Here is an 869,829-nt window from a genome sequence, read left to right on the forward strand (position 1 = left end):
TACCAGCAAACACACCACCGAGCCGGGGCCGCGTGATGGCATCATTAAGGCCACCAAAATACCTAAGGGAATTTCGATTAATAACACCGAACCAGAGAAGATAAATTGGCGAATTAGGGAGTCGTGCAAACGGGTATCATTAAGAATTTCGCGATACCATTCGGTGCCCACAAAGTAGCGGGTATTGGCATCAAAAATATCCTGTATCGAATAGTTCACCACGGTCATTAAGGGCACAATGGCGCTAAAGGCCACCAGCGCAAATACGGGCAGTACCAAGTACCACGCTTTATTGGTGTAGGGTTTAATCATGATGTGCTTCCTTGGCGATCAAGTATTCGTCGATATAGAGCATCAACCATTGCTCGGGAAAACTGATATAGGCGGTTTGATGGGGGACTTTTTGGTCTTCTTGCAAGCGGGCTTTAATCACCTGCTCACCCAGTTTTAAACTTAGGATTTTGTAGGTGCCTAGGTCTTCAACAAACAGCACTTCTGCTTGGTAGGCATCGCCATTGGGTTTATCCCATACATGCACAAACTCGGGGCGAATACCCACTTTTAAGTTGGTAGATTGGCAAGCATTAACCGCGTTTAGTTCGTGTTCATTTAAAGCGATACTTTGCTCACCAAAACATACGCCCTGCTCACAGCGCTCAACTTCCATTAAGTTCATGCCTGGGCTGCCAATAAAGTAGCCCACAAAGGTATGATTAGGCTGCTCGAACAGCTCTCGAGGGGTGCCAAACTGCACCACTTGGCCGTTGTACATCACCGCTATTTTGTCGGCAAAAGTAGAAGCTTCTAGCTGATCGTGAGTGACGTACACCATGGTGATATTAAACTGCTCGTGAATTTGCTTGAGCTTGCGGCGCAGCTTCCATTTAAGGTGGGGGTCGATAACCGTGAGTGGTTCATCAAACAAAATGGCGGATACGTCGTCACGCACTAAACCGCGGCCCATCGACACTTTTTGTTTTTCGTCGGCGCTTAAGTTGGCGGCCTTTTTATTGAGTACCGCGGTGAGATCGAGGATCTCAGCAATTTCGCCCACTTTAGACTGCACCTTGGCTTTACTGGCGCCCATGTTGCGCAGTGGAAAGGCTAAGTTATCGAATACCGTCATGGTGTCGTACACCACCGGAAACTGGAATACTTGGGCTATGTTGCGCTCTTGCGGCGGAATGTCGTTTACTCTTACGCCATCAAACAAGACCTCTCCGTCTGAGGGTTCTAGCAAGCCTGAGATAATATTTAATAGGGTAGATTTGCCGCAACCAGATGGACCCAGCAAGGCGTATGCACCGCCCTTTTGCCAAACATGGTTCATTTCGCGAATCGCATATTGCGGTTGTTCGGCCTGTTTGTCGTAACAATGCGCTAAAGACTTAAGTTGGATCTCAGCCATGATAATGATCCTCTATACGACGGCTTGATGCTTGAATAAGCTCACCGGCATGATCGAATACATGCAACTTATGGGTTGGCACATAAATTTTTATTTTTTCGTCTACGTGGTAGGAATGAACGCCGGAGAGATGCAGCACTAATTGGAAGTGCTCGTTACGTACGTGCAAAAAGGTTTCGGAGCCGGAGATTTCTGCTAGCTCAACTTGAACCGAAATCTCTAAATCGTCATCGTTTTTGGGCAGTAAACTTAAATGGCTAGGGCGAATGCCAAACTGGTAGTTGCCTTCTCCCAAAGCTTTTAAGTCAGCATTAAGCGGGAAGTGCACTTTGTCATCAAAGGTCACTTCGGTGGCGCTCATTTTGCCAGCAATAAGGTTAATCGGCGGCTCGTTAAACAAAGCTGCCGCCGTAACATTGCAAGGCGAATGGTAGGTATCGGCCGTTGGGCCACTTTGAATCACCCTGCCTTCGTGCAAGATAGTGGTGGTGCCGCCTAATGCGAGCGCTTCGTTAGGTTCGGTGGTGGCATACACCGCAATGGTATTGCGCTGAGCAAATAACTCGCGCATTTCTTGGCGCAGCTCTTCGCGCAATTTGTAGTCTAAGTTCACTAAAGGCTCATCAAACAAGATGATGTCTGCATCTTTAATTAAGGCTCGCGCCATGGCGGTACGTTGCTGCTGTCCACCAGAGAGCTCCAACGGCAAGCGAGACAAAAATGGCGTAATACGCAGCATTTCGGCCGTTTCCATTACCCGCTTCTTAATGGTGGTTTCCGACTCATTGGCTAAGCGCAAAGGCGAGGCAATGTTGTCGTAAACGCTCATGTTGGGGTAGTTAATAAACTGCTGATAGACCATCGATACATTGCGCTCTTGCACCGATACGCCGGTAACATCTAGGCCATTCATTAACACTCGGCCGGTATTAGGTTTGTCTAATCCGGCCATTAGCCGCATTAAACTGGTTTTGCCTGATAAGGTGCGGCCCAGTAATACGTTAAACGAGCCGGGCTCAAAATTGAGATTGGCTTGGTTAATGTAATACTGGCCATCGACCATCCTTGTTACGTTTTCCAATGTCAGTGACATGGGCGGGGGCTCTCCTTATTGTTCTGTGCTGAACAATGTTCGCACTCTGTTCAAATTCGCAAATCCACGAAGCTTATTGCCAGAGTTATGCCAAGCTCACCAATAAAACCCAACCCATTGTTTTAATTAAATTTAACCAACACAGCAGCATTTACTTTAATAAAAACATGTTCATTTAGTGTGATCAATGTGAACATTTTGTTAATCGATTTTGACCAATTAATGTTCGTATGCGAAAGTGCCTGCCTAACACTGTTCACTGCTAAACAATGTGATGCTGATTTAAGGATTGAGATGAGCGAGAAATCACAGTGGTATATAGAGCATGAAGCCCTAATTAAGAGTTCTTGGCAGCGCTGTCGAGAATCTGGCTTAACCCATCATAGTGAGCCAAACGTAGAACATAAATCTGCGGGGGATTTGTCATGCCTATTGGAACAGCATCATCAATTACTCGCGACAACCCACCATCAAGTACTGCCGTATTACGAGAACTTGCTAAGCAACAGCAATAGCCAAGTTATGCTGGCAGACCATCAAGGCTATGTACTAAAAAGTTGGGGGGAGCAACGCTTTAAACAGCAGCATCAAGAAATCTTTTCACCAGGCACTGGCTGGCAAGAACCGGTGCTAGGCACCAACGCCATTGGCACCGCCTTAAAAACCGGTAGCGTGGTGCAAATTCATCATGACGAGCACTTTTTAGTGGCCAACCGCTTTATGACTGGTTCGGCTGCGCCCATTTATGGTGTTGATAGAGAAATGGTGGGGGTGATTGATATCTCTAGCGATACTTACCTGCCGGAATCTCATACCCTAGGCATGGTTAAGATAATGTCTCAAGCGGTTGAAAATCAGCTAATTATCTCTCACTTCAATAGCGAGCACTTTTTGCTGCGTTTTAATACCAGCCCGGAAAACATTGATAGCCAATGGTCGGCACTGATTGTATTTGATGAGACCGGCTTAGTGATTTCGGCCAATCGCCGTGCAGAATTAGTGCTAGCCACCGACTTAAAGCTGGTGAACATAAGTGAGCTATTTGAAATTAGTGTTAACCAATTAGTCAACCAACCAGAGAGTTTTCAAATCCCCTTAATCACTCGTCAGCAATTTAGAGTGCACGGTATTTTGCATAAACCCAAGCAAGCCAAACCGCGCGTTTTAGATTTTAGAACCTTGCTTAAGCCTGAAAAAAATAGGCCACAACACGTCTCAGAGAAACAGGCATTTTTGCTGGATGACCTTAATTTGGGCGATCCGGTAATGGCTAAAGCGGTGGCGCAAAGCAAACGCATTGTTGATAAAGAAATCCCGATTTTAATTCGGGGGGAAACCGGTGTAGGTAAAGAGGTATTTGTAAAAGCCCTGCACCACTCAAGCCAACGCAGCAAACAAAATATGGTAACGGTAAACTGTGCGGCGATTCCCCAAGAGTTGGTGGAATCAGAACTGTTTGGTTATGAAAAAGGCGCGTTTACTGGCTCTAGCAACAAAGGTTATATAGGGCTGATCCGCAAGGCAGATAAAGGCACCCTCTTTTTAGATGAAATTGGCGATATGCCCTTGAATGTACAAGCGCGCTTATTAAGGGTGCTGCAGGAGCGCAGAGTTAACCCCTTGGGCAGTACCGAGTCTTATCCGGTAGATTTTAAGCTAGTGTCAGCGACGAACCGAAACTTAAAAGATGATGTAGAAGCAGGCAGTTTTCGTCAAGATTTATACTACCGTGTTAGCGGTTTAAATATTGAACTACCGGCCCTTCGTCATCGGAGTGACCGACAACACCTTATCCAGTTTTTGCTAAATTACTATGCAGAAACACCGCAAGATGCCTTAATTACAGAACGTGCAATGCACAGCTTTTGCCAGCACCCTTGGCCAGGAAACATTCGCCAGCTAGTGAGTGTTATTCAAATCGCCCAAGCGATGTCTGATAATCAAGCCATCGATTTACAGCACCTTCCCGACGACTTTTTTGCCGACCTTGATGGCCAAGTCACTAACGTAGAAGTGTTTACTCCAAATACTTCACAAACTAACTCTGAGCCAGAACAAGTTAAGCAGCCAAATAGTGATGACATAGTCGCGGTTTATCAGTCACTTTCTTGCAATATATCCAAGACAGCTCAGCAGCTTGGTATCAGCCGCAATACGGTTTACAAGCGTTTACGAGAATCTGGTTACAAATAGCCTAAACCTCTGAGAGTGCCGCTCTCACCATCTTTTAGCTAAAGCATTAATATATAAAAGATTATATTAATATTATTTAACGCAAAACTAGCTTGTTAGCTAAAGCTTTCCACTTTTCTCTATGTCATATTCACCTCTTTAGAGGTATTCAGTAAATCGGGAACAAGCAATCTCGCACTTTCAAATACCCGCTAAGCCTTTGGCAATTTAACCAGTTCTAACTCACTGACAATTTAAGGAGTAAATAATGTCAGAAATGCAAAATGCAGTCACCGAAGCACCTCTATCTGCTAGCGATGAAACCGCTAAAACCAGCGCATTAATAGGCTATGGTTTAATGATTCTAGGTTTGTTTACCGGTCTGTTTTGGATCGTGGGCGCTATTTGGGCCATGGTGAAAAAAGCGGATGCAGCAGGTACCCTGTTTGAGGATCACTACTCAAATATTATTAAAACCTTTTGGTGGGGTTTTGGCCTGTCGATTATTGGCTTTGTATTAGCATTTGTAATCATAGGGTATTTTGTACTGTTAGGTGTTTGGATTTGGTCAATCTACCGAATCATTAAAGGCCTAGCGAAGATAACCTCTAACAAGTCGTACTACTAACATACAAAAAAGGGAGCACAAGGCTCCCTTTGTTACGTCGCCTCGCCATTACTTAATAGCATCTATTGCAGCTTGCGCTAGAGCAGCATCGTCTTGCTCACTCATGCCGCTAATACCAATGGCGCCGATCACATTTCCATCTTGGTAAATCGGCACACCACCCTGAATACCGGTAAAACGAGGATCCGTCCAATAACCCATGTCTTTACCAGTTTCTTTTGCCCATGCTGCTAAGTTGGCTGTAGGCTGGCGATCACGCGCTGCGGTATACGCTTTGTTCTGGGCTAGTACAGCGGCATGAAAAGCCACATTGTTCATTCGAGAAAAGCTTACTAACTCGCCGTGAGCATCAACCACTGCAACTGCAATGCTCACTTGTTTTTCGTCAGCTAAACGTAAGGCTTGCACATTTAAAGCACTGGCTAATTCAAAGGTAATATCCATAAATAATCTCAAAAGTGATAGTTAAGTTATTCCAGAGTCTAGAAAGATTAGTGCTTAAAGCCAACGCTTAGGGCGCAAGTTTATCGCACTATAGTATGGAATATAGTCATTTAATTCGTAACATAAAGGCTTTCTGTAGGCGGTTGATATTGCTAGCATGGTCTTTCTTCACATAGCAGGGACAACGATGAATAAGGTTGCACTCGTCACCGGTTCTAGTCGTGGCATTGGCGCTGCTACCGCTTTGCTGCTGGCGCAACAAGGCTATGCCGTTTGTATTAATTACAAGCAAAACCAAGCAGCTGCTAACACGCTACTGAAGCAAATACATGCCTTAGGTGTTCCTGCAATGGCTTATGCTGCTGATGTAAGCCAAGAGCAGCAAGTTGATAAACTGTTCGCTGCCATTGACCAACAACTGGGCGCCATTACCGCCTTAGTTAACAATGCTGCCATGTTGCTACCACAAAGCTCGTTGGTGAATATGGATCAGGCCCGCATCAATCAGCTGCTAACTACTAACGTAACCAGTGCCTTTCTGTGCTGTAAATATGCCATTAAGCGCATGGGCAGCAGTTATGGTGGTACTGGAGGGGCCATTGTTAATGTGTCTTCGGCCGCAGCTCGCATAGGCTCTCCCTTCGAATACATCGATTATGCAGCCAGTAAAGGTGCCATAGATACTCTCACTAAAGGGCTTTCCTTAGAATTAGCCGAGCAAAAGATTAGAGTGAATGGGGTGCGGCCAGGCTTTATTGATACCGACATGCATGCCGATGGCGGCGAACCCAACCGAATTGAACGCGTCCGCAGCGCCATTCCCATGCAGCGTGCCGGTCAGCCTAGCGAAGTTGCCGAAGCCATTGCTTGGCTGCTTTCTGAACAAGCTTCTTATATCACGGGTAGTATTGTCGACGTTGCTGGCGGGCGATAAAACACTAAAATCCCAAGTGCTTAATAACACTAACAAGGACCATTAAATGGCCAAAGATCCTCGAATAATCGATAAACGTATTCCCCTCGTAATGGCTTTACTGATTGGCCTTTTTTGTTACTACACCTGGGCGCCTAATAGCCCTTTTAAACAGATAGAAAGCCTGTCTTTAGAACACGCCCTAGCGCATCAACAATCAGCTTTGGTTGAAGGCGATATTCTGGTTATTGGCACCACTAATAACCAGCAAGAGGTCTTAGCTAAAAGTACTGAAGGCAATTTGCTCACTATCAACTTCAATCAACAACCAACACCCACTATTGGTAGTTTTTGGCAGGTAAAAGGCATGCTTAGCTGGCCCGAAAATGCCCCCTTACTCAAAGTTTCGCAAGCAAGTAATCTAACTAAACAATCAGCAGATTCACAATAAACTGCGCTAACGCAAAGTTGTATATAAGCATGTGCTTAATAATGGCTTAAGTCGTTATTAAAAAGGGTTATATGATGACTCAGCAACAAGGAAAGTACCTATTATATGCCGTTATATGCATAGGTTTATTATTGGTGCTAGTAGGAATAGCTTTAGCTATGTTCTCTAATATCAGCGTTTCCATGGGCGTAACCGGGGTACAAATAATCGCAGGTATTATTGGCTTAGGCTTGCTGTTAATGGTGCCCAGCAAAATTATCCTCACCCTATTATTGATGAAAGCAAAATCATAAAACTAAGCCCAGTTATCTATTGTTGATTTATAGGCTAGATCAGCGAGCAAACAACTCGACCATTGCCCGCAACTTGCCACTTTGTTCAGCCAACAGGTGATTAGCTTCGCTAGTATGCTGGCAACGCTGCAAGGTTTGCTGAGTTTGCTGGCTAATGGCAGAAACATTGCCACCAATTTCACTGGCAACCGAAGCCTGCTCCTCAGTCGCATTGGCAATTTGACTAATGCGGCTGCGAATTTCTTCCACTGTTTGGGTAATCTGCATAATTGCATCGCCGGCATGGGCAGCTTGTTCAACACTGCCCTGAGCCGCCTTGCTACCTTGTTGCATCACTTTCACCGCTCTTTCTGCCCCGGTTTGTAGCGTTGCTACTATGCTTTGAATTTCTTCGGTAGAGCTTTGCGTGCGGCTAGCTAAGGTTCTTACTTCATCAGCCACCACCGCAAACCCTCGCCCCTGTTCGCCCGCTCTAGCTGCTTCGATGGCAGCATTTAAAGCCAGTAAATTGGTTTGTTCGGCAATGCCTTGAATAACCGTTACAAAGGAGCCAATTTGCTCACTTTCTTGAGCTAGCGACGCGATCACTTCGCTGGCGGTATCAATTTCTTTAGCCAGCAGGTTTATTTGGGCGATGGTGTCGTTAACTTCTTGGTGGCCTTGGCGCACCTGCTGATCGGCTTGGCTGGTTTGCTCCACGGTTTGCTGGACACTGGACGATACCTCTTCAACGCTACTCGCCATTTGGCCAATGGCGCTAGCGACTTGCTCAACCTCGTTTTGCTGGGAGTCCATATCGGTGTATACACCTTCGGTTGCGCTAGATGCCTGAGCCGCCACCTTATCCAGTTGCTGAGCAGAATCACTGACTCGCCAAATTAAGGTTTGTTGTTGATGATCCAATAAAATATTGGCTAATTGCAATTGCCCTAGTTCATCGCAGCGCCCGGTGTAAATCCATTGCGCCACGGGATCATCAATAGTTTGTTTACTGCTGGCGGCTAAACTGCGGATCGACGCACTTAGCATAGTGGCTAACAACACGCTTAGCCCAATAATTACCATGGCTGCGATAAGCCCACTGCCAAAAGACAATAGCGAGTTAAATAGGCAAAATGCCAACACCAGTAATCCAGGTAAGGCGAAACTTAAGCTATAGCGACTTAATATATTCATCCCGCGCTCCAAGCGGGAAATAGGTGCCTGACCTTGATTGATGCGTTGATACAAACGATCAGCGCGTTTTACTGCCTCGGCATTAGGTTTTACTCTCACCGACTGGTAACCCTCTATCTCACCTTTGCTAGAGAGCATGGGAGTGACAAATGCATCGACCCAGTAATTATCACCGTTTTTGCAGCGATTATTCACAATCCCCATCCATGGTTTGCCGCCTTCAATTCGATCCCAAAGCATTTTAAAGGCGACTTTTGGCATCGCAGGGTGGCGAACAATGTTGTGTCCATGAGTCACTAGCTCATCGTTGCTATAGCCGCTAATGTCTACAAAGTCTTGATTAGCGTAGGTAATTACGCCTCGAGGATCGGTAGTTGAAACGATGTGTTGATGCTCAACCATCTTGCGCTCGTTTCCAGTAAGAGAGGTTCCCCTAGGCATAAACAATCCTTTAATCACTAGCCGTGTGTTTGGCTTATTTTTAGTTGATGTGTTTATAAATTATTGACAACAAATAGATAACTCGCCAACAACAAACACTTAAAAAACTTAACTTTTTGGATTATCTCTATTTGGACAAGCAACACAATATTAGGCTGTAGAAAATGCGAAGGATAGAGCAAAAACTTTAGAGCTAAGAATAAGCCCTAAAGTTTTAAAGATATTGGATTTAGTTAAATGTGCTGTTCAAGCCACTGCTGCATAGCTTGAGCTGGCAATGCACCCGCTTGTTGGCTTAATAATTTGCCATTTTTGAACACCATTAAAGTAGGAATAGAGCGAATTTGATAACGCTGCGCTAGCGCTTGTTGCTCCTCGGTATTCACTTTTAAAAATTGTGCGCGATGAGCAAACTGCTGAGCAGCTTGCTGGTAGGCAGGTGCCATGCTTTTACAAGGGCCACACCACGATGCCCAAAAATCGACAACCACCGGTAACTGGCCACCTAGGTGCTTACTAAAGCTTGTTTCGGTAACATCAATCGGTTCACCACTAAATAAGGCTTGCTTACATTTGCCACATTTGGCTTGCTCAGCAACTCGCGCCACAGGTAAGCGATTGCCTGCTTGGCAACTAGGGCATACCACAATCAGTGATTCAGACATCTATCTACTCCTATAAGGTTTATAAGGGGGCTAAGTGTTCAACCATAAGTTGTACGCTGCGCCGCCCTCTAAATTCATTTACGTCCAGCTTATAAACCAGTTGCACATGCTTGAGGCTGGCATTTGGCCAAATGCTACGATCTACATTAAAAGCAATAGCATCCACTTCTTGGCTCATGCCCGGTAGCTTCACACTCATCTTTAAATGCTTTTCGCCCACAACTCGCTGGGCACAGAGCTCAAACTCACCGTCAAACAAAGGCTCGGGAAAACCTTGGCCCCAAGGTCCCGATTCACGCAGCATTTCGGCAAATTCCAACACCAATTGCTCTGGTGCTAATTCCCCGTCACTAAGTAAGGTGTGAGTGAGGCACTCTTCATCAATAAAATCTTTGGCGGTGTTTTCTAAACAAGCTTGAAATTCGCTAAATCGCGATTGCGATAAGGACAAACCCGCAGCCATTGCATGGCCACCAAACTTAGCAATTAAACCAGGGTTTTGGGTATCTATACGTTCCAATAAATCACGAAGATGCACTCCGGCCACCGAGCGCCCCGAGCCTTTTACCTCGCCATTATCGCCATCAGCAAAAGCAAACACTGGGCGGTAGTATTTTTCTTTAATACGTGAAGCCACTAGCCCCACCACCCCTTGATGCCAATCGGCCTGATACAAACATAGCGCTTTGGGCAGGCTTTGAGTATCTAAACTCAACTTGCTCACGCTTTGCTGGGCCTCTTGCTGCATGCTGGCTTCAATATCTTTGCGCTCACTATTCAAGCTGTCCATTTCACTAGCCAATTGACGCGCGTGGTGAATATCGTCACTAAGTAAACAGTGAATGCCTAAGCTCATATCGTCTAAGCGGCCAACCGCGTTAAGGCGCGGACCAATTGCAAAACCTAAGTCACTAGCCACCATACTGGCTTTATTGCGGCCAGACACTTCAATAAGCGCTTGAATGCCGGGCCTACAGGCACCTGCTCGAATACGCTGCAGCCCTTGGTGAACTAAAATTCGGTTATTGCTGTCCAGCGGCACTACATCGGCCACAGTACCTAGCGCTACCAAATCCAATAAACTGGCAATATTGGGCTCTACCAAGCCTTGCTGGGCAAATAAATCTTGTTCACGCATTTTGCTGCGCAGCGCCATAAGCAAGTAAAACGCTACACCTACGCCAGCCAGATTTTTACTTGGAAAAGCGCAGGCCGACAGATTTGGATTAACAATAGCCGCCGCTTTGGGTAATTGCTCACCTGGCAGGTGGTGATCGGTGATAAGTACCGGAATACCAAGAGACTGCGCCTTATCGACGCCATTGATACTGGAAATGCCATTATCCACGGTAATAATGAGCTCTGCGCCTTTAGCTGCGGCTAGCTCTACAATCTCTGGGCTTAAACCATAACCATACTCAAAACGGTTAGGCACTAAAAAATCTACAGACCGAAAGCCAAACTGCGGCAAGCCAACCATTAGTAGTGCGGTGCTGGTTGCACCATCGGCATCAAAGTCACCAACAATCAGGATCTTCTTTCGTTGCTGCAGATTGATGATCAATAAGTTGACCGCATCATCCATGCCTTGCAAACCTTGAAATGGCAAAAGAGCTTGAGCACGCCGTTCAACATCGGCCGCGGTTTTAACTCCGCGTCGCACATAAACTTGTTTTATCAGCTCTGGCCATTCGGCTGGTAGCGCTTGGGTATCGAGATTTTCGCGGCGGCGTAATAACACGTATTGGTTTCTCTAGGATGGTGAAATAAAAAAGGCTCCCCTTTTTAACAAAAGTAGGAGCCTATTTACAGCAGTGAAAGCTAGCTACGCTCTAAAAACTCTAACAAGGCAGCAGGTGGGCGATATCCCGGCAACATAGTGCCATCTTCTAACACCATAGCTGGCGTACCACGTACACCGAACGCTTCACCTAACTGGTACTGTTTAAGCACCGTGTTGTCACAGCTGGCTTTAGCCACAGAGCTGCCGTTTTTAGCTGCGCTCATGGCACCGGCTTTATCATCAGCACACCATACACTTTGCATTTCACCATAAACGGGAGAATCTACTCCACCACGTGGGAAGGCCAAGTAACGCACAGTAATGCCTAAATCGGTATAACCCGCTAAGGTTTCAACTTTTTGAGTCTGCTGGTTTTTTTCTTTGTAAGTGTACATTTCATTATGCAACTTGCGACAGTAACCACAGCTGGTATCGGTAAACACTGTCACAACGTATTTTTCATCTTTTGCTTTGAATACAATCATGTCGTTTTCAAAACTTGCTAACTGCTTAATTCGCACCTTAGCCATGCTTGCATCCGTTAGGTTCACTCGATTGACTAAATCAAACAAGCTACCTTGAATTAAATAACGACCGTCTTGGCTCACATAAAACATGCCTTGGCTGGTGGCCACTTCATAAATACCAGCTAATGGCGTTTCGGCTACCGCATCTACTTTTACACCTAAACGCGCTTCAATCACTTGTTTGGTTTTTGTAGTATCCAATTTGTTGGTCATGTCTGCTTGAGCCACCTTGGTTTCAGGCTGCTCACTGGCATCGTCACTCCAGGCAGTGTTTAAGCTTAGGCCGAATAAACTCATCGACAACAATAAGGCCTTGGATAATTTCATTAAATTTTCTCCGAATTAGGGGTATACAAGCAGACCGTGCAAAGCTTGCAAAACTTACCGCCTATAGGCGGTAATTGCAAAAAATTTAGTTATAAACTGCTTAGTAGGTCGCCTAAGCGCGCGGGTGATGTTGCTGGTAAACACTACGTAAACGCTCGTTTGCTACATGGGTATAAATTTGAGTTGTAGACAAATCACTATGCCCCAATAACATTTGCACCACCCTTAAATCAGCGCCGTGGTTAAGCAAGTGAGTGGCAAAAGCATGACGTAAGGTATGCGGTGATAAGTGGTTGTTAATCCCTGCTAAGCTGGCATAGCGCTTAATGCGATGCCAAAAAGTTTGCCGGGTCATTTGGCTACCACGAGAGCTTGGAAACAATACATCGCTCTCTTGTTTTAGTAACAATGGTCTCGCTTGCTTTAAGTAGCGCTCTAATACATCTACTGCTTGCTCCCCCAAAGGAACTAAGCGCTCTTTACCACCTTTACCCACAACCCTTACCAAACCTTGGCGCAAGCTCACTTGCTCTATTTGCAGGCTAACCAACTCGGTCACTCGCAGCCCAGTGGCATATAAAACTTCTAACATGGCTAAATCGCGATGCTGAATGGGATCATCCAACTGCGGCTCATTAAGCAAGGCTTCTACCTCGGCTTCACTTAAGGTGCCCGGTAGTTTTTTCTCTAATTTAGGTTGAACTAACAAGGCACAGGGATCATCTTCTCGGCTTTTTTCTTGAATCAAAAAGCGGTAAAAGCGCTTCAAGGTTGAAAGCTGTCTTGCCGCGCTTGCCGGCTTTTGGCCTTGCTCATAGCGGTAAGCGATAAAGCCCTGCAAATCTAAGGCTTCAGCTTGTTCTAGTGGGACTTCTTTCTGCAACAAAAAACTCGCCAGCTGGTTTAAATCATTGCGATAAGAATTAAGGGTATTCTCTGCAAGGCTGTGCTCAAACCACAACTGTTCAATAAAGCGATTGATATGTGGATTATCAATCTCGCTGGCTTTAGGTTTGCTTTGCTTGCTTGGCATATTTCTCACTAATTAATCGGGCTAACACTTGGCTTATTGGTGTTAGTTAGCGCTTTTGATAAACTGCCCGCGCACACTGCAACGCTTAAGGAAGTTTTACATGCGCATAGGCCTGTTCTTTGGCTCGTCTACCTGTTACACCGAAATGGCAGCAGAGAAAATTCTCGCTGAATTTGCCGACCATGATATCGAAATGTTCAATATTAAAGATTGCGACATAAGCCAAATGCACGACTATTCGCTGCTTATTCTTGGCATTTCTACTTGGGATTATGGCGAATTACAGGAAGATTGGGAAGCCGTATGGGATAACCTTGAAGGGCTTGATTTTAAGAACAAAACCATCGCACTGTTTGGCCTAGGCGACCAAGTGGGTTATAGCGAATGGTTTTTAGATGCTATGGGATTATTGTTTGAGCAACTGGCGCCCTCTGGCGCTAACTTTATTGGCTTTTGGCCAAACCAAGGTTATGAGTTTGAAGCCTCTAAAGCTCTCACCGAAGACGGCGAATTCTTTTATGGCTTAGCGCTAGACGATGAACATCAATACGAATTAAGCGACCAGCGTATTCAACAATGGTGTGGCCAGTTAAAGCAGGAATTGGCCGAACTGCAACAAGTTTAAATAGCGCCAACATGCTGTTGGCGCTAATTAAGCTTATGCGGTTTCGGCAACGGTTTGCTTGCTTGAGCGAGCAAACACGCTAACCAATACTGCGGCTAGAGTAGGTAATAACCAAGCAAAACCTTGTGAGAAACCCGGTAATACATTAAAGGCTTCCATGTTCACGCCAGTCGCTTTGATTGCGTCGAGTACACCAAAAATAGCCGCTACACCAATAATTAATCGAGCCGCCATTTGAGGTCGATTAAACCAATCCACTAACAGGTTAAAGGCAATCAATGCCACTGCTACCGGGTAAATACCAATAAGAATTGGAATAGAAACCACCAACAGTTGGTTCAAACCAATGTTAGCCACTAATGCACAGCAGGCAGCAGTAGCAATAGCGGTAAGCTTATATGAGAACTTGCTGTTATCACTCACATACGTTGAGAACGACGAAATACCACCAATTGCGGTAGTGAAACAGGCCAAGCTTACAATGGTAGATAACAATAATTGGCCTTTAGCGCCAAATAATACTGCTACGTAGGCAACAATAATTTCGCCACCATTTTGCGCCTCTGGCGCTACGCCGGTAGCGGTAGCACCTAAATAAAACAGCACGACATAAAATAGGGTTAAGCCAATTGCCGCTATTATGCTGGCTTTAACCAAATAGCCAAACTGCTCGCCTTTACCACTTATACCCTTACCGTTAAGCGCATCGATCATCAACACACCAAACATCAATGCTGCAAGTGCATCCATAGTGTTGTAACCGTCGATAAAACCTTGACCAAAAGGCATCTCGGCAAAGCCTTTTTGCGCTTCGGCAATCTCAGCAAAAGGATTGCTAAACACACTCACACCAATAGCTGCGATACAAATCACCAGTAAAGGCGTGATAATTTTACCCACGGTATCAATCAACCCACCACGGCGCAGAATAAAAAACAAAGCCGCCACAAAATAGAACAACGAGTAAGCAATTAAAGTGAGTTGGCTAGCGCTTTCAACCAGCGGTACCAAGCCAAGCTCATAAGCTACCAAACATGTACGGGGAATCCCGAACATCGGAACCAATACCAAATAAATGGCGAGCGCAATAAAGTTGGCGACTTTACTGGGCAAATAGCGACCTAAGTGAACAATACCACCACCGGCTTTAGCAATCGCTAATAAACCCAGTAAAGGTAAACCTACCGCAGTGGCCAGAAAACCAAGCATCGACATCGCTAAATTGTCGCCAGCTAACATGCCTGCCATAGGTGGAAAAATTAAATTACCTGCGCCTAAAAAAAAGGCAAAAACCATCATCCCTAAGCTGATTGTATTCCATGATCCAAGAGGTTTGGTCACGTGTTATCCCCGTTGTAAATTGCAATTGATTATATTTTTAAGCGCCGAAGTATATAGCATGGCCAAGAAACATAAAACTAGTGAATAAATCTACATAAAGGATAATTGATCCAACTCAACAGTAAACAAATCTACATTTTTAAGTACAATTCTCTACACAACTCAACATATTGCTCAGAGTAAGTTCTATCCTCCTGATAGATAAGGATTTGCTCTTGCGTGCGTGATAACGAAGCGTGTTGAGAGAAGCGCATCAAACTACGAATGGCTGGTTTATTGGGAAGTGATTGCACCTCAGCTTGATGTATTAAACACCAATTGTTGCTTAAGGCTTGCTGTTGCCACAACTCTGCTACATCACACGGGAGCACTAACACCAGTTCGGTGTTTGCATGGCATAACTTTTTTAAGGCAGCAAAAAACTGCTCTGCATTGAGCGAGCCAGTGTGCCTAGCTAGCTGGCGCTTTTCATCGAATTGCTGTCCGGCTGGATAATACGGCGGATTAGAAACAATAAGATCATAGGCATAAGGTGATAGGTGGGTTTGCATACTACTTAAAGTTACATTGATAGTTTTTGCCCACGGAGAGTTCGCCACATTAGATTTAGCTTGCTCACAGGCATCAGCGTCAATATCAATGGCATCAATACTCAGCTTGCCTTCACCGCGTTGAGCCATGATTAAGCTAATTAATCCGGTGCCTGTTCCAACATCCAATATGCGCTTAGCATTTGCCAGATTAAGCCACGCCGCTAATAAGATCCCGTCGGTACCTACCTTCATTGCGCATTGATCATGTGCTACATGAAACTGCTTAAAGGTGAATCCAGGACGCTGATTATGATCGATCACTTCTTGCTTGCCTCTGTTTGGCGCTATACTATGCCGCGAATGTAAATGACCCGCGCTTTTGGTTCAAGTCGATGGCGCCTCACAACTTGGTAGATTTATGACCTTCGAAGACCTCGACCTAGACCCGCAGATCCTAGCTGCAGTAAGCGATATGAGCTTACAAAAAGCCACAACTATTCAGCAGCAAACCATTCCGGCCATGCTTGATGGTCGAGATGTACTGGCTTCTGCGCCAACTGGCACAGGTAAAACCTTAGGCTTTTTGCTGCCAGCAATTCAACATTTGTTGGATTACCCTCGCCGTAAAGCTGGGCCCGGTCGAGTATTAATTCTGACGCCTACCCGTGAGCTTGCCATGCAAGTGGCCGAACAGGCTCGCTTAGCAACAGCGCACACCAAACTGACAACCATCGATATCACTGGTGGGGTTAAATACGATGTTCACGCTGAACAGCTTAAAGGCAATATTGATATCGTGATCGCCACTCCTGGCCGCTTAATGGAGTACATCACCTATAAGGTGTTTGATACCCAAGCCATTGAGGTATTGATTCTAGACGAAGCCGATCGAATGTTAGACATGGGCTTTATCAAAGACATGGAAACGATTAGCGACGCTACCAGTGAGCGCAGCCAAACGGCCTTATTCTCTGCCACTTTAGAAGGCTCTGGTTTAATGCGTTTTGCCGACAAGGTGATGCAAGACCCTGTACAAATTGAAGTAGAACCACCTCGTCGTGAGCGGGCTAAGATTCTACAAATTTTGCACTTCTGTGATGATGCTGCCCATAAATACCAATTATTGCGCCACTACTTGCTTAACGAAGAGATTGAACGTTGCGTGGTATTTGTAAAAACCCGTGATCGTTTATATGCCTTAGCAGAACAGCTACAAAGCGATGAGATTAAAGCATCGTACTTGCGTGGTGAAATGGCTCAAGACAAACGCAACCAAGCCATGCAAGCCTTTAGAGAGGGTGAAGTTAAGATCCTCATCGCGACCGATGTGGCTGCTCGAGGCTTAGATGTACCTGAAATTAGCCATGTATTTAACTATGACATGCCTCGCACACCAGATGTTTATGTTCACCGTATTGGCCGTACCGCACGTGCTGGTCGCAAGGGTATGGCGATTAACTTAGTTGAAGCACATGACATGGGCGCATTGGCTAAAGCCGAGCGCTATACCGACGAACCGATTAAGCGCCGGGTGATTGATAGCTTACGCCCCACTCACCGAGTTGCCGCGCCACCGGCTAAGAAGAAAAAACCTAAAACGGCGGAAGCTAAAAAAGCCGCCAAGAAAAAGGCTAAGGGTCGCGCTAAGAAGCTGGCTAAAAAAGCCAAGAAATAGCCAAAGGGAAATAGCCACTCAAAACAAAGCCACGCATAACGTGGCTTTTTCGTTAACTCTGGTAGAAGATCTTAGTTATAAACGCGCACTTCTACTCGGCGGTTATGGGCACGACCTTCTTCGGTAGCGTTAGAAGCAATTGGTGCAGCAATGCCTTTGCCTTCTTCAACAGCCGCATCTCTGGTTACACCGGCAGCTAACAAGGCAACGCCAACATTATGGGCTCGGCGCTTACTAAGCTCATAATTGTATTCATCACTACCAATATTGTCAGTATGACCAGCTACATCAATTTTTAGATCATTGGCTATAACGGTCTTAGCGATACAATCCAGTTTCTCTTGCTCGTCTGCGTCGTATTCATCTTTGTTAAAACCAAACAAGATGTGCTCAAAGCCAACCACTTTATCATCTTCAACCATCACATATTGTTCGCAAGACTCAGGAATAAGCACTGCAGCAGCTGCAGCAACCACGACCACCTCTTCTACAATCTCTTCCTCAACAACAACCACTTCTTCTACAACAACTTCTTCGACGATTTCACAACCGCGTTCATCAACTATTGCGCCTGCTGGTGTATCGGGGCACTCATCAACGCTATTAGCCACACCATCACCGTCTCGGTCTGGGTTCGCACAAAGTAGAGCACCTACGATTCCCCCACCAACGGCACCACCACCACCAGCAAGAAGACCACCAAAGCCAGCACCAATTGCTGGACAAATAATCCCTGCATCACCTTGAGGAGCATTAGAACACCCTGATAATGAAGCTGCGCCAACTAGCGCTAATACCACTGCAATCTTATTTTTCATATTATCTCCATATGGCCTAACTCGACTATTCATGTCGATTACCTTGAGTAAAAAATAAGTCACCTATTTACCAATCAAACCTATTCTAGGTAGGCTTTTTTGTGATATTGACAAGGCTGGAGCAAAAACTCAAGTGAATAAAAAGTTAAAAGCTTTACAGGTCCTTACTATAAATCGCCTAAAACCATCATCTAGTTTTACTTTTCACTTACTCTCTATCTGTAGGTGAGCGAAGACGAATGTCATGTGAAAACTCAAACTGTTGATGTGCAAAAAAGAGTTCATTCACGTCCAATGGCGCTTTAACCGACACCGAAGTATAAGGTTCTTCTACAATGAGTCGACGGCGGTCCATCGAACGAAGGGCTACAAATTCAACTTCTAAGTTGGCACTTTCTCCGGGGTTGAGATCTCGACGAAAGTTCAAGCCCATAGAATCCCAAGCTTCATTATCTGGCCCCCATGGTGCGGCATAGTCAGTCTTAATAACCTGTAAGTACGGGTTTAAAAAAACTATTTTAGCTTGGCGGGTACTTCGAATGGTTGGAGCGGTATTTAGCAAGGTAAATTTAACCGTGAACAGCTCACTCACATTAACATGCTGCCCATTGGTTTTATTTACTTCAGCACTTAGATAAAGATACTGTGAATAGTGCTCTAAAATTGCGTCTAACATATTAGCTTTCCTTACTGATAAGTGAAAAGCTAAGCCTAGTAAAGACGGTTTGTTATAGTGGCTAAAGGCCTTAATCTCCCTCGATTGCGCCGTAAACAATTATGCGCATAAAAAAAGCCCCAACTAAGTGGGGCTTTCTCAGGCTGTAAACCACCTTAGGTCTTAGGCCTCGTCACGTAAAAAGACCAAAGTGCTAGCATCCGAGCTAGCTTCATCAAAATAATAACCTTGGTAATCGAACTGGCTCAGTTGCTCTAAACTGGTGACCTGTTTATCAAACATATAGCGAGCCATTAAGCCACGGGCTTTTTTGGCATAAAAGCTAATGATCTTATATTGACCGTTCTTTTGATCTTTAAACACTGGGGTAATAACCGTGCCATTTAACAGCTTGGGTTTAACCGCTTTAAAGTACTCATTAGAGGCTAAGTTAACCAGAATATTGTCGCCCTGCTCGGCTAAGGCTTGATTTAGTTTATCGGTGATAATCTCACCCCAAAACTGATACAAGTTTGCCCCTCTTTCATTGGCAAGCTTAATGCCCATTTCTAAGCGATAAGCCATCATCAAATCCATGGGTCGCAACAAGCCATAAAGACCAGACAAGATCCGCAAATGCTGCTGGGCATAGTCTAACTGCTCAGCGCTTAAGCTGGCAGCATCTAAGCCAGTGTAAACATCGCCTTTAAATGCAAACACCGCTGGGCGAGCCAAATCTTCTGGTAAGTCCTTAGTCCACTCAGCAAAACGGGCAGCGTTTAAGCCTGCCAACTTATCACTAATTTTCATTAAGCTAGCGATATCGGCTGGGCTTAACTGCCTAGCCACATCGATTAGCTCGGCACTATGCTCAAGCAGCTCAGGGCGAGAAGATGAGTAACTCGCTAACTCAGAACTAAAATCCAAGGTTTTAGCTGGTGAAATAACCGCTAACATAATGCTCCTTTCAAGAGTTAAAAATCGACGGTAACACCGTCTAACATTCCGCTGTCTAAATTATTCGATTTCTCGGTGCCATGCAATTTAATCATCAAACGAAGATCGTTAGGCGAATCAGCATGGGCAATCGCTTCGGTATAACCAATTACGCCGCTCTCATACAATTCAAACAAGCTTTGGTCGAAGGTTAACATGCCCTGCTCACGCGATTTACTCATTAACTCTTTCAGCTTGTGCATATCGCCTTTACGAATCAAATCGGCAGCTAATGGCGTATTAAGTAAAATTTCAAATACCCCGCGGCGGCCATTGCCATCTTTGGTAGGCACTAACTGCTGAGCCACAATCGCCCGTAGGTTGAATGATAAATCAAAACACAACTGACGATGGCGCTCTTCTGGCACTAAGTGCATGATTCGGTCGAGGGCTTGGTTCGCGTTGTTAGCGTGCAAGGTAGCCATACATAAGTGACCGGTTTCAGAGAATTGCAAAGCAAACTCCATGGTCTCTCGGGTACGGATCTCACCAATCAAAATCACATCGGGCGCTTGGCGCAAGGAGTTCTTCAAGGCTTCATCAAACGACGGCGTATCAATGCCCACTTCACGCTGGTTAACAATACAGCCAGCATGTTTATGCATAAATTCCACCGGGTCTTCAATGGTAAGAATATGCCCACTAGAATTGTGATTACGGTAATCAATCATACTGGCCTGAGTGGTTGACTTACCCGCACCAGTAGCACCAACAAACAGAATCAAACCACGTTTTGACATGCCCACTTCTTTGAGAATTTGCGGCAATTGCAGCTGCTCAAAACTAGGAATATCTGTCTCAATGCGACGAATCACCATGCTTGGCTGTTCGCGCTGAAAAAAGGCACTCACACGATAACGGCCCAAGCCTTGGCGAGCGATAGCAAAGTTTGCCTCACGGCCAGATACAAAGGCTTCTAACTGAGCCTCTGTGCGAATAGCGGCCAGCATATCCATTACGTGTTCTGGCATCAGCTTTTGCTCTGTTAGCGGCATTAAACGGCCACTCACTTTAGCACTAGGCGGCACCCCAACTGATAGATATAAATCGGATGCTTTACGCTCCGACATATCGCTTAATAGCTCATCGAGTAACATAAACCCTCCTAGAAGTTATTCGGATCTGCAGCTTTAAGTTTAGCGTCTTCATACGACACCATGCCTTGGTTCACCAACTCTTTTAAGTTTTGATCCAAGGTCTGCATGCCGTGCGCCATCCCGGTTTGAATAACCGAGTACATTTGCGCCACTTTGTCTTCACGAATCAAGTTACGAATAGCTGGAATACCGGTCATGATTTCGTGAGCAGCCACTCGTCCACCGCCCAGTTTTTTAAGTAGAGTTTGAGCAATTACCGCACGCAGCGATTCCGACAACATGGAGCGTACCATGTCTTTTTCAGCTGCTGGGAATACGTCAATCACACGGTCAATGGTTTTAGCTGCTGAGGTGGTGTGCAAGGTGCCAAATACTAAGTGACCCGTTTCGGCTGCGGTGAGTGCTAAACGAATGGTTTCTAAGTCACGTAATTCACCAACTAGAATAATATCCGGGTCTTCACGAAGCGCTGAACGTAGCGCATTGTTAAAGCTGTGGGTATCGCGGTGCACTTCACGTTGGTTAATCAAACAGTTTTTGTTTTTGTGAACAAATTCTATCGGATCTTCAATGGTAAGGATGTGCTCATGACGCTGCTCATTAATGTAGTCGATCATCGCCGCCAATGTGGTTGATTTACCAGAACCGGTAGGGCCAGTTACTAGCACTAAACCACGTGGGTGTTCGGCGATTTGCCGAAAAATAGCCGGTGCACCTAGTTGCTCTAAACTCAATACTTCTGAAGGAATGGTACGAAATACCGCTGCAGCGCCGCGGCTCTGTTGAAAGGCATTCACACGAAAGCGCGCTACACCGGGCACCTCAAACGAGAAGTCAATCTCTAGGTTTTCTTCGTACTCTTTACGTTGCTTATCGTTCATAATGTCGTAGATCAGGCTATGAACTTGTTTGTGCTCTAGTGCCGGTAGGTTAATTTTACGTACTTCGCCGTCTACCCGAATCATCGGTGGCAATTCTGCAGATAGGTGTAGATCCGACGCGTTATGTTTTACACTAAAGGCCAGTAATTCAGTAACATCCATTTAATTATTTCCTCAATGTGAGTCTATGAGCAGTATTACCCAAGCACTTCAATTTGTTAACCAAGAAATTCAGCAAGCGTTAGCTAAAGCACATCGCCCCGCAGATGCTGTTGATTTGTTGGCCGTTAGTAAAACCAAACCTTTGAGTGATATTGCAACAGCCTATCAAGCTGGCCAGCGCAGCTTTGGTGAAAACTATGTGCAAGAGGGCGTAGACAAAATACTCGAAAGCCAACAGCAAAGCTGGTTAAAAGATCCCATAGAGTGGCACTTTATTGGCCCCTTGCAGTCCAACAAAACTCGCCTCGTGGCGGAGTACTTTGATTGGATGCAAACCCTTGAGCGGGCAAAAATAGCCGATCGCTTAGCGGCGCAGCGCCCCAGCAACATGGCACCCTTGCAAGTGTGTATTCAAGTCAATATTAGCCAAGAACCGGCTAAATCAGGAGCATTGTTGGAAGATGTCCTTGCATTGGCTGCACACATTGCGAAACAGCCAGCCTTAACCTTGCGCGGTTTAATGGCCATTCCGCAAAAACTTGAGCAAGGCCAAGAGCTGGCGGCTCAATTTGCCGCCATGCAACAAAAATTTAGCGAATTACAGCAACAATATTCTAGCGTTGATACTCTTTCCATGGGAATGAGTGGCGACATGCAAATGGCAATCAATAACGGCAGTACCATGGTTAGGGTGGGCAGCGCGATATTTGGCCAACGAAACTAATACCAATCACACTAAGTAAGTGATCAGAAATAGCGCAGGAAAAATACTCGAGAATAAGGCAGGATTTTTCGATAAGTAGTTATTCTACAATCAAAAATGCTAACGCAATTATCGAGTATTTTAACCAGCTAGAATGAACAGTGACTTAGTACGATTGGTATAAGAACAATAATAAGGAAAATTGAACATGACAGCTCGAATTGCGTTTATTGGCGGTGGTAACATGGCCAGCAGTTTGATTGGCGGCTTACTCGCTAATGGCGCAAACCCAAGCAACATTACCGCGAGTGATCCTAATACTGAGCAGCAGCAAAATCTTAAGCAGCAGTTTTCGGTAAATGTAACTGGCGATAACAATCAAGCCATTGCCCAAAGCGATGTGATTGTATTGGCGGTAAAACCGCAACTTATGGCAGTGGTTTGCCAAGCCATTGCCGAAGCAGGCATTGACTTAAGCAGTAAACTGTTTGTCTCTATTGCTGCAGGTGTCAGCGTTAAACGCTTGAAAGGTTTGCTGGGTGAGCAGGTTGCCATTGTGCGCACCATGCCTAATACTCCTGCATTGGTTGGCCGTGGTATGACAGGTTTATTTGCTCCAGCAGATGTAAGCGAAGAGCAAATTGCTTGCGCTGAGCAGCTAATGCAAGCAGTAGGTGAGACCTGCTGGGTGGCAAACGAAGATGATATCAACCATATCATCGCAGCTGCAGGCAGTGCCCCCGCTTACTTTTTCCTGTTTATGGAAGCTATGCAGCAGCAAGCAGAGCAACTAGGCTTTAGCCCTGAACAAGCTAGAAGCTTAGTTCAGCAATCAGCCTTAGGCAGTGCCGAATTAGTTGCAGCTAACCCAGACCTTGATTTAGCGACACTTCGGGCCAATGTTACTTCTAAGGGAGGCACGACTGCCGAGGCGATTCGTGTTTTTGAAGAACAAGGCTTACGTAAAGTAGTCGCCAATGCCATGGACGCCGCCGTTGAACGCGGACGCGAAATGGAAAGTTTGTTTTAAATTATTCTGAGGACCTTATGCAAGCGCTTAGTTACTTGATTGAAGTTGTATTCAACCTCTACTTGATGGTGGTTTTACTGCGTGTGTGGCTACAAATGGCGCGCGCCGATTTTTACAACCCGCTTAGCCAGTTTGTGGTTAAAGCAACCAACCCAATTGTCGTTCCGCTACGCCGGATTATCCCAGGATTTGCTGGAGTAGATTGGGCAGCGGTGTTCTTGGCATTAGTCATATCCTTTGCCAAATGGGCTATTTTAATGCAGCTACGTGGCGGTTTTGATTTAACTGCGGTAGCGATTCTGGCCTTGTTTAGCACACTAAAAGAAGCAGGAATGTTGTTGTTCTGGGTATTGTTACTGCGCGCTATCCTAAGCTGGGTAAGCCAAGGCCGCAGCCCAATAGAGTATGTGTTAGGCCAATTAACTGAACCGCTACTTTCACCGATCCGCCGAATCCTTCCTTCCATGGGAGGATTGGATTTATCTGTATTGGTGCTATTTATTGCGCTTAACTTTCTTAATTTGTTAATCGCTGGTTGGGTGCCATTCTGGAGCTCTTTGTAATTGCCTAAGCCCGTTAGCTTTGATGACGTAAACCTGCTGTTGCAGGTTTACGTGCAACCTAAGGCGAGCCGCGACGCGATTATTGGCTTGCACGGTGAAGAGCTTAAAATCGCCATTACTGCTCCACCGGTTGATGGAAAAGCCAATCAGCACTTGAGCAAGTTTTTAGCGAAACAATGTAAGGTGGCCAAATCCCAAATCTCTATCCTTCGCGGAGAACTTGGTCGCCACAAAACCATTAGCATTGCTCAGCCAAAACAAATCCCTGAGATAATCGCTGGTTTGCTGTAACTTTTATCACGCAGAATCTTTCTATACTTAAACCATGCATGTAAAAAAGGTCGCCCTCATGAGTAAGTTTTTCTTGGTCAACTTGATCGCCAGCATAATGCTATTTTCTCTACCCAGTCAGGCGGAACAAAAAGCTCAACTGGGTAACTATGAAGTGCACTATGTGGCTTTTAACTCCACCTTTATTCCAGCAGAAGTCGCCAAAATTTACGGTTTGCAGCGTAGCCGATATAACGGCCTGATTAACATTACCGTGCTCGACAGCAAATCGGCTAACAAGGCTCCAGTTGCAGTAAACATATCAGGAACAGCGCGTAACTTAATTGGGAATCAAAAAAACCTAGAGTTTAAAGAGATTCGCGAAGGCGAGTCGATTTACTACATTGCCGAATTACGTCACAGCAACGAAGAGACCTTTCGTTTCAAGCTCACTATTGATGATGGCAAAAGCCAACAGCTGCTAGAGTTTCAACAGAAGTTCTACGTAGATTAGGGGCTGTTAATCTTTGCTGATGGTTTTTACAGCAATTGATTAGCCATTTAAGCAAGGCAGTGAGTGTGAAGTTAAGTGGGCTTAATAATCGTTCGCTAACGCTGCGTAAATGGCTAAGAAATGCTGCCCGAAGGGTTCAGATAAGCGAACTTTACTCTTTGTTGAACACTTCTCGCTTAGCCCGCTAGGCTTCTAAGTGCTCGCCGCGATTAAAGCCCGCTTATCTCGAATAAAATTTCAACACCAAAGATCAACAACCCCTAAACAATCTAAAATACCCAGCCTTAGCTGTTAGTTAAGGCTGTTTCAGCACAGCCCCTTCGATTAAACTACACCAGCCTCTTGTTACTCTAGGACTCAGTATGCAAAAAGTTGTACTTGCCACCGGCAACCCCGGCAAAGTGGCCGAGCTTTCGGAATTACTTAAACCACTAAACAAGCAAATTATTGCCCAAAGTGAATTTGCCATAGAAGACGCCGCCGAAACCGGCACCACCTTTGTGGAAAATGCCATTATTAAAGCCCGCCACGCGGCTAAGATTACTGGGCTCGCTGCCATTGCTGACGATTCAGGTTTAGCCGTAGACTACTTAAACGGTGCCCCCGGTTTATACTCGTCTCGCTACGCTGGCGAAGATGCAAATGACCATGACAACGTGCTTAAACTGTTAGACGCAATGAAGCAGGTGCCGCCAGCCCAGCGCGGCGCAGAGTTTCACTGCGTATTGGTTTACTTGCGCCATGCCGATGACCCAGCGCCGCTAATTTGCCACGGTAAATGGCGCGGTAGCATTACCGAAGAAATTAATGGTGCTGGCGGCTTTGGCTATGACCCGGTATTTTGGGTAGAACAACATCAGGCAACGTCTGCTCAAATCAGCAAGGCAGAAAAAAACGCCCTTAGCCATCGCGGTATTGCGTTACGCCAGTTGTTAGCGCAAATGGAAGCGCAAGCATGCTAAGGCTTAGCCCAGCACTTAGCCTTTACGTTCACGTGCCTTGGTGCGTACAAAAGTGCCCCTATTGCGATTTTAACTCTCATGGTCTCAAGCAAGACTTACCTGAAGCCGACTACATACAAGCCCTGCTGGCCGATTTAGATGCCGACTTAGCCCGCTTCCCTGCCTTACATGGCCGAGCCTTGCACAGTATTTTTATTGGCGGAGGCACCCCTAGCCTGCTATCTTCCCAAGCTATCAGCGATTTATTGCAAGGCATCAAACAGCGCTTGGTATTAGGCCCTGAGACCGAAGTGACCATGGAAGCCAACCCCGGTACCGCCGAGGCAGAGCGCTTCGCTGGTTATTTTCAAGCAGGGGTAAACCGCTTATCCATTGGCGTACAAAGCTTTCAAGCTGAGCACCTCACCAAGCTTGGCCGCATTCACAGCGGTGACGAGGCCATCAAAGCCTTTGAGTTTGCCCAGCAAGCCGGTTTTAAGCGCATCAACCTTGATTTAATGCACGGCTTGCCAAATCAAAGCCTCGAGCAAGCAATGAGCGACTTACAACAAGCTTTTGCCCTTGGCCCAAGCCATTTATCTTGGTATCAACTAACGATTGAAGCCAATACCGCCTTTGCTTCTCGCCCTCCCAAACTGCCTAACGAGGATCTGTTATGGGATATTTATGAGCAAGGCCACCAGCTACTGCAACAAGCAGGCTTTGAGCAATATGAAGTCTCGGCCTACTGTAAAAATGGCGACCGCTCACAACACAATCTTAATTATTGGCGTTTTGGCGACTACTTAGGCATTGGCTGTGGCGCGCACGGCAAAATAAGCGACCTAACTCAACAAGCCATCATACGAACAGAAAAAGTTAAACACCCTAAGGGTTATTTAGCACCAGAGCGCGAATTTATGTTTAAGCACTGGGCAGTGGAGCAAGATGATTTAGCCTTTGAGTATTTCTTAAACCGCTTACGTTTGTTTGAAGATATTCCCAAGGCTGAGTTTATTAACTTAAGTGGTTTGCCGCTTAGCAAGCTTGAGTCATCGCTTAAAGAGGCAAGGCAACAAGAACTATTAGATGAGCATGATCAGCATTGGGCGGTAACAAAAAAAGGCCGTTTATTTCTAAACGACCTTCTCAATTGCTTTACTGATTAAGCGGGTAATTAAGACTCGCGAGCGAATATCAAATCCCACACACCGTGGCCTAAACGATGGCCGCGGTTTTCAAATTTAGTTAATGGGCGCCATTCTGGACGCGGCACATAGTCGTTAGTGTCTGAGGTATTGCTATAACCCGGTGCAGCTTGCATGACTTCTAACATGTGCTCGGCGTAGTTTTCCCAGTCTGTCGCCATGTGGAATACACCACCAATCTTCAGCTTCTTGCGCAGCACTTCAACAAACTCAAGTTGCACGATACGGCGTTTGTGGTGACGCGCTTTGTGCCATGGGTCTGGGAAAAATAATTGAACAGTATCTAAACTATTGTCTGGAATACTGTCATTCAATATTTCTACTGCGTCGTGTTCAAATACGCGCAAGTTAGTAATGCCCGCTTCAACAGCATCTGCCATGCAAGCGCCAACGCCGGGGCGATGTACTTCAATACCAATAAAGTTGGTTTCTGGGGCAGCTGTGGCCATCTCTACCAAAGACGCACCCATACCAAAACCAATTTCTAGTACGATTTTTGCCTCGCGACCAAATACCTCTGCCAGTGAGTAGTTGCTGGCTTGGTGGTCTAAGCCCATTTGCGGCCAAAACTCTGTTAATGCCTTTTCTTGGCGTTTAGTTAAACGGCCTTCGCGCTTAACAAAGCTGCGAATTTTACGAAGACGTTTATCTTCAACTTGCTCTTGAGAAGCCTCAGGTGCTTGGTTTTGGTCTTGCTCGCTCATGATATTTCCAGACTAGATATTGCAGGGACATTCTAAATGTAGAACAGGGCTGGCATTATCCAAAGTTCTCGCCGTTGTGCAAGCTTTGCACGCTAAAGCTTGCAATGTTTTGCAGCAAAAATCAGCTCGAAAGGTAAACAGCCCCTATCGTTTATTTGGCGCTAGCGTCCCTACTCGCTCAATTAAACTTTTTTGCTGACTGAGGTTAACCGCTTTAATCACCACTCGCTTACCCGCTGGATAATGGCTCAAGTTATTACCATTCACCCAATCAGCTTCTGGCCTAATAGGCCTAGCACAAAAACCGCCACCGCAATTTGGGCAAACATTAGCTAAAACTGTTTCCACACATTCTTTACAAAAAGTGCACTCAAAGGAACAAATCATCGCGTTGGTTGCATTAGCTGCTAAGGGTGTTTCGCAGTGCTCGCAACAAGGTCTAAGTTCTAACATAGCGCCTCCACTATTAGGTTTCCTATAATAAACAGGTAATGATGTTAAAGCCCAAGCAAAGAGGGTTGATTATTCACAATGTTAGCTATTTCCAAACAAAGCGGTTTTACCCTAATCGAGCTAGTGATGGTTATTGTGATTTTAGCCATATTAGGTGTAGTAGCATTACCGAAGTTCCTCAACTTACGCTTCGATAGTAAAGCTGCCACATTAGAAACTATTGGTGGAGCAATGAGAGAAGGCTTGCATTTGGTCTATAGTGAAGCAGCCTTGCAAAATAAAACCAATGGCAACAGCGAAATAGACTATTTGGGTACTCAACTTCCTGTTTATCAAGGCTATCCCGCGGTAGATGGCAGCGATAGCTTTCAGCAACTGAATACTCAAGTACAAGCATGGCTGGATATAGATTCTGTGGCCTTACCTTCGATCATTGCCAATAATGATGCCGCTCCCTTTTTTGTGGACAAATCGACTGCATTGAATCGAATTTACATCTTCTTTTCTGATGATTTAGCCGATAAAAGTGTATTCTTTGATTGCCATGTTTTATATACCAACCAAGAGAATGGCAACGGCCCTAGCGTTACTGTTAAAACATCAGATTGTTGATCAAGCAACATTAATGGAATGTACTCAGCAAAAACATTTAGGATAATTTAATGACCTCCAAACCAAAATCTCGGCAGTTTAATGACCAAGAGTTTCATGGCGGTGATGCTCCACTCTACGAGGGCCAAGGCTATAGTTTTAAACAAGCACAGCATATGGCTACCGTGGTTTATCAACCTGCCCACCTAAATCCTTCAGCTCCCGCGGGCATGCAAGGCAAAGGACGTTTAGATGGCACTTGGATTTACAGTGAAGAGCCAGACAAAGCCGAAGGCATTTTAGCCAGTGGTATAGAGCTGGTGATGGATTCAAGCCTAGAAGCCAATGGCAGTATCGGTTTGCATCAACATACTCATACCGAAGAGCTTTATTATCTGCTCAGTGGTGAGCTTGTTATTACCGTGGTTGAAGGAGAGGAGCAGCAAACCCAAACCCTTAAAGCTGGCGACTCCCACTGTATTCACCCTGGACAAAGTCACTTTGTGCAAGCAGGCTCTACTGGCGCACGCTTTATTGTGGTTGCCGCCAAAGTTAACAATTAGGACTTCGTAAATTGCTTTTCAACAACACGCCCGCCATTAACAGCGCAGCGATTATTGGCTGCAACTGGGGTTTAGTTCACTTAAGCGCTTTGCAGCAAAACCAAGTAGAGGTTAAAGCCTTACTTGATTTAGACATAAACAAAGCCCAGCACCTTGCAAAGCAACATGGCATTGCTGCAGCTTGCAATAACATCGACCAATTACCGCCGGTAGATTTAGTGATTATTGCCAGCCCCGCAGTTTCGCATTTAACGCTTATCGAGCATTTTAAGCACGCCGCGATCATTTGTGAAAAGCCACTAATGGGCTTAAGTGAAACCCAGCCCTTATCGAGCTGGCCACAAAACATATGGGTGAACTATGCCTTTAATTACTTAGCAAGCGCTCAGCTTATCAATAGCTTGTTGGAGGCCGAACAACCAGTTAAGGCGCACTTAAGCTCACAGGTAAACTTGCCGCTTAACTTTACGTTAGAACAGTGGATTTTAGAGACAGCTAGCCATCCCCTTTCTTGGTTACTCCATAAACTCGGCGAACCAAAGCAGCTCTCTTCTACAAAATGCCAGGGGCAGCATGACAATCAAAGCTTGAGCTTAAAGCTTGCTTGCAAGCAGCATCAGATTGAGGTGGATTTTAGTTTAGGTGGATCTCCCGGCATCTTTCATCAAATACACTTAACTCAAGGCGACAATAACATTGAGTTGCAAGGCGAATATGTACCCGGTCAAGCTTGGCGTTTTACGCCAGTGTTGTTAAATGGTGTAGCACAAAATCAAGGGGAATATCATCCGCAGGATTGTTGGTTACAAGCTAATCATCGATCAACATCTGCCATCATAGAACACCTACGTGGCCACATAAGTAAACAGGAACTACTCGCTGCTGGCGGATTTAGCCCCAATAAAGCGCTTTGGTTAGAACAAAGCCTAACTGGCGAGTAGCCACACAAAGATAGCGGTTGTTTCTCAGGCTTAAGCGCGGGAAAATAGCAGCAACTTTCATTATTTGAGCAAAGTGTGAAAAATGAAACTCGATAGTAAAGACAAGTTAATACTCGATTTGCTGCAACGAGACGTAAGCATCCCGCTCAACGACATCGCCGAACGGGTGGGTTTATCGGCAACCCCTTGCTGGCGTAGAGTGCAAAAACTAGAGCAAGCAGGCTTTATTCGCCACAAGGTCGCCTTACTCGATAGAGCTAAGCTCAATTTAGGGGTAACCGTGTTTGTAAGTGTGCGCACCTCGCAGCACGACCAACAATGGTTAGATCAATTCAAACAAGCCATTCAAGATATTCCAGAGATCATTGAAGCTCACCGCATGAGTGGCAGTATCGACTACTTGTTACAGGTTGTAGTGCCCAGTATCGACGACTACGACAAAGTATATAAGCAACTGATCGAACGCTTAGCCTTTACCGATGTAAGCTCTGCCTTTTCTATGGAAGTCATGAAATCGACCACCTCGCTGCCAACCCACTATTTAAACTAAGCACTTTTAATGACCAACAATCTCGCAAACTTTTCCAGCCGAGTAGTTACTTGGTATCACCAAGCTGGGCGCAAACACCTGCCTTGGCAGCAAGACAAAACACCTTATAAAGTTTGGCTGTCGGAAATCATGCTACAGCAAACTCAAGTGGCTACGGTTATTCCCTACTTTGAACGTTTTATGCAACGTTTCCCTACGGTGAGAGACTTAGCTAAAGCCGATACCGATGAAGTACTGCACCTATGGACCGGCCTCGGTTATTACGCACGAGCGCGTAATTTACACAAAGCAGCTAAAGAGATTGCCGAGCAACATAATGGGCGATTTCCCGAAGATATCGAGCAAGTTATTGCTCTACCGGGCATTGGTCGTTCAACCGCTGGCGCGGTATTGTCTTTATCCTTAGGACAACGCCATGCCATTTTAGATGGCAACGTAAAGCGAGTACTCGCTCGTCACCAAGCGATAGCAGGTTGGCCAGGGAAGAAACCGGTGGAAAACCAACTATGGGAACTGGCCGAAGCCAATACGCCAGAGCAACAAACCACCGAATACAATCAAGCAATGATGGATTTAGGCGCCATGGTCTGCACTCGCAGCAAACCTCGTTGCGAGGTTTGCCCTGTAGCCGAAGACTGCCAAGCGCTTAAGTATCAGCGTCAAGGCGACTTCCCCGGCAAAAAGCCTAAAAAGGTATTGCCTGAAAAACCCACTCAAATGCTGATTTTGCATTGGCAGCAGCAGTTTTTACTCTATCAGCGCCCCATGCAAGGGCTTTGGGGAGGGCTATATTGCTTCCCTGAAATCAGCCCTGAAGACAGCATTAGCGAATGGCTAAACCAGCAGAAAATGAGCGCTGATGCGATTTATGAACTCACGCCGCTGCGCCATACCTTTAGCCACTATCATCTAGACATTCAACCTTCACTGATAGAGCTGAGTGAAGCACCTAACTTACAAGTCATGGCAGACAACCAACAACTTTGGTATAACATGCAACAAGCGCCCAAGGTTGGCTTGGCAGCCGTTACAGAAAAGCTGTTAAAAATAGCGCAACAAGCACTTTAATTTAGCCTTTGCCTCCCTTAGGCAAAGCAAGGAAAAAGGACCTATTATGGCTAGAACCGTATTTTGCCAACGTTTAAAAAAAGAAGCCGAAGGCTTAGATTTTCAACTGATTCCTGGTGATGTGGGCAAGCGTGTTTTTGATAACATCAGCAAAGAAGCCTGGACCGAGTGGCAGAAAAAACAAACCATGTTCATCAACGAGAAAAAACTTAACTTGATGAATCAAGATGACCGCGAGCTATTGCAAGCAGAAATGGTTAAGTATCTGTTTGAAGACGGTGAAGTGGATATTGAAGGTTATACCCCGCCAAGCCAATAAACACTGGGGCTAAACATAAAAAAACAGAGCACAGGCTCTGTTTTTTGCTTTCTATAATCAAAGATTAGCGATTAGGCGGTACTTGAAAATAAGCATTTTCAGTATCTTGGTAAGTGCTTAAATCCACTTCTTTACCTTGATAGCTCAGCGCTATCTGCGACGGGTCACTAACCGTTACCGCAAACGGAGCCTGTCCTTGCCATTGCTGGTAAGTGCCAGCTTCTAAGGTTTGATTAACTAAAGTGCGCTGCTGGCTATCCACAATACGCAACTTAAGCTCACCATTCACCCTCACGCTAATATTGGCAGGGCGATAGTAATGGCGCGGATAGTCATGTGGATACCAGTAGTCCCAAGGATCATCTAACCAATATATCGGTGGTGGTAGCACGATGATAGGTGGCAATATTTCTTCAGGTGGGAGCACTTCTTCTGGCGGCGGAGCTATTGGTAGTTCCACCTCCGGCTGGTCAACTTCGGGTAATACTTCAGCAATAGGCGGCTCAGGCTCTAACTCAGGCAATTGTTCTGGCTCTGGAAAGTCCGGCTCAGGCTCAGGGAAATCTGGCTCAGGAAAATCCATATCCATGTCAAACTCATCTTCGGCAATGGCCGCCGTTGGCATTTGGCCAGCTATAACGAGTAAGATCATAGCAAGGTAGAGCTGTTTCAACATAAGCGCCTCAAGCTTTGGTGTATGCACTATTAGCCTAGCCATTCAAACCAGTAAAAGCCATTACCACCTTTTGCTAGCTAGCCTCTTTGAGCCTTTCTGGTAAGCTTAATTCTCATTCGATGAAGGACTGACACTGTGGCTTGGCAAATCTTAAGTATTGTTGCACCGCTAATTATTATTGTTGTTTTAGGCCTCATTTATGGCCGCAAACATCGTCCCGATATTAGCGCGGCAAATCGAATGAATATGGAGATATTCTGCCCAGCCTTAATCTTCTCGGTGCTGGCAAATACCCAATTAGAGCTGGCTGATTATAGCGAGCTGCTACTGGCCTCCATTTGGGTAGTGCTGGGCTCGGGCTTGGTATTACTGCCGCTAATTAAGCCCTTAGGCCTGAAAGCACGAACCTTCTTGCCACCGATGATGTTCAACAACGCTGGTAACTTAGGGCTACCGCTGATTATTTTAGCCTTTGGCGAAGCCGCCATGCCCATCGCGGTCATTCTGTTTGTGGTTGAAATGGTCTTACACTTTTCGGTAGGGCTATATTTTATTGATACCAAAGCAAAGCTGCTTTCCACTTTGCGTATTCCGGTGATTGTTGCTGCCATTGCCGGCATAGTTTGGGGTGCCTTAGATCTCTCGCTACCCAAAGTCATTGCCACGCCAATAGAAATGCTCGGACAAATATCAGTTCCGCTAATGCTGTTTACCCTAGGAGTAAGATTAATCGATGTAGATTTAAAAGATTGGCGCATCGGTATGATTGGCGCTATCGCTTGCCCTCTTAGCGGCCTATTATGTGCTTTCATCGCCATTGCAACTTTGCCGCTCAATAGCTTGCAACAATCTTGCTTAATTTTGTTTGCGGCTTTACCGCCCGCCGTACTCAACTTTATTATTGCCGAACAGTATCAAATTGAACCGCAACGGGTAGCCTCCATTGTAATGCTGGGCAACATTGCCAGTTTAGTGTTTATCCCGTTAGCCTTATTGTGGGTATTACCTACAAGTTAACTGCAAGTTAAGCTGCGTTATTTTCCCCGCATTTGTCGCTAAGTTATTCAAGGCAAATTAGAATTCCTGTCTAAGTCCACTATATTTATCTTAATACACGCTCGCATAGTGGACTTAAAAATGAAAATAAGAACAAAGTTTTTGCTGTTGTTACTCGCAGGAGTGGTTATTCCTGTATTGGTGATTTCCATCATCACAGTTTGGAGCGTGCGTAATAGCGCTGAACTCAACTTTGAACAAAGAAGCACTGCAGAGCTCGGGCACATTGATACCACCTTTTCCATTTACCTTAACGGCCTAGCCGAAGATGCCAAATTCCTCGCCACCTCTAAAGTCATCCGACAATTGGATCACAGTGTAAGCACCTATATGGGCAAGCCCAGCACCATGATGACACCAGATAAAATTGGCGGTGTCGAGCAAGATGCCTTTCATTTTATGCGTGAATTTGGAGAAGCGCGGCCTGACTTGGCCTATGTATACTTGGCGATGGATCATGGCGGCTACATTCAATGGCCCTTAGGTAAAAACTCCGCAGACTATGATCCGCGAGTACGCCCTTGGTATCCCCTATCGATAAATTCAAGCACTCCCGTGCGTATTCCCGCCTACCAAGATTTAGTCACTAAAACCCCGCTAGTGGATTATATGGTTCGCTTTGAAGGAGCTAAGGGGGCATTTGGTACCATTGGCGTTGATGTCACATTAAATAAACTCACAGACTTAATTAAAAAAGTGAAGTTTGGTGAACAGGGCTACATCATCATGATTGAAGACAGCAATACGATTTTGGCTGACCCATCAAATGAAGAAAACCTGTTTAAAGCAATTGGCGACGTGGCAAGCTATCAGGCAATTCAAAGCGCATCACCCGGCTTACACACCATAGAAAAAGACGGTGAAACGTGGTTAGCCAATGTGTATTTATCTCCTGATCTTAACTGGCGCTTTATTGGCTTTATGCCTGCCAGCGAAGTTTACCAACAAGCCAACTCGCTAATAACGCTGATAATAGGCGTTGCTATTTTAATGATGGTGGTGTTTATCGCGATTGGCTTTACCTTGATGAACGTCATCACCAAACCGATGATTACCATCACCGAAGGCCTAGAGGGCATCGCATCTGGTGAAGGCGACTTAACCCAGCGTTTAGATATCCAATCTAACGATGAATCGGGGCAAATGGCCAATGCCTTCAACCGCTTTGTTGAATCGATTAACTCACTGGTTGCCAGCATTAAAGGCAATAGTGAACAAGTAGATAACTCCGCGGCGCAAGCCAGTGAGCTGTCCAGCACCATGAAACAAATTGCAGAGGGGCAGTTGGCCGCTGTAGAACAAGTTTCAACGGCATTCCATGAAATGGTAGCCACCTCTAATGAAGTGGCGTCAAACTGTAGCCAAGCGGCTTCTAGCGCCGACGATAGCCAGCAACAGGTAGAAGAAGGTCATCAACTTATTCAAGATACGGTGCGCGCCGTTAGCCAACTAGAAACCACCTTGAATGAGTCCAATCAAGCCATGGATGAACTGTCGCAAGAATCAGCGAACATCACTGTAATCTTAGATACCATTCGCGGCATCGCTGAACAAACTAACTTGTTGGCCTTAAATGCCGCCATTGAAGCCGCCCGAGCAGGTGAGCAAGGCAGAGGATTTGCAGTAGTTGCAGACGAAGTGAGAACCCTGGCTGGCCGCACTGCTGAATCAACTGAAGAAATCGACAAACTATTGAGCAACTTGCGCCAACAAACTTCCAATGTAGCCACTAAGCTCTCTAGCAGTATTGAACACTCAACCACCTCGGTAACCGCCACTAACCAAACCAGCACAGTGTTTGAGGCTATATTGCAATCGGTACTTACCATTCGAGACATGGCCACGCAAATTGCAGCTTCAGCAGAAGAGCAGCACTTGGTAGCAGAAGAAATCAATCGCAACATCACCGATATTCATGACGGTTCTAGTCAAGCAAACGAGGTATCTCAACAACTAGAACAAAGCGCAACTGCTCTTAACTCTCTAGCGGGAAGCTTACAAGAAATGGTATCGCGATTTAAAACAAACTAACAAAACGGAAAATTTAAAAGCCCAAGCACTTTGCTTGGGCTTTTTGTTAGATAAATCTAGCGGTTCTCTAAGCGACTGTAATCCAACACGCCCGATTCCAAAGGCTCTGCTTGAAGATAAGCTTGATGGAGGCGATCGCTAAATGGCCAGAAGTCATTATTGGTTCTGCGAATACCATAGCGCTTCATGAATGCCTGATAACCCTGCTCGTTGTGCACTTGCACTAAGCTTTGTTGTAGCTGCTTTAACTCGGATTTTTCTACCTGCCAAAATGCACCAGGATATGCGCCAACTAAGCCAGGCAAAACAGATATGGTGTCTTGATCTGGCAAACGGTTATTCTTTTCCAAGAACAAGCTAGAAATATTGGTATGAGCGTTATGCCTCAATAGCGTGTAATACTCAGGCTCAGCTTGCTCTACATCGTCAACCTGAATAAACACCACTTGCGGTAACAGCTTAATGGCCCCACCTCGCCAAGCGCCAACTTGAATCGCAAAATCGCTCACTTCTCGTGAATATTGCGGCCAGCTAATTTGATGTTTTTGGCTTAATACAGGCGCCAATTTCTCACCAATCATGTCAAACAACTGCTGTTTGTATGGTCCGTCTCCGCTATATTCCACTGCACTTTTGAAGAAAGCCTCTTGTGGGCGAGACTCAACAAACTCGATAATATTTTTGTCTGCACCGACATACCAGCTACGCAGTTCATCATAACGCATTTCAGCAGGCAAGAATGAGGCAAAGCTGCCCTCACCTTCCATACGTAAAAAGTCCATGTATAAACGGGTTACTAATTGATGGCCCAAGTTTCCGTAAGGGTCGAACCCAGCAACTAATAAGTAATGAATTCGCTCAAACAAGGAGTAATCAATAACCCAAGCGGTTTTTGGCTGCCTGCCTACGGTGCCTTTTACAACGCTGGCACTGTCAAAGTGGCGGAAGATAGTAAGTGCGGCATTTTGGTTTACCCCGTCACCATCCCATAGTAAATCTAAATTGAGTATCGAGCTGTCTTTACTCAGCCATTGATTCACATGGGCGATACTGGCATCCATAAATTTGCGGTGACGCTTAGAGTAATTAAGCCACGCACTAATTGGCAGAACATTACTTTGCTCTACCGATGGCATTCTTAAGTGGTCGCTCTGTTCAACTAAGAACTCTGCTTGCTCTTGTTCATAGCGATTATCGGGGTTGGCGAAATATACCCAGAAGTGGTCTTGAATAACATTTAAAGCTACCTGCCCGCGACAAACAGGCCCTTTCATAAAGCCCATAATAAAGGTTTCGGCATCATCCAACATAAAGCGATAACGACCGTTCACAGTAAGATCCTGAAAAGCCACAAAAGGATTACCCGCCACTCTAGGCTCGTAACTCGGTAAGCTGTCTACGTTAGTATCGTCACCTAAAAACCACTCGGTCCAGCGCTGCTGGCGAGCCTTGTCTAAACGATAAGGAATATGAGTTTTCACCACAACGGTTTCGCGCTCTGGAGCCAAGCGGTAATACACGCGGCTTACATCTGGGTCATCGTAAGGGCGACGGGTTGCTATTTCATCAATGGGATTGCCCGGCGCAGTGCGCGAGCGTACTAGCTTGAAAAAGGCTGGGCGAGTATTCGGATCCTCATCAAAATACAGATGAGTAATAAACAAATGCTCGTAAATATAACGCGCCATTAGTTGCTGTTTGAGCGAGTCGCCGTTTAAAAAGGCCTCCCAATAGGCAACTTGCTCACCAAGCTGATTATGCGCACTTAAATCATCGGCCATTGGGGCGCCGCTGGCTAGCCAAGCAGTCAATGTATCGAACTCAACATCGCTAATAGCAGGTAAGCCATAAGGCATGCCCCACTCCGGATGAGAAGCTTGTACTTTAGCGTAGCCTTCAATGCCCACACATTGCTGAGCTCTATCTAAGGCAAAATCGAATGCCTCGGGATCTAAAATCTCATTGCCCGGGTCAACATAATCGCGCTTTTGCTTTAGCGCTTGATACATTACCCCCGCCTCTAGGTTTGCCTCTTCGCTTTGAATCCGCTCATTTAGAACCGGATTAAAACCTTTTTGTCGCCACATTTGTGTCGATTTTGCATCGGTATATAAACGAGTGGTAGGTGCGGCGGTAAGGCGGCTAGCGCTATAAACTCGGTCGGTGCTTATCCCACGGTCAATGCCCGCTGCTGAGGTTAGCTTAAGTTGGCAGGGTGCATCGTAACAGGCGTGACACATCACGCAGCGCTGGTCCAAAATTGGCTTAACGTCTGCCAAGAACTCAGCCGCAGGAGGATGATTCTCAGAGTATATTCGCGTTTGTACCGACGCTTCACCAAAGCGCTGATCAAACTGATTTACCATCACGCTGGAACAGCCTACAACAAACAGCAGCCCCCAAAAAATCCCAATACGTCGAAACATAACTCTTCCCTGATACAGCCTTATTACTAGGCTCTTAATAATAGCCTAAGTATATAACAACTAAGCCACTTAGCGCGCTTCATGATTAAGCATAAGATAAAACTAAATAAAAAATATCACGGCAATTATAAGCTGCCATTGCGCGAAAAAAAGCGCTCTCCCGCTCTACATTTCAAGCACTGTTCTTAGCAAAGGCAGCCCAAATAACAGCTATATGAGGCTCCAAAACAAACAGCTTTTCTCAAGATTTTGTAGGTTTGCATAAATAAAACACAAAAAATCACTTGCAAAGTAAATGATAATGATTATCATTTAGATATAAAAATAAACGAGGACAACACTATGATTAAAACATTAACTTTTGCCAGCATGCATTTCACTATCGCTTTTTTGGTCACTTGGTTATTAACTGGTGACATGATGATTGGCGGTTTGGTCGCCATAGTAGAGCCAGCAGTAAACAGTGTGGCTTACTTCTTTCACGAAAAAGCATGGACCAAATGGGGTTTCAACCGCCCTCAACCAGCCAAGGAGTATGCATGTTAGACCAACAACGTGTTCAACAAATGGATATCAATATTTTGGTAAGCATTGTAAACATGCAAATTAGAAATGAGTTCTCTAGCTTTACTGAACTATGCAGGTTTTACGAGCTAAATCAGAGCCAATTGAGCCAACGCTTAGCGTCAGCAGGTTATCAATTGCAAGCTAAGCAACAACAGTTTACCGCGGCCTAATCACCTACCCCGCTCTGCTCAACAAAGCGGATGGCTAGTTTACATAAGCACTTAAAAAGAATAAGCAGCTTGGTAAATAGCTAAACTACTCTGCACTGGCATTCATCGCACTATAAGCGCGATAAGCAAATACCAGAAAGAATGCCTCGAGAACCTGCCCAAATACTCGATTGGCAAACACCCAAACTGCGGCTGCCTGGTTGTCTAATAGCCAATGATGCAAAGCCCAAACCGGTATCATAGTTATACCCGCTACCGCTATCACTCCGGCTAGCAATGGCCACTTATACGCTTCTGTTTGATTCCAGCTTTCGCTAATAGCTTTAAGCGGACTACTTTTGTTGAGTACACAGTGTAAATCGGCCACTAGTAAGCGGCTGGCTATAACAATGCCCGGCAATACAAAGAAACTTAAGCCCAGCATAACTAAAGCAAAACAGATCGCCACCACGGTAAATAACAAAGGCCAAATACTTAAGGAAGCCTGAAAGCAACGCGTAATCGACCAAGGCTGTTGCTTAAACTGCGCCCGCATATACAAAATGATCGCGCCCTGATAAATCGGCTGCATTAATAGGCCGATGATCACAAACATCCAATAATTGGCGGTAGAGGGCTCACTAGGATTCTGAACGTATTGACTTTGCAGTGCAGCAAAAGGAACAGCAAAGGGCAAAACCATTAATGCTAATTGGGTAAAATGCTGACGATAAAAACGTAAGCTATCGGCCAACCAGTCCCATAAACCAACTATTGCCATACTGCTTCCTACACTCCTTTAGAACCACCAGCCAACAAGTTTATGCTAACCAGGTACATTGATGTAATTGATTTAACGAGGCTATTTTCCAGTTTACCTCATCCATTGGCTGATGTTCCGGCTCACTGCTAGCGTCTCGTTGTAACCACACGCTGCCCATCCCTGCAGCATTAGCACCTTGTGCGTCATTCACTAGGTTGTCACCCACATAACAGCATTGCTCAACGCTTAGCTTGGCCAATTTTGCAGCTTGCTGAAAAATGCTTGGTTTAGGTTTAGCTGCACCTGCTGCTTCTGCAGTGAGAACAAATTCGAAGTAGTCTAAGAGGCCAGCAGCCCGCACTTTTCGCTGTTGCATGTCTTCTGGTCCATTGGATACCAAGGCCAAGCGCCAGCCCTGCTGTTTGAGCTGATTTAAACACGCCAAGGTATCGCCATACAAAATCGTTGCAGCAATATACTGCTGCATAAAGTATTCAAAGGCTTGCTCTGCTTCCTCATCACTTAAGCTCTTGTCTTGCAAGGCTTCTCGCGCCCGCGCTTGACGCATTTCGGCAGCGCTAAGCTTGCCCTGCAAAAAAGCCGGATAATGAAGTTTTAAGGCGCGTTTCCAATGGTTTAATGCATCATTAATTTGCTGTGGCTGGTATTTAGAGAACAAGGCTTTAGCTGCAGTTTCGGTAGCGACGCCGTCATCCACTAAGGTATCGTCTAAATCAAACATCAGCATCTTGGCTTGAATTGGCTTAATCATCGGTATTCCTTTTATTTTCAGCCAGATTAGCGGTAGGAAATAAGAAGTCAACGATTGTTTACAGCAAGTTCTACTGCCTTAATCACAAAGCTTAGTGATCTAAGTGACCAGTGCTAACGTTATATTGAGACGTAACACAATTGGAAGGACTCGTAATGAAAACTCAATCAGTTGACCTACATGATGTTACCGTTCTTTTTTATCCAACGGAAAACCCTTATCACTTGCAATCAATGCTGCTTAAAGACCAAGTGGTTAACAACCAAGGCAGGGTAGTAATTGCCAGTAAACACAAGCAAGGGAAAATTATTGTTGCGGTAATCGCAGGCCAAGTGGAGTTGCTTAACCTGCTGGGCGATAGGTTTAACGTAAATCCGCTTTCAGTAGCTTAGGGCTTGGCCGCTGCGGTATCGTTGGTAGAAGCCGCCTCATCTAGCTCGGCTTCTGCACACATATAAGCTCGACTAGAACAAAAAGGTGTGAGCGGTACACTGGGTTCTAGTGGCTGCTCTTGCTCTGCTATATGAAGTTGATGCTTATTAGTGACTCTAGCCACAATGTAGTAAGCCATGCGCAGTGCCAATAACCCAAACACAACCGTTCCCAATGCTTGCCCCCCCAATACACCTAAAGGACCAAACCACTGCCCACCTAAATAAACAAACGGGATAGTCCCTAAGGTCGCTTTACCAAAATTAAGCATGGTAGAGGTGCTTGGGTAACCAAGATTATTAAAGGCAGCATTGGCCACAAACATCGCCCCATTAAAGACAAAGCTAAAACTTATCCAAGTACAGAAGAAGCCAATCACCGTAGCGGCCTCTGCGCCTACTCCAAAGACATCTGCAATCAAGTCTTGGCCAAACAGTAAGATCAGCGACACCGTCACCACAAAGCCACCATTAAACCAAAGGGCTTTGGTTAAGGCTTCACGCACTCGAGCATAATTGTTTGCTCCAAAGTTTTGGCCAACAATTGGACCAATTGCGCCGGATAACGAGAAAATCATACCAAAAGCGACGGGCATAATTCGCCCAACCACCGCCCAACCGGCCACATAAGCATCACCAAACACCGCGATAGCTGCTGTTACATAGGCATTGCCTAAAGGCGTTGCAACATTGGTCATCATCGCGGGAGCAGCCACTTTTAAAATGGCGCGTAAATCTTGCAACCACTTGCTCCACTTAAATCCAGCAAACAGTTGATGTTTGTAAACTACCCCAGACAAAGCAACACCGGCTACCACAAAACGCGCAATTACCGAGGCAATCGCGGCGCCAGGCAAACCAAGGCCCAAGGCAAAAATGAATATTGGGTCGAGCACTGCGTTAACGCCGCCACCTGCCAAGGTAGACCACATCGCCCGCTTAGCATCTCCCACCGAGCGCAGCGCTGCACCACCGCTCATGGCCAAGCCAAGAACAGGCAGAGAGGGCAGTAAAATTCTTAAGTATTCAACGGCAAGTTCATGGGTTCTGGCCTTCGCTCCGATCAAGCTCAATAGTTCTGGGGCAAAGTACCAAGCCAAAGCAGCAAAAGCGGCGCTGATTAAAAAGCCGGTAAACAAAATATTGGTGACTAACTGCTTAGCGCGTGCTTTGTCTTGCTGGCCAATGGCTTTAGAAACCAAAGCGGTCATGGCAATAGACAAGCCGATAGAAATTGAAGTGGTAAAAAATGCGATGGTTCCGGCATAGCCCACCGCAGCTGCAAGCTCGGCTTCACCCAATAAGCTAATAAAAAACAGATCTGCCAAATCAACCAAAAATAAAGCAGTTAAGCCAATGGCGTTAGTAGAGGACATCACTACAATATGGCGAAAAATATCACCAGAAACGAACTTTGCCTTTGGCATAGAAATTCTCAAAACAACAAGATAATTTCTAGTGTAGGCGCTAATCAAAACGAAGTCATTGGAGAAATAGCCCCTTAATTTAAGGGGCTACTTTTGTCTGCTCACTTAAGCGAGGCTAGTCCGTAATTCTTTAGTCGCTAACACCATGTTATTGAGGGCGGCTTCGGTTTCCTGCCAGTTACGGGTCTTTAAGCCGCAATCTGGATTCACCCACAAGCGCTGCAAAGGGATCCATTGAGCCGCCTTGTCGATCAAAGATTTAATCTCATTGATACTAGGAATGTTTGGCGAGTGAATATCATAAACGCCTGGGCCAATCTCATTGGGGTACTCAAAGTGCTCAAACGCTTGCAGCAAACTCATGGCCGAGCGCGAGGTCTCAATGGTTAATACATCGGCATCCAGTGCTGCAACAGCCGGCATTATGTCATTAAACTCGCTGTAACACATATGAGTGTGGATCTGTGTTTCAGGTTTGGCGCTGGCTGCAGAGAGCTTAAAGGCCGATACCGCCCAACTTAAGTAATCGTCCCACTGGCTGCGTTTAAGCGGCATACCTTCGCGAATAGCAGGTTCATCAATTTGAATCACTTGAATGCCCGCTTGCTGCAGCTCCGCCACTTCATCATTAAGCGCGATAGCGATTTGTTCAGCAATTTGGGCGCGGCTAAGATCTTCGCGGGCAAAGCTCCAAGTTAAAATGGTTACAGGGCCAGTTAACATGCCTTTTACTGGCTTGTTAGTTAGTGATTGCGCATAAAGGCTCCACTCAACGGTAAGTGGTTTGGCGCGTTCAATATCATCAACAATAATGGCTGGTTTCACGCAGCGCGAGCCATAACTTTGCACCCAGCCAAAGCGGCTAGCAATAAAGCCATCTAAAAGCTCGGCAAAATACTCCACCATGTCGTTACGCTCTGCTTCACCATGCACTAACACATCAAGATCTAAGCGCTCTTGACGCTCAATGGCATCCTTAATGTGTTGCGCAAGCGCAGCATCATAATCGGCTTGGCTTAGTTGCCCTGCTTTGTATTCACGACGCTGACGGCGAATTTCATTGGTTTGTGGAAATGAACCGATGGTAGTGGTTGGCAAAGGCGGTAACTGTAAACTTTGCTGTTGAATCTGTTGGCGCTGTTCAAAGCTTAAAGTACGCTCACGCTCAGCCGGGGTTAAGGCGCTAATTCGCTGCTGCAAGCTGGAGTTGTTTTTCTTACTTGGGTTTTGCAATGCAGCACTGTATTGGCGAGACAGGCGCAATGCGTCGGCTTCACCGTTTAGCGCTTCATCAAGTATTTGCAGCTCAGACAATTTTTGCTCCGCAAAAGCCAAACGATACTTAGCATCACCCAAGTCCGTTTCACTCTCTAGATCAAGCGGACTGTGCAATAGTGAACAAGATGAAGCAAACCATAAACGCTCGCCTAAACGGACTTTAAGCGAACTATAATTCTCAATAAGCTCAGGCAAGTTAGCCCGCCACACATTGCGGCCATTAATCACCCCAGCCGACAATACCCACTCTTTAGGTAACCAAGTAAGTACTTGCTCTAACTGCTGTGGCGCGACGCATAAATCTAGGTGCAAGCCGTCTACGGCCAATTGCTGAATAACTTCTGCGTTATCCAGTACATCGGCAAAATAACTGGTTAATAGCACTTTAGTTGGGCTAATACTCGTTTGGTAAGCAGCTAACAAGGCATCTTGCCACTGAGTATCCAGCTCTAAACCCAATATTGGCTCATCAACTTGAAGCCACTCTACGCCCAAAGCAGCGATGCGCTGGAAAATCTCACGGTAAACCGTTAATAACTGGGGGAGCAAGGACAAACGCTCAAAGCCATCAGCAGCTTGATCATCATTTTTGCCCAAATATAAGTATGAAACTGGCCCCAAAATAACCGGTTTTACCGCATGGCCTTGTTCAAAGGCTTCGCGAATTTCATCAAATAATTGCGTCCACTGTAAGCTAAATACGCTGTCTTCAGAGAACTCGGGGACAATGTAATGGTAATTGGTGTTAAACCATTTGCTCATGTCTGATGCCGCATGATTACAGCCACAGCCCTGTTGCCCACGAGCAATTGCAAACATGCTATCTAGGTTAATTTGCTCAGACTGATGACGCTTAGGCAGGTTGCCTAACAATAATGAGGTATTTAGTACTTGGTCGTACCAAGCAAAATCGCCTACGGTCACCCAAGCTTGACCACTGTCTTTTTGGGCTTGCCAATTTTGTTGGCGAATGTCTTTACCCACTTGCAATAAATCTTGCTGTGAAGACTCACCACGCCAGTAACTTTCTAGCGCAAATTTTAGTTCTCGTTGCTTACCAATTCTTGGGTACCCCAATACGTGAGTAGTGCTCATGTCTATATCCTTTTAGCCGTCTAGATGTGTAAATCCATATTGACCAGAGCTAAAGCACAACACAATTGAAAAGCCATCAAGTTAAATTGAATTTCTCTCAAGTAAAGGTGAGGAACAACCTAAAGATTGCCTTGACACGCTCTAATCTAGGCCGCCATATTGAAATAAATTCAAGTTAATACATCTAAGTCACTGGGCATATATACAAACGTGGGCGCTCTACCTAAGCTGCCAATTTATCAAGCCAATCAGGGAGCGAGCCAGCTAAATGTTAGAGATTAAGCATTTACGTTGCATACAAGCCATTGCATCTAGCTCTTCACTTAAGGCGGCTGCCACAAAGTTGTTTATTAGCGATTCAGCCTTGTCTCATCAGCTCAAAGATCTTGAACAAAGGATCAATGCTCACCTAGTCATAAGAAAGCAACAGCCCTTACAGCTAACCCAACAAGGCCAACAATTGCTTCAACTAGCCGAGAAAGTATTACCTTTAGTTGAACAAACAGAGCATCAGTTTAGCGCAGCCCAAGGCCAGCAAACTCGCCTAAACATTAGTGTTGATTGCCATGCTTGTTTTCAATGGCTACTGCCAGCTTTACAGCAGTTCCAGCAAGCTTGGCCAGAAGTAAGTAGCCACTTTTGCCAAGACAAAAACTACAACGGGCTCCCCTTGCTGCAGCGCGGTGAAGCCGACCTTCTGCTCACCTCAGAAGTTAGCCCAGAAGATCAAATCCACTTTGAGCCTTTGTTCGAATATGAAATGGTGCTGATTTGTCCACCGCAACACGGCTTAGCAGAACAAACAACTGTAAGCGCGGCTCAGTTAAGTGAAGAAACTATTATCTGTTACCCGGTCACACCACAGCGCTTGGACCTTTATCGTTACATTCTTCAGCCCAGCCAAGTAGCCGTAAAACAATGGAAACATGCCGATAACCCATCCATGTTACTGCAAATGGTCGCAGCAGGAATGGGAGTGGCAGCTATGCCTTATTGGGCTGTAGAGCATTATGCGCAGCAACAATTTGTGCACTTATTGTCGTTTGAACAAGCCTTATGGCGTCCAATGTATGCGGCATTTAACAAACACCGGCAATCTAGTACTACTTTAAACAGTTTTATTGAGCTAATTTTGCAGCAAGCGCTTAAGCAACTAAAGGGCACTAGAAGCTTGAGCTTTAATCAAAATAAACCCGCAATTTGATTTGACGGATCAGCTAAAAAGAGTTTATTTTTAATAACATAAGGAAATCTCCCTAGCGCGTATCTTAACTTTTTGGCAAAGGTTTTTACGATGGTCTCAGACTGGTCTCCAGCCGAATTTACAGAAAGAAAAATGAGCCTTGTCATGCATTTGGCGGGCTTTATTCCTAGCGCTTATTTTTCAATTACTCATTTAGTGAATGGGGTATTTTGGTATGGCTTAGTGGTACTGCCCTGCGCTATAGCCATTTTGGTTTCGCTGTTTTTCTTGTTTACTCAGCCTGAGTCAAACCGTTATAAAACCGCCGATGTTTGGTTCTTACTATTAGCCATCCCACCGGTTTTATTAGCACTAACCCAATCAAACATGCACGGGGAATTTTTTGTTCCCGCGCTAATACTGGCCTGTTTCATCCACCTACCGCTGCAAATGGCAGAACGGCTGGTGTTGGTGGTCAGTATTTTAGCAATAGTTCTTGGCGTTAATCACTTGGGTATTCACCAAGGTATACGTTTTAGCATTGGCGTGGTGGCTTCACACATCTTTGCTTGGGGCTTAGCGCGGGTACTGGTAAAACAAAATAACGAACTCAAAGAACTCGCTTTTAAAGACTCCCTCACGCGTTGCTATAACCGCAGAGCCTTGTTTGATGAGCTGCTAAAAGCGACTCAGCAACATAAACGCAGTGGCATAAAAGCTAGCATTATCCTTTTAGATTTAGACCATTTTAAAGCCATTAATGATCAACATGGCCATAATGTAGGCGATCAAATACTGGTGTGGTTTGCCCACTTTTTGCAACAAAACACCCGCGTTAACGACCGAGTATTTCGCTACGGAGGCGAAGAGTTTCTTATCATGTTGCATGATGCAGACTTTGATACTGCCTACCAAACTAGTGAGAAGCTCGTAGCTAAAATTTCTAGTTTATTGGCGCCTAACCAACTGTCGATTAGCTTTAGTGCAGGCATAGCTAGCATCAAAGAAAATGAGAGTATTGATGATTGGATAGAAAGGGCAGACCAAGGTTTATATCAAGCCAAGCAAGCGGGGAGAAAGCAAACTTGGCCCAGTCAATTTGAGCGTGTAGAAACCAGCTCACCAAAACAGCCTATTTGAACACTTTGTTTAAATAGGCTAATCACTACTAACGTTACTTTATAAGTATAATTTTATTAACTGATCTTGCTAAAGCGATAAGACTGGATCATTTTCTCTTCACTACCTTGCTGTGAGTAGGTTTCAACAATCCATAGCTGCGGGCTCACCACTCGTAACTCCATGCGCATATTAGCAGTACTAACCTGGCTCAAAGGATAGTAGCTAAAACGGTTCATGCCCGCTTGAAACTCGCCCGCATACACCACGTCATTTTCAAGGTTAGAGGCGCTCACGCTTAACTGATGACCTTGTTGTTGGTTATAGCTAATGGTTGTGCTGGCTTGTAACTCAACATTTTCGCCAGCCACCTCTAGCTGCTCTAGCTCAACCGTAGCAGCGTCACTTTCCATCATTTTACCGCGAGCAAGCCCCTGCGCTTCGATGGTGCTACCATCAGGCTGAATCGCCCAAACGTTTACCTGCCATTGGCCCAGTAATTTGTTCAAATGCTCACCTTGGTTAGCCGTAGCATTGTCACCATTCATGATCACGGTATTTGGCTGGGCTATCGCTTCTGCAGTTTTATCGGTACGGCGATTCTCATGGCTATTCTCGTAATCGCGCATTGCTCCACTGGCACCACCAGCCGCAGCACCAACAGCAGCACCTTTCACTGCCAACTCAGCATCTCCAGTAACTGCTCCCATAACTAAACCTAATACGGCTCCGCCTACTGCACCGGTTTTCATTCCTTGGTTAGGATCAGGCTCACCATCCGTTGAGGCACAGCCGGCAAGCATGGTGCTTGCAAGTAAAACGACACTAATAGAGGTTCCGATTTTGTTCATTCATGGTTCTCGCTATTGCTAAATAATATGCGACTAAGATAAAGCAAGGCGCAAACTAACATCAGGGCATGTAAAAAGTTTATTTTGTTAGCTAATGCCTAGCGGAACCCATTGGGCGAAGTAGCAACAACTTGCTAGAATAAACTACATAATAACAATTACTTGATGACTCTAAATGGCTGACTACCAAGACATTGCCGACTATTTGCAGCAAAAGCGAAATCAGGCAGGGCTAACCCAAGAGCAACTTTGCCAAGTATTGGCGGCCTTTAGCCCAGAATTTAGTGAGCTGGATGCCTTGGCGGTGAGCCGCTGGGAAAGAGGAAAAGTAGCGCCGAGCTTAAATCGGCAATTGGAAATTATTCGCTACTTTGGTGATGAAGCTTATAAAATTTTCACTTCCAGTAGCTTTAGCTCGAAAAACCTTCCCAGCAATCAAGCGATGAACAAGGTATTAGAAGCTCGCGCTAAGTTTAAGCATTACATGGGGGCTCACCCTTACCTGCCGCAGAGCGAAGAGAATTTTGAACGAATTACTCCGCCCCACCCCCTTACTCAATACAGTGCACAACACTTAAGTAATTACATAGACAACCTTACCTATGGCCATGAGCAGTGGAACAGCGCTTGGCTCGAGTCACTACAAAATCATCCCGCTGCGGAAGTTAGCTATTACTTCTACCTTGGTCAACTAGCCGGGCACTGTTTCGCACTCAAGATAAAACAGCCCTATTTTGAAAAACTATTGGATAAGAGCTTAGATGAAGCTGAAGTAAGCGAAAAAATGCTAGCTGGTAGCAATGAGCCAGCCAGCTTATATATTTATTCCATATACACTGGGCGAGTAAACGCCATCACCCAAGTTTACGAAAACTTATTTAAAGCTTTCATCATGAATAATTCGCTAAGCTATATTGGCATTAGAGTTCGCCGTGACATCGCTTTTGTAATGCTAGAAAACGTACCACACACCATTGAAGAGATAGGCCCACCAAGTGACAACCGCAATGTGGGCATTAAGCATCGCGGTAAGCGCTATCAGTACGTAACCTGTAGGATAGAACGACAAGCGTTATTTAATTCACCGGTATTTTTAAATATCTTGAGAAGTGATTAAGAAGAAATAAAGCAGCTACTGGATAGATAAGCTCTCTTGCTCTTTGCGCCACAAACGATGACCGCAAGCAAGACACACGCACTCACGGCGGTGATCCATAAGGCTTTCCAAGCCATACTCCCAAGTTTGGTCGCTATTGCAATGAATACAACGAATAGAATTGGCATCGTCGGTTTTTTCAGGGTAGCGCGTCTGGTAATCATTTAAAGTAGGTAAACGAGCCCACACTCTTTCACTACTATCACGGCGATTAAAAAACAGCACTACCGCACCGAGTAATATTAGTAACAGCTGAAACACACCGCCTGCCTTGGTTTTTTTTAAGCTTAAATTCTTATTTTCGAACCCAATTTCTGCAGCAGATCCTTGCTTAGAAAACATTTTAAATCAACCTACTTGTTAACAAAACCACCATTAACAGCAAAATACCACTGGCTCGGCTGTTACATATTGTTTACGTTTCAATAACTACGCATAGTACAAAAACTTTGTTACGCTAAAACGACGCAACATGGCAATGTGTCAGATCTGACGTATATACTCATGCCAGAACTTTATAGGCCGCAGAAGGTAACAATTAGCCAATGAATAAGCTAGTAAAACTCGCCTCCATTGCTCTTTCTATTTGCAGTTTGCTAGTAGCAGGAGCAATATTGAGCTTGCCGCATCTGCCAGATACTCCCCTAGGAATATCAATTAGTTACTTGAGCCTATTCTCTCCACGCTGGTGGGCGATATTGCTGGCCTTAACGCCCATTTTATTTATTCGCCAACTGGGTAAATGGCAATTTTTAAGCTGGGCATTGTGCGCTGTGGTATTTGTACAATTTCAAGATTTGCAGCTTAAGCTGCCTCAGCAACAGGCTGGAAAAATCACTATATTGTCTTTAAACAACGGTAATGGCGCGAGTTCACAACGTATTCGCCAGTTAGTGGCAGAACTTCAACCCGATATAGTATTTATGCAAGAGTCAAAGCCTGAATGGGTGCAGCAAATATTCGACGATAGTTGGTATAGCCATTGCGACCACCTATGCACCGTAAGTAAAACACCTCTTGAACATCAAGGCAGCCTTTCTAGAGAAACCTTTGGTGGCTGGGGAAAATTTGCCGTGTTCTATCATACCCAAATTGGCGATAAAACGCTGAGCGTAGCCAATATCCATATGGACACACCCAGACCAACTATTAACGCCTTAATCTATCGCAGTTTTGAGCCTGAAGCATTTAACAACTTGCACTTTGCCCGCAACATGCAAGCTTCTTTGGTGGCGTCTTGGGCTAAGCAGCAAACTAGCTATATTGCTGCCGGAGACTTTAATATGACGGTCCAAGAAAATCTTTATCAACGGCATTTAGCGGGCCTAAATAATGGCATTGACCTAGTGGGCAGCGGTATAAACTATACCAAGTACACCTCATGGCACGGCGCAAGAATAGATCACGTATTAGCTTCAACAGACCTAGGTTTTGCCAGCGCCCGAGTACTTGACTCAGTAGGCGGCGACCACCGCCCTATAACCGCAAGTTTAGCGCTGCCTTAACTCACTTCTGACTGCTTTTTGCTGCTTATCGTCTGGCGAACACCGCGCCTCAGGCCGTCTATAGCCAGTAACATTAAGGCCAAAATGATTAGCATATAAGTTGGCCACTGCTCAGGGCTTAAACGCTCACCAAGTAACCAGCCAACGCAAAATACCAATACCGGTTCTAAGTAGCCCATCAAACCAAACAAACTCAGTGGCAAATAGTTAGAAGCAAGTAAAAACAGTAACATAGGAATGGTGCCCGCTATGCCAAGCCCGAAGTAATATAGCCAAGGTGTAGCATTATACAAAGTCACCATCTGGCTTTGCGCCACGCTTACCCCATCACTCATCAGTATGTAGGCTACCGCTAAGGGTAATAACATCAAATTATCGATGGTAAAAGCAATATGGCTGGGCAAGGGATACTTACGCCGCAACATAAAATACAATGGGTAGCCCAAGGCCACCAGCAGCACAATCCACGACAAGCCATCAGCCATTAGGTAAGCGTAAGCCACTCCAGTAGCAGCCACTGCAACCGATACCCACTGTAGGCTAGTCAAGCGCTCTTTATAGACAAAGCGCCCCACTAACACCAATACCAATGGCAAGGAAAAATAGCCCAGCGCAACCGGCAGCGTCTGGCCATTAGCGGGCGCCCAAATAAACAACCAAAACTGCAAGCCAACTAATACAGCAGCCAGCATCAAACGTGGCCAAGCTCGCCAATTAGCCATGTGCCGAATGAGCAAAGGTAGTTGCTTGAAACAAGCTAACCCCACAAACATCAGCAAACAGCTCCACACAATACGTTGAGCAGCTAGCCAGTTGCCGCTGTTTTCATTTAAAGGAAACTGATGGATATACCAAGGAAGAAAGGCAAACATGCACGAAGCCATTACCGAGCAAGCTAAACCAAAATAAAGACGGGAAGAGTGAGAGGAAACTAGCGCCACAGCAGCCACTTAATCAATGAGTTAAACCCTGATTAAGCAGCAATTATGCTATGGCTGCAAGTTATTTGCGCAATTTTTAACTAGTGTAAAAGCTTGGTACTAGATGATTGAGCTGATACTTGATGAAATTGTGCTGTGGCAGCCATAGCTTGCCATTGGCTTTGCATTTTTTGATATGGGCTCAGGCCATTTTGACGCTGAGCATAATCGTTAAGAATCACCCCCCAACGAAACTCATCCATTTGCTTACTAGGCACTTTGCCTTCTCGTTTAGCCATTACTTGTACTAAGTTTTTAAGCTTATCTAACTGCGGTGCTACCGGGTGGTTTACCCCATCGGTCACCAATACATTTTGAAAATCAGCCAACATATTTTGCTTCAAGGCATCAATTTCTTCGTCTTGTAGATCGGCTACAGCAATAGCTTCGGTCAATAAACGTAGTTGCCATACCCGAGAAAAGTTTTGGTAATCACGTTTGTTTAAATCAAAAAATAGCATTACGTAGCCACTGTTGCGCTCAATTACCGCTAAGCATTCGTGTGAATCTACAGCAAATGCGTGAGCACTCCAGCTATGACGAACAGAGGCGTTTTCAAGGGAAGGTAGTTCGCGAGGAAGCCAAGCTTGCACATCGTTACTAATCTGAATTTCTATCATAATTTGCTCATCGCTGATTCTAATAATCTACAAAGAGCAAAATCGATGCCAGCAAATAGCGTCAAATATTTGCTGGCTAGTTTAATTCAGCTATTTTAACTCCAGTAAGACCTCACTTAATGAGGCGCGAACCTTGTGTCCCAAGCGTTTAAGCTCCTCACTAGGTTGAATAAGATCCGGGATCTGGTAGACCTGCATACCTGCTGCTACTGCAGCTCTAACTCCGTTTTCTGAGTCTTCAAAGGCTAAACACTTACTGGCGTCAATATTTAGCGACTTGGCCGCTTTTAAGAAAATTTCTGGGTGCGGTTTACTATTATTCACCTGACACCCGGTAGAAACACTCTCAAAAAAATGCAGTAAGTCTGCGTTGCCTAACTTAGCTTCAGCAGTAGGTTTACCCGAAGAAGTGGCTACAGCTAATGGAACGCCTTGGCTTGTTAACCACTGCAACAAATCTACGACACCTTGCTTAATCGGTAATGCTTGATCAACAGCCAAGGCATGGTACTTATCCAACCAACAATCACGCAGCCTTGGATAATCTAAGCCCTCGCCGTATCCCTCACAAATGGTCTTTTTTATTTGCTCGGCATTGGTGCCAATACAGCTAAGGTAAACCTGTTCTTTAAAGGCTAAACCTAGCTCTCTACAAGCCTGAGAAAAGGTATCGTAAGACACTTGCTCACTGTCGAGCAGCAAACCGTCCATATCAAACACAGCAGCGCTAAAATGCATACAACTCTCCAGTAAAGCTAAGCCGCTTAACTCACGCTAAGCGGCTTAAATATTAAAAGAATAAATGGGCCATTACCGCAATTATCGGCAAGGTGACTAAAGTACGAATCAAGAAGATAGCAAACAACTGCCACAGTTTAACTGGCAACTGGCTGCCCATAATAATCGCGCCTACTTCCGACAAATAAATCAGCTGAGTCACTGACACTGCCGCGATAACAAAACGGGTTATATCGGCTTCAATAGACGCAGCAAGAATTGACGGAATAAACATATCGGCAAAACCTACCACTAATGTTTCCGACGCTCTCGCAGCCTCTGGAAGCTGCAATAGCTCTAGCAAAGGAATGAATGGCTTACCTAAGAAACTAAAAATGGGAGTGTATTCTGCTACCACTAAGGCTACCGAGCCCACCGCCATAATCACCGGCAATACACCCAACACCATGTCCAGTACATTATGCACACCTTGCTTGGCTAATTGTTTAGGGTGACTCGCTCGACCAGCTTGAACAAGTGCCAGCTGCCAAGCCCAAGTGATGGTGTTGTAACCAGCAGGAATAACTTCGTCATCTTGCTTACGCTCACTACCATCAATAAATTGATCTTTAAAACCAGAAAGCGGCGGCAAGCGCGGCACAATAACCGCTGCAGCAAGGCCTGCAATACACACAGTAAGATAGAAAGGAGCAAACATATGCTCAAGGTTAACTTGCGCTAATACCACCAAACTAAAGGTAATAGACACCGCAGAAAAGGTGGTGGCAATCACTACGCCTTCTCGTTGGGTATAGTGTTTATCTTCATACTGCTTATTAGTTAGCAAAATCCCTACGCTACCATCACCTAACCAAGACGCCATTGAATCTACTGCACTGCGACCTGGTAAACCGAACAGAGGACGCATGATTTTGCTAAGCAAAGTGCCTACAAATTCTAACAAGCCAAAATTAAGCAATAGGGGTAATAACAAACCAGCAAAAATGAACACGCTAAGTAAGGTAGGCAATAAGTCGCCTAAAATGAGGCCACCAGTATCACCCGACCAAATAGCTTGAGGCCCCAATTCAAAAGCACATACCAGCACCAGAACCCAACCCAACATTCTTACCACATACCAAGGCAGAGAAACCTGAAACAATGACGTTAGCAAGGCATTTTTGCCAAGCCAATTAGGCTTAGCAATTAGTGTATAAGTAGACATTAGGGCACTAAGGGTGATTAAACCAACCACCAGCCATAAGGCGCTATCACCTAAAACCGCCACCAAGCTTTTTGCCATAATCGCCACCGGAATGGTAAACGAGCCATCGTAAGGCAACGGCAACATAAACAGAAAAATGCCCAATAATGAAGGTAATACAAACTTCCAAGCAGAACCTACTGCAGGATGGTTTGTTGGGGCATTAGGCATAGATGCTGGCTTGGCGTCTCGCATATTAAATCACTCTATTTGGTATATTCTGTAGTTATATTCACTAAGCGTGAATATATTTTCGCGCAAGAATACAAGCAAAAAACCAGCTAATCAAGATTTTTAAGCTACCAAAAGACAAAACTAAAACATCATTAACTAGTTATCTTGATCATTATCAAAACTTACAACTAGCCAGTCAGTAATAAATTCTTAAACTGCGAGGAGCTTATTAGCTTACTTTTAAAAATCTTCGCCACGGTAACGGTACTCCGCTAACTGTGCAGCAGCCAAATAGTGCTTAATAAATAACTGCTTAGCACTGCTATTGTAGTGAAAGCGTACCGTGGTGCTGGTTTGCCACCGGCTATCTTGCGCCCTGCGCCATAACACTTGGTCACCTTCCAGCTGGCAATAGTAGCTGTGGCTTTGGCCATTGTGCCTCACTCGCATTTGCATGAGCGACTGAGCGCTGCGGTAATTATCGACCATTTTTACGTCCACGCCTTGCAAACTGGCTATCGCGGCTTGGCAAACTTGCTCAGGCTTAAAGCCTCCCAAGTTTGGTTTAGCCAATACAAAGCCAATAAACGTAGGCCACAACACCAGAGCTAAAAAAAGCTTCTTCAAGCTAGTACCACCTTATCTATGAATGCCTTTAACAAACCATTGCTATGAGGAGTTTCCTGCGCGGCTGTTAACACTTGCTGCAAATGATTATCCCCTTGAGTGTAATGCTCACGAAACTGGCTTAAACGTTGAACTAAGATACTGCGATTTACCTCAGGGTGAAACTGGCTCGCCCAAAAAGGTGCTGATGATACTTTTAATGCGTGCACACAATGTTTTGTAAACGCTAAGGAAACACAGCCTTCAGGCAGACTTAAGGCACTATCTCGATGAACAGATACCGCCATAAAAGGATTGGGCAAACTACCAAACAATACATCCTCTTCAGCGTATTCACTAAGTGAGATAGCTAAGGTGCCCATTTCAAAGTCACGCGCTTGATGAACAATCTTGCCCCCCAGAGCCAGCACCGCAAGTTGAAAACCAAAACAAGAAGCAAAGGTAGGTAAGCGCTGCGCGATACAACGTAATAGCAGTTGTTGGATCTCACTAACAAAAGGATAGCGCTCCGGTTCCAGCACACTGGCCTCGCTAGAGCCGCCCACCAGCACCGCATCGATGTTGTCTAATGAGAAGTCACCACACTTAGGTTTATCAAACACGTTTAACACCCGAATCTGTTCAAGCGCTATCCCACAAAAATGGCTAAAACTGGCTAACTCTTCAATGCGAGTGTCGGTATCATCGCGGATCTGAATTAACAAAATCGACAGTTGCTCACGTGACAGTTTCATAGTTACCACTTAATATATTGATTAATAAATCATAAAAACTAAATCTTTGACCTGGAAATTCAAGGAGCCTAGGTGTTACTCAAGCTTTTATCGTTAATTATTCTTAGTTTTATTGCTCTCAGTTCGATACTGTTTTTCTTTATCGCATGCATCATTTTTGTGCTCACAGCAGCCTTTGATAAGCGCCGACTATGGTTACACTACTTCACCTGCACATGGGCAAGCCTGTATTTAATCATAGTGCCTCATTGGCAAGTTCGGCGAATAGGCTTACAACATATCGATAAAAAACAAGCTTATGTCATCGTATCCAATCATCAATCGGGATTAGATATTTTATTGTCTTTTGCCCTATTCATTCCCTTTAAGTGGGTCTCTAAAATAGAGATGTTTAAAGTGCCATTTGTTGGTTGGAACATGTGGCTTAATCAATACATTGGACTTAAACGCGGTGATAAACACAGCATCAAAGCCATGCTCCAGCAAGCGGAGAAACACCTTAAACAAGGTAGCTCGGTATATTTATTTCCTGAAGGAAGCCGCTCTGCCGACGGCAAGCTAAAACCTTTTAAACTAGGTGCGTTTTCTTTAGCAAAACACGCCGAAGTAGCGATATTGCCCATTGCCATTCACGGCACTGCCGAAGCCTTACCTAAAAAAAGCTTACAGCTCACAGGCCATCACCCTATTTACATTCAGGTGCTACCCGCTATATCGGCTCAGCAAGTGGCGCAAATGGATGAACAATCTTTGGCGTCACATACTCAGCAGATAATCGCTAAAGCCTTAACGCAAACACCATCGACTTAGCTGCAAAATTTGCTTATTTACGCTAGGCTTAGGCTAAAGCACCCCGAATAAACAGGAACCCTGACATGCACGAGCGTCGCCAATTTTTGCGAGTTCTTTTTGACCGCCCCGCCTACCTAAACCATGGGGAGCAATCTTGGTCATGCCAACTGTTGGATTTATCGTTACAAGGTGCCTTAGTGACCTTGCCAAATGACTGGGACGAAGAACTCACTCAGCTAACCTTAAGTTTTAGCTTGAGTGATGTTGCAGTTGAAGAACTGAGCATCACCATGGATGTAGAAGTAAAACACACACGCAATCAGCAAATCGGTTTACGTTGTTTGCACATTGATATCGAAAGCGCCAGCCACCTAAAACGACTAATTGAGTTAAACCTAGGTGATGACGACTTATTGCATCGGGAGTTAGAGCACTTAGTTGACCAACAGCAAGAAGCGGATTAAACCGCTTCTAAAGCTTCTGCCAATTTACTTACGGCAATCACCTCAAGCCCTGCTATTGCTTGCTTAGGTCGATTGCCCAAAGGCACTATAGCTCGCTTAAAGCCGTGTTTAGCGGCTTCGTTCAAACGTTCTTGGCCATTGCTCACTGGGCGTATCTCTCCCGATAAGCCTACTTCACCAAATACTACCAACTCTTGCGGCAATATTTGATTTCTAAAGCTAGAGACCATGGCCACCAATAAAGCTAAATCAGCGCCAGTTTCAGCAACCCGTACACCACCCACAACGTTGGTAAATACGTCTTGATCAGACATTTGCACACCAGCATGGCGATGCATTACCGCAAGCAGCATCGCCAAACGGTTTTGCTCTAGACCTACAGCTACTCGCCTAGGATTCGCCATTTGGCTGTAATCAACCAATGCTTGGATCTCGACCAATAGTGGACGGGTACCTTCCCACACTACCATCACGACCGAGCCAGGCGCTGCTTCTTGTCCACGCGAAAGGAAAATGGCCGAAGGGTTAGACACTTCTCGCATGCCCTGTTCGGTCATAGCAAATACACCCAGCTCGTTAATCGCACCAAAACGGTTTTTGTTACCACGCAAAGTACGAAAGCGGCCATCGGCATCACCTTCTAGCATGATCGAACAATCAATACAGTGCTCCAGAACTTTAGGCCCAGCTAACGACCCGTCCTTAGTTACATGGCCCACCATAAACATGGCTATATTATGTTGCTTGGCAAAACGAGTTAACCAAGCCGCACTTTCTCGCACTTGGCTAACACCACCTGGTGCTGATTGAATATCAGCTATGTGCATAACCTGAATAGAGTCAATCACCATCATCTTTGGTTTAACTTCCAAAGCCACCTGGCCAATTTGCTCAACGCTGGTTTCGGCCAGTAGCTTTAGCTTGTCTTTAGGCAAACCTAAGCGCTGCGCGCGCAAGGCGATTTGTTGTAGTGATTCCTCACCCGTTACGTAAAGTGTGTCCATGGTTTGCGCTAAGCCACACATGGTTTGCAACAACAAAGTACTTTTACCTGCGCCGGGGCTACCACCAATCAAAATGGCGCTACCAGGCACTACGCCGCCGCCTAATACTCGGTCAAATTCTTTAAAGCCTGTGGAAAACCGCGGGAGCTCGGCAAGGTCAATGCTCTCTAGGGTTTGGACTTTACCTGCGGTACTGCCGGCATAACCGGTGAAACGATCATTGCGTGAAGGTGCAGCACTCAAACGTACTTCGCTTATGGTATTCCACGCTTTACATTCACCACACTGCCCCTGCCAACGAGGGAAATCTGCCCCACAGTCGTTACACACATAGGCCGTTTTCGCTTTTGCCATTAACCCTCCAAGCGGTCACATAATGCTAAAATAGTGTTAAAAGTACTTGCCTTGAATCTCTCTCAAGGCACAATCTTTGCTTTGATCTTGAAGATTGTAAAGATTGAGACAGAGTTTTGACAGTAAAACCAATGATTAAGGATTGATACCCAACAACATGTCGGAAAGCAAGCACTACGCCTTAATAGAACGATTACTACCAATATTGGGAAGCAGCGACTTTAACCAAGTATTTAAGCGCGCAACTCAAGACCTTCCTAATAATGAAAGTTTCTTGCTCAAAATGGAAATGAATCGTCTATCCGCGCCTTGCCAACGATTGGTAGATCTTCGAGGAAAAGTAGACGGCGAATGCCAAGAGTTTCACTACCAAGGTAAAACCCACTACCTCGATGACATCGCCATTAAGGTATTTAAACAGCAGCTCAAACTCTATAACCAACAATACACACTAGGCATATACGAGAAACTGCAAACCACCGAGAACAACTTCAAGGTGATGCAGAAGAAAAATATTAGCCCGCAAGAAGCCGCTGCACGGCGCCCCAAAAATATCATCGCTCGCGCTGTACGTTTAGGCCACTATATCGGCAGAAGTGAAGAGCGCATGCACCTCACTGCACCACTGCGAATGGCCGGTGTAGACGGTGCTCTATTTGATGCCAAAACCTCAAACATGTCGGTATCAGGCCTACGCGCTAAGGTAGATAGCCAACGAGAGTTTTCGGTGAATGAGCACTATTTTGTTTACTTTACCGGCTTAGAAAAAGAGTTTGTAAACCGTGTATTAAGCGCTGGCACCGAATACAAAGTGGTGGGAATTGACCGTAAAGGTCAACAGCAGTGGGTAAGAATGGTTGTGGTTGACCCAAGTGAAGAGTTTAATAACTTCTTCAAAAACTTTTTACGCTCCTATCGCGGGCGTTACAAAGTAGACGTCGACAACATTACGGCAGCAGTTATCACAAAAGGCTATGAACAATACTTAATGCCGCGCTTAAGCAGCGTGCCTTTGTATTTTAGCGGTCAAACACCTGCTAGCCTGCGTTATGCCTTAGCCACGCAGAATAATCTCGATTTGCTGTCTTATTGGCGCGATGAGACTAACCATAGCCACTTGTCTCAGCTGTTTCATCCACCAAGGATGATGCGCTACCAAGCCTTGAGTAATGGTGAAAGCCTGATCTATTGCTTTACCCATACCGCTAACAACCGCTTATTTTTCTACTCAGCCAGTAGCGAAGAACTGGCCGAACACCCAGAATTACGTGAACTCTATTTTGCCTTTGGCTGCCGTAAACCCAGCTGGAAAGTATTCAAGTTTCAATACCAAGCTGCGCAAGCCAGCGATGCAGAGGTAAGCTCTCCTTTACCCAAAAAAGATTCGCCAATTGAACGAGAGCGTGTCGCCAAAGCTTTAGATGGATTAAGCATGGTCGGCTTGTTAAGTGATGTCACCAACCAACATATCGATGAAAGCTACCAGCAAAATTACCCCTTGGACGGTAATCCCAACAAGCTGTCGCTGTTTAACCAGAGCAAGCAGCCAATCAGCAAGTTTGAGCAGGTAAATTACAAGTATTTGCAGCTGCGTAAAGAAAATCGCTACCAATACCGCTCTTTGATAGAAGTAGAGCATCAAGGCAGCAATGAGACCGGCTGGATCAGTGATTTTTCGATTAGCGGAATGAAGATAGAAGTAGAAACGCCGCTAGAGTATAGCGTTGGCGATGCGGTGTATTTAGCACTTCCGCAGTTTCAAAAACTGGTTAAAAGTTTCGAGTTGTCAAACCTGGCTTACGAAGTGACAAACTGCAATAACAGCCATACCATTTACAACTTAAAAGTGCTTGAAGTAAAAGGTCAGCAGCATCAAGGCAGTGGCTTCTTCAAACAGCTTATCGATAATAATTTGGATAAACTGCCCACACTTCCCGAAGGAAAAGCCATTGCTGGTTTATCTGACGCGCTACGACAAATTTTCTGTGCGCCGCTATTTTGCCGTGCCATGTTCATTCATAAAGTGCCTGGCGCCTTAGAGGTTAAGTGTGTGAATTACGGCACCTTTGCCCAGGCAAGCGATAACTGGTTAAACATTGATAGCAGTGCCCATACTGCCGACTTAAGTAAGTTTCTAGCCAGCGAAAACCTCGCGTCATTTCTCGCCACTCAATTGCGTAGTCATGCGCCTAGCGATAACCCAGAACACATTGAAGTAATTACCGTAACGGCTAGAAAGAACGACAAGTTATTATCGGTGCGCTGTAGCGCTAACTTTTCTTCGGTGCAGCAATTACGAGAATTTGTTAGCCTAAGTTTAGGCCGAGGTAAGGTGCATGCCTTCAACCTGCAGCTATCACGGGTTGGCCGACCAGATACCGAATACATTCAACGCGAACTCGATTACATTAGCCATTATGCGATTCACCGCGCTAAGCAGTTAGAAGACGAGCTGTGGAGTGTTGCAGGGGTAATTGAAGTAACAGACGTAACTGAAGAGTTGATGCAGCGCTTTAACTTAAGCACTGCACCCCAGCCACTAAAACTAAGCCGCTAGCATTTTAGCGGCGCGAAGAATACACACCGCGCCGTCTAAATCACTGTGTTTAATCGACATCTGCGCTTGCTGCTGCACCAGCGGTTTAGCATGAATAGCCACCCCAAAATCAGCCGCTGCTAGCATTTTAAGATCGTTTGCTCCATCACCAATCGCCATAGTTTGGCTGGCAGAATACTGCTGTTTAAGCTGCAGCAAAATATCAGCTTTTGCTTGGGCATCAACCACCGGGCCTAAAACTTGGCCGGTTAAGGTTTCATTCTCAATCTCTAGAACATTGGCTTGCACATGGTCAAAACCTAAGTCTTGCTGCAAACGCTCAGCGAAATAAGTGAAGCCCCCTGAGGCAATCGCTACTTTCCAGCCAGCAGAGTGGATGGTGTCAATTAAACACTGCAAGCCAGGCATCAGCGGCATATTATCGGCAACCTGCTTTAAGATGCTTTGTGGCGCATCTTTTAACAGCGCCACTCGGCTACGCAGGCTTTGCTCAAAGTCTAACTCGCCTCGCATTGCCGCTGCTGTAACAGCGCTCACTTGTTCGCCAATATCGGCCAATACCGCAATCTCATCAATACACTCAATTTGAATGGTAGTGGAATCCATATCCATCAATACCACGCCTGGTTGGCTTAGGTCAGGTAGCTTATCTAGTACTACCAAATCAAAATTAAACTCAAGCCCCGCTAGCTTATCCTTACACCATTGGCTATCTGCTTGGCTTTGCAGCAATACACAAATATTGCCCGCTTCTGGCATTAGCCCGCAAAAGTTCAAGGCCGTTGATTCATCAACTAAAGGACGCAACACAGCAAAGTCTGGTATCAGTAGTTCTTTGGCCCAAACCAAGATATAGGCACCGGTTAAAGCTTCTCGAGTTTCAACCAATCCTTGTTCAGGACAAACACGGTAGGGAAACTGCTTTAAAGCCACAGACCATTGGCTTAAAGATTGCGGTAAGCTTTCAAGACTATGTGGAGATTGCAAAACGAGATCCTTGTTTCTAAAAATTGCGGCGCATCAAGATAGCGTATTGCTTTTTGGTTTGGCAAGCACCTACAATGGCTTTAAGCATAAAAAAGAGGTTCGTGTGGCCAAATCTGCAGTAAGACGCTATCGAATTATTCAATTCACCCAATTGCTTCTCGCCATTGCGTGTTGTGTTTGGGTACTTTATTACTATGTGACCCTAAAGCACAATGGTGAGCAATTAATTGAAAATCAAACCGAGAAGCTGGCTCGCTCTCTTACCTCGTTAGCTGCCTTAAATGCCGCAGGTTATATTGGTGAAAATAGCCAAGATGAGCTGAGCGAATTGGTTAATGCCTTAGTCAAAGAACATTTTGTAAAAGATGCCACCATCTATGACCATCAAGGTTTGCGTTTAGCCGAATCGCAGCAAGCCTTACCGCTTTCACAGCTGTTACCTTTAGCAGGTCAAAGCCATACTCCATTAGAAGGCTTAGGTCGCAGACCTTACATTGCAGAAATTCGTGGGGAAAAGGGTCAAACCCTTGGGTACTTGCGGATTACCTTAGAACATACCACTTTGCTTGCCGAGGCCAATACTTACATTACCAATGGCCAATCAAAGATCATGATCATGTTTTTGATGTCGATAAGCATTGGTTTTTTGTTAACACGGGTACTGTCGAGAAAACGCCATTTAGCCACCTTATTTAACATCAATAAGCGGGCTCAGCGAAAAGAAGCGAAAAAGGCCAAGAAACTTCTAGCAGACATTGCTGCTAGAAGCGATAACACTAAAGATAAAAGTCCAGCTTAAAGCAGCGACTCCAGCGTTAGAGTGATCATCTCGTTAAAGGTAGTTTGACGCTCTTCTGCGGTAGTTTGCTCACCACTGCGAATATGGTCAGAAATGGTTACAACACACAAAGCAGCTTTACCACACTCAGCAGCTACGCCGTATAAACCCGCGGCTTCCATTTCTACCGCATAAACATTGTGTTTTTCCATTACGTCGAACATATCAGGCTCTGGCGAGTAGAAAAGATCGGCAGAGAAGATGTTACCTACTTTAGCGTCAACGCCTTGTGCTTTAGCGCTATCTACCGCAGCACGTAATAAGTCATAGTTAGCAATAGCGGCAAAGTCGTGACCTTTAAAACGGCTACGGTTTACTTTTGAGTCGGTACAGGCGCCCATTGCAATTACCACATCACGTAGTTTGATGTCGTTGCTTACAGCACCGGCACTACCTACACGGATAATGTTCTCAACACCGTATTGGGTGTACAGCTCATGAGCGTAAATAGAACAGCTTGGAATACCCATGCCTGAACCCATTACCGATACACGCTTACCTTTATATGTACCGGTGTAACCTAGCATGTTACGCACGCCAGTTACTTCAACTACGTCTTCTAAAAATGTCTCTGCAATGTGTTTTGCACGCAAGGGATCACCCGGCATTAATACGGTTTCGGCAAAATCACCTGGTGCTGCATTGATATGTGGGGTTGCCATATAGTCTCCTAATTAAGTTTGTTCCAAGCAGCTAGCAACTTGCTGCTGCTCGTCATTGTTATTCTTGTAAAAAGCTAGTGCCGTACTCTAAAGCAGGCAGTTTCATGTAATCGGCGATGGTTTGGCCAATGTCGGCAAAGGTATCGCGTTTACCAACATTTTTAGCGGGTAAATTTTTGCCGTAGAAAATGACAGGAATATGTTCACGAGTATGATCACTGCCCGGCCAGGTTGGGTCACAACCGTGGTCTGCGGTAAGAATCACGATATCGTCCTCGCTAAGCTTATCCAGCAATTCAGGTAAACGTTTATCGAAGTATTCCAGTGCAGCAGCATAACCTGGTACATCACGACGATGCCCATATGCTGAGTCAAAATCGACAAAGTTAGTGAAGATGATGCTGTTGTCTACTTGGCGATCCATTTCACTCAAAGTTAAATCAAACAAGCCTTCTAGGCCGGTAGCCTTTACCTTGCGAGTAATACCTTGCTGGGCATAAATATCGGCAATTTTACCAATGCTCACTACCTCACCGCCAGCTTCTGCCATGCGGTCTAACAAGGTGGGCGCAGGCGGTAATACCGATAAATCTCTGCGGTTACCGGTGCGAGCGAATTCTTTTGCGCTGTTGCCAACAAATGGACGCGCAATCACTCGGCCAATGTTGTAAGGGTCCACTAGCTCACGAGCAATTTCACACAGCTTAAGCAAACGCTCTAAACCAAATGTTTCTTCATGAGCGGCGATTTGAAATACGCTGTCGGCAGAGGTGTAAAAAATCGGCTTACCGCTAGCCATATGTTCTTCACCCAAACGCTCCAGCACTTCGGTGCCTGAAGCATGGCAATTACCAAGGTAGCCCGGTAAATCAGCACGCTTAACTAACTCGTCAAGCAAGCTTTGCGGGAAGCTATTTTCAGGCTCGCTAAAGTAGCCCCAATCAAACAATACTGGTACGCCAGCAATTTCCCAGTGACCACTTGGCGTGTCTTTACCGCTAGACATTTCGGCGGCATAACCATAGTTGCCAATAGGCTGAACCTGAGCGTCTAATCCTGGCGGAAATACTCCACCACTTTCGCCGCAGGCATGGCCTAAACCTAATCGATTTAGATTAGGAATTGTTAACGGGCCACTACGGCCTTTATCGGCATTTCCTTGGGCACATTGCTCGGCAATGTGCAGCATGGTATTAGCACCTTGATCGCCAAACTTTTCGGCATCATCACTGGCACCAATGCCAAAGGAATCTAGCATTAATATAATTGCACGTTTCATAGGGGTCTCCTTAACAAGGACCAATACGCTGATAAACAGGGTTTACATCGGCCTGCGCTGAGCTAGGTTCGTCGAGTTTAATCGCCTGTTGAATTTGTTTTGCCGCCGCTTGCCAAGCGTCTTCGTCGTTGGCATGCAGCATCAACAAGTTTTGTCCCTTGTCTACCACATCGCCTAACTCTACTAGTTCACTAATGCCTACGCTGTGATCAATGGCGGCTCCCGGCACACTTCTGCCGCCACCCAAGCCTACTACCGCCATGCCCAACTCTCGGCAATCTAGTTGCTTAACCATGCCACTTTGTTTTGCGGCTACTGGCTTCACAACCTTGGCTTGAGGCAGGTAATGTTCGCTGCGTTCAACAAAATCACTTGGCCCACCTAAAGCACTCACCATTTTGGCAAAACGCTCTAAAGCTGCACCAGAGCTAATGCTTGCGGCAAGTTTATCCTCGGCCTCTTGTTGAGAGCTGGCTAAACCGCTAGATAACAACATTTCACTAGCTAAAGCCCTTGTTACCTGATGTAAGCGATGCGCTGAAGTATCGCCTTTTAAATAACGTAGGGTTTCAGCAATTTCTACCGCGTTACCTGCGCTGGGCGCTAAAGGCTGGTTCATATCGGTTAGCAAGGCACAGCATTTAACTCCCGCAGCATTAGCCACTTCTACAATGCTTTCGGCCAAGGCTTTCGATTGAGCAAAGTTAGGCATAAATGCGCCACTACCAGCTTTTACATCCATCACTAACGCTTCTAGGCCCGAGGCAAGTTTTTTGCTCAAGATAGAAGCTGTAATCAAGGGAATAGACTCTACCGTGGCGGTCACATCACGAATGCCATATAAGCGTTTGTCGGCCGGAGCCAACTCTCCGGTTTGGCCAATAATCGCAATACCCACATCCTTCACAATGCTTTCAAACTGCTGCGATGTGGGGCTGATAGAGTAATTAGGAATAGCTTCTAATTTGTCTAAGGTACCGCCAGTGTGGCCTAATCCACGCCCCGAAATCATCGGAACATGGCCACCACATGCAGCGACCATTGGCCCCAAGAGTAACGACGTTAAATCACCCACACCACCAGTAGAGTGTTTATCCACTACAGGCCCAGGCAGATTAAGATGATCCCAGTTAAGCACTTGCCCTGAATCACGCATTGCACAGGTAAGCGCGGTAGCCTCGGTACCATTCATACTGTTGAAGTAAACCGCCATGGCAAATGCGCCAATTTGGCTATCACTTAGTTGGCCGTTGGTAATACCGTCAACCATAAACTGGATTTCTTCTAGCGACAGCGCTTGGCCATCGCGTTTACGTCGAATAATTTCTTGGGGTAACAACATGAGCATTCCTTAACTCTTATCGAAGAATTAACTAATAACCAGCGCCAGCTTGAGCGTTCTCATCACCTGATATAGTGGCTTGTAATGCAGCCAATAAACTTGATGCACCAAAGCGGAAATGCGCTTGGCTTAACCAATCGTCGCCAAGTGTTTTAGTCGCAAGATCTAGGTAAACTTTCGCTTGTTCGGCGCTTTTAACTCCACCTGCGGCTTTAAAGCCACAATCTGGGTTAAACTCAGCGATTGCTTTTAGCATGATTTCTGCTGCTTCTGGCGTTGCATTTACCGGCACTTTACCGGTAGAAGTTTTAATAAAATCTGCACCCGCTTTAATCGACAACTCACTGGCTTTAGCAATCAGTTCTGGGCTGTTTAATTCGCCACTTTCAATAATCACTTTTAGCTTTATCTCGCCACAGGCAGCTTTACAGGCTTTAACTAGGTCAAAACCCACTTGCTCGTTACCGGCCATTAAGGCGCGCCATGGGAATACAACGTCTACTTCGTCTGCGCCATAGGCTACAGCGGCCTTCGTTTCAGCTACAGCCAACTCCACATCATCTTCACCTAAAGGGAAGTTAGTCACAGTAGCAATTTTCACTTCACTAGCATCGTGTTCGGCCAATACCTTACGAGCAAATGGAATGAAGCGTGGATAAATACAAATAGCCGCAACTTGGCCTTGAGCCGATTTAGCTTGAGCACATAAAGCCGCCACACTCTCGCGAGTATCGTCATCGTTAAGAGTAGTGAGGTCCATTAAAGAAAGGGCTTGACGCGCCACAGCAGTAAGAGACTGAGACATAACTATTCCTCAAAGTTTAAGATTAAACCTAATGCCAGAGCAGCAATAGATTGAACTGAAATAGAGGCTTCTTGGCATATTACCAAGAAGCCTTACTAGCTTATAGCAGGCTGAAGAAGAAACCAGCAAGTGCAGCACTCATTAAGTTAGCTAATGATGCAGCCGCTACAGCTTTAAGACCTAGACGAGCAATATCACCACGGCGTGATGGCGCCATGCTACCTAAGCCACCTAATAAAATTGCAATTGATGATAGGTTAGCGAAACCACATAGTGCAAAAGTAACAATTACTTGAGTGTGCTCTGACAGTGTTTCGCGAATATCAACAAAGTTAATGTAAGCAACAAATTCGTTAACGATAAGCTTTTGACCAATAAAGCTACCTGCTTGAATGGCTTCAGCCCAAGGCACACCAATAATCCAAGCAACCGGTGCGAAGATGTAACCTAAAATAAGTTCAATGGTTAAGCCTTCAACACCAAACCAACCACCGATGCCACCAACCATGCCGTTTAGCAACGCAATCAAACCAATGAAGGCAAGTAGCATTGCACCTACGTTAAGCGCTAAGTGCAAACCGGTAGAAGCACCACTTGCTGCAGCGTCGATAACGTTAGCTGGGCGATCTTCTTCGGCTAAAGTAGCGTCCATATCTTGCTCAGAAGCATTAGTTTCAGGCTTGATGATTTTAGCCATCAATAGGCCACCAGGTGCTGCCATAAATGAAGCAGCAATCAAGTACTTAAGCTCTACACCTAAACCCGCGTAACCCGCTAATACAGAACCTGCAACCGAAGCCAAACCACCAACCATAATGGCAAATAACTCAGACTCGCTCATTTTTGGGATAAAAGGTTTAACCACAATTGGCGCTTCGGTTTGACCAACAAAGATATTGGCAGTAGCAGACATAGACTCTGGGCGGCTAGTGCCTAATGCTTTTTGTAGAGCACCACCAATTACCAAGATGATCTTCTGCATAATGCCAAGGTAGTAAAGTACCGCGATGAGTGAAGAGAAGAATACAATAATAGGCAATACACGAATGGCAAATACAAAGCCAACACCGTTACCAAACATTGCGTCAGTGCCTAAGCCACCAAACAAAAAGTTAATACCCGCTTGGGCACTGTCAATCACCGATTGAACACCACCTGAAACAGCAGCTAGCACGTCTTGACCAAATGGAAGGTAAAGTACAAAGGCACCAAATCCAGCTTGGATAGCAAAAGCTCCCAAAACGGTACGTTTGTTAATTCGTTTTTTGTTATCGGAAAGCAAGAATGCAATCCCCAGTAGCGCGAGTACGCCGACCAAGCTCATTACTGTACTGTTCATACGTGTCCCTAATGTTTAATTATATTTTTTGTGAAACTTACATCGTTTCTATCTTCTTGCCACCAGCACAAGAAGCCTTCTACAACGTGTCTGTTTAGTATTCCATTACATTCAACTATCTGATCAGGTAACTACCTTAATGCCGGCTGAGCTGCAATGGATTTTACTGCCGGCGATCATACCTAGGGTTTTTGGCCTAAATGATAACTAGATCAAATCTAATCGACTTATTAGCCGTTTCAGAGACCTTACTTACCAAATGTGTTTATGCCATACTTCTTCCTAAGGCGACTATCGATTCACAACCTTACTAAGCAAACTATAGGAAATATCAAATCTTATACCTAAGCGATTAGCCAAGTTGCTTAACGAATTTGTTACGAAAAAAAACGTTCCAAGACATTTTGGTAGGCCATGCCTCCCAAATAGATACCCAAAATACCAATGATGCCCGATAGCACCGGCGGAGCAGGTAGTGGCAGTTTAATAGCACTAAAAACCACGCCAACCACCGCGCCAGTAATTAAGGCAATAATAACTTCGTACATTTTCTTTCGTCCTTTAAATACGTGGGAACTTGCTAAAGGCACAGCGCCATTGCTGTTTTGCCCCTCAGTTCATGGCTGGCAGTTTAAGTTTCTAAGTTGTTAAAAATCGTGAGGCTGATCACGGGATAATAGTCAAAGATTAGTCAAACTAGAGTTAGTTACTAAATATGTTGAAAAGGAATACAAAGTGACAGCAGCACTTGAACCTGAAAAAGAACAAAAATTCGCCTACAGACAACGGTTTAACTGCTGTAAGAACTGCCGCTGCCCCAATTTTGGATTAACCGAAAGCTCAGACTATTTAGCCGAAAGTCATCAATTGGGTTATCCCGCTTTGCATTGCAAAGCGTGTGGTAGTTACCCACCTCTCGTTGACAGCCACAGCGTAAACTTGATTGTTGAAGAACGCACCAAACTACACTTAAGCAAAGCTCCCTGTGGTTGCAGCAATTGCGAACCTGGCTTCTTCCTAGGCCCAACTACCGGCGTTAAACGCTACGGAAAAACCGGTGCTAACAGCCAACGTTACCAATGCCGAAAATGCCAAAGCGTCTTTACCCAAGTACACGTGAAAGGCAGTGAGCAACTATGTCGTTTATTCAATTCTCTAAGCTTAGGCCACAGCCCACAGAAAATAATGCAGCAACTGAGCATTGCGCCAAAAATCTATTACCAACTGCTACAGCGCCTATTTCACTGTTTACGGTTTTATTCGCGCCAGCAAGAGGTAATGGCTCTCAAACGCAAGTTTTTAGCGATTCATACCGAAAGCAATGTGCATGAGTTTTCCGAGCAAAAGCGTGTTTGGGCGTTGTGCTCTAGCGAGGCGCAATCGGGTTACGTATTACTGCATACCCATAACCAAACGCAATTGCAGCTTAATGATTCGGTTTACTACCAGCAACAAGCGTCTACTAGGCTACCAGCACTGCAAGATAGCCCCATTGTAGAGGCCTTAAAGCGCCGTTATCAGCTCACCCTGAACCGTTATCACTTTGAAGATTTACACTACGGTCCCACCTCGCATCTGCGCGGTACTCAAATTATTCAACCGGCAATTTGTGCTTACGCACACTTTCAGCTTTTATCCGGTTTTACCCACCAAGTTAAGCATTTTCACCACTATATCGAACACGAAAGCAGTATCCGCGGTGCGGCTCTTATGAGCTGTGTTGAACAAATACGAGAGAAATCTGCCGACGTGTATTACATCTATCAGCATCCTCGTACTCAATCAGATATGGGCGCTGCAGGTAATAAAGTAGGTTGGTGGAATGACCGCTGGTATCCAGCTCCTTTTGGTGCGTTTTGTGGCATTAGTTCAGGCCAGCAAGTCCCCGCTCCCATCGACTTACCTCGTCCGCAAGCTTGCCAGAACTTCTTTGTGCACCTTGAGCAAAACATGTCGAAGCAGCTGAAAAGTGCCAGCTCGGTTGACGCCTTATTTGAAATTAATCGTGCCCTATTTAACTACGTCATCACCGACCAAAACGGTGAGACACCCGCCATGCGACTAGGCGCTAGTGAACAACCACTAAGTGGAACCACTTTAGTGAGTGCAGCCGTAGCCGCCGTTAATGCCGACCATATCGACAAATTTAAGGCATAAACCTGAATAGGCTTGCTAACGAGCTTAAGTGGCTATTCGCCTAGTAATACCTTAAAGCTTTAAGGTTCTAGCCTTAAAACTTGTAGGCTGTTGTCCCATAGGCGCTGCTCAAGCTCTTGAGGTGATTCGCTGCGCAGCGCTGCTAATTGCTCAAAAATAACTGAGAGATTAAGTGGCGTATTGTGCTGTTGTTGCATCTCAAACAAAGGCATATCTGGTGCGTCGGTTTCTAGCACCAAAGCATCTAACGGTAGGCGTTTTAAGGCCTTGCGCGTTTTTTCTGAACGCGGCCAAGTAATGGTGCCGCCTACGCCAATTTTAAAACCCAAATCAACAAAGCGGCTAGCTTGTACATAGCTGCCACTAAAACCGTGAATAATCCCGCCTTGGTCAAACTGAGCTTGTTTGAGTAGATGAGCAACGCGATCATGCAGTCGCACCGAATGGATAAGTAAGGGCAAAGCTTGTTGTTGAGCCGCCTTTATTTGCCAATTAAAGGCAAACTCTTGATGAGCGTTAGTTTCGGGGAAACGACCGTCTAAACCACACTCTCCCCATGCACTTAGCCGCTCTCGATGCTGTTGCACTATTTGGCCTAAAGCCTCTAATTCTCCAAGCAATAATTCTGGCTCACCCTGCAAGGCATTTTTATCTAAAAAGCATGGATGGTAACCCAAGGCAATTTTCAACATTTTTAGGAAAGATAGGCCGACTACGGTTTGCCAGTTTTCTGGGCCCACAGCAGGTACTAGGCAGCCTTGTATATTGCAGCGTTTGAACTCTGCTAAGTAACTGGGTAAATCCTGCTTAAATGGCGCGAAGTCCAAGTGACAATGGGTATCAAACCAGGCCATTACTCGCCTTTATCCTGTTTAGGGTGCTCTTGAGGAATGCAACTTCGACAGGGTTTGTCCAAACCATTTTTATGGAGCCAGTTATCGTAACAAGCAATATAGTGGCGAAAAAGCCTGATTATTCGAGCGACCATAGACCACCTCTTCTGCTGAGCTTCATGTCACTTATAGTAATTTTACCCACATATATAGGTAATATCTCTTAAATCCCCAACAAATTAAGATAAATACTGAGAATAGCGTATTGAATTCAGTAATTCTTAATCCTACTCTACCAATGGATCACTGTATATACAGAGTGGTTACAGGGAAAATAGTTAATATTCGAAACGCGACACCGACAATATCTAGTAAGTCATGCTCGATGGTGCAACACATTCCCAATAGTAGATTACACTTAGTAAGTTTAAGTAGGTGTTTACTATCCTTGGATAAATGCACTTCACCAACAATGAATACATCGGCTGTGAGCTTCGCCATTTACGCAAGTGTGCTGCTTGGGCTTGTTCCAGTAACGCTGACCTAACTAGATAAAATATTTCAATAAAAAAACAGGGAGTTTGACGTGAAAACATTCACAACCAACCTTACAGCTGCAGCTTTAGCAGTTGCCTCTTTTAGTGCGTTAGCCGCTAAACCAGCCGTTGTTTATGATACTGCCGGCAAATTTGATAAATCATTCAATGAAGCTGTTTTTCGCAATGGCGTAGAAGTATTTAAAAAAGAAAAAGGCGTTGATGTACGCGAATTTGAACCACAGAATGAAGCGCAACGCGAACAAGGTTTACGCCGTTTAGCGGGCCGCGGATTCAGCCCAATTGTTGCTGTAGGCTTTAACATGGCCTCAGCCGTTGAGAAAGTAGCAGCCGAATACCCTGATACTCAGTTCACCATTATCGACATGGTGATTGATAAACCCAACGTTCAATCGGTGGTATTTAAAGAACACGAAGGTTCTTTCTTAGTTGGTGCCTTGGCAGCCAAAGTATCTAACACCAATACCGTTGGTTTTGTAGGCGGTATGGACATCCCGCTTATCCGTAAATTTGCCTGTGGCTATGAGCAAGGTGCGGTTTATGCCAATGCCAACACCAAAGTACTGCAAAACATGACTGGTTCTACGCCAGCTGCTTTTGCCGATCCAGCTAAAGGCTCAGAGCTAGCTAAATCTCAGTTTTCTCAAGGTGCTGACGTTATCTATGCAGCAGCAGGCGGAACCGGTTTAGGTGTTTACCAAGCCGCTAAAGATGCAGGCAAATATGCCATTGGTGTTGATTCAAACCAAAACCACTTACAGCCAGGCACTATGTTGACCTCAATGGTTAAGAAAGTGGGCGCCGTTGCTTACAGTACTTGGGAAGAAGGCATGAACGGTACTTGGCAGCCAGGTATTAAAGCCTTAGGTCTTAAGGAAGATTCTGTTGATTGGGCGCAAGATGAGCACAATGCTTCATTAATCACTCCAGAATTGAAAGCATACGTAGAGGGAATTAAAGCCGATATTATTTCTGGCAAAATTACTGTTCATGACTACATGTCGGACAACACCTGTAACTACTAAATGCTAAAAATACGCGCCAACCTCGAGTTGGCGTATTTTTACTGGCTAGAAATGGAAATCGAAATTGATTCACGCAGCTGATTTTGCCATTAAACTGGAAAAAATCGATAAGCGCTTTGGCAGCGTTCATGCCAATCGCAGTATCGACCTTGCCATTCCTAAAGGCACAATTCATGGAATTATTGGCGAAAATGGCGCCGGTAAATCCACCCTAATGAGTATTATTTACGGCTTCTATCATGCCGACTCTGGCTCTATGCAGGTACATGGCCAGCATTACCAACCACATAATTCTCAAGAAGCCATCAAGGCGGGTATTGGCATGGTGCACCAGCACTTCATGTTAGTGGATACCTTTACGGTGCTGGAAAACATCGTTCTTGGTGCAGAAGACGGCTGGAAGCTTGAAGATAGTTTAAGCGCAGCGCGTAAGAAGCTTAAGCAACTAGCCAAAGACTACGGTTTAGATGTGCCACTAGATGCCGTTGTTGGTGAGCTAGCGGTAGGTTTGCAGCAACGTGTAGAGATCTTAAAAGCCTTATATCGTGGCGCTAAAATTCTCATTTTGGATGAACCCACTGGGGTACTCACGCCGCAAGAAGCCGATCACTTGTTTACCATTTTAGGTAAGTTACGTGAGCAAGGCACCACCATCATGATTATTACCCATAAGCTTCGTGAAGTATTAGCCATTACCGACAATGTATCGGTGATGCGACAGGGAGCAATGGTTGAACATGTAGTAACAGCTGAAACCAATCAAGAGCAACTTGCAGAGCTAATGGTAGGCCGCAAGGTATTGCTGCAAGTAGAGCGCGGTGAAGCGAAACCACAAGCGCCATTAATTGAAGTGAACAAGCTTAGCTACATAGATAGTGCCGGGGTTAAACGCGTAAAAGATATCTCGTTTAATGTTCGCGCTGGAGAAATCGTTGGTATTGCCGGAGTATCAGGCAATGGTCAGTCAGAAATTCTTAGCTTATTAAGCGGCATTATCACCCCAAGCAGCGGCAGTATGACCTTAAACGGACATACCATTGACGCCGAAAGCCATTACAACCCACGCAGCATTAGGTCCATTGGCGTAGGCCACATTCCTGAAGACCGACACAAGCAAGGGCTTATCAATAAGTTTGCAGCCAAAGAAGCTTATATACTCGGTTATCACCACCTTGCGCAATACAACAAAGGGGTATTGCAAGACAAGCAAGCGATTGAACAGGGCTGTCAACAAAGCATGGAAAAGTGGGACGTTCGCCCCGCAGATACCAACTTAAAAACCGCCAACTTCTCGGGAGGCAACCAACAAAAATTGGTGATTGCTCGCGAGATGGAGCAAGACCCAGATATTCTTCTGGTTGGCCAACCTACCCGTGGCGTAGACATTGGTGCTATTGAATACATTCACCAACAAATCATCCACTCGCGTGACGCAGGTAAAGCAGTATTGCTGGTCTCGGTTGAATTAGATGAAATTGTCAACTTGGCCGATCGAATCATTGTGGTCTTTGATGGCGCGATTGTAGGTGAAGTTAGCGCAGAACAAGCGGATGAACAAACCTTAGGATTAATGATGGCCAACATTGTGCCAGAGCATATAAAAAACACCGCGCAGGGAGGTGAAATATGAGCCAAACTCAAGTACCTGCATGGGTCAGCGTTGCCCTATTACCTGCAATCAACGTGTTTGCCGCATTTTTAGTGTCGGCCTTGCTGTTTATGTATATCGACATATCACCCATCGATGCGATTAAAGTGATGTGGACCGGCGCGTTTGGCTATGCCGAAGGCATTGGTTATACCTTGTATTACACCACTGGATTTATCTTTACCGGTTTAGCCGTGGCTATCGCCTTTCACGCTGGTTTATTTAATATTGGTGGCGAAGGCCAAGCATATATTGGTGGCTTAGGGGTTGGTTTAGTCTGCTTAACCTTAGGCGAGTTTGCGCCTTGGTATGTGGTATTCCCTGTCGCCATTATTGTGGGTGGTTTATTTGGTGCAGCTTGGGCGTTTATCCCTGCTTACTTACAAGCCAAGCGTGGTTCACACATCGTAATCACCACCATCATGTTCAACTTTATTGCAGCCTCATTAATGGCCTATTTACTGGTTGATATTCTTAAACCTGAGACCACAATGGCCACCGAAAGCCGAGTTTTTGCGGCGTCTTCTTGGCTACCCAAAATGCATGAAATGCTTAGCTGGGTGGGTGTGAGCATGTCTGCGAGCCCGCTCAATTTAAGCTTCATTTTCGCCTTACTGTGCTGTTTGTTGCTGTGGTTATTTATTTGGCATACGCGCTGGGGCTACGAAATACGCTCGGTAGGTTCTAACCCTAGCGCTGCCACTTATGCAGGTATTAGCTACGTTAAAATCGTGATTATTGCGATGTTGATATCGGGCATGCTGGCTGGCTTCTTTGGCCTTAACGTACTGCAAGGTGAACTACACCAAATCAAATTAAACTTTGTAGAAGGTTTTGGCTTTACCGGTATTGCTGTAGCCCTGATGGGCCGCAACCACCCTCTTGGTGTATTACTCGCCAGCTTACTGTTTGGTTTCCTATACCAAGGTGGCGCAGAGTTAAGTTTTGAGTACGGTGTAGACCGTAACATCGTTGTTGTTCTTCAGGGTTTGGTGATTCTATTCTCAGGCGCTTTAGAGCACATGTTCAAGCCATCGCTTGAACGTACTTACCTCAAGCTTTTTGCTAAAAAACCAAGCCCATCAGAAGGAGTCGCTTAAGATGTTTGAAACAATTATCTTAATGTTAGACGCCACCATACGGGTTGCGACGCCGCTTATCTTCGCTTCACTGGCCGGCATGTTCTGTGAGCGCTCCGGCATTGTGAATATCGCCTTAGAAGGCAAGTTACTCGCTGCAGCATTTGTTGGTGCAGCAACAGCGCATGTAACGGGTTCGGCTTGGCTAGGTCTGTTGGCAGGTATTGGCATCTCGGTACTATTAGCGCTATTACACGGCTTTGCCACCATTACTCACCGTGGCGATCATGTTGTAAGTGGTATGGCTATTAACATTTTAGCGGCTGGTTTAACGGTGACCCTTGGGCGTCACTGGTTCCACCAAGGCGGTCAAACCCCCGCCTTAAGTGGCGATGCCCGCTTCGCGCCTATTCAATTGCCGGGTGCCGAGGCGATGGCCGATGTACCCGTAATTGGTTTGTTGTATTCAGAGCTAATTAGCGGCCACTCGGCCTTGGTGTATTTGCTAATCATAACCGTGCCTTTAGCGTGGTATGTAATGTTTAAAACCCGCTTTGGATTACGTTTACGAGCGGTGGGTGAATCACCAGCAGCGGTTGATACCGCGGGTATCTCAGTAGTGAGAATGCGTTACAGCGCGGTGATTATCTGTGGCTTACTGGTCGGCATTGGTGGCGTGTACTTGTCGGTGGCGCAAACTGCCCAGTTCATTCCGAACATGAGTGCCGGTAAAGGTTATATGGCGTTAGCCGCGTTGATTTTTGGCAAGTGGCGACCATTTACCGCATTGGCAGCCTGTTTACTGTTTGGTTTCTTGGATGCCATGGCGATACGTTTACAAGGCGTCTCTATTGGCGACTTCGCGATTCCAGTGCAAGCCATTGAAGCGATACCTTACGTACTTACCGTGTTCTTACTGGCAGGCTTTATCGGTAAAGCTATCGCACCAAAAGCGATTGGTGTTCCATATACTAAAGAGCGCGAATAGCGCGTAGGGGTTGTTTATCTTTCGAGCTGAATTTTGCAGTGATTTGTGGTTAATTTGTACAAGGCAGAAGCTTTAATGTGTAGCGAGCCTACATGAGAAGCTGATAACGCAGTAGAAATAAGCCACAAACGCTGCCCGAAGGGTTCGGCTAAAATCGTTTTATGCTCTGTTAAGGCTTATTTACCTAGAATGCTAGGCTATACAATCCTTGCCGCGCCTAAAACGATTTTTTCGCGAACAATATTTAACCGCGAAAGATAAACAGCCCCTAGTATTAGCCACAAAAAAGGTCGCTTTATGCGACCTTTTTTTATTGTGCTGTACCGTCCTAAAACATGCTTGAACGCCGCTTAATGCTCGCGGGTTTGCATAAACTTAACCTCTGGATAGCGCTCTGTCGCTAGGTTTAAGTTAACCATAGTAGGCGCTAAGTAGGTGAGGTTGTCACCGCCATCTAAGGCTAAGTTGTCGTGAGCCTTTTTCTTAAACTCTTCAAACTTTTTAGTATCTTCACTGCCACACCAACGTGCAGTGGCAACACTAATGCCTTCGTATACCGCTTCCACTTTATACTCGGTACGGAGGCGATGCACCACTACGTCAAACTGCAGCACACCTACCGCACCAACAATTAAATCATTGTTACGCATTGGGCGGAACAACTGCACTGCACCTTCTTCAGACAACTGAATCAAACCTTTAAGCAATTGCTTTTGCTTCAAAGGATCTTTTAGACGAATGCGGCGGAACATTTCCGGTGCAAAGTTAGGAATACCAGTAAACTTCATCGCTTCACCTTGGCTAAAGGTGTCGCCTATTTGAATGGTGCCATGGTTATGCAAACCAATAATGTCGCCCGCAATGGCTTTTTCAGCAGCGGAACGATCACCCGCCATAAAGGTAACGGCATCCGAAATGCTCACATCTTTACCTAAGCGAACATGGCGCATCTTCATACCCTTGTTGTATTCGCCCGACACAATGCGCATAAAGGCGATACGGTCTCGGTGTTTAGGGTCCATATTCGCTTGGATCTTAAATACAAAGCCAGAGAAGCTAGCATCATTGGCACTTACTTCGCCCACATCGGTAGCGCGAGGTTTGGGTGCTGGCGCCCAGTTAGTTAAACCTTCTAACATGTGGTCAACACCAAAGTTACCTAAGGCTGTACCAAAATACACAGGGGTAAGCTCACCACTTAAGAACAACTCATGGTCAAATTCGTTAGATGCACCGATAACAAGTTCAAGCTCATCACGCAAAGTTTCGCTAAGCTCATCACCAATGGCTGCTTCCACTTCTGGGTTGTCTAAACCCTTAATGATTTGCGCGTCTTGAATGGTGTGGCCTTTACCAGTTTGGTAAAGAATCACTTCATCTTTAAGAATGTGGTAGACACCTTTAAACAATTTACCGCAGCCAATTGGCCACGTAATTGGAGCGCACATAATGTTAAGTTCGCTTTCTACCTCGTCCATCACTTCCATTGGGTCACGAATATCGCGGTCCAATTTGTTCATGAAAGTAACGATAGGAGTATCGCGCAAGCGCGTTACTTCCATTAATTTACGAGTACGATCTTCTACACCTTTAGCGGCATCAATCACCATTAAACAGGAGTCAACGGCGGTTAAGGTACGGTAAGTATCTTCCGAGAAATCTTCGTGTCCGGGAGTATCTAGCAGGTTTACAATACAATCGTTGAACGGGAACTGCATCACCGATGTGGTTACCGAGATGCCACGTTCTTTCTCCATCTCCATCCAGTCAGATTTAGCATGAGTCGCATTGCCGCGGCCTTTTACCGTGCCGGCTTTTTGAATCGCGTTTCCGAATAACAATACTTTTTCAGTAATGGTGGTTTTACCCGCATCCGGGTGAGAGATAATTGCAAAGGTTCTTCGGCTAGCAATATCTTGCAAGAGTGAAGCGTTAGACATCGAATCAATTCTTCTAATTTGATAACGCGAGGATGCAGCAAAGCGGCAATTTGGCCGAAACAGCACAATCACCCAGCGTTTAGTTAATCGTAATTGGCGGGTATTTTCACCGATCTAGCTTTGATAAACAATCAGCGCTTATAGATTCTATGTAGTATTCGATGGGAAAAGGACGGTAGCTTGTTATTGTTAGTACTTTGTTGGTGTCTAAACTAACCGAGTTTTTCTAAACTAAATCACCGATACTTGATCTTGTTGTCAGCTTCATAGCTGAAAACTCCCATTAAACCTTTTGCTCATCCCTTCCTGTGTAACTAGGCTCACATTCTCTAAGGCCCAAAAATCGCCCTCCCATAAGACTATTTCATTTGCTTGAGAGAGCGAGTACAGTTTTCACACGATAGCCATTACCTAACTAAGGTAATGGCCCTCAATTTAGTTTGAGGGCTTGCTGGTAAAGCTTATTTACCGCTTGGCATAGGGAGGATTTCAAACAGCCCGTCAAACTCATCCAAGCAGCTAACTAAAGTTTCTATCTGTTTAGCATCACCTTGTAAGCTAGCGCCGCCCTCTTTTAACAACTGTTCCAAGCTTGTTTTACCCAGCACCACTTGCGTGAGGTCGTTTTTGCTAATGGATAAAGCCACATCGGTTTTAGGCAAACTGTCGACCTGAATGTTAGCCATATTGGCATTAGACACCTCACCGTAATAGTGCTCATGCAATTCAGGATGCGATACGCTAAAACTAAAGTTTAAGTTAGCTTGCTCCGCTTTTTCAGCATTCAGTTTCACCGCGACAAAATCGAGGAACATTCCGGTTGGCGTATTGGCAATTACGTCGGCAGATGCAAGTTTAATTGATGGCTGGATTGCCCCGGTGCGCAGTTCAACAGCGCCTTGCAAATAAGAGTTACGCCAAGCCATGGTTTCTGATTGATAACCTTGCTGCTCAAAACTGTCTGCTAGGGCAAAACGGTAATCTATATTGTTTGGGTCACACTGTACCAAATCGTTGAACAACTGAGCCGCTTGTTGATAATTCCCCTTTTCAAAATGCCCCTTACCTGCATGGTACAAAACATCAGCTCCTGCAGCTTCCACATATACACAAGACTTATCTTTAGTTTTCAGTGGATTAGTATTTACAGGATTCAGGTCATGGTAACCCAAATATAGGTTCACAACGGCTCGTGCATTGTGGCTATAAGAGCCATGGTAGCCATTGGTATGCCAAGTATCTTTTTGTACTTGCGGTACAATTTTCTCGATTTCACGGCCAACATCATGAATGGTGACACCGTGATTAGCTAAACGCATTGACTGGTTGTGAATAAAGCCATAATTATCTCTTTGTAAGGTCATGTACTCAGAGATTTCATTTTGCTCGGTATTGGCTTCATTCCAAACAGGTGCAGAGTGGGCCGCATGAATGTTATCCACTAAACCACTATCAACAAAGCGCAACTTCAATTCGGTCAGATACTTAGTCCAAACCAGCGAGTCGCGTACTTTTGCACCGCGGAAGGTGTAGATATTATGCATGCCGTCATAGGTTAATTCAGCGGTGTTCAATGAGCGGTACTTAGGAACATAAAGCACCATTTCTGCAGGCGCTTCTGCTCCAGGCATATTAATGGCAAGGAAAGAAAGGCCATCAATTACTAACTCTTTTTCACGAGATTGAATTTCATGAGTAGGTGCCACTAAGGTCACCTCGCCACGAGAAACCCCTAGGCCAAGGGCGTTATCTACAATGCCCTTGGTATTGTTATCTAAGGTAGTACCGTATTGATAATTGGCTCGACGCCCCATTGCTGTTCCAGCAATTACATTTTCGTCGGCAAGTTCTTTGATGAAGTCTTTAGGTGCGTAAATGGGGGCATTTTCAAGCATATCCCCTGAATCCAAAATACCACGTGAGCCGCCAAAATGATCAGCATGCATATGTGAGTAAATCATCCCAGTAATGGTATGAGTACCATTTATTGTAGGTAGATGTAGTTTGGCAAATTCCCAGGATGCAGCCGCTGCTTCACGCGACAACAATGGGTCGTGAATAACATAGCCGTTATCGGTGCGATAAATGGTCATATTAGAGAGATCGGCCCCACGGATCTGATATACACCATCGGTCACCTGATACAAACCACCAGCGGCATAGTTAAGCATACCTTGACGCCAAATAGAGGGATTGACCGTTTCTGGCAATTGCTCAGGGCTCATGCTCTGCATATAGCTAAAACGTTGCTTCAGTTCACCCGCTTGATGGCTGCCAAATTCTGCAATAAGACCCCGCTGGGTACGTATAAATGCGCTGTTGTCTGCCCACGGTAATTGCTTAGCAAGCTCAGCATTAGCCTGTTTAGTATGCTCTGAGGCAGGTTTACCTTGGTAGTTTTCTAAGCTGGCATAATCTGCAGATACACCAAAGGAAACCATTAAAGCCAAGGTTAAGGTAGAAGGTACAAAACGAATATTCATGAGCTATTTCTCTATCTATTGTCTTTATATGCCCTAAATTTAATTGATTGACACATACCAATACATAGATGAGTATTTATTTAATACATTTCGTTTTGTGATGTTTAAATGGCTAGGCTATGAACAAATCAATCGACCTAAATCTACTAAAAGTGTTTATAGCGGTATATCGCCATCGCTCAATTACTGTTGCAGCGGAGGCCATGCATCTAACCCAGCCCGGCGTGAGTGGCATTCTAAAGAGGCTTCAAGAGCAACTCGGAGTTAAACTGTTTACTCGAGACGGCAGGGGTATAGCGCCCACTCATCACGCGCGCGAGTTAGCGAGGAAAATTGAACCCGCACTCAGTCAGATTCACAATGCATTGGAAAGCCTAGAAGCATTTAATACACAAACTTACCGCAAGTTTGTGGTACATGCACCAGAGCCTTTAATGCTAACCCTGCTGCCCAAATTAGAGCAAGACGACACTCTAGGTAACATAGAAATTGAGTTGCACCCCACCCTTTATAACATCGAGCAGCAGCTTAGCCTTTTAAACCAACAACAAGCCGATCTGGTGATTGAATTCGCCCACCATTCCGCAGCATCTTTCTTTTCGGAAACACTGTTTAGTGACCAAATCTGCGTTATTGCGCGTAAAAAACACCCCCGCATTAAGGGCTCAATAAGCGTCGACAACTATTACCAAGAAAAACACATCACACTAAAACTAAGACGGGAAGATACCTATCTTGCAGATTACTTTACCGAAGAACTTCTAGCAGAGCGCAAAGTGGCCGCAGAATGTGACTCAATGATGGTCCAAATGTCTATGGTAGCCAACTCTGATTGCCTTGCCGTGGTCTCTAAAGCACTCGCCGAACAATTTGCCATGAGCCTAGGTCTACAGATCCTTTCTTCCCCTTTTACAGCCATTCCAATCACCTACCGCTTAATGGTTCATAACCGAGAAAAAAGTAGCCCCGCTAACCAATGGCTAAGGGAAAAGTTAAAACAGTGCTTCCAATAAGCGAGTAGTTCATTCTTTAATTGTTTCCTCGTCAGCTTTCTTTACAAACAGCATTTAATATCAATTAGATCAATAAAAAAGGTCAAGCTAGCTATAGAGTTGCGAGTTTGGTACAGTAATTGCCTGTAACTGGTCGAACCATTTATACCAAGGAAGATTGTTTTGAAACTCAAAGATGTACTGTTTACCGTTGTAGGCTTACTGGCCTCTTTTGCAAGCCACGCCAGCATTATCACTTTTGATGAGCTGAGCAACGGTGAAATTGTTAATGGCCAATACCAGCTAAGCCATGGCGTTAGCATTGATGCTACCAACGTACGCGTGGGCCAAAACAACCTAGCCGTCGCCTTTGATACCAGCTTGATTAATACGCAAGACCCCGACCTTGAATCACCCTTTAGTAACATTAATCAGCCAAACCTTGGTGTTTCTAACCCAGGTAATGTGTTGATCATCCATGAGAATCCAAGTTCTTGTGATGGCCTTATCTGTAATAACCCTGATGATGAAGGACGTCGCCCAGCCGGTTACTTCACCATTAACTTCTCTAGCGCAGTGTATTTAGAAAGCATCGACTTCTTCGATATCGAATTAGCAGAAAATGGCTATACACCACAAAATGCCATTCACTTGTTTGATGCACAAAACAACGAAATTTTCCCAACTGATTTCTACACTCCGCATACCGGCGGTGACAATACTTGGGATCGTTTGAACTTCGAGGTGGCCGAAGTAGCCTCAATGCGTATTCATCTAAACGGTTCTGGCGCTATCGATAACATTCGCTTCTCGGTTCCTGAGCCTGGCAGCATCGCCCTATTTGCCCTCGCCTGTTTTGGCTTAGTAGCAAGACGCTTTAAATAAAACCAAAAACGCCGCTTACTCTAAGCGGCGTTTTTAGTTAAACCTCATTCATTCGGCTTAAGCCAAGCCAACTTATGCACTAAGTAAAAACTGCCCACCACATATAAGCCCACCAAGCTTAACTGAAAGATCCGAGCGTAAAACTTAGCGCTAGCCAAACCACCATCACTGCCAATAGTGCTGCCTAATATGATGATATAGGCCGATAAACCCGCTGCTACTATCGCGCCTTTAGGGTGCAGGTAAATAGCTTGAGCGATCAGCATAAAACTAAGGGTGATTAGCAGCGCCATAAAACTAAACTGCGGTGCAGCAACTAATAAATTAAATACCAGAACAGCAATTAACCCACCTACAATGTTGGTGAAAATAATTCCTATACTGGCTTTTGCGCCTTTAGTTAACTCGGGGTTTTGCGCCAAAATTGCCACAAAAATAACCACCAGCAAATCACTGAGTTTATCGAAAGCAAAAAAGTAAATAATAAGCGGCAATATAACAATGGTGCTCACCATGGCTTGGCGAGTGGCATCTTGATGATTTAAGCACTGCGCCTGCGGCTTTTCGGCGGCTTGGTGAAAATCGTCATTAACCGGAACCAGCCAATGCACAAAGGCCACGACCAGCAAGGCCAATACAAAGGCCAGCATAAAGTCGACCACGAAGCCAGAGGCTGCCGCCCTGCTAGTACTGGCTAACATCGGTAAGGCAATCAGTGCCACCAACAGAAATAGCACCACCAATTCATTTAAGCCGGTACTGGCGCGGTAAAAGACAAAAAACAAACACCAAGCCAGAATAATAAACAGCAACATGGGATAGGGCTGGGCAATAAGCACCACCCCAAGCCCCACTAAAAAGCAGCTCAATACCGCCAAAGCTAGCGTTTTAACCAGCGCTAAATTTAGTGGTGGCTTGCCTGGCAATAACAACTGAGCGGTAAAAATGGCAGTAACAAAAGACATACTCCACTCTAAGCTCACTGCTAGTACTAGTACCAAGGCACTAACTACACTAAAGCGCAACATATGCGCTTTTAGAGAATTAGCATGCGCCGAAGTTAAAGCCTTAGTAGACATAGGAGAACCAGCTCTTCACCCTTAAGGCCAGCTTAGCCAAGGCTTTCATTATGAAGGTGCCTTCGGTGTATACGGTAACATCAGCTTGAGCGCCGATTCGGCGTAACCCTTGGGCCGAGTCGTCAGAGAACTTGATAATAACCGGAAAACGCTGTGGATCGCGCAGCCAACCAGCAGTTTTGGGAATACTAGGAAGAGCACCTAAATTATTTGATTGCCCGTAGTTCACCGCAAAACCAATCGATACCACTTCACCCTGATAGATTTTGCCCGGGGCAATATCAAGGGCAATTTCTACCGGATCACCGGCTTGAATATTGGCAATATTGTTTTCGCGCATGTAGGCCTCAATCCACACCTCTTTGGTGGTGACAAAAGTCATCAGCGGTTGGCCTTTATTAGCATAATAACCGGCTTCAAGTTGTAAGTTAGTCACACCTCCCTCAGAAGGCGCAACAATTACGGTTTTAGATAAATCTAAACGGGCTTTGCCCAACTTGGCTAAAGCCGATTGCAGTTTTGGGTTATCTTCGCCACTTACCCCAAGGTTTTGTTTAGCTTGCTCCAACTCTGCAGTGGCCTTAGCTACTGAAGCCTTAGCTTTGGCCACATCGCTGCGCGCTCTATCAATGTTTTGCTGCGGCACTACATTTTGGTCTTCTACGGCAAACAAACGATTGGCGTCGGTAAGAATCGCTTGATAAGAGGTGGAAGCCTCTAACAGACGAGCTTGCGCGGCAGAAACACCCGCAGTTCCTGCGCCAATTTCTTGCCCGGCTAACTCTAATGCAGCTTCGGCTTGCGTGACCGCCAGTACGTATTCTTCTTCGGCTACCTTGGCCAAAGGTTGGCCTTTTTCAACTAACTGGTTGTTCGTAACATTCACTTCAACCAGCTTGCCCGATACCGAGGCGGCAATCGGCACCACAAAACCAAATACTCGAGCATTGTCGGTATTGGGCGTCACTCTATCGCCCACGACATAAATGATAAAAACCAAAACACACAGGGCAAATACCAACAACGAACTTTTACGTAAAGGGTTGCTTGGCGCAGCTTCTGAGGCTTCATTATGTTCAGACATCGTGTTTCTCTTACTTCCGTGTTTATTTTACTTAAGGCTAATTTTTGTTTTGCTACTTATTCGTTAGCATCTGCCTGCTCTTGAGAATTTAGCTCTAACCATGCTACTAACAAGCGGTAACTAACTGCTAGAACTACTGCTCCTAAGAACAACCCCACAAAGCCAGACATTAACATTCCCCCTAAAGAACCTAACAAAATCACCAGCATTGGCACATCTACGCCGCGCCCAAGCAATAAAGGTTTGAGCACATTTTCACTAAAGCCCGCTAGTATGCTCCATACAGCAAAAATCCCTGCCACCACCGTAGACTCGTGGTTAAAGACATAAATAACTACCGGCAATACCACTAAAAAAGGCGGTAATTGGGCAATGGCTAAAATCAGTACCAATACCGACCATACAGCCGCCCCCGGTACGCCTACGGCAAAAAAGCCGATTGATAGTAAAGTAGCTTGAATAACCGCAACACCAAGCACGCCTTTTGCCACACTTTGAATGGTATTGCTGGCTAAGTTGGTAAGGTAGCCACCGTGATTACCAGCTAAAGCGTGCGCCAGAGCTTGAACGCCGAGTACCACTTTTTCACCGTTAGCCATAAATACCCCAGCAATAATTACCGAGAAGCAAAACATCAACAAGCCGCCAATTAATCCACCCGCAAAGCCAATGACTTTTCCAGCAACGTTACCAACTTGAGCCGCGTACGAGCCCAAGTAACGCTGCATATCGCTAGCCGCCAAGGACCACTGCGCATGCACTTTTTCACCAATTAGCGGCCAAGATTTGATTGAATTTGAAGGAGGAGGAATTTCAAAGGTGCCCTGCTGAACTTGCTTACCTACAGCAGCTAAACTGTCGATTGCTGCGGTAGTGACCTTAACTCCAGGTACCAAAATTATGGCTAAAAACACCAGCACAATAATGGTGGCTGCTACGCCACCTTTACCCACCACATTTTTGAGTTTTAAATACAGAGGGTTAAGCGCTACAGCCAAGATCATCGCCCAAATAACCGGGGTAATAAAGGGCCGCACAATGTCGATACACCATGCGGCTAACAAAAATAGTAAACCTATTTTTATGGCGGCTTCCATTGCACCGCGCTCAAAGGTTTTTTGATTCAACATATCCATGTTCTCTAGGTTATTAAAATGAACTGAAGTTGCTACCCTGCCACTTCAGTGATGCTAAATAGTATAGAGAATAAGCCAAGTAATTGTTTAGTTTATTAAAAACAATCTATAGATAATTTTGCTAATTTAAGCGCCTGCTTGTTGCACAGTTTTGCCACTAAACTAGTGCCTATTGACCTTTGGTGTTGATGTTTTGTTTGCTTATCCGAATCCTCCGAGCAGCATCAGCAAAGATAAGCAGACACTCGTATTTCCTTTATTTAAAACTGCAAGCTTTGCTCCTCTCCCACATAAACTAGAGTTTGTCGCTGAATATCAAAAGCGCTAATTAAGTGAACATTAAAGGTACGTTGCTGCAACATACCAGCAAAACTGCCGCGGCGTTTGGCAATATGTAAACAGCGTTTACTGTTATCCCATTCAAACACAATTTCGCTATAGGCCCCTTGCTCATAGCGATAACTGTCCCCCTCATCTTCATACAAGCAAAAGTGGCCATCCTCACCCGCGTATACTTCAATAGTAAGCGGGTCGCTCGGTAATTCATCGTGATACTGCACCTCAGGGCCATGTGGAATAATGGCTCCGGCTTTTACCAATAAAGGCATAATGTCGATAGGCGTGCTCATGGCAAGGGTTTGCCCGCCTTGATAACAGTGCTTATTCCAATAGTTATACCAGGCGACGCCTGCTGGCAGAACCACCTCTCGCTCTGGGGTAAATAGCTGCAATTTTTGATGCTTAATACCTGAGTGTGCCCAACTTAAACTGCACTTAGATGAGCCCTGCCAATGGGCATATTCCACCACCAAATCATATTGCTGATTTGCCCGCAGCTGGCAACTAGCTTTGTGATTAAGCTGCGCCTGCGGCTGCCAGCTGTCGATAAGCAGTTCGCCATCAAGATAAAAACGCACCCCATCGTTAGCATGAATCAGCCAGTTGTACTCGCCATCGACCGGCGCGGCGAGCAGCCCTTGCCAACGTACGCTATAACCACTTAATGGCAAACCCGCTGGCGGGCCACCTGCCCAGTTGCCATCGATGCTTTCAACCACTTGCGTAGCTACCAGCTGTCTGAATTGATCATCAGAAAAGTGTTGCTCGCTAATGCCTTGCAAGCCTTCCGCCGTGTGCAAATGCTCTGGAGCAATCAACTGTTGCTGCAAACTTTGTTGATGGAACATAGCTTGGGTAACTGGGCACACCATCAAGCTGTCGCCAAACATAAACTGGTCACTAATGTTATGCAGCTGTGTTTGTTGCCTAAAATCAAAGGCCAGCAAACGCATCATGGTGCCGCCATGCTCTGTAATATTCCAAGCTTGTGAATAGATATAAGGCAATAGGCGATAACGTAATTTGTTGAACTTTAACAAGGCGTCAAAGGCCCAATCTCCCGGCTCTCCAAACTGATAGATTTCGCGCGGGGTATTGGCGCCGTGAGAGCGAAATAGCGGACAAAAAGCCCCATATTGGAACCAGCGAACATAAAGCTCTTTGTAGGCATCATCGTCTACACCTTCGGGAAAGTTCGCACCAAAACCACTGGTAAAAAATCCACCAATGTCGGTAGTCCAATAAGGTAAACCCGCGGCACACAAGTTTAAACCTGCTGGAATTTGCTGACGCAATACTTGCCAAGTGGAACTAATGTCTCCCGACCAACAGGCCGCGGCATAACGCTGCTGCCCTAAATAACTAGAACGACTGAGAGTGAATACTCGCTTATCTTCACCGCCTTGCGCAATCTGCTGTCGCTGCGCCTCATACACACCACGGGTAGTCATCAATGAATATCCGTTAAGCACCTGCTTCCAAGAACCCAGCTCGGTATCACGTTGTTGATAACAAAAGTCCACCCCATCTTTAGGGTTCTGGGTTGAGATAAACTCAGGCTCGGTGCCATCCATCCACAGCGCATCTACTCCCAGATCCATTAATCCAGCTTTAACGTGTTGCCAGTAAATATCACGAGCGCCTTGGCTATAAGCATCGTAAATATGACCATCGGCCCAATGTTCAGTTTCGAATAAATAGCCATTTTCTAACAAGGCCTTAAACACTGGGCTGCCCTTGCCAACAATTGGCCAAATCGACACCATAAGTTTGAAGTGCATATCATGAAGTTGAGCAATAGTTGTGGCAGCATCACCAAACACTTGCGCGTCGAACTGCATTGCGCTCCAGCCCATATCTCCCCAGTATTTCCAATCTTGTACGATGTTATCGATGGGAATTTTTTTATCGCGGTAAGTTTTAGCAGTGGCAACTAGCTCGGCGGCATTTACGTAACGCTCTTTGCTTTGCCAGTAACCATAAGCCCAACGGCCAAACAGCGGCGCAGCCCCAGTAAGCTTTCGATAATGTTGAATAATTTGATCAAACTCGGGGCCATAAATAACGTAAAACTCTATGCACTCTCCAGCCGCAGAGCTAAAACTAAAGCCCTCTCCTTGGCTAGTAAACTGGGTAAAAGCAAGTTGGTTCCATAACACCGCATAACCTTTGGTAGATAGTAGCAAAGGGGCTGCTATACCTTTATTAGATTGGCAAATCTCGCGGCGTTGATCTTGGTAATTAAAGATCCCATCAGGATATTGGCCAAGGCCATAAAAAGCCTGCTCGCCTTGACTAATAAAGTGCTGGCTTGCTGCCTTATCATCGCTTTGTCGGGTGAAAGCTGTTTCCCCTAAACGCAGTAGCTCGCCTTCGGCATTGCTAAAACTAAGGCCGTTTTCGCTAAGCGCTATACTAAGTCGCTCACTACGTAACTGGCTGGCTGAACTATGCAGCGCCTTAATCGTTGGCTGCGGCAATACCACCAACTCACTAAGAGCATTTGCCTCTTTTAGCTGTTCGGCCGTTAAAGCAATCTTCACTTTAACGGTACTTGAATTAATAAAGCCTAGCTCAGCAAGGCCTTTAGTGAGTTTGCCATCTTGCAGAAAAGAGAAGGGAAATAAGTGTGACGACATCCAATAATCCAGGGGCAACTAGCGATGAACTTAAGTGTAAATCACCGGCTAAGATTTAACGGCTTACTAAAGCAGCAAATAAGCTTAGATAAGTAAATTTGCGGTATTGCGCACCATTAAGTTTCAATAAAAAACCTAATTCAGCCACTCGCGTGCTGATTCGGTAATTGCCACTACGGCTGGGTTGGCAATTCTACGCTCAGCGGTAATCGCAAAGAACTGTTCTCGCACATCTTGGGTACTACCAATTAGGCGAACGCCATATTGCTTTACCACTTCATCGGCAATGGCGGTCGGCACAATAAACGCGCCAACGCCCGCTTGACCAAAGGTTTTCATCAAAGCACTATCATCAAATTCCCCCATTATCAGGGGGTGAATATTTTGCTTATCAAACCACTGTAATAAGCGCACGTGCATAACATTAATTTCGCTAGGGATCAGCAACGGTGCGCCATCTAAACTTGTGGGGAAATTTTCTTGCAAAGGCCCAGCAATGTGTGGGCTAGCCACGAAGCTAACCCCACTCTCACCTAAGGCATGATTAAAACCACGCACGCCTAAACCAGGAGGCACTGGTCCATCCGCCAACACTAAATCCAAACGGTTTAGGGCTAGCTCTGCCAACAAACTCTCTAGAGTGTTTTCTTTGCACAACATACGTAAAGGCTCACCCATGTTGTAGGCCGGCTCTAACAAGCGATATGCAATGGTTTTGGGAACCACTTCGGCGATGCCCACTTTTAGCAACTGCGGACGTTCTGCTGACCCTTGCCGTAAGCTATCTTCCAGCTCTTCACCTAGAGAAAATATCTCGTCAGCATAACTCAAGGCTAAACGGCCAGTTTCAGTGAGTTCTAAATTTCGCCCCACTTTACTAAACAAAGCACTGCCAAAATGCTGCTCCAATAAACTGATTTGGCCGCTAATCGTTTGTGGCGTGATATGCAGCAATTCACTGGCTCGAGCAATACCGCCTTGCTTGGCAGCCACCCAAAAATAATGCAGATGTTTATAATTTATCACAGCAAACACTTCGTATTTTTCGAACCATAAGGAAAGTATATTCGAGTATACCTAAGTGTCAAAGCCCATTAAGGTGGAGCTTGGTGATTCAAAATATTGATTCAAACTTAGGAGCAAACTATGCCAGGTAGTATGACAATTGATATGCATTCACAAAACTTTCCGCTCGACGAATCCTTGCGGGGCTACATCAAGCGGCGTATTAACTTTGCGCTAGGCTCTCAGTTCGACAACATCATGCGCATTGCGGTGAAGCTATCAGATAGCAAAGAAGCAAGCGGCGCCAGCGGCAAACGCTGCCAGATATTAATTAAACTTGCAGGCCAAGCCGATGTAGTCATTGAAGATATCCAAGCACAAATCTATGTTGCCATCGACCGAGCCGCCAGCCGCGCCAGTCGCTCGGTAACGCGACGTATCGCCCGAGTAAGAAATAAGGCACTTCGGGCTCCCGACATTAGTGTTGCCGACTATTACAGCTTGAGTGATGAAGACGATAACGACCCACTAAATAGCGAATTTGTAGAGTTCACCGAATACCCACCAAACACTGCTGAGGAAGGAGTGACAAGATGAACAATCACCCTATTAGCAATACCCCTAGCCATGTTAACGAGAGCGTATTAGCCACCAATAAAGTTATTCGCAATACTTATGCCTTGCTCTCCATGACGCTTATGTTTAGTGGCGCTAGCGCGGCATTTTCCATGGCAATGAACCTGCCCCACCCCGGTATCATTATCACCTTGGTGGGCTACTTCGGCTTGCTGTTTGCCACCATGAAACTGCGCAATAGTGCTTGGGGCATAGTTTGCATTTTTGCCCTAACTGGCTTTATGGGCTTAACCCTTGGGCCGATCCTTACCGCTTACTTAAGCCTGCCAAATGGCGGCCTGATTGTGAGCCAAGCCATGGTAGCTACCGCGGTGATCTTCCTATCGCTATCTGCTTATGCCATTACCAGTAAAAAAGACTTTAGCTTTATGGGCGGCTTTTTAATGGTGGGCATTATAGTGGCTTTTCTTGCCGGTTTAGGCGCAATTTTCTTTGCCATTCCGGCGTTATCCTTAGGTGTATCGGCCATGTTCGTTCTGTTGATGTCGGGACTAATTTTATATGAAACTAGCAACATCATTCATGGCGGAGAAACCAATTACATTATGGCTACAACCTCGTTGTTTGTTGCCATCTTCAATTTGTTCACCAGCTTGCTGCATATCCTTGGTTTCCTCAACGGGGAAGACTAGCTAAGCAAGAGGAGAAACTAGCATGATTAACAATTTACTTAACCAATTTTTAGGTGCTTCAGGCGACGCTCCCAAAACCGCACAGCAAAGTGGTGGAGTATTGGGGGCAATTCCAGGTGGATTAGCCGGAGGCGCTGCTGCCGGTGGCTTAATGGCCTTATTAGTAAGTAACAAATCCGCACGAAAATTTGCTGGCAAAGCGGCAACCTATGGCGGTGCGGCGGTGCTTGGCGGTTTAGCTTATAGCGCTTTTAGTAACTGGAAAAAGCAATCTAGTTCTTCGCAAAACCTCCATACTAGCCAAAAATTGGAGCAAATTGATCAATCCAGCTTTACGAGTACCGCCAATAACAACGACTTTCAGCTCACGATACTTAAAGCGATGATCGCATCTGCCAAGGCAGACGGACACATTGACGAGCAAGAGCAACAGCGGATTTTCGAAGCGCTAGAACAAATGGCGCTTAGCGAGCAAGTGAAGTCAACCTTGTATCAACTAATGCGCCAGCCCATCTCCATAGGTGAATTAGCGAGTGACATTGACACCATCGAGCAAAAGTCTGAGATCTACTTAGCCTCTTGCTTTGCGATAAATTTAGACAACCCTGCTGAGCAAGCCCATTTGGATGGCTTAGCCTACGCACTTCGCCTTCCTTTCGATTTAGCCGAACAGCTGCAAAAACAGGCCCACCAAGCCTTAAACGAAGCGGCTTGAATTTTTCAATTTAGCAAACCGGCATGGATGCTGGTGCTAAGCCCTACCCCATTCAGCGCATCCCTCTGCAGCACTTAAGGCGACTATTTGCTAAACTAACCCCATTAATTAAGTAAAGGCAGCAAGTCGTGAACCGCAAAAAGAAAATCAATGAAACGCTGAAGAAAAAAGCCAAAAAGGCCAATGCAAAAAAACACAGCAGCAACAAACCTCGTTATATTTCAAAAGCAGAGCGCGCAGCGCTAGAAGCAGAGCAAGCTAATAGCGAGCCAAGCCAACCTGCACCTTTAGAAGAAAGTAAGCCCCAAACCTAAGCGAAAAGATAATTTCTTTACTAACAAATAGATAGTGATGCGGACTGTGATTAGTTCAGCAAGCGTTTCATCTATAGTTGAGAGATTCATTAATTATCATACAAGCATGAGTAAGCTCACATTAGTGCTTTTTCGCAACGTAATTATCAAGTTTCGCAGTGCTCCCCAGATAAAAGGAGGGCTAAGGTAGCCTTAAGCTAAGAACGGTTTAAGGAGTAAGACTCATGCGTCAGCATGCTATTAAGACAGGAATTTTTAAAGTGGCGGCGCTTGCTGCTGCATTTTGCAGCTTACAAGTAAACGCTGCACCGTTAAGAGATGTAGTAAAAGGTCAAGATACCTTCATTGGTGCGGCCTTGGAAACTCGCCACCTTCAAGACAAGCAATTCGCTGAGACACTGGCTCGCGAATTCAACCAACTAACCCCCGAAAACGAAATGAAGTGGAGCTACTTGCAGCCAGAGCGTGGCAAGTTCACCTTTGATAAAGCTGACAAGCTGGTAGATTTTGCTCAAAAGAACGACATGATGGTTCGAGGCCACGCCTTGGTATGGCACATTCAAAACCCTGATTGGTTAGAAAATGGCGACTTCTCTAAAGAAGAAATGCTAAAAATCATGGAAGAGCACATTACTGCCGTAGTAAGCCACTACAAGGGTAAAGTGAAATACTGGGACGTAGTGAACGAAGCCTTAGACGACAACGGTGGCTGGCGCCCAACCCTTTGGTACAAAGCCCTAGGTGAAGACTACATTGCCAAGGCATTCGAGTTTGCCCATGAAGCCGATCCCGATGCCATTTTGGTTTACAACGATTACTCTACTGAAGGTAAATCACCTAAAGCCAACGCGGCTTACCGCTTAGTGAAAAAGCTAAAAGAGCAAGGTGTGCCAATTCATGGTATTGGTACTCAAGCCCACTTGGTGGTTGGTGTTCAGCCACGTGTAGCCGACATTGCAGCTAACATTGAACGTATTAAAGAATTAGGTTTAGAGTTTCATTTCACCGAAATCGATATGCGTATGCAAGACCCCGCTACCGACCGCATGTTGCAGCAACAAGCAAACATGTATGAAGATTTAGCTAATCTAACAGCTTATTTTGATAACGTTAACTTCTTCACTACTTGGGGTATTAGTGACAAATACAGCTGGATCCCTCATTGGTTTAAAGGCTACGACCACGGTCTAATGTTTGATAAGCAATACCAAGAAAAGCCAGCTTACACAGCGGTAAATAAAGTATTTGCCGATAAAGCCCAAGGCAAATTTGATTGGGAGCCACCAGCACCATTAGCTGATGTAGGTCGTCGCTTCGAAGCATTTATTAGTAACGAAGCTAAACAAGCTATGCCACTAGACGGCGACATTGCCAAGTGGAAAGAAGCAGTATTTTATCCATTTGCCTACAATCAATTAGGCGGTAAAGATTTAACCTTACCAGCAGAGAGTAACATTTCAGGTCGCTTTGCTTTGCTTTTTGATGACAACACCCTTTATGGACGTGTAGAGCGTAGAGACGACAAAACCGTTATCGGTAACAAAGAGCAAGTTTGGGAAAATGACTCTGTAGAAGTATTCCTAGGTTTTGGTGAAGAGTTTGCACAAATTCGTGCGCTAGTTGGTGAAGAGTTTGCTCCTACTGCCTTCCAAGCAGATATCAAAAACTATTGGAGTGAAGATGGCACAGTAATGGAATTCTCTATTACGCCAAAACAAACTGATACGCTATCTGGCACTACCTTAGGCTTTAACATTGCTTTGGCTGACAATGATGCTGGCCCAGAGGCAGGTCGCTCTGCTCAGCTTTACCCAGTTCCTGGTACTAACAACGGCTGGCAAGGTCATGATTTTGGTGAAGTATTCTTTACTGCTCAAAACACTGAAATCAGCGATAAGCTAAAAGGTCAAGTAGTGAGCTTTAAAGCAGAACCTGTTGATGGCTTAGATGCGACAAGCGCCTTTGATTTATCACAATGGGAAAATGCTTACCACTACCCATTTGCCTTCAACCAACTTAACCCGATCAACCAAACGCCACCGAGCCAAGACATTATTCATGGCACTTGGCGAGTAGCATACTCTGGCAATACTTTGCATGGTGTAGTTCACCGCCATGACAATAAAACGGTAACTACTGGCGATGATTGGCAAGCCGACAACATTGAAATTTTCATCAAGGTTGGAGAAGAGTTTGTACAATTGCGCAGCATTGTGGGCCAAGACTTCCAAGAAAACACCTTCCCAGGTAAGCGTGTTGCTAAGTGGAATGAAGATGGCACCATCATGCAATTCTCAATTGAGCTGCCAGTAGACAGTTTGGCGGGTAAAACCATTGACTGGAACATTGCACTAGCAGATAACGACGATGGCGAGTCTCGTAGTTCGCAGCTATACCCTGTTCCAGGTAACAACACTGCCTACCTAGGTGAGCAACTTACGATTTTAGAATTCGTTAAATAAGTAAGCACACCTGCAAAAAGCCTCGCATTCGCGAGGCTTTTTTTTGCCAAATCCGCCAAGCCAGCCTTCGCTTGATTTATCAACAAACTAAAGCTTACTATTGTTAGGCCGATAGCTAACTAAGTACGTTTATAAACAAATGCTTAGTTAATTAACCAAGGGGCAAGCGATGAGCTTTGAGCTATTCAAAAAAGTCTTCTTTACTTTGGTATTGATAGCCCTAGGTGGTGCCGCTCTTAGTTACATTTTTATCTACCATGTTCACGGCCGTGGCGTGAGCGCCAAAGACGGTTGGCTATTTGATATTCAAGGTTATCACCAGGGTATTAGAGAATCGAAACTCACTGAAAAGCCACTGTTTTTATATTTACGTAGGCAAGCCTGTCAGCGCTGTATTGCCTTTGAATATGACTATCTAAACAATCCTCAAATCAAACGCATGCTTGAAGACTATGTGAAGGTGCAGGTGGACATTGATACCGACCGCACTCACGAGCGTTTTGCCGACCAGTTCAACCTTAATACTTATCCATCTTTGTTTGTGATGTTTGACCCTGAGCACCACGTTTCAAGCTATCTAGTATTAGAAATGAATCAAATTTGGGTGGCGCAAGATACCTTGCAGAAGGGAAATTTCATGCCACTTTCTGAAGCAAGCTTTAGTTTATCTGTGACCCGTGCGACAATATTGGCTCGAAAAGCAGCCAACATGGAAGAACCAAGCGGTGAAACTCCACCTTAACTCGCTACTCTCTTATTCTCTTGTCCTAACATTGTGGTGTTTTAGCCTTAGTAGCCAAGCCAGTGAAATGGTTGACGGTTTAATGGATGACGATTGGGGCATCGCTTTTGGTTTTAGAAATGCCACTATCCCTTTTCGCTCAGAAACCAATACCGTTGCCGATGTTATGCCGCTGCTTTATTACAAAGGCGAACGTGTATACCTAGACGGCTTAGAAGCCGGCTACAAAATATGGAAAGAGGACGACTTTGATATCTCTGTTATGGGCCGCTATCGCTTCTTCGACATTCCTTCTGAATATCAAAACCAAATTCGCGGCGACGGCATTGATTACGGTGTTCGCAGCCAATGGCGCTTCAAACCAGATTATTCTTTTAACACCGAGCTTTTAAGCGATGACTCAGGTAATTTTCATGGCAACTTGGGCCTTACTTGGCAGAAGCATTACAACCGCTGGTATTTAGCGCCCTACGCAATCGCACACCTAAAAAGCAATGGATACAATACCCGCTACTACGGCCTCGAACTTTTTGAAGCTCAAGCTGATATAGATTTAAAAGCCGGTATCGATATGCGCTACCACGTATGGCGAGATTTCTATCTAGTGGGTCGTTTAGGTGGTACTTATTACGGGCAAGAAGTTCGCAGTGTAGAAATCATCGACAAAGATTTTCAGTTTGAAAGCTTTCTCGGCATTAGTTTTTTCAATCAACAATATCAAACCACCGAAGGTGACTGGCCAAAAGGTTACTTGAGAGTCTCCCATGCTTGGGCTACCCCTTCTAACCTAGGCGATATCATCCACTTCAAAGCCGAAAAAGATGAATATAACAACCAGTTAAGCTCGGTGTTTTATGGTCACTTACTCAGTGAAACTTTGCTCGGCTTCCCGATTGACGTTTACCTAACGCCAGGCTTGGCTTATCACCACAGCTCGGAAGTACAAGACCCTATTCTAGAATACGTAGTGGCCTTTAAAGCCTACTACACCTTCACTTGGCCAATTCGTTGGCGTTTTGGTGTAGCAGAGGGTTTATCTTACGTCACCAACATCACCTATATTGAAGAAGTCGATTTAGCCGAAGACGGAAAGGGATACAAGCCAAGCAAGTTGCTCAACTATTTGGACTTTTCTTTAGATGTAAACCTAGGGGATTTGTTTAGAAAACCAGAAATGGAAAAAATGTGGTTGGGTTATAACATCCACCACCGCTCGGGCATCTTCGAGAACTCATCGCTGTTTGGTCGAATTAAAGGTGGCAGTAATTATCAAGGCATCCACTTTCAGTGGCATTGGTAATACGTGGGCAACCGCAATAGCTCGAAGATAGCTAGCAGAATCGTTGCATAATAAGGGCGTCTTCACGCCCTTTTTTATCGCATGGATAATAGCCCTTGCGGCGATCTATTTGCTGAAACTCAAAACGCAGATAAAGCTTCTGAGCGCTAGCATTGCTTTCTCTTACTTCCAGCAAAATTTGTTGCCAATCCTGCTCATAAGCCATCGCTAGCATGGCCTGCATAAGCTGGGTGCCTAAGCCCTTACCTTGCTGTTCGGGCGTTACCGCAATATTAATCAATTCAGCCTCGCCAGCCACCACCCGCAAAATAATGTAAGCCAATAAGCAGTCGTCTTGCCAAAGGCCAAGGTTTCGATACAAACCACCAAAGTTACTGGTGAGTAAAGCGCGGCTCCATGGGTGCGAATGCGCTTGTTGCTCTATGTTTAGCATCATCGGCACATCCATCACCGATAGAGGGCTTAGGCTTGTTTTAAGATCTGAGCACATATCTGCTGCCATAAAATACGCTTAGCTTGTTTATCGCTAGCCAACTGCTGTGGGTCGCAAAACAAAATTTTAGAATGCTTAGGTGCGGTGCTCAAAGGATCGGCCCATAACACCCAAGTATCGATAGCTTCTGGAAAATGCGCAGCACTACAAATATGAATATCGGCCCACTCTAGCTTCATCGCAGCAACAATGCCTTTAAACAGCGCTAAATGCAGCTCTAAAACTGCAGGCTCTATAATTAGCACTAGCGGCCAAGACGGCGACGCTCGCAGAGTTTTGCTTACCGGAGTGGCCCGCTTGAGCCATACGTCGATATCCATCTCTTGCAGGTATTGCCGCGCTTGTTTATCTATCATAATGAGCTTCTAAGTTGCTGAATATTAATCCGCTTAAGATTACTTTTTCTTTAGGCTTAAAGTAGCTTTATTTGCCCCTTGGCTACGCGCTTTTTTAAACTTATCACGCGCCTTGTTGCTTGCCGCTTTATTCACAAACACCTTTTTCTCGGTGGCTGCTTTGGTTTCTGGTGCAGTTTTACTTGAATGGGCTACAGCTTGATTAATCTCGGCCATTTCTGCATCTGTTAAGTTGCGCCATTGGCCAGGGCGAAGTTTATCTAAGTGCACATTCATAATACGGGTGCGCTTAAGCTTGGTAACTTCATAACCTAAGTATTCACACATGCGGCGAATTTGACGGTTTAAGCCTTGAGTAAGCACAATGGTAAAGACAAACTTGCTGTTTACCTTCACCTTACAGGGCTTAGTCACGGTATCTAATATCGGCACGCCACGTTGCATCCGTTCAACAAAACGCTCGCTTAGGGGTTTATCTACCGTCACCACGTATTCTTTATCGTGAGCATTCTCGGCACGCAAAATCTTATTCACGATGTCGCCGTCACTAGTTAGAAAAATGAGCCCTTCAGAGGGTTTATCTAAACGGCCGATAGGGAAAATTCGCTGCTTATGACCAATGGCATCAATAATGTTGCCTTTAACATGACGCTCTGTGGTACTGGTGATGCCAATGGGTTTGTTGTAGGCAATGTAAACACGATCAGATTTATTGCTAGCGATAGCTTTTATCAGTTTACCGTCTACTGCAACTTTATCGCCCGGTTGAACTTTAGTCCCTAACTCAGGCTTTTGACCATTAATGGTTACTCGCTGCTGTTCAATCAGTTTATCGGCTTCACGACGTGAACAAAATCCCGAGTCACTGATAAATTTATTTAGACGTTTTTCGTTTGATGCGCTCACAAAAAGATCCACTAGCTAATTAACGCGCCTATTAAACCATAGAATAGCTAGCTCAATAAGCGCTTTTAGAACTAGCTCGCCATTTGCAGCGCCATTTCTCGGCCTTGGCCGCGGATTTTGTCGATAGACACATAAAAAGAAGATGGCAATACCAGTGCGCCAGAATTTGCATGGCTGGCAAAGTAATCAATTTTGGCAGCTTTGCTTTCCAAATGATCCCAATCTTGATGTAGGCGACAAGCAAAGTTAAGCACCAAGGCACGCAGCGGTTCAATTTTAGCGGCATCGGGATTTACATGAAACTCAATGGTATCCACCAAACGAGGGGCAAACTTCCAAGCGCGTGCTAGTTCGGCGCCCAGTTTTGCGGTGGTAGTGCCTAATAGTTCTTGCTGCACCGCTTGTCGGTCTTCACCTTCTGCCACTCTTAAGGCAACTTGTTCAGCTACATCAGGAGCTAGGGTATATACCATCAAATCGCCAATGTTATGCAAGATCCCCGCGGTGAACATTTCATTGGCATCAATACGTACTTTTTCGGCGATTTTGCTGGTAATACTGGCGATTTCAAAGGTATCACTCCAGTAAGTTTGCATATCCAACTTAGGCACTTTGGGAAAGGCACTGGTAAGCCAAGACACTACAATCATGGTTTTGAGCGGGGCAATACCCAAGCGAATAACGGCTTCGTTAACCGAGGCAATGGTTCGGCTGCGGCCAAAGTGGGCTGAATTAGACAAGCGCAATACGCGCGCGCTAATCACTTGGTCCATGGATATTTTCTTTGCCAGCATGCTAAAGTCGCAATCAGGGTCATTAAGCATACTAACCAGTTGCTGAACCACACTGGAGACTTTGGGTAATTCATTCACACGGGATAGTAATTCTTGTTCGGTCATCCAACCCTCCTGCTAGAAAATACCGTCACTACGCTTACACCGTATCAAAGCAATGCCATTTGCTTGGCCACACGCTTAGTTAAGCCAAGCTTAATACATAGTTCAAGCTAAACAAATAAATAACAACAATATCAGTATGATTTGTATGGGTAAAGAAAGGATTTGTCAGCGAGTTCGCTAAGCAAAACCTTTATGTTGTTATTCTTTTTATATCAGCTTTAGCTTGCTACACAAAGGATTCGCTATCGGCTCGCCGATTTCCGGTAATGGCCGCTGATCACTATCGCCATAGCCAATCTTAAATCGCACCCGATTTACACAAATCTTTTCTATTTCTGGTTTAAATATATCAAACAGCTCAAAGCGTTGTTTTAGCTCTGGATGACTAGCTTGATAACTAGCCAACTCTTGGGCAAGCCAGCTATAAAACTGCTGTTCACTCACACCCAAACTGACCAACTTAGGCGAAACAAAGCGCAGCACCGTAACAAAGTGGCCAGTAATCAAATCATGGATCAAATAGTTAGCAGGCAAGCGAGTTAAGTTACCTCTCACTTCGCTATCTAAGCTTTCAAGCTCAGGAAATGCTTGGTCGATTAAGCGCAAATCACCATGAAAGTCTTTAATAATGCAACCAGCAGGTTGGTGTTTATCCAGTACCAAGGTAATGTTTTGCCCGTGGGCGACCAAGGCTACCCCATAGCGACACATTAAGTGATACAAAGGCACTACCACGTGCTTAAACAGCTTACGCAGCCACGTTTCAGCACTAATCTCAGCTAAGCTGATCAGCGCAACAATCGCTGCTTCTCCGCCATTGTCTTGCTGCATGAGAGTGGCCATAGACATCGGCCGCTGCTGCTGTGGAATCACCGCTTCTGCGCGCTCTCGCCATATACAGCCCAGCATTTCTTTATAGCGGTAAGCCCCCACCTGCAGCCGTTGCTGCTGAGGATGAGGGCAAAATACGCCAGCCACCTCTTGTTGAACATACAAACCACTCTCTACAAACAAAGCGTCTTGCTGGCTCAAGCCCGCTAACCATTCAGACAACTGTGGCCCCTGAGCAATAAACTGCCCGGGGATCCCTCGATAACAAGAAGTATTAAGAATGGTTAAGGCGGTTTTCACATCAAAAGCTAAAGCTGGGTTGTCGCTGCTTAAGGTGCGAATAGATTGCTGCGCTAGCCAGCAATCGGCTACTTCGCCCAAGTAAATCATTGAGCCTTCGGCTAAGTATTGCGCATATTGCACCTGAATAAAGCGCTCAAACTGCCATGGATGAACCGCCAAAACATAATAGGTATTCTGCCAATCATTAGGCAGTTTGGAATTCATAGAGCTAAATGCTTGCTCACTCAAGGTTTGTTCAAGTAGGGCTGCTTGGCTTAAGCCGGGTTTAAAGCCTACCTGACAAAGCATTTTATCTACGGCTAGGTAATGCAGCTTAATTGCGCTTGCCGATTCTGGCGCATAGCTCGCAAGCTCTTGGCTACCCCAGCCTAAACGCCCCTTGTTAGCAATGGCCTTAGGATGGGCGTCTAAATATGCTTGTCGCTGGGTTTCGTTAAGCAAGACTAAATCGGTCGCATTGATGTTTTGTTGCTGCTCCCAACGCAGCACATCACTGTATAAGGTTTGTTGTATCTCCTCTAACAGCCCGGCCAAGTTAATATCACCAATCTGAATTTGGCTTTGAATATCCAACAGTAATTCACTAGCAAGCGGGACACTTGCATCACTTAATTCAATACTTGATGGCTCAATAATGAACATGCCCCAGATAGTCTGCTTGGCGTTAAAGCGCCAGTTACGACTTGCAGTAGCAAGAACATATTGCAAAGTATCTGAGGATTTAGCTTGCAGATTACTAACGTCCACTAGGCTAAATTGAAGCCGTTCTTCAAACTGTAATTCACTCAAAATTTTTGCGACCAAATGAGTATTGGCCAACTGCCACTGAGCTTGATTGAACATTACTTCTCCTAACCCCTTGTAAAACTAAGTTTATTTTTTGTTGCTATTTTTGTTAGCAATATATTGACATGAGCCACAAAAATAAACAATGATAATGCAAATTATTATCATTTGCATTTAAGTTGTAGTTTTGTTGTATCGCTGCTTACTCATTCTTTTGGGCTTAAACCAAACTCTGGTGCTGGCTTTTTTGCCAGAACTATCGAACTTACTCGGGTTTAGCCAAAGCGAAAAAGACTTAGGATTAGTCACCCTGATCTTAAACCTGAACCTAATCACTTATTGGTTTGGCGTGAAATTTTGGGGAAATAGACTTAGCCAATTAGGCCTTTGGACTAGCACCCGCATTGCTGTGGGCGGCTTCTTGGCAGCCAATGTATTATTTTGGCTAAGCCTTTTTGCCAGCGAGCAAACTTCGCTACTGGTAGTTGGCGCAAGCCGTTTGTTGTTGGGTGTATTTAGCAGCTCTTTTGTTATTTTGGCTCACTGCCACCTTTGCGTGGTAAACAAAACTAACCTTGGGCAACTGGCCAAAACCAGCGGTGCCATCACCATTGGCAGGTTATTAGGGCCAAGTTTGGCCTTACTTCCTCTGGCCACAAATTGGCTTATGTTTAGCCCTATTTTGCTGGTTTTACCTGCCTTGTTGTATTGCCTTAGCACCACCCCGCCATGGTCTAGCGCTAAGCAACAGCAAACCCCAAATCACGCTATAACCCCATCTAAGTCTTGGCATTTTAAAAGTATTTTAAGCTTGGCGGTGCTAACCACTTCGCTAGTTAGCATTGTTCAATATTATATTCTTCCCCAGCTATTTAACTTTGGTTATCAGGGTGAACAAGCCAGCAAGGTATATGCCTCTCTACTGCTGTATTTAAGCGTGGCACTGATTGTTTATCAGTTCTTCTTACTGCCTGTAATCTCACGCTACTCGAGGCTTATTCCCGGCATATTTTTACTTTTTCTTGGTAGCGGCGCCATGCTACTTAGCCTCTCGGTTGCCAATTGGTGGCTGTTATTACTGGCATTAGCCCTGTTAGCTTTTGCCATTTCAGGCCTGCCAAGTTGGTATAGCCAACAAGCTTACCAAGCCAATTCATCACTTTCGTTTAGAGCAAAACGAAGTGCCTATTTAGCCAGAGCTCACACCGCTGGCTACCTGCTAGGTACCGCAGTAGCGAGTATCAGCTTATTGCTGAGCATCCCCCTGCTCACCCCGATTTGGTTGTTCAGTTTGGCAATGATCGGATTGATCGTTCACCTAAACCGACAAGCTCAACTGCAAGCAACTCTTACGTAACAACAATAACTAAGGTTCAAGGAAGATAATGAACAAACTAAACACTTTAAGCACCAAATTAACACCACTAGCACTCGTGCTGTTTGCCAGTTGTGGCCATGCAGCCAATACCTTGGAAACGGTGGTAGTCACCGCCAACCGGGTGGATACCTCAATCTCAGATATCGCAGCCACCATGTGGGTGATTGAGCAAGACCAGTTAAACCGCGAAATAAACACCGGTGCCGACTTAAAAACCGCCTTAGGTCGTCTTATCCCTAGCTTTGATTTTGGTAACGAAGGACGCACCAATTTTGGCCAAAACCTGCGTGGCCGCTCTGCGCTGGTAATGATTGATGGCGTATCGCTTAATTCAACCCGCGCAATTAGCCGCCAGTTAGACAGCATAGACCCATTCAATATTGCTCACGTAGAAGTACTATCGGGCGCAACATCGATATACGGCGCAGGCGCAGCCGGCGGTATTATCAATATCATCACCAAAAAAGCGACACCAGATGAAACCAAAGTTGAGCTAAGAGTTGGCGGTTCTTCTGGTTTTAACAGCAGCGAAGATCTCAACAAGAACCTAGCATTAGCAGTTTCTGGTGGTAGCGAAAAGCTACGAGGAAGACTGTCTGCAGCCTACGAAGGGCGCGGCGCATCCTACGACGCCAATGGCCAAATGATTTTGCCAGACATCACCCAAACCGATCTGCAATTTAATCAAAGCATCGACATCATGGGTAATCTTGAATTTGAACCCACCAGCGAACAGCTATTATCGCTTACAGGCCAATACTACAACAGCGAGCAAGATACAGAGTATGGCACTTATTTAGGCCCTAACTTAGCCGGTATTTTTGGTGCGCCAGAGCTAATTAGTATTCAAAAAGGCCTGCAATTAGAGGAGCAACCCGCCACCGAGCGTGTGCTTGTAAATGCGCAATACCAACACAACAACCTGCTAAATCAAACCATGCTGGCCCAGGCGTATTACCGCAGCGAGTCGATGCAGTTTTATCCCTTCCCATCGATTTACCAAGTAACCGGTTCGCCGTTACCCGGTAATAGTTACCCCTTATACGGCGCGTCATTACAAGAAACCGATGTACTTGGTGCAAAACTACTGTTCACTAAAGACTTTGATAGCCTAGAAGTTAGCTACGGTATTGATGCCGAATCTGAGTCTTTTTCTGCCAAGCAAAAAATCTTTGATACCAACACCGCGCTAGCCTCTGGCGGCATGAACTTTAAGCAAGTACAAACCCTGCAGCGCTACCCAGATATTGATACCCAAAAGCTATCGGCTTTTGGTCAAGCGAACTGGGATATCAACCAAGATTGGAGTGTATCTGGCGGCCTACGTTACCAATACATTGAACATGAAGTAGGCGACAATGTAGGCGTATTGCAACAACACTTAGCAGGCATTGGCGCTTACGGCCCAATTTCACCTGATACTATTAAAGGCGGCAAAACCGACTACAACGAGCTGCTGTTTAACCTAGGTGCGATTTATCGTATTAACGACCAACAACAGCTTTGGGCCAACTTTAGCCAAGGTTTCAACTTACCAGACCCAGCCAAATACTACGGCAATGGCACTTACAGTGGCACCTATGGAGACGGCCCAAGCTTGGTTGACAGCATTAACGTTGCCGATAACCGCCTTGAAGGGGTTAAAACTAACTCACTCGAACTAGGTTGGCGTACCGCCCAACAAAACTACGATGTGCAACTAGCGGCTTACTATTCATTGTCGGATAAAACCACCTCTTACGATCGCAGCAACCTAGCAGTAGTGGTGAACGACGATGAACGACGCATCTACGGGCTGGAAGGACAAGCCAACTACCTGTTCACCGAAAATTGGTACGGCGGTGTACAAGCGCATTTAATCAAAAGCCAAACTAAATCTGATGGCTCTTGGAGCGCACTAGCAGCCGAAGAAACCAGCCCATCCAATGCCGTACTGCGCGGTGGTTACGACAACTTTAACTATGGCGCCGAGCTGCAATGGCAAACTCTGGCTGACTACAGCGATGACAACGGCGGAGAGCTTAAGGGTTATTCGTTAGCTAACTTAAGCGCTTACTACGCCTTGCCGGTTGGCCAACTTAACATTGGTATTCAAAACCTCTTCAACAAAGACTACGAAACCCTATGGTCACAACGCGCGCAGATCCTTTACAGCAGCATTTCGGCACCAGAATTGTTTAGCTTTAAAGGCCAAGGCAGAACCTACGCACTTAGCTACAACGCTGAATTCTAGGGGATAGCGCTTGTTTACTTTTAATAATATTTCCCTCCAACTGGGGGGAAATACCATTCTCAAAAATATGAGTGGAACGATACAGCAAGGCGCGGTTACCGCGCTTATTGGTCCTAACGGCTCAGGCAAAAGCACCCTTTTGTCGGTGCTTTGTGGCTTGCAAGCCCCTTCCAGTGGGCAAGTGGAATTTGCTGGCCGAGCTTTACCAAGCTATAGCCGTGCTCAGCTAGCTAAAAAGCTAGCCCTGTTACCACAACGCAACCCCGTGCCAGCCACCTTAAATGTGGCCGACTTAGTGTGTTTTGGTCGTCACCCTCACCGCCCTTGGTACAAAAATATCTCTAGCAAAGATAAGGAAATCATTGATTGGGCGATGCAAGAAACTGGGGTTAAACATTATGCTCGGCAATTGCTTACCGATTTATCGGGTGGCGAATTACAGCGTGTTTGGTTAGCGATGGTACTTGCCCAAGATACCGAAGTATTAATGTTGGATGAACCGACCTCTTGGCTAGATATCTCTCACCAATTGAGCCTGCTTAAAATTGTTCGACGCTTGAACCAGAAATACCACAAAACCATAGTATGGGTACTTCACGATTTAAACCAAGCGGCGCAGTTTAGCGACCAAGCCATTTTGATAAATCATGGCCTCATTGTGAATAGTGGTGAGGCAAAACAGGTGATTAACGCCAAGGACGTAAGCGAAGTTTACCAAACACCGGTTACCAGCCACCAACTAGGGCAACAACAAATACTATGGCCAGAGGAACAGCAATGATCCTGCTAGCAACTCGCCTGATGTTTTTAGCAATAACCTTACTAAGCACAACAGCGGCTCATGCCGCGGGACAGCAAGTATGTTTGAGCAATTGCGTTAGCCTCGAGCAGCCTGCTGTGCGGGTAGTAGCACTGAATTGGTCTGCAACGGAAATGCTGCTGAGCTTAGATATTGTGCCAGTGGGAGTGACCTTAACCAAAGGCTACAAAAAGTGGCAAACCAACCACCCTGCACTGCCCGACTCGGTCACTGAAATAGGCCGTCGCCAAGAGCCAGATCTGGCCACTATCGCGAGGTTAAAGCCCGACTTAATTATCGGTTATGAATTTCGCCATCGCCGAATTTTAGAGGCCTTAGAGCACATAGCTCCTACTTTGCTTTACCAGCAATATCCCTCAGCTAAGCAAACTGACTTTAGTTACTTTGAGCAGTCGCAACAGGTGTTTAGTGGCATTGCTAAGTTAGTGAATAAAACTGAACTCGCCGATGCAACTTTACAGCGTTTAAGCCTGCGCTTAGCCGAGCTAAAACAGCAACTTGCAGACCAAGGTTTAAGCAATAAACCAATTGCTTACGCCAAGTTTGTTGGCATGGGTTACGGCTTAAGAGTATTCACCGATAAAAGCCTGGCAGGGGCGATAAGCCAACAGCTAGGGCTTAATTATGTTTGGCAGCAAGGTTTGCCGGGTAAAGATTTTATCCACCTGCAACTTGAGCAGCTGCCAAAGCTAAGCAATAGCCATTTGCTACTTGCGGGTAACCAAGTAGACGGCGAGCGCATGATGCATTCACCGGTGTGGCCTTTATTGCCTTTTGTTGAGCAGAACCAGTTATCGGAAGTTGTGCCCTTATTTAGTTTTGGTGGGCCACTGTCGTCGATAAAGATGGCTGAATCCTTTGCTAATTCACTACTAGATTGGCAGGAGCAACAAGGTGGTTAAATCTCTTTCTTCAAGCCTAGGTTTGCTGCTGTTACTGCTAAGCGCATACTATTTTAGCCGCCCCGCCATTGCACCGGTTGGTTTGGCAGACGCAATGCTGACTAATATTTGGCTACCTACCGCGCTGATGGCTTTATGCACTGGCGCACTGCTGGCAAGTTCTGGCTTCTTAATTCAAAACAGCTTAGATAACGACTTTGCCTCCCCATCTACTTTAGGAATTGCCGCTGGTGCGCTGCTTGGTGCAGTGCTAGTGCGGGTAATTGTGCCAGATGCCAACCTACAACTGGTATGGGTGGGTGCCTTAGTTGGTGGCCTGTTGCTGTCTTTGGCGGTATTAGCGGTTAGCCAGCTAATTGGAGGCGGCAAACTGCCAGTAGTATTAATTGGCATGGCGCTGGGTTTAAGCGCTGGTGCGCTATCTTCGCTGTTTATGCTGTACTTCGAAAATCAAACCGATGGCTTGTTTTTGTGGGGCAGCGGCCAAGTACTGCAAACCAACCCAGAAGTACTAAAACAAACAGCGCTACCCATGCTGGCATTTTTGGCCTTAAGCCTCTTGGTCTTGCCTAAGTTAGCGCTATTTTTATTAGGCGATACCAATGCCGTAGCCTTGGGTTTAGCAGTTAAACCTTGGCGCTGGACTATTTTGCTGCTCGCCATTGGCCAAGCTGCCTTAGCCACATCAATCGTTGGCATGATTGGCTTTGTGGGCTTAATGGCGCCTCACCTTACTCGCTTGGTATTAAGACTCGCTAAGGGCGAAAACAATAATGTCGCTTTACAATGGCTAGTCACCGTTATTATTGGTGCAGCCTTAGTATTAGCCGCAGAGTGGTGCTCGCGCAGCTTACTGTTTCTAGGGTATCGCTTACCAACTGGCGCTTTTACTGCCTTGCTTGGCGCACCTTACTTTGTATTCCTGCTCTTTCAACGCTCGGGTAAAGCGCTTGCAGCCGTGGAAAGCCAAAACATCGGCTTAACACCTATCATTCATGCCCGCCCTCGCGTGGTACTGGCTTCGCTTTGTGCTCTGCTTGGTTTAAGTTTGTTTTTTTGTTTGCGCAGCCCACAAGATGTAGGCGCAATATGGGTGAATCAGCGGGTGCTGTTGGCGGGTTTAGGTGGTTTTGGCTTAGCCTGCGCAGGTACGTTGCTGCAAACCTTATTTAAAAACCCCATGGCCAGCCCAGATATTTCGGGTGTAAGTGCGGTGGCAGTATTACTGATTGCCGTGGTATTGGTGTACTTTCCAGCTGCAAATCAATGGCAGTTAACCCTCGCCGCGTTGGTCGGTGGAAGCTTGGTGATTGGCTTATTGTCTTGGGGCTTAAAGCAGCAACTCAGTGTTGCCCAGTTAGCCTTATTTGGCATTGTAATTACTGCCTTTGCTGGCACCGCCACCCAGATTTTACTCACCTTTGGCAGCTCCACCGCCTCGGTCACCATGATGTGGTTAGCGGGTACCACCTACGGAGCAACCTTTGATCGAATTATCCCAATTGCTTCGGTTATCGCACTTTGCTTGGTTGCCATCATACCGCTATTAAGGCAGTTAGATTTAATGCCGCTTGGCGAAGTTATTCCTAAAACCTTAGGCCTGGCATTACAGCGCCAACGTTACTTGTTATTGGCTATTTCGGCGGTTCTCACTGCTATTTGTGTATCCAGTATTGGGGCGATTAGCTTTATCGGCTTATTAGCACCGCACTGTGCGCGGCTTTTAGGTTTATACCGCCACCAGCATCTATTACCTGCATCGGGCATTACTGGTGCCATTTTATTGATATGGGCCGACCGCTTAGGCCGCGAATTAATGGCGCCGAACGAAATACCCGCAGGCCTTATGGTATCGGTTATCGGTTCCATCTACTTCATTTTACTCTTGCTTCTTAGCTACAGGAATCGCGTGTGAATACACTCCAACAATTTCTCAATCAACGTGTGTCTTACCACGTTCATGAGCTGTCTTTGCCAGCGCCTAATACCCAGCAAATGACCGATATATTACAAGCGGCCATGAGTACCCCCGACCACGGAAAGCTAAAGCCATGGCACTTCTTGGTAATTAAGCAAACTCGCATTGAAGAGCTAATCAGCTTGCTACAAACCGCATGGCAACAAAGCAATAGTGAGCTAGATCCACAGCGAGCGAAACGCCTTGCCAGCTACTTAAAACAAGCGCCCAGCATCGTGCTGGTATCAGCCGAATTAAGCGAGCCTAGCCCCATCTCCAAACAAGACCAAGTGTTCTCTGCAGCAGCCGCGTGCCAAATGATTTTGTTAGCTGCAGACGCTTTGGGGTTTGGCGGAGTTTGGTATAGCACCGACGCGGTCGAACTACCTAATGTGCGCCAATTATTGGGCCTACAAAATAAGCACCAACCAGTAGGTTTTTTGGTGTTAGGTAGCCCAATAAGTAAAAGAGAAAAAGCCCGCGCGAATGCGAGCGACCACAGCTTCGAGTGGCTTGGCGCGGCAAACGTAAGCCCTTGGGGAGAAACTAAATCAGCCAATCAGGAGCGACTAAAATGAGTACCCATGCACTTTGTCAGCAGGCCTTTTTCAATAGCCTTTTGGCTGAAACCGCCAACAAACATCTCGAGGGAGAGTCGGTCTTTCTTCCTCTTTCTACTAAGGCCAGCTTGGAGTTAAAGCTACGTTACGTATCGCCCAGCTGGCGCCACCGTTATAGCGGCGAAATCATTTTGCATGAGGCGCAAAGCCAAAGCCCAATAAGCTTTAAGCAAGCTACTACGCTGGTTGTAAATGCACTTTACCCTGAGTTAAGCGAAGACAAAAAAGCCTTATTCTTACAGCGGGTGCAAGATTCTAATTGCTACATAAATAGCGCGGAGCAGGCACTAGCAGAGCGCTATACGCTTACGCTAGACCAGTTTATTATGTCGGAGCAAAGTTTAACTGGTGGCCACAGCATGCACCCTGCAGGTAAAAGCTGCGAGCCACTTAACCAGCAAGAGAAGACCCAATATTTACCAGAGTTTGCTGGCCAATTCTCGATAGAATGGTTTGCGGTACATAGCTCGCACTTAGCAGGCGAAAGTGAAGTTGGCGACCTGAGTGACAAGCTCAAACAGCTGTATAGCAACAGCGTTAAGATCGCCAAAGAGCCGAGCGAAATTCAATTTATCGATAAACAATGGGTGCCGTTTCCTATGCACCCCTTGCAAGCTAAAGCCTGGCGAGAAAGCCAGCAGGCTTTAAGCCTGAACGAAGTGGTAAAAGACTTGGCACTAAGCTCACCGGGCTGGACAGCTACCTCGTCTAGCCGTGCTATTTACCAACCACAACAAGCTTGGATGTTAAAGGTTTCATTACCGGTTAAGCTCACCAACTCTTTACGCCTATTAAGCAGCAAAGAAGCCAAACGAGGCATTCAATTTTCTCAACTACTTAACAGTGAGAACGGAGCAGAGTTACGCCAACGCTTGCCAAACAGCTACTTCATCGAAGAGCCGCTTTGGGCCAGCATTAACGACATAGATGGAGAGGTGTTAGATCTTCCACTCATTAGTTTTAGAGAAAACCCCTTCCATAAATCCAATCAAGAGAAAAGCCAGTTAAACGCAGCCAATGTGTATTGTTTAGCCAGCATAAACCAAGTTAACGCCAGCCAAACTGAGCCGCAAATAGTGAGTTGGATTAAGCACCATGCACAACAACAGCAACTGTGTTTTGAGCATGCTGCACTGCATTGGATGTCGACTTTTTGGGATAATGTAATCAAGCCACTGTGTATCGCACGTTCAGATTATGGCTTTGTATTGCTGGCCCACCAGCAAAATATCTTGGTCAAGATTGAAGATAATTTACCTACAGGCTCAGCCTTTAGAGATTGCCAAGGTATCGGCTTAACCAGCCAAGCATTAGCATTATTCAAAGATCAACTTAGCGATGGCGTACCTGAGTACTTTATGGAAGCTGAGCAGGTTAATCCTTATCACGCTTACTATTTGATAGGAAATACCTTACTCAACACCATCGCTGCCATCGGAGCAGGCGAGCTAATTAACGAAACCAAACTGTGGGATTTATGTCGTGACAAAATGAGTGAGCTTAGCGCCAGAAACCCAAAAGATAACTCTTTTTACAGCTATTTACTTAACTCACCAAGCCTTCACTGGAAGCGCAATTTCTATTGTTTTTTAGCCGACCATAACGAGGCTACATTAACCGACCCGAGCCAGATTTACTGCTCTATTTCAAACCCTTTTAAACAGCAAAAAGCTGAGCAATTAAGCTTTAAAAGCTTAGCCGGAGGCCGAACTCTGTGTTTCGCAGATGAACACATCTCGGATAATGCCATTAAGTTCGAGATTCGAGAGAACGGGACTAGCCTAAGTCGGGGTTTAATAGAAAAAGTAGGTGATTGGTGCCAACTCAGTTTTGAAGAAGATGATGCGCAGCTAAATGCGATTCATAAAACCGATGACTTACTATGGTGGAGTGCTGTTGAACATGGCTTGTTCCAACTTAAGGTAGCGGCCTTGCAAAGTAACTACTACCCCAATGCAGCCAAAGCATTAGTTGCGGAATCACAATATAAGGCTTTGAGTTTACGCCAGTTTTTGCAAACTGCGCCACTATGGCGAGAGCCGCAAGCAGCGCATCAGCCGCAAACCTTAGTGGCCACTAACGGCATAAAGCATCCTACTCGCCCCAACAAACCAACCGGGCAAGTATTTACCCGCTATTTTTATCACCTTAAGCGACAAGTCACCTTTAGGGTGATAGACAAACAGCGAGACTTAAGCTGCTTTAACCGCTGGCACAACCACCCCATTATCTCACCGGTGTGGGAGCTAGAAGGCAGCCTTCAAAGCCATACCGAGTACCTAAGTAAAATGGTAGATGACGCCCATCAATATGCCGTAATTGGTGAATTTGACGGCATTCCCTTTGGTTATTTTGAGGTGTATTGGACGCCGGAAGACCGCTTAGGTCCGCATTATCAATGCCAAGATTACGACCGAGGAGTACACATACTGGTAGGCAATTTTAGCTTTAGAGGCGGCGTGTACTTTGACACTTGGGGCTCGGCCATTTTGCAGTACTGCTTTTTAGATGAGCCCAACACCCAACGAATCATGGGCGAGCCGCGTGCCGATAATCACCGCGTAGTAAGCATTACCGAAAGACTAGGTTTAGAAAAGCAATTCGAGTTTGATTTTCCTCACAAGCGAGCGGCGCTATTGCAGTGCGACCGCGAGCGTTTTTTCACTCAATATGCGATTTAGGGATAGTAATATGAAGACTCAAAAAGTAGATCTATTAGGCGTTGGTATTGGCCCCTTTAACCTTAGTATTGCCGCGCTTGCCAGCACTAAATCGGCCCTTTCCACCTTGTTTCTAGAAAGAAAGAAGGAGTTTGCGTGGCACCCTGGCTTGTTGCTTAACGACGCAAAAATGCAAACCTCTTACTTAAAAGATTTAGTCACTGGTATAGACCCAACCAACCCCTATAGTTTTTTAAACTACTTGGTGGAGCAGCATAAACTCTATCCATTTATTGCTTCCGGCCAATCGGTGATATCGCGCCTAGAGTTTTCTCACTACTTAAGCTGGGCGGCCCACAGTTTGGCTAATACCCGATTTGACCAAAACGTTCAGTCAATCGAGTTTGATGGTGACCTTTTTAGCATCGAGACTGACAATCAGTGTTATCAAAGTAAGCATTTGGTTGTAGGCACTGGCATGCAACCGCAAGTACCTGCGTTTTGCGAACCACACATAAGCAACAGCTGTTTTCATGCCAGTGAATTAGCGCTTAGAAAACCTAAATTAAGCGGTAAACGAGTAGCGATTATTGGCGGCGGGCAAACCGGTGCAGACGTATTCCAACACCTCTTCGACAATACCTTTGGTGAGGTAAAAGAGATTAACTGGATATCGCGCCGCTCTAACATAGAGGCCTTAGATGAAAGCTGCTTTACTGACCAATACTTCATGCCAGATTACGTAGATGGTTTTTACCAACTGGCACAGCAAACCAAGAACAGTGAAGTATCGCGACAGAAGCTGACCAGCGATGGCATCACTAATGATTGCCTACAAGGCATTTATCAACGCTTATATCACGACCGTTTTGTACTCAATAAACCGAGTTGGTGGTCTATTCAACCCAATCGTACCCTTATGTCTATGGCACATTCAGAGCTTGGTTATAAGCTGCATTTGGAACACGGTCTAACCCACGACAATACGCAAATAAACGCCGATGTAGTGATTTTATGCACCGGTTATAGCCGCGCTCTGCCGGCGTGTTTAAGTGAACTCGCCAAGCAAATTCCACTTAATCCACAAGGCCTGCCCGAGCTATGCCCCGACTTTAGCGTGAAATGGCCTGGTGCAAATCGCAACCACATTTACATGGTTAACGCTGGCATTCATAGCCACGGTATCGCCGAGCCGCAACTAAGCTTAGCCACTTGGCGTGCGGCCAAAATACTTAACCACGCCAGCGGCCAAAATCTCTACGATATTGAGCCCGCCGAGGCAGTCGTTGACTGGGGATTAAATGCTATAGAGCAAACCGACCAGCGTTTAGCTGCATTAGGTTCATAGTTATTAATTGCGGCTTCGGCCGCTTTATTTCCTTCTAGCTGCCCCTAAGTAATCCACAAAGAAACAAGCCTCCAAAAGCTCTGGAGGCTAGTATTTATGCACTGAAACTACGGCTCTTATGAAGCATCTTTATAGGGGTTACGCGGGTCTTGCGTCCAGTTCATATAAGGCTTCTCGGCCTCCTTTTGCTCCATCTTAATACACTGCTCAACTGGGCAGGTGATTTGGCAAAGGTTACAGCCCACACATTTATCTTCAATTACTTCAAACGCAACACTGCCATCGGCGCGCTCTGTTTTATTGATGGCTTGGTGAGAGGTATCTTCACAGGCAATATAGCAGCGGCCGCAGCCAATACATTTGTCTTCGTCAATATCCGCTACAACCTTGTAGTTCATATTGAGGTACTTCCAATCGGTAGTATTTGGAACTGCTAGGCCTTGGAAGTCAGTGATTTTTTCATAACCCTTGCTGTCCATCCAATTAGATAAACCCGACTTCATCTCTTCAACAATTCTAAATCCATAGATCATCGCTGCGGTACACACTTGCACCGAGCCCGACCCCAAAGAAATAAACTCTGCTGCATCGCGCCAATTACCGATACCACCAATCCCCGAGATGGGTAAGCCCGCGGTTTCCGGATCTCGAGCAATCTCGCTCACCATGTTTAAGGCAATTGGTTTAACAGCTGGGCCACAATAGCCACCATGAGTACTCTTACCATCTACAATCGGTCTGGCGGCCATTTGGTCTAAATCGATACCAGTAATTGAATTAATGGTGTTAATTAACGATACCGCGTCGGCGCCCCCTCGTTTTGCCGCCTGAGCTGAAAAACGGATGTCAGTAATGTTAGGTGTGAGTTTTACGATAACCGGCATGCTACTGTAGATTTTGCACCAGCGAGTTACCATTTCTACGTATTCTGGCACTTGTCCTACCGCTGCGCCCATGCCTCGCTCGGGCATCCCATGAGGACAGCCAAAGTTAAGCTCTAAACCATCGGCTCCTGTTTGCTCAACTTGTTTTACAATTTTCTTCCAGGCTTCTTCTTCACAGGGCACCATTAGCGATACCACTAGCGCCCTATCTGGCCAGCTTTTTTTAACCGCTTCAATTTCACGTAAGTTAACTTCTAAGCTGCGATCGGTAATTAACTCGATGTTGTTAAAGCCTGCCACTTCGCCATTGTGATCATAAATAGCCGAATAACGAGATGAAACATTTACCGCTGCAGGGTCTTCGCCTAGTGTTTTCCATACCACTCCACCCCAGCCAGCTTCATAGGCTCGTTCCACATTGTAAGCCTTGTCTGTTGGCGGAGCAGACGCTAGCCAAAATGGGTTTGGAGATTTAATTCCTGCAAATTCTATTGATAAGTCAGCCATAATTTCACACCTCTACCGAATTAATATGTTGATGAATCGCTAAGGCCGCTAACTTGCCTTGCTGAACAGCTTCAACAGTAAGATCTTGTCCCTCTGCGGTGCAGTCGCCACCAGCAAACACGCCATCTAGGCTGGTAACCTGCTGGCCTACGGTAGTGATTTTGCCGTTACTTAGAGTGGGAATTAGCTGCTCTTTTTCGGGGTAAGCAAATTTTTGCCCCACCGCTTTGAACACAGCAGAGCAAGCAATATCAAAGGTTTGCTCGCTATCTTTTAATTGCCCGTCTTCACTGTAGGTTTTCCTAAAGGTCATACTGCGTAGCACACCATCATGGTCGAGATTAATCTTCTCGGGTTTGGCCCAGGTTTTTATTCTCACCTGATGATTTTTAGCAATTTGTTGTTCGTGTTTGGTGGCGCTCATTTGTTCTTCACCACGGCGATAAACTAAGGTAACTTCTTCGGTGCCTAAACGTTTAAGCTGGCATGCCATGTCTATTGCGGTATTACCCGCCCCAATAACCACTGCGCTTTCCGGCGGGATATCGAGTTGATTGAGGTCACTGGCTTGGCGCAACTCTCTAATAAAATCAACAGCATTAATCACTTGAGGATGTACTTCGTTCACCAACATTAATGACTGCACATCTTGTAGGCCCAAGGCCAAGAACACTGCGTCAAACTTGTCTTTTAGTTGCTCTAGGCTGATGTCTTTTCCTAAAGCTGTTTCGGTATGTAAGGTAATACCGCCGATACTTAATATAAAATCTACTTCTTTTTGGGCAAAGTTGTCGGTGAGCTTATATTTGGCAATGCCATACTCATTTAGGCCACCAGCTTTGGATGCAGCTTCGAAAATTTCCACATCATTACCCAACATCGCTAAACGGTGAGCACAACTTAAACCGGCTGGTCCAGCCCCTACAACAGCTACGGTTTTTCCGGTAGCAGCTTCACGCTTAAAGGGATGACCAACAAATACCGCGTTGTCTGTCGCATGACGTTGCAATAGGCCAATCTTCACCGGAGCCTGTTCTTGTTCTTTGTTTCGAACACATGCTTGTTCACACAGTATTTCCGTTGGACACACCCGCGCACAGCTGCCACCCATAATGTTTTCTTGGTAAATGGTTTTGGCGGCGCCAGTTAAGTCATCAGCATGAATACTGGCAATAAAACTAGGAATGTTAATTTTTGAAGGGCAAGCGGTTATGCAAGGCGCGTCGTAGCAATAATAACAACGCGAACTTTCTATTCCGGCTTGGCGGGCACTTAACGCAGGGTTGATGTCCTTGAACATTTGATCAAGCGCTAGCTGCTGTTGCGAATAGCCTTGCGGCTTCTCCATACTCATCACCATGGAATCTCCTTATCTTTTTTATTACTGAGACGTGCATCTCTAGTTGTATAAAAATAAGGCAAAGCTCATGCCACCTCCTGACCACGCGGTCAGAAGATTACTTTGAAATAATCAATATCATCATATCCATTTGTTTTTTATGGATAATTAAGCCACTTTCCAGCTAAAAATAACTTAGCACTATTACAACTGCTGCAATTACACGGTATGCTTTAGTTAGGCTACTTGCTCACTTTAAAGGCAAACAGCTACATAATAGTGCAATAAGTGCTCTTACATTGAGAAACCAATTAGTATGAAAACTCCGCCGCCAGGCAAAGCAAAACGCCGTAAGCTCGCCGATATTCGCAAAGACAACTTGAAGCAAATTTTAGAGGTAGCAGAAAAGCTATTTGCTCAAAATGGCTATAGCGCTACTACCATTGCAGCCATCGCAGCCGAAGCTAACTTACCAAAAGCAAATGTGCTCTATTACTTCAAAACTAAAGAAGCCTTATATAAGGGTGTTTTAAGCCAACTATTGGTGGTTTGGATGAGCCACATGGATGAAATGACAGCCGATAACCACCCCAAGCTGGCGCTACGCCAATACATATTGCAAAAAATGACGCTATCTAAAGAGCACCCAAATGCCTCTCGAATATTTGCTGCCGAAATCCTACATGGTGCGCCTTACTTGCGTGAGCAATTAGCCACCGAGCTAAAACAACAGTTTGATAAAACCTGTCAGGTATTTAGGGAATGGATCGCCAAGCAATGGATGGATCCCATCAACCCAGAGCACCTGCTATTTATGATTTGGTCGTCTACTCAAGCTTACGCCGATTATGCAATGCAAAGCAGTATGATGATGGATAAAGAGAAGTTGGAAGAAAGCGACTACGAGGAAGGCGTTGAGTTTCTCACACGCATGGTACTTAAAGGTTGTGGCGTTAAACTATTCTAATAAAACAATAGCTTAACACCACAAGAAACTAACAGAGCAAGCAATATTACTCAGTACTCTAGCTAGCCTTTTTCGTTAATTTAAGTTCAAGCTAAGTCACTTGCCAGCATCGTACTATCTTCACTAACTTGTTCAGCCATTGTTAGCATGGCATTTAATAATACCGAGCAGCCCGCTTCACATTCTTCTTGGGTTGTGCTCTCAATTTCGTTATGACTAATCCCATCTAGACAAGGGGTGAAAATCATTCCAGTAGGGGCAAAGTCGGAGACATAACAGGCGTCGTGTCCGGCACCGGCGATAATATCCATATGGCTGTACCCTAGTTTAGCCGTCGCGTTTCTTACTGCTTCGACACAAGCCTTGTCAAAGTGAATAGGCTCATAATACCAAAACGGATCCAGCTCAATTGCTACTTCAGTTTGCGCGGCTAACTCAGCAACAAAATCACTCAGCTCTTTATCCATAGCACTAAGCTCTTCATCCAAGGGATGGCGTAAATCAATACTCATTTCAATTTTACCGGGAATGGTATTTCTAGAGTTGGGCCTAACATTAACAAAGCCTACAGTTCCACACCCCGGGGGGTGAGCTTTGGCAATGTCTTCTACCTTTTGAATGAGCTGAGTACTGGCCAACAGCGCATCTTTACGCAAGTGCATTGGAGTAGTACCAGCGTGTGACTCTCGACCCGTTAACGTAGCATTAAACCAGCGCTGCCCCTGACCTCCGGTCACTACACCAATCTGTTTTTCTTCTGCCTCTAAGTAGGGACCTTGTTCAATATGCGTTTCGAAAAAGGCATGGAACTGTCTACCTGTTACTGGGACATCTCCGGCAAAGCCTATTCGCTGCAGCTCGTCACCTAAACGCAATCCATCAACATCACGACTGTCCAATATCTCTTGCAGACTAAAGCGGCCAGACACCACCCCAGACCCCATCATTGCTGGTGCGAATCGCGAGCCTTCTTCATTAGTCCATACCGATATTTCAATAGGATGTTTGGTTTTAATGCCAAGATCATTGAGTGAGCGCACCACTTCTAGGCCAGACAGAACCCCAAAAACACCATCAAATTTTCCGCCCGAAGGTTGGGTATCTAAGTGACTGCCTGTTCCAACAGGCGCTAAACTCATATCTTCACCGGGACGCACACAAAATATGTTGCCAACCTGATCAACACTTACCGTACACCCGGCTTCTTCAGCCCACTTAATGTAAAGCTCGCGACCTTGCTTATCGAGATCAGTTAAGGCTAAGCGCTTGCACCCCCCTTTGGCTGTGGCACCTATTTTTGCCATTTCCATTAAACTGTCCCACAAGCGGTCACTATTAATTTTAAAGCTACTCATCATGGCCTCCAATAACCAAACTACGCCTAGTACTAAGCAGTAAAGTAACAAATCAGTTCTATACGAGATGGACACATGCAAACTACTGACCACGCGGACAGGATATTAACCATAAACACATAAATCATTGATTTATTTAAATATAAATAAACCACATACAAATAACATCAGTAAAAAAAGTTAATTCCCGAGTAAATCGCTCAGTTTTTATGCACTAATATTGGGCTTAACCGCCCAGCCTTGAGGCGTTAGCCTTCTTTACCAAGCTCTACAAACACTGCTACTTTAAGCACTCAAGCCAAGTAAGTACGCGGCTTACAGCATACCCGAACACAACTTCTGTCCATATGGTCAGCAGATTGCATAAGTACAGATACCTCAAAAGAGATAGATGAACACCTCAAGCATGGTGTTGTCTTTAAGCAAGTCGAAATGGAGTTTGTGAGCCATGAGTTTATTAATAAAAGGTGGAAAGGTAGTAAACGCTGATCAAAGCATATTTGCCGACGTTTACTGTGAACACGGTTTGATTAAAGCAGTAGGCGAGAACCTAAGCGTTCCCGACGATGCCGAAGTCATCGACGCCAAAGGCAAGCTGGTGATGCCTGGAGGTATCGATCCGCACACTCACATGCAGCTTCCATTTATGGGAACAGTGGCAAGCGAAGACTTCTATAGCGGCACCGCTGCTGGCTTGGCCGGCGGCACCACCATGATTATCGACTTTGTGATCCCCAATCCTCAGCAGCCCTTGATGGAAGCGTTTAATACTTGGAGAGATTGGGCTTCGCGCTCGGTAGCTGACTACTCTTTCCACGTAGCGGTAACCTGGTGGGACGACAGCGTATACCAAGATATGGGCCTGTTAGTTAACGAGCACGGAGTGAACAGCTTTAAACACTTTATGGCGTATAAAAATGCCATTATGGCGGAAGACGAAACCTTGGTGAACAGCTTCAATCGCTGCTTAGAATTAGGCGCTATGCCTACGGTTCATGCGGAAAATGGCGAGCTAGTCTATCACCTGCAACAAAAGCTACTTGAAGCTGGCATGACTGGCCCAGAAGCTCACCCACTCTCTCGGCCTACCGAAGTAGAAGGCGAAGCCGCCAACAGGGCGATCCGTATCGCGCAGTCACTGGGCGTACCGCTGTATTTGGTGCACGTTTCATGTAAAGAAGCGGTAGATGAAATAGCCAGGGCTCGCCATGAAGGCCAACGGGTTTACGGTGAGTGTTTAGCCGGACATTTAGAGTTAGATGACAGCGTTTATCAAAGCAGTGATTGGGCAACCGCAGCAGCTCATGTTATGAGCCCGCCTTTCCGACCTAAAGGCCACCAAGAGGTATTATGGAAAGCACTACAGGGTGGCACATTACAAACTACCGCAACTGACCACTGCTGTTTTTGCGCTGAGCAAAAAGCGGCAGGGAAAGATGACTTTAGCAAAATACCCAATGGCACTGCCGGCGTAGAAGACCGAATGATGGTGCTTTGGGATTCGGGCGTCAATCAAGGCCGTTTAAGCGAGCAAGAATTTGTGGCGGTGACGTCGACTAACTCGGCGCAAATATTCAATCTCTACCCGCAAAAAGGCACCATTGCCACTGGCTCAGATGCCGACATCGTTATCTGGGATCCTCAGAAAAAACATACTCTCTCAGCCGCTACTCATCATCAGAAAATTGATTTTAACATCTTTGAAGGACGCACTGTAACCGGCGCACCACACATCACTATTAGCCAAGGTAAGGTGGTATTTAAAGATGGTCAGTTGTTTGTAGAGGAAGGAGCCGGGCGCTACATAAAACGACCCGCTTTCCCTTCTATTTTTGATGCCGTGAAAAAATTTAATAAGGCAAATACTCCAGTGCCAGTACAGCGCTAATTATTTACCGAGTTAATCGCAAGATAGAGGGACAACAATGCTAGCAATTAAACAAGTCATGGATGAACAGACAATAGACCAAGCAGCTGAACTCAAACGTTCAATGATTTCGGTAGAAGATCTGTCGTTGGTGTTTAATACCAACGACGGCCCAGTAAATGCCCTTTCAAACATTAACTTGAATATTAACGAAGGCGACTTCGTTTCATTTATTGGCCCATCAGGCTGCGGTAAAACCACCCTATTACGGGTAATTGCCGACTTAGAACAAGCCACTTCTGGCAGTATCAAAGTAGACGGCACTTCTCCTAAAGACGCCCGACTTAATCGACTTTATGGCTACGTATTTCAAGCGCCTGGCTTGCTACCGTGGCGCACTATTCAACAAAATTGCGCCCTGCCAATGGAGATATCTGGTCAGTCTGGTGCTCATCAACAAAAGCAGATTGATAAAAACCTGAAAATGGTTGGCCTACAAGACTTTCACAACAAGTTTCCTTGGCAGCTATCAGGAGGCATGCAACAACGCGCCTCAATAGCCCGTGCTTTATGCATTAATCCGCAATTGCTGCTAATGGATGAGCCCTTTGGAGCCCTAGATGAAATAACCCGTGACCACATGAACATGGAGTTACTACGCATCTGGCAGGAAACGCAGAAAACCGTGGTATTTGTCACCCACTCTATCGACGAAGCAGTGCTTCTCTCCACCCATATCGTGGTGATGTCGCCGCGACCAGGGCGAATAGTAAAAGTGATTGAGAGTCCCTTGCCTAAGTTAAAAACACTCGCATTGCGTGACCAGGGGGCTTTTCATCAGTTGGCTGCCGAAATTCGCAGCGCCCTAGCCAACGACCATGCCATTGATTAGATTCATGGGAGAGTAGTGATATGAAAAATCTCAATATTGGAGCCAGTTGGCTACCGCTCGCCAGCATGATTTTAGCCATTATTAGCATCTGGTATCTGGCAGCGTTGATCATGAATGGTAACCAACTAATCAACCAGCTAGAACGTAAAAAACAGCAGTGGTCATACAGCCAAGTTGCTAGTGAAGCCTATCAAGTAAAGCGACCCATGCTGCCGGCGCCTCATCAAGTGGCCTTAGAGTTGAAAAAGTCGGTGTTTGATACGTCGGTAAGCTCTAAGCGATCTTTAGTTCACCATAGCCTAATCACCTTAAATTCCACCATGCTGGGTTTTTTCTTGGGCTCTGTTGTAGGCATTGTTATTGCCATAGGCATTGTTCATAACAAGACCTTAGAAGCGAGCTTAATGCCTTGGATAATAGCCTCCCAAACCATTCCAATACTCGCTATTGCTCCGATTATTGTGGTGGTATTAGGCGCGCTAAATATCACCGGGGTGCTACCTAAAGCGGTTATCTCAATGTACTTGTCTTTCTTCCCGGTCACCATTGGTATGGTAAAAGGCTTACGTGCCTCCGACACTCTGCATGTTGAACTCATGCGCACCTACAATGCCAGCGCACTGCAAACATTTTGGAAGCTAAGGTGGTATTCGGCGCAACCCTACTTATTTGCCAGTTTAAAAGTTGCGATTGCGGCCGCATTAGTGGGAGCCATTGTGGCTGAACTCCCCACGGGTGCTCAGGGAGGTTTGGGTTCACGTTTGTTAAGCGGCTCTTACTACGGCCAAACGCAACAAATTTGGGCAGCCCTTATCATGGCAGCGCTGCTTGGCTCATTACTGGTATGGATAGTTAACTTAGCAGAAACCGCCTTGCTAAAACGTCGCGGAGGGCTGAGCAATGCCTAAGTATGTTTTAACTATCGTTTACCTCAGCCTGTTGGCAGGCCAACTAGCCTTAGTAAGCTCCAGTGAGCAAGGTTTTTATCAACAATCGCCAGGCTTATTAATACTGCTTGCGTTAGCAGCTTATGCCGTTACCGCTTTGCTAAGCCAGCTCACACAGCTTGCCGAGACTCATCCCACTTACGCGGCAGTTACTAAAGTTCTAGTGCCCAGTTTGTTCGCCTTTATGCTACTGCTTACTTGGCAAAGCATCGTGGTAGGTTTTGCTGTCTCTGCTGTATTGCTGCCAGCCCCTAGCGCCATTTTTTATAGTTTAGGCAATAACCTTCCGATGTTTTGGGCTGACTTTAAACAAACATATTTAAAGGCGGTTCTGGCGGGTTACTTTCTTGGTTGCAGCGCTGGCTTCATTGTTGCTCAATTGGCGGTAAAGAGCCGTTTTTTGCGCCTTGGCTTAGTACCTCTAGGTAACTTTATGTCGGCGATCCCCATTGTAGGTATCGCGCCTATCATGGTGATGTGGTTTGGTTTTGACTGGCAGTCAAAAGCCGCAGTGATTGTAGTTATGACATTTTTCCCAATGTTTATTAATACCCTTGCGGGTTTACAGTCAACCGATGCCATTCATAACGACCTAATGCATACCTACGCTGCTAACAAGTCACAGATTTTTATTAAAAGCCAACTACCACAGGCTTTGCCCTTCATTTTTAACGCCTTAAAACTCAACTCGACCCTAGCACTGATTGGCGCAATTGTGGCTGAGTTTTTTGGCACACCTATCGTAGGTATGGGCTTTCGGATTTCTACTGAGGTAGGCCGAATGAACATGGATATGGTTTGGGCCACAATTGTTGTTGCGGCAATTGCTGGTTCTTTAAGTTATGGAGCTCTGGCTCTGTTGGAAAGATCACTACTGTTTTGGCATCCCTCATTTAGAGGAACACATAAGCGCTAGTTTTACACACTCAAGTATTGTTGCAATAAAGGGAATTAACTATGAATAAGACACTGATTTCATTCGCATCGGGCGCTGCATTACTTGCAGCTAGTTTTGGGACATCTGCAGCAGAGAAGCTGACTTTACAGCTAAAGTGGGTAACTCAAGCACAGTTTGCTGGATACTACGTAGCGCTAAACAAGGGTTTTTACCAAGACCAGGGAATTGATTTAACCATTAAACCAGGCGGACCCGACATCGCCCCAGCACAAGTGCTTGCCGGTGGCGGAGCCGACGTAGTTGTCGACTGGCTACCTTCAGCACTAGCAACACGAGAAAAAGGCTTACCGCTGGTTAACATAGGGCAGATTTATGGCAAATCGGGCATGATGTTGACCTGTTTGAAATCTAGCGGAATTTCTAGCCCTGCCGACTTTAAAGGCAAAACGTTAGGAGTGTGGTTTTTTGGTAACGAGTACCCTTTCTTGAGCTGGATGTCTAAATTAGGCTATGACACAACGGGTGGCGAAGATGGAGTTACAGTTCTAAAACAAGGGTTTAATGTAGACCCGATTTTCCAAGGCCAAGCAGATTGTGTTTCAACCATGACTTACAACGAATATGGCCAAGTGTTAGATGGCGGCTTAAGCAATGAAGAACTGATGCTGTTTAAGTATGAAGAAGAAGGCGTAGCTACTTTAGAAGACGGCTTGTATGTACTAGAAGACAGCTTAAAAGACAGTAAAAAACTAGCTACTTATGCCAAGTTTTTAAAAGCAACGATTCAAGGCTGGGAATGGGCGGCAGCTAATCCTAAAGAAGCAGGCCTAATAGTACTGGATTACGATGATACTGGCGCTCAAACAGAGGAGCACCAAATTCGCATGGCTAACGAAGTAGCCAAGTTACTGGCCAGCAGTGATAAAGGTATTGGCTACTTAGATCCTGCAGCCTTTGACCGCACTGTGAACGTTCTACTTGATAGTGATTCGACGCCGGTAATCACCAAAAAGCCGCAAGGCGCGTACACTCATGCAGTATTCGAAGCCGCGGCAAAACTATAAAGAAATAATCAGACTTGGCTAATCCAAAGGCTGCTTAATGCAGCCTTTTAACTATCTGCTGGTAACGACTTCTCACTGATACCAATCAAACTAAGTAAGTGATCAGAAATAACGCAGGAAAAATACTCGAAACTAAGGCAGGATTTTTCGATAAGTAGTTATTCTACAATCAAAAATTCTAACGCAGTTATCGAGTATTTTAACCAGATAGAATGAACAGTTACTTAGTACTATTGGTATTAAGACTTAAGTGTCCGCCCCGCCTTTCTGATGGGCCACATCAGCAGGCCGCCAAACAACAAAGCGGCCAATCCACTATAGGCTAATAATAATGGCTCTAAAGATATACCAGGTTTGAAGTTAGCGAGTACTTTTTCAAGCGTTTCCCAGCGCTGAGGGCTAAACATGTATTTGGCCTTTTGATAATAAGAGCCTTGCTCAAAGACTATAATGGCTTGGCTCAGCTCCTCGTATTCATACATGGTTTGCTGTTTTTGCTCGGCGTCTGTGCGCACAGCTAAGTTAGGATTATTCTTAAAGTCATCAATCATCGCGTCAATGCTTGAGTATTGGTGCAACTCAGCATTCCGTTGAAAGTTGTCCACTTGCTGTTGCAATACATCATGTTGGCCACTAACAAACTGCAAGTAATGATTACTTAACAGCGGCAACTGCATAAAGCCCAACAACAGAACCGCAAACAAAACCTTGTCTATGGTATTAACCAACAAACCGCGCCCTCTTAACAACCGATGCTAGACAAGAACAATAAGCGAAGTCATAGCTTACTTCAAAGCCATTGATTGATAACGCTCACCAATAAGCACTTGAAACAGGATTGTTTGTTTAAGCTATTTGATTGAAGTCCGATTGGGCTGAATGATGGCACACATAGGGAAAACGCCGGCATCAAAACGTAAAAAAGCCGTCACTAGGACGGCTTTTTCTAATTTGGTACAGAGGCCAGACTTTAATAGACAACCTAATCAATTAATTTTATTGATTTAATTTATAGAGCAATAGAATCAGAGTTACTTTGGAACGTTATCACACTATATCTACACCCAAATGCTCGTACATTGGGATCATTATACTCGGTTACACCGTATAACTGAAACTGCCCTAGACAGATAGCCGAACCCTAAACTATTAGTTTTAACCGAGGCCTTTATAGAAACTACTAAACACATACGATACAAAAGAAGAAGGTTGGGAAGCGCTAGCCAAGATCGATGAACCTAAACGCCTAGCCAGTGAATTGGATAGTAGCGAAGTCATTGTTCACAAAGGCAAGCGGTCAACTCCTTAAGGATGCTGGCGAAGACAGTAGTACAAACTCTGAATAAAGCATAAGAGCGCTCCAGCAATGCTGCTTATTACGCGACAGTTTACGAGAAAAGACTCAAGACTTGCTGCAACATCTGCTGTCCAAAAATATTTTGTCGGCCAAAGTCTTATCTTACGTGACTGGGCCTTAGTTTCCCCTGTTCAATCGTTTACACGGTTAACCAAAAATGTATAATTCCTCAAAATTGGTTTACCAATGAAATGGAGTTTAGATGACAGCCCTTACGATTCTTGGATTAATAGCAGCTAGCTGCACCACTTTGTCGTTTGTTCCGCAGGTAATACACATTATTAAGACTAAGAATGTTGCCGGAATTTCATTAACCATGTATTCCATATTAACCACAGGCGTAGGTCTGTGGATGATTTACGGCTTCTTAATTCAAGATTTATCGGTGTTTTTAGCCAATATTATTACCTTTATCCTCGCCTCGTGGGTATTGATCCTCACCATTATTCAGCGTATCAAATCATCTAAAAACGAGGCTTAATCACCAGTTCAACTATTGCCCCTAATAACGATTGTGAAACAGTCTACACTTTAACTTGTCATCTTACGCTACAGTAAGTAACGGCTAACTAAATAAAGACCGCAACAACCAGACGAGGAGCAATAGTGAGACCGTGGATATTCAGCATTTTATGTCTGTCTAGCTTTTCTTCTCTCGCCGATATCGATGTGTCGATTATTGGTGACCAAGGCACCTTCTCAAATTACCAGCAATTGCTTGAGCTTAAAGGTGGTGACCCTAGCCAAATTAGTGACTACCAATCGCCCTACTCAGATCGCGCAACCGTAAGCTTGCTGCTGTTAACTCAAGCCCTTAGTTATAGCGATTTGCAGTATTCGCTCACCTTTGTGACCTCGCCTAATACCGGTCGCAGCCTGCGAGAGTTGAAACAAGGCAATGTGGCAGTTTATCAAGCCGATATTTGGGAAAGTGACTTTGATGATAGTACGTACAAGTCGGTGGCTATTATCCCTAAAAATACCTTTGAAAAAGGCTTTTATGTTAACGACAATTCCCCTTTGCTCAGCCAAGCTTTAACTCATGAGCAACTTAAAGAATTGCCCATTAGCGTAGGAAGTACTTGGTATCAAGACATAGCCCAGTTACAGCGTAGTGGCTTTAACAACATAGATAAACTCAACCGTAATCAGTCATTATTTGGCATGTTAAGTAAAGGCAGAATTAACGTTGCCTTTTTAGAGTTCCCTAATACCCCAGATCTAGCCATTCATGATAGTTATGGCAGCTTTTACCCGATCCCAAATGTGAAAATAGAGTTTCAAGAAAGTCGTCATTTTATGGTATCGAAGAAACACCCACACGGCGCTGAAATAGCCCAAGCCATTGATCAAGGCTTAGCTAAAATTATTCGCTTAGGTTTAGTTGATAAAGCCATTCAACAATCGGGGGTTAAACAACAACGGGTTAGCCACTGGCATGCTTTAGGCGAGCCCTTATTAGAGGCCCAATAAGCCACCAGTATCATACCCAAGCATCGCATAGTTAAAAACAACGGCAATGCGCTTGTAATTACCTTTAACCAAGCCTTACCTGATTCAGCTATGCAAACCGCCCTGTTGCTCCATCGCCGCCTATCATACTAAGGCCTTAGCTAGCGGGATTTACAGCAAATCTGAAGATGCGGTAAGCGAACTGCAAGTGATAAAAGAAAAAGCACCAGAAGCCTATCTTGCGCTTCTGGTGCTATAGCTACACAGGATTATTTAACAAACGAATTCATTAAGGTGCGGCTACAATCGTTATGTCTCCTGGTGCAAAACCAACCTTAACTTCCACGTGCTTACCACTAGTGGTATTAAACTCGATAAATAAGAAGTGAAAATCACCACTCGGTAAATCTGCACTTGCGGTGGCATCATTAAGAGGAATCGACACCGAACTCGTACCAGAAACTTGGCCAGCCGCAGTGGTATCTATTTCCGTATGATCTTGAGTAATGCCTACCCAACCCGCTTGTATTTCACGTAAACGATAAACAATACCGTTGCTGTCTACACTATCACCAGATCCCGCATGATAGTTAACTTGCACGTCCATCGAACCACCGGTCGAATAGTCAGTGCTAGTGTATTTATTAACATCATCAAAACTCATTGCCGAAGCATAAAAGGTTTCAATATTTAAGCTAACTAGGTCAGAGACATCATTGGCCACCTCTGAGCCATTAGCAATCGCCGTAATATCTGCTGAGCCTTCTGCAATACCAGTCACCGCGCCAGAACCATCTACAGTAGCGATTGCAGTATTGCTACTTTGCCAAGTAATACTTTGGTCATCAGGCTGTTCAAGAGGATCTGAAGAGGCTAGCGTAGCGCTTAAGCTAGTTGTTTGTCCCACGTAAAATGTTTGGTCATCGCCGGCAATGGTAATGTCGGTGGCATAAATGGGGTCAAAATCACCAACACCAATGGCCATTGTTGTGGACACATCGTCTGCGATTAACGAGCTAACAGTAATGGTTGCGTCACCATCGCCAACCGCAGTTACCAAGCCATCTTCACTCACTGTTGCAACACTTGGATCCGATGAGCGATAGCTCACGCTAGCTTGTGCGTTTAACGGAACAAAGCTTGGCATTAAGCTATAGGTTTCTGCCACGGCAAGCTTTTTCTCTTGTCGTTCCAAGGCAATCGCTGTTGGAGCAGGGTTAGCAGCATCTTTAGTTAAGTATTTTGCATTAGCATTTACATCACTAAAGTATACCTTTTCGCCGTTACGCCAGTGCACTGCAACTTGCTTGATCTCGGTTTCATTGGCTAAACCAAAGTGCAGCATGTTAATCGAGCCTTGCGAGAAGACTTCGCCTGCTGATCCCACACGCTTACGATAAGTTTTACCACTTTCGGTTGTTACCACAACCTGTGCCGATAAGGGGTCAAGCTTATTTAGCGGGCTGTAACCAACATCAACTAATACGTAATTACCTAAGTCTTGGGTATCATTTTTGTACATGTACCAACGGCCTTCTTCATTACTGCCGTTAAGTAAATCTACGCGACCGTTTTGGTCAAAATCAAAGCCTTGGCCCATATCTCCATGACCATGGTCTGTCATGCTATGCGCACCATGTAAAGTAGTAGGTATAAACTGTCCTTTACCAGTGTTTACCAATAATAGGTCTGTCACACGCTCTTTTAAAAAGCCAAAACGGTGAATAAAGATGTCATTGAATCCATTATTATTGAAGTCACCGTGAGTAACCCCCCAGTGGTTACCACCTTTAGGCAAATTCCACTCACTCGAGGCATCAACAAACTTATCGCCTTGGTTAATCAACAAAATATCTTGTTCGTTGCGGTTATTAGGCTGCCAATCTAGAGCGAGGTCATTTAATCCATCTAATGTGAAACTCACATTCCAATAAACATTTTGATCACGAACCCACTCGGCTTTCCAGTTACCATCACCTAAGTAACCAATGTAAATGCCGTTAGCTTCACGTGCGCTAGGCCAACCATTAGCCGCCTCTGTGGTTATTTCCAAGGTACTTGGCGCCCCACTCATTTCTGGTGGAAGCTGGTCAGGCTGGAAGCCTGTGGCATGTACATCTTTACGCTCTTTGGTTTCACCAAGGTAGATAGGGTAACCACCATCATACTGGCGATAAACCAAATCTAAGCCAGATAACGTAACGCTCTCGTCAGCAGTGAAGCTAATCTCCGTTGTGCCAGTTTCACCATTATCACGGATATCGAGCTTTTTAGTTGATGGGTTAAAGTCATAAGATTTGTCAGACAGCTGATACTCTGGTTTGCCTCGAGCAATATACAAATCAAATAAACCGTTACCGTTTACATCAACGTCTGCTACTGCTTGCACTTGCCAAGCATTAGCTGCGCCTTCTGGTAGCCATTGAGCTGTAACATCGGTAAAGCCTAGGTTGCCATTGCCCTGCCAAAGCGTTATTGGCGAGAATAGCAATATGTCGTCAATACCGTCATTATTAAAGTCGAGAACCAAGGCGCGCTCGGCTTCGGCACTCTCGATACCAGGAATGCGTACTTCTTCGAAAGTACCGTCACCCTTGTTGCGGTAAAAGAGTTGTTGCGGGCCATCGTAGTTTGGCGTTTTAGCATTGATTAAAGCTAAATCTAAATGACCATCTAAATCCATATCTAACCAACGAGGTGCGCGACCACGCGCAGGTGTTGTTATGCCAGTATCGGTGGCTTGGGTGAAGGTTCCGCCTTCATTTTTGAGCAGTACATAAGACGATGGGCTAGTACCATTAGCTCCGCCTAGCGCCACCATAATATCTAATTCACCATTGCCAGTGTAATCACCAAGGGCCGAACCGTGAAAGTCCTGAACATTAGGAAACAGATCGCTTAAGGTCACGGTACCATCGCCATTGTTCATCGCTAGCTGGGTAGAAATATAGTTGTGGTTATTAAGCACAAAGTCGTAGTGACCATCGTTGTTAATATCACCCACCGACGGACCACCATACTTGTAGGTATCTTCGGTCACTAAACCTATTTCGTCGGAAGCGTCGCGAAACTTAGGCATACTTAAGTCGCTAATATCTTGAAAGGTCATGTTGTTAATCAAGATATCGCCATTTCGTCCAACAAGGCGCAACTGCTTGTCACCTAAAGAGCCAAAATCAACAATTGCGTTTAGCTGATTAATACCTTGACTAGGAATATCAATGTTATCCAATAACAATTGATCATCGGCATACAAACTTAAGTTGGCATAGGGAACGCTTATAGAAAACTCAAAGTTTACTTGCTTGAGGCTAGAGCCGCTAACACTGTAAGGCATTTCTACCGGCTGCGTATTGGTTACTGTAATAGGCGTAAACCCACCACCGCTTCCGCCATTTCCATCATCACTACTGCTATTACACCCGGTAATGGCGATAACCAATGCACTGATCAAGCTGCGCGTAAACACTCTTTGTTTAGAACTATTGCGAGATATCATCAAAAATCCTTTTGTTGATTGGCTTAAATGCCTTTGAGCTAAAAAGTACAACAATACATCGCCCAATCTAAACAATTGATTAACCAATGAGCAATTGGTTAACCTTTAAGGCAGGATCTATATCATATTTAATTGTTAATTATGCGATAGCCGTCAAAGTCTTTTATAGCAAACAGTTAGAGGGAGATTAGACAACATCAACTTAAACCTCCCCAAAAAAGTAAGTAACTTAAATAACAGACATAAAGAAAAAATTGCCGAAAAAAGCAGAGGAGCTAGGAGACACCCAGCAAAAGTTAATAACCAATATAACAATTGGACTACCAATAAAAGGCGCCTTAGGCCAAAGTGTTTACACTTTGTGGGCCTATCAGGAAAAGCAAGCAGCGCTTGCCTTTTTTGCTGTCTAAGAATGGCAAAAATGGAACGAATGCCTAACTAGGCGAGCCCTAATAGGTTGCTGTATTAAAATACTTTATTGCAGCAAATAGGTTTTTGCTTAACCGCACATTGCGCAGAGCAATGCCGCAAGAGAAGATAACAACTGAATCCTTATACAATCCCTCAGAAAAATTTTCCAAAAGAAAGGGCGCTGCATGCTGGAATTAATCAGTAAAACAGCACCCTTATGCTTTGACTAAAAAGACCTAGACCCACGTTTTGTAAACGCCTTGGATCGAAGCCCGCTTTTTACTTATAGGTACCTATCAAAGCGCGCTACTTTTTCGCCTTATTAAAACGGCGCTGATACATGCCGCCATTTACCCGCTTCGCAGCATCAACCATTGGCTGATATGGTACATCGGTGATACCCACAAAACCCACATTGTAGTTTTCACCGTCAAACGAACGCCCAGTAATCGGCGAGTCAATGTATTGGAACCAATGCGCCCCAACAAAGTATGGATTATCAATTACCGAGTTTAAGTAATCTTCGAACATCTCGCCGCGCTCGGTTTGGTCGTTAGCCGTCACCAAACCTGCGTGAAAGAAACCTTCTTTAACGCCAATATGAAACTCACCAATAATGCTTGGCATATCTACTTCGGCCAAAAACTTCCAAGGTTCTGGGTGTAGCCCTTCTTTGTAGTAGTTGTAACTTACAACATCCACATGTTTTGCTGCGGCTCTTACCACCTCTGGATTACAGCCCCAATCAGCAAATCGAGCTCCCAAATACAAGTGATTAGGTAATTGAGCCTTAAGCGACTCGTTTACCACTTTGAAGTATTCGCTGGCGTACAACTCTAATAACATGGAGTAGTCACTAAGCTGTGCTTCGTTATGGGCTAAATCACTAACGCCACCAGCTACAGCTTGCCAAGATTCAATCTTAGTCCCCCAAGCTTGGTTAAGCTGTTCTACAGTGCCGTACTTGTCTTTTAAGGCTTGAGTGAATACTGCCTTAGTTGGGCTCTCCTCATCGCTGCGACCTAGAGTATGGATCGCAATACCATAATGGCCATTAATGGTGCCCATTCGGCCCCAGCTTTTCTCATTATCAATGAAAATACCCACACACCATGGTGAACCTTGCATTTCGGCTTTAACTTGGCTTACGGTTGCTTCGGCGCGCTCTCTAAATACCGGGTCGAAAGGATCTGGCAGTGGCGCCCAAAAGTCATCGCCACTAGTCACTGTTTTAAAGTCACCAATAATCCAGCCATTGGCGAAATAAGGAATTTTATCGTTACAGTAAAATTCTGGAGCAGTCCAATTACCTAAACAAGAAAAGCCCCAGTTAAGCATGCGGTCCATGGTAACTTCACGCCACTTGCCCATGTAATCGGCGTCATCTTGACCGTACTTGCGCTGTAGATTTGCCGAGTAAAAACTAAAGATCTCGCCGCGATCAACTGGCCCTTCAAACAGTTCACGCATATAGCTGTAATGCTCAGCTAACGGGTCGTCGTAGCTAGGCAACCAATCGAAAAAGTCTCGGCGAGTTTGGTTAGCAACATGGGCTGAATCAAAGGCTTCTTGGCAAATTTCGAGCTTTTCTTTAGAGTCTTCAGGTGTTACATCGTCATCGCTACGCGCAGCCACTTTTGAGTGGTCGTAATCAATACCGGTAATGGTAAATGAGTTTGCTAGGCGAATAATATCGAGGCCGGTAGCAAAGTATGGGTAGCCATCTGGGTCAACTAACGACCATTTTCCGTCGATTTTTTCGGTACGGAAAAAGCCAGTTGCCTCTAGCTGCGGGCCACCAGTGTAACCACTAAAGCGCGAACGCTGGGGCATAGCGCCTTGCTCTAAGGCTTTAAGCTCTTTGGCTGTAACCGCCAATAACTCTTCTTCAGAATGTACTTTTTCCGCGGTTTCTACTAAAGCATTTTGACCAAACTTATCTAAACAACCTTTAAGAAAATCGGGATTACATTCCGGGGTGAAAATCACTCTAAAGTTATCTAACACCAACTGATGATCAATCAAAGTACCGTGAATGCTTAATTCAATTTTGGCAACGGCACTTAAATCGATGTTCATCTCGCCCCACATCCACGTTGCATAGTGAAATGGCGTATCCCAGGCTGCAGGGTTAGAGCGAAAACCCGATTCATAGTTAAGCCCACCCTTTAAAAACTCACCCTTAAGCTCGTTTAAATAAGTTTTGCAAGAGCCACCCGCCACGTTAATGCTGCGGCTATGCATTTGCCCTTGTTTGTCGAAGATATTGATGAAAATCTGTGTTGAACGACGACCTAAGTTTGTGACGTCAAATGCAAAACTAAAGTTAGGAAGCGCACTCCAATCAAAAGGCTGCTCAGGCTCGATAAAAATTGAGGTGTAAAAGTTTTCTTTGCTATGTGTAGTAACTTTTAAGGCTTGCGAACCAGTAGTAATGCCGTTGCCTTCACTTACCAATTCTGCGTCCACGTTGCTAAAACTAAAAGCCTTAGGAATTTGCTCAGCAAAATCATAAATCAAAATTGATTGCTCATGCTCAGATATAGTTTTAGCTGAGTCAGCCCTTAAGCGCGTTTCCATTATGTATCCTCAAATGATTAGCGTCCTGATAGCCATGGCAGAGTCTAGGCAATATAACTAAGCCATAGAGAAAACTTAACTAACAAACCTTAAGTATTAAACTTTCTAGCTGCCAAGCGACGCGTTAAAACAGAAAAATATCTAAGGGTAATAATGACTTCAGCCAAACAAATGTCAACCAATTCAAATTATTGGAAAACCAATTTTTGCAAACTTGTGAACCATGCCTCGTGTTAGCCAAGCTTAAGCGTAAACGAAGTGCTAAGCCTTAATGCTTTAACCCTAAGTCAATAAAGGTATCACTATAGGGTTCGACTAGCACAACAGTCTATATTGCTGGGATTTTTTATGGTGAAGTAAACAGTAGCGCGCAGGTTAACTGGCATTAATCAAGGAATATTAGTAGTGATGGGTGAAAGGCTAATAAGCGAGTAACAGCAAAAAAGAATCCACTTAGCCTTGGCTAAGTGGATTTAGTGCACTTACAAAGCACTAACAGGGATCTTAACCACCGCTTTGCGCACTTGGCGAGGTTCGGCTACCGCGCAAAGCGGACGATGCACTTCGTCTGGGTAAAACACTGCAAAGTCACCTTTGCCAAGCTTAACCATTTGCTCATTGCTCGCTTGCTCAAAAAACGCCACATCATTTTCAAGTTCGGTTAAGGCTAAAGCTTCTTCGGCTAGTTCGTGGGTATAGCCAATTTGCTCTTCACCGTCTAACAGGATTTGAATATCTAAATGCTGTTTGTGAATTTCTGCTTTACGCTTAGCAAATTCTTCAGTTCCTGGCGACATTAGTAATACAAATACACCATCACCTGAAAGCTCATATCTACCGTCTTCTTTCTCAGCAGCTAAAGCCATCGCTTCATCAATCCAAGTAACAAAGGATGGATTTACATATTTTACTAAAGAGAGCTTATTCACGTTTCCAAATAACATTGATTACTTCCTACTATTTAAGTTTATTTGTCATACTTTAAAACGTTTGATATTTACTACAAGCTCATTGTTGTGTTCTTCGAGTGAGATCACTTGTCCGTTCACATTTTTTGCATTATTTGCAATAGAACTAGCCAGGGTATTTAAGGTGGTAACATTTTCAGCAATGGTCTGAGTAACGCTGTTTTGTTGTTTAGCAGCTACCGCAACGTGCGTGTTCATTTGGTTAATGTTCTCAATGTGCTCGCAGATATCTTGTAAGGCTTGTGAAATAGACCCCGCCGCATTGTCCACCTCTTTACTCGATTGCAAACTTGCCCCCATAGAGCTAGCCGCATTTGAGGCATTGTCTTGCAGCGCGGCAACAATAGATTCAATTTCTTGGGTAGACTCTTGAGTTTTCTGGGCCAATGCTCTTACTTCATCGGCAACCACCGCAAACCCTCGCCCTTGCTCACCAGCTCGAGCTGCTTCAATTGCCGCGTTTAAGGCAAGTAGGTTGGTTTGTTCGGCGATGTTACGAATAACTTCCACTACAGAGCCAATCGCTGAGCTTGAATCAATTAACTTATCGATACGTGAAGAGGTATCGGTAATGCTTTGCGATAAGCGGGTAATGAGTTGACTGTTTTCGCGCACCAACTCTACACCAAGCAAGGTTTGCTCGCGGGCCGTTTGCGACTTCTCGGCGGTTTGCTCAGCGTTTACAAACACCTCTTCTGCAGAGGCACTCATTTCTTGCAGTGAAGTAGCCGCCTGCTCCATCTGATCTTGTTGCGATAAAGAGTCACGCTGAGATTCGCTAGAAGATGAACTTAACGAATGAGACACCGAGCTTACCTGCTCACTCACCGAACGAATGCTATTAAGCAGGTGCGATAGGTTGTCCATCAGTAAGTTGAAGTTGCTACTAAGTACACCAATCTCGTTATCGTTGTTCACTGGAATACGTCGGGTAAGGTCCCCGTCACCAGTGGCAATTTGGTGCAAAGAGTTTGCCACGTCGTTGATTGGAATTACCACCAGCTTACGCACGTAGAAAAACACGGCTGCAACCACAACCGCTAATACCAATATAATGTTGAGCATTACATTGGTTATTTCGCTGTTTAGCGTGGCAATCACACTGCTATCATCAAATTGCAGCTTTAAGGTACCAATAAAGTCCTCGCCACGTTGCAGCTCAATTAGATTGAAGTCTTGCTTTTGATTGGCAATGCTGGCCTGAGAAATAGCTTTACCACGCTGGTCCACTACTTCCACTGCATTTAGGATCGGGGATTGAACCAAAGCATCTACAATGGCTTGCGCTTGTTCAAAATCATAAACAAACACCGCTTCTATTAATGATGCTTTGGCCATCTCGGTAATGGCTTGTTGCTCTACTAAGTAGCCTTCAGCCAATTTGCTTTTGGTATTTAAGTAGCTAACGCCACCGCCTAATAACAGGCCTAGCAAACCAAATAGCAGTAATATAATAATTAGGGATTTACTCAAACTTGCTTTCACGTTTAGTCTCGCTTATGTCTATCTTTCTTGAATGTCCAACCACAACTCTTCGCGGTGCAAAGGTGCGTCTGCGGGCAGTAAAGGATTATCTATTTTTATTATTCGGCGCTCGGTAAGGCGCGCTGTTTCAAAGGTTTTTGAGATAAGGGGAGATTGATAAAATAGCTGGTTATAGCTGCCATCAGCAATGGCGGTTTCTAAGCCATCGTTAATCGCATCATATAAGGCGCGATTCTTAGGATTAACGTAGAGATACATCGCCATTGGGTAGACCAACAGAATGTCATCTTCTACGGCAAGGTTTACTTCCTTTTGGGTTTCTACCACTTCCCAGGCTTCGTGCACGGCTAAAGGTAGGTAGTCAAAACGCCCGCCATCTACCATGTAGAATAAGCTTTGCGCTTTAACCGGTTTAACTACTTCTAGTCCGGCATTTTCTAGGATTTCAGTATCGCCCCAAAAACGGCCTAAGCCTGCTTTTAAGCGCTTTAACGAGGCTAAACTAGACACGCCTTCAAAGGCTGCTTGATTACTTTTTTCAATAACAAAAACGCGGTGGCCCAATAATCCTTTAAAAATAGGGATCTTGATGGCTTTAAGCTGTTGCTGCATTGAGTTTGACGCACCAGCCCAAATCACACTCACCTGATCTTGTTTTACTTCTTCAACTAATCGAGCCTCACTGTAATAGGTATCGATGGGTTGAATTTTTTGCGAATAGTTACTTTTTTCAAATGCTAATTTAATCAAATCAACGACTAAGCGGTCGCGTTCGCCCAAAACCATGGGCGTTGTTACCTGTGCTAGAACGCTATTAGATAAGGTTAAACCGCAAAACAAAAAGAAGCTGGCAATGGTTATTTTTTTCATACTTTTTCTCTTACCAAAACGCTATCAATTGCTGTTAAAAACCTTGGTGGAATACCACGCTATTTTTTAAGTTAATAATCTGTTTAAGCACCACATCTTCTGGCGCGTCACGTTTGTATTCTTCGCTATTTTGATTTTCCATCACCAAGGTGAATACTTTGTATTCATGCAGGTTGGCGGCTTCAAGGTAAAAATCTAAGTCACTAGATTTAGAGAAGGAGTTAGTCACGGCGATGCTGTTAACGCCTTTTTCCATTAACTCAGCAACAGAGGCACGACAATACTCATCGGCATGCGGCTTAAGTTCTTCATTCCACTTGTTTTGACCATACTGGGCATAATAATCCCAGCAGGACACCACGTCTTTAGTGATGGTTTTTGCAAACTCGGTTTTACCGCTGCCAAATGACCCGCGGACAATATATAGATACTTCATATTTCTTCCTGAAAATAAAAAGGCCGCCTCACAATACAACTTAATTTACGAGGCGGCACAGTCCTTACACTTTACGACGTCTTAGTAAAAATACGCCGGCCAAACCTACTAGTGATAACCAACCTGCGCTACCGCCACCGCCAGTTACGCCACCCGTTGGTGGTGTTGGCGGATCAATTGGAGGATCTACTGGCTCACCTGGATCTGGCGCTTCTGGGCCAGAGTGGCTAACACCAATATTGGTACCGGTATACAACTCACCCGCTCTCGAAGCAGCTTCAGTAGCATTGCTTAAGCTAGAGCAGTCAGTGCCGTACATGCCACAGTTAAACTCACGCGCAGCATCTGTCATCAATGTATATGGCGTGTCAGTATTACTAACAAAACCAACGTTGTAGTTTTCGCCATCCCATGCACGACCCGTTAATGGTGAATCGATGTATTGGAACCAATGCGCACCTACAAAGTTTTTATGGGCATTTACTGATTCGTAGAAGCTAACCATTTTGTCTGCACGATCTTGTTGCGAGGTGGCATTTACTACACCTTCTGCAAACGAACCGCTATCAAGCGCACCGAAGTGGAACTCACCAATAATTACTGGCTTATCAATGGCTTCGATTTGACTTAAGGCATCGGCATCCCAATCGGCAGCAGCAATGCTGTCTTTGTAGATGTTGTAGCTCATTACATCAACAACAGCCGCAGCAGCACTTACTACTTCAGGAGTACGTCCCCAATCTGCAAAGCGAGAGCCCAAGTACAAGTGGTTTGGTAACTCAGCTTTTAATGCCGTGTTTACGGTGTTGAAGTATTGGAAAGCAAACTGCCAAGCAAGGAACTGCATATCAGCTTCCATGCCAGCCACATAAGCTAACTCTTGCGCTGGGCGCATCGCATCCCAAGACGCATAATCGGTTCCCCAGGCTGCGTTTAGGTCAGCAATGCCACCGGTATAACGCTGGTTCTCTAGGAACCAAATAAAGCTATTTTTGGCAGGGCTAGTTGTTGCATCAGTGCCGTCGGTATTGAACACCGCTAGCGTTTGCGCATAACGAGAGCCTTCAACATCAGTGACATTGCCCCAGCTCATTTCGTTATCAACAAAAATACCCACTAAGTACTCTTCGTTGCCTTCAACCTGAGCTTTGATCTCTGCAGCCATTGTGGCGGCATTAGTAGCAAAATTAGCATCCCACGGATCAGGAAGTGGTCCCCAGTAGCCGCTGCCAATTTGTTTAACTGGAAGACGATCGGCACCAGAGGTTGACCAACCATTTGCCACGTAAGGAACATCACCGTTTGCATACAAGGCTGGATCGGTCCAGTTACCTAAGGTGTTAAAGCCCCAGTCTTTCATACGCTTAACAGTAATGTCTCGCCATACGTCTTCGCTAGCGTGGCGGGTAATTAAGTTATTAGCGTAAAAACTTACAGCTTGGCCTTGAGAAACAGGTCCACTATGCACAGGACCATAGTTTTCATTTACATAATCACTTGGAATTTCTGTAAACATCGACTGACGAAGTGCAGACTCAGATTCGGCATCACTCGACACACCGGTCATGGTGTAAGTATCTTGCAGACGAATGTTATCAACACCGGTTGAGAAGAACGCATTACCAGCAGGGTCTACCAATTGCCAGTTACCATCAGCGTCTTTACAAGCGTTAAACGAGGCAGGCGTAGCTAGTACACAGTCTGTAGCTGGCGACGAATCTGGGTTACCACCGTACATATTGCGGTTGGTTAACTCACCCAAAGCAGCCATTTCCGGATCACTTAACTTAGCTAACTCTTCTTTGCTGGCAACTTTACCTGCATAAGTGACGAAGTTGTTTTGCCCCATAGCATCGGTCATTTCTGCATAGGCTGATTCGTGGTTAAGGTCTTTAATGACCCGCATGTTATCAAACACAAGTGTTTGGCTAGTCTCACCACTGGCTAATTCGCCAATGAAGTAACGAATCGCGGTAATTTGAGATTTGTCTAAGGCAACAAAATCACCCCAGCCGTTTTGAGCGCTCATTGGGTCAGCTGGAATATCACGTAAACCTAAAGTTGACACACGCTCATTTTGAGTAAGCAATGAAGGATTGTCATTTAAGCTGGTGTAAATGGTTTTCGATTCGCCAGCTTTAACCAATACGCCGCGAGTCGCAGTTTCACCTTGGCTATTTACATCTTCTATACGTGAGTACAACCAGATATTACTATCGCTAGTATTTGAAACGTCAACGGCGACTGCGGTTTGCTCACCTAGTTCAGCCCAATTCCAAGCACCTGCAAACACTAAAGCGTTCCAACCTGCAGTAAACTCGGCAGCCATTGCTGCAGCGCCTTTAGTCACAATCTCAGTAGTAGTTGAAACGTTTACCCCACCATCAGGTCGTAAGTAATCTGGAATTGTTTCAAAGTCTTCGATTTGCGCTAAGGTGGCTACAGGCGCGGTTTGTGTATTCACTGCACCATCACTTGGTGGCGGAGTGACTGCTTCGCCATCAACCATGATGTTGTCAAAGTACAATACTTGAGGATCGTTTTCAGAGAGCATGAACTGCACACCGATAACTTTATCTTTACTAAAGTTTTCGCCATGAGTTTGGAACTCGTTCCCGCCATTTAAGTTAAAGCTAAAGGTCTGCGTGGTATTAGCTGAAACCCTAAAGTAGTCCAATGAGGTTTGAGACTCATCTACCCAATCAGGAAGAATATCACTATCAATTAGCTTGATGGCAAAGGTAACGTCAGTGTCGTTAGGGTTAACAACATCTACTGACATAACATCTTCAGCACCCCAGTTCCAACTTCCCCAGTTCCAAACAACCATTGGTTTGAAAGCCGCGTCAAAAGACGCTTTAATCGATTGATTACCATCAGTAGCTTGTTCAGTTGAAACTTCAGAAGTGGCATCTCCAGACACTTCCAAAAATTCAGCATTGTTTTCAGAGCTGCTGTAGTCGGCTTCCTCAAAAGAGGTGACTAAGGTAGCAGCACTTAATGGCAATGCTAAGCTTGCAGCGATTGCTGCAGATAAAAATTTAATCTTCATATTTCCTGCCCATTCCTTGTACCTAGCAGATTGCACTCCCCACCTAACTGAGGAGTGCTAAATCGTTGTTGCGATTATTTTTTGTAACGAAGCATGTAAACGTCTTGGTTGAATTTCTTAGCGGCTTCAACCAGTGGAACGTATGGTGTATCAGTGATTGAAACAAAACCTACGTTGTAGTTTTCACCATCCCAAGCACGACCCGTTGTTGGAGAGTCAATGTATTGGAACCAGTGAGCACCTACGAAGTAAGGGTTGTCGGCAATACTGTTCATGTAGTTGGTGTATTTCTTAGCGCGATCTTGCTGGCTAGCTGCCGACACGATACCGCCGTGGAATAAGCCTGAGTCAGTTGAACCGAAGTGGAACTCACCAATAATGCTTGGCTTATCTAGCTCAGCTAACTTGCTCCAATCACCCTTTGAGTTAAGGTCTTCGGCGTACAAGTTGTAGCTCATCACGTCTACGTAAGGTGCAGCACCTTTGGCAATCTCAGGCGTAACACCCCAGTCTGCAAAGCGTGCGCCTAGATATAGGTGATTAGGCAGTACTTTCTTAAGCTCAGCACGAACCGTTGAGAAGTATTTAGCAGAAAGCATTTCTAGCATTTCGGCATAATCTTTCTTCATGTTTTTGCTTAAGCGAGAGCGGTGATCAAATGACTTCTCAAACTCTGCCCACGACGCAACTTTCACGCCCCAGCTAGTGTTTAGATCTTCAATGGCCCAGTACTTCTCTTTTAAGTGCTCGGTAAAGGATGCTTTAGCCGGGCTCTTCTTCATGTCGTAGCTAAGCGCATTAACCACCAAACCGTAGTGGTTTGCGTCGTTTTTGGTGTTACCCCAGCTAATCTCGTTGTCGACAAACACTCCCATCATCCATGGGTCATTTTTGTCTACTTCTGTCATTAGCTTTTTAGTCATCGCCTTAACACTATTTACAAACTCTGGGTCAAACGGATCGTGAATAGGACCCCAGTAGTCGTTACCAGTGCTAATGCGTGCGTGGTCGCCAAAAATCCAACCGTTTGCTACGTAAGCAACTTTTTTGTTGTCGTAGAACATTGGATCTGCCCAGTTACCTAGGGTTGTGAAGCCCCAATCAACCATGCGGTCTATGGTGATGTCTTTCCACACTTTTTCAGCTTCTGAGAAAGTACCGCCATATTTACGTTGCAAGTTAGCGCCGTAGAAACTAAATACTTCGCCTTTCTTAAGTGCCCCTGAATGCACCCAGTTTGCGTAGTCATAGTTCTCGGCTAATACATCGTCATCTTCTGGTAACCAAGTAAACATTGAACGGCGAACTTCAGAAGCCACTTCTTTACCGCTACGTTTGTCTTTGTCTGCAAAGTCGTGGCCAGTAATGGTTACTGTGTCGTCCATACGAATATTGTCGACACCGGTTGCGAAGAACAAGTTACCTTGTGGGTCTACTAACGACCACTTACCGTCTACTTTCTCTGTACGGAAGAAACCTGTGCCTTTCAGCTTCGGACCATCGGCCCAGCCACCATAGATGCTTCGACCTGGCATTTGGCTGGTCGATTTAAGCGACATTTTTGCCAGCTTACCCATGGTTTCTAGCTCTTCGTCTTCGCTAATTTTCTTCGGCCATTCAGAACCAGTAAACTGACCATATTGGTCAATCAAACCTTCATAACGGGTTGCATCTGCATCAATATTTGGAATAAGTCGAACACTCTTAATATTGAATTCTGCATCTTTAGTTGGGTTTTGCAGGTATAGCTGGAAAGATACAATGTTTGACGTATCTAAGCTTTTTTCACCCCAGCCATAACTAATCGCTTGCGCGTTGTAGGACTTTTTAGGTGGCTCGGCACGCATACCAGAAACGATTTGGTTGCCAGTTTGGCCTAGCGGCAAGTAGAAAGTACCATCATCACCAGGTGCTAGCGTTACGTAGCTAGACATACTGTCTACTACGCCGTTTGCAGTGCCGCCCCAATTTTCATTTTCTGCGTCATCAACGCGAACAAACAACTGCAAAGGTTCGTCTGTTTTACTTTCTAGATCAAACGCTAAGCTAAAATCACCGTACTCGCTCCAATCCCAAGGTTGTGGCGCTTTAAAAGTGATATTAGGGTAGGCGTTAGTCGCTGCTAATTTAACAGCTAACAAACCGCCCATGTCGGTTTTTAATTCGGTTACCGTTGCCGCTGCACTGCGGTCAAAAGCAACAAAGGTAGGTTGGCCTTCGTCAAAGCTAGTAATTGAAGCAACCGTTGGAATTGGACCACTTACCTTAACTTCTTGGCCAGAGGCTTCAATAAAGTCGCCGGTAGCATCCACTAAGTTAAAGTTATCGATAATGACTGTTTGTGCATCCATTGGACCTTGCACAAAGATTTGGAATTCTACAATGTTACGTAAGTTAATTTTCTCGCCACCCCAGTAGCCATCTAACTTACGTTTGGTGCCGTTAAATAACATCTCAACTGGCACTGTTTCACCAGCGGGTACATTAACCGCGTAGTTTAATTGGTTGTCGCCTGAGCCCATTACGCCCACGTTGTCAGCCAATTTTAGAATGATGTTTGCTGGGCTATCAGTTGGGTTGGTAATGTCTAGGCTTAAGCTGCCTTTCGCATTCCAGTTCCAAAAGCCAGAATCTGGGTGTACTTTAACATTTGGCCAGTACTTAAATTTGTTAGCCTCGGATACCGAATCAAAGTTTACTTTTAGCGCACTACTTCCGCTAGTAACACCTTGGTCGCTAACCACTTCGGCTTTAGCATGGTCTTTTTTAACTTTTTTGAAAAAAGCGGCAGATTCAAAATCTGGAATCGTTCCGCCTACATCTTCAACAGCGCCTTCGGCGTCGCTCGAGCTAGGAGTTGAGCCACATCCGTACACACCCAACAAAGTGAGCGATAACAGCGCAGCAATTTTATTTTTTGTAAATTTCATAACTTCTACCATTACGAGTGGGAGGCCCGTAAGCCTTGGCTTACGGGCTCTAGTGCTAAGTGGGTATAACTATGGGCGGCCTACCACCACGTTTCGAATTGTGCGCCAACTGTAGTAGCAGAGTTTTTACCCTTCTCTGTTACGTAAGGGTTGTGACGCCATTCCCAACTTGGGTTATCTACACCTTCACCATGGCGGTTGTTGTAAACCGTGGTTTGAGTATCAGATTGACCGTAAGTCACGAAGAAACGTAGTACTGGACGATCCCAGAAGGTGCCACCAATATGTACGTTTTGCGACAGAGTAACTTTGTAAGATGAGTTAGTACCGCTCTCGCCGTAACCTTCACGAGCATTTAGCTTGATTTGGTCGTAGCTCAATTCTAAATCAGTTGAGAAGCGATCATCCCAGATGTAAGTAGGACGAATGGTAATGTTGCCCCAATCAGACTTATCAATAGATACTAAGTTGCGTTTTAGCGCTTCGTCATCAAATTTCTGTCCTTCATATACCAATGCGTATTGAAGTCGGAATGAGTCACCTAGCTCTTGCATACCTTGGAAGAACGCACCAATCTGAGTTGATGGAGTATCTAACCAATCTTGAGTCATCGACTTACCAATGTCGCTGCTGTAACGAACGACAAATTCATTAAAGTCAGCCCATTGGCCTTGCTTAATTTGGAAACCAGCCTGGTAGCTATTTGGGTTCATATCTTTGGCAGTCATGCTGCCATTTTCGCTCAAGGTAGTATCAGAGCCTGCGTAGAAGCCATAATTAAAGAACAAGCCCGCAGCAATGTTGTCGGTAATTTTCATGCCATGTAAGCGTGTATTTACCGAGTGGTATCCACCGCGGTAACCCGAACGACCGCTGCTGTCACAAGCATAAGTTGGATCGTTGATTGAACAGAAGTCTTGACCGTAGCTATCGCCATTCTCTTGCTTGGTAATACCTAGGTTAAATTTAGCAAAACCAAAGTCCCAATCATCGATACCAGCACCTACGCCATCATTTTGCAGCATGTGATAATCAAGAATCTCAGCTTTGTAACGTTGGTAATAACGCTTACCCACCCAAATCACTGCACCAGGGTTTGATTTAAATACGCCTTGCCCAGCTACCCACCATTCGTCCAGATTGAATTTTTTCATATCTGTTGCAATGTTGGTTTTAATTACCCAATTCATGTCGTTTAGCACTAAGCCGTAATCGATATGGAATTCAGCAAAGTTACCTTCGTTACCTAAACGACCGGTTTGAGCATGTGGGTTACCAGCAGTTTCGATAATGTTAAAGCCGTTGTTGGCTAAATCTGAGCGTAAGCCCATTACTTTGTCAGTAGAAGTACCTGTACCACCGCGGCCGTAGCCCCAGAAGCGAGCACCTTCAACCACTTGTGCTCCTAAGTAATCTAAAGCTGCTTCTTGCGCATTAGCCATGCTGCAAGAGAGCGCTAAAGCGGATAGTGCAAAAATACGTGTTTTCATACGTTTACCTAACATCCTTATTTAAAAATAGTGTTTCGATTATTTATGCTGCTACGGTTTCTTGTTGATCTGTTGTAGTCAGCTTTTTCTTGGAACTTAGCGTGAACATTGCCATTACCGTGGCAACAGCAGCGAACACACCAAAATAGATATAGCTATGTGGGAATCCGTGTTGGTCGTACATCACACCCATTACTGGCGCAGCAATGGCGGTCATTAAGTTATTAATCACCTGGAATCCAAACATGTAAGTGAAGGAATTTACTTTCTTATCAAACTGCTCTGCCGTGTAAGCGAATACCGACACAATCAACAGCGGATTAACAATACCGAACAGCAATTTAGCAACAATGGCTAAGTAGAGGTTCTTCTCACCCAAGCCAGCAAAACCAATCATTAACAAGAATGAGGTAATACCTACAGCGGTAAGAATAAGGCTGCCCTTGGCACCAATTTTACGAATAATGAATGGCACACCAGCACTCACAAAGAACAGGAAGATAGCGGTAAGCCCGTCCATGTTTGAGCTAAAAGAAATGCCCTCTTCTTGGGTTGGGAAGAAACTAATAAAGTAACGAGTGAACTGACTCATTGAGGTCCAAAACACCACCGAGATAGTGCCCGCGTAAGTCATGAAGGCCCACATTTTAGGGTTCTTCAATAGGCGAATAACATCTTCTTTTTGAATTTTATCCTGCGAGATAACTTCGTTATCAACGTCTTCTAAGTGGCTTACTTTAAGCGTCCAAGCGCATAACAACATCAGTAAAGCCGCAATACTACAGGCATAGAAAATGAAATCTGGGTTAATGTTATATAGGTAACCTGCTAATACTGCAGATACACCCCAAGCAGCGATACCAAAACCGTTAACCAATCCGAAATCGTTATCATGGCAACGCGCAAAACGGTCACTATAAGAGGCGATAACACCACTGCCCGCTTGGAACAGCATGCCCAGGTAAACAGAGCCAGCAACAATACCCAATACAAATGTTGAATCGTTACCCAGTAGTGGGCCGTATACATAGATGTAGAAAGGACCAATTAACAAGCTTAAGAAAGAGATGAAGTATATAAGGTGTTTTTTAAGACCAAGCTTATCGAGGATATAGCCAAAAGCAGGTTTAAACAAAACCGCAATACCGGTTTGCAAGCCAAACAATACGCCGATTTGAGAACCATCGATGCCAACTTTGTCATTCAGCCATACTGCAAATAAAGAACCTGAGCTTAACGACCAGAAGAAGTTGTAAAAAAAGTACATAAGGCAAACTTTGCCCATGGCGACTCGATTAGAATCGGTTTTCATGATTACTCCATTAATTTTGCGATAGCTACTCAATGCCTAACACACTGGTAAACCAATATCTAAATAACTGGCTTTATCCTACATAATGATTAACCAATTTAAAGTGACATCGCTAACATTTCAGCATAAATACGGCTATTGGTTAGCAAAACACTAGATGGCCCAGCCAATTGGTTGATAAGTTAATAAGCATTAACATTAGCGAAGCCTTTATTCATGGGGGGTTAAAGCCGCAGAGCTTGTCATACAAAAGAATTACCAGATCAAATAAGTGAATTACGAAAGCTTAAAATTAAGTTACAAAAGTGTGTCATTGGTCACTTTTCTTTCATCTGAATAACTGCTCACGAGCAAGTTAATGTACCATTAAGCGAAATTGGTTTACCTTTGTGACCAGTAGTTATTGAACAATTTAGTTTTTTCGACAAATAGAGGTAGATATGTCAGGGACAGGTAACAAGCTAAGCTTGGCCAGTAAGCGCGCCATTGAACGTGGTTACGATACAAAAGGCCCAGAGTGGATGGTTGAGTTTGCAGAGCAAACCCTACTAGGTGACTTTGCTTTTGAAGAAGGGGTGATTCGTCGAGACCCAACAGCAGTAATAGAAGTAGCGGGTGTTTACCACTGCTGGTATACCAAAGGTGAAGGCGAAACTCTCGGCTTTACAGGCAATCCTAAAGACAAGGTATTTCCTTGGGATCTCACCGAAGTTTGGCATGCCAGTTCTGAAGATGGCATTACCTGGAAAGAAAACGGCTGTGCGATTGCTCCTGGTGAGGCCGGAGCCTACGATGATCGTGCAGTATTTACACCAGAAGTATTAGCCCACGAAGGCAAGTACTACTTGGTATACCAAACCGTGCAAGCGCCGTATACCAACCGTCAGTTTGAAGAAATCGCCATTGCTTGGGCCGATAGCCCATTTGGGCCATGGACTAAATCACCTGCTCCTATTTTAAGCCCAGCTAAAGATGGCGAGTGGCGCACTGAAGAAGACAACCGTTTCTTGGTTAATGCTAAAGGCAGCTTTGACAGCCACAAAGTGCACGATCCCTGCCTAATGTTCTTTAAAGGTGAGTTCTACCTTTACTATAAAGGTGAAACCATGGGCGAAGAAATGAACATGGGTGGTCGCGAAATTAAACACGGCGTGGCAATTGCTAAAGATATTCTTGGTCCGTATGTGAAATCGGAATACAACCCCATTTCAAATAGTGGTCACGAAGTCGCCGTTTGGCATAAAGATGGCGGCATTGCTTCGCTAATTACCACCGACGGCCCAGAAAAGAACACTGTGCAATGGGCTGCCGACGGCATCAACTTCGAAATTATGTCACACATTAAAGGAGCGCCTGAAGCGCTAGGTATTTTCCGCCCAAACCAAGAAACCAATATTGAGTCTCCCGGTTTAGAGTGGGGCCTGTGTCACAAATACGATGACTCTTGGAATTGGAACTTCATTTGTCGCTACCGGGTGAAGAAACAAGTACTAGATGCCTCAACGTATCAAAACTCAAACTAAACGCTTAGCCCACCACTCGGTGGGCTAATTATTTACCCACTAGCCTAGCGCTATTTCTTCTCGTTATATTATTTTGAGTATCCATGTCCACTTCTAGCAAAATCCCAAAGCCCTCTCGCCAAACTATCGACTTTAATGCAAATTGGCAGTTTCAGTTACAGACCCCAAGGCACAAATCAGCAGGTAACGAGTGGCGAACTATATCGCTGCCCCATGATTGGAGCATTGAGCAGCCTTTTTCATCGCAATACGAAGGCGCTACAGCTTACTTACCCGGTGGCATAGGTTGGTATCTCAAAACCTTTGATTTAGCAGACCTAAGCGAAAACCAGCGGGCTTTTTTGCTGTTTGACGGTATCTACAACAATGCGACACTTTGGCTTAACAACAAAAAGCTGGGCGAACAGCACTATGGCTACTCGCCATTTTACTTCGAGATTACTGAGCAGTTAAAAGCTCACGACAATCAATTACTGATTAAAGTTGATCGCAGTCGTATTGCAGACAGTAGGTGGTATCCCGGCTCGGGCATTTACCGAGATGTAAAACTTATCACAGTGAACTCGCTGCATACTCCGATTTGGAGTAGCGTGGTAGACACTATCGAAATAAACCAAGGCTTTGCCCAAATACTGCATAAATTTAGCATTGTTAGCCCACAAGCTAGCGACAACATTCAGGTAGATAGTCATGTGATAGAGTTTGATACCGGTAGCCCTGTAGCAAGTTATCAGCACCAGCTCGAGCTTAAACAAGGCTTGCAAAAATGTGAATTTAGCTGCGACGTTCTACAACCTAAATTGTGGTCGCCAGAGTCTCCACAGCTCTACCAAATCACCACCACACTCAGCCAAGGCAGCAAAGAGCTAGACCGCTTTAGCACTACTTTTGGCCTTAGAGATTTTCATTTTAACAGCCAACAGGGCTTCTTTTTGAATGGGCAAGCCACCAAAATTAAAGGTGTTTGTTTACATCACGATGGTGGCTTAGTGGGCGCAGCTGTGCCAGAAGCGGTATGGGAACGTCGACTCACTAGGCTAAAAGAAGCTGGCGTAAATGCGATTAGAATGGCGCATAACCCTTCATCTGAAGTGCTTCTATCACTTTGTGACCGTTTAGGCTTTTTGGTTCAAGACGAGTTTTTTGATGAATGGGACTTCCCCAAAGACAAACGCCTAAACATGAATGAGCAGCATAATGATGCAGCCTCGCGAGGTTATGCGGAGCATTTTCAAACTCACGCTAAACAAGACCTTAAAAATGCCTTAAGAGCTCACATCAACCACCCATGCATTTTCATGTGGAGCATCGGCAACGAGATAGAATGGACCTACCCAAGAAATGTAGAAGCAACCGGTTTTTTCGATGCCAACTGGAATGGCAATTACTTCTGGAACTTACCGCCAAACTCTCCCCAACAAATCAGCAATAAACTCAAGACCCTGCCTCATCATAACTACGACATAGGCAAAACAGCCCATCAATTAGCGCAATGGGTGCGCGAAGAAGATGTATCAAGGCCCGTTACCGCCAACTGTATATTGCCCTCGGTAAGCTATTTAAATGGCTATGCAAAATCCTTAGATGTAATCGGCTTTAGTTACCGACAAGTACTTTATGACTACGGCCACCAGCATCATCCCCAACTTCCTATTATAAGTAACGAGGCATTGCCCCAATGGCACGAGTGGAAGGCGGTAAGTGAGCGCTCACATGTTGCGGGTTTATTCCTATGGACCGGCATTGATTATTTAGGTGAAGTGCATCAGCAGTGGCCAACTAAGGCGCTAGCCGCAGGCTTGCTCGATACTGCTGGCTTTAAAAAAGCCCCCTACTACCTGTTTCAATCACTGTGGACCACCACGCCCATGGTGCAAATTCATAATCAGGTATTTGACGAAGAACGCTTTGTATACAAAACCGATAGTTTGAGCCTTGAAGAGCGCGACCCGCAGGCTTGGAAGAAAAAACTGTGGATTTGGCCAGAGCAACAGCAACATTGGAATTTTAGCAGCAACCAATTAATCGCCATTGAAGTCATCAGCAATTGCCAAGAGGTAGAGCTGCAACTCAACGGGCGAACAATTGGCAGTAAGCAACTTGCTGACCAAGCCGATAGAATGTTTCGTTGGGCCTTGCCGTTTCAACCTGGGGAGCTTGTTGCTCTAGCTAAAAACAATGGCAAAGTGTTAGCAACCCACCGCCTTAGCACCACCCAAGCCGCTAGTGACTTAGTGGTGACTGTTGAAGGCGCTCCTTTACAGAAGAGCCAACCGGGTTACCAACACTTGGTGGTACAACTTGCAGATAGTGAAGGAAAATGGGTTAGCCATCAAAACACCCAACTAAGTTTTGAGCTAACCGGTCCAGCCGAGTTAGTAGGGCTAGATAATGGCCACCCTGCCAGTGTGCAAGCCTTTAACGCAAGCCAGATAGGCACCCACCAAGGTCGGGCCCTAGCGTTAATAAAATACACTGGAGAAGAAGAAAATATTCTAGTGAGAATTACCACGCCCGAGGGCTTCTTTAAAGTACAACGCTTTATACTTGAGTAAACCTAGGCGATAAAGAACAGCAAGCTAGCCTAACTAGCTTGCTGTTTTAGCATTAAGCGGTTGCTCCTAAATCGCTTAAATAACCCAATTCTTGGTCTAAGTAACGTTCTTGAAGATCTGCCATAAACACTTTGGGAATAGCTTGCTGTTCGCTACTTAAGAAGCTTAAGGCTTGCTGCGCCATTGCCTGCACCGGGTAATAGAGAGTGCTATAGCTGGCTTTGCTGTCTGCTGCATTATTAGATGAGCCAATAAATTCAAACGGGTTAGTGCAGCCCAGCTGCTCTTTTAGCTGTTGCCATACCGGCCAGCTCAAACGAGCAGACAAACAAATAAAAGCTGAAGCCGGCGATGATAAGGCATCACTACTCAAGCAGTCGTTGGGATCATGGGATAAGCGACTAAGGGCAATGTTAGCTTGCTTAAATGGGCTATCGATATGGCTTAAGCCTTGCTCAATAGCATGAAACTGCTGCGCCTCGCACATTACACTTAGTTGCTTATGGCCACGCTCTACCAGTAGTTTTACTGCCAGCCAAAGGCTTGCCACGAGATCTAAATGCAAACACTGCTTGGGATAAGCTGGCAAATAGCGTTTCGCCACCAATAAACTAGGATGCAAACGAACAAACTCGGCCAAACGCTCTTCTTTCATATACTCACTTTCAAAATATAAAGATTGCACCCCCAAGCTTAGGTAGTTCTCTAACATCTCTATTTCTTGTTTTTCGGAATGCGCTCCCGACACCAAGTGTAACGGCATCGAATTAGCCGAGGTATGTGCCGACAGTTCTTTGAGCAAGGTTGCGGTAAGCGGATCTTGTATCGACTGCACAATCATCGCAGGGCCAATTTTGGGGTTATTGGTGAGATTTTGCGCATGATAATTTGGAATAAAGTTCAGTGCTTTTATCGCCTGATTTACTTTTTCCACCTTGGCTTCGCTAACAAAGGTGGTTTGATTAATGATTCGCGATACTGTGGCAACAGACACGCCAGCTTTTTTTGCTACGTCTATGATAGTGGGCATATGTTTCCTTACTACGCGTTTAGTGTAATGATTTTTATAGTGATTTAGATAAAACAAAAGACGAGCTAGGCTCGTCTTTTGGCTACAAACAGAGCCTACTTCACCAGCTCTGGGTAACGCTGTGGATACAGCTTACGGTTAACTTCTGCAGCTCCTGCTACCAGTTTTTCATAGGGCGAGTCAGCTACCGTGACAAAACCATTGTTGTAGTTTTCTCCGTCCCAAGCTCGACCGGTAGTTGGCGAATCTAGGTACTGGAACCAATGCGCTCCAACAAAGTAAGGATTAGCAATAACACTATCCATATAGTGGGCATACTTCTCGGCACGCCCTTGTTGGGTATCTGCAGCCACTAGACCTGGATGGAACATACCGCTATCGGTAGCACCAAAGTGGAACTCACCAATAATGCTTGGCATATCCAACTCGGCAAGGTGGCTCCAATCGCCCTTCGACATGTCGTTGCCGTAGAGGTTGTAGCTCATTACATCTACATATTGGGCAGCACTATTTGCAGCTTCAGGGGTGATCCCCCACTCGGTAAAACGCGCACCTAGGTAAAGGTGGTTAGGTAATACCTGCTTCATCTGTTGCTGTACAATCGCAAAGTAACGATCAGAGTGGTCAGCCAAGAACATGCTGTAATCGGCTTTAAGAGCGTCGTTCAAATCACCTTGATGCACATAGCCTTTAGCCAGTTCATCCCATGATTTAAGTTCGCTTCCCCATGCCTTGTTCAGCGCCTGGATATCTTGGGCATATTTCGCTTCTAACAAGCCAACAAATGCAGCTTTAGCAAAGCTATCTTTAGCATCAGCACGCAAAGCAGCAATCGCTAAGGCATAGTGGTTAGCGTCAAACTCGGTGTTACCCCAGCTCATTTCGTTATCCACAAAGGTGCCAATACACCAAGGGTCTTGCTCTACTTCAGCGGCAACTTGCTTAGCCATTGTTTTCACCGACTCAACAAACTCTGGGTCGTAAGGATCGTGCATTGGCCCCCAGTAATCGTTACCGGTATTAATGCGTTGGTGATCGCCTACAATCCAACCGTTTGCTACGTACGCAACTTTTTGATTACCGTAAAAACTTGGATCGGCCCAGTTACCTAACGAAGTAAAGCCCCAATCCAACATACGAGCCAGCGTTACGTCGCGCCAAACCGCAATCGCTTCATCGCGAGAACCGGGCGCATATTTACGCTGCAAGTTAGCACTGTAAAAGCTATAAACTTCGCCATGCTCAAGCGGGCCGGTGTGAATCATGGTGGAATACTGATAGTTTTGCGCCAAGGCATCTTGGTAGCTAGGTAACCAAGTAAACATGCTGTTACGTAACTGCGAAGCCACTGAACGAGCATCTAGATTATCTACATAGCTGTCTTGAGAAATCTGGCTAGGACGCAAGCTAAGATCTTCCGACAACACCAAATCGGTAAAGCCAACACCGGTGGTGGTGTAGGTATCATCCATGCGAATGTTGTCTAAACCTGTGGCAAAATACAGGTAACCGCTTGGGTCAACTAAAGACCATTTTCCATCTACTTTTTCAGTTCTAAAGTAACCCGTCGCTTCTAGTTTAGGTCCACTCTTCCAACCACCATATGGCGTACGGTCGTCCATAGGTTTGGCCGAATCAATCAACTTAACATCGGCTTTTGCATGAGCCTGTAGCTCTTCAGCTGAGTGAATTTTTTCTGCCCAGTCTTCATTGGTAAACTGACCAAATTCATCCAGCAAACCTTCATAGCGGCTGGTATCGGCGCTTAAGTTAGGCACTAAACGAATGTTGTCGATAACTAAACTCAGGTCTTTTTGCAGATCTTGCATATAGAGTTGAAAGCTAACAATATTGCTTAGATCTAACTTCTGCTCACCCCAACCAAAGTTGATTGCCTGAGCCTGATAAGACTTCTTCGGTGGCTCGCCTCGCATTCCAGAATCAAGCGTTTTCGCTAGCTCTTCTAAAGTAAAATAGTAAGTACCCGCTTCGCCTGCTGGCAACTGAACATAACCAGTACGACTATGGATAACACCATTTGCGCTACCCCCTTGCTTCTCATTTACGTCATCGTCTACGCGAATAAATAGTTGTGCGCCGGCATCACCAATATTTTCAATATCAAGGGCTAAGGTAAAGTCACCATGTTCTGACCAGTTCCAAGGTTTATCGGCACTAAAAGTTACGCTAGGGTAAGACGCGTCTGCGGAGTAATCAATTTTAAGGCCTTTACCCTCATCACGCTTTACTGAGGTGATGGTTGTGCCATGAGTTTTGCTAACAATGCCTTTTGAGCCATCATCAAAATCAGACAACGCTAAAAGAGTTGGAATGGGTGCAGCAATAACTTCCGCTTCACGCGCTTCCGACTTTACAAAATCACCGGTTCGTTCAATAAAGTTAATGTCACGAATTACCACTTCTTGCGCAGCGATAGGGCCCACTGAATAGAATTGAATTTCGGCAATGCTTTTTAGGTTTAACTTAGCACCACCACGGTAGCCGTCGATATTCATTTGCGTACCGTTAAACAAAAAGTCTACGGTGGTAGTTTTGCCCGCTGGCAAAATAATTGGTAAATCAACTTGGTTGTCGGTCGAGCCCATAATGCCAATGTTATCGCTCACTTTCATTTCGATGCGAACGTCTTCACTGCCTGGATTTTCTAGGGCTACTTTTAAGCCGCCTTTGGTATTCCAATCCCAAGGGCCTGCCTTAGAGTGGATTTTTACATTTGGCCATTTAGATTGCGCCTCGGCTTCAGAGATCGCATCAAAATTCATCTTTAAGCCATCTTTACTTTGCTCTGCGGTTTTCTTAAGCACCGAGAACTGACTATGACTATTGGTAATTTTTTCTAATACTGCTGGCTCGGTGAAATCAAGCGGCGTTGCCGCGCTGGTCATATCACCCGAAGTGGCTGCATTTTCACTAGACTGCTTAGTGTCATCTGCAATGACGTTTGATGTAGATACCCCAGCTAATACAACTGATACTAGGATTGCTAAGTTGCTCTTTTTAAACAACACAATATTTCCTCCCTTAAAAGGATAACCAAAACCAATATTTGGACAACCACTAAGCAATATTGGATAACCAGATTACAAAATTAGCACACCAATTCAAGTTCTAATGTGAGCCAAAGCGATATTTGGAAAACCCAATACCAATAAAAAAGTCATTAAAAACAATAAGTAATACCAATAAGAAAGGCGCCGTAACTAAGGGCTAGTCACAGATAAATAGAGGAGAAACCTAGGTGCCCGCGGAACCATTGCAGGAGAGCACCTAGGCTAGTAGCAACACAGAGCGACACCATATTGCTACCTTTTTAAAACACTTAGCTCACTAGGTAGTCGTAAACACCTTGCGCAACCGGAATGCCATTAAGGTCGCACTCGGCACGATAAGCCACTTGAAGGTCATTTGGCGCAAGCACTTTATCAACACCCGGGACCGGTGGAACTTCGTGTAGTTCTTTCACCATTGCAGCCATCATTACTGCAAACATAGGGTTACCGAGTTTCTTAGGATCAATCACTATCACTAAGCTCGCCAACTTACGCATTTTTTCGTAGTCACCATACATTTTCACAATGTGATTACCGAAATTAGCGCCCATCAAAATGCCCGTTAGCGCGTCAATCGCCAGCGCAATGCCTGAACCTTTATGTCCACCAAAGGGGAGTAAATTAGCCACTTTATGCGGATCGGTGGTTTCGTTACCTTCTGCATCGATAGCTAAACCTTTGCCAATAGATTTACCGGTTTCTTTGGCATGCAGTAATTTACCGTATGCGGTTGCACTTGTAGCCATGTCAATAATCATCGGCGTTGAGCCTTCAACCGGAAAACCAAAGGCAATTGGGTTGGTTCCCAAAAACTTCGCTGCGCCACCATGAGGTGCTACACAGGTATCGGTTTGAGTCATACCAATGGCAATCATACCCGCATTTGTGGCTTGCTCCATGAAGTATGAAAGCGCCCCACAATGCGAGGTATTCTTGACACTTACAAAACCTAAGCCGGTATCAGAAGCTAGGTTTATGCCGTGTTTGGTGGCAGCAATAAGCGCCGAGTGGCCCATGCCGTCATCAGAGTCTAATACCGCTACCGAAGGCGATACTTGCTCTACCGAAAATGTTGCTTTAGCGTTTAAGCCACCCTTGGCTAAACGCTCACAGTAATGTTCTACGCGCATAACTCCGTGTGAATGAACACCGGTAGCATCCGCGTGTATTAATACTTCGGTTACTTCCTTGGCCGTGTTTTCATCAAGGCCAGCGGCAATAAGTTTGTTAAGCGCAAGTCCTTTTAACTCGGCTTCCTTTACGTGTACTGTTGTCATATTTACCTGCGCGACTAAAAATTAATAACGCCCTTAATAAGCGTTGCGTTGTTCACTACATCTTGTTGGTAAGAAAGACCAACTGTGTCAAAGTCATAATCACGGTTTTTCATGATGTTCTCGTCGATTTCGCCTTTGCTCATTAACTCAATCACGCGCTCAAAATCTTCACGAGTGGCGTTGCGACTGCTTAATAATGTGGTTTCTTTTTTGTGGAATGTTGGGTCGTCTAGCACCAAGTCACCGATGTATAAACCGATGAATACAATCTTGCCGCCATGGCGAATTAGCTCAACACTGCGGCTCATAGAGCCTTTGTTCCCAGTAGCGTCTAATAAGGTGCATGCCAAGTTGCCGCCAAAGGCTGCTTTTAGGTCATCAACATAATTTTCCGCAAGAGGGTTTAAGGTTTTAATGCCTAAGGCTTTTTCTACATGTGCGCGGCGCTCATCACTTACGTCTGCTACTACCACTTCTGCGCCATTAGCTTTAGCAATAGCAGCTGCCGCTAAACCGATTGGTCCAGCGCCTACTTGCAGCACTCGTTGGCCAGCTTTAACTTCGGCGCGACGCACCGCATGAGCACTAATAGCGAAACATTCGATTAATGCACCTTGGCTATCGCTAACGGTTTCTGGCAATTTAACCAGGTTGCTTTCAAGTACGCTTAGGTACTCTGTAAAGCCGCCATCTTGGTGCACGCCATATAAAGAAACATTCTCACAGCAGTTGGTTTTACCTTCTGCACAAGCAGAACATTCGCCACAAGGAATACACGGAATAACCGAGAAACGCTCGCCTACTTTAGCGGTGCTACAAGCACTGCCGGTGGCTTCAACTACACCACTAATTTCGTGGCCAAGTACCCGCGGGTAGCTAAAAAATGGCTGACGGCCAGCAAAGGCATGAATGTCGGTGCCACAAATACCTACTGCTTTAACTTTCAGTAGTACTTCGTTTTCGGCAAAAGACGGTTTCTCTCGCTCTACATACTCAATTGAGAATGGTTCGTTACAAACTAATGTTTTCATTGATATTTCCTAATTCGCTGCAATGGAGTCTACAACTGACTCAATGCCGTATTCTTCGATAGAGGCAAATGCTGATACCACCTGTTGGCTAAACTTGGCGTTATCTTTAGCAAGCGTTCCAAATATTTTGTTAATTGCTAACAAGGCTTTCGCTTGGTCTAGCGCTTCGCCATTGCTTTCTACAATCTGTTTAAACTCGTCGGCTAATGGGTCAACAATTTGCTCACCCGCTTTTACAGCGCGAATAACTGAATGCATCCAACCTGCGATAAGAATTGGCAAACAAGTTACTTTTAAGCCGGCGTTTTGTAGGTGTAATAAGGGATCAACCGCGCGTTGTGGAAGCTTTTGAGAGCCGTCCATCGCGATTTGTGCAGTTTTGTGTTTTACGTTGGCGTTACTAAAACGCGCTATCAATAGATCGGCGTATTCCGGCAAATCAACGTTAAGGCTTGGGCTTAATGACTTAGCTTGCTCTTGAGTCATCAGTTTTAGTGTTGCCGCTTTAAACGCAGGATCTTGCATGCATTGGTATATGTACTCGTAACCTGCAAGCGCGCCGTTATATGCTAAGAACGAGTGACTACCATTTAACATACGCAGTTTCATTTCTTCGTAAGGCAATACATCAGCAACAAACATTGCACCGGCTAAATCCCAATCTGGGCGACCAGCTACAAAATTGTCTTCTACTACCCATTGACGGAAATCTTCACATACCACGCCACAAGGGTCGGCATAACCAACTTCAGCTTCAATAGCGGCAAAGGCTTCAGCTGTCATAGCTGGACAAATACGGTCAACCATAGTGCTAGGGAAGCTAACATTCTGCTCAATCCAGCTGGCCAGCTCTTTATCTAACTTACGAGCGTAAGACAACAAAGCATTCTTGGTTAGGTGACCATTCTCAGGAATGTTGTCACAAGACAATACGCTAATTGGCGCTAAGCCATTGTCACGACGAATTCGCAGCGCTTCGGTAATTAAACCTAAGGCCGATTGCGGCTGCTGCGGATTTGCTAAGTCGTGTTTAATTAGTGCGTTTGCTTCATCAAGCTCACCCGATTGTGGGTCAACGCAGTAACCTTTTTCGGTAATGGTTAGCGAAACTATCGCTACTTGTGGTTCGGCTATTTTAGCAATGGCCGTTGCAATACCACTTACAGGTGTATGAATAGCTTCGGTAACGGTACGAACTAAGCGAGAAGTCGTGGTGTCTTTAGATTTTTCAACAACACTAAACAAACAGTCTTGAGCAACTAAGTTGGCAACTAAGTCTTCGCTACCAAACATGTTAATTTCACAAATGCCCCATAACTCGCCAGATGCTTGGTTAGTTAAGTCGTTGTATACCGCTTGGTGGCCGCGATGAAACGCGCCAAAACCTATGTGAACAATCTTAGTGCTTAACTGTTCCCTGTCGTATGTTGTTGCTTCATTAAACCGATCTTTACACTGGCTTATTTGATTACTTGCTGCCATTCACTCACCCAATTGTTCAACCAATACGGCATTTATACCGACAAAGCGGTTAGATAGCCGTGACTATAATCACAAAATGGTAAACCAATACAGCGAGAATGGCTAACAATAATACAGTAAATAGCAGTCCAATATTGTTTGAGATCAATAAAAACAATCAACAAAAAGACATAAAATACAATTAAAACAATAACTTAAAGAACTCTCGTTAAGATTGGATTTAATTTATCCATGTTGAGGCTCTAAAAACCATTTTGGTTGACCAAAATAAATTCATCCCATACCATCAACATCATTAAGGGATTAACCCTTCTTATTAATTCAATCAAATAGGACAGGTCATGTTTAGCGAGATATTAAGTTTTGGCGAACCCATGTATGAATTCAGCCAAATAAAGCAGTCTAAAGCCATGGAGCCAGATTTTTTAAGCGGCTTTGGTGGCGATGTTTCTAACTTCGCCATTGCAGCAGCACGTCAAGGCGCCAACGTAGGCATGATCACCCACTTAGGGGACGACGAATTTGGTGAGCAATTTAGAGCGCTGTGGAAACGTGAATCTGTAGCAAGTGATTTAGTAGTAAGTAACGCGAGTGCACACACGGGCGTCTATTTTATTACTCATAATGAAGAAGGGCATCACTTTTCATTCCTAAGAAAAGGCTCTGCAGCCAGCCTTATTAGTAAGCAGCAACTTCCTGTGGAAGCGATAGCAAATGCTAAGCTGCTACATACTACTGCAATTACCCAAGCCATTAGTGACACCAGCTGTGACGCAGTTTTTGCCGCCATTGAGCTGGCGCGTAAAACCGATACCTTGGTCTCTTACGATACTAACCTACGCTTAAAACTGTGGTCGCTTAATCGTGCCAAAGCCATCATCAATGAAACCATTAGCCAAGTAGACATTTGCTTCCCTAGCATTGATGAAGCACAACTACTTACCGGCCTTACACATGCCGATGAAATTATCGATCATTACTTACAATTAGGCGCCAAAATTGTTGTGCTAAAACAGGGCTCAGAAGGCGCAACAGTGGCTAACCAACACGAGCGATTTAGCATTAAACCCCACAAGGTAAGCACTGTAGACGCAACAGCCGCGGGTGACTCATTTGCCGGTTCATTCTGTACCCATTATGTACGCGGCGCAGAACTACAAGAATGCCTTAAATACGCTAATGCTACCGCTTCTATCACCATCACTGGCTATGGCGCTGTAGCGCCGCTACCTACTCTTGCTCAAGTAGAGCAACGTATCGGCCTTAGTTAATTTTACTTTTAATATTACGGACAAAAACATGGAAAATTTAAACTCTCTGCTGAAGCAATTTAAAGTAATTCCAGTAATTGCTATCGATAAAGCCAGCGACATCGTGCCACTAGGCGAACAGTTAAGTAAAAATGGTTTGCCAGTTGCCGAAATCACTTTCCGCTCAGACGCCGCAGCAGAGGCAATTCGCCTACTTCGCGAAGCACAGCCAGATATGCTAATTGGAGCAGGAACCATCTTAAACGAAGAACAAGTAATAGCTGCTAAAGAGGCCGGAGCTAGCTTTATTGTTTCTCCAGGTTTAAACCCAAATACCGTTAAAGCCTGTCAGAAGCACAACATTGCTATTATTCCTGGCGTTAATAATCCGTCAACGGTAGAGCAAGCATTAGAGCTAGGTTTAGATACAGTGAAGTTCTTCCCAGCAGAAGCCTCTGGCGGCATTGCCATGCTTAAGTCATTACTTGGTCCATATACCAACATTCAAGTAATGCCTACTGGTGGCATCAATCAAAACAACATTGAAAAATACTTGGCATTACCCGGCGTTTTAGCCTGTGGTGGCACTTGGATGGTAGATAAATCACTTATTAATAAGGGCGAATGGGATACTATCGGTCAATTAGTGAAAGACATTGTGGCGCAACTTGCCGAGTAAGAGAACAAACATGAATACAGCAATTAAATCAGTTACAGCGCGTTTGTTTAAAATTCCTTTAGCGGAGATTTTATCGGACGCCAAACACGGCGATCACGACCACTTTGAGCTAGTAACCACCACCATTACTTTAGAAGACGGCAGTGAAGGTACCGGTTATACCTATACCGGCGGCAAAGGTGGCTATGCCATTAAAGCAATGGTTGAGCACGATTTAGCACCGGCTCTTATCGGTAAAGATGCCAGCCAAATCGACGAAATTTACGACTTTATGGAGTGGCATATTCACTATGTAGGCCGTGGTGGTATCGCTTCTTTTGCCATATCTTCGGTAGATATTGCCCTTTGGGATCTAAAAGGTAAGCGTTTAAATCAACCTTTATGGAAAATGGCTGGTGCTAAAAACTCTAGCTGTAAAGCGTATTGCGGCGGTATCGATTTACAATTTACCACCGAAAAGCTATTGGCCAATATTCAAGGTTACTTAGATAAGGGCTACAACGCGGTTAAAATCAAAATTGGTCGCGCCGATGCCAATGAAGATATTGCTCGTATTAAAGCGGTGCGTGAGCTAATTGGTAAAGACGTTACCTTTATGATCGATGCCAACTACTCATTAAGTGTTGAGCAAGCCATTGCTTTATCTAAAGCCGTAGAGCAATACGATATTACCTGGTTTGAAGAGCCAACCATTCCAGATGACTACCTAGGTTACGGCAAGATTGCCGATGCCACTTCAATTCCTTTGGCTATGGGTGAAAACCTACATACCATTCACGAATTTGAATATGCCTTTGAGCGCGCCAAGCTTTCTTTTGTGCAACCCGATGCTTCAAACTGTGGCGGTATTACTGGCTGGCTTAAAGCCGCCCGCTTAGCCGACCAACATGGCATTCCGGCATGTTCTCATGGCATGCAAGAATTACATGTGAGCTTAGTGTCTTCTCAACCCAACTCTGGCTGGTTAGAAGTACATAGCTTCCCAATTGATGAATACACCAAGCGCCCATTGGTGGTTAAAGATCATCGTGCTGTAGCACCAGATACCCCAGGCGTGGGTGTCGAGTTTGACTGGGATAAGATTAAACCTTTCGAAGTGTAAATCGCCCCTTCTTTAAACACCGCCCTAGCGCGGTGTTTTTTTATGCTTGTTTTATAGCTCCCCCCGCTTCAGCTTAGACTCTCTTCTGATCTGTTCTGCTCTGTTCTGTTCCCCTACTAACAACAAAAAAATCAATAAAACACCACAATTGATAACCAATACACACAAAAGATCAACCAATGTCGATCTAGATCGACAAATTGGCTAACCAAACATGCTTAAATAACTTCCGAAAATAACCTTCTAAGAGGAACAAAGATGGACATAAAAACATGGAATGCTTACAAGTATGCGTTAATTGTGGCTATTGGCGGCTTTGTATTTGGCTTAGATGCCGCCATTATTTCCGGCACAGTGCGCTTTATCGCGTCGGAGTTTTCCCTCACTGATTTGCAAATTGGCACTGTAGTAGGCGCGCCAAGTTTAGGTGCAATTTTGGCCTTGCTAGTCGCCGGCAAAACTGCCGACGCCCTGGGCCGTAAAAAAACCCTCATAATTATTGCTGGTCTTTACGTTGTCTCAGCCTTGCTGTCAGCTTTAGCAACTAGCTTTATGATGTTAACCATGGCGCGCTTTATTGGCGGATTAGCCTTTAGCTCGCTTTCTTTAGCCTCTATGTACATTGGTGAAATAGCCCCCGCTAAACAGCGTGGCAAACTCGTCTCGGCGAATCAATTTAACATTGTGATTGGTTTATTAGCGGCTTACTTCATTAACTACTATTTAGTGCTGCATGTAAGCGAGAACTCCTTATTGTTTGCCCCCGATACCGTATGGCGAACCATGTTAGCTTCGGAGCTTATTCCCGCGGTGCTTTGGGTAATCTTACTTTGCCGCGTGCCAGAATCTCCTCGCTGGTTAATGATGAAAAACAAACAGGAACAAGCTAAAGAAGTACTGCTAAAACTGTTGCCAGAGCAACGCGCCGAAGAAGTACAGGCTGAGATTGAACAGAACCTAAAAGAACATCAGGACACCAGTAGCATTAACGAACAACTTAAGCTGTTGTTCTCGTCGCCAATGAAAACCATTTTTGCGATTGGCTTTATCATGGCGGTTGTACAAGGCATAACCGGTATGAACGCGATTCTGTTTTATGCCCCCACAGTGTTCGAACAAATTGGTTTTGGCTTAAATGCCTCGTTCCAACAAGCTATCTACATTGGCATAACGAGTGTGGTATTCACGGTATTAGCGGTTTTCTTCATTGATAAAGTTGGCCGAAAACCACTGCTTATCTTTGGGCTATTAGCGGTAGTACTAAGCCACGCAACTTGTTGGTACGGCTTTAGCAACGCCAGCTACAGCATTAATCAACAAACCATCGATAAACTAGAAGAGGTAATCGATACTACTCCACTTAAAGCCCAGCTAAATAGCCAATATGCTGATGATGTTAGCTTTAAGGAAATGCTAGCAACTAACTATGATGCCGATACGCTGCGACTAAGCGAAGGGCATATTATTGAAGCCGCCATTTCGGTCAACCCAATTGTTATTTTAGTGGGCATTTTGGCCTTTATCGCGGCCTTTCACATTTCTATTGGGCCTATTATGTGGGTACTGTTTTCGGAGATTTTCCCTAACTCGGTGCGAAGCGTTGCGATCCCATTGTTTGCATTGGTCACCAGTGTTGCCAGTTACTTAATCCAGCAGTTTTTCCCTTGGCAGCTAGCCAACCTAGGTGCAGCAAATACCTTCTTAATGTACTCAGTGTTTGGCTTAATAGGCCTATTACTGCTGTGGCCACTGTTGCCAGAGACTAAGAATAAAACCATTGAGGAAATTGAAGATACGTTGGTAAACAAGCGCAACCAGCCAACCACCAGCGCAGAAGTATCAGATAACCCGGTAGGCAGTAACGCACCTAGTGCATAACGTTTAGCTGTTAAAGCCAAATAAAAAAGCCGCTAAATGTTCATTTAGCGGCTTTTTCTTATAACAATTGTAATTAATGGCTTTCGGTAAAGTTGCTATCAAATTCCATTGCGAAGAAGTAATCGTCTAAATCAGTATCGCTATTGTCAGAGCTAGCTATCTTAAGTAACTCTTGCTTACTGTTCTCGATATGTTGCCACACTGCTTGCTTAGCATCTTCTGGAGAGCGTTTTTGCAAGGCTAACAAAATTCGCTTGTGGTCATTAATCCACATCGACTGCAAACGTTCTTCGTGTAAAAACTGATGGTTAAGCTCATTCCACAGCGGGTTGGTGGTACGTACCGTGCTCCACATGTCAACCGCTTGGTTAATCAGCACTCGGTTTTGAGTCGACTCAGCAATTAAGCTATGAAATTGCTGATCTAGTGCTTCAAACTTCTCGCTGTCGCCATTTATCTCACTCTCTTGCAGTTGCAGTACCTTTTTAAGTTCACGTAGCTCGTTAAACTTAATTTGAGTGGCGGCAAATCCGGCAATGCTGCTTTCGATAATCTGGCGCGCCTGGAGCAACTCAAAAGGTCCTACATCACTTTTTGGCAATATAGTACGCTTGTTAACTTTTTCAGGAGAATCAATGAAGTAAATACCAGCACCTTGGCGAACCACAACCAAGCCTTTCAACTCCAGCATAATTACAGCTTCTCGGATAGTTGCGCGGCTGGTTTCAAATCGTTCGCTTAGCTCTCGCTCTGATGGCAGTCGTTCACCCGCTTTAAACACGCCTGAAAACAACAATTCCTCGATTTGCACGCCAATATCATAATAGCGACGCTTGGTATCCATCTTAGCCATAATGTCATTTAACCTTTGGGGAAATATAGAAACTATCTAACTTTTGGTAAATCAATTCAAGTAAGTTCTAGACCGAAGCCTGAATAGTAACGCCTTTTAGCGCGTATCGGTAGTCAACCACAACTACCGATGTCTCATTTTGATCTAAATTGTACGACTAATAATAAATCACGCCTTAAATACATGAAATTTAGAAAATATTCATTTACCAAATGAAATTCTACAAAATTGACAGAATAACTTGTGAACCTCATCACTTTAAAGGTTAACCTTTATGGCGTAGAATGCACAAATTGGTTTACCAAATTTGTTTTATCTCCACTGGGAATCTAAAGGAAGTTAGATGAGCACAGTTACTCACAAAATGTTTATCAATGGTGAATGGTTAGAATCAGCTACCGGCAACACCATTGAAGTTGTAAATCCAAGTAACGAACAGTTGGTTGGCTATGCTCCGCAAGCGAGCCGTGAAGAAGCAGCTAATGCTTTACGCTCATCAGAAGCGGCTCAAAAAGACTGGGCTAAATTACCGGCACAAAAACGTGCAGAACTAGTAGCAGCACTAGCAGACGAATTAGAAGCAGACGCTGAGCGTTACGCCGAAATGATTACCCAAGAACAAGGCAAACTGCTAAGTGATGCACGTGGCGAAGTAGCCGGTTCTGTTGGATTTTTGCGTTACGCTGCTGAATCAGCTCGCCGCATTGAAGGCGAGATAGTCACCAGCGAAAATCAAGACGAACAGATTTGGATCCAACGTGTGCCTTTTGGCGTAACCGTGGGCCTGCTAGCTTGGAACTACCCGCTAGCGCTTGCGGCACGCAAACTAGGTAACGCCTTAGTCACCGGCAATACCATGGTAGTAATGCCACCAGCAGACACTCCGCTCACGGTATTAGAGTTCTCAAAACTAATCGCTAAAGTAGGTTTCCCTAAAGGCGTCGTAAACATTGTTTCAGGCCTAGGTGGTGAGGTAGGCGACGAGCTAGTGCGCAACCCTATTACTAAGCTTGTGACTCTAACCGGCAGCTCGGAAGTAGGCTCTATTTTATACCGCTCTGCTTCAGAGAACATTACAGCACTAAACCTAGAGCTTGGCGGCAAAGCGCCGTTTATTGTACTAAACGACGCCAACATCGACGAAGTTGTTGAAATCGCGGTTAACTCTGGCTTTGGCAACTGTGGCCAAATTTGTACGTCTAACGAGCGCATGTATATCCATAAAGCGATTTACGCAGAGTTTATGGATAAGTTCATCGCTAAAGTGAAGCAACTTAAGATAGGCGACCCAATGTTAGCTAGCACTGACGTTGGCCCTAAAGTTAATGCTCGCGAAGTGGAAAAACTGGTTGAGATGATCAGCAAAGCCAAGGCCGAAGGCGCAACCATCGCTTGTGGTGGCGGAAAACCAAGTGGCGAAGAGTTTGCCAATGGTTACTGGTTTGAACCTACCGTGGTTACCGATGTAAACAACCAAATGGACATCATGAAACAAGAAGTGTTTGGCCCAGTTGTAGCTGCAATGCCAATTGATAACCTAGAGCAAGCATTACAGTATGCCAACGACATCGACTTAGGTTTGTCTGGCTACGTATATACCAACGACATGCGCAAAATCATGCAAGTTGTTAACGAATTAGAGGTCGGCGAAATCTATGTTAATCGCCCGAATGGTGAGCTATTAAATGGCTTCCATACAGGCTTTAAACGCAGTGGTATCGGCGGCGAAGATGGGAAATACGGCTTGGAGGGATACTTGCAGAAGAAAACCATTTACCTGAACTACCAGTAATCTTTTTTATTCCTTTTGACAATTGTTAGCACTTTGCCTTGGTAGTCATACCAAGGCCTTTTTTTATCTTCCCTTCCGAGAGCTTGCTCACCAACACTCCCCTTCTGCAAAACAAAAACAATAACTTGATCACACACCTTACAACAGGTTAACAATGAACATAAATTGATCGACCAGATCGCATAAATAGGTTAATAACTGTGCGATATTTGTTATCACACTAAACAGGGAGATAACAATGAAAGGATTCACTAAGCACCCACTACTATTAGCCTGCGGTTTAGGTTTATCACTCAGTATTTATGCGGCAGACTGGGATAATATCCCAATTCCAGCAGAGCTAGACCCAGGACAAAGCTGGGAGTTACAAGAAAGCTATTCAGATTCTTTTAACTATTCGGGTAAGCCAAGCTCCTTTACCAGCAAATGGAAAGACGCTTACTTTCATAACTGGACAGGCCCTGGCCTCACCTACTGGTCAAGCGATGAATCGTGGGTTGGTGATGGTAACTTAATTATTAGTGCATCTCGCCGCCAAGGCACTAACCAAGTTAATGCTGGGGTTGTCACCTCTAAAACCAAAGTGAAATACCCAATTTTCTTAGAAGCCAACATTAAGGTAAGCAACTTAGAGCTCTCTTCTAACTTTTGGTTACTAAGTGAAAACGACCAGCGCGAGATTGATGTTCTGGAAGTGTATGGCGGTGCGCGCCAAGACTGGTTTGCCAAAAACATGTCAACCAACTTCCACGTATTCTTCCGTAACAACGATAACTCAATTAGCAGTGACTTTAACGACCAAACACACAATACCCCTACTTGGGGCAATTACTGGCGTGAAGGCTTCCACCGTTTTGGCGTTTACTGGAAAAGCCCCACTGAGGTGACCTTCTACATTAATGGCCAAAAAACCACTAAAGGCGCTTGGAGCCAAGTGGTAATGAAAGATAAAGATTATACCGGTGCCATACTAGATAAAAGCCGTTACAACATGGATCAAGAAATGTTCATTATTCTTGATACCGAGGACCATTCTTGGCGCTCTGAAGCAGGCCATATTGCCACCGATGCAGACCTAGCAGATGGCGATAAAAACAAAATGTACGTAGATTGGATTAGGGTTTACAAACCTACTGGTGGCAGCACTACTCCGCCAACAGGCGGCATTACTCCACCTAGCGGTTATACCAACCTTCAAGTGGCTCACTCTAACTTATGCCTAGATGTGAAAAGCGGCGCATTATGGAACGGTAGCACCTATCAACAGTGGTCATGCAACACCGGTAACAATAACCAGCGTTTCCAATTTACTGCTTTAGCTAATAACGAATACAGCATTAGCGCAAAAGTAAGCCAACTATGTATGGAGCTAGCATCTGGCAGCTCTGCAGACGGCGCTAAAGTTCAACAATGGGTTTGTAACCACGCCAATACAAGCCAAGTATGGAGTCTTGTAGATAAAGGCAGCAATACCTTTGAAATCCGCAATAAACAAAGCGGCAAATGTTTAGAAATAGCCAACAATTCGGGCGCTAATGGCGCAGATCTTAGACAATGGTCATGTGATGGAGGTACCAACCAACGTTTTAAATTCCAGTAGTATTTTTTAGCAATTCCTTCCTTTGGCCAGTGGTGATAATACCACTGGCTTTTTTAAATCCAAATAGCTATGGCTTAATACTTCAGCTTACTTACTGGGTGCACAGCAACTAGAGCGAACCAATAACTGAGTGGGCACAATGGTGTCTTGGCTGGCTTTACTGCCCTGTAATATCTTCATTAGCGTATTGGCGGCGGCTTTGCCGATGTGTTCGTTTAAACCACCCTTCATTCTATTTGCTGAAATTAGCCATTGTTGCCTTTCAAGATCAATCTCTTCCCATCGCGCACCTGCAGCTTCTGCTGGGCGAACACACGTCATAAGTTGCCGCATAAACGCTGATTTAATGATAAAAGGTAGACGAGGACTGCATTACATTACGAATTAAACTAGGAAGCTCTTGTATATCAATAGAAGGATTATGAGTGCCATGATTCGCCTTAAAGGCTTCCGCTAAACCTGATAGCGGGTTGGAGTGAATAACACCAGTATTGACAGCATAGGTGGCTATTTGATTAAGTTTAGTTCTTGTTTTTTTGCAAGGTTTCTAAGTGATTGCTCTTTTCGAGTGGACTTAAAGCATCTATAACGATTGGCGCTGAAATATCTGGCATAGGCAACAAAGCTTAGGAAACTCGTGCAACTCTAATAAGCGCCAAGCCTTACTTGCGGTAAGCTCATCAATACGCTTTCGCTGCTTCCAACGTTTAAACCAGCGTTTGGCTACTACTTGAAGAGTTTGGCTGTATTCCAGTTCTGCCTCTTTTCTCATTTGCTGGCTATGAACTTTAGGGTCTATCCCTGCCGCCACTAATGCCCTTGCTTCCGATCTTTTCCGGCGGCATCTGCAAGTGAAACTTCGGGATACTGACCAAAACTGATTTTGAAGTGCTTCTTGCTGATTGGTACAACATAATCAAAAAACCACGACTTACTGCCATTAGGGCGGACTCGCAGTGATAAACCATCTCCGTCAGCCAAGGAGTATTCTGACAGCTTGGCTTTAGCTTGCTTTATCTGAGTGTTAGTTAGCGGTACCGCTGTTCAGGCCATTCGTTCAAGCCCTCATTGGCATGGGGTTACTTGGAATTATCTGGGGTTACATTCAGGGTTACATAAAGAATCTGGATTTAACAAGACGACAAAAAACGTCTCTGGACTGAAAATGGAGGTAAACGTTGATTTCAAAACGTAAAAAAGCCGTCACTAGGACGGCTTTTTCTTAATTTGGTACCAGAGGCCGGACTTGAACCGGCACGCTATCACTAGCGGGGGATTTTGAATCCCCTATGTCTACCAATTTCATCACTCTGGCATTTATTTTTTACTCGCCTTAGCGAGTGATTGGCATTATAAGCTGCGTTTTTAGATTGGCAAGCGCTTTTTGTTTTTAAGCCCACTAAGTGTTTAAGAATTGTGCTAGCAAGCGCCTAGTTGCAGAAAGTGGCAGATTTTACTGCTTAGATTAACTCTCAGCCAGCCGAGATTTGCTACCATACAGGAAACTAATTAGAGGCAATAAAACAATGGCTGACGCTAGCGCTACCACTTCACTGCCAACCGCAGGTTTCTTTCGCCGTTTAGGGGCTTATATCTACGATGCCTTAATGGCTGTTGCTATTGGTATGGTCGCCACCATGCTTGGCTTAGCAATGGTGGCTATTGGTACCAGCATAGGTGCAATTACCTTACCCGAGGGCATGGAGCACTCTACTTACTTGGTTAGCCAAATTTGGTTTCAAGGCTTAATTTGGGGCAGCATCATAACGTTCTATATTTGGTTTTGGCATAACCATGGCCAAACTATAGGTATGCGCGCGTGGCGCTTGCGAGTGCAGAATAAAGATGGCTCCAACATCTCTTATACCCAAGCGCTTATTCGTTTATTCACATCGGCATTGGGAGCGGGAAATTTGATGGTAATAGTCACCAAAGACAATACTGCCTTCCAAGATATTTGGGGCAGATGCCAAGTGGTGACCTTACCTAAAAAGTAGCGCTAGGTTCTGCGATTAATTAAGAAGAAGGCAATACCTAGTACCAATATGCTAGGTATTGCGGCACTTAAATAAGGCGGCACGCCATACACCAAGCTCATTGAACCAAGCACTTGATCTAAGATGTAATAGCTAAACCCGGCAACCACACCCAGCATAATTTTAGCGCCCATACTTGAGCTTCTCAGTGGCCCAAATACAAAGGATAAAGCCAACAGCATCATTATGCCGGTAAGAATAGGCATCATTAGCTTACGTGCTAAGGCAAGTTCGTAACGCGCGGGATCTTGGCGATTCTGTTTTAAATAACCGATGTAAGAATACATTCCAGAAATAGACAGATCGTGCGGTTTAATGGTTACTACACTGAGTTTATCGGGTGTTAAAGTACTGCTCCAAGGGTAGTTTTCATAACGGGTTTCAACCACACCGTCATCGCTAAAATCAATCACCTTGGCTTCACGAATCACCCAACGATTAGTATCGTAAAATGCTTGATTACCTTCTACTTGTTGATACAGCTCGGCGTCGTCATTAAAGCGATAAATGGTGATGTTAAATAGCTCTTTGCTCTCTTGAACTTCACCAATATTAACAAAGCTCTCGCCATCTTTAGCCCATACACCGCGCTGCACCGCTACCATAGCACCGCCCGACATTTTGCTCGAACGCAGTTCCTTAGCGGCCATATCGGCACGTGGAGCCACATACTCGCCCAATAACATCATCGCTATCATCATCGGTACCGCTGTTTTAAGTACCGCAACAGCAATATTAAAACGCGACAGGCCAGAGCTTTGCATTACCACTAGCTCACTGGTGCTAGCAAGCGAGCCCAAGCCAATCAATGAGCCTAGTAAAGCAGCCATTGGAAAGAATATTTCTAGCTCGCGAGGCACACTAAGTAATACATACCAAAGCGCATCAACAATTTGGTAATCACCTTGGCCTACGCTGCCAAGCTGCTCAACAAATTTCACGATCATGCTCAAGCTTTGCAAAGTAACCAGTACCAGCAAGCTCGACATGATGATGGTGCGGCCTATATACCAATCAATTATCCGAAACACAGGCCTTTCCTTTAACTTTTCCGCGAACTTTTAAATAGTACTCACTACGTAAGAATAGATAACTGAGCGCTATAAACAGCATAAGAACATGCACCGACCACAAACCTACTTCGGGCGATATCTTGCCTTCTTCTAAGGCACTTCTGGCTGCACTAAGCATCAAGTAATAGCTTAAATACAGCAAAATAGCAGGCAACAGTTTAGCGTAACGACCTTGACGTGGATTAACTGCAGCTAAGGGCACCACCATTAGGGTTAAGATAGGGATAGTAAGCGGCAGAGAAATACGCCATTGTAACTCGGCTATTTGCGTTAGATCGTCAGAGCCAATCAATTGCTTGGTGGGCAAAGACCACAAACGGCGTTGCGATTGGTTGCCTTCTTGCTCTCGCAAATACACCCGATAACGCTCGAAGTGCAGAATACTGTAGTCCAGCTCTTCTGGTGCTTGCTCATAACGTTTGCCATTAGTAAGCACCATCCATTGAGAGCCGTCGGTGCGCCTTTCAATGCCACCTTCTTCCGCCATTACCACCGACGGGCGAGTATCACTGCCCTCTGCTGGGGTATGCGCTACAAATACTTTTTCAAGATGTTGGCCTTTGTTTTCGATTTGCTCCACAAAGGTCACCACCCCGCCACCCAAGGACTCAAAACGCCCTTGCACCAATATCGATATTCCGGCTTCTGCGTCCATTTGGTCAAATAGCTGTTGCTCTAACTCGTTGGTATATGGGCTTAAATATAAAGTATTAAAGCCTGCTGCTAAGGTAGACAACAAACCCAATACCATGGTGTCACGCAGTAATTGGGCGGTACTGTAACCACAGGCTTGTAGCACCACCATTTCACTATCGGCGTATAAGCGACCATGAGCCACCAAAACACCAATAAACATGCTAATTGGCAGGATAAGAATCAAAAAGGCAGGCATGTTCAATAACATGACCTTGGCGATAATTTCACCTGCAACATTGCCTTCAGCTGCTTGAGATAAGACTCGAACAAACTTTTGCGAGGTAAAAATCAATAATAAAACAGCCAACACCGCCAGTTGGGTTTTTGCTGTTTCTTTAAATAAGTAACGGAATATTAGCACTCAGTCATTCACTTCAAACATAGAACTTTGCTGGTAATAGCAAAAAATTCAGATAAACTTTCTATTTTTTACAGTTTCACATAGCAATATGTGCCTGTATAGCTCATATTTATTTAAACAGTAGATAGAATCGGCCGCCCGTTCTAGCAGGTAAGCTATCTTAACCCAGTTTTGGAGATTGTAGGAGTATTCATGGAGTTTAGCGTAAAAAGCGGTAGCCCGGAGAAGCAACGTAGTGCGTGTATAGTTGTAGGTGTGTACGAACCACGTCGTTTATCGCCCGTTGCAGAACAACTCGACAAAATTAGCGATGGCTATATTAGCGCCTTATTACGTCGCGGAGATTTAGAAGGCAAAGCTGGCCAAGTACTGTTGTTGCATCATGTACCTAACGTATTAAGTGAGCGCGTATTATTGGTTGGCTGTGGTAAAGAGCGTGAATTAAACGAGCGCCAATACCGCCAAATCATTACCAAAACCATTAATACCTTAAACGAAACCGGCTCTATGGAAGCGGTGTGTTTCTTACCTGAGCTGCATGTTAAATCGCGCAATACTTACTGGAAGGTTCGCCAAGCGGTAGAAACCACCCAAGAAACGCTCTACAGCTTTGATATGCTTAAAAGCAACCGTGAAGAAACTCGTCGTCCGCTACGTAAAATTGTATTTAACGTGCCTACCCGCCGCGAGCTCACCATTGGTGAAAGCGCCGTACAACATGGATTAGCGGTAGCCCAAGGGGTTAAACACGCTAAAGACCTAGCCAACTTGCCACCTAACATTTGTAATCCTGCGTACTTGGCTGATCAAGCCAAAGAGCTACAAAGCAATTACGACAACGTAAAAGTAACCACCCTAGGTGAAGCCCAAATGGCGGCTCTTAAAATGGATTCTTACTTAGCCGTTGGGCGTGGCTCAGACAACGAATCAATCATGAGTGTGATTGAGTATTGTGCGCCAGGCTGCGAAGACCAAAAACCGATTGTATTGGTAGGTAAAGGGCTTACTTTTGACTCTGGTGGTATTTCTTTAAAACCAGGCGCAGGCATGGATGAAATGAAATACGACATGGGCGGTGCTGCAGGAGTTTACGGCACCATGAAAGCTTTGGCCGAGTTACAACTGCCGCTTAAAGTGACCGGTATTCTAGCAGGTTGTGAAAATATGCCTGGTGGTAATGCTTATCGACCAGGTGACGTGATCACTACGATGTCGGGCATTACTGTAGAAGTGCTAAATACCGACGCCGAAGGCCGCATGGTATTGTGTGACGTACTTACCTATGTAGAGCGTTACGAGCCAGAATTAGTGATTGATGTGGCTACTCTAACGGGCGCTTGTGTGGTTGCACTAGGCCACCATACCTCCGGCTTAATGACGCCGCATAATCCACTTGCACACGACTTACTCAACTGTGCCGAGCAAAGTGGCGACAAAACTTGGCGCTTACCATTAGGTGAAGAATACCAAGAGCAACTAAACAGTAACTTTGCCGACATGGCCAATATTGGCGGAAAAACTGCGGGCTCTATTACCGCAGCTTGTTTCTTGTCGCGCTTTACCAAAAAGTACAACTGGGCTCACCTCGATATTGCAGGTACAGCTTGGAAAAGCGGTGGCGAGAAAGGCGCAACTGGTCGCCCTGTGCCATTGCTTACTCAATTCTTAATTAGCAAAACTGATCAAGAAATAGAAGAATAAGCCAATCCGCTTGTTCACTAGAAGGGAGCATTTGCTCCCTCTTTTCTTTTCAGGGCAAAATTTCTTGCTCAAAGGCCTAAAACTAAGCATTGCCGTGCATATTTCAAACAAGTAGTCTCTAGCGTATGAAAGCGAAATTTTATATCATGCCCGATTCTGTCACCACTGACAGCGAAGCCTTCGATAAAATAGTGTGCAATGTGCTTGCGCAATACTATCGAAACGGCGAGCGCATACAAGTTTATACCTCGTCTAAGCAGCATGCAGAGCGCCTAGATGAAGTGCTTTGGCAATTTGAGCCAGAGCAATTTGTACCGCATAACCTCAGTGGTGAAGGCCCCCAAGGAGGGGCGCCTGTCGAGATATCATGGCAGGCACCTAGGCAACGTCGCCAGTGTTTAGTGAATCTCACTGAAACGGCACCAGATTTTGCCAGAAATTTTCAACATATTATCGATTTTGTGCCAGCAGATGAAACCGGCAAGGCTGCGGCTAGAGAACGTTATCGTGTGTATCGCCAACAGGGTCTACAATTAGACACCGCAGCATACACAAACCCAGAAATTACATAGAGTCAGTACATCCAATGGAAAAGACCTACAACCCAAGCGCAATTGAACAAGCGCTATATCAAGGATGGGAACAACAAGGCCACTTTAAGCCGCATGGCGATACTTCAAAAGAAGCCTATAGCATTATGATCCCACCGCCAAACGTCACTGGCAGCTTGCATATGGGACATGCGTTTCAAGACACCATTATGGATACCTTGATCCGCTACCAACGCATGCAAGGTAAAAACACCTTGTGGCAAGTAGGTACTGACCACGCCGGTATTGCTACCCAAATGGTAGTTGAGCGCAAAATTGCAGCCGAAGAAGATAAAACTAAACACGACTACGGCCGTGAAGCCTTTATCGATAAAATTTGGGATTGGAAAGCCGAGTCGGGTGGCACAATTACCAAACAGCTGCGTCGCTTAGGTGCATCTGTAGACTGGGAGCGAGAGCGCTTCACCATGGATGACGGCATGTCTAAAGCCGTAGAAGAAGCCTTTGTACGCCTTTACGAAGACGACCTTATCTACCGCGGTAAGCGCCTAGTTAACTGGGATCCAAAACTACACACTGCTATTTCTGATCTTGAAGTTGAAAACAAAGAAAAGAAAGGCCACATGTGGCACCTGCGCTACCCGCTAGCCGATGGTGAAACCACCAGCGAAGGTAAAGATTATTTGGTGGTTGCCACTACCCGTCCAGAAACCATGTTAGGTGATACCGGTGTTGCGGTTAACCCAGAAGATCCTCGCTACAACGCCCTTATTGGCAAGTTCATCGAGCTACCATTAGTCGGTCGCCGTATTCCTATCGTAGGTGACGAACACGCCGATATGGAAAAAGGTACTGGTTGTGTAAAAATCACTCCCGCTCACGACTTTAATGACTGTGAAGTTGGCAAGCGCCACAAACTTCCGATGATCAACATTCTTACCTTGAATGCAGACATTCGCGACGCAGCCGAAGTATTCACTAGCAATGGTGAGCCATCAGAAGTTTATTCAACGGATATTCCGGCAGAGTTCCAAGGTTTAGAGCGCTTTGCAGCACGTAAAGCCATTGTGGCCAAGTTTGACGAGTTAGGCCTGTTACAAGAAGTAGCCGACCACAACAACACTATACCTTATGGTGACCGAGGCGGCGTAGTAATTGAGCCAATGCTGACCGACCAATGGTATGTACGTGCCGCGCCGCTTGCTAAAACCGCTACCGAAGCAGTAGAAAATGGCGACATCAAATTTGTACCACAACAATACGAGAACATGTACTTCTCATGGATGCGCGACATTCAAGATTGGTGTATTTCACGCCAACTTTGGTGGGGCCACCGCATTCCCGCTTGGTACGACGAGTCAGGCAAAGTATACGTAGGCCGTAACGAGGCCGAAGTACGCAGCAAACACAGCTTGGACGACGACGTTATGCTTCGCCAAGACGACGATGTATTAGATACCTGGTTCTCGTCAGGCTTATGGACCTTTGCGACGCAAGGCTGGCCTGAAAAAACGCCGAATCTAGCCACCTTCCACCCAAGTGATGTATTGGTAACCGGTTTTGACATTATTTTCTTCTGGGTAGCCAGAATGATCATGATGACCATGTATTTCATCAAAGACGAAAACAACAAGCCTCAAGTACCTTTTAAAACGGTATACGTAACAGGGCTTATTCGTGATGAAAATGGCGACAAAATGTCGAAGTCTAAGGGCAACGTACTTGACCCTCTAGACATGATCGATGGTATCGATTTAGAAAGCCTAGTGACTAAGCGCTGTGGCAACATGATGCAGCCACAACTTGCTAAAAAGATTGAAAAAGATACCCGTAAAACTTTCGAAAACGGCATTGAAGCCCACGGTACCGACGCCTTACGTTTCACCCTAGCCGCTATGGCGACCACCGGTCGTGATATTAACTGGGACATGAACCGCCTTGAAGGTTACCGAAACTTCTGTAACAAGTTATGGAATGCCAGCCGCTACGTATTAATGAATACCGAAGAGCAAGACTGCGGTAAAGACGGCGGCGAAATGGAGTTTTCGCTGGCTGATCGTTGGATTGAAGGCCAATACCAGCAAACCGTTAAAGCTTACCGTGAAGCACTGGATACTTACCGCTTCGACATTGCTGCTCAGCTTATTTATGAGTTCACCTGGAACCAGTTCTGTGGTTGGTATTTAGAGCTTACTAAACCTGTATTGTTTAAAGGCACTGAAGCTCAGCAACGTGGTACTCGCTATACCTTGCTAAACATTTTAGAAAGCTTACTGCGTTTAATGCACCCAATCACGCCGTACATTACCGAAACTATTTGGCGCCAAGTCGCTCCATTGGCCGGTAAAGCTGAAGCAACTGATAGCATTATGCTGCAAGGTATTCCTGAGTTTGATGCTTCACGCATCGACGAAGCAGCAGTGGCAGATTTAGAGTGGCTTAAGCAGTTCATTCTAGCAATTCGCAACATTCGTGGTGAAATGGACATTAGCCCTAATAAACCACTAAATGTATTGCTGAAAAATGCTTCAAGCGAAGATTTACGCCGCTTAAACGATAACGCCCCATTCTTAGCCTCTTTGGCTAAGTTAGAAAGCACTACAGCATTAGCCGAAGGTGAAGCTGCTCCAGCCTCTGCCACCGCTATTCTTGGTGACATGGAAATCTTGATTCCTATGGCTGGTCTTATCGATAAAGATGCAGAGCTAGCGCGTATCGGCAAGCAACTTGAAAAACTAGATAAAGAGCTGTCTAAAGTATCAGGTAAACTGTCTAACCAAAAATTTGTAGCGAACGCGCCAGAGCAAGTTATTGCAAAAGAACGCGGCAAGCTAGAAGAGATGGAAAATGCCAAAGCTAAGCTAGTGGCTCAGCAAGAGACTATTGCAGCGCTTTAGTATTCTATGATTTAAAAGTCCTCCTGCGGGAGGACTTTTTTGTTTGTGAAAGGACAAAAAATGAATAAAAGCTTAATCACCAACTTAATCACGTTAGCGTTGGTAGCGTTTGGCTACTTTGCTAATCATAGCTTGGTGTTCTCTATCGGGTTGTTTGCGCTATCGGGCGCGGCGACTAATTGGATTGCCATTCATATGTTGTTTGAAAAAGTGCCGGGCTTGTATGGCTCTGGAATTATTCCGGCACGTTTTGATGATTTTAAAGCGGGCATTAAACAGCTAATGCTTAATCAATTTTTCACTCCCGAAAACATCGACCGATTTTTGTCTGATGCCAGCGGCAAAGCGGTGCAGCTTAACCTACGCCCAGTTATCGACAAAACAGACTTCAGCCCAGCCTACCACGCCTTAGTTGAAACTATTGAGAGCTCGTCGTTTGGTGGCATGTTAGCCATGGTGGGCGGTAAAGAAGCACTTACTCCGCTAGAGCAACCATTCATCGATAAACTTAAAAATGCAGTGATTGAAATTAGCGAAGATGAGCAATTTAGTGAAGCATTGCGCGAAGAGCTTGAACAACCTGAACATTTAGACGACGTGCAGCAAAAAATCACGGTGATTATTGAGCAACGTTTGGCTGAGCTCACCCCACAACTGGTTAAGCAAATTATTCAAGAAATGATCCGCAAACACCTTGGATGGTTAGTGGTATGGGGCGGTGTATTTGGCGGGCTCTTTGGCTTAATTCATGGCCTAGTGTAAGTTTTAAGCTAGTTGCTTGCGGCTAGCTGTTTTCCTGCTATCAAGGCTTCTATCTCTCCGTTACTTAACATCCCTTTTAAAAGGTTTGAAATCTCTTGCTGACGCTCCAGTAGCGGTGATAACTTGGAGATCGCTAAATAAACTGGACGCCGTGTTTGCTGGCGATAATCAGCATGTTTAAACCAGGATGCAATACCCTGCTCTTTTAGGAAGTAATCCCCTTCCACACAAGACATCACTACGGCATCGACTCGCTTACCTTTAAGTAAGCGAAACGCAGCCATATCGTCGATAACTTCATGTTTGCTCAGCGCTTGGTCTTGGTCAAAACGCTCAAAGTACGCCACCTTGCTTTGCACCGAGATAGTTAACTTGCCCAAGTCTTGATAGCTATTTACTTGATACTGGCTATCGTTTTTCAAGTAAAAACAAATACTTTGAAAACTGCGATAAGCAGGCTCCACAAACGCCATGTACTGTTCGCGCTCAGCATTTCGGTAGAGACCTGTCATTACATCACTTTCACCCACCATCATGTGCTTTAAGCAACGTTTCCAGCCACATCCCTTGGTTTCCAATTGTAAATCCAAGCGCTCACTTATAACCTTAAGTAACTCTATTTCTATTCCACTTAAGCTACCGTCAGCTTCAATGGTTCGCCATGGCGGCCAATGCGCATTTGCGGTCATAAGGGTTTGTTGCGCCCAAACAGGTGTGCTTAGTAGCAAACAAAGCAATATCCGTAGTCGTGTCACAGCTAGTCCTTTAGGCTTATCTTGTTATAGTGTAGTCAAAAAAAAAGGCGCTAAATGCGCCTTCTAATCATGTATAGCTGAAACTTATTGCTCGTCGTCTTCTTCGCCAGACTCGAAATAAGTGCCCCAGCCATCGTAAATTACTTTATGTTTCTCTGCGATTTTGGCTAAAGTTTCAATGTCTTCTTTGATGCCTTCCGCTTCTAGAGATGCCTCAATTATCACATCAAAACACCATACCTTGCCGCCATCTTCTAGCTCAGCTTCTTCGGCATCGCTTACTTCAAAACCTGCTTTAAAAACGTCTACAGCGGCTTTCTCAAGCACTTTAAAGTCTTTGCTGGCGATGTGATGCTCAATAGTGTACTCAGCGTCAGGATCGCTGCCATCGGCCAACAACTCTTGAATAATCAGATCGGTTTCTTCTTGCCAGTCATTAATTACTTGTTGCAGGCTCATGCTTGTTCTCCCACCGCAGCTTGATTTAATTCGACTTGTTTTTTATGAACTTCTTGGTAATCGGCGGCTTCGCCACGCGCTTCCATGGTTAGCTCATAGATACGTTGTTCCATAGTATCGTGCAACTGGGTAATTTCGGCACGTAGATTTTCTTTCCATTGGCTCACATCAATCGGCTTGCCCACTTCTACAATCACTTTACCGTTATTCCAGCGGTTAAGCTTTACTTGGCCGTGGGTAGACGAGCAGCAAATTGGCAACATTGGCACCTTAGCCTGCATGGCTAAATGAAAAGCCCCGGTTTTAAAGGCTTGTAAACCACGGCCGTAGCTACGAGTTCCTTCGGGGAACATCCATACCGAGAGATGGCGTTTATCGATGGCTTCTGCGGCTTGTTTAATCGTATCAGCGGCTTTACTACGGCGATCACGGTCAATAAGAATGTTACCGGTGATCCAGTAAATTTGGCCAAAAAATGGAATTTTAGCTAGGCTTTTTTTGCCTATCGACACCACTCCTTTGCGCAAAGCAAAAGGTAAGGTGAACATATCGTAGCTGTTTTGATGGTTGGCGATCCACACTGCTTTGTCTGGCAGTTCTTCAGTAACAAAACGCACTTCAACGTCAATCCCGACAAAACGTCCACACTTGGCAATTAATACACCAATTTGATGCACCAAATCAGGGTGACGAGGTCGCGTTAAACAATACAAAATCACAAACGGAAATGCCGTCAGCATTACCAAGGCAATAAACAAAATTCGAATTACGGCTAACATGGCACCCCCATTAAAACAGCCCGCAGTATACGCGCTGTCATTTAGGTGAACAAGTGTAAGCTGAAAAACTTAATCTAAGCGTCATCTGTTGTTGGCTCGTCATTTTCTAAGGCAGTGGCCTCTATTTCAATGCCATCAACACGTTGCAATCCACGCGGCAGTTTATTACCACGACGACCTCGCTCGCCACGGTAGTGATCTAAATCGCTGGGCTTAAGGGTAAGTTTGCGCTTACCTGCAAACAAAGTGACCGACGCATCGGCAGGCACCACTTGCAGCAAGGTGACATATTCTTCGCGATTCTTAACCCGCGCCGTTGGAATGCTTATCAGTTTATTACCTTTACCTTTTGCCAGTGCTGGCAGGCTGGTAAGCGGGAAGACTAACATTCGCCCTTCGTTGGAAATAGCTAGGCAGCTATCGGTGTCATAACTGCTCACTTCAATAGGCGCCAGTACCTTGCTGCCTGCTGGCAGATTGAGGTAGGCCTTACCATTTTTATTCTTGCTAAGCATGTCGGCGTATTTGCCAATAAAACCATAACCAGCATCAGAAGCGATTAAATAGCGTTGCTCATCATCGGCCATCACCACATGGCTAAACATTTCACCAGGTGCCGGGTTAAAGCGCCCAGTTAAAGGTTCACCTTGACTACGCGCCGAAGGCAAAGTGTGCGAATCAAGTGAATAACTGCGCCCTGCGGTATCAAAGAACACTGCCTGTTGGTTGCTTCGACCACTGGCGCTGCCTAAGAAGCTGTCTCCGGCTTTATAGCTTAACCCATGAGCATCTACTTCGTGGCCTTTAGCGGCTCTTGCCCAACCTTTATCCGACAAAACCACGGTAATGGCTTCGTTTGGCATGAGTTCTTTTTCACTTAAAGCTTTGGCTTCAGAGCGTTCCACCAGTGGTGAACGACGCTCATCACCATAGGTTTCAGCATCGGCAATTAGCTCTTTTTTAAGCAATGTGCTCATACGGCGTTCGCTGCCTAACAGCTTTTCGAGCTTATCGCGCTCTTCGGCAAGTTCAGCTTGTTCGCCGCGAATTTTGATTTCTTCTAACTTAGCCAGTTGACGAAGTTTAATCTCTAAAATAGATTCAGCTTGCTTATTGGAGAGACCAAAACGTTCCATAAGGGCTGCTTTAGGTTCATCTTCCGTTCGAATAATCTCGATAACTTCATCAATGTTTAAGAAGGCAATTAACAAGCCTTCTAAAATATGTAAGCGTGCCAGTACTTTGTCTAAGCGGTACTGTAATCGGCGACGCACTACGTCTCGGCGGTAACGTAGCCACTCATTAAGTATTTGTAATAAACCTTTCACTTGTGGGCGGTTATCTAAGCCCAGCATGTTGAGGTTAACTCGGTAATTACGCTCCAGATCTGTAGAAGCAAACAGGTGATTCATCAGCTGATCAACATCTACTCGGTTTGAGCGAGGAACAACGACGATGCGGGTGGGGTTTTCATGGTCTGACTCATCACGTAAGTCCACCACCATTGGCAGCTTTTTAGCCTGCATTTGTGCAGCTACTTGCTCTAAGACTTTAGCGCCAGACACTTGGTGTGGCAATGCCGTAATAACTACTTCACCATCTTCGGTATGAAATACTGCACGCATCTTCACCGAACCACGGCCAGTTTCGTAGATTTTACGAATGTCTTTGGCTGGCGTGATAATCTCAGCTTCGGTGGGGTAATCAGGTGCTTGAACGTGCTCTAGTAAGTCTTCAAGTTGCGCTTTTGGGTTATCCAACAAATGCACACAAGCATTAGCGACTTCTTTCACATTATGTGGCGGAATATCGGTAGCCATGCCCACCGCAATGCCGGTAACACCATTTAGCAAAATGTGTGGCAAACGCGCTGGCAGCGTCTTAGGCTCATTCATTGTGCCATCAAAGTTAGGGATCCAATCACAAGTTCCCTGACCTAACTCGCTAAGCAATACCTCTGAGAACTTAGACAGCTTGGCTTCGGTATAACGCATTGCAGCAAAGGATTTCGGGTCATCGGGAGCACCCCAGTTACCTTGCCCATCCACCAGAGGGTGGCGATAGGAGAATGGCTGAGCCATTAATACCATGGCTTCGTAACAGGCCGAGTCACCATGTGGGTGATACTTACCCAGTACATCACCTACAGTACGTGCCGATTTTTTATATTTCGCATTGGCCGATAAACCGAGCTCCGACATGGCGTAAATAATGCGTCGTTGCACCGGTTTTAAGCCATCCCCAATATGCGGTAAGGCGCGATCCATGATGACGTACATGGAATAGTTTAAATACGCCTGCTCAGTGAAGTTACTCATTGATAGGCGTTCTACGCCCTCTAAACTGAGTTCATTGGCATCACTCATGCTCTAATAACCTTTTATGTTCCTTGCAAAGCTAGCACTGCTGAGGCTTTGTCAAATTGCCAGAAATAGCGTGCGCTAGCTGGTTTACCGATGTAATAGCCTTGCGAGTAATCCACTCCCAAGTTGATAAGTTCGTTATTTAATGCTTCCGACTCTACAAACTCGGCCACGGTTTTATGGCCAAGTTGATTGGCAATATCAACCAGGGCTTGAATAAATACTTTGTCTTCATTCTGATTAAGAATTTCTCGAACAAAAGAGCCGTCGATTTTTAAGTAATCAAAGGGCAAATGTTTCAACGAATGGAACGACGAATAACCTACACCAAAGTCGTCCAGCGCAATGGCGCAGCCTAAAGCTTTAAGACGACGAATATGCTCTTCTGCTTGCTTCATGTTTGGCAGCGCGGCGGTTTCGGTAATTTCGAAGATAATCATATCACCAGCGATATTGCGACTAACAAACTCGCGAGCAATGCGCGCAATCACTTTTTCGCTACAGAAAGAGCGTGCCGACAAGTTAATTGCAAGTTTATCGGTAAAGCCGTTACGCAGGTTTGTTTCCATTTGTTGCAGGGCTTGCTGTACTACCCACAAATCAATTTTGTCAATTTGGCCGTTTTTCTCTGCTGCCAAAATAAGCTGATAAGGCGAATGCAATTGCTCTTTTTCATCGCGCACTCGCAATAGCACCTCATAGTGTTCAACCTTATTGAGCTTGTTATTCATGATTGGCTGATAGTGCAGCTCTAGGCGATCACGCTCAATGGCGTTTTGTGCTAAGTCTAACCAGTAATGTTTTTTGGCTAGTTCAGTATCACTGTTTTCTGCTTGGAAGGTAACCACACAGTTTTTACCTAGCTCTTTTGCTTGGTTGTTACAAATGTCAGCCTTGGCCATTAAATCTTCAAAGCCGTTACCATGTTCAGGGAAGGCAACAATGCCCACACAGGCCGACGCTGTATGAATAATGTTATGCCCTGGTACACTCACCTGCGCCAACATGCTGATGATTCGCTGAGCCACCACTTCGGAATAGGCAAGGCTGGTGCCTTGTAAATAGATAGCAAACTCGTCACCGCTAATACGCGCCAATAAAGTATCGTTTGGCAGTAAGCGCTCTAAGCTTGAAGAGACTTGGCGCAGCATTTCATCACCCGCGCCGTGACCACTGATGTCGTTTACATATTTGAAGTTATCAAGATCCACCATTAGCAAACAGCCATAGCGCTTCTCTTTAACCATCTGGGTAATGACTCGCTCAAACTTACGGCGGTTAGGTAAATCGGTTAAATTATCGTAATTGGCCACCCACTCTAGTTCTTCGGCGCGGCTTTTAAGCTGCTGCTCCAAAGCTTCTAGCTGGTAGGAAAGGCGAATTAAGGTGTGATTAAGCTCGTCAGATTCATCTTGTAATAGACGTTTGCCATTACTCTCTAGGTTACGACGAAACAGGTTATGTGACGAGCGGGCTAATAGCGGTAAGTTGTCGATGGTACGGCGGATCCGCCTAAGTGATGGACTCAGTGCAAATACAACAATCGCGCCGGCAAAAAACAACGCGCCAATACCAAACAGTAAGTTGTTGTAATCCGCACGCTTAAGCTGATTTAGCTGAGTATTAATGTCGTTCACAATGGCGTAGTAAACAGGTTTTTGCTGACTGGTATTGTTTACCTTGAAAGCATGCAACTCGGTAAGGCCCATCTCAGTATTAAACTGCTCCACCCCGTGTATTATATTTTCAGCGTTTAAACCTACTAATAAGTCTTGAACCATTTCACGAAAAGCCGACTCCGCATACAGTAACTCAAGGCTGTTATCGTCGTTAAGCTCAACCAAAAAGTGATGGCTGCCTTGGCTTGCTGGGAAAAGCTCCAGCAAACGTAAGGAGTCGATACTGTAGAAAATTCGATAACTGCCCTGCTCTTCCATTTTATCTAGGTCAGTTGCGATGATAATGCGACAGCTTAGGGGACAATCGAGTATCCATTTTGCTTGCACGTCGTCGGGATCTTTAAGCATCCACTCTAGCGCTTTCTCGCTATGTGCGATATAACCAAACTCGTATTTTAAACCCTCTAGAGGGTCTACCACTGCAATGCTACGCACTGGTAGTTCGGTATTAGCCCGTAGGTCTTGCCAGAAAGAATCGAATATCGCAGGGAGGTTTTCTTGTTGGTAAGAATCAAAACGATAAGACTGGCTAGAGGTTACGCCTTGTAAGCGCGCAAACACATCGCGATAGTATTTTTGCAGCTGGTATTGTTGGTTGTCGATAACTTGCGCACGGCCAAGCTGGAAAAAGCTTTTTAAGTTGTCATGGTTGAAGCTGATTAAGCCCACCAAGGTCACTAACAAAACACCGCATAACAGCAGCAATGCTTTACTGGCTAAACCTAATCGCAAATCGCGCATGCTCAATTTGTTCCCTATACCAAGTCTGAGGCCATATCGCCTTTGGTTTCTAGCCACTGTTTGCGGTCGCCCGAGCGCTTCTTGGCTAACAACATGTCCATTAGCTGCACAGTAGCTTCTTCCTCTTCAACGGTAAGTTGAACAAGGCGACGTGTATTTGGATCCATGGTGGTTTCACGCAGTTGCAAAGGGTTCATTTCACCCAAACCTTTAAAGCGCTGTACATTAACTTTACCGCGTTTTTTCTCGGCCTCAATGCGATCTAGTATGCCTTGTTTCTCATCTTCATCGAGTGCATAGAAAACTTCCTTACCCACATCAATTCGGTACAAAGGCGGCATAGCAACGTAAATATGCCCCTGCTCAACCAATGGTCGGAAGTGCATCATAAACAAGGCGCACAGCAGCGTGGCAATGTGTAAGCCATCGGAGTCAGCATCCGCTAGAATACAGATTTTGCCGTAACGTAAGCCACTTAGATCGCTACTGTCTGGGTCAATACCAATAGCAACTGAGATATCGTGAACTTCTTGCGAGCCCAATACTTCTGTCGCATCAACTTCCCAAGTGTTTAGAATTTTTCCGCGCAGTGGCATTACAGCCTGAAACTCACGTTCTCGAGCCTGCTTAGCACTACCGCCCGCAGAATCACCCTCCACTAAAAACAGTTCGCCAGTTAACGGATCTTGACTCGTACAATCGGTGAGCTTGCCGGGTAATGCCGGGCCAGAGGTGACCTTTTTACGGGCAATCTTTTTGGTTGAGCGAAGTCGACGTTGAGCATTGCTAATGAACACTTCGGCCAACAGCTCTGCTTGATCGGTATGAGTATTTAGCCACAAGCTAAAGGCATCTTTAACAATCCCTGAAACAAAGGCTGCTGATTGGCGCGAAGATAATCGCTCTTTAGTTTGTCCGGCAAATTGCGGATCTTGCATTTTTACCGACAAGACATAACAACAGCGATCCCATATATCATCAGGCGTTAGTTTTAAGCCACGCGGCAGGATATTGCGAAATTCACAAAACTCACGCATGGCATCAAGCAAACCTTGGCGCAAGCCGTTTACATGAGTACCACCTAACGCAGTAGGGATTAGGTTTACGTAACTTTCGGTAATGCTTTCGCCACCTTCCGGCAACCAGCTAACCGCCCAATCTACAGCTTCGTCTTTACTTGAAAATGCACCAGTAAAAGGATCTTCTGGCAGGCTAATGTAATCTTTAAATGATTGGCTTAGGTAATCTTTTAGGCCATCTTCAAAATACCATTCGTCGTTTTGCTTATTAACCTTGTCGACAAACTTAATGTTTAGACCAGGACAGAGTACCGCTTTAGCCCGCAGTAAATGACGTAAACGTGATACTGAAAATTTAGGGCTATCAAAATAACTCGGGGTTGGCCAAAAACGTACTCGGGTGCCGGTATTTCTTTTACCTACGCTGCCCGTTACCGTTAGCTCTTCAACCTTATCGCCATTCTCAAAGGCCATTTCAAACAGTTGACTGTCACGACGTACTTGAACTTCAACCCGTGAAGACAAGGCATTCACCACGGAAATACCCACACCATGCAAACCACCAGAGAACTGGTAGTTATCGTTAGTAAACTTACCACCGGCATGTAAGCGGGTGAAAATAAGCTCTACACCACTGACTTTTTCTTCTGGGTGAACATCGGTAGGCATACCACGACCATCATCAATAACTTCGATTGACTGGTCTTCAAATAAGGTGACTGTAATAGCACGAGCATGGCCGGCTAAGGCTTCATCGACACTGTTGTCGATAACTTCTTGGGCTAAATGGTTGGGGCGAGTGGTATCGGTATACATGCCAGGACGGCGTTTAACCGGATCTAAACCACTTAATACTTCAATAGAGTCTGAATTATATTGATCAGCCATGATAGAAATTGTTACCTAAGTGCCAAAAAGTCGAGAATGGCAGCACAGTGATTTTCAAATCCTTGAAAACTGTGGTCGCCGCCTTCTTCAATGGTGAAAGTTGCTCCCTTATATTCTGTGACTGCTAAATTAAAGTCCAGCACTTCATCTGCCGTTTGTAGCATCACCCAAAGTCGCTGCTGACAACTTAAGTGACTTACTTCTAATTGCTTTAACTGTTCGATGTGCTGTTGTTCTAATTGATAATGCTGCTGAGTATAAGGGTTTTGTTGCTCGCCTAAATAGTCTTTTAGCAGTTCATAGGGTTTAACTGCTGGATTAACCAGCACCGCTTTAGCTGAGGTTTGCTGAGCTACTCGGGTGGCTAAAAAGCCGCCCAAAGAACTACCCACTACACCGAGTTTTTTATCACGGTATAAGGCGAGGATATCTTCTATCTGTTGCCAGGCATCGTTAGGGTGACAAGCAAGCTGTGGGCATACCAGCTGAATTTGAGCTTTATATGGTTCAAGGTACTGGGCCATTGCTTGCGCTTTAGCCGAATTAGGAGAGCTATTAAATCCGTGTAAGTACAATAATACTGATGGTGGCTCCACTCAATAACCTTTCGATTTAGGATCAGGAAGAAAACTGCGCTCGGATAAACGCCGCAAGCGAGTAGCAATGCGTCCTTCAGCTGTTAATTGCAAGTAACGCCAACCTGGTTGTTGATGATCTAAAGCAAAATTGGCCGATAAGGGTAAAAACTGAATACAGGTGCTGGGCGTCGCGATAAAAGCAATGCCATCAAACTGGAACTCATAGTTTTGATGAACATGGCCAAAGATCACCCCACGAACATTTGGATAGTCAGCAATAACCGCAAAAAACTTATCAGCATTTTTAAGGTTATGTTGATCTAACCATTTACTGCCCACGGGAATGGCTTGATGGTGCATGGCAATCAACACATGTTTATCGGGATACTCAGCCAAAGCTTCAGCTAAGTTATCTAGCTGACGCTGACTAATTACCCCGTGAGGTTCACCTTCTAGCTGGGTATCCAGCATAATGATTTGCCAATGCTCGCTCACCAATTGCTTAGCAGCTAATACTCCATGCTGCTCAAGGGTAAGCATATTTTCTTGCATGTCATGGTTACCGGGCAACCAAACACAAGAGCGGTCTAACTCGGCAATTCGTTCGGCAAAGCGCTGGTAAGATCGTTTGGTGTGATCTTGAGATAGGTCACCAGTAGCAAGAACATATTCGAAGGGGATGTTGTCACTTTTGATATTTTCTATAACGGCACTGAAACTGTCGTTGGTATTAACCCCCAACAAGCCTGTTTGCTCATCGGCAAACAAGTGAGTATCGGTGACCTGTAATAAGCGCACACTTCCGTCAGGTGCTGTGTTTATGTTTAATTTAGTAAATGCCACAATGTTTTCTTGTAGTTTGCTTAAGCAAACTCAACTTTAATCCGCTGTTTTAAACAAAATACTAACCAGTCATTAAGAAACTGATTTGTTTGATGCTTTTCATCTTGGTGATGCATCTTTTTATTCGGGTAATCATACCTTGGTTTAAGCTTATAAATCTGCTGACTAGCACACACTTCCGCCAACCGTGCATCGTGATACAAGCGCACCAGCAGCTGCGGCTGCAGGTAATTATAGGCTTGGGCACTGGCTTGCCTTATCTCGTAAAGCGCCGTGTAGCGAGTAAGTTCTTTGCTTTCGAGCAAATAATCTTCACCCAAATTTGGAACCAAACGTAATATTTGCCCCACTTCTAGCGGCCCTGGAAATAAACGCGTCATCAAGCTGTAATTGGCAGCATAAAGCTGCATCAACTCGTCGAGGTTGACTCGATAACGAGTAGGGCCAGTATTACTGGGCATCACCATCGCCATCATTTTGCCACTGCTGGCGTACCTTCTGCAAATTCAACTGCAGCCATTGAATAGCAATAACCGCTGCTGCATTGTCGATAATACCTTGCTGCACCCACTCAAAGGCCTGCTCGCGACTGATCACTTTAACTAATATGTCTTCGTTTTCTTTATCTAGGCCGTGAACACCGCCCGCTTGGCTGGAATCTACTTCACCTATATACAAATGGATGCGTTCACTTAAGCCACCAGCGCCCGGCAAAAAACTGTTGCAAGAAAATACCCGATTTACGCTTAAGCCCGCCTCTTCTTCGGCTTCGCGCACTGCTACCTCTAAAGGTGGCTGGCCGCTGTCTAGCATGCCGGCAACAATTTCCAGTAACCAAGGGCTAGCGCCAGTTTCAATAGCGCCAATTCTAAACTGCTCCACCAACACAACTTGGTCTAACTTGGGGTCAAATAACAAAATACCGGCAGCGTGACCACGATCCATCATTTCACGCTGAATCCAGTTACTCCAACCGCCTTGATACAAACGATGGCGCAGAGTATAACGCTGCATTTTGAAGAAGCCTTGATATACATCTTCTACATCTTTGATTTCCACATCTTGATGAGAAAATTGACTACTATTTTGCAACTTTGTCATATTGACCAAGACTCCTTTTTGTAACGATTGGTATAAAAATTGTCAGAACTTATTGATCAAACACAAGATTGACCGTAAATTTATGCTTTTTCTTTGTTATCTAGGTCTTACTCTACAAATAAAGCTGGTATAGACTAGCATTAATTAAACTGTGGTAGTTTTAAACTATTAAGATTTAGTCTACACAAAGTAAATATCTATTCCCGAAATAACCTCGCTAACACAGCGACCAAAGGAAAGGCGTAATGAAGCTGAAAATCAAATCGTTAATATTAGCTTGTGGAATGAGCTCTTTAGCATTCCAAGCCCAAGCTGATGATTTATTGCAAATTTATCAACTCGCTCAAGAAAAAGATCCTGTAATTTTGCAAAGTAAAGCTCAGCGTGACATCGCCTTTGAGCAAATTACTGAATCTCGTGCATCTCTGCTTCCACAAATTGGTTTTGGTGCCGGTGCTAAATACACTGCTACCAGTAACGACACCATTGACAGCATTACCAACACTAATGCATCGGTTGGCCTTAGCCAGTCGCTTTACTCTAAAACCAACTGGACCAGCTTAAGCATCTCTGAGAAGAATGCGACACGTTCTGAAGCCGTATATGGTAATGACGTTCAGAGTCTGATTATTCGTGTAAGTAACGCTTACTTCAATGTATTGCGCGCCATGGACAACGTAAGTTTTGTTGAAGCCAACAAAACGGCCGTTGGTCGTCAGTTAGAGCAAACTAAACAACGCTTTAACGTTGGTCTTACTGCGATTACCGATGTACACGAAGCCCAAGCTGAATATGACCGTACCCTTGCCCAAGAAATTCAAGCGCGTAACGACCTGTCTAACAGCTACGAAGACTTACGAGAGCTAACCGGTTTAGAGCACCGCGAGCTTAACATTCTTAATACCCAGCGTTTTGAGCCAAACCCACTTGAGCAAGGCTCAGACTTTTGGTTAGCTACTGCGACCGACCGCAACCTAGAGCTAAACGCTCAGCGCATTAGTAAAGAGATTGCTCAAGAGCAAATCGAATTAGCACAAAGTGGTCACTTACCAACCCTAGACCTAACTGCAGGTATTGGTTATGACAATAACCAATACGGTAACGACGCCTATGATTCACTTCAAGGCGGTAGTTCAAATGCTGGTAATATTGGTCTTGAGTTCAACTGGCCAATCTACTTAGGTGGCAGCATTGATTCACAAGTACGACAAGCGCAGTTTAGCTATATCGCTTCTTCAGAAGCGCTAGAGCAAACCTTCCGCACAGTGCAAAGCACGGTTAACTCGGTAGTGAATAACGTAAGTGCCAGCATTGGTTCGGTTAAAGCCTTTGAGCAGACAGTAGTGTCTTCACAAAGTGCACTAGAAGCCACCGAAGCAGGCTTTGAAGTAGGTACTCGTACCATTGTTGATGTACAAGACGCCACACGTAACTTGTATTCTGCAAAAAGCGATTTAGCTAACGCCCGTTATGATTATATTCTTAACATGCTAGCGCTTAAACAAGCAGCCGGTACCTTAACTGAAGAAGACGTAGCACTGGTTAACTCTGGCTTAATGCCTCCCCAGTAATATCGTTGGTAAAGATTCGAAATAAAAAAGGGCGCCAATTGGCGCCTTTTTGAATCAACAACAAAACTAGTCGATTTGATTTTGACGAATAGACTTAATGATTTCCGAAGTTGAACAACCATCTTCGAAATTAAGCACTCGCACTTCACCGCCATTGGCAATCACTTCTTGCCCACCAGCAATCTCTTCTGGCTTGTAATCGCCGCCTTTCACCAATAAGTCTGGCAATAAGTTAGCAATTAACCGCTGTGGCGTATCTTCACTAAAATCAACCACCCAATCAACCGCACCTAAACCAGCAAGCACCGCCATACGGCGATCGACACTATTTACTGGGCGCCCTTCACCTTTTAGGCGCTTTACAGAATCATCATTGTTTACTGCAACAATTAAACGGTCACCCAAAGTACGTGCGTGATTAAGGTAAGACACATGACCGGCATGCAAAATATCGAAACAACCGTTGGTCATCACCACCGTTTCGCCGCGACGCTTAGCAGCCTCCAAAGCAAACTTAAGCTGTTGTTCACTTAGCACGCCAAAGCCAGTTTCCTGCGAACCATATACTGCGTTGGCAAGCTCAATGGTAGACACCGTAGACGTACCTAGTTTTCCAACCACAATGCCTGCAGCGGCATTGGCTAAGGCACAAGCATCGTCTAAGCTCGAGCCAGCCGCTAGAGAGCTAGCTAAAGTAGAAATCACCGTATCACCAGCACCGGTTACATCGTAAACCTCTTGTGCTAGCGCGGCTAAATGCAACTCTGGTTGGCCCTTACGGATAAGCGTCATACCGTGTTCACTGCGTGTCACTAGTAAAGCTTCTAGGTCTAACTGCTCGATTAGAGCTTCACCTTTGCTAATAATTTCGTCTTCATCTTTACAGTGACCAACCACCGCTTCAAACTCAGAAAAGTTAGGCGTGAGCAAAGTTGCACCGCGATACTTATCAAAGGCACTGCCTTTTGGGTCAACCAATACAGGAACACCGGCATCGCGTGCCAGAGCAATTAAATCGCCAACTTGGTTTAATGCGCCTTTGTTGTAGTCAGATAAAATAACCACTTGATGTTGCTTCACCTGCTCAGCAAAGCTAGCGCTCAAGTCTTTACTATCTACTTCATGAAAATTTTCTTCAAAATCTAAACGAATTAATTGCTGGTGACGGCTTAGTACCCGTAGCTTGGTAATTGTTGGGTAATCAGCAAACTTAGTAAATTGGCACTCTACACCAACCGCTGCCAACTTGTTTTCTAAGGCTATGCCTGCTTCGTCTTCGCCGCTCATACCTAATAACGTAGAGCCTGCGCCTAAGGCCACGGCGTTTAAGGCTACGTTAGCCGCGCCGCCAGGGCGTTCTTCAATTTGTTCAACTTTAACCACTGGAACCGGGGCTTCAGGCGAGATGCGTCCGGTAGGTCCATGCCAATAGCGGTCTAACATTACATCGCCAACTACTAACACCTTAGCTTGGGCAAACTCAGGGAGGGTTATTCTCATTGTTCACTCTCATCGAAAAATAATTATTAACAGTTTATCATAGTTAAACTTATGGTCTGCGGCATAATCTCTTGATATCCAGTAGACTTTACACATTATTACAGTGACAAAGTAAAATATGGCGAAAATTTCATCACCCAAGCTTAACGCACAATCTTTTCACCCAAAGAACTGGGGGGCCTGGGTATTAATTGGCTTTATGTTCAGTATTAGTTTGCTGCCTTATCGCGTTCAGCATTACTTGGGTTTAGGCATTGGCCGCTTAGGCCGAGCATTGATGAAGTCACGTGTACATATTACCCGCCGCAATTTGGAAATTTGTTTTCCAGACAAAAGTGAAGCAGAGCGAGAGCAACTGGTTGAAGGCTGTTTTCGGCATTTAGGGCATTCGGTAGTGGATACCGCCAATGCTTGGTTTTGGCCACAATGGCGCTTTGAAAAACACTTTAAAGTAGAAGGCCTTGAACACCTTAAAAAAGCGCGTGAGCAACAAGGGGGGATTTTATTAGTAAGTGCCCACTTCTGGACCTTAGAAAGCCATGCTCGCGCTTATGGCACCTTGGATCCTGGTGTTGGGATCTACCGTCCTAACAAAAACTCGGTTTATGAGTACTATCAATATCACGGTCGCACTAAGTCTAATAAATACTTAGTAGATCGCACCGATGTGCGCGGCATGATTAAAGCGCTGCGCCAAGACAATGCGGTTTGGTATGCACCCGATCATGACTACGGTACCCATGCTGCGGTGTTTGTACCGTTTTTTGCTCAAGATAAAGCTGCCACTATTACCGGCACCGCCACCTTAGCTAAAGTGAAAAACGTGCAGGTATTGCCAACCTATGCACTACGTAATGAAGATGGCTCAGGCTTTACCTTGGTTATTGAACCAGCCCTAGATAACTACCCGCAAGGTGATGATGAACAAGATGCCCACACCATAAACCAAGTGGTAGAAAAAGCCATTCTACGCGCGCCCGAGCAATATATGTGGATCCACCGCCGCTTTAAATCTCGCCCAGAAGGTGAACAAGGCATTTATTAATAAAAAGGCGCTGACTTAAACTTAAAAGCAGCGCCTATTCTAAACCTTGAAACTGTTGTTTAGTACTAAGTAAACAGCTGTTGCCAAGTATCGGTAACTACACTTAGATCTTGCTTAAACTCGGCTTTGTTGGCCAAACGTGGCAAACCTTGCAGACCACAGCGATGACACTCATCACGAATATCCAAATAGCTTTGGCTTAGCCCCTGCGCTTGTTCAGGCTTTAACAAATCAAGCTCGGCACAGCTTTCAAATATTCTTACGTTGTCAGTCCATTTACTTAACTGAGGGTACTCTTGGGTATGCAGTAATACTAAGTATTGAGCAATGAATTCAATGTCTACCATACCGCCAGGAGATTGCTTGAGATCCAGAACGTCTTCAGTTTCTCGGCTTAAATGCCCCTGCATTTTACTGCGCATCTCTTGTACTTGTTTGGCTAGCTCTGAAGCTTGGCGTGGTTGAGCTAAAATTTTATGGCGAACTTGGGCGAAACTCTCTGCGAGTTCTGCATCGCCATAAATCACTCTGGCACGCACAAGCGCTTGGTGCTCCCAGGTCCACGCTTCCTTCACTTGATATTGCTCAAAGGCTTCAATGGCGGAAACCAATAAACCAGAAGCACCAGAAGGGCGTAAGCGCATATCTAATTCATACAGTACACCTGAGGCGGTGCGTGTATTAAACAGATGCATAATTCGCTGTGCCAGCTTTAAATAAAACTGCTTACTGTCGATTTGCTTTGGGCCATTGGTATAGGTGCTACTATCGCTATTGTGCAAAAAGACTAAATCTAGATCGGAGCTATAACCAGTTTCGATGCCACCAATTTTGCCATAACCCACTACCGCAAAACCGCGTTGTTGTTCACCTAAATGCTCTGGGTAACCATGGCGCTCAACCATCTGGCTCCAGGCTTGCTCAACCACCGCGTTTACTATTACTTCGGCTACCGCGGTTAGGTGATCGCTCACTTTCATTAGCGGCAATGCACCGGCAATATCGGCGGCAGTAATACGCAGCTGCTGAATTTGTTTGAACTGACGCAGCGCCTCCATTTGCTGTTCCATATCATCGGGCGGAATACGCAACATAAACTCACGGAGCTGCTGGGCGTAACTGTCTTCGCTGGCCGGGTTATACAGAAGCTTAGGATCAAGTAGTTCATCCAAAAGAATAGGAAAGCTCGCCAGCTTTTGCGCCAACATGGCACTGCCTGCGCAAAGCCTTAATAGCTGCTGCAACGAAGCTGGGTTTTCGGCTAACAGCTCTAGGTAAGCGGTTCTTGATAGAATCCGCTCAAGCAATACCATTACCCGCGGCAATACCAAACTGGTTTGAGGATGCTCAAACAGCTGCTGTAATAAACTTGGCATCATCCGCTCTAGGGTTTGGCGACCGCGCTGACCAATTTGGCGCTTCTCTACGGCGTGCATAAAGTGATACATGGTCTCTACGCGAGCTTTTTGTTCTTCCTCGCTACAAACATGTTTGCTCATCAAGCTAGCGAGAGCTTCTCTATCGGCGCCGCAATGCCACAAATCATCATATTCTTGGCCTGCTTGATGCTCTTCTTGTTCCTCTTCACCAATGGCAGATTGGAAGCAGGCGTTTACCTGAGCAAGCCCTTGCTGCAATTGTTGGTAGAAGCTCTCCCAATTTTCATGACCCATTACCCAAGCAACGCGCTGTTGGTCACCGCTTGTATCTGGTAGGGTTTGAGTTTGCTGGTCGTCTATTTGCTGCAGAATGTTTTCCACTTGGCGTAGATACAAATAGTGTTCGCGCAGCATCTTGGTTTGAGCTTCACTCAACTCACCGTGCTCACTTAACTGCGACAAAGCCTGTAGTAGTGAACGGGTTTGTAGCACCGGCTCGCGCCCACCACGAATAAGCTGGAAGGTTTGTACAATAAACTCAATTTCACGAATGCCGCCTGAGCCCAGTTTGATATTATCGCGCAAGCCTTTGCGACGGATTTCAGAGTTAATCATAGCCTTCATCGAACGCAGTGCTTGAATAGCACTAAAGTCGATGTAGCGACGATAAACATAGGGCTTAAGCATGGCCTGAATATCTTGATCAAAGCGCAAGTCTTGGTTAATAACTCGCGCCTTAACCATGGCGTAGCGCTCCCAATCTCGGCCATGATGCTGATAATAATCTTCAAAGGCCGCGTAACTAACGGCCAAGGGACCAGACTCACCAAATGGTCGCAAGCGCATGTCTACCCGAAATACAAAGCCATCTACGGTGGTTTGATCAATCAGTTGAATAAGCCGCTGCCCCATGCGAATAAAGAACTGCTGATTGGCAACACTACGGCGGCCACCTTGGGTTTCTCCGTTCTCGGGAAAACAAAAAATCAAATCGATATCGGAAGAAAAGTTAAGCTCACGCCCGCCTAACTTGCCCATGCCAATCACCACTAAAGGCTGGGCATTACCCTCGGCATCACTGGGAGTACCAGACTCACTACAGCAACGCTTATACAACCATTGATTAGCACAATCTACGCTGCTATCAGCCACTGCTGAAACTTGCGCAAAGCTGTCAGTTACCGCTTGCTTAAGTAATAAATCGCGCCAAGCAATAAGCACCATTTGCATACGGCGAAACTGGCGCAATACCTTTTTAGCGCCGTCATCAGTAATTTGCTCAGCTAACTCGGCACTTAGCTGCTCACGCATTTGCTGTTCGTTTAAGGGCTGGGCTAATAGTTGTTGCTGCCAAATATCCGCTAATAAACTCGGCTGGCAAATGCAACTGCGAGCAATAAAATCGCTCAAAGCAAAAGCGGTTTTACTCTGTAATTGTTGCTGTGGGTCTAGCTGTTCTAATAAATTAGGTGCTAACTCAATGAGGCGCTCCCAAGATTGCTCAGCAATAGTAGATAGCTCGCTAGGGACAGGAAGAGTACTTGGCATGATGAAGAAAACCCGAATCCAAAATTTGGCTTAATATCATCATGATTCATGCTTGAGTACAAGCCAGATCGCAGGGAGTGTAAGCCATATCAAACTGCCACCTAAGCTTCGCCGCAGATCCAAGCAAAAATCTGATTCGACAGCCATTTTTAGTGATGCCCAGCGGTTGTTAGACAAAACTGGCGTATAGTAAAATTAGCGCTAGTTACCATTCGGAATTCATCAATGAAAACACACGTCAATGCCTTTGACCTAGTGATGCTTCTACTGTCACTAATCGCCATTGTGATTGTAAGTAGCTTGCTGTTCTATCCTGCAGACTCTCAGCTCCGCGCCTTACTGATTAACCTTGATACGCTTATTTGCGTGGTGTTTATAGCACATTTCTTGGTAAGCGCTATACGCAGCAAATCCCCGCTCAGCTATTGCAAACACCATTGGATAGATTTAGTGGCGAGCATCCCCATGGTTGAGGCTTTACGTTTATTACGCTTCTTCCACGCGATAAAACTGATAAAAGCCATAAGTGAACAGCGCCACCTGTTAGCAAGCTTAAAACATCGGCGGGTAGAATCGGCCGCAGCCACTGTGTTGTTCACTCTACTAGTGATTATTTTATTGGGTTCCATTGGCATATTACTGGCCGAACAAGACCAAGCTGGCAGCCAAATAAGTAGTGCGGGTGAAGCGCTATGGTGGGCGGTTGTAACTATCTCTACTGTTGGTTACGGTGACTTTGTACCAGTCACCGATGCTGGTCGCATAATAGCCGGCGTCATGATACTCACTGGCGTCGGTTTTTTTGGTGCCATATCCGGTTTAATGTCTACGGTGTTGCTGCGCGGAAAGTCTCAACCTGAACATCAAATAGAACAACTATTGTTAGAGCAGCAGCAAGAACAACAACTTATAAAGCAGCAGCTTAATCAAATCCAACAACAACTGGATGAACTGGTAACTAAGAACAAATAACAAGGAGTATGGTTTAGTTACTACGTAACTTAAGCCAGGCCATGGCCAACGCTTCATAAGCAGCGGTATCGGCTTTACCAATATGGCTCAGCCGCGGTATAAAGCTTTGCCAAGTACTATCGGCATGCCAATTTTTCACCTGATAGTAGGTGGGTGCAGCGGTAGGGTGAAGCCCATTCATTGTAAACAGCAGCATCGCTCGTGGCATATGAGAGGCTTGTGTGATTAGAGTGAGCTTGGTATTTGGGTAAAGCCTAGCAATGTTGGCCGCCTCTTCAGCGGTATCTTTAAGCTGATAGCTACGAATCAGTCGCGATTCAGGCACTCCTAGAGATAATGCCAGCTTGGCAAGCATATCAGCATGTTGTACTCCGCTGCCTTCGTTGTCGCCACCAGACAATAAGATCTTAGCCTGTGGTTGTTGACGCCATAAACGCACCGCTTCGGCAACTTTTATCGCACCACAAGGCAAAACTTGACTAGTAATTGGCTGATTCTCATCTTGATAATGTAAGCAGCCTAGTACCACTATCATTTGGGTATCGGGGGGAAGAGTATGTAAGCCGTTGTATTGCTTCTCCCAATGGTAGATAAGTGCACCACTTACCGGATATAAGCTTAAACAAAACGTCAACAACAAACTAATTATGGCGCAGCTGCGGGCTAGAAGTTTATGACCTCGCAGTCCAAAAAAGAGAGCCAGTAACATAAGCAGCCAAAGTGAGGTACTGGGCATAGCCAATACGGTGAGCAGTTTTTTTAAGGCAAAACCGTCCACGTTTACCAATACACCGCTTGTTGTAAAGCTTGCTGGCGAGAAAACTCGAGGGCATCCAGTAAGGAACGCTCTTTACGACGCACCCACTTTTCAATGGCCTGCTGCAACTCAGCATCTTGCTCTGGCATTAGCTCGCGCAGTGGTTTAAACAAACTCAGCTCTTCAATACCCGATAGAATATCAACCCAAGGCAACCTAAAGTCTTGACGAAGCTCCTGGTCAAACAGCTCGCCAACACACATACCCACCAGTAAATTACGACGTAGTTTAGTGGCTTGTTTCATGTAAGCATTACAATCGAGTTGCGGCTCGGCCAAGGGAGAACGCTGCAGATTATCCCAACTGGTTTGCAACATGATGGTGGCGATATCCTGAATATTCTCTTGCTGCAAAGATTGACGATGCTGCCACTTAGCCTGATATAACCAACGGGTAATCTTTAGCATCAAGCTACAATAACGGGCACTGTGCATCAGTTGGTAAACATCGTCGGGTTGAGGCAAATCGAGCTGACGCTGTTGAAGGGTCTTCAGTAAAGAGCGCTGCTGCGGCAATTTTTTAATTAAGGCGCCACGTTCAGCGGTAAGTTTATTTAAGCTAGCGGCCTGGGTTAGCCAAGCAAACTGTTGGCGCAACCAGCGTAACTCATTAATCCATGAGCACTCCACTAAATCACGCTCACTAAACATTTTGCAAGCCTGATACAACATTTGCACAGCCAAAGATACTTGTTCTAATGCGGCAAAACTGCGCTGCTCTACAAATAGCTGTTCATGATATTGCCAATGCTCTAAAGCACCTGCAAAGATACGGCTTAGGCACTCACTGCTACTCTCGGCGTCACTCAACTTAACCGCCGTTAAGCTTTTTACTTGCTGCGCATAAGCGGTGGCCAGCATATAGCCGCGCTGGGCCTTGCTAATGTTGGCCAGGCGCAAGCTTTCAATAGTGGCAATCTCGCTGGCTAATTCAAATAGTTGGCTAATGTCGCCTTTCACAAACTCAAGCTCAATTTCACAGATTGCTTCATGCTCGCTGCCCGCCGTAAGCGAACCTTGGTCGAATGCTACTTCTATTAAGGTATCGTTAGGAAGGTCAACTAACCAAGTTTGCCTATCGAAGGTGGTGGTAAATAAAGGATTTAACTGATTATTGAGGCTGGCGAGATCGGCACCGGCTGGCCACTCAACCTCTTCAAACAAGGCTAAGTGAGGCTGACTAGATTGAAGTACACAATTGTATTCGGGCCGCTGATGCAAGCCGCCCACACTAAGGCCATCAGTTTTAATGGTTTGAACGTTATCACCATCGCCACTGCGAATACGTAGGCCCATGCCCCAACGCATCAGTTGGCGGTCATCAGTATCAAAATAAACACTGGTGAGGGTTTTCACTTCGGTTTGCAGCACACTATACTGATTGAGCCGAGCCAATAACACCGACGCGCATTGAGGTGTAGCTAAGAGCTTGATTTCAATTTCATTGTTCATGGTTTATCCATGTAGGCTGATGCAGCGACCTGCTCCCTCTGTTCAGTTTTCATACAAAACCTTTGATTCAGCTCAAGTAAAAAGCAACAATTTGTAAGATAAATGCTTGCACTTAAGCTCCGCTACGTTACCATGCGCCTCGCAAAAAATATATCCTTTGCATAGCTAATTGGAACACAGATTATGTCCGGAAATACAATTCTAGGTTTGTTCGCCAAGTCGCCAATTAAACCTCTAGAAGAGCATATAAACGTAGTACACGAATGCTGTGAAGGTCTTGTACCTTTTTTTGAAGCAGTACTAAGTAAAGATTGGAAAACTGCGGCAAAGCGTCGTAGAGACATTTCAAACTTAGAAAAAGAAGCTGATCGCATGAAGCGTGAAATTCGCTTGAATCTACCAGGTGGTATTTTCATGCCGGTTGAACGTTCAGACGTACTCGAACTGCTTACTCACCAAGATAGAATTGCTAACAATGCAAAAGACATTTCAGGCCGCATGTTAGGGCGAAAGATGGAGTTACCTCCCAAGCTTGCAGAAATGTTTATGACTTACTTAGCTCGTTGTTTAGATGCAACAGGTAAGGCTAAAGAAGTTATCAACGAACTAGAAGATCTACTGGAAACTGGCTTTAAAGGCCGTGAAGTAGACCTAGTGAAAAAAATGGTACACGAACTCGACATCATCGAGGACGATACCGACGCACAGCAAATCAAAATTCGTCGAAAATTACAAAAGCTAGAGAAAAAACTAGATCCTATCGACGCAATGTTCCTTTATTTCATCATTGAAGCTATCGGCGAACTGGCCGACCAAGCGCAGCGTGTTGGCGCTCGCTTAGAACTGATGATCTATCGCTAAACAAAGAAAATACTTAGGTAACTCCAATGGAAATTCTTGCAACTTACGGCACTACGCTGATTGTTATTGCGGCCGTTTTTGGCTTTGTTATGGCATGGGGTATTGGTGCCAACGACGTAGCCAACGCTATGGGTACGTCGGTAGGCTCTAACGCTATTACTATTAAACAAGCGATCATTATCGCGATGATCTTTGAGTTCGCTGGTGCGTATTTGGCCGGTGGTGCAGTAACCAATACTGTACGTAAAGGCATCATTGATTCTGGCGCCTTTGTTAATACTCCCGAGCTATTAGTATTCGGTATGATTGCCGCACTACTTGCTGCTGGTACTTGGCTATTAATTGCCTCTTACAACGGCTGGCCGGTATCTACTACTCACTCTATTATCGGCGCCATTGTTGGTTTTGCTGCAGTAGGCGTAGGCACCGAAGCAGTAGAGTGGGCTAAAGTGGGCGGCATTGTAGGTAGTTGGGTAATTACCCCGGCTATTTCAGGTGTATTTGCTTACTTAATCTTTGTTAGTGCCCAAAAGCTCATCTTTGAACATGACAACCCACTAGAAGCTGCTAAGCGCTACGTACCGGGTTATATGTTCCTCGCTGGCTTTATGATGGCACTGGTTACCATTAAGAAGGGCCTTAAGCACATTGGCTTAGAGTTAAGCAGTGTAGAAGGTTACGTTTGGGCTGTAGCTATTGGCGTACTGGTTGCGCTGGTAGGTAAAGTAATTATTAGCCGCTTGAAAATTGACCCTAAAGCTGACCGTCAAATGCACTACACCAACGTAGAAAAAGTATTTGCGGTATTAATGGTAATCACTGCTTGTTGTATGGCCTTCGCCCACGGTTCAAACGACGTAGCTAACGCAATCGGTCCTTTGGCTGCGGTAGTTAGCGTAGTAAGCAACAACGGTGAAATTGGCGCTAAAGCGACCCTAGCTTGGTGGATTTTACCACTAGGTGGTTTAGGTATTGTGGCCGGTTTGGCATTGTTTGGTCACCGCGTTATTGCCACTATTGGTAAAGGTATTACTCACCTTACACCTAGCCGTGGTTTTGCCGCAGAACTTGCTGCAGCAACCACCGTAGTTGTAGCCTCTGGTACTGGCTTGCCAATCTCTACTACTCAAACCCTAGTGGGTGCGGTATTAGGTGTGGGTATGGCGCGTGGTATTGCCGCACTTAACCTCGGTGTAGTACGTAGTATTGTAGTATCTTGGGTAGTAACGCTACCGGCTGGTGCAGCACTATCTATCGTGTTCTACTACATTATGTTGGCTATTTTTAACTAGTACAGCGCTAAACTAGTTAACTTTACTCACATTAACAACGTTGCTGGTTGAGACTAGCAACGTTGTTTCGTACACTAACGGCGAAACTATTCTAAATAAAGAGATACGCCGTGATTGTCAGAACCTTATCTGCTGCTTTTTTATCGCTTGCCCTCGCCTTTCCTGCTCTTGCTCAAACTCGTTACATCTCTGATGACTTATATGTCTTCATGCATTCAGGTCCTAGCAACCAATTTCGTATTGTGGGTAGTGTAAACGCGGGTACCAAAATCAATCAGGTTGAATTCAACCAAGAAAATAAATACGCCAAAATTGTGCTAGAAGGCGGCCGTGAAGGTTGGGTTGAAGCTAAATACCTAAACCGTTCTCCGGGTTTAGCCACGCAATTAGAGCAAGTAAAAAGCCAGTTAGAAAAAAGCCAAACGGCGCTTAAGCAACAACAGCAAGACAGTGGTACGGCCTCTGCTGAGCAAGCTGAAAAAATTAATGCCCAACAACAGCAAATAGAACAACTTCAGCTTACTAACGATCAGTTAAACGAACAGCTAACTCAAATCAGCCAGCAAAATAATGCTATTCAAAACGAATTAGACACCAAAGATGAAGCCGTGCAAATGCAATGGTTTATGCGTGGTGCTGGTGTAGCGGGTATTGGTTTAATTCTGGGTATCTTGCTGCCAATGATCCCACGCCGCAAAAAACGTGATAATCAGTGGATGTAATCATTGCTATTTTCCCCATTAAAAAAGGCGCTTAGTGCGCCTTTTTTGTTAGCCCCACTTTTTTGTTAACCCCAATCTGACAAAGCGTTGAGTCGACATAAGTTACCTGCTACCCGCAGCACAATGTCATCAAGACGAATCGCCACCAACTCAATGTTTTTGGTAACAAAGTCGCCCTCAACTAATTCTTTATCATTAAGGGTGACATAACGACGATTAGGATCTGAAGAGAATACATGTGAGTTAAAGGTTATAGCCGGTACCAATTTTTGCACCTCTGGGTCGAGCGCCCCAACCATGGGTGCGTCGTCATAGTTACTAGGGTCAAGTTCCTCATCCCAACTTAAGGTATTGGTTGCTTGTACAGCCGCAGCAAAACGCTGCTCTAAGCCCTTTTCTTCTGTTGAACTAGACTCAGCAGACGCTGACTGCGGCTCTGGCTTACTGGCTACTACAGAAGAACTGGAGTTTGACCTAGCCACTGGCTCAGCCGCTTGATACTGCGGAATAGGCGCATTTAATAAAGTTTCAAACTGCTTTTGGCGCAGCGCTAGTAAATCAACCTTTTCTAGCCCTTCTAATTGAGGCAAGGCTAAGATCTCTATTTCTAAGTCAGGTTCAACCACCCGAGAAACCCGCATTATTGGTTTGGTTTCTAGCTCTTTAGTCACTGGCTGAATCGCTGCCTCCACTTTAGGCGGCGCAGTATCCTTGGTTGATTGCTGCCACAGCCAAAAACCGCCAGCGCCTAAAGATAAAGTCAGTACCGAACTTAGCACTGCGGTTAATATCGGATTAACTGAAGAAGGCGCAACTAAAGCAACTGCTTCGTTTGGCTGACTACGGCGCTGTGCGTCTAAAATACTGGACATTAGTTCAACTCCTGCAAGCGCGGTTGATCAACATAAATCTGTTGGTTAAGACGCAATAAAGTAAACACACCAGCTATACCATCGGCACTTAGACGATTTTGTTGCTGGAACTGCTGCACTTGGCGGCTTAACTGGGCATCAAAGCTAAAGGTTTTACGTGGACGCTGTCCTTGAATCAACGACAAACTTTGCTCTAGCCAATAAACCGCTTCGCCTTGGTTGCCTTGCTTAAGCACCCCAGTAAAGCCTGGGGGTTGCTTCCAGAGTACTTGAAACTCACCGCTCCAACGTTGCCCAAACCAAGATCGGCTAACCATAATTGCGCGGTCACCCATCCATAATTCTAATTTAGGCCCCCAATGGCGCACCACCGCATAAAAATAATGGCCATCTTCTTCTAACTCAACCACCGCGGGAAGGTTTACTTCACGCAATGCCCGCTCGCCGCCAGTAAGGTTTAAACAATATAAGTTTAAGCTGGTCACCAAGTTACAGTTTGCTTGCGCATTCGCCACATCGTAACCCCAAGTGCGTAGCAATAATTGCCAAGAGCGTGCTGGCAAACTGTTGTTCGCGCGCAGTTGCTGCCACTCTTGTTTAATTGCTTGAATATCATCTTGGCTTGGTTCTACCAGCACTGGCTCAACAGCTACGATTTCCACTTCAGGTTCTTCAACGGTAGGAACAGCAGCGACTTCTGGGCTTGTTTCTGCAAGCTTGGCGGGTTGCTGCAAGATAAACCAGGCCATCACGATTAAACACCCTAACAAGGCACCACTTAGTACATAGTTAAGATTAATACCTTGTGCTTTCGGCTCGCCAAGGGCCACCTCTTCAATCGCTTGATTAAGCGCCTTTTTATCCACCTGCATTTGGTCACGACCATAGGCTGCTAACAAAGCACGATCGCATAGCAAGTTAATAACACGCGGAATACCATCAGCAGCTTTAAATAATTGTTTAATTACCGCAGGAGCAAATAATGGTCGCTCACACCCTGCCACCATTAAACGGTGGCGCACGTAAACTTCTACTTCATTTACCGTTAATGGTAACAAATGGTAACGGGCAGTAATTCGCTGCGCCAGCTGACGCAAAATTGGCTGCTTTAGCTTTTGTTGTAGTTCGGGTTGGCCAATTAATACCACCCGCAATAACTTGCGTGTATCGGTTTCAAAATTGGTTAATAGTCGCAGTTGCTCGAGGACTTCTACCGACAAGTGCTGAGCTTCATCAATTAGCAGCATGGTATTGCCGCCTTGGAAATGGTTCTCTAACAAGCGCTTACGAATCGCGTCACCAAAGTCTTTAACACTAAAGGAATCGCGGTCGTATTCAATGCTAAGCTCATCACACACAGTAGCTAATAACTCTAGCTCGGTAAGGCTAGGGTTTAATACCAAGGCAACTTGGGTGTTTTCTGGTACCTGTTTAAGTAAGGCGCGCGACACGGTGGTTTTACCGGTACCAACCTCACCGGTAAGCAGAACAAAGCCGCCAGTCTCACCCAAACCAAAAGTAAGGTGAGCTAAGGCTTCTTTATGCCGCTCGCTCATAAACAAGAAATCAGGGTTTGGCGCTATCGAAAAGGGACTTTCCGTTAAGCCAAAATAATCCAAATACATTAAACCGCTATCCTTTCACCGATTATGGCTGCTACTTAATCTACAAGTCGCAATCCAAGCCCTATTGAGCATTGATAGGTGTATAATACCCCCACGCAAAGCGTTTGTGGATATTAGTTAGCGAGGAGTGATAAGTGGAAACCTATTTAGTCGGCGGAGCAGTACGAGATCAACTACTAGGTTTGCCAGTAAAAGACCGCGATCACGTAGTAGTTGGCGCAACTCCCGAACAAATGCTGCAGCTTGGTTACAGCCAAGTTGGTAAAGATTTCCCGGTATTTTTGCATCCACACAGTCAAGAAGAATACGCTTTGGCCCGCACTGAGCGCAAACAAGGCATCGGTTACACCGGCTTTAGTTGTGATTTTTCCGATGATATTCGCTTAGAAGACGATCTACTGCGACGCGACCTTACAGTAAATGCCATTGCCCGCGCCGAAAATGGCGATCTCATTGACCCCTATGGCGGGCAACGCGACTTAGAAGCCAAACTGTTACGCCATGTATCACCAGCTTTTGTTGAAGATCCGTTGCGAGTATTGCGAGTAGCTCGCTTTGCCGCGCGCTTTCATCATCTAGGATTTAAAGTAGCTGATGAAACCATCGAGTTAATGCGAGAAATTGCTCAATCTGGCGAATTAGCCAGCTTAACCCCAGAGCGTATTTGGCGAGAGTTAGAAAAAGCGCTGAGTAGCCAATCACCACAAGTGTTTTTTGCGGTATTGCGAGAAGCCGGCGCACTGGCTGCCCTTATTCCTGAGCTAGACGATTTATTTGGTGTACCTGCCAGCCCCAAATGGCACCCAGAGATTGATACCGGTATTCACACCTTAATGGTGATTGAGCAAAGCGCTAAGCATGAATACCACGAAGTGGTGCGGTTTGCCGCTTTATGCCATGACTTTGGCAAGGCCCTCACTCCCGAAGAAAAGCTACCTTCTCATCCAGGCCACGGGCCCAAGGGCGTGAAACTCATCAAAGCCTTTTGCCAACGAATAAAGGTCCCTAACGAATACCGCGATCTGGCCCTGCTAGTTGCCGAGCATCATATTACTATTCACAGCGCTTTGGAGCTTCGCCCCGAAACAGTGCTAAAGCTGTTTAACCGCTGCGATGCTTGGCGCAAGCCGCAGCGTTTTACCCAAATACTAGAAGCTGGCGTGGCCGATATTCGTGGGCGCTTAGGCTTTGAGCAACACGATTACCCGCCCTATGACTATTTGCTAGCGCAACTTGAAGTGGCCAACAGCGTGAATATTCAAGCTATTGTGCAACAAGGCTTTAAAGGTGAGGCAATTAGAGAACAAGTGCATCTAGCGAGGCTTAAGCTGATTAAACAAGAAAAACAGCGTTACTTGCAACAGCTTGAGCAATAACTTAATCAGGCGCTAAGCAAAATAAAAAGCACGCCAATTAGCGTGCTTTTTTGGTTCTAGCGCAAAGAGGTTTAACTTAAGGCCAAAAAGGCAAATAAAGTAATTCCCAACACCATGCGGTAGATAACAAATGGCTTCATGCCAACCTTGTTCACCCACTTAATAAACAGGTGGATACAAGAATAAGCACTGATAAACGACACCAATATACCTAGCGACATAGCAGACCAATCAATATCAACCGGATTATCAGCCATGTCTTTGCCCATAAGTACACAAGCACCAACAATTACCGGAATAGACATTAAGAAGGAAAAGCGAGCAGCTGCTTCACGGGTTAGACCCAGCATTAAGCCAGCGGTAATGGTTATACCGCTACGCGATGTTCCAGGAATAATGGCAATGGCTTGGGCAACACCCACAAACAGAGCTTGTTTCCAGCCAATTTTATACTCATCGTGCACGAGCTTCGCTTGAGAGTCGGCCCACCATAACAAGCCACCAAACACGATGGTGGTGGTTGCAATCACGTAAGCCGAACGCAAGTACTCTTCAATCATCGATTTAAACAAACCGCCAAACAATACCGCAGGAATGGTGGCTAATATAATTAACCAAGCTAGCACTGCTTCGGGGCTGCGATTACCGGCAAAGGAGCCTAGCCAAGCCTTTAGCATTGCCCATACTTCTTTTCTAAAGTACCCCAGCACAGCAAACAAACTACCTACGTGCACGGCTACGTCAAAAGCGATGCCTTGATCATCCCAACCAAAGATTTGCGAAGGTAAGATTAAATGGGCTGAACTGGAAATTGGTAAAAACTCGGTCAAACCTTGGATCAAAGCCAAAAAAATGGTCTCGAATGTACTCATTCTTGGTTCCTTGCTGCTAAAAAATTATAAATTGAAACTCTCTACAAGAGTGAGCGCTTGGCTACTATGATCAAAATCTTGCCATAGTTGCGTGTAAGTTTGATGAAGTGTTGGATGTATCAATTCGCCAGCAATATCTGCCAGTGGCTTTAATACAAAGGCACTCTTACTTATCTCGGCTCTGGGTAATACACAGGGTGAATCTACCACTAAGTGGTTATATAAAAGGATATCGATATCTAGCGTTCGTGACGAGTACTTTTGTGCATCCATTGCTCGCCCATGTTCAAATTCAATCCGTTTGATCGCCTCAAACACCGCTTGCAACGATAAGGGGCTAGTAAACTTAGCCACTAAATTGTAAAACGCAGGCCCATCAAATCCCAAGGCCGGGCTTTCGTAAACAGGGCTTAGGCTTAACTCGCCAAACTGCTCGCGTAAGGCCGCCACTCCCTGACGAATGTATTGCTCGCGCTCAATATTACTGCCAATACCTACAAAGATATCGGCCATTACGAAAGGTAATCCTTTTGCTCGCGCTGGATTTGTACACCAACATTGCTGGCAAAAGGCACCGCACCGGGTTTATTAATGGTGACTTTTATCCACGGCACAGAAAACTGTTGAATCACCAAGCTCGCCACTTTTTCAGCTACCGTTTCAACTAATTCGTGGGCTTGCCCAGTCACTAAGTCGCTCACCGCTTGGCTTACCGAAGCATAATCCAAGGCAAGTGACAGATCGTCGCTTTGGGCGGCAGGCTTGTTATCCCACGCCATTTCTAGATCGATAAGCAACTTTTGCTTAATCTCTTTTTCCCACTCGTAAGCACCGATGGTGGCTAATACGGTGAGATCTTTAATAAATACTTTATCCATAATTCTGGCTGCTGTGCTGCAAACGTGCTTATTAGCCTTAGCTAAAAAAACAGCGTATGATTTGATCTTTGAGAGAGCGCGATAATACCGCAATTCAGCAATTGGTGGAATGCTTCTAAGCTAATGGGTTTACTCGGTTTATTTTTTATTACGGCGGCTTATTTGCTGGGTTCTATATCCAGCGCCGTACTAATATGCCGAATTTATCGCTTACCCGACCCTCGCCAACACGGCTCAAACAACCCCGGCGCCACCAACGTTTACCGCATAGGCGGCAAAATTCCCGCAGCATTAGTACTGGTGTGTGACCTACTAAAAGGCATGGTGCCAGTTTGGCTGGGCTATTACGTTGGCCTAGCGCCTATTGTTTTAGGCTTTGTCGGCATAGCCGCATGTTTAGGCCACATGTACCCCATCTTTTTTCACTTTGAAGGCGGGAAAGGCGTAGCTACAGCCTTAGGCGGCGTACTACCCATTGGCTTAGACTTAGCCGCCTTGCTGATAGTCACCTGGATTATTACCTTAAAACTGCGTGGTTATTCCTCTTTGGCGGCCATAGTGAGTGTAAGCCTCGCACCTTTATATACTTGGCTCATTAAACCAGAGTACACCTTGCCAGTCGCCATGCTGGCCTGCCTGATTATTATCCGCCACCAAAGCAATATTAGTCGCCTACGCAACCACACCGAAAGCAAAGTAGTAAACAAAGACCAATAAAAAAGCGCCTCATCTGGGCGCTTGAATCTAACTACATCACTTTAGCCGGCGGCAGCTCATCAAGCGGCCAACGAGGCATCGCTTTTACTGATAAACCTTCGGTTTGCCCCGCCTTAAAACGCTGCATGCCAGCGTAGGCAATCATAGCGCCGTTATCGGTACAAAATTCTGGACGAGGATAAAACACCTTTCCGCCTCGCGACTCCAATAACTCACCCAACTGCTCACGTAGTGACTTATTGGCACTCACACCGCCAGCAATCACCAAGCGCTTCAAGCCAGTTTGCTTTAAAGCGCGACGGCACTTAATGATCAAGGTCTCGACTAAAGCTTGTTGAAAAGCCAAAGCAATATCAGCCTGAGTTTGCTCATCTTTGCCTTCCGCATCAATGGTGTTTTTAGCAAAGGTTTTAAGGCCGGAAAAGCTCATATCTAAACCAGGACGATCAGTCATCGGCCTAGGAAAAGTAAAGCGGCCTGGTGTGCCCTTTTCAGCCAAACGGCTTAGAGCTGGGCCACCTGGGTAATCTAAACCTAATAGCTTGGCGGTTTTATCAAAGGCTTCACCGGCTGCATCATCAATAGACTCACCAAGAATTTGATATTCGCCAATGCCGTCCACTTCTACTAATAGAGTATGGCCACCGGAAACTAACAAGGCTAAAAATGGAAACTCCGGTGGATTGTCTTCCAACATTGGGGCTAGCAAGTGCCCTTCCATATGGTGAACCGGCACAGCAGGCTTATTCCACGCCATCGCTATACTGCGCGCTGTAAGCGAGCCCACTAACAAGGCCCCAACTAAACCCGGACCAGCAGTGTAAGTAACTGCATCTATGTCTTCGGGGCTGCAATTGGCTTCAGCCATTGCCTCTTTTATTAGCGGAATGGTTTTACGAATATGGTCACGCGAGGCTAACTCGGGCACCACACCACCATAATCGGCATGCAGCTTAACCTGGCTGTAAAGAACATCGGCCAATAAACCTTGTTGGTCATCATAAATGGCCACGCCCGTTTCATCACACGACGTTTCAATACCTAGTACACGCATAATCTTGCTTTTCCTGCTTAGTTACTGGCTTAAAAATAGGTGTTTTTAATGCTTAAGCCCGCTTAAAATCGCAGCTATATTACTTGCTAGCGGCTTATTTCACCAGAGGATTACAAATAGGCTTTACATTGCCCCCTAGTTCGGCTTAAAATTCCGCACCATTTTTAAACACTCAGGCTGATTTTTGTTCGGCCGTTAATAAACCGGAAGGTGATAGGCATATGCCAATCGTTAAAGTACGTGAAAACGAACCATTTGACGTAGCTCTACGTCGTTTCAAGCGCTCTTGCGAGAAAGCAGGTATTCTTTCTGAAGTTCGCCGTCGCGAGTTTTATGAAAAACCAACTACAGCTCGTAAACGTGCTAAAGCGTCTGCTGTTAAACGTCACGCTAAGAAATTGGCTCGTGAAAACGCACGTCGCGTTCGCTTGTACTAAGCGCTGTTAATAACCTATGTCATTAAAAGCAACCTTACAAGATGAGCAAAAAGCAGCAATGCGCGCCAAAGACAAGTTTCGTCTTGGCACACTGCGTATGTTGCTTGCGGCTGTTAAACAGGTAGAAATTGACGAGCGCATTACTTTAGATGATGACCAGATCCTGAGCATCATTGTTAAACAAGTAAAACAGCGTAAAGACGCAGCTGAACAATTTACAGCAGCCGAACGTCAAGACTTAGCTGATAAAGAACTTGCCGAGATTGAAATCTTGGAAGCGTTCCTTCCTCAAGCGCTTAGCGAACAAGAAGTGGCTTCGTTAATCGAAGCAGCTATTGCTCAAACAGGCGCTGCAGGAATGCAAGATATGGGTAAAGTGATGGGCATCCTGAAACCTCAGGTACAAGGCCGTGCAGACATGGGTGCTATTAGCGCCGCTGTTCGCAGTAAACTAGCCTAAGCTCGTCCCTTAGAATACTCGAACAAGCCGTGTTCTCATTGAGTTCACGGCTTGTTTGTTTTTAAATTTCGCTGAAGATGGTAGTGAATGGCTGGAAGAATACCGCAACAGTTTATCGATGATTTATTGGCTCGTACCGATATCGTAAGCCTTATCGATCAACGTGTGCGCTTAAAAAAAGCCGGCAAAAACTACTCAGCATGCTGCCCTTTTCATAATGAAAAATCTCCCTCTTTTACCGTAAGCCAAGACAAACAGTTTTATCACTGCTTTGGTTGTGGCGCGCATGGTAATGCCATTAGCTTTTTAATGGAGTACGACAAACTCGAGTTTGTAGATGCCATTGAAGACTTAGCCAGCCAAATGGGTGTTGAAGTAGAGCGAGAAAACAGCAACAACAGTAAATTTGATAAAGCCAAAAGCCAGCAACAGCGCCAAGCCAGTAAAGACTTATACGAGCTAATTGGTCATGCTAGCCGCTTTTTTCAACAGCAGTTACGGGTTAACCCAAACAAACAACAGGTTATCGACTACCTAAAAAGCCGCGGCTTAAGTGGCGAAATAGTACAGCGCTTCTCTATAGGTTACGCGCCCGATGAGTGGGACGCACTAGGCAAAGCCCTTGGCGGTTCTAAGCAAGCAAGCCAACAGCTAGTTGATGCCGGATTATCCATAGAAAATGACAAAGGTCGCCGCTACGACCGCTTTCGTGACAGGGTCATGTTCCCTATTCGTGATAAACGTGGCCGCTATATTGGCTTTGGTGGGCGGGTATTTGGCGACGGCACACCTAAATACTTAAACTCTCCAGAGACTAGCGTATTCCATAAAGGACGCGAGCTTTACGGCCTTTACGAAGTGCGCCAAGCGCACAAACAAGTACCTCAAATTTTGGTGGTTGAAGGCTATATGGATGTGGTGTCCTTAGCCCAGTTTGATATTGATTACGCGGTTGCCTCACTGGGTACTTCTACTACCCCAGAGCACTTGCAAACGCTATTTAGAGCCAGTGAGCAAATTATTTGCTGTTATGATGGCGACCGAGCTGGCCGCGACGCCGCATGGCGCGCCCTAGAAAATGCCCTACCGCATTTACGCGACAACGTAGAACTTAAGTTTATGTTTTTGCCCGACGGTGAAGACCCTGACACCCTAGTTCGCCAAGAAGGTAAAGACGGCTTTGAACAGCGCATGCGCGACGCCATGCCGCTTTCGCGATTCCTGTTTGAACGCCTAAGCCAAGAAATAGACGTCACTACAGACGCAGGTAAAAGTCACTTGGCAGCCCGCGCTTCTGAGCTAATTAAACCGGTTCAGGCTGAATTTTATCGCGAAATGCTCAAGGGCGAATTGGCCAAATGGTTGCGCTGGGATAGTAACCGCTTAAATAAGTTTTTTTCCGCAAGCGACCCCAAGCCCCAAAACAATCAGGCCAACACACTCAAAATCACCCCAATGCGTAAAGCCATTGCGATGATTTTGCAACGTCCTAACATTGCCAATGAATTACCGCCATCAGAGCAGCTTAAGCAAGTTAACATTAAAGGCATGCCACTGTTATTGGCACTGATTAGCGAAATACACAAGAAACCCGAGATTACCACCGGCCAGCTAATTGAACGCTGGCGCGAACAACCTGAGCAAAAGCACTTAAGTGCATTGGCAGGCTATAATTTAGAAATTGACGAATCAGGCTACCCAGACGAGCTGCAAGATATTATTGCCAGTTTTGTGGAGCAACTGCTACTGCAGCGTTACGAGCAACTCAATGTTAAGTCACTGCAAGGCACACTTAGCGTAGAGGAGAAATATGAAATGCAGCAATTGGTAGTGGAATTAAAGCCTTAAATGGCTTGTTTAAGGAATAAACAAAAAGTTTTTGGTTAAATGCCCTTGATATAGAAATTTTAACCCATACTTGATATAATTCTTCGTTTGCGCTTGCAGCGCTTACGTTTATGGTTTTGCTAGCTTAATCTACTTCGGATGACATCTATGGAACAAACCCCACAGTCTCAACTCAAACTCCTTCTCGCAAAAGGTAAAGAGCAAGGCTACTTAACTTATGCAGAGGTAAACGACCATTTACCTGCTGATATCGTAGATTCCGATCAAGTTGAAGATATCATTCAAATGATCAACGACATGGGTATTCAGGTACATGAAAATGCACCCGATGCCGATGACTTATTGTTGGCCGAAAATACTACCGACGAAGACGCCGCCGAAGCGGCAGCCCAAGCACTTGCTACGGTAGAGTCAGAATTAGGCCGCACCACCGACCCAGTACGTATGTACATACGTGAAATGGGTACCGTTGAACTACTTACCCGCGAAGGCGAAATCGACATTGCCAAGCGCATTGAAGAAGGTATTAACGAAGTTCAACGCAGTGTTTCTGAGTATCCAGAAACCATTTCTATCTTGCTTGAAATGTACGACCAGTACCAAGCAGAAGAACTAAAAATTAGCGATATTGTAAACAGCTTCATCGACGAAGACGAAGTAGCCGAAGCCGCACCAACAGCGACTCACATCGGCTCAGAGCTTGAAGAAAAAGATCTTGAAGACGAAGACGAAGATGAAGACGAGGAAGAAGAAGACACTGGCCTTGATCCAGAGCTAGTAAAAGAGCGCTTCGACACCCTACGTGATCAATACGAAAAAACTCACGCTGCGATTGAAAAGCACGGCCGTATGTCTGCCCGTGCAACCAAAGAGATTTTTGAACTAAGCGAAATTTTCCATACTTTCCGCCTAGTACCAAAACTGTTCGACAAGCTAGTAGCCAGCATGCGTACCATGATGGAACGTGTGCGTACTCAAGAGCGTCTAATTCTTAAGTTGTGCGTAGAGCAAGGCAAAATGCCCAAACAAGCATTTGTAAAAGCCTTCTCTAAAGACGAAACCAGTGAAGAATGGTTTAACGAGCACAAAACCTCTGCTAAAGACTACGCACCTGCGTTAATGGCCGTAGACGAAGAAGTTCGCCGTTGTATCTTCAAGCTGAAAAGTGTTGAAGAAGAAACTGGCCTAACCATTAACAACATTAAAGACATCAACCGTCGCATGAGCATTGGTGAAGCAAAAGCTCGCCGCGCCAAGAAAGAAATGGTTGAAGCTAACTTACGTTTGGTAATTTCTATTGCGAAGAAATACACCAACCGTGGTTTGCAGTTCTTAGACCTTATCCAAGAAGGTAACATTGGCCTAATGAAGGCCGTAGATAAGTTTGAATACCGTCGTGGTTACAAATTCTCTACTTACGCGACTTGGTGGATCCGTCAGGCAATTACTCGTTCTATTGCAGACCAGGCGCGTACTATTCGTATTCCTGTGCACATGATCGAAACCATTAACAAGCTAAACCGTATTAGCCGCCAAATGCTTCAGGAAATGGGTCGTGAGCCTACTCCAGAAGAACTGGCAGAGCGCATGTTAATGCCAGAAGACAAGATCCGTAAGGTGCTTAAAATTGCCAAAGAGCCAATCTCCATGGAAACACCAATTGGTGATGATGAAGATTCGCACTTAGGTGACTTTATTGAGGATACTACCCTGTCGATGCCAGTAGATGCAGCAACAGGCGAAAACCTCAAGTTTGCCACGCAAGAAGTACTAGCCGGCCTAACCCCGCGTGAAGCCAAAGTACTACGCATGCGTTTTGGTATTGGTATGAACACCGACCATACACTTGAAGAAGTAGGCAAACAGTTTGACGTAACCCGTGAGCGTATTCGTCAAATTGAAGCAAAAGCACTGCGTAAGCTTCGTCACCCTTCTCGTTCTGAGCAGCTACGTAGCTTCTTAGACGAATAGGTGAGCTAAACGGCGAATAAATAAGCGCTTAGTTTCAAACGCATAGACAAGGCTGATATGATTTTTTATAATCCAGCCTCGTTGTTTGAGCTAAGCTCGCAACACCCAATTTGGCCCTTTAGCTCAGCTGGTTAGAGCACACGACTCATAATCGTTAGGTCCACAGTTCAAGTCTGTGAAGGGCCACCATATACAAAGGCGTAGAAGGTTAGTAACCACTACGCCTTTTCTATTTCCGCTCTCTGTGTAGCAAATATGTAGCAGATTTTTGTGACATAACGCTTTTTAAAGCTAGTTTAAACCCAATTACTCTTGATTTTGTATTTCTGTTCGCCACTAGCATTCACAACCCAATCACAAAACTAGCTCAACGCTCACTGCATCAATTCTTGGGGTTAATTGTTGTTATTAGATTTGAAAGCTAATGCGATAGTTCAGAGTGAGGCTGAGAGGCGATTATCTAAAGATGCTTACTTTAGTAGACTCAATGGGCTACATTGCATGTCTGAGTTTTCGATATTCCTTAAACAATACAGGTAAAAGACTAGCTCTCGTATGTAAGCTTTTAGCCTGACGCTCTTTCTTTTTAGTTTCACTAAAAAAATAATCCGTACAATTTTTTAGTCCAGCGTCTTCAAAGTAATCGGCGGAGTTATATTCAGGAATAGACAAAAAAGCTCCACTGTTTTTCTCGTATGCAACAAGCTTAACTTGAAAAGACTCCAACATATGCTTTAAATCGTCGTCGAATGTCATAAAAATAGGGATGAAATAGTCAGTTCCCCCCCCTAAACCGGAAGACATTAGGCGCTCCATTAATCTAGGTGTGATCATGTCCCATGCAATGTTATCGAGCTTCTTTAAAAGTTTCCTTTTGTTTCCGCCTTTTTGTATTTTTTTTAATATCGGCAGGGACTTGGAGTCACAAAAATACTCATGTGCCAATATTGCTTCTCGCTCCATATAAATTCCCACTTTATTATGCATAAAGTCGAAAAATTCGAGCATTTTATTTCTACCATTTTTGTTAGATGAGAAATTTATCCGTAACATTCCGATCAGACTCAACAAAACAACTCTTTGAAAATCAGCAAACTGCGATAAGTAACTTCTTCCTTCACTTGTCATATATAGGCCAAATGTAGCATCAATGGCACGCCGAGCACATTGTCTATAAGTAAGGAGAAAGTTAGGTCTTAAAGTTTTACGATATTCCTTGCTATCAATACTTGAAAAGTAATGTAAGCTAACGAGGTTTTTCCTGAAGTTAATATTTAGGCTCATCCAAAATTCTAGCTTACTATTTGCAGAAAAATTGGCTGACGGAAGAATATTTTTAATATTTTCAATCATATAGAAAAGAAAATCAAAATTAAGACCATCACGCAGAAGATCATCAATGATAGGCAACAACTTTGAACCAACAGTACCTAATGGCTTACCTCTAACAAGACTATCGATATAAGAACAGATATTTGAATCCATCATTACTGAGTGATCAATTGGAAATACATTGGTTCCTTTTATGAACATATTTTTAACCATTTCATCATCGATGAAATATAACTTATCTGACTTAAAGTAAGGGACTAAATAATTATCTGACTTCGTTGTGTATTTTTTAACACTTTGAGGCAGTACATTGCGGTCGTAGTCATCCAGCCGAATTACGCTACTCAAATTTGGGTATTGCCCTTTAAGATTCGCCCATGCCTTTCGAACATCATCAGGCTTATCTGCAATAGACAATCCCCTAATGCACATAGAAACGTCAGAATTATTAAAAATGTTCAATATATGTTCTCTATAACTCTAGCTGCTTGTTAAACTCATGATGTAAGTTAAATAATCAATAAGTTACTTTTACCCTCATGAACAATGTAGCGACCTTTAACCACGATAAGTCTCATAGCAGTTAATAATGTACTTTCCAATATAAGTCTTAAGCACTCACTTATGTTGGCTACCGCTAAAGGGTTAGTAATCGATTAGCCCACATTTCAAGATTATAAAGGAACTTCTCAAGTCCGATATCATGTGCTACCTAATTTGAGACAATAAAACACCTGAAATTACCACCATGACGTCATTATTGAAGATAAAATAAGTATTACAGATATTTAATCAAAGCACCCAAAGAAAAAATACAAATACTAGGAGACATTATTGGGGAGAGTTAACCGCCCGAAGGCGGCTTAGGGAAAGTTAAACCAGCTGAAAGTCTTCTACGTTATTAACATTCGAAAAATCAGCAAAATCATAGATTTTCTGCTTATCACCGAACTGTAAAACATTAACACGAAGCTCCCTCATTCCATTTACGACAGTTTCAAAAGCTAGTGAACAATCTGCCCCTAGTTTTTCAGGCTTCTCAACCGTAAAGAGAAAGTTATCTTCAACTATAGAGTTAGCATTGAGTAAGTGCTTAACACGTGAAACCCATTTATCACCATGCTCAACCATTTCCAATGGTGTTTTTTGATTGAACGCGAGAGGTTTGATAGCTTTTAATACCTTATGTTGAGAGCCAACCAAAGGCAATTTAAACCGACCATAAGGAACATCTAAACGCTGCTCTTTATACTGAAAGTTTAAACGATTAAAGAGTTCTACTTTTAATGTTCGAGCCATTTGAGCTTCCCTATACTCTTTCGTATTTTTGAAACTACGACCAATTAGTTTGGAAAATAATTGCTCAACAACCAAACTAGGCTCTTCTTCGGTGAAAAGAGTTTTAGTTTCTCCAAAGGTCATAACGCCTTCTCTAACTCTAGTAACTTCATCCATAAAACTAGCTAGCTCTCGTCCATGGAAGCTTTGAGAAAACTCCTGAACTCGATTTAGTTCATGCTCAAAATTATGTAAACTTGCGTTGTATAGCTTGTGATCAAATTCATCAAAGAACTGCGCCACACGCTTAAAGTTTTTTTCCGCTAACTTATAGCCAACGAAACCAATATCCGGCGCATGAACTAGTACACCAACATTGGCGAACTCGCGAGTTTCAACAAATGGCATAAAACGTAATACTGCATAACGTATTATATGTCTCATCTTATGTCCTCCCAAAAGTCTGCGTGTTCGTATCTATGCAATACTAGCGTGATCTCTTCTTCAATTCTATCTAATGGGTACAATTCTAACCATTCTTGAGGTAGTTGATCGACCACCGCAGGTAGCTTATCTAGAGCTCGTCGACACTTATCTCGGTACTGCACATTATCAATTAATTGTAGTCCACCCCAGGCATCTCTTCCGACGTGACTAAAAATGTGTTCATCAATACTAAAATCTACATCAAATGCTAAGTTGTGGTCGATAACTATAGGCTCACCTGTTTTTTGATGAATAAAAAAATTGGGGTTTCCCCCTAGTTCAGTTAAGCAGCGGTCGCCGTTTTTTATCCAGTAATCAAAAAAATAAAGGTCCCTCAGTATTTGAGGCTCTAATTGAGCTAATTGGTAATATTTTATGTCCTGTATATGTTGCTGATAGGAAGAAGCAAATCCATACTCGCATTCAGTATCAATAATTGAATATCTAGCAAAATTTTCATCAATATAAGCCAATCGGAATTTAGGAATTGGTAAGCCGAATTCAATTCCAAGCTCTGCAGCGATACACTCCTTAATTAACCCTTTATATGTCGCAGAAGTCCCCTTTAAAATATATTGGTTACCGTCTTCGGCTTCACAAAGGTAAGGTTGAGTTCTACCTTGCTCCATAGTTTTAATTACATGAATGATTTCAATTTCTTCCATCAATAGCATTCCACTTACGAATCAACTAGCATACTCGATATACAGTACCAGAATGACCAATCCATAGCAGCCTTCTATAAACAGCTTCGCTATATTAGTGATCTTTAGCTAGTTATTTGACGTAAGCACAAAAAATTTAAGCTCTATCGCGTACACTTATTTACAGAACTCCAAGTAAAGCCGAAGAGCTAGAGCCTCTAAGCACCTGCCATTCAAAGTGACGGGTGACTATTTCCAAGCCTTGGTAAAGTACCCCTTTAAGCCGTTTCACAAATACATCGCCATAAGCGTTGGTTTTGCATTCGCCCGTTTCGCTATCTATGGTTTGCTGGTAGTACACCCTTAATGGCCTGTTGGCTAACTTGCACCAGACACCGCCCATGACCTTGTTAAACTCTTTCCAGTTGGCAGTATCAGCGGCTTTAAAGGCTTGCTGGATAGTTTCATCAAACTGGCAAACCTTCTTTAGTCTGCGTAGCTCTCGCCAAACGGTAACTGATGCCCCGCCCACTTGTTGAAACTGTCTTATGCGCCAACAAGCCGCCCACGCGTTAACCCTAGCGGCTGCCTCTATTGGCTCTTCACCATGTATGCCACTCTCTAATGATTTACCGTTAATGTTCTTAGAGACATATTTAGCTAAGTAGCCTGCTGCGCTGCCTTTGTTTGGGTCTATTTCTAACGCTTTAAAGCGGTGTAAGTCTGCGCCTTTTTCATCACCATCCACTTCAAAGGCATAGTGGCGGTAAATCTCTAACATGCGTTGCTTTTGTTCGGGGGCAATAAACACCAGTAAGTGCCAATGCGGTGTCCCGTCATGATGGGGTTCAACCACTCTTATGCCATAGGGTTTGATATTGTCTCTATCGAGTTGGGCGCGGATTTTGGCGTAGATATCGCGTAAGTATTGTTGACCATCTTTAGGCAGCGAACCATCCCACTTGGAATTACGGTGGCCGGTAGTACCATAACTAGAGTGATACTTAGACGGGCATGTGAGTGTTAAGAACAAACCAACATGCTTATGCTCTTCGGCTAACTCTTGAAAGCCCCTCGCCCTTACCATTAATTCTTGCCTTCGAATTTCGGGATTAGATACGTTTAAGTCTGACAGCTCTTTTAGGCTGTAGCGCTGCCCTGCATCGTTTATCACAAACGAGCTAGACATAAGTTTGTCTTGATAGGCCAGCTGCGCTGTTCGGCGGTTAAGGATGATGTTACTGCAATAGATTTGTTTCTTTTTGTTCACTAGCCCTAAGTGCTGCGCGGTAGCTTCAATATTTTGATTAAGCTTTTGGCGTAACTTTCTTAGCCACCAGCCTTTATCTTTAGCGCGAGCAATAGCGCCTTGATAGGCATGTAGCTGGGTAATAGGGGTATATACATCACCTTGTAATAAGGTAAGCGGAATAGGCGGCTCAAGGCCTTTACCTCGTATGTAATCGGCTATGTCTTCATAGGCAGATTTAGGTGAGCTACTTAAGCGTGTAAGCCTCGTGCAATTGTCGGCCTTTTCAGCGGCTTTTTTTCTTAAATCTTCTTCACATAAATCTAGGTTTAACGTAATCGGCTTAGCGCCAATGGCTTTGGCTACATTATCGCGAGTAGTGCGGATGCCAATATTGGCATCTCGCTTGGTCGGCGCAGCATGATACTGCGCCATAAGTGGCTTTCTAAACTCTTTAGGGAAGCCCGATAGAATACCTGCTACATACGCCTTATCATCTTGCTCAGGTGCGGGCATTGAATATCTCCCAGCCTTTGGTGCTTATGCGATATTGCAGCCAAAGCACACCATATTCGCGAAACCGTGAGCCATAGATAAGACCCAAGGCTTTTAAACGGTTAAAGGTTCGAGTATCAAAGCGTTTGCTCAACTCACCTTGCACCAACATTCCATCTTCATTGCCTTCAGGTGTGACGTAAAATTCAATGCGTATACCGTTGGCAAAATCGCCCAGCATTCTTAAGGCTTCGTTGGTTATTAGTTTAGACATGAGCCACACCTCCCAACTGCCCTAAATGCTCAAGGCGTTGAAAGCTGCAAAGCCATGCGTCTAAGTCTTCGCGTAAATAGCGAACTGCTCGGCCAATTTTAATGAAAGGGGGGGCAGGGGTGTGGTTGTCACGATTACCGCTCATACGCGCTTGGCGTAAGTAAGAGCGACTCATGCCAATATAGATAGCGGTTTCTTGTTCGGTTAGTACCCGTTTATCGGTGTTGCGTGTAGTGTGTTCCATACTATGTACCTCGATTAATTAACTTCGAGGTACATTGAAACTCTCACTTTTCTCACGTGAGACTAACCGTGAGAAAAATGATTAATATTTTTTTCTTAGTGCAGACATTTTGTTATCAAAACTACGCCTAGTTAGCTGTCGTTCATTCTCTGAGGCATCAGACCAAACTAAGAACTTATCACCGATCTCTTGAATAAATTCATTTTGGTCAAAGCTAAAAAGCTCTTCATTCACATCTGCTTTTAATAAGGCCCATAACTTAGTAGAACTTTTTCCTGAGTGCGCTTCAAAAAGTCGGGTCAATACCTCATCAATTGCATAAACACGCTGCTTGTCTTCTTCAGACTTAACATCAGTTAACAGTTCTGCAGGACCAAAGATCTCTGCCTCTAACTTAGCTAATGAAGATAAGCTAATGCCAAGGTCTTTGTACTCAAATTCGAAAGGGTGCTCTTTCAATACATGCTCTGGCGTATGCTCCGCTTTCTCTCTTAAGCTGTCACTTACAAAGGGCTCGGTTTCAAAACCTGCTGGAGCGTTTTTTTCAAGCATGTTCTGAATCATATCCAAACCCTTAACCCAGTCATGTGTTTCTGATAAAACCTGCTCAAAAAAGGGGAAAATGTGAATAACGGGATGCTCGGTTAACTCTCGGGGGTATCCCCATTCGCGATAAAGCTCATTTGGAAAACTTGCGGTATATGGAATAGGAGCTGATAGTAACTCTGCCCCAGTAATATCAATGGCTCGTCCGAAACGTAATCGGACTTTTTTCTCGTCAACAATCGTTACTGCATGCTCAGCAGGAATACCCACCCAACCACGGTAATTGTAGGTTCCTAAACCTCGAAACCCTTCTTCGAAAAACACACCTAAAATTGATTTAGTTTTTCCGATAAAACAAGCCCATTCAAGCTCAGCTAAATTAGCACTTCGGACAACTTCCGTTTCCGTTAACTTGGAATGATTACCAACTTCAGATAACGATATAAACTTTTCCAAAACAACTCCCTTTATTCATCCACTATTTACATTACAGATAGGGGAAACATGCCACTTTACCTATTGCGTAATTCGTTTATACCCTCGCATCTTCACCAAGTTTTTCACCTTTCTTGATTCGACCAGCCAAAAATACTCCGCCACATATATTGGTAATACACAGAACATTGCCAAAGTCGAATTGGCCTCGATTAAGCTAACTAGAGGCCCTAAAAACAAAAGAATAAGATAGAAGCCTATGGCCCCCCAGAAGAGAAGAAAATAGGTGTGCGCTTTCATCATTTGAAACATAACGGCATCATCATTGAATCTAATTTCCAAAATGCCTTTAAGCCTATTAAGCCTTCGCTTACGAAAAACGCCCTTTATACCAGTTGGAACATCCCTGACGAGAAAATTTGAGAGTTTCTTAACAAATGAGTCTATATAAGGAGCTAACTTAGGAACGATGTAAGCCAATATGGCGCTACCCAATAAACCAATTACAACATTCTTATCCATTATACGAACTCCCTGCCTTTCTTCAGAACAACTAAACCACAACTTCGCTGTTTACTTAAGACTCAATTAGATACACTAACAGCATGAAAATAAAGAACAAGCATCAAGCTAGTTGATATTCATCAAGATTATCACTTGGCAATTTTGTATAACGTTAATCACGGTTCAGAAAAGCGGTAGCCAAAATGGAAACAGGCGTATTAAAAAAATGGGATGATGCCAAAGGATTTGGCTTTATCTCGGTAACTGGAAAACCCAACGATGTGTTTATCCACATTTCATCTTTAAAATTAATGCCCAGAAAACCACAAGTTGGCGATACCATTTTATTTCAGATCGAGCACCAGCCGAATGGAAAAACCAAAGCCTACAATTGCAGTATTCAAGGGCTAACGCCTATAAGCTTTGCGAAGTCTTATAGCCATTCACCTCAAAGAGAAAGAGTTAGCCAAAAAAGGCCAAGTGTATTGGCTAAATTGATTCCAGTTCTTACGGTTATAGGTGCTGTTTTTCTGTATCAAACTTTTGCGCCTCAATACTTGAATACTGAGAGCGCATCACATATCCCCAATATAGAAAGTTCTGCATTGGATAGTTCTTCAAGCTTTTCTACCAGCAGCAACTTTAGCTGTGAAGGAAAAACGCATTGCAGCCAAATGGTTTCATGTGAAGAAGCCAAGTTTTACTTAGCAAACTGCCCTAATACTAAAATGGACGGTGATAGGGATGGTGTTCCATGCGAGCGGCAGCACTGTACCTCAAATTGGTAACATTGCAGTGAGATCCAGTCTTCGAGTTCATAAAGATTAAGTATGAAAAAGCTAGTTTAACCAGAGCTTAAGTATTTCTAAGTTTTGCTTCTTGTTATTTGAACTCACTCAGATAACCCATTAGGAGAGCAATCATTGAATTGCTGAAGCTCTGAAACTCCTTCCCCTAGAACGTCAGGGCTATGGGATAACAGAGAAGAAATTTGTCTAATTCCATTTCCCTCAGCCCCTACTAAGTTTTGATATCCAAGTATACGTGGCGTAAGAATCGTACTGTCTTTATTAATATCAGCTTTTATAGAGGCCATTGATTGAATTGCGTTTTGTATAGTGGTGCCATCAATCTTAGATATGAACAAAAGACTTGAACGAATGCTCTCACCATTGATACCTAATGTTTGTACAGACATATTTCCTGAGATAGAACCTGCCTCAGCGGCTATAGAAAGAGCTGACAAACTACCTAGGTCTACCTGCCCTTTCAGTACATTAATATTTGCCGTCAACCTAACCCCAATACCTACATATATAGGGATATTAAATTGAGTCGGAGTAACTACATATTTAGACAAGGAGTCTGTTTCTTTAGGGTGAATAATTTCGGTGAAACCTTCGCCAGTCCAACTTAGTTTAGTTCCGCAATTATAGTCTGTGTGGGTTAGATTATCATTAGGGTATTCTTCAATAAAAATGTTCTTCGTTTCCTTTTCCTTAGCAACAACAACCAGCAATGTCCATATTTCGCCTGCATCCACTAAGTGAGCATGACCAATTCTCCGCTGATAAGGATAGCAACGATTACGCGTATAGGTGGTTTCAGGAACATCAATAATCCATTTACCATAAAAGCCCACAGCCCCGGTCACAGAGTTCAAATAATCAATAACAATTTGGTAAGAGTTTCCTTCTAACCCGATGCCCATCCCTACTGGTGCAATATTAGCATTTACACCTAATTTGTAATTCGTTTGCCGAGTGGATATTCGAATCGAATTATCAGGCAATAAAGCAAGAAACTGCTCATTACAACTTTTAGCTTGTAAGCCTTTACCACTAGCTGCATCATCACATTTAAATGAGTAATCTATAGGCAACGGTTCCAGAGGGACGTAACTGTAACTATTTATAGCTTCCGCTTGCGTATGAGGCATTTGTTGATTTTGTAAAGACTTGTTAAATGCTGTGCAAGAAATGAGAAAAAAAGTAACCGCCATTAACAAAGGTGTTCTACTCATGATGCTGCGCTCTGTCCGTTAAGCTCTATAAAGTTATAGCTCAATATAAGATAGTTTAAGTACGCATATGAGGTTTAAATGACCGAGATCAATATGACTTGCGGCATTCCTTATTTGTGCATCATTTCATTACAATCAAAGCAAATTAACTGCCGCCGCTTTATGCTCTGGCGCTAAATGAGCATAGCGTAATGTCATGTTCATATCGGCATGACCTAGCAATTCTCGAACAGTGTTTAAATCGACACTTTTCATCACTAACTTACTGGCAAAATGGTGGAGTAAATCGTGAAAGGTAAAATCTTCTAGCTCGGCTAATCTAACCACCTAAGCTCAGCTTTTTTATGTCAAAAAACCACATCTCCAACTCTGGACACGGTTCGTTCTATATTTCTAAAGGTCACTCCAAGCCACTAGCCAAAGCAAACGACTCCGAATCTAGTTACTAAGCGCTTTCACAATTAAAGATTTGGTTTCTTCTAACTCGTTAGAAAGATTTCCCATTGGATAGCCTTCTTTAGCCATTTCCTCGACTTCGAGAACATTCTTATCGAAGTAATTTATTGCAGCTGTATATTCCACATACCTAAAATCTTTTTCTAAAGCCTCATCAATTGGATAAGCGGCTTCTAACTCTTCTAAAGATGCATCCTTGTAAACAACCACTTTAATAGGGTATTCGCGAGGTCTTGAGTCACCATGCGATTGCCACTGAAACCACTCCACACCCAATAAATGGCCACTCATAGAAGGTGGTCCAAAAGCCTTGTAAGGTAAAACGACAGTCTTATCTTCTATAGATGACTGGGTGCATCCCAAAGTGAGGAATACGCTAGCAATGAGAATGAGCAAGATTTGTTTCATGTGAGTCCTTATGAAGCGCATTTTAACTTGGCTAAGTTGAGCTTTGTTGCAGTATCCTGAGGCACAAAGATAGCACTAGACAACCAAGGGTAGTTTCTTAATGCTGTTTTCTCGTACAACCCTTTCCCTATAGCATCCCAGTGAACCTCATACACAAAACCTTCGACAAACAGCCATGTATGCATGCCACCCCTAGATAAGCCGAAACCAAATGGTATCTTTGCTAGCTCTTTGTAATCAATATCATTAAGTTTTGTTTTGCCCAAATAAGGGTATAAAGCCTGAAAGTTAGGATTATCCTCTTTAGTTGGGTTGTAATTAACTACCCTGTGCTTGAGTGGAACATTATCCGTACTATAGATACATTGCTTTCTGGCAACTACGCTGGCATAGGTATGTTCTTGGTCTCCGTCTGAAGGATGAATGCTATCAGGAGACACATAGATACCTGCCCAATTTTTTTGCGTCACTAAACGCTTAGCGAGAATTGTACCTCTGAAATCTGAACGAGAAGTCTCCCTTCCCATTGTCCAGACATCTTTTGCCATCTGGCCATTCCCCATTTCCTTATACGCATGAGACAAAACATTCAGTACATATGTAATACAGTCAGTAGACTCGTATTTTTCATATTTTTTAGGGTCACTTTGTTTAAGCACCGAGCCCACTTCGTGAGAATGGTTTTCGTAGAGTTTTATGGTTTTGGCTTTAGCGATACCAGAAAAAGAAGTCACTGAAGTTCCTTGAGAGACTTAAAATTACCGCTATTATTTCATTGGTCAATAACAATTTAAAGAGAAATGATAAATTAATTATTAAGTTACACGTATTCACTAAATCTAAAGCAGATTAACCGCTGCTGCTTTGTGCTCTGGCGCCAAATGCGCATAACGCAATGTCATATTCATATCAGCATGGCCTAGTAGTTCGCGAACTGTGTTTAAATCGACGCTTTTCATCACTAGCTTACTGGCGAAGTGGTGGCGTAAATCGTGAAAGTTAAAATCTTCTAACTCGGCCAACTCAACCACCTTAGCCCACCCCTTTTTAATATCGGTTAGCGCTTTGCCCTCTTCACCCTCAAATACATAAAGCTTACTGGTAGTTTGTTTGCGCCAATCTTGAATGACTTGCTGCACCGTTGGGTTTAAAGGAATGTGGCGGGTTTTACCAGATTTTGCGGCTTCACCACGGATGGTTAGGCTGGGAATGTTTAAATCTATGTCTGTCCACTTTAACCCTAAGATCTCGCCTCTACGCATTCCTGTATTCATAGCGATTAGCACTATCGGTTCGATATGGTCAGCAAACCGGCAGTTATCTAAGCTTGGTAGTAGCTCGTAGCCGCGTTGCTCTCTAAAGGCATTACCACTATTGCGTTTTGCTTTAATGGTTTTATCTCGCTGGCGCAAGGCTCCTAGCAACAGGACTTCTTCATCATCATTTAGATAACGCACCCTAGAGTTATCCAATTTGTAGGCTTTTACTTTGCTTAACTCGTGAGACTCAATTATCCCCCAATCAACTGCTCTACTTAATGCACCTTTTAAGGTGTTCACGTTGTAGTTAATGGTCGCCATTGAAGCGCCCTGTTTCTTGCGCTCTGAACGCCACTTCTCTACATCCCATGCGCTAATATCAACTAACTGCTTATCAGCAAAGCTGGCAAAGTTCTTTAGCAATACATTCTTAATTTGGTTTGCAGTACGAGTATTGTTGGTAACCAGCCAAGGGTGATATTTGTTTTCTACATAGGTTGCAAAACGGGTGAACTTTTCAGCAGCTATTTTGCGTTTCAGCGCTTGTTTTTCCAGTTGCACATCTCTGCCAGCAGATACCTCCCCCACTTTTTGTTTGGCTAAATCACGAGCTTGAACAGGGCTAATGTGCCCTGCTTTGCCCAGTAAATAATTAACTTGTTTACCGTTAATTCGGTAATAAAGGTAGTAGTTTATTGCCCCAGAGGACGAAATCCGCGCATGAAAGCCCTTTATTTCGGTGTCATTTATGCGTTTATCGGCAGGAGACAGAGCCTTAAGCGTTGATGTACCTATCTTTCCTGTAATAGCCAAGTGCAAATCCTGTGTAGCAAATATGTAGCAGATTGGCAGTATAACAGTGTTTTTCAATATTATTCAGTGAACAAACAATAACAATATAAACCATTGATAAATAAATACAAAATGACACTTTAATGTTCATTTTCGTACACTGCGATATACCCTAAAATACCCCCAAATCGGACTCATAATCGTTAGGTCCACAGTTCAAGTCTGTGAAGGGCCACCATATACAAAGGCGTAGAAGGTTAATACCTACTACGCCTTTTTTATTGCTATTCCATTGCGCAATCAACTCGGTCCTGAATGTTGTTCATACCCCCTTTGCACCAGTCCTTGAGGTATCGGTGACAAACTTGGCAAACTTCCAAAGGTAAAAAATATCAGATACCGCCCCTTCAGCCTGGTCCATTTATTTCTTATCAATAAGCTCCATCTATAATCGCAGTGCAGCCGTCACTTTCTGTTGCTCATTACACAAATAACTCACCCGATAATAAGATGCCTCAAAGCCTGCTAGCGAAATAATCTGATTAGCCGGAATAACCTCTCCAGCAGTATTGGTGATCTCTTGAGCGAAGCTGACTGAATTAGCCACTTTTAAATTAGCAATAACCGGTTCAGGCAAGCCGTGGCTTAAATCCACCGCTAAAGCCTTACCATCGAGGTACAAAGTTTTATGTTGAGCGCTTAAAATGTTGTGATCGACCCTTACTCCACCCTCGGCAGCACAACTAAGTTTAAATATGCCGTAATGCTTAACTAAGCCAACTAAACCATGAATGTTCGATTTAAGCACTCCCGCACTAGTGAACAGTTCTTTATAGGTGATTTGCGCATTGTTACTAATGGTTTCGTTGGGTTGGTTTTTAACCTTAAAGCTGTTGTAGGCAAACAAGCTAGGAGACACAAGCATTGAGAACAAGCCCAGCCAAATAATCGATTTCAAAACCCACTCCTTGTGATGACCAATTTGTTGCATGTTGCTTCCCTAGTTGACAATGCTTAGTTCAGGCTATCAACCACTGAGCCTTGCTTTACTTAACGCAGCACATCCTTGTGCTTTATCTGACGCTCTTTACACTTTAAAGCCCAATACCAGCTCATTTTGCTGATGGGCTAATTCGTCGAGCTTATTACTCACTTTGGCTACAAGCTTCATTGAGTGAGTATTAGAATCGGCAACATTATTAATGTCCTCCAAACTACGAGCAATCATATTGGCGGTAGTCGTTTGCTCTTCAGCGGCATGAGCTATTTGATAGCTCATTTGGCTAATTTCGGCGATGCTAGTTTGAATATCATTCATGGCTTTATTGGCTTGCTCTGAATGCTCCACACTGTTTTGCATTTCACTCACACAGCGTTGAATCACCGCGTTAGCATCTTCAGATTTATCTTGTAGACCTTGGATCATTTCTTCAATTTCACTGGTTGCGTCTGTAGTGCGCTTTGCCAGTACTCGCACTTCGTCGGCCACTACCGAGAACCCGCGCCCTTGCTCACCTGCTCTGGCGGCTTCAATAGCAGCATTTAACGCTAGTAAGTTGGTTTGCATCGCTATTTGCTGAATCACGTCGAGAATAGAACCAATATCTACACTCATTTGTTGCACAGCCGACACCGCGTCTACTGACTCATTAAGTTGACCAGATAGGGTGTTGATAGTGTCGGTATTGTTGCTCATTACTAAGCTACCGGTGCGCACTGCCGACTCTACATCGCCCACCTTTTGCATCGAGCTTCTCGCACTGGCCTCTACATCTTTAACTGAGTGCTCCATTTCGGTCATGGCAGTCGCAACAGTGGCAGTTTGATGGCGTTGCTCGCCAAGGCGAACACTTGATTCAGACATAGCAGACTGATTTTGCGCAGACACCTCGGCCAAGTTAGTAGACGTAACCCCAAGCTTTTGCAAAATACTCTGCAAGTGGCTCGCTAAGGTATTAATGTGCGCGCCCAATTGTTCAAATTCGATAAAGCTATGATTGTCCACGCGCTGGCGCATATCACCAGCGGTAAGCGCTTCTAAAGTTTGCAGCATGCTGGCTAGTGGTTTGCGCACGTTACGTGACAAGATCCACGCCAAAAATAGTAAGAAGGCACTCACCACTCCACCAATAACAAAAGCGTGTTGGTAACTGTCGCGGTAAATAGTTTCGGCGCTATCTATGGCGCTATCTTTTAGTACGTTAGCCGCTTGTCTAAACTCGCCTAAAATGGCTAGCGCGCTATCCACTTCTTCGGCCAGTACTGCAATGTTTTGATACAGCAAGTTGCGTGATTTCACTGAGCGGTGATGTAAATCTAATACCCCACCCTTTTTGCCAACGTCTTGAATAAACTGCTTAGTTGCTTGATCAAAATGCTGGCTAAGTTCGGGCAGCTGGGTGGCCAAACCTTGGTAAGAAAAGTTAAGCCTAGTAACACTTCGCTTGTTATTTTTGATTGCCTCAGCAATGGCTTTAACATCATCGCTAGCCAAGGCATCTGAAGTAATAGTTTCGGTTTGTTTTAGTTTTTCAAAATAACTTTTAGCCATTAGTTTTACGGCGAGATCATCTTGGCTATTTACAAATTCGCTCATGCCTAGGCGCAATTCGGTTTGTAGTTTTTGAAAACGGCGAGCGGTTACCCTGCGCTCGCTTTGAGCAGAAAGCTGGTTACGGTAGTTAACCATAGCCAGTTTAGATTCGGCAAAATAGCGTTGCTCTAGTTCTTCTAATGCAAACAGTTGCTCAGTAAGTGAAGAATCTTTAGGCGTAGCTTGCTTAAGCTTTGCTAATGCAGCTAAAAAGGCTTGATGGTCTTGCTCGAATTTGTCGGCAAACTCCTGCTGTTTAGCATTGTTTTCTGTGGTCAAAAAATCTTTAAAGGTTTTATCGGCAATTAGCAAATTTACGCTGGTGAGGTTGGAATAGGTGACTAAAGGAAGGGCATCGGAGTTAACCATCAGCAGTTGCTGGTGAACCCGGCTGGTGCCATTTAGCATTAAAACCACAGTAACAATAAATAGCGACACCATTACTGCAAAGCCTAGGTACATACGTCTTACCAAAGAGGTATTGCGGGCTTTTTTATTTGAGAACAATCTAATCATACATCACCAAGAGTTTACTATATTGACAATATCCATAACAACGACATAACTAATTACCAGTAATATGAATACTCCTATCAAGACCATGATCTGACTCCTAAGTTGGCAAGTCGCTAAAAAAAGGGCGAAACAAAAACGCGACTAAACACAGTCCTACACAAACCAGTGTTAGTGGCTATTTAGGCAAGCAAGCTCTTGTTCAGCTCTCTAATGCTCACTACCTAATTAACCGCGTAGTTGCCTCGCCTACCCCAATAAAAAGGTAAAGAACGAAAGGAAACGTTATGAACTAGCTAGAGCCTCTAGTTAAGTAGAGGCTCTAAAGGGCTTACCACCAAACGTCTGCTTGGAAGCCCAAGATGAAATCACTATCTGATTCACCAGATTCGTTAGTGTGGGTCCACGACTTAGGCAAGTAAGTGGCTAACAAACGAATTTCTGGTGCTGGTCCCATACCGGTAGGTAAGATAAAGGTTGGTGCAACAGTAATTTTAGACTGGTTAGACGTACTACCACTCCAGTTGTTGTGCACATACCCTAACTCACCCTGCACGTAGAAATGATCGCTAACTGGGAACGTTGGGCGAACCATTGCAGAAATCCAGTAGTCGTAACTACCTAAATCATTTTCGTGGTGATCGTTGTATTGGCCTTGAATAGATGGGAAGAAGCCAATGCCATTATCGAGGGTGTAACCGCCCCACAATAATAAACGCGCAGAGGTATCTTTCTCATCAACCATAGTTAGCAAGCGAGTAGCGTCACCTTGTCGAGAGGCTGAACTCCAACCCCAATCAGGGTGCTCACCTTGGAACTGCGAACCAGGGTGATAAGCATTGTAATCAGTAATAGTACCGGCTAGTAAATTACCCGAACCTAAACCTTTACCGGCTTGAGCAATAATTTTAGAGAAGCCGTTACCAGGAATACCAAAGAAGCTGTTGAGGGTATAAATCGCAGTTAAATCGTAGCCCGTTTCAGCCCACTCTTTACCGTCCAAATCCCAGTTATCTGGCATGGTTTTATACATAGCCGACAATTCAAGCGCGCCGTAAGTCACAGCAAATTGAAAGGCATGCATGATGTTGTTAAGGTTTTCTAAATTGCCTGCATTGTCAGTAGCCCAGCGGTCAATATCGGGATCTACGCGGTCACTGGCAATATAAGCGAAATCAAGCAGGGCATCACCTACTTCATAACCGGTAATACCTAAACCAGTACCCGACATATCACTGTAGAAAAAGTCGGTCATAAAGATGTAGTTATCTTTGCCGTATTCTCGTTTGCCGCCCCAGAATACGCCACTTGAAGACACACCATCAAACTCTACAAACAGTTGACCAAACCCCATTTGGAAGGCATCAGCGCTTGCGCTTAGTGAGCTTTCTTGACCATAATCTCCCAAGCCAACATTTACCTTAACTGAGCGGCCGTCATCAAAGGCCCAAGTATTGGCAAAGTTAAGGCTAGCATCGTTATCAGCTTCCAAGCCTAGACGTCCTAGGGTTTCTTTTTGGCCAGCAAAGTTAGATTTTTTAAAATCATTTTCGGCACTTGTTAACAGTCCTGCGCGAAAGTAACCATGAAACTCAAAACCTTCGGTAGACGCATTAGCACCACCAGAGAGAGACAAGCTAGACACTGCTGCTAAGCACGCGAGCGATAGTTTAGACAATTTCATTTTAACTCCATTAAAAGTCAGTATTTTCCATATAAAACAACCGTCAAAAAGTAAGCGCTTTCTTTTCTTGGCTAAAAAAATGAAAATCTCTAATGCGCAAAGCTCACAAAACAGCCCTAAGTGGCTTAATGAGACAAAGACCAGTAAAAACACATTAAAAAACTTTCATTTTTAGTATAAATATTTAGTAAATAACATAATGTGACCGCCCCCACACAAAAAGAAAGCGCTTTCTAATTGTTAAGATCGAAAAATAACCAATAAAAATCAAACACTTAATAAGTTATCGCTAGGAGCTTCTGGAGATTTATTTAGGATTTTGTAGCAAAATCACACTCTAAGCCTTTGGCGGGCGCCATTAACTAGAGTGTGAAGAAGGTTATAACTAAACTTTACTGTGCTTTTACAGCTTTAACAAAAACCTCATTGGCATTCACTAAGCCTGCTTGCTCTGCGTCTTTAACTATTTTTAGAGCTTTGTCATAGTTCCCATCGGCAACTGCTTGCTGAATAAGTTGCTCAAACATGGCTGCCACTTCTGGTTCGATGCTAGATATTTGCGTATTGCTACTGGCTGAGTTAGCGGAAATACTATCGACACTAGATTGACTAGGTTCTACCTTTACTGCGCTAGCGCTGGTTGTTACTACTGCAGCTGCAGCAAGCGCGTCTGCATTTTGCTTCTCTGCCGGAACATAATCAAAAGCGAGACGAGCGGCACCAATGGCAGTATGAGGTATTGGCTTGTTCATATGAATTTTCATGTTTACATCTATCCTGCCAGTCTCTGCGGCTTTACTGTCTGGCGGGTTCAGCTTAGTTTGCTGCTGCATTGCCTCTGCGGTTGTAAACACCAATAGATATTTCGCCTTCTGCTGGTCTCCATAGCGGCTTGGTAACAGAATATTGCCGTAATAGCGATCTACAGTAACAATTGAGCTGGGATCGTAGTTAATCGTGTTGTCGTCAAACAACTGCAATGGTTGATGATCTTCATCTAGCACCAATATCGATGGTACAAACACACTATTTACGATAGGCGCCGATACATCGATATTGGTTACCCCTTGCGCATTAGGCAGTTCAAAAGCCTTAACAAAGGAGCGTCCAGAGCTAAATTTGAACACAGGGTCACTATCCGTAATGGTAAAGTCTAACTTGCCTGGTGCGGTAACCAACTGGTAATCAAGCTGCTTTAAAGAATCACAACATATTGCTGCTTGCTTTAAGGCTGCATAACCCTCTTCTGGCGCAATTTTTTGAATATCTTTGGTATCGTCGGTTCCGTAATCAACAATCATGCTTTGATTATTACTACAGGCGGTCAAGGCTAACACTATACTTGCGGCCAAAATTGTTTTCATAACAGTTCCCTTTATGTCTAGCAATGCACGCCATACCTTGTGCCACGGGCGATACAGCCATTGCCATTTAGTACCTATAAATGTGTTCCGCTTAGCATTTTCTAGTAAAAACACCGACAGACTTCACGTTCAACACACCAAAGTAAGCGCTTTCTTTTTAACAATGTAATAATTCTGTTGCCAAATACAAGGCAAATATTAATCAATAACGCGTTTTGTGAGATGCCTACCAGATAGCATTACTACGCCAAGCAATACCAGAGGTAACAGAGTAATGAAGTATTGTCGACAAGAAATCTACTATCCTTTGTTGGTGGTATTCACCATAAGCCTTATGTTGTGGCAACAGTTTGGTATGAATATGTCGCTCAACTACCCCATTAATCAGCATTTTAATGCGAAACCACTTAACGATGACATCAATGGGGGAGCATCCGTTGGCACTCTTGAGGTTAACGATGCCAATGTGACATTGCACTGTAAAACCGTAAACTCTCATACCTTCCCGTTTTGCAGTATGTTAATTCCACTCAAAGCCAAGCTAAAACAATATGCCGACTTATCTAAATTTGACACTTTAACGATAGACTTAACCACTGTTGATTTAAGGCGCGACACGGTGCTTATTTACCTGCTCAATAATGAGCAAGACTTACCTAATGGTAACGACAAAATCAGCCATACTCGCGCCAATATTCAAGCCATCAACCCAACCATTGGGCGTGCTCAATATCAGCTAGCGCTAAATCAGTTTTATGTGCCTTCGTGGTGGGTGTTTGCCAAACCCTATGGCATAGACACTGGTGCTAGGTTAGACAATGTAGAGTATTTACAAATTGCCACTGGCGACAATCGTGCACTTAAAGATCTAGAGATAACCCTGCATGCCTTTAGCTTTAGTGGAAAATGGATAAATGCTAGAGACCTATATTTTTTGCTGCTATCGCTATGGATAGCCAGCATAGTAGTACATGCTATTTTCCTTGCCGGAAAAATGCGAAACAAATACATCATGTCTAAAACACAAGCTGAAGAGCTTAATAAAATCAATAGCTTTTTGAGCATAGAACGCGACAAGTACAAAACCATGGCTAAGCATGATCCGCTGACTAAATTGCTTAACCGAGCCGGCTTAAGTGGCACCCTTTCTACATTAATGAGTGAGTTTTCTCATTCATCCAAAACGGCCAGCTTAATCATGTTTGATATTGACCACTTTAAACAGATCAATGACCAACATGGTCATGATGTGGGTGACCAAGTATTAGTCTCTATCAGTCAGCGGGTCTCTGAGATAATTAGAGGCGAAGATGTATTTGCCCGCTGGGGCGGCGAAGAGTTTGTGATTGTGTGTCCTAATACCCAGTTAAAAGGCGCGTGTGTATTGGCCGAAAACATTAGAGCCCTTATCGCTAACAGCCCGCTAATAAAGCAACAGCAAGTAACTAGCTCCTTTGGCGTTGCTCAGCTAAATTCAGCCAACATTGATACTTGGTTTAAGCGTGCAGACGAGGCGCTATATAAAGCCAAGATGGGTGGCCGAAACAAAATTGAGTTTAATTAAAGACTATGCGATTACCACTACGGTCTTGGACACAACAAACACTGGCCGCGATGCTAATGCTAAGCCTATTACTGCCCTATGGCGCTAAAGCTGATAGCCCGCAAACTATTAGCTACCCCAAGTTCAGCCAACGCTCAGAGTATTTTGAAAAAGTTCTAGCACTCGCCTTAACCAAAACCGAAAACGAATATGGTGTAAGCAAGCTTCGGCCCTATGAGCGAGAATTGAGCAATGAGCGCTTACGCCGCTATCTACAAGACAAACAATACATAGACGTAATGTGGTCAACGGCCACTAAACAGCGTAATCAAACGCTGCGCCCGGTTAAGTTCGACTTATTACAAGGCCTTGGTCAGTATCGTTTTTTGTTAGTACAGGCAGGCGACAGTAAGCGATTTGAAGAGATAAACAGCTTACGCCAACTTCGCCAGTTTAGCGCAGGCTCTGGAACCTACTGGAGCGATACCAAAGTAATGCGTTATAACGGCATCGAGCCAGTTACCTCGGTAAACCATAGCTTATTACCTATGTTGGCTGCAGGTCGCTTTGATTACCTTTCACGTGGTGCTCATGAGGTATGGTCTGAGCTTGCCGCTCATGCCAATCAGTTTGAATTGCTGAACAACGTGATACTTAAATACTCTTGTCGTTATTTTTTCTACGTGAATAAAGACAATGTCGAGCTCGCCGAACGTCTAGAAAAAGGCTTGTATTTGGCGTTAAATGACGGCAGTTATAATCAGCTATTTTTTAGCGAAAGTGATTTTAAGCAAGGCTGGGACAAGCTCAATGAACTAACTCCAGCAAGCGTAATCACACTCAATCCACCCAAGGATTAAACCGGCAAACCATCAAACTAAAAAAGGAAGCAAGGCTTCCTTTTTGTTAAGTTAAGTTAGCTTTTCTGGCTAGTAGAAGTAGATATTGTCTAGGTATACGCTATCACTGGTGGTTCCCCAAAGCTGCACGCCAAGTTGCGATAAACTGGCAGCGTCAAACGCACCGGGTTGAACCATATCTGCAAATACCAGCTCTACACTAATCCACTGCTCGGTTGCTACAGGCAGCATGGTATGGATAACCGGGCCACTGGCAGAAACAATCTGGAACACCGCTTGGCTAACACCACCGGTAGCATACATATCAAAGCGCAAGCCGGTCATGCCAGATGCATTCACAACCCCATCTTGAATGCCATATTGAATGCCCGTTACACCACCTTCTACACCATCTGGAATAATCTGCAAGCGAGCAACATTGTTCCCTGCTATTTGCAGCTCACTGTGGCTTGGCGCATTCCACCAATTATCCGACCAATAAGAAATCGGCTTATCTACCTGCAAACTATCACTGTATAAAACCAATACCTCGTCATCGCTCACACTAGGGGTATCGGCAGCCACACTTGGCCCAGGGTTTTCGGCCGCTAGCACAATCTCTAGGCTGGCATCACTTCCCAATAGCTGCTGATTTTGTTGCGCCGCACCGTAACCACTGGCATCGGCTTTAACCTTATGCTCGCCTTCTGCAAGATTAAGGTAAGCCACACCACTGGCGTTAGTAGTTGCACTTTGCTCACCCACACTCACCTCTGCTCCTGCAATGGCTTGAGAGGATTGGTTTACAACACTTACTGCTAACTCGAAGGTATTTGACTGGCCAGAGAAGTACAGGTTATCTAGAAACACTGCTTTGCCCTGCTCTCCCCACAACTTAATGCCGGCCATAGTTAACGTTGCTGGGTTTAATACGCCGTCACCGTCGCCATCAGCATCTTGCATTTCAGCAAAGGGAATTTGATAAGACACCCATTGCTCAGTTTGAGGAGAGATAACGCTATACAAAGCTGAGCCATCACTGGAGACTAAGTGGATCTCCATTTGGCTAATGCCCGCCTCTAAATACAAATCTAGGTTCATATTCACGTGAGAAGATGCATCTACACTGCCATTTTCAATACCAAACTCGATACCAGTAACACCGCCTTCAACGCCCAATCCAGCGATCTCATAACGGGCATAGGTGTTACCGTCGATAACACCTGGCGAGTAAAATGGCGCATTCCACCAGTTGGAGTTCCACACCGATATATATTGGTCTTCATTTAAGCTATCGCTAAAAATCACTACTGCTTCGTTGTCGGCTAAGGCAGGTGGCTGTGGTGCAGCGCTACTTGGTTGGCTAGTCACTAGCTCTTGGCTTAACATGTAAATATCTGTGAGCAACAAGCTATCACTGATGGTGCTATCAAAAATTAAACCCAGCCAAGTCAACTGGCTAAAGCCATAAGGCAGAGGAACTTCCATTTCTACCCAACCATCATCTAATGGCGTTCCTGTGTCCAAAGCGTAAGCAACTTTAGATTCAGGATTGCTTGGCCCTTGCAATACCACCTCTACCGCTGTAAATGAATTGGCTTTTATCTTAAATCTAAGGTGGGTATAAGCATCAATCGCTACCGCATTCTCAGGCTCGTTCCCCCAAGCAATAGACGCTTTATTGCCCCAGGCGGTGCCACTGGTGATATTAACAACGCGACCCATACTTGCATCATCAAGGTCACTAATTACGCTGCCAGATCCCCAGTTATCTCCCCAGTGTTCAATGTTATAGGAGCTATCATTGTCGGAGTGAAAAACATATAAAGGCCCGCTAACTGTTGGCAGCGCTTCCAAATTAATACTTACGCTTAAGCCTTGCTCGCCAAGCTCTATAGACTGTTGGTGAGTTTGATATCCAGCCAAACTCACGCTTAAGGAATAGCTACCAGCAGCTAGATCAAAGCTAGAGTAACCTTGCTGATCACTTGTTCGAGCCTGCTCTGCAATGCTTACCTGGGCATCTGCTAATGGTAATTGGCTATTTGCATCCACTACCGTGACAGCAACTTGATAAGCATTTTGTGGCTCTGGGTCTGTATCGCTGCTGCCTCCACACCCTAGCATTAAGGCACAACAAACAGCCAAAAAGTAAATTTTGAGCATTTCAATCATTACTATTATCCTTATTAATTTTAATAAATTTCAGGTACAAAGTGCCTACCCGATTGGGACAGCAAGGCGAAAGGTAAAGGCTGGCTAAGCTCAAAAAAGCTTAGCCAAAAATGAAACAGCGCTTAAATCAGCTCTTAAATCAGCGCTTATTTGAAGTGTTTACGACGAAAAACCAGCAGACCAGCTAAACCAAGCAAAGTTACTAAGCCAAAGCTGCCACCACCCGAATCACCATCAGATTGATCATCAGCAGGCTCACTGCTTGCTTGAACAGTAAAATCTAAACCATCGCGGGTGCTAAGTTGGTTATCGGCGTTATGCTCTAGGCTTACTTGTAGGGAGTAACTGCCATCAAGCATTGACGCAGGGTCAAATTGCAGAGTGGTTCCTTGCATAATTGGACTAGGTAATTCATCTGCTTGCCAATACAAACTGTAATTAGCAAGTGGCTCTTCACTCTGCTCAATGTTGGCAGTTACCGTAACCATACCGGCAGAAGGGTCGACTAAGCGAGTATCATTACCTGCTTGAGTAAGGCTAAGTTCAACACTGGCTAAACTGTCGCTAGGCTCAGAATCATCGGCTCGGGGCGCATTCTCATCACAGTAGCTGGCGTCACTGCTATCACTGGCTTGGCAATGGGCAATGTAATCAACTTCCATAGTGGCGAGTGCTAAATTAGGATCGATAAAACCACCCAAATTGCCGCCCATGGCCAGATTAAGCAATACAAACATAGGCTCTTTATACTGGTTGCAGCCGCTAATATCCTGGCTAACTACCAGCGTTTCATCTACGTAAAAGTCTATTTTGTCTTGGGTCCACTCCATGGCGTATTTGTGCCAATTTAGTACATCGCTACCACCGTTTGGATAGCTATAACGATGCTCTTCACCACAACCTGATACATTAAAGAAATTAGTGATATAGGTGTTTGGTTCATTGGAAAACCACTCCCATACATCAATTTCTCCAGCCCCAACATTCGGCCAATTAACGTTGTCTCCATCACCTTTAATTGGCTGCTCTGAAATGCGGTTTTCTAGCATCCAAAATGCTGGCCAAGTACCTGCTTCTAGGTTGTGAAAACGGATCCTCGATTCAACCCGACCATACAGAAACTCTCGTTTGTCTTTTGAATTTAAGCGCCCCGAGGTCCAGGTTTTTTGTTGACCGCCTAAAGTTGCGCAGTTTTGAGTTTGTTTGCGGGCAATAATTTTTAAGCTACCTTCCGAAACCTCATAGTTGCGCTCATCAGAGTAATCGTCGTCGGTATAACATTGCACTTCATTGTTATAGTTTGCTTGAGTTTGGGCGGTCCAGTTGCTCCAATCTACCCGGCTACCATCAAAGGTGTCGATCCACTGTACTTCCCAGCCTGCTTGAGCCGACTGAGTAGCTGCAAAAAACAAACCGGCCAACAGCGTTGCTTTTTTCGCGACTGTAAAACGGCTTACTGCATCATCTTGAGAAAACATTTTGCTTACTATCCTTGAGTTAAGCTGAGCCGTTTTGCTAACCGTGCAGATCGCAGCTTAGCAAAGGGCCAAATAAAAAAGGCGATGATCAAACAGGTTTAATCATCGCCTCTGGCTTACGCGCTAACGACTGGTACGCTAGCTAATGGTTAGAGGCGCTTTACTCCAACCAAGAAATGTTACGAATTTCTATGTTGCTTAAGGTTGGCGCACTGCCACCTGATTCAGCATAAAGATCCGCAATAGTGAACGGTGAATTAACCACGCTAAGATCAGCAGCAGCAAAGTTAGAGAAGCTGCTTAAGCTAATGGTGTGTTCAACCCACTGGTCAGTTAGGGTGTAACCTTGGCCTTCGTTAAAGCGAACCCAATGGTTAGTGCCGCCCGAGGCCGTTGTTTGGAAACCAAGGTAGAAGCCATAAGCTGCATCACCTTTAATTTCGAAGGTAATCTGGGTAGAGCTTGAAAGGTTACTAGTTTGTCCAGGAATACCTACGCCAGCACCCCAGCCCCAATCTTTGGCGGTGGCAGGGTCTGAAGCAATGGTTAATACGCCAGTGGCATCATCTACGCCAGCCCAAGCGGTAGCTGGGCTATCCCAACCATAAGCAACAGCACCTTCGTATAAAGCAGTATTCAATACTACAAACTCGCCCTCTTCAGGAGGAGTAACAACAGGAGCATACGGAGGTGGCAAAATAGTTGCCATTAAAGTATCAAAGTCACCGCCAAAGCTAGCTGTAAACGAAGATACATCACCACGGGTTAAACCAGCGCTGTTTAAAGCATCTACTTTATCCCAGGCTAGGTACTTAACGTTGCCGTCAATATCAATTAAGCCAAAGTGTTTTTCTGAGTGCCCAGGGTTGCTTTCATCGCCTTTCCACGGTTCGTCAAAGGCTTGGAAGAAAAACAACGACGCACCAAATTCGTTGGTAAATGTACGCATTGCATCGTAAAACGCTTTTTGCTTGTACTCGTCGGCAGCTTGGGTACCACCCGCACCAAAGTTTTCATTTGAAACCGTAGACCAGCCCGTTTCACCGATGTGAATCTGCTTGCTTGAGTCAACAGTATTGATAAAGTCTTGCGCCACTTTAATTTGTGACACTGTATGCAGGTAGGCTTTATCCATTGCTGAATCAACTTGCTCTTGCACAGTCAATTCTTGCTCGCTGGCAGGTACTTTCCAATCAGCAGAAAAAGTAGGGTCGTAAAGGGTGTCGTGGTGAGCATAAGTATGCAAAGACACGTAATCTACCGCTTCAATTAATGCGATTAGATCTGCTTGTTCACCAGTATTAGCACTATCGTCTATACCTGCCCATACTGCATGGTTATCAGAACTGGTAATCCAAATATTGGCTACCGATGGGTTCTCAGATTTCCATTGCTGTAAATCATTAACGTGGCCAAGAATAATGCCAGGTACTACGTGGTATTCGGCCCAATTAACCATTGCTTCATTACCTACCGCAATCACTTTGATGATTTCAGGGTAAGCTAAGGCAAGCTCTTTGGCCTTAGCCATTTCTAAAGCGTTTGCTGGGTTCTCTTGGTCATGAATCACTTGTTGATCAGTCCATGAGTTTAGAGCATCAATCCATACCCCTAACTGCACGTACATTTCAAAAGATTCATCTTCGGCCATTAGCTCGGCAATGGCTTGTAATAGGTTCTCGGTATTGCTCTTACCATCAAGGCCAATGAAACCTTGAGTATTGTAGGTACGGAGCATTTTTATGCCCATGGCCGATAAAATTTGCATGTCTTCTTTATGCATATCAACGGTAGGTACATTAACGCCACTTTCTCTTACTGTTGAACGCCAAGCACCATAAGAAATCGCCAAGTAATCGGGGTTGCCCAAGATTACATCGCCATTTAGAGCACTAGGATAATTGCTGCCAGGGCCAGGTTGAGGAGCAAGCTCGGTGCCTGTTCCTGGACCAGGATCGCCTAATTCCCCCATAGGCTCATCGGCACAAGCCACCATTAATACCGACATGGCGGCCAGCAAAATTGATTTTAAACTACATATTTTCATCTTTTTTCCACCAGTTAAATTGAAACAATTAACCTGATACTTCCTTGAAAATGAGAATACTTTTAGCGCATTCTCGGTGACTAATAAATGCAGGGGCACTTAGCAAAATGCCCCTGCAATCTAAGCTTACGGTTGAGCGCTAAAGCTGATGTTGTCGAAATACATAACGGTATCAGCAGGGCGAACCTCTACGATGGGGTCATCAAAGTCTGGGAATACTACGACTTCAATCATATCTCCTTGTGCAGCAGCTGCGGCAAACTCTGGATGCTGACTAAAATCAAAAGTCAGCTCTTCCCATTCACCCACCTTAGTATTGCTAGCAATAATCTCTGCTCCCCATTGGTTAGCCGCTGCCAACTTAAGGCGTACCGCGCTAATTTTGTCTTTATAAACCATCATCTTCACGGTGCTATTGCTAGTGTTAAGCTCGAAACCTTCTACTGATCGAGTCACTGTACCAGCCCATGGTGCACCAGCTGCGCGAGCGGTAATTTTGGCGACCGTAGCAGAGCCGTTAATGCCAGAGGTATCGGGGTTAGCAACAAACTCAATAACTGGGTTGTCGTCGTTTTCAAATACTTCCCAACTCAGTGTTTTGTTTTCAAAGTCAATACCTTCATCAATGGTTACAGTGTTGTCATCACCAGCGATTGGCGCTTCTGTTCCGCCAGTGGAAGAGACTTGAACATTGTCGACTAAGTATTTAGAACCAATGCCGGTTCCCCATGCTGGGAAAATCATCACCACGTCAATAGCACTTGGATCTAGACCTGCAGTTTGCAGATCGCGTAGATCAAAGCTGTAGTGCTTCCAAGTATCTAGCACCGGCAGTTCAGCTAGGCTCAGTTCCGCAAAACCAGTTCCACCGTTTGATTCAACTTTAAACTTCCAATCGGTTGCGCCACCTTCGGCGGTCAATTTCAAGTCAAAAGAGATAGATCCACCGTTTGCCCAAGCACTTGCATCAATAGGCGTTCCGTCGGTAGCTCCGTGGTCGGCACGACTACTAAAGCCATTAACCTGCTCACCAACTACTTCGAACTCTGTTGCTGCACCATAGGTATCATCGCTGTCGGTTACCACTGGAGGGGTGGTTCCGCCACAACAATCCCAGGCTATCCAGCTTGGATCTTCGGCATCGTTAAAGATAACAACAGACTCACCTGCAGGCGGGTCTACTGGGTCTACTGGGTCTACTGGGTCTACTGGGTCTACTGGGTCTACTGGGTCTACTGGGTCTACTGGGTCTACTGGGTCTACTGGGTCAGTAGTGTCTTCTTGTTCTACAAAGGTCACGTCATCCCAGTAAAAAACTTTGTCTTCACTGGCGTCGACTAAGAAATCGAAGAAAATTGATTTTTTGTTAAAGGTAAATTCTGGGTTAAGTTGCTGGGTACCATCTGCAACATTGGTAAAGTCGAAGCTAAGTTTTCCCCAAGCTTCTGCCACGGTAGTGTAAGCAAGCACCTCAGCGGTTTGCGTATCGTCATCAGCGTTTTCTACTTTAAGTAGCACAGGTACGCCCGATTCAGGTGAATACACCCAAACACTAATGATGCTGCGATCTTGGGTAATTGCTAATGTTGTGGTATCGCCCAGAGTGGTGCCAGCCCAATCTTCTGCGGCAGCTGCTTTAGTAGTTTTAATTACCGTAGCGCTTGTGCTGTAAGCAGTAATGCCATTTAAGGCCGGATTAGCTGCGGATAACTCGGTTACTGCGCCGCCAAAATCCGTCATGGGTAAATCTAATGATAGTTTTGTTCCGGTGTCAGCATCTGGGTTAGTTGGTTCTACCGGATCAACAGGGTCGGTAGTGTTACCGTCTGCCACAAACTCTACATTGTCTACACGGTAAACTGCGCCTTCTCCTTCTCCCCAAGCTGGGTAGATTAAGATGTTATCAATACTGCTTAGGTCTAAGCCTTGGGTCGCTAAGTCGGCAAGGTTCACACTAACGTGCTGCCAAGTATCTAACACCGGAGCGGTGATCATTATTTCAACTTCTTCACCACCAGCGTCATTTTGTATGCCGCCATTACTTTCTAGTTTTACCGCCCAGTTCACATCGCCTGGGCTGGCTGTCATTTTAAGGTCAAATTCCAAAGTACCGGTGCTTTCCATCGCACTCGCATCTAGAGCACCACGTTCACTATCACGTACAAAACCTAAAACCGCAGGCTGAGCATTAATCGCAAACTCGGTGACCATACCGTAGTCACTAAGCTCAATTGGATTCGTTGGCGTGGTACCACCACAACAATCCCACGCAGGCCAATAAGGGTTTACCGCATCATTAAACACCAAAAGGTCGTTACCTACTGGATCAGTTGGCTCAACTGGATCGGTAGGCTCTACAGGATTTTGGGGGGTTTCGCCATTTACGACTTCGTCAGCACAACCACTTAACGCAAGAGCCAAAGCGGCAGCTAATACGGTATTGGCCAGTTTGAATTTGCTATTTGTCACTGTCATTCCATGTGTCCTTGATAGTTATTAACATCATGTTTTAACTAAAAAACGGATTATTTTTGGCTCCCCTAAAAAAGAAAGCGCTTACTTTTTATTGCTAAAAAAATGACTTTTCAGCCAGTTTTTTTGTCCATGAATTTGTTTAGAGCGCAATGCTACATCGCCATTACACGTATAAATAAACAACAGCCACCGGAATCTGTACAGCGTTACTGCAAGGCTTAACTCAAAATATTGAGGCCCATCACGAAAAGTAAGCGTTTTCAAAATATTCTTCATACAAATCCTATGAAAAGGCTACCAAGATCAAATCTGCATTAGCTAAAACCCAGCCAAAGTGTGTGTTATTCAACCGAAAGCACCCCTTAATAGGTAAAAAACGAGCTAAATGTGACCTAAGTAGAAAAACAACCGCCTTTAGATTGCCTACATTTCAATTCTCAAATAGAGTGCCACAAAAGAAAGCGCTTTCTTTTTGGTTTTTAAGACTTATAGTAAGGGCCTTAAGCATTAATAGGAAAGCGTACCTAGCGAGAGTGCCGATAAAAAAGGATTATCTAATGCAGAGTAAAACGGTTTTATCTTCAATTATTTGCGGTTTAATGTTGTCATCAGGAAGCGCAATAGCCAACGACGTTAAACAAGGCGGAACCCTTACCGTACCGATCATTGGTACTGGTTTTGTAGAAAACTACAACCCTTATACTTCTAAAGACTTATTACACGGTGTGATGTTTGAACCATTAATGGTTTTCAACAATATGACCGGTAAAACTGAATGGCGTCTGGCTAAATCAGCTGAATATTCTGACGATCTTAAAACCATTAAACTCACCCTTCGTGATGGTTTAACGTGGTCAGATGGCAGTCCACTGACTGCTAAAGACGTTGCCTATAGCTTCACTATGACCAAAGAAAATGGTGCATTTGACCAACGTGGTATTTGGACAGACGGCAACCTAATTAGCATTGAAGCAACTAATGACACAACGGTTGAATTCAAGTTGAACCAAGCCGATTCAACCTTTATCTGGAACTTAGAAAAATACCACATCATTCCAGAAAAGGTATGGAGCAAGGTAAGTGACTTAACCACTTTCACTAACCCTAACCCAATTGGTAGCGGTCCGATGACCGAAGTGAAGTATGTAAAAACTCAGCAAATGGAGTTGTGCCGCAACCCTAACTATTACTTAGAAGGGTTGCCTCACCTAGATTGTATTACCTACCGCTCTTACAACGATAACTCGCAAATTCAACCCGCTTTAATGAAAGGCGAAATTGACTGGGGTTCAAACTTTATTGCTGACATCGACAACACCTTTGTTGCCGCAAGCCCAGAAAATCACCACTACTGGTACCCAGCAAATGACGCGATTCATCTATACGTAAACACTAAAGAAGCGCCTTTTAGCGATTTAGAATTGCGTAAAGCTTTATCAATGTCACTTGACCGTGAATCTATCGTAGATATTGCGGCTTACGGTTATCCAACAGTTAATTTTAATGTTGGTGGTATTGGCGAATTGTACAGCACCCATATTGATGCTGATGTAACTGCTAAATACAAGGACATCACAACTTATAACCCAGAGAAAGCAAACCAGATGTTAGACGCAGCTGGTTACATAGACAAAAGCGGTGATGGCTTTCGTCAAACTAAAGATGGCAAGCGCATCGAGTTTGATATTGAAGTTGTAAATGGCTGGACCGATTGGATCCAAGTAGTTCAAATGGTGACTGAATACTTCGAAGAAGTAGGCATTAAAGCCAATGTAAAAACCGTTGATTGGGCAGTATATGACTCGTCACTAAAAGACAGTAAATACAAAATGTCGATTAACTGGTCGCTAGTAGCTACCCATCCAATCTTAGCCTTCCAAGATTACTACTCTACTTCACGTATTGGTAAAACATGGCACGCTGGACATGGTGTACATACCCCTGAGATTGATGCGCTTATTGAAAGCTTCGGTCAGACTAACGATACTGCTGAGCAAGCAAGTATTATTAAGCAGTTACAGGTGTTCACTGCAGAGAACTTGCCTTTTATTCCGCTATTTTCTAACCCAACTTGGTTCCAATATAACAGCTCTAAAATTGTTGGTTGGCCAAACGCAGAAAACCCATATGTACAGCCAGTATGGTACGACGGTGGTAAACGAGTGTTAATAATTAACAATCTTCACCTTAAGTAACACAACTGAAGAGAGCCACTAGTTGGCTCTCTTACTTTGGAAAATATTATGAGTTTTTTATTACGCCGACTGGGCTTTTACTTTACAGCCTTCTTGATAGCCATCTCCTTTAACTTTTTGTTACCCCGGTTAATGCCAGGCGATCCAGTTGACGCATTATTTGCAGCAGCTCAAGGCAGAATGGACCCCGCGCAAATGGACGCGGTTAGAGAAATGTATGGTTTTATGGATGGCTCGGTTTTTGAGCAATACATTGCCTACATTAAAAGTGTATTTACCTTGGATTTAGGTCCTTCAGTATTAATGTTCCCGGTGGGAGTAACTGAAGTGATAGGTATGGCCCTGCCATGGACCATGTTCCTAGCCCTAGGTTCACTGATTGTAGCGCTAATTATTGGGGTATCAATTGGCACCTACGCTTCTTATCGACGTGAAGGATTTTTTGGTCAGGTATTCCCTCCTGTACTCGCCTTTATTAGTAATTTCCCGTACATCGTTACCGCATTATTACTGTTCTACTTTTTTGGCTTGCAGTTAGAACTGCTGCCACTGGCTTATACCTATGACCCTACTTTAGACCCTGCCTTTAGTTGGGAGTTTATCGGTAGCGTACTTAAACACGCCATATTACCGATGGGCTCGATGGTTGTGGTAGGCATTGCCACCTGGGTATTTAACATGCGTAACGCCATGATTAATGTGCTGGGTGAAGACTATGTGACGATGGCCGAAGCCAAAGGGCTTTCGAGTTTTCGGGTAATGTACCGCTACGCTGGGCGTAACGCGATCTTACCGGTAGCAACTGCTATTGCCATGGCCATTGGTTTCTCGTTTGCCGGTTCAATCATGACCGAAGTGGTATTTAACTACCAAGGCTTAGGCAACATCTTGCTTAAAGGTATTGTGGCGCGCGACTACCCGCTTATTCAGGCTATTTTGCTCATTCTTGTTACTGCGGTACTTACTGCAAACTTCATCGCCGACTTGTTGTATGTCTGGCTTGATCCCCGTATTTCGAAGTAGGTTTTACTATGGAACATCATCACAACTCCGCTAAGTGGCGCCAAGTATTAGCCAAGTGTTTAGCCTTTTTTCATGGTAATCCACCGGCAATTATTGGCGGATTACTAGCTACAATTATTTTGCTCGGTGCACTATTTGCTCCAGCAATTGCAACACACGATCCACAAAAACGTGTATCCAGACCTCACCAAGCGCCAAGTGCCGAATACATTATGGGCACAACCCGTAACGGCCGCGACGTTTTTAGCCAAGTGCTTTTTGGCGCCCGTAAATCACTAACGGTTGCGATTACTGCCGGTATTATTGCCATGAGCATTGCGGTAGCCGTTGGCGTTAGTTCTGGTTACTTTGGTGGCAAAATTGATGAATGGTTAAACTTCATCACCAATGTGTTTTTGGTTTTTCCGCAACTGCCCTTATTGATTGTATTAGCCGCCTTTCTTGGGCAAGTGGGCTCCTTAGTGATAACCGTGCTGCTGGGGGTCACCTCCTGGCCATGGGGCGCTAGGGTTATCAGAGCCCAAACAATGGCAATACGAAACAAAGAGTTCATCATCTCGGCCGAGGTAATGGGCGAATCCAAGCTGCGCATCATCTTAGTGGAAATTCTTCCTAACTTAGTTTCTATCGTATTTGGTGGCTTTTTGGGTACGGTGATTTACGCCATGGGCTCTGAGGCCGGTTTAGGCATATTAGGTTTAGGCGACGCCACCGAAGTTAGCTGGGGCTCTATGCTCTACTGGGCGCAAGTTTCTTCTTCTCTCTACACCGGCGCATGGTGGGAGATGTTAGTACCAGCCTTAGCTCTAGCCTTTACCGGTGGTGCGCTAGCGCTAATTAACATGTCAATTGACCAAGTAAGTAATCCAAAACTTAAAACTGGTCCGCACCTAAAAGTATGGAAAAAACTGCAAAAAGCAGCCAATCAACGTCGAGGTTTAGCATGAGCCAAGCATTACTAGAGATTAACAACCTAAGCGTTGACTATGTTTCACCCAATGGCATTGCTCGCGCGGTAAACAATGTAAGTTTAAGCATTGCCCCAGGCGAGACCCTTGGCCTAGCCGGTGAGTCGGGTTGCGGTAAAAGCACCCTCGCCTTCGCGATTTCTCGTTTACATAAAGCACCCGCGCTAATCCCTGAAGGAGAAATCCTTTATAAGGGCAAGGACGTGCTGAAAATGAACGATAAACAGCTACGGGCATTTCGCTGGAATGACACCTCGGTAGTATTCCAAAGTGCCATGAACTCACTTAACCCAGTAATCACCATTGGTGAGCAGTTAATCGATGTTATTTTGGCTCACAAGCAAGTCAGTCTAAAACAGGCCAATGAGAAAGCCACTGAGTTGCTGTCGGTAGTGGGTATTCATGGCGATCGCTTAAAAAGCTTCCCTCACCAATTAAGTGGTGGCATGCGCCAACGTGTCGTTATCGCTATCGCCTTAGCGCTAGAGCCAAAGCTAATCATTATGGATGAACCAACCACTGCACTAGACGTAGTGGTTGAACGAGAGATCCTTAATGAGCTTTACGATCTAAAAGAGAAGTTTGGCTTCTCGATTTTGTTCATTAGCCACGACTTAAGCTTAATGGGCGAAATAGCCGACCGTATTGGAGTTATGTACGCCGGTAACTTGATTGAAATTGGCGACGCCAAAACAGTATTTAACCAGCCTAGCCACCCTTATACCAAAGGTTTGGTTTCGTCGTTCCCAACCATTCATGGGCCAAAAGAGCGCTTATACGGGATCCCAGGCGACCCGGTAAACCTGCTCAAATTACCTAGCGGCTGTAACTTTCAAGCACGCTGTAACGATTGTGTAGAAAACTGTAAAAGCGATGAACCTATTTTGCGCGCACAAGCTAGCGGTGTTCATGCTGCTTGTCATATTTTGGAGGTTCAAAAATGAGCGTAGTAAGCGAAAATCAAACCGTACTTGCGGTAGAAAACTTAATTAAAGACTTTCCCATTGGTTTATCGTCTAACCCAAATAACCTAATGCGGGCAGTTAACGATGTATCTTTTGAGCTTAAAAAGGGCCAAGCCTTAGCGATTGTTGGAGAGTCTGGCTCCGGTAAAAGTACCGGTGCTCGGGTGCTAACACGCATCTATGAGAAAAATGGCGGTGACATCCTATTTAAGGGCCTGCCTTTGGATGAGTTTGTAAAACAACATGGTTCGCTAGAATATGCTCGCCAAGTACAAATGATCTTCCAAGACCCCTTTGGCTCACTTAACCCAGTGCATTCAATCTACCACCATATTGCTCGCCCCTTGCTAATTCACAAACGCGCCAGCAAAAAAGAACTACGCAACAAGGTTTACGAGTTGCTCGATTTAGTAGGCCTTTCGCCAGTAGTGGAAACCGCCGAGAAATACCCCCATGAGCTAAGTGGTGGTCAACGCCAGCGGGTTGCTATTGCCCGCGCACTAGCGGTTGACCCAGAAGTTATCTTAGCTGACGAGCCGATTTCAATGTTAGACGTATCGGTGCGCTTGGGCATTTTGAACCTTATGGCCGATTTAAAAGACAAACGTGGCATCAGTTTCATGTACATCACTCATGATATTGCTACCGCGCGCTACTTTGCAGAAAAGACTGCTGTTATGTACGTAGGCCACATGGTGGAATGGGGCAACAGTGACAAAGTAACCCAAACGCCCCAGCACCCTTACACCAAGCTATTACTGTCGGCGGTGCCAGAAGCAAGTAAAAGTGGCCGCCGTGAACTAGGTGCGAAAAAGGGAGACATACCTATGTGGCACCCTAACTCAGTGGGTTGCCCATTTGCTGCGCGTTGTCCAAATGCATTGGACAAGTGTAATCAAGCATTTCCAGAAGTGACTCAAATTGCCGACGATCACTTCATACGTTGTTTTAACGTTTAACAAGAATTTTTTTGCGCTGCAAAGTAAGCGCTTACATGGATTTTAAGCTAATGAAAGAAGAAAACATGGATACATTAACAAAAGACATCACCGGAGAGTTTGTCTCTATTGATGGTGATAAATACTACCAAATCAAAAACGTCGATCAGATGGCCCCGTTTTTTATCAGTGTGGTTTCAGCCAGCGACCATTGGTTATTCATCTCTTCAACCGGTTGTTTATCGGCAGGGCGCATTCGCCCAGAGAACGCTTTGTTTCCCTACAAATCTGTAGATTACATCCATGAAAATGCGGAAAACACTGGCAGTAAAACCATTGTTAAAGTGACTAGCGAAGCCGGTATCCAGCAGTGGGAACCCTTCAACCAACATCACGACAGCTTGTACCAATTGCGCCGCAATATTTACAAGAATATTGCCGGTGACAAAATCATCTTTGAAGAGCTTAACTTTGATTTAGGCTTAAGCTTTAAGTACCAGTGGAGCAGCAGCGAAAAGTTTGGTTTTGTTCGCCAAGCAACACTCACCAATACCACCCATAAAACCCGTGAAATAGAGCTAGTGGATGGTATTCAAAACTTGTTGCCGTCTAATACGCCGTTCTCGATTATGCAAGGCAGCAGCGCCCTGCTTGATGCCTACAAATGGAATGAGCGCGAAGCCAACTCTAGCCTAGCCACCTACAGCTTATATGCCAAATTAAGCGACCGCGCCGAGCCTGCAGAATCACTGTTAGCCACTAGCGTGTTCTCGCTGGCAGAAAACTGCCAATCAATTCTATTGTCTAGCCAACAGTTAGCGGCATTTCGCCGTGGCAGCTCAGTAGAAGACGAGCAACTAACCCGTGGAGTAAGAGGCTCGTACTTCATTCATAAGAAGTTAACACTTGCCGCGGCTGCACAGGACAGCTGGAGCATTGTCGCCGACGTAGACCAGTCACACGCCCAGTTAGCAGAGTTGCAGCAGCAAATCAGCAAGCCGCAACAACTTGAGCAAGCGGTTATGGCATCGGTTGAACAAAACCATCAGGAACTTCTTAAGCTTATGGCTGGCAGCGATGCTTACCAAAAAACCGCAGAAGACGAGACCAGCGTACACCACTACGCCAACGTATTGTTTAACAACATGCGCGGTGGTGTGGTTGTTGACCAGTACTGGGTTGAAAGTGCAGATTTTGTGAAAACCCTAAAAAATGCCAATACCCAAATAGCGCTAGACCAAGCAAGCTTCTTAAATAGCTTGCCAGCTAAGATCAACTACGACGAGCTACTATCTCTAGCGGCTAAACAAAACAGCCCGCAATTATTGCGTTTGTGCCACGAGTACTTACCGCTTACTTTTGGCCGTCGCCACGGCGACCCAAGCCGCCCTTGGAATCATTTCGAGATCAAGCTAAAAGATAACCAAGGCAACCGTTTATTGTCTTACCAAGGTAACTGGCGGGACATTTTCCAAAACTGGGAAGCACTAGGCGTAAGTTACCCAAGCTTTATTAAGAGCTTTATTGCCAAGTTTGTGAATGCCTCGACCATTGACGGCTACAACCCTTACCGCATCACTAAAGCCGGGGTAGATTGGGAGCTATTGGAATCTGACGACCCATGGAGCAACATTGGTTACTGGGGCGATCACCAAATCATCTATTTGCTTAAGTTTTTGGAGCAGTCAGACAAATACCAACCTGCAGAGCTAAAAGCCCTGCTAGATACAGAGATTTTTAGCTACGCCAATGTGCCTTACGAGATCTCTTCAGCAGAAGCGATTTTTGCCGACGCCAAAAACACCGTTGAATTTAACGAAAACAAACAGAAAATCATTGAAAGCCGCCAAAGCGTAATGGGCAGCGATGCTCGCCTATTGCTTGACCAAAACCAAGAAGTCTACTTGGCAAACTTGGCTGAAAAACTATTGGTTCCGCTGCTCGCTAAGCTAGGAAACTTAGTGTTAGACGGCGGTATTTGGTTAAATACCCAACGCCCAGAATGGAACGATGCCAACAACGCGATTGTGGGTACTGGCTTGTCCATGGTAACCCTTTATTACATGCGTCGTTATGTGGCCTTTATGCAAAAACTATTTGCCGACAACAAGCAATACGCCATGTCTAAAGAGCTCGCCGAGTGGTTAAGCGCTAGCAGTAAAATTTTACAAGAGGCTAGCCAACTAGTCGCGGCTGCGCCAGTAAACGAAACTCAACGTAACCAAGTATTACGTGACTTGGCCAAGGCCGCAGCAGATTACCGCCAACATGTTTACCAACATGGCTTCTCTGGCAAAGTAACCGTAGATGTAGCAGATATTCAAGCACTACTTGCTCCAAGCCTAGAGATTATGGATAAGAGTATTGCCAGCAACTACCGTAACGACGGTTTGTACAACGCTTATAACATCATTAATTATAAACAAGATGAAGTGGCTGTAGATTACCTCTACCCAATGTTAGAAGGCCAAGTTGCAGTATTGTCTGCTGGAGTACTCACACCAGACGAAGCGGTTCACTTACTCGATAAGTTATACAACAGCAGTATGTACCGCGCGGATCAGCACACCTTTATGCTTTATCCCGATCGCGACTTAGCGGGCTTTGCCAATAAAAACCGAATTTTAGCAGCGCGTGTTGCGGCTAACCCTGCACTGCAAACCATGCTTGAGAAGCACGACCCACGTATTGTGGAGCAAGATAACCAAGGTCACTACCACTTTAATGCTGATTTTGAGAATGCAGGTGCGCTAACCGCTGCTATTGGCGTCGCCAAAGCAGATTACCCAGAAGTCGCCGACTCAGCCTGGCAAGAGATCTTTGCCGTTTACGAAGAAGTGTTTAACCACCAAGCCTTTACTGGTCGCTCTGGCACAATGTTTGGCTATGAAGGTCTAGGTTCAATCTACTGGCATATGGTGTCTAAGTTATTGTTAGCGGTGCAAGAGAACTATTTTGCCGCCTACAAACTTGACCCGCACTCCTTAGCTACTCAACAACTAGCTGAGTACTACTACAAAGTACGAGCGGGCATTGGCTTTAACAAGTCTCCAGAGGTGTACGGCGCCTTCCCTACCGACCCTTACTCACATACCCCTAAACAAGCCGGAGCTCAGCAGCCAGGCATGACTGGGCAAGTGAAGGAAGAAATTCTAACCCGCTTTGGCGAGCTGGGTATTTTGGTAGAACAAGGCAAAATTAGCATCAAACCTTCACTGCTTAAAGGCAGCGAGTTCTTAAGTGCTGCCGATGATTACCAATACATTGACCCACAAGGCAATACCCAAAGCCTAGCGCTAGAGGCTAAGCAATTAGCCTTTACCTATTGCCAAGTGCCGTTTATTTACGCCAGCACTGAGCAAAGCCAAGGCCAGCTAGTGGTGAGTTATAAAAATGGTGAACAGTGGTCAAGCGAGTCCTTAGAGATGAGCGAAGAACTCAGTAAGCAAATCTTTGAACGTAGCGGACAAGTGGCCAAGGTGTTTGTTTCGGTGCCAAGCCAAATGTTACTGAGCTAAACAAGAGGAAAAACAGTGAACAGCCACCTAGTAGAGGTGTCTGATTACAACGCGGCGGGATATGCTCCCGTCGTGGATTTTCAGACCTGGCGAGTCGCCATATTAAACTACATTGATGAGCTCGAAACTGAGCTCATCGACAACTTTCAGTGTCACTTAGAAACCGATGAAGTATTTGTTTTACTTGAAGGAAAGTGCATTCTATTTTGCGCCGAAACAACTCAAGGAAAGCTCGGAGAGATTGTTGCAACCGACATGCAAGCCGGAAAGCTTTACAACATTAAGCAAGGGGTTTACCACACTCATACACTAAGCCAAGACGCCAAAGTGCTGATTGTAGAAAACCAAGATACTAACGATAACAACTCACCTAAAATCACCGTTTCTGGTGATATTCAGCAACAACTTAGCCACCTAAAAGCCCAGCTTTGGGGCAACTAAAATCCTGTTTAATCACTTAGGCTATTGGCTAAGTGATTACCCTGCTTTATCGCTATTCAACTGCTTAACTGAGTTACGAATGATTAACTCTGGAGCTAGTTTCTCAGTTATCGTGTGCGCTCTGTCATTAATTAAGGCCACTACGCCTTGAGCCGCTTCGTAACTAAGCTGTTCGATGGGAAAGCTCACCGTAGTTAATCGAGGGCGAATGTGCTGGCTATAAGTGTCGTTATCAAAACCAACAATTGAAATATCTTCACCAATGGTTAGCTTGGCGTCACTGCATACGTTATACACAGCTAGAGCAATGTTGTCGTTTTGACAAAAAATAGCGGTAAAGCCTTTATTGCGAGACATTAAACGGTGCACGGTTTCGTGGTTGCCTTCGTGATCAAAACGACCTTCAATTACCAAGTTTGCATCGTAAGCTATGCCCGCCTCGGCTAAAGCATTGCGATAGCCCTGCAAGCGGTCGCGACTTTCCACCTTACTCATTTGCCCAGTGATGCAGGCAACCTTGGTATGGCCGCTATCGATTAAGTGCTTGGTGGCTAAATAACCACCAAGCTCATTATCAATCCAGATACAGCGCCCTGATAACTCGGGAATATTCCGGTTCAAAATAATTGACGCTGGAGTGTCTTCGGCAATCTTAATCAGTTCGTTGTCTGACAACTTGTCTGAGTGGATGATTAAACCGTCCACCTTTTTCGAAGCCAAAAACTCTATCGAATCAACTTCTTTAGTTTTGGACTCCTGGCCACTGGCAACAATAAGGTGCAGACGTTCTTCACGAATAATGTTTTCAGTATTGTGCATTAAAGGGCCAAAGTATGGGCCATCTAAACTGCCCACTAGCATGCCAATACTGTTTGAGCGATTAGACGCTAAAGCCTGAGCGAAGGTATTAGGTTTATAACCGAGTTGTTCTATCGCATTAAACACTTTGATGCGATTTTTTTCCTTTACTGAAGAGTGACCGTTAATCGCTCTTGATACAGTAGCCTGAGACACTTTGGCCAGCTCAGACACTTCCTTTATTGTTATCAACTCATTAACCCTACTGTTCAATACCCGTTCTTTACTCATGCGCATGGCGCAATGCTTGTTACTTTTTACTAAATATCGCCGCAGCTTGCTAGTAATATGAGCGGAAACGGCGATATAGTCGACAAAGTAAACGCTAACAAAATAAAATTGCGCATATTTTCAACATACTATCACACTATAAACAGAGCAAAGTGGCATCACCGCCCATGTTTGCTCGCTTTGTGTAGCTACAAGTTTACCTTATAAGCAGCCAGTAAAAAGACTTCTTGCTTGCAAAACAGCAATCAAAAAGAAAGCGCTTGCTAAATTAATCTAATAAATAGGGAACAGAACACGATATCCATTCAACTAATCATGCAATTTCCCCACTATGCCAAAACCGCCCAAAAGCCCTTAAAACACTAGCCTTTGTGAAGTAACGCGCAAATATAGATGACAATTATGCAGATCTAAAACGACGATATTTAAAGCAATGCACACAAATGCTATAAAGAAAGCGCTTACAAAATGATTTTAGCTTAGCAAGGAAGAATAATGATGATTAAGCCGAGTTCTGTTGGAAAACTCTCAGCACTAGCGCTAGCCACCACACTTACAGCCTGTGGCTCCACTTCGTCTTCTTCAGACGGAAGTAGTGGCTTGGTTCAAACCAAACCAGCCAAAGAAATTACTGGCGAGCCAGTCACTCCAAGCGACAAATGGAAACTAATTTGGAGTGACGAATTTGACGGTGACGAAATTGATACCCGCAAATGGGGCTTTGAAGAAAACTGTTGGGGTGGTGGTAATAACGAGCAGCAGTGTTATACCGACCGCAAGGTAAATGCCTTTGTTGAAGATGGCAAACTTAACATTGTTGCCAAGAAAGGAAACTTCACTGGTCCAGACAATCCCGACGGTAAAAAAGGCTTAAACAAAACCCTTCCATTCACCTCTGCCCGTTTACGCACCTTAAACAAGAAAGAATGGAAATACGGTCGCTTTGAGATCCGCGCTAAGTTGCCATCGGGTCAAGGTACTTGGCCAGCTATTTGGATGCTACCATCTGACTGGGTCTACGGTGGCTGGGCTGCATCGGGTGAAATTGACATCATGGAAGCGGTAAACCTAAAGGCTAAATCAGATGAAACTGGCGCTATTGGCGAGCCTGAATCGCGCATCCATGGCACCCTACACTTTGGTAAAAAGTGGCCCGACAATGCTCACGTAGGCCAAGGAGTTAAACTACCGAATGGTGCCAACCCAGCAGATGATTACCATACCTATGCCATTGAGTGGGAAGAAGGTGAGATTCGCTGGTACGTCGATAACTACCACTACGCAACTCAAACTCACGAGGGCTGGTATAGCCAATATGAGAAAGATGGCATGTTGGTTAATGCAGAATCAGAAGCTCCGTTTAACCAAAAATTCCACTTATTGCTTAACCTTGCGGTAGGCGGTAACTGGGCAGCGAAGGCCAATGAAGGCGGAATTGATGAATCAATCTTCCCACAAACCTTTTCGATTGATTCAGTAAAAGTTTACCGCTGCAGTGTTGACCGCTGGAAAGGTAAAGGCTGTGCAGCTAAATCAGATGACGCAGTTATGGTTCCAGGCGTAACACCACCAGCTATTCTAGCGGTAGATGATGCCTATGCTGATGGCCCACTATTGGATATTTACAGCGATAGCCTAAATGAATCGCTAGCCTTTGAAAGCTACAACCCGGTAGATACGGTTAAGTATTCAGAAGTTAACGAAGCAAGCCGCGGTAAAGTGATTGAAGTGATTAAAAGCGGTGGTGCCGGTAACATTTACTTTAGAGCACCACTTACCGACTTAAGTCACTGGCTAGAAAGTGGTCAGCTCATCTTTGATATTAAAGTTGAAGAGCAAGCTAGCAACGCCAAACTCCTTGTGAAACTCGATAGCGGTTGGCCACACACCAGTGATGTTGAAGTGCCACTGCCAGCAGCGGGTGAATGGAAAGAAGTTCGCTTAAATATTAAAGATATTCTAGCTGGCGGAAATAGCCATGCAGCAGGTAAAAAAGCTGACATTGCAGCAATCAGTAATCTATTAGTATTTGAACCAAGCGACAAAATGACCTTCAAATTAGATAACATTCGATTCGAAAAAAAATAGCCCTATAAAACCGGCATAAAAAAGGGGAGAAGCTTAGGCTTCTCCCCTTTTTACTTAATGCTCTTCAAACAGCTTTAGCTGCCTACCTTCAATTGATCCCAGTAGAAAACTTGTTCTCCGGCCTCTGCTCCGCGCACCCCATAGTTAAAAAACAAAGTTACTTTGTTGTAGCGAGTATCACTCTGCCAGCTTGGAGTGGCTTGGCTAAAGTCAAACACTAGCTGCTCCCACTGTCCTTGGCTTTGAGTAAGCACTTCAACTTCGGCAAAGCTATCCGGTTGCTTACTGTCGGTTATCTTTAACCTTACTGGCGTTGCTACAGCAGGAGAGTACACCCACAAGCTCATGGTTGGCTTAGGCTCATCTAATTGAATAGCCTGGGAAAAACCAGCGCCCTCTCCTAAGCTGGTTCCCGCCCAACCAGCAGCATTGGCCGATTTACGAGTAAGAGCAACTCGGCTACGCTGCTTGCTAGGATCTTGGATTAGTTGACTATTGTTGCCGCCGAAATCTGAGAAGTAGTAAGCCAAGCCACGTTGGCTAAAGTTAAAGGGCAAACTGGCTTCAGGGTACTCAAAGCGTAGTTTGTCAATTTGCAGATCCATACTGGCTGTAGGCTCGACAACAAACAGATTAACCACTTTGGTCAAATCAACCGACTTGCCAGATACCAGGCTATTCCCTCTAGCGGCTAAATCAGCCACATTTATCCTCACTTCAGTCCAGGCATCTAGCGCCGGCAAGTCAACTTCATAATCACTGGCATGAGGCCAGCCGCTATCCATTTTCACCAACAATTTTGCGCCTTTATCATAACTAAGCAGCTTTAAATCAAAGATGAGCTGCCCGCCTTCCTGCCAATGGTTCATGTTGGTTTCAGGTGCGGTTAAATGCACATTACCGGCTTTGCCCGCTTTACTAATCTCAATCACTTGCCCGCGGTGAGGATCTTCAATTAGCTGATAGCGCATCGCATTTCTTGGGTCATAACTATTTAGCATTAAGCTGTAGTCCAGCTCATCATCAAATAGGAAGAAACGAGGCCCAGCCGCAAATTGCGTATCCACAGCTGCAGTAATCGGAGGCCTAAAGCCTTCAACTAAGTTTGCTTCTTGCGGTACGCTATTGCAGCCTTTGCCGCTACTTCGCTCCACAGTGCACTGATAAACCCGCACATAGTCCACTTCTAATGCCTGTGGAAAAATATCACCATCTACGCCTGTAGCATTGGCATTCTCAGCCCAAGAGCCACCCACATCGAGGTTTAAACCTAAGTAAAATGCTTGGTCGAACGGTGCAGCTCCTTCAGCGGTCACCAAGTGACCATTGTTGCGGTATTGGCTGTACCACTCATCTTGCCGCTGAGTCGCATAGTGAACATTATCGATAAACCAGCGGATCTCTCCTTCTTCCCACTCCACTGTATAGCTATGAAAACCATCAGCGGGGTTTATGCCATTGGGTAACTGATAGTCTTTTCCAGAACGCAGGTTTTCAGGCATCGCTCGGCCATAATGCAAGCTGCCATACAAACGATCCTCTAAGGCTGAGTTATCAGCCCCCTTTGCGTCGCTAGGCGTTTTTAAATTCACCGCCTCTACAATGTCAATCTCGCCAGATGCAGGCCATTGACCATATTTATCTTCGGCGGGTAACATCCAGATAGCAGGCCAAGTACCTTGTCCTTGAGGCAGTTTTGCGCGCACCTCAACCCGGCCGTAACGCCATTCAACCTTACCTTTAGTGCTTAACTTTGCCGAGGAAAAGGGCTGAGTCTTAGTAATTCGTTTATCACCATTCGGCAAGCTGCGCCCAGTAAAGCTACCCTTTTTAGCCAGCAGCTTTAGGCTACCCTCAGACACCTGTATATTGGCTTTTCGTTTGGTATAACATTGCTGGCTAGCGCCTCCGCCACCCCAGCAATGCTCTTCTACATTCCACTTACGCTGGTCAATTTCGTCGGCATCAAACTCATCATTCCATACCAATTGCCAATATGCAGCCGGGCTACCTACTGGCTGTGGTAAAGCTTCTTCCGACTGCTTGGCTTGCTCTGTAGACCCACAGGCAAGCAACAACAACGGCACAGGAAGCGCCGCCACTTTACAACAAAACTTAACATTCATTTTGTCATCCTTGTCTTGTTAATTTTGAAAGCGCTTTCTTTATAGCATTGTTGATATCGGCTTAAAACCATACAATCAAAGCCAGCCTATTTTCTCTACATATATGCGCACAAACTCACATTTAACAATGATTTAAAGATAACCAGCACACCTAAAAATGGACAGGAAACAATTATAAAATTGGCATTTCAGGCAAGAAAATATAGAAAGCGCTTACTAAATTATATTCATACTAAAACAAACACGCTTTGCTTTAGCAAAAACGCGTAGATAACTCATATATTCAATAAGGGAGAGGCGTTTAGAAGAAGGGCTTTATTGAGCAAAAGTCTAAATGTTCTAAGGCCTACTTAAACAGGTAAAGGCTGATGATTTTTTACTTCACGTATAGCAAAGCTACTATCTAAGTGGCTTACCATGGTTAAGCGCTGTAGCGCCCTCACCCACTTTTCGTAGGCTGCTAAGTCTGCGGTTAATACTTGAAGCAAGTAGTCAAAAGCGCCGGAAACAGTATGGCAACTGACTACTTCTGGCATGTCTTTTACTGCCGCTTCAAAGGCCATTACCGGTGCATCTTGGTGCTCCTTTAAACGCACGTGCACAAAGGTGGTAATTTGCAGGCCTAGCTTGGTTTTGTTTAAGTGAGCACGATAAGCCTCAATATAGCCTTGCTTCTCGAGTAAGCGTAAACGCCTAGCCACTGGAGACGCCGACAAGCCTACCTGTTCCGCCAATTCGGCAGTAGTAAGCCGACAATCACGCTGAATCAAATGTAATAGCTCTCGGTCAACTTTATTCATTCCACACCACCAGCAATCAAAACCAACAATCATCTGCATATTAGCTAACTAAGCTAAGAAAGAGGCAAAAAATCACCCATTTAACCTCCTTTAGCCAAGCAACATTAGCAACAATACCTTATCTCTATAAGGATATGAATCATGGCTACAATAAGTTCCTCTGCAAGCTTAGCTAAATTGCAGGTTGTTCCGCTCTCATGCACCCGCCAGCAAAGGCGCTCGGGCCTTATTGCCGCGATTGCAACCATCGTAATTTGGTCTACTTACTTTCTATCCTTGCGCAGTAGCGCTCTGTCACCACTTAGCGTGCTCGAAATAAGCTTGTTTCGCTATGTCATTCCGGCCGCTTTGCTATGCCCACTGTTGATAAAACGTTGGTCTAAAATCACTGCTGTTGCTTGGCCCTATTTACTGGGAATGATTGCCGGAGCTGGGCTACCGTTTTTCCTGTGCTCCGCCATTGCGATGTCTTATACGCCAGTGGCTCAAGGCAGCACGCTAGTGCCAGGTGTGGCTCCGTTTTTTGTTACTGCCATTGCTGTACTGGTGTTTAAGCAGCCCTTTGAGCGCTATAAGAAAATAGGCTTAAGCGCCATCTTCATCGGTGTGTTGCTACTTCTAGCAAACAGTTTTAGCCAATCCAGCAGCCAACAGCTACTCGGACAAGCAATGTTTTTAGGCGCTAGCTTGTTGTGGGCGGTTTTTACGTTGTCTGCCCGCCAAAGTGGCCTTAGCCCGCTAGAGACAGCAGCGGTGATTACCGTCCCCAATACCCTCATATTAGTTATTTATGTCTGCTTGAATCCAAATCATAGCTGGGGTGCAGGACAAGTTGCCATTTCGGAGCTACTTAGCCACATGCTGATTCAAGGGATTATTGTTGGGCTACTGGCAAGCTGTTGTTATAGCTTTGCAATTAGTCGTTTAGGCGCAGAGTTAAGCTCGGCCTTGGGCTCGCTCACCCCGGTATTGGCATCACTACTGGCTTTTTGGCTGTTTGCTGAAAGCCTCGACCCACTAACAATATTCGGTATTATAAGCACTGTCATTGGCGTTGTGATTGCCAGTGGATATAAGCCAAGCAAAGCGCTTGCTTAACAGCTAAAGGAATAACTATGTTTGCTAATCTTCCAGCCGCCAAAGATGATCCTATTTTGTCATTAGGTTTAGCCTTTAAAGAGGACTCTCGCAACAACAAAATTGACCTAGGAATAGGGGTTTACCGCAACGAGCAAGGCGAAACACCGGTAATGAAAGCAGTAAGTATTGCTCAGCAGCGTTTACTGGATCAGCAAACCACTCAGGCCTATATCGGTTTAGCCGGAAACGCCAGTTACAACCAAGCCATGTTAGACTTATTGCTCAGCGGCACCGACGCATTTTCACGGGCGATTGCCATGCAAACCCCGGGGGCCAGTGGCGCTTTACGTTTACTGGCCGATCTCATTGCCAGTGCCAAGCCTAATGCTAAGGTATGGCTGTCTAATCCCAGCTATGTGAACCACCAACCCATTATGCAAGCCGCTGGTTTGGCAGTGGGTCTTTATCCCTATTTTGACCCTGTTAGCAAGCAAGTTGATGAGTCAGCTATGTTAGAACAAGTGGCTAAGCTGGGACCCGATGACGTACTGCTATTGCATGGCTGCTGTCACAACCCAACCGGTGCTGACATCTCTTTTTCTGCTTGGCAAATAATTACCGAACTAGCACTCAAAAATGGCTTTTTGCCTTTTGTTGACTTGGCTTACCAAGGTTTTGGCCAAGGTTTAATGGAAGATATCCAAGGCTTACAACACCTCGCCCAACAAGTCCCAGAGCTGCTAATTGCTAGCTCTAACTCTAAGAGTTTTGGTTTATATCGTGAACGTAGTGGAGTAGCCATAGTAGTAGGAGAAACCTTACAGCAAGCCACCAATGCCCGCGGCAAACTCTTCGAGCTGGCACGTCGTAGCTACACCATGCCACCCAACTGGGGCGCAGCTATTGTGGCCGAGATCCTAAATGATACTCAGCTAAACCAACAATGGCAGCAAGAGCTAAATCAAATGAGCCAACGCATGCGTGATTTACGCCAATGCTTAGCGCAAGAATTTGCCCTGCAGTCGGGCAGCGATCGCTTTAGTTATCTCACCCAGCATCAAGGCATGTTTTCACTCACCGGCTTTAACCAGCATCAGCTGGAGCAACTGCGCGAGCAACACGCCATTTATATCGTCAGTGGTGGTAGAATAAACGTAGCTGGTTTAGCCAAAACCTTTATACCACGCTTGGTAGAAGCTTGTTTGGCTGTGGGTGTTTAGCCATGGACTCACCACGCTAATAAGCTAGACGACAACTCAGAAACAAATTAACGACTTCACCAAACTGATCTATCCGTAAGTATCTCGAGTAATTAATACAGAGACTTACGGAGATGATGGTGAGAGCATGAAAAGTTTTCTGATTGTAATTGCAGCTTGTTTAGGCTTAATCGGTTGTAGCCATTCTCCGTACTACAACCCCAAGTTAGGCGGTGAAATTAATCTGCCTGGCAAAGAATATGACAGTTTCTTTATTGAGTCAGACTCGGGTAACCAGCTACATACAGTACTTGTTTCCGCCGACTCATTGAACAGCCAAGGCATTGTTGTTCACTTTCACGGGAACTCTGGCAACCTTAGCGAAACAGTAGAAAAGTACCTTTGGGTAACCGAACAAAACTACGACTTGCTACTGTTTGATTACTCTGGCTACGGCAACTCAAGCGGAGTACCCAACTTCGATAACCTAAGGTCAGACGCGAAAACTATATTCCGCTTTGTAGAACAACAGTTTTCAGCGATTCAAAATTATCAACTTATCTCAATAGGCACTTCTCTGGGGGGAGCAGTAATGCTTGACGGTTTATTGGACTCTCAACAACGCGAGTTGTTTGACCTCGTAGTTGTTGACTCATCTTTCCACAGCTTTCCTGAGGTGGCCAAGCACGTGGTAGATCAGAACAGTTTAGGGTTTCTTGGCTCTTGGTTAATACCATTAGTTATTGATACCTCTCACGACCCATTACCAAGACTTCATCTATTAAGTGATACACAGATTCTATTTGTGCATTGCGAAAGCGACGCGTTAATTCCCTGGCAGTTTAGTGAAAAAATGTATCAAGGTAGTAAAGTAGAAAAGTCATTCGAGCTATTAGAAGGCTGCAACCACGCTAGAACATTTACACCGGAATCGGCTTCAAACAGACCGCTATTATTGAGTTACTTTGATGAGATATCGGATGTAAACATCCCGTTAGAACCTCTTTCCAAAATTGAAAACTAAGGGGATATCAATTCCATCGTTAGGTTGATAAAGATTAGCATTGGAGAAGTGCTTGTAAGACAAAGCCAAGTTCCATTTACTAGGCTGATGAATTAGCCCTAAACCAACCTGAGCTTGAAATGCAAAATGCTTAGCTTGGGTTCGAGTCCCTAAATTCTTCTCACTAAGATAGGTAGGTGCTAGCGCCCTAACAAAAAACCAAGGTTGCCACTCACCATAAGGGGTCGCCAATAAGGTTAACTGAGGATATAAAGAGACTGCGTGTAAAGAGCGATTATGTTCATAGTCTGTCCCCACATAGCTGTATCCAACACCTAGGCTTAACCATTGCTTTTCACTACGCTTATAACGATAGAACTCGTAGTCTAGCCCGACCGTGTAGTTGCGCTGACTAACTTCTGCACTTGGTTGAGGCCCATAGCCAACATTAACACTCATGAAATTTGTGTCATTAGCTGTCACTTTCATACTAAAGATTAACAGTAGTACTGCGCGAAAATAGAGTTGTGTCATCCATGATTCTCTTGTGGGAAGAGCTTAGGGGGTCGACATATTCCTCAACCCCACTAAGGCTTATTTTTGAATAGAGGCTTTACCTAGCTCTGTTTGAATATCACCGCTAAGGTTTTTTACCCACCCCTTATATTTGCGATGAATATATCCAGAGGCTGGGTTGTATTTCATGTTGTCACTATCACGATATAAAATGTCATACTGGCCATCGTGCAACTTAATATCTACTGCAACGTAGTGCGAGCGCACATAAATCTCTGCAAACATTAGATCTGCTTGCTCTTCTTTAATGACCCAATTACGTTTTAGGCCAGCCTTTACCATAAGTGATTTTACTTCTTCTTGTGTCAGGTTATCTGGAATAGACTGATTCAATAAAGGCTTAGGCGCAACAGCCTTTTCGTTAGATTCAGCCATGACAGCTAGAGGGGTGAGTAATAGGGTTGCCACTATAGATAACATACTAATTGCGCGTATCATTTTTCGTCCTTGTTATAGATCATTTAGGGTTACTCTGTTGGTAACTGGCACTTGATTAAGCTGTGTCCCCAGCCAATATTGTCTATCTGCTCGGCTATCTCTAAACCTGCTTCGTGAATACACTCAACAAAATCTTGTGCTCTATAGAAGCGACTGTTGCCATTGGCTAAACAAGTAAAATAAAGAGAAGTTGCATTTAAACTATGAGCACCGGCCTCATGGCTTTGCCTATCGGGAAATAATTCCAAGATATAGATACTGCTAGAGGTACTCATCGCCGATTTAACCCGGCTCAAAATAGACACAATTTCCTTTGGTGAGAAGCAATCTAAGAACTGGCTCATCCAATAAACATCTGCATGCTTAGGTAATTCACAGCTAGGATCCAGCATATTGCACGCCACACCTTCTATGCGGTCAGCAAAGCCGTGTTCAGCTGCATTTACTTTTGCCATTGCCAATTGCTGAGGTAAATCAACAATAGTCATAGAGACATCGGCATTGTAATCACAACACTTAATCGCCCACTTACCGGTATTTCCACCGATATCTACTATCTTTGTAGGTTGATTCGCAAACACGATTTCAAGCAACTTAGGGAATGCTTTATCGGAATAAAAGTGATCAAAGTTGAACCAGCTCTGCTTTGCAGGCTCCGGCAAGGTCGATAGGCCTTCGTATATAGTGTCCCATTCGCCAAGTTCTTTTAATCCCGCGGGGGTACCTTCGCTAATGGCTTCAGTAAGGTGTTGTAAGCCGGCATAACAAACATCAGCAGTGAAATCCATGTTTGCCCTAGTCATACCGTCATGCTCGACAAAGTAGCCCATTTTAGTTAGAGCATAAACTTGCTTATCTGCGCTCCAGGTCACCAGTCCCGCACTTAAGCCCATATCAAGTAAAACCTTAACGCCGTAAGTACTCACACCTGATAGTTGAGTAATATCTTCTGCATTTAAGCCTTTATCCCCAGCATCATCCAGTGCACTAAGAATTCCCAAATCTCGCAGGCTTCGTGCAGTGTGAAAGGCGACAGGAGCAAAAGCCAAACGCTGCGCCTGCTCAATAGCATCCACTGCTTTTAACTTATCTTTTGTATAAAAATCCACGTACTACTTCCTAATGTTTTCTTAACACATCCAGCGTTTGAATATGAGAGAGGTGTTTATTCCGCCGAAAGCAAAGTTATTACTCATAACAAAGTCGGTCTTTATGTTTCGTCCTGAGCCAGTAATGTAATCCAAACTGGCGCACTCAGGATCAACGGTATTGAGATTAACGGTGGGGGCAAACCAGCCATTGTTCATCATTTCAATAGCAAACCACGCTTCAAGGGCTCCACAAGCCCCTAAGGTATGTCCAAAAAAGCTTTTCATTGAACTAATAGGTACCTGCTTATTTAAGGCCTGATGCGTTGCATAACTCTCTGCAATATCACCTTTATCAGTTGCTGTACCGTGGGCGCTTACATACCCAATCTGCTCACCACTCACTCCAGCATCTTGCATTGCCATCTCCATCGCAATCTTCATGGTCGCGCTTTGAGGTTGAGTAACATGAGTCCCATCAGAATTAGTACCAAATCCCACCAACTCAGCATATATTTTGGCGCCACGTGCTTTAGCGTGTTCCAAGTTCTCCAAAATTAGTGTTCCTGCACCTTCGCCAATCACTAAACCGTCGCGATTTTTTTCAAATGGGCGAGGAGTGGTTTTAGGGCTTTGATTTTGAGTGCTAGTTGCAAAAAGAGTATCAAACACTACTGCTTCTGAGGGGCATAACTCTTCAGCTCCTCCAGCTACCATAAGTTGCTGGGCTCCTGACTTAATGGCTTCGTAGGCATAGCCAATTCCTTGACTGCCTGAGGTACAAGCACTCGAACTAGTAATAACTCGACCTTTTAGCTCAAAGAATACCCCTAAGTTTACCGGAGCTGTATGACTCATCATTTGGATGTAAGTTGTTGAAGATATTCCCTTGCAGTTACCATTTTTAAGCATATCGCCAAAATGCATAATCGGTGCTGTGCTGCCAATTGACGAACCATAAGAGACGCCCATTCGCCCGTCTTTAATCCTCTCATCATCTAGCAAGCCAGCCTGAGTTAATGCTAACTCTGTCGCTCTTGTTGCCAATAATGAAACACGCCCCATGCTTCTAACTTTCTTTCTTGGGTATTTGGGTAACTCATAGTCGTCAATAGGCGCAGCTAGCTTAGTATGCATATCTGAGAAGCGCTCCCACTCGGGCATATAACGCACTGCATTTTCGCCTAACTTAAGCTTCTCCTGAATGTCATCCCAACTTTCACCAAAAGCAGTAACGCCGCCCATTCCAGTAACAACAACTCGATGGCTCACGCGATGCCTCCATTTACTGAAATGACCTGACGAGTAATGTAAGCGGCATCTTTAGACATAAGAAACGCCACAGTACCGGCGACTTCTTCCACATCACCTAGGCGACGCAGAGGGATTTGCTTCTTAAGCTCGTCCAGTGGCAAATCGGCCATCATGTCGGTATCAATTAAGCCTGGAGCCACGCAGTTTACGGTGATTTTTCTTTTGGCCACTTCTAAGGCTAAGGCTTTAGTAGCTCCAATAATGCCTGCTTTAGCAGCGCTATAATTAACCTGCCCCCGATTACCCACTTCGCCAGACAGTGACGAAAAAGTAATGATTCGACCACCTTTTCGAGTTTGAATCATCGGCATAAGCAATGGATGCAATACGTTATACAAGCCATCTAAGTTGGTATGTATAACACCATCCCACTCTTGTTCGGTCATTGCTGGAAACGCATTGTCTCGAGCAATTCCCGCATTCAGTACTACCCCAAAATAGGCGCCGTTTTCCGCAATATCCTCATCGATAGATTGTTTAGATAACTCTCGTTGGCTGATGTCGAAAGGAAGTAAGTAGCTGGTAGCCGAGAACTCGCTAACAGCGCTTAAGGCTTGCTTTGCGGCTTCATGGTTGCTCCGATAGTTGATAACAACTTGGTAGCCCTCTTTAGCCAGTCGAATTGCAATTGCCCTTCCTATACCCCGGCTTGCTCCCGTAACCAATACGCGCGGTTTATCACTCATATTAACTTCCCTTAACAAACTCAACCGCATTTTTTGGTTGATAAACATTCAAATGTGCGCTGGTCAACATTGAGCCATCTTGGTCAATAACTTCGCATGCACAGACCGCTAATCCATCTTCTTCGGCGTATATTCTTTCTGCTGATATTGTCAGCTTTGTACCCAGTAAAAACTCACTACGTTTAAGCTGACATTTTCGAGTACCGATAAGAAACCCAACCTCAACTTCTTGCTGTTTAGCTTTAGCCTCTAATCCAGCCAACGCTGCAACAGCTTGAGCCATATATTCTATTGATACATAGCTAGGAACAGCTTGCTTCAAATCATTGAAAAGGTGACTATTTTCGCCGATCTCAACTTCACAAGAAATTTTATCAGCCTGCCAGCTTACTACTCTATCGAGAAGAATCATCGGTGCTGTGTGAGGTAATACTTCAGCAATGCTTGGTAAGGGTTCACTCATTTTCAATATCCTTAAGGCCTAGACATACCACGGCATTGCTCCCACCAAACGCAAACGAATGGCTTAGAGTCGTACTTATTTTTTTGCTTTCTACGGTAAGGGTTTGCTCAAAAACCAAATTAATTGAAGGCAGCTGAGGGTCTATAGCATAATCAGCATGCATTGCTGGTATTTGCGATTTACTATTAAACGTTGAATTTAACAGCAGCCAGCATAAAGCGTTTTCTATAGCGCCCGCAGCTCCCAAGGTGTGACCAGTTTGATGCTTAGTCGAAGAACAATATGTAGCATTGCCAAAAACTCGCTCTACCGCTAAAGACTCCATTCGGTCATTCAACGGAGTCGCGGTGCCGTGCAAGTTAATATAATCAATTTGAGCGGGCTCAAGCTCGGCCTCTTGCAACACCGCCAGCATGGCACTTTCAGCTCCAAAACCTTCGGGCTGAGGGGCCGACATATGATGAGCATCTGAGCTCTCTCCTACTCCCAATAAATTCACCTTTGCAGCTGCTTTAGTCATGATGAATAATGCTGCACCTTCACCAATGTTGATTCCATCTCTAGCTTCACCAAAAGGTTGAGCATCATGCTTAGCCACTGACTCTAGGGCAAAAAAACCATTCAAGGTCAATTTGCACAAGCTATCAACTCCTCCCAAAATAACCGCGTCGGTCATACCACTAGCTAAAAGGTTTTTAGCTGAAGAAAAAACCTTCGCACTTGATGAACAGGCAGTTGAAATACAATAAGCAGGCCCCGTTAAACCAAGCCTCTTGCTTAGATAGAGAGACGGTGTACCCATTTCTTGCTGGGCATAATGAAAGGAGTCAGGAAATTGCCCATTTAATCGCTCAGATAAAGCGCGCTCGCCTTCGGCAACGCCTGAGGTGCTAGTTCCCAATACCACCGCTATTCGTGAGCGGCCATATTGCTCAATAAGTTGTTCTACTTCATCCTCAATCTGCTGCAAGGCAGCTTCAAGTAACTGATTATTTCTACTAGCAAGCTGCGGAAAACGAACATCACAATCTGGCAATTCAGCTTGCACCGCACCAACAAGTACTTGTTCACCCGGAACTAAATCGCTACGCAGTTGGCTTGTATCTTTTTTCCCAGATAACCAATTCTCCCAAACTTGCCGTTTATTGTTACCCAATGCACATATCACTGCCATTGCAGGTAAACCATACGCTTTACTCATGGTGCTGCACCTTAAGTGTAGAAATTTCAATCTGATAGTTTGCAGTAAGGTTATTAATACTCACATCGCTATGCCATTGCTTATCATTTTGATAAAGCACTACCGCGACAAGATCATCATCTAGATACAACTTTCTACAAGATAAACCTTGCTGGCATATTGTTTGCTCAACCATCCAGCCTCCACTAGCAAGTTGTTGGTTTAAACGAGGCACCGGCCAGTAAACCAATTGCATATCTGCCAGTATTCTTTTAGCCATTCCATCATCAACTAAGGGAATGTAGTTCTCTTTTACGAGCTTTCTTCCGTCGTATTTAAGCTTGAATAGAGGTGTAGAGAATCCGTCAAAAGCCAACAGTTGTAGAGCGTATGGCTGTATATCCATGTGAACTAACATTTGTTGCTTCTTTTCATTAAAAACGAAGCTAACAAGTTGTTCTACTGCGACTGATTCACCAAGTTCGGCTGGGGTAAGCAAGTCACGAGAGATATTGCTTGTGGGAGGCGCAGTGATAGAGCATCCCGTTAGAAATACAAGCAAGCCTAGCTGAACGACTTTTATCATCTTTCTGACTCCTTTGCAGACTCGACAAATAGAGGCGCAAGTAAGTAACTACAGGCGATACCACTCAATACCACCACACCAAAACCCGACAATGCGGGAGTGGTGCTTAAAGCCAGTAAACCAAAAGCCAGTAAGGTTGAACAAGCCGCCAAGCTAGTGGCCATAACAATTCGATAACTAGGTTTAGTACTAAGTTGATAAAATAAGGAATAATCCAAGCCCACTCCAAACACCAACAATAAGGCCAAAATATGAAATAGACTGACTCCCTGCCCTAACCAGCCCACAGTTGATAAAGCAAAGAGTACAGCTAGTGTAGGAGTTGCCAAACAACGCAAAGCTTTTAGCTTTGGTAAACGGATAAGTAATAACGTACTAATGACCACTAACACAACCAGCAAAAGGGTTGAAGCTTGGCTTCTTAACACATTTAAAGAGAGCGAAATTTCTGCCACGGGGTCGACAAACTCAACCCCCTCAATAGTTTGGGCCAGCGCTTCTAATTGACTCAGATTTTGAACATCAAAAAGGCTTACTATTGATGCTTGCTGTTTTCCATCGCTAAGCCAAAAATCTTTAAAAACATGGTTGACAGGCGCCGCCAAAAATAGCTCAGGCGTTAAAACCATAGCGTCACTTGCCTCAAACTTTCCTTGAGCTTTTTCCACTAGCGCTTCGCTATAACCCATTTGTTCAAATAGACTTGGTAACTGCTGATAAAACTGCTGAACCAACTGCCAGTTAAGCTGCTGCTCATCCACTGTTGGGATAATTTCACTTAAGCCCCACGCCTTACCCAAACCTTTTTGTTCAATCACAGCGCTTAAACGCTCAAGTAACCGCTGTTCTGTTTGTAAAACCTGTTCGGCACTTTGTCCTCTCACCAAGAAAAACTGGTTCGCTTGACCGTTTTGATACATCTCCATTAACTGCTTTTGCTGACGCTCTACCTCAGGAAAGCTTCCTCTTAACTGCCTGAGATCATTTTCGGATCTAAGCTGAAGTAACCCGCTAGCAATCAAAGCCACCAATGCAACCCAAAACCACGCTTTAACGCTTAACTGTGTAACATTCCTGGACCATCTAGCCTTTGGCATTTGCGCGCATATCACAGGTGCTAACAAATATAGCGATAGAGCAGCACCAAACAAGCCTGCGGCGCAAAACACTGCCATCTGCTGAATACCCTGCATGTTGACAAATAGCATCGATAAATAAGCAAGCACACTACTACAAGCACTTAAGCCTAATGCAGGTGAGATTCGCTTTAAGGTTGTTAGCGCAGACACTTGCTTACCAGCATGCTCCGCAGAAAAGTGAAAAGAATAATCAATGGCTATACCTATTAAACTGGCGCCAAATACTAAGGTAAGCAAATGTAACTGCTCAAAGAACAGACTTACCATAGCTAACGCCAACAATAAGCCGCCTAACAGACTTAGACAGGCAAGAGCTAAGGGCTTGATAGAACGAAAAAACAAAAGAATGATTAAGCAAATCACAAGCATTGACGACCCGCCAATAGTGCTCATTTCAAATCTTGCTTGTTGAGTTGCTGCATTCGCATGAAACAACAAACCAGCTTTGAGCAACGAGGCACCTTCAAATTCCCTCTCAAGACTTTTACTGCTGTTATCTATCGCACTTATTAACTTACCTTGTTGAGAAGGTGAAAAGACGTTTTTGCTTACCAATAGCTCTATCAAGACCCAATATTTGCCTGCTGATTGAGTAAGTAAATAGCCATTATCATTAGAGAGGGACAAACTGGCAAAACCATCTAATTGTTCGAGGAATAGAAAAAACGGATCTTCAATAATTGTTGAAGAAGTAACCAAGCTTGCGGGAGACCACAACTGGCTCTGCGCTTTTGCAATAAGGGCAGCATAATCACCATCACTCAAAGCTTGCTTCTGCTGCGGACTAAGACGTGAAAACCTATACGGGTATAAGCTTTTGGAGATCTTTGCTCCTTGGTCTAGTCGTTGTAAAACAACCTTGTCAAAAGCTTCAGTTTGCTCAACCTTGTTTGAGAATGCCTTGGCAGCTTGTATCGCGGTAACTTTGTTCTCATGCCCAACAGCAATAAAGTTAAGCCCTTCTAACTTAGTCTCTAGCTGCTGCCTAGCCACTAGACCAAGTGGGTCTGCCATAGAGTCTGGCAGCATTGCCCTAATATCACTATTTACGCTAATCCCGTCACTTTGATGAACAGTAACCAAAGTACTTACAGCAATAAGAACCAGCCAAATCAGCAAAAACCGTTTATTCATTTAGCCAACTTAGCTCCTGTTCGGAAAGCGCTCGCTCTTCCGATTTAACTAAATGAATAGTTAGCTGGTCGTCATTTGCTTGATGCATCTGGATACTGTTTAAAAAAGCAGAACCACGTAATTCAATATCGATTAAAGCTCCCAGTATTTTGGAGTCTTTGGGCATCAACTTAATCTGCCAACTATTTGCGCTTGAGCCTTCTAGTAGCAACACCTCAAACTGCTTAGATACGGCTTGCCATTGACCAAGAATAACTTGTTGCATCATCGGAGCCCAAGCACTGAGCATGTTCTCAGCAGCTTCTGGGAGCTCTATCAGCTCACCTTCATTATCAAGCTGTTGTACTTTTTTTGGGGTTACAATTAGAGTTTGTTTGATTGGGAAGTGCTGTTGCCAAAGTACACCATTTTGCAAAGTGAGCAATAACTCGCCATGACTTTCTAGCGGCTTGTTCATTATCTTTAGCTGTCTTAGCTGGGTGTAACTGGCGCGATACTGCTCACCACCTGACAGTGATATTTGTTGCAAAAACTCAGAGTCTGAATGAATAGGTAACCAGTTTCTCTCACTAGCCTGAAGGCATGAAATACTAAAACTACACACTACAAGCAGCGTTAAATAACTGTACCTAAGAAGCATTACGAACATATTCCCAACCTAGCCAATCGAGAGAGCAAAGCTTCTGGCGAGACAAAACACATTTCTTGATTGCTTAGATCGACCGCAACTTGAATGGTGTACCCTTTAGTCAATACCGCATTGGTGAGCTTATCTACAATCCGGTACTCTATCTTTAAGCGATTCTCAAATTCTGTAAGCCCCGCTTCTACCACCAATACTTGTTCAAAAGTACTGGTTTTTACATATTTAAGACGTGTGTCGACAATAGGCCAAACGTAACCTGAAGCTTCCATCTCACGATAGCTATAACCAATTTTGTCCAACAGGGCACAACGTGCCTGCTCAAAGTACCTGAGGTAATTCCCATGCCAAGTCACCCCCATGGGGTCAGCATCATGAAACGGCACTGTTACTTCCACTTGGGCGTTGATTAACGCTTCCACTAGCAATACAACTCCCACTTACGTTGCTGTAACTGCTCAACAGTCTTGCGAAGTTCTGTTTCTAAAGGTCGATCTTCTTTTACCAAATTGAAGTCTTCCATTACTTGCTGGTAATTGGCACGAACTTCATCGTTCAAACTTTCCAGATCCAGCTCACCTTGTTGCATGCGGATAGTGACAGCTTGGTGCACCGCCAACCAACCGGCTGCAATAACTTGCTCTGTAAGTTCGAGTACTCGTAAGCAATCTCTTGCAGCAATGGTTCCCATACTGACTTTATCTTGATTATGACACTCGGTTGAACGTGAAAAAACACTGGCAGGCATGGTTTGCTTGAGTGCCTCAGCTGTCCATGCAGAAGCGCCGATTTGTACCGCTTTAAAACCATGATTGATACAAGCCCGCTCTTTTGATGCAGCACTTAAATTTCTTGGTAGCCCACTGTTAAATTTCTCATCCATTAACAAGGCAAGCTGGCGGTCAGCTAGATCCGCCAAGTTAGCGACAGCATTCTTCATGCTGTCCATGGCAAAAGCTATGTGCCCACCATAAAAGTGGCCACCATGTAATACATGTTCACCATCGCCATCAATAATCGGGTTGTCATTGGCACTGTTTAGCTCAGTTTCTATAAACTGGCGCATAAAAGGCAGGGCATCCCTTAGCACACCAATAATGTGTGGAGCACAACGTATGGAGTAGCGGTCTTGCAGTCGCTCTGAGTTTCTAGGATGTTCATGATGATTTAAATCATTGCGGATCCATTCAGCCACTTGGTTTTGGCCCGGGTGAGGTTTAACCGCAAACAGTAGCTCATCAAAGTGGTTAGAATTGCCTTTTAATGCTAGCGATGCCAGCGCGGTTATTCGACTAGAAACTTGGGTAAGGTACTCCGCCCGACGATAAGCCAAACAGGCAAGTCCCGTCATCACCGCAGTACCATTCATAATGGCTAAGCCTTCTTTCGGCCTTAAGCGAATCGCTTCTATACCCAGCTCGGCAAATACTTCATAGCTTGCTCGGCGCTGCCCCTTATAATAAACCTCTCGCTCTCCCATCAAGACAGCGGCGACATAAGATAGAGGAGTAAGATCGCCAGAGGCTCCCACAGAACCTTCCGAGGGAATGACAGGCATTATGTCGTGTTTCATCAACAATTCGAGTTGCTGCAACAAAGGATAGCTAACACCGGACTTAGCTAAGGAAAGAGAACTTAAACGGCTAGCCACCACTGCTCTAGCCTCATTAGGTTTTAACTCTTTCCCCATTCCACAGCCATGAAAACGGGTTAAATGCAGTGGCAGCTCTTCTACTAAATCCAGCGGAACAACAACGGTACAACTATCGCCATAACCAGTAGTTACGCCGTATATTGCACCATCTTCCTCAAGTAGGCGGTCTAAAAAATCAGCTCCCCGCTCTACTTTTGCGACATAGTCAGGACGAGTGTTTAAGCAAGCCAATTGCGGCCTTCTGCTCAACAGCTCTACTTGCTCTATAGTGATGGATTCTTGCCCAAACACCACTTTGGCATCAGAGTTTACTACTTGTTCAGCATGTTGCTGCGACGACGCGATATCAGCCTGAGTCATCGAATTTGTCCTTTAGTCACTGTGTCCTTGGAATCTGGACACCAAAAATCAAAAAAATTAAACCATTGAAGGGGGTAACGTGCGGCAAGTGTTTCTAAGCGACTCGCATAAAGCTCACTAGCTTGCTCTATTCGCTGCTTGCGTTCTTTCCTGTTTGCCCCCAAATTATCACTCACTTTGTCAAAATACATATGGTAGCGACCACTTTGCTGTTGCATGCAAAACAAACTAAATACTGGGCAGCACAACAGGGCAGCAATAATAAAGGGTCCCTGCGGGAAAGGTGCCAGCTCACCTAGAAACGAATGGTAATTCACTCTGCCGTAACTATCTGCCGGGGTTCTATCTGCAGCGATGGCTACTAGTTCACCATTCTCCACATATTCAGCTAAGCGGATACCAAGGTCTGGTGTGAACTCTGAAATATGAATTAAATTCAGTTGAGAATCTGGATTAAGCTCTGAAAGAACCTTGTTAAATTTATTAGCATTCTCTGTAAGCACCACAACATTAATTCGAGTTCGATATTCAGTCTCAGCTAGGGCTCTGCACATTTCTATGTGACCTAAATGAGAAGTTAGTAATACCGCGCCCTGCCGGCTTTGTAATAGGTCTACCAAGATATCTTTATTTGGGAAATCGACTTCAGCTCGCGAGGCTTTTTGCGCCCAAGCGTCTAAACGATTTAAAGAGGCATTACCAAAACTTAAAAAGTGAGCAAAGCTATTTACCCAAGTAACTTTATCGCTCATCGCACTATCTTGATGCTTAGCCGCTTTTTGCAGAAATGCTTGTGAAGCATTACGAGTCGCCCTGCCACTCACAAAAAAATATGCAATGGCTGGATACAACAATAATTTAGCGAGATAACGTCCACCCAACCGATAACCTTTAAGCGTTAGCTTTAGCCCCCATAAACTGCCCCTTTCTGCCATAGAGGACCAGTGAGCTTGTTTGCGTTTACGCCAAATAAGCCTAGGTAAACGAAATAACATGCCAAAAAACAACTTGGTATGCATCTTACTAATCAGCCAGTTGTCTTCCCAAGCCTTAAAATGACTAAGCCCTTGTTCAGGGTAAATCACTTTAGTTGGCACTTGAATAATTGGTGTTGCTTGCCAGTAATGTCTCACAAGAACTTCAATATCAAAATCCATGCGTTTGCCTAGATTTACCGAGTTAAGTAGCTTAACTGTTGAATCAAGAGGATAAACTCTAAAGCCACACATACTGTCTTGCAGCTCTAGGCTTAAAGTTTCTATCCATACCCATACATGAGTGATATATCTGGCGTAGTAACGTGCTTTAGGCACAGAGGCATCATACTCAGGCACTCCCGTAACCAACGCAAACGGGCTTGACTTAGCTAAGTCTAAAAATCGATTTATGTCTGCCAAGTTATGCTGGCCATCGGCATCTATTTGTAAAGCATGGCTGTAACCCAGCCCAGCAGCTTGACGCAAGCCAGTCATAACCGCTCCACCTTTACCTTGGTTCTGCTCATGCCTAAACAATTGAACATGTTCATATTGATTAGCTAATTGAGATAAGTAATCTGCAACGCTTGCATCGCTATAATCATCAACTAAAACAATAGGCAAAGAGATACTAGCGATTGTTTCCGCAATTGCATTGGTGTGGTTGTAGTTTGGGATAACCACACAGGGCTTAAACATCAACAGCCCCTAGAACTACTCTTCCACTGCTATACTTGTTGTCTTCATCAAAGTAGTTAAAGTAAAGTTTACTTTTCTTTTCATCAAAACGAAGAGACAGTTGAATGCTGCGTTCTGGTTGCATTACATGTTGATATTTCAGCACTTCTAAGGCAGAAACTTCATTACTAACACCCAAGTAACTTGCAGCGAACTCAACAGCCCAGTGAAGTTGAGCCACGCCAGGAACAACAGGCAGATTGGGGAAATGACCTTGTAAACAAGGTAGCTCAGAAGCAATATTCAAGCTTAAGGTAAAAGTGCCATTGGTTTGCTGAACAAGTTCAACACCCGGCCTACCAAAGTCCTTCATGTAAACAACGACCTCATTTTTGCTAGTTGACGCTTACCTTGTGAATTAACCATCAAACTGTCTATATAACGCCACTTTCTAGGCAGTGTCACCGTCTCAAAATAATCAGCTAAATACATACGTAGTGTTTTGTTCACCGCGTGTCTGCTCGCCTTTAATTGCTTTAAACCACAGTTGTTTAGAACAACAACAGCTGCAATACAATCGCGAGAAGAAGATAGTGTTAGTAAATCACACTCTCTTACCCATTGGTGTTTTTCCAAGAGTCGAGACATCTGATCCAAACAAACACGCTTTTCAGCAATTTTAACAATTCGGTCTAAGCGCCCTAAGAGCTTAAACCCATCGCCACTTTCTTCAACCGCATCATCCATCTCATACCATCGTTCTAGATCAACTAAGTATGGAGATCTAATTTGCAAAGCATTGTTTGCAGATATTCGCCATTTAATACACTGAAATACCGACCAGTGTTGTTGAATGAGCTGATTTCTATAGGCTACCCCCCCTGTTTCACTGGAACCAAAAACTTCGGTGGGCGCTAGCTGCCATTGTTGAGCAAGCAACTTAACCGTCTCATCTTTTAGAGCACCACCGGAACTGAAACAGTATTTCGGGCGGTTTTCTAATGGCGCTATTTGACGACTTAAGTGTTCTAAAAAAGAAGGGCTTGATACAAAGCTAATGCTTTCTTTTACTGCAAAACGGTAGTCTTCGATATATTTAATCGGGCGGACTTGCCATACTCGTTGTGAAAGCAAAGGCCAGAGAACAGTAAATAGTAAGCCGTAAATATGTTGATGGGAAACGCTGCCACAAATGGTGGTTTTATCTACGTCTTCGCCAAAGCAGCTTTCCAGTGTTTCGACCTCAGCTTGCAATTGTCGCCATTTTTTTACCACTCGTTTGGGTTCGCCAGTACTTCCCGAGGTATACAAAAATACCTCTTGTTCAGAGCCTACATCTCTATAGATATCTTTATAATCTTTTGTTTCAGATAGGCTTTTATAGTCGGTATACACATCTGGTTCATGCTGGCCTACATTTCTGTCTGCACATACCGCATCGAGCTTTTGCGCGAAATGCTTAAGAGTTTCAACTTGAAGATTTGGCGGTAGTACTGGTGTTTTACCGGCCAGTAATAAGGCAAAAAAGCAACAAGAAAAATCAAAGCTGTCATCAGCAAACAATAACCAATGTTGATAAGGAAAGGCTTCTATTTGTTTATACTTACCGTAAACCTGTTCCCACCAATCCTGATTCGAGAGTTCAGTATCGCGGATTGCGGTGGTGTAAGTGATAGAAAGAGGTGGGAGGCTAATCTTATTCATTGTATTGTTCTAGTTTCGAAAGCTTTCTATAAAGCCACTCTCCAGTTAACAAACAGCCCATCAAAACGTAACTAATGAATCCGTTGTATAAAGTCCATGCCTCGATACTGCCCATGAAAATAGTCCAAGCACTCACCGTGGCATTTAACATAAAAAATGCCATCCAAAGTTTGGTGAGTTTCATGAAATAAGGCCTAGCCGCAGCTGGAATGTTTTTTCTTCCAAGTCGGGCAAACTTTTCAATCATTGGCTGCTCACTGCGAAGACTAACAGCAAACACTGCCAACAAAACTAAATTAACCAGTAAAGGGTATAGCTTAAACCAAGTTTGCTCTTTTGATAAAAGCGCAACAGCTATGAGAACGATACCCACCATAGCTAACACCTTTTGTTGTTGAAACACTCCTTTAGACCGCCATGTCAGCAGTAGCCTTAAACAAAAAGCACCGAGCAACAACCCGCCAATCATTTGGAAGGAGTATAAGCTTAAGCCAAAATAAACAATCAGAGGGTAAACCGCTAATGCGATAATAACCAAGGCTCTAACAATGCGACTTACCATCAGTTTTTAAGCAGCATTACTAACTAACTGCTCTAAAGCGTCAATGACATCAGCCACTGTTCTAGCAGACTTAAACTCATTCGGTTGTATTTTCTTACCAGTTAGTTGCTGCAGTTTCACAACTAAGTCGACTGCATCAATACTATCCAAATCTAAATCTTGATAAAGGTTAGCTTCCAAAGAAATATCTTCCTCAGCTACCTCAAACTCGCTGGTCAAGATGTCTTGTAGCGCTTGATAAATTTGTTCTCTATTCATAGTAACTTACGCCGCTTTTTTTTCTTGTTCAATAAACTCAGCCAGAGCCTTTACACTGGAAAAGTGTCTTTTTGTATCTTCAGAGTTGGCATCCAATTTAATTTGGTACTTTTTCTTTATCGCTAGTCCAAGTTCTAATGCATCTATTGAATCTAAGCCTAAACCCTCTACAAATAGAGGTTCATCGGTTTCAATATCAGAGATCTCAACATCTTCTAGTTCTAGTGCTTCAATAATAAGTTGTTTAAGTTCCTGCTCTAATAAATTCATTGGCAGTTAAGTTCCTTGTAAAAGTGTTGCTGTAAATATCTAGTTAACGCTCTTGCTTTCCGTGAATCACTGTTTTCGTCTTCACAAACATCTTGGGCGAAAATCGTATCCCCTATATCCAACGAGAAATGCGGTTTTTGTGCCGGTATTGAGTACCAAGGCTCTGACTTAGTTAAAGTAGTAGGTGACACACGAATCGTCACAGGTAAGAAATCAACGGCACAGCGCAACGCTATATTTGCCGCACCTCGTTGCATATTTAGGTCTTCACCTGGGGTAGTTCGAGTCCCTTCGGGAAAAATAATAAGACTTGCCCCCTTGGCGAAGCTACGTTGACAAGCACTTAAAACTAGTTCGGGCTCGGCTCCATTTTTAATGTAGCCCGCTGCAGAGATAATCATCGACATACATGGATTTCTCCACAAGCTTTGCTTAACAATACAACTAGTCTCTGGTAAATGGGCAATTAACAACACTACGTCGATAAGCGATGGGTGATTAGCAATCACCAGCTTCCCAGCAGAGTGCTTTAGCTTCTCTCTGTTTGAAACCGAAACACTAAGTACTCCCAAAAGTTGCATCATTTTTACAAATGACTTAAAAATGAAATGCACGACGAGTTGATTACGAGCTGTTTTATCTTTTGAAGGCAAGATGTACAACAGCGGAAATAAGGTAATAGAGAATAAAACGCCCAAAGCACCAAAGCTGAAGAATGAAAAAGCAGTCATTACTAAACGCCAATAATACCCCACTTGCTTACTCATCCTTCAAATCCCAAATCCACTTTTGAGCTTCTAACTCTAACTCAAAGTAATCTTCTGATTTAGATAGTGCAGCTATAAGCTGACTAGCTAAATGCCTAGGTGATTTTAACGAGCTATTGTCATCCGCAATTAACTTAGCATGCCAGCCAAATTCAGCAGCGGAGAGGATACAAGCAAACGCCGCAAGCTCTTCTTGCTCGTCAGCGTACGCTTTATAAATTTCGGGTAAAGGCTCATCGACATAAACCAACAAAACCTTTTCTTGGTAGCAAATTGATTGACTAATAGCTTCAACAAAAGCCATTGCTAGAGAATTTCGTCCACTAGTGACTACCGTCGATGGCGCAGTATTCTTCTGGTTGATCGAATACAACCCGCTTGAAGTATTATAAACAGACTGACTAAATTTAGCGGGGGACAGGGGTGAGCCTTGAGTTAGCTCTAATAGTAAATCTAAAGTGCGGTGAAGCTCACCATGGCGAGAAGAAAAAACGCTTCGAATCGCTCGGGGATTTGGAAGTATGTCTAAAATAACCCTCAATGCCATTTTACTTAAAAAACTAAAGCGTCTTCTTTGCATAGGGGGGATTTCAGGTAACTGGGGGGTAGCTGCTACACCATCGTTAATAGTGGAATTCCAACTAGTCCAATTTTCAATTTTAAAAACAGCGTCCATACTACAACTTAAAAAATAAAATTAACGACAACGTTAAGTCACTCCATGTGACTTAATATTTACAACTTTTACTTCAATTATAACCAGTCTAATTATTTCGATTAATTGTATCGTTTAAGCCATAAAAAAGCACTAAGTTTGGATGAAAACCTTAGACGTGAGCGATGGTTAAAGCATAACCTATTGGAGCTATTGAGTTTTTCAACATAAGTCCCTTATATACTCTCTGTTTACAGCAAACCACCGGTAAAGACTTCATATCGGATGGTGTTTGACAGGAGAACACCTTCCAAGCTGCTTCTTTTCTTGTCCACCATTGGTAAAACTCAGCTAAACTTGTCGGCTCAATAGGTTCTATAGAATGGCGTATTTCGAGCCACATTTCAGCATATGGCCGAGGTTTAATTCTTTCAATATCTATTCCACAAGGCACAAGGCAAGCCATAGCAGCAACATACTCACCACTATGACTTAAACTTAAATAAGCCTTTTCGTTTATTTCTTTATCAATAAAAGGCTGCCCGAATTTATTTCTTTTAATACTTCCATAAGAAATAGACTCATCAAGTAACAAACTCGCACAGTCAGCCAAGCTCTGATTACAAAATTGTTTAAACTCAATACGCGTTAAATCATTAGGCACTTCGCTAATGATTACTTCATTCATAGTCAAAATAATATTTTTGCATTAACAATTGGCATATATATATACCCACCAAGAAACACTCGCGTAACAATTATAAAAACTAAGCGGGAGATTTAGCCTTGGCTTTTAAAGCTAACTCCAACTTGTCATTGAGTGTTACGTTCACTTGGCTAAGTTGACTAATATCTTGGTGTGCTTCAGCAATTTCTCGTTGTAACTGACGATTAGCTAACTCACCGGCTTTTAGCTTGTCTTCCAGCTCGTTTAGTTGCCCCTGCAGGTTGCCGCTGTCAATTTGAGCATCAAGGATTTGCTCATCTAGCTGGCTCAAGGCTTGCTTAGTTAACGAGTGCCCTTGTTGCTCTTTTCGGTAGTTAGATTCGAGCGTTACCAATTGCTGCTTCAGCTCTTTAAGTTGATGCTCCTTATCTAATAAGCGGCTATCGGTATCTGCCATGCTATTGCTTAACTCAAGCTGAGAGTTAGCTGCTGCAAGTTGCTTACGAATTTGATCTAACTCGGAAGTAGCTTCTAGGTATTTAGATTCTACTTTTTCTACTCGCTCACGCAGCTCCTGTTCTTGTTGCTGCGTTTTCTCTAGTTCTGGAAGTACTTGCTCTAGCTGAGCTTCTGCGCTTCGACTCACAGTATCTAAAGCCTGTTTATCACCACGCAACTCTTCTAGCTCTTGGTTCACAATCTGTTGTTGCTGAGTTAACTGTTGAATTGTTTGGGCATCTTCTAAACAACGCTGCTCTAATGCTATCAGCTTTTGAGAAAGCTCTTCTTCACGTTCCGCTGCGGCTGCTAATTCACTGCCATCAGCAGCTTGTTCTTGTAGCTCAGAATGGGCCTTCTTAGCTGCGGCTAACTCTTGGCTTAGTTGCTCGACTTGTTCAGTTAGTTGCTGCTGCTCTTTACGCTGCTCGTCACTTTGCTGCTGTAATGTTTGGCTTTGCGTATCCTGCTCTTGCAACTGTTTCTGTTGTTGCTCAAGCCTTGTTTGTAGCTCTTGATTGGTCGCCTCTAAGCCTTGCTTAGTTTTCACCAAGCTAGTCATTCGTTCACTGACATCACAGTGTTCTTCGGTAAGCTGTTTGGTTAGCGCTAACTCTTTGTCTAGAGCTTCACTCATTTCTCCCAATTGCTTGCGCAAAGCCTGTTCCACTTCAGTTTGCTGTTGCTGGGCTTCTTTACCATTTTGCTGGTAAGCCTCTAGCTCTTGTTGATTCTCTTGTAGCTGCTGCTCAAGTTCTAGCTTTGCTACCTGCAAGGTCTGTAAGGTTTGCTGGTCATTTTCTGCTGCTTGTAGCTCAGCTTGAAGGCTTTGAACTTGTTGCTCAAGCTGTTGATACTGCTCCTGGTAGCTTTGAGTGCTTTGTTCGCTATCATGTAGGGCTCGCTGTGCGTCTTTAAGCTGCTGAACCTGCTCTTCACTTTGTTGTTTAGATTTATCTAGCTCACCAAAAAGCTCGCTAGTTTTGGCTGCCGCTTGCTCTAATTTTGCTCGTAGCTCTTGGCATTCTTGCTCGGCACTTGTTTGTAGCTTTGCGGCTTCATCAAGTTGCTGGCGGTGCGCAACAATAAGGGCCTCGCGGCCTTCTTCCCAGCCTTGCTGTTTTTCTTGAGTAAGCCGCTCGATTCTTGCCTCTGTTGATTGCTCTAACTGCACAAACCAATCATTTAATGAATTAGCAAAACCGTTCGGTAGTTGAGCAATAGCATGCTGCTGCTGATAAGTTTTAGTCAGCTGTTTTTGAGCACTGGCTTGAGCCTGCTCGATAAGCAGCTGAGAAGGGGGTTCTCCATTATGCTCGGTTAAAAAACCCACCAAGAATGCTTCATCAAATGAACCGCCTTCAGCGAGCATTTGGTGAACCAAGAAATCTATGTTTTCAGCGTCCATGACTTTTCCCTATTGAGCTTGTTCGCGACAAACTCAACACTGCTACTTTGGGTGGCAATCATAACCACCTATCACTATTGATTAGCGGCACTATACCAATCAGCCAATCTAAGGTGCAATCAACAGGCATTAAAACAGTTAAGGTAATCATACTATTGCTTCATATAAGCGAGTTAAACAATGCTTAGCCCGCAAAACCAAGTGATGTAAGTATCCTCTAATCGCAGCATTTATTTGTGTTTACAAATCTATCACCTAGTATCTAATTAGATAGATTAATATTGAGCTATTCAACTAGAAATAAGATCAATAATTAGCCTGATTAAAATTCTAAGGTATCGCTATGGCTGAAAAAGATCTGATAGAAACATTGCGGGGCTTTCCATTGGCTTGGCACTGGTCACGTAATAGCAGCCAAGTGCACTGTGATAAGCAATTGATAGATGCTTTGGCCTACCCCAACGAAGCGCAACTAAGCTTAAAACAGCTGGTGAACCGCTTAGAAGCTGAGCAAGTACGCTATTTACAACGCGCTATTTTTGATACGCAACACCAAGAGCATACCCTAGAGCTCAATCTCATTTTTAATATCAAACGAAAACGCTACGTTGGCCAGGTCATGATTTGGCGCGAGCTGGTCAATCAAGTAAACGGCTCTATTGAGTTTATTTTGCCTTTACTGGATAAAAGCGATGAGCAACAACTCATTCAAGAACACCTAGTCTCTGAATACACGCCAGCCATCATCTGTAATCAAAACGACACCATTATTTGGCTTAATCAAGCTGCCAGTATAGCGCTGCAGCAACCCAGTTATTGCTTACTTGCCAGTAAAATCACTCTTGCTGATAGTAATGAAAGTAGCACCCGCAGCAAAATAAAACGCCAAATTAAAAGCCTTGCTGGCCAACTGGTGCCGCTAGAAGCAAACTCAACAAGCATCCATACCAATGCTCCTAAACGGCGCTTTACTCTTTATCAGCTGATTACGGAATCAGAACCGATGTCAGCACAGCGAGTTTGGAATAGCGAAGCCAAGTTTGCCCAGCAACTGGCCTTGGCTCAAAAAAACTTAGCCAAGCAAGAAACTCTTATCGTATTTGCCTTAAAACTAGAAAGCCAAGATGAAACAGCAGCGCAACGATTAAAGCAGCAACTGTTGGGGAACTTGAAAAAGCTTAATCAAACTATATCAATAGTATGGCTAAACAAGGGGGCAATCTCTGGTTTCTTATCTGCCCCAAAAAGACTACAAGCTATTCAACAGCGTTTAGAGCAAGCCATTAATCAACTACTCGAGCCTAATGAGCAAGGCAATATGGGAGCAATGCATAGCCAAATCGGGGTATCGGTAATGGGTATCGATGCCAGCAATAGCCAACAGGCCATCAATCATGCACAAAAAGCCATGATAAACGCTAAGCCAAAACCGCTAGACCAACTTGCCCAACAAGCCAGCTTTTTTGACTCGCGTTTAAACCAAGCACGAGATAAGCTCAATCAATCTAAGGTTCCAAACAACAATAAGCCGAGAAATAAAGGCGACCTGTACATCGATCTTAGTGACTAATCTTAGCCGCACGCACTCTACTTTTGATGATACTGAAGCAACCAAATAGTTTGCTATCTAAATACGGCAACTTATTAAAAAAACTCACTTTATTCGCTACATGGCGCTATGATTAAAGGCATTAAGTGCTATAACAAATATATCTTTATTGAAAGAAAGGCCAATGATGAAATTTATTTCCAGAACTCTCATCTCTTTGCTGTGCTTAGTCGCCACGCAATCTTACAGCTTAGCCACCTCTCTAGAACAAAGTCCTTTCTACAATAATGGACCGCATTACCACCTTGACGACAAACTGGTCATGGGTCGAATAGAGTTTATTTACTATGCTAATGTTGACTCGCTCAAGGGGGTGGGAGTTCCGGCTAAAATTGACACTGGCGCCGATACCACTTCCATTCACGCACTCAACATAACTATTCGCAGCAGCAACCCCAAGTTTGCCGACTTACAGGGCGAAGCCTTGCTTAAAAGCATTGCTGAAAGTTTTGGCGACCCAAATAGCGAGTGGTGGTTAGACAGCTTTGATACGCCCGAGCGCAATATCAATGCCACAGTAAAGTTTGATTTAATTCACCCGCATACTGGTGAAGCAATTACTTTAGAGCGACCACTTGCTAGGCTCAGTGGTATTCAAGGGCGCGGAGACCACGGCATACTCTACCGCCCAGTAGTTGAGCTTGCCTTATCTTCTGGCGATATTACCGTAAACACAGCGGTAAATCTTACCGACCGCAGCGCCTTCTCCTACCCCATCTTAATTGGCAAAACCTTTTTGCGAGAGCAAGCTTGGGTGGACTCCAGTTATGACTACTTACAGCAAGAGCCCGAAGCAAAGATCATCAGTAACAAAGAAACCGCGTATTTAGACGACCTTCCTTTAGCAATAAGTGTGTCTCTGGCAAATCGACGTACCAGCTTAAACGCAGCGAATATAAAGGTAGATAAAGACCAACAGCAGGTTAGCTTTGAGGCAGTTGGCAAAAACAACAAATCCAAAGCTTATACGCTACCGCTGCTTAAAATGTTGAAGATTGGCGATAAACACCATCCAATGGTAAACCTGCCTATTAGCATTGGCCAAGAAGTAAAACACATAGAGTTATTGCTACGCGATCGCTCAAAGCGTTCCAGCCAACTACGCCTTGGTACAGAAGCACTAAATCAGCACTTTCTTATTGACTTGAGCGCGGAGTTTTTAGCTGACAAAGCGCTAAAATCGGCCATGGACTTTGCAAACAAGCCACCATTAATGATGAGCCCTGAAGAGCAAGTCACCATTGATGATGTCACCTTTAAAGCCGAACCCTCTTTTGCGGTAAGTACTTCTTTAATGAGAGTGAAAAGCTTAAAAACACTAGAAAGAAGCGAGCAAAATAACTCAATAGCAGCTTTCTCCGCCAGTGATATGCATAACAAAGTCTATGTATTTGAGCAGCCAATTGACCGGAACATTGTTGTGGGTGAGGTCACTCGCCCGGTGATTACACCTAAGATCACGCTCGCAGGTAAAAACTACCAAACTGACATAGCACTAGAGTTAGCCAATAAAGACGAGCAAGAAGAACTGTTGATCGGCGAGAGTTTTGCTGATGGCCCTATATGGGTAAATACTCGTACCAACAATATTTTTGATAAAAGAGCAGTTATTCGTGCCGGTTACGTAGAACAAGCCGAGGTAGAAGGCCTATCGATTCCGGTGAAACTGGACACCGGTGCCGATGTAAGTTCGATGCATGCCGAGCAAGTAAAACGCTTTGATAAAGACGGAAAAGCGATGGTGACATTCACTTACCGCAATAACGACGGTTTAGAACAAGAGTTCACCCGAGAAGTGGTTGATGAAATGACCATTAAAGCTCGAGTGGGCGAAAAAGCTAACTCTCGCCCGGTAGTAATGATGGAGGTTAAGCTAGGAGAGGTAACAGACACGGTGCGAGTTAACCTACAAAACCGTGAGAACTTTAGCTATAGCATGATTCTAGGCAAAAACTACTTACGTAATGGCTTTGTGGTAAGCAGCGACGTCCGCTTTATTCTTAGCAAGCAACCATAAACAAGTATCATCAAACATAAAAAAACGGCCCTGGAGGCCGTTTTTAACGTTATTAAAACTGATACTTGAGCCCGGTTTTATCCAAGATTTTATAAATACCGCGCTGGCTTTTAGTGGTGCTCCCCTTCATTCCACCTTGGTCTCGTAGTTTTTGGCGCATTTCAAGCCATTCGCTACTACCCCAACGAGAAGACTGCGACTTAAGTAGCTCAAACTCTTGGTTTAAACGCTCTACCAAACTTTCGCCCTGAAAGAAGAAGCCCACTTCGTTGTTGTAAAGTAAGGAGCGAAAATCGAGATTGGTCGTCCCGACAAATGCAAACTCATCAACCACAATAAACTTAGCGTGCAGTTTACCGTAATAGGTCTCGCCACCTAGCGACACCGCATCGGGCTTGCCCAATTGATAAAAGAAAATTCGAGGGTGATTAACTAAGGCTTGCCACTCTGCTGATGCTATAAACTCTGGGTTATGCTCATGTAAATCTAAGTCTGACTCTAACCAAGTTTCGGTCATCTCTTTACTCATCAGCATCGACGGTACGGTATGCATGTCAATCACAGCTTGAGTGAAAAAGTTATCACTGCTCAGCACAGAGTTAGTAATCACTTCTATTTTACGCTCGGGATCTTTTTCCAACCACTCCAACGTAGTATTAACATCCTTCTCCAACACCCCTTCATCTTTTAACAAGTCAGATTGCAAGAACAGGTAAGGCGAAACCACACGAATAGTCGTGAGTTCGTTGTCTTCGTCACCATAGGCTGCCCGCGCCAAAATGCCACTAATGGAGTTAGCATTGGCTTTTTTATTCGTGCTGTAATTACTCACTAAATCAGTAGAACTTAGGTTATCGAGTTCATGCGCAAAGCGGGTAACAACCGCAGAGAAGCCCTCCTGTAAGTAACTATCAATAGTTTGATAGGCTCTTGCAAATTCGGCACTGGCTTTTAGCTCTGCCAAAGTGTCTAAAGATTGTTGCATCCTGGCGGTGTAGGGAAAAGTAATCGACAAATTTTTATTACCGGGCTTCGAGAACAACACCGAGAAATAGTATTCACTTAATTGTGCTGGTGAGCTTTTTGTATCGGCATCAGCCAAGGGACGAATCAATACTTCTAAGTCCTTAAAGGCATTTGGATCGGCTTCGCCGTGGTGGTCCAATCCATAGTAATGTAAAGAAACATTACGTCCTCCTGTCATCACCCAAGCTATATCAGGGTATGCACCATCCACAACCAATAACTTATCGTGAGAGCGACGGTTTGCATCTGATCCAAACTGGGTAAGTGCATTAAACACCACCGCCTGAACACGGGCCTGATTAATGGTCACCTCACCATTACGCGCCTTTACAAATCCAGCGTTTTTAGCACACTCAATTAAACCTTTTAAGTCTCCGTGCTCCATGCTTAGTGAACCTAAACTGTCAACCATAATGCGCACGTCAACACCGCGCTTTACTGCCTCGCAGAGCGCTCCAAGTATGGCATCACCCGAGAGGTCGGGAGTAAAGATATAGTAAGCGAGGTCGACGCTATGCTGTGCCTGTTCAATAAGGTGGATTTTGATGGCTAAACTTTGGATGGCTTCTTCGGTGGTGGAACCAACAACTTTAACGGTTGCCTGTTGGTTGGGTAGCTCAGATTCCGAAGCCAACTTCAAATAATCTTGCTCTAATTCATCCGCTGCGCGCCAACGTCTATCGTCTAACTGTTGACGAGTCCATGGGTCATCTATCGCATAGTCTGGTGGTGTAATTTGAGCTGAACATGCTTGCAGCATCAACGCAACAAGCAACACACATCCCTGTTTAGTCATTAGCAACTTCCTGTTGTATCAAGACAATCTAATCTAGGCTATCAGAAGCCTAGCTACTTTGCTTCCCGTGTATAAATCATACTGTACTTAATCACTTAGAGCTTTTCGTAATAGACGCTCATAATTGACAGCTAAATCTTTATTAACTCGCTGTTTTTAAAAGCATAGGCTATTTTTATAGAACAGTTCTTAATTTAAAAGAGACTCCGATTAATGCGCCCAATGCTGGTATTATTGCTATTGCTTAATACTTTACAAAGTAGCAGCCTGCATGCCGATACCGTTACCATTTACAGCATCGATGCCCCCCCCCTTACTATGCTTAACCCTAAACTAGCAGGGATTGTTGGTGATGTTGTGATTGAAGCATTCACCCGCCTAGGTCATAAGGTGTCACTGCAAGAAGTCCCTTGGAAGCGTGCTCAACGCATTACCAGTGAAGGTGAAAACCTATTTATTATGCCACTGGCTTTATTACCCGCTAGAGAAGAGCACTTTACCTGGGTAGCTTACATCATGGATTTAGAACGCAGTTTTGCCACCACCGAGCAGCGCATAAACAACTACCAACAAGCCAAGAACCAGCTCGACAAAATAGGCGTTGGACAGGGCTCGGCACAGACTCAAATTTTACAGGACGAACTCTTTGATGATAGCCAAATCGTAGAGCTTAAAATTGGCCCCGCTACTGCGAAGATGTTGCAATTAGGACGTATTGACGCGTGGTTTAATGGCACTCCAGAATCTATTTGGTATTGGAACCAACAGTTTCCAGAGCAAACATTAATTATTGGAGACCCTGTTGCCAGTAACTTACTGTTTTTAGCTGCATCAAAAAAAACCGATCCTAAGCTGGTTCAGCAAGTTGCTATCCAAGTCCAGCTGTTACACGACGAAGGTTTTGTTGAAAAAACCAAACAGCGCTACTTAAATCCCCAGTAAGCACAGCTTAAGAGTCATAAGCCTTCGATTTGTTAATTAGCGGAACAATGCTGGCCCCTTGCACCAAAATTGAAAAAACTACCACTGCATAAGTCATCACCAAAATCATCTCACGAACGTCAATATTCTTTTCGGGTAATACCATAACCCCTGCAGGTACCGACATCGCCATGGCCAAGGCCAAACCGCCCCGCAAGCCACCCCAAGTTAAAATGGGCACCGACATAGGGTTGTATTTTTTAACCAGAGAGAAACCTAAATAAGGAAGAGCTACACTGACTAAGCGGCTTAGCAAAACCAAGGGAATAGCCAATAACATTAACCACAAATCTTCTAAATGAAATACAAAGCTGATTAGCACTAGTCCTATGAGTAGGAACAACAGATTATTTAAGAACTCTTCAAGTACATGCCATAGGTGATCAAAACTTTGTTTACTGGCTTGGGTAAAGTGGCGCTCACGGGTGATATTGCCAATATAAATGCCAGCAACCACCATTGCCAGCGCCCCCGATACTCCTAGCTGCTCTGCAAATACAAAACCGGCCGTGGGAATAGCTAAGCTCACCAATAGTTCTAATGAGTCATCCTCGGTATGTTTGATCAAATAATTGGCTATCAAACCTAGTACAAAACCATAAATCACCCCACCACCCGCTTCATGTAAAAACAGCCAGGAAATAGCAGGAACACTTACGCTTTGATGGGAAAAGGCGATACCAAAAACCGACACAAACATCACCAAACCAAAACCGTCGTTAAACAAAGACTCGCCTTCCACTTGAATCGCTATTTGCTGCGGCGCATTCATCTTCTTAACAATAGCGAGCACTGCAATCGGATCGGTAGGTGAAATAAGCGCACCAAATAACAGGCAATAGATAAAATCCAAAGGCAAACCGATGTAGGGCAATAGCCACCACAATAAGCTTGCGACTAAAAAGCTTGATAGCAAGGTTGAAAACAGCGCCAATATGGCAATCTCAAGGCCTTGGCTGGCCAAGTGCTTTAAGTTTATGCCCAAGCCACCAGCAAATAGCAAAAAACCTAACATGCCGTGCAGCAATAGATTCTGGAAGTTAATTGCGTTAATCGACTCGATAAGCTGTGGCAAGGAATTAAGTAACCCTGTCTCGCCTAGCAAGATCATAAGTAGCGACAAAACAATAGAAGCGGCGGTGATGGTAATAGTTGATTGCACAGAACCCACTCGACTATTGATATAAGCAATCAGCATAGCCAAGGCGGCCAAATAACACAGGCTGTAATAAGTTTCCAAGCCGCAAGTCCCTTTAACGGGGCAGTGAATACTGCCAAGTAGATGTGCTTTTAGTATAGGAAGACCATCGCTAAACAAACAACGGTTTAGCCCACAACAGCATTAACACTAATTAAAGGGCTAGCAGACTAAGCAGCATTTAAAGGAATAAAAAAGCCAATAGCCAAGCAGATTTAGTTAGCTATTGGAGAATTGAGTACGCCGCTTAGGCTCGCATGGCGCGCAGTACTTCTAGGCAGGCACCAATGGTGTGGTAGTCAATTTTTGCTCCAGGCCTTGCAACAAGCGGATCTTGTACTTGCCCTTCTCGGCTTAATACTCGCCACCAAGGTTTATGCTGCGCCTCGCAGAAAAACTGCCAGCTATACTTCCACAGGCTGTCGTAAGCGCTCCAATACTCTTGCTTACCGGTTGCGCTTGCTAACAAGGCAGCTGCAGCAAATGACTCTGCCTGTACCCAAAAGTATTTTTCATCGTCACATACAGCACCATCTGGCGCTATGCCGTAATACAAGCCGCCATATTGATGATCCCAGGCTTTCTCCATGGCAAAGCCGAATAACTTCTCAGCACAGGGAATTAGCCACGAAGCTTTGTGGTGGCGAGAAAGCATGACTAGTAATTTAGCCCACTCGGTTTGATGGCCGGGCTGAAAGCCCCATGGGCGATAGAGGTTTTTGGGATCATCACGATTAAAATCCCAATCCACCTGCCAATCTGCTTGGTAGTGCTCCCAAATCAATCCGTCGGTGGTGTAGCCTTGGCGTAAACAAATGTTTTGAGCAATAACAATGGCGCGATGCAAATAGCGCTGCTCTTGAGTTGCTTCATAGGCGGCAATCATCGCTTCACAGGCATGCATATTGGCATTTTGCCCTCGATAATCACTCAGCACTTTCCAATCAGCGCTAGCTTCGTCGGCGTACAGGCCCCACTCGGCTTGCCAAAAGCGTTGCTCCATCAACTCAAAAGTCGCAGCCAACTGCTGTTTGGCACCAGCTCGGCCCAGTTTAACAGCGGCCGAATACATCAACATCACAAACGCCAATCCGTAGCAAAGGTTACTTTTGTCAATTGGGCTGTCATCATCTAGAACCCAGTTATAAGCTTGGCGCTTGGGGTCAAAATGCTGTTGTTCAACAAACTTGAAACCATGATCAGCCAGCTGCAAATACTCGGTATTATTTTCTTGTAAGCCAACATGGGCGAATATGTAGGCCAAGCGCGTGGAACTCACCAACTGCTTTAGGCCTTTCTCTTGCGCGTCGCCGTTAGGTGCTAAAGCTTGAAAATAACCACCTTGTGGATCAATAGCATGCTGCTGATAAAACTGACTAAGCGCGGTAACATGCTGCTCTAAAAACTGAGAACTACGAAAAACCGGAAGCATGGCTACTCCTCGTTGTGTATGAATGCTTGAATGTCTGCGGCGCTGGGTAATGCACTCCAAGCGCCCCGTTTAGTTACTGCTAACGCACCTGCTACCACCGCTGCTTGTAAGGCTGTTAGCAGCGGGGCTTGCTGCTCAATTGCCTCAACTAAGGCTGCAGAGTCGCAAATCTGCAGTTCAATGAGGGATGCTAACCAAGCGCCGGTAAAGGCATCACCCGCTCCGGTAGTATCTGCCACGCTAACTGTTGGTGTAGCTAGGCTAGTTTGCCAATTCGCCGTTAGTAACTGCACGTCGGCAGCACCGTCAGTTAGTAAAATAAGGCTAACACCTTGTTCAAAAAGCGCAGCCGCTAAATTGTCTACTTGGCCAAGTTTACTAAGGTAATCCCACTCTTCTTGGCTCAGTTTTAACATATGACTTGCCGAAGCCGTTTGCATCACCCGCTGAAAAAGCTGCTCGGTATTTTGCCAAAGTGGTAGGCGAATATTGACATCAAAACTGACCAACATTCCGGCCTTGTTAGCCGCCTTGACCAGTTCAAAAGTCGTATTTGCAATACCGTCTTCAGTAAGAGTATTGGAGCAGATATGCAGTATTCCGCCACCCTTAAGTACTTGGCTGGGGAAATCATCTAATTGCAGCTTAAGATCTGCTGTATTACTGCGCTGAAAGCTAAAGCTACGTTCACCCTCGGCATCCAAGCTAACAAAAGCCATAGGCGTGGCGTAGTCTTGGCTACTTAACAAAAAATCACAATTCACCGCTTGGCGTTGCAAGCAATCGCGCAGGTAGTGCCCGGCGGCATCATCACCAATTTGGCCGAGCATTAAGGCTTTATGGCCTAATCCAGCAACGGCCACTGCCACATTGGCGGGTGCACCACCAGGGTATTGTCCATAAATGGGAATGTCTATTTTACCTTGGCGTTGAAACTCCAAAGGGATCCAATCCACCAATACTTCACCAAACGCGAACAGCTGCGACATTGTGTGTCCTCATTGAAAATAGCTAGTCAACGTTACACATAAATACCGCAGTCGTCAGCTGCTAGCTTAAAGATTATTGCAGTTTTCTGAGGTTTTCCGAGCGAGGTCACTAGCTGAATAGGCAGTTCAATAAACTAATGGTGATTTAGCTTTAGTGAGAGACTTTACCGCGTAATTGCTTAGTGTGGCCACGCTGCGTTTTTTTATCCATGCGACGACGCTGGGAGCCAAAAGTAGCCTTGGTAGGACGTCGTTTCTTTTGCACAACCACTGCACTAAGGATTAACTCTTTTAAACGTTGTAAGGCATCTTCTTTATTGCGCTCTTGAGTGCGGTGGCTTTGCGCTTTGATGATCAATACGCCGTCTTTACTAATACGCTGGTCGTTAAGTTTTAGTAAGCGCTCTTTATAAAATGCCGGCAAACTTGAATGGGGAATGTCAAAGCGTAAATGAACGGCACTAGATACCTTATTTACATTTTGCCCACCAGCTCCTTGAGCGCGAATAGCACTGAGCTCGATTTCCCATTCACCTAAACTAACGGTATTAGATATTTGCAGCATGATTATTCAGATAGCCTTTGCGCCTAGAAGCAGCCATTGTAACAAACTGCGGCTCAAGGCAACATGACAGTTATTAAGCCGACAATACTAAAAATGATGATTTGCAATCAACGCTTCTGCGGCAACAAACATGTAGTAGTGTCGCTTAGCATTAACTCAAACTCGTCATGCGGCAGAGGCTTGGCAAACCAATAGCCTTGCGCGAAATCACAACCTGCTTCTCGTAGTAATTTAGCTTGGCGCTCGGTTTCAATTCCTTCGGCAATAACATGAATACCTAACTTGTGCGCCATAACCACAATTGCCTTACACACAATTAAGTCATCACCATCTTGCTCAAGATTATGAATGAACATCCGGTCAATTTTTAAGTATTCAATATCAAATTTTTGCAGATAAGCCAGTGATGAATAGCCAGTACCAAAATCATCCAAGGCAACCTCTACGCCAGCTTTACTAAAGGCTAGCAGCTTTTCATTCACAACCGGGCTGTTTTCCATTAACAAGCCCTCGGTGATTTCCATCACGACATCGGCGCTCGATAAGCCAGCCTCAGAAAGCTCAGTAAGCCATTGGTTAACATCGCACTCCGCTTCATAATACTGCTTAGGAGAGGTATTTATGCTCAGTTGAATTGGCACTAAGCCACGTTCCTTCCAAGCTTTTAGCTGAGTAACAGCAGTGCTAAATACCCAGTTGCCAATTTCTACCACCACACCGGTTTCTTCGGCAACATGAATAAAGTCGCTAGGGCTAATCCAGCCTTGGCTTGGGTGCAACCAGCGCACTAGTACTTCGGCTTTAAGCAGCTCTCCGGTATTCAAATCCACAATTGGTTGATAGTGTAAATGCAGCTGCTTTTTGGCCACCGCTTGGCGTAAGTCATTAGCTAACAAACGACGTACTTGCGCTTGCTCTTGGAGGGACGCGGTAAAGTAACTGAGTCGATTACGCCCTTCTTGCTTGGCCACATACATGGCTTGGTCAGCATGCTTTAGTAGGTCATCGATTTTTTCACCATCATTAGGAGAAAACGCCACACCAATACTGGTTGAGATATACACCCTTTCAATGCCCAGCTGGAAGGGCGTACTTAAGGTACGAAGCACTGCCTCGCCAAGCTCTGCCACCCTATCACTTTGACCAGATTCTTTAAGTAGGATAATAAACTCGTCGCCACCTAAGCGAGCGACATGTTCACCCTGTAATATGCAATGCTGAATGCGCTGAGCAGCTATCTGCAGCAACATGTCACCCATGTCATGCCCCAGAGTATCGTTAATGCCTTTAAATTGGTCTAAATCTAACAGCATTAAACTCACTCGTTCAGTCTCTAAACGAGTGGCTAAGGCATCGCTAAGCAAGCGGTTAAGCATGCGCCGATTAGGTAAGCCAGTTAGCGGATCAAAATTGGCTTGCTGCCATACTTGCTCTTCAGCTTTTTTACGCACCGCCACTTCTTTACTAAGCGCTGCAGTACGTTGTTTTACTCGTTGCTCCAGCAAGGTTCTACTGGTGTAAACCTCACCCGCCATGGCATTAAACTTGGCGATTAGAGCGGCAATTTCAACCGGAATAAACCAACGTTTAGGATTAACAAACTTGCCCATTTCACCGTGAGAAATACCTTGGGCGGTATCAACCACTTGGCTAATTGGCCGCACGATCATACAGGCCAAATACCAACTTATTACGCCGACCACCAATACACAAAGTAAGCTAACAAAAAATGCATAGCGCTGAAGTTTTAACGAATAAGACTGTAGTTCGGTAATAGGTTGCGGAACAATAATCCCCCAACCGGTATTTGCTACTTTGGCATAGCCTGCAATCATATCGGCTTGTAGTGCCGGTGAATAAAACTCGCTCACACCAAAGTCATTGTCACGCATCAACACTACTGGAGCTAAACCAGAAAGATCTTTCGCTCGAATACTCCACTGCTCATTAGGATGCGCTAATACTCGCCCGTATTGATCAAAAATAGCCACATGTCCTAACTCACCAAAGCGCACTTCAGACTGACTTTCTAGCAGGTATTGGGTGCCCAAAGCGCCCATTAAGAAACGATCTTGGCCTTGATAAACGGCTAAAAATATCGTCGGTTGGGGTACTCCCTCAACCACTACCCCACTAAAATACACTTGGTTTTTACTTGCTCGAGCTTGCTCCATAGCAACTTGAACTTGCGCTGGAACGCTATTGAAAATGTTTAACTTTGATTCGCCATAAAAGAAACGCTGACCTCGTCCCTGCTGCCATTCAAACAAGGCATATAAGTTAATTTCTTCAAGTAGTGGTGATAGGTCATTATGAAAATGTTCAAGGCTGATTTGCTGATTAGCACTGCTAAAAATAGCCGCTGTATCGTTGGCATATCGAGCCAGCGCAGTACTTAAGTTACGCGCGATGAGTAAGTGCTTTTCATGCACAGTGGCGGTTTCATTTTGTTGAACTTGATGTTGAACCCAAGAGCTAACCATTAAGGTAGGCAGCAAAGCTGCAAACATACAAATAATAAACAGAATATAACGTAGAGAGAGCCGCCGATTCATCCTTGAGCCAGAAATGTTAAAAAATAAACGGCGATTTTACATGATATTCACCCATACATGAGTATATTTTTGCAAAAACAGCGCTTAATTGAGCAAGCACTTTTAGCCACCTTCACCCGAGCTCAGCTTAAGTCGCTCACAACCCAAAGGTTTAGCGCTTTCATTTAGCTTTTTGCTGATAAGCATCTACTGAGAACAACTGTTAGTTAATAAGCTTTATAGCGCCTCAAAACAACAAGCGTCGAAATCAAAATATTTGATAGCAACAAACAACAGGACAAAAGCTTGTGCCTTCAACATCGGCGGGTAAAAACTACTTACTCAAACAATTCATGAACCCCTCAAAAACAGTCTAGAGACTCTAGATAACTGAAATCAGCTAGTTTACTTCACCTTACAACCTCTGCCAAAGAGTTTGCGAGCAACTAGCTCCAGCGTTTTAACCCTCACTAATCAGCGATACGAAATCCAAATCAAGACAGGAATAAAACAAATAAACCACTTTAAAATAATCACTTAGATAAATAATCAATTTAAGTGATATCAAATTAGCCGAACTACAATATCCATCATGCACAAATGGTCAGCACAGGTATTCCTTGTTAATGTCTTAGTAATTGAAGCTCTGACAGCAATAAACGAACACATGAAAAATCATACAAGCACATGTTTAACAAGGAAAAATATTGTAAGTCTTATTCGCCCCGACCAATAAGCCTACCTATATAGTGGCGTTATCTTAGTGGGCGTATAGGTGCTAACTCTATTCTAATGAGAGTTGGACGTGAGTAAAGCAACAGCAAAGTTTGCTTAGCCTAGTTGCACCAACCTTCTTAAGTAACTATGAACGAGCAACAAAAGCTTATGTTAACGCTATTTCTTTGCCATTCACCCACAAAAAAGCAGCTACATAAATGCAGCTGCTCATCAATCTAATTTATAGCTTAGCTAGCAAGACTAACTAATGTAGTGCTTAGGCCACTGATTCAGCTACTTCAGCTCTAGGCTCTTCTAGCTTTACCGGGGCACCTAAAGCTGGGCGTAGCGCTTTAAGTACTTGGTGACGAGTAACCACACCCACTAATTTGCCACTGTCGACTACAGGGAAAACCTTCGGGCGGTAAACACTACTGTTACGTAAACGCTCTTCCAGAGGTTGATGAGTAGAACTTAGCAATACACCTGACTCAGACACAGGGTAAACTTGGGCAACATCAACACTCATGTACTCGGCTAATTTTAATAAGTTGTGATTAGGTGCCACAGTCATAATATCCTTTTGCATAATGCTTGCTACGGTAGTTGTACTTGGTTTGCTGTAATCTTCTAGCCACAACTTTCTTAAGATTTCTAGTTCTGAAACAAAGCCTTGCAGCTCATTGCTTTCGTTTACCACAACCGCCCCAGGTAACTCTTGAGCTAATAAAGCATCACAAGCACTTGCAATAGTCATGTCAGGGCTAAGTGCATTGTCGGCAGGAGACATGATGTCAGCGACTGTAATAGTTTTTAAGTTTTGCATAGTAGGTTCTCCAACAGGACCAGAATATTGATTTGATAAAACAGAAAATTTAGGACGTACCGGCTCAAGCTGACTACCTCGGCTATACACCGACCAGTAACCCAAGCCTACAATCACTGCTCCGCCAATAATGTTGCCGATAGTGACTGGTAATAAATTGTGTGAGGCAAAATTAGCCCAAGTTAAGTGCTCAAAAGCGCTGGCTTGAAGGCCAATCTGTGCCCAGAAGCTAGGCTCTGCCCAAGTTTTAATTGCAATGCCTAGAGGCACCATGAACATATTGGCAACGACGTGCTCAAAGCCTGTGCTAACAAACATCGCTACCGGTAGAATCACTAAGGCTGCTTTGGCGGCACTGGTTTTAGCGCTAAAGGTCATCCATACCGCCAAGCACACCAATAAGTTACATAACATGCCCAGCATCACTGCCTGCATAAAACCATGTTCCAATTTGTGTTGTGCTATAGATAAAGCGTTAAGCCCCCATTGGCCGTGATCGAGCTGGTAAAGCTTTGCGCCGCTTACCACCAGCACTAGCAACAACGCACCGACAAAGTTACCTAGATAAACTTTACTCCAGTTAGCTAGCATTGCTCTCGTATTAAGTAGGCCGTTGGCTCGGGGAATAATTGATAACACGCTACTAGTAAACAACTCACCGCCACATACCACCAACATGACTAAACCTAAGCTAAATGCTAAGCCACCAAGTAAGCGACTAACTCCCCAGCCTACACCCGCAGAACCCGTGGTCACCGTAATGTAAAAAACAAAAGCTAAACCAATAAATACACCGGCACTAAGCGCTAAACTCAAGGTTTTAGCAGTGGTATTAGTTGCCTTTTTATAAGCATACTGCTCGGCAAACTGAGTCATTTGGTCGGGGCTTAGCGCGGCTAATGAAACGCTCTCTTTGGGCGCTTCACTGCTTACTACTTTAGGAGTTGGCAATCGCTCCACTTGAATATGATTCATCTACACTAAAACCTGTAATAACAAGCAACTAAAGTCGCTAATGACTAAACGTGTTATTACAATAGCGAGAAAGCTTTGGGCGAGTAAGCGGATAATATTTATGAGCTATATCAAAACTTCTTATACCACCTATGTTTACTATACTTAGCAGCTAATAAAGCCTCTTAAAACAATTCTGGAGTCAGCGATGCGCTATTCTTTAAAGCAACTTACCGTATTTGAAGCCGTTGCAACCCACGGCAGTGTAAGTGCCGCCGCCGACAAACTCGCGCTCACTCAGTCTGCCGCCAGCATGTCTTTGGCTCAACTTGAAAAACTATTGGGAAAGCCCTTATTTGACAGGCGTGGCAAGCGGATGGTGCTTAGCCAGTGGGGCTTATGGCTGCGCCCAAAGGCCAAGCAATTATTGTTAGATGCTATGCAAATTGAAGAAGGTTTTGCCGAGCAGCACTTAGTAAGTGGTGAACTGCAGCTTTGCGCCAGCCAAACCGCAGCTGAACACTTAATTCCAGATCTCATCAGTAATATTGATAACAACTTTCCACAACTGCGCATTAGCTTTTCCGTAGAAAATACCGCTGAAGTGATTAATGGCTTAATTAACTACGATTACCAGTTGGGAGTGATTGAAGGGCGCTGTGACGATGACCGCATTGCTCACCAAGTATGGTGTAACGACCATTTGGTGATTGTAGCAGCCGCTCACCACCCTTATGCAAAATTAGAGCGGGTAAGTATTGCCCAGTTAGAACAAGCTCAGTGGGTGCTTCGTGAACAAGGAGCAGGCACCCGCAGAGTATTTGACAGCGCTATTCAGGGCACTATTGACTCCTTAAAAGTTCATCGAGAGTATGAACACATCCCGGTGCTGCGCTCCTTGGTAGCCAACACCAGCTATTTAAGCTGCTTGCCTTATTTAGATGTAATAAAGGCACTCGAGTTAGGTGAGCTGGTCAGGCTAAACGTACCAGAGCTAAGTATTGAACGTTCATTATCATTTGTATGGCGTAATGACACCCCCGAGAATCCACTTCGCGACTTAGTTATTACCGAAGCGAAACGTATGTTTAAAGTACTCCATCGAGACATATAACTAAAAGGCTTGCATATAAAAACAAAACCACCTAGATTAAATGATAATCATTATCATTTAATCTAGGTGGTTTATGAAACTCTTATGTCTTTTATCTAGCTTGATGAGTAGCAGCGCTATAGCACAAACAGTTCCCAAGTCAGAAGGGCTGAGCGAATGGGAATCGCTAGCAGTAGCTTTGTCACTAGTTGCTACTGCGGTATTTTGCCTATGGGTAATCCGCAAAATAAAAAAGGCGCTAAGCGCGCCCTTACTAAATAGCTTACCTAGTCATTGGCTAACAGAGCCAGTCGCTAGGAAGGCGCCAATAACAATAGTATCGAACTAAGCCATTAGCTGAATTAACTAACGCTAACACTATACGCTGGTACCAAAATCCTCATAAATCTCTTGGTATTGCTGCTGGGTGCGCTGCAATGAAAACTCATCCAAAACCCGCTGGCGACCGGCGCGACCAAACTCAATGAGCAGCTCTGGCTGAGCCAATGCCGTTTGGGTGACCTCCGCCAGCTTTTGGCTGTCATCAAAAGGATACAAAATTGTCACCCAACCAGAATCTATCATTATTTTTGATAACCTAGGCACCAGAATGGCTTGGTACGACATGAAGCTCTTCTTCCGTTGGCACCCTAAATATACCGAAGCCTCTTCGCGCCTTTTTGAACAGCGCTGGGGATACCGATTCTACTCCGAACAAGCTATGTATTTATGGGTATTTAGACGTAAGGTATTTTTGTTTGCGCGTTGGCTATATGTTCCGGTTAATGGGGCAAACATGGCAGTGCGTATTGTCGCCAAACTTCGCTCGTATATTAAGCCAGAGTGAGATCCCATCAAGGGAGTGGAACAAAAAGCCTCCCCTGCTCCTCTGAGTATGTTTTCTAAAGCCAAATAAAAAAGCCCGGCATAAACCGGGCTTTCTCTTTTTGTAAATTCTTAGTCTAAAGAAACACTACCGTTTATATCCGAAGCTTTGCTGTCATACAATTTATGAGGAAATTGTTTCTCCAAATAGATTTGATCAGACTGGGTAATGGAAGAAGAAAAGCGCAGCTTCATTTTTCCGTCACTGTTAATACCTTTTACCAAGCCAACAACCTTGCGGCCACGCATCATTTGACGACAATCGTGAACAAATGAACTTGGCACATGACCTTTAACCACGGTGACTTTTCCGGAGCGCAGTTCACACACAAAGGTGTAATGAATATGCCTCAAACGGTACACCAAAACTGCTAAAGCAATAAAGCCAATCACTATGCTGATAGTCAAACGAACACTCCCTGTGTTTAGTTGCTAGCCGAATAAAATCAAAGCTTTATTGGGCCTTGAAGTGAATAAACTCAACAAGGGTAATATTTAGCACATCGCTTGACTAGGTTTAAGTTCAAAATTTTGATAGCAATCAGTAATTTATGCTTATTCTGATAGCTTGATCAACAAATTCTTTACACATAACAACTTGAAAACATTTTCAAAAATTTGACAAAAGCGAACAATACTTGTCTAGATAAATAAGTTAAACGTACAGAAAACCAGCTCATTAAGAGTGAAAAAGTAGGCGGGGGAAAAGACTCGCTGCCATAGCAGACAGCGAGAAGATGAAGCTTACTTCTTAATACCTTCAATCACTAAGTCCATTGCTACAGTCGTAGACTTAGGACCAAGGTTGGTAGGAATGCCAAAATCCTTCATCACCAATTCGGTTGAACCAACAAAACCGGCACGATATCCACCCCATGGGTCTTTACCTTCACCCACTTTGGTCACATCAATCACGATATCTTTAGTCACACCACGCAGAGTAAGCTGACCATAAAGCTTGCCACCCTCTTCGCCATTAGCTTCATATTTGCTGCTGCTAAAGCTTGCTTCAGGGTATTGGTCTACCGCTAAAAAATCTTTACTACGAATATGCTTGTCACGCTCAGCGTGGTTAGAGTTAACCGATGTAGCATCAATTTTAACACTAACAGTAGTGGCTTCTGGAGCACTTTGATCATAACTAAAGTCACCGCTAAAGGTATCAAAGCGACCTACCACAAAGCTGTAACCTAAGTGGTTCACTTTAAAATTGATTGAAGCATGGGCACCGCGAGTATCGATAGTGTAATCGGCAGCGCTGGCAGGTAAGGCTAGGCCCATAGAACTGGCTAGCAATAATGCGGCTTTAAGTTGTGTTTTCATTGTCTGTCCCTTTAGGTTATTTAGTCGACTTAAGCATTCGAACTAAGGTGTTATCTTTGTCTATAAAGTGATGTTTTAGCGCAGCAAAGGCATGGCCAGCAGCCAATACAATTAATGCCCAAGCCAAAATTTCATGAATATCGCCGGCCAGCTCTTCTTGCTGAGCAATACCGGTAATTGTGGCGGGCACTTCAAACAATTCAAACACCACAATGGCACGTCCATCTGCGGTAGAAATGAGGTAACCCGAAACCATTAAACAAAATAATAGTGTGTAAAGTAGCCAGTGGCCGACCTTAGCTCCTTGCTTCTCCCAAGTTTTATGGTTTGCAGGAGACTCTGGATGCGGATTCAGCGCTCGCCAAACCAATCGAAATACCATCAACATAAACAGCAGTATTCCGACACTTTTGTGTATCATTGGCGCGGTTTGATACCAACTAGAGTAGTAGTTTAAATCAACCATAAATAACCCTAGCCCAAACAAAGCAAAAACACTTAATGCCACCAACCAATGAATAACAATCGCTACCCATCCGTAAGCTTGTTTGGTATTGCGAATACTCACTACATCCTCCAGATTTCATCTGATATCACTTCATGAAACTAGCTTGGCTTAAATCATTAATGAAAAAAATTGAATTTTATGTGAAAAACCATTCGAACAATTAGAAAGAAAACCGCTCAAAGTTTTATTTCACTCTCAAAAAAGCAATAAAAAATCAGTAAAAGATCTTAGGTTATTTTTACTTTTAGGCTTATAGCATAGTGCTAAATAAGTCCCAAAAGCGCCTTAAAAACCAAGATTTAATCGGCTACGTGTAAACTTGCTCAACAGCTGTACCACATGGTGTTTAGCGCAAGCTTGCGTAACATTACGGTAACAAAATATTCATTTTACCTACTATACTTTTTACTGCACATTTTGCGTGTCTCGCAGCCGCGAGAAGAAAACAAGTTGGGCTTAACACTCTAGGTATGTTGGCCCAATAAAGTAAGGCTTGGAGTAGGCTTATGAAACGATCACGCTTTGATGATATGGACGAATGGGATGAAGAAGACCTGGTCCATAACGCAAGAAGTCATAAAAACCAGCGGGACAAAGCACGTGCTCGTCGCCGCATCGACGAATACAACGAGCGAAAACAATTAGAACGCTACATAGACGAAGACTATAACTAGTCACAGTAATCGCGAAGGGGGGAGTGTTGGCGCTTCCCCCTTTCTATTTCCATCGTAACAAGGTTTTTAGCTATGCAAGTCATTATTCCTTACCTTAATTTTTCAGGTAAAGCCGAACAAGCTTTGGCTTTTTATCAGCACTGCTTTGAAGGCGAAGTTATTGCCTTAATGCGCTTTAGCGATAATCAAACCGACATGCCCATCCCTGACGAATTGTTGAATAAAGTGATGCATTGTCACTTCAAGGCTGGAGAGCTAGAGTTTATGGCGTCCGACGGCATGCCCGGCGAACAATTAAAAAGCGCGGGCAATATAGAACTTAATTTGAACTTTTCTGATTTAGCTGAACAGCAGCAAGTATTTGAGAAATTGTCAGAAAACGGCAGTATTACCATGGGCTTGCAAGATACCTTTTGGCAAGCACGTTTTGCTAGAATTTGCGACCAGTTTGGCATCAACTGGATGCTAAATTGCCCTCTTAACTAAAAAGTCGATGATGTTACTCACATGCCTCGCTTGCGGAAAAACTGCGCGGGGTCACCGGGGCTCTCTTGGTACAACTCAAACGACTTCTCAGCAATTATCTCTCCAGCTAATTCAATGGTCATGCGCCAAGTACCAAGCTTATTGCTCACCGGCGCCCAAATGGTATCCCCCAAATAGAAATCCCAATCGTTACTACGTATATACTCTTCGCCATCAAAAGGCGCCATAACCTCGCCATTTTCATCTGGGATATTTGGGTGGTAGATGCAATAGCGAACCTTCTGGCCTTTGGCTTTCTTAATATTAATAATCAAGCCGAACTCAACATCTATTTGAGCTTCAACTTGAGTGGTAAATTGGCTAACCTGCGGCAGGGCTTTAGCATCGCTATCCCATTTATTGTAAATGCCGTAGCTGTGTAACTTAACTTGGGGTTTTGCCTTCGCCATTACCGTAAAACTCACCTTATTGAACCTATAAGTTCGCTATTTTACTTTGAGCTAGCTTTATCTGCCATTACAATCCTTTCCCCCGCTTTACTTAAGGTGTAGGCTAAAAGCATAAATGAATCATAGCTTGGCCTTTAAGCCACCAGCTAAATCTTCTCAAGGATGAACCTATGAAAAAGCTACTGACAGCAGCCCTTGTTTTTGCCAGTTGTTCACTTCAAGCTGCACCAATTAATGAATTATTGGAACTTAACGACAGCGAACTGCAAATGCAGATGATTCGTAACAATCTCAATCAGGCGCTCATTCGCCAAAACCCTCCTTTAAAGAACTTTCAACCAGTACTTGAGGAGTGGGCCAATACCTACCTGACTTGGGAAGAGATGAAGCCTAAAATTGCCGAAGTGTATCTAAAGCATTTTACGGATGAAGAGTTAGAGCAGTTAGTGGCTTTTTACAAAACCCCGGTAGGCAAAAAAAGCCAAGAGCTTAACGCCACTTTAATTCGTGAAACCGCCTTAGCCAGCGCATTAGTAGCCAAAGGGCATCACAAATCATTGGAAGATATGCTACAGCAAGCTGCCGCTCAACATAAGCAAAACGCCGAAGGCAATCAATAACTTGCGGTTTAGTGGTAATGCCAGTATTTGATAAACAGGCATTACCACTTATAGCCTTAAGCGATAGCGCTACTTGGTTTTAAACGACGTTGTAAAAAGTGCAACAACATACCGTAAAGTGGCACGAATAAGGCTAAGTTCACCGCTAATTTAAAGCCATAATCCACCCAGGCTATTTCTACCCAATGCTCAGCCATAAAGGCGTCACTACTGGCATAAAACGCCACCGCAAAAAATAACAAAGTATCCACTAAGTTACCAAATACGCTGGAACCCGCAGGCGCTACCCACCAGTATTTCAACTGGCGTAAACGATCAAATACTTTTACGTCTAGCAGTTGTCCCACCGAGTAAGCTAAAAAGCTGGCTAAGGCAATACGCGCCACAAAGCCATTCCAAGCCAGTAAGCCGCTCAAGCCTTGGTATTCACCTTGGTAAAACAGCACCGACACCAAGTAGCTCACCAGCAAGGCTGGCAGCATTGCGGTAAAAATGATTTTGCGTGCTCGCGACGCACCGAACAAACGCACGGTTAAGTCAGTAGCTAAGAAAATAAAGGGAAAAGTAAATGCGCCCCAAGTGGTGTGAAAACCAAATACCGTGAAGGGCAATTGCACCAAGTAATTGCTGGCAGCAATAGTAACGATATGAAATAAAGCGAGAATAACCACACTGCGGCGCTCGGCCTCAGTTAATTGTAAAAACCACATAATAGAACAACCTATCTTTTTGTTAATTGGGGGTGAGAGAACCCAAGGGCGGCGGAGTATTCCACAACTTATTGCTAACTGCAATAGCTAAACGATTAGTCAAGAAATCCTGCGTTTTTGATTTTTTTGGTGATAACTAACAGTTTTTGAGCAAACACACCTATCAAGGCTTCGCTCACTGTCAGTTCTTAGTTAAACTGAGCCATTACCCTGCCCGCGCTCAAACCCACGATTGGTTTGTTCTCTCATCGTGGCAGCAGCACTTGCTACAGCAGTGAGTGCTAAGTTTAGCTAATTTAAAAGGAAGCACTTTGTCTGGCTTATTGCGGATCATCTTGATCGATACTCACCTTAAAGGTGTGGTAGAACTTAAACTCGACCAACACAGCAATATATGTGGTACTAACGCTTCAGGTAAAACCACATTACAGCGTCTTATTCCGGTGTTTTATGGCGAATATCCCAGCCGCGTAGTGCCAAGTACCCGCGATAGTTTCGAGCGTTGGTATCTGCCACGAGAAGCCAGCTACATCATTTATGAGTACCAGCAATATAACGGTCAAGTTGCCCAAGTGGTGTTGTCTTCTGGTCGCGAAGACCAGGGGGTTAAGTATCGCTTTATCGGCAAGCCTTTTGAGCTAAGCGATTTTGTGGATAAACAAGATGAACAAGGTACCTGGTTTTTGGCTCCCGCTAAACTGGGCCAAAAACTTAAAAAGCAAGAGTTCAACGGCGCTGCCCTAGCCACTACCCGCTTTCTTAATACCAGAGAATTTCGTGCAATTATTCAAAACGATCGCAGCTTACAAAATGCCGGCGACAGCGATTTGAAAGCTTTTGCTCGCCAGTTTTCTATGTGCGATCCAAAGCATGGCCTGCGCCACATTGAAAAATTGGCCAAAGCAGTGCACTCCAAAGAAGGCAAAATGGAAACCATCAAATCGATGATTGCCGCCATTTTGGAAGAAGAAGGCGTTACCTTAAAACCAACTTGGGTAGATGCCAATAAAGCGCAAGCGTGGATCCAAGAAACCCGTTTAATCCAGCAGTTCGAAGCGATTCGCCCTAAGTTCGTAAAACTAGAGCAAATCAACCAACAACTGCTTGGCAGCGAAGCTCAGTTAAACCAGCTAGATAAAAACCTACAAGGCGATGAAGCGGAGCTATTTTCCCAAAGTGAACATAGCCAACGCCAGCTTAACCAATTAAAACAACAGTTAAGCGAACTAGAGCAAGAGTGGCAGAATCAACGCGAACAGCTTAACCAAGCTGTCTCTAGTGCCAATGCCGATGTTTCTAGTTTCGACAAGCAACTTAACCACATCGAAGACGATTACCAAGCTTGGCAAGATAAAAATATCGAGCAAGCACTTAGCGGGGTTGAGCAGCTACCACTTTGGCGTGAGCAAGTGCGAGAAGTTAGCGAACGCCACCAGCTGCTCACCGAGCAACACAGCGATATAGAAGCTCACTTCAACCAACGCAAGAGCGAAATCAACGAGCAGCTAAACTCGGCATTAAACAAACTGCATAAAAACAAAGATCAGCTGCAGCAACAGCTCAACCAAGAGAAACAACAGCAACAAGCTGAGCTAAATAACGAACAACAGCAGCAACAAAAGCAAATTAACCAAGTTGAGCAAAGCTTCCAACAACAGCAGCATAAAAATCAGCTAGAACTGGCGCAGCTAGAGGCCGGCACCCTGCAAATGGGCTATACCGAAGAAGAAAGCCGCCAGCTTAATATCATGGATAATCGTCTCGACGAGGCCAACCAGCAGCAACAGTTGTTATCTGCGCAAGTACGCCAACACAACGAACAATTGCACAGCCTAAAGCAGCAGCGCCAACAAGCCGACCAAATCTTAGCCAACGCCAGCCAACAATCTCGCCAGCTAGAACAAAAGCTAAGTGGGCTAAAAGACAGCTTGCAACCGGCCGATGGCAGCCTACTGGCGCACTTACGTAGCGAGCACCCACAGTGGGAGCAAAGCATTGGTAAGTTAATTAATCCTGAGCTGCTCAATCGTCGTGATTTAAAACCTCATAGCGAAACCAACCATCAAAGCGTATTTGGTTTAGCCTTAGATTTAAAAGCCATCGATGCCCCAGAATGTGCGGCTACCGAAGAGCAAATCAAACAGCATATTGAGCAAATTCAGCAAAGCGTTAACGAGGCGCAGAAACAGCTTAAACAAGCCGAACTTGACTTAAGTGACGCCAACAAAGCCGTGCAGCAGCAAGATTTGTCAGTTGCCGAAGCTACAGCGGCTCACCACAACAGTGAAGATCAACTCAAACGTCTACAAGAAGAAAAACAGCTACTCAAAGAAAGCTTTTCTAGCGCACTTAAACAGCGCCAAAGCGTGGGACTAGAAAAACAAACTAAGCTGAAAACCTATTTAGACAATGCGCAAACACAGCATCAAGAATACCTAGACGAGTTACGCGAACAACACCAAGAAGCCAAGCTAGAAAAAATGGCCTGGTGGGAAGAAAAGATTGATGCGCTAGCCTTGCAACTAAGCCAAGCTCAAGACGCTATTAGCAATCGCCAAAAACAAGCGAAAGAAGCGCTAAAACAGTCGGAACAATGGTATCGCGGCGAGCTGCAGGCACAGGGCTTAGATGACCAGCTAATTGTTGATTTAGCCAAGCAAAAACGCCAACTTAATCAACAAATTCAAGACGCCGAGCAGTACCGTGATGAAGTAAGCGAATACAAAATTTGGCATCAACAAGTGTGGCTAAACCAAAAACCACAGCTTAACGATGCCCTTGCCAATGCTCGCCAAGCACAAAGTAGTGCTAAGCAAGCCCTTAACGAGCAACTGGCTCACTTCAAACAGCAGCGAGATAGCCAACAAGCTGAGCTAAGCAAGCTTAAGCAAGTGCTAGAACAGCTACAGCAACAATATAGCCAAACTCAAAACCTGTTGCGAAAAATCAAACAATTGGCTTTACCCAAACAAAACCAAGCAGACCAAACAGCAGAAGCTGCCGGTACACCCGCCGAGCGAGCCCGCCAAGCCGAGCAGCAAATTGTGCAGCGTAACCAGCAGCTTGAGCAAGTTAATGAATCAGTTCGCCATTTTGATAGCTTATTAGCGCAACAAGCTGGCTCAGACTTAAGCGAAACTTGGGAGCGTTCGCGTGCCGCATGCCGGCGCACCAACGAAGAAGGAGAAAGCACCCTCGCCTACCGTGAGTTAGTGCCACACCTATCTGAACTGTTAAACGGTTTAGTGCCGCAAAAAGTACAAGGCCTAATCGACCACGGTCGCAACCTAGGCATGAGCATTAGCAGCTTCTACCAAAACTTAAGCGACATTGACCAACGAATTTTGAGCCAAAGCCGCCGTATTACCCGCGAAATTGGTGAAGACTTAAGCCTAGATGGCGTATCTGATTCAGCAGTAAAAATTCGCTCTAAGATTAGCGAACTAGAGTTTTGGGACGAACTAAAAGCCTTTGTAGATAACTTCCAAGCTTGGCAGCAGCAAGGCTTTAATCAATTGCCCGACGAAGACTACGCCACCAGCATGCGGGTAGCCCTAGATATTATTGGTCGCAGCGCACTTAAAGAAGGGGTATCTCGGTTATTGCTGATTGAGCTAACCCTGCGCGAGGGCAATAGCGACCTAGTGATCCGCACCGATCGCCAGCTTAATGAATCCAGTAGCCACGGCATGGCCTACTTGATTTTGTGTAAGTTCTTATTGGCCTTTACCCGCTTATTGCGTGGCAATGCCGATACTTACATTCACTGGCCAATTGATGAATTAGGCACCTTGCACCAAAGCAACGTGAAGAAGATCTTTGATGCCTGTGACCATAACCAAATTCGCATACTGGGGGCTTTTCCTAACCCAGAATCTGAAGTATTGGACTTGTTCACCCACCGCTACATCATTAACCGTGACAAGCGCCAACTGCAAGTTGTGCAGCCGCGAATTAATCCTTTACAAGAAAAGCTAAAAGCAGCCCAAGCGGCCAAAGCCAGTACTAAACAAGCGGAGGCTGAGCTATGAGTAAGTTAAGCGCCACCGGCATGAGCGAAACCGGGCGGATTTTAGAAGCCCTGTTAAGTGGCCAATTTATCTGCCAAGTGAGTGACGAAGATGGTTTTCACTATTTAGCCGAAGAAGCTAACCGCGAGCGCATCGACAGCCACTTACATGTGCTTAATCGTCGCCTTGCCAGTGCTTGTGAAGGCGAACTGTATTTTTGCGCCTATCGCGAGCTAGGTGACAATGAACACAAAGTGATAAGCCAGCAATTTAGCGAAATAGCAGGTAGCTTACTGCCGCTCACCGAGTGGTTAATTCTCAGCCAAGAAGCACAAGGCCAAGATAGCCCTATTAGTGCCGGAGTGGCGCTGCGTTTAAGCGAGTTGCAAACCGTGGTGGAAGACACCCCAGCGCTGCGTGAACAACTGGCAAAAATATCTCAATACAAGTTGTTTGGCTCAACCAGTAGCCAAGTAGATGGCCAACTTAAGCAAGTGTTTAAGCGCCTATGTGAACAAGGCTATTTAGTTCGACCAAACCAAGAAAAACAGATCTATATTGCCACAGCTAAAGTGGATTACATTTTTGAAGTCATTAGCTTTATTGATGAAGCCGAAGGTCTAGGCTTAGAACAACAAGCCATGGATGCCATTGGCCAGCAGGAGCCCTTACTGTGAACCAACATTTGCAACAAGCTGGCTTAAAGCTATTTAAGCTGCTTGCGCGTCATGGCGAAAGCCTGATGCATGCTTACGTTAACGGCAAGCTAGATGAAAGTAAGCTAGACAGTAAACAGATTGATGCTTTACTCAAAGCTGGCGTTATTTGGCGTCCATCAGCCGACGAAGGTTTGCATTTAAGTTCTAACCTGCGCTCATTATTGGAAGAAGCCTTAAGTGATACAAGAAATCGGCAAATTGATTCTAATGTTGGCTCGCGCTTAGAAACTATTAGAACCTTGGCAGCACACTACAAAGAAGCCTTACATATTGGCGATTTAGCCGCTGCCGACGTTTACCTCAGCGATTTAAGCGAACACAGCTACAGCCTCACCGAAAGCCTGCGCCATAGCTCGCGGGTATTGTGGAGCCGAATCAACAATGAGTTTGGTTATGTGCCCAGCTTAAGCGCCAAAATTCGTGAAAATGAACTAGCTCAGCAGCAAGTAAGCGAACTGCTCAATAGCCTTGCCTTATTAAACTTTGATACTTTGAGCCAAATAGCTGGCGATATTCGCGAGCTTCGCCGGATCTTGGTGTTGAACCTAAGCCAAGCGGTTTACGACTGCACCCAAGAGCTAGCAGTTGTGCAAACACGCCTACTCACCTTACTCGGCCGTTTTCGCGAGTTACGTGGTAAGTCTCGCCTGCTTAAAGGTTTGCAGCTATTTCATGCTCAGCATCCCGACTTCAGCCCGAAAGACCCAACGCAACAACTCGATGTAGCAAGCTTATTTAACCAAGCACCTGCACTGCTATCCAAGGCCAGTGTTGATATTCACAATAGCGAACATGAACACGACTTATTGCTATCGCTTAGCCAGCTCAAATTGCAACGTCACACTAAAGTTAGTGAAACCGACACCGAACATGCGGTTTCTCTAGAAGGCGCCGAAGAGTTTGCCCTGCAAGAGCAAAAGATTAAACAAGATGTAGAGAACTACCTGTTGGGCGTAATAGAAAGTGCTGCGGGCCAAACGGCCTTAGAGTACTATCAAGAACAGCACTTGGAATGGGATGCCGAAGCTTGGTTATACCAAGTATGGGGCAGCTACCATGCTCTGCCAGAAGAACAGCGTGACTACTTTGCGCTAGACCCCATTGAAGACCCACACCCAATCTTTAGCGGCAATCGGATTGTTCGCGATTTACAGGTATGGTTACGTTAATGAGGCTTAATAAAGTCCAATGTAATTTGCTACAAAAAGCCTACCACAGTAACGTAGCGAGTATTAACCTTGGCAAAAAAGGAACAATAAGCAGCAACTGGAAAACTATTATAAACGCTTTAGATCTTAGTGACTGGGTTTACCAAAACAGTCTAAATTTAGATTTTGCCAAACGAGAAGAATTATACCAGTTATCTAAGGATATTCTGGGGTTAGACTTAAATCTAGACTTACATAGCAGTGACCGAAAGCTTGCAAGCCAAAAAGCTGGTGATGATAAGTTAGCAGGTATTAAACCAAATGATAACTTCTTGCTAAGCAAGCAACTGCACCATGGCAGTGCTCCAAGCTTATTATTTTACTCTAGCGACCAATTAGCCACCCGATGTCCAATAGACTCGCTAAACCTAAGCCTGTTAGATGCAGTAATCGTGGTTGAAAACTTGCTAGCATTTGATGCAATTGAACAGTTCAAACTACCCACTCTACCTAGCAATACTCTAGTTGTGTATCGCGGCGATGCTCAGCACTCACCAAAAGCCGTAAAAACACTTATAAACAAACTACCCAGCTCTGTGATGCTAATAGCGTTTACAGATTTCGATCCTGCTGGCTTTTTGATCGCAATTAACACAGGGCACCAAATACATGCCCTAATGCCTAAGTTATCTCCTGAGTTAATCAAACAAGCTAGCTCAGCGGCAAAGAGAGCTGATTTTATAAAGCAATATAAACAAACTGAGGCATTAGATAAAAATAACGAGCAACTAGGTGGCTGGTTAAAACATTGGAACGAGAACAAAAAAATAGCCACTAGTATTAGCCAAGAACTCATGCTCAATCAAAATGCCAAATTAGAGCTAGTTGCTCTATAATACACGGCCGCCTATATTTAATTACAAGCACTTACGTTTAAGATACAGAAATATTTGACTGACTAATTCATTATTTTAGAATATGCCAAATGTTGGGCCGGGACGCATTAGAGAGTAGATATGAAAGTAGTTGATTTTATTAAGAAAAAGCGTGAAATGCTAGCCCAAAACCCATTCGAACTAAAAGATTGGTTGTCTCCAGCTATTCGCGATCACTGGATTGAATTTCTAAATAAAGCCCATGATAGTCAATTAGTTAACTGGGTAAGAGAGCATCAATTAAGTTCCAATGGTGAGCAACAAGCCAGCTTTAAAGAAACCATAGAGCTACATCCTAAAGCTGAAGCCTTATTAGAAGAGCTGTCGATGCAGCTGGGTGAAGAGATTCACATTGGTGATTGGCTCAATGTTACCCAAGAGCGAATTAACCAATTTGCTGATGTCACTAAAGATCACCAATGGCTACATACCGATCCGCAGCGCGCCGCAGAAGAGTCTCCCTTTAAAACCACCATTGCCCATGGTTTTTTAACCTTGTCCTTATTGCCAGCACTTACCGAGAGTGTCGACCCAGACAAGCCACTTTATCCATCGGCAAAAATGATGGTGAATTACGGCATCAACCAAGTTCGTTTCCCTTATCCAGTTAAGGTAAATAACCGGATTAGAGCTCGCACCCGCTTAACCAAAGTGATCCCGATTAAGCGAGGCTTAGAGCTAGTAAAAGAAATTACCGTAGAAATTGAGGGCTGTCGTCGCCCAGCTTGTGTGGTGGAATCGGTGGTTCGTCTCTATTTTTAATTGCCACAACTCGCTATGATGGTTCACGTTAGGGTTTAGTTAAAGGAACTTAACGTGAACACAGCGCATTCTCATTCCATCTCTGTTCAGCAGCATACCCATTTAGATAAGCCTTCCTACCAGTATTTACTGAGTCAGCCAAGCACGCTCGATAGCGATAAGCTCTACCCTTTGGTGCTGTTTCTGCACGGTCGAGGGGAAATTGGCGGTGAAATAGAAATGCTGCTCAATTTTGGCCCCAATAGCTACTTACAACACCATCACCTAGACGCTATTTGTATTAGCCCACATGTACCAGAAGCCCGTGATGGCTGGGCTATAGCCGAGCTAATTAGCTTGCTCGATCAAATAGAGCAGCAGTTTCCTATCGATAAACAGCGAATTTATTTAAGCGGTTTAAGCATGGGCGGATTTGGGGTGACCAATTTAGCCTTAGCCCAGCCACAGCGTTTTGCAGCCTTAAGTGTATTGGCGGCGGGTGACCCAAATCGCTTGGCACCGTGGTCATTAAACTTACCGCCTCGCCCCGTTTGCGAAGAGCTATACCAACGCCTTAACCAGCTGCCAATTTGGTTAGCTCACGGCTTAAAAGACTCAGTAATTCCAGCAGAATTTTCGGTAGAGCTAGCAAATAAGCTCGGTCAAATGGAGCGTCAAGCTCAGCTACAAAGTACTTGGTATCCGCAGCATGAGCATAATATTTGGGATGATTTTTATGCCACCAATAGCTTTTGGACGTGGCTATTTGAACAAACTAATCCAGCACCTAAAAGTGAGCGACAAAGTTTGCAAGATTTAAGTCACCTCGCTGGTGACTACGGTAACCAGCATGACTATGTCAGCATTAGTTATTGTGAAAAGCAGGGGCTTAAGTTGCTCTGTAAAGATTTACAAGACAACGAGCTCAGCTTCACTCTTTATCCGGTGACCAAAGATCTACTGTTTTGTGAAATAGGTTGCTTACGCTTTATCGAGCAAGCCAAGCACACTCAGCTAGCCCTTACTCGCCTCACCCTACTAGATAAATTTGAGTTAGGTTAAACCGCTAACTAATTCGTTTTATGTAGCTCTCGCGCTGAATATCTAACACTTCAGCGCTAAGACTTTTAACCATGGGTAATTCTGCAGCTAATCCTTCTACTAGCGCAGTGGTTAAGGCTAGCTTTTGCTCAGTCGTTCTTCCGGAAAGAATGTGCAAACGAATATGTAAGAAGCTGTGATCGTCTAAACCACTCAATACATCTTGATATGCAATGGCTCGCAGCTTAATTGCCGCGGGCTCAAATTCACCGCTATTTTTCAGTAAATTAAAAGCCTTAGCTAAGATATCACTAATAGTAATTTGCTCACTCAAGTCTTGAGAATATTCAACAATACAATGCGGCATTTTTGGTACTTCACACATGCTAAAAATTTAAGCTTTACGATAGAAAAATTTATTTAGTAATACAATTTATAAAAACCAAGCTTTTGTTGATCTAGATCACACCTATCAAGTATGCTCGCTCAGATAATGCACGGCCCTTGGAGCACTGTGCTTTTTTTAACCTTTTATTTGGAATCATCTACTATGAGCAATACTACTACCGCTAACCCAGCCCCACTTGGATTGATGGGTTTCGGTATGACTACCGTGTTATTAAACATTCACAATGCCGGATTTTTTCCAATTGATGCAATGATTTTGGCTATGGGCATTTTCTACGGTGGTTTATCTCAAGTAATTGTAGGGATTATGTGCTTCAAACGCGGTGATACTTTTGGTACTACTGCCTTTACCTCTTACGGCTTATTCTGGTTAACTCTAGTCGGTTTGTTGGTACTACCTAAAATGGGCTTAGCCGAGCCGAGCCCGCATACCTTTATGGGCTGGTATTTAGCACTTTGGGGCTTGTTCACTGCATTCATGTTTGTGGGCTCATTACGTTACCCAACAGCTAAACAAGTAGTATTCGGCAGCTTGACCATTTTGTTTGCGCTATTGGCACTGCGCGATTTCACTGGCAGTGAATTGATTGGCACTATTGCTGGCTACGAAGGCATCTTCTGTGGTCTGTCGGCTATCTATTTTGCAATGGCCCAAGTGCTTAATGCTGAATATGGCCGTACTATTTTGCCTGTTGGTCGTCCAATGAAGTTTGAAGACAACAGTGCGCCACTAAAAGTGGCTGCGTAAACTTTAATTGCTTAACTAGCTTTGCCACCACAGCTGGCTTTGCAGGTTGTGGATTGTCTTCTATAAGTGATTGAAGATCTTCAATATAAGCGTCTATCTTAGCTAAGATATGACGCTTTTGTTGTTTATTGGCCAGGGCTAATATTTCGCTCATGCCTTGTGCCCACAATTGCCGATTATGATAGAAACGCTCGCTTAAGCCCGGCGGCCAGAGTGATTCTGAATTCACCATCAATACATAAAATTCTTGCTCAAAATTTTCCGACTTACTTTGTCCACTTAGAGAATAAGCCAGATATTGCTGCCAGCGACTTTGCACGTTATGCCAATCAGCGCGAGTATCAATTAGCTGCTTAGCCAACTGCTCTATCACCTGTTGTTGTTTAGGTGATACATCGCCAAGCCAGCGCTCAACACTGTTAGAGATGTGTTCAATACGGTAATCATAATGGCTTTGTTGACGGTCGCTATCTTCGCGTTGCTCAGCTAGCTTAGCCATAAAATCTGAAAGCTGCTGCGAAGAAGCAGTTTGTGCGAGCTGCGCTACATCAAGATACACATGACCAGCCAATACACGATAATGCTCTTGCCAAGCGTCAACTTGCTCTAATAATTGTTGTTGGCTAATACCACTATTGATTTGTGCATGAAACAGCTGTAGCTGGGCCAAGTATACCGGCAACTGTTCATGCCTATGCCATACCAGCCAGCTTTTTAACATGGGCTTAAAAGCTGCTTTTTGCTCGCTGTTCATTTCGATGTAATCATCGATGTACCAGTAAGCCAGCCAGTTAAGGTTGTTATACACAAAGCGCATACCACAGGCGCTCAGCAAGCCGCTGAGTATCAATATCAGTATCCATCTAAAAGGCTTCATTTGCATAACACCTCCTTTAATAAACAGACCCAAAGAACCGGAAATAGTTCTCACTCTGCAGCTATTTAATTATTAAGGCTTGTGAGATTAATTCAAGCGGAGTAGATTAGCCCTACTTGCAATGGTGGCGTGAAACCAAGCACGCAATGGATGGTTAATTGGTTGGTTTAACTAAGAAATTATTACTGGTATTAGCAGTTATTGCTGGCGCTTTTGGACTTGGCATCGGTGTAAGTTATTGGCAACAACAACAGCTTGAAGCACTAAACTTTGAGCACTGCCAACAATTGCATAATGGTCGCTGTGAGTGGCAAGTTGATGAGCAAACATGGCAATTAACTTTACCTAGTGACCAACTTCCCGCCATGTTAAGCCAGCATTTTGAGTTAAACACCAATCAGGAAAACCCTCCAAGCCTAGAACTCCGTTTACAAGGGATAGAAATGTACATGGGTGAAATCAAGCTGCAGCTCGAGCCCAACGAAAATGGTCACTATCAATCGGATATTTTGCTGCCGATTTGTAACACTGGAAAAATGCGCTGGCGAGCAGAAATTGTTTCTTTAGACCCCACCCAACCTGTTGCTCTTAGTTTTGAGGTAGATAGCCAATGAAATACCTAGCATGGATTGCTCTAATTATTGTTAGTGGATTAGCCGGAGTTATGAGTTTTCAATGGTTTTCTGCAGACTCTAGCCCTAAACAAGCAGCGGTAAGCAATAAGGTGATTACTACCGTACCGGCCAACTTGTTCAAAATAGCCAGCAGTGATGGGCGCTTTACCGAGTTAAACCAGAATAAGCAGCTTTATATCGCTTACTTTGGCTTTACCCATTGCCCAGACGTTTGCCCAACGTCTTTAGCGGTACTTAGCGCCGCTTTGCAAGGTATATCGGAGCCACAACGCCAGCAGCTTCAAAGCCTATTTGTAAGTGTTGATCCCAAACGTGATGACCCAGAAACCGTCAGCACCTATGCCGGCTATTTTCATCCTGATATTGTCGGGTTAAGCCCACAGGAAGGTCAGCTATTAGGCTTAACCCAAAGCTTGGGGGTATATTATAAGTATGTAGATATTCCCGACTCACAACTGGAATACAGCGTTGACCACAACTCATTTTTTTACTTCTTAAATGCTAAAGGCGAGTTACTAGCGAAGGTGCCACACACCCTAGACCCACAGCCTTTAGTAGCCAAAATTCAACAATTACTTCCCCAATAAAATAAGGATTAACAATGCGCTCAATCTTGCTCGCTCTCAGTCTTTTATTTAGCTTTAATCTGGCCGCCAATCAAGCCGCCATAACAGTAAGCGAGGCTTATGCGAGAGCCACTCCACCTAATGCGCCCACCAGCGCTATCTTCCTGAAAATGAGCAATACCAGTGAACAAGAGGTGAGCTTGGTATCTGCTAGCACGCCTGCGGCGGGTCGTGTGGAATTGCATACCATGTTAATGGACGGCGATGTGATGCAAATGCGCCAAGTTAAGCAAATAGAGGTCGCTTCGGGGAAAGTTGTAGAGTTAAAGCCTGGTGGTTTGCACCTAATGTTGTTTGACCTACAAACGAAATTTGCTGAGGGTGAAGAGCTAGCGTTAAAGCTGGTTTTTTCTGATGGCAGCCAGCAACAGCTCACTGTGCCAGTTAAAAAAGTAATGCACAAAATGAAGCACCATCACTAAACAATCTTTAATGGGATTAGGCAAAGCTTAATCCCTTTTAATATTTGGCTATTCAGACAAGTATCTGTCTAAGGATATTCCGTAGTCACGCGCCGATACCGAGCTTTCTATTTCCTCATGTGAGAACTTACTTAAATCGAGAAGTTTCACTTCAGTGTGGGTATTGGTTAGGGTATTGAAAACCTGCTTAATCACTGGCTGTAGAGGTTTAAGCTCATTACGTTCTACCACCACTCCCAATTTCCCAGACTTCAATTTAACCAAGGTACCAACCGGGTACACGCCCATACAGCGGATAAACTTTTCTACTAATACCTTATCAAACTGCGTGCCTACACCCGAGAGTAAAATACGGAAAGCAGCAGTAGGTGGCATGCCACTTTTATAGACTCGGTCAGCGGTCAGTGCATCGTAACAATCAACAATGTTAGCCATACGAGTATAAGCAGATAACTGGTCGCCCTTTAATTGGTTAGGGTATCCAAGGCCATCTAAACGCTCGTGGTGATTGCTGGCGATCTCCAGCATGATATTACTAATGCCTTCTTGAGCCTTTAGAATATTATGGCTATGCACCACGTGCTCTCGCATGATAACAAACTCGTCGTCAGTAAGTTTGCCGGGTTTATGCAAGATTTCATCAGGCGTATTGATTTTGCCAATATCGTGCAGCATTCCGCCCATTAGCAGCTGTTTTTGTTTGGCTTTATTCAAGCCCAGCGAGCGCCCAAAATATGCCAGTAGCATTCCCACGTTAAGAGAATGCTCCATTAGGTATTTGTCTTTGGCGCGAATTTTGGCCAAACACAACATGGCGTTGCTTTGGTTTTCGAGTGAATCAATTAAACCTTCGGCAGCTTTCTCCATTGGTTCAATATCAATGGGTTCGCCTTGTTGTAACTGCTTAAAGTATTTCGACTGTAAACTTTTAGCTTCATTAAACAGCTTTTTTGCCGCTTGCTTTTCGCTTTCGCCGCTACGCTTCTTGGGTTTGCTACTTGAGCTGCTTATTTCGGTAGATTTTTGATCCAAGTCCTGTTCAGCAAATACGCTTCTGGACCAATCAACATTTACAACTTTTACCCCTTTATTCTTTAGAACTGTAACTTGCTTCGCCTGAGTAATACGCCCAGATTGAGCAATGCTGGTTTTGCCGGTTTGGCTGGTGATGGATACAACAAACATACCTTCTTTTAGGGCATCAATGTTGATAGTTCTTATATCGGCTTTAGGGCTGGTCATACTGCTTGGCAATCACTCATCCAAATTACGGCTAAAGTTAGAAAACACTGCTTTAAACATACTAAAGCAATCGAAAAAAATAGCCTTGCTAAGAAGTGTAGAATGTTATCGCTATCAAAAAAGGGAAACGAAATGTAAATTTTTTAACAAGTTTAATCAACTGCTAAATCTGCCTGTTTTAAGTACTCATTGGCTAGCATTTGAATTTTATCCATATCATTATCTGAGAACCCTTGCTTCTTTGGTTCTAAAGAGGAGAAATTAAGTGTTCCAATAATTTCACCACGCTTGACTAAGGGAATACCAATATAGCTTTCTAAATGCATTGCTTGATAACAAGGGTGCAAGCACATATCAGTCATCGCTCCTACTTGTTGATAAGCCAATATCTTTTCTTGACTGATTACGTCAGCGCAGTAGGTCATGTCTACTGGAAACTCATCCCCAGCGCGCACTAAATCAAGGCTAGAGTATGCTGCAAGCACTACATAACGATTATCTTGAATATTGCTGATAATACCCAGTTGCATGTCAAAAGTTTGAGCTGCATCCTTCAACCACTGTTGCACGTCCATAGCTAACTCCAAAAATCAAACAAAGCTTTTTAACAATAAACTAATCTTAGTTCAGATTTGTTTGTTGTTTTAACGATGCTTAGTATACTTTGGTCCATGCAAACACTCGAGCTTTGGCGTTTAGTAATTTTTGTAGGGCTATTGGCCCTTTTTATGCTGCTTGAGCTAGCTTGGCCAAGGCATCAGCGCAGCATTCCCCGCAGCCAACGCTGGCCGGCAAACTTGGGTTTAATTTTACTTAATAGCTTGTGTTTAAAGCTGGTATTTCCAATTACCACATTAGCTATGGCTAGCTGGGCTAAGCACCAGCAATGGGGTTTGTTTAATCAACTAGAACTAAACGCTTGGTTCGTCGCGCCTATTTGCGTTGTGCTGCTAGATTTAGCCATTTACTGGCAGCATAGGCTATTTCACACTCTTCCTTGGCTGTGGCGGATTCATCGCATGCATCATGTAGACCCTGATTACGACGTAAGCCTTGGGCTACGCTTTCACCCCATTGAAATAATCTTGTCGATGCTGATCAAGCTTGGGTTGATTTTGTTGTTAGGCGTACCGGTATTAGCGGTGTTTTTGTTTGAAGTGATACTCAACGCTATGGCGATGTTTAATCACAGCAACCTAAAGCTTCCTTTAAGGCTGGATGGCATATTAAGAAAACTAGTAGTGACTCCTGATATGCATCGAGTACATCACTCTCAGCACTATCATGAACACAACGCCAATTACGGTTTTAACCTGGCTATATGGGATAGGATATTTGGAACATATTTGGCTCAACCTAAAGATGGCCATGAGAAACTAAAATTTGGCTTAAGCCACTGGCCCAATGCTAAAGATAACCGCCAACTCAAAGGCTTGTTAAGCCTGCCGTTTCGCTCAGCTAATAAATAAATTAAAGCCAATCAGCAATAGATTAATCAGCCCTATTTAAGGCCTCTAGTACATCGAAGACTTCGCCAAAAACCATTTTACAAAACTCCACTTGGAGAGTCGTTCACTTCCTTGCTATATTTCAGCTCCGCGCGAATAAGGAAATAGAGATGTATAGCAGCTTATTGATGATTTTAGGAGCATTAGTTGTCGGTTACATGATTCCCGTAAAACATCCCTCGGCCTTAGTTACCATTCGCCGACTAAGTAGCTGGATGCTCTACTTGATTCTCTTTTTGATGGGTTATGGTTTGGCCTTTATTGATAACCTTGGCCAAAACATTATTCAGCTATTTAGCCAAAGTGCTGTGTTAGTGGGTTTATTGCTTATCTTTAACCTGAGTGCGCTGTACTTTGTGGGTCGCTATTTGGCAATGCCAACCGCTGAACCGATACACAAAAAAAGTAATAACAAACTCGCTATGTTTAAAGAACCGGCTTTACTTATTGCTCTACTGTTATTCGGTTTAGTTGCGGGTCTGGCTTATCAACAGCAATTACCCGCTCAATCAGTATTGGCCGAATACGCGCTTATTCTGCTAATTTTTTGTATTGGTATCGAGCTACGCAGTGCTGGGATTAGTGTTCGCCAAATGCTACTTAACCGACGCGGCTTAATTATTGCCCTAGTTTTGGTACTGAGCTCATTGCCAGCAGGCGCCATTACTGCGTACTTGTTCGACTTACCACTAAACCTAGGTTTAGCCATGAGCAGCGGCTTTGGTTGGTATTCACTATCGGGTGCCTTGCTAAGTAAAGCAGCCACTCCGTTAATCGGCAGCACCGCCTTTTTTGCCGATTTAAGCCGTGAGCTAATCACCCTGCTACTAATCCCAGTTTTAATGCAACGCTCACCCGCTGCCACTATTGGTTATGCTGGGGCTACCGCAATGGACTTCTCTCTGCCTATGCTGCAGCGAGCAGGCGGCAACCAATTAGTACCGGTTGCCATCGCCAGTGGCTTTATTCTTAGCCTGCTCTGCCCGCTAATGATTTTATTGCTGGTTAACTTTGCTTAAGGCTTTAATCAGGCTTGTTAAAGTCGGCAACTGCCTTATCTAGTAGCTTCAAATCTTCTGGGTAATCGTGGCTAAGTTGGTGAATCCAGTCTTCCACGTTATCCCACCAGGCGGGTAATTCTGGTGATTGGATCTTATTGGCTAAACGTTGGATCCTCGCCAAACCTATCGAGCCGGCTGCGCCCTTAATTTTGTGGGCCTCAGAAGCAATGCCGTCTTGGTCTTTAGCAAACAAGTTGCTCTCGAGTACTTTCATATAATCAGGCATTACTTGCTTGAACAAATTGATGCTGTCGTTAAGCACTGTTACCCCAATGGTCTCACAGAACTGCTCCACCAAATCTAAATCCAAAATGGGCATGGAGCTGCGACTTAATGCTTGCTTGGGGCTTACCGTTGGCTCAGCTTCTGGCTCTTCACCAATCGCAAATACACTGTTAAAGCAATGCACTACCGCATTGCGGTTAATTGGTTTGTGAATAACATCAACCATGCCGGCTTTGGCAAATTCGCTTTTACTGTTTACTACATTGGCGGTAAGCGCCACCAAAGGCGGTAAATGTTGCTGGGCAAACTGCTCGTGCCAGCGCTTGGCAATATCAAAACCACTCATATCTGGCAGCTGAATATCTAATAACACCAAGTCAAAGTTATCTGGGTCAAACACCTCAATAGCCTGTTCACCGCTCATGGCCACCTCAACGTAGTGGCCAAGTTTTTCGAGTAAGGCTTTAGCAATGGTGACATTTAGCTCTACGTCTTCAACTAATAGTATGTCTAGCGGTGGATGGTCTATTTGTTCAGCTTCGTCGGGAATGGCATCCAGTGTCACTTTTAGCTTAACGCTGAAACATGAGCCCTCACCCTCTTTGCTGCTTACGCTAATGTCTCCGCCCATTGCCCTTACCAACTGACGAGACACCGACAAACCAATACCAGTTCCGGTAGCTGATTTACTGCCTTCAACCTGATAGTACATAGCGAAGATTTCTTCTAGCTGATCTTGCGGAATACCTGGGCCGGTATCCTCAATGATTAACTCCAGTTGCACTTCTTGCTCAGATAAAGGCTCGGCTTTTATGGTTAAGGCGACTTCACCCTGCTCGGTAAACTTAACCGCGTTATGGGTTAAATTCCACAGCACTTGGCGCAAGCGCGTTGGGTCACCCATGATGCTATTGGGAATAGGGCCTATTTGCTCAAAGCGAAAGGCTAAGCCCTTACTTTGTAACTGCATTTTAGTGAGTGTTTCAATGTCGGTCACTAGCGCTTTAAAGTCCATTGGCTCTAGCGACACCGCAAATCGGCGCCTATCTAACTTATCTAGGTCAATAATATCGTTGAAGATATTTCCTAAGGTAGTGGCGCTTAATAAGATGGTCTTTACATGTTTACGCTGATCATCATTAAGCGGGGTATCTAGCAGCATTTGGCTTAAACCCACTACTCCATTGAGCGGTGTGCGCAGCTCGTGGCTAAGGGTAGAGATGAACTGGGTTTTATCGCGGTTGGCTTTCTCAATGCTAGCTTGCTGGCGCATTCTCTCAGTAATGTCTCGACCAAAGCCCAGCAAACCCAAGCGGTTACCATTGCGTCCGTAAAACGGCACTTTTCGCAGTTCAAAAAAGGCTTTGCGTCCATCAGGATATTCTAACCACTGCTCGTAAGTGAGCTGCTCATCGTTGTCGAATACCTGATGATCTGTTTCAACAATTTTATCGGCAATATCTTCCGGGTAAACATCGTAGGGCGTTAAACCGATTAGCTGCTTTTCGGAACGCCCTACCAATTGCTCTAAAGCCAGGTTACAGCCCGAGAATTGTCCTTGCTCATTACGGTAATACACCAGGTCGGGAGAGCTATCGATAAAACTGCGCAGCAATGCAGAGTGTTCTTCTAACTCTTGTTGAGCACGTTGACGCTGCTTTATTTCTTGCTCTAGCTTGGTCATTGCTTGACGGCGCGCTGCCTCGGCTTTCTCGCGCTCGTCAATCTCCTTGTTAAGCTGGCTAATGTTGGCTTTAAGCTTGTTGGTAAGTTGCAGATCGCGAGAGCGCATCTTCTCTAACTTGCGGATCATTTTACTTAAGCGCTGGCGAGAGTCTTCTATTTGCTCAACGACCACCGACATGAAAAACACCGCCCAAGGTGTGATAATTAAACCAAAGAATACAGAGCGAACTAAATCCACTGAGGATACATTACCGGTAAGTGCTAAGGTCACACTCATCTGTATCGCCAAAGCCACCAGTATAATGGCGCTGGCTAAGCTAATGGTGAATTTAACAACGCCCAATCGAGATAATAAATGAACGTAATAAGTGGCGAGATTTTTCAGTGGCGTCATTAAGCCCGATTCCTTTTCTAGCGCGAGCAAGCTAAGCAAATGTTAGCTAATCCATAATATAAAGATGGTTAATATTAACTTAGCTTTTATGGTATAACAGCCCATCTTTTTGATGTCATCTAAATGCAATGAGCCTAGCTCAAGCATCCCCTTGTGGAGTACTAAGTGCATGTCTACAGCAATGCCTGACGTAGCAAACTCAAGCCGCGCCCAAACCGAAGGAAAACTCGATTGGGTAGGTATGAGCCAAATTGAAATGCCCATTATGCTGGCATTTGAAGCACAAGCAGCTAGCCGCGTAAGTGCTAAAATTGAAGCCTTTGTTAGCTTAGATGACCCACAAGCAAAAGGCATTCACATGTCTCGCTTGTATCTGATATTGGACCAATTATCTAACGAAGGTGTGTTGGATTATGCGGGATTACACCGCGTTTTGGATCAGTTTATTGAAAGTCATCAAGATTTAAGTGACCAAGCGCAGGTTCGCTTTAGTTTTGACTATCATTTACGCCGGAAATCGCTGTTGTCAGGCAAAACGGGATGGAAGGCTTACCCGATTTCAATCACCGCCACACGCCACCAGCAACAAACCACCATCGAGCTAGAAATAGAGGTTCCGTATTCATCCACCTGCCCTTGCTCGGCTGCACTATCGCGCCAGCTTATTCAGCAGGCCTTCAAACAACAATTTGCCGATGAGCAAGTTTCCAGTGAAGCGGTGCATCATTGGCTTGGCAGCAATGAAGGCATAGTCGCAACGCCGCACAGCCAGCGCAGTATTGCTCAGCTCAAAGTAAAAATTAGCCAGGAGCAGCGAGACATTCCGATTATTAGCTTAATTGATGAAGTGGAAAGCAGCTTAAAAACCCCAGTACAAGCCGCGGTTAAACGCGAAGACGAGCAAGAATTTGCCCGCCTTAATGGTCAAAATCTAATGTTTTGTGAAGACGCCGCTCGCCGCCTACAACATAGTTTAAATGGCCGTGACGACTTAGTGGATTTTTGGCTAAGAGTAAATCACTTGGAAAGCTTGCATGCTCATGACGCAGTCAGTGTAGTGACCAAAGGAATAGAACAAGGATACAGCGCCTATTAGGGGAGCCTCTAGGGCGCTGCTTTTACGTCCTCAATCGCGCTATCACCAGCACTGCAGTATCGTGCTTTACCTTGATGTTTAGCCCGATAAAGCTGTAAATCTGCCACCCTTACCAGCTCGCCGTAATCCACCCCTTGTTGTGGAATAACACTGGCCACTCCAATACTCACCGACACAAAATCACTAACATCAGAAAACGCGTGAGGGATTTTTGCTTGCTCCATATTGTTTAATACAGTTTCGGCTATCTGCTTAGCACCTTCGCAGCCGGTGTTAGGCAACAAAATAGCAAACTCTTCACCGCCGTAACGGGCCACTAAATCGGAACCTCGCTTCACTGAGCGGCTTATTAACTTAGCCACTTGTCGCAGGGCTTCGTCGCCTTGTTGGTGGCCGTAGTTGTCGTTATATTGCTTGAAGCAGTCAATATCCAGTAATAACAAACTTAACTCTATCCCTTCACGACGATGGGTTAACCACAGCTGCTGTAGTTTTTCATCAAAGCTACGACGGTTGGCTACTTGGGTTAAGCTGTCGATAAAGCTAAGTTCTTGTAACTGCATAATTGCGTCAGCCAATTGCTGCTCTGTGGCTTTACGCTCAGTGACATCACGCGTGATAAAGATAATGCCGCGCTCGCCACTCACATCATCAAAATACGGGCCTTTAATTACTTCATACCAAATTTGATGACCATCATCTAAATACACCAGCTCTTCATAACGAAGCGGCTTACCGTCTTCAAGGATCTGTCGGTTTTGCAGTTGATGTTGTTCTAGCTGTTCTTCACTCAAGACCTCTGTAAGGTGCTTACCTAAAAGCTCATCGCTGGTATAGCCAAACATTTTTGCGAAGGGTTCGTTCCCGCCAACAAAGTTACCCTTATCATCAATAAAACCCAGTGGATCGGGAGTGGAGTTAAACACCGTGCGAATAAGGTTGTTTTGCCGTCCTAACTCTTTCTCAGAGCTGATTCGGTTTTGGTTTTCGTGCTCCAGTTTACGGTTAAGCTCGTGCCACTTGGTTACGTCGTAAGACACATTAAGCACACCGGTTACTTCATCTTGTTGGTTCTTAAGTGGATAGACATTGTTTTGCAGCAAAATTTGTCGGCTATCTGGGGCACTAAACCATTCGGTATGTTGGCAAGGCTCGCCCGCTAGCACCTGATCATCGTAGGTTTGGCTGCGTTCTAATTCATTGCGGGTTAAAAAATCACTCAGTTTCTTACCAGTAAGTTCGCCCGGCTTTAAGCCATGAAAACCCGCCCATGCCTGATTACAGCCCAGTAAGCGCTCATTAGCATCTTTAAAATAAATAAATTCTGGAATGGAATTAAGCACGTTAGCAAACAGTTTTTGCTCTTGCTCAATCCTATTTAAATAAGAATAACCTTGAGCATTTTCGTAAGCATTAATGAACCACACTTCTCGGCCATTATGCGCAGTTAAACTGGCGTAAAGCAGCAAAACCCGCGTTTGCTGAGGGAAACTCACCAGCCAGTGAACACCTTCAATGTTAGCTGAGGACTGATGGGGCTTTAGTAACTCTAACAATTGTTCAAGGTGGGCTGAATCGGAAAATTGCCAATGTTTACCATTGTTAGCTAATTGCAATAACTCACATACACGAGGATTGGCAAAAATAACCTGTTTGGCTTCTAGGTCAATCATCAGCTGAGCAGCCGGCGACTTCACCATTGCAGCACGTTGGGCGCGCACTTTTCTGCGAGCTAAGGCCCACATAGTAATAACTATAACTAGCAGTATGCTTAGAAGCGCAATAGTAGCCTGCATCCAGACTGTAGGGTAAAAACTTTCGTGCATCGATTGTCCATTTTTTCTGCAACCGAAGCTACTTTACCTGATTATATGACATAAGAAAATAATCATTTACTAAACAAGCAATTAGCTCACATTTAGCTTACTCAATTACTGGCTAGCGCGCTGCCTTGTGGGCCCTCGCCAGCCAGTTTTTTAGCAATATCGGTTAGGGCTAACCATTTGTTTTGGCACCAATTTGGCGCCAGTAAAACCGGAGGTCTAGCGTGAGCACTCACTCGATGATAGACCACATGAGCAGGGGTATGGCGAATCAACTTTACCGCTTGCTCAACATAGTGCTGCTGAGTCATGGTCTCTAAACGGCCCGCTTGCCAAGCTTTAGCCATGGTGCTTCCCTCAACCACGTGTAAGGGATGCAGCTTAATGCCGGCAATATCTTCGGCCAAAACCGCCTTAAGCGACTGCATATAGTGCTCAGGCTGTTCGCCAGGTAAACCCAAAATAAGGTGGGCACATACTTTTAAACCATGCTGGTGAGCACGTGCGACCGCCTGTTGAAACGCGGAAAAATCATGGCCGCGATTAATCTTCTTTAAGGTCTCATCATGGGAAGTTTGTACCCCGAGTTCTAGCCAAACTTCCTTCCCCTGAGTTTGGTATTCGGCCAACATCTCTAACACCGCATCAGGCACACAGTCTGGGCGAGTACCGATGCACAAGCCCACAACAGAGTCGTCAGCAAGAGCCTGTTGATACATATTTCGCAAGTATTCTACTTCAGCATAGGTGCTGGTATAGGCTTGAAAATAGGCCAGATAACGAATGTCTTTATGCTTTAACTCGGCTTTGCGAGCATCGAGCTGCTCACCTATCGGCATCATATGCTGCTGCGGTTTAACAAAGGCATCTACGTTACAAAAAGTACAACCGCCCTTGCCAATGCTGCCGTCACGATTTGGGCAGGTAAAATCACCATCCACACTAAGCTTACGAACCTTGCCACCAAACTGTTGCTTAAGATGACGACCTAAAGTATTTACGTATAAATCTAACTGCACAACAACCACTCAATACTGAAAACTTAGGCCAAGCCTAAAACGGCCAGCAGTTTAGCCAATAGCCAAGCTCGCCGCTTAGTTGTAGATCAAGAGAAGCTAAAATTTAATCATCAACTGGTGCTAGGGTCTGTTGACCTTCCGAGCTGATTTTTGCTGCAGCTTCGAAGGCAGTGGTTTTGAAGGATAGTTCGCCTAGTTGATACGCCGATAAGGCAGCTGAATTGAGCAACAAACGCTGCCGAAGGCTTTAGCAAAGATCAACAGCGCTTAATGAAGCTGCTATACTACGCGCCGCCCACTAGTCGCACCCAGGAATAAACATGAGCACTCAAGCATTGATCGAGGCAAACGACCGTCTCACTACCAAGCAGCGTTATCAAAGCTTTATCGAACAAACTTGCAAGAGCCAACAGGTTTGGACCTTAAGTGATGAGCAAGGTTGTTTGATTATCGAAACTGGTGATGAAAAAGTATTACTACTTTGGAGCGAGCAAGCACTTGCCGAACACTGGGCCAGTAAAGACCACGCAAACTTTAAAGCCCTCGCCATTAGTTTGAGTGACTTGACCGAGAAATGGCTCCCTGGAATGGCCAACGATGGTTTTGACCTAGCAGTGGCACCTAGCTTTGCCGGTGAAGGCACAATTGTTGCGCCCTTAGATCTTGCCGACGAGCTTAGCAGCGGGAAAATTAAGTAAGCCGAGTATTTAGCGCGCTTAAGTCCACTAAGCAGTTTTTTTAGCAAGGACTTAAGTGTAGAATCTTCGGCTCGAAAATTGTTCATAGCGCCCAAACGGGTACAGAAATACATACAGGTTAAATTATGACGACAACGGTTAATCCATTATTAGAAGATTTGAAGGCGCGCGGCCTAGTTGCTCAATGCACTGCCGATGAAGAACTGGCCGAACACCTTTCTAGTGGAGCCCGCACCCTGTATTGTGGTTTCGACCCTACAGCCGACAGCTTGCACATTGGCAGCCTAGTACCGCTACTTATGCTTAAACGCTTTCAACAGGCTGGCCACAAACCTTTAGCCCTAGTGGGTGGAGCTACTGGCTTAATTGGTGACCCAAGCTTTAAAGCCGCTGAGCGTAAACTAAACAGCGATGACGTAGTTACCGGTTGGGTTGGCAAACTGCAAAAGCAAGTAAGCCAATTTATTGAATTTGGCGAACAAGACAATGCTGCCAAGGTAATTAATAACCTTGATTGGATTGGTCAAGTTAACGTGATTGATTTCATGCGTAACGTGGGCAAGCACTTTAGCGTTAACGCGATGATCAAGAAAGAGTCAGTTAAACAGCGTATCGACCGCGATGAATCTGGCATTTCATTCACCGAATTTAGCTACATGCTGCTGCAATCTTACGACTTTGCAGAGCTTAGCGACAAAGAAAACACCACCCTACAAATTGGTGGTTCAGATCAGTGGGGCAACATCACTGGTGGTATCGACTTAGCACGCCGCATGTACAGCAACAAAGTTTACGGCTTAACCATGCCGCTAGTCACTAAAGCTGATGGCACCAAGTTTGGTAAAACTGAAACAGGCACCATTTGGTTAGACCCTAAGCGCACCTCGCCTTACGCCTTCTACCAGTTCTGGATTAACACCGCAGACGCCGACGTATATTCGTTCTTGCGTTACTTCACCTTTATCGATGTAGCCGAAATTGCCACCATTGAAGAGCGTGATAAAGCCGCCCAAGGTCGCCCAGAAGCGCAAGGTATTTTAGCCAAAGAAGTCACTCGTTTAGTTCATGGCGAAGAAGGCTTAGTCTCAGCAATGCGGATTACTCAAGCGCTATTCTCTGGCGACTTAGCCTCTCTCAGTGAGTCAGATTTAGAGCAGCTAGCCCAAGATGGTTTGCCTACCACTCAACTTGAACAAAGCGAAGCTGGTTTAGTTGAGCTACTTACAGCGAGTGAGTTGGCTAAATCAAATAAAATGGCGCGCGAATTTATAGGTAACGGCGCAGTGTCTGTAAACGGCGAAAAGCTAAACGACCCTCAGCTAACCTTGCAAGCCAGCGATGCCTTATACGGTAAGTATTCAGTAGTTAAGCGCGGCAAAAAATTATTCAGTTTGATCATTTGGGCTAAATAATTTTATTGTTATGAGCAATCAGCCACGCTGATTGCTCAATTTATTCCCTTCAACATATTCTCCACCACCTCTGCTGTTGGTATCTACCAGAAAACCTTTTCTGAGTATTCCGATGTCACTTCTTGTTGGCTTCAATCACTCTTCATAAACTCCCCATTGCACTGGTATTTTCCCTAGAAAGCTTTAATTCAAATCTATCTGCACGCGATCTAGTTATCAACCAATTTAAATAAACGTTAACCAGTTTGCAGTTTGAGTTAAAAATGTCTGGCATAATTGGTTTACAAATTTTTACTGTATGAGCCAAAATGCTGTTTAGAAACACTCTATTACTTGCTGCCACTAGCCTGGTTTTTTCCCTTCAAGCTAAAGATTGGGCAGACTACGACGTACCTGCAGACCCTGGATTTGGAAATACTTGGGAGTTAATTGACGCCTTTTCTGACGATTTTAACTACCAAGGAAAAAACCAACAGTTTAGTGAAAAATGGAACGACCATTACCACAATGCTTGGACTGGCCCAGGCTTAACCATATGGAGTTCTGATCACTCTGATGTAGTAGACGGAAAGCTGGTAATTAAAGCCGCCAGAAAACCAGATACCGATAAGGTTCACCTAGGTGTAGTAACTTCTAAAACGCCAATCATCTACCCAGTGTACATGGAAGCCAAAATTAAAGTGGCTAACCAAGTGCTATCGTCTAACTTTTGGTTATTAAGTGCCGATGACAAGCGCGAGCTAGATATATTGGAGATATACGGCAGCGATCGCGCTAACCACCACAAGCATTCTCGCCATGCTAATACCAACTACCATGTATTTATTCGTGATGAGGAAAGCAACGAAATTATCCGAGATATCGGCTCTCAACAGCATCACTTTTTACCAAACGAAGCGCCATATCGCGATAACTTTCATCGCTTTGGCGCATACTGGATCGATCCATGGAATGTCGAGTTTTACATTGATGGACGTTTAGTTCGTCGCTTAAACAAAACTTCACTTAAAGACCCAGAAAATCTTGGTCTAGATCGTGAGATGTTCATGATCATCGACATGGAAGATCACGACTGGCGCTCAAGTGTTGGCCACATCGCTAGCGATGAAGATTTAGCCGATGAAACCAGAAACAAGATGCTAGTGGATTGGGTACGTGTTTACGTGCCAGTAAAAGCCGATGCAAACCAGCAAGAGCTTGGCCCGCTAAAACTCCCGACCGATGCAGCCGGTTTAAGCTTGCGCCACAGCACCAAGTGTTTTGAAATTAGAAACCCTCGCTCAGAAAAAGGCGCGCGTTATCGCCAAAGCTACTGCAGCCATCGTGGCCAACAACAGAAGTTTACTTTTACCGAGCAAGTGAGTGAACAGGGTCAACAAATCAGCATCAAAAACACCGCAAATGATTTTTGTGTTGCAGCGCGAGAAGGCAAACAAGACTTACGCCAACAACCCTGTGATGAGCAATCGGCTGCCCAGTCTTGGCTATTATCAAACCAAGGCCACAATTGGTTCAGCATTAAAAACCTCGCCACTGGTGAATGCCTAGAAATGGCGAAAGGCTCCAAGAAAAATGGCAAAAACTTGTCATTGGGTGAATGTGATGGCTCAGAGCATCAAAGCTTTAAATTCGTAAATTAATGGGAAGGCTAGCCGACCAGCTAGCCATTTACTTCGCTTAAACAATAGGTTGTTCATGAAAAATTATCAGATGTACATCAATGGTAGCTGGCTAGATGCAAAATCAGGAGCACGCGCCGAGGTACTTAACCCTTCAACTGAAGAAGTTATCGCCACTGTCGCTAATGGCGATGAAACCGATGCTGAACTAGCCATGAGCGCAGCAGTAGCAGCACAAAAGCAATGGCGTAAGCTACCTGCTCGCAAACGTGCTGAAAAGCTGTATGAGTTAGTGGCAGAGATTAAAGCTAACCGTGACTTCTTAGCCGAGTTGCTTGTACAAGAACAAGGCAAGTTACTAAAAGTGGCGCGCATGGAAGTAGACGTAACCTGCTCGTTTATTGAATACGCCTGTGAATGGGCACGCCATATTGAAGGCGACATTGTTGAATCAGATAACCCTGACGAGCACATTTGGATCCACAAAGTACCACGCGGTGTGGTGGTAGCGATTACGGCTTGGAACTTCCCGCTAGCCTTGGCTGGTCGAAAAATTGGCCCAGCCTTAGTGGCGGGTAATGCGATTATTGTTAAGCCAACTACCGAAACACCATTAGCAACACTTGAGCTAGCAAAACTGGCCGACAAAGTTGGCTTGCCAAAAGGTTTGTTAAACGTAGTGACGGGCCCAGGTCGTTCTTTAGGCGATGCACTGGTTCGCCACCCAAAGACAGCCATGGTATCAATGACTGGCAGCACTCCAGCTGGCCAAGCCATTGTGCGGGCAGCCTCAGACAACCTCGCTCATGTACAACTAGAGTTGGGCGGTAAAGCACCTTTCATTGTGCTGGAAGACGCCAATATAGATGCGGCAGTAGACGCAGCGCTAAACTCTAAGTTCGATAACTGTGGTCAAGTATGTACTTGTAACGAACGTTTATATGTTCATCAAGCCATCTACACCGAGTTTATGGACAAATTGCTTGCCAAAGTGAAAGCCATAAAGGTTGGTGACCCAATGAACGAAGATAGCGACATGGGGCCAAAAGTAAGCGCTAAAGAGCTAGCCAATATGGAAGCCATGGTTGCTAAAGCCATTGAAGAAGGTGCCACTTTGGTTACTGGTGGTAAACGCTTAAGCGGTGAGGAGTTTGAAAAAGGCTACTGGTTTGAACCCACCGTGTTTACCGGCGTAACCCAAGAGATGAGCCTAGTTCACGAAGAGATCTTTGGCCCTATTTTACCCGTAGTTAAATTTACTGAGTTTGATGAAGTGATTAACTATGCCAACGACTCTGAGTACGGTTTGTCGGCGATGATCTTCACTGATCGAATCAAACTAGTAATGGACTTGGTAAACGACCTTGAATGCGGAGAGATTTATGTAAACCGAGGTCATGGCGAGCAACATCAAGGCTTCCACAATGGCTACAAACTAAGTGGCTCCGGCGGTGAAGATGGCAAATATGGTTTTGAGCAATACCTAGAGAAAAAAACCTTCTACGTAGATTTCTCAAAATAACACTCTTTTCTTAGGAAGTGAGCAAGCAACTTATTAGCAGTGAGTTGCTTGCTACCCGCAGTTTTGAAAATGGAGACCGCAATACCCAATAGCAATAATAATTAAACGCAAATACCAAGGGGATACTATGCTCTACATCGGATTCTTTTTAAGCTTAGTAATGATCTATTTAGGCGTGTTAGAAATCATTCAGCGGCAACGTGAACACTCATAATCATGCATCCGCTGCTTTAGGATTGTAGCCAACAACACCGCTATAAAACGATTAGTGCGGGTTAAGAGCAAGATACTCATTCAACTAAATATTAAGGATAGTTGGACAAGCATTACCCTTCTCACTAATTTTACTCTAAGCCCATGATATGCGATGCTTTAATGAGCTGGCATTACCATGGAAAGTTGCTGAATGAATGTGATAGAAAACAACACCCTCGCAGTGATAGTTCCGCAAATTCAGCTACAACTTGGCTACCAAATTGTTGAATCTGGTCATTCATACTTCTCCATCCAAAGCTTGGTCTCAATTGAAGATTTTCATCACCTTGCAGATTTAATGGAAGGAAATATAGAAGGCCCGCTAAGCAGTCGATTTAGCCAAGAATATATGGCTCTGGCCGTATTAGGTGCGATTCACTATTGGCTGCAAAAAAAGCAATTGAAACCAGATGACCTAAATACCGCCAAGCGCTTATCCACTAAGCTAGGCGACTATCTAAACTCGTTAAGCCAAAAACGAAAAGAGAGTGAAAGTCTCGCGCCACCAGCGCCAGATCAGGCCAATATAGGCGAACATTACTGCCTGTTTGAATTTGCCGATGACTGGCAAATAAAAGTAGGTAAGTGCAGCTCAAACCAAGCCTTCGGTATTTACTTTGTTTGCCCGCTAGTCTGCGATGTGGAGCCGCCGTTAGCATATATGCTGCAACAGATTAATGCTCACACTCAAGCTCTCTCCATTGCCCAGCTTAACGAAGCTGAAGTTAAGCCATGCTTGCAACAAGCACTTAGCAATTGGCTAGCACAATTTAGCCTGCATCACCCTCAGGCAGTGCAATCTTATACGGAATGGGAATTTGAAGAGCTGAGTCTCACCGAGCAAGCATTATGCGAAGTATATTGCCAAGCCCAGACCTTGTTAGACAGCCTAGCCTAGCTCACTGACTATTTGTTTGATTTATGAAACAAAGCCTATTTTGACCACTTGCTTAATATAATCCCCGCCTTTGTCTTAAAAAAGTCATAAATCTTACCTAAGCTGCTTGCAGTTCACTGCCTAAGTCGGTAACTATGGTTTAACAAACCAGTGTTTGGTTTTAACAGATTTTGAGGAATGCTATGCAAATTCGTCCTATTCATGAAGAAGACGCGGTTGACGTGGCCATGCTAGCAAAGCAGCTAGGCTACAACCCAACAGCACAAACAGTGCTACCAAATATTCACGCTATATTAGAAAACCCAGCACATCAGGCTTTTGTTTACCTTAACGAGCAAGAGCAAATTGTTGGCTGGGTACATGTATTTGTTGCCCTGCGTTTAGGCTCATTACCCTTTGCCGAAATTAGCGGTATGGTGGTGGATCAAGACTCACAAAATCAAGGTATTGGCCGCGCGCTTGTTAAACAATGCCGCCATTGGGCCACTAGCCGCGGCGTAGGCGAAATAAGAGTTCGCTGCGATAGTACTCGCGAACAAGCCAATCAATTCTACCAGCACATCAAATTTAAACAGCGTAAAACACAACGGGTATTTGTGCGCGATCTGTAGCTGTTCCTTCACTTTGCTTGTGGTAATATTCCGCTGATTTTTCCTTTTGATAAAGAGACGGTTATGACTACAGCAATTATTGGCGCTATGGAACAGGAAGTGGTTGCACTTCGCGAGTTGATCGATAACTGTGATACCTATAGTTTTGCTGGTTGTGAATTTTATAGTGGTGAAATTAACCAGCACCCAGTAGTAGTAACCCGCTCTGGCATCGGCAAAGTAGCTGCCGCCATTGCCACTACCGTGTTACTGCAACGCTACCAGCCAACTCAAGTGATCAATACTGGCTCTGCCGGAGGTTTTGACCCCGCTTTAAAAGTAGGCGATGTGGTTATCTCTAACGAATTACGCTATCACGATGTAGACCTTACAGCCTTTAGTTACGAAATGGGCCAACTGCCTGCTAACCCAGCCGCCTATAAAGCTGACGCGAAACTTATCGAGATTGCCGAACAGGCTGCTAAGCAGCTTTCAGGTCATCAAATTGTGCGTGGTCAAATCTGTACCGGCGATATTTTTATGGCTGATCCTGAACGTGTTGCTAAAGCCCGTGCCGACTTCCCGAATATGACTGCGGTAGAAATGGAAGGCGCCGCTATTGCTCAAGTTTGTCATCTCGCCAAAGTTCCATTTGTAGTGGTTAGAGCGCTGTCGGACATTGCTGGTAAAGAGTCACCATCGTCATTTGATGAATTCTTAGAAACAGCAGCTAAGCACTCTACTGCCTTGGTACTAGCCATGTTAGAGAAGCTAACTGACTAATGGACGAAAGCTCCTGGCTGTGGCTTAGCCTCAGCCTGCCCTTTTTGGGTATTGCCTTAGAACGTTTAATACCAGGCCGCGGATTTGGTCAGGTAATGCTGCTAGTTCGTTGGTTTGCCGAACAACTATCAATAAAAGTAAATCGCAGCGGCAACGGCCCCCAGCAACAACGCTTGGCCGGTGGAATGGCTTTACTGGCTATTTTGTTGCCTCTTAGCCTAGGTCTGGCGCTGTTTAATCATCTCAATCCAATCAGCGTTTTAGTCGATAGTTTACTGTTACTTTGCCTACTACAATGGCAAGCGCCAATGCACAGTTATCATCGCATCACCCGCTTACTCAACAAGCAGCAACACAAACCGGCTCGTACTATATTACGCCCTTGGGTATTACGAGATTGCGATAGTTTAACAGCAGTTGGCGTGGCTAAAGCTTCCGCAGAAATGTTATTGCTTAGGTTGGCGGCCAATTGGTTTGGCGTAATATTTTGGTTTATGTTGGGCGGCATTGTTCCTGCCTTAATCTACCGCATCATTACTGAGTTACACTTTGCTTGGAATCCAAAGCTGATGCAGTATCGCCAGTTTGGCCACATTGCTAGCCGCTTGTATCAACTATTTAGTTACCTTCCCTTTCAGCTGCTGGCTCTTATCATATGTTGTTATGGCAAACTCTCTCGCAACAAAGCGGCCCTTAGCGAAGGCTTTCGTTGGCCTTATGTTGGCAGCGGAAAGTTAATTAGTGTTAGCGCCAGTAGCTTACAAAGTGAGCTAGGTGGACCTCGCCATTACCAACAGCAAAAAGTTGAACAAGCCCGCTTTGGCCCAAGCCAGCAATACCCAGAAGCGGCTGAGTTAGACAGACTTGCCTTAAAACTCAATATGAGTGCGCTTCTGTATCTACTTATTCTTAGTCCAATCTACCTTGCGCGTGTTATCTATCTTTAAGGCTAAAAGAGCCAATACCGTTAAGCTCATCATCGTGTTGCTTGCGACCTTTTTCAGCACTGCGCTTTACGCTAAACCGCAACGCATCATCTCCTTAGCCCCGCATTTAACCGAGCAAGTTTATGCCCTAGGTGCCGGTGATAGACTGATTGCCACAGTAGATTATGCCGATTATCCAGAAGCCGCTAAAGCGCTGCCACGCATTGGTAATTATCAATACATTAGCCTCGAGAGCATCATTTCTTTAAAGCCCGACTTAGTTTTGGTCTGGCAACAAGGAAATCAGCAAAGTTTGGCGCAAAAACTACGCGCCTTAAACATTCAGGTATTTGTATCCAAACCCAAACGGCTAGACAACCTACCTAAACAACTGGCAGAGCTGGGTGGTATTTTAGGTGAGCAAGAAACCGGACAACGCTTAAGCCAGTTTGTCGAACAACAGCTTTCTGAAATGGCTGGGCAATATCAGTCTAAAGACAAAGTGAGTGTGTTTTACCAAATGTGGCATACACCGCTGCGCAGCATTTCGGCAAAAAGTTGGATTGATGATGGCATTCGTCTATGTGGCGGGGAAAACATTATGGCCGAGTCAGTAGCACCCTACCCTTTGCTCTCGGAAGAGTGGGTACTGCAAGCCGATCCGCAGGCTATCATCATTGCCCAGTGGCAGTTTGAGCACTCTTGGCAACAATGGCCGCAACTTCAAGCTGTGCAACAGCAACACATTTACCACCTCGACCCCGATAAGGCTCATCGCCTTACACTTCGCACCCTCGAGAGCCTAAAGCAACTTTGCAGCATGCTCGAAAAAAGCCGAAAAAAAACCCACCCAGATAAACTGAGTGGGACGAGAGCATATACGAGTGAAGAAAAATCTTCGTATTAACTAATGAAAGTGTTGTGCCAGTTTTAAGCGAACTAAAGGCTTTCTAAAATCTTCAACAGACAAAACCACCCCTAAAGAGGTATTTGGAGTTTTATGTGGTGATCCTGTGTGCCGCTTTCGCTCAAACCAACAAATATGCTTAAAGGTTTAAAAGAGAAATTCTGTTGCAAAAACTGCGCTGCTTAAGCACCTGCACTAGAATAAAACAGCTTGCGCCAATTTGGTCAGCAAGTGCTCGCAAAGCTGCTTAGCTCACGGCTTACCGCCTCGAATCTGGCATTCTTACTGGCATCTGGCTACAATCGCGATAATCTCTGTGTTTGTATGTTGGAAGTAGATTGCTAAGCTTATTACCTAAACGTCATCGTCGGCTGTTGTTTGTTGCCATTATTTTAGTAATAGCGGCACTACTGATACCAAGTGAAAAAAAGGCAGTTAGCGCAAGCCAACGTCAAAACATCGATCTTTCAGCAAAAACCACTAACACACAGCAAGCAACGCCAATCGCAGCGCCTAACACTAGCGAGCCCAGCTCAGAAAAACTACAACTCACAGAAACACAGCGGGTTGCAACTCCCCAAGTTCAAGAGAACAAAGCGAAACCAGTCGCACCAGCGGAAGAGCTTGCTGATACACCTGTAGCGGTCACCTCCGCAATACAACAAGAAGCAAAACCAGAGCAAAGCAGTGAAATAGCCAGCACTAATATTGCAGCAGCAAATGAAATCGCTGAAGCCAGCAATCAGCCAAGTGCGCTAACCCAAGCAGGTAGTGCAGCAGACAACAGCGTTAAAGTGAGCGATGCTGCAGAGTTAATTGCTCAGCTACAGCAAGGTAAAGAACTTAACCTTGGTGTTCGTTATCCCCTGCAACTGGAGATAGAACCGCAACAAGCCCTCGAAGAACCCGAGCACTTCTACACCCTTAAACGCCAAACCGTTAAATCGGGTGACAGCATGGCGCTTATCTTCTCGCGGGTGGGTTTAAGTGCTCGCACCTTGCACGACATCGACCAACTCGGCGGGGAAGCCAGAAAGCTGCGCACGGTTCATCCCGGCGACACCCTCGACTTTTACTTAGACGATCAAGATCGTTTGATGGAATTGCACTACCCGCAGTCCAAGTTTCAAACCCTGATTATTGAGCGTGATAAGCAAGACAGCTTTGCGGTTAAGGTGGATACTCAAGAACTTGAAGTAAGAACCAACTTTGCCCAAGGCACCATTAACTCAAGCTTTTGGAATGCAGGCATTGGCGCCCAACTTAGCCAAGGCCAAATTATGGCACTCGCCGCAATCTTTGGCTGGGACATCGATTTCGCCTTAGATATTCGCAAAAACGACAGTTTTATGGTGCTATATGAAGAGCATTTTGTTGATGGCCAATTCGCTGGCAATGGCGACATTATCGCTGCTGAGTTTATTAACCAAGGTGATGTTTTTCGCGCAGTTCGCCACGCAGACGGAAACTATTACACACCTGAAGGTAGACCAATGCGCAAAGCATTTTTACGCGCACCGGTTAACTTCAAATACATCAGTTCTAGCTTCAATCCTCGTCGACTACACCCAGTAACCGGCAGAGTACGCGCACATAACGGCATTGATTATGCCGCTAAAGTTGGCACCCCAGTGCAAGCTGCCGGCGATGGTAGAGTGACTAAATCAGGTTACAGTAAGTACAACGGCAACTATGTATTTATTCAACACAGCAGCGCCTACGTCACCAAATACTTACATTTACACAAGCGCTACGTAAAAACTGGCCAGCGCGTAAAACAGGGCAAAAGAATCGGCTCTGTAGGCGCGACCGGCCGAGTAACCGGCCCTCATTTACATTACGAATTTTTGGTACATGGGGTACATAAAAACCCACGTACGGTAAAACTGCCAACTTCAACACCCTTGAAAGGCAAGCAAAAAGAGATTTTTATGCCGATTGCCAAGGCCAGAATAAAGCAGCTAGACAATACCAAACGCGTATTGTTAGCGATGAACTAGGTGGTTAAATGACTGACATATATGTCGGCTTAATGTCTGGCACAAGCATGGATGGCGTAGATGCCGTAGTGGTGGATTTTAGCCAAGCAAAGCCTAAACTGCTGGCTCACCATCAACAAGCCATTCCAGCAAAGTTGCTGGGGCAGCTACACGGTTTATGTAGCCCGGCAAACAATGAAATAGCCACCATGGCCGAAGCCAGCGTTGCCGTTGCAGAGTTGTTTGCATCAAGCGCTAATCAAGCTATTCAACAAGCAGGGCTGAGCAGCCAAGATATATCTGCCATTGGCAGCCATGGGCAAACCATACGCCACTTCCCCGAACTCAATTTCAGCCTACAAATTGGCAGCCCCAGCCATATCGCGGTGCAAAGCAATGTTGATGTGATTGCCGACTTTCGCAATAAGGATATGGCGCTAGGCGGCCAAGGCGCTCCTTTGGTACCCGCCTTTCATCAAGCTATGTTTAGCAGCCCAGATGAAGCACGTTTTATTGTAAACATTGGTGGTATTGCTAATCTCACTCGCCTACTGCCCGAGCAAACGTTACTCGGCTACGACACTGGCCCAGGTAATACTTTGTTAGATCAACACTTTAAACGCCACCATCCGCATGGATTAGATTATGACGATAATGGTCAATGGGGCAGAAGTGGCAGCTGCAAGCAAGCGCTTTTGAAGCAGATGCTGGCCGATGACTATTTTGCTTTAGCGGCTCCCAAAAGTACTGGTCGAGAGTACTTTCATTTAGCTTGGTTAGACCGTTTTCTTGAGCAGCCTGAATTCGCTCAATTAGCGCCTGTAGATGTACAGTGCACCTTGCACCACCTAAGCTGTCAAAGCATTGCTCAAGAGTTATTAGATGCAGAAAAGGGCACTATCTATTTATGTGGTGGCGGTGACAACAACGGCTTTTTATTGGAATTGCTAGCCAAGGCACTGCCAAAGCTCACCCTTAGCCGTACCTCCAAGTTAGGCATTCCTGAACAAGCCTTAGAAGCCATGGCTTTTGCCTGGTTAGCGCGCTGCTTTAAGCTCAAGCAAGCTGGCAATGCGAGCTCGGTAACCGGGGCAAGTCGCACAGCCATTCTTGGCGCACTATATCCCGCCCAATAAAAAGAAGGGCTCCCCCCCCCTCCTTCATTTATTAATGCAAGCTTAAGCTCAGAGACGTTTACGCTCCCAACAGCTCCTGCTCTTTCGCCTCTTCTATCGCTGCTTGTTTATCTTTGCGGCTAAATTTAGCGCCAAGCATTAGCAAACACGGTGTAAGAATAAGGGTTAACAGTGTTGCGAAACTTAAGCCGCCAGCAACCGCTGTAGCCAACTGAGACCACCATTGTGACGATGGCGCGCCTACTTCGAAGCTACGTTCAAACACATCAATATTAAGCTCTAACACCATTGGCATTAAACCTAGAATGGTAGTGATGGTGGTAAGCATCACCGGGCGTAAACGCTGTGCACCAGTGCGCATAATAGCTTCTTTGGCGGCAATGCCTTGGCGGCGCAGCACATTGTAAGTATCAATCAATACAATGTTATTGTTCACCACGATCCCCGCTAAGGTAATCACGCCTAAACCACTCATAATAATACCGAAGGCTTGCCCGGCTATTAGCAAGCCCAGCAGCACGCCAATAGTAGAGAACAACACTGCCGAGAGGATTAACAAGGCTTGGTAGAAACTATTAAACTGAGTGATAAGAATTAAGCCCATCACAAACAAGGCCACTAAGAAGGCTCTTCCTAAAAACGCCATACTCTCTTGTTGGTCTTCATTTTGGCCACGCAGTTTAATATCAACCAAGGGGTCAAGCTCAAGCTGTTTAAGTTGCTCTTGAATCTTAGGTAACTCGATACTTAGGTTTTGCCCAGCAGCAACGTCGGCACTCACCGTTAGCACTTGGCGGCCATCCACTTTATTAATCACATCTTGTTTTGGCTTAGCCTCTAAAGTTACGAAGTTAGTGATAGGTACCAAGCCGTAGGCAGTTTTAACCCGCAATTCACTGAGTCGGCTAATGCTGCGATTCTCTTCTGGGAAACGCACCCGAATCTCAAGTTCATCATCCACATCATCGGGGCGGTAGTCGCCGATGTTCAAACCATTGGTGACAAACTGAACAGTGTTGCCCAGCAAGGTTACATCGGCGCCAAAGCGCGCAGCTTTGGCACGGTCAACCTTAAGCTGCCATTCAATGCCCGGCTTAGTGGTAGAGTCTTCAGCATTCACAAAGTGAGGATTATCATCAACCAACTGGCGGATTTTCTTGGCCATGGGTTCTAAGCGCTCGGGAAAGCGAGAGCTCAACTCAAGCTGCAAATCTTTACCCGCCGGCGGGCCGGCTTTGTCTTTGCGAAACTCGATTTCTAAGCCTGCTATTGGCGCTAACCGAGAACGCATGTCTTCGATAATTTCGTTGGCAGGGCGGCGTTTATTCCAATCTTTAAGGTTGACCCGAATATCACCCAGTTGATCGCCACCCACCTTGGTGTACAGCGTATCGTAGTCTTCTAGCTCGACGATACGGCGCTCTACTTCTAACATTATTTGCAGTTTTTCATCGGTGGAGTAGTCACCATGTGAGCGAACGATGATGTTGTAACCTACTGGCTCAACTTCAGGGAAAAACTCCACACCTTTACCGGCATTGCCGTAAGCCATAATCACCGCAACAGCGATTACTATGCCCAAAGCCAATACCCGTAAGGGCGCATTAACTGCCTTGTGTAATACCCGCAGATAAAAGCCAGTGAAACCTTGTAAGCCTTGCCACTCGCCTTTATCTGCTTTAATTAAGGCTTGCTGTTGCTTGGCGCTTAACTTGCGCGGGCGACCAAAAATGTTCCCCAAAGAAGGCACAAAGATTAATGCCATCACCAAGGAAGCACTTAAGGTCGCAATCAAGGTTAACGGTAAATAACCCATAAATTGCCCCACCATGCCTGGCCAAGCCAATAAGGGAGCAAACGCCGCTAAGGTGGTGGCAGTTGAAGCAATAATTGGCCATGACATACGCTGTGAGGCTAAAGAGTAAGCCTGATGCCTAGGCACGCCTTCACTCATTTGCCTATCGGCAAATTCCGTGACCACAATGGCCCCATCCACCAGCATTCCCACCGCCATAATCAGTGAGAATAAAACCACCATGTTGATGGTAAGCCCACCTAGCGACAGCATTAAAATACCGGCTAAGAAGGAACCCGGAATGGCAATGCCCACTAGCAGTGATGAGCGCACGCCCATTACCGCAATAATCACCACCACTACCAGCAATACAGCTGACAGAATGTTGTTTTGTAGCTCTGAGAGCATGGTGCGAATGTCTTTAGATTTATCACCGGCGTAATCAATAATCACCGAATCTGGCCAAAACGCTTGTTCTTGAGCAATTAACGCTTTTACCTGTTCAATGGTTTCAATCAGGTTTTCGCCGGGTCGTTTGCTCACTTCTAAAGAGATGGTTGGCTTACCATTTACCCGCGCGTAAGTACTGGCATCTTTAAAGGTACGTCTGGCTGAAGCCACATCACCAAAGGTAACAATGCGGTCGCCATCTACCTTAATTGGCAGCTCAATAACATCTTTAACGTTCTCAAATACCGCTGGTACTTTTACTGCAAAACGGCCATTGCCGGTATCTAATGTACCCGCTGTTACCAAACGGTTATTGCGGCTTACCAAGTTGTAGATATCGGCTTGGTCTAAACCGTAAGACTCCATCAAAAGCGGGTTTACGGTAATCTCCAAAAAGTCTTCACGGTCTCCACCAATGTTAACTTCTAATACCTGCTTCATGGTTTCCATTTGGTCTTGCAGGTCTCGAGCAATCGTTAGTAAAGCACGTTGTGGCAAGTCACCCGACAGCAACACCGTAATAGCAGGCTGTTCTGTGGCTAAGGTTACTTGATGCACCTCTGGCTCATCGCCACCCGCAGGCAGCTTAGGTTTGGCTTGATCCACCTTAGCCCGCACATCCGACAGGGCTTGGTCGATATCAACCCCAACAATAAACTCCAGCACCACCGAACCATGACCTTCACTGGCGGTGGCGGTCATTTCTTTAATGCCTTCTAAACCTTGTAATTCCTGCTCCATAGGGCGCAGTAACAAGCGCTCAGCATCTTGAGGCGAAATCCCATCGTGTGGGATCGATACGTAAATAACCGGGATCTCTACATCGGGATCCGATTCTTTAGGAATGTTGTTGTAGGTAATAATGCCGGCAACAAACAAGAACAGTAAAATAGACAGTACGGTTCGAGTTCGCGATAAAACGGCTTCAATAAAAGCGTGCATTATTCAGCCCTCTCTTGCGCTAACAACTCCGCTTTGGTGACAGGCTCAACCTTATCGCCTTCGCGCACAAAACCTTGGCCTAAAATAATCACATCGTTGTCACCACTAAAGCCAGATAACCAGGCACCGTCGGGATCTGAGCGCACTAAACTAGCTGGAACAAACTGCACCACATCATCCACAACTGTTTTAACCCCTAAATTACCTTCTTCATCTAAGGCTAATACTGCTGGGCTAACTTTAATTGCTTCTACCTCTTCTAGCGGGAAACGCACACTGGCACTCACACCCGCCATCAACTGTTGTTGTTGATTATCGAGCAACACTTCTACTTTAAAGGTTCGGGTATTGGGATCAGACAAGGTAGCAATAAAGTCGATGCTTCCCTCAACTTCTTCTCCGGTAACCAAGTTTACGTAGGCTTTTTCACCCAAAGAAAGTTGCGAGATATCGCGCTCAGACACATCGGTACGCACCAATAGTTGCTGAGTATCGGCAAGCCTTAAGATTGGGTCACCAATACCTAGATAAGCACCCGCCTCAACAATATTTTCTTCAAAAATACCGTTGTATGGGGCTAATACCAGCGTGTTATCAATGGCTAAATTAAGCGATTTAACATTGGATTCAGCATCCACCAGCGCGGCTTTGGCCTCTGCTAAGCGTGCTTTACCTTGGAAACCTTGCTTGCTAAGAGCCTTAACCCCGGCATACTCAATGGTGCGTTGCTCTAACAAGGCTTCGGCACGCAGTAGCTGTGAACGTCGATCTTGAATATCTAAACGAGCAAGGGCTTGGCCTTTTTTAATTGGCCGACCTTCGGCAACCAAAAACTCCAACAAACGACCAGATACTTCGGCAGAGATAACACTTTGACGGCGTGCCTCTGTTTGCCCGTATAAATGTAAGCTGCGTTCAATGGTCTCGGCAGTGTAGGTTTTCACTTGCACGCGGGTTAGCTTGTGAGCGGCTTTCTCAGGTTCAGCCTTGGCTTCATCTGCATTAGTCATTTGACCAGAGAGCATCCAAAACACCACTACAGCAACAATAAAAATAGAAAGGATATATGGGCGAGCAGCAAAAAACTGTTTTACGGCAACAGACACAATCAAACACTCCCTGTCGATGATTCAAGTAAGTGAATCAGTATACAAGTTAGTGCAAACAATCTATATGCTTTGCCGAAGACTACTGACAAATTTGCTACAAAGCGTTAGCTAAGTATGAAAAATAACGAAGCCACCAGACGGTGGCTTACAAAAAGATACAATTGTATGGTGTTTTGCTAACCAGCTTAGATGCTAAATGATGAACCACAACCACAGGTTGTACTAGCATTAGGGTTGTTCACTAGGAAGCGTGAACCTTCTAGGCCGGAGGTGAAATCTACGATACCACCCACTAGATATTGCAAACTCATTGAATCTACAACCATTGATACACCTTGTTTTTCTACTAAGGTATCACCTTCATTTACTTTTTCATCGAAGGTAAATCCGTAAGAAAAACCAGAACAACCACCGCCTGTGACATAGACACGCAACATTAGCGCTGGGTTCTCTTCTTCAGCAACTAGCTCTTTTACTCGCGACGCTGCGGCGTCGGTAAATTGAATTGGAAATGCGGCTTGTTCAGTTACAGCTTGTTCTGACACAATCTATTCCTTAAAAATGTTAACTGGCGCAGATTATCTAATACCCGAGTAATTTGTTCAAGTATTATCCTAGGAGGGTTTATCCATAGCCCTAAGCCATCACTAAGTGTTTATTCTGCCGGCCAATTTTGTTTGTAAATAATCTCGGCTTTTTTGTTCCATTTATTGCCCTTAACTTTAGCAGTAAGTTCGATTCGCTCTGCTTTAAAGCCTTCGGGCAACTTAATGTCGGTGTTCACTTCTTGAAAATAACGAAACTTAAACGCTAAAGGAATGGCCTCGCTTTGTAACTCTGCCAAATTATATTGCGCTGGTTCTTGGTTCTGACTACCCACCACCACTAACTGCAGTTCCCCACTTAACCAACGCTTGTTGCGCGCTACTTGCATCAACAATACCTGCATTCGGTAATAATTGGGGCTAAGCATGGGCTCAATGTTTAGTTGTTCAATTTTCATGCCGCCAGCTTGTTGTTCTGGGGCCATGATTTTTCTATACACCAACAGCTCTTCAGTTAAGGCAAGCTTTTGCTCGGTCAGTTGATTAATGCTTTGTTTTAACTGCGCTAACTCTGCCAAGCTGGTGTCTTGCTCTAGGCGCACCATCGACAAACGTTGTTGTAATACCGACTGGCTTTCAAGAGAGTTACTAAGCTGCTGTTTTAATTGGCTAATTAGTTGATCTTTTTCTTCAACAACAACCGATAAACCATACACACTGGTTAAAGCCAAGGCACCGATTAAACTTACAACTAACAACTTTGGCTTTGCCACTTTGTATACACCTGTCGCGAAAAGACGACAGTTTACCCAGATTTCCCCTCGGCAACAAACTACAGTTAGTTCTCTGCAATAACACTAACTTTCTGCCGGTGAAGCGAGTTAGATAACGTAGCCCAATTCTTTAGTTTTAATAGCTACAGCCTGCAAGCTGAACCAGCGCCCAAATGCAGCTTCTACGCATTATTACTTGGCTATAGATTATTTGTTATAGTGAGCGCAATTTACTGCCTTTGTGGCGCGTGACTCAGATTTTAAAGGATGCTTTATGTCTCGTTCAGAACAACTTTTTAGCCAAGCCCAGCAAACTATTCCTGGTGGCGTAAATTCACCAGTTCGTGCCTTTAATGGCGTAGGTGGAACACCGGTTTTTATTGAACGAGCCGACGGCGCGCGCATTTTTGATGCCGATGGCAACAGCTACATAGATTACGTGGGCTCATGGGGCCCAATGATTTTGGGTCATAACCACCCAGCAATTCACCAAGCAGTGGTAGATGCCGCCGCTAAAGGCTTGAGTTTTGGCGCGCCCACCGCTGCCGAAATAGACATGGCCAACTTAGTCTGCGAATTAGTCCCGTCGATGGACCAAGTACGCATGGTTAACTCAGGCACCGAAGCCACCATGAGCGCGATTCGCCTTGCTCGTGGCTACACCGGCCGTAACAAAATTATTAAGTTTGAAGGTTGCTACCACGGCCATGCCGACTCATTGTTGGTTAAAGCAGGCTCTGGTGCATTAACTCTTGGCCAACCTAGCTCGCCGGGTATTCCCGCCGACTTTGCTCAACATACTCTTACTGCCACCTATAATGATTTAGCCTCGGTTGAAGCTTTATTTGCCGAATACCCAGAAGACATAGCTTGTATCATTGTGGAGCCAGTGGCAGGCAACATGAACTGTATCCCTCCTGTAGACGGCTTTTTGCAAGGGCTACGTGCCATTTGTGATAAATACCAAGCGGTATTTATTATTGATGAAGTAATGACTGGTTTTCGGGTTTCATTAGGCGGAGCACAAGCTCATTATGGGGTAAAACCCGACCTAACTTGTTTAGGAAAAGTGATTGGCGGCGGCATGCCTGTAGGCGCTTTTGGTGGCAGCCAAAAAATTATGGATCACTTAGCGCCTGTTGGTCCGGTTTACCAAGCGGGCACATTATCGGGCAACCCTATTGCTATGGCTGCGGGCTTAGCCGCGCTAACCGCGCTTAAAGATCCGGCGGTTCATCAACACCTAAATGTAATCACCGAGCGCTTGGCCAAAGGCCTCAAAGCAGCTGCAGATCGCCAAGACATTCCATTAACCGTTAATCAAGTAGGTGCAATGTTAGGCTTCTTCTTCACCGAAGAAAGCAGCGTGACTAACTTCGCCCAAGCTTGCGCCTGCGATGCAGAGCGTTTCAAAAAGTTCTTCCACTTAATGCTGGAAGAAGGCATTTACTTAGCCCCGTCAGCTTTTGAGGCTTCATTTACCTCTTATGCCCATAGCGAAGCTGACATTGATGCCACCATTGCAGCAGCTGAGCGTTGTTTTGCTAAGTTGAAATAAACCATAAGGCCGCGCTGACTTAAAGTGCGGCCTTACCTTAACCATTCTATTTTCACTACTCGGCCAGTTTTTAGATACACCACGTATTTTTTGCCTTTGAGGTTGTAGAGCACGCCTTCTAACTTATTGAAGTTATCGCCGCTGACAACTTCTTCATATTCAGGCTTGCCGCAAGCACTGATTAACTCCAACTTATCGGTACCAGAGCGTATCCAAGTGCCATTACAATTTATATTCGCCACCTCGGTGCCATTACCAGCTTGTACTCCAGCAGCAATAAAGCCTAACAACAAACAAATATATTTTTTCATATCCCGACTCTTATTGATGATTTTAAAATTCACAAAATGAGTATAGTAAGCAATAACTTAGCGGGAAGAATTTTTTACTGAAGGTCGAGTCCAAAGAAAAACCATCACTGCTAACAGACATGTACCTGCGGCAATACGAGCAAACCAAGGGACCTCCATCCACAACATTAAACCCGCCGAAATAGCCACCATAAGGGTAGCACTGCACTTTGCTTTAAGGCTTACCACACCATGTTGCTGCCAATCATTTAATAAAGGACCAAAAGTGCGATGCTGCTCAAGCCAAGCAGCAAACCGAGGAGAGCTTTTAGAAAATAGAATCGCGGCTAATAAGATGAAAGGCGTAGTAGGCAACAAAGGCAAAAAAATACCTACCGTGCCCAGCAATACCGCTAGCCACGCAATTAACAGGTAGAACACTTTTAGCATTAAACAAGCACCTTTAATAAGTAAGCAGATAGTTTACCCTGTGGCGCGATAAATAACTGTTAGTTATGACTTGTAGCAAAATAAAATTAGACATCTAGACGGCCAAATTATAAATTAACTCTGCCGCCGATTTAATCGCCAACTTGCGGGCGGCTAACAAATACCGCTAAAGCGCCCAAGGGCGCGAACTATTAATTAGGAGTTCGTCATGTTTGAAGCCGTCCAAAAAGAAACTGTTTTTCAATGTAACACTGCCAGCAGCACTAGCAATAACGTTTATCGCTTTACCAGCAAGCGCAATAACCAGCTAAATCACCATCAGGCTGAACTAAGCCTCCCTGTAGAATACTTTGAGCAAACCCAGTTTAGCGATCGCTGTCGTCCAGGTGCTTATGCTAATCGAACTAAGTAACTGTTCATTCTATCTAGTCAAAGTACTCGATAATTACGTTAGAATTTTTGATTGTAGAATAACAACTTATCGAAAAATCCTGCCTTATTCTCGAGTATTTTTCCTGAGTTATTTCTGATCACTTACTGGGTGTGATTGGTATTAAACTCCCCATTAAAAAAGGCGATGTAAATCTACATCGCCTTTTTTAGTATTCTCAGTGCTTAACAAAAAGGTGATTGCACTTCGCCACGCAAGGCTTCACGCTGGCAGGTATGGCGGTCATTACCGCTAGTGCCTATTTGCACACTACCTTGCAAACTACTTGCTGGGGTAAATGAGGCTTGGCTAGCTGCGCTAAACATCAAGGCAGAACCAAACACTACACTCAATATTGCTGAACTTAATGCTTTCATCATTCTTCTCCTTCCCTAATTATTAACAAAATGGCGATTGAACTTCGCCGCGCAGCGCTTCACGCTGACAGGTATGACGGTCGATACCGCTAGTACCTATTTGCACGCTACCTTGCGCGCTATTTGCTGGGGTAAAAGAAGCCTGGCTTGCTGCACTAAACATTAAGGCTGAACCAAACACTACACTAACTAAACTGGTGGTTAACGCTTTCATCATCATTCTCCTAAAACTTATCTACTTAACAAAACGGCGACTGTACTTCGCCACGTAATGCTTCGCGTTGACAGGTATGACGGTCTATTCCACTGGTACCGATATTAGTGCTTCCTTGCGCCCCATTAAGGGGACCAACCGCCGCCTGACTCGCAGCGCTAAACATTAAGAACGAACCAAAAACTACGCTTAACATTGCTGACATAACGGCTTTCATTTTATTTCTCCTAGTAATGGCTTAACTCTGTATAGCCATGACCAAGAAGACCTAGCTGTCTACTAGGTTATTTCAAAGAAATTTAATTTTTTTTAGAAAAAAGTGAGAGAAAAAGGAAAAGTTATGGTTTTTCTAGCAGTTAGATACAGAAAAAATGAGACACGTGAGATTTTAATGCGGGGTAAAGATTAAGCGCTTAAGACAATTAAGCGCTTTTTAAACAACTAAACAATCACTGAATGAAAGATTATTTAGCATTATTGCGGGTTCGTTTATCGCTCGATTTACTTGGACAAAAACTCGCACCTGATGCACCTCTAAAACTTGAAACAGCCATAATATTTACCTCTACTACTTAAATTGTGAATGTGAAGTTCATCTGTTAACCACACAAATACTAAGGAGCAATAACGAGGCCAATTTTGATATCTTTTTTGATTAGACTAAAAATTCCAGTTTCAAGCTAATGAAAAGCCTACCAATAGTGAAACTATCTATAAAATATGCATGGATTTAGTTTTTTATAATGAATCCAGCAAGATGAGAAGTTGTTGAACAATGCGAATGCACTCACATGTGGCGCAAAACTGCGCCACATTGCAGCAAATGCTACATTATTTAGATTGGCCGTAGCGTTGATGTAAGGCTTGATACAAGTCGTCTTGAAAACTTAATGCCGAAGCATCTAAGTTAGCCATTAGCTCAACCAAATGCTCGTTATCTTCTCTGCCATCCCATACTTTGCGGTAAGTACCTTGTTTGTATCCATTATCTTGGCGGAAGAAATTAAGCACGTTTTTACTCACGTATTGCTGATAAAGATCCAGCCAGCTCATCTTACAATCCACCAACAAAGCCGAGAACAAGCCAATACTGGTGCGTTTAGCGGCAGCTAAACCAATAAGCAATTCAAGCTTTTCTAATAAATTAAGCTGGCTAAACTGCCATTGTTTGCCATCAAACTGCACAGTGCTTTGCTCAATATTCTCAAAAATGTAAGTCTGAGCGGGTGCATGTTCGCCATCTGATTGCAGCAGTAACTCAGACAATACAAAGTGCCAAATATCTACTAGCTCCATTTGTAGCTGTTCTAGGTCGCAGTCTTGTTTCTTCCACCACTTCCAACCATGATGCTCAATGGCTTCTGCGCCTTCAATAACTACCGCACGCAAAAATGGCGAACGAGTAGTTAGCCACTCTGGGTTCACTTTGGCGTTCATGTTGTCTTGTAGCTGCAACATAATTTGCGCTTGGTTTGCTTGTAACATTCCAGATCCTTAATTAAATAAACTTTGTAGCCACGTTTTGGCCTTTGTTGCACTTTGTTGCACACAGCCTTCAGCTAATTCAGCTTGGCTGCTAGGTGCAGGCAGTAAGCTTGTTTCACCACAGCCGGCAGAAGTTGGATGCCCATTCGCTTTGGCAAAATGTACCCAGCTAAGGTTATCGGGTTGCATGGCTCGTAGCGGCTGTGGATACGAGGTTTTGAGATATGCCGCATACACTGGTAATGCCGCTGAAGAACCGGTAACTGCTGCGGGCTTATTGTCGTCTCGCCCAACCCAAACCGTAACAATCTCTCGCTGGTCTATGCCCACATACCAACTGTCGCGCAAATCGTTAGTGGTGCCCGTTTTGCCCGCCAAATCAACCTTAGGAATGCGCCACTTGAGCGAGCGCGCAGTGCCACTGCGAGTCACTTGGCTCATGCCATACAGCGTGAGGAAGTTGGCCATTTCAGACCAGCGGCGCTCTGCGTCATTATCAGCTTTATACAATATATTGCCTTGGCCGTCGTTCACTTGGTGCACGGCATAAAGTGGGCGATACTCACCGTCCCCACCTAGGGTTTGATAAAGCTGTGCCATTTGAAATGGCGACAGGCTTAAGCTTCCCAAAAGTATCGACGGATAAGGGCGAGTATTCTCCTCCAAGCCAGCCAACTTTAAGGTATCAACGACTGAATCGACCCCCACTTCAAGGCCTAAGCGCACCGTGGGTACGTTAAGTGACTCAGCCAAGGCACGCACTAACATCACAGGCTCACTAAAGCTCTTATCGTAGTTGTTAGGCTGCCAATTGGTGCCATCATCTAAAGGCACCGCCAAGGGGCTGTTTTCTAACAATTCACCTAACTGATGCCCTTGCTCTATTGCGGTAAGATAAACAAAGGGTTTAACTAAGGAGCCAATTTGGCGGCGCGCATCTAATGCCCGGTTAAACCCTTGGTTATTCTTTTCTCTGCCACCAATTAGCGCGCGAATCGCGCCAGTATGGCGTTCACTAATCACCATGGCAGTTTGCAATTGCTTTTTCGCCCCCTTGTCTAACTGCTCTAAAACATTTTGCGCAGCGCTTTGAGCATGACGTTGTGATAGCGGATCCAGCGTAGTAAATACCTTCACACCGTTGTAATTACGCCAGTTGTTAGCATGCTGCTGCAGCTCTCGGCGAACCAGCGATACAAAGCCTGGCGTTTTCTGATAGCCCATGCTGCCACGCTTACTCAAACCTAATGGTTTTTTCACAGCCAGCTGATAACGCTCGGCCGACAACTCACCTTCTTCGGCTAATATGCGTAAAACCAAGTCTCGACGATTTATCGCGCGCTGTTCATGGCGCCATGGATCGTAATATGAAGGGCCTTTAATAATGGCCACTAACAAAGCCACTTGCTCCACCGATAAATCATTCACTGGGCGACCAAAATAGAAATAACTGGCGAGGCCAATACCATGCACCGCATTACTACCATTTTGCCCAAGATACACTTCGTTAAAATAGCTCTCTAAAATCTCATCTTTGCTGTAGCGAAAATCGATGAGTAGCGCCATGTAGGCTTCTTGCAACTTACGCCATAAGGTACGTTCGCGCGTTAAAAAGAAGTTTTTAGCCAACTGTTGTGTAATCGTGCTACCGCCTTGTACCGTGCGTCCGGCACGCAAATTCACCACTAAGGCGCGAGCAATCGCCATGGGTGACACTCCGTCATGCTCATAAAACTGGCGATCTTCGGTAAGTATCAAGGCCTGCTTTAAGCTTGCTGGAATATCATTTAAAGGCACAAATAGCCGGTCTTCTTGCTCTGTCACATTCAGGCGTTCAAGCAATACTGGGTCAAGTCGGGTTTGAGCAATCTCTTCGCCAGTATCACGGTGCTGAATTTTAGCCAAACGTGAAGGGCTAAAAGTGAGTAGCATCGGCAACTCGGGCTCTACACCATCGGCAAACTCAAATTGGCGACGTACTACCTCAATTTTGGTTTCCGATACCGCATATTCACCACCACGTTTAGCGCGTTTTACTTTGCGATAATTTAGTAGCGCCAACTCATCTTGCAGCTCTTTTCTGCTTAGGCGTAAACCAGGATAGAGCTGTAGCTCTCGGCCATACACCGCTGCCGGCAGTTGCCACTTATCGCCAGTAAAACGCTGCTGAATTTTGCTGTCTAGTACCACACCCCAAGCAACCATAATGACAATGCCAACTACTGCTAGCTTCCAACTAATGCCCCACAAGCGTTTTCCCCATGAAGGCTTAGCATTTTTTTTAGCGCTTGAGCGCGATTTAGAGGTCTTTTTAGCTGGAGTACGTTTACTTTTGCTAGCCGGCTTCTTTGCCGAGGCTTTTTTGGGGCTTGGCTTTTTGGCCGAGCTATCGGGCTTCTTGGGACTCATACTGCCTTACTGCTTAATCAAACCTTAGGGAATGGCCTGCAATAGATAATGCGAGAAAAAGGCAGGCCAAAAGTGCTGTTAGGATACTCCCACTAGCCCAATTTTTTAAGCACAAATATAAGCATGCTACGCAGATACTTGTTTCTGGATAAACAAAAGCGAAGCTATTAATTAAACGCGCCTCATAAGGCTGTTTAAACAACTCGCTGTTACACAACAAAAATCAGCTCTAAGACTAAAGCTGTGATTATTTTTCTTTAAATCAGCTCGCTGTTAACATAGGCAAACTTTGGGTTGTAAAAGTTAAACGACGAATGGATAAGAAATCGCCTGCTACTAACAAATACGCTGTGCCTGCGCTAGATAAAGGCTTAGATATTTTGGAATACATGGTTAGCCAAGAATTGCCAAAATCTCAAACCGAGATAGCCACAGCACTTGCTAGAGGCGCCAACGAAATCTATCGCGTATTGGTTGGTTTAGAAGCAAGAGGCTACTTAATTAGAGATGAAGTATCAGGTAAATATCGCGCCTCGTTAAAAATTTACAACCTGTCTCGCCGCATTTCTCCAATTGATAAAATGCGCCAGTGCGCCCTGCCGCACATGGAAGACTTGGCTTTTTCATCTGGTCACTCTTGCCACCTAAGCATGTTGTATCAAAGCCAAGCCATGGTGATAGTGCATGCTCAAAGCCACGATCCAGTGTCGATTAATATTGCCGAAGGTTCACTTTTTCCTACCAGCGCCACCGCCTCTGGACGTGTATTGCTGGCGAACAGTAAGCCCGATGTACAAGCAATGATTTTGGAGCGCGACCAGCACTACCAACAAATGAAAGCCGCGCAACGCAAACTGTTCATTCAGCAACTCGCTTTAATCAAGCAAAATGGAACCTACTCTGCTGCCAATGAGCTCACAAAAGGGGTATATGAATCTGCAGTATTGGTGGGAGAGCCAGAAGGCTTAGTGATCGCCTCTTTAGCCATTACGACGCTCAACTCAACTGCTACAGATGAGCACTCGGCAAGCTCAGAGCTAATAAGCAAAGCCCAAGCGACTGCCAAGCAGATTACTCAGCAATTGGGTTGTTAGTCGCTCGCTAAAACCACAGCGATGAAGGCTCACCGCTGTGGTTGTAACTTAGGCCTAAAAAGCCACATCTCTCTCACTAAGAACAGCTAATTTAAGCCCATGCCATATGCAAGCTTATTTAAACTCCCACATATCTGGCCAGTAACGGTAAACACTGTGGCCATATTTATCTAGGCGCGCTTGTGCCTCGGCTAAATAGGCCAAACTTTGCTGTTTGGCGGTAAGCTGGTCACCCACTAACAAGCGGTAAGCATTGCTTGCTAAACTTTCTCCCTGTTGATTTTTTAGCGCCAATCTCACTTCAAATTCGCCGCTTGCATCGTTCGGTAAGCGCCATTCCAGCTCAGAAAATTTAGCCGAGCTGTCAGCCAGCACATCCAAGTTAATACAGTTGCTGGCACAAACCTGCCCTTGATAGACAACTTGCCACTCATAACTTAACTGCTGGTAGGCATGTTGGTAGTCATTCACTACCCACAAGCTGGCCGAAAATACTTCACCCGCTTGCCATCGGCGCTTTTCAAACTGCAAACTTGGTAGCAACGGTTGGTAGGTTCGTTTTAGATAATCAAAACTAATTTTCTTTTCACCATAAAAATCGACCACGCCCCACTTAATATCTGGTACATGGGTAATAAAGTGACAAATTGCTACCCCGCTCATTTTGGGCTTACGGCGGCGATAGGTTTCTAGCGCAAATTGAATCACTGTACCTTGGGCAATTTGAGTGGCTTCTACAAACTCTTCCAAAGAGCCCATTTTGTAGTCATTAAACACTTCAAAATTTAGATTTTTAAGGATATCTATATCTGCCCAATGGTAAGCCCAGCTAGGGCCCATCGGCCACAGTTCATCTTCAGGAATAAACTTTTTAAGGCTTGGTATAGACGGCGCAGAAGCAGCCGTTAGCTCTGGAATAATCGCGCAATCTAAGGCCGGGTAATACTCCTCCATAAACTCTGCCCCACCTTGATAGTAGTGTTCGTTAGCATGGATAGATTCATTCGGCTTAAAGCCCATATTCACTGCTGACTCTGAGCTAAGTGGTGATGCCAAACCATAAGGAACGTTAGTTTGGTCTGCTACCGCTTCGCCAATACGCTCCATTAAAGCTTTATTACCACTTTCTTCGTGAGCCCCTGAGAAAAAGACCTCTTCTCCGCCCATCCAAAAGATTTGCGACGGATGATTACGGCGCTGCTTAACCGTTTCGATGCACTCGTGTAATACCCCACTAATAAACTCAGGATCTTTAGGATAAGCCTGAGTCGCCAAAGTAAAGTTAGTCCAAACGGTGATACCAAGTTCATCACAAATGCGGTAAAAATCCGGTACTTCTGGTGGGTGCCAACCAAAGATACGCAAGTTGTTGATGTTGGCCTGCTTAACCATGGCTAAGCGGTCTTCATATTTGCTTAGGCTATTTTGACCATATAGAAACGAAGGTTGGCCTCCCCAACAAGCCGAACGTAAGAAATGCTTTTTACCGTTGATAACAAAGGTCCATGGAAACTCGGCCTGCTCGCGCGAATAGCCCGGATTAAACGCCATGCTAACCTCACGTAAGCCGATGACTTCTGCGCAGCTGTCGACGGGCGTATCGTCAATTTTGACTTCCACCTGCAAATTATAAAGGTGTTGCTGTCCCATATCCCAAGGCCACCATAACTTGGCATCTTCAACTTTGATGGTGTGGCTACAAGTGTTTATACCGGGAGCCAACTGATGAACAGACTGTTGGTATATTGTTTCGGTTTGACAATTTTTGCCCGACAACTGTGAAAGCAAAGTAACTTGCTTAGGCTCCGAGCTGTAATTAGTAACTTCGTAGCTGGCATTAACAAGCGCAGTGTTGCTATTCTCAAGTCGAACATCACTACGGATGCTTGATATTTTAAGCTGTTCAGATGCTACCACTCGCACCGGGCGCCAAATGCCAAATGGCACTAATCCAGAGAAATAGTCGCCCGAAAAGTTAACCTTTTTACCGCCACAATTTCGGTAATTTTTAGGTGGAGGATCAAGCTTAATCATCAGCATATTGGCACCACCACGCCAATCTTCAAAGCTAACCACATCACTTACGTCAAACTCAAAGGCAGAAAACATGCCTTCGTGGCGCCCAAGGTGCGTGCCGTTTAGCCACACATCACAGCTGTAATCTACACCCTCAAACTGCAGTACAATCTTTTTACCTTGCATCGATTCAGTAACCGCAAAACGATGGCAGTACCACCACTCATACTCGGCCACCCATTTAGCCCGATGCATATTGCGGCCAAAATACGGATCGGCAATTTCATTAGCACGCCAAAGATCGGTATAAACATCGCCAGGAACGGTCGCAAAATTCCAGCTAAAGTGCGTACCTTGATACTCAGCAGGTAACAAATGTAAGCCTTCTTTTATACCTTGACCGGGCCGCATTCGCTCCATCTGCCAACGGCAGCCGCTCAATTCAATCACTTCTCTAGTCATTTCGCCCTCAAGCTTCAAATAGAAATAATATATTTATATATAAATATATTATTCACCAAGCAATAAGATCAATTGAAAAAAGCGCCAAATATGATCCTGCTCTAAATAAATAGCGGGTCTTAAGCAAACGTATAAGCCTCTTCAAAGGCTTGGCTTCAAGTGAAAATTAAAGGGGAGTGCGCCAGCTAGCAGCTACAAAAAAAGGGCTCAGCAAAAGCTGGCCCCAAACAAGGAGAACAAAAACAGATAGATTTAATTAGCTATAGCGCTATTGGCTGCGGGCGCTTGTGACTTTGTGCTAAGCGTAAACATGGCTAACACCGTGGCAGCGGCGGCAAACAAACCAAAATAGATATAACTCCAAGGGAAGCCATATTGGTCGTACATGCTGCCCATAACCGGTGACGCAATGGCGGTCATTACATTGTTAACTACTTGAAAACCAAACATATAAGTAAAGGAGTTAACTTTTCTGTCGAACTGTTCGGCGGTGTACGCAAATACCGAAATAATGAGCATTGGATTCACAATACCAAATAGCAATTTAGCCACCAGCGCTAAGTAAAAATTCTTCTCGCCTAAGCCAGCGTAACCAATCATTAATAACACCGCAGAAATGCCCGCAGCAGTTAATACTAAACTGCCTTTTGCCCCCACCTTTTTAATGATCAATGGCACCGCCATACTGAAGAAAAACAAAAAGATCGCGGTTATGCCATCCATGCTAGAACTAAATGAAATGCCTTCTTCTTGGGTGGGAAAGAAGCTTATAAAGTAACGAGTAAACTGGGTCATCGACGTCCAAAACACCACTGAGATGGTGCCTGCATAGGTCATAAAGGCCCACATTTTTGGCTGCTTAAGTAAAGCAATCACATCGGCTTTCTGGATCTTCTCTTGGGAAATAACCTCATTATCTAAGCCGTCTAAGTGGCGCACTTTAAGCAGCAAGGTACACAACAGCATGAGTACTGCAGAAACGCTGCACGCGTGGAAAATAAGATCTGGATTAATGTTATACAAAAAGCCAGCTAACACTGCCGACACGCCCCAAGCTGCAATGCCAAAACCATTCACAATACCAAAGTCACTGGCGTGGCAGCGAGCAAAGCGGTCACTGTAAGAAGCAATCACACCACTTCCTGCCTGAAACAGCATTCCCAAATACACAGAGCCAACCACAATACCAAGTGCAAAGGTTGCGCTGTTTGCCAACAAAGGACCATAGACATAAATATAGAACGGCCCAATGGCTAAACTCAGTACTGCAATAAAATAAATTAGGTGCTTTTTAAGCCCTAACTTATCCAATATGTAACCAAAGGCAGGTTTAAACAATACGGCTATGCCGGTTTGCAAACCAAACAACACTCCTATCTGCGAGCCATCAATACCCACGCGATCATTTAGCCAAACTGAAAACAACGATCCGGAGCTTAAAGACCAGAAAAAGTTATAGAAGAAATACATTAGGCAGATTTTAGCCATGGCAACGCGGTTACTATCGGTTTTCATCGAAACTCCATTTGCTTAGTCGCAACACAGTAAATACTGAATGCCGCGGTGAAATTGATGAAGTTGATACTGCCAATGATGTAAATAATCCAAGCATCCATTTACTGCACTTCCCTGCTCTGCAAACCCAACCTCAAGGATTCATTTGTAAATAAACTATTTATATATAAATAAACAACAGGCAAACGCTTAATTTATGATCTCTACCCCATCCCATAGGCAATATTGGCTTAATAAGAACTATAAGAGCAATAAAGTGTTCCCAAAGTGATAGTCAATCCTAGTCAGCGAAGCTTACAAGAGCAGAGTAAAGAGGGTGGCACAAGCGCCAGACAACCTTGCCGCAGAATGCAGAGCTAGAAAAACCACTTCATGAGAAAAGCTAGGGGATGACCAAGCTAGTTTTGTCTCGGCGTCAGCGAGCTACTGCATAAAATTAATACGCAGTAGGCATTATACGGCGCGCGTTACACAGTGCGTATTTTTGCTTGGCGATGCGGCGGGTTTATTGAACATGCTGCAAGCTAGGAGGTACATCTTCCCATAAAGATTCAGCTATGGTTTTCTGGTAGCCGTATTGGTAAAGGCTGGTCATGTACTCTTTGGTAAAAGCTTCATCACTTATTTTAGAAAAGTCATTATCGATATAGGCAAGCCTAAAGCTCATTTGATTGTGTTGAGCAAAGTGATAAATATGCTCTACATCGCCAATTCCTTGATTGCGGATGATAGTTGAAATGGAACGTAAACCGATATCTGTAAGGTTATTATTGGTGACTTGATAATGTGGTTTTAACAAGCCATTGCGAATGACAAAGACATGCTGAGGATTACGTTCAAAGGGTAGGTTGTAGTAAGCCCATTGAGGCACCAAAAACACTTGCCGAGATACGCCACCGTCTACGTGTAATTCTTCGAAGCGCTGCTGCCCATCGTCAATAACAATGCTTTTTGCTGGAAATGCACCTGGCACAGAACTACTAGCAATAATGATATTTTGAATCAGTGTGATGGCCTCGTCACTGCCTACTTGAGCAATCTTTCCCACATCCCACAAAGACATTTTTTCGTTATCCAGATTGGTTGTTCCAATAACTAATAAACGTCCTTTAGCCCGCTGCTCTGCTAACTGCTTAACAATGTCGGCATCAATGTAACTTCTTACTTGATCCTCAAAGCCTGCGGTATCAAGTACTGCTTCCCCACGCAGTAAGCTCCAAATGCTTTTAACCTGAAACAAACTGCTCATTGGCGTTTCGGTATAATAATTTTTTAGGGTTGAATCATAGCCACTGCCCAAATACGCAAAAACCGAGACAATCGCGCCGGTTGATACCCCAGTCACCAAGTCAAACTCCGGCCTATCACCGTTGGCCGTCCAAGCGTTCAATACACCAGCCGAAAAAGCACCGTTTACTCCACCTCCCGACAACGCCAAGTGGTAAATATCACTTCCCACACCGTTATTTCGCGCTCGGCTGTCGAGGATACTTTGATACTCTTGCTCAATATTATGCTCAGTAATTTCGGTGCTTTCGCCATCCCAATATCGCAACCCAGCGGTGGCTAATGGATACATTAACTCAGATTCTTGAGCAGCATTTCTCTCTGGTGAACTGCAGCCAACGGCCATAAACAGCAGTAAAGCTAAGCAAAACCTTGAACGTATTGAAATAAGCGGGAGCGTAGACAAAGAAAAGCACTCCAATTGAAGTAAATGAATAGAATAATCGTAACAGAAAGCAAGACAAATAAATTTAGTTATTACTGTAAATAAGAGCTAGGGCTAACATCCATGCTCAGCCCAAACTGAGCAAAATTAGAAACGGTAATCTACCGACATATAAACTTGCTGCGTATCGTTTATTTTAACTCCGTGCAATTGATAATCTTGGTCTAAGTAACGGTAAGCAAGTTCTGCACTCCAGTTACTATTGATGCGATACATCACACCAGCTTGTCCGCCCCATACAAATTCTGTGGAGCTTTGATTATTAATTTCGCTGTCTGCCGCACCAATAGAAGCACCAGCAAATACACTAAATTTCTCACTAACTGGATGGATGTAATCGTAAGATGCTAAAAAGGTATTTTGACTTAGTTCATCCATGTAAGCATAAGTGCCCATCACACGGTGATTTTCGTTGATGATGGCACCACCACGCAATTGAAAAGTTGCGTCATCATCTCCGCCAGTATATTCACCTTTGATATTGTCAGCTTGATAACCAACACCACCACCAACAAACCAATCTACATCTGCGTTAGCTGCGTGAGCGCCTACAGAAACTGAAGAAATAATTAGTGCGCTCAATATAGTCTTTTTATTCATAGTGTTTATTCTCGCCATTTGTAAAGAATCATCATTGGTTAACTCTAATGAGATAACCAAACCGTATTAAGAAGTAACTCTTCCTTAATAACGCGTTAAGCAGCTCGCTGTTGATTGACGACTGCCGGCACATAATACCGATACAAATTGTTTGGATATAGCATCGCCAACATCACAAACTGTCACGAATAACATTACAATATAGTGATTATAAAATGCTGAAGGTTTTACTTACTTGGATAAATTAAGCTGACGTTTAGTTTTATGAGTGGCTTGAGCACTAACGGGATCGTCAGGCCAAGGGTGTTTTGGATAACGCCCTTTCATCTCTTTTTTCACTTCTACATAGGCTGACTGCCAAAAGCTGGCTAAGTCTTGAGTAAGCTGCAGCGGCTTACCACCCGGTGACAATAGCTCTAAGGTAATCGCTATTTTGTTTCCTAATTGCGGCGACTGCGGCTGACCAAACATTTCCTGCAATTTTATCGACACCACCGGAGCATCACCTAGCTGATAGCGAATAGCTGCGCGATTCCCAGAAGGGGCTAAATAATGGCTGGGTACCAAGCTTTCTATCTGCTGTTGTTGTTGCCAATCCAGCCGAGATTTTAAAGCCGCAAGCCAATCAATACTTTTTAGCTGCTGCCAAGTTCTGCAAGTGCTTAAGTGCATATTTAGCCACTGTTCAGCATCATCTAACAGCGCTTCATCGCTAAAATCGGCCATCGCCAAATCACTAAACCACTGTTGGGCGCAGCGGGTGCGCTCTAACCAAGCACTGGTTTTGTGGTTAAGCGGCAACCAACTAATACCTTTACGTTCAATTTGTTCCAGCCAAGCCTTAGCGACTAACTCGGGCTCTAGCTGCTCGGCGGCTTGAGCGCTTAATACTAACGCGCCTAGGCGTTGTTGTTTCTCCGCAACAATTCGCTTGGCGGTTTCAGACCATTGGCAATGCAATTGAGTGCTAAAACGCTCAGCCTGCAGGTTTTTTAACTCGCTAAGATCGAGCTTACAGGCCAAGGCAACCTTGCCTTGATTGCGCCCCTCTGGCCAATATAAATCGCAAACCACCATGGCATCTAGCTTGGCTAAGTGATGCTGCTGTTCATGCAACTCCAAACCAAAGCCGCCACTGCAGGTATAACTGCGCCCCTGGCGTTTAAGGGCAATCCGATCGGGAAAAGCTTGCGCTAACAATAAGCCATCCCACTTAGCATCAATGTCGCTGGCAGGTTTTACCTTAAAGCGCTGTGCTAATTGCTTAAGCTGTTGCTGATATTGCTGTTTAGCGGCCCCCACTAGCTCTGTTTGCGCTTGGCTAATTTGATCGCTTTTGTGCGAGCTATTGTTATCCAGCAATGCAGCCAGCTGACAAGCTCGCCACAGCAAACCGTTTACATTGTGTTGCTGTTGCCAAACTTGTGCTTGGTCTAACATCGCCAACATACGGGGGCCAACGCCACTATTGCTTAAGTGCTCTGCACGCTCACTTAATCGGTCATTTTTAAGAAGTTGTAGTTCGCTGAGCAACTGCTTGGCTTGGCCAAGATGAGCTTTAGGTGGCATGTCTAACCACTGCAGCTCAGCGGCATCTGCTCCCCACTGCATTAACTCAATAACTAAGCGACTTAACTCGCTGCGAGTAATTTCTGGACTTGCAGCAAAGGGGCGATGATTTAACTGTTCTTCACTGTAAGCGCGATAACAATGGCCAGCCTGTAAACGCCCAGCTCGACCGGCACGTTGAATCGCCGATGCCTTGCAAATCATCTTCGTTTGCAAACGCGTAGTGCCGCTGCTGGCATGGTAACTGGCTTGCCGCTCTAGGCCGCTATCAATCACGCAGCTAATTCCATCAATGGTTAAACTGGTCTCAGCTATATTGGTCGCAAGTACCACTTTACGTTTGCCTGCCTGAGCCGGGCGAATAGCAGCCTGCTGCTCGGCTAAGCTCAGCTTGCCATACAAGCTGTGTAACTCTTGCTCGGCAGATAAGCTTGGCCTTAGTTGTTGTTCTATTTGACGTATCTCTGCATTACCCGGCAAAAATACCAATACGCTGCCCGTTTGCTCGGCCAAGGCCTTTGTCACTAACTGGGCAAGTTGCTCACTCCATTGCCAATCTCGCTTAATAGAATGATAGCTATAAGTAATGGGAAAACTGCGACCTTGGCTTTCTAGTAATTGCGCATCGGGCAATAACTTGCTTAAAGCATCACTTTCTAGAGTGGCCGACATAATCATTAGCTTTAATTCTGGATTAAAAGCTTGCTGCACTTCTAGGCTAAGCGCTAAACCTAAGTCGGCATGAATGCTGCGCTCGTGAAATTCATCAAATATCACCATGGCAACCCCGCTTAGTTCGGGATCGCTTTGAATCAAACGGGTGAGTATGCCTTCGGTTACCACCAGCAGTCGAGTTTTAGCCGATTGGCGATTATCACCACGCATTTGATAACCAACTCGCTCTCCCACCGCTTCGCCTAATTGGCTTGCCAAAAACTCGGCAATGTTTCGCGCCGCCAAACGCCTTGGCTCCAGCAAAATAATTTTGCCGTTTAAGCCAGCTTGTTGCAGCAGCATTAAAGGCAAAGCGGTTGATTTCCCCGCCCCCGGAGGCGCGCACACAATAAATTGCTGCCGTTTAGCTAAACCGGCCAATAAATCTGGGAATATTTGGGTTACTGGTAACTCACTCAAAGCTGTTCCTAAAACGCAGGGCCATTTAACCCGCCTAGTTTACCCAAACACTTGCGACTACCCAAGCAAGTGTTTGATGAACTGGTTTACGACCGCTCTGAAGACTAATATAAGAAATAGGGTTAAACTCAAAGCCAAAAGCTAGTGTACTAACATTTGCTCTAGCTAGGGCCTGTTGATCTTTAGAGCTGATTTTTTCAGCTGTTTGTGGCTTATAAATACAAGGCGGAGGCTTTGATGTGTAGCTAGCTTGCATGAGAAGCCGATAACGCAGTAGCAATGAGTCACAAACGCTGCCCGAAGGGTTCAGCTAAAATCGTTTTACGCTTTATTAAGGGGCATTTGCTTAGAATAACTAGGCTTCGCACTCCTTGCAGCGCTTAAAACGATTTTATCTCGAACAAAATTTAACCGCGAAAGGTCAACAGAGCCTAGCAAAGGGAAGTTAAAATAATTGTGTTTTCAAAAATTTGTGTTTTTTTGAACATTCTCATTATTGGACTTTTAGCCCCCCTCATCAGTAATGCCCAAGAGCCAATGCATGGCAATACGATAAATTCGTGGCCCCCCTATATGTTTCTTGAAGATGGCCGCATAAGTGGCATAGCAACAGATATTGTTAAGGCCACTTTCAAAAAAGCCAACATAGAGCTTGAATTGGATACCTACCCTTGGGCTAGAGCTTATCAGATAACCTTAACCCAAAAAGACACGCTAATTTATATGTTGTACCGGACAGAAGACAGAGAATCTTTATTCAAATGGGTTGGTCCAATAGTCCCTGCGCAACCCATGTATTTCTATAAACTGAGAAGTCGCTCGGAGATAAAAATAAGTTCGCTGGAAGACGCTAAACAATACACTGTAGGAGTGGTTAGAAACGTAGCTAACCATAAGTTTTTACTTAAACAAGGTTTCGAAGAGGGTAAGAACATTGCTGCAGTCACCAACCCACAACAAAACCTAAAAAAATTGTTGGCTGGTAGAATCGACCTACTTATCGGTAGCGAGTTAACCCTAGCGATGCAAATGAAAGAGCTCGGGGCCTCGATGCAGGAGATAGAGCCATCTTTCAACCCAATTGAAACCCAAGCTGGCTACATAGGTTTTAACTTGCAAACCTCAGATGAAAGAATCCAACGCTTGCAACATGCCTTAGACTCCTTGCAAGAAGATGGCACAGTAAAAGAAATACAAGATAAGTACATTAATAGATACCTACAATAAGCCCGAATCTAATGAGCGCTCACCACTTATTAACCGCAAGCCTATTAGCTCTGGCAAACTAAGCGCTTGCTGCTTGGCTAAACAAGAGCAATCAATCAGTGATAGCATTAGAGCACGATGTAATCATTCAGAAAAACTGCATGTCATTTGAATCACCGCTAAAACTCGCCACACTAGTTAAACGCTATAAACGCTTTCTCGCCGACGTAATATTAGAAGATGGCAGCGAAACCACTATATACTGCGCGAACACAGGCGCAATGACAGGCTGTGCTGAGCCAGGAAACACTGTTTGGTATAGTCAATCAAACAACCCTAAACGTAAGTACTCACTTAGCTGGGAGCTCAGCATAACTAAGGATGGAGATACTATTTGCGTGAATACCGCCAAAGCAAACGAGTGGGTTGAACAAGCGATTAAACAAGACATAATTACCGAGCTAAGCGGTTATGCTCAGCTTCGCCGCGAAGTAAAATATGGCAGCGAAAACAGCCGCATCGATTTTTTGCTGGAAGACCCAAAGCGTGAAAAGTGCTACATAGAGGTGAAGTCTTGTACCTTGCTGCAAAACGGTAAAGGCTACTTCCCAGATGCAGTAAGCACCCGCGGTCAAAAGCATTTACGAGAACTAATTGAAATGAAGCAACAAGGTCATCGCGCGATATTGTTGTTTGCCGTATTACACAGTGGAATAAATACTGTTCAAGCTGCTGCTCACATCGACCCAAGTTACGCAAAATTACTAGAATTAGCTAAGCAACAAGGGGTAGAAGTATTGGCATACAAAGCCAAACTAAGCCCTCAGCAATGCAAGCTAGATCATGCCGTGCCGGTGTACTAGATCGGTTAGTGCTATACTGACTTGTACATTAATATTTACATGAAATTGAGCTAAGTTTGACTCATGGCAAACTGGAACATTTTGCAAATAACGGCTAGATGATAGGGATGACGGTGACATTTTTATGACAACATCAGCAAAACATTTACTACTTTAGAGGGGTGGTCAAAAAAACAGCAAACAGTCTAATTTCTTTTACCGAGCTTAGGCAGAATTGGCAAATTCATGGCAATTCATTTGCGGTACGTTAGCCTTTCTGCTATAGATACCCGCCTAATTTACATCCTCGACTGTTTAACGAAAAAAGTCGTACGGAATTTGGGAGAGAAGTATGCCAGACGGCAAAAAGAAAACACTAGGTGTGCTCTCTATCGCAGGGGTTGAACCATATCAAGCTCAGCCTGGCGAAGAGTACATGAACGATGCTCAGTTAGACCACTTCCGAACTATTCTTGAAGCGTGGCGCAACCAACTTCGTGAAGAAGTTGATCGCACTGTAACGCATATGAAAGACGAAGCGGCTAACTTCCCTGATCCAGTTGACCGCGCAGCGCAAGAGGAAGAATTCAGCCTTGAACTTCGTACTCGCGACCGCGAACGCAAGCTGATCAAGAAAATCGAGAAGACCTTACTTAAAATTGAAGATGACTTCGGCTTTTGTGATGCCTGTGGTGTGGAAATCGGCATTCGCCGTTTAGAAGCTAGACCAACAGCTGATCTGTGTATCGATTGCAAAACCTTAGCTGAGATCAAAGAGAAACAACTGGTCGGCTAGTTTTTGTTTAAAGCCAAGGCAGATAAGCTAATCACTCTATCTGCCTAGCTTTATATTGTAAGAATTTTACTATGAGCGCTAAGCCCTACGTAGGCCGTTTTGCCCCTTCCCCTTCTGGCCCCTTGCACTTAGGCTCTTTAGTTGCCGCCGTTGGCAGCTACTTGCAAGCTCGTCATCACCATGGTCAATGGTTAGTTCGCATTGAAGACATCGATCCACCGAGAGAACAAGCCGGTGCGAGTAAACTTATCCTGCAACAGCTAGAACAGTTTGGTCTGCATTGGGATGGTGAGGTCTTATATCAAAGCCAGCGCCTAGAAGCATACCAAGATCAAATTGACCGTTGGCTAAACCAAGGCAGTGCTTACTTTTGCCAATGTACCCGCAAGCAAATAAAAGCTTCTGGCGGCTACTACCTTGGCACTTGTCGCAATCTACAGCTAAGTGGCCAAGATCATGCCGTGCGATTACAAAGCGCGCGGGCCATTGAACAATTTAAAGATGTGGCTTACGGCACAGTAAATATTCCAGCCGCCTTAGCCAAAGAAGACTTCATCATAAAACGCCGTGACGGCCTATATGCCTATAATCTAGCGGTGAGTTTAGATGACGCCGAACAAGGGATTACCGAAGTTGTAAGAGGTGCAGATTTAATTCTTACCACCGGTAGGCAGCTGGCCATTTTTGAGCTTTTAGCTAAACCTGCCCCAAATTATTTGCACCTTCCATTAGTGCTTGATGAAGGTGGCAATAAACTCAGTAAGCAAAACCACGCGCCTTCTATTTCGGGCAAGCAAAATCAGCAATTGCTGCTGCAAGCCTTAAGATATTTAGGGCAAACGAGCGAAGCCGACTGGCTTGAACTAAGCTGTGAGCAAATACTAATCAAGGCTCTAGCAAATTGGCGGCTTTCTGCAGTACCAAAAATCTCACTAGACAGCCAGTGAATTAGTTGTATTTCTTTGTAAAAAAGCTATATTAGCGCCTTATTTTTCACCATGTAGATAATGCGCGCTCAAGGGGGCACCCATTTTACGCAAACTCGCCAAAGTATATAAGCGGATCATTAAGCCAAATAGCGCTGAGCCAGTAGGCTTGGAGCAACAGGTGATCCCCCGTGCTGAGCACAATATTTCTCGCCAAGACATCAGCGAAAACGCCCTTAAGGTGCTTTATCGCTTACACAAGTCGGGCTACAACGCTTATTTAGTGGGCGGTGGTGTACGTGACTTATTGCTAGGCAAGCAACCTAAAGACTTTGACATTGCAACCAATGCTACCCCTGAGCAGATTAAAGCCTTATTCCGCAACTGTCGTTTAGTTGGCCGCCGTTTTCGTTTAGCGCACATTTTATTTGGCCGAGAAATTATTGAAGTAGCCACCTTCCGTGGTCATCATGACAGCGCCAATGCCAATACCGAATCAAAACGCAGTGAAGAAGGCATGTTACTGCGCGACAACGTGTACGGCAGCATCGATGAAGATGCAGAGCGTCGTGACTTCACCGTAAATGCGCTGTATTACAATATTGCCGACTTTTCCGTTGTCGACTTTGCGGGTGGTATAAATGATATTGCTGAGCGCCGCTTACAATTAATTGGTGATCCAGAAACGCGCTACCGTGAAGATCCAGTAAGGATGCTTCGCGCTGTGCGTTTTGCGGTTAAACTGGACTTTAGCATTGCGCCTGAAAGCTGTGACCCAATTGCTCAATATGGTCACCTGCTGAAAGATATTCCCGCGGCGCGCCTATTTGAAGAATGTTTAAAGCTATTCTTAGGCGGCGATGGTAAATCTACCTTCAAAATGCTGGCCGATACTCAGCTGCTTTATCCGCTATTCCCGCTGTTAAAACCCTTGTTACAACAATGGGATGAAGATGCACCAGAGCTACGTTTTATGCTCATGGCCTTAGCCAGTACCGATAAGCGGGTACGTGGCGACCAAAAAGTAACACCAGCCTTTGTATTTGCAGCACTGCTGTGGCCACTATTGGAAATAAAGAAAGATGAATTACTCATAGAGCTTTCTTTAGGCGAGCATGACGCATCGGCAATGGCGATGAACTGGTTGCTCGACCAACAGTGTAAGAGCGTAGCGATACCAAAACGCTTCACCACTGGCATTCGCGAAATATGGCAGCTACAGGCTCGCCTAGATCGTCGTTTTGGTAAACGCGCCTTCCAAACCTTTGGTCATCCGCGCTTTAGAGCCGCGTTCGACTTTTTAGAGTTGCGTGCGAAAGCCACTCAAGACAAACACCTTGGCGAGTTGGCCCAATGGTGGCAACAATGGCAACGCAGCAACGAGCAAGGCCGCAATACCATGGTTCGCGAGCTAAATAAAAACTCAGGCCGCAGCAAAAGCCGCCGTCGTCCGCGTAAGCCAAAAAAGACTGACAGTTAATAATGACCACTTGCTTCCTGGCCTTAGGCAGTAATTTAGTCAACCCGCTCCATCAAGCCATCGCAGCTAGGCGTGCTCTAGCTGCCTCGGCTGAACTCGATGTTGTTGCTAGCTCTTCACTGTATCAAAGCCGTCCAATGGGGCCACAAGATCAGCCGGACTATCTGAATGCAGTACTCCAGCTAGAAACTGATTTGGCACCACTCGACTTACTCGACCTTTGCCAAAAGATCGAATTAGAACAAGGTCGCGAACGTAAAGAACAACGCTGGGGCCCTAGGACCCTAGACCTCGATATATTGCTTTACGGCAAACAAATCATCGATACACCACGACTAACCGTGCCGCACTATGGAATGAAGCAGCGAGAGTTTGTATTATTACCGCTCGCTGAAATTGCCAATGATTTATGCTTACCAGACGGAAGTTTGGTGCAACAGTTAGCAGAATCTATCGACAGCAACGGCTTACAAGTTTTTAAATGCCCCCAAGAGTGGGCTTAAAGCTAATATTCACTAACAAATTTGCCTCGTAGTTTGAGGCAAACGGTAACGAACTATGAGCAGATTTACAGTTTCTCACTTACAAAAGTTTAAACAAAACAACGAGAAATTCTCCTGTATCACCGCTTACGATGCGAGCTTTGCAGCATTGTTTGATGAGTTAGGCATGCATATGCTGTTAATTGGTGATTCACTAGGCATGGTGCTGCAAGGTCACAAAGATACCTTGGCAGTAAGCATTGATGATATTGCCTACCATACTCGCTGTGTTGCTCGTGGCACCGAAAAAACAATGATCGTAGCCGACATGCCTTTTATGTCTTACGCCACTCCAGAGCAAACTTACCAAAACGCCGCCAAGCTTATGCAAGCCGGTGCGCAAATGGTAAAAGTAGAAGGTGGAGAATGGTTAAGCCCTACCATTAAAGGCTTGGTCGAGCGCGGCGTTCCAGTATGTGGTCACCTTGGTTTAACGCCTCAATCAGTGCATTTGTTTGGTGGTTATAAAGTTCAAGGACGTGGCGAGCAACAAGCTCAAGAGATGTTGCAGCATGCTAAGCAACTAGAAGCAGCCGGTGTTCAATTGTTGGTATTAGAATGTATTCCCACTGAACTCGCTAAACTCATCACGGAAGCCTTAAGCATTCCGGTAATTGGCATTGGCGCAGGTAACGTAACCGATGGCCAAATCCTCGTAATGCATGATGCTTTTGGCATTAGCAAAGGCCACATTCCTAAGTTTTCTAAAAACTTCTTAGCTGAAACCGGCGATATTCGCGGTGCAATTAGTCTCTATTTAGAGCAAGTTGCTTCAGGTGAGTTCCCAGGTGAAGCGCAGAGTTTCAGTTAATGCTTAAAGTTGTAGAACAGCCGAGTGAATTACGCTCGGCCCTAGATGCCGCACGCCTAAAAGGTCGAAAAATTGGCTTTGTTCCCACCATGGGCAATCTGCATGCTGGCCACATTGCGCTGGTTAAGGAAGCCCAAAAAAGCTGCGATGTAGTGGTGGTGTCTATTTTTGTTAATCCGCTGCAATTTAACAACAGTAGTGATTTAGCCAACTACCCTCGCACCCTAGAACAAGATATTACGGCGCTAAATCAAGCCGGTGCTGATTTTGTATTTACCCCTAGTGCTGAAGAGCTTTACCCAAATGGTTTGGAAGCAGAGACTAAAGTAACAGTGCCTGTTCTTTCAGACATTCTGGAAGGCGAATTACGTCCTGGTCATTTTGACGGCGTCTCGACTGTGGTTTGTAAACTGTTTAATCTCGTGCAGCCACATTTGGCAGTATTTGGCGAAAAAGATTATCAGCAGCTCGCTCTTATTCGCAAGATGACTACAGACCTGTTACTGCCAATTGAAATTATTGGCCTTGCTACGGTAAGAGAAGCGAGTGGTTTAGCCATGAGCTCTCGCAACAACCGCTTAAGTGCCGAGCAACTGCAAACCGCGCCACTATTAGCAAAAGAGATGAGGAACATCGCATCACAGCTAAGCCACAGCAATCAAGCTGAACTTAGCAAAGCAGCCCAACAAACGCTGGAAAACAACGGATTTAAGTGCGACGGTATCGATATCGTAGACGCCGAAAGCCTAAGCCCCCTATCCCCCCAATCTCGCTCTGCTGTTATTCTAATGGCCGCCTTCCTCGGAGAAGTAAGGCTAATAGATAACTGCGTGATTGAACTACACTAATTTCGTCGATTAAAAGAGAGAACGTCAATGCAAACCACTATGCTAAAAGGCAAACTTCACCAAGCACGCGTAACCCATGCAGAGCTCAACTATGAAGGCTCTTGTGCTATCGACCAGGATGTTTTGGATCAAGCAGGTATTCTCGAATACGAGAAAATTGATATCTATAATATTGAGAATGGCGAGCGTTTTTCTACTTACGCAATCTCTGGTGAACGCGGCTCAAAAATCATCTCAGTAAATGGCGCAGCAGCACGTCGCGCAGCCGTGGGCGACCGAGTCATTATTTGTGCTTATGTTGGTATGAGCAACGAAGAAGCTAAGTCTCATAAACCTTCTTTGGTTTACCTAAACGAGAACAACGATATCGTTAGAACCAGCAAAGATATTCCAGTTCAATTAGCTTAGCACCAAAGCTGTGCAGGCTTTAAAATGGCGCACCATCTACGTGCGCCATTTTTGTACCTTTTGTCATAAAACAGCAAATAAACCCTTACATTTAACCTCATTGCAACACCACCAAAATATCTCTCCAACAATAAAATCAAAACTAGCGATAAGTTTGCCTTATTAAGGACTTACGAAAGCTTTGGTTTGTTTTTTGCTGTAAAGAACTAAAGATTAAAGTTTGTAGCGCAGGGAGCGGTCGTGCTAAGTATTTATCTGGTATTGCTGGTGTTATTTGTCTTAGCATTAATACCTATTCCATCAATAGTATCAAGCCATCGTCGAGCTGATAATCAACAACAGATTGAACATACACAACTGCTTCAATCGCTCAATCATATGACAAGAAGACATTGGCGCATGCAGGCTCAGAAGCTCTCAGACCCACTGTTTTCTCCAGCGGAGCTAGACGGTACCAAAGAGCAAATAGAAGAAATAATGGTGTTACTACAAGCTCAAAACAACTACCGCTACTGCGCCAAGGTTGAACAGATTGTATTGTATTGGCAAGCGCTTGCTCACTGTCAAAACCTAAGCCAACTGCGCCACTATCATCAGCAAATATTACAACTCACCCAACTGGCCACCAGCGACTCTTTTAAACAAAACACTCAAAAGGGAACAGTCTTTGCTTTGACTCCTAATAAGTAAATATGCGAATACGTATAAAGGAGTTTAAATGCGTAGTGCAGCCACTATTTTTTATAGCTTTCTGTTTGGTTTTTTAGTGCTTATAGGATTGAGCATTATTGACCTACAACAGCAGCAAAGCCTCGCTAACCTCGCTTTAGTCTGTTTAAGCTTGTGTTTAAGTGGCCTCACCTTAAGTGTGCTCAAACTGTTAATGCAACAAATTGAGCAGCCAGACAAGGTACATAGCAAAGGCTTAGCCAGCTACCTATTCCAAGATACTCGCCACCAGCAACTCGAACTGCTAAGAGAACAGCAACGCCGAGTATTAGAACAGCAAGATGCCTTAGACGAAATCAGTCACTGCTCAAAAGAACTGTCATTACAGGCTCAGTCGGTGGCCTCTGGCGCCGTTCAGCAAGCAGATGCTAGCCAAGCCTCTGCCAGCGCAGTGGTAGAAATGAGTGAAAGCATTAAAGATGTTGCCGAGCAAGTTAAGCTGGTGGCAGAAGCCAGCTTTGAAGCCAAACGCTTCTCTGAGCTGGGCCAAGAGGCCGCCTTAGTCGCTCAGCAGGGTACCGAAAAAATGGTGGCTAAAGGTGAAGTTAGCCTTGAGAAGGTCACCCAATTACACCAAAAATCGAACACCGTAAGCAGCATTTCAAAAACCATTGAAGAAATAGCCGAACAAACTAATTTATTGGCACTTAACGCCTCCATCGAAGCCGCTCGTGCAGGTGAGCATGGTCGCGGCTTTGCCATTGTAGCTAATGAAGTTAGAAACCTTGCTAACCGCAGTCATCAATCTGCCAACGAAATCAGCGACAGTATGCGTGAAGTACAACGCAACATTAATGAAGTGCTCGAGCACATCACTCAACTAACCACCCAAGCTCAAGAGATTCAAGACACTGTGGATAATTCACGCCAGCAACTTAAGCTGATTTACACCAAAAACCAAGAGCTTCAAGCCCAAACAGAAATGATAGCGAGCAACAGTGAACAACAACACGCGGCAACTATCGAGCTTTCTGCTCACATCAACCAAGTAGCAGACTCCGCCCGAGAGAACACCGCCAGTGCCGAGCAAAGCGCCGACATTGCCAAACACCTTAGCGTGTTAAGTCAGCAAGGAGCGTAATATGAATACTAGCGTTATTATTGCCACTAGCGTAATTAGCCTACTGCTAATATCAATTGCTATCTCTTGGTTATTAGCCAAGCGCCGTACTCAGCAGCAGTACGCTGGCCTTGCAGCCTTAAAGCTACTAAAAAACCTAGTGGTATCGCTGCAAAAACATCGCGGCCTAAGTTGTGCCATTCTAAATGGCGACCAACAGCAATCTGCCGCATTAAATGCGCAACAAAAGCAAATTGTAAGCGCTCACCTCAGTTTAAGCGAAGACAGCTTTGTATCGCGCCAAGCTCGCTGGGATAGCTTTAATCAACACTGGCCAAGGCTACAGCAAAATTGGCCAAGCAATAACTTAGAAAACAATATTGCTCAACACAGTTTGATGATCAAAAACTTGCTGTTTTTGTCACAAGACCTAGCCAGTTTTTACTGCTTATCTAGCCTAAGCAAGCAACATAAAAACATCGACTTTTTGTGGTTTGAACTGTTGGAAACAGCTGAATCAATTGGTCAAGTAAGGGCGCTAGGCAGCGGTTTGGCAGCCGCCAAACAAAGCAGCAGTGTTGAGCGGATCCGTTTGGCCTTCTTGCACAACAAAATTGCCCAAATTGATTCGCAATCACTCAACCATTTTGCTCACAGCTTTATTCCCAATGACCCGGCTTATCAGCCCTTGTTGGAACAGCTACTTGATACCATAGAGGTCGAGTTGATCAACAAACCTCAGCCGACTATTTCGGTGAATGAGTATTTTCAGCAGGCGAGTAAAGTACTGGAAGGGCTATACCAACTATTTGATGCTGGAATAGCCCATTTGGAAGCGCAACAACACGCTAAGCATTAGCTAAGCTAAGTGGCTACGCAGCTGCCAAAGTTGCTGGCCACTGTTTTGATACTTACGTTCAAAAGCAGTAATTGGTGTATCGGTTTTAAAGCTATTTAGCTGGCTTGAATGGCCAGCTAATTCTAGCGCTACTTGAAACTCTTCCAAGTAAGTTTGCCAGTTACTGCGCAGTTCGAGTTGCCCACCAAGCTTAAGCAAATAAGGGAACACGGCACTACCGTGCCAACGACGCTGCAAGTGTCGCGACTTTGGCCAAGGATTCGGGTACAAGATGTAATGATGACTAGGCTGCCACCCAGCTTCCACGGCCAAACGCCAAAAATCGTTTAAATCCACTTGCAATAACAAGTAGTTTTGCCCCGCTTGGTCAAAATGCGCCTGGTGCTTAGTTAAACGGTGGGCCGATTTGTCCATACCAATGACCAGCGCATCTGGATGCAGCTCAGCTAAGGCCGCGGTGCTAACACCTGTGCCACAGCAAGAATCAAACACTAGAGGTCGCGCCGCCACCTCTACCTGCTTTTCTAACTGCAAAAATGCTTCTAGAGTATGCTGGCGATAAGGCTTTTTGAACTCTTCATCAAGGTGGCGCTGTACCACCTTGTTTAAGTTTTCGTGAATACCTTGCTGGTTAGAGCTAACGCTACGAGAGTTGCCTTCCATTACGCTCTCAACCCATAACCACGTTTGATTAAGATATACGCCCAAGCATACAAAATGGCAATGAAGCCCAAGATCATGCTAAATGATAAATACAGCGATACATCGCTTATGCCCAAGAAGCCAAACCGAAAGGCGTTAACCATGTAAACAATCGGGTTGATTTGGGAGACCCCTTGCCAAAACTCAGGCAGTAAACTAATTGAATAGAATACTCCTCCCAAGTAAGTAAGTGGCGTTAAGATAAAGGTAGGGATTATGCTAATGTCATCAAAGGTGTTGGCGTAAATCGCGTTAATAAGCCCACCTAATGCAAACAATATTGAGGTTAACAACACCGTGAGCATAATCGCGACAACGCTGTGTAACTGCAGAGGAACAAAGAATAGCGATACCATTGTTACAATAAAGCCAACACATAAGCCGCGAGCAACACCACCACCAACAAAACCAAAAATAATGATGTAGTTAGGCACTGGGGCTACCAGTAACTCTTCGATGTTTCGCTGAAACTTACAGCTAAAAAACGAAGACGCTACATTAGAGTATGAGTTGGTAATCACCGACATCATAATCAAACCTGGAACAATAAATTCCATGTAGCTATAGCCACCCATTTGGCCAATTCGCGAACCAATCAGGTTACCAAAAATAACAAAATACAGGCTCATGGTAATGGCAGGCGGTACCAAGGTTTGCACCCAAATGCGCCCAAAGCGAATGATCTCTTTGCTTAAAATGCTTTTTAGTGCCGTGCCGTACAATGCGAGCTTCATGCTTGCCTCCCTTGAGCCACTAGGGTCACAAACAATTCTTCTAAACGGTTGGCTTTATTGCGCATGCTATGAACCACCACCCCGGTTTCATCCAGCAAGCGAAACACCGCATTTAAGCCTTGGCTTTTTTCTACATCAACTTCCAAGGTGTGGTCGTCAACTAAGCGTGACTCAAAACCCGCTAGCTCCACTGCTTGCTGGCGGCTTTCAATATCAAAAATAAAGGTTTCTAGGTTTAACTTCGAGAGAAGCTGCTTCATTGAAGTGTTTTCTACCAGTTCACCCTTATCAATAATACCGATATTGCGGCACAGCATTTCAGCTTCTTCTAAGTAGTGAGTAGTTAAAATAATGGTTATGCCTTGGCTATTAAGCTGTTTTAAGAAGTCCCACATTGAACGACGTAACTCTATGTCTACCCCAGCGGTAGGCTCATCCAAGATAAGCAACTTTGGCTCATGCATTAAAGCACGCGCAATCATCAATCGGCGCTTCATGCCACCGGATAATTCGCGCGCTCGAGCATTGCGCTTTTCCCACAAATCCAATTGGGCGAGGTACTTTTCTGCGCGCTGCATAGCAAGAGGCCGCGGCACGCCATAGTAACCTGCTTGATTCACCACAATTTGCAACACTGTTTCAAATTGGTTGAAGTTAAACTCTTGGGGAACAAGGCCAACATAAGACTTGGCCGCTTCCAAATCGGTATCAATGTCATGCCCAAAAATCTTAACCGAGCCAGCAGACTTATTTACCAAAGAGGTAATCACCCCAATCGAGGTCGACTTACCCGCTCCATTTGGGCCTAACAACGCAAAGAAATCACCTTGCTCAACTACCAAATCGAAGCCTTTTACCGCTTGCACCCCACCGGGGTAGGTTTTCTTCAAACCTTGAATCGCTAACGCCTGCATAATCACAACTTAAATTAACAATAAAAATGGGCCCTTAGGGCCCAATGATTAACCACTTAGTCTAGCGGTATCACTTTGCCCACATAGGGTAGATTGCGGTAGTACTGGTCAAAATCAAGGCCATAACCAATTACAAATTCGTCAGGAATACTAAAACCAGCCCAATCAACCGGTACTTCAACTTCGCGACGTGAGGGCTTATCCAACAAAGTACAAATAGATACACTGTGCGGTTCACGCAGCGACAACATCTCTCTTACTTTACTTAAGGTATTACCTGTATCGATGATATCTTCAACAATGATCACGTCACAGCCTTTAATATCATCATCTAAATCTTTTAGTACACGAACATCTCGGGTACTTACCATACTACTGCCATAGCTGGATACCGTCATGAAATCGAGCGTTAAGCTACGATCAATTTTACGCGCCAAATCAGACAGAAAAATGCAAGAGCCACGCAATAAGCCAACCAGTACCAATTTACGGTCAGAAGAGAACTTTTGTTCAATCTCTTTACCTATTTCTGCTACTCGTTGAGCAATTTCCTGCTCGCTGATCATTTCTTCTACGCGATGTTTCATAATGTCGACCTATCAATTGGCTGAGTATCTCAGCAAAAACTTACCTAGCATGAATGAGAAAAGAAAAACAAATATACGAATTATCAATAAATTAACAAACAAATTATTAGTTGTTTATATCAATAGCTATTAATTAGCTTGTAAATACACTATGATTTAATTGAAAGGCATTCGCATGTCGTCAGTTCTTTTTCACTGAACGACACATTTTAGATGATTTTTATCCGAAATGGTAAACAAGAAATGCCTCATAAAAAATAATAAATGAAATAACAAACGCGAGAACAAACTATGCAAACTAGCACCTTAAGACGCCGTACCCGGCTGTCGCCGGAAGTTCGCCGTAAGCAGCTCATGCAATGCGCTGTTGAAATCTTTGCCCGTCGTGGTATTGGTCGTGCAGGTCACGCCGAAATCGCTGAATTAGCAAACGTATCGGTAGCAACCGTATTTAACTACTTTAATACCCGCGAAGACCTCGTTGATGCTGTTCTATCAGAGGTAGAACAAACCATGTTAGGTCTGGTTGAACAAACTTACCCTACTGACGAAAATGCGATTGCTGCCATTCAGCATCACTTGTCAGCTTTGGTAGAACTTGCTTACAGCAACTCAGATGTAACTCACATTTGGCTAGAGTGGAGCTCTTCAGTACGTGAAGACGTATGGCCACGCTTTAGCGCTGTAATGGCTAAAATCAACCAACAAATTGGTGAAAGCATTCAATCTGGCTTCGATAGCCAAGAAATCAGTAGCGCACTTAATGCTTTACAAGCTGCTCAAGCGGTTAACGCAGGATTGTACCTAGCTGTACAAATGATTAATCGACCTGACAGCCCAGAGCGCCAAGAAGTTGTAGATTTCTTGAATGACTTTGTATTGTCACTACTACGCCCACCGGGTAAGTAAGTAGCAAGGGCCCTAAGGGCCCTTTTTTAATGCTTAATTACCTCGCTAAGCTTAGCGTGTATTCCTTCAAACCCACCGTTACTCATTACCAATACTTGGTCGCCTTCAGTTAATACTTCAGCCACCAGCTCAACAATGTCATTAACACTAGTTGCTACCTGAGCATGCTTAAGCTTTGCGGCGGTATTGGCAATATATTGGTTATTTTCATCCGGCTGATACAGAAAGACCATGTCGGCCACCTGTAAACTTTCAGCCAAGCGCTCTTGATGCACACCCATTTTCATGGTGTTGGAACGCGCTTCAAGAATAGCAATAATCCTCTGCTTGCCAACTTGAGCGCGTAATCCATCGAGGGTACTGCCAATTGCACTGGGGTGGTGGGCAAAATCGTCAAATAAACGCGTACCATTATTCTCAGCGAGCAACTCTAGGCGTCGTTTTGGCGGTAAGAATTTCTGCAAACTGTTAATGGCAAGGCTAGGCAAAACCCCAACATGACGAGCTGCGGCTATTGCCATTAAGGCGTTCTCAGCATTGTGCTGACCAATTAAATCCCAACTTAAAATACCTTGGGGTTGACCATTTAATACTATATCCAGCTCGCTACAATCACTTTTATTAGCGTGCCACTGCCACGCTTCACCCTTTCCAGTTTGCTCCAGATCAGACCAACAACCTTGCTTAATAACCTGCTGAATTGCTTCATTATTTTTTGGCGCGATAACTCGGCCAGAAGCTGGCACTATTCTCATTAAGTGATGAAACTGCTTTTGAATTGCAGCCAAGTCGTCAAATATGTCTGCATGATCATATTCTAAATTGTTCAAAACTAAAGTTCGTGGTTGGTAGTGAACAAACTTAGAACGTTTATCGAAAAAGGCACTGTCATACTCGTCAGCTTCAACCACAAAAAACGGCGTATCACCTAAACGAGCAGAGCCAGAAAAATTACGTGGAACACCACCAATAAGGTAACCGGGTGACATATCGTTATCTTCCAATATCCACGCTAGCATACTCGCGGTAGTGGTTTTCCCATGTGTTCCTGCCACTGCCAATACCCATTTCTCGGGCAAGATATACTGTTTAAGCCACTCAGGACCAGAGCAGTATTTAAGGCCTTTATCGAGCACATATTCTACACAGGGATTACCACGACTCATGGCATTACCTATCACCACTAAATCGGGCGCTGGATCTAATTGTGATGGGTCGTAGCCTTTGATTAGCTCAATTCCTAAAGACTCCAATTGCGTGCTCATTGGCGGGTATACATTTAAGTCACTACCCGTTACACGCATGCCCGACTCGCGCGCGAGCATTGCCAATCCACCCATAAAAGTGCCACAAATACCTAAAATATGAATATGCATAAATAAAACATGTTTGAAAGCAAAAACCAGCGCTTAGAATAGCACTTAACGCCACAAATTATTGAAGCTAATGTGTATTTCTGCGAGAGGTTTCAGGGTCAGGGATATGAATATACAACTGTTGTTGCTGATAACGATAAGGTCGATACCAGTTTAAGCCACATTGATAGTCGCCCACTGCAGTAAAAACACAGCCTACCGGCAACTCTCTTAGCCATTGAAGCTGGGCTTCACTGCGCATTTGCTCCTGCCACATATGTTGCTCGAGTAATTCTTTTTTTAACTCAAAGGCATCAACTTTATTTGGGTCTGAACTTTTTTGTACAATAATCGGCCCAGCAACAGCCGAAAAAGCCAATAGAAACATAGTAATAAAAGCGCATTTTAGTCGACGTTTCATAAGTTGATCATCTACAATCTAAAGCCTTTAAAAGTTTAGGTGATTGCTCATGATTAAGCACGTTGTTATCGCATTTTTTTCATTAATTCTAATAGCCTGTAGCCAAGCCCCAGAGTCTACGCTCAAAGCGGATGGAAGCTGTGAGGAGCCTCGCCCACAGGTTTGTACCATGGAATACGATCCAGTTTGCGGCGAAGTAAACGGTGAGTTGAAAGAATATGGCAATGCTTGCTCAGCCTGTGGTGATCCAGAGTTAAGCACTTACCAAAAAGGCACCTGCCCAGAGTAACAAATCGTTAACAAAATTTAGCAAACTCGCCAATCAGTGCTATTTACTTAAGGTATAGCTAATTAGCACTGAGAGGCGATTATGAGTCGAACTGTTGCACTAGGCATGCTTCTATTAAGCGCCTTACTTTATAGTAATCAGTCTCTTAGCATTACCGCCAATCAGCAAATCAATGACAATTCATTTTATGGTGAATGGCAATGGTCAGACACTCAAGGTCAGTTTCAACAACTCAAACTGCAATTTTCTGAAGATTTAGTTCATCAGTCAGAAGTTGAAACCTTTCGACTCAGTTACAGCCTAACTTACCCCTCCCAAGCCATTAGTGCTTATCTAGGCCCGCGCTTGGAACATGCTGTGGCAATGATAAATCAATATGTAGACGACCCCGAAACCCGTTTAGATGACATCCTCCAAGCGCTGCGCTCTGACAGCGACAGCCCTTCTTCAAAAATGCTGTGGGATGCCTATGAACAATACACTCACGATGCTTTTCGCCACCTAGGTCTACTGCCATGCCTGCACCCACAAGGTGCTCAGTATCCCTGTGTTCGGCCAAATTATTCGCAATTGTTTTATCAAAACCGTGACCGTGTGAATCCAATTGTTGAGCACTTCACCCAGCAGGGAGATTTAAATCGCTCTCTAGCAGAGGCTCAAGCTTGGTTGCTTACTATCCCCAGCAAACAGGAGAACAATTACAGCTTTACTACTCCGGTTGATGTATTAAAAGACAACCGAGCCGATAGCGATGAACGCGCCTTATTACTCGCGCTAGTATTAAGCGAACTGGCTCCTAACTATCCACTGTACATGGTGTATCCCGCCGACAGTGTTGGAAGCGCCTCGCCCGCTTGGCTAACCATTGATGCCAACAGTGGCATTGAAGGGCCAACGATAATTATTGGTGATAGTGCCCACACCCTTGTTTCAGGCTCTTCAGAACTGATAAAAGAGATGCTGCTCGCAGAAGTGCAATTGATCAGTGATGCTCTCTATTAAAGATTGTTGATTTTTTGTTATAAATGTTTCACACAGGTCTGACCTGAAAAACTCAGCCAAATATAAGGGATCATCACGTGAAACATCTATTACTACTTTTAATTCTACTACCAGCATGGGCTATGGCGCTTAATATAAACACTGGCGGCAATCTACCAAGCATTGACATTAACAACGCTGGCGAATTGCAGCTCGCTGGTGATGACATTAGTTACAGCGCCTGGAACACTCAGCAATTAAATGGCAAGGTAAGGCTGATTCAAGCAATGGCTGGCCGAACCAGCGCCAAAGAGCTAAATGCGCCGATGATCGAAGCGGTAAAACAAGCCAAGCTTAGCGATGATGTATACCAGACGGTGACAATCGTTAACCTAGATGACGCTATTTTTGGTACCTCGGGATTTGTTAAAAATAAACTCAAAAAGAACAAAAAAACCTTTCCACAAGCCAGCTTTGTTTTGGATAAAGAAGGTGAGCTATTTGAGCTTTGGAAAATCAAAGCGAAGTCTTCAGCAATCATTTTACTCGATGCTGGAGGAACTGTATTATTTGCCAAGGATGGCGAGTTGAATCAGCAAGAAATCGAGCAGGTGATAGGATTAATCAAGGCTAATATCTAAACAACATGCCGGCAAATTGAATAGGCGTAAGCTATTTACGCCTATTCAAACATGGTCATTAGCACCAACAAGCTAAGCACATAAGCGCTCATTAACACGGTTAGTACTTTATGTCGTTTAGTCCATACGGTAAGGTTTTTTAACACAACCACCCCCCTTTTTTCACCAGTTAACCTAAATTTAACACTTTTAACAATGAATGCAAACTTGCTTTATTAATGAATCCTCAGTAAAAATGAGGCAGCGAGGAGCATTTCATGTCAGATAAGTCGATCACTGAGAACAAAAATAGCCAAGTTGAGAACAGCAAGCTGCAACTAGCCAAAATAGCCAAGCGGCGTGGTTTAGATGCTTTGCTACATAAAGAAAAAGCAGCGTCTACTTGGTCACAGCGAGCCCAAGCCAGGGTTACCGTTGAGCTAGCCACTCAGCAAAAAAATCTAGAAAATATTTTTTACTTTGCAGCACAAAAAACTAGCGAACAAGATGTGGGCAGTGAACCCGACGCCGATTGGATGACGGAATTTTTGCAACTAGCGAGCAATACTCAAGTTAAATCAATGCAAATGTTATGGGCCGACATTCTTAGCCAAGAACTTGCGACGCCAGGCAGTTTTTCAGTAAAGGCCTTACGCACTCTTAAGCTTATGACTCAGCGCGAGGCAATGTGGTTTCAAACGGCTTGCGAATTAAGCTCTGTGCTTGGTGGTGAATCCAACAACAAAATACTCACTGGTGTGGCAAGGCCTGCCAGTAACTTAGGCTTGGTAAGAGCAAAAATAGATAAAATTTCGCTTGGCCAGCACCGCATGCCTTACCACCATATTCTACAGCTCACTGACTTAGGCTTAATATTTGACCGAGAGCTTGAAATCCGCCCCTCTGCGCATCATGAAACGCCATTAAGACACGGGCAAGCCCACTATGCCTTAAAGCCGCGCTTTAAGGGCTCTCGACTGCTTTACCATCGCTTCACTCCCATTGGTGATGAGCTAGCTAAACTGATTACCACACAGCCTATTGCTTCTTATCAAGAGCATTTAGAGCAACTATTACATAGCTATTTTGAGCTGCACTAAGCCAAGATCAAAAAACGCGGCTAAAGCCGCGTTTTTGTTTAACTCTGGCAACTTTAAATACCGCTGCCAGCCACTTCTTCGTGTAAACCACATTCTCGCTTCAAACCAAAGAAGCGAGTATCTTCTTCACTCATTCCCGCTTGCAGTGGCTGTGACGTTTGCACGTCTCCCACCGACACATAACCTTGCTCCCACAAAGGATGATAAGGCAAGTTGTGCTCTTTTAAGTAGTAGTGCACATCTTTATTACTCCAATCGATAATGGGTAATATTTTGAAGGCACCGTTTTGTATTTGCAGCACCGGTAAGTCTGAACGAGAAGACGACTGACTGCGACGCAAACCCGAGAACCAGCTCTTAACGTCTAGCTCTTTAAAAGCGCGCTGCATAGGCTCAACTTTATTCAAGGTGTTGTATTGCTTTAAGCCTTCAACACCTTGCTCCCAAAGCTTGCCAAAACGCGCTTCTTGCCAGGCGTTAGACTGATTCGACTGATATACCTGCAAGTTCAGGTTTAGGCGTTCAGTTAGCTCGTCAATAAAACGATATGTTTCAGGAAACAAGTAGCCAGTATCGGTAAGTATTACCGGAATATCGGGCTTGATTTGCGTCAAAAGATGCAAACTAACCGCTGCTTGAATGCCAAAGCTAGAGGTCAATACCACTTGCTGCGGCAAGTTCTCTAGGGCCCAAGCTGCACGTTGTTGTGCAGTCATCGACTCAAGTTCATTGTTTAATGAAGATAACTCGGCATTTCTTAACTCAACTGGGAGCGACTGAAGTTGCTCCAAATCTAAGCTAGTCATGAAAATCCCTAACGCTTACTTTTACTTCAGCGACAATTCCAGCACGAATTACAAAGTCACCAAAAGCTTCATCTTGCTCACGCTCTTTAGCCCAGCGAGCAATTAAACCGTCTAATTCAGACAAGATTTCTTGCTCACCAATACCCTCTAAATAGAGTTTTGGAATACGTGTTCCGCTTTGGTTACCACCTAGATATAAGTTGTACTTGCCTGGTCCTTTGCCCACCAAGCCTGCTTCGGCAAGCATTGCGCGGCCACAACCGTTAGGACAACCAGTTACTCGCAAAATAATGTGCTCATCGTTCATGGCATGTTTAGCCAATAGCTGCTCAACATCGTCCACTAAGCCAGGCAAGTAGCGCTCTGCTTCTGCCATTGCTAACGGGCAAGTTGGAAATGCCACGCAAGCCATCGAGTTTACACGCTGGGCACTGTGGCTATCATTAATTAAGCCATGTTCACGTGCAAGCTTTTCTATTTTGGCTTTGTCTTTCGCAGGCACACCAGCAATCACTAAGTTTTGATTGGCGGTCATGCGGAAATCACCTTTGTGAATTTCAGCAATTTTGGCAACGCCGGTTTTCAAGGCCTTTTCTGGGTAATCTAGCAAGCGGCCATTTTCAATAAACACTGTTAAGTGGTACTTACCATCAATACCTTCAACCCAACCAATACGATCACCCCGAGAGGTAAACTCGTAGGGGCGACTTGCTTCGAAATTAATGCCAGCACGCTTTTCAACTTCTTGCTTAAAGGTATCGCTACCCACACGGTCAAGCGTGTATTTGGTTTTAGCATTTTTGCGGTTAACTCGGTTACCCCAATCGCGCTGCGTAGTTACCACTGCCGCAGCCACATCTAAGGTTTTATCAAGAGGAACAAAACCAAAGTCATCGGCGCGACGCGGGTAAGTAGACTTATCACCGTGAGTCATCGCTAGGCCGCCGCCTACCAATACGTTAAAACCTACTAACTTGCCGTTATCAGCAATCGCGACAAAATTAAGGTCATTAGCGTGTACGTCAATGTCATTATGAGGCGGGATCACTACCGTGGTTTTAAACTTACGTGGTAAGTAGTTTGAACCTAAAATCGGCTCTTCTTCACCACCTTCAACCTTTTCACCATCTAGCCAAATCTCGGCGTAGGCGCGAGTTTTAGGTAATAAGTGCTCACTGATTTTCGTAGCCCACTCGTAAGCTTCTTGGTGCAGTTCAGATTCAACCGGATTACTGGTACATAATACGTTTCGGTTAACATCACCGGCGGTTGCAATAGAATCAATGCCAATACTGTTAAGTGTTTGGTGCATTAATTTAATGTTTGGCTTTAACACACCGTGAAACTGGAAAGTTTGACGCGTGGTTAAACGAATACTGCCATACATAGTGTGGTCGGTAGCAAACTTATCAATGGCCAACCACTGCTTAGGCTGAATAATCCCACCTGGCATACGCGCACGTAACATTACATTGTGCAGCGGCTCTAGCTTTTGCTTGGTTCGCTCGGCACGAATATCACGGTCATCTTGCTGGTACATACCGTGGAAACGAATTAACTGAAAGTTATCTGCTGTAAATCCACCAGTGATTCGATCACTTAGGTCAGCTTCAATAGTGCCTCGCAGGAAGTTACTCTCTCGCTTTAGGCGCTCATTATCTGACAACTTGCCTTCAACAATTAGATCCGAACTCATTAGTAAACATCCTTTTGGTAACGCTTAGCGCTGCGTAACTGTTTTAAATACTCTTCTGCTTGCTCAGGGCTTTGTTTGCCTTGCTCAGCAATAATATCGATAAGGGCTTGGTGAACATCTTTCGCCATGCGGTTTGCGTCACCACAAATGTATAGGTGGGCACCTTCTTCTAACCATTGGAAAACTTCTTCAGCATTTTCTCTTAGGCGATCTTGCACATAGATTTTCTCCGCTTGATCACGCGAGAATGCTACGTCTAACTTACTTAACAAGCCTGATTTCAAGTAGCCTTGCCATTCGGTTTGATATAAGAAGTCTTGAGTAAAGGTTTGGTCACCAAAGAACAACCAGTTTTTGCCCTCAGCATCGCTGGCATCACGCTGTTGCATAAATGCGCGGAATGGCGCGATACCCGTACCTGGACCAACCATAATTACCGGCGTATCAGGGTTGCTTGGCAAGCGGAAGTTGTCGTTATGCTCAACAAATACCTTAACTTGAGCGCCTTCTTCAGCACGTGCACCTAAGAAACCAGAAGCCCCACCCAAGCGCTGTTCATCACCTTGTTGGTAGCTCACTACACCAACCGTTAAATGAACCTCTTCTTCTACTTCTGCTTGTGCAGAGGCAATAGAGTAAAGTCGCGGAGTAATTTTACGCAAAGCATCAACAAAATCTTGTGCAGCCACTTTGGCTTTTTTCTCTAGCAATACATCAATCACTTGATGATTAGCGGCGTACTCTCGCAGTTTGTCTTTATCGGCAACCACAGTTTGTAGCTTTTTGCTGGCAGACCAATTAGCCCAAGCTTCAACAAAGGCGCCACTAGTTTGAGTAATTTCTAACTTTTCAGTTAGTGCGTCGGCTAAACTAAATTCTTGCTCGTCAATACTAACGGTTTGGTCTTCTTTTAGACCTAAACGCGCGATAATTTTGGCCACTAACTCGCGGTCATTTTCAAACCATACACCTAAAGCATCACCGGCTTGGTATTGAATGCCTGAATCAGCTAAATCAATTTCAACATGGCGAACATCTTTCGCTGAATCACGACCAGTGATCTTCTGGCTTAAGCTCAATTCAGCAGCATAAGGGTTCTTTTTATTGTATTGACTAGCTGCTGGAGCGTTTACCGGCAAGCTAACCACCGAGCCAGTCGCTTCTGCGCTTAAGGTTTGCTTAACTTCGGCTAATGCTTGCTCAGTCCAGCTGGCAGCGTCTTTGTCATAATCAACATCACAATCAACACGCTCACATACACGCTCTGCGCCTAAAGCAGCTAAACGCTCATCAAAGTCTTTACCGGTTTGGCAGAAGAACTCGTAGCTTGAATCACCTAAGGCCAATACGCTGTACTTAAGGTTATCTAGTTTTGGTGCTTTCTTAGAGGCCAAGAATTCATGGAACTCAATCGCGTCATCGGGCGGCTCGCCTTCACCGTTAGTACTGGCAACAATCAGCAAGTGAGTTTCGTTCTTCAGACTTTTTGCTTTGTAATCAGCCACATTAACAACTTGAGCATTAATATCTTGAGCTTGAGCAGCAGCATGCAACTCTTCTGCAACCCCTTTAGCATTACCCGTTTGAGAAGCGTAAAGAATAGTTAGTTTGCCCGCAGGTTGTGCTTGCGCAAGCGGTGCTAATTGCCCCGCGTTTTGTCCTACGCCCGCTAGGTAACCACTTACCCAAGCGAGTTGAGTTACCGACAGCTCAGCCGTTGCCTGTTGCAGCAGGCTAACCTGTTGCTCAGACAATGGGCTAGCCAATGACGAAAGTTCCTTTAACAGCATTTTATCGCACCCTAGATTCACAATTGCAGCTAGTCTACTCAAGCACGCCCTAAGACAATAAAGAATAAAAGGGGATTTTTTATAACCGTAGGTAATATATGGTCGGCTAAGATCGATAAATTCGTTCACAATTTACACTATGTGACTGAACAACCAGCAATATCTGCAATTGTTATATAAGCTTATTTTATTGCCTTATTTAATTGGTTCGCGATGGAACAGCGTTCAAAAAACCAAATGTCATTAAAGCAGAAGCTGTTGTTGGTACTGGGTTGGTTGCTACTTTTGTTACTGGCCGGTGTCACCGCGCAATACCAAGCAAAGCAACAGCAACAAAGCCAATTACTTGAAGAGAGCCAACGCTTACAACGCAGTATTCAACATGAGTTGGATAGATTCAGGAATTTTCCGAAAGTACTGGCGATTCAACAGCAATTAATTGAGCCACTAAGTCTAAACGTCACTAGCCAGCGCCGCCACGCGCTCAATCTTTATCTACAACATATTAATGAGTTGCAAGGTAGTGACGTTACCTATTTGCTAGACCCCAGTGGCATGACTTTAGCTTCCAGCAACTGGCAAAGTGCCCGCTCGTTTGTTGGCAGCAACTACAGTTATCGGCCTTATTTTCAAACCGCTATTTTAGGTAAGTATGGGCAGTACTTTGCTTTGGGCTCTCGTTCGGGCATTCGCGGCTATTATTTTTCGGCCCCCGTAAAGCTGCAACAGCGAGTTATTGGGGTACTAGTGGTAAAAGTCGCGCTTAACATCATTGATAAAAGCTGGCGTGATCCTAACTTTGAATACCTGCTTACCGACAAACACGGAGTGGTGTTTTACGCCTCAAAAGCGCACTGGCTGTATAGCAGTATTAAAGCCTTACCTGAGTCTTTGCGCCAACAACTGATCAACTCTCGCCAATATGGCGAACACCAGCTAACAAATATGGCGCAAGACCTACGTCCGAATAGTATTAATCTGCCCAATTATGGCGGGCAACGGGTTAATTATATTAGTACCAACCGCGTGCTCCCCACTGCCGGCTGGCGGCTATATGCCTTGTCCAAGGACAGTGGTTATAAAGGTGAGATTGCCGAGGCGCTGTTTTTAAGTTCACTGTTTTATCTAGGTGGGGTATTGCTTTATTTGTATTGGCGCCAGCTTCAGTTGAGCCGATTAATGCAAGCTCAAGCTAATCAACAATTAGAGGTAAGTGTGCAGCAGCGTACTACCGAACTCACCCAAAGCAACCAGCAACTACAGCAAGCCATTGATGACTATCGACGTACTGCTAACACCTTAAAGAAAACCGAAGGTGAACTGGTGCAAGCAGCCAAACTAGCCACGCTTGGCGAGCTCTCTGCTGGTATTAATCATGAACTAAATCAGCCTCTCACTGCCATGCAGAGCTATGCAGAGAACGCCCTGCGTTTTCAACAAAAGCACAATCATCAGCAAGTCACCCACAACCTACAAGACATCATCAAGCTCACCTCCATGATGAGCAAAATGATTGCCAAATTTAAAATTTTCTCGCGTAAATCCAGTGGGCAAACCAGCGCAGTATCTAGCGCGGTATCAATTAACGCTGCATTATCGATACTAGCAAATCGTATCGTATCTAACGGGATTAAAATTGAGTTTAGTGGCCAAGATGAACAGTGGGTTAAAGCTGAACCGATACAGCTGGAACAAGTCCTCATTAACCTGATCAATAACGCCATCGATGCCCTAGAAGGTATGCAAAATGCCCGCTTAGGCATTCGCCAATATCAGCAGGGAGGTTGGCAATGCATTGCCATTTGGGACAATGGCCCAATGCTCAGTGAGGAGCAACTTCAACGTATTTTTGAGCCCTTCTTTACCACTAAAAAGCAAGGCTTGGGTTTAGGCATGGCAATATCTAAACGTTTAATCGAGTCTTTTGAAGGCGAACTGAGCGTGAGTAACTTAGCGGATATTGGCCCTGAGTTTGTTATTCGTTTACGCACTCACACCCCACCCGCTAATAGTTAACACTAGAGGTAACTGTGTATACACCGGTAATAATCATCGATGACGACCCCGATATTTTGCGCTCTCTGGGACAAACTTTAGAGTTAGAAGACTACGAATGTCTGCGCTTTGAAAATGCCGAACAGGCTTTACGGCAAATTAAACCTACCTGGCCAGGCGTAATCATTTCAGACATCAATATGCCAGGTTTAAGCGGCTTAGAGATGATGCAACAAGCCCATCAAATTGATGCCGATTTACCGATTATTTTGCTTACCGGCCATGGTGATATATCTATGGCCATTAAGGCGATACGCGATGGTGCTTATGATTTCTTAGAGAAGCCTTTTTCCACCAGCCACTTGTTAGATGTTCTGCAAAGAGCCATAGAAAAACGCCGCCTCACCTTAGAAAACCGCGAGTTAAAAGCCGAACTAGATGCTCAAAGTGGCCCAGGACCACGGATACTTGGCTCTACGCCTGCAATCACCCGCATGCGCAAAATTCTTAGCCATATTAAAGATACCCCTGCTGATGTATTAATTCATGGTGAAACAGGCACCGGTAAAGAACTGGTTGCGCGCTTTTTACATGACCATAGCGTGCGCGCCAAACAGCCTTTTGTGGCGATTAACTGCGGCGCAGTGCCAGAGACCATGATTGAAAGCGAGCTTTTTGGTCATGAGGCTGGCGCATTTACTGGCGCCCAAAAAAAACGCATTGGAAAGATAGCCTTTGCTAACCATGGCACCTTATTTCTAGATGAAATTGAAAGCATGCCAATAGCACTGCAAATAAAGTTACTCCGAGTGCTAGAAGAGCGCAGCGTGGAACCTTTGGGCAGTAATCAAGCCACTTCTCTTAACATTAGGGTCATCGCCGCCACCAAGAGTGATTTACAAGAACTAGGTGAGCAAGGTAAGTTTCGTAGTGATTTGTATTATCGCCTAAACGTGGTTGAGGTACACATTCCTGCCTTGAGAGAGCGCAGTGAAGATATCCCGCTGTTGCTGGAAAACTTCCTACGAGTAGCCGCTGCTCGCTATCAACTTAACAGCCCAGAGGTATCACCCGGCCGTCTTGCGGAGTTAATGAACCATGATTGGCCTGGTAATGTGCGTGAGCTGAGAAACTTGGCAGAACGTTGGGTACTGATGGGCGAAGAAGCCGCTTTTAATGAGAGTAACAACCACCAGCAATCACTCAACCTGGCCGAGCAGCTTTACCGCTTTGAACGCACCCTATTGCAAGATGCCTTACAACGCCATAATGGCCAACTAAAAGCGGTACAAGAAGAACTGCAAATAGGTCGTAAAACCTTATACGAGAAAATGAAGAAGTATCAATTGGACAAGGGTGACTACAAAGATAATGATACTTTTTAATGGGTCGAAACCGACCCATTAAGCCAAAGCTCACGGGGGGAGATCCCCCCATTCCTCACCAAGAAAATTAATCTCCCGCTGTAGAAAGGCATAACTAAATCAAGCTATTCAAACACTTACCAGAATCATGAAAACTTGGCGTGCTGCTTGCTCTAGGGTTTAGCGTTGTAAACAACTAACCCTAGACAAGGACGGACATAATGAAGCTATTAGCAAGCACGCTCGCCGCTTTAAGTTTTGCATTTGCCAGTACCCTAAGTGCTGCGCCTATCGAGCTAAAATTTTCACATGTTGTTGCAGAGAACACCCCTAAAGGTCAAATGGCCTTAAAGTTTAAAGAGCTCGTCGACCAACGTTTACCGGGTAAAGTAGAAGTGAAGGTTTACCCTAACTCTCAGCTTTACGGAGATGGTAAAGAGCTAGAAGCCTTACTGCTAGGTGATGTGGAGTTGATATCGCCCTCTCTATCTAAATTCAAAAAATACACCAAAAAACTGCAGGTCTTCGACCTACCTTTCCTATTTCAAGACATGGCAGCAGTAGAGCGCTTCCAAGCGAGTCCCTCTGGCCAAGAACTATTATCTTCACTAGAGAGCAAAGGCTTAGTGGGTTTGGGCTACCTGCACAACGGGATGAAGCAGCTATCTGCTAACGAGCCACTTTATACACCAGCCGATGCGAAAGGTAAGAAATTCCGGATTATGTCTTCCGATGTATTAGCTGCTCAATTTGAAGCCGTTGATGCTGTGCCGCTTAAAAAGCCCTTTTCAGAAGTATTCACCCTACTACAAACTCGCGCCATTGATGGACAAGAGAACACTTGGTCGAACATTTACTCAAAAAAATTCTTTGAGGTTCAAGCCAGCATTACCGAATCAAACCACGGTGTATTGGACTACTTAATAGTAACCTCTGCAGAGTTTTGGCATGAGCTACCCGACGACATTCGCAGCGAGTTAAAAACCGCCTTGGACGAAGCCGTTGCGCATGGCAACCAGATTGCTGCGCAAAAAGCCGATAAAGATAAAGCCAATATCATGGCTTCAAACCGTTCAGAAATCATTTCATTAAGTCCAGAGCAACGTCAGCAATGGGTAGAAGCAATGAAACCGGTTTGGCAGCAATTCGAAAGTGAAATTGGCAAAAACATTATTGATGCTGCAGTAGCGGCCAACCAATAACAGAGTTGGCGTAAGGTCCCCTCGCCTTGCGCTAACTTCCCTTGGTTTTGGCTCTTCGATAAGGACATCACATGACCTTTGTTACTTGGTTTCGCCGCTTTGAAGAAAACTTCATCGCATTCTTGCTGGTCGCCATGACGCTGCTGGTTTTTGTAGAAGTAATCATGCGCTTTGTATTCAACTCTGGCATCCATTGGGTGCAAGAAGTCACCTTGTACTGCTCGGCCTGGTTAGTACTTCTTGGTGCCAGCTGGGGTGTGCGAGAAGGCGCCCACATTGGTGTAGACGCCTTTGTCAAAGTGCTGCCTCCCACTCAACGTAAGTGGCTAACCTTAGTTGCCTTAGCGCTGTGCTTGTTTTACTGCGGCTTATTTATGTATGGCTCTTGGGTATACCTAAGCAAGCTGGCCCGCATCGGCATTGAAATGGAAGACCTTCCCATCGAAAAATGGAAAACCATGAGTGTATTGTTCATTGGTTTTGTATTGCTGGTAATTCGGTTTTTGGAAGTGGGCTGGAAAGTATTCACCAACCAGCAAGATGGTTTTCATTTGGCAGACGAAGCCAAGGAAAGCATGCAACTCGCCGACGAACTAAAAAAACAATAAGCGCTTGCGGCAAAGGAACTGACCATGACAACTTTTACTCTGTTTATTCTACTGTTTGTTTGCATGATTATTGGTATGCCCATCGCCATTGCGCTTGGGTTTGCCAGCATGACAACCATCCTTTTATTTTCAAACGACTCCTTGGCATCGGTAGCATTAAAGCTATTTGAAGCCACCTCTGAACATTACACTTTATTAGCCATTCCCTTCTTTATTCTGTCATCCGCCTTTCTTTCTACTGGCGGAGTGGCTCGCAGATTGATTAACTTCGCTATGGATAGCGTGGGGCATATTCGTGGTGGCTTAGCCATGGCCTCAGTATTAGCCTGCATGCTGTTTGCTGCGGTATCTGGCTCAAGCCCTGCGACCGTTGCGGCCATTGGCTCGATTGTGATTGCGGGTATGGTGCGCTCTGGCTACCCAGAATCTCTTGCTGCGGGGGTGATTGCCAATGCAGGAACCTTAGGCATTCTCATCCCGCCTTCGATTGTAATGCTGGTGTACGCTGCTGCCACCGAAGTCTCAGCTTCTCGGATGTTTATGGCCGGCTTTATCCCCGGCATCATGATGGGCACGATCTTGATGATTGCTATCTACATTGTTGCGCGGATTAAAAACTTGCCCGCTCAAGCCTACCCTGGTTGCAGGAAGTGGGCAATTTCAGCACTAAAGGCCACTGGTGGGTTAATGCTGATTGTGATTGTACTTGGCTCTATCTATGGAGGTGTAGCCAGCCCAACCGAGGCGGCATCGGTTGCCGCAATTTATGCATTTTTAGTTTCGGTATATGGCTATCGGGATATCGGCCCGATTAAACATCAAGCGTGGCAAAATGAGGGTGAAAACCTTGGCGCTGCTATAGGCCGAAACTTATTGTTATTCCCCATTAGCATTTTCAAGTCGGTAAGCGACCCTGAGGTACGTCAAGTATTAAAAGACGCCGCTAAAGTGAGCATAATGCTGCTGTTTATCATTGCTAATGCCATGTTATTTGCTCATGTATTAACTACCGAGCGGATCCCGCACATGATTGCGGAGTCGATAGTTGCTTATGGCCTGCAACCTTGGGCATTTTTGGTGGTGGTAAATATCTTATTGCTGATTGCCGGTAACTTTATGGAGCCCTCAGCCATCTTGCTGATCATGGCTCCCATTTTGTTCCCTATTGCTACGCAACTTGGTATCGACCCGATTCACCTTGGGATCATTATGGTAGTGAACATGGAAATCGGTATGCTTACACCACCTGTTGGTTTAAACCTCTTTGTTACAGCGGGGATAACTGGAAAGAGCATGGGATGGGTGATTAAAGCTTGCTTACCTTGGCTAAGCCTATTGTTGTTCTTCCTGATTCTGATTACTTATATTCCGCAAATATCGCTATTTTTGCCGGAGTACATCGACCGACTTAACGGCTATTAACCTTACGTACCAACAAAACAAAGGCCTGCAAATATTGCAGGCCTTTTTATCGTTTAGGCTTTTTCCATTCTACGCTGGCGGCGTCGCAGCGCATCATTAAATCGCCTTTTAGCGACTTCGGTGCTTGGCTGTAACGGCGGTACCTCAGCAGAATTGCCTTGCTCATCAACTGCAACCATCGTGAAGAAACAAGAGTGAGTGTGGCGAACCGTTTGCTCTTTAAGATTCTTGGCAACTACTTTTATGCCAATTTCCATGGAAGTGCGACCGGTGTAATTTACCGAGGCCAAAAAGGTAACAAACTCGCCTATCTCCACCGGGTTCTTAAATAATACTTGGTCTACCGATAGCGTTACCGCGTAATTTCCACAATATTGAATAGCCGTGGTATAGGCCACTTCATCCAACTTTTTCAACATGGCTCCACCATGCATCTTACCGGAGAAATTGGCCATCTCTGGGGTGACCAATATATTCATTTCTGTTTGTGACTTGTCCATGTGGGGCCTAATTTAGTAACTACAACAAGCGACTCTCGCCGCTTTACAAACAAACCGACCTTAGTCAGTTTTTAAACCATATTTATCGAGCAAAGAATACAAGGTTGGGCGAGTAACACCAAGCAGACCAGCTGTATTAGAAATATTGCCGTTGCTTAGCGCTAAGGCTTTATTAATCGCTTGCTTCTCTGCCGCTTCACGCACATGGCGAAGATTCAGCGCCAGTTTAACTTGCTCTTCATCGCCAATCGGCAAGGCCAAGTCATCTGCGGTAATCTGCTTGTTATCAGCCATGATAACCGCCGACTTCACCTTGTTTTGCAGTTCTCGAATGTTACCCGGCCAACGGTGGCTGCTTAAGGCGGTAATGGCATCGTCACTAAAGTTATTAATATTGCGCTGCATTTGCTTGTTATAGTTTTGCAAGAAAGCCCGTGCTAATAAAATCACATCTTCACCGCGGTCGCGAAGTGGCGGGATGTTAATGGTGATCTCACTGATTCGGTAAAACAAATCTTCACGGAACTCTTTTTGCTCAACCATGTTTTGCAAGTTTTGGTGGGTTGCACAAACAATTTTCACATCCACCGCTATTTCTTTGCGCCCGCCTACTCGCTCCACCACTTTTTCTTGCAAGAAACGAAGAATTTTAGCTTGAAGCGAATAGGGCATATCGCCAATTTCATCTAGGAATAAGGTACCGCCATTGGCGCACTCAATTTTACCTTCGGTGGTTTTATGTGCCCCAGTAAATGCACCTTTCTCAAAACCAAATAGCTCACTTTCTAGCAAGTTCTCGGGGATAGAGGCACAGTTAATAGCAATAAAAGGTTGGTCTTTGCGCGGGCTTTGTTGGTGAATAGCGCGAGCTAATACTTCTTTACCAGTACCACTTTCACCTAGCAATAACGTGGTTACCTCGGTAGGCGCAATACGCTCCACCATGCGGCAGACTTTCTGCACTTGTGGTGAGTTGCCTAAAAAGCCGTTGTTATCTAATGAGGCGCCCTTCAGAGTTTCATTTTCGAGCTCTATATTAGCAACCCAGAATGCCCTAGCGATAATCACCGACATGGTGTCGTCGTCAATCGGCTTTTGATAAAAATCATGTGCTCCCATCGCAATCGCACTTAGAGCGTTCTCTTTATCTTCGTTACCGGTAATAACAATAACTTTGAGTTTTGGGTTTAACTCCAGCATTTCTTTTAACGTCGCCAGGCCTTCACTGGCATTTGCTTCATCTGGCGGTAAACCCAAATCTAAAGTCACCACTTTAGGTTCATAACGACGTAGAGCAGTGATGGCTTCCTTTCTATCACCGGCAATAATCACTTCGTAGTCACTAAAGCTCCACTTTAACTGCTTTTGAATACCCGGGTCGTCTTCAACAACCAGTAACGTTTCCATGTTATTTCTTCCATCAGCTTTGCTGGCGCATTAAGCCAGCTAAATTTTGTGAATGGGCAAGTACAACTTAAATAAGCTACCCTCGCCAACATTACTCGTAACTTGTATATGCCCACCAAGTTCTTCGACAAATCGTTTCGCGTCATAGGCACCAACACCCATGCCAGCATTACCTTTGGTGGTATCAAATGGCTTGAATAAACGTGTATCAATAAATTCTACGCTCATTCCTTCACCGTTGTCTTGTATTTCTATTAAGCATTCATTGCTTTGCTTGCCTGCGCGAATGCTGATCAAGCCGTCTTCTGACGTAGCATCTTGAGCATTTTGCACTAGATGCGAGACTACATTTATAAATCGATCTTGGTCCCCAACCAGCTCAAAATCATCACTTAAGGTGAACGCTAACTGCGGAACAGGCTTACTGATGGAACGAGATTGCGCAACCTGCTCAAGTGCTGCTTTGAGTCCAAAAGGAGCGACTACGGTATCAACTCGTTGCTTCTTGCTGAGGTGCGCCACAACTTTAGCCAAACGATTGGCCGCAGAGTCTACTGTTTCAAAAGCATCATCAATAAATTCTGGGTTGTGCTTATGCTTCACTGCATTTTTCGACATCAGCTGCAATTGCGCCAAAACATTTTTTAGGTCATGCACCAGATAAGCAGACATACGGTTAAAGGTATCAAACTGCTGACTTTCGGCCAATGCCAAGTTAGAACGATGCAAGTTAAGAAAAACCGCCAATTGGCGACTAATCGCTCGCATTAAATCGCGGTCTTCCCAGTTTACACTATGAATAGCAGAGGGCGCAGACAGTAAAATCACCCCTTTAAAGCCTGCACTGGTGCTCATAGGAATGACATAACAAAACTTAGTAATTTGCTGTAACTTGTTACTGGAGACTTGAAACGGCACCACACTGGTATCTTCTTTCAGTTCTTCAATATCGACAATCCATTGGTGCTCAATGGCTTCTCCAGCCAAATGCTCTAAACATAACTGAGCCTGCGAATCGTCGTCACGAATATTATAGGTGGCTTTAACCACATAGCGGCCGTTTTCTACGATGGCCAAGCCAGCATACTGACAATCGAAAGGCTGGTTAATTGCCTTTAGTGCAATGCTATAGGACGAAACGCTATCTTCTTCAAGCACTGCTGCAAACTTCATCCACTCTTCACGGTATTCATACTTGTTAGCAAAGAAGTGTTTGGTGATTTGCACCTTTAAACGTTTGCGTAAGCGTTCAGATAAAAACAAACTCACTAAAATTATTGCGCTTAGAGCAAAGAAGCCATTTTGGGCCATGCTGCCCCAGTCACCACCAGCGTATCGAATGTAGTAACCCACCAAAGCCATTACCAGTAAGTAGCCACCGGCCACTAATAGCAAAGTACTGTGATAAATCACATCACGCGACACATAGATTTTGGTCGACCAACGCTTGATCCTTCGGGCACTTAATAACACCAGTGGTGCAGCGAGTATGGCGACAAAACCGCGCAGGCTCCAAAAATCAAAAGAGATCCCAGAAGTAATTAAGGCATTGGCATATAGGGAAAAATCGAAGGCGAACATACCGCCCAACCCCAGACACATAGGTTTAATGGTGGGGCGAGCGCTAATATCAATGCGTCGATATAACTGCTCTATTAACCACAAGCCAATTACGGTTTGTGCTAGCTGCGTTACCAACCAAAACTGATTTAACTGCAAGCCTGCCAAAGCAGTGACTACTTGTAGAGATGCGATAAATATCAGGCCCAGCAACAAGCCTTTTTTACGCCAAGGGCCGCGAATGAAATTACTAAGCTCGAAACGCGGGGCAATGGTAGCGTAAAGCAGCAAGAACCACAGCGCATTGCGCAGGGTTTCAATACCAAACAAATAACCAAGGGGAAGTGCTATCCACATTTGGGCAACCCCAGAGGATGCCCAAAGCAGCGTGAAAAACACCACCAAGCTTAATGCTTGGCGTTGAAAGCCACTTTGCTTAGTAGTGAGCAACAATAAGCTGAATAGCAAGTACACCAGCGCTGCAATGCTGTACCCTAATAAACCAACAATAATACTCAAAGATGACCTTCCATTTATCAGCTAGGCTTTGCGGCAGCAGACAATAAACAATACTTAGCTATTTTCGCTTAACTCGACGATTTCTTTACGCTTCTTCTCGATCATCTTATCTAGATAACGGATGATCTTTATTTTTCGTAATACCACTTCTTCTAGGTAGCTAGACACATCAAGTAGTTTTGCTTTTAACTGACTATCACTGATGGCAGCATTACCCATACTGGCAGTAGTATTGGTGCCGTCTTCATATTGGCGTCCCAATACTGCATCAATATCCGACACGCCTTGCTGCTCTGGCGTGCCTTGCAAAGAACCAGATAGCTCACCGGCCATTTCTTCAATAACTGCAGCTACGTCTGCTTGGCTAATCGCGTGTAAATCTTCCAAAAACGCATATAAAAACAGTCGGTCAGCAAAGATATTAATCTTTCGTGGAATACCTTTAGTAAAGTCAGCAATTTGCTGGAAAATATCATCATCTAACTTAGGGTTTTCATTCCAACCCACCTGCTTGAGGCGGTGCAATATATAACCTTGGGTTTGCTCTGCATCCAAGGGTTTTAAGTGACAAGATGCGATAATCCGTTGCCTAAACTGCTCCATTTCTGGCAGTTCAATAATTGGCTTAAGCTCTTCCTGCCCAAGTAAGAAACTTTGAAAAAGAGGTTTGTCGTTGAGTTGAAAGTTAGACAGCATCCGCAGTTCTTCAACGGTTTCTGCTGGCAAATTCTGCGCTTCGTCTACTACCAATAAGGCGCGTTTACCTTGCTTATTTAAGGTCAGCAAATATTGTTCAAAGCGCTTTAGAATGTCGGCCTTGTTTAGCCCTTCAACATCAATACTGAACTGGGCTGCAACTAAACGAACTAATTCATCGGGATTAAGCTTAGTTGTGGCAATTTGAGCAGCCACAATCGAGTCGTCTACCGAGGCTAATAAGCTTCGAGCGATAGTGGTTTTTCCGGTACCAATTGGCCCCGTTACAACAATGAAGCCTTCACCTTGAGATAAACCATAACGCAGATAAGACACCGCGCGATCATGGTGAGGGCTAGCAAAGAAAAACTTAGGGTCGGGGCTAAGCTTAAATGGTTTATCACTTAAGCCAAAAAATGATTCATACATACTTAAAACTGCTTAGTCGCGTTAATCGATACTCGATTTTCGTCATAGGTTCTGCCCACTATGTTGGAGCTACGGTGAGTAAATTGGTAACGATAAGTGAGGAAGAACCCTTCGATGAGGTCTTGATTTAGAGACAGATCGTAGCGACTGTACTTATCCACTTGGTCGATGCCATTGAGGCGATCAAATGTGTAGTGATCGTAATCAAATGCAAAGGCAATAATCAGCTTACGACTTAACTTATGGTCTAAGCTAATTCCGCCACCATAAGTAGTGTCTTTGACAAAATCTGTTACATCACGCAAGCCTTCACGGGTTTGGTGGCGCAACTCAAAATCAAGTCCAGAACGGCGTAGGTCTAAGCCGGTATTCCATCTAAGGGTTTTATCAAGCTTTTGCTCTTCTACACTGTCACCTTCAACAAAGAAACGACGGTCGAAGCTGGTAGGTTCTTCTATGTAGCTAATGTCGGTACTAATACGACGCTTTTGGTGGAAGAAGGTGAATTCATAGGCATCACCATAAAAACGCTTACTATATTCAAAAAATAATTTGGTTCGACGATTGGGTTCGAGATTAACCGCAGCCCCCACATAATCTTCGTTTTTATCTTTATCTAAAGAGAAGTTATAACTCAGTTCGAAGTAGCTTAAGCGGGAACGGAAGTAACGAACTGCTGGCCCCCAGCTCTCTGACTCACCCACCTTTTCCGATGAGCTAACACCTTGCAAGTAACTCTCTGCGTAGTAGCGAATAAAGGGGCTGAAGCCAGAACGTTGCTGCAAGCCCAACTCACCTTTATATTTAATGCTTTCTGTTTCTGAAGAGTTACCACGGGCTTCGCGGCGAATGTAGCTAGAGTCAATTAACCAAAATACTGAGTTTACCTTCTGGCCATTTTTAAACAGCAGTGATGCGTCATAATCGTTGTTATTACCACGTTCATCTTCATAACGGTATAAGCTACTGGCAACTCGAGCGTTAAGATCTACCCATTTACGTGGGTTTGATTGATAATTTAAACCAAGGCCTAACTCACTGCCCTGAATCAAATCTCCAGAAATCACATCGGTAATCGCATTGCTACTCACCTCTGCCGGCAAAATATCAACAGATGCAACAGCATCGATGCTAAAGCCGGATTGTCCCAGCTTTTTATCGCCAGTAAAATCTAGCTCGTGGTAAAGCTTATTTTTTTCGGAGTCGTAAGAGTGGTAGGTTTGTCTTGCCCGATAATCAAGAGAGAGTTCGCCGTCTTTACCAATAACTTCAGAGACAATACCCGCTGACAAAATACCAATTTCACCAGACTCTGGCGCTTCTTCAGTAAGGCCTGCATTATCGGTGTAAACCAGCTCTGCGCCAATTTCTGGGCGAAACTCTACCTCTGCGGCATTAACCGAGCTTGATATTCCAACAGCAATAGCAAGCGCAACAACTGCCCTAAGCGCTGCGTTCTTCCTCATATCCATAGCCATATCCGTAGCCATATCCGTAAGTCCCTGTTTTGCCGTGCACTGCTTTATTCAATACATATCCGATTGCCAGCTCATCGCTAAATTGCGATACAGCAGATCTAATCGCAGCGAGCTTGGTGCCATCTTGTTCCACTACCACCACCGCTTGTCCAATGAAGTTAGACAATACCACCGTTTCGTTTACCCCGAGTACAGGAGGGCTATCAAACAACACAACTCGGTCGGAATAACGGCTATTTAGCTCTTCAGTAAGAGAACGCATTTTGTCACTAGCCAATAGTTCATTGCTCAGGTGGTGTGGCATGCCTGCTGGCATAATTCTTAAATTAGGTATATTGGTGTGATAGATAACATCAGCAATGTCATCGGTTTCGCCCAGTAGATACTCCATCAAGCCCATGTGTTGACCAATACCCAAGGTTTTACTCACGGTTGGCTTTAACACATCTGAATCAATCAGCAGTACTGTTTTATCCTTTTCCAAGGCTAAGCTCAGCGCTAAGTTAATAGAGGTAAATGTTTTACCTTCACCCGGGTTAGCACTAGTAACCATGATCAAGTTACTTTTATTTTGCGGAATTAAACCTGGCTCAAAAGCATTTTTAATCAGCTTTCGTTTAATGCTTCGGTACTCATCACTGAGCATTCTAGTTTCGCGTGAACGAACACCAGACAGCATACCCAATCGATTTAAAACCGCAGAATCAATTTGTAGTACTGGCTTATCACCCATTTCTATAGAGGGGTCACTGCTAGCCGCCGCTTGGTTTCGTTCGGCAGTCTCAAGCTGTTCACTATTCTCTTGTTTAGCTCGGGCTTGTTTAGCAAGCTTGCCCATTGCTTTTTCTATGGTACTCATAGCAATCCACCTAAACCGGTAATTATTTTACTGTGTAAACTGGGCAGTAAGTTGATCACCATAAAGCCAACAAAACCACACAATAAAACCGCGTTTGACAACACAAATAAACGCATCTTGCGCTTTTCCACTTTCATCAAGCCGGAGCTTTCTGTGGCAGAGACCACACCTAATACAGGATAACCCGTTTGTTGATACAATTGCTGAATACTTGAAACAACTGGATTTACTTGGCTAAAGGCCAGCGACAAACCAACGCCAACAGCTAGGGCAAAGATCAACACACCAGCAATCAATAAAGGGCGCTTGGGACCAGAAGGCTCCAGGGGAACTCTCGGCGCATCAATAACCCTAAACTTAATGTCGTCAGTGGTTTTACCGGCACTTTGTGAAATAAGCGCGCTTTCTCTTCGAGACAGCAAATCTTCATACTTAGACTTGGTAATCTCATAATTACGGTTAAGGCCTGTAAGCTTTGCTTCTACATCAGGAACCTGACGTAACTGCTCTTCTAAGTCATCAACTTTGTCCGAGTGTCTCTGCTCACGCACCTTAAGTGAAGCTACATCGTTTTCAATTTGACTTACTGTAATTTTAAGATCTTGATAGATAACTGATTCAGAGGCTATAGCTGCAGGCGTTTTAGCTGTAATCAGGGCGTTGTCTTTTTGCTTTTGCAAAGAAGCCAGCTGACGTTGCACTTCTACTACATCAGGATGGCGCTCGGTATAGCGCAGTAATAAGTCGTCCAAGCGAGTTTGCATGGAGAGAATACGGTCATCAAACTCTGTGCGAACCCGCGCGGTTTGTTGTGAGGCTAAGACCTCTTCACTAGCTAATTGCGCTCTAGCCGACACCAGTTTGGTTTCGGCTTCACTAAGTTGTAAACGAGTTTCTTCCAGCTGCTTCTTAACGTTCTCAAGATTACTGTAGTAAGTAGACTCTTTACCGGGCAGGAAGGCTGTGTACTCCTGCTTGAAAGAAGCCAGACGTTTTTCCGCTTCAATCAAGCGCGTCTCGTATTCTTCTATCTGCTGATTAATAAATGAGTTGGCGGTGTCGGTATCTTGTCGTTTTTCCCCAAGAGTATTTTCAACAAATACATCCAAGGCGGCTTGCACTACATCACGGACATATTGTGGGGAATCTGCTTCAAAACTGATAGTGTAAAGATTTTCTCTACGAGTTTTATCGATTTCGATAGTCTCTTTCAAATCATCTAACAACTCATCATATTCAGTGCTGTTATTCACCCGTACATCAGCATCACTAGCCCGAGCGATCTTTTCTAAGTTAGCCCGGCTCAACAGAGTTTTTACCATCATCGCCAACTCCTGACTAGGATCGGTTTGAATAGCTAACCCTTTAAGTAGAGGCTGCAATAATGAGCGAGTATCTGCGTAAACCCTAGCCTCGGCAGTGTATTGATTTGGCATCAATGTCACGGCTATCCAGCCAATAGGACAAATAATCCACAGAGCGATTAAAATATAACGGCGCTTTAACCATACCCCTCGTAGGTATTGCAGAAAGTCCTCAATTAAATCTTGCATTTATACGACTACTCCGACTAAAACCATGCTTCTGGGATAATGATAATATCACCAGGAAGAACATCCACATTGGCTTCAATCTCACCGTCTTGAATCAATTTACCAACAAGTACTTTATAAGAACGCTGTTCACCGCTAACCACTCGAACTAAGCGGGCGTTATCGCCATCAGCATACTCAGTTAGGCCGCCTACCTGAATCATCACATCAAGCAGCGTCATATCTTCACGATAGTTAATTGCTTGAGGCTCGAAAGCTTCACCGATGACTCTAACCTGCTCACTAAATGGTCCAATAAAGCCTTCAACTGTTACAGTCACAATCGGATCACGAATGAACTCTGATAACTCCGACTCAATCAGACGAGCCAATTCAGTAGGCGTTTTTCCCGACACCTCTAAGTCTTCAACTAGGGAGGTAGACACCATGCCGTCTGGACGCACAATGAAGGTGCCCGATATTTCAGGGTTACGCCATACAAAGATGTTGAGTTCATCTCCGGGGCCAATCAAATATTTGTAATCAGCCGGGTTAGCAGTAAGCGACGGATGAACCGACGCGCCAGGTAAAGCAGGTAGGTTGTTCGAGCAAGCGGTTAGGAAAAGTCCTATCGCCATAAACGAGAGCAATTTAATTACTACTTGATTGAGTTTTTTCATAGCACTGTCCATTTCGCTGAGAGTCCATCAAAGTAACATTGATTGAGGTAATCCTTTTTTCCATGATAGTGTGCGAGCGCGCATGTTGTAAATCTCTTGAGCTAAATAGTTTTAATATATCGACATTTATCTACTGGCTGTTGGAAATGTAAAGCGTCGGTAACAAACTTAGGTTTAACTAGCTGAGCACAAGTTACACCGATTTTTTGTAGCCCTGCGACTAAATCTCGGTATACTGATTAGTCTTAAAACTATTTTTATATCTTGTTTCAAGGAAGAAGCGTGGCTGGCTCGAAATTTCATAATCTAGATCCCGGTAGTAGAGCGATCATTCTTGCCGAATTTTTACTTCTCATTGGGGTTTTCGTCATTGGTGTTGAACTTCTCCGCTTTAGCGGCTTTGAAGGAATCCCGGCCTATGGCGAAGGAATACTCTTATTACACTGTTTGGCATTTACCTTCCCAATACAACTGTCAATATTGTCAGTTGGCTTATATAACCAAAAGATTCGCGAAACTTTTCGAGGGGTAATACGCCGCCTATTGGTAAGCATTGCCTTAGGTTACTTCATATCTTCTGTTATTTACGTACTTACGCCCTTAGATGTTCTGCCAGGTAACTTCCGCGAACTGCTTTACGCTGCAGTAATGATAGGCTTAACCACCATTCGTTACTTTGCGCTTAAAATGCAATACGAGCATATGGGCCGCAAACGAATTTTGGTATTAGGCGCCGGTGAACGCGCCAGTATTATTGAAAAACGTATGCGCCGTAAATCTGACCGAGTAAGCTTCGAAATGGCCGGTTTCATTCGTATGCCTGGTGATTCTGATGACGGTATTCAACGCGAAACGATTTTAGAGCTAGACCAACCCTTGGAGTCATTTGTTCTTGCCAACGGCGTAGAAGAAATAGTGATTGCAGCCGATGAGCGACGCGCTAACTTGCCGGTTGATAGTTTATTTTTATGTAAACTGCGTGGCGTTGAAATCACCGACATTATCGACTTCATCGAGCGTGAATCGGGACAAATTGCAGTAAACCTTATCTATCCTTCATGGGTGATTTACAGCAATGGTTTCCACTCAACCAACTACTTACGTAGCTCTTTAGACTGGGTATGTAACACTTTCTTAGGCTTGATTGTATTGTTCCTCACTTGGCCATTGATGCTAATTACCGTCATCATGATTAAGTTAGAAGAAGGTATTCGAGCACCAGTGCTCTACTCACAAGAGCGCATTGGTTTAAACGGGCAACCATTTAATATCTACAAGTTCCGCAGTATGCGTACCGACGCTGAAAAAGATGGCGCCAAATGGGCTCAAAAAGAAGATCCACGAGTTACTAAAGTGGGTAACTTTATTCGTAAATACCGCGTGGACGAACTGCCACAAATTTATAACGTATTAGTGGGTGATATGGGATTTGTAGGCCCTCGACCAGAGCGCCCTGCCTTTGTAAAAGAATTGGTATTATCGATTCCTTATTACAACCAGCGCCACAACGTTAAACCAGGCTTAACTGGCTGGGCACAGCTTAAGTACCCATATGGCAGTACTGAAGCTGATGCACTTGAGAAGCTAAAGTTTGACCTTTACTACATCAAACACAGAAGCTTCCTGCTCGACCTTTTAATTCTAGTGCGCACCGCAGAAATTATTTTGTTCGGTAAAGGACGCTAATCTTTGGTAGCGACAGGGCCAAGCAGCAAACTAGACAACAGCGGCTTACTTCAAGCTGCTGTTGTTCTAGGTATTACAGCCTTAGTTGCTTTGCTCTTTTGGCCGGTAGTATTAGATATTTGGCGCTATAGTTTTGATGATGGTACCTACTCACATGCATTCTTAATCCCAATTGTTGCTCTGTATGTGCTTTACGATTGCCGCCAACAACTGCAGTTTCGCCAAGGAGCAAGCTTGTGGTTAGTATTGTTAATTGCCAGTTTAGCCATAGAGTTGCTACTTTACCTAAGCCAAATTAGCTTGCCAGTTAGAGCGCTATTACCCTTTGTGTTGCTGTTCAGTTTACTAAGTGTTTTTAAGCATCATAAAAGCCTTTATATATATGCTTTAGTTCTGCTATTTGCCACACCGATTTGGGGTATTTTGTCGCCGCCCTTGCAAAGCTTATCGACCAATGTTGTAGAAATGGTAATGGCTTACACCCATGTACCGACTTACTTTGAAGGCAATGTAGTATCTATTCCTTCAGGGCAGTTTGAAATAGCCAATGGCTGCAGCGGTTTACGCTACTTTATTACTTCTTTATTTTTGTGTTTGTTGTACATCTATTTCAACATTCGCAGTGTAAAAAATGCCGCCATGTTTTTTGTTATTTGCATGCTTGGCGCATTAATCGTTAACTGGGTTCGCATCATCACTATCATTTTGATAGGTCATGAAACCCAAATGCAAAGTGAAATAATATACGACCACAATAATCTAGGTTGGTATCTCTATATTCCCTATTTGTTATTGGCATTTTTTGTAGGCGGAAAGCTATCTAGCGAGTTAATGGTTCAAGCCAAGGTAGATCAAGCTGACGGCCCTCCGCTTCGCGGTTTAGTCTTTGTTATTTTGGCTTTATTGATTTTTTCACCAAGCTTAATTGATTGGCCAGTATGGGATGCCAATAAGTTAAATACCGAAGACATTAAAGCAACAACTAGCTACCATCCAGCCCTTCAAGTGGCTCAGTACCAGTCTGTGGAGCAGCAAAGCCTTAGCGTTAATCAAATAGAGCTTAATTATTGGGTGTTTTTGTTTAGCGGCTTAGGCTTAGACAATAAAGCCTCATTTTATCTAAACGAAGTGGTACCAGAGAACCTGCGCATTGATCACTCAGAAACTGAGCAAGCAATTAACTTTGTTTATTTCCGTTCAGCAGCCAACCGACCAGCCTTGCTTGCTTATAGCTATGCTAGTGACAGCGGGTTACAGCCGCTAAGAACCCATTTAAAGAGACAAAAACTAAGCAACATAATGAACGGAAACCGTAGCACTGCTATTTTGGCTTACAGTGCTCAATGCCCAAGAGAAAGCTGTAAGCTTACAAAAAAGATATTAAGCGAACAGATTCACACTCAATTCAATAATTTGTCTTTAAACTAAGGACTATTTATATAATTTCGAATAACTCTGAGCAATTTGTTGAATAGAGTACTCTTGCTTAATCAAATCGTAAGAAGCCTTCTTCCAAGAGCTCAAAACCTTGGGATTCAGGATAAGCTCTCTAACAATATCTGACAAGCTAGCCACATCGCCAACGTCAATCAAGTATCCATTTTCGTTGTGAGTGATTACTGTTGATATCGCTCCAACATCTGTAGAAACGGCAGGTATGCCTCTTGACATTGACTCGAGCAGCACCATCGGTAGCCCCTCCGTATTTGAACTTATGATAAGTAAATCAAATGTCTGATATATTATTTTTTCATTTGGCTCATTTCCATGAAAAATGGCGTTCACACCCTTTTCTAACGCTAAATTTTCCAAGTCTTTTCTACATTCGCCATCACCAAAAATATTCAATTCTACAGAAGAGCGTTCTAATAAAGATAAAGCTTCGATTATCAATGGTACATTTTTCAAAGGAATCAAACGACCAACAAAGCCTAATTTCAAAGGAGGAATATTTAGGAAAGGTTTAATTTCATTGGCGATGGGCACACCATTTGCAATCAAGCCAATACCATCAACAGGATAACCAAACCGGTCCTTAAGGGAGTACCTAATAGCCTCGGACACAGCAAGAATCTTAAACATAAACAAGCGAGAAAAAGCGAGAGACAATCTCATACCTCTAGCTTTAGGTGAGGTTTCTCCATGAGCTGTAAAAATAACTTTTTGCCGAAGTAGCAAAGGAATTACCGGGGACATACTTCTTACTAGAGGGATCGAATGAAAATGAACAATATCAAACCTGCGTAGCTGCTTAAGTGCAAACCACAGCCTTTGAAAAACAGAGCCTTCGATAAGAACTACATCAATCTCTTGAACCTTTAGTAGTGAATAAAACGTGTCCGTTTTTTTTCCTGCTGACATAACAGTTACTTTAATGCCGAGTTTCTTTTGCTCTATAGCGAGGTTATAAACTAAACGCTCGGCGCCCCCTAAGTTTAAACTGCTAACTAAATGAACTACTTTCATAAATTTGCTTCAATTAAGGTACCATTTGGATATCTATAGCTCCAACCGAAGTCTTAGCTGCCCGTTTATTCTGATAGAAATCAAACTCTGGTGAAAACTCTGTATTAGAGGGTTTGCTAAACAACGGGATGTTTTTAACGCTAGATATTTCAACATCTACAAGCCCAACTTCGGAGTCGAAATCACATTCACAATGCTGACGCCATTCATCAAGCCCACCAATTTTAGACTGAATACCCACCCTCATATCGTTAAAATAAATACCATCTCCCTCAGAAATATATATATTGTTATCTGAAATAACTCGCCCCACTAGAGAAGATAAGGGGCCCAATTCTGCATGATGTAAATGCCTGATTTCAAAAACCACATCATCAGTCCGAATACTTGAAAAGACATTATTATATATCAATACATTTCGGCTCGGGGGGCGCTTAGCTTCCGGGTCTTTATCTTGAAAACTTAAACCAAAATAAACTGGAGCATGATAGCTGGTTGCTGCGTTTAATACCGTATTGTTAACAACACGAATATTTTCTCCAGAATAAACACCTATTCCAGCCCCATTACTATCAATGACAATATTATTCTCAATCCGCACGTCTCTAGCTTCGAACATTCTCGGGTTTCGTTTTTTATCAAAGAACTGCGGGCTCGTGTCAAAACCTGCCAGAATTCCGGCGACACCCGCATTCTCAGAAAGATTACGTTGAATTACAATGTTTGAAGAGCCGCCTTTAACATAAACTGAATTGGTGGCTGTATCTTTAAAATAATTATCCTGAATGGTAATACCATGCGCATTGACAGCATCTATCCCTTCTGCATTTTTAGAATCTCGTAGACCACTATTAAAAATACGATTTCTCTCAATTAATACATCCCACACATAAGGGTTGATTTTTATGGCGTCTCTACCACTACCGTGTATCAAGTTGCGAGATAAAACCACCTTAGAGACTCCATCTTGCCACCCCCCCTTCCAACGAACATGCATAGACACTGCATAGAAATAACCACCACTGATATCCAGCCCAACTAAGCGCGTACCTGAAGCGGTATGGTCTATTCTAATGGTTTGCTGTTTTTTCTTCTGATTAATAGGTTGCGTTATTTTAGCTTGATGTAACTCTGTAGAACGCAAGGTAATACGAGGCTTTCGTATCCTAACATGCTCTTCATAAACTCCAGGTTCTATCCAAATTTCGTCGCCAGGCCTAGCTCTCTTTAAGGCATCATTAATTGTTGAGAAAGGGGCTTTATAAGTACCAACTCCCCCCCCCCCAGCGTAACTACCGTTAACAACCCAAATAGCACCATTTGACTGCTCTAAATTGGCCCAAGAAGGCGAATCACTACTCATTTCAAGCTGATTCCACGGCATAATCATGCCAGCACTAGGAAACGCGAATAAAAGTAACAATACTCCTAAAACACTACTTTTCAATGGCAAGCCCTTATTATCTAGCGTCAAACAGCCCCCAAAATAAATCTGGCTAACTCCTCCACCGATTTATCTCCATCTACAGATACTCTATCGATGTTATATCGTAAAGACATATCCAACCTAGTGTTCACACCTCCCTTAAAAGCAAATGCCAATCGGTAACCTAATTGATTGGCTAAATCTGTGGATACTTGGTTAAAAGTCCCTGCTTTACCTACTGGATATGAAAAAAGAGCCGGGGTTTGACCTAACGTAGTGGCTAATTTAGCTTTTGAGCTAGCGAGTTCGTTCATTTGTTCTTCATCAGACAAATGCGAAAGAATAGGGTGACTTAATGTATGAGAACCAATAGCCATGCCTGACTTTAACATAACTTCAATTTGGTGCCATGAAAGGTACAAATCTACTTTCTTTGGTAAAACAACATTACAAGTTTGCTCTAGAAAGCTAACTTTATCTTCAATTGATAAACTTGAGTCATCCTTTAGCATTTTAAGTATTATTTTGATAGATTGGCCGATATCATCACGCACTATAGAGCAAGGTTTGCTCCAGTGAGGTAACTGGATTTGCTTAACGGTGGTATTCTTCAACAAATAGGCAACTTTATCCCACCACGCAAGCTCCACCCCATCAGCAAAGTTCGTCACAATAAAGAATACTGCCGACATATTATGCTTTAGCAGTAAAGGATATGCATGCTCAAAGCAATCTACATAGCCATCATCAAAGGTAATCATTGCATAAGGCTTATCAAAACCAGACTCACTACTAAATAATTCGAGTAAGCCTTTCTCATCAAGCATACAAAAGTTAGATTTATAAAACTTTAGATGCTCCTCAAAATTCTCTACGCTGCAACTAAAAACATTAGGATCAAATTCGGTAACAGCAGGGTTGCCTATACGATGATAATTAAACACATATAGGCCATTTCGATAATGATGAGAGGCCGAACCTTTAAAGCTAAAGTACTTCTTTAACCTCCCCCGAAGCTTACTCACTCGGTTCATATCTTCTATACCTCGGTGCACCTACAATGTAATCACGATACTGATTTGGGTTACCCGACTCACCGGCTTCTGCAGCCTTGGCCATGTTGTACATTTCACGCGCCGACACATAGTGCAATACGTAGTTTTCACCATCGTTATATTTACTTTCCAAATAGCTGCACATGTCATCAAAAGGCTTGCCTAATAAAGTAGGCATATCAGCTTCTTGGGTGCCGTGAGTGTGTATTTTGATAAAGCGCCACTCAGGTCTACCTTCAACATGAATGTTCGCGTTTACCCATAAATCGACACGATCTTTAGTCGGCATCATACTGGTGCGAATATCAGAGTTCTCGATTTGCGGGAAAATGCCTTTTTTGCGGGCTTTCCAGTTAAGGTCTAGCGGTCCATTAATTAGCATTAAATCACCCCACATTTGACCGCCTACTTTGACCATTTTTCCAGTGTCATGCGACTTCGGCGCATGAGGGTCGTCTTTGGCATAATAAATCGCGTTCACCGTTGCGGGTTGGGTAACACTTGGCGCAGACGGGAACGTATAATCAACAAAACAGCCGGTCTCTTTAAGCACAATAAGTTCGTCATTCACGCCACATAATTTGCCATCTGGGTGCGAGTTATCTAAGGTCCAGTTTCCGTGAATAAATGCGTATTGTAGCTTGCCGGTCTCTTCACTACGTACAAAGGCACCATGCTTCTCATGTAATAACTCGGTAAAGCCCTCCAAGGTTTTGCGCAAATTATCACTGGTATCGTCGTCGTGGTGCAGGTGAATTTCGATTTCACCAAAACCACGCGCACATATATCGGCTACCTTGGCTAAGTGCTCATAGCGATACTCTTCTTCTGGGTAGAAAAACGAATGTTTAGGGTGACAACCATCTGCATCTTGGTGTTTACCTGCCACTACCGGGTATTCATTAAACCAGCGGTCCACACGCGCTCGTTCTTGCTCAAGGCTAATGTTTTTGCCCCACTGCGGCTCGTAGTGGTCGACAAAACAAAACAAAACGTGGGTTGGCCCTTCAAATTTTGCCTTAGCTCTAAACTTCTGTTTTAGGTAATGAGGTAACCATAAGTGCATCTGCTTCTTTCGAATAATTAAGGTTACCGCTGCTGCGCCAACTAGCAGCAATACAATTAAAGCTAAAAAGATTATCACCGTGATGTCCTTTGCCATGTGCCTTGCACATTTTTAAACAAGAATGAGTAGAAGCCTTTTAATAAAGCCATATTCATAGATACAAAAAAAGTTAGAAACGCAATGCTACCAGGTACACTTTTACCTCGCTTACTGCGACTGTTACCCCATGCAGCCACTAGGTAACCGGCTAGCTGAATAGCTAACAAACTAGCGTATAAAGGTTTGGTCACCAGCACTAGGTTACAGAGTAAGGCAATAAGCATTAAATGCGGGGTGAACCAACGTAAGACTTTGTGGCTTAGGTAGGCAAAAAAACGCGCACCTTGTAATGGGTTTAAGGCCCATAAACAGCGCGTAAAAGCTTGGTAGTTGCCGGTGCCTATACGAACTCGACGCTTTTCTTCATCCTGCAACGATGGCGCAACTTCTTCAAAGGCTACTGCGTTTGGTTCATACAATACCCGTTTACCCACCTTAGACACGTTCATTACAATCATGAAGTCATCAACAATGGTATTAGCGGGAAGAGCCTGATACAAAGGCTTGGCAATAGCGTAGATGGCACCATTAGCGCCAAGTAAGGCACCTAAGCGAGACTCATGAAACTTGAGCATTTGCTCATAGCGCCAGTAAATACCGTCTTTGTTATCTTCTGACTCAGAGTCAACCAAGTGCAACTCGCCACATACCGCGCCAATTTCGTCGCTATCAAAGTGCCTAACCAGGTTTTCAATTGCGTCCACTTCGAAATGGGTATTAGCGTCTGACATTACCAAAATAGGGTCTTCGGCCAACTCAACCAGGTCGTTAAGTACGTTAATTTTGCCGCGATTTTGCTCAAAGATATGGGCTTTAAAATTGCTCGCCTCCACGGCCTGCAAAATTTCTGCAGATTTATCCGTGCTGCCATCAGAGCCAATGTGAATGGTAAGTTTGTCTTTGGGGTAACTAAGCTGCAGCAAATTGTCTATGCGCTGCTGCAAACAGCTCTCTTCATTATAAGCGGCAATAATAATTGAAACAGATGGCCACTCTTTAGCTTCTAGTGAACGGCGCTCACGACGACGCCAAAGGTAGCGAGTATCGCGAACGGCCTGCTTAATGCCGCTGACCATTAACAACACGATGGGATAAACAGCATAACTGTAAGCGATTAAGCCCACAGCTATCCAAAATAACAATTCCATTTACTGCTCCACCTCAGCGGGCTTACGACGATAGGCTTTTGCCGGTATGCCCAACATAGTTGCGCCCTCTTCTGCAGACTTGGTTAACACCGCATTGGCGCCAACTTTCACCAGATCGGCCACCTCTAGGTCACCAATAATCTTGGCGCCAGCGCCCACAAATAAGTTTGAGCCTAAGCGTGGTGATTTACCTTTCTCATCGCCAATTACAACGCCACTTTCTAAAGTAATATTACTGCCGCCCATCACCTTAGAATTAATTACAATACCTACAGGGTGCATAATCACAAAACCGGGACCAAACTCGGCACCAGAGCCAATCACACATCCATTTAGAAACTTATTCAGCCATTGGAAGAAGTAGGCGAGTAAACCTAAGTTATGCTTGGCGCACCAACGCATCCAGCGATAGATAATATTAGCACTAGAGCCGTCAGCCATTACAATCCTCAGCATGCTTACCGACGCTCCATCTAATCTGAAGATTTCTTGCTTACGACGAAAATCAGCTTTGATATTTTCCATTATTTCACCAAAGTTAACAGTTGCTCGGCATTATGACGCCACTGCCTTTCACGCTCGATATAAGCTCTAGCCTGCTGACCAACCTGCTGCTGTTGCTCCACTTGAGAAGAGAGGCTAAGAACCTTTTCTACACAAGACTCACGATCGTTTGCTTTAAATAACCAGCTCGTCTCACCATCGGCGACCACTTCGGCAATTGGTGTAAAATCAGGGGCAACCATGCCTTTGCCCATCGCCATAAATTCAAACAACTTCATCGGCGAGCCGTAGTCATTTGAGTCTGGCAAAATGCCAAAGTCCATGGCCGACAAATAAGTCGGCACTTGGTCATGAGCGACCCTGCCAGGCATAATAATTTGCTGTTCAGCACCCGCATCAGCAATGCGCTGTTTAATACTTTGATAACAAACACCGTCACCCACCAATAACAAAACAATATTGGGGTAATCTTTTAGACGCTCTGCAATTAGGTCAACAAACCAGTCAATACCGTGCCAATGCACAAAGGCACCCACGTAACCCACTACCACTTTATCTTCCACAGCTAACTGTTTACGTAAAGCAAGAGCGGCATCATCATCAATAATAAACTGGTCTAAATCGGCAGCGTTCGGCGAGATAACAGAAGGGGCAATATTTGGGTAAGCATCTTGAGCCACTTGCTGAAAACGGCTAGAAATAAACACTAAACCAGTGGCGTTACTAAATATCCACTTTTCGATTGAACGAGCAAAGCGCTGGAAAAATAACTCACGAACTCGATGCACTAAACATGAATCATTAATCTCCAACACAATTGGAATATTATGACGTTTTGCCCACCACACACTGGCAAACATAAACAATGAATAGCGCTCATAAACAAACTCTATTTGCTGCTCTTTAACCGTTTTACGTAAGCGCAACCAAGCCAATACATTAAAGGCTAGTTCAAACAACTCAAACACAAACTCGGGAGTATGTTTGGTTAATTCAGCTAAGCGAGAAAACAAGCTTTTTTTAGCTGGCGGTTTAGCTGCTTGCTGCGGTTTCGGTGTAACAAGCTCTTCCTCTGGATCGGCGCCAGGCAAGGACAAAATACTTACTTTATGGCCAAGTTCACGTAGGCCTTTTACCACACCACGAATATGCACACCTTCGGCCCCTCGGCCACGCGTTCGATGGTGGAACAACACTTTCATTAAACGGCTCTCCTTAGCACAAAAATGAAGTTAGCAAAATTAATCTATTTGCCGTGTAAGCTACTATAAATAGCTTACTTAAAAGAATAACACAGTCCCCTGTGGGAAAAACTACAGATTTCGATTACCTAAATATTGAAGTTTCACTTTCGGGATAATAGTTGAAGTAACATCTGTTTATTATTTTCCCAAGAAAACTTTAGAGACTGCTCTTTTATAAGTGAACCATCCCAACTTTTTCCTAAAATATACCTTATCCCGTTTGCAACTTCGTCAGCACTTTTAGGTGAGATTAACTTCCCACATACTGACTCCTTAAACACCTCTGGAACCCCACCAACCCTAGTTGCTAAGGTTGGAACCCCAGAAGCCATTGACTCAAGAACGACATTTGGCACCCCCTCAGCATAACTTGGCAAAGCAAGCAACTTAGCTTTAGCAATCCAATTAGGTAATAGCTGATGCTCGACCGCCCCCATTAAATGAACTCTAGAAGACACTCCTAGTATTTCAGCCTCTTCCTGAAGCTGGCTAAGCATCCCCCCTTCACCAAGATAAACTAATTGAAGGTCCGGGAATTCCTCCGAAACCATAGCAAAGCCTTTTAACAACTCAATCACCCCTTTGTCTCGTTTTAAGTTACCAACATAGAGTAAATAGTCATCGTCGGCTCGAGACTCCGAAATACCAAATAGTTCGTGGTTTACACCATTATAAATTACTTTAATCTTTTCCCGCTTCACTCCCAGCTTCACTAGTTTATTAGCAAGAGCTTGAGACACCGACAAAACTCCACTCGACCGATTTGCGGCAGCCAAAAACTGGCGAACCCTACCAGGAAAGTGGTCAATTAAATTGATGTCGGAGCCATGAACCTTTATAAAGAATTTTGTAGACATTAGTCGACTTAACCACATGCTTACGACGCCTTCAGGAAAAGCCCACGAAGCGACAATAATCTGCGGATGCTTTTTAACTAACCATATCGCGCTGTGTAATAACAGTGAGACAAACATTGTATAACTATAAAAAGACCTGCCTACCTTAGGTGTATAAAAGTAGGGAAAATAGCGAATAGAATCTGTTTGTTGGATAGACTTGCGATGCTTCCACCAATCTAAAAAAGCCACTGGTATCAAAATACTCACACTGTAATCACTTTTCAACATGTCAAACTGTTGCTGATTGAATTTCCCTCGATTGCTCTGCCAAGGCAAGGGGTAAAGATTGGTTAATAACACCAAATTTGGCTTTTTAGAACTCATCAAACTTCCCATTAGACTTGTTACTACTTCGCGGCAAAGCCGCTGAAACGCTTATACAAATTTAAAATAACGCTAACTGGTTACAGAGCATTTAGCAATCACTATGCATAGGAAACTTAGAATCGGGTAGACAGCCCAAGAGTTACTTGAGAGAATCCATTTCGTTAAGTTGCCTAGTTGAGGTTATGGAGAGAATCAACATGCAGATCTACGCTCCAAAGTTATATCAAGACAATGGCTCAAAATACGAATCACGTGTAGAGCTAAATGGAGCTTCAAAGGTACTCTGGTTCAACTTACAAACCGGGAATGCTGAACAATTGAGTACAAGTTGTGATGCAGCCTTAATCGCTTTGCTAATCCCAGCGATGCTAAAAGGTCAAGATATAACTATTCATGGACCTTTATCGGAAAAGTTACTTTTTAACGCTCAGGTGCCTCTACAGAGCATCCTTTGCAGCCTTATTCCTCGGTTAAAAAGAATATCTATAACAGCTACAAACACCTTAAATACCACAACTAGCTCTTCAGGAGTAGCAACAGGCTTCTCGGCAGGAATAGATTCTTACGCCACCCTTAGTGATTATTATAAGAATAGCGGCCCTAAGCAATTAAGCATATCACACTTGCTTTTTAACAATGTTGGATCACACGGAAAAGAAAAAGCTAACAAATTATTCAACTCACGCTTTAAGAAGTTGCACTCAGCAGCTTCTGAGTTAAACCTACCCTTTTTGAAAATAGACTCTAACCTTGAAGAATTTTATGGAAGAGAGTTAGATTTTCAGCTTACTCATACCATTCGTAATGCATCTGTAGCTCTACTTCTACAACCCATCTTAAAGTTTTATCTATACTCTTCGGCTTATAGCTACGAGTCATTAAAAGTAGAAGAAACCTACGACATAGCTTTTGCTGACGCTATGATTCTGCCCCTTATTGCAACCGAAAGCTTAACAATGCTGTCAGTTGGTAGTGAGTATTCAAGAGTAGAAAAGACTTTAAAGGTCTCTAAACTATCTCATAGTTACAAACACTTAGATGTTTGTGTTTTAGTTAAAGAGGAAGCTCATAACTGCTCTAAATGTTCAAAATGTATGAGAACCCTATTAACGTTAGAATTGAGTGGCAAGCTTCAACACTACTCCGAGGCCTTTGATTTGCCTTGTTATTTTGAAAATAAGAACAAATTCATCATTGATATGATTTTTAGTGATGACCCACTACATAAAGAAATAGTACAGTTTGCAAAAAACAAGAAAATTAGCTTTCCGGTACATTTATACATCTTCGCTATATTCTCTTTATTAAGAAAGTCACTCGCAAGAACAAAGTTTAAAACAAAGAAATTATTAAAAGCAATAATAATTAAAAGTCATTGAAAGCATACACTTAGAGAAAAAAATGAGTAACACCAGTCCCAAAAGCCCCCTAAAACACCAAGTAATTCACTCTCTAAAATGGGTTGCTGCGGGAAAAATCCTTACTCAAATTCTACGCTGGGTCACTACATTTTGGGTTATAAGGTTACTCACACCTGAAGACTATGCTTTAGTTGCTATGGCTGATGTACTATCGGGATTCATTGTCCTGATTATAAGCTCTTTATTTAGTTCCGCTATTATTCAGAAAAAAGAACTTACAAACCAGATACTTAGAAAAATGTTTGGTGCCATAATTTGCGTTCACATTACATTATTCATCCTCCAATTTTTGTTAGCAACTCCTGTTGGAAATTACTACCAATCAGAAGGGGTTACACAAATCCTCAAGGTGAACGCTTGGTGTTTAGTCATTCTTGCTTTTGAGGTCATCCCAGCAGCTCTACTTGCGAAAAAAATGGACTTTAAGGCGGTCTCTATCATTGAGGCTGCAAGTAACTCAATCGCTGCAATAGCAACGTTAATATTTGCTCATCTGGGATTTGGGTTCTGGTCAATCATCTATGGGCAAGTGCTATTTACTCTTCTCAAAACAATATTGACATTTTCATCAAATCCATTTTTCTATTTACCTATTTTTAGTTTTGTAGAAATCAAACCGATGCTAAAATTTGGTGGCAGCCTAAGTATATTATCTATGCTTTTTTATGTTTTTCTTCACATGGATATAGTTATTGCTGGCCGGGTAATGAGCCACATTGAAGTTGGCTTGTATGCCGTTGGTTTACAGATTGCGATGATGCCGCAGAAAAAAATAATGCCACTGTTAAGGCAAGTTGCTTATCCCGCTTTTTCTACTATCCAAGACAGCCCTATATTAATCAGTAGTTATGTACTCAAATCGCAGAAACTATGCTTAGCTATCTCCTTACCCATTTTTTGGGGATTAGCCTCAATTGTCGATTCATTAATACCCATAATATTAGGAGAGAAGTGGATAGGAGCAATCATACCAGCTACTCTTATTCTACTGGTTATGCCATTGAGATTTAGTGAAGAACTTTTTAACCCTGCACTAAAAAGTTTACTAAAAATAAGGCATATGTTTATCAATGCAGGGATACTATTGCTTGTAATAACTCCAGCGATACTAATCGGTGTTAATTATGGTTCCAAAGGCTTAGGCATAGCATGGGCTTTGGCATTCCCCATAGCTTACACACTAATATCATTTAGAAACTGCCGCGCATTTAATATAAAGATATTGACCTTTTTCAAAGAAATCTCAAGCCCTTTTGTTGCGGGGTTACTTATGTCTCTAAGCCTAAAGTTATATAGCTCAGAAATAGAATTCAGCTCCAGTATTTTATTATTGCTCACGCAAGTTTTATTAGGAGCTTTTGTGTATACCACTTGCCTTTGGGTTATAGATAAAAACTTAATCACACAACTTAAAACGCTAAAAAACAATAAATAAGTAATTTACACCTTTTGCTATTTTAGTTTTTTTTCAATAACCCTTAATGGCCAAGATAGCTTCCAGCTAATAGACTGATAAGCTTCCTCGAATAAGCAGCGAAAGTGGGTTTCCGAGGCTTGAACTTTTTCCAGGTGCTCTATTAACACTACAGGAAACTTATCTAAATATTCGTTGTATTCGCATTCAAGCGCTTCAACTGAAAATTTATCATCGCTCAAAATAGCCACATAGAGCTTTTGAGCTAGCTGTTCCAGATACCCTTTTCTACTACTATTACTTGCTACCTGTTTCCTCAATTTTTTTTCAATAAAGCTTGAATTAGAAGCAGATTCCAAACTTAAATGAAAACGATCAGATATTTTTTCTCTCACCGACTCAGGAGAGTTAAGCAACTCATTGAAGTCAATAATTAGTCGATTAGACTCACATGTGTTAAGAAAGGCCGAAAAGTTATAATTGAGCCATAGCATCAAACCTTTCTCTTTAGAAAAACCATCTCGCTTCATAAGTGATGCAGCAACCTCTTCAGGATTACGCACCATTAGTAAATAATTAACGTCGCAGTTAACGTTTTTTAATACGCGCAACCAAAATGGTAATAAAACAGAAACTCTAGGGTCCTTCATGCCCCAAACCTTCGATGAAGCATACTCACTATCAATTAGGTCCGTAGCCATTTTATAATAATCTTCTTCAACTGGAGATTGACTTTTAAGAGTACCTAAAGGATTATCCCAGGATGAAACTTGGTGGTCGAGCAACTCTTCATTTAGCTCTACCAAGCGGGAATTTTCCCAAAAGCCTTTATCATTCACCCCTGCTTGTGCCTTAAAAAGGTGTTTTCCCATGAACACTCCAAACTGAGCTAACTCACCCGATAAAGCAGAAGTTCCACTTCGATGCATTCCAATAACAATAACCGCTTTACTTAACATTTTAATCCTTTTGAATAAAACAAATAATTACAAACCTACTAAAATTAAAAATTGATACTTCGTTTAATTTTCTGCAATGTATAAAGAATAAATGAAGGCATGAGAGAAAATGTCAAAGATTTTAATTTTAACTGGGGAGAGGGCGCTAATTTATTAGCTAGTGAATACGCTTCAGCTGCTAAGGTAAACTCACCGGAATAAACAAAATTTTTAGCATAACGGCAATGAATTTTAGCTTCTACATTTCCAAAATCAACAAACGAAAAACCCTGACAATAGTTTTTTCTGATTTTTTCAATGCAAACTTTTTCTGCGGCATACATCTTGCGGTCATTTAACGAGTAGTTATCTTGATCAATAATATGAGTGGCTAATGGCCTATCTACACACGCAAACTCACAAATCAAAGAAAGCTTTAACCATAAATGCCAATCATCAACGCCCATAAGGTTAAAATCTGCATCAAAAAAACCCACCTCTTCTAATAGGGCCTTTCTTACAATGCCTGTACAGCAAACAATAAAGTTTTCTTGAATTAGAAAGGGAGCAACATTACCACTAAAGTTAGCTAATGATGGAGACTTCTTATTATACTGTCGCAAATCAACAAAAGCTCTACTATAGACAACCCCAATCTCATTTTTTGAAAATAGGGGAACCTGTAACTCTAACTTATCCTGCTCCCATAAATCATCTTGATCACAGAAAGCAACTAGCTCTCCCTTTGCGTGGCTAATACCATGGTTCCTCGCATCAGCTACGCCTCCATTAGCTTTACTAAAAGACCTTACATTTAAAAACTGTTGCGCAAGCTGTTCTATGATTAACTTAGATGAGTCTTTTGAACCATCATTCACCAGTATAATCTCAATGTTTTTATAGGTCTGTTTCAATAAAGAGTCGACTGTATTATCTATGTAATCCTCACCATTATATACAGGAACAACTATTGAAACTAAAGGGTTTACCATGAAGTACTCCATTACCATACTCGCCACCAGAGGTGACATGCTCTAAAAAACAACTTTTATTAAAACTCCATTCAACAAAAATCACTTAGTTTAACTAGTATCATTGATTTAATAATCAATTTATTATTATAAAGATTTAATCAAGGCTTTAAGTAATATAAAACAAGTACTCAATCTAAACTTAAGCGCTAATGAGCGAACACATACACCTATGGCTTCCTTAGGCTTAGATCGCCAAATCAGGTCTTTTCCCCAGTCTGCAAGAACTTTGGCTTTTACCTGTCTTGCCAAACGCTCCCACTCTACTTTGTGGTCGGATTGACGAGAAATAAAACGGTCTACTACGACTAAATTATCTTGATAGGAATTTGGTAAGTCACCTAAACTTCCTTCCACATCTCCTCTCAATACTAGGCACTTATCAATCTCGCCAATAACCCCACACTCAGCAATACGCAAACACAAATCGACATCTTCAGCGGTAGTCAGCTCGGCATCAAAAAAGCCGACCTTTTGTAAAGTGGGCCTCCTAACGATCAAGGACGAAGTTGCACAATATGGGGACAAGAAAAACTCTTGTAAGTTTTTACTCGTGAAAGTCACTGGCTCGCTACCTAAAGATACATCCACTACTTGGGTCGAAAACTCCGAGTAACAAGCAAGCCAATCGGTGTGATTTCTTAATGCGTTGACTTGTATTTCTAGCTTCTTGGGGTGCCATTCATCATCAGCATCAAGAAAGGCAATAAACTCGCCAGTGGCACATTCTATACCTGCATTTCTAGCTTTAGAAGCCCCACCGTTCACCTGAGGAATAAGCGTGATTGAGTCACTGTATGCCGCTAAGCAGTCGGAGGTATTATCTGTAGAACCATCATCTACTACAATAATCTGAAAATTTGTATAGCTTTGACCAAGAACTGAATCTATTGCCTTAGTGACAAGAGATGCAGAATTGTAGGTAGGTATTATTACACTTACCGAAACCGTCATATACTTATCCCTTATTCATTAAGGCCTCGACACTCTGGTTGAGACGAGTAATAAGACCATTTTGAATAACATCACAACTGAGCAAACCTTCTGTATTTTTAGCAATCGCGCTTAACTTTTCGCATACCTCAGAGCGAACTGCTGGATTTGAGTTACGCGCTTTAGGTTTATACCAATGCTCTCCAAGCCCCACACTCTGTAGCCGCCTTTTTAACTCATCTTTTAGCATTAGGGTAGGGCTTTTATATTTACTATAAAAATAATGTGGTAGTAGTGCCGGCTGATACTGCATGTCAACCGTTGATAACCAATCCTGCCACTTAACCTGATTAACATGCTCACCTAAAATGACCGCCTTCCAAGGAAGGCGCAGGGCGTCGGCCACAATGGCGCCATGCATCGCTTCCGTTAGTATTAAACGGCATTGAGCCATCTCCGCAAATACTTTATCAACAGGCCACTCTGGCGAAATGAACCTAAAACTGCAGGCTTGAGCTATATTTTCCCAATCTGCAGTGCGACAACTTGCATAGTGAGGCATAAACCCAATATCACCGTTTTCTTTATGAACCGGTTCCATCACATTGCGCAGCAATAAGGCTGAGTCCGTCACAATGGTACTGGGATCAAGATTTAAAGCTTTAGCACTATAAGGGCCCCGCACGGCGTGTACCTTCCACTTATCGGTAACCGCTGGTAGTTGACCATAGCCAACACCAGAACCAACAATGTGTAAGGTTTTGTCACTAGGTAAACGATGATTTAATAAAGTCCCGATACCAACCAACAGTTCAGAAGACTCTTCGTCAATAAAACCAGGTATTAGCTGAGGCCATAACCATGGGTTAAGGTCATCGCCAAAATTACCTACTTCATCTTGGTAATAATATAATTTCATTTGTACAGCCTAATACTTATTAATATGTTACAACCCAACCTTTAGAGCCATATAAACAACTAATATTATGACCCAAGCAAAACCAATAGCCCTCCAAACATTAGTAGCAGAGACCAGCTCGAGCACTAACGGATTTAACTTAGTTATTCGAGTAAATGAGGCAATTTGCATCCCCATGAAAATAAATAGCAATAAAGTGAACTGCCGACTAAGAAAAAAAGCTGTAATAAGAAACCCTACCATTGAAAAGAACAAAGTATTGCTGATTATGAGTTCTTCTTTAAGTAGGTCTTCATTACCCTCAGCATTGGAACTCTTAAGTTTTAAATATTCAGTTTTTTTCAACAATGCATAGCCAATGTACATAGTAAGCATCAAGGTCCCACCCCATAGAGAATACCCAATAACTCCCAATTCACCGGCTACATGAATATATGAGTTATGGGCAACCTTACCGTGAACATCTCTAAAGTTCCCCATTCCTACACCTAACACAGGGTTATGAAGTAGCATAAGTACACCATCATACCAAGCATCCAGTCGCCCCCTAGCAGAGGCTTCTTGTGAAGATAGTCCTCCAAAGGAGGCAAGCAACGTAGCAACTACTGGAGCAAGAAAAGAAGCAATTATCACCAATTTCGTGCCTGCTTTTTTCAAAAAGAAATACACAGAAATCAACCCTAATGCGCCAAGCAAGGTCCCACGGGAGCCAGTCATGTAAATACCATATAACAAAGCAATGAAAATACTTAAAGCAACTACTTTTTTAACAAAACCTCCTTTCTGATAGAGCAGGCCAACGAATGGAATATTCATCACCAAGAACATACCCAAATCATTTGGATCATTAAAAAAGCCTAAATAACTAATTCGCATTTCTTCCTTGCCAACAGTTATGCTACCTCCTATACCTGTACCATAGACACCATTAAAGTTGCTTTGCTGTATGTGTCCATTCATAACCATCCCCAAAGCTGCAACAATAGACACTGCCATCAACAGTCGCTGTCGACCACTAGAAGTAATCAGTACACTGTATAAAAACATGGGCAGAATCGAAGCAACAAATAGATGCTGTGCTTGATATATCCCACCAGTCCCCCAACCATTAGCAAATGCCGAAACCATAATCAAAGGAGTTAGCCCAAGTAACAAATAATGTTGTGGATATAACTTAAATGGCCTCAATGTAAATAAAGTAAAGATAAAGGAGAAAATGGCAAATATCTTAATTACTATATATTGAGAAGTTTCAACAGAGAACTCATGCGGCCTGATAAAAACCGCAACTGTGTATAGGAAAAGAAAGAAAAAACCCAAAGGAGCATTCTTTTCTTTAATTGGAAATTTTTGCCCTCTACTAAGAGAACCCTTCGTTTCTAAAGGATTTTGTCGACGAGCTTGAATAGTCTTATCCTCCAAGGGGAATTAATCAGCGACAGATTAACCAAGTTGGTTTCATCACATGAAAACTTTGCTTTATAGCTTTGTGCAGTAGCACCCATCATAAAGTCATAAAGCACGGCTTTGCTGTTCAAAATACTCCATACATGAAGCGCAAATCCCGGCGAGTATTGAGAGCAGTGTTTGTCATCCCAACCTGATTGATAAAAATGCAGTTGCTGCCCCTCTAACAAATAGAAATTTAAAGCTAAAGGCTGCTGGTCAATAAATACACCGCTCATAGCTACTGAATTTGGATGCTGCTGGCGGAACTGCTGATGAAACTGCATAAAGCTTTGCTCAGCAAAGGCTCCTAGTTTGCCCTTGCTCTGCCACCTAGCTTGATGAAACTCCACCATATGCGGCCAATACTGCTCAATTTCAGATTGTGTTAACCACTTAAATTCGGCCCCTTTTGCCACTAAAGCTTTTTCAGCTCTGCGCCACTGTGAGCGAGCATTGCGACTAAGCTGCTTTATCGACCACTGGTCTGGCTTTAAAGAATAACGGCAAGCTTGAACTGACTGAGCATGAGGCAAGCGCATAACGAGCCTATGTAAAATACTCTGCTCGATTACAGCGCGGGCAGCAAACACATCAAACTTAAGTTTAGTTAGCCACAGGGCCAAGGTCTTGGACGCTTCATCCAGATAATCATTAATCACCAATACATCCGGATATTCAGAGGCTACCTCTGCTTGTTCTGGCTCACCTTGGCCGAGCAAAAACAGCTGTTTTATCCCCAAGAACTTTGCGCTGCGCCGGGTATAAAAAGGGGCTAAAACCACTAGTTTTTCATTAGCAAATCCAGCCATGCAATAAAGCTCACAATGTTCATCCCAAAACTGCTTACTCCAGAGAGCTAGCCAATTAGGGCAGTTAAACAACTCTGCTTGGCATGCTTTTCCCAGCACTCGCCATTGCTCTTCTAAAGCAAAAAGTTGGTCTAGTGAACGAATTTCTCGCCAATCTAAAGCTTCAACACTGCTCATTTGGATACGCTAAACAATCCCAGTAAACGACTCAAAATAAGGAAAACCAGCAGATAAACTACTGCTGGTTTCCAAAGCTTAACCTTTTCTTCCTTAAAAAGATCTTCAGCGCTGTCAATCTGCTGCTTTAGTTCGCTTTAGATTGCTCAATGTACCAAGGCATGGCGATAGCTAAGCCCTGACCAATAGTGAACTCTGGCGCATAACCCAACAATTGCTCAGCCTTACTAATGTCAGCGCGTGAGTGGCGTACATCACCAGCCCGAAAATCGCGATACTCTGGCTTGGCAGAGCGTACAACCCCGTACTTAGATAGGTTTTCACACAGTAAGTCATAGAGCTGAGTTAAGCTGGTTTGGTCATTCAGGGCTACATTGAATACTTCGCTGCTTTCTAAACCGGCAGTTGCAGCTAAAATATTCATTTGCACGACATTGTCAATAAAGCAAAAATCTCTGCTGGTTTCGCCATCGCCGTTAATAAATACCGGCTCTTCATCAATCAGTGCTGCGGTCCACTTAGGAATAACCGCCGCATATGCGCCATTAGGATCTTGGCGTGGGCCAAATACATTAAAGTAGCGTAAGCCGATAGATGGGAAGTTATAAGTACGTTGAAATACCGAACTGTATAGCTCGTTAACATACTTGGTCACAGCATAAGGCGATAACGGATTGCCAATTTTATCTTCTACTTTAGGTAAATCTGGGTGATCGCCATAGGTTGAACTAGACGCAGCATAAACAAAGGCAGATACCTGTTGCTCTTTAGCAGCCTGCAACATATTCAAGTAACCAGAAATGTTTACTTCATTGGTGGTAATAGGGTCATTTATCGAGCGAGGCACCGAGCCAAGGGCAGCTTGGTGCAACACAAAATCAGCACCAGATAAAAACTCCTGACAAGTTGCTTGGTCTCGAATGTCGCCTTCTACAAAGCGAAATTGCTGCCATTGCTGCTCACTTACCAAACCTTTTACTTCGTCTAAATTATGCTGGTGTCCGGTGGCAAAGTTATCGAGGCCAACTACTTTCTGGTTTAACTTCAGTAAGGCCTCTAATAAGTTAGAGCCAATAAAACCAGCAACACCGGTAATTGCCCAAACTTTAGGTTCGGCTTTAAGTTGCTCACAAACTTGTTGAAAACGCTGCACGATATCAGTCCCCATTACAAACGAAGATCGCTAGCGCCAACCGGCAATAGATATTTAAGGTCGTAAAGTACGTGGTCTGTTTTACCAAAGGCACGTATTTGTTCTACTGACATATCTTTAAACTGCTGGTGAGCAACGGCTAAAATGATTGCGTCGTAATTACCGGCCTGTGGGCTTTCTACTAAATCAATACCGTACTCTTCATGACATTCTTCTTTGTCTGCCCAGGGGTCGTAAGTGTCTACTTGAACACCGTAATCAGCAAACTCATGAACAATATCGATAACTTTGGTATTTCGGATATCAGGGCAGTTTTCTTTAAAGGTTAAACCTAAAATCAAAATCTTACTTTCAACAACCGAGATATTGCGTTTCACCATTGACTTTATACACTGTGAAACAACATAACGACCCATGTTGTCGTTAATTCTTCGGCCTGCAAGAATTACTTCTGGGCGGTAACCAATAGACTCAGCTTTATGAGTTAAGTAATAAGGGTCTACACCAATACAGTGACCACCTACTAAGCCTGGACGGAATGGCAAAAAGTTCCACTTAGTACCAGCAGCTTCTAATACGGCTTCAGTATCAATATCTAGGCGATTAAAGATAAGCGCTAATTCATTGATAAGCGCGATATTTACATCACGCTGAGTGTTCTCAATCACCTTAGCCGCTTCGGCCACTTTAATGCTGCTAGCTTTGTGAGTACCCACCACCACAATTTCAGCATAAAGATCATCAACGATAGTGGCGATTTCAGGGGTTGAGCCAGAAGTGATTTTTTTAATCGTAGAAACGCGGTGAGTCTTGTCACCTGGATTGATACGTTCAGGGCTGTAACCAACGTAAAAATCACTATTAAAGGTAAGCCCTGAGTTCTTTTCTAAAACAGGAACACATTGCTCTTCAGTAGCACCTGGATACACTGTTGATTCGTAAATAACGATGTCATTAGGTTTAAGTACTTTGGCAACTGTTTCGCTAGCGCGTACCAAAGGTGTTAGATCAGGCTGTTTATGCTCAGTAATTGGAGTAGGAACAGTCACAATGAACACGTTACATTTTGCTAAGTCTTCAATGTTACAGCTGTAAGACATATTGCCAGCAACATCTTGTAGCTCTTGCTTGCTAACCTCTTGGGTAAGGTCTTCACCTTGTTGAAGCTCGGTCACTCGTCCTTGATTAATATCAAAACCAACCACACTGCGTTTTTTTGCAAACTCTACAGCCAACGGCAGTCCAACATAACCTAAACCAATTACGGCAATACTCACGTCCATGTATACATCCATTTAAATTTGAAAACAGTTTTCTAATGCTAATTAAACCGCATATTGGAACAGAAAGTAAGGGTCAAAATCCACATAAAAACAAAACACACTACAAAGTAAGACATAGCGGTAATTAAGCTGTATTATTTTAATGTGATTTATCAATCCAACAAACAGGGAATAATATGAGTAATCATAGGTTTGGAATGAAGAAAATTCTGGCAGTTAGTGCCTTAACCATCGCATTAACTGCCTGCGGTGGGGACACCGCAGAACAGCATTTATCTAAGGCTACCGAGTACTTAGCAAAAAATGATCAGAACGCTGCAATCATCGAACTAAAAAATGCCATAAAAAAAGATGCTTCACTAGCACAGGCGCGCTTAAATCTAGGTGAAATTTACCTAGAACGTGGTAACTACCCGGCAGCAGAAAAAGAGCTACTAAGAGCCTTAGATTTAAACGCCGAAAAACAGCAACTCATTCCCCTATTAACTAGAACCTATTTAAATCAAAATGAGCCGGAAAAAATAGGCGATTTGATAACTCAAAATAGACCCTTTGAGGCAGAGTTAGAAACTGAATTACTCGCAATTCACGCCCTATCGCTATTTAGAAATGGTCAGTTTGATCCGGCTAAAACCACCTTAAATCAGGCCCAAGAACTTGGCTTTGAAGGTACCTACTCGCGCATGATGAAGGCCAGTATCTCTGCAGCGGATCAACAGTTTGGAGCAGCAAACGAAACATTAGAACAGTTAAGCCAAGAAGTACCAGACAATACTGACGTATGGTTGTTGAAAGGTCACCTTGCGTCTATGTCTAATGACTCTGACGTCGCGGTTGAGTCATACAGCAAAGCGGTAGAGCTGGCCCCTGATGCAGCCCAGTTCACCTTGTATTTGGCACAGGCCCTAGTGAAAAACAAGCAATTTAGCGAAGCTGAAAAATATTTAGACAATATTTTGAAAATTGCACCAAACCACATGCTGAGCAATCAGCTTAAAGCTTATGTACGTTTTCAAGATGAAGATTTTGAAAAGGCATTTTCGTTCTCAACTAAAGCTTTGCAAAGTGGTTCTCATAACACTGCTACCCAAATTGTTGCCGGTATTTCTGCCTACAAACTACAAAAGTACGAACAAGCTTTAACTCAACTAGAGCGAGTGATTACTAAAGATCCACAAAATGCCCTGGCACAACGTTTATACGTAACCACTCAATTTAGGATTGGCCAATTAGACAACGCCTTCAATCAGCTTAACCAAGCATCGGTTGCTGAGGGCCAAGACAGCGACTTCTTAAGCACAGTGAGCATGCAGCTCAACCGTTTAGGCCGCACCGAAGAAGCAGTACAAATTGCCGAAAAAGCCGCAAGTTCAGGAGGCTTATCAGAAAAGGCCAAACTTGGTTTACTTAAGCTTAAACAAAATGATTTAGATGGAATTGGCATACTCGAAGAGGTGCTAGCCGAAGACCCGAATCACGCTCAAGCATTTTTAGGTTTACAAACCCATTACTTCCGCCAAGGAAAAGCTGAAGAAGTGCTAAAGTCTCTGAATAGTTGGATTGATGCTCACCCAGAGGATCAAAGTGTGAAACTATTTAAAGGTGCCATTCTAGAACAGCAAGAGCGCTACGACGAAGCACTCGCGGCTTATCAATCAATATTAAAAGACCAACCTGATGACCTAGCAGCAAAACTATTTAGCTCATCGGTTTACGTGCAAAAAGGCGAAGTAGAAAAGGCCTATGAGATAACCTACGAGGTTAAAACTCAGCAGCCCGAAAACCTGCGTGTTTTTGAGTTTCTAATGAGCCACGCATCGCAGATAGATAAAACCCAAGAAGTAAAAACTCTTTTAGATAAACAAGCTGTTGAAGCGCCAGAGTCTTCGTTATTGAAAGAACAGTTAGGCCGATACTATCTATTTACCCGAGAATTTCCTAAAGCCATTGAATCTTTTGAGCAAATTGATGCTTTAACCCGCGAAGACAGAGTTTGGCAATTGATTGGCGATTTGTACCTAGAAACAGGAAACCAAGAGAAGGCTATTTTGAGTTACCAAGCTTGGCTAGAAAACTCTCCTCTCTCGCTACCGGCGTATGTTAAGAACATCAACATCTTAGAGTCTTCAGGTAAGCTAAAAGAAGCGGTAGCGCTAAGTAATAGGGCTGTAAAACTTTATAAAAATAACCAACGCCTATTGTTTGTTCATTCGGTATTGCAACTCAAGGCAGGCGACACAACCGCTAGCCAAGATGCGCTAAACAGCCTCGATGCCAATCAAATGAATACACCTGCAGTTTTACAGCAGCAAGGTTACATTTATTTAGTTCAAGAAAACTGGCCTGCAGCAACGGATACTTTCAATAAACTATATGAAGCTTATCCAAGTACCCAAACAGCCAACCTGTTAATCAAATCATACAAAGAAGCAGATAAAATCGAGCAAGCCGTTGCTTTCATTAGACAAGCTATCGATGTTCATGGCGAAGCGGCAAAACCTCTTCAACTGCAACTTGCAGAGCTGCAAATGAAAGCCAACCCCCAACAAGCTATTGAAGAGTACCAAGCAATCATTCAAGACCAGCCAGATAACTTTGTTGCCTGGAACAACCTCGCCTGGGTTTACCACGACTTAAATGAGTTTGAAGTAGCCTTAACCTATGCGAATAAAGCCCATGAGTTAAAACCGGATATACCTCAGGTAAAAGACACTTACGGCTATATGTTACTTAAATCTGGGAAAATAGTAGAAGCAACTAAAGCGCTTGAGGATAGTTACAAACAAGATGCAAGCAATGAGGTAGGTTTACACTTAGTAGAAGCACTCATTGCAAACAAACAAAGCAAGGAAGCTAAACAGCTACTCAGTGAAATAAAAAACCTTGAACCAGAGTTAGCCAATAAAAAAGCTGAACTAGAAGCTCAGCTAAATTAATCTATATAGCCTAATAAAACCTTATAGGGGCAAGTATAAGCCCTTAGATTCACACCACTTATGGCTCTCTCGTAACGATATGTTCGGAGAGTCATTTTTGTAGAAGTCCGGTGAGTACATCTTTTTAATGTATTCATCGTTATCATCATTATTTCTCGCTGCCAAGCACCCCTTCTCCACTTCCTTGTCAATGTTATTCATTAAGGTTTGAAAGCCGACAGGTAAGGTACGAGTAAGCATTCCGGCACTAATATAGTAGGGAGCCCGTAAGCCATGGTAATCAATGGCCGGACCAAGTTGCTCAAACTTAATACCAAGAAAGCTCATACTTCTAGCTAAGCGAGGTTCCATCATCACAAATGCATGATGAGTTCCAGCTCTTACCGCTAAAGACGCAATAGACAAATACAAACCAATTGCTAAAAACGGAAAGCAACGAAGTTCTTCTTCAGAGTATGTTTGTTCATTGATCGCACCAGAGGCAGCGCCATCAAAGTTATCGGCTTTACGACGCCGGAACTGTGGACGAACCGCTAAACGCGATATTTCACATATTTCAGTTCGTTCAAATTGTGAAGGATGATATTTAGCACCTTCAATGGCATTTGAACAAAATTTCTCGATGGGCAATAGCTCATCTTTAGTAGAGGGAGAGACTATTCGCACACAGCCTGCGTAATTGGTACTAGGTTTGTGCTCAATTAAACAAAAGCGTGAGTATTCATCAAACTCATCTTGCTCCATGCCATTTTCACGGACTGGCTCAAAATTGAGTTCTTCACAATATACGTCATGACGAATTCTAAACGCTTCTTCAACGGTATCGGTTTTATATGCCACCACCGGTCGAAGATACTCTGCAAAATGTTGAGCAATTAGCTTAGCTTCTCGCTTAACCAAAAGCGAAATGCCCCCTCTTACAACTGCCCCGATGTATGGAACACTTGCTAAGGTTTTCACGGTTTTGTTTCGGATCATAAAGCGCTCTCAAAGCTTCAAACTTTCCAAATATTACATTTAGATTTTAGAAACAATTTAGAATTATAAAAGGTAGGCTGCAGAAAAAACAAAGCGCAGAACTAGGCTGCGCTTTGGATGTAAAATGCTAAAACTTAGCGACTTTGCAATTAAGCATTAAGCACGACGGCGAACAGCTGCCAAACCTAATAGACCTAACCCAAAGATAGCTAATGTTCCTGGCTCTGATACTTGTGCAGCAGAGATAGCAAAACCAGCTTTCAATTCGTTAGTTTTATCTTCTTCTGTAAGGAAACCAATACAAGTTGCGTTTGGTCCACAATCAATATCACCTAATACTTCTAAGCCTTGTAGACGAGTAGTTAAGGTGTATACATAGTCATCGTAACCAGGAATTGGCAGTACGAAGCTGTTTTGTAGGTAAATATCATTGCCTACTTCAGTGTAGGAAACGTCTGGACCTAACACGATAGTGAACAGATCAGCACACCCTTCTTCATTAATACCTTGGGCACCTACTTCTTCAGCCGGTGCATATTTACAAATATTGTCAGCTGGAGTGTTAAATGTTTCTTCAAAAATAACTCCGAACTGAAGCACTGGTGCTGGAGCTAATGGGAACACAACTGGTGCTGTAGGCGCAAGGAACAAACCATCAAACAAGGTAGCAGCAACTAGAGTATCGCCGGTTACACCCCAGTTTTCGTGCACAAGGCCAGTACCTTCTGAAAAGGCCAATGCGCCAACACCATCTACAACACTAGTTGTAACAGAGCCTGCTTTAGCATCTTCAATATTTAAAGCACTTTTCTTTTCATCGGGATTTTCAGCTTTGTATGGGTTGCCCCAAGCAAGAGACTTAGGAAGCTCGCCACCGAATAAAGGATCGAAATCATCTAAAGTTTCACCCGAAGCATCAATGCCCGTTGGGTCAATCGAGTTAGGGTCTGAAGTCCACTGATCAAAACCAGCATCGTTTAAGTAATCCCAATCAGTGATAAGATCAGCGTTAGCAGAGATACTTGCAAAACCTAAGCTAGCCGCCAAGCATGTAAGTTTTAGTTTATTCATGTCACCCATCCATTTGGTCAGTACGATTCGAAACACAGTTTAAACATAGCAAGCTAGGTGCCAACTTTAAAAAGTATTAAAAAGCAACAGCTTAAAAAACAATCAACTCATGTGTGTAAATAGAATGTAAAAATATCCGACACCAAAAACGACAAAATCAACCAAACTAAATGATCCTTAGTATTTACTCTCTAACGGCTATTCTGTAAATAACTAGGTCCCTTAAAATGAGCCTATCCATATACACACTAGCCAATAGTAATAAATATCGCTGGAGCTAAGACATTATTAGTAGAAAGGTTTATTCAAGAGTTGATCTTTAAGAAAAGTTTTTAGAAAGAGGGGGGGGGAATAATTACTGCTGCTTGCATGCAGCAGTAATTAAGGTAGCTAAGTAGATTACGAACGGCGACGAACCGAAGCCAAACCTAACAAGCCTAGGCCGAAGATGGCCAACGTAGCCGGCTCTGTTACTTCAGCAGCAGAAATAGCAAAGGCAGCTTTTAATTCGTTCTTCTGGTTTTCTTCTGTTAAGAAACCAATACATGTAGCGTTTGGACCACAGTCTAGGTTATCTAATAGAGTCAAACCCTGCAAACGTGTAGTTAAGGTATACACATAATCATCGAAACCCGGAATAGGTAATATGAAACTATTTTGAAGATAGATATCATCGCCTACTTCAGTATAAGTAACATCGGGGCCTAACACGATAGTGAACAAGTCAGAACAACCTTCTTGGTTAATGCCTGGATCACCAACTAATTGAGTAGGTTCGTACTTACAAACATTGTTAGCTGGAGTGTTAAATGTTTCTTCAAAAATAACACCGAACTGAAGTACAGGCGCTGGAGCTAATGGAAATGCAACAGGCGCTGTAGGCGCGAGGAATAAACCATCAAACAAAGTAGCAGCAACTAGTGTATCACCGGTTACACCCCAGTTTTCGTGAGTAAGGCCAGTACCTTCAGCAAAGGCCAATGCGCCAACACCATCTACAACACTAGTAGTAACCGTGCCTGATTTTGAATCTTCAATGGTCAGAGCACTTTTCTTACGATCTGGATTTACAGCAGCATACGGGCTACCCCAAGCAAGAGACTTAGGAAGCTCACCACCAAAAAGTGGGTCAAAATCATCAAGGGTTTCACCAGTTGCATCAATCCCCGTTGGGTCAATCGAGCCAGCATCAGAAGTCCACTGATCAAAACCAGCTTCGTTTAAGTAATCCCATTCAGTGATTAGTACAGCGTTAGCAGAAATACTTGCAAACCCTAGGCTTGCGGCCAAGCAAGTAAGTTTCAATTTGTTCATGTCACCCATCCAATTTGGTAATAGCGTTTAGATATAAAGAATCACTACAAAGCAAAATTAGGGCCAAGATAAAAAAACATACAAAAACAACAACTTACCGATCAACCTTAAGAGTAGCAGTTATGAGATGTAAAACTTACTGACATAAAAATGCGCTTAAGAGTCTTCTTTCAAGACGATTTTTTTAGCAATTTTAAACACCATACGCTGCAAAGGGTTGCGATTGCCCATTGGCCGCCAAGTTTTCTTAAAACGATTTCGGTATGCGTCGAAGTGCAATCCATAAGGCGCAGTAATTAGCGGTCCACGATTAAGTAGAATCTTGAGTACATAGGTTCCAGCTATTCCGCCACACATCTTCACCGCCATAGGCATCGACGGCCCCTTTTTAGCATGAAAGTCAGCTCGACTCGGATCAACTAAGTAGGGGCGCTGCAACATAGCAGGCGATAAACCAATTAAAAACTTTATATATTGCTCATTCTCACTAGTGGCATCTTCAAATCGAAAATACTCTTCGTAACTCATGCTACTCGGCATAAAACACAAAAATGCACAGCCCATCCCCAAAGGTGCAGCGGTTACTAAAGGGATCTTTTTTTCTAAACATTTTTGAAATACCAGCTTTCGCGCAGACAAGGCAAAAAAGTCTAAGCTATCCACGTAAACATCTACGCCTTCAAGAAATTCATCAACATTGTGCTCAAAAATGCCTTCGGGGAAAGACTTCACTTCAGCTTCTGGGTTTATGTCTAAGCAAATGTTTTCCATCACCTTAACTTTATCTTGGCCAACCGTAGACATAAACGCACCAGCTTGACGATTAAAGTTATGTACCTCATATTCATCAAAATCAGAGATGTGAAACTTGCCAACTCCCAAGCGAGCTAAAGTAACAATGTGCTCACTACCAACTCCGCCAGCGCCCGCCATGGCAACTCGCTTGCCACGTAATATCAGCTGCTCAGCTTCCGTTACCCAACCGATATTTCTAGAAAAAGCATCTTCGTAATTAAAACTCATAAATAATTGGCCTTATAAGATTAACGACATCCTGTCGCGTGCATATAACCACGAACAACATAGCAACTTGCTCTAATGCATAGTAAAAATTAAGATTAAAGAGTCATTCAAGGAAGAATATAGTATGAAACTCGCCCTCATCGTAATCCTCGTCTCTTTTTCTTCACTGTTTAGTGTAGAAGCTTCAGGCGCTCTTGCTGATACTATAGAAAAAATCAAACCTTCTGTCGTAGGAATTGGCACTTACAATAAACTTAGCTCCCCCAGAGCTAACCTGCGGGGTACTGGATTTGTAGTGGGTTCCCACCTCATTGCCACCAATGCGCATGTCATCCCTAAAAGCTTAAATCAGCAACAAAATGAAAAACTAGTAGTATTTGTTGGCCAAGGTCGTTCGCCAGAATTACGCATAGCAAGCCTCGTCGCCATTATAGAAGAGCACGATTTAGCTATATTAAGAGTTGATGGCAAGCCCCTAAGACCTTTAACACTTTCAAGCCAAAAAGTACGCGAAGGAGAACTGTATGCCTTCACTGGCTTCCCCATCGGTGCGGTATTAGGTTTATATCCGGTCACCCATCGCGGCATTATTTCGAGCATTACTCCAGTGGCAATACCTGCTAGATCTGCCAGCGAGTTAAACCTTGCTCAATTAAAGCGCCTCAAATCGCCTTATAACATTTATCAATTGGATGCCACAGCCTACCCTGGTAATAGTGGCAGCCCTTTATACCATCCAGAAACCGGCGAAGTTATCGCAATCATCAACAAAGTATTTGTGAAAACAACCAAAGAAGCAGTACTGGCTGACCCCAGCGCCATAAGTTACGCAATCCCCGTCATTCACTTAAAGCAGCTGCTAAAAAGCGTCAAGTAGCCTTACTAAATATTCAGGTACAAAAAAGCCCTTAAAATAAGGGCTTAAATTTTGTCTCATCAGCTTAGAGCGGCTGCTAGAACGGGATGTCGTCGTCGAAATCCATTGGTGGCTCGTTAAACTGCTGCGTTGCCTGCTGAGGCGCTTGTTGCGGCGCTGGTGCTGGTTTAGCTTGCTGCTGATAACCACCTTGCTGAGGAGCTGGCTGTTGCGGAGCTTGTTGCTGGAAACCACCTTGCTGAGCAGGTGCCGCTTGAGGAGCTGCCTGCTGCTGACCGCCCCAATTGCCTTGTTGCTGAGGTGCGCCACCGCCCATGTTTTGGCCCTGACCACCGCCTTGACGGCCACCTAACATTTGCATTACACCATTAAAGCCTTGTACAACCACTTCAGTAGAGTAGCGGTCTTGACCACCTTGGTCTTGCCATTTACGGGTTTGTAGTTGACCTTCAATATAAACTTGTGAGCCTTTCTTTAAGTATTCACCAGCCACTTCAGCTAACTTGCCAAACAACACAACACGGTGCCATTCGGTACGCTCTTTCTGTTCACCACTTTGCTTGTCTCTCCAGCTTTCTGAAGTTGCAATGGTAATATTGGCGACGGCCCCTCCGTTTGGCATAAAACGAACTTCAGGATCTTGTCCTAAGTTACCAACCAAAATTACTTTATTAATGCCCCGAGTGGCCATGTATATCGCTCCTATATTCTATCTGTTGTGGCGAGGAAGACCCGCTATCATACTAGGCTGAACGCACCAAATCCAATGCTCTAGCCAATTCAAATTCTTTTGTTTTAACTTTAAGGTAAGCAGTATTGTCACTTGCTATAACAACTGCTTCTACAACCCCAGGTAAAACCTGCAGTTTTTCTAAAATGCTGGCAGGTTGATCGGATGATGATATCGTTAATGAATAACTTTTTATGCCACTTTGCGCACGCAATCCTAAACTGACAACAATCCAAATAATCAGCAATGCAATAGCAAACAAGCTTACTAAACTAGCGCCGCCCAACGTATATAAGGCTCCAGCACTAGAGCCTCCGATAAACGCCCCTAAAAACTGACTGGTAGAAAACACCCCTAACGCCGCACCTTTGTTACCCGGTGGGCATAAATTGGAGATTAGTGCCGGCAAACTGGCTTCTAAGTAATTAAAGCCAACAAAAAATATGGCCAATATAGTAACTAAAGCCCAAACAGAGGTGCCATTTATCAGCAATAAGGCATTAGCAATCAATAACAAACTAATAGCAAAAATAAAGTAGCCGCGCTGCTGGTTACGTTTGGCCGCAATAATCAGCATTGGCACCATCAATACAAAGGAGATAAGCACTGCAGGCAAATACACCTGCCAATGATTTGCTGCACTTAAATCCGCCTCAAGCAAGCGAAATGGCATTACGACAAACAATGCGGTGAGCACTAGGTGCAGGGTGAAAACTCCCCAATCTAAACGCAGCAACTGGGGGTGTTTAAGCAAAGTAAGCATCTTATTCGAGTTAGTGCTCACTTCACCACTAGGCGCTTTAAAATCGGAGTTTGGCACAGCAAACTGAACAACCAGCATAGCCAACACTGCCAACCCCGCTATTAACCAAAATAATCCAGATAAACCTAAATAAGCTGAAAGAAGCGGCCCTAAAACCAGCGATGCGGCGAATGACAAGCCAATGCTCACGCCAATAAATGCCATTACTTTTGCTCGCTGAGTTTCCCGACTTAGATCAGCCGCCAAAGCCATCACCGTGCTGGCTATTGCTCCCATTCCCTGCAGAGCTCTACCTAGGGCAATGCCATAAATGGAATCTGCCATTGCCGCAACCACAGAACCAAGTGCAAAAATGCTCAAGCCTAAAAATATAATCGGCTTGCGACCAACCCTATCGGATAACCACCCCATGGGGATTTGAAACATCGCCTGAGTTAAGCCATAAGCGCCTATCGCAAAGCCAACCCACAAAGGCGAAAAGCCCACAAGCTCTTGGCCATAAACGGCTAATACTGGCATTAACATAAACAAACCGGCCATGCGCAAGGCAAATAACAAAGCCAATGAATAGGCTGCGCGCTTCTCTGTAGGGTTTAATCGTTCGTCTAGGTCCATAACCATCAAAAATACGTCATTAAAGAACCGGCAATGCTATCACAAGCAGTAAGCCGCAAACCAGCGCAAGATGGTCAGCAAGTAATAAGTTACAGCTCGGCTTTTCAACGACGCATTTCAATAAATTATGTGTAATACTGGGCGATTTAGTGCAGCAGTGAACAGCTAACAATGGACAGTATTGATATTCGGGGTGCCCGCACCCACAACCTTAAAAACATTTCACTGACCCTGCCTCGCGATAAGCTAATTGTTATCACCGGCTTATCGGGCTCAGGGAAATCGTCGCTCGCATTCGATACTCTTTACGCAGAAGGTCAGCGACGCTATGTTGAGTCTCTTTCTGCCTATGCGCGCCAGTTTCTATCATTAATGGAAAAGCCCGATGTAGACCACATCGAAGGCCTATCGCCAGCCATTTCTATTGAGCAAAAATCAACCTCGCACAATCCACGCTCTACCGTGGGAACCATCACTGAGATTTACGACTATTTGCGTTTGCTCTATGCCCGTGTTGGTGAGCCCCGCTGCCCGCATCACAACGAACCACTGGCTGCGCAAACCATTAGCCAAATGGTGGACAAAGTATTTGAAGAGCCAGAAAACAGCAAACTAATGCTATTGGCTCCAATAGTGCGAGATCGCAAAGGTGAGCATGTAAAAACTCTGGAGAACCTAGCGGCGCAAGGCTTTATTCGTGCTCGTATTGATGGGGAAGTGTGTGACTTAAGCGATCCTCCAGAATTAGAGCTGCACAAAAAACACAATATTGAAGTAGTGATTGACCGCTTTAAAGTTCGCGCCAGTGACGACTTAGCCCAACGCTTAGCGGAGTCATTTGAAACAGCCTTAGAACTAGCCGAAGGCACTGCCATTTTAGTTGATATGGACAGCGGCGACACTCGCCAATTATTCTCAGCTAACTTTGCCTGCCCGGTATGTGGCTACAGCATGACCGAGCTAGAGCCAAGAATTTTCTCCTTCAACAACCCTGCAGGTGCTTGCCAAACCTGTGATGGTTTAGGTGTGGATCAATTCTTCGACGATAAGAAGGTGATTGTAAACCCTGAGCTTAGTTTATCAGGCGGTGCCATCCGCGGTTGGGACAAACGCAACTTCTACTATTACCAAATGCTCAAGTCATTAGCGGCGCATTTCGAGTTTAACTTAGATATGGCCTTTCAAGACCTTAGCGACAAACACCAAAAAGTAATTTTGCATGGCTCGGGCCGCTCCAGCATTGAATTTAAGTACATGAACGATCGCGGTGACGTTACAGTACGCAAACACCCTTTTGAAGGGATTATCCCCAATATGCGCCGCCGATATAAAGAAACCGAATCAAACGCGGTTCGCGAAGAGTTGGCAAAATTCATTAGCAACCAAGAATGTCCAGGCTGTGGCGGCAGCCGGTTGCGCGAAGAAGCTAGAAACGTATTTATAGGCACCACAAATCTGCCAGAAGTAAGTTGTAAGTCCATTGGCGAAGCCATGGAGTTCTTCGACTCTCTAAGCCTTAAAGGACAGCGTGCTCAAATCGCCGACAAAATTCTTAAAGAAATTTGTGAGCGTTTAAACTTTTTGATCAATGTTGGTTTAGATTACCTTTCCTTAGACCGCAGTGCCGACACATTGTCTGGCGGCGAAGCGCAGCGAATAAGACTCGCCAGCCAAATTGGCGCAGGTCTAGTCGGTGTTATGTATGTGCTCGACGAACCGTCTATCGGCTTACACCAACGCGATAACGAACGCTTACTCGCGACCCTAAATCACCTGCGAGATTTAGGCAACACAGTTATTGTGGTTGAACATGATGAAGATGCTATTCGGGCAGCCGACTACATTGTAGATATAGGCCCTGGGGCAGGTGTACATGGTGGTGAAATCGTTGCTCAAGGTACTTACCAACAAGTAATTGATACACCAGACTCCCTCACCGGACAATACCTATCAGGCAAGAAAGCCATTGAAGTACCCAATGAGCGCCACCCAACGGGCAAGGATTGGTTAAAAGTACTTGGAGCTAGCGGTAACAATCTAAAAAATGTCGACTTAGCAATTCCTCTGGGCTTATTGACTTGTATTACTGGTGTATCGGGTAGCGGAAAATCTACTCTCATTAATGACACACTCTACAAAATTGCTCAAAAAGCGCTTAATGGTGCAGCTGGCGAAGATATCGCTGCTCACAAAGCGGTAGAAGGTCTCGAACACCTAGATAAAGTGGTAGATATCGACCAAAGCCCAATTGGCCGCACTCCACGCTCTAACCCTGCTACATACACTGGGATCTTCACCCCTATTCGCGAATTATTTGCCGCTACTCAAGAGGCTCGTTCGCGTGGATATAAGCCAGGGCGCTTCAGCTTTAACGTGAAAGGTGGCCGCTGTGAAGCCTGCCAGGGTGATGGCGTTATCAAGGTTGAAATGCACTTTTTGCCGGATGTGTATGTGCCTTGTGATGTTTGTAAAAGCAAACGTTACAACCGAGAAACCCTAGAGATAAAATACAAAGGCAAGAGTATTCATCAGATTTTGGAAATGACGGTAGAGGAAGCTCGCCCCTTCTTCGATGCAGTACCAGCCATTGCCAGAAAATTGCAAACCTTGATTGATGTTGGCCTCACCTACATCAAACTCGGTCAGTCGGCTACTACCTTATCGGGCGGCGAAGCTCAACGAGTTAAGCTCGCTCGCGAACTTAGCAAGCGCGATACTGGCCAAACCCTTTATATTCTTGATGAACCAACCACAGGCCTTCACTTTCACGATATTGAGTTGCTGTTAGAAGTTATTCATCGCTTACGTGACCATGGTAATACTATTGTTGTAATTGAACACAACCTAGATGTCGTTAAAACCGCAGATTGGATTGTCGATCTGGGGCCAGAAGGGGGCAAAGGTGGCGGAGAAATTCTCGTTGCTGGCACGCCGGAACACATTGTCAAAGAACAGCGATCTCATACCGCTAGATTCTTAAAACCCATGCTAGAAAATAAAAAATAGACCCAAAGCCAGATTATCAAGGATGTAAGATGTTATCGAAGTTTAGCCTAGAGCGTACTTTTGTTTATGTATTTGGTGCGATGATGTTACTAGGCATGCACTACTTTCAACACAACCAAGGTGGAACAGGCCTAGCCCTCCCCTTTAATTTGGTTGTGTGGTGTTTTGCTAGCATTCTTATCGGCCTTGGCCTTATTAAAGTAAGTCAATCGCAAACTTTGCGCTATAACAAAACACTTATTGGTTTAGCTATTTGTGCGATTGGTTTATGGATCCCGCTGTTTTATCCAAATGCTGAATTCGGTACTTTTGCTTTAGATCGTTTAATCGGGTTGGCAGCAGGTTTACTACTTATCTTTTCAATACTTCAGCTTGAAATAAGCCAAAAGCAATGGCACCAAATGATGTACCTGATTGTTGCAGCAGTCTTAATTGAGAGCCTTTATGCATTAACCCAAATTTACCTATTAACAGAGGGTAATTGGGTCGGCTTTAATGTTAATTCAACCAGAGCTGCCGGCATTTTTCAGCAACCTAATGTATTAGGAACCTTTGTGCTGTTTGGTCCAGCCATATCCGCTTGGTTGTTGTCACAACAAGCTATAAACGAAAAATGGCAGCTCTTACTTATACTTGTAACTAGCTTTGCAGCAACATGGGTATGTTTCTTAACAGGATCTAGAACAACGTTAGTAGCGTTGTTTCTAATACTCCCGCTAATGGCTCCTTACCTATTTAAAACTGCAAATTTATCGTACCTTAGATGGTGGCTAGTTAGTATTTTGTTGGGAGTTTTAGCACCTATGCTTCCCGAACTATTCAATTCCAACGAAGCAAGAGATGCCTTAGGTGGCGCAACCACAGCTTATAGAGTAACAATGCTTGAGGTTAGTTGGCAGCTGTTCAAACAGCAACCGTTGTTAGGCTGGGGTTATGGTGCTTATGATGGTGTTTACCATGGGGCGCAAGCTTTACTTAATCAACAAGGCTTAATCGATGGTTATCATTTTAATGTAACTCACCCCCATAACGAACTAGCTTATTGGGCAGTTGAAGGTGGACTTCTGCCAGTCACAGCTTTGTTCGCGATGGCTTTCCTAATAATAAAGAGCATGCTCAAACAAGGCTGGGCTAAGGGATTGTTTTATTTTGCAATATTGTTTCCTAGCTTACTTCACTGCATGACTGAACTGCCTTTTTATCACTCTGCGGTCTTATGGATTCTATTCTGCACATTGATCAGTCAGATTCTAAAAAATGAAGAAATTGTAGTCAAAACGTTCCCGGCTAAATTTGCCCCAAAGATATTTGGAGCTCTAATTCCATGCTTCACTATCGTGTTCATGGCAACTGGTTTACAGGCCATCTACAAAATCACTCAATTTGAACGAACCGGCAGTGCAAATGCAACTTTGCTCGAAGAAGTGTTCAATCCACTGCCCATGCAAACTCGCTATGAATTCAACGCTATGTCATTTAGGTTAAACGCTGCTTTGTCTTTAGATCTCAAAGAAGAACTTAAAGGCTACCTAGCATGGTCAGAACAGCTGATAAAGAGGCAAGCCAGAACTGAACACTTTTATAATCGCTCTGTTGCTTTACGAGCCCTAGGCTTAAACGAACAAGCTAAGGCTAATGACAAACTGGCTAACGATATATATCCAAACTTTGAACGTGTATCCTATAAGCTTGTTTCAGCGACTACTGGCGGTGAGGAAACGCTACGGCAGTACTTGCTATGGAATAAAACTGAGATTGACAAAAAGCCTTTACCACAACTGTATATTCACCAGATTAACGCTTTGGTGAAGCTTGGTGATATTAAACCAGCTGTAGATATGCTTATAGAAGCACAACACAGACTCCCTGAACAAATTAGTTTAAATAATGTTCCGAGTTTAAAGCCCTACGTTAGGATTCAAACGCCTAGTTAAGTAAAAGCATAGGTGGTGAGCAAAACTAGTTTTTGCTCACCACTAGCAGATTAGTTCAAGCAAAATCATCTTTAGTTTACCGGTTGTTAGCTCGAAAGCTTTTTTAGTAAGAGTTACTCCAACTCTTCATACCCTCAGAATAATCATTAGCTCCACAGTCGTCGAAGAATCGGAAACTCACTCCCAGAGTTGTTTGACTGATACGAAAGTACCTTTCTGAACTAGGGTCTTAATAAGCCATACCACTATCATGTAAATTAGAACCTAAAGCCTCCTAGCAACTACAGGATTTTGATATTTCGGGTATTGCCCAAACAACACATTTAATAGTCGCCGAGAAGCCTTGTATCGGCAAAAAGACCTAGACGCCAAAGGCATTGTGGCCAAAGACCGTGACGGCCAACAACGCTTCTTTCATCTGAGTGGATTGGCTGTAGGTGTTACCCGCTGGACTGCAGCCTCGCAACTGAGTATCGATGAGTTAAGCGAGCGGGCGAGCCTTGCCAAGAAACACGCTAAGCGTAATCATTGGTCGACCTTGTATGTGCAAGAGGACGATGTCTGTGATGTGCTCGGTTAGCACTCTTGAGAAAGTGATTGAGGATTGAGTGTGAGCATATCTAGAAGGCTTTTGTGGGACTAAATCGCAAGCAATAAAAAAGCCCTCGTCGTATGACGAGGCTTAGTATAGGAGCCTGGTGGTGGTCAGGTGCGCAGCATAGCTGCTTCCGCTTCGGCCTGAAAGCGCTTCGCCCTTTCCGAGCGACCTCCGCCCTACTTTTGAAAGCAGGCCACGCTAAACACAAACAAAAAGGGCTTCCCAACCGGGAAGCCCTTTTCGATAATGAGAGCCTGGCAGTGACCTACTTTCACATGGGGAAACCCCACACTATCATCGGCGCAGTTGCGTTTCACTTCTGAGTTCGGCATGGGATCAGGTGGGTCCACAACGCTATTGCCACCAGGCAAAAACTGTTGTCTTTAACATTCGAAAAAGCTAAAAATATCTCACGAGTACTAACAAGTATTCATGGTCAAAAAATAAGGTATCTATAAGCAACACCCTTTAGGTGTTGTATGGTTAAGCCTCACGGGTAATTAGTACAAGTTAGCTCAATGCCTCACAGCACTTACACACCTTGCCTATCAACGTTGTAGTCTCCAACGGCCCTTCAGAGGACTTAAAGTCCTAGTGAGAATTAATCTCGAGGCCTGCTTCCCGCTTAGATGCTTTCAGCGGTTATCAGTTCCGAACGTAGCTACTGGGCAATGCTATTGGCATAACAACCCAAACACCAGCGGTTCGTCCACTCCGGTCCTCTCGTACTAGGAGCAGCTCCCCTCAATTCTCAAACGCCCACGGCAGATAGGGACCGAACTGTCTCACGACGTTCTAAACCCAGCTCGCGTACCACTTTAAATGGCGAACAGCCATACCCTTGGGACCGACTTCAGCCCCAGGATGTGATGAGCCGACATCGAGGTGCCAAACACCGCCGTCGATATGAACTCTTGGGCGGTATCAGCCTGTTATCCCCGGAGTACCTTTTATCCGTTGAGCGATGGCCCTTCCATACAGAACCACCGGATCACTATGACCTACTTTCGTACCTGCTCGACGTGTCTGTCTCGCAGTTAAGCTGGCTTATGCCATTGCACTAACCGTATGATGTCCGACCATACTTAGCCAACCTTCGTGCTCCTCCGTTACTCTTTGGGAGGAGACCGCCCCAGTCAAACTACCCACCAGACACTGTCCGCAATCCCGATAAGGGACCAACGTTAGAACATCAACACTACAAGGGTGGTATTTCAAGGTCGGCTCCACATCATCTAGCGACAACGCTTCAAAGCCTCCCACCTATCCTACACATGTAGGGTCAATGTTCAGTGTCAAGCTGTAGTAAAGGTTCACGGGGTCTTTCCGTCTAGCCGCGGGTACACCGCATCTTCACGGCAATTTCAATTTCACTGAGTCTCGGGTGGAGACAGCTTGGCCATCATTACGCCATTCGTGCAGGTCGGAACTTACCCGACAAGGAATTTCGCTACCTTAGGACCGTTATAGTTACGGCCGCCGTTTACCGGGGCTTCGATCAATAGCTTCGTCCAAAGACTAACCACATCAATTAACCTTCCGGCACCGGGCAGGCGTCACACCGTATACGTCATCTTTCGATTTAGCACAGTGCTGTGTTTTTAATAAACAGTTGCAGCCAACTGGTATCTGCGACTCTCAGCAGCTTAGGGAGCAAGTCCCATCACCATCAAGAGCGTACCTTCTCCCGAAGTTACGGTACCATTTTGCCTAGTTCCTTCACCCGAGTTCTCTCAAGCGCCTTGGTATTCTCTACCCAACCACCTGTGTCGGTTTGGGGTACGGTTTCGTATAATCTGAAGCTTAGAGACTTTTCCTGGAAGCAGGGCATCAACCACTTCGTGTCCGTAGACACTCGTCATCAACTCTCAGCGTAATGTAAACCCGGATTTGCCTAAGTTTACCGCCTACTGCCTTTCACGTGGACAACCATCGCCACGCTGGCCTAGCCTTCTCCGTCCTCCCATCGCAATTATACGAAGTACAGGAATATTAACCTGTTTCCCATCGACTACACTTTTCAGTCTCGCCTTAGGGGCCGACTCACCCTGCCCTGATTAACATTGGACAGGAAACCTTGGTCTTTCGGCGAGGGGGCTTTTCACCCCCTTTATCGTTACTCATGTCAACATTCGCACTTCTGATACCTCCAGCAGACCTTACGATCCACCTTCAACGGCTTACAGAACGCTCCTCTACCGAGCATGCAAGCATGCTCCCGTAGCTTCGGTGGTATGTTTAGCCCCGTTACATCTTCCGCGCAGGCCGACTCGACCAGTGAGCTATTACGCTTTCTTTAAATGATGGCTGCTTCTAAGCCAACATCCTGGCTGTCTAAGCCTTCCCACATCGTTTCCCACTTAACATACACTTTGGGACCTTAGCTGACGGTCTGGGTTGTTTCCCTTTCCACGACGGACGTTAGCACCCGCCGTGTGTCTCCCGGATAGTACTTAGTGGTATTCGGAGTTTGCAAAGGGTTGGTAAGTCGGGATGACCCCCTAGCCTTAACAGTGCTCTACCCCCACTAGTATTCATCCGAGGCGCTACCTAAATAGCTTTCGAGGAGAACCAGCTATCTCCCGGTTTGATTGGCCTTTCACCCCCAGCCACAAGTCATCCGCTAATTTTTCAACATTAGTCGGTTCGGTCCTCCAATTGGTGTTACCCAATCTTCAACCTGCCCATGGCTAGATCACCGGGTTTCGGGTCTAATCCCAGCAACTATGCGCGCAGTTAACACTCGGTTTCCCTACGGCTCCGCTATTCGCTTAACCTTGCTACTGAAATTAAGTCGTTGACCCATTATACAAAGGTACGCAGTCACCCCACGAACCCACTGCTTGTACGTATACGGTTTCAGGTTCTATTTCACTCCCCTCACAGGGGTTCTTTTCGCCTTTCCCTCACGGTACTGGTTCACTATCGGTCAGTCAGGAGTATTTAGCCTTGGAGGATGGTCCCCCCATATTCAGACAACATATCACGTGTGCCGTCCTACTCGATTTCACTTAAAGTAGATTTTCATGTACGGGGCTATCACCCTGTATCGCTGTCCTTTCCAGAACATTCCACTAATCACATAAAAGCTTAAGGGCTAATCCGGGTTCGCTCGCCGCTACTACCAGAATCTCGGTTGATTTCTTTTCCTCCGGGTACTTAGATGTTTCAGTTCCCCGGGTTCGCCTCGCAACGCTATGTATTCACGTTACGATACTGCATAAAATGCAGTGGGTTTCCCCATTCGGAAATCCATGTCTATTACGTCTTTTATCGACTCAACATGGCTTATCGCAGATTAACACGTCCTTCATCGCCTCTGACTGCCAAGGCATCCACCGTATACGCTTAGTCACTTAACCATACAACACCTAAATGTTGTCGCTTAAATCACTTGAATAGTCAGGCTGTATAAGTCCTGCTATTCGAGTACGATCACCTTATTTTTTTGAATACCAAAAACACTTGTTATTTAACTCGTATTTTTGAGATATTTTTTATCAGCTTTTCCAAATTGTTAAAGAGCAATTGGCTTCTTAGAAACCAAAGCTAAGCACTGTATTAACTAATGCTTAGCTTTGTATTCTTACAACCAAAGAGAGAGATGGTATCCCGTACGAGATTTGAACTCGTGTTACCGCCGTGAAAGGGCGGTGTCCTAGGCCTCTAGACGAACGGGACACTGCGTTAGCTGTTCTCGTTGGTTCTACACCACACTAGAACTTCTCTCTTTATCTTTTCATCAAGCAATCTGTGTGAACACGTCACAGGGACATAAGCATCATAATAAGGAGGTGATCCAGCCCCAGGTTCCCCTAGGGCTACCTTGTTACGACTTCACCCCAGTCATGAACCACAAAGTGGTGAGCGTCCTCCCGAAGGTTAAACTACCCACTTCTTTTGCAGCCCACTCCCATGGTGTGACGGGCGGTGTGTACAAGGCCCGGGAACGTATTCACCGTAGCATTCTGATCTACGATTACTAGCGATTCCGACTTCACGGAGTCGAGTTGCAGACTCCGATCCGACATGCTTTTTGGGGTCCGCTTGCTCTCGCGAGTTCGCATCCCTCTGTACATGCCATTGTAGCACGTGTGTAGCCCTGCCCGTAAGGGCCATGATGACTTGACGTCGTCCCCACCTTCCTCCGGTTTATCACCGGCAGTCTCCCTAGAGTTCCCACCATTACGTGCTGGCAAATAAGGATAGGGGTTGCGCTCGTTGCGGGACTTAACCCAACATCTCACGACACGAGCTGACGACAGCCATGCAGCACCTGTATCTGAGTTCCCGAAGGCACCAAGGAATCTCTTCCAAGTTCTCAGTATGTCAAGGGCAGGTAAGGTTCTTCGCGTTGCATCGAATTAAACCACATGCTCCACCGCTTGTGCGTGCCCCCGTCAATTCATTTGAGTTTTAACCTTGCGGCCGTACTCCCCAGGCGGTCTACTTAATGCGTTAGCTGCGTTACCCACGAGTTAAACTCACAGACAACTAGTAGACATCGTTTACGGCGTGGACTACCAGGGTATCTAATCCTGTTTGCTCCCCACGCTTTCGTACATGAGCGTCAGTTTTTGTCCAGGTGGCCGCCTTCGCCACTGGTATTCCTTCAGATCTCTACGCATTTCACCGCTACACCTGAAATTCTACCACCCTCTACAAAACTCTAGCTTGCCAGTTCCAAATGCCATTCCCAGGTTGGTCGGGATTTCACATCTGGCTTAACAAGCCGCCTGCGTACGCTTTACGCCCAGTAATTCCGATTAACGCTCGGACCCTCCGTATTACCGCGGCTGCTGGCACGGAGTTAGCCGGTCCTTCTTCTGTTGCTAACGTCAAAGATAAAGAGTATTAACCTTTACCTCTTCCTCACAACTGAAAGTGCTTTACAACCCGAAGGCCTTCTTCACACACGCGGCATGGCTGCATCAGGCTTTCGCCCATTGTGCAATATTCCCCACTGCTGCCTCCCGTAGGAGTCTGGGCCGTGTCTCAGTCCCAGTGTGGCTGATCATCCTCTCAAACCAGCTAGGGATCGTCGCCTTGGTGAGCCATTACCTCACCAACTAGCTAATCCCACTTGGGCTAATCAATACGCGAAAGGCTCCGAAGAGTCCCCTCCTTTGGTCCGAAGACATTATGCGGTATTAGCAGTCGTTTCCAACTGTTGTCCCCCACGTAAAGGCATATTCCCAAGCATTACTCACCCGTCCGCCGCTCGTCAGCAAAGTAGCAAGCTACTTTCTGTTACCGCTCGACTTGCATGTGTTAAGCCTGCCGCCAGCGTTCAATCTGAGCCATGATCAAACTCTTCAATCAAAAGTTTTTTCGCTCAAAGTTAAAAACTGAAATTATTACTGTTGTTACAGTGCAAGACTCCAGTTCACTTAAGCTTAATTTTTTCGCTTAAGACCCTGTGAGTGCTCACACAGATTGCTTGATAAATTGTTAAAGAGCGTTGCTTCGTTGCCGAAGCGAGGTGCGCATTCTACGCTTTCCTCTGTGGCTGTCAACCGCTTTTTAAAAGATTTTAAAAAGTAGTTTTTGAGCCGCTAACTCAGCCCTAGGCCTTGTTAACCCTGACTTAGCCTTGCTGCGCTTTAGAGCGCTGCGTACCGTGTCAGTGGAGGTGCATTATAGGGATGCGCGTTTCAGGTGCAAGCGTTTTTTGAAGAAAATCACAGAAACACGTTTAAGTGTTCAGATAGTAATCAGCAGGGGCATTTATTGGTGATTTTATCCGCATTTAGAGCCGTTTTATCGCGATGACCTTTGGTGACCAATAGACATTATCAATCCGCGAGAAGATCACACCTTTAGATGTTGATGCATGGAGAAAGTGATTTTGATCGTACACCACTCCGACATGTCGCACTTTATAACTGGTTTGAAAGAAAATAAGGTCGCCGGTTTTAACCTGACTTAGCGGAACGGCTGTTCCTTGGCTTAACTGCAGTTCTGTAGTGCGCGGCAAGGTTTTATTGTAAACATCTAAATAAAGGTATTGAACAAATGCCGAGCAATCTACGCCTGCTTTATTTGTTCCGCCCAAGCGATAAGGTGTTCCTTGCCATTGTTGGTGAACCTGCAACATTTTTTGTTGTACGCTGTTTACGTCTTTAGCAAGCTCAAGATCTACTGAGGTGCTATCTGGCTGGCTACTACAAGCAGCCAGTGAACAACAGACCAAGGCCATTAAGCAACGGCTTTGAAACACAGCCCCAACTTTATGCATTGAAGCAACTCCTCTTTACTTTGGACGTTGAAGAGAAAAGCTATTGCCATTTGCCCAATACTCTCCCCCACCTAAACGCCCTAAAGGGTTAAGCTGGTTGGTATCTACGGTGATTCGCCCTTGCGCTTCAGTGACAAACTGCTCTTCTATATATAGGTGCAATACTTTAAGCAGTATCATTGCTTGAGGAGTTTTCCCCACTTTATGCATTTCATAAAGCTCGCAAGCCATGGCAATTGGGGCATGAGTAAGCCTTGGTAGCGAAAAACTATCAAACTGGGTTAATGCAAGTTGCTGGCGCTCTATTTCAGACTCCCCATGCGGTAGGGTTTTAGCTGATTCGGTCACTTGCTCGGCCTGCTCGGCGCTTGCGATATGCACTACACAATGTTTACGTTGTTCAATATTAACTTTGGTATCTTTGTCACTGCCATCTATTTTTTTCCCCACCGAAAGCATCATCAGAGGTGGATTGGAGCTAACGGCTGTAAAATATGAAAAAGGCGCTAAGTTATAAGAGATAGGCTCTCCGTTGTCGCTAAGTACCCAAGCTATAGGGCGAGGCACTACTGTTTGAGTCATGCAGTGGTATATCTGATTGGCACTTAAACTTGAAAAATCGATGTACATCTAAGCTCTTCCTATATGCCGATAATAGGTTTGAATAAAAAGAAACCCGCAACTGCGGGCTTCAAGCACTAGTATAGAAAGAAAATATCAGCTTTCGCCAAGAACTTCAGCCAATGCCGCTAAACATAAACTCACGTTCTCTTTGCGGGCAGCATAACCCATTAAACCTATTCGCCATGCTTTACCAGCAAACTGACCTAAACCCGCACCAATCTCTAAGTTATAGTTATTAAGCAACTTAGCACGAATTGCAGCTTCGTCTGCGCCGTTGGGGATTGCCACTAAATTTAGCTGGGGTAAACGACAGCTTTGGTCCACCATCAAATCTAGGCCTAACTCAGCTAGACCATCGGCCAACTGACTGTGCATATCGGCGTGTCGCTGCCAAGATTGTTCTAAGCCTTCTTTATATAAGGCCAGCAATGACTCATGTAATGCATACAATGCAGTAACCGGCGCAGTATGATGGTAAGAACGCTTTTGCTCCCCAGACCAGTAACCCATTACTAAGCTTTGATCTAAAAACCAACTTTGTACTTTGCTGTTTCGGCTAGTTAACTTATTAACTGCCGCTTGGCTAAAACTTACTGGTGATAAGCCGGGTACACAAGATAGACATTTTTGACTACCAGAATAGATAGCATCGATGCCCCATTCGTCCACTTTCACGGGGATACCCGCAAGAGAGGTAACGGCATCAACAATGGTTAGGCAGTTGTGTTGTTTCGCCAATGCACATAAAGCTTGAGCATCAGAAGCTACGCCGGTAGATGTTTCTGCGTGAACAAAGGCCAGTATTTTGGCATCAGAATGCTGCTCAAGTGTTTGACTCACTTTCTCTATAGAAACGGCTTCTCCCCAGCTGTCTTCTACCACCACCGGAACACCACCACAGCGTTCTACATTTTCCAACATGCGTTGTCCAAATACGCCATTAATACACACAACAACTTTATCACCTGGCTCAACCAAGTTAACAAAACAGGTTTCCATGCCTGCAGAGCCAGGCGCGGATACGGCGAAGGTGTGAGCATTTTGGGTTTGAAATGCGTACTGCAACAAAGCTTTAATTTCGTCCATCATGTTCACGAACAAAGGATCTAAATGGCCAATGATAGGGCGGCTTTGTGCCTGCAATACTTGTGGAGAAATATCTGAGGGCCCTGGTCCCATCAAAATTCTACGAGGAGGGTTAAAAGAGCTAATATCCATGAAAGCATGTCCTTATATTTAATCTAATTATTTATTGTAATTATGAGTGTTGCGTAATTACTCTAACATTCAGGTGACAACAATTGAACACAAAACAGCCAGAAGCATCAGCCTTTGAGTGATCTTTTCACTGAGCCCATAAACCCCATACACATCTCATTTGGCATTTATAAAAACTCATAAAAAGACAAATACAACTAATAGAAATAAGCTGAAAAAAACGAGTGTTTATTAAACTAACCATTCTATAAACCAAGCAAAATATGAATAAGATCTTTAACGCTACCCAAACGCAACAATATTTACATAAAAGAAACATTATAATCTTCATAGAAGATCAAAAGCCACCATCGAAAAATTGATCTAAAACAACAAAAACACCGAAATCAGAAACCACCCACAAACCCTCTAAGTAAAAGGTACAAAGTCAATAAATCAATATAAAAAACACCCTAGAATAATTACTCAAAGGTAATGCTAATAGAGCTACAAAAAACGCAAACTAAAGAATCGCGCCGATTCTGGCTTAGCTGCTTAATAAACACACCAAAAAGGTTAAACACCTAAAGCTAGCCATATTAACAAAGCATAAATAGTGTATAATTATTCATGATTTATTCACGCAAAAATTTCGCTTTTAAAAACCAGGATAGACATTAGTTTTTCTAATGTATAAATTGCAGTTTTACTTGTTTGAGAAGGCGAATATTCAGATCTATTATTGCCCCATCAACTGAGATGAGGTCTTAAATTATGAGCACTACCGTAAATACCATTGGTAACAACAAAAACACTTCTTTCTTCCAACATGCTGTTGAGGTTTACCACCTTTGCAATACGTGGATTTTGCGCCAGAAAACGCGCCGCCAATTAGCTCAACTTCCAGCTTATTTATTACGTGACATTGGCTTAAGCGAAGCAGATCGCTACCAAGAATCACGCAAGCACTTCTGGGAAAACTAAAGCACTTACAACGCTTTTCGCCAAGGACCTCAGGCTCATTAGAAACGGCATGCTGCTTTGCACATGCCGTTTTTGTTTTTTCTTGTTACCATTCGCTTTTCAATTACCACGCAATTAAAACCACTATGCAAACTCAAGCCGCTAACCTTATTGTTGTATTAGGCCCTACAGCCTCTGGGAAAACCCAACTAGGTGTTGAACTAGCGCGTCGCTATGGGGGTGAAGTGCTATCGGCAGATTCACGCCAAGTATATAAAGGTTTGGATATTGGCTCGGGCAAAGACTTAGATGAGTACCAAGAGATCCCCTACCATCTTATTGATATTGTAGAGCCCGACACCGAATACAGTGTATTTCACTTTCAGCGAGACTTCTTCGCCGCTTATCAGCAGATAAAACAAGTCAATAAATTGCCAATCATGGTGGGTGGAACTGGCTTGTATATAGACGCTGTGACACAAAACTATCAACTACACGAAGCGCCGGTAAATAAGGCCTTGCGGGATCAACTGGCTGAGTTGAGCCTAAGTGAACTACAACAACGTTTATTGGCACTAAAGCCCGAACAGCACAATAGTACCAATTTAACAGTTCGCCCACGCCTAGTGAGGGCGATAGAGATAGCAGAGTCGGACAAAGTAATTGAACCGCAGAGCACGCCTAAGCATCCAAAGATAAATCCACTTTATATGGGAATTCGTTGGGAGCGCTCAGTACTAAGAGAGCGCATCACTCTGCGCTTAAAGCAGCGTTTAGAAGAAGGCTTAATCGAAGAAGTACAAAATCTTCATAGAGATGGCGTAAGTTACAACAAGCTAGAGTTTTATGGTTTGGAGTACCGCTTAGTTGCTCAGTATTTGCAAGAACAACTCAGCTACAACGATATGTTTCAAAAGCTTAATTCTCAGATCCATCAGTTTGCCAAACGCCAAGATACTTGGTTTAGGAAGATGGAGCGCCGCGGTGATCTCATTCATTGGCTGGATCCTCAACAAAACCTGATAGAGCAAGCTGCAAGCTTAGTAGAACCCCAACTAGAAAGCTTGAGTGCCAAGCTCGCTTAAACCGACTACTTATTTGGTGGTTGCTGAGTCGACCACCGGTAATAAAAAAACATTAGCCAATGGGCCAAACTTAAGCCGGCAAATGCTGCAAAAGCTAGCCATAGCGCGACAGAGTAAACAGCCACTTCACCGCTGTAGCCCAAACAGCACACCAATAGCAGCAAACTGCCTAGGTTGGCTTGCCACATACACTGTTGGCAACGGCCTAGCTTTTCTAAAAACCATGCCTTTTGGCAAAACTGACAACTCACGGCTAAACCCTGTTAGAAACAATCTAAGCAAATTATCCACGAGTCATCAGTTTGATCAATAACTCACTGAATTTTGTATAAGGTGGACGCATCAGTTTTATTGCCGGAAAACGCCCTTGCTTAAACACGGGTAGCATTTTAGAAAACTGCACAAAACCGTCATAACCGTGATAGTGCCCCATTCCACTCGGTCCAACACCACCAAAAGGCAGTTCATGTTGGGCTACGTGCAAAAGCACATCATTGATACATAAGCCACCAGCTTGAGTTTGTTGAATAACTTGCTGCTGGGTAGCGGCCTGATTAGAAAACACATATAAAGCGAGCGGATGAGCATGCTGCCGCACATAAGCAATGGCTTCGTCTAACTGCTGATATTCAACTACTGGCAATATTGGGCCAAAGATCTCTTGCTGCATAACATCGGCGCCTTCGGCCACATTTAACAATAAACTCGGCGCTAGCTTTTGCTTACTCTCCCCAGGAAGTAAAGTAATGCTCTCTGCACCCTGCTCTGTTGCCTGCTGGCTTAGCTTATTGAGTCTATGTAAAAAGGCTTCAGAAATGATGCTAGAAAATGCCTGATCGCTCAGCTCTTGATAATGCTTCTTACAATAAGCCACACAAGCATCAACAAACGCTTGGCGTTGTGAGTGATGCAGTAAAACGTAGTCGGGTGCTACGCAGGTTTGCCCTGCATTAAACAGCTTACCCATCATGATGCGCTCAGCGGCCAGCTCGACCGGATAGTCTTTTGCAATAATGACCGGAGATTTACCGCCCAGCTCTAGGGTAACTGGAGTAAGGTTAGCGGCTGCAGCTTGCATAACTTTGCGGCCAGTATTGGTTGAGCCTGTAAACACTAGATGAGCAAAGGCGAGGCTTGAGAATTGGGCGCCGCGGCTGCCATCCTCATCGGCATATAGCCTTACCAAATCCTCTGGAAGATACTGTGGCATTAGCTCGATAAGCAGTTGGGTTAATGCTGGGCTAAGTTCCGACATCTTAATCATCACTTTGTTGCCAGCGGCTAAAGCATCGGTAAGCGGCCCTATGGCTAAATATAAAGGGTAATTCCAGGGCACTATTACCCCTATCACTCCTAGTGGTTTTGCAATCACTTGATTACTCGCACCCAAGTGCCAAATGCTAATACCTCGCCGCTGTGGCTTTAGCCATTTTTTAAGGTGTTTTAAGGCATAGCGTATTCCCTCAATAGAAGGAAATAACTCGATCAGCTGGGTTTCATGTGAGCTACGGTGACCAAAATCTTGGCTAATCGCCTCAATAATGGCGCTTTGATTTTCCATCAACAACTTTAGCAACTGCAGTAGGTTGTATTTGCGTTGCTGCAAACTTGGGTAGCTTTGCTGAACAAAGGCTTGCTTTAGACTGGTTAAGTCACTAGAAAATTGCTGTTGATTCACATCTGTCACCATAAACACTCTATAATCACAAATAGATTATGTTACCAATGGTAACTTGTAAAATATAAATGATGATACTTGAACAAAATTATGACAGGTAGCATAGTTTAGTCGCATCAAACATCAGGAGAACAATCATCAGTCCAAGCCAATTTGCCGCTCCTTGGTGGGCCAAGAACAAGCATATTCAAACTTTATTGCCTACCTTTTTACGGCGTAATAAGCGCTTAAAGCTAGCTTGGCAAAAACTGGATTTAGCCGATGGCGATTTTGTTGATTTAGCTTGGATAGAAAGTGATGAAGCGCGTTCACCAGAGCAGCCCATTGTGGTGGTATTTCATGGCTTAGAAGGCAGTGTTGAATCTCCCTATGCAAAAGGGATACTACAGGCTTGCCAGCAACAAGGTTGGCGCGCAGTAGTTATGCACTTTCGCGGCTGCAGCGGCAAACCGAATAATTTGTGGCGTGGTTACCACAGTGGCGAAATTAAAGATGCCACAAGCTGCATCAATTACTTACACCAGCAATACCCCGAGGCTCCATTACTGGCTTTAGGTTATTCCTTAGGTGGTAATATGTTAGTCAACTATTTAGCCAAAACACCCAGCTCTCCACTGGCTGCTGCCGCTGTAGTATCGCCTCCTTTAAACTTGGGGGCTTGTTCAGAGCGCTTGCAGCGTGGCTTCTCTAAAGTTTATCAACATCACCTGCTATCACGTATGAAACGTAATCTATGTAAAAAAATTGAGCGCACCCAGCAGGCTCCTCTTAATACTCAACAAGTACAAACTTGGCGTAACTTCGTGCAGTTTGACGAACACTACACTGCAAAAGCACATGGCTTTAAGGGCGCTGCCGACTATTACCACCGATGCAGCGGCTTGCCTTTATTAAAAGAAATTACGCAGCCAACCTTATTAATCCATGCAGCTGATGATCCTTTCATGGACCAACGGGTTATTCCCAAAGCAGACCAATTAAGCCAAGCTGTAGAATATCGCCTTAGCAATACCGGTGGACATGTAGGATTTGTTGGTGGTAGCCTGCTGCGCCCGCAATTTTGGCTTGAATCAACTATTCCAGCTTGGTTTAAACAACAACTTGAGCAGACATCAAAATGATCATTCCTTGGCAACAATTAGAACCCGCCACCTTAGATGCATTACTAGAAAGCTATGTACTGCGCGAAGGCACCGACTATGGTGATCAAGAGTTGAGTCTTAATGACAAACTAGAACAAATTAAACAACAAGTTATTAACGGCTCGGTTTTAATCGTATACTCTGAACTTCATGAAACAGTAAACTTAATTGCCAAAGAGCAATTTGATGCCTCTGCCATGGAAGGGCAGCAGGATGATGGGTAAACCCTGTTTATAATCATCACCAACAAATAAGGCCACTATGTCAGCTAAGCATCCCGTTATTGCGGTTACCGGTTCATCAGGCGCTGGAACATCAACCACCAGCGAAGTATTTGCTCATCTGTTTAGGCAGCACAAGCTAAACGCCGCCTTTATCGAAGGGGACAGCTTTCACCGTTACACTCGCCCAGAAATGGATGTAGCTATTCGTAAAGCTCGCGAACATGGTAAACATATTAGCTATTTTGGCCCCGAAGCTAACGACTTTAATTTGCTGTACGACTTCTTCAAACAATATGGCGAAACTGGCACCGGCCAATATCGTCGTTATCTGCATACCTTTGATGAAGCAGTACCTTACAACCAAATGCCCGGTACCTTTACGCCTTGGCAAGATTTACCCGAAGACACCGATGTACTGTTTTATGAAGGCTTACACGGCGGTGTGGCCTACGATGATAAAAACGTAGCCTCTAAAGTTGACTTGCTCATCGGTATGGTGCCGATTGTAAACTTAGAGTGGATTCAAAAGCTGGTGCGAGATACCACCGAGCGAGGCCATTCTCGTGAAGCAGTGCAAGAATCTATCGTTCGTTCGATGGATGATTACATTAACTACATCACCCCTCAATTCTCTCGTACTCATATCAACTTTCAGCGTGTCCCCACAGTAGATACCTCTAACCCATTTAGCGCTAAAAGCATCCCAACCTTAGATGAAAGCATGTTGGTTATTCGTTTTCGTGGCCTAAAAAATGTCGACTTTCCATTTTTATTGCAAATGATTGATGGTGCTTATATGTCACGGCAAAACACCATTGTGGTACCTGGCGGGAAAATGGGTTTTGCCATGGAGTTAATCCTGTCGCCAATGATTCAGCAACTATTAGAGACAGGAAAAATCCGCTAAGTTAAGCAGATTCAATACGATAGCTGTGGCTTACTTCACAGCTTTTACTCAACATTAGCGACACAGAACAGTACTTCTCCATGCTTAATTGCACTGCACGTGCCACATGCTTTTCACTTAAATCAACCCCGGTAACCACAAATTCAAGATGAATTTTGGTAAATACTCGCGGCGTACCTTCTGCCCGCTCAGAATCGAGATTAACTGTACAATCAGTAACTTGCTGTCTAGCTTTGCCCAAAATAGAAATAATATCTACCGAACTACAGCCACCAGCCGCCATTAGTACGTACTCCATAGGGCTTGCCGCAGCCTTTGCACCATCGCCATCCATCTCAATTTGGTGACCTGAGCTACTTTTTCCAATAAATTGCAGTTCTTTAGACCACGAAACGGTCGCTTTCATGTTAGATTCTCCTAGGGAATATTTCGTCGACCAGCTTAATCTAGGTCAAGGTTCAAGGCCAGCGTTTGACTCATACTAAAGGCGTATAAATGCCTTGCAGCAAAGCCCGAAGCCTTTTATGCTAGAGGCGGAATGGACGACTATTAAAATAAATACAGTTTGCGTGTTATAAAGCTAGCAAACAATTATAAAGACAGAGGATTTCTTTAATATGGTAATTGGCAAACCTCAAGCTGATCCGGTGATGGAGTGGTTTCTTTCTCACTGTCACATTCATAAGTACCCATCAAAAAGTACTTTGATTCATGCTGGCGAAAAAGCTGAAACACTTTACTACATTGTAAAAGGTTCAGTGGCAGTATTGATTAAAGATGAAGAAGGCAAGGAAATGATCTTGTCTTACTTGAATCAAGGTGATTTCATGGGTGAATTGGGTCTTTTCGAAGACACTGAAAATCCAATTCGTACTGCTTGGATCCGCGCAAAAAGTCCTTGTGAGGTAGCGGAGATTTCTTACAAGAAATTCCGTCAGCTAATTCAAGTTAACCCTGAAATCTTAATGCGCCTTTCGGGCCAAATGGCTAACCGTTTGCAAATCACCAGCCAAAAAGTAGGTGACTTAGCATTCTTAGACGTTACTGGTCGAATCGCTCAAACGCTATTAAACCTAGCTAAGCAGCCAGATGCTATGACGCATCCAGATGGCATGCAGATTAAGATCACTCGCCAAGAGATCGGCCAAATTGTAGGTTGTTCTCGCGAAACGGTAGGTCGTATTCTTAAGATGCTAGAAGAGCAAGAGTTAATTACCGCACACGGTAAAACTATAGTGGTTTACGGCACACGCTAATAAAATCACCATTGCTCAAATAAAAAGCCGCTTAATGCGGCTTTTTTGTTTTTTAAGAACGGTTGTCGGTACTACTAAATATTTTATCTGCCGACGCTTCTACAAAGCCTGAGTACAACTCACCATCAGCCTTGGCATAACGCAGCGCAAACTCATAAAAACAACTGGGTATGCTGTGTTTACTGTCACTAAACACCACCTCAGTTTGATCGGCCATTGTTGAAGATTGCTCAAGCAATACTTCTAGTGAACCTTTAATCTCGCCACCCACCGTATTTAAGTTGAAGCCAGCTTCCAACAATTTTTGATTAACCGCTTGTAGGCTTTGGTAGCCCGCCAGCTGGTTTACCGACACGGTAAAGTGATTAGCGCGGTAGCCATAGGCTGCTAACCATGCGGCATATTCGCTTTCAGCGAGTAATGCTTGGTAATCGCTATAGCTTAACTGCCAAGGTCGACCAGAAAAGAATACTTCTGGGCGTTGATATAATTCGTCGTTCACTTGGCTAGCCAAACGCTGAACAATAGCTTGCGCTTGAGGAGAAAGGCTTTCGACTTGTAACTCACTAATAAACACCTTGGGTACGGTTGGGTCACTATGTTCAAAATGAGCCGCATCAAGGTGCTTGTTAGCAAAGTGATAAGTACCACCTTGAACGTAACCCATTGCTAACAAGTGCTTGGCAAACGCTTCTACACCGGTATTAGGCAGATTAAAAGTGCGCACCGCAATGTGATCATTAATGATTGGAGCGCCTCCACCCAGCAGGGTATGAATAGACTCCGCGCTAGGTGTTACTGCCAAATACTGTTGCCATAAACGCTCAAAGAATAAATCGATAGTCATTGCTAACTCCTTAGAAGTGCAAGCCTGGACTTAAGGTAGCTGGCATGACACTGGCTTTACCTTCCATCGACGCCACTGGGTAAGCACAATAATCAGCTGCATACTTCGCACTAGCGCGATGGTTACCCGAAGCGCCAACTCCGCCAAAAGGCGCTGCGCTAGAAGCGCCAGTAATGGAGCGATTCCAATTAACAATACCTGCTCGAATGCGGTGGCGGAAGTTTTCCCACAGAGCGGCATCGTTACTTAACAAACCCGCAGATAAGCCGTATCTAGTGTTATTGGCTTGAGCAATTGCACTGTCCCAATCGTCATAACGAACAACTTGGAGCAAAGGGCCGAAGTATTCTTCATCGGGCAGTTCCACCACTTCGCTCACTTCAATGATACCTGGGCTTACAAAGCCCTTATCTACATCTGCTTGCTCTAGTTCTACTAAAGACTCGCCACCCAATGCTGTTAACTTTTCTTGAGCGCTAACCATTCCTGCAGCGGCTTTTGCACTGATCATGGCACCAATGAATGGTTGTTGCTCGGCATCGTAGTCGCCCACTTCAATTGCCTTAGTCACAGATACTAAACGCTCTAGGATTTGCTCGGCTTGCTCGGTTTTTGGTAAATACAAACGGCGTGCACAGGTGCAGCGCTGGCCTGCAGAGATAAAGGCTGATTGCACAATATCGTGAACCGCGGCATCAACATCATGAACCTCAGCCACAACTAAGGGATTATTCCCCCCCATCTCTAAGGCCAAGATTTTATCCGGCTGGCTAGCAAACTGCTGATGCAGAACGTGGCCAGTATTAGAACTGCCCGTAAAGAACAAGCCATCAATGCCTGAATGCGACGCTAAAGCTTTACCTGTGAGCACTTCACCCTGCACCAAATTAATTACGCCATTGGGAACACCTGCTTGTTGCCATAGCTTCACAACGTGCTCAGATGTCTTAGGTGTTAGCTCAGAAGGTTTAAGCACCACTGTATTGCCTGCGATCAACGCTGGGATAATATGGCCATTAGGTAAATGACCCGGGAAGTTGTATGGACCAAAAACCGCAACCACTCCATGAGGCTTATGACGCAATACTGCAGTTGCAATGGGCAGCTCAGAGCTTGACTCGCCAGTACGCTCAAAATAGGCTTTCTCTGAAATGCCTGCCTTGCCGATCATTGCTGCAATCTCAGTACGAGTTTCCCATAAAGGCTTGCCGGTTTCTTGGGCGATAACCAAGGCTAAGGCTTCTTTGTTTTCTTCAAGCAAGCCAGCAAATTTTTTGATGATTGCAAGGCGCGCTTCAACACCGCTCATGTACCAAGCAAATTGGCTATCTCGTGCTGCTGTTACTGCGTTATCTACTTGGCACGCAACTGCTGACTTACCCTGCCACACCGACACATTTTTAGCCGGATCAATCGAGTTAAAAACCTCGCCCTCACCAGCCAACCATTGACCGTTAATAAACTGATTTAAATGTTCCATCTACAACCTCAAATCCTTTATTGCTGCCCGTGGGCAAAATTATTGTTCGAAACGCAGTGCGCCAATGCGAATTTGGTCACCATCGGTCACTTCTAAGGCCTTGGCAGCTTCTTTAGAAATCACTGCGTGGCATTTTTGGGTATCTAACTCGATCTCAGAAACACATGCTCTAAACTCTTGTAAACGCGCATTGGTAAGCAGCATTTCTTCGGCTGCTTCGCTAGGTTGCCCAACATGCACGATTACTTTGAAGGAATGCTTCACGCTCTCAATCAGCTTGAGTGGACACTCAACGGTAGGGCCTGCATCAAAGATGTCTACATAACCATGCTTACAAAAACCTTCAGCCTCTAGCAAACGCAGAGCCGGCCGGGTTTTTTCATGTACTTCGCCAATCACCGCTTGGGCTTCTTTGCTCAGCAAATTAACGTAGATTGGATACTTCGGCATAAGTTCGGCAATAAACTCTTTCTTACCTACGCCCGTTAAGTAGTCGGCAGTAGGAAAATCAACACTAAAAAAGTTGTCTTGCAGCCATTGCCAAAATGGAGAACGGCCTTGCTCGTCGGATACACCACGCATCTCAGCAATTACCGAATCGTTAAAACGTTGTGGATGTTCGGCCATCAACAAAAAGCGACACTTCGACAACAGACGGCCGTTTTGGCCCTGTCGGTGAGGCTCTTGCAAAAACAAGGTGCATAATTCGGTAACGCCGGTGTAGTCATTGGTTAGGGTGAGGGTTTCAACTACGTTGTATACATTTAGGCTACGCGAAGCATGTACAACTTTACCCAGATGATAAGTATAAAATGGGCTGGCCATGCCTACTGCGGCATCAATGGCGCTGGTACCGACTACTTCACCGGTTTCGGTATCTTCGGCAACCATTAGGTAATGCAGATCACCTGGGTGCTCAATGTCACTGGCAAACGAGCGAATTGAATGCGCCAGTTTTTCACGCAATAAAGGTTCGTCTACCGGTAAAGAAGTAAAGCCTATCCCCGAACCCACTGCCATTTGTAACAAGGCAGGGTAATCCGTTTCCTTAATAGGACGGATAACTAACATGGCTATTTCTCCCTTTATTAAATAGCACGGAGCCGTAGCTAAGTATTAGCCACTATTTATGTTTATTAAAAGAATTGCTTGGGCTGAAACCTTTAAGGGTATCAGCCCACTTTGTTTAGCCGTTAACCACGTTTGCAACAGCTTGTTCTAAACGCTGCATGCCTAATTCAACGTCTGCTTGAGGCACGATAAGAGATGGAGTGAAACGCACAACATTAGCGCCAGCAACTAGAACCATTAGGCCCTCTGCCGCAGCTGCCACCAAGAAGTCTCTGGCTCGGCCTTGGTATTGATCATTTAATACCGCACCTAACAGCAAACCTTTACCACGCACTTCAGTAAATACTTGGTACTTTTCATTGATGCGATTAAGTGCTTCTCTAAACCATTGCTCGCGCTGCTTAACGCCACTTAGCACTTCTTCAGAATTAACAATATCAAAAGCGGTTTCGGCTACAGCACAAGCCAGAGGGTTACCGCCATAGGTGCTACCATGGGTGCCGACTTTCATTGATGCTGCAATAGCAGTGGTAGTTAACATCGCACCAATTGGGAAACCGCCGCCCAGGGCTTTAGCCGAGGTTAAAATATCCGGCGTCACTCCTAAACCCATGTACGCGTATAGTTCGCCAGTACGGCCAACTCCGGTTTGTACTTCATCAAAAATTAGCAGCGCTTGGTGTTTGTCACAAAGCTCACGAACTTTTTGGGCAAACTCTAAGTCAGGGCTAATAATGCCGCCCTCACCTTGCAAAGGCTCCATCATTACCGCACAGGTTTGATCATCAATAATGGCCTCTAAGGCGGCAAGATCGTTGTAAGGAATATGTTCTACATCGCCTGGTTTTGGTCCAAAACCGTCAGAATAAGTCGCTTGACCACCTACAGTAACCGTAAAGAAAGTACGACCATGGAAGCCTTGTTCAAAAGCGATGATTTTGGTTTTATCGGCAGAGCCATGTTCAATGGCGTAACGACGCGCTAGCTTTAATGCTGCTTCGTTGGCTTCTGCGCCAGAGTTACAGAAGAACACTTTTTCAGAGAAGGTACTGTCTACCAATTTTTTAGCTAAACGTAATGCTGGTTCGTTGGTTAGGACATTACTTAAGTGCCATAGTGAGTTGCCTTGCTCGGTTAAGCTTTTAACCAAAGCGGGATGACAGTGGCCCAAACAATTAACCGCGATACCACCAGCAAAGTCGATATACTCACGACCGTCTTGATCCCATAAACGCGAACCTTCTCCCTTAACAGGAATAATGGCCGCAGGCGCATAGTTTGGAACCATAACTTCATCGAATAGTGCGCGAGTAACAGCGTGTGACATGTAGTGTTCTCCTTTTAGCTTTCTGGCTATTCCGTTATACAGGGCCAGAAAGGTTAATAGTTTGTAAACAGTTTGGCGATTATGGCAAATCTCAAGAGCCTTGTCTGAGCATAGTGCCTTTGAGCCATACAAAATATGGCCATTTTTACGCATATTCAGTGCATAGTTCTAAATCAATTATTGCTAAGCTGACAGAAAACAGCCAAAGACTTAGCCACTACAGCATAAATATGCACAATCTATTCATTCTATAAAATCACTAGATAAGCATTTATAGAATCTAAAACGTTCTACTTTGTAGAATCAACAAAGTTAGCTAATAACTGTAAACCTTGTTGTGTAAGTATACTTTCTGGATGAAACTGCACCGCATGGATCGGTAAGCTTCGGTGCTTTAGCCCCATTATTTCGGCCGATTCGCCTTTACTATCTTGGCTCCAGGCGGTTACCTCTAAGCATTCTGGTAAGCTGTCTTTTTCTACCACTAATGAATGGTAACGTGTCACCATTTGTGGATTTGCCAAGTCTTTAAATACTGACGCCTGCTGATGATAAATGGGCCTTACCTTGCCATGCATAGGCTGAGCAGCACGTACCACCTTTGCGCCAAAGTGTTGGGCAATGCATTGATGTCCTAAACACACCCCTAGCATAGGCAAGCGCTGAGCAAAGTGAGCGATAACGGCTAAGGATATGCCAGCCTCATTAGGCGAGCAGGGACCAGGTGATATCACTAAATGGCTGGGGGCTAATTGTTCAATTTGCTCTAAGGTAATTTGATCATTACGGCGCACTTCAACCTGAATATCTAACTGTGAAAAGTATTGATATAGGTTGTAGGTAAATGAGTCGTAATTGTCGATGATAAGTAACATGTAGCTTGAGCAAACCGTGTATAAGTCAAAACCAAGAAAGTCGCTATAGTAGCCGATTTTAAACAGCGACACAGCGACTATTCTATCCAGTTTAGTTTAATTCAACTTGCGGCTTGTTCGCTCGAAGCTTTAGGCTCAACAAATACTATCTCGGTGTAGTTATTATCATAAAACTGATTGGCTAGTGCTCGCAGCTGTTGGCGCTGCTGCACCATGTCGCTAAGGGCAAGTTGAGACTGTTGGCACTCTAGCTCAAGGGTTATCCAGAACCTGCGTCCGGTTTTCATTACCATGGCATCAGCAAGACTGAATCCATTGATTAAACTTTGGCTATTGAGCGCAGCTATAAATGGCTTGGTGTGCGCATCATCGGGGGCGCTTAGCAATAATTCTTTAAAACCATTTTTCACTAACAGGTAGGGATCCTTTAGAAAAATCAGCGAGAAAACTATTACCAGAATTTGATCCACATAGCGGGCTATCCAACCAATGCTGCTATCTTGAATCAGTAATACGATAATTAGGGCAACACCAATCGCCCCAGAGATAACGGAGTTAATTAACCAGCCTTGTTGCTCTGCTTGAAGCAGGTTTGAGGCTTGTTTCTGATTGCTACGTAAGCAGACGTACCAAGCCAATAAACACCCAGCTACAGCCGGTACAACATACACCAACATCATGCCTATTTGTGGCTCGCGCCCACCCGCCAGCATAGTTTGTAAATTGGCAGACAAAGCAAATGCCACTAATACTAAAATCGAGACCCCTTTAACCATCACCATTAAAGGCTCGAAGGCAAAATAGCCCATAGGAAAACGTTCGTTATAGTTTTGGCTGGTTAGATAAGCGATGCGGATACCCGTGAAGGCCATAATTGAGGACAATAGATTGAATACGCCATCTAACATAATAGCGCCAGACTCGGTGTAAACCCCCATGGCGATGCCCCAAATAGCCAGTAGCAAAGCAATTATTGCCGACACAACTAAGGTTTTACGTTCAAGATCCATCTTTTCCTCACAGAGCCAATTATCAACACATTGATATATAACTAGATACTAGCAAGCACTTAGCTAGGCTACTAGACATAAAAAAGCCCAGCAATTGGCTGGGCTCGTTATTAATTTGCTAGCTATTACTTCAAACTAATAAAACCTAATACATCATAAACTGCACGTAGGGTTTTACTGGCTTGCTCACTGGCACGTTCTGCACCTTTGGCCATAATAGCCTGCAGAGCCGCTTCATCTTCTCGTAGCGCTTGATAGCGAGCTTGAATAGGCTCCATCATCGCAACCACAGCATCAGCGGTGTCAACCTTCAGGTGACCATACATTTTACCTTCGTAGCTTGCTACTAAGTCATCAATTGACTTACCAGTTGCCACCGATTGCAAAGTAAGCAAGTTAGATACACCAGGCTTTTCATCGCGGTCAAAGTAGATACGCGCCTGCTCATCAGAGTCAGTCACCGAAGCTTTAATCTTCTTGGCGATCTGTTTAGGCGTGTCACTCAATAGAATGAAAGCCTTAGGGTTGTCGTCAGACTTAGACATTTTCTTGGTTGGCTCTTGCAAAGACATAACCCGCGCACCAAATTTTGGAATAAATGGTTCAGGAACGGTAAAGATCTCGCCATAAAGGTTATTAAAGCGATGGGCGATATCACGAGTTAGCTCAAGGTGTTGTTTTTGATCGTCTCCTACTGGCACAGCATTAGCCTGATACAATAAAATATCGGCGGCCATTAACGCAGGATAAGTATATAAACCCGCATTAGTATTGTTGGCGTACTTAGTCGACTTGTCTTTAAACTGGGTCATACGATTCAACTCGCCCATCTGCGTATAGCAGTTTAAGGCCCATGCTAGTTGCGCATGTTCAGGTACTTGCGACTGAACAAAAATGGTGCTTTTGTCTGGGTCTAAACCACAGGCAATATACATCGCTAAGCCATCTAACACTTGATTAGTGAACTGCTTAGGTTCTTGGCGAACAGTAATGGCATGTAAGTCGGCTAACATGAAATGACAATCGTAGTCATTTTGCATATCAATCCACTGATTTATTGCCCCAATATAGTTACCAATGGTTAATGAACCAGAAGGCTGAATGCCACTTAATACAATCGGTTTACTCATGTTCTTCCTATAAAAACTAATACTATGGGCTTAAGCCGTTACCGAGCCTTTAATTAACTCAAGCAATGTTACTAGGCTATCCGCCACAAAATCGGGGCCACTAAGTGCGATATCTTCACCGTAGTTGTAACCATAGGTCAAGCCTAGCGAGCGACATCCCGCCGCTTTTGCAGCTTGAATATCATTTTTTGAGTCACCCACCATCAATAGATCTGCCATTTCAACTTGGCAGCACTCAACTAAGTGCTGCAGCGGCAGGGGATCGGGCTTTTTACGTGACAGCGAATCACCCGACAATACTACGTCGAAGTATTGCGCCAAATTTAAAGCTTCCAATAGCGGCTGAGTGAATACGCCAGGTTTATTGGTCACAATCGCCATTGGCACATTCAGCTTAGAAAGCAGCTCTAAACTCTCTGCTACGCCATCATACAACCTACTGGCGACACACAGTTTTTCTGAATAATGCTGAACGAACAAATCCTTCGCTTGTAAGTACAGGCTCTCTGCAATATCGCTGGCGATAGTATCCGAACCAGACAAGGCGCGTTTAATTAACACTTCAGCACCATTGCCTACCCAGTGGCGAACGGTTTGTTCAGGAAATTGCTCACGCCCTAAATCCAGCAGCATGGCATTAATAGCCAGGGCCAAATCAGGTGCGCTGTCTACCAAGGTACCGTCTAAATCAAAAGCAATTAGCTTCACCGCTTGTAATTGGCTCATTTATTTAACCTTAGTTAGTAACTTTCGCCAGTTCGGCACGCATTTTATCGATAACCGCTTTGTAGTCGGGTTGATTGAAGATGGCAGAACCGGCCACAAAGATATCTGCACCCGCTTGGGCTACTTCTGCAATATTGTCTGGAGTTACCCCACCGTCGATCTCTAAACGGATATCATAACCACTTTCATCAATCTTTTTACGCACTGCGCGCAACTTGTCTAAGGTATTTGGAATGAATTTCTGACCACCAAAACCTGGGTTAACCGACATCAACAAAATCATGTCGAGTTTATCCATAACATAATCGAGACAATGCAGAGGAGTGGCAGGGTTTAGCACCAAACCGGCTTTACAACCTTGCTCTTTGATCAACTGCAAACTGCGATCAATGTGTTCAGAGGCTTCAGCATGGAAAGTAATCATGCTTGCACCCGCTTTAGCGAACTCAGGAATAATGGCATCCACAGGCTTAACCATTAAATGAACGTCAATTGGCGCGGTAATACCGTAATCACGTAGTGCCTTACACACCATTGGACCAACGGTTAGATTAGGCACGTAGTGATTGTCCATTACATCGAAGTGGACTACATCTGCACCAGCAGCAAGTACGTTATCCACTTCTTCACCCAAACGGGCAAAATCAGCGGCTAAAATTGAAGGGGCAATTAAAAAAGGTTTGCTCATTGGGGTAACCATTGGATTTGAAAGTGCGCAATTTTAGCGCAGCTTGTGCTGTGATCCAATCTCTGTACAAAGATTGTTTTTATGTCATGCTGAACTTATCCACCATAAGGGGCAACAAATGGTAGAAATATCATGTCGGTATTGAAAAGTGTTCTCGGTGCATTGTTTGGTGTTCAATCGGACAAACAACGCCAACATGACTTTAGCCAAGGCAAAGCGTGGAAGTTCATCTTAGTTGGCATCATTATGGTTACGCTGTTTGTATTAGCGATAGCAGCGTTGGTGTCGGTGATAACCTGAGAGTGCTTAATTGGCTTGATAATAAGCCAGTAGCTCAGCAACTTTCATACGTTGATGGCCTTTGCGACTAATTGTGCGGCGCACGCTAAGCTGGCTTAACTCACTGTGCTGGTAAATACTGCGGGTTAGCGGCAAATCATGATTACTAATTAATACCGAAGCACCCCGTTGCTGAGCTTCTATCGCCAGCTCTCCCAAGCGTTCTTGATCACTTCGATTAAAGCCTTTGCTTGCGTAGTTAGTAAAACTAGCCGTAGGGCTAAGCGGAGCATAAGGCGGATCGCAATATACGATATCGCCAGCCCTCACCTCGGCAAAAGTTTCCACGTAGCTACAACAACGAAATTCGGCTTTTTGCGACTTTTCTGCAAAAAACTCCAGTTCTTGCTCTGGAAAATAAGGACGTTTATAAGAACCAAAAGGCACATTAAAACCACCACTGCGGTTATAGCGGCATAAACCGTTGTAACCATGGCGATTCATATACAAAAACATCAATGAGCGTTGGTAGCTGTCTTTGGTGGCATTAAAGCGTTTGCGCAGCTGGTAGTAGTATTCGCTTTGATTACACTCTTGAGTGAAGTAGTGCTTGGCATCATCAATGAACTGCTGCGGGCGTTGCTGCAATATTTGATACATGTTGATCAAATCAGGATTAATGTCGCTCAATAGGTAACGCGGATAATCGGTATTCAAAAACACCGAAGCTGCACCCACAAACGGTTCCACTAACAAGTCACCCTCGGGTAATTGTTGCTGGATGTCTTCAATTAAGCCGTATTTACCGCCGGCCCATTTCAAAAAAGCGCGTGTTTTCTTCATTACTATTGAGTCAATTCAAACTGAACCTGTTTAAATTGCTTAATCAAAGAATCAAGATTTTGCTGTTTTAAACTATTGCGAGCGGCTTGAGCTTCTTCGCGCGTGGCGAAGTCACCATAAATAATTTTGTAAGGAACATTCGGATTGGCACTTGAACGATATACCCACACATCATGCGCCCATTGGCGAGCCGACACAAACTGCTGCGCTTTTTCACGATTATTCAGAGCCATTAACTGCAGGGTATAACGCTTGCTTGGCTTAGCCTCCAACAACGCTTTTACATTGGTGACTTTAATCGACACTTCTTCTTGCTTAGTGTCGCTTGGCGCTTTATCAGCACTAAGTTCTGCTTCTGGCTCTGCCAGCAAATTACCGCTGTCTTGAATTTGCGCGACCAATTCAGTGTCGTCAGCTGGTTGGCTTTGTTCTGCAAGCAACTTATTAACTACGTCATCTTCAACCACTACGCGCAACTCTGACTCAGAACTTTGACTGTTTACATCTAGCTCTTTGGGTAAATCTTGCGATGGCAGTTCTGCCGTTTCCGCCTCACTATTTGAGCCAGCAAAATCTACGCTATTTTGTTGTGAACCTTTACCAGCACTTTGATTGGGAGAGTTACCATTGGCTAAGGTAGGTTCTTCCATTAAGGCTAAGGCGATACGGCTGTCATCCCCTTGTTCACTGCCGCTCCAGTCGTTGATAACTTGCACTAATAAACCGGCTACCGCTGCACATAACACCACCGCAATAACTATGTATAATTTACTTCTATTTGGTGCACTTGCTTCCGCCATGGGAACATCTCCGGTAACGATTTGGTCGACAAATTGATAAATTAAACGAGGATTTCCTTTCGCCGAGGCGATGTGTTGCTCAATTGCTTGTTGGTTCTCAAATTCCGCCACGTACTCAGCACGATTAAATAACAGTGAAGCTAATTCGAAGGATTCAGTATTATTTAAAGGGGGAACATCAAAATAGAGAACTTGATTACTTAGCGAATCCAATTGCGCATTAAAACTACTACTTGACTCAGCAAACAGGATTAATGATAAATCATGCTGATATAGCTGATTGTAATGCTGATAGAACTCCACCAACTCTTTTAGTAGGTCGATACTAAGGTTATGCGCTGCATCTATGATGATAATGAGCGGAGCTGAAGTTTCTTTTACATTACGTTGAAAACTGTCAAACAGTGGATCGTCTTGATTAAACAGAGGGTCTTTCAATAGTTGTTGTAATAAATCTCGACGCAAACGACCATCTTGCTCACTGGCAGCACTTACCAAGGCGTGATTAGCAAAAGGAGCACTTTCAAGAAGGGAGTTAGCCATAGACGACTTGCCAGACCCAGCCTCACCGTTAACGCAAATGAGCTTTGCGCTAAAGCGAATTTGAGTGATAAGCCTATCGCGTAAGCGCAATTGACTTTGCAATTGTGCAAACTCGGCATCACGCCGCACTCCCACCATTCAAATTTGCCTTATTGAAATCGATTGATAACTGTTTTTATATCACTTTCAGTAATTGTATCAACTACTTCTGCCGTACCAATAGAGCTAGGTAGAACTAAACGCAGTTTTCCATCCAATACTTTCTTATCACGCATCATATGCGGAATAAACTCTGCTAAACCCATACCCTGTGGTGGCACAATGGGTAAACCAGCACGTTCAATCAAAGTTCGCATACGCGTTACTTCACTTTGACTAATCATTCCCGCTAACTCAGCAGTTTCGGCGGCCATAACCATACCCGCACCAACCGCTTCACCATGTAACCAAACGCCGTAACCTTGCTCAGCTTCAATAGCATGACCAAATGTATGGCCAAGATTTAGTAAAGCACGAATACCTTGCTCGGTTTCGTCTTTGGCCACCACTTCAGCCTTAATTTCACAACAACGAGCAATTGCTCGCGTCATTAACTCTGGTTCGAGCGCCATTAGTTGATCAAGATGGGTTTCTAACCATGCAAAAAACGCTGCATCGTAGATAATGCCATACTTAATCACTTCTGCCATGCCAGCGGCAAGCTCTCTCTTATCCAAAGTGGCTAAACAATTTATGTCAATCACCACGGCTTTAGGCTGATAGAACGCGCCTATCATGTTCTTGCCTAAAGGGTGATTAACCGCTGTTTTACCGCCCACTGATGAATCAACCTGTGATAACAATGTGGTAGGCACTTGCACAAAGGGTACTGCGCGTTGATAACAGGCAGCCGCAAAGCCGGCCATGTCACCAATAACGCCACCACCCAGCGCAACAATGGTGGTATCACGACTATGTTGCTGGGCTAATAACTCTGAAAATATTAGGTTTAAGGTATCTAAATTTTTGTATTGTTCACCATCTGGCAAAGTAACTACATCCGCTTGATACTGACTCAAACATGCCAACAATTGCTCCAAATATAGCGGCGCAACCTTAGTATTTGTAACCACCATTACCTTTTTACTGGTAATCGCAGAACTCAATAAATCAACTTGATTTAATAAACCTTGGCCAATACTAATTGGGTAGCTGCGCTCGCCTAGAGCAACGGTCAAACATTCCATTGTTATTTTAGAATCCTAATAATTCGATGATTTGGTTAGCCACTGCTTTTGCGCTTTGGTCGTCAGTTTTCACCGTGTAGTCAGCAACGTCTGAGTACATTGGATTACGCTCATCTGCCAGGTTTTCTAATACTTCGCGAGGCTCATCGGTTTGCAGCAATGGGCGACGCTTATCGCGTTGCGTACGAGCAAACTGTTTGTCGATTGTGGTTTCAAGGTACACAACAATACCGCGAGCAGAAAGGTGATTTCGGTTCTCTTTACTAATTACAGAGCCACCACCTGTTGCTAATACAATGCCTTGAAGTTGTGAAAGGTCATCAATAACACCCTCTTCACGAACCCTAAATCCGGCTTCACCTTCTACGTCAAATACCCAAGCGATATCGGCACCAGTGCGGCGTTCAATCTCTTGATCTGTATCGTAAAATTGCAAATGTAACTGCTGTGCTAAATGACGACCAATCGTGCTTTTCCCAGCACCCATTGGTCCTACAAGGAAGATATTTCGTTTCTCAGCCATGCTTCTTCAAATTTGTCTTTGTCTATTTTCTCCCCGCAATGCGGGCACCTGATGTACCAACCTTAGTAAAAAGATCAGGGCGCGATTATCTCGTTTGAGCGGGAGTTTGGCAACAGCAAAATCACTCCTATACCGAATGACTCGATATAGGAGTGATAAGAGGTGGGCGTTTATAGTGCGTCGAGCAAGATTCGAGGTGTTACAAAAATTAACAACTCGTTCTTTTTAACACTTTCTGAGGTTGTTCTAAAGAAGTAGCCCAAGCCAGGTACGTCACCCAAAATTGGCACTTTCTTCACACGGTCAACATTTTGCTGTTGGTAAATACCGCCAAGCACAATGGTTTCACCGTTTTTAACTAATACCTGAGTACCAATTTCTTGCTTGTTAATCGCCACCGCTGGCCCTGTTGGTGTAAGCACCGCTTCACCTTCCGAGTCTTGGGTAATAACTAAATCAAGAATCACGTTACCGTCAGGAGTAATTTGTGGGGTTACACGTAAGCTTAACACTGCTTTTTTGAAGGTAACCGAAGTAGCACCACTTGAGGCATTTTCTACATAAGGGATCTCACGACCTTGCTCGATGTATGCTGCTTTTTGGTTGGCCGTTGTAATTCGCGGACTGGCGATCACTTCACCTTTGTTCTCTTGCTCTAGTGCTGAAAGCTCTAAGTCCAGAATCTGACCATTGGCTAGTTTAGCAACTTGGAACGCGATCGAACCGGCTGGGTCAGCCACTGGTAAGTTAACGTTTAAGCGGTCATCTAAATCTGGGATATTGCCTGCTAGCACATCATCAGCGCCCTCAAGTGTACCCGAAGTAATACCAGTGCTACTGCCCACTGAACCTGAGTTGGTTACACCCCAACGAATACCTAGTTCTTCACTTACATCATCGGTTACGGTAACCATACGCGCTTCGATAACAACTTGCTTAACCGCAATATCGAGTTTCTTAACCATGGTTTTAATGTTGGCCAGTGACTCTTCAGTGTCTTTAATAAGCAAAGTATTGGTACGCTCATCAACCGCTACAGAGCCTCTCTCAGACAACATGGAGGTTTGCTCACTCTTAAGCAATGCAGATAAGTCTGATGCTTTAGCATAGTTTACCTCAATATACTCAGAGTAGAGTGGCGCTAAGTCAGCCACTTGCTGGGCACTTTCTAACTGCTGTCGCTCTTGCTCGGCTAGCTCCGCAGCAGGGGCAATTAACAACACATTATTATCTAAGCGTTTATCCAAGCCTTTAACTTTAAGAATAATGTCAAGTGCTTGCTCCCAAGGCACATCATCCATACGCAGAGTAATGTTGCCACGAACAGAATCGGTAGTGACCAAATTCAATTTGTTAAAATCAGCAATTAACTGCAATACCGTACGCACTGGAATATCTTGGAAATTCAGGGAAATTGGTTTTCCTTGATACTCAACTTTGGTGCCTTCTTCTGCCTCAAGCTTTTTAACTTCAACTAAGAACAGTTCACCAGATTGATCGTAGCGGTAATCAAACTCGCCATCGATAGCGATTTTCAGCTGAACCTTCGCATCATGTCTAAATACTTCAACACTCTCTACTGGAGTAGCAAAGTCGTTTACGTCCATGACATAAACGTTTTCTTCTGCGATATCAGTATTATAAAAATCAACAATCAAGCTGTTATCACGGCGTTTAATATCAGCTGCTATAGAACTGTTATTGAGGTCCACCATAATCTGACCAGAGCCGCCTTTACCGCGTCTAAAGTCAATGCCTTGCACAGTATTAATGGTGGCATGCTCTACGCGACTGGCATTTTCGAATGCATCATCAACAGTGCTTTGTGCTGCAGCCGCGGCCACAGGCAAAGCGCCAAGTTTAACTAAAATGCGCTGTGGCTCTTTACTTACTTGATATGGAACCAAGCGCTCAAGCGCCAGTACCAATTGTAAGCCAGACTCAGTTTGCAAACTCTGAACTTGCTTAACGCCGCCACCATCAATTGGTAACGGGTTAATTTTTAGTGCCGAACTTGCGTTGGCCACATCAATCACAAGTTGATTTGGAGAGTACTCGAGGTGGTCACTGACATTTTCGACGGGTCCATCAAACAACAGTTCGATTTCCACCGCTCCCTTAACCATCGGGTTGGTATTTAACTGAATAAGTTGAGCGTTAGCCCAAGCCTGCGTTATGCAACAAAACACACCAGCCAACACCAAGCCGCTTTTGTATACTCCTTGCAGCATCTTTCCCTTCATGCCTATTTCCCTATTGATCAGCTTTCGAGAGCGAAAGCTGAGTAGTTCTTTCGTTCCAGCAGCCTTCGCCATCTGAAACAACTTCTTGAATATCTAAACCTAAATCACTGACTTTAGTGATTACGCCGTGATGTAAACCTAAGTAGTAGCCTTCCTTCACGCGATACAGCTCGCCACCTGGCGCTTCAACAAGCGCCCAAAGACTGGGCCCATCACCTAATATGCCTCGCATGGTCAAACTAGACAGCGAAAACTGTTCTAAAGCTTGCTTAGTGCGCTCGGCGTTTGGCGCTAAGGAGCATTCTTTCTCAGTGCTTAAAGCGGTATTAGCCGCTTCAGGAGCAGGGCTAGTAAATGGATTTCTCCGTTCACTCGCCTGATAAGCAAGATGCTCAAAAGGTTTAATTTCAGGTACATCTTCTTTGACCGGAACTTTGCGCGCCTTCACTTCCATTACGTATTGCTGCAGATCGTCTTTTGAACCTTCACAGCCAAACAATGCAAGCAGGGTTAATCCAATTGCTAGTGCTCTCATCATTTCCCCTTCGCCGCCGGTTTTTCTTTATAGCGGTAGGTCTTGGCTAACATGGCCATACTTAATGTCCCGCCATCACCTTGTTTTTTCATGGTGATGTTATCCAAAATAACAATCCGTGGTAAGGCTGCAACTGCGCTAACAAAAGCGCCAAGCTGGTGGTAGCTGCCACTCACTTCCAATTTAATTGGCAGTTCTGTGGAAAACTCATGCTCAACTTCTGGCTCCCAGTTAATACGGCGGAACTCTAGACCATTATCAATACCAATAAAGCTAAGCTCGTCTAACAAACCTGGAATTTCGTGTTTTTCAGGGAGCTGCTTAAGTAAAGAAGCAAAGGCCTTTTTCATTTCCTCTACTTGCTTTTGGTACTCAGGTAGATTGCCCGCTAAAGCCGCTTTAACTTCAAATTTTTGTCGCAACTCTTGCTCTTTCGCCTCAAGCTGAACCAGCTTGGTTTTCTCGTCGGCGATTTGATAGTAATAATATCCAGCAGTAATTAAACCACAGACTACAACTACAAAAATGATTTTGGCGAGCTTAGGCCAAGTGCCAATGCTTTCTAAATCGAGTTCGTTAAGCTCTTGTAAATCCATTACTTAGCCTCCTTTTTTTCACTAGGAAGGCCCAGGTTAACGGCAAAGTTAAGCTGGAACTTACTCAGTTCCATTTCCGCTTGCTTACCCGGTAAAGCAACAATAGAACGAATGCTTGGCGTGCCTAACCACACCCGTTGTTCAATGTTACGCATAAGGCTTGCTACGCGGTAGTTTGCTTCACTTTTACCATCTAAATTAATTGCAGAGTCTTTAAAGGCTAAACTATCTAAGTAAACACCTGTAGGAGCAATTAGCGGCAAATTATTGAAAATTTTAGTAGGAATATTGCGACTTTCTTGAAGCTTTTGAATTAAGGCTATGCGCTCTTTAAGACTTTTCTTTTGTTCTTTAATCTTACGAATTTCGCCAATTTGATGATCCAAAATGGCAATTTCTTTTTCTAAAAACTGATTGCGTGCGCTTTGCTTGTCTTGCAAACCAGTATAATAGTTTTGCACCAACAATAAGGCTAATACGGTAAGACCAGCGGCCGAGCCAAGCGCAACCCAAAAATCACGTTTTTGCTTGGTTTTGACCTCTTCACGCCAAGGAAGTAAGTTAATGTTAGACATTATCAAAACTCCTTAAGGCTAAGCCTAAGGCTACCATGTATTTCCCGCCTTCCTTACGAAGCCTCTCTCGGTCAATAGAACGATCGAACAAGCATTCGTTAAAAGGCTGCGCCTTTATCACTGGCATCTCTAAGTCAGTCTGCATTTGAAAGACTAACTCATCCGACAATGCACTGCCGCCACTTACGGCAATCGCATCCAGCGACTTATAGCCACTTGAGCTCAAAAACAAGGACACTTGACGACGTACGTTTTGAATAACACCGCTAACAAACTGGGCAAATACGTCTATTTCGTAGTTTTCAGGTAAGCGGCCACTCACTTTCATCTCTTTGGCTTCTTCAATGCTTAAGCTATAGAAGCTAGCAATTTGCTGGGTATATTGCGCCCCACCAAAGTTTTGCGCTCGGTTATACACCACTTCGCCCTTATCTAAAATCGCGAAGTTTAAAGTAGTTTCACCAATATCGACCAAGCCTATGATTTTGTTTTCATCGAGCTCTTCGTCTTGTTGATGTAATACGAAGTTCCAAGCACGCCCAAGAGCATGCGACTCAACGTCGACAATTTTTGCGTCAAAGTCTGCGTTAGCCAATACTTCAGCACGAATACTGACTGCCTCGGTGCGGGCTGCACTAAGCAGTACGTTATTACGGTTAGGCTCACTTTCGTTAATACCTAACACTTCAAAATCAAGACTAATTTCATCAATAGGAAATGGAATAGAGTTTTCAGCTTCAAGTTCAACTTGAGTCTCTAACTCTAATTCAGACAAACTACTGTCCATGTAAATTACTTTAGTAATTACATGACTACCTGCTACCGCGGTCGCAACCTGACGGTTACGTGAAGGGAGCTTTCGCTTTAATTCACGCAAAGATTCAGTAATCTCTTCCGGAGAAACAACTTGGTTATCGACTAATGCGCCTACCGGTGTTTCGACTTCGGCCACAGACTCAACTTTTAAACCTTTTGAAGATCTAGAAAGTAGAAGTCCTTTAATGGTGGAAGAACCAAAGTCGATCCCTAGTAGAGCAGTCGATGTTTTTTTACCTATCCCTAGTACCATGACTCGCCAACTATCTTTTTTAAATTTAAACAGTTACCTGTTATTGGAGAATAACGGGTTATTGATTTAGGTGCTAATAGTTATTAAGAAAGTTGTCGAAACAGGTCACAATTTGACGATATAATCGGCGATTCTTTAGATACAGAGTGCAAAATTCGGAATGAAATGGCTTAAAAGACTGTTATTTTTAGTTTTCCTGGGAACAAGCTTAGGCTTAGCAGCCATCACCGCACTATATTTTTATTTTGCGCCGCAACTACCAGACGTCTCAACCTTGCGCGATGTGCAATTGCAAACACCAATGCGAGTGTTTAGTGCTGACGGGGAATTGATTTCCCAATTTGGTGAAAAAAGGCGAATCCCGTTACAGATTGAGGAAGTACCTGAGCAAATGCTGCAAGCATTTTTGGCTACCGAAGACGCTCGCTTCTACTCACACCCTGGAATTGATCCAATTGGTATTACCCGTGCGGCAGTTAATCTCATCGTCACTGGCGAAAAGAGCCAAGGTGCAAGTACCATTACTCAACAGGTCGCGCGTAATTTCTTTTTAACCCGAGAAAAAACCTACATACGCAAGATCAAAGAGATCTTCTTGGCGATTAAAATCGAACAAGAGTTATCCAAAGATGAAATTCTGGCGCTTTATCTAAACAAAATTCCTCTGGGTTATCGCTCTTTTGGTGTAGGCGCAGCGGCACAGGTTTACTATGGGAAAACCGTAGACCAGCTCACGCTACCTCAAATAGCGGTAATAGCAGGCTTACCCAAGGCCCCTTCGGCATTAAACCCTATTCGCTCACCAGAACGAGCCAAAGATCGCCGCCGCGTTGTGTTAGGCCGTATGTTGGAAACTGGTTATATTGACCAAGCTACTTTTGATGAAGCCAGTCAAGCACCAATGACAGCGACTTACCATGGCGCCGAGATTACTCTTGCAGCTCCTTATTTGGCAGAAATGGTGCGTCAGCAAATACTGCAGCAATTTGGCGAAGACGCGTATACCACTGGCATGGATGTTTACACCACAATCAGTGCCAAGCGCCAAAATGCAGCTACCTTAGCATTAAGAACGAACCTAAAAAGTTATGACCAACGCCACGGTTTTCGTGGAGCGGTTAAGCAGTTATGGACCGCCGAACAGGCTCAATTAAATGCTGAGGAGATAATTAAGCAACTTAGCTCTCTGCCTAACTATGGCGAGTTGCGGGCTGCAGCGGTGACCAGCATTGAAGGCACGCAGGCAAAAGTGATTGTAAAAGGTGGTGCTTTAGGCGTAATAGCTTGGGATGATATGAAATGGGCTCGGCGCTTTATAACTGATACTCGCCAAGGTCCAGCGCCTAAATCTGCTCAAGAAATTCTTAGTGTGGGTGATGTAATTTGGGTTGAGCCGCTAGCAACGCAAGCAGATACTAGCAATGACAATGCTGATGTAGCATTAAGTGACGATGCAGAACAGCAAAGCGTTGGTCAGTACTCACTTTCTCAATTGCCCGACGCTGGCGCAGCATTAATTGCCATATCGCCTTTAGATGGGGCGATTGAAGCATTAGTAGGCGGCTTTAGCTTTAACCAAAGTAAATTCAACCGAGTCACTCAGGCTAGTCGCCAAGTAGGCTCAAATATCAAGCCTTTCCTTTATTCTGCAGCATTTGAGCAAGGCATGACCTTAGCAAGTTTAGAGAATGATGCCCCGATTAACCGCTGGGATAAGGCCATGGGGGTAGCATGGAGACCGAAAAACTCCCCGCCTGTATACGACGGACCAATTCGCCTAAGGGTTGCATTAGCCCAATCGAAAAATGTGGTGTCTGTGCGCTTAATGCGAGACTTAGGTGTAGATACCATTATTGATCACCTGGCAAAGTTTGGTTTTCCTAAGAACGAGTTGCCGCGAAATGAATCATTATCGCTAGGTTCTGCGTCACTAACTCCGATGCAAGTAGCTAGCGCCTACGGTTCGTTTGCCAACGGGGGCTACTTAGTAAGTCCTTACTTTATTGATCGAATCGAAGATAGCCAAGGCAACATCATCTTTCAACAGGTGCCTAAAGTAGCTTGTGATAGTTGTTTTGATATTATCGATAAAGCACCACAACTCGCAGACTTATTAGAGCAAGATGGCGATCCCTTAAAGCAATGTGATATCTCCTTTGCCGATGAAAGCGATTTAGCACCAAGAATCATCAGTGCCGAAAATGCCTTTTTGGTATCTCAAGCGATGAACAGTGCTGTTTGGGGCGGCGGCAGTTGGGCACATAAAACAGGGTGGAACGGCACCGGCTGGCGTGCAGCAAGAGCTTTAAAACGCCGAGATATTGCCGGCAAAACCGGTACCACCAATGATGCTAAAGATGCTTGGTTCTCTGGCTTCGGACCCGACTTGGTGGTGACCTCTTGGATTGGCTTTGATGATTTCAATCGAGAGCTTGGTGAAGCGTCTTACAACGCCAACCTTGATAAAAACCAAGTTACCGGTAAAGAGTTTGGTGCGCGTACAGCTCAGCCAGCTTGGATAGATTTCATGGAAGTCGGTTTAGACGGAGTGCCAGAACAAGCTTGGCAAGCCCCAAAAAACGTCTCTACAGTGCGTATTGACAGAACAACCGGCTTACTCACTAAGGCTAGTGACCATACCACCCGCTTTGAATTTTTTGAGGAAGGCACCGAGCCAACAGAATATGTAAAACAATCTGTTAACTCAGTGTTCGATAGTGAAGAGGAGCTATTTTAAGGCAGTGCAGAATACTGTTGAATCAACTTAGCTAACTGGTTAAAGCAGGGACGCCGAACAGAGTTATTGCGATATAGCAAACTTATTCGGCGACTCGGCTCAGGCGAACTAAATCTTCGATAGCAGATACCGCTTTGTTCCTCAGTATCAGGAATAGCTAACTGCGGTAGCAAGGTAATTCCCATACCCGCAGCCACCATATGACGCAAAGTCTCCAAACTCGTCGCCTTAAAGCTAGTGTCCTCTTTCGCGCCTGCTGCAAAGCAATAACCCATTGCCTGGTCACGCAGACAGTGGCCGTCTTCGAGCATTAGTACTTGTTCACCACTCAGCTCAGAAAGTTCAACCTCATTTTGCTGCTGCCATTTGTGATTAGATGGCATGGCAAGCATTAGCGGCTCATCAAATAAATCGATGGCACCAAAACGCTCCATTTCAGGAAGATAAGCAAGCAGAAGGCAATCTAGCTCTCCCTCTTCTAATCGCTGCAATAGTACGTTGGTCTGTTCTTCATAAAGGAAAAGCTCCATTTCGCTAAACTCGGAACGAATATGCGGGACAATTTTGGGTAATAGATAAGGAGCGACAGTAGGAATCAGGCCAACATGAAGCGGCCCAGCCATTGGGGCTTGGAAGCTCTTAGCCAAGTCTTTAAGGCCCTTTACTTCAAGCAAGATGACTCTAGCTTTAGCCGCCAGCTCATCACCGGCATGCGTAAAGATCACTTTGCGCGAAGTACGCTCAATTAACAGCAGACCAAGCTCTTCTTCTAACTTGGCTATTTGCCCGCTCAAAGTAGGTTGACTAACAAAACATTTTTCAGCCGCTTTACGAAAATGCTTCTGCTCTTGTAAAGCAACTAAGTACTCTAAATCTCTTAAATTCATAACAACTCCCAAGATGAATTTCCATCTTAACTGGAAGCAAATCCAAGCGCTATGTAAGACTCAAAAACAAATAGTAAGTACCTGCTTTTCAAAAACTTTGCAATTTGGCTCTCAATAAGACGAACAGTAATGCCACTTGCCGCTTATATATGATATATAAGTAAATTATCAGGAAACCCGCGTACACAGTTGTTGCGGTCAAGGAGGAATAGATAATGGTGTGGTTAAAACACTGCTTACTGATATTAATGAGTTCTATGTTATTCGCATGTGGCGGCGACGGAAGTGTCGACCTAAGTGGCGGTGGGAATGATAGTGGCGGCAGCGGCAGCGACGGTGAAGATACTGAAACCGCAACATTAAGCATTGAGCTTTTTGATTGTAAAAACGTTCCAGAAGAACAAATCCCGTCACTATGTAATACGACGAGTTCAATCTCTCTCGATTCGCCGGCAACTGCTGTAATGCGCCTCTTAGACCAAAACGGATCTGCAGCTGGCAACGAAATAATTAGCCTAAGTAGCGAACAAGCTACTCTAAGCTCTGCACAGGTGATAACAGATACAAATGGCTACGCTATAGCGACTTTATTTGCCAAGGTCGATTCAGATGCAGCGGGTACAGTAACCGCTCAAAATACTCAATTGGATGCAGAAAGTTCAGCTAACTTTAGCGTTGGTGCCTCTAATTTAGTAATGGAACTAACTAGTGCGTTGGCTGCAGATCAAACTCTAGCAGTAGACGCCACCACAACTTTCACTGTAACAATAGGTGATGGCAACGGTGGCTTATACACTACGCCGGTATCTGTCAGCTTTACATCAAGCTGTGTAGCAACTGAAACCGCTTCTATTACAGAAAGTGTGACTACAGTAAATGGTACAGCAACCGCGATTTATGAACCTAAAGGCTGTAGCGGTTCGGATACGATAACCGCCACTCCGGCTTTATCTGTTTTAACCTCGAAGCAAATCAACATATCAATCGCAGAAACCAAAGCAAGTAGCATTGCTTTTGTAAGTGCTTTGCCAACCACTATTTATTTAGATGAATCTGTTGGCACAAAAATCTCAGTGCTAACCTTTAAAGTACTAGATAAAACTGGCAATCCGAAATCTGGTCAAACAGTCGACTTTAAAGCAGATGCAAGTTTATTTGGTTTAAGTTTAAGCCCGACTAGTGGTGAATCGAACGCCAGTGGTGAAGTGGTTACTCGTGTCACCAGTGGCACCATGCCGGGTTCGGTGGTGGTAACGGCCAGCTTCACCGACGAAAATGATACAGAAATTTCTGCCGTTTCTAATTCGCTGAATATCCACACCGGCACTCCATCGCAATCTTCAATGTCCCTATCAGCATCAGTCTTGAGCTTAGAAGCCTGGAATTATGATGGTGTAGTTAGTGATTTAACACTTAGAGTGAGTGACGAAAACAAGAACCCAGTTCCTAATGACACCAGCGTAACTTTCACCGCAGAAGGTGGCCAAGTAACAGGTTCTTGTCGGACAACGGGTCAAGATAGCAATAGCGGATGTAACGTGACGTGGGTGAGCCAAAACGATAGACCTAAGGGCCACATTTACGACCTTCCCGCTGGTGTTTGTATTGCTCCTGGCATTATTCCTACAGACGTTACTAATACTCAAGGCACCAACTATTACGGTGTCGGACGAGCCACAGTACTTGCTTACACTTTAGGTCAAGAAGTATTTGCGGACGTGAATGGCAATCGTGTATTCGATACTGGAGAAACATATACAGAACTAGGCGAAGCTTGGGTAGACGCCAATGAGGATGGTAGCTATAACTCTACAGGAGTTTTTAACCATGACTTTGACAATGTGAATGAAGCCTACAACGATTACAACGAAAATGGCGGCTATGACACTACTACAGGAGTTTGGAATAGCAATGATCCAGTAGATGCTGTCGCAGCTACTTTCAACGGCTTACTCTGTACAAAAGAGAATGAAACCGCTGGAAACTGTAGCCGAGACCTAGTGGAGATTAGAGATCAGCTAACTCTAGTTATGGCCACTTCAGAAGCAAACATCTTACTAACTCACTTTGCTGGCACTGGCGTTGGATATCAGCTTGATCAAGTATTAACTCAGACAACAATATCAGTAGTTGATGCGTCCACCGCATCAATTGGTGAAATAGCTACCATTAACGGTAGAAGCTATGAAATAACCAGTGTTGATGCAACAAATAATAACCTAGTAGTTAAGGGTGGCTTGTACAGTACTATTGCGATAGGAGAAACGGTCTTTATTAGTAGTGGAGATCTTGAAGTTGATGGTTTTACATTTAGTAACGCTACGGAGCTATCAGTAAGTGGTGGCACAGGTACTATCATAACCGGAGATATGATTGATATTGATGGTGAAACTTATTTAGTAAGATATGGTACTTCTGGAGATGGTAGCATCGAAATTGCTGGCGGTTTCAAGTATTCAACACCAGTGAACTCAGCGATTAGCCTACAGGCTAATAGACCGGTATCGAGTGTAGACTTAACAGTACTTCCTTACCACTCCTTAGCAGTGACCATTCAAGACTTAAATGGTAACCAAATGCCTGCGGACTCAGCTGTGGCTATCTCAACGGCTAATGGTTCAGTATCCGGAGCTCTAGGTTATAACATTGCCGATGGCACAAGGCTCTGTGATGTTCACTTCATTACTGTCGAGCCTGAATCCAGCCCAAATAACAAAACAGTTGGTTCGTTAACCGTTAGTGTAACTAGCCCTGGTGGAGTCGAGACCATTTCAGGTCTCACAGTGTTTGACGGAAGCTAAGCATTTATATTGCCTTAAAAGCTCACTTCGGTGAGCTTTTTTATTTCACCACCTCAAATCAAAGATAGCTTTAAGTTACTGACTTAAGGTTGTTTAATCAGTTAAATATACGAGAGCTAGATTGAAGCAAACCAAATTGTTTATTTACTGATAAAGATCAGCAGCCAGATAAGATTTAGAAGAAGCCCTTTTGGCTTAAGATATGTGGGAATTTTTGAGTTTTAGATTTGACTTAATTTACTAGAAAAAGGCAACAAAAAAGGCCGCTTACGCGACCTTCTTTTCTGCTGTGCTATTCTTCTTATTCGAAGATTTTAGCTACAACACCCGCACCTACTGTACGGCCACCTTCACGGATTGCGAAGCGTAAACCTTCGTCCATCGCGATTGGGCAGATTAGCTCTACAACAAATTTCAAGTTGTCGCCTGGCATTACCATTTCTACGCCTTCAGGAAGCTCTACTGCGCCTGTTACGTCAGTTGTACGGAAGTAGAACTGTGGACGGTAGCCTTTGAAGAATGGCGTGTGACGGCCACCTTCGTCTTTGCTTAGTACGTATACTTCAGCTTCGAACTTGGTGTGTGGAGTAATTGAACCAGGAGCAGCCAATACTTGACCGCGCTGTACGTCATCACGTTTAGTACCACGTAGTAGTACACCACAGTTCTCGCCAGCACGACCTTCGTCTAGAAGCTTGCGGAACATTTCAACACCTGTACAGGTTGTCTTAGTAGTCTCTTTAACACCTACGATTTCAATTTCTTCTGAAACCTTGATGATACCGCGCTCTACACGACCTGTTACTACTGTACCACGACCTGAAATTGAGAATACGTCTTCAATTGGTAGTAGAAACGGCTTATCGATGTCACGCTCTGGCTCTGGAATGTAAGTATCTAGTGCTTCTGCAAGCTCTACAATCTTAGCTTCCCACTCTTCTTCGCCTTCTAGCGCTTTAAGTGCTGAACCTTGAATTACTGGAAGGTCGTCACCTGGGAATTCGTATTCTGATAGAAGTTCACGTACTTCCATTTCTACTAATTCTAGAAGCTCTTCGTCGTCTACCATGTCACATTTGTTCATGAATACGATGATGTAAGGTACACCAACCTGACGAGAAAGTAGGATGTGCTCACGTGTCTGAGGCATTGGGCCATCAGTTGAAGCTACTACTAAGATAGCGCCATCCATTTGAGCTGCACCAGTGATCATGTTTTTAACGTAATCAGCGTGTCCAGGACAATCTACGTGTGCGTAGTGACGAGTTGGAGTGTCGTACTCTACGTGTGAAGTAGAAATTGTGATACCGCGCTCGCGCTCTTCTGGAGCGTTATCGATTGCTGCGAAATCTTTAGCTTCACCACCGTATACTTTTGCAAGTACGTTAGTGATAGCCGCTGTTAGAGTTGTTTTACCGTGGTCAACGTGGCCAATTGTACCAACGTTTACGTGCGGTTTTGAACGTTCAAATTTTTCTTTAGACACGATATGTACCTTCTTTTCCATTCCAATCTGCCTCACCCGAGACAGACCAATCATAGTTGAATTAGTTTACTTTGCGTCAACAATAGCATCAGCAACATTTTTCGGCGCTTCGTTGTACTCTAGGAATTCCATAGAGTAAGAGGCTCGCCCCTGAGTTGCCGAACGTAGATCTGTAGCATAGCCGAACATTGCAGACAGCGGCACTTTAGACTTAACAATCTTTAAGCCCGCAGCCCCATCGTCCATGCCTTCAATTATGCCACGACGACGATTCAAGTCACCCACTACATCACCCATCCAATCTTCAGGGGTTGTAACTTCTACTTTCATCATCGGCTCGAGCAATACTGGATCAGCGTCCAATGCACCTTTCTTAAAGCCCATTGCACCGGCAATTTTAAACGCCATTTCGTTAGAGTCAACATCGTGGAACGATCCATCGAATAAGGTGACTTTAACATCAAGTAACGGATAACCAGCCAATACACCCTGATCCATTTGCTCTTTACAGCCTTTATCAACAGCCGGGATGTATTCTTTAGGAACAGCACCACCAACGATTTCGTTGACAAATTCGTAACCAGCACCTGGCTCTAGAGGTTCCATACGTAACCAAACATGACCGTATTGACCACGACCACCTGATTGACGTACGAACTTTCCTTCCACTTCAACTTGCTTACGAATAGCTTCGCGATAAGCAACTTGAGGTTTACCTACATTACAATCCACGCTAAATTCACGTTTCATGCGATCTACGATGATATCTAAGTGTAACTCACCCATACCAGAGATAAGGGTTTGTCCAGATTCTTCGTTAGTTTCTACGCGGAACGACGGATCCTCTGCGGCCAACTTGCCTAAGGCTACACCCATTTTTTCTTGGTCAGCTTTAGTACGAGGCTCTACGGCAATTTGAATTACCGGTTCAGGGAATTCCATACGTTCAAGAATCACTTTACGATTCATATCACATAAAGTGTCACCCGTGGTTACATCTTTAAGACCAATAGCCGCGGCGATATCACCGGCACGAACTTCTTTGATCTCTTTACGATCGTTTGAATGCATTTGCACCATACGACCTAGACGTTCACGTTTTTGTTTAACCGAGTTATACACCGCAGTGCCGGTTTCCACCGTCCCCGAATAAACACGCATAAAGGTTAGCGTCCCCACAAATGGGTCGGTGGCAATTTTAAACGCTAATGCCGCGAACGGCGCGTCGTCTTCTGCCGGACAAGCAACTTCATTGTCCTTTTCGTCTGTACCTTTAATTGCTTCAACGTGGTTTGGAGCAGGCAAATATTCAACAACAGCATCAAGCACTGCTTGCACACCTTTGTTTTTAAATGCGCTACCACAAGTCGCTAGCACGATCTCATTATTTAGCGTGCGCTTACGCAAACCAAACTTGATTTCGGTTTCAGTTAACTCGCCTTCTTCAAGATATTTATCCATCAACTCATCGTTAGCTTCTGCCGCGGCTTCCACGAGTTCTTCGTGCAAGGCTTCTGCGCGCTCGACTAAATGAGCAGGAATATCTTCATAGTTGAAGGTGGTACCTTGGTCGGCTTCGTTCCAGTTAATGGCCTTCATTTTGATCAGGTCAATAACACCAACAAATTCGTCCTCAGCGCCTATGTTCAACTGAATAGGCACACAGTTAGCACCTAAGCGATCACGGATTTGATCAATTACTCGTTCAAAGTCTGCACCAGCTCTATCCATTTTGTTCACGAATACCATTCGTGGAACAGAATACTTATCAGCTTGGCGCCACACTGTTTCTGATTGAGGTTCAACACCAGATGAACCACAAAATACAACAACTGCACCATCTAATACGCGCAATGAACGTTCAACTTCAATAGTGAAGTCAACGTGTCCAGGGGTATCGATGATATTAATACGGTGTTCGTCGTACTGGGCGTTCATACCACGCCAAAAGGTGGTAGTAGCCGCAGAGGTGATGGTAATACCGCGTTCTTGCTCTTGCTCCATCCAGTCCATGGTGGCTGCGCCATCATGCACCTCACCAATTTTGTGAGATAGACCGGTGTAGAAAAGGACACGTTCTGTAGTTGTTGTTTTGCCAGCGTCAACATGAGCAACAATACCAATGTTACGGTAGCGCTCAATTGGAGTTGTACGAGCCATTGTTATCCTCTTGCTAAGGAAACTTCCTTAGTCTCACATAGAAAGTAGCGCAGCTGCTAAGCAGCTGCGCAACCAATTACCAGCGGTAATGTGCAAACGCTTTGTTTGCATCGGCCATACGGTGAACGTCTTCACGTTTCTTAACCGCAGAACCTTTGTTTTCGGCTGCGTCTAGGATTTCACCCGCTAGACGTAAAGCCATAGATTTTTCACCACGTTTACGTGCTGCATCTACCATCCAACGCATACCTAGAGTGTTGCGACGTACTGGACGTACTTCAACAGGTACTTGGTAAGTAGAACCACCTACACGGCGAGATTTAACCTCTACCGATGGGCGCACGTTTTCAAGAGCAATTTCAAAAACTTCTTGGTGAGACTTGCCTGATTTCTCAGCAGCAGCGTCTAATGCCCCGTATACAATTTTTTCTGAAATTGATTTTTTACCATCAACCATTACTACGTTGATGAACTTAGCCAGTAGTTCTGATCCGAACTTAGGATCTGGCAAGATTTTGCGTTGACCGATCACTCGACGTCTTGGCATTTTAATATCTCCGGTTTGCTTCAGGTTTCCCCAAAACGAATTTTAAAAAAAAATTTCGCTATAACTAAATGTTTGGCCTTACTTAACGGAGAGCCGTTATGACTTAGGACGTTTAGCGCCGTACTTTGAACGTCCTTGACGACGATCACTTACGCCAGCACAGTCTAACGCGCCGCGTACGGTGTGATAACGCACACCTGGTAAATCTTTAACACGACCACCGCGAATAAGAATTACGCTGTGCTCTTGTAGGTTGTGACCTTCACCACCGATGTAAGAAGTTACTTCGAATCCGTTAGTTAAACGAACACGAGCTACTTTACGTAGTGCTGAGTTTGGTTTCTTTGGTGTGGTGGTATATACACGAGTACATACACCACGACGTTGTGGACACGCTGCTAGTGCTGGTACGTTGCTTTTAGCAACCTTACTTGCACGTGGCTTGCGAACCAACTGGTTAATCGTTGCCATTCGAAATAGCTCCTGAAATTACATTTAAACATGTGAAAAAATCTACCCCAATTTTGGGGAGGCGAAATTTTATGCGCTTGTAGCTGAAGAGTCAAGGCTTGCAATGATCACAAGCTTGATATTTTTGATGATTGGGAGCTAGGCTACCAAGTTAATGAAGGCGTATATTGCTCGGTAAGTTTTACTAAGCCTTGGGAGTCTATTAGCACGCTATCGCAAACTTCGATGCCTCTAGCATTAACATCAGCGCGTAACACTGAGATCCGACCAGATTGAACTAGTTGCTGTAAACGCCTGTCATCACGTAGCCAAGCATATACAGCATCTTCGATGAGCACTAGGTGTCCGTCGCTTTCTAGCTGGCTAATGCAGCGCTCATAACAATCACTTGCATAAGGATGTCGCATAATATGTAGCATGCTAAAACCTCAATATTGCATGAGCGCGACAGCTTTCTAAATAGAACTGTTTTGCTTGTTTAACTCTAACGCTAATAGCAAGTTGTTCTAAAGAAAGGTCTCGTTCATGCAAGGATTGCTGATCAACGTAGATCTCTTCCACGTCATAAAGATCTAACAGACCATAAGTAGGTAATACATCTCGCTGCTTAATCTCATTAGGGTTTTGGCCACTGACTAGTTGATAAACCCCATCGCCTTCAAAAAACACCACGATATCTTCCGACACCGCTGAAGCAGCCAAAGCAGCATCCAGTGACTCGCGAGCGGCAGAGCAGCCATGAGGGGCGCTACTAAATATAAAAACCAATGCTTTGCTCATAAGTGCACCACTCTATCGCTAGTTAGCATAGCTGTGGCCATTTCGGCTAAGCCCGACATTTCAAACTGACTGTCCATGTTAGCCAATAGTTGATTGGCAGTGGCTTCGTCTTCGCCAATTACCCCTCGGCGATATGCGGCTGCACTGCATACAAGAAGCGAACACGCCGATGCTTTTTTTATATCGAGCCAGTGCTGATGAATATTTACTTCATCACTTGCAGGTAGAGATGTAGACAGGCCATTACTCACCCCATCTAGATAAAAGAACACCGTTTTTATCTGATGGCCGGCTTCAATCAAAGCCTTGGCAAAGTTAAGCGCCGAAGCACTTCCTTGTTTGCCATACAAGGGGCTAGTAACAACCAGAGTATAGGTAAGGCTCATAAGCTATTTAATATGCGCAATAGCTTCTACTTCTACCAAAACATCTTTAGGTAAACGCGCTACTTCTACACAAGAGCGAGCAGGTGCACTTTCTGGGAAGTAACTCGCATAAACATCATTAAAGGCAACAAAATTAGTCATATCACTTAGAAAGCAGGTAGTTTTAAATACTGTGGACGAGTCTGCACCTGCTGCGGCTAATACCGCCATGAGGTTTTCCATTACTTGCTTGGTTTGCTCGCTTATACCACCGGATACAATTTCCATTGACTCAGGGTCTAAAGGGATTTGCCCGGAAGTGAATACTAGCTCATCAATTTTGGTCGCTTGAGAATATGGGCCAATAGCGGCTGGGGCTGCTTCGGTTGATACAATTTGTTTGCTCATAAAATGCTCTGCGTTTTATTGTTTTTAAAAACGGAGTCTGTGACGAACGCCAACACTTGTCAAATATTTTGCGGTGAGGTAGTTAATCTGCAGGCATTAAAAAAGGCAGCCAATGGCTGCCTTTTTATCTTAGTAGAGTCAGTTACTACTCTGTTTCGCCGCCAGGGGCTGCATTTAGTAGCGCTGCTAAGTTATCAGCGGCTTCATCTGCAGTAATTGGAGCTGGAGCTTCAGATTTGTTGCGACGATTCACGTGGTAAGAATAACCAGTACCAGCAGGAATCAAACGACCAACAATAACGTTCTCTTTAAGACCGCGTAGTTCGTCCTGTTTACCACCCACAGCTGCTTCAGTAAGCACACGAGTAGTTTCTTGGAACGATGCCGCAGAAATAAACGATTCTGTTGATAGCGATGCCTTAGTAATACCTAATAACTCACGACGGTATAGCGCAGGGCGTTTGCCTTCAGCTTCTAATTGACGATTTTCAATATTCACTCGGGCAACTTCAGCTTGCTCACCTAGCAAGAAGCTAGAATCACCAGCATCTAGAATCAAACACTTACGAAGCATTTGACGCACGATAGTTTCAATGTGCTTATCGTTAATCTTCACACCTTGTAAACGGTATACGTCTTGTACTTCGTTTACGATGTAGTTAGCTACAGGGCTAATGCCACGCAAGCGTAAAATGTCATGTGGTGATTCTGGGCCATCGGCAATTACTTCACCTTTAGCTACTTTCTCACCTTCAAACACGTTTAGGTTACGCCACTTAGGAATCATTTCTTCGTACGCGTCACCTTCAGCTGGAGTAATCACCAAGCGGCGCTTACCTTTGGTTTCTTTACCGTAACTAATAGTACCGGTAATTTCTGCCAAAATAGCTGGCTCTTTAGGCTGACGAGCTTCGAACAAATCGGCTACGCGAGGTAGACCACCGGTAATATCTTTAGTACCGCTTGATTCTTGTGGGATACGAGCAATTGCATCACCAACGCCTACTTCTGCATTATCTTCTAAGTTTACAATCGCTTTTGCAGACAAGAAGTACTGAGCTGGAATATCGGTACCAGCAATAAGAACGTCGTTACCAGAAGCATCTACCAATTTAACCATTGGACGCATTTCTTTACCAGCGCCAGGGCGCTCGTTAGGGTCCATAACGTTAATGCTAGAAAGACCGGTTAGTTCATCAGTTTGACGGCTAACAGTTACGCCTTCAACCATGTCGATGAACTTAACGCGACCCGGTACTTCGGTAATAATTGGGTGTGTATGTGGGTCCCAGTTAGCAACTGTGTCGCCAGACGTAACCGCACCACCGTCTACTACTTCAAGTACTGCACCGTATTGTAGTTTGTGACTTTCTTTGGTTTGACCCATTTCGTCAATGATGGTCAATTCAGTAGAACGAGAGGTTACAACTAGCTTGCCTCCGCTGTTGGTAACCACTTTAGCGTTGTGTAGTTTAATAGTACCAGTATTCTTAACTTGAATGCTGTTCTCTGCTGCCGCACGCGATGCCGCACCACCAATGTGGAAAGTACGCATGGTAAGCTGAGTACCCGGCTCACCAATCGATTGTGCCGCAACAACACCGACCGCTTCACCACGCCCAACCAAGTGGCCTCGAGCAAGATCACGACCGTAACAAAGGGCACAAACACCAAAGTCATTAGCACAGCTAATTACTGAGCGTACCTTAACGGTATCCACTGAGTTTTCTTCAAGAAGGTCACACAGTTTTTCGTCAAGTAGTGTTTTGTCTTTAAGCAGTACTTCGTTCTCAGTACCAGGCTTAATAACGTCACCTACTAGAACACGACCAAGAACACGCTCACGCAATGGTTCAACAACGTCACCACCCTCAATATGAGGAGTCATGAGAATGCCTTCTTGGGTACCACAATCAGTTTCGGTAACAACCAAATCCTGAGCCACGTCTACTAGACGACGTGTTAAGTAACCCGAGTTAGCTGTCTTCAATGCGGTATCGGCCAAACCTTTACGCGCACCGTGAGTTGAGATGAAGTACTGAAGTACGTTCAAACCTTCACGGAAGTTAGCCACAATCGGGGTTTCGATAATCGAACCATCCGGTTTAGCCATCAAGCCACGCATACCAGCTAGCTGACGAATCTGAGCAGCACTACCACGTGCGCCAGAATCGGCCATCATAAAGATACTGTTGAATGAGTCTTGATTCTCTTCTTCGCCATCTTTGTTGATAACCGTTTCAGTAGACAAGTTGTCCATCATCGCTTTCGATACTTTTTCGTTAGCCGAAGCCCAAATATCGATTACTTTGTTGTAACGCTCGCCAGCTGTTACCAAACCAGCAAGGAACTGCTCTTGAATTTCGCTTACTTCGTCACTGGCTTCTTCCACGATGTCTTTCTTAGCATCAGGGATTACCATGTCGTTAATACCTACAGAGGCACCAGACAAGGTTGCATAATGGAAACCGGTGTACATTAATTGGTCAGCAAAAATAACTGAGTGCTTAAGACCTAGTTTACGGTAACAGGTGTTTAGCAATCCTGAGATTTGCTTCTTACCCATTGACTGGTTAACTAAATCAAACGGCAAACCTTTAGGTACGATTAACCATAAAATGGCACGACCAATGGTAGTTTGCTTAATCTCGGTTTTTTCGATTCTAGAGCCGTCTTCAGCTACTACAACTTCAGTAATACGTACGTTTACACGTGCGTGAATACTGGCTTGCTTAGCACGGTATAACTTTTCTGCCTCTTTAGGACCAGAAAGGTACATACCTTCGCCTTCAGCGTTAACACGTTCACGAGTCATGTAATACAGACCCAATACAACGTCTTGCGAAGGGACGATAATAGGCTCACCGTTAGCTGGTGAAAGTACGTTGTTAGTCGACATCATCAACGAACGTGCTTCTAACTGTGCTTCTAGGGTCAACGGTACGTGTACCGCCATTTGGTCCCCATCGAAGTCGGCGTTATAAGCCGCACACACTAGCGGGTGTAATTGAATTGCTTTACCTTCAATTAGCACAGGCTCAAAGGCTTGAATACCCAAACGGTGCAAGGTTGGTGCACGGTTAAGTAATACAGGGTGTTCACGGATAACTTCTTCAAGAATATCCCAAACTTCACCGCCTTCACGCTCAACCATCTTCTTAGCAGCTTTAATCGTAGTAGCAAGACCACGCAGCTCTAACTTGCCGTAGATGAATGGTTTGAACAACTCAAGTGCCATTTTCTTAGGTAGGCCACACTGGTGTAGACGCAGTGTAGGACCAACGGTAATTACCGAACGACCGGAGTAATCTACACGCTTACCTAGCAAGTTCTGACGGAAACGACCTTGCTTACCTTTGATCATATCAGCCAAAGATTTAAGCGGACGTTTGTTAGAACCAGTAATTGCACGACCACGACGACCATTGTCTAACAAGGCATCTACTGCTTCTTGCAGCATACGCTTTTCGTTACGCACAATGATGTCAGGAGCAGCTAGGTCTAGTAGACGCTTCAAACGGTTGTTACGGTTGATTACACGACGGTATAAATCGTTCAAATCAGAAGTAGCAAAACGGCCGCCATCTAGTGGAACTAGTGGACGCAAATCTGGTGGAAGAACCGGCAATACGGTCATAATCATCCACTCAGGTTTGTTACCTGAATCGCGGAACGCTTCCATAAGCTTAAGACGCTTAGTGGTCTTCTTACGCTTAGTTTCAGAGTTAGTTGTTTGTAACTCTTCGCGCATTACTTCGATTTCTTGGTCAAGCTCTAAATGACGCAATAAAGCTAATACAGCCTCTGCACCCATTTTAGCTTCAAACTCATCACCGTACTCTTCAAGTGAATCAAGGTAGGTTTCTTCGGTAAGCATTTGACCGCGCTCTAAGCTGGTCATGCCAGGCTCAGTCACTACAAATGATTCGAAGTAAAGTACACGCTCAATATCACGTAAAGTCATATCTAGTAATAAACCAATACGCGATGGTAGTGATTTTAAGAACCAGATGTGAGCTACAGGAGAAGCTAGTTCAATGTGGCCCATACGGTCACGACGAACTTTAGATTGGGTAACTTCTACACCACACTTCTCACAGATAACACCACGGTGTTTCAAACGCTTGTATTTACCACACAAACATTCGTAATCTTTAACTGGGCCGAAAATACGGGCACAGAATAAACCGTCACGCTCAGGCTTAAAGGTACGATAGTTAATCGTCTCTGGTTTCTTCACCTCACCAAACGACCAACTACGGATCTGGTCTGGTGAAGCTAGGCCAATTTTAATGCCTTCAAACTCTTCGGTCTTGCTTTGTTGCTTAAGAAACTTAAGTAAATCTTTCACGTTTCTCTCCAGGTTGGAGTTAAACCTGGGGCGTTTCTAATGAAACGCCCGCCTTGCTTTTAATTCAGGTGAAGTCCTGTGCTTACAGCTCATCCAACTCGATGTTGATACCAAGAGAGCGGATCTCTTTGAGCAACACGTTGAACGACTCAGGCATGCCTGGCTCCATCTGGTGGTTACCATCAACGATGTTCTTGTACATTTTAGTACGACCGTTAACGTCATCAGATTTAACCGTTAGCATTTCCTGTAGGGTGTAAGCGGCACCATATGCTTCTAGTGCCCATACTTCCATCTCACCGAAGCGCTGACCACCAAACTGTGCTTTACCACCTAGAGGCTGCTGAGTAACCAAGCTGTAAGAACCAGTAGAACGAGCGTGCATCTTGTCATCAACCAAGTGGTTAAGTTTCAACATGTACATGTAACCAACAGTTACAGGGCGCTCAAATTCTTGACCGGTACGGCCGTCACGTAACACGATTTGACCTGAATCAGGTAAGTCGGCTAAACGTAATAGCTCTTTAATTTCAGCTTCTTTAGCACCATCAAATGCCGGTGTTGCCATTGGCACACCGCCACGTAGGTTTTTCGCCAGTGTCATTACTTCTTCATCAGTGAAGCTAGCAACGTCAACTTTAAGCGCATCATCACCTACGTTGTACACTTTCTGGATGAAATCACGCAGTTTATCCATTTCGATTTCACGCTGAACTTTCAGCATTTCATCAATTTTCTCACCCACACCTTTAGCCGCTAAGCCTAAGTGGGTTTCTAGGATCTGACCGATGTTCATCCGCGACGGTACACCTAGTGGGTTCAAGCAGATGTCTACTGGGCGACCAGTTTCGTCATAAGGCATATCTTCACGAGGAACAATGGTAGAAATTACACCTTTGTTACCGTGACGACCGGCCATCTTGTCACCAGGTTGAATGCGACGTTTAACTGCTAAGTAAACTTTAACAATCTTCAGTACGCCAGGCGCTAAGTCATCACCTTGGGTGATCTTACGGCGCTTAATGTCGAACTGCTTGTCGAATTCAGCTTTAATTTCGTCATATTGCGCAGCAATTTGCTCTAGCTGCGTTTGGGCGTCTTCATCGCTTAATGCGGCTTCTAGCCATTCTGCAGGTTGTTGGCGATCTAAGTCAGCTTCTGACTTACCCGCTGCAATCAATACAGATTTAGCACGAGCAAAGATACCTTCTTCAAGAATCTTGAATTCTTCGGTTAAATCTTTCTTCGCTTCTTTAAGCTGCATAGACTCAATTTCTTGAGCACGCTTGTCTTTTTCTACGCCATCGCGAGTAAAGACTTGAACGTCGATTACGGTACCGAATACAGAGTTAGGTACACGTAGTGATGTATCTTTAACATCAGACGCTTTTTCTCCGAAGATAGCTCGCAATAGCTTCTCTTCAGGGGTTAATTGTGTTTCACCTTTAGGAGTAACTTTACCCACTAAGATGTCACCTGGCTTAACTTCAGCACCTACGTAAACAATGCCTGATTCATCAAGTTTGCTTAGCGCTGATTCACCAACATTTGGAATATCGGCTGAGATTTCTTCACTGCCAAGCTTAGTATCGCGAGCGATACAGCTTAACTCTTGAATGTGAATAGTAGTAAAGCGATCTTCTTTAACTACATTCTCAGAAATACCGATTGAATCCTCAAAGTTGTAACCATTCCAAGGCATAAACGCTACGCGCATGTTTTGACCTAATGCCAACTCACCTAAGTCAGTTGAAGGACCATCTGCTAGTACGTCGCCTTTTGCAACACGCTCGCCAGATTTAACTACCGGGCGTTGGTTGATACAGGTGTTTTGGTTAGAACGGGTGTACTTAGTTAAGGTATAAATGTCGATACCTGCTTCACCAGGAAGCATCTCTTCTTCATTTACTTTAACTACGATGCGGCTAGCATCTGCGTAGTCAACCGTACCGCCACGTTTAGATACAACAGTTACACCAGAGTCAACTGCTACAGCACGTTCAATACCCGTACCTACTAATGGCTTATCAGCGCGTAGTGTTGGTACTGCTTGACGTTGCATGTTAGAACCCATCAATGCACGGTTTGCATCATCGTGTTCTAGGAACGGAATCAACGATGCAGCAACAGAAATAATCTGTTGTGGACTTACGTCCATGTACTGAATTTGTTCAGTAGGCATGTAAGTTGACTCGCCCTTATGGCGACAAGGTACTAAATCAGTCTCAAGTAACTTACCGTTAGCATCGGCTTCAGCGTTCGCCTGAGCGATCACGTAAGTGCCTTCATCAATCGCTGATAAGTAATCTACTTCGTCAGTGATTTGGCCTTCAATTACTTTACGGTAAGGGGTTTCTAGGAAACCAAACTCATTGGTGCGAGAGTAAACCGCTAATGAGTTAATCAAACCAATGTTTGGACCTTCCGGAGTTTCAATCGGACATAAACGACCGTAGTGCGTTGGGTGTACATCTCGCACTTCAAAGCCGGCGCGTTCGCGAGTCAAACCACCTGGGCCTAATGCAGAAACACGACGCTTGTGTGTTACTTCAGAAAGCGGGTTGTTTTGGTCCATGAACTGAGACAATTGGCTTGAACCAAAGAACTCTTTAACTGCTGCCGAAATCGGCTTAGCGTTAATTAAGTCTTGTGGCATCAATGCATCAAGGTCGCCTAAGCTTAAACGCTCTTTAACAGCACGCTCTACACGCACTAAACCAACACGGAATTGGTTTTCAGCCATTTCGCCTACGCTACGAATACGACGGTTACCTAGGTGGTCGATATCATCAACCTCACCACGGCCGTTACGAATTTCGATTAGCGTTTGCATAACTTTAACGATGTCTTGTTTATCAAGCACACCAGCTACCGAACCGTCTTCACGGCCTACGCGGCTGTTGAACTTCATACGGCCAACCGTTGATAAGTCGTAGCGGTCGCCGTTAAAGAATAAGTTCTCAAACAAGGCTTCAGCTGCGTCTTTTGTTGGTGGCTCGCCAGGGCGCATCATGCGGTAAATTTCAACTAGCGCTTCAAGGCGGTTAGTTGAAGAATCTACACGTAATGTATCTGAAATAAACGAACCGTGGTCTAAATCATTTGTGTAAATGGTTTTTAGAACCTTGTGACCCGCTTCAGACAATGCTGCAATTAACTCTAGGGTTAATTCACTGTTAGCTTCAGCAACAACTTCACCAGTAGTTTCATCAATATACTCTTCAGCCAAAACTTTATCAGCTAGGTACTCAACCGGCACTTCGATTTGCTCGACGCCTGATTTTTCCAATTGACGAATGTGGCGGGCAGTTACACGACGGCCTGTTTCAATTAATACTTCGCCGTTTAGCATAACGTCGAAAGAAACAGTATCACCGCGCAAACGCGCAGGAACCAACTCCATCATAACCTTGCCGTCTTTTAACTCAAAAGAGGTGGTATCGAAGAAGGTCTCTAGAATCTCTTGCGTAGTCATTTCTAACGCGCGCAGGATAATAGATGCTGGAAGTTTACGACGACGGTCGATACGAACAAACAAGTTGTCCTTAGGATCGAATTCGAAGTCTAACCATGAACCACGGTAAGGAATAACGCGAGCGTTATATAACACTTTACCTGATGAGTGTGTTTTACCACGGTCGTGATCGTAGAATACACCAGGACTACGGTGTAACTGAGATACGATAACACGCTCTGTACCGTTAATTACAAAGGTACCATTACCTGTCATCAATGGGATTTCACCCATGTATACTTCTTGCTCTTTGATGTCTTTAACCGTGCCAGCCGGAGCTTCACGATCAAACAACACTAAACGCAATTTAACGCGCAAGGGAGCAGAGTAGGTGACTCCACGAATTTGACATTCTTTAACGTCAAAAACCGGCTCGCCAAGACGATAGCTAACATATTGTAGCTCTGAATATCCTGAATAACTGGCAATCGGGAATACACTGCGGAATGCAGCTTCCAGCCCATACTCGCCTTCAGGATCGATCTCTATGAATTTCTCAAAAGAGTCAAGCTGTATTGAAAGCAGGTAAGGCGTGTCCACTACTTGAGGACGTTTTCCAAAGTCCTTACGAATGCGTTTTTTCTCTGTATAAGAGTAAACCATATGGTTCCTCAGCTCGCTGATAAGTGACCCACTCTGTCCGCAAAATCTGGGACAGTTCTTACATACCGTTTGTCATTGTCGAAGAGAATTCCTTCTCTAAGTTTTTTGCTAGGCACACCACCTAAAACGGTGATAAAAAAGACGGCGTCCTACAGCGCAAAAAGGCCGGTGGTTAAATAACCACCAGCCATAGCCTATAAAGGCTGCAATCTACTTATAGGTAGATTACTTAAGCTCAACAGAAGCACCAGCTTCTTCAAGAGCAGCTTTAAGAGCTTCAGCTTCGTCTTTCTCAACGCCTTCTTTGATTGCAGCAGGAGCTGAATCAACAAGTCCTTTAGCTTCTTTCAGGCCTAGACCTGTAGCAGCACGTACCGCTTTAATAGCAGCAACTTTGTTAGCGCCTGGAGCAGTTAAGATTACGTCGAATTCTGATTGCTCTTCAGCAGCAGCACCAGCGTCACCAGCAACAGCAACAGCTGCAGCAGCAGATACGCCGAACTTCTCTTCCATAGCTTCGATTAGTTCAACAACGTCCATTACTGACATTTCAGCAACAGCTTCGATAATTTGGTCTTTAGTGATAGACATGACTCAAATTCCTAAATTCAATTAAATTTATAAAATAATGTAGCAACAAGCAAATTATGCTGCTTCTGACTCTTTTTGGTCGCGTAGTGCGGCCAGAGTGCGAACCAGCTTGCCTGCAGAAGCTTCTTTCATAGTTGCCATTAACTTGGCAATTGCTTCGTCGTAAGTTGGTAGTTTTGCAAGAACGTTTACGTCTGCTAATGCACCTTCAAATGCTGCTGCACGTACTTCAAAGTTGTCTTGCTCTTTAGCGAAGTCTGTAAATAGACGCGCTGCAGCACCTGGGTGCTCGTTAGAGAAGGCAATTAAAGTAGGACCAGAGAATGAATCTGTAAGACATTCTAGGTCTGTGCCAGCTACTGCACGGCGAGCAAGGGTATTACGTACCACTTGCATAGATACGCCAGCTTCACGTGCTTTAGCACGAAGTGAAGTCATCGCATCTACAGTTACGCCACGTGAATCAGCAACTACTGCAGAAAGTGCACCTTTGGCAGCTTCGTTGACGCCAGCAACAATTTGCTTCTTGTCTTCGAGTCTTAAGGCCATTGGCTTTACTCCTGGATTCCAATACCAGATAAATCTGGTGTTTACTTCCCCCTAAGTCATTAGATTTAGAGGCCTTTACGGTTTGGTTGTCCAGAATAAAAATTTATTCTTGGGTTTCCTCACCATCTACGTAGGAGATTAAGCTAGAAACTAGCACCTACGGTCTTGGATGAGGGCATAAGCCCTGACCCATAAATACAAAGCGCAAAATGATAGTATAAATTTTGCGCTTTGTAAATGATTAAGCTTGAGTATCTAAAGTAGCTACATCAACAGTTAGACCAGCACCCATAGTGGTTGATAGGCTAACTTTCTTAATGAACTGACCTTTAGATTGAGCAGGTTTTGCTTTTTTAAGAGCAACAACCAATGCTTCAAGGTTCTCTTTAAGCTTGTCAGCATCAAAATCGGCTTTACCAATAGTAGTATGGATAATACCGTTTTTGTCGTTGCGGTAACGAATCTGACCCGCTTTAGCTAGTTTAACTGCGTCAGCTACGTTAGGAGTAACTGTACCCACTTTAGGGTTTGGCATTAAACCACGTGGACCTAGGATTTGACCTAGTTGACCAACAACGCGCATTGCATCTGGAGAAGCAATTACTACGTCGAAGTCCATCTCACCAGCTTTAACTTGTGCAGCTAAATCATCCATACCAACTACGTCAGCACCAGCTTCAGTAGCGGCTTCGGCGTTAGCACCTTGAGTAAATACAGCAACACGAACGTTACGACCAGTACCGTGTGGTAGTACAGTTGCACCACGAACGTTTTGGTCAGATTTACGTGGGTCAACACCAAGGTTAACCGCTGCATCTACGCTTTCTAGGAACTTAGCTGACGCTAATTCTTTAAGAAGAGCAACAGCTTCGTTTACTGAGTATTCTTTTGTTGAATCAACTTTTTCGTTGATCGCACGCATGCGCTTAGAAAGTTTTGCCATCGTATTAGCCCTCTACAACCAAGCCCATAGAACGGGCAGAACCTTCAATTGAACGAACCATTGCGTCTACGTCAGCACCAGTCATATCTACTGCTTTAGTATTAACAATCTCTTCTAGTTGAGCGCGTGTTACTTTGCCAACTTTTTCTTTGTTTGGAACACCAGAACCAGACTTGATGCCAGCCGCTTTCTTTAATAAGTAAGAAGCAGGTGGAGTTTTGGTTTCAAAAGTGAAAGAACGGTCAGAATAAACAGTAATTACTACTGGTACTGGCGCGCCTTTTTCAATTGAATCTGTTTTCGCGTTGAATGCTTTACAGAATTCCATGATGTTTACACCATGTTGACCTAGAGCAGGACCAACTGGTGGTGACGGGTTTGCGGCACCCGCAGCAACTTGAAGCTTAATATAAGCTTGGACTTTTTTAGCCATTTTAAATTTACCTTATTTTGGGTTCAAACGCCTTTCGCACATGCGATTAGCTTCCCGATAGAACAAAGGGCAGCGGATTATAGTCGATCCCCTGCCCTAAAAACAACTGATTGTTTATTTTTTATCAGCCTTTCTCGATTTGTCCGAACTCTAGCTCTACTGGCGTTGCTCGGCCGAAAATCAATACTGATACTTTTACGCGGCTCTTTTCGTAATCCACTTCTTCGATAGTACCGTTGAAGTCGGCGAATGGGCCATCGGTAACACGAACCACTTCGCCTGGTTCGAATAGAGTTTTTGGTCTTGGCTTATCACTGGTTTCATCCAAGCGGTCCAAGATGGCTTTTGCTTCTTTATCTGAGATTGGTGCTGGGCGCTCTGCCGTTCCACCAATAAAGCCGAGTACTCGCGGCACACTTTTTACTAAGTGCCAGCTTTCATCGTTTAGATCCATTTGAACCAAAACGTAACCAGGGAAGAACTTGCGCTCACTCTTACGTTTTTGACCGGCGCGCATTTCAACTACTTCTTCAGTCGGTACTAGAATCTCACCAAAAGAATCTTCCATAGAATGGATTTGAATGTACTCTTTTAATGATTTAGATACGCGAGCTTCATAGCCAGAAAAAGCCTGAACCACGTACCAACGCAATTTGCGCTCTTCAGTCATTAGATACCTACCCCTGTTACAAAGGCAACTAGGCGAACCAATATCGCATCTAGGCCCCACAAAATTAGTGACATGAATGCAGTAGCAGCTAATACAATCATGGTAGTTTGAATGGCTTCTTGACGAGTAGGCCAGATCACCTTACGCACTTCCATACGCGACTCTTTAGCAAATTCGAAGGCTTGCTTACCTTTATTGGTTTGCGAGGCAATGCCTAAAGCGGCAATCACGGCAATCACTACACCGATTACGCGCACCAAAATCGACATATCTGTATATAGGTAGTTACCCACAACAGCGGCGATTAAAATTAGAGCAGCTAATGCCCATTTTAGGCCATCTAACGACCCACTTTGGTTTTCAGTACTGGTACTCATCAAACAACCTACAAATAATCCCACAAAATCATAAATCCCTTATATAGGGATAGTGGCAGGGGTGGAGAGATTCGAACTCCCAACATTCGGATTTGGAATCCGACGTTCTGCCATTGGAACTACACCCCTATAGCACGAAGCCCGACATTATAGGCACTTTGTATCAAGATTGTAACCCTTGAATGTCGAAAAAACGCGACTAGGCAAACAATAAGTTATCGCTGGTTTTATAACGCTAAAGCCAAACTTAAGGATCTTGCCTTAAAAAACAAAAAAGGCCGCTTACGCGACCTTCTTTTCTGCTGTGCTATTCTTCTTATTCGAAGATTTTAGCTACAACACCCGCACCTACTGTACGGCCACCTTCACGGATTGCGAAGCGTAAACCTTCGTCCATCGCGATTGGGCAGATTAGCTCTACAACAAATTTCAAGTTGTCGCCTGGCATTACCATTTCTACGCCTTCAGGAAGCTCTACTGCGCCTGTTACGTCAGTTGTACGGAAGTAGAACTGTGGACGGTAGCCTTTGAAGAATGGCGTGTGACGGCCACCTTCGTCTTTGCTTAGTACGTATACTTCAGCTTCGAACTTGGTGTGTGGAGTAATTGAACCAGGAGCAGCCAATACTTGACCGCGCTGTACGTCATCACGTTTAGTACCACGTAGTAGTACACCACAGTTCTCGCCAGCACGACCTTCGTCTAGAAGCTTGCGGAACATTTCAACACCTGTACAGGTTGTCTTAGTAGTCTCTTTAACACCTACGATTTCAATTTCTTCTGAAACCTTGATGATACCGCGCTCTACACGACCTGTTACTACTGTACCACGACCTGAAATTGAGAATACGTCTTCAATTGGTAGTAGGAACGGCTTATCGATGTCACGCTCTGGCTCTGGAATGTAAGTATCTAGTGCTTCTGCAAGCTCTACAATCTTAGCTTCCCACTCTTCTTCGCCTTCTAGCGCTTTAAGTGCTGAACCTTGAATTACTGGAAGGTCGTCACCTGGGAATTCGTATTCTGATAGAAGTTCACGTACTTCCATTTCTACTAATTCTAGAAGCTCTTCGTCGTCTACCATGTCACATTTGTTCATGAATACGATGATGTAAGGTACACCAACCTGACGAGAAAGTAGGATGTGCTCACGTGTCTGAGGCATTGGGCCATCAGTTGAAGCTACTACTAAGATAGCGCCATCCATTTGAGCTGCACCAGTGATCATGTTTTTAACGTAATCAGCGTGTCCAGGACAATCTACGTGTGCGTAGTGACGAGTTGGAGTGTCGTACTCTACGTGTGAAGTAGAAATTGTGATACCGCGCTCGCGCTCTTCTGGAGCGTTATCGATTGCTGCGAAATCTTTAGCTTCACCACCATATACTTTTGCAAGTACGTTAGTGATAGCCGCTGTTAGAGTTGTTTTACCGTGGTCAACGTGGCCAATTGTACCAACGTTTACGTGCGGTTTTGAACGTTCAAATTTTTCTTTAGACATAATAGTCCCTCTGGATAAAGGTCATTGGTACAAAGCACCATTGGTTTACGCTTACCGACCGGTAAAAAGTAATAGGGAGACTAAAAAAGGAATGTGGTGCTGATAGGCAGATTCGAACTGCCGACCTCACCCTTACCAAGGGTGCGCTCTACCAACTGAGCTATATCAGCACTGTGGAGCGGGCAGCGGGAATCGAACCCGCATCATCAGCTTGGAAGGCTGAGGTAATAGCCATTATACGATGCCCGCATCAAACCTTTGGAAGACGACCTACTACCAAAATAATGGTGGGGGGGGACGGATTCGAACCATCGAAGCTTTCGCGGCAGATTTACAATCTGCTCCCTTTGGCCACTCGGGAACCCCCCCACACTGTCACCTTATAACAAGGTGAAGCCTTACACTTAAGAGATGGTGCCGATTGCCGGAGTCGAACTGGCGACCTACTGATTACAAGTCAGTTGCTCTACCAACTGAGCTAAATCGGCATCGCTTAAGTGCTGCGCATTCTATGTAATGCATTTATTAAATGCAACTACCAAATGGAAAAAAAAACTAAGGATTGATGTGAACGCGCAAAAATCAGCCAGCAGGCTCAATTATTGGCCGCGTAGCGATACTTCACCGGCCATAAATGCCTGTTGCTCACCGTTTATTTCAAGCAGTAATTGGCCTTGTTTATCTACGCCTTTAGCCTTGCCTTTTAGCTGTCGTTCTTCAGAAAAACGCAAGCTTACCAATTGATCAGCAAAAATATCGTAGCGATTCCAACGTTGTTGCAACGCAGCAAAGCCCTGTAACCTAAATACCTCGAACATCCGATTCAAAGACTCAACAATGGCTATGGCTAACTCGGTTCTGTTTATCCGGGATTTAGCATGAGTTTCTAACTGAGCGAAAGCTTGGTCAATTTGCTCCGCCTGAAGACTCGCCACTCTAACATTTACCCCCAAGCCAACCACTAAACTAACTTCGCTATTAGCGTGGCCTTGCAACTCGATCAATACTCCACCCAGCTTTTTACCGCTCAGATAAATATCGTTCGGCCACTTTAAGCCTAAATCTTTAAAACCTGCCTCTTCTAAAGCTTCTACAATAGCTAGCCCTACAGCAAGGCTTAAGCCCATGGCAGCTTCAATGCCATCTTGTAAGCGCCACAACAACGACATACAAAGTTGACCAGCATAAGGTGTTTGCCATGCTCGTCCTCTCCTGCCGCGACCAGCACTTTGGTATTCGGCAAGAACTACTTGGCCATGTTCAGCACTGCTTATATTGCTAATTAGCCAAGCATTGGTCGAATCTACTTGGTCGAAAACCAAGGGCTTATTACTGGCTAGTACCTGCTCTAAGACTTCGGAATCCAATAAAGAGAGAGGTTCTGCTAGCCGGTAACCTTTACCCTTCACACTGTAGATATCTAAGCCCAGAGCCGAGTATTGCTTGATATAGCTAGCAACAGTGGTTCGAGAAACCGCAAGCTGCTGGGCTAAACTTTCACCAGAGCAAAACTCACCCGATGAGAGTGCGCTTATTAGCTGATAAGGTTTACTCTGCTGCATCGGGCTTGCCTAATACCGCGCTTGGTTCTATCTCACCAGAATGCTTAATAAAGCGAACTTCTGGCTGTAGCAACACAGCAAAGCTTTGCCACACTTGCTGGCGTATGTGGCGACATAGTGTGAGTATGTCCCCAGCTTCAGCATTAGCTTTGTTAACCAACACTAAAGCCTGATCTTGATGCACAGCAGCGCCGCCTATTGAAAAGCCTTTTAGACCGAGTTTGTCAATTAGCCAACCTGCAGCTAACTTAGACTGCCCTTTGCTTGCTGGATAATTTGGCATCTCTGGATAACGAGACAACAACCTTGAAAGATGATCTTGGCTAACCAAGGGGTTTTTAAAAAAGCTACCGGCATTACCTAATACCTTAGGCTCAGGAAGTTTACTGATGCGCATCTTGCACACCTGGTCAAACACACCCTGAGCGCTAACATCTTCGGCCAGTAACCTTAAACCACCATAGTCACGCTTCGCAACCCAAGACTTACTAAGCTCAAAGGTAACCTTGCTGATGATAACTTGGTCTTTTAACTGAGCTTTAAAAATACTGTCACGATAAGCAAATTCGCACTGTTTTTTGCTGAGAGTTTGCATGCTGTTGGTCACTAAAGAGTAAAACTCTACCTCACTGCATAGATCGGCTAACTCAACTCCGTATGCGCCTATATTTTGCACGGGAGACGCACCTACAGTTCCGGGGATAAGCGCTAGGTTCTCTAAGCCCGGCATTCCTTGGCTGATAGTCCATTGAACAAACTGATGCCAATCTTCTCCAGCTGCGGCTTTGATGGTGTAGCTGTCTGCATTCTCAATAACTTCTATACCGCGCATCTGATTAATTATCACCAGCCCGCTAAAATCTTCCAGAAGCAGTAAGTTAGAGCCTCCACCAATCACCATCCACGGCAGTTGTTTGGCTCCAGCCCAGGCAATGAGCTCTTTGATGTCTTTAGCATGTTTTAATTCAACAAAATGCTTAGCTTTAGCCGCTAAAGCAAAGGTATTGTAGGAGCTTAAATCAACATCACTTTGTATCGAGGAAACTACACTCATTTTCTTAAACGAACCCGACTTACTTCATGGTTAGCACTTTTTTCTAATATCAAATCAGCGCGCTCTCGGGTAGGGAGAATATTTTCAATTAAATTAACATAGTTAATTGATGACCAGATTTGCTTGGCTACCTGCCCAGCCTCCGTTTCATTTAACCGGGCATAATGGTGAAAATAGTTATTTGGATGGGTAAATGCGCTAGCTCGTAGCTTTTGAAAACGTTCGATATACCACGTTTCCAGCAGCTCTGGTTCTGCATCAACAAAAATCGAAAAGTCTAAGTAATCGGAAACAAATACCTGCCGAGGTTGATTTGGGTAATCACGAGCTGATTGCAACACATTTAAACCTTCAAGAATAACAATATCTGGCTGCTCAACTTTAATCTGCTTGTCTTTTACGATGTTGTAAGAAAGGTGAGAATAAACCGGCGCCGCAACACTTTCCTTACCAGATTTAAGTGCCGCCACAAAATCAACTAAGGCTTTTTGATCGTAACTTTCAGGAAAACCTTTACGCTGCATTAATCCGCGCGCTTCTAGCTCTTGGTTAGGCAACAGGAAGCCATCGGTAGTAACAATGTCTACTTTAGGGTGCTCTGGCCAACGCTGTAGTAGCGCCTGCAAAATCCGCGAAGTAGTGCTTTTTCCACCGGCGACACTGCCAGAAACACCAATAATATAAGGAACGTGTTGGCCGCTGCCTAAAAAGTTAGCTAATACTTCCCGGCGATCTTGACGGGCTTTAACGTAAAGGTTGAGCAATCGAGACAATGGCAGATAAATATCGACAACCTGAGGCAAGGACAATGCTTCATTGATACCACGAATGCTTTCAAGGTCATCTTCGGTAAGAGTAAGCGGTACGGATTGACGGAGTGTTGACCAAGCTTCGCGTTCAAAATCTAAATAACTAAACGCATGCGGCGTGGTGGTGTAAGTTGCTGGCATGGGCCCTTCCTATATAGTGCGGCACAACCATATACCAAAACTAAATAACTCTCCAGCCTAAGGCAGGATTTAACCCTGTTTGCGGAATTTGTCTTCGCGTAGCGGAACCACTTTTGGGCTGCGCTCAACCAAATGCACAGAAGGTAGGTCGTAATCGTAAGCACGTTTATTGCGGGCAACTTTATTAAATACCACACCGGATATTTCTAAATCCATCCTCGCCAACTTATTCAAAGCGTTTTCGATTGATTTACCATCAGTACGTTCCGCCTGTACAACCAACAACGTGGCGTCAACCGAAGGTGCAACCATAACCGCATCACTTACTTGCATTAATGGGCCGGTTTCAATAACAATGCGATCGTAGTGCTGACGCAGCCCCTTAAGCAACAGCTTGAACTTTTTAGAGGCTAATAAAGAGGTAGAGTGTCGGTCAATCAAACCGGCGGTTAGTACATCAAAACCTAACTGGTTATCACGGTGAATACATTGCGATACAGAATGGGTGCGGGCGAGTAAGTGGGTTAAGCCCGGTTGTGATAAAGAGTAGTTTAAGTAGGTAGAAACCGAAGCGCGGCGCAAGTCAGCATCGATCAACAATACTTTTTCTACATCACTACAAGCCGACGCGGTTTGAATGGTTAAGCTGGTTTTGCCCTCACCTTCTAAAGCAGAGGTAAACAACACTACTTGGCCACGGTTTGGCCGCATTTGTAGACGGGCTCGCAACGAGCGCAGCGGCTCTCCCAACCAAGGGTGAACACCTTGTCTGAGCCATTTGTTGCTACGCACCTTCACTTTTGGTACTTCAGCAATCACTTCAACACTTAGCGCATTTTCCAGCTCATCAACCGTTGAGAACGTGCGCGACATAGCCTGTCTAAGTAACACAAACACCACACTCAAAATACCGGCAAGCATGCCGGCCAATATAACTATAATCGCTTTTTTAGGTTTAATTGGAGACTCTGGGATCCGAGCGCTATCTACCAATTGAGCGTAACCACGATTAAAGCCCTCTGCAGCTTCAGCTTCCTTAAACTTCTCAAGGAAGGTGTTATACAGTCGGGTATTACTTTCAATTTCGCGTGTTAGCTGATTAAAGCGAGTGGTTTTGCGGCTTAGGTCTTGATACCTCACCTTGGCTAAACGTAAAGATTCAGATAAAGCTGCTTCACGCGCCACCGCTGATTGATAGCTTTTCTCGATACCAGAGATAATAAAATCGGTTTGGCTGCGTAGCTCTAATTCAACCCTTGAGATCTCTCCCGTCAAGGACACGCGCTTAGGATGCTTAGGTCCATAACGCTTAGCTAAGTCGGCTTGTTCTAATTCCAGCTCAATTCTTCGGCGCTTGATACTCTGTACCATAGGGTCACGCTGGATCTCATTTAGCGAGGTGAGCTTATCTAAATCACCTGTAGCGGTACGCCTTACTAGATTCCATAGTGCGCTGGCCTCACTTTTAATCCGCTGAGCTTCCAATTGCTGAGTTGTCAGTTGCTGCAGCTCCTTACCGATAAGCCCTAAAATACCTTCCTGATCGACGAGGTTTTCTTGCTCACGGTACAGTTGCAGTTCAACCTCGGAGCTTTGTAGAGCAGACTTTAAGCGATTAAGCTCTTGCAACAACCAACCAATGGTTTGATCGGTGGCCGCTTCGCTAGAGCTGCGGTGATATTCAATATAGGCTTCAGCTACGGCAATAGATACTTGCTGAGCCAGCAGTTTGTCCCAGCTTCTAAACTTGATTTCGACTAAACGGCTTTTAGGTAAAGGAGATACTGATAAGCGGCTTTTAAACACCTTCAGTAATTGTGCTTCGCTTGGCGAATTAGCACTACTAAACTGGGAGCTATAACCAAGCGTAACAACCTGCCACCAGTAACGCCAAGGGGCGATAGGTTTACGTAAAAACTCGGGATGATGTTGTAAATCTAACTTATGAATAACCGCTAGTGCGATACGCTCAGAACGGAGAATTTCTGTTTCGGTATTAAAGTAAGCTTCAGCTTGGGTATCGAAGTTGTAGACATCTTCTACAGCTACCATTTTGGTTTGGCTGTAACCGATCATTAGCTTGGAGGATGCTTGGTATAAAGAAGGCAGTGCTTTTACATACAACATACTTAGCAGCAACGTGACCATCACAACCAAGATAATGTTTAATTTTGCTTGCCACAAAGTAACAAAGAGATGACGTAAATCGACTTCTTTGCTCTCTCTATTTTGTGACGACTTCTGCTCTTCCATGAACCTAAACGGTGACTCCATTACCTGATGTACTTCCTATAACTAACTGATACTGCCAGCTCAGCGGGCCACATGCAATTAGGAAATATTGGAATTGCAGGTGAAAAAAATGCTTCATGCTGCAAAAAAAAATAATAATATAATTATTATTAATAAACGAAAAAAGGCTCCCATTGGGAGCCTTTTTCATAGTTTTAAAGCTTAGGCTTTAACTACTACGTCTACCAAAGTCCAAGACTTAGTCTTAGAGATTGGAGCACATTCTCTGATGGTAACTACATCGCCTTGAGCGGCAACGTTAGCTTCATCATGAGCGTGTAGCTTAGTAGTGCGTTTGGTGTATTTCCCGTAGATAGGGTGTTTAACCTGACGCTCAATAGCAACAACAATAGACTTGTCCATTTTGTCGCTAACTACTTTACCTTGCAATGTACGGATATCGCTCATTACGCACCTGCCTTCTGATTCAGAATTGTTTTCACACGCGCTATATCGCGACGTACGTTTTTAAGCAAGTGAGTTTGAGCCAATTGGCCAGTACTTGCTTGCATACGCAAGTTGAATTGCTCACGAAGCAGGTTTAGTAGCTCAGCTTTAAGCTCTTCAACACTTTTATCTTTAAGTTCGTTAGCTAACATTACATCACCGTCCGCGTTACAAAAGTAGTGCTTAAAGGTAGCTTACGCGCTGCAAGCTCGAAAGCTTCGCGTGCAAGTTCTTCTGATACACCGTCCATTTCATACAGGACTTTGCCTGGCTGAATTTGGGCTACCCAGTATTCCACGTTACCTTTACCTTTACCCATACGAACCTCAAGAGGCTTTTGAGTAATCGGCTTGTCTGGGAATACACGGATCCAGATTTTACCTTGACGTTTAATGTGACGAGTCATCGCACGACGTGCTGCTTCGATCTGACGAGCAGTAAGACGGCCACGACCAGTCGCTTTAAGACCGAAGTCGCCAAAAGACACGTTTTGTCCTTTGCCTAAACCACGGTTACGACCAGTGTGTTGCTTACGGAATTTAGTACGTTTTGGTTGTAACATTCCCGGTTCTCCTATTTAGCGTTGCGCTTGTTACCGCGCTTCGGCTTAGAAGGAGCTTCAGGTGCTGCAGCCAATGGCATTCCGCCAAGAACTTCGCCTTTAAAGATCCAAACTTTAACGCCGATGATACCGTAAGTAGTCAACGCTTCTGAAGTTGAGTAATCGATATCAGCACGTAAAGTGTGTAGTGGTACACGACCTTCACGGTACCATTCAGCACGAGCAATTTCTGCACCGCCTAAACGACCACTAACTTGAACCTTGATACCTTTAGCGCCAAGACGCATTGCGTTTTGTACTGCGCGCTTCATAGCACGACGGAACATAACACGACGCTCTAGCTGGCTAGAGATAGAGTCTGCTACTAATTTAGCGTCTAACTCAGGCTTACGAACTTCTGAGATATTGATTTGCGCAGGTACGCCAGCCAATTTGGCTACGTTCTTGCGAAGTTTCTCAACATCTTCACCTTTCTTACCAATTACAACACCTGGACGAGCAGTGTGAATAGTCACACGAATGCTCTTAGCAGGACGTTCAATAGTAATGCGAGACACAGAAGCGCTTTTCAATTCTTTAGTTAAGAATTGACGCACTTTGTGGTCACTGAAAAGGTTGTCTGCGTATTCACCTTTATCGGCATACCAGGTTGAATTCCATGGTTTTACGATACCTAGGCGAATACCATTAGGATGTACTTTCTGACCCATTGCTTATCTCCTAGTTATCAGACACAACCACAGTGATGTGGCTGGTACGCTTGATAATACGGTCGGCTCGGCCTTTAGCACGAGGACGAATACGCTTTAGAGTTGGACCATCATCTACGAAGATTTTGGTGATTTTCAACTCATCAATATCAGCACCTTCATTGTGCTCAGCGTTAGCAATAGCAGATTCTAGAACTTTCTTAACAAGTCCTGCTGCTTTTTTGCTGCTGAATTGCAATGTAACAAGTGCTTTTTCAACTGGTAGACCACGTACTTGATCTGCAACCAGGCGAGCTTTCTGCGCAGAACCACGAGCAAAACGATGTTTAGCTAAAGCTTCCATTATTTATACTCCTACTTCTTCTTCGCTTTCTTATCAGCAGCATGGCCGCGATAAGTACGAGTTGGCGCGAATTCACCCAGTTTATGACCGATCATTTCATCGGTAACAAATACTGGAACGTGCTGACGACCATTATGGACAGCGATGGTCAAACCGATCATTTGTGGAATGATCATTGAGCGACGAGACCAAGTTTTCAATGGTTTCTTGTCCCCGCTTTCCACCGCTTTCTCTACCTTCTTCAACAAGTGTAGGTCAATGAATGGACCCTTCTTGAGAGAACGTGGCATGGCGATTCCCCTTATTTCTTAGAACGACGGCGTACGATATATTGATCCGTACTCTTATTTTTACGAGTTTTGTAACCTTTGGTAGGTACACCCCATGGAGTAACTGGATGACGGCCACCAGATGTACGACCTTCACCACCACCGTGTGGGTGATCAACCGGGTTCATTACCACACCGCGAACGGTAGGACGAACACCACGCCAGCGCGTTGCACCAGCTTTACCAAGTTTACGTAGCATGTGCTCGCCATTACCTACTTCGCCTAGAGTAGCGCGACAATCAGATAATATCTTACGCATTTCACCACTACGTAGACGTAGAGTTACGTATGCTCCATCACGTGCAACGATTTGAGCGTAAGCACCAGCAGAACGTGCCATTTGGGCACCTTTACCAGGCTTCATTTCAATCGCGTGCACAGTAGAACCTACTGGCATGTTACGCATTGGCAAACAGTTACCTGCTTCGATTGGTGCATCAACACCAGAAGCAATAGCAGCGCCTGCTTTAACACCTTTAGGTGCTAAAATATAACGACGTTCACCGTCAGCGAATAATACCAATGCAATGTGAGCACTGCGGTTTGGATCATATTCAAGACGTTCTACTTTCGCAGGAATGCCATCTTTGTCATTACGTTTGAAGTCAATCAAACGGTAGTGTTGCTTATGACCACCACCGATATGACGCACGGTAATTACACCGCGGTTGTTACGACCACCAGATTTCGACTTACTTTCCAACAAAGGAGCGTAAGGCTTGCCTTTGTGCAGGTCAGTATTAACCACTTTAACAACGTGGCGACGACCAGCAGATGTAGGCTTACATTTTACAATAGCCATTTAAGAATACTCCTATTACTCTGCGGCACCGGTGAAGTCGATGTCTGCACCTTCAGCTAAGGTTACATACGCTTTCTTCACGTCGTTACGGCGACCGAAACGAGCTCCGTGACGTTTAGTTTTACCTTTTTGGTTCAAGGTAGTAACGCCAGTAACTTCAACTTCGAATAGTTTTTCAACTGCAGCTTTGATTTCTGCTTTAGTAGCGGTTTTCACTACTTTGAATACGATAGTGTTATCGGCTTCAGCAGACATAGTGCTCTTTTCAGAGATATGTGGAGCTACTAGAACTTTCAACAAACGTTCTTCGCTGATCATGCTAACCACTCCTCAATTTGTTTAACTGCATCAGCAGTTACCAACACTTTATCAAAGGCAATCAAGCTAACTGGGTCAATACCAGCTACATCACGTACGTCTACTTTATATAGGTTACGTGCGGCCAAGAATAAGTTTTCATCAACTTCTGGAGTAACGATTAATACATCGTTAAGGTCGAAGTCTTTCAACTTAGCAACTAATTCTTTAGTTTTTGGCGCTTCAACAGCAAATTTTTCAACCACAATCAAACGTTCTTGACGAACAAGTTCAGACAAGATGCTGCGGATTGCGCCGCGGTACATTTTCTTGTTAACTTTTTGGCTGTGATCTTGTGGCTTAGCTGCAAAGGTCACCCCGCCGCTACGCCAAATAGGGCTACGAATTGTACCGGCACGTGCACGGCCTGTACCTTTCTGACGCCATGGTTTCTTACCACCACCTGATACTTCAGAACGTGTTTTCTGAGCGCGAGAACCCTGGCGAGAACCTGCAGCATATGCAGTTACTACCTGGTGAATCAACGCTTCGTTAAAGTCACGTCCGAAGGTAGTTTCGGAAACTTCAAGAGCGCTTTGCGCGTCTTTCAATACCAATTCCATTACTATCTCCTAACGTTACGCTTTAACAGCAGGTTTAATGATCACGTTACCATTGGTAGCGCCAGGTACGGCACCTTTAACCAAAATCAGGTTACGTTCAACATCAACACGTACAACATCTAGGTTTTGCGTAGTTACACGCTCAGCACCCATATGTCCGGCCATCTTCTTGCCCTTAAATACTTTACCTGGGCTTTGGTTTTGACCAATAGAACCAGGAGCACGGTGGCTCAAAGAGTTACCGTGAGTAAAATCTTGGGTAGCGAAGTTCCAGCGTTTAACACCGCCTTGGAAACCTTTACCTTTAGAAGTACCAGTAACGTCTACTTTTTTAACTTCATTGAACAAGTCAACTTTTAGCTCATCAGCTACGTTAACTTCTTCGCCTTCACCGTCTGCTAGACGGAATTCCCACAGGCCGCGACCCGCGTCAACACCAGCTTTAGCGAATTGACCCGCTTCTGGTTTGCTAACACGACTTGCTTTTTTAGCGCCGGTGGTCACTTGCAGAGCGCGGTAACCGTCGCTGTCCTCAGTGATAACACGAGTAACGCGGTTTGGCTCACATTCGATTACGGTAACTGGAATAGAAGCGCCATCTTCAGTGAAGATACGAGTCATTCCAACTTTACGACCGATTAGACCAATCATTGTAAAAACCTCTTATTAAACAGACTCAGGCTTAGCCCAAGCTGATTTGCACATCTACACCAGCAGCAAGGTCAAGGCGCATCAAAGCGTCAACTGTTTTATCAGTTGGCTCAACGATGTCTACTAGACGCTTGTGGGTGCGAATTTCATACTGATCACGCGCGTCTTTGTTAACGTGCGGAGATACCAGAATGGTGTAACGCTCTTTACGAGTAGGAAGTGGAATAGGACCACGAACCTGAGCGCCAGTGCGTTTGGCAGTTTCTACGATTTCCGCAGTAGATTGATCGATCAGACGGTGATCAAATGCTTTCAAGCGGATTCGAATTCTTTGGTTCTGCATTGACAGAGCTCCAAATAAAAAATTAAAGAACCTAACACACACCAACGACATCCTTATCCAAAATTTGGGGATGGCAGTGCATGCGACGAATAACGTTTGCTTCCAAATCGGAAGCACTGTTAGTAGCTAACCCTTTAACAGGCTAACTGATGAATTGCCGAAGCAACTCAGCCACTAAATTAGTGAGCCGCGGTATTATACTCAAGGGCTATTAAAAAACAAGCTAATCTACAAAATTTGTTCAATCGCTAACCACATTGCAATAGGCTAGCCTAGGAACCTTTAAGCAGCTCGCAAAACCTTGGGATTTGTAAGCCTATAATATTCAACAATAAGCATTGATTAGAACTAGCATGAATACCCTACATAGCTTACTGATTATTAGCCAACACGCATGGCCACTACAGCTAGAGCAGCAAGATATGCCTTGGCATTATTGGCGTATTTCATCTTACCCTGCTCATCCGCAACTATCACAACACCAGCTTGCCTTAGTGGTTGTTGATGTTTCATTGTTGCAAAGCAATCAACAGCAACTCCATTTTAACCAGTTACTTAAACACCCTTCGGCACAAGCCGCCAACGTGATTTTTTACGCTGACCAATTGCCTAGCGCTAAGCAGCTATGTGAGTTAGTAAACAAATTCACCCCAATGCATGTGCTGTCTCCCGAAGATGATGACCGCCATCTAGAGGAGCAATTGAGGCTACATTGGCCTATCGCCGATCATCACCAACAACAACGTTGGCTGGAGCAACAGCTGGCCGAACACGTAGCGCAGTTTCGCGCTAACTTCTTTGACTACACAGCATTAAGTGACCAAGAGCTTTCTGAACAAGTGATTACTGCACTGTATGCTTTTTTCCAAAACAATGATGAAGACCATTTGTGCCGCACCTACAGCGCCAACCATTTGCTCACTCAAGAAGGAGAAGCCAACCAGTATTTATGGTTCATCGCAAAAGGTGAGGTGGTATTAAAGAAACAACAAGATGAACAAACCCTAGAAGTGGCGCGAATGCAAGCCGGCTCCTTAGTGGGCGGTATGTCTTTTGTTACTGGCGAATTAGGTTTTACCAGCGCGGTTACCACTATGCGTACCGACGTGATTAAGCTAGACAGAGTAACCTTTGCCAAGGTGCTAGATTCAAGCAACCATCTATTGCCTTTGTTTACTAATCTACTGTTACGCCACTTTAATCGGCGTCTGCAAAAGAGCATTCATACCAAACTCACTTTACAAAGCACCTTAAACTCCTTAGATTCAGCTCACGAGCAGCTGATAGAAAAAGAAAAAATGGCTGTGCTTGGTCAGCTAATATCTGGCATTGCCCATGAGTTAAATAATCCGGTGGCAGCCATCAATCGCGGCAGCGATACCATTGCTAAACAATTGCCACAGGTACTTAATAGCCCCTTAAGCGCTAAGCAACAGCAACTGGGCCAGCAACTGCTTGAGGCGGCATTTACCCTCACGCCAATGTCCACAAGTGAGATCCGCCAGCGCAGCAGTAATTCAGTAGATTTATTTGGAGACCCTATTACCGCTAGAAAAGCAGTGACGATTGGTTTAGACCGACCCGACTTTCGGCAACAGTATTTGCAATGTAGTGACAATGAAGACTGCGCTGAACTCATCAACGCACTATCTAGCTACCATCAAATCGGTAACTTTTTACGAAATATTCAAGTTTGCGCTTCTCGCATAGCTGGGCTGGTCAAAGGCCTTAAGCACTATGCAGGTCAAGACCCAGAACAACCGGTACTCGCTGACTTAAACGAAGGCATCGCCGAAACCCTAGTGATTCTAGAAAATCGCCTGCGCGGCTTTGAAGTTGAGTGCAACTACGGCTTATTACCCGTTTATCGTTGTCATCCAATAGCGCTGCAACAGGTGTGGACTAACCTCATCGCCAACGCCTTAGACGCAATGGGAAACCGTGGCAAACTTTCCATTACTAGCCGCTACAACGAAGCCTCTCCCAGTTACATATCAATAATCATTGAAGATAGCGGCCCTGGCATAAAACCCGAGATTATTGAGAAAATATTCCAACTAAACTTTACCACCAAACGGGAGGGGAATTTTGGTTTAGGGATAGGATTAACCGTTTGCCAACAAATAGTTGCACAACATTTAGGCAGAATTGAAGTGGAATCTGAGCTAGAACAATTTACTCGTTTCATTATTACCTTACCATTAAACCAAAGCTAAGACTTAAAGGAGTCGCACTATGGAACAATTACTGATTTTGTGTGTTGATGATGAACGCGAAGTATTGGATAGCGTGTTAAACGACATTCAGCCTTTAAGCCCACCTTTTACAATTGATGGCGCCGAAAGCGTGGCCGAAGCGCGCCAAGTGATTAAGGATTTTGAAGCTCAAGGCGGAAAACTAGCGCTTGTTCTCGCCGACCACATTATGCCCGATGAGTTAGGAATTGATTTTCTTATCGACCTAAACCACGCCGCTACTAGCGAATCAGCTAAAAAGATACTGCTAACCGGGCAAGCCGGCTTACACGACACCATCGAAGCGATTAATCGCGGTGGCTTAAATTACTATTTAGCTAAACCTTGGTCAGAAGAACAGCTACTTAGCATAGTGCAAGAAAAGCTCACCGATTACGTTTTGGAATACTGCGATAACCCAATGCCCTTTGCCCAGGTTCTAGATGGCGAGCGGATCTTTAGTCACGTTAACCAACATCGCCTAGATTTGGGTACCTAGAAAGATGTCAGTAGAGAATAGTTAGCGCTTAGAAAAAGCCGACTATTCGGTCTAATATAGAAGCTGATTTCTAAAGCAGGCTCTACACATGGACTATGAACAACTCAAATCGTACTTGTTGGATAAGCCTGAGGTCACTCAAGATTTACCCTTTGCGCCTGATGTTCCGGTATTTAAAGTGCGTGGAAAAATGTTCGCTTTAGTGAGTTGGAAAGACGGCGTAATGAACATGAACTTAAAATGCCAGCCTGAGCAGATTGATGCACTAACCGATATTTATCCGGCCATTACCCGCGGCTATCACATGAATAAGCGTCATTGGTTAACACTCAATTTTGACGGCAGCGATGCCGAGCATGAAGCCTTACCTTTGATTGATAATTCCTTCGAACTAGTGGTAAAAGGCATGAATAAGCAAGCTCAACAGCAACTATTAGGTTTAAGCTAATCTTGATTTGGGCAAAGATTAATTGGCTTAAACTCTCCCTGCTTGGTTTGGTCTTAACGTTAAGTGCTTGCTCAAGTGGAGAGCACCACTCTGCTAGTACTACTCCTTTAAAAGTTGGCTATTGGCCTCACACCGAGACAACTCGCAGCCCACTACCTCAACTCAAAGTGGCTACCCTTAATATTGCCCATGGCCGCAAGCATAGGCTTAACCAGCTATTGGTTAGTGGAAGTGCCACTAAACAGAATCTACTGGATATCGCTGCTTATTTGCGTGAGCAAAACATAGACATTGTTGCTTTACAGGAAGCCGACGCCAGCTCTGCTTGGTCTGGCGGTTTTGATCATGTTGCTTACCTAGCGCAACACGCCGGTTACTCTTGGTATGCCCATAGTATTCATAGCAGCAGTAAGCTGGCTAACTATGGCACGGCTATTCTTTCCAAGTATCCAATTAGTGAGGCGCTTGCAGTTAACTTTGCCCCTAGTCCACCAACCACCAGCAAAGGTTTTACCCATACTCGGATTGCGCTAAATTCTCAGCAAAGCCTTGATGTGGTGTCAGTACATTTAGATTTTTCTCGCGCCAGTATTCGCCAGCAGCAACTTGAGCAACTCAATGCGCATCTACAAGACACAGCAAGCAGCACCATTATCATGGGCGACTTTAATAGCCAAGGGCAGCTTCACAAGCCAGATGAGGTGAACCGTTTTCTTGAACAAAGCCCTTGGCGCGCTTTTGAACTGGGCAATAAAGACTTGGCCAGCTATAAAAACAAACGCTTAGATTGGATTTTTCTCTCTAAGGACTCAAATTTTGTTAACTATCAAGTTGGGCCAGACAACTTATCTGATCATCGCCCAGTGATTAGCCTTATCCAAGTTCCCGCTAAGTAAACGGCAATAAAAAAGCCTCGCAAGTGCGAGGCTTTGGCAACACTAACTATGACCCTTAAGCCACGTTTTGCTTATGAATAAGCGTGCTGTTATCAATGATGAACTCCAAAGCAACTTCATCACAGGCATGTTGGCGAGGACAAATATCACAGTCTTTCATCACTTTCTCTGGCAGCATGTTTTTAGAGGTTGGGCTAAAGCCTAACTTCATGAAGAATTCTGGCACACGAGTTAGTACAAATACCTTCTCGATTTCCATCTTCTTAGCTTTCTTCATTAGGTGCTGCACCATAGCTCGGCCTTGGCCTGCACGTTGCGAACCAGGATTTACGCCTAGTGAACGAATCTCAGCTAATCCGGTATCGTAAAGATACAGAGAAGCACAACCGGTTACTTTTCCGGCCTGTTCACTCACCGTGAAATCACCAATTGCTTGCACTAGCTCTGGGCGAGGACGTGGCAGGTTTTCACCCGCTTGCGACCAGTAGTTCACCATGTCTTCAATGTTGTCTAAGTCGGTCATACGTGCCGAACGTACATACAAACCTTTCACATTGCGTTTTGATAGTCGAACTTCTGCTTCGGTTAGCGCATGTTCAACTTGCTCAGGCGCTACACCACCTAGGGCTTGGCGTTTCGCCAGTGTAGACTCTAAGGACAAGTTTGGATAAACATCGTCTTCAATCTCTGGTGCTAGCTCTTTAAACTCAGCCAAGCTAAGTTCTTCAAGCGGTACACCTTTTTCAATGGCTTTAACTACCGCAATGCCCACAATGTGGTGAGCCTCGCGGAATGGAATGCCTTTAGCCACCAGGTAATCGGCAAGCTCAGTCGCATTCGAGTAACCGCCTTTAGCTGCTTCCGTGGTGGTTTCTTCGTGTACGTCCATATCATCAAGTACTAACTCAGCCATGGCTAAGCAATCACCCCAAGTATCTAGCGCGTCGAACAAACCTTCTTTGTCTTCCTGCATGTCTTTGTTGTAAGCCAAAGGCAGGGCTTTTAGGGTCATCATAATGCCCGACAAGGAACCGTAAACACGACCGGCTTTACCACGGATAAGCTCTAAGGCGTCTGGGTTTTTCTTCTGTGGCATCAATGATGAACCAGAAGTTACCTGATCAGATAAGTCTAGGAAGGCAGACTCACCAGAGTTATAGAAGATTAAATCTTCAGCCATGCGGCTTAGGTGAATCATGCTAATAGAAGCAGTAGAAATAAGCTCAACCACGTGGTCACGGTCAGATACCGAGTCCAAGCTATTACGCGTAGCGCGGCGGAAGCCCAAATCTTTAGCAATTTGCTGGCGATCCATAGGGTAAGCAGTACCCGCCAAAGCGCCACAACCCAGCGGACATACATCCAAACGGCTTAGGGCATCTTGCAAACGCGAGTAATCACGCTCAAACATTTCTACGTAGGCCATTGCCCAGTGAGAAAAAGTAACTGGCTGAGCACGTTGTAGGTGAGTGTAACCTGGCAGTACAGTGTCTTGTTGCTGGCGAGCAAATTTAACCAGTTTTTGTTGCAGCTTGTCTAAGTGCTCTAATAACTCGACACCTTGACCTTTACACCACAATTTTAGGTCGGTAGCAACTTGGTCATTACGGCTGCGGCCGGTATGCAGCTTTTTACCTAAATCACCAACACGTTGAATCAGCTGAATTTCTACCCAAGAGTGAATATCTTCAGCGTCACTACCCAAAATTTGCTGTGGGTTTTCGGCAACCTGCTTACCTAGGTCTAATAATGCGTCTTCAAGTTTGCTTTGCTCATCTTGTGTCAGAACGCCAACACTTAATAAGGCCTTAGACCAGGCAATAGAACCCGTTATGTCTTGCTCCGCTAAACGGTAGTCAAAACGTAAAGAATCGTTGAACTGCTTAAATCTGGTATCTGCAGCTTGGCTGAAACGCCCACCCCACAATGCCATTTTACTCTCCATTTATTATTGCAAAGACCTCAGAGCAGATAGCCACTGAGGTCTAAGTATTCCTGCTTATTACTTCTACCAATCTTATTTGCTATTTAAAGCACGGATCCGGCTGGCTAGAGAGTATAAACGAATAAAGCCTTCAGCGTGCTTTTGATCGTAAACTTGGTCTTCACCAAAAGTAGCGAACTCTTCTGAGTACAAGCTGTTTGGCGAACGTTTTTGTACGGCAACGGCTTGGCCTTTGTAAAGTTTAATCACTACATCACCATTGGCATCGGCTGCCATAGCTTCTGAGGCAGCGATAAGCGATTTACATAAAGGTGTAAACCAACGACCGTCGTATACCAAGTGCGCCATTTCTTGACCCACTTTCTCGCGCCATACACGTGAAGTTTTATCTAGTACTAATTCTTCAATCGCACGCAGTGCAGCAACAATTACTGTGCCGCCCGGAGTTTCATAACAACCACGCGACTTCATACCAACGGTACGGTTCTCGGTGATATCAATACGGCCTACGCCGTGAGCAGCTGCAATGTCGTTTAGCTTCATTACTACTTGGTAAGGGCTAAGTGCTTCATCGTTTACTGCAACAACACGACCTTGCTCAACTTTTAAGCTTACGTATTCTGGCTCGTTTGGCGCGTCTACAGGATCAACAGTTAGTGTCCAAACACCTTTGCTTGGCTCGTTCCATGGGTCTTCTAGCTCGCCACCTTCGTGCGAAATATGCCATGCGTTAGCGTCACGGCTGTAGATTTTAGTTGCTGAAGCAGTCGTCGCAATGTTGCGCTCTGCTAAGTAATCTAGCAAATCTTCACGGCTTTCCATGTCCCACTCACGCCAAGGCGCAATCACTGTTAGCTCTGGCGCTAACGCAGCAAAACAGCTTTCGAAACGAATTTGGTCGTTACCTTTACCGGTACAACCGTGACATACCGCATCGGCGCCTACTTTACGCGCTACTTCTACCTGCGCTTTAGCAATAATAGGACGCGCCATAGAGGTACCTAGCAAGTAAGTTCCTTCGTATACCGCACCAGAAGCAATGGTTGGGTAGATGTAATCAGCAACAAACTCTTCTTTAAGGTCAACGATGTAACATTCAGATGCACCAGAGGCTAAAGCTTTCTCTTCTAGACCCACTAGCTCTTCTTCGCCTTGGCCAACATCGGCACAAAAGGCAACAATTTCACAGTTGTTGTAGGTTTCTTTTAACCACGGAATGATGGCCGAAGTATCTAGGCCGCCTGAGTATGCTAATACTACTTTTTTGATATCTGACATTTAAAAATTCCTTGTTTAACTCAGCCTAGAGCTGAACATTCACTAACTTAATAAACTTACTAGTACGGCGTTTTGTGCATGCATACGATTCTCGGCTTGATCAAAAATCAAAGACTGAGGACCGTCCATCACTTCCGAAGTAATTTCCAACTCGCGGTGAGCAGGTTGGCAGTGCAGCACGTGGTTAATACCACATTGTTGCATCAAATTCTGGTTAATTTGATAAGCCATAAACTTATCTTTTACTGATTGCAGTGGCGTATCGTCGCCCATTGATACCCAAGTATCACCATATACTACGTCGTAGCCTTTAATGTCTTCAACGGTATTAGTCACTACAATTTTGCCGCCATGCGCTTTGGCTAATTGATTAGCTTTTTGCACAACTTGCGCATCTGGGCTTGCACCTAGTGGGCAAACTGCAGCCACTTCCATGCCTAAGATAGCGCCACCTAACAATAATGAATGCGTCACATTGTTGCCGTCGCCTAAGTAAGCCAGCTTAACTTTACTTAAATCTGAGTAGTGCTCAGCGATAGTTTGGAAATCGGCCAAGCCTTGGCATGGGTGGTACAAATCACACAGTGAGTTGATAATTGGTACCGACGAATGCTCACGCAAAGTTTGTAGGGTTTTATGAGAAAACACTCGCGCTACAATCGCATCAGCCCAACGGGTAATGTTAGAGGCAAAGTCTTTAACACTTTCGCGCTCGCCCATCGCACCATTTTGCTGGTCTAAATACACCGCATGGCCGCCTAAACGGTTAATGCCAATATCAAAAGTTACTCGTGTACGTAATGATGGTTTTTCAAACAAAGTTACAACACTTTTACCTGCAAGGGTTTGCCCATAATCTGCGGGTGTTTTTTTAATTTTAGCGGCCAGCTCAAGCAGCCCTAAAATTTGTTCTTGAGTTAGGTCCTGCAAGCTTAACAGGTGTTTAAAATCACTCATCATCTTTCCTTAAACGGTAACTTGAGTCCCTACCGACTCACCTTTATATGTTTGTCCAGCTAACAAGCTGGCGAGTTTCGCAGGATCTTTCCATGACGCTAGCGAAACCGGTGTTTGCAAAAATTCGGCAGCCTCTAAAGCTGCTTTAACTTTTACCGTCATGCCATCGGTAATCACACCATCGGCAATCAATTTATCAGCCAGTGCGCTATTTAGCTCAGCCACCAGCTGTTTATCTTGGTCGAGTACGCCAGCCACATCGGATAATAACACCAATTGGCCCTGCAGCAATTTACACACCGCTAACGCAGCTTGGTCGGCATTCACATTGTAAAGTTCGCCGTCTTCGCCAATACCAATTGAGCTCATTACCGGCACGTGGCCCAGCTCAATAAGGCTATTTAGTAAAGCGGGGTTGCCTAAAGATGCCTCGCCTACATGGCCTAAACGTGCATCCATTTGGCTTACTTTACAAGAGCCTGCATCACTTAAACACAAGCCCACAGCCGACAAACCTGCTTTTAGCGCTTGCGCTAACAACAACTTATTGCTGGTACCCGCTAAGGCACCTACCACATAAGAAATCTGCTCTTTAGGTGTTATGCGCAAGCCGTCTAACTTTTCTGATACAAAGCCGGTTTTAGCTAATACATCTTCTACAACTACGCCACCGCCATGCACTAATACAATAGGTTGCTTAACTTGTCGCAAGGCAGCAAATAAATTGTCTAAGGCCAGGCTGTTATTTAAAACGGCGCCGCCTAACTTAATCACTAATGGTTTCATTGCCTGCTCCTAAACCAGCGACTCGGTAAGGGCAAAGCCATTACGAATATTCAAACACTGGATAGCTTGGCTAGCAGCACCTTTTAATAGGTTATCTTCAGCCGACACCACAATTAAGTCTTCACCTTGTTGTTGCCAAGCCACATCAATAAACGGTGTGTTTTCTACTTTGGCAATAGAAGGCCACTCACCTTCCAATATGCGCACAATGTTTTGGCCTGCATACGCTTGCTGATAAGCCGCATTTACTTGCTCTTCAGTGGTGCCTGCTTTTAGCACCACATTAATGGTGGCTAAAATACCGCGTTTAAAGTTACCCAAATGTGGAGTGAAGATCACTGGGTGACCTAAGTGGGCAGCAATTTCTGGTTGGTGGCGGTGATTAAACACTCCATAAGGCGCTAAGCTTACTTCGCAGAATGAGCTAGTTAACGAGGCTTTGCGCCCTGCACCACTAACGCCACTAGTAGCATTAATTACCGCTTTGTTGCTTGGCTCAATCAACCCAGCTTCTACTAATGGCTTAAGCGCGGTTAATGATGCAGTTGGATAACAACCCGCTACAGCAACTAAATCCGTTTGCTTAATTTTCTCGGCATTCCATTCAGCTAAACCGTATACTGCTTTTTCTAATAACTCGGGGAATTGGTGAGTAAAACCGTAGAATTTTTCGTAAAACTCTGCGCTTTGAACACGGAAGGCGCCAGACAAATCGAAGACCTGACAACCTGCATTTAAAAATGCTTCGGCTAAATCATGGCTTACTTCGTGTGCAGTGGCTAACAAAACTATATCAATATCAGCAAAGTTTTTGGCGATATCAGCCACAATTAACGGTTGTACAGGAGCGTCAACCACACCGCGTAATTTGCCGTGCAGAGTAGATAGCGCCTTGCCTGCGTCTACACTTCGCTCTGAAACATACAACCCAGCAAGTTCTAAATTTGAATGGCGACTTACATAGCCTGCCAACTCCGCTCCGGTGTATCCACTTGCACCAACAATCGCTGCCTTTAACATCGTTTCTTGTTCCCTTGAAATCTTATGGCATAGTGTTATTTATTGAGCTGCATTTTACTGACCAAATGAACAAAATGTCACCCTTGTCAGCTCAAAAAAAACTAGCTGTCTTTAATATAAACGGAGAATACCACAGGCAATTCTTTATGCAATAAAAATGAATTTTTATTTATTGTTAAATTTACGCGCATAGGTTAAAAAGTAAGCCAAACAAAGTTGCCCTTATTAAAATATGAGTAACAATCTATAAATAGCCGCTTGATCCTAAGCAAAGGAAACAGCGTTATTTGTAATTTAATTACAGGTATTTTGACTATATGCTCGGTCTTAGGTATGTTTTTGCCCTAGGACTAGGGTGATTTAGTAAAAAAATTTCAATAATCGCTAGCAAACGCAAACAGTGAAGGAAAGACAATGAGCCAGAATATGCCTCAGGAGATTAACGCCTCGTTACGAGGAAATGTGGGTCTACTCGGACAACTACTTGGTAACACGATCAAGAGCCACATGGGAGAAGCGTTTCTAGAGAAAGTAGAAACCATACGTCAGCTAGCTAAAGCCTCACGTAACAATGATGATGAGGCGCGCGAGCAGTTATTGGAACTATTGCGTAACCTAAGTGATGATGAGCTATTGCCGGTAACCCGCGCCTTTAGCCAATTCCTAAATTTGGCCAATATCGCCGAGCAATTCCACACCATTTCACGTAACTGCGAAGGCAGTACCTGCGCACAAGATCCTATCGACCAAGTTTTCAACAAGCTAAGGCAAGAAAACTTAAGTGAAGCAGAGATCCACCATGCTGTAGCACAACTCAATATTGAGTTGGTTCTTACTGCCCACCCAACAGAGGTGACTCGCCGTACCCTTATCAATAAACACGTTAGCATTAATAACTGTTTAGATTGGCTAGAGTTAGACTTGCCAGACCAAGAGCGCAGCCAATTACTTGGCCGCCTAGAGCAGCTAGTTAACCAAGCTTGGCACACCGATGAAATTCGCCAGCAGCGGCCTACTCCGGTAGATGAAGCTAAATGGGGTTTTGCGGTAATTGAAAACTCGCTATGGCAAGCCGTGCCAGACTTTGTTCGCCAGCTAGACAAAAAGCTAGGCCAGCATTTTGATATGCGTATGGCATTAGATGCTGCGCCAGTGGTATTTTCTTCATGGATGGGCGGTGACCGCGACGGCAACCCATTTGTAACCTCTAAGGTAACCGAAGAAGTATTACTATCAAGCCGCTGGGTGGCGGCAGATCTTTACCTCAAAGAAATCCAAACCTTAGTTAGCGAACTTTCGATGAGCGATGCTAACGAAGCGCTACTTGAGCAAACGGGTGACCAAAACGAACCTTACCGTGCCTTATTAAAAGTATTGCGCAGCGAGCTACAAGAAACTCACGACTACCTCACTGCTAAGTTAAAAGGCCAGTACACCGAGGCACGCGACCTAATCACCAATACCGAGCAGTTACGTGAGCCATTAGAGCTTTGTTACTACTCACTACAAGACTGCGGCATGGGCATCATTGCCGACGGCACCTTATTAGATCTACTGCGCCGTATCGCTTGTTTTGGCATCAACCTATTGCGCTTGGATATTCGCCAAGACAGTGGCCGTCACGAAGAAGTATTCTCAGAAATCACTCGTTACTTAGGCATGGGCGATTACGCGCACTGGAACGAGACCGATAAACAGCACTTCTTATTGCAAGAGTTAAACTCTAAGCGTCCGCTATTCCCACGCGATTGGGAGCCAAGCGAGTCTGTGCAAGAGGTACTAGATACCTGTGCCATTATCGCCAAGCAAGAGCGCGAAGCCTTAGGCATTTACATCATCTCTATGGCCAGCGAGCCATCAGATGTATTAGCCGTGCAACTATTGCTTCAAGAAGCTGGTTGTCCGTTCCGCTTGCCGGTTGCACCATTATTCGAAACCCTAGATGATTTGAATAATGCCCCAGCTACCATGAGCAAGCTGTTATCGATTGATTGGTACCGTGGCTACATATCTGGCCAACAACACGTAATGATTGGTTACTCAGATTCAGCTAAAGACGCGGGTGTATTAGCGGCGTCGTGGGCGCAGTACCGCGCTCAAGAAGCGCTGGTATCTATCTGTGAAGGTCATCAAATCAGCTTAACCTTGTTCCATGGCCGTGGCGGAACTATTGGTCGTGGTGGCGCGCCAGCGCACGCAGCCTTGCTATCACAACCTCCAGGTTCACTAAAAGGTGGCTTGCGTGTAACCGAACAGGGCGAAATGATCCGCTTTAAGTTCGGTCTACCTAAAGTTGCCATGGACAGCCTAAACCTTTACGCCAGCGCAGTATTAGAAGCGAACTTGGTTCCGCCAATGGAGCCAAAAGACGAATGGCGTGAAGTGATGGATCAAATTGCCAAAACTTCTTGTGATGCCTACCGTGGCATTGTTTGGGGCGAAGAAGAGTTTGTTCCGTACTTCCGCTCGGCAACCCCAGAGCGCGAGTTAGCGAAACTGCCATTGGGCAGTCGCCCAGCTAAACGTCGTTCAGATGGTGGCGTAGAAAGCTTACGTGCTATTCCATGGATTTTCTCATGGAGCCAAAACCGCCTATTACTACCGGCTTGGTTAGGCAGCGGCGCGGCATTCGAAGGCTTAATTAAAGAAGGTAAAAGCGAGCTACTAACTGAAATGCGTGCTTGGCCATTCTTTGATAACCGCTTAGCGATGTTAGAAATGGTATTTATGAAAGCCGATACTTGGTTATCAAAAATCTACGACGAACGCTTAGTAGAGCCAGAGCTGCAAGAGCTAGGTGAAAAGCTTCGAGTTAAGTTAGAAGGCGCTAAAGCAGCGATTGTTTCGCTAGCACCAGACAACCAATTACTGGCTAACCAAGCTTGGGTGGTTGAGTCACTTAATCTGCGTAACCCTTACATCGATCCTTTGCATGTATTACAGGTTGAGCTGCTAAATCGTTCTCGTGCTAACGAAGAACTTTGCCCAGTAGTTGATCAAGCCTTAATGGTAAGCATTGCAGGTATTGCAGCAGGTATGCGTAACACCGGTTAAATACATACATATTTAACCGTAGCAACCCCGCTTTATGCGGGGTTGTTTGTTCTTAGGCTAAGCTAAAAGTTCACTACAGGCAGGTTGTGCTGCCGTAGCAGCGTTCGCTCATTGATCCTTAGGATGTCTTCAATGCAACAATACAAGGGATGGTTGTTTCTCGCCTCACTACTGCTTTACTTGCTTTATGCCTTTGGGGTTATAGGTATAGGCTTAGCCACGGCAGTAACCTGGGCTGCGGCCATTGTGTATTTGCCGCAACTTAGTAAAGCCATTCGCATTCAAGCAGGCAGCTTATTGGCCATTGGCATTTTATTGCTGTTAGTGGCGGCCAAGCAGAACGCTTTCCTTAGCGCCATCGATATTTTGTCGATTAACCTGCCCTTGCTGGCCATGTTTAGCGCGGTATCTTTTCTTGCCTTAGCTAACCCAGAAAACCAACAAGATCCTTTGCCCATTGGCAAACGCAGCATTGCCTCTACCGCCCTAGGCATGAACCTGCTGGGTGCGGTCATCAATCTATCAATTGTATTCATTGTCGGCGACCGCTTGGCCAAACAGCAGGCTTTAACTAACGCCCAACAAAAAGTATTAATGCGCTGTTTTTGTGCCGCAGCCTGGTGGTCTCCATTTTTTATTGCCACTGCGGTTTCCATTACTTACGCCCCCGGTATGCAATGGTTAGATGTATTAGTTCCAGGCGCATTAATGGCGCTTATCGCTTTGGCGTTTACCATCGCAGAAGTATCGCTACGCGAAAAAGACAGTTTTGCTGGTTACCCCTTGCGTCGAGAAAGCTTAACCATTCCCTTTGTGCTCGCCACCAGCGTGATTGCATTGCATTTCGCCTTCCCCGATTTCAGCATTATTTTGATGATTACTTGCCTAGCACCTGTTGCAGCCTTAAGTTTTGCCAAAGGGAACTCAAAAGTGCTCATTGCCAGAAACTTTGTTAGCCATCGCTTATCTAATGTTGGCAGCCAGTACGTGCTGTTTTTAGCTGCTGGGGTATTCTCGGCAGGTATTAAAGCCTTGTTGCTGGCCTATCCAGAAACCTTAAGCCTGCACAACGTAAGCTTTAACCATCAAACCTTTGCAGTAGTGTTGGCAATGATGATCGTGGCCTGCATGTTTGGCATTCATCCAGTTATTAGCATTTCTTTAGCCAGCCCTTTGTTATTGCCGCTTAATCCCGAACCTAGTCAGCTAGGTTTTCTATTCTTAAGTTCTTGGGCAATATCCACCGGCAGCAGCCCCCTATCTGGCGTAGGCCTAACCATGATAGGCCGCTACCAATTCTCCACCAGCCAAATACTTAAAAACAACTGGTACTACGCCCTAATCATGTGGCTGATATGCTCTGGGGTAAATGCGCTGTTGATGTAACTGGGGTCGTGGCCATGTAGTTAGTGGGTGTGCGTTTAGCATAAGCTGAGCATTCGGCTTCAAGTTCACGATGTGGCATCTAGAGTCAAACTCATTGTTGCCCCTTTATGTGTTAGCTATAGAGCAAAAGCTTTCGCCTGCGGCGACGTCATTAAGCTTTAACAACCAAAGCTTAGCGAAGCAAAAAGAAAACTCGCCCCGCATCTTCTTAGACCCTCCGTTGCGCATTCACAAGGGAGTTGAAGTAACTCGCTACGCTCAAACAGACTTCAACTCTGCTCCCTTGTTCATTTGCGCTACTCGGCGAAGATAATGGGATTGAAAAGCACAATCTTGGCTATCAAGTTTGTGAAACGCTCTTGCCCCGAAGTTAGCTAGAAAATGCCATTGCATGTTAAAGCTTTTACCTACTTATCTTTATTTAATTTAATTAGCTTATCAAGTGTATAAACACTGCCATTTAAACGTGTAAATGAATGAATGCCTGCCTCTATAAAACCTTGCACTCTACAATGTTGGATTTATCATTACTGTAGTTGTTGTTGGTGGTGGCTAATGTATAAGTATAAAGTCAAAACTAACTTGTTTATTTTTTAGAGTGAAATCATGAGAATTATTTCAATGCTGTTTGTTGCCTTGCTTGGCGGCTGTGGGATGCCACCAGAAACCGCAGAAGAATTTAGAAATTCTAAATATCCGCCGCTGACATTTAAAGTTGATTTAAGCGTTACTGAAGTTTTTCAATTACTAATTGATGAATATGCACAATGCTACCAGGTTAACCATTCGACGTTACTCCCTATTGGCGATGCTTTTATTAGCTCTGATGAGTCTAAAACAGTTGAAGTCAGTCAGTTATCTGACCACCATTATCAAATTGCAGTAAGGAGAGAGGTTAACCTAAATAGTTGGTACGAAAGGATGATTGAGTTGCAAGGGAACAATGAGGTGCAAACGGAAATTACCGTTTACCAACTACCAGTTTACAACTCGAAAAATAAGACAACAATAGAACTATTCCTGTCAGGAGATAAAGTCTCAATTTGTGAGAATTAAATACAATTAAGTAAACATCATCACCAGCAAAAATATCGATGATGATGTTTATCTGAAGCACGGTTTTTGGCTCAAAAGTTAGTCATCATTCTTCGTTTGACCCATTTATGTCCAATAGTTTGTTTGAAGATAATCTACTTTTATTGACCGCCCTCCCAGATACAAAAAAGCCTAGCATTGCTAGGCTTTTTATCTCTCAGCTGCATTCGTCACTAAGCAGGTACGGCTTCAGCTGGGCGAACACCTAAGGTGTGGCATATAGCGTAAGACAACTCCGAGCGGTTAAGCGTGTAGAAGTGAAAGTCTTTCACTCCTTCGCGCGATAATACTTTGACCATTTCAATAGCAACACTGGCGCCTACTAGGTTTCGAGTAGTTTGGTCATGCTCTAAGCCAGCAAACTGATTGTGTAGCCATTTTGGCACTTTTACATTGGCAAAAGAGGCGAACTTTTTCAGGGTATTGTAATTAGATACTGGCAAAATACCGGGTACGATTTCCCCTTCAATACCGATTGCTGCACAGCGGTCACGAAAGCGCAGGTAGCTCTCTACATCAAAAAAGAACTGGGTAATGGCGCGGTTGGCACCGGCATCCATTTTGCGTTTTAGTGCCAATAAATCGGCTTGGGCGCTTTTTGCTTCTGGGTGAACTTCTGGGTAGGCCGCGACCGAGATATCAAAATCGGCTTCTTCTTTTAGCAAGGCCACTAAGTCGCTAGCGTACATTTGCGGCTTGGCAGAGCCCTCGGGCAAATCACCGCGTAGGGCCACGATGTCTTTAATACCGCTGTTCCAGTAGTCGCGAGCAATTTGGCGCAACTCATCGGGCGTTGAGTCGATGCAGGTTAAATGCGGTGCTGCCGCTAAGCCTGTGCGGTCCTTAATTGCTTTGATCACCTTGTGAGTGCGGTCTCGAGTACCGGAGTTAGCGCCATAGGTTACCGATACAAACTTAGGCTTTAAGGTTTGCAAACGCTCGATAGACGACCACAAAGTTTGCTCCATGGTCTCGGTGGTTGGCGGGAAGAACTCAAAGGACACGTTAATATCGCGGTTAAGCTCACTTAAGCTTTGATTGAGTGATTCGATTTGTTGCGCGTTGTGAAATCCCATTGACCTTCTCCGTTAAAGACTTTTAGACGTCTATACCGCTAGATACTAAAGAGAAGATAAAGTAAGTCAACGTTATTCATCTTAAACATAGCTTTAGATGAATTATTTTCAACATGGGGGTTTTAGCCGCTAACTACTGGTTAAATATGCATTAAGACAAATAGTTAGCTAACAGAATTAGCTCCGCTACTCGAAAGGGGTGTATTGAATAAGATTAATCCACCACTCTTTGGTGCCAGAGGGCGTTTTTACAAACACATCGTCATCCACTTGCTTGCCTATTAAGGCGCGCGCCATGGGAGAGTCGATAGTGATATAGCCTAGTTTGGGGTCAATCTCGTCGGTGCCAACAATGCGATAGCGAACAATATCGCCTTCATCATTTTCTAGCTCAACCCAGGCGCCAAAAAACACTTTGCCGTTTTGCTGAGGGTGGTGGTCAACAATCTCTAGGGCGTCTAATCGTTTGGTAAGAAAGCGCAGCCGAGAATCGATGCGGCGAAGCTCGCGTTTGCCTTCTTTGTATTCGGCGTTTTCTGAGCGATCCCCCAGAGCGGCCGCTTCAGATACGGCTTGGGTCACCTCGGGGCGTTTCACCCTCCACAAGTACTTTAATTCTTCATCGAGTTTATGCCAGCCAGGGCGGGTAATTAGATTGGTTTTCATCGCTACGTCATTTAGTCTGCCTAAGCCAATTATAAACGACTTAGGCAGTAAACTCGCTAGCTTTAACTAGAGCACGTGGGCTTGAGTGGTTTCTCGTTTCACCAATTCAACTGGCGGAATACGGAAAGAGTTGCTGGCACCGCCATTTAACATATCCAAAATGGTTAAAGCAGACGCATAACCGGTATCAAATATAGGTTGGCGCACTGTGGTAAGTGGCGGAATGAAAAATGCAGAACCGGGCACATCATCAAAGCCAATTACCGAAACACGCTCTGGCACTGGTCGATTGGCTTTATATAGCGCTAACATCGCGCCATGCGCGGTTAAATCATTGGCCGCAAAAATTGCGCTAAACTGGCGCTTATTGGCCAACAAACGCTGCACCGCTTCAAAGCCACCTTGTTCACTAAAGTCACCTTGCTCTACTAGCTGCATTTTCACCGGTAAACCCGCATGTTCCATAGCTTGGCAATAACCATTGTAACGCTGCTGGGCATCGGGGTGACCTTCTGCTCCGCGAATATGAACGATCTCGCGATGGCCTAACTGAATAAGGTGATTAGTAGCCATGTAAGCGCCCACTGAGTTTTCAATCTTAATTGAGCGCAGTCGTGCGGCTTCTAGCTCACGGCCCAGTGCAACAATCGGTCGCTTTTTAGAAAACTCAACGATTTGTTCGTCTGCTAAGCCACCGGTAACAATAATGATCCCATCCACAGAGCGCGATAACAGCAGCTGCATCGACTCCATTTCTTCTTCGCTATTCCAGTGGCCGGTTACGATAATATGCGAATAGCCCTGAGCCAGCAGAACTTCCTCAATACCTCTTAAAATTGAAGAATAAAATGGGCTGTCGGGATGTTGTACTAGTACCCCAATGGTCATGGTGCGGCTACTAGCGCTGGCTCCAGTTTGCTGGCCAGGTTTATAGCCTAGCTCAACCATAGCAGCTTGAATTTGTTTACGTTTTGCATCAGACACATAGGTGGTTTGATTCATAAACCGAGATACGGTGCTAGGCGATACCCCAGCCAACGCGGCGACATCATAAACGGTTGAGCGTTGCTCCAATTTATTTTTATCTTTCACATTGATTCTCTGACAACTAACACGAGTTCGCATTTTACCTTTCCTCTGTGCTGCCAAGCTGAATTAGCAGGCCAGAGAGGTAAAACTCCCGATACCACTATATACACCAACTCGGCCAAGAACTTGTTTTCAATGATATTGAGCGTTAGAACGCCGTTATAGATCACATTATCAGTGACTAACTGCCCCCAAGCATCAGTAATTACTTAATTTTTTGAAGCAATAAAGGCCGACATAATGTCGGCCTATGCTAATTGTTTATTACAATTTTCTTACTTAAGGCGGTGCTCATCCAATACTGTGGTAACCCAAACTAGGGGGGCATTCCAGTTGATGGTGATCTCATTTAAAGTCCAAGCACCAATTTCATCAGCAAAACAGGTTTGGCCAATACAATTGCCTTTAAGGCCGGCTGCAACTGGGTCACTAAAGCTGATGGAGTTAGGCCCACCCGATAACGCACCTGGTGCAGGTTTAGGTGAGTTGGCATCGGCTTGATGCGCCCAAAAACGGTGGTGCGGATTTTTAAGCGGGTTGCTGCCGTAGCCAGTAATGTAAGACTGATCAAGCGGGTTTCGCCCTAAGATGTAGTCCAAGGCATGCGCCAAAGTCTGCATGTATTTGCTGTCGCCACTGTAGTCTGTGGCGTAGCTTAAGAAAATACCGCGATTCACCAAGTTAGAGTTAGAACCCCAAGGGTACTGCTCTACGCTATACGGGATGTGGTAACCCTCTTTAGCCATGTGTGCAGAGTAAGCATCGGCCGTAGCAATAATCTTAGCGCGAGCTTTATCACGTGTGGCTTGGTCTAGCTTGCTAGGGACAAGAGCTAGGCTCAAGGTGCCTGCTGAACTTAGATCTTGCCAGAACAAATCACCTTTGGCCGTTTCGTCGCCCACTGGCGCCGCTAAGAATACAGGAGATGCTTTAGCTGCTTCTAAGTACCTAGGTTCACCTGTAGTAATAAATAGCTCTGCCGCTGCCCAATAAAACTCATCAGCTAAATCAGTATCCCCGTAAGGACCAGAGCCGGTGAAGTTATCGTAAGCGTATACTTCTGGGTGTTTATTGGCAGCTTGCCAAGCACGGTTTGCCGCAGTTAAACACTGAGCGGAAAAATCAGCATCGATGTCTTTCCAAATACGCGCACACTGCGCTGCAGTAGCGGCTAGGTTTAAGGTAGCTGCAGTACTCGATTGGCCAACATGACGCTTTTGAGTATCTTTGTGCGGCGGTAATGGCATACCGGTCCACTTTTCATCGGCTACCTTATGGAACGCCATACCAGAGGCATCAATTTCGGTGAGCTTAAGCGAGCGAACGTTTTCTTGTTGGTTACCCACAGGCACCGATACTTTGCTGCCTTCTGGGATTTGCATCGCCAACATGAACTCCATGTTCCAGCGCGCTTCATCCAATAGATCGTTAACACCATTGCCGGCTTCTGGCATCGGTTGCTTGCCATCAGCAAACGGTTCGTCAGCGCCATCAATAAATTGCGAGCGCTCGTAAAGGTTCATTAAGGTCCAGGTACTAATGCCGCCGTTTACCACATATTTACCGTGGTCACCTGCGTCATACCAACCGCCGGTGAGGTCCATGTCAAAATCACAACCTGGCCACTTGTTGCCTTTGTCGTCGGTTTTATCAAAACAACTCACTACATCTGGTGCATGCCCAGCTGGACGCGCCAAGTTTGGTCGCTGTACAAACTCTTGCTTAATCTCTACACCGCTACGGTTTTGGTAGAAGTAAGCTAAGGCATCGTGTTTTAACTCGCGGTAGATATCATCAGCAATTTTGAAAGGATGGCTAGTTTGACCATCTACATCTAACACCAAGTTATCATGCTTTGTCGTTAAGGCAGAAAAGTCTGCTTGATGCACTGTTTCGCCAGAGGCAGCATTCATCCCAAATACTTTGGTTTTACCGGTAAGTAAGTGATTGCCTTCGGCATCTTTTACGCGCCAAACCCGCGGTTGTTGCTCTTCACTGCTAATTACCGCAATTTTTTCGGCTTTAGGATAAAAGCCAATTTGGTTTAAGCGAATGTTAGGAATTTTGTTTACGATAACAAAAGACTTACCTTTCACCGATATATCGCTAAAACACAACACCGCTTCTTTTTGTGCGCCCAACTGAAACTGAAACTCGGTTTTAGCATCACTCTTCTGGTCTTGAGTGAACTTGAAGCTAAAGGATTTTGGCTCAGTGCCAATCTCTAATACTTGATTAAAGTATTGCGTATAAGGCGCGCCATTATGTTGAATAAGGGCGGTAAAGGCGGTGTCTTTGTCAGCGCGGGCCACAAAATCAATAGCGTAATCTTGGCCTTTTTCCAAACCAAATCCACGTTGGCCTAAAATAACATCCCATGGATTTGAACCAGCACGCTTAATGTCCATACAGGCTTCGCCGTCTTTGGTCACCAGCTCGGCGCCGCTCGACCACCAACCGGTGGTACCATTACTAAAATCGGTATTGCTAAGCATTTCATTACTGGCCGCAAGTGCCGGTGCACTCATTAAACTAGCCAATACAATGCTTTGGCTAACACGGCTTAAACTTACATTGAAAAGAGTCTTGTCGCTCGCGCTCATTTCGCTCTCCTTGAACTGAGGCATTAAAATCATGTTCACTCTAATTCAGTAACTGAATAATGTTTATGGCTTTAGCTCACATAACTATGACCAACAGCCTGCAACAAAACGTATCTATGAAGTGCTTATGAAAAATTTGTCACGCTGTGAAACAGTTTTCACGCTATTAAGATTCTACATATTAGTTTTTCTGCTTGATGCCTATTTATAAGCGAATAAGATAGAGGACACTTTTTCTGCTGCAACAAGCAGCGCATCTAAAATTACATAAGCCCATGCAAAATTTAGAACAACAAATTGCTACAGATATCAACGCACAAGCTCAACAAGTGAGTGCCGCCATTAAACTTCTAGATGAAGGGTCAACGGTGCCTTTTATTGCTCGCTACCGTAAAGAAGCCACCGGCGGATTAGATGACGGGCAATTGCGCTTGTTAGAGCAGCGCTTAATTTATTTGCGTGACATGCAGCAACGCCGCAGCGCCATTCTTAAATCCATTGCCGAACAAGACAAGCTAAGCCCACAACTTGAACAAGCAATTAATGCCGCAAGCAGCAAAACTGAGCTTGAGGATCTTTACCTTCCTTACAAACCTAAGCGACGAACCAAAGGGCAAATTGCCATTGAAGCAGGCATCGAGCCTTTAGCCGAGCTCTTGCTCAGCCAGCCAGATTCAATACCTGAAAACTTGGCCGAAGATTTCATCAATAGTGATGCAGGCTTTGCCGATAACAAAGCGGTGCTAGATGGCGCCAAATTCATCCTAATGGAACGCTTTGCCGTGCAAGCACCGCTGTTAGCGAAGCTTCGTTTGTTCTTGCAACAAAACGCGACGGTGAAGGCCGAAGTCATTGACGGCCAGCAACAAGCTGGCCAAAAGTTTCAAGACTACTTTGACTACCACGAAGCCATAGGAAAAATACCTTCTCACCGCGCTTTAGCCATATTGCGTGGACGTAATGAAGGCATTCTCAACCTAAGTGTGGAAGTTGAACAAGAAGAGGGCTTAAACCACCCTGCCGAACAAATGATCCGTGACTACTTCGAGCTCGCACCTAAAGGCCTTGCTAGCGATCGTTGGATAGCCACGGTGGTGCAATGGACTTGGCGAGTTAAGCTTAAGCTGCAGCTGGAAACCGAGTTACTTAACCAGCTACGTGAGCGCGGTGAAGACGAAGCTATTAGTGTGTTCTCGCGCAATTTAAATGACTTATTAATGGCTGCGCCTGCCGGCCCCAAAGCCACCTTAGGTTTAGATCCGGGCTTGCGCACTGGGGTTAAAGTAGCGGTAGTAGACGCCACCGGTAAGCTGGTTGCTTACGACACCATCTACCCACATGCTCCGCGCAATCAATGGCAAGATTCTTTAAAAACGCTGGCGAGCTTAGTGACTAAACACCAAGTTAAGCTAATTAGTGTGGGTAACGGCACTGCTTCGCGTGAAACCGATAAATTGGCCGCTGATCTTATCGGCATGTTGCCACCGCAAGGCTTGCAAAAGGTGATGGTGAGTGAAGCTGGCGCATCGGTGTATTCTGCCTCAGAGCTTGCAGCGCAAGAATTTCCCGAGCTAGATGTTTCGATTCGTGGCGCGGTGTCAATTGCTCGTCGTCTACAAGATCCGCTAGCCGAGCTTGTGAAAATTGAACCCAAAGCGATTGGTGTTGGCCAATACCAACACGATGTTAGCCAAAGCAAACTATCACAACAATTAGACAGCGTAGTTGAAGACTGTGTAAATGCCGTGGGCGTGGATGTAAACATGGCCTCGGCACCGCTGCTAAGTTTTGTGGCGGGTTTAAACACCACCATCGCGCACAACATAGTGGCCTACCGCGACGAGCACGGTGCGTTTAAATCACGTGCCGCCATCAAAAAAGTGGCGCGCTTAGGTCCCAAAGCCTTTGAGCAGGCAGCCGGATTTTTGCGAATAAACCAAGCGAAAAACGCCTTAGATAGTTCGGCGGTTCACCCCGAAGCCTACCCCGTAGTAAAAGCTATCGCTGAACATAGCCAGTGTGAAGTTAGCCAGCTAATTGCCAATGGTGAGCGCTTAAACAAACTCGATCCTAAGCAATTTACTAGTGATAAGTTTGGTCTCCCCACAGTGACCGACATTATTGATGAACTGAAAAAACCCGGCCGCGACCCTCGCCCAGAGTTTGCAACCGCCACCTTTAAAGAGGGTGTGAATACCATTAGTGACTTAAAACCAGCTATGTTGTTAGAAGGCGTGGTTACCAATGTCACCAACTTTGGTGCGTTTGTTGATGTTGGCGTTCATCAAGACGGTTTAGTGCATATTTCCTGCTTAGCCAACCACTTTGTAAAAGATCCGCACCAAGTGGTTAAAGCCGGCGACATTGTTAAGGTAAAAGTGCTGGAAGTAGAAGTTCAGCGCAAACGTATTGCCCTTAGCATGCGCTTAGATGAAGAGGTTCGCCCTAGCCAGCCATCAAGCAAAGCTAAGCCGCAAAGAACAAATGCGCCAGCCAATAAGAAAGCTCAAACTAGCGCACCTATTAATAGTGCCTTTGCAGATGCTTTTGCCAAAGCGAAGAAATAACGAGGTAGAAAAAAATAGACTTAAGCTTGTAAGCTTAATTGAGATTGCGGCTTAAAGGCCGCAACACTGCTATAGCGCTGTTCAATGGTTTGATTACGCTGTGCCATTTGCTGAGCAATATCTGGGTAGCGTTGTTGCAAGGCTTGAGCATTTTGCTGCTCTCGCGCTTGTTGAGAAGGCTCAAACACAGCTGCTTCGGCAGCTGTGGTACCAAAGGCTGAAGGTTGTTCGTCGGATGCCAACAAACCTGGTGGTTGAGCATGATTAAGTTCGCGTTGTGCCTCAGCCGCTTTTTGTTGAGCCTGAGCGGCCACTTGTCGATCTTGTGAAGAAGGCTCGGCAGGCGCTAAGGCCGCCCGTTGTACCTGCTCCATTTTTGCAATGGTAGCCTGTGGGTCATCGGGGATTTCACTCACATCGATAGACACTTCACCGCCTACCGCATATTGCTTGCCATCGGGGCCACGTTCAAACTCAAAAGAGGCGGCACTGGCGTATTGTCCACCTACCGCTTGGTGTTGCGCTTCGTGGGTGCGCACCTCTTGGTCGCGCGCACTTAGCTCATCAACTTTCTTCTGCTCGCTTTCGCTAAGCTCGTTTTGGCCTTTTTGTCTGGCACTGGGTTGATCAGAGCCGGACTGGTCTTGACTGCCTTTTTGCTCGTCTTGTTTACCCTGCTGCTCGCCTTGGTGCTCGCGCCCTTGTTGCGCTTCTCGTTCGTTTATTTTAGCTTGCTGCTGTTCTTGAACTTGAGGGTATTGAGCCGTACTTTGCGGCTTGCTGCGATCTTTCTCAGCGCCTACCTCGGGCTCTTTAGCAAAACTAGCGACTTCTTTGGGTTGAGCTATCACCTGACGCAACTGATTGTCGCGACGGGCTGAATCCGTAGGCGGAGTTAAGGTATTGGGGAAAACATTAGGCAAGCTAACATTGATATTCATACTAGGCCTCTACATCCAGTAAAGTGCCTAACATTTTAGATTCGGTTTGTATCACCTTAGCGCCAGCTTTAGCATAAAGCTCAGCTTGGCTAAGGCTCACAATGGCATCAACCACTTCGTTTTGTTGCGGTTCACGCTTTGCTGCTACTTCGGCAAGTGTTTGAGCACTTTCGCTAACTTGCTGATTTGCATTGGCAATAATTTGAAAACCGCTACTTGCTGCGCCAATTTGCATATTGCCCTCCGCCTAGTTAGTTGCTGCCTCAATCATAGATAGCCTTAATTCTAGCAAATTGCTCACTTTTACACCACTATGCTGCGCGCAAAGCCGAGTACTTTTTCAGCAAATAACTGCTTCTCTGAAATGAAAGGCGCATGCGAAGAACTGGCAAATAAGTATTGAGTTGCCGCGGGATGAAGCTCGGCATGTTGCTGCATGGCAGCCTTTGGCACCAGCGCATCGCTGCGTCCATAAAGCTGCAACCAAGGCATCGAGATCTGCGCCAACTCATCACGTAAATCTTGGCTTTGTAATAGAGCTAAGCCCTGCTCTAAGGCACTAAGTTGTGGCAAAGGCCTAGTTGCCAGTAGCTCTCGCAGCAGCTTGATATCTTGCTTAGCTTGATCGCTTCCCATGGCTTGGATGGCCAAAAACTGCTGTAAGGTCTTTTTAAAATCTTGCTGTAAACCGCTGGCAAAACCATCGAGCACTTTTGCTTGAATTCCCGGCCACTCCGATTTAGCAATAAAATGGGCCGAGCTGGCCACGGTAATAAGACCAGCAACCTGCTGCGGCTGATGAATGGCCGCATACTTAGCCACCAAGCCACCTAAAGACCAGCCTAACCAAATAGCCCGCTCGGGTACTTGAGCAGTTATCGCCTGCACCATGCCATCCAAGCTAAGCGGCTCAATAGCAGGAGAGTGGCCAAAACCGGGCAAATCCACCAGATAAACGCTGAAATGTTCGGCTAATAGCTCGGTAACAGGCTGCCATACAGCGCCGTTTAAGCCCCAACCATGAATAAGAATGAGCGCAGGGCCAGAGCCATGACGTTCAAAATGCAATTTGCTCATCTACACTTAACTACTCATCAAAAAGGATGCTCATGTTAACTAGATTTCACGCAGCTTTAAACTCCCGCTTAGTGTTGTCTAAACACTGTGATTTTTGCTTTCAAAGCAAAAGGCTCAATCAAGCTTGTTGCGACAGCTGCAGCGCCCTACTGTTAACGCCTAGCCAACATCGTTGTGAGACGTGTTATTTGCCCTTGGCTGAGCCAGGAATATGCGGCGAGTGCCAAGGCAAGGTTCCTAATTACGACCAAGTAGTGTGTTTAAGTGACTACCAATGGCCAATAGAGCCGGTGATTAAAGCCTACAAATATGCCAAACAGCAGCATTTGGCTAAGCCACTAGGTCAGTTATTTTGGCAGCATATTCAACAAACTCAGGCACCACTGCCTGAAGTCTTTTGCCCTGTGCCCTTGCATTGGTTTAAGCAATGGCGACGCGGTTTTAACCAAAGTGAAGTCTTATGTAAGCAATTGGCAAAACAGGCTGCTAAGCCAGTGCTAAAGCCGTTTACACGTAAACATTATGGTTCAAGCCAGGCCGGGCTAACCCGCCGACAACGGCAAAAAGCCTTGGCTGCCAGCTTCAGTTGCCAAGACCAAGTTAGCTATAAACACTGGGTGATAGTTGATGATGTTGTAACAACCGGCAGCACCGCTAACGTGCTAGCTAGGCAACTTAAAGCTGCCGGTGCTGAGCGAGTCGACATCTGGGCTATTGCACGTACCCCAAAACCTTCACAACGAAGATAAGCACTAGCAGCGCTGTTTAAAAAGCCGTACAATAAACCTTAGTATTTTAGTCAGGTATCGAGGAAGCAGATGGTATCGATCTCAGAAACAGCTCAACAACATTTTGTTAAGTTGCTAGAACAACAGCCTGAAGGCACCCATATTCGTGTATTTGTGGTTAATCCTGGTACACCAAGCGCAGAGTGTGGCGTATCTTACTGCCCACCGGAATCAGTGGAAGAAGATGATACCGCGCTACAATTCGACGGCTTTAAAGCCATGGTTGATACCGCTAGCGCGCCGTTTTTGGAAGAAGCTGAAATCGACTTTGTGACCGACAAAGTAGGTTCACAACTTACCCTTAAAGCACCTAACGCCAAGATGCGTAAAGTGGATGAAGATGCTCCACTGATTGAGCGTGTTGAATACACCATTGAAACTCAGGTTAACCCTAACTTGGCTTCACACGGTGGTAAAGTTAGCGTAATGGAGCTAACCGAAGAAGGCGTGGTAGTGCTGCAGTTTGGCGGCGGTTGTAATGGTTGTAGCATGGTAGATGTTACGCTAAAAGAAGGCATTGAAAAGCAGTTGCTTGAAGCCTTCCCTGGTGAGTTAACCGGCGTTAAAGATGTGACTGAACACCAAGCAGGTGAGCACTCTTACTACTAGAGCTCCGTAACTGCTAATAGCAAAAAAGGTAGCTTAGGCTACCTTTTTTTATGGCGTTACTAGCTGCCAATCGGCGACTTTGCTTTGTAAAAAGCCCGATTGTTGATAAGCCTGAGTGATGACTCCTCGACGTTTTAGTTCTGTTAAGCCCATCTCTAGAGCCAAAAATACCCGACGATTATCAACTGCCGATCGGCTAATCACAAAGCGCCTCGAATCTTGCAAACCCAGCTTGATACCCGGCAAAGGCTTTAGGGTTACGCCAAAAGTTTGCAAGCTCATATCTTCACTGGCTTGAAACGGCGCTAGTAGGGCATCGGCCCTGCCAACATCAACCATCTTTACTTGGCTCTGCCATTTAGTGGTATGCATGCGTTGATTAAAGCCCAGTACTTCTAAGGTGCTCCAATCTACCGACCATTGCTTGTTAGACACTACTTTAAGCGCTTTTATTTGGTCTAGAGTAAGTGAAGATTGCTGCAATAGTGGGCTGCTATCTTTAAGGTATAAACCTACCTCAAATTCGCCTTGCTCAACCACCGGCTGAGTTTGCAGTAAGCTTGGATGAGCACTTATATCGCTAGTAAACATTGTTGTTGCGCTGGCGACTACGTCTCCATGGCTTAATAAACGCATGGTTCGCTGGTAGCTATCTACTTCACTAAAGTAAATAGGTTCTTTCCAACCGCCAAGGCGCAGCGCTTGGACAAACAAGGCTACCTCTACCACATCTCTTCGGCTATGAGCACCAGAAAAATCTTGGATAGCAGCCGGATCGCGGCCAGCGAGAAACAGCAAATAGTCTTGATAAACATTGGAGGGAACAACAACTTTGATGGCAGCAGCATAGGAAATACTGCTAGCCAAAAGCAAGGCTAAAGCGAGTAAGGCTTTACTCGTCTTTTTGCGACCTCGCCAAAAGATCCATAGCGGCAGTTTGCACGGATTTGTTTTCATAAAGTACTTGGTATATTTGCTCTACAATTGGCATTTCAACACCAACTCTTTCAGCTAACAAGTAAACTTCTTTAGTATTGCGAAATCCCTCAACAACTTGACCAATTTCTTGCTCAGCTTGTTGCTTGTTTTTACCTTTACCCAAGGCTAAACCAAATCGGCGGTTACGGCTTTGGTTATCGGTACAAGTGAGTACCAAATCACCAAGACCAGCCATCCCCATAAAGGTTTCGGCATCAGCGCCTAGCGCTTTACCCAAACGTGTCATTTCACGTAGTCCACGGGTGATTAGAGCGGTTCGTGCATTTGCGCCAAACCCTAACCCATCGGCCAAACCTGCGCCAATGGCAATAACGTTTTTAACTGCACCACCTAGTTGCACACCAATAATATCGTTATTGGTATAGACCCTAAAGCTGCGTTCACAGTGCATCACTTTAGCTAGGTAGCTAACAAAGTCGGCATCAGAAGAAGAGGCAGAAATTGCGGTAGGTAAACCGGCAGCCAGCTCTTTAGCAAACGTAGGACCAGAGATCACCGCTAGAGACACTTGTTCGCCCAAAGCTTCAACGGCCACTTCAGACAATAAATGTCCGGTATTCGCTTCTAAACCTTTGGTTGCCCAAGCTACTCGCGATTGTTCGCTTAACATTGGCTTTATCTGACGCATTACATCAGCAAATGCAAAACTAGGCACTACCACCAGCAAGTTGTCACTTTGCGCAACCGCGGTGGCTAAATCATCTTCTAGCTCCAAGCTCTCGGGGAAACTTACCCCAGGCAGGAAATCTTGGTTTTCACGGGCTGCATCAAGTGCAGCCACGTGCTCAGGCTCATGACCCCATAACACAGTACGTTGTCCATTTCGGGCAATCGCAATTGCCAACGCGGTACCGTATGAGCCTGCGCCCAATACGGTCATAGTAGCCTTTGAGTTAACCATTAAGCGTCAGCTTTAGCCGCTTGCTGTTGTTCTGCTTGCTGTTGTACGTAGTTAGCAAACAAAGCATCAAAGTTAACTGGCGCTAAGTTAATTTGTGGGAAAGAACCACGGTTAACTAGATTAGATACAGCTTCACGCGCATATGGGAAAAGAATGTTAGGGCAGTATGCGTTAATTGCATGAGCAAGTTGTGGCTCAGGCATGTTGCCTAGAGTGAAGATACCACCTTGGTGAACTTCACATAAGAATGCAGTTTGCTCGCCAACTTTAGCGGTAACAGTAAGTGTTAATACCACTTCGAATACGCTGTCAGCTAGTTTGTTGCTAGTAGTGTCTAGGTCAACCTTAACTTCTGGTTTCCACTCTTGCTGAAAGATTTGTGGTGAGTTAGGCGTTTCAAAAGAAATATCTTTTGTGTAAATACGTTGAATTGCAAATTCTACTTGTGGTGCTTCAGTGGTTGCTGCTTCAGCCATGATAATTACCTTTAATACATTTATTTAAAATTGCTTAATCGCTAGAGAGCTAGCCATTAAAACTCGATCTTACTTCTTAGTGATCGGTAGGTTTGCTGATTTCCAATCGGTCATGCCGCCGCGTAGGTTATACACTTTCTCAAAACCGTCTTTAACCAGAGCGTTAGCCGCTGAGCCTGAACGCATCCCTGTTTCACATACAACGATAATGGGGCTGCCCTTTAAATTTTCAATAGGCTTAAAGTTATTAGCTTGTATTTGGGTTAAAGGAATGTGACGTGCGCCCGCAATATACCCTTTTTTGTACTCGTCGTTAGTACGTACATCCACCACTACTGCATCTTCTTTATTGATGAGCAAAGTAGCTTCGTGATTGCCTACCGAGCTAACCTTAGACAGCATTGGTTGAATAAAAGTGTAGATAACGGCACCGAACAAACCTACCCAAGCGAATGAAATGATAGGGTTATTTCCGACAAATTCGACAACTTGCTGCATAGTATGACAATTCCAGTTAAGCAAATATTTAGTGATATTGGGGCGAGAGTATACACCTGAGCGCGAAGAATAGCAGCTCTCTAGCGCGCCAAACCTTGCAAATTGACCTAAGATTCATACACCAGAACAAATCTGAGCAAAAACAACTAATCTCGGTTGATTTGCGCTCAATCAGGTGACTCAGACAAAAAATGTAGTAATATTTCACTAATTCGTTTTTCACTTTAACATTTACCGATTGAGGAAATTGCAATGTCTGCAAGCAAAAAGCCTTTAGCACTAGTTATTATGGACGGCTGGGGCTACCGCCAAGACAGCGCCAATAACGCTGTAGCAAACGCCAACACACCAGTATTAGACAACCTTTGGGATACTGCTGCCAGCACCCTTATCTCAGGCTCAGGCCTAGATGTAGGTTTACCAGACGGACAAATGGGCAACTCAGAAGTTGGCCATACTAACATCGGTGCTGGTCGCGTTGTATACCAAGAACTTACCCGTGTTGGTAAGTCAATTACAGACGGTGACTTCTTCACTAACGAAGTATTAGTAGCTGCGGTAGATAAAGCTGTAGCAGCCGGTAAAGCCGTTCACATCATGGGGCTACTTTCTCCAGGCGGTGTTCACAGCCACGAAGACCACATGCTAGCGGCGATTGACTTAGCGGCTAAGCAAGGCGCAAAAGAAATTTACTTACACGCTTTCTTAGATGGTCGTGATACGCCACCACGCAGCGCGCAAGGTTCAATCGACAAGTTCGACGCAAAATTTGCTGAAATTGGTTCTGGTCGTATTGCTTCTTTAGTAGGTCGTTACTACGCAATGGACCGTGATAACCGTTGGGAACGTGTAGAAGAAGCTTACCAATTGCTTACCGAAGGCAAAGCAGAATACAGCTACGCTAACGCTACCGAAGCACTAGCCGCTGCTTACGCGCGTGACGAAAACGATGAGTTTGTTAAAGCCTCTGTTGTGGGTGAAAGCGCAGCCAGCATTAACGATGGCGATGCGGTATTGTTCATGAACTTCCGTGCTGACCGAGCGCGTGAAATTTCACGTTGTTTTGTAGAGCAAGACTTCACTGGTTTTGAACGTGCAAAAGTACCTGCTTGTGCATTTGTAACCCTAACTCAATATGCAGCAGACATTAAAGCCCCTTGTGCTTATGGCCCTACAGACTTAGTGAATACACTAGGTGAGTGGTTAGAGAAGAATAACAAAACGCAGCTACGTATTTCAGAAACTGAAAAATACGCACACGTAACTTTCTTCTTCAATGGCGGTAAAGAAGACGCTTTTGTTGGTGAAGATCGCGAACTTATCCCTTCGCCAAAAGTTGCCACTTACGACCTGCAACCAGAAATGAACTCGGAAATACTAACCGATAAGTTTGTTGCAGCGATTGAAAGCGGCAAGTACGACGTAATCATTTGTAACTACCCTAACGGTGACATGGTTGGCCACACTGGCGTATACGATGCAGCAGTTAAAGCTTGTGAAGCTGTAGACAAGAGCATTGGTCGCTTGGTTGAAGCCTTAGATAAAGTTGGCGGCGAGTGTTTAATTACTGCCGACCACGGTAACGCAGAGCAAATGGTTGACCCTGCAACCGGTGGTATCCACACTGCTCACACCAACCTACCTGTACCATTCATTTATTACGGACGTGAAGCAACACCTGTTGAAGACGGTCGTTTAAGTGATATTGCACCAACAATGCTAAGTTTGATGGGCATGGAAACTCCAGCAGAAATGACTGGCAAGGTATTGATGAATTTGAAATAATGGCTTGATGAAAGAGCCTATTTCAGCTTCGAAACAAGGCGCTAGTAAGCGCCTTATTCGCCAGTTTAACGCCAGCCTTATTGCTGGCGTTTTGCTATTGCTCTGCCCCCCACTACATGCCAATGAACAGCAACAGTTACTTGACGTTCAACAGCAACTCAAACAGCAGCAACAACAGCTTAAAAAGCGCAAGAGTGACATTAGTAAAGCGCAAGAGCAGCTAAGACAATATGAATTAGCACTGGCAGACTCTAGCCAACAACTACGCAAGCTCAACAATCAGCTCTCCCACTCCAAAATAGAACAACAGCAAATTCAGCAACAAGAAAAAGCCCTAGAAGAGAAGCTAGCTCAACAGCAGCAAGCACTTAAGGCACAAATCAACAGCGCTTATCGCTTAGGAAACAGCGATTACATGAAAATGCTGCTAAATCAGCAAAATGTCGCTGGTCTTGAGCGGATGTTAAGTTACTACCAGTACTTGGCCAAAGCCCGCAGCAAGGCCCTAGAAAGAGTAAATTTACAACAACTTGAATTAAGCAAAGTTCAAAGCCAACTTGCCGAGGTGCAAAAGCATCTAGAAGGCCTAGTCGCTCAGCAAAAACAAAAATTGGATCAACTGCAGTCTCAACAGAATCAGCGTAAACAGCAGCTGGCTAAACTCAATAAGCTACAAAACACTGAGCAAAGCCGCCTAGAGCAATTACAAATTAACGAGCAGCACTTACAGCAAGTGATTAGTGATCAAATAGAGCAACAACAGCAACTCGCCCTTAAGCAAAATTTAGATAAAACCCCTCTCACTGGCTTAGCCAAGGCTAAAGGTAAACTCCCTTGGCCACTCAAAGGCAAAGTGCTACACAGTTATAACAGTAAAAATCAGGGACAAACGCGCTGGCAAGGCATAGTGATTGATTCCCACCCCGGCACTAAAGTAAAAGCGGTAGCCTCTGGCAATGTAGTGTTTGCAGATTGGTTGCGTGGTTATGGCCTAGTAGTCGCCATCGACCATGGTGAGCAATACCTTAGCTTTTACGGCTACAACCAAAGCTTAAATGCAGAAATTGGCGAGCGAGTAAGCGCTGGCCAAACCGTAGCTTATGCCGGTAATACTGGCGGCCAAACAACCAACGCCTTGTTCTTTCAAATTCGCCATGAAGGGCAGACCCAAGACCCGCGTAAATGGTTAAAATAATTCTACTTTGCCTAAGTATGCTGGCAACTGGCTCAGCTCTGGCTGCCCAGCTAAGCATCATCATTGATGACGTAGGTAATAGTGCCCGTGATTTAGCATTGTTGAAGCTTGATCCAAGCATAACCTTGTCAGTACTGCCTTCTAGCCCCTACGCCAAAGAAATTGCCGAACAAGCTCAGCAACAGCAACGTGAAATTATGCTGCACCTGCCCATGCAGGGAAGTGGCACCATTGCTTTAGGGCCATATGGCTTACCGGATAATCTAGAAGAAGCAGCCTTTAAACAGCGGGTAGAAGCCGCCATTAATGACTTTCCCGAGGCTAGCGGTTTAAACAACCACATGGGCAGCCAACTCACCCAGCTACCCACAGAAATGCACTGGTTGATGCAAGTGCTGGCTAAACAAGAGTTGTTTTTTGTGGATAGTCGTACCCATTTGGCCAGCATTGCCCAGCAAACGGCCAGGGTATATCAGGTGCCCAATTTAAAGCGCCATGTATTTCTAGATCACCAAGATAATCCCGTGGCAATTGAACGCCAATGGCAAAAAGCCCTAAGCCTTGCTCGCAAATATGGTCATGCAGTGCTGATCGCCCACCCCAGACCACATTCGGTGAATTTACTTAATCAACTGAGTTTGCCTGAAGATGTACAACTGGTTGGGGTTGCCCAACGCCTAGCTTTATTAGCACCAGAGTTCGAGAGTGAACCTAGCATTCGTTTAGTGGGTTCAGAAGAGCCGATTGTGCAGCCTGTGCACAACAAACAGTTCTAGGCAGTTGCATTAAAGCAAGCAATACAAAGCAATCAACGCAATGCAAAAGCACCAAGCTATTAGATTAGGCGGTTTGCTTCTCTAAGTAGATAAGATTATCCATGGCTTGTTGCTGAGTAGTGCCACATAGCCATGCTGCTGCTTTAAAATCACTGCATACCTTGGGTCGCTCACCCTTACCAAAAATAGCGCATAAATTATCAGCATTTAAATGAATACAACGCTCACCTGCTGCTTTATTTAATGAGCTAATAGATGGCGCAATGCAACAGGCACCGCAGCCTAAACGACACTGCATAACAGGCTCTCCAAAAAAGGGCGGCTAGTGTAGCAAAATACTTCCGCTAAAATCGACGTTTATTTAAACAAAACAGCAGCCTTAATAGGCTGCTGTTTTCACTCTTAATTACGGCTAACTAGTGCAAGCGGCGTAAGCTTAATCGACCAGTTGGTGATGTGAAATCGTCAAAACACAGCATGCTACCGTTACTTAGGGTTATACAGTTTTTCTGATTAATCGAGCCATCATGCAAAGAGCCATCGCTGGGAAGATTGGGGTCAATAATCACTCCTGGAGAAGAAGGGATGCCATCTTCTACTTTTTGATGGGAGCTATCATTATTGATGGTGTCGTCGGGATCATTTGGATCGGTATTACCCGCAGTACCGGTATTCCAAGTTCTGCCAGAATGCAGGTTTAACTCCATATACCAACCACTGCCACCAGAAGCACAAGTATCGGTGTTTGGTAGCATCGTGGTAAAGCTAAGTTTATTGGCTAGCAGCAAGCCGTTACTTACCTGCCGTTCACCATAGTTATTGCTATTATTATTTTGAGTATTCACAAAGTCTAAATACCAGCCGCTATGGGTATTCCAATCAATCGGATTATTGCTTAACAAGCGATTGCTAGAGTCCTCTTCAATAATGGCTTGCCGCAGTAAGTTAGCATCATAGACATCTTGACCACTCACTCTAGAGCGTTGGCTATTAACTGCTTCGCCGTTTAAACGATCCCAAATAACGTAGATGCTTTGAGTATCTTGGTCCTCGGCGTCATTATCATCTACTTCTATATATTTACCCGTACCAAAAGCCACTAACACACCCTGTGTTAAACCTTGTGGATGAGCACCAACCGAAGGTTTGGTGCTAATTGGCTGGGCTTGATATTGCAAGCTAGAACCCACTAGACCTTTGCTAGGGCTAGTGGCAGAGAACAATGGCGGCTTAGCTCCAGCACTTTGAGTAGTCGCTAGATCCCAGTTGCTGGCTCGAGTATCGGATACATCAAATGCCCACATGTTTCCGTAAAGATCACCCGCATAAATACGATCGGCTACGCCGTTACCCGTTAAGTCGACTACGGCGGGAGATGCCAGTGCATTTGGTCGAGCTTGTCCAGTTGGGTCCTCAGTACTGCCCACACTAGTACTTAGAGCGGCAATTAAACTGCCGTCTTTTAGATCAGCGATAAATAACGTGGCCTGGTCATCGGCTGCGTTATAGCCATTTGAAAAAATCACCCCGGTTGTACCGTTGGCCAACTTAGCAATAGTAGGTTGTTCGCGGCTATAACCTAGGCCTTCAAAACCTTTTGTTGTGTTATCAATTTCCCACTTAATATTGTTTTTAGACGGCCAGTTCATATTACTTACATCAAGCGCATATAAACCCTTTACACCTGTGCCGAGGGTGCCAACCACCGTGGTTTTTTCTGAATCATCGGTATAGCCAGTAATAGCCCCATCTACAAAATACTTATGGGTGTAGGTACTACGCGTTAGGCTGTTTAAGTGCTGATAAATCTGGCTTGGAATATAAGCCATTAGCTCCTTACCCGTTTTAGCATCAACAACATGCACCATGCCATCGTTTGCCCCAAACACCAGCACTGGTTTATTCACTTTATGGCCGGTAGCCAAGTCAACATAGTAAGGAATTGAGTTTATTACATCACCTAATGCAGTAGCGCGTTTACGCATAGAAAACTGCAAGTCACTCTGCTCGTACTCACGCTCACCTCGCAAGTAGTTAACCACCGCTTGAAGATAATCTAATTTAAGCGAATCGGAGCCGCTTTGCCCCGCGAGTAAAGCTGAGATTTGCGAAGGACTAAAGCTAGTTGCCGAGGCCTGTAAACTAGTTGGTGCGATAAATTCAAACACTTCACCAGACTCGTTGTTTCGAGAAAATATAATGCGCTGCTGCTGAGGAATGGCATCTAACTCTTTGGCAACACTCCATGTTTCGTTTGAGCTAAAACCTCCGCCACTGGCCGCTTTAAAAGCCTTTACGTCACCGCTCCAGTATTCACCATCAAATGACGATTGATACAAAAATGAGCTACTGCTTAAAAAATTGTTATTAAACACCGGAGGGCTAGCCGACTGGCTGCCACTGGCTATTTTCTCTAGGGCTTTGCCAATTTGCGCGCCCAGTTGCCCAGCGTTAGTTACTGGGAAGTAATTATCTGGCTGACCACGCTCTTCTTCGTCCCATTCGCCGTCATCAGGTATGCCGTTGTTATTGGTATCGGTAAAGCCGCCCCACTTTGCCGCATACCAAAGCGGCGAAGCCAATAAGGTCGCAGCCTCAGAGCTTGAGCTAGGAAAGAAATTCCGCTTACGAATTAGCGGTAAATCCGAAGAGTTATTATTGGTTTCTCGCGAGTTATTAGGAAACGCCGCGTCACTTTGTAGGGGAGTATCTAAATAATAGTTGCGCTTACTGCCGCCCCGATCTTTAACATCTAGATAAATACCGTCTTTGTCGGTGCCAGAAATAACATAACCGGCATGCTGGTCAATACTGCCTGCTGCATAAATGGAATCGAGAGTGAGTTGAACACCTAAACGCTTAGCACAGGTAGCCTCGTTATCATAGGCGTTGTTACAAAGCTGCTTAACCTCATAGTGGTACTTCACGATCATATCCATCTCGTGATCGGCGCCTTGCTCCACATCTTCGAAGTTAATCCTAAAGGTGCCTTTTGTGGGAGAGAACTCTTCTACATAGTAATCCACAATGGCGTTAGTTGGCTGAAAGTCACCTTTAGTGGTGCTAATACAACTACCACTAGCACAGCCGCCTACTGACTTAGCAAACGGAACAATGATGATAGTTTCTCCATCAACTTCAACTTCAACCTCAGGCAGTGGAGACGACACCGCTACCACCGTGGTTTGAATGTTTTGCTTACCCGGCTTATTGGGGAAGATATCGGTTTTGTGACCATAATGCGCCACTGCAGCTACCGCATAACTGCCCTCTTTTGTTGGCTCTTGAGGAGAGAGGCCTCGAATCTCCGATAAAGTATTTACTGTTTTTGCAGTGGGTGCGCTAGTGGTACCGGTTGTATCGCTAACCGATTCACCGATGAAATAATCACCACCAATATTTTCGTATTTTGAAATATTATCTAACAAGTTTTTAAGGTGAAATCCGTCAAGTATCGACCCTCGATAAGAACCTGCGTAACTTGGGTGTGCATTGGGAATTTCGTCAGAATCATAAGACGGGCTAATATCGCTAATCACCAAATTATAGGGTGCTGCGCAATACTCTCGATTAGCAAAAGGATCGTCCCACTTAGCAAAGGGCAAACCTAGTTGGCCATCTATGGTGCCGCTACCACTGGAATAAGAACTACTCGCAAAACCTTCCCCATGAAAATAGCGTAAGCTTTCATAGAGCATTTCACCGATTGGGTTGCCCCATGAGCTACACTCGCCGTTTCGGATTGCTCGGTCAGTAATCCAACCACAGCCATATTCATAACTGCCGTATTTAAAGCCGTGAATACGCAACTTATTGATGGTACTAACAATGCCATTAACGCTGGTTTTAAACTGCCCGGTATTGCTGATTAACTCATCGCCAAAATGAGACACAGCTTTGCGCAAAACCCCGCCCGATAAGTTTTTGTCGTAGCTACCAGTTATTAAGCCAAATTCAATACTGCCGTCTTCTCCGTAGTCATGTAGCAAACCAGTGGGCTTGTATTGCTTGTTTGGATACTCTTTACAATTGGCTTCCAACTTACCTTGTACACACACTTCTACCCTTATCTCGTAGGACTCACTATATGAGCCTGCGAGCACTGGCCGCTCGGTAGTTGCCCATTCCCAAATTTCCTTATTTTGATTCTTTTTGATGCGAAGCTCTGGCGCGCCACCATCCGACCAAGACGCGGTGCCAAAGAAGTGTTTACGGTTGCTATTGGGTTGAGACAAGGGCGTGTAGTTGTCGATGCGATAGCCGTTAACGGATTCGGAAGTATAGCTTTTCCCCCAAGAGTGCGCATCCTGAGGGATAAATACCCGTTCTAATACCGTAGTGCCTTCGCTATCAACTGTTCGATAACCGCCATATAAAACCGTACGCAACACGTCCATACGCGACATGGTTAAATAATTGAGAAAGTCACCACTCCACTCACCGGAGCCGGTACAGGCTTTAGTTTTAGTTTGCGCCTCAAGGCCAGGAGAAAAACGTTTCAGCGAAACATTGTAGGTATAACAGCGCTCACTATTGAAATAACCCGCGTAGTCTACAACCAAGGGGTTGTAGTTAATATCTAGGTCGTTATTGCCACTTAAGTCGGTAGCATCGTTATAAGCTTCATAGTAAAGAGTATGGTCCCTTCCCATAACCAGCATCACCATCGGTGATGGAGAAGTTGCTACATATAAAGGGCTATCTGCCAAATTGAGATTTGCTGCGTTTAGCGCAAGCGGAACCGCGCTTAACAGCAAGCCCATAGCCAAATTGGCGATAGATGAACTAACAGACTTTAGCGTGAGCAAGCAGCATCGCACTTGCTTAGTTAGTGTGGTGAGAGTACTCAAAATTTTGCTTCCAACAACTTAGGCTGTTGCTATTCCAAGGAGATTTGAAACAACAATTGGCAACCATAGAAAACCTGTTGAAATTTTAATCTTTAAACAGTTAAGTTTTAGTGAAGCTCTAGACACTTTAAATTAGTAATATGTTTAAAAAACATATATTTAAATAAAAATATCAGCTAAAAATATATAAGCTATATAGAAAACATAAAGACCAATACAAAGCTCAAAAACAAAAAGGGAGTTGCAAACAACTCCCTTTATCAATAACCCAGCTTTTCAGCCTTAATGCAAAGTACGTAAGCTCAAGCGCCCGGTTGGTGATTCATAATCATCAAAACAAAAAACCGCCCCGGTACTTAAGGTCACACAGTTTTTCACGATAATTTCACCATCAGTTGTACCGCTATCTGGCGGCACAATAATAGTTGTCGGAGGTGAAGGGATCCCGTTCACTTTTTGATGAGAAGAATCATTATTGATGGTATCTGAGGTATCGGCAGGGTCGGTATTCCCATCAGTACCGTGATTCCAAGTAATTCCAGAGTGAAGGTTTAACTCCATATACCAACCACTGCCACCAGAGGCACATATATCTTCGTTTGGTAGAAGAGTGGTTAAGCTCAACTTATTAAACAGCAACAAAGTATTAGTAACTTGTCGCTCACCATAGTTATTAGTATTGCTACCCTCAGTATTGACTAAGTCAAGATACCAACCATCATGCACCCCCCAGTCAATCACATATTCCGTTAGCAAGCGGTTGTCCGCATCCTCTTCAATAATGGATTGGCGTAATAGATTGGTATACACCTCTTCACCACTAGCTGTAGTTCTAGAACTTGTTAAGTAGGAGCTATTTAACTTATCCCAAACAACGTAAACAGACTGCGTCGCTTCGCCCAAAATACTGTTGTCTGAGTTTTCAATATACTTACCGGTACCAAATGCAACGAGAACACCTTGAGATAATCCATAGGGGTGTGCGCCAACAGAAGGACGAGTGGTAATTGGCTGAGCGGTATGTGTTAGTCCATTTAACTTAGAAGGGCTGACTGCACTAAATAGCGGCTTGTCATCAGCGGTTGCTAAATCCCAGTTGCTAGAACTGCCATCGGACACGTCAAATACCCACATGTTGCCAAATAAATCACCAGCATAAATACGATCAACAACGCCATCGCCATTCAAGTCGACTGCAGCCGGACTGGCTAAGGCATTTGGTCGTGATTCACCTGTTGGGTCTTCTGCACTTCCTACACCCGTTTTTAGCGCTTTAATTAAGCTGCCATCTTCTAAGTCTGCAATAAATAGCTGCCCTTCTTCATCACTCGAATTATAGCCATTAGCGAAGATCACGCCGACTTTGCCATTAGCGAGCTTAGCGATAGTTGGCTCATCCCGTGTATAACCAATTCCCGAAAATCCAGTGGTATCGGTATCAATTTCCCATAACACTTTATTTTTATTCACACTGGTCATGTCGCTAACGTCCAGTGCATATAAACCTTTAAATCCAGTACCTAAAGTGCCAACTACTGTTGTTGTAGTGTCGCCACCACTCTCTTCGCTATAACCAGCAATTCCGCCGTCTACAAAGTATTTATGAGTATAAGTACTTTTCGTTAGGGCATTTAAGCCTTGATATATTTGGCTTGGCACATAAGCCATAATCTCTTCGCCGTTTGACACATCTGCGATGTGAACCATGCCATCATTTGCCCCATACACTAACACTGGCTTTTCTACTGCATGGTCATTAACCAAATCGACGTAATAAGGTGTTGAATTAATCACATCCCCTAAGGCTGATGCCCTTGTGCGCATACTGTAGGTTAGGTCAGCCTCTTCATAAGTTCGCTCACCTCGTAGGTAGTTAATCACAGCGGTTAAGTAAGCCAACTTAACCGCATCGCTGCCTGTTTGGCCATCCAACAAGGCATTAATTTGCGATAAACTCAGTGAGTTAGTAGCGCCATTTAGCGAATTTGGAACCACAAAATCAACAATTCGATTGCTTTCATTGTTGCGGGTATAAATAACCCTTGAGCTTGGCGTGACCGCATCTAACTCTTCAGCTGCGCTCCAAGTTGGAGTAGAGCTAAAACCACCGCCAGCTGCAGCAAAAGACTTAACATCACCGCTCCAATACTCACCATCAAAAGTTGTTTGGTATAAGAACGCGCTGGCGTTCAAGAAAGTATTGTTAAATACAGGTGGCGTGGCAGACTGGCTGCCACTAGCAATCTTTTCTAAAGCCTTGCCTATTTGCGCTGCTAGCTCACCCGCATTAGTTACTGGGAAATAATTGTCTGGCTCACCGCTTACTTCCTCATCCCATTCACCAGCATCAGGGAATCCACTATTATTGGTATCCGTAAACCCGCCCCATTTAGCCGCATACCATAGCGGTGATGGCAACAAATTAGCTGAAGCGCTATTTGGAAAGAAGTTCCTTTTTCTTAACAAAGGAAGATCGGTAGTATTTGAAGCCGTTTTCCTTGAGTTATTAGGAAATGCACTTTCAGTTTGATTAGGTGTATCTAGGTAATAGCTTACGTTACCACCACCTTGGTCTTTTACGTCTAAATAGATTCCATCATGATCGGTACCTGAAATAACGTATCCCGCATGTTGGTGAATACTACCTGCCGCATAAACTGAATCTAGCGAAAGTTGAACACCAAGAGATTTTTCACATATGTTTTCGTCATCATAGGCATTAGGGCAAAGGTTTTTTACCTCGTAAGTATATTGCACGATCATATCCATATCATGATCAGCGCCTTGCTCTACATCTTCAAAGTTAATACGGAAGATACCCTTAGTACTGGAAAACTCTTCAACATAGTAATCCACAATAGTATTAGTAGGTTGAAACTCCCCCTCAGTGGAATCAATAGTTCCACCACCAGCACCACCGCCAACCGACTTAGCAAAAGGCACTATTTTTATGGTTTCTGTACCGACCTTCACCTCAACCTCTGGCAGCGGAGAAGATATAGCAACCACAGTTGTTTGAATATTCTGTTTACCTGATTTATTCGGAAACAGGTCGGTTTTATGCCCGTAATATGCAGCTGCAGCTACAGAGTAACTCCCTTCCTTCGTAGGCTCAGCTGGGGATAAACCTCGCATCTCGGAGAGTGTAGTTGCGGCTTTAGCTGTAGGAGCACTTTTCGAGCTAGTGGTTCCAGCATTATCCGTAACCGTTTCACCAATAAAGTAGTTCCCAGAAATACTCTCTTTAGTAGAGATTGTATCGAGCAAAGACTTTAGGTTAAATGCTGCTAAAGTTGCCCCTGTGGTGCCTGTGTAGGTTTTCGCAAAGTCAGTGTGAGCACCTGGTAGTTCGTCTGAATCATAAGAAGGGTTAATATCGCTAATCACTAAGTTATAGGGCGCAGCGCAATATTCACGGGTATCAAAGGGTTTATCCCAAGTTGCAAAGGGTAAACCTAAACTGCCATCAATAGTGCCACTGCCAGCGGAATAGGTACTGCTGGCACTGCCTTCGCCATGAAAATAACGCAGGCTTTCGAATAGCATTTCACCAATTGGGTTACCCCAAGAAGAACATTCTCCACTTTCTATTGGGCCGTCAACTACCCAACCACAGTCATAAGCCTTATCGCCGTAATCGAACCCGTAGATTTTTAGTTTATTAATAGTGCTAACGATGCCCTGAACACTACTATCAAACACACCACTGGCATCCAGTACTTCTTCACCAAAATCCCCTACGGCTTTACGCAGTGCACCACCGGACAAATTTTTATCATAGCTACCAGTAATTAAACCAAACTCAATGCTGCCATTGTCACCATATTCATGCAGCAGGCCTGTTGGCTTGTAGTTACCATCAGAATACTCTTTACAATTATCTTCTAATTTACCTTCTACACAAACTTCTACTCTCACATCAAACACATTATTAATCGTTCTATTATCACTGCTTAATACTGGTCTCTCAGTACTCGCCCACTCCCAAATATTACCTGTCGGTTCTTTAGGGTTATTTGAGCTTGGCGCAACACTCTGTCGAACCTTCAATTTAGGTGTACCACCATTACTAAAGGAGGCAGTTCCAAAAAAATGCTTAGTGCCATCTGTAGGTGCAGTAAAGGGTGTGTAAGCCCTAATATCATAATTATCCACGTCTACAGAAGTGTACATTTTCCCCCAGCTGTGAGCATCTTGTGGAATAAAAACGCGCTCTAACACGGTTTGCCCTGCGCTGCTACCACTAGCTGCCGCATCTATATAGCGATAACCTCCATATAAAACCTTACGTAAAACGTCCATGCGAGACATTGTAAGATAATTTAAAAAATCACCACTCCAAGGGCCTGCCCCCGATTGAGCACATGTTTTGTAGTCATTGGTATCAGAATCTGATTGAGCAATACCTGAGTTGATAACCACCTGTTTAGGTACAAACTTACCAGATTCATACGCATAACAGCGGTTACTATCAAAGTAGCCCGCGTAATTGATTTTGTTTGGCTTATAGCGAATATCTAGCTCACCATCACCATCCAAGTCTGAAGCATCGTTATAAGCTTCATAATAAAGCGTATGGTCACGTCCCATAACTAACATAACCATCGGAGACGGAGTCGTTGCCACATAAAGCGGGGCATCAGCTAGATCTAATTCGCCAGCTTGAGAAAAACTGACGGAGGCTAAAGCTGCCGAGCAACAAACTGATTTGATAAGACTATTCATTACCAACAATCCCCACTAGCTGAGCTTGTGTGACCCGTATGGGTGATAGATAAAGTTTGACAACTGTCTCCAGTTTGAGAGCCTTTAGGCGTTGCGCTAAGTGTATAGCTGGAAGCCCCGACATTGCTGGCTGTAAGTGTATAAATTTCGTTGAATTCGGTACTAGGAGTGTAGATAGTCAAGCTAGTTCCAGTAGCAGCACTCGCATAGCTAAGGTGCATTGCGTAATAACTTTCCATTTGCTGAGCAGCTTCTACTAAAGTGCGCTTAGCTTCTTCTCTTTTAGTGCTTTGCACATGGCTCAAATAACTGGGGTAGGCAATGCCCGCAAGAATGGCTACGATGGCAACAGTTATCATCACCTCTAGCAGTGTAAATCCTTTTACTTGTTTCACTACATTACTCCATAAATGCTACATAAGATTGTAGATAAGTTACCGCACCACCTTCGCCTTCCGCTTTCGAAGTAATACGTAAAAAGCGACGTTTAGGTACTTGTACTCCTAATACTAAACCGGAATCAACACCACCATCTTCAATAATGTAACGAGGCGAACCAGCTAATAAATTTCCGCCAGCATCAGTCACTACTGTCACTTTATTGGCCGTGCTCCAATTACTGCTATCTTGCCACCAAGTATCACTAGCAAAAGCAGGAGTCACCAGATTATTAGGCGTGTCTGGATTTAGTAAAGCATCGGTATGATAGGCCTGCTGGCGAACTACAAACTCAGCTTCGTTCACTCCGGAAGTTGCACGAGAAAAGCTCATAGAGTGGTCTTGGTGTACCGCAGAGCTTTTACGGCCACTAGTCACTTGCTGGGCAATCGCGATACCAATAATCGCAATAATCACCACCATAACCAGAGACATGATTAACGCCATACCTTGCTGCTTATTTATCGTTGAAGGCATAGTTAGGTCCCCATGTTTAGTAATAACACTGTTTCACTTACCGCTTGGCGAATGCTTTTGTCATTCACTGACACGGTCTTATCTAAGACCTTGTAACTTTGAGTATTAGTCAAGCTACCCATCGACACTTCCTGAGCAACTAACAAGCCTACTTTTACTCGGTTTATTTGATTCCAATCAGCAACGTCGTTTGCGGTGAAGTACTTGAAATCAGAGTCATCGATACTTCCATAAAGCACCTGCAAGTTATCAATGCTTTCATCAAATACCGTGTCGCCAGCAGCATCTCGGCAGACCAATTGATCGCTCGTTGAGATGAAGAAGACTAAAGTAGTGACGGTATCCGCTGCCAACTCAGAACCATCACAGGTGTACATGCTGGCATTAGGAGCCGCTGCACCATAGAAACGAAAGGCAATAACATCGGTTGCGGCCTTTGCGCCGACAAAGGTGGTTTGATCGTTTAAACCTTGCACCATTTGCGCTTCATCCCAGGTAAAACCAAAGCTATCTGCCGTTGAAACTAGCGGCAATAAGGTATTTTGATAGAGTTGGTTGTAATCTCGAAAGCCTGCTTGTTGCAAATAAAGACGCAAGGTTTGAATACTCATCCGATTTTTACTCACCAATAAATGGCTCGCTCGAGTGGCTTCATAGCTTTTTTGATCGCCGATTAAGGCAGCGTATAAACCACCTACCACAACGAGTGACAAAACCAAGGCGATCATTAACTCAACTAAGCCAAAACCGCCTTGTTTGTGCATTACCTTACCCATACCGCAACCTCACTACATTGGTGACCCGCGCCGCTGGTATCTGCAGTGCAGTCTGCAGCCCCAGCACCCGATAAGTTGGCATCCCAGGTCATTTTTACGGTAACCAGATTGCTGGCATGTTGAATTGAAAAACGTAACTGAGGGATATAGGTAGAATGGCTAACAAACCAGTCTTTTAATTCAAACGCGGCAAACTCTGCGCGTGTGCAGGTCTCAGTGGCATCATTACAGTCTTTGGTACTTGTTGGCGCAGCACCATCTGCAAGGTTATCTACATTAAACTCATTGTTTACGGTTGCGTCTGGCATAGCACTAAAACGCTGCACAATATCCAACATGGCAATGTTAGCCGTTTGGGCAAAGCGAGCTTGGTGAGCGGTGTTCACCGACTGGATCTGTAAAGCGGCGTGCCCCAATAAACCAATAGCAACAATAACCACGGCTATCAGCAATTCAATTAAGGTAAAGCCTTGCTGTTTAGTTGCAGTAAGTTGTTGATGGCGAAGCATATTCAACCCTCCCCATGCGTGTAACGCTGATACGCTGGTCATCATAATCGTTGGAAGGTGCACAAACAGTTAACTCACCAGCAGTGGCGTGGCCTGTAGGGAAAAAGCGCACCAAGGAACTAGTGCCTCCAGAAGAACTATATTTCAGTTCTCCAGATTGAGGCTTAGGGTGGGCAGCAATAATTTGAGAGGCAGGATTGCTACTATCTAAAATACCATCTCGATTAGTATCAAGATAAACCAACCACCCCTTATTCGCGCCCCAAGCAGCTTCGCAACTGGTGCCATTAGTTGTGGGACAAACGTATGTAGAAAGGTTGCTTCGAATCGCTTCTTGTTGGGCCACCATTAAGCTATTGGCTAACAGATCTCGGGTAACCTTTTGCTTGTTGTCTTGCATCAAGCCTTGCATCGAGGGCACAGCTATCACCAGTACTATCACCAGAATCGCTACGGCGATCATCAGTTCAAGCAGGGTAAAGCCTTTGGCTACATAGCCTTGTTTGGAAATACCAAGCATTGCTTATCATCCATAACAGCAATAATCACAGCAAATAATGTAAAGCGAACCAGTCACTCCACAGGTAAAAAATTGATGAGACTATATAGTAAAAAAATCAGTATATTAGCGAGCCATTCTGGCAAACATACCTTGTATACACAATAAGCAGAGCAGTAATAGTTGACAGATATCATATTTCCTACTACCGCTTATGTAACGTGTAGTTGACAGCAAATTATATGACAATCAAATACTTAACTGTTCACAGCAAGGCTGTGCTCAAGAGCCCTTAAGAATATCTGATTTAGACAACTGAAAAAATGTTGGTTTGCGAAGACAAAATGTGTAATCTAAATCCACCAACAATCACGCAACTTTCTTTATGAAACCTCAGTCAGTGCCTAGCTACGTTGATGATAAATACGTAAATAATGTTGTTAACGAATGTGTCAGTTTCATAAAAGGGAGTGCGCCGTGGTGGGTGCAACAATCCTGTTTAGATTGCCGAGAATCAAAGCAGCTATTACATTTATTTTTGGTCGCTTTTAGTACTTGGCGAAAACGCCGAGCGCAGCCTAATCATAAGCGAAATATCGAACCCAATAATCTGTTCGATCTTGGTCCCCTCATTTACGATTTAAGCTACACCCTTAACCAATTAGCTAACCAAGACAAAGATTACCTTAGTGAAGAGTTGAAAAGTGCCATTAAACTTATTCACCAAGATGCTCAGCATTTCTTAAAAAGCTGGCACAGCCTCGATATAGAACAAATTACTGATACACCACTCTCACAAGTTTCTTAATTTATACAGTTAAAAGGTTTTATGCGTTTATCTTTTCAAGCTATTGAAAACTGGCAACAGTACGCTAGTGATTTATCCAAAATATCCTGTAACCTTGGGCCTTCGCAGTGGCAAGAGTGGCAGAAATCAGCTCAGCTCTACAGCTGTATTTTTAATCAGCGTGTGGTTGCATATTGTGTTGTAAGTAGTAATAAGCAGCAGCTAATCGTGCAGCGCTTTCAAGTGCGAGATATTACTCAGCGCCGCGGCATAGGTTTGTTTATGTTCCAGCAGCTTCTGCAGTTAGCTGCCCAAACAGATCTAAGCCAACTCACTTTTCCGCACAGCAACGACCCAGGCGTACTGGGCTTTTATCAGCATCTTGGCTTAAACAACCAGTTCACCTTTCAGCTATAAAAAAACCAGAGCCATGGCTCTGGTTTTTAGTTAATCCACTCAAACACTTACTATAAAATAATCGACTTCAAATCGTCGTTTTTACGATCTAAATAATGGGTTGATTGGATTTTACGAATAGTACGCGTTTTACCACGAACCAACAGCGTTTCTGTGGTGGCAATATTACCCTGTCGGTTAATACCTTCCAGTAAATCACCTTTGGTAATACCGGTTGCCGAGAAGATAACGTTGTCGTTTTTGGCTAAGTCATTCAACTGCAATACGCTGTTTACTTGAATATCTTCGGCTTCACAGCGACGAATCTCTTCTTCGCCAATTGCGCGATTCTCTGGGGTATCTTCTTTTACTTGGTGACGTGGAATTAAACGGCCTTGCATATCACCACCTAAAGCACGAATCACCGCCGCAGAAATCACACCTTCTGGCGCGCCACCCACACAGTACATCATGTCAACTTCGCTAAGTGGCATACACGATAAAATCGATGCAGCTACATCCCCATCAGGAATCGCAAAGACTCGAACACCTAGCTTTTGCATCTCAGCAATCACTTGGTCATGACGAGGCTTAGCCAAGGTAATCACTGTCATATCGCTCAGCTCTTTGCCCAAGACCGACGCAACCATTTTAATGTTGTGCTCAAGTGGTTGGTTTAAATCTATGCAACCTTTGGCTTCCGGTCCAACTACCAACTTTTCCATGTACATATCTGGTGCACGTAAGAATGCGCCTTTTTCGCCTACAGCAAGCACGGCAACAGCATTGTTTTGACCCATTGCGGTCATGCGGGTGCCTTCAATAGGATCTACCGCAATATCTACACCTTCGCCACCGGTACCAACATGCTCGCCAATGTAAAGCATCGGTGCATCATCAATCTCGCCTTCGCCAATAACCACTTCGCCATCAATGTCGATGTCATTGAGCATGATACGCATGGCTTCAACAGCTGCGTTATCAGCAATATTTTTATCCCCACGCCCCAACCACTTGTAACCAGCTAAAGCTGCGGCTTCGGTCACGCGGGAAAAACGAAATGCCAGATCTCTTCTCATCAGATACGCCTAATCAACTAAAAATCGTGACGAATACTAGCACAAGATTATGTTTTATTCAGCTTGAAAAGCTAAGCTAAGGCCTGCTTTACCAAGCTTAGAGCTTCGTCAGACAAATCTAGTGCAAGTGCTGCTTGCTGGCCTTCTTCAGACATTTTTGCCCAGGTTTTTTGCACAATGCTAATCACCTTCTCTTGAGCATGTTTATTAGCAAATTCAACAAAGTAGTACTTTAAGAACACTAAACAAATAACATCTTCAAGGGCTTGAGTAAGCGGATTTCGTTTTAGCTTTTCTTTGCGTAATAAACTGGCAGTAGCATCGATGAGGGTTTCATCTAAATTGTGCTTACGCATTATTTCTGCGCACAACTCAGCATGCTTTTTACCTAAATCGCTGCGCCATTTTAAGTAACCGGCTCTGCCTTCTGGGTAATCACTACGTAACGATAACCAGCGGCCAATATGCTGAGCACGAGCGGCAATTTGCAGCTCTGCAGGAGGCGCTAACATAAAATCATGTAAGCAATTAGACATGCGCTTACCGTACAAAAATTCTTTGGCATGCTCGGTTCCTAACTCATCTATCTCCTTATTTGGGTCATTTAAGTTAAATTGATCGATATCGTTTAGTACCTGATTCAGAATATTTTGCTGCATGATTTGCGGTTTTCCCATAACTTTGTTTTATCCTTTAACAAGGGCACAACATATCCTACCGAAAAGCCAAAAACAACACAGACGGTTACACCAAAAAACAATTGCATTATCAGCGCATTTAACTATATGTTAATAATTAGAGCGGCATATATGACCAACACATATATAAATAAAGGAGTTAATCGCTATGCTGATTGGTGTACCTAAGGAAATAAAAAATCACGAATATCGTGTGGGAATGACACCCGCCAGTGTGAATGAGTTAATTCAACATGGCCATCAAGTCATTGTTGAAACTCAGGCTGGCGCAGGTATTGGCTTCTCTGATGCTGATTACCAAGCGGTTGGCGCGAATATATCTAGTAGCGCAGCGGAAGTATTTTCCGCAGCCGAAATGATAGTCAAGGTTAAAGAACCGCAGGCGGTCGAGCGCGCCATGCTGCGTGAAGACCAATTGCTATTTACTTACCTACACCTCGCCCCCGACCCAGAACAAACTCACGACCTAATAAAATCGGGCGCAGTTTGTGTGGCTTATGAGACAGTAACCAGCCCACGTGGCGGCCTTCCTTTACTAGCTCCGATGTCTGAGGTTGCGGGTCGTATGGCGATTCAGGCAGGCGCCCTCGCCTTAGAAAAATCTAAAGGCGGTCGCGGGGTATTGCTTGGCGGCGTACCAGGGGTAGAACCAGCCAAAGTTACCGTAATTGGCGGTGGCATGGTGGGACGTAACGCGGCACAAATGGCGGTAGGCATGGGTGCAGATGTCACCATACTCGATCGCAGCATTGATGTACTTCGCAGTGTTGATGCTGAATACCATGGCCAGCTTAAAACGGTTTACTCAACGACCAGCAGTATTGAGCAGCATGTATTAGAGGCTGATTTGGTAATTGGTGGGGTATTGTTGCCAGGCGCTGCTGCGCCCAAGCTTATCACTAAGGATTTGGTTAAACGCATGAAGGCTGGCAGCGCTATTGTTGATGTTGCCATCGACCAAGGTGGTTGTGCCGAGACCTCAAAGGCTACTACCCATCAAGATCCTATCTACATTGTTGATGAAGTGGTGCATTACTGCGTTGCTAACATGCCGGGTGGCGTGGCAAGAACCTCTACCATGGCGCTTAATAACGCTACCTTGCCTTACATCATCACCCTAGCTAACAAAGGATATAAACAAGCACTGCTAGATGATGAACACTTGCGCAATGGCTTAAACGTAATGCATGGCAAACTAACTTGCGCCGAAGTGGGCGAAGCCCTTGGCATTGATACGGTCGAGCCTTTAGAGCTGCTGGCCTAAGTCCCATGTAAAAAACAAAAGAGCGCTTAGGCGCTCTTTTTTCTATTTGCTTAGGTCACAAACCTTAACGCTTTTTGCCATACCCGCGGTCTTTAAGGCTGCGTCCCCATTTATCTAGCCACGCATCTAAACCACTACGGGCATTGCCAGCGATTAAGCAAGCGGCGGAGCTGGGGCTAGAAAATTGATAATCGCGCATAAACTCGTAACCTTCACCTTGACGACACAACACGGTATCTTCAAGTAGCTGATCGCGAAGAGCTAATACCGCAGGACGTAGTGACTCAGCGCCACCACCATTGGCGGTTGAACCTTTTACTACCATAAAGCCAGGTTTGTTTTTAGCGCCAGTTGGGTAACCATGCGCAACTGCTTGCTTAACGCTGAAGGAATACTCCGCAGATATAGTGTGCTGGCTGCTCTCAACCACTAACTCACGTAAAGACAATAACTGCTGATACAGCTCTATGGGTAAAATTGCTGCGGTTTTGCGGCCATCACCATCAATAACAAAATTAACTTTAGAAAGTTCGAATGGACCGTCCATGTCAGACCAAGTTTTAGAAAGTTTGTGCAAATTTAACACAGGAAAGCGGCAGATTTGAATATAAAAAAACCTCGCTAGGCGAGGTTTTTAATAAGTTTTTATTCCATAGCTGCTTTGAGCTTCTTCATGGCATTTTTTTCTAGTTGCCTAATTCGCTCTGCAGAAACTTGGTACTGGTCAGCTAATTCTTGCAAGGTTGCCTTGTCTTCATCTAACCAACGACGTTGCACAATATGAGCATTACGATCGTCTAAGGTATTTAAAGCAGCACGTAAACGATTAGAAGCTGCCACTTCCCAGTTTTCTTTTTCAACAAACTGAGCCACATCCGAAGACTTGTCTTCCAAGTATTGGATAGGCGCAAAGCTACCTTCGCGTTCATCGTCGTCGGCGGCTAAATCAAAGGCTTGGTCTTGGGCACTCATACGAGATTCCATTTCCAATACGTCTTTAGTAGTTACCCCAAGATTCTCAGCCACCATATTTACTTCGTCATTACTAAACCAGCCTAAACGCTTTTTAGATTTACGAAGATTAAAGAACAACTTACGTTGCGCTTTAGTAGTAGCAATTTTAACCATGCGCCAATTACGCAATACGTATTCATGAATCTCCGCTTTAATCCAATGCACAGCGAAAGATACCAAACGAACACCCACTTTAGGGTCAAAACGTTTTACGGCTTTCATTAAGCCTACGTTGCCCTCTTGAATTAAATCGGCTTGAGGCAAGCCATAACCTGCATAATTTTTAGCTACATGCACTACAAAACGTAGGTGCGACATAACTAATTCGCGAGCTGCTGTTAAATCACCCTCGTCAAATAAACGAGTAGCAAGCTCTTTCTCACGCTCAGGCGTAAGCATATCAGCGCGATTAACTGATTGAATGTAGGCTTCAATGCTCCCTTGCGGGACTAGCGCCATAGATGCATTTACTTGATCCATTTCAACCTCTAAATATTACTCGGTCAACGAGTCTACCATAGCCAATTAGCAAGATCTAACCCCCTACATAGCAGGCTGCGCGGCTTTGCGCAGTCTCACTTGTTTCCAGATATATGACGCATTAAATCAGAGATAGTTCACATTTTTAAGCACTTTCTAGGTGCGCAATTTTACCAAATAGGTGCAAGTTATCCCTTAAGGAGTATAGACAGTTGAAGCTCAACAAAAATTTCAAAAACCTCTAACTCGTTGATAAAAAATGATTTTAATCAAGTTTTAGTGTTTTTTTTGCTACTGGCACCATGATTGCGTCATAGCTGGCATAAGTAATTGCGAGACAGTGATATGAGCATACAAAGAATTAGCCAACATCCTAAAACGAGTCAAAAGCAGCCTATTGAAACAGGCATGGTTGACTTAGTGGGTGCTGGCCCTGGCGATCCAGAGCTGCTCACCTTAAAGGCCCTACGCAGCATAGAACAAGCAGACCTAGTGTTATATGACCGCCTAGTAAGCGAAGAAATCTTAGCGCTTATTCCTAGCAACACTAAAGCTATTTACGTAGGTAAAGCCAAAGCCAATCACTGCATCCCGCAAGAACAACTTAACCTCTATATGGTAGACAAAGCTAAACAAGGTTTACGCATTTGTCGCCTTAAAGGTGGAGACCCATTTGTATTTGGTCGCGGCAGTGAAGAACTCTGTGTATTACATGAACATGACGTTTCAGCTCGGGTTATTCCTGGTATTACTGCTGCATCTGGCTGTACTAGCTACGCGGGTATTCCGCTTACTCACCGTGGCTTAGCCACTGGATGTAGCTTTATTACTGGCCACAAACAAGATGGCAAATTAGATATCGATTGGGCCCAATTGGCGCAACTCGACCACACCTTAGTGTTTTACATGGGGCTGAGCAGCTTGCCTGAAATCAGCCAACAGCTACAACGTTTTGGAAAGAGTGCAAAGACACCAGCCGCATTAATAGAAAAAGGCTGCCAAAGCGATCAACGCGTTGTTACCGGCCAATTAGACCAGTTACCTACGCTCGCCAGTGAACACCAATTGCAATCCCCTACATTAATTGTAATCGGTGAAGTGGTATCACTGCGCGAGCAACTCAACTGGCTAAGTAAGTTAGACGCGAACCAGAACCAATTTGAATTAGAAAATAGCGCCGCTCTAAGCGCATAGGAGAGAGTACATGGAACGTATCATCGTTGTTGGTAACGGCATGGTTGGTCACCACTTCATTGACCAATTGATACAGCAAGACAAGTTAGGCCAAGTTCAGGTAACCACTTTTAGTGAAGAGTCGCGCTTAGCATACGACCGCGTGCAATTATCAAGTTACTTCTCGGGTAAAACCGCAGACGACTTAATGATGACCTCTCCTGAATACTATGACGAACATGGCGTTCAATACTTTGTAAACGACAAAGTTGTTGAAGTATTGCCTGAAGAAAAGATTGTAGTTACCGCTAGTGGCCGTCGCGAAAGCTACGACAAACTGGTGCTAGCTACCGGTTCTTACCCATTTGTTCCGCCAATTCCTCGTCCAGACGATCAAGCGGCACAAGAAAATATCTTGGTATACCGCACCATTGAAGATTTAGAAGCCATGACTAAGTCAGGCGAAAACTCAAAAGTAGGTGTAGTTGTAGGTGGTGGTTTACTTGGCTTAGAAGCCGCTAAAGCACTTAAAGACCTTGGTATGGAAACTCACGTTGTAGAATTTGCACCTCGCCTAATGGCAGTGCAAGTGTGTGACGGTGGCGGCGCAATTCTTCGCACTAAAATTGAAGAACTTGGCGTACAAGTTCATACCGAGAAAAATACCAAAGAAATTGTGGCAGGTGAAAACACTCGCTACCGCATGAACTTTGCGGACGGCAGCAGTTTAGATACCGACATGATTTTGTTCTCTGCAGGTATTCGCCCTCAAGATCAGTTAGCACGCGAAACCGGCCTAGAGCTTGGTCCTCGCGGCGGTATAGTGATTAACAATCAATGTCAAACATCTAACCCAGACATTTACGCGATTGGTGAATGTGCCTTATGGGAAGGCAAAATTTTTGGCCTAGTAGCCCCTGGTTACAGCATGGCAAAAGTAACGGTCGACCATATCGCCGGTGAGCAAGCAAAAGAATTTGCCGGTGCCGACATGAGCACCAAGCTTAAGTTGATGGGTGTAGACGTAGCCAGTATTGGTGACGCGCACGCTAACACCGAAGGCGCTTTAAGTTACAGCTTGAGCGACGAAGCCCGTCAAGTGTACAAAAAAGTTGTTACCAACGCCGCTGGCGACCGTTTGTTAGGCGCAGTATTGGTAGGTGATGCCGACGATTACGGCAACTGGTTACAATTGTTCTTAAACGACATGCCACTGCCAGTAGCACCAGAATACTTACTGGTACCTTCATCAGAAGAAGGTGCAGCTTCGGCGATGGGTGTTGATTCACTGCCAGACAGCGCACAAATTTGTTCATGTTTCGACGTAACCAAAGGGCAAATTTGCCAAGCAGTACGCGACGGCGCAACCAGCATGGCTGATATTAAAGCCACTACAGGTGCCGCAACCGGTTGTGGCGGTTGTAGCGCATTAGCCGTTCAAGTGATGAACGCAGAACTAGAAAACCTAGGCGTTGAAGTTAGCAACGACATTTGTGAGCACTTTGCTTACTCACGTGCCGAGCTAGCCGACATTGTACGCGTTAAGAAAATCAAAACCTTTGAGCAGTTGCTTAAAGAGTACGGAACTGGACACGGCTGTGAAATTTGTAAACCAGCAGTGGGTTCAATTTTAGCTACCTTCTGGAACGACTACGTTCTTACCGATGACCATATTGCCCTACAAGATACCAACGACATCTTCCTAGGCAACATGCAAAAAGACGGCACCTACTCGGTAGTACCTCGAGTAGCTGGCGGTGAAATTACTCCAGACAAGTTAATTGCCATTGGTGAAGTCGCCAAAGAGTTCGACCTATACACCAAAATTACCGGTGGCCAGCGAGTTGATTTATTTGGTGCGCAACTGCACGAACTGCCGAAGATTTGGGGCAAATTAATTGATGCTGGATTTGAAACGGGCCACGCCTACGGTAAAGCATTACGTACCGTTAAGTCTTGTGTTGGTTCAACCTGGTGCCGTTACGGCGTGCAAGACAGTGTTGGCATGGCGATCCTGCTAGAAAACCGTTACAAGGGCCTACGCGCCCCACACAAAATTAAGTTTGGTGTGTCAGGGTGTACTCGTGAGTGCGCTGAGGCACAGAGCAAGGATATTGGTGTTATTGCAACTGAGGGCGGTTGGGGTCTGTATGTTTGTGGTAATGGTGGTATGCGCCCTCGACACGCCGACTTATTCGCTACCGATTTAGACGACGTAACCCTAATGCGCTACATCGACCGCGTATTGATGTTCTACGTACGTACTGCCGACCGCTTACAGCGTACCTCGGTATGGTTAGAAAACCTTGAAGGCGGCCTAGATTACCTAAAAGAAGTGGTTATCGACGACAAACTCAACATTTGTGAAGAACTCGAAGCAAACATGAATCACGTAGTAGAAAGCTACCAGTGTGAGTGGAAATCTACGATTAATGACGAGAAGAAACTGCAGCGCTTCAGCCAGTTTATCAACGCCGACGAGCCAGACAACAACCTGCAATATGTTCGTGAGCGTGGCCAACGTCGCCCAGCTACCGAAGAAGAACGTATTCAAACCATCGAAATTGTAGAAGCACCATAACAAGGAGAGTGATGATGAGTGAATTAGCTACAGAAACTTGGACCGAAGTTTGTCGCAAATCGCAGCTTAGCCCAGGAACCGGTGTTTGTGCCTTAGTTAAAGGCAAACAAATCGCCATTTTCTGGGAAGGAATTAGTGACCAAATATTCGCCATAAGTAACTACTGCCCATTTGGCAAAGTAAACATGTTGTCCCGCGGCCTAATTGGAGATTTCAAAGGCGAGCTAATGGTGGCATCCCCTCTTTACAAGCAACGCTTTAGTTTAAAAACCGGCCAATGCCTAGACGACGACAGCGTCACTATTCCTACCTTCCAAGTGAAGGTGGAAGGTGACAGCATCAAAGTCGCCGCTTAATAAAAAAACTTAATAAAAATAATACTAAACCACGCCGTTACGGCGGCGTGGTAGGAACCGCTTTTACTTTTTTAGAGATATGATGATGAGTGCAGAGAGATTTAACCTTTTTTCCTTTAGCGGAAAAATGAAGATACTTCACATGAGCTGGATGGCTTTTTTCATTACCTTTTTGGTGTGGTTTAACCACGCGCCATTAATGGGTAGCATCGCAGCTAGTTTAGGCTTAACGTCTAGCCAAATCAAAACCCTACTTATTCTAAACGTAGCCTTAACCATTCCTGCGCGAATTGTTATTGGTATGTTCACCGACCGTTTTGGTCCGCGCCTAACCTATTCAACCCTATTGGCAGTATGTTCAATCCCATGTTTTATGTTTGCCTTTGCTAATAGCTTTGAGCAAGCCGCTATCGCTCGTTTCTTATTGGGCTTTATTGGCGCAGGTTTTGTAGTGGGTATTCGTATGGTATCGGAGTGGTTCCCAGCTAAAGAGTTAGGTACTGCAGAAGGCATTTACGGCGGTTGGGGTAACTTTGGTAGCGCAGCTGCGGCAATGTTATTGCCTACACTAGCCATTGTATTTGGTGGTGAAGACGGCTGGCGTTACGCAGTTGGCCTTACCGGTTTAATCAGCTTAGTGTTCAGTGTTATTTACTACAAAAACGTAAGCGACACGCCTAAAGGCTCTACCTACTTTAAGCCAAAAAATGTTGGCGCAATGGAAGTAACCACCAAAGGTGACTTTGTATTACTGCTAATTATGAAGGTTCCAATGTATGCCACCCTTGCTTTGTTAGCATGGAAACTGTCTCCAGCTGGCGTAAAAATGCTAAGCCAAGAAGTGGTATACGCTTGTTACGCAGGCCTAGTAGCCTTATACGTTCTGGATTTTTGGAAAACTTACCAAGTAAACAAAAACATCTTTGTTAAGCCAGTTCCAGAAATTGAACAATACAAATTCAAGCAAGTAGCAGTATTAAACGTATTGTACTTCGCAACCTTTGGTTCAGAGCTAGCAGTAGTCTCTATGTTGCCATTGTTCTTTAGCGAAGTATTCGAACTAGATATGGTTTACGCGGGTTTACTCGCCTCTGCTTATGCCTTTATGAACTTAGCCTCTCGCCCAGGTGGCGGTTGGATTTCGGATCGATTTGGCCGTAAGAAAACCCTATTGGTATTAACAGCTGGTTTAGCCCTAGGCTACTTTGGCATGGGCCAAATTGACGGAACTTGGCCACTATTTCTAGCAGTAGCAATGGCAATGGCATGTTCATTCTTTGTACAAGCTGGTGAAGGCGCTGTATTTGCCGCGGTACCGCTAATTAAGCGTCGCTTAACCGGTCAAATTGCCGGTATGACAGGTGCATACGGTAACGTGGGCGCAGTATTCTACTTAACCGTGTTAAGCCTAGTAAGCTACCAAGCCTTCTTCTACGTAATTGGTGCCACTGCGGTGTTAGGTTTTATCGCCTTATTGCTTCTAGAAGAGCCGAAGGGCACTATTGCTGAAGTAGGCCCAGATGGCGAAGTAACGCTAATCAATGTTAGCTAAGCCAGCCCCGTATAGCGGCGTGCGCCTTAATTGGCCACGCTGCTTACCTCAAGGAAGCGATCTTAGTGTTAGAAGAACAACAAGCTGCAGTGGCCACCCCAGCCAGCAGTAACCGAGTTAGTAACAGCGAAAAAGCATCCTCTGAAGCTAGCAACAAGTTGGAGGCGTCTTTCGGAGGCGCCTCCATTCCTGGTCCTAAACCAGAAAACCAAGATGCATGTGTAGCTAAAATCCCAGAGCCTTGGACCCGATACTACAAAGGTGTTGTAGCAGTACTGGCCGACGGTTTAAGCAGTGCAGAACATGCCAAAATGGCCGCCCAAATCTCGGTTACCCAATTTGTTGAAGACTACTACGCAACCCCAGAAAGCTGGTCGGTAAACAAATCTACCGCTCAAGTCGCCAAATCGCTGAACAATTGGCTATTCCAACAAGGTAAACAAACTGGCTCTTACGCCTGTACCCTATCAACACTAATTATTAAATCGCGAGTCGCCCACCTTTTTCATGTGGGTGACAGCCGCATCTATCGCTTTCGCGCGGGCAAACTACGCCAGCTAACCCGTGACCATGTACAAATTCGCGGTAAACAAAAAAACCACCTCACTCGTGCTATGGGTGTGGACTCTAGCCTCGAGTTAGATTATTCCACTCGTACCGTAGAGACTGGCGATATCTTCATGTTAACCAGTGATGGTGTGCACGATGCGTTAAGTGAACAACAACTGGTTAAGCTACTACAAGCTAAGTTTTCAAGCCTAGAAGAACAAGCCACTGCCATTGTTAATGCTGCGGAATTAGCAGGCAGCGACGACAATATTAGCGCCATGCTAGTTAACGTTGATAACGTGCCTGAAGCCGAGCTAGATGAAAGCCGCGCACAGCTGCTGCACTTGCCTATTCCACCGGTAATGTCGGTTGGCAATAAAATCGACCAATACCGCGTTAGTGAGATCCTTCATACCAGCCCGCGTAGTCATGTGTATTTAGTCGAAGAGCTAGATCAACAAGGTAATAGCAATGGTCGAGTACGTATTCTTAAAGCGCCCGATGCCAGTATGGCCGACGACCAAGAATACTTTGCCGGCTTTGCCCGTGAAGAGTGGGTTGGCCGCGTAGTAAGTAATCCTTATATAATGCGCACCTTCGAGCCTATTGGTACTCGCCGCTTTCGTTACTTAATCGCCGAATACGTTCCAGGCATTACCCTTCGCCAATGGATGGATAAACACCCTCACCCACCGATTCAGCAAGTTGTGCGCATGCTGCAAAAACTGGCTAAAGCCTTGCGGGCCTTACGCCGTTACGAAATGGTGCACCGCGATCTTAAACCCGAGAACATTATTATCACCGCCGACGACCAACTTAAACTGGTCGACTTTGGCACAGTGCAATCGGCCGAACAACTTGAGCAAGATGAGAAAAACACCACACCGGTTGGCTCGGTACAATACATCGCACCAGAGTATTTAGTGGGTGAAACGGGTCGCCATCGTAGCGACATTTTCTCGTTTGCGGTGATTGCCTACGAAATGCTCTCAGGCAAGTTGCCCTACAAACAAGCCAGCCGAGAGCAAATTGCTCAGCGAAATTACAGCGACTGGCATTATCAAAACATTCAGCATTTCCGCAATGACATGCCCGACTGGTTAGACGCTGCCTTAGAGCAAGGCTGCCACCCTAAACCGCAGCAGCGTTATCAGAGCTTGTCGGAGCTTATTCATGACTTACAACATGCCAATCCCAAACTTAAAGCCAGCTATCAAGCCAAACCCTTAATCGAGCGTAATCCGGTGCGTTTTTGGCAATCAACCACCTTATTTTTGCTGCTAGTGGTGATATGGCAGTGGGCCAGCCAACTAAATTAACTTTCATAAATATAAAGTTGATTTGCATAAAGGCTTAGTTACTAGGAAGTGCCTAGTATAAGCGCAATTTCTTGCTAGTTTGTGGTCAGCATGTCGTCTACTACCCAGAGTAAAACCCTACAAAAAGGCCTGTTTGGAATGGCCTTGCCTATTTTTGGCGAATTCATGCTGAATATGTCGGTACCGGTATTTGACGCGCTATTCCTTAGCCAAGTCTCTGATCAAGCCGCCGCTTCGGTAGGCGCAGTGATGCCTTGGTTCTCTATGGCAATTGTATTTTTCTCAGCCACTGCATAGCGGGCACAAGCCTCGCATCACAATACATGAACAAACGAGACTACCTGGGCGTTAATCTGATGTTGGTAGGCCTACTATTGTGGCAGTTATAGCGAGCCCGTTCAACGGCGGAGGTCCCGCGGCCAATTCATTGCATAATCAGTGAAGTCACGCACACAAGGGCGGTACAGTTCGCTATAAATTATGTGTAAGTCAAACACTCTGCTATTTTCACTAAGGCCTTAGTAGTAAAAAGGTTATACTGCATATTAGAGTTACCTGAATTACTGACTTTTTCCGAGCAAGGACTGCCTATGAATCTGCATACACTTAAGCTAATAACCATTTCATTGTGCTTTAGTGCAAGCAGCAAAGCTGAAGACATCACTATCTACAATTGGATTAATTACTTAAGCCAAGACGTCATTGATGATTTCACTCAAGCTACAGGGCATAGCGTCAACTACATCACTTATGACGATGAAGACATACGCGATACAGTCATCACCAGTGAGCGCGGCAGAAGCCTTGACTTAGTGGTACTCGATAGCATTAGCTTGCAGATTATTGCAGAGCAAGGCTTATTCAGAAAAATACCCGCTCACCTTCAAAGCGATAACTACGATAAACGCTGGTTAGAAGCCTGCGGTGAATACGGTATTCCTTATTCCTGGGGTACAACCGGCATACTCTATCGCTCATCGCTAACAAAGGCCCCTCCGCAATCTTGGGCAGAACTATTCAAACCCGCCCCAGAGTTTCAAGGCAAAACGGTCATGTACCTAGATCTCCATGATGCGATTGGTTCAGCCCTGTTAGCGGCTAAAAAGTACCCTTTTAGTGAACAAATTGATGATTTAAAAGCCGCTTTTGCTCTAATGCAGCAGCAGCAACCGCATCTTCTCGCATCCGAGTATGGCTTAGCCTATGCGGAACGACATGGCACCAACAGCCAAATGGGCTTATCCTTTGGTTACTCTGGAGACCTGTTTTCGCTGAAAGAAGTCACTCAGCAACAAGACTGGAAATATACCGTCCCCAAAGAAGGTAGCCTGCTATGGGGTGAGTGTCTTGCCGCACCTAGCAGCCATGAGATCAGCACGGCTACAATCGCTTTTATTGAATACTTAAATCAGCCTGAGGTCGCAGCAAAAAATGCCCAAGATATATGGTTTGCTACACCTAACCTAGAGGCCGTAAAACTAAGTGATGAAGAATATCAGCAAGATGAAGAACTGTTCCCTAATCAGCAGATTTTGAACAAAAGTCACCCTTATATAAGGCTCAGTGCAGAGGCTCTTCACCTAAGAGTTCGCATGCTAAATACATTTAAGCGGTAAAGTAATAATGAGCTTAAGCCAACGTCTTTTGGTCATGCTGCTCCCTACAATATTACTTGTGGTGTTTTCTGCCGCTTGGTTCACCTACCTCGGCTTAGCTCAACTCACTCGCACCAGCTTACAAAGTGGTTTAGAGCAAGAAGTTGGCTTCTTAGTTCGTCAAATGAAAGAAGAAGTGAAGTATAGCCACTCGGCTTTGGCCCGTTTTCTAAGCAGTGCCCAAAGCATTAGGTATTTAAATGCACTCGACTATGACGAACTAAATACCGATGAATTCACTCGTTATACCCATGAAATGGATCTACATCGTATCGCAGGGCGACTACAAAGAAGCCAGCCCAATATTTCACTTATTGCCATTACCACCAAAGCCCTACAGACCAAATTAGTGGTTGGTGGCCAAGATCCATTTTCAGGCTTAACTGTTCCAAATTGGCTTAAAAAACATTTACTGAACACCCAATCAGCCGTAGCCAACTCCCCTTCAGGAATGAACTTGCTCTACCGTGATAACAATGGCGAAATCAAGTTTGCCTTAGCTAGGGCGGTCTCTTCCCATCTGTTATTAGGAGATACAAGTATCGCCAATGACCCCGACTATTTTTTTGGGATCATCATAGCCGATGTAACCTCAATCAAGGACACCTTACCTAAACTTAAGCAACGCTACGAACAGCTATCAATAGACATTTCGGTTAGCTCGGATGCAAGCTTTGACACCAGTGAAGCAAAAATCACTAGCCATTGGCGCGATGCGACTTTAGTGATTAAAATCGAGCATGCATTAATGCAGGCAAAAATTGAGCTAGAGACAGCTAAAGTATCTGCCATCACAGACTTACAACAACAAGTTGCACTTAGCGCTCTAGCCTTGGCTCTGCTCACTTTTTTATTAATTAGCCTGATCATTCAAAAACAAGTGCTCGCTCCTATTCAAGGAGTACTTGCTGACATCAACAGCAGCAAAACGTCAGAGACATTGTCATTACGTTACAAAAATAGCCGAAATGAAGTAGCCCAACTTAACAACGGCTACCTAGAGCTGTTTGACCTACTTTATGAGCAGGCCGAAACCGACTCGCTTACCGGGCTCTCTAACCGACAAAGTTTTCATCAACAATTACAGCGCCATATCGCTCGAGCAAGCCAAGAGGGAAGTACCTCAGCTTTACTTTACATTGACTTAGATAACTTTAAGCGAGTTAACGATCACTATGGGCACAATGAAGGAGACCGACTACTTCAGCTGTTTGCAGCAAAACTGGTGAATACAGTTAGGCCAAATGACACTGTAGTTAAGAGAGACCAACGCCACGTATCTCGCTTAGCCGGAGACGAATTTGCAGTAATTCTCAACAACCTACGCTCTCCAGAGATTGCAGCGAAGGTGGCTCAACGAATCTTAGATATTTTAAAAAACGGTATTGAAGTCAACGGCCACAATCACCCTGTACATGCCAGTATAGGTATTGCTCTAATCCCGCAGGATGGCGAGAGCCTAGAGAGCATCCTCAACCACGCCGACGCAGCAATGTACCAAGCCAAAAAGCGGGGCAGGAATCGCTTCCAGCTCTTCAATGAAGATATTGCGAGAGCGATGCGCGAACGTGCGATGATTGAAGATACACTTGAACTAAGCTTGCAGGAGCAAACTTTCCAATTAGTCTACCAACCCGTCATTGATGCCGACACGCTGCAAACCGTTGGCTTTGAAGTATTAATACGCTGCCCTGCCTTGCAAAGCAAAGGCATTGGGCCAGATCGCTTTATCCCAATCGCAGAGAGCTGTGGCTTAATCAAGAGAATTGACATGTGGGTACTAGAACGGGCTATTAGTAAGTTAGAGCAGTTGCAAACGCGTCACCAATTTAACGGCTCTATTGCGGTAAACGTCTCTGCAATGGAATTACAAAACGACCAGTTTCCTCAGCAACTTAAAGCACTGTTTGGCAAATATCACGTTCAGGCGAAGTACTTAGAGCTAGAAATTACCGAAACAAGCCTCGTTGATATAAATGAGAAAACGCTGCTGGCTTTAAACAAGCTGAAAGCGCTGGGACTGCGCTTATCTTTAGATGATTTTGGTACCGGTTATACCGCTTTCAATCAGCTAATGAGCTTCCCTGTAGACATTCTTAAAATTGATCGTAGCTTCGTGCAAGCGATTGGAGAAGCGACAGATAATTCCATGATTGATATTATCTTCACGCTAATTGAACACTATCAATTAGAGGTGATCGCAGAAGGCATCGAAACCGAGCTACAAGCCAACTATCTACGACAACTTGGTTGCAAGAAAATGCAAGGCTACCTATTTAGTCAACCGTTACCTGAAAATGCCATAGAGGCATGGCTAGAAAACCACTTCAAACGACTAGAAGCTTAAGTGCTCATCGCTTTATTCAACAATAAAAAAATTAGGCTAGATGCCAGTCCTCTAGGGCCAACACATTGAATTGAATTGAACTGTTCTGCCTGCGTGTAAATCACGTCACTGAATAGAATATATTACACATGCCAATTCCTCCGCTAATGTCGCTTGGTAATAAAATCGCCCAATGCCGCGTCAGTGAAACCCTGCATGCCCGCCCAACAAACAAGCCAGCCGTGAGCACATTGCTCAGCGAAATTACAGCGACTGGCATTATCAAAACATTCAGCATTTCCGCAATGACATGCCCGACTGGTTAGACGCCGCCTTAGAGCAAGGCTGCCACCCTAAACCACAGCAGCGTTATCAGAGTTTGTCGGAGCTTATTCATGACTTACAACATGCCAACCCCAAACTTAAAGCCAGCTATCAAGCCAAACCCTTAATCGAGCGTAATCCGGTGCGTTTTTGGCAATCAACCACCTTATTTTTGCTGCTAGTGGTAATATGGCAGTGGGCCAACCAACTAAATTAACTTTCATAAACATAAAGTTGATTTACATAAAGGCCTAGTTACTAGGAAGTGCCTAGTATAAGCGCAATTTCTTGCTAGTTTGTGGTCAGCATGCCTTCTAATACTCAAAGTAAAACCTTACAAAAAGGCCTATTTGGCATGGCTCTGCCGATCTTTGGCGAGTTTATGCTAAACATGTCGGTACCGGTGTTTGACGCACTCTTTCTTAGCCAAGTATCAGACCAAGCCGCGGCCTCGGTAGGCGCAGTAATGCCGTGGTTTTCCATGGCCATCGTGTTCTTTTCCGCCACTGGCATTGCAGGTGCCAGTTTAGCCTCACAATACATGGGCAAGCAAAACTACCCTCGCGCAAATTTAATGCTGGCAGGCCTGCTTATCTTAGGAGTGTTAGCGGGTTTACTGTGTGGCCTATTTTTTGTTACCCAAGCCAATAACATCGGTCATTGGATGAGCCTACCACCTGCAATGAGTGACTTGGCCGCAGAGTACTTGGTGTTAGCTGGCGCAGGTGTCGGCTTTATGGGCCTACGCATGACGCTGGCCAATATCTGTAATAGTTACGGGCAATCCCACTGGAACACTATCTCCGCAGCGCTGATGCTGGTCACCAACATCGTGGGTAACGGAATATTAGTGCTGGGTTGGTTTGGTGTAAGCCCAATGGGCGTAACCGGGGTGGCCATTGCGAGTTTAATTGCTTGGGTGCTTAGCTTAAGTTTTAGTTTAGTGGTGGTGCTATTTCTGATTAAAGTGAAATTGCCTTTGGCTGACGCCTTAAAACAGCCCAGCCTTAGCTTAAAGCCTATTCTAAAAATTGCCGTGCCCTCAGCGCTAGAGCCATTTTCTTACCAAAGCTTTGTGATGGTCATGAACTTGATGATTGTACAGCTAGGCGAAACCTCTCTCACTGTGCGCATTTACGCACTCAATATCTATGTTTACTGCACCATGATGCTGGTAGCAATAGGCATTGCCAATACCATGCTGGTAACCCAACTTGCAGGTGCTGGCCATTTTGAACGCTGCCACCAACAAATGCGCCAAGGCATGCGCTGGGGCTTAATAGCGGTGGCTATTGTTGCCAGCATTATCTTTATCTTTCACCAAAGCTTACTGGGTTTATTTACCAGTAACCCAGAAGTACTCGCCCTAGGCGTGGTGGTATGTTTGATTCACAGCCTTAACGAACCGCTAAGGGCAATTAATATAATCAGCGGCAATGTATTGCGCGGTTGTGGTGACGCAGTGTTTGTTACCGGTAACGCCATTGCGGTTACTTGGCTATTCTCAGTACCACTGGCCTACTTTACCGGAGTTTACCTAGGTTATGGTTTATATGCGGTGTTACTCGCAGGCATGGTAGACGAGTTCCTACGTAGCCAAATAAACTGGCGCCGCTGGAAGAGCGATAAATGGAAGCGGAAGTTGGCACCGGATTAGCAATAGTAAATAATTTGAGACAAAACGCCTTAAGACTTAGGAGTTTATACCTCAATGAGCGAGCACATTAGCGGCCGGCTGGATTTGAATTGTTATATTGCGAAACCCACTCTTTTAGTTCTGGCCACCAAATGTCTTTAACATCTGTGTCCCTTGGGGTTTTCGCATTAGACTTGGGTTTAAGTTTGCGGTCTTTTGGGACATTAAACATACTCCCCCAATAAGGCGGAGGTGTTAAGCCGTTTGGCACAACTGGATTTTCGGCCATACTATCTGTATTGGCGTCAACAATTTCATCTTTAGTTGCAACCCAATAATGCACCCACGAAAAACCATTACTGTATGTTGCTTTTCCAAGCATGACCTTTGAGTAAATACCAATATGATTCAAGGCTAAACTGAGCAACATTGCAAATTGCTGGCACATTTCGGAACGACCAAAAAGGTTTTCGTCCACCAATGAGGCAACTTTGTCTATCAAAGCTTTACGAAACTCATGATTGAGCAGTACGGAATCATCTACAAGCGTTGCGGATGGCAGAGTACGTTCTCCATTTTGTTTCTGCTTTCGGATACGTTCCGCGATCTTTCTTTGCTCAGGGTAGGCAACTTGAAGAAATTCTTCAGCAGTAGCATTTTCAGCCGGGGAAATTTCTCGTAGTTCCATTCTTTCTCCGAATATCAATCAGTAATATATCGCAGCAATAAGTGACAAAAAATACCTGGCTATACTTTGTGAGGCACGAACAAAAGCCAGTTGTTTTTGTCCAACTCGATTGCCTTGTTATATGCTGGTTTCAAGTGCTACGCAATTAAATTCACATGATTTTTCAAAGAGTAACTTGAAATATTGTAAACACTCATCAGATGCAGTCATCTTTTCTCGTCCAAGTAACTTTTCAGTAAATGAGCGATGTTTATCAACTTGGAATACCCACTCAAGCTCAGAAGTTGGATCGTCGCCATCTTCAAAATAAGCAATAGCCCCAACTAAATACTCTCGTCCTTTCCATTCAAGAAGACTATACCACCCCCAATCTTCTGCATCAGGATGATCAAAACCAAGTTCAGTAGGAAGCTCTTTTTCAAGCCAAACCAGTAACGACTGTCCATAGATGGGATTGATCGGATTCTCATCTTCTTTAGAGACATCAAACTTAGAAGTTTTAAAACCAATAGTAAATGGCATAACTCCTCCATGAGCATACAACATTTGATTATTGCGACCCTGCAAGCTTAGCAACCTTGTAAGGTAGCTGGATTACTATACACAGATAAGCCAGCAAGTATTAAAAAGCCTAAAACAATCATGCTCTAACAATACTTTTAATAACCACAACTAGCTCAATAAATATAGTTTTCTCTTGTTTACTCTTCCCTCCCATTCATTATCGCCGAGTCACGCAAGTGCTAAGCGATTAAGCCGAGCATTGTTTGAGCGTAGCGAGTTGCACAGGCGCGCTTGGCACTGAGTAACGAGGAAAAAAGATAATGTGGGGCAGCCTTTCTTTTGCTTCGTTTTCTTTGGCTGTTCAAAGAAAATGATGTCGCCGAGAGGCGAAACGCAATAAAGCAGACAAGTGTAATGCTTGCCTGCATACAGCACTAGCTCGGCTCTATCTGCTTAATATGGCGATTTACCGAGAACCATGATGCACCTAAACCCAGTAAAGTTGCAAATAAGATTAACCAGCCAAACTCTTGAATGCTTAGACCCGAGAGGTAAATGTCTTGTTGGTACAACAAACCGATTTGCTGCAGGGCGTACTCGGTCCAAATAAGCAGAATATTACACAATACCCAAGCCATTAAGCCGCCTACAATGCCAAACCAAAATCCGGTATATAAAAACGGCCGTTGAATAAAGGCGTCGGTGGCGCCGACCAACTTCATAACTTCGATTTCGTTACGACGATTGAGAATGTTTAATCGCAGGGTATTACTTACAATTAAAGCCACCGCAGTGAGCAACAGTATAATCAGCAGCCAAGCGGCTTGCTGCAGCATGCTTACAATGGTGTCTAAACGTTGAAGCCATTCAACATCTAAACGGCCTTCTTCAACCAAGCTATGCTCTTGCAAACTGTCGAGTAAGGTTTTTGCAGCGCTAGCTGAACTGTACTCGGCACTTGGCAGCACCAGCAATACATCGGGCAAGGGGTTTTCTGGTAATAAAGCAAGTACGTCTTCAAAGCCGCTGTTGGCTTGAAACTCGGCCAAGCCCTGTTGCTTGGTAACCAGCTCTACAGCGGCCACTTGCTGCATACTGGATATATTTTTTTGCAATAAATCGCGCTGTTGCTCGGTAACGTTTTGTTTTAGAAACAAACTAATTTGAGCATCACTTTTCCAGTAAGCAGTAAGCTGTTGAACATTTTTGGTGGCCAAATAAAAGCTTGCAGGCAAAGCCAAACAAACGCCGATTACCGCTAAAGTAAGCATTGAGCTAGCAGGGGTGCGCCAAAGCTCGCCTAAGCTGGCAATACATTGCTGTAGATGGCGTACCCAAAACATCATAAAGCGTACCGGAAACGCGACTTTCACTTGCGGTTTAGCGCCAGCCATTACTGCACCTCCTCTGCTTGAGAGGCATTAAGCAACTGACCATTTTGGAGAATAAGTCGCTGATAGTGCATTTTAGCGATTAGGCTTAAATCGTGACTTGCGATAAGTACCGCAACACCCACGCGGTTGAACTCTTCGAATAAGCGGAAAATCTCTAAGGACAATGCTGGGTCTAAGTTACCAGTTGGCTCATCGGCGATCAAAATAGCAGGTTTGTTGACTACAGCGCGCGCAATGCCTACTCGCTGCTGCTCACCACCAGAGAGAATAACCGGAGTGCAATTAGCTTTATCTAACAGCCCCACTTTATCGAGGGCAGCGGCAACACGGCGTTTAATATTGCCCATGCTATAGCCTTCAATCACTAAAGGCAGAGCAACATTGTCGAATACCGTGCGGTCCATTAGCAGTTTGTGATCTTGAAAAATCACACCCATTTGACGGCGAAGATAAGGAATTTTTCGATGAGTGATACGACTAATATCATCGCCATTTACCCATACTTTACCGTCGCTGGGGCGCTCCATGGCGGTGATAAGTTTGAGCAAGGTACTTTTTCCTGCGCCAGAGTGGCCGGTTAAAAAGGCCATTTTTCCCTGTTCTAGTTGAAACGAGACTTTTTGTAAGGCTCGCTGGCTACCTGGATAAATTTTACTTACTTGCTCAAACCGGATCATTCCTAGACCTTTTTTACTGTTTAGGCAGCGCTTAACTACGCCTCTTCACTCTCTTCGCTGCTAAATAGCGCATCAACAAAGGGTTGTGACTCAAACTCGCGTAAATCATCAATGCCTTCACCCACACCAATATAACGAATAGGCAAAGCAAACTTGTCGGCTAAGGCAAAAATTACCCCACCTTTAGCGGTGCCATCTAACTTGGTAAGTGTTAAACCCGTTAAGCCCACCGCTTGGTTAAATAAGTTAGCTTGGCTAATGGCATTTTGGCCAGTGCTGGCATCAATAGTTAACATAATTTCATGAGGAGCGGCATCGTCGAGCTTTTTCATTACTCGTACAATCTTCTTCAACTCTTCCATTAGATGCGCTTTATTTTGCAAGCGACCTGCTGTATCGGCAATCAATACATCTACATTTCGTGACTTAGCTGCTTGAAAAGCATCGAAAATTACCGAAGCACTGTCGGCGCCAGTGTGTTGTGCAATTACCGGGATCTGATTACGTTCACCCCACACTTGCAGCTGCTCTACCGCTGCGGCGCGGAAAGTATCACCCGCGGCCAACATCACCGATTTACCCTTACTTTGATATTGCTTGGCAAGCTTACCAATGGTGGTGGTCTTACCCACACCATTAACCCCAACCATTAAGATAACAAACGGTCCGTCGCTACTATCTAAATCTAAAGGCGCTTCAACTTGATTAAGCATACTTGCCATATCGAGTTTTAGTTGCTGGTATAAGGCTTCACCATCTTGTAGGTCGCTACGTTTAACGTGACTGGTGAGGTTTTCGATAATCTTTAACGTGGTATCAACGCCAACATCTGCCACCAATAACTGTTCTTCTAATTCTTCAAACAGCTCATCATCAATCTTTCGCCCTTTAAAGAGAGAAAAGAAACCCCAACCAAAATTCTTACGGGTGCGCCTTAAGCCAGCACGCAAACGGGCAAACAAGCCCATTTTTTTCACTGGCTCAGCAGCTTGCGACGCTGCAGCTAGCTCGGCTTCTTGTTCAGCCTGTGCCGCTAGTTCGGCCTCTTGTGCTGCTTGGGCCTCACGTTCTGCTTGGGCTTCGCGTTCTGCTTGTGCTTCACGTTCTGCTTGGGCTTCTCGCTCTGCTTGAGCTTCGCGTTCAGCTTGAGCTTCGCGTTCTGCTTGGGCTTCGCGTTCTGCTTGTGCTTCGCGTTCTGCTTGTGCTTCGCGTTCTGCTTGGGCTTCGCGTTCTGCTTGTGCTTCACGTTCTGCTTGCGCTTGGCGTTCTGCTTGGGCTTCGCGTTCTGCCTGTGCTTCGCGTTCTGCTTGCGCGTCTAACTCAGCTTGCTGAGTATCTTGTTGTTCTGCGGCGGGATCGCTTGATTGTTGTTGCTCGTCATCTTTTTTTCGGCCAAACCAAGAAAATAGGCCCTTCTTTTTTGCCATTACTGCAAAACCTTTTTTACCAGTAAACGACGTTGGCTGTTACAATGCCAACGTCCAATCAATATTGCTCGGATATTATCACAGTTTCTCAATGGTCTAAGTAAATGGCACGGCTTTCCTCAAGAAAACATTCAAATCAAAGTAACAAATCTAATAATGGCAGCGGTCAGGTACGCATAATTGCCGGTCAATGGCGCGGGCGAAAGCTCAAGGTGCTGAATAGCCAAGGCTTACGCCCAACGACCGACCGAGTTAAAGAAACCGTATTTAACTGGTTAAGCCCCTATTTGCACAACAGCCATTGCTTAGATCTTTTTGCTGGAAGCGGCAGCTTAGGTTTTGAGGCCTTGTCGCGTTTTGCTAGTTTTACCACCTTTGTAGAGAAAGATGCGCAAGCCGCTAAGCAGCTTAAGGCCAATTTACAAGTGTTAGAACTTAGCAGCGAGCAAGCAAAGCTAATAAATCAAGATGCCCTGCAATGGCTAAAGCAAACACCAAGCGAAGCCTACGACATAGTATTTATTGACCCGCCGTTTCGTTGCGAGCTACTAGCACCTAGCTGCGCAATGTTAAATGACAATGGCTGGCTAAAACCCGACGCCCTGGTTTATCTTGAATTTGAGAACGAAGCCAACGAGCCCCAATTACCCGCAAACTGGCACTGCATAAAAGAAAAACAAGCAGGCCAAGTAAGCTACCGTTTATACCAACTAACTTAAGAGCCTTATTTATGTTTATTAAAATTGGCAAACTGTTTATGGCTGCCATGTGGTTAGCAATGCTACTCAGCCCAATTATTTTTGTTCCACCATACAATTGGATATTGCCGCTAGTGGGTGGCTTTTTGTTATTGCTGCACGGCGTTCAGCTGTTATCCATTCGCGGTACTTTAGTTGAAGCTGGCGTGTTGAAGAAGGGTGATAATCTACAAATTTTGTTCTTTGGCTTTTTTGCTATGTGGCAAATTCACAAACGTATGACTGGGAAAGACTCTTGATTACACGCCAGTTACTATTGGCGAGTATTTGCTTTGTAAGTCTGCCTAGTTGGGCGATGAGCGTTACGGTCATTGATGATGCTAAACATCAACGCAGCGGAGCTTGGACCCAAGTACTACCCTATGCCTATTACACCGAAAACCTTCAGTGGGGCGTGGGTATTGGCGTTGGCGCGGCAGGGCATATTCAGCCCAGCTCTAGCATGGTGGCAACGGCGACAGTAACCAGTAACGATAGCTGGATGGGCTTTTTGTATAGCGGTGACTATCAAATGCCTTTTGCTGACCGGATCTTTTTTGATACCACTTTGTATCAAACTAATTTTACTCGTGATCCGCAATATATTAACGGTAATTCGGATTACCCAGGAGAGCGAGCAGGTAGTAATGATTCAAGCCAAGAGAACCGTGTTTATACCCACAGCAAAGGCCAAGAGTATCGCTTTAGATTTCGCTATTTACTGCCTCTAGGCCACGGTAAAAACTCAGCAGTTCACACCTTTAGAGTGAACCGCGGTGAAGTAATGGAAGGTTACGAAGCAGGCGCGAAAGAATGGAACCCACTCACCAGCGGCCGCACCATTATTCAACTTGAACCTTTTTATTGGAAACAAGACGTTAGTGAATATAACCAACTGCAAGATTCGAATACCTCGGCGGGCCTTACCTTAGAACTTGAGTACGATAATCGTAACTACCATCAAAACCCAACAGCAGGTAGCCGACAGCGCTTAAATGTAAGCCGTGATTGGGGCGGTAGTGAGCGACCTTCGTGGACGATGTGGGAACTTTCGGCCTCTAAGTACATCAGTTTACCAAAAACCTCTTGGGCACAAAGCCAAGTATTGGCGTTTGGCTTTGCCACCTCTGATACACCCACTTGGAACCACAGTTCCTACAACAATGGCGAACAGCAATATCATCGCCCTGCCTGGTTTGCTGGCTCCCGCTTAGGGGGGATGGACAGGCTCAAAGGCTATGAAACCGCTCGTTATCACGACCGTTCGATGATCTATTATTCGGCAGAATACCGCTTTACACCCAACTGGAACCCGCTGCCTAAAGTGCCGATTGTAAATTGGTTTAACGTACCAGCTTGGTACTGGGTCGCCTTTGCTGAAATTGGCCGAGTGGCCGATGAATACAACTTGGCAACCTTACACCAAGATATGAAATACAGCATAGGCGGGAGCCTTAGAGTAATGCTGGAAGGGGTGGTGTTACGTGGAGATTTTGCTACCAGCGGCGATGACAGCATTTTTCGTTTAGGTATTAATCACCCTTACTAGGATCTGTTAATCTTTCGCGGTTAATTTTTCTTTAGAGATCAACAGGCTTAATACACTTGCGGATTACCAGTTTAAAGCTGGAATCCGCAAGGCTAGCCATTCTGCTTATAGTGATTGCCAATAATCGGCTATTCCATCAAGGAACATTTGCACCGCAAGCATAATAAGCAACATGCCCATTAAACGCTCCATGGCTTTTAATCCTTTCTCTCCTAGCAGTTTTAGAAGCACCCCACTAAATAAGAAGATCACTACGCTAATGCCCCAAGCAATGAGTAGCGCCAAAGACCAATCTAGCATCCGACTTCCATCTTGATTTGCCAGCAGCATTAACGATGCAAGTACCGAAGGTCCGGCAATCATTGGGATGGCCATCGGCACTAAAAAGGGCTCTTCACCCGCAGCGAGACCAGCAACACCACCGGGCTGAGGGAAAATCATCTTCAAGGCAATAAGGAATAGAATTATCCCGCCAGCAAGGCTTACCGCTTCTTGTCGAAGATTTAAGAAACCGAGGATTTGCTCACCAGCAAACAAAAAGGCAAACATAACAGTAAGGGCAAACACCAGCTCTCGTAGTAAAACGATTCGCCGACGTTTGGGGTCAAGATGTTTGACCATGCTAAGGAACACTGGAAGGTTTCCTAGCGGATCCATAATCAAAAACAACATCACTGCTGCTGATAACATATCCATTGGCTAACTCACTAAATAACGACTATTTTGTCTAAGAAATAAAAAAGAGCCAGAGCATAACACCCTGACTCTTTTATAGCTTAGCTTTATTTACGGTTTATAAACGACTTTTACTGCATCGGTTACATCCGCTTCGTCAACATAGGCTATAGCAGCGGCATTGCCAGCAACTTCTGACACAGCAACTGACGGAGAAGCAGCCGTTTTAGGCGGCTTAGCTTTACCAGTGAAGATTAACTTTGACCAATAAGCTTGAAGCTGGGCTTCACTTTTACCGGTTGCAGCATCGTGAAAGCTAGCACGTAATGCGTCGCCTTCTTTATATTCAATCACCACTGGTGGTGTGCCATTAGGTAGCTTTTTAAGCTTACCTAAAAACAACTTTTTCACTTCTGCTTTTGATAAAGCATCAGGGCCTGCAGGGTTTGCTATTACTACCGGAGCAGCCAAGCTACTTAGACTAAATACGCTCAAAGACAGAGCCAACAATAGTTTTTTCATGACTCCTCCTAAAATACGCCGTCAAATACAATGCTGTAAACCGTAGTGCTATCTTCGGTTGCACCAGCCACTTTGCTTTCAAGCAAGCCGTTAGTATCACCAAAGCCATTCACTAAAGTAGCGTCAAACTTCACTGCTAGGTTAGACAGTAAATCGTAACGCAAACCTAAAGAGTACGAAGTACGTTTACCGCTGTAGATGAATGAAGAGTCCACTGGCACTAAAGAGCCACCTGGGCCAACGGGTAGCTGAATATCCACGCGCTCGTCATCATCTTGAGTTTTCATACCAGCAACCGTGCCATAAGGCATGGCTTTGCCAAAGCGGTAACCCAAGGTGAGGTAGCCAGAATCTACATCTGAATAACCGCCTTCAACAGTTGCACGCGTAGCTTCCGACACCACTAGCAATGAACCATTGTCATAGCTAAATCCAAGCCCTAAGAAGTCAGACTTGTTTTTATCTTCAAGTACCTGTGCGTCAGGTTGGTTGGTTGGTGACACAGTGATTTTTGTTACGCCGTATACCGCACGTAATGTAAAGTCATCAATGGCCCAAGTTAAGTTAGCACCTAAGATATCATCATAGTCAGTGCCATCTTCTTCCGACTGTCCCCAAAAGCCCTGTACCGTTAGGGTTGAGTTATCAAACTCAAAGTCGTAGCTACCATCAACACCAACAAAAGAGTTAAATGGCACAAAACCATATACTTCTTCTGGCGGGCGAGCCCACGGTTGTGCGTAACCCACTTCTAGATAATCAGAGTACATATACATAGGTAAGCGAAGTTTACCGCCACGCACTGTAATGTAGTTATCAAAGGTGTGCTTTAAGTAAGCCCATTCAACATCTGGGCTAAAGTCATCTTCACCACGTGCCACTAACTGCACCGTTACACTGGTACTGTCGGCTAAAGCAAAGTCACCCTGTAGGCCCACCAAAGTAAGATTATTAAAATCGTACTCATCGGTAGAACCGGCATAGCCTAGGTTATTGTTAGCTTGATTGATGCCCACGCTGTAGAAACCGTTAAAGCTGATTCTATCAAAGGCATTATCTTGATTTTGTTCTCTTAGAACCTGCACCTCTTGCTCGAGATCATTTACTCGTTGCTCGAGAGCTTCGTCTGCCATTACTGCGCCACTCAATAAGCATATTGGTAACGCCTGCCACGCCCTTAAATCCATGGGGCATCTCCTTTCTTTTATAGTTTTTTTATTTACACTTTAAATTGGCTAATAACTTCACTTAATCGTTGAGTTACTTGCCTTACATCCTCGCTAACGTTGTCTATTTCGCTAGAACTTTTTGCCACTGCGAGAGATATTTGTTGAATGTCATTCACGCTGTTGTGAATGAGATCCGAGGTCTTAGTTTGTTCTTCTGTTGCTGCTGCAATTTGCTCGTTCACAGCATGAATGGATTCCACCTTACCGGTGATATCCATTAGTGATTTACCCGCTTGGGCAGATTGCTCAACACTTAAGCCGGCTTGTTCAATACCACGGTTCATTGCTTCAACAGCCGACCCTGAGCCTTTTTGTAGCTCTTCTAATACTTGTTGAATTTCTTGAGTCGAGTCTTGGGTGCGCGAGGCAAGGGTGCGAACTTCATCGGCTACTACCGCAAAGCCTCGTCCCTGTTCGCCGGCACGTGCTGCTTCAATAGCAGCATTCAAGGCTAGCAAATTGGTTTGCTCTGCAATGCCGCGAATCGCATCTAAAATCACACCTACATTGCTGGTATAAGATTCAAGCTGGTTAATCGCTTGTGCCGTACCGTTCACTTCTTCAGCTAAATCGTTAATTACTGAGATGGTATTTTCTACAACTTGGTTGCCTTCTTGCGCGGAACTGTTTGCAGAAGACGCTTCTTGAGAAGCTTGCGAGGCAAAGTCAGCAATATGGTGCACACTAGCGGTCATTTCTTGAATTGCCGCACTGACTGCATCTACCGAGTGATTTTGAGACTCGATACTACTCGCAGTATGTTTACTGGTTTCCATTAAGCGAGTAGACACATCTTGAAGGGCTTGCACGGTTTCGGTGGTTGTAGCAATGCTAATTTGCATCTTACTAATAAACTGATTGAACCAATGAACCAGCGTGGCTATTTCATCTTTACCGTCGTAGTCAACACGAACGGTAAGGTCCCCTTCACCTTCGGCGATTTCACGCAATGATGAAGTCACTTGGGCAATCGAGTTAACAATACTGCGAGTGGTCATAATGCCGACAAAGATAACCACTACAATGGTGGCCACGCCCAAAATAATACCAGTGGTAACCGCAGACTGAGAACTCGCAATGGTGCCATCTATGGTTTCGTTAAAGGCTTTTTCGGTGTTTACCCGCAAACTTGCCAAACCTTGAGTCAGCTCTTGCAGTACAGCGGCGGAGCGCTCTGCCTTGGCAGGTAAAGTGGCAAAGTCGGCACTGCCATCCACCAAGCTCATGGCAATGCCTCTAGCTTGGCCGTAATACTTATTTTGTAGGCTTTGCAATTGTTCTACGTCTTGCCTAGCGCTAGGCAGAATTGTAATTAGCTCATTTAGCTTATCGTTTAACAGCTGATTTTGCTCATCAGCCGCATCCAATGATTCTTCTTCACCGGTGGTTACTGCTGTTTGTAGCAATTGGTCTACGTTATATAGGGTGTTTTGCGCAACCGTTGCGGTGTCTAAGGCTGGGAAGTACTGATCTCTGATTTGTTCAATATTGAACTGGCTTTGTTGCTGAACTTGCATGTTGTTTACCAAGTAGATTGCAAACCCAACAACAGCAATTGCCGCCAAGATCCCAACCTTATGGCTTATTTTTAGACGTCTAGCCAAATCCATTTATACCACTCCATGTAAATACAAGTATCGATAGCTTATGTATCGGCACCATCAACTGAATGTTTAAATTACTTCTTTGTTGTTAAACAAGCCCCAAACAATTAAAACACATGTTTAAATATTGTTAGAAATCTTATTAAATTAAACTACTTATTCCGTTAAGACAAAAAGCCTAGGTGCATAAGAAATTATAGATGTTTATTCCAGATAAGATGGGAAAACAGCAAAGAAAGATGAATTAAACACCGTAAGAGTGATAAATAGTAAGTAATATCAGTTATAACTAAATTAATAGTCGTTTATATATGAAAAGGGCCTGAAATGGCCCATATAAGGAAGGTTTATTTGTGAGAGCAGATCTTTGATTCAGCAGTAGTAAAGCCTTGTTTTGCTTCGATGAACTTGCCACGTTCTGCTAAGAACACGATCAATTGCTGGGCGTTCATGCCTTTTTGACGACAAGTATGGTACTCACTGTCTTCACCAAATGTTTCTTTCATTAACGCCTCTAGAGACGCAGAAGTGAAACTACCACCTTGTTCTAACATCAACTGCATCACTTGATGCCCGTGAATCGACTGACTCATTATTACCTCCATTAAAAAACGGCGTTCACTTTACCAGTGCCACGCCGTTTGTTTGTTGCGTTAGAACAAGCTAGATAAGCTTCTCAATGTTCTTGGAGGCCAATTGTTGTTGGTAAGACTGAATAGAGCTTTGCAACAAGGCATCGTTTTGGGCTTGTTGCGAAGTTGATTGCGCATAGTTGGTATCTAGTATGCGAGAACGCGCTGCGCTTTGTGCCTCGATGGCAGCTTGGGTAGAGCGATAAGCAGACTCTGCCGCATTACTAGACGCACCCAGTTCAGCTTGATTGGCATCGGTAGTTTGCTGGCCCCCCTGCAACGCTGCTTGAGCTGTGGCAGGATCGTTAAGATCAACATTATCTACGCCAAGATCGGTGGCGTTGGGAATAGCGGCAGTGTTGGCATCAACTTGAGCTTGCAAAGCGGCAATATCGTCAGAGTTATAAATACCATTACCACTTTGTACAACCAACGCTTGGTTCTGCTGCAATAGCTCGGTAGTGCCCTGTAGTTGAGCAGATTCAATATTGTTAAGGCTAACTTGGTTTTGATAGATATTAGCGTAAGCTTCTTGCTCGCTAATACCAGTGGTTAAGCGATTAGAAATCTGTAAGCCTGCAGGATCATCTGCCGCCGTGTTAATACGCTTACCAGAAGCAAGTTTTTCATCTTGTTCTTCTTGGCGCTTCTTCGCTTGATCCATATAAAAATCGGACGGAGAAACGGAGCTTGAAACCTGATTGATAGCCATTGGATATCCTCAACATAACATTTACTGGAGCAGCCATCCTAGCTGTATACTTTTTAAGCATACCACTAAGTACCAACAAGCGCATCTTTTTGAGTGTTATTTTGCGCTTTTTTCTTGCTCGCAAGACCAGCAATAATCAAAGCTTCCAGGGTTTATTTCTTGGCACTTAGCACATGTCCATTCGGCCACACTATTTACTTCGTATTCTTTAACTGCTTGCTTGGCTTTATCCCACTGGGCTAACTCCACCATCAAAGTGACTTGTACAACGTCCATAGGGAGCTCGCCAGCTGCGGCCATTGCGTACTCTCCATCAACACGGCTCTCAATGCCCATTTTGCTTAGCATACCTTGCAGTAATCGCGCTTCTACAAAGTTGGCCGCTCGATAAAACTCATGCCATTGGCCCATTGCCACCCCTATGTCTTTTTTCCGACGATTCAATTCATTATAGAAAATATGCTCCACCTTGCCTTAGTAAGACCAGAGTAAGTAACAGAACTATTCATTAGCTCACGTAAAGGCCACTAACAAAGCCTTCGTTTTTCGAAGCTGAACTAAACTGAGCCATTCTTTATGGTCGATGAATGAAGTTCGAGGTACAGCTTTTTAAATTGATCTATCACCCCCACCCAAAGCACCAAGATAAAACACACACGCACCAAATAGGTTCAAATAGTAAATTGAGCAATTGAAATTACGCACCAAATTAGCACCAAAACATGTAAAGCCATTGTTATCATCAAGTTAAAAGCCTTTAATTGCATCAACTTAGTGCTTTTCTGTTTTCAAACTGACAAAAAAGGTCTGATAATTGCTTACTTTTGGCGCAAGCAATACTAAAAGAAAACATATTAGGGAGTATTTTTAATGGATAATATTAGTGACGCTATCGACGTATTGTCGCAGAGCGCAAACACTTTATTCATTCTGCTAGGTGCCATTATGGTTCTAGCCATGCACGCAGGCTTTGCCTTTTTAGAAGTAGGTACGGTTCGCCACAAGAACCAAGTGAATGCCTTGGTTAAAATCATTACTGATTTCGCTTTTTCTGGCGTAGCTTACTTTGTTATTGGCTACTACCTAGCCTACGGCAGCCACTTCTTTAATAGTGCAGAAGTACTCGCTGAAGGAAACGGCTACGAGCTGGTGAAGTTCTTCTTCTTACTTACCTTTGCGGCTGCCATTCCAGCCATTGTCTCGGGCGGTATCGCTGAGCGTGGTAAGTTCTACCCATTCTTAATCGCTTCTTCATTAATTGTTGGTTTGGTTTACCCAATTTTCGAAGGCATTATTTGGAACGGTAACTTTGGCTTCCAAGCTTGGCTAGAAGCACAGTTTGGTGCAGCCTTCCATGACTTTGCCGGCTCGGTAGTAGTACACGCAATGGGTGGTTGGTTAGCGCTAGTTGCGATTAAGGTGCTTGGCGCACGTAAAGGCAGAAAGCCAGGCGTGGCATTTGCCCCTTCAAACATTCCATTCTTAGCTTTAGGTGCTTGGGTACTAACCGTTGGCTGGTTCGGCTTTAACGTAATGTCTGCACAAACCATGGATGGCATCAGCGGCTTAGTGGCAGTTAATACCTTAATGGCAATGGTTGGCGGAACGATTGTTGCGCTAGTGGTTGGACGCAATGACCCTGGTTTTGTTCACAATGGTCCATTAGCTGGCCTAGTAGCAGTGTGTGCCGGTTCAGATCTCATGCATCCCATTGGCGCGTTGGTAACCGGTGGTGTAGCTGGAGCCTTGTTTGTTTGGGTATTCACTTGGTTACAACAGCGTTCTAACCTAGATGACGTATTGGGTGTTTGGCCACTTCACGGCTTATGTGGTGTTTGGGGCGGTGTTGCCGCAGGTATCTTCGGTAGCCAAGCGCTAGGCGGTTTAGGCGGCGTATCGCTAATTAGCCAAATCATCGGTAGCCTTGCTGGTGTGGCCGTAGCTCTAATCGGTGGTGTGATTGTTTACGGCATTGTAGATAAAGTTGCTGGCTTGCGTCTTTCTGAAGAAGACGAATTCCACGGCGCTGACTTAGCGATTCACAAAATTAGCGCAACCAACAAAGACCGTTAATAAAAAAGCCCGCACTGCAGTGCGGGCTTTCAATACGTGAAATGCAGTTCTGGTGAAACTCACCATTGAACTGCATTTTGTTTTTTAGAGCTCAATAATATCTAGCTTATAATCTATCTGGCTCAAGTATTGCTGCTCATTTTCTAAATCTGCGCGGGTTAAAGGATTATTCTGCAGCCAGGTTTGATCCAACAGTAAACTCATTTGTTGCCCAGCAGCTCTAAACTGCAGTTCCGGCAGTGTTTGACGACGTTTTCCACGGTTAAAGATGACTGATAAACGAATAATCAAACACGCCTTAAGCAAGTCTACGTTTTCCATCGGAAACTGTTTAACTGGGATGCGCTTACGATGCGCTAAAACTAAGGCTGCCAACTGTTGTTGCTCGATGCGGGAAAAGCCAGCAAGATCCACATGCTCCACAATATAAGCACCGTGTTTATGATAATCACTGTGTGCTACATCTAGGCCCACTAAAAATAGTTGCGAAGCCCAATTTAACAGCTTGGTGGTTTCTACTTCATCCAACGACCAGGTTTCTGCCACTTGGTTTAACAATAACTGACAAGTGCTATCTACTCGGCTGCTAAACTGGCTGTCTACGTGGTAGCGCTCGGCCAGTTTTTGCACACTTGCTGGGCGAATATCGCTATGCTCTAAACGGCCTTTTAGCTCATATAACAAGCCTTCACGTAAGGCCGATTCTGCCGCGTGCATGGTGTCAATGCTCAAAGCTTGGAATAGCGCCTGCAAAACCACAACCCCACCCAAAAATACCGGCTGACGCTCTTCCGATAGGCCCTTAATTGGCAAGTTGCATTCACCGGCTTCTAGGTAGCGCTCAATAATCGCGTCTAAACCCTTGAGTTGAATTTCACCATCACAAAATTGGTTTTCTAAGCAAACTTTCGCCACTGCCTTTATGGTGCCAGAAGCACCTAAACACTCATTCCAACTATGTTCTAAGAAGTCATCGGCCACTGGCAATAGTTGTTGTGAACAATAGACACTGGCTTTTAGTAAGCGGTTTTTGGTGACTCGGCCGTTTTTAAAGAAACGTTTAGTGATAGACACACAGCCCATGTCTAAGCTTTCTTTCAGCTTTAGCTCCATGCCTTCACCAAGGGTGACTTCAGTACTACCGCCACCGATGTCGATGACCATGCGTGGGCCGTTGGTAGGCGCCATGTAGTGCGCAACCCCAAGGTAAATTAAACGAGCTTCTTCTTCACCGGAGATAACTTCAACAGGATGGCCAAGGCGTTGTTCGGCGGCTTGTAGGAAGACATTGGAGTCAATAATACTACGCAGGGTCTTGGTGCCAACAACTCTAACACTGCCAGGCTTAAACTCGCGAAGGCGCTCACCAAAGCGCTCTAAACATGCTTGAGCGCGATTCCAAGCGGCTGCGTCGAGGCTACCATCATCTTGCAAGCCCCAACCCAAACGCACCATTTCTTTCACTTTATCGCGAACTTTAAGTTCGCCGTCTTCCCAGTCAGCAATAATTAAATGAAAACTATTGCTGCCTAAATCCAGAGCAGCCAATTGTTGAGTTTTGGGACTCAACAAACGCGATAAATTGAACATAAACTAACCTCAGCGAATCACTCGCAAAAGACCGAGCCAAAAGGCTCTCTAATTTACTTCAATATAAAACGTTTTAACATAGTTTCTATATCATTTACCTGTTGTTGTAGCGCTTGGCTAGATTGAGCAACTCGCTCTATTTGCTCAAAATTATCTTCTGCTACCTCGGCAATCACATTCACATTACGCGTAACTTCGCTTGCAACATGATGTTGCTCTTGAGCGGCCACACTAATTTGATCGGTCATCTCGCGCATTTGGCTCATGTCGGTACGGATTGTCATAATCGCTTCGCGAGATTTCTCGGCCAGATCTTTTGACTGACTCATTTGTTCGCGACTAGCGGCCATTGCATCAAATACTTGGGTTGATTCGCGTTGCAAGGTAGTAATCATTGCCCGCACTGACTCAGTGCTTTTAGTGGTTTGGCTAGCCAAGCTGCGCACTTCATCAGCAACCACCGCAAAACCTCTACCTTGCTCACCGGCACGTGCCGCTTCAATGGCAGCATTTAAGGCTAGCAGGTTGGTTTTCTCGGCAATACCATCGATCACTTCGATAATAGAACCAATTTGTTTACTGGCGTCTGCTAGCTTATCCACTTGGCCAGAAGTGCTCTGCAAGGCATCATCTAAACTATCGATCATTTCGATATTTTGATTCATTACCTGCTGGCCTTGATCAATATTGTTCTCAACAGACATCGACAACTCGCGGCTACTTTCGGTGTTCGAAGCCACTTCTTTAATTGCCGACTCCATTTCAGTCACGGCAGTTGCTACACTACTCAGTTCAGCTGTTTGCTTATCAAGCTTGGTTTTTACCACGCTTGAAGCTTCATTATTTTTAACCGATACATCGCTAAGTTGGTGAGCTGCACTTTGAATTTGGCTAAACACCTCACGAGCTTGTTCAATCATTCGGTTAATGGCTGCCACCAGCACCGCAAACTCGCCAGAGTATGTACCATTCATGATTTGGCTATAGTCACCCTCAGCCAATCGTAGAATGTGTGATTGGGTATGCTCTAGAGGTTTACGAATCAAACTCGCTAACCAGTAAGCAACGGCAATAGCAAAAATAATCACCAAAGGCACAACAATCGCGGTAATAGAGCGCGCATTAAGAATTAAGCTTCGACCCTGCTCGCTGGCAACTTCACTTTGCTGGTTAGCTAAATCAACAATCTTAGTAACGGTAGAATCTAAACCAGAAAGCTGACGGTTAATTTCTACAGTTTGGATAGCGATATTAGCAATAGTCTCTTGGCTATCTACATAGCGCTCTACAATACCGCTTGGGTCATTCACTTGACGGCTAAACTCAGCAACCAAGTCCGCGACTTGAGGGTCCGCCAAGCCTTCTACTTCATCAATTAATGAAGAAAAGTCATCGTTAAATACACGGTTATTATATTGAATCTTCTTAACCAAATCTGCGATTTTTTGCGGGTCGCGAGTATTCACCATGTTGGATAGTAAGAACTCCATCAAACCAAAACGGTCCATGACCATGGTGAGAATATCTTCAATATATGAATCTTCAGCAGCCGCGGGGCTAGCCACTTTGGTCACAATTCTTTTCAAATCAGACAAGCGAAATAGAAACTGACTCAAATCATCACGTACTTTTTCGTCTTGCTGCAGGTAAGTATTTTGTAATTGCGCTAATCGCCCACCTTGTGAGGCCAAGGTGTTTTCTACATTGCTAACGTCATTTAAGTACTGCGAAAGCCCATTAATATTAAACTTTTGGGCATGAGCTTCTAACTCTGCCACATGACTTTCTAGATCATTTAGTGATTCATCGGCTTGGCTATTAATACTTTGCAGCTCATCTAAGTTGCTGGCATTTTCCAAACTTAACAGCAAGATACCCGCTCGAAGCGCTTGACTACCTACCTGGTTTGCAAGCAACTGGGTTCTTGCACTGTTGTCAGTAAGTGTATTGAAACTTGAATTGATTTGCTGAGCCAGCAAGAAAGCGGCACCGCCGCCCATCGCTATCACCAAAGTGAGAACGGCAAACCCAATATATAAACGATGAACAACCGAGATTTGATTGATACTTTTTCCCAACATGCCTTGCTACCTTTTCCCAAAAGCTCGCTAATTCCCGTACTAGTAAGACTAGTAAGGATTTTGTTGATTATCTTTTTTAGTCGTTATTGTGCGATGTTCCGCACATCAAAAAACTGTAAGCCATTATTAATTTTGGCTTTTTAGCTCATTGTTCGTGCAAAAAAATGCGTAATAAAAGATTAACCTGATGTTTGTATTATTTTTTTATAAAACATCATAGCAAGGAAGCAAACATGAACCCACGGCTGATTCTCCCCCTCTCTCTACTCTTGTTAACTAACCCGCAAATATTAGCTAAAGATGAGGCATCTTCAGCGGCTTTGCCCTATCAAGTGTTAACAAGCATGGAAAATGGCACCGAAATCCGCAATGGCGGATACGGATCTGCAATGACCGCCCATCCGCATTTGGCCGATCACTTTTATGCCCTTACCGACCGGGGCCCCAACGCCAAGTACCAAGGGCCAGAAGGCAAAGGCAAGATCTTTCCAACACCGGAGTACACACCACGCATTGGTTTATTTAGTTTTACCAATGGTGAGGTAAACCAAGTAAAAGAAATTTTGTTGAAGGACCCAAATGGCAAACTAATTTCTGGCTTACCAAACCCCAAAGGCATGGGCGATACCGGTGAAGTAGCCTACGCTAACGACAAGTCGGTACTAAAAGCCGATCCTTTTGGTTTAGATAGTGAAGGCTTAGTTGCCTTAAAAGATGGCAGCTTTTGGGTGAGTGATGAATACGGTCCGCATATTGTTCATTACAGTGCCACTGGTGTAGAACTGGAGCGTGTTAATCCCTTTGGCACCGGAACTGGTGGCAGAAAGCTACCTGCGGTATTGGCGAATCGTCGTGCTAATCGCGGAATGGAAGGCTTGGCAATTAGCCCAGACGAGAAAGTATTGTTTGGCATTATGCAGTCGACACTTTACAACCCAAGTAAAAAAACTATCAGCAACAAAAACCTTACTCGCATCGTAAGCTTTGATATCGCTAGTGGTAAAACTAAGCAATACCTTTACCAGCAAGAAGCACATAACCTTTCTAACTCAGAAATTGTCGCCTTAAACCAGCAACAGTTTTTGGTCATAGAACGTGACGGTGGATTTGCCGGTGCTAGTGGTAAAAAACAGGCGAAATACAAACGTATTTATCAAATTGACTTAAGCCAAGCCACCGATGTAAGCGGCGATGTAGACGCCGAGCTAGGATTAACCTTTGCAGGGAAAACCCTAGAGCAAATGAGCTGGCAAGAACTCGCTCAACAAGGGATTAAGCCAGTAACAAAAACCTTGGCGAATGATCTATTGGTAGATTTGCCCAGCCCCTACCCTCACGACAAACTGGAAGGCTTGTGGCTACGCGCCGACAATCAGCTAGCGGTACTTAATGATGATGATTTTGCCGTAGCAGCTAAAGGCGAGCATGTTATCCAAAAGATCCTACCGGCTAATCAAACTATCGATCGCAATACCTTATATCTATTAAAAGGCCGATAGGCCAAAGCGCCCAGAGTACTTTTATAGTGCTCTGGGTCCCTTATCTTTAATGCTGGTTTTTTGGCCGAACAGCACCTTCTTCAGAACATTCAATTTGTATAAATAAAACAGCCATCTACACTATGGGTGTAGCAGAAAGGAATCGCTCGTTAATGGTTGTTGATGGACTCACCTATTTTATTTTAACCACTTTAGTCACCGTGGTGTCGGCAGTGGTGCTCACCCTTATTCGGGTATTTCATGGGCAAAAAACCGCGCTAGATTGTTGGATTATGGCGTCCTACACTCAAGTGTGTGCCTTGCTGGTGGTGCTGCTTTCCAGGCAACCCTCGGCCACGGAGTTGTTGTTACAAAATACCTTATTTGCTGGCTCATTCCTGCTTATCGTTGCGGGTCATCACCATTACTTAAAACAGCGCTTTAACCGTAATTTTCTGTCGATAGCGCTGTTATTGTATTGCGCACTGATGTTTTATTTCATCTCGATTGAGCCTTCTAGCCAATCTCGTATTACCTTATTTTCAAGCACCCTTGCGCTATGCTGTTTCTACTGTGCCTATCTGTACTTTCGCTATTGGCGCCAACAACACAATCATGCCTTGTGGCTGGTCATTGGCTTGTACTTATTCTTTGGTACTTGTTTACTGCTCAGGGTTTACATCACCATGCAACATACGCCGCAAAACCAGGGTTTATTGCTTGGCGTGCCTACCTTGCTCTCGTTAGCCATATTCGCCGGAAACGCACTGCAAACTTACGTGTTTTACTTTTTACTGCATTGGCGGCAAATCATTCAATTAGAACAGCTCGCCAATTACGATATAACTGGAGCAATGCGCCGCAGCTACTTTTTAAAACAGCTAGAAAAAATGACCAAACGCGCGCAGTTTTCTGGTGGTGAAATTAGCGTTGTGTTTATCGACTTAGACCGTTTTAAAAGCATTAACGATGACTACGGCCACGACAACGGCGACTTAGCCTTAATGCACTTTTCAGAGATAGCCCTAGATAACCTGCGTGTCGGCGATTTATTTGGCCGTTTTGGTGGCGAGGAGTTTGTAATAGCGCTGAACGGAGCCAACGCACAGCAAGCGAATGCATTAGCAAACAGGATCCGCATTCAACTCAATCAGCAAGCGCTAAAAACCAGCAAGGGTAAGCTCTACATGAGTGCCAGCTTTGGCGTAGCGTCAAACTTAAAAACTCAAGATTTATCCAAACTTATTAAACAAGCCGATGAAGCAATGTACCAAGCCAAACGCCAAGGCGGAAACAAGGTCAAGGTGTACGCTCTAAATGAAAGCACCTGCAGTTAGTTGAAACATTTCACTACTTTAGCTTAGCAATTCCACTTTACCCGCTAAGCATTTCGCCATACTCTTTAGCAAACCCTAGATAGCGCGACTATCTTAGCTAATCATGCAACAAGGAAAAATAATGACCATAGGGGTAGGTGGCAGTTCAGCCAGCGAGCAGTTGGCTGCATTAAGCAATATGTGTAGCGACATAAGTGGAATTAGTAAGGCCGAGTACCAACAGCGCCAGCAACGAGCATGTGAGTTAATGCAGCAACAAGGCATAAGCGCTATTTACTTAAACGCCGGCACTAACTTGTATTATTTCACTGGATTAAAATGGGGTGCGAGTGAGCGCATGGTGGGAGCGTTGTTAAGTGCCGAAGGTCAATTGCACTATATTGCTCCGTGTTTTGAACAAGACTCTTTAAACGACTTCATGCTTATTGATGCCCCCTTCCATGGCTGGCATGAACACCAAAGCCCTTATCAGTTATTTTCAACGCTATGTTCAGATTTAAAACTAAGCGGCACCATTGCAGTCGACCCCAGTGCAGCGTTCTTTTTAGTCGACGGTCTGATTAAAGCGAACCCTGAGTTAAATTTTGTAAATGGTGATGTAGTCACTCAAGCTTGTCGCGCCATAAAATCAGCCGCCGAGATTGCCTTATTGCAACGAGCCAAAGACATGACCTTGGCGGTACAAAAAGCTGCGGCTAAAATTTTGCGCCCTGGTATTAGTACTAGCGAAGTGACCGAGTTTATCCACCAAGCCCACCAAAAGGTAGGCGCTAGCGGATCGTCTTTTTGTATTGTGTTGTTTGGTTTAGCCAGCTCATTTCCACATGGCGCAAAAGAGCCGCAAATCTTGCAAGAAAACGATTGGGTACTCATTGACACCGGCTGCCTATTGCACGGTTATAACTCAGACATAACCCGCAGCTACGCTTACGGTGAAGCCACTGAACAACAACGTAAAGCTTGGCAAAGCGAACATAAAGCGCAACAGACCGCATTTAATGCAGCGCAACTAGGCGCTAGCTGCGCCAGTGTAGATACTGCAGCTCGCCAATCGCTAGAAGCAGATGGCTATGGGCCAGAGTATGCGTTACCTGGCTTACCACATCGCACGGGGCACGGTTGTGGCCTAGATATTCACGAAGGGCCTTATTTAGTAGCAGGCGATGAAACCCTGTTAGCCCCTGGTATGGTGTTTAGTAACGAGCCAATGTTGGTGATCCCCGAACACTTTGGCGTTCGCTTAGAAGATCATTTTTATATCGGCGAGTCAGGGCCAGTTTGGTTCACCCAACCAAGCCCAAGCATTGATGACCCTTTTGGCTACCAAACAGCTTAAATAGCGCTACCAATAAACCAAGCAGCTTACCTTAGCCACTTTTAGTTTTTGGGCTAGGGTGGCTGTTACGAAAATCAGCTTCCAAGAAATTAAACATTTTGACTAGGTAAGGATCAAAAGCTTTCCCGCTCAAGTCGTTAATAATCTCCTTAGACTTTTCAAAAGAAAAAGCTGGTTTATAGGGCCGCTCCGACATTAAGGCATCAAAACAATCCACTAAGCTAACGATTCTTGCCTCAATCGGAATCTCTTCACCGGCAATTCTTTGCGGGTAACCTTGCCCATCCCAACGCTCATGGTGACCGCGAACAATGTTTTCGGCTACTGGGCTTAACTCAAACTCTCTTAATAGTTGATAGCCATTATCCACGTGTTGCTTCATCACTTCCCACTCTTGTGCATCAAGCTTACCCGGTTTGCCAAGAATCGCGTCGGGAGTAGAGATTTTGCCAATGTCATGCAAAGAGGCAAATTGATGAATATCCTCAACCAGCTGCTTATCTAAACCAACATGCTCCGCCATAAGCCGAGAATAATCGGCCACCCGTTGCACATGGCTACCGGTTACCGCGTCGTCATTCTCATGCAAGCGCTCTAACATTTCGGTTACCCCTTCTAGCACCTTATGCATTTTGGCTTTTTGCAAGCGCTCTTCTATCCGGTTTTGCAGATGTTGGTAGGAATAGCATCCAACCAAGCATACTAAGCTCGCCACAAGCAAAGCAGCCCACCATTGGTAGCTCCTTGTTAACACGCCAAAATTAGAGATAGGCTGGGTTAAATGTGGTAAATAATTATGTTGGTAAGCCACAATAAGTTGTGCGCCCATCATTACCGGCTGAACGGGGCTATCTAAGTTTATTTCTGCAGCCAAACTATCGTCGAAATAAACCCGCTGGTGGGCCAAGCGCTGAACTTGAGATTCCATGAAAAGATCGTCACAACTCAACTCTGCACAATATAAACTCGCCGAATCTGGGTGGGCCAAAAACTGCTGCCGCTCATCTACAATGTAAAACCTTAGCTGTTCGGGTAACAAGCTAGCTAACTGCCTAAGCTCTTGTTTCACATCGTAATTAAACATTAAACTGCCTAGGTATTGGCCGCTATCTAAATGCCTTACCTTTTGTGCAATGCGCATCACCGGCCGATAAGGCCGCTCAATCACGCCATAATCAATGTTTAAGTCCACCGGAGACAAGTAGCTATTGCCAATAGCGGTGCTACTTAATTGCTTAAAATAGTAGCGCTGAGATTTATCCTGCAGCTCTATATTGGTTAAACGCACTGGCACACCTGCGCGATTCACTAGCTTGAATACCTCCTGCCCTTCGGGATTAAACAAACGCGTTTGCACCACGGTTGATTTACTTTGCATTAGCTTACTAAGCAACTCCGCGACTACCTCATAGTTGCCACTATCTAACGCTTTGGGCACCATTGAAAGTTCGGCAAAGTATTCTAGCTCTTGGCGGTGTTGCGTTTCGGTATGCTTAATTAAGGCAGCAACGGCGGCAGCGCGCTTAGCGACATTGCTGGAAAGCTGATTCACTGCTGCGTTATGTTGGCTCATTAAGCTCATGCTGGTTAAGCCCATAACGACCCCAATAAATAAGGTACTGGCAATAAGATAAAGACTTAAGCGAGACATAGTATTCCCTCCTACAGCTCTTTAAACTATGGTTAATTTTTATACAAAAAACCAGTAATTGATAAATTTATATTTAATTTTTCAGGTTTTTTACAAATACAATTAATTGCGGCTGCAGTAAGCTAAGTTTTTTGGCGCTAAAAGGATCCCGCTATGCAACAGCAAAGCCTACTAAAATGGCATTGTTTTGAGGTAACTCGCGAGCAGCAACGTCTGCCTAATCAACAGCAAAAAACCATCACCACTCTTCGCCACCCAGGTGCAGTGGTAGTGCTAGCGATTAATGATGCGGGCAACATTGTTATGGAGCGCCAGTATCGCACTGCCATTCAAGACTGGTTGGTGGAACTCCCTGCTGGCACCATAGAGGCCGATGAACAAAGCGAGGATGGAATACTAGCCTGTGCTAAACGCGAGCTGCAGGAAGAAGTTAATTTAGTCGCCGAGCAATGGCACAGCCTTGGTAAACTATATCCGGCGCCGGGCTTTTGTGACGAGATACAGTATTTGTTTTTGGCCAAGCAGCTTTCGCATCAAGCAGGTCAATGCGACGAAGATGAGTTTATTGAAGTATTTGAAATGAGCAGTGCAGAGTTTGAAAAAGGCATCGTTAATGGGACCATCAACGATGCCAAAACCATTGCTTGTTATAGCCGCGCTAAGCTTGCGGGTTTACTCGACTAAACGCTAGTAAGCAGTTTAGTGGCTTTGTTAATTGGAAATAACTTGTCATACGCCAGGTTATAAAAGTATGCAAAAAACAAGTAATAGATGATCATGGCTGCATCCATAATCAGCGCGTCTAGCAAACTAACATTTAGCCACCAAGCCATTACTGGAATAGTGATAACTAACAAACCTAACTCAAAACCAAAGGCATGGAATATGCGTTGCTTTTGGCTTTTATCGCTATGCCCTTGGCGTTTAAATAAAAAAATATCAAACCAGCGATTGTAAAAATAGTTCCACGCTGTAGCGATAACCGAAAAAAACAAACCCATCGCGCCAGAATGCATTGGGTCTACCCCAAACAGCACAGCCAGCAAAGGCATAGCTCCTAATAGGCCAACTAACTCAAAACCTACGGCATGGCGAATTCTATCGGATGTTTGTCTCATGCTTATCTCCAGTTCGATTCAATAAGGCTATTTTATCGGTATACGATTCCCTATACTGGAACAGAATGCATGGTATTTTCCGCAAACAGGGAAAAGTTATGGACAACTCTGATCTAGACAGCATTGCCACAGGCAGTTTTGAATTTAAAGATATAAACGAGCGCGAATATCGCTTTATGCAAATCGACCGCATCGAGTCATTGCTAGCCTATTGCAAACTTAACCGTAACCAACTGGCCAAGCTAAGCGGCATTTCAAAAAGCGCCCTTTACAACAAGCTGGATAAAGACGGCAACGCTAACTTTAGCCAGATTGAATTGTTTAAAATTGCCAAAGCGTTAGATCTGAGTGTGGTGTACATATTACCGCTATCTCAACATGAGCGTGATTTAGTGAAAGGGCCACCCGTTCCCGCCAGTAGTCTGCGCTTTGTTGACGATATGCTGGGTGCGCGGCGCGACGATATAGAGTTTTTACACGGCGTGCACAAGCTGTTTAAGGAATACATTCAACAACGGAAAAACTAGCTACATAACTTGCGTCACCGCACTAAATTAAGAATTTTTAATGAAAAAGATCAAAAACTTAAGTTAATATCTAAACTATCATTAATTTAGAATTGAGTAGTATCAATTTACTCGTATTCAAGGAGTCTGGGTTTGAAAAGCTGGCGATGTTATTCAATTGGTTTAGTGGGTTTGGCGTTACTAGGCTGTAACTCAGACGAAACTGGGCTTGGTTGTCCTCAAGTTGTAAATCCAGGTATTGCCATCACCGTTTTGGATGACCAATCTGGAGAAGCGGCTTCATGTGGAGCAAGTGCGACTCTTCAAGAATCAAGCTATGAAGAAACCCTTACCCACCCTGAAGAAGTTACTTGCGAACCACAGCATACTTTACAAGGAGCCTTCGAAAGACCGGGGTTTTACAACGTAAGTGTAATGAAAGAAGGCTATGAGAACTGGTATGCCTACGATGTTGAAGTAAGCAGCGGAGTTTGTGGCGTTGAGACCGTTGAATTAGAAGCTCGCCTAATCAATCAATAACGGCCTTAGCTTGATACTTAAAGTGCTCAAGCCAAGAGTACGACTTTAATAAAAATACTTAACTCTCCAATTGTAAAACATCGAAGAATTGGAGCGCTAAGTATCTGATTTACTCACCAACAACCAAGCGCTCTACCAAGCCCGAGCGCCGCTGGGTTTTATTCCTACATGCAGCACCTATGCTCTCGGCATCGGCATATAAGCTAAAGGTAGTTTTTGCGCGGGTGATTGCGGTATACAACAACTCTCGATTTACCAAGGCTTGGGTGGCTGGCGGCAGCAACATACACACCTGTTTAAATTCGCTACCTTGGCTTTTGTGTACGGTCATGGCGTAGACACTTTGGTGAGCCGGCAAGCGACTAGGCAATAGCCAGCGCAAACCATTGGCGGATTCAAAAGCCACCATTAGCTGGCCACTTTCATCTTGTGCACAAATACCAATATCACCGTTATACAGCCGCTGCTCGTGGTCGTTCTGCTCAATCATCACTGGCCTACCGGCATACCACACGCTATCGGCTTGTTTTGGCAGCGTAATAAAACCTTGCTGGTTTAGCCGTTTCTCGATGCGTTGATTAAGCCCAGTCACACCCAAATCACCATTACGAAGTGCAACTAAAAGCTGAAACTGATGAAACTTGGCAAACACCTGCTCCATCGGTAAACCTTGGCGCAACGCCTCTAAATAGGGCTGGTAAGCCTTAGCGCTTTGCCCAAGCAAGTGCTGGTAACTATCTTGATTTAGCGTTTGATAGGGTAAGTCTTCGCGGCGTGAATCCAGCAAAGCCATGGTTTGTTTAACTTGGCCTTGGTTTATCGCTGCGGCCAACAAACCGATGCCTGAATGCGCATCAAAGCGATAGCTTTTACGCAATAAACACAGCTTATCAGCTATAGGTAAAGGCTGCTTAGCTTGCCAAGCACTTAAGTTAAAGCCGCTACTGGCTTGCAAATTATCCAACAAGGTTTGGCTGTACCCCTGCTCAATAAAGGCACATAAATCCCCCAATACTGCCCCCGCCTCTACCGAAGCCAGTTGGTCCTTATCACCCAACAAAATAATTCGCGCCTGTTTAGGCATTGCCGCTAGTAGCTTCACCATAAGTGGCATATCAATCATCGACGCTTCATCCACCACCAATAAATCTAAAGCTAAGGGGTTGTCGGCATGATGACGAAACTCCGCCCGCCCAGGTATAACACCCAATAGGCGGTGAATAGTTGAAGCTTGCTCAGGGATAGTTGCGATAGTTTGCTCACTCGCATTAAGCTGCTGTTTGGCGCCGATAATAGATTCACTTAAGCGCGCGGCAGCTTTACCCGTTGGTGCAACCAACTGAATGTTTAAAGCCGCTTTTCCAGCACTTAGTTGTAAATCTTGTAATAAAGCGAGCAAGCGCGTCACGGTGGTGGTTTTACCGGTGCCCGGCCCGCCACTAATCACTAGCCGAGGCTGGTAACAGGCTTGTAAGGCGGCCAGCTTCTGCCAATTTATCTTGCTAGCATTACCTATTTTAGCGACTAAATTTTGTAGTTCAGATACTTGTTCAATACCTGCAAGTTTGCTCAAGAACTCGGCATTATTAAGTAAGTTCGCGTCACTTACATCCAAATATTGCTGGGCGTATAAAGCCATCTGTTGCGGACTATAAGCGGCTTTAGCCTGTAATAACATTTGCCAGTTAGGGCTAAACAATTGCTCCACTTGCTGTTGTATTTGGGCTAAGGGGTAATCACTGGTAAGTGAATGTTCACCGAAGTAATCGGCAATTTGTTGCTCATAGTTCCAATATCGATACAAATATAAGCGCCCATACTGCATTACCAATGGCTTAGCATCTATGGATAATTCAGCTTGCATTACTGCCGCTGAAGACCCAAGTTGCACTTGCCAAAATTCAGGCTCAAGCGCGCCTGCAAGTGGGCAAGCGCCCAATTGTTCACAACGCTTGGCTAGGCTAGGCATATCGATACAAACATGGCCGGCTTGTAATTCATTACTTACCAGCGCGGCTGCCACCATCAAAACATCTTCCTGTTCGCGGCTCGCAAACGACTTAGCAAAATGAAAATCTAAGGCGCTGATTTGTCCCTGTTGTTTTAACTGTTGGAGCCAATCAGTAGCGCTTAGAAGGCTAGTATCATTAACCAGTAAACTAGTCATCGTTCGCCTCCACATGATTTAGCTGCACTAATGTTTGATTAAGATCTTGCCCGGCAAATAACTGATCAAGGTACTCAATAAACTGCGGATCCGGTCGGCTAAAATACACGCCATTACGCCGCTCGTTTTGAGCGGTTTGGCTAGCCAAATCACTGGCCATTCCACGCAAAAATAAGTAATAAACCCCGCCAAAGTGCTGCTCATAGTCGTAGTCAGGTATTCGTTGCCCCAACCAACGGTGTAAAGCCAAACTATACAGCTGATATTGGAAATCGTAGCGATGCTCAACCATAGCATCCATCATTGCCTGTTGTTGGTACTCACTTACTTCTGCACCTAGGTAATTCGACTTGTAGTCCAATACGTAATAACGACCATCATGTTGATACACCAAATCGATAAAGCCCTTTAACATGCCTTGCACACTGGCAAAATCCAAAGGTTTAGCTTGGCGACTTAATGGGTCGAAATATTGAATTAGCTGATTAACTTGATTGGCTTGTAGGTTTGAAATTGGCAAGAAAAACTCCATTTCTACCAAGCGTTGTGCAGGGCTTAGTTGGCTTAAACTGTAAGCAGCAGAGCTCCCAGCATCATCCAAAGGCGTAGCACACACTTGTTGGAACATATCAGCCAGTGGCACTAACCATAACAACTCGCCTTGGGCGTCCAACTGATTATAACTAGAGGCCTGCAGTAAGGGCGCAATAGCCATTTGAATACTCGCTAAATCGGCTTGAAAATCCACTTCTTCAAACAATAAGTGCAAAAAAGTACCAGCCTCTGCGCCACGAGGAAAATCAAAAATAGTCAGCGTTTGCGGCTGTTCAACTTGGCTTGGCTCAGCACTTAAACCTTCTGCTTCATCTAGCCATGCCATATCACTACTTGCATCAAAGCCTGCGCCATGGCCTTGCTGGCGACTAAGCGCAGAGTAACTGGTTAGCCACCAGTTTCGATTAAGCTGGGTAGTAAATTGCTTAGCAGCAAAAGTTTGCTGCTCTTGGTTTAGCGGGTTATATGGCGCAAGTGTTTGCTCACTCACCGTTTGCCAACTCATGCAGGGAAGCTGAGCCAAATTGTCCAAAATAGCGCTAAGCGCGCCAGCAGGTTGTGGCTGATTTTGCTGCAACAAGTAGCCTAAGGCGCTTTGATGCACGTCGGTATCACCTTTTTTGGCATTACCTTTTTTCAGATCTGCCACACCTAAATAACAGCAATACACCGCTCGAGTTACCGCTACATAAAGCAAGCGCAAGTCTTCAGCCAAACGCTCTTGGCTGGCAGCCTCCATAGCTTGCTCACTGCCATTTAAATCGAGAATAAAGCGCTCGCCTTGGTGATAAAGCGCTTCGCTCGCTTCACGATAACCCAAAATAAACGGCAACATCACAATCGGATATTCCAAGCCCTTACTTTTGTGAATAGTGACAATTTGCACCAAGTTCGCATCACTTTCTAAGCGCAGTTGTTGGTCGTCGGCATTGCCATCGGGCTCGAGTAGTTGTTCGGCAAACCAGCGCATTAACGCAGCTTCACCATCTAACTCGGCGCTCTGATTTTGCAGTAACTCAGCTAAATGCATCAAGTTGGTCAGTAAGCGCTCACCATAGTTATCGTTTTGGCTGATCCAGCGTTCGCTAATGCCACGTTGGCTCATCCAAGAATAAAACATTGCTAGTACGCCTTGCTTATACCAAAGCTGTTGGTACTCGCTGTACTCTTGAGAATAACGTTGCCAGCTACGCTCATCGGTATTTAGTTGGTCCAACTCGCTTAAACCTAAACCTAGAATTTTACAGGCTAAAGCTGCGCGCAGTTTTCGGTCGTTATGCGGCTCTTGGCAGGCTAATAACTGCAAATAAAATTGATAGGCTTCGGGGCTTTCAAACACACTATCGCGGTTAGATAAGCTGACACTGGCAATGTTTTGTTTAGCCAATGCCGCGGCCACTTTTTCGCCTTCACGGCGGGTGCGTACTAACACCGCGATATCGCCCGCTTGCACCGTTTTTCCACCATCGCCCAGAGTTGCACGCCCTTGTTGCCCGGCTTCTAACAAAGCCTGTATTTGCTGGGCACACTGTAACGCTTGGCCAACAAGATAATCTTCGCCGCGCACAAATTCTGCGTTTTGCTGATACAAAAACTGCATGGCTGCCTGTGGCTCGCCGTTTATAACTAAACCACTCAGCTCTGCTTTAGCCGCATTCACTGGGATAAACTCAATGGCATCGTCAAAAATAAATGGCCGCGAATGGCACTCAAACAACTTATTGCATGCGGTCACCATCGCGCCAGTGGAACGCCAATTGGTTGGCAGGTTGTAACGTGCGGTAACCTTGTTGCGCGCTTGCATATAAGTGAAAATGTCGGCGCCGCGAAAACCATAAATCGCCTGCTTAGGGTCGCCAATTAGCATTAACGCGGTATCTGGCCTATCAATATACAGCTGAGAAAAAATCTGATATTGCTGAGGATCGGTATCTTGGAATTCATCAATCATCGCCACCGGATAAAGCTCGGCAATTTGCTTGGCTAGAGCTTCTCCCTGAGGTGCATTTAGCGCCTTGGCCAAACCCGCCAATAAATCATCGAAACTTAACAGCTGTTGTTGTTGCTTGAGTTCACTAAAACGCTGACGTATTTGCGGTAACAACTGGGCTAACAGCAAGTTTTTGATGTTTTGTTCTTCATCAAACAAGGTTTCTATCGCGTTAAACGCCGGGTGTTGCGGAGGCGAACCTTTAGCTTTTACGCCATTGGCTAAATTCTCTGGCGTGAACTTAGCCAAAGCCTCGCGCAATGGTTTGCTTAAAAAGTCACTGTCGGTTGCGGCGTCTGCAAACTGGTTAATTAAGCCCAACCATTTTTCGACCGAAGCTTTACGAAACTTATTGCCATTTAATGGCGCAGTTGCAATAAGTTCGGCAATCTCTGCCGCAGCCGGTTTCCAAAGCTGTTTAAAGACATCAATGCGATTAATTTGTTGCGCAAAAAAGCGTTCTAAATCTTGCTCTTGCGGCACACCTTGTAGCTCAAAATGGCTTTGATTTAGCAAGCCGACCAGCTCTTGATGTAAGTCGTAAGGGCTAGCCCAGCATTGCACTATTCGCCCCACTAAGGGCACCGATAAGGGATAAAAGCGCTGACGCCAGCAGTCTTGCACCGCTTGCAAACGAAGATGAATTTCGTTGGTAAGAAACTCCATCTCAAAGGGCAAGCCCGATTCGAAAGCATGTTGCTTCAACATGCGTTGGCAAAAACCATGAATGGTAAACACCGCCGCCTGGTCCATGTTCTGCTCAGCCAACAGCAAACGTTGCGCCGCCTGCGGGTGGTCGTTAACCTCATCTAGCAGCTGACTAATAATGAAGTCATCACTTTGGCCTCGTAAAAAAGCAATCCGCGCTTGATGAATTTTCTCGCGAATTCGGCCTCGCAGTTCCTGCGTAGCCGCTTCGGTAAAGGTAACCACCAATATCTGCTCAATAGTGAGCGGTACGCGCTCTCCAGCTTGGCTAAAAGCTTGCTCTGGTAGACGATAATGCCCTAGCAATAAACGCAGCACCAAAGCACCAATAGTGTAGGTTTTACCCGTACCGGCACTGGCTTCAATAAGCCGAGAGCCATTTAAGGGAAAGCTGAAAACATCTAAGTTATTATTGGTCGTGCTGCTCTGCGGAGTAGCTTGGTTTAGATTAGACACCAGCAAACTCCTCTAGATGAGCTAACAAAGGGCCAAGCAAGGCTTGAGCACTGGCTTCGAACTGCGGCCAAATGGCGTCTAAATCGCTTAACTGGGCTTGAATATACGGATCTGCGCCTTCTGCCTGAGCAAACGGCCCTCCGTTAAACTGATTGCGTGCCGCCCGTCTTGCTTTATCTAGATTGGCCTCGCTGTACTCAATACTGCCGGTTTTCTTGTCTTTACATTGGCTTATCCACTGCCAAGCGCTTTCGATAGGTAGCAATATCGGCTGGTGTAAACCTTGTTGTAAGTGGCTTAGCCAAAGCGCTAAATACTCTTTTGCTTGTTCTGCACTTATTGGCGAAAGCTGCCAAGCCCCTTTACGACCAAGCACATAAGAGCTGAGCGCTTGCTCTGGTAAACTAGCGTGAAACACTAAGTGCCACAGCCAAGCAGCGAGCAAATCTTTACCCCGAATACTGCCCGGTCGATAACTCACTAAACCTTGCCCATATTGGTGCTTTAACCAAGCCGATAAACGACACTGCTGCAAACCATCCTCAAGCGAATACTCTAGATCTAGGGCTAGTTGCTGGCGCTTAACTAACCCTCCCGCGAGTAAGGGAAATAGGGCATCGGCCAAGGGTTCAAGATCTTGCCATTGCTGCTCAAACGATACCTCTCCAAAACCACCATGCGGCAAGCTACCGGCAGCATGTAACAGCGCAAATTGCTGCTTTTTATCTGCGTTGTTTAGTTGCTGTTCGAGTAAATATTGCTTCATAGAGAAACCCGCTAACCCTTGTACTAAAAAGGGTTCGGTTTCTTCTAATTGCTCACTTAAGCGCGGAAAACTCACTTTTAAGCGCCGCTGATAAAAATAAGCGATGGGCGAGCGACTAAAGGCAAGCAACTCGTCCATTTCAATATCCGCTATGTAACCTTCATTGATCAGCGCTTCTTCTATAGGCTCGGGCGCTTTGCTTTGTTGCTGGGCAGCCACCGCCGGCAGCCAACGCTGCGCATAACTAAACTTATCGCTTTGGCTTTGATAATACTCGCTCGAGAAGGGTTGCAAGGGATGCTCACAACTAAGATGCGTTAACAAACGCTTGGCTGATTGATCCACATTTAGTTGTTCATCACCTTGTAGCACGCAGCTTTGGCCAATGTAATCACATAGCTCTGCTACCAACACCGACGGCGTTTGTTCACTGTTATCTTTGGCACTATGGGCAATATAAGAGACATATAAAGTATCTTGGGCGGCCAGCAATGCTTCTAAGAACAAATAGCGGTCGTCATCTCGGCGGCTACGGTCGCCACGTTTAGCAGGATTTTGCGCCATTAAGTCAAAGCCCATGCTAGGTACAGAGCGCGGATACTCACTGTCATTCATGCCCAATAAACACACCACCTTAAATGGTATAGCGCGCATTGGCAGTAAGGTACAAAAGTTAATTTGCCCCGCCAAAAAGCGTTGACTACCACGCTGGGCATTTAGCTGATTGCGACAATAATCCAAAATAAGTTCAGGGCTGATAAGCTCCATAAAACCGCTACTGCTACATTGCTCTACGAGGGTTTCAAATAACTTATGCAGGCGCAGTTGCTCGGTTTCGTCATCACTATCAAAGCTGTAAGTATTGCTGAGAAGGTCTTGCAAACGCAGTCGCCATTGCTCGGCGTTAACCGCACTCAACAACTGTTGTTCTAGCAACATTAGTTGGTCTATAAAGTCGGCTAGCTTGCCCACTGCTAAGGCAATTTTCCCTTGCACCTCATCGTAGGCTAGCACCCCTTGATGTAAACCCGCATCACTGGGCATCGCATAGCCCAACAGCATCCTCTTAAGGCCAAATAGCCAAGAGTGAGTTTCATCTTCTGGGGCCTGCCAGCGGCTGCGGTCACTGCCATCTAGCCCCCAACGCACCCCTGCTTCTCTCACCCATTGGCGCAGCGACTTAAGTTCATCTTCAGCTAATTCAAAACGACGCATAATCGCCGGTACTTCTAATAACGCTAAAAGCTCTGCCGCAGACTTACGTTTTTGTGGTAGCGCCAATAGCTCCAAAAAGCTTAACAAAACAGGGTTTTCTTGAGTGACACTGCGATCTGAAATAGCAAAAGGCAAGCGCGTTTCTGCACTGGTGCTGCCAAACACAGCCTGAATCATTGGCCCATAACGATTTACATCAGGCACCATTACAATAATATCGCGGGGGTTTAGTTCTGGGTCTTGCTCAAACATCGCCAGAAGTTGATCGTGTAATACTTCTAGCTCTCGGCGAGGGCTATGGCAAAGATGTAATTGCACACTGCAATCATCAGGCTCAATCTGGCGCTTGTGCAAACTGTTGTCAAACTTCTGATAATCAATGGGGTCTTGCAGCTTTAAAATATCGTCTTGAATAATTTCCAGCAGTTTTGGGAGGACGTCCGGCTCCCCTGGCTCAGGTTTAACATAGTTATCTGCAAAAAGATCGGTTTCTTGCTTGTTTAGCGGGTGCAACAATTCAATGTAATCACGGCCTAACTTGCCCATAGACGCCAATAAGGGATTTCCTACTTGGCTGATATCGGATTGTTGTTTTAGCACGGTACTAACGTCTCGAACATCGCCCCAGTATTGCTCTGAAGGATTGGTAAGGAATAGATGAATTTCACAATGTAATGCTAAGGCGTCTAAGGCTTCAACATAGGCTGGCGGCAAGGCTGATATACCAAAAATAAACACCTGCTCGGGCAAACCTTCAGGCGCGGCACTGGCCACTCGCAACTGTTCAACAAAGTCGATATATAAGTTGCCCCGGTGATAAGGGGAGTCCATAGAGCTTACCGTGTCGTCTACCAAGTCACGCCACAATATCGGCTGCCAAGGCTGGCTTTCGCTCACTTCGTTTAAGTCATCACCCGCTTCCCATGCACTGGTCCATTCGCTGCGATACACCAAGTATTGATCGTAAATGTCAGCAATTTTTTGTGCCAGTTGCCAAAGCTTACGACTGTCAATGTCCTCACTTTCTTGCTCACCCAACAGATAGTGCTTCAAGGCGTTAAATGCTGGCTCTTGCAAACGCTGTGGCAACAAGCGCATTAATCGCCAACTCATGGCTTCTTTATTAAAGGGACTTTGCTCGGGAACATCTTGCAGAACTAAGTGAAACATTTGCCAAATAAAGCTAGCAGGTAGCGGAAACGCCACATTTGCCACAATGCCTTGTTGTTCGGCCAGCTGCAGTTTTAACCACTGCGCCATGCCAGGGCTTTGTACCAAGATCTGCTGTTGAGTAAATGGATTTTCTGGCGCTTGCAAGGCCATCACCTTACTCAATAAAATTTGTAAGGTATCTAAATGATTACTTTGGTAAAGATATAACAAGAAGGCTGTTCCCTTGAACGAAGCAGCCTTTATTGTGCCAGAAAAAAACGCTTAAAAAAGTGTTGCTTAAACGATTTTCACTGGATGGCAGCAGTTAGCTGAACAGCTAGCTACTTAGAGAAGATAATGCGACGCAGCGCAGAATAGTCGAAACTGGTGTAACCGCCGTAACCGTTGCGTGCAACAAACATATTGTCGGCTTCATCACCGCTAGGAAGTTTAAATTTAGCACCGCTATGAGTAACCGCTACGTACTCATTTGAAACATAATAATATTTGTTATCGGCTTGAATAAACGCCAACTCACTCAGTGGCATAAACAGCGGTTTTCCTTTGCTATCTAAGGCAACAATGCGTTGTTGTAAACTGCCATCGGAGTTTTGGATCTGTAAATCTTGCATTTGCATCCATTGCGATTCGCTACCCGACTGTAGCCAAATTCTAACATCCTGCGCATTTGCAGTACCAAACAATAGAGAAATGCCAATCACCATCCATTTCATCATAGTATTTCCTTCCTTCTTTTGAAGCGCGATAAGCTCTTTGCATACGGCTTATTCACGTGCACTTTAAGTAGCAGCTTCACCCTTGTAAACGCCTGTTTGACATTTTTTCGGTGAAAGTCATGTTTCTGACCTCACTGCCTTTATTTTTATGTTTTTTTTATTGCTCTAATCAAGCGCTAAGCGGCGCCCTTCCTAGTGAGCGCTATCTATAACTCTGTGTTTATATCCTATATTGTACTTGAAAAACATAAGCTTATGAAAACGTTATCTTCAAGTTATTCTAATAAAGTGTCAATAATTTGAACACTAACAGCTATACAATTATTGAGCCATTTTGTTGTAGCTAATTGTTTACGCTAAGGCAAAATTCCAGCGAAGCCCCGCGAACACTAAGATAATTCGTAATCTGGTGAGTGATTTATTAATCAATAGAGAAAGGATAAACTCGACAAAATATAAACACTAGGCAGACAAACGCTTAAGTAAGCGATCCATTGCCCGATAGCTTAGTGCCTCTACAATGTCATTGCGTTGAATATCTTTTTGCTGCTTTAGATCGGCAATGGTTCTGGCTAAGCGCCAAACGCGATGAAATGCGCGAGCAGACAAACCTAATTGGCTAATACTGCTTTCTAAAAACTCACTATTTTCAAGGCTTAAACTCGCATGCTGGTGAAGCTCTTTTCCAGAGAGTTGGCTATTTAACTTACCGCTACGCTCCAACTGCAGCTTGCGCGCGTTAATCACCCGCTGTTTTATCTGGGCACTAGACTCTCCCTGCGCATGCTGAGTTAAACTGCCTTTAGGTAATTCAGCTACCTCAACACTTAAATCAAAGCGGTCTAAAAATGGCCCCGATAGCTTGCCAAGATATTTTAAAATTTGGTCGGGATTACTGCGTAGCTGCTGGCCTTGATAGTAACCACAAGGTGAAGGGTTCATGGCCGCCACCAACTGGAAACGAGAAGGGAAGCGCACCTGCAAAGCAGCACGAGAAATATGCACCTCTCCCGACTCAAGCGGCTGGCGCAATGCATCTAAGGTACTGCGAGCAAACTCAGGAAGTTCGTCTAAAAAAAGCACACCATGATGGGCTAAGGTTATTTCGCCGGGCTTAGGGTTTGAACCACCGCCCACCAGCGCGACCATTGAGGCACTATGATGCGGGCTACGAAAAGGCGGAATGTACCATTGCTCTAGCTCTCGTTGCTGAGCGCTTACCGAGTTTATTGCCGCCACCTCTATGGCTTGTTGCTCAGTTAAGCTGGGTAATATGCCCGGTAAACGACTCGCCAACATAGTTTTTCCGGTACCTGGAGGGCCCATCATTAACAGATTATGCGCGCCGGCGGCAGCTAGTTCTAAAGCACGTTTTGCTAGATGTTGACCTTGCACTTCGCTCATATCTAAGAGGCTTTCGTTAAACTGCGGCTCAATAACTTGAGAGTCCTTCAAGTTAAAAGCGCTTTGGCCATTGAGGCCAGCACTTAACTGCTGCAAGCTGGCGCTGCCATGTACTTTAGCCTCTGGCACTCTTACCGCTGCGTCGGCATCTTGCTCACTAGTCACCAAAGTTAAACCCTGCTGGCTTATTGATAAGGCAGTGGCAATTGCTCCGCTCACCGGGCGAATTGCTCCCGATAAAGCCAGCTCACCGCAAAACGCCATGTCATTCAAACACGCTAGAGGAACATCACCAGCAGCGGCTAAAATACCAATAGCAATTGGCAGATCAAAGCGACCTCCACTTTTAGGAACATCTGCAGGCGCTAGATTTACGGTAATGCGTTTTGCAGGAAAGGAAAAGCCACTATTGAGAATGGCGCTACGAACTCTATCTTTAGCTTCTTTAACCGAGGTTTCTGGTAAACCTACAATGCTAAAAGCGGGCAAACCATTGGCTAAATGCACTTCTACAGTCACATTTAAGGCTTCCATGCCCACTAAGGTACACGTTTTAACTATCGCTAAACCCATTTGCTTTCCAGTGCTTAATAACAACTTACATAGTAGTAGGCTTTTGCCAAAGTTGTTATTAAGTGACTGAAAATAGGTTTGTTACTGTACGCTAAAGCACTGCTGCTGTTGCTGATGAAGCGCTGCTAATACCGCTTTGCGCTCGATTAAACCAATCAGTTTGCCGTTTTCTAACACAGGGTAACTCTTTGGTTTGTTATCCGTCATGGTTTTTGCCAAGTCGAGTACATTCTCATCTGGACCAACACTAAGTACTTCACTGCGCATAATGTCTTTAACCAAAGCACTTTGATCGCAGTAGTAACCGGCTTGTAGCATTTGAGTTACGCAGTCTAGCTCCGATAACCAACCAATTAATGCGCCTTTAGCGTCAACCACTGGGGCACCAAGCTGGTGTGAATTAGTCAGCAATTCGCTGGCCTCGTTAATGCTTTGCTCTTCGGTAAAACTCAAGAATTGAGCACGCATGTAGTGTCTAACATTAAGCTGTTGCATAAGACCTCCTTCAAGGGCCTTTAAGATTACAGCTCAAATGTAATGCAAGCCAAGACAGATAAGAAATGGCTTATAACTATTAGATTGATAGGCGTAACAGCCCTAACGGTTTACCTAGTGCTCTTTTCGCAAAAAACACTAGTCTTCATCTTCTGGAATATCTCTCACGTATTTAGCCGGTACGCCGGCTACAACTGTATTAGCCGCCACATCTTTGTTAACCAAGGCACCAGCGGCAATCACCGCGTTATCACCAATGCTTACGCCAGGTAAAATATTCGCCCCCATACCAATCCACACGCGATCTCCAATGGTTACAGGTAAAGCTCGCTCTAAACCCTCGGTGCGCTGCTTAACGTTTAATGGGTGAGTCGCAGTAGAAATATTCACAGCAGGAGCCAGCATCACGTCATCGCCGATGGTGACAGGCGCACCATCAAGAATCACGCAGTTATGGTTAGCGTAAAAATTCTTACCGGTGGTGATGTTATAGCCGTAGTCACAGAAAAAATCTGGCTCTATCCAAGGATCGAGACTGTTTGGTAACAGCTCGGCTAAAACCTCAGCGCGTAAGTCTTCTTCGGGGTGTAACAAATTGAGTTCGTAACATAGAGACTTAGCTTGGTTACGCTCTTCAACCAACTCTCCGTCAAAGGCCAAATACAACTCTCCAGCTAACATCTTTTCTTTTTCTGTCATGCTTACCTCTTCGAGAAACTGGCCGCCACTAGGACAAAACTGCAGCGAAATGTTTTATTTTCAGTAAGTTATTCTACAGCTTTAATCACTACTTTATCTCCGACTTGGATTGCATTTTTGGCAAACCAGCCTTGATTCATCTCCCATGCGTACATCACTTGAAAGCGCGATTTAGTTAGTTTGTCATCATTCGCTTGCATCTGAGTGATTTCGCTAATAGAACCATCTTTGCGGATAAAAGCGACATCTAAAGGGATCAAAGTATTTTTCATCCACATTTGAGCTTGTTTAGTGCGCTGAAAGTTAAACAACATGCCGCAATCGTTACACAAGTGCAGGCGATGCATTAAACCCAAGGCGCGTTGTTGGTCACTGTAGGCATATTCCACCGTGTAGTGCTGTTGATTTACCTCCAACGCTACCGCTGGAAATTCCTCACTTGGCGTTGCAGCCCCTACATTTTTTGTGACTACCAGTAAAACCAATAGGACATATTTATAAACGGATACATTCAAAGTTACAGGATTCCCAGATGACTAAAACGGCGCTAAGTAAAACCGTGTCAGATATACAACTCACTAAGCAAGCCATCACTTTACCTTGCTTAAACGCAAATCAACGAAAAAAAGTGCAATAATTTTAGCCAAATGAGCAATGAACAATCTGCTGCATATACAAGATTTATCACCACTCAAAACAAATAAAACAGAACATACAACCAACCGACAAAGAAAATACAGATTAAGAAACCTTAGATTGTTTATTAAACGTACCACGGGCAGAACAATTAGTAGCCAAAGTGGACTTGAATCACATTTTATCCTGTGATACTTGTTAGCCAATGCTTTAGGAAAGTTTTAAATATGTCTCTTTCAGTTGCTCTAATTATTAGCGTCGTCCTTGTGGTGATTATTCTATCACCTCGCGGGGATGCGTTGTTGTAACTGAAACAAGCACACAACATCAAACCCCCGCGCTGCAAAGCTCGGGGGTTTTTTGTTAACGGTGGAAAGGAAGTAGTAATGAATGGTGCGCAACAAATTGTAGCGACTCTGAAACAACAGGGCGTTGAACAAGTATTTGGTTATCCTGGCGGGGCAATTATGCCTTTATACGACGCTCTCTACGACGGTGGTGTAAAGCACATGCTTACTCGCCACGAGCAAGGTGCGGCAATGGCAGCGGTGGGTTATGCCCGCGCAGGAGCAACTTCGGGCATTAAAGTTGGTGTGTGTATCGCCACTTCTGGACCTGGCGCAACCAACCTCGTCACTGGCCTTGCCGAAGCGCAGCTAGACTCCATTCCACTTATCGCGATTACTGGGCAAGTAGCCCAGCCAGTAATCGGTACCGACGCCTTCCAAGAAGTAGACGTATTAGGTATGTCGTTATCGGTCACCAAACATAGCTTTATGGTGACCGACGTTAAAGAGCTTAAACGCACCATAGAACAAGCTTTTGAGATTGCCACCAGCGGCCGCCCAGGCCCAGTGCTTATAGATGTGCCTAAAGATGTGCAATTAGCCGAAGTTGAAGAAAGCCTCGCTTACTTGGCTGCTGCCAGCGCTCCTGTAGAACCCGCGGCAGAACTAATAAGCCAAGCCAAACAACTCATCGCTAGCGCCAAACAACCTATTGTATATGTGGGTGGCGGCGTAGGTATGGCCAATGCTGTGACTGAGTTACGTGAGTTTTTAAACTACAGCAAAATCCCAAGTGTGAGCACGCTAAAAGGGATTGGGGCGATCACCGAAGAACAACCTTACTACTTAGGCATGTTAGGTATGCACGGCACTAAAGCAGCCAACCTAAGTGTTCAAGAAACTGACCTATTAGTGGTGATTGGCGCGCGCTTCGATGACCGCGTTACCGGTAAGCTTGATGAATTTGCACCAAATGCCAAAGTGATTCACCTAGATGCTGATGCCAGCGAATTTGGTAAACGCCGCACCCCAGATGTTGCACTAGACAGCGACTTAAAGCTAACCCTACCTAAGCTGCATTGCCAAACCGAGATTGATATCTGGCAAGAAAAAGTGGCACAACGCAAACATGATTTTGCTTGGCGTTATGATCACCCAGGCGGGCATATTTTTGCGCCTGCTATGCTTAGTGACTTAAGCAAGATGGTGGATAAAAACACCGTGGTAGCTTGTGATGTTGGCCAACACCAAATGTGGGTAGCCCAACATATGCAGTTTGATGGCCCAGAGAATCATTTATCAAGTGCAGGCCTAGGCACTATGGGCTTTGGTTTACCCGCAGCCATTGGCGCGCAGTTTGCTCGCCCTAACGACACAGTTATTAACGTCTCTGGTGATGGTTCATTCATGATGAACGTGCAAGAACTCACCACCATTAAGCGTGCTAAGTTGCCAGTGAAAATGCTGCTTATCGACAACAATCGCCTAGGTATGGTGCGTCAGTGGCAAAACCTATTTTTTGATGGGCGTTTTAGTGAAACGATTCTTGATGACAACCCAGACTTTGTAAAAATGGCCTCAGCTTTTGATATTCCCGGCGAAACCATTAGCAACAAAGTGGATGTTCACGCAGCCTTGCAACGGATGCTTGACAGCAAAGGCCCTTACCTACTGCATGTATTAATTGATGCAGAAGAAAACGTGTGGCCGCTAGTGCCGCCGGGTGTGGCCAATGACAAAATGATGGAGGACTGCTAATGCAACATTCACTAACTATTTCTACACGCCAGCAAGCCGATGTACTTGAACGTGTATTACGAGTGACACGTCACCGTGGTTTTTTAGTACAATCTATGCAAATTGAGCAGTTCAATGACCAAGACCAGTCTGGATACCGTATTGAACTTAGCGTGACGAGCGAGCGTCCAATAGAGCATCTTACTAATCAATTAGTGAAATTGTTTGACGTTGAACAAGTGCAATTAACCCAATTACAAGCAGTGGCTTCGCCAAAAGCGGCCATTGCCTAAATCAAATAGCAAACACAGATTAACGGAGTAAACCGCAATGCCTAAACTGCGAAGTGCCACCACCACCGAAGGCCGTAATATGGCTGGAGCGCGCGCCCTTTGGCGAGCAACAGGAACCAAAGAAGAAGATTTTGGCAAGCCAATTATCGCAGTGGTGAACTCATTCACCCAATTTGTGCCGGGCCACGTTCACCTAAAAGATCTTGGTCAATTGGTTGCACGCTCTATTGAAGACGCAGGCGGTGTTGCTAAAGAATTTAATACCATCGCTGTAGATGATGGTATTGCCATGGGCCACGGCGGCATGCTTTACAGCCTACCTTCACGCGACCTAATTGCAGACTCCGTTGAGTACATGGTAAACGCCCACTGTGCCGACGCCATGGTGTGTATTTCTAACTGTGACAAAATCACCCCGGGAATGCTGATGGCGTCGATGCGCTTAAACATTCCAGTTATCTTTGTTTCTGGCGGCCCAATGGAAGCCGGTAAAACCAAACTTAGCGACCAAATCATTAAGCTCGACTTAGTTGACGCCATGGTAATGGGCGCCGACAAAAACGTATCCGATGAAGACAGCGACAAGGTAGAGCGTAGCGCCTGCCCAACCTGTGGTTCATGTTCAGGTATGTTCACTGCTAACTCAATGAACTGTTTAACCGAAGCGCTAGGTTTAGCTCAGCCAGGTAATGGCTCGATGCTGGCTACCCACGCGGACCGTGAAAAACTGTTCGTAAACGCAGGTAAACGCATTGTTGATTTGTGTAACCGCTACTACCAACAAGACGACGAAAGTGTATTGCCGCGTTCAATTGCCACTCACAAGTCTTTTGAAAACGCCATGACCCTAGACATCGCCATGGGCGGGTCTACCAATACCGTATTGCACTTGTTAGCAGCAGCCCAAGAAGCTGGCGTAGATTACAATATGGACCACATGGATGATCTTTCTCGTAAAGTTCCTCAACTGTGTAAAGTGGCGCCATCTACTAACAAATACCACATGGAAGATGTACACCGCGCTGGCGGCATTATGGGCATATTGGGCGAATTAGACCGTGCTGGTTTACTTAACCGTAACGAGCCTAATGTAATGGGTGAAACCTTGGCCGATACCTTAGCCAAGTGGGACATCATGCAAACCCAAGATCAAGCAGTAAAAGAATTTTACCGCGCTGGCCCTGCTGGTATTCGCACCACCAAAGCCTTTAGCCAAAATTGCCGCTGGGACGACTTAGATGACGATCGCGCCGAAGGGTGTATTCGTAGCCTAGAAAATGCCTTTAGTTTAGAAGGCGGCCTAGCTGTACTAAAAGGCAACCTAGCACAAGATGGCTGTATTGTTAAAACCGCCGGCGTAGACGACGATAACCTAGTGTTTAAAGGCCCAGCGCGTATTTTTGAAAGCCAAGACGACGCAGTTGCCGGCATTTTAGACGGCACCGTACAAGCTGGCGAAGTAGTATTAATTCGCTACGAAGGCCCTAAAGGCGGCCCAGGAATGCAAGAGATGCTTTACCCAACCTCTTACTTGAAGTCGATGGGCTTAGGTAAGAAATGCGCCTTGATTACCGATGGTCGCTTCTCTGGTGGAACCTCTGGTTTATCTATCGGTCATATTTCACCAGAAGCCGCTAGCGGCGGCATCGTAGGCTTGGTTGAGCAAGGCGATATTATTGATATCAACATTCCTCAGCGCAGCATTGTGTTAGAAGTGAGTGATGAAGAACTGGCTCAACGACGCGCGGCGATGGAAGCTAAAGGCAGCGATGCTTGGAGCCCAATTGGCCGAGTACGTGAAGTAAGCACCTCGCTGAAAATGTACGCCCACTTCGCCACCAGTGCCGACAAAGGCGCAGTACGCGATAAAAGCAAGCTAGACTAAACCGCGCCTCTTGCTTGTATAAACAGCCCGGTTCGCCGGGCTTATTTTTTTGATCTTATCGCCAATTTGTATGGGTAATTTATAATGCAACACTTGCCTAGTGCTAACGAATATCTTCGCCGTATATTGCTCTCGCCGGTCTATGAAATAGCCCAAGTTACCCCACTACAGGGTATGCCTAAACTGTCGCAGCGCAGTGGCAATAACATTCTGCTTAAACGCGAAGACCGACAAAGTGTGCATTCTTTTAAATTACGCGGTGCTTACAACAAAATCGCCCAGCTTAATCAGCAGCAGCGTGAGCGCGGAGTGGTTGCAGCATCGGCTGGCAATCACGCGCAAGGCGTGGCTATGTCGGCACAGCGACTTAACATTGCCGCGGTGATCGTAATGCCAACCACCACTCCCGATATTAAAGTGGATTCGGTGCGCGCCATGGGCGCTGATGTGCGTTTGGTGGGCGATAGCTTTGATGAAGCCTACCAATACTGCAAACAACTGGTTGAAGAACACGGTTACACACTGATCCCTCCTTTCGATGATGTAGACGTGATAGCCGGCCAAGGCACCATTGGCAAAGAGCTGCTTGAACAAGACATGCACCTAAATGCGGTATTTGTGCCGGTAGGTGGCGGCGGTATTGCCGCTGGGGTGGCGGTATACATTAAACAGCTGATGCCTCATGTGAAAGTGATAGGCGTAGAAGCCGAAGATTCTGCCTGTTTAAAAGCTGCCTTAGCTGCTGGCAAACCAACTCCCTTAGAACGGGTTGGGCTATTTGCCGACGGCGTTGCGGTTAAATTAATTGGCAGCGAAACCTTTCGCCTTTGCCAGCAATACCTCGACGATGTAATTACCGTAAACTCCGATGAAATATGCGCGGCAGTAAAAGACATTTTTGAAGATACCCGTGCCATTTCTGAGCCCTCTGGTGCACTGGCTCTGGCTGGCTTAAAAGCCTACGCTCAGCAGCACAAACTAGAAGGTGAGCGCTTAGCTGCTGTGCTATCTGGCGCTAACATGAACTTTCATAACCTGCGTTATGTGTCTGAGCGCACCGAGCTTGGTGAGAAAAAAGAAGCGGTATTAGCGGTACGCATCCCAGAGCGCCAAGGCGCTTATTTAGAGTTTGTTGAACACTTGGGCGGACGAGTCATCACCGAGTTCAACTATCGTTATGCCAGCGAGCAACAAGCCAGCATATTTGTTGGCATTAAGGTGAGCAATAGCGATAAGGAGCTACCGACGCTGTTAGATAAGCTGGATAGCAGTGGTTATCAAGTGGCTAACTTAAGTGACGACGAGCTTGCTAAGCAACACGTGCGTTATATGGTCGGTGGACGACCTGGCACCCAGCTCAATGAAAAGCTCTACAGTTTTGAGTTCCCAGAACAACCTGGCGCACTGCTTAAGTTTTTGCGCACCCTTGGCCCCCATTGGAATATAACTTTGTTTCATTACCGCAACCATGGTTCGGCCTATGGTCGGGTATTAGCCGGGTTTGAATTACAAGAAAGCGACCAACAAGCCTTTGGTAAACACTTAGAGCAGTTAGGCTTTGATTATCGTGACGAAAGCGATAACACTGCTTATCAGTTCTTTCTGGCACATGACTGAGCATAGACTGAATAGATCAATTACTTCTAAATATTGAACTAAGTTATCCAGCTATAAGCATTACTACAGAAGGTTTGCTAAAAACTTTGTTTTTCAGCAAACCACTGGAGACTCAAGTTTATGGCTAAATCATCTACTGCAATCGCCGCACTTATCACGCTTGCTAGCTTTAACCTTTCTGCTGACACCCTCACGTTAAACAATGGCAGCATTCTAGAAGGCACACTGCTGCAGCGAAATAGCCAAGAACTTCAGTTTGAAGTGGCTGGCAATACCATGACCTTTAACACCGCCGATGTGAAAGATCTGCAGCTTTCCTTTGCCAATACTCATACTGACATTAAAACCGATACCAGCTCAGCTGAAACCACTCAGGCTGTTAGCTACATTCCTGCTGGCACCCCGCTGATGATCAGCTTAGACAGCGCAATTAGCACCCGTGAACATGCCTCTGGCCATCGCTTTAGTGCAAGCTTAGAAAGTGACTTAGCAATTAACGGCCAGCTTATCGCCAAAGCTGGTAGCCCCGTTTATGGCAAAGTATTGCAGAGTGAACAAGCGGGTCGTTTGGCCGGAAAATCTAGCCTAACAATTGCCTTAACCGACATCACCGTTAATGGCCAACGTGTTGCCATTCAAACCAATGCTTTTAATGGCTTAGGTGATGCCCAAGGTAAAAACACCGTGAAAAAAGCCGCTGGCGGCGCAGCCATTGGTGGGTTAATTAATGGTAGTGATGGCGCAAAAGACGGCGCCAAAGTAGGGGCAGGTTTAGCCATCATTACTCGCGGCGGTGCGGTACAAATTCCAGCCAATACCTTGTTAGAGTTTCAAACCAGCGCACAGGTAAATATTTAAACCCTGAATAGCTGGGTAGAAACGCTAATCTGCCCAGTTAAACTTTGTTTCATCAACGCCTTGTTGGGCTTCTTTTAGTCTCTCTTTGCGGGCTAGCTCTTCTTCTCGGGCGGCATCTATTTCTTGCATAATAGCTGCAATATCGGCCACGGTATCTTGTTCTACAAACTTGCCGCTAAGCTCGGTGTCGGCTGTCAGCTCACCTTTTTCAAACAAACTCCACATCTCTTTGGCGTATTCAGTATTGGCCAAGGCTGGCGCGAATTGGCTGTAGTAATCGCGCATGTTGTTAATGTCACGAGTCAGCATCCATTCAGCATTGTTGTTGGCGGCGGCATCTACTGCTTGGGGTAAGTCAATAATCACAGGGCCGTAGGCGTCCACCAACACATTAAACTCCGACAAATCGCCATGAATAAGCCCCACACATAACATCTTCACGATGTAAGAGATGACTAGCTGATGATCTTCAAGCGCTTGCTCCTCACTCATCATCACGTCGTTTAAGCGCGGTGCCACATAGCCTTCATCATCAGTGACAAGCTCCATGAGTAATACGCCATCAAAACAGCCATAGGGCTCTGGCACTCTCACCCCAGCAGCCGCGAGCTTATACAAGGCATCTACTTCGGCGCTTTGCCACACTTTTTCTTGTTGCTCACGACCAAAGCCCGAGCCTTTCTCCATCGCCCGAGCTCTGCGGCTATTGCGAACTTTACGCCCCTCGCGATACACCACCGCTTGCTTAAAGCTGCGCTGGCTAGCCTCTTTATACACTTTTGCACAGCGGATCTCGTCGCCACAGCGCACCACGTAAACCGACGCTTCTTTGCCACTCATTAGCTGGCTTTTCACTTCATCAACTAAGCCGTCATCAACTAAAGGCTGGATTCTTTTAGGCGTTTTCATTTATCTCATTTATTCAAAATCGATCGTTTATATAGGCATATTTGCCAAGCTACTTAGCAAAACATAAATCAAACTCTATGTTACGAAGAGGCTAGCCATTGCTTCTGTTGTGCTGGCGAATGATAAGACCACGCAACAAAGCGACTCACCTTGTTGCCTTGCCCCATTTTAATGGTTTCATATTGGCTCACTTTTGCTTGTTTAAGCGCTTGGTATATCGCTCTCAAGTTGGCCTCTTTCGATACTAAGCTGGTAAACCACAACACTTGTTGCGAAAACTGCTGGCTCTCTGCCACCATGTTTTTAATAAAACTCAACTCTCCACCGGGGCACCACAATTCATTGCTTTGACCACCAAAGTTTAGCTTTGATTTGTTTTTAGCATTAGCCTTTAGATTGGTTTGTTTTCTTTGGCTGCCCTTTTTGGCATCTGCAGCCGAGCGGTGAAACGGCGGGTTACACATGCTAAGCTCAAAACGCTCGTTCGCTTGCACAATGCCTTTAAATATCGCTTTTTTGTTGCCTTGTAAACGCAGCGTGATATTTGCTTGTAAATGCGGATTAGCCGCTAGAGTACGCTCTGCTGATTGTAAGGATGCTGCTTCGATATCACTGCCCACAAATGACCAAGCGTATTCGCTAACCCCAACCAAAGGGTAAACACAATTCGCTCCTACTCCTACATCAATACAACGCACTGGGCTGTTGTTAGATAGGCTGCCACCTAAAGAATTAGCCAATAAATCGGCCAAGTAATGAATGTAATCGACACGACCCGGAATGGGCGGACACAAATTGTGTTTTGGAATTTCCCAGCCTTGCACCCCATAAAAATGCTGTAACAGTGCCTTGTTTAAACAGCGCACCGCTTCTGGGTCAAAAAAATCTACCGAAGCATCTCCATATTGGTTTTGGGCCACAAAGCGTTTTAACTCGGGACATGACGCAATAAGCGCCGGGAAATCGTAACGCTGTCGGTGTTTGTTACGCGGGTGAAGTTGGCTTTTCTCTCCCGAAGAGGTCGTTTTTTTTGCGCGCATTCGCTTGTTGTAACCAATAAGTTCTAGACAGATAGCATTATAAAGCGAAGTGGGGCTAAAGGCTGCATCTCATTGAATAAAGCATTATTGACAAAAGTGTGACTTAAATAAGTGATATATAAATCAATATGATAGAAAATATCATAATCAATTAGTACTTAATTGATTATTTATAAAGCTGTGCAAAGAAGGTGGCAATAATCAGATCACCACGGCTATAGTCGCGCTGCATAAGCTTTGTGTTAAGCAAGTTACAAGGAAAGTAAAATGAACAAACACTTGATAAGCAGTGCGCTATCGCTTGCAGTTTTGGCGAGCTTAAATGGCTGTGACTCTAGCTCTGAAGCAATAACCCCTAAAGAAATCCCCGTTGGAAAAGCCAAAGCTGAAAGCCTTTTGGACATGAGCTCGGTGGCCGTGGACGATCAACCAGCATTAGCCACTGACTGGTATAAAGGTGCGGTTTTTATGGAGATATTTGTACGCAGTTACAAAGACTCCGATGGCGATGGGATTGGAGACTTTAAAGGCCTCACCTCCCAACTGGATTACATTGCAGACTTAGGCGTTGAAGGCATTTGGTTAATGCCCTTTAGCGAAAGCTCTGATAAAGATCACGGTTACGAAGTAGTCGATTACCGTAGCATCGAGAGCGACTACGGGACCCGAGAAGACTTTGATGAGTTTTTAGCACAAGCCCATGCCCGAGGCATTGGTGTGATTGCCGACTACCTCATCAATCACAGTTCAGGCGATAACCCAGTATTTATCGATTCAGATAATAATGCCGGCGGGAAACGCGATTGGTATATGTGGGAGTCAAGTAACCCTGGCTGGACCAACTGGTCAGGAGACCCTTCTTGGCACCAAGGTACATACGGATACTACTACGGTATCTTTCAATCCAATATGCCTGACTACAACTTTGGAAACCAAGAAGTTGTCGACTTCCACTACAACAACTTACGTTACTGGCTAAATGCCGGTATGGACGGCTTTCGCTTCGATGCGATGACCCACTTAGTTGAAAATGGACCGAATCAGTGGTCTGGACAACCAGAGAATGCCGCCATTATGTATGGCATTCAGCAATTGATAATGGAGGATTACAGCAATCGTTTTATGATTTGCGAAGACTCAAGTGACTCTTTAGTTGCCGCTCAATCAGACTTTTGCGGCTCAGCCTTTTCGTTTTATTTAAACAGGGACATCATGCTAAGCGTGAATAGTGGCTCTACCGTTGATACAGGTGTCGTAGGTTGGCTACAACAAAGTCGGCTTAGTAGCATGGGACTGCTATTGGCAAACCATGACTATTTCGCTGGTACACGAGTATTTGAGCAGTTTGCTGGAAACGAGGCTAAATACCGCTTAGCTGCTGCCACCTTGCTTACACTACCGGGACAGCCTTTTGTTTATTACGGGGAAGAAGTGGGCATGGGCCACACCGCCAATAGTGGTGGTGACTACTTACTGCGAGCACCAATGAGTTGGACTGCAGAAGGAGGGTTTACCACCGGTACGCCTTACCGCGCGCATGCCCACAATACAGCGGCTTATAATGCTGCTAACCAAATGGCAGATAGCAATTCTATCTACGACCATTACAAAACATTGATTCAGTTACGTAAAAACACTCCAGCTTTACGCGAGGGAGATATAGAAGTTCTGCTTGATGGTGAAGTACTGGCTTATAGCCGAAGCCTAGCGGATTCAAATGTATTAGTGGTGCTTAACTATAGTGATAGTGCGCAAACGCCGGTTATTCCAGTTGGACAAGCCTCAACATTGTTAAGCCCATTGGCAAACTTTGGTAGTAACGCTGTGAGCACAACCTCATCTGGCCAACTCAACCTAAGCCTTGCGGCCCAAGAAATTCGTATTTACCAATACTAGCTCTTCCCTTAGCCAAAGCTCCTTGTTAAATGCCAAGGGGCTTTTAAACCATAAACGACTAATGATTGCTCGAGCGGCTGCAATTACACTTGGCTTATTACCTTTGTAAATAAGCAATACGCTATTGTATCCCTAGGGACATCGTTAATTAGCTTCTCACTGAACACGTCACGCTATTGTCTCGCGCAATAGTTTCAGCTAGCCTGAGCACTCTAGTGTATTACTCATAAGAAGGATCTTACGATGTCTAGCCCTACCTTAATTACTGCCAAGTTTGAGGATATTCCCGCATTAAGCAAGATGTTCATCGATGCCTATGCCAATAACGAAGCAATGCAAGCGGCGCTTCGCAATGATGAGATGGCCGACTACGCTCACGATAGTTATTGGCGCTTTGCCTTAGGTGAGTGGGGAATGAAACAAGGTACGGTATTTACCACCGCTGAGCGCGAAGGCTGCGTGATTATGGTGCCACCTGGGAAACATCAGCCTGATGTGATGCAAAAAATGGAAGCTTGGGCAATTGTTGGGCGCATGATGGGCGAAGGCAAGCTTGAGCTAGCTAAAGATATTTCTGAACAAATGCTAAGCGGCCCGCTAAACCAAGATTGCTATTGGTTATGGGGCTTAGGTGTTGCTCCTTCAGCTGGCGGTAAAGGCTTAGCGGGTGCCTTAATTAAGCAGGTAACTGATTTAGCCGATGCCGATAACAAAGCCTGTTACGTAGTAGCCTCTAGCGAAAAAGTAGTGCTTACCTTTGAACGCCGTGGCTTTAAAGTGCTATCGAAAAGCGAAAACTTTCCTTACTGGTTTATGTTACGTCCAGCCCAGGGTTAAAAGGTCGCTAGATTGTAAACGCACTGATTCACACAGTGCGTTTGGTTTATCTAGTCAATAAACTCCACCAGCCACTCGCCCCCCAGCTGCACATTTATATCTTGCTCGCCTAGCCTTAAGCTTTGCCCTTGCTGTTGCCATTGGGTAAGCGCTTTGCCATTAAAATAGATGCTTTGAATGGCTTTGTTTATAGGTAGGTTGGCAACTTCAAGCTGATAAGTTTTGTTCTCCAGCGCACCTGCGAAACTGCCTTTAGCTGGTTTTATTTGAATACTTAGTGTTTGCTTAACCGTTTGCACCTCAAACACGGTGTGTTGAAGTTGCTGCTGTTGATAAGCAATGGTCTCGCCATCATCCTCAATTAACTCACCTTTAGCTTCGCCTTGCTCATCGAGCACCACCAGTAAATCCATTGCGTTGTTGTCACTGGCTCGAGGGATGACCTTGCCAGCTTTAACAAACAGCGGCAGACGATAAATCTCGTCGATATAGAGTACTTGCTTGAACGACTGGCCGCGGCTGCTGATCATCTGTTTACTGCGGTAGTCATACCAAAAGCCTTGCGGCAAATAGGCTTGCGTGCTGCGGGCGTTATCTTCGGCTACCAAAGCCACCAATAAGGCATCGCCCACTAACTTCATTGAGCCATTTCTTCTTGCTTTAGGATCTTGCTGGTAGCCATAAACTAAAGGTGCAACCACCGCTTTTCCTTCACGCCAAGCTTGGTGAGCGAGGGTGTAATAGTATGGATTTAAGGCGTAACGCTGCTTAGCATTAAACAGGTTGCTGGCGGTATCGCCAATTCGGTCTGGCGCAGTTTCTTTGCAGTTACACAGGTTTTGCGTATGTGGCCTTACCGGTAAATCAGTAAATAACGCCGCTGCAAACCATTGGGTATATTGCTCATCCCAAGGGGTGCCATGAAAGCCGCCAATGTCTGAACCAAAATAATCGATGCCCGACAAACTCATGTGCAATTGCGCATTAAAGTGGCTACGTAAGTTAGCTAAATTAACCCCTATATCGCCCGACCACATCGCTACGCCATAAGTTTGGCTGCCAGCTGTACCAGAGCGGCTCATAATGAACGGGCGTTGCTGGCGCTGGTTGCGCTGATATCCTTGGTAAATACTCCTGCTCCACAACAAATTATATAGGTTGTGCACACTTTGATGGTCATGTTTTAGTTCACCATCAATGTTTACTCCGGCGTACCAGGCTTTGCGGTGGTAGAGCTCGGGTTCACCTAAATCGGTCCAATGAGCAATCACGCCATCATCAATTAAGGCTTCACGGCGATAGTCATGCCAGAAGGCTGCACCTTTCTCACTGGAGAAATCCAGCATGCCGCCCTTACCCCACCATGGGTTGTCTTTAATGTAAGCGGGCTCCATACAAGGCGGTGCGCAACTGCGCGCCAATGCTCCAGCATGAGCCAGTGACTGATACTCGTTTAATGCACCGCCAATATAGGGCTCTTCAATGGTCATCACCGCTATGCCAGCTTGCTTTAACTGGGCGATTTTTTGTTGATGATTAGGGAAGTTTTTCTCATCCCAAGTGAGTGAGCCCATTTGCGTATGGTTGGAGTTTTGTTTTATTCCACCAAACCATTGCAGATCCAATACCACGCCAGAAAGCGGAAACTGCACCTTGTGCAAACTAGCTAGTTTGCTGTCGAGCTCTTGCCAGTTATCAAAGCCATATTCCGACAACCACAAGCCAAACATCGCTTTAGGTGGAACCGGCGGTTTGCCCGTTAGCGACAGGTAACGCGAACGCAAATCGGCGAGATTTTCTCCGGCTATAACAATAATTCGCGCGCGATTACCTTTGCCCTGAATTTGATAAGGCTGCTTGGTAAAGTCGAATACCAGGGGCCGAACGTGATCAAAAAACAAAGCAATATTTTGTTTGCCCTCGCCCAGCAAATACATGATTGGAATTTGGGTATTTCCAACAGCACCTTCGCCCTGATAAACCATGGCATTGCCCATGCGGTTGCCCGGAATACGCTTGCGGCCTATCCAATCGCCGTCGGCATTACTTTGAGTATTGTGCTGCTGACCAAGACCGTAAATCTGTTTAATTCCAGCTTCACTTAAGCTTAATTTCCAACGATCTTTATTTTGCGATTCTAAACATATACGGCTAAGCGCCTGCTTGGAATGCGCAGCGTCTACTAGGGATAAACAGCGGCCTTGTTCAACAAGACTTAATTGATACCAGGGGCTAGATAATGGCTCTGTGATCGGGGATAAAGGAAGCGCTTCGCGGAGCGAAGCTTCCAGCATTAAACTTGGGTGAAATACAGCATCACTGTTATCACCAACACTAATAACAACGGTATGTTCATCCAGCTTATTAGCCTGCCACAAGCTTGATGCGGCATGTACCTTAACAGTGAATAAGCAGGTTAACAGCAAGCCAACAACATGCAGCGGTAAGTAACGATATCCCAGCATTGTTCATCCCTAAACTAAAAAAGATCTTAGCCAGAACTGTAACAATAATTGCTCGATTAATAATTAAAGTAATCAACAGGATGTGAACTGGGTAAGCCGCCCTGACAAAAAAGTATCCGCTGAGCGACTTGAGCGTAACCTATTGATTTAACTGCCGCTTCAAACGCTGCACTACTTCTGCAGGTACCACCGCTTGTAACTGCAAAATACATAGCTGCGCCTTACTATCTTTATACCTTACCTTCATTTCGCATAAAGCATATAAATGTTGCGGATTACGGCCAGTATCGTAGGCCCTGTTTAATACTTGCTGCGCTTTGGCCAAATCAAAAGCTTCTAAGGATAAGCCGTAAACATACCAATAATGGGCATTGCTTGGCTCTAGCTCTGTGGCTTGTGCAAAATAGCTCACCGCTAGCTGCGCCTGTTTTTGTCTCAATAAACTTAAACCCGTGCTGTAAGGAATAGCAGCGCTTGCAGGCTGGGCTAAACGCCCTTGCTTAAGTACATTAAATGCGGCTGTTTCATTGCCCAAATGGCGATATAAATCGGCTAAATTAACGTAACTGTTGGCAAAATAGGGCTCTATTTTAATTGCTTGTAAATAGCTAGCTTCCGCCTCATTAAACTCGCCAGTAGCAAGATAAACACTGGCTAGATTTACCAAAGCAAAAGCGCGGTCGGCATTGAGTAACTGAATCTCTTGGTATTCCTTAAGTGCTGGCCTTAATTGCTGTTGCTGCTGCTCAGTTAAACTTGCCCAGCCTTTCACCAAGCTGGCAGCAGTTTCACTTCTTACTGCTAGCGCCGAGTCTTCCAGTAGAGGAGACAATAAGCGCCAGCGTTCTGCAATCGGGTAATGCCGAGCACTACTTACCGCCCCTAAACGAATCAGCTCTTGCTCGCTGCTAACAGCTCGCGCAGTGGCAATCACACTATTACGGCCAGGAAACTGCGCTAGTCGCTCTAGAGCAGAGGCGCGAATAATGCTGCTTTCTAAGGGGTTTTGCGCCACGTAAGCCAAGGCTTGTTCAGCAGAGGGTAAACCTTGGTCTGCAGCAAAAAATGCTTCAGAGAAATGATTACTATCTAAGTAGTTTGATTTAGGAAACCATTGCCGCTGCCATTGAAGTGCCCAACTATTGTCTTTATCTTGGTGGCAGGAAGTACACACATTTGGGGTGCCAATCGCCTGACTCAGATCGGGGCGCGGAACTTGCCAACTATGGTCTCGCCGTGGGTCTACCTGCATGTAAGTAGTGGCAGGCATATGACAAGAGGTGCACTTAGCGCCTTCACTATCCGCTGGATGAAAACTATGTTTTTCGGGAGTATATTCAGCCGCTACATGGCACTGCGCACATAGCGCTGGCTCTGCCATTTTTAATTGGCCAGAATGCACATTATGGCAATTGCTGCAGCTTACTCCAGCATGTTTCATTTTTGACTGCTGAAATGAGCCCCAAACATACACCTCATCGTATATCTGCCCATCGTCATGGTAGAGCTCAGCGCTTATCAAGCTGAGTTGATAGCGATCGAGCAAAGATCCCGCCACGTGATCATTAGTTTCGCTTATTTGCAAACGGCGACTATGGCACTGCACACAGACCTTAAGTTGCTGGCTTTGTTGGTGGCTGGCAGCACTTAAAGTAGATTCGCCAGCTTGGTAGGTCCATTCACTCACCACAGCTTGTAGAGTACGAGAAAAGCCGCTGTATTGGCCTAAATTGGCTAGTGCCGTTTGTTTGTTTTCACTTTGAGTCCATTTAATATGATCACTGGCGGGACCGTGGCAGGCTTCGCAGCCAACGTTGATTTCAAACCAAGTGGTGTTGTAGGTATTACTGCTACTGTCGTAGCCCTTTTGCAGACTAGTTGAATGACAGTCTGCACACATATAGTTCCAATTTTGTCCGGCATTGGTCCAATAAAATTCATCCGTTTTTTGTTGATTGGGATATAGGTGAAACCAACGCTGGCCACCTTGTTGCTCGCTTCTAGAGTCCCAAGCAAAGGGAATGAGCTGCACTCGACCATCGGCAAATTCCACCATGTATTGTTGCAGCGGTTCAAAGCCAAAGGTGTAAGTTATTTGGTAATCGGAAAATTCACCGTTAGACCCCTCAATATTGACCCAATATTCAGCGCCTTTACGAAAGAAGCGGTTGGTTTTACCTGCAAACTCTAGGCTGGCATTGGCGAAGTCGCCTAGTATCGATTGTTCATCGGCATGGCGCATTGCCATATCATGATGAGAACCCTGCCATTGTTGATATTGCGTTTGATGACACTCTATACAGTTATTGGTGCCAACATATTCAGCTGCCGATAAACTTAAGCTGATACTTAGCCAAATAAATACAATCCCAAACAGCCGCTGCCTCATGCCTACCCTTCTCCAACATTATGGTTTATCTACTCATCAAGTCTTGCCAGCACCAAGCTAAAAACACTCGCTAAATCAGGCATCTAGCTAAGCATGATTGAAAGTGTAGCAAGTTTTGGACAAATGGCAGCAATCATAAGGGCTAAACAACAAATAACTTGAGGGGACTTAAGGCTAAATAGGAGCCAAGCTTTTGCTCATAAACTTACTGTAAGGATCAAGTTGGTAGTTGGCAAAAGGGCCGCAAAACTCAAAACCAAAAGACTGGTAAAGAGCCCACGCTGGCGCAAACGCGGCCATAGAGCCAGTTTCTAAACTCACTTGCTGATAACCACTTTCTTGGGCGTCTTTAAGAATATGTTTTAGTAACCCAGCAGCCACGCCTTTACGCAAATGTTTACTGGCAGTGCGCATAGATTTTAACTCTGCATGCTTGGCGTCAAGGTGCTTTAAGGCGCCACACCCTGCTAGCTCATCTCCCAACCAAGCACACCAAAACTTCACGTCCTCAGCTTGCAAACCGCTCACATCCAATGCATGAACACTCTCTATTGGAGAGTGGCGCAACATGTCTTGGTGGTGCTCTTCTAGCAATGCAATGACTTGCTCGCCTGTTACATCGTTTAAGCGTATATCCACTGACTATTTCCTAATAACTCAACAAGCCATTAGCATTGAATATATAGGCTTAGATTTCAATCCAATTAACAGTAAGGTGCTGCTGTTTAGCGTTCCATATAAAGGTTTGGATCAGAGATTTGATTAAAACCAAAACCGCGATAAAGCTCATGAGCGTCTTTAGTTGCAAGTTTAAAGCGGCGTACGTTTTGTAATTTTGGGTGAGCCATAATGCGGTGCATCATGGCCTTGGCTAAGCCTTTTCCTCTATGCTCTTCCAATACAAAAATATCGGCTAAATAAGCAACGGTTGAATAGTCAGAGACAACTCTGGCAAAAGCTACTTGCTGCTGTTTAAGGTCAAAAGCGGCAAAACACATGGAATTATCAATCGAGGTTTTAACCGCTCCTTTAGAAATCCCCTTCGCCCAGTAGGAGCTCACCAACACTTCATGAATAAGTGCTAAATCGAGCTGTTCTTTATTAGTACCAACATAGTATCCCTGTTGCATGCTCAGCCTTCCCTGATTAACCCACCCACAATGATTGGCGTAAATTTAGTCAGCAATAAGCCAAGCCTCAAGCCCCTCAGGGTAACGTTTGGTAACTTTGCCAGCAGCATTTGTAACAATTTAGTAACATTCATTCTAAACACCTACAAGCTAAGGCTCTACAGCGTGCAAGAAAAAGATAAGCAAGATCGACCAGATACTCACTGACGCTAAAAATGTGATTTAGATTTGTACTCTGCTGCCGTTTAACATCAGTTAATGCAACTAGCCTCGATAGCTTAAAGGCTGTAGTAAAGAACAAAAACGCCGCAGAAAGCAGCGTAAAGTAGATATTAAAGACAAGTCGCAGCAACAGGCGACTTCAACATAAGATTTGTTAGCTTTGAGGAAGCAAGTAGAAGTTTGGCTGCCAGCGTTCCATATGTATTTCCGGATGGGCTAACTCGGTAAAACCGAACTGCTGATAAAGACCATGTGCGTCTTGGGTGGCTAACTTAAAGCGGCGAATCCCCTGCAGCTTGGGATGAGCCATAATGCGATGCATTAATGCCTTAGCCAAACCCTTACCCTGGTGTTCTTCTAAGACAAAAATATCAGCTAAATAGGCGAAGGTGCTGTAATCGCTAATCACCCGAGCAAAACCAACTTGCTGTTTTTGATAGTTATAAACAGCAAAACACAATGAATTATCGATGGATTGTTCAACCGTAGCGCGAGGAATACCTTTAGCCCAGTAAGACTTAGTTAATACACTATGAATCAGCGAGATATCTAACTCTGCTTGGTTAGTACTTATAAAATAATCTGGATGCATTGACGAATGTCCCCCTGATTGCTCTTGCGCGCCTTTATCTCAAATAATCTACCGATTGTATTACGCTAACACAAGGTTTTAAGGCGTATTTCTTGCGGTTTACGAAATAATCATTAGTCAATTACCAAATTACTCATATTTTTTTGAAGTGACTGTTTTAAAAGCTAAAACCTGCAGGGTATTGATGATAGCCATCAAAATTCTGCTTACTTAAAGGCATGCCGTGCTGACGTAAAATCGCATAGCTCATCGTGTAGTGAAAAAAGAAATTTGGCAGCATATATTGTTGCAGGTATTCACTTGGGCTTAGCGATAATTTAGCAAACCCAGCCTGAGTAGAAATATTGCTCGGGGTGCTTTGCTCAAATTGTTCAGCTTTTAACTGCTGCAAACACCTTACACTGCTGTGCAACTGCTGCTGCAAACTCTGACAAGAAATAACCTCTGGGCTTAAGTTTTCGATATCTCGGCCTGCTAAAGGCAAGCAAGTTCGTAAGCTAAAGCCAATGGCTGTGCTCATTTGCTGGCCTAAGGGAAACATATCGTCGGCAAGTTTGGCGGCCAATAATTGTGCTTCGCTTAGGCCCTGTTGCTTGGCAAATAACTGCATATCGCTAAGCAATTCATCCAGTTGATTTAAGTAGCGTAAAAACACTGGTACCGATAATTGATAAAGATTATTGGATTTGAGAGCTGTCATGCTGTTCGTCCTTAAACTAAGCCTATGTTATAACGGGTTTGGAAATGATAAATCAAGGTGAAACTAAGCTTGTTAGTTTGGAATAAAGTGAAGAAGGCACTAGCAAAACTCGCTGTAGAGCAACAGCGAGTATGGATTATTTCGCGTCACGATAGCTTAAGCCATCAAGATATTTATCCGCTCAGTGAATCAGATTTAGTGGGTAAAAACTGGCAACAGCGTGGATTTTCCCATAGCCATATCAACCAGATCGAAAGACTAAAACGCGGAGCCTTAATAGAAGTACCTCAGCATGCTGATTTGGTAACGATCACCCGAGTTAAATAGTCGCTTTCGATTACGAGCTAAAATAAAAAAAGGCCTTTCGGCCTTTTTTTGTTAATTAAAAACTTTGTTTTTAAGGTGCCATGGTATCTACGTTCAACACTAAGTCACTAAAGTCATCGGTGGCTACTGCAGAGTAAACTCCACCGTTCTCGATGGTAGCCATGGTCTCAATGGCTGGCGAGTAAGTCATATCACTGGCTAGGATTACTGCGAAGGTATAGGTTCCACCTGGCACGTTCAATACTGCATTGTCTTTGAAATCTACACCAGCCAGTACTACGGTGTCTGCGCTAAAGTTGCCATCGGCAGAAGCGTGAATATCCACTAAGCCTAAACCACCAGCGGTTGGGCTTGCATGCACTACACGTACTTTTGAGTAAAGTGCTACCGAGCGTAAGTCTTCACTAATTACCAATGGTTCGATGGTGCTATCAGTAACCGCGTTTAGTTTACCTACCGCATAGATACTGGTTTCTGCGCCCGCATCCAACATCACTCCTGGGGCATCAATTACCACTAAGCTGTTGTCGGCGCTGGCAGCCACACTTAAGTCGTAGCTGGCTGCAGGTAAATCGCCACTGCGAAACTCTTTAAAGGCAATACCTGTGAATCCAGCCACTTGAGCACCGCTCGCTAGTACATCCACCATTGGGGCATCATCTACAGCATGAACCACACGAATATGACTAGTCTCACCCATGTCTCGCACAACAGATACTGCACTGCCATCCGCCAATAATAGGTTTACTGGCGATACTGAGCCCATATCGCTGTTTGGCACCGCGGTTAGCATTAAGTCACTACCGCCCTCCAAAGCCACTTCGCCGCTATCAAATACTACGGTTTTGTCACCGGTTGGAGTAATGCGAATTCGGTAAGTGTCGGCAGGAACTGTTACCGGTAAATCTGCACTATCTACTTTGAATTCTAGGTTAGTGATGGCCGCATCAACACCTGTAATATCTGCCATTGTAGAAAGGTAAATGTCTACTCCAGCCACATCTGGATGACCGTGCAATACATCAAGGCGAACACTGCCTGCATCCACCGCGTCACTGCTGCGGCTTAGCACTACTGGCTCGATAGAGGCTGCGTAGTTAAGCGCAACAATGTCGTACTGCATATCTGGAGAAAACTCTAAGTTTGCAGCTATCACTTCAGCATTATCGCCAGGTAAGATGGCGTCAACGCTAATATCATAACTACCAGATGCAACCGGCACCCAAGCACTGCCTTGACGGTAATCCACCATGCTTAGTCCGGCAAAGGTTTCGCCATTGGCTTTAACTTCAACCATTGGCGCGTCGGCGCTTGCATGGGTTACGCGAACTGATGACATTGGGGTTTCAACGTGGTCGTCATCACTTCCGCAGGCTGCAAGTAGTACAGCTGAGCTTAGTAATAGACCTGATTTGGCAAGTTTCATGTTCTTTTCCTTAAGTATCTCTGTAGTGGTATCAGCCATAGAAACGCCAAGGAAATAAAATAAGATCACAAGAAAAACTGAGGTTTTTTTAAACGAAATAGAAATATTGAATATAAATAAACATAACAAAGATGAAGAGATGTAAATCTAAGACATTGAAAATAATGAGCTTAAACCAAAGTAAAACTGGCCGATTAGACAAGCCGCAAGTTGTAACAAAAATGTTACATCTTGTAGCTGGTGAGACCACGTCGGATTATCTAGGCAACAGAGTTGCTGGTCGTTACAGAAAAAAGCCAAAGCAAAACTTAATTTTTAACCCTCGCTAAGCTCTAAGCGGCGATAGACCATTAGACTAAAAATCCCTTATCTAATTAGTTTTTGTTGTAACGAAAAACAGCTGCAGCTAACTACGAATGTTAACTAGCCCTCAAAAGCCGAAGCAACTCTCATGAAACCGCTTACTTTCAGCTGAATAAAGGGCTAAGTTCACTAAAATAAGCAGCATAGTAATAATGTTCAGCGTATTGCTCGGCGAAACTACCCGCCAAACGCTGAGTGCATTTAGAAGTAAATAGTTAATCAGAGGACCAGCCGCATGTCGCTGCCATATACCAATCCTTCGCTCAGCGTGGCCGAGCGAGTAGAAAACCTGTTGTCGCTAATGAGCGTGGAAGAAAAAGTGGGGCAAATGTTGCAGTTGCCCGCCAACATGCCAGAAAACCTCGACAAGCTTGAGAGCTGGAATGTCGGAAGCTATTTGCACTGTACTGGTACCATGGTTGAAGAATTACAGCAGCGTGCCGCCAAAACTCGCCTTGGCATTCCGCTTATTTTTGGAATTGATGCTATTCATGGCCACTGCTTTGAAAACAACGGTACGGTGTTTCCTACCCAACTGGCATTGTCTTGCGCTTGGAGCAAACAGCTAAGCCAAAGCATGGCGCGTGTTACTGCGATTGAAACCCGCGCTTGTGGCCTGCATTGGACATTTTCACCGGTATTATGTGTTGGCCGTGATAGCCGTTGGGGTCGTATAAACGAAACCTTTGGTGAAGATCCATGGTTAATTGGAGAGCTAGCCGCTGCTGCAGTGTATGGTTACCAAGGTGATAACTTAGCCTCAAACGAAACTATCTTGGCTTGTGCCAAACACTATGTTGCCTATGGCGAAGCCACCGGTGGCCGCGATGCTTACGAGGCCGAAGTCTCTCCTCGTAAGCTGCTTTCAATATTCCTACCGCCCTTTGAAAAAGCGGTAAAAGAAGCCAAAGTTGCGACATTAATGGTGGGTTACCAAGCAATCGACGGCGTACCTTGTAGTGCCAACAGTTGGTTACTACGCGAAGTGCCTAAAAACCAGTGGGGAATGGACGGCTTTATTGTTACCGATTGGGATAACATTGGTTCATTGCACGACAAACAGCGAGTAGCAGAAGACTTACGCCATGCTGCAAAAATCGCGGTTGAGTCGGGTAATGACATGATCATGACCACGCCGTCATTTTATCAACATACCATCGACTTAGTTAAAGATGGCGAGCTAGATATAGCCTTAATCGACGACGCTGTATCGCGCATCCTTAAATATAAGTTTGAGCTAGGTTTGTTCGAAGATTTCCGCTACACCGACCTAAGCAAAAAAGACCAAATATTAGGTAACGCAGATCACTGGCAAGCAGCATTAGAAGCCAGCCGCCAATCGCTGACCTTATTACAAAATAACGGTATTTTGCCGCTGTCAGATAGCTCTAAACCTAAGATCTTGTTATGTGGCGCCAATGCCGATGATGTTGTTGCACAGCTGGGCGACTGGTCTTTTGGTTCTATGCAAGCAGGCGCAGCAGATGATAGTTATCACCAAAAAGACGCCATTACCTTACGCCAAGGTTTACAAGCCGCTGCTGATGCCGGGCGTTGCGAACTAAACTATGTACGCGGTGCAGCGCCAGCCGAAGCCGAGTTTGAAGAAATAGCCAATGCAGTAAACGCTGCCAACAACAGCGACATCATCGTTGCCTGTGTTGGCGATACACTTAGCCAGCATGGCGAATTTCACGACCGCGCCGATCTAGATTTAAGTGGTCAGCAACAAGCGATGCTAGAAGCCCTTAAAGCCACTGGTAAACCGCTAGTTGTGGTATTTATGGCCTCTAAACCACTTACCATTGACTGGGTAAAACAACACGCCGATGCCATTGTTTGTGCCTTTAACCCTGGCGCGAAAGGCGGCCAAGCCCTTAGCGAACTGCTATTTGGCGAACTAAACCCTAGCGGTAAACTCACCATTAGCTTCCCGCAACATGTGGGTCAATCTCCGGTTTACTACAACAAATATGAAGGCTGGCACGCCCGTCTATCGGAGCGCACCGACAATCAAGAACGTTATATTGATATGCCTTTATTGCCTCTATTTAGTTTTGGTGAAGGCATTAGCTACAGTGAGTTTAGCTATAGTGATCTCACCGTTGACACCCCTTGCCTAGCTGCCAACAGCGAGCTAAGCCAAGGAGAGGCACTAAAAGTATCGGTAAATATCAGCAATATTAGCCAGCGCTCAGGTGTCGAGATTGCACAGTTATATATTCATGACTGCGCTGCTTCGGTCACTGTTCCAGTGCTGCAGCTAAGAGGTTTTGAGCGAGTTGAATTAGCCCCAGGTGAAACGCAAAAGGTTGAATTTAGCGTGCCCTTTGCAGATTTAGCCTTAATCAACGCGCAACTACAAAAAGTGGTAGAGCCGGGTGCATTTAAAGTATTTGTTGGGCCATCTTCTAAAGCAGAAGATTTGCTTTCAGCCGACTTTAAGGTGGCCTAAAACAAAGTCAGTGAATGTAAACTGAACCAATATAAAGCCTCTTAAGCTAGCTTAAGAGGCTTTATGCATCTGGGATCTGCAATAATAAATCTGTCACGCCAAGGTCAATTCCAGATTGATTCAACAAAGTTGAGATTTGACCACGGTGATGGGTTTGATGATTAAAAAAGTGCAGTACTAACAGCTCGAAGGGCTTGTTCTGCACCTCTCCTTTACTGTTCTTATAGCTTAAAGCTTGCTGCAAGTGGCTCGTTGTAAGCTCTTCTGCAAAAGCAATAATCACTTCATCCATCTTAAAGCGCGCTTCTCTTAAACTAGCGAAGTCTTGATAGAGGATTTCATCCAAGGCCTTAGGTCGGGTTAATGCCGATACTGACTGCAAACAGTTAAAGCCATCAGGAAGGCTGGCAAAGCGCTGTAACCACAAGGTATCGCCCACCAAAATGTGGTTTAGCGTGGCAAAAATAGAACCGAAAAATGCCTTTCTATCTTGCTTTAACTCCTGCTCACTCAATTGAGCAGAGCAAGCATAAAGTTGGCGATTCATTACTTGGTTATATTGCGCCATTAAGGCAAAGGCTGTGCTCATTGTCATTCCTTTTTACTGCTGCCGTTAACTAACAACAGTGCGTATACGGCTTAGTTAGGATGGGTTTATTCAAGCAATGGTGAGCCAGTAAGGCACTGTTAACTAGGTTTAGCAATGTTAACAGCGCTTACAAGCGGTAACTCAAGGCTATAGTTCCTCTTCTAATTCAGCTTCAATAGCCTTATTTAGTTCATCATCAGCAAAATAGGCCATGTCACGGGTATTCTTTTGAACGGCAATAGCAGCAAATAAACATAGGGCATAGGCCATCGCATAAAAGCCCTTTTCACTTAAGGCTAACGTTGCGTTGAATAAGCCAATACTTAATAGCGCAACAGCTGCAGCTAATGAAAACCAGCTTAGGCCGTAGTAAATCGCAGTTACTTTAATGCCTTCTAGCTTGTCACGTACCGATTTCTGTAAAGACACTGAAGAATACAGCCCAAATAATAACAAAGTGAAGTAGTAACCCTTTTCGTTTAACTGCATATCAGCATTCCACAAACCTATCAGATAAGCGCCCGCGCCGAGTACCAAGGCCGCCCAAGAGGCACCAATAAAGGCTGAAGTTGGTTTTGGTAAAGTTTGCTGTTTCATATCGTTCATGTTCCTTAAGTTTAACCGCTTAGAATTGCTATCTAGTTGATTAATATACCCTAGTTCTTTTTCTACTTGGCTCATATTCGCTCCCATATTGAATTTATTAAGACCTTGGTCAATTAATTACAACAGAGGCTTGTAAGCATCGTGCTGGTATAACACCACCGAATGCTCCAACAACTGCTTCTCTTCTAAGTAGCGCGCAATGCTAGTAAAGGTGGCAGTTTGTGGCTTGCCAGGGTGATCTTTGGTGGTAACTTCCTCTAAAAACAATCCGCCCATAAACAACTTAAAACGGTTTATCTTAATCGGCTGAGGGTTAAAGTCTGACTTAGCTAACCACTTAAGCTCTTCACGATTGGTAGTATCAAAGATGCTGGCATTTAGCATATCTAAAGTATGCTCGGTACAGTTTTGAAACTGTTCGTCAAAAGGGTTGGCTAATACCGAGTAATTTGGGTTATGTACCACATGATTACCACCATTGTTTATCAGCGCTAATAAGCCCGCTTGCACCTCTTTATTAGGAATAATAATGCCAGCCTTTAAGCTGTCGGCTCCCCAAAAGAAGTCCACCGGATAATCGGTCACCAAGCTGCTGTGGCCTAAATCCCCCTGGTTTTGATAAAGATTATAAATTGCATAACCTTTGGTGGTCTCGCCAGAGTCGAGAGTAATATTTGAGTACACAGCCAAGGCAGTGTGAGTAAACTGTACCCCTTTGGGTAAATCTTCCTGCGGGCGACCTACTCGACCAATAATGAATACGTTGGCTCGGTGTTTAGCTGCATACTTTTCTACTTCTTTAGAAAATTTGGCAATGGCTTCAGGCTGATGTTTAGCATCTTCAGCCGGCGCGCTGCCAGCGTAAGTGGCAGCACTCGTTACGGTAAAAACTGTGGCAATAATTAGTTTCTTTATAGTTTTCATGAATATATCCCTATGTTTATTATCTTGGCTTATTGAATGACGATGATGTCGCCGATTTCAAAAGGTACAGGCGCTCCTGCCTTCTCTGCTATACCTGCCGCACTCACTGTTGCAGTGCTCCCTACCACCGCAACCGATGCTGCAGGAACCGCTACGGAAGCGCCAACGGGACCACTCTCTGCGGCACTTTTACCAACTTGGCTACCAACATTTGTACTTAAGCCACCAACTAACATTACCGGCGTAGTGGCAGCACTCACGGCTACTTGACCACTGCCTTTTAGCCCTGTAGAACCCGCTAAGGCCGAATGCTTGGCTGATTGATTAAAGTTCTGGCCCGACTCGGTAGCTACAACATTTAAGCTAGTAAGGGCGATAGAGGTGATAAAAACTGATTTCCATAATTTCATTTGATAATTCCTATGTTGTAATAGCTAAGAGCAGATTAGTGGGCAGCGCCAACAATAACTTCGTCGCCAATTTCAAAAGGCACTGGCACATTGGCTTCTTCAGCAATATGTTGCGTACCACGGGCCACTCCGCGGCTTACTTCTGCTACGCCACCACTTACCAACATAACCGGAGTAGCTACCGCGCTAACCGCAACTTGACCACTACCAGCTGCTCCAGCTGAAGCTGCCAGTGCAGAATATTTTGCAGATTGACTTAAGTTTTCGAGAGACCCAACAGCTACAGCATTCAAGCTAGTAAGGGCGATAGAGGTGATAAAAACTGATTTCCATAATTTCATAATAATTCCCTGCTGGTTAAGTTCGCATAAACCATAAAGTCCAGGAAATTCAGTGTAAACGGCGCTGTATTATGTTTATTATGAATAAACACTAAGTATAGTATTTGTATACCATGAGCCAGTTAAAGCAGATCCGCGACACCCTTAAACAAGTTTTTCGCCAACAAGGTTTAACCTATAAAGACGTTGCTCAGCGCTTAAATATGAGTGAAGCCAACGTAAAGCGTATGTTCTCTACCAATAGTTTCTCTTTAGAGCGTTTAGAGGAAATGTGCCACATTGTTGAACTCAACCTGATTGACTTGTTTCTACTGGCAGACCAAGAAAAAGAGAAACTTACCCACTTAACACGTGAACAAGAACAAGAGCTTATCGACGACCATAAACTGTTTTTGGTGGCGGTATGTGTAAGAGATTCCTGGACCTTCGATGAGATAATTCAGCGCTATGACTTAAGCGAACATGAATGCATTCGTTTAATGGCGCGCTTGGATAAACTTAAAATGATCCAACTGCTACCAAACAATGCCTATAAGCTACTTATCGCTCAGGATTTTCGCTGGCTGCCGAATGGCCCGTTAGAGCGCTTCATGGAACAAATTGTACTGGCCGAGTTTATGAACTCACGCTTTAACGGCGACGATAGCTTCCGCTTTTACCTACGTGGCCACTATTCACAAAGCTCTATTGAGATTATTTTACGCAAACTTAATCAACTAACTAAAGAAGCCGCTACGCTCAACCAGCAAGATGCCTCGCTGCCGCTCGATAAACGTCGCCATACCGGCATGTTGTTAGCGCTGCGGCCATGGGAGATTTCAATATTTGAAAAGCTGGCGCGGGATACTAATAAGGCTAGTTAAAGCCACCTCATAGACATAAACTATTTAACACTATCACCCAAGGTGAACCAAAATATTAAGGATGAGTAATGCTTTGTTTAACCGACCTTTTTCGTAAACCCGCTAGTTTATTGCTAGGGGTTGTAAGCTTGGGCATTAGCTCATTGAGCATGGCACAAGACTTCACTGAAAACTGTGTAAACATTAACTCTCAGCAGGAATTAATTGAGCAATACATTGAACAAGCTCCCTATCGCCAAGCTCTTCCCAGTAAAACCGCTACCTTTTCTTATTCTCAAGATCAAAGCTACCAAGCCTATTTAGATTATGCCCAGAACCTGATTGCTCAACGCAACCCACGGGCAATGATGAGCTGCCCGCTATCTAGCCAAAGCTATCAGTTACTCGCCAAGCAACAACAGTGGTTAGGCACGCCGAAAGTGCTACAGCTTATTGCCCCCTTTGAACTTAGCCACACCGATAACAACAAAGCCGTGTTGCTCATTCACGGCTTAACCGATTCTCCTTATCATTTTCACGATTTAGCCTGGCATTTTTACCAACAAGGTTACGATGTAAGAACACTGCTACTTCCTGGCCATGGCACTGCGCCTTCAGATTTGGTCAAGGTCACTTATAAGCAATGGCAGCAAGCGGCTGATTATGCCATTGAGCGCACCGCAAAAGACTATCAGCAGGTATACCTAGGCGGATTCTCTACCGGTGGAGCGCTAATTCTTAACCACCTTTTGGAACAACCAGACAATAAACCAGCCATTAAAGGCGTGATGTTGTGGTCTCCTGCCTCGCAAGCCAGCAGCGGCGTAGCGTGGATGGCAAAATATGTTAGCTGGTTAAGCACTTGGTTAGATAAAGAAGGGGACATCGATTTTGCTAAGTACGAGTCTTTTCCCTACAACGCTGGCGCTCAAGTTCATGGCTTAATGAAACGCATGAACAAACGCTTGGCTAAGGCCGATACACTGCCAGATATTCCCTTGCTAGTTGTTGCCAGCGAACACGACCAAACCATTAGCACCGCTGCTACCCTAGAACTATTAAGCCAATGGCAAAGCAAACAAACTGGCGCAGCTAAGTCTGCCAATCATCTAGTTTATTATGGGGAGCAAAGCAGTATTCCAGAAGCGCTTAACAGTAAGGTAATGGTAGAGTTTCCGAGTTGCACTACGGCCTCTTGCTCAGCAGTAAAAGACGTCGCGCATACGGCCACTATTAATGCCCCAAGTAACCCACATTATGGGGAAAATGGTCACTACCGCAATTGCAGCCATTACTTAGCCGATTTACCAAGCTACCAGCAATGCAAACAATCTAAGAGCGTAGTGAAAGGTGAAAAAACCGAGCAAAACTTAGCGCAATATCCGCACTTACAGCGTTTGAGCTACAACCCTTATTATCAGCAAATGCTTCGCAGCATTGAGCTGTTCATGCAATAAACACTATGCCTGCAGGTCAGCGGGCATTTTCATTCCTTCAGGAAGTTGATAATGATTATGAACCTGACGCTGATTACGACCGCTGCGTTTGGCAATATATAAGGCCTTGTCGGCATACTTACACAGCGACGAGAAGTTATGGTCGATGGCTGAGCTAGCTACGCCCACACTACAAGTAAGGTACATAGAACTTAAAGATTCTGGGTGAGCAATCATCTGTTCCTCTAAGTGCTGAACGATTTGCTCAGCTAATAAGCCCGCTTGTTCTTCGCTAATACAGCCGGCTAAAGCAAACTCTTCGCCACCCATGCGCCCCACAACTAGCTGATGGGGTTTCGCCAGGGTATTCAGTAATTCGCCAAAGCGCCGTAAGGCTTGGTCTCCCGCTGCATGGCCCATGCTGTCGTTGAGCAACTTAAAGTAATCTAAATCGCAATACAGCACTGAATAAGCCCGCTGACCACTTTCCGCCAATAAGGCCTCAGCTTGCTCATCAAAGGCATGACGTCGCAAACACAGGCTTAATTGGTCAACATTAGCAATGTGCTTTAACTGTTTACGCTGCTCTATTAACTGGGTAAACACTCCCACTCGGTGACTAAACAGAATAAGCGATACAATGGAGCTCATGCCTAAACCAAATGCAAAGTGCACCACGGTGTCGGTATCTTGCTGCATCTGCATAACTAAGCTGGCCCATACCGCCGAAGCAGCTAACAGGGCCATCAGCAACAAGGTACGCTCCACCATAAATCCGCCCATGGCCACTACTACCAACATCAAGGTACTGGTTTGAATAATGTCATTAGTAAGCACCATGTGGCTTAGTGAATTGCAGAGCATAAGCGCCACAACCACTAGGTGTAAGGCGGTGGTAGAGGGTTGTAATAGCCGCGGCAAATATCGGGCACTGGCATAAATGGCAATACTCGACACCAAAGCCATTCCAGCCAACATCCAGCGATTGAATGGAACCTCGATAACAAACACATGAGAAATGCTTAAAAATAAGTACACCAAGCTCACCACATAGGCCAAACGTAAGCTTTGCGGTAAAGCCAGCTCTTGTAAGAGTTGGTGCTTTTGTTTGCTGTAAGGCTGCAGTAGGCCAGATTTTTTTAGTCTATCGAACAATCCATTCACTCCGACAACTCTCTATTGCTGGTCATGATACTTTAGCAATTATTGAGTTTTCTGCTTGGTAGATCCCTACCAGATGAAAATTGATTCCGGAGCTTAACTGAAACACCGACTAGGCTGAACATAATCTAGTCAATAAATGAGAAAAAATATCAAATTTGGTTACAAACACTCAACTTTTCGCTGCAGCGTCGCTTAAAATCGACACCTTTTAAACGATAATCCTGCCCCTTGCTGCGTTTGAACAAGTTTTCGCCAAACCTTAAAAAGTCCTAAGCCGTGACTAAATAAGCCAATGCCCATGCCTAACATAGGCCAGAAAAACCACCATGGCCCTCCGGTTAGCCAGTCAATTAAAAACAGCATGCAGCTGATGGATAAATAGCTGCTTGCATGAATTTTAAAGGCTAATAGCTTTTTTGATTGAGCTTGCTGCTGTTGCTGTTGTTGCTGCCACTGTTTAAGTGCAGCTTCGGTTTGCTGCGCGTCTAAACCCGATTGTTGGGCAATATCAAACAACTCAGACTCACTAACAAAGTTTTGTTGGTCTTTTTGCTGGCGTAAGGCCAAAGCAATAATTTGTTCTAACTGTTGCGGCGAATAGTTATTGTTCATGTTGATGTCCTAAGCTGTATGACTTAGATAAAGCATAAAGCCTGAGATGGTAAAGCGTTACAGCCTACGATGAAGTGCGGATAATAGGGATGGAAGGTTGTTTTTGAGGATAATCCCCTTTTGAGACGCAGCCAGGCTGATAACAAGCAATGATGCACTAACAAGATATAAAAACAGCCGAAATCAATTGAACAAAGCATTAGTCTGAAAAATACTATAAAATAGGATTTATTAACTTAAATCAATGCATCGTGAAGCCTCATTCACTATGCTGATTTGATAAGTCTATTTTTTGGTCACTTTAGGTGATTAATCACAACGAAACAAACTAAACCGGAGAGTTTAGAAAACCTAGAGGTATATATGAGTTCTACCACTACCAGCGAGCCAGCCCAAACTAAGGGTGGCATTGCACGCTTCCTAGACACCATTGAACGTGTTGGAAACAAACTGCCCGATCCTGCAATGCTATTTCTTGGATTAATGTTTTTTGTATGGCTGCTTTCCGCCGGCCTATCCTTTGTAAGCTTCAGCGAAATCGACCCACGCAGTAGCGAAACCATCGTCATCAACAACCTGCTTAGCGCCGAGTGGCTTACCACTTGGATGACCAGCATGGTTAAAATCTTCACCGGCTTCGCTCCCTTAGGAGTGGTTCTAGTTGCAGTGTTAGGTGTAGGTGTAGCAGAGCGCTCCGGCTACATTAATGCAGCCTTAAAGGCGATGTTAAAAGTAACGCCAGCCAAAATGATTACCCCTGCGGTAGTATTGATTGGTGTTATTTCTAGTGTTGCTACCGACGCTGGCTACGTAGTGGTTATTCCATTAGCAGGGGTTATCTTCCATGCCATGGGGCGCCACCCTATTGCCGGTATCACCGCAGCCTTTGCCGGTGTATCTGGTGGTTTTTGTGCTAACTTCATCCCTTCAGGCTTAGATCCTTTGCTACAAAGCTTTACCCAAAGCTCTGCACAATTGTCAGATCCAGAGATGATGGTGAACCCGCTAAACAACTGGTTCTTTGCTTCTGCTTCTTGTTTACCTATTGTGGCTACCATTTGGTATATCACCGATAAAATCGTAGAGCCTCGTCTACAAAAAAATAGCCCGATATCCAGCGACCTAGAAGTAGCATCAGACATGCACTCTACGAGCAAAAAAGAAACCTTCGCGTTTCGAGTTGCTAGCTTAGTAATGCTAGCCTTAATCGGCTTGCTGATTGCAGCCGCATGGGGCGAAGGTTCAAGCTTGCGTGACGCAAACGGCTCGCTCACCAGCTTTAGCGCACCAATGATGCAAATCATCGTGCCACTTATCTTCATATTCTTTGTGATTCCAGGCGTGGTATTTGGCTACTTGAACGGCAGCTTCAAAAACTCTGACGACGTAGTGGCTGCTATGTCTAAAACCATGGAAACCATGGGTCACTACATTGTAATGGCGTTCTTCTGCGCGATGTTTGTATGGGCTTTTGGCCAATCTAACATTGGCGTGCTAATGGCGGTGAAAGGCGCTAACTTCTTGCAAGCCATTGGCATGGGCGCGCCCGCCACCATTGTAGGCATGATTGTATTAGTGGTATTGATTAACTTGGCGGTGGGTTCATCATCAGCTAAGTGGGCATTAATCTCGCCAGTACTAGTGCCAATGCTAATGCAAATGAATATCTCACCAGACTTAGTACAAGCGGCTTACCGCGTAGGTGATTCAAGCTCTAACATCATCACCCCGTTAATGCCTTACTTCCCACTAGTGGTTGTATACTGTCAGAAATATGTGAAAGGCACCGGCATCGGCACCTTAGTGGCCACCATGCTGCCGTACTCGATTGCTCTAGCCATTTTCTGGACTTTATTCCTACTGGCTTATTGGGCACTAGGTTTACCGCTGGGGCTTGGCGCAAGCTACGTATACCCAGCTCCTCTGTAGCAGTAAGTAATTCACTATTTGAAACTAAAAGCGCGCCCATAGGCGCGTTTTTTTATGCAGCTTTAACCTTACCCCGCTAACCACATTGGCAAGGCTAAGGAGACTTGCGGAACAAATGTAGTGAGCACTAAGGCGACCAAAATAGCGATGTAAAACGGCCATATCGATTTTACTGCTGATTCCATCGGCACCTTACCCACCGCGCAGCCCACAAATAAACATGCGCCTACTGGTGGCGTGCATAAACCTAGCCCTAAGTTCATCATTAAAATCATGCCAAACTGCAAAGGGTCGATACCTAATGATTGCGCCACAGGCAAAAATATTGGCGTACAAATCAATATCAACGCTGCCATGTCCATCACCATTCCTAACAGCAATAACATCAGGTTAATCAGCAAAATGATCACTATCGGGTTATCGGAAATACCACTAAGAAAATCAATCATTTTGCTCGGCACTTGGAAGTAAGTAAGCATATAAGCAAAGGCTGCCGCACAGGCAATTAACACCATCACCATCGAAGTGGTTTTTACCGAGTTAACCACCGCCGTTTTAAACTTGTCCCAGGTAAGTTGACGATAAACCACTACTGTAACCACCAGCGCGTAAATAGTGCCAAAGGCGCCAGATTCAGTCACAGTGAATACGCCCGACAATACCCCGCCCACAATAATTACAGCCGTAAGCAAACCCGGTAAGGCCACGACAAAGTGAGTAAATAACACCACAAAACCAGGGAACTTTTCCGCTGAATAGCCGCGTTTTACCGCAACGATGTAAGCGGTAATTGCTAAACATACACACATTAATACGCCAGGCACGACGCCGGCTAGAAACAGCTGGGAAATAGAAATACCACCGCCGGCTGCCACTGCATACAAAATCATATTGTGGCTAGGCGGGATCATAATGCCGGCAATCGAAGACGTTACCGTTACATTCACTGCATAGTCTTCGTCGTAGCCTTTTTTCTTCATTACCGGAATGAGGATCGAGCCTAATGCAGAAATATCGGCCACCGCCGAACCCGAGATGCCGCCAAATAACATTGAAGACATAACATTCACTACACCTAAGCCGCCGCGCACCGCTCCAACCGCCGAAGAGGCAAAACGCACTAACCGCATGGCGATACCGCCGTGAAACATCAATTCGCCAGCAAAAATAAAAAACGGGATAGCCATTAAAGAAAACACGCTAATGCCAGCAGTAAGCCGCTGAAACGCAATTAACAGCGGTAATCCTTCGTAAGCAAAAGCAGAGACCGCAGCAATGCCTAAAGCAAACGCCACTGGCGTGCCAATAATCACCCCAATTACAAACACAGCCATCAAAATAACTAAACCCATAACCTAATCCTTTAGTACCGTTAGCGTATAAGGGCCGCTTTTACCCGATGAAATAAATGAATAAGATGACCAATTGAATAAAGCAAAACCAAACCGCCACATAGCATAATGGGAATTGCTCTAATCCCTTCAGGCACACCTAGCAAGGGGATGTCAGAACCCCACTTAAACAGCATTAGTTGATAACTGTTTACCATCATTACGCAGCCAAATATGGCCAGGGAAAGTTGCGAAATTAGCTGGAATAGCTGCTGCAACCAAAAGGGGCTGCGGTCGTAAAAAAAAGACACGCCCAAGTGAGTGTTTTTATGAATACCTACCGAGGCTCCTAAAAATGCAATCAACACCACCAGCAACAGCGATAGTTGCTCTACCCAAGTGGGTGTGGAGTTAAGCACATATCGGCCAAACACCAACCAGCCAAAAGTTAGTGTAAGCACCACTAAAGCAATCCCTGCCACTAACAAGCTAAGCTGGCTTAAGTAATCAAGAAACCGATCGTAGCGCGAGCGCTTAAGCGCATCAGCTTGCTCAAACATAAGCACCTCTAAATAACAAAAAAGCACCACCCTCAATCAAATCACTGATTAAAGGTGGCGACGAGAACTCGATTACTTAGTGTTTTTAATCAACATAACCAAAGGTTTAAGTTCTGGGTTCTCACCCAAATACTTGTCATACACTGGCTGCATCGCTAATTGGAAAGGTTCTTTTTCGCTAATTTCGTTTAGCTTAACGCCGGCTTTAACGACCTTGTCTCGGCTAAATGCTTCGCGTTGCGCCCACAAATCTCGCTGCACTTGAGCAGACTCTTGAGCCGCTTCTATTAACATTTGCTGCTGCGCCTCTGGCAGACGTCGGAATGCACTGGCATTTACACATAGGCACTGGGGAATAATTAAATGTTGTGATAACGAGTAGTAACCGGCCACTTCAAAATGTCCCATCGATTCGTATTCAGGCCATCCATTTTCGGCACCATCAACAACACCGGTTTTAAGCGACTGATACACTTCTGCATAGGCAATTGGAGAAGGGTTGCCACCTAACGCCGATACCATGCCAGAATACAAATCATTGTTCATCACCCGCACTTTCATGCCGGTAATATCTGCAGGTTGAGTAATCGGTTTTTTGGAGTTATAAAACGAGCGTGCTCCTGCGTCGTACCAAGCTAAGCTAATTAAGCCTTTCTTCTCCATAGCGGCATTAATTTGATCGCCTACTGCGCCGTCCATCGCTTTGTGCATATGGGCGACATCATCAAATACAAAAGGTAGCGATAATACATTAGCCTCTTTCACTATCGGGCCAATAGGGCCAAGACTAAAGTTGCCAATTTCTAAGCCACCAATGCGCACTTGTTCAATAGCGTCGGGTTGATTGCCTAAAACACCAGCATGGTACATTTTAATACTAAAATCGCCGTTGGATTTCTGCTCGACCAACTCAGCAAATTTGTCCATGCCCACGGTGTTTGGGTAACCCGCCTTGTGAATATTCCAGCCTTTCCACTCTGTAGCCTGTGCGCTAACACTTAAGCCTAGTGCCAAACTTAGTAAACTAGCCGAAAGTAACGCTTTGTTACGCTGTTTCATGTCCCGTCTCCAAATCATCCATAATTCACGCGCGCACAATCCAAACCTTGGAACAGCTGAGCGAGCCGCATAGATTGGCAACGCCAATCACTAGTAATACAATATTGCTAATGATTGGATTTTAGACAAGCTAGATAGCAAATATTTATAAAGTAAATGCGAACAACACATCAAATAGACGAAAGGAGTAGAAGAGTAATAGCTAAACTAAGAGCCACGCCACAGATTAGTATTACTTTATGATGTAAAGAAATTTAATCGGCTAGTTATCGGGGTACACCACAACCCCTAAGCTTTCTATTAAGGCCTCCATTTGCCAGCTAAAAATCTTTACCCCAGACAAATCTATCTGGCGTATATCAATACCGGCAATATCGCTCAAACTAAAGTTGCTATGGCTAAGATTGGCAGCACTAAATACTACTTTTCTGCTCACGGCCTTGGAGAAGTCGGCAAACTCAAAGCGGCAGCCTTGCGCATGACAATGCTCAATCACAACATCAAATAACTCTGCTCGGCTAAAGTTAGCAGTAGAAATATCGCAGGCTTTAAATTCGGCTTGGCAAAGGTCTGCACCGCTAAAGTCACAAGCGCGTTGGCGTTTTCGGTCGTATAAGCTGCAGTTAATAAATCGGCTCGCAGTTAAAACCGCCCCACTAAAATTACAATTAAACAGCTGGCAACGTTCAAAACTCAGCTCGGTTAAACTAGCTTCACTAAAATCGCAATCCACAAAAATACACTGGCTAAAGCTAAGGTTAGTTTGCTCAAGCATACTCCAGTCTAATTCACAGAATTGACGATGCTCAACTAAGCCCTCGTTATCACTTGGCTCGAACAGATATTCAACAGGCTGTTTGGCTGCCAACAGGGTGGTAGGTTCTGTCATAGCGATACTTCCTTATGCTGCAGGCTTAGCTTTGCGTGAGGTCTTTTTGGCTGAACTTCCCGCACGCTTGGTATAGCTTCGGCTGCCGCCTTTATTGTTGGTTCGCTTTTTTCGATAAGCTTTGTTGCCTGCGGGTTTGGCCAAACCCGCAAAAGCCTGTGCGTTAACACTGGCACTTTGTTCAACCAATTGGCTCAGCTGGCCTTGCATGCCTTGCATAAAATCTTGGTAGCTTTGGGCTTTTTGACTAATGGCATTAAGCTGGGTTTCCCAGTGGGCGGTCATATCTGGCCAAGTGCACAATGCAGGGAGCGCATTGATTAAGGCCTTTCCACTATCACTAGCATGAATTTGTTTAGCTTGGCGCAGTAAAAAGCCACGCTTGAATAACAGTTCAAGAATGCCTGCTCGCGTAGCTTCGGTGCCTAAGCCATCGGTATCTTTTAACACCGCTTTTAAGCTGGGATCTTGCACGTATTTAGCAATGCCGGTCATGGCAGCCAGCAAGCTGGCATCGGTAAAGGCTTTAGGCGACTGGGTTTGCTTGTCTAACACTCTTGCATCTACACTCTGCAATGCTTGCCCTTGTTGTAATGGCGGCAAGGTAGCTAAGTCTTCCGCCGATTTCTTTTGCGGAAATAGAACCTTCCAACCCAAGTCTTTAATCTGATTAGCAGTGGCTTTAAACAAACCATCGGCAATCACAATAATCGCTTCGGTATGGGCATATTGATAATGCGGGTAAAACTGCAGCAAGTATTGTCGAGCAATTAATTCATAAACATTACGCTCAGCTTGGCCTAGCTTAGCCGCATCGTAGTGTTTTTCGGTGGGAATAATCGCATGGTGGGCGTCTACCTTCGCGTCATTCCAGGCCTTACTGCGCTTGCTTAAATCCGCATCTTCACAGGCCTTGGCCAAACTTTGGCTATTGGCTTGAATAGCGGCCACTACCTTGGGCGCTTCTGCATGATGTTGCTTGGGCAAATAGCGACTATCAGAGCGTGGATAGGTGATGAGAGTGTGTCGCTCATACAAGTTTTGGCAAATATCCAATACCTGTTTAGCGCTATAGGCAAAGCGTTTGGCCGCATCAATTTGCAAACTGGATAAATTGTAAGGCAGCGGTGGCGCTTGTTGTTTATCTTGCTGTTTAAGTGATTGCACCAAGCCCGCTTGCTGATTCACCCGTTTAACCACATGCTCTGCAAGAGGCCGACTAAGCACCCGCCCTTCTTCATCTTGATAAGGTTCGCAAGCTTCACTAGGTTGCCACAGCGCGGTAAAAGCTTCTGCTTGCTCGGTGTGCAGATGAGCTTCTACTTGGTAATAGGGGCGACTAACAAATTCGGCGATCTCTTGATCGCGTCTTACTACTAAACCCAAAATCGGTGTCTGCACCCGTCCCACTGACAAAACGCCAGAATAACCTTGCTGCTGGCCTTTTAAGGTGTAGGTACGAGTAAGATTAATGCCGTATAACCAATCGGCACGAGAACGAGCCAGCGCCGAGGTAGATAAGGCAGCAAACTCTTGATTGGTTTTTAATTGCTGTAATGCGCGGCTCACCGCTGCCGGGTTTAAATCGCTAATCAGCAAACGCTGGCAATGCTGTTTGAGCGCGGCTTTGGGCTTGCAGTGCTCTATCACCAAATCCACTAACAACTGCCCTTCTCGGTCGGGATCCCCGGCGTGAACTAGGCTGCTGGCTTGTTTTACTAAGCTTTTAATCGCTTTAAGTTGTGAGGCTGTTTTAGATTTTGCTTTCCACTGCCATTGCTCGGGAAAAATCGGTAAATGCTCTAAGCGCCATTGCTTAAACTTGGCGTCGTAGTGTTCAGGTTCGGCCTGCTCTAACAAATGGCCAATGCACCAAGTTACGCAATCGCCGTTGGCTAGCTGAATGTAACCATTATGCTTTTGTTGAGGTTTAGGCAATACCGCAGCAATCGCGCGGGCAAGGCTGGGTTTTTCGGCAATATATAAACGCAATGAACTACAACAACTGTTAATTTATACAGTTATTGTAGCGCTTTTTCAGGCTTAGCCAAATACTTGTTGGCTAAGTTTAAGGGTTGCCGCCACATTTTTAGCTGATACGTACAGGTTTTGTTCAGCTTCGCTTAAGGCATGAGCGAGATCGCAAGGGCCAGGCACCACCGAGAATACCGCATCGATGCCGTGCTCATGCACCACTTCATAACCGGGCAGCATAGCGCCAGCTAAAGCAATCACCGGCACATCATACTGCATGGCAATTTGCGCTGCGCCATAAGGCGTTTTACCGCAAATGGTTTGGCTATCAATGCGCCCTTCACCAGTAATCAGTAAGTCAGCCCCTTCTAAGCTCGCGACTAAGTCCACCGCCTCGGTAACAATTTGTACACCGGGGCGCAGTTCTGCTTGCATAAATGCCAGTAAAGCCGCTCCCATGCCACCAGCAGCACCGCTGCCAGCCACATGCATAATGTCTATACCAAACTGGCTAAATACTACCGAAGAAAAACGCCCTAAAGCGGCATCAAGCTGGCGGATCATCTCTGGTGTTGCGCCCTTTTGGGGGCCAAATACGGCACTGGCTCCTTGCTCGCCACACAAGGGGTTATCTACATCACAGGCTACTTCAATATCTACTTCTGCAAGGCGTGGATCTAAGCCCGAGATATCAATGCTTTCTAAATCAATTAATTCGGCGCCACCGCGTTTTAAGGGCTTGTTGAATTTGTCATAAAACTGCGCCCCTAGCGCTTGCAACATGCCTACTCCAGCATCGTTGGTGGCACTGCCACCCAAACCAATAATCAGCTTAGTTGCGCCAGCATCTAAGGCGGCGCTAATTAACTCACCCGTGCCATAACTGGAGGTTTTACGCGGATCTCGTAAAGCATGATCGACTAAGTGCAAACCCGATGCTGCAGCCATTTCAATTACGGCAGTTTGCTTGTCACCCAATACTCCGAAAAAAGCTTCTACCTGATTGCCTCGCGGCCCTGCTGCCAGTACTGGCATAATTTGCCCATTGGTAGCATCTACCATGGCTTGCACCGTCCCTTCGCCACCATCGGCCAAGGGTACTTTGCAATATTCAGCTTCTGGGAAAATTTGCTGAAAGCCTTGCTCTATCATCTCAGCGGCTTCCATGGCGCTTAGGCTTTCTTTAAATGAATCGGGCGCAATTACTATCTTCATCGGCTTTCCTTTTCAATCTTTAGGCTGGCTGCAAATTACTGCTGCGGCAGACAATCTTGGGTATAACTGCGGATCTGCTCACTCAGTTGTTTCATTAACTTACCTGCTAATTGCCAGTGATGCCAGTACAAAGGCACCCTAACCTGCAAGCTTGGCGTAAGGTTTATTAAACTACCATCATCAAGGTGTTTGGCCACTTGCAGGCGAGAATTCAAACTATAGGCGCCGCTGGCTAAAGCTAGCTCCATAAAGGCTTCAGAAGAGCGTACTGTGTGACAAGGGTACTGACCGGGACTTAAAGAAAAATGCTCTAGCAAAAATTGAATATGCATATCATCGTGCTGATCAAAAGACATCCCCGGCGCACCACTTAAACTGTCGCGATTAACCCCATTGGGGAAAAATCGCTGCACAAAATTAGGGGTAGCTACACATAAATATTCCATGTATCCCAAAAAGTGACTATCGCTGCCAGCCACCGGCGTAGCATGGCTAGTTACGCAAGCCAGCACTTCGCCACTGCGCATCCGCTGCCAAGTACGAGATTCATCTTCCACGTAAAGATTCATTTCTACCCGTTGCTGCTGCAAAGTAGGACTAAGCGCTGGGATCAGCCAACTGGCCAAGCTATCGGCATTTACCGCCAATGGCAGCGCCTGCACCCGGGTTTCATCAACATTTAACTGATTGACTAATTCGGTTTCTAACTGCACCACTCGCTGATAGTGGCCCAGCAATTGCTGGCCTAAGTCAGTTGGCATTAAGGGTTGAGAGCGAATTAACAAAGGTTGACCCACTTGGCTTTCCAGCGCTTTTATTCGCTGCGACACCGCCGACTGGGTAAGGTGCAAACGCTGAGCGGCGCGCTCAAAACTCTGCTCACTCAGCACACAGTCCAAGGCTTTCAACAATTTATAATCAATCTCGCTCAGCTTCATTAGTAAAACTTATCCAGCATTAAATTTATTAGTTATATTAAAGCAGATCTTCTGGGTATAGTCCTGCCACTGTTTCTAAAGAGCCTATCTTAATGATTACAAGCTACTTCACCGGCCTCAGCCTAATGGCAACCCTAATCATGCCTATTGGTATGCAAAATGCGTTTGTACTGAACCAAGGGATCCGTCGTCGTCATCACCTACTTGTGGCAGGCCTTTGCTCAATCGCCGATGTGTTTTTCATGTGCTTGGGCGTATGGGGCGGCGCCCAGTTATTTAGCGCTTACCCTTGGCTGCTTTACAGCATCAGCATACTAGGTGCGGGCTTTATGATGATGTATGGCTTTCAATGTTTGCAGCGTGCTTGGAAGGGCGAAAGTAGCTTAGAGCAAGGTGAAGCTAAACATGAGCTGAAAGCCATTGTATTGGCCTGCTGCGCCTTTACTTTTTTAAATCCACATGTGTATATCGACACCATCGTTATCTTGGGTGGTTTTGCTGCCAACATTAGCGTAGAAGAGCGACCAATGTTTGTAGCTGGCGGAGTGAGTGCTTCATTTCTGTGGTTCTTTGGTTTAGCGCTACTGGGAGCCAAATTAGCCCCTTGGTTAGCCAAGCCGCGCGCCCAGCAAGTTATCGACAGCTTAATTGGTTTAATGATGTTTGGTTTAGCCATTTACTTGCTCAAGTTTGTATTTGGCTAAATTTGATAGTTCTCCCGCTTGCCGATGTCGTAATGCATTGGCTGGCGACATTTCTGGTAAGCAATATAAATGGCCAACGCTGCAATGCTCAATAACAACAAACCACGCAAGCTTAGAAAAGGGCTAAAACGCAGTAGGTAGTCAACAATTAACAAGGCGCCTAACCAACGAAGCCAGCCTAATTGAAAACAAAAGCTCTCTTTAAATGCCAAGGCACCTACCACCAAGTAGAAACAAGCCAGCGCGGCATGAGAAAGCACCGGCCAATGCCACAGGTAAAATGCCATTGCTAACCATAGCCCCAGCCACGCAACCCCTTGCACCAAATAACGAATAGCTTTGCTATATAAGTGTAAATTAAAGGCTTGTAATGCAATGGCTGCAGCCAATAACCACAAGGGCTGCCACATCACACCAAGCACCAAGGCTTTATAGGCCGCAGCAGCAAAACTAAAACACAGTAATAACCAACCAACACGATAGAGGCTCACGCTAATTCTATCGATAGTATCTAGCTGTTCTTGATGCCCTACATCGGCCATGGCGTCACTCCTTTACTGCTATTAACGAGTTAGTGTGATGGGTATCAATGCCTACTTAAGTCTCTGGCTAAAATTAGCGCTAAGCCAATAATTTGCAGAAACAAGGCTAAGTTACGTAGGCTAGATATCCAGCCCATTTGCTCGGTGTAATCATCCATCAAATCGAGGTTTTGTAAGTACCAGTTATCTATTCGGTTACGTTGCTGATCTTGCACCTTGGCAATTTGCTCATCCAACTGCGGAAGATTCTCTAGCTCAAGGCTAGGTAGCACGGCCATGTCTAACCAATACTTAAGATCGTTTTGCAGCAGAGCTTGCACCGGAGCAGGAATACTTTGCTGATTGTGAGCAGCACTGGTGAGTAAACTTAAAATTAGCTCACGTTTGCGCTCTAAGGCATCTATTTGTAACCAGGTTTGTCTAATCAAATTATCATTGGCGCTTTGTTGCTGTACCAATTTGTGGGCGTCTTGGCTGACTCGATCGATATAAAAGTTGGTCATTAGCGCAGCCACCACATTGAATAGCAATCCAATAGAAACCAACACTTGGGTGCGTGTGATTGACCAAGCCATAACTCTCTCCCTAAATTCGCAATAAGCCTTCCGAAAAAGCTAGCAATAGCAGCTTGCGTGGATAGCAGCGTTAGCCTAGTAGACCTGCTTCAAGCCCTTTGTCTTTCTAGTAGTAGCTCGAACTTAAGTATGGTTATGGCTTTGATTTATTACTAGTTTTGACCTCAACCTATTGCTTAGCGCAATTTTGATTTACGCGCCGCAAACACTTGTCGAGGTGAAAAGCCGGTGACTAAGGCGGTCCCCAGCAAGATAACCAAGGTGCCCACTACTGTGCTCCAGCCAATACTTTCTTGCAAAAACATACTGCCCCAGAAAATACCAAAAATAGGGATTAAGAAAGTAACCGTTAACGCCGACGATGCACCAACATCACTAATTAGGCGATAGTAGAGCAAGTATGCCACACCACTACAAACCACGCCTAAAAACACCACCGATAGCAATAAGTTGCTGCTTGGTGTTTCATGCACCGGAAAGAACAACAGCGCTGGCAGCACCAAAATGGTGGATGCCCACATGCCACCATGGGCATTGGCAAAAGGCTCTACCGATTTAGCCGAATGCGCATAGCTACTGGCAATGCCATAACAGACCGCCGCACCAATCGAGGCAGCAATGGCCAACTTAGCCCCTGGTTCAATGCTGGCATTGTCAAAGCCAACAAGTATGGCAACCCCCACCACGCCAATAACTAAACCTAGAACCTTTTTACTGGGTAGCGCTTGACGCAGCCATAGGGCCGAGATTATTGCTCCCCAAATCGGGGCGGTGGCATTAAGAATAGATAGCAACGAAGCCGACAAGGTTTGTGCCGCGTAAGCCAGCAATAGAAACGGCAAGGCAGAATTAAAGAAGCCCAAGATGAAATAGTGGCGCCAGTGCTGCTTAAGGTGCAGCTTCTTTTTTAATAAGTAGCCCACCAGCAATAAAAACAAGGCCGCAAAACCTACCCGCAGCTCTATTAACATTGCCGGGCCAAGTACCGGAGCAGCAATGCGCATAAACAAAAACGAACTACCCCAAATTGCCGACAACAGTAACAAGCGGATAACGCTAGCTAATTCCATTTGCGGTTCCTAATCCATGAGAGAAAAATGCAGTGTGCAACAAACTAAATTAACAAGCGACCCGATAATGGTTTAGCCACAAAAAAAGCCACCCGAAGGCGGCTTTAATCAACAGCAAACTTGCTTAGCGTGCTGCTTTAATGTGATCCGCAATTAGGAAGGCAAGTTCCAATGCTTGGTCAGCGTTTAAGCGTGGGTCACAGTAAGTGTGGTAGCGCTGGGCTAAATCATGCTCGGTGATTTGGAAGGCTCCACCAACACACTCGGTCACATTACGGCCAGTCATTTCAAAATGAACACCACCCGCGTAAGTACCTTCGGCTTTATGAATTTGGAAGAACTGCTGAACTTCACGTAGTACGTCGTCTACGCGGCGCGTTTTGTAACCATTTGGCGCTTTAATGGTATTGCCGTGCATTGGATCGGAGCTCCACACCACATTTTTACCTTCGCGCTCAACCGCTTGAATTAACGCAGGTAAGTGGTCTGCCACTTTATCTGCGCCCATACGTACGATTAAGTTTAAACGACCCGCTTCGTTGTTAGGGTTAATGATGTCGATAATGCGCAATAGCTCTTCAGGATCGGTAGTTGGACCGGCTTTTAAGCCAATCGCATTTTCTACGCCACGTAGGAACTCGATGTGTGCATGGTCAATCTGACGAGTACGATCGCCAATCCATAACATATGCGCCGAACAGTCGTACCACTTGCCGGTTAAACTGTCACAGCGAGTTAAAGCTTGCTCATAAGGAAGCAACAAGGCTTCGTGAGAAGTATATAAGTTAGTTTCACGCAGCTGAGGAGCAGTAGCAGGGTTAATGCCACAGGCACTCATAAAGGCTAGTGACTCTTCAATGCTGCCCGCTAAAGCTTCGTAACGCTCACCTAGTGGGCTCTTCTTAATGAAGTCTAAGTTCCACTTATGAACTTGGTTCAAATCTGCCAAGCCACCTTGGGCAAAAGCACGCAACAAGTTTAGCGTTGAAGTAGATTGGTTGTAGGCGTCTACCATACGCTGCGGATCTGGCACACGGCTTTTCTCATTAAAGTCGATGGCGTTGATGATGTCACCACGGTAAGAAGGCCAGCTTTCACCATTAATGGTTTCCATGTCTTCACTTCGAGGCTTAGCAAACTGGCCAGCAATACGGCCAATTTTAACTACTGGCTTTTGACCGCCAAAGGTTAATACCACGGCCATTTGCATTAATGCTTTAAACGTATCGCGAATATGACTGGTACGGAACTCATCAAAACTCTCAGCACAATCACCACCTTGTAGTAAAAATGCTTCACCCTTGGCTACTTTGGCTAGATCTTCACGTAAAGCGCGCGCTTCACCAGCAAAAACTAGCGGTGGCTGATCAGCCAAATACTTCTCGGTTTGTTGAAGCTTTTCTTGATCAGGGTAAGTAGGTAGTTGTTTTACTGGTTTGTCTCTCCAGCTTGAGGGTGTCCATTGCGTCATGTTGCGTTCCCGAGAGTGCTCTAAAACCCCCATAATAGGCATTCTAGAGCACATGAAAAGCGCTAATTTTAGTTTTTTTATGTTGGCCTAATTTTTTATTACTTGGTCGCAACAATAAAACGTAAATCACAACAAAAAAAAACAACTGAAACAGTTCACATTTTTATCCAAATCTAGCTCTTAGTCCGTAGGGGCTACAAAACACATTTGTTAACATGATCAATAAGATAAACAAACTCACAAACGCTATGAAAACAACATCAGCAACTCTAAAAGACGTAGCCAAAGCAGCCGGTGTATCGCATCAAACGGTAGCTCGCGTGGTAAGAAAGTCACCCAAAGTTGCTGAAAAGACACGCATAAAAGTAGAGAAGGCGATTGCCGATTCTGGCTACTTGCCAAATCGCATGGCTCAACAATTGGCGCGTCGCAAGTCTCTCACCTTAGGATTTGTCTCAATTGATATCTCCTTACACGCTATTTCTAAAATTGCAGAAGGCATTCGTAAAGAAGCAGCGAAGCAAGGTTTCACCTTATCAATCTCAACCATGAATGAGCTAAATCCAGATGCTTGCAACCAAGCTATCGACGAACTGCTTGGTCAACAGGTAGATGGGTTGATCATCAATACTTCGGTAACCCACACGATGATCAAACAGATTCTAGAACGCGGTAATTTGCCCCCTTGCATCTTCATCGACTTTGATAAAACCAGCGAAGCCTTGCAGGTATCTCATGATCAAGTTGGCGGGGCTAGCCTCGCTGCGCAGCACCTTATCGATTTAGGCCATACCAAGATCGCCCTAATTAACGGTGCCGAAGACACCTGTGTGGCTCATTGGCGTGAAACAGGTTGGTTAAACACCTTAGAAAATGCCGGGCTAAAACCGGTACATACCATTGATGGTAAATGGAATGCTCGTAGCGGTTATCAAGCTACTTTAGATTTGTTAGATGAAGGCCACGACTTTACTGCCATGTTGGTGGCCAATGACGAGATGTGCTTAGGGGTATTGAGAGCCTTGAACGAACGCCATATTAAGGTGCCGGAAGACATTTCTGTAGTAGGTTTTGATAATCACGAAGACAGCGAATTTTATAACCCACCCTTGACTACCGTGGCGCAAGACTGCCTAGAGCTAGGCGAACAATCGGTGAGCTTATTAATGCAGCAATTGAAAGAACAAGCACCTGAGCAAGTGCGCGTATTACTGCCCACCCAACTAGTAATACGCCAAAGCACAGGCCCGGTTAAAGCCTAAGCACCTTTCCTAAAGGCTTTACAGTGGGTGAGCGCGCCACTCACAGCTGCCCAAGTTTAGGTCTTCGAACTGAGCCTTAAACGATGATTGCAAAGGGCTACAGGCATACAAACCCACTTTAACAGAGCACTTTGCAGCAGCAGGCGGATCGCTTTGTTCTGCTAGGGTTTCGCCAAGCTGGTGTAAATGAAAAATACGCATTTGCTGGTAGTTAATCCCATCTTTAGCGTACTCAATCAAAAAGTCCGGGCCACGGCGACTTAGCCGATACCAAATATGCTGCGGGGTGGCGATATCGGTAGTCGCCCAGTCGGAGTAGCCTAAGTTAGTGACCACCGAACCTAAGCGCGACAGGCTAGCTGTTTCGTACTCAATCGATGCTTTAAACCAGTTTTCGTCGTTGAGGTAAATAATCACTCCAGCTTGATCAAACTGGGCTTGGTAGTTGAAACTCACCTTTACACTCAAGCTAAAGTTATCCGCTCGCTCAATCAGTAAGGCTGGTGCATTGTCATTACGAAAACCATAATAAGAGCGCTGCCAAAAATCGGTGTTAGCGTCAGTTTCGATCACTAACTGGGTTTCGTCTAAAACAAATTGCTTAGGGCGGTTAATCCATTGCCCCTGTGAAAAGTCTTTCATCATTTCACTCCTACTGGCTTAGGCCCTTGGCGAATAGCGCGCTAGCTTGTGTTGTAAGCTTCGCTTAACCGTGGGCCACTCATGATTGGTAATTGAAAACACCACCGTGTCACGATAACACCCTTGATCATCCACACTATGGTTACGCAAAACGCCATCTTGTTTCGCGCCTAAACGGGCAATCGCGGCGCGCGATGCTTGGTTATGCCAGTGGGTCCTAAACTCTACTGCAATCGAATCAAGCTGCTCAAACGCGTAGCCTAACAGCAGCAACTTACATTGAGTATTTACCGCCGAACGCTGGTAACTTTTAGCGTACCAGGTATAGCCAATTTCCAAGCGTTTATTCAGCCCATCGGCATTGCAAAAACGGGTTGCACCAATCAATTTATGACTGTGTTTATCCAGCACTACAAAGGGCAAAGCTCGCCCTTGCTGCTTTTGCAATAAGGCATTATCTATATAGCTGTCGATATTTCTGACATTGGGAACGCTGGTATACCACAACTCACTCAAGTTGCCGTCGACTTCGGCGCTTAACAAAGCATCTCGATGGCTACGCAACAAAGGTGTGAGCACCACATCCTTGCCACTTAGCTCAGTCTCAATTAAGTAAGGTTGCCGGTCCATTTCGCCCTCCCAACTGGCTATTTATTAATGCTCAGATTAATACGCAACAAGATGAATAGAAAGCAAAAATTCCAACGGCAAATTTGCCTGCAATCACTAGCGCTTTGACTACACTTAAGCCTAGTAATTGCAGCATTGCCACTCACCGTTGTTGGCTGTGACAAGCAAACTCTCACAACAAACTAAGGATCATTATGGGCATTATTATTTGGTTACTGATTGGCGCTGTTGCAGGTTGGCTAGCAGGCAACATTATGAAAGGTGGCGGCTTTGGTGTGGTTGGCAATATTGTGGTGGGTATTGTTGGCTCGGTAATCGGCGGCTTTGTCTTTGGGCTACTGGGTTTTGGTAGCACCAGCATGCTGGGTTCACTGATTACTGCAGTTGTGGGCGCAGTAATATTGCTCTACATCGTTAGTATTGTGAAAAAATAAGCCTACCAGCAGCAATAAAAAAGCCAGCTGATTAGCTGGCTTTTTACTGCAAGAACTTGCTTAACCTTTTACAGCACCCGCTGTTAGGCCGTCAATCAACTTACGAGAAGTCATCACAAACAAGATCATTAGTGGTACTACAGCAATAGCTGCACCGGCACAAATTGCACCCCATGGTACCTGACCAGTACCTTGCAGAGCACGCAGTGCTAGCGGCACGGTAAACATCTTCATGTCGTTCATTACTACCAATGGGCCCATAAAGTTGTTCCACTGACCAATAAAGGTAATAAGACCTAGCGTACCAAAGGCTGGTGTAATTAGTGGCACAACTACACGCCAGTAGATAGCAAACTCATTACATCCATCCATACGAGCCGCTTCGATCAGCTCTTTTGGAATCGCACTTGAGATGAACTGGCGCATCATAAAGATACCCATAGCACCACAAGCCATTGGAATGTACAGCGCACGTGGTTGGTTCATCCATTCCAGCTTAGACATAATCAAAGCGGTTGGAATCATGCCCAAGAACGGTGGCAATAACATGGTGCCCATAATCAAAATGAACATAACATTACGGCCTTTGAACTCAAACATCGCAAATGCGTAGCCAGCCAAAGAACAGAAGAACAAGTTCAATATTGTAGTAATTAGAGCTACGTAAAAACTTAGACCAATGTTGTGCCAAAAGTACGGTAGTGCGTCTAACAAAATGCCTACGTTGTTAACGAACTCTCCACCAAACCACACTGGGGGTGGCACCGACAAAATCGACGAGTTGGTATGCGTTGCAAATACAAACATGAAGTAGAACGGGGCCAACATGATAATTGAGCCCATCCCCACGATGAAATAAGCAATGATATGGCTTTTAGTTAATTTATTCATAATTCGGTCCTACTTCTTCTCACCGAGCAATTTGTTGTTACCCCAGGTGAGGAAGGCAATCAAAGCAAACAGAATCCAAGAGACAGCTGATGCAGTACCAAAGTCACCCTCTACGAATGCGGTAATGTACATGTGCATTGCGGCAGTTTTACCTGCTTGCTCAATACCACCCGTACCACCGGTAATAATGAACGGTTCTTCAAACAACTGCAGGTTACCAATAATGGTTAAGGTTACCGCGAAGAACATCATCGGCTTAAGCATAGGCACAGTGATGTACCAGAATTGTTGCCAACGTTTAGCGCCATCCACAGTGGCCGCTTCATATAAATCTTTTGGAATGGTTTGCATTGCAGATAAGTACAATACGGTGTTCCACCCCACGTAGCGCCAGAACACTACGAAAGCAATCATGGTTTTAGTGTATTCAGGGCGGTTCCAATCAATGTTGGCGGTTGGGAATAACCAAGCCAGAGGTTGAATGTCGCCAACTGTCCAGTTACCCGCCGAGGTAAATAGCATGTTAATCATGCCGAAGTCACGCGAGAACAAGGTAGTGAATACCAATGAAATCGCCACCGACGAGGTAATGAAAGGTAAGAAGTACATACCCACTACCGTGTTACGGCTGCGTTTAAAGCTGGTATGTAAGAAATAAGCTAATGGAATAGCCACCACATGCTGGGGAATACCCGCAGCTAAGGCGATCCATATAGTGTTGTAAACAGATGTTTGGAACCAATCATCGGTTAAGGTGAAGGTAAAGTTCTCGATACCTACCCATTCCATGGCACCTAAACCAGCAGCCGGCTCCCAGTAATGAAACGATAGAAATAAAGAAAACAGTAAGGGAAATAACCCAAACACAGCAAAAATAACAAAAAATGGACTAACAAATACGTAAGGAGCCCACTTATAGCCACTAGCATTTAGTCGCTGCTTTAGGGTCCGCTTTCTATTTTTAACTACTGGTGGTCTTACGGCAGACTCGACAGAAGACATCTTTAACTCCCGACAAAAAGAAAGAGAGGGAGGCGAGCTCCCTCAGTGTTAATATTAACGTCTAGCGCGACGTTTGATTTGTTTCGCAGCATCAGCCAACACAGTGTCAATGTCAGCGTCACGCTCTAGTACAGCTTCTAAGGCATCATTTACGATTTGCTCAGCAACTGGATCATGCTTGTGTACGTCCATTGCTGGAATACGGTCAGCAGCTTCTTTCCACTCTACGCGAGCCACTTGGCCGCCTAAGTACTCAATTGGTTGATTAACAAAATCATCGTTTTGAGCTTCAATAAGAGCAGGGAAAGCGTCTAAATCACGGAATGCAGCAATTTGCATTTCTTTATTTAGCGTCATGAACTTAATGAATTCCCAAGCTGCTTCTTTGTTTTTAGCTTTCTTAGGAATACCGTAGAACGAACCACCCCAGCTTGCATATGCGCCAGCAGGTAGGTGAGATGAACGCCATAAACCTTTACTCTCTGGGGCAATCCAACCATTTAAGTGACCGCCTAACCAAGCACCCATCATTTGTGAAGCGATAGTGCCGCGACGCAGACCTTCAGTCCACTCAGAACTCCATGCGCCAACTTGAGCATCGATACCTGCTTCACGAACAGCTTTAGCTAAACGGAAAGCTTCTTTAAAGCGGTCTGACTCAACAGTGATGGTGTTGTCTGCATCAAAGTAGATACCTTGGCCATCTTTTAAGCCACTGCGGATTACAATGTCTTTGATGTCGGTAGCACTTGATACCAAGTAAGAACCTGTCGCTTCTTTAATTTTCTTACCAGCAGCAATGTAAGAATCCCAGTCTTTAGTTAGGTCTTCTTTAGTTACACCCGCTTTTTCTAAGATATCTTCACGGTAGAACAAAGCACCTGGGCCAATATCGGCTGGGATAGCTGCCAAAGTACCACTACCACCAGTAGCTAGTGGAACAGTGAACTTAGAGAATAGTTTTTCGTATTGCTCTGCGCTGTAAGGAGCGGCACGCAGATCTTCCAAGCCACCAGAAGCAGCAAAGCGGCCAATGTAGCCATATTCAATACCCATTACGTCAGGCAGATTACCGCCGGTCGCTAGAGCAGTGGTCATTGCATTGTGGTGGTCACCATATGCAAGTGAAACTAATTTAATTTCTACTTCTGGGTGAAGCTTTTTGTATAGCGGAATTGCTGAGTTTACCGCTTGGTCAAAGCTTGGGAATGAAGCAACTGTTAGGGTAGTTTTTGCCCATGCTGACGTTGCGGTTAACGCCAGCGTAGTGCCTAGGGCTAACGCTACTGTTCCAAGTTTCTTTTTATTAAACATCCTATTCTCCTAAGTACATGAACTTTATTATTATTCAATGTCGCAATTGGCTAGTGCGCCTACGCTTTTACAAGCGCTGGGAGTAACTAGTTCATTTTTGGCAAAATTGCCTTTCCGGTTTCATTGTTAAACAAGTGGATCCGCGAGATATCGAAGAACAACTCCACTTTATCTTCCATATCAGCGTTCACATCGTCAGCTATTGCTACTTCTGCAATAAAGCGTGCACCATCCAGCTCACACTGCACGTGGTAGGTAGAACCAAGAAGCTCGACGCCGATAACATCAGCTTTTACGCTACCAATGGTTTCTGATTCAATAGAACGTTGATGTAGATACAGGTCACTTGGACGAATGCCCAAGGTACATACTTGGTTGTCTTCGCTGTACATCGCAGGTAAGTCGATGTGTTGGTCGGAAAATACCAAGCTAGAAACTGTGCCAGCTTTCTTAATGGTTGCTGGGATCATATTCATTTCTGGTGCACCAATGAATGAGGCCACAAACTTGTTGGCTGGCTCTTCAAAGATTTGTTTTGGTGTGCCCACTTGCTCAATGTAACCGTCTTTAAGAATTACGATACGATCTGCCAAAGTCATGGCTTCCACTTGGTCGTGGGTTACATAGAGAGTAGTAGTGCCTAGTTTGTCGTGCAGAGTTTTAATCTCAGCGCGCATCGAGCCACGAAGCTTGGCATCTAGGTTAGATAAAGGCTCATCGAATAAGAATACTTCTGGAGTACGTACCATTGCGCGGCCCATTGCCACCCGTTGACGTTGACCACCAGATAACTCTTTAGGCTTACGTTGTAGTAAAGGTGTTAGCTCCAACATGTCTGCCGCGTATTTAACACGCTTGGCAATTTCTTCTTTGGCAACACCGGTCATTTTCAAACCAAAGGCAATGTTTTGCTCAACGCTCATGTGTGGGTATAGCGCATAGCTTTGGAACACCATGGCGATGTTACGTTCCATTGGGTGTAGGTCGTTAACGAGTTCATCGGCGATGAAGATTTCACCATCTGAAATATCTTCCAAGCCAGCCAGCATTCTTAGCGTTGTTGATTTACCACAACCAGAAGGGCCAAGCAAAACTACAAACTCGCCATCATTAATGTGCAAGTCGAAGCTTTTCACTACTTCCGTTTTACCAAAACGTTTTTTCAAATTATTAAATGTAACTGCTGCCATGATGTTTCATTTCCATAAGTTTAAATGTGGAGAGGCGTTAATATGAGCCAACAGATTCGCTCCGTTTCAAATCCCATGTAAGCGCTTTCTTGGAATCAACTTTAGCTAAGCCTGAAAAGGTCTTCAAACGAATAAAGGTTAAGATTTGAGGCCTGTCATAAAAAAAGCCAGTATCATGACAAATAGCAACAATTAAACTATAAAACATAATATTTACTGGCTAAAACCACTGAACTGGCGGGGAACATCCGCCAAAAAAAACTCAATTATCTGTCTAAAGAAAGGCTTTCATAGTGTGAAAAACTATGTCAGGGGGATTTCACGCAAACTTTTGTCTGTATTGGTTGGGTGTCATCTCCATCTCCTGCCGAAACAAATAGTATAAATAGTGCTGGTTGGAGAAGCCCGCGGCGTCGGCGATGGCATCCACTGAAGAAGTGGTTGAAGTCAGCTGCTGCTTAGCAAACTCCATACGTACTTGGTGTAATTGCTGATGTACCGTTTTACCAAGAACCTGTTTGAATCTTGTTTCAAGGGTTTTGCGAGATACCGCACAATAGTCGACAACTTGCTCTACTTTAATCCGACGGTGAAAATTACTGTTCAAAAAGAATAGCGCCTTAGTGATCAAGGGATCGGTTTGAGTAACCTTGTCAGCAGATGCGCCACTCACCAACTCGGTAGCGGGCACCAATACTTCACGCTCTGGCTTACCATCGATTTGTTCTTGCAGCACCGCCAAGGCCTGCTCACCAATTTGCCGGATAGGCAATACAGCAGAGCACAAAGAGATAGGTGATAAAGCGCTTTCAGTAGGGTCTGCATCGATACCAATTAACGAATAGTGCTCGGGTACACTAATGTTTTGATCGTTGCATAGGCTGGCAAACTGCCTGGCCTGAGTATCAGAAGCCGCTACCACACCTACAGTGCTCTCTGGCGTCACCAACTCAGGAACAGTTAACTCTACATATTCGAGGCGATATTTAAGGGCAATTTTAGCTAGAGCAAATTTCCGCTCTTTCACCCAAGGGGCGGTAAAAGCAGGCACTCCACTGAAAAAACCAACTCGGCGAATGCCTTTGGCTAAGAACGACTGCACAATGAGCTCTACAATGGCGAAACTATCGGGGCTCACTCTTGCTAAATGGGCTTGAGAAGGAAGGCTTAAGCGAGAACCAGAAATAGCCACTAAGGGCAGTGAAAGTTTTTCACAGAAAGCAGCCACGCCAGGTTTATCAAAATCGGCGATTACGCCACAGAAGCGATCAAGCTTCACCAAGTTGGCTTCTGCGATGGTCATTACTTCTGGCTGAATCCAACGAGCCATAGGACTAGGGTTATGCGTAATGCCCTGCAATATCTCTCGGTCATAGGGATGTTTAACATCCAATAATAACAATACAGCGTTATCTTTACGCATTTAAAGGCTCCTTTGCTCCACACCAGCGGCCAATTCCAGTATAGGAGTATTAGTACCTGTAACTTGGCTTAGCGGCGAGCGCTAAGCCAAGAATATTTGCAGTAGAACTAATTATTCATTCAACCATAGGATGTTGGTCACACAGCGCGGATAATACAAACTACCAATTGGCTTGCCCGAACTGAACTGATCACAACACGCATGTTTGCTTGCTCCTAGCGTTTGCCAGCGTTGGTGCGCTGCATCAGCTTCCACACTATTGGCTAGGTCTATGTTTAATACTTTACGCGCGACATATTGGTTTAAATAAATTTTACTTACCCAAGAGTTATCGGCGGTAGATGAGAGCTTCCATGCGCCATCAGGGTACAAGCAATGCTCATCGTTTAATATGTATTTTAGGTGAGTTTTGAGTACTTTAATGTATTCCCCATAAGGGCCTTGCTCTGACACCGCTTCTAGCAAGCCCATTTCATAAGGGTAAACTAGGGCTTCAATGGCCGGAATAATCGCACTGGTAGAATGACCATCAAGCACCGCCGGAATATAACCCAGTTGCCTATCAAAACTGTTGCTTAGCTTATCGGCGCAGCGCTTAGCTGCGGCTAAGGCAATCTCTGCTTGCTCGCTTTCACCAAGATCTTGCAACACTTTAGCAATGGCTAAATACGCCGCCCAGCTCTTACCTGCGAGGTAAATATTACCGCGCGCTTGGCCTAAACTGTGGTCGAGTGAATCGTAGGTGGTAATCTCGCCGCCTTGCTCGGTGCGAGCGGATTCAAAGCTCATAATCCCATCACGCTGCTCAGCATCTGGATGGTCACGGTTAAGCAAAGACTGTAAACAATCGATTAAAGTACCGCGCTGTTCAGTGGCAAAGTCTTGGTCATTGGTTTTGCTTACATAAACGCCACAACACAATACCCAGTTAGTTAGCTGCTCGTAAGTCATATGACTAAAACACAAACGATCTAAACCCGCTACTTCGTATGAGCTATGGCCTTTTGGACTCCAGTTATTCGATACACCCATGTCGTGAGTAAATGAGATACCGCCCTTATGGTTTTGCTTTGGCTTAGCCGGATCAAAGATCTCGTCATAAAAACTATATTGCTTAAGGAACTGCTCTAAGGTGTTTTTCACGGTCCACGGGTTTTGCTGCATCTCAAAAAACAGCATATCAACGGTTAGATCGAGAGTATTCATCATCAAATACTCGCCTTCATTAACCACCCAAACTGGCTCGGTGCCATCAAATAACCACTGAGTAGAGCCGTAATAACTGCGGGTAGCATGCGCTAGCAAAAACTGCTGATGGCTATTAAGTTTACTAGCAGCTAGCTGCTTGTCTGACGCTGCAGCGATAGCTGCATAGTTGTCAAAGTGCTCTAGGCCGTAAGCAAGCACATCGGTTAAGCCAGTAAAATGCTGGGTGTAGTAATATTGCATAGTGCGGTTAAAAGTAACATTTCCGCCCAAGTAAAAGCCTAGCGCTAAACGCAGCGTTATTGTTTCACCGGCTTTCACGTCAACCATTACACCGGCAGTGGGGCCTAACATAAAGCAGTCATTATTGCCGATTTTACTCAAGGCGCTTTGCACCGAGAAGTGGCTAAAAGCACGTGCGCCAGGGCTTTGTGTAGCAATACCTATGTTGTCACGGCAAGTTACCCCTACCATGCCATTGGCATCGCCATCTAATAGTTTGTTCCAACGTAGCTCGTCACCTTGCAGGGCAAAAAAGCCGGTCCAGTCTTTCTCAGAAGTATTATTAAAGCTCAGCTCAACGTATACCGCCGGACAGCTGGCTTGCTTAAGCTTTTTGTGCTCGGCCAAACTTGGGTCTGGCACTTCAAAAAACGGGCTCAGCACCTTAAAAGAAATGCCCGGCGCAGCAAAAGTATCAGTGGCCCAACGATAATCACGCTGGATATCGTCAAACAAGCGTTCCGTTAGGCTAGAGGTATCATCCTTTTGCACATATCGTTCACTTTGATCGTTTGCACCTTTATAAAATGGAAACGCGTTAACTACCCCTTCACCGTCTTGATAACCTACAAATACGTTACCAGCGAAAGGCGCACCTAACTCCAGCCCCATTCCTCCATGCTCGCCAAACTCCCCTACTGTAAAACTCGCTAACGCGCCCATAGGCGAGTGGTGCGCATGAAAAAACTGCTGATTTTGTTCCATAATAACTCCCAAGGAATTAAGGCGCTGGCAAGCTAAACCTCACCAATTACTCTACATAATTAGCGAAATCTGCGCATTCTAGCGACCAAGATGATTAAAAACTGTTAGCGTTAACAGAGCACTCAATGAGTGTAAGCGCTTTCATGGGATTTAATCTACCCAAGCTAGATAAGTGATTCAAAGAAATAAACAGCAAGATTTGAGTTCTGTCATAAAAAGCAGAGGCTTTATGATATTAGGAAATAGTAGATTGAAAAAACGTAAAGACATGTGGCAAAACAAACGCTGTAAACGGCTTTGTTTAACGAGATAAACAACCTTATTAAATAGTGGCTAGCCCCGATCGCAGCTGACAAAGCCTGACAATAAAGCCTCTGAAGCCATAATCAAATTTCTATCAGTACTGTATATTGAAGACCTCAACCTTGCTCGGACGCATCAACAGGCTAAAAAGGATTCTGCGCCAATGCCCCTATTCAACAAATACTTATCGATAAAAACTGCTGTTAGCCTGCTAAGCGCCTTAGTACTCGCTGCTTGTGGCGGTGGAGGGAGCGAAACTGCAGCCCCAGAGCCTGTGGCTCAAGTGCCACAAAACAATATTGGCAATGCCTATATCCTTGATACTCACGCGGATGCAGGTTTGTTAAGCGGTACTATAGCCATCACGTTAAACCAACAAACTGAAAACCCTAATGCAGCTGCAGATTCGGTGTGGGTATATTGGGCCGATGAAAATGGACAAGCCACTGGTGAAGCGTGGTTTAAAAGCAGCGCCAATAATCCCTATTCTATTGCACTACCACCACAAAGCAGTATTCCAGCAAATACTAGCGCGCTAGTATTGCACCCAACTAATGCTCTAGGTCTGTCTGAGCGAGGCACACTTGTTCCGTTTCATGACTTCAAAGGTAATGCACAATTATCAGGACCAGGGGGGAGCTACTTAACCCCATGGCAATATGGCGACGACCGCCCATACATTGCCGTGCAACGCATTGATCATCAAGGCGGAGTATGTATTTTTGATAATGGCTTAGTCAGTGTGATTGATATGCAAAATCAAACCGACCCTCGCGCCCACGATGGCGCGCAAGCGGCACTCACAGCCAACGAGCAAGCCTACCCGGCCTATGAGTTTTTGTGCAGCGACAACCCGGTTAATACTCACAAACCCTTAGCCGATGACCAGGGCATATGGACTTACTCGGCCATTAATGACGCCATGTTTTACGGCACAGTTGTATACAAGGTATTCTTAGAGCAACTCAAAGAACCGCCTTTGGCAGACAAATTACGCATTAGAGTGCATTACGGTAGCCAGTCCTCCCAGTATATTTTTTGGGATGGCGCTTACGCCAACTTTAGCGATGGAGTACCTCTGTTTCTAAATTTAGCCACCCTCGATCATATCGCTCATGAAGTAGCCCACGGGGTGTTAAATAGAATTAGTCCACTTGATGGATTTGAGCAGAACATTAGCGTAGACGCGCAAACAGTGCATGAAGCCTTTGCCGACATATCTGGAGTCATGGTGAAACATGCCTTTAGCGGCGGTGATGATGTATGGGTTCATGGTGAAGAATCAGCCGGTTATACCCGCCAGTTAGATCAAATCGAAACAGAAGGTGGTGCTATTGCCAGTTATCTAGATTATGAGGATGCGGGAGACAACTACTACCTGCGTATTGGCATGCTAAGTTACCCCTTCTACCTTCTGGCAAATAAGTGGGGAATTGCGCCAACTTACCAAGTTTATGTGAATGCCGCTAAACATTGCTGGCAGCCAAACTTAAGCCTTGAAAGCGCCGCCCACTGTATCAAGCAACAAGCACTAGCGGCAGGTTATGCTGCTGATGATGTGAATCAAGCCTTTAAAGCGGTGAAGATAAAACTGTTTGATGAAGGTGTATTAAGCCACTATCGCTATCAAGCAAATGAGGAAGGCATTCAGTTTAGCGACAACAGTCGCAGCACCAGTGAGGTTGTGAGTTGGCATTGGGACTTTGGCGATGACAGCAGCTCAAACCTGGCTAACCCTTCCCATAACTTTACAGAAGGCCGTTACCAAGTCACCTTAAGGGTCACCGATCAAAGCAACGACCAAGACAGCTTTACTCGCACTCTTGTGGTTAACTAAAGCACATCTGATAAAACACGGCAGCTTCCCCCCAAAAACTAGGGAAGCCGCTAGCAAAGTGACTAAATATTGGGGGGAAACCTAAGCCAATGCCCCAGTAGCTTGATTAAAGCTAAAAAAAGCGCTTAGATTTTGTTTGAATAAAAAACTCCTCGCAGGAAGGTGGCGAGGAGTAAACAAAGTTGCGAGCTAAGTAACAGCGTGTAGCTAATCGAGCTGTTACTTAAGTTGTCGGAGTTTGCTTTTGGGATTATTAGCAAGGTGCCCGCAGTTTTGTTAAAAGCTAATTCGCACTTTTTAGGCGAATATTTTTAAAGCTGTAAGTTACACCAGGTTTGCCGCCACCAACAAAAAATGCGAAGGCGGCTTTGGAGTCACTTTTCGGCGCTTTAAAAGTTAAATCAAATGTTTGGGAATTTGGGCTTACCGATAACTCTTCAGCGTAGTAAGTTGCATAATCGCCGGAGTCTTTTTGCACAATAATGGTTAATGGGCTTTTCTCAGTAGCGGTTACTTCAGCAGTAATATTATAAGTTTGGCCTTTCTCTAATTTCACTCGTGGGCGCTTAAGTTGAATATGCCAAGGGTTACTGGCTTTATCATTAACGGTTACCGTAGCGGTTTCACCATTAAAACTAAAAGCACCAGCGCCATCACCCCATCCGTCGTCACCAGCATTAACCTGGTCCCATCGATTTCCACTATCCAAACTAATATCTAAGTTTGCTGCTGTTACACCTGTTGCAACGGTAAACAAACCGGCTGCTAATGCTAAGGATTTAAGTAATGTCATGATTTATTCCTGTACTGTAAAAAGCTGTCTAATAAAAATGACTAGTAGGTGGAATTCAGTTTGATATTACTTAGGCTGTAGCTCACCCCTCGGTCAGCCTCGCCAAACATAATAGAAAAAGTTCCCTTCCTCTCGTCACTGGGCATGGTGAATTCGTAGGTATACAGTTTGCTATCGGTGCCAACTAATTCCGTACGATAAAAATAAGTAATGTACTCACCGTAATTTTGTTGAACAGCAATCACCATATTGCTTGGCTCACTAGCTGAAGCCTCAACACTTAGCTCGTAATTCATATCTTCCAATAAAGCTACGGGACGCTTTATTTGAATATGCCAAGGATTACTCGCTTTCTTTTTAACTTTAATATTGGCTTGTTCATTCGCTAAACTGAAATCTGCAACACCATCTCCCCAACCTTGTAAGCCTGCGCTCACTTTTTCCCAGCCTTTGCCGTTGTTAAGGGTGTAGGTGACCATCATTGGAATTGCGAATTGATCATCTTCGCTGCCGCTCCCGGAGTTTTCTGTATTGGCACACGCCACTAAAAAACAACTAGCAAGGACAGTGAAAAAAACATAAAAACCTTTCATTTTCATATTCCTTATGAGCCATATATCCATAAAACGCGCACGGTAATGCTACTGTGCGCGTTCAATCTAGCTAAGCTTACTCAGCACAGGTCCATTCAACAGCACCCTCTGGAATCATGCTTGCATCTGCATCATATTTCACAGTACCTAATTCGTAGGTTACTGCTTCATTTCGAATGTCGAAACGGAAAATGTCGTTAACTTTTGTTATGTCAAAGCTACCGGCGTCATCAGGAGAGAAACAGCTAATTTTAACGGCAAAAGTTTTCCACCCAGCAGACTCCTGTGCAGCTAATAGGTCTTGACCAAAGTAAAACACGTTGCGATCTAACCAAGGTGTGTCGCTACCAGCAGTTTCCATAGCAATTTGATGGCTAGTGCTACCCGTAGCAGTTGCATTGGTTACCGACATGTCGAACAGCAATACGCCATTCGCATAATCCGTCAAGTCCACAGCAGTTTCACTGTTAACGATAAAGTAAGACTCACCGTGAGAGCTGTTAGTAGTTACTTCCCAAACATACTCTTCGCCATTGGCAGCTGGCGCAACAGTGAAACCGTCATCAGCATATGTCTCGTCTTTAGCTAGCGCGTTTTTACTATAAACAGGAGCATGGCCAACAAGTAAACTAGCACCTGACGCGTTTACACCATCATCAATAACAACTAAGACATCGCCCACTGGTGGCTCTACTGGTGGCTCTACTGGATCTTCAATTGAATCGGTACAACCGGCTAATGCAACTGCGCCAGCTAACATCGTGATTTTAAAAATTGCGTTTTTGCTCATGCTCATCTCCCTGTGAATTTGATAAGGCAGTAGGTCCGTGTTCCTTGTGCCCATGGAAATTATCCTAGGGTTGGCCAGCAGCCAAAAAAACGATAATGATCACAATGTAAGCGCTAACACGGCATAAAATTCAATATCGATGATTACATCAACAAAAACGAGAAGTTCATGAAATATCTATCAACAAAATAGACAGAAACATAAGTGATTGTTTTTAATTAATTTTGGATGCAAAAAATATGTATAAACATAAGAAGGGTTAATATTTAATCATCAAAAACCTTGAATAAAGTAAGCATATAAATTCACAATGTATTTACTAAAAATCACAGTATTCGATGGGGTATATTTCGCAACTTTCACACTGTGAAATAATTTTCATAACAACAAAACGAAATCAATAAACAAAAAAAGCAGAACTAATAGTTCTGCTTTATCAACAACTTATACTTAGGTATTTTTTAGTCTTTGGCGTTTAATCTTTCTTCTAATTCCGCGACTTTTTGCTCTAAAGTACTTAGTTTTTCACGAGTACGTAACAATACTTGAGTTTGTACATCGAAGTCTTCGCGATTAACCACATCAAGTTGACTCAATTTAGCTTGAATCACTTGTTTTACTTTACGTTCAAACTCATCGCCGGCATTTTTCAATCCAGGCGGCACCATGTCGCTAACTTGTTTAGCAATCTCTTCTATCTTGGCCGGGTTAATCATGCTTATCTCCTTTATTTGGCCTCATTGTATAGAAGCTATTTTATTGGCTCAAGCTAAGCTAAACGGTATTTAGTAATGATTAGCTAAAGTGCCATCCAAGGCAAAGATCTTATCTAATACTCCATCTTCACGTAAACGAGCCAATGCCAACTGTAAGCGGTTTGCTTGCTCTATTTGACTAGAAGAACGAGACCAGTAAAGGTGAATATTTCGAGTTGCTAAATGATAAATTGAAGTGATCTGAGTAGGTGCTATATCTAACTCTTGCAATGCGTAGTTTATAGAGTAGTTAACTGCGATCATCGCATCTATGCGGCCTAACAATAACATTTGAATACCTTGTTCGGTATTAATGAAGCTAATACGCTCGAGCAAAGGGTTGTCGTCTATATCAGGCCCATAAGCAGAACCACGAATAACCCCTACTCGTTTACCGGCTAACTGTGAAACATGCTGAATAGGAGCCTCTCCTGCCTTAGCCACAGCCACTATTTTCACCGTAACCACCAAACCTAAATCAACTGCAATCTTCTCAGAGTGAGGGCTAGCAAACATTACGGCAAAATCTGCACTTCCCGCCTCTATTTCTTTAATCACCCGTGGGTAAGGACGCATAGTATTGCGATACTCAACACCCGCCTCATTTGCCAGAGCTCGGGTAAAACTTGGCAATAGGCCTTGTCCGGCCAGCTCCGCGTCTTGATAGCCCCAAGGTTTTACTATGCTGGTAGAAAATTTTGCAGGTTCTAACTCACTGGCTAAGGAGCCCCAGAGAAACGCTACCATTAGCAATAACAAATAACGCATGACCAACCTTAGTTAATCTTATAAAAACTAATGGCTAAGTATAGCAAACTGCGCGCCTAGTACGCTTTGCATTACACTTGCCGCCAATTGTAGCGAGAGACCACGTTTGCCGGCGCTAACTACAATTTCTCTATGCAGCTCAGCGCTGCTATCAATAAAAGTAGGTAGACGCTTCTTCTGACCAAAGGGGCTAATGCCACCTTTAACGTAACCCGTGGTTCGCTCGGCAATTGGCACTTCTGCCATACGCATCTTCTTAATGTTAGCTGCTTTCGCCAGCGCCTTTAGATCAAGTTGGCCACTTACCGGAACTATCGCCACCACCATGTTTTTGGGGTTACTGTCATCACAGGCCACTAAGGTTTTAAATACCAGCTCTTCGGCTAAACCCAACTTTTCGGCGCTGGCTTGGCCAAAATTGGCTTGCTGCGGGTCACTCTTGTATTCCAGCAACTGAAAATCTTGTTTAGCTTTTTTAAGTTGTTGTACTGCGGGAGTCATCGCTACTGCCTCAATTTCGTGCGGCTATTTGCCAAAATCGCTGCATCAGTGGTTCGTGCAACCTTCTTGATAACATACAGATCCCCAAATCAAAAGGTTCAAGCTCCACCCCTACAGCAATACTTTGAATACGCTCGCGAACTGGGCTGTTATCTACCACTACCTCTGGCGCAATACCCACTCCACTGCCCAAGGCCACCATGCTCACAATCGCTTCATGACCAGCAACCTTGGCATACACATTAGGCGTAATACGCATCGCTTTAAACCAATGATCAATACGCGCTCGCGCTGGGCCATGCTCCGGCAAAATAAAGGGGACTTGATCCCAAGGAATAGGGTTACGCTCTAACAACTTACGCACATTGCACGACACGGTAGGGCCAATAATAGATAGCGGAATTTTACTAATACTGGCAAAGGCCATGTTTAGAGGTAACTGCTCGGGACGCGCCGCAATGGCAATATCGACCTCACCATTGGCTACCTTATCTACCGCCATAGCTACATCACCCGTGGCCAACTTAATGTCGGCATTCGGGCAAGATAAACGGTACTTATCTAAAATGTCTGGCAAGTGGCTATAACTGGCAGTAACCGAGCAATATAAGGTGAGTTCACCAGCCAGTTCGCTAGATTGCAAAGACAAATCCATTTGCAACATACGCCATTGCTCTAACCAATTTTCGGCAAAGCTACGAAAACGCTGCCCCGCTTGCGTGAGGTGCACACTACGTTTATCACGAGTAAACAAGGCACTGCCTAGTTCATCCTCAAGCCGCTGAATCACTCGGCTTAAGGTAGACGCGCTCACATGCATAGACTGGCTAGTTTTAGCAAAGTGCAAGCTGTGGCTTAAATGCAAAAACAGCTCTACGCTTCGAACATCCACGACACACTCCTTAAACTAATGCAGCAAATCACTATTTCATTTTCTGCAATACAATATCCCAAAAACATCATTTTACGCAATGCACCTTTCGGTTTATATTGAGCCCATCACGAGACAGGTATAAAGAAACGCACTCAGAAAAGAAGTGCATCGGGATCTCGTAAACACAACAACACCATCATCATTTGATTAACGCTATTTTTATGGAGTCGAACATGGCTAATTATTTCAACACCCTAAGCCTACGCCAAAAGCTAGAGCAATTAGGTAAATGTCGTTTTATGGATCGCAGCGAATTTGCTGATGGTTGTAACTTTATTAAAGACTGGAACATCGTAGTTGTTGGTTGTGGCGCTCAAGGCCTAAACCAAGGTCTAAACATGCGTGATTCTGGCCTAAACATTTCTTACGCTTTACGCGATGCTGCAATTAAAGAGAAGCGTGCTTCTTTTGTTCAAGCTACCGACAACGGTTTTACAGTAGGTACTTACGAAGAACTTATCCCACAAGCGGATATGGTTCTTAACCTTACTCCAGACAAGCAGCACAGCAACGTTGTTGAAACTGTAATGCCGTTAATGAAGAAAGGTTCTACCCTAGCTTACTCACACGGCTTCAACATTGTTGAAGAAGGCATGCAAGTACGTGAAGACATTACCGTAGTAATGGTTGCACCTAAGTGTCCAGGTACTGAAGTACGTGAAGAATACAAACGTGGTTTTGGTGTTCCAACCCTAATCGCTGTTCACCCAGAAAACGACCCACAAGGTAACGGCCTTGCGATTGCTAAAGCTTACGCTTCTGCAACCGGTGGCGACCGCGCTGGTGTACTAGAGTCTTCTTTCGTAGCTGAAGTTAAATCTGACCTTATGGGTGAGCAAACCATCCTTTGTGGTGTGCTACAAACTGGCGCTATCTTAGGCTACGACAAAATGGTAGCCGAAGGCATTGAACCAGGTTACGCGGCTAAACTAATCCAGTTTGGTTGGGAAACAGTAACCGAAGCACTTAAGCACGGTGGCATTACCAACATGGTAGATCGCCTATCTAACCCAGCTAAAATTAAGTGTTTTGACCTAGCCGACGAGCTTAAAGACCTAATGCGCCCATTGTTTGAAAAACACATGGACGACATCATTGAAGGTGAGTTCTCTCGCACTATGATGACAGACTGGTCAAACAACGACGTTAACTTGCTTAAATGGCGCGAAGAAACTGGCGAAAGCGGTTTTGAAAACGCACCAGTATCAGACGTAGAAATCACTGAACAAGAATTCTTCGACAAAGGCATCATCTTAGTTGCTCTAGTTAAAGCCGGTGTTGAACTAGCATTCGAAACGATGGTTGCTGCAGGCATCATCGAAGAAAGTGCTTACTACGAGTCACTACACGAGACTCCGCTAATTGCGAACACCATTGCACGTAAGCGTTTATACGAAATGAACGTAGTAATCTCTGATACTGCAGAATACGGTTGTTACCTATTCTCTCACGCTGCTGTGCCACTATTGCGCGACACCGTGAACAACATCAGCCTAGAGTACATCGGTAAAGGTTTTGAAGAGCAAAGCAACGGCGTTGATAACGCTCGCCTAATCGAAGTAAACGAAGCACTACGTAATCACCCTGTAGAAGTTGTAGGTAAGAAACTACGCGGCTACATGACTGACATGAAGAAAATCGCCGTAGGTGGTTAATCTTCTGATGTTTGGCCAGTGACGACTGGCTAAGCGTTGAAATTAAAAAGCCCTGAACAATGCTCAGGGCTTTTTTGTTTTGTATTATTTGGCATTGGGGAAAGCTTTCGCCTACCCGCATTTGTAATAAATCGAAATCACTTTTAAAAAGCAGAGCTTTCGCCTGCGGCGACGTCATTTTCTTTGAACAGCCAAAGAAAACGAAGCAAAAGAAAGGCTGCCCCGCATCTTCTAGAAACCTGCGTTGCTCACTCACTAGGGCGTTGAAGCAACTCGCTACGCTCACACAGGCTTCAACTTATTTCCCTAGCTCATTTCCGCTACTCGGCGAAGATGATGGGGAAGCCCCCACTTGAATAGTTATTGAGGTTCCTTTTATTGATTGGATTTGTGATTAATAATTCTTAACTTCAAATGCGTGCATTTAGAGCTCTTGATTTCGCTAAGCTAAATATATTTTAAGCATCTGTTATAAATGCGCCGCAACACAAAGCGTCATCTCTTTTCATACCTTCATTATCGCTGAGTAGCGCAAGTGTCTAAGTGATAAAGTCGAAACCTGTTTAAGCGTAGCGAGTTTTTCGACGCACTTAGATACGAGCAACGCAGGAAGAAGATAATTCAGGGCGAGTTTTCTTTTTGCTTCGTTTTTCTTTGCTCGTCAAAGAAAAATGACGTCGCCGTCAAGGCGAAATCTACACAACCAGCTAACCCAAAAATCAATTATTACTCAGAAGAAAAAATTTGTGGAACCACCATTAACTAGAAAGTAAGCCACAAATATGCAGGCTTATGATAACTTTACTCAATAAGAGTTTACGGAGTGAGTTAAGTGGCAGATAAAAAATATAACTTTGATTGGAGTACTCCTTTAATAAAGAAAAATGATGAAGAGTTTTCTGCCGACAAACTTAATCGTGCAACTTATGCAAATTTCCTCACAAACTTCTTAATTTCCCAAGCTAAAAGTGGCTATGTACTTAACCTCAACTCTAGCTGGGGAACAGGTAAAACCTACTTCCTAAAACGTTGGCAAGCTTCTATAGAAGAACACCACCCAACGGTCTACATAGACGCCTGGAAGCAAGACTTTTCTGATGACCCAATGATGACAGTTGTGTCGTCAATTACCGCTCAACTTCGCGACCAATCACAAGATAAAGACGAGCAAGCGATTAGAAACATAGGGAGTAAAGCGTGGGGCTTCTGCAAACATGCCGCGCCAGAGATAACCAAAGCATTAATAAAAAAAGCAAGTGGCGTAAACATAGAAGAAGTAATAGAAAATGGTTCGGGAGACAACTTTACCAATAGCCCTGAATTTGCAAGCGCCGCAGGGAAAGTTGTTTCTGCAATGTTCAAGGATCACGAACAAAAGCTTAAAAGCATTGAAGAGTTCAAAACAACCATCATTGCATTTATTGATGCAGTCAAAAGCTGCTCAGGTAAACAAAACCCTACTTTTATTTTTGTAGATGAGTTAGACCGTTGCCGCCCTTCCTACGCAGTAGAAATGTTAGAGGTGATCAAACACTTCTTCGATATGCCAAACGTAATCTTTGTAGTAGCAACCGACACCGAGCAACTACAGCATGCTGTAAAAGCGGTTTATGGGAATGACTTTGACGCCAATGTTTACCTGGGGCGCTTTTTCAAACGCCGCTGCACGCTAAAAGAACAACCTCGCCTAGCGTTTATAGCAAATCACCTTTCATATTTAAGCGAAGAACAAACAGATGAGTTCTTTCCAAAAATTTGGCCTCAACTAGATAACGATAAAGGGTATTTTTTCGAGCTATTAGCATCGGTATCAGATATCTATATTTTGTCGCTACGAGAAACTGAACAATTAGTAGATAAAATTCTCGCGATCCTAGTGAACCTTGGCAGTGAGAAAATTGACTTACTGCTGCTAAGCTCCTTGATAATTATTCATGATAAGTACAAAAACTATTATCAAACTTTAATGGAAGGCCGAAACGCATCTAACTTGATTAAAGCTGATTCGATTCAGGCCATGCTACCGAATGTAAGAGTAGCAAATAAAGTTAATATCAAAATCACGCCCTCCATTAACTTTCCAACTATGCAAATAGTAGTAGACCGTTTTTCAAGAAATTTAGATTTTGAAGAGAATAGATACGAAGTTAACTATCGAGGGTTATGGGCAACTCAGCTAAATTTGTTAATAGAAGCAGAGCCACCAGTATTTATAGATAACATTTCGAACTCACATAGGCGAGGGCAGGCTACTCAAACAAATGATATGATCGGCATTGAGTTGTTGAAAATGAATGTACCAAAAACTAAATTTCAAGATTGGGTAGAATTAGCTACCAGTTTTGAGTAGCGCAATAACTAAACTCTTCCCCCATCATCTTCGCCGAGTTGCGCAGGCGCGCTGATTGATGAGCAACGCAGGATACAAGAAGATGCGGGGGGCTTGGTTATTTGCCGCCAACGTTCACTAATAGCCCAATTAGCCTGTAGTATTTAGTCAGTTGCTATCACTATAATCTTCATCCATTAATGTTTTTTCCTCATCAACACAATTGAAATCACTAGGGTGAACCGAATCATAAAATTTGTGCCACAATTTAGATGTCAGTTCAGCAAACCTATTTTCATATAAATCAAGAATTCAAGGTATTGCCAGCTTTACTATAAGGGATACAACGTTTGAGGATTGCCGCTTATTGCTACTTGGCATTGCTTTGGTTTTGCGCTGAGGTCTCAGCGCAAGAGCTAACGATTGCCACCGGAGAACATCCACCTTTTACCTCTCATTACCTAAACGACCATGGCTTCATTAACGCTGTCATTAAAGCTGCGTTTAAAACCAGCAATATACATGTTAAGTACCGTTATTTACCTTGGCAACGCGCTTTAAGCGCTAGCCAAGCTGGAACCTACTCTGCTACGTCTTACTGGGCAAAAAAACAACAAAGAAACAGCCATTTTTTGCATTCTGATCCATTGTGGTACGGAGGAAGTGTCTTAGTAAGTTTGTCCAAAAATGGCGAATATAACAGCTTATCCTCACTGCAAGGGAAAGTGATAGGGGCTGTAAGAGGCTATACCTACTCTGAGGAATTTTGGCAATTGGGCAAAGAGGAAAAATATGAAATACAAGAAGTAAATTCTGACTTACAAAACCTTAAAAAGCTCCTCGCAGGCAGAATCGATGCCTTCATCATTGATAATGTAGCCGCCTCTGTGCTAATAAAAAACCAGCTAACTCCCTACCAACAAGCCGCAATATCAGTGTCCAAGAACTACATTATTACCGCCAGTGTGCACTTGCTGATTTCCCGCAAAACTCATCGCGCAGATCTACTATTGAAGAGTTTTAATAAAGGGCTGCAACAAATTGTCAGCAACGGCACCTACCATAAAATTAGCTTACGTTATCCGATGATAGAACACGGCTTACTGAAGCCAGTTACTGGCTTAAAATAAAATTAATAATTAGGGTAATACATTAATCCGCTCACGCCCATTAGACAGGTTCTCCACCACTACTTTGGCGCCAATTGGCTGGCGTTTAGTTTTGGTTTCCAAAATGAATTTTTCACCGTCGTCCATTTGAACAACATATTGATAATGCAACTCTTCGGTTTTTGATACTTGGTGCCCGGCAGCACCACCAGCTACCGCGCCAGCAACAGTGGCCACAGTTTTTCCGCGCCCGCCGCCAACTTGGTTGCCTAACAAACCACCAATGGCTGCACCACCAACTGTCGCTAAACCGCTAGATTTGGTTTTAGAAACCGTTTGTTCGCGAATCACTTCCCCGTAAGAGGTGCGCAATACGGTAATCGGCTCAGAGGCACAACCTGCAAGAACAAAGCAGCAAAGAAGCGATAAGATTAAGTTTTTCATGGTGTTAGGTATCTTGTTTTTTTGTTGATTATACCCAAACCAATAACCAAGAAAGGCAAACAATAGTCATATTTAGCTCACCTAAGCTCAAAGCAACCGCAAGCTATTACAACAGCTAAAACAAAAAAGCCCAGCAACTTAGCTGAGCCTTATTTCCTTTCTATCAAAGGCAATAACAGCAGCGATTACGCTAGCTACTCATAGCCTGCTATTACTGAACTTTAAAGGCGCTAGTCACTTGATGTAGGTGCACTGCCAAGCTTGATAGCTCTTTACTCGCAGCCGAAATCTGCTCGGCACTCACTGCGGTATGTTCGGCAACTGAGCTAATCGCCACTACATTTTCTTTAATATCATTGGCTACTTGGGTTTGTTCGTATAAGGAACTAGACACTCGCTCGCTCATATCGCTAATTACATTAACCCCTTGGTTCATTCCATCAAGTGCAGTGTTTACTTGCTCCATTTGAGCCACACTTTGATCAACATTGGTTTTGCTTTGCATCATCACCTTAACCGCATTTTGCGAGCCATTTTGTAAACGCTTGATCATTGATTCAATTTCGCCAATTGAGTCTTGAGTTCTCTTAGCTAGGGTTCTTACTTCATCGGCTACCACCGCAAAGCCGCGGCCTTGATCGCCAGCTCGCGCAGCTTCAATGGCGGCGTTTAACGCCAGCAAGTTTGTTTGTTCGGCAATGCTGCTTATCACAGTAAGAATTGAGCCAATGTTATCGCTTTCTTCCTCTAAACCTTGAATAACTTGTGCGGCGTGCTCTACGTCATCAGCTAACTGGCTCACCGAAGAACGTGCAGCTACTACGGTATCAAAACCTTGATTTGCTTGCTCCATGGTCTGTTTAGTTTGATCGGAAGTATTGTTGGTATGCTCGGCAACATCGTCTACCGATACACTTAACTGCGATACTGCTGTAGCGACTTGGTCTATTTCAGCCGCTTGTTGCTTTAAGCCTTTGCGGGAACTGTCGGTAATCACTGAGAGCTCTTCCGACGAACTTGAAACTTGGCTTACTGCTGAAGACACCTCTTGAAGGCTAAGATTAAAGCTGTCGAGCATATTGTTGAAGGCCTTGCCCATGGCGCTCACTTCTTGCCCGCCAGATATCGCCGCTCGAACGGTAAGATCTTTGTTTTGTGCCACTTGCTGCATTATTGCTAATAAACCTTGCACAGGCTGGTAAATGCCTTTACCAATCACCCAGGCTCCACCGCCCAGAACCACCAAAGTGAATAGCCAATACACCAGCGAAGAGAGTAACTTTTGTTGAAAAATAGCTTCTACATCATCAACATATATACCAGTGGCGACTAACCAACCCCAGCCGTCAATGCTTTTGGCATAGGTAACCTTATCACTTAGTTCCGTCTGATTAGGCTTGTTCCATTGATAGTTAACTTGAGCAACACCAGTGGCGTTAACTTGTTTCCACATCTCTTGGATGAGAAACACGCCGTTAGGATCTTTAACTTGAGACCAATCTGTATTTTCTTTTTTTAAGTTAACCCCGTATGCCAGCATTTTCATGTTTTTATCTACAATGAATAAGTACTGGTCCCCCTCATAGCGTAAGCCTCTGACTAAAGCTAAAGCTTGGCTTTTTGCCTCTTGCTCGCTTAATTGGCCGTTTAAGGAAAGCTGACGATAGTGCTCAACACTGTCGGAAGTTATATCAACCAGCGCTTTTAGCTTGTCGATACGATCAACTAACAGACTGCGTTTAAGCTCTTGCATGGAAAGGAGCTGCAAAAACACTAATACCGATATGGCTAAACCCACCAGCACAAAAAGTTTTTGGCGTATAGAAAAAGATTTAAAGTATTCCATTACTTACCTTGTTTAAGTTGTCATTTTACCGAAAATCGAAGCAGATAAGCTTCAAATCACATCTTTTAGATGATGCTTTTAATAGGTTGACGGCATTTTAATAGCATAACTAAGGCCTGAAAACTAAATAGTAATATAAATCATTTACATGATTACTTATCGAACGAAAGCGGTTTATAAAACCGACAAATACTATCTGTCGCTATTTTATGTTGGCAGGTCGCAGAAAACTCTAGGTCGCTAATCTCCCCAAATTTAGTAAGGTTAGTAGGCATTTTGTCACTAAAAACCAGTTGACCCTAACTCAGTAATCACTGTCACAAATTCTGTATGACACATAGAAATTATGGGTTTATTGGTTATACCTAAAGTAAGGCTATTTAATAGCGAGACACCATTAGTGCGACTATTGTCCAAACGGAAAACAATTCATCTACGCATTGCTTTGGTGTTTGTTCTCTTTAGTTTGTTAATAACATTTTTCTCATCGTTGGTTGGCTGGCATTACCAAAAACTAGCCATCTCCTCATTGCTGGACGAGCGCGAGCAACTGGAAGATTTGCACACCAGAGAAGCCATCGAAGACATTATCTCTAGCTTTGAAAATACCCTATTCGCTATTAGCTCAAGTGATGCCTTGGACGCGGTATTAACGGCTAACCAAGCAAGCACGCTTCCCCGCCTTAAACTGCGCCAGCTATTCATAGCCTTAGCCAAGGCGCGACCAGAGCTATTGCAACTGCGTTATATCGACCAGCTTGGTCATGAGCAAGTAAGGGTTAACCATTCCCCGCAAAGTCGTGACTTTCAACTGGTGCTAGATGATCAATTACAAGACAAATCTCAGCGCTATTACTTTCAAGAAACCAAGGCGCTGCAGCAAGGCGAGATTTGGCACTCTCATGTAGACCTAAATTTCGAAAACGGTGAACTACAGCGCCCTCTTCAACCAACTATGCGTGTAGCCACGCCGGTTTACGTAAACCAGATGTTTCGTGGCATCATCATCTTGAATATTGACGCCAGCCCACTTATTGAAGCCTTAAAATATTCATCGGTTTTTTTGGTTAGCCTAATCGACGCTCAAGGTGAGCTTTTAAGTCATCCCGACCCTAGCAAATCTTGGAGCGCTTATTTTCCCGAGCGTGGAGCATTAAACGAAGTATATCCAAAGCTGATTGGCGAACTAGGCCCAGCCTTAATGGCAGCCAAACACAACTATCGTATGGACTTAGAAGACAGCTTTAACAACCAACAAGGTTTGTGGGTGCTTAAACAACCTAAACAACATGCGCTTAAAGAACTCTATAAAAACAGCCGTTATGCGGTGTTAACCAGTACTTTGATTATATTGGTGATAGCTTTACCTTTAGCTTGGCTGGTCTCCATCTACCCAACTAATTTGCAAACCAAGCTGGTTGACACTCTGCATGCGCTGCGTACTAGCCGCAAACTGTTAGACCAACACATTATGTCTAGTACCACAAACTCTAAAGGAGTTATCACCGAGTTTAGTAGCGCCGCAGCCAAAGCCTTTGAAGTAGATAGAAAATCGATGATTGGCAAAACTCACGCGGCAATTCGCCACCCTAGTACTTCAACCAAAGTACATCGAGATCTTTGGGACACTATATTAGCTGGCAAACCTTGGCAGGGAGAGCTAAAAAACCAAACCAGTTCAGGAAAAACCCTTTGGATAGATACCGTGATAACACCTAGAAAAGATAGCAACGGTGATATTTACGCTTTCACTCAAATCTCTCACGACATTACTTTGCACAAAGCCATGGAAGCCCAAAGCAGCACCGATAGCCTTACCGAGACCCACAACAGAAGAAAACTCGACCAACTGTTAGAGCAACAAGCTCAACGCTATAAGCGAGCAGATGAAGAATTTGCCATAATCATCATCGATATAGACCACTTCAAACAAATCAATGATATTTATGGACACCAAGCTGGCGACAAGGTGTTGATAGATGTTGCAGCGAACCTAAAAGAAACGGTTCGGCAAATAGATGAAGTTGGCCGCTGGGGAGGCGAGGAGTTTTTGGTCATCTGCCCACTTACCGATCTTCAAGGCGCATACAAATTGGCAGAAAAACTACGTGCCGCTATCGCAACCAAATTGTTTTTACCTGATAAGCAAATCACTGCCAGTTTTGGCGTAGCTCAATACCTCTGTGACGAAGCCACCAACCACTTTGTGCATCGAGCAGATTTAGCCTTATATGAAGCTAAAAGCCAAGGACGAAATAGAGTAATTATCGCTCCACAAGAGCTTGCTGAACAAGCCCAAAACAACCGATAAACCAGCTATTTTAGTAAAGCAGGATACTGATCGGTATACAGCCAATCATTATCACGACGTGGAGCATGACAAGCTTGGCATTGAGCTCGACTTTCGCTCACGTTTACCGTTGGTGTCGCGTCAAACATCGCCCATCCCCAACCTTCCCCCCAATGAGGGTTATTAGCAAAGCGGCCTTGAGTATCTTTTATCATGACAAAAAATACATCGTTAGCTTGCTGGTGATATACCAAACCAGTGGTTAAACGCTCACTACTGACTAACTTCACGTCTTTCACAAATAAGGTGCCGTCGGGCCATTTTCCGCTACTGTTATACGCTTCGACAGCGGCGGCTTGAGTATAAATACCATTCAAATTTTGCACACGCATGGATTCACTCATTACCGCCGTTGTACCTAAATGAACCAGGTTACGCTGAAAATCAGCTGGAAAAGCAATCTCACCCTGCGTACCAACTAACTCAGCGTACACCTGATTTAATGTGTAACTATTGGCATTAGCCATTCCGTTAAAACTAATACTCAAACCCAACAGCCCACTAACTATATATTTAAACATGCGTATTCCTCAGCAGTGACCAACACCACAACGCTTAACGATGGCGCTACTATTCCACACCTACCAAAGAGGCTGTAATTATCAGCTTTAAGTTTTACTTATAGGACTGGATTAAGCAGGCCCAAAACAACGGAGCCAGATAAAACCCTCACCAGCGCATTCGTACCAAAGTACGAGAAGAATGATTAGTTAATGATGATTTAACCAGCAAGCCTGTTAGCCATTGCTATATTCAACTTGCTCGCAGCGGTATTAATGGCGAGTTCATCTCAAAAACAATCCAAGGAAGGCAATATGAAAAACAAATCACTAAAAGTGATAGCTGGTTGGGTTTTGCTCTCTGTTTTCAGCTTCGCAGCGCAAGCCGCTGAAGAAGTAAGACTAAAGCATGCTCACTTCACCCCTTACTTCGAAAATGGCTTTGATAGCGCCGAATTAGAGGGCGCCATTGAGGTTAAAAACATTGGCCCCAATAAACAGGTTTGGCTGCATTACCAATCGTCCAACGGAGAGTGGTTAGATCACCCGGCCTTTTATGTGGGAGCCAGCCATAGCGGCTATGAGAACTTTGCTTTTAGACTACCGCTGGAAGGTTCGGTAGCCGCTACCCAGTTTGCCATTAAGTATCAAGTAAATGGACAAACCTACTGGGACAATAACCAGCAACAAAATTATCAATTTAATGACTACCAACAAACCAACCTAGCTCATCAAGCGGTAGCACTAGATGACGCCCACCGAGCCAGCAGCTTAATCTCTGTTACAGCGCGCGCAAAATCACATAGCGAGCAAGATAAAGTGACCATGGTTTACTCCGACAACAATTTTCAAACAAGCTATCGTAAGGAACTTAGCTTAAGCCACATTGTAGCCGACGAACATGGCCTGAGTGGGGTTTGGAGCGGTCAGCAATACATCGAATACTACCGACATATCGCCTTCTATTTAGAGTATAGCGACGGGAAAAATATCCATATAGATAACTACTACGGCAAAAACTATCGACTGTTTGATACTGGCGAACAGCTCGGCCAAGGCCAACTATTGCAGCGTTATCCGCAAGTTTATTTTCGCGGCGGACCCACTAGCTGGAACTCGATTCCTATGACCCTAATCGACGATTACACTTGGTCTATTGTGGTGTATTTTGATGGTACCACCGACTTTAAGTTTGACGTCTACGATGACTGGTCACGTAACTTTGGAGACAACAATAACGATGGTATTGTCGACTTAAACGGCGCCAACCTAAAGGTAAACAGTGCAGGCTCTACCAGAATCACCTTTAATAGCCTCACCGGCGCCTACCAAGCAACACTATTGCATTAAGAGCACCAGTAAAACTAAAGCCTCGCTCTATGGCGAGGCTCTATCATCACTAATTTGTCTAGTTGCTAATTATTTAGCGCTTAACTCAAACCAATTAATGTTAAACAAATAACCAGACGAACCTTTAAAGTTAAAGCGCAGCGTTTGTTCACCGGCATCTAGGCTCAAGCTGTTTTCAAGGCTTACCCAATTTTGCCAACCGCCGGTGCCTTTTACCTTAACCGTGGCTTTCTCGGCATCATTGGCTAGCACAGCAATACGTCCGCCGTTAGTATCACTGGCTACTCGCACGGTGAATGTGTATTCGCCCCCCGCTGGAACGTTGATGGCGTATTCCACCCAATCACCATTTTCAATATAACCAACATTGTTGCCGCCATCAGCGTCAGCTGTAGGCTCGGTTTGCACCCCATTTTGCTGGCTATAGTTTTCTGCCTTTACTTTTATCGCCGCATTAGCCGCTGTGCTTAGGCTAGCCATGGCAACCAGGGCTGATGTCAGCAGTAGATTTTTAATATGCTTAGGTAATACGCTCATTGATTTGCTCCCTCATTATCTCTATCAAATTATGTTCTGCGACCAAATATCGATATGGCTTGATACTGCGCTAAGCGGATGTTCAAAATTCGGCCTAGCTCCAAACTACCCGCATTTATTTCATCAGTTAAATTTATTTATTGAAGATTATGTTAGCGCTCACACTCGCTGCTTAATTTAGCTAGGGCTTATAAGAAAACAGAACAGCTTAACGGGATCAAAAAGCCCCAAGTAAACTTGAGGCTTTCAAAGAGGTTTAAGCAAATGATATTTAAATGCGGCTGCGACGACGTAACCCAATGACCATGGTTATAAGGCTCTCTGCTACCAATATAACTTAAGCATTAAGCGTAAATGCCAATCGCGCTTGCTCTTGGCCATTAATATGGATTGCCACAAAGTGCTCCCCCGGATAATAGCGCCGCGTAGAAATAGCCTTAAACGAATGGCTTTTCTCCATAGCAAACATTTCGCCCTCCGCTAAATTCACGTTCTTTAGCTTAAACACCTTGGCCGCGGTTTTGCCATTGGCCTTCATAAAATGCAGCGCGTAATCAACTACAAACTTTTGCTGAGGCTTCTGAGCCCGCAGCGCCACCGCAAAGCTAAGGGTTTCGCCCATTGCCACTTCGCTATTGAGCAAAGCAAACTCCTCAATCTCGACCTTTGGCTCGGCGGTATAACCTAACAGCGGGAAACTTTTTGGATGCCCCTGCTTAACTAAGCTTCGTGTGGCATGTTTTATCAACCACTGTAAATCACTACTGGCACTTTGTTGCCAAGCTAAACACAGTGCCAATACCTGCTCCGGGTGATCTTTGGCTATATCATTAAGGTTATTCGCCACCGAACGACGCACATACAAACTACTGTCGTTTTTTAGCGCTTCCAAAACAGGAAATACTGGAGCAGGGTCTGCGATCAACTCTTTTAGTTGTGCCCCCCAAGGAAGGCGCGGCCTACAACCTTCGCTCGCCAAGCGTCGCAAGTGTTCATCGTCACTGGTTGTCCAAGCAAGTAACTGCTCCCAACTTTGCTCGGGATGCTTTTCGATAAACGGGCGAATAGCAAACTCGGCACTAAATAAAGGGCTTAGCGCTGCCAATGCTTGATAGGCCAATTGCGGCTGTTCTATGCCTGCCACCGCAACATAATCGGTTACTGGCCAAATGGCAAAACCACGTAAGCTATCGTCTGGGTCACCGCGATCCCAATGCTGCGGCAGTGCCGTTAATATTTGGCAAGTTTTGGCAAAATCTTCTGGAAGCGTTTGTTGTAATACCTCAATAATATGAGTAACCCGCTGCTTAAGTTCTAACTCCTCTAAACCCTTAAGCGCTAGCTCAACAAACTGGTGTGAATCAAACTCTGGGTAGACCGCCGCAATCCCCTTGACAATACGCTGCACCGCCGGTTCTGCTAAGCCATTTTTCATTAGTTCCACTTTGTTCTCCCCATGAGTATTCGCAACGCTGTAAACGATTTTTCGCTGATTTTAATAAACCAGTAAGTATTTAAAACTAAATGACAAAAGCACTATTGACATTAATCACAATTAAAATAAAACAAACTATTTATATGAGATTGAGAAGCGTACATTGAACAAAAAATAACTCATCTCAATCTAGAAGGCTTTAAATGGAATTATTACCCTCTAAGCAACTGCTTACAATAGCTCTGCTATCCCTATCAGTCATAGCTTGTGGTGGCGGCGGCTCGGCTAGCTCCCAGTCACAGCAAGTAGAGGAGCCAATACCAGAATTTCCTGAGGTATATGGCGAACAGAAATCAAAAGAAACCAGCGGCTTTATTTACCCAACCAACTCAATTTCCATGTATGACAGCAGTGTTTGTCGAAACTACGATGCTTACTATGAAACAGAAAACGTATTGGTATTTGGTAATAGCGGGACAAATACAACGCTGTTTGAACGCTTTGCCATTTGGACTGAATTTGGATTGCAGGAGCTGGAAAGGCAAATGGGGGTTGATTTAATCGCTTTTCAACAGCGTTACCCATTTAGTTTAGAAACGTACTTAGTGGCTACTGATTACTTGTATGAGCGCTTAAGTGAAGAGACTGGAGAAGCGCTATTCCTGCAAGTTACAGGGGATGAGCTCCCTCTAACCTATCAAGACTTAGCTACCGGCACTTCCAAACGTCATTATCTATATCAACAAATTCGCCATTTAAGCCCACAGCAAATCAACAACTTAATAGCTCTGGTACAAGAGCATTATTTACCCAGTGAACTCTCGACCAGCTTTGGACAAGCCTTACCTGGTAAGTCTTTAGTTTGCTTAAACACAGCATTCAATAACAGCGACCTATGGGCAACGGGTAACTTAGTGGGGTATGCAGCGAGAACCAACGATGCAAGACCTACTTCAGCCTACATTGTTACTCATGAATTAATGCATACTCTACAGCACCAATATGTAACGTATTTACGCCAAGTAGACCGTTGGTTTTTAGAAGGCAGTGCTGAGTATGCAATGGGTCATATACCTGAACCACAAAACCACAATAATCGGGATCCATTAGACGATAAATGGGAAAGCACTTTAGGCAGCGTAGCCTATGGTCACTACAATATTGCTGTATCTTACTTAGAAGCAACATCGCCAGGCTTCATCATTAACGTACTGAAACATATTGCAGATAACGGTATATATCATGTTGTTGATTACGCTGAATATCCTGAGTATCAATACGACAGACTAAATCAACCCAACCCCGATTTTAGAAAGGCTTTTAATGCTTATGCAAAACGCCCTGATGGAAGCGCCTTAACTTACCAAGACTTTGAAAGTGAGTACCACCAACTCGTAGACCAATGGATAGCGCAGACTCCAAGCTCATTGATGCGGAAAAGTGAAAGAAAACTAGAACAAAAAGACTGGTTCGAATTACAACGCTAAACTAAACGAAGTCAGCCATTGGCTAACTTCGTTTCTTACACTAAGGCACTAACCAGCGGGTTAGCGATGAGCGGGTTAGTAACCAGCTCAGCACAAAGGCGAGCCCCAAGGCAGCAGCGCTAATCACAACGAGCGCAATGCTAGAGTGGCCAAACCACTGATAAATGCCATAGTCGGGGTTACGTACTGGAATCAAAAATAAAGGGTGGACTAAATAAATTCCAAAACTGTATTTGGAGATAGTTTTGATTAATGGTCTAAATCCTTGCGGTACTCGCTCTGCGTAAGCTTTTATTAATACAAACAAGCTCATGGCAATCACTGCGGTATTTAAGCTTTTATACCCCATGAATACACTGCTGTATTCCCCCTGCAACCAAATATAAAAGGCGCTACCAAATACATTAAATGCCAGCATTGCGCCGCCTGTGGCCAACCAAAATTTAAGGTGAGCTTGTTGGTCGTTGTTAAATAGATACCAGCCCATCACTAAATAGCCACTGTATAAAATGATGTTTTGACGTAGTGGAGTTTCTACCTTAAGCCAATGCATTAAGGTAAGCGTTAACCAAGCTGCTAGCAGTAACAAAATGCGTTGTTTTTCCATTTTATACAGTAGTGGAGCTAGCAGTGGGATCACAAAATAAAGTGGGATGAAATCGTAAAAAAACCATAGGTGATACCAAGTTTGTTCATTGGGCGAATGCTCTAACAAACTTGCGGTTGTATCCCAAGACCACGCCCCTTCTTGATAACCCCCAACAAAGGCATAAATCACCGTCCACGCTAAAAAGGGCAATAAGACCTTAGCTAAACGCCGCGGCAAATAATGCGCTGCATTAAAAGGCCGCTGATCAGACATCAGCAAAGCACCGCTGATCATGATGAAAATGGGCACTGCCCAGCGGCTAATAGCATTTAGGGAAATGGCCGGAAGCCACTCGTGCCAGGCTAGCTCAGGCACCATATCGCGATAAGGGCCGAGCACATGAATGCCCACTACGGCTATGGCAGCGATAAAGCGTAAACACTCTATATAGAACAGCGACGGTCGAGCCGCTTGATTATTAGCCATTACAATATTAACCTTTTTATTATTAAAATAGCAGCCAGCGCCAGTTTGGTTGCCTAAGCCTTACATTAACTTTACACTAAGATCTTGAATAAAGGCCAGTTTGCAAGGAGCGCAGGTGCCAATTTATAGCCCATGGAATGACAAACGTAAGTTTGTTTTCGGCTTATCTTTTATGTTGTTATGCGCCTTTTGGCTAACCTCATGGTTAAGCTACCAAGTTGCGCATAACTCACTAAGAGACCAAATAGAGTCTAATCACCTGCCTTTAACCAGCGATACCGTTTATTCGGAAATTCAACGAGACTTATTACAACCGATCTTTATTTCATCATTAATGGCGCAAGATACCTTTGTTCGCGATTGGGCGATTTCCGGTGAAAATGATGCCCAGCCAATCATTCGCTATTTGGACAATATTCAGCAGCGCTACCAAACCATTACTAGCTTTTTTGTCTCTAGCTACAGTGGCCGTTACTATCATCCTTCTGGCATCATCAAAACCATCTCTAAAGATGATCCCGATGATGTGTGGTTTTATCGAGTGAGCCAATTACCGCCCTCTCAAGAGTACGAAATCAACATCGACTACGATACCGCTGATAACAGTAGAACTACGGTCTTTGTTAACTACAAAGTATTCGATTTTGAAGAAAAGTTGATTGGTGTAACCGGGGTAGGACTGAACATAGAGTTTGTAAAAGAGCTCATTCAGCTCTACCAAACTCGCTATCAACGCAGCGTTTATTTCATTGATGCCTTAGGCAATGTCACCTTAAGTGGCACTAACTACCAAGGCCCTAGAAACATTAGCTTGCGCAAAGGCTTAGCCTCTCAAGCAGCCTCATTACTTAGCGGGGCTAAAAACAGCTACCGTTTTAGCGAAGATGGCCAACAACACTATCTAAATGCTCGCTATATCCCAGAGTTTAACTGGTACCTAATTGTTGAACAGCAAGATGTTCCAGCGATTCAAGATCTAAAACACACGCTTTGGATAAACTTAAGCATTAGCCTGTTAGTTACAGTTTGCATGTTAATTGTGGCTAACTTTACCCTAGGCCGCTATCAGCGCCGCTTAGAGACGCTGGCATCCACCGACAAATTAACCGGTATCTATAATCGTCAAACCTTTGAAGGTCGCTTAGAGCAAGTAATAGATATTCAACACCGGGCCAACAGCCCCTGCTCCATCATCATTTTCGACATCGACCACTTTAAGCAGGTTAACGATAAGTATGGCCACTTAGTCGGCGATAGAGCCTTAAAAAAAGTGGCCGAAATAACCCGCCAATATATTCGCCAGTCGGACATTTTGTGCCGTTGGGGCGGTGAAGAGTTTATTGTATTGCTGCCTAACTGCGATGCCTTAGCCGCCCTAGAAGTAGCAGAAAAAATTCGTTTAGGTGTGAATAAAAGCGAACTCGAGATTGAGGGTAACTTACTTAGCATGAGCATTAGCTGTGGCATTGCTCAAATCAAAACCCACGAAATACTCGCCAGCCTGTTAGTTGATCGTGCCGACAAAGCCATGTACCGCGCTAAGCAAAATGGCCGAAATAGAAGTGTATTAGCAGAATAAAACTTACCCGCCAATTAGATTATTTAGCGGGTATTCGAATCTATTAGTTAGCTTTTGGTGGGTAGTTTTCTAACATCAAAGTGATTTGTTTATTAATGAATTCGGCGCGACTTTCTGGTCCCATAGTTTCACGTAGTTGGCTTTGCGAAATAGAGCGCCACACCAAGGCATTAGTTGCTGGATCAAAAAACTCTACAACCAGTTTGCCATATTTACGTTCTTTATAACGATCTGGTGAGCTCACACCAATAGCCCCGTGTTTGCGGCCTACACCCACCGAGAACGAACCGCCGTATGATTCTAACTCCGTTGCTATATCGACCCGGTAGTCGACCAGCATATCGGCTTCTTCAACCGCTACCGCAGGTATACCTTTAGCTTGTAGTTGGCTGCTTAATTCACGTTCAATTCGTTGACCATCAATGGTTGCCACTGCATCTTCTGGCATTGGCACAAAGGCAAAATCTTTGAATTGAGAGAAGTCTTGATCAACATTGTAATCTAGTGCTGGTTTTACCGTGCATGCGGCGGCCATAAATGACAAACACGCAATTGCAAAAATTCGAAACATAGTTCACTCCAAGTGCTTATAAGCACAAATTTCAATACCTTAAATCTAACACAAGTACGCCAATTTACCCCACCCATTATTGCTGTGACTAGGGGCTGTTGATCTTTGGTGTTGAAATTTTTTTCGAGATAAGAGGGCTTTAATCGCGGCGAGCACTTAGAAGCCTAGTGGGCTAAGCAAGAAGTGCTTAACAAAGAGTAAAGTTCGCTTATCCGAACCCTTCGGGCAGCATTTCTTAGCCATTTATTCAGCGTTAGCGAGTGATTATTAAGCCCACTTAACTGCACACTCACTGCCTTGCCTAAATGGCTAATAAATTGCTGCAAAAACCATCAGCAAAGATCAACAGACCCTAATGCTTAACCAAGTACCAAGGCTTTGTTATAATCGCCACCGTTATTTTTATAGTGGTTTATCATGTCTCAATTTGAACAACGCTTTGGCGGCATTGCGCGCCTTTATGGTCGCTCGGCGCTCAACACCTTCCGACAATCTCACGTATGTGTAATTGGCATTGGTGGTGTCGGCTCTTGGGCAGCAGAAGCTTTAGCTAGAAGTGGCATTGGTAAAATCACCCTGATAGATCTGGATGACATCTGCACCACGAATACCAATCGTCAGATCCACGCCACCACCAGCACCGTGGGTCAGTCAAAAACCGAGGTAATGCGCCAGCGGATTTTACAAATAAATCCAGAGTGCCAATGCCTAGAAATTGAAGACTTTGTTACCAAAGATAACCTTAGTGAATACATCACCAAAGACTTTGACTATGTGATTGATGCCATTGATAGCGTAAAAGCTAAATCAGCCTTAATTGCTTACTGTAAACGCAACAAAATCAAACTCATAACGGTAGGTGGCGCAGGCGGGCAAATAGATCCTACGCAAATCCAAATTACAGATTTGGCCAAAACCATTCAAGATCCCCTAGCAGCCAAAGTCCGCAACGAGCTGCGCAGATTCTACAACTTCAGCAAAAACCCAAAACGAAAGTTTGGCGTAGATTGCGTATATTCTACCGAGCAACTAATTTACCCAAGCAGTGATGGTGAAACCTGTATGGCAAAACCCGATGCGGGCGGTACTATGCGTATGGATTGCAGCAGTGGCTTTGGTGCGGTCACTCACCTCACCGCGAGTTTTGCCTTTGCTGCTGTGTCTCGAGTGCTGAAAAAACTCGCCGCCAAAAGCCAGTAAATTGGCATATAAGCTAAAATACTCAAAGACTTAGCTTTAAAGCCAAACTATTTTTGGCTTTTTTTACTACTCAAGCCTAAATAATTACTGGCTAAACCGCAAAAAAGTAAGGTTTTCTAGTATTTTAAGTTTGCTGTTCTATGCTTAATTCAATAGCAAAGGAGAGCAAAAATGTCTTGGGATAAAACCAGCCTACGCTTCAAAATACTGTCGGTTCTTGTTGCTTCGTTAGTGCTGCTTATGGCGGTAGCCATATACACTGCGCTGCACCTAAGAGAAACCGCAAACAGCTTTGATAAACTCACTCATAACGAAGTACACCTTGAAGAAGTGGCTCTGCTGTCCCACATCGCCTTTAAAACTCAAATCCAAGAATGGAAAAACGTGCTTCTGCGTGGTCACGACCCAGAGCAAAATAAAAAGTATTGGGATCGCTTCCAAGATAAGCAAAAAGAAGTTCAGCAACAGGTTGGCAAACTGGTCACAGAGCTAAGACAAGCCAACTACCCAGAACTGGCAAAACTTGCAGAAGAGTTTTTGGCCTCACATAAAACACTCGGCACCGCCTATGCTAAAGGTAAAGCCGAATATGAGGCAGCAGGCTTTGATTTTAAAGTTGGCGATAAGGCGGTAAAAGGCATTGATAGGGCCCCGTCTAAATCCATGGCGCAGCTTAGCGACCAACTTAAATCGATAACTGCCGAGCAGGTCGAATTAAACACTGTGCGCGCCCACCAAGTAAGCAATATCAGCTTCATCATCATTGGTATTAGTGGCCTACTAGTGATTCTTGTTAGCTTCTTATTTATGGAGCGCCAATGCATTAAGCCAATTAACTCTCTAGTAGAAGATATAGATGTATTAGCCAATGGTAAGCTTAATGTGACAGTACAGCTAGAGCGCGGCGACGAGCTAGGGAAATTGGCCAATGCGACTCGAAAACTACAACAATTTTTACTCAGCACCGTGTCTGATTTAAGCCAATCTGGTGAGCAGCTGCATAACTCTTCAAACATGTTAAATAGCATGTCGGAAGATCTCGCCAAGGGCACCCACCAACAACGAGAAAGCTCTGATTTAGTGGCCACCGCTATTCAAGAGATGTCGCACTCGGCCAATGAGGTATCGCAAAATGCCGCCAATACTGCCGATACTACCCATAATACCGACTTAACCGCGCACAATGGCGCCGAAGCCATGAAGCAGGTAATCACCAGTATTAATACTCAGGTAGCCGATATTAGCCACGCTGGTGAAGTGGTTAAAGATTTAGCCACAGATACCAATAATGTAGGAGCGGTGCTTGATGTGATTAAAGGCATTGCCGAGCAAACTAACTTGCTGGCGTTAAATGCAGCGATTGAGGCAGCACGCGCTGGCGAACAAGGTCGAGGCTTTGCTGTGGTAGCCGATGAAGTAAGAACCTTGGCGCAAAAAACCCAACAAAGTACTAGCGAAATTCAAAACATTCTCGAGAAGATTCAAGGTGGTGCTAACAACGCAGTAACCGCCATGGAGCAAAGCCAAAGCCGAACCGACGAAGTTGTAGAACAAGTAGAAACAGCAGAAAGCCTGCTATCAGAAATTGTTACCTCCATTGGCAGCATTAATGAAATGAACTTACACATTGCCTCAGCCGCAAAGGAGCAAACTACTGTTGCTGGCGAGATTGCTTCACTGATTGAACGCATCGCCGATGTGGCCGCACAAAACTCTCAACAAGTGGATGAGTCAAATCAAATTAGTGGCCAGCTTAATCAACTAGCCGATGACTTCAATGTGCAGCTTAAGCGCTTTGAGTATTAAGTACTTATGAATAACGACCATAAAGAAGCCCAAGCAGATGCTTGGGCTTTTACTAGCTACAGTGTTGGCTTAGTCGGCTACCGTATCACCCACCAAGTGATCAACACTTGGCACTGGTTTGTGATTGGCACCCAAATAGGAGTAAATTACTGGCAATACAAACAATGTAAATACCGTACCAATGGATAAACCCGCACAAATAACCATACCAATATCAAAGCGTGCAGCAGCACCTGGACCAACAGCGAGTAGCAATGGTACCAAGCCCGCCACCATAGAGATGGTGGTCATCAAAATTGCACGCAAACGAATTCGGGCAGCATGGCGAATCGCAGTGATCTTGTCTTCACCTTTCAAGATTTGACGCTCTTTGGCTACTTCGCACATCAAAATACCGTGTTTAGTAATCAAACCAACGAGGGTAATCATACCAATTTGGGTATAGATATTGAGTGAGGCTAAGCCCCAGCCCATCATCAATAGCGCACCACAAATCGCTAACGGTACCGACACCATAATCACAATTGGGTCGCGAATACTTTCGAACTGCGCCGCCAATACCAAGAAGATAATCGCCAGTGCTAAGCCAAAGGTGGCATACAAGGCTGAACCTTCTTGCACAAACTGACGAGATTCACCTTTGTACTCAAAACCATAACCCTTAGGTAAAATCTCTGCAGATTTTTGCTCTAAGAACTTAAGCGCGTCCCCCATGGTTTGGCCTGGCATTAAGGCACCATTTAAGGTTACCGAGTTGGTTTGGTTCATTTGCAGTAGCGAACTTGGCTGGCCGGTTAAGTCCCATTCAATCAAGTTAACCAAGGGTACCGGGCTACCATCAACGGTTTTCACATAGAACTGACCAATTGCCTCAGGGCTTAATCGGTCTTCACGCTTAACCTGAGGGATCACCTCGTAAGAGCGACCATCATAGTTAATGTGGTTGATGTAACCATCACCCATTAAAGTACCCAAGGTGCTGGCAATGTCTGCCATCTTCACCCCATAGGCACCGGCTTTATCACGGTTAACTTTAATGTCTAAGGTTGCCGTTTGGAACTTGGTGTCTAAGTCGGTAAATACAAAGTAACCACTTTGCATAGCAGCTTGTTGTAGCTCCTGGGCTAGGCTCACCAAAGTGCGGTAATCACCGGTACCTTGCAATACAAACTGCACCGGAAAACCACCACTGGCACCGGGCAAAACCGGCAGCGGAAACGAAGCGACAGATACACCAGCGATGTCGGCGGTTTCGGCTTGAATCGCTTTAACCAGCTCATCTTGGCTCATGGTGCGATCTTCCCACAAAGTGGTGTTTAAGAAGCCTAAACCCTGGGTCGCACTAGGTATACCCGCTAAGGTAAATGCACTGGCAATATCGTCTAAGGCCATGCCGCGTCGACCCACTTCGGTGGTGTATTGATCCATGTAGTCAATGTTTGCCCCAGCCGGACCATTCGCCATAATCATTGCAGCGCCTTTATCTTCAGCAGGTGCAAGTTCAGTAGGAATAATCTTCAGTAGCGGGTACAAAGAGCCCATCACAATAATGGCGAAGATCACCACCACAGGGCGGTACTTTAATACCCCGCCAACAAGTTTGTCGTAGCCGCTATCTAAACTATCTAAGAATTTATGAACGCCTACTTCAAAACGGCCCGGATTAGGGTTGTGCTTAAGTAATACCGAACACATCACCGGCGATAAGGTTAAGGCAACAAAACCCGATACCACAACCGCGCCCGCAAGGGTAAGGGCAAACTCGGCAAACAATACGCCGGTTAAACCTTCGACCATGGCGATCGGCGAATACACTGCTGCTAAGGTAATGGTCATCGAAATTACCGGCAAGGCAATTTCGCGGGTACCAACAATGGCAGCATCAAAGGGTTTCATCCCTTGGCGAATATGCCGGTCAACGTTTTCCACCACAACAATGGCGTCGTCCACCACCAAACCAATTGCCAGCACCATAGCCAACAAGGTTAATAGGTTTAGCGAGAAACCTAAGGCTTGCATCGCCAAACACACACCAATCAGTGATAGCGGAATCGCGATAACTGGAATGAGTACTGCACGCAAGTTACCCATGAACAAGAAAATCACAACCACAACAATAATGGTGGCTTCCACAATGGTGGTAAGTACTTCATTAATCGATGATTCAATGTATTCCGTTGAATCATAAAGTACTTGCATGCCCATGCTATCTGGAAGGTTAGCTTCCAAGTCGGGTAGCATTTCGGTAATCAACTTGGCAACGGTTAGCGGGTTGGCAGTAGGCGTTGGGTCAATGGCTACCACAACCGCGGTTTGTGCATCAGCTTTCGCTCGTACGGTTTCACGTGCTGCATCCAGCTCCAGCTCAGCCACATCGTTTAAGCGCACAATGCCACTTTCGCTACGCGCAACAATCAACTGCTCAAACTCGGCACGGGTTTTAAGATCGGTATCAGCTTCTACGTTATAAAGGAAGAAACGACTTTTAGCTTGACCCGGAGCCGACCTAAAGTTGTTGTTTTGCAGAGCGTTAACCACTTCTGCCGCGGTAAGTTTATGGTTCGCCAGTTTTACTGGATCTAACCATACCCGCATCGACAACTGCGGCCCGTAAACATTGGCCTTGGCAACACCCGTTACCGTCACCATTTGCGGCTGCACGTTACGGTTTACATAATCCACAATTTGCGCCGCTTTTAGCTCATCACTACTAAAGGCGATGTACATAATCGAGGTACTAGAACCGGTTGAGCGCGAAATGTTGGGATCTAAGGCTTCACTGGGTAAACGCGCACGTACAGCGTTTACTTTAGCCATAATCTCCGACAGTGCAGCATCTGGGTCGGCACCTGTTTTCATGTAAGCAGTAATGGTACTGCTGCCCATAGAAGAGTTAGATTCCAAGAAATCTAAGTTATCCGCCTCAGCAATCGACTGCTGCAATGGCTGGGTAATAAAACCCTGTATAACTTCTGCAGGCGCACCATAATAAGCGGTGCTTACAGTAATAACCGTGTTGGTTAGCTCTGGATACTCGCGAATTTGCAGCTTAAATACTGATTGAATACCAATAATCAGCAGCAGCAAACTTAAAGACAGCGCTAATATCGGTCGCCGAATAAAAATATCGGTAAATCTCATGACCTACGCTCCTAATCTTTTGGCAAGTTTTGGTCGCGTTGTACGAAGCTATCTTCAACAATACGAACCACAGCCCCGTTACGTAAACGCACTTGACCAGAAACCACTACTTGCTCGCCAGCGTTCACGCCTTTATCGATCACAGCAACATCGCCGCGACGTTCACCCACAGTGACTGAACGTTGCTTAGCAATTAAAGTTTCGCTGCCGTCGTCTGCAGTTTCACTTTCTAGAACGTAAATAGATTCACCGTATAAGGAAAACGAAATAGCCTGCTGTGGCACCACAATTTGATTAGGCTGCACCGCTTGCCAAATACGTACACTGGCGTACATGCCAGACCGTAAAAGCCCTTCAGCATTTGGAATGGTAGCCTGTACCTGAATCACACCACTTTGTGGGTCAACGGTAGGTTCAATGGTAGTGATTTTGCCTTTAAACCACTGCGCAGGATAAGCATCAGAGTTAAGCTCAATCTCGGTACCAACATTGATAAGCGAGATGTCTTTTTGCGGCACAATAAAGCGCAGCAACATATGATCAAGATTCTCTAAACGAGCAATGTCGTCACCCGCTTGCAAGTATTGACCAAGGTTGATTTGGCGAATGCCCATTACACCGTTAAACGGGGCGCGAATATCACGGCGCTCAATAGTGGCTTTAAGTGCTTCAATATCACTGACCAAGGCAAGGTAGTTAGCTTCCGAGTCATCAAACTGGGTTTGCGAAACCGAACCACGATCCAACAAGGTTTTATTGCGCTCCATTTGGCGCTTAACCGCTGGAAGCTTGGCCTTAGCACTAGCCAGGTTAGCTTTTTCAACGTCAGCTTCTAGGCTCACCAATAGTTCACCCGCTTTTACTGTGTCACCCGAAGTAAAGTGAATTTTAGTCACCAATCCAGCCACTGAGCTACTAATATTCACACCTTGGTAGGGCTCAATAAATCCAATTGATTCAATTGCTGGCTGCCAGTCTTCTGCATTCGCTGTAGCCACTTCCACAGGCATTTCTGGCACCGGACGATTAGCCATAAATTCGGCAATCATCTTTTGTTTGAATAGGTAAAAACCAAACACGCTACCAAACAGAATCACTGTTATGACTAGCATGATTGCCATCCATTTTTTCATTTCCCACTCCAATCACTAAGGGTGTATGGTAATAGCATCCCAGCTAGCTAAAAGCGCGGCATCCATGTCTTGCTTTGTAAAATTCGCTTCTCGAAGTTGAGAAAAGCGACAAATTTCGAGTATTTGGCCAAAGGCCAAGGCGTATAGCATTTCGCTTGGTAAAGGTTTAAAGCAGCCTTGTTCGACACCACGGCTAAAAAAAAGTTTTACCGGTTTAAATAATTCCTGGATAAGCGCTTTGTGACGAGCATTTTTAGGTAAGGTTTCTAAATGGACCCACAAGCGTTGCACATTCACATTTTCTTGATGGTAGTGTAGTGCATTTAGCCACAAACGACTGTGGCACTCTTGTAAGCTCTGTGCCGTATTAACATCTGCCAAAAAGGCCTCGGCAAACAAACGCAAATTACGCTCATGAAGCTCCGCCATCAACTCGTCTTTATCTTTAAAATACAAATAGATGGTACCGGTCGCTACTTTTGCCTGCTTGGCCACGCGGTGAATAGACACAGCCTCAAGCCCTGATTTATTAATCAGCGCCTCAGCAGCCATCAATATACGTACGCGTTTATCGGAAATCATAAAAATGAACATTTGTTCAGTATTTTTCGCGATTATATTCCTCATCAAAAAACAATCAATGAATAATTGTTCATTTTACAAATTCTTACATTTGTTAAAGAATATGAAAGCGTTAAAGCGGCGTAGATCAGCCCTCTCTGATCGGCTAAAATGCACGGCCCGTTTAGAAGGAAAGCTCCGTGAAGTTAAATCCCGCACAAGATAAAGCCGTTAGTTATGTATCTGGCCCCTGCTTAGTATTAGCAGGTGCAGGCAGTGGTAAAACACGGGTTATTACCAACAAAATTGCTCATTTAGTGCAAAACTGTGGCTATAAGGCAAAAAACATTGCCGCGGTAACCTTCACTAATAAAGCTGCCCGCGAAATGAAAGAGCGGGTGGGCCAAACCATGGGGCGCAAAGAAGCGCGAGGCTTGCGGGTATGTACTTTCCATACCTTGGGTTTAGACATTATTCGCCGTGAATACCGCAGCCTTAAGCTAAAACCCAACTTCTCACTGTTTGACGATCAAGACCAAATGGCCTTACTCAAAGAGCTCACCGAAAAAGAATTAGAGGGCGATAAAGACTTACTCAAGCAACTGCTTAGCTGCATTTCTAACTGGAAGAATGATTTGGTATTACCGGCGCAAGCTGTAGCCAGAGCTACCGGCCAAAGCCAGCAAGAGCAATTGTTTGCCCATATGTACGAAGCCTATCAGCGTCAGCTTACCGCCTATAACGCACTAGACTTTGATGACCTGATTTTAATGCCTACGCTATTGCTCACCCACGACGCAGCAGTACGTAAACGTTGGCAAGATACCATTCAATATTTATTGGTAGATGAGTATCAAGATACCAATACCAGCCAGTATCAGCTGGTAAAATTAATTACCCAGGAGCGCGCCTGCTTCACCGTGGTTGGTGACGATGACCAGAGCATTTACTCTTGGCGTGGTGCGCAGCCTAAAAACCTGATGCAGCTGCAAAAAGATTTCCCTGCTTTAGAAGTGATCATGCTGGAGCAAAACTATCGCTCAACCCAGCGGATATTAAAGTGCGCCAACATCCTTATCGAAAACAATGAGCATATTTTCGAGAAATCGCTGTTCTCCGAGTTAGCCTACGGTGAACCACTTAAGATTCTCTTTGCGAAAACCGAAGAACAAGAATCTGAGCGCGTAGTGGCCGAGTTAATTGGTCACCGTTTTATGAATAACGCCAATTACCAAGATTACGCCATTTTATACCGCGGCAATCACCAGTCTCGGCTGCTCGAAAAAACCTTAATGAACAACCGTGTTCCCTATAAAATTAGTGGCGGCACCTCGTTTTTTGCCCGCGCCGAAATCAAAGACATCATGGCCTATCTACGGGTATTGGTGAACCAAGACGACGACAACGCCTTGCTGCGTATCATCAATACGCCACGTCGCGAAATTGGCCCAACTACCTTAGAAAAAGTGGGTACCTACGCCAACGAGCAACAAATCAGCTTGTTTGCAGCAACTACCCACATAGCCATGACCAGCATTTTGCCCACCCGAGCACTTAATGCAGTGAATGAGTTTAGTCAGTGGTTACTGGCATTGGCCGAGCGCGTTGAGCGAGGAGATGCTCAGCAAGCTGTACGCGACATGATCCGAGATATTCACTACGAAGACTTCCTTTACGAAACCAGCCCCAGCCCTAAAGCTGCAGAAATGCGCATGAAGAATGTCTCAGAGCTATTTCGCTGGGTAAGTGGCATGCTCGAAGGTGATAACGACAACGAGCCAATGACCTTGCCACAAGTGGTTAATCGGCTGATTTTACGCGACATGATGGAACGTGGCGAAGAAGACGAAGAAAGCGATCAGGTTCAATTAATGACCTTGCACGCCTCAAAAGGTTTGGAGTTTCCTTACGTGTACCTCATCGGCATGGAAGAAGGTTTATTGCCGCACCAAAGCAGTATTGATGAAGACAATGTAGAAGAAGAGCGTCGCCTTGCTTATGTTGGGATTACTCGGGCCCAGCGCGAACTCACTTTCACCTTAACTAAAGAGCGTCGCCAGTTTGGCGAACTCATCAAACCAGAACCAAGCCGGTTTTTATACGAACTGCCACAAAACGATTTAGTGTGGGAGCAACGCCGTAAAAAGGAAACCGCTGAAGAACGCCAAGAAAAAGGCAACAAAGGCATTGCTGCGTTGCGGGCCGCGCTTAACAAAAACAACAGCTAAATTTCACCATCCTTAGTTAATTAACATCATTTGGTCATATTTAAGATCAACGATCTTAAATGTGATCCTGCGCTAATTACCTTCTAAAGGCACAACATATTTGTGACCGAAACGGTTTTCATCCCATAAAAGCGCCTTACTCCAAGGTTTTATGAGAATAAACTCACAAAAACATAATCAAGGATGGAGAGTACTGATGAATGCATTAGTTGAACAACGTCAACAAGCTCAACTGCATTTTCAACAAGGAGAGCAGAATATTATAGTGGGTGATGCCGCTGCCTGTCCCTTGCCGCCAGAACAACTGGTCGCTCTAGAAGCAGATTCTCCCTATGTAGTGGAAGTATTTGAAGGCGGTTTAACTGCTATTGTGTTTCACCTATGTATTGATGGCCGACACTACAATCTTAAAAAACGTCGCCCGCAAGCCTTGGTGCATAATGTTGATGGTGAAACTTCCTTCCTTAACGAAGTACAGCGCCGCCGCGATATTCAAGCGCTTAAAGACCAACCTAGCACCGCCAAAGCTTATCAACACATTGTAACTACCCTTTACGCCAACTATCGCCTTGGTTTTATTTTGTCACCGTGGATTGAAGGCAAGCCACTATGCAGTTTTAGCCGTGAAATTTTTAGACAGATTTTCGATACCCAATTTGCCCTAGAGCAAGCTGGCTTAATGGAGTGGGATTTGTCTCCTGGCAACATCATTTACGACGGCCGACAAATCCATCTGTTCGATTTTGGCTATATGTACCCTTACGATCCCTTAGAGCACTTTAATAGTGATGGTTTAGCTGCTCCAGATTTTCATGCGGTGGAACGTTTAGAAACCCGCAATGTATTTGGCTATTTGCTGCGCTACCAAGATGTAATGACCGCCGCAGACCAACTTGCGATTTATCGTGAGCTAAAAGAAGCTGCGTTAGATGTTTATACCCAAAAGCTCATTTGGCTAAAACAAAACTATGCCCAGCCGGCCATAATCCAATGGCAAACAGAGATTATTGAACGCTGGGAATATGCTCTAGACAACGAACGCTCACTGAAAAATCTATTTATTGCAGAAAGCTTCCGCTCCCACTGTTTAGACATTGCCGACGACATTAGTGGCAAGAGCTGCACCCCAATGACCTTAAAGCGCATCGACAAAGTCATCACCATGGCTGCCACTGTTTATTTACAGCTTCAAAACAACGGCGCGCTGTTGTTTGACAACGCAGAGCTGGAGCAGGTCGACCTAATCAAAAAATACCAAGATTACCGTCAACTAGCGGCCCAGTACCAACAGAAATAAATCCTACAATTCAAACCGTTAAGCTTTATTTACAAAGGCATCAACTTATCTTGATGCCTTTGTGATGACAGGCTCACATTTCTGTACATTTTTTATCCTTTGTTTATGTTTTTTCTCTAACATTGTTATGGCCATGGCCAGCACAAAGATCTGCGCTGTGGCAAAACAACTATAACAATGATTAAAAATCACCAATGTTGAGCGAATTTGCAAAATTTTCGCCATAACTAGGTGGTTAAAAATACAGCAAGAAAAACAGTATAAGGAAAGGATCCATGAACAAGTTAACAATCGCTCTCGCGGGGGCGACGTTGCTGTCTGCGCCTGTGGCAGCCGAATGGAACTTTAGGGGTACGCCAAACCAATGGCAATCCACGCCCCTTGCAGTAGTTTCAGGAACCGAATACACCACTTGCCAAAGTTTTGGTAGCAGCGACCCACGCTTTAAAATCGATCGCTTTGGCGACTGGAACGAAGCCTACCCAAGTACCGATGTACGGGTTGATGCTAACAAGAGCTATAACATTAGTTTTTTTAGCGACAGCAAAAATATAAGCACTACAGAAGTGGCTAGCTGTGGCGAGGTAGAACCACCAGAGGATAGCTGGTTTTATCGCGGCACTTCAAATGGCTGGGCTGCCACAGCCATGACCAGCAGCGATAACCTAAACTTTTGTACTACCCAGAGTTTTGCTAACGATAACCCACGTTTCAAAATCGACCATTATGGCGATTGGAACGAAGCTTACCCAACAGCAGACTTTATAGTAACTGGCAATGCTAGCTACCAGATTTGTTTTAACGCCGATTCAAAACAAATCACCGCAACACCAACCACGACAGAAGATACTCAAGCTCCTACAGTAAGCGCCACCCCTGCAGCGGGTTCTTACACCCAAGCTCAGCAAATCAGCTTAACTGTTAGCGATAATCAAGACAGTGCACCCAATATCTACTGCACTACCGATGGCTCTATACCCACTCAAGCTTCACCGCAATGCAATGGCGCAAGCTTTAGCGCTAGTGATGTGGTAACTGACGGTGTTGATTTAAGCCTAAAAGTGCTAGCTGTGGATGCATCGGGTAACTCTGCTGTCAGCAGCTTTGATTACACCATTAGCGATGCACCAGCCGATACTTGGTATTTCCGCGGTACGCCTAATGACTGGCAAACCACCCTAATGACCACTAGCGATGGGGAGAACTACTGCACCACCCAAAGCTTTGGTAGCGTTGATCCACGCTTTAAAGTGGACCACTTTGGCGATTGGACTGAGAACTACCCAAGCGCCGACGTCACGGTTAATCCAGATACCACTTATGAGATCTGTTTTAATGCCACCAGCAAACAAGTGACCACTAGCGAAATTGAAGGTGAGGATACTAAGGCGCCAGTAGCCAGTGCTTCTCCATCTGGCGGCAGCTACACCACTGCCCAGCAAATTAGTTTAAGTGTGACTGATAACCAAGACCCTGCACCTAAGCTTTATTGCACCACCGACGGCAGCCTGCCAACCACTGCACTTAGCCCATGTAATCAACAAAGCTTTACTGCAAGTGATGTAGTAAGCACAGGCATAGATTTAGTGCTTAAAGTGCTAGCAGTTGATGCCAATGGCAACCAAGGTATTAGCACCTTTAACTACACCATTGACCCTAGCATCATTACCAGCGGCGACTTCCGTGAAGAGAATGTTTACTTCATTATGACCGACCGATTTGCAGATGGTGATACGAGCAATAACAACATCTGGGGTGACGAGTACTTACCCAATGGTGAAGCCGATAAGTACAATACTAACACCAGCAAAACCGGTCCTTTGTCTTACTACCATGGTGGTGATTTCCAAGGCATTATCGACAACCTCGATTACATCCAAGACATGGGCTTTACCGCCATTTGGATTACTCCGGTTGTGAAGCAGCCTGAAGGGCGCCGTTTTAACGCCAGTGACGACTATGAAGCTTCAGCCTTCCATGGTTACTGGGGTTACGACTTCGACAAAATTGACCCACACCTACACTCTTTAGGTAAAGACAATGATGGCTGGGCAGGTTTTGACGCCTTAGTGGATGCATTGCATTCGCGCGACATGAAGATCATGCTCGACATCGTGGTAAACCACGGTCAGCCTGGCCAATCGGTAGTAGGCTCGAAGAGTAAATGGGCCGACCGAGCGCTAGAGATTAAAATGGATGGTCAAACCTGGAATTGGGAAACCAATGACCCTTACATGGATGGCGCTAAAAATGGCTTCTTTAGCTACGCCAGTACTGGGAATACCTGGTTGATCGACTTGCTTGATTTTAACGAACATGGTGACGATGACCAAAACGCAACTAAACATCTAATCAATGTGTATAAGCGCTTTATCGACCATGGCGTAGATGCTTTCCGTATTGATACGGTTTCGTACATGACTGCTGATTTCTGGGAACGATTCACCCTAGAAATGGATGCTCATGCTCGTAGTTTAGGCAACGACAACTTCTACATGGCAGGCGAAGCATGGACAGGCGATCGTAAGTCGGCGGTTGATCTAATCTACAACGGCCAAGGCAAAAAATTCCATATGTTGGATTTACATGGTTCTTCCATGGACTTTCCAGGTTGGATGGGCAAAGCCTTTAGAGGTGAAGCAGGGTTTGACGACGGCAATGGCTACGCCCGTATTGCTGGTGCCGATGGCGATGCCTCTGGCATTTACGATCCAACCTATCTAGCTACCTTTGTAGATAACCACGATGTTACCCGAGCTAACGGTGTATTGAGTGAAACGCAGTACCTCAATAACTTAAACTTTATCTACTTGTTCCGTGGCCTGCCGGTGGTGTTCTACGGCACCGAGGTGCTTTATTCAAGCTGGCCACACTACATTACCACCACTGAAAAAGATGATGTAGTAGCACGTTGGATGCTGGGTTCAGAAGGCATTAACTACGCCAAAACCAACCAGCCAACGCTCTATAAGCATTTAAAAATGCTAAATAGCCTGCGCAGCTCCTCTGAAGCCATTCAAAAAGGTCAGCAAATCGACCTATTGCTAGATGGCGATCATGCAGCATTTGCTCGTGATAATGGGGCAGCTGTAGCTTACGTAGCTCTCACTAAAGGCAGTGGCTTTAGCTACACCTTTAATAATATGGCTAATGGTAGCTATCGTTTAATAACGCCAAATACCAACGCCGCCAGCTACAACGAGCAAATCATTACTGTGAGTGGCGGCAGCCATTCAGTAACGGTGCCAGCAAACAGCTTTGTGATTTTAGACAAACTATAAATCTCAATATTCCCACCTAGCCATTTTGCTCTGTGCGGAATGGCTGGGTGGATTAACTATGGAACAGTTAATATCATGAAAAAGACAGCATTAGTCATCAGCTTATTGGCAGCAAGCTCTGCCGCTCAAGCTGATTGGTTTTATCGAGGCACCAGCAACGGCTGGGCAACTAGCGCTTTAGAACTTGTTTCGGGCAGTGAATACCGAACTTGTCAAAGCTTTGGTGCTAACGATCCACGCTTTAAAATTGATCGCTTTGGCGACTGGAACGAAGCTTACCCAAGCGCAGATGTTCGGGTAGACGCCAATAAAAACTACGAAATTCGCTTCTTTAGCGACAGCAAAAACATCACCACCACAGAAGTGGCCACTTGCGGAGATGTAGAGCCACCTGAAGATAGCTGGTTCTACCGCGGCACCTCTAATGGCTGGGCAACAACAGAAATGACCAGCACTGATAACGTCAACTTCTGTACTACTCAGAGTTTTGCCAACGATGACCCACGCTTCAAAATCGACCACTATGGAGACTGGAACGAAGCTTATCCAAGCGCAGATTACACCGTTACCGGCAATGCCAGCTACCAAATTTGCTTTAACGCTGGCTCAAAGGCAATTACGGTAACGCCAGACGACGTTACGGATACTCAAGCACCGGTGGTTACGGCTAACCCAGCAGCCGGATCTTACACCGAAACTCAGCAAATCAGTTTGAGTGTGAGTGATAATCAAGACAGCTCACCGTTGATTTACTGCACTACCGACGGCACTACACCAACAGCAGCTTCCAGCCCCTGTAACGATGCCAGCTTTACCGCCAGTGATGTAGTAAGCGATGGGGTAGATTTAAGCTTGAAGGTATTTGCCATCGATGCCAGCGGCAACTCTGCCTTAAGCACCTTTGACTACACCATTAGCGATGCGCCAGCAGATACTTGGTATTTCCGTGGCACGCCCAATGATTGGCAAACCACCCTAATGACCAGCAGCGACGGTAATAACTACTGCACAACCCAAAGCTTTGGCAGCAACAATCCACGCTTTAAAATTGACCATTTTGGCGATTGGACTGAAAACTACCCTGGCGCAGACGTATTAGTAGACGCTAACTCTACTTACCAAATCTGTTTCAACGCCGCCACCAAAGCAGTAAACACTGTTAAACAAGGCTGCGAGCCAAATTGTGCAACAGAAACTGAAACTCTTGGTGCAATTTACTCACCACAAAGCACCACCTTCTCGATTTGGTCACCAGATCATAGCAATGTGAAAGTGCTAGTTGATGGCGTAGAGCATAGCTTGCAAGCCGTGCCAGACTTCGCCGGTTACAGCCAAGTTTACCAAGTGACCGTAGATGGTGATTTACACCTGAAACCTTACACCTTTCTAATCAACGGTGTTCAAGTACGCGACCCCTACGGGAAAATGGCGCAGCCAGGCACTGGCGATTATGAAGCCATTAACATTGTAATGGATATGTCACGTACCGAACCGGTGGGCGGCAGGGCTGCTCGTCCTGCCTTAATTGAACGTGAAGATGCCGTGATTTATGAAGTGCACGTACGCGACTTTACTATCGACTCAAGTTCAGGCGTGAGCGCGGGTAACAACGGTAAATACTTGGGTATGGTTGAAACAGGTACCAATATTAACGGTGTTAGAACCGGAATTGACCACCTAAAAGAGCTAGGCGTTACCCACGTTCAACTGTTGCCGGTATACGACTTTGCCACCTGTGATGGCCTGCCAGACAGCGACCCTTGCTACAACTGGGGTTATGATCCACGCAACTTTAACATTCCCGAAGACCGCTATTCAGCTGTTCCAACCAACTATGAAGAGCGAGCGCGTGAATTTAAAACCATGGTTAATGAATTCCACAAAGCTGGCATTCGAGTAATTATGGACGTGGTCTACAACCATACCTTTGATGACGAAATGTTTGAGAACATTACTGGCCAATACTATACCGCCACCGACTTATCTGGCACTGGCAACTCAATTAATGCCGACGTTCCTATGGTAAGCCGAATGATCCAAGATTCTTTAGCCTACTGGGTAGACGAATATGGAATTGATGGCTTCCGCTTCGACTTAATCGGTATCTTCTCTTATCAAGAAGTAGAGAAATGGGGTCGTCACCTAAACGACACCTTTGCTGACCGCAAGTTATTGATTTACGGCGAACCATGGAACGGCTATGCCACCGACCCGCTGGAAGGCCAACGTGTGCGCTATGGCACCACCCATCATATGGCCGACGAGCATGTAGGTGTATTTAATGGCGCATTCCGCGAATCATTAAAAGGCTCTAATGACGATACTCGCACTGGCTATATGTTTAACAATGTAGATGCTGCTGAATCTGGCTGGGCGATTTACGATGGCTTTCAAGGCTCTCCGTATAATCCCAACGACGGACGCAACAGCACCTGGTTCCGCAATTATGCAGCTGACCCAGAGCAAAGCATTAACTACATTTCGGCCCACGATAACTTTGGCCTGTGGGACAAAGTCTACTTAAGCACTTCAAGCAATGTGCAGCAAAACAGCTCACATCAGGTGATTAGCTTTAACCCTCCTAGCGATTTAACTTACCCGAAACGGGTGGTTAATTTTGGTATGGGCATGATACTAACCAGCCAAGGCATCCCTTTTGTGCACGCTGGTGATGAATTCCTTCGTACCAAAACCAATAATCAGCAAATTAGTAATCCTTCGGCTTGGAACTACGGCGCACATGGCGGTACTCACAATACCTACAATGCCCCCGATAGCTTCAATGCCATTCGCTGGTCGAACAAAGCGGATAACTTGGCCACCTTCAATTACTTCCAACAATTAATTGAACTACGTCGTAAGCATGCGGGACTGCGCATGAATACCAGCCAAGAAATCGCCCAATACTTAAATGTGAGTCGTCCCGAACAGTTTGCTGGTCAAGTGATTACCGGGCACATTACTGACCCAAGCGATAGCCATAATCTGTTTATTGTGTATAACAGCGGCAATAACCAAACAGTAAGTTTGCCAGCAGGAACTTGGACCAAAGTGGCTGATGCCAATGGCGCAGTTAACACGGCTAATATCTCAGGTAGTACAGTGGTAGAAGGCACTGCGGTTACGCTATTTACTCAAGCTAAATAAGCGCTACGCTAAGCCTAAATACAAAAGCCCAAGTGTTTAGCTTGGGCTTTTTAGTTTGTGCAACAAAGCTAATTACAAAGCCCTAATGCAGCGTTAAAGCGGTCTAGAAAATCAGGATGTTTATCTAACCAAGAGCTTGAGAAATACCCCGACAAGTTCGCTTGGCTAAGGTACCTAGTTTCAATTTTTCGGGTAACGTGGCCGTGATCTTTTTCGTTTTCGTAGATCTCAAAAGGCGCAACAATTGCGTCAATGCGTTCTAACTGCATTAATTCAAATAAGATGTGGTAATCGTAGCGAGTAAGTACATTGGGATAACCATGCTTGGTGAGCCAGCTGTGCATCGCCGAACCATGTAATACGCCTATTTTCAGCTCTTTCATTGCAGGGCTGTGAAGCTCCGCATCAACAACTTTCAAACTAAATAGGCTGCGATAAGTGACAATCAGTGGCTCACTGGCAGTTGCAAATCTATCACGCTCGGCACTGCGATTTAATACAAAAACGCCATCAAATTTTCCCGCCTGCAGCTCTTTAATCGCTCGATTAATCGGCCTCACGTCAACCTGATATGCCTGCCCCATTTCAATTAAACTGCATTGCATTACGTCAATCATTGAGCCACTTAAAGCGTCACCATTTACCACTTGATAAGGCGGCAAATGGTGAGTAACCAAGCGCAAGGTATCTGCTTGGCTCAAGGTAGAACCAAGCAGTAATAGGCCTAAGCAACACCATCTCTTGTGCTTCACTAATTAATGTCCCATAACAATTCAAATAGTTGCTCTTAAATATTAGTAGTTTAGTGGGCTCTTATTGGCTTTTTTTTAAGCTCAAGGGCTTTTTTTCAGAACGTGACCGCAGACACGCTTAAAAAATCTGTTAATAGAACAACCAAGTTTCATAATTTCTTATAACAAATTTAACGAATAAGCTTTAAGCATCTTGAACATTTTTTCAGCAATCGTGAGCTGTAGGGCTGATATGTTTAAGTGCGAAGTGAACGCCGTTCTCTTCAGACCTAGTAATCTGTCAGTGCATTACTAGTAGCATTTTCCTTTCCTTTCTGGATGAATTACCAAGCCCCGCCTTTTACGGCGGGATTTTTTTTGCTTGAAGCCCGCCATTAATTACAATATTGTCATTATCATCTTTGAGACGCTTAACTCAGCCTTTGATAAGGAATTTAGATAAGCGTGACAGAAATAACAAATCACCAAGAAAGAGATTCTTATTCCCTTTAAAACGCGTATTTTTGAAATGGAAGTAGTTACTTAGCCGATTCAGTATGAAAAAAATCACCGATACCGAACTAATTAGAAGTGCCAATCGCCGAGACATTATTCAAACTCTGCGCCTCCATGGTGAACTGGCACGTGTAGAAATTGGCGACCACACCAAATTAAGTCCCGCAACCATCACTTCGATCACCTCTGAGCTAGTTCAACAAGGCTTAATTATTGAGCAGAATGTAGTGTTAGATCCCAGTGGTGGACGCGGTAGGCCAAAAGTAAAACTACAACTGAATAACCAAGCAGCCTTCTATCTAGCCATAAAGCTATCGATTAACGAAGTGCGCTTTATGCTGGGAGATACCTCTGGCACCATCGTTGCGCAAGCGACTCAAGCAATGTTAACGGTCACGCTAAACCAAGAACAACTGGTTGACGCCCTGTCTAAAGCCATCGAAGAGTTTATTCAGCATTATGAGGTTAAACGCAGTAAACTGCGCGGCCTTGGCTTAGCAGTGCAAGGAGTTATAGAAACACAAGGTAAGGGCATATTGTGGAGCCCGGCCATCAAGGGTAAGCAACTGGAACTGGTTGAGCAACTGCAGCTAAAAAGTCAGCTACCAGTGTTTATTGCCAACGACGCTAATTGCCTCGCCGTGGCCTTAACTCAACGGCCTAAATACAGCAAACTGGATAATCTAGTCGCTATCCAACTCGGCTACGGGGTTGGCATGGGCTTGATTGTTAACGGCGAGCTTTATCAAGATGCCAGTGCAGCCACTACCGAATTTGGCCATACCAAGTTTAGCTTAAATGGTCCGCAATGCCGCTGTGGCGGACGAGGCTGCATCGAGGCCTATGTAGGTGACTACGCCATTTACCGCGACGCCAGTGCTATTTACAACTTGCCACCCACCGACATGCTGCACCCTTCAGAAAAACAGATGCTCGACTTAAACCAACTGACCGAGCCAGACAATCCAGCAATGGCACAGATTTTCTCCCAAGCCGGTACCGTGTTAGGCATGGGTTTAGCCAACATAATGGCGCTGTTTAACCCACAAAAAATTGTTATCTCGGGTCCGGGAATTCGCGCATACGAACACATCAAAGAGTCAATGCTGCGCACCTTTAACGACAACTTATTGCCTTATCACCAAGCTGAGAACGTGGTGGAGAAACACAATTGGGACGAAGACATGGCGGGCCTTGGCATGATAACCATCATGCAGCAACATACCGACTAAACCACTAAGCAGAAAAAGGGAGCGGCAAGCTCCCTTTTTAGTTACGTTTAGTTTAAGCGCGAGAGAATAGACGTTTGCTTAAGTAATGCCCCAATAACATGCTTAACAAAAACCAATAAATAGCGGCTTCTCCACGCAGCAAACTGGCCACCGCAGGCCCAGGGCAAATGCCTACCATTCCCCAACCTATACCAAAGATAATCGAGCCAATGATCAGTTTAGGGCTAATCGTTTTAAGCGTAGAGCATTGAATAGGCTCGCCATTTACCGCATGGCTTCTTGGTTTAATCAGAAAATGATAAAAAGGTACGAACACCAATAAGGCTCCACCTATAACAAAAGCCAAGCTAGCATCCCAATTACCGCTTACATCTAAGAAATTAAGCACTTTATAGGGGTTAACCATTTGCGACACATTCATGCCCAAACCAAACAACAAACCGGTGATTAAGCCAACCACTACCTTAAACATAAGCACCTCCAGCTAACCACACCACTAAAGCCGCGCTAAGCATAAATACCATAGTCGCCACTATTGAGCGCAATGAAAAGCGGCCAATCCCGCAAATTCCATGACCACTGGTACAGCCATTCGCAAGCTGAGTGCCCACGCCAACGGCAAAGCCACCAGCCAATAACCAGCCTAGTGAATAATTAGGTAATGGGGCTTCGCTTAATCCAAACAAGGGGTTAAATAGCAAGCTGCCAGCCATTGCAGCAATAAACGCTACTCGCCATGGCCATTCACTCTTCGATGCGCCAAATATCCCACCTAATATGCCGCTAATACCGCCTGTGCGGCCACTAAGCAGCATCAATAAAGATACCGACAGGCCTAATAACATTCCGCCTATTAAGGCGCTCCCTGGGCTAAATTCGGTCATTTATTACTCCACCAATTAAATCAATTACAAAACTGCTGCTGCAAGCTAGCTAATAAGTTTTTCACCTTAGCGTCAGCCAAGGAGTAAAACACCGTTTGCGCTTGTTTACGCACTGCCACCAAACCTTGTTCTCGCAGCACTTTTAAGTGCTGAGAAAAAGCCGATTGACTATTGCTACTGTGAGCCAGCAGCTCACCAGCACTCATTTCTCCATCACACAATAAACACAAAGCAACTAAACGGTCTGGATGGGCGATGGTTTTAAGGTAACTACTCACCGTACGAGCTTGCTCATGCAAAACATCATGACTTTGCATATACACCTCCTCAATAGGGTGAATTATACGGCCCCCTTTAAATTAGTCAAATCTAATTTAATAAAATCTTATTTAGTCAGTTGTGTTTTAGATTTATCTAATATAATCTAATTACAAATAGCGAGTGAGCAAACTTATTACTCAGGATCTACATCAATAGTTTAATGCGAGATCTTGATTAAGCTTTAGCTAATTCGCTCACAGATAGTGTTTTAATACTGGAGATAAACATGACTAAGATTTTAATCATTGGCGGTGTGGCAGGCGGCGCTTCAGCAGCAGCTCGCGCTAGACGTTTAAGTGAAGACGCAGAAATCATTATGTTTGAAAGAGGTCCATACATCTCGTTTGCTAACTGCGGCCTGCCCTACCATATTGGTGGAGATATCGAACAACGCGATGCCTTGTTGCTGCAAACTCCAGAGAGCTTTAAAGCGCGATTTAATGTAGGTGTGCGAGTAATGAATGAGGTGGTTAGCATTAACCGCCAAGACAAAACGCTGACTATTCGTAACTTAGAGACTCAAGAAAACTACCAAGAAAGTTACGACAAATTGGTACTTAGCCCAGGCGCTTCGCCTATCGTGCCGCCGATTCCTGGCATCCAGAACTCACGTACCTTCTCGCTGCGTAACATACCTGATATGGATAAAATCATTGCCAGCATAGAGCATAATCAGCCAAAACATGCCACGGTAGTTGGCGGAGGATTCATTGGTATAGAAATGGCCGAAGCACTGATTCAACGCGGCATTAATACCAGCTTAGTTGAATTATCTGAACAGATAATGGCACCGGTTGATCGTGAAATGGCCACACCACTACATCAAGAAATGCAGCACCATGGGGTAGATTTACGCCTAGGCGTAGCCTTAGAAGCGGTATTTCCAAGCCAACAGCAGGTTGCCGATGAACTAGCCAACGTTGACGAACAAGGTTTAGAACTGCGTTTGAGCAATGGCGACCTACTAGAAACAGAATTGCTGATTATGGCGATTGGGGTCAAACCTGAAACTAGCTTAGCGCGTCAAGCCAACTTAAGCATCGGCGAATTAGGCGGCATAAAGGTAAACAGCCAACTGCAAACGTCTGATCCCGATATCTACGCGGTAGGTGATGCCATTGAGGACCCAGAATTTGTTACCGGCGATGCGGCACTGATTCCATTAGCAGGCCCAGCAAATCGCCAGGGCCGAATGGTTGCCAACAACATCTTTGGCGCAGGCGAGCATTATAAACGCAGCCAAGGCACCGCAATTTGTAAAATATTTGATATCGCGGTGGCGTCTACCGGTCTTAACGAAAAAACCTTACAGCGCAAAGGCATCAACTACCAAAAAGTGTATGTGCATGCTGCTAGCCATGCGGGCTACTACCCTGGCGCTCACCCTATTAACCTTAAGTTATTGTTTAATCCAGACAGCGGTGCAATTTTGGGCGCGCAAGCGGTGGGTAAAGATGGCGTAGATAAGCGCATCGACGTAATTGCAGTAGCCCAGCGTGCTGGTCTTACGGTCTTCGATCTACAAGACTTAGAGCTCACTTACGCTCCGCCTTTTGGCAGCGCTAAAGACGTAGTAAACCAAGCTGGTTTTGTTGCAGCAAACAGCATTAAGGGCGATACGCGCTTGTGCCACAGTGAGGAAATTAGCAACCCAAGTGAGCAGCAAATCATTTTGGATGTACGAAATCCAGGTGAATTGGAAAAGCTAGGTGCAATACCAGGCGCGATTAATATTCCGGTAGACCAACTGCGCGAGCGGATTAACGAACTGCCTAAAGACAAGGAGATTTTGGTCTACTGCATGGTGGGTTTACGAGGCAACGTGGCCTATCGCCAACTGCTCAATCACGGTTTTAAAGCTAAAAACTTAACCGGTGGTTATAAGACTTGGTTAGCTAATCAGTAGCCATAAAAAAGCCCGGTGAAAACCGGGCAAAAGCTGAGACGCATAAAAACAAACTATTGCGCGTTAACCGTAATGTCTTTGGTCGCGCTATTGAAGTTGATGCGATAAGTGGTGTTGTCGGATACTTGGTAATCCGCAGTTGGATACGCTTCTGTCCAGTTACCACTATCTATCTTAAAGCGTGCTGGCGCTTCTTCGCCGGCAAAACTTTGAATGGTGTAATACAAACCTGTTGCACTATCGTAATCAAGCTGCGCTTTACCCCATCCATTAGCAGTACCACGGAAATACCATAGCTCATCACCACCATTGTCAGGGTTACCACCAACACAGTTTGTTGCCGCTACCCAACTACCTTGGGCATAACACAATGCATCACCGGCGGTGTTTAGATCCGCGGTTTGATTAGCGCCACTATCGTTAAAGATAATGTTTAAGCTGCTTAACTTAGTGCCAAAGTCATGGCAGTAGTAAGCACCTTTTTGCACCATTGCCACACCTGGCCATTGCGCATTTGCAACTGGGGTTTCAGCTGAAACAGCCCAATAGTAAAGTGTTGGATTATTAAAGCCAGCCTGGTTGTCGTAGCATACTTCGGTGCCACCAACAGGGTCTGGATCGGGCTCAGGATCAACCACTACCACTTCAAAGCCGCAGTCTTGCAAACTGCTCCAGCTACCATCTTTGTAACAACCCGCGCCGGCTACCGTTAAGTCTGCTGTTTTGTTAGCGCCATTATTACTAAATATGGCGTTTATGCTGGTAAGCTCTACACCTAAGTCATGGCATTTAAAGTCACCATTGGTTTGCATGGCAACACCAGGCCAATCTGCATCTGCCAAGCTACCTGCTGGCTGGGCGCCCCAGTAGTACAAAGTGGGGAGATTTTCTGATGTACAAACAGAAGTAGCCACTACTGGCGTAGCGGGTACTGGGTCAGTTCCGCAGTCAGAAGTACATGGGCAATCAGCGCCAGTACACACATCACCAATTTTAGCCCCTACATGAATAGCAGCTGCGCTGTCTCCAGCTACGCTAAAGTTAGCTTGACCACCGCTTACGGTAATTACCGCTTGGCCACTTGAATCTGAGGCTTGATTACATTGGCCTGTGCTCTCATCAAAGTCAGCTTCGATAATATTACAGTACTGCCCATCTGGCATGCCGGTATCAAAGCTTTGGTTAATTGAGCCGCCAAAACGTTTGTTAATAACCACAAAACCTAAGCCGCCACGACCAAAGGCGATTTGATCATTTCCGCCCTGCCACCAATTAGTAATACTCCATTCACCAGCAGTATGGTTACGGAAGGCCACCATGTTAGCAATGCCGCGCCACTTGTGCTCACACACCCAGTTGCCGCCATCAAAACCACAAGCATTACCGGTGTGTACGCCGCTACTTGGTGGGCCAGCATCAAAATTACCGTTGAAGTAGTAACCCGACATTATTTTTGGATAGCCGTAAGGGTAGGCCAGCGCAAAAATGTTAGCTAAGAAGTAACCGTCACCTTGCACTCCATGCCAAATTGGACCACCTGGGTTATGGCGCTCTTCATCGTGGTTAGTCACAAAGGTCACCGCATCGGCGCTAGATAGCTCCATTTGGTTGGCTAAATCACCTAACCACGCAATGTTACTGTCGCGAAAAGCCGGGCCTAACTTACGGGCAAATTCAAATTCGGTCACATCTCCAATGTAAGTATATTCCGTTGGACGAACTGGCTCGCCAGACGCGCCAATCACCTCTTGGAAGATATAAGGATTACCATTTAGCTTGCCTTTAATCGCGGCAATGTCGCCGGCAGGGATATGCTTGGCCGCATCAATACGAAAACCTGCCACACCCATGCTCATAGCATCGTTCATGTAATCAGCGATTTTCTGGCGAACATAATCGGAGCCAGTTTTAAGATCGTTTAATCCCACTAAATCACAGTTCTGTGTTTGCCAACGGTCACTGTAATCAATATCACTGGTACAAGAATTAAAGTCGTTTGAACTATAGGGCACTTCTGGGAAGTTTCGATCCCAAGCGGCCATGTGATTAATCACAGCGTCCACGTAGATATCTACCCCAACATTTTTACAACGCTGCACCATGTCTTGAAACTGGGCTCGATTGCCGCTACGGCCTTCAAAAGCATAGCTAACCGGCTGATAACGCGTCCACCACGCATTGCCATCCACCGATTTAGTTGGAGGTGAGACTTGCACAGCGGCAAAGCCTTTAGGGCCAAGGAAGGTTTCACACTCTTGCGCGATATCTTCCCATTTCCATTCGAAGAGGTGTACAAAGGCGGTTCTTGGTGCCGCCGTGACGCTGGACGCAAAGCCCAACGCCGCGCTCGCTAGCAGAGCGCTAGTGGCGAGTTTGCTAAATTTTCTCATTGTTACTTTCCCATGTAATCTTAGAGCGTCTCTTAAAGACTTAACCCACCGCCACTCTGTGGTGTTTTGCGATGAGGAGGCAGACTAACCATTGGAAAGAACCACAAGTAAAACCTAATCTTAACTATCCATAGTCAATTTACCGCTTTTTAATCTACGCCTATTTTTTGTTCGATGAAGATGGCTGAGTATTTATTGAGCATCAGCTCACAAACAACTCTCCATTTGGTGAATGATGTTTGACATTGATCAAACTTCAAACAAATATCCTTTTATAAAAGCTCCCAAACCACCTTTGCAAACTAATAATCTGCAAATAAAGCGCTCCGAATTAACTTACAACCCGCCCTACAGACGGCATAAACACTGAGCTTGATAGCTGTTGCTATGAAAAACAGCTAACTACTCGAATCGAATAAGAGGGTTTACAATGCAGGTAATTCACAGCAGTTAAAGAACTTAATCATGAACAAACAGTGGTGGCATTCGGCGGTTGTTTATCAGGTTTACCCACGCAGTTTTTGCGATAGTAGTGGTGATGGCAACGGCGATTTACCGGGCATTATTAGCAAGCTAGATTATCTAGAAAATCTTGGTATCGACCTAATTTGGCTATCGCCAGTTTACCTCTCTCCGATGAAAGACAATGGCTACGACATTGCTGATTACCAAGCCATCGATCCACGCTTTGGCAACATGGACGATATGCACCAATTAATCGCTCAAGCCAAACAGCGTAACATCGGCATAATGATGGACTTGGTACTTAACCATACCTCCGACCAACATCATTGGTTTAAGCAAGCAAAACAAAGCCGTGATAACCCTTATCGTGATTACTATATTTGGCGTGACCAAACCAACTCCATTGGTTCTATATTTGGTGGTCCAGCTTGGCAATATGACTCAAAAACTGATCAGCATTACTTTCATTTATTTGCCGATGCTCAACCCGATCTCAACTGGGAGAACTCAGCGGTAGCCGAAGAAATTCAACAAATGATAAGTTGGTGGGTAGAGCAAGGTGTGGCGGGCTTTCGCTTAGATGTGATTGATTTAATCGGCAAACAAATTGACCAAGGTATTACCGAAAATGGCCCGCGTTTACACCCACTATTACAACAAATGCACCTAGCTTGTTTCAAGGGTAAAAAGTTGGTTACGGTAGGCGAAACCTGGGGGGCAACACCCGAGATAGCCAAGTTGTATTCCGATCCGCGTCGCGAAGAGCTATCGATGGTATTTCAATTCGAACACGCCGCCTTAGACTGGCACCCCGAACATGGAAAGTGGCAAGTACAAGATTTTGATTTAGTTGCCTTAAAAAAGGTGCTCAGCAAATGGCAAACCGCCTTTGATGGTGATGGCTGGAACGCCTTATTCTGGAACAATCACGACTTACCACGCATCGTGAGTCGCTGGGGAAATGACGGCCAATACCGCGAAGCGAGCGCCAAGTTGTTCGCCACTTTACTGCATGGAATGCAAGGCACGCCTTACATCTATCAAGGCGAAGAAATTGCCATGACCAATGTGCAGTTTAACCAACTCGATGACTACCACGACATCGAAATCAAAAACAGCTACCAAGAAAAAGTGCTTGAGCAAAAAAGCTTAAGCCACCAGCAATTTATGCAAGGTGTCTATAAAAGCGCTCGCGATAATGCTCGCACGCCAATGCAGTGGGATAACTCCGAAAATGCAGGCTTTAGTTGTGGGCAGCCTTGGCTCAGACTTAATCCTAATTATGCTCAAATTAATGTCGCCGCCGCGCTGGATAATCCAAACTCGGTGTACTATCACTACCAGCGTTTGATTGCCCTGCGAAAATCTGAAGAGTATGGCGATACTTTAGTTTACGGCAGCTACCAGCTACTGCTCCCGGAGCATCAACAGGTGTTTGCTTACCTTCGTCAATATCAGGGTCAGCGTTTATTGGTGCTGGCCAATGTATCTGCGCAACCACAAACGCTTAACTTAGATTACCAACTAGAGAAAGTGGTGCTGGATAACCTTCAGCCAGAAGATGAATTGGAGGTTGATTTAGCTCAGCTCTGCTTAGCGCCTTACCAAGCGCTTATTTGCACGCTAGCGGATTAAACAGCGATGCAGTATTGAGCGAGCTAATTGGCCAACGATACTTAGCACTTTACTCGGCGGTAAAGCGCTAAGCCGTTAGTAGTTTATTCGCTAAGGGTGTATTGCTCTGATAAACGATGGCACAACCACTTATACAAATTAAACGCTTTTGGGCTGTTGCTAGTGGGTAATAAATCATCGTCTAGAAAAGCTTCACCCTTAAAGGTAAGCACATCACGTTGCTGTGACACTTCACGAACTTCTATCCCAGGAATAAAGTCTTCGTGCTCACGCAGTAGCTGATTGGCCAGATCAATCAAATCTTGTTGGCTTATTGCTTGTTTAGTCATCACACCATGAGTATTTGGGTAAATATGAATTTTAGCATACACAGATGTGCCAACTTACCCTAGTGCTAAGATCAAAACTTATGGCGCTTTTCTCAGCTTAAAAAACTGAGAAAAAACGCAATAAGCCAAGTAGCTAAACCGCTTGTTTTTTACCGCGCCATTGTTGTATCAATAAGCCACTAATAATCAACACTAAACCTAAGTAGGTGGCGGGTTCTATCACCTCGTTCAGAAAATAGCTGATAAAAAACAGCGACAAAAATGGCGATATAAAAATCAGGTTGCTGATACGAGCAGTATTGTTAGTAAATTTTAATGCCAATACCCAACAAACAAAGGCGATGCCCATTTCAAATAGGCCTACATAAGCAGCGCCCAGCCAAGCCTTTGCATTAAAGCTAGGTAAACCATCACTCCACCAGCAATAAGCCAATACCATGGGTAGACTAAAGCAAAAAGCCACCAGCAAGCTGGCTACAGGATCGCCGGAGTTACGCGTATTAATGATCCAATAACCGGCCCACAACAAGGTGCTAAACAATGCCAATACTACGCCAAGCACACTATCAAACTGCATGCTGAGCAAGTCACCCCGGGTAGCAATCACCAGCACTCCAAAATAGCCAAATGCCATGGCAATAAGATCTTGTTTACGCAGTTGCTGTTTTAAAAAGGGCACGGCCAACAAGGCCAAGGTAATCGCCCAAGTGTAATTAAGTGACTGAGCCTGCTGAGCAGGCAAGAGTTCATAGGCTTTGAATAACACCAAATAGTAAAGAAAGGGATTAATCGCTCCCACCAGCAAAAAGAAGCTAGGCCGCTGCTTGGCATAGCTGAGTGCCAAGGGCAGTTTGCGTTGCCACAACAACACGCCACTTAATAGCAATATGGAAGTGATTGAAGCCAGCAATACCAATTGAATGGGGCTTAGCCATTGCAGTGCCAGTTTAAAAGCAGTGGCTACAGTAGACCACATTAACACTGCACTTATGCCAAACGCATAGGCTTTCGTTTGTGTATTCATTATTACTTTACTATTTCCTACTAAGGCGCTCAGTGTATTCGGCATAACTGGCTAGAACAAGCCTTTAACAAACGAATCTATCGCCTAATCCAAAAATCTTAGCTAAGGAAATAAAAGCCTTAAACAATGCGCAAGAATGGAAAAGAAAATTGTTCATAAACTGACTAAACTGATTTCAAGTCAAGTATTTGAGTCCAACATGGCAAGCCAACAGCAACGCATCAATGCAGTAAAAATACACCTAGAGCAAAGGCTTGATAGCCCACTGGATATTGAACAGCTGGCTTCTTTAGCCTGTGTTTCACGCTTTCATTTTTGTCGGCTATTTCATGCTTATGTAGGTGAGAGCATTTATGCTTATCGCAAGCGTTTGTTGTTAGAGCGGTCCTTAAACCACCTTAGGTTTAGTCAGCAAACATTAGTCGATATCGCCAGCCAAAGTGGTTATCAAAACCAAGCATCCTTCAACAAAGCGTTTAAGCAACAGTTTGAACAAACGCCACTGCAGATAAGAAACCAAGCTTGGCTTGAGCCTAAGCAGCATCCGGTAAAACCCAACAAGTTCCCCCCTCAAGCGGCCGGCCAAGTTGAGGTAATAGAACTCGCGCCACAATCGGTGTTAAGTAAGCGAGAACTAGGCCCTTATTTACAAGCCGCTCCCAAAGCCTGGCGCCAGCTGCTTAACGCTTGCAATGGCATGGGCTTAGATACTCAGCAAGCTACTATGCTTGGCGTCTCCTACGATGACCCCAGCGTCACCCACCCAGAGCAAGTGCGTTTTGATGCTTGCTTAAGTTTGCCGATTGAACAACCAAGCCCCGAAGCCTTGCCCAGCACTTCACAACTGGCCGAACTGGACATACAACAGCTCACCTTAGCGGGCGGACTATTCGCCAAGCTGCGCCACTACGGAGGCTACGCCAACATACCTAGCAGCTACCAAGTTGTATTGCGCGACTGGCTGCCGCAATCAAGCTATCAACTTCGAGATGCCAATTGCTTAGAAATCTACCACAATCAAACTGCCGATGACGTCCCCGAACAAACCTTAATAACAGACATTCTACTGCCCATTCACTAAGCGAAGATAAATGCCATGACTAACTCGATTAACTACGCCAGTTTTAGTGAGTTCAGCGACCCACAACACTATTTAGCGCAACTGCCAACTGGCCAAGCGAGTGTTGTAGAACTGGTGAAGTGTGTGCAAAACAACCTAGTTCACCCCTATTGGCTACAACACTACCAACTCGACCCAGATTTCACCCAGCGCTTAAACGAGATGCAAACTCGCAGTGTGCAGCAAAAGCTTAGTTGGTTAGATAATGCCGAGCAACCGCTGCTTGCAGACAAGCCAGCCAGCCAAAGAATGCTCGGAAACTGCCGCGATTTTGCCTTGCTACTTTGCACATTATTGCGCGCTCAAGGTATTGCTGCGCGCTTGCGTTGCGGTTTTGCCAGCTACCTCGGCATGCATAGTAACGAAGACCACTGGATATGCGAGTACTGGCAAGAGCAGCAACAGCGCTGGGTAAAGGTAGACGCCCAACTTGATGCCAAGCAACAAGCGCTGTTAGCCATCACTTTTGATCCGCTAGACCTGCCAGCAGAGCAATTTATTTACGCAGGAACGGCCTGGCAACGTTGCAGGCAAAAACCGGAGCTAGCCGAACAGTTTGGTATTCTGAGCATTACTGGCTGGCCTCTACTGCAAGGCAACTTATTTCGAGACATATTTGCCCTAAGTAAGGTCGAGTTACTGGCTTGGGACAGCGGCTGGGGGCTCAATCAGCACTATTTCAAATGCAGCCAATCCAGCCAAGGTTTACTACTGCTAGATCAACTGGCAGAGCTAAGTGCTAGCTCCTTAGCCGAACAAGCTTTAGCACAAACTAAAAGCCAAGAGCTGGCGTTTCCAGCTAACTGGCAATGGCAGCACGCTCCCAGCATTGAAGACTTATTGCAACAGCACCAACGCACTGTAGAGCCCGAGAAAACGACAATTGACAAATAGAATAATTAAGCTATATTTCGCGCTATTAATATAATACAAAGTAATTGAAATAATGCTCCCCCTGCACAAAGTTCTTGGCCTATCGCTGCTGTTTAGCCTAAACGCCTGCAATAATAATAAACCGCTTACTGACGAAGACTACGCCCTCTATAGTCGCTATACCCTAGATAACCAAAGTAACTACAATCTCACCTTTAGCAGCCAGCTAATGTCACAGGCAGACACAGTAACCACGCTGTCGTTTCAAGGCCAAATAGCCTCGGGAGAACGCAAACAAATACTGGCTTACTTTGACCTTAGCCAAGCCACTAACCCCCCTTCAAGTAGTTTTAAACAATTGCAGCTGTATGCTGATTCTGGTCAAGGTGAACAACTTGTTTACCAGCTTATTGACGACGAGCACTGGCAGTTGCAGCCTAGCGACAGTAATCAAGAAAACTATCTACTAACCATAATTGACGCCGATTTAAACTGGTAAGCTCCCTAAAATAGGCCCACTGAAACGCTATACTCACAAGCTTAATTTTGCTACTCTGCGCGACCTTTTTTGCAGGTATGAGGCCTAAGTTATGAGTCGTTCAATTGCCGGTTTTGATTTTGGAACCTCTAACTGTGCAGTGGGTATTATGCAAGGTAAGCAAGCGCAATTAGTGAAGCTACCCGAGCACGGCAATTACATGCCTTCTACCTTATTTGCCCCTCAATCTGAGATGATTTGCGGCTGGTTATATCAGCAGTTAGACGCTCAAGGCAAAGCGCAAGCCTTCCAACAAGCACGTGGACAGCAACTTAGCGCTAGCTTACGCGCCTTAAAAGAGCTCAAGCTGGATGGCTACGATGAGCACCTAAGCTTTGGTCAACAAGCGCTAAAAGAATACTTAGTCGACCCCGCCGATTGTTATTACGTGCGCTCACCTAAATCATTTTTAGGTGCAAGCGGCATTCGCGAACGTCAACAGCAACAGTTTGAAGATATCGCCGCCGCCATGATGTGGCACCTAAGCCAGCAAGTGAAACAAAGTGGCCAAGCTGAATTGGCCAAAGTGGTGATTGGTCGCCCGGTTAACTTCCAAGGCTTAAACAGTGAAGTGAGCAACCAACAAGCCATTAGCATTCTTAGCAATGCTGCCCGCTTTGTTGGTTTTGAGCAAGTTGAGTTTTTGTACGAGCCAATGGCAGCAGGTTTGAGCTACCAACAACAATTGCAGCAAGAACAGCGAGTATTAGTGATCGACATCGGCGGCGGAACCAGCGATGTATCGATGTTGATTATGGGACCTGATTATCTGGCTACACGCGATCACCAAGAGCTTGTACTTGGCTACAACGGTGAACGGATTGGCGGAAATGACTTCGACATCGCGCTAAACTTTGAAACCCTGATGCCTAGCCTTGGCGCCAAACTGAACTTAGCCAGTGGCCAGCCAATGCCAATAAAACCCTTTTGGGATGCAGCGGCGATTAACGACTTCCCAGCGCAAACTCGCTTCTACGAAAAAGATACTCGTTTATTGCTGCAACGCCTACTTAAAGAGCCGCAATTAAACCCTCTTAGAGGCTTGTTACGCTTAAACGAAGAGCGACAAACTTACCAGTTAAGCGCCTGCGCCGAGCAAGCTAAAATTGCCTTAAGTGAAACGCAAACTACCTCTGTGGATTTGTCTTACCTGATAGAGCATCTACAAGTTGAAGTCTCTCAACAAGCCTACCAACAGGCTGCCGAGCGACTACTTAACAGCATCGCAGCACTTAGTGATGATGTTATCGCACAAGCGGGTTGCCAGCCTGAGGCGATCTTCTTAACTGGCGGCAGTGCTAATTCACCAATGATTAAGAACTTCTTGGCCAAGCGCTATCAAGCACCTTTAATCAGCGGCGATAATTTTGGTAGTGTGACCAGCGGCTTAACCTTGTGGGCCGACCACATCTTTGAGTAAGTTTTACAACTCATAAACTTGTGGTGCCAGTTCCACTCGATTTTTGCCACCTTCTTTAGCGATATACAATGCGCTGTCGGCACGGGCAACCAGCGCTTCGGGACTAGCATCATAGCTGCTAAGCATCGCTAAACCCAGGCTAACGGTGGTGCTAAAACTATGCTCATCTTTGGTCACTTCAAGCTCGGCTAGATGTTGGCGCACCCGATTGGCAATTAGCAAGGCTTGCTCTTGCACAGTATTAGGCAACAATAACAAAAACTCCTCTCCGCCCCAGCGACATAAATAATCACCATTGCGCAGTACCTTCAAGCTTTCAATAGCAAATACTCTCAAGGCTTCATCGCCAGCAGGGTGACCAAAGCGATCATTGATTTGTTTAAAGTTATCAATGTCTAACAAGATACAACATAAGGGCTGTAACGAGCGTTTACCGATGGCAAACTCCTCGGTGAGAGTCACACTCATAGAACGGCGATTCATCAATCCAGTGAGGGGATCATGATTTGCCTGAAACTCTAAACGTCGCTGATCATGATGTTGCTGAGTCACATCCATCATCACAGATTGCACCGCCGGTTTGTCATTCCACTTCACCACCGCTTCGCTAATGTGCAGCCAGGTCGAAGTGCCATCGCGGCGCACGTTTTCGGCCACTACGCTGTTACTCTCCACCTCGCCTTGAATCAAGCGTTCATGTAATTGAATAGCTTGTTGTTGGTTTTCTTCGGGGATAATAGACAATAGGCTGTCCAACTTAAGTACTGCTTCTGGGCTGTCATAACCTAGAATATTGGCCATCGCTTGGTTGCAATAAAGCGGTTCAAAAAAGCGGTGTACCATAATCCCCTGCAAAGAAGACTCTGTTAACAAACGATAGCGTTGCTCACTTTGCTGTAGCTTTTTCTCCGCAGCAATTTGTGGTGAAAAATCCACTAGAGTAATTTGCAAAGCAGGTTTGCCCTGCCACTCGGTGAGGTGATCAATAGTTAACACCGAGAATTGCTCACCGTCTCGATTATAGTTTTCGTAGACCCTTACCTTAGGCCGCGCTTGGCCACTCATTACCGCCTCGTAAGCGCTAATCGCTTCGTCGCGATCATCTTCAGCAATCAGTTCCAGTAGAGAAGGCAAGGCCATTATATCTTCAGCACTATCGTAACCGAACATCTGAGCATAGCGTTCGTCAGCGAACAGCGGTAAAAAGTCTCGGTGGATCACTATTCCGTAATAAGCACTAATGTCAGAAACTTTGCCCATACTTAACCATACTTAACTTAAGGTAATTTAAGCGTAGTCAGGCAAGCTTATGAACTCAACTGTCGGCGGCTAACTACCACTTAATTAATAGTACTGTTACATTGCTACTAGCTTTACAAAAACCTGAGGAAAACCAATGCGAACCTTGTTAAGGGCCTGCCTGTTAATACTCGGCCTAAGTAGTTTCACCCTAGCCTATGCCGAAGAGCCCTCATCCATGCTTGAGTCAGACTCTCCGCAACTAAATATGCAATTACAAGTAGAGGTAGTAGGCATAGATAAAGCTGCAGCTCAGGCATCGCAAGCCTTGCGAGACATTGCCGATAGCGTTAATCAGCTGGCTAGCAATCCTGATCTTAGCCCCGAGCAGCAACAGCACTTTAAGCAAACCCTTAACGCTGTAGAGCAACTAAGCCAACAGCTGGATAGCAGCTTAAAACAACTGCCCAATACCGTAGCGCAAAGCACCAAACCCATTGTGAATTTAGCCGATAAGCTATCTAGCGAAGTGCAGTTTTGGGTGATGATCATCTTAGTCAGTGTGGTGATAATCATAATTGTGGCCTTGTTGGCCATTTACTTTAGTGTACTGGCACCCACTAGCCGAGCGGTGCTTAGCGCCACCGGGCAACTTAACCAGCTGGCATCTAGCTTAAAAATAACCGCAGAACTGGTAGAGAAAACTTCTGCTCAAAATCAACACTTGCTAGAGCACTTAAGACCAGCACCACAGCGATTTAATCAACGTCAGCGCTCTAAAATCACTAATAAATAACCGGCCTACAAAATAAAAAGCCAGCATCTCTACTGGCTTTTTCGAAGCTGCGATTAAAGCTTACTCCCCCAAAAACCCACCGGTTTGATGCGCCCATAGCTGACTATAGATGCCTTCACCTTTGATTAATTCAGCATGAGTACCCTGCTCTACAATCTCGCCTCGGTCTAATACAATTAAGCGATCCATGGCGGCAATGGTGGATAAGCGGTGAGCAATGGCGATCACCGTTTTACCTTCCATCAACTGATTCAAACTGGTTTGAATTGCCGCTTCTACTTCAGAATCTAGCGCCGAGGTTGCTTCATCCAAAACCAAAATAGGCGCATCTTTTAGCAATACCCGTGTAATCGCGATTCGCTGGCGCTGACCACCAGAGAGCTTAACTCCACGTTCGCCCACATGGGCGTCGTAACCGGTTCGGCCATCTTGGTCATTCAAGTTTAAGATAAACTCATGGGCTTTAGCTTGCTTGGCCGCAGCAATCATTTGCTCTTCGCTAGCGTCGGGGCGGCCATACAAAATATTGTCGCGCACCGAGCGATGCAGCAAGGAAGTATCTTGCGTCACCATGCCAATTTGCGCCCGTAGGCTATCTTGGGTCACTTGGCTAATGTCTTGATCATCAATCAAAATAGCCCCGCCTTCTACATCGTGAAAGCGCAGCAGTAAATTAACCAAGGTGGTTTTACCGGCACCAGAGCGCCCCACTAAACCAATCTTTTCACCGGCCTTTATTTGCAAGTTCAAATTATCAATCACGCCGCTTTTTTCACCATAGTGGAAACGAATATCGCGGTAGTGAATGCGACTCTCGGTGACGTTGATAGGTTTGGCATTGGGTTTATCGGTAATGGATTGCTCAGTGGTTAAGGTAGTCATGCCATCAGCCACCGTACCGATGTTTTCAAACAGCGAACCAATCTCCCACATGATCCACTGCGCCATGCCATTGAGGCGCAATACCAAGGCAATCGCGACGGCGATTGCGCCTACCGATACATCGCCCAAGGTCCATAGGTACATCGACAGAGCAGCAATGCCAAAGGTAAGCAGATAGTTAGACAATTGAACCGAAAAGTTAAGCCCAGTAACCAAACGCATTTGCTTGTGCACCGTTACCAAAAAGGCATCCATGCCCTCTTGAGCGTAATCGGCTTCTCGCTGACTATGAGAAAATAATTTAACAGTAGCAATGTTAGTGTAGCTATCTACAATGCGGCCACTCATTAGCGAGCGGGCATTAGCTTGCTCAGTAGAAATACGTTTTAAACGAGGAACAAAATACAGTTGCACCCCAATATAGGCAGCTAACCACAGCAACATGGGCCAAATAAGTCGAATATCGGCCTGCGCCACCAGCACCACCATGGCTGCAAAATAAACCAAAATATAAACCATCAAGTCGAGCAGCTTCATCACAGTTTCGCGCACCGCTAATGAGGTTTGCATGACTTTAGTGGCAACTCGTCCAGCGAAATCGTTAGCAAAAAAAGACACGCTTTGGCGCAGTAAATAGCGGTGAGCCGACCAACGGATCGCCATCGGGAAATTGCCCAATAAGGCTTGATGGATCAGCAAAGAATCTAGCAAAATAAGCAGCGGCATAACCACCAGCAGGGTGATGGCCATTAACCACAAGGTTGAGGCTTCTTCACTGAAAAAGGTGGCGGGATCTTTATTTCCCAGCCAATCAACCAATTGCCCCATAAAGCCAAATAAGGCGACCTCGCAAATCGCGATCAGTGCCGATACCACCGACATAAATAGCAAAGGTTTACCCATGCCAGCACAATAATGGCGACAGAACTGGTATAAACCTTTAGGTGGTTGAGTAGGCTCTTGTTTTGGAAATGGAACGGTGAGCCCTTCAAAAAAACTAAACATCTAGACATTCCTTGTAATAAATCTTGGTGTTACAACGAATTAACTCGCATTTGTACTGTAGCGTACTTTGTCAAATATGCGCAGCCTTACTGACCAATAAACGACAAATACTTAGCGTTTAGAAGATTCTTTTTGCTCACCCGTCTCAAGTTATGTTTACAGCTATAAAAAATAACAAAAAAAGAGACTAACTCTAGGCAGTTAGTCTCTTCTACGGATAGTTAGGTGCTAATTATTGGCGTTTATTTACTTACGTTTAGCTCTGTTTGTGGAAAGAAATTCGCCCACACCACCCAAAAAATACCAGCTTTTAAGGTTTCGACTCGCTCTAACCTGTCGCCATTTTCTAAATAGCCTAAGAAATCTAGTTGTTTAACAGCTTGCGAGGTATGGTTATAAAACACGCCTAAGCTTTCCATTTCTTGGTTGTAACTCACCACAATGTCTTTGCCGTCTACCACTAGATTAATTAAACCACCTTGGCTAATAACAAACTCTTCGGTATAGGCCATGTAATGCTCACCAATATTAAATGCCCATACTAAACGCTTGTTCGGTAAACGATCATCGACATGCTTAATGGTTGGAAAAACCGGTTTGTCGAACTTATACTGTGCATCAATAGCCAAACCAAAAATCAGTTCGATAGCTCGGTCATAAACAAATAGAAGAGGGTTCTTCCAAAAGCTGGTGCGCATGCCCTTCACTTGGTAATCGTTCACAAATACCAAACCATTGGGGTAAGCCTGCTTAAACTTTGCAAAAGGCATTCTAAAGGTTGCGACTTGCTGCATTGCATTATCAATACCTGCGTTTACATCACACTCTTTACGCCCCCAAAGCTGCTGAATAGGCTGGTCTGAATTTGCATCAGCCATAACTAAGTTATTTTCTAGCTGCAATACCGGACGCAGCGACAAGGCTTGACCATCAATTTCAGGAATCATCGCCATGCCCAAGTTTGTTAGACCACAATAAGTCATTACAACATTAGCCGGACCTTCAGCTTGGTCTCCTACAATATGGGGACGAACTAACTGCTTATCTGAATGCGCACGCGCTTGACCGTCGTATTCGTAGACCAACACACTTTCATCATCGCGATAGTAATGCTGGGCTTGCTCTGGATTAACAAAAACCGCGTTTTCTTGGCGAGCACGCATCATAATGTCGGGGTTAATCGCGCCAGTGAAGTACATGCCTAATATCAGTGCACTAACAACCAACATCATTACCACAGTAATTGGGCTACTTAACGCGAACCAAAGCCCCCAAGAAGCAGCCAAAGCTAGCAGAGTATTTCGGCTCAGGCTTTTGCGTTTGTGCCAAGCTCGCATAGTTTTGCTGCGTGTAGATCTTAAGACCCATTGCCCAAAATCACCTAATTCAATAAAAATGATAAATGCGTGATACAAAGCAATCGCTAAGCCTAAACCAATCAGTATTGTTGAAATCATAAAACACCTCTGTGAACAACTATCGTTAAACTGAAGTCAGTGTATGCGCCAAGCTTTATGAGAAAAATCTACGACAGCGAAACTGATTGTTGCATATAATGAAACGAAACAATAAAAGGGAATGACTGTGAATTTAGAAGACATGGAGTTATTTGTTAACTTGGCAAAACAAGGCAGTTTTACCAAGGCGGCAGACTTTACCAACATCCCCAAATCAACCATTAGTCGACGTATAACCAATCTAGAAAAACACCTTGGGGTAAAGCTGTTAGCCCGCACAACCCGCAGCTTAAGTTTGACCGAAGTAGGTATTAATTACCTAAAAGGCTGTGAAGAATTGCTAAACCAAGCTAAACAGCTAGAACAGAACACCCAACAACAAAACCAGCACCCCAGCGGCACTTTAAGCATCTTCATACCCAATACTCTGTTACGCATTTTTTGGCCGGTAGTGATTGAGATGATCAACCAATACCCAGAGCTTAAGTTTGAAGCATACAGCAGCGAAGGGCGCCAAGAAGAGCAAACCTCAACCCGCTACGACATTATGTTTCATGTGGATGAACCTAAAGACTCTTCACTGATTGCTAGGCGAATAGCCACCATAAAATATGACTACTACGCCAGCCCCACTTACATTGCCAAAAATGGGCTACTTCAAGTACCCAGTGATGTAGATAAACACCGCATTATTTTTAACTCAGTGTCACAAGCACCCACTCATTCCTGGCGATTTGAACATAACAACGGACTAGTTTCACAGCCTGTCTCACCATTTTTTAGCGTTCAAAACCCCGACCTAGGTTTAGATTTATGCTTGCAAGACAAGGGGATCGCACTGGTGCCAGATATTCTGTCAAAAGAGTTAATTAAACAAGGGCGCTTAGTTAAAGCCTATGCTCAGCCGCAACAACTTAGTGGTTACATTTACGCTATTTATCATTCGCGACAATTTCTTCCCGCCAAAGTCGCAGTGTTTATCGACAAAGTGCAGGCCTTTTGGCAAAACAACCTTAATTAGTCCATTTGGTGAAACAATGGATTTCACCTTGGTGGATTTTTAAGCCACTTAAGCTTACCTACAATGGGCTCAACTTAACCAGTCCATTGCAGGAAACACTCAATGAAAATTAAAGCTTCCCTTTACGCACTTATCTTCGCTGGCCTTATTTCAAGTTCAGCTCATGCCGCTACAGTACAGCTAAAAGATGGCCGCTCCATCCAAGGTGCCATTGTGTCGCAAAATGCTGACGAGCTGGTTTTAGACATGCATGGTATTGAAGTAAAGCTGCCAACCGAACAGGTGCAAAATATTAGTTTTAGTGATGCCCCAGAAGATGGCACCACCATTAGTAGCTTTACCGAAACCAACCAAACTAGCGCAACTGTAAATACCGAGGCTAACCAAGAGCCTGTAACCGTGCCTGCAGGTACCATGCTTACGGTACGTATGAGTGAAGGCGTAAATACTCGCCAACATGAAACCGGCCAGCGTTTTACTGCGGTGTTAGAAGCTGACCTAATGGCTGGAGATGCCTTAGTAGCACCACGAGGTAGCACCGTTTATGGCCAATTAAGTGAAGTTAAAAAAGCGGGGCGTGTGGCAGGTTCCGCCAGTATGAGCATTACCCTTACCAATATTCGCATCAACGACCAAATGCACGATATTCAAACCGATGTATTAAGTTCAAGTGGGGCTAATACCGCAGGCAATACGCTAGGTAAAACTGCCCGAGCAGCGGCTATAGGCGGTTTAGTGAACGGCAGTAGCGGCGCGAAAAATGGTGCTAAAGTAGGGGTTGGCGCATCCATTATTACCCAAGGCAACGACATTGAGTTGCCCAAAGACAGCTTAATCGACTTCACCTTAGCAGCCCCTATGAACAGCTAAGTTACTCGATGGGAGGAGTATCTCCGGCTTGCTGCAATACAAAAGGACTGGTGGGTTCACTATTATCAAGTAGTGCTTCCACCTGTTTTATTTGTGCCAACGCTGGCGAGTCTTTGCGAAAGCTTAAATAAATAGGTCTTGGCCAAGGCTCAGCATCTTCAACCAAAAACAGCTGTTGGCTATCGACAAAAGGAGTCACCAATGGCGCGGGTAAATAACAGGCTCCACCTTTCTCTAAGATAAAGTCTAGGGCAATGCGGCCAGTGGAAGTGCGTAAGAAAGGCGGTGGTGTATTGCTGTGGCGCAAGGCATGTTCAGAGGCAAACCGGCTACCCCAATCCACGTATACATAGCCTTCTTCCAACGCTTGCTGCTGCAGTTTTGGGGCTGTAGAAACCATCAACAGCGACAGCTTAGCCACTTGATTACTGGCTAGTTCATCAGATTTTAAGGCATCGAAACCTACCCCAACATCCAATGTACGTTCCACCAGCGCGCGGTGCATTTGCTCTCGGCCCATCATTTCGGCGCTAAAAGCGTAACCCGTAAACACATCGGTAATCACACTTAAGCCGTGTTGCAAAAAAGCATCCCAGCTATTTGGTGTGCCTGCTAACGCTAATTGAATTGCATGGGCTTTGCTAAGCAATAACTCAGCTTTAGATTGCTCTAAGGTTCGCACCATGTTTTCAGCATAAGTAATTAAACGCTCACCAGAGCTGGTGAGTTTAATGGCATTGCGGTCTCGAATAAAAAGCTGGGTATCAAAATAGCTTTCTAACTGCTTAATTCGGGCGCTCACTGCCGCCTGGGTAATATATAAATTCTCTGAAGCCCGCCCAAAATGCTTTTCTTTGGCCACTTCCAAAAACGTTCGGAATACTTTTACATCCATTTACTTACGCCTCCCCAGCTAAGCTGAGGTTAACAAACAAATTTTGTTGTTACGACAAAAACAATTCGTTTTCTTGTTTAGCCAATAATCACTACCTTGCAGCCAACTTATCCCGCTGCTCAAACAGCCTTAATTCTCAGTTGGAGTGACCTCATGATTATCGATTTTCGCTTTGGCAACAAACGTTTTTATGACGACAAACGCTTTAAACATGGCTTTCGTAAATCAGGCGATTTTACTTTGCTTGAAGCGGAGTTACTAAGCTTATACGGCGAAACCATGCGCGCCATAGATGCCGGAGAATTATTGCCAGAAGGCAACCAAGAACAGCGTTTTTTATTGGTATGTAGCCAGCAGCTAGAGCCAGAAAGCAAGCTTGAGAAGATCTGGATGAAGTACAAAAAGCTGGCACAAACTCGCCGACGTTTTCACACCTTACACAGTCGTTGTAAATCAACTACTGACAATTTTGAAAATGAAGATGAAACATTTATCACTGAAGATGATTAGCAAACAGGCTGAACTTTTAACCATTAGGACTGAACAATGCGTATAGCAATTTTATCTCGAGGCGAAAACCTCTACTCCACCCGCCGCTTAAAGGAAGCCGGTGAAGCTCGTGGGCACCAAGTAGACATTATCGACACCTTGCACTGCTATATGGACATAACCAGCAGCAAACCAACGGTACGGTATAACGGTGAAGTGCTGCCCAAGTATGATGCGGTCATTCCGCGAATTGGCTCATCAATTACCTTTTATGGCACCGCGGTAGTACGTCAATTTGAAATGATGGGCACCTTTTGCGTTAACGAGTCGGTGGCGATTAGCCGCTCGCGCGACAAATTGCGTTCGCTACAGTTATTGTCACGTAAGGGCATTGGCTTGCCGCGCACTGGTTTTGCCAGCAAACCTGACAAAATTCAGGATCTAATCAAAAACGTGGGCGGTGCTCCGCTAGTGATTAAACTGCTAGAAGGCACTCAAGGTATCGGCGTAGTGTTAGCCGAAACCAACAAGGCAGCCGAAAGCGTGATCGAAGCGTTTATGGGTTTAAAAGCCAATATCTTGGTTCAGGAGTTTATTAAAGAAGCTGGCGGTGCCGACATTCGTTGTTTAGTGGTTGGCGGCAAGGTAGTCGCAGCAATGAAACGCCAAGCTGCAGAAGGCGAATTTCGCTCAAACTTACACCGAGGCGGCGCAGCTCAGCTAGTGCGTTTAAGTAAAGAAGAACGCGCCACGGCGGTAAATGCGGCTAAAGCTATGGGCTTAAACTTATGTGGTGTAGACATTTTGCAGTCAAACAACGGGCCAGTGGTGATGGAAGTAAACTCCTCTCCCGGCTTAGAAGGCATAGAGACCGCCACCGGCAAAGATGTTGCCGGTATGGTATTTGAATTTATCGAAAAAAACGCCAAACCTTTTGCCACTAAAACCCGTGGAAAAGGCTAAAAAGCCAAGCGTCAAACAATGAGGCAAAAAACATGATTATCGCTGGAACAGAAATAAAACCGGGAGAGCAAAAACATATCGAAATCCCAGTGGCCAAGTTATATACCGACACGAATATTTCGATTCCAGTGCTAATTACCCGCGCCAAACGACCAGGCCCAACGGTATTTGTAAGCGCGGCAGTGCATGGCGATGAGCTAAATGGCATAGAAATAATTCGCCGTTTGACCCGCTCGCCAAGCTTTAAAATCACCAAAGGCTGCTTAATTGCTGTACCAATGGTGAATATTTATGGGGTGCTTAATCAAAGCCGTTATATGCCAGATAGGCGCGACTTAAATCGCTGCTTTCCTGGCTCAGAAAAAGGCTCGTTGGCCGGGCGTTTGGCGCATATTTTTTTAACTGAAATTGTCGCCCATTGTGACTATGGGATAGATCTACACACCGGTGCGATTCATCGCTCTAACTTGCCGCAAATTAGAGCCAACCTGAAAGACCCCGAAACCAAGTTGTTGGCCGAGGCCTTTGGCGTGCCGGTATTACTTAATGCCGATTTACGTGATGGCTCGTTACGCGAAGCGGCGGTAGATAACAACACCAAGATCCTGCTTTACGAAGCTGGAGAAGCACTGCGTTTTGATGAGTTATCGATTCAAAGCGGCGTGAAAGGCATATTAAAAGTACTGTCACATTTAGGCATGGTTAAAAAACGCCGTAGCACTAAAAAAACCTCACCGTACATAGCCTATAACAGTGCGTGGTTGCGCGCATCTGCCAGCGGCATAGTGAGTGAAACGACCCAACTAGGCGATTTGGTTGAAGCCGGTGATATTTTGGCCGAAATAAATAGCCCTTTTGGTGAGCTAATCAGTAAAGTGAAGGCAAAGCGCTCGGGCATTGTGATCGGCAAGCAAAATATCCCCTTAGTACAGGAGGGCGATGCGATGTATCACCTTGCGTATTTTGGGGCAGAACAAGATGAAGTTGCCGAACAGATCGAGAACTGGCAAGAGTCCATAAACCCCGTTATCAACGCTGTTCAACATCCTCAATAGGAGAAGCTAAACAATGAGTATTAATACCTTTTTACTAATCGTTGTAGCATTTGCGATTTTTTATATCGCGCAAAGCAAAGTAAATACTTTGGTGCTTAACTACGGATCCGCACGCAATATTGCTAAAACACGGATCCACTATGTTAGTTGGGTGCTGCGTAGTGCTCTAGTATTAATATTGGCACTGGTGGTTAGCCTGATTAGCGATCTAGGTTTTAATGATTTTGGGGTATTTTTATCCTCGGTATTTGCCGTTATTGGCGTAGCCTTATTTGCTCAGTGGTCGATTTTAAGCAATGTAACCGCCAGTATTATTGTGTTTTTCTTTTTTCCTTACCGGGTTGGTAACCAAGTTAAGATCCTAGATGGCGATAACTCAGTTGAAGGGCGTTTAGAAGAAATCACCTTGTTCCACGTTATTTTGCTGGCAGAAAATGGCTCTAAGCTCACCTTTCCAAATGCTATGGTCTTTCAAAAAGCCGTGGTCATTGGTGAGCACCAACCTACTCGCGCAGTAGATTCCAAACCAAAAGCGCAAGGTTACGAAGAGGAAGTAAGCGGTGAATAAACTGGTAATTGGCAACTTAGAAACCTGTAACTTGCCAGACTTAGGCATTAATGATTTACCGGTTAGAGTTGATACTGGCGCAAAAACCTCGGCTTTACACGTAGATAATCTGGAGCAAATTAAAGTTAACGGCAAACCGCACATTAGCTTTGATTTGCACCCAGACATCTATAACCTGGATCAAGTTTGCCGTTGTAGTGCACCTATTTACGACACCAGGAAAATCAAGTCATCTAATGGTGAGGTGGAGCAACGTTACGTTATACAAACGCGTTTTCAGCTGGGCGAACATATTTGGCCCATTGAGATAACCTTAAGTAACCGCCAAGACATGACCTACTTAATGTTGTTAGGTCGACAAGGCATGGGCGATAAAGTGTTGGTAGACCCTGCTCAAAGCTTTCTGGTAAACAGTTAACATTAACTAACCAGCACCAAAATAAGGAATACCAGCACTTAATAAGCCGTAAACACAAGGACTTAGCCAATGACCAGCGAAAACCTAGCAAGCTCTAATCAACAAACCTTTGATGGTCATCATGATGCGGCGCTTCGCCGCGTTTTGGACGTTCTTGAACAAGAGCTGCCCGCTGCCGAGCTCAGCTTTATAAGCCAATACGACAATGCGGTATTGGCTAATTTACTTGAGTCTTTACCCGATAACTATCGTCAACATATCTGGCCTCAGCTAGCGACCGAGCGTTACTGGGACATATTGCATCTCATGCAATATGAAACCGTTAAACACTTCTTCGAGCTATTTAATCAATCACAGCTAAACGCGCTACAGCAAACCATAAGCGATACCGAAATTGTTGAGTTTGCCGATTTTCTTCCCGAGTCGATGGTGGAGGCTTATCTTGAGCAACAAGACGAACTTAGCGCGGCACAACTGCAAGATGCGCTAAGTTACGATGATGAGCAAATTGGCCGTTATGTAGATACTCACATTCTACGTGCACGCCCCAACTCAACGGTAGCCAGAATTAAGCAACGCTTGAGCGCTCAAACCGACAAGCATGTGGCGGTATACTTGGTGGATGCCCAAGGGCAGTTTCAGGGTGCTTGCAGCATGACCGACATCGCCAACTCTGCCGACACTACTAAACTTACTGAGCTTAGCCAGAACATTGAGGTATTTGACCACCAGCAAATGCTGGCCGATGTATCCTTATCACTGAACATGGTGCCAGGCCATGCTTGGAACCCAGTACAAAAAGACGGAAAAATTGTCGGTGCAATTGCCTTATCCAACATAGTGCAATGGCTGCAAGAGCGCAGTTTAGATGTTGCTATTATCGATACGCCATCTGATGAAGAAGATCTGTTTACCCCAGTGCCTACCGCCGCCAAAATGCGCGCGATTTGGCTAACCACCAATTTAGCTACGGCGTTTTTAGCCTCATGGGTAATTGGCTTATTTGAAGGTGCACTCCAGCAGCTAGTGGCACTGGCGATATTAATGCCGGTGGTGGCCAGCATGGGTGGTATTGCAGGTAGCCAAACCTTGGCGGTAGCCTTGCGCGGCATAGCGCTTAATCACTTACAGCAAAGTAACCTAAAGCTTCTACTTAACAAAGAGTTAAAAATTGCCGCATTCAACGGCTTAGTCTTGGGTCTGGTTATCGCCTTAGTGGTTAGCCTGTGGTTTAAATCTGCCGCTTTAGGTGCAGTTATCTTTGTGGCCATAGTGCTCAATAGCCTGGCCGCAGCAGCGTCTGCCACAATGATTCCATTTATACTTAAAAAAATGAAGATTGACCCAGCCGTTGCCGGTTCGGTAATTTTAACCACCGTGACCGACATCGTTGGTTTTGTGGCTTTTCTTGGCCTAGCCTCACTATTATTAATGGGCTAAACCTCCCACAAAAAATGCAACTAAATAGCTAAAAGGCACACAATGATTAGAACTTGGTTAAGCCATAAAGGCGAAGCGCCGATACAGGGCAACGAGCAGCAAATTGGTCCATGGTTAGAACAAGAAGCAGGCTATATCTGGATTGATATTGACTTGCGCAGCTTTAGCCATGCCAAAGCCGAGCAATTACTAAAACGCTTTGCCTGCCACCCTTTAGCAATAATCGATACCTTTCGTCCCCGTCACCCACCGAAAATAGAGCTATTTGACGAACAAATATTAATGCTTTATCGAGGCATTCAGCACTGTATTGGCGATTTAAAGTTTGAACATATGCAGCTGGCCATGTTTGTTGGTAAAAACTATCTCATTACTCTGCACGATGGTCAGTCGCAGGGCATAGAAAACCTGTTACAACAGCCCTTTCATAAATACTTACAGCACCCATTAAGTTTAGCCAGCCGAATAATGCACAGTGCCTCAACCTTGTATTTAAACCAGTTGCTAGAGTTTGAAGACCAACTAAGTGAATTAGAAGAGCAATTAAGTAGTCATGGAGACGACCAATTGCTCAGCACAATTACTCGCTACAAAACCGACATTCTTCGACTCAGTCGAATTTTTAGTTACCACCTCAGCCTAAGTAAAAAGCTACTGCATCTCGAGCAAGAACAAAGTGTAAACAACATAGCGATAGACCAACCGGTGCTGCAAGACTTACACGAGCGCTTCGAACGTTTGCATAGCCTTAGCAGCATGTATTACGACATTTGCGGTGATTTAGTGGATGGTTACTTATCGATAAGTTCGCACAAACTTAACAACACCATGCGAGTATTAACCTTAATTACCGCCATCTTTGTCCCACTAAGTTTTTTAGCCGGTATTTACGGAATGAATTTTGAAGTGATACCCGAACTTCATCACCCAAATGGCTACTTCATTTTGCTTGGCACAATGCTGTTAATTGCAGTATCACTAATTGCCATATTTAAATGGAAGCGCTGGTTTTAACGAGCACCACCAAGAGTAAAATAGAGAATTAATAACTCAATTTACGCAATTGAAAGCAACTTTCTGTAACAATTACATGGGCCTGCCTAAGACTTCTGATTAAATAACGGAACGATAATGAAACGACTAATATTGGTGACTTCACCTCCCGCCAGCGGTAAAACATATATTTCTAAACAGCTAGCAAAAGCGCTTAAGCACGTTGTGTACTTAGATAAAGACACTCTCATTGTGTTGTCACATCAGATTTTTAAACTCGCAAATGTAGAGGTAAACCGTAGTTCTGAGTTCTTTGAGCAACACATTCGTAACTACGAGTACCAGGCAACTTTAGCACTAGCAATGGAAGCTTTAGACTACGACGATATCGTTCTGATTAATGCTCCGTTCACCCGAGAAATTAGAGATACGACCTACATCGATAACTTGAAACAACAGCTGTTAGAAAAAAATGTGCGGCTCACTGTGGTTTGGGTAGAAACGGATGTGGAAGTAGTTAAACAGCGAATGATTGAACGAAACTCACCAAGAGATACGTGGAAGCTAGCTAATTGGGATGAGTACATTGCAGGCGTAGACTTCTCTATTCCTCATTGTATCGACAACCCAGAGGTAGTAGATGACTTATTACTATTTAAAAACTCGAATCAGCAACAATATCAGCAATCGATGCAAGATATCTTACAGGTTTTAGAAGCCAGCTAGATCTTACAGGTAAATACTGAAAACCCGCTTCAAGGCGGGTTTCTTGTTATTTAGTTTAACGAAACACTTACTCGCTTATTTCGCTGAACAGATGCCAATACCGCACTGGCCATCACCAGTAAAACGACGACCAAAGACACTACTGTAGGGATCGCCCATACCGTTTCAACTAAAGCCATTTTCACCCCAATAAACACCATGATTACTGCCAATGCTGGGCGTAAATATACAAACTTATCTATCATACCCTGCAATACAAAAAACAAGGAGCGCAGGCCCAACAAGGCAAATACGTTAGCGGCTAATACCAAAAATGGCTCTTGAGTCACCGCAAAAATAGCTGGTATTGAGTCCAGTGCAAACAACACATCCATCATAGCAATGGCGCTAATCACACTCGCCATAGGAGTAAACCAGCGTTTGTAATCCCGTTTCACCCACAAGGCATGGCCATGATACTGGTCGGTCACTGGCAATATCTTTGCCAGCAGCTTATTAGTTTGAACTTGGCTATCGGAGTGCTTTTCTGGCAAGGCTAGCTGTATGCCAGTCCACACTAAAAAGGCCGCAAATACATACAGTACCCAGTGAAAGCTTGCTAACAATTGGCTGCCAACGGCAATCATCACACTGCGTAACAGCAGTGCACCAATCACTCCCCACAACAAAGCACGAGGGCGCAACTCAACGGGTACTTTGAACTGGGAAAATATCACAGTGAATACAAATAGATTATCTACGCTTAGCGACTTTTCTAATAAGTAACCGGTGCTAAAAGCCATTGCCGCTTGTTGCGAACTATATGCACTGTTTGGCGCATACCACTGCCAACACCATAGTATAGAAAGGGCAAACGCCATAGCTAACGCAAACCAAAACACACTCCACAGAGCCGCTTTTTTGAGGCTGATATTGCCATTTCGAGTTTGCCAAACGTCCACTAGCACCAACACCAAGGTGGCGAGTGCAAATACAAAGTAAATGATAGAGTTCATTACTGATCCTCAGGGGCAAAGGATCTAGTCTTTGTGGGATAATGCCTAGACCTTCACAAACAAACACGCTTAACCTTTTGGCTAAGCACCTTTGTGTTGGTCTCGTCGAGATACCTCTCGGTACCTTCGCATGCCGGATAGGTAAGACACCTAACGGGATGACGACATGCAAATTTTCATCAACTACTCCCCAAGACGCCGCGATATTACGCCTAAAATTTGCCTCGCGCTAGGCTTATTTTGCTTAAAAATAAGACTATGGTTTAAGACTTATTTTTCATTAACTTGCAGCACATCAGGTCACTAAATAGGAGCGTTTTCGCGCCGCTAAACTTAGCTATCAGCTATCCCACATAACGTCACACTGTTTTTTAAGCGCTGAGCTGAGTAATTCTATTAAAGGTTGAGCACGAGTACTTAAACTAATCACAGGTTCCAATTCGGCATCGTTCTCATCAGCGTTAGATTGCTCTGCCTGAGCTTGTGCAGCAAGCTCAGCTTTTAACTGGCTTAATGCTTCGGCAACATCTTCGGCCCGTATCGCTCCCGGCACACTGCCACTGTGTCCCATCATTTTTAACAACGCTAAACCAATATCGCCAAACATGGTGACATTTGCGTAAGCTTTACATCTGAATGTAATTAACATGGGTAGTTACCTATTAATAAATCAACACAAGGCTAGCAGCATAAAACGAATCGCCAATGCTTTCTTTAAGCAAAACGACATTGTTGCTTAACGCACTAAAATTAAATCCTTTGTGGTTTTGCTTTCGCACTTAGCTCATCACGATAATAATTACCTAGGGTATATTGTCCAAAAGCGGGTGCGATAGAATCTTGCCCCATCACTGTCAGAAAAAACTCTGCTGACCCGCCCCATTTTTCTGGGAGTCGCTTAACAATACTAAGAGCAATGCGCCGGATAAAGTCTGGAAGCTTAATCGATTTTGACGGTTTATTTTGCGCTTGAAATGCCAAATGAGTCATCTGGTTCATAGACAATACTTCAGGTCCGCCTACGTCTAATTCTGATTCACTCCGAGCTATTGCATCGATGCAAAACCTTGCTAGATCTTTGCCATGAATAGGATTAGCTCGCACCTCGCCATTGCCAAACATGTACACTTTCCCGCTTGCAGCCATACGATACAGTTCTGTCATATCGGAGAAAAAGCCATTTGGCCTTAGCACACAGCCTTGCAGCAATGAAGAGCTTAATAAGCGCTTGGCGAACTTTTCTTTAGCCGCCAACAAACGCACTTGCGGATATTTTTTAGCATTAAAAGCCGAGACATAAATGAATTTACTGACCGCCGCTTGCTCTGCTTCTAACAGAAGATTCAAATTGGCTTGGTAATCCACATCCCGATAAGTCAGGCCATCTTGTTGTCGAGTAATACCCAAACAGGAAATCACTACATCTACATCGTCGCAGATGCCTTTCATAGCTTTTGGCTCGGAGACTTGCGCTTGAATAATTTGCTGCTCGGGTACACCTTTATCCAGTAACTTAGCCCGGTTTCTCGCAACGGCCTTAAAATCTATATCGCTGGCTAACAGCTGCTCAACAATGTGCAGACCTAAATAACCTGTGGCACCAACCAACAATACTTTTTGCTCCTTATCCATCGGTTTTATTCTCCACTTTTTGTTTAGTTTCTAAATCCGGGCGATAAGGCTCTTCTCGCAATATATGGCTAATGAGTAGTTTGAGATAAAACAAAGGCAGAAACCACGCTAACCCCGGTGGAGCATCAAACACAGCCAAGGCAAGTACTAGCGCAAACGAATACAAGATCAAGGCCACCGGACGCTGCAAATACAGCGGCGTTTTTAATACCCACGCACAAGCGACAAGCATATAAGTACCGGTTAGCAAAACCCACCACACATCCAGCTGCAAAAAAGCCCAACTGAATAGGCTTAGCTGCACAAAATGCAAAGCTATAAAACTCATATGTTGTTTAAAGCCTTGTCCATCGCGATGAAACCAGCGCTTAGCACTAGAAGTAGCATTAGTAATGATGCCGCCAACAATATCAACCGCAAGCATACCCGCCACAACAAACTGAAATACACTCCATCCCAGCTCGCCGTGCCATGCCCACAACAGCAGAGCTGCGCTCGATATAAAAGGTATATACAGTTGCAAAGCTTTCTCCGCATCAGTAGCACCAGGGCCAATAAAGCTATCAACTTTCCCCTTCACGCCTGCTCTCAATTCGGGCAGCTGCCAATCAATATTCATAACTCTCACCTTATTTAGACCATATGGTCTTTTTAAAATAAAACCAATCGATACAAAGGTAAAGTTTTATTTTGTCCGAGTGGTCTAAAAAAATAACCCATGTTATAGTGCTAGGCGTAACAGAGAGCTAGAGAATCAAATGCCAAAGCTGATAAATCACGATGAAAAGCGCAAAGAGATTGCGCTAAAAGCCACAGAGATATTTCTCGAATATGGCTACAAAAATATTGGAATGCGCCAACTGTGTGAACAACTAGGCATGAGCAAAAGCGCTGTCTACCACTACTACAAAAGCAAAGATCAGCTTTTTATTGCAGCCACCCAAGCCATTGTAAGTGTTGATGCATCGGCGCTAATTGATCAACCACTAGCCACTAAGGCCACCATTGATCAGAAAATAGAAAACTTTATCGTTATCTTAAGGCAAATGGCGCCACGATTTTTTAAAGAAATGCAGCTAGTGTCGGACTATATCGAGGTAATTGGTGAAGACAAAGTGGCTAGCGACCCTTGTATGCTACTGGCAAATAAAAAGTATTTAGAATTACTGTCTACCTACGTTTCAGCCGATGATAAAGCAAGCCTTTACACCTTACTCTTGGGCTTGCTTAATCATCAAATCATGTTGGGCGAAGCCCTAGAAGATAGCTACATCACCGACATGCTAGTACCACATTTGAATCACTAAAAGGCTGATTGCCTTTAGTGATTAGTCGCTAAACTTACCCGTTCGACATCAATTTTAGTGCTAGTCCATTCACGATCAACTTCACCACTGATCACTAAAATAGTCTCGGGAGTTGCGCTAATGCCGTGCCAATCTTCATAATCGATTTCTACGGTGATTTCGCCGGTAGCATCCTTAAAGCGATACTTTTCGTTCCCCACTGACTCAACAATAGTCCCCGTAAGGGTAACGTAACTTTCATCTCTTGCTTTTAACGCATGCGCAACTGAGTGCTCCGCTTTACCACCTGGGCCACTAAAACCGACAACATTTGTAGCAGTGCTTGCTTGGTCTTCCGAAACAAAGCCCGTTTGAGCCATCACACTTTGCATTGACACAGTGCTAAGAAAGGTGAATAGACCTACCGTTAATAATGTATTTTTCATGTTGCTACCTTTTAATATATGAATAGAAGCTAAAGGCTAAAATCATTGTTTTAGCGCCTTGCTAATGAAGTACTGCTTGCCATTCTAAGCATCGATACCTATATTAAAAGTTAGATAACATCGTCAATACCGATACATATATGTTAAACCCAGAATTGCTTAAGTGTTTTGTAACCGCCGCAGAAACGGGCTCGTTTAGCCAAACAGCCCGTGTGCTTGGAAAACGCCAAAGCACGGTAAGTGGCAACATTGCAAAATTAGAAGATGACTTAGGTTTTTTACTCTTTGATAGGACAGGGCGCTACCCCCAGTTAACCAAGCAAGGAATGGCTCTATACGACAGTGGAAAATTGATTGTTGATAGCCAAGCGCGGTTTATTGCCAACGCCAAAGGACTAATCGCAGGCGTACCGGTGAGTTTTACCTTAGCTATCGCAGAGATTTTACCGACCAATTTACTGACTACGCTGTTTGAAAAGTTATCCGCCAAAGCGCCGTATATACAGCTACAGTGCTTGCGACTTCCTGCGCAACAGATTATTGAGGCGGTCTCAAATAACACAGTGCAGTTGGGTTTTATTCCGTCAATAGAAGGTAACTCAGATAGCTACGAGTTTATTAGCGCCGCCAATATTCCTTTTCGTTTGTTATGCGGAGACAAACATCCTTTTACGAAAAAAAAGAGAATTAGCAACGACGACTTAGCGCACTCTAGCCAAGTACTGTTTCATTCTCACAAAGAGACATATTTGGCTGATTTAGCAAAAATGGCGACACATGTTTGGTATTGCCAAGGGTATGAGCTAGCCTTGGAAGCGGTTCGCTCAAATACGGCCTGGGGCTTTTTCCCCTACTTAAAACAAAATATTGAAGGTGTTAGCTTTTTTACACCTGACTTTATGCAATCTTCACCAGTGATTCCGCATGATCTAATATGGCCAAAGCACCAAGTTAAGAGTCACATTCATCAGTTCATTGAAGATGTGTTCATACAAGAAATCAGTAAGCTAAGTGCTCCCTAGCATTAGCTTACTGATAACGTTTAAAGTTAGCTTGTTGGATTTCCCTTTATTGCTCTATTTCCAACACTATTTTGTCCATTAACGACATGGCTAAGTCGTTATCGTAGTATGCCGCTTCGTTAATAAACGCTGGATATACTGTTTTCTCGCCTTGATAACAAATGTCTTCGCCCATAAAGGTTCTAAAAATAGGGTCACCAGTATTAATTGGCTGGTAGTCATTGTCTTGCACATTGCTGTGCACCATCGCTAGTCGTTCACCCTTGTCGTTAAGCGGTAGTTTAATGCTATCGAGATACAAAAAGGCCTCAACTTGTTTAGGTAGCTCGGGTAAATCTTGTTGATTATGCAGCTCTACAAAATCAAGAATATGCCCGGTCATTTGCTCCATTTGCTCCAACACATCTTGGCGCAACACCGATTGCGGCTGCGGCCCTACCTCAATTAAAACGCCATATTTACCACAACTTGCGAGGAAGCGGTGATTACTCATATCCTCTTCTGGCTCATCGAGAAACACTACGGCTTCTGGCATCTGCATAGTGACGTAAGCGGCAAGTTGTTTGTAGAAAGGCGTTTGCTCTAACAAGATAAGGGTAGGTCCCATGTTAGAGGTGGTATTGTGCAAGTCGATAACCAAATCCATGTTCGGTTTTGATTTAGGGCCAAGCTGCTGGTGCAGCGCTTTAGCGCGTGATTGCTCATAATTGGCCAAACTAAAATCAGCCAAGTTACTGGCGCTAAATTGGCGATTTAAATCGGCATCAATGTAGCGTTTGTTTTCACCATGCGCTTTAGGGTTGGCAAATACAGTTTCTACTTTGAGGCTAGGACGGGCAATAAGCTGAGGATGTTGCTGCCATTTATTTATTAAGTACACCCCACTAAATTCATTACCGTGGGTGCCACCTACAATGGCAACATTATTAATCTTCGACAAGTGCAGCTCTCCTTTTATACCAACCAGCAATCAGCCTTGAGCTTAAAAGGAAATGCGCTTTGACTCAAGCCAAAGCGCCGTTGCTGCTGACTATTCTTCTTGCTCTTGTTTACTAATACGGTAAGCCTTAGGCGTTAACTCTAAGTCTTTCTTAAATACCGCATACATGTATTGCAAAGAAGGGTAACCACATAGCTCCGCAATGTCGGAGGTGGAAAGCTCGGTATTACGCAACAAACTCATGGCTTGTTCTAACTTGGCACAGTGAATTTCTTGGTGAACCGAGTGGCCAATATCATCTTTAAAGCGCTTTTCTAGGTTTGAACGCGATACTTTTACATAATCTAATACTTGCTCAACCTTAATGCCTTTACAGGCGTTATGGCGAATAAAGTGCATCGCCTGAATAACGTAAGGGTCTTTTAGCGCTTTGTAATCGGTAGATTGGCGCTCAACCACTTGCTCTGGGCCTACCAGCTCACGCACTTTACGTAACTCTTGCCCTTGCAGTTGGCGGTGCAATAGCTTGGCCGCTTGGAAGCCCATTTTACGACAACCTTGCGCTACCGAACTCAAAGATACTCGGCTTAAATGGCGAGTTAAGTCTTCATCATCAATACCAATAATTGACACTTTGTCTGGCACGATGATCCCCAAGTGATCACACACTTGCAGCAAGTGGCGCGCTCGCGCGTCAGATACCGCAACAATGCCTACCGGTTTAGGCATAGATTGAATCCAATCCGCCAGGCGGTTCATTGCATACTGCCAAGACTCTGGGGTGGTCTCCATGCCGCGATAAACCGCACACTCGTAACCATCACCTGCTACCAATTGTTGGAAAATAGCTTCACGCTCCATCGCCCAGCGGTTGCCCTCATTAGGTGGCATGCCGTAGTAAGCGAAGTACTCTAAACCCTTGGCTTTTAGGTGCTCGTAGGCTGAATTAACCAAAGCGCGGTTATCGGTGGCCACGTAAGGAAAATCGGGGTATTGCTCTGGGTTTTCGTAAGAGCTGCCCACAGCCACCACTGGCACACGTAGGCCAGTTAAGGCTTTTTCAATTTCAGGGTCGTCGAAGTCGGCAATAATGCCGTCGCCTACCCAATGTTGTAGTTTGCTGATCCGACAGCGAAAATCTTCCTCTAGAAATATATCCCAATCACATTGTGATGCCTGTAAGTAATCGCCAATACCTTTAATGATCTGACGGTCATAAACCTTATTTGCATTAAATAACAATGTAATTTTGAAACGTTTATCAAACATGTGGGGCTCCTAAAAGCACGGTGCCAATCAAGATTTAATTTAATATCTAAAAAAAAAGAGCCGAACGCTACTGTGAAAAATCGTAATGTGATTATGATCATGCACATTTCAAACGAAACTGTGAACTCAGGCACGCCATGGAAAAACGCTATTCCTCTGGTAATTTTCGTAATTGAGCCAAGTTTCCAATCCGCGGCAGGATGAGCTCATATTTAAAACACTTTTGCTGCCGCTTAATTACAGTGTAGTTTCGCCGAGCAGCTCGCGTCCAATAAGGAACTTCTATGTATATCGGTATTGATTTAGGCACCTCTGGAGTAAAAGTTGTGCTGCAGGCTGAAAACGGTGACATTTTAAGCCAAGCCACCGAAAGCTTAACAGTATCTCGTCCTGCACCGTTGTGGTCTGAGCAAGCTCCGCAAGACTGGTGGCAAGCCACTCAAGATGCACTTAGCGCATTAAGCAAACAGCACTCGCTAGCGGAAGTTAAAGCGATTGGCCTAAGTGGCCAAATGCATGGCGCTACCTTACTGGATGCCCAAGGCGAAATTTTACGCCCAGCCATTTTATGGAACGACGGCCGCAGTGCGGCTCAATGTGAAGAAATCGAGCGCGCAGTGCCTAATTCTCGCGATATTGTTGGCAATCTGATGATGCCAGGTTTTACCGCGCCTAAACTGCTTTGGGTTAAGCAAAACGAGCCGGAAATTTTTGCCAAGGTCGACAAAGTACTACTGCCTAAAGATTACTTGCGTTACTTGCTGTCGGGCAACTTTGCCTCTGATATGTCAGATTCAGCCGGCACCATGTGGTTAGACGTAGCCAAACGCGACTGGAGTGATGAAATTCTAGCGGCCACTGGCCTTAGCCGTGAACACATGCCTGAACTATTTGAAGGCAGCGAAGTTACCGGTAACCTTAAAGCAGAACTCGCCGAGCGTTGGGGCATGCCCGCCGTGCCATTAGTAGCAGGTGGTGGCGATAACGCAGCTGGCGCTGTAGGTGTAGGCATTACTAAGCCTGGCCAGGCGATGTTGTCTTTAGGCACTTCAGGTGTTTACTTTGCTGTAAGTGATGGTTACCTAAGCAACCCCGAATCAGCTTTACATAGCTTCTGTCACGCTCTGCCTAGTGCTTGGCACCAAATGTCGGTCATCCTTAGCGCCGCATCGTGTTTAGATTGGGTAGTTAACTTAACCGGCCAAGCAGACGTGCCAAGCATGTTAGCCGCCGTAGAAGCCGCGCCAGAAAGTGATAACCCAGTGTACTTTTTACCTTACTTATCAGGTGAGCGTACTCCGCACAATAACCCAGAAGCCAAGGGCGTATTCTTTGGCATGACTCATTCAACTGGCCCATTAGATTTATGCCGCGCGGTCTTAGAAGGCGTGGCTTATGCCTTTGCCGACGGCTTAGACGCACTGCATGCAACGGGCTTAAAACCAGAAGAAATCACCTTAATTGGTGGCGGTGCGCGCAGTCAGTTTTGGCGTCAAATGCTAGCCGACGTATTTGGCCAAGCAGTAAGTTACCGCTTAGGCGGCGAAGTAGGCCCAGCACTTGGTGCTGCACGTTTAGCCCAACTAGGGGTAACCGAGAATCCAGATCTAGCCGCCATTTGCCCAGTGCCAGAGTTAGTTGAAGTTCACCAAGTGAATGTCGAGCGCCATGCTGTTTACGCTAAACGCCGCGAAACTTACCAAGCGCTTTACCCAAAACTAGCACCACTTTTTTAAGCAATAAACCCAACGAACAGCCATAGCCTTGCTATGGCTGTTCTGCCAGTTAAGTGAACACATCTGATAAATCCGCATTTATCACATGTGCTCACCCCGGCCCATTGAACGTAGTAATACGGAAGACAAATACTATGGCAAAGAACTATCGCGTAGCGCTTCTTTTGAACGCTAACATGGCTTACGACCGAGGCATCATTACCGGCATATCATCATTTGTGAAAAATGGTGCTCCTTGGAGTTTGTTCATTGGAGAACAAAATCTATTTTCGGTGGACGATTTTAGTAAGTGGCAGGGTGATGGCGTAATTGCCGACTTCGACCACCCAGAAATTCGCGATGCGATTAAGTCTCGAAATATTCCAGTAGTGGGCATTGCCAGTAGCGAAACCGTAGCGAATACCATGCAAGATTACCCGGTGGTGATGTCTGACAATAAACAGATCATCAATATGGCGGCACGTTTCTTAAAAATGCGCCGTTATACCCATTTAGCATTTTGTGGTTACCCCAACCGCCCCTTTAATGACTGGTCGGCCAACCGCGAGCAGCTGCTGCGCGATTGGTGTGAGCGTAACCAATGCGCCTATAGCCAGTTTAGTGCTAAAGACAACATTGATACCTGGGACAGTGACTTACAGTGTTTAGTTGATTGGCTCAGCCGCCTACCTAAGCCAGTAGGGATCATTGCTGCCAACGATGTGCGCGCTCGCCAACTGAGCTACGCCTGTCAGCAGGCTAAAATAAACATCCCCGAAGAAGTCTCTATCATGGGGATAGACGATGACGAACTAAACTGCACCTTAAGTTTGCCTACATTAACTTCGGTTCGCCAAGGTACCCGTGCCATGGGGTACTTAACCGCCTCGCTTCTGCAGCCGCTAATGGATGGCAAAAACTTAGTTAAACGCCATCACTTTGTGCAACCTGAACGGGTTATTGGCCGAGATTCTACCGACTTTTTCCATTTTAAAGACAACCTAGTGCGGGGCGCGTTAAGCCTTATTCGAATTAACCAAGGCAATATCAAGGTAAAACAAATTCTGGCCGAACTAGGCTGTTCTCGTGGCGCTATCGATAATAAATTCCATGAAGAGTTAGGCATGTCTCTGCACGCTTACTTGCTCGACACACAGCTTAATTTGGCGCTAGAGCTATTGGTGGATACCGAGCAAACCTTAAGTGAGATAGCTAAAGTGGTGGGCTTTAGCAGCCCGCAGTATTTGTCATGCGCAATTAAGAAACGCTGGAACATGACTCCCGGCATGTTGCGCGAACAAAAGGGTGTAACAAACCGAGAGCTAGCTCCACTTATTGAAGATACCGAAGAGTTAATCGAACAAGCCTAGTTTCATCAAGCTGGCATAATTAGCTGCCGCTATAAGCGAGTAAGCGCAGTGATAGCCTAGCTTGTTGAGTAATTACGCTATTCCAGAGCACAACCAAGAGCTGAGGGTTTGGTAAAAACTTAACCCAACAGATCTGGTGAAGATCAAAAAAACATCATCACTGTTATTAAAACTCTGCGGTGGTGATGCGTTTCTTTTTTCAACAAATCAGCGCACCATGCAAGGGAGTGTGACAGCAACATGAAGCTTGCGTGGCCCAATTCAACAAAACGCTTAATAAAGCGTGATCTGGATCAGGGCTGCGAAAATTCAACATTAGCGCTAAAAAAAGCGTAATTGCGCTTAATTGCCAGTCTGGCACTTTAATACGGACATGAAGCTTAGCTTTGGTCAATGACCTTCAACCAATAATGAAGGCTCGCCAAACAAGCCGCACAATTAGTTTTCATTACAAGGGTCTATACATCTTATGAGTTCTCTACTTACACAGCTAAAACAATACACCACGGTTGTTGCCGATACCGGCGACTTAGACACAATGCGCAAATTCTCACCTGAAGATGCCACCACAAACCCATCGTTAATTGTTAAGGCCTTAGGTTTACCTGAGTACTCAAGCCTACTTAAAGACGTAGCCGACTGGGCTAAAACCCAATCAAACGACCAAGCCGAACAAATCGAAATGGCTGCCGACAAACTGGTAGTAACTATTGGTTGTAAAGTACTTGAGTTAGTACCGGGTCGTATTTCTACCGAAGTAGACGCACGTTTGTCATTTGACACCGAAGCCAGCATTGCTAAAGCACGCCGCTTAATTGAGCTTTACCAAGCGGCTGGCATTAACAAAGAACGTGTATTGATTAAGTTAGCCTCTACTTGGCAAGGTATTCGCGCCGCAGAGCAATTAGAGAAGGAAGGCATTAACTGTAACCTTACTTTGTTGTTCTCATTTGCCCAAGCCCGCGCTTGTGCCGAAGCTGGCGTATTCCTTATCTCACCTTTTGTTGGCCGTATTCTTGATTGGTACAAAGCTAAAGACGCTAACGCAGACTTCGCTGGAGCTAAAGATCCGGGTGTTATCTCGGTATCAGAAATCTACAGCTACTACAAAGACCACGGCTACAACACTGTTGTGATGGGCGCAAGCTTCCGTAACATCGGCGAAATTGTAGAACTTACCGGTTGTGACCGCCTAACCATTGGCCCAGCCTTACTTGAAGAGCTAGACCAAACCGAAGCGCAACTAGACGTTCGCCTACAAGATAGAGGTGTTAGTAAAAACCGTCCTGCTGCAATGACCGAAGCAGAATTTTACTGGGCGCATAACGAAGATGCCATGGCAACGGAAAAACTGGCAGAAGGTATTCGTGCCTTTGCAGTTGACCAAGTGAAGCTAGACAACATGCTAATTGAAGCGCTAGAAGCTTAAGATTTATTAATTATTAGGAAATAGAAGATGACTCACCCTCGTCAACAATACGCTAACGCAATCCGCGCTTTAAGCATGGACGGTGTACAACAAGCAAAGTCGGGCCACCCTGGCGCACCTATGGGCATGGCAGACATTGCCGAAGTACTATGGCGCGACCATTTAGCGCATAACCCTAGCAACCCAAGCTGGAGCAACCGCGACCGCTTTATTTTGTCTAACGGCCATGGCTCTATGTTGTTGTACTCGCTACTTCACCTAAGCGGTTACGCACTGCCAATTGAAGAGCTTAAAAACTTCCGTCAGTTACACTCTAAAACCCCGGGTCACCCAGAATATGGTTACGCACCGGGCGTAGAAACCACGACCGGTCCACTAGGCCAAGGTATTGCTAATGCTGTAGGTATGGCGCTAGCAGAGAAAATGTTAGCCGCACAATTCAACCGTGACGGTCACGATATTGTTGACCACTTCACTTACGCCTTTATGGGCGACGGTTGTTTGATGGAAGGTATTTCTCACGAAGTATGTTCATTGGCCGGCACCCTAGGTTTAGGTAAGCTAATTGCGTTTTGGGATGACAATGGCATTTCTATTGACGGCCACGTTGAAGGCTGGTTTAGCGATGATACTCCAGCACGTTTTGAAGCTTACGGCTGGAACGTGGTACGCGATGTTGATGGTCACGATCCTGAACAAATTAACGCAGCAATTGCCGCGGCTAAAGCCGACATTACTAAACCTACGCTAATTTGTACTAAAACCATTATTGGTTTTGGTTCACCAAATAAGTCTGGCTCGCATGATTGTCACGGCGCACCTCTAGGTGATGAAGAAATTAAAGCGGCTCGTGAATTCTTAAACTGGCCACACGCCGCGTTCGAAATCCCAGCAGATGTTTACCAAGCTTGGGATAACAAAGCTAAAGGCAGCGAGCACGAAAACGCTTGGAACGACAAGTTTGCCGCGTACAAAAAAGCCTACCCAGAGCTAGCTGCCGAATACGCACGTCGCGTAGAAGGTCAGTTACCAGAAAACTGGAAAGCTGAAACTCAAGCTTTATTGCAACGCTTGCAAAACGAGCCAGCAAACATTGCTAGCCGCATGGCGTCTAAAAACACCCTTGATGTAATTGGTAAAATCTTACCTGAATTGCTAGGTGGTTCTGCCGACCTTGCACCATCAAACCTAACCTTCCACGCTAGCTCTAAATCAGTAAGCGCAGAGGATGCCTCAGGTAACTACTTACACTACGGTGTACGTGAGTTTGGTATGTCGGCAATGCAAAATGGTATTGCTTTGCACGGCGGCTTTGTTCCTTACTCGGCCACCTTCTTAATGTTTATGGAATACGCCCGCAACGCGGTACGTATGGCAGCATTAATGAAACAACGTTCTATTTTTGTTTACACCCACGACTCTATTGGTCTTGGCGAAGATGGTCCTACTCACCAACCGGTTGAGCAAGTGGCTAGCTTACGTTTAACACCAAACATGGAAACATGGCGTCCTTGTGACCAAGTTGAATCAGCTGCTGCTTGGATCAATGCCGTAGAACGTATTGATGGCCCGAGTTCGTTAATCTTCTCTCGCCAAAACCTTGCTCAACAAAAACGTAGCGGTGAACAACTAGAGTTGATTAATCGCGGTGCTTACATTCTTAAAGACTGTAGTGGCAGCCCAGAGCTTATTCTTATCGCCACTGGCTCAGAAGTAGAGCTGGCTGTTGAAGCCGCAGCCAAGTTAAGCGAGCAAGGTAAGCAAGTGCGTGTTGTATCTATGCCTTGTACCGAGCGTTTCGACAAACAAGATGCTGCTTACCGCGAAGCAGTACTGCCAAAAGCTGTTCGTGCTCGTGTAGCGGTTGAAGCACTACAAGCCGACTTCTGGGGCAAATACGTTGGCTTAGATGGCGTAACTGTAGGTATGACAAGCTTTGGCGAATCGGCACCTGCTGGTGAGCTATTCAAACTATTTGGCTTTACTGTAGAAAACGTAATAGACCAAAGCTTAAGCTTGCTCAATAGCTAAGATTTTTACCTATCGAGCTAAAGGCGCTGATGATTCAGCGCCTTTTTTTTCATCTTTAAATGATGTTAATTGACAAGCAAAGCCGAAAAAGTAAGACTCAACTCACCAAACCAAAGTATTTACTCTAGCTAAACCACTGATCTTAAACAGCTGTCTATACTTATTGTTGGGGCTTGAAAGATACTAAAAAGGACTGTTTTTGCAGCTATTCTCAAGGGTAATGATAACGCTTATCGTAAGCTTGCTTGTTAGCCAAGTAAAAGCGGAGCCCTTACGTTTAGTTTATCCAAATTTTCCTCCTTATACTTATGCCAGTGACGAGCAACCAGCTGCTGGTAACTTTCTAGTCGACAAAATCATGCAAGTGCTGGAACAGCCATACAAAATGGCCCCGGTACCCAACTACAAACGCGCGCTTAGCGATGTGCAATACGGCGTGGCCGATGGTTTTTTCTTTGCATCTCAGAACAGCCAACGCGATGCTATCGCCGAGTTTTCGATGCCCATTGTTTACAACAATTGGAGTTGGTTTTTCCGCTATGACAGCTATTTCGATCCAGATGCCAACAACTTTAAGACCGACGTAAAAGTTGCCTCAATTGAAGGTACCAATACCTTACGCTGGCTTAATACTCATCACTTCAAGGTGGTTGGCAAGCAAAAAAATGTTGCTAAACTTGCGCAGCTACTGTTTGACCTAAAACGCATAGACGCCGCATTTTTGTCGGCCGATGTATTTAAAAGTAGCCATGTTCACCCCAACCTAGTAAGTGGTGAATATATTGAAGTTGTGCAGCGTTCTGCCCCCTTTGGTATCTACATTTCCAAGGCTTACTTGGAACAACATCCCGGCTTTATGCAAGACCTCAACCGAGCCATCAGCGAAGTGCAAAACAAATACTTAGACAACACTTACTCGTTGTCGGGACTAAAGCGCAACGCTGATTAAGCGCCCTTATACACTCAATAAATCAAACACTCGCAACTAGTGGCTGCAATTAACTCATACCAGCATTTACCGCTAGGCAAACATGGGTTTCATGCCATACAAGATAAGATGAATAGCTTTTCATCCAGTGTTTACCGCTTAAAACACCACTAAATAGCATTACGAAATTTCACACACCCGCAATGTTATTGCAGATTTTTTGAAAATTCCTAAAAAAGCGCTGTTTAAAACGCGAGTTAGCGCACGAAAAGTAAATAGCTGAAAAAAGTCTGCATTTTTCATAATTGAGAGAAAGCTAAGCAAGGCTAACAATAAGCTCACAGAAGGAGATTGGTTCTCCGATGAAAACGCATTCTTTTTTAGGAGTAGTTCCATGGCTCAATATTTTGACCAGTTTGAAAAAATCGCATACGAAGGACCAGAGTCCACTAACCCACTAGCGTTCCGTCACTACGACGCGAAAAAAGTAATCATGGGTAAAACCATGGAAGAGCACCTACGTTTTGGTGCTTGTTACTGGCACAACTTCTGCTGGGATGGTTTTGATATCTTTGGTACTGGCACTTTCGACCGCCCTTGGCAGAAGCCTGGCAACGCGCTTGAAATGGCTAAGATGAAAGCTGACGTAGCCTTCGACTTCTTCTCTAAAGTAGGCACGCCTTACTACTCTTTCCATGACGTAGACGTAGCTCCAGCGGGTAACTCTATTAAAGAGTACGCAGAAAACATGAAGGTGATGATGGACGTGCTTGCTCAGAAGCAAGACGAGACCGGCATGAAGCTTCTTTGGGGTACAGCAAATGCATTCTCAAATGCACGTTACATGTCTGGCGCTGGCTCTAACCCTAACCCAGAAGTATTTGCTTACGCTGCGAGCCAAATCTTCACTGCTATGAACGCAACCAAAATGCTAGGTGGTGAAAACTACGTATTATGGGGCGGCCGTGAAGGTTACGAAACCTTGCTAAATACTGATCTACGCCAAGAGCGCGAGCAGCTAGGTCGCTTGTTCCAAATGGTAGTAGAGCACAAACACAAAATTGGCTTTACCGGCACAATCTTAATTGAGCCAAAACCAGCTGAGCCTACTAAGCACCAATACGACTACGACACTGCAACTGTTTACGGCTTCTTGAAGCAATTTGGTCTAGAAGACGAAGTGAAAGTAAACATTGAAGTTAACCACGCTACTCTAGCGGGTCACTCTTTCCATCACGAAATTGCGACTGCTATTTCACTAGGCCTATTTGGTTCTATTGATGCTAACCGCGGTGATGCGCAATTAGGTTGGGATACTGACCAATTCCCGAACAGTGTTGAAGAGTGGACGCCAGTAATGTACGACATCTTGCGTAACGGCGGCTTTAAAACTGGTGGTTTAATGTTTGATACTAAACTACGTCGCCAAAGTATCGATCCAGCTGACTTCTTCCACGGCCACATTGGCGGCATGGACACTTGTGCCCTTGCACTAGAAAAAGCAGCTAGCCTAATTGAGAGCCAAGAAATCAGCAACATCGTTGCAGATCGCTACGCTGGTTGGAGCGGTGACCTAGGTAAAGCCATTATGACTGGCGATTACAGCCTAGAGTCTTTAGCCACTCAAGCAATTGGCGACAACATTGACCCTAAACACGTATCAGGTCGTCAAGAAGAGCTAGAAAACATTGTTAACAAACATATTTTCAGCAAGTAAACACTAAGCCTATTCCTTATGTGTACTCGATTTGCCGACGCTATGCGTCGGCTTTTTTTATGCCCTCATCAAGACAAACTAGCACCATTAACTACTCCAACTTCTAGATCTAAAGGATCCACCCCCTGTAAGCAACCAGCATTTACTCGAGTAAGTTCTGGCGCTGTACGCGGGTTATGAAAAGTATAAATACCACAGTGTTTACAAAAGTAATGCTTGGCCACTTTGGTGTTCCATTGATACAAGGTAAGATCCTGCTCCCCCTGCAGTAAGCTAAAGCTATCAACTTCGGCGGTCACCATTACGATGCCCTTACGCTGGCACAAACTACAATTGCAGCGCACCGCAGGTTCCAAGCTAGTACGTAAACTAAACTTCACTGCCCTACAGTGACACTGACCTTGATACTGATGGCTCATTTCAGGCCTCCAATGAATAGAAGAGAATGCTAACGTTAGGCGCCAGTGATAATAATATCTAGTTATTTACCAATACTTAGTCGTGAGGTCTAAGCATCAATCATTGCAATATCATTAGATAACACATTAATAACATAGATAAAGCATAAAGCCCTAGCGAGCAACGATGTTTTGCACTACCATTAATAACAATTAACTCACTATAGGTAGAACATGGATCGTTCGATTAGCAACAAGCTTGGCCTATGCATGCTACTTTTTAGCTCGCAAGCACTACATGCTCAAAGTCCACAGCCGCCAGCGCTAGTATTAGCCAGCGATTATCAGCAAGGTTTAGACCTGCAAAACTATTGGGTATGTGAAAAGTACGACGGCGTAAGAGCCTACTGGGACGGTAAACAGTTACTTAGCCGCGCAGGCCATGTCATTGAAGTTCCTCAGACAATCAGCAAGCAACTGCCCGAGATGGCGGTAGACGGTGAACTGTGGCTAGGTAGAGGCAGATTTAGTGAACTCGTCAGCCTAATAAAGCAACAATCGCCTAACTTGAACAAATGGCAAGAGGTTCAGTTTGTGGTGTTTGACTTACCCCACTACCCCGGCCCTTATCAGCAGCGCTACCGCCACTTGCAAACTTTGAGCAGCACTAGCGAGTTCATGCGGGTTCCGGTTTATCGCGCCTACCCAGGAAGGCCAACACTAGAACAACAACTGGCTAAAATTAGTGCCGAAGGTGGCGAAGGTTTAATGCTACGTGACCCTCAATCCATGTACCTTCCAACACGCAGTAATGCCCTAATCAAATACAAAAGTTACCAAGACGCCGAGGCTAAAGTGGTCGCCTATAGCGATGGAAAAGGAAAATACCGTGGCATGCTTGGCGCATTAGTGGTGCAAGACCAGCAAGGCCGGCAGTTTAAAATTGGCAGTGGTTTAAGTGACCAATTACGTGCTGACCCACCACCTATTGGCAGCTTGGTGGAATATCGCTACAACGGACTCACCGAGCATGGCAAACCCCGCTTTGCGCGTTTTGTTAGGGTTCACCAAACCTTATAATTGAGGCTACTTCAGGTTTTTATTGCGCTCTACATCAACCAAGTAATCACCCTCAAGCCAGTTGCGGCCTATCAGCAATTTATAATGCATTTTGCTGCGATCGCGCAGGTTTACATCCACGGTTTTAGCCTGCCCTTGCCAAGCAATCGCCAAGGCAACTTTGTAGCGAATTTCTAGACCTTGAGAATTACGCACCGCTGCAACATCGGTAATTAAGGCTTTACCTTGGTGCTTTTCGCCATGTTCGTTCTCGGTGGTAAATTGCAAATACTTACCAACATTTTTACGCATAAGCGGGCGCACCACAGATTTCTGTTCAGCTTCGCTGTAGTCAGCAGGGTCGATGTTTTCACCATCAATCACCCGCATGTTTTCTGCGTGCAAAGAAGTGCTGGCTGCCCCGGTATCAATCCGAGTTAAAAAGCTTAAGTCAGCTTCTACTACTTTAACGTGCTCTGCAGCACCCACAGTAAGTTTCTCGGCCATTGCGCCACTTACCACGGTAAGTACTAGCGTTACGGCTACTAGTAATTTCTTTAACACATCACACCTCTTTACTTGTTATTAGTCTTAAACCACAACTTCTAACTAATGACTGCGGCTTAAGGTCGCATACCTTAGCATGATTCTCTATAATTTGCGGTAAGCTCAAGGATGAGGACTCCCATGAGACGACTCGCAGTTTTCTTACTAATCATCAGCTCTGGCCTGTGCCAAGCTAAAACCATCGATATACAAAGCTTTGTTTTTCCACCTTATATAATGGTTAATGCTCAGGGTAAGGCCGAAGGCATCATTGTAGAATTGATTCAACAAAGCTTTGAGAAACTAGACGTTGAAGCCAACTTTGAAATTAGCAATTGGGCCCGCGCCTTTGCTAAAGTAAAGAGCCACCAAAGCCAAGGCTTGATTCCCACTATGCGAACTCCCGACCGTGAAGCGTATTTTTATTATCCTGATACCGCGTTTTTGCTGCTAGATCAGCATTTAATTGCACATAGCTCTTGGCAAGGAAATCAATTCTCTGGTGACTACGCCGAGCTAGATGACTATCGTATAGGAAAAGTTCGCAATGCCCGCATCTCACCAAGTTTTGATAATGCACTAAGTCAGCAAGTATTCGACGTAGAGAAACACAACAGTGTAGAAGGGTTGGTGAAATCCTTATTGCGCGGGCGACTAGACATGATTGCCACCGACAGTCGCCAAGCTCAGCTGGTTGCCATGCAAGAGGGACAAGCAGACAGTATCAAGCTGATTAAACCTGCCTTGGGACAAGTACCGGTATACCTAGCCTTTAGCAAACAACAAGTAGACCTTGAGTTTGTTGAGCGCTTTGATCAGCAACTTAAGCTGCTACTAGAGCAAGGGGCACTAGAACAGCTAGAAGCAAAATACTTGCACTAGCCTAGTACCCGATCCCAGTCTTTCCACACCACTTGATAGCCAGCTTGTTTTACTGCATCGGCGACTACTTCTGGGCGGCGTTCGTCACTAATTTCAAACTGTTCAAGCGCTTTGGTGCTATCGTCTGCATAACCACCAGGTTGAGTGCTCGAAAATGCACTCATGCTGGTAATGCCAAGGGGAATAGCATGATTACGGAAGTGCTCAGACTCTCGGGTAGATAGCGACAGCTCAACATCTGGGTTAAACAAACGATAAGCACAAATAAGTTGTACTAATTGTTTGTCGGTCATCACCGATTTGGGCTGGAAGCCGCCTTCACAAGGGCGCAAGCGTGGAAAAGAAATTGAAAACTTACTCCGCCAATATTTGCGCTCTAAATATTGCAAATGAGCAGCTACATAAAAACAGTCACTGCGCCATTCATCCAAACCAATTAGTGCGCCAATGCCCATTTTACGAATACCAGCCTCTCCTAAACGTTCAGGAGTAGCAAGGCGAAAATCGAAATCGCGTTTTTTACCTTTAGGGTGAACCTCGGCATAGCGGTGGCGATTATAGGTTTCTTGATAAACCATCACCGCGTCTAAGCCAAGGCTAATCAACTCCTCATACTCGTCTTGCTCAAGGGGCTGAACTTCCATAGAAACATGAGAAAAACGCGCCTTAATTCTTGGCAGAACTTCGCGAAAGTAATCCATACCCACTTTACGTTCCGACTCACCGGTAACTAATAGAATATGGTCAAAGCCTAGCTGCTTAATAGCTTCTAGCTCAGCGTCTAACTGCGCCATATCTAAGGTGACGCGACGAATTTTGTTGCCCATGGAAAAGCCACAATAGTCACAAACATTGCTGCACATATTGCTGAGATATAAGGGGATATAGAATTGCTGAGTTTTGCCAAAGCGCTGCTGAGTTAAACGCATACTGCGCTGTGCCATAAGCTCAATGTAAGCTTCAGCAGCCGGTGAAATAAGCGCCTGAAAATCATCAAGGTCCAGCTTATCTTTGGCCAGCGCTCGCTCTACATCAGCAGCGGTTTTACTGTTTATTGCCATATGAACAGCGGTATTGTCGTAACGGGCTAATTGCTCAGCAAAACTCATGGGCTTCTCTAATTACAAAGTATCTAAAAATGCAGTGAGGGGACTCGATGCCTCAGCGTGACGCAACTCTGCGCCCAAACCTGCCAAGTAGGCACTACGCCCAGCTTCAACCGCTTGAGCAAATGCCTTAGCCATTGCTACCGGATCTTTAGCCACTGCCATAGCAGTATTAACCAACACTGCATCTGCGCCTAACTCCATAGCAAGAGCAGCATCTGAAGGCGCTCCAATACCCGCATCAACCACTACCGGTACATTGGCTTGCTCAATAATAATCTCTAAGAAATCGCGGCTACGTAGCCCTTTGTTAGTGCCAATAGGCGCGCCTAAGGGCATCACTGCGGCACAACCAACATCTTCAAGGCGTTTGCATAATACGGGGTCAGCATGTACGTAAGGCAACACCACAAAACCTTGTTCTACCAACTTCTCTGCTGCGGCTAAGGTTTCGATAGGATCGGGCATTAAGTACTTAGGATCTGGATGAATTTCTAATTTGAGCCAATTAGTGCCTAGGGCTTCTCGAGCTAACTGGGCGGCAAATATCGCTTCTTCAGCGTTACGTGCCCCCGAAGTATTAGGCAATAGGTTCACCCCTGCTTGAATAAGCGGAGCCAGAATATCGTCTTGCTGATCTTGCGCATCGACACGTTTCATCGCCATAGTAACTAGCTGGCTACCGCTAGCTTGAATACTTTGACTCATTAACTGTGGGGTCGCAAATTTGCCAGTGCCGGTAAACAAACGGCTGGTAAAACTCTTATCTGCAATCTTTAACACAAGGCTTCCTCTTATCCGCCAGCAATGGCGCGAAATACTCTTACTTTGGCTTGGTCTGCCAGCTTGGTGCTTGCCCACTCGCTGCGAGTCACAATGTTGCCATTAAGCACCACCGCAATGCCTTCAGGTGCTTGCAGGTGCAATGCCAATAGTTGCTCAATGTTGAGCTCAGCATCAAGCGACTGCGCTTGACCATTAAATTCAATATTAATCATGATGTTTGTTTATCTTTTCCACATACCGGACAGTTTGCATCGGCGTTCACGTTAAGGTGAAACCATTCAAGGCTATGCGCATCAAAACTGGAAAAACGGCCGAGTTGAGCAGAAGGAATGCCCGCTATCAATTTGATCGTTTCTAAGGCTTGCAGGCTACCAATGGTGCCTACAACTGGGCCAAGAATACCAGCATTACTGCAGTTGAGTTGCTGTTCACTGGCATTAGGAAATAGGCAGTGATAGCAGCCTTGTTCAGCCTGGCGAAAATCAAACACCATTAACTGTCCATCAAAGGCAACCGCAGCTCCACTAACTAGTGGCACTTTGGCCATAACACAAGCTTGGTTTACCGCATAACGGGTAGCGATGTTGTCACTGCAATCAAGCACTACATCGGCTTGAGCCACTTCCATGGCCAGCAACATCTCATCCATTTTACGGTTAACGGTTCGCACCTGAATGTTTGAGTTTAGAGCTTGCAAATGCTGCTTAGCCGCCACGACTTTAGGCTGTTTAATGTCGTCTTCTCGGTACAAGACTTGGCGCTGTAAATTAGAGCTGTCTACTTCATCAAAATCTGCCAACACTAATTTGCCAACACCAGCCGCAGCCAAATACAAGGCTGCAGGTGCGCCCAATCCGCCCATGCCAACCAGCAATACCTGCGCACTCTTTAACTTGAGCTGCCCCGCTTCACCAACATCCTTAAGTAACAGATGGCGGCTATAACGAAGAACTTCTTGATCGCTTAAGGTTGATTGCTTGCTGGTTTGGCTCATAGTGCTTCCTAATGCTGACTGGCTATTTATTGGCTGACAATGGCTTCTAGCTCAGCAACTGCCGCAACCGGATCGGCTGCTTCGGTAATTGCCCGTACCACTGCCACACTGCCCACACCACATTGCCAAACTTGTTTCGCTCGAGGCAAATCGATGCCTCCAATGGCTACCAAGGGGTAATCTTGCATCAACTGAGCATAACGGCTGAGTTTAGCTAAACCTTGCGGCTTAGATGGCATATCCTTGGTTGTAGTAGGGAAAATGTGTCCAAGTGCAATATAACTTGGTTGCAGCTGGCTAGCACGTAGCAATTCAAAATAACCATGGGTACTAATGCCCAAACGCAAACCTGCGGCAGCAATTTGTTGCAAGTCGGCCACTTCTAAATCTTCTTGGCCTAAATGCACACCATAAGCACCATGCTTAACCGCCAGTTGCCAGTAGTCATTAATAAATAAACGCGCTTGATGTTGGTGCCCCAAATCAATGGCACGTTTAACATCAGCTTCAACCTCAGCATCGGTTTTATCTTTAATCCGCAGCTGAATGGTTTTAATGCCCATATTTAACAAGCGCTCAATCCATTCAACACTGTCTACAACAGGATAAACACCCAGCTTATTAGTGTCACAGCGCGCAAAAGGCACAGCCTCTGGCCAAGACTCGCTTAAGCCAAATTGCTTACCCAGCTCGGTTTGCGCCGACTCTACCCGTGGGAAATTTACCCGCTCTGTAGGCCACCCAAGATGGGCTAGATTGCCACGCCCAGTAACTTGCTTTAAGCCTTGATAAACATAGGCTTTAGCAATAACCAAAGCGTCTTCCATGAAAAAGTCATGGGCTAAGGCAGAAGCCAAGGCAGAGGCTAAAGTACAGCCGGTACCATGGGTATGCGGTGCGTCAATCAACTCGCTCGACAATACAATTTCACGCTGGCCGTCGGTGAAATAATCCAAAGCTATCTTGGGAGTTAACGCTAAGTGTCCGCCTTTGGCCCACACCGCTTTTACGCCTTGTTGAAGCAAAGCTGCGCAAGCCTGTTTTAGCTCAGCCACACTGTTTAACGCAACACCACTTAAGGTCGCTAGCTCTGAGGCATTAGGTGTTAGCACATCGGTTTGCGCCAATAATGCAGGCAAGGCTTGCATGAGATCATCCAGCGATAAACTAGCACCTGAGCTTGCCACCAATACCGGGTCACACACCACCAACGGAGGCTCGGCCCAAGTCGCCTTATAAGTGGCAATTTTATCTGCCACAACACGCACTAATTCTGCACTGCCCAACATGCCAATCTTAATCACTTTAGCGGGGTTGGTGGCCGCAAGCGCATCTAGCTGCGCCGCTAACAATTCAGGTGAAGACGGCTGAATGGCCGTCACTCCCTTAATGTTTTGCGCAGTTATCGCTGTTACTGCGGTGGCGCACTCCACCTCAAGATCATGGGCAGTTAGCAAGTCAGCTTGCAAGCCTGCACCCGCACAACTATCGCTACCAGCAATAGTCCAAATTTGCGGACGCAAACCTTCAGCAGTTTCCAGCTTAAACTTCATCGCTGGTCTCGGCGCGCAGTGGCGAGTGGTAAATCTCGGCACCTTTGTTTCTAAACTCAGCAGATTTTTCTGCCATACCGTCGGCCACAAAACCTAAATCGGCCAATGGCTCGTCAATCATTTTGATTTCCAGCTCGTTGGCATAATCACGCACTTCTTGAGAGATTTTCATTGAACAGAACTTAGGTCCACACATTGAACAGAAGTGAGCCACTTTAGCCGACTCTTGTGGTAAGGCTTCATCGTGATAGGCACGCGCAGTGTCTGGGTCTAAGGCTAGGTTGAATTGGTCTTCCCAGCGGAACTCGAAACGCGCTTTACTCATCGCATTATCCCGAATTTGCGCACCAGTATGACCTTTAGCTAAATCAGCCGCATGAGCAGCGATCTTGTAAGCAATCATGCCTTGCTTCACATCTTCTTTGTTAGGTAAGCCTAAGTGTTCTTTAGGGGTTACGTAACACAACATGGCACAACCAAACCAACCGATCATTGCAGCACCAATGCCCGATGAAAAGTGATCGTAGCCAGGAGAGATGTCGGTGATTAATGGACCAAGCGTGTAGAACGGTGCTTCATGACACTCTTCTAATTGCTTCTCCATGTTCTCTTTAATCATTTGCATTGGCACGTGGCCAGGGCCTTCGATAATCACTTGAACATCGTATTCCCAAGCCACTTTTGTTAGCTCACCTAAGGTCTCTAGCTCAGCAAATTGTGCTTCATCGTTGGCGTCGGCAATCGAACCAGGACGCATGCCATCACCTAGCGATAGTGATACATCGTAGGCGGCACAAATTTCACAAATCTCACGAAAACGCTCATACAAGAAGCTTTCTTTATGGTGGGCTAAACACCACTTAGCCATAATTGAACCGCCACGCGATACAATGCCAGTAACTCGCTTCGCCGTCATTGGTACGTAACGCAGCAATACACCTGCGTGAATCGTGAAGTAATCCACCCCTTGCTCGGCTTGCTCAATCAGCGTGTCGCGGAACACTTCCCAAGTAAGGTCTTCGGCAACGCCGTTCACTTTTTCTAAGGCTTGGTAGATAGGCACGGTACCAATTGGCACAGGAGAGTTACGAATCACCCATTCGCGGGTTTCGTGAATATAACGGCCAGTAGATAAATCCATTACCGTATCTGCGCCCCAACGGCTGGCCCATACTAGTTTTTCTACTTCTTCTTCAATCGAAGAGGTCACCGCTGAGTTACCAATGTTGGCGTTTACTTTAACCAAGAAGTTACGACCAATAATCATTGGTTCGGCTTCTGCGTGGTTAATGTTAGATGGGATAATGGCGCGGCCGCGAGCCACCTCATCACGAACAAACTCACCGGTAATATGCTCAGGCAGAGAAGCACCAAAGGAGTGGCCTTTTTGCTGCTCGGCTAACAGGTCTTCACGGATTTTATCGCGACCCATATTTTCACGAATCGCAATGTATTCCATCTCTGGAGTCACAATGCCTTGGCGAGCATAATGAAGCTGGGTTACAGTTTTACCTAATTTAGCTTTGCGTGGCGTAGGTAAGCTTTCAAAGCGGATATGGTCAAGGCCTTCATCTGCTAAACGCTGCTGTGAGAAATTAGAACTAAGGCCAGTTAACTCTTCAGTATCGCCACGCTCTGCAATCCAAGCTTTACGCAACTGCGGCAAACCTTTGTGAACATCTAGCTCAGCTTTTTCATCGGTGTAAATACCCGAGGTATCGTAAACACGCACTGGCTCATTTGGCTCAAGCTTTGGTTCATCTTTGGTGCCACCTACTAAACTGTCAGACAGGTTAATTTGGCGCATGGCGACTTGGATATCGTCTCGACTTCCCTGAATATAGATTTTTTCTGAATTTGGAAAAGGTTGGCCTTGCAGGTTATTAATGTATTGTTCTGCTGCAGCTCGAGTTTCGCGTCTTGACATGACTGGCCTCTAAATAAAAATTTAAGTAATGAGGCTTGTCGGATGTAGGAAAAGTAACCAAATGTTAGACCAAGAGTGCATTTTTACACTAGTGGTAACAGAAGGAATTGATTACTTATCTTGTTCCCTGCGCAGGCATTATCCTGATCAAGTTATACGGATCCCACACAACGTAGCTTAGCTAACCGTGGTCTCAGCCTTTCGGCACTCCGACAAGAGAGCCGAGTATAGGGCCGATAAAACCAAACCACAATAGTGATATTAAGAAAGCCAATGATGATATTCGCTATTTTGCTTAAAACTAGGCTAACAGGTTTAGATAGGCATTTGGCCTAAGCCAACAATGGGATTAGAAGAAACTTTGCGGAATATTAAGTACATCACCAGCAGAAACACGGTCTTCAAGGCTTACTCGCTCGCGCTCATCGGGAGTCGCCCCTTCTGCTTGTATAGTAATTTTGCTTTTACCGGCACGCTCGGTAAAACCACCTGCAAGAGTGATAGCACGATTTACCGTTAAGCCGGGTTGATAAGGGTAAGCACCTGGGCGAGCCACTTCACCATTAATAAAAAAGGGCCGGTATTCAACCATGGTTACTTGCACCATTGGGTCAACTAAATAGTCACCCTTTAGGCCATTTTGGATCTGTAACTGCAGCTCGGTGAGGGTAAGGCCACGTACTTTTATTTCACCTAAAAAGGGGTAACGAATAAACCCGTCATCAGATAAACGGGTTTCCAAGCTAAGCTCTGGCTCACCGTATACGCTTACTCTAAAGCTATCACCTGCCGCTAAACGGTAGTTACTCACCGTTTCAGCATGCGAAGAAAAACACAGCACGCCGACTAGTAAAACTAGTCCTTTTTTAAGGCGCGCAATGTGTTTTCTCATAATTAACCCTTGGTCATAAACTCAGTCTCAACTTAAGACTGGTAACTTGCTTATCATAGGTAACGGCCTGAAGCGTAGAATCTTTATCTCTCCATAGCTGCCAAAGTGAAATTTCTAGCCAGCGACGAAATTGATAGCTCACGCCTATCCGGCCTTCATATATTTTGTCTTGTCGCTCCACACCAACATAATCATCGTTGTCGTAACCAACCGTAAAGGTTGTCGCTAGGCGCTCTTGCCAGTAATGCTCCCAGTCTAAAGTGATATTGGTATTGTCGATAACATCACCACCTTGCTCCGGGGCCTTGGCTTGTCGACCACCTTCCACACTAAAGGTGGAGTAGGTGCGAGGCGACCAATCGGCAGCTAAAGACCAGCTTAAATCGCTAAACTTTTCACGTTCACCTTCTTTAAAGTCACGTTGTTGCCAACCGATTTTAGCGCGACCATTGGTTTTACCGGTAATCGCCCAGTCTCCGCCTACAAAGCCGAAAAAATCGTTAAAGTCGCGACTTGCTGTATTTGGCTCGATGGTTTTGTAGTCACTTTTGCCAGCCTTAAGTTCTGCCAATAAACGGGTAGCCGAAGATACCCGATAGAAGAAGCGGGCACTGCCATCAAAAGCATTACGATCACGATACTGAGTAACATCACGAAAGTTTTGGTAATCCAGCTGACGAGCATTGGCTTCTAACTCGATTTGCGCGGTAGCGCTTCTGGCACCAAAGCCATATAAACCATGCAGCTCATGGAAGTTATATTGCACGGGCTCATCAATCACGCCACCTACACCAGAGGAAATACCTTCACCACGTTGATCATGGTCACGGCGAAAATCGTAACGCAATTTAGCACGTTGGCGAGCGCTAAACTCCCATTCGCCATTTACCCGTAGATGATGATCTAAGAAGTTATCTTCAGAGCTGTCGAAGTACTCGCCCCACACCAAGCGATATGCCGCATAATAAGTGCTTTTTTCTTGCTCAGAAATAGCAGCAATGGCTGGCGAGACAATGGTTCCCCAGGAAGAAATTTGGTCAGTATTACTGTTGGTAAGGTTGCTGTCGTATAAACCTAGTACTTCAATACTAGGTACAACACCTACTCCGTCTGCACTATACCACTTGGCAGGCTGCATGTTGGCCAAACTAGGGCCTGCAATTGCTAGGGCTGGCAGCAAGATGATCCCTATCTTGCGCATCGATAATCCTCCAAAACGTCTTTAGCTACCTTAGCAAAGGCCAAGGACTAGGCTCAACGCTTTTTATCCACCTTGCGTAGATTAAATGTGAATATTGTGTGTCATTTGGCGATAAGGCTTTAGCGGCTGTTGAACTTTCTAGCTGATTTTCGCGGACAAAACTTAACCGCGAAAAATCGGCAGCCCCTAGTATTGAAACTGCAAACCAAGGCTAAACAACAAGGCGATGAAAAAACTTAGCTTGGCGGTGAGCTGCAATTGCTTGTCCAGTAACTGATGCTGGCGCGCCAGCATCACGGTTTTTGTTACCTTCATTAAGACTAAAGCAGGCAACAAACACAGCCAAGCAAAATTAGCGCTACTTTGCCAAACAATAAAGCTGGCAAATAGCAATAAAGCCAGCGCCACCAATACCAAGTGGTAACGACGGGCATTACGCTCGCCTAAGCGCACCGCCAAGGTGAGCTTTCCAGCAGCTTTATCAGGCGAAAAGTCTCGCAAATTATTAATATTGAGCACTGCCGTCGCTAGCAAACCATTGGCAGCCGCTATCATCATCACTGGCCAACTCAGGCTTTGGGTATGCAAGTAGTAAGAGCCCATTACGCCCAGCAAACCAAAGAACAAAAACACGCTAATATCACCAAAACCACGATAACCGTAAGGTCGAGAGCCCATGGTATAGGCCATGGCCGCAACAATCGACAGCCCACCTAAAGCGACAAACCCTAACCAAGCCTGTAGGTTGCTGCCCAAACTTACCGCCAGCAGCGCGATACCGCTTAAGGCAGCCAATAGCGCAAGCACAATAATGGCTCGAAGCATTTGCTGCTTAGTCAACAATCCAGCTTGAATCGCACGAGCGGGGCCCACTCGAGTATCATCATCAACCCCACTTACAGCATCGCCATAATCATTGGCTAAATTGGAAAGAATTTGCAGCAATAAGGCCGTTAGCAAGGCTAGCAGCAACACAGGCCAAGCAAAGATTCCCTCAGAATAGGCCAGTGCAGAACCTAAAATTATCGACGCGCTCGCTAAAGGCAAGGTGCGTAAACGCGCCGCATGAAGCCATGATTTCAAAGTAATATTCAACATTAAGATAAGAACTTAGCGCCTATTATTGCTCAGCATCAAGGCTGAGCCAAATCTGACTATAAACTTGTAACAAAAACAGCTACATTGAAACGGTGTAATAAAGCAGGAATAGTTAAGGTGAGACTCACTGCTAGCCAGTTTCAAAATGCCATAAACCAGCTTAGGCTATTGCCGCAGCAGGGTTTTCAGCAGGTTTGTATAAAACTGCCAAAGCTCGATCTTCTCGCCTGGCTTAACCAGCAACAACACACCACCCGCGGTTACTGGAAAAACAAACGCCAGCAACAAGTTGCCTTTGTGGGCGCGGCTAAATCGGTGCTCGACTTAGAACAGCTGCAATCGGTGTGTGACCAATTAGACCCACACAATAACCAGCTGCGCTTTTATGGCGGCATTGCCTTTGCTCGCCAAAGTGCTCTTTGGTCAAGCTTTCCGCATCGCCGCTTTATTCTGCCGCGCTTTGAAATACGTTGTGACGGCGAATATACCCGCTTGTTCATCAATGCTAATTTTGAACATCAACCAGAGCTAGAGTATCAGCGCATCGAAAAGGCCTTTGCTGCCTTAAAACCAGCACAAGCCCTGCAGCACACGCCACTTAAAGCCTTGTCTCGCCAAGACCAACCTAGTCGCGAACAATGGCAGCACTTGGTTAAGCAAGTCACCAGCGAAGATTTTCAACAACACACCGCCAAAGTTGTGTTGTCTCGGCAAACCAATTTGCAACTAAACGCCGAAATAAACGCTTTTTCTTTGCTACAACAATGGCAACAAAAAGAACGTAACTGCTACAGCTTTTTATTTCAGTTTGATGGAGTAACCAGCTTTTTAGGCTGCAGCCCAGAACGTTTGTATTCTCGTGAAGGCAGCCAATTGGTCAGTGAAGCATTGGCCGGCACTGCGCCACGTGGAGAAACCAGCGAGCTAGATGCTCAACTGGGCGAACAGCTACTAGAAGACGCCAAAAATAAGCTAGAAAACCAACTGGTAGTGGATGATTTAACCCGCCGCTTAAAAGAGCTAAGCCTGCATGTACGCACCTTAGATAATCTAGAGTTGCTAAAGCTAGATAGAGTGCAGCACTTAAAACGCAGGATTCAGGCCCGTATTAGCCCCGCCTTAGACGACCGCTCGTTATTACAAGCTTTGCATCCCACTCCCGCAGTAGGCGGCTTGCCACGTTCTTCTGCAGTGCAATACATTCTTAAAAATGAAGGCTATGCCCGTGGCTGGTATGCTGGCGCAGTAGGTTGGTTAAGTGGCGCCCAAAGTGAGTTTTCGGTGGCTATTCGCAGCGCCTTAGTTACCCCTCAACACTTGAGCACCTTTGCTGGTGCAGGCATTGTGGCAGGCTCACAAGCTGAACAAGAATGGCAAGAACTCAACCACAAAATCGCCACGGTATTGCAGTTGGTAGATAAGGACCTACTCCTTGATTAAAAATATTAATATTGCCTGGGCTGAGTGCTTAATAGAAGATTGCATTCGCCACGGCATTGAGCACTTTTGTATCGCCCCCGGCTCTCGGTCTACGCCATTAACTTTAGCGGTGGCTAAGCACCCTAAAGCCACTAGCCATTGCCACTTTGACGAACGCGGTTTAGGCTTTTTTGCTTTAGGCTTAAGTAAGGCTCGCCAGCAAACTGTAGCCATTATCACCACCTCGGGCAGTGCGGTTGCTAATCTTTACCCAGCGCTGGTTGAAGCAAAGCAATCGAGCATTCCATTGTTAGTGCTTAGCGCCGACCGACCGCTTGAGCTTGTGGCTGTTGGTGCTAACCAAGCCATCGAACAGCAGGGGATGTTTGCCAACTACCCGGTATATAGCGGCCAACTAGCCGAACCCAGTGTTGATGCCTCACTTGCCAATATGCTTAGCGAGCTGGGTCATGCCTTAGCGCTGCAGCAACAAACGCCTGGCCCAGTGCATATAAACTGTCCTTACCGTGAACCCTTTTATCCTGAACAAGCTAAACAAGATTTAACTGCACTTTATAAGCAACTTGAAGCTTGGATAAACAGCGGCTCGCCCTATTACCAACAACATCCTAATAGCTCCCAGCCGGTCGTTAGTCAGCAGTGGCCAGAGCTACTCGAAAAGTCCAAAGTTTTGGTAATAATAGGCCAGCAAACGGCCGAGCAAAGCCAAGCCATTATAACTTGGGCGCAGCAAGCAGGCTGGCCAGTGGTAGTCGATTGCCAAAGCCATTGGCAAACAGCTCAAGAAGGTGCTGGGCTGATTCAACACGCAGAGCTATTACTCGCCAACTCGCGATTTGCCGAACAAGTACAAGCCGAACTGATAATTCAGTTTGGTGGCAAGCTGGTGTCGAAACGCCTTAACCAATGGCTGGCCAAGAGCTCAGCACAGTACTATTTAATTGATCAATCAGCGCAGCGGGTAAACCCCGGCCACAGTATCCAGCAGCGCTGGCAATGCAGCGCCCAAGCTTGGCTACACGCTCATCCGGTTAAGGCAAGCGCTACTAGCCAGCAGTATTTAGAGCGATGGACCCAAGCTCAACAAGCCATTAGCGAGGAGGTTAATGCTGCCTTACTCGATTACTCTGAGCTAGCAATATGCGCACAAATTTCCGTCCAGCAGAACCCACAATCGGCGCTATTTATGGGCAATAGCATGGTCGTGCGTTTGTTTGAACTACTTGGCCAGCCTTGCCAAGCAGAGCATTACTTTGCCAACCGAGGGGCTTCGGGCATTGATGGTTTATTAGCCACCAGTGTGGGAGTTGCCGAAGGTCTGCAACAAACGTGTACTTTGGTGATTGGCGATACCTCGTTATTGCATGACTTAAACTCCTTAAGCCTTGCCGCTAATAGCCAGCAAAATTTAGTGATAGTGCAGTTTAACAATAACGGCGGCGAGATATTTAATCTGCTACCAGCACTATCACCTGGTCCGCAAGATCAACAGCTAAGCAAACAGTATTACCAGTTGCCTCATCAGGCCGACTTTGCCGCAGCAGCAGCCACCTTCAATTTGGCTTATCAACAGGTGGTAAATTTCGAACAATTCAGCCATGCTTTTGAGCGCGCACAGCAACAAGCCGGAGCCAGCTTGATTGAAGTCTGCTTTACTCCAGGCGATGCCAGTGCGCGTTATCAATCTTTAATTAGTCAGGTAGCCAGCCACGATGCACTTTAGCGTTTACGGACAAAGCCAACACCCCTGTTTAGTTTTTTTACATGGATTTCTAGGTAGCGGTAGCGACTGGCAAGCGCAAATTGCAGCGCTTAGCCAGCACTACTACTGCGTAACGGTGGATATAGCTGGCCATGGCATGAGCGCCCAGCAGCGGCTCAAACCACGCAATGCCTTTAAAGATTTTAGCCACCAGCTCACCGCATGCTTAAAGCGCCTTAAAATCGCCCATTACCATTTAGTGGGTTACAGCCTAGGTGGACGCTTAGCGCTGCAACACGCTTTACTTACCCCCAAAGGTATTGAACGACTGGTTATCGAATCTGCCAACACTGGCTTAAGTGATGAAGATGCACGCCAACAACGTTTAGTGCACGACAACCGCTGGGCAGACCGCTGGTTAACAGAGCCTCTGGATACGCTAATCAACGAATGGTACCAACAAGCAGTATTTGCCAACCTAACTAGCCAGCAGCGGCAGCAGCTTATCCGACGCCGCCAACATCAAGACCGACAAGGTATTGCCGCAACCTTGCGTGCAACCAGCTTGGGTTTGCAACAAGACCTTAGTCGGCAACTTGGTCAGTTAAAAATGCCGCTAGATTTTATTGGTGGAAGCCTAGACAATAAATACCAAGCGCTAGCCAAACAGCTACAACAAGATTACCCGCGCCTTAAATGTCACATCATTGAAGGCGCTGGGCACAATTGCCATTTTGAACAACCGACACTGTTTCTCGAACAACTGTCCAGTGTCCTCAATAACGATAGAGAAGAGAATGACTCAAATTGATAGCTCAGCAGTAACTTGGCAGGATGCCGACAATGGATACGAAGATATTCGCTACCATAAATCCCCCTGCGGCATCGCCAAGATCACCATTAACCGCCCGCAAGTTCGCAACGCTTTTCGCCCTTTAACCGTTCAAGAAATGATGCACGCCTTAAACGATGCGCGCATCGACCCTGAAGTGGGTGTGATTATTCTTACTGGCGAAGGTGAACTGGCTTTTTGTTCTGGCGGCGACCAATCGGTGCGTGGTGATTACGGCGGCTATAAAGATGACCAAGGGACCCATCACCTAAATGTATTAGATTTTCAACGTCAAATTCGTACCTGCCCTAAACCTGTGGTAGCCATGGTAGCCGGTTACGCTGTAGGTGGTGGCCATGTATTACACATGATGTGTGACTTAACCATTGCCGCCGACAACGCCAAATTTGGCCAAACTGGTCCTAAAGTAGGCTCCTTTGATGGTGGCTGGGGAGCCAGTTACATGGCGCGCATAGTCGGCCAAAAGAAAGCGCGCGAGATTTGGTTTTTATGCCGTATGTATGATGCAAAAGAAGCACTGGATATGGGCTTAGTGAACACCGTAGTGCCCTATGCAGAGCTAGAAAAAGAAACCGTGCAGTGGTGTCGTGAGATGTTGCAAAACAGCCCTATGGCTCTGCGCTGTTTAAAAGCGGCACTCAATGCTGATTGTGATGGCCAAGCAGGCTTACAAGAACTCGCTGGCAACGCCACCATGCTGTTCTATATGACTGAAGAAGGCCAAGAAGGCCGAAACGCCTTTAACGAAAAACGCCCGCCTGAGTTCAGTAAATTTAAACGTAATCCATAACGGCAATGGTGAAGGGCAGAATCCTCGTATGCTTTAGCGAGTTTTCTGTCCAACTCTTCATTTAACCTAGTCCACTTGCACCGCTCAAATAGCTCACTTGCACCGCTCAAATAGCTCACTTGCACCACTCAACCAGCTTAAAAATACCCACTAAAGCATAATAATAAATCGCATATTTGCTATTGCGGCCATTCCGTACAAAGTGATAAATTTGCAGAGTGATGAGAGCTTCATCACGTCTAGTATTTGAGAGGTCTCAGCATGCTCTGTAACTGGCAAAGTGCTACCTTAAGTCGCTATACCCAAGCATTTGTTGAACCCATACAGCTTGGTTCTTTAAAACATAAGCAACGCCAAGGTCTTTACCTCGAAATTCGCTTTCGTGATGGCCGCTTGGGACGCGGAGAAATAGCTCCACTACCCGGATTTAGCGAAGAAACATTAGCGCAAGCAGAGCAGCAAATTACCGACTACTTACAAGGGCATGTTCAACGTAAGTTGTATCCAAGTGTTGCCTTTGGTATTGACTGCGCGATGGCAGGGTTACCACCAACTACTCCCATTGTTTCTGGCTACCCACTACTTAATGGCGACTTCGCTCACTGCCAACAAGTACTGGACTCTCAATCTGGTAATCTAGCCAAATTAAAAGTGGCTCGCCAATCCCCCAAACAAGATCTCGAACTGATTCAGCAACTACAACGCAGCTATCCTGATTTACAGCTACGTTTAGATGCAAACCGCGGTTGGATATGGAACCAAGCGATTTTTGTTTTAGAGAATATCGATCTTAGCCGCATCGACTATATCGAAGAACCGCTAATGAATAGCCAACAATGTGAGTTGTTAGCCCAACGTACAGGCGTAGGCATTGGCTTAGATGAAACCTTACAAGACAGTAGCTACCGCTATCATTACTTCGAAGGTTTGCGCTGCTTAGTCATTAAACCCAGCTTATTGGGCCCTTGGCGAACCTGTGCCAGCATTATCGACCAAGCACAAGCTAACCAAGTAAGTTGTGTGCTTAGCTCAGCTTACGAAAGTGAATTTGGTTTACAGTGGATCAACGCCATGGCCAAACAATATACTCCAGAGCAAGCGCCGGGTTTAGATACGCTAAAGACATTTAGTGAGCAAGCGGCTCAAATTGAGTTAATCGGCGAGTTTCAACATCACAGCTAATGTGAGCTTTACCTGCGTTTTAAGTGAAGCTAAAGCTTTCACTTAAATCTCTTTGTGAAAAAAGACAATATCTTTATTTTCAGCAGCTTATTATAAAAATTTCAAACTTTCTTCCACCGCCCTTTTATTAACTTTATTATCAAATTAATAAAATATAAGCAAAAGTGTGACTCAACTATAGTGCCAACTTTTAGTAATTCTTAAAAAGCTGCACCTTTGAGAAAACGTTTTCTTGAGACCTGTCACATAGTGACACTTAATGTGAATAAACATTATAGCTGTATGAAAAAGCATCATTGGTGAGTGTATCTTATAAGCCTAATCTGGTTCACGAGGAATGAGTTTTTGGGATTACCTCTACACCCTACAATTAGCTAAAAAATATAAAACAAGCTATAAAGCAAGGAGCCAAAACATGAAAAAACTGACCACTCTATTGTGCGCAGTCGCGTTAGCCGTTTCCGCCCCAGTGTTTGCCAAAACCGTTAAAATTGGTATGGCCATCGATGATCTTCGCTTAGAGCGCTGGCAAAAAGACCGAGACTTTTTTGTTGAGAAAGCCGAGGAACTTGGTGCCAAAGTATATGTTCAATCGTCCAACAGTAATGAAACCGCCCAGATCTCTCAGATTGAGAACATGATTTCTCGTGGCGTAGACGTATTAGTCATTATTCCCTACAACGGCAAAGTATTGTCTAACGTGATTGCGGAAGCTAAATCCGAAGGTATTCGAGTATTAGCCTACGATCGCTTGATCAACAATGCCGATATCGATTTCTACTTGTCTTTCGACAATGAAAAAGTGGGCGAGCTACAAGCTCAAGCACTGATTGAGCGTAAAGCCGACGGAAACTTCTTCCTAATGGGCGGCTCACCAGTTGATAACAATGCTAAGTTGTTCCGCCAAGGACAAATGAACGTGTTGCAGCCACTGATCGACAAAGGTGATATTAAAGTGGTGGGTGACCAATGGGTTGATGGTTGGTTAGCCGAGAATGCCCTAAAAATCATGGAAAATGCCTTAACTGCTAACGACAACAATATCGATGTGGTAGTTGCCTCGAACGACTCTACTGCAGGTGGTGCGATTCAAGCATTAGACGCACAAGGTCTAGCTGGTAAGGTGCATATTTCTGGTCAAGACGCCGATTTAGCCGCTAGCCGCCGCGTGGTAGCTGGTACCCAAACCATGACCATTTATAAGCCAATTAAACTGCTCGCCACTACAGCAGCAGAGCTGGCAGTGCAAATGGGCAACGGCCAAATGCCAGAGTCGAACTCTAGCTTAAACAACGGTACTAAAGACGTACCTTCTTACCTGCTTACGCCAATTCCGGTAGACAAGTCGAATATCGACCAAACCGTTATTGCCGACGGTTTCCACAGCAAAGACGACGTATACCAATAACAATTAAGCACTATTTCACTACGCAGTAAAAAAGGGTGGGGCCATCGCCTCGCCCTTTTTATTAGGAGTTATGATGAGCCAAAGTAGCTTATTAATGATGTCTGACATCGTTAAAAAATTCTCCGGAGTGATTGCGCTTAATGGGGTTAATTTCAATTTAGAACGTGGCGAAGTTGTCTCGCTTTGTGGCGAGAACGGCTCTGGGAAATCCACCTTAATGAAGGTGTTAACCGGTGTTCACCCCCATGGTAGTTACGAAGGACAGATCATTTATAAAGGCGAGCCGCTTGCTTCGCGCAATATTCGCGATAGCGAAGCGAAAGGCATTGCTATCATTCACCAAGAGCTCACCCTGGTTAAAGAGCTATCGATCCTAGAAAACATTTTTCTCGGCGCAGAAATCACCAGCTATGGGGTACTTGATCACAGCGCCATGTTTAAGCAAACCGAGAATTTGCTTAAACGGGTTAAGTTGGATGTATCACCAGACACGGCTATTCGTGAACTGGGGGTTGGCCAACAGCAACTGGTCGAAATTGCCAAAGCTCTATCCAAAAAGGCCGAAGTATTGGTTCTTGATGAGCCAAGTGCACCACTCACCGAGTCTGAAACACGAGTATTGCTAGATATTGTTAAACAGCTACGCAGCGAAGGCGTAAGTTGTGTATACATCTCCCACAAACTCACCGAAGTGAAGGAAATCTCTGATCGCATTTGCATTATTCGCGATGGTGAGCACATTGGAACTCAAGATGCTAAACACATGTCCACCGACGACATTATTAGCATGATGGTAGGTCGCGAGCTTAAACAGCTATTTCCCCGTGAAGAGCACCCTATTGGCGACGCGATCCTCAAAGTTGGGCCGGTTAACGCCCAATTGAGCAAATCGTCCAATCTTAAACAAGTAGACCAAGTAAGTTTTAGTCTGCGTAAGGGTGAGATTTTGGGCGTAGCTGGCTTGGTGGGTTCGGGCCGTACCGAACTTATGCAGTGTTTATTTGGTTCTTACGAAGGCATTTACCAATGCCCTGTGGAACTAGATGGAAAACCGATAAAAATTCGCCACAATCGCGATGCTTTGAATCACGGCATTGCCATGGTGCCTGAAGATCGTAAACGCCATGGCATTGTGCCAATTATGGGAGTGGGTCAAAACATTACCCTAGCCGGTTTAAACATGTTTAGTGGCTTAGGCCAAACCGTCAATGAATCTGCTGAACAAGCAGCCATAGAACAATCCATTCAACGCCTTAAGGTAAAAACAGCATCCCCAGAGTTGGCCATAAAAAGCCTCAGCGGAGGCAACCAACAAAAAGCTATTTTAGCCAAATTTTTATTATTGCAGCCGCGTATTTTGATCCTTGATGAACCCACAAGAGGCATCGATGTAGGGGCAAAATATGAAATTTATAAGTTGATGTATCAATTGGTTAAACAAGGGATCAGCATCATTATGGTGTCCTCCGAATTGCCGGAAGTATTAGGCATTAGTGACCGAGTATTAGTGATGCATGAAGGTAAATTGAAAGGCCTTCTAGACAATCAAGACCTGAGCCAAGAAATGGTGATGGACTGCGCGTTGGCCGAGGAGTAACAAGATGTCGAGTCAAGAAACAACAATCAATAGCACCACAAACAAGGTGAGCTTGATGAGCAATTTGAAGAAAATGAAGTTGCAAGTATTGGTGATGTTTGCAGCCATTGCGGTAATTATGCTGTTTTTCTACTTCGCCACGGAAGGGAGCTACTTAACCCCACGAAATATTTCCAACTTGCTGCGCCAAACGGCCATTACTGGGATACTCGCCATTGGTATGGTGTTTGTGATCATCTCGGCAGAGATTGATTTATCGGTTGGCTCAATGATGGGTTTATTGGGCGGTGCAGCGGCCATTATGGATGTGTGGTGGCAACTACCGTTACCGCTAACCATTGTTCTAACCCTGTGCGCGGGCTTTTTATTGGGCCTATGGAATGGCTGGTGGGTAGCCTATCGCAAGGTTCCTTCATTCATTGTCACCCTGGCTGGTTTACTGGCTTTTCGCGGCATACTCATAGGAATCACTGGCGGCAGCACTGTTGCCCCCACTACCCCTGACATGGGAATTATCGGTCAAAGTTATTTGCCAGACATGTTCTCATTGATCACCACGGTTGGCGCACTGGCGGTGTTTTTTGCTTGGCAAGGCAAACTGCGTAAAACGCGCACCGAGCACAAATTAAGTAATAACCCCGTCACTGGCGATATATTCAAGTTTGGCCTGATTGCCATCTTCGCCCTAGGCACGGTATTACTATTAAACGACTACCGCGGTGTTCCCACTCCCGTATTGTTGCTGGTTGTGCTGATGTTTGCCGCTGCCTTTATGGCCAAGAAAACCGCCTTTGGTCGCCGCATTTACGCCATTGGTGGCAATCTTGAAGCCAGCCGTTTATCTGGTATCAACGTTGAGCGCACCAAGCTATCAGTATTTGCTATTAATGGCTTATTGGTGGGCGTGGCGGGCTTAATTTTGGCTTCACGTTTAGGCGCGGGTTCGCCATCTGCTGGTAACATCGCCGAGTTAGACGCCATTGCGGCATGTGTGATTGGCGGCACCAGTTTAGCCGGTGGGGTGGGCACAGTATTTGGCGCAGTGATGGGCGCATTTATTATGGCCAGTTTAGATAACGGCATGAGCATGATGGATGTACCAACATATTGGCAATCCATCATCAAAGGTAGCATCTTGCTATTGGCGGTTTGGATGGATGTAGCCAGTAAGAAACGCGCTTAAACTGATAATTCACCTAATAAAAGCCGGCCCTAGCCTACAAAGCAAAAGGCTGGCTTCGCTAACAATCTTGGCTAAACTTAAACATTATTAACTAGCCAAAATCTCTATGAGCACAGAACCACTTCACGGCGACTATCAGCTGTACCTACTCGACAACTTGCTAATAGCCAGCGCTCAAGGCGCGTGGAATCAAGCTATCAGTGAACACTTTGCTGAAGACTTCAAACGTATTGGGCAATCACTATCAGCACCTTGGGCACATTTAGTATTGTTAGAACAATGGGAATTAGCAGTACCGGAAGCAGAGCTGGCAATCAGTGAACTGCAGCAATGGTGTATTCAAATGGGGATGAGCCACGTGGCGCAAGTATTTAGCTTTTCACCACTCAAACAATACCAACTTCAACGTATGTTGCCGGCTGAGCAACACTATAACAAACAGGTTTTTCTTGAAGTCACTAACGCAACGCAATGGTTAAACCAGCAAGGTTTTAGTGCTGCCAAGCTGCTGTTCTTAGAAAGTGACAAACCAAGTATGATTCAGCGCCACTTTGATAAGGTGGCTTAGCCGATTGCCGAGGGTATATCTAAAGCATAATAACTAAATTGGTTACGCCCCTTAGACTTAGCTTGATACATCGCTGCATCGGCATTACGTATCAACAGTTCTGGATCGCTACCATCCGCTGGATACATGCTAATACCTACGCTGGCGTAAACCGGCTGGATATGCACCCCTAAGCTCACTTCTTGAGCTAAACGACGCAGCACCGTATTCACCACCTCGTTGGCTTCTTCGGGCTCTGATATTGATTCCAATGCCAGCATGAACTCATCACCAGCAAACCGAGCCACCGAATCGCCAGAGCGGATAGAATCGCGCAATACTGTTGCAACCTGCTTTAATAAGAGGTCACCGGCTTCATGGCCTAAATTATCATTAACCGTCTTAAAGTTATCTAAATCGATAAACACTACGGCTAGGCTATTTTGTTCGGTTTGAGCACGGTGAACCGAACCGCGTAGCTGCTCCAAAAACAAACTGCGGTTAGGCAAACCGGTTAAACTATCGTGGCTGGCCATATGGCGAAGGTTAATCTCATTGTCTTTAAGCTCAACAATTTGCTTATTGATTTGCCGCGACATGGCTTTAAAGGTATTGGCTAATAAGCCAATTTCATCTTTACGCTCGATAGGCAAGAGCTGGGCAGCGGGCAGCTTACCCTTAGAAAAAGAGTTTACTGCAGTCACCATATTCCGAATAGGCTGAGACAGAACCTTGGCAAACATCAGCGAAGTAAGTAGCCCAACTAAGCTCAGCGCTAAACAAACCTTAATCATCGAACCCGCTAAAGAGTCCATAATATGGCTTAAGCTAGGCAGTGGGCTTGATAGACCCAACATTGCCATTTTAGGGCTAGATTTTGGCCCATAAAACAAAGGGGTGAAAGACACGGCTCGCTCATATTTGTAAACCGCGGAGGAGTCTAGCACAAAGGTTCTTGGCTGCAGATCATTAAACAGCACTTCCATCTGAGGGAAGTCACGCTGCATTAAATAGCGATGGCCAAAATGAAAACCAAACTGCTTATCGGGATTAGGATTAACTAAGTAGTCACCTTTTTGATTAGCTAAATAGATAGCTACGCCTTCGGGCAAATCGGCCTGCATTTGGCTAAACAGCCTTTCTAAACCCACATTCACAACCACCAAGCCCAGCGCTTTGCCATTGGAAAATACCGGTGAAGCAATCTTTAAAGTAGGCTGGTGTTGCCCAAGTTCAACCCCTTTTTCATTGTGAATATCCACATCGGATAAGTAGCTCTCGCCTGCATCTAAACGCAAGGTGCGAAATACATAGGGATAGTGGGCTTTTTCTTCTAGACTCGCGGCGGGAATAGCAATTAAACCATCACTTAACCTATCTACGCGAATTAGCTCGCGGCCAAAGTTTTCCGCGCCAATAAAGCGAACCTGAAAATAAGAAGGATTTAAACTCAGTTTTTGCTTAAAAATATCTTTTAACTGCTCGGAAAGTACCAGCTTATTGTCAGCCTCAAAGTAGCCCGCTGTTTGCGGAATAGAGCTTAAAAACAATACATCTTTGGTTATTTCATCAATGCTACTACTGAACTCTCGGGTAAGGATTTGGGTGGTTGTGGCTAATTCTCGCTCGGCACTTTCTGCTAACAAACCTCGGCTTTCATGGTAACTAACTGCAGCGGTAACTACTGAAGCTAAAATTCCAAAGCCGGCAAACCAAAGACCAAAACGAAGAGAAATGGAGTTGATCATGGCAGGCTCATCATCTGCAAGGTTTTGCCGCTAAGAATATTTTCCCAAAACTCACTGCGGCGTTGATGGTCTTCCACTTCTTCGAGCCAAATGATCTTGTCTTCAGGTAGCGAGCGAGTGTCTTGCACAATGGTATTAGCTAAGCCTTGGCGCTCGGTTAACAACTGGCTAACCCAAGGCTCTAAGGTGAAATCAATCCACTTATGGGCTAAGTCTTGGTTTTTCACCCCACTAGACATTGCCCAGCAATCTAACCAAGCCAAGGCACCTTCTTGCGGAATAACATATCCAATGTCTGCGCCTGCATCTTGCAACTGTTTGAGCTGCTGAGCGCCATAGTTAGCAAATACTAAAGCTACCGACTCTTGATTATAAAATTCTGAGGCTTCTTCGGGAGAGCTATAAAAGGTTAATACATTGCGCCTTAAGGCCAATAGCTGCTCTGTGCTGAGCTTAAACTCTTGGTCAGTTTGCTGAAAAGGATTATCTACACCTTGCACCATGCCAGCTAAGGAATAGTTATGGGCACTGCCATTGTATGCCAGAACCTTTCCTTGATACTGAGGATCCCACAATACTTGCCAGCTAGTGGGCGGCTGTTCAAAATAATTTTTATTGTAGATTAAGCCCATTTCAGAATAGGTATAAGGAATAGCATATACCTGCTCATCCCGGGTAACGCCGGGGATATCCTGTAAGGATCTAAACCGAGGCAACTGTTTGGCCATATTGCCAATGGTTTGCGGCTCAAGAGGTGTAGCAAGCTCGGCATCAATATAGCGCTGTAACTCAGCTGTATTAACCGCAAAAACATCGTAGTTTTCGCCTTGTTTATGGCCCATTCTCAGCCACATTTCATCATCGCTAGTAATGTAGCTAACTTTAACCTTAACCTTATAGCGCTGTTCAAAGGCCGCGACCATATCGGCGTCGGCGTAACCCGGCCAAGCCAATACCCGTAAGTCTACTTGCTCGGCAGCCTTGGCGCTGTTGAGCCAAGTAAAAGCCAATAAAATGATAGATAGTAGTCGCAACATTCCCTGTTCCCTGATGTCTTAAGCGTCTTGTTAAGCTTGCAGATTCACTATTAACAAGACCAATAAGTATACGATCCTTGATGTATTTGTGAATAGAAAACTTATGCGGCAGCACACATTGATCAAACAAAGCAAACCGTCATCTGGAATTCTTATTCTTTCGCTTCGAGGACTCGACCCAATAATTCAAAGTATTGCAAAGTACAATCACCAATCTCCACTAGATGCTGAGCATCAGGGTAGCCGCCCTGTTTAGCCAGAACAGTTTGCTTGGTGCCACTCACTAAATAATTATTTTTGATGTCTTCTCGGCTTTGGATCCAAGCTTCAAACGCCCGCGCCATCATCTCGGTAGGCAGGCTATAATAACGCTGCCCTAGTTGTTTATCTAAAGCTACAGAGCGTGCCACATAAGAGTGTAAATCTTTACCCTGTTGGCTTAAAAAAACCGCTGCAAACAACTGGTCAAGTCGCCGGTTTAAAGGATGGGTATATTGTTTGTCATCCGCCAACCAACGCGTAGAGGCAAACTCACGAGGCTGAGGAGGGCTAGAAAACAACTTTGCCGCCATATAATGGTCAAAAGCATGCCACCACTCATGAGCTAGCGCGCCAGCACCGGCATTTTTGGCTAGTGCCAAGGTTTGACTGCCGGGTGCATAGTGGGCTTGCACATTGGCCTGGCCACCAGTGCCAAAGGCCAAGCTTAACGAACCTCTCAAACCTATGGCCAGCGGCGGTAAGTTAAGCAAGAATGCAAGGTCTGCCAAGGCATCAAAGATTAGCTCTGCGGCGCGTTGTTTCTCTTGTTTATTAACCCAAGCGCCAATAGCTAAACCAGCAAAACCAAAGGTATGCTTAATATCGGCAAAATCGACACTATCACCATGGCGATAGTCGGGACCACGCCGATAATACTGGCGATTAAGCCCTACTCCCGCTGTTTTATTCTCACCGCTCAATTGGCTAACACACTCCTAAAGAGTCTGGCCTTTAGGATTGTCTCCGTAAGCATTAGCAGCGCTCTCACTGTCAGACAAAAAGAAAAATAGCAGCACTAATACACCAATAATGGGCAATAGCAGTATAAACAGCCACCAGCCACTGCGGCCTGTATCATGCAGTCGGCGCACAGCTACCGCAATCGATGGCAACAACACAGCCAAAGCCTAAATACTGCCAAGTACACCAAAACCAGACTCAAGATTTACTGTGCCAGTTACTTGATCGACAAAGCTTAATATCACGCCAATCACACTATTAATAAGTACAAACATCCAATACTCTTTGCGCCGAGCACGCCCGCCAAACACCAAGTATTTTTTAAGTACAGCTATATACCAATTCATTTTGTTGCTCCTCAGAGTTAGGGCTTGAGAGTTAGTTTACCTTAGCGCGCAAGGCTCAAGGCTCAATGCTGAGTGATTTGCACCGCGCCATCGACAAAATCAATAAAGTGCTTAATGCTGGGCAAGGCATCGTCGAGATGATGAGTCACATACACTAGCTGACTAAGCTTGTGTTTGGCCACTAACTCTAAAGCTTTTAACACGATATTGCGCTGCAAAAAATCTAAGCCTTGGCAAGGCTCATCCAGCAATAATAGTTGCGGCCCTTTCACCAAGGCGCGAGCAATAATCAACAAACGCTGTTGCCCATAGGACAAACTTTTAAAGTAGTGCTTTTCTAAGTTAGCCAGACCAAATAGTTGTAACCATAAACGTGCTTGTTCAAGCTCAAGTTCACTGGCTTGTTGATAAACGCCAATAGAGTCGTACAGACCCGACAACACCACCTCAAGGGCACTACAGTTGACCCGATATTGTAAATGTAAGGCCGCCGAGACCATGCCAATATGCTGCTTAACTTGCCAGATACTTTCACCGCTACCACGGCGAAATCCCATAACCTCTATTTGATTACTGTAACACTGTGGGTGGTCACCAAAAATCAGATTCAACAAGGTGCTTTTTCCACAACCATTGGGGCCACGAACTTGCCAATGCTCGCCGTAGTGTATTTGCCAATTTAAGCCACTAAACAATGTTTCACCGGCATAACTCACCGAGCCTTGGGTGATAGAGAACAGTGGTGAAACTGGCTCGGTTTGTTGAGACTCACGCAGAGCCTGCACAATAGCCAAAGATTGTTGCTGAGCTTGATGTTCCATTTGCTGGCGCTCGGGATGCTGCAACCACTGCTCAATGGTGAGTTGCTGGCTTAGCCCTTGCTCATCAAGCACCGCTACGTGACTAATTGACGCCGGCAACTCATCGTCACGCGAGCTAATAATCAATAGCTGACACTCTTTGGCTAGTTGTTCAAGCAGGGCGAGTAATTGCTGTTGGTGGCGGAGATCTAAGCCGGCAAAAGGTTCGTCTAAAATCAACAATTGTGGTTGCTTAATCAGTGCTAATGCCAGCATCAAGCAACGCGTTTCGCCAGTTGATAACAAACGAAAACCGCGCTTAAGTAAGTTTGTTAAATCACACTGCTGGCTCACTCGCTCAAGTAAACGCGGCTCAGAACAGCCAGCTTCAAGCAACTCAAGTACTGTGTGCCCGCTATCTATTTGATCGGTGAACTCACTGTCATCATCGGCCAGTTCCAGTTCAAGCAAAGCCTGTTGCTGCTCTAAAGAGACTAAAGCAATGCGCTGTGGTTGTTTGCTTAAGGTGGCTCGCTCGGCTACTAAATCTCCCACCAACCAAGCGCCCAACAAAGATTTACCGCTGCCACTATGGCCAAAGATCGCCCAGTGCTCGCCAGCTTTTAACTCCCAGCGTTTTATCGCTAACTGATGCTGACCAGCCAGTAGGTGTAAATCTTCAATAAACATTCAGCGCAACCATCCGAAAGTCTTACATTTATTGGTAACTATTCTCGCTTAGACTGGAGCATTAATACACTGTATTGGGTTAATCAATTTGCTGAACTAGACTAAATCTAACGGAGATTGAATTATTTATCGAAATACGCAGGTCTGTTAGAACAGATAAAAAGCAAAAGGAAGTGCCGTTACTGTGACTGAACAAACAAATACCAAGCCCTCTTCGCCTTACGTATCCCCCGGTATGCCGGCCCTAGATATGAACGGAAAAACCACTTCTTTCTTTGAATTTTGGCCAACTTGGGCAGTGTATATTCCAGTGGTATTTCAATGGATAGCCTTAGGCATTCGCCATCGCTCATTCACCTTACCGCTATTGGCAAACCCCAAACTCCCTTTAGCCGGCATGGTCGGTGTAGGCAAAAGCGAGCTGCTGGCTCAAGCTACCGGATCATGCGACGACGCAGTCCTTGCCTGGATGAAAGTCAATCGCACCGGCGCTCCGATAGCTCGTCAAGTAGAAGACTTACTACAGCAAATGGAGCAACGCGGCTTAAAATTTCCAGTGGTAGGAAAGCCCGATATTGGCTGCCGTGGGGCGGGAGTAAAGTTGCTGCATAACCGCCAAGAGCTGCAAGATTGCCTAGAAAACTATCCACTCAATGCAGCCATGTTGATTCAAAAACTGGCCAGCTATGAAGCCGAGGCAGGTGTGTTCTTTGTACGCCACCCCGACCAGCCACAGGGTGAGATTATTTCTTTGGCACTAAAGTACACGCCTTATGTAGTGGGTGATGGCCAGTCCACCTTAAAACAGCTGATTCAGGCGGACCCTCGCGCTAGCGAACTGCAACACCTGTATTTAAGCCGTCATCACGACAAACTAGACAGCATTATCGATGAAGGCCAACCCTATAAATTGGTGTTCTCGGCCAGTCATTGTCGAGGCGCTATTTTTCGCGATGCCAATGACTTAATCACTCCAGAATTAAACCAAGCGATTAACCAAATGATGGTCGATTTGCCCGAGTTCTATTACGGCCGAATGGACATTAAATTCGCTGACATCACTCACTTACAACAAGGTATCAAACTAGAAATAGTCGAAATAAATAGCGCCAGTTCAGAGTCCCTGCACATTTGGGATCGCAAAACCCCCTTTCGCGAAGCGATGCGCTCATTATTGTTTCAATACAAAACCTTATTTGAACTAGGTGCTGCCAATCGAAAACGTGGTTATCGCCCACCTAAATTTAAAGAGCTGCTAGTACGCTGGAAACATGAGCGAGAACTCACCGCTTGTTATCCAGAAACGGATTAAGGAGTAATCCATGCAGGAAAAAAACAATCCATTTAGGCTGAGTATGCGCCCACAGTGGTTAGCCAGAGTGGTAGAAAAGGTGCTAGGTTTAAGTAGCTTGGCCAAGCACTACGATGCTGCCCCCAACTTTGTAGATGACAGCCAAACAGCACAAAAGTTTTTGCGTCATACCATGCGCTGCTTAGAGTTCTCGCTACTCGCCAATAACCCTGAGGCACTTAAAAACGTGCCGCAAGAAGGGCCGCTACTTATTGTAGCTAACCATCCTTTGGGTGGCTTAGAAGGCGTAGCCATGAGTGAATTATTGCTGCAAGTGCGCCCAGACTTAAAAGTGCTCACAAATGAACTGTTAGCCAATATTGAAGAGTTTAAAGATCTCTTTATTGGCGTAGATGTGCTCTCGGAGCAAGCCGCCAAGAAAAATGCCCGCGGCATTCGCATGTCTTGCCAGCACCTGTCTAAAGGCGGTGCTTTGATGATTTACCCGGCGGGTATGGTGTCGGCAATCAATACTGAAACGGGTCAAATAGAAGATCGCCAGTGGAATAACTTAGTAGGTCGTTTAGCCAAACGTTATAAGGCTCACGTATTGCCTTGTTTTGTTAGCGGCCGTAATTCAAAGCTGTTTTACCTTGCCGGTTTATTGCATCGTCGCCTCCGCACCGCCTTGTTACCCAGAGAGCTAATAAACAAACGTGGCCGCGAATTTACCATGCAAATTGGCGAAATAATTGCTCCTAAAGATTATCAAGACTTAAGTGATGAACAAGCCGTTACCGATTACTTGCGGGTAGCGACTGATTTACTGAGTTTACCTAATAATAAAAAAGCTAAAGCTGCGCCCAAGCACCCGCCGCTGCACTTAGTTGAATGTTTACCTAATGGCCGCCAAGAACTACGTAAGCAGTTAGATACTTTAGAAGACTGCATCTTAGTCAGCCACCGTCACTTTAGTGTTTATTGCGCCCCCTACCCACGCTTAGGGCCAATCATGGATGAGATAGCCTTGGCCCGCGAAGTCACCTTTAGAGCTGCCGGAGAAGGTACCGGCAAACACTTAGACAGCGACCAATTTGACCCTCACTATTTACACTTATTTGTTTGGGACAACGACGCTCATTGCTTAGTAGGTGGTTACCGCCTGGGTCATGCCAACGAAATTGTTGAGCAACACGGCATCAATGCTCTGTATAGCCGCTCACTATACGATTTTGACCAAGCCTATTTAAAACGCATGGGCGACTGTTTAGAAATGGGTCGCTCCTTTGTGGTACCTAAATACCAGCGCCATCCTCGAGCGCTCGATTTACTGTGGCAAGGCATCGGCCATTACGTGGCTAAAAACCCGCAATACCACACCTTATTTGGTTGCGTGAGCATCTCTCAAGAACATTCAGAATTGGCTCAAGCCTTTATCTCCGATTCAATGATTTCGGCTTTTCGTGCCGAGCAACGCTACCTAAACGATGTTAAGCCTATGGTGCCTTTAAAAGTGAAAGGCAAAGTATGGTCGAGCAAGGTATTGGCCTCACTCAGCAACATTGCCATTCTCAATAAGCTAGTGGGCCAATGTGAGCCGGGGAAATCCATTCCCATTTTGCTGCGTCATTACTTAGCGCTAAACGGTCGATTTGTCTGTTTTTCGGTGAACAACAGCTTCAACCAATCGCTAGATGGACTCATTATTGTTGATTTAAGGAAAACCCCTGAGAAATATTTACGTCGTTACCTCGGTCAAACTGGTAGTGAACGATTTTTAAATAAATGGAGAAACAATGAAGCAGCTGCGTGACGCTACCGTAGAAGCACTTCAGCAAGTGCAACAATTAGTAGAAGAGAGTGATGGAGCACTCTATAACCAGCCTTCGGTTCACAGTGAGTCAGGCATTGGCCGCCACGTGCGACATATACTCGATCACTTCCTAGCATTACAGCATGGCTTGGATAAAGGCAGTATTGATTACAACTCTCGCCACCGAGATAGCGATATAGAAAACGATCCAAGCCTAGCCTTACAACTAATCAATCAGCTGTGTCACTGGTTCCTTCACCCACAGTCGAGCATTAATGAGCGGCCGATTAAGGTGGAATCTGAAATATCTTTGAAGCAGCAACAAAGCATGCAGTTTGATAGCAGCTTAAGTCGCGAGCTTTGCTACTTAATCAACCACACTGTGCACCATGTTGCCTATGCCAAGTTAGTGGCAAAAGAACTCGGCTTGTCGGTAGACAATAACATGGGCATTGCCCCTAGCACTGCCAGCTATCTGCGCCAACAAGGCAACTAAATGTGTACTGTTAGTGTGCTTAAGCTTGGCCAGCAAACCGTGGTAACAATGAACCGCGACGAAGCGCGTCACCGCCATGAAGCGGGCATCAAACAACAAACTCATGGCGACACGCAATTGGTTTATCCAGTAGACGGGCAAGCTGGTGGTACTTGGTTTGGCTTTAACAATCATGGCTTGGTATTAGCCCTGTTAAATCGTTACCAAGATCCGCAACATAGCGGCGCACTAAGCCGAGGAAAAATCATTCCTCAAGCCTTAGCTTTAGGCAGTTATCAAGCGGTAACACAACACTTAGCAGAACAGAACTATCAGCACTTCAACCCCTTTGACTTGCTGTTGGTATCGGCCAAACATTGTCAGCATTTTAGCTGGAGCGGCAAACACTTAAGCCAGCAACAGCTTAACGACGAGGCGATTCAGCTCAGTTCTTCAGCCTTAAATACCCAGCAAGTATTGGCTAGCCGGAAACGCCGCTTCCAACAATGGCTAGAGCGTGAACCTAACTCTGCCGAACGAGTACTTAGCGATATTCACCTACAGCAATGCCAAGAAAACCGCAGCCATTCGGTACTTATGGACAGAGATGAAGCCCACAGCAAAAGCATTTGCCAAGTACGCCTAAGTGCCCAAGATAGCGAATTTGATTACTACCCAGAAGCTAGCCTACAAGCGTGGCGACAGCAACTTAGCCAAGCTACTCAGCCCTTAGACGCCAGCTTACTAGAGAAACAACAACACCAACTTTCCATCATCCGTTCTGATTTAATCGACGAGGTAACCCCATGAAAAAGCTAATACTCGCCTTACTGTTTGTCTCCGGATACAGCTTTGCTGCAGATCCTATCTACACGTCTTGGTTTAATAACCTAGCCATCAAAGGTTACGATAGCGTGGCTTATTTTACTGAAAACAAACCAGTAGAAGGCAAAGAGAGTTTTGAATATGAATGGCAAGGTGCCACTTGGCGATTCAGCTCTGCTGATAACCTAGCTATGTTTAAAGCTGAGCCAGAAAAATACGCGCCCCAATATGGCGGCTATTGCGCCTATGCCGTAGCCAAGGGCAAAACAGCCAGTATTGAACCGGAACAATTCACCGTATTAGATGGCAAGCTATATCTCAATTACAACGCCAGTGTGCAACAAAAATGGACCGCCGATCGCGATAACTTCATTGTAAGCGCAGATAAAAACTGGCCAGCAGTACTTAATGATTAGCAACTACCGCAAGCTAGTTAATCGGCTTAGTCCTTGGCAAATAGCCTTGCTGGCTGCCTTGGTTTATGGCGCTTGGGCAGCCTTTGTAAATAGCGAACACGGTAACCAAGTGGCGCTAAAAGCAGGCTTAGTGCAAGGTAGCTACGCCTTTGTCTCTACTTGGTTAATTAGCTTTATTGCCAAATCGATGTTGGTTTACTGGGGCTATACTCAGAAGGTGCGTTGGTCGGCAATGTCGGTGGCTTGGTTAGTTATGCTGGCGATTCCAGTCTTGTTACATACTTGGCAACAAACACCCGATTTATTAGAAGCCATTCTGCCCGGTTTAGCCATTGGTAGCCTCTACCTGTGGAGTTATTGTCAGCAGTTAGAGCAACAAAGCTAAGCCGTTGTTCTAACTAGTGCTGCTCTTCGCCTACGTGTTCTGGGTGTTGATCTGCGCTGGGCGGTACCGCGCTAAGATAAGCATAATCAATTTTAGCTTGCTCTTCTTTTGCTCGACGTCGCTGAACCTGATAGTGCTGCAAACGCTTCACTTTTCTGCTTTGAGGGTTGGTCCAAGCCACATATACCAACAAACCTAAGCTCATCATACTTGCGGCACTAAACAAAGCGGCGATAGAAGACTCCACCAAACTGGTGGCAAAAATCATATTTAAGATATGCACTACCGCAATAGCGGTAAGCAACAAGCGACCGTGTAAGCTGCCATGTAGCAGTGAATAACTGGCTAACACGCTAAGAAACAGCAGCACTAGTGCAAATTCAAAGCGTAAAGGAAAGATCCAAACTCGCTGGATAATGTGAGTATCAGAGAAGCCGCCACTAAAAGCAGTGGCTAGAAATGCCAATAATGCACAAGCAATATAAGCGCTCATCGCCAGTTTGAGCATTCTGGTATGGCTCATGTTCAAGTCCTCAATCCTTGTTGGCCATGTTTATATTATAAAACATAATTACCGACTTACTGACAAATGAACAATTAACCATGTCGCTAGCGCAATTTATCTGGCTATTCTGTGAGATCACCAACGAATACCGCTAGCATTTCCGTTGCCAGCGCAGTGGAGCAAAGTGCCATACCGCTTAACACAATAATTCCTAAGTACTTGGTCAATACAATGCTTAAAGCTAATACCTTGAGTATGCCTTCATTCATAGCGTTTCTTCCTATAAGCGGCTAAGAGGCCTACCATTGTGCTCAAAATATCGGCGCTTAATTGCGAGTCACTTCACCGCTTTAGCAAGCAAAGTTGGGATCGATTGAAACATTGATTGAAGACAAAGCCAGCTGCAGTAAAGCTATGAAAAGTTGGTATTTTTGAACTCAAGCAGATCAAACATCGATATCCAAAACCGCTCGATTACGCCCTTGATTTTTTGCCTTATACAAACATCTATCGGCAAGTTCTAATAACTGAGTCGGATCAATGACATCATCGGGCTCAACCAAAATGCCGCCTATACTAATGGTAAGCACCGAACTTACCTTTGAGTCAGCATGCTCGATTTGTAGCTTGGCGACTTCTTGAACCACCTGTTCAGCCATTTTAGGCAGCTCTTGTTGATTCGCGTCAGAGACCAAAATTGCAAATTCTTCACCACCTACCCGCGCCACACAATCTTCACTTCGCTTTACCACTTCGGTCAGCGCTTTAGCCACTAGCTTTAAGGCTTCATCACCTTGTACGTGCCCATAGTGGTCGTTATAAGCTTTGAAATAATCAATGTCGGCCATCAGCACTGCCAGCTGGGCTTTATGACGTCGCGCACTGGTAACCGCTCGGTTCAACTCTCGTTTAAAAGGGCGTCGATTAACTAAACCGGTTAACTCATCGGTTTCGGCTAATACCTGCAAACGCTCATTCACTTGTAACAGTTCGTTTTGCAGGCGATTCATCGCTTGGTCATTTTTTTCGTTAATCAGCAAACCACTAATGGCAGCAGCAAACTGGCTAAGCAATACCACTTGGTAGTCGTCCCAAATCGCGCAATAACTCAAGCTTACACAGTTAAGTAAACCAAAAGCCTTGTTACCATCGCTTAAAGGGATCCCAACAAAGGATTTAATGCCATATTGAGTAAGCAGCTGATACTCCGCGGGAGCATGCCGTTTAAGCTTATTCACATCATTCACTACAATGGGCGCAACGCTAACCAAACGTCGTTTTAATTCGTTAAGCTGGCTTAAGTCCACCTGCTCAATCGGTGCTAAATGGCCGGGAATACTCCATACGTCTCGATAGATGGCTTGCTGGCGCTCAAATTCGAGCACCACCACCCTTTCAACCGGAAACAAACTGCCTATGGCGGAAGTAGCGCGTTGCAATAAAGCTTTTGAATTACTGGAGCTTTGGTTAAGAAAAGACAAGGAGATTTCTGATAACAGCTGGTTGGCTTCGGTTTGCCAGTTAAGCACTGCAGTGCGTTGCTCAACGGTTTCTTCAAGCACTTGGCGATGCTGGTGCAGTTGCTGCTCGGCTTCTAAACGCGCATCTAAACCACGTCGTAAACGCTGCTGCAACTGCTGCATAGAGCTGGCAACTAAGCCGATTTCGTCATTGCGTTTAAGTAGTTTACTCGGCAGCTGAACGACTTGCTGTTCTTCGGTAAATATCTGGTCTGCCGCCTCAGCTAAGCGGCGTAAGTCACCGGTGACAATGCGCCCAACTAACAACAAAATAATCAAACTCATTAAGAAAGTTTTTAGACCGTTAGTTAACAGTATTACCAAGGCTTGAGCTTTAATATCTTGCTTAATCAGCGATAAGTCTAAGCCCACGGTAAGCTTGCCCAATGCAGTACCTTGGTGATTCAGTGAATAAACATAAAATTTCTGGCTTAAGTCCGCTTCACCAACGCCCGAAGCCATACCTTCGTCGGTTGAGAAATGAACCGATGACACGTATTGCTGCCGAACAAAACCTTGCAGCAAATCATCCAGCAGCTGGTAATCAATTTCCCATACTGCTCGCTCTATCGCGCTCAAGTTAGCTTGGTTATATTCATCAACCCACTGCTCAACATTTTTAACTGCGCCGGAAAAATTAAAAGCCAGTTGCACCGCTACAGATAACAAAGCAAACAAAGTACTGGCACTTACAATTAATATAACCAAACGTTTGGCAATGGGAGTGCGAAGTTTAAAAGCGCCTTTCATAACAGCCTACTCAGTAAACTGAAAGCTAAGCGGATTGCCGGCTTCTAGCAACAAGTTCTCAAACATCACGGCATCCCACTTTTTTTGTTTTACTGTCTCAAAAGCCTCTGTCCCTGGCTGCAACATGACAAACAAGGGAGCATTCACTTTACTTGCCAGTGCTTGTCCTTGAATATGTCGATGAATCAAACTTAGTCCCCAACCCGCCGCGGTAAAGTGGCCACCCGCCAAGGCGCTAATTTCACCTTGCTCACGCAACAACAAGGCTTGTTGTGAGGTATTTACGGTGCCAACAATCACATCCCTACCTGGTTGCTTTCCTAATTCTTTAATCGCTTTAATACTGCCAAAAGCCATGTGATCGTTAGCTGTCCACAGGTATTTCAAATCGGGGTAACGTTTCAGCAAAACTTTGGTTTGTTGGTAGCTACGCTGCTCATCCCAATGGCCATAAATAACCTGCTTTAAGTCAACACCGGCTTGGTGTTGAAAAAAATCGACAGCGCCGGCTGTGCGCTCTACTGAAGCAGGAGTGGTTTTATCGCCCGAGATAATTACTGCTTCACCAGTCACTTGTTCGGCATTTAAGTACATGGATTGGGCCGTTTGATAACCCGCCCACAAATTGTTAGGCACGATGCAAGACAGCAAGTAGTTTTGCCAATGAGGATTATTATTACGAAGCTGTTGCTGTTCAACACTGACATCATTAAGCAAAACCAATACATAAACCGATTGCCCTTCTAGCAGGCTAAGCATACGAGGCAAGGCTTGCTTTTCGTTCACTAGCATGAGGTAATCGGGCAGCCGCTGATTGTTGATCATCCATTCGATGTGCTTAATCATTGAGTAATGATTACGCTCTCCATGAAAAGTACGGTAATCAAGCGCTAAACGCTTAGCGGCAGCATTAGCAAATAAATCTACGTCTTGCCAAAAGCTTTCTTCAGCTTTACCGGGGTTTATAAAAACCACCGACGCTTTTCCCCAAGCTATAGGACAAACCAACAACAAAAGTAGTAGGATTTTCACGTGCTAACTACCAACGCGACTAAATTTCACTTACTTAAAATATAAACCACCCGCCAGATTTAGCGCGTCTAGTTAACTAAAAAAACCGTTTAAGCAGAAATAACAGCAAAAAAGCGCCAACTAGGCGCTTTTTTCATAAATACTACAGCTAATTCAACTAGCTAATTACTGGTTTCAAACCGTAAGCCACCTTTGCAAATGGCTAGCGTCATGGCCGCAAATGGCAGCGCCATTAACAAGGCAAGTTGCTCGGTATTGGCTAAACCACTTACACCTAAGATGCCCACTAAACTTGCAGAACCGGTCATTTGTACAAAGCCCAATAAAGCAGAAGCCGTGCCCGCTTTGTCACCAAAAGGCGCTAAAGCGCTGCCAGTTCCCACTGCAATTAACAGACAAAAACCAATACTAGAAACAAATACCGGAGCCATAAACGCCAGCGGATGCAATACTTGCTGGCCTAGTACTAAGGCAATGGCCGCGCCTGCCATCAAACTTGCGCCAAGCCATAAGCCAGCCGTTTGTCCGATCCGCTTAATCACTTGAGGGGCCAAGAACGCGGCCACGATATTAATGGCAGCGTTGCAGCCAAACCACAAGGCATAATCAGCACTAGATAGCTGCATATCCACCATTAAACGGCCAGCAGACTGCGAAACATAGCCAATAATCATCGCCATACCCAACATCACTAACAGCGAATAAAAACGAAAGCTGGCTACAGTAATAACCGAATAGTAACGGCTAAAAGAATACAAGCGCCCAGTAAACACGTTAGCTTGAGGTTTAGTTTCTTTTAAACCAAATAGCAGCGCCAAAAATACCACCAGCGCAAATGCCACCATAAACCAAAAGTTTGCTGCCCATGACCACCAATGGGTAAGCACGCCGCCTAACAAAGGTGCTAAGGCCGGTACGATGCAAATCACCCCGTTTAAATAGCTAAAGATGTTTTTTGAGCGCTCGGCGCCAAATACATCACGCACCCCGGCAAATGCCGCCACCGACAAGCAACTGGCTGCCAGGCCTTGAGCTAAGCGCGCTAGCATTAATAGCTCATAACTACTGGCTATCGCCGCCAAGGCAGAGCTCACCAAATATAACAGCGCACCTACCAAAGCCACTGGCCTACGGCCATAGCGGTCGGCCAATGGGCCCACTAACAACTGGCCAATACCAAAAGAAAACAGAAACACCGGAATTGCCTGAGCAATCCAAGCGACTGGCACCTCAAAAACATCTGCCATTTGCGGAATGGCGGGTAAGAAAATATCAATCGCTAAAGGTGAGAACAGCACCATTAACATGAATAGGGGTAAAGGCTTCGACATAGCATGCTCCAAAAACGAGGTGGGCATTGTAAGTCCTGCACTTTATGAATCATAATGATAGTTTAGATTCACTCATAGTCCTCACAGGAATATCATGTCTCAGCAATACGATCTTAATCTACTGCGAGTTTTACTCACCTTGCTTGAGGAGCGCAGTGTTTCCAAAGCGGCAGATAAGCTATTCCTTACCCAATCGGCAGTGAGTAAGCAATTGGCCAAATTGCGTCAGCAGCTAAACGATCCTTTGTTTATTCGCCATGCCAGTGGCTTAAGCCCAACCCCAAGGGTACGCAGCCTAGAACCTAAATTGCGCCAGTGGCTGCAAAGTGCTAATGAAATGATTGAAGCAGAAGGCTTTGAGCCAGCGCTTAGCCAACGTAACTTTCGCTGCTGCCTTAATGAAACCTGTTTTGCCACCCTGTTGCCGCGCTTTTTTGGCAAACTCATGCAACAAGCACCCGGCTTAAAATTAGATACTCACAGGCTAGAACCCGGCAGTATGGAAGGCTTGCAAAAAGGCGAATTTGATTTAGCTATCGTCGCTCGCGATAACGACGAACGCGCGCCTAGTCATTATCAAGTAAAGCAATTGCCGCCTCAAATTCATAGCTTTGAGCTACTTAGAGATGACCATGTTTGTTTAGTTAGAAAAGACCACCCAGTATTAAGCCAGCAATGGGATTTAGACTGCTACATGCAGCAAGCTCACCTAAATTGTGAATGTGAAGTGGGTGACCGTTGGTTATTGCACTCGGTGCTTGCAGAGCAAGGGCTGCATATTGAAAACAGCACCCTTACTGCAGATTTTTTTGCTGCGGCCTTGCTTTGCCAATCTAGCGACTTGGTGTTTACCTGCACGCGTAGTTTTGCCCAGCAAGTGGCAAAGACTCACCAACTAGAATTACTGCCTTTACCCATTTACATGGCGCCGTTTAGCTACTTATTGGCTTGGCCACAACACTTAGAAAACGACCCGGCGCACAGCTGGCTGCGAGAGCTGATTATCGAGCATTGCCATGAGGCCAAGCCTTAAGTTTAGCGGGTCTTAAGCTCAGCCTAGCTAAGATTCGTCTTGATTAAGTTTAAGTTTTTTCGCCAAAGGTTCGATAGCAGCACCTTGAATAAACACCGAATAAAGCACCACAAAAAACACCATGTGCATCATCTCTAACGCGCCTTCTACACCAGCCGCCGCGGGAATTAAGGCAAATACAATGGGGGTAGCCCCTTTTAAGCCAATCGATGAAATGAACAAACGCTTCTTCCAAGTGGCTTGGCGAAATGGCAAATAACACAGTTGCACCGCCAAGGGTCGCGCCACCAGCATCAAAATAGCGCTTGGGACTAAGGCAACCCACAATACATCTAGTAATTGTTGCGGGAAGATTTGCAGCCCTAGAATAATAAACATCACTGCTTGGGCTAACCACGACAAGCTATTAAAAAAGTGCTTATTCACTTCTTTACCACGCTTCAAGCCATTACCAATTACCACACCGCTCACGTAACAAGCTATTAGCACGTTACCGCCAGCTAACTCACTGCCATAAGTGGCTAAGATAAAACAGGCCAATACAAACACTGGAATTAAGCCATATTCTTGCAGGCTAATTTTACTTAACGCCAGTACACATACCTTGCCCACAATAAAGCCAATCGCCAATCCGCCAATGACTTGAACCGCCAAGGTTTGGCTAATTTCCATAGCCGATACGCCGCTGTCAGGTGACAAAGACAAAGCAGTAAGAATCACCACCATAATTAGCGCCACCGGGTCATTAGTGGCTGACTCAAACTCCAATACCGTATCGGTACTTTCTTTTAGTTTGAGCTTTTTCGATTCTAAAATTGAGAACACCGCAGCAGCATCGGTGGACGACACCACCGCAGCAAACAGCAAGCAATAGATAAAGTCGTAATCAAATATTAGGTAAAAAATAGCGGCAAAAATAAACGAGGTGAACACCACCCCCAGCGAAGACAATACCCCACCTTCTTTATAAGCAACCTTAATACTTTGCAAAGGCGTATTAATACCGCCCACAAATACAATGATGTTTAAAGCAAAAGACCCCACCAGCGAAGTAACCGCCAGATTATCGTAAACAAAGTTGAATTCGCCATTACCAATGGATAAACCCACCCCCATAAAAATCAGCAGCGAAGGAATACCTAAGGTACGTGAAGGGTGATGTAATAAGATGCCAATAGCTATAAGACTAGCAAGGCCAAGTAAAATCCACTGATAGGGCATAGCGTCTCCGAATTTTTTGCCTATTTTATCATAGCTAAGACCATGAATTATTGTTGAAAAGCGTCTTTATTTTGCTATTGAGAGTGCCACCTTGCACCGCTCTGCTATGGTTTACTTTATTGTTTACTGTTTCCAAGCGGAGCCACCATGAATAGTTTAAAAATACTCCTTTTCACCTGCCTATTTATTAGCACCTATAGCTACGCTCACGACTCCACAATTAAGCTCAGAATCATCGAAACCACTGACATTCACGCCAACATAATGGACTTTGACTATTACAAGGATAAACCCTCCGCCAAAATAGGTTTAGTGCGTACCGCTACCCTCGTTAAACAAGCCCAAGCAGAAGTGGATAATAGCGTGCTGGTAGATAATGGCGACCTGATACAAGGCAGCCCAATGGGCGACTATATTGCTGACAGAGGGTTAACTGGCCAACAAATTCATCCGGTTTATCAGGCGATGAATAGCCTCGATTACGATGTCGGCAATATAGGTAATCATGAGTTTAATTATGGCTTAGACTTTTTAGAAAAAGCATTAGCTGGCGCCACTTTCCCCTATATCAATGCCAACGTAATCCGCAGCGACAACCAACAAAACTACTTTAGTCCTTACCTAATAAAAGACTACAGCTTTAAAGATACAGCCGGTCAAAGCCAAAACCTCAAAATTGGCTACATTGGTTTTGTACCCCCGCAAATTATGATTTGGGATAAAGCTAACTTAGAAGGCAAGGTAAGCGCACAAGACATCAAACAAAGTGCCGAACGTTGGGTGCCAAAAATGAAGGCAGAAGGTGCCGATATTATTGTTGCCATTCCGCATTCAGGCCTATCAACCGACCCTTACAAGGTCATGGCTGAAAACTCGGTTTACTATTTATCTGAAGTCGCTGGCATTGATGCCATAGCCTTTGGTCATGCGCATACAGTGTTCCCCGGTAAAGGCTTTGATAACTTGCCTGGCATAAATAATCAAAGCGGCACCATTAATGGGGTAGCCGCGGTAATGCCAGGGCGTTGGGGCAGCCACGTTGGCATCATCGACTTAGAACTATCACATACCGAGAACGGCTGGACGGTAAGCAACAGCCAATCCACTAACCGCCCTATCTTTGACAGCGCCAATAAAAAATCCCTCGCCGAGGCTGATTCAGCCATGGTGGCCGCTGTCGCGGAAGATCACCAAGCCACCCGTGACTTTGTCAATCAGCCTTTGGGTAAATCCAGTGATGTGATGTACAGCTTTTTAGCCTTGGTACAAGACGACCCCACCATTCAAATTGTTAACTTAGCGCAGGCCGACTATGTAAAAACCTTAATTCAAGGTGACCCAGACTTAGCCGATTTACCGGTGCTATCGGCCGCCGCGCCTTTTAAAGCGGGTGGGCGTAAAAACGACCCGAGCAACTATACCGAAGTGGAGGCGGGCGAACTTACCTTTAGAAATGCCGCCGATTTATATTTGTACCCCAATACTCTAGTGGTATTAAAAGTTACCGGTGCTGAAGTGAAAGACTGGCTTGAATGCTCGGCTGGTCAGTTCAACCGTATCGATCCTAACCAAGCCACCCCGCAAGCCCTAATCAATTGGGAGCAATTTAGAACCTATAACTTTGATGTGATTGATGGGGTTACTTACCAAATTGACGTAAGCCAAGCCGCCCGTTTCGACGCCGATTGCAAGGCGGCAGATTTAAATTCTGAACGGATTAAGCAGCTGCAATACGCTGGCAAAGCCATCGACCCCAAGCAGCAGTTTTTAATCGCCACCAATAATTATCGCGCCTACAGTGGCGGCTTTGCTGGCACCGGCGAAGACAAAGTGGTGATTCAAGCACCCGACGAAAATCGCAGTGTATTAGCCAACTATATTAAGCGAATAAGTAAAGAAAAAGGACAAATTAGCCCTAGCGCCGACAATAACTGGCGTTTTAGCCCTCTAGAGTCGAAAACCAAAGCGAAGCTAAACATTTTCTTTGAAACCTCGCCCAGCGATAAAGCTGCTGCATTTATTGCCGAAAAGGCGATTTATCCAATGCAAAAGCTTTCTTTAGATGATGTTGGCTTTGCCCTTTATCAAATAGATCTTCAAAGCAAACCCTAAACATCGGTTCTGCTGTTTTACTCCGCTGCAGCCTAATCAGCAGCGGAGCTTTGGCCTTTAAGCCTATTACGGCCTGGAAAATGCGATGGAAGTAAAAAATTTACTTGTTGTTCAATAATATGTGAGGAAAGTTGAGCGCCAAATTCAAAAGTATGAGATTGTAGCGGCAGACGGGTTCATGGAGGACAATAATGGCAACGCTGTCGTTTAAATTAAAACTACTTATTAGCATCACCCTATTATTTATATGCGTACTGCTTAGTATGCTGCTGTTTGGCGGTGTGTCGCTAAGTGCTGAGCAAGCTGCTGCTGCGAGCCAATTAAGTGCAAGCGAGCTACAAGCATTGTTTGCTCAAACTGCAGCCGATGCTAGAGGAAAAATGATCCTCAGTTCAGCAGTGGTTGCCGTGGTTGCACTATTTATTGTGTCGCAACTGGTGCAAGGTTTCTTAGAGCCTTTAAGCCAAATCACCCGCCGCATTGGTTACCTAGCCGGAAATGATGGTGACTTAACCATGAAGCTAGATGTGCAAAAGCACCAAGAGCTGGTAGCCATGGCAACCCAATTTAACGCCTTTACCGAAAAACTACGAATAATGGTAAATCAGCTGCAACAGCAATCAAATCAGCTTACCAATGGCTCACAAACTCTGGCTAAAAATGCCGAGTCTGCGGGAGAAGCAAGCCGCTTACAACGCAACGACACCGACAGCGTGGCTGCCGCAGTAAATGAAATGTCATCTACTGCTAGCGACGTAGCAGAACTGGCAAATGGCACCGCAACCAACGCTCAAGAAGCTGAAAAACAGTTAAGCCAAACTCAGCAAGAGTTCCAAAGCTCTGTTGAACAAATTCGCGATATCTCTGGCAGTATGGAAGGCATTAGCGAACGAATCACTCAAGTAGCGGGTCGTAGCCAAGACATTAACAGTATCTTGGAGACCATTCGTGGTATTGCCGAGCAAACCAACTTACTGGCATTAAACGCAGCAATTGAAGCAGCGCGCGCCGGAGAACAAGGCCGAGGCTTTGCGGTAGTTGCTGACGAGGTAAGAAATCTAGCTGGCAGAACTCAAAGCTCTACCGAAGAAATTAACCAGCTGATTCAAGCACTACAAAGTGATGTAAATGCCACGGTAGACTTAATTAGCACCAGCCGAGAAAAAGTGAATACCACCGCGGTAGACACCGAAGCCAGCTACGAGCAGCTGCATAAAGTGGTAGAAAGCATTTCGGTAATTAACGATAACGCCGCCCAAGTTGCTACTGCCGCACATCAACAAAGCCATGTGAGCGAAGATATTAACCGCAATATTAATGGCATTGGCGAAGCCGCAGGCGTACAGAATAGTTTGGCTCACGATATCGAAAGTATTAGCGCTGAATTATCGCAAGTAGCGCAGGCACTTGATACTCAGCTATCAACACTTAAAGCCTAATCTGCGCTTCATCTCGTCAAAGGCTGCCATGGCAGCCTTTTTTATTCCTTCAAAACCTAAACCACTCCAACTCACGCTTACTCCATTTATTTAAAAGCCTTAAGAACTCCGTTAACTAAGCCACACATTCACATCAGCAGCTGAACTACACTTTATCTAGGCCTTGTTTGGAGAGGGACTGATATCATGACCATGACCTTACAGTTTCTTGGTGCAGCCGAGGAAGTCACCGGCTCTTGTCACTTGCTTACGCTAAACGATAAACGGGTGTTACTTGATTGCGGATTAATCCAAGGCAGCAAAGCCGATGCAATGCGCAACTACCAAGCATTTAGTTTTGATCCCTCACAAATTGACGCGGTTATTCTTAGCCACGCCCATATCGACCACTCTGGCAGAATACCGCAGCTGGTGAAATCTGGTTTTACCGGTCCTATTTATACCCATAAGGCCTCGGCAGAACTGTGCGCCATTATGCTAAAAGATGCCGCCATGCTGCAGCAGCGCGACACTGAGCGACTCAATAAAAAGCGCCTAAAAAGAGGCCTCGAACCGCTGCAAGCCTTGTTTGATGAGCAAGACGTAGAACAAACCGTGCAGCAGTTTATACCTTTAAATTATGGCGAAAGCGTTCAAGTACTTCCGCAATTAAGCCTGCAGCTCTCCGACGCCGGGCATATTCTGGGATCTGCCATCGTTGAGTTATGGATAAATGAAATAGGCACCCGCAAAAAAATCGTCTTTAGCGGAGATTTAGGCCGTGAAGGCATGCCCATTTTAGGTGATCCGGAAATTATCCACGAAGCCGACTTAGTGTTAATGGAAAGCACCTACGGCAACCGCTTGCACCGCAGCTGGCAGCAAACCATCGATGAACTGGAGCAAATATTTGCAGCAGCCACTAGTGGCAGCCAAGGGAACATTTTATTACCGGCATTTTCCGTAGGTCGAGCCCAAGAACTACTCTATCTATTTCACCTCTACGCCAAGCAATGGGACCTTTCGCGCTGGAGAATTTGTTTAGATAGCCCCATGGCTATCGAAGCCACCAAGGTATATATCAACAATTACCCGGTGATGGATGACGATTTTAAACGCTTTACTCGGCAGCATCCGGGAGAGCATCCGCTGTTGTCGAATGTAGAGTTTATTCAAAGTACCGAACAATCCATGGAGCTTAATGAAATAAGCCAAGGCTTAATTATTATTGCTGGTAGCGGCATGTGTAATGGCGGGCGCATTCGCTGCCACCTTGAGCACAACCTATGGCGGCCTGAATGCGATGTAATTATTTGTGGTTACCAAGCCATTAGCACACCCGGTCGCATGCTAGTAGATGGGGCTAACTATCTCACTATTCGCGGCAAACCGGTTAAAGTTGCCGCCAAGCTGCACACGGTTGGGGGGCTTTCTGCTCATGCCGACCAAGCCGAATTGATCCACTGGTACCAACAATTCGATAACGCTCCTCCACTAATATTGGTGCATGGCGAGCAACAAGTACAACAAGACCTGCTGGCGGCAATTAAAGCATCTCTAAGCCAACCAGCAGCAATGTTTGCCGCTAAACAAGGAGATAAATTGGATTTAAGTGCCTTGCCAGAACTGGTTTGGCTAGGACAGTAAAATAACCTAAGTATTTGACCACCCAAGGCTTAACTGATAGAAAAGTAACTAAATGTATTTGCTTGGTACAAGCATGAAATTATCTATTTTGTTACTGCCTTTTTTATTAACCAGCGGCTTACTGCATGCTCAAGATGCAATAAATCCTGATTCGCTAATTGGTTTGTGGGGTAGCTCTGAAGATCAAGGCCAATCCATTTGGGGTTACGACCAATACAATGCCGACGGCACCATTAACAGCTGGGGAACCTTTCCCGACAGCATTGCTGATTTTAGAATAGATGGCCGTTACGAGATTTCTGGCGATTTGGGCAGGACGATTTGTTTAACCATTAGCCGAACATCACACCCAGACATATTGCCAGTTGGTACACAATGGTGTGACCAAATCATTTCGATTAGTGAAGATGAATTTGTTTACCAAGATCCCGATGGCGAACAACATGTGGTTTATCGCCAAAAGGTAGGCGAGGCATATTATTAATATCGAGCTGACTAAGTTAAGCGCTAAACAATATAGCCGTACACAGTAGCAAAATGGCAGGCGCAGCCTGCAACTACAAAAACATGCCAGATAGCATGTGTGTAAGGTTTGTGCTTGGCCACATAAAACAGCGCGCCCACGCTAAACAATACTCCTCCGGCAGCTAATAGCCATAAACCTTCGCCCGAAATATGCTGATACATTGGATAAGCTAACGCCAAAGACAACCAACCCATCGCCAAGTAAGTACTCAATGATACTTTGGGGAAACGGGTGCCAGTGAGCAACTTAAAGCCCACGCCAAAAGCCGCTAGCGTCCAAATTACAATCATCGAAATTAGCGATAACCAACCGTCAAAAGACACCAGCAATATTGGTGTATACGTTCCAGCTATTAACAGATAAATCGCAGAATGATCAAACAGCTTTAAGCCAGCTTTCCATGCGCTATGGCTAACCGCATGGTAAAGAGAAGAGGCCAAAAACAACAAGACTAAAGACCCGCCATAAATACTTACAGCCACCACTTCAGTTAGGCCTTCGGCTTTGCTCAGTAGCATAAACAAACCGACCACTGAGATAAGCAAACCAATGAGGTGAGAAACTACATTCAGTAATTCTTCTTTCGCGCTGTAGTGCTTTGCAGCCTGCATGTTGTTACCTAAATTTAACAAGTCGCCGACCAGCTTATTATTTCAGCGTACACTTGTACACTGAAAAATTGTAATGCTTTTATTACAAGCCGGTTCACTTGAACCAAAGCAGCTCTTCTGATGCTTAAACTCACTTAGTTAAGCCTCAGAAAGGCTTCCACTTTTTGGTGTTTTACTTTCCATTTACATGCAAAGACCAAGCGCAGTTAGTTTTTGTTTCAAGCAAGCAGCATTAATCCGCGCGTCGCAAGTTCATCACCTATAATCAAATAGCCGTGCAAGTCTTACTTATTTCTTTTTGGATTAAGCAAACAAGGATCGTCAATGAGCAAACAGTTACCTCTTGCCTTAGCAAAATCGCTTGCCTTAAGTGAAGATCTTGACCAGCTTCAATTTCATCACTTACTAGAAAACATTAGCCAAGATCCACAACTAAAGCAGTTTGCTCCAGACGGCGTTTGCCAAATTGATCCACGCAACGGTAACTTAGTGATTTATAACTCTGCTCGCGCTAAACGGGTTCACACTACAGCGCAACCTACTGCAGTTAAAGAAGATGAGCACTGCCCTATTTGTGAAGGAAAAAGCGCCGATATTCTCGACATAACCGAGCACAGCGAGGGATTTACTTTTATCAACAAAAACCTCTACCCCATTTTTCACCCTATCGAAGATATTCCTTTAGAAAACGCCGACTACTTCCTCCACCAAGACCCAGAACACCAAGGCCGTGCATCCTATGGTTTTCATCTATTGCAGTGGACTTCTTCGCTACACGATAAAGACTGGCATAACCTACCATTCTCCGATGCGCTGATTAGCTTTCAGCGCTTGGCAAACCTAGAAAAAAATCTGTTATGCCAACCCACCGACTTTATGGCGCGCTCTGAAACCAAAGTGAATAAAGACGTAGTTAGTGGCTATGTGTCTATTATCAAAAATTTTGGCGCTACAGCTGGTGCTTCTTTAGTACATGGCCACCAGCAAATTGCCTATAGCAACATTTTGCCGCAGCACTTTTTCAATAACTTGCGCTTTAGAAAACGCCACAACAAATCCTTTAGCCGCTACATGTTAGAAGAGAACCCCAGCGAGTTATTGGTAAAAGACTATGGCGAATTGCAGCTAATCGTACCGTATTTTATGAAGCGACCTTTAGACATGCTGCTAATTGTAAAAGACAGCAACAAACGCTACTTGCATCAGCTCAACAGCATAGAGCAGCAACAATTAGTAGAAGGGATGCAGCAAGCCATACAAGCTATTCTTCATCTCATGGAGCAAATGGGCATTCCGCCTGCCTACAATATGATCATCAACAATGGGCCGGGCTGTGGGTTGTACCTTGAGTTTTTACCTAAAACTCAAATGATGGGTGGTTATGAGCAAATAGGCTTATTTGTTTGCCAAGCCAATGCAGCCGATTCGGCTGAGTTGTTGCGTCAGCACATTTGCCCACCTAAAGATAAGTAACAAAATTTTTCACTGTGTAAATACTAATGCAGCGCTCAACAATACAGCCCTAATATCAAGCAAAAATCATATAAATCAAAGCAATGACATTTTTTTAAATATTATAATAATCTTTAGTTTAAGCGCATTGTTAGTGTAATATTCTTCCCGCAAAATCTGCATTGGTGGGCGTTTACCGTCCATATTTTGAGTTAACTAGACCAATTGCAGTAGCGAGAACAGAATGGAAACATCTCACCCAACCACCATTAGAGTGGGTAAAAATGACTATGACTTCAATATTATTTCAGTAACCAAAACCTATGGTGGTTCTAAACACTTTAGTGATGGAATCAACATATATTTAGAAGATAACAATGGCAAAGTCGAAACCATGGGCGTCGATTTTAAGCCTGATATTCCACCAACCACCCAGCATATTTCAACCCTATGGGGCGAAGACAAAAAAACGAAGAAAACTTTTCGTTTTGGCTACTTCCTTCACTCCAATGATTTCTTGGGTTATACCACGCAAGTAAACCTTCTTACGGCAGCCAAACGCATTATTCCGCTACAAGGCTTTGCCGCAAAATTAGAAAAATGGAGCCCACTAATTACTGGCTTCTTAGCACTACTGTTTGCTTGGTGTGCGTTTTGGGCGGGTTCGGGAATCAGTCGTTACGGGATAGCGTCATTCTTTCAATCAATGCCTTATATATTGCTCGACACCCCTCACTTAATTGCCAATTTTGCAGATGCAGCACGCTATAACAACGTAAGTTATGGCTGGGCGTTTATGGGCGCGATTGTCGGCTTTATTCTCAGCAAACTATTTGTTGGCATTCCTCTGGGTCGCTTACGCAATAAGATGCGCTTAGCTTTTGGCCAGACCATAAGACAACAGTTAACAACAGCCTTTGCCAATACCACCCAAGCAACACCGTCCCCTATTTCTGGCTCTTCAAGTGCAGAACCTAAAACCGACGCCGACGGCTACCAAACTCTTATTTAAACCAAGATATCGTTTAAGGAACTAACATGTCTTTTGAACATGGCTCACTCGACTTAGGGATCCGCAATCCCTTCCGCTTTGAAGGCACCCTGCGTGCCATTCGAGGCGGCATCACAGCGCTGCTAGGTTTACTCTCACTATTAAACGTAGCAAGTGCAGTACAAACCCACCCAATTACTGGGTGGACCTTCGCCATCATCGGCTTTGTGTTAATGGCTAATGGCCTATGGACACTAGGGCGTGGCTTAATGCAGGTAATGCGTTTTTACGTGGGACGCTCAGCACCTACTTCACTGTCTTATAACCATGCAAGCTCTGAGCAAGACAGTGCTAAGCGTGAACAACGCGATGTAGCCTACGACCAACAACAAATTGAATCGATGTTGGTGGGTAGCAAAAACTACACCTTTAAAGAACCAGTGGGTTTAGTAGCCAGAATGCTGCACACCCTATTTCCTAAAATCACTTTTGTGCCTTACCCAATTCAAAACTTGGCGCAGCGCATTGTTGGGGCACTAGTACAAACCTTAGTGGCGCTATTTGCTTTTGCCATTTTAAGCTTTGTTACTTCGGTGGGTTTAGCTGGCGATAAAGCTACTATTTTAATGCCATTTTTTGCCTTTACCTTACTCTGCTACGTAGCCTTAGTATGGTTTAAAGCTGGCCGCCCACTTAACCGCAGCTTAGGTCGTGGTATCGAAACCGTTAGCGCTTTTGGCTTTGTTAAAATGGTGGCGGTGTGTGTAAGTGTGCCAGTACTGGTTAACATGCTTCTGGGCAAACTCTTTGCCTACGAGCTAGGCCAGTACCAAGATGTTATTGCCGCTCAACTACGTGGTTTAGAGATAGAAGCAGAGCTAAGCGAAGGCATGACTTGGGCAACCCAAATGCTAGATTTGGCCTACAACAGCTATAGCAACTCTATCTGGCTAGGCTTAATTTTTGTCTTCTCAGTAATTAGCTGTGCCTTGGTATTGGGTTTAACCGCCTTGCGTGCCAAGCAAGCTAACCCAACGACCGAGATCACCGACAAACTGCCTCGCACCAGCGAAGTAGGCGCTCGCCCAATGGATATATTCAACGAGTTTACCCACCAAGTGATGGAGCGTCGTCGCTACAAAAAGGTGCCAAACCGTGTTTATAAACCTTTGAGTGCTCGCCAAAACCCTAACAATGGCGAATTTGATGGCGAACTGATTCAAGAAACTCAACCAAAAACTGTTGAGAAAAACGACGAACCAGTAAGCAAAAAAATGCGTATTGCTTCAACCAGTTTGGCTCAGGCTTTACTGCTAATCGCCAGCTTATTGGTGTTTTACGCACTCACTCCGCTAACCACTTACACCAGCTTTTTCGACGGTGTAGCGTTTGAGCTACTGGATGATGAAACCGGACCAGCATTTGTTCAAACTACCATTGAAAGCTTCTTTACCATTCTTACCTTGTTAGTTGCTGCCACCATTTGTGCCATTTTTGGCCGTTTGCTTAGCAACCTAAGCCATCCGTTTTGGAGCGAAATTCAGTTTGAATCAAGCTTGGTTTACTTCAAGTGTAAAGGCACGGTAAAAGAAGATACGCGCACCTTTGGTAAAGGTTATAACGACAGCACTAGCCTAGAAACCAGTGTGTTCACCTCAACCATTCAGCCACGTTTGTTTGTTACGCGAGTCATTAGCTCTACCTTTGCTGGCATTGGTAGCACTAACTTAATGTTCCCTCGCCATATTATGACCATGCATGGTGACGAGAACTTAGCCGACGAACTTCATCACGAACTAATGCACAGCATTGGCAACCGCGCAGGCACCGCGGCTATGAACGACGAGCAGCGTAAAGTAGTAGATGAATACAATAGCTCTAACCTGCAAATGAAAGCAGAATCGGCCCCAGAGCGCTTAGCCAACCGCAGCAGCGAACTAAGCCTAGATGCGCCCAAAGCTCAAGCCGCGCTAGCGCAAAAAGAAGACCATGAGGCAGAAACTAGCTTAGAAAATTAAGTTTATTTTGCTAAACCTAAAAGGCCGCTTTGTTTAAAGCGGCTTTTTTTGTATCTCAATAATACCAAGAGCTTTATCAACAAACCCATTAATAGCGCTTAACAGGCTAATCTTCATCTTGAAAGCTTGAGTTAACTGCTAAGGTTGCGGCAAAATTGCTAACAGCATTTCATAACACCGCAGTAACAAACATTGAACACTAATAGCCAAAACCTGCAAAGCCAATTTGAACGCCTTAAACGTAACAAGCTGTTTGAGTTGTTTGTAATTTCGGTGATCTTAATTTCTGCCTTACTTATTGGCGCAAAAACCTACTCGCTGCCGCCTAAAGTTATTACTGCCACCATCATACTCGACTACCTCATCACCCTGTTTTTTGTGGTCGAAATTAGCATTCGCTTTATTGCCGAGCCCAATAAAAAGCACTTCTTTAATAACTTCTGGAATGTCTTCGATACCCTAATTGTATTGGTAAGCCTAGTCCCTATCGAAAACTCTGAACTAGCTATAGTTGGTCGCCTAATTCGGGTATTTAGGGTACTGCGAATGGTGTCTATAATTCCCGAGCTGCGTATCTTGCTTACCTCGCTGGTTAAAGCCCTGCCGCAGCTGGGTTACGTAATGCTGCTAATGTTCATCATCTTCTACATCTACGCCGCCATTGGCAGCACCTTATTCGAAACCATTAACCCAACACTGTGGGGCGACATTGCCATCTCCATGCTCACCTTGTTCCGAGTGATGACCTTTGAAGACTGGACCGACGTAATGTACGAAACCATGCAGGTATACAGCCTAAGTTGGATTTACTTCCTTAGTTTTATCTTCCTGTCGGCGTTTGCCTTTCTTAACATGGTGATTGGCATTGTGGTAAATGTGATGGAACAAGAACACGCTAAAGTACGTGAAGAAAAAAGCCTCGCCGAAGGCACCAACGAGCCGAGTCTGCGAGAACTACAGCAAGAACTAAGCGAGATAAAAGCGCTGCTTAAGCAGCAAAAATAGTAGCGTAATAAGCGAGCTTAAGGGCAGATAAGCCCTTAAGCTTTTTTGTTCTAAGCAGTAATACCAATCGTACTAAGTAACTGTTCATTCTATCTGGTTAAAATACTCGATAACTACGTTATTTTTGATCACTGACTTAATGTGATTGGTATAAAGCGAACAAACATCAAACAAAACCTTGCTCCAAACTCAATGATAGTTAATGATAACTATTCGCAACAAGTGTTTGGACATTACCATGAAACATCACTCTTCAACATCACCAAGGATCCAGTTAAGCCTCTCGGTAGATAAGCTACAACAGTTGCTTGCTCAGGGAGCCATTTGCATCAATGACTTAGCCGATATACAACCAGAAGCCAAACGCGTGCTATGGAAGCTTTGCCTGCAAAACTGCAAATCCGGCGCCTGTGAGCGGCGAGCAAAAGCGGTGAATGATGAAGCAACACTAGCGGTTAAGAACCTAGACTAATTCAAATACCAAGATCTAAGCTGATAAATAATCTAGTTTTAGTTAACGCGTTAGTGCCCCATTGTGTGTTTAAACCTGCGTTGATAAACTCTAGATGTAATTTAACAAAAGCACTTTTCAGACGTTTCATTGCAACGTAAATGAATAGATAATAAGCCAAAAAAAGGAGTTGAAACGCTTAATGGTGACACTGGAGCAACAACTCTCAAGAATTGACCTCAATCTATTGGTTTCACTCAGCGTGTTGCTCAAAGAGAGAAACGTTACTAAAGCGGCTCAGCGCTTGTACTTGTCTCAGCCTGCAATGAGTAGAACCTTGGGGAGGTTACGCGAGGCCTTTGATGACCCGCTATTTTACCGCGAGTCCAGCGGGCTTACTCCAACTCAAAAAGCTTTGGATCTACAAGGTCCTCTCGATGATCTTCTGGTATCCACGCATAGTCTGTTCTCAAAGACTCAGTTTAATCCGGGTGGATGTGAGAATACCTTTACTATCTCAATGCCCCCCTTGATGAGCACATTTCTTTCTGTACCGCTAGTTTCGAGCCTTATCAGCCAAGCACCCTTGGCGAGTTTGGCTGAATACCCTGTAACGGACAACCCGGTTCAACACCTTGCATCACGTGATGTTGATTTCTCAATCCATATCGAGAGACCAAAAGATGAAGCGGAGTTCCCTTGTCAATTGTTAGGGAGAACATATCCGGTTTTCTATGTATCAAAAAACCACCCCTTAGCTCAAAGCAGTGAAGTTAGTTTAGATGATGTAATGGCTTATCGCTTTGTTGATATGAGCCTAGACATAAGCTCTTTTGTCGAGTTTAACAATCCAGTAGATATTTACTTGGAGAGCAAGGGGTACCGCCGTAGCTTTGTTTTTAAGAGTGGTCATATTACTTCTTTGATCGAGGTTATGCAGAGTACATTGAGCGTGATGGCTTCTACTCATATGCTCGGTCAAGTTAAGAACTTGGAAGAGCAGCTAATCCCAATATTGGGTCTAAAGCACATCGAGAGTGTCGAGGTAGAGCTGTATCTAATACAACATAAACGTACTTTGGATAGTGAAGCCCACAAATGGTTCAAGGACTTACTGATTGCCACTATCAGAGATGACATCTTTGCTTCTTCATATTAGCAACGCGACTATGCGGAAGCTGTGCGTTACCAGTGCTTTTAGTGCCAAATTGTAACTAGCTATTTTTGTGGATTCAGCCGCCAATTAAACTGGAACCCCGTTGATTTTGTTGTCACCGGATACATCACTCTATTCAGCAAAATACCTGCCTCCATGATACTCACATCGCATATTTGTTCATTATCATAAGCTGCTTCAAGAAGCCGTTCCCATATCTTCTTTGATTCACTGTCTAGGTGAAGCGATACCACATTTATGTCTCTACGCTCAGCACTGACAATCAGGTACAAGACCTGTATTGCTTTGGAATACGCTTGGCTATCAATGTGTGATAAAAACAGTCGCTTACGTGAGCGGCGCTGAGCGCGTCGCTTACTGTTGGAAGCGAGGTACGCCAGCGCACCAAACTTGAATAGCAACCATAAGATCGTACCCGAAGAAAAAAACAGGATAACCTCTGCATACCCGTTAACCCTGAACCAAGCGAAGGCACTATCAAAAAATTTAGATACTCCACTACTGGCGAGGTTCAAAACTCGACTGTCGCCGGTAACAACGATTTGTTTTTCAACGACAAGTTCTTTTAGTGTTTGTGTGTCTGTATCCCACCACGGTATCTGCACCGCAGGAACAATAACGCTGCCTGGTTCTTGAAAAATGATAGTGAAGCGCTGCTCGACTACAGCGTTATTGGTTTTGCTCAATGGGTTGAGGATATTCTCTTTTTCTGCTGGTTTGCGATAAACCTCTGTGCCATTTGGAACATCGATTTTGATCTCCGGTAAAACAACGGTATCAGAGCCTGCGACATCAAGTTTGTAAGTAAATGTTATGGCATCGCCAATTTCCAACTCTTCTCCCGCTTCTCTGTCTCGCTGTAGCGATAAAGACGCTTTCTTACCGACTACCAGAGATGAAGCTTCGGTACTATTTAGACCTATAGCTTTTACTTTGAACTCTATAGGGAGAGAATTTACGCGGCCCTCGAGAACCTTGCCATTTTGTGGAGTAATGGCAGTATTGATGCTCAACGTCGGCAGAACATAGGTTTCGGCTAGGGTCGGGAAGAGAAACATCCGAGTTTTCTGGGTGTACCACTTTTGATTTCCGATGCTCCGAACAGAGCTGGTTACAGGTTGCTTATCATTGAGGACCACAACCCCCTCGATATCCACGTAGGGAAGAGTCAGGTCTTTTGCGAATGGGTGTAAGCTCTGCAGCTCAATGTCAAGAGTCACTCGCTCTCGAACGACCACGTCTTGACTACTCAAATTCACCCCAACTCGGACCTGCTCTTCAGACAAGGCTTGTTCGAAGGAGCTAACAGCAAGAGCGACATTGCTGAAAACCCACATTGCTATTGCGAAGACTACGCTAGGATAAAGTGCGAATAGGCGTGTTCTAGTTCTGCTCATTAGCGTACTCACTTTGAAATTTTTGTCTCAGAAAACTTGAAGGATCTTGTCTCACTTGATTCAACCAAATTTGGTCTGACATCAAGACAGGCTTATCTGACTTCTTATCACTCTCCTCGCTCGCTATCTCTCTGTCGTCAATGGTTTTATTGGTGCTTTTCTCAGGAGTAGCATCTTTCAGCTTTTCCATGGCCACTGCCACCAAATCATGATTTTTTTTCGCCGCTTCAGATAAAGCTTCATCATGGAAGAGAGCCCGATACAGTGCCTGCGCTTTCTCAAACTGACCGGAATGGGCGTAAGCATTTGCGATGGCGAGATACTTGTCGGGGTGGTCTATGCTCTCTAGCTGTTTGACCGCAGAAGAAAAATCGCCTGAAAAATAACTGCTATACGCTTTCCAGGCTGGTGATTCAAAAACGGCGTTAGCTTGCTGGTACTGGCCCTGGCGAAAGTAAATCGCGGCTTGTTGATCTTTAGACAGCCAAGCATTGCCAAACGAAGCGGGAGACAACTGATGCCAAACTAACAAAGCAGCACTGAATATTGCTAAAGCTACAGTCCACCGTTTGACAGGGCTTAGGTGTGTTAAATGCGAAAACGCAGCAAGCATAGTTGGATACAGTTTTTTCATCTCGGTTACCATTTCAGTGTCCAACCTCGTCTAAACCACATAAGTTGAAGTGGAAGTAAGATAAATAGCAGCCAATAGCCAGCGTCTAACCAAGGTTGCTCTGCATCATTTGAACTAAACAGGTTGTTTTTGATAAACCTATAAACTTGTTCAACGTCAGAGTTGTCATGAGTAAATCGGACCATCTCTCCATGACCAGCTTTGGCCAAATCAGCTAAGTGTCCCAACTCGACTTCGCCAAGGCCAATACCCAGCTGAGGCGCTCCTGCGCCACTTTCCGGATGTTCGCCAATCGCCCACACCACCACTTGGTGCTGTAAGTCAGCAAACTCTTGCTGCATTCGTTGAATGGCTTGCTCGTCAGTTTTGTCGGTCAGTAGCAGCACCGTGGATGGGACTTCTGTCTTCTCAAGTAAGCGGCGGGCAGGTTGAATAAACGCATCCGGCGCGGTGGTTTGGTCAGGCAACAATTGCAAATCAAAAACATCTAGGAAGTAGCGGGCCAAGGTACTGTCCTTGGTAGCAGGCATAGCAACATGGGCACTTCCACCATAAATCACCAATGCGGTCTTCGCATCCCCACGGCGTTCTATCAACTTCACAACCTTTTGCTTAGCCCTGGTAAGCCTAGTTGGTTGAAGGTCTGTGCTATACATACTCTCTGCCACATCGAGCGCAATGATCAATTCCGACTTGTCTTCAAACAAAGGAGAGCTTTGTCGGGTCCATGATGGGCCTGCCATAACCAAGGTAGCGATAAGCGCAACTACTAAGAATAGTTTTCTCGGGGTTAGGTGAGCATGACTCTGCGTATTAACCGTTAGCTGCTTAACCATTTTAGGCGACATGTGTTTTCGCCACTGAGTAGTAAGGTCATCTTCTTTTCGTAAGATGGAGTAAAAAGCCAGTATTGGAAGAATCGCGACCAACCACCACGGCCTTAAGAAATGGAAGTTGCTGATATCATCACTCACAAGTGAAGCTAAGTAATCAATCATGATGCGTTCCTTGTGGGGGCGTTTGGCATGCCTGAGTGATATCTCTGTCAGCGCCAGCGCCCATAGTCGCTTTTTCGGTTCTCGGATTGAGTTTGGAGAAGAGCACGAGGACAACCCCAATTAGCTGTAAGGCATAAAAAACGCCATAAGCGAGATGATGTAAGTCGTGCTTTGGACGATGTGAACTTACCTTAAACTCTTGCTGTTCTAAGCTATTGATGACGTCGTAAGCTCGTTGCAACGCTGTTGAATCCATGGCATGGAACATCTGTCCACCAGTGATTTCAGATACGCTTTCGAGCGTGGGTAAATCCATTTTGTAGCGCCCATCAGTACTCGGGTCACCCATGGCAATGGTGTATATCTTAACCTTGTATTTACGGGCGATTTCGGCTGCCTTGATAGGAGGCATCTGAGAACTAGTGTCGTCTCCATCGGTAAGCAATATCAGTACCCGTTGGCGACTTTTTTCTTGTTCAAATAGCGAGATGGACAAGCCAATTGCGTCACCAAAGGCAGTTTGAAACCCCGCATAGCCCAGCTGGGCTTCATGGAGTAATGCTTGCCAAGCGCTAAGGTCGTCGGTGAATGGTGCTTGCACATAAGCCGCGTCAGCAAACAGAATCAAACCTAATCGATCATGCTCTCGTTGGGCCGCAAAATCGCTTAGTACTTGTTTGGCGACGGTTAGTCGATCTACTTTCTCGCCAGAGGCTCCAACAAAGTCTTTCTCTGACATAGAGCCTGATAAATCGAGTGCTACCATGATTTCTCGCGCGGATTTTCTTTGTTCAATGGGCTCGCCTAGCCAAACAGGCTTAGCAATAGCAACCACCAGTGCGAGATAGCCAACTACCACTAATAACCACTGAACTTTTCGGCGTTTAAGCTCGGCCGAGCCCGCCAAGGCCTCTTTTCCGGACACCGCGACTAAGCGCTCAAAAAAAGGCACCTTGAGGGCTTTGCTTTGAGTTTTGTACGCTGGCGCAAATTGGTGCATCAACCAAGGGGCAATTAACAGGAGAAATGCCAAAGGGTATTCAAATTCAATCATTATTGACCTCATGATACTTGACCCAGTGCGCTACCTCCTTAGATAGCATAACGAGTTGCCGATGCTCGATTGCAGGCGTTTGAGAATAAGCTAGCGAGGCTAAAAGGCCAGTGCAGCACCCGCTGAAGTCACTATTTACACAGTGAGTGTCTAACCAAGCCTCCCACTCAGTCCCAACCAGAGCTGCAACTTGCTCTCGAGGATAGGCATACAGTGCCGTTCTTTTGAGCAGCAAAGGCAAGTGATGGCGATCTTGGTCAGTAAGTTCAAGTTTGCTTAGCTCTGATAATACTGCTCTTCGGTACGCATTAAGGCGATACTGCTTGACCTGCAAATAAAACTTGTAAGTCAGATAAAGTGCGATAACGCACATCACCACATACCACCCTGGTGCGTTTGGCTGCCAAGATACAGGGTCTGGAAGGCTTGGTTCCACTAAAGCGGAGGTTAGAGGAGTTATTCCCTCTGGGTGCAGATTGGCTATGAGCTTACTCATTATTTGCCCACCTTGCGGCCAAGGGCTGCCCTTAATTGGAGGTCTGATTCTTCGATGGTATTAAACTTAAGCATTGGAATACGATACCTTCTTGCCAGGGCTGCAAAACTAGCGATCGCTGTAACCACATCATAAGAAAATTTCTCTCTAAATAGAGCATCATCACTTGGCACTGCTACTTGCATTGCGCCATCACTGAAAGCAACGGTACCCAAGTTAGCAAGTTCGTGTTCCAGTGGATCTGTCACATGACAGAAGATCACATCGTTGTGCTGGCAGAGTTTTTTGATCGCGTCTTCGTTGTCGGCAGTGTAGCCATAACCATCTGTAATGATAATGACAAGACCATCATGCTTGACTAGACGCTGGGCTTGCTCAAAAAAACCAGCAAAAGAAGAACTCTTGGAAGCAGCGCTATCGCTGGCGTGTAAGGCATGATTTTTCACAACAAGCTGACTCAGGAGCTTGAGCACATGATTAACACTTCTGTGCGGCGCTACCGTAAGTGCTGATTCGTCATCAAAGATGATTGCGCCAACACGATCGGTAGATGCAATGACGTTCCAGGCGATCAGAGCACTTAGCTCTGCTGCCACCACGGATTTCATTTTGCCTTGGCTACCAAAGAACATGCTCATACGCTGGTCAATCAGTAAGTAGACATTGCGCTCGCGTTCTTCGGAAAAAATTTTTACATGGGGCTTGCCGGTTCGCATTGTCACTTTCCAATCCATGGTGCGAATGTCATCCCCCATTTGATAATGGCGCATCTCCTCGAAATTCAAGCCTCTGCCGCGTAGCTTCGAGACATGTCTTCCGGTCAATAGGCTGTTGATTGGCTGACTTGGTAAGAAATCGAACCCGGTAGCTTTGTATCGTAAGCGACTCAAAGACTCGAGATCGGTATAGAAATCAGGGTCTTTAATGGCAGTGCTGATAGTCATGTTGGCCTCGCTTACGCAACTGCTACGTGTGCCAGTATTTCGTCAATAACGTCATCCGCAGTAATACCTTCGGCCAATGCGTCATAGGATAAGATCAGGCGATGCCTCAGCACCCCATGAACTACCTGTCTGACATCATCAGGGTCGACAAAGTCCTTGCCGTTTAGCCAAGCCATTGCTCTTGCACACTTATCAAGAGCAATCGTTGCACGAGGACTCGAACCAACAGAAATCCATTTAGCTAGATTTGAGCCCGTATATAGCTCCGGCTCTCGGGTTGCTACAATGATGCTAACGATGTACTTCAAGACCGCATCACTACAGTAGACATCTGAAATTTGCTTGCGGGCCTCGAAGATAAACTTAGGATCGATTGCTTCCATGCCTCCTTGTTGCTTTTGTTCTTCTCCTCGAACCATTTTGATGATCAGCTCTTCATCTTCGGCACTGGGGTAGTCAAGGTTTATTTTCATAATAAACCGGTCCATCTGTGCTTCTGGGAGAGGATAGGTTCCTTCTTGTTCAACAGGGTTTTGTGTGGCTAGCACCATGAAAAGCTCTGGTAACTTATAGGTTTTACCGGCTACCGTGATCTGCCTTTCTTCCATCGCTTCTAAGAGTGCGGCTTGAACTTTGGCTGGTGAGCGATTGATTTCATCTGCAAGAAGTAGGTTGTTGAACACTGGGCCGTGTTGAAAAGTAAGTTTCGGTTTACCATCAACCTCTTGGTATACCTCGGTACCAGTCACATCGGAAGGTAACAAGTCAGGAGTAAACTGAACTCGCCCGAGGTCGACAGCTAGGGCTGTCGCTAAGGCTTTAATTGAACGCGTTTTAGCAGTACCTGGAAGGCCTTCAAGCAGAACATTTCCGTTGGTCAATAATGCAACCAATAAGGTGTCAACCATATGCTGCTGACCAATCACGGAACGCCCGATTTGGGCTTTTAATGCTTGAATATTTTGTAGAACCTGATTCATCTACTTCTCCAACTAGTGAGTTTGCTTTGTTTAAAGGTAGTTGCTTACCTTTCAAAATCTAGAGTCTAAGCTTTTGAAAGTAAAAATTTATTAGTGAACATTTCTTTGATCCATCGCGTAAGCTAGGGACTCTCTTTATTAGATCAACGCTTGAACTGAAAAAATTAAAACATACCAAATAGTGATATCAAAGTTATTTCAATATGCTTTTAATGCATAACATTTATACACAAAGGTCATTGGTCAAAGCTGATTTTAGTGGCTAATCTGTATACAGCATTACTCAAGACAGCAATCAGAAAATTTCACGAAATTAAAGGGTTATACTATGAAGACTACGACTATAAGTGTTCTAATTTATGCGGCTTTGTCCTCGACTACAGCCTTTGCCGAAGACGTTAGTACTTTGACAGAATACTTTGCTGAAGATGGCGAAATCGCCACAACCCAAAACTACCCTACATTGGAAACGGCCCGACAGTTCGTCAAAGTTCAAGAAAAAGTCGGAGTGAATAATTTTGAGCACAAGCGTGTACTCACACCGACAGATGACCAGCCAGTGGTAAGGATGAATCGAGATACCTACTACTCGATGGCCACGATTGATGTCTCCAAAGGCGCTAGGGTTACCCTTCCAGAAATTCCTGGTGGCATGTATATGTCGCTGGAGGTCATTACTGAAGATCACCGAATTCAGCAGATGCGCTATGGTGCGGGGACCTATGAACTGAGTACTCACACCGGAGACCACGTTCATATCATTGTTAGAACCGACACGCGCTTTAGTCTTGATGAAGTACACGCTATTCAAGATCAAATGAGCATTGAAGCAGGCTCGAGCAACGAGTTTATGGCTCCTCAAGTAAACAAGGAAGCCTTTGATAAAGTTGAAGATGAATTGAAAGCACAGATGCCTGTTATCCTCAAGCGAGATGGGGCACAAGCCACCTTTGGTATGTTTACCAATCCGCAAGACGAATCAAAAGAGCTGTTCAACGAAGAGAAACATGCCATCGGTGCGGCTATCGGTTGGGGCGGAGCGCAGTTAAAAGACAATGTTTATGAGGTTTCTGGCAACTTCCCTGCAGACAAGTGCTATCAAGCTACGTTCCCTGACCCAGAGAACCAAGCCTTCTGGTCTGTGACGGTATACAACAAGGCCGGCTTTATGTTTAAAGACGTCGCAAATGTCAGCTCAAACTTTGCACCTAAGAACCCTGATGGTACTTACACCGTGAGCTTTGGCTGTGGCCCAGATGCTACCAACAACCTAGAAACGGATAACGAGTCTGGTATGTTTAGCGTCGCATTCCGTCATTATATTCCAAGCCAGAAAGTGCGAGATGGCTACCGTGTACTGCCATACGTCAAAGAGATAAAATAGGTGTTGTGTCTGCAATAGTAATCCCTATAGCGTGTTTGCGCTCTGGGGATTTTTTGATCGCAAATGAGGTACAAGAAGTGACTAGAGTGTTTTTAATTTCAACGTATATGATGAGTGCGGTTTTTCTGTTTGGGGAAATAGCCCGCAGAGGCTGGAGTTATTTCTCTATTAATACAACCACAATGGTCGAAGACCTAATCTGTGGTGGGCTTTTATTTGTGGCAGCGACAATGCTTCTCAAAGGACACCAACGAGCCAAGCTAATGATGGTTGGAGCTTGGGGCTACGCATTTGGAGGTATGTTCGTACCGTTCTTCGCTCATTTAGAGGCGTTCATACGCGGCGTGGCAATTCGTGATGATCACCCCATTGACGATGTTGGGTCAATTATCCTCAAGGGGGTGATTTGGTCACTATGCGGAGTATTTTTTATAATAGCGTTAGGTGCATCTTCAACCCAAGATAGTGTGAACGACTGAGTGGTAGATCACCCTCATCACTGGTTCATTCTTACCTATAAGATGAGTGTATGGGGGGCTTCGAGCCGCCTCCTTCTGTTGATACATACTTTCAGTCTTAGTCAGTTTGTGGTGGAACTGAGACTTTGCGGCGTTTTGCGGATAGAGTAGAACGATAAGGGATACTCAAGCACAACACGCTTTTAGTTATCACCTTTTTCTTTCAATCTAGTCATAGCAGGGATGTAAATAGATGGCTTCGGAAAACCCTATTGCCTTTGGACGTTGTGGTTTCCTCATCATGTTCTTACGAGCAGTAGAGGGGCGCTATGGCATCAGCACCGAAGACTTAAATATACCTACTAGTTTGCTCGAAGATCCCATGCGGCCAATGCCCCTGAGTGAAATGACCCGCTACTTTGGCGTTCTTCAAGAGCGGATTAATGACCCTCTCTTGGTTGCCAGAGCCTGTTCTTCCATAGAACTTCAGTATTTCCCTCCTTTGCAAGCGATTACTCAATCAACTCCAGTTCTTTTTTCAGCGGTGATGAAAATGTCGAGTTTAGGCCGCGTAATCCAAACGGGATGTAAGTTCATAACCAAGATTGAGCATGATGAAGTGAGGTGGAGCTACGATGCACGAATTCTTGTTGTGGCAGAGCGACTGCTTGATGGAATGATGGCGGCATGGGTTTTTATCCACTTGCTGCGTCATTATCTCGGAAACGGCTATTCCCCTACAAAGCTACTACTACCTGGCTCCCAGATTGGTGAAAGCAAGGAAGTCGCTAGGATATTCGGTTGCGAAATTGTTTGGAATAGTCAGCAAACTGAGGTTCACTTTCCGGCCGACACGCTGCAAAGTTGCTCTCCTATTGGCCGCTCCATAGTACACTCGTCACGTAATAAAAGGTTTTCCCCTTTAAGCTACACAGACTTACCAGAGGAAACAGACTTCGTGCGTTGTGTGTATGAAATCATCAACTATGTTCGAGCCTTTGGCTATCCCAAACAGGAGTTGGTTGCCAATATATTGAACATGCCTCCGATTACTCTGCAAAGGCGATTACAGAAGGAAAAGCAGAGCTACTCTGGCTTAGTTAAGTACCAGTTACTGTTCAACCTTGCTCCTGAAATGCTGTTGGCGGGGAAAAGTGAAAACCAGGTGTCCGCCGAACTGGGCTTTAAGAATAGGCAGAGCTTTGATCGCGCCTTCAAGAAAGCTCACGGCCAAACGCCAACTCAGTATTTAGGGAATTTAGAGGAGTACTTGTGAGTTAACGTTTAGCTATAACTACTGCTTTCAAGAAGGTGGTTAAGACTGAACAGTGGTATTTGGGCGAAGCAAGCTAACCTTCCTTGGTGGTTTGACATGTTTGATTTACTGAATGAGCTAGCCTGCCCTGTTGTTAATTTAGTTCATTAGAATCTGCGGTTGATTCCACCAGTTAACTGCTGCCTACCGCCACTGGAACCTGTTATTTCAAAAAAGGCTGACCATTCCTTGTTGAAGGTATAGTTGGCACCTACAATAGGCTCCCATACATCAGCAGTGCGTTGGGAAATTTGGTAATTAATTTCGTCATCTGATCCCGGTATTTGCTGACTTCCGGTAATTCTAAGCTCATTGTCCATATAGCTTGCGCCGATATATACAGCTAAACTGTTCCCGTTTTGGAAAGGGATGACTTTGCCTAGCCTTGGCGATGCTGACACAACAGTGCCATCGATACTTCTATCATCCATTTTCATTTTGGTGAAAGAAATGGGAATCGACACAAAATAATTATCCCAGCCTGCGGCAAGCACAGTGCCTACAGTATACGTTTTTCCCTCCATGTTCACGTTGGTGCTATACACGTCACTGCTATTTCCCTCCCAGCGCTTGCACTGCTGACGCTGGTGAAAACCACTATTGGGGCTACTACAGTTTACTCCTAACTGGTCTAGAAGCGCATCACCATCAATGCTAAAACTCACATTTGCATCACCGGATACTTTGCCCACCGAGCCAAACACATTCATGAACGGAAACAACCAAGCGTCCAGTTTGATCTGTGGTGTTGCGCTCTCACTAGAATTATTTTCAAATGGCACAAACTCTACAGGAACGTATCCACCTTCTTGATTTTGTACTGAAAGGTCATACAGATCCATATTTTGGCTTGTAGTTGCATAGATGAAACTAACCCCGATCGGATAAGGTAAGTCGTGGCCAAGCTCAATAACACGTTGACCATAAAAAGGTAACGCTCGATCCCAGTGCTTTGGCGGTTCTATCTTGGCACTATCGGTCGATTTCATTGATGTTGGTAGTTCACTGTAGTTATCAATATCGTTAGCGGACGTTAGGGTATCCTTTCCTGTATTAGTTATATTCGAGCCAGCATTAACGGCTTGCTCCGAATAAACAAAACTAGATGGTATATTGCTAATAGTGGCCATCTTTGTCTGCTCAAAATTGGACTCTTCGCCAATAGAAGGCATAGCTGTCAGCGCCGTTGTGGCAAAGGCTATAATGGGCAGTAGATTCTCAACAACAGAATTGATAGCACCTTTCGTCATTTTTCTCCCTCCTCGAGTGGATTTGCAACGCAACAACGTTGTGTAATGGAAGGAATTTAAAACTATTTATCAGGGGGTATTGCGATTTCTACACATAGCGTACAACTTGCGCGATTTCTGTTGGAAAGTGTCGTGCCTCAGCAGAGCAATCCTCAAATCAGTTCTTTGCCAGCCTTATCACTGATAAGAGTGGAGACTTGGTCATGCTTGCGAGGCAAGCAATGAGCTGTGCTATCTCATTTTTGCCCAATAACCAGTTAAGGTGTGGCTACAGACTATCAGCACGCACAAAAAAAGCCGCTCTAATGAGCGGCCATATCATTAACGCGAGTTAAGATCTAAACACTCATCCACCGTTTCACATCGGCTTCATCTACTTCGTCTTTGCTGCCTTGCAATACAACATTGCCGCGATCTAATACGGTGTAGTTGTCGGCAAGTGCTACAGCAAAGTCAAAATATTGCTCTACTAATACAATCGCCATTTCGCCGCGATCGCGCAGTAGTGCCAATACCTTTTGGATATCTTTAATAATGGAGGGCTGAATCCCTTCGGTAGGTTCGTCTAGCATTAACAATTTAGGGCGCATGATTAAAGCGCGCGCTATCGCTAATTGTTGCTGCTGGCCACCCGATAAATCTCCGCCGCGGCGCGCCAGCATTTGCTTTAGCACTGGGAACAAACGAAAGATTTCGTCGGGAATAAAACGCTCCGATTTAGGTAATACCGAAAACCCGGTTTTAAGATTCTCCAGCACCGTTAGTTGACCAAATATCTCACGCCCTTGCGGTACAATCGCAATGCCTTGCTTGGCACGTTGCGCCGCCGACATTTTGCTAATGTCTTTACCGTTAAACATAATGCTGCCGGCGCTAATGCTTTGCTGACCCGCTAACGCTTTTAGCAGCGTGGTTTTACCCACGCCGTTGCGCCCGAGTACACAGCTTATTTTGCCCGGCTCGGCACTTAGGCCTACATTGTAAAGCGCTTGGCTAGCCCCGTAATGACTATCTACTTTAGAAAGTTCTAACATTCCGTCGCCTCCTAGCGCCCTAAGTAAACTTCGATGACTTGCTGATTTTGCTGCACTTGCTCAAGGGTGCCTTGAGCCAATACCGAACCTTCGTGCAATACCGTTACTGGGCAATCTAGTGCTTTTACAAAATCCATGTCGTGCTCTACCACCACTAAAGAGTGCTTTTTAGCCAGTTCTTTAAACAGCTCGGCGGTGAGGGCGGTTTCTTCGTCGGTCATACCGGCGGCGGGTTCATCAATGAGCAATAACTGTGGCTCTTGCATAATTAACATGCCAATCTCTAGCCACTGTTTTTGACCATGCGACAAAGAGCCAGCTAACCATTCTTGCTTATCTGCTAAACGAATCAGCGCTAAGGTGTCGCCAATTTGTTTATTGTCGCTAGAGGACAGTTTATGCATCAAAGATTCAAACACACCACGGCGTCCGGCCAAAGCTAATTCGAGGTTTTCGAATACCGTTAGGTTTTCGATTACCGAGGGTTTTTGAAACTTACGGCCAATGCCAATGTTGGCAATTTCGGCTTCGTCGTGCTGGGTTAAATCGATATCGTTATTAAAAAATACCGTGCCTTCATCGGGGCGAAGCTTGCCAGTAATTACGTCCATCATGGTGGTTTTACCAGCACCATTGGGGCCAATAATCGCGCGCATTTGACCAGGCTCTAAAATTAACGACAAGCTATTTAGGGCTTTAAAACCATCGAAGCTTTTGGTTACACCATCTACATACAAGATGGTGTCTTGAGGAATATGTACACTACGCATTTACTGCACCCTCCGCTGGATCGGCTTTTTTCTCGGTTGCTGGAGTTGGCTCAGTTACAACAGCAGTGCTTACCTTAGTTGCAGCTCTTTCTTGCAACTTTGCTTTGATACTGCCATACAAACCCACCACGCCTTTTGGCAACCACAAAGTCGTTACCACAAACAAAGCCCCTAAGAAGAACAACCAAAGCTCTGGGAATGCACCGGTAAACCACGATTTACCAAAGTTAACCAGCAGCGCACCAAATACCGCGCCAAACAAAGTGCCTCGGCCACCAACGGCTACCCAAACAATACTTTCGATGGAGTTAAGCGGCGCAAATTCACCCGGGTTAATAATGCCCACTTGCGGCACATACAAAGCACCAGCTACGCCAGCCAACATGGCCGAAACTACAAACACAAACAGCTTAAAGCGCTCTACGCGGTAACCGATAAATCGGGTACGGCTTTCGCTGTCGCGCACGGCAATTAATACTCGACCAAGTTTTGAATTCACAATCCAGCGGCACAATACATAAGCGCCAGCTAAGGCCAGTGCACTTAAGGCAAACAACACCGCACGGGTTGAATCTGCTTGCAAGCTAAAACCTAGAATGTCTTTAAAATCGGTTAAGCCGTTGTTACCACCAAAACCCATGTCGTTACGGAAAAATGCCAACATCAGCGCATAAGTAAGGGCTTGGGTAATAATCGACAAGTACACACCGGTTACTCGCGAACGGAAGGCTAAGTAACCAAAAATAAAGGCCAAAATGCCCGGTGCCAAAAACACCATCAACATAGCAAAGGGGAACATATCAAAACCCAGCCAATACCAAGGTAATTCCGACCAATCGAGAAATACCATAAAGTCTGGTAATTCTGGGTTAGCGTACACGCCACGGTCGCCAATTTGGCGCATTAAGTACATGCCCATGGCGTAGCCGCCCAGTGCAAAAAAGGCACCGTGACCCAAGCTTAAAATACCGCAATAACCCCACACTAAATCCACTGCAATGGCCAGCAAGGCATAACATAGGTATTTACCCAACAAGGTTACCCAGTAAGAACTAAGGTGCAAAGGGTTCTCGGGGCTAAGCGCCAAACTCATTAATGGCACTAAAATCGCCGACAATAACAAAGCCAGCAACATGGCGTTGCCCACTTTGTCTTTCACTAAAAATCGAACTAATACAGACTTAGGCATGCTTTAGTCCTCCACCGTACGGCCTTTCAAGGCAAACAAGCCTCGAGGACGTTTTTGAATAAATAGAATGATGAACACTAGAACCAAGATTTTGGCTAATACAGCACCGGCAAACGGTTCCATTAGCTTGTTAGCCACACCTAAAGTAAGTGCGCCAATCACTGTGCCAAATAGGTTACCCACGCCGCCAAATACCACCACCATGAAGGAATCGATAATGTAGTTTTGGCCCAAGTTTGGTCCCACATTGGTTAACTGACTTAAAGCAACACCAGCAATACCGGCAATGCCTGAGCCTAAACCAAAGGTCATGGCGTCTACCCAGCTTGAACGAATACCCATAGAGTTGGCCATTGGGCGATTCTGAGTTACCGCACGCATTTGCAAACCAAAGAAGGTTTTACGCAAAATGGTCCACAGTAGTGCCACCACCATAAAGCTGAAAATGATGATGTAGAGACGGTTGTAGGTAAGAGACAATACGCCGTTAATTTCTAGTGAGCCACTCATCCATTGCGGGGTAATCACCGCTTGGTTAAGTGGGCCAAAAATACTGCGCACTGCTTGTTGCAAAATAAGGCTTAAACCAAAGGTGGCGAGTAGCGTTTCTAGTGGGCGACCGTATAGGAAGCGGATAACGCCGCGCTCAATTAATACCCCCACTAAGCCAGATACGAGGAAGGCGGTAGGAATTGCCACCAGCAAAGACCACTCGATATTGTTTGGCATTAGTTGCTGCACCACATAGGTAGTGTAAGCACCCAGCATGATCATTTCGCCGTGGGCCATGTTAATTACGCCCATCACACCAAAGGTAATCGCTAAACCTACTGCGGCTAGCAGCAATACTGCGCCTAGGCTTAAACCAAAGTAGATGTTTTCGGCCACGCTGTTTATTTGTAACAGCTGATCATTGGTAGCAATGGCTTTATCAATGGCGGCTAATACTTGAGGCTCTTGCTCACTAGCTTGCTGTTTAACTAATACGTTACGAGAGGCAGGGTCTAATTGACCTGCCAGTAGCTCGGCCGCAGCTAAACGCTCAGCAGTTTCGCCAAATTGCAGATTAATAATCGCCTGCATTTCTTTAAGTTTGGCAATTACCTTTTCATCTTGCTCGGCAACTAGGCGCTGCTCGATAAGCGGCGTATGAGATTGGTCAGCGGTATTCATTAATGAACGAATCGCAGCTATTCGAGCGCTAGGCTCATCGGCATTTAAACCAATAAGCGCCAAGCCATTGCGAAGCTGTCGACGAATTTTGTTGTTAACCGAGATTTTCTTAATAAGAGATTTTTTAACGCTACCTAATTCAGCGCCATCAACCACCGAACTTAAGTTATAAAGGCTGCCTTCTTTTACCGCTACTACCACTTTTTTATCGGATTTTTGGTAGTACAGATTGGCACTTAATAAACTTTCGAAGATCAGGCTGTTGCGCTTGTCTCCGCTAGCAATTAGCTGTTCAATGGCTTGTTGTTTTTGATTATTTTTTTTTGCAGTTAAGGCCTGCACTGCCTGCTCCCAATCACTTGCTGCAGCTGGTAATACCCAAAGCATGAGTAAAACACCGGCCAACAAGCGTGCGAAGCGAGATATGTATATGCTCAAAACAATCCCTACTCTTGATTGATTCAATACAAAAAAGGCGCCACCGATATTACTCAGCCGCGCCTTTTAAAAAGTGCCCGTAGGCACTTAGCTGTTTACGCGTACCTAGGTTCTATTTGTCTTTTGGGCTGTTGAGCTCAAAAGCGCAACAGTTCCTTAGTAGTTTTGACCAGAACATTGGCCAGTTTTGATGTTGAAGTTGCCACACTTAATTGGGGCAGTCCAATCAGCAACAATAGTGCTAGATTCAGTTAGGTGGTCAGTCCAAGCATCACCAATTACGCCACCAGCAGTTTGCCATACTGTGTCGAATTGACCGTCAGCTTGAATTTCACCAATCAGTACTGGTTTAGTTAAGTGGTGGTTAGTGTTCATTACCGCGTAACCGCCAGTTAAGTTAGGAACAGTGATACCGTACATAGCGTCACGTACTGGATCTGTTTCTGTAGTACCGGCTTTTTCTACCGCTTCAGCCCACATTTGGAAACCAATGTAAGTTGCTTCCATTGGGTCGTTAGTTACACGCTTGTCGTCGCCAGTGTAAGCTTTCCAAGCAGCAATAAACTCTTCGTTAGCTTCGCTGTCTGCGCTTTGGAAGTAGTTCCAAGCCGCTAAGTGACCCACTAGAGGTGCTGTATCAAAACCAGATAGTTCTTCTTCACCTACTGAGAAGGCCACTACTGGAATGTCTTCAGCCGAGATACCTTGGTTAGCTAGCTCTTTGTAGAAAGGAACGTTTGCGTCACCGTTAATGGTTGAAACAACCGCTGTTTTCTTGCCTGCACCACCAAATTTCTTCACGTCAGAAACGATAGTTTGCCAATCAGAGTGACCAAATGGCGTGTAGTTAATCATGATGTCAGCTTCAGCTACGCCTTTAGACTTAAGGTAAGCTTCTAAGATTTTGTTGGTGGTACGTGGGTATACGTAGTCGGTTCCGGCTAGAACCCAACGTTCTACACCTTCTTCGTCCATTAGGTAATCAACCGCTGGAATCGCTTGCTGGTTTGGCGCAGCGCCAGTGTAGAATACGTTTTTAGAGCTTTCTTCACCTTCGTACTGAACTGGGTAGAAAAGCATACCGTTTAGCTCTTCAATTACAGGAAGTACTGATTTACGAGATACCGAAGTCCAACAACCGAAGATAACGTCTACTTGCTCTTTATCTAGTAGCTCACGTGCTTTCTCGGCAAATAAAGGCCAGTTAGATGCTGGGTCAACCACTACAGGTTCTAGCTTCTTACCTAATAAACCACCCTTTTTGTTTTGCTCTTCAATCATCATAAGCACTGTGTCTTTCAGTGTTGTTTCACTGATAGCCATGGTGCCTGATAACGAGTGCAATACGCCTACTTTAATGGTTTCTGCAGCTTGGGCTGCATTCATTGAGAAGGCAAGTGCTACACCACTTGCAACCGTTGCGATCTTCTTCCATTTGCTATGTTGTGTCATTGCTATATTTCCTATTTTTTATAGTCCTTTAGAGCATGCGGTACCTCATGCAATGCTAAGATAGCTAGAGCATCGACTATGCCAAGTAGAAAATAACAAATAAAAACAACAGCTTAACCAAATGATTTATATATCACTAGCAATTGGGCGCACAATACATGAGCGTTTGCCTCAAATAAACGCACCAAAATGATCGAACAATTAATAAACACCAAACAAACGCACCAAGTTGGCCACTGCGCACCAAAATGATCCATCCCAAACTGCTGATTTTGCGCTATTTTAAATAGGAACCGCACTTAGGGTAGCTCGATAAAACTGGTTTAGTTCTTGCTCTATTAAGGAAGAGGAAAATCACTCCCGGCCATGAAAGAAGGATAACAGTGAGTCAGCAAGAGCAAATCGCATGCAGCAATTCGCACGCCCCCATTAAGCAAGGTTGGGTAGCCACCCTTGATTTGGGCTTTGCCCCTATCGCTAATAAAACTCGCTTAACCCTCAATCAAAGCCAAGGACCATTGCGGGTACAACGTCCTTTTCACCCAGAACTGGCTGCACCAGATTGTTGCCACGTGTATTTATTACACCCACCCGGTGGCTTAGTGGCTGGCGATCACCTACTCATGAACGTTGAATGCCTAGCTGGCAGCAAAGTAGTACTCACCACTCCGGCATCAGGCAAGTTATACCGCTCTAACTTGGCCCGCCAGCAGCAACGCCAAGAGCAGCGTTTTCATTTACAGAACAACAGCAGTTTAGAGTGGTTGCCGCCAGAAACCATTGTCTTTAATGGTGCTCAAGGCCGCTTAGATAGCCACTTTATGTTGCAAGGCAATGCCCAGCTGATTGCTTGGGAAATTACCTGTTTAGGCCGTAAAGCTAGCGACGAAGACTTTGACCATGGCGAGCTACTGCAATCCATCAAGGTATATCGCGAGCAGCGCCCACTGTTGATAGAAAATACCCGAATCGACAATGCTAATACTGCCGCTAATCCAGCGGCATTGGCTGGCAAACACGTTTATGCCTGCATGTTGGCCACGGTAGATTTACTGGATGAGCTGGCGCAAAAACAATTGCTAGAAGATCTACGCGAACAATTAGCCTGCGCCGATGTGGGCATTACCTTGGTGCGAGGTTTAATCATATTGCGCTACTTAGGGGATAAGGCCGAACAAGTTAGGCAAGAATTTGAAGCCGCTTGGGCCATCATTCGCCCAGTGACTTTGGGCCACCCGGCTGTTCCCCCACGAATTTGGAATACCTAATTTAATACTACGAGGCAGACATGGAATTAACCCCAAGAGAGAAAGATAAGTTATTGCTGTTCACCGCCTTTTTGGTCGCCGAGCGACGTAAAGACAAAGGGCTAAAACTTAACTACCCCGAAACCGTGGCTTATCTCTCGGCCAGCATCGTAGAAGGCGCTCGCGAAGGCCGCAGTGTTGCCGAGTTAATGAGCTGGGGCCGCACCTTGCTAAGCCGTGACGATGTTATGGATGGCATTGCCGAAATGGTGCACGAAGTGCAGGTGGAAGCCACCTTCCCCGACGGAACCAAGCTGGTTACCGTGCATAACCCAATCCCTTAGGCCACTAGTAGAGGAACAGCAAATGATACCCGGAGAACTAATCATTGATGATGGTGACATTGAGCTAAACCAAGGTTTAGCCACAGTGACCATAGATGTTGCCAACAGTGGCGATCGCCCAGTGCAAGTAGGCTCGCACTACCACTTCGCCGAAACCAACCCAGCCCTGCATTTTGACCGTAAAGCCGCTTTAGGTTTTCGTCTTAATATTGCCGCCGGCACCGCAGTACGTTTTGAGCCAGGCCAAAGCCGCCGCGTAGAACTGGTTGCCTTAAGCGGCAAGCGCGAAGTATACGGCTTTAGAGGGGAAGTAATGGGCAAACTAAGTGACGAGGAACAAGCATGAGCAAAATGGATAAACGCGCCTATGCCGAAATGTTTGGCCCAACCGTGGGCGACAAAGTACGCCTTGGCGATACCGAACTAATTATTCAAGTAGAAAAAGACTACGCCCAATATGGCAGCGAAGTGAAATTTGGTGGCGGTAAAGTTATTCGTGATGGCATGGGACAAAGCCAAGCCAGCTGTGCCATGGTGCCAGACACGGTCATTACCAATGCCTTAATTTTAGATCACTGGGGCATTGTTAAAGCCGACATCGCACTTAAAGAAGGTCGCATTCAAGCCATTGGTAAAGCCGGTAACCCCGATATTCAAGACAATATTGATATCGAGATTGGTGCAGGCACCGAGGTTATTGCCGGTGAAGGCCAAATTATTACTGCCGGCGGGGTAGACTCGCACATTCACTACATTTGCCCTCAACAAATTGAAGAGGCGCTAATGTCGGGCACCACCACCATGTTAGGTGGCGGCACCGGACCCGCAACGGGCACTAATGCCACCACGTGTACTCCGGGGCCTTTCCACTTAGGCAAAATGCTGCAGTCGGCCGATAGTTTCCCAATGAACTTAGGCTTTTTGGGCAAAGGTAACGCCAGCTTACCGCGTCCCTTAGAAGAACAGTTAATGGCTGGCGCGATGGGCTTGAAACTGCATGAAGACTGGGGCACCACGCCAATGTCTATCGACAACTGTTTAACGGTTGCTGATAACTACGACGTACAGGTAGCCATTCATACCGATACCTTAAACGAATCTGGTTTTGTAGAAGATACTATTGCCGCCTTTAAAGGACGGGTAATTCATACTTACCACACCGAAGGCGCAGGCGGCGGCCACGCTCCCGACATCATTACCGCCTGTGGTTTAGACAATGTTTTGCCATCGTCTACCAACCCTACTCGCCCGTATACCATTAATACCGTAGACGAGCACTTAGACATGCTGATGGTATGTCACCACCTCGATCCAGCTATTCCAGAAGACGTGGCCTTTGCAGATTCGCGGATCCGTAAAGAAACCATCGCCGCCGAAGACATCTTGCACGATTTAGGGGCGTTCTCGATGATCGCCTCCGATTCACAAGCTATGGGTCGAGTGGGTGAAGTGATTACCCGTACTTGGCAAACCGCCCACAAAATGAAAGTGCAGCGCGGTTTATTGCCCGAAGATAAAGAAATTGGTTGCGACAACTTCCGTGCTAAACGTTACGTTGCCAAGTACACCATCAACCCAGCGATTACTCACGGTATTGCCCATGAAGTTGGCTCGGTTGAAGTGGGTAAATTGGCCGATTTAATATTGTGGAAACCCGCCTTTTTTGGTGCTAAGCCGTCATTAATTATTAAAGGTGGTGCAATTGCAGCAGCACCAATGGGCGACCCTAACGCGTCTATTCCAACGCCACAACCAGTGCACTATCGCCCAATGTTTGGCGCTTACGGCAAAGCGATGACCGAAACCCGAGTGACTTTTGTAAGCCAAGCCGCTTTAGATGCAAAAATTGATGAAACCTTAGGCCTCACTAGTCGCCTAGTGGCCTGTAAAAATACCCGCAGTATTAAGAAGCAAGACATGGTGCACAACCACTACCAACCACATATGGAAGTGGACTCGCAAACCTATGAAGTACGCGCCGATGGCCAATTGCTCGAATGTGAACCCGCTACCGAGCTACCGCTCGCTCAGCGATACTTTTTATTTTAAGGAGAGAATGAATGTTAAAGGTGTATCAAACCCTCCATCACTATCACGGCCCGGTGCATCACCAAGTGGTATTGAGTTACGAATTGCGTAAAAAAGCCCGCATTAAGGCACAAACCGAAGCCAAACAAGATATCGGCTTTTTCCTTGAGCGTGGCCAAGTGCTGCAAAATGGTCAAATGCTCGAAGCCGACAATGGCGAAGTGGTTGAGATTAAAAGTGCCGACGAGTTGGTCACCACTGCCTATAGCGATGATCCACTAATGTTCGCCAAGGTTTGTTACCACTTAGGCAACCGCCATACACCGCTGCAAATAGGCGAAGGTTGGGTGCGCTTTCAACCCGACCACGTATTGCAAGACTTAGTGGAGCTTTACGGGCTACGAGTAGAACAGCACCAAGGGCCTTTTGACCCAGAAACCGGTGCTTACCACAGCCATTTACCAGGGCACAGCCACTAATGTCTAGCATGGCGCAACTTCAGCTAATGCGCTTGGTTAGCCCAAGCCTACCGGTGGGCGGCTTTGCCTATTCGCAGGGTTTGGAATACGCCATCGAAAACGGCTGGGTGAACAATCCGCAGCAGCTACGAAACTGGATAAGCGGCTGTTTAGAAGCAGGTTTAGCCTGCCTCGACATCCCCATGCTAGCGGCGCTTTATCAAGCTTGTGAAGCCCAAGACTTCGCTAAGTTTGAAAGCCTAAACCTAGAGCTTATAGCCAGCCGCGAAACCCTCGAGTTAGAGCTAGAAGATGTGCAAATGGGTAACGCCCTGCGCACCTTGCTCACTCAGCTTGATGAGAGCATCACTGCAAAGCTGAGCGATGAGCCAATGAGTTGGACCAGCATGTTTGCCTTAGCGGGCGTACATTGGCAAGTTGCGCTCAACGAGCTAGCCGACGGCTACCTATGGACTTGGCTAGAAAACCAACTGGCAGTAGCGGGTAAAACTCTGCCGCTTGGACAAACTGCCTGCCAAAAATTATTGAGTGAGTTACTGCCACTGCTGCCACCAGCACGCGAGTCTGGACTCACTCTACCCTTTGAACAAATTAGCGGGTCGTTACCAGCCTTAAGCTTGGCTAGCGCCCTTCACGAAACCCAATATTGTCGGCTGTTTCGCTCTTAGCGCAGCTACAAAAAAGAGGATCCATAATGAGCATAAAACAAACTTTACGTGTAGGTGTTGGCGGCCCAGTAGGTTCAGGCAAAACCGCCTTACTTACTGCCCTATGTCGAGAACTAAAAGACCGCTTCAACCTAGCTGTTGTGACCAACGACATTTATACCAAAGAAGACGCCCAGTTTTTGCTGCGTAATGATGCCCTAGCCGAAGACCGTATTTTAGGTGTAGAAACTGGCGGTTGCCCACACACCGCGATTCGCGAAGATGCATCGATGAACCTAGCTGCCATTGCTGAGCTTAATCGTCGCCACCAAGGCTTAGATTTAGTATTAGTAGAAAGCGGCGGCGACAATCTAAGCGCCACCTTTAGCCCAGAGCTAAGTGACTTAACCTTGTATGTTATTGATGTAAGTGCTGGCGACAAAATCCCGCGTAAAGGTGGACCAGGAATTACTAAGTCTGACTTATTGATCATCAATAAAACCGACCTAGCACCACACGTTGGTGCCTCGCTAGAAGTGATGGATCGCGACGCCAAGAAGATGCGCGGCGAACGCCCATTTGTATTTAGTAACCTTAAAACCAGCGACGGTTTGCAAACCATTATCAACTTTATTATCGAGCAAGGCATGTTGGAAGAGTCCAGCCCAGCCACTGCTAACTAGTTTCAATTTACAAGGAATCTACCATGAAAAGACTACTGACTTTGGCTGCAGGCCTACTAATTAGCTTACCGAGCTTCGCTCACGAGGGGCACCACCACGGTTTGAGCGAAGGCCTATTGCACCCACTTACTGGCCTTGACCATCTAATAGCCTTAAGCCTAATTGGTTTATTAGCCAGCCAAACTGGCAAACTTAAACTAAGCATGGCGCAAAGTGTTTTTGCCTTAATCGTTGCAGCCCTTGTTGCCAGCATGGGTTTTGTACCACCAATGTTAGAAACAGGCTTAGCGATTTCACTGCTGGTTATGGCGGTATTAGTCGCTAAAGTATTGCCTAAAGCGGCTAGCGTAGCGGGTTTAGCAGTATGTTTAGTGGCTGCTTTACACGGTGCTGCTCATGGTAACGAAGTACCAGCAGGCGCAGATATGAAGCTATTCTTCGCTGGATTTATTGCCAGTTCTATCGCCCTTATTGGTGGTGGCTACTTGCTAGGTAAAACGGCGCAACAGTCTGCTTACGGTCAAAAAATCACTCGCGCTATCGCTGGCTTAGCTGGCGCCTTTGGGGTAACTGCTCTGGTAGCTTAAAACCCTGCATAGCACTGCGCCGCTGGTAAGATTTGCCAGCGGCGACAAGCATCACCTTTTGCGGCATAATGCCGCTATGAGCACCCATTCGTTGTCGACCCACGCACTGCAACAGCAAAGCCAACTTAGACCCGAGCACATCGCACTAAGCATTGGCCAACAGCATGTCAGCTATCAGCAGCTTTATGCCATGGTTAAGGCCACGGCCGAGCAATTGCGCTTGCAAGGCCTCACGAAAGGCTCAAGGCTATGTTGTTTTGGTGAAGATCCGCTGCGAATGCTGCTATTACAGCTAGCAAGCTTAGAGCTTGGCTATATCTTCTGCCCGCTTAATCACCACCACCCTCTCAGCCAATTACAGGCCTTAAGCGCTACCGTAGAGTGCCAGTTTTATTGGAGCAACTTGGATCTGAGCTTAGATCAAGGCAAGCGGGTTGAATTTAACCCTCATCAAGCACTTAGCTGCTCTGATGCTGGCGAGCTCGACAGCGAAGCTCCGATGAGCATGGTGTTTACATCTGGCAGTAGCGGCCCACCTAAAGCCGTGGTGCACTGCTGGCGAAATCACTACTACAGCGCTCAGGGCTCACAAGCGATGATCCCTCTCAACCACCAAGACCAGTGGTTATTGTCTTTGCCGCTTTACCATATTGGCGGCCAAGCCATAGTATGGCGCTGTATATTGGCCGGTGCGCGGATTGTGATTGCGCAAAATAAAGGCCGAGTATTTCCCGACTTGTTAGCTAGTGCGACCACTCATGTCTCGCTGGTACCGACCCAACTTTACCGCTTGCTGACCCAAGCTAAGTTTTGGGCGCATAGCTTAAAACTAAAACATATCTTGATTGGTGGCGCAGCCTGTAACGAGAGTTTATTGGAAGAAGCGATTAGCCGTGGTTTTCATGTATATAGCTCTTATGGCAGCAGTGAAATGAGTTCGCAAATCGCCACCCGTCATCACAGCTTGGGGCAAAACAGTTATCAGATTTTGCCGCATCGCCGCGCCAAAATACATCAAGGCGAAATTTACTTACGTGGTAAAACCTTGTTCCTAGGTTATTGGAAAAACGGCGAAATTTTGAAAGCTTGTGAACCTGATGGTTGGTTTAACAGCGGTGACAGAGGTTTAATTGAAGGCGCTCACCTCTTTACATTAGGTCGTAGTAACAACATGTTTATCTGTGCTGGCGAAAATATTCAGCCCGAAGAAATTGAGCTTGCGCTATTGCAACATCCGCAAGTTAATCAAGCAGTGGTGGTTGCGCAACAAAATAGTGAGTACGGCCAATGTCCGGTGGCTTTTATCAAGGCCGAACAAAAGCTAGATAAACAGCAGCTGAATCTGTTTTTACGCCAGCAGCTGGCGGCGATCAAACTACCGATCGCCTATTTTGAATTACCCGCTCACAACTCGCTAAAGCCATCGCGTAGCGTGCTGAGCACATTGGCTAATCACAAATCCAGTTGTTGTGACCAGTGTTGAAGTTCTGAAATGCTAATCCAAGATTGTTGATAGGCGTGTTGTAAGGCACTGTGTTGCTGCTCTTTAAGGCTATGGTGGGAATCAGGAACAAAGCAGCATGCTCCTTTAAAAAATTGCTCTCTTTCTGCTAAGTAACGGCTTAACAATCCGGTGTTGGCGAACGCTTGTTCTGTTCTCATAAGCACTCCTTACGACTAAAAATAGCTAGCGCTTAGAAGCTGAGCGAGGGAGCTAAATCACTCTCGGCAGCTTCATACAATGGTGAACCCCTATATGAGTATCAACCACTTACCTTACATTTAGCACGCATTTCCCCCCTCAACAAGCACTATTTCGCAGCATTTAGCCAAATTAGCTTAGCCTGTCACGATATCTGCGCAGGCTTGCCGATAAAAGCAACAGCTCAGAGGTTTACCTTGTGATGAGCTATCTCTAGAATGCTCGACAAACAATAAATGAGGTAACTATGAAAATTGCAGTATTTGGTGCTGGGGCACTTTGTTTAGTGGCATTTTCGAGCAATGCTAATCCCGAGCTTGGGGTAATGGTAGGCAGCGACAATGGTATTAGCGCTCAGTTTAACGATATTCGAGTGAACCTAGGACTTAACGATTTCTCTTTAAGTGGCGATAAAATCATTGGTTTTCCTGAGCAACAATACTTTTATTACGGCTTTGGCGGTAAATGGAGCGATCACCACCATCATAAGCTAGGCGCTCGTGCAGTGTTTGGGGCGCATACTGTAGTTGATAAATTTCGATTCTTTGCCGAGCTACAACCAATAGTGTATGTGATTGACGACCTTGAAGTGAAGCTCGAAGCCAGTGCAGGTGTTCGCTACATGTTCTAACAGCTCAGCCATTCTCTGCTAGCCTTAAAAGATACTAAAATCATGGCCTATGAGAATGCAGCACACGGATATTGGCTTGCTCAGCCGGTTTGTTAAAGCCTATGAGCAACGCCACCATTACCCAGAGATGACCAGCTCTAGCAGCAGAAGAAAGATTTTCTCCGACTTAGAGCAATCATTAAACTGCACGCTATTCGACCCCGACTACAGACGCTTAAACGAACAAGGCCAGCAGCTTTACCAGCGTGCTAAGCAGCTACAACTGCAACTAGATAACTTCCTGCAAAGCCCTGTAGATAAACCACAGCCGCAACAAATCGTGATTGGTTTAGACGAATTTGTACCCAGCCAAAGCTTATTACAATGTTACCCACGCTTTATTAGTGAACTTTCGCTGCAACAGCTGAAACTGGTACAATTAAGCAGTAGCCAACTGCAACAGCAATTAGTTAACGGTAATATTGATATTGCCCTACGGGTTGCCCAACAAAATAAACCACCAAAAACCCATTCACGCCGTTATTGTAATTTGAGCTTGGCGCTGGCCTGTGCCGCTCGTCATAGTTTGAGTAAACACCAGCAACTAAGCGCCGAACAATTGCAGCGCCACCGCCAACTGTGTTTAAACCATCTACCACTAGAGCTGCAACTTAACCGGGTAAACTGCTGGCAGCTCAGTCACCGTGAAATGTTGCACGATTTGCTAGTACTTGGAATGGGCTGGGCCATCGCTCCACGTCATTGGTTGGAGTCCAGTTTTCGTAATGGTAGCTTGATAGAATTACACCTAAGTAATTACTTCTCACCAACCAAGTTAGAAATAGAAATCCTTTGGCTAAATAGCCAGCACGACAGCCAAGTAGCGCAATGCTTAAACCTATTAAGCTTGAGTGCTTACGATGGATGAGCAAGCCAAACAAGCCGCCTTAGAAGCCTTTGTATGCCTTGCCAAACATGGCAACTTAATAAAATGTGCCGAGCAGCTTAAGTGCTCCGAACTACAGGTAATACAGCGAGTTGACCAACTAGAAAAGCAGCTTGCTTGTTGCTTGTTCAATCAACACGCCGCTCCCTTTCCACTGAGTTCAGCAGGGCTTGCGCTTATTGAACAAGCAGAACTCATCGTTAGTCGCTACCACGAGCTACAACGCCATTGTCACCATTTACAATTGGGAAAAAGCCTTAAGCTGAGTATTAGCTATCAGTCGTGGTTTCCTAGCCCTTGGCTTACCTTGCTAGCCAATCAATTGCAGCGTTTTGACCCTTTGCTGGATCTGCAGTTTAGCGGCAATAGCCAACAACATGTTCACTTTAGCTTTTCGGCTCAGAGCCAACAAAAAGATACTCAAGTACTTAATTGGCGCCCCGCCAAATTAATCAAAGTCGCCCACCCCAGGCTGGTCAATCACCAACAGCGCTTTGATGGCCACTTAAAGCTGTTTGATATTCGCGAGCCCCAGCAAAGTAATTTGTTTATCGGAGAGACCTTATTACTGGATGCGCTAGAAGCCGCTTTAGGCTGGGCAATTTTGCCACAAATCAGTGTCGAATCTCGGCTCGCCGAAGGACAACTTAAAGCTTGGCCTGATTTAATCGCAGAGTTACCGACCTACTTACATTTGTCTCATCACTGCCCAGAAGACATTCGCACTTGGCTACTGCAACAACAGGCAGAGTATTGTGAATTACCCTAAACAATAGCTTATAATTAGCCCGCCTTTATTAAACTAAGAGATCAATGAGTCGAGTTCGTTGTCAGCGCTGCTTGCGCCCTCAAAGCCACTGCTTGTGCGCAGACATTCCCCGCTGCACGCATCGTCATCCAGTGATTATTTTGCAGCACCCCAGCGAGCAACAGCACGCCAAAGGCACTGCCCACCTTGCTTGCTTAGCTCTCAACAATGGCCAAATAATGGTGGGCGAAACGGCTGAGGATTTTGCCGAGTTAAAGCAGCAAGTTGAGCTAAATCCAGATCAATTCATACTAATTTATCCCAGCGAAAACAGCCGCCCAATAGAGCAATTAAACGATGCGCAAGTAGCGGCTTATAGTGCCCCCCAATCTCCCGCTACAATTGTGCTACTTGATGGCACATGGCGAAAAGCCAAAAAGCTGTGGCACCTTAACCCTTGGCTACAGCAACTAGCGCAATTTCACTTCGACAAAGCCCCAAAAGGCCAATACAAAATACGAAAAACCTCCATTGATAGCGGCTTATCGACTATAGAGGCGATTGGATATGCACTAAATCAGTTAGAAATGTTTGACTCTACTCCTTTAGTAGAGATTTTGCATGCTCTGGCGAACCAACAGCTTTCAGCAATGCCAGCGGCGGTAAAAAAACGTTACTAATTGATTGCGGCTTGTTGACACAAATAAGTACATAAAACACCCGCGAAGCTGGTCAAAACTGCATATCAAGACTACGTTAAATCTATGTGTATAACATATATGTAGGAGTGTTTTTGCATGTCTAAGAATAATGTGGTGGAACCGAGCCCCAGCAAAATGGATGAGTGGAAGGTATTTCTATTTATCGCTGTTGTGCTTTTTCCTATTTTGGCAGTGGTCACAGTAGGCGGTTATGGCTTTATTGTTTGGATGCTCCAGATAATGATGGGCCCTCCCGGACACGGCTAACTACCCAGCCCTTTCTTTTACTAACAAGCAATCCGCAGCAATGTGAGACACCACCATGAAAAATATGCTGAAGAAATTTTGGTCAATAGTGAGCAAACCAAGCGTGCATTTAAGCTTTGGTTTTTTGACTATTGGCGGATTTGTTGCCGGTATCATTTTCTGGGGCGGCTTTAATACCGCTCTAGAAGTCACCAATACCGAAGAATTCTGTATTGGCTGCCACGAAATGGCCGACAACGTCTATGTAGAACTGCAAGATACAGTGCATTGGAAAAACAACTCTGGGGTGCGAGCCACCTGCCCAGATTGTCACGTACCACATAATTGGACAGACAAAATTGCCCGTAAAATGCAGGCCTCTAAAGAAGTGTATGGTGCAATATTTGGCACCATTAATACCCGCGAAAAATTCTTAGCAAAACGTGGTGAACTAGCCCAGCACGAATGGGACCGCTTCACTGCCAATAACTCCTTAGAATGTAAAAACTGTCACAACTACAACAGCATGGACTTTGATTCCATGTCTGAGCGTGCTCAAGTGCAAATGAAAATGGCCGCCGAGCGCGACCAAAGCTGTATTGATTGCCACAAAGGTATTGCCCACGAGCTACCTGAAAACATGAATTCTGGCGAAGGCACTTTAGCCAAGCTAGAAGAAATGGCCACCTCAGGTTACAAGCAGGGAGAAACCTACTACAGCGTTCGCCAACTGCCGATGTTCACCAGCCACGAGCTTAATCAAGAAGCAGGCCAGCTTAATGCAGCCACAGCGGTGAAAATTGTCGAAGTGAACGGCGATGCCATAAAAGTAGAAATAGACGGCTGGCGTAAAACTAAAGGTTTTGGCCGAGTCTTGTTTGAAGACTTTGCCATGAACATTAACGATGGCTTCTTAACTAAAGAAGTGGCGCAAAACGATAGCATCTTCCAGAAAGGCGAAACCAAAGAGGATGACTTAACAGGTTTGCCTTGGCAAAAAGTTTCAGTAGAACTGTGGATGCGCAATGGCTCACTCACCGATTCACGCGAAACCTTGTGGCAGTTTGCTAAAACCACTTACGATACGGCCTGTAGTGTTTGTCATACCCAGCCTGCCGAAAATCACTTCGACACCAATACCTGGCCAGGTATGTTTAACGGGATGTTGTCGTTTGTGAACTTAGATGGTGATACCCAAGCGCTGGTATTAAAATACCTACAATTACATTCTTCAGATTTTTCTGACGCTGGCCACTAATAAGGAGATTAACATGGCAATTACTCGTCGCGGTTTTCTCAAAGGCATTTTAGCCACCAGCGCTAGTACTTTGATCGGCCCAAGTTTATTGGCAGTCTCTAATGATGCTGCCGCTGCAGAAACAGCTGGAAGCTGGAAGGTATCGGGCTCGCATTGGGGCGCGTTTCGCGCCCGTGTTTATGCCGGCAAGGTGCAAGAAATAAAACCGTTTGAAGCAGACAAATACCCCACCGAAATGCTCAAGGGCATTAAAGGTATTTTGTATAGCCCTTCACGTATTCGCTACCCAATGGTGCGCTACGATTGGTACCTAAAACGTAATAAGAGCGATACCTCACAACGTGGTGATAACCGTTTTATTCGGGTGACTTGGGATGAAGCCCTCGATTTGTTCTATCAAGAACTAGAACGAGTGCAAAAAGACTATGGCCCTTGGGCGCTGCATGCTGGCCAAACTGGCTGGCGTCAAACTGGCCAAGTGCACTCCTGTGGTAACCATATGGAGCGTGCAGTTGCTATGCATGGCTTCTCAGTTAAAAAAGTAGGCGACTACTCTACCGGCGCAGGGCAAACCATTATGCCTTATGTGCTTGGTACCACCGAGGTATACGCTCAAGGCACCTCTTGGCCGCTGATTCTTGATAACAGTAAAACCGTGGTGCTTTGGGCCACCGATTTAATGAAGAATCTGCAAGTAGGTTGGGCCTGTGAAACTCACGAATCCTTTGAATATTTAGAGCAACTTAAAGACAAAGTTGCTAACAAACAAATTCGGGTAATTAGTGTTGACCCAGTTCGCACCAAAACTCAAAAGTACCTCGATTGTGAGCAGCGTTACGTGAATCCACAAGCCGATGTCCCGTTTATGCTGGCCATCGCCCACACGCTTTATACCGAAGAGCTGTACGACAAGGAATTCCTCAATACCTATGCCTTGGGTTTTGAAGACTTTATTCCTTATGTAACTGGCGAATCTAAAGACAAAGTAGAAAAAACACCAGAATGGGCAGAAGCTATTTGTGGTGTACCAGCCGATGAAATTCGAGAATTTGCCCGCTTATTAGCTAGCGACCGTACCCAGCTTATTTTTGGCTGGTGTATTCAACGTCAGCAACATGGCGAGCAGCCTTATTGGATGGGCGCGGTTATCGCAGCCATGTTGGGGCAAATTGGTTTACCGGGTGGTGGGGTTTCTTATGCTCACCACTATAGCTCTATTGGCGTACCGTCTACCGGTGCGGCAGCGCCTGGAGCGTTCCCACGTAATCCAGACAAACCTAATGAGCGGGTACATATGAACCAAGACTTTAAAGGCTATAGCAGCACCATTCCGGTAGCACGTTGGATTGATGCCATTATGGAACCCGGAAAAGTGATAAACGCTAATGGCGCAAAAACCACCTTACCCGACATCAAGATGATGGTGTTCTCTGGCTGTAACCCTTGGCATCATCACCAAGATCGCAACCGCATGAAGAAGGCCTTCCAAAAGCTGGAAACCGTGGTCTCGATAGATTTTACTTGGACCGCCAGTTGCCGCTTCTCAGATATTGTATTGCCAGCGTGTACCCAATGGGAGCGTAACGATTTAGATCTGTACGGTTCTTACAGCAACCGCGGCATTATTGCCATGCACAAGCTGGTAGACCCGCTGTATCAATCAAAAACCGACTTTGAGATTTTCACCCTGCTCACTCAGCGCTTTAGCAAAAGTAAAGAATACACCCAAGGCAAATCAGAAATGGAATGGGTGAAGCAACTTTATGATGAGTGTGCCGCAGCCAACAAAGCTAAATTTGAAATGCCCGACTTTATGACCTTCTGGAAAGAGGGCTGGGTAGACTTTGGTAAAGGTGAAAACTGGACCCGCCAAGCCGACTTTAGGGAAGATCCTGAAATTAACGCTTTAGGCACCCCTTCAGGATTTATTGAAATCTTTAGCCGCAAAATTGATCGTTACGGCTATGATGATTGCCAAGGCCATCCAATGTGGTTTGAAAAAGCCGAACGCTCGCACGGCGGCCCAGGCTCTGAGGAGTTCCCAATTTGGCTGCAATCTTGTCACCCCGACAAACGCCTGCACTCGCAAATGTGTGACTCGGAAGAATTTCGCGCCACCTATGCGGTACAAGGCCGCGAACCATTGTATATCAACCCAGAAGATGCCAAGAAGCGTGGCATTAAAGATGGCGATTTAGTTCGCGTATTTAACAAACGTGGGCAATTGCTCGCTGGCGCGGTAGTGTCTGAAGACTACGCCAAAGGCGTTGCCCGCCTGCAAGAGGGTGCTTGGTATGGCCCTGTGGATGAAACCATTGGCGCATTAGATACCTATGGCGATCCTAATACCCTAACCATGGATATTGGCAGCTCGCAATTAGCTCAAGCCACCAGCGCAAATACCTGTTTGGTTGAATACGAGAAGTTCACCGGTAAAGCACCTACGGTAAGCTCCTTTGGCGGCCCTAAGGAGATGTCGTAGATGACAATCGCCGCTAGTGTTAGCCAAGAGAACGAAGTTCGTGCCAGCATCTATTGGTGGTTTGCAACGGTTTTTACCAAAGAGCTGGATAAGCAACAGCTTGCTTCTTATACCTCTGGTGAAGGAGCACAGCTGCTTAAGCAATTAGCAGACACGGCCGAGCTAAGCTCGGCTGTTACCATAATTAAAAATCATTTGGCAAAGTTGAGCGCCTTTAAACACCCAGAGCTAGAACTCGCAGCAGATTTTTGCCAGCAGTTCTTAAGTGACAGTAAAGTAGGTGCACCACCTTATGCTTCGGTTTATCTGTCGGCCAACAAGCTGATGTTTCAAGAGCCACATGAAAAAATGCGCGCTTTGCTAGTAAGCCAAGGCCTGCAAGTTGACCCTAGTTTTAATGAGCCAGCGGATCATCTTGCTATTCAGCTCGATTACCTTGGCAATTTAATTTTGCGCGATGCTCCAGCGCAGCAACAAGCTGATTTTATTAATCAGCACCTGCTGTGTTGGTTGCCACTATGGCTTGATACCTTACGCAAGGTTAGCAAAGGGGGCTTTTACCAAGGCTTCGCCGAATTACTCGTTGGCTACTTAAACTTAGAGCTAAGCGAGTTATAAGTTAAACGTGACTAGCTAGTCGCTCACTTAAAGCCATTACTCTTTATATGGCTATAGTAAGTCCTGTTGCCCGCTGTTGATATTTCATACACTTAGCCGAGCAAATGACACCGAGTTAACATTTTCACAACATTTATCTCGCATTAAAGATAAACTATTTTATAGTTAAATTAAGTCGGTTGTCGCTTCTAGATGCCCGGGCGGTAATACCTCAACTGTTAGGCGTTACGCCCCTCCTATCTTTTAGCGGTGCCGGCTGGCCTATTTCTAACGCCCCATAATGCAACAATCTATCTACATTCCTTTGGTTTAATACCAATCACACTAAGTAAGTGATCGTAATAACGCAGGAAAAACACTCGAGAATAAGGCAGAATTTTTCGATAAGTAGTTATTCTACAATCAAAAGTTCTAACGCAGTTATCGAGTATTTTAACCAGATAGAATGAACAGTTACTTAGTACGATTGGTATAGTTCATGACCTAAACACAAATCTGTGAAAAAATACCGCTTCTTAGCCGAAGCAGATGAGCCTTACCATGGATGATAAAAAACGCCCGCTCTATATTCCTTACGCAGGTCCAGCATTACTTGAGACCCCCTTATTAAACAAAGGCAGCGCCTTTAACCAAGAAGAGCGTATTTTCTTCAATTTAGAAGGGCTGTTGCCAGAGACCATCGAGAGCATCGATGAACAAACTGAGCGTGCTTATCTGCAATATCAAAGCTTTACTAATGACTTAGACCGCCACATTTACCTGCGCAACATTCAAGATACTAACGAAACCTTGTTTTACCGTTTGGTAGAAGATCACATCAGCGAAATGATGCCGATTATCTACACGCCTACCGTGGGTGCGGCCTGTGAGCAGTTCTCTAATATTTACCGCCGCTCACGTGGTTTGTTTATTTCTTACCCTAACCGCCACCGTATCGACGAGCTGCTAAACAATGCCACTCGCCACAATGTGAAAATCATTGTAGTGACCGACGGCGAGCGGATCCTCGGCTTAGGCGACCAAGGCATCGGCGGCATGGGCATTCCTATTGGTAAATTATCACTGTACACGGCTTGTGGCGGTATCAGCCCAGCTTATACTCTGCCAATTGTGTTAGATGTAGGCACCGACAACCAGCAACTACTCAATGACCCCATGTATATGGGCTGGCGCCATCAACGAATTAGCGGCGATGAATATAGCGAATTTGTAGAATTATTCATGCAAGCGGTTAAAGTCCGCTGGCCAGATGCGCTGATTCAATTTGAAGATTTCGCCCAAAAAAATGCCATGCCTTTATTGCAGCGTTACAAAGATCAATTCTGCTGTTTTAATGATGATATTCAAGGCACCGCGGCAGTAACCGTGGGTTCTTTATTGGCAGCCTGTAAGGCAGCTGGCTCTAACTTAGCTGAGCAGCGCGTTACCTTTGTCGGCTCCGGCTCAGCAGGGTGCGGTATTGCCGAGGCGATAGTGCGAGCGATGGTGGAAGAAGGCATTAGCGAAGCGCAAGCCCGTAGCCAAATCTTCATGGTTGACCGTTGGGGCTTATTGCAAGACAACATGCCTAATCTACTCGACTTCCAACAAGCTTTGGCGCAATCAGCAGATATTCAGCAAAAATGGGGACTTAATAGCGATGCTTTGTCGCTGTTAGATGTAGTAGAGCATGGCAAGCCTACAGTACTTATTGGTGTATCTGGTGCACCAGGCCTGTTTACTCAGCAAGTGATTGAAGGCATGCACCAGCACTGCAAGAAACCAATCGTATTGCCGCTATCCAATCCCACCAGCCGGGTTGAAGCCTTGCCTGAAGACATACTGCGTTGGACCAATGGCGAAGCCTTGGTCGCCACTGGTAGTCCGTTCTCGCCGGTGAAGCTAGGCGAAGAGACCTTCCCTATCGCCCAGTGTAACAACAGCTATATTTTCCCAGGTATAGGCTTAGGCGTATTAGCGTGTCAGGCCACCAGGGTGAGTGACGAAATGCTCATCGCCAGCAGCCGCGCCTTAGCCGAATGCTCGCCACTAGCTAACGATGGTGAAGGAGCCTTACTGCCACCGCTTGAAGAAATTCAGCTAGTTAGCAAGCACATCGCTTACGCGGTAGCCAAAACTGCCATGCAACAAGGCTTAGCGGTAAACACCACCGACGACGTGCTAATGCAAACTATTGAAGCAAGCTTTTGGAAACCTGAGTATCGCCACTACAAGCGGACATCGTTTTAAGAATGCTACGGCTCAAATCATATCACCAAGAACTAACTAAATGAGTATTGAACTTCACTCGACGCTATTAACGATGTCAGGGGGGGTATTCTTAGTATGCTTTGCTCTAGTGTTCGCTTTCTTCATCACTGTACACAGTCAACTTTTCAAGCTGCTTAAATTACTACGTACTGGCTTCCCTGCCGTCTACAAGGACTTAGGGGAGCCAAGCCTTTTTAATTCAAGTATAAAAAATCAAGCCAGAGTCCTGAAGTTCATTTTCAAGAAGGAATATGCGCTACTAGAAAACCAACAAATTGAAGCATTAGGAAGTCGATTACGAAAATCATATAAGATAAGCTTTATCTTGGTCTCTACCATGTTTCTGGCGTTCTTCTTAACAAGCTATTTAAACTCGATTATCCCTACGTACTGAAGAATAATTGACTTGCTCTTCTATTAAAAAGCCGCCAATAAGGCGGCTTTTTAATATCTGTAGCTATAGCGTTTACATACCAAAGCCGTAGAAGTCTGGGAACACCAATATCGAGGCTAATACCAATATCTGCAAAATAATAAATGGCATTACGCCTTTGTAGATATCGGTAGTTTGCACCTCGGGCGGGGCAACACCTTTGAGATAGAACAGACTAAACCCAAAGGGAGGTGTGAGGAACGAAGTCTGCAAGTTCATCGCAATTAAAATCGCAAACCAAGTTAAATCAATGCCTAATATCTCGGCCACTGGGTACAACATAGGCACCACAATAAATGAGATTTCAACAAAGTCGATAAAGAAACCCAAAATCAAAATCACAATCATGGTTAAGATTAAGAAGCCCCATTTCTCACCCGGTAAGCTAGTCATCACTTCTTCAATCACTTCTTCACCACCGGTGTAAGAGAACACCATAGAGAAAGCCGTTGCACCAATGAAGATAGCAAATACCATCGAAGTAACTTTTACCGTTTCAATAGCCGCTTCGTAGATAATCTTCCAAGAAAACTGGCGGTAAATTATCGATAAAAGAATTGCACCAATACCACCAATGGCAGAGGACTCTGTCGGTGTTGCAATACCGTAGAAAATCGAACCAAGCACTGCAATCATTAGCGCTAAGGGCGGAGCAATGGCTTTAAAAGCATTCCAGCAAGGTTGCACACCATGGCCTGCAGCTTCATCTTGGGGTAAAGCAGGTGCAGACTCAGGCTTAAAGAAAGAATAACCTAGTACATAGAGAATAAAAGCCCCCACCAGCACAGCGCCTGGTAATAAGGCCGCTTTAAATAAGTCTCCTACTGGCACTCCCATTACATCACCAAGAATGATCAAGATGATAGACGGTGGAATGATTTGCCCAAGCGTACCTGAGGCACAAATTACCCCAGTAGCTAAGCGCTTATCGTATTTGTACTTAAGCATTACCGGCAAGGAGATCACGCCCATTGCCACAACCGATGCACCCACCACACCGGTAGAAGCAGCAAGCAGGGCTCCCACCAAAATAGTAGATACCGCTAAGCCACCGCGTACTCGACCAAACAACTGGCCCATGGCTTCGAGCAACTGTTCAGCAAGGCGGGTTTTCTGCAATACAATGCCCATGAAAATGAATAATGGCACGGCCATTAATACCGAGTTTTGCATAATGCTCATGATGCGGTAAGGCATAAAAGCAAACAGATCGATACCTTCGGCAAAAACACCAAATACTAGTGCAACACCGCCAAATACAAAGGCTACTGGAAAACCAGTGAGCAGCATTAGCAAGGCCACGAAAAACATGACGATCCCAATCATGACAACTTCCTTTTCTTGTTATGAGCTAGGCGTTATTTCGCAGCTGAATGAGGTTTTTGAGTAACATTCCAAAGCCACTTATGGCGAGGCATATAGCCGAAATTGGAATCATTGATTTAATTATCCAGCGGTAGGGTAAGCCACCCGGATCGCCGCTGGTTTCTCCTAAGTTGTAAGCTTCTAATGCAAAGTCGTAACCGTACCAAGCAATCAAGCCACAAAAAGGGAACAAGAAAAATACGACGCCTAGGCTGTCAATCCAAGCACGTTTACGCGCCGCTAACTTGTCGTAGATAATATCTACCCGCACATGGCCTTCGGCCTGCAGCGTAGATGCAATTCCTAATAAAAACATGGCAGCAAACAAGTGCCATTCTAACTCTTGCATACCAATAGAACTGGAGCGAAAAAAGTAACGCATGACTACGTCATAAAAAATGTTTACTAACATTAGCAGCATTAACACCGCGGTGAGGCCTGCTATACCCTTGGAAAATCCATCTACCGCTCGTTGCAAACGCAACATCCCTAGCCTCCCAAGCAAAGTAATTGCTTTTTTGGTTTAGCTGATGGAGCTACAGCCACGCTGCAGCCCCATTCTCTACTACAAACCTTCAGTACTGTTTAAGTAACCTTGTTCTGAAATTGCTGTGTAGGCACGAACTTGTTTCATGTATTGCTGTTGTGACTCAATAATCTTAGCGGCCATTGGATCTGCAGCAGCTTTCTCTTTTAACAAGTCATCGTTAGCGTTTTTAAGTGCTTTGATAACCTCTGTAGGGAAAGTTTTAACCTGAATATTCGGGTATTCTTGCAACATGGTTTGCCAGTTTTTGGCGCTTTCTGCATACGAATGAATAAACATATCGTAAGCTGCTTTACGCATAGCAACCGCTAGAATTGCCTGTAAATCTTCTGGCATTTTTTCGAGTTTTTTCTTGTTAGCAATAAACATCAACTCGGTAGCTGGCTCGTGCCAACCCATGTAGTAGTATGGGGCGATTTTGTGAAAGCCCATACGTAAATCTAGAGAAGGACCCACCCATTCAAGTGCGTCGATAGTATTACGCTCAAGTGCGGTATATAACTCACCTGGTGGAATATTAACTGGGGTAGCGCCAAGCTTAGCTAATACTTCGCCGGCAAAACCGGGAATACGCATTTTCAGGTTTTGTAGGTCTTCAACTGAGTTAATCTCTTTACGGAACCAACCGCCCATTTGCACCCCAGTATTACCGCCAGGGAAAGGTACCAGGTTATGCTCGGCGTATACTTGATTCATCAAGTCTTGTCCGCCACCATACTGCAGCCACGCGTGTTGCTCTGGTGCATTCATACCAAATGGCATGGTAGTGAAGTAAAGAGTGTTTGGCACCTTACCTTTATAGTAGTAAGACGCGGTGTGGCCTAAGTCGTACTGGCCACTTTTAACCAAATCAAATACACCAAAAGGTGCTTTGTGTTTGTTTGAAGAGTCAACGCGGATCTTTAAACGGCCGTTAGACATCTCATCGGCCATTTTCACCATGTTTTTTACTGCATCGCCAAAAACTGGGAAGTTAGGGCCCCAGGTTTCAGCCAGTTTTAGTTTGTATACTTTGTCGGCAGCTACGGCAGCCGAACTAAACGCAATAATCGCAGAAGCCAGCAGAGTTTTACTGCAGAGGGACTTAAGCATGTTGTTCTCCCTTTCGTTGTAAGTTCCATTGTTGGTTAGATGTTCTAAATGTAAACCAACTGCTTAATGGTCACCTTTAATGTTAGCGAGTTGTTACAATAAAACCTATCCGGCAATACACGGTTTTTTTCTACGTAAGATCACGTACAGGCTAGACTTTGGTAGAAGCGAGAGCTAGATCACTATTTTTGAAAAATCGCATAGATTAACATATAGTTAACATTCTCTTAGTTAGGCCGTCACGAGATGTGGTCCCTCAAATTTAAAATTATCCTGTTATCTATTGTTCCTTTGCTTTGTGTTACTGCACTAATTGCCACCTTAGTTTTCAAGCAATCTTCCATCCTAACTGAGCAACAATTAGCGCTGATTAAAGAAAACATCATGCGCAGCAAAACCCTAGAGCTGCAAAACCACATAGACCAAGCTTTTGCCAGCATTCGTGACATATACGAACCTGCAGAAGCCGACGATGAGAGAGCCAAACAACAGGTAAGAGAATTGCTCAACCGTTTACGCTTTGCCGAAGACGGTTACTTCTTTGCTTACACCCTTAAAGGCGTCAACTTGGTTCATCCCATTCAGCCTGAATTAGTCGGGCAAAATTTGTGGGACTTTAAGGATTCTGAGGGCACCTACCTCATTCAAGACTTAATTGCACAAGCCAAAGCAGGCGGCGGTTTTAGTAACTACTTGTGGGAAAAACCGAGCACCGGAAAGCGAACTAAGAAACTGGGTTACGTAGTGATGCTAGATAAATGGCAATGGATGTTTGGCACGGGCGTGTACTTAGACGATGTAGATGTAGAGCTAGCAAAACTTGAAGCGCAAACCCAAAACAACATTAATCGCACTTTTATTTGGTTATTCATAATTACCACCATTTCGGGAATTTTAATCGCCTTTTTGGGGGCATCTTTGAATATTTCGGAGCACAAGCTGGCCGACAAAAAGCTCAAAGAACTCACCCAACGAATTATTGATTCACAAGAACAAGAACGCCAAAGGGTATCGCGCGAACTGCATGACGGTATTAACCAATTATTAGTTTCCATTAAGTATCGCTTAGAAAGCGCCACAGAATGTAACAGTACCCCTAGCTCGGTCAGTGACAGCCTCAATCAAGGGTTACATACCATTAATGAAGCAATTGGTGAGATACGTCGTATTTCAAAAGACCTCCGCCCCAGCGTACTGGATGACTTAGGTTTAGCCGCCGCATTGGGAGGTTTTTGCCAGGAATTTGAACACCGTACAGGAATAGATGTGTTTTTAGAGTGCGACATTGATAATCTAAACCTTCCATCTACCGTGGAAACAACCTTCTATCGGATTACCCAAGAAGCCTTACAAAATGTCGAAAAACATGCGCAAGCAGATACAGTAGACATAGTGCTAAGCCAGCAAGCCAAATTGTTGGTGATGAAAATTAGGGACAATGGCACTGGTTTTGTAATGGGCAAAAAGGTACGACGCCATTCGATAAAAGAGCTTACCCGTCGCCCAGAGCTGGCCAGTAGCGGTTTGGGTTTACGCAATATTTTTGAACGGATTGCCCACATCGATGGTCAAGTAGATGTAGATAGCAAATTAGGAGAAGGGACACTGATCACCATAAAAGTACCGCTATATGAAGTAGAGAAAACCTTACCCGCTACAATTCAAGAGCAAACGGTATGACCTCAATTCTATTGGTGGACGATCACCCCTTAGTACAAGACGGCCTCAAAATGCGACTAGAGGCTAACCCTGGCTTTTCCGTTGTAGGTACAGCGGCTGACGGCGAGCAAGCACTTACCATGGCGCAACAACTGAACCCAGACATAGTATTAACCGATATTAATATGCCCAAATTAAATGGCATTCAGCTGTTGGAGGCCCTTTCCGAGCAAAGCCCGAACAGCAAAGTGGTGATGTTAAGCATGCACGACAATAAAGAATACGTGCAAAACGCCATGCGCAATGGCGCTAAGGGTTACTTGCTCAAAGATATTGCGTCTAGTGAACTGATTAGCGCATTGGAAGCAATTGCCAATGGTGGACGCTACATTAGTGCTGGTGTGTCAAAGCTGTTATTTGACAACGAACCTAGTGCTAGCAAAGCGAGTTTAACCAAGCGCGAGCAGCAGGTATTGCGCTTGCTGGCCACCGGTTGTGGCAATAAGAAAATCGCTGATAGCCTGTCGATAAGCATTCGAACCGTAGAAACCCATACTTTAAAAATTCGTAGAAAGCTGGAATTAGATAGCAGTGCAGCCATGATTAAATACGCCATAGAGCACTATGGTAGCGAGAGTTAATTAAGCACTTAAAGGGGCAAGCTTGAATCAATCCGTAAAAATTAGGCCGCAGTTTGAAGAGCCACCAGTTACCCAGCAACCAAAGCAGCAAGTTCACTTCGTGAGTGGGTCTTGTAAAGCAAGCGCCAGCAATACTCTCGCTTGTGACTTTAGAACCACCCTAGAGCTGGCTTTGCGTTGTTTAGAAAAACACAAAGAGCACAACTAGCAACTAGCAACTAGCAACTAGCAACTAGCGCAGCATTACATCCAGTTGGTCTACAAGTTCTGCCCAGTCAGCATCTTGCTGCACTGCTTCTAATAAAAATGCAGCCTGAGTGGGCGTCCAAAAAGCCGCTTGATGCAATGGCACTTCACTCGGTATTGGAGCATGTTCTGCCACAAACTCAGCGATGGCATTAATTGAAGGATCTAAACCAAGCTGGGCGAACAAATCACTTAAGGTGTGAATAGCAGATTCCATCACTTACCCTCCTTTCTCTTATTGAATTTAGTTGGCATTAAGATAACAAGTCGTCAGCATAAGCGAACAATGCGGGTGTTCCACCGGTGTGCCAAAACAATACGTTTTGATCAGATCTATAAGCCCCTTGGCGTACTCTAGCAATTAAACCCGCCATCGCTTTAGCGGTATAAACTGGGTCTAATAAAATGCCTTCGGTTTCAGCAAGTAGCATAATCGCTTCGCGCTCTGCGTCGCCAATGATGCCGTACCCTTCACCGAGGTAGTTGTCATCTAAACAAACCTCATTAGCAGTAAAACTCTTATCCAAGGCAAATTGTTTAGCCGCACTATTAGCTAAATCGGCAATAGTTTGATTAAAGCTTTGCTGCCCATGATTTAGCTTGTCGATATTCACGCCACGCAAATTTACCTCTAAACCTAACTCAGCCTTAGCCAACATTAAACCTGCATGTGTTGCACCTGAGCTAGAGGCAAATACTATTTCATCCAGTTCATCAATTTGCTGTTGCAGTTCATGCAATGCAGCTGTAAACCCTAAGCAGCCTATGGCATCAGAGCCACCGTAAGGAACAACATAGGGATTCATACCTTTTTGCATAAGTTGCTGTGCTAGCTCTTCAATGCCCTCGCCTTTACGCTGTTGGCCAGCCCAAATAATGGTTGCTCCGAAAAGCTTGTCTAACAACACATTACCTTGAGCGAGGGCGGGTGCACTACCACCTAGCAACAAATAACAGGGTAAATTAAGCTTAGCTGCAGCAGCCGCCGTTTGACGACAATGATTAGATTGAGCTGCGCCTGCAGTAATGATGCAATCGGCCTTCTGCTGCATGGCATCGCCTAACAAAAACTCCAGCTTACGCACTTTGTTGCCACCCAAGGCTAGGCCGCTTAAGTCATCGCGTTTTATATAAATTTGCGGACCGCCAAGATGCGCAGACAGGTTGCTTAATGGATGAACAGGTGTGGGAAAGAAGCCTAAAGATTGTCTGGGCTGATGTTGCCAATTCATGCTATTTCCCTTTTGTTAGATTAACCTTACTTAAGCCGTTAAAAGGGAAAAGAGCAACTATTTTTTTCCGGGGGTTAAAGGCGTGAAAGTCATTTTCCCGTCTTCATATTTAGTTTCGGTTGGCCCATATTCACGGTTAGTAAATAGCTTATGGCCAACTATGTCTAAGCGTACATTAGGATGCAGCTCTTTTTTAACCGTAAGCCTCGCATTAGAGAAGAACTGATCTTCCATCTGCTGGTTGTAATCTAGGGCAAAGTCTATTTGAACCAGCTCCTGGCGAGTATGATGCAAGGTAGCCGAGAGTTTGTCGGCCATGCCCTCTTCGCGATCTTCTTGCTTAGTTGAGCCCAACTTCATTTGAGCATCGAGTACCTTGCTCAGCTTATCATGCAAAGTGTGTTTGATATTGTTTAGGCTACGTCGCTCTTCTTGAATATCATCAAAATCACCAGAGATAGTAAGTTGCGTGGCAGTACCCGCAGTGGCGCCTAATACCACTGCGCTAATCTCTCCACCGGCGTCAATTGAGCCACCCACCAAAGTGCCACGTAGGCCACTGGCGTCACTCACGGTGACTTTGCCATCGGTTTCTATCTTGCTGTGTAGAAGCTGGCTGGTAATAGTGACATCTTTACCTGCCTCAATATGTGAATACTGAACAAAGGTAGCGTGTAATTCGCCTTTAGCATTAATGGTGCAAGAATAATTTTCATCGCCTTCCATCAAACGATGACCAATCACTCCTTTGCCAACTACCACATCGCCACCGGCAGTAATACTAGCAGACTCAACAAAGCCATTAATGTGCACGTCGCCTGACGCTTTTACTTTCATGCCGTCACCAACATTTCCAGTAATCAGCACGCTCCCGGCAAAATCAACGTGTCCGTAGCTAACATCGACACTCTTAATCGACAGGACATCATCGACCTTCATGCCATTTTCTATCTCAAGTGGTAAACCGGTTCGATCAGCCAGTAATAAATTTGCGTCATCTACCGCAATTTTGGTTCCTTCGCCTACAGTGAAAGGAACTTCGTGCCCTTGCTTATAGGGAAGCTCTTCACCACAAACATTTTTGCCCGCCTGACCATGAGTATGAGGATGTCGACGCATTAGCTCTACGTCAGGTTCTACGGTCTCTAAATTACCTAAGTCGCGCATATCTACTCGACCATCTTCGGTTTCTTTAGGTTTAAGTAAACGCTCTTTGGGCGTAGCAACAAAACGTTCGAAGCGGCTGTCTTCGCCATCTACAGATTGGCGGCCAAGGGCGACCACCTTCTTAATTTTTACACCGGGATCGGCTTGTTTGGCCGCAGCTAACAAGGCCAAGGCGCGTTTCTTTTGCAGACCAAACAGCACACCGGCTTCTTGCATGGCACTAACTAAATCCCCCTGAGAAATGGGATTACCGCCATAAGCTGCAGTAATGGTAGCGCGCGCTACCATTTTGTCTTCAGCAACATCAATAGTCACTTCGGCATTTCGAATGTTGGCTAACTTAACAAACGTTTGCCCCCATTGTTCAATTAGATCTGGTGATTCTCGTAATTCAGCAAACTTAGCGACGGCATCAACAATGGCCTCTTCGTCCACTAAGTAATCGCCAAAGTCTGAACGCAGAATTAAGGCTTTCACATCGCTGACACTTACGTGCGACTCTTGAGGTGTTATTTCAATTAATGCTGCTAATTTATCTTGGGATAAACGTAAACAACCTAACTCCAGCATTCAATCCCCTTAACTCAGTCCTTAATTACCTATATACAATTGCTTAAGACAGCGTTTTCAAACTCATTATGCCTTGCTGCAGTTTGTTAACCAATACTAGCCTAAGCTTTAGTTTTCAACTAATTGAACTAGATCTGAATTTATTAATTTGAATTATCACACTACCGTAAAAATGCTTAAGCACAAACTAATTAAGTGATTTGTATGTCAAATATGACAGTGAGATATCAAGCTTGTTTATAACACCCTACACCCCTACACAAATAAGCGCTAGGAATTGACGTTAAGATAAACAGTGGCCTGCACAAATTGCGCAAGGCCTTTGGGGACGGCTATTGCTTAAGTAGCTTATAGTTAACAGCCTGGTTGGTGAGGTCCTCGGTGGTGATTGGCTCAACACTTAAACTTAACCCAGAGGTTTCTTCGGTAACCAGTATTGGCGTTACGTCATTACGAACCGGGTAAGCGCCACATAATTCACCTTCGTCACAAATACGGTAGTCATTGTCATGGTCACTGCCCACGGTTAGCTCATACTCACCAGAAAGCACCTCGGCGAAGCTAAAGCTAAACTCACCATTATTCATGTTTACCGATTGCTCATAATAGGTAGAGCCTGTTTCGGGATCAGACAGTAATACATACACTAAACCGCTATCGCCAGCCTGTACGTTACTTACGTTCATTGAAACACCTAGATTCAGCTCACTACCATTAGATACGCTAAACACCACACTGGCGCCATAATTGCCGTCGCTTAAACCGTTACGGTTTACACTAAGTAAGTAATCTCCAACGCCGTTTGCATCTACATTTTGTGGGCTTACCGTTAACCAGCTGGCATTGCTCTGGACACTGTTCACCGACAAACTCACACTGCCAATAAGCTCTACACTTACTTCAGCACTATCTTCGATAAAGCTAAGACTCACTTGATTAGTGCTCAAACTTAAAGCGCTTCTATCGGGCTGGTCAGTATCTAATTGCGAACGTACTGCTTTTTCGGCATTAATTAAGCCATAACCGTAAAGCTGATCGAAGCCATCACTTCCAATATCATCGGTAATTTCACCCTGAGCAAGCAAATTCAGCACATCATCAGTGCTAAGCTCTGAATTAAGTTGACGCATCAAGCCAATAACACCTGCCACATGTGGCGCGGCCATACTGGTGCCGTTTAAGTACTGGTAGCTGGCAGAGTTACTACTACCATTTTCTGCCACGTAAGTGCTATAAACGCCATCTCCGTAGCCATCACCATTTAAGTCGGCACTGCCATCACCACCCGGTGCAGCAACATCAATATATGAGCCATAATTAGAATATGAAGTGAGGTCTTTTGCGGCGTCTACCGCACTAACACCAATAACATTGGCAAATGCCGCTGGGTAACTAAACTGCGAGGTACTCTCGTTACCGGCAGCAGCAACTACAATCACACCGCTGGCTATTGCTTGCTGGGTTACCGAATCAAAGGCGCTGTCGTAACCACTTCCACCTAAGCTCATGTTAATTACATCTGCAGTTTGGTTAGGCGCACGATTTGAGGCATTGCTTAAGCCAGCCGCATATAAAATGGCCTGAGAGATATCCCAAGTGCTACCGCCATAGCGGCCAAGGGCTCGTAGGTTCATGATTTTTGTATTAGGTGCTACGCCCGCTACACCGAGGGCATTATCGGTTTGTGCCGCCACCGTGCCTGCCACGTGTGTACCGTGCCAAGAAGAACCGCCGCCCGGACTAGTTAAGTCTCCTGGATCTTCTGGATTAGCATCAATGCCATCACCATCTAGGGCATTAGACGCATCGGAAATAAAGTCGTAACCATCACTGGTTAGCTGATTTTTTAAATCGGGGTGATTCTGAAAAATACCGGTATCAATGACCGCTACTACCACATCGTTTAAGGTGCTATTTTGCATGAGTTGCCATGCACTATCTAAATAGATTTGTTCATAGTGCCACTGGCGAGAAACCAAAGGGTCGTTAGACAAGGCAAAAGGTTGGTACAAATAGTTAGGCGAAACCGATTGTTCCTTCCCGCCCAATTGGTAATGAAGGCGTTTAATCTCCAGCAGAGTACTACGCTTGGCGGCATACTCTTCACTAAACTGTGCACCTAAGCCGTCTCCAGCAGTACTATTTAAGGCCACTGCTTGTTGGTTATTACTTTGGTAAAGGCTCATGCTTGCTGATGATTGTGATTGAGTCAGGCCTAAATCTTGAGTGCTAAGCGAAGCTGCCCGCCCGGCCTGATGCATAACCACCATTTGTTTGGCTACAAAATCTTGTTGGGTACTGAAATGCTTACTCTCCGGTAAAACAGCAGAGCTTTGACCAATCAAGCGTAAGGTGTAGTTACCTCGATATGGTTCACTACCAGAGAACGTATAAGCTTCTACAACAAGGAAATAACTGCCAGTTTGATCAACACTTAATAACTCGGTTTTGTTAATGCCTAAAGAAGCGCTAACTTCAAACATGGTGTCTGCATTTATCAGACGTAAATCAAAATCGTTACCGCTAGTTTCCCAATCGGCAATTTCTAAAAACAAACGTTGATTGGCTTGTAAATCGACCCGGTAGACGTCGCGCTCATCGGCTTCATTTACAAAGCGATCACTAGCATCACCAGTCGCATGACTGGCCAAATAACCACTTACCGTTGCAATAGGCGGAAGTAATTGTGCTTCTGCATAACTATTGTTTGCAAAATACTCGTTACCAATATCATTAACATCGCTATCTACCACTGTATTGATTGCGGTGGTAACAGTTCCGCTCACGGGATAGGTTTTTCCATCTAGCACTAAAACGCGGGTTTCTGCTACCTGCTCTTGGCCTTCAAAGTCACGTGAAGCGCGCACCATAAATACGCCTTCCTCGTTATAGATATGCGACACAGCTTCGTAGCCAAGTGAAGTGCTTGAATTGCCGTCACCAAAATCCCAAGTTACTTGCACATTAGTTAAGTCACTAGCGGTTGAGATTGCTTGAAAATTAACATCTAAGGGAGGGATGCCGGCACTTTCTGAGCTTAAAATAGTTAAGGCGGAAGCAGCGTCATTAGTAACCTGAATTACGGTACTAGAGGTCGAGCTTAAATTATCATTATCTAAAACTGTTAAACGGACCGTATAGCTGCCTTCGCTGGCATAGCTTTTAGAAACGTTAATTCCGTTTGCGCCGCTACCGTCACCAAAATCCCAGGAATAATCAACAATAGTACCGTCATCACTCGAGCCACTGCCATCAAACTGAATAAGCTGCCCAATAACAGCTTCACTGCGACTTACACTAATGGCCGAGCTTGGTGAACCGGCAAACGAGCCTGAGTCACCACCACCTCCACCACAAGCAAACAAAGCTATGCTAAGTAATACCGCTACTATCGCTTTCATATAATCCCTTACATCTACTATTTAGCGCTGTACATATACTACGCACTATATAGTCACAATTATATTAGGCTTATGTAAAGAAAGTGAAAATTTTGCCAAGTCTGCTCGATATTGTAGAGCTGAAACAAGTAACTTAAGCCAAGTGCTCAAGTTACTTAGTTACCTTAAGTAACTGTCTTATCGCGTTTTAGTAGCTCATCATTTTTAGGGGCATTTTCAGCGTCGAGCATTGCCCTAGGAATAGACCCTTTAGTTGGCACACTCTTGCCCTCTTGGCTAACGCCTGTTGCGGCGCTACCAGTTTGGCTTGCCGCAGCAATTTGCTGGCTACCTTCAGCAACAATATCAGCACTCGCTAATGCCGCTTGCTCGGCCAACTCTTCGGCAGTAGGCAATACTTGAGTAGCGCTTGGATCACCCGACATGCCTGCGACGAGGGCAGCAGCAATGCCTTGGCCCAGCTCAGTAAATTGCTTTTCAATATCTGCACGAAGCACGCTTTGCAATAAATCAGTGCCCGCCAAACCCGCTGCGACTGGATTGCCCGAGGCTAAACCCATGCCTATGTTCATCGCAGCTGGAGCAACATCCATAAGGCCTATATCTACAGTACCCTTGGTATTAGCTTCTGCACTTTCACTAGTAGCAAGCGCTTCAGCATTTTGCGGCTTATCACTCTTTGGGCTTAAAGCATCTTGTAGTTTTTGGGTAAAACTGGTTTCTGATTTTACTTCACTGGGTTGTTGTTTGTTCACTTCAATCAAGTTGGGTTTGTAATCCAAGCTATTGGTTGCAAGTGGAGTATTGCTATAAGAAGCCGTCATATCCTTCTCCTTTAATATTGTTATTGAGTGCTTTCATCAAGGGCAAATGGATCATTTGTCACCGCTACCATCACGTCACGAATTTGTATGTTCGCCATATCGGAATAGCGCTCAGTTGCGAGTACCGCACGATCAGACTGAACAGACACAACAGTGAGCTGAGTATCATCGGCATTAAATATCGGGCCGCGCAGCCCTCCATCTAAATGCATTAAGTATTGCTGCCTAACCAGCTCAAACTTGTCACCTTTACGTACACCATTCGTTTGTCCAATGTTGATTACCACTTGCCCGTTATACAGCCCAACTACCGTTGCCAAACTTTGCCGGCAATAGAGTGCATCCTCAACGTCACTAACTGATTGATCAATGTAGGAGTCAATCAACTTGCCATACTCTGAGGACCAAAAGGTTTCACCCGTAACGTCCAACTTCATCGTCACGTCGAATGGCCATTCTCGATTAGACCCGTAATTTTTACGGAGTACCGTTTCTCCATTGATGCCATCAATCACATAGAGTTTTATTTGAAAGTTGCGCAGTTTAACGGTGTTTTTCATGCCGAGTAGGTTAGTGGTGGTTTCGTTGTAGCTCGACATGTCATTGATTTTGCCAAACAAAATATATTGCACGTCGTACTGTTGAGATAAGCTGCGTGCAACTTTTAGCATTTGCGGTTCTATGTCATTAGCATAGCGACCATCAAACGCTATTTGGCGAGTCATTAAATGCCGTGCATCAACCCGCTTACTCTTTGATTTGAAACGATGAAATAGTCGCTGGGAGACTTCTTCAGGTGTTCTATAAACCCCACCAAGCTGGGCATGTTCTCGCTTTTGCAATTGAAAAGGCCCAACAAACAAAGTTTTAGCGTAGCTATCTTTCTCGCAGGTATTTAAAGGAAATATGTCTGCGGCTACCTTCACTGTCATTTGGTCATCAATGATAGTCTCAACCAATAGCTTCATGTCATACACTTCGCCATTAGTTCGCACCGTTAGCTCATCGGTTTCCAGCACGCCAGACTTCACCACTTGCAGTGACTTTACACTGGCACCACCGCGATACATTAAGGTTAACAATGCATCTTGGATAGCCAGCTGACGAGCTTGATCCACTTGGCCGTCAACGATTTTGGCTTGGCCCTCACCCTCTAACCAAATGGCATAGCTTGGCAAAGCCATGCCCGTTAGCATCAACAAACAAGCACATGCTCTTATAATTTTAGACATCGTTAGCGTCCTATAGTGGCCACATACTTCCACCTAAGAATGACGAAAGCCATCCTTGAGTTTGTACGTCAGCGTGATCACCGGTACCGCTAAACTCTATGCGAGCGTCAGCAACTTGGTAGGAACCAATTGAATTGTTTTCACCTACATCCAATGGACGAACAATGCCGGTAAAGCGCATGTATTCTTTACCATTGTTAATAACTAACCACTTTTCACCCCGAACCACTAAGTTGCCGTTGTTCAAGATGTCGACCACCGAGACCGTGATTTTTCCAGACAAACGATGTCGTTGATCAGCATCTGAAGAGCCATCAAAGTCTTGTTTTTGTTTCATTTCCAGTTCAACAACTCGGCCGTTAATCGTTAGATTCCCACCCGGCACAGTAACCGGATCAAGCTTATAGCTGTTCTCTTTACCAAGGTTTGAACTGGCCGATTTAGTCGCCGTGGCTTCCTCCTCCAAAAGTACTGTAATAGTGTCGCCTAATGCAAAAGGTGGGGTATAACTATATAAGCTGCGTGAAGTATTAGCATTAAACATAGAGCCAGTCACTATCACTGGATCTGCTGCAGGGCTAGGTTCAATAGGTGCGTAAAAAGGATCATCGGGGATCGGAGAACGGCTATCGGTGCTTACTGTAACTTGGCGTTGATTGCGGTCTTCCCGTTCTTGAACGTTCTCCGCAACTTCTTCAACACCATCTGCAATTGACGAACATGCTGACAGCAACAATACATTGCACAACATCACTACTCTGGTAATCATTGGTCTATTCCTACTTACGTTAGTTTCCGTTTACCGTTCTCTTCCACTTGCTTTAACCTAGGCCCGAGCTTTTTATCTCGTTTATTGTAATTAGTTACCCAAGAAAGCCTTAGGCCACAAATAGCAAAGCAAATGCCACTAACGTCAGTAGAAACATATCCTTACGATAATCTAGCTGACAAAATCTTCACCTGACCGACAACAATCCGTCGTATTGCCTGAATTGGCTAAGCAACAGCAAAATATGCAAATTAAATGCCAATAAACAACCATAATTCAGTACTTTATAAGGAATTTATAATTTTTGATAAATTTTAATTTAGTGCTGCCGATACATCCTAATAGTATTTCAAACCATTTCTTTTAGTTGATTAGTCGGCAATAATTACCTAAAACCGGATAATAGTTGCCTTTCTCGCAGTTAACATAGGCAACCATTGCCTAGGGCTTGCTCCTCCTAAAACACAACCAAAAACAACAAAGAAGTAAAAGCTTATTAAATTCATAAACCTAGCAGCTAAGTTACTATCTTTATATTTGTAAGAGTCTCTCAAATAGCTATATAAAAATCGTCGATGAATCTAAATTTGGTTACTTATTTAGCCACTCAAACATCGTCGCTTTACGTATATAAAACCCGATACCAGCTAAACAAAACTCAGACTTTTTGAAGAGAGATATAATTCCGGACTAGAAGGCGGTGATTGAGATAGAGGGCTTGTTTGTAGGTTAATACACCGTCATATAACCATTTACTAACACTGGGCCGTTCGACCTTGTATGTGCAAGAAGGCGATGTCTGTGATGCGCTCGGTTAGTGCTGTTGAGTAAATGACTGAGGCTTGAGTGTGGGTATATCTGGAAGACTTTTGTGAGACTAAATCGCAGGCAATAAAAAAGCCCTCGTCGTATGACGAGGGCTTAGTAAGAGAGCCTGGCAGTGGTCAGGTGCGCAGCATAGCTGCTTGTGCTTCGGCGGAACAAAACTGCGTTTTGTCCTTAACCGCCTCCGCCCTACTTTTGAAAGCAGGCCATGCTAAACACAAACAAAAAGGGCTTCCCAATCGGGAAGCCCTTTTCGATAATGAGAGCCTGGCAGTGACCTACTTTCACATGGGGAAACCCCACACTATCATCGGCGCAGTTGCGTTTCACTTCTGAGTTCGGCATGGGATCAGGTGGGTCCACAACGCTATTGCCACCAGGCAAAAACTGTTGTCTTTAACATTCGAAAAAGCTAAAAATATCTCACGAGTACTAACAAGTATTCATGGTCAAAAAATAAGGTATCTATAAGCAACACCCTTTAGGTGTTGTATGGTTAAGCCTCACGGGTAATTAGTACAAGTTAGCTCAATGCCTCACAGCACTTACACACCTTGCCTATCAACGTTGTAGTCTCCAACGGCCCTTCAGAGGACTTAAAGTCCTAGTGAGAATTAATCTCGAGGCCTGCTTCCCGCTTAGATGCTTTCAGCGGTTATCAGTTCCGAACGTAGCTACTGGGCAATGCTATTGGCATAACAACCCAAACACCAGCGGTTCGTCCACTCCGGTCCTCTCGTACTAGGAGCAGCTCCCCTCAATTCTCAAACGCCCACGGCAGATAGGGACCGAACTGTCTCACGACGTTCTAAACCCAGCTCGCGTACCACTTTAAATGGCGAACAGCCATACCCTTGGGACCGACTTCAGCCCCAGGATGTGATGAGCCGACATCGAGGTGCCAAACACCGCCGTCGATATGAACTCTTGGGCGGTATCAGCCTGTTATCCCCGGAGTACCTTTTATCCGTTGAGCGATGGCCCTTCCATACAGAACCACCGGATCACTATGACCTACTTTCGTACCTGCTCGACGTGTCTGTCTCGCAGTTAAGCTGGCTTATGCCATTGCACTAACCGTATGATGTCCGACCATACTTAGCCAACCTTCGTGCTCCTCCGTTACTCTTTGGGAGGAGACCGCCCCAGTCAAACTACCCACCAGACACTGTCCGCAATCCCGATAAGGGACCAACGTTAGAACATCAACACTACAAGGGTGGTATTTCAAGGTCGGCTCCACATCATCTAGCGACAACGCTTCAAAGCCTCCCACCTATCCTACACATGTAGGGTCAATGTTCAGTGTCAAGCTGTAGTAAAGGTTCACGGGGTCTTTCCGTCTAGCCGCGGGTACACCGCATCTTCACGGCAATTTCAATTTCACTGAGTCTCGGGTGGAGACAGCTTG

765 protein-coding genes, 8 tRNA genes, 5 rRNA genes, 1 pseudogene and 1 riboswitch (2 of these 780 cut by a window edge) are annotated in these 869,829 nt (G+C 44.9%); of the genes and pseudogenes, 321 read left to right on the forward strand and 458 right to left on the reverse strand.

Going from position 1 to position 869,829, the window contains the following annotated elements; genetic code table 11:
• The 3 genes in view from K5609_RS16550 to K5609_RS16560 are tightly spaced (each overlapping or abutting the next) and all read right to left on the reverse strand, a layout consistent with a single transcriptional unit that may run on beyond the window.
• Positions 1–312: the 5' portion of a carbohydrate ABC transporter permease gene (locus K5609_RS16550; RefSeq protein WP_016401347.1), read on the reverse strand. Its footprint begins 552 nt before the window's first position; only the first 312 of its 864 coding nucleotides appear in the window; its start codon is at positions 310–312; its stop codon lies off the left edge, out of view.
• Positions 305–1,408, reverse strand: a complete 1,104-nt coding sequence (locus K5609_RS16555; RefSeq protein ID WP_221074601.1) for an ABC transporter ATP-binding protein — start codon at positions 1,406–1,408, stop codon at positions 305–307. The genes K5609_RS16550 and K5609_RS16555 overlap by 8 nt, the downstream gene beginning before the upstream one ends.
• The gene (locus K5609_RS16560) at positions 1,401–2,501 is read right to left on the reverse strand and encodes an ABC transporter ATP-binding protein (protein ID WP_152784455.1); all 1,101 of its coding nucleotides are present in this window, start codon (positions 2,499–2,501) and stop codon (positions 1,401–1,403) included. Before K5609_RS16560 ends, K5609_RS16555 begins: the two co-directional genes overlap by 8 nt.
• 294 nt (positions 2,502–2,795) lie before the next feature.
• Here K5609_RS16560 and K5609_RS16565 point away from each other — a divergent pair, with 294 nt between their 5' ends.
• Both K5609_RS16565 and K5609_RS16570 read left to right on the forward strand, forming a co-directional pair.
• Positions 2,796–4,694 carry a sigma-54-dependent Fis family transcriptional regulator gene (locus K5609_RS16565; RefSeq protein WP_221074602.1) on the forward strand — a complete coding sequence of 633 codons (1,899 nt, stop codon included), beginning with the start codon at positions 2,796–2,798 and terminating at the stop codon, positions 4,692–4,694.
• 247 nt (positions 4,695–4,941) lie between these two features.
• Positions 4,942–5,301 (forward strand): DUF4870 family protein, encoded by a 360-nt coding sequence (locus tag K5609_RS16570; protein ID WP_221074603.1) that lies wholly within the window; start codon positions 4,942–4,944, stop codon positions 5,299–5,301.
• A gap of 48 nt (positions 5,302–5,349) precedes the next feature.
• Here K5609_RS16570 and K5609_RS16575 read toward each other — a convergent pair whose 3' ends face one another.
• Positions 5,350–5,745, reverse strand: coding sequence for a GlcG/HbpS family heme-binding protein (locus tag K5609_RS16575; RefSeq protein WP_221074604.1), 396 nt, complete (start codon positions 5,743–5,745; stop codon positions 5,350–5,352).
• A gap of 187 nt (positions 5,746–5,932) precedes the next feature.
• On the opposite strand from K5609_RS16575, the gene K5609_RS16580 reads away from it, so the two are divergent.
• The 3 genes from K5609_RS16580 (at position 5,933) to K5609_RS16590 (ending at position 7,402) form a co-directional block, all read left to right on the forward strand.
• A complete protein-coding gene (locus K5609_RS16580) occupies positions 5,933–6,679 on the forward strand; it encodes an SDR family oxidoreductase (protein ID WP_221074605.1) in 747 nt (248 codons plus the stop codon).
• 46 nt (positions 6,680–6,725) lie between these two features.
• Positions 6,726–7,109, forward strand: a complete 384-nt coding sequence (locus K5609_RS16585; protein ID WP_221074606.1) for a hypothetical protein — start codon at positions 6,726–6,728, stop codon at positions 7,107–7,109.
• 71 nt (positions 7,110–7,180) lie between these two features.
• A complete protein-coding gene (locus K5609_RS16590; protein ID WP_246611877.1) occupies positions 7,181–7,402 on the forward strand; it encodes a hypothetical protein in 222 nt (73 codons plus the stop codon).
• Positions 7,403–7,441: 39 nt separating this feature from the next.
• Here the strand turns inward: K5609_RS16590 and K5609_RS16595 are convergent, their stop codons facing one another.
• The 5 genes from K5609_RS16595 to xerD all read right to left on the reverse strand — a co-directional run bounded on the left by K5609_RS16595 (position 7,442) and on the right by xerD (position 13,354).
• Positions 7,442–9,019, reverse strand: coding sequence for a methyl-accepting chemotaxis protein (locus K5609_RS16595; protein ID WP_221074607.1), 1,578 nt, complete (start codon positions 9,017–9,019; stop codon positions 7,442–7,444).
• Positions 9,020–9,252: 233 nt separating this feature from the next.
• On the reverse strand, positions 9,253–9,684 hold the full coding sequence (gene trxC / locus K5609_RS16600) for a thioredoxin TrxC (RefSeq protein WP_016401358.1): 432 nt from the start codon (positions 9,682–9,684) through the stop codon (positions 9,253–9,255).
• A gap of 19 nt (positions 9,685–9,703) precedes the next feature.
• Complete coding sequence (gene recJ, locus K5609_RS16605; RefSeq protein ID WP_221074608.1) at positions 9,704–11,425, reverse strand: single-stranded-DNA-specific exonuclease RecJ; 1,722 nt, start codon at positions 11,423–11,425, stop codon at positions 9,704–9,706.
• 80 nt (positions 11,426–11,505) lie between these two features.
• Entirely contained in the window at positions 11,506–12,321 is an 816-nt protein-coding gene (locus K5609_RS16610) for a thioredoxin fold domain-containing protein (RefSeq protein WP_016401360.1), read from the reverse strand.
• Positions 12,322–12,433: 112 nt separating this feature from the next.
• Entirely contained in the window at positions 12,434–13,354 is a 921-nt protein-coding gene (gene xerD / locus K5609_RS16615) for a site-specific tyrosine recombinase XerD (protein ID WP_221074609.1), read from the reverse strand.
• 100 nt (positions 13,355–13,454) lie between these two features.
• On the opposite strand from xerD, the gene fldB reads away from it, so the two are divergent.
• Positions 13,455–13,979 carry a flavodoxin FldB gene (fldB, locus tag K5609_RS16620; protein WP_221074610.1) on the forward strand — a complete coding sequence of 175 codons (525 nt, stop codon included), beginning with the start codon at positions 13,455–13,457 and terminating at the stop codon, positions 13,977–13,979.
• 33 nt (positions 13,980–14,012) lie between these two features.
• Here the strand turns inward: fldB and brnQ are convergent, their stop codons facing one another.
• Together brnQ and K5609_RS16630 are read right to left on the reverse strand one after the other, a co-directional pair.
• On the reverse strand, positions 14,013–15,320 hold the full coding sequence (gene brnQ, locus K5609_RS16625) for a branched-chain amino acid transport system II carrier protein (RefSeq protein WP_246611878.1): 1,308 nt from the start codon (positions 15,318–15,320) through the stop codon (positions 14,013–14,015).
• A 131-nt stretch (positions 15,321–15,451) separates the two neighbouring features.
• Positions 15,452–16,174 carry a tRNA1(Val) (adenine(37)-N6)-methyltransferase gene (locus K5609_RS16630; protein WP_221074611.1) on the reverse strand — a complete coding sequence of 241 codons (723 nt, stop codon included), beginning with the start codon at positions 16,172–16,174 and terminating at the stop codon, positions 15,452–15,454.
• A 97-nt stretch (positions 16,175–16,271) separates the two neighbouring features.
• On the opposite strand from K5609_RS16630, the gene srmB reads away from it, so the two are divergent.
• Positions 16,272–17,528 carry an ATP-dependent RNA helicase SrmB gene (gene srmB / locus K5609_RS16635; protein WP_221074612.1) on the forward strand — a complete coding sequence of 419 codons (1,257 nt, stop codon included), beginning with the start codon at positions 16,272–16,274 and terminating at the stop codon, positions 17,526–17,528.
• 71 nt (positions 17,529–17,599) lie between these two features.
• Here the strand turns inward: srmB and K5609_RS16640 are convergent, their stop codons facing one another.
• The 5 genes from K5609_RS16640 to K5609_RS16660 form a co-directional block, all read right to left on the reverse strand.
• Positions 17,600–18,346: an OmpA family protein gene (locus K5609_RS16640; protein ID WP_221074613.1), complete on the reverse strand. Its 747-nt coding sequence runs from the start codon at positions 18,344–18,346 to the stop codon at positions 17,600–17,602.
• 208 nt (positions 18,347–18,554) lie between these two features.
• The gene (locus tag K5609_RS16645; protein ID WP_221074614.1) at positions 18,555–19,022 is read right to left on the reverse strand and encodes a hypothetical protein; all 468 of its coding nucleotides are present in this window, start codon (positions 19,020–19,022) and stop codon (positions 18,555–18,557) included.
• Positions 19,023–19,184: 162 nt separating this feature from the next.
• Positions 19,185–19,958 carry a peroxide stress protein YaaA gene (gene yaaA, locus K5609_RS16650; protein ID WP_016401369.1) on the reverse strand — a complete coding sequence of 258 codons (774 nt, stop codon included), beginning with the start codon at positions 19,956–19,958 and terminating at the stop codon, positions 19,185–19,187.
• Between the two features lie 17 nt (positions 19,959–19,975).
• Positions 19,976–21,094: a PilT/PilU family type 4a pilus ATPase gene (locus tag K5609_RS16655; RefSeq protein WP_221074615.1), complete on the reverse strand. Its 1,119-nt coding sequence runs from the start codon at positions 21,092–21,094 to the stop codon at positions 19,976–19,978.
• A gap of 8 nt (positions 21,095–21,102) precedes the next feature.
• Positions 21,103–22,137, reverse strand: a complete 1,035-nt coding sequence (locus K5609_RS16660) for a type IV pilus twitching motility protein PilT (RefSeq protein ID WP_221074616.1) — start codon at positions 22,135–22,137, stop codon at positions 21,103–21,105.
• A gap of 25 nt (positions 22,138–22,162) precedes the next feature.
• Between K5609_RS16660 and K5609_RS16665 the strand changes: the two genes are divergently transcribed.
• The 7 genes from K5609_RS16665 to hemW all read left to right on the forward strand — a co-directional run bounded on the left by K5609_RS16665 (position 22,163) and on the right by hemW (position 27,327).
• A complete protein-coding gene (locus K5609_RS16665; RefSeq protein ID WP_221074617.1) occupies positions 22,163–22,861 on the forward strand; it encodes a YggS family pyridoxal phosphate-dependent enzyme in 699 nt (232 codons plus the stop codon).
• A gap of 187 nt (positions 22,862–23,048) precedes the next feature.
• On the forward strand, positions 23,049–23,870 hold the full coding sequence (gene proC, locus K5609_RS16670; protein WP_221074618.1) for a pyrroline-5-carboxylate reductase: 822 nt from the start codon (positions 23,049–23,051) through the stop codon (positions 23,868–23,870).
• A gap of 17 nt (positions 23,871–23,887) precedes the next feature.
• A complete protein-coding gene (locus K5609_RS16675; RefSeq protein WP_221074619.1) occupies positions 23,888–24,433 on the forward strand; it encodes a YggT family protein in 546 nt (181 codons plus the stop codon).
• Positions 24,434–24,724, forward strand: a complete 291-nt coding sequence (gene yggU / locus K5609_RS16680; RefSeq protein ID WP_016401375.1) for a DUF167 family protein YggU — start codon at positions 24,434–24,436, stop codon at positions 24,722–24,724.
• 58 nt (positions 24,725–24,782) lie between these two features.
• Positions 24,783–25,217, forward strand: coding sequence for a DUF4426 domain-containing protein (locus K5609_RS16685; protein WP_221074620.1), 435 nt, complete (start codon positions 24,783–24,785; stop codon positions 25,215–25,217).
• Positions 25,218–25,579: 362 nt separating this feature from the next.
• The gene (gene rdgB / locus K5609_RS16690) at positions 25,580–26,179 is read left to right on the forward strand and encodes an RdgB/HAM1 family non-canonical purine NTP pyrophosphatase (RefSeq protein ID WP_221074621.1); all 600 of its coding nucleotides are present in this window, start codon (positions 25,580–25,582) and stop codon (positions 26,177–26,179) included.
• Entirely contained in the window at positions 26,173–27,327 is a 1,155-nt protein-coding gene (hemW, locus tag K5609_RS16695) for a radical SAM family heme chaperone HemW (RefSeq protein WP_221074622.1), read from the forward strand. Before rdgB ends, hemW begins: the two co-directional genes overlap by 7 nt.
• An 8-nt stretch (positions 27,328–27,335) precedes the next feature.
• Here hemW and trmB (K5609_RS16700) read toward each other — a convergent pair whose 3' ends face one another.
• Together trmB (K5609_RS16700) and K5609_RS16705 are read right to left on the reverse strand one after the other, a co-directional pair.
• Positions 27,336–28,070 carry a tRNA (guanosine(46)-N7)-methyltransferase TrmB gene (trmB, locus tag K5609_RS16700; RefSeq protein ID WP_221074623.1) on the reverse strand — a complete coding sequence of 245 codons (735 nt, stop codon included), beginning with the start codon at positions 28,068–28,070 and terminating at the stop codon, positions 27,336–27,338.
• 144 nt (positions 28,071–28,214) lie between these two features.
• Entirely contained in the window at positions 28,215–28,523 is a 309-nt protein-coding gene (locus tag K5609_RS16705) for a DUF1272 domain-containing protein (RefSeq protein ID WP_221074624.1), read from the reverse strand.
• A gap of 78 nt (positions 28,524–28,601) precedes the next feature.
• Between K5609_RS16705 and K5609_RS16710 the strand changes: the two genes are divergently transcribed.
• The 6 genes from K5609_RS16710 to K5609_RS16735 all read left to right on the forward strand — a co-directional run bounded on the left by K5609_RS16710 (position 28,602) and on the right by K5609_RS16735 (position 32,555).
• Positions 28,602–29,135 (forward strand): type II secretion system protein, encoded by a 534-nt coding sequence (locus tag K5609_RS16710; protein WP_221074625.1) that lies wholly within the window; start codon positions 28,602–28,604, stop codon positions 29,133–29,135.
• 50 nt (positions 29,136–29,185) lie between these two features.
• Complete coding sequence (locus K5609_RS16715) at positions 29,186–29,677, forward strand: cupin domain-containing protein (protein ID WP_221074626.1); 492 nt, start codon at positions 29,186–29,188, stop codon at positions 29,675–29,677.
• A gap of 11 nt (positions 29,678–29,688) precedes the next feature.
• Positions 29,689–30,618, forward strand: a complete 930-nt coding sequence (locus tag K5609_RS16720) for a Gfo/Idh/MocA family oxidoreductase (RefSeq protein WP_221074627.1) — start codon at positions 29,689–29,691, stop codon at positions 30,616–30,618.
• Between the two features lie 82 nt (positions 30,619–30,700).
• Entirely contained in the window at positions 30,701–31,168 is a 468-nt protein-coding gene (locus tag K5609_RS16725; protein ID WP_016401384.1) for an Lrp/AsnC family transcriptional regulator, read from the forward strand.
• Between the two features lie 9 nt (positions 31,169–31,177).
• Positions 31,178–32,236, forward strand: a complete 1,059-nt coding sequence (mutY, locus tag K5609_RS16730; RefSeq protein WP_221074628.1) for an A/G-specific adenine glycosylase — start codon at positions 31,178–31,180, stop codon at positions 32,234–32,236.
• A 46-nt stretch (positions 32,237–32,282) separates the two neighbouring features.
• A complete protein-coding gene (locus tag K5609_RS16735; RefSeq protein WP_016401386.1) occupies positions 32,283–32,555 on the forward strand; it encodes an oxidative damage protection protein in 273 nt (90 codons plus the stop codon).
• A gap of 64 nt (positions 32,556–32,619) precedes the next feature.
• Here the strand turns inward: K5609_RS16735 and K5609_RS16740 are convergent, their stop codons facing one another.
• Positions 32,620–33,231: a DUF4115 domain-containing protein gene (locus tag K5609_RS16740; protein WP_221074629.1), complete on the reverse strand. Its 612-nt coding sequence runs from the start codon at positions 33,229–33,231 to the stop codon at positions 32,620–32,622.
• A gap of 135 nt (positions 33,232–33,366) precedes the next feature.
• On the opposite strand from K5609_RS16740, the gene K5609_RS16745 reads away from it, so the two are divergent.
• Both K5609_RS16745 and K5609_RS16750 read left to right on the forward strand, forming a co-directional pair.
• Positions 33,367–34,248: an AEC family transporter gene (locus K5609_RS16745; protein ID WP_221074630.1), complete on the forward strand. Its 882-nt coding sequence runs from the start codon at positions 33,367–33,369 to the stop codon at positions 34,246–34,248.
• Positions 34,249–34,368: 120 nt separating this feature from the next.
• Positions 34,369–36,318 (forward strand): methyl-accepting chemotaxis protein, encoded by a 1,950-nt coding sequence (locus tag K5609_RS16750; RefSeq protein ID WP_221074631.1) that lies wholly within the window; start codon positions 34,369–34,371, stop codon positions 36,316–36,318.
• 56 nt (positions 36,319–36,374) lie between these two features.
• Here the strand turns inward: K5609_RS16750 and K5609_RS16755 are convergent, their stop codons facing one another.
• Positions 36,375–38,744, reverse strand: coding sequence for a fatty acid cis/trans isomerase (locus K5609_RS16755; RefSeq protein WP_221074632.1), 2,370 nt, complete (start codon positions 38,742–38,744; stop codon positions 36,375–36,377).
• 342 nt (positions 38,745–39,086) lie between these two features.
• On the opposite strand from K5609_RS16755, the gene K5609_RS16760 reads away from it, so the two are divergent.
• Both K5609_RS16760 and K5609_RS16765 read left to right on the forward strand, forming a co-directional pair.
• Positions 39,087–39,290: a DUF2061 domain-containing protein gene (locus tag K5609_RS16760; protein WP_016401391.1), complete on the forward strand. Its 204-nt coding sequence runs from the start codon at positions 39,087–39,089 to the stop codon at positions 39,288–39,290.
• Positions 39,284–39,481: a DUF4250 domain-containing protein gene (locus K5609_RS16765; RefSeq protein ID WP_016401392.1), complete on the forward strand. Its 198-nt coding sequence runs from the start codon at positions 39,284–39,286 to the stop codon at positions 39,479–39,481. The genes K5609_RS16760 and K5609_RS16765 overlap by 7 nt, the downstream gene beginning before the upstream one ends.
• 85 nt (positions 39,482–39,566) lie before the next feature.
• Here the strand turns inward: K5609_RS16765 and K5609_RS16770 are convergent, their stop codons facing one another.
• Positions 39,567–40,241, reverse strand: a complete 675-nt coding sequence (locus K5609_RS16770; protein WP_221074633.1) for a YciC family protein — start codon at positions 40,239–40,241, stop codon at positions 39,567–39,569.
• A 40-nt stretch (positions 40,242–40,281) separates the two neighbouring features.
• The gene (locus tag K5609_RS16775; protein ID WP_221074634.1) at positions 40,282–40,995 is read right to left on the reverse strand and encodes an HAD family hydrolase; all 714 of its coding nucleotides are present in this window, start codon (positions 40,993–40,995) and stop codon (positions 40,282–40,284) included.
• Positions 40,996–41,150: 155 nt separating this feature from the next.
• Between K5609_RS16775 and K5609_RS16780 the strand changes: the two genes are divergently transcribed.
• Entirely contained in the window at positions 41,151–41,387 is a 237-nt protein-coding gene (locus K5609_RS16780) for a DUF2375 family protein (RefSeq protein WP_221074635.1), read from the forward strand.
• Here the strand turns inward: K5609_RS16780 and K5609_RS16785 are convergent.
• On the reverse strand, positions 41,384–42,853 hold the full coding sequence (locus tag K5609_RS16785) for an MATE family efflux transporter (RefSeq protein ID WP_221074636.1): 1,470 nt from the start codon (positions 42,851–42,853) through the stop codon (positions 41,384–41,386). The genes K5609_RS16780 and K5609_RS16785 overlap by 4 nt on opposite strands.
• Before the next feature lie 105 nt (positions 42,854–42,958).
• Positions 42,959–45,226: a 5-methyltetrahydropteroyltriglutamate--homocysteine S-methyltransferase gene (gene metE / locus K5609_RS16790; RefSeq protein ID WP_221074637.1), complete on the reverse strand. Its 2,268-nt coding sequence runs from the start codon at positions 45,224–45,226 to the stop codon at positions 42,959–42,961.
• A 268-nt stretch (positions 45,227–45,494) separates the two neighbouring features.
• Between metE and K5609_RS16795 the strand changes: the two genes are divergently transcribed.
• Together K5609_RS16795 and K5609_RS16800 are read left to right on the forward strand one after the other, a co-directional pair.
• Entirely contained in the window at positions 45,495–46,430 is a 936-nt protein-coding gene (locus K5609_RS16795) for a LysR family transcriptional regulator (protein WP_221074638.1), read from the forward strand.
• Positions 46,431–46,562: 132 nt separating this feature from the next.
• Entirely contained in the window at positions 46,563–47,549 is a 987-nt protein-coding gene (locus tag K5609_RS16800) for a GGDEF domain-containing protein (protein WP_221074639.1), read from the forward strand.
• Positions 47,550–47,605: 56 nt separating this feature from the next.
• On the opposite strand, the gene K5609_RS16805 is transcribed toward K5609_RS16800, so the two are convergent.
• Positions 47,606–48,379, reverse strand: a complete 774-nt coding sequence (locus K5609_RS16805; protein WP_221074640.1) for a YMGG-like glycine zipper-containing protein — start codon at positions 48,377–48,379, stop codon at positions 47,606–47,608.
• 175 nt (positions 48,380–48,554) lie between these two features.
• On the opposite strand from K5609_RS16805, the gene K5609_RS16810 reads away from it, so the two are divergent.
• Positions 48,555–49,496: a helix-turn-helix domain-containing protein gene (locus K5609_RS16810; protein WP_221074641.1), complete on the forward strand. Its 942-nt coding sequence runs from the start codon at positions 48,555–48,557 to the stop codon at positions 49,494–49,496.
• Between the two features lie 15 nt (positions 49,497–49,511).
• On the opposite strand, the gene K5609_RS16815 is transcribed toward K5609_RS16810, so the two are convergent.
• On the reverse strand, positions 49,512–49,877 hold the full coding sequence (locus K5609_RS16815) for a hypothetical protein (RefSeq protein WP_221074642.1): 366 nt from the start codon (positions 49,875–49,877) through the stop codon (positions 49,512–49,514).
• A 203-nt stretch (positions 49,878–50,080) separates the two neighbouring features.
• Here K5609_RS16815 and K5609_RS16820 point away from each other — a divergent pair, with 203 nt between their 5' ends.
• Positions 50,081–51,040: an endonuclease/exonuclease/phosphatase family protein gene (locus tag K5609_RS16820; RefSeq protein ID WP_221074643.1), complete on the forward strand. Its 960-nt coding sequence runs from the start codon at positions 50,081–50,083 to the stop codon at positions 51,038–51,040.
• On the opposite strand, the gene rarD is transcribed toward K5609_RS16820, so the two are convergent.
• From rarD to K5609_RS16850, 6 genes are all read right to left on the reverse strand, one after another.
• Positions 51,037–51,990 (reverse strand): EamA family transporter RarD, encoded by a 954-nt coding sequence (rarD, locus tag K5609_RS16825; protein ID WP_343212483.1) that lies wholly within the window; start codon positions 51,988–51,990, stop codon positions 51,037–51,039. The genes K5609_RS16820 and rarD overlap by 4 nt on opposite strands.
• 71 nt (positions 51,991–52,061) lie before the next feature.
• Positions 52,062–52,640 (reverse strand): DUF6933 domain-containing protein, encoded by a 579-nt coding sequence (locus K5609_RS16830; RefSeq protein WP_221074644.1) that lies wholly within the window; start codon positions 52,638–52,640, stop codon positions 52,062–52,064.
• Positions 52,641–52,730: 90 nt separating this feature from the next.
• Positions 52,731–53,378 carry an HAD family hydrolase gene (locus tag K5609_RS16835; RefSeq protein WP_221074645.1) on the reverse strand — a complete coding sequence of 216 codons (648 nt, stop codon included), beginning with the start codon at positions 53,376–53,378 and terminating at the stop codon, positions 52,731–52,733.
• Positions 53,379–53,430: 52 nt separating this feature from the next.
• On the reverse strand, positions 53,431–54,792 hold the full coding sequence (locus tag K5609_RS16840; RefSeq protein WP_221077292.1) for a YjiH family protein: 1,362 nt from the start codon (positions 54,790–54,792) through the stop codon (positions 53,431–53,433).
• Between the two features lie 243 nt (positions 54,793–55,035).
• Positions 55,036–55,422: a hypothetical protein gene (locus tag K5609_RS16845; protein ID WP_221074646.1), complete on the reverse strand. Its 387-nt coding sequence runs from the start codon at positions 55,420–55,422 to the stop codon at positions 55,036–55,038.
• A complete protein-coding gene (locus K5609_RS16850; protein WP_221074647.1) occupies positions 55,419–56,156 on the reverse strand; it encodes a type 1 glutamine amidotransferase in 738 nt (245 codons plus the stop codon). Before K5609_RS16850 ends, K5609_RS16845 begins: the two co-directional genes overlap by 4 nt.
• A gap of 72 nt (positions 56,157–56,228) precedes the next feature.
• Here K5609_RS16850 and K5609_RS16855 point away from each other — a divergent pair, with 72 nt between their 5' ends.
• On the forward strand, positions 56,229–56,966 hold the full coding sequence (locus K5609_RS16855) for a lysophospholipid acyltransferase family protein (protein WP_221074648.1): 738 nt from the start codon (positions 56,229–56,231) through the stop codon (positions 56,964–56,966).
• A gap of 65 nt (positions 56,967–57,031) precedes the next feature.
• Positions 57,032–57,412 (forward strand): PilZ domain-containing protein, encoded by a 381-nt coding sequence (locus tag K5609_RS16860; protein WP_016401411.1) that lies wholly within the window; start codon positions 57,032–57,034, stop codon positions 57,410–57,412.
• Here the strand turns inward: K5609_RS16860 and radA are convergent.
• Positions 57,409–58,770 carry a DNA repair protein RadA gene (gene radA / locus K5609_RS16865; protein WP_221074649.1) on the reverse strand — a complete coding sequence of 454 codons (1,362 nt, stop codon included), beginning with the start codon at positions 58,768–58,770 and terminating at the stop codon, positions 57,409–57,411. The two genes, K5609_RS16860 and radA, sit on opposite strands and share 4 nt — an antisense overlap.
• A gap of 157 nt (positions 58,771–58,927) precedes the next feature.
• Here radA and K5609_RS16870 point away from each other — a divergent pair, with 157 nt between their 5' ends.
• Entirely contained in the window at positions 58,928–61,327 is a 2,400-nt protein-coding gene (locus K5609_RS16870; RefSeq protein ID WP_221074650.1) for a PilZ domain-containing protein, read from the forward strand.
• On the opposite strand, the gene serB is transcribed toward K5609_RS16870, so the two are convergent.
• Positions 61,316–62,314 (reverse strand): phosphoserine phosphatase SerB, encoded by a 999-nt coding sequence (gene serB, locus K5609_RS16875; RefSeq protein WP_246611880.1) that lies wholly within the window; start codon positions 62,312–62,314, stop codon positions 61,316–61,318. The genes K5609_RS16870 and serB overlap by 12 nt on opposite strands.
• A 10-nt stretch (positions 62,315–62,324) precedes the next feature.
• On the opposite strand from serB, the gene K5609_RS16880 reads away from it, so the two are divergent.
• On the forward strand, positions 62,325–63,113 hold the full coding sequence (locus tag K5609_RS16880; protein ID WP_221074651.1) for a YtjB family periplasmic protein: 789 nt from the start codon (positions 62,325–62,327) through the stop codon (positions 63,111–63,113).
• Here the strand turns inward: K5609_RS16880 and deoD are convergent.
• The 6 genes from deoD to K5609_RS16910 form a co-directional block, all read right to left on the reverse strand.
• The gene (deoD, locus tag K5609_RS16885) at positions 63,110–63,814 is read right to left on the reverse strand and encodes a purine-nucleoside phosphorylase (protein ID WP_221074652.1); all 705 of its coding nucleotides are present in this window, start codon (positions 63,812–63,814) and stop codon (positions 63,110–63,112) included. The genes K5609_RS16880 and deoD overlap by 4 nt on opposite strands.
• Before the next feature lie 58 nt (positions 63,815–63,872).
• Positions 63,873–65,093, reverse strand: coding sequence for a phosphopentomutase (locus K5609_RS16890; RefSeq protein ID WP_221074653.1), 1,221 nt, complete (start codon positions 65,091–65,093; stop codon positions 63,873–63,875).
• 10 nt (positions 65,094–65,103) lie between these two features.
• A complete protein-coding gene (deoA, locus tag K5609_RS16895; RefSeq protein ID WP_221074654.1) occupies positions 65,104–66,435 on the reverse strand; it encodes a thymidine phosphorylase in 1,332 nt (443 codons plus the stop codon).
• 31 nt (positions 66,436–66,466) lie between these two features.
• A complete protein-coding gene (deoC, locus tag K5609_RS16900; RefSeq protein WP_221074655.1) occupies positions 66,467–67,240 on the reverse strand; it encodes a deoxyribose-phosphate aldolase in 774 nt (257 codons plus the stop codon).
• 100 nt (positions 67,241–67,340) lie between these two features.
• Entirely contained in the window at positions 67,341–68,579 is a 1,239-nt protein-coding gene (locus K5609_RS16905; protein ID WP_016401420.1) for a NupC/NupG family nucleoside CNT transporter, read from the reverse strand.
• 377 nt (positions 68,580–68,956) lie between these two features.
• The gene (locus K5609_RS16910; protein ID WP_016401421.1) at positions 68,957–69,127 is read right to left on the reverse strand and encodes a XapX domain-containing protein; all 171 of its coding nucleotides are present in this window, start codon (positions 69,125–69,127) and stop codon (positions 68,957–68,959) included.
• A gap of 187 nt (positions 69,128–69,314) precedes the next feature.
• Between K5609_RS16910 and K5609_RS16915 the strand changes: the two genes are divergently transcribed.
• Positions 69,315–70,736, forward strand: coding sequence for a hypothetical protein (locus K5609_RS16915; protein WP_221074656.1), 1,422 nt, complete (start codon positions 69,315–69,317; stop codon positions 70,734–70,736).
• Between the two features lie 59 nt (positions 70,737–70,795).
• Here the strand turns inward: K5609_RS16915 and K5609_RS16920 are convergent, their stop codons facing one another.
• Together K5609_RS16920 and K5609_RS16925 are read right to left on the reverse strand one after the other, a co-directional pair.
• On the reverse strand, positions 70,796–71,590 hold the full coding sequence (locus K5609_RS16920) for a TatD family hydrolase (RefSeq protein ID WP_221074657.1): 795 nt from the start codon (positions 71,588–71,590) through the stop codon (positions 70,796–70,798).
• Between the two features lie 282 nt (positions 71,591–71,872).
• Entirely contained in the window at positions 71,873–72,070 is a 198-nt protein-coding gene (locus K5609_RS16925) for a hypothetical protein (RefSeq protein ID WP_221074658.1), read from the reverse strand.
• A gap of 85 nt (positions 72,071–72,155) precedes the next feature.
• On the opposite strand from K5609_RS16925, the gene K5609_RS16930 reads away from it, so the two are divergent.
• The 4 genes from K5609_RS16930 (at position 72,156) to K5609_RS16945 (ending at position 76,866) form a co-directional block, all read left to right on the forward strand.
• Complete coding sequence (locus K5609_RS16930; RefSeq protein WP_221074659.1) at positions 72,156–73,151, forward strand: BMP family lipoprotein; 996 nt, start codon at positions 72,156–72,158, stop codon at positions 73,149–73,151.
• Between the two features lie 64 nt (positions 73,152–73,215).
• On the forward strand, positions 73,216–74,781 hold the full coding sequence (locus tag K5609_RS16935) for an ABC transporter ATP-binding protein (protein WP_221074660.1): 1,566 nt from the start codon (positions 73,216–73,218) through the stop codon (positions 74,779–74,781).
• On the forward strand, positions 74,778–75,899 hold the full coding sequence (locus tag K5609_RS16940; protein WP_221074661.1) for an ABC transporter permease: 1,122 nt from the start codon (positions 74,778–74,780) through the stop codon (positions 75,897–75,899). The genes K5609_RS16935 and K5609_RS16940 overlap by 4 nt, the downstream gene beginning before the upstream one ends.
• A 1-nt stretch (position 75,900) precedes the next feature.
• Positions 75,901–76,866, forward strand: coding sequence for an ABC transporter permease (locus K5609_RS16945; protein ID WP_016401427.1), 966 nt, complete (start codon positions 75,901–75,903; stop codon positions 76,864–76,866).
• Between the two features lie 350 nt (positions 76,867–77,216).
• On the opposite strand, the gene prfC is transcribed toward K5609_RS16945, so the two are convergent.
• Positions 77,217–78,806 (reverse strand): peptide chain release factor 3, encoded by a 1,590-nt coding sequence (prfC, locus tag K5609_RS16950; protein ID WP_221074662.1) that lies wholly within the window; start codon positions 78,804–78,806, stop codon positions 77,217–77,219.
• A 461-nt stretch (positions 78,807–79,267) separates the two neighbouring features.
• On the reverse strand, positions 79,268–81,289 hold the full coding sequence (locus K5609_RS16955) for an alkyl/aryl-sulfatase (RefSeq protein ID WP_221074663.1): 2,022 nt from the start codon (positions 81,287–81,289) through the stop codon (positions 79,268–79,270).
• A 119-nt stretch (positions 81,290–81,408) separates the two neighbouring features.
• On the opposite strand from K5609_RS16955, the gene K5609_RS16960 reads away from it, so the two are divergent.
• Together K5609_RS16960 and K5609_RS16965 are read left to right on the forward strand one after the other, a co-directional pair.
• Positions 81,409–82,302 carry a LysR family transcriptional regulator gene (locus K5609_RS16960; RefSeq protein WP_221074664.1) on the forward strand — a complete coding sequence of 298 codons (894 nt, stop codon included), beginning with the start codon at positions 81,409–81,411 and terminating at the stop codon, positions 82,300–82,302.
• Positions 82,303–82,464: 162 nt separating this feature from the next.
• The gene (locus K5609_RS16965) at positions 82,465–83,166 is read left to right on the forward strand and encodes a PEP-CTERM sorting domain-containing protein (protein ID WP_221074665.1); all 702 of its coding nucleotides are present in this window, start codon (positions 82,465–82,467) and stop codon (positions 83,164–83,166) included.
• A 44-nt stretch (positions 83,167–83,210) separates the two neighbouring features.
• On the opposite strand, the gene K5609_RS16970 is transcribed toward K5609_RS16965, so the two are convergent.
• From K5609_RS16970 to nhaR, 5 genes are all read right to left on the reverse strand, one after another.
• A complete protein-coding gene (locus K5609_RS16970; RefSeq protein ID WP_221074666.1) occupies positions 83,211–84,245 on the reverse strand; it encodes a DUF2955 domain-containing protein in 1,035 nt (344 codons plus the stop codon).
• Positions 84,235–85,329: an HlyD family secretion protein gene (locus K5609_RS16975; protein ID WP_221074667.1), complete on the reverse strand. Its 1,095-nt coding sequence runs from the start codon at positions 85,327–85,329 to the stop codon at positions 84,235–84,237. Before K5609_RS16975 ends, K5609_RS16970 begins: the two co-directional genes overlap by 11 nt.
• 56 nt (positions 85,330–85,385) lie before the next feature.
• Positions 85,386–86,459, reverse strand: coding sequence for an AI-2E family transporter (locus K5609_RS16980; protein ID WP_221074668.1), 1,074 nt, complete (start codon positions 86,457–86,459; stop codon positions 85,386–85,388).
• Positions 86,460–86,725: 266 nt separating this feature from the next.
• The gene (locus tag K5609_RS16985) at positions 86,726–89,443 is read right to left on the reverse strand and encodes a TIM-barrel domain-containing protein (protein WP_221074669.1); all 2,718 of its coding nucleotides are present in this window, start codon (positions 89,441–89,443) and stop codon (positions 86,726–86,728) included.
• A 135-nt stretch (positions 89,444–89,578) separates the two neighbouring features.
• The gene (gene nhaR, locus K5609_RS16990; RefSeq protein WP_246611881.1) at positions 89,579–90,469 is read right to left on the reverse strand and encodes a transcriptional activator NhaR; all 891 of its coding nucleotides are present in this window, start codon (positions 90,467–90,469) and stop codon (positions 89,579–89,581) included.
• Positions 90,470–90,589: 120 nt separating this feature from the next.
• Between nhaR and K5609_RS16995 the strand changes: the two genes are divergently transcribed.
• The 7 genes from K5609_RS16995 to K5609_RS17025 all read left to right on the forward strand — a co-directional run bounded on the left by K5609_RS16995 (position 90,590) and on the right by K5609_RS17025 (position 97,249).
• Entirely contained in the window at positions 90,590–91,045 is a 456-nt protein-coding gene (locus tag K5609_RS16995) for an HPF/RaiA family ribosome-associated protein (protein WP_221074670.1), read from the forward strand.
• Positions 91,042–91,716 (forward strand): Bax inhibitor-1/YccA family protein, encoded by a 675-nt coding sequence (locus tag K5609_RS17000; RefSeq protein WP_016401582.1) that lies wholly within the window; start codon positions 91,042–91,044, stop codon positions 91,714–91,716. Before K5609_RS16995 ends, K5609_RS17000 begins: the two co-directional genes overlap by 4 nt.
• Before the next feature lie 22 nt (positions 91,717–91,738).
• Positions 91,739–92,431, forward strand: a complete 693-nt coding sequence (locus tag K5609_RS17005) for a tellurite resistance TerB family protein (protein ID WP_221074671.1) — start codon at positions 91,739–91,741, stop codon at positions 92,429–92,431.
• Between the two features lie 128 nt (positions 92,432–92,559).
• Positions 92,560–92,745 carry a DUF2986 domain-containing protein gene (locus K5609_RS17010; protein ID WP_221074672.1) on the forward strand — a complete coding sequence of 62 codons (186 nt, stop codon included), beginning with the start codon at positions 92,560–92,562 and terminating at the stop codon, positions 92,743–92,745.
• Between the two features lie 224 nt (positions 92,746–92,969).
• Positions 92,970–95,207: an endo-1,4-beta-xylanase gene (locus K5609_RS17015; RefSeq protein WP_221074673.1), complete on the forward strand. Its 2,238-nt coding sequence runs from the start codon at positions 92,970–92,972 to the stop codon at positions 95,205–95,207.
• A 169-nt stretch (positions 95,208–95,376) separates the two neighbouring features.
• Complete coding sequence (locus tag K5609_RS17020) at positions 95,377–95,949, forward strand: thioredoxin family protein (protein WP_221074674.1); 573 nt, start codon at positions 95,377–95,379, stop codon at positions 95,947–95,949.
• Positions 95,950–96,016: 67 nt separating this feature from the next.
• Positions 96,017–97,249: a MipA/OmpV family protein gene (locus tag K5609_RS17025; RefSeq protein WP_221074675.1), complete on the forward strand. Its 1,233-nt coding sequence runs from the start codon at positions 96,017–96,019 to the stop codon at positions 97,247–97,249.
• A gap of 31 nt (positions 97,250–97,280) precedes the next feature.
• Here K5609_RS17025 and rimI read toward each other — a convergent pair whose 3' ends face one another.
• From rimI to K5609_RS17050, 5 genes are all read right to left on the reverse strand, one after another.
• On the reverse strand, positions 97,281–97,751 hold the full coding sequence (rimI, locus tag K5609_RS17030; protein WP_246611882.1) for a ribosomal protein S18-alanine N-acetyltransferase: 471 nt from the start codon (positions 97,749–97,751) through the stop codon (positions 97,281–97,283).
• Positions 97,712–98,098 carry a DNA polymerase III subunit psi gene (locus tag K5609_RS17035; protein ID WP_221074676.1) on the reverse strand — a complete coding sequence of 129 codons (387 nt, stop codon included), beginning with the start codon at positions 98,096–98,098 and terminating at the stop codon, positions 97,712–97,714. Before K5609_RS17035 ends, rimI begins: the two co-directional genes overlap by 40 nt.
• Before the next feature lie 39 nt (positions 98,099–98,137).
• Positions 98,138–99,004, reverse strand: a complete 867-nt coding sequence (gene rluF / locus K5609_RS17040) for a 23S rRNA pseudouridine(2604) synthase RluF (protein ID WP_221074677.1) — start codon at positions 99,002–99,004, stop codon at positions 98,138–98,140.
• 71 nt (positions 99,005–99,075) lie between these two features.
• Complete coding sequence (locus K5609_RS17045; protein ID WP_221074678.1) at positions 99,076–99,903, reverse strand: HDOD domain-containing protein; 828 nt, start codon at positions 99,901–99,903, stop codon at positions 99,076–99,078.
• 207 nt (positions 99,904–100,110) lie between these two features.
• Positions 100,111–101,880, reverse strand: a complete 1,770-nt coding sequence (locus tag K5609_RS17050) for an IucA/IucC family protein (protein ID WP_221074679.1) — start codon at positions 101,878–101,880, stop codon at positions 100,111–100,113.
• 190 nt (positions 101,881–102,070) lie between these two features.
• On the opposite strand from K5609_RS17050, the gene K5609_RS17055 reads away from it, so the two are divergent.
• The 8 genes from K5609_RS17055 to K5609_RS17090 are packed head-to-tail and all read left to right on the forward strand — an operon-like array spanning position 102,071 to position 113,741.
• Entirely contained in the window at positions 102,071–103,180 is a 1,110-nt protein-coding gene (locus K5609_RS17055) for a hypothetical protein (RefSeq protein WP_221074680.1), read from the forward strand.
• Positions 103,181–103,208: 28 nt separating this feature from the next.
• Positions 103,209–105,434 (forward strand): TonB-dependent receptor, encoded by a 2,226-nt coding sequence (locus K5609_RS17060; protein WP_221074681.1) that lies wholly within the window; start codon positions 103,209–103,211, stop codon positions 105,432–105,434.
• 10 nt (positions 105,435–105,444) lie between these two features.
• The gene (locus K5609_RS17065) at positions 105,445–106,215 is read left to right on the forward strand and encodes an ABC transporter ATP-binding protein (RefSeq protein WP_246611883.1); all 771 of its coding nucleotides are present in this window, start codon (positions 105,445–105,447) and stop codon (positions 106,213–106,215) included.
• A complete protein-coding gene (locus tag K5609_RS17070) occupies positions 106,212–107,156 on the forward strand; it encodes an ABC transporter substrate-binding protein (protein WP_221074682.1) in 945 nt (314 codons plus the stop codon). The genes K5609_RS17065 and K5609_RS17070 overlap by 4 nt, the downstream gene beginning before the upstream one ends.
• The gene (locus K5609_RS17075; RefSeq protein ID WP_221074683.1) at positions 107,149–109,071 is read left to right on the forward strand and encodes an iron ABC transporter permease; all 1,923 of its coding nucleotides are present in this window, start codon (positions 107,149–107,151) and stop codon (positions 109,069–109,071) included. Before K5609_RS17070 ends, K5609_RS17075 begins: the two co-directional genes overlap by 8 nt.
• The gene (locus tag K5609_RS17080) at positions 109,068–109,691 is read left to right on the forward strand and encodes a nitroreductase family protein (protein ID WP_221074684.1); all 624 of its coding nucleotides are present in this window, start codon (positions 109,068–109,070) and stop codon (positions 109,689–109,691) included. Before K5609_RS17075 ends, K5609_RS17080 begins: the two co-directional genes overlap by 4 nt.
• Positions 109,688–112,414, forward strand: a complete 2,727-nt coding sequence (locus K5609_RS17085; protein ID WP_221074685.1) for a GNAT family N-acetyltransferase — start codon at positions 109,688–109,690, stop codon at positions 112,412–112,414. The genes K5609_RS17080 and K5609_RS17085 overlap by 4 nt, the downstream gene beginning before the upstream one ends.
• A 10-nt stretch (positions 112,415–112,424) precedes the next feature.
• Positions 112,425–113,741, forward strand: coding sequence for a lysine N(6)-hydroxylase/L-ornithine N(5)-oxygenase family protein (locus K5609_RS17090; RefSeq protein ID WP_221074686.1), 1,317 nt, complete (start codon positions 112,425–112,427; stop codon positions 113,739–113,741).
• Positions 113,742–113,857: 116 nt separating this feature from the next.
• Here K5609_RS17090 and preA read toward each other — a convergent pair whose 3' ends face one another.
• Together preA and K5609_RS17100 are read right to left on the reverse strand one after the other, a co-directional pair.
• Positions 113,858–115,132 carry an NAD-dependent dihydropyrimidine dehydrogenase subunit PreA gene (preA, locus tag K5609_RS17095; RefSeq protein ID WP_221074687.1) on the reverse strand — a complete coding sequence of 425 codons (1,275 nt, stop codon included), beginning with the start codon at positions 115,130–115,132 and terminating at the stop codon, positions 113,858–113,860.
• A 4-nt stretch (positions 115,133–115,136) separates the two neighbouring features.
• Positions 115,137–116,492 carry an NAD(P)-dependent oxidoreductase gene (locus tag K5609_RS17100; protein ID WP_221074688.1) on the reverse strand — a complete coding sequence of 452 codons (1,356 nt, stop codon included), beginning with the start codon at positions 116,490–116,492 and terminating at the stop codon, positions 115,137–115,139.
• 295 nt (positions 116,493–116,787) lie between these two features.
• Between K5609_RS17100 and K5609_RS17105 the strand changes: the two genes are divergently transcribed.
• Positions 116,788–117,438: a TetR family transcriptional regulator C-terminal domain-containing protein gene (locus K5609_RS17105; RefSeq protein ID WP_016401611.1), complete on the forward strand. Its 651-nt coding sequence runs from the start codon at positions 116,788–116,790 to the stop codon at positions 117,436–117,438.
• 86 nt (positions 117,439–117,524) lie between these two features.
• On the opposite strand, the gene K5609_RS17110 is transcribed toward K5609_RS17105, so the two are convergent.
• Complete coding sequence (locus tag K5609_RS17110) at positions 117,525–118,796, reverse strand: Zn-dependent hydrolase (RefSeq protein WP_281423328.1); 1,272 nt, start codon at positions 118,794–118,796, stop codon at positions 117,525–117,527.
• Between the two features lie 445 nt (positions 118,797–119,241).
• Here K5609_RS17110 and hydA point away from each other — a divergent pair, with 445 nt between their 5' ends.
• The 5 genes from hydA to K5609_RS17135 are packed head-to-tail and all read left to right on the forward strand — an operon-like array spanning position 119,242 to position 124,461.
• Complete coding sequence (gene hydA / locus K5609_RS17115) at positions 119,242–120,681, forward strand: dihydropyrimidinase (RefSeq protein ID WP_221074689.1); 1,440 nt, start codon at positions 119,242–119,244, stop codon at positions 120,679–120,681.
• 37 nt (positions 120,682–120,718) lie between these two features.
• On the forward strand, positions 120,719–121,552 hold the full coding sequence (locus K5609_RS17120) for an ABC transporter ATP-binding protein (RefSeq protein ID WP_221074690.1): 834 nt from the start codon (positions 120,719–120,721) through the stop codon (positions 121,550–121,552).
• Positions 121,553–121,572: 20 nt separating this feature from the next.
• Entirely contained in the window at positions 121,573–122,460 is an 888-nt protein-coding gene (locus tag K5609_RS17125; protein WP_221074691.1) for an ABC transporter permease, read from the forward strand.
• On the forward strand, positions 122,453–123,415 hold the full coding sequence (locus K5609_RS17130; protein WP_221074692.1) for an ABC transporter permease: 963 nt from the start codon (positions 122,453–122,455) through the stop codon (positions 123,413–123,415). Before K5609_RS17125 ends, K5609_RS17130 begins: the two co-directional genes overlap by 8 nt.
• Positions 123,416–123,456: 41 nt before the next feature.
• Positions 123,457–124,461, forward strand: coding sequence for an ABC transporter substrate-binding protein (locus K5609_RS17135; RefSeq protein WP_221074693.1), 1,005 nt, complete (start codon positions 123,457–123,459; stop codon positions 124,459–124,461).
• Positions 124,462–124,700: 239 nt separating this feature from the next.
• Here the strand turns inward: K5609_RS17135 and K5609_RS17140 are convergent, their stop codons facing one another.
• On the reverse strand, positions 124,701–125,189 hold the full coding sequence (locus K5609_RS17140) for a DUF2937 family protein (RefSeq protein WP_221074694.1): 489 nt from the start codon (positions 125,187–125,189) through the stop codon (positions 124,701–124,703).
• Positions 125,190–126,020: 831 nt separating this feature from the next.
• On the opposite strand from K5609_RS17140, the gene K5609_RS17145 reads away from it, so the two are divergent.
• Entirely contained in the window at positions 126,021–126,299 is a 279-nt protein-coding gene (locus K5609_RS17145; RefSeq protein WP_221074695.1) for a SemiSWEET transporter, read from the forward strand.
• Positions 126,300–126,424: 125 nt separating this feature from the next.
• Positions 126,425–127,291, forward strand: a complete 867-nt coding sequence (locus K5609_RS17150) for a hypothetical protein (protein ID WP_221074696.1) — start codon at positions 126,425–126,427, stop codon at positions 127,289–127,291.
• Between the two features lie 268 nt (positions 127,292–127,559).
• Here K5609_RS17150 and K5609_RS17155 read toward each other — a convergent pair whose 3' ends face one another.
• From K5609_RS17155 to K5609_RS17200, 10 genes are all read right to left on the reverse strand, one after another.
• On the reverse strand, positions 127,560–130,769 hold the full coding sequence (locus tag K5609_RS17155) for an FG-GAP-like repeat-containing protein (protein WP_221074697.1): 3,210 nt from the start codon (positions 130,767–130,769) through the stop codon (positions 127,560–127,562).
• 717 nt (positions 130,770–131,486) lie between these two features.
• Complete coding sequence (locus tag K5609_RS17160; RefSeq protein WP_221074698.1) at positions 131,487–133,760, reverse strand: beta-galactosidase; 2,274 nt, start codon at positions 133,758–133,760, stop codon at positions 131,487–131,489.
• Between the two features lie 482 nt (positions 133,761–134,242).
• Complete coding sequence (locus tag K5609_RS17165) at positions 134,243–134,704, reverse strand: NanQ anomerase/TabA/YiaL family protein (RefSeq protein ID WP_221074699.1); 462 nt, start codon at positions 134,702–134,704, stop codon at positions 134,243–134,245.
• A gap of 30 nt (positions 134,705–134,734) precedes the next feature.
• Positions 134,735–136,201 (reverse strand): methyl-accepting chemotaxis protein, encoded by a 1,467-nt coding sequence (locus tag K5609_RS17170; RefSeq protein WP_221074700.1) that lies wholly within the window; start codon positions 136,199–136,201, stop codon positions 134,735–134,737.
• 30 nt (positions 136,202–136,231) lie between these two features.
• Positions 136,232–137,083, reverse strand: a complete 852-nt coding sequence (locus K5609_RS17175; RefSeq protein ID WP_221074701.1) for a type 2 periplasmic-binding domain-containing protein — start codon at positions 137,081–137,083, stop codon at positions 136,232–136,234.
• 34 nt (positions 137,084–137,117) lie between these two features.
• The gene (locus tag K5609_RS17180) at positions 137,118–137,519 is read right to left on the reverse strand and encodes a hypothetical protein (RefSeq protein ID WP_221074702.1); all 402 of its coding nucleotides are present in this window, start codon (positions 137,517–137,519) and stop codon (positions 137,118–137,120) included.
• Between the two features lie 64 nt (positions 137,520–137,583).
• Entirely contained in the window at positions 137,584–140,571 is a 2,988-nt protein-coding gene (locus tag K5609_RS17185) for a beta-agarase (RefSeq protein WP_221074703.1), read from the reverse strand.
• Between the two features lie 74 nt (positions 140,572–140,645).
• Entirely contained in the window at positions 140,646–143,501 is a 2,856-nt protein-coding gene (locus tag K5609_RS17190) for a beta-galactosidase (protein ID WP_221074704.1), read from the reverse strand.
• A gap of 80 nt (positions 143,502–143,581) precedes the next feature.
• Positions 143,582–144,991 carry a carbohydrate porin gene (locus K5609_RS17195; RefSeq protein WP_221074705.1) on the reverse strand — a complete coding sequence of 470 codons (1,410 nt, stop codon included), beginning with the start codon at positions 144,989–144,991 and terminating at the stop codon, positions 143,582–143,584.
• Positions 144,992–145,034: 43 nt separating this feature from the next.
• On the reverse strand, positions 145,035–146,303 hold the full coding sequence (locus K5609_RS17200; protein WP_221074706.1) for an oligosaccharide MFS transporter: 1,269 nt from the start codon (positions 146,301–146,303) through the stop codon (positions 145,035–145,037).
• A 440-nt stretch (positions 146,304–146,743) separates the two neighbouring features.
• Here K5609_RS17200 and K5609_RS17205 point away from each other — a divergent pair, with 440 nt between their 5' ends.
• Complete coding sequence (locus K5609_RS17205) at positions 146,744–147,826, forward strand: glycoside hydrolase family 117 protein (RefSeq protein ID WP_221074707.1); 1,083 nt, start codon at positions 146,744–146,746, stop codon at positions 147,824–147,826.
• An 83-nt stretch (positions 147,827–147,909) separates the two neighbouring features.
• Positions 147,910–150,381 (forward strand): glycoside hydrolase family 2 TIM barrel-domain containing protein, encoded by a 2,472-nt coding sequence (locus tag K5609_RS17210; RefSeq protein ID WP_221074708.1) that lies wholly within the window; start codon positions 147,910–147,912, stop codon positions 150,379–150,381.
• A gap of 52 nt (positions 150,382–150,433) precedes the next feature.
• Here K5609_RS17210 and K5609_RS17215 read toward each other — a convergent pair whose 3' ends face one another.
• From K5609_RS17215 to K5609_RS17235, 5 genes are all read right to left on the reverse strand, one after another.
• Positions 150,434–151,411, reverse strand: a complete 978-nt coding sequence (locus K5609_RS17215) for a LacI family DNA-binding transcriptional regulator (RefSeq protein WP_221074709.1) — start codon at positions 151,409–151,411, stop codon at positions 150,434–150,436.
• A gap of 95 nt (positions 151,412–151,506) precedes the next feature.
• Positions 151,507–154,440, reverse strand: coding sequence for a beta-galactosidase (locus K5609_RS17220; protein WP_221074710.1), 2,934 nt, complete (start codon positions 154,438–154,440; stop codon positions 151,507–151,509).
• Positions 154,441–154,751: 311 nt separating this feature from the next.
• The gene (locus K5609_RS17225) at positions 154,752–155,759 is read right to left on the reverse strand and encodes an Ldh family oxidoreductase (protein ID WP_016403219.1); all 1,008 of its coding nucleotides are present in this window, start codon (positions 155,757–155,759) and stop codon (positions 154,752–154,754) included.
• Positions 155,760–155,773: 14 nt separating this feature from the next.
• The gene (locus K5609_RS17230) at positions 155,774–156,790 is read right to left on the reverse strand and encodes a zinc-binding alcohol dehydrogenase family protein (RefSeq protein WP_221074711.1); all 1,017 of its coding nucleotides are present in this window, start codon (positions 156,788–156,790) and stop codon (positions 155,774–155,776) included.
• 9 nt (positions 156,791–156,799) lie between these two features.
• Positions 156,800–158,272 carry a mannitol dehydrogenase family protein gene (locus K5609_RS17235; protein ID WP_016403221.1) on the reverse strand — a complete coding sequence of 491 codons (1,473 nt, stop codon included), beginning with the start codon at positions 158,270–158,272 and terminating at the stop codon, positions 156,800–156,802.
• 341 nt (positions 158,273–158,613) lie between these two features.
• On the opposite strand from K5609_RS17235, the gene K5609_RS17240 reads away from it, so the two are divergent.
• The 4 genes from K5609_RS17240 (at position 158,614) to K5609_RS17255 (ending at position 163,181) form a co-directional block, all read left to right on the forward strand.
• Positions 158,614–159,543 carry a sugar kinase gene (locus K5609_RS17240; protein ID WP_221074712.1) on the forward strand — a complete coding sequence of 310 codons (930 nt, stop codon included), beginning with the start codon at positions 158,614–158,616 and terminating at the stop codon, positions 159,541–159,543.
• A 28-nt stretch (positions 159,544–159,571) separates the two neighbouring features.
• Positions 159,572–160,201: a bifunctional 4-hydroxy-2-oxoglutarate aldolase/2-dehydro-3-deoxy-phosphogluconate aldolase gene (locus K5609_RS17245; RefSeq protein ID WP_221074713.1), complete on the forward strand. Its 630-nt coding sequence runs from the start codon at positions 159,572–159,574 to the stop codon at positions 160,199–160,201.
• Positions 160,202–160,211: 10 nt separating this feature from the next.
• Positions 160,212–161,303 (forward strand): mandelate racemase/muconate lactonizing enzyme family protein, encoded by a 1,092-nt coding sequence (locus K5609_RS17250; RefSeq protein ID WP_221074714.1) that lies wholly within the window; start codon positions 160,212–160,214, stop codon positions 161,301–161,303.
• Between the two features lie 222 nt (positions 161,304–161,525).
• The gene (locus K5609_RS17255; RefSeq protein ID WP_281423350.1) at positions 161,526–163,181 is read left to right on the forward strand and encodes a sugar porter family MFS transporter; all 1,656 of its coding nucleotides are present in this window, start codon (positions 161,526–161,528) and stop codon (positions 163,179–163,181) included.
• A 73-nt stretch (positions 163,182–163,254) separates the two neighbouring features.
• Here the strand turns inward: K5609_RS17255 and K5609_RS17260 are convergent, their stop codons facing one another.
• Complete coding sequence (locus tag K5609_RS17260; protein ID WP_016403226.1) at positions 163,255–164,034, reverse strand: FCD domain-containing protein; 780 nt, start codon at positions 164,032–164,034, stop codon at positions 163,255–163,257.
• 343 nt (positions 164,035–164,377) lie between these two features.
• Between K5609_RS17260 and aldA (K5609_RS17265) the strand changes: the two genes are divergently transcribed.
• Both aldA (K5609_RS17265) and K5609_RS17270 read left to right on the forward strand, forming a co-directional pair.
• A complete protein-coding gene (aldA, locus tag K5609_RS17265; protein WP_221074716.1) occupies positions 164,378–165,826 on the forward strand; it encodes an aldehyde dehydrogenase in 1,449 nt (482 codons plus the stop codon).
• 238 nt (positions 165,827–166,064) lie between these two features.
• Positions 166,065–167,426, forward strand: a complete 1,362-nt coding sequence (locus K5609_RS17270) for an RICIN domain-containing protein (protein ID WP_221074717.1) — start codon at positions 166,065–166,067, stop codon at positions 167,424–167,426.
• 87 nt (positions 167,427–167,513) lie between these two features.
• Here K5609_RS17270 and K5609_RS17275 read toward each other — a convergent pair whose 3' ends face one another.
• The 4 genes from K5609_RS17275 to K5609_RS17290 form a co-directional block, all read right to left on the reverse strand.
• A complete protein-coding gene (locus K5609_RS17275; protein WP_221074718.1) occupies positions 167,514–167,759 on the reverse strand; it encodes a hypothetical protein in 246 nt (81 codons plus the stop codon).
• Positions 167,760–168,009: 250 nt separating this feature from the next.
• Positions 168,010–168,237: a hypothetical protein gene (locus K5609_RS17280; protein WP_221074719.1), complete on the reverse strand. Its 228-nt coding sequence runs from the start codon at positions 168,235–168,237 to the stop codon at positions 168,010–168,012.
• Positions 168,237–168,407, reverse strand: a complete 171-nt coding sequence (locus K5609_RS21925) for an Arm DNA-binding domain-containing protein (RefSeq protein WP_425514826.1) — start codon at positions 168,405–168,407, stop codon at positions 168,237–168,239. Before K5609_RS21925 ends, K5609_RS17280 begins: the two co-directional genes overlap by 1 nt.
• A gap of 247 nt (positions 168,408–168,654) precedes the next feature.
• Positions 168,655–168,741 (reverse strand) — tRNA-Leu (locus K5609_RS17290).
• 211 nt (positions 168,742–168,952) lie between these two features.
• On the opposite strand from K5609_RS17290, the gene K5609_RS17295 reads away from it, so the two are divergent.
• Positions 168,953–169,423 (forward strand): RDD family protein, encoded by a 471-nt coding sequence (locus K5609_RS17295; RefSeq protein WP_221074720.1) that lies wholly within the window; start codon positions 168,953–168,955, stop codon positions 169,421–169,423.
• 2 nt (positions 169,424–169,425) lie between these two features.
• On the opposite strand, the gene lptG is transcribed toward K5609_RS17295, so the two are convergent.
• The gene (gene lptG / locus K5609_RS17300) at positions 169,426–170,493 is read right to left on the reverse strand and encodes an LPS export ABC transporter permease LptG (RefSeq protein ID WP_221074721.1); all 1,068 of its coding nucleotides are present in this window, start codon (positions 170,491–170,493) and stop codon (positions 169,426–169,428) included.
• Complete coding sequence (lptF, locus tag K5609_RS17305; protein ID WP_221074722.1) at positions 170,477–171,592, reverse strand: LPS export ABC transporter permease LptF; 1,116 nt, start codon at positions 171,590–171,592, stop codon at positions 170,477–170,479. The genes lptG and lptF overlap by 17 nt, the downstream gene beginning before the upstream one ends.
• A gap of 192 nt (positions 171,593–171,784) precedes the next feature.
• Here lptF and pepA point away from each other — a divergent pair, with 192 nt between their 5' ends.
• The 4 genes from pepA (at position 171,785) to K5609_RS17325 (ending at position 177,503) form a co-directional block, all read left to right on the forward strand.
• Positions 171,785–173,293: a leucyl aminopeptidase gene (gene pepA / locus K5609_RS17310; protein WP_221074723.1), complete on the forward strand. Its 1,509-nt coding sequence runs from the start codon at positions 171,785–171,787 to the stop codon at positions 173,291–173,293.
• A gap of 125 nt (positions 173,294–173,418) precedes the next feature.
• On the forward strand, positions 173,419–173,865 hold the full coding sequence (locus K5609_RS17315; RefSeq protein WP_221074724.1) for a DNA polymerase III subunit chi: 447 nt from the start codon (positions 173,419–173,421) through the stop codon (positions 173,863–173,865).
• 14 nt (positions 173,866–173,879) lie between these two features.
• Positions 173,880–176,741 (forward strand): valine--tRNA ligase, encoded by a 2,862-nt coding sequence (locus tag K5609_RS17320; protein WP_221074725.1) that lies wholly within the window; start codon positions 173,880–173,882, stop codon positions 176,739–176,741.
• Between the two features lie 60 nt (positions 176,742–176,801).
• Entirely contained in the window at positions 176,802–177,503 is a 702-nt protein-coding gene (locus K5609_RS17325) for a DUF445 domain-containing protein (protein ID WP_221074726.1), read from the forward strand.
• Positions 177,504–177,511: 8 nt separating this feature from the next.
• On the opposite strand, the gene K5609_RS17330 is transcribed toward K5609_RS17325, so the two are convergent.
• From K5609_RS17330 to nudF, 10 genes are all read right to left on the reverse strand, one after another.
• Entirely contained in the window at positions 177,512–178,258 is a 747-nt protein-coding gene (locus K5609_RS17330; protein WP_221074727.1) for a substrate-binding periplasmic protein, read from the reverse strand.
• Positions 178,259–178,342: 84 nt separating this feature from the next.
• Entirely contained in the window at positions 178,343–178,717 is a 375-nt protein-coding gene (gene rraB / locus K5609_RS17335) for a ribonuclease E inhibitor RraB (protein WP_163133127.1), read from the reverse strand.
• Entirely contained in the window at positions 178,714–179,496 is a 783-nt protein-coding gene (locus K5609_RS17340; RefSeq protein ID WP_221074728.1) for a 1-acylglycerol-3-phosphate O-acyltransferase, read from the reverse strand. Before K5609_RS17340 ends, rraB begins: the two co-directional genes overlap by 4 nt.
• A gap of 74 nt (positions 179,497–179,570) precedes the next feature.
• Entirely contained in the window at positions 179,571–181,862 is a 2,292-nt protein-coding gene (gene parC / locus K5609_RS17345; protein ID WP_221074729.1) for a DNA topoisomerase IV subunit A, read from the reverse strand.
• Between the two features lie 14 nt (positions 181,863–181,876).
• Entirely contained in the window at positions 181,877–184,279 is a 2,403-nt protein-coding gene (locus K5609_RS17350; RefSeq protein ID WP_221074730.1) for a putative bifunctional diguanylate cyclase/phosphodiesterase, read from the reverse strand.
• 14 nt (positions 184,280–184,293) lie between these two features.
• The gene (gene parE, locus K5609_RS17355; protein WP_221074731.1) at positions 184,294–186,186 is read right to left on the reverse strand and encodes a DNA topoisomerase IV subunit B; all 1,893 of its coding nucleotides are present in this window, start codon (positions 186,184–186,186) and stop codon (positions 184,294–184,296) included.
• Positions 186,187–186,197: 11 nt separating this feature from the next.
• A complete protein-coding gene (locus K5609_RS17360; protein ID WP_221074732.1) occupies positions 186,198–186,782 on the reverse strand; it encodes a YqiA/YcfP family alpha/beta fold hydrolase in 585 nt (194 codons plus the stop codon).
• Positions 186,783–187,607, reverse strand: a complete 825-nt coding sequence (cpdA, locus tag K5609_RS17365; RefSeq protein ID WP_246611884.1) for a 3',5'-cyclic-AMP phosphodiesterase — start codon at positions 187,605–187,607, stop codon at positions 186,783–186,785. It abuts the gene before it with no gap.
• 20 nt (positions 187,608–187,627) lie between these two features.
• Entirely contained in the window at positions 187,628–188,068 is a 441-nt protein-coding gene (locus K5609_RS17370; RefSeq protein WP_221074733.1) for a DUF1249 domain-containing protein, read from the reverse strand.
• A complete protein-coding gene (nudF, locus tag K5609_RS17375; protein WP_221074734.1) occupies positions 188,058–188,708 on the reverse strand; it encodes an ADP-ribose diphosphatase in 651 nt (216 codons plus the stop codon). The genes K5609_RS17370 and nudF overlap by 11 nt, the downstream gene beginning before the upstream one ends.
• A 245-nt stretch (positions 188,709–188,953) precedes the next feature.
• On the opposite strand from nudF, the gene tolC reads away from it, so the two are divergent.
• Complete coding sequence (tolC, locus tag K5609_RS17380) at positions 188,954–190,279, forward strand: outer membrane channel protein TolC (RefSeq protein WP_221074735.1); 1,326 nt, start codon at positions 188,954–188,956, stop codon at positions 190,277–190,279.
• A 66-nt stretch (positions 190,280–190,345) separates the two neighbouring features.
• Here tolC and hldE read toward each other — a convergent pair whose 3' ends face one another.
• Positions 190,346–191,779 carry a bifunctional D-glycero-beta-D-manno-heptose-7-phosphate kinase/D-glycero-beta-D-manno-heptose 1-phosphate adenylyltransferase HldE gene (hldE, locus tag K5609_RS17385; RefSeq protein WP_221074736.1) on the reverse strand — a complete coding sequence of 478 codons (1,434 nt, stop codon included), beginning with the start codon at positions 191,777–191,779 and terminating at the stop codon, positions 190,346–190,348.
• Between the two features lie 118 nt (positions 191,780–191,897).
• On the opposite strand from hldE, the gene lpxL reads away from it, so the two are divergent.
• On the forward strand, positions 191,898–192,824 hold the full coding sequence (gene lpxL / locus K5609_RS17390) for an LpxL/LpxP family Kdo(2)-lipid IV(A) lauroyl/palmitoleoyl acyltransferase (protein ID WP_221074737.1): 927 nt from the start codon (positions 191,898–191,900) through the stop codon (positions 192,822–192,824).
• 65 nt (positions 192,825–192,889) lie between these two features.
• Here the strand turns inward: lpxL and glnE are convergent, their stop codons facing one another.
• Positions 192,890–195,751: a bifunctional [glutamate--ammonia ligase]-adenylyl-L-tyrosine phosphorylase/[glutamate--ammonia-ligase] adenylyltransferase gene (gene glnE / locus K5609_RS17395; RefSeq protein ID WP_221074738.1), complete on the reverse strand. Its 2,862-nt coding sequence runs from the start codon at positions 195,749–195,751 to the stop codon at positions 192,890–192,892.
• Positions 195,752–195,976: 225 nt separating this feature from the next.
• On the opposite strand from glnE, the gene K5609_RS17400 reads away from it, so the two are divergent.
• Positions 195,977–196,723: a potassium channel family protein gene (locus K5609_RS17400; protein WP_221074739.1), complete on the forward strand. Its 747-nt coding sequence runs from the start codon at positions 195,977–195,979 to the stop codon at positions 196,721–196,723.
• A 13-nt stretch (positions 196,724–196,736) separates the two neighbouring features.
• Here K5609_RS17400 and K5609_RS17405 read toward each other — a convergent pair whose 3' ends face one another.
• Together K5609_RS17405 and K5609_RS17410 are read right to left on the reverse strand one after the other, a co-directional pair.
• Positions 196,737–197,501, reverse strand: coding sequence for a YdcF family protein (locus K5609_RS17405; protein ID WP_221074740.1), 765 nt, complete (start codon positions 197,499–197,501; stop codon positions 196,737–196,739).
• Positions 197,502–197,503: 2 nt separating this feature from the next.
• Entirely contained in the window at positions 197,504–198,991 is a 1,488-nt protein-coding gene (locus tag K5609_RS17410; RefSeq protein WP_221074741.1) for a CYTH and CHAD domain-containing protein, read from the reverse strand.
• A gap of 183 nt (positions 198,992–199,174) precedes the next feature.
• On the opposite strand from K5609_RS17410, the gene K5609_RS17415 reads away from it, so the two are divergent.
• From K5609_RS17415 to K5609_RS17425, 3 genes are all read left to right on the forward strand, one after another.
• Positions 199,175–199,852 carry a TIGR00153 family protein gene (locus K5609_RS17415; protein WP_221074742.1) on the forward strand — a complete coding sequence of 226 codons (678 nt, stop codon included), beginning with the start codon at positions 199,175–199,177 and terminating at the stop codon, positions 199,850–199,852.
• 26 nt (positions 199,853–199,878) lie between these two features.
• Complete coding sequence (locus tag K5609_RS17420) at positions 199,879–201,144, forward strand: inorganic phosphate transporter (protein ID WP_221074743.1); 1,266 nt, start codon at positions 199,879–199,881, stop codon at positions 201,142–201,144.
• Between the two features lie 110 nt (positions 201,145–201,254).
• Positions 201,255–201,866 carry a TIGR04211 family SH3 domain-containing protein gene (locus K5609_RS17425; protein ID WP_221074744.1) on the forward strand — a complete coding sequence of 204 codons (612 nt, stop codon included), beginning with the start codon at positions 201,255–201,257 and terminating at the stop codon, positions 201,864–201,866.
• Positions 201,867–201,931: 65 nt separating this feature from the next.
• Here K5609_RS17425 and K5609_RS17430 read toward each other — a convergent pair whose 3' ends face one another.
• Together K5609_RS17430 and K5609_RS17435 are read right to left on the reverse strand one after the other, a co-directional pair.
• On the reverse strand, positions 201,932–202,738 hold the full coding sequence (locus K5609_RS17430) for a general secretion pathway protein GspB (RefSeq protein WP_221074745.1): 807 nt from the start codon (positions 202,736–202,738) through the stop codon (positions 201,932–201,934).
• A complete protein-coding gene (locus K5609_RS17435) occupies positions 202,738–204,363 on the reverse strand; it encodes an ExeA family protein (RefSeq protein WP_221074746.1) in 1,626 nt (541 codons plus the stop codon). Before K5609_RS17435 ends, K5609_RS17430 begins: the two co-directional genes overlap by 1 nt.
• Before the next feature lie 134 nt (positions 204,364–204,497).
• On the opposite strand from K5609_RS17435, the gene K5609_RS17440 reads away from it, so the two are divergent.
• Positions 204,498–205,739, forward strand: a complete 1,242-nt coding sequence (locus tag K5609_RS17440) for a multifunctional CCA addition/repair protein (protein WP_221074747.1) — start codon at positions 204,498–204,500, stop codon at positions 205,737–205,739.
• A gap of 71 nt (positions 205,740–205,810) precedes the next feature.
• On the opposite strand, the gene K5609_RS17445 is transcribed toward K5609_RS17440, so the two are convergent.
• The 3 genes from K5609_RS17445 to folB are packed head-to-tail and all read right to left on the reverse strand — an operon-like array spanning position 205,811 to position 207,489.
• Positions 205,811–206,611 carry an undecaprenyl-diphosphate phosphatase gene (locus tag K5609_RS17445; RefSeq protein ID WP_221074748.1) on the reverse strand — a complete coding sequence of 267 codons (801 nt, stop codon included), beginning with the start codon at positions 206,609–206,611 and terminating at the stop codon, positions 205,811–205,813.
• Positions 206,612–206,635: 24 nt separating this feature from the next.
• The gene (gene folK / locus K5609_RS17450; RefSeq protein ID WP_221074749.1) at positions 206,636–207,124 is read right to left on the reverse strand and encodes a 2-amino-4-hydroxy-6-hydroxymethyldihydropteridine diphosphokinase; all 489 of its coding nucleotides are present in this window, start codon (positions 207,122–207,124) and stop codon (positions 206,636–206,638) included.
• The gene (folB, locus tag K5609_RS17455; protein ID WP_221074750.1) at positions 207,124–207,489 is read right to left on the reverse strand and encodes a dihydroneopterin aldolase; all 366 of its coding nucleotides are present in this window, start codon (positions 207,487–207,489) and stop codon (positions 207,124–207,126) included. The genes folK (K5609_RS17450) and folB overlap by 1 nt, the downstream gene beginning before the upstream one ends.
• A 123-nt stretch (positions 207,490–207,612) precedes the next feature.
• Between folB and plsY the strand changes: the two genes are divergently transcribed.
• On the forward strand, positions 207,613–208,206 hold the full coding sequence (plsY, locus tag K5609_RS17460) for a glycerol-3-phosphate 1-O-acyltransferase PlsY (RefSeq protein ID WP_221074751.1): 594 nt from the start codon (positions 207,613–207,615) through the stop codon (positions 208,204–208,206).
• 31 nt (positions 208,207–208,237) lie between these two features.
• Here plsY and tsaD read toward each other — a convergent pair whose 3' ends face one another.
• Positions 208,238–209,260 (reverse strand): tRNA (adenosine(37)-N6)-threonylcarbamoyltransferase complex transferase subunit TsaD, encoded by a 1,023-nt coding sequence (gene tsaD, locus K5609_RS17465; protein ID WP_221074752.1) that lies wholly within the window; start codon positions 209,258–209,260, stop codon positions 208,238–208,240.
• Between the two features lie 221 nt (positions 209,261–209,481).
• On the opposite strand from tsaD, the gene rpsU reads away from it, so the two are divergent.
• The 5 genes from rpsU (at position 209,482) to K5609_RS17490 (ending at position 214,165) form a co-directional block, all read left to right on the forward strand.
• Positions 209,482–209,697 (forward strand): 30S ribosomal protein S21, encoded by a 216-nt coding sequence (gene rpsU / locus K5609_RS17470; RefSeq protein ID WP_016403353.1) that lies wholly within the window; start codon positions 209,482–209,484, stop codon positions 209,695–209,697.
• 16 nt (positions 209,698–209,713) lie between these two features.
• Positions 209,714–210,157 (forward strand): GatB/YqeY domain-containing protein, encoded by a 444-nt coding sequence (locus K5609_RS17475; protein ID WP_016403354.1) that lies wholly within the window; start codon positions 209,714–209,716, stop codon positions 210,155–210,157.
• 87 nt (positions 210,158–210,244) lie between these two features.
• Positions 210,245–212,005: a DNA primase gene (dnaG, locus tag K5609_RS17480; RefSeq protein ID WP_221074753.1), complete on the forward strand. Its 1,761-nt coding sequence runs from the start codon at positions 210,245–210,247 to the stop codon at positions 212,003–212,005.
• Between the two features lie 147 nt (positions 212,006–212,152).
• The gene (gene rpoD, locus K5609_RS17485; protein WP_221074754.1) at positions 212,153–213,976 is read left to right on the forward strand and encodes an RNA polymerase sigma factor RpoD; all 1,824 of its coding nucleotides are present in this window, start codon (positions 212,153–212,155) and stop codon (positions 213,974–213,976) included.
• Between the two features lie 112 nt (positions 213,977–214,088).
• Positions 214,089–214,165, forward strand: a tRNA-Ile gene (locus K5609_RS17490).
• Positions 214,166–214,468: 303 nt separating this feature from the next.
• Here the strand turns inward: K5609_RS17490 and K5609_RS17495 are convergent.
• From K5609_RS17495 to K5609_RS17530, 8 genes are all read right to left on the reverse strand, one after another.
• Complete coding sequence (locus K5609_RS17495) at positions 214,469–215,725, reverse strand: hypothetical protein (RefSeq protein ID WP_221074755.1); 1,257 nt, start codon at positions 215,723–215,725, stop codon at positions 214,469–214,471.
• A gap of 456 nt (positions 215,726–216,181) precedes the next feature.
• Entirely contained in the window at positions 216,182–217,030 is an 849-nt protein-coding gene (locus K5609_RS17500) for a DUF3037 domain-containing protein (protein ID WP_221074756.1), read from the reverse strand.
• Positions 217,027–217,737: a HipA family kinase gene (locus K5609_RS17505; protein WP_221074757.1), complete on the reverse strand. Its 711-nt coding sequence runs from the start codon at positions 217,735–217,737 to the stop codon at positions 217,027–217,029. Before K5609_RS17505 ends, K5609_RS17500 begins: the two co-directional genes overlap by 4 nt.
• Before the next feature lie 160 nt (positions 217,738–217,897).
• Positions 217,898–219,481, reverse strand: coding sequence for a replication endonuclease (locus K5609_RS17510; protein WP_221074758.1), 1,584 nt, complete (start codon positions 219,479–219,481; stop codon positions 217,898–217,900).
• The gene (locus K5609_RS17515; protein ID WP_221074759.1) at positions 219,468–219,734 is read right to left on the reverse strand and encodes a hypothetical protein; all 267 of its coding nucleotides are present in this window, start codon (positions 219,732–219,734) and stop codon (positions 219,468–219,470) included. Before K5609_RS17515 ends, K5609_RS17510 begins: the two co-directional genes overlap by 14 nt.
• A complete protein-coding gene (locus K5609_RS17520; protein ID WP_221074760.1) occupies positions 219,727–219,978 on the reverse strand; it encodes a helix-turn-helix transcriptional regulator in 252 nt (83 codons plus the stop codon). The genes K5609_RS17515 and K5609_RS17520 overlap by 8 nt, the downstream gene beginning before the upstream one ends.
• A gap of 81 nt (positions 219,979–220,059) precedes the next feature.
• Positions 220,060–220,980, reverse strand: coding sequence for a hypothetical protein (locus tag K5609_RS17525; protein ID WP_221074761.1), 921 nt, complete (start codon positions 220,978–220,980; stop codon positions 220,060–220,062).
• A gap of 60 nt (positions 220,981–221,040) precedes the next feature.
• Positions 221,041–221,481 (reverse strand): hypothetical protein, encoded by a 441-nt coding sequence (locus K5609_RS17530; protein ID WP_221074762.1) that lies wholly within the window; start codon positions 221,479–221,481, stop codon positions 221,041–221,043.
• A gap of 185 nt (positions 221,482–221,666) precedes the next feature.
• On the opposite strand from K5609_RS17530, the gene K5609_RS17535 reads away from it, so the two are divergent.
• Positions 221,667–222,251, forward strand: coding sequence for an excalibur calcium-binding domain-containing protein (locus K5609_RS17535; RefSeq protein WP_221074763.1), 585 nt, complete (start codon positions 221,667–221,669; stop codon positions 222,249–222,251).
• Positions 222,252–222,355: 104 nt separating this feature from the next.
• Here the strand turns inward: K5609_RS17535 and K5609_RS17540 are convergent, their stop codons facing one another.
• The 9 genes from K5609_RS17540 to K5609_RS17580 all read right to left on the reverse strand — a co-directional run bounded on the left by K5609_RS17540 (position 222,356) and on the right by K5609_RS17580 (position 232,555).
• Positions 222,356–223,486, reverse strand: a complete 1,131-nt coding sequence (locus K5609_RS17540; protein WP_221074764.1) for a hypothetical protein — start codon at positions 223,484–223,486, stop codon at positions 222,356–222,358.
• Positions 223,487–223,621: 135 nt separating this feature from the next.
• Positions 223,622–223,813 carry a tyrosine-type recombinase/integrase gene (locus tag K5609_RS17545; RefSeq protein ID WP_246611885.1) on the reverse strand — a complete coding sequence of 64 codons (192 nt, stop codon included), beginning with the start codon at positions 223,811–223,813 and terminating at the stop codon, positions 223,622–223,624.
• 111 nt (positions 223,814–223,924) lie between these two features.
• On the reverse strand, positions 223,925–224,350 hold the full coding sequence (locus K5609_RS17550) for a hypothetical protein (RefSeq protein ID WP_221074765.1): 426 nt from the start codon (positions 224,348–224,350) through the stop codon (positions 223,925–223,927).
• Between the two features lie 8 nt (positions 224,351–224,358).
• Positions 224,359–225,084, reverse strand: a complete 726-nt coding sequence (locus K5609_RS17555) for a hypothetical protein (protein WP_221074766.1) — start codon at positions 225,082–225,084, stop codon at positions 224,359–224,361.
• 105 nt (positions 225,085–225,189) lie between these two features.
• Positions 225,190–226,422, reverse strand: coding sequence for a site-specific integrase (locus K5609_RS17560; protein WP_221074767.1), 1,233 nt, complete (start codon positions 226,420–226,422; stop codon positions 225,190–225,192).
• Positions 226,423–226,846: 424 nt separating this feature from the next.
• Positions 226,847–227,359, reverse strand: a complete 513-nt coding sequence (locus K5609_RS17565) for a hypothetical protein (protein ID WP_221074768.1) — start codon at positions 227,357–227,359, stop codon at positions 226,847–226,849.
• A 129-nt stretch (positions 227,360–227,488) separates the two neighbouring features.
• The gene (locus K5609_RS17570) at positions 227,489–229,510 is read right to left on the reverse strand and encodes a methyl-accepting chemotaxis protein (protein ID WP_221074769.1); all 2,022 of its coding nucleotides are present in this window, start codon (positions 229,508–229,510) and stop codon (positions 227,489–227,491) included.
• Positions 229,511–229,838: 328 nt separating this feature from the next.
• Positions 229,839–231,191 (reverse strand): carbohydrate porin, encoded by a 1,353-nt coding sequence (locus K5609_RS17575; protein ID WP_221074770.1) that lies wholly within the window; start codon positions 231,189–231,191, stop codon positions 229,839–229,841.
• A 392-nt stretch (positions 231,192–231,583) separates the two neighbouring features.
• On the reverse strand, positions 231,584–232,555 hold the full coding sequence (locus K5609_RS17580) for a MalM family protein (protein WP_221074771.1): 972 nt from the start codon (positions 232,553–232,555) through the stop codon (positions 231,584–231,586).
• A 274-nt stretch (positions 232,556–232,829) separates the two neighbouring features.
• On the opposite strand from K5609_RS17580, the gene K5609_RS17585 reads away from it, so the two are divergent.
• A complete protein-coding gene (locus K5609_RS17585) occupies positions 232,830–234,119 on the forward strand; it encodes a GGDEF domain-containing protein (RefSeq protein WP_221074772.1) in 1,290 nt (429 codons plus the stop codon).
• A gap of 5 nt (positions 234,120–234,124) precedes the next feature.
• Positions 234,125–234,958, forward strand: coding sequence for a type 2 periplasmic-binding domain-containing protein (locus K5609_RS17590; RefSeq protein ID WP_221074773.1), 834 nt, complete (start codon positions 234,125–234,127; stop codon positions 234,956–234,958).
• A 69-nt stretch (positions 234,959–235,027) separates the two neighbouring features.
• Here K5609_RS17590 and K5609_RS17595 read toward each other — a convergent pair whose 3' ends face one another.
• The 4 genes from K5609_RS17595 to K5609_RS17610 form a co-directional block, all read right to left on the reverse strand.
• On the reverse strand, positions 235,028–237,112 hold the full coding sequence (locus K5609_RS17595; RefSeq protein WP_221074774.1) for a carboxypeptidase-like regulatory domain-containing protein: 2,085 nt from the start codon (positions 237,110–237,112) through the stop codon (positions 235,028–235,030).
• Positions 237,113–237,258: 146 nt separating this feature from the next.
• Positions 237,259–238,590 (reverse strand): glycoside hydrolase family 16 protein, encoded by a 1,332-nt coding sequence (locus K5609_RS17600; RefSeq protein WP_221074775.1) that lies wholly within the window; start codon positions 238,588–238,590, stop codon positions 237,259–237,261.
• Positions 238,591–238,750: 160 nt separating this feature from the next.
• A complete protein-coding gene (locus tag K5609_RS17605; RefSeq protein WP_221074776.1) occupies positions 238,751–240,637 on the reverse strand; it encodes a glycoside hydrolase family 17 protein in 1,887 nt (628 codons plus the stop codon).
• A 126-nt stretch (positions 240,638–240,763) separates the two neighbouring features.
• Positions 240,764–243,112 carry a hypothetical protein gene (locus K5609_RS17610; RefSeq protein WP_221074777.1) on the reverse strand — a complete coding sequence of 783 codons (2,349 nt, stop codon included), beginning with the start codon at positions 243,110–243,112 and terminating at the stop codon, positions 240,764–240,766.
• Positions 243,113–243,669: 557 nt separating this feature from the next.
• On the opposite strand from K5609_RS17610, the gene K5609_RS17615 reads away from it, so the two are divergent.
• From K5609_RS17615 to K5609_RS17645, 7 genes are all read left to right on the forward strand, one after another.
• Positions 243,670–245,307, forward strand: a complete 1,638-nt coding sequence (locus K5609_RS17615) for an ABC transporter substrate-binding protein (protein ID WP_221074778.1) — start codon at positions 243,670–243,672, stop codon at positions 245,305–245,307.
• 48 nt (positions 245,308–245,355) lie between these two features.
• A complete protein-coding gene (locus K5609_RS17620; protein WP_016401631.1) occupies positions 245,356–246,330 on the forward strand; it encodes an ABC transporter permease in 975 nt (324 codons plus the stop codon).
• An 8-nt stretch (positions 246,331–246,338) separates the two neighbouring features.
• Entirely contained in the window at positions 246,339–247,277 is a 939-nt protein-coding gene (locus K5609_RS17625) for an ABC transporter permease (protein ID WP_221074779.1), read from the forward strand.
• Positions 247,274–248,242, forward strand: coding sequence for an ABC transporter ATP-binding protein (locus K5609_RS17630; protein WP_016401633.1), 969 nt, complete (start codon positions 247,274–247,276; stop codon positions 248,240–248,242). The genes K5609_RS17625 and K5609_RS17630 overlap by 4 nt, the downstream gene beginning before the upstream one ends.
• Complete coding sequence (locus K5609_RS17635; protein ID WP_016401634.1) at positions 248,239–249,222, forward strand: ABC transporter ATP-binding protein; 984 nt, start codon at positions 248,239–248,241, stop codon at positions 249,220–249,222. The genes K5609_RS17630 and K5609_RS17635 overlap by 4 nt, the downstream gene beginning before the upstream one ends.
• A gap of 65 nt (positions 249,223–249,287) precedes the next feature.
• Complete coding sequence (locus K5609_RS17640; protein ID WP_246611886.1) at positions 249,288–252,719, forward strand: hypothetical protein; 3,432 nt, start codon at positions 249,288–249,290, stop codon at positions 252,717–252,719.
• A gap of 15 nt (positions 252,720–252,734) precedes the next feature.
• Positions 252,735–253,160 carry a hypothetical protein gene (locus tag K5609_RS17645; protein WP_246611887.1) on the forward strand — a complete coding sequence of 142 codons (426 nt, stop codon included), beginning with the start codon at positions 252,735–252,737 and terminating at the stop codon, positions 253,158–253,160.
• Positions 253,161–253,196: 36 nt separating this feature from the next.
• Here the strand turns inward: K5609_RS17645 and K5609_RS17650 are convergent, their stop codons facing one another.
• Positions 253,197–254,255, reverse strand: coding sequence for a LacI family DNA-binding transcriptional regulator (locus K5609_RS17650; RefSeq protein WP_246611888.1), 1,059 nt, complete (start codon positions 254,253–254,255; stop codon positions 253,197–253,199).
• Positions 254,256–254,744: 489 nt separating this feature from the next.
• Between K5609_RS17650 and K5609_RS17655 the strand changes: the two genes are divergently transcribed.
• Positions 254,745–256,337 carry a glycoside hydrolase family 16 protein gene (locus K5609_RS17655; protein WP_246611889.1) on the forward strand — a complete coding sequence of 531 codons (1,593 nt, stop codon included), beginning with the start codon at positions 254,745–254,747 and terminating at the stop codon, positions 256,335–256,337.
• Between the two features lie 74 nt (positions 256,338–256,411).
• On the opposite strand, the gene K5609_RS17660 is transcribed toward K5609_RS17655, so the two are convergent.
• Positions 256,412–258,463, reverse strand: coding sequence for a glycoside hydrolase family 16 protein (locus tag K5609_RS17660; protein ID WP_221074781.1), 2,052 nt, complete (start codon positions 258,461–258,463; stop codon positions 256,412–256,414).
• Positions 258,464–258,813: 350 nt separating this feature from the next.
• Entirely contained in the window at positions 258,814–259,263 is a 450-nt protein-coding gene (locus K5609_RS17665) for an Lrp/AsnC family transcriptional regulator (protein WP_221074782.1), read from the reverse strand.
• A 141-nt stretch (positions 259,264–259,404) separates the two neighbouring features.
• Between K5609_RS17665 and K5609_RS17670 the strand changes: the two genes are divergently transcribed.
• The 3 genes from K5609_RS17670 to K5609_RS17680 all read left to right on the forward strand — a co-directional run bounded on the left by K5609_RS17670 (position 259,405) and on the right by K5609_RS17680 (position 262,566).
• Positions 259,405–260,361, forward strand: coding sequence for a DMT family transporter (locus K5609_RS17670; protein ID WP_221074783.1), 957 nt, complete (start codon positions 259,405–259,407; stop codon positions 260,359–260,361).
• A 17-nt stretch (positions 260,362–260,378) separates the two neighbouring features.
• A complete protein-coding gene (locus K5609_RS17675; protein WP_221074784.1) occupies positions 260,379–261,563 on the forward strand; it encodes an amino acid aminotransferase in 1,185 nt (394 codons plus the stop codon).
• Between the two features lie 127 nt (positions 261,564–261,690).
• Positions 261,691–262,566: an alpha/beta hydrolase gene (locus tag K5609_RS17680; RefSeq protein WP_221074785.1), complete on the forward strand. Its 876-nt coding sequence runs from the start codon at positions 261,691–261,693 to the stop codon at positions 262,564–262,566.
• On the opposite strand, the gene K5609_RS17685 is transcribed toward K5609_RS17680, so the two are convergent.
• From K5609_RS17685 to K5609_RS17790, 22 genes are all read right to left on the reverse strand, one after another.
• Entirely contained in the window at positions 262,537–263,079 is a 543-nt protein-coding gene (locus tag K5609_RS17685; protein WP_221074786.1) for an acyloxyacyl hydrolase, read from the reverse strand. The genes K5609_RS17680 and K5609_RS17685 overlap by 30 nt on opposite strands.
• Positions 263,080–263,139: 60 nt before the next feature.
• A complete protein-coding gene (locus K5609_RS17690) occupies positions 263,140–263,559 on the reverse strand; it encodes a hypothetical protein (RefSeq protein ID WP_221074787.1) in 420 nt (139 codons plus the stop codon).
• Between the two features lie 29 nt (positions 263,560–263,588).
• Positions 263,589–264,668 (reverse strand): class I SAM-dependent methyltransferase, encoded by a 1,080-nt coding sequence (locus tag K5609_RS17695; protein ID WP_221074788.1) that lies wholly within the window; start codon positions 264,666–264,668, stop codon positions 263,589–263,591.
• Positions 264,669–264,689: 21 nt separating this feature from the next.
• Complete coding sequence (locus tag K5609_RS17700) at positions 264,690–265,919, reverse strand: beta-ketoacyl-ACP synthase (protein WP_281423329.1); 1,230 nt, start codon at positions 265,917–265,919, stop codon at positions 264,690–264,692.
• On the reverse strand, positions 265,916–266,647 hold the full coding sequence (gene fabG / locus K5609_RS17705; protein ID WP_221074789.1) for a 3-oxoacyl-ACP reductase FabG: 732 nt from the start codon (positions 266,645–266,647) through the stop codon (positions 265,916–265,918). The genes K5609_RS17700 and fabG overlap by 4 nt, the downstream gene beginning before the upstream one ends.
• Position 266,648: 1 nt before the next feature.
• Positions 266,649–267,110, reverse strand: a complete 462-nt coding sequence (locus K5609_RS17710) for a hotdog family protein (protein ID WP_221074790.1) — start codon at positions 267,108–267,110, stop codon at positions 266,649–266,651.
• Positions 267,103–268,311, reverse strand: a complete 1,209-nt coding sequence (locus K5609_RS17715; RefSeq protein ID WP_221074791.1) for a beta-ketoacyl-[acyl-carrier-protein] synthase family protein — start codon at positions 268,309–268,311, stop codon at positions 267,103–267,105. Before K5609_RS17715 ends, K5609_RS17710 begins: the two co-directional genes overlap by 8 nt.
• Positions 268,304–268,876 carry a DUF3261 domain-containing protein gene (locus tag K5609_RS17720; protein WP_221074792.1) on the reverse strand — a complete coding sequence of 191 codons (573 nt, stop codon included), beginning with the start codon at positions 268,874–268,876 and terminating at the stop codon, positions 268,304–268,306. Before K5609_RS17720 ends, K5609_RS17715 begins: the two co-directional genes overlap by 8 nt.
• Positions 268,873–271,149, reverse strand: a complete 2,277-nt coding sequence (locus K5609_RS17725) for an MMPL family transporter (RefSeq protein WP_221074793.1) — start codon at positions 271,147–271,149, stop codon at positions 268,873–268,875. Before K5609_RS17725 ends, K5609_RS17720 begins: the two co-directional genes overlap by 4 nt.
• Entirely contained in the window at positions 271,142–271,753 is a 612-nt protein-coding gene (locus tag K5609_RS17730; protein ID WP_221074794.1) for a LolA family protein, read from the reverse strand. Before K5609_RS17730 ends, K5609_RS17725 begins: the two co-directional genes overlap by 8 nt.
• A 35-nt stretch (positions 271,754–271,788) precedes the next feature.
• The gene (locus tag K5609_RS17735) at positions 271,789–272,214 is read right to left on the reverse strand and encodes an acyl-CoA thioesterase (RefSeq protein WP_221074795.1); all 426 of its coding nucleotides are present in this window, start codon (positions 272,212–272,214) and stop codon (positions 271,789–271,791) included.
• Positions 272,214–273,806 (reverse strand): HAL/PAL/TAL family ammonia-lyase, encoded by a 1,593-nt coding sequence (locus K5609_RS17740; protein WP_221074796.1) that lies wholly within the window; start codon positions 273,804–273,806, stop codon positions 272,214–272,216. The genes K5609_RS17735 and K5609_RS17740 overlap by 1 nt, the downstream gene beginning before the upstream one ends.
• On the reverse strand, positions 273,803–275,482 hold the full coding sequence (locus K5609_RS17745; protein WP_221074797.1) for a glycosyltransferase family 2 protein: 1,680 nt from the start codon (positions 275,480–275,482) through the stop codon (positions 273,803–273,805). Before K5609_RS17745 ends, K5609_RS17740 begins: the two co-directional genes overlap by 4 nt.
• The gene (locus K5609_RS17750) at positions 275,475–275,834 is read right to left on the reverse strand and encodes an ApeI family dehydratase (protein WP_221074798.1); all 360 of its coding nucleotides are present in this window, start codon (positions 275,832–275,834) and stop codon (positions 275,475–275,477) included. Before K5609_RS17750 ends, K5609_RS17745 begins: the two co-directional genes overlap by 8 nt.
• Positions 275,831–277,165: an AMP-binding protein gene (locus K5609_RS17755; protein WP_221074799.1), complete on the reverse strand. Its 1,335-nt coding sequence runs from the start codon at positions 277,163–277,165 to the stop codon at positions 275,831–275,833. Before K5609_RS17755 ends, K5609_RS17750 begins: the two co-directional genes overlap by 4 nt.
• Positions 277,158–277,727, reverse strand: coding sequence for a COG4648 family protein (locus tag K5609_RS17760; protein WP_221074800.1), 570 nt, complete (start codon positions 277,725–277,727; stop codon positions 277,158–277,160). Before K5609_RS17760 ends, K5609_RS17755 begins: the two co-directional genes overlap by 8 nt.
• Positions 277,728–277,733: 6 nt before the next feature.
• Positions 277,734–277,985, reverse strand: coding sequence for an acyl carrier protein (locus K5609_RS17765; RefSeq protein ID WP_221074801.1), 252 nt, complete (start codon positions 277,983–277,985; stop codon positions 277,734–277,736).
• Positions 277,986–277,991: 6 nt separating this feature from the next.
• The gene (locus K5609_RS17770) at positions 277,992–278,255 is read right to left on the reverse strand and encodes a phosphopantetheine-binding protein (protein ID WP_221074802.1); all 264 of its coding nucleotides are present in this window, start codon (positions 278,253–278,255) and stop codon (positions 277,992–277,994) included.
• On the reverse strand, positions 278,252–279,022 hold the full coding sequence (locus K5609_RS17775; protein WP_221074803.1) for a lysophospholipid acyltransferase family protein: 771 nt from the start codon (positions 279,020–279,022) through the stop codon (positions 278,252–278,254). The genes K5609_RS17770 and K5609_RS17775 overlap by 4 nt, the downstream gene beginning before the upstream one ends.
• Positions 279,015–279,698 (reverse strand): beta-ketoacyl synthase chain length factor, encoded by a 684-nt coding sequence (locus K5609_RS17780; protein WP_221074804.1) that lies wholly within the window; start codon positions 279,696–279,698, stop codon positions 279,015–279,017. Before K5609_RS17780 ends, K5609_RS17775 begins: the two co-directional genes overlap by 8 nt.
• Positions 279,699–279,849: 151 nt before the next feature.
• Positions 279,850–280,365 (reverse strand): 4'-phosphopantetheinyl transferase family protein, encoded by a 516-nt coding sequence (locus tag K5609_RS17785; RefSeq protein ID WP_221074805.1) that lies wholly within the window; start codon positions 280,363–280,365, stop codon positions 279,850–279,852.
• Between the two features lie 79 nt (positions 280,366–280,444).
• Complete coding sequence (locus K5609_RS17790) at positions 280,445–282,250, reverse strand: coiled-coil domain-containing protein (protein WP_221074806.1); 1,806 nt, start codon at positions 282,248–282,250, stop codon at positions 280,445–280,447.
• 343 nt (positions 282,251–282,593) lie between these two features.
• On the opposite strand from K5609_RS17790, the gene K5609_RS17795 reads away from it, so the two are divergent.
• Positions 282,594–283,820: a hypothetical protein gene (locus K5609_RS17795; protein WP_221074807.1), complete on the forward strand. Its 1,227-nt coding sequence runs from the start codon at positions 282,594–282,596 to the stop codon at positions 283,818–283,820.
• 163 nt (positions 283,821–283,983) lie between these two features.
• Positions 283,984–285,876, forward strand: coding sequence for a putative ATP-dependent zinc protease (locus K5609_RS17800; RefSeq protein WP_221074808.1), 1,893 nt, complete (start codon positions 283,984–283,986; stop codon positions 285,874–285,876).
• 52 nt (positions 285,877–285,928) lie between these two features.
• Here K5609_RS17800 and K5609_RS17805 read toward each other — a convergent pair whose 3' ends face one another.
• Entirely contained in the window at positions 285,929–287,698 is a 1,770-nt protein-coding gene (locus tag K5609_RS17805) for a phospholipase D-like domain-containing protein (protein WP_221074809.1), read from the reverse strand.
• A 213-nt stretch (positions 287,699–287,911) separates the two neighbouring features.
• Here K5609_RS17805 and K5609_RS17810 point away from each other — a divergent pair, with 213 nt between their 5' ends.
• Positions 287,912–288,640 (forward strand): substrate-binding periplasmic protein, encoded by a 729-nt coding sequence (locus K5609_RS17810; RefSeq protein ID WP_221074810.1) that lies wholly within the window; start codon positions 287,912–287,914, stop codon positions 288,638–288,640.
• A 7-nt stretch (positions 288,641–288,647) separates the two neighbouring features.
• Here the strand turns inward: K5609_RS17810 and K5609_RS17815 are convergent, their stop codons facing one another.
• The 6 genes from K5609_RS17815 to focA form a co-directional block, all read right to left on the reverse strand.
• The gene (locus tag K5609_RS17815; RefSeq protein ID WP_221074811.1) at positions 288,648–289,919 is read right to left on the reverse strand and encodes a cation:proton antiporter; all 1,272 of its coding nucleotides are present in this window, start codon (positions 289,917–289,919) and stop codon (positions 288,648–288,650) included.
• Between the two features lie 205 nt (positions 289,920–290,124).
• Positions 290,125–291,309 (reverse strand): AGE family epimerase/isomerase, encoded by a 1,185-nt coding sequence (locus tag K5609_RS17820; RefSeq protein WP_221074812.1) that lies wholly within the window; start codon positions 291,307–291,309, stop codon positions 290,125–290,127.
• Between the two features lie 2 nt (positions 291,310–291,311).
• Positions 291,312–292,298: a carbohydrate kinase family protein gene (locus tag K5609_RS17825; protein ID WP_221074813.1), complete on the reverse strand. Its 987-nt coding sequence runs from the start codon at positions 292,296–292,298 to the stop codon at positions 291,312–291,314.
• Positions 292,299–292,449: 151 nt separating this feature from the next.
• Positions 292,450–292,863 carry an alternative ribosome rescue aminoacyl-tRNA hydrolase ArfB gene (gene arfB, locus K5609_RS17830; RefSeq protein WP_221074814.1) on the reverse strand — a complete coding sequence of 138 codons (414 nt, stop codon included), beginning with the start codon at positions 292,861–292,863 and terminating at the stop codon, positions 292,450–292,452.
• Between the two features lie 107 nt (positions 292,864–292,970).
• Complete coding sequence (locus tag K5609_RS17835) at positions 292,971–295,418, reverse strand: EAL domain-containing protein (RefSeq protein ID WP_221074815.1); 2,448 nt, start codon at positions 295,416–295,418, stop codon at positions 292,971–292,973.
• A 973-nt stretch (positions 295,419–296,391) separates the two neighbouring features.
• On the reverse strand, positions 296,392–297,915 hold the full coding sequence (focA, locus tag K5609_RS17840; protein ID WP_221074816.1) for a formate transporter FocA: 1,524 nt from the start codon (positions 297,913–297,915) through the stop codon (positions 296,392–296,394).
• A 187-nt stretch (positions 297,916–298,102) separates the two neighbouring features.
• Between focA and K5609_RS17845 the strand changes: the two genes are divergently transcribed.
• The gene (locus tag K5609_RS17845; RefSeq protein WP_221074817.1) at positions 298,103–299,008 is read left to right on the forward strand and encodes a LysR substrate-binding domain-containing protein; all 906 of its coding nucleotides are present in this window, start codon (positions 298,103–298,105) and stop codon (positions 299,006–299,008) included.
• A gap of 357 nt (positions 299,009–299,365) precedes the next feature.
• Here the strand turns inward: K5609_RS17845 and K5609_RS17850 are convergent, their stop codons facing one another.
• Positions 299,366–299,572: a glycosyltransferase gene (locus K5609_RS17850; RefSeq protein WP_221074818.1), complete on the reverse strand. Its 207-nt coding sequence runs from the start codon at positions 299,570–299,572 to the stop codon at positions 299,366–299,368.
• A gap of 25 nt (positions 299,573–299,597) precedes the next feature.
• On the opposite strand from K5609_RS17850, the gene K5609_RS17855 reads away from it, so the two are divergent.
• Complete coding sequence (locus tag K5609_RS17855) at positions 299,598–299,834, forward strand: hypothetical protein (protein WP_221074819.1); 237 nt, start codon at positions 299,598–299,600, stop codon at positions 299,832–299,834.
• Between the two features lie 110 nt (positions 299,835–299,944).
• Here K5609_RS17855 and K5609_RS17860 read toward each other — a convergent pair whose 3' ends face one another.
• The 3 genes from K5609_RS17860 to K5609_RS17870 form a co-directional block, all read right to left on the reverse strand.
• The gene (locus tag K5609_RS17860) at positions 299,945–300,280 is read right to left on the reverse strand and encodes a DUF3634 family protein (protein WP_221074820.1); all 336 of its coding nucleotides are present in this window, start codon (positions 300,278–300,280) and stop codon (positions 299,945–299,947) included.
• A gap of 336 nt (positions 300,281–300,616) precedes the next feature.
• A complete protein-coding gene (locus K5609_RS17865) occupies positions 300,617–301,195 on the reverse strand; it encodes a YceI family protein (protein ID WP_221074821.1) in 579 nt (192 codons plus the stop codon).
• A gap of 16 nt (positions 301,196–301,211) precedes the next feature.
• Positions 301,212–301,763: a cytochrome b gene (locus K5609_RS17870; protein ID WP_221074822.1), complete on the reverse strand. Its 552-nt coding sequence runs from the start codon at positions 301,761–301,763 to the stop codon at positions 301,212–301,214.
• A 446-nt stretch (positions 301,764–302,209) separates the two neighbouring features.
• Here K5609_RS17870 and K5609_RS17875 point away from each other — a divergent pair, with 446 nt between their 5' ends.
• Positions 302,210–302,377 carry a PA3496 family putative envelope integrity protein gene (locus K5609_RS17875; protein WP_221074823.1) on the forward strand — a complete coding sequence of 56 codons (168 nt, stop codon included), beginning with the start codon at positions 302,210–302,212 and terminating at the stop codon, positions 302,375–302,377.
• Between the two features lie 72 nt (positions 302,378–302,449).
• Positions 302,450–302,863 carry a VOC family protein gene (locus tag K5609_RS17880; protein WP_221074824.1) on the forward strand — a complete coding sequence of 138 codons (414 nt, stop codon included), beginning with the start codon at positions 302,450–302,452 and terminating at the stop codon, positions 302,861–302,863.
• A 17-nt stretch (positions 302,864–302,880) separates the two neighbouring features.
• Here K5609_RS17880 and K5609_RS17885 read toward each other — a convergent pair whose 3' ends face one another.
• On the reverse strand, positions 302,881–303,312 hold the full coding sequence (locus tag K5609_RS17885; RefSeq protein ID WP_221074825.1) for a DUF3859 domain-containing protein: 432 nt from the start codon (positions 303,310–303,312) through the stop codon (positions 302,881–302,883).
• Positions 303,313–303,482: 170 nt separating this feature from the next.
• Here K5609_RS17885 and K5609_RS17890 point away from each other — a divergent pair, with 170 nt between their 5' ends.
• Positions 303,483–303,932 (forward strand): DUF2059 domain-containing protein, encoded by a 450-nt coding sequence (locus K5609_RS17890; RefSeq protein ID WP_221074826.1) that lies wholly within the window; start codon positions 303,483–303,485, stop codon positions 303,930–303,932.
• A 56-nt stretch (positions 303,933–303,988) separates the two neighbouring features.
• Here the strand turns inward: K5609_RS17890 and K5609_RS17895 are convergent, their stop codons facing one another.
• Positions 303,989–304,642: a 7-cyano-7-deazaguanine/7-aminomethyl-7-deazaguanine transporter gene (locus K5609_RS17895; RefSeq protein WP_221074827.1), complete on the reverse strand. Its 654-nt coding sequence runs from the start codon at positions 304,640–304,642 to the stop codon at positions 303,989–303,991.
• Positions 304,643–304,953: 311 nt separating this feature from the next.
• Between K5609_RS17895 and K5609_RS17900 the strand changes: the two genes are divergently transcribed.
• The 6 genes from K5609_RS17900 (at position 304,954) to K5609_RS17925 (ending at position 313,257) form a co-directional block, all read left to right on the forward strand.
• Positions 304,954–308,673, forward strand: a complete 3,720-nt coding sequence (locus K5609_RS17900) for an ATP-binding protein (RefSeq protein WP_221074828.1) — start codon at positions 304,954–304,956, stop codon at positions 308,671–308,673.
• Entirely contained in the window at positions 308,670–309,329 is a 660-nt protein-coding gene (locus K5609_RS17905; protein WP_221074829.1) for a condensin complex protein MksE, read from the forward strand. The genes K5609_RS17900 and K5609_RS17905 overlap by 4 nt, the downstream gene beginning before the upstream one ends.
• Positions 309,326–310,540 (forward strand): phosphoenolpyruvate carboxylase, encoded by a 1,215-nt coding sequence (locus K5609_RS17910; RefSeq protein ID WP_221074830.1) that lies wholly within the window; start codon positions 309,326–309,328, stop codon positions 310,538–310,540. Before K5609_RS17905 ends, K5609_RS17910 begins: the two co-directional genes overlap by 4 nt.
• Positions 310,540–311,415, forward strand: coding sequence for a DUF7281 domain-containing protein (locus K5609_RS17915; protein WP_221074831.1), 876 nt, complete (start codon positions 310,540–310,542; stop codon positions 311,413–311,415). The genes K5609_RS17910 and K5609_RS17915 overlap by 1 nt, the downstream gene beginning before the upstream one ends.
• 120 nt (positions 311,416–311,535) lie before the next feature.
• Positions 311,536–312,216 carry a MaoC family dehydratase gene (locus K5609_RS17920; RefSeq protein ID WP_163133204.1) on the forward strand — a complete coding sequence of 227 codons (681 nt, stop codon included), beginning with the start codon at positions 311,536–311,538 and terminating at the stop codon, positions 312,214–312,216.
• 54 nt (positions 312,217–312,270) lie between these two features.
• Positions 312,271–313,257 carry a carboxylesterase family protein gene (locus K5609_RS17925; RefSeq protein ID WP_221074832.1) on the forward strand — a complete coding sequence of 329 codons (987 nt, stop codon included), beginning with the start codon at positions 312,271–312,273 and terminating at the stop codon, positions 313,255–313,257.
• A gap of 4 nt (positions 313,258–313,261) precedes the next feature.
• On the opposite strand, the gene K5609_RS17930 is transcribed toward K5609_RS17925, so the two are convergent.
• A complete protein-coding gene (locus tag K5609_RS17930; RefSeq protein ID WP_221074833.1) occupies positions 313,262–313,603 on the reverse strand; it encodes a 5-carboxymethyl-2-hydroxymuconate Delta-isomerase in 342 nt (113 codons plus the stop codon).
• Positions 313,604–313,786: 183 nt separating this feature from the next.
• Between K5609_RS17930 and K5609_RS17935 the strand changes: the two genes are divergently transcribed.
• A complete protein-coding gene (locus tag K5609_RS17935) occupies positions 313,787–314,392 on the forward strand; it encodes an acetate uptake transporter (protein ID WP_221074834.1) in 606 nt (201 codons plus the stop codon).
• Here K5609_RS17935 and K5609_RS17940 read toward each other — a convergent pair.
• Positions 314,325–315,275: a DUF6279 family lipoprotein gene (locus K5609_RS17940; RefSeq protein ID WP_221074835.1), complete on the reverse strand. Its 951-nt coding sequence runs from the start codon at positions 315,273–315,275 to the stop codon at positions 314,325–314,327. The genes K5609_RS17935 and K5609_RS17940 overlap by 68 nt on opposite strands.
• A gap of 152 nt (positions 315,276–315,427) precedes the next feature.
• On the opposite strand from K5609_RS17940, the gene K5609_RS17945 reads away from it, so the two are divergent.
• The 3 genes from K5609_RS17945 to K5609_RS17955 are packed head-to-tail and all read left to right on the forward strand — an operon-like array spanning position 315,428 to position 316,952.
• Complete coding sequence (locus K5609_RS17945; protein ID WP_221074836.1) at positions 315,428–315,883, forward strand: hypothetical protein; 456 nt, start codon at positions 315,428–315,430, stop codon at positions 315,881–315,883.
• On the forward strand, positions 315,880–316,491 hold the full coding sequence (locus K5609_RS17950; protein ID WP_221074837.1) for an SCO family protein: 612 nt from the start codon (positions 315,880–315,882) through the stop codon (positions 316,489–316,491). The genes K5609_RS17945 and K5609_RS17950 overlap by 4 nt, the downstream gene beginning before the upstream one ends.
• 14 nt (positions 316,492–316,505) lie before the next feature.
• Entirely contained in the window at positions 316,506–316,952 is a 447-nt protein-coding gene (locus K5609_RS17955; protein ID WP_221074838.1) for a copper chaperone PCu(A)C, read from the forward strand.
• A 48-nt stretch (positions 316,953–317,000) separates the two neighbouring features.
• Here K5609_RS17955 and K5609_RS17960 read toward each other — a convergent pair whose 3' ends face one another.
• Positions 317,001–318,206 carry a cyclic di-GMP phosphodiesterase gene (locus K5609_RS17960; RefSeq protein ID WP_221074839.1) on the reverse strand — a complete coding sequence of 402 codons (1,206 nt, stop codon included), beginning with the start codon at positions 318,204–318,206 and terminating at the stop codon, positions 317,001–317,003.
• A gap of 140 nt (positions 318,207–318,346) precedes the next feature.
• The gene (locus tag K5609_RS17965) at positions 318,347–318,769 is read right to left on the reverse strand and encodes a GAF domain-containing protein (protein WP_221074840.1); all 423 of its coding nucleotides are present in this window, start codon (positions 318,767–318,769) and stop codon (positions 318,347–318,349) included.
• Positions 318,770–318,865: 96 nt separating this feature from the next.
• On the opposite strand from K5609_RS17965, the gene K5609_RS17970 reads away from it, so the two are divergent.
• A complete protein-coding gene (locus K5609_RS17970; RefSeq protein WP_221074841.1) occupies positions 318,866–319,663 on the forward strand; it encodes a sterol desaturase family protein in 798 nt (265 codons plus the stop codon).
• Between the two features lie 149 nt (positions 319,664–319,812).
• Positions 319,813–320,721 (forward strand): LysO family transporter, encoded by a 909-nt coding sequence (locus tag K5609_RS17975; RefSeq protein WP_221074842.1) that lies wholly within the window; start codon positions 319,813–319,815, stop codon positions 320,719–320,721.
• A gap of 4 nt (positions 320,722–320,725) precedes the next feature.
• Here the strand turns inward: K5609_RS17975 and arcB are convergent, their stop codons facing one another.
• Positions 320,726–323,068, reverse strand: a complete 2,343-nt coding sequence (gene arcB / locus K5609_RS17980) for an aerobic respiration two-component sensor histidine kinase ArcB (RefSeq protein ID WP_221074843.1) — start codon at positions 323,066–323,068, stop codon at positions 320,726–320,728.
• Positions 323,069–323,237: 169 nt separating this feature from the next.
• On the opposite strand from arcB, the gene folE2 reads away from it, so the two are divergent.
• Positions 323,238–324,164, forward strand: coding sequence for a GTP cyclohydrolase FolE2 (gene folE2 / locus K5609_RS17985; protein ID WP_221074844.1), 927 nt, complete (start codon positions 323,238–323,240; stop codon positions 324,162–324,164).
• 8 nt (positions 324,165–324,172) lie between these two features.
• Here folE2 and K5609_RS17990 read toward each other — a convergent pair whose 3' ends face one another.
• Both K5609_RS17990 and mnmL read right to left on the reverse strand, forming a co-directional pair.
• A complete protein-coding gene (locus K5609_RS17990; RefSeq protein WP_221074845.1) occupies positions 324,173–325,990 on the reverse strand; it encodes a sensor domain-containing diguanylate cyclase in 1,818 nt (605 codons plus the stop codon).
• A gap of 101 nt (positions 325,991–326,091) precedes the next feature.
• The gene (mnmL, locus tag K5609_RS17995; protein ID WP_221074846.1) at positions 326,092–327,006 is read right to left on the reverse strand and encodes a tRNA modification radical SAM protein MnmL/YtqA; all 915 of its coding nucleotides are present in this window, start codon (positions 327,004–327,006) and stop codon (positions 326,092–326,094) included.
• Positions 327,007–327,326: 320 nt separating this feature from the next.
• On the opposite strand from mnmL, the gene K5609_RS18000 reads away from it, so the two are divergent.
• The 11 genes from K5609_RS18000 to K5609_RS18050 all read left to right on the forward strand — a co-directional run bounded on the left by K5609_RS18000 (position 327,327) and on the right by K5609_RS18050 (position 339,731).
• The gene (locus tag K5609_RS18000; RefSeq protein ID WP_221074847.1) at positions 327,327–327,704 is read left to right on the forward strand and encodes a DUF2750 domain-containing protein; all 378 of its coding nucleotides are present in this window, start codon (positions 327,327–327,329) and stop codon (positions 327,702–327,704) included.
• A gap of 125 nt (positions 327,705–327,829) precedes the next feature.
• Positions 327,830–329,116, forward strand: coding sequence for a tyrosine--tRNA ligase (gene tyrS / locus K5609_RS18005; RefSeq protein WP_221074848.1), 1,287 nt, complete (start codon positions 327,830–327,832; stop codon positions 329,114–329,116).
• 308 nt (positions 329,117–329,424) lie between these two features.
• On the forward strand, positions 329,425–330,756 hold the full coding sequence (locus K5609_RS18010) for an RICIN domain-containing protein (protein ID WP_221074849.1): 1,332 nt from the start codon (positions 329,425–329,427) through the stop codon (positions 330,754–330,756).
• Positions 330,757–330,811: 55 nt separating this feature from the next.
• A complete protein-coding gene (gene aldA / locus K5609_RS18015; RefSeq protein WP_221074850.1) occupies positions 330,812–332,257 on the forward strand; it encodes an aldehyde dehydrogenase in 1,446 nt (481 codons plus the stop codon).
• Positions 332,258–332,663: 406 nt separating this feature from the next.
• Positions 332,664–333,410, forward strand: coding sequence for a hypothetical protein (locus K5609_RS18020; RefSeq protein ID WP_221074851.1), 747 nt, complete (start codon positions 332,664–332,666; stop codon positions 333,408–333,410).
• Between the two features lie 182 nt (positions 333,411–333,592).
• The gene (locus K5609_RS18025) at positions 333,593–334,021 is read left to right on the forward strand and encodes a GNAT family N-acetyltransferase (RefSeq protein ID WP_016403542.1); all 429 of its coding nucleotides are present in this window, start codon (positions 333,593–333,595) and stop codon (positions 334,019–334,021) included.
• 63 nt (positions 334,022–334,084) lie between these two features.
• Positions 334,085–334,783 carry a 5'-methylthioadenosine/S-adenosylhomocysteine nucleosidase gene (gene mtnN / locus K5609_RS18030; RefSeq protein WP_221074852.1) on the forward strand — a complete coding sequence of 233 codons (699 nt, stop codon included), beginning with the start codon at positions 334,085–334,087 and terminating at the stop codon, positions 334,781–334,783.
• Entirely contained in the window at positions 334,783–335,730 is a 948-nt protein-coding gene (locus K5609_RS18035; RefSeq protein WP_221074853.1) for a cobalamin biosynthesis protein CobD/CbiB, read from the forward strand. The genes mtnN and K5609_RS18035 overlap by 1 nt, the downstream gene beginning before the upstream one ends.
• Before the next feature lie 34 nt (positions 335,731–335,764).
• Positions 335,765–336,616: a cobalamin-binding protein gene (locus tag K5609_RS18040; RefSeq protein WP_221074854.1), complete on the forward strand. Its 852-nt coding sequence runs from the start codon at positions 335,765–335,767 to the stop codon at positions 336,614–336,616.
• 338 nt (positions 336,617–336,954) lie between these two features.
• Positions 336,955–338,616: a peptidoglycan DD-metalloendopeptidase family protein gene (locus K5609_RS18045; protein ID WP_343212486.1), complete on the forward strand. Its 1,662-nt coding sequence runs from the start codon at positions 336,955–336,957 to the stop codon at positions 338,614–338,616.
• A gap of 8 nt (positions 338,617–338,624) precedes the next feature.
• Positions 338,625–339,731: an anhydro-N-acetylmuramic acid kinase gene (locus K5609_RS18050; RefSeq protein WP_221074855.1), complete on the forward strand. Its 1,107-nt coding sequence runs from the start codon at positions 338,625–338,627 to the stop codon at positions 339,729–339,731.
• A gap of 58 nt (positions 339,732–339,789) precedes the next feature.
• On the opposite strand, the gene K5609_RS18055 is transcribed toward K5609_RS18050, so the two are convergent.
• The 4 genes from K5609_RS18055 to K5609_RS18070 all read right to left on the reverse strand — a co-directional run bounded on the left by K5609_RS18055 (position 339,790) and on the right by K5609_RS18070 (position 345,345).
• Positions 339,790–342,918, reverse strand: a complete 3,129-nt coding sequence (locus tag K5609_RS18055) for an efflux RND transporter permease subunit (protein WP_221074856.1) — start codon at positions 342,916–342,918, stop codon at positions 339,790–339,792.
• A complete protein-coding gene (locus K5609_RS18060) occupies positions 342,918–344,024 on the reverse strand; it encodes an efflux RND transporter periplasmic adaptor subunit (protein WP_221074857.1) in 1,107 nt (368 codons plus the stop codon). The genes K5609_RS18055 and K5609_RS18060 overlap by 1 nt, the downstream gene beginning before the upstream one ends.
• A 188-nt stretch (positions 344,025–344,212) precedes the next feature.
• Complete coding sequence (gene erpA / locus K5609_RS18065; protein WP_016403550.1) at positions 344,213–344,572, reverse strand: iron-sulfur cluster insertion protein ErpA; 360 nt, start codon at positions 344,570–344,572, stop codon at positions 344,213–344,215.
• A gap of 110 nt (positions 344,573–344,682) precedes the next feature.
• Complete coding sequence (locus tag K5609_RS18070) at positions 344,683–345,345, reverse strand: DUF6776 family protein (RefSeq protein WP_221074858.1); 663 nt, start codon at positions 345,343–345,345, stop codon at positions 344,683–344,685.
• Between the two features lie 274 nt (positions 345,346–345,619).
• Between K5609_RS18070 and hemL the strand changes: the two genes are divergently transcribed.
• The gene (gene hemL / locus K5609_RS18075; protein ID WP_221074859.1) at positions 345,620–346,903 is read left to right on the forward strand and encodes a glutamate-1-semialdehyde 2,1-aminomutase; all 1,284 of its coding nucleotides are present in this window, start codon (positions 345,620–345,622) and stop codon (positions 346,901–346,903) included.
• Between the two features lie 32 nt (positions 346,904–346,935).
• Here hemL and K5609_RS18080 read toward each other — a convergent pair whose 3' ends face one another.
• Positions 346,936–347,214, reverse strand: coding sequence for a DUF2845 domain-containing protein (locus K5609_RS18080; protein WP_221074860.1), 279 nt, complete (start codon positions 347,212–347,214; stop codon positions 346,936–346,938).
• 57 nt (positions 347,215–347,271) lie between these two features.
• Positions 347,272–347,643 (reverse strand): YbaN family protein, encoded by a 372-nt coding sequence (locus tag K5609_RS18085; protein WP_220719005.1) that lies wholly within the window; start codon positions 347,641–347,643, stop codon positions 347,272–347,274.
• Between the two features lie 208 nt (positions 347,644–347,851).
• Here K5609_RS18085 and K5609_RS18090 point away from each other — a divergent pair, with 208 nt between their 5' ends.
• Entirely contained in the window at positions 347,852–348,055 is a 204-nt protein-coding gene (locus tag K5609_RS18090; protein ID WP_221074861.1) for a hypothetical protein, read from the forward strand.
• A 203-nt stretch (positions 348,056–348,258) separates the two neighbouring features.
• Here K5609_RS18090 and K5609_RS18095 read toward each other — a convergent pair whose 3' ends face one another.
• The 5 genes from K5609_RS18095 to mrcB all read right to left on the reverse strand — a co-directional run bounded on the left by K5609_RS18095 (position 348,259) and on the right by mrcB (position 352,558).
• Positions 348,259–348,453 carry a hypothetical protein gene (locus tag K5609_RS18095; RefSeq protein ID WP_016403602.1) on the reverse strand — a complete coding sequence of 65 codons (195 nt, stop codon included), beginning with the start codon at positions 348,451–348,453 and terminating at the stop codon, positions 348,259–348,261.
• A gap of 19 nt (positions 348,454–348,472) precedes the next feature.
• Entirely contained in the window at positions 348,473–348,667 is a 195-nt protein-coding gene (locus K5609_RS18100; RefSeq protein ID WP_152784127.1) for a hypothetical protein, read from the reverse strand.
• 22 nt (positions 348,668–348,689) lie between these two features.
• Positions 348,690–348,881, reverse strand: coding sequence for a hypothetical protein (locus K5609_RS18105; protein ID WP_016403600.1), 192 nt, complete (start codon positions 348,879–348,881; stop codon positions 348,690–348,692).
• Positions 348,882–349,495: 614 nt separating this feature from the next.
• A complete protein-coding gene (locus tag K5609_RS18110; protein ID WP_221074862.1) occupies positions 349,496–350,149 on the reverse strand; it encodes a dUTP diphosphatase in 654 nt (217 codons plus the stop codon).
• 9 nt (positions 350,150–350,158) lie between these two features.
• Positions 350,159–352,558 carry a penicillin-binding protein 1B gene (gene mrcB / locus K5609_RS18115; RefSeq protein WP_246611890.1) on the reverse strand — a complete coding sequence of 800 codons (2,400 nt, stop codon included), beginning with the start codon at positions 352,556–352,558 and terminating at the stop codon, positions 350,159–350,161.
• A 314-nt stretch (positions 352,559–352,872) separates the two neighbouring features.
• Here mrcB and K5609_RS18120 point away from each other — a divergent pair, with 314 nt between their 5' ends.
• Entirely contained in the window at positions 352,873–353,652 is a 780-nt protein-coding gene (locus tag K5609_RS18120; protein WP_221074863.1) for an IclR family transcriptional regulator, read from the forward strand.
• A gap of 114 nt (positions 353,653–353,766) precedes the next feature.
• On the opposite strand, the gene K5609_RS18125 is transcribed toward K5609_RS18120, so the two are convergent.
• From K5609_RS18125 to hrpB, 5 genes are all read right to left on the reverse strand, one after another.
• Positions 353,767–356,130 carry a glycoside hydrolase family 2 protein gene (locus K5609_RS18125; protein ID WP_221074864.1) on the reverse strand — a complete coding sequence of 788 codons (2,364 nt, stop codon included), beginning with the start codon at positions 356,128–356,130 and terminating at the stop codon, positions 353,767–353,769.
• A gap of 252 nt (positions 356,131–356,382) precedes the next feature.
• A complete protein-coding gene (locus K5609_RS18130; protein ID WP_016403593.1) occupies positions 356,383–357,645 on the reverse strand; it encodes an oligosaccharide MFS transporter in 1,263 nt (420 codons plus the stop codon).
• A gap of 505 nt (positions 357,646–358,150) precedes the next feature.
• Positions 358,151–359,338 carry a patatin-like phospholipase family protein gene (locus K5609_RS18135; RefSeq protein ID WP_246611891.1) on the reverse strand — a complete coding sequence of 396 codons (1,188 nt, stop codon included), beginning with the start codon at positions 359,336–359,338 and terminating at the stop codon, positions 358,151–358,153.
• A 126-nt stretch (positions 359,339–359,464) separates the two neighbouring features.
• Entirely contained in the window at positions 359,465–359,977 is a 513-nt protein-coding gene (locus tag K5609_RS18140) for an outer membrane beta-barrel protein (protein ID WP_221074865.1), read from the reverse strand.
• Between the two features lie 231 nt (positions 359,978–360,208).
• Entirely contained in the window at positions 360,209–362,680 is a 2,472-nt protein-coding gene (hrpB, locus tag K5609_RS18145; RefSeq protein WP_221074866.1) for an ATP-dependent helicase HrpB, read from the reverse strand.
• A gap of 537 nt (positions 362,681–363,217) precedes the next feature.
• On the opposite strand from hrpB, the gene K5609_RS18150 reads away from it, so the two are divergent.
• The 12 genes from K5609_RS18150 (at position 363,218) to K5609_RS18205 (ending at position 373,187) form a co-directional block, all read left to right on the forward strand.
• Entirely contained in the window at positions 363,218–363,907 is a 690-nt protein-coding gene (locus K5609_RS18150) for a substrate-binding periplasmic protein (RefSeq protein WP_281423351.1), read from the forward strand.
• Between the two features lie 140 nt (positions 363,908–364,047).
• Complete coding sequence (sfsA, locus tag K5609_RS18155; RefSeq protein ID WP_221077307.1) at positions 364,048–364,749, forward strand: DNA/RNA nuclease SfsA; 702 nt, start codon at positions 364,048–364,050, stop codon at positions 364,747–364,749.
• Positions 364,750–365,080: 331 nt separating this feature from the next.
• Positions 365,081–365,524, forward strand: coding sequence for an RNA polymerase-binding protein DksA (gene dksA, locus K5609_RS18160; RefSeq protein ID WP_016403587.1), 444 nt, complete (start codon positions 365,081–365,083; stop codon positions 365,522–365,524).
• Positions 365,525–365,595: 71 nt separating this feature from the next.
• Positions 365,596–366,471, forward strand: coding sequence for a tRNA glutamyl-Q(34) synthetase GluQRS (gene gluQRS, locus K5609_RS18165; RefSeq protein ID WP_221074868.1), 876 nt, complete (start codon positions 365,596–365,598; stop codon positions 366,469–366,471).
• A gap of 160 nt (positions 366,472–366,631) precedes the next feature.
• On the forward strand, positions 366,632–367,930 hold the full coding sequence (gene pcnB, locus K5609_RS18170; protein WP_246611892.1) for a polynucleotide adenylyltransferase PcnB: 1,299 nt from the start codon (positions 366,632–366,634) through the stop codon (positions 367,928–367,930).
• Between the two features lie 2 nt (positions 367,931–367,932).
• The gene (folK, locus tag K5609_RS18175; protein ID WP_016403584.1) at positions 367,933–368,433 is read left to right on the forward strand and encodes a 2-amino-4-hydroxy-6-hydroxymethyldihydropteridine diphosphokinase; all 501 of its coding nucleotides are present in this window, start codon (positions 367,933–367,935) and stop codon (positions 368,431–368,433) included.
• A gap of 55 nt (positions 368,434–368,488) precedes the next feature.
• Positions 368,489–369,283 (forward strand): 3-methyl-2-oxobutanoate hydroxymethyltransferase, encoded by a 795-nt coding sequence (panB, locus tag K5609_RS18180; RefSeq protein WP_016403583.1) that lies wholly within the window; start codon positions 368,489–368,491, stop codon positions 369,281–369,283.
• Positions 369,283–370,131 (forward strand): pantoate--beta-alanine ligase, encoded by an 849-nt coding sequence (gene panC / locus K5609_RS18185; RefSeq protein WP_221074869.1) that lies wholly within the window; start codon positions 369,283–369,285, stop codon positions 370,129–370,131. The genes panB and panC overlap by 1 nt, the downstream gene beginning before the upstream one ends.
• A 27-nt stretch (positions 370,132–370,158) precedes the next feature.
• Complete coding sequence (panD, locus tag K5609_RS18190; protein WP_016403581.1) at positions 370,159–370,539, forward strand: aspartate 1-decarboxylase; 381 nt, start codon at positions 370,159–370,161, stop codon at positions 370,537–370,539.
• A gap of 240 nt (positions 370,540–370,779) precedes the next feature.
• Positions 370,780–371,229: a hypothetical protein gene (locus K5609_RS18195; protein ID WP_221074870.1), complete on the forward strand. Its 450-nt coding sequence runs from the start codon at positions 370,780–370,782 to the stop codon at positions 371,227–371,229.
• 28 nt (positions 371,230–371,257) lie between these two features.
• Positions 371,258–372,349, forward strand: coding sequence for a methyl-accepting chemotaxis protein (locus tag K5609_RS18200; protein WP_152785938.1), 1,092 nt, complete (start codon positions 371,258–371,260; stop codon positions 372,347–372,349).
• A 1-nt stretch (position 372,350) separates the two neighbouring features.
• Positions 372,351–373,187: a nitrate- and nitrite sensing domain-containing protein gene (locus K5609_RS18205; RefSeq protein WP_221074871.1), complete on the forward strand. Its 837-nt coding sequence runs from the start codon at positions 372,351–372,353 to the stop codon at positions 373,185–373,187.
• Here K5609_RS18205 and trmB (K5609_RS18210) read toward each other — a convergent pair whose 3' ends face one another.
• The 4 genes from trmB (K5609_RS18210) to hpt are packed head-to-tail and all read right to left on the reverse strand — an operon-like array spanning position 373,188 to position 376,124.
• Positions 373,188–373,850: a tRNA (guanine(46)-N(7))-methyltransferase TrmB gene (trmB, locus tag K5609_RS18210; RefSeq protein WP_221074872.1), complete on the reverse strand. Its 663-nt coding sequence runs from the start codon at positions 373,848–373,850 to the stop codon at positions 373,188–373,190.
• Positions 373,850–374,623, reverse strand: a complete 774-nt coding sequence (locus K5609_RS18215) for an ABC transporter permease (RefSeq protein WP_221074873.1) — start codon at positions 374,621–374,623, stop codon at positions 373,850–373,852. The genes trmB (K5609_RS18210) and K5609_RS18215 overlap by 1 nt, the downstream gene beginning before the upstream one ends.
• Entirely contained in the window at positions 374,620–375,537 is a 918-nt protein-coding gene (locus K5609_RS18220) for an ABC transporter ATP-binding protein (RefSeq protein WP_016403575.1), read from the reverse strand. The genes K5609_RS18215 and K5609_RS18220 overlap by 4 nt, the downstream gene beginning before the upstream one ends.
• A 56-nt stretch (positions 375,538–375,593) precedes the next feature.
• On the reverse strand, positions 375,594–376,124 hold the full coding sequence (gene hpt / locus K5609_RS18225) for a hypoxanthine phosphoribosyltransferase (protein ID WP_221074874.1): 531 nt from the start codon (positions 376,122–376,124) through the stop codon (positions 375,594–375,596).
• Between the two features lie 291 nt (positions 376,125–376,415).
• On the opposite strand from hpt, the gene K5609_RS18230 reads away from it, so the two are divergent.
• Positions 376,416–377,033, forward strand: a complete 618-nt coding sequence (locus K5609_RS18230; protein ID WP_221074875.1) for a TetR/AcrR family transcriptional regulator — start codon at positions 376,416–376,418, stop codon at positions 377,031–377,033.
• Between the two features lie 26 nt (positions 377,034–377,059).
• On the opposite strand, the gene mpl is transcribed toward K5609_RS18230, so the two are convergent.
• Complete coding sequence (gene mpl, locus K5609_RS18235; protein WP_221074876.1) at positions 377,060–378,409, reverse strand: UDP-N-acetylmuramate:L-alanyl-gamma-D-glutamyl-meso-diaminopimelate ligase; 1,350 nt, start codon at positions 378,407–378,409, stop codon at positions 377,060–377,062.
• 67 nt (positions 378,410–378,476) lie between these two features.
• The gene (locus K5609_RS18240; protein ID WP_221074877.1) at positions 378,477–378,809 is read right to left on the reverse strand and encodes a hypothetical protein; all 333 of its coding nucleotides are present in this window, start codon (positions 378,807–378,809) and stop codon (positions 378,477–378,479) included.
• A gap of 49 nt (positions 378,810–378,858) precedes the next feature.
• Between K5609_RS18240 and K5609_RS18245 the strand changes: the two genes are divergently transcribed.
• The 4 genes from K5609_RS18245 (at position 378,859) to K5609_RS18260 (ending at position 381,799) form a co-directional block, all read left to right on the forward strand.
• Positions 378,859–379,098, forward strand: a complete 240-nt coding sequence (locus K5609_RS18245; protein ID WP_221074878.1) for a Kazal-type serine protease inhibitor family protein — start codon at positions 378,859–378,861, stop codon at positions 379,096–379,098.
• Positions 379,099–379,179: 81 nt separating this feature from the next.
• The gene (locus K5609_RS18250; RefSeq protein ID WP_221074879.1) at positions 379,180–380,100 is read left to right on the forward strand and encodes a hypothetical protein; all 921 of its coding nucleotides are present in this window, start codon (positions 379,180–379,182) and stop codon (positions 380,098–380,100) included.
• A gap of 77 nt (positions 380,101–380,177) precedes the next feature.
• Positions 380,178–380,720 (forward strand): YtfJ family protein, encoded by a 543-nt coding sequence (locus tag K5609_RS18255; RefSeq protein ID WP_221074880.1) that lies wholly within the window; start codon positions 380,178–380,180, stop codon positions 380,718–380,720.
• 257 nt (positions 380,721–380,977) lie between these two features.
• Entirely contained in the window at positions 380,978–381,799 is an 822-nt protein-coding gene (locus K5609_RS18260) for a TIGR03899 family protein (RefSeq protein ID WP_221074881.1), read from the forward strand.
• A 53-nt stretch (positions 381,800–381,852) separates the two neighbouring features.
• Here K5609_RS18260 and K5609_RS18265 read toward each other — a convergent pair whose 3' ends face one another.
• Genes K5609_RS18265 through K5609_RS18275 form a run of 3 tightly spaced genes read right to left on the reverse strand, consistent with a single transcriptional unit; the run spans position 381,853 to position 386,091 of the window.
• Positions 381,853–382,605 (reverse strand): phosphoadenylyl-sulfate reductase, encoded by a 753-nt coding sequence (locus K5609_RS18265; protein WP_221074882.1) that lies wholly within the window; start codon positions 382,603–382,605, stop codon positions 381,853–381,855.
• Positions 382,598–384,301 (reverse strand): assimilatory sulfite reductase (NADPH) hemoprotein subunit, encoded by a 1,704-nt coding sequence (cysI, locus tag K5609_RS18270; protein ID WP_221074883.1) that lies wholly within the window; start codon positions 384,299–384,301, stop codon positions 382,598–382,600. Before cysI ends, K5609_RS18265 begins: the two co-directional genes overlap by 8 nt.
• A complete protein-coding gene (locus K5609_RS18275; protein ID WP_221074884.1) occupies positions 384,301–386,091 on the reverse strand; it encodes an assimilatory sulfite reductase (NADPH) flavoprotein subunit in 1,791 nt (596 codons plus the stop codon). The genes cysI and K5609_RS18275 overlap by 1 nt, the downstream gene beginning before the upstream one ends.
• A 213-nt stretch (positions 386,092–386,304) precedes the next feature.
• Here K5609_RS18275 and K5609_RS18280 point away from each other — a divergent pair, with 213 nt between their 5' ends.
• From K5609_RS18280 to K5609_RS18300, 5 genes are all read left to right on the forward strand, one after another.
• Entirely contained in the window at positions 386,305–388,107 is a 1,803-nt protein-coding gene (locus tag K5609_RS18280; protein WP_221074885.1) for a sensor histidine kinase, read from the forward strand.
• Positions 388,108–388,121: 14 nt separating this feature from the next.
• Complete coding sequence (locus tag K5609_RS18285) at positions 388,122–389,471, forward strand: sigma-54-dependent transcriptional regulator (RefSeq protein ID WP_221074886.1); 1,350 nt, start codon at positions 388,122–388,124, stop codon at positions 389,469–389,471.
• Between the two features lie 200 nt (positions 389,472–389,671).
• The gene (locus K5609_RS18290) at positions 389,672–390,652 is read left to right on the forward strand and encodes a TRAP transporter substrate-binding protein (RefSeq protein WP_221074887.1); all 981 of its coding nucleotides are present in this window, start codon (positions 389,672–389,674) and stop codon (positions 390,650–390,652) included.
• Between the two features lie 71 nt (positions 390,653–390,723).
• Positions 390,724–391,260, forward strand: coding sequence for a TRAP transporter small permease (locus K5609_RS18295; protein ID WP_221074888.1), 537 nt, complete (start codon positions 390,724–390,726; stop codon positions 391,258–391,260).
• Positions 391,261–391,284: 24 nt separating this feature from the next.
• Entirely contained in the window at positions 391,285–392,682 is a 1,398-nt protein-coding gene (locus tag K5609_RS18300; RefSeq protein WP_221074889.1) for a TRAP transporter large permease, read from the forward strand.
• Positions 392,683–392,735: 53 nt separating this feature from the next.
• On the opposite strand, the gene K5609_RS18305 is transcribed toward K5609_RS18300, so the two are convergent.
• From K5609_RS18305 to K5609_RS18340, 8 genes are read right to left on the reverse strand one after another with little or no spacing between them, the layout of a single operon-like run.
• Entirely contained in the window at positions 392,736–393,182 is a 447-nt protein-coding gene (locus K5609_RS18305) for an acyl-CoA thioesterase (protein WP_163133269.1), read from the reverse strand.
• Positions 393,183–393,242: 60 nt separating this feature from the next.
• Positions 393,243–394,589: a PEP-CTERM-box response regulator transcription factor gene (prsR, locus tag K5609_RS18310; protein ID WP_221074890.1), complete on the reverse strand. Its 1,347-nt coding sequence runs from the start codon at positions 394,587–394,589 to the stop codon at positions 393,243–393,245.
• A 39-nt stretch (positions 394,590–394,628) separates the two neighbouring features.
• Positions 394,629–396,668, reverse strand: coding sequence for an XrtA/PEP-CTERM system histidine kinase PrsK (gene prsK, locus K5609_RS18315; protein ID WP_221074891.1), 2,040 nt, complete (start codon positions 396,666–396,668; stop codon positions 394,629–394,631).
• A 54-nt stretch (positions 396,669–396,722) separates the two neighbouring features.
• Positions 396,723–397,793, reverse strand: coding sequence for an XrtA/PEP-CTERM system-associated ATPase (locus tag K5609_RS18320; protein WP_221074892.1), 1,071 nt, complete (start codon positions 397,791–397,793; stop codon positions 396,723–396,725).
• 2 nt (positions 397,794–397,795) lie between these two features.
• Positions 397,796–399,283: a TIGR03016 family PEP-CTERM system-associated outer membrane protein gene (locus K5609_RS18325; RefSeq protein ID WP_221074893.1), complete on the reverse strand. Its 1,488-nt coding sequence runs from the start codon at positions 399,281–399,283 to the stop codon at positions 397,796–397,798.
• The gene (locus K5609_RS18330; protein ID WP_221074894.1) at positions 399,237–400,130 is read right to left on the reverse strand and encodes an XrtA-associated tyrosine autokinase; all 894 of its coding nucleotides are present in this window, start codon (positions 400,128–400,130) and stop codon (positions 399,237–399,239) included. Before K5609_RS18330 ends, K5609_RS18325 begins: the two co-directional genes overlap by 47 nt.
• The gene (locus K5609_RS18335) at positions 400,127–401,683 is read right to left on the reverse strand and encodes an XrtA system polysaccharide chain length determinant (RefSeq protein ID WP_221074895.1); all 1,557 of its coding nucleotides are present in this window, start codon (positions 401,681–401,683) and stop codon (positions 400,127–400,129) included. The genes K5609_RS18330 and K5609_RS18335 overlap by 4 nt, the downstream gene beginning before the upstream one ends.
• A 17-nt stretch (positions 401,684–401,700) precedes the next feature.
• Positions 401,701–402,342 carry an XrtA/PEP-CTERM system exopolysaccharide export protein gene (locus K5609_RS18340; RefSeq protein WP_246611893.1) on the reverse strand — a complete coding sequence of 214 codons (642 nt, stop codon included), beginning with the start codon at positions 402,340–402,342 and terminating at the stop codon, positions 401,701–401,703.
• A 282-nt stretch (positions 402,343–402,624) separates the two neighbouring features.
• Here K5609_RS18340 and K5609_RS18345 point away from each other — a divergent pair, with 282 nt between their 5' ends.
• On the forward strand, positions 402,625–404,028 hold the full coding sequence (locus tag K5609_RS18345; RefSeq protein ID WP_221074897.1) for a TIGR03013 family XrtA/PEP-CTERM system glycosyltransferase: 1,404 nt from the start codon (positions 402,625–402,627) through the stop codon (positions 404,026–404,028).
• A 3-nt stretch (positions 404,029–404,031) separates the two neighbouring features.
• The gene (gene xrt, locus K5609_RS18350; protein ID WP_221074898.1) at positions 404,032–405,456 is read left to right on the forward strand and encodes an exosortase; all 1,425 of its coding nucleotides are present in this window, start codon (positions 404,032–404,034) and stop codon (positions 405,454–405,456) included.
• 3 nt (positions 405,457–405,459) lie between these two features.
• Here xrt and K5609_RS18355 read toward each other — a convergent pair whose 3' ends face one another.
• From K5609_RS18355 to K5609_RS18390, 8 genes are all read right to left on the reverse strand, one after another.
• Positions 405,460–406,494 carry a glycosyltransferase family 4 protein gene (locus K5609_RS18355; RefSeq protein ID WP_221074899.1) on the reverse strand — a complete coding sequence of 345 codons (1,035 nt, stop codon included), beginning with the start codon at positions 406,492–406,494 and terminating at the stop codon, positions 405,460–405,462.
• Positions 406,495–406,507: 13 nt separating this feature from the next.
• Positions 406,508–407,941 carry a right-handed parallel beta-helix repeat-containing protein gene (locus tag K5609_RS18360; RefSeq protein ID WP_221074900.1) on the reverse strand — a complete coding sequence of 478 codons (1,434 nt, stop codon included), beginning with the start codon at positions 407,939–407,941 and terminating at the stop codon, positions 406,508–406,510.
• Between the two features lie 23 nt (positions 407,942–407,964).
• Complete coding sequence (locus K5609_RS18365) at positions 407,965–408,954, reverse strand: polysaccharide deacetylase family protein (protein WP_221074901.1); 990 nt, start codon at positions 408,952–408,954, stop codon at positions 407,965–407,967.
• Positions 408,938–410,119 carry a hypothetical protein gene (locus K5609_RS18370; RefSeq protein WP_246611894.1) on the reverse strand — a complete coding sequence of 394 codons (1,182 nt, stop codon included), beginning with the start codon at positions 410,117–410,119 and terminating at the stop codon, positions 408,938–408,940. The genes K5609_RS18365 and K5609_RS18370 overlap by 17 nt, the downstream gene beginning before the upstream one ends.
• Positions 410,116–411,288: a glycosyltransferase family 2 protein gene (locus K5609_RS18375; protein ID WP_221074902.1), complete on the reverse strand. Its 1,173-nt coding sequence runs from the start codon at positions 411,286–411,288 to the stop codon at positions 410,116–410,118. The genes K5609_RS18370 and K5609_RS18375 overlap by 4 nt, the downstream gene beginning before the upstream one ends.
• A complete protein-coding gene (locus tag K5609_RS18380; RefSeq protein ID WP_221074903.1) occupies positions 411,289–411,813 on the reverse strand; it encodes a serine O-acetyltransferase in 525 nt (174 codons plus the stop codon).
• Positions 411,813–412,994 carry a glycosyltransferase family 4 protein gene (locus K5609_RS18385; RefSeq protein ID WP_221074904.1) on the reverse strand — a complete coding sequence of 394 codons (1,182 nt, stop codon included), beginning with the start codon at positions 412,992–412,994 and terminating at the stop codon, positions 411,813–411,815. The genes K5609_RS18380 and K5609_RS18385 overlap by 1 nt, the downstream gene beginning before the upstream one ends.
• 143 nt (positions 412,995–413,137) lie before the next feature.
• The gene (locus tag K5609_RS18390; protein WP_221074905.1) at positions 413,138–414,259 is read right to left on the reverse strand and encodes a glycosyltransferase; all 1,122 of its coding nucleotides are present in this window, start codon (positions 414,257–414,259) and stop codon (positions 413,138–413,140) included.
• 200 nt (positions 414,260–414,459) lie between these two features.
• Here K5609_RS18390 and K5609_RS18395 point away from each other — a divergent pair, with 200 nt between their 5' ends.
• On the forward strand, positions 414,460–415,641 hold the full coding sequence (locus K5609_RS18395; RefSeq protein WP_221074906.1) for a hypothetical protein: 1,182 nt from the start codon (positions 414,460–414,462) through the stop codon (positions 415,639–415,641).
• A 22-nt stretch (positions 415,642–415,663) separates the two neighbouring features.
• On the forward strand, positions 415,664–417,118 hold the full coding sequence (locus K5609_RS18400; protein WP_221074907.1) for a lipopolysaccharide biosynthesis protein: 1,455 nt from the start codon (positions 415,664–415,666) through the stop codon (positions 417,116–417,118).
• Positions 417,119–417,135: 17 nt separating this feature from the next.
• Here K5609_RS18400 and K5609_RS18405 read toward each other — a convergent pair whose 3' ends face one another.
• The 8 genes from K5609_RS18405 to tviB all read right to left on the reverse strand — a co-directional run bounded on the left by K5609_RS18405 (position 417,136) and on the right by tviB (position 425,789).
• Positions 417,136–418,056 carry a sulfotransferase family protein gene (locus K5609_RS18405; protein WP_221074908.1) on the reverse strand — a complete coding sequence of 307 codons (921 nt, stop codon included), beginning with the start codon at positions 418,054–418,056 and terminating at the stop codon, positions 417,136–417,138.
• A gap of 44 nt (positions 418,057–418,100) precedes the next feature.
• Positions 418,101–419,027, reverse strand: coding sequence for a glycosyltransferase family 2 protein (locus tag K5609_RS18410; RefSeq protein WP_221074909.1), 927 nt, complete (start codon positions 419,025–419,027; stop codon positions 418,101–418,103).
• Between the two features lie 126 nt (positions 419,028–419,153).
• On the reverse strand, positions 419,154–420,020 hold the full coding sequence (locus tag K5609_RS18415) for a glycosyltransferase family 2 protein (RefSeq protein WP_221074910.1): 867 nt from the start codon (positions 420,018–420,020) through the stop codon (positions 419,154–419,156).
• A 4-nt stretch (positions 420,021–420,024) separates the two neighbouring features.
• Positions 420,025–420,918, reverse strand: coding sequence for a polysaccharide pyruvyl transferase family protein (locus K5609_RS18420; protein ID WP_221074911.1), 894 nt, complete (start codon positions 420,916–420,918; stop codon positions 420,025–420,027).
• A 27-nt stretch (positions 420,919–420,945) separates the two neighbouring features.
• The gene (locus K5609_RS18425) at positions 420,946–422,340 is read right to left on the reverse strand and encodes an O-antigen ligase family protein (RefSeq protein ID WP_246611895.1); all 1,395 of its coding nucleotides are present in this window, start codon (positions 422,338–422,340) and stop codon (positions 420,946–420,948) included.
• Complete coding sequence (locus K5609_RS18430) at positions 422,298–423,353, reverse strand: GNAT family N-acetyltransferase (RefSeq protein ID WP_221074912.1); 1,056 nt, start codon at positions 423,351–423,353, stop codon at positions 422,298–422,300. Before K5609_RS18430 ends, K5609_RS18425 begins: the two co-directional genes overlap by 43 nt.
• Before the next feature lie 127 nt (positions 423,354–423,480).
• Entirely contained in the window at positions 423,481–424,506 is a 1,026-nt protein-coding gene (locus K5609_RS18435) for an SDR family oxidoreductase (protein ID WP_221074913.1), read from the reverse strand.
• A 14-nt stretch (positions 424,507–424,520) separates the two neighbouring features.
• The gene (gene tviB, locus K5609_RS18440) at positions 424,521–425,789 is read right to left on the reverse strand and encodes a Vi polysaccharide biosynthesis UDP-N-acetylglucosamine C-6 dehydrogenase TviB (protein ID WP_246611896.1); all 1,269 of its coding nucleotides are present in this window, start codon (positions 425,787–425,789) and stop codon (positions 424,521–424,523) included.
• 176 nt (positions 425,790–425,965) lie between these two features.
• On the opposite strand from tviB, the gene prsT reads away from it, so the two are divergent.
• Positions 425,966–428,725 carry an XrtA/PEP-CTERM system TPR-repeat protein PrsT gene (prsT, locus tag K5609_RS18445; RefSeq protein ID WP_221074915.1) on the forward strand — a complete coding sequence of 920 codons (2,760 nt, stop codon included), beginning with the start codon at positions 425,966–425,968 and terminating at the stop codon, positions 428,723–428,725.
• Positions 428,726–428,746: 21 nt separating this feature from the next.
• On the opposite strand, the gene K5609_RS18450 is transcribed toward prsT, so the two are convergent.
• The 4 genes from K5609_RS18450 to K5609_RS18465 all read right to left on the reverse strand — a co-directional run bounded on the left by K5609_RS18450 (position 428,747) and on the right by K5609_RS18465 (position 433,111).
• The gene (locus K5609_RS18450) at positions 428,747–429,703 is read right to left on the reverse strand and encodes a PEP-CTERM/exosortase system-associated acyltransferase (RefSeq protein ID WP_221074916.1); all 957 of its coding nucleotides are present in this window, start codon (positions 429,701–429,703) and stop codon (positions 428,747–428,749) included.
• A gap of 156 nt (positions 429,704–429,859) precedes the next feature.
• Positions 429,860–430,774, reverse strand: a complete 915-nt coding sequence (locus tag K5609_RS18455; RefSeq protein WP_221074917.1) for a THxN family PEP-CTERM protein — start codon at positions 430,772–430,774, stop codon at positions 429,860–429,862.
• Positions 430,775–431,173: 399 nt separating this feature from the next.
• The gene (locus K5609_RS18460) at positions 431,174–432,088 is read right to left on the reverse strand and encodes a THxN family PEP-CTERM protein (RefSeq protein ID WP_221074918.1); all 915 of its coding nucleotides are present in this window, start codon (positions 432,086–432,088) and stop codon (positions 431,174–431,176) included.
• 156 nt (positions 432,089–432,244) lie between these two features.
• Positions 432,245–433,111 carry a ThiF family adenylyltransferase gene (locus K5609_RS18465; protein ID WP_221074919.1) on the reverse strand — a complete coding sequence of 289 codons (867 nt, stop codon included), beginning with the start codon at positions 433,109–433,111 and terminating at the stop codon, positions 432,245–432,247.
• A gap of 124 nt (positions 433,112–433,235) precedes the next feature.
• On the opposite strand from K5609_RS18465, the gene K5609_RS18470 reads away from it, so the two are divergent.
• Positions 433,236–433,988 carry a S1 family peptidase gene (locus K5609_RS18470; protein ID WP_221074920.1) on the forward strand — a complete coding sequence of 251 codons (753 nt, stop codon included), beginning with the start codon at positions 433,236–433,238 and terminating at the stop codon, positions 433,986–433,988.
• A 76-nt stretch (positions 433,989–434,064) separates the two neighbouring features.
• Here the strand turns inward: K5609_RS18470 and K5609_RS18475 are convergent, their stop codons facing one another.
• On the reverse strand, positions 434,065–434,679 hold the full coding sequence (locus tag K5609_RS18475) for a single-stranded DNA-binding protein (protein WP_221074921.1): 615 nt from the start codon (positions 434,677–434,679) through the stop codon (positions 434,065–434,067).
• 52 nt (positions 434,680–434,731) lie between these two features.
• On the reverse strand, positions 434,732–436,096 hold the full coding sequence (locus tag K5609_RS18480; protein ID WP_221077310.1) for an MFS transporter: 1,365 nt from the start codon (positions 436,094–436,096) through the stop codon (positions 434,732–434,734).
• Positions 436,097–436,267: 171 nt separating this feature from the next.
• Between K5609_RS18480 and uvrA the strand changes: the two genes are divergently transcribed.
• The 3 genes from uvrA (at position 436,268) to K5609_RS18495 (ending at position 441,616) form a co-directional block, all read left to right on the forward strand.
• Positions 436,268–439,102: an excinuclease ABC subunit UvrA gene (gene uvrA / locus K5609_RS18485; RefSeq protein ID WP_221074922.1), complete on the forward strand. Its 2,835-nt coding sequence runs from the start codon at positions 436,268–436,270 to the stop codon at positions 439,100–439,102.
• 80 nt (positions 439,103–439,182) lie between these two features.
• On the forward strand, positions 439,183–441,036 hold the full coding sequence (locus K5609_RS18490) for a PglL family O-oligosaccharyltransferase (protein ID WP_221074923.1): 1,854 nt from the start codon (positions 439,183–439,185) through the stop codon (positions 441,034–441,036).
• A 343-nt stretch (positions 441,037–441,379) separates the two neighbouring features.
• Positions 441,380–441,616: a hypothetical protein gene (locus tag K5609_RS18495; RefSeq protein WP_221074924.1), complete on the forward strand. Its 237-nt coding sequence runs from the start codon at positions 441,380–441,382 to the stop codon at positions 441,614–441,616.
• Positions 441,617–441,886: 270 nt separating this feature from the next.
• Here the strand turns inward: K5609_RS18495 and rrf (K5609_RS18500) are convergent.
• The 7 genes from rrf (K5609_RS18500) to K5609_RS18530 all read right to left on the reverse strand — a co-directional run bounded on the left by rrf (K5609_RS18500) (position 441,887) and on the right by K5609_RS18530 (position 449,714).
• Positions 441,887–442,002: ribosomal RNA gene (gene rrf, locus K5609_RS18500) — 5S ribosomal RNA — on the reverse strand.
• 111 nt (positions 442,003–442,113) lie between these two features.
• Positions 442,114–444,996 (reverse strand): 23S ribosomal RNA (locus K5609_RS18505).
• Between the two features lie 243 nt (positions 444,997–445,239).
• Positions 445,240–445,315: transfer RNA gene (locus K5609_RS18510), tRNA-Glu, on the reverse strand.
• Positions 445,316–445,421: 106 nt separating this feature from the next.
• Positions 445,422–446,956: ribosomal RNA gene (locus K5609_RS18515) — 16S ribosomal RNA — on the reverse strand.
• Together the 16S, 23S and 5S rRNA genes with 1 tRNA gene alongside form the textbook arrangement of a ribosomal RNA operon.
• Positions 446,957–447,383: 427 nt before the next feature.
• Positions 447,384–447,872, reverse strand: coding sequence for a C40 family peptidase (locus K5609_RS18520; protein WP_221074925.1), 489 nt, complete (start codon positions 447,870–447,872; stop codon positions 447,384–447,386).
• A gap of 15 nt (positions 447,873–447,887) precedes the next feature.
• On the reverse strand, positions 447,888–448,502 hold the full coding sequence (locus tag K5609_RS18525; protein ID WP_221074926.1) for a flavin reductase family protein: 615 nt from the start codon (positions 448,500–448,502) through the stop codon (positions 447,888–447,890).
• 87 nt (positions 448,503–448,589) lie between these two features.
• On the reverse strand, positions 448,590–449,714 hold the full coding sequence (locus K5609_RS18530) for a pyridoxal-phosphate-dependent aminotransferase family protein (protein WP_221074927.1): 1,125 nt from the start codon (positions 449,712–449,714) through the stop codon (positions 448,590–448,592).
• A gap of 753 nt (positions 449,715–450,467) precedes the next feature.
• On the opposite strand from K5609_RS18530, the gene K5609_RS18535 reads away from it, so the two are divergent.
• Together K5609_RS18535 and miaA are read left to right on the forward strand one after the other, a co-directional pair.
• A complete protein-coding gene (locus K5609_RS18535; RefSeq protein ID WP_221074928.1) occupies positions 450,468–450,677 on the forward strand; it encodes a DUF1127 domain-containing protein in 210 nt (69 codons plus the stop codon).
• 125 nt (positions 450,678–450,802) lie between these two features.
• Positions 450,803–451,741, forward strand: coding sequence for a tRNA (adenosine(37)-N6)-dimethylallyltransferase MiaA (gene miaA, locus K5609_RS18540; protein WP_221074929.1), 939 nt, complete (start codon positions 450,803–450,805; stop codon positions 451,739–451,741).
• 5 nt (positions 451,742–451,746) lie between these two features.
• On the opposite strand, the gene K5609_RS18545 is transcribed toward miaA, so the two are convergent.
• Positions 451,747–451,992 (reverse strand): DUF3624 family protein, encoded by a 246-nt coding sequence (locus K5609_RS18545; RefSeq protein WP_221074930.1) that lies wholly within the window; start codon positions 451,990–451,992, stop codon positions 451,747–451,749.
• 32 nt (positions 451,993–452,024) lie between these two features.
• Positions 452,025–453,419: a coniferyl aldehyde dehydrogenase gene (locus tag K5609_RS18550; RefSeq protein ID WP_221074931.1), complete on the reverse strand. Its 1,395-nt coding sequence runs from the start codon at positions 453,417–453,419 to the stop codon at positions 452,025–452,027.
• Positions 453,420–453,556: 137 nt separating this feature from the next.
• Between K5609_RS18550 and K5609_RS18555 the strand changes: the two genes are divergently transcribed.
• From K5609_RS18555 to K5609_RS18565, 3 genes are read left to right on the forward strand one after another with little or no spacing between them, the layout of a single operon-like run.
• The gene (locus K5609_RS18555) at positions 453,557–454,540 is read left to right on the forward strand and encodes a hydrolase (RefSeq protein WP_343212514.1); all 984 of its coding nucleotides are present in this window, start codon (positions 453,557–453,559) and stop codon (positions 454,538–454,540) included.
• Positions 454,537–454,785: a YheU family protein gene (locus K5609_RS18560; protein WP_221074932.1), complete on the forward strand. Its 249-nt coding sequence runs from the start codon at positions 454,537–454,539 to the stop codon at positions 454,783–454,785. The genes K5609_RS18555 and K5609_RS18560 overlap by 4 nt, the downstream gene beginning before the upstream one ends.
• Before the next feature lie 37 nt (positions 454,786–454,822).
• A complete protein-coding gene (locus K5609_RS18565) occupies positions 454,823–455,692 on the forward strand; it encodes a phosphoribulokinase (RefSeq protein WP_016403768.1) in 870 nt (289 codons plus the stop codon).
• A gap of 1 nt (position 455,693) precedes the next feature.
• Here K5609_RS18565 and K5609_RS18570 read toward each other — a convergent pair whose 3' ends face one another.
• A complete protein-coding gene (locus tag K5609_RS18570) occupies positions 455,694–456,098 on the reverse strand; it encodes an OsmC family protein (RefSeq protein ID WP_221074933.1) in 405 nt (134 codons plus the stop codon).
• A gap of 211 nt (positions 456,099–456,309) precedes the next feature.
• Here K5609_RS18570 and crp point away from each other — a divergent pair, with 211 nt between their 5' ends.
• Positions 456,310–456,948 carry a cAMP-activated global transcriptional regulator CRP gene (gene crp / locus K5609_RS18575; protein WP_016403770.1) on the forward strand — a complete coding sequence of 213 codons (639 nt, stop codon included), beginning with the start codon at positions 456,310–456,312 and terminating at the stop codon, positions 456,946–456,948.
• 52 nt (positions 456,949–457,000) lie between these two features.
• Here the strand turns inward: crp and K5609_RS18580 are convergent, their stop codons facing one another.
• From K5609_RS18580 to rpe, 9 genes are all read right to left on the reverse strand, one after another.
• Entirely contained in the window at positions 457,001–457,795 is a 795-nt protein-coding gene (locus K5609_RS18580) for a DUF1338 domain-containing protein (RefSeq protein ID WP_221074934.1), read from the reverse strand.
• A gap of 10 nt (positions 457,796–457,805) precedes the next feature.
• Entirely contained in the window at positions 457,806–459,275 is a 1,470-nt protein-coding gene (gene astD / locus K5609_RS18585; RefSeq protein WP_221074935.1) for a succinylglutamate-semialdehyde dehydrogenase, read from the reverse strand.
• Positions 459,276–459,314: 39 nt separating this feature from the next.
• Complete coding sequence (astA, locus tag K5609_RS18590) at positions 459,315–460,346, reverse strand: arginine N-succinyltransferase (protein WP_221074936.1); 1,032 nt, start codon at positions 460,344–460,346, stop codon at positions 459,315–459,317.
• A gap of 115 nt (positions 460,347–460,461) precedes the next feature.
• On the reverse strand, positions 460,462–461,673 hold the full coding sequence (locus K5609_RS18595) for an aspartate aminotransferase family protein (protein WP_221074937.1): 1,212 nt from the start codon (positions 461,671–461,673) through the stop codon (positions 460,462–460,464).
• 290 nt (positions 461,674–461,963) lie between these two features.
• Positions 461,964–462,548, reverse strand: coding sequence for an anthranilate synthase component II (locus K5609_RS18600; RefSeq protein WP_221077312.1), 585 nt, complete (start codon positions 462,546–462,548; stop codon positions 461,964–461,966).
• A 101-nt stretch (positions 462,549–462,649) separates the two neighbouring features.
• Complete coding sequence (locus tag K5609_RS18605) at positions 462,650–463,558, reverse strand: cation efflux transmembrane domain-containing protein (RefSeq protein WP_221074938.1); 909 nt, start codon at positions 463,556–463,558, stop codon at positions 462,650–462,652.
• Positions 463,559–463,683: 125 nt separating this feature from the next.
• Positions 463,684–464,688, reverse strand: a complete 1,005-nt coding sequence (gene trpS, locus K5609_RS18610; protein WP_221074939.1) for a tryptophan--tRNA ligase — start codon at positions 464,686–464,688, stop codon at positions 463,684–463,686.
• A gap of 30 nt (positions 464,689–464,718) precedes the next feature.
• Positions 464,719–465,414 (reverse strand): phosphoglycolate phosphatase, encoded by a 696-nt coding sequence (locus tag K5609_RS18615; protein ID WP_221074940.1) that lies wholly within the window; start codon positions 465,412–465,414, stop codon positions 464,719–464,721.
• Between the two features lie 10 nt (positions 465,415–465,424).
• Complete coding sequence (gene rpe / locus K5609_RS18620) at positions 465,425–466,102, reverse strand: ribulose-phosphate 3-epimerase (protein ID WP_221074941.1); 678 nt, start codon at positions 466,100–466,102, stop codon at positions 465,425–465,427.
• Positions 466,103–466,234: 132 nt separating this feature from the next.
• Here rpe and K5609_RS18625 point away from each other — a divergent pair, with 132 nt between their 5' ends.
• Positions 466,235–466,402, forward strand: coding sequence for a DUF2970 domain-containing protein (locus tag K5609_RS18625; RefSeq protein ID WP_221074942.1), 168 nt, complete (start codon positions 466,235–466,237; stop codon positions 466,400–466,402).
• A gap of 6 nt (positions 466,403–466,408) precedes the next feature.
• Here the strand turns inward: K5609_RS18625 and K5609_RS18630 are convergent, their stop codons facing one another.
• The 9 genes from K5609_RS18630 to pilM all read right to left on the reverse strand — a co-directional run bounded on the left by K5609_RS18630 (position 466,409) and on the right by pilM (position 475,334).
• Positions 466,409–467,224: a Dam family site-specific DNA-(adenine-N6)-methyltransferase gene (locus K5609_RS18630; RefSeq protein ID WP_221074943.1), complete on the reverse strand. Its 816-nt coding sequence runs from the start codon at positions 467,222–467,224 to the stop codon at positions 466,409–466,411.
• Between the two features lie 2 nt (positions 467,225–467,226).
• Positions 467,227–468,705 (reverse strand): AAA family ATPase, encoded by a 1,479-nt coding sequence (locus K5609_RS18635; protein WP_221074944.1) that lies wholly within the window; start codon positions 468,703–468,705, stop codon positions 467,227–467,229.
• Between the two features lie 11 nt (positions 468,706–468,716).
• Entirely contained in the window at positions 468,717–469,793 is a 1,077-nt protein-coding gene (gene aroB / locus K5609_RS18640) for a 3-dehydroquinate synthase (protein ID WP_221074945.1), read from the reverse strand.
• A gap of 7 nt (positions 469,794–469,800) precedes the next feature.
• Complete coding sequence (gene aroK, locus K5609_RS18645) at positions 469,801–470,316, reverse strand: shikimate kinase AroK (protein ID WP_221074946.1); 516 nt, start codon at positions 470,314–470,316, stop codon at positions 469,801–469,803.
• Positions 470,317–470,486: 170 nt separating this feature from the next.
• Positions 470,487–472,559 (reverse strand): type IV pilus secretin PilQ, encoded by a 2,073-nt coding sequence (locus tag K5609_RS18650; protein ID WP_221074947.1) that lies wholly within the window; start codon positions 472,557–472,559, stop codon positions 470,487–470,489.
• Between the two features lie 10 nt (positions 472,560–472,569).
• The gene (locus K5609_RS18655) at positions 472,570–473,097 is read right to left on the reverse strand and encodes a pilus assembly protein PilP (RefSeq protein WP_221074948.1); all 528 of its coding nucleotides are present in this window, start codon (positions 473,095–473,097) and stop codon (positions 472,570–472,572) included.
• Positions 473,094–473,690 (reverse strand): type IV pilus inner membrane component PilO, encoded by a 597-nt coding sequence (locus K5609_RS18660; protein ID WP_221074949.1) that lies wholly within the window; start codon positions 473,688–473,690, stop codon positions 473,094–473,096. The genes K5609_RS18655 and K5609_RS18660 overlap by 4 nt, the downstream gene beginning before the upstream one ends.
• Entirely contained in the window at positions 473,690–474,265 is a 576-nt protein-coding gene (locus K5609_RS18665) for a PilN domain-containing protein (protein WP_221074950.1), read from the reverse strand. Before K5609_RS18665 ends, K5609_RS18660 begins: the two co-directional genes overlap by 1 nt.
• Positions 474,258–475,334 carry a type IV pilus assembly protein PilM gene (gene pilM, locus K5609_RS18670; protein WP_221074951.1) on the reverse strand — a complete coding sequence of 359 codons (1,077 nt, stop codon included), beginning with the start codon at positions 475,332–475,334 and terminating at the stop codon, positions 474,258–474,260. The genes K5609_RS18665 and pilM overlap by 8 nt, the downstream gene beginning before the upstream one ends.
• Positions 475,335–475,494: 160 nt before the next feature.
• On the opposite strand from pilM, the gene K5609_RS18675 reads away from it, so the two are divergent.
• A complete protein-coding gene (locus tag K5609_RS18675) occupies positions 475,495–478,071 on the forward strand; it encodes a penicillin-binding protein 1A (RefSeq protein ID WP_221074952.1) in 2,577 nt (858 codons plus the stop codon).
• Here K5609_RS18675 and oxyR read toward each other — a convergent pair.
• Positions 478,068–478,958, reverse strand: coding sequence for a DNA-binding transcriptional regulator OxyR (gene oxyR, locus K5609_RS18680; RefSeq protein WP_221074953.1), 891 nt, complete (start codon positions 478,956–478,958; stop codon positions 478,068–478,070). The genes K5609_RS18675 and oxyR overlap by 4 nt on opposite strands.
• A gap of 215 nt (positions 478,959–479,173) precedes the next feature.
• Between oxyR and K5609_RS18685 the strand changes: the two genes are divergently transcribed.
• The gene (locus K5609_RS18685; RefSeq protein ID WP_221074954.1) at positions 479,174–481,759 is read left to right on the forward strand and encodes an Ig-like domain-containing protein; all 2,586 of its coding nucleotides are present in this window, start codon (positions 479,174–479,176) and stop codon (positions 481,757–481,759) included.
• Between the two features lie 301 nt (positions 481,760–482,060).
• Here the strand turns inward: K5609_RS18685 and tuf (K5609_RS18690) are convergent, their stop codons facing one another.
• From tuf (K5609_RS18690) to rpsJ, 37 genes are all read right to left on the reverse strand, one after another.
• Complete coding sequence (gene tuf, locus K5609_RS18690) at positions 482,061–483,245, reverse strand: elongation factor Tu (RefSeq protein WP_221074962.1); 1,185 nt, start codon at positions 483,243–483,245, stop codon at positions 482,061–482,063.
• A gap of 66 nt (positions 483,246–483,311) precedes the next feature.
• Positions 483,312–485,405 (reverse strand): elongation factor G, encoded by a 2,094-nt coding sequence (gene fusA / locus K5609_RS18695; RefSeq protein WP_221074955.1) that lies wholly within the window; start codon positions 485,403–485,405, stop codon positions 483,312–483,314.
• A 76-nt stretch (positions 485,406–485,481) separates the two neighbouring features.
• On the reverse strand, positions 485,482–485,952 hold the full coding sequence (rpsG, locus tag K5609_RS18700) for a 30S ribosomal protein S7 (protein ID WP_163135253.1): 471 nt from the start codon (positions 485,950–485,952) through the stop codon (positions 485,482–485,484).
• A 96-nt stretch (positions 485,953–486,048) separates the two neighbouring features.
• Positions 486,049–486,423, reverse strand: coding sequence for a 30S ribosomal protein S12 (gene rpsL / locus K5609_RS18705; protein ID WP_016404065.1), 375 nt, complete (start codon positions 486,421–486,423; stop codon positions 486,049–486,051).
• Positions 486,424–486,566: 143 nt separating this feature from the next.
• Positions 486,567–486,842: a sulfurtransferase complex subunit TusB gene (gene tusB / locus K5609_RS18710; protein ID WP_221074956.1), complete on the reverse strand. Its 276-nt coding sequence runs from the start codon at positions 486,840–486,842 to the stop codon at positions 486,567–486,569.
• Position 486,843: 1 nt separating this feature from the next.
• The gene (tusC, locus tag K5609_RS18715; protein ID WP_221074957.1) at positions 486,844–487,203 is read right to left on the reverse strand and encodes a sulfurtransferase complex subunit TusC; all 360 of its coding nucleotides are present in this window, start codon (positions 487,201–487,203) and stop codon (positions 486,844–486,846) included.
• Entirely contained in the window at positions 487,200–487,589 is a 390-nt protein-coding gene (tusD, locus tag K5609_RS18720; protein ID WP_221074958.1) for a sulfurtransferase complex subunit TusD, read from the reverse strand. The genes tusC and tusD overlap by 4 nt, the downstream gene beginning before the upstream one ends.
• Positions 487,590–487,592: 3 nt before the next feature.
• Positions 487,593–487,976 carry a RidA family protein gene (locus tag K5609_RS18725; RefSeq protein WP_221074959.1) on the reverse strand — a complete coding sequence of 128 codons (384 nt, stop codon included), beginning with the start codon at positions 487,974–487,976 and terminating at the stop codon, positions 487,593–487,595.
• 145 nt (positions 487,977–488,121) lie between these two features.
• A complete protein-coding gene (rpoC, locus tag K5609_RS18730; RefSeq protein WP_221074960.1) occupies positions 488,122–492,327 on the reverse strand; it encodes a DNA-directed RNA polymerase subunit beta' in 4,206 nt (1,401 codons plus the stop codon).
• A gap of 82 nt (positions 492,328–492,409) precedes the next feature.
• Positions 492,410–496,444, reverse strand: coding sequence for a DNA-directed RNA polymerase subunit beta (rpoB, locus tag K5609_RS18735; RefSeq protein ID WP_221074961.1), 4,035 nt, complete (start codon positions 496,442–496,444; stop codon positions 492,410–492,412).
• Positions 496,445–496,669: 225 nt separating this feature from the next.
• Complete coding sequence (rplL, locus tag K5609_RS18740) at positions 496,670–497,035, reverse strand: 50S ribosomal protein L7/L12 (RefSeq protein WP_163135239.1); 366 nt, start codon at positions 497,033–497,035, stop codon at positions 496,670–496,672.
• A 54-nt stretch (positions 497,036–497,089) separates the two neighbouring features.
• Positions 497,090–497,584: a 50S ribosomal protein L10 gene (gene rplJ, locus K5609_RS18745; RefSeq protein WP_163135238.1), complete on the reverse strand. Its 495-nt coding sequence runs from the start codon at positions 497,582–497,584 to the stop codon at positions 497,090–497,092.
• Positions 497,585–497,825: 241 nt separating this feature from the next.
• Entirely contained in the window at positions 497,826–498,527 is a 702-nt protein-coding gene (gene rplA / locus K5609_RS18750) for a 50S ribosomal protein L1 (protein ID WP_016404041.1), read from the reverse strand.
• A 4-nt stretch (positions 498,528–498,531) separates the two neighbouring features.
• Positions 498,532–498,960: a 50S ribosomal protein L11 gene (rplK, locus tag K5609_RS18755; protein WP_016404042.1), complete on the reverse strand. Its 429-nt coding sequence runs from the start codon at positions 498,958–498,960 to the stop codon at positions 498,532–498,534.
• A gap of 124 nt (positions 498,961–499,084) precedes the next feature.
• Positions 499,085–499,630 carry a transcription termination/antitermination protein NusG gene (gene nusG, locus K5609_RS18760; protein ID WP_016404043.1) on the reverse strand — a complete coding sequence of 182 codons (546 nt, stop codon included), beginning with the start codon at positions 499,628–499,630 and terminating at the stop codon, positions 499,085–499,087.
• Positions 499,630–500,007 (reverse strand): preprotein translocase subunit SecE, encoded by a 378-nt coding sequence (gene secE / locus K5609_RS18765; protein WP_016404044.1) that lies wholly within the window; start codon positions 500,005–500,007, stop codon positions 499,630–499,632. The genes nusG and secE overlap by 1 nt, the downstream gene beginning before the upstream one ends.
• Positions 500,008–500,060: 53 nt before the next feature.
• A tRNA-Trp gene (locus K5609_RS18770) sits at positions 500,061–500,136 on the reverse strand.
• A 187-nt stretch (positions 500,137–500,323) separates the two neighbouring features.
• Positions 500,324–501,508, reverse strand: coding sequence for an elongation factor Tu (gene tuf / locus K5609_RS18775; protein ID WP_221074962.1), 1,185 nt, complete (start codon positions 501,506–501,508; stop codon positions 500,324–500,326).
• Between the two features lie 94 nt (positions 501,509–501,602).
• Positions 501,603–501,678, reverse strand: a tRNA-Thr gene (locus tag K5609_RS18780).
• Positions 501,679–501,682: 4 nt separating this feature from the next.
• Positions 501,683–501,757, reverse strand: a tRNA-Gly gene (locus K5609_RS18785).
• Between the two features lie 36 nt (positions 501,758–501,793).
• A tRNA-Tyr gene (locus K5609_RS18790) sits at positions 501,794–501,877 on the reverse strand.
• A 43-nt stretch (positions 501,878–501,920) separates the two neighbouring features.
• A tRNA-Thr gene (locus K5609_RS18795) sits at positions 501,921–501,996 on the reverse strand.
• A gap of 111 nt (positions 501,997–502,107) precedes the next feature.
• On the reverse strand, positions 502,108–503,070 hold the full coding sequence (gene birA / locus K5609_RS18800; protein ID WP_221074963.1) for a bifunctional biotin--[acetyl-CoA-carboxylase] ligase/biotin operon repressor BirA: 963 nt from the start codon (positions 503,068–503,070) through the stop codon (positions 502,108–502,110).
• Positions 503,057–504,124 (reverse strand): UDP-N-acetylmuramate dehydrogenase, encoded by a 1,068-nt coding sequence (gene murB / locus K5609_RS18805; protein ID WP_221074964.1) that lies wholly within the window; start codon positions 504,122–504,124, stop codon positions 503,057–503,059. The genes birA and murB overlap by 14 nt, the downstream gene beginning before the upstream one ends.
• Complete coding sequence (coaA, locus tag K5609_RS18810) at positions 504,121–505,074, reverse strand: type I pantothenate kinase (RefSeq protein ID WP_221074965.1); 954 nt, start codon at positions 505,072–505,074, stop codon at positions 504,121–504,123. The genes murB and coaA overlap by 4 nt, the downstream gene beginning before the upstream one ends.
• Before the next feature lie 69 nt (positions 505,075–505,143).
• A complete protein-coding gene (locus tag K5609_RS18815; RefSeq protein WP_221074966.1) occupies positions 505,144–507,348 on the reverse strand; it encodes a GumC family protein in 2,205 nt (734 codons plus the stop codon).
• A gap of 180 nt (positions 507,349–507,528) precedes the next feature.
• The gene (gene rpsQ, locus K5609_RS18820) at positions 507,529–507,774 is read right to left on the reverse strand and encodes a 30S ribosomal protein S17 (protein ID WP_016403503.1); all 246 of its coding nucleotides are present in this window, start codon (positions 507,772–507,774) and stop codon (positions 507,529–507,531) included.
• Complete coding sequence (rpmC, locus tag K5609_RS18825) at positions 507,774–507,965, reverse strand: 50S ribosomal protein L29 (protein WP_163134083.1); 192 nt, start codon at positions 507,963–507,965, stop codon at positions 507,774–507,776. The genes rpsQ and rpmC overlap by 1 nt, the downstream gene beginning before the upstream one ends.
• Positions 507,965–508,375 (reverse strand): 50S ribosomal protein L16, encoded by a 411-nt coding sequence (rplP, locus tag K5609_RS18830; RefSeq protein WP_163134084.1) that lies wholly within the window; start codon positions 508,373–508,375, stop codon positions 507,965–507,967. Before rplP ends, rpmC begins: the two co-directional genes overlap by 1 nt.
• A gap of 11 nt (positions 508,376–508,386) precedes the next feature.
• Positions 508,387–509,085, reverse strand: a complete 699-nt coding sequence (gene rpsC / locus K5609_RS18835) for a 30S ribosomal protein S3 (protein ID WP_163134085.1) — start codon at positions 509,083–509,085, stop codon at positions 508,387–508,389.
• A 10-nt stretch (positions 509,086–509,095) separates the two neighbouring features.
• Positions 509,096–509,428: a 50S ribosomal protein L22 gene (gene rplV / locus K5609_RS18840; protein ID WP_016403499.1), complete on the reverse strand. Its 333-nt coding sequence runs from the start codon at positions 509,426–509,428 to the stop codon at positions 509,096–509,098.
• A gap of 11 nt (positions 509,429–509,439) precedes the next feature.
• On the reverse strand, positions 509,440–509,718 hold the full coding sequence (rpsS, locus tag K5609_RS18845) for a 30S ribosomal protein S19 (protein WP_026959667.1): 279 nt from the start codon (positions 509,716–509,718) through the stop codon (positions 509,440–509,442).
• A gap of 11 nt (positions 509,719–509,729) precedes the next feature.
• Positions 509,730–510,560 (reverse strand): 50S ribosomal protein L2, encoded by an 831-nt coding sequence (rplB, locus tag K5609_RS18850; RefSeq protein WP_163134086.1) that lies wholly within the window; start codon positions 510,558–510,560, stop codon positions 509,730–509,732.
• Between the two features lie 15 nt (positions 510,561–510,575).
• Positions 510,576–510,878 (reverse strand): 50S ribosomal protein L23, encoded by a 303-nt coding sequence (gene rplW / locus K5609_RS18855; RefSeq protein ID WP_016403496.1) that lies wholly within the window; start codon positions 510,876–510,878, stop codon positions 510,576–510,578.
• On the reverse strand, positions 510,875–511,480 hold the full coding sequence (gene rplD, locus K5609_RS18860) for a 50S ribosomal protein L4 (protein WP_016403495.1): 606 nt from the start codon (positions 511,478–511,480) through the stop codon (positions 510,875–510,877). Before rplD ends, rplW begins: the two co-directional genes overlap by 4 nt.
• 15 nt (positions 511,481–511,495) lie before the next feature.
• Positions 511,496–512,131 (reverse strand): 50S ribosomal protein L3, encoded by a 636-nt coding sequence (rplC, locus tag K5609_RS18865; RefSeq protein WP_137674374.1) that lies wholly within the window; start codon positions 512,129–512,131, stop codon positions 511,496–511,498.
• 31 nt (positions 512,132–512,162) lie between these two features.
• Positions 512,163–512,474, reverse strand: a complete 312-nt coding sequence (gene rpsJ, locus K5609_RS18870; protein WP_137674375.1) for a 30S ribosomal protein S10 — start codon at positions 512,472–512,474, stop codon at positions 512,163–512,165.
• A gap of 353 nt (positions 512,475–512,827) precedes the next feature.
• Here rpsJ and K5609_RS18875 point away from each other — a divergent pair, with 353 nt between their 5' ends.
• The 4 genes from K5609_RS18875 to K5609_RS18890 all read left to right on the forward strand — a co-directional run bounded on the left by K5609_RS18875 (position 512,828) and on the right by K5609_RS18890 (position 516,551).
• Entirely contained in the window at positions 512,828–514,690 is a 1,863-nt protein-coding gene (locus K5609_RS18875; RefSeq protein WP_221074967.1) for an ATP-binding protein, read from the forward strand.
• 19 nt (positions 514,691–514,709) lie between these two features.
• Entirely contained in the window at positions 514,710–515,207 is a 498-nt protein-coding gene (locus K5609_RS18880) for a response regulator (protein ID WP_221074968.1), read from the forward strand.
• 88 nt (positions 515,208–515,295) lie between these two features.
• On the forward strand, positions 515,296–515,655 hold the full coding sequence (locus K5609_RS18885) for an MmcQ/YjbR family DNA-binding protein (protein ID WP_221074969.1): 360 nt from the start codon (positions 515,296–515,298) through the stop codon (positions 515,653–515,655).
• Positions 515,656–515,657: 2 nt separating this feature from the next.
• Positions 515,658–516,551, forward strand: a complete 894-nt coding sequence (locus K5609_RS18890) for an endonuclease/exonuclease/phosphatase family protein (protein ID WP_221074970.1) — start codon at positions 515,658–515,660, stop codon at positions 516,549–516,551.
• A gap of 55 nt (positions 516,552–516,606) precedes the next feature.
• Here K5609_RS18890 and argH read toward each other — a convergent pair whose 3' ends face one another.
• From argH to argC, 5 genes are all read right to left on the reverse strand, one after another.
• Positions 516,607–518,484, reverse strand: a complete 1,878-nt coding sequence (gene argH / locus K5609_RS18895) for an argininosuccinate lyase (protein WP_221074971.1) — start codon at positions 518,482–518,484, stop codon at positions 516,607–516,609.
• Between the two features lie 84 nt (positions 518,485–518,568).
• Positions 518,569–519,774 carry an argininosuccinate synthase gene (locus tag K5609_RS18900; RefSeq protein ID WP_221074972.1) on the reverse strand — a complete coding sequence of 402 codons (1,206 nt, stop codon included), beginning with the start codon at positions 519,772–519,774 and terminating at the stop codon, positions 518,569–518,571.
• 42 nt (positions 519,775–519,816) lie between these two features.
• Positions 519,817–520,731, reverse strand: coding sequence for an ornithine carbamoyltransferase (locus K5609_RS18905; protein ID WP_221074973.1), 915 nt, complete (start codon positions 520,729–520,731; stop codon positions 519,817–519,819).
• 9 nt (positions 520,732–520,740) lie between these two features.
• Entirely contained in the window at positions 520,741–521,517 is a 777-nt protein-coding gene (gene argB / locus K5609_RS18910) for an acetylglutamate kinase (RefSeq protein WP_221074974.1), read from the reverse strand.
• A gap of 9 nt (positions 521,518–521,526) precedes the next feature.
• Complete coding sequence (argC, locus tag K5609_RS18915; protein ID WP_220720151.1) at positions 521,527–522,537, reverse strand: N-acetyl-gamma-glutamyl-phosphate reductase; 1,011 nt, start codon at positions 522,535–522,537, stop codon at positions 521,527–521,529.
• Positions 522,538–522,951: 414 nt separating this feature from the next.
• Between argC and ppc the strand changes: the two genes are divergently transcribed.
• From ppc to K5609_RS18930, 3 genes are all read left to right on the forward strand, one after another.
• Positions 522,952–525,591, forward strand: a complete 2,640-nt coding sequence (gene ppc / locus K5609_RS18920; RefSeq protein WP_246611898.1) for a phosphoenolpyruvate carboxylase — start codon at positions 522,952–522,954, stop codon at positions 525,589–525,591.
• A gap of 132 nt (positions 525,592–525,723) precedes the next feature.
• Positions 525,724–526,977, forward strand: a complete 1,254-nt coding sequence (locus K5609_RS18925) for a hypothetical protein (protein ID WP_221074975.1) — start codon at positions 525,724–525,726, stop codon at positions 526,975–526,977.
• Positions 526,978–527,583: 606 nt separating this feature from the next.
• A complete protein-coding gene (locus tag K5609_RS18930) occupies positions 527,584–528,033 on the forward strand; it encodes a hypothetical protein (protein WP_221074976.1) in 450 nt (149 codons plus the stop codon).
• Between the two features lie 212 nt (positions 528,034–528,245).
• Here the strand turns inward: K5609_RS18930 and metF are convergent, their stop codons facing one another.
• From metF to K5609_RS18950, 4 genes are all read right to left on the reverse strand, one after another.
• Complete coding sequence (gene metF, locus K5609_RS18935) at positions 528,246–529,148, reverse strand: methylenetetrahydrofolate reductase (protein WP_221074977.1); 903 nt, start codon at positions 529,146–529,148, stop codon at positions 528,246–528,248.
• 186 nt (positions 529,149–529,334) lie between these two features.
• Positions 529,335–529,814, reverse strand: a complete 480-nt coding sequence (gene greB / locus K5609_RS18940; protein WP_221074978.1) for a transcription elongation factor GreB — start codon at positions 529,812–529,814, stop codon at positions 529,335–529,337.
• A gap of 66 nt (positions 529,815–529,880) precedes the next feature.
• The gene (locus K5609_RS18945; protein WP_221074979.1) at positions 529,881–530,906 is read right to left on the reverse strand and encodes a substrate-binding domain-containing protein; all 1,026 of its coding nucleotides are present in this window, start codon (positions 530,904–530,906) and stop codon (positions 529,881–529,883) included.
• Positions 530,907–531,178: 272 nt separating this feature from the next.
• Positions 531,179–533,506: a glycoside hydrolase family 9 protein gene (locus tag K5609_RS18950; RefSeq protein WP_221074980.1), complete on the reverse strand. Its 2,328-nt coding sequence runs from the start codon at positions 533,504–533,506 to the stop codon at positions 531,179–531,181.
• Positions 533,507–533,781: 275 nt separating this feature from the next.
• On the opposite strand from K5609_RS18950, the gene K5609_RS18955 reads away from it, so the two are divergent.
• A complete protein-coding gene (locus tag K5609_RS18955) occupies positions 533,782–536,073 on the forward strand; it encodes a Tex family protein (protein ID WP_221074981.1) in 2,292 nt (763 codons plus the stop codon).
• Positions 536,074–536,093: 20 nt separating this feature from the next.
• On the opposite strand, the gene K5609_RS18960 is transcribed toward K5609_RS18955, so the two are convergent.
• From K5609_RS18960 to bioH, 3 genes are all read right to left on the reverse strand, one after another.
• Positions 536,094–537,014: a putative metalloprotease CJM1_0395 family protein gene (locus K5609_RS18960; protein WP_221074982.1), complete on the reverse strand. Its 921-nt coding sequence runs from the start codon at positions 537,012–537,014 to the stop codon at positions 536,094–536,096.
• Position 537,015: 1 nt separating this feature from the next.
• Positions 537,016–537,249, reverse strand: a complete 234-nt coding sequence (locus K5609_RS18965; RefSeq protein ID WP_221074983.1) for a hypothetical protein — start codon at positions 537,247–537,249, stop codon at positions 537,016–537,018.
• 68 nt (positions 537,250–537,317) lie between these two features.
• Entirely contained in the window at positions 537,318–538,091 is a 774-nt protein-coding gene (gene bioH, locus K5609_RS18970; RefSeq protein WP_221074984.1) for a pimeloyl-ACP methyl ester esterase BioH, read from the reverse strand.
• Positions 538,092–538,123: 32 nt separating this feature from the next.
• Here bioH and K5609_RS18975 point away from each other — a divergent pair, with 32 nt between their 5' ends.
• Together K5609_RS18975 and nfuA are read left to right on the forward strand one after the other, a co-directional pair.
• Positions 538,124–538,840 carry a ComF family protein gene (locus K5609_RS18975; RefSeq protein ID WP_221074985.1) on the forward strand — a complete coding sequence of 239 codons (717 nt, stop codon included), beginning with the start codon at positions 538,124–538,126 and terminating at the stop codon, positions 538,838–538,840.
• A 69-nt stretch (positions 538,841–538,909) separates the two neighbouring features.
• Positions 538,910–539,488, forward strand: a complete 579-nt coding sequence (nfuA, locus tag K5609_RS18980; RefSeq protein WP_221074986.1) for a Fe-S biogenesis protein NfuA — start codon at positions 538,910–538,912, stop codon at positions 539,486–539,488.
• A 48-nt stretch (positions 539,489–539,536) separates the two neighbouring features.
• On the opposite strand, the gene K5609_RS18985 is transcribed toward nfuA, so the two are convergent.
• From K5609_RS18985 to K5609_RS19000, 4 genes are all read right to left on the reverse strand, one after another.
• Positions 539,537–540,445 (reverse strand): hypothetical protein, encoded by a 909-nt coding sequence (locus K5609_RS18985; protein ID WP_221074987.1) that lies wholly within the window; start codon positions 540,443–540,445, stop codon positions 539,537–539,539.
• Positions 540,381–541,388, reverse strand: coding sequence for an NAD(P)H-dependent glycerol-3-phosphate dehydrogenase (gene gpsA / locus K5609_RS18990; RefSeq protein WP_221074988.1), 1,008 nt, complete (start codon positions 541,386–541,388; stop codon positions 540,381–540,383). Before gpsA ends, K5609_RS18985 begins: the two co-directional genes overlap by 65 nt.
• Entirely contained in the window at positions 541,388–541,864 is a 477-nt protein-coding gene (gene secB / locus K5609_RS18995) for a protein-export chaperone SecB (protein ID WP_221074989.1), read from the reverse strand. Before secB ends, gpsA begins: the two co-directional genes overlap by 1 nt.
• A gap of 69 nt (positions 541,865–541,933) precedes the next feature.
• The gene (locus K5609_RS19000; RefSeq protein ID WP_221074990.1) at positions 541,934–542,362 is read right to left on the reverse strand and encodes a rhodanese-like domain-containing protein; all 429 of its coding nucleotides are present in this window, start codon (positions 542,360–542,362) and stop codon (positions 541,934–541,936) included.
• Positions 542,363–542,614: 252 nt separating this feature from the next.
• Between K5609_RS19000 and gpmM the strand changes: the two genes are divergently transcribed.
• Genes gpmM through K5609_RS19015 form a run of 3 tightly spaced genes read left to right on the forward strand, consistent with a single transcriptional unit; the run spans position 542,615 to position 546,118 of the window.
• Positions 542,615–544,147: a 2,3-bisphosphoglycerate-independent phosphoglycerate mutase gene (gene gpmM, locus K5609_RS19005; RefSeq protein WP_221074991.1), complete on the forward strand. Its 1,533-nt coding sequence runs from the start codon at positions 542,615–542,617 to the stop codon at positions 544,145–544,147.
• Positions 544,148–544,154: 7 nt separating this feature from the next.
• Positions 544,155–545,342, forward strand: coding sequence for a murein hydrolase activator EnvC family protein (locus K5609_RS19010; protein ID WP_221074992.1), 1,188 nt, complete (start codon positions 544,155–544,157; stop codon positions 545,340–545,342).
• On the forward strand, positions 545,330–546,118 hold the full coding sequence (locus K5609_RS19015) for a divergent polysaccharide deacetylase family protein (RefSeq protein WP_221074993.1): 789 nt from the start codon (positions 545,330–545,332) through the stop codon (positions 546,116–546,118). The genes K5609_RS19010 and K5609_RS19015 overlap by 13 nt, the downstream gene beginning before the upstream one ends.
• Positions 546,119–546,182: 64 nt before the next feature.
• On the opposite strand, the gene K5609_RS19020 is transcribed toward K5609_RS19015, so the two are convergent.
• From K5609_RS19020 to K5609_RS19055, 8 genes are all read right to left on the reverse strand, one after another.
• Entirely contained in the window at positions 546,183–546,416 is a 234-nt protein-coding gene (locus K5609_RS19020) for a YkgJ family cysteine cluster protein (protein ID WP_221074994.1), read from the reverse strand.
• A 118-nt stretch (positions 546,417–546,534) separates the two neighbouring features.
• Positions 546,535–550,968 (reverse strand): pilus assembly protein, encoded by a 4,434-nt coding sequence (locus tag K5609_RS19025; RefSeq protein ID WP_221074995.1) that lies wholly within the window; start codon positions 550,966–550,968, stop codon positions 546,535–546,537.
• Between the two features lie 282 nt (positions 550,969–551,250).
• Complete coding sequence (locus K5609_RS19030) at positions 551,251–555,693, reverse strand: pilus assembly protein (protein WP_221074996.1); 4,443 nt, start codon at positions 555,691–555,693, stop codon at positions 551,251–551,253.
• Positions 555,693–556,088: a type IV pilin protein gene (locus K5609_RS19035; protein WP_221074997.1), complete on the reverse strand. Its 396-nt coding sequence runs from the start codon at positions 556,086–556,088 to the stop codon at positions 555,693–555,695. The genes K5609_RS19030 and K5609_RS19035 overlap by 1 nt, the downstream gene beginning before the upstream one ends.
• A gap of 4 nt (positions 556,089–556,092) precedes the next feature.
• A complete protein-coding gene (locus K5609_RS19040) occupies positions 556,093–556,608 on the reverse strand; it encodes a pilus assembly PilX family protein (RefSeq protein ID WP_221074998.1) in 516 nt (171 codons plus the stop codon).
• A 2-nt stretch (positions 556,609–556,610) separates the two neighbouring features.
• Complete coding sequence (locus K5609_RS19045; RefSeq protein WP_221077314.1) at positions 556,611–557,384, reverse strand: PilW family protein; 774 nt, start codon at positions 557,382–557,384, stop codon at positions 556,611–556,613.
• Positions 557,372–557,893 carry a type IV pilus modification protein PilV gene (pilV, locus tag K5609_RS19050; protein ID WP_221074999.1) on the reverse strand — a complete coding sequence of 174 codons (522 nt, stop codon included), beginning with the start codon at positions 557,891–557,893 and terminating at the stop codon, positions 557,372–557,374. Before pilV ends, K5609_RS19045 begins: the two co-directional genes overlap by 13 nt.
• Positions 557,862–558,413: a GspH/FimT family pseudopilin gene (locus K5609_RS19055; protein ID WP_221077315.1), complete on the reverse strand. Its 552-nt coding sequence runs from the start codon at positions 558,411–558,413 to the stop codon at positions 557,862–557,864. Before K5609_RS19055 ends, pilV begins: the two co-directional genes overlap by 32 nt.
• A gap of 364 nt (positions 558,414–558,777) precedes the next feature.
• Between K5609_RS19055 and K5609_RS19060 the strand changes: the two genes are divergently transcribed.
• Together K5609_RS19060 and K5609_RS19065 are read left to right on the forward strand one after the other, a co-directional pair.
• A complete protein-coding gene (locus K5609_RS19060; protein ID WP_221075000.1) occupies positions 558,778–559,200 on the forward strand; it encodes a hypothetical protein in 423 nt (140 codons plus the stop codon).
• Positions 559,201–559,221: 21 nt separating this feature from the next.
• Positions 559,222–559,596, forward strand: a complete 375-nt coding sequence (locus K5609_RS19065; protein WP_221075001.1) for an acetyl-CoA sensor PanZ family protein — start codon at positions 559,222–559,224, stop codon at positions 559,594–559,596.
• Positions 559,597–559,646: 50 nt separating this feature from the next.
• On the opposite strand, the gene glpX is transcribed toward K5609_RS19065, so the two are convergent.
• Together glpX and K5609_RS19075 are read right to left on the reverse strand one after the other, a co-directional pair.
• Positions 559,647–560,654 (reverse strand): class II fructose-bisphosphatase, encoded by a 1,008-nt coding sequence (glpX, locus tag K5609_RS19070; RefSeq protein WP_016402260.1) that lies wholly within the window; start codon positions 560,652–560,654, stop codon positions 559,647–559,649.
• A 71-nt stretch (positions 560,655–560,725) separates the two neighbouring features.
• Positions 560,726–561,331, reverse strand: a complete 606-nt coding sequence (locus K5609_RS19075; protein ID WP_246611899.1) for a DUF4202 domain-containing protein — start codon at positions 561,329–561,331, stop codon at positions 560,726–560,728.
• Positions 561,332–561,500: 169 nt separating this feature from the next.
• Between K5609_RS19075 and ald the strand changes: the two genes are divergently transcribed.
• Complete coding sequence (gene ald / locus K5609_RS19080; RefSeq protein WP_221075002.1) at positions 561,501–562,616, forward strand: alanine dehydrogenase; 1,116 nt, start codon at positions 561,501–561,503, stop codon at positions 562,614–562,616.
• A gap of 64 nt (positions 562,617–562,680) precedes the next feature.
• Here the strand turns inward: ald and K5609_RS19085 are convergent, their stop codons facing one another.
• Positions 562,681–563,163 carry a DUF4357 domain-containing protein gene (locus tag K5609_RS19085; RefSeq protein ID WP_221075003.1) on the reverse strand — a complete coding sequence of 161 codons (483 nt, stop codon included), beginning with the start codon at positions 563,161–563,163 and terminating at the stop codon, positions 562,681–562,683.
• Positions 563,164–563,261: 98 nt separating this feature from the next.
• Positions 563,262–564,110 carry an RNA polymerase sigma factor RpoH gene (gene rpoH / locus K5609_RS19090; protein WP_221075004.1) on the reverse strand — a complete coding sequence of 283 codons (849 nt, stop codon included), beginning with the start codon at positions 564,108–564,110 and terminating at the stop codon, positions 563,262–563,264.
• A gap of 345 nt (positions 564,111–564,455) precedes the next feature.
• Between rpoH and cobA the strand changes: the two genes are divergently transcribed.
• The 10 genes from cobA to K5609_RS19140 all read left to right on the forward strand — a co-directional run bounded on the left by cobA (position 564,456) and on the right by K5609_RS19140 (position 577,602).
• Complete coding sequence (gene cobA, locus K5609_RS19095) at positions 564,456–565,304, forward strand: uroporphyrinogen-III C-methyltransferase (RefSeq protein WP_246611900.1); 849 nt, start codon at positions 564,456–564,458, stop codon at positions 565,302–565,304.
• A gap of 10 nt (positions 565,305–565,314) precedes the next feature.
• Positions 565,315–567,864, forward strand: a complete 2,550-nt coding sequence (gene nirB, locus K5609_RS19100; protein WP_221075006.1) for a nitrite reductase large subunit NirB — start codon at positions 565,315–565,317, stop codon at positions 567,862–567,864.
• A gap of 11 nt (positions 567,865–567,875) precedes the next feature.
• Positions 567,876–568,220: a nitrite reductase small subunit NirD gene (gene nirD, locus K5609_RS19105; RefSeq protein ID WP_221075007.1), complete on the forward strand. Its 345-nt coding sequence runs from the start codon at positions 567,876–567,878 to the stop codon at positions 568,218–568,220.
• 85 nt (positions 568,221–568,305) lie between these two features.
• A complete protein-coding gene (locus K5609_RS19110) occupies positions 568,306–569,772 on the forward strand; it encodes a NarK family nitrate/nitrite MFS transporter (protein ID WP_221075008.1) in 1,467 nt (488 codons plus the stop codon).
• A 65-nt stretch (positions 569,773–569,837) separates the two neighbouring features.
• The gene (locus K5609_RS19115; RefSeq protein WP_221075009.1) at positions 569,838–571,640 is read left to right on the forward strand and encodes a bifunctional protein-serine/threonine kinase/phosphatase; all 1,803 of its coding nucleotides are present in this window, start codon (positions 569,838–569,840) and stop codon (positions 571,638–571,640) included.
• 90 nt (positions 571,641–571,730) lie between these two features.
• A complete protein-coding gene (locus tag K5609_RS19120) occupies positions 571,731–571,937 on the forward strand; it encodes a hypothetical protein (RefSeq protein ID WP_221075010.1) in 207 nt (68 codons plus the stop codon).
• A gap of 293 nt (positions 571,938–572,230) precedes the next feature.
• The gene (locus tag K5609_RS19125; RefSeq protein ID WP_221075011.1) at positions 572,231–573,256 is read left to right on the forward strand and encodes an ABC transporter substrate-binding protein; all 1,026 of its coding nucleotides are present in this window, start codon (positions 572,231–572,233) and stop codon (positions 573,254–573,256) included.
• 7 nt (positions 573,257–573,263) lie between these two features.
• Positions 573,264–575,642 (forward strand): putative bifunctional diguanylate cyclase/phosphodiesterase, encoded by a 2,379-nt coding sequence (locus K5609_RS19130; protein ID WP_221075012.1) that lies wholly within the window; start codon positions 573,264–573,266, stop codon positions 575,640–575,642.
• A gap of 289 nt (positions 575,643–575,931) precedes the next feature.
• Positions 575,932–576,162 (forward strand): hypothetical protein, encoded by a 231-nt coding sequence (locus K5609_RS19135; RefSeq protein WP_221075013.1) that lies wholly within the window; start codon positions 575,932–575,934, stop codon positions 576,160–576,162.
• 90 nt (positions 576,163–576,252) lie between these two features.
• Entirely contained in the window at positions 576,253–577,602 is a 1,350-nt protein-coding gene (locus K5609_RS19140; RefSeq protein ID WP_221075014.1) for an MATE family efflux transporter, read from the forward strand.
• A gap of 67 nt (positions 577,603–577,669) precedes the next feature.
• Here the strand turns inward: K5609_RS19140 and K5609_RS19145 are convergent, their stop codons facing one another.
• The 5 genes from K5609_RS19145 to ftsY all read right to left on the reverse strand — a co-directional run bounded on the left by K5609_RS19145 (position 577,670) and on the right by ftsY (position 582,271).
• Complete coding sequence (locus K5609_RS19145; protein WP_221075015.1) at positions 577,670–578,269, reverse strand: hypothetical protein; 600 nt, start codon at positions 578,267–578,269, stop codon at positions 577,670–577,672.
• Positions 578,270–578,386: 117 nt separating this feature from the next.
• Positions 578,387–578,791, reverse strand: coding sequence for a hypothetical protein (locus tag K5609_RS19150; RefSeq protein WP_221075016.1), 405 nt, complete (start codon positions 578,789–578,791; stop codon positions 578,387–578,389).
• Positions 578,792–579,207: 416 nt separating this feature from the next.
• Positions 579,208–580,167 (reverse strand): permease-like cell division protein FtsX, encoded by a 960-nt coding sequence (ftsX, locus tag K5609_RS19155; protein WP_152783351.1) that lies wholly within the window; start codon positions 580,165–580,167, stop codon positions 579,208–579,210.
• Positions 580,167–580,844: a cell division ATP-binding protein FtsE gene (gene ftsE, locus K5609_RS19160; RefSeq protein ID WP_016402274.1), complete on the reverse strand. Its 678-nt coding sequence runs from the start codon at positions 580,842–580,844 to the stop codon at positions 580,167–580,169. Before ftsE ends, ftsX begins: the two co-directional genes overlap by 1 nt.
• A gap of 35 nt (positions 580,845–580,879) precedes the next feature.
• Positions 580,880–582,271 carry a signal recognition particle-docking protein FtsY gene (ftsY, locus tag K5609_RS19165; RefSeq protein WP_221075017.1) on the reverse strand — a complete coding sequence of 464 codons (1,392 nt, stop codon included), beginning with the start codon at positions 582,269–582,271 and terminating at the stop codon, positions 580,880–580,882.
• Between the two features lie 104 nt (positions 582,272–582,375).
• Here ftsY and rsmD point away from each other — a divergent pair, with 104 nt between their 5' ends.
• From rsmD to K5609_RS19180, 3 genes are read left to right on the forward strand one after another with little or no spacing between them, the layout of a single operon-like run.
• On the forward strand, positions 582,376–582,990 hold the full coding sequence (rsmD, locus tag K5609_RS19170) for a 16S rRNA (guanine(966)-N(2))-methyltransferase RsmD (RefSeq protein WP_040307299.1): 615 nt from the start codon (positions 582,376–582,378) through the stop codon (positions 582,988–582,990).
• Between the two features lie 11 nt (positions 582,991–583,001).
• Positions 583,002–583,268 (forward strand): DUF1145 domain-containing protein, encoded by a 267-nt coding sequence (locus K5609_RS19175; RefSeq protein WP_221075018.1) that lies wholly within the window; start codon positions 583,002–583,004, stop codon positions 583,266–583,268.
• A complete protein-coding gene (locus K5609_RS19180; RefSeq protein ID WP_221075019.1) occupies positions 583,265–584,557 on the forward strand; it encodes a BamA/TamA family outer membrane protein in 1,293 nt (430 codons plus the stop codon). Before K5609_RS19175 ends, K5609_RS19180 begins: the two co-directional genes overlap by 4 nt.
• A gap of 105 nt (positions 584,558–584,662) precedes the next feature.
• Here K5609_RS19180 and K5609_RS19185 read toward each other — a convergent pair whose 3' ends face one another.
• The 7 genes from K5609_RS19185 to K5609_RS19215 all read right to left on the reverse strand — a co-directional run bounded on the left by K5609_RS19185 (position 584,663) and on the right by K5609_RS19215 (position 590,342).
• Complete coding sequence (locus tag K5609_RS19185) at positions 584,663–585,253, reverse strand: YhgN family NAAT transporter (RefSeq protein ID WP_016402279.1); 591 nt, start codon at positions 585,251–585,253, stop codon at positions 584,663–584,665.
• Between the two features lie 90 nt (positions 585,254–585,343).
• The gene (locus K5609_RS19190) at positions 585,344–585,754 is read right to left on the reverse strand and encodes a phosphate ABC transporter substrate-binding protein (protein ID WP_220720108.1); all 411 of its coding nucleotides are present in this window, start codon (positions 585,752–585,754) and stop codon (positions 585,344–585,346) included.
• A gap of 8 nt (positions 585,755–585,762) precedes the next feature.
• Entirely contained in the window at positions 585,763–586,941 is a 1,179-nt protein-coding gene (locus K5609_RS19195) for a hypothetical protein (protein ID WP_221075020.1), read from the reverse strand.
• 32 nt (positions 586,942–586,973) lie between these two features.
• Positions 586,974–588,593, reverse strand: a complete 1,620-nt coding sequence (locus K5609_RS19200) for a methyl-accepting chemotaxis protein (RefSeq protein WP_221075021.1) — start codon at positions 588,591–588,593, stop codon at positions 586,974–586,976.
• 341 nt (positions 588,594–588,934) lie between these two features.
• On the reverse strand, positions 588,935–589,180 hold the full coding sequence (locus K5609_RS19205) for a YecH family metal-binding protein (RefSeq protein ID WP_016402283.1): 246 nt from the start codon (positions 589,178–589,180) through the stop codon (positions 588,935–588,937).
• A 70-nt stretch (positions 589,181–589,250) separates the two neighbouring features.
• On the reverse strand, positions 589,251–589,931 hold the full coding sequence (locus tag K5609_RS19210) for a flagellin (RefSeq protein ID WP_221075022.1): 681 nt from the start codon (positions 589,929–589,931) through the stop codon (positions 589,251–589,253).
• 96 nt (positions 589,932–590,027) lie between these two features.
• Positions 590,028–590,342, reverse strand: coding sequence for a putative signal transducing protein (locus tag K5609_RS19215; protein ID WP_221075023.1), 315 nt, complete (start codon positions 590,340–590,342; stop codon positions 590,028–590,030).
• A 459-nt stretch (positions 590,343–590,801) separates the two neighbouring features.
• Between K5609_RS19215 and K5609_RS19220 the strand changes: the two genes are divergently transcribed.
• Positions 590,802–592,004: an ammonium transporter gene (locus tag K5609_RS19220; protein ID WP_221075024.1), complete on the forward strand. Its 1,203-nt coding sequence runs from the start codon at positions 590,802–590,804 to the stop codon at positions 592,002–592,004.
• An 84-nt stretch (positions 592,005–592,088) separates the two neighbouring features.
• Here the strand turns inward: K5609_RS19220 and K5609_RS19225 are convergent, their stop codons facing one another.
• Together K5609_RS19225 and K5609_RS19230 are read right to left on the reverse strand one after the other, a co-directional pair.
• On the reverse strand, positions 592,089–593,594 hold the full coding sequence (locus K5609_RS19225; RefSeq protein WP_221075025.1) for a Ppx/GppA phosphatase family protein: 1,506 nt from the start codon (positions 593,592–593,594) through the stop codon (positions 592,089–592,091).
• Between the two features lie 53 nt (positions 593,595–593,647).
• Complete coding sequence (locus K5609_RS19230; RefSeq protein WP_221075026.1) at positions 593,648–595,675, reverse strand: methyl-accepting chemotaxis protein; 2,028 nt, start codon at positions 595,673–595,675, stop codon at positions 593,648–593,650.
• Positions 595,676–595,908: 233 nt separating this feature from the next.
• Here K5609_RS19230 and K5609_RS19235 point away from each other — a divergent pair, with 233 nt between their 5' ends.
• The 3 genes from K5609_RS19235 (at position 595,909) to K5609_RS19245 (ending at position 599,826) form a co-directional block, all read left to right on the forward strand.
• Complete coding sequence (locus tag K5609_RS19235; RefSeq protein WP_221075027.1) at positions 595,909–597,174, forward strand: esterase-like activity of phytase family protein; 1,266 nt, start codon at positions 595,909–595,911, stop codon at positions 597,172–597,174.
• 152 nt (positions 597,175–597,326) lie between these two features.
• The gene (locus tag K5609_RS19240; RefSeq protein ID WP_221075028.1) at positions 597,327–598,490 is read left to right on the forward strand and encodes a GGDEF domain-containing protein; all 1,164 of its coding nucleotides are present in this window, start codon (positions 597,327–597,329) and stop codon (positions 598,488–598,490) included.
• Between the two features lie 121 nt (positions 598,491–598,611).
• Complete coding sequence (locus K5609_RS19245) at positions 598,612–599,826, forward strand: M24 family metallopeptidase (protein ID WP_221075029.1); 1,215 nt, start codon at positions 598,612–598,614, stop codon at positions 599,824–599,826.
• Between the two features lie 31 nt (positions 599,827–599,857).
• Here the strand turns inward: K5609_RS19245 and K5609_RS19250 are convergent, their stop codons facing one another.
• Positions 599,858–601,477, reverse strand: coding sequence for an HD domain-containing phosphohydrolase (locus K5609_RS19250; RefSeq protein ID WP_221075030.1), 1,620 nt, complete (start codon positions 601,475–601,477; stop codon positions 599,858–599,860).
• A gap of 153 nt (positions 601,478–601,630) precedes the next feature.
• Here K5609_RS19250 and K5609_RS19255 point away from each other — a divergent pair, with 153 nt between their 5' ends.
• Positions 601,631–602,161, forward strand: a complete 531-nt coding sequence (locus K5609_RS19255; protein ID WP_221075031.1) for an NUDIX hydrolase — start codon at positions 601,631–601,633, stop codon at positions 602,159–602,161.
• Here K5609_RS19255 and K5609_RS19260 read toward each other — a convergent pair.
• Positions 602,158–602,595 (reverse strand): PACE efflux transporter, encoded by a 438-nt coding sequence (locus K5609_RS19260; RefSeq protein ID WP_221075032.1) that lies wholly within the window; start codon positions 602,593–602,595, stop codon positions 602,158–602,160. The genes K5609_RS19255 and K5609_RS19260 overlap by 4 nt on opposite strands.
• A 98-nt stretch (positions 602,596–602,693) precedes the next feature.
• Between K5609_RS19260 and K5609_RS19265 the strand changes: the two genes are divergently transcribed.
• Together K5609_RS19265 and K5609_RS19270 are read left to right on the forward strand one after the other, a co-directional pair.
• Positions 602,694–603,122: a helix-turn-helix domain-containing protein gene (locus tag K5609_RS19265; RefSeq protein ID WP_221075033.1), complete on the forward strand. Its 429-nt coding sequence runs from the start codon at positions 602,694–602,696 to the stop codon at positions 603,120–603,122.
• Positions 603,123–603,254: 132 nt separating this feature from the next.
• Positions 603,255–603,641, forward strand: coding sequence for a hypothetical protein (locus K5609_RS19270; RefSeq protein WP_221075034.1), 387 nt, complete (start codon positions 603,255–603,257; stop codon positions 603,639–603,641).
• A 109-nt stretch (positions 603,642–603,750) separates the two neighbouring features.
• Here the strand turns inward: K5609_RS19270 and recD are convergent, their stop codons facing one another.
• From recD to K5609_RS19310, 8 genes are all read right to left on the reverse strand, one after another.
• Entirely contained in the window at positions 603,751–605,808 is a 2,058-nt protein-coding gene (gene recD, locus K5609_RS19275; RefSeq protein WP_221075035.1) for an exodeoxyribonuclease V subunit alpha, read from the reverse strand.
• Positions 605,801–609,517 carry an exodeoxyribonuclease V subunit beta gene (gene recB / locus K5609_RS19280; protein ID WP_221075036.1) on the reverse strand — a complete coding sequence of 1,239 codons (3,717 nt, stop codon included), beginning with the start codon at positions 609,515–609,517 and terminating at the stop codon, positions 605,801–605,803. Before recB ends, recD begins: the two co-directional genes overlap by 8 nt.
• Positions 609,510–612,881 carry an exodeoxyribonuclease V subunit gamma gene (gene recC, locus K5609_RS19285; RefSeq protein WP_221075037.1) on the reverse strand — a complete coding sequence of 1,124 codons (3,372 nt, stop codon included), beginning with the start codon at positions 612,879–612,881 and terminating at the stop codon, positions 609,510–609,512. The genes recB and recC overlap by 8 nt, the downstream gene beginning before the upstream one ends.
• A 110-nt stretch (positions 612,882–612,991) precedes the next feature.
• Positions 612,992–613,387: a hypothetical protein gene (locus tag K5609_RS19290; protein ID WP_016402299.1), complete on the reverse strand. Its 396-nt coding sequence runs from the start codon at positions 613,385–613,387 to the stop codon at positions 612,992–612,994.
• Positions 613,388–613,849: 462 nt separating this feature from the next.
• Positions 613,850–615,364, reverse strand: coding sequence for a YifB family Mg chelatase-like AAA ATPase (locus tag K5609_RS19295; protein ID WP_221075038.1), 1,515 nt, complete (start codon positions 615,362–615,364; stop codon positions 613,850–613,852).
• 81 nt (positions 615,365–615,445) lie between these two features.
• Positions 615,446–615,859 (reverse strand): CBS domain-containing protein, encoded by a 414-nt coding sequence (locus tag K5609_RS19300; RefSeq protein WP_016402301.1) that lies wholly within the window; start codon positions 615,857–615,859, stop codon positions 615,446–615,448.
• Between the two features lie 138 nt (positions 615,860–615,997).
• Complete coding sequence (locus tag K5609_RS19305; RefSeq protein WP_221075039.1) at positions 615,998–616,558, reverse strand: sugar O-acetyltransferase; 561 nt, start codon at positions 616,556–616,558, stop codon at positions 615,998–616,000.
• Positions 616,559–616,626: 68 nt separating this feature from the next.
• The gene (locus K5609_RS19310; protein WP_246611901.1) at positions 616,627–617,073 is read right to left on the reverse strand and encodes a DUF192 domain-containing protein; all 447 of its coding nucleotides are present in this window, start codon (positions 617,071–617,073) and stop codon (positions 616,627–616,629) included.
• A gap of 507 nt (positions 617,074–617,580) precedes the next feature.
• On the opposite strand from K5609_RS19310, the gene ilvG reads away from it, so the two are divergent.
• The 5 genes from ilvG to K5609_RS19335 all read left to right on the forward strand — a co-directional run bounded on the left by ilvG (position 617,581) and on the right by K5609_RS19335 (position 623,871).
• On the forward strand, positions 617,581–619,239 hold the full coding sequence (gene ilvG / locus K5609_RS19315; protein WP_220720085.1) for an acetolactate synthase 2 catalytic subunit: 1,659 nt from the start codon (positions 617,581–617,583) through the stop codon (positions 619,237–619,239).
• Positions 619,239–619,511, forward strand: coding sequence for an acetolactate synthase 2 small subunit (gene ilvM / locus K5609_RS19320; protein ID WP_221075040.1), 273 nt, complete (start codon positions 619,239–619,241; stop codon positions 619,509–619,511). Before ilvG ends, ilvM begins: the two co-directional genes overlap by 1 nt.
• Positions 619,512–619,548: 37 nt before the next feature.
• Positions 619,549–621,396 carry a dihydroxy-acid dehydratase gene (ilvD, locus tag K5609_RS19325; RefSeq protein WP_221075041.1) on the forward strand — a complete coding sequence of 616 codons (1,848 nt, stop codon included), beginning with the start codon at positions 619,549–619,551 and terminating at the stop codon, positions 621,394–621,396.
• 84 nt (positions 621,397–621,480) lie between these two features.
• Complete coding sequence (gene ilvA, locus K5609_RS19330; RefSeq protein WP_221075042.1) at positions 621,481–623,013, forward strand: threonine ammonia-lyase, biosynthetic; 1,533 nt, start codon at positions 621,481–621,483, stop codon at positions 623,011–623,013.
• A gap of 120 nt (positions 623,014–623,133) precedes the next feature.
• Entirely contained in the window at positions 623,134–623,871 is a 738-nt protein-coding gene (locus tag K5609_RS19335) for a hypothetical protein (protein ID WP_221075043.1), read from the forward strand.
• A 24-nt stretch (positions 623,872–623,895) separates the two neighbouring features.
• Here K5609_RS19335 and K5609_RS19340 read toward each other — a convergent pair whose 3' ends face one another.
• Both K5609_RS19340 and rlmF read right to left on the reverse strand, forming a co-directional pair.
• Positions 623,896–624,780: a PA4780 family RIO1-like protein kinase gene (locus K5609_RS19340; protein WP_016402320.1), complete on the reverse strand. Its 885-nt coding sequence runs from the start codon at positions 624,778–624,780 to the stop codon at positions 623,896–623,898.
• Between the two features lie 80 nt (positions 624,781–624,860).
• On the reverse strand, positions 624,861–625,820 hold the full coding sequence (gene rlmF / locus K5609_RS19345; RefSeq protein WP_221075044.1) for a 23S rRNA (adenine(1618)-N(6))-methyltransferase RlmF: 960 nt from the start codon (positions 625,818–625,820) through the stop codon (positions 624,861–624,863).
• A gap of 267 nt (positions 625,821–626,087) precedes the next feature.
• Between rlmF and K5609_RS19350 the strand changes: the two genes are divergently transcribed.
• Positions 626,088–627,716 carry an alpha-amylase family glycosyl hydrolase gene (locus K5609_RS19350; protein ID WP_221075045.1) on the forward strand — a complete coding sequence of 543 codons (1,629 nt, stop codon included), beginning with the start codon at positions 626,088–626,090 and terminating at the stop codon, positions 627,714–627,716.
• Positions 627,717–627,959: 243 nt separating this feature from the next.
• Positions 627,960–628,553 carry a GNAT family N-acetyltransferase gene (locus K5609_RS19355; protein ID WP_221075046.1) on the forward strand — a complete coding sequence of 198 codons (594 nt, stop codon included), beginning with the start codon at positions 627,960–627,962 and terminating at the stop codon, positions 628,551–628,553.
• A 50-nt stretch (positions 628,554–628,603) separates the two neighbouring features.
• Here the strand turns inward: K5609_RS19355 and K5609_RS19360 are convergent, their stop codons facing one another.
• The 6 genes from K5609_RS19360 to K5609_RS19385 form a co-directional block, all read right to left on the reverse strand.
• Entirely contained in the window at positions 628,604–631,018 is a 2,415-nt protein-coding gene (locus K5609_RS19360; RefSeq protein WP_221075047.1) for a glycoside hydrolase family 31 protein, read from the reverse strand.
• A gap of 139 nt (positions 631,019–631,157) precedes the next feature.
• The gene (locus K5609_RS19365) at positions 631,158–633,407 is read right to left on the reverse strand and encodes a multiheme c-type cytochrome (RefSeq protein ID WP_221075048.1); all 2,250 of its coding nucleotides are present in this window, start codon (positions 633,405–633,407) and stop codon (positions 631,158–631,160) included.
• 174 nt (positions 633,408–633,581) lie between these two features.
• Positions 633,582–634,046, reverse strand: coding sequence for a GNAT family N-acetyltransferase (locus K5609_RS19370; protein ID WP_221075049.1), 465 nt, complete (start codon positions 634,044–634,046; stop codon positions 633,582–633,584).
• Between the two features lie 86 nt (positions 634,047–634,132).
• Positions 634,133–634,537 carry a GNAT family N-acetyltransferase gene (locus tag K5609_RS19375; RefSeq protein ID WP_220720076.1) on the reverse strand — a complete coding sequence of 135 codons (405 nt, stop codon included), beginning with the start codon at positions 634,535–634,537 and terminating at the stop codon, positions 634,133–634,135.
• A 376-nt stretch (positions 634,538–634,913) separates the two neighbouring features.
• Positions 634,914–635,351, reverse strand: coding sequence for a GNAT family N-acetyltransferase (locus tag K5609_RS19380; protein ID WP_221075050.1), 438 nt, complete (start codon positions 635,349–635,351; stop codon positions 634,914–634,916).
• 157 nt (positions 635,352–635,508) lie between these two features.
• Entirely contained in the window at positions 635,509–636,051 is a 543-nt protein-coding gene (locus K5609_RS19385; protein ID WP_221075051.1) for a DUF1993 family protein, read from the reverse strand.
• Positions 636,052–636,138: 87 nt separating this feature from the next.
• On the opposite strand from K5609_RS19385, the gene K5609_RS19390 reads away from it, so the two are divergent.
• Positions 636,139–636,378 carry a hypothetical protein gene (locus K5609_RS19390; protein WP_221075052.1) on the forward strand — a complete coding sequence of 80 codons (240 nt, stop codon included), beginning with the start codon at positions 636,139–636,141 and terminating at the stop codon, positions 636,376–636,378.
• Between the two features lie 70 nt (positions 636,379–636,448).
• Here the strand turns inward: K5609_RS19390 and K5609_RS19395 are convergent, their stop codons facing one another.
• Positions 636,449–637,804 (reverse strand): DUF4397 domain-containing protein, encoded by a 1,356-nt coding sequence (locus K5609_RS19395; RefSeq protein ID WP_221075053.1) that lies wholly within the window; start codon positions 637,802–637,804, stop codon positions 636,449–636,451.
• 598 nt (positions 637,805–638,402) lie between these two features.
• Here K5609_RS19395 and K5609_RS19400 point away from each other — a divergent pair.
• Positions 638,403–640,622, forward strand: a complete 2,220-nt coding sequence (locus K5609_RS19400; RefSeq protein ID WP_221075054.1) for a glycoside hydrolase family 3 N-terminal domain-containing protein — start codon at positions 638,403–638,405, stop codon at positions 640,620–640,622.
• A gap of 61 nt (positions 640,623–640,683) precedes the next feature.
• Here the strand turns inward: K5609_RS19400 and K5609_RS19405 are convergent, their stop codons facing one another.
• The 5 genes from K5609_RS19405 to K5609_RS19425 all read right to left on the reverse strand — a co-directional run bounded on the left by K5609_RS19405 (position 640,684) and on the right by K5609_RS19425 (position 643,492).
• Positions 640,684–641,211, reverse strand: coding sequence for a DinB family protein (locus K5609_RS19405; protein ID WP_221075055.1), 528 nt, complete (start codon positions 641,209–641,211; stop codon positions 640,684–640,686).
• Positions 641,212–641,358: 147 nt separating this feature from the next.
• On the reverse strand, positions 641,359–641,808 hold the full coding sequence (gene yiaA / locus K5609_RS19410) for an inner membrane protein YiaA (RefSeq protein ID WP_221075056.1): 450 nt from the start codon (positions 641,806–641,808) through the stop codon (positions 641,359–641,361).
• Positions 641,809–641,934: 126 nt separating this feature from the next.
• Positions 641,935–642,741 (reverse strand): DUF2145 domain-containing protein, encoded by an 807-nt coding sequence (locus K5609_RS19415; RefSeq protein ID WP_221075057.1) that lies wholly within the window; start codon positions 642,739–642,741, stop codon positions 641,935–641,937.
• Between the two features lie 29 nt (positions 642,742–642,770).
• Positions 642,771–643,151, reverse strand: a complete 381-nt coding sequence (locus K5609_RS19420) for a hypothetical protein (RefSeq protein WP_221075058.1) — start codon at positions 643,149–643,151, stop codon at positions 642,771–642,773.
• Positions 643,152–643,186: 35 nt separating this feature from the next.
• The gene (locus K5609_RS19425) at positions 643,187–643,492 is read right to left on the reverse strand and encodes a hypothetical protein (protein ID WP_221075059.1); all 306 of its coding nucleotides are present in this window, start codon (positions 643,490–643,492) and stop codon (positions 643,187–643,189) included.
• A 113-nt stretch (positions 643,493–643,605) separates the two neighbouring features.
• Here K5609_RS19425 and K5609_RS19430 point away from each other — a divergent pair, with 113 nt between their 5' ends.
• Both K5609_RS19430 and K5609_RS19435 read left to right on the forward strand, forming a co-directional pair.
• On the forward strand, positions 643,606–644,355 hold the full coding sequence (locus K5609_RS19430) for a helix-turn-helix domain-containing protein (protein WP_221075060.1): 750 nt from the start codon (positions 643,606–643,608) through the stop codon (positions 644,353–644,355).
• 68 nt (positions 644,356–644,423) lie between these two features.
• Entirely contained in the window at positions 644,424–645,791 is a 1,368-nt protein-coding gene (locus K5609_RS19435) for an alpha/beta hydrolase (RefSeq protein ID WP_221075061.1), read from the forward strand.
• Positions 645,792–645,794: 3 nt separating this feature from the next.
• On the opposite strand, the gene K5609_RS19440 is transcribed toward K5609_RS19435, so the two are convergent.
• The gene (locus tag K5609_RS19440) at positions 645,795–646,934 is read right to left on the reverse strand and encodes a GGDEF domain-containing protein (protein ID WP_221075062.1); all 1,140 of its coding nucleotides are present in this window, start codon (positions 646,932–646,934) and stop codon (positions 645,795–645,797) included.
• A gap of 192 nt (positions 646,935–647,126) precedes the next feature.
• The gene (locus tag K5609_RS19445) at positions 647,127–647,546 is read right to left on the reverse strand and encodes a 2TM domain-containing protein (protein WP_221075063.1); all 420 of its coding nucleotides are present in this window, start codon (positions 647,544–647,546) and stop codon (positions 647,127–647,129) included.
• Positions 647,547–647,909: 363 nt separating this feature from the next.
• On the opposite strand from K5609_RS19445, the gene K5609_RS19450 reads away from it, so the two are divergent.
• Positions 647,910–649,475, forward strand: a complete 1,566-nt coding sequence (locus tag K5609_RS19450) for an AbgT family transporter (RefSeq protein WP_221075064.1) — start codon at positions 647,910–647,912, stop codon at positions 649,473–649,475.
• 68 nt (positions 649,476–649,543) lie between these two features.
• Here the strand turns inward: K5609_RS19450 and K5609_RS19455 are convergent, their stop codons facing one another.
• The 7 genes from K5609_RS19455 to K5609_RS19485 form a co-directional block, all read right to left on the reverse strand.
• Positions 649,544–650,827: a TRAP transporter large permease gene (locus K5609_RS19455; protein WP_221075065.1), complete on the reverse strand. Its 1,284-nt coding sequence runs from the start codon at positions 650,825–650,827 to the stop codon at positions 649,544–649,546.
• Positions 650,828–650,847: 20 nt separating this feature from the next.
• Positions 650,848–651,366: a TRAP transporter small permease gene (locus K5609_RS19460; protein WP_221075066.1), complete on the reverse strand. Its 519-nt coding sequence runs from the start codon at positions 651,364–651,366 to the stop codon at positions 650,848–650,850.
• 72 nt (positions 651,367–651,438) lie between these two features.
• Complete coding sequence (locus K5609_RS19465) at positions 651,439–652,425, reverse strand: TRAP transporter substrate-binding protein (protein ID WP_221075067.1); 987 nt, start codon at positions 652,423–652,425, stop codon at positions 651,439–651,441.
• Between the two features lie 262 nt (positions 652,426–652,687).
• On the reverse strand, positions 652,688–653,314 hold the full coding sequence (locus K5609_RS19470; RefSeq protein WP_221075068.1) for a pentapeptide repeat-containing protein: 627 nt from the start codon (positions 653,312–653,314) through the stop codon (positions 652,688–652,690).
• Between the two features lie 12 nt (positions 653,315–653,326).
• A complete protein-coding gene (locus K5609_RS19475) occupies positions 653,327–655,306 on the reverse strand; it encodes a DNA topoisomerase III (RefSeq protein WP_221075069.1) in 1,980 nt (659 codons plus the stop codon).
• A gap of 51 nt (positions 655,307–655,357) precedes the next feature.
• A complete protein-coding gene (locus K5609_RS19480) occupies positions 655,358–656,503 on the reverse strand; it encodes a glycerate kinase (RefSeq protein WP_221075070.1) in 1,146 nt (381 codons plus the stop codon).
• A 35-nt stretch (positions 656,504–656,538) separates the two neighbouring features.
• Positions 656,539–657,441 (reverse strand): LysR family transcriptional regulator ArgP, encoded by a 903-nt coding sequence (locus K5609_RS19485; protein ID WP_221075071.1) that lies wholly within the window; start codon positions 657,439–657,441, stop codon positions 656,539–656,541.
• Positions 657,442–657,533: 92 nt separating this feature from the next.
• Here K5609_RS19485 and K5609_RS19490 point away from each other — a divergent pair, with 92 nt between their 5' ends.
• Positions 657,534–658,145, forward strand: coding sequence for a LysE/ArgO family amino acid transporter (locus K5609_RS19490; RefSeq protein WP_221075072.1), 612 nt, complete (start codon positions 657,534–657,536; stop codon positions 658,143–658,145).
• On the opposite strand, the gene K5609_RS19495 is transcribed toward K5609_RS19490, so the two are convergent.
• The 4 genes from K5609_RS19495 to K5609_RS19510 all read right to left on the reverse strand — a co-directional run bounded on the left by K5609_RS19495 (position 658,142) and on the right by K5609_RS19510 (position 661,803).
• Positions 658,142–658,687 carry a hypothetical protein gene (locus K5609_RS19495; RefSeq protein ID WP_221075073.1) on the reverse strand — a complete coding sequence of 182 codons (546 nt, stop codon included), beginning with the start codon at positions 658,685–658,687 and terminating at the stop codon, positions 658,142–658,144. The genes K5609_RS19490 and K5609_RS19495 overlap by 4 nt on opposite strands.
• A 44-nt stretch (positions 658,688–658,731) precedes the next feature.
• Complete coding sequence (locus tag K5609_RS19500) at positions 658,732–659,262, reverse strand: hypothetical protein (protein WP_221075074.1); 531 nt, start codon at positions 659,260–659,262, stop codon at positions 658,732–658,734.
• A gap of 176 nt (positions 659,263–659,438) precedes the next feature.
• Positions 659,439–660,332 carry a DMT family transporter gene (locus K5609_RS19505; RefSeq protein ID WP_221075075.1) on the reverse strand — a complete coding sequence of 298 codons (894 nt, stop codon included), beginning with the start codon at positions 660,330–660,332 and terminating at the stop codon, positions 659,439–659,441.
• Positions 660,333–660,456: 124 nt separating this feature from the next.
• Positions 660,457–661,803 (reverse strand): class II 3-deoxy-7-phosphoheptulonate synthase, encoded by a 1,347-nt coding sequence (locus K5609_RS19510; RefSeq protein ID WP_221075076.1) that lies wholly within the window; start codon positions 661,801–661,803, stop codon positions 660,457–660,459.
• 248 nt (positions 661,804–662,051) lie between these two features.
• Between K5609_RS19510 and K5609_RS19515 the strand changes: the two genes are divergently transcribed.
• Positions 662,052–663,065 (forward strand): LacI family DNA-binding transcriptional regulator, encoded by a 1,014-nt coding sequence (locus tag K5609_RS19515; RefSeq protein ID WP_221075077.1) that lies wholly within the window; start codon positions 662,052–662,054, stop codon positions 663,063–663,065.
• Between the two features lie 18 nt (positions 663,066–663,083).
• On the opposite strand, the gene K5609_RS19520 is transcribed toward K5609_RS19515, so the two are convergent.
• Positions 663,084–663,710, reverse strand: a complete 627-nt coding sequence (locus K5609_RS19520) for a DUF1349 domain-containing protein (protein ID WP_246611902.1) — start codon at positions 663,708–663,710, stop codon at positions 663,084–663,086.
• A gap of 15 nt (positions 663,711–663,725) precedes the next feature.
• A complete protein-coding gene (locus tag K5609_RS19525; protein WP_221075078.1) occupies positions 663,726–664,337 on the reverse strand; it encodes a GNAT family N-acetyltransferase in 612 nt (203 codons plus the stop codon).
• Positions 664,338–664,531: 194 nt separating this feature from the next.
• Here K5609_RS19525 and K5609_RS19530 point away from each other — a divergent pair, with 194 nt between their 5' ends.
• On the forward strand, positions 664,532–664,771 hold the full coding sequence (locus K5609_RS19530; protein ID WP_040307223.1) for a GlsB/YeaQ/YmgE family stress response membrane protein: 240 nt from the start codon (positions 664,532–664,534) through the stop codon (positions 664,769–664,771).
• 60 nt (positions 664,772–664,831) lie between these two features.
• Here K5609_RS19530 and K5609_RS19535 read toward each other — a convergent pair whose 3' ends face one another.
• The 6 genes from K5609_RS19535 to K5609_RS19560 form a co-directional block, all read right to left on the reverse strand.
• A complete protein-coding gene (locus tag K5609_RS19535) occupies positions 664,832–665,662 on the reverse strand; it encodes a carbohydrate ABC transporter permease (RefSeq protein ID WP_221075079.1) in 831 nt (276 codons plus the stop codon).
• Between the two features lie 9 nt (positions 665,663–665,671).
• Positions 665,672–666,664 carry a carbohydrate ABC transporter permease gene (locus K5609_RS19540; RefSeq protein WP_221075080.1) on the reverse strand — a complete coding sequence of 331 codons (993 nt, stop codon included), beginning with the start codon at positions 666,662–666,664 and terminating at the stop codon, positions 665,672–665,674.
• 54 nt (positions 666,665–666,718) lie between these two features.
• Complete coding sequence (locus tag K5609_RS19545; RefSeq protein WP_221075081.1) at positions 666,719–667,978, reverse strand: ABC transporter substrate-binding protein; 1,260 nt, start codon at positions 667,976–667,978, stop codon at positions 666,719–666,721.
• Positions 667,979–668,064: 86 nt separating this feature from the next.
• Positions 668,065–669,168, reverse strand: a complete 1,104-nt coding sequence (locus K5609_RS19550) for an ABC transporter ATP-binding protein (RefSeq protein WP_221075082.1) — start codon at positions 669,166–669,168, stop codon at positions 668,065–668,067.
• A gap of 319 nt (positions 669,169–669,487) precedes the next feature.
• Positions 669,488–670,591, reverse strand: a complete 1,104-nt coding sequence (locus K5609_RS19555; protein ID WP_221075083.1) for a helix-turn-helix domain-containing protein — start codon at positions 670,589–670,591, stop codon at positions 669,488–669,490.
• 111 nt (positions 670,592–670,702) lie between these two features.
• Complete coding sequence (locus K5609_RS19560) at positions 670,703–672,784, reverse strand: glycoside hydrolase family 52 protein (protein ID WP_221075084.1); 2,082 nt, start codon at positions 672,782–672,784, stop codon at positions 670,703–670,705.
• A 466-nt stretch (positions 672,785–673,250) separates the two neighbouring features.
• Here K5609_RS19560 and K5609_RS19565 point away from each other — a divergent pair, with 466 nt between their 5' ends.
• Positions 673,251–674,924 (forward strand): PKD domain-containing protein, encoded by a 1,674-nt coding sequence (locus K5609_RS19565; RefSeq protein ID WP_221075085.1) that lies wholly within the window; start codon positions 673,251–673,253, stop codon positions 674,922–674,924.
• 283 nt (positions 674,925–675,207) lie between these two features.
• Here K5609_RS19565 and K5609_RS19570 read toward each other — a convergent pair whose 3' ends face one another.
• The 7 genes from K5609_RS19570 to ilvY form a co-directional block, all read right to left on the reverse strand.
• Positions 675,208–675,717, reverse strand: a complete 510-nt coding sequence (locus K5609_RS19570; RefSeq protein ID WP_221075086.1) for a carbohydrate binding domain-containing protein — start codon at positions 675,715–675,717, stop codon at positions 675,208–675,210.
• 41 nt (positions 675,718–675,758) lie between these two features.
• Positions 675,759–676,310 carry a carbohydrate binding domain-containing protein gene (locus K5609_RS19575; RefSeq protein ID WP_221075087.1) on the reverse strand — a complete coding sequence of 184 codons (552 nt, stop codon included), beginning with the start codon at positions 676,308–676,310 and terminating at the stop codon, positions 675,759–675,761.
• Between the two features lie 76 nt (positions 676,311–676,386).
• A complete protein-coding gene (locus K5609_RS19580) occupies positions 676,387–677,100 on the reverse strand; it encodes a hypothetical protein (RefSeq protein WP_221075088.1) in 714 nt (237 codons plus the stop codon).
• Positions 677,101–677,561: 461 nt separating this feature from the next.
• Positions 677,562–677,816 (reverse strand): ubiquinone biosynthesis accessory factor UbiK, encoded by a 255-nt coding sequence (gene ubiK / locus K5609_RS19585; protein WP_221075089.1) that lies wholly within the window; start codon positions 677,814–677,816, stop codon positions 677,562–677,564.
• Positions 677,817–677,885: 69 nt separating this feature from the next.
• Entirely contained in the window at positions 677,886–678,623 is a 738-nt protein-coding gene (locus K5609_RS19590; RefSeq protein ID WP_221075090.1) for a substrate-binding periplasmic protein, read from the reverse strand.
• A 27-nt stretch (positions 678,624–678,650) separates the two neighbouring features.
• On the reverse strand, positions 678,651–679,124 hold the full coding sequence (gene ybaK / locus K5609_RS19595) for a Cys-tRNA(Pro) deacylase (protein WP_221075091.1): 474 nt from the start codon (positions 679,122–679,124) through the stop codon (positions 678,651–678,653).
• Positions 679,125–679,134: 10 nt separating this feature from the next.
• Positions 679,135–680,016: an HTH-type transcriptional activator IlvY gene (gene ilvY, locus K5609_RS19600; RefSeq protein ID WP_220720040.1), complete on the reverse strand. Its 882-nt coding sequence runs from the start codon at positions 680,014–680,016 to the stop codon at positions 679,135–679,137.
• A gap of 215 nt (positions 680,017–680,231) precedes the next feature.
• On the opposite strand from ilvY, the gene ilvC reads away from it, so the two are divergent.
• The 3 genes from ilvC to K5609_RS19615 all read left to right on the forward strand — a co-directional run bounded on the left by ilvC (position 680,232) and on the right by K5609_RS19615 (position 685,172).
• Positions 680,232–681,713: a ketol-acid reductoisomerase gene (ilvC, locus tag K5609_RS19605; protein ID WP_221075092.1), complete on the forward strand. Its 1,482-nt coding sequence runs from the start codon at positions 680,232–680,234 to the stop codon at positions 681,711–681,713.
• Between the two features lie 832 nt (positions 681,714–682,545).
• On the forward strand, positions 682,546–684,063 hold the full coding sequence (locus tag K5609_RS19610; protein WP_221075093.1) for a KAP family P-loop NTPase fold protein: 1,518 nt from the start codon (positions 682,546–682,548) through the stop codon (positions 684,061–684,063).
• 329 nt (positions 684,064–684,392) lie between these two features.
• The gene (locus tag K5609_RS19615) at positions 684,393–685,172 is read left to right on the forward strand and encodes a substrate-binding periplasmic protein (protein WP_221075094.1); all 780 of its coding nucleotides are present in this window, start codon (positions 684,393–684,395) and stop codon (positions 685,170–685,172) included.
• A gap of 9 nt (positions 685,173–685,181) precedes the next feature.
• Here K5609_RS19615 and K5609_RS19620 read toward each other — a convergent pair whose 3' ends face one another.
• Entirely contained in the window at positions 685,182–685,595 is a 414-nt protein-coding gene (locus K5609_RS19620) for a glycine zipper 2TM domain-containing protein (protein ID WP_221075095.1), read from the reverse strand.
• A 211-nt stretch (positions 685,596–685,806) separates the two neighbouring features.
• Positions 685,807–687,441, reverse strand: a complete 1,635-nt coding sequence (locus K5609_RS19625) for a methyl-accepting chemotaxis protein (protein WP_221075096.1) — start codon at positions 687,439–687,441, stop codon at positions 685,807–685,809.
• A gap of 409 nt (positions 687,442–687,850) precedes the next feature.
• Between K5609_RS19625 and K5609_RS19630 the strand changes: the two genes are divergently transcribed.
• Positions 687,851–689,752, forward strand: coding sequence for a sensor domain-containing diguanylate cyclase (locus K5609_RS19630; protein ID WP_221075097.1), 1,902 nt, complete (start codon positions 687,851–687,853; stop codon positions 689,750–689,752).
• Between the two features lie 5 nt (positions 689,753–689,757).
• On the opposite strand, the gene K5609_RS19635 is transcribed toward K5609_RS19630, so the two are convergent.
• Complete coding sequence (locus K5609_RS19635) at positions 689,758–690,312, reverse strand: cytochrome P460 family protein (protein ID WP_221075098.1); 555 nt, start codon at positions 690,310–690,312, stop codon at positions 689,758–689,760.
• A gap of 294 nt (positions 690,313–690,606) precedes the next feature.
• Here K5609_RS19635 and K5609_RS19640 point away from each other — a divergent pair, with 294 nt between their 5' ends.
• Positions 690,607–691,641 (forward strand): carbohydrate-binding protein, encoded by a 1,035-nt coding sequence (locus K5609_RS19640; protein ID WP_221075099.1) that lies wholly within the window; start codon positions 690,607–690,609, stop codon positions 691,639–691,641.
• A gap of 69 nt (positions 691,642–691,710) precedes the next feature.
• Here K5609_RS19640 and K5609_RS19645 read toward each other — a convergent pair whose 3' ends face one another.
• Positions 691,711–692,178 (reverse strand): carbohydrate-binding protein, encoded by a 468-nt coding sequence (locus K5609_RS19645; protein WP_221075100.1) that lies wholly within the window; start codon positions 692,176–692,178, stop codon positions 691,711–691,713.
• 337 nt (positions 692,179–692,515) lie between these two features.
• Positions 692,516–693,613, reverse strand: a complete 1,098-nt coding sequence (locus K5609_RS19650) for a DNA alkylation repair protein (protein ID WP_246612008.1) — start codon at positions 693,611–693,613, stop codon at positions 692,516–692,518.
• 203 nt (positions 693,614–693,816) lie between these two features.
• On the opposite strand from K5609_RS19650, the gene K5609_RS19655 reads away from it, so the two are divergent.
• Entirely contained in the window at positions 693,817–695,100 is a 1,284-nt protein-coding gene (locus K5609_RS19655; RefSeq protein ID WP_221075102.1) for a hypothetical protein, read from the forward strand.
• 40 nt (positions 695,101–695,140) lie between these two features.
• Here K5609_RS19655 and K5609_RS19660 read toward each other — a convergent pair whose 3' ends face one another.
• Entirely contained in the window at positions 695,141–696,175 is a 1,035-nt protein-coding gene (locus K5609_RS19660) for an acyltransferase (protein ID WP_221075103.1), read from the reverse strand.
• A gap of 172 nt (positions 696,176–696,347) precedes the next feature.
• On the opposite strand from K5609_RS19660, the gene K5609_RS19665 reads away from it, so the two are divergent.
• Positions 696,348–697,754 carry a sensor domain-containing diguanylate cyclase gene (locus K5609_RS19665; protein WP_221077319.1) on the forward strand — a complete coding sequence of 469 codons (1,407 nt, stop codon included), beginning with the start codon at positions 696,348–696,350 and terminating at the stop codon, positions 697,752–697,754.
• 43 nt (positions 697,755–697,797) lie between these two features.
• Here K5609_RS19665 and K5609_RS19670 read toward each other — a convergent pair whose 3' ends face one another.
• Positions 697,798–698,325 (reverse strand): DUF4136 domain-containing protein, encoded by a 528-nt coding sequence (locus K5609_RS19670; RefSeq protein ID WP_221075104.1) that lies wholly within the window; start codon positions 698,323–698,325, stop codon positions 697,798–697,800.
• Between the two features lie 417 nt (positions 698,326–698,742).
• On the opposite strand from K5609_RS19670, the gene tcdA reads away from it, so the two are divergent.
• Together tcdA and K5609_RS19680 are read left to right on the forward strand one after the other, a co-directional pair.
• Positions 698,743–699,525, forward strand: a complete 783-nt coding sequence (tcdA, locus tag K5609_RS19675) for a tRNA cyclic N6-threonylcarbamoyladenosine(37) synthase TcdA (RefSeq protein WP_221075105.1) — start codon at positions 698,743–698,745, stop codon at positions 699,523–699,525.
• 171 nt (positions 699,526–699,696) lie between these two features.
• Positions 699,697–701,331 (forward strand): methyl-accepting chemotaxis protein, encoded by a 1,635-nt coding sequence (locus K5609_RS19680; RefSeq protein WP_221075106.1) that lies wholly within the window; start codon positions 699,697–699,699, stop codon positions 701,329–701,331.
• 69 nt (positions 701,332–701,400) lie between these two features.
• Here the strand turns inward: K5609_RS19680 and K5609_RS19685 are convergent, their stop codons facing one another.
• Genes K5609_RS19685 through K5609_RS19695 form a run of 3 tightly spaced genes read right to left on the reverse strand, consistent with a single transcriptional unit; the run spans position 701,401 to position 706,187 of the window.
• Complete coding sequence (locus K5609_RS19685) at positions 701,401–704,472, reverse strand: efflux RND transporter permease subunit (RefSeq protein ID WP_221075107.1); 3,072 nt, start codon at positions 704,470–704,472, stop codon at positions 701,401–701,403.
• Between the two features lie 11 nt (positions 704,473–704,483).
• Entirely contained in the window at positions 704,484–705,605 is a 1,122-nt protein-coding gene (locus K5609_RS19690; RefSeq protein WP_016401945.1) for an efflux RND transporter periplasmic adaptor subunit, read from the reverse strand.
• 15 nt (positions 705,606–705,620) lie between these two features.
• Positions 705,621–706,187 (reverse strand): TetR/AcrR family transcriptional regulator, encoded by a 567-nt coding sequence (locus K5609_RS19695; RefSeq protein WP_221075108.1) that lies wholly within the window; start codon positions 706,185–706,187, stop codon positions 705,621–705,623.
• Between the two features lie 179 nt (positions 706,188–706,366).
• On the opposite strand from K5609_RS19695, the gene rep reads away from it, so the two are divergent.
• The 4 genes from rep to K5609_RS19715 all read left to right on the forward strand — a co-directional run bounded on the left by rep (position 706,367) and on the right by K5609_RS19715 (position 716,119).
• A complete protein-coding gene (rep, locus tag K5609_RS19700) occupies positions 706,367–708,394 on the forward strand; it encodes a DNA helicase Rep (RefSeq protein ID WP_221075109.1) in 2,028 nt (675 codons plus the stop codon).
• A gap of 196 nt (positions 708,395–708,590) precedes the next feature.
• Positions 708,591–709,691 (forward strand): protein kinase family protein, encoded by a 1,101-nt coding sequence (locus K5609_RS19705; protein WP_221075110.1) that lies wholly within the window; start codon positions 708,591–708,593, stop codon positions 709,689–709,691.
• Positions 709,692–709,966: 275 nt separating this feature from the next.
• Positions 709,967–712,972 (forward strand): alpha-amylase family glycosyl hydrolase, encoded by a 3,006-nt coding sequence (locus K5609_RS19710; RefSeq protein ID WP_221075111.1) that lies wholly within the window; start codon positions 709,967–709,969, stop codon positions 712,970–712,972.
• A 75-nt stretch (positions 712,973–713,047) separates the two neighbouring features.
• On the forward strand, positions 713,048–716,119 hold the full coding sequence (locus K5609_RS19715) for an alpha-amylase family glycosyl hydrolase (protein WP_221075112.1): 3,072 nt from the start codon (positions 713,048–713,050) through the stop codon (positions 716,117–716,119).
• Between the two features lie 68 nt (positions 716,120–716,187).
• On the opposite strand, the gene K5609_RS19720 is transcribed toward K5609_RS19715, so the two are convergent.
• Complete coding sequence (locus tag K5609_RS19720; protein WP_221075113.1) at positions 716,188–716,871, reverse strand: substrate-binding periplasmic protein; 684 nt, start codon at positions 716,869–716,871, stop codon at positions 716,188–716,190.
• Positions 716,872–717,407: 536 nt separating this feature from the next.
• Here K5609_RS19720 and K5609_RS19725 point away from each other — a divergent pair.
• Positions 717,408–718,598, forward strand: a complete 1,191-nt coding sequence (locus K5609_RS19725) for an ROK family transcriptional regulator (protein ID WP_221075114.1) — start codon at positions 717,408–717,410, stop codon at positions 718,596–718,598.
• A 52-nt stretch (positions 718,599–718,650) separates the two neighbouring features.
• On the opposite strand, the gene K5609_RS19730 is transcribed toward K5609_RS19725, so the two are convergent.
• The 3 genes from K5609_RS19730 to K5609_RS19740 are packed head-to-tail and all read right to left on the reverse strand — an operon-like array spanning position 718,651 to position 719,799.
• Complete coding sequence (locus tag K5609_RS19730; RefSeq protein WP_221075115.1) at positions 718,651–719,070, reverse strand: DUF6691 family protein; 420 nt, start codon at positions 719,068–719,070, stop codon at positions 718,651–718,653.
• Positions 719,063–719,482 (reverse strand): YeeE/YedE family protein, encoded by a 420-nt coding sequence (locus K5609_RS19735; RefSeq protein ID WP_221075116.1) that lies wholly within the window; start codon positions 719,480–719,482, stop codon positions 719,063–719,065. Before K5609_RS19735 ends, K5609_RS19730 begins: the two co-directional genes overlap by 8 nt.
• Positions 719,483–719,502: 20 nt before the next feature.
• Entirely contained in the window at positions 719,503–719,799 is a 297-nt protein-coding gene (locus K5609_RS19740) for an ArsR/SmtB family transcription factor (protein WP_221075117.1), read from the reverse strand.
• Between the two features lie 230 nt (positions 719,800–720,029).
• Between K5609_RS19740 and K5609_RS19745 the strand changes: the two genes are divergently transcribed.
• The gene (locus tag K5609_RS19745) at positions 720,030–721,709 is read left to right on the forward strand and encodes an FAD-dependent oxidoreductase (RefSeq protein WP_221075118.1); all 1,680 of its coding nucleotides are present in this window, start codon (positions 720,030–720,032) and stop codon (positions 721,707–721,709) included.
• Between the two features lie 53 nt (positions 721,710–721,762).
• Here the strand turns inward: K5609_RS19745 and K5609_RS19750 are convergent, their stop codons facing one another.
• Entirely contained in the window at positions 721,763–724,099 is a 2,337-nt protein-coding gene (locus K5609_RS19750; protein WP_221075119.1) for a starch-binding protein, read from the reverse strand.
• A 465-nt stretch (positions 724,100–724,564) separates the two neighbouring features.
• Between K5609_RS19750 and K5609_RS19755 the strand changes: the two genes are divergently transcribed.
• Positions 724,565–726,199 (forward strand): glycoside hydrolase family 13 protein, encoded by a 1,635-nt coding sequence (locus K5609_RS19755; RefSeq protein ID WP_221075120.1) that lies wholly within the window; start codon positions 724,565–724,567, stop codon positions 726,197–726,199.
• An 83-nt stretch (positions 726,200–726,282) separates the two neighbouring features.
• Here K5609_RS19755 and K5609_RS19760 read toward each other — a convergent pair whose 3' ends face one another.
• Both K5609_RS19760 and K5609_RS19765 read right to left on the reverse strand, forming a co-directional pair.
• The gene (locus tag K5609_RS19760) at positions 726,283–726,570 is read right to left on the reverse strand and encodes a DUF2498 family protein (RefSeq protein WP_205472780.1); all 288 of its coding nucleotides are present in this window, start codon (positions 726,568–726,570) and stop codon (positions 726,283–726,285) included.
• A gap of 91 nt (positions 726,571–726,661) precedes the next feature.
• Positions 726,662–727,552, reverse strand: a complete 891-nt coding sequence (locus K5609_RS19765; RefSeq protein ID WP_221075121.1) for a DMT family transporter — start codon at positions 727,550–727,552, stop codon at positions 726,662–726,664.
• A gap of 136 nt (positions 727,553–727,688) precedes the next feature.
• On the opposite strand from K5609_RS19765, the gene K5609_RS19770 reads away from it, so the two are divergent.
• The 4 genes from K5609_RS19770 to yegD all read left to right on the forward strand — a co-directional run bounded on the left by K5609_RS19770 (position 727,689) and on the right by yegD (position 731,503).
• Entirely contained in the window at positions 727,689–728,633 is a 945-nt protein-coding gene (locus tag K5609_RS19770) for an AraC family transcriptional regulator (protein ID WP_221075122.1), read from the forward strand.
• A 15-nt stretch (positions 728,634–728,648) separates the two neighbouring features.
• Entirely contained in the window at positions 728,649–729,566 is a 918-nt protein-coding gene (locus tag K5609_RS19775; RefSeq protein WP_221075123.1) for a transglutaminase-like domain-containing protein, read from the forward strand.
• A gap of 52 nt (positions 729,567–729,618) precedes the next feature.
• Positions 729,619–730,044, forward strand: coding sequence for a hypothetical protein (locus K5609_RS19780; RefSeq protein ID WP_221075124.1), 426 nt, complete (start codon positions 729,619–729,621; stop codon positions 730,042–730,044).
• Between the two features lie 91 nt (positions 730,045–730,135).
• Positions 730,136–731,503, forward strand: coding sequence for a molecular chaperone (gene yegD / locus K5609_RS19785; protein ID WP_221075125.1), 1,368 nt, complete (start codon positions 730,136–730,138; stop codon positions 731,501–731,503).
• 3 nt (positions 731,504–731,506) lie between these two features.
• Here the strand turns inward: yegD and K5609_RS19790 are convergent, their stop codons facing one another.
• On the reverse strand, positions 731,507–732,763 hold the full coding sequence (locus K5609_RS19790; protein ID WP_221075126.1) for a sensor domain-containing diguanylate cyclase: 1,257 nt from the start codon (positions 732,761–732,763) through the stop codon (positions 731,507–731,509).
• 136 nt (positions 732,764–732,899) lie between these two features.
• Between K5609_RS19790 and K5609_RS19795 the strand changes: the two genes are divergently transcribed.
• Positions 732,900–733,538: a hypothetical protein gene (locus K5609_RS19795; RefSeq protein ID WP_221075127.1), complete on the forward strand. Its 639-nt coding sequence runs from the start codon at positions 732,900–732,902 to the stop codon at positions 733,536–733,538.
• A gap of 60 nt (positions 733,539–733,598) precedes the next feature.
• Here K5609_RS19795 and K5609_RS19800 read toward each other — a convergent pair whose 3' ends face one another.
• Both K5609_RS19800 and K5609_RS19805 read right to left on the reverse strand, forming a co-directional pair.
• On the reverse strand, positions 733,599–735,425 hold the full coding sequence (locus K5609_RS19800; protein WP_221075128.1) for an ABC transporter ATP-binding protein: 1,827 nt from the start codon (positions 735,423–735,425) through the stop codon (positions 733,599–733,601).
• A gap of 242 nt (positions 735,426–735,667) precedes the next feature.
• On the reverse strand, positions 735,668–736,882 hold the full coding sequence (locus K5609_RS19805; RefSeq protein WP_221075129.1) for a DUF3179 domain-containing (seleno)protein: 1,215 nt from the start codon (positions 736,880–736,882) through the stop codon (positions 735,668–735,670).
• Between the two features lie 127 nt (positions 736,883–737,009).
• Here K5609_RS19805 and K5609_RS19810 point away from each other — a divergent pair, with 127 nt between their 5' ends.
• Positions 737,010–737,903, forward strand: coding sequence for a LysR family transcriptional regulator (locus K5609_RS19810; protein ID WP_221075130.1), 894 nt, complete (start codon positions 737,010–737,012; stop codon positions 737,901–737,903).
• A gap of 102 nt (positions 737,904–738,005) precedes the next feature.
• Positions 738,006–738,773: a hypothetical protein gene (locus tag K5609_RS19815; RefSeq protein WP_221075131.1), complete on the forward strand. Its 768-nt coding sequence runs from the start codon at positions 738,006–738,008 to the stop codon at positions 738,771–738,773.
• A gap of 1 nt (position 738,774) precedes the next feature.
• Here the strand turns inward: K5609_RS19815 and K5609_RS19820 are convergent, their stop codons facing one another.
• Complete coding sequence (locus K5609_RS19820) at positions 738,775–739,668, reverse strand: LysR family transcriptional regulator (protein ID WP_221075132.1); 894 nt, start codon at positions 739,666–739,668, stop codon at positions 738,775–738,777.
• 153 nt (positions 739,669–739,821) lie between these two features.
• On the opposite strand from K5609_RS19820, the gene K5609_RS19825 reads away from it, so the two are divergent.
• From K5609_RS19825 to K5609_RS19860, 8 genes are all read left to right on the forward strand, one after another.
• The gene (locus K5609_RS19825) at positions 739,822–740,178 is read left to right on the forward strand and encodes a MaoP family protein (protein ID WP_152783094.1); all 357 of its coding nucleotides are present in this window, start codon (positions 739,822–739,824) and stop codon (positions 740,176–740,178) included.
• 36 nt (positions 740,179–740,214) lie between these two features.
• The gene (rimK, locus tag K5609_RS19830) at positions 740,215–741,120 is read left to right on the forward strand and encodes a 30S ribosomal protein S6--L-glutamate ligase (protein ID WP_016401972.1); all 906 of its coding nucleotides are present in this window, start codon (positions 740,215–740,217) and stop codon (positions 741,118–741,120) included.
• 32 nt (positions 741,121–741,152) lie between these two features.
• Positions 741,153–742,175 carry a succinylglutamate desuccinylase/aspartoacylase family protein gene (locus tag K5609_RS19835; protein WP_221075133.1) on the forward strand — a complete coding sequence of 341 codons (1,023 nt, stop codon included), beginning with the start codon at positions 741,153–741,155 and terminating at the stop codon, positions 742,173–742,175.
• 13 nt (positions 742,176–742,188) lie between these two features.
• Positions 742,189–742,743, forward strand: a complete 555-nt coding sequence (locus K5609_RS19840) for a mechanosensitive ion channel domain-containing protein (protein ID WP_221075134.1) — start codon at positions 742,189–742,191, stop codon at positions 742,741–742,743.
• Complete coding sequence (locus tag K5609_RS19845; protein ID WP_221075135.1) at positions 742,736–743,161, forward strand: ATP-dependent zinc protease family protein; 426 nt, start codon at positions 742,736–742,738, stop codon at positions 743,159–743,161. The genes K5609_RS19840 and K5609_RS19845 overlap by 8 nt, the downstream gene beginning before the upstream one ends.
• 69 nt (positions 743,162–743,230) lie before the next feature.
• Positions 743,231–744,601 (forward strand): magnesium transporter, encoded by a 1,371-nt coding sequence (locus tag K5609_RS19850; RefSeq protein WP_221075136.1) that lies wholly within the window; start codon positions 743,231–743,233, stop codon positions 744,599–744,601.
• Between the two features lie 42 nt (positions 744,602–744,643).
• Positions 744,644–745,615: a magnesium transporter CorA family protein gene (locus K5609_RS19855; RefSeq protein WP_221075137.1), complete on the forward strand. Its 972-nt coding sequence runs from the start codon at positions 744,644–744,646 to the stop codon at positions 745,613–745,615.
• A gap of 117 nt (positions 745,616–745,732) precedes the next feature.
• Complete coding sequence (locus K5609_RS19860) at positions 745,733–746,320, forward strand: P-loop nucleotide/nucleoside kinase family protein (protein WP_221075138.1); 588 nt, start codon at positions 745,733–745,735, stop codon at positions 746,318–746,320.
• Positions 746,321–746,370: 50 nt separating this feature from the next.
• Here the strand turns inward: K5609_RS19860 and K5609_RS19865 are convergent, their stop codons facing one another.
• The 4 genes from K5609_RS19865 to K5609_RS19880 all read right to left on the reverse strand — a co-directional run bounded on the left by K5609_RS19865 (position 746,371) and on the right by K5609_RS19880 (position 749,566).
• Positions 746,371–747,315, reverse strand: coding sequence for a TerC/Alx family metal homeostasis membrane protein (locus tag K5609_RS19865; protein ID WP_221075139.1), 945 nt, complete (start codon positions 747,313–747,315; stop codon positions 746,371–746,373).
• A 340-nt stretch (positions 747,316–747,655) separates the two neighbouring features.
• Positions 747,656–747,964: a DUF1840 domain-containing protein gene (locus K5609_RS19870; protein ID WP_221075140.1), complete on the reverse strand. Its 309-nt coding sequence runs from the start codon at positions 747,962–747,964 to the stop codon at positions 747,656–747,658.
• A gap of 101 nt (positions 747,965–748,065) precedes the next feature.
• Positions 748,066–748,947: an SDR family oxidoreductase gene (locus K5609_RS19875; RefSeq protein ID WP_221075141.1), complete on the reverse strand. Its 882-nt coding sequence runs from the start codon at positions 748,945–748,947 to the stop codon at positions 748,066–748,068.
• Positions 748,940–749,566 carry a hypothetical protein gene (locus K5609_RS19880; protein WP_221075142.1) on the reverse strand — a complete coding sequence of 209 codons (627 nt, stop codon included), beginning with the start codon at positions 749,564–749,566 and terminating at the stop codon, positions 748,940–748,942. Before K5609_RS19880 ends, K5609_RS19875 begins: the two co-directional genes overlap by 8 nt.
• A gap of 139 nt (positions 749,567–749,705) precedes the next feature.
• On the opposite strand from K5609_RS19880, the gene K5609_RS19885 reads away from it, so the two are divergent.
• Positions 749,706–750,254, forward strand: a complete 549-nt coding sequence (locus K5609_RS19885) for a TetR/AcrR family transcriptional regulator (RefSeq protein ID WP_221075143.1) — start codon at positions 749,706–749,708, stop codon at positions 750,252–750,254.
• Positions 750,255–750,268: 14 nt separating this feature from the next.
• Here the strand turns inward: K5609_RS19885 and K5609_RS19890 are convergent, their stop codons facing one another.
• Positions 750,269–750,679: a YgiW/YdeI family stress tolerance OB fold protein gene (locus K5609_RS19890; RefSeq protein WP_221075144.1), complete on the reverse strand. Its 411-nt coding sequence runs from the start codon at positions 750,677–750,679 to the stop codon at positions 750,269–750,271.
• Positions 750,680–750,819: 140 nt separating this feature from the next.
• On the opposite strand from K5609_RS19890, the gene K5609_RS19895 reads away from it, so the two are divergent.
• The gene (locus K5609_RS19895) at positions 750,820–751,701 is read left to right on the forward strand and encodes a LysR family transcriptional regulator (RefSeq protein WP_221075145.1); all 882 of its coding nucleotides are present in this window, start codon (positions 750,820–750,822) and stop codon (positions 751,699–751,701) included.
• Positions 751,702–751,747: 46 nt separating this feature from the next.
• Here the strand turns inward: K5609_RS19895 and K5609_RS19900 are convergent, their stop codons facing one another.
• Positions 751,748–752,641 (reverse strand): aspartoacylase, encoded by an 894-nt coding sequence (locus tag K5609_RS19900; RefSeq protein ID WP_221075146.1) that lies wholly within the window; start codon positions 752,639–752,641, stop codon positions 751,748–751,750.
• A gap of 90 nt (positions 752,642–752,731) precedes the next feature.
• A complete protein-coding gene (locus K5609_RS19905) occupies positions 752,732–753,910 on the reverse strand; it encodes a XylR family transcriptional regulator (RefSeq protein ID WP_016401987.1) in 1,179 nt (392 codons plus the stop codon).
• Positions 753,911–754,194: 284 nt separating this feature from the next.
• Between K5609_RS19905 and xylB the strand changes: the two genes are divergently transcribed.
• The 6 genes from xylB (at position 754,195) to xylA (ending at position 763,100) form a co-directional block, all read left to right on the forward strand.
• Positions 754,195–755,646 carry a xylulokinase gene (gene xylB, locus K5609_RS19910; protein ID WP_221075147.1) on the forward strand — a complete coding sequence of 484 codons (1,452 nt, stop codon included), beginning with the start codon at positions 754,195–754,197 and terminating at the stop codon, positions 755,644–755,646.
• Positions 755,647–755,780: 134 nt separating this feature from the next.
• Entirely contained in the window at positions 755,781–756,995 is a 1,215-nt protein-coding gene (locus K5609_RS19915) for a XylR family transcriptional regulator (RefSeq protein ID WP_016401989.1), read from the forward strand.
• Positions 756,996–757,464: 469 nt separating this feature from the next.
• Complete coding sequence (gene tal / locus K5609_RS19920; RefSeq protein ID WP_221075148.1) at positions 757,465–758,424, forward strand: transaldolase; 960 nt, start codon at positions 757,465–757,467, stop codon at positions 758,422–758,424.
• A gap of 27 nt (positions 758,425–758,451) precedes the next feature.
• Positions 758,452–760,455 (forward strand): transketolase, encoded by a 2,004-nt coding sequence (tkt, locus tag K5609_RS19925; protein ID WP_221075149.1) that lies wholly within the window; start codon positions 758,452–758,454, stop codon positions 760,453–760,455.
• A 199-nt stretch (positions 760,456–760,654) separates the two neighbouring features.
• The gene (locus K5609_RS19930) at positions 760,655–761,404 is read left to right on the forward strand and encodes a type 2 periplasmic-binding domain-containing protein (RefSeq protein ID WP_221075150.1); all 750 of its coding nucleotides are present in this window, start codon (positions 760,655–760,657) and stop codon (positions 761,402–761,404) included.
• Positions 761,405–761,777: 373 nt separating this feature from the next.
• On the forward strand, positions 761,778–763,100 hold the full coding sequence (xylA, locus tag K5609_RS19935) for a xylose isomerase (protein ID WP_221075151.1): 1,323 nt from the start codon (positions 761,778–761,780) through the stop codon (positions 763,098–763,100).
• 68 nt (positions 763,101–763,168) lie between these two features.
• Here the strand turns inward: xylA and K5609_RS19940 are convergent, their stop codons facing one another.
• Positions 763,169–763,519, reverse strand: a complete 351-nt coding sequence (locus K5609_RS19940; protein ID WP_221075152.1) for a GFA family protein — start codon at positions 763,517–763,519, stop codon at positions 763,169–763,171.
• A 213-nt stretch (positions 763,520–763,732) separates the two neighbouring features.
• Here K5609_RS19940 and K5609_RS19945 point away from each other — a divergent pair, with 213 nt between their 5' ends.
• Positions 763,733–764,578 (forward strand): DNA ligase, encoded by an 846-nt coding sequence (locus K5609_RS19945; RefSeq protein WP_221075153.1) that lies wholly within the window; start codon positions 763,733–763,735, stop codon positions 764,576–764,578.
• 6 nt (positions 764,579–764,584) lie between these two features.
• Here the strand turns inward: K5609_RS19945 and K5609_RS19950 are convergent, their stop codons facing one another.
• Positions 764,585–765,121: a putative ATP-dependent zinc protease gene (locus tag K5609_RS19950; RefSeq protein WP_221075154.1), complete on the reverse strand. Its 537-nt coding sequence runs from the start codon at positions 765,119–765,121 to the stop codon at positions 764,585–764,587.
• Between the two features lie 123 nt (positions 765,122–765,244).
• Between K5609_RS19950 and K5609_RS19955 the strand changes: the two genes are divergently transcribed.
• Complete coding sequence (locus K5609_RS19955) at positions 765,245–765,985, forward strand: substrate-binding periplasmic protein (protein WP_221075155.1); 741 nt, start codon at positions 765,245–765,247, stop codon at positions 765,983–765,985.
• On the opposite strand, the gene thiH is transcribed toward K5609_RS19955, so the two are convergent.
• The 9 genes from thiH to K5609_RS20000 form a co-directional block, all read right to left on the reverse strand.
• Positions 765,982–767,094 (reverse strand): 2-iminoacetate synthase ThiH, encoded by a 1,113-nt coding sequence (gene thiH / locus K5609_RS19960; protein WP_152783053.1) that lies wholly within the window; start codon positions 767,092–767,094, stop codon positions 765,982–765,984. The genes K5609_RS19955 and thiH overlap by 4 nt on opposite strands.
• A gap of 12 nt (positions 767,095–767,106) precedes the next feature.
• Positions 767,107–767,874, reverse strand: a complete 768-nt coding sequence (locus tag K5609_RS19965) for a thiazole synthase (RefSeq protein WP_220719979.1) — start codon at positions 767,872–767,874, stop codon at positions 767,107–767,109.
• Between the two features lie 11 nt (positions 767,875–767,885).
• A complete protein-coding gene (gene thiS, locus K5609_RS19970; protein ID WP_221075156.1) occupies positions 767,886–768,089 on the reverse strand; it encodes a sulfur carrier protein ThiS in 204 nt (67 codons plus the stop codon).
• The gene (locus tag K5609_RS19975; RefSeq protein WP_221075157.1) at positions 768,086–768,871 is read right to left on the reverse strand and encodes a HesA/MoeB/ThiF family protein; all 786 of its coding nucleotides are present in this window, start codon (positions 768,869–768,871) and stop codon (positions 768,086–768,088) included. Before K5609_RS19975 ends, thiS begins: the two co-directional genes overlap by 4 nt.
• A gap of 26 nt (positions 768,872–768,897) precedes the next feature.
• A complete protein-coding gene (gene thiE, locus K5609_RS19980) occupies positions 768,898–770,424 on the reverse strand; it encodes a thiamine phosphate synthase (protein ID WP_221075158.1) in 1,527 nt (508 codons plus the stop codon).
• Positions 770,414–772,351 (reverse strand): phosphomethylpyrimidine synthase ThiC, encoded by a 1,938-nt coding sequence (gene thiC / locus K5609_RS19985; RefSeq protein WP_246611903.1) that lies wholly within the window; start codon positions 772,349–772,351, stop codon positions 770,414–770,416. Before thiC ends, thiE begins: the two co-directional genes overlap by 11 nt.
• Positions 772,352–772,458: 107 nt before the next feature.
• Positions 772,459–772,573: riboswitch (TPP riboswitch) on the reverse strand.
• Positions 772,574–772,700: 127 nt separating this feature from the next.
• The gene (locus K5609_RS19990) at positions 772,701–773,243 is read right to left on the reverse strand and encodes a polysaccharide biosynthesis/export family protein (protein WP_221075159.1); all 543 of its coding nucleotides are present in this window, start codon (positions 773,241–773,243) and stop codon (positions 772,701–772,703) included.
• A 13-nt stretch (positions 773,244–773,256) separates the two neighbouring features.
• The gene (locus tag K5609_RS19995; protein WP_221075160.1) at positions 773,257–774,444 is read right to left on the reverse strand and encodes an outer membrane beta-barrel protein; all 1,188 of its coding nucleotides are present in this window, start codon (positions 774,442–774,444) and stop codon (positions 773,257–773,259) included.
• A 186-nt stretch (positions 774,445–774,630) separates the two neighbouring features.
• Positions 774,631–775,527 carry a 1,4-dihydroxy-2-naphthoate polyprenyltransferase gene (locus K5609_RS20000; RefSeq protein WP_246611904.1) on the reverse strand — a complete coding sequence of 299 codons (897 nt, stop codon included), beginning with the start codon at positions 775,525–775,527 and terminating at the stop codon, positions 774,631–774,633.
• 132 nt (positions 775,528–775,659) lie between these two features.
• Here K5609_RS20000 and K5609_RS20005 point away from each other — a divergent pair, with 132 nt between their 5' ends.
• The 9 genes from K5609_RS20005 to K5609_RS20045 all read left to right on the forward strand — a co-directional run bounded on the left by K5609_RS20005 (position 775,660) and on the right by K5609_RS20045 (position 786,265).
• Entirely contained in the window at positions 775,660–776,982 is a 1,323-nt protein-coding gene (locus K5609_RS20005; RefSeq protein WP_221075162.1) for an isochorismate synthase, read from the forward strand.
• A complete protein-coding gene (gene menD, locus K5609_RS20010) occupies positions 776,975–778,705 on the forward strand; it encodes a 2-succinyl-5-enolpyruvyl-6-hydroxy-3-cyclohexene-1-carboxylic-acid synthase (protein ID WP_221075163.1) in 1,731 nt (576 codons plus the stop codon). Before K5609_RS20005 ends, menD begins: the two co-directional genes overlap by 8 nt.
• On the forward strand, positions 778,695–779,495 hold the full coding sequence (gene menH / locus K5609_RS20015; RefSeq protein WP_221075164.1) for a 2-succinyl-6-hydroxy-2,4-cyclohexadiene-1-carboxylate synthase: 801 nt from the start codon (positions 778,695–778,697) through the stop codon (positions 779,493–779,495). Before menD ends, menH begins: the two co-directional genes overlap by 11 nt.
• Entirely contained in the window at positions 779,482–780,327 is an 846-nt protein-coding gene (gene menB, locus K5609_RS20020) for a 1,4-dihydroxy-2-naphthoyl-CoA synthase (protein ID WP_221075165.1), read from the forward strand. The genes menH and menB overlap by 14 nt, the downstream gene beginning before the upstream one ends.
• A 261-nt stretch (positions 780,328–780,588) precedes the next feature.
• Positions 780,589–781,509, forward strand: coding sequence for an o-succinylbenzoate synthase (gene menC / locus K5609_RS20025; RefSeq protein ID WP_221075166.1), 921 nt, complete (start codon positions 780,589–780,591; stop codon positions 781,507–781,509).
• 415 nt (positions 781,510–781,924) lie between these two features.
• Positions 781,925–782,917, forward strand: coding sequence for a D-xylose ABC transporter substrate-binding protein (gene xylF / locus K5609_RS20030; RefSeq protein ID WP_221075167.1), 993 nt, complete (start codon positions 781,925–781,927; stop codon positions 782,915–782,917).
• A 73-nt stretch (positions 782,918–782,990) separates the two neighbouring features.
• Complete coding sequence (locus tag K5609_RS20035; protein ID WP_221075168.1) at positions 782,991–784,514, forward strand: xylose ABC transporter ATP-binding protein; 1,524 nt, start codon at positions 782,991–782,993, stop codon at positions 784,512–784,514.
• A 4-nt stretch (positions 784,515–784,518) separates the two neighbouring features.
• The gene (locus K5609_RS20040) at positions 784,519–785,697 is read left to right on the forward strand and encodes a sugar ABC transporter permease (protein ID WP_221075169.1); all 1,179 of its coding nucleotides are present in this window, start codon (positions 784,519–784,521) and stop codon (positions 785,695–785,697) included.
• Between the two features lie 106 nt (positions 785,698–785,803).
• Positions 785,804–786,265, forward strand: a complete 462-nt coding sequence (locus K5609_RS20045) for a hypothetical protein (RefSeq protein ID WP_221075170.1) — start codon at positions 785,804–785,806, stop codon at positions 786,263–786,265.
• Here K5609_RS20045 and K5609_RS20050 read toward each other — a convergent pair.
• The 5 genes and pseudogenes from K5609_RS20050 to K5609_RS20070 form a co-directional block, all read right to left on the reverse strand.
• Positions 786,262–787,992 (reverse strand): putative bifunctional diguanylate cyclase/phosphodiesterase, encoded by a 1,731-nt coding sequence (locus K5609_RS20050; protein ID WP_221075171.1) that lies wholly within the window; start codon positions 787,990–787,992, stop codon positions 786,262–786,264. The genes K5609_RS20045 and K5609_RS20050 overlap by 4 nt on opposite strands.
• Positions 787,989–789,029, reverse strand: coding sequence for an extracellular solute-binding protein (locus K5609_RS20055; RefSeq protein ID WP_221075172.1), 1,041 nt, complete (start codon positions 789,027–789,029; stop codon positions 787,989–787,991). The genes K5609_RS20050 and K5609_RS20055 overlap by 4 nt, the downstream gene beginning before the upstream one ends.
• Positions 789,030–789,181: 152 nt before the next feature.
• Complete coding sequence (locus K5609_RS20060; RefSeq protein WP_221075173.1) at positions 789,182–789,991, reverse strand: CLCA_X family protein; 810 nt, start codon at positions 789,989–789,991, stop codon at positions 789,182–789,184.
• Between the two features lie 15 nt (positions 789,992–790,006).
• Positions 790,007–790,378, reverse strand: a pseudogene (locus tag K5609_RS20065) (DUF805 domain-containing protein).
• Between the two features lie 62 nt (positions 790,379–790,440).
• Positions 790,441–791,868 (reverse strand): ATP-binding cassette domain-containing protein, encoded by a 1,428-nt coding sequence (locus K5609_RS20070; protein WP_221075174.1) that lies wholly within the window; start codon positions 791,866–791,868, stop codon positions 790,441–790,443.
• A gap of 184 nt (positions 791,869–792,052) precedes the next feature.
• On the opposite strand from K5609_RS20070, the gene K5609_RS20075 reads away from it, so the two are divergent.
• From K5609_RS20075 to K5609_RS20100, 6 genes are read left to right on the forward strand one after another with little or no spacing between them, the layout of a single operon-like run.
• Entirely contained in the window at positions 792,053–793,180 is a 1,128-nt protein-coding gene (locus K5609_RS20075) for a D-alanine--D-alanine ligase (protein ID WP_221075175.1), read from the forward strand.
• A gap of 10 nt (positions 793,181–793,190) precedes the next feature.
• A complete protein-coding gene (locus tag K5609_RS20080) occupies positions 793,191–794,972 on the forward strand; it encodes a bifunctional lysophospholipid acyltransferase family protein/GNAT family N-acetyltransferase (protein ID WP_221075176.1) in 1,782 nt (593 codons plus the stop codon).
• Positions 794,956–795,468, forward strand: coding sequence for a DinB family protein (locus K5609_RS20085; RefSeq protein WP_221075177.1), 513 nt, complete (start codon positions 794,956–794,958; stop codon positions 795,466–795,468). The genes K5609_RS20080 and K5609_RS20085 overlap by 17 nt, the downstream gene beginning before the upstream one ends.
• Positions 795,469–796,257, forward strand: a complete 789-nt coding sequence (locus K5609_RS20090; RefSeq protein ID WP_221075178.1) for an NRDE family protein — start codon at positions 795,469–795,471, stop codon at positions 796,255–796,257. It abuts the gene before it with no gap.
• Positions 796,254–796,688 carry a YHS domain-containing (seleno)protein gene (locus K5609_RS20095; RefSeq protein ID WP_221075179.1) on the forward strand — a complete coding sequence of 145 codons (435 nt, stop codon included), beginning with the start codon at positions 796,254–796,256 and terminating at the stop codon, positions 796,686–796,688. Before K5609_RS20090 ends, K5609_RS20095 begins: the two co-directional genes overlap by 4 nt.
• Complete coding sequence (locus K5609_RS20100) at positions 796,681–797,073, forward strand: hypothetical protein (RefSeq protein WP_221075180.1); 393 nt, start codon at positions 796,681–796,683, stop codon at positions 797,071–797,073. Before K5609_RS20095 ends, K5609_RS20100 begins: the two co-directional genes overlap by 8 nt.
• Before the next feature lie 13 nt (positions 797,074–797,086).
• On the opposite strand, the gene K5609_RS20105 is transcribed toward K5609_RS20100, so the two are convergent.
• From K5609_RS20105 to K5609_RS20125, 5 genes are all read right to left on the reverse strand, one after another.
• Entirely contained in the window at positions 797,087–797,596 is a 510-nt protein-coding gene (locus K5609_RS20105; protein ID WP_221075181.1) for a hypothetical protein, read from the reverse strand.
• Positions 797,597–797,700: 104 nt separating this feature from the next.
• On the reverse strand, positions 797,701–797,847 hold the full coding sequence (locus K5609_RS20110; protein ID WP_221075182.1) for a hypothetical protein: 147 nt from the start codon (positions 797,845–797,847) through the stop codon (positions 797,701–797,703).
• A 177-nt stretch (positions 797,848–798,024) separates the two neighbouring features.
• Positions 798,025–799,848, reverse strand: a complete 1,824-nt coding sequence (locus K5609_RS20115) for a diguanylate cyclase domain-containing protein (RefSeq protein ID WP_221075183.1) — start codon at positions 799,846–799,848, stop codon at positions 798,025–798,027.
• A 6-nt stretch (positions 799,849–799,854) separates the two neighbouring features.
• Positions 799,855–800,823 (reverse strand): ABC transporter substrate-binding protein, encoded by a 969-nt coding sequence (locus K5609_RS20120; protein WP_246611905.1) that lies wholly within the window; start codon positions 800,821–800,823, stop codon positions 799,855–799,857.
• 218 nt (positions 800,824–801,041) lie between these two features.
• A complete protein-coding gene (locus tag K5609_RS20125) occupies positions 801,042–802,211 on the reverse strand; it encodes a multidrug effflux MFS transporter (protein ID WP_246611906.1) in 1,170 nt (389 codons plus the stop codon).
• A gap of 94 nt (positions 802,212–802,305) precedes the next feature.
• Here K5609_RS20125 and K5609_RS20130 point away from each other — a divergent pair, with 94 nt between their 5' ends.
• Positions 802,306–803,244 carry a LysR family transcriptional regulator gene (locus K5609_RS20130; protein ID WP_221075185.1) on the forward strand — a complete coding sequence of 313 codons (939 nt, stop codon included), beginning with the start codon at positions 802,306–802,308 and terminating at the stop codon, positions 803,242–803,244.
• Between the two features lie 27 nt (positions 803,245–803,271).
• Here the strand turns inward: K5609_RS20130 and K5609_RS20135 are convergent, their stop codons facing one another.
• Positions 803,272–804,465 (reverse strand): potassium/proton antiporter, encoded by a 1,194-nt coding sequence (locus tag K5609_RS20135; RefSeq protein WP_221075186.1) that lies wholly within the window; start codon positions 804,463–804,465, stop codon positions 803,272–803,274.
• Between the two features lie 147 nt (positions 804,466–804,612).
• Between K5609_RS20135 and K5609_RS20140 the strand changes: the two genes are divergently transcribed.
• The 4 genes from K5609_RS20140 to K5609_RS20155 all read left to right on the forward strand — a co-directional run bounded on the left by K5609_RS20140 (position 804,613) and on the right by K5609_RS20155 (position 810,126).
• Complete coding sequence (locus K5609_RS20140) at positions 804,613–806,577, forward strand: bifunctional 2',3'-cyclic-nucleotide 2'-phosphodiesterase/3'-nucleotidase (RefSeq protein ID WP_221075187.1); 1,965 nt, start codon at positions 804,613–804,615, stop codon at positions 806,575–806,577.
• Positions 806,578–806,768: 191 nt separating this feature from the next.
• Positions 806,769–808,016 carry a methyl-accepting chemotaxis protein gene (locus K5609_RS20145; protein WP_221075188.1) on the forward strand — a complete coding sequence of 416 codons (1,248 nt, stop codon included), beginning with the start codon at positions 806,769–806,771 and terminating at the stop codon, positions 808,014–808,016.
• Between the two features lie 186 nt (positions 808,017–808,202).
• A complete protein-coding gene (locus K5609_RS20150) occupies positions 808,203–809,642 on the forward strand; it encodes an MBL fold metallo-hydrolase (RefSeq protein WP_221075189.1) in 1,440 nt (479 codons plus the stop codon).
• A gap of 73 nt (positions 809,643–809,715) precedes the next feature.
• Entirely contained in the window at positions 809,716–810,126 is a 411-nt protein-coding gene (locus K5609_RS20155) for a hypothetical protein (RefSeq protein WP_221075190.1), read from the forward strand.
• 23 nt (positions 810,127–810,149) lie between these two features.
• Here K5609_RS20155 and trhA read toward each other — a convergent pair whose 3' ends face one another.
• Positions 810,150–810,779: a PAQR family membrane homeostasis protein TrhA gene (gene trhA / locus K5609_RS20160; RefSeq protein ID WP_221075191.1), complete on the reverse strand. Its 630-nt coding sequence runs from the start codon at positions 810,777–810,779 to the stop codon at positions 810,150–810,152.
• Positions 810,780–811,103: 324 nt separating this feature from the next.
• On the opposite strand from trhA, the gene K5609_RS20165 reads away from it, so the two are divergent.
• The 6 genes from K5609_RS20165 to K5609_RS20190 all read left to right on the forward strand — a co-directional run bounded on the left by K5609_RS20165 (position 811,104) and on the right by K5609_RS20190 (position 817,855).
• Positions 811,104–812,252, forward strand: coding sequence for an HIT family protein (locus K5609_RS20165; protein ID WP_221075192.1), 1,149 nt, complete (start codon positions 811,104–811,106; stop codon positions 812,250–812,252).
• 223 nt (positions 812,253–812,475) lie between these two features.
• Positions 812,476–813,243, forward strand: coding sequence for a hypothetical protein (locus K5609_RS20170; protein WP_221075193.1), 768 nt, complete (start codon positions 812,476–812,478; stop codon positions 813,241–813,243).
• Between the two features lie 26 nt (positions 813,244–813,269).
• Positions 813,270–815,240 carry a hypothetical protein gene (locus K5609_RS20175; protein ID WP_221075194.1) on the forward strand — a complete coding sequence of 657 codons (1,971 nt, stop codon included), beginning with the start codon at positions 813,270–813,272 and terminating at the stop codon, positions 815,238–815,240.
• Positions 815,241–815,432: 192 nt separating this feature from the next.
• The gene (locus K5609_RS20180) at positions 815,433–816,245 is read left to right on the forward strand and encodes an ion transporter (protein ID WP_221075195.1); all 813 of its coding nucleotides are present in this window, start codon (positions 815,433–815,435) and stop codon (positions 816,243–816,245) included.
• A 238-nt stretch (positions 816,246–816,483) separates the two neighbouring features.
• Entirely contained in the window at positions 816,484–816,717 is a 234-nt protein-coding gene (locus K5609_RS20185) for a hypothetical protein (protein ID WP_221075196.1), read from the forward strand.
• 181 nt (positions 816,718–816,898) lie between these two features.
• Positions 816,899–817,855, forward strand: a complete 957-nt coding sequence (locus K5609_RS20190) for a LysR family transcriptional regulator (protein ID WP_221075197.1) — start codon at positions 816,899–816,901, stop codon at positions 817,853–817,855.
• Positions 817,856–817,914: 59 nt separating this feature from the next.
• Here the strand turns inward: K5609_RS20190 and K5609_RS20195 are convergent, their stop codons facing one another.
• From K5609_RS20195 to K5609_RS20225, 7 genes are all read right to left on the reverse strand, one after another.
• A complete protein-coding gene (locus K5609_RS20195) occupies positions 817,915–819,126 on the reverse strand; it encodes a hypothetical protein (RefSeq protein ID WP_221075198.1) in 1,212 nt (403 codons plus the stop codon).
• Between the two features lie 130 nt (positions 819,127–819,256).
• On the reverse strand, positions 819,257–819,904 hold the full coding sequence (locus tag K5609_RS20200) for a hypothetical protein (RefSeq protein WP_221075199.1): 648 nt from the start codon (positions 819,902–819,904) through the stop codon (positions 819,257–819,259).
• Between the two features lie 5 nt (positions 819,905–819,909).
• The gene (locus K5609_RS20205; protein ID WP_221075200.1) at positions 819,910–820,902 is read right to left on the reverse strand and encodes a vWA domain-containing protein; all 993 of its coding nucleotides are present in this window, start codon (positions 820,900–820,902) and stop codon (positions 819,910–819,912) included.
• Positions 820,895–821,956 (reverse strand): vWA domain-containing protein, encoded by a 1,062-nt coding sequence (locus K5609_RS20210; RefSeq protein WP_221075201.1) that lies wholly within the window; start codon positions 821,954–821,956, stop codon positions 820,895–820,897. Before K5609_RS20210 ends, K5609_RS20205 begins: the two co-directional genes overlap by 8 nt.
• The gene (locus tag K5609_RS20215) at positions 821,949–822,452 is read right to left on the reverse strand and encodes a DUF4381 domain-containing protein (protein ID WP_221075202.1); all 504 of its coding nucleotides are present in this window, start codon (positions 822,450–822,452) and stop codon (positions 821,949–821,951) included. The genes K5609_RS20210 and K5609_RS20215 overlap by 8 nt, the downstream gene beginning before the upstream one ends.
• Positions 822,452–823,396 carry a DUF58 domain-containing protein gene (locus tag K5609_RS20220; RefSeq protein WP_221075203.1) on the reverse strand — a complete coding sequence of 315 codons (945 nt, stop codon included), beginning with the start codon at positions 823,394–823,396 and terminating at the stop codon, positions 822,452–822,454. Before K5609_RS20220 ends, K5609_RS20215 begins: the two co-directional genes overlap by 1 nt.
• Before the next feature lie 11 nt (positions 823,397–823,407).
• Positions 823,408–824,376, reverse strand: a complete 969-nt coding sequence (locus K5609_RS20225) for an AAA family ATPase (RefSeq protein ID WP_221075204.1) — start codon at positions 824,374–824,376, stop codon at positions 823,408–823,410.
• Between the two features lie 328 nt (positions 824,377–824,704).
• On the opposite strand from K5609_RS20225, the gene K5609_RS20230 reads away from it, so the two are divergent.
• From K5609_RS20230 to K5609_RS20240, 3 genes are all read left to right on the forward strand, one after another.
• Positions 824,705–825,760: a DUF1254 domain-containing protein gene (locus K5609_RS20230; protein WP_221075205.1), complete on the forward strand. Its 1,056-nt coding sequence runs from the start codon at positions 824,705–824,707 to the stop codon at positions 825,758–825,760.
• Between the two features lie 77 nt (positions 825,761–825,837).
• The gene (locus K5609_RS20235; protein WP_221075206.1) at positions 825,838–826,239 is read left to right on the forward strand and encodes a hypothetical protein; all 402 of its coding nucleotides are present in this window, start codon (positions 825,838–825,840) and stop codon (positions 826,237–826,239) included.
• A 232-nt stretch (positions 826,240–826,471) separates the two neighbouring features.
• Complete coding sequence (locus K5609_RS20240) at positions 826,472–827,494, forward strand: AraC family transcriptional regulator (protein WP_221075207.1); 1,023 nt, start codon at positions 826,472–826,474, stop codon at positions 827,492–827,494.
• 146 nt (positions 827,495–827,640) lie between these two features.
• On the opposite strand, the gene K5609_RS20245 is transcribed toward K5609_RS20240, so the two are convergent.
• From K5609_RS20245 to urtA, 6 genes are all read right to left on the reverse strand, one after another.
• A complete protein-coding gene (locus tag K5609_RS20245) occupies positions 827,641–828,783 on the reverse strand; it encodes a hypothetical protein (protein ID WP_221075208.1) in 1,143 nt (380 codons plus the stop codon).
• Between the two features lie 338 nt (positions 828,784–829,121).
• Complete coding sequence (gene urtE / locus K5609_RS20250; protein WP_016403127.1) at positions 829,122–829,817, reverse strand: urea ABC transporter ATP-binding subunit UrtE; 696 nt, start codon at positions 829,815–829,817, stop codon at positions 829,122–829,124.
• 11 nt (positions 829,818–829,828) lie between these two features.
• On the reverse strand, positions 829,829–830,587 hold the full coding sequence (urtD, locus tag K5609_RS20255; RefSeq protein ID WP_016403126.1) for an urea ABC transporter ATP-binding protein UrtD: 759 nt from the start codon (positions 830,585–830,587) through the stop codon (positions 829,829–829,831).
• Positions 830,580–831,776, reverse strand: a complete 1,197-nt coding sequence (gene urtC / locus K5609_RS20260) for an urea ABC transporter permease subunit UrtC (RefSeq protein ID WP_221075209.1) — start codon at positions 831,774–831,776, stop codon at positions 830,580–830,582. The genes urtD and urtC overlap by 8 nt, the downstream gene beginning before the upstream one ends.
• A 3-nt stretch (positions 831,777–831,779) precedes the next feature.
• Positions 831,780–833,387: an urea ABC transporter permease subunit UrtB gene (gene urtB / locus K5609_RS20265; RefSeq protein ID WP_221075210.1), complete on the reverse strand. Its 1,608-nt coding sequence runs from the start codon at positions 833,385–833,387 to the stop codon at positions 831,780–831,782.
• Between the two features lie 156 nt (positions 833,388–833,543).
• Positions 833,544–834,773, reverse strand: a complete 1,230-nt coding sequence (urtA, locus tag K5609_RS20270) for an urea ABC transporter substrate-binding protein (protein ID WP_246612010.1) — start codon at positions 834,771–834,773, stop codon at positions 833,544–833,546.
• A 449-nt stretch (positions 834,774–835,222) separates the two neighbouring features.
• On the opposite strand from urtA, the gene K5609_RS20275 reads away from it, so the two are divergent.
• From K5609_RS20275 to menE, 9 genes are all read left to right on the forward strand, one after another.
• Entirely contained in the window at positions 835,223–836,107 is an 885-nt protein-coding gene (locus K5609_RS20275) for an urease accessory protein UreD (protein ID WP_221075212.1), read from the forward strand.
• 20 nt (positions 836,108–836,127) lie between these two features.
• Positions 836,128–836,430: an urease subunit gamma gene (gene ureA, locus K5609_RS20280; RefSeq protein ID WP_163133355.1), complete on the forward strand. Its 303-nt coding sequence runs from the start codon at positions 836,128–836,130 to the stop codon at positions 836,428–836,430.
• 22 nt (positions 836,431–836,452) lie between these two features.
• Positions 836,453–836,776, forward strand: coding sequence for an urease subunit beta (locus K5609_RS20285; RefSeq protein ID WP_221075213.1), 324 nt, complete (start codon positions 836,453–836,455; stop codon positions 836,774–836,776).
• Positions 836,773–838,479, forward strand: a complete 1,707-nt coding sequence (gene ureC, locus K5609_RS20290) for an urease subunit alpha (RefSeq protein WP_221075214.1) — start codon at positions 836,773–836,775, stop codon at positions 838,477–838,479. Before K5609_RS20285 ends, ureC begins: the two co-directional genes overlap by 4 nt.
• An 11-nt stretch (positions 838,480–838,490) precedes the next feature.
• Entirely contained in the window at positions 838,491–838,937 is a 447-nt protein-coding gene (gene ureE, locus K5609_RS20295; RefSeq protein ID WP_163133352.1) for an urease accessory protein UreE, read from the forward strand.
• Positions 838,937–839,605, forward strand: a complete 669-nt coding sequence (locus K5609_RS20300; RefSeq protein ID WP_221075215.1) for an urease accessory protein UreF — start codon at positions 838,937–838,939, stop codon at positions 839,603–839,605. Before ureE ends, K5609_RS20300 begins: the two co-directional genes overlap by 1 nt.
• Positions 839,606–839,631: 26 nt before the next feature.
• Entirely contained in the window at positions 839,632–840,267 is a 636-nt protein-coding gene (gene ureG, locus K5609_RS20305) for an urease accessory protein UreG (RefSeq protein WP_163133350.1), read from the forward strand.
• Positions 840,268–840,290: 23 nt separating this feature from the next.
• Positions 840,291–840,854, forward strand: coding sequence for a HupE/UreJ family protein (locus K5609_RS20310; RefSeq protein WP_221075216.1), 564 nt, complete (start codon positions 840,291–840,293; stop codon positions 840,852–840,854).
• 76 nt (positions 840,855–840,930) lie between these two features.
• Positions 840,931–842,337 (forward strand): o-succinylbenzoate--CoA ligase, encoded by a 1,407-nt coding sequence (gene menE, locus K5609_RS20315; protein WP_221075217.1) that lies wholly within the window; start codon positions 840,931–840,933, stop codon positions 842,335–842,337.
• On the opposite strand, the gene K5609_RS20320 is transcribed toward menE, so the two are convergent.
• Positions 842,307–842,516, reverse strand: coding sequence for a hypothetical protein (locus K5609_RS20320; RefSeq protein WP_163133347.1), 210 nt, complete (start codon positions 842,514–842,516; stop codon positions 842,307–842,309). The two genes, menE and K5609_RS20320, sit on opposite strands and share 31 nt — an antisense overlap.
• Positions 842,517–842,803: 287 nt before the next feature.
• On the opposite strand from K5609_RS20320, the gene K5609_RS20325 reads away from it, so the two are divergent.
• The 9 genes from K5609_RS20325 to K5609_RS20365 all read left to right on the forward strand — a co-directional run bounded on the left by K5609_RS20325 (position 842,804) and on the right by K5609_RS20365 (position 852,394).
• Positions 842,804–843,187: a hypothetical protein gene (locus K5609_RS20325; protein ID WP_016403112.1), complete on the forward strand. Its 384-nt coding sequence runs from the start codon at positions 842,804–842,806 to the stop codon at positions 843,185–843,187.
• Positions 843,188–843,242: 55 nt separating this feature from the next.
• Positions 843,243–844,094, forward strand: coding sequence for a LysR family transcriptional regulator (locus tag K5609_RS20330; protein ID WP_221075218.1), 852 nt, complete (start codon positions 843,243–843,245; stop codon positions 844,092–844,094).
• Positions 844,087–844,881, forward strand: a complete 795-nt coding sequence (locus K5609_RS20335) for a LysR family transcriptional regulator (RefSeq protein WP_221075219.1) — start codon at positions 844,087–844,089, stop codon at positions 844,879–844,881. The genes K5609_RS20330 and K5609_RS20335 overlap by 8 nt, the downstream gene beginning before the upstream one ends.
• Before the next feature lie 44 nt (positions 844,882–844,925).
• On the forward strand, positions 844,926–845,540 hold the full coding sequence (locus K5609_RS20340) for a tRNA-uridine aminocarboxypropyltransferase (RefSeq protein WP_221075220.1): 615 nt from the start codon (positions 844,926–844,928) through the stop codon (positions 845,538–845,540).
• Positions 845,541–845,657: 117 nt separating this feature from the next.
• Complete coding sequence (locus tag K5609_RS20345) at positions 845,658–845,828, forward strand: periplasmic nitrate reductase, NapE protein (RefSeq protein WP_163133342.1); 171 nt, start codon at positions 845,658–845,660, stop codon at positions 845,826–845,828.
• Positions 845,829–845,883: 55 nt separating this feature from the next.
• Complete coding sequence (gene torC, locus K5609_RS20350) at positions 845,884–847,065, forward strand: pentaheme c-type cytochrome TorC (RefSeq protein ID WP_221075221.1); 1,182 nt, start codon at positions 845,884–845,886, stop codon at positions 847,063–847,065.
• A 13-nt stretch (positions 847,066–847,078) separates the two neighbouring features.
• On the forward strand, positions 847,079–849,547 hold the full coding sequence (gene torA / locus K5609_RS20355; protein ID WP_221075222.1) for a trimethylamine-N-oxide reductase TorA: 2,469 nt from the start codon (positions 847,079–847,081) through the stop codon (positions 849,545–849,547).
• Complete coding sequence (gene torD / locus K5609_RS20360; protein ID WP_221075223.1) at positions 849,548–850,165, forward strand: molecular chaperone TorD; 618 nt, start codon at positions 849,548–849,550, stop codon at positions 850,163–850,165. It begins immediately after the preceding gene.
• Between the two features lie 540 nt (positions 850,166–850,705).
• Positions 850,706–852,394: an NAD-dependent malic enzyme gene (locus K5609_RS20365; protein WP_221075224.1), complete on the forward strand. Its 1,689-nt coding sequence runs from the start codon at positions 850,706–850,708 to the stop codon at positions 852,392–852,394.
• 487 nt (positions 852,395–852,881) lie between these two features.
• On the opposite strand, the gene K5609_RS20370 is transcribed toward K5609_RS20365, so the two are convergent.
• The 3 genes from K5609_RS20370 to K5609_RS20380 all read right to left on the reverse strand — a co-directional run bounded on the left by K5609_RS20370 (position 852,882) and on the right by K5609_RS20380 (position 855,852).
• Entirely contained in the window at positions 852,882–854,174 is a 1,293-nt protein-coding gene (locus K5609_RS20370) for a TRAP transporter large permease (RefSeq protein WP_221075225.1), read from the reverse strand.
• Positions 854,175–854,199: 25 nt separating this feature from the next.
• A complete protein-coding gene (locus tag K5609_RS20375; protein WP_016403101.1) occupies positions 854,200–854,700 on the reverse strand; it encodes a TRAP transporter small permease subunit in 501 nt (166 codons plus the stop codon).
• A 78-nt stretch (positions 854,701–854,778) separates the two neighbouring features.
• Positions 854,779–855,852, reverse strand: a complete 1,074-nt coding sequence (locus K5609_RS20380; RefSeq protein ID WP_221075226.1) for a TRAP transporter substrate-binding protein — start codon at positions 855,850–855,852, stop codon at positions 854,779–854,781.
• Positions 855,853–856,098: 246 nt separating this feature from the next.
• On the opposite strand from K5609_RS20380, the gene K5609_RS20385 reads away from it, so the two are divergent.
• From K5609_RS20385 to K5609_RS20395, 3 genes are read left to right on the forward strand one after another with little or no spacing between them, the layout of a single operon-like run.
• Positions 856,099–857,532: a cache domain-containing protein gene (locus K5609_RS20385; RefSeq protein WP_221075227.1), complete on the forward strand. Its 1,434-nt coding sequence runs from the start codon at positions 856,099–856,101 to the stop codon at positions 857,530–857,532.
• Entirely contained in the window at positions 857,529–858,152 is a 624-nt protein-coding gene (locus tag K5609_RS20390) for a response regulator (protein ID WP_016403098.1), read from the forward strand. Before K5609_RS20385 ends, K5609_RS20390 begins: the two co-directional genes overlap by 4 nt.
• 22 nt (positions 858,153–858,174) lie before the next feature.
• The gene (locus K5609_RS20395) at positions 858,175–858,360 is read left to right on the forward strand and encodes a hypothetical protein (protein ID WP_221075228.1); all 186 of its coding nucleotides are present in this window, start codon (positions 858,175–858,177) and stop codon (positions 858,358–858,360) included.
• A gap of 24 nt (positions 858,361–858,384) precedes the next feature.
• Here K5609_RS20395 and K5609_RS20400 read toward each other — a convergent pair whose 3' ends face one another.
• From K5609_RS20400 to K5609_RS20440, 9 genes are all read right to left on the reverse strand, one after another.
• Entirely contained in the window at positions 858,385–858,615 is a 231-nt protein-coding gene (locus K5609_RS20400) for a DUF2789 domain-containing protein (protein WP_016403096.1), read from the reverse strand.
• Positions 858,616–858,652: 37 nt separating this feature from the next.
• Positions 858,653–859,630: a D-cysteine desulfhydrase family protein gene (locus K5609_RS20405; protein ID WP_221075229.1), complete on the reverse strand. Its 978-nt coding sequence runs from the start codon at positions 859,628–859,630 to the stop codon at positions 858,653–858,655.
• A 57-nt stretch (positions 859,631–859,687) separates the two neighbouring features.
• Complete coding sequence (locus K5609_RS20410) at positions 859,688–861,367, reverse strand: flagellar assembly protein A (RefSeq protein WP_221075230.1); 1,680 nt, start codon at positions 861,365–861,367, stop codon at positions 859,688–859,690.
• A 332-nt stretch (positions 861,368–861,699) separates the two neighbouring features.
• A complete protein-coding gene (locus K5609_RS20415) occupies positions 861,700–864,768 on the reverse strand; it encodes a S8 family serine peptidase (protein WP_221075231.1) in 3,069 nt (1,022 codons plus the stop codon).
• A 164-nt stretch (positions 864,769–864,932) separates the two neighbouring features.
• On the reverse strand, positions 864,933–865,592 hold the full coding sequence (locus K5609_RS20420) for a hypothetical protein (RefSeq protein WP_221075232.1): 660 nt from the start codon (positions 865,590–865,592) through the stop codon (positions 864,933–864,935).
• Between the two features lie 20 nt (positions 865,593–865,612).
• Complete coding sequence (locus K5609_RS20425; protein WP_246611908.1) at positions 865,613–866,824, reverse strand: flagellar assembly protein T N-terminal domain-containing protein; 1,212 nt, start codon at positions 866,822–866,824, stop codon at positions 865,613–865,615.
• A 10-nt stretch (positions 866,825–866,834) separates the two neighbouring features.
• The gene (locus K5609_RS20430; RefSeq protein WP_221075233.1) at positions 866,835–867,593 is read right to left on the reverse strand and encodes a flagellar basal body L-ring protein FlgH; all 759 of its coding nucleotides are present in this window, start codon (positions 867,591–867,593) and stop codon (positions 866,835–866,837) included.
• 1,090 nt (positions 867,594–868,683) lie between these two features.
• Positions 868,684–868,799 (reverse strand): 5S ribosomal RNA (gene rrf, locus K5609_RS20435).
• A 111-nt stretch (positions 868,800–868,910) separates the two neighbouring features.
• Positions 868,911–869,829 (reverse strand): 23S ribosomal RNA (locus K5609_RS20440); it runs 1,971 nt beyond the window's last position.

The organism is Agarivorans aestuarii (genome assembly GCF_019670125.1).
Taxonomy (GTDB): domain Bacteria; phylum Pseudomonadota; class Gammaproteobacteria; order Enterobacterales; family Celerinatantimonadaceae; genus Agarivorans; species Agarivorans aestuarii.

Excerpts from the sequence above, each read along its gene's own strand:
- birA (WP_221074963.1), bottom strand. The coding sequence starts at position 503,070 with ATGCAGCAGAGTAAACCTTATCAGCTAATAAGCGCACTCTCATCGGGT.
- K5609_RS19800 (WP_221075128.1), bottom strand. The coding sequence starts at position 735,425 with ATGTTTAGTTTTTTTGAAGGGCTCACCGTTCCATTTCCAAAACAAGAG.
- K5609_RS19530 (WP_040307223.1), top strand. The coding sequence starts at position 664,532 with ATGGGCATTATTATTTGGTTACTGATTGGCGCTGTTGCAGGTTGGCTA.
- K5609_RS17650 (WP_246611888.1), bottom strand. The coding sequence starts at position 254,255 with ATGCGCATGAGTAAAGAACGGGTATTGAACAGTAGGGTTAATGAGTTG.
- K5609_RS16610 (WP_016401360.1), bottom strand. The coding sequence starts at position 12,321 with ATGAAATTATCCAAGGCCTTATTGTTGTCGATGAGTTTATTCGGCCTA.
- K5609_RS16795 (WP_221074638.1), top strand. The coding sequence starts at position 45,495 with ATGTTAGAGATTAAGCATTTACGTTGCATACAAGCCATTGCATCTAGC.
- K5609_RS20390 (WP_016403098.1), top strand. The coding sequence starts at position 857,529 with ATGACCTCAATTCTATTGGTGGACGATCACCCCTTAGTACAAGACGGC.
- trpS (WP_221074939.1), bottom strand. The coding sequence starts at position 464,688 with ATGAGTAAACCGATTGTATTAAGTGGCATTCAGCCTTCTGGTTCATTA.
- K5609_RS18925 (WP_221074975.1), top strand. The coding sequence starts at position 525,724 with ATGCAACAATACAAGGGATGGTTGTTTCTCGCCTCACTACTGCTTTAC.
- K5609_RS20050 (WP_221075171.1), bottom strand. The coding sequence starts at position 787,992 with ATGATCAACTCCATTTCTCTTCGTTTTGGTCTTTGGTTTGCCGGCTTT.
- K5609_RS16645 (WP_221074614.1), bottom strand. The coding sequence starts at position 19,022 with ATGTTAGACGCAATTTTAGAGCACTATTCACAGTATCTTTATCTAAGT.
- K5609_RS20130 (WP_221075185.1), top strand. The coding sequence starts at position 802,306 with ATGTCTCAGCAATACGATCTTAATCTACTGCGAGTTTTACTCACCTTG.
- K5609_RS17895 (WP_221074827.1), bottom strand. The coding sequence starts at position 304,642 with ATGTGGTTTTTACAATTAACTGAGGCCGAGCGCCGCAGTGTGGTTATT.
- K5609_RS18355 (WP_221074899.1), bottom strand. The coding sequence starts at position 406,494 with ATGAAAGTAGTTCATTTAGTTAGCAGTTTAAACTTAGGGGGCGCCGAG.
- K5609_RS19875 (WP_221075141.1), bottom strand. The coding sequence starts at position 748,947 with ATGGATAAGGAGCAAAAAGTATTGTTGGTTGGTGCCACAGGTTATTTA.
- tal (WP_221075148.1), top strand. The coding sequence starts at position 757,465 with ATGAGTTCTCTACTTACACAGCTAAAACAATACACCACGGTTGTTGCC.
- K5609_RS18020 (WP_221074851.1), top strand. The coding sequence starts at position 332,664 with ATGAATGTGATAGAAAACAACACCCTCGCAGTGATAGTTCCGCAAATT.
- aroK (WP_221074946.1), bottom strand. The coding sequence starts at position 470,316 with ATGGCTGAGAAACGAAATATCTTCCTTGTAGGACCAATGGGTGCTGGG.
- K5609_RS17610 (WP_221074777.1), bottom strand. The coding sequence starts at position 243,112 with ATGACAGTGACAAATAGCAAATTCAAACTGGCCAATACCGTATTAGCT.
- K5609_RS20175 (WP_221075194.1), top strand. The coding sequence starts at position 813,270 with ATGTCTTTTGAACATGGCTCACTCGACTTAGGGATCCGCAATCCCTTC.
- K5609_RS19350 (WP_221075045.1), top strand. The coding sequence starts at position 626,088 with ATGAACAAACACTTGATAAGCAGTGCGCTATCGCTTGCAGTTTTGGCG.
- K5609_RS18130 (WP_016403593.1), bottom strand. The coding sequence starts at position 357,645 with ATGAAAACCGATAGTAACCGCGTTGCCATGGCTAAAATCTGCCTAATG.
- K5609_RS20125 (WP_246611906.1), bottom strand. The coding sequence starts at position 802,211 with ATGTCGAAGCCTTTACCCCTATTCATGTTAATGGTGCTGTTCTCACCT.
- K5609_RS17415 (WP_221074742.1), top strand. The coding sequence starts at position 199,175 with ATGTCCGGAAATACAATTCTAGGTTTGTTCGCCAAGTCGCCAATTAAA.
- K5609_RS18900 (WP_221074972.1), bottom strand. The coding sequence starts at position 519,774 with ATGTCAGATATCAAAAAAGTAGTATTAGCATACTCAGGCGGCCTAGAT.
- K5609_RS19355 (WP_221075046.1), top strand. The coding sequence starts at position 627,960 with ATGTCTAGCCCTACCTTAATTACTGCCAAGTTTGAGGATATTCCCGCA.
- menC (WP_221075166.1), top strand. The coding sequence starts at position 780,589 with ATGCTCTGTAACTGGCAAAGTGCTACCTTAAGTCGCTATACCCAAGCA.
- K5609_RS20375 (WP_016403101.1), bottom strand. The coding sequence starts at position 854,700 with ATGTTGCGTTTGCAACGAGCGGTAGATGGATTTTCCAAGGGTATAGCA.
- fabG (WP_221074789.1), bottom strand. The coding sequence starts at position 266,647 with ATGAGTGATAAACCGCGCGTATTGGTTACGGGAGCAAGCCGGGGTATA.
- K5609_RS19520 (WP_246611902.1), bottom strand. The coding sequence starts at position 663,710 with ATGATGAAAGACTTTTCACAGGGGCAATGGATTAACCGCCCTAAGCAA.
- K5609_RS17965 (WP_221074840.1), bottom strand. The coding sequence starts at position 318,769 with ATGGACGTGCAACAGTGGTTGAAGGATGCAGCTCAAACTTTTGACATG.
- K5609_RS19085 (WP_221075003.1), bottom strand. The coding sequence starts at position 563,163 with ATGGACGGTCCATTCGAACTTTCTAAAGTTAATTTTGTTATTGATGGT.
- K5609_RS19620 (WP_221075095.1), bottom strand. The coding sequence starts at position 685,595 with ATGAAAAACTTAATCTTATCGCTTCTTTGCTGCTTTGTTCTTGCAGGT.
- K5609_RS17655 (WP_246611889.1), top strand. The coding sequence starts at position 254,745 with ATGATGATTAAGCCGAGTTCTGTTGGAAAACTCTCAGCACTAGCGCTA.
- fusA (WP_221074955.1), bottom strand. The coding sequence starts at position 485,405 with ATGGCTCGTACAACTCCAATTGAGCGCTACCGTAACATTGGTATTGTT.
- menE (WP_221075217.1), top strand. The coding sequence starts at position 840,931 with ATGAGCACCCATTCGTTGTCGACCCACGCACTGCAACAGCAAAGCCAA.
- K5609_RS17620 (WP_016401631.1), top strand. The coding sequence starts at position 245,356 with ATGAGTTTTTTATTACGCCGACTGGGCTTTTACTTTACAGCCTTCTTG.
- K5609_RS16570 (WP_221074603.1), top strand. The coding sequence starts at position 4,942 with ATGTCAGAAATGCAAAATGCAGTCACCGAAGCACCTCTATCTGCTAGC.
- K5609_RS18565 (WP_016403768.1), top strand. The coding sequence starts at position 454,823 with ATGTCAGCTAAGCATCCCGTTATTGCGGTTACCGGTTCATCAGGCGCT.
- K5609_RS19545 (WP_221075081.1), bottom strand. The coding sequence starts at position 667,978 with ATGTTTAATAAAAAGAAACTTGGAACAGTAGCGTTAGCCCTAGGCACT.
- K5609_RS17595 (WP_221074774.1), bottom strand. The coding sequence starts at position 237,112 with ATGATTGAAATGCTCAAAATTTACTTTTTGGCTGTTTGTTGTGCCTTA.
- K5609_RS20185 (WP_221075196.1), top strand. The coding sequence starts at position 816,484 with ATGAAACATCACTCTTCAACATCACCAAGGATCCAGTTAAGCCTCTCG.
- K5609_RS19765 (WP_221075121.1), bottom strand. The coding sequence starts at position 727,552 with ATGAATACACAAACGAAAGCCTATGCGTTTGGCATAAGTGCAGTGTTA.
- K5609_RS18570 (WP_221074933.1), bottom strand. The coding sequence starts at position 456,098 with ATGAAAGCGACCGTTTCGTGGTCTAAAGAACTGCAATTTATTGGAAAA.
- K5609_RS16940 (WP_221074661.1), top strand. The coding sequence starts at position 74,778 with ATGAGCCAAACTCAAGTACCTGCATGGGTCAGCGTTGCCCTATTACCT.
- K5609_RS17540 (WP_221074764.1), bottom strand. The coding sequence starts at position 223,486 with ATGAGTAGAACACCTTTGTTAATGGCGGTTACTTTTTTTCTCATTTCT.
- K5609_RS19175 (WP_221075018.1), top strand. The coding sequence starts at position 583,002 with ATGTTTATTAAAATTGGCAAACTGTTTATGGCTGCCATGTGGTTAGCA.
- K5609_RS16715 (WP_221074626.1), top strand. The coding sequence starts at position 29,186 with ATGACCTCCAAACCAAAATCTCGGCAGTTTAATGACCAAGAGTTTCAT.
- K5609_RS17260 (WP_016403226.1), bottom strand. The coding sequence starts at position 164,034 with ATGGCTAAGATGGATACCAAGCGTCGCTATTATGATATTGGCGTGCAA.
- K5609_RS17210 (WP_221074708.1), top strand. The coding sequence starts at position 147,910 with ATGTCCACTTCTAGCAAAATCCCAAAGCCCTCTCGCCAAACTATCGAC.
- metE (WP_221074637.1), bottom strand. The coding sequence starts at position 45,226 with ATGAGCACTACTCACGTATTGGGGTACCCAAGAATTGGTAAGCAACGA.
- K5609_RS18385 (WP_221074904.1), bottom strand. The coding sequence starts at position 412,994 with ATGAAAGTGTTGTTCCACCATCGAACGCGTGGCCGAGGGGCCGAAGGT.
- tviB (WP_246611896.1), bottom strand. The coding sequence starts at position 425,789 with ATGGACGTGAGTATTGCCGTAATTGGTTTAGGTTATGTTGGACTGCCG.
- folB (WP_221074750.1), bottom strand. The coding sequence starts at position 207,489 with ATGGATAAAGTATTTATTAAAGATCTCACCGTATTAGCCACCATCGGT.
- nudF (WP_221074734.1), bottom strand. The coding sequence starts at position 188,708 with ATGACAAAGTTGCAAAATAGTAGTCAATTTTCTCATCAAGATGTGGAA.
- K5609_RS19360 (WP_221075047.1), bottom strand. The coding sequence starts at position 631,018 with ATGCTGGGATATCGTTACTTACCGCTGCATGTTGTTGGCTTGCTGTTA.
- K5609_RS17530 (WP_221074762.1), bottom strand. The coding sequence starts at position 221,481 with ATGGATAAGAATGTTGTAATTGGTTTATTGGGTAGCGCCATATTGGCT.
- K5609_RS18465 (WP_221074919.1), bottom strand. The coding sequence starts at position 433,111 with ATGAGTTTTAATTACGAAGATGCTTTTTCTAGAAATATCGGTTGGGTA.
- K5609_RS19425 (WP_221075059.1), bottom strand. The coding sequence starts at position 643,492 with ATGAAATTATGGAAATCAGTTTTTATCACCTCTATCGCCCTTACTAGC.
- K5609_RS17340 (WP_221074728.1), bottom strand. The coding sequence starts at position 179,496 with ATGTTAGCCGTAATTCGAATTTTGTTTATTGCCTTGGTAATGCTGACG.
- hpt (WP_221074874.1), bottom strand. The coding sequence starts at position 376,124 with ATGAAACATCGCGTAGAAGAAATGATCAGCGAGCAGGAAATTGCTCAA.
- K5609_RS18090 (WP_221074861.1), top strand. The coding sequence starts at position 347,852 with ATGTTTGAAGCCGTCCAAAAAGAAACTGTTTTTCAATGTAACACTGCC.
- K5609_RS18625 (WP_221074942.1), top strand. The coding sequence starts at position 466,235 with ATGTCGGTATTGAAAAGTGTTCTCGGTGCATTGTTTGGTGTTCAATCG.
- K5609_RS20345 (WP_163133342.1), top strand. The coding sequence starts at position 845,658 with ATGTCTAAGAATAATGTGGTGGAACCGAGCCCCAGCAAAATGGATGAG.
- K5609_RS19940 (WP_221075152.1), bottom strand. The coding sequence starts at position 763,519 with ATGAGCCATCAGTATCAAGGTCAGTGTCACTGTAGGGCAGTGAAGTTT.
- K5609_RS17825 (WP_221074813.1), bottom strand. The coding sequence starts at position 292,298 with ATGTCGCAGCTGTTCGCGTTTGGTGAAGTATTGGTGGATTGGATCCCT.
- K5609_RS16780 (WP_221074635.1), top strand. The coding sequence starts at position 41,151 with ATGAAAACTCAATCAGTTGACCTACATGATGTTACCGTTCTTTTTTAT.
- tsaD (WP_221074752.1), bottom strand. The coding sequence starts at position 209,260 with ATGCGTGTACTAGGTATTGAAACGTCGTGTGATGAAACGGGCGTGGCC.
- K5609_RS17690 (WP_221074787.1), bottom strand. The coding sequence starts at position 263,559 with ATGATACGCGCAATTAGTATGTTATCTATAGTGGCAACCCTATTACTC.
- K5609_RS18405 (WP_221074908.1), bottom strand. The coding sequence starts at position 418,056 with ATGTTAAGTAAAGCGGTTATTGTTATTGGAATGCATCGAAGTGGAACT.
- K5609_RS17670 (WP_221074783.1), top strand. The coding sequence starts at position 259,405 with ATGGCTACAATAAGTTCCTCTGCAAGCTTAGCTAAATTGCAGGTTGTT.
- K5609_RS19975 (WP_221075157.1), bottom strand. The coding sequence starts at position 768,871 with ATGAGCCAAACCAGCAAGCAATCAACCTTAAGCGATCAAGAAGTTCTT.
- K5609_RS18105 (WP_016403600.1), bottom strand. The coding sequence starts at position 348,881 with ATGAAAGCCGTTATGTCAGCAATGTTAAGCGTAGTTTTTGGTTCGTTC.
- pilV (WP_221074999.1), bottom strand. The coding sequence starts at position 557,893 with ATGCTTCGCCATCAACAACTTACTGCAACTAAACAGCAAGGCTTTACC.
- K5609_RS18580 (WP_221074934.1), bottom strand. The coding sequence starts at position 457,795 with ATGACTATCGATTTATTCTTTGAGCGTTTATGGCAACAGTATTTGGCA.
- rplA (WP_016404041.1), bottom strand. The coding sequence starts at position 498,527 with ATGGCAAAACTTTCTAAGCGCATGCGTGCGATCAACGAAAAAGTTGAT.
- pepA (WP_221074723.1), top strand. The coding sequence starts at position 171,785 with ATGGAGTTTAGCGTAAAAAGCGGTAGCCCGGAGAAGCAACGTAGTGCG.
- K5609_RS17820 (WP_221074812.1), bottom strand. The coding sequence starts at position 291,309 with ATGCTTCCGGTTTTTCGTAGTTCTCAGTTTTTAGAGCAGCATGTTACC.
- aldA (WP_221074716.1), top strand. The coding sequence starts at position 164,378 with ATGAGCACAGTTACTCACAAAATGTTTATCAATGGTGAATGGTTAGAA.
- rimK (WP_016401972.1), top strand. The coding sequence starts at position 740,215 with ATGCGTATAGCAATTTTATCTCGAGGCGAAAACCTCTACTCCACCCGC.
- K5609_RS17590 (WP_221074773.1), top strand. The coding sequence starts at position 234,125 with ATGCGATTACCACTACGGTCTTGGACACAACAAACACTGGCCGCGATG.
- K5609_RS17005 (WP_221074671.1), top strand. The coding sequence starts at position 91,739 with ATGATTAACAATTTACTTAACCAATTTTTAGGTGCTTCAGGCGACGCT.
- K5609_RS17230 (WP_221074711.1), bottom strand. The coding sequence starts at position 156,790 with ATGAAAACATTAGTTTGTAACGAACCATTCTCAATTGAGTATGTAGAG.
- K5609_RS20135 (WP_221075186.1), bottom strand. The coding sequence starts at position 804,465 with ATGCCCTATCAGTGGATTTTACTTGGCCTTGCTAGTCTTATAGCTATT.
- xylB (WP_221075147.1), top strand. The coding sequence starts at position 754,195 with ATGTATATCGGTATTGATTTAGGCACCTCTGGAGTAAAAGTTGTGCTG.
- menH (WP_221075164.1), top strand. The coding sequence starts at position 778,695 with ATGCACTTTAGCGTTTACGGACAAAGCCAACACCCCTGTTTAGTTTTT.
- K5609_RS19245 (WP_221075029.1), top strand. The coding sequence starts at position 598,612 with ATGACCATAGGGGTAGGTGGCAGTTCAGCCAGCGAGCAGTTGGCTGCA.
- panD (WP_016403581.1), top strand. The coding sequence starts at position 370,159 with ATGCAAACCACTATGCTAAAAGGCAAACTTCACCAAGCACGCGTAACC.
- K5609_RS18450 (WP_221074916.1), bottom strand. The coding sequence starts at position 429,703 with ATGATCCGAAACAAAACCGTGAAAACCTTAGCAAGTGTTCCATACATC.
- K5609_RS17505 (WP_221074757.1), bottom strand. The coding sequence starts at position 217,737 with ATGGAAGAAATTGAAATCATTCATGTAATTAAAACTATGGAGCAAGGT.
- K5609_RS17120 (WP_221074690.1), top strand. The coding sequence starts at position 120,719 with ATGCTAGCAATTAAACAAGTCATGGATGAACAGACAATAGACCAAGCA.
- K5609_RS19680 (WP_221075106.1), top strand. The coding sequence starts at position 699,697 with ATGTCTTGGGATAAAACCAGCCTACGCTTCAAAATACTGTCGGTTCTT.
- K5609_RS19415 (WP_221075057.1), bottom strand. The coding sequence starts at position 642,741 with ATGAAAACTATAAAGAAACTAATTATTGCCACAGTTTTTACCGTAACG.
- K5609_RS16920 (WP_221074657.1), bottom strand. The coding sequence starts at position 71,590 with ATGGCCTGGTTTGATACCCATTGTCACTTGGACTTCGCGCCATTTAAG.
- K5609_RS19430 (WP_221075060.1), top strand. The coding sequence starts at position 643,606 with ATGAGCCAGTTAAAGCAGATCCGCGACACCCTTAAACAAGTTTTTCGC.
- K5609_RS18930 (WP_221074976.1), top strand. The coding sequence starts at position 527,584 with ATGAGAATTATTTCAATGCTGTTTGTTGCCTTGCTTGGCGGCTGTGGG.
- K5609_RS20105 (WP_221075181.1), bottom strand. The coding sequence starts at position 797,596 with ATGAGCCATACCAGAATGCTCAAACTGGCGATGAGCGCTTATATTGCT.
- thiS (WP_221075156.1), bottom strand. The coding sequence starts at position 768,089 with ATGATTAATATTGAATTTAATGGTCAAGCGCAGTCGCTTGATGCTGAG.
- mtnN (WP_221074852.1), top strand. The coding sequence starts at position 334,085 with ATGACTACAGCAATTATTGGCGCTATGGAACAGGAAGTGGTTGCACTT.
- K5609_RS18400 (WP_221074907.1), top strand. The coding sequence starts at position 415,664 with ATGAGTAACACCAGTCCCAAAAGCCCCCTAAAACACCAAGTAATTCAC.
- K5609_RS17325 (WP_221074726.1), top strand. The coding sequence starts at position 176,802 with ATGAATAAAAGCTTAATCACCAACTTAATCACGTTAGCGTTGGTAGCG.
- K5609_RS17045 (WP_221074678.1), bottom strand. The coding sequence starts at position 99,903 with ATGACCGAACAAGAATTACTATCCCGTGTGAATGAATTACCCAAAGTC.
- K5609_RS19460 (WP_221075066.1), bottom strand. The coding sequence starts at position 651,366 with ATGTTTGAGCAAGCTGATGCGCTTAAGCGCTCGCGCTACGATCGGTTT.
- K5609_RS18455 (WP_221074917.1), bottom strand. The coding sequence starts at position 430,774 with ATGAATAAACTAAAACTTACATGCTTGGCGGCTAGCTTAGGTTTTGCA.
- urtC (WP_221075209.1), bottom strand. The coding sequence starts at position 831,776 with ATGCCTAAGTCTGTATTAGTTCGATTTTTAGTGAAAGACAAAGTGGGC.
- K5609_RS17990 (WP_221074845.1), bottom strand. The coding sequence starts at position 325,990 with ATGCACGAAAGTTTTTACCCTACAGTCTGGATGCAGGCTACTATTGCG.
- rsmD (WP_040307299.1), top strand. The coding sequence starts at position 582,376 with ATGGCACGGCTTTCCTCAAGAAAACATTCAAATCAAAGTAACAAATCT.
- K5609_RS19480 (WP_221075070.1), bottom strand. The coding sequence starts at position 656,503 with ATGAAGATAGTAATTGCGCCCGATTCATTTAAAGAAAGCCTAAGCGCC.
- K5609_RS19205 (WP_016402283.1), bottom strand. The coding sequence starts at position 589,180 with ATGAGTCAGTCGATTCACGGGCATCAAGTGATGCAGTTGATGTTAGAA.
- K5609_RS18120 (WP_221074863.1), top strand. The coding sequence starts at position 352,873 with ATGGATAAGAAATCGCCTGCTACTAACAAATACGCTGTGCCTGCGCTA.
- thiC (WP_246611903.1), bottom strand. The coding sequence starts at position 772,351 with ATGTCAAGACGCGAAACTCGAGCTGCAGCAGAACAATACATTAATAAC.
- K5609_RS19550 (WP_221075082.1), bottom strand. The coding sequence starts at position 669,168 with ATGGCAGCAGTTACATTTAATAATTTGAAAAAACGTTTTGGTAAAACG.
- K5609_RS19305 (WP_221075039.1), bottom strand. The coding sequence starts at position 616,558 with ATGACAGAAAAAGAAAAGATGTTAGCTGGAGAGTTGTATTTGGCCTTT.
- K5609_RS20140 (WP_221075187.1), top strand. The coding sequence starts at position 804,613 with ATGAATAGTTTAAAAATACTCCTTTTCACCTGCCTATTTATTAGCACC.
- deoD (WP_221074652.1), bottom strand. The coding sequence starts at position 63,814 with ATGGCAACCCCACATATCAATGCAGCACCAGGTGATTTTGCCGAAACC.
- K5609_RS19505 (WP_221075075.1), bottom strand. The coding sequence starts at position 660,332 with ATGGAATTAGCTAGCGTTATCCGCTTGTTACTGTTGTCGGCAATTTGG.
- gpmM (WP_221074991.1), top strand. The coding sequence starts at position 542,615 with ATGTCTGCAAGCAAAAAGCCTTTAGCACTAGTTATTATGGACGGCTGG.
- K5609_RS19715 (WP_221075112.1), top strand. The coding sequence starts at position 713,048 with ATGAAAAAGACAGCATTAGTCATCAGCTTATTGGCAGCAAGCTCTGCC.
- K5609_RS18125 (WP_221074864.1), bottom strand. The coding sequence starts at position 356,130 with ATGACTAGAGAAGTGATTGAATTGAGCGGCTGCCGTTGGCAGATGGAG.
- K5609_RS18470 (WP_221074920.1), top strand. The coding sequence starts at position 433,236 with ATGAAACTCGCCCTCATCGTAATCCTCGTCTCTTTTTCTTCACTGTTT.
- K5609_RS17880 (WP_221074824.1), top strand. The coding sequence starts at position 302,450 with ATGCAAGTCATTATTCCTTACCTTAATTTTTCAGGTAAAGCCGAACAA.
- K5609_RS19120 (WP_221075010.1), top strand. The coding sequence starts at position 571,731 with ATGTCGTCTACTACCCAGAGTAAAACCCTACAAAAAGGCCTGTTTGGA.
- murB (WP_221074964.1), bottom strand. The coding sequence starts at position 504,124 with ATGAGTGTAGTTTCCTCGATACAAAGTGATGTTGATTTAAGCTCCTAC.
- K5609_RS17145 (WP_221074695.1), top strand. The coding sequence starts at position 126,021 with ATGACAGCCCTTACGATTCTTGGATTAATAGCAGCTAGCTGCACCACT.
- K5609_RS17835 (WP_221074815.1), bottom strand. The coding sequence starts at position 295,418 with ATGAATCGGCGGCTCTCTCTACGTTATATTCTGTTTATTATTTGTATG.
- glpX (WP_016402260.1), bottom strand. The coding sequence starts at position 560,654 with ATGAGAAGAGATCTGGCATTTCGTTTTTCCCGCGTGACCGAAGCCGCA.
- K5609_RS20165 (WP_221075192.1), top strand. The coding sequence starts at position 811,104 with ATGAGCAAACAGTTACCTCTTGCCTTAGCAAAATCGCTTGCCTTAAGT.
- K5609_RS19145 (WP_221075015.1), bottom strand. The coding sequence starts at position 578,269 with ATGGAACTACGAGAAATTTCCCCGGCTGAAAATGCTACTGCTGAAGAA.
- rlmF (WP_221075044.1), bottom strand. The coding sequence starts at position 625,820 with ATGCGCGCAAAAAAAACGACCTCTTCGGGAGAGAAAAGCCAACTTCAC.
- yaaA (WP_016401369.1), bottom strand. The coding sequence starts at position 19,958 with ATGTTAGCGGTTATTTCACCAGCTAAAACCTTGGATTTTAGTTCTGAG.
- K5609_RS18265 (WP_221074882.1), bottom strand. The coding sequence starts at position 382,605 with ATGACTAGCTTAGATTTGGAGCAACTTCAGTCGCTCCCAGTTGAGTTA.
- cysI (WP_221074883.1), bottom strand. The coding sequence starts at position 384,301 with ATGAGTTCGGATCTAATTGTTGAAGGCAAGTTGTCAGATAATGAGCGC.
- K5609_RS17795 (WP_221074807.1), top strand. The coding sequence starts at position 282,594 with ATGGCTGAAAAAGATCTGATAGAAACATTGCGGGGCTTTCCATTGGCT.
- K5609_RS18205 (WP_221074871.1), top strand. The coding sequence starts at position 372,351 with ATGAATACTAGCGTTATTATTGCCACTAGCGTAATTAGCCTACTGCTA.
- K5609_RS18955 (WP_221074981.1), top strand. The coding sequence starts at position 533,782 with ATGCAAAATTTAGAACAACAAATTGCTACAGATATCAACGCACAAGCT.
- K5609_RS18390 (WP_221074905.1), bottom strand. The coding sequence starts at position 414,259 with ATGAGTTCTAAAAAGCCAAATTTGGTGTTATTAACCAATCTTTACCCC.
- K5609_RS16890 (WP_221074653.1), bottom strand. The coding sequence starts at position 65,093 with ATGAAACGTGCAATTATATTAATGCTAGATTCCTTTGGCATTGGTGCC.
- K5609_RS17320 (WP_221074725.1), top strand. The coding sequence starts at position 173,880 with ATGGAAAAGACCTACAACCCAAGCGCAATTGAACAAGCGCTATATCAA.
- K5609_RS17765 (WP_221074801.1), bottom strand. The coding sequence starts at position 277,985 with ATGAATAGAGAACAAATTTATCAAGCGCTACAAGACATCTTGACCAGC.
- K5609_RS18635 (WP_221074944.1), bottom strand. The coding sequence starts at position 468,705 with ATGGTGGGAGTGCGGCGTGATGCCGAGTTTGCACAATTGCAAAGTCAA.
- K5609_RS17215 (WP_221074709.1), bottom strand. The coding sequence starts at position 151,411 with ATGCCCACTATCATAGACGTAGCAAAAAAAGCTGGCGTGTCTGTTGCC.
- xylF (WP_221075167.1), top strand. The coding sequence starts at position 781,925 with ATGAAAAAACTGACCACTCTATTGTGCGCAGTCGCGTTAGCCGTTTCC.
- ureG (WP_163133350.1), top strand. The coding sequence starts at position 839,632 with ATGAGCATAAAACAAACTTTACGTGTAGGTGTTGGCGGCCCAGTAGGT.
- K5609_RS16705 (WP_221074624.1), bottom strand. The coding sequence starts at position 28,523 with ATGTTAGAACTTAGACCTTGTTGCGAGCACTGCGAAACACCCTTAGCA.
- K5609_RS19650 (WP_246612008.1), bottom strand. The coding sequence starts at position 693,613 with ATGAAAAATGGCTTAGCAGAACCGGCGGTGCAGCGTATTGTCAAGGGG.
- K5609_RS20215 (WP_221075202.1), bottom strand. The coding sequence starts at position 822,452 with ATGAGTAAGCTCATAGCCAATCTGCACCCAGAGGGAATAACTCCTCTA.
- K5609_RS18460 (WP_221074918.1), bottom strand. The coding sequence starts at position 432,088 with ATGAACAAATTGAAACTTACTTGCTTGGCCGCAAGCCTAGGGTTTGCA.
- K5609_RS17135 (WP_221074693.1), top strand. The coding sequence starts at position 123,457 with ATGAATAAGACACTGATTTCATTCGCATCGGGCGCTGCATTACTTGCA.
- K5609_RS17625 (WP_221074779.1), top strand. The coding sequence starts at position 246,339 with ATGGAACATCATCACAACTCCGCTAAGTGGCGCCAAGTATTAGCCAAG.
- K5609_RS17235 (WP_016403221.1), bottom strand. The coding sequence starts at position 158,272 with ATGGCAGCAAGTAATCAAATAAGCCAGTGTAAAGATCGGTTTAATGAA.
- K5609_RS17600 (WP_221074775.1), bottom strand. The coding sequence starts at position 238,590 with ATGTTTTCTCAAGATGATGCAGTAAGCCGTTTTACAGTCGCGAAAAAA.
- K5609_RS19665 (WP_221077319.1), top strand. The coding sequence starts at position 696,348 with ATGTTGTTATGCGCCTTTTGGCTAACCTCATGGTTAAGCTACCAAGTT.
- hemW (WP_221074622.1), top strand. The coding sequence starts at position 26,173 with ATGCTAAGGCTTAGCCCAGCACTTAGCCTTTACGTTCACGTGCCTTGG.
- K5609_RS19470 (WP_221075068.1), bottom strand. The coding sequence starts at position 653,314 with ATGACAGAACCTACCACCCTGTTGGCAGCCAAACAGCCTGTTGAATAT.
- K5609_RS20425 (WP_246611908.1), bottom strand. The coding sequence starts at position 866,824 with ATGTCTAAAATTATAAGAGCATGTGCTTGTTTGTTGATGCTAACGGGC.
- folK (WP_016403584.1), top strand. The coding sequence starts at position 367,933 with ATGACCACTTGCTTCCTGGCCTTAGGCAGTAATTTAGTCAACCCGCTC.
- K5609_RS20170 (WP_221075193.1), top strand. The coding sequence starts at position 812,476 with ATGGAAACATCTCACCCAACCACCATTAGAGTGGGTAAAAATGACTAT.
- K5609_RS19705 (WP_221075110.1), top strand. The coding sequence starts at position 708,591 with ATGAATGCATTAGTTGAACAACGTCAACAAGCTCAACTGCATTTTCAA.
- K5609_RS17850 (WP_221074818.1), bottom strand. The coding sequence starts at position 299,572 with ATGATAGATTCTGGTTGGGTGACAATTTTGTATCCTTTTGATGACAGC.
- K5609_RS19860 (WP_221075138.1), top strand. The coding sequence starts at position 745,733 with ATGAAACGACTAATATTGGTGACTTCACCTCCCGCCAGCGGTAAAACA.
- K5609_RS17165 (WP_221074699.1), bottom strand. The coding sequence starts at position 134,704 with ATGTTATTTGGAAACGTGAATAAGCTCTCTTTAGTAAAATATGTAAAT.
- K5609_RS18985 (WP_221074987.1), bottom strand. The coding sequence starts at position 540,445 with ATGAAAACAAATCCGTGCAAACTGCCGCTATGGATCTTTTGGCGAGGT.
- K5609_RS17750 (WP_221074798.1), bottom strand. The coding sequence starts at position 275,834 with ATGAAGGACTTTGGTAGGCCGGGTGTTGAACTTGTTCAGCAAACCAAT.
- K5609_RS19230 (WP_221075026.1), bottom strand. The coding sequence starts at position 595,675 with ATGTTGGGAAAAAGTATCAATCAAATCTCGGTTGTTCATCGTTTATAT.
- K5609_RS17845 (WP_221074817.1), top strand. The coding sequence starts at position 298,103 with ATGCGCTATTCTTTAAAGCAACTTACCGTATTTGAAGCCGTTGCAACC.
- K5609_RS16595 (WP_221074607.1), bottom strand. The coding sequence starts at position 9,019 with ATGCCTAGGGGAACCTCTCTTACTGGAAACGAGCGCAAGATGGTTGAG.
- K5609_RS19795 (WP_221075127.1), top strand. The coding sequence starts at position 732,900 with ATGCGAACCTTGTTAAGGGCCTGCCTGTTAATACTCGGCCTAAGTAGT.
- K5609_RS19995 (WP_221075160.1), bottom strand. The coding sequence starts at position 774,444 with ATGCGCAAGATAGGGATCATCTTGCTGCCAGCCCTAGCAATTGCAGGC.
- urtD (WP_016403126.1), bottom strand. The coding sequence starts at position 830,587 with ATGCGTAGTGTACATATTCCTCAAGACACCATCTTGTATGTAGATGGT.
- K5609_RS16750 (WP_221074631.1), top strand. The coding sequence starts at position 34,369 with ATGAAAATAAGAACAAAGTTTTTGCTGTTGTTACTCGCAGGAGTGGTT.
- K5609_RS19575 (WP_221075087.1), bottom strand. The coding sequence starts at position 676,310 with ATGAAAGGTTTTTATGTTTTTTTCACTGTCCTTGCTAGTTGTTTTTTA.
- menB (WP_221075165.1), top strand. The coding sequence starts at position 779,482 with ATGACTCAAATTGATAGCTCAGCAGTAACTTGGCAGGATGCCGACAAT.
- K5609_RS17225 (WP_016403219.1), bottom strand. The coding sequence starts at position 155,759 with ATGACAACAGTACACGTAAAGGAAGCCGAGTTAAAAGGACTTGCGCTT.
- K5609_RS20035 (WP_221075168.1), top strand. The coding sequence starts at position 782,991 with ATGAGCCAAAGTAGCTTATTAATGATGTCTGACATCGTTAAAAAATTC.
- K5609_RS20145 (WP_221075188.1), top strand. The coding sequence starts at position 806,769 with ATGGCAACGCTGTCGTTTAAATTAAAACTACTTATTAGCATCACCCTA.
- K5609_RS17890 (WP_221074826.1), top strand. The coding sequence starts at position 303,483 with ATGAAAAAGCTACTGACAGCAGCCCTTGTTTTTGCCAGTTGTTCACTT.
- K5609_RS17630 (WP_016401633.1), top strand. The coding sequence starts at position 247,274 with ATGAGCCAAGCATTACTAGAGATTAACAACCTAAGCGTTGACTATGTT.
- K5609_RS17785 (WP_221074805.1), bottom strand. The coding sequence starts at position 280,365 with ATGAATGAAGTAATCATTAGCGAAGTGCCTAATGATTTAACGCGTATT.
- K5609_RS19405 (WP_221075055.1), bottom strand. The coding sequence starts at position 641,211 with ATGAGCACAGCCTTTGCCTTAATGGCGCAATATAACCAAGTAATGAAT.
- K5609_RS20430 (WP_221075233.1), bottom strand. The coding sequence starts at position 867,593 with ATGATTACCAGAGTAGTGATGTTGTGCAATGTATTGTTGCTGTCAGCA.
- K5609_RS20110 (WP_221075182.1), bottom strand. The coding sequence starts at position 797,847 with ATGAATGAAGGCATACTCAAGGTATTAGCTTTAAGCATTGTATTGACC.
- K5609_RS17020 (WP_221074674.1), top strand. The coding sequence starts at position 95,377 with ATGAGCTTTGAGCTATTCAAAAAAGTCTTCTTTACTTTGGTATTGATA.
- K5609_RS16800 (WP_221074639.1), top strand. The coding sequence starts at position 46,563 with ATGAGCCTTGTCATGCATTTGGCGGGCTTTATTCCTAGCGCTTATTTT.
- K5609_RS19690 (WP_016401945.1), bottom strand. The coding sequence starts at position 705,605 with ATGAAAAAATGGATGGCAATCATGCTAGTCATAACAGTGATTCTGTTT.
- K5609_RS19265 (WP_221075033.1), top strand. The coding sequence starts at position 602,694 with ATGGACAACTCTGATCTAGACAGCATTGCCACAGGCAGTTTTGAATTT.
- K5609_RS18965 (WP_221074983.1), bottom strand. The coding sequence starts at position 537,249 with ATGCAAATTGGCGCAGCAAGTAGCGGTTTTCAAATTATTGCCAATGCA.
- ilvG (WP_220720085.1), top strand. The coding sequence starts at position 617,581 with ATGAATGGTGCGCAACAAATTGTAGCGACTCTGAAACAACAGGGCGTT.
- K5609_RS18885 (WP_221074969.1), top strand. The coding sequence starts at position 515,296 with ATGGACTATGAACAACTCAAATCGTACTTGTTGGATAAGCCTGAGGTC.
- K5609_RS19150 (WP_221075016.1), bottom strand. The coding sequence starts at position 578,791 with ATGCCATTTACTATTGGTTTTAAAACTTCTAAGTTTGATGTCTCTAAA.
- mpl (WP_221074876.1), bottom strand. The coding sequence starts at position 378,409 with ATGCATATTCATATTTTAGGTATTTGTGGCACTTTTATGGGTGGATTG.
- K5609_RS19750 (WP_221075119.1), bottom strand. The coding sequence starts at position 724,099 with ATGAGAAAATTTAGCAAACTCGCCACTAGCGCTCTGCTAGCGAGCGCG.
- K5609_RS17865 (WP_221074821.1), bottom strand. The coding sequence starts at position 301,195 with ATGAAAACACAACTTAAAGCCGCATTATTGCTAGCCAGTTCTATGGGC.
- K5609_RS16655 (WP_221074615.1), bottom strand. The coding sequence starts at position 21,094 with ATGTTACTCGATGAGCTATTAAGCGATATGTCGGAGCGTAAAGCATCC.
- parE (WP_221074731.1), bottom strand. The coding sequence starts at position 186,186 with ATGGCTGATCAATATAATTCAGACTCTATTGAAGTATTAAGTGGTTTA.
- K5609_RS17000 (WP_016401582.1), top strand. The coding sequence starts at position 91,042 with ATGAACAATCACCCTATTAGCAATACCCCTAGCCATGTTAACGAGAGC.
- K5609_RS19015 (WP_221074993.1), top strand. The coding sequence starts at position 545,330 with ATGGTTAAAATAATTCTACTTTGCCTAAGTATGCTGGCAACTGGCTCA.
- K5609_RS18100 (WP_152784127.1), bottom strand. The coding sequence starts at position 348,667 with ATGATGAAAGCGTTAACCACCAGTTTAGTTAGTGTAGTGTTTGGTTCA.
- rplB (WP_163134086.1), bottom strand. The coding sequence starts at position 510,560 with ATGGCTATTGTAAAATGTAAGCCTACATCTGCTGGTCGTCGCCACGTT.
- K5609_RS17085 (WP_221074685.1), top strand. The coding sequence starts at position 109,688 with ATGAGTACCCATGCACTTTGTCAGCAGGCCTTTTTCAATAGCCTTTTG.
- K5609_RS17745 (WP_221074797.1), bottom strand. The coding sequence starts at position 275,482 with ATGTTTAAGCCCTGTGTGGTTATCCCAAACTACAACCACACCAATGCA.
- K5609_RS18335 (WP_221074895.1), bottom strand. The coding sequence starts at position 401,683 with ATGCAAGATTTAATTGAGGACTTTCTGCAATACCTACGAGGGGTATGG.
- xylA (WP_221075151.1), top strand. The coding sequence starts at position 761,778 with ATGGCTCAATATTTTGACCAGTTTGAAAAAATCGCATACGAAGGACCA.
- ureE (WP_163133352.1), top strand. The coding sequence starts at position 838,491 with ATGTTAAAGGTGTATCAAACCCTCCATCACTATCACGGCCCGGTGCAT.
- K5609_RS17920 (WP_163133204.1), top strand. The coding sequence starts at position 311,536 with ATGAAAGTAGTTGATTTTATTAAGAAAAAGCGTGAAATGCTAGCCCAA.
- K5609_RS20155 (WP_221075190.1), top strand. The coding sequence starts at position 809,716 with ATGAAATTATCTATTTTGTTACTGCCTTTTTTATTAACCAGCGGCTTA.
- focA (WP_221074816.1), bottom strand. The coding sequence starts at position 297,915 with ATGAATCATATTCAAGTGGAGCGATTGCCAACTCCTAAAGTAGTAAGC.
- K5609_RS16760 (WP_016401391.1), top strand. The coding sequence starts at position 39,087 with ATGATTAAAACATTAACTTTTGCCAGCATGCATTTCACTATCGCTTTT.
- K5609_RS19835 (WP_221075133.1), top strand. The coding sequence starts at position 741,153 with ATGATTATCGCTGGAACAGAAATAAAACCGGGAGAGCAAAAACATATC.
- K5609_RS17790 (WP_221074806.1), bottom strand. The coding sequence starts at position 282,250 with ATGGACGCTGAAAACATAGATTTCTTGGTTCACCAAATGCTCGCTGAA.
- thiH (WP_152783053.1), bottom strand. The coding sequence starts at position 767,094 with ATGAGTTTTGCTGAGCAATTAGCCCGTTACGACAATACCGCTGTTCAT.
- K5609_RS17190 (WP_221074704.1), bottom strand. The coding sequence starts at position 143,501 with ATGAAATTTACAAAAAATAAAATTGCTGCGCTGTTATCGCTCACTTTG.
- K5609_RS16580 (WP_221074605.1), top strand. The coding sequence starts at position 5,933 with ATGAATAAGGTTGCACTCGTCACCGGTTCTAGTCGTGGCATTGGCGCT.
- K5609_RS16985 (WP_221074669.1), bottom strand. The coding sequence starts at position 89,443 with ATGTCGTCACACTTATTTCCCTTCTCTTTTCTGCAAGATGGCAAACTC.
- K5609_RS19840 (WP_221075134.1), top strand. The coding sequence starts at position 742,189 with ATGAGTATTAATACCTTTTTACTAATCGTTGTAGCATTTGCGATTTTT.
- K5609_RS17605 (WP_221074776.1), bottom strand. The coding sequence starts at position 240,637 with ATGAAAATATGTAGTTTAAAATCAATTTTGCTGGCCGCCATGTCGGTA.
- nirD (WP_221075007.1), top strand. The coding sequence starts at position 567,876 with ATGATGAGTGAATTAGCTACAGAAACTTGGACCGAAGTTTGTCGCAAA.
- ppc (WP_246611898.1), top strand. The coding sequence starts at position 522,952 with ATGAGCCAGAATATGCCTCAGGAGATTAACGCCTCGTTACGAGGAAAT.
- K5609_RS18415 (WP_221074910.1), bottom strand. The coding sequence starts at position 420,020 with ATGACGGTTTCGGTAAGTGTAATAATACCTACCTACAATTCTGCATCT.
- K5609_RS18215 (WP_221074873.1), bottom strand. The coding sequence starts at position 374,623 with ATGAAGCTCGCATTGTACGGCACGGCACTAAAAAGCATTTTAAGCAAA.
- K5609_RS16835 (WP_221074645.1), bottom strand. The coding sequence starts at position 53,378 with ATGCATTTTAGCGCTGCTGTGTTTGATATGGACGGTTTGCTGCTCGAC.
- K5609_RS19030 (WP_221074996.1), bottom strand. The coding sequence starts at position 555,693 with ATGAATAGTCTTATCAAATCAGTTTGTTGCTCGGCAGCTTTAGCCTCC.
- astD (WP_221074935.1), bottom strand. The coding sequence starts at position 459,275 with ATGGAACATTTAAATCAGTTTATTAACGGTCAATGGTTGGCTGGTGAG.
- astA (WP_221074936.1), bottom strand. The coding sequence starts at position 460,346 with ATGTTAGTTATCCGTCCTATTAAGGAAACGGATTACCCTGCCTTGTTA.
- K5609_RS16850 (WP_221074647.1), bottom strand. The coding sequence starts at position 56,156 with ATGAAACTGTCACGTGAGCAACTGTCGATTTTGTTAATTCAGATCCGC.
- torA (WP_221075222.1), top strand. The coding sequence starts at position 847,079 with ATGGCAATTACTCGTCGCGGTTTTCTCAAAGGCATTTTAGCCACCAGC.
- K5609_RS16805 (WP_221074640.1), bottom strand. The coding sequence starts at position 48,379 with ATGAACAAAATCGGAACCTCTATTAGTGTCGTTTTACTTGCAAGCACC.
- folE2 (WP_221074844.1), top strand. The coding sequence starts at position 323,238 with ATGTCTACAGCAATGCCTGACGTAGCAAACTCAAGCCGCGCCCAAACC.
- mutY (WP_221074628.1), top strand. The coding sequence starts at position 31,178 with ATGACCAACAATCTCGCAAACTTTTCCAGCCGAGTAGTTACTTGGTAT.
- K5609_RS18110 (WP_221074862.1), bottom strand. The coding sequence starts at position 350,149 with ATGTTACAAGCAAACCAAGCGCAAATTATGTTGCAGCTACAAGACAAC.
- K5609_RS18685 (WP_221074954.1), top strand. The coding sequence starts at position 479,174 with ATGGTGTGGTTAAAACACTGCTTACTGATATTAATGAGTTCTATGTTA.
- K5609_RS20045 (WP_221075170.1), top strand. The coding sequence starts at position 785,804 with ATGAGCACAGAACCACTTCACGGCGACTATCAGCTGTACCTACTCGAC.
- K5609_RS20410 (WP_221075230.1), bottom strand. The coding sequence starts at position 861,367 with ATGCTGGAGTTAGGTTGTTTACGTTTATCCCAAGATAAATTAGCAGCA.
- K5609_RS18875 (WP_221074967.1), top strand. The coding sequence starts at position 512,828 with ATGAATACCCTACATAGCTTACTGATTATTAGCCAACACGCATGGCCA.
- rpsL (WP_016404065.1), bottom strand. The coding sequence starts at position 486,423 with ATGGCAACGATTAACCAGTTGGTTCGCAAGCCACGTGCAAGTAAGGTT.
- K5609_RS20100 (WP_221075180.1), top strand. The coding sequence starts at position 796,681 with ATGATTAGCAACTACCGCAAGCTAGTTAATCGGCTTAGTCCTTGGCAA.
- K5609_RS16575 (WP_221074604.1), bottom strand. The coding sequence starts at position 5,745 with ATGGATATTACCTTTGAATTAGCCAGTGCTTTAAATGTGCAAGCCTTA.
- K5609_RS17410 (WP_221074741.1), bottom strand. The coding sequence starts at position 198,991 with ATGAACAATGAAATTGAAATCAAGCTCTTAGCTACACCTCAATGCGCG.
- K5609_RS18085 (WP_220719005.1), bottom strand. The coding sequence starts at position 347,643 with ATGCTAAAAGTGTTCTACCTGTTAATTGCGTGGCTAGCGGTATTGCTG.
- K5609_RS17685 (WP_221074786.1), bottom strand. The coding sequence starts at position 263,079 with ATGACACAACTCTATTTTCGCGCAGTACTACTGTTAATCTTTAGTATG.
- miaA (WP_221074929.1), top strand. The coding sequence starts at position 450,803 with ATGCAAACTCAAGCCGCTAACCTTATTGTTGTATTAGGCCCTACAGCC.
- K5609_RS20115 (WP_221075183.1), bottom strand. The coding sequence starts at position 799,848 with ATGAAAGGCGCTTTTAAACTTCGCACTCCCATTGCCAAACGTTTGGTT.
- K5609_RS20405 (WP_221075229.1), bottom strand. The coding sequence starts at position 859,630 with ATGAATTGGCAACATCAGCCCAGACAATCTTTAGGCTTCTTTCCCACA.
- K5609_RS19855 (WP_221075137.1), top strand. The coding sequence starts at position 744,644 with ATGATTAGAACTTGGTTAAGCCATAAAGGCGAAGCGCCGATACAGGGC.
- K5609_RS18395 (WP_221074906.1), top strand. The coding sequence starts at position 414,460 with ATGCAGATCTACGCTCCAAAGTTATATCAAGACAATGGCTCAAAATAC.
- rpsJ (WP_137674375.1), bottom strand. The coding sequence starts at position 512,474 with ATGCAGAACCAAAGAATTCGAATCCGCTTGAAAGCATTTGATCACCGT.
- trhA (WP_221075191.1), bottom strand. The coding sequence starts at position 810,779 with ATGCAGGCTGCAAAGCACTACAGCGCGAAAGAAGAATTACTGAATGTA.
- K5609_RS19525 (WP_221075078.1), bottom strand. The coding sequence starts at position 664,337 with ATGGACCGGCAACCTTACTTAATTGAGACTGAGCTAAGTGGCAAGGAT.
- K5609_RS16980 (WP_221074668.1), bottom strand. The coding sequence starts at position 86,459 with ATGTTGAATCAAAAAACCTTTGAGCGCGGTGCAATGGAAGCCGCCATA.
- K5609_RS20210 (WP_221075201.1), bottom strand. The coding sequence starts at position 821,956 with ATGATTGAATTTGAATACCCTTTGGCATTTCTCCTGTTAATTGCCCCT.
- tusB (WP_221074956.1), bottom strand. The coding sequence starts at position 486,842 with ATGCTACATATTATGCGACATCCTTATGCAAGTGATTGTTATGAGCGC.
- K5609_RS18305 (WP_163133269.1), bottom strand. The coding sequence starts at position 393,182 with ATGGACAAGTCACAAACAGAAATGAATATATTGGTCACCCCAGAGATG.
- K5609_RS19375 (WP_220720076.1), bottom strand. The coding sequence starts at position 634,537 with ATGCAACAGGGATACTATGTTGGTACTAATAAAGAACAGCTCGATTTA.
- gluQRS (WP_221074868.1), top strand. The coding sequence starts at position 365,596 with ATGAGCGCTAAGCCCTACGTAGGCCGTTTTGCCCCTTCCCCTTCTGGC.
- K5609_RS16995 (WP_221074670.1), top strand. The coding sequence starts at position 90,590 with ATGCCAGGTAGTATGACAATTGATATGCATTCACAAAACTTTCCGCTC.
- K5609_RS19235 (WP_221075027.1), top strand. The coding sequence starts at position 595,909 with ATGAACCCACGGCTGATTCTCCCCCTCTCTCTACTCTTGTTAACTAAC.
- K5609_RS16910 (WP_016401421.1), bottom strand. The coding sequence starts at position 69,127 with ATGTACGAAGTTATTATTGCCTTAATTACTGGCGCGGTGGTTGGCGTG.
- K5609_RS19250 (WP_221075030.1), bottom strand. The coding sequence starts at position 601,477 with ATGTCTCGCTTAAGTCTTTATCTTATTGCCAGTACCTTATTTATTGGG.
- K5609_RS20340 (WP_221075220.1), top strand. The coding sequence starts at position 844,926 with ATGAGTCGAGTTCGTTGTCAGCGCTGCTTGCGCCCTCAAAGCCACTGC.
- K5609_RS17770 (WP_221074802.1), bottom strand. The coding sequence starts at position 278,255 with ATGAATTTATTAGAGCAGGAACTTAAACAACTTATTATTGAAGCACTA.
- K5609_RS17740 (WP_221074796.1), bottom strand. The coding sequence starts at position 273,806 with ATGACTCAGGCTGATATCGCGTCGTCGCAGCAACATGCTGAACAAGTA.
- K5609_RS20090 (WP_221075178.1), top strand. The coding sequence starts at position 795,469 with ATGTGTACTGTTAGTGTGCTTAAGCTTGGCCAGCAAACCGTGGTAACA.
- ftsE (WP_016402274.1), bottom strand. The coding sequence starts at position 580,844 with ATGATCCGGTTTGAGCAAGTAAGTAAAATTTATCCAGGTAGCCAGCGA.
- rplL (WP_163135239.1), bottom strand. The coding sequence starts at position 497,035 with ATGTCTATCACTAAAGACCAAATTATCGAAGCTGTTGCTGAAATGTCA.
- K5609_RS20285 (WP_221075213.1), top strand. The coding sequence starts at position 836,453 with ATGATACCCGGAGAACTAATCATTGATGATGGTGACATTGAGCTAAAC.
- urtE (WP_016403127.1), bottom strand. The coding sequence starts at position 829,817 with ATGTTAGAACTTTCTAAAGTAGATAGTCATTACGGGGCTAGCCAAGCG.
- rplD (WP_016403495.1), bottom strand. The coding sequence starts at position 511,480 with ATGGAATTGGTATTGAAAGACGCGCAAAGCGCTCTTGAAGTTTCCGAA.
- K5609_RS19420 (WP_221075058.1), bottom strand. The coding sequence starts at position 643,151 with ATGAAATTATGGAAATCAGTTTTTATCACCTCTATCGCCCTTACTAGC.
- K5609_RS16710 (WP_221074625.1), top strand. The coding sequence starts at position 28,602 with ATGTTAGCTATTTCCAAACAAAGCGGTTTTACCCTAATCGAGCTAGTG.
- K5609_RS16560 (WP_152784455.1), bottom strand. The coding sequence starts at position 2,501 with ATGTCACTGACATTGGAAAACGTAACAAGGATGGTCGATGGCCAGTAT.
- K5609_RS16955 (WP_221074663.1), bottom strand. The coding sequence starts at position 81,289 with ATGAATATTCGTTTTGTACCTTCTACCTTAACCTTGGCTTTAATGGTT.
- K5609_RS16755 (WP_221074632.1), bottom strand. The coding sequence starts at position 38,744 with ATGTTTCGACGTATTGGGATTTTTTGGGGGCTGCTGTTTGTTGTAGGC.
- K5609_RS19820 (WP_221075132.1), bottom strand. The coding sequence starts at position 739,668 with ATGGATGTAAAAGTATTCCGAACGTTTTTGGAAGTGGCCAAAGAAAAG.
- rpsU (WP_016403353.1), top strand. The coding sequence starts at position 209,482 with ATGCCAATCGTTAAAGTACGTGAAAACGAACCATTTGACGTAGCTCTA.
- hemL (WP_221074859.1), top strand. The coding sequence starts at position 345,620 with ATGTCTCGTTCAGAACAACTTTTTAGCCAAGCCCAGCAAACTATTCCT.
- K5609_RS19500 (WP_221075074.1), bottom strand. The coding sequence starts at position 659,262 with ATGGCTTGGTCAATCACACGCACCCAAGTGTTGGTTTCTATTGGATTG.
- K5609_RS19465 (WP_221075067.1), bottom strand. The coding sequence starts at position 652,425 with ATGAAACAGCGTAACAAAGCGTTACTTTCGGCTAGTTTACTAAGTTTG.
- rpoH (WP_221075004.1), bottom strand. The coding sequence starts at position 564,110 with ATGGATCAAGTAAATGCATCTATGGCGCTAGTCCCGCAAGGGAGCATT.
- K5609_RS16905 (WP_016401420.1), bottom strand. The coding sequence starts at position 68,579 with ATGAACAGTACAGTAATGAGCTTGGTCGGCGTACTCGCGCTACTGGGG.
- hydA (WP_221074689.1), top strand. The coding sequence starts at position 119,242 with ATGAGTTTATTAATAAAAGGTGGAAAGGTAGTAAACGCTGATCAAAGC.
- K5609_RS20330 (WP_221075218.1), top strand. The coding sequence starts at position 843,243 with ATGCAGCACACGGATATTGGCTTGCTCAGCCGGTTTGTTAAAGCCTAT.
- K5609_RS16555 (WP_221074601.1), bottom strand. The coding sequence starts at position 1,408 with ATGGCTGAGATCCAACTTAAGTCTTTAGCGCATTGTTACGACAAACAG.
- K5609_RS20095 (WP_221075179.1), top strand. The coding sequence starts at position 796,254 with ATGAAAAAGCTAATACTCGCCTTACTGTTTGTCTCCGGATACAGCTTT.
- K5609_RS20240 (WP_221075207.1), top strand. The coding sequence starts at position 826,472 with ATGGCTTCGGAAAACCCTATTGCCTTTGGACGTTGTGGTTTCCTCATC.
- K5609_RS19290 (WP_016402299.1), bottom strand. The coding sequence starts at position 613,387 with ATGATGAAATGGATGGTGATTGGCATTTCTCTATTGTTTGGTACTGCA.
- K5609_RS20365 (WP_221075224.1), top strand. The coding sequence starts at position 850,706 with ATGGATGATAAAAAACGCCCGCTCTATATTCCTTACGCAGGTCCAGCA.
- K5609_RS19740 (WP_221075117.1), bottom strand. The coding sequence starts at position 719,799 with ATGCAAAGTCATGATGTTTTGCATGAGCAAGCTCGTACGGTGAGTAGT.
- K5609_RS18650 (WP_221074947.1), bottom strand. The coding sequence starts at position 472,559 with ATGAAGGGAAAGATGCTGCAAGGAGTATACAAAAGCGGCTTGGTGTTG.
- K5609_RS18675 (WP_221074952.1), top strand. The coding sequence starts at position 475,495 with ATGAAATGGCTTAAAAGACTGTTATTTTTAGTTTTCCTGGGAACAAGC.
- K5609_RS17970 (WP_221074841.1), top strand. The coding sequence starts at position 318,866 with ATGCAAACACTCGAGCTTTGGCGTTTAGTAATTTTTGTAGGGCTATTG.
- K5609_RS19130 (WP_221075012.1), top strand. The coding sequence starts at position 573,264 with ATGAGCTTAAGCCAACGTCTTTTGGTCATGCTGCTCCCTACAATATTA.
- K5609_RS17715 (WP_221074791.1), bottom strand. The coding sequence starts at position 268,311 with ATGAGTAAAGCGTATGGTTTACCTGCAATGGCAGTGATATGTGCATTG.
- K5609_RS19815 (WP_221075131.1), top strand. The coding sequence starts at position 738,006 with ATGAAAATTAAAGCTTCCCTTTACGCACTTATCTTCGCTGGCCTTATT.
- K5609_RS17195 (WP_221074705.1), bottom strand. The coding sequence starts at position 144,991 with ATGAAAACACGTATTTTTGCACTATCCGCTTTAGCGCTCTCTTGCAGC.
- K5609_RS17050 (WP_221074679.1), bottom strand. The coding sequence starts at position 101,880 with ATGTTCAATCAAGCTCAGTGGCAGTTGGCCAATACTCATTTGGTCGCA.
- K5609_RS18600 (WP_221077312.1), bottom strand. The coding sequence starts at position 462,548 with ATGTTACTTATCATCGACAATTACGACTCATTTACCTACAACCTATAT.
- K5609_RS18325 (WP_221074893.1), bottom strand. The coding sequence starts at position 399,283 with ATGGCTACGGATATGGCTATGGATATGAGGAAGAACGCAGCGCTTAGG.
- K5609_RS16830 (WP_221074644.1), bottom strand. The coding sequence starts at position 52,640 with ATGATAGAAATTCAGATTAGTAACGATGTGCAAGCTTGGCTTCCTCGC.
- K5609_RS18420 (WP_221074911.1), bottom strand. The coding sequence starts at position 420,918 with ATGAAATTATATTATTACCAAGATGAAGTAGGTAATTTTGGCGATGAC.
- K5609_RS20190 (WP_221075197.1), top strand. The coding sequence starts at position 816,899 with ATGGTGACACTGGAGCAACAACTCTCAAGAATTGACCTCAATCTATTG.
- K5609_RS18230 (WP_221074875.1), top strand. The coding sequence starts at position 376,416 with ATGCAAACTAGCACCTTAAGACGCCGTACCCGGCTGTCGCCGGAAGTT.
- K5609_RS19770 (WP_221075122.1), top strand. The coding sequence starts at position 727,689 with ATGGAAAAGAAAATTGTTCATAAACTGACTAAACTGATTTCAAGTCAA.
- K5609_RS16685 (WP_221074620.1), top strand. The coding sequence starts at position 24,783 with ATGAGTAAGTTTTTCTTGGTCAACTTGATCGCCAGCATAATGCTATTT.
- K5609_RS17245 (WP_221074713.1), top strand. The coding sequence starts at position 159,572 with ATGGAAAATTTAAACTCTCTGCTGAAGCAATTTAAAGTAATTCCAGTA.
- proC (WP_221074618.1), top strand. The coding sequence starts at position 23,049 with ATGACAGCTCGAATTGCGTTTATTGGCGGTGGTAACATGGCCAGCAGT.
- K5609_RS16765 (WP_016401392.1), top strand. The coding sequence starts at position 39,284 with ATGTTAGACCAACAACGTGTTCAACAAATGGATATCAATATTTTGGTA.
- K5609_RS17475 (WP_016403354.1), top strand. The coding sequence starts at position 209,714 with ATGTCATTAAAAGCAACCTTACAAGATGAGCAAAAAGCAGCAATGCGC.
- K5609_RS17550 (WP_221074765.1), bottom strand. The coding sequence starts at position 224,350 with ATGAAACAAATCTTGCTCATTCTCATTGCTAGCGTATTCCTCACTTTG.
- argC (WP_220720151.1), bottom strand. The coding sequence starts at position 522,537 with ATGTTAAAGGCAGCGATTGTTGGTGCAAGTGGATACACCGGAGCGGAG.
- K5609_RS16970 (WP_221074666.1), bottom strand. The coding sequence starts at position 84,245 with ATGTCTACTAAGGCTTTAACTTCGGCGCATGCTAATTCTCTAAAAGCG.
- K5609_RS18140 (WP_221074865.1), bottom strand. The coding sequence starts at position 359,977 with ATGAATAAAAAGACTATATTGAGCGCACTAATTATTTCTTCAGTTTCT.
- prsT (WP_221074915.1), top strand. The coding sequence starts at position 425,966 with ATGAGTAATCATAGGTTTGGAATGAAGAAAATTCTGGCAGTTAGTGCC.
- K5609_RS20230 (WP_221075205.1), top strand. The coding sequence starts at position 824,705 with ATGAAGACTACGACTATAAGTGTTCTAATTTATGCGGCTTTGTCCTCG.
- K5609_RS18320 (WP_221074892.1), bottom strand. The coding sequence starts at position 397,793 with ATGTATGAATCATTTTTTGGCTTAAGTGATAAACCATTTAAGCTTAGC.
- panB (WP_016403583.1), top strand. The coding sequence starts at position 368,489 with ATGAGCAGATTTACAGTTTCTCACTTACAAAAGTTTAAACAAAACAAC.
- K5609_RS18300 (WP_221074889.1), top strand. The coding sequence starts at position 391,285 with ATGACAACTTTTACTCTGTTTATTCTACTGTTTGTTTGCATGATTATT.
- rpsG (WP_163135253.1), bottom strand. The coding sequence starts at position 485,952 with ATGCCAAGACGTCGAGTGATCGGTCAACGCAAAATCTTGCCAGATCCT.
- K5609_RS18295 (WP_221074888.1), top strand. The coding sequence starts at position 390,724 with ATGACCTTTGTTACTTGGTTTCGCCGCTTTGAAGAAAACTTCATCGCA.
- ftsX (WP_152783351.1), bottom strand. The coding sequence starts at position 580,167 with ATGGCTGGCGCTAAACCGCAAGTGAAAGTCGCGTTTCCGGTACGCTTT.
- K5609_RS17940 (WP_221074835.1), bottom strand. The coding sequence starts at position 315,275 with ATGCAAATGAAGCCTTTTAGATGGATACTGATATTGATACTCAGCGGC.
- K5609_RS18535 (WP_221074928.1), top strand. The coding sequence starts at position 450,468 with ATGAGCACTACCGTAAATACCATTGGTAACAACAAAAACACTTCTTTC.
- K5609_RS19195 (WP_221075020.1), bottom strand. The coding sequence starts at position 586,941 with ATGGATTTAAGGGCGTGGCAGGCGTTACCAATATGCTTATTGAGTGGC.
- K5609_RS19215 (WP_221075023.1), bottom strand. The coding sequence starts at position 590,342 with ATGGGCCAATGGCATGAGTTTTATCGAGCGGCCAACTTTGTAGAAGCG.
- K5609_RS17915 (WP_221074831.1), top strand. The coding sequence starts at position 310,540 with ATGAGGCTTAATAAAGTCCAATGTAATTTGCTACAAAAAGCCTACCAC.
- ilvA (WP_221075042.1), top strand. The coding sequence starts at position 621,481 with ATGCAACACTTGCCTAGTGCTAACGAATATCTTCGCCGTATATTGCTC.
- K5609_RS18290 (WP_221074887.1), top strand. The coding sequence starts at position 389,672 with ATGAAGCTATTAGCAAGCACGCTCGCCGCTTTAAGTTTTGCATTTGCC.
- K5609_RS19555 (WP_221075083.1), bottom strand. The coding sequence starts at position 670,591 with ATGCGTAAAGATAACGCTGTATTGTTATTATTGGATGTTAAACATCCC.
- K5609_RS19540 (WP_221075080.1), bottom strand. The coding sequence starts at position 666,664 with ATGTCTTCTGTCGAGTCTGCCGTAAGACCACCAGTAGTTAAAAATAGA.
- K5609_RS19075 (WP_246611899.1), bottom strand. The coding sequence starts at position 561,331 with ATGGGAAAACCGCAAATCATGCAGCAAAATATTCTGAATCAGGTACTA.
- K5609_RS18200 (WP_152785938.1), top strand. The coding sequence starts at position 371,258 with ATGCGTAGTGCAGCCACTATTTTTTATAGCTTTCTGTTTGGTTTTTTA.
- K5609_RS17805 (WP_221074809.1), bottom strand. The coding sequence starts at position 287,698 with ATGACTAAACAGGGATGTGTGTTGCTTGTTGCGTTGATGCTGCAAGCA.
- K5609_RS16840 (WP_221077292.1), bottom strand. The coding sequence starts at position 54,792 with ATGCCTAATGCCCCAACAAACCATCCTGCAGTAGGTTCTGCTTGGAAG.
- dnaG (WP_221074753.1), top strand. The coding sequence starts at position 210,245 with ATGGCTGGAAGAATACCGCAACAGTTTATCGATGATTTATTGGCTCGT.
- K5609_RS19560 (WP_221075084.1), bottom strand. The coding sequence starts at position 672,784 with ATGGAACAAAATCAGCAGTTTTTTCATGCGCACCACTCGCCTATGGGC.
- K5609_RS19780 (WP_221075124.1), top strand. The coding sequence starts at position 729,619 with ATGCTCCCCCTGCACAAAGTTCTTGGCCTATCGCTGCTGTTTAGCCTA.
- K5609_RS20420 (WP_221075232.1), bottom strand. The coding sequence starts at position 865,592 with ATGACGGCTTCTTATAGCAATACTCCACTTGCAACCAATAGCTTGGAT.
- K5609_RS16640 (WP_221074613.1), bottom strand. The coding sequence starts at position 18,346 with ATGAAAAATAAGATTGCAGTGGTATTAGCGCTAGTTGGCGCAGCTTCA.
- K5609_RS17035 (WP_221074676.1), bottom strand. The coding sequence starts at position 98,098 with ATGATAGATAAACAAGCGCGGCAATACCTGCAAGAGATGGATATCGAC.
- K5609_RS17640 (WP_246611886.1), top strand. The coding sequence starts at position 249,288 with ATGGATACATTAACAAAAGACATCACCGGAGAGTTTGTCTCTATTGAT.
- K5609_RS19535 (WP_221075079.1), bottom strand. The coding sequence starts at position 665,662 with ATGAATAAATTAACTAAAAGCCATATCATTGCTTATTTCATCGTGGGG.
- K5609_RS16770 (WP_221074633.1), bottom strand. The coding sequence starts at position 40,241 with ATGGCAATAGTTGGTTTATGGGACTGGTTGGCCGATAGCTTACGTTTT.
- K5609_RS18950 (WP_221074980.1), bottom strand. The coding sequence starts at position 533,506 with ATGAGCGCGAGCGACAAGACTCTTTTCAATGTAAGTTTAAGCCGTGTT.
- rpsC (WP_163134085.1), bottom strand. The coding sequence starts at position 509,085 with ATGGGTCAGAAAGTACATCCTAATGGTATTCGCCTAGGTATCGTAAAA.
- K5609_RS19570 (WP_221075086.1), bottom strand. The coding sequence starts at position 675,717 with ATGACATTACTTAAATCCTTAGCATTAGCAGCCGGTTTGTTTACCGTT.
- K5609_RS16975 (WP_221074667.1), bottom strand. The coding sequence starts at position 85,329 with ATGTCTGAACATAATGAAGCCTCAGAAGCTGCGCCAAGCAACCCTTTA.
- K5609_RS19395 (WP_221075053.1), bottom strand. The coding sequence starts at position 637,804 with ATGAAACTTGCCAAATCAGGTCTATTACTAAGCTCAGCTGTACTACTT.
- gpsA (WP_221074988.1), bottom strand. The coding sequence starts at position 541,388 with ATGGTTAACTCAAAGGCTACTATGACCGTATTGGGCGCAGGCTCATAC.
- K5609_RS16775 (WP_221074634.1), bottom strand. The coding sequence starts at position 40,995 with ATGATTAAGCCAATTCAAGCCAAGATGCTGATGTTTGATTTAGACGAT.
- K5609_RS20055 (WP_221075172.1), bottom strand. The coding sequence starts at position 789,029 with ATGTTGCGACTACTATCTATCATTTTATTGGCTTTTACTTGGCTCAAC.
- K5609_RS20040 (WP_221075169.1), top strand. The coding sequence starts at position 784,519 with ATGTCGAGTCAAGAAACAACAATCAATAGCACCACAAACAAGGTGAGC.
- K5609_RS19865 (WP_221075139.1), bottom strand. The coding sequence starts at position 747,315 with ATGAACTCTATCATTTACTTTGTATTTGCACTCGCCACCTTGGTGTTG.
- K5609_RS19450 (WP_221075064.1), top strand. The coding sequence starts at position 647,910 with ATGAGTTCTACCACTACCAGCGAGCCAGCCCAAACTAAGGGTGGCATT.
- K5609_RS19515 (WP_221075077.1), top strand. The coding sequence starts at position 662,052 with ATGAAAACAACATCAGCAACTCTAAAAGACGTAGCCAAAGCAGCCGGT.
- K5609_RS17070 (WP_221074682.1), top strand. The coding sequence starts at position 106,212 with ATGATCCTGCTAGCAACTCGCCTGATGTTTTTAGCAATAACCTTACTA.
- K5609_RS18905 (WP_221074973.1), bottom strand. The coding sequence starts at position 520,731 with ATGAGTGATTTTAAACACCTGTTAAGCTTGCAGGACCTAACTCAAGAA.
- K5609_RS18375 (WP_221074902.1), bottom strand. The coding sequence starts at position 411,288 with ATGGAATTGTTATTTTGGATAGCTGTGGGCTTAATCGCTTACAGTTAT.
- K5609_RS19755 (WP_221075120.1), top strand. The coding sequence starts at position 724,565 with ATGAACAAACAGTGGTGGCATTCGGCGGTTGTTTATCAGGTTTACCCA.
- uvrA (WP_221074922.1), top strand. The coding sequence starts at position 436,268 with ATGGACAGTATTGATATTCGGGGTGCCCGCACCCACAACCTTAAAAAC.
- K5609_RS18330 (WP_221074894.1), bottom strand. The coding sequence starts at position 400,130 with ATGAGTACCATAGAAAAAGCAATGGGCAAGCTTGCTAAACAAGCCCGA.
- secE (WP_016404044.1), bottom strand. The coding sequence starts at position 500,007 with ATGAGTACCAGTACTGAAAACCAAAGTGGGTCGTTAGATGGCCTAAAA.
- yegD (WP_221075125.1), top strand. The coding sequence starts at position 730,136 with ATGAGTCGTTCAATTGCCGGTTTTGATTTTGGAACCTCTAACTGTGCA.
- argB (WP_221074974.1), bottom strand. The coding sequence starts at position 521,517 with ATGAAACCATTAGTGATTAAGTTAGGCGGCGCCGTTTTAAATAACAGC.
- K5609_RS19730 (WP_221075115.1), bottom strand. The coding sequence starts at position 719,070 with ATGTTTAAGGTAGTGGTTGGCTTAATCACCGGTTTGTTGTTTGGTTTG.
- K5609_RS20220 (WP_221075203.1), bottom strand. The coding sequence starts at position 823,396 with ATGACTATCAGCACTGCCATTAAAGACCCTGATTTCTATACCGATCTC.
- K5609_RS17160 (WP_221074698.1), bottom strand. The coding sequence starts at position 133,760 with ATGGAAACGCGCTTAAGGGCTGACTCAGCTAAAACTATATCTGAGCAT.
- mrcB (WP_246611890.1), bottom strand. The coding sequence starts at position 352,558 with ATGAGTCCCAAGAAGCCCGATAGCTCGGCCAAAAAGCCAAGCCCCAAA.
- K5609_RS20245 (WP_221075208.1), bottom strand. The coding sequence starts at position 828,783 with ATGACGAAAGGTGCTATCAATTCTGTTGTTGAGAATCTACTGCCCATT.
- xerD (WP_221074609.1), bottom strand. The coding sequence starts at position 13,354 with ATGCCAAGCAAGCAAAGCAAACCTAAAGCCAGCGAGATTGATAATCCA.
- ubiK (WP_221075089.1), bottom strand. The coding sequence starts at position 677,816 with ATGATTAACCCGGCCAAGATAGAAGAGATTGCTAAACAAGTTAGCGAC.
- thiE (WP_221075158.1), bottom strand. The coding sequence starts at position 770,424 with ATGAAGTTTAAGCTGGAAACTGCTGAAGGTTTGCGTCCGCAAATTTGG.
- K5609_RS19565 (WP_221075085.1), top strand. The coding sequence starts at position 673,251 with ATGCCCCTATTCAACAAATACTTATCGATAAAAACTGCTGTTAGCCTG.
- K5609_RS19295 (WP_221075038.1), bottom strand. The coding sequence starts at position 615,364 with ATGGGTTTAGCGATAGTTAAAACGTGTACCTTAGTGGGCATGGAAGCC.
- oxyR (WP_221074953.1), bottom strand. The coding sequence starts at position 478,958 with ATGAATTTAAGAGATTTAGAGTACTTAGTTGCTTTACAAGAGCAGAAG.
- K5609_RS20070 (WP_221075174.1), bottom strand. The coding sequence starts at position 791,868 with ATGTTTATTGAAGATTTACACCTACTGGCTGGTCAGCATCAGTTAGCG.
- K5609_RS20310 (WP_221075216.1), top strand. The coding sequence starts at position 840,291 with ATGAAAAGACTACTGACTTTGGCTGCAGGCCTACTAATTAGCTTACCG.
- K5609_RS17725 (WP_221074793.1), bottom strand. The coding sequence starts at position 271,149 with ATGAATAAACGGTTTTTGCTGATTTGGCTGGTTCTTATTGCTGTAAGT.
- K5609_RS20205 (WP_221075200.1), bottom strand. The coding sequence starts at position 820,902 with ATGATTGATTACTTAGCTTCACTTGTGAGTGATGATATCAGCAACTTC.
- K5609_RS17760 (WP_221074800.1), bottom strand. The coding sequence starts at position 277,727 with ATGGTAAGTCGCATTGTTAGAGCCTTGGTTATTATCGCATTAGCGGTT.
- K5609_RS16785 (WP_221074636.1), bottom strand. The coding sequence starts at position 42,853 with ATGCCAAAGGCAAAGTTCGTTTCTGGTGATATTTTTCGCCATATTGTA.
- K5609_RS19850 (WP_221075136.1), top strand. The coding sequence starts at position 743,231 with ATGACCAGCGAAAACCTAGCAAGCTCTAATCAACAAACCTTTGATGGT.
- K5609_RS16585 (WP_221074606.1), top strand. The coding sequence starts at position 6,726 with ATGGCCAAAGATCCTCGAATAATCGATAAACGTATTCCCCTCGTAATG.
- K5609_RS19655 (WP_221075102.1), top strand. The coding sequence starts at position 693,817 with ATGGAATTATTACCCTCTAAGCAACTGCTTACAATAGCTCTGCTATCC.
- ald (WP_221075002.1), top strand. The coding sequence starts at position 561,501 with ATGCTGATTGGTGTACCTAAGGAAATAAAAAATCACGAATATCGTGTG.
- K5609_RS18520 (WP_221074925.1), bottom strand. The coding sequence starts at position 447,872 with ATGCATAAAGTTGGGGCTGTGTTTCAAAGCCGTTGCTTAATGGCCTTG.
- K5609_RS19710 (WP_221075111.1), top strand. The coding sequence starts at position 709,967 with ATGAACAAGTTAACAATCGCTCTCGCGGGGGCGACGTTGCTGTCTGCG.
- K5609_RS19580 (WP_221075088.1), bottom strand. The coding sequence starts at position 677,100 with ATGAGCAAAAACGCAATTTTTAAAATCACGATGTTAGCTGGCGCAGTT.
- rimI (WP_246611882.1), bottom strand. The coding sequence starts at position 97,751 with ATGGCAGCAGATATGTGCTCAGATCTTAAAACAAGCCTAAGCCCTCTA.
- K5609_RS19445 (WP_221075063.1), bottom strand. The coding sequence starts at position 647,546 with ATGAACAATAACTATTCGCCGCAACAGTTAGAACAAATTATTGCTTTG.
- K5609_RS20150 (WP_221075189.1), top strand. The coding sequence starts at position 808,203 with ATGACCATGACCTTACAGTTTCTTGGTGCAGCCGAGGAAGTCACCGGC.
- K5609_RS19125 (WP_221075011.1), top strand. The coding sequence starts at position 572,231 with ATGAATCTGCATACACTTAAGCTAATAACCATTTCATTGTGCTTTAGT.
- K5609_RS20080 (WP_221075176.1), top strand. The coding sequence starts at position 793,191 with ATGCAGGAAAAAAACAATCCATTTAGGCTGAGTATGCGCCCACAGTGG.
- K5609_RS19020 (WP_221074994.1), bottom strand. The coding sequence starts at position 546,416 with ATGCAGTGTCGTTTAGGCTGCGGTGCCTGTTGCATTGCGCCATCTATT.
- K5609_RS18560 (WP_221074932.1), top strand. The coding sequence starts at position 454,537 with ATGATCATTCCTTGGCAACAATTAGAACCCGCCACCTTAGATGCATTA.
- recD (WP_221075035.1), bottom strand. The coding sequence starts at position 605,808 with ATGACTAGTTTACTGGTTAATGATACTAGCCTTCTAAGCGCTACTGAT.
- K5609_RS20370 (WP_221075225.1), bottom strand. The coding sequence starts at position 854,174 with ATGATTGGGATCGTCATGTTTTTCGTGGCCTTGCTAATGCTGCTCACT.
- K5609_RS20225 (WP_221075204.1), bottom strand. The coding sequence starts at position 824,376 with ATGAATCAGGTTCTACAAAATATTCAAGCATTAAAAGCCCAAATCGGG.
- K5609_RS19400 (WP_221075054.1), top strand. The coding sequence starts at position 638,403 with ATGTCGCTGCCATATACCAATCCTTCGCTCAGCGTGGCCGAGCGAGTA.
- K5609_RS17935 (WP_221074834.1), top strand. The coding sequence starts at position 313,787 with ATGAGCAATACTACTACCGCTAACCCAGCCCCACTTGGATTGATGGGT.
- K5609_RS18010 (WP_221074849.1), top strand. The coding sequence starts at position 329,425 with ATGCTGTTTAGAAACACTCTATTACTTGCTGCCACTAGCCTGGTTTTT.
- K5609_RS19870 (WP_221075140.1), bottom strand. The coding sequence starts at position 747,964 with ATGTTAATTACATTCAGATGTAAAGCTTACGCAAATGTCACCATGTTT.
- K5609_RS17585 (WP_221074772.1), top strand. The coding sequence starts at position 232,830 with ATGAAGTATTGTCGACAAGAAATCTACTATCCTTTGTTGGTGGTATTC.
- sfsA (WP_221077307.1), top strand. The coding sequence starts at position 364,048 with ATGTCATTTGAATCACCGCTAAAACTCGCCACACTAGTTAAACGCTAT.
- K5609_RS17240 (WP_221074712.1), top strand. The coding sequence starts at position 158,614 with ATGTTTAGCGAGATATTAAGTTTTGGCGAACCCATGTATGAATTCAGC.
- K5609_RS19055 (WP_221077315.1), bottom strand. The coding sequence starts at position 558,413 with ATGCTTGGTATTTCCAAACAAGGCTATGTAGCCAAAGGCTTTACCCTG.
- prfC (WP_221074662.1), bottom strand. The coding sequence starts at position 78,806 with ATGTCTAACGCTTCACTCTTGCAAGATATTGCTAGCCGAAGAACCTTT.
- K5609_RS17810 (WP_221074810.1), top strand. The coding sequence starts at position 287,912 with ATGCGCCCAATGCTGGTATTATTGCTATTGCTTAATACTTTACAAAGT.
- K5609_RS17445 (WP_221074748.1), bottom strand. The coding sequence starts at position 206,611 with ATGAGTACATTCGAGACCATTTTTTTGGCTTTGATCCAAGGTTTGACC.
- dksA (WP_016403587.1), top strand. The coding sequence starts at position 365,081 with ATGCCAGACGGCAAAAAGAAAACACTAGGTGTGCTCTCTATCGCAGGG.
- K5609_RS19510 (WP_221075076.1), bottom strand. The coding sequence starts at position 661,803 with ATGACGCAATGGACACCCTCAAGCTGGAGAGACAAACCAGTAAAACAA.
- K5609_RS17430 (WP_221074745.1), bottom strand. The coding sequence starts at position 202,738 with ATGTCCAGTATTTTAGACGCACAGCGCCGTAGTCAGCCAAACGAAGCA.
- K5609_RS18380 (WP_221074903.1), bottom strand. The coding sequence starts at position 411,813 with ATGGAAAATATCAAAGCTGATTTTCGTCGTAAGCAAGAAATCTTCAGA.
- hldE (WP_221074736.1), bottom strand. The coding sequence starts at position 191,779 with ATGAGAATAACCCTCCCTGAGTTTGCCCAAGCTAAGGTGTTAGTAGTT.
- K5609_RS19735 (WP_221075116.1), bottom strand. The coding sequence starts at position 719,482 with ATGACCGAATTTAGCCCAGGGAGCGCCTTAATAGGCGGAATGTTATTA.
- K5609_RS17060 (WP_221074681.1), top strand. The coding sequence starts at position 103,209 with ATGAACAAACTAAACACTTTAAGCACCAAATTAACACCACTAGCACTC.
- K5609_RS19200 (WP_221075021.1), bottom strand. The coding sequence starts at position 588,593 with ATGGATTTGGCTAGACGTCTAAAAATAAGCCATAAGGTTGGGATCTTG.
- K5609_RS16665 (WP_221074617.1), top strand. The coding sequence starts at position 22,163 with ATGAGCAGTATTACCCAAGCACTTCAATTTGTTAACCAAGAAATTCAG.
- K5609_RS19685 (WP_221075107.1), bottom strand. The coding sequence starts at position 704,472 with ATGAGATTTACCGATATTTTTATTCGGCGACCGATATTAGCGCTGTCT.
- tusC (WP_221074957.1), bottom strand. The coding sequence starts at position 487,203 with ATGAGCAAAGCATTGGTTTTTATATTTAGTAGCGCCCCTCATGGCTGC.
- rpoD (WP_221074754.1), top strand. The coding sequence starts at position 212,153 with ATGGAACAAACCCCACAGTCTCAACTCAAACTCCTTCTCGCAAAAGGT.
- K5609_RS17270 (WP_221074717.1), top strand. The coding sequence starts at position 166,065 with ATGAAAGGATTCACTAAGCACCCACTACTATTAGCCTGCGGTTTAGGT.
- rpsS (WP_026959667.1), bottom strand. The coding sequence starts at position 509,718 with ATGCCACGTTCTCTCAAGAAGGGTCCATTCATTGACCTACACTTGTTG.
- K5609_RS17315 (WP_221074724.1), top strand. The coding sequence starts at position 173,419 with ATGAAAGCGAAATTTTATATCATGCCCGATTCTGTCACCACTGACAGC.
- K5609_RS17720 (WP_221074792.1), bottom strand. The coding sequence starts at position 268,876 with ATGATAAAAGTCGTTCAGCTAGGCTTGCTTGTATTTCTAACGGGATGC.
- K5609_RS17755 (WP_221074799.1), bottom strand. The coding sequence starts at position 277,165 with ATGAATAAGATTAGCCTCCCACCTCTTTCTATCACTTACACCACCGCA.
- K5609_RS19990 (WP_221075159.1), bottom strand. The coding sequence starts at position 773,243 with ATGAGAAAACACATTGCGCGCCTTAAAAAAGGACTAGTTTTACTAGTC.
- K5609_RS17950 (WP_221074837.1), top strand. The coding sequence starts at position 315,880 with ATGAAATACCTAGCATGGATTGCTCTAATTATTGTTAGTGGATTAGCC.
- K5609_RS18365 (WP_221074901.1), bottom strand. The coding sequence starts at position 408,954 with ATGAACCGAGTGAGTAAGCTTCGGGGGAGGTTAAAGAAGTACTTTAGC.
- K5609_RS16660 (WP_221074616.1), bottom strand. The coding sequence starts at position 22,137 with ATGGATGTTACTGAATTACTGGCCTTTAGTGTAAAACATAACGCGTCG.
- K5609_RS19255 (WP_221075031.1), top strand. The coding sequence starts at position 601,631 with ATGCAACAGCAAAGCCTACTAAAATGGCATTGTTTTGAGGTAACTCGC.
- K5609_RS19185 (WP_016402279.1), bottom strand. The coding sequence starts at position 585,253 with ATGGATATGTTATCAGCAGCAGTGATGTTGTTTTTGATTATGGATCCG.
- K5609_RS20335 (WP_221075219.1), top strand. The coding sequence starts at position 844,087 with ATGGATGAGCAAGCCAAACAAGCCGCCTTAGAAGCCTTTGTATGCCTT.
- folK (WP_221074749.1), bottom strand. The coding sequence starts at position 207,124 with ATGGCCGATATCTTTGTAGGTATTGGCAGTAATATTGAGCGCGAGCAA.
- ilvM (WP_221075040.1), top strand. The coding sequence starts at position 619,239 with ATGCAACATTCACTAACTATTTCTACACGCCAGCAAGCCGATGTACTT.
- rplW (WP_016403496.1), bottom strand. The coding sequence starts at position 510,878 with ATGATCAGCGAAGAACGTTTGTTGAAAGTTCTAGTAGCTCCACATATC.
- K5609_RS18000 (WP_221074847.1), top strand. The coding sequence starts at position 327,327 with ATGAGCACTCAAGCATTGATCGAGGCAAACGACCGTCTCACTACCAAG.
- K5609_RS17665 (WP_221074782.1), bottom strand. The coding sequence starts at position 259,263 with ATGAATAAAGTTGACCGAGAGCTATTACATTTGATTCAGCGTGATTGT.
- K5609_RS18095 (WP_016403602.1), bottom strand. The coding sequence starts at position 348,453 with ATGATGAAAGCATTAAGTTCAGCAATATTGAGTGTAGTGTTTGGTTCT.
- K5609_RS18605 (WP_221074938.1), bottom strand. The coding sequence starts at position 463,558 with ATGGATCTTGAACGTAAAACCTTAGTTGTGTCGGCAATAATTGCTTTG.
- ybaK (WP_221075091.1), bottom strand. The coding sequence starts at position 679,124 with ATGACTCCCGCAGTACAACAACTTAAAAAAGCTAAACAAGATTTTCAG.
- K5609_RS16860 (WP_016401411.1), top strand. The coding sequence starts at position 57,032 with ATGCACGAGCGTCGCCAATTTTTGCGAGTTCTTTTTGACCGCCCCGCC.
- K5609_RS20385 (WP_221075227.1), top strand. The coding sequence starts at position 856,099 with ATGTGGTCCCTCAAATTTAAAATTATCCTGTTATCTATTGTTCCTTTG.
- K5609_RS17155 (WP_221074697.1), bottom strand. The coding sequence starts at position 130,769 with ATGATATCTCGCAATAGTTCTAAACAAAGAGTGTTTACGCGCAGCTTG.
- K5609_RS19340 (WP_016402320.1), bottom strand. The coding sequence starts at position 624,780 with ATGAAAACGCCTAAAAGAATCCAGCCTTTAGTTGATGACGGCTTAGTT.
- trmB (WP_221074872.1), bottom strand. The coding sequence starts at position 373,850 with ATGGAAGGCAACTCTCGTAGCGTTAGCTCTAACCAGCAAGGTATTCAC.
- torC (WP_221075221.1), top strand. The coding sequence starts at position 845,884 with ATGAAAAATATGCTGAAGAAATTTTGGTCAATAGTGAGCAAACCAAGC.
- aroB (WP_221074945.1), bottom strand. The coding sequence starts at position 469,793 with ATGGAATGTTTGACCGTTGCTCTAGGCGAGCGCAGCTACCCAATTAGT.
- tuf (WP_221074962.1), bottom strand. The coding sequence starts at position 501,508 with ATGTCTAAAGAAAAATTTGAACGTTCAAAACCGCACGTAAACGTTGGT.
- K5609_RS19775 (WP_221075123.1), top strand. The coding sequence starts at position 728,649 with ATGACTAACTCGATTAACTACGCCAGTTTTAGTGAGTTCAGCGACCCA.
- K5609_RS19220 (WP_221075024.1), top strand. The coding sequence starts at position 590,802 with ATGGATAATATTAGTGACGCTATCGACGTATTGTCGCAGAGCGCAAAC.
- K5609_RS19335 (WP_221075043.1), top strand. The coding sequence starts at position 623,134 with ATGGCTAAATCATCTACTGCAATCGCCGCACTTATCACGCTTGCTAGC.
- tusD (WP_221074958.1), bottom strand. The coding sequence starts at position 487,589 with ATGAGCCTTACCTATACTCTGGTTGTTACTAGCCCCTTGTATGGCAAA.
- K5609_RS17570 (WP_221074769.1), bottom strand. The coding sequence starts at position 229,510 with ATGATTAGATTGTTCTCAAATAAAAAAGCCCGCAATACCTCTTTGGTA.
- K5609_RS19000 (WP_221074990.1), bottom strand. The coding sequence starts at position 542,362 with ATGCAGCAAGTTGTCGAATTTGTCGGAAATAACCCTATCATTTCATTC.
- K5609_RS20380 (WP_221075226.1), bottom strand. The coding sequence starts at position 855,852 with ATGCTTAAGTCCCTCTGCAGTAAAACTCTGCTGGCTTCTGCGATTATT.
- K5609_RS16675 (WP_221074619.1), top strand. The coding sequence starts at position 23,888 with ATGCAAGCGCTTAGTTACTTGATTGAAGTTGTATTCAACCTCTACTTG.
- arcB (WP_221074843.1), bottom strand. The coding sequence starts at position 323,068 with ATGACGCCACTGAAAAATCTCGCCACTTATTACGTTCATTTATTATCT.
- K5609_RS19455 (WP_221075065.1), bottom strand. The coding sequence starts at position 650,827 with ATGGGTTTAGTTATTTTGATGGCTGTGTTTGTAATTGGGGTGATTATT.
- K5609_RS16945 (WP_016401427.1), top strand. The coding sequence starts at position 75,901 with ATGTTTGAAACAATTATCTTAATGTTAGACGCCACCATACGGGTTGCG.
- K5609_RS18240 (WP_221074877.1), bottom strand. The coding sequence starts at position 378,809 with ATGAAACGTCGACTAAAATGCGCTTTTATTACTATGTTTCTATTGGCT.
- K5609_RS19670 (WP_221075104.1), bottom strand. The coding sequence starts at position 698,325 with ATGTTTCGAATTTTTGCAATTGCGTGTTTGTCATTTATGGCCGCCGCA.
- deoA (WP_221074654.1), bottom strand. The coding sequence starts at position 66,435 with ATGTTGTTACCCCAAGAAATTATTCGACGTAAACGCGATGGCCAAGCG.
- K5609_RS20320 (WP_163133347.1), bottom strand. The coding sequence starts at position 842,516 with ATGAGAACAGAACAAGCGTTCGCCAACACCGGATTGTTAAGCCGTTAC.
- prsR (WP_221074890.1), bottom strand. The coding sequence starts at position 394,589 with ATGGAAACGTTACTGGTTGTTGAAGACGACCCGGGTATTCAAAAGCAG.
- K5609_RS19880 (WP_221075142.1), bottom strand. The coding sequence starts at position 749,566 with ATGAATATTGATTGGCAGCTGCCCGAATTGAGAGCAGGCGTGAAGGGG.
- K5609_RS20200 (WP_221075199.1), bottom strand. The coding sequence starts at position 819,904 with ATGAAAAAACTGTATCCAACTATGCTTGCTGCGTTTTCGCATTTAACA.
- K5609_RS19010 (WP_221074992.1), top strand. The coding sequence starts at position 544,155 with ATGAAAGAGCCTATTTCAGCTTCGAAACAAGGCGCTAGTAAGCGCCTT.
- K5609_RS18080 (WP_221074860.1), bottom strand. The coding sequence starts at position 347,214 with ATGAAAAAATATATTTGTTTGTTGTTAGGCTTTATTGCTGCTGGAGTA.
- K5609_RS18975 (WP_221074985.1), top strand. The coding sequence starts at position 538,124 with ATGTTAACTAGATTTCACGCAGCTTTAAACTCCCGCTTAGTGTTGTCT.
- argH (WP_221074971.1), bottom strand. The coding sequence starts at position 518,484 with ATGGCATTGTGGGGTGGGCGTTTCAGCCAAGCTGCAGATACCAGATTT.
- K5609_RS19745 (WP_221075118.1), top strand. The coding sequence starts at position 720,030 with ATGACTAAGATTTTAATCATTGGCGGTGTGGCAGGCGGCGCTTCAGCA.
- K5609_RS17180 (WP_221074702.1), bottom strand. The coding sequence starts at position 137,519 with ATGAAGTATCTATATATTGTCCGCGGGTCATTTGGCAGCGGTAAAACC.
- K5609_RS16925 (WP_221074658.1), bottom strand. The coding sequence starts at position 72,070 with ATGGCGAAGCTCACAGCCGATGTATTCATTGTTGGTGAAGTGCATTTA.
- plsY (WP_221074751.1), top strand. The coding sequence starts at position 207,613 with ATGGGTTTACTCGGTTTATTTTTTATTACGGCGGCTTATTTGCTGGGT.
- K5609_RS17675 (WP_221074784.1), top strand. The coding sequence starts at position 260,379 with ATGTTTGCTAATCTTCCAGCCGCCAAAGATGATCCTATTTTGTCATTA.
- K5609_RS17855 (WP_221074819.1), top strand. The coding sequence starts at position 299,598 with ATGGCTTGGTACGACATGAAGCTCTTCTTCCGTTGGCACCCTAAATAT.
- K5609_RS17105 (WP_016401611.1), top strand. The coding sequence starts at position 116,788 with ATGAAAACTCCGCCGCCAGGCAAAGCAAAACGCCGTAAGCTCGCCGAT.
- K5609_RS18815 (WP_221074966.1), bottom strand. The coding sequence starts at position 507,348 with ATGGAGTCACCGTTTAGGTTCATGGAAGAGCAGAAGTCGTCACAAAAT.
- ureA (WP_163133355.1), top strand. The coding sequence starts at position 836,128 with ATGGAATTAACCCCAAGAGAGAAAGATAAGTTATTGCTGTTCACCGCC.
- K5609_RS17510 (WP_221074758.1), bottom strand. The coding sequence starts at position 219,481 with ATGCCCGCACCTGAGCAAGATGATAAGGCGTATGTAGCAGGTATTCTA.
- K5609_RS18275 (WP_221074884.1), bottom strand. The coding sequence starts at position 386,091 with ATGCTGTTAAAGGAACTTTCGTCATTGGCTAGCCCATTGTCTGAGCAA.
- K5609_RS19495 (WP_221075073.1), bottom strand. The coding sequence starts at position 658,687 with ATGGCCGATGTAGGGCATCAAGAACAGCTAGATACTATCGATAGAATT.
- K5609_RS17875 (WP_221074823.1), top strand. The coding sequence starts at position 302,210 with ATGAAACGATCACGCTTTGATGATATGGACGAATGGGATGAAGAAGAC.
- K5609_RS17885 (WP_221074825.1), bottom strand. The coding sequence starts at position 303,312 with ATGGCGAAGGCAAAACCCCAAGTTAAGTTACACAGCTACGGCATTTAC.
- K5609_RS19825 (WP_152783094.1), top strand. The coding sequence starts at position 739,822 with ATGATTATCGATTTTCGCTTTGGCAACAAACGTTTTTATGACGACAAA.
- K5609_RS19225 (WP_221075025.1), bottom strand. The coding sequence starts at position 593,594 with ATGTTCAATTTATCGCGTTTGTTGAGTCCCAAAACTCAACAATTGGCT.
- rdgB (WP_221074621.1), top strand. The coding sequence starts at position 25,580 with ATGCAAAAAGTTGTACTTGCCACCGGCAACCCCGGCAAAGTGGCCGAG.
- K5609_RS18665 (WP_221074950.1), bottom strand. The coding sequence starts at position 474,265 with ATGTCTAACATTAACTTACTTCCTTGGCGTGAAGAGGTCAAAACCAAG.
- K5609_RS17975 (WP_221074842.1), top strand. The coding sequence starts at position 319,813 with ATGTATAGCAGCTTATTGATGATTTTAGGAGCATTAGTTGTCGGTTAC.
- tolC (WP_221074735.1), top strand. The coding sequence starts at position 188,954 with ATGAAGCTGAAAATCAAATCGTTAATATTAGCTTGTGGAATGAGCTCT.
- K5609_RS18660 (WP_221074949.1), bottom strand. The coding sequence starts at position 473,690 with ATGGATTTACAAGAGCTTAACGAACTCGATTTAGAAAGCATTGGCACT.
- K5609_RS19260 (WP_221075032.1), bottom strand. The coding sequence starts at position 602,595 with ATGAGACAAACATCCGATAGAATTCGCCATGCCGTAGGTTTTGAGTTA.
- ureC (WP_221075214.1), top strand. The coding sequence starts at position 836,773 with ATGAGCAAAATGGATAAACGCGCCTATGCCGAAATGTTTGGCCCAACC.
- glnE (WP_221074738.1), bottom strand. The coding sequence starts at position 195,751 with ATGCCAAGTACTCTTCCTGTCCCTAGCGAGCTATCTACTATTGCTGAG.
- parC (WP_221074729.1), bottom strand. The coding sequence starts at position 181,862 with ATGAGTGATGCCAATGAACTCAGTTTAGAGGGCGTAGAACGCCTATCA.
- K5609_RS17110 (WP_281423328.1), bottom strand. The coding sequence starts at position 118,796 with ATGATGAGTAGCTTTAAAATTAATAGTGACCGCTTGTGGGACAGTTTA.
- ilvD (WP_221075041.1), top strand. The coding sequence starts at position 619,549 with ATGCCTAAACTGCGAAGTGCCACCACCACCGAAGGCCGTAATATGGCT.
- K5609_RS17520 (WP_221074760.1), bottom strand. The coding sequence starts at position 219,978 with ATGGAACACACTACACGCAACACCGATAAACGGGTACTAACCGAACAA.
- K5609_RS16815 (WP_221074642.1), bottom strand. The coding sequence starts at position 49,877 with ATGTTTTCTAAGCAAGGATCTGCTGCAGAAATTGGGTTCGAAAATAAG.
- K5609_RS17615 (WP_221074778.1), top strand. The coding sequence starts at position 243,670 with ATGCAGAGTAAAACGGTTTTATCTTCAATTATTTGCGGTTTAATGTTG.
- K5609_RS19885 (WP_221075143.1), top strand. The coding sequence starts at position 749,706 with ATGCCAAAGCTGATAAATCACGATGAAAAGCGCAAAGAGATTGCGCTA.
- K5609_RS17710 (WP_221074790.1), bottom strand. The coding sequence starts at position 267,110 with ATGAGTGAACCCTTACCAAGCATTGCTGAAGTATTACCTCACACAGCA.
- K5609_RS17535 (WP_221074763.1), top strand. The coding sequence starts at position 221,667 with ATGGAAACAGGCGTATTAAAAAAATGGGATGATGCCAAAGGATTTGGC.
- K5609_RS19300 (WP_016402301.1), bottom strand. The coding sequence starts at position 615,859 with ATGCAACAGCTTAATGTTAGACACTACATGCGTGCTCAATTCTTGAGT.
- K5609_RS17185 (WP_221074703.1), bottom strand. The coding sequence starts at position 140,571 with ATGAAGATTAAATTTTTATCTGCAGCAATCGCTGCAAGCTTAGCATTG.
- rplV (WP_016403499.1), bottom strand. The coding sequence starts at position 509,428 with ATGGAAGCTTTAGCTAAACATCGTTTTGCTCGTGGTTCTGCGCAGAAA.
- K5609_RS17250 (WP_221074714.1), top strand. The coding sequence starts at position 160,212 with ATGAATACAGCAATTAAATCAGTTACAGCGCGTTTGTTTAAAATTCCT.
- K5609_RS19955 (WP_221075155.1), top strand. The coding sequence starts at position 765,245 with ATGAGACGACTCGCAGTTTTCTTACTAATCATCAGCTCTGGCCTGTGC.
- tcdA (WP_221075105.1), top strand. The coding sequence starts at position 698,743 with ATGTCTCAATTTGAACAACGCTTTGGCGGCATTGCGCGCCTTTATGGT.
- K5609_RS16810 (WP_221074641.1), top strand. The coding sequence starts at position 48,555 with ATGGCTGACTACCAAGACATTGCCGACTATTTGCAGCAAAAGCGAAAT.
- K5609_RS19190 (WP_220720108.1), bottom strand. The coding sequence starts at position 585,754 with ATGAAAAAACTATTGTTGGCTCTGTCTTTGAGCGTATTTAGTCTAAGT.
- K5609_RS16960 (WP_221074664.1), top strand. The coding sequence starts at position 81,409 with ATGAACAAATCAATCGACCTAAATCTACTAAAAGTGTTTATAGCGGTA.
- K5609_RS18050 (WP_221074855.1), top strand. The coding sequence starts at position 338,625 with ATGACTGACATATATGTCGGCTTAATGTCTGGCACAAGCATGGATGGC.
- K5609_RS19590 (WP_221075090.1), bottom strand. The coding sequence starts at position 678,623 with ATGCGTTATTTGTTATTGCTAATGGTAGCGTTTCTCTGGGGCTCCTTA.
- K5609_RS20325 (WP_016403112.1), top strand. The coding sequence starts at position 842,804 with ATGAAAATTGCAGTATTTGGTGCTGGGGCACTTTGTTTAGTGGCATTT.
- K5609_RS17660 (WP_221074781.1), bottom strand. The coding sequence starts at position 258,463 with ATGAATGTTAAGTTTTGTTGTAAAGTGGCGGCGCTTCCTGTGCCGTTG.
- K5609_RS17025 (WP_221074675.1), top strand. The coding sequence starts at position 96,017 with ATGGTTGACGGTTTAATGGATGACGATTGGGGCATCGCTTTTGGTTTT.
- K5609_RS17420 (WP_221074743.1), top strand. The coding sequence starts at position 199,879 with ATGGAAATTCTTGCAACTTACGGCACTACGCTGATTGTTATTGCGGCC.
- K5609_RS20400 (WP_016403096.1), bottom strand. The coding sequence starts at position 858,615 with ATGGAATCTGCTATTCACACCTTAAGTGATTTGTTCGCCCAGCTTGGT.
- K5609_RS19045 (WP_221077314.1), bottom strand. The coding sequence starts at position 557,384 with ATGGGTAAGGTAATGCACAAACAAGGCGGTTTTGGCTTAGTTGAGTTA.
- nirB (WP_221075006.1), top strand. The coding sequence starts at position 565,315 with ATGGAACGTATCATCGTTGTTGGTAACGGCATGGTTGGTCACCACTTC.
- K5609_RS17955 (WP_221074838.1), top strand. The coding sequence starts at position 316,506 with ATGCGCTCAATCTTGCTCGCTCTCAGTCTTTTATTTAGCTTTAATCTG.
- rplJ (WP_163135238.1), bottom strand. The coding sequence starts at position 497,584 with ATGGCCTTAAGACTCGAAGACAAGAAGCAAATTGTTGCTGGCGTCAAC.
- K5609_RS19240 (WP_221075028.1), top strand. The coding sequence starts at position 597,327 with ATGGTTGTTGATGGACTCACCTATTTTATTTTAACCACTTTAGTCACC.
- K5609_RS18035 (WP_221074853.1), top strand. The coding sequence starts at position 334,783 with ATGGACGAAAGCTCCTGGCTGTGGCTTAGCCTCAGCCTGCCCTTTTTG.
- crp (WP_016403770.1), top strand. The coding sequence starts at position 456,310 with ATGGTAATTGGCAAACCTCAAGCTGATCCGGTGATGGAGTGGTTTCTT.
- K5609_RS18150 (WP_281423351.1), top strand. The coding sequence starts at position 363,218 with ATGCATGGCAATACGATAAATTCGTGGCCCCCCTATATGTTTCTTGAA.
- K5609_RS17015 (WP_221074673.1), top strand. The coding sequence starts at position 92,970 with ATGCGTCAGCATGCTATTAAGACAGGAATTTTTAAAGTGGCGGCGCTT.
- cobA (WP_246611900.1), top strand. The coding sequence starts at position 564,456 with ATGAGCATACAAAGAATTAGCCAACATCCTAAAACGAGTCAAAAGCAG.
- K5609_RS17175 (WP_221074701.1), bottom strand. The coding sequence starts at position 137,083 with ATGAAAAAAATAACCATTGCCAGCTTCTTTTTGTTTTGCGGTTTAACC.
- K5609_RS19435 (WP_221075061.1), top strand. The coding sequence starts at position 644,424 with ATGCTTTGTTTAACCGACCTTTTTCGTAAACCCGCTAGTTTATTGCTA.
- K5609_RS19490 (WP_221075072.1), top strand. The coding sequence starts at position 657,534 with ATGATTACAAGCTACTTCACCGGCCTCAGCCTAATGGCAACCCTAATC.
- K5609_RS19135 (WP_221075013.1), top strand. The coding sequence starts at position 575,932 with ATGCCCGACTGGTTAGACGCCGCCTTAGAGCAAGGCTGCCACCCTAAA.
- K5609_RS17090 (WP_221074686.1), top strand. The coding sequence starts at position 112,425 with ATGAAGACTCAAAAAGTAGATCTATTAGGCGTTGGTATTGGCCCCTTT.
- rpoB (WP_221074961.1), bottom strand. The coding sequence starts at position 496,444 with ATGGTTTACTCTTATACAGAGAAAAAACGCATTCGTAAGGACTTTGGA.
- K5609_RS17130 (WP_221074692.1), top strand. The coding sequence starts at position 122,453 with ATGCCTAAGTATGTTTTAACTATCGTTTACCTCAGCCTGTTGGCAGGC.
- K5609_RS19805 (WP_221075129.1), bottom strand. The coding sequence starts at position 736,882 with ATGATTTCAACAATACTGATTGGTTTAGGCTTAGCGATTGCTTTGTAT.
- K5609_RS17780 (WP_221074804.1), bottom strand. The coding sequence starts at position 279,698 with ATGGACGCTGTTTTTAAAATTGAAAATTGGACTAGTTGGAATTCCACT.
- K5609_RS18655 (WP_221074948.1), bottom strand. The coding sequence starts at position 473,097 with ATGATGAGAGCACTAGCAATTGGATTAACCCTGCTTGCATTGTTTGGC.
- K5609_RS19660 (WP_221075103.1), bottom strand. The coding sequence starts at position 696,175 with ATGGCTAATAATCAAGCGGCTCGACCGTCGCTGTTCTATATAGAGTGT.
- K5609_RS19065 (WP_221075001.1), top strand. The coding sequence starts at position 559,222 with ATGCGTTTATCTTTTCAAGCTATTGAAAACTGGCAACAGTACGCTAGT.
- K5609_RS18430 (WP_221074912.1), bottom strand. The coding sequence starts at position 423,353 with ATGAGCAGTGTTGAAGCTTTAGATTGGCGAGAAATTCGTTCACTAGAC.
- K5609_RS17930 (WP_221074833.1), bottom strand. The coding sequence starts at position 313,603 with ATGCCGCATTGTATTGTTGAATATTCTCAAGACTTGAGTGAGCAAATT.
- K5609_RS18480 (WP_221077310.1), bottom strand. The coding sequence starts at position 436,096 with ATGGACCTAGACGAACGATTAAACCCTACAGAGAAGCGCGCAGCCTAT.
- K5609_RS18245 (WP_221074878.1), top strand. The coding sequence starts at position 378,859 with ATGATTAAGCACGTTGTTATCGCATTTTTTTCATTAATTCTAATAGCC.
- K5609_RS17800 (WP_221074808.1), top strand. The coding sequence starts at position 283,984 with ATGATGAAATTTATTTCCAGAACTCTCATCTCTTTGCTGTGCTTAGTC.
- K5609_RS16735 (WP_016401386.1), top strand. The coding sequence starts at position 32,283 with ATGGCTAGAACCGTATTTTGCCAACGTTTAAAAAAAGAAGCCGAAGGC.
- K5609_RS18490 (WP_221074923.1), top strand. The coding sequence starts at position 439,183 with ATGATGTTACTAGGCATGCACTACTTTCAACACAACCAAGGTGGAACA.
- K5609_RS18960 (WP_221074982.1), bottom strand. The coding sequence starts at position 537,014 with ATGAATATCAATGTTAGCTTGCCTAATGTTTTCCCCAATACCTTAACT.
- K5609_RS20415 (WP_221075231.1), bottom strand. The coding sequence starts at position 864,768 with ATGAAAGCGATAGTAGCGGTATTACTTAGCATAGCTTTGTTTGCTTGT.
- K5609_RS19915 (WP_016401989.1), top strand. The coding sequence starts at position 755,781 with ATGGCAAAGAACTATCGCGTAGCGCTTCTTTTGAACGCTAACATGGCT.
- K5609_RS16590 (WP_246611877.1), top strand. The coding sequence starts at position 7,181 with ATGATGACTCAGCAACAAGGAAAGTACCTATTATATGCCGTTATATGC.
- K5609_RS17350 (WP_221074730.1), bottom strand. The coding sequence starts at position 184,279 with ATGCGCGATTTGCGATTAGGTTTAGCCAGTAAAGCATTGCTGCTGTTA.
- K5609_RS17100 (WP_221074688.1), bottom strand. The coding sequence starts at position 116,492 with ATGGTGATGAGTATGGAGAAGCCGCAAGGCTATTCGCAACAGCAGCTA.
- nusG (WP_016404043.1), bottom strand. The coding sequence starts at position 499,630 with ATGACTGAAGAGCGCAAATTGCGTTGGTACGTGGTTCAGGCTTTTTCT.
- K5609_RS17435 (WP_221074746.1), bottom strand. The coding sequence starts at position 204,363 with ATGTATTTGGATTATTTTGGCTTAACGGAAAGTCCCTTTTCGATAGCG.
- K5609_RS18530 (WP_221074927.1), bottom strand. The coding sequence starts at position 449,714 with ATGGATATTAGCTCTTTTAACCCTCCTCGTAGAATTTTGATGGGACCA.
- K5609_RS19110 (WP_221075008.1), top strand. The coding sequence starts at position 568,306 with ATGAGTGCAGAGAGATTTAACCTTTTTTCCTTTAGCGGAAAAATGAAG.
- rraB (WP_163133127.1), bottom strand. The coding sequence starts at position 178,717 with ATGAGCCTGCAACAAGTAATTAATGACTGGCAAGAAGAAACCGATCTG.
- K5609_RS16820 (WP_221074643.1), top strand. The coding sequence starts at position 50,081 with ATGAATAAGCTAGTAAAACTCGCCTCCATTGCTCTTTCTATTTGCAGT.
- rplC (WP_137674374.1), bottom strand. The coding sequence starts at position 512,131 with ATGATTGGTCTAATCGGTCGTAAAGTTGGAATGACTCGTATCTTCACT.
- K5609_RS18880 (WP_221074968.1), top strand. The coding sequence starts at position 514,710 with ATGGAACAATTACTGATTTTGTGTGTTGATGATGAACGCGAAGTATTG.
- K5609_RS18595 (WP_221074937.1), bottom strand. The coding sequence starts at position 461,673 with ATGTCACACGCTGTTACTCGCGCACTATTCGATGAAGTTATGGTTCCA.
- K5609_RS18630 (WP_221074943.1), bottom strand. The coding sequence starts at position 467,224 with ATGAAGAAAACACGCGCTTTTTTGAAATGGGCCGGCGGTAAATACGGC.
- K5609_RS17370 (WP_221074733.1), bottom strand. The coding sequence starts at position 188,068 with ATGCCCAGTAATACTGGCCCTACTCGTTATCGAGTCAACCTCGACGAG.
- ilvC (WP_221075092.1), top strand. The coding sequence starts at position 680,232 with ATGGCTAATTATTTCAACACCCTAAGCCTACGCCAAAAGCTAGAGCAA.
- K5609_RS20085 (WP_221075177.1), top strand. The coding sequence starts at position 794,956 with ATGAAGCAGCTGCGTGACGCTACCGTAGAAGCACTTCAGCAAGTGCAA.
- lpxL (WP_221074737.1), top strand. The coding sequence starts at position 191,898 with ATGGCGAAAATTTCATCACCCAAGCTTAACGCACAATCTTTTCACCCA.
- K5609_RS18055 (WP_221074856.1), bottom strand. The coding sequence starts at position 342,918 with ATGCACGCTTTTATTGAAGCCGTTTTATCGCGAACTCGAACCGTACTG.
- K5609_RS19725 (WP_221075114.1), top strand. The coding sequence starts at position 717,408 with ATGAAAAAAATCACCGATACCGAACTAATTAGAAGTGCCAATCGCCGA.
- K5609_RS19385 (WP_221075051.1), bottom strand. The coding sequence starts at position 636,051 with ATGACAGCTCTCAAATCCAATAATCTTTATCAATTATCGGTACCAGTG.
- fldB (WP_221074610.1), top strand. The coding sequence starts at position 13,455 with ATGCGCATAGGCCTGTTCTTTGGCTCGTCTACCTGTTACACCGAAATG.
- K5609_RS19210 (WP_221075022.1), bottom strand. The coding sequence starts at position 589,931 with ATGGCTATCAATCAGGTTTCAAGCTCCGTTTCTCCGTCCGATTTTTAT.
- K5609_RS17515 (WP_221074759.1), bottom strand. The coding sequence starts at position 219,734 with ATGTCTAAACTAATAACCAACGAAGCCTTAAGAATGCTGGGCGATTTT.
- preA (WP_221074687.1), bottom strand. The coding sequence starts at position 115,132 with ATGGCTGACTTATCAATAGAATTTGCAGGAATTAAATCTCCAAACCCA.
- K5609_RS18025 (WP_016403542.1), top strand. The coding sequence starts at position 333,593 with ATGCAAATTCGTCCTATTCATGAAGAAGACGCGGTTGACGTGGCCATG.
- K5609_RS16870 (WP_221074650.1), top strand. The coding sequence starts at position 58,928 with ATGTCGGAAAGCAAGCACTACGCCTTAATAGAACGATTACTACCAATA.
- arfB (WP_221074814.1), bottom strand. The coding sequence starts at position 292,863 with ATGCTGCAAATATCTAATACCGTTAGTTTAGGTGAATGGGAAATCGAG.
- rpe (WP_221074941.1), bottom strand. The coding sequence starts at position 466,102 with ATGAGCAAACCTTTTTTAATTGCCCCTTCAATTTTAGCCGCTGATTTT.
- K5609_RS19895 (WP_221075145.1), top strand. The coding sequence starts at position 750,820 with ATGTTAAACCCAGAATTGCTTAAGTGTTTTGTAACCGCCGCAGAAACG.
- K5609_RS19365 (WP_221075048.1), bottom strand. The coding sequence starts at position 633,407 with ATGAGGCAGCGGCTGTTTGGGATTGTATTTATTTGGCTAAGTATCAGC.
- coaA (WP_221074965.1), bottom strand. The coding sequence starts at position 505,074 with ATGCCAGCAACTTACACCACCACGCCGCATGCGTTTAGTTATTTAGAT.
- K5609_RS17635 (WP_016401634.1), top strand. The coding sequence starts at position 248,239 with ATGAGCGTAGTAAGCGAAAATCAAACCGTACTTGCGGTAGAAAACTTA.
- bioH (WP_221074984.1), bottom strand. The coding sequence starts at position 538,091 with ATGAGCAAATTGCATTTTGAACGTCATGGCTCTGGCCCTGCGCTCATT.
- panC (WP_221074869.1), top strand. The coding sequence starts at position 369,283 with ATGCTTAAAGTTGTAGAACAGCCGAGTGAATTACGCTCGGCCCTAGAT.
- K5609_RS17125 (WP_221074691.1), top strand. The coding sequence starts at position 121,573 with ATGAAAAATCTCAATATTGGAGCCAGTTGGCTACCGCTCGCCAGCATG.
- tkt (WP_221075149.1), top strand. The coding sequence starts at position 758,452 with ATGACTCACCCTCGTCAACAATACGCTAACGCAATCCGCGCTTTAAGC.
- ftsY (WP_221075017.1), bottom strand. The coding sequence starts at position 582,271 with ATGGCAAAAAAGAAGGGCCTATTTTCTTGGTTTGGCCGAAAAAAAGAT.
- K5609_RS17400 (WP_221074739.1), top strand. The coding sequence starts at position 195,977 with ATGAAAACACACGTCAATGCCTTTGACCTAGTGATGCTTCTACTGTCA.
- K5609_RS20300 (WP_221075215.1), top strand. The coding sequence starts at position 838,937 with ATGTCTAGCATGGCGCAACTTCAGCTAATGCGCTTGGTTAGCCCAAGC.
- deoC (WP_221074655.1), bottom strand. The coding sequence starts at position 67,240 with ATGTCTCAGTCTCTTACTGCTGTGGCGCGTCAAGCCCTTTCTTTAATG.
- radA (WP_221074649.1), bottom strand. The coding sequence starts at position 58,770 with ATGGCAAAAGCGAAAACGGCCTATGTGTGTAACGACTGTGGGGCAGAT.
- K5609_RS19695 (WP_221075108.1), bottom strand. The coding sequence starts at position 706,187 with ATGATTTCCGATAAACGCGTACGTATATTGATGGCTGCTGAGGCGCTG.
- K5609_RS16740 (WP_221074629.1), bottom strand. The coding sequence starts at position 33,231 with ATGTTGAAACAGCTCTACCTTGCTATGATCTTACTCGTTATAGCTGGC.
- K5609_RS16725 (WP_016401384.1), top strand. The coding sequence starts at position 30,701 with ATGAAACTCGATAGTAAAGACAAGTTAATACTCGATTTGCTGCAACGA.
- pilM (WP_221074951.1), bottom strand. The coding sequence starts at position 475,334 with ATGGTACTAGGGATAGGTAAAAAAACATCGACTGCTCTACTAGGGATC.
- K5609_RS17575 (WP_221074770.1), bottom strand. The coding sequence starts at position 231,191 with ATGAAATTGTCTAAACTATCGCTCGCGTGCTTAGCAGCAGTGTCTAGC.
- K5609_RS17275 (WP_221074718.1), bottom strand. The coding sequence starts at position 167,759 with ATGCGGCAACTTATGACGTGTGTTCGCCCAGCAGAAGCTGCAGGTGCG.
- K5609_RS19040 (WP_221074998.1), bottom strand. The coding sequence starts at position 556,608 with ATGCCTTCAACGATAAATAAGCAGCAAGGTATGGCGTTAATCATGTCT.
- K5609_RS17295 (WP_221074720.1), top strand. The coding sequence starts at position 168,953 with ATGGCTGACGCTAGCGCTACCACTTCACTGCCAACCGCAGGTTTCTTT.
- metF (WP_221074977.1), bottom strand. The coding sequence starts at position 529,148 with ATGGGATTTCACAACGCGCAACAAATCGAATCACTCAATCAAAGCTTA.
- K5609_RS18475 (WP_221074921.1), bottom strand. The coding sequence starts at position 434,679 with ATGGCCACTCGGGGCATTAATAAAGTAATTTTGGTTGGTAACTTAGGA.
- urtA (WP_246612010.1), bottom strand. The coding sequence starts at position 834,773 with ATGAATGCAGCCCAAGCTGCAGAAACCATTAAAGTAGGCGTATTGCAC.
- K5609_RS17205 (WP_221074707.1), top strand. The coding sequence starts at position 146,744 with ATGTCAGGGACAGGTAACAAGCTAAGCTTGGCCAGTAAGCGCGCCATT.
- K5609_RS19790 (WP_221075126.1), bottom strand. The coding sequence starts at position 732,763 with ATGGGCAAAGTTTCTGACATTAGTGCTTATTACGGAATAGTGATCCAC.
- torD (WP_221075223.1), top strand. The coding sequence starts at position 849,548 with ATGACAATCGCCGCTAGTGTTAGCCAAGAGAACGAAGTTCGTGCCAGC.
- K5609_RS17500 (WP_221074756.1), bottom strand. The coding sequence starts at position 217,030 with ATGAGACATATAATACGTTATGCAGTATTACGTTTTATGCCATTTGTT.
- K5609_RS19945 (WP_221075153.1), top strand. The coding sequence starts at position 763,733 with ATGGATCGTTCGATTAGCAACAAGCTTGGCCTATGCATGCTACTTTTT.
- rplP (WP_163134084.1), bottom strand. The coding sequence starts at position 508,375 with ATGTTACAACCAAAACGTACTAAATTCCGTAAGCAACACACTGGTCGT.
- K5609_RS18725 (WP_221074959.1), bottom strand. The coding sequence starts at position 487,976 with ATGAGCAAACAAATTGTATCAACCGAAGCAGCCCCAGCCGCTATTGGC.
- K5609_RS19485 (WP_221075071.1), bottom strand. The coding sequence starts at position 657,441 with ATGAAGCTGAGCGAGATTGATTATAAATTGTTGAAAGCCTTGGACTGT.
- K5609_RS19380 (WP_221075050.1), bottom strand. The coding sequence starts at position 635,351 with ATGCATCCAGATTATTTTATAAGTACTAACCAAGCAGAGTTAGATATC.
- K5609_RS18260 (WP_221074881.1), top strand. The coding sequence starts at position 380,978 with ATGTCAGATAAGTCGATCACTGAGAACAAAAATAGCCAAGTTGAGAAC.
- K5609_RS19640 (WP_221075099.1), top strand. The coding sequence starts at position 690,607 with ATGAAAAACAAATCACTAAAAGTGATAGCTGGTTGGGTTTTGCTCTCT.
- K5609_RS18280 (WP_221074885.1), top strand. The coding sequence starts at position 386,305 with ATGGAACAGCGTTCAAAAAACCAAATGTCATTAAAGCAGAAGCTGTTG.
- rpsQ (WP_016403503.1), bottom strand. The coding sequence starts at position 507,774 with ATGAGCGATATCCGTACATTGCAAGGTAAAGTAGTTAGCGACAAAATG.
- rplK (WP_016404042.1), bottom strand. The coding sequence starts at position 498,960 with ATGGCTAAAAAAGTCCAAGCTTATATTAAGCTTCAAGTTGCTGCGGGT.
- K5609_RS17680 (WP_221074785.1), top strand. The coding sequence starts at position 261,691 with ATGAAAAGTTTTCTGATTGTAATTGCAGCTTGTTTAGGCTTAATCGGT.
- K5609_RS19890 (WP_221075144.1), bottom strand. The coding sequence starts at position 750,679 with ATGAAAAATACATTATTAACGGTAGGTCTATTCACCTTTCTTAGCACT.
- trmB (WP_221074623.1), bottom strand. The coding sequence starts at position 28,070 with ATGAGCGAGCAAGACCAAAACCAAGCACCTGAGGCTTCTCAAGAGCAA.
- K5609_RS17580 (WP_221074771.1), bottom strand. The coding sequence starts at position 232,555 with ATGAAAACAATTTTGGCCGCAAGTATAGTGTTAGCCTTGACCGCCTGT.
- K5609_RS19645 (WP_221075100.1), bottom strand. The coding sequence starts at position 692,178 with ATGAGCGTATTACCTAAGCATATTAAAAATCTACTGCTGACATCAGCC.
- rpmC (WP_163134083.1), bottom strand. The coding sequence starts at position 507,965 with ATGTTAGCTAACGAACTTAAAGATAAAAGTGTTGAAGAGCTTAAAGCT.
- K5609_RS19905 (WP_016401987.1), bottom strand. The coding sequence starts at position 753,910 with ATGTTTGATAAACGTTTCAAAATTACATTGTTATTTAATGCAAATAAG.
- trxC (WP_016401358.1), bottom strand. The coding sequence starts at position 9,684 with ATGTCTGAATCACTGATTGTGGTATGCCCTAGTTGCCAAGCAGGCAAT.
- nfuA (WP_221074986.1), top strand. The coding sequence starts at position 538,910 with ATGGTATCGATCTCAGAAACAGCTCAACAACATTTTGTTAAGTTGCTA.
- K5609_RS18615 (WP_221074940.1), bottom strand. The coding sequence starts at position 465,414 with ATGAGCCAATTACAAGCGGTGAAGCTAATTGCTTTTGATTTAGACGGT.
- K5609_RS18340 (WP_246611893.1), bottom strand. The coding sequence starts at position 402,342 with ATGAAAAAACTCAATCAAGTAGTAATTAAATTGCTCTCGTTTATGGCG.
- K5609_RS16565 (WP_221074602.1), top strand. The coding sequence starts at position 2,796 with ATGAGCGAGAAATCACAGTGGTATATAGAGCATGAAGCCCTAATTAAG.
- secB (WP_221074989.1), bottom strand. The coding sequence starts at position 541,864 with ATGGCTGAAGCAGCAACCACTGAAGCACCACAAGTAGAATTTGCAATT.
- K5609_RS18410 (WP_221074909.1), bottom strand. The coding sequence starts at position 419,027 with ATGGTAAACCCTTTAGTTTCAATAGTTGTTCCTGTATATAATGGTGAG.
- greB (WP_221074978.1), bottom strand. The coding sequence starts at position 529,814 with ATGAAAACCAATCTAATTACCCGCCCTGGCTGGCATAAACTCGATGAA.
- K5609_RS17775 (WP_221074803.1), bottom strand. The coding sequence starts at position 279,022 with ATGAGTAAGCAAGTGGGGTATTATTGGCGTTTAGTAATGACTGCTTTT.
- K5609_RS18525 (WP_221074926.1), bottom strand. The coding sequence starts at position 448,502 with ATGTACATCGATTTTTCAAGTTTAAGTGCCAATCAGATATACCACTGC.
- aldA (WP_221074850.1), top strand. The coding sequence starts at position 330,812 with ATGAAAAATTATCAGATGTACATCAATGGTAGCTGGCTAGATGCAAAA.
- K5609_RS19635 (WP_221075098.1), bottom strand. The coding sequence starts at position 690,312 with ATGTTTAAATATATAGTTAGTGGGCTGTTGGGTTTGAGTATTAGTTTT.
- K5609_RS19625 (WP_221075096.1), bottom strand. The coding sequence starts at position 687,441 with ATGGAATACTTTAAATCTTTTTCTATACGCCAAAAACTTTTTGTGCTG.
- tyrS (WP_221074848.1), top strand. The coding sequence starts at position 327,830 with ATGACGACAACGGTTAATCCATTATTAGAAGATTTGAAGGCGCGCGGC.
- K5609_RS19140 (WP_221075014.1), top strand. The coding sequence starts at position 576,253 with ATGCCTTCTAATACTCAAAGTAAAACCTTACAAAAAGGCCTATTTGGC.
- srmB (WP_221074612.1), top strand. The coding sequence starts at position 16,272 with ATGACCTTCGAAGACCTCGACCTAGACCCGCAGATCCTAGCTGCAGTA.
- K5609_RS17905 (WP_221074829.1), top strand. The coding sequence starts at position 308,670 with ATGAGTAAGTTAAGCGCCACCGGCATGAGCGAAACCGGGCGGATTTTA.
- K5609_RS17200 (WP_221074706.1), bottom strand. The coding sequence starts at position 146,303 with ATGAAAACCGATTCTAATCGAGTCGCCATGGGCAAAGTTTGCCTTATG.
- K5609_RS19060 (WP_221075000.1), top strand. The coding sequence starts at position 558,778 with ATGAAACCTCAGTCAGTGCCTAGCTACGTTGATGATAAATACGTAAAT.
- yiaA (WP_221075056.1), bottom strand. The coding sequence starts at position 641,808 with ATGAAACAGCAAACTTTACCAAAACCAACTTCAGCCTTTATTGGTGCC.
- K5609_RS18220 (WP_016403575.1), bottom strand. The coding sequence starts at position 375,537 with ATGCAGGCGTTAGCGATTCAAGGTTTGAAGAAAACCTACCCCGGTGGG.
- K5609_RS18250 (WP_221074879.1), top strand. The coding sequence starts at position 379,180 with ATGAGTCGAACTGTTGCACTAGGCATGCTTCTATTAAGCGCCTTACTT.